The organism is Flavobacterium album, from assembly GCF_003096035.1.
Classification (GTDB): domain Bacteria; phylum Bacteroidota; class Bacteroidia; order Flavobacteriales; family Flavobacteriaceae; genus Flavobacterium; species Flavobacterium album.
The window spans coordinates 1,709,481-2,632,226 of record NZ_CP029186.1; the positions used below are offsets into that span (position 1 = coordinate 1,709,481).

Annotated in this window: 859 protein-coding genes, 10 tRNA genes, 1 other RNA gene, 5 pseudogenes and 3 riboswitches (2 of these 878 running past the window's edge); of the genes and pseudogenes, 452 read left to right on the plus strand and 423 right to left on the minus strand. The window is 44.2% G+C overall.

The window, feature by feature from the left end:
- The 10 genes from HYN59_RS07505 to HYN59_RS07550 all read right to left on the minus strand — a co-directional run.
- Nucleotides 1-387, minus strand: partial view of a GNAT family N-acetyltransferase gene (locus HYN59_RS07505; RefSeq protein WP_108777685.1) — the 5' portion only. The gene continues 57 nt to the left of window position 1, outside the view; the window shows 387 of its 444 coding nt (coding positions 1-387); its start codon is at nucleotides 385-387; its stop codon lies beyond the left edge, outside the window.
- Nucleotides 388-690 (minus strand): helix-turn-helix domain-containing protein, encoded by a 303-nt coding sequence (locus HYN59_RS07510; protein ID WP_108777686.1) that lies wholly within the window; start codon nucleotides 688-690, stop codon nucleotides 388-390.
- 15 nt (nucleotides 691-705) lie between these two features.
- Nucleotides 706-1,011, minus strand: coding sequence for a type II toxin-antitoxin system RelE/ParE family toxin (locus tag HYN59_RS07515; protein WP_342748352.1), 306 nt, complete (start codon nucleotides 1,009-1,011; stop codon nucleotides 706-708).
- A 67-nt stretch (nucleotides 1,012-1,078) separates the two neighbouring features.
- The gene (locus HYN59_RS07520; protein ID WP_108777687.1) at nucleotides 1,079-1,567 is read right to left on the minus strand and encodes a dihydrofolate reductase; all 489 of its coding nucleotides are present in this window, start codon (nucleotides 1,565-1,567) and stop codon (nucleotides 1,079-1,081) included.
- Nucleotides 1,564-1,905: a 2TM domain-containing protein gene (locus HYN59_RS07525; protein WP_108777688.1), complete on the minus strand. Its 342-nt coding sequence runs from the start codon at nucleotides 1,903-1,905 to the stop codon at nucleotides 1,564-1,566. Before HYN59_RS07525 ends, HYN59_RS07520 begins: the two co-directional genes overlap by 4 nt.
- 36 nt (nucleotides 1,906-1,941) lie before the next feature.
- A complete protein-coding gene (locus tag HYN59_RS07530) occupies nucleotides 1,942-2,748 on the minus strand; it encodes a hypothetical protein (protein WP_108777689.1) in 807 nt (268 codons plus the stop codon).
- 6 nt (nucleotides 2,749-2,754) lie between these two features.
- A complete protein-coding gene (locus HYN59_RS07535; RefSeq protein WP_108777690.1) occupies nucleotides 2,755-3,579 on the minus strand; it encodes a thymidylate synthase in 825 nt (274 codons plus the stop codon).
- 184 nt (nucleotides 3,580-3,763) lie between these two features.
- On the minus strand, nucleotides 3,764-4,381 hold the full coding sequence (locus tag HYN59_RS07540; protein WP_108777691.1) for a bifunctional nuclease family protein: 618 nt from the start codon (nucleotides 4,379-4,381) through the stop codon (nucleotides 3,764-3,766).
- Between the two features lie 69 nt (nucleotides 4,382-4,450).
- On the minus strand, nucleotides 4,451-5,443 hold the full coding sequence (locus HYN59_RS07545) for an electron transfer flavoprotein subunit alpha/FixB family protein (protein ID WP_108777692.1): 993 nt from the start codon (nucleotides 5,441-5,443) through the stop codon (nucleotides 4,451-4,453).
- Nucleotides 5,444-5,534: 91 nt separating this feature from the next.
- Nucleotides 5,535-6,281: an electron transfer flavoprotein subunit beta/FixA family protein gene (locus HYN59_RS07550; RefSeq protein ID WP_108777693.1), complete on the minus strand. Its 747-nt coding sequence runs from the start codon at nucleotides 6,279-6,281 to the stop codon at nucleotides 5,535-5,537.
- A 274-nt stretch (nucleotides 6,282-6,555) separates the two neighbouring features.
- Between HYN59_RS07550 and HYN59_RS07555 the strand changes: the two genes are divergently transcribed.
- The 6 genes from HYN59_RS07555 (at nucleotide 6,556) to HYN59_RS07580 (ending at nucleotide 14,886) form a co-directional block, all read left to right on the plus strand.
- Nucleotides 6,556-7,536: a pyruvate dehydrogenase complex E1 component subunit beta gene (locus tag HYN59_RS07555; protein ID WP_108777694.1), complete on the plus strand. Its 981-nt coding sequence runs from the start codon at nucleotides 6,556-6,558 to the stop codon at nucleotides 7,534-7,536.
- A 237-nt stretch (nucleotides 7,537-7,773) separates the two neighbouring features.
- Nucleotides 7,774-10,266, plus strand: a complete 2,493-nt coding sequence (locus HYN59_RS07560; RefSeq protein ID WP_108777695.1) for a DUF5686 and carboxypeptidase-like regulatory domain-containing protein — start codon at nucleotides 7,774-7,776, stop codon at nucleotides 10,264-10,266.
- A 52-nt stretch (nucleotides 10,267-10,318) separates the two neighbouring features.
- Nucleotides 10,319-10,807, plus strand: coding sequence for a hypothetical protein (locus HYN59_RS07565; RefSeq protein WP_146185890.1), 489 nt, complete (start codon nucleotides 10,319-10,321; stop codon nucleotides 10,805-10,807).
- Nucleotides 10,808-10,893: 86 nt separating this feature from the next.
- Nucleotides 10,894-11,433 carry a hypothetical protein gene (locus HYN59_RS07570; RefSeq protein ID WP_108777697.1) on the plus strand — a complete coding sequence of 180 codons (540 nt, stop codon included), beginning with the start codon at nucleotides 10,894-10,896 and terminating at the stop codon, nucleotides 11,431-11,433.
- 360 nt (nucleotides 11,434-11,793) lie between these two features.
- Nucleotides 11,794-12,324, plus strand: coding sequence for an inorganic diphosphatase (locus HYN59_RS07575; protein WP_108777698.1), 531 nt, complete (start codon nucleotides 11,794-11,796; stop codon nucleotides 12,322-12,324).
- A 123-nt stretch (nucleotides 12,325-12,447) separates the two neighbouring features.
- Nucleotides 12,448-14,886, plus strand: a complete 2,439-nt coding sequence (locus tag HYN59_RS07580; protein ID WP_108777699.1) for a sodium-translocating pyrophosphatase — start codon at nucleotides 12,448-12,450, stop codon at nucleotides 14,884-14,886.
- Between the two features lie 110 nt (nucleotides 14,887-14,996).
- Here the strand turns inward: HYN59_RS07580 and HYN59_RS07585 are convergent, their stop codons facing one another.
- Nucleotides 14,997-15,611, minus strand: a complete 615-nt coding sequence (locus tag HYN59_RS07585; protein ID WP_108777700.1) for a deoxynucleoside kinase — start codon at nucleotides 15,609-15,611, stop codon at nucleotides 14,997-14,999.
- Nucleotides 15,611-16,405, minus strand: a complete 795-nt coding sequence (locus tag HYN59_RS07590; RefSeq protein ID WP_108777701.1) for a hypothetical protein — start codon at nucleotides 16,403-16,405, stop codon at nucleotides 15,611-15,613. The genes HYN59_RS07585 and HYN59_RS07590 overlap by 1 nt, the downstream gene beginning before the upstream one ends.
- A gap of 206 nt (nucleotides 16,406-16,611) precedes the next feature.
- Between HYN59_RS07590 and HYN59_RS07595 the strand changes: the two genes are divergently transcribed.
- The 4 genes from HYN59_RS07595 (at nucleotide 16,612) to HYN59_RS07610 (ending at nucleotide 22,188) form a co-directional block, all read left to right on the plus strand.
- The gene (locus HYN59_RS07595; RefSeq protein WP_108777702.1) at nucleotides 16,612-17,499 is read left to right on the plus strand and encodes a GLPGLI family protein; all 888 of its coding nucleotides are present in this window, start codon (nucleotides 16,612-16,614) and stop codon (nucleotides 17,497-17,499) included.
- A gap of 113 nt (nucleotides 17,500-17,612) precedes the next feature.
- A complete protein-coding gene (locus tag HYN59_RS07600; protein ID WP_108777703.1) occupies nucleotides 17,613-18,452 on the plus strand; it encodes a GLPGLI family protein in 840 nt (279 codons plus the stop codon).
- 117 nt (nucleotides 18,453-18,569) lie between these two features.
- A complete protein-coding gene (locus HYN59_RS07605) occupies nucleotides 18,570-19,409 on the plus strand; it encodes a GLPGLI family protein (protein ID WP_108777704.1) in 840 nt (279 codons plus the stop codon).
- A gap of 25 nt (nucleotides 19,410-19,434) precedes the next feature.
- A complete protein-coding gene (locus tag HYN59_RS07610) occupies nucleotides 19,435-22,188 on the plus strand; it encodes a carboxypeptidase regulatory-like domain-containing protein (protein ID WP_108777705.1) in 2,754 nt (917 codons plus the stop codon).
- A gap of 78 nt (nucleotides 22,189-22,266) precedes the next feature.
- Here the strand turns inward: HYN59_RS07610 and metK are convergent, their stop codons facing one another.
- Nucleotides 22,267-23,517, minus strand: a complete 1,251-nt coding sequence (gene metK / locus HYN59_RS07615) for a methionine adenosyltransferase (protein WP_108777706.1) — start codon at nucleotides 23,515-23,517, stop codon at nucleotides 22,267-22,269.
- Nucleotides 23,518-24,213: 696 nt separating this feature from the next.
- On the opposite strand from metK, the gene HYN59_RS07620 reads away from it, so the two are divergent.
- Together HYN59_RS07620 and HYN59_RS07625 are read left to right on the plus strand one after the other, a co-directional pair.
- The gene (locus HYN59_RS07620) at nucleotides 24,214-24,660 is read left to right on the plus strand and encodes an OsmC family protein (RefSeq protein WP_108777707.1); all 447 of its coding nucleotides are present in this window, start codon (nucleotides 24,214-24,216) and stop codon (nucleotides 24,658-24,660) included.
- A 478-nt stretch (nucleotides 24,661-25,138) separates the two neighbouring features.
- The gene (locus tag HYN59_RS07625; protein ID WP_108777708.1) at nucleotides 25,139-25,660 is read left to right on the plus strand and encodes a hypothetical protein; all 522 of its coding nucleotides are present in this window, start codon (nucleotides 25,139-25,141) and stop codon (nucleotides 25,658-25,660) included.
- Between the two features lie 264 nt (nucleotides 25,661-25,924).
- Here HYN59_RS07625 and HYN59_RS07630 read toward each other — a convergent pair whose 3' ends face one another.
- Entirely contained in the window at nucleotides 25,925-26,779 is an 855-nt protein-coding gene (locus HYN59_RS07630) for a hypothetical protein (RefSeq protein ID WP_108777709.1), read from the minus strand.
- 105 nt (nucleotides 26,780-26,884) lie between these two features.
- Nucleotides 26,885-26,991: riboswitch (SAM riboswitch) on the plus strand.
- 152 nt (nucleotides 26,992-27,143) lie between these two features.
- Here HYN59_RS07630 and HYN59_RS07635 point away from each other — a divergent pair.
- The 7 genes from HYN59_RS07635 to HYN59_RS07665 all read left to right on the plus strand — a co-directional run bounded on the left by HYN59_RS07635 (nucleotide 27,144) and on the right by HYN59_RS07665 (nucleotide 36,547).
- Nucleotides 27,144-28,133, plus strand: coding sequence for a homocysteine S-methyltransferase family protein (locus tag HYN59_RS07635; RefSeq protein WP_108777710.1), 990 nt, complete (start codon nucleotides 27,144-27,146; stop codon nucleotides 28,131-28,133).
- The gene (metH, locus tag HYN59_RS07640) at nucleotides 28,133-30,880 is read left to right on the plus strand and encodes a methionine synthase (RefSeq protein WP_108777711.1); all 2,748 of its coding nucleotides are present in this window, start codon (nucleotides 28,133-28,135) and stop codon (nucleotides 30,878-30,880) included. Before HYN59_RS07635 ends, metH begins: the two co-directional genes overlap by 1 nt.
- 71 nt (nucleotides 30,881-30,951) lie before the next feature.
- The gene (metF, locus tag HYN59_RS07645) at nucleotides 30,952-31,908 is read left to right on the plus strand and encodes a methylenetetrahydrofolate reductase [NAD(P)H] (RefSeq protein WP_108777712.1); all 957 of its coding nucleotides are present in this window, start codon (nucleotides 30,952-30,954) and stop codon (nucleotides 31,906-31,908) included.
- Nucleotides 31,909-32,030: 122 nt separating this feature from the next.
- The gene (locus HYN59_RS07650) at nucleotides 32,031-32,864 is read left to right on the plus strand and encodes a peroxiredoxin family protein (protein WP_108777713.1); all 834 of its coding nucleotides are present in this window, start codon (nucleotides 32,031-32,033) and stop codon (nucleotides 32,862-32,864) included.
- Between the two features lie 80 nt (nucleotides 32,865-32,944).
- The gene (locus tag HYN59_RS07655) at nucleotides 32,945-34,693 is read left to right on the plus strand and encodes an RDD family protein (RefSeq protein ID WP_108777714.1); all 1,749 of its coding nucleotides are present in this window, start codon (nucleotides 32,945-32,947) and stop codon (nucleotides 34,691-34,693) included.
- A gap of 4 nt (nucleotides 34,694-34,697) precedes the next feature.
- Complete coding sequence (locus HYN59_RS07660; protein ID WP_108777715.1) at nucleotides 34,698-35,792, plus strand: acyloxyacyl hydrolase; 1,095 nt, start codon at nucleotides 34,698-34,700, stop codon at nucleotides 35,790-35,792.
- A 47-nt stretch (nucleotides 35,793-35,839) separates the two neighbouring features.
- Nucleotides 35,840-36,547, plus strand: coding sequence for a head GIN domain-containing protein (locus tag HYN59_RS07665; RefSeq protein ID WP_181369530.1), 708 nt, complete (start codon nucleotides 35,840-35,842; stop codon nucleotides 36,545-36,547).
- Nucleotides 36,548-36,741: 194 nt separating this feature from the next.
- Here the strand turns inward: HYN59_RS07665 and gldA are convergent, their stop codons facing one another.
- Entirely contained in the window at nucleotides 36,742-37,647 is a 906-nt protein-coding gene (gene gldA, locus HYN59_RS07670; protein ID WP_108779669.1) for a gliding motility-associated ABC transporter ATP-binding subunit GldA, read from the minus strand.
- A gap of 84 nt (nucleotides 37,648-37,731) precedes the next feature.
- Here gldA and HYN59_RS07675 point away from each other — a divergent pair, with 84 nt between their 5' ends.
- The 11 genes from HYN59_RS07675 to queA all read left to right on the plus strand — a co-directional run bounded on the left by HYN59_RS07675 (nucleotide 37,732) and on the right by queA (nucleotide 50,105).
- Nucleotides 37,732-38,178, plus strand: coding sequence for a hypothetical protein (locus tag HYN59_RS07675; RefSeq protein WP_146185891.1), 447 nt, complete (start codon nucleotides 37,732-37,734; stop codon nucleotides 38,176-38,178).
- A 140-nt stretch (nucleotides 38,179-38,318) separates the two neighbouring features.
- Nucleotides 38,319-39,410: a bifunctional 3-deoxy-7-phosphoheptulonate synthase/chorismate mutase type II gene (locus tag HYN59_RS07680; protein ID WP_108779670.1), complete on the plus strand. Its 1,092-nt coding sequence runs from the start codon at nucleotides 38,319-38,321 to the stop codon at nucleotides 39,408-39,410.
- Nucleotides 39,411-39,452: 42 nt separating this feature from the next.
- Nucleotides 39,453-39,671 carry a hypothetical protein gene (locus tag HYN59_RS07685; protein ID WP_108777718.1) on the plus strand — a complete coding sequence of 73 codons (219 nt, stop codon included), beginning with the start codon at nucleotides 39,453-39,455 and terminating at the stop codon, nucleotides 39,669-39,671.
- Nucleotides 39,672-39,770: 99 nt separating this feature from the next.
- Complete coding sequence (gene rsgA, locus HYN59_RS07690) at nucleotides 39,771-40,748, plus strand: ribosome small subunit-dependent GTPase A (RefSeq protein WP_108777719.1); 978 nt, start codon at nucleotides 39,771-39,773, stop codon at nucleotides 40,746-40,748.
- Nucleotides 40,748-41,200, plus strand: a complete 453-nt coding sequence (gene dtd / locus HYN59_RS07695) for a D-aminoacyl-tRNA deacylase (RefSeq protein ID WP_108777720.1) — start codon at nucleotides 40,748-40,750, stop codon at nucleotides 41,198-41,200. The genes rsgA and dtd overlap by 1 nt, the downstream gene beginning before the upstream one ends.
- Nucleotides 41,201-41,333: 133 nt before the next feature.
- Nucleotides 41,334-43,238: a DUF3857 domain-containing protein gene (locus HYN59_RS07700; protein WP_108777721.1), complete on the plus strand. Its 1,905-nt coding sequence runs from the start codon at nucleotides 41,334-41,336 to the stop codon at nucleotides 43,236-43,238.
- A gap of 58 nt (nucleotides 43,239-43,296) precedes the next feature.
- Nucleotides 43,297-45,303, plus strand: a complete 2,007-nt coding sequence (locus HYN59_RS07705; protein ID WP_108777722.1) for a DUF3857 domain-containing protein — start codon at nucleotides 43,297-43,299, stop codon at nucleotides 45,301-45,303.
- A gap of 11 nt (nucleotides 45,304-45,314) precedes the next feature.
- Entirely contained in the window at nucleotides 45,315-47,252 is a 1,938-nt protein-coding gene (locus tag HYN59_RS07710) for a transglutaminase family protein (RefSeq protein WP_108777723.1), read from the plus strand.
- 2 nt (nucleotides 47,253-47,254) lie between these two features.
- On the plus strand, nucleotides 47,255-47,581 hold the full coding sequence (locus HYN59_RS07715) for a nucleotide pyrophosphohydrolase (protein WP_108777724.1): 327 nt from the start codon (nucleotides 47,255-47,257) through the stop codon (nucleotides 47,579-47,581).
- Nucleotides 47,581-48,915 carry a 3-phosphoshikimate 1-carboxyvinyltransferase gene (locus tag HYN59_RS07720; RefSeq protein WP_108777725.1) on the plus strand — a complete coding sequence of 445 codons (1,335 nt, stop codon included), beginning with the start codon at nucleotides 47,581-47,583 and terminating at the stop codon, nucleotides 48,913-48,915. Before HYN59_RS07715 ends, HYN59_RS07720 begins: the two co-directional genes overlap by 1 nt.
- A 140-nt stretch (nucleotides 48,916-49,055) precedes the next feature.
- Nucleotides 49,056-50,105 carry a tRNA preQ1(34) S-adenosylmethionine ribosyltransferase-isomerase QueA gene (queA, locus tag HYN59_RS07725; RefSeq protein WP_108777726.1) on the plus strand — a complete coding sequence of 350 codons (1,050 nt, stop codon included), beginning with the start codon at nucleotides 49,056-49,058 and terminating at the stop codon, nucleotides 50,103-50,105.
- 50 nt (nucleotides 50,106-50,155) lie between these two features.
- Here the strand turns inward: queA and HYN59_RS07730 are convergent, their stop codons facing one another.
- The gene (locus tag HYN59_RS07730; protein ID WP_108777727.1) at nucleotides 50,156-50,620 is read right to left on the minus strand and encodes a hypothetical protein; all 465 of its coding nucleotides are present in this window, start codon (nucleotides 50,618-50,620) and stop codon (nucleotides 50,156-50,158) included.
- Between the two features lie 138 nt (nucleotides 50,621-50,758).
- Here HYN59_RS07730 and kynU point away from each other — a divergent pair, with 138 nt between their 5' ends.
- The gene (gene kynU / locus HYN59_RS07735; protein WP_108777728.1) at nucleotides 50,759-52,042 is read left to right on the plus strand and encodes a kynureninase; all 1,284 of its coding nucleotides are present in this window, start codon (nucleotides 50,759-50,761) and stop codon (nucleotides 52,040-52,042) included.
- Between the two features lie 111 nt (nucleotides 52,043-52,153).
- Nucleotides 52,154-52,972 carry a zinc-dependent peptidase gene (locus HYN59_RS07740; RefSeq protein ID WP_108777729.1) on the plus strand — a complete coding sequence of 273 codons (819 nt, stop codon included), beginning with the start codon at nucleotides 52,154-52,156 and terminating at the stop codon, nucleotides 52,970-52,972.
- 81 nt (nucleotides 52,973-53,053) lie between these two features.
- Here the strand turns inward: HYN59_RS07740 and HYN59_RS07745 are convergent, their stop codons facing one another.
- From HYN59_RS07745 to HYN59_RS07770, 6 genes are all read right to left on the minus strand, one after another.
- On the minus strand, nucleotides 53,054-53,554 hold the full coding sequence (locus HYN59_RS07745) for a DinB family protein (protein WP_108777730.1): 501 nt from the start codon (nucleotides 53,552-53,554) through the stop codon (nucleotides 53,054-53,056).
- 184 nt (nucleotides 53,555-53,738) lie between these two features.
- Nucleotides 53,739-54,170 carry a VOC family protein gene (locus HYN59_RS07750; RefSeq protein ID WP_108777731.1) on the minus strand — a complete coding sequence of 144 codons (432 nt, stop codon included), beginning with the start codon at nucleotides 54,168-54,170 and terminating at the stop codon, nucleotides 53,739-53,741.
- A 137-nt stretch (nucleotides 54,171-54,307) separates the two neighbouring features.
- A complete protein-coding gene (locus tag HYN59_RS07755; protein WP_108777732.1) occupies nucleotides 54,308-54,835 on the minus strand; it encodes an SRPBCC family protein in 528 nt (175 codons plus the stop codon).
- Nucleotides 54,836-54,838: 3 nt separating this feature from the next.
- Nucleotides 54,839-55,372: an SRPBCC family protein gene (locus HYN59_RS07760; RefSeq protein ID WP_108777733.1), complete on the minus strand. Its 534-nt coding sequence runs from the start codon at nucleotides 55,370-55,372 to the stop codon at nucleotides 54,839-54,841.
- Between the two features lie 103 nt (nucleotides 55,373-55,475).
- The gene (locus tag HYN59_RS07765) at nucleotides 55,476-55,895 is read right to left on the minus strand and encodes a DoxX family protein (RefSeq protein WP_108777734.1); all 420 of its coding nucleotides are present in this window, start codon (nucleotides 55,893-55,895) and stop codon (nucleotides 55,476-55,478) included.
- Between the two features lie 173 nt (nucleotides 55,896-56,068).
- Nucleotides 56,069-56,461, minus strand: coding sequence for a hypothetical protein (locus HYN59_RS07770; protein ID WP_219928800.1), 393 nt, complete (start codon nucleotides 56,459-56,461; stop codon nucleotides 56,069-56,071).
- Between the two features lie 151 nt (nucleotides 56,462-56,612).
- On the opposite strand from HYN59_RS07770, the gene HYN59_RS07775 reads away from it, so the two are divergent.
- Nucleotides 56,613-57,578 (plus strand): GlxA family transcriptional regulator, encoded by a 966-nt coding sequence (locus tag HYN59_RS07775; protein WP_108777735.1) that lies wholly within the window; start codon nucleotides 56,613-56,615, stop codon nucleotides 57,576-57,578.
- Nucleotides 57,579-57,689: 111 nt separating this feature from the next.
- Here the strand turns inward: HYN59_RS07775 and HYN59_RS07780 are convergent, their stop codons facing one another.
- Both HYN59_RS07780 and HYN59_RS07785 read right to left on the minus strand, forming a co-directional pair.
- A complete protein-coding gene (locus tag HYN59_RS07780) occupies nucleotides 57,690-58,385 on the minus strand; it encodes a response regulator transcription factor (RefSeq protein ID WP_108777736.1) in 696 nt (231 codons plus the stop codon).
- The gene (locus HYN59_RS07785; RefSeq protein ID WP_108777737.1) at nucleotides 58,382-59,728 is read right to left on the minus strand and encodes a sensor histidine kinase; all 1,347 of its coding nucleotides are present in this window, start codon (nucleotides 59,726-59,728) and stop codon (nucleotides 58,382-58,384) included. The genes HYN59_RS07780 and HYN59_RS07785 overlap by 4 nt, the downstream gene beginning before the upstream one ends.
- Before the next feature lie 407 nt (nucleotides 59,729-60,135).
- On the opposite strand from HYN59_RS07785, the gene HYN59_RS07790 reads away from it, so the two are divergent.
- Together HYN59_RS07790 and HYN59_RS07795 are read left to right on the plus strand one after the other, a co-directional pair.
- Nucleotides 60,136-60,675, plus strand: a complete 540-nt coding sequence (locus tag HYN59_RS07790; protein WP_108777738.1) for a carboxypeptidase-like regulatory domain-containing protein — start codon at nucleotides 60,136-60,138, stop codon at nucleotides 60,673-60,675.
- Between the two features lie 23 nt (nucleotides 60,676-60,698).
- A complete protein-coding gene (locus HYN59_RS07795; RefSeq protein ID WP_108777739.1) occupies nucleotides 60,699-62,537 on the plus strand; it encodes an outer membrane beta-barrel family protein in 1,839 nt (612 codons plus the stop codon).
- A 132-nt stretch (nucleotides 62,538-62,669) separates the two neighbouring features.
- Here the strand turns inward: HYN59_RS07795 and HYN59_RS07800 are convergent, their stop codons facing one another.
- Nucleotides 62,670-63,227, minus strand: a complete 558-nt coding sequence (locus HYN59_RS07800; RefSeq protein ID WP_108777740.1) for a dihydrofolate reductase family protein — start codon at nucleotides 63,225-63,227, stop codon at nucleotides 62,670-62,672.
- 461 nt (nucleotides 63,228-63,688) lie between these two features.
- On the opposite strand from HYN59_RS07800, the gene HYN59_RS07805 reads away from it, so the two are divergent.
- Nucleotides 63,689-66,808: a T9SS type B sorting domain-containing protein gene (locus HYN59_RS07805; protein WP_108777741.1), complete on the plus strand. Its 3,120-nt coding sequence runs from the start codon at nucleotides 63,689-63,691 to the stop codon at nucleotides 66,806-66,808.
- Between the two features lie 113 nt (nucleotides 66,809-66,921).
- Here the strand turns inward: HYN59_RS07805 and HYN59_RS07810 are convergent, their stop codons facing one another.
- Nucleotides 66,922-67,371: a thioredoxin family protein gene (locus HYN59_RS07810; protein ID WP_108777742.1), complete on the minus strand. Its 450-nt coding sequence runs from the start codon at nucleotides 67,369-67,371 to the stop codon at nucleotides 66,922-66,924.
- A 66-nt stretch (nucleotides 67,372-67,437) separates the two neighbouring features.
- A complete protein-coding gene (locus HYN59_RS07815) occupies nucleotides 67,438-69,684 on the minus strand; it encodes a TonB-dependent receptor (protein ID WP_108777743.1) in 2,247 nt (748 codons plus the stop codon).
- A 188-nt stretch (nucleotides 69,685-69,872) separates the two neighbouring features.
- On the opposite strand from HYN59_RS07815, the gene HYN59_RS07820 reads away from it, so the two are divergent.
- The 5 genes from HYN59_RS07820 (at nucleotide 69,873) to HYN59_RS07840 (ending at nucleotide 77,219) form a co-directional block, all read left to right on the plus strand.
- Nucleotides 69,873-70,673: a helix-turn-helix domain-containing protein gene (locus HYN59_RS07820; RefSeq protein WP_181369531.1), complete on the plus strand. Its 801-nt coding sequence runs from the start codon at nucleotides 69,873-69,875 to the stop codon at nucleotides 70,671-70,673.
- Between the two features lie 192 nt (nucleotides 70,674-70,865).
- A complete protein-coding gene (locus HYN59_RS07825; protein ID WP_108777745.1) occupies nucleotides 70,866-71,528 on the plus strand; it encodes a hypothetical protein in 663 nt (220 codons plus the stop codon).
- Between the two features lie 207 nt (nucleotides 71,529-71,735).
- Nucleotides 71,736-72,818, plus strand: coding sequence for an efflux RND transporter periplasmic adaptor subunit (locus HYN59_RS07830; RefSeq protein ID WP_108777746.1), 1,083 nt, complete (start codon nucleotides 71,736-71,738; stop codon nucleotides 72,816-72,818).
- Entirely contained in the window at nucleotides 72,815-75,892 is a 3,078-nt protein-coding gene (locus HYN59_RS07835) for an efflux RND transporter permease subunit (protein WP_108777747.1), read from the plus strand. Before HYN59_RS07830 ends, HYN59_RS07835 begins: the two co-directional genes overlap by 4 nt.
- Before the next feature lies 1 nt (nucleotide 75,893).
- Nucleotides 75,894-77,219 (plus strand): TolC family protein, encoded by a 1,326-nt coding sequence (locus HYN59_RS07840; protein ID WP_108777748.1) that lies wholly within the window; start codon nucleotides 75,894-75,896, stop codon nucleotides 77,217-77,219.
- Nucleotides 77,220-77,386: 167 nt separating this feature from the next.
- On the opposite strand, the gene rpe is transcribed toward HYN59_RS07840, so the two are convergent.
- The 5 genes from rpe to HYN59_RS07865 all read right to left on the minus strand — a co-directional run bounded on the left by rpe (nucleotide 77,387) and on the right by HYN59_RS07865 (nucleotide 81,901).
- Nucleotides 77,387-78,049, minus strand: a complete 663-nt coding sequence (rpe, locus tag HYN59_RS07845; RefSeq protein WP_108777749.1) for a ribulose-phosphate 3-epimerase — start codon at nucleotides 78,047-78,049, stop codon at nucleotides 77,387-77,389.
- A 397-nt stretch (nucleotides 78,050-78,446) separates the two neighbouring features.
- Nucleotides 78,447-79,310 (minus strand): sigma-70 family RNA polymerase sigma factor, encoded by an 864-nt coding sequence (locus HYN59_RS07850; protein WP_020212501.1) that lies wholly within the window; start codon nucleotides 79,308-79,310, stop codon nucleotides 78,447-78,449.
- A gap of 196 nt (nucleotides 79,311-79,506) precedes the next feature.
- Nucleotides 79,507-80,226 (minus strand): hypothetical protein, encoded by a 720-nt coding sequence (locus HYN59_RS07855; RefSeq protein ID WP_108777750.1) that lies wholly within the window; start codon nucleotides 80,224-80,226, stop codon nucleotides 79,507-79,509.
- A 3-nt stretch (nucleotides 80,227-80,229) separates the two neighbouring features.
- Nucleotides 80,230-80,766: an RNA polymerase sigma factor gene (locus tag HYN59_RS07860; protein WP_108777751.1), complete on the minus strand. Its 537-nt coding sequence runs from the start codon at nucleotides 80,764-80,766 to the stop codon at nucleotides 80,230-80,232.
- A 172-nt stretch (nucleotides 80,767-80,938) separates the two neighbouring features.
- Entirely contained in the window at nucleotides 80,939-81,901 is a 963-nt protein-coding gene (locus tag HYN59_RS07865; RefSeq protein WP_108777752.1) for a hypothetical protein, read from the minus strand.
- 97 nt (nucleotides 81,902-81,998) lie between these two features.
- Between HYN59_RS07865 and HYN59_RS07870 the strand changes: the two genes are divergently transcribed.
- Genes HYN59_RS07870 through HYN59_RS07880 form a run of 3 tightly spaced genes read left to right on the plus strand, consistent with a single transcriptional unit; the run spans nucleotide 81,999 to nucleotide 84,006 of the window.
- Nucleotides 81,999-82,616: a hypothetical protein gene (locus HYN59_RS07870; protein ID WP_108777753.1), complete on the plus strand. Its 618-nt coding sequence runs from the start codon at nucleotides 81,999-82,001 to the stop codon at nucleotides 82,614-82,616.
- Nucleotides 82,617-82,628: 12 nt separating this feature from the next.
- Nucleotides 82,629-83,399: an LA_2272 family surface repeat-containing protein gene (locus HYN59_RS07875; RefSeq protein WP_108777754.1), complete on the plus strand. Its 771-nt coding sequence runs from the start codon at nucleotides 82,629-82,631 to the stop codon at nucleotides 83,397-83,399.
- A gap of 4 nt (nucleotides 83,400-83,403) precedes the next feature.
- Nucleotides 83,404-84,006: a CDP-alcohol phosphatidyltransferase family protein gene (locus tag HYN59_RS07880; protein ID WP_108777755.1), complete on the plus strand. Its 603-nt coding sequence runs from the start codon at nucleotides 83,404-83,406 to the stop codon at nucleotides 84,004-84,006.
- Here the strand turns inward: HYN59_RS07880 and HYN59_RS07885 are convergent.
- Nucleotides 83,996-84,439 (minus strand): GNAT family N-acetyltransferase, encoded by a 444-nt coding sequence (locus HYN59_RS07885; protein ID WP_108777756.1) that lies wholly within the window; start codon nucleotides 84,437-84,439, stop codon nucleotides 83,996-83,998. The two genes, HYN59_RS07880 and HYN59_RS07885, sit on opposite strands and share 11 nt — an antisense overlap.
- A gap of 75 nt (nucleotides 84,440-84,514) precedes the next feature.
- Between HYN59_RS07885 and HYN59_RS07890 the strand changes: the two genes are divergently transcribed.
- Entirely contained in the window at nucleotides 84,515-84,931 is a 417-nt protein-coding gene (locus tag HYN59_RS07890; protein ID WP_108777757.1) for a hypothetical protein, read from the plus strand.
- Between the two features lie 49 nt (nucleotides 84,932-84,980).
- Here HYN59_RS07890 and HYN59_RS07895 read toward each other — a convergent pair whose 3' ends face one another.
- From HYN59_RS07895 to HYN59_RS07920, 6 genes are all read right to left on the minus strand, one after another.
- Nucleotides 84,981-85,235, minus strand: a complete 255-nt coding sequence (locus tag HYN59_RS07895) for a hypothetical protein (protein WP_108777758.1) — start codon at nucleotides 85,233-85,235, stop codon at nucleotides 84,981-84,983.
- A gap of 127 nt (nucleotides 85,236-85,362) precedes the next feature.
- Nucleotides 85,363-85,545: a nucleotidyl transferase AbiEii/AbiGii toxin family protein gene (locus HYN59_RS07900; RefSeq protein ID WP_219928801.1), complete on the minus strand. Its 183-nt coding sequence runs from the start codon at nucleotides 85,543-85,545 to the stop codon at nucleotides 85,363-85,365.
- 8 nt (nucleotides 85,546-85,553) lie between these two features.
- A complete protein-coding gene (locus HYN59_RS18155; RefSeq protein ID WP_108777760.1) occupies nucleotides 85,554-85,862 on the minus strand; it encodes a DUF6922 domain-containing protein in 309 nt (102 codons plus the stop codon).
- Between the two features lie 106 nt (nucleotides 85,863-85,968).
- Nucleotides 85,969-88,302 carry a polyribonucleotide nucleotidyltransferase gene (locus HYN59_RS07910; protein ID WP_108777761.1) on the minus strand — a complete coding sequence of 778 codons (2,334 nt, stop codon included), beginning with the start codon at nucleotides 88,300-88,302 and terminating at the stop codon, nucleotides 85,969-85,971.
- A 141-nt stretch (nucleotides 88,303-88,443) separates the two neighbouring features.
- Entirely contained in the window at nucleotides 88,444-88,713 is a 270-nt protein-coding gene (gene rpsO / locus HYN59_RS07915; protein WP_108779671.1) for a 30S ribosomal protein S15, read from the minus strand.
- Between the two features lie 208 nt (nucleotides 88,714-88,921).
- On the minus strand, nucleotides 88,922-89,377 hold the full coding sequence (locus HYN59_RS07920; protein ID WP_108777762.1) for a GAF domain-containing protein: 456 nt from the start codon (nucleotides 89,375-89,377) through the stop codon (nucleotides 88,922-88,924).
- A 207-nt stretch (nucleotides 89,378-89,584) separates the two neighbouring features.
- Here HYN59_RS07920 and xrtF point away from each other — a divergent pair, with 207 nt between their 5' ends.
- Together xrtF and HYN59_RS07930 are read left to right on the plus strand one after the other, a co-directional pair.
- Nucleotides 89,585-90,136 carry an exosortase family protein XrtF gene (xrtF, locus tag HYN59_RS07925; RefSeq protein WP_108777763.1) on the plus strand — a complete coding sequence of 184 codons (552 nt, stop codon included), beginning with the start codon at nucleotides 89,585-89,587 and terminating at the stop codon, nucleotides 90,134-90,136.
- A complete protein-coding gene (locus tag HYN59_RS07930) occupies nucleotides 90,114-90,593 on the plus strand; it encodes an exosortase F system-associated membrane protein (protein WP_425433079.1) in 480 nt (159 codons plus the stop codon). Before xrtF ends, HYN59_RS07930 begins: the two co-directional genes overlap by 23 nt.
- Nucleotides 90,594-90,600: 7 nt before the next feature.
- Here the strand turns inward: HYN59_RS07930 and HYN59_RS07935 are convergent, their stop codons facing one another.
- Together HYN59_RS07935 and HYN59_RS07940 are read right to left on the minus strand one after the other, a co-directional pair.
- Nucleotides 90,601-91,626 carry a cadherin repeat domain-containing protein gene (locus tag HYN59_RS07935; protein WP_146185892.1) on the minus strand — a complete coding sequence of 342 codons (1,026 nt, stop codon included), beginning with the start codon at nucleotides 91,624-91,626 and terminating at the stop codon, nucleotides 90,601-90,603.
- Between the two features lie 3 nt (nucleotides 91,627-91,629).
- Nucleotides 91,630-92,079, minus strand: a complete 450-nt coding sequence (locus HYN59_RS07940) for a T9SS type A sorting domain-containing protein (RefSeq protein ID WP_181369532.1) — start codon at nucleotides 92,077-92,079, stop codon at nucleotides 91,630-91,632.
- A 193-nt stretch (nucleotides 92,080-92,272) separates the two neighbouring features.
- Here HYN59_RS07940 and HYN59_RS07945 point away from each other — a divergent pair, with 193 nt between their 5' ends.
- The 5 genes from HYN59_RS07945 to HYN59_RS07965 all read left to right on the plus strand — a co-directional run bounded on the left by HYN59_RS07945 (nucleotide 92,273) and on the right by HYN59_RS07965 (nucleotide 97,558).
- The gene (locus tag HYN59_RS07945) at nucleotides 92,273-92,704 is read left to right on the plus strand and encodes an HYC_CC_PP family protein (RefSeq protein WP_108777767.1); all 432 of its coding nucleotides are present in this window, start codon (nucleotides 92,273-92,275) and stop codon (nucleotides 92,702-92,704) included.
- Between the two features lie 66 nt (nucleotides 92,705-92,770).
- Nucleotides 92,771-95,008, plus strand: coding sequence for a TonB-dependent receptor plug domain-containing protein (locus HYN59_RS07950; protein ID WP_108777768.1), 2,238 nt, complete (start codon nucleotides 92,771-92,773; stop codon nucleotides 95,006-95,008).
- Nucleotides 95,009-95,091: 83 nt separating this feature from the next.
- Nucleotides 95,092-95,433 carry a heavy-metal-associated domain-containing protein gene (locus HYN59_RS07955; RefSeq protein ID WP_108777769.1) on the plus strand — a complete coding sequence of 114 codons (342 nt, stop codon included), beginning with the start codon at nucleotides 95,092-95,094 and terminating at the stop codon, nucleotides 95,431-95,433.
- A gap of 124 nt (nucleotides 95,434-95,557) precedes the next feature.
- Nucleotides 95,558-95,938: a hypothetical protein gene (locus HYN59_RS07960; RefSeq protein ID WP_108777770.1), complete on the plus strand. Its 381-nt coding sequence runs from the start codon at nucleotides 95,558-95,560 to the stop codon at nucleotides 95,936-95,938.
- Between the two features lie 267 nt (nucleotides 95,939-96,205).
- Nucleotides 96,206-97,558: a hypothetical protein gene (locus HYN59_RS07965; protein ID WP_108777771.1), complete on the plus strand. Its 1,353-nt coding sequence runs from the start codon at nucleotides 96,206-96,208 to the stop codon at nucleotides 97,556-97,558.
- A 34-nt stretch (nucleotides 97,559-97,592) separates the two neighbouring features.
- On the opposite strand, the gene HYN59_RS07970 is transcribed toward HYN59_RS07965, so the two are convergent.
- Entirely contained in the window at nucleotides 97,593-99,956 is a 2,364-nt protein-coding gene (locus HYN59_RS07970; RefSeq protein WP_108777772.1) for a hypothetical protein, read from the minus strand.
- Between the two features lie 97 nt (nucleotides 99,957-100,053).
- On the opposite strand from HYN59_RS07970, the gene HYN59_RS07975 reads away from it, so the two are divergent.
- Entirely contained in the window at nucleotides 100,054-100,773 is a 720-nt protein-coding gene (locus HYN59_RS07975; protein ID WP_245895684.1) for a DUF2306 domain-containing protein, read from the plus strand.
- A complete protein-coding gene (locus HYN59_RS07980) occupies nucleotides 100,770-101,726 on the plus strand; it encodes a YARHG domain-containing protein (RefSeq protein WP_108777773.1) in 957 nt (318 codons plus the stop codon). The genes HYN59_RS07975 and HYN59_RS07980 overlap by 4 nt, the downstream gene beginning before the upstream one ends.
- A gap of 51 nt (nucleotides 101,727-101,777) precedes the next feature.
- Here HYN59_RS07980 and groL read toward each other — a convergent pair whose 3' ends face one another.
- The 8 genes from groL to miaB all read right to left on the minus strand — a co-directional run bounded on the left by groL (nucleotide 101,778) and on the right by miaB (nucleotide 109,021).
- The gene (gene groL, locus HYN59_RS07985; protein ID WP_108777774.1) at nucleotides 101,778-103,409 is read right to left on the minus strand and encodes a chaperonin GroEL; all 1,632 of its coding nucleotides are present in this window, start codon (nucleotides 103,407-103,409) and stop codon (nucleotides 101,778-101,780) included.
- A 37-nt stretch (nucleotides 103,410-103,446) separates the two neighbouring features.
- Nucleotides 103,447-103,722 carry a co-chaperone GroES gene (locus HYN59_RS07990; protein ID WP_035135923.1) on the minus strand — a complete coding sequence of 92 codons (276 nt, stop codon included), beginning with the start codon at nucleotides 103,720-103,722 and terminating at the stop codon, nucleotides 103,447-103,449.
- Nucleotides 103,723-103,865: 143 nt separating this feature from the next.
- Nucleotides 103,866-104,237, minus strand: a complete 372-nt coding sequence (secG, locus tag HYN59_RS07995; RefSeq protein ID WP_108777775.1) for a preprotein translocase subunit SecG — start codon at nucleotides 104,235-104,237, stop codon at nucleotides 103,866-103,868.
- A gap of 4 nt (nucleotides 104,238-104,241) precedes the next feature.
- Nucleotides 104,242-105,162 (minus strand): tetratricopeptide repeat protein, encoded by a 921-nt coding sequence (locus HYN59_RS08000; protein WP_108779673.1) that lies wholly within the window; start codon nucleotides 105,160-105,162, stop codon nucleotides 104,242-104,244.
- A 79-nt stretch (nucleotides 105,163-105,241) separates the two neighbouring features.
- A complete protein-coding gene (locus HYN59_RS08005; RefSeq protein WP_108777776.1) occupies nucleotides 105,242-105,745 on the minus strand; it encodes an LptE family protein in 504 nt (167 codons plus the stop codon).
- 15 nt (nucleotides 105,746-105,760) lie between these two features.
- Entirely contained in the window at nucleotides 105,761-107,032 is a 1,272-nt protein-coding gene (locus tag HYN59_RS08010) for a sigma-54 interaction domain-containing protein (protein WP_108777777.1), read from the minus strand.
- Nucleotides 107,033-107,047: 15 nt separating this feature from the next.
- Entirely contained in the window at nucleotides 107,048-107,566 is a 519-nt protein-coding gene (locus tag HYN59_RS08015; protein WP_108777778.1) for a YcxB family protein, read from the minus strand.
- 3 nt (nucleotides 107,567-107,569) lie between these two features.
- Nucleotides 107,570-109,021 carry a tRNA (N6-isopentenyl adenosine(37)-C2)-methylthiotransferase MiaB gene (miaB, locus tag HYN59_RS08020; protein ID WP_108779674.1) on the minus strand — a complete coding sequence of 484 codons (1,452 nt, stop codon included), beginning with the start codon at nucleotides 109,019-109,021 and terminating at the stop codon, nucleotides 107,570-107,572.
- Nucleotides 109,022-109,268: 247 nt separating this feature from the next.
- Here miaB and topA point away from each other — a divergent pair, with 247 nt between their 5' ends.
- The 8 genes and pseudogenes from topA to HYN59_RS08060 all read left to right on the plus strand — a co-directional run bounded on the left by topA (nucleotide 109,269) and on the right by HYN59_RS08060 (nucleotide 120,818).
- Nucleotides 109,269-111,788: a type I DNA topoisomerase gene (gene topA / locus HYN59_RS08025; RefSeq protein WP_108777779.1), complete on the plus strand. Its 2,520-nt coding sequence runs from the start codon at nucleotides 109,269-109,271 to the stop codon at nucleotides 111,786-111,788.
- Nucleotides 111,789-111,797: 9 nt separating this feature from the next.
- Nucleotides 111,798-112,949, plus strand: coding sequence for a formimidoylglutamase (locus tag HYN59_RS08030; RefSeq protein ID WP_108777780.1), 1,152 nt, complete (start codon nucleotides 111,798-111,800; stop codon nucleotides 112,947-112,949).
- Nucleotides 112,950-113,098: 149 nt separating this feature from the next.
- Entirely contained in the window at nucleotides 113,099-114,487 is a 1,389-nt protein-coding gene (porK, locus tag HYN59_RS08035) for a T9SS ring complex lipoprotein PorK/GldK (protein WP_108777781.1), read from the plus strand.
- 61 nt (nucleotides 114,488-114,548) lie between these two features.
- Complete coding sequence (porL, locus tag HYN59_RS08040) at nucleotides 114,549-115,181, plus strand: type IX secretion system motor protein PorL/GldL (RefSeq protein ID WP_425433074.1); 633 nt, start codon at nucleotides 114,549-114,551, stop codon at nucleotides 115,179-115,181.
- Nucleotides 115,182-115,237: 56 nt separating this feature from the next.
- Nucleotides 115,238-116,776, plus strand: coding sequence for a type IX secretion system motor protein PorM/GldM (porM, locus tag HYN59_RS08045; protein WP_108777783.1), 1,539 nt, complete (start codon nucleotides 115,238-115,240; stop codon nucleotides 116,774-116,776).
- Nucleotides 116,777-116,801: 25 nt separating this feature from the next.
- Complete coding sequence (gene porN / locus HYN59_RS08050; RefSeq protein WP_108777784.1) at nucleotides 116,802-117,719, plus strand: type IX secretion system ring subunit PorN/GldN; 918 nt, start codon at nucleotides 116,802-116,804, stop codon at nucleotides 117,717-117,719.
- A 63-nt stretch (nucleotides 117,720-117,782) separates the two neighbouring features.
- The gene (locus tag HYN59_RS08055; RefSeq protein ID WP_108777785.1) at nucleotides 117,783-118,835 is read left to right on the plus strand and encodes an NAD(P)/FAD-dependent oxidoreductase; all 1,053 of its coding nucleotides are present in this window, start codon (nucleotides 117,783-117,785) and stop codon (nucleotides 118,833-118,835) included.
- Nucleotides 118,836-118,908: 73 nt separating this feature from the next.
- A pseudogene (locus HYN59_RS08060) lies at nucleotides 118,909-120,818 on the plus strand (ABC-F family ATP-binding cassette domain-containing protein).
- 31 nt (nucleotides 120,819-120,849) lie between these two features.
- Here HYN59_RS08060 and HYN59_RS08065 read toward each other — a convergent pair.
- Nucleotides 120,850-121,173 carry a hypothetical protein gene (locus HYN59_RS08065; RefSeq protein WP_108777786.1) on the minus strand — a complete coding sequence of 108 codons (324 nt, stop codon included), beginning with the start codon at nucleotides 121,171-121,173 and terminating at the stop codon, nucleotides 120,850-120,852.
- A 76-nt stretch (nucleotides 121,174-121,249) separates the two neighbouring features.
- Entirely contained in the window at nucleotides 121,250-122,218 is a 969-nt protein-coding gene (locus tag HYN59_RS08070) for an App1 family protein phosphatidate phosphatase (RefSeq protein WP_108777787.1), read from the minus strand.
- A gap of 65 nt (nucleotides 122,219-122,283) precedes the next feature.
- Here HYN59_RS08070 and HYN59_RS08075 point away from each other — a divergent pair, with 65 nt between their 5' ends.
- A complete protein-coding gene (locus HYN59_RS08075; RefSeq protein WP_108777788.1) occupies nucleotides 122,284-123,162 on the plus strand; it encodes a diacylglycerol/lipid kinase family protein in 879 nt (292 codons plus the stop codon).
- Between the two features lie 572 nt (nucleotides 123,163-123,734).
- On the opposite strand, the gene HYN59_RS08080 is transcribed toward HYN59_RS08075, so the two are convergent.
- Together HYN59_RS08080 and HYN59_RS08085 are read right to left on the minus strand one after the other, a co-directional pair.
- The gene (locus HYN59_RS08080; RefSeq protein ID WP_245895686.1) at nucleotides 123,735-124,877 is read right to left on the minus strand and encodes a GNAT family N-acetyltransferase; all 1,143 of its coding nucleotides are present in this window, start codon (nucleotides 124,875-124,877) and stop codon (nucleotides 123,735-123,737) included.
- A 105-nt stretch (nucleotides 124,878-124,982) separates the two neighbouring features.
- Nucleotides 124,983-125,315 (minus strand): hypothetical protein, encoded by a 333-nt coding sequence (locus HYN59_RS08085; protein ID WP_108777790.1) that lies wholly within the window; start codon nucleotides 125,313-125,315, stop codon nucleotides 124,983-124,985.
- Nucleotides 125,316-125,599: 284 nt separating this feature from the next.
- On the opposite strand from HYN59_RS08085, the gene HYN59_RS08090 reads away from it, so the two are divergent.
- From HYN59_RS08090 to HYN59_RS08100, 4 genes are all read left to right on the plus strand, one after another.
- Nucleotides 125,600-125,869, plus strand: a complete 270-nt coding sequence (locus HYN59_RS08090; RefSeq protein WP_108777791.1) for a hypothetical protein — start codon at nucleotides 125,600-125,602, stop codon at nucleotides 125,867-125,869.
- A 130-nt stretch (nucleotides 125,870-125,999) separates the two neighbouring features.
- A complete protein-coding gene (locus HYN59_RS18040) occupies nucleotides 126,000-126,176 on the plus strand; it encodes a C1orf53 family protein (RefSeq protein WP_181369533.1) in 177 nt (58 codons plus the stop codon).
- A 125-nt stretch (nucleotides 126,177-126,301) separates the two neighbouring features.
- Nucleotides 126,302-128,287, plus strand: a complete 1,986-nt coding sequence (locus HYN59_RS08095) for a urocanate hydratase (protein ID WP_108777792.1) — start codon at nucleotides 126,302-126,304, stop codon at nucleotides 128,285-128,287.
- Between the two features lie 68 nt (nucleotides 128,288-128,355).
- Nucleotides 128,356-128,922: a DUF4136 domain-containing protein gene (locus tag HYN59_RS08100; RefSeq protein WP_108777793.1), complete on the plus strand. Its 567-nt coding sequence runs from the start codon at nucleotides 128,356-128,358 to the stop codon at nucleotides 128,920-128,922.
- 64 nt (nucleotides 128,923-128,986) lie between these two features.
- Here the strand turns inward: HYN59_RS08100 and HYN59_RS08105 are convergent, their stop codons facing one another.
- Nucleotides 128,987-130,111: a DUF4932 domain-containing protein gene (locus HYN59_RS08105; RefSeq protein WP_108777794.1), complete on the minus strand. Its 1,125-nt coding sequence runs from the start codon at nucleotides 130,109-130,111 to the stop codon at nucleotides 128,987-128,989.
- A gap of 275 nt (nucleotides 130,112-130,386) precedes the next feature.
- Here HYN59_RS08105 and HYN59_RS08110 point away from each other — a divergent pair, with 275 nt between their 5' ends.
- Complete coding sequence (locus HYN59_RS08110) at nucleotides 130,387-132,492, plus strand: T9SS type A sorting domain-containing protein (protein ID WP_108777795.1); 2,106 nt, start codon at nucleotides 130,387-130,389, stop codon at nucleotides 132,490-132,492.
- A gap of 257 nt (nucleotides 132,493-132,749) precedes the next feature.
- Nucleotides 132,750-134,510, plus strand: a complete 1,761-nt coding sequence (locus HYN59_RS08115; RefSeq protein ID WP_108777796.1) for an aromatic amino acid hydroxylase — start codon at nucleotides 132,750-132,752, stop codon at nucleotides 134,508-134,510.
- A 58-nt stretch (nucleotides 134,511-134,568) separates the two neighbouring features.
- Here the strand turns inward: HYN59_RS08115 and HYN59_RS08120 are convergent, their stop codons facing one another.
- The 5 genes from HYN59_RS08120 to HYN59_RS08140 all read right to left on the minus strand — a co-directional run bounded on the left by HYN59_RS08120 (nucleotide 134,569) and on the right by HYN59_RS08140 (nucleotide 138,313).
- Nucleotides 134,569-135,189, minus strand: coding sequence for a DUF4230 domain-containing protein (locus HYN59_RS08120; protein WP_108777797.1), 621 nt, complete (start codon nucleotides 135,187-135,189; stop codon nucleotides 134,569-134,571).
- Nucleotides 135,190-135,282: 93 nt separating this feature from the next.
- Entirely contained in the window at nucleotides 135,283-136,239 is a 957-nt protein-coding gene (locus HYN59_RS08125) for a GSCFA domain-containing protein (protein WP_108777798.1), read from the minus strand.
- 4 nt (nucleotides 136,240-136,243) lie between these two features.
- Nucleotides 136,244-137,005 (minus strand): hypothetical protein, encoded by a 762-nt coding sequence (locus tag HYN59_RS08130; RefSeq protein ID WP_108777799.1) that lies wholly within the window; start codon nucleotides 137,003-137,005, stop codon nucleotides 136,244-136,246.
- A gap of 118 nt (nucleotides 137,006-137,123) precedes the next feature.
- Nucleotides 137,124-137,888 carry a hypothetical protein gene (locus HYN59_RS08135; RefSeq protein WP_108777800.1) on the minus strand — a complete coding sequence of 255 codons (765 nt, stop codon included), beginning with the start codon at nucleotides 137,886-137,888 and terminating at the stop codon, nucleotides 137,124-137,126.
- A 47-nt stretch (nucleotides 137,889-137,935) separates the two neighbouring features.
- A complete protein-coding gene (locus HYN59_RS08140) occupies nucleotides 137,936-138,313 on the minus strand; it encodes a GxxExxY protein (RefSeq protein WP_108777801.1) in 378 nt (125 codons plus the stop codon).
- 15 nt (nucleotides 138,314-138,328) lie between these two features.
- Between HYN59_RS08140 and HYN59_RS08145 the strand changes: the two genes are divergently transcribed.
- Nucleotides 138,329-138,523, plus strand: coding sequence for a hypothetical protein (locus tag HYN59_RS08145; protein WP_108777802.1), 195 nt, complete (start codon nucleotides 138,329-138,331; stop codon nucleotides 138,521-138,523).
- A gap of 2 nt (nucleotides 138,524-138,525) precedes the next feature.
- Here HYN59_RS08145 and alaS read toward each other — a convergent pair whose 3' ends face one another.
- A complete protein-coding gene (alaS, locus tag HYN59_RS08150; protein ID WP_108777803.1) occupies nucleotides 138,526-141,153 on the minus strand; it encodes an alanine--tRNA ligase in 2,628 nt (875 codons plus the stop codon).
- Nucleotides 141,154-141,379: 226 nt separating this feature from the next.
- Between alaS and HYN59_RS08155 the strand changes: the two genes are divergently transcribed.
- From HYN59_RS08155 to HYN59_RS08190, 9 genes are all read left to right on the plus strand, one after another.
- Entirely contained in the window at nucleotides 141,380-142,357 is a 978-nt protein-coding gene (locus HYN59_RS08155) for a M23 family metallopeptidase (protein ID WP_108777804.1), read from the plus strand.
- Nucleotides 142,357-142,686, plus strand: coding sequence for a MerR family transcriptional regulator (locus HYN59_RS08160; protein ID WP_108777805.1), 330 nt, complete (start codon nucleotides 142,357-142,359; stop codon nucleotides 142,684-142,686). The genes HYN59_RS08155 and HYN59_RS08160 overlap by 1 nt, the downstream gene beginning before the upstream one ends.
- Complete coding sequence (locus HYN59_RS08165) at nucleotides 142,676-143,293, plus strand: LemA family protein (protein WP_108777806.1); 618 nt, start codon at nucleotides 142,676-142,678, stop codon at nucleotides 143,291-143,293. Before HYN59_RS08160 ends, HYN59_RS08165 begins: the two co-directional genes overlap by 11 nt.
- A 2-nt stretch (nucleotides 143,294-143,295) precedes the next feature.
- The gene (locus HYN59_RS08170; protein ID WP_108777807.1) at nucleotides 143,296-143,733 is read left to right on the plus strand and encodes a TPM domain-containing protein; all 438 of its coding nucleotides are present in this window, start codon (nucleotides 143,296-143,298) and stop codon (nucleotides 143,731-143,733) included.
- Nucleotides 143,730-144,533, plus strand: a complete 804-nt coding sequence (locus tag HYN59_RS08175; RefSeq protein WP_108777808.1) for a TPM domain-containing protein — start codon at nucleotides 143,730-143,732, stop codon at nucleotides 144,531-144,533. The genes HYN59_RS08170 and HYN59_RS08175 overlap by 4 nt, the downstream gene beginning before the upstream one ends.
- A 60-nt stretch (nucleotides 144,534-144,593) precedes the next feature.
- The gene (locus tag HYN59_RS08180; protein WP_108779675.1) at nucleotides 144,594-145,334 is read left to right on the plus strand and encodes a TPM domain-containing protein; all 741 of its coding nucleotides are present in this window, start codon (nucleotides 144,594-144,596) and stop codon (nucleotides 145,332-145,334) included.
- Nucleotides 145,335-145,407: 73 nt separating this feature from the next.
- Nucleotides 145,408-146,208, plus strand: coding sequence for a TPM domain-containing protein (locus HYN59_RS08185; RefSeq protein ID WP_108777809.1), 801 nt, complete (start codon nucleotides 145,408-145,410; stop codon nucleotides 146,206-146,208).
- Nucleotides 146,209-146,219: 11 nt separating this feature from the next.
- Nucleotides 146,220-146,441, plus strand: a complete 222-nt coding sequence (locus HYN59_RS18255) for a hypothetical protein (protein ID WP_245895693.1) — start codon at nucleotides 146,220-146,222, stop codon at nucleotides 146,439-146,441.
- A 29-nt stretch (nucleotides 146,442-146,470) separates the two neighbouring features.
- Nucleotides 146,471-147,001: a TPM domain-containing protein gene (locus HYN59_RS08190; protein ID WP_245895713.1), complete on the plus strand. Its 531-nt coding sequence runs from the start codon at nucleotides 146,471-146,473 to the stop codon at nucleotides 146,999-147,001.
- A gap of 58 nt (nucleotides 147,002-147,059) precedes the next feature.
- Here HYN59_RS08190 and HYN59_RS08195 read toward each other — a convergent pair whose 3' ends face one another.
- A complete protein-coding gene (locus tag HYN59_RS08195; RefSeq protein ID WP_245895695.1) occupies nucleotides 147,060-149,987 on the minus strand; it encodes an outer membrane beta-barrel protein in 2,928 nt (975 codons plus the stop codon).
- Between the two features lie 110 nt (nucleotides 149,988-150,097).
- On the opposite strand from HYN59_RS08195, the gene HYN59_RS08200 reads away from it, so the two are divergent.
- Nucleotides 150,098-151,831 (plus strand): leucine-rich repeat domain-containing protein, encoded by a 1,734-nt coding sequence (locus HYN59_RS08200; protein WP_181369534.1) that lies wholly within the window; start codon nucleotides 150,098-150,100, stop codon nucleotides 151,829-151,831.
- A 58-nt stretch (nucleotides 151,832-151,889) separates the two neighbouring features.
- On the opposite strand, the gene HYN59_RS08205 is transcribed toward HYN59_RS08200, so the two are convergent.
- The 3 genes from HYN59_RS08205 to era all read right to left on the minus strand — a co-directional run bounded on the left by HYN59_RS08205 (nucleotide 151,890) and on the right by era (nucleotide 157,149).
- The gene (locus tag HYN59_RS08205) at nucleotides 151,890-154,715 is read right to left on the minus strand and encodes an outer membrane beta-barrel protein (RefSeq protein WP_108777811.1); all 2,826 of its coding nucleotides are present in this window, start codon (nucleotides 154,713-154,715) and stop codon (nucleotides 151,890-151,892) included.
- Between the two features lie 117 nt (nucleotides 154,716-154,832).
- Entirely contained in the window at nucleotides 154,833-156,143 is a 1,311-nt protein-coding gene (gene der, locus HYN59_RS08210) for a ribosome biogenesis GTPase Der (protein ID WP_108777812.1), read from the minus strand.
- Between the two features lie 121 nt (nucleotides 156,144-156,264).
- Nucleotides 156,265-157,149: a GTPase Era gene (gene era / locus HYN59_RS08215; RefSeq protein WP_108777813.1), complete on the minus strand. Its 885-nt coding sequence runs from the start codon at nucleotides 157,147-157,149 to the stop codon at nucleotides 156,265-156,267.
- Between the two features lie 116 nt (nucleotides 157,150-157,265).
- Between era and HYN59_RS08220 the strand changes: the two genes are divergently transcribed.
- Nucleotides 157,266-157,338: transfer RNA gene (locus HYN59_RS08220), tRNA-Met, on the plus strand.
- Nucleotides 157,339-157,409: 71 nt separating this feature from the next.
- On the opposite strand, the gene HYN59_RS08225 is transcribed toward HYN59_RS08220, so the two are convergent.
- The gene (locus HYN59_RS08225) at nucleotides 157,410-158,609 is read right to left on the minus strand and encodes a hypothetical protein (RefSeq protein WP_108777814.1); all 1,200 of its coding nucleotides are present in this window, start codon (nucleotides 158,607-158,609) and stop codon (nucleotides 157,410-157,412) included.
- 266 nt (nucleotides 158,610-158,875) lie between these two features.
- On the opposite strand from HYN59_RS08225, the gene HYN59_RS08230 reads away from it, so the two are divergent.
- Entirely contained in the window at nucleotides 158,876-159,325 is a 450-nt protein-coding gene (locus HYN59_RS08230) for a KTSC domain-containing protein (RefSeq protein ID WP_108779677.1), read from the plus strand.
- Between the two features lie 222 nt (nucleotides 159,326-159,547).
- Nucleotides 159,548-159,913: a CoA-binding protein gene (locus HYN59_RS08235; protein WP_108777815.1), complete on the plus strand. Its 366-nt coding sequence runs from the start codon at nucleotides 159,548-159,550 to the stop codon at nucleotides 159,911-159,913.
- On the opposite strand, the gene HYN59_RS08240 is transcribed toward HYN59_RS08235, so the two are convergent.
- A complete protein-coding gene (locus HYN59_RS08240; protein WP_108779678.1) occupies nucleotides 159,888-161,396 on the minus strand; it encodes a sodium:solute symporter in 1,509 nt (502 codons plus the stop codon). The genes HYN59_RS08235 and HYN59_RS08240 overlap by 26 nt on opposite strands.
- A gap of 112 nt (nucleotides 161,397-161,508) precedes the next feature.
- Here HYN59_RS08240 and recR point away from each other — a divergent pair.
- The 33 genes and pseudogenes from recR to HYN59_RS08405 all read left to right on the plus strand — a co-directional run bounded on the left by recR (nucleotide 161,509) and on the right by HYN59_RS08405 (nucleotide 196,532).
- A pseudogene (gene recR / locus HYN59_RS08245) lies at nucleotides 161,509-162,128 on the plus strand (recombination mediator RecR).
- A 306-nt stretch (nucleotides 162,129-162,434) separates the two neighbouring features.
- On the plus strand, nucleotides 162,435-163,421 hold the full coding sequence (locus HYN59_RS08250) for an SDR family oxidoreductase (RefSeq protein WP_108777816.1): 987 nt from the start codon (nucleotides 162,435-162,437) through the stop codon (nucleotides 163,419-163,421).
- 22 nt (nucleotides 163,422-163,443) lie between these two features.
- Nucleotides 163,444-164,715, plus strand: a complete 1,272-nt coding sequence (locus HYN59_RS08255; RefSeq protein WP_108777817.1) for a nucleotide sugar dehydrogenase — start codon at nucleotides 163,444-163,446, stop codon at nucleotides 164,713-164,715.
- A 58-nt stretch (nucleotides 164,716-164,773) separates the two neighbouring features.
- The gene (locus tag HYN59_RS08260; RefSeq protein ID WP_108777818.1) at nucleotides 164,774-166,171 is read left to right on the plus strand and encodes a UDP-glucose 6-dehydrogenase; all 1,398 of its coding nucleotides are present in this window, start codon (nucleotides 164,774-164,776) and stop codon (nucleotides 166,169-166,171) included.
- 108 nt (nucleotides 166,172-166,279) lie between these two features.
- Entirely contained in the window at nucleotides 166,280-166,756 is a 477-nt protein-coding gene (locus tag HYN59_RS08265; RefSeq protein ID WP_108777819.1) for a UpxY family transcription antiterminator, read from the plus strand.
- Nucleotides 166,757-166,840: 84 nt separating this feature from the next.
- On the plus strand, nucleotides 166,841-167,848 hold the full coding sequence (locus HYN59_RS08270) for an NAD-dependent epimerase (protein WP_108777820.1): 1,008 nt from the start codon (nucleotides 166,841-166,843) through the stop codon (nucleotides 167,846-167,848).
- Between the two features lie 69 nt (nucleotides 167,849-167,917).
- Nucleotides 167,918-168,715 carry a 3'(2'),5'-bisphosphate nucleotidase CysQ gene (gene cysQ, locus HYN59_RS08275; protein WP_108777821.1) on the plus strand — a complete coding sequence of 266 codons (798 nt, stop codon included), beginning with the start codon at nucleotides 167,918-167,920 and terminating at the stop codon, nucleotides 168,713-168,715.
- Complete coding sequence (locus HYN59_RS08280) at nucleotides 168,708-169,154, plus strand: DUF2061 domain-containing protein (protein WP_108777822.1); 447 nt, start codon at nucleotides 168,708-168,710, stop codon at nucleotides 169,152-169,154. Before cysQ ends, HYN59_RS08280 begins: the two co-directional genes overlap by 8 nt.
- Nucleotides 169,147-169,737, plus strand: coding sequence for an adenylyl-sulfate kinase (cysC, locus tag HYN59_RS08285; protein WP_108777823.1), 591 nt, complete (start codon nucleotides 169,147-169,149; stop codon nucleotides 169,735-169,737). Before HYN59_RS08280 ends, cysC begins: the two co-directional genes overlap by 8 nt.
- Before the next feature lie 4 nt (nucleotides 169,738-169,741).
- The gene (cysD, locus tag HYN59_RS08290; protein ID WP_108777824.1) at nucleotides 169,742-170,647 is read left to right on the plus strand and encodes a sulfate adenylyltransferase subunit CysD; all 906 of its coding nucleotides are present in this window, start codon (nucleotides 169,742-169,744) and stop codon (nucleotides 170,645-170,647) included.
- Between the two features lie 93 nt (nucleotides 170,648-170,740).
- On the plus strand, nucleotides 170,741-172,000 hold the full coding sequence (locus tag HYN59_RS08295; RefSeq protein ID WP_108777825.1) for a sulfate adenylyltransferase subunit 1: 1,260 nt from the start codon (nucleotides 170,741-170,743) through the stop codon (nucleotides 171,998-172,000).
- Between the two features lie 46 nt (nucleotides 172,001-172,046).
- On the plus strand, nucleotides 172,047-173,492 hold the full coding sequence (locus HYN59_RS08300; protein WP_181369535.1) for a lipopolysaccharide biosynthesis protein: 1,446 nt from the start codon (nucleotides 172,047-172,049) through the stop codon (nucleotides 173,490-173,492).
- An 11-nt stretch (nucleotides 173,493-173,503) separates the two neighbouring features.
- Entirely contained in the window at nucleotides 173,504-174,754 is a 1,251-nt protein-coding gene (locus HYN59_RS08305) for a UDP-N-acetylglucosamine 1-carboxyvinyltransferase (protein WP_108777827.1), read from the plus strand.
- A gap of 22 nt (nucleotides 174,755-174,776) precedes the next feature.
- Complete coding sequence (locus HYN59_RS08310; RefSeq protein ID WP_108777828.1) at nucleotides 174,777-175,289, plus strand: serine O-acetyltransferase; 513 nt, start codon at nucleotides 174,777-174,779, stop codon at nucleotides 175,287-175,289.
- A gap of 5 nt (nucleotides 175,290-175,294) precedes the next feature.
- Nucleotides 175,295-176,155: a sulfotransferase family protein gene (locus tag HYN59_RS08315; protein ID WP_108777829.1), complete on the plus strand. Its 861-nt coding sequence runs from the start codon at nucleotides 175,295-175,297 to the stop codon at nucleotides 176,153-176,155.
- A 15-nt stretch (nucleotides 176,156-176,170) separates the two neighbouring features.
- On the plus strand, nucleotides 176,171-177,031 hold the full coding sequence (gene murB / locus HYN59_RS08320; protein ID WP_108777830.1) for a UDP-N-acetylmuramate dehydrogenase: 861 nt from the start codon (nucleotides 176,171-176,173) through the stop codon (nucleotides 177,029-177,031).
- 1 nt (nucleotide 177,032) lies between these two features.
- On the plus strand, nucleotides 177,033-178,193 hold the full coding sequence (locus HYN59_RS08325; protein WP_108777831.1) for a glycosyltransferase family protein: 1,161 nt from the start codon (nucleotides 177,033-177,035) through the stop codon (nucleotides 178,191-178,193).
- 15 nt (nucleotides 178,194-178,208) lie between these two features.
- Nucleotides 178,209-179,504 carry an EpsG family protein gene (locus HYN59_RS08330; protein WP_108777832.1) on the plus strand — a complete coding sequence of 432 codons (1,296 nt, stop codon included), beginning with the start codon at nucleotides 178,209-178,211 and terminating at the stop codon, nucleotides 179,502-179,504.
- A gap of 14 nt (nucleotides 179,505-179,518) precedes the next feature.
- Nucleotides 179,519-180,643, plus strand: a complete 1,125-nt coding sequence (locus HYN59_RS08335; protein ID WP_108777833.1) for a polysaccharide deacetylase family protein — start codon at nucleotides 179,519-179,521, stop codon at nucleotides 180,641-180,643.
- On the plus strand, nucleotides 180,633-181,769 hold the full coding sequence (locus tag HYN59_RS08340; RefSeq protein WP_108777834.1) for a hypothetical protein: 1,137 nt from the start codon (nucleotides 180,633-180,635) through the stop codon (nucleotides 181,767-181,769). Before HYN59_RS08335 ends, HYN59_RS08340 begins: the two co-directional genes overlap by 11 nt.
- Nucleotides 181,759-182,865, plus strand: coding sequence for a glycosyltransferase (locus tag HYN59_RS08345; protein ID WP_108777835.1), 1,107 nt, complete (start codon nucleotides 181,759-181,761; stop codon nucleotides 182,863-182,865). The genes HYN59_RS08340 and HYN59_RS08345 overlap by 11 nt, the downstream gene beginning before the upstream one ends.
- Entirely contained in the window at nucleotides 182,865-184,022 is a 1,158-nt protein-coding gene (locus HYN59_RS08350; protein WP_108777836.1) for a glycosyltransferase family 4 protein, read from the plus strand. The genes HYN59_RS08345 and HYN59_RS08350 overlap by 1 nt, the downstream gene beginning before the upstream one ends.
- Entirely contained in the window at nucleotides 184,012-185,352 is a 1,341-nt protein-coding gene (locus HYN59_RS08355; RefSeq protein WP_108777837.1) for a polysaccharide pyruvyl transferase family protein, read from the plus strand. The genes HYN59_RS08350 and HYN59_RS08355 overlap by 11 nt, the downstream gene beginning before the upstream one ends.
- Nucleotides 185,353-186,474: a glycosyltransferase family 4 protein gene (locus tag HYN59_RS08360; RefSeq protein ID WP_108777838.1), complete on the plus strand. Its 1,122-nt coding sequence runs from the start codon at nucleotides 185,353-185,355 to the stop codon at nucleotides 186,472-186,474.
- Nucleotides 186,474-187,088 (plus strand): sugar transferase, encoded by a 615-nt coding sequence (locus HYN59_RS08365; protein ID WP_108777839.1) that lies wholly within the window; start codon nucleotides 186,474-186,476, stop codon nucleotides 187,086-187,088. The genes HYN59_RS08360 and HYN59_RS08365 overlap by 1 nt, the downstream gene beginning before the upstream one ends.
- 12 nt (nucleotides 187,089-187,100) lie before the next feature.
- Nucleotides 187,101-187,325 carry an acyl carrier protein gene (locus tag HYN59_RS08370; protein ID WP_108777840.1) on the plus strand — a complete coding sequence of 75 codons (225 nt, stop codon included), beginning with the start codon at nucleotides 187,101-187,103 and terminating at the stop codon, nucleotides 187,323-187,325.
- Nucleotides 187,326-187,327: 2 nt separating this feature from the next.
- On the plus strand, nucleotides 187,328-188,386 hold the full coding sequence (locus tag HYN59_RS08375; RefSeq protein WP_108777841.1) for a 3-oxoacyl-ACP synthase III family protein: 1,059 nt from the start codon (nucleotides 187,328-187,330) through the stop codon (nucleotides 188,384-188,386).
- Entirely contained in the window at nucleotides 188,383-189,159 is a 777-nt protein-coding gene (locus tag HYN59_RS08380) for an SDR family NAD(P)-dependent oxidoreductase (RefSeq protein WP_108777842.1), read from the plus strand. The genes HYN59_RS08375 and HYN59_RS08380 overlap by 4 nt, the downstream gene beginning before the upstream one ends.
- A 37-nt stretch (nucleotides 189,160-189,196) precedes the next feature.
- The gene (locus HYN59_RS08385) at nucleotides 189,197-189,850 is read left to right on the plus strand and encodes an acetyltransferase (RefSeq protein WP_108777843.1); all 654 of its coding nucleotides are present in this window, start codon (nucleotides 189,197-189,199) and stop codon (nucleotides 189,848-189,850) included.
- Nucleotides 189,851-190,048: 198 nt separating this feature from the next.
- On the plus strand, nucleotides 190,049-191,179 hold the full coding sequence (locus HYN59_RS08390) for a DegT/DnrJ/EryC1/StrS family aminotransferase (protein WP_108777844.1): 1,131 nt from the start codon (nucleotides 190,049-190,051) through the stop codon (nucleotides 191,177-191,179).
- Between the two features lie 87 nt (nucleotides 191,180-191,266).
- Nucleotides 191,267-193,240 (plus strand): polysaccharide biosynthesis protein, encoded by a 1,974-nt coding sequence (locus HYN59_RS08395; protein ID WP_425433075.1) that lies wholly within the window; start codon nucleotides 191,267-191,269, stop codon nucleotides 193,238-193,240.
- Nucleotides 193,241-193,355: 115 nt separating this feature from the next.
- Nucleotides 193,356-194,123 (plus strand): polysaccharide biosynthesis/export family protein, encoded by a 768-nt coding sequence (locus tag HYN59_RS08400; RefSeq protein ID WP_108777846.1) that lies wholly within the window; start codon nucleotides 193,356-193,358, stop codon nucleotides 194,121-194,123.
- Nucleotides 194,124-194,132: 9 nt separating this feature from the next.
- Nucleotides 194,133-196,532, plus strand: coding sequence for a GumC family protein (locus HYN59_RS08405; protein WP_108779679.1), 2,400 nt, complete (start codon nucleotides 194,133-194,135; stop codon nucleotides 196,530-196,532).
- A gap of 34 nt (nucleotides 196,533-196,566) precedes the next feature.
- Here the strand turns inward: HYN59_RS08405 and HYN59_RS08410 are convergent, their stop codons facing one another.
- From HYN59_RS08410 to HYN59_RS08420, 3 genes are all read right to left on the minus strand, one after another.
- Nucleotides 196,567-197,304: a tyrosine-protein phosphatase gene (locus HYN59_RS08410; RefSeq protein ID WP_219928802.1), complete on the minus strand. Its 738-nt coding sequence runs from the start codon at nucleotides 197,302-197,304 to the stop codon at nucleotides 196,567-196,569.
- Nucleotides 197,305-197,371: 67 nt separating this feature from the next.
- The gene (locus HYN59_RS08415) at nucleotides 197,372-198,505 is read right to left on the minus strand and encodes a lipoprotein N-acyltransferase Lnb domain-containing protein (protein WP_108777847.1); all 1,134 of its coding nucleotides are present in this window, start codon (nucleotides 198,503-198,505) and stop codon (nucleotides 197,372-197,374) included.
- A gap of 12 nt (nucleotides 198,506-198,517) precedes the next feature.
- Complete coding sequence (locus tag HYN59_RS08420; RefSeq protein WP_483866656.1) at nucleotides 198,518-199,591, minus strand: putative type IX sorting system protein PorV2; 1,074 nt, start codon at nucleotides 199,589-199,591, stop codon at nucleotides 198,518-198,520.
- 101 nt (nucleotides 199,592-199,692) lie between these two features.
- On the opposite strand from HYN59_RS08420, the gene HYN59_RS08425 reads away from it, so the two are divergent.
- From HYN59_RS08425 to HYN59_RS08445, 5 genes are all read left to right on the plus strand, one after another.
- Nucleotides 199,693-200,442: a CDP-alcohol phosphatidyltransferase family protein gene (locus HYN59_RS08425; protein ID WP_108777849.1), complete on the plus strand. Its 750-nt coding sequence runs from the start codon at nucleotides 199,693-199,695 to the stop codon at nucleotides 200,440-200,442.
- A gap of 3 nt (nucleotides 200,443-200,445) precedes the next feature.
- The gene (locus HYN59_RS08430; RefSeq protein WP_108777850.1) at nucleotides 200,446-201,309 is read left to right on the plus strand and encodes a glycoside hydrolase family 25 protein; all 864 of its coding nucleotides are present in this window, start codon (nucleotides 200,446-200,448) and stop codon (nucleotides 201,307-201,309) included.
- Nucleotides 201,310-201,542: 233 nt separating this feature from the next.
- Nucleotides 201,543-202,076, plus strand: coding sequence for a hypothetical protein (locus HYN59_RS08435; RefSeq protein WP_146185893.1), 534 nt, complete (start codon nucleotides 201,543-201,545; stop codon nucleotides 202,074-202,076).
- Between the two features lie 43 nt (nucleotides 202,077-202,119).
- On the plus strand, nucleotides 202,120-202,518 hold the full coding sequence (locus HYN59_RS08440) for a 2-dehydro-3-deoxyphosphooctonate aldolase (protein ID WP_108777852.1): 399 nt from the start codon (nucleotides 202,120-202,122) through the stop codon (nucleotides 202,516-202,518).
- Nucleotides 202,519-202,583: 65 nt separating this feature from the next.
- Entirely contained in the window at nucleotides 202,584-203,345 is a 762-nt protein-coding gene (locus HYN59_RS08445) for a hypothetical protein (RefSeq protein WP_108777853.1), read from the plus strand.
- A 14-nt stretch (nucleotides 203,346-203,359) separates the two neighbouring features.
- On the opposite strand, the gene HYN59_RS08450 is transcribed toward HYN59_RS08445, so the two are convergent.
- The 3 genes from HYN59_RS08450 to HYN59_RS08460 are packed head-to-tail and all read right to left on the minus strand — an operon-like array spanning nucleotide 203,360 to nucleotide 206,274.
- Nucleotides 203,360-204,928, minus strand: a complete 1,569-nt coding sequence (locus tag HYN59_RS08450; RefSeq protein ID WP_108777854.1) for an NAD(P)/FAD-dependent oxidoreductase — start codon at nucleotides 204,926-204,928, stop codon at nucleotides 203,360-203,362.
- A 56-nt stretch (nucleotides 204,929-204,984) separates the two neighbouring features.
- Nucleotides 204,985-205,215, minus strand: a complete 231-nt coding sequence (locus HYN59_RS08455; protein ID WP_108777855.1) for a hypothetical protein — start codon at nucleotides 205,213-205,215, stop codon at nucleotides 204,985-204,987.
- 6 nt (nucleotides 205,216-205,221) lie between these two features.
- Entirely contained in the window at nucleotides 205,222-206,274 is a 1,053-nt protein-coding gene (locus HYN59_RS08460) for a DUF2891 domain-containing protein (RefSeq protein WP_108777856.1), read from the minus strand.
- 122 nt (nucleotides 206,275-206,396) lie between these two features.
- On the opposite strand from HYN59_RS08460, the gene HYN59_RS08465 reads away from it, so the two are divergent.
- Nucleotides 206,397-206,630, plus strand: coding sequence for a hypothetical protein (locus HYN59_RS08465; protein ID WP_108777857.1), 234 nt, complete (start codon nucleotides 206,397-206,399; stop codon nucleotides 206,628-206,630).
- A gap of 145 nt (nucleotides 206,631-206,775) precedes the next feature.
- Here the strand turns inward: HYN59_RS08465 and recQ are convergent, their stop codons facing one another.
- The gene (gene recQ, locus HYN59_RS08470) at nucleotides 206,776-208,971 is read right to left on the minus strand and encodes a DNA helicase RecQ (RefSeq protein WP_108777858.1); all 2,196 of its coding nucleotides are present in this window, start codon (nucleotides 208,969-208,971) and stop codon (nucleotides 206,776-206,778) included.
- Between the two features lie 88 nt (nucleotides 208,972-209,059).
- Here recQ and HYN59_RS08475 point away from each other — a divergent pair, with 88 nt between their 5' ends.
- The 4 genes from HYN59_RS08475 to lptB are packed head-to-tail and all read left to right on the plus strand — an operon-like array spanning nucleotide 209,060 to nucleotide 212,027.
- Nucleotides 209,060-210,025, plus strand: a complete 966-nt coding sequence (locus HYN59_RS08475) for a KpsF/GutQ family sugar-phosphate isomerase (protein WP_108777859.1) — start codon at nucleotides 209,060-209,062, stop codon at nucleotides 210,023-210,025.
- Entirely contained in the window at nucleotides 210,026-210,856 is an 831-nt protein-coding gene (tatC, locus tag HYN59_RS08480) for a twin-arginine translocase subunit TatC (RefSeq protein ID WP_181369536.1), read from the plus strand. It abuts the gene before it with no gap.
- Nucleotides 210,849-211,208, plus strand: coding sequence for a carboxymuconolactone decarboxylase family protein (locus HYN59_RS08485; RefSeq protein WP_108777860.1), 360 nt, complete (start codon nucleotides 210,849-210,851; stop codon nucleotides 211,206-211,208). Before tatC ends, HYN59_RS08485 begins: the two co-directional genes overlap by 8 nt.
- Nucleotides 211,209-211,226: 18 nt before the next feature.
- A complete protein-coding gene (gene lptB / locus HYN59_RS08490) occupies nucleotides 211,227-212,027 on the plus strand; it encodes an LPS export ABC transporter ATP-binding protein (protein WP_108777861.1) in 801 nt (266 codons plus the stop codon).
- 70 nt (nucleotides 212,028-212,097) lie between these two features.
- Here the strand turns inward: lptB and HYN59_RS17955 are convergent, their stop codons facing one another.
- From HYN59_RS17955 to HYN59_RS08505, 4 genes are read right to left on the minus strand one after another with little or no spacing between them, the layout of a single operon-like run.
- Nucleotides 212,098-212,319 (minus strand): hypothetical protein, encoded by a 222-nt coding sequence (locus tag HYN59_RS17955; RefSeq protein ID WP_146185894.1) that lies wholly within the window; start codon nucleotides 212,317-212,319, stop codon nucleotides 212,098-212,100.
- Between the two features lie 56 nt (nucleotides 212,320-212,375).
- Nucleotides 212,376-214,655: a beta-glucosidase BglX gene (gene bglX, locus HYN59_RS08495; protein WP_108777862.1), complete on the minus strand. Its 2,280-nt coding sequence runs from the start codon at nucleotides 214,653-214,655 to the stop codon at nucleotides 212,376-212,378.
- Nucleotides 214,656-214,661: 6 nt separating this feature from the next.
- Entirely contained in the window at nucleotides 214,662-216,044 is a 1,383-nt protein-coding gene (locus HYN59_RS08500; protein WP_108777863.1) for a sialate O-acetylesterase, read from the minus strand.
- Nucleotides 216,041-217,120: an SGNH/GDSL hydrolase family protein gene (locus HYN59_RS08505; protein ID WP_108777864.1), complete on the minus strand. Its 1,080-nt coding sequence runs from the start codon at nucleotides 217,118-217,120 to the stop codon at nucleotides 216,041-216,043. Before HYN59_RS08505 ends, HYN59_RS08500 begins: the two co-directional genes overlap by 4 nt.
- Before the next feature lie 222 nt (nucleotides 217,121-217,342).
- Between HYN59_RS08505 and HYN59_RS08510 the strand changes: the two genes are divergently transcribed.
- The 4 genes from HYN59_RS08510 to HYN59_RS08525 all read left to right on the plus strand — a co-directional run bounded on the left by HYN59_RS08510 (nucleotide 217,343) and on the right by HYN59_RS08525 (nucleotide 219,347).
- Entirely contained in the window at nucleotides 217,343-217,702 is a 360-nt protein-coding gene (locus HYN59_RS08510) for a hypothetical protein (RefSeq protein ID WP_108777865.1), read from the plus strand.
- Nucleotides 217,703-217,712: 10 nt separating this feature from the next.
- On the plus strand, nucleotides 217,713-218,150 hold the full coding sequence (locus HYN59_RS08515; protein WP_108777866.1) for a hypothetical protein: 438 nt from the start codon (nucleotides 217,713-217,715) through the stop codon (nucleotides 218,148-218,150).
- A gap of 11 nt (nucleotides 218,151-218,161) precedes the next feature.
- Entirely contained in the window at nucleotides 218,162-218,494 is a 333-nt protein-coding gene (locus tag HYN59_RS08520) for a hypothetical protein (protein WP_108777867.1), read from the plus strand.
- A gap of 118 nt (nucleotides 218,495-218,612) precedes the next feature.
- Nucleotides 218,613-219,347 (plus strand): SRPBCC family protein, encoded by a 735-nt coding sequence (locus HYN59_RS08525; protein WP_108777868.1) that lies wholly within the window; start codon nucleotides 218,613-218,615, stop codon nucleotides 219,345-219,347.
- 55 nt (nucleotides 219,348-219,402) lie between these two features.
- Here the strand turns inward: HYN59_RS08525 and HYN59_RS08530 are convergent, their stop codons facing one another.
- The 5 genes from HYN59_RS08530 to HYN59_RS08550 all read right to left on the minus strand — a co-directional run bounded on the left by HYN59_RS08530 (nucleotide 219,403) and on the right by HYN59_RS08550 (nucleotide 221,652).
- Nucleotides 219,403-220,074 (minus strand): MgtC/SapB family protein, encoded by a 672-nt coding sequence (locus HYN59_RS08530; protein ID WP_108777869.1) that lies wholly within the window; start codon nucleotides 220,072-220,074, stop codon nucleotides 219,403-219,405.
- A 97-nt stretch (nucleotides 220,075-220,171) separates the two neighbouring features.
- On the minus strand, nucleotides 220,172-220,378 hold the full coding sequence (locus HYN59_RS08535) for a hypothetical protein (protein WP_108777870.1): 207 nt from the start codon (nucleotides 220,376-220,378) through the stop codon (nucleotides 220,172-220,174).
- 11 nt (nucleotides 220,379-220,389) lie between these two features.
- A complete protein-coding gene (locus HYN59_RS08540) occupies nucleotides 220,390-220,866 on the minus strand; it encodes a hypothetical protein (protein WP_146185895.1) in 477 nt (158 codons plus the stop codon).
- 265 nt (nucleotides 220,867-221,131) lie between these two features.
- A complete protein-coding gene (locus HYN59_RS08545; protein WP_108777872.1) occupies nucleotides 221,132-221,416 on the minus strand; it encodes a SemiSWEET family sugar transporter in 285 nt (94 codons plus the stop codon).
- An 11-nt stretch (nucleotides 221,417-221,427) separates the two neighbouring features.
- Nucleotides 221,428-221,652: a hypothetical protein gene (locus tag HYN59_RS08550; protein WP_108777873.1), complete on the minus strand. Its 225-nt coding sequence runs from the start codon at nucleotides 221,650-221,652 to the stop codon at nucleotides 221,428-221,430.
- Between the two features lie 152 nt (nucleotides 221,653-221,804).
- Here HYN59_RS08550 and HYN59_RS08555 point away from each other — a divergent pair, with 152 nt between their 5' ends.
- Together HYN59_RS08555 and HYN59_RS08560 are read left to right on the plus strand one after the other, a co-directional pair.
- A complete protein-coding gene (locus HYN59_RS08555; protein ID WP_108777874.1) occupies nucleotides 221,805-222,107 on the plus strand; it encodes a hypothetical protein in 303 nt (100 codons plus the stop codon).
- Nucleotides 222,108-222,249: 142 nt separating this feature from the next.
- Entirely contained in the window at nucleotides 222,250-222,522 is a 273-nt protein-coding gene (locus HYN59_RS08560) for a hypothetical protein (protein WP_108777875.1), read from the plus strand.
- A 91-nt stretch (nucleotides 222,523-222,613) separates the two neighbouring features.
- Here HYN59_RS08560 and HYN59_RS08565 read toward each other — a convergent pair whose 3' ends face one another.
- The 4 genes from HYN59_RS08565 to HYN59_RS08580 form a co-directional block, all read right to left on the minus strand.
- Entirely contained in the window at nucleotides 222,614-222,889 is a 276-nt protein-coding gene (locus HYN59_RS08565; protein WP_108777876.1) for a hypothetical protein, read from the minus strand.
- Nucleotides 222,890-223,006: 117 nt separating this feature from the next.
- Complete coding sequence (locus HYN59_RS08570) at nucleotides 223,007-223,279, minus strand: hypothetical protein (protein WP_108777877.1); 273 nt, start codon at nucleotides 223,277-223,279, stop codon at nucleotides 223,007-223,009.
- A gap of 25 nt (nucleotides 223,280-223,304) precedes the next feature.
- Complete coding sequence (locus tag HYN59_RS08575) at nucleotides 223,305-224,159, minus strand: SDR family oxidoreductase (protein ID WP_108777878.1); 855 nt, start codon at nucleotides 224,157-224,159, stop codon at nucleotides 223,305-223,307.
- A gap of 17 nt (nucleotides 224,160-224,176) precedes the next feature.
- Nucleotides 224,177-224,704, minus strand: a complete 528-nt coding sequence (locus tag HYN59_RS08580; protein ID WP_108777879.1) for a YciE/YciF ferroxidase family protein — start codon at nucleotides 224,702-224,704, stop codon at nucleotides 224,177-224,179.
- Nucleotides 224,705-224,945: 241 nt separating this feature from the next.
- Between HYN59_RS08580 and HYN59_RS08585 the strand changes: the two genes are divergently transcribed.
- Nucleotides 224,946-225,452, plus strand: a complete 507-nt coding sequence (locus tag HYN59_RS08585) for a hypothetical protein (protein ID WP_108777880.1) — start codon at nucleotides 224,946-224,948, stop codon at nucleotides 225,450-225,452.
- A gap of 297 nt (nucleotides 225,453-225,749) precedes the next feature.
- Entirely contained in the window at nucleotides 225,750-226,601 is an 852-nt protein-coding gene (locus HYN59_RS08590) for a glycosyltransferase family protein (RefSeq protein ID WP_108777881.1), read from the plus strand.
- A gap of 40 nt (nucleotides 226,602-226,641) precedes the next feature.
- On the opposite strand, the gene HYN59_RS08595 is transcribed toward HYN59_RS08590, so the two are convergent.
- Complete coding sequence (locus tag HYN59_RS08595; RefSeq protein WP_108777882.1) at nucleotides 226,642-230,364, minus strand: metallophosphoesterase; 3,723 nt, start codon at nucleotides 230,362-230,364, stop codon at nucleotides 226,642-226,644.
- Between the two features lie 26 nt (nucleotides 230,365-230,390).
- On the opposite strand from HYN59_RS08595, the gene HYN59_RS08600 reads away from it, so the two are divergent.
- Nucleotides 230,391-231,578: a Pycsar system effector family protein gene (locus HYN59_RS08600; protein ID WP_108777883.1), complete on the plus strand. Its 1,188-nt coding sequence runs from the start codon at nucleotides 230,391-230,393 to the stop codon at nucleotides 231,576-231,578.
- A gap of 124 nt (nucleotides 231,579-231,702) precedes the next feature.
- Here the strand turns inward: HYN59_RS08600 and HYN59_RS08605 are convergent, their stop codons facing one another.
- On the minus strand, nucleotides 231,703-234,081 hold the full coding sequence (locus tag HYN59_RS08605) for a GAF domain-containing protein (protein WP_342748354.1): 2,379 nt from the start codon (nucleotides 234,079-234,081) through the stop codon (nucleotides 231,703-231,705).
- A gap of 446 nt (nucleotides 234,082-234,527) precedes the next feature.
- Between HYN59_RS08605 and HYN59_RS08615 the strand changes: the two genes are divergently transcribed.
- The 3 genes from HYN59_RS08615 to hemL are packed head-to-tail and all read left to right on the plus strand — an operon-like array spanning nucleotide 234,528 to nucleotide 237,644.
- Nucleotides 234,528-235,418: a 1-aminocyclopropane-1-carboxylate deaminase/D-cysteine desulfhydrase gene (locus HYN59_RS08615; protein ID WP_108777885.1), complete on the plus strand. Its 891-nt coding sequence runs from the start codon at nucleotides 234,528-234,530 to the stop codon at nucleotides 235,416-235,418.
- 4 nt (nucleotides 235,419-235,422) lie between these two features.
- On the plus strand, nucleotides 235,423-236,352 hold the full coding sequence (locus tag HYN59_RS08620; RefSeq protein ID WP_108777886.1) for a glucosaminidase domain-containing protein: 930 nt from the start codon (nucleotides 235,423-235,425) through the stop codon (nucleotides 236,350-236,352).
- Nucleotides 236,353-236,357: 5 nt separating this feature from the next.
- Complete coding sequence (gene hemL / locus HYN59_RS08625; RefSeq protein WP_108777887.1) at nucleotides 236,358-237,644, plus strand: glutamate-1-semialdehyde 2,1-aminomutase; 1,287 nt, start codon at nucleotides 236,358-236,360, stop codon at nucleotides 237,642-237,644.
- 50 nt (nucleotides 237,645-237,694) lie between these two features.
- Here the strand turns inward: hemL and HYN59_RS08630 are convergent, their stop codons facing one another.
- Entirely contained in the window at nucleotides 237,695-238,063 is a 369-nt protein-coding gene (locus HYN59_RS08630; protein WP_108777888.1) for a hypothetical protein, read from the minus strand.
- A gap of 80 nt (nucleotides 238,064-238,143) precedes the next feature.
- Nucleotides 238,144-238,602, minus strand: coding sequence for a hypothetical protein (locus tag HYN59_RS08635; protein WP_146185896.1), 459 nt, complete (start codon nucleotides 238,600-238,602; stop codon nucleotides 238,144-238,146).
- A 108-nt stretch (nucleotides 238,603-238,710) separates the two neighbouring features.
- Here HYN59_RS08635 and HYN59_RS08640 point away from each other — a divergent pair, with 108 nt between their 5' ends.
- The 4 genes from HYN59_RS08640 to HYN59_RS08655 all read left to right on the plus strand — a co-directional run bounded on the left by HYN59_RS08640 (nucleotide 238,711) and on the right by HYN59_RS08655 (nucleotide 242,027).
- Entirely contained in the window at nucleotides 238,711-239,079 is a 369-nt protein-coding gene (locus HYN59_RS08640) for a hypothetical protein (protein WP_245895697.1), read from the plus strand.
- 107 nt (nucleotides 239,080-239,186) lie between these two features.
- Complete coding sequence (locus HYN59_RS08645) at nucleotides 239,187-239,990, plus strand: MbnP family protein (protein WP_108777890.1); 804 nt, start codon at nucleotides 239,187-239,189, stop codon at nucleotides 239,988-239,990.
- A 47-nt stretch (nucleotides 239,991-240,037) separates the two neighbouring features.
- Nucleotides 240,038-241,075, plus strand: a complete 1,038-nt coding sequence (locus HYN59_RS08650; RefSeq protein WP_108779684.1) for a cytochrome-c peroxidase — start codon at nucleotides 240,038-240,040, stop codon at nucleotides 241,073-241,075.
- 4 nt (nucleotides 241,076-241,079) lie between these two features.
- The gene (locus tag HYN59_RS08655) at nucleotides 241,080-242,027 is read left to right on the plus strand and encodes a transporter family protein (protein ID WP_108777891.1); all 948 of its coding nucleotides are present in this window, start codon (nucleotides 241,080-241,082) and stop codon (nucleotides 242,025-242,027) included.
- A gap of 225 nt (nucleotides 242,028-242,252) precedes the next feature.
- Here the strand turns inward: HYN59_RS08655 and lysS are convergent, their stop codons facing one another.
- Nucleotides 242,253-243,947 carry a lysine--tRNA ligase gene (gene lysS, locus HYN59_RS08660; RefSeq protein WP_108777892.1) on the minus strand — a complete coding sequence of 565 codons (1,695 nt, stop codon included), beginning with the start codon at nucleotides 243,945-243,947 and terminating at the stop codon, nucleotides 242,253-242,255.
- A gap of 129 nt (nucleotides 243,948-244,076) precedes the next feature.
- Between lysS and HYN59_RS08665 the strand changes: the two genes are divergently transcribed.
- Entirely contained in the window at nucleotides 244,077-244,814 is a 738-nt protein-coding gene (locus HYN59_RS08665; RefSeq protein WP_146185897.1) for a hypothetical protein, read from the plus strand.
- A 111-nt stretch (nucleotides 244,815-244,925) separates the two neighbouring features.
- The gene (gene lipB / locus HYN59_RS08670; RefSeq protein WP_108779685.1) at nucleotides 244,926-245,651 is read left to right on the plus strand and encodes a lipoyl(octanoyl) transferase LipB; all 726 of its coding nucleotides are present in this window, start codon (nucleotides 244,926-244,928) and stop codon (nucleotides 245,649-245,651) included.
- Here the strand turns inward: lipB and HYN59_RS08675 are convergent.
- Nucleotides 245,616-246,254: a ribonuclease HII gene (locus tag HYN59_RS08675; protein WP_108777894.1), complete on the minus strand. Its 639-nt coding sequence runs from the start codon at nucleotides 246,252-246,254 to the stop codon at nucleotides 245,616-245,618. The genes lipB and HYN59_RS08675 overlap by 36 nt on opposite strands.
- 189 nt (nucleotides 246,255-246,443) lie before the next feature.
- On the opposite strand from HYN59_RS08675, the gene HYN59_RS08680 reads away from it, so the two are divergent.
- The 7 genes from HYN59_RS08680 to HYN59_RS08710 all read left to right on the plus strand — a co-directional run bounded on the left by HYN59_RS08680 (nucleotide 246,444) and on the right by HYN59_RS08710 (nucleotide 263,306).
- Nucleotides 246,444-248,345: a S8 family serine peptidase gene (locus tag HYN59_RS08680; protein WP_108777895.1), complete on the plus strand. Its 1,902-nt coding sequence runs from the start codon at nucleotides 246,444-246,446 to the stop codon at nucleotides 248,343-248,345.
- Nucleotides 248,346-248,610: 265 nt separating this feature from the next.
- Nucleotides 248,611-251,673 carry a SusC/RagA family TonB-linked outer membrane protein gene (locus HYN59_RS08685; protein ID WP_108777896.1) on the plus strand — a complete coding sequence of 1,021 codons (3,063 nt, stop codon included), beginning with the start codon at nucleotides 248,611-248,613 and terminating at the stop codon, nucleotides 251,671-251,673.
- A 17-nt stretch (nucleotides 251,674-251,690) separates the two neighbouring features.
- A complete protein-coding gene (locus HYN59_RS08690) occupies nucleotides 251,691-253,226 on the plus strand; it encodes a RagB/SusD family nutrient uptake outer membrane protein (protein WP_181369537.1) in 1,536 nt (511 codons plus the stop codon).
- A 14-nt stretch (nucleotides 253,227-253,240) separates the two neighbouring features.
- Nucleotides 253,241-254,065 (plus strand): hypothetical protein, encoded by an 825-nt coding sequence (locus HYN59_RS08695; RefSeq protein WP_108777898.1) that lies wholly within the window; start codon nucleotides 253,241-253,243, stop codon nucleotides 254,063-254,065.
- A gap of 111 nt (nucleotides 254,066-254,176) precedes the next feature.
- Nucleotides 254,177-256,156 (plus strand): putative porin, encoded by a 1,980-nt coding sequence (locus HYN59_RS08700; RefSeq protein ID WP_108777899.1) that lies wholly within the window; start codon nucleotides 254,177-254,179, stop codon nucleotides 256,154-256,156.
- Nucleotides 256,157-256,440: 284 nt separating this feature from the next.
- Nucleotides 256,441-261,567: a T9SS type A sorting domain-containing protein gene (locus HYN59_RS08705; protein WP_108777900.1), complete on the plus strand. Its 5,127-nt coding sequence runs from the start codon at nucleotides 256,441-256,443 to the stop codon at nucleotides 261,565-261,567.
- Between the two features lie 377 nt (nucleotides 261,568-261,944).
- Nucleotides 261,945-263,306, plus strand: coding sequence for a pyridoxal-phosphate dependent enzyme (locus HYN59_RS08710; protein WP_108777901.1), 1,362 nt, complete (start codon nucleotides 261,945-261,947; stop codon nucleotides 263,304-263,306).
- 32 nt (nucleotides 263,307-263,338) lie between these two features.
- Here HYN59_RS08710 and chrA read toward each other — a convergent pair whose 3' ends face one another.
- Entirely contained in the window at nucleotides 263,339-264,442 is a 1,104-nt protein-coding gene (gene chrA, locus HYN59_RS08715; RefSeq protein WP_108777902.1) for a chromate efflux transporter, read from the minus strand.
- Nucleotides 264,426-264,875, minus strand: coding sequence for a DoxX family protein (locus HYN59_RS08720; protein WP_108777903.1), 450 nt, complete (start codon nucleotides 264,873-264,875; stop codon nucleotides 264,426-264,428). Before HYN59_RS08720 ends, chrA begins: the two co-directional genes overlap by 17 nt.
- A gap of 111 nt (nucleotides 264,876-264,986) precedes the next feature.
- Between HYN59_RS08720 and HYN59_RS08725 the strand changes: the two genes are divergently transcribed.
- The 23 genes from HYN59_RS08725 to HYN59_RS08835 all read left to right on the plus strand — a co-directional run bounded on the left by HYN59_RS08725 (nucleotide 264,987) and on the right by HYN59_RS08835 (nucleotide 286,724).
- Complete coding sequence (locus tag HYN59_RS08725; RefSeq protein WP_108777904.1) at nucleotides 264,987-265,499, plus strand: 3'-5' exonuclease; 513 nt, start codon at nucleotides 264,987-264,989, stop codon at nucleotides 265,497-265,499.
- 82 nt (nucleotides 265,500-265,581) lie between these two features.
- Complete coding sequence (locus tag HYN59_RS08730; protein ID WP_108777905.1) at nucleotides 265,582-267,867, plus strand: DUF7619 domain-containing protein; 2,286 nt, start codon at nucleotides 265,582-265,584, stop codon at nucleotides 267,865-267,867.
- A gap of 117 nt (nucleotides 267,868-267,984) precedes the next feature.
- Entirely contained in the window at nucleotides 267,985-269,256 is a 1,272-nt protein-coding gene (locus HYN59_RS08735; RefSeq protein WP_108777906.1) for a DUF2851 family protein, read from the plus strand.
- Nucleotides 269,257-269,324: 68 nt separating this feature from the next.
- A complete protein-coding gene (locus HYN59_RS08740; protein WP_181369538.1) occupies nucleotides 269,325-269,552 on the plus strand; it encodes a PspC domain-containing protein in 228 nt (75 codons plus the stop codon).
- A gap of 16 nt (nucleotides 269,553-269,568) precedes the next feature.
- Entirely contained in the window at nucleotides 269,569-270,480 is a 912-nt protein-coding gene (locus HYN59_RS08745) for a ComEA family DNA-binding protein (protein WP_108777907.1), read from the plus strand.
- Between the two features lie 10 nt (nucleotides 270,481-270,490).
- Nucleotides 270,491-271,633, plus strand: coding sequence for an acyl-CoA dehydrogenase family protein (locus tag HYN59_RS08750; protein WP_108777908.1), 1,143 nt, complete (start codon nucleotides 270,491-270,493; stop codon nucleotides 271,631-271,633).
- A gap of 175 nt (nucleotides 271,634-271,808) precedes the next feature.
- Complete coding sequence (rpsU, locus tag HYN59_RS08755) at nucleotides 271,809-272,003, plus strand: 30S ribosomal protein S21 (RefSeq protein ID WP_108777909.1); 195 nt, start codon at nucleotides 271,809-271,811, stop codon at nucleotides 272,001-272,003.
- A 67-nt stretch (nucleotides 272,004-272,070) separates the two neighbouring features.
- On the plus strand, nucleotides 272,071-272,973 hold the full coding sequence (locus tag HYN59_RS08760) for a tyrosine-type recombinase/integrase (protein WP_108777910.1): 903 nt from the start codon (nucleotides 272,071-272,073) through the stop codon (nucleotides 272,971-272,973).
- A 27-nt stretch (nucleotides 272,974-273,000) separates the two neighbouring features.
- The gene (hpf, locus tag HYN59_RS08765; protein ID WP_108779687.1) at nucleotides 273,001-273,303 is read left to right on the plus strand and encodes a ribosome hibernation-promoting factor, HPF/YfiA family; all 303 of its coding nucleotides are present in this window, start codon (nucleotides 273,001-273,003) and stop codon (nucleotides 273,301-273,303) included.
- Nucleotides 273,304-273,395: 92 nt separating this feature from the next.
- Nucleotides 273,396-273,469 (plus strand) — tRNA-Thr (locus tag HYN59_RS08770).
- A 45-nt stretch (nucleotides 273,470-273,514) separates the two neighbouring features.
- Nucleotides 273,515-273,595 (plus strand) — tRNA-Tyr (locus HYN59_RS08775).
- A gap of 96 nt (nucleotides 273,596-273,691) precedes the next feature.
- Nucleotides 273,692-273,763, plus strand: a tRNA-Thr gene (locus HYN59_RS08780).
- Between the two features lie 52 nt (nucleotides 273,764-273,815).
- Nucleotides 273,816-275,003, plus strand: coding sequence for an elongation factor Tu (tuf, locus tag HYN59_RS08785; RefSeq protein WP_108777911.1), 1,188 nt, complete (start codon nucleotides 273,816-273,818; stop codon nucleotides 275,001-275,003).
- Nucleotides 275,004-275,061: 58 nt separating this feature from the next.
- Nucleotides 275,062-275,132 (plus strand) — tRNA-Trp (locus HYN59_RS08790).
- A 16-nt stretch (nucleotides 275,133-275,148) separates the two neighbouring features.
- Entirely contained in the window at nucleotides 275,149-275,343 is a 195-nt protein-coding gene (secE, locus tag HYN59_RS08795; RefSeq protein WP_108777912.1) for a preprotein translocase subunit SecE, read from the plus strand.
- Between the two features lie 10 nt (nucleotides 275,344-275,353).
- Complete coding sequence (gene nusG / locus HYN59_RS08800) at nucleotides 275,354-275,905, plus strand: transcription termination/antitermination protein NusG (RefSeq protein WP_108777913.1); 552 nt, start codon at nucleotides 275,354-275,356, stop codon at nucleotides 275,903-275,905.
- Between the two features lie 68 nt (nucleotides 275,906-275,973).
- Nucleotides 275,974-276,411, plus strand: coding sequence for a 50S ribosomal protein L11 (gene rplK, locus HYN59_RS08805; RefSeq protein WP_108777914.1), 438 nt, complete (start codon nucleotides 275,974-275,976; stop codon nucleotides 276,409-276,411).
- Nucleotides 276,412-276,429: 18 nt separating this feature from the next.
- Nucleotides 276,430-277,119 carry a 50S ribosomal protein L1 gene (gene rplA, locus HYN59_RS08810; protein WP_108777915.1) on the plus strand — a complete coding sequence of 230 codons (690 nt, stop codon included), beginning with the start codon at nucleotides 276,430-276,432 and terminating at the stop codon, nucleotides 277,117-277,119.
- Between the two features lie 23 nt (nucleotides 277,120-277,142).
- Nucleotides 277,143-277,658, plus strand: coding sequence for a 50S ribosomal protein L10 (rplJ, locus tag HYN59_RS08815; protein ID WP_108777916.1), 516 nt, complete (start codon nucleotides 277,143-277,145; stop codon nucleotides 277,656-277,658).
- 62 nt (nucleotides 277,659-277,720) lie between these two features.
- The gene (gene rplL / locus HYN59_RS08820) at nucleotides 277,721-278,098 is read left to right on the plus strand and encodes a 50S ribosomal protein L7/L12 (RefSeq protein WP_108777917.1); all 378 of its coding nucleotides are present in this window, start codon (nucleotides 277,721-277,723) and stop codon (nucleotides 278,096-278,098) included.
- A gap of 127 nt (nucleotides 278,099-278,225) precedes the next feature.
- Nucleotides 278,226-282,038, plus strand: coding sequence for a DNA-directed RNA polymerase subunit beta (gene rpoB / locus HYN59_RS08825; protein ID WP_108777918.1), 3,813 nt, complete (start codon nucleotides 278,226-278,228; stop codon nucleotides 282,036-282,038).
- Between the two features lie 71 nt (nucleotides 282,039-282,109).
- Nucleotides 282,110-286,408 carry a DNA-directed RNA polymerase subunit beta' gene (rpoC, locus tag HYN59_RS08830; RefSeq protein WP_108777919.1) on the plus strand — a complete coding sequence of 1,433 codons (4,299 nt, stop codon included), beginning with the start codon at nucleotides 282,110-282,112 and terminating at the stop codon, nucleotides 286,406-286,408.
- 4 nt (nucleotides 286,409-286,412) lie between these two features.
- Nucleotides 286,413-286,724: a DUF3467 domain-containing protein gene (locus HYN59_RS08835; protein ID WP_108777920.1), complete on the plus strand. Its 312-nt coding sequence runs from the start codon at nucleotides 286,413-286,415 to the stop codon at nucleotides 286,722-286,724.
- A 39-nt stretch (nucleotides 286,725-286,763) separates the two neighbouring features.
- On the opposite strand, the gene HYN59_RS08840 is transcribed toward HYN59_RS08835, so the two are convergent.
- The 3 genes from HYN59_RS08840 to HYN59_RS08850 are packed head-to-tail and all read right to left on the minus strand — an operon-like array spanning nucleotide 286,764 to nucleotide 289,140.
- Nucleotides 286,764-287,318 carry a hypothetical protein gene (locus HYN59_RS08840; RefSeq protein WP_108777921.1) on the minus strand — a complete coding sequence of 185 codons (555 nt, stop codon included), beginning with the start codon at nucleotides 287,316-287,318 and terminating at the stop codon, nucleotides 286,764-286,766.
- A gap of 12 nt (nucleotides 287,319-287,330) precedes the next feature.
- A complete protein-coding gene (locus tag HYN59_RS08845) occupies nucleotides 287,331-288,812 on the minus strand; it encodes a metallophosphoesterase family protein (RefSeq protein WP_108777922.1) in 1,482 nt (493 codons plus the stop codon).
- Nucleotides 288,805-289,140 carry a hypothetical protein gene (locus tag HYN59_RS08850; RefSeq protein ID WP_108777923.1) on the minus strand — a complete coding sequence of 112 codons (336 nt, stop codon included), beginning with the start codon at nucleotides 289,138-289,140 and terminating at the stop codon, nucleotides 288,805-288,807. Before HYN59_RS08850 ends, HYN59_RS08845 begins: the two co-directional genes overlap by 8 nt.
- Nucleotides 289,141-289,289: 149 nt before the next feature.
- Between HYN59_RS08850 and mutL the strand changes: the two genes are divergently transcribed.
- The 4 genes from mutL to HYN59_RS08870 are packed head-to-tail and all read left to right on the plus strand — an operon-like array spanning nucleotide 289,290 to nucleotide 293,875.
- Entirely contained in the window at nucleotides 289,290-291,152 is a 1,863-nt protein-coding gene (mutL, locus tag HYN59_RS08855; RefSeq protein WP_108777924.1) for a DNA mismatch repair endonuclease MutL, read from the plus strand.
- Complete coding sequence (locus HYN59_RS08860; RefSeq protein ID WP_108777925.1) at nucleotides 291,149-291,910, plus strand: rhomboid family intramembrane serine protease; 762 nt, start codon at nucleotides 291,149-291,151, stop codon at nucleotides 291,908-291,910. The genes mutL and HYN59_RS08860 overlap by 4 nt, the downstream gene beginning before the upstream one ends.
- 1 nt (nucleotide 291,911) lies before the next feature.
- A complete protein-coding gene (locus HYN59_RS08865; RefSeq protein WP_181369407.1) occupies nucleotides 291,912-292,820 on the plus strand; it encodes a rhomboid family intramembrane serine protease in 909 nt (302 codons plus the stop codon).
- Between the two features lie 23 nt (nucleotides 292,821-292,843).
- Entirely contained in the window at nucleotides 292,844-293,875 is a 1,032-nt protein-coding gene (locus tag HYN59_RS08870) for an endonuclease/exonuclease/phosphatase family protein (protein WP_108777926.1), read from the plus strand.
- Nucleotides 293,876-294,222: 347 nt separating this feature from the next.
- Here HYN59_RS08870 and HYN59_RS08875 read toward each other — a convergent pair whose 3' ends face one another.
- The 8 genes from HYN59_RS08875 to HYN59_RS08910 all read right to left on the minus strand — a co-directional run bounded on the left by HYN59_RS08875 (nucleotide 294,223) and on the right by HYN59_RS08910 (nucleotide 302,044).
- On the minus strand, nucleotides 294,223-294,837 hold the full coding sequence (locus HYN59_RS08875) for a WbqC family protein (protein WP_108777927.1): 615 nt from the start codon (nucleotides 294,835-294,837) through the stop codon (nucleotides 294,223-294,225).
- 76 nt (nucleotides 294,838-294,913) lie between these two features.
- Nucleotides 294,914-296,461: a signal peptidase I gene (gene lepB, locus HYN59_RS08880; protein WP_108777928.1), complete on the minus strand. Its 1,548-nt coding sequence runs from the start codon at nucleotides 296,459-296,461 to the stop codon at nucleotides 294,914-294,916.
- A gap of 43 nt (nucleotides 296,462-296,504) precedes the next feature.
- Nucleotides 296,505-297,206, minus strand: coding sequence for a 4-hydroxy-tetrahydrodipicolinate reductase (gene dapB, locus HYN59_RS08885; RefSeq protein ID WP_108777929.1), 702 nt, complete (start codon nucleotides 297,204-297,206; stop codon nucleotides 296,505-296,507).
- A gap of 6 nt (nucleotides 297,207-297,212) precedes the next feature.
- The gene (locus HYN59_RS08890) at nucleotides 297,213-297,788 is read right to left on the minus strand and encodes a DUF5683 domain-containing protein (protein WP_108777930.1); all 576 of its coding nucleotides are present in this window, start codon (nucleotides 297,786-297,788) and stop codon (nucleotides 297,213-297,215) included.
- Nucleotides 297,788-298,687, minus strand: a complete 900-nt coding sequence (locus HYN59_RS08895) for a ParB/RepB/Spo0J family partition protein (protein ID WP_108777931.1) — start codon at nucleotides 298,685-298,687, stop codon at nucleotides 297,788-297,790. Before HYN59_RS08895 ends, HYN59_RS08890 begins: the two co-directional genes overlap by 1 nt.
- Entirely contained in the window at nucleotides 298,684-299,463 is a 780-nt protein-coding gene (locus HYN59_RS08900) for a ParA family protein (protein WP_108777932.1), read from the minus strand. Before HYN59_RS08900 ends, HYN59_RS08895 begins: the two co-directional genes overlap by 4 nt.
- Nucleotides 299,464-299,592: 129 nt before the next feature.
- On the minus strand, nucleotides 299,593-300,885 hold the full coding sequence (locus tag HYN59_RS08905) for a T9SS type A sorting domain-containing protein (protein WP_108777933.1): 1,293 nt from the start codon (nucleotides 300,883-300,885) through the stop codon (nucleotides 299,593-299,595).
- A 277-nt stretch (nucleotides 300,886-301,162) separates the two neighbouring features.
- Nucleotides 301,163-302,044 (minus strand): SDR family oxidoreductase, encoded by an 882-nt coding sequence (locus tag HYN59_RS08910; protein ID WP_108777934.1) that lies wholly within the window; start codon nucleotides 302,042-302,044, stop codon nucleotides 301,163-301,165.
- A 149-nt stretch (nucleotides 302,045-302,193) separates the two neighbouring features.
- On the opposite strand from HYN59_RS08910, the gene HYN59_RS08915 reads away from it, so the two are divergent.
- Together HYN59_RS08915 and HYN59_RS08920 are read left to right on the plus strand one after the other, a co-directional pair.
- A complete protein-coding gene (locus HYN59_RS08915; RefSeq protein ID WP_146185898.1) occupies nucleotides 302,194-302,703 on the plus strand; it encodes a hypothetical protein in 510 nt (169 codons plus the stop codon).
- A gap of 11 nt (nucleotides 302,704-302,714) precedes the next feature.
- The gene (locus tag HYN59_RS08920) at nucleotides 302,715-303,470 is read left to right on the plus strand and encodes an LVIVD repeat-containing protein (protein WP_245895517.1); all 756 of its coding nucleotides are present in this window, start codon (nucleotides 302,715-302,717) and stop codon (nucleotides 303,468-303,470) included.
- Between the two features lie 131 nt (nucleotides 303,471-303,601).
- On the opposite strand, the gene HYN59_RS08925 is transcribed toward HYN59_RS08920, so the two are convergent.
- From HYN59_RS08925 to HYN59_RS08950, 6 genes are all read right to left on the minus strand, one after another.
- Nucleotides 303,602-305,515: a mucoidy inhibitor MuiA family protein gene (locus HYN59_RS08925; RefSeq protein ID WP_181369408.1), complete on the minus strand. Its 1,914-nt coding sequence runs from the start codon at nucleotides 305,513-305,515 to the stop codon at nucleotides 303,602-303,604.
- Nucleotides 305,516-305,599: 84 nt separating this feature from the next.
- Entirely contained in the window at nucleotides 305,600-306,424 is an 825-nt protein-coding gene (locus tag HYN59_RS08930) for a hypothetical protein (protein ID WP_108777937.1), read from the minus strand.
- 2 nt (nucleotides 306,425-306,426) lie between these two features.
- Nucleotides 306,427-306,996 (minus strand): hypothetical protein, encoded by a 570-nt coding sequence (locus HYN59_RS08935; RefSeq protein WP_108777938.1) that lies wholly within the window; start codon nucleotides 306,994-306,996, stop codon nucleotides 306,427-306,429.
- A 177-nt stretch (nucleotides 306,997-307,173) separates the two neighbouring features.
- The gene (locus tag HYN59_RS08940) at nucleotides 307,174-307,734 is read right to left on the minus strand and encodes a hypothetical protein (protein WP_108777939.1); all 561 of its coding nucleotides are present in this window, start codon (nucleotides 307,732-307,734) and stop codon (nucleotides 307,174-307,176) included.
- Nucleotides 307,735-307,807: 73 nt separating this feature from the next.
- Nucleotides 307,808-308,542, minus strand: a complete 735-nt coding sequence (locus HYN59_RS08945; RefSeq protein ID WP_108777940.1) for a DUF72 domain-containing protein — start codon at nucleotides 308,540-308,542, stop codon at nucleotides 307,808-307,810.
- Nucleotides 308,539-309,270 carry a DNA-formamidopyrimidine glycosylase family protein gene (locus HYN59_RS08950; RefSeq protein WP_108777941.1) on the minus strand — a complete coding sequence of 244 codons (732 nt, stop codon included), beginning with the start codon at nucleotides 309,268-309,270 and terminating at the stop codon, nucleotides 308,539-308,541. Before HYN59_RS08950 ends, HYN59_RS08945 begins: the two co-directional genes overlap by 4 nt.
- A 77-nt stretch (nucleotides 309,271-309,347) precedes the next feature.
- Between HYN59_RS08950 and HYN59_RS08955 the strand changes: the two genes are divergently transcribed.
- The 5 genes from HYN59_RS08955 (at nucleotide 309,348) to HYN59_RS08975 (ending at nucleotide 316,761) form a co-directional block, all read left to right on the plus strand.
- Nucleotides 309,348-309,923 carry an ankyrin repeat domain-containing protein gene (locus tag HYN59_RS08955; protein WP_108777942.1) on the plus strand — a complete coding sequence of 192 codons (576 nt, stop codon included), beginning with the start codon at nucleotides 309,348-309,350 and terminating at the stop codon, nucleotides 309,921-309,923.
- 168 nt (nucleotides 309,924-310,091) lie between these two features.
- On the plus strand, nucleotides 310,092-311,798 hold the full coding sequence (locus HYN59_RS08960) for a T9SS type A sorting domain-containing protein (protein ID WP_108777943.1): 1,707 nt from the start codon (nucleotides 310,092-310,094) through the stop codon (nucleotides 311,796-311,798).
- A 33-nt stretch (nucleotides 311,799-311,831) separates the two neighbouring features.
- On the plus strand, nucleotides 311,832-314,153 hold the full coding sequence (locus HYN59_RS08965; protein ID WP_108777944.1) for a BspA family leucine-rich repeat surface protein: 2,322 nt from the start codon (nucleotides 311,832-311,834) through the stop codon (nucleotides 314,151-314,153).
- 86 nt (nucleotides 314,154-314,239) lie between these two features.
- Entirely contained in the window at nucleotides 314,240-315,787 is a 1,548-nt protein-coding gene (locus tag HYN59_RS08970; protein ID WP_108777945.1) for a glycosyltransferase family 39 protein, read from the plus strand.
- Between the two features lie 89 nt (nucleotides 315,788-315,876).
- Complete coding sequence (locus tag HYN59_RS08975) at nucleotides 315,877-316,761, plus strand: DUF808 domain-containing protein (protein WP_108777946.1); 885 nt, start codon at nucleotides 315,877-315,879, stop codon at nucleotides 316,759-316,761.
- 68 nt (nucleotides 316,762-316,829) lie between these two features.
- On the opposite strand, the gene HYN59_RS08980 is transcribed toward HYN59_RS08975, so the two are convergent.
- Nucleotides 316,830-317,159 carry a hypothetical protein gene (locus HYN59_RS08980; RefSeq protein WP_108777947.1) on the minus strand — a complete coding sequence of 110 codons (330 nt, stop codon included), beginning with the start codon at nucleotides 317,157-317,159 and terminating at the stop codon, nucleotides 316,830-316,832.
- 98 nt (nucleotides 317,160-317,257) lie between these two features.
- Nucleotides 317,258-317,331: transfer RNA gene (locus tag HYN59_RS08985), tRNA-Pro, on the minus strand.
- 203 nt (nucleotides 317,332-317,534) lie between these two features.
- Between HYN59_RS08985 and HYN59_RS08990 the strand changes: the two genes are divergently transcribed.
- Entirely contained in the window at nucleotides 317,535-319,496 is a 1,962-nt protein-coding gene (locus HYN59_RS08990) for a heavy metal translocating P-type ATPase (RefSeq protein WP_108777948.1), read from the plus strand.
- A gap of 72 nt (nucleotides 319,497-319,568) precedes the next feature.
- Nucleotides 319,569-321,281: a CocE/NonD family hydrolase gene (locus HYN59_RS08995; protein ID WP_108777949.1), complete on the plus strand. Its 1,713-nt coding sequence runs from the start codon at nucleotides 319,569-319,571 to the stop codon at nucleotides 321,279-321,281.
- Nucleotides 321,282-321,299: 18 nt separating this feature from the next.
- On the opposite strand, the gene HYN59_RS09000 is transcribed toward HYN59_RS08995, so the two are convergent.
- Nucleotides 321,300-321,935, minus strand: a complete 636-nt coding sequence (locus tag HYN59_RS09000; RefSeq protein WP_108777950.1) for a carbonic anhydrase — start codon at nucleotides 321,933-321,935, stop codon at nucleotides 321,300-321,302.
- A 59-nt stretch (nucleotides 321,936-321,994) separates the two neighbouring features.
- Here HYN59_RS09000 and HYN59_RS09005 point away from each other — a divergent pair, with 59 nt between their 5' ends.
- Nucleotides 321,995-322,813, plus strand: a complete 819-nt coding sequence (locus tag HYN59_RS09005) for a zinc ribbon domain-containing protein (protein WP_108777951.1) — start codon at nucleotides 321,995-321,997, stop codon at nucleotides 322,811-322,813.
- Between the two features lie 54 nt (nucleotides 322,814-322,867).
- Here the strand turns inward: HYN59_RS09005 and HYN59_RS09010 are convergent, their stop codons facing one another.
- The 8 genes from HYN59_RS09010 to HYN59_RS09045 form a co-directional block, all read right to left on the minus strand.
- Nucleotides 322,868-324,121, minus strand: a complete 1,254-nt coding sequence (locus HYN59_RS09010; RefSeq protein ID WP_108777952.1) for a hypothetical protein — start codon at nucleotides 324,119-324,121, stop codon at nucleotides 322,868-322,870.
- A 146-nt stretch (nucleotides 324,122-324,267) separates the two neighbouring features.
- A complete protein-coding gene (locus tag HYN59_RS09015; RefSeq protein ID WP_108777953.1) occupies nucleotides 324,268-324,672 on the minus strand; it encodes a DUF4844 domain-containing protein in 405 nt (134 codons plus the stop codon).
- Nucleotides 324,669-326,810, minus strand: a complete 2,142-nt coding sequence (gene scpA / locus HYN59_RS09020) for a methylmalonyl-CoA mutase (RefSeq protein WP_108777954.1) — start codon at nucleotides 326,808-326,810, stop codon at nucleotides 324,669-324,671. The genes HYN59_RS09015 and scpA overlap by 4 nt, the downstream gene beginning before the upstream one ends.
- Nucleotides 326,811-327,081: 271 nt before the next feature.
- Entirely contained in the window at nucleotides 327,082-328,452 is a 1,371-nt protein-coding gene (locus HYN59_RS09025; RefSeq protein ID WP_108777955.1) for a methylmalonyl-CoA mutase subunit beta, read from the minus strand.
- Nucleotides 328,453-328,461: 9 nt separating this feature from the next.
- Nucleotides 328,462-328,809: an FtsB family cell division protein gene (locus tag HYN59_RS09030; RefSeq protein WP_108777956.1), complete on the minus strand. Its 348-nt coding sequence runs from the start codon at nucleotides 328,807-328,809 to the stop codon at nucleotides 328,462-328,464.
- A 164-nt stretch (nucleotides 328,810-328,973) separates the two neighbouring features.
- On the minus strand, nucleotides 328,974-329,582 hold the full coding sequence (udk, locus tag HYN59_RS09035) for a uridine kinase (protein WP_108777957.1): 609 nt from the start codon (nucleotides 329,580-329,582) through the stop codon (nucleotides 328,974-328,976).
- 267 nt (nucleotides 329,583-329,849) lie between these two features.
- Nucleotides 329,850-331,079, minus strand: coding sequence for a hypothetical protein (locus HYN59_RS09040; RefSeq protein WP_146185899.1), 1,230 nt, complete (start codon nucleotides 331,077-331,079; stop codon nucleotides 329,850-329,852).
- Nucleotides 331,060-333,564 (minus strand): DUF2339 domain-containing protein, encoded by a 2,505-nt coding sequence (locus HYN59_RS09045; RefSeq protein ID WP_108777959.1) that lies wholly within the window; start codon nucleotides 333,562-333,564, stop codon nucleotides 331,060-331,062. The genes HYN59_RS09040 and HYN59_RS09045 overlap by 20 nt, the downstream gene beginning before the upstream one ends.
- Before the next feature lie 374 nt (nucleotides 333,565-333,938).
- Here HYN59_RS09045 and HYN59_RS09050 point away from each other — a divergent pair, with 374 nt between their 5' ends.
- Nucleotides 333,939-335,489, plus strand: coding sequence for an alpha-amylase family glycosyl hydrolase (locus tag HYN59_RS09050; protein ID WP_108777960.1), 1,551 nt, complete (start codon nucleotides 333,939-333,941; stop codon nucleotides 335,487-335,489).
- 153 nt (nucleotides 335,490-335,642) lie between these two features.
- On the plus strand, nucleotides 335,643-339,134 hold the full coding sequence (locus HYN59_RS09055) for an Ig-like domain-containing protein (RefSeq protein ID WP_146185900.1): 3,492 nt from the start codon (nucleotides 335,643-335,645) through the stop codon (nucleotides 339,132-339,134).
- 344 nt (nucleotides 339,135-339,478) lie between these two features.
- Here the strand turns inward: HYN59_RS09055 and HYN59_RS09060 are convergent, their stop codons facing one another.
- Together HYN59_RS09060 and HYN59_RS09065 are read right to left on the minus strand one after the other, a co-directional pair.
- Nucleotides 339,479-339,949, minus strand: a complete 471-nt coding sequence (locus tag HYN59_RS09060) for a hypothetical protein (protein WP_108777962.1) — start codon at nucleotides 339,947-339,949, stop codon at nucleotides 339,479-339,481.
- A gap of 510 nt (nucleotides 339,950-340,459) precedes the next feature.
- A complete protein-coding gene (locus HYN59_RS09065) occupies nucleotides 340,460-342,049 on the minus strand; it encodes a peptide chain release factor 3 (RefSeq protein WP_108777963.1) in 1,590 nt (529 codons plus the stop codon).
- Between the two features lie 627 nt (nucleotides 342,050-342,676).
- Between HYN59_RS09065 and HYN59_RS09070 the strand changes: the two genes are divergently transcribed.
- The 9 genes from HYN59_RS09070 (at nucleotide 342,677) to HYN59_RS09110 (ending at nucleotide 356,649) form a co-directional block, all read left to right on the plus strand.
- Nucleotides 342,677-344,269: a reverse transcriptase domain-containing protein gene (locus HYN59_RS09070; protein WP_108777964.1), complete on the plus strand. Its 1,593-nt coding sequence runs from the start codon at nucleotides 342,677-342,679 to the stop codon at nucleotides 344,267-344,269.
- A 180-nt stretch (nucleotides 344,270-344,449) separates the two neighbouring features.
- Nucleotides 344,450-345,400 carry a PorP/SprF family type IX secretion system membrane protein gene (locus HYN59_RS09075; protein WP_425433045.1) on the plus strand — a complete coding sequence of 317 codons (951 nt, stop codon included), beginning with the start codon at nucleotides 344,450-344,452 and terminating at the stop codon, nucleotides 345,398-345,400.
- A 10-nt stretch (nucleotides 345,401-345,410) separates the two neighbouring features.
- Nucleotides 345,411-347,336, plus strand: coding sequence for an OmpA family protein (locus HYN59_RS09080; RefSeq protein WP_108779691.1), 1,926 nt, complete (start codon nucleotides 345,411-345,413; stop codon nucleotides 347,334-347,336).
- Between the two features lie 608 nt (nucleotides 347,337-347,944).
- Nucleotides 347,945-349,945: a peptidylprolyl isomerase gene (locus HYN59_RS09085; protein WP_108777965.1), complete on the plus strand. Its 2,001-nt coding sequence runs from the start codon at nucleotides 347,945-347,947 to the stop codon at nucleotides 349,943-349,945.
- Nucleotides 349,946-350,797 (plus strand): hypothetical protein, encoded by an 852-nt coding sequence (locus HYN59_RS09090; protein WP_108777966.1) that lies wholly within the window; start codon nucleotides 349,946-349,948, stop codon nucleotides 350,795-350,797.
- Complete coding sequence (locus HYN59_RS09095) at nucleotides 350,781-352,190, plus strand: peptidylprolyl isomerase (protein WP_108777967.1); 1,410 nt, start codon at nucleotides 350,781-350,783, stop codon at nucleotides 352,188-352,190. Before HYN59_RS09090 ends, HYN59_RS09095 begins: the two co-directional genes overlap by 17 nt.
- 196 nt (nucleotides 352,191-352,386) lie before the next feature.
- The gene (locus tag HYN59_RS09100; RefSeq protein ID WP_108777968.1) at nucleotides 352,387-353,340 is read left to right on the plus strand and encodes an AAA family ATPase; all 954 of its coding nucleotides are present in this window, start codon (nucleotides 352,387-352,389) and stop codon (nucleotides 353,338-353,340) included.
- 365 nt (nucleotides 353,341-353,705) lie between these two features.
- Complete coding sequence (locus HYN59_RS09105) at nucleotides 353,706-354,092, plus strand: hypothetical protein (RefSeq protein WP_108777969.1); 387 nt, start codon at nucleotides 353,706-353,708, stop codon at nucleotides 354,090-354,092.
- Nucleotides 354,093-354,372: 280 nt separating this feature from the next.
- Entirely contained in the window at nucleotides 354,373-356,649 is a 2,277-nt protein-coding gene (locus HYN59_RS09110; RefSeq protein WP_108777970.1) for an aconitate hydratase, read from the plus strand.
- Nucleotides 356,650-356,722: 73 nt separating this feature from the next.
- Here the strand turns inward: HYN59_RS09110 and HYN59_RS09115 are convergent, their stop codons facing one another.
- The 4 genes from HYN59_RS09115 to HYN59_RS09130 all read right to left on the minus strand — a co-directional run bounded on the left by HYN59_RS09115 (nucleotide 356,723) and on the right by HYN59_RS09130 (nucleotide 362,441).
- A complete protein-coding gene (locus HYN59_RS09115; RefSeq protein ID WP_146185901.1) occupies nucleotides 356,723-357,148 on the minus strand; it encodes a hypothetical protein in 426 nt (141 codons plus the stop codon).
- A 31-nt stretch (nucleotides 357,149-357,179) separates the two neighbouring features.
- Nucleotides 357,180-358,643 carry a ParB/RepB/Spo0J family partition protein gene (locus tag HYN59_RS09120; RefSeq protein ID WP_108777972.1) on the minus strand — a complete coding sequence of 488 codons (1,464 nt, stop codon included), beginning with the start codon at nucleotides 358,641-358,643 and terminating at the stop codon, nucleotides 357,180-357,182.
- A gap of 2 nt (nucleotides 358,644-358,645) precedes the next feature.
- On the minus strand, nucleotides 358,646-360,592 hold the full coding sequence (locus HYN59_RS09125; RefSeq protein ID WP_108777973.1) for a radical SAM protein: 1,947 nt from the start codon (nucleotides 360,590-360,592) through the stop codon (nucleotides 358,646-358,648).
- Nucleotides 360,593-360,992: 400 nt separating this feature from the next.
- A complete protein-coding gene (locus HYN59_RS09130) occupies nucleotides 360,993-362,441 on the minus strand; it encodes a glyceraldehyde-3-phosphate dehydrogenase (RefSeq protein ID WP_108777974.1) in 1,449 nt (482 codons plus the stop codon).
- 444 nt (nucleotides 362,442-362,885) lie between these two features.
- Between HYN59_RS09130 and HYN59_RS09135 the strand changes: the two genes are divergently transcribed.
- The 6 genes from HYN59_RS09135 to HYN59_RS09160 all read left to right on the plus strand — a co-directional run bounded on the left by HYN59_RS09135 (nucleotide 362,886) and on the right by HYN59_RS09160 (nucleotide 371,096).
- Entirely contained in the window at nucleotides 362,886-365,582 is a 2,697-nt protein-coding gene (locus tag HYN59_RS09135) for a T9SS type A sorting domain-containing protein (RefSeq protein ID WP_108777975.1), read from the plus strand.
- A gap of 219 nt (nucleotides 365,583-365,801) precedes the next feature.
- Complete coding sequence (locus HYN59_RS09140; RefSeq protein WP_108777976.1) at nucleotides 365,802-368,741, plus strand: T9SS type A sorting domain-containing protein; 2,940 nt, start codon at nucleotides 365,802-365,804, stop codon at nucleotides 368,739-368,741.
- A 93-nt stretch (nucleotides 368,742-368,834) separates the two neighbouring features.
- Nucleotides 368,835-369,374 (plus strand): GNAT family N-acetyltransferase, encoded by a 540-nt coding sequence (locus HYN59_RS09145; RefSeq protein ID WP_108777977.1) that lies wholly within the window; start codon nucleotides 368,835-368,837, stop codon nucleotides 369,372-369,374.
- Between the two features lie 47 nt (nucleotides 369,375-369,421).
- Nucleotides 369,422-370,234 carry an alpha/beta hydrolase gene (locus tag HYN59_RS09150; RefSeq protein ID WP_108777978.1) on the plus strand — a complete coding sequence of 271 codons (813 nt, stop codon included), beginning with the start codon at nucleotides 369,422-369,424 and terminating at the stop codon, nucleotides 370,232-370,234.
- Nucleotides 370,231-370,770 (plus strand): hypothetical protein, encoded by a 540-nt coding sequence (locus HYN59_RS09155; RefSeq protein WP_108777979.1) that lies wholly within the window; start codon nucleotides 370,231-370,233, stop codon nucleotides 370,768-370,770. Before HYN59_RS09150 ends, HYN59_RS09155 begins: the two co-directional genes overlap by 4 nt.
- Nucleotides 370,752-371,096 (plus strand): XAC2610-related protein, encoded by a 345-nt coding sequence (locus HYN59_RS09160; protein WP_108777980.1) that lies wholly within the window; start codon nucleotides 370,752-370,754, stop codon nucleotides 371,094-371,096. The genes HYN59_RS09155 and HYN59_RS09160 overlap by 19 nt, the downstream gene beginning before the upstream one ends.
- On the opposite strand, the gene HYN59_RS09165 is transcribed toward HYN59_RS09160, so the two are convergent.
- The 3 genes from HYN59_RS09165 to HYN59_RS09170 are packed head-to-tail and all read right to left on the minus strand — an operon-like array spanning nucleotide 371,097 to nucleotide 371,677.
- Nucleotides 371,097-371,288: a hypothetical protein gene (locus HYN59_RS09165; RefSeq protein ID WP_108777981.1), complete on the minus strand. Its 192-nt coding sequence runs from the start codon at nucleotides 371,286-371,288 to the stop codon at nucleotides 371,097-371,099.
- A complete protein-coding gene (locus HYN59_RS17960) occupies nucleotides 371,272-371,484 on the minus strand; it encodes a hypothetical protein (RefSeq protein ID WP_146185903.1) in 213 nt (70 codons plus the stop codon). The genes HYN59_RS09165 and HYN59_RS17960 overlap by 17 nt, the downstream gene beginning before the upstream one ends.
- 1 nt (nucleotide 371,485) lies before the next feature.
- Nucleotides 371,486-371,677, minus strand: coding sequence for a hypothetical protein (locus tag HYN59_RS09170; RefSeq protein ID WP_108777982.1), 192 nt, complete (start codon nucleotides 371,675-371,677; stop codon nucleotides 371,486-371,488).
- Between the two features lie 109 nt (nucleotides 371,678-371,786).
- Here HYN59_RS09170 and HYN59_RS09175 point away from each other — a divergent pair, with 109 nt between their 5' ends.
- A complete protein-coding gene (locus tag HYN59_RS09175; protein ID WP_108777983.1) occupies nucleotides 371,787-373,424 on the plus strand; it encodes an ABC-F family ATP-binding cassette domain-containing protein in 1,638 nt (545 codons plus the stop codon).
- Nucleotides 373,425-373,493: 69 nt separating this feature from the next.
- Here the strand turns inward: HYN59_RS09175 and HYN59_RS09180 are convergent, their stop codons facing one another.
- From HYN59_RS09180 to HYN59_RS09195, 4 genes are all read right to left on the minus strand, one after another.
- Nucleotides 373,494-373,844 carry an FEKKY domain-containing protein gene (locus HYN59_RS09180; RefSeq protein WP_108777984.1) on the minus strand — a complete coding sequence of 117 codons (351 nt, stop codon included), beginning with the start codon at nucleotides 373,842-373,844 and terminating at the stop codon, nucleotides 373,494-373,496.
- Between the two features lie 289 nt (nucleotides 373,845-374,133).
- Nucleotides 374,134-375,555 (minus strand): TonB-dependent receptor plug domain-containing protein, encoded by a 1,422-nt coding sequence (locus HYN59_RS09185; protein ID WP_181369409.1) that lies wholly within the window; start codon nucleotides 375,553-375,555, stop codon nucleotides 374,134-374,136.
- A complete protein-coding gene (locus HYN59_RS09190) occupies nucleotides 375,539-376,057 on the minus strand; it encodes an RNA polymerase sigma factor (protein ID WP_108779692.1) in 519 nt (172 codons plus the stop codon). The genes HYN59_RS09185 and HYN59_RS09190 overlap by 17 nt, the downstream gene beginning before the upstream one ends.
- A gap of 257 nt (nucleotides 376,058-376,314) precedes the next feature.
- The gene (locus HYN59_RS09195; RefSeq protein ID WP_108779693.1) at nucleotides 376,315-377,160 is read right to left on the minus strand and encodes a DUF6929 family protein; all 846 of its coding nucleotides are present in this window, start codon (nucleotides 377,158-377,160) and stop codon (nucleotides 376,315-376,317) included.
- 73 nt (nucleotides 377,161-377,233) lie between these two features.
- On the opposite strand from HYN59_RS09195, the gene HYN59_RS09200 reads away from it, so the two are divergent.
- On the plus strand, nucleotides 377,234-378,118 hold the full coding sequence (locus tag HYN59_RS09200; protein WP_108777986.1) for a PPK2 family polyphosphate kinase: 885 nt from the start codon (nucleotides 377,234-377,236) through the stop codon (nucleotides 378,116-378,118).
- A 344-nt stretch (nucleotides 378,119-378,462) separates the two neighbouring features.
- On the opposite strand, the gene HYN59_RS09205 is transcribed toward HYN59_RS09200, so the two are convergent.
- Together HYN59_RS09205 and HYN59_RS09210 are read right to left on the minus strand one after the other, a co-directional pair.
- Nucleotides 378,463-378,792, minus strand: coding sequence for a hypothetical protein (locus tag HYN59_RS09205; RefSeq protein WP_108777987.1), 330 nt, complete (start codon nucleotides 378,790-378,792; stop codon nucleotides 378,463-378,465).
- Nucleotides 378,793-378,908: 116 nt separating this feature from the next.
- On the minus strand, nucleotides 378,909-379,424 hold the full coding sequence (locus HYN59_RS09210; protein ID WP_108777988.1) for a hypothetical protein: 516 nt from the start codon (nucleotides 379,422-379,424) through the stop codon (nucleotides 378,909-378,911).
- Between the two features lie 195 nt (nucleotides 379,425-379,619).
- Here HYN59_RS09210 and HYN59_RS09215 point away from each other — a divergent pair, with 195 nt between their 5' ends.
- Together HYN59_RS09215 and HYN59_RS09220 are read left to right on the plus strand one after the other, a co-directional pair.
- Complete coding sequence (locus tag HYN59_RS09215; RefSeq protein ID WP_108777989.1) at nucleotides 379,620-381,032, plus strand: MATE family efflux transporter; 1,413 nt, start codon at nucleotides 379,620-379,622, stop codon at nucleotides 381,030-381,032.
- A gap of 1 nt (nucleotide 381,033) precedes the next feature.
- Nucleotides 381,034-381,264 carry a hypothetical protein gene (locus HYN59_RS09220; protein ID WP_108777990.1) on the plus strand — a complete coding sequence of 77 codons (231 nt, stop codon included), beginning with the start codon at nucleotides 381,034-381,036 and terminating at the stop codon, nucleotides 381,262-381,264.
- Between the two features lie 117 nt (nucleotides 381,265-381,381).
- Here the strand turns inward: HYN59_RS09220 and meaB are convergent, their stop codons facing one another.
- The 4 genes from meaB to HYN59_RS09240 form a co-directional block, all read right to left on the minus strand.
- Nucleotides 381,382-382,470, minus strand: coding sequence for a methylmalonyl Co-A mutase-associated GTPase MeaB (meaB, locus tag HYN59_RS09225; RefSeq protein ID WP_108777991.1), 1,089 nt, complete (start codon nucleotides 382,468-382,470; stop codon nucleotides 381,382-381,384).
- A gap of 252 nt (nucleotides 382,471-382,722) precedes the next feature.
- Nucleotides 382,723-386,460 (minus strand): leucine-rich repeat domain-containing protein, encoded by a 3,738-nt coding sequence (locus HYN59_RS09230; RefSeq protein WP_108777992.1) that lies wholly within the window; start codon nucleotides 386,458-386,460, stop codon nucleotides 382,723-382,725.
- Between the two features lie 294 nt (nucleotides 386,461-386,754).
- The gene (locus HYN59_RS09235) at nucleotides 386,755-387,402 is read right to left on the minus strand and encodes an NAD(P)-dependent oxidoreductase (protein ID WP_108777993.1); all 648 of its coding nucleotides are present in this window, start codon (nucleotides 387,400-387,402) and stop codon (nucleotides 386,755-386,757) included.
- A 56-nt stretch (nucleotides 387,403-387,458) separates the two neighbouring features.
- A complete protein-coding gene (locus HYN59_RS09240; RefSeq protein ID WP_108777994.1) occupies nucleotides 387,459-387,866 on the minus strand; it encodes an Rrf2 family transcriptional regulator in 408 nt (135 codons plus the stop codon).
- Between the two features lie 127 nt (nucleotides 387,867-387,993).
- Between HYN59_RS09240 and HYN59_RS09245 the strand changes: the two genes are divergently transcribed.
- The 3 genes from HYN59_RS09245 (at nucleotide 387,994) to HYN59_RS09255 (ending at nucleotide 390,695) form a co-directional block, all read left to right on the plus strand.
- Nucleotides 387,994-388,908 carry an AEC family transporter gene (locus HYN59_RS09245; protein WP_108777995.1) on the plus strand — a complete coding sequence of 305 codons (915 nt, stop codon included), beginning with the start codon at nucleotides 387,994-387,996 and terminating at the stop codon, nucleotides 388,906-388,908.
- Between the two features lie 6 nt (nucleotides 388,909-388,914).
- Nucleotides 388,915-390,135: an MFS transporter gene (locus HYN59_RS09250; RefSeq protein WP_108777996.1), complete on the plus strand. Its 1,221-nt coding sequence runs from the start codon at nucleotides 388,915-388,917 to the stop codon at nucleotides 390,133-390,135.
- A 125-nt stretch (nucleotides 390,136-390,260) separates the two neighbouring features.
- Nucleotides 390,261-390,695: a DoxX family protein gene (locus HYN59_RS09255; RefSeq protein ID WP_108777997.1), complete on the plus strand. Its 435-nt coding sequence runs from the start codon at nucleotides 390,261-390,263 to the stop codon at nucleotides 390,693-390,695.
- A gap of 32 nt (nucleotides 390,696-390,727) precedes the next feature.
- Here HYN59_RS09255 and HYN59_RS09260 read toward each other — a convergent pair whose 3' ends face one another.
- On the minus strand, nucleotides 390,728-392,287 hold the full coding sequence (locus HYN59_RS09260) for a T9SS type A sorting domain-containing protein (RefSeq protein WP_108777998.1): 1,560 nt from the start codon (nucleotides 392,285-392,287) through the stop codon (nucleotides 390,728-390,730).
- A 166-nt stretch (nucleotides 392,288-392,453) separates the two neighbouring features.
- Between HYN59_RS09260 and HYN59_RS09265 the strand changes: the two genes are divergently transcribed.
- Together HYN59_RS09265 and HYN59_RS09270 are read left to right on the plus strand one after the other, a co-directional pair.
- Nucleotides 392,454-393,860 carry an FAD-binding oxidoreductase gene (locus tag HYN59_RS09265; RefSeq protein WP_108777999.1) on the plus strand — a complete coding sequence of 469 codons (1,407 nt, stop codon included), beginning with the start codon at nucleotides 392,454-392,456 and terminating at the stop codon, nucleotides 393,858-393,860.
- A 129-nt stretch (nucleotides 393,861-393,989) separates the two neighbouring features.
- Nucleotides 393,990-395,057 carry a proline and serine-rich protein 1 family protein gene (locus HYN59_RS09270; protein ID WP_108778000.1) on the plus strand — a complete coding sequence of 356 codons (1,068 nt, stop codon included), beginning with the start codon at nucleotides 393,990-393,992 and terminating at the stop codon, nucleotides 395,055-395,057.
- A 479-nt stretch (nucleotides 395,058-395,536) separates the two neighbouring features.
- On the opposite strand, the gene HYN59_RS09280 is transcribed toward HYN59_RS09270, so the two are convergent.
- Nucleotides 395,537-396,778, minus strand: a complete 1,242-nt coding sequence (locus HYN59_RS09280; protein ID WP_108778002.1) for a cation:proton antiporter — start codon at nucleotides 396,776-396,778, stop codon at nucleotides 395,537-395,539.
- 423 nt (nucleotides 396,779-397,201) lie between these two features.
- Here HYN59_RS09280 and HYN59_RS09285 point away from each other — a divergent pair, with 423 nt between their 5' ends.
- From HYN59_RS09285 to HYN59_RS09310, 6 genes are all read left to right on the plus strand, one after another.
- Nucleotides 397,202-397,903: an ABC transporter ATP-binding protein gene (locus tag HYN59_RS09285; RefSeq protein WP_108778003.1), complete on the plus strand. Its 702-nt coding sequence runs from the start codon at nucleotides 397,202-397,204 to the stop codon at nucleotides 397,901-397,903.
- Nucleotides 397,904-397,987: 84 nt separating this feature from the next.
- Nucleotides 397,988-398,560 (plus strand): cob(I)yrinic acid a,c-diamide adenosyltransferase, encoded by a 573-nt coding sequence (locus tag HYN59_RS09290; RefSeq protein ID WP_108778004.1) that lies wholly within the window; start codon nucleotides 397,988-397,990, stop codon nucleotides 398,558-398,560.
- Between the two features lie 238 nt (nucleotides 398,561-398,798).
- Entirely contained in the window at nucleotides 398,799-399,020 is a 222-nt protein-coding gene (locus HYN59_RS09295; RefSeq protein WP_002986941.1) for a DUF2795 domain-containing protein, read from the plus strand.
- A gap of 94 nt (nucleotides 399,021-399,114) precedes the next feature.
- Nucleotides 399,115-402,477, plus strand: coding sequence for a preprotein translocase subunit SecA (gene secA / locus HYN59_RS09300; protein WP_108778005.1), 3,363 nt, complete (start codon nucleotides 399,115-399,117; stop codon nucleotides 402,475-402,477).
- Between the two features lie 209 nt (nucleotides 402,478-402,686).
- Nucleotides 402,687-404,756, plus strand: coding sequence for a CotH kinase family protein (locus HYN59_RS09305; protein ID WP_108778006.1), 2,070 nt, complete (start codon nucleotides 402,687-402,689; stop codon nucleotides 404,754-404,756).
- 176 nt (nucleotides 404,757-404,932) lie between these two features.
- A complete protein-coding gene (locus HYN59_RS09310; protein ID WP_108778007.1) occupies nucleotides 404,933-405,508 on the plus strand; it encodes a T9SS type A sorting domain-containing protein in 576 nt (191 codons plus the stop codon).
- Nucleotides 405,509-405,629: 121 nt separating this feature from the next.
- Here the strand turns inward: HYN59_RS09310 and HYN59_RS09315 are convergent, their stop codons facing one another.
- The 9 genes from HYN59_RS09315 to HYN59_RS09350 form a co-directional block, all read right to left on the minus strand.
- Nucleotides 405,630-407,666, minus strand: a complete 2,037-nt coding sequence (locus tag HYN59_RS09315; RefSeq protein WP_108778008.1) for a T9SS type A sorting domain-containing protein — start codon at nucleotides 407,664-407,666, stop codon at nucleotides 405,630-405,632.
- A gap of 37 nt (nucleotides 407,667-407,703) precedes the next feature.
- Complete coding sequence (locus tag HYN59_RS18260) at nucleotides 407,704-408,156, minus strand: hypothetical protein (RefSeq protein WP_245895519.1); 453 nt, start codon at nucleotides 408,154-408,156, stop codon at nucleotides 407,704-407,706.
- 104 nt (nucleotides 408,157-408,260) lie between these two features.
- Nucleotides 408,261-408,779 (minus strand): hypothetical protein, encoded by a 519-nt coding sequence (locus HYN59_RS18265; protein ID WP_245895520.1) that lies wholly within the window; start codon nucleotides 408,777-408,779, stop codon nucleotides 408,261-408,263.
- Between the two features lie 136 nt (nucleotides 408,780-408,915).
- Complete coding sequence (locus tag HYN59_RS09325; RefSeq protein ID WP_108778009.1) at nucleotides 408,916-410,004, minus strand: hypothetical protein; 1,089 nt, start codon at nucleotides 410,002-410,004, stop codon at nucleotides 408,916-408,918.
- A 271-nt stretch (nucleotides 410,005-410,275) separates the two neighbouring features.
- The gene (locus HYN59_RS09330) at nucleotides 410,276-410,818 is read right to left on the minus strand and encodes an acyl-CoA thioesterase (RefSeq protein WP_108778010.1); all 543 of its coding nucleotides are present in this window, start codon (nucleotides 410,816-410,818) and stop codon (nucleotides 410,276-410,278) included.
- Nucleotides 410,819-410,820: 2 nt separating this feature from the next.
- Nucleotides 410,821-412,218: a DNA recombination protein RmuC gene (locus HYN59_RS09335; RefSeq protein ID WP_108778011.1), complete on the minus strand. Its 1,398-nt coding sequence runs from the start codon at nucleotides 412,216-412,218 to the stop codon at nucleotides 410,821-410,823.
- Between the two features lie 157 nt (nucleotides 412,219-412,375).
- On the minus strand, nucleotides 412,376-412,843 hold the full coding sequence (locus HYN59_RS09340) for a GyrI-like domain-containing protein (RefSeq protein ID WP_108779694.1): 468 nt from the start codon (nucleotides 412,841-412,843) through the stop codon (nucleotides 412,376-412,378).
- On the minus strand, nucleotides 412,837-413,409 hold the full coding sequence (locus tag HYN59_RS09345) for a hypothetical protein (protein WP_108778012.1): 573 nt from the start codon (nucleotides 413,407-413,409) through the stop codon (nucleotides 412,837-412,839). The genes HYN59_RS09340 and HYN59_RS09345 overlap by 7 nt, the downstream gene beginning before the upstream one ends.
- A gap of 54 nt (nucleotides 413,410-413,463) precedes the next feature.
- Nucleotides 413,464-414,003, minus strand: a complete 540-nt coding sequence (locus HYN59_RS09350; protein WP_108778013.1) for a hypothetical protein — start codon at nucleotides 414,001-414,003, stop codon at nucleotides 413,464-413,466.
- Nucleotides 414,004-414,181: 178 nt separating this feature from the next.
- On the opposite strand from HYN59_RS09350, the gene rpmH reads away from it, so the two are divergent.
- Nucleotides 414,182-414,343, plus strand: coding sequence for a 50S ribosomal protein L34 (gene rpmH / locus HYN59_RS09355; RefSeq protein WP_026979292.1), 162 nt, complete (start codon nucleotides 414,182-414,184; stop codon nucleotides 414,341-414,343).
- Nucleotides 414,344-414,560: 217 nt separating this feature from the next.
- The gene (gene carB, locus HYN59_RS09360; protein WP_108778014.1) at nucleotides 414,561-417,413 is read left to right on the plus strand and encodes a carbamoyl-phosphate synthase large subunit; all 2,853 of its coding nucleotides are present in this window, start codon (nucleotides 414,561-414,563) and stop codon (nucleotides 417,411-417,413) included.
- Between the two features lie 50 nt (nucleotides 417,414-417,463).
- Here carB and HYN59_RS09365 read toward each other — a convergent pair whose 3' ends face one another.
- Nucleotides 417,464-417,928, minus strand: coding sequence for a glycosyl-4,4'-diaponeurosporenoate acyltransferase CrtO family protein (locus tag HYN59_RS09365; RefSeq protein ID WP_146185904.1), 465 nt, complete (start codon nucleotides 417,926-417,928; stop codon nucleotides 417,464-417,466).
- 98 nt (nucleotides 417,929-418,026) lie between these two features.
- Between HYN59_RS09365 and HYN59_RS09370 the strand changes: the two genes are divergently transcribed.
- Nucleotides 418,027-418,599: a hypothetical protein gene (locus HYN59_RS09370; RefSeq protein WP_108778016.1), complete on the plus strand. Its 573-nt coding sequence runs from the start codon at nucleotides 418,027-418,029 to the stop codon at nucleotides 418,597-418,599.
- Between the two features lie 76 nt (nucleotides 418,600-418,675).
- Here HYN59_RS09370 and HYN59_RS09375 read toward each other — a convergent pair whose 3' ends face one another.
- Nucleotides 418,676-418,888, minus strand: coding sequence for a DUF2188 domain-containing protein (locus tag HYN59_RS09375; protein WP_108778017.1), 213 nt, complete (start codon nucleotides 418,886-418,888; stop codon nucleotides 418,676-418,678).
- 223 nt (nucleotides 418,889-419,111) lie between these two features.
- Here HYN59_RS09375 and HYN59_RS09380 point away from each other — a divergent pair, with 223 nt between their 5' ends.
- Entirely contained in the window at nucleotides 419,112-419,801 is a 690-nt protein-coding gene (locus HYN59_RS09380) for a hypothetical protein (RefSeq protein ID WP_108778018.1), read from the plus strand.
- A 252-nt stretch (nucleotides 419,802-420,053) separates the two neighbouring features.
- Entirely contained in the window at nucleotides 420,054-420,308 is a 255-nt protein-coding gene (locus tag HYN59_RS09385) for a DUF7218 family protein (RefSeq protein ID WP_108778019.1), read from the plus strand.
- Here the strand turns inward: HYN59_RS09385 and HYN59_RS09390 are convergent.
- Both HYN59_RS09390 and HYN59_RS09395 read right to left on the minus strand, forming a co-directional pair.
- Entirely contained in the window at nucleotides 420,305-420,937 is a 633-nt protein-coding gene (locus tag HYN59_RS09390; protein ID WP_108778020.1) for a hypothetical protein, read from the minus strand. The genes HYN59_RS09385 and HYN59_RS09390 overlap by 4 nt on opposite strands.
- Nucleotides 420,938-421,113: 176 nt before the next feature.
- Complete coding sequence (locus HYN59_RS09395) at nucleotides 421,114-422,985, minus strand: ABC-F family ATP-binding cassette domain-containing protein (protein WP_108778021.1); 1,872 nt, start codon at nucleotides 422,983-422,985, stop codon at nucleotides 421,114-421,116.
- A 260-nt stretch (nucleotides 422,986-423,245) separates the two neighbouring features.
- Between HYN59_RS09395 and HYN59_RS09400 the strand changes: the two genes are divergently transcribed.
- Nucleotides 423,246-424,202 (plus strand): Fic family protein, encoded by a 957-nt coding sequence (locus HYN59_RS09400; protein ID WP_181369553.1) that lies wholly within the window; start codon nucleotides 423,246-423,248, stop codon nucleotides 424,200-424,202.
- Here HYN59_RS09400 and HYN59_RS09405 read toward each other — a convergent pair.
- Nucleotides 424,193-425,374, minus strand: a complete 1,182-nt coding sequence (locus HYN59_RS09405) for an acetyltransferase domain-containing protein (RefSeq protein WP_108778023.1) — start codon at nucleotides 425,372-425,374, stop codon at nucleotides 424,193-424,195. The two genes, HYN59_RS09400 and HYN59_RS09405, sit on opposite strands and share 10 nt — an antisense overlap.
- Nucleotides 425,375-425,534: 160 nt before the next feature.
- Here HYN59_RS09405 and HYN59_RS09410 point away from each other — a divergent pair, with 160 nt between their 5' ends.
- From HYN59_RS09410 to HYN59_RS09430, 5 genes are all read left to right on the plus strand, one after another.
- On the plus strand, nucleotides 425,535-425,966 hold the full coding sequence (locus HYN59_RS09410; RefSeq protein ID WP_108779695.1) for an Hsp20/alpha crystallin family protein: 432 nt from the start codon (nucleotides 425,535-425,537) through the stop codon (nucleotides 425,964-425,966).
- 101 nt (nucleotides 425,967-426,067) lie between these two features.
- A complete protein-coding gene (locus tag HYN59_RS09415) occupies nucleotides 426,068-426,274 on the plus strand; it encodes a hypothetical protein (RefSeq protein ID WP_108778024.1) in 207 nt (68 codons plus the stop codon).
- Nucleotides 426,271-426,723, plus strand: coding sequence for a PIN domain-containing protein (locus tag HYN59_RS09420; RefSeq protein WP_108778025.1), 453 nt, complete (start codon nucleotides 426,271-426,273; stop codon nucleotides 426,721-426,723). Before HYN59_RS09415 ends, HYN59_RS09420 begins: the two co-directional genes overlap by 4 nt.
- 16 nt (nucleotides 426,724-426,739) lie before the next feature.
- Nucleotides 426,740-427,909 (plus strand): glycosyltransferase family 2 protein, encoded by a 1,170-nt coding sequence (locus tag HYN59_RS09425; RefSeq protein WP_108778026.1) that lies wholly within the window; start codon nucleotides 426,740-426,742, stop codon nucleotides 427,907-427,909.
- Between the two features lie 91 nt (nucleotides 427,910-428,000).
- Nucleotides 428,001-429,338 carry a dihydrolipoamide acetyltransferase family protein gene (locus HYN59_RS09430; protein WP_108778027.1) on the plus strand — a complete coding sequence of 446 codons (1,338 nt, stop codon included), beginning with the start codon at nucleotides 428,001-428,003 and terminating at the stop codon, nucleotides 429,336-429,338.
- A 71-nt stretch (nucleotides 429,339-429,409) separates the two neighbouring features.
- Here HYN59_RS09430 and HYN59_RS09435 read toward each other — a convergent pair whose 3' ends face one another.
- Nucleotides 429,410-429,598: a hypothetical protein gene (locus tag HYN59_RS09435; protein WP_108778028.1), complete on the minus strand. Its 189-nt coding sequence runs from the start codon at nucleotides 429,596-429,598 to the stop codon at nucleotides 429,410-429,412.
- 177 nt (nucleotides 429,599-429,775) lie between these two features.
- Between HYN59_RS09435 and HYN59_RS09440 the strand changes: the two genes are divergently transcribed.
- Together HYN59_RS09440 and HYN59_RS17965 are read left to right on the plus strand one after the other, a co-directional pair.
- Nucleotides 429,776-430,069 (plus strand): Bor family protein, encoded by a 294-nt coding sequence (locus HYN59_RS09440; protein ID WP_108778029.1) that lies wholly within the window; start codon nucleotides 429,776-429,778, stop codon nucleotides 430,067-430,069.
- A gap of 47 nt (nucleotides 430,070-430,116) precedes the next feature.
- Nucleotides 430,117-430,317, plus strand: coding sequence for a hypothetical protein (locus HYN59_RS17965; protein ID WP_146185905.1), 201 nt, complete (start codon nucleotides 430,117-430,119; stop codon nucleotides 430,315-430,317).
- Nucleotides 430,318-430,326: 9 nt separating this feature from the next.
- On the opposite strand, the gene HYN59_RS09445 is transcribed toward HYN59_RS17965, so the two are convergent.
- The 3 genes from HYN59_RS09445 to HYN59_RS09455 all read right to left on the minus strand — a co-directional run bounded on the left by HYN59_RS09445 (nucleotide 430,327) and on the right by HYN59_RS09455 (nucleotide 431,777).
- On the minus strand, nucleotides 430,327-430,785 hold the full coding sequence (locus tag HYN59_RS09445) for an NUDIX hydrolase (RefSeq protein WP_108779696.1): 459 nt from the start codon (nucleotides 430,783-430,785) through the stop codon (nucleotides 430,327-430,329).
- Between the two features lie 5 nt (nucleotides 430,786-430,790).
- Nucleotides 430,791-431,441, minus strand: a complete 651-nt coding sequence (locus HYN59_RS09450) for an EcsC family protein (RefSeq protein ID WP_108778030.1) — start codon at nucleotides 431,439-431,441, stop codon at nucleotides 430,791-430,793.
- A 75-nt stretch (nucleotides 431,442-431,516) separates the two neighbouring features.
- Nucleotides 431,517-431,777: a hypothetical protein gene (locus HYN59_RS09455; RefSeq protein ID WP_108778031.1), complete on the minus strand. Its 261-nt coding sequence runs from the start codon at nucleotides 431,775-431,777 to the stop codon at nucleotides 431,517-431,519.
- A 210-nt stretch (nucleotides 431,778-431,987) separates the two neighbouring features.
- Between HYN59_RS09455 and HYN59_RS09460 the strand changes: the two genes are divergently transcribed.
- Nucleotides 431,988-432,218, plus strand: a complete 231-nt coding sequence (locus HYN59_RS09460) for a hypothetical protein (RefSeq protein ID WP_146185906.1) — start codon at nucleotides 431,988-431,990, stop codon at nucleotides 432,216-432,218.
- Nucleotides 432,219-432,314: 96 nt separating this feature from the next.
- Here the strand turns inward: HYN59_RS09460 and rny are convergent.
- The 4 genes and pseudogenes from rny to HYN59_RS09480 all read right to left on the minus strand — a co-directional run bounded on the left by rny (nucleotide 432,315) and on the right by HYN59_RS09480 (nucleotide 434,691).
- A pseudogene (gene rny / locus HYN59_RS09465) lies at nucleotides 432,315-433,879 on the minus strand (ribonuclease Y).
- A gap of 57 nt (nucleotides 433,880-433,936) precedes the next feature.
- Nucleotides 433,937-434,043: non-coding RNA, 6S RNA (ssrS, locus tag HYN59_RS09470), on the minus strand.
- Between the two features lie 60 nt (nucleotides 434,044-434,103).
- A complete protein-coding gene (locus HYN59_RS09475; RefSeq protein WP_108778033.1) occupies nucleotides 434,104-434,397 on the minus strand; it encodes a cell division protein ZapA in 294 nt (97 codons plus the stop codon).
- Nucleotides 434,398-434,400: 3 nt separating this feature from the next.
- Nucleotides 434,401-434,691, minus strand: a complete 291-nt coding sequence (locus tag HYN59_RS09480; RefSeq protein WP_108778034.1) for a hypothetical protein — start codon at nucleotides 434,689-434,691, stop codon at nucleotides 434,401-434,403.
- A gap of 293 nt (nucleotides 434,692-434,984) precedes the next feature.
- Between HYN59_RS09480 and HYN59_RS09485 the strand changes: the two genes are divergently transcribed.
- From HYN59_RS09485 to HYN59_RS09495, 3 genes and pseudogenes are all read left to right on the plus strand, one after another.
- Nucleotides 434,985-436,703, plus strand: a complete 1,719-nt coding sequence (locus HYN59_RS09485; RefSeq protein WP_108778035.1) for a M23 family metallopeptidase — start codon at nucleotides 434,985-434,987, stop codon at nucleotides 436,701-436,703.
- Nucleotides 436,627-439,196: pseudogene (locus tag HYN59_RS09490) on the plus strand (TonB-dependent receptor). Before HYN59_RS09485 ends, HYN59_RS09490 begins: the two are co-directional and overlap by 77 nt.
- Before the next feature lie 357 nt (nucleotides 439,197-439,553).
- Nucleotides 439,554-440,282: a hypothetical protein gene (locus HYN59_RS09495; RefSeq protein ID WP_108778036.1), complete on the plus strand. Its 729-nt coding sequence runs from the start codon at nucleotides 439,554-439,556 to the stop codon at nucleotides 440,280-440,282.
- Nucleotides 440,283-440,471: 189 nt separating this feature from the next.
- On the opposite strand, the gene HYN59_RS09500 is transcribed toward HYN59_RS09495, so the two are convergent.
- The 6 genes from HYN59_RS09500 to HYN59_RS09525 form a co-directional block, all read right to left on the minus strand.
- Nucleotides 440,472-441,170 carry a hypothetical protein gene (locus HYN59_RS09500; RefSeq protein ID WP_108778037.1) on the minus strand — a complete coding sequence of 233 codons (699 nt, stop codon included), beginning with the start codon at nucleotides 441,168-441,170 and terminating at the stop codon, nucleotides 440,472-440,474.
- A gap of 2 nt (nucleotides 441,171-441,172) precedes the next feature.
- Nucleotides 441,173-441,796 carry an HAD family hydrolase gene (locus HYN59_RS09505; RefSeq protein WP_108778038.1) on the minus strand — a complete coding sequence of 208 codons (624 nt, stop codon included), beginning with the start codon at nucleotides 441,794-441,796 and terminating at the stop codon, nucleotides 441,173-441,175.
- Between the two features lie 248 nt (nucleotides 441,797-442,044).
- The gene (locus HYN59_RS09510; RefSeq protein ID WP_108778039.1) at nucleotides 442,045-443,874 is read right to left on the minus strand and encodes an ABC transporter ATP-binding protein; all 1,830 of its coding nucleotides are present in this window, start codon (nucleotides 443,872-443,874) and stop codon (nucleotides 442,045-442,047) included.
- Nucleotides 443,875-443,877: 3 nt separating this feature from the next.
- Nucleotides 443,878-445,605: a phospho-sugar mutase gene (locus HYN59_RS09515; RefSeq protein ID WP_108778040.1), complete on the minus strand. Its 1,728-nt coding sequence runs from the start codon at nucleotides 445,603-445,605 to the stop codon at nucleotides 443,878-443,880.
- 60 nt (nucleotides 445,606-445,665) lie between these two features.
- Nucleotides 445,666-446,616, minus strand: coding sequence for a glycosyltransferase family 2 protein (locus HYN59_RS09520; RefSeq protein ID WP_108778041.1), 951 nt, complete (start codon nucleotides 446,614-446,616; stop codon nucleotides 445,666-445,668).
- 6 nt (nucleotides 446,617-446,622) lie between these two features.
- A complete protein-coding gene (locus HYN59_RS09525; protein ID WP_108778042.1) occupies nucleotides 446,623-447,153 on the minus strand; it encodes a DUF4199 domain-containing protein in 531 nt (176 codons plus the stop codon).
- Between the two features lie 239 nt (nucleotides 447,154-447,392).
- Between HYN59_RS09525 and HYN59_RS09530 the strand changes: the two genes are divergently transcribed.
- The 3 genes from HYN59_RS09530 to HYN59_RS09540 all read left to right on the plus strand — a co-directional run bounded on the left by HYN59_RS09530 (nucleotide 447,393) and on the right by HYN59_RS09540 (nucleotide 449,835).
- Nucleotides 447,393-447,644, plus strand: coding sequence for a type B 50S ribosomal protein L31 (locus tag HYN59_RS09530; protein ID WP_108778043.1), 252 nt, complete (start codon nucleotides 447,393-447,395; stop codon nucleotides 447,642-447,644).
- Nucleotides 447,645-447,835: 191 nt separating this feature from the next.
- Nucleotides 447,836-449,014, plus strand: coding sequence for a GlmU family protein (locus HYN59_RS09535; RefSeq protein ID WP_108778044.1), 1,179 nt, complete (start codon nucleotides 447,836-447,838; stop codon nucleotides 449,012-449,014).
- A gap of 221 nt (nucleotides 449,015-449,235) precedes the next feature.
- On the plus strand, nucleotides 449,236-449,835 hold the full coding sequence (locus HYN59_RS09540; RefSeq protein ID WP_146185907.1) for a thermonuclease family protein: 600 nt from the start codon (nucleotides 449,236-449,238) through the stop codon (nucleotides 449,833-449,835).
- Nucleotides 449,836-449,964: 129 nt separating this feature from the next.
- Here HYN59_RS09540 and HYN59_RS09545 read toward each other — a convergent pair whose 3' ends face one another.
- From HYN59_RS09545 to HYN59_RS09565, 5 genes are all read right to left on the minus strand, one after another.
- Nucleotides 449,965-450,411, minus strand: coding sequence for a PepSY-like domain-containing protein (locus HYN59_RS09545; RefSeq protein ID WP_108779697.1), 447 nt, complete (start codon nucleotides 450,409-450,411; stop codon nucleotides 449,965-449,967).
- A 69-nt stretch (nucleotides 450,412-450,480) separates the two neighbouring features.
- Nucleotides 450,481-450,705, minus strand: coding sequence for an ATP-binding protein (locus tag HYN59_RS18445; protein ID WP_108779698.1), 225 nt, complete (start codon nucleotides 450,703-450,705; stop codon nucleotides 450,481-450,483).
- Nucleotides 450,669-451,745 carry a sensor histidine kinase gene (locus HYN59_RS09555; protein ID WP_108778046.1) on the minus strand — a complete coding sequence of 359 codons (1,077 nt, stop codon included), beginning with the start codon at nucleotides 451,743-451,745 and terminating at the stop codon, nucleotides 450,669-450,671. The genes HYN59_RS18445 and HYN59_RS09555 overlap by 37 nt, the downstream gene beginning before the upstream one ends.
- A complete protein-coding gene (locus HYN59_RS09560) occupies nucleotides 451,745-452,416 on the minus strand; it encodes a response regulator transcription factor (RefSeq protein ID WP_108778047.1) in 672 nt (223 codons plus the stop codon). The genes HYN59_RS09555 and HYN59_RS09560 overlap by 1 nt, the downstream gene beginning before the upstream one ends.
- A gap of 78 nt (nucleotides 452,417-452,494) precedes the next feature.
- Nucleotides 452,495-454,096 (minus strand): ABC transporter substrate-binding protein, encoded by a 1,602-nt coding sequence (locus HYN59_RS09565; RefSeq protein ID WP_108779699.1) that lies wholly within the window; start codon nucleotides 454,094-454,096, stop codon nucleotides 452,495-452,497.
- An 87-nt stretch (nucleotides 454,097-454,183) separates the two neighbouring features.
- Here HYN59_RS09565 and mtaB point away from each other — a divergent pair, with 87 nt between their 5' ends.
- Nucleotides 454,184-455,548: a tRNA (N(6)-L-threonylcarbamoyladenosine(37)-C(2))-methylthiotransferase MtaB gene (gene mtaB / locus HYN59_RS09570; protein ID WP_108778048.1), complete on the plus strand. Its 1,365-nt coding sequence runs from the start codon at nucleotides 454,184-454,186 to the stop codon at nucleotides 455,546-455,548.
- A gap of 159 nt (nucleotides 455,549-455,707) precedes the next feature.
- Here the strand turns inward: mtaB and HYN59_RS09575 are convergent, their stop codons facing one another.
- The 3 genes from HYN59_RS09575 to HYN59_RS09585 are packed head-to-tail and all read right to left on the minus strand — an operon-like array spanning nucleotide 455,708 to nucleotide 457,355.
- On the minus strand, nucleotides 455,708-456,346 hold the full coding sequence (locus HYN59_RS09575; RefSeq protein ID WP_108778049.1) for a class I SAM-dependent methyltransferase: 639 nt from the start codon (nucleotides 456,344-456,346) through the stop codon (nucleotides 455,708-455,710).
- Nucleotides 456,343-456,627 (minus strand): GNAT family N-acetyltransferase, encoded by a 285-nt coding sequence (locus HYN59_RS09580; RefSeq protein ID WP_108778050.1) that lies wholly within the window; start codon nucleotides 456,625-456,627, stop codon nucleotides 456,343-456,345. The genes HYN59_RS09575 and HYN59_RS09580 overlap by 4 nt, the downstream gene beginning before the upstream one ends.
- Nucleotides 456,628-456,629: 2 nt before the next feature.
- On the minus strand, nucleotides 456,630-457,355 hold the full coding sequence (locus HYN59_RS09585; RefSeq protein ID WP_108778051.1) for a pirin family protein: 726 nt from the start codon (nucleotides 457,353-457,355) through the stop codon (nucleotides 456,630-456,632).
- A gap of 116 nt (nucleotides 457,356-457,471) precedes the next feature.
- Here HYN59_RS09585 and HYN59_RS09590 point away from each other — a divergent pair, with 116 nt between their 5' ends.
- Together HYN59_RS09590 and HYN59_RS09595 are read left to right on the plus strand one after the other, a co-directional pair.
- Nucleotides 457,472-458,134, plus strand: a complete 663-nt coding sequence (locus HYN59_RS09590) for an alpha/beta hydrolase (protein ID WP_108778052.1) — start codon at nucleotides 457,472-457,474, stop codon at nucleotides 458,132-458,134.
- Between the two features lie 57 nt (nucleotides 458,135-458,191).
- Entirely contained in the window at nucleotides 458,192-459,085 is an 894-nt protein-coding gene (locus HYN59_RS09595) for a lytic transglycosylase domain-containing protein (protein ID WP_108778053.1), read from the plus strand.
- 120 nt (nucleotides 459,086-459,205) lie between these two features.
- Here the strand turns inward: HYN59_RS09595 and HYN59_RS09600 are convergent, their stop codons facing one another.
- The 3 genes from HYN59_RS09600 to HYN59_RS09610 all read right to left on the minus strand — a co-directional run bounded on the left by HYN59_RS09600 (nucleotide 459,206) and on the right by HYN59_RS09610 (nucleotide 461,186).
- Nucleotides 459,206-459,904 carry a TlpA family protein disulfide reductase gene (locus HYN59_RS09600; RefSeq protein ID WP_108778054.1) on the minus strand — a complete coding sequence of 233 codons (699 nt, stop codon included), beginning with the start codon at nucleotides 459,902-459,904 and terminating at the stop codon, nucleotides 459,206-459,208.
- 214 nt (nucleotides 459,905-460,118) lie between these two features.
- Nucleotides 460,119-460,541: a hypothetical protein gene (locus HYN59_RS09605; RefSeq protein ID WP_108778055.1), complete on the minus strand. Its 423-nt coding sequence runs from the start codon at nucleotides 460,539-460,541 to the stop codon at nucleotides 460,119-460,121.
- A 60-nt stretch (nucleotides 460,542-460,601) separates the two neighbouring features.
- Nucleotides 460,602-461,186: a hypothetical protein gene (locus tag HYN59_RS09610; protein ID WP_108778056.1), complete on the minus strand. Its 585-nt coding sequence runs from the start codon at nucleotides 461,184-461,186 to the stop codon at nucleotides 460,602-460,604.
- Nucleotides 461,187-461,311: 125 nt separating this feature from the next.
- On the opposite strand from HYN59_RS09610, the gene HYN59_RS09615 reads away from it, so the two are divergent.
- The 3 genes from HYN59_RS09615 (at nucleotide 461,312) to HYN59_RS09625 (ending at nucleotide 463,833) form a co-directional block, all read left to right on the plus strand.
- A complete protein-coding gene (locus HYN59_RS09615) occupies nucleotides 461,312-461,962 on the plus strand; it encodes a hypothetical protein (protein WP_108778057.1) in 651 nt (216 codons plus the stop codon).
- 133 nt (nucleotides 461,963-462,095) lie between these two features.
- Nucleotides 462,096-462,716, plus strand: a complete 621-nt coding sequence (locus HYN59_RS09620) for a hypothetical protein (protein ID WP_146185908.1) — start codon at nucleotides 462,096-462,098, stop codon at nucleotides 462,714-462,716.
- A 94-nt stretch (nucleotides 462,717-462,810) separates the two neighbouring features.
- Nucleotides 462,811-463,833: a M48 family metalloprotease gene (locus tag HYN59_RS09625; RefSeq protein ID WP_146185909.1), complete on the plus strand. Its 1,023-nt coding sequence runs from the start codon at nucleotides 462,811-462,813 to the stop codon at nucleotides 463,831-463,833.
- Nucleotides 463,834-463,890: 57 nt separating this feature from the next.
- Here the strand turns inward: HYN59_RS09625 and HYN59_RS09630 are convergent, their stop codons facing one another.
- Nucleotides 463,891-464,373, minus strand: coding sequence for a hypothetical protein (locus HYN59_RS09630; protein ID WP_108778060.1), 483 nt, complete (start codon nucleotides 464,371-464,373; stop codon nucleotides 463,891-463,893).
- A gap of 246 nt (nucleotides 464,374-464,619) precedes the next feature.
- On the opposite strand from HYN59_RS09630, the gene HYN59_RS09635 reads away from it, so the two are divergent.
- The 4 genes from HYN59_RS09635 (at nucleotide 464,620) to HYN59_RS09650 (ending at nucleotide 467,060) form a co-directional block, all read left to right on the plus strand.
- Nucleotides 464,620-465,180, plus strand: coding sequence for a putative glycolipid-binding domain-containing protein (locus HYN59_RS09635; protein WP_108778061.1), 561 nt, complete (start codon nucleotides 464,620-464,622; stop codon nucleotides 465,178-465,180).
- 91 nt (nucleotides 465,181-465,271) lie between these two features.
- Nucleotides 465,272-465,961 (plus strand): HAD family hydrolase, encoded by a 690-nt coding sequence (locus tag HYN59_RS09640; RefSeq protein ID WP_108778062.1) that lies wholly within the window; start codon nucleotides 465,272-465,274, stop codon nucleotides 465,959-465,961.
- A gap of 56 nt (nucleotides 465,962-466,017) precedes the next feature.
- Nucleotides 466,018-466,578, plus strand: a complete 561-nt coding sequence (locus HYN59_RS09645) for a YdeI/OmpD-associated family protein (protein WP_108778063.1) — start codon at nucleotides 466,018-466,020, stop codon at nucleotides 466,576-466,578.
- Nucleotides 466,579-466,622: 44 nt separating this feature from the next.
- Nucleotides 466,623-467,060 carry a DUF6526 family protein gene (locus HYN59_RS09650; protein WP_108778064.1) on the plus strand — a complete coding sequence of 146 codons (438 nt, stop codon included), beginning with the start codon at nucleotides 466,623-466,625 and terminating at the stop codon, nucleotides 467,058-467,060.
- Between the two features lie 262 nt (nucleotides 467,061-467,322).
- Here the strand turns inward: HYN59_RS09650 and HYN59_RS09655 are convergent, their stop codons facing one another.
- Nucleotides 467,323-467,829: a hypothetical protein gene (locus HYN59_RS09655; protein WP_108778065.1), complete on the minus strand. Its 507-nt coding sequence runs from the start codon at nucleotides 467,827-467,829 to the stop codon at nucleotides 467,323-467,325.
- Between the two features lie 18 nt (nucleotides 467,830-467,847).
- Nucleotides 467,848-468,036 carry a hypothetical protein gene (locus tag HYN59_RS09660; RefSeq protein WP_108778066.1) on the minus strand — a complete coding sequence of 63 codons (189 nt, stop codon included), beginning with the start codon at nucleotides 468,034-468,036 and terminating at the stop codon, nucleotides 467,848-467,850.
- 272 nt (nucleotides 468,037-468,308) lie between these two features.
- Between HYN59_RS09660 and HYN59_RS09665 the strand changes: the two genes are divergently transcribed.
- The gene (locus HYN59_RS09665; protein WP_108778067.1) at nucleotides 468,309-468,848 is read left to right on the plus strand and encodes a YceI family protein; all 540 of its coding nucleotides are present in this window, start codon (nucleotides 468,309-468,311) and stop codon (nucleotides 468,846-468,848) included.
- 74 nt (nucleotides 468,849-468,922) lie between these two features.
- Here HYN59_RS09665 and HYN59_RS09670 read toward each other — a convergent pair whose 3' ends face one another.
- Nucleotides 468,923-469,297: a hypothetical protein gene (locus tag HYN59_RS09670; protein WP_146185910.1), complete on the minus strand. Its 375-nt coding sequence runs from the start codon at nucleotides 469,295-469,297 to the stop codon at nucleotides 468,923-468,925.
- Nucleotides 469,298-469,470: 173 nt separating this feature from the next.
- Here HYN59_RS09670 and secDF point away from each other — a divergent pair, with 173 nt between their 5' ends.
- The 5 genes from secDF (at nucleotide 469,471) to HYN59_RS18050 (ending at nucleotide 474,790) form a co-directional block, all read left to right on the plus strand.
- Entirely contained in the window at nucleotides 469,471-472,449 is a 2,979-nt protein-coding gene (secDF, locus tag HYN59_RS09675; protein ID WP_108778069.1) for a protein translocase subunit SecDF, read from the plus strand.
- Nucleotides 472,450-472,602: 153 nt separating this feature from the next.
- Nucleotides 472,603-473,307 carry a MotA/TolQ/ExbB proton channel family protein gene (locus HYN59_RS09680; protein WP_108778070.1) on the plus strand — a complete coding sequence of 235 codons (705 nt, stop codon included), beginning with the start codon at nucleotides 472,603-472,605 and terminating at the stop codon, nucleotides 473,305-473,307.
- Nucleotides 473,304-473,711: an ExbD/TolR family protein gene (locus HYN59_RS09685; RefSeq protein WP_108778071.1), complete on the plus strand. Its 408-nt coding sequence runs from the start codon at nucleotides 473,304-473,306 to the stop codon at nucleotides 473,709-473,711. Before HYN59_RS09680 ends, HYN59_RS09685 begins: the two co-directional genes overlap by 4 nt.
- Nucleotides 473,712-473,714: 3 nt before the next feature.
- Complete coding sequence (locus tag HYN59_RS18045) at nucleotides 473,715-474,617, plus strand: energy transducer TonB (RefSeq protein WP_181369410.1); 903 nt, start codon at nucleotides 473,715-473,717, stop codon at nucleotides 474,615-474,617.
- An 11-nt stretch (nucleotides 474,618-474,628) separates the two neighbouring features.
- Entirely contained in the window at nucleotides 474,629-474,790 is a 162-nt protein-coding gene (locus tag HYN59_RS18050; protein WP_181369411.1) for a DUF6364 family protein, read from the plus strand.
- 36 nt (nucleotides 474,791-474,826) lie between these two features.
- Here HYN59_RS18050 and HYN59_RS09695 read toward each other — a convergent pair.
- The 5 genes and pseudogenes from HYN59_RS09695 to folE form a co-directional block, all read right to left on the minus strand.
- Nucleotides 474,827-475,106: pseudogene (locus HYN59_RS09695) on the minus strand (prolipoprotein diacylglyceryl transferase family protein); the annotation flags it as partial.
- Nucleotides 475,107-475,162: 56 nt separating this feature from the next.
- Nucleotides 475,163-476,104 carry a prolipoprotein diacylglyceryl transferase gene (gene lgt / locus HYN59_RS09700; protein WP_108779700.1) on the minus strand — a complete coding sequence of 314 codons (942 nt, stop codon included), beginning with the start codon at nucleotides 476,102-476,104 and terminating at the stop codon, nucleotides 475,163-475,165.
- A 67-nt stretch (nucleotides 476,105-476,171) separates the two neighbouring features.
- The gene (yidD, locus tag HYN59_RS09705; RefSeq protein ID WP_108778072.1) at nucleotides 476,172-476,423 is read right to left on the minus strand and encodes a membrane protein insertion efficiency factor YidD; all 252 of its coding nucleotides are present in this window, start codon (nucleotides 476,421-476,423) and stop codon (nucleotides 476,172-476,174) included.
- Nucleotides 476,424-476,425: 2 nt separating this feature from the next.
- Complete coding sequence (gene cysS, locus HYN59_RS09710) at nucleotides 476,426-477,907, minus strand: cysteine--tRNA ligase (RefSeq protein ID WP_108778073.1); 1,482 nt, start codon at nucleotides 477,905-477,907, stop codon at nucleotides 476,426-476,428.
- A gap of 37 nt (nucleotides 477,908-477,944) precedes the next feature.
- On the minus strand, nucleotides 477,945-478,616 hold the full coding sequence (gene folE / locus HYN59_RS09715) for a GTP cyclohydrolase I FolE (protein ID WP_108778074.1): 672 nt from the start codon (nucleotides 478,614-478,616) through the stop codon (nucleotides 477,945-477,947).
- 391 nt (nucleotides 478,617-479,007) lie between these two features.
- Here folE and HYN59_RS09720 point away from each other — a divergent pair, with 391 nt between their 5' ends.
- The 4 genes from HYN59_RS09720 (at nucleotide 479,008) to HYN59_RS09735 (ending at nucleotide 489,501) form a co-directional block, all read left to right on the plus strand.
- Nucleotides 479,008-479,355 (plus strand): hypothetical protein, encoded by a 348-nt coding sequence (locus HYN59_RS09720; RefSeq protein ID WP_146185911.1) that lies wholly within the window; start codon nucleotides 479,008-479,010, stop codon nucleotides 479,353-479,355.
- Between the two features lie 11 nt (nucleotides 479,356-479,366).
- On the plus strand, nucleotides 479,367-486,041 hold the full coding sequence (locus tag HYN59_RS09725) for a T9SS type B sorting domain-containing protein (RefSeq protein ID WP_108778076.1): 6,675 nt from the start codon (nucleotides 479,367-479,369) through the stop codon (nucleotides 486,039-486,041).
- 319 nt (nucleotides 486,042-486,360) lie between these two features.
- A riboswitch (cobalamin riboswitch) is annotated at nucleotides 486,361-486,564 on the plus strand.
- A 30-nt stretch (nucleotides 486,565-486,594) separates the two neighbouring features.
- Nucleotides 486,595-488,424, plus strand: a complete 1,830-nt coding sequence (locus tag HYN59_RS09730; RefSeq protein ID WP_108778077.1) for a TonB-dependent receptor plug domain-containing protein — start codon at nucleotides 486,595-486,597, stop codon at nucleotides 488,422-488,424.
- Nucleotides 488,425-488,427: 3 nt separating this feature from the next.
- Nucleotides 488,428-489,501, plus strand: coding sequence for a YncE family protein (locus HYN59_RS09735; RefSeq protein WP_108778078.1), 1,074 nt, complete (start codon nucleotides 488,428-488,430; stop codon nucleotides 489,499-489,501).
- 255 nt (nucleotides 489,502-489,756) lie between these two features.
- On the opposite strand, the gene HYN59_RS09740 is transcribed toward HYN59_RS09735, so the two are convergent.
- Both HYN59_RS09740 and HYN59_RS18270 read right to left on the minus strand, forming a co-directional pair.
- Complete coding sequence (locus HYN59_RS09740; RefSeq protein WP_245895522.1) at nucleotides 489,757-490,926, minus strand: S41 family peptidase; 1,170 nt, start codon at nucleotides 490,924-490,926, stop codon at nucleotides 489,757-489,759.
- Between the two features lie 11 nt (nucleotides 490,927-490,937).
- Nucleotides 490,938-491,198 carry a hypothetical protein gene (locus HYN59_RS18270; RefSeq protein WP_245895524.1) on the minus strand — a complete coding sequence of 87 codons (261 nt, stop codon included), beginning with the start codon at nucleotides 491,196-491,198 and terminating at the stop codon, nucleotides 490,938-490,940.
- 109 nt (nucleotides 491,199-491,307) lie between these two features.
- Between HYN59_RS18270 and HYN59_RS09745 the strand changes: the two genes are divergently transcribed.
- From HYN59_RS09745 to HYN59_RS09770, 6 genes are read left to right on the plus strand one after another with little or no spacing between them, the layout of a single operon-like run.
- Nucleotides 491,308-491,823, plus strand: coding sequence for an RNA polymerase sigma factor (locus HYN59_RS09745; protein ID WP_108778079.1), 516 nt, complete (start codon nucleotides 491,308-491,310; stop codon nucleotides 491,821-491,823).
- The gene (locus tag HYN59_RS09750) at nucleotides 491,804-492,244 is read left to right on the plus strand and encodes a hypothetical protein (protein WP_108778080.1); all 441 of its coding nucleotides are present in this window, start codon (nucleotides 491,804-491,806) and stop codon (nucleotides 492,242-492,244) included. Before HYN59_RS09745 ends, HYN59_RS09750 begins: the two co-directional genes overlap by 20 nt.
- Before the next feature lie 4 nt (nucleotides 492,245-492,248).
- Entirely contained in the window at nucleotides 492,249-492,722 is a 474-nt protein-coding gene (locus HYN59_RS09755) for a DUF4252 domain-containing protein (RefSeq protein ID WP_108778081.1), read from the plus strand.
- Nucleotides 492,723-492,755: 33 nt separating this feature from the next.
- Complete coding sequence (locus HYN59_RS09760) at nucleotides 492,756-493,229, plus strand: DUF4252 domain-containing protein (protein WP_108778082.1); 474 nt, start codon at nucleotides 492,756-492,758, stop codon at nucleotides 493,227-493,229.
- A gap of 48 nt (nucleotides 493,230-493,277) precedes the next feature.
- Complete coding sequence (locus HYN59_RS09765; protein WP_108778083.1) at nucleotides 493,278-493,808, plus strand: DUF4252 domain-containing protein; 531 nt, start codon at nucleotides 493,278-493,280, stop codon at nucleotides 493,806-493,808.
- Between the two features lie 6 nt (nucleotides 493,809-493,814).
- Nucleotides 493,815-494,357, plus strand: coding sequence for a DUF4252 domain-containing protein (locus HYN59_RS09770; protein ID WP_108778084.1), 543 nt, complete (start codon nucleotides 493,815-493,817; stop codon nucleotides 494,355-494,357).
- Nucleotides 494,358-494,409: 52 nt separating this feature from the next.
- Here HYN59_RS09770 and HYN59_RS09775 read toward each other — a convergent pair whose 3' ends face one another.
- Nucleotides 494,410-495,174, minus strand: a complete 765-nt coding sequence (locus tag HYN59_RS09775) for a hypothetical protein (protein WP_108778085.1) — start codon at nucleotides 495,172-495,174, stop codon at nucleotides 494,410-494,412.
- Between the two features lie 64 nt (nucleotides 495,175-495,238).
- Nucleotides 495,239-496,135 carry a MerR family transcriptional regulator gene (locus tag HYN59_RS09780; RefSeq protein WP_108778086.1) on the minus strand — a complete coding sequence of 299 codons (897 nt, stop codon included), beginning with the start codon at nucleotides 496,133-496,135 and terminating at the stop codon, nucleotides 495,239-495,241.
- Between the two features lie 359 nt (nucleotides 496,136-496,494).
- Here HYN59_RS09780 and typA point away from each other — a divergent pair, with 359 nt between their 5' ends.
- A complete protein-coding gene (gene typA, locus HYN59_RS09785; protein ID WP_108778087.1) occupies nucleotides 496,495-498,294 on the plus strand; it encodes a translational GTPase TypA in 1,800 nt (599 codons plus the stop codon).
- A gap of 447 nt (nucleotides 498,295-498,741) precedes the next feature.
- Here the strand turns inward: typA and HYN59_RS09790 are convergent, their stop codons facing one another.
- Nucleotides 498,742-500,034, minus strand: a complete 1,293-nt coding sequence (locus tag HYN59_RS09790) for a hypothetical protein (protein WP_146185912.1) — start codon at nucleotides 500,032-500,034, stop codon at nucleotides 498,742-498,744.
- 250 nt (nucleotides 500,035-500,284) lie between these two features.
- Here HYN59_RS09790 and HYN59_RS09795 point away from each other — a divergent pair, with 250 nt between their 5' ends.
- On the plus strand, nucleotides 500,285-501,526 hold the full coding sequence (locus HYN59_RS09795; protein WP_108778089.1) for a WD40 repeat domain-containing protein: 1,242 nt from the start codon (nucleotides 500,285-500,287) through the stop codon (nucleotides 501,524-501,526).
- Nucleotides 501,527-501,580: 54 nt separating this feature from the next.
- Here the strand turns inward: HYN59_RS09795 and HYN59_RS09800 are convergent, their stop codons facing one another.
- Nucleotides 501,581-502,303 carry a hypothetical protein gene (locus HYN59_RS09800; protein WP_146185913.1) on the minus strand — a complete coding sequence of 241 codons (723 nt, stop codon included), beginning with the start codon at nucleotides 502,301-502,303 and terminating at the stop codon, nucleotides 501,581-501,583.
- Nucleotides 502,304-502,598: 295 nt separating this feature from the next.
- On the opposite strand from HYN59_RS09800, the gene HYN59_RS09805 reads away from it, so the two are divergent.
- The 5 genes from HYN59_RS09805 (at nucleotide 502,599) to HYN59_RS09825 (ending at nucleotide 506,202) form a co-directional block, all read left to right on the plus strand.
- Nucleotides 502,599-503,222, plus strand: a complete 624-nt coding sequence (locus HYN59_RS09805) for a tetratricopeptide repeat protein (RefSeq protein WP_108778091.1) — start codon at nucleotides 502,599-502,601, stop codon at nucleotides 503,220-503,222.
- Nucleotides 503,223-503,230: 8 nt separating this feature from the next.
- On the plus strand, nucleotides 503,231-504,565 hold the full coding sequence (locus HYN59_RS09810; RefSeq protein WP_108778092.1) for a 2TM domain-containing protein: 1,335 nt from the start codon (nucleotides 503,231-503,233) through the stop codon (nucleotides 504,563-504,565).
- A 130-nt stretch (nucleotides 504,566-504,695) separates the two neighbouring features.
- Nucleotides 504,696-505,043, plus strand: a complete 348-nt coding sequence (locus tag HYN59_RS09815) for a 2TM domain-containing protein (RefSeq protein ID WP_108778093.1) — start codon at nucleotides 504,696-504,698, stop codon at nucleotides 505,041-505,043.
- A 16-nt stretch (nucleotides 505,044-505,059) separates the two neighbouring features.
- A complete protein-coding gene (locus HYN59_RS09820; RefSeq protein WP_108778094.1) occupies nucleotides 505,060-505,383 on the plus strand; it encodes a 2TM domain-containing protein in 324 nt (107 codons plus the stop codon).
- A gap of 63 nt (nucleotides 505,384-505,446) precedes the next feature.
- The gene (locus tag HYN59_RS09825; RefSeq protein ID WP_108778095.1) at nucleotides 505,447-506,202 is read left to right on the plus strand and encodes a LytR/AlgR family response regulator transcription factor; all 756 of its coding nucleotides are present in this window, start codon (nucleotides 505,447-505,449) and stop codon (nucleotides 506,200-506,202) included.
- A 98-nt stretch (nucleotides 506,203-506,300) separates the two neighbouring features.
- Here HYN59_RS09825 and HYN59_RS09830 read toward each other — a convergent pair whose 3' ends face one another.
- The gene (locus HYN59_RS09830; RefSeq protein WP_108778096.1) at nucleotides 506,301-506,645 is read right to left on the minus strand and encodes a nuclear transport factor 2 family protein; all 345 of its coding nucleotides are present in this window, start codon (nucleotides 506,643-506,645) and stop codon (nucleotides 506,301-506,303) included.
- Nucleotides 506,646-506,788: 143 nt separating this feature from the next.
- Nucleotides 506,789-508,105: a serine hydrolase domain-containing protein gene (locus HYN59_RS09835; protein ID WP_108778097.1), complete on the minus strand. Its 1,317-nt coding sequence runs from the start codon at nucleotides 508,103-508,105 to the stop codon at nucleotides 506,789-506,791.
- A 354-nt stretch (nucleotides 508,106-508,459) separates the two neighbouring features.
- Here HYN59_RS09835 and HYN59_RS09840 point away from each other — a divergent pair, with 354 nt between their 5' ends.
- Nucleotides 508,460-510,175 (plus strand): N-6 DNA methylase family protein, encoded by a 1,716-nt coding sequence (locus HYN59_RS09840; RefSeq protein ID WP_108778098.1) that lies wholly within the window; start codon nucleotides 508,460-508,462, stop codon nucleotides 510,173-510,175.
- Here the strand turns inward: HYN59_RS09840 and HYN59_RS09845 are convergent.
- Nucleotides 510,162-511,280, minus strand: a complete 1,119-nt coding sequence (locus HYN59_RS09845) for a nuclease (RefSeq protein ID WP_108778099.1) — start codon at nucleotides 511,278-511,280, stop codon at nucleotides 510,162-510,164. The two genes, HYN59_RS09840 and HYN59_RS09845, sit on opposite strands and share 14 nt — an antisense overlap.
- A complete protein-coding gene (locus HYN59_RS09850) occupies nucleotides 511,277-511,516 on the minus strand; it encodes a helix-turn-helix domain-containing protein (RefSeq protein ID WP_108778100.1) in 240 nt (79 codons plus the stop codon). The genes HYN59_RS09845 and HYN59_RS09850 overlap by 4 nt, the downstream gene beginning before the upstream one ends.
- Nucleotides 511,517-511,629: 113 nt before the next feature.
- Between HYN59_RS09850 and tgt the strand changes: the two genes are divergently transcribed.
- The 7 genes from tgt to HYN59_RS09880 all read left to right on the plus strand — a co-directional run bounded on the left by tgt (nucleotide 511,630) and on the right by HYN59_RS09880 (nucleotide 518,377).
- Nucleotides 511,630-512,760 carry a tRNA guanosine(34) transglycosylase Tgt gene (tgt, locus tag HYN59_RS09855; protein WP_108778101.1) on the plus strand — a complete coding sequence of 377 codons (1,131 nt, stop codon included), beginning with the start codon at nucleotides 511,630-511,632 and terminating at the stop codon, nucleotides 512,758-512,760.
- A gap of 18 nt (nucleotides 512,761-512,778) precedes the next feature.
- Nucleotides 512,779-513,861, plus strand: a complete 1,083-nt coding sequence (locus HYN59_RS09860) for an LptF/LptG family permease (RefSeq protein WP_108778102.1) — start codon at nucleotides 512,779-512,781, stop codon at nucleotides 513,859-513,861.
- Nucleotides 513,848-514,816: a DMT family transporter gene (locus HYN59_RS09865; RefSeq protein ID WP_108778103.1), complete on the plus strand. Its 969-nt coding sequence runs from the start codon at nucleotides 513,848-513,850 to the stop codon at nucleotides 514,814-514,816. The genes HYN59_RS09860 and HYN59_RS09865 overlap by 14 nt, the downstream gene beginning before the upstream one ends.
- Nucleotides 514,817-514,890: 74 nt before the next feature.
- The gene (locus HYN59_RS09870) at nucleotides 514,891-515,844 is read left to right on the plus strand and encodes an acetyl-CoA carboxylase carboxyltransferase subunit alpha (protein ID WP_108778104.1); all 954 of its coding nucleotides are present in this window, start codon (nucleotides 514,891-514,893) and stop codon (nucleotides 515,842-515,844) included.
- Between the two features lie 164 nt (nucleotides 515,845-516,008).
- A complete protein-coding gene (gene dnaB, locus HYN59_RS09875) occupies nucleotides 516,009-517,550 on the plus strand; it encodes a replicative DNA helicase (protein WP_108778105.1) in 1,542 nt (513 codons plus the stop codon).
- Between the two features lie 222 nt (nucleotides 517,551-517,772).
- Nucleotides 517,773-517,934 carry a hypothetical protein gene (locus HYN59_RS18055; protein ID WP_181369412.1) on the plus strand — a complete coding sequence of 54 codons (162 nt, stop codon included), beginning with the start codon at nucleotides 517,773-517,775 and terminating at the stop codon, nucleotides 517,932-517,934.
- 167 nt (nucleotides 517,935-518,101) lie between these two features.
- Nucleotides 518,102-518,377, plus strand: coding sequence for a GIY-YIG nuclease family protein (locus HYN59_RS09880; RefSeq protein ID WP_342748320.1), 276 nt, complete (start codon nucleotides 518,102-518,104; stop codon nucleotides 518,375-518,377).
- A gap of 120 nt (nucleotides 518,378-518,497) precedes the next feature.
- Here HYN59_RS09880 and ppsA read toward each other — a convergent pair whose 3' ends face one another.
- Nucleotides 518,498-520,942: a phosphoenolpyruvate synthase gene (ppsA, locus tag HYN59_RS09885; protein WP_108778107.1), complete on the minus strand. Its 2,445-nt coding sequence runs from the start codon at nucleotides 520,940-520,942 to the stop codon at nucleotides 518,498-518,500.
- A gap of 249 nt (nucleotides 520,943-521,191) precedes the next feature.
- Between ppsA and HYN59_RS09890 the strand changes: the two genes are divergently transcribed.
- A complete protein-coding gene (locus HYN59_RS09890) occupies nucleotides 521,192-522,454 on the plus strand; it encodes an asparagine synthetase B (protein WP_108778108.1) in 1,263 nt (420 codons plus the stop codon).
- Nucleotides 522,455-522,569: 115 nt separating this feature from the next.
- Nucleotides 522,570-522,992 carry a hypothetical protein gene (locus HYN59_RS09895; protein ID WP_146185914.1) on the plus strand — a complete coding sequence of 141 codons (423 nt, stop codon included), beginning with the start codon at nucleotides 522,570-522,572 and terminating at the stop codon, nucleotides 522,990-522,992.
- A 12-nt stretch (nucleotides 522,993-523,004) separates the two neighbouring features.
- Here HYN59_RS09895 and HYN59_RS09900 read toward each other — a convergent pair whose 3' ends face one another.
- The 5 genes from HYN59_RS09900 to HYN59_RS09920 form a co-directional block, all read right to left on the minus strand.
- Nucleotides 523,005-523,472, minus strand: coding sequence for a hypothetical protein (locus HYN59_RS09900; protein ID WP_108778110.1), 468 nt, complete (start codon nucleotides 523,470-523,472; stop codon nucleotides 523,005-523,007).
- Between the two features lie 139 nt (nucleotides 523,473-523,611).
- Complete coding sequence (locus HYN59_RS09905; RefSeq protein WP_108778111.1) at nucleotides 523,612-525,279, minus strand: M14 family metallopeptidase; 1,668 nt, start codon at nucleotides 525,277-525,279, stop codon at nucleotides 523,612-523,614.
- Between the two features lie 60 nt (nucleotides 525,280-525,339).
- A complete protein-coding gene (gene coaD, locus HYN59_RS09910) occupies nucleotides 525,340-525,795 on the minus strand; it encodes a pantetheine-phosphate adenylyltransferase (protein WP_108778112.1) in 456 nt (151 codons plus the stop codon).
- Between the two features lie 58 nt (nucleotides 525,796-525,853).
- The gene (locus tag HYN59_RS09915) at nucleotides 525,854-526,045 is read right to left on the minus strand and encodes a DUF433 domain-containing protein (RefSeq protein WP_108778113.1); all 192 of its coding nucleotides are present in this window, start codon (nucleotides 526,043-526,045) and stop codon (nucleotides 525,854-525,856) included.
- Nucleotides 526,046-526,180: 135 nt separating this feature from the next.
- Nucleotides 526,181-527,167, minus strand: a complete 987-nt coding sequence (locus HYN59_RS09920) for a D-alanine--D-alanine ligase (protein ID WP_108778114.1) — start codon at nucleotides 527,165-527,167, stop codon at nucleotides 526,181-526,183.
- Nucleotides 527,168-527,458: 291 nt separating this feature from the next.
- On the opposite strand from HYN59_RS09920, the gene HYN59_RS09925 reads away from it, so the two are divergent.
- Together HYN59_RS09925 and HYN59_RS09930 are read left to right on the plus strand one after the other, a co-directional pair.
- Entirely contained in the window at nucleotides 527,459-528,067 is a 609-nt protein-coding gene (locus tag HYN59_RS09925; RefSeq protein ID WP_108778115.1) for a PASTA domain-containing protein, read from the plus strand.
- Nucleotides 528,068-528,069: 2 nt separating this feature from the next.
- Entirely contained in the window at nucleotides 528,070-529,110 is a 1,041-nt protein-coding gene (locus HYN59_RS09930; RefSeq protein ID WP_108778116.1) for an RluA family pseudouridine synthase, read from the plus strand.
- Nucleotides 529,111-529,309: 199 nt separating this feature from the next.
- Here the strand turns inward: HYN59_RS09930 and HYN59_RS09935 are convergent, their stop codons facing one another.
- The 5 genes from HYN59_RS09935 to HYN59_RS09955 all read right to left on the minus strand — a co-directional run bounded on the left by HYN59_RS09935 (nucleotide 529,310) and on the right by HYN59_RS09955 (nucleotide 532,595).
- On the minus strand, nucleotides 529,310-529,840 hold the full coding sequence (locus HYN59_RS09935) for a YceI family protein (protein WP_108778117.1): 531 nt from the start codon (nucleotides 529,838-529,840) through the stop codon (nucleotides 529,310-529,312).
- 110 nt (nucleotides 529,841-529,950) lie between these two features.
- Nucleotides 529,951-530,673, minus strand: a complete 723-nt coding sequence (locus HYN59_RS09940) for a pirin family protein (protein WP_245895717.1) — start codon at nucleotides 530,671-530,673, stop codon at nucleotides 529,951-529,953.
- Between the two features lie 339 nt (nucleotides 530,674-531,012).
- Nucleotides 531,013-531,597 carry a Crp/Fnr family transcriptional regulator gene (locus HYN59_RS09945; protein ID WP_108778119.1) on the minus strand — a complete coding sequence of 195 codons (585 nt, stop codon included), beginning with the start codon at nucleotides 531,595-531,597 and terminating at the stop codon, nucleotides 531,013-531,015.
- A 117-nt stretch (nucleotides 531,598-531,714) separates the two neighbouring features.
- Nucleotides 531,715-532,074 (minus strand): VOC family protein, encoded by a 360-nt coding sequence (locus tag HYN59_RS09950; protein WP_108778120.1) that lies wholly within the window; start codon nucleotides 532,072-532,074, stop codon nucleotides 531,715-531,717.
- 2 nt (nucleotides 532,075-532,076) lie between these two features.
- Complete coding sequence (locus tag HYN59_RS09955; protein ID WP_108778121.1) at nucleotides 532,077-532,595, minus strand: DUF4199 domain-containing protein; 519 nt, start codon at nucleotides 532,593-532,595, stop codon at nucleotides 532,077-532,079.
- Nucleotides 532,596-532,777: 182 nt separating this feature from the next.
- Here HYN59_RS09955 and HYN59_RS09960 point away from each other — a divergent pair, with 182 nt between their 5' ends.
- Complete coding sequence (locus HYN59_RS09960; RefSeq protein ID WP_108778122.1) at nucleotides 532,778-533,113, plus strand: type II toxin-antitoxin system RelE/ParE family toxin; 336 nt, start codon at nucleotides 532,778-532,780, stop codon at nucleotides 533,111-533,113.
- A 4-nt stretch (nucleotides 533,114-533,117) separates the two neighbouring features.
- Complete coding sequence (locus tag HYN59_RS09965; protein ID WP_108778123.1) at nucleotides 533,118-533,417, plus strand: helix-turn-helix domain-containing protein; 300 nt, start codon at nucleotides 533,118-533,120, stop codon at nucleotides 533,415-533,417.
- Between the two features lie 36 nt (nucleotides 533,418-533,453).
- Here HYN59_RS09965 and HYN59_RS09970 read toward each other — a convergent pair whose 3' ends face one another.
- Nucleotides 533,454-533,930: a response regulator transcription factor gene (locus HYN59_RS09970; RefSeq protein WP_108778124.1), complete on the minus strand. Its 477-nt coding sequence runs from the start codon at nucleotides 533,928-533,930 to the stop codon at nucleotides 533,454-533,456.
- Between the two features lie 18 nt (nucleotides 533,931-533,948).
- Nucleotides 533,949-534,128 (minus strand): hypothetical protein, encoded by a 180-nt coding sequence (locus HYN59_RS09975; protein WP_108778125.1) that lies wholly within the window; start codon nucleotides 534,126-534,128, stop codon nucleotides 533,949-533,951.
- 176 nt (nucleotides 534,129-534,304) lie between these two features.
- Between HYN59_RS09975 and yaaA the strand changes: the two genes are divergently transcribed.
- Both yaaA and HYN59_RS09985 read left to right on the plus strand, forming a co-directional pair.
- Nucleotides 534,305-535,063, plus strand: coding sequence for a peroxide stress protein YaaA (gene yaaA, locus HYN59_RS09980; RefSeq protein ID WP_108779701.1), 759 nt, complete (start codon nucleotides 534,305-534,307; stop codon nucleotides 535,061-535,063).
- A 3-nt stretch (nucleotides 535,064-535,066) separates the two neighbouring features.
- A complete protein-coding gene (locus tag HYN59_RS09985; protein ID WP_108778126.1) occupies nucleotides 535,067-535,576 on the plus strand; it encodes a hypothetical protein in 510 nt (169 codons plus the stop codon).
- 69 nt (nucleotides 535,577-535,645) lie between these two features.
- Here HYN59_RS09985 and HYN59_RS09990 read toward each other — a convergent pair whose 3' ends face one another.
- From HYN59_RS09990 to HYN59_RS10010, 5 genes are all read right to left on the minus strand, one after another.
- The gene (locus HYN59_RS09990) at nucleotides 535,646-537,235 is read right to left on the minus strand and encodes an MDR family MFS transporter (protein WP_108778127.1); all 1,590 of its coding nucleotides are present in this window, start codon (nucleotides 537,233-537,235) and stop codon (nucleotides 535,646-535,648) included.
- Nucleotides 537,236-537,239: 4 nt separating this feature from the next.
- Entirely contained in the window at nucleotides 537,240-538,319 is a 1,080-nt protein-coding gene (locus tag HYN59_RS09995) for an HlyD family secretion protein (protein WP_108778128.1), read from the minus strand.
- Nucleotides 538,320-538,325: 6 nt separating this feature from the next.
- Nucleotides 538,326-539,687 (minus strand): TolC family protein, encoded by a 1,362-nt coding sequence (locus HYN59_RS10000; RefSeq protein WP_108778129.1) that lies wholly within the window; start codon nucleotides 539,685-539,687, stop codon nucleotides 538,326-538,328.
- Nucleotides 539,677-540,300: a TetR/AcrR family transcriptional regulator gene (locus tag HYN59_RS10005; RefSeq protein ID WP_108778130.1), complete on the minus strand. Its 624-nt coding sequence runs from the start codon at nucleotides 540,298-540,300 to the stop codon at nucleotides 539,677-539,679. The genes HYN59_RS10000 and HYN59_RS10005 overlap by 11 nt, the downstream gene beginning before the upstream one ends.
- Nucleotides 540,301-540,492: 192 nt before the next feature.
- Entirely contained in the window at nucleotides 540,493-541,065 is a 573-nt protein-coding gene (locus HYN59_RS10010) for an anthranilate synthase component II (RefSeq protein ID WP_108778131.1), read from the minus strand.
- Nucleotides 541,066-541,331: 266 nt separating this feature from the next.
- Between HYN59_RS10010 and epsC the strand changes: the two genes are divergently transcribed.
- On the plus strand, nucleotides 541,332-542,147 hold the full coding sequence (gene epsC, locus HYN59_RS10015) for a serine O-acetyltransferase EpsC (protein ID WP_108778132.1): 816 nt from the start codon (nucleotides 541,332-541,334) through the stop codon (nucleotides 542,145-542,147).
- 11 nt (nucleotides 542,148-542,158) lie between these two features.
- Nucleotides 542,159-543,067: a cysteine synthase A gene (cysK, locus tag HYN59_RS10020; RefSeq protein WP_108778133.1), complete on the plus strand. Its 909-nt coding sequence runs from the start codon at nucleotides 542,159-542,161 to the stop codon at nucleotides 543,065-543,067.
- A 258-nt stretch (nucleotides 543,068-543,325) separates the two neighbouring features.
- Here the strand turns inward: cysK and HYN59_RS10025 are convergent, their stop codons facing one another.
- The 3 genes from HYN59_RS10025 to HYN59_RS10035 are packed head-to-tail and all read right to left on the minus strand — an operon-like array spanning nucleotide 543,326 to nucleotide 545,032.
- Nucleotides 543,326-543,895 carry a YceI family protein gene (locus tag HYN59_RS10025; protein WP_108778134.1) on the minus strand — a complete coding sequence of 190 codons (570 nt, stop codon included), beginning with the start codon at nucleotides 543,893-543,895 and terminating at the stop codon, nucleotides 543,326-543,328.
- A 32-nt stretch (nucleotides 543,896-543,927) separates the two neighbouring features.
- A complete protein-coding gene (locus HYN59_RS10030) occupies nucleotides 543,928-544,560 on the minus strand; it encodes an NAD(P)H-dependent oxidoreductase (protein WP_108778135.1) in 633 nt (210 codons plus the stop codon).
- Between the two features lie 10 nt (nucleotides 544,561-544,570).
- Nucleotides 544,571-545,032 (minus strand): MarR family winged helix-turn-helix transcriptional regulator, encoded by a 462-nt coding sequence (locus tag HYN59_RS10035; protein ID WP_108778136.1) that lies wholly within the window; start codon nucleotides 545,030-545,032, stop codon nucleotides 544,571-544,573.
- A 131-nt stretch (nucleotides 545,033-545,163) separates the two neighbouring features.
- Here HYN59_RS10035 and HYN59_RS10040 point away from each other — a divergent pair, with 131 nt between their 5' ends.
- The 3 genes from HYN59_RS10040 to HYN59_RS10050 are packed head-to-tail and all read left to right on the plus strand — an operon-like array spanning nucleotide 545,164 to nucleotide 546,680.
- Nucleotides 545,164-545,721, plus strand: a complete 558-nt coding sequence (locus HYN59_RS10040; RefSeq protein ID WP_108778137.1) for a TlpA disulfide reductase family protein — start codon at nucleotides 545,164-545,166, stop codon at nucleotides 545,719-545,721.
- A 7-nt stretch (nucleotides 545,722-545,728) separates the two neighbouring features.
- Nucleotides 545,729-546,340 (plus strand): thioredoxin family protein, encoded by a 612-nt coding sequence (locus tag HYN59_RS10045; protein WP_108778138.1) that lies wholly within the window; start codon nucleotides 545,729-545,731, stop codon nucleotides 546,338-546,340.
- A gap of 22 nt (nucleotides 546,341-546,362) precedes the next feature.
- Nucleotides 546,363-546,680, plus strand: coding sequence for a rhodanese-like domain-containing protein (locus HYN59_RS10050; RefSeq protein ID WP_108778139.1), 318 nt, complete (start codon nucleotides 546,363-546,365; stop codon nucleotides 546,678-546,680).
- A gap of 62 nt (nucleotides 546,681-546,742) precedes the next feature.
- On the opposite strand, the gene HYN59_RS10055 is transcribed toward HYN59_RS10050, so the two are convergent.
- Nucleotides 546,743-547,174, minus strand: coding sequence for a response regulator (locus HYN59_RS10055; RefSeq protein ID WP_108779702.1), 432 nt, complete (start codon nucleotides 547,172-547,174; stop codon nucleotides 546,743-546,745).
- 194 nt (nucleotides 547,175-547,368) lie between these two features.
- On the opposite strand from HYN59_RS10055, the gene HYN59_RS10060 reads away from it, so the two are divergent.
- The 5 genes from HYN59_RS10060 to HYN59_RS10080 all read left to right on the plus strand — a co-directional run bounded on the left by HYN59_RS10060 (nucleotide 547,369) and on the right by HYN59_RS10080 (nucleotide 552,201).
- The gene (locus HYN59_RS10060; protein ID WP_108778140.1) at nucleotides 547,369-547,887 is read left to right on the plus strand and encodes a thioredoxin family protein; all 519 of its coding nucleotides are present in this window, start codon (nucleotides 547,369-547,371) and stop codon (nucleotides 547,885-547,887) included.
- 3 nt (nucleotides 547,888-547,890) lie between these two features.
- Complete coding sequence (locus HYN59_RS10065) at nucleotides 547,891-548,274, plus strand: rhodanese-like domain-containing protein (RefSeq protein WP_108778141.1); 384 nt, start codon at nucleotides 547,891-547,893, stop codon at nucleotides 548,272-548,274.
- Between the two features lie 105 nt (nucleotides 548,275-548,379).
- Nucleotides 548,380-549,129 (plus strand): histidine kinase, encoded by a 750-nt coding sequence (locus tag HYN59_RS10070; protein WP_108778142.1) that lies wholly within the window; start codon nucleotides 548,380-548,382, stop codon nucleotides 549,127-549,129.
- Entirely contained in the window at nucleotides 549,098-549,817 is a 720-nt protein-coding gene (locus tag HYN59_RS10075) for a LytR/AlgR family response regulator transcription factor (protein ID WP_108778143.1), read from the plus strand. The genes HYN59_RS10070 and HYN59_RS10075 overlap by 32 nt, the downstream gene beginning before the upstream one ends.
- A 113-nt stretch (nucleotides 549,818-549,930) precedes the next feature.
- A complete protein-coding gene (locus tag HYN59_RS10080; protein WP_108778144.1) occupies nucleotides 549,931-552,201 on the plus strand; it encodes a cation:proton antiporter domain-containing protein in 2,271 nt (756 codons plus the stop codon).
- 48 nt (nucleotides 552,202-552,249) lie between these two features.
- Here the strand turns inward: HYN59_RS10080 and HYN59_RS10085 are convergent, their stop codons facing one another.
- The 6 genes from HYN59_RS10085 to HYN59_RS10110 form a co-directional block, all read right to left on the minus strand.
- On the minus strand, nucleotides 552,250-552,672 hold the full coding sequence (locus HYN59_RS10085) for a DUF3995 domain-containing protein (RefSeq protein ID WP_108778145.1): 423 nt from the start codon (nucleotides 552,670-552,672) through the stop codon (nucleotides 552,250-552,252).
- 71 nt (nucleotides 552,673-552,743) lie between these two features.
- On the minus strand, nucleotides 552,744-553,511 hold the full coding sequence (locus tag HYN59_RS10090) for an alpha/beta hydrolase (protein ID WP_181369413.1): 768 nt from the start codon (nucleotides 553,509-553,511) through the stop codon (nucleotides 552,744-552,746).
- 16 nt (nucleotides 553,512-553,527) lie between these two features.
- Nucleotides 553,528-553,803: a GNAT family N-acetyltransferase gene (locus HYN59_RS10095; protein ID WP_108778146.1), complete on the minus strand. Its 276-nt coding sequence runs from the start codon at nucleotides 553,801-553,803 to the stop codon at nucleotides 553,528-553,530.
- A 10-nt stretch (nucleotides 553,804-553,813) separates the two neighbouring features.
- Complete coding sequence (locus tag HYN59_RS10100) at nucleotides 553,814-554,707, minus strand: pirin family protein (protein WP_108778147.1); 894 nt, start codon at nucleotides 554,705-554,707, stop codon at nucleotides 553,814-553,816.
- 66 nt (nucleotides 554,708-554,773) lie between these two features.
- The gene (locus HYN59_RS10105) at nucleotides 554,774-555,409 is read right to left on the minus strand and encodes an alpha/beta hydrolase (protein ID WP_108778148.1); all 636 of its coding nucleotides are present in this window, start codon (nucleotides 555,407-555,409) and stop codon (nucleotides 554,774-554,776) included.
- Nucleotides 555,410-555,514: 105 nt separating this feature from the next.
- The gene (locus tag HYN59_RS10110) at nucleotides 555,515-556,450 is read right to left on the minus strand and encodes a ring-cleaving dioxygenase (RefSeq protein ID WP_108778149.1); all 936 of its coding nucleotides are present in this window, start codon (nucleotides 556,448-556,450) and stop codon (nucleotides 555,515-555,517) included.
- Nucleotides 556,451-556,647: 197 nt separating this feature from the next.
- Here HYN59_RS10110 and HYN59_RS10115 point away from each other — a divergent pair, with 197 nt between their 5' ends.
- Entirely contained in the window at nucleotides 556,648-556,851 is a 204-nt protein-coding gene (locus HYN59_RS10115) for a hypothetical protein (protein ID WP_108778150.1), read from the plus strand.
- Nucleotides 556,852-556,874: 23 nt separating this feature from the next.
- On the plus strand, nucleotides 556,875-557,123 hold the full coding sequence (locus HYN59_RS10120; protein ID WP_108778151.1) for a hypothetical protein: 249 nt from the start codon (nucleotides 556,875-556,877) through the stop codon (nucleotides 557,121-557,123).
- Nucleotides 557,124-557,176: 53 nt separating this feature from the next.
- On the opposite strand, the gene HYN59_RS10125 is transcribed toward HYN59_RS10120, so the two are convergent.
- The 11 genes from HYN59_RS10125 to thrA form a co-directional block, all read right to left on the minus strand.
- Entirely contained in the window at nucleotides 557,177-557,962 is a 786-nt protein-coding gene (locus HYN59_RS10125; RefSeq protein ID WP_108778152.1) for an SGNH/GDSL hydrolase family protein, read from the minus strand.
- A 278-nt stretch (nucleotides 557,963-558,240) separates the two neighbouring features.
- Nucleotides 558,241-558,969, minus strand: a complete 729-nt coding sequence (locus HYN59_RS10130; protein ID WP_108778153.1) for a head GIN domain-containing protein — start codon at nucleotides 558,967-558,969, stop codon at nucleotides 558,241-558,243.
- A 173-nt stretch (nucleotides 558,970-559,142) separates the two neighbouring features.
- Entirely contained in the window at nucleotides 559,143-560,207 is a 1,065-nt protein-coding gene (locus HYN59_RS10135; protein ID WP_108778154.1) for a hypothetical protein, read from the minus strand.
- Nucleotides 560,188-560,745, minus strand: coding sequence for a hypothetical protein (locus HYN59_RS10140; RefSeq protein ID WP_146185915.1), 558 nt, complete (start codon nucleotides 560,743-560,745; stop codon nucleotides 560,188-560,190). The genes HYN59_RS10135 and HYN59_RS10140 overlap by 20 nt, the downstream gene beginning before the upstream one ends.
- A complete protein-coding gene (locus HYN59_RS10145; RefSeq protein WP_108778156.1) occupies nucleotides 560,742-561,293 on the minus strand; it encodes an RNA polymerase sigma factor in 552 nt (183 codons plus the stop codon). The genes HYN59_RS10140 and HYN59_RS10145 overlap by 4 nt, the downstream gene beginning before the upstream one ends.
- Before the next feature lie 495 nt (nucleotides 561,294-561,788).
- Nucleotides 561,789-562,499: a YebC/PmpR family DNA-binding transcriptional regulator gene (locus tag HYN59_RS10150; protein WP_108779704.1), complete on the minus strand. Its 711-nt coding sequence runs from the start codon at nucleotides 562,497-562,499 to the stop codon at nucleotides 561,789-561,791.
- Nucleotides 562,500-562,606: 107 nt separating this feature from the next.
- On the minus strand, nucleotides 562,607-564,640 hold the full coding sequence (locus HYN59_RS10155; RefSeq protein WP_108778157.1) for a carboxy terminal-processing peptidase: 2,034 nt from the start codon (nucleotides 564,638-564,640) through the stop codon (nucleotides 562,607-562,609).
- A 4-nt stretch (nucleotides 564,641-564,644) separates the two neighbouring features.
- Nucleotides 564,645-565,727, minus strand: a complete 1,083-nt coding sequence (gcvT, locus tag HYN59_RS10160; protein ID WP_108778158.1) for a glycine cleavage system aminomethyltransferase GcvT — start codon at nucleotides 565,725-565,727, stop codon at nucleotides 564,645-564,647.
- A 301-nt stretch (nucleotides 565,728-566,028) separates the two neighbouring features.
- Nucleotides 566,029-567,309 (minus strand): threonine synthase, encoded by a 1,281-nt coding sequence (gene thrC, locus HYN59_RS10165; RefSeq protein ID WP_108778159.1) that lies wholly within the window; start codon nucleotides 567,307-567,309, stop codon nucleotides 566,029-566,031.
- Nucleotides 567,306-568,226, minus strand: coding sequence for a homoserine kinase (locus tag HYN59_RS10170; RefSeq protein WP_108778160.1), 921 nt, complete (start codon nucleotides 568,224-568,226; stop codon nucleotides 567,306-567,308). The genes thrC and HYN59_RS10170 overlap by 4 nt, the downstream gene beginning before the upstream one ends.
- 4 nt (nucleotides 568,227-568,230) lie before the next feature.
- Nucleotides 568,231-570,678 carry a bifunctional aspartate kinase/homoserine dehydrogenase I gene (thrA, locus tag HYN59_RS10175; protein ID WP_108778161.1) on the minus strand — a complete coding sequence of 816 codons (2,448 nt, stop codon included), beginning with the start codon at nucleotides 570,676-570,678 and terminating at the stop codon, nucleotides 568,231-568,233.
- A 297-nt stretch (nucleotides 570,679-570,975) separates the two neighbouring features.
- On the opposite strand from thrA, the gene HYN59_RS10180 reads away from it, so the two are divergent.
- Nucleotides 570,976-572,460, plus strand: coding sequence for an NAD(P)H-hydrate dehydratase (locus HYN59_RS10180; protein ID WP_245895527.1), 1,485 nt, complete (start codon nucleotides 570,976-570,978; stop codon nucleotides 572,458-572,460).
- A 69-nt stretch (nucleotides 572,461-572,529) separates the two neighbouring features.
- Here HYN59_RS10180 and HYN59_RS10185 read toward each other — a convergent pair whose 3' ends face one another.
- Nucleotides 572,530-576,432 (minus strand): T9SS type A sorting domain-containing protein, encoded by a 3,903-nt coding sequence (locus HYN59_RS10185; RefSeq protein WP_108778163.1) that lies wholly within the window; start codon nucleotides 576,430-576,432, stop codon nucleotides 572,530-572,532.
- Between the two features lie 492 nt (nucleotides 576,433-576,924).
- On the opposite strand from HYN59_RS10185, the gene hutH reads away from it, so the two are divergent.
- Nucleotides 576,925-578,433, plus strand: coding sequence for a histidine ammonia-lyase (gene hutH / locus HYN59_RS10190; RefSeq protein ID WP_108778164.1), 1,509 nt, complete (start codon nucleotides 576,925-576,927; stop codon nucleotides 578,431-578,433).
- Between the two features lie 128 nt (nucleotides 578,434-578,561).
- On the opposite strand, the gene HYN59_RS10195 is transcribed toward hutH, so the two are convergent.
- The 12 genes from HYN59_RS10195 to HYN59_RS10255 form a co-directional block, all read right to left on the minus strand.
- Entirely contained in the window at nucleotides 578,562-579,455 is an 894-nt protein-coding gene (locus HYN59_RS10195; RefSeq protein ID WP_108778165.1) for a carboxypeptidase-like regulatory domain-containing protein, read from the minus strand.
- Nucleotides 579,456-579,459: 4 nt separating this feature from the next.
- Complete coding sequence (locus HYN59_RS10200) at nucleotides 579,460-580,017, minus strand: DUF1801 domain-containing protein (protein WP_181369414.1); 558 nt, start codon at nucleotides 580,015-580,017, stop codon at nucleotides 579,460-579,462.
- A gap of 13 nt (nucleotides 580,018-580,030) precedes the next feature.
- Complete coding sequence (locus HYN59_RS10205) at nucleotides 580,031-580,576, minus strand: GNAT family N-acetyltransferase (RefSeq protein WP_108778167.1); 546 nt, start codon at nucleotides 580,574-580,576, stop codon at nucleotides 580,031-580,033.
- A complete protein-coding gene (locus tag HYN59_RS10210) occupies nucleotides 580,566-581,135 on the minus strand; it encodes a hypothetical protein (RefSeq protein WP_146185916.1) in 570 nt (189 codons plus the stop codon). The genes HYN59_RS10205 and HYN59_RS10210 overlap by 11 nt, the downstream gene beginning before the upstream one ends.
- 52 nt (nucleotides 581,136-581,187) lie before the next feature.
- Nucleotides 581,188-581,583: a hypothetical protein gene (locus HYN59_RS10215; protein ID WP_108778169.1), complete on the minus strand. Its 396-nt coding sequence runs from the start codon at nucleotides 581,581-581,583 to the stop codon at nucleotides 581,188-581,190.
- Between the two features lie 2 nt (nucleotides 581,584-581,585).
- Nucleotides 581,586-581,951, minus strand: coding sequence for a DUF1304 domain-containing protein (locus tag HYN59_RS10220; RefSeq protein WP_108778170.1), 366 nt, complete (start codon nucleotides 581,949-581,951; stop codon nucleotides 581,586-581,588).
- A 365-nt stretch (nucleotides 581,952-582,316) separates the two neighbouring features.
- Nucleotides 582,317-583,684 carry a 30S ribosomal protein S6--L-glutamate ligase gene (gene rimK, locus HYN59_RS10225; protein ID WP_108778171.1) on the minus strand — a complete coding sequence of 456 codons (1,368 nt, stop codon included), beginning with the start codon at nucleotides 583,682-583,684 and terminating at the stop codon, nucleotides 582,317-582,319.
- 378 nt (nucleotides 583,685-584,062) lie between these two features.
- Nucleotides 584,063-585,244: a DUF3570 domain-containing protein gene (locus HYN59_RS10235; RefSeq protein ID WP_108778173.1), complete on the minus strand. Its 1,182-nt coding sequence runs from the start codon at nucleotides 585,242-585,244 to the stop codon at nucleotides 584,063-584,065.
- 21 nt (nucleotides 585,245-585,265) lie between these two features.
- Nucleotides 585,266-585,475, minus strand: coding sequence for a DUF4266 domain-containing protein (locus HYN59_RS10240; RefSeq protein WP_108778174.1), 210 nt, complete (start codon nucleotides 585,473-585,475; stop codon nucleotides 585,266-585,268).
- Between the two features lie 5 nt (nucleotides 585,476-585,480).
- Nucleotides 585,481-586,404 carry an FAD:protein FMN transferase gene (locus HYN59_RS10245; RefSeq protein WP_108778175.1) on the minus strand — a complete coding sequence of 308 codons (924 nt, stop codon included), beginning with the start codon at nucleotides 586,402-586,404 and terminating at the stop codon, nucleotides 585,481-585,483.
- A 12-nt stretch (nucleotides 586,405-586,416) separates the two neighbouring features.
- A complete protein-coding gene (locus tag HYN59_RS10250; RefSeq protein WP_108778176.1) occupies nucleotides 586,417-586,848 on the minus strand; it encodes a thioredoxin family protein in 432 nt (143 codons plus the stop codon).
- 144 nt (nucleotides 586,849-586,992) lie between these two features.
- Nucleotides 586,993-589,542: an ATP-dependent Clp protease ATP-binding subunit gene (locus HYN59_RS10255; protein ID WP_108778177.1), complete on the minus strand. Its 2,550-nt coding sequence runs from the start codon at nucleotides 589,540-589,542 to the stop codon at nucleotides 586,993-586,995.
- Nucleotides 589,543-589,821: 279 nt separating this feature from the next.
- Between HYN59_RS10255 and gyrA the strand changes: the two genes are divergently transcribed.
- Together gyrA and HYN59_RS10265 are read left to right on the plus strand one after the other, a co-directional pair.
- Nucleotides 589,822-592,392: a DNA gyrase subunit A gene (gene gyrA / locus HYN59_RS10260; protein ID WP_108778178.1), complete on the plus strand. Its 2,571-nt coding sequence runs from the start codon at nucleotides 589,822-589,824 to the stop codon at nucleotides 592,390-592,392.
- Between the two features lie 16 nt (nucleotides 592,393-592,408).
- On the plus strand, nucleotides 592,409-593,713 hold the full coding sequence (locus HYN59_RS10265) for a tetratricopeptide repeat protein (RefSeq protein WP_146185917.1): 1,305 nt from the start codon (nucleotides 592,409-592,411) through the stop codon (nucleotides 593,711-593,713).
- 70 nt (nucleotides 593,714-593,783) lie between these two features.
- Here the strand turns inward: HYN59_RS10265 and pheT are convergent, their stop codons facing one another.
- From pheT to HYN59_RS10275, 3 genes are all read right to left on the minus strand, one after another.
- Nucleotides 593,784-596,210: a phenylalanine--tRNA ligase subunit beta gene (gene pheT, locus HYN59_RS10270; protein WP_108778180.1), complete on the minus strand. Its 2,427-nt coding sequence runs from the start codon at nucleotides 596,208-596,210 to the stop codon at nucleotides 593,784-593,786.
- 107 nt (nucleotides 596,211-596,317) lie between these two features.
- Nucleotides 596,318-596,467 carry a DUF2500 domain-containing protein gene (locus tag HYN59_RS17970; RefSeq protein ID WP_146185918.1) on the minus strand — a complete coding sequence of 50 codons (150 nt, stop codon included), beginning with the start codon at nucleotides 596,465-596,467 and terminating at the stop codon, nucleotides 596,318-596,320.
- Between the two features lie 27 nt (nucleotides 596,468-596,494).
- Nucleotides 596,495-596,977, minus strand: a complete 483-nt coding sequence (locus HYN59_RS10275) for a hypothetical protein (protein WP_108778181.1) — start codon at nucleotides 596,975-596,977, stop codon at nucleotides 596,495-596,497.
- 137 nt (nucleotides 596,978-597,114) lie between these two features.
- Here HYN59_RS10275 and HYN59_RS10280 point away from each other — a divergent pair, with 137 nt between their 5' ends.
- From HYN59_RS10280 to HYN59_RS10290, 3 genes are all read left to right on the plus strand, one after another.
- Entirely contained in the window at nucleotides 597,115-599,613 is a 2,499-nt protein-coding gene (locus HYN59_RS10280) for a M14 family zinc carboxypeptidase (protein WP_108778182.1), read from the plus strand.
- Nucleotides 599,614-599,662: 49 nt separating this feature from the next.
- Complete coding sequence (locus tag HYN59_RS10285; RefSeq protein WP_108778183.1) at nucleotides 599,663-600,637, plus strand: endo alpha-1,4 polygalactosaminidase; 975 nt, start codon at nucleotides 599,663-599,665, stop codon at nucleotides 600,635-600,637.
- A gap of 172 nt (nucleotides 600,638-600,809) precedes the next feature.
- Nucleotides 600,810-601,496, plus strand: a complete 687-nt coding sequence (locus HYN59_RS10290) for a DUF2490 domain-containing protein (RefSeq protein WP_181369415.1) — start codon at nucleotides 600,810-600,812, stop codon at nucleotides 601,494-601,496.
- A 10-nt stretch (nucleotides 601,497-601,506) separates the two neighbouring features.
- On the opposite strand, the gene HYN59_RS10295 is transcribed toward HYN59_RS10290, so the two are convergent.
- The 3 genes from HYN59_RS10295 to HYN59_RS10305 form a co-directional block, all read right to left on the minus strand.
- Nucleotides 601,507-601,914 carry a response regulator gene (locus HYN59_RS10295; RefSeq protein ID WP_108778185.1) on the minus strand — a complete coding sequence of 136 codons (408 nt, stop codon included), beginning with the start codon at nucleotides 601,912-601,914 and terminating at the stop codon, nucleotides 601,507-601,509.
- A complete protein-coding gene (locus tag HYN59_RS10300) occupies nucleotides 601,911-603,320 on the minus strand; it encodes a sensor histidine kinase (RefSeq protein WP_181369416.1) in 1,410 nt (469 codons plus the stop codon). Before HYN59_RS10300 ends, HYN59_RS10295 begins: the two co-directional genes overlap by 4 nt.
- A gap of 585 nt (nucleotides 603,321-603,905) precedes the next feature.
- Nucleotides 603,906-605,315, minus strand: coding sequence for a sensor histidine kinase (locus HYN59_RS10305; protein ID WP_181369417.1), 1,410 nt, complete (start codon nucleotides 605,313-605,315; stop codon nucleotides 603,906-603,908).
- 109 nt (nucleotides 605,316-605,424) lie between these two features.
- Between HYN59_RS10305 and HYN59_RS18060 the strand changes: the two genes are divergently transcribed.
- Both HYN59_RS18060 and dnaK read left to right on the plus strand, forming a co-directional pair.
- Nucleotides 605,425-605,640: a hypothetical protein gene (locus HYN59_RS18060; RefSeq protein ID WP_181369418.1), complete on the plus strand. Its 216-nt coding sequence runs from the start codon at nucleotides 605,425-605,427 to the stop codon at nucleotides 605,638-605,640.
- A 397-nt stretch (nucleotides 605,641-606,037) separates the two neighbouring features.
- Nucleotides 606,038-607,939 carry a molecular chaperone DnaK gene (gene dnaK / locus HYN59_RS10310; RefSeq protein ID WP_108778188.1) on the plus strand — a complete coding sequence of 634 codons (1,902 nt, stop codon included), beginning with the start codon at nucleotides 606,038-606,040 and terminating at the stop codon, nucleotides 607,937-607,939.
- A gap of 317 nt (nucleotides 607,940-608,256) precedes the next feature.
- Here dnaK and HYN59_RS10320 read toward each other — a convergent pair whose 3' ends face one another.
- The 5 genes from HYN59_RS10320 to HYN59_RS10340 all read right to left on the minus strand — a co-directional run bounded on the left by HYN59_RS10320 (nucleotide 608,257) and on the right by HYN59_RS10340 (nucleotide 612,228).
- Nucleotides 608,257-609,519, minus strand: a complete 1,263-nt coding sequence (locus HYN59_RS10320) for a glycoside hydrolase family 5 protein (protein ID WP_108778190.1) — start codon at nucleotides 609,517-609,519, stop codon at nucleotides 608,257-608,259.
- 69 nt (nucleotides 609,520-609,588) lie between these two features.
- Complete coding sequence (locus HYN59_RS10325) at nucleotides 609,589-610,275, minus strand: carboxypeptidase-like regulatory domain-containing protein (RefSeq protein ID WP_181369419.1); 687 nt, start codon at nucleotides 610,273-610,275, stop codon at nucleotides 609,589-609,591.
- 69 nt (nucleotides 610,276-610,344) lie between these two features.
- Nucleotides 610,345-611,031 (minus strand): carboxypeptidase-like regulatory domain-containing protein, encoded by a 687-nt coding sequence (locus HYN59_RS10330; protein WP_219928770.1) that lies wholly within the window; start codon nucleotides 611,029-611,031, stop codon nucleotides 610,345-610,347.
- A gap of 11 nt (nucleotides 611,032-611,042) precedes the next feature.
- Entirely contained in the window at nucleotides 611,043-611,474 is a 432-nt protein-coding gene (locus tag HYN59_RS10335) for a carboxypeptidase-like regulatory domain-containing protein (protein ID WP_108778192.1), read from the minus strand.
- Nucleotides 611,475-611,484: 10 nt separating this feature from the next.
- A complete protein-coding gene (locus HYN59_RS10340) occupies nucleotides 611,485-612,228 on the minus strand; it encodes a carboxypeptidase-like regulatory domain-containing protein (protein ID WP_108778193.1) in 744 nt (247 codons plus the stop codon).
- 148 nt (nucleotides 612,229-612,376) lie between these two features.
- Between HYN59_RS10340 and HYN59_RS10345 the strand changes: the two genes are divergently transcribed.
- Entirely contained in the window at nucleotides 612,377-613,003 is a 627-nt protein-coding gene (locus HYN59_RS10345; protein WP_108778194.1) for a putative polyvalent protein kinase domain-containing protein, read from the plus strand.
- A gap of 38 nt (nucleotides 613,004-613,041) precedes the next feature.
- Here HYN59_RS10345 and HYN59_RS10350 read toward each other — a convergent pair whose 3' ends face one another.
- The 3 genes from HYN59_RS10350 to HYN59_RS10360 all read right to left on the minus strand — a co-directional run bounded on the left by HYN59_RS10350 (nucleotide 613,042) and on the right by HYN59_RS10360 (nucleotide 616,076).
- Nucleotides 613,042-613,884 carry an alpha/beta hydrolase gene (locus tag HYN59_RS10350; protein WP_108778195.1) on the minus strand — a complete coding sequence of 281 codons (843 nt, stop codon included), beginning with the start codon at nucleotides 613,882-613,884 and terminating at the stop codon, nucleotides 613,042-613,044.
- An 81-nt stretch (nucleotides 613,885-613,965) separates the two neighbouring features.
- Nucleotides 613,966-614,727 carry a C40 family peptidase gene (locus tag HYN59_RS10355; RefSeq protein ID WP_108778196.1) on the minus strand — a complete coding sequence of 254 codons (762 nt, stop codon included), beginning with the start codon at nucleotides 614,725-614,727 and terminating at the stop codon, nucleotides 613,966-613,968.
- Nucleotides 614,728-614,897: 170 nt separating this feature from the next.
- Nucleotides 614,898-616,076: an acetyl-CoA C-acyltransferase gene (locus HYN59_RS10360; RefSeq protein WP_108778197.1), complete on the minus strand. Its 1,179-nt coding sequence runs from the start codon at nucleotides 616,074-616,076 to the stop codon at nucleotides 614,898-614,900.
- A gap of 302 nt (nucleotides 616,077-616,378) precedes the next feature.
- Here HYN59_RS10360 and HYN59_RS10365 point away from each other — a divergent pair, with 302 nt between their 5' ends.
- Entirely contained in the window at nucleotides 616,379-616,738 is a 360-nt protein-coding gene (locus tag HYN59_RS10365) for a hypothetical protein (protein ID WP_108778198.1), read from the plus strand.
- A gap of 71 nt (nucleotides 616,739-616,809) precedes the next feature.
- On the opposite strand, the gene HYN59_RS10370 is transcribed toward HYN59_RS10365, so the two are convergent.
- Nucleotides 616,810-617,226: an OsmC family protein gene (locus HYN59_RS10370; protein ID WP_108778199.1), complete on the minus strand. Its 417-nt coding sequence runs from the start codon at nucleotides 617,224-617,226 to the stop codon at nucleotides 616,810-616,812.
- A gap of 119 nt (nucleotides 617,227-617,345) precedes the next feature.
- Here HYN59_RS10370 and HYN59_RS10375 point away from each other — a divergent pair, with 119 nt between their 5' ends.
- Entirely contained in the window at nucleotides 617,346-618,317 is a 972-nt protein-coding gene (locus tag HYN59_RS10375; protein ID WP_108778200.1) for a hydrogen peroxide-inducible genes activator, read from the plus strand.
- Nucleotides 618,318-618,416: 99 nt separating this feature from the next.
- On the opposite strand, the gene lpxD is transcribed toward HYN59_RS10375, so the two are convergent.
- The gene (gene lpxD / locus HYN59_RS10380; RefSeq protein WP_108778201.1) at nucleotides 618,417-619,409 is read right to left on the minus strand and encodes a UDP-3-O-(3-hydroxymyristoyl)glucosamine N-acyltransferase; all 993 of its coding nucleotides are present in this window, start codon (nucleotides 619,407-619,409) and stop codon (nucleotides 618,417-618,419) included.
- 304 nt (nucleotides 619,410-619,713) lie between these two features.
- Here lpxD and HYN59_RS10385 point away from each other — a divergent pair, with 304 nt between their 5' ends.
- Nucleotides 619,714-620,526 (plus strand): class I SAM-dependent methyltransferase, encoded by an 813-nt coding sequence (locus tag HYN59_RS10385; protein WP_108778202.1) that lies wholly within the window; start codon nucleotides 619,714-619,716, stop codon nucleotides 620,524-620,526.
- A gap of 26 nt (nucleotides 620,527-620,552) precedes the next feature.
- Here HYN59_RS10385 and HYN59_RS18275 read toward each other — a convergent pair whose 3' ends face one another.
- Nucleotides 620,553-621,620, minus strand: a complete 1,068-nt coding sequence (locus HYN59_RS18275; protein ID WP_245895529.1) for an SRPBCC family protein — start codon at nucleotides 621,618-621,620, stop codon at nucleotides 620,553-620,555.
- Between the two features lie 121 nt (nucleotides 621,621-621,741).
- On the opposite strand from HYN59_RS18275, the gene HYN59_RS10400 reads away from it, so the two are divergent.
- Together HYN59_RS10400 and HYN59_RS10405 are read left to right on the plus strand one after the other, a co-directional pair.
- Entirely contained in the window at nucleotides 621,742-622,719 is a 978-nt protein-coding gene (locus HYN59_RS10400) for a GlxA family transcriptional regulator (protein WP_108778203.1), read from the plus strand.
- Nucleotides 622,720-622,801: 82 nt separating this feature from the next.
- Nucleotides 622,802-625,345: a BspA family leucine-rich repeat surface protein gene (locus HYN59_RS10405; protein ID WP_108778204.1), complete on the plus strand. Its 2,544-nt coding sequence runs from the start codon at nucleotides 622,802-622,804 to the stop codon at nucleotides 625,343-625,345.
- A gap of 68 nt (nucleotides 625,346-625,413) precedes the next feature.
- Here the strand turns inward: HYN59_RS10405 and HYN59_RS10410 are convergent, their stop codons facing one another.
- The 4 genes from HYN59_RS10410 to HYN59_RS10425 all read right to left on the minus strand — a co-directional run bounded on the left by HYN59_RS10410 (nucleotide 625,414) and on the right by HYN59_RS10425 (nucleotide 628,381).
- Entirely contained in the window at nucleotides 625,414-626,472 is a 1,059-nt protein-coding gene (locus tag HYN59_RS10410; protein ID WP_108778205.1) for an NAD(P)-dependent alcohol dehydrogenase, read from the minus strand.
- Between the two features lie 265 nt (nucleotides 626,473-626,737).
- Nucleotides 626,738-627,142 (minus strand): hypothetical protein, encoded by a 405-nt coding sequence (locus tag HYN59_RS10415; RefSeq protein WP_108778206.1) that lies wholly within the window; start codon nucleotides 627,140-627,142, stop codon nucleotides 626,738-626,740.
- A gap of 252 nt (nucleotides 627,143-627,394) precedes the next feature.
- A tRNA-Arg gene (locus HYN59_RS10420) sits at nucleotides 627,395-627,468 on the minus strand.
- 139 nt (nucleotides 627,469-627,607) lie between these two features.
- Nucleotides 627,608-628,381, minus strand: a complete 774-nt coding sequence (locus tag HYN59_RS10425) for an SDR family oxidoreductase (protein ID WP_108778207.1) — start codon at nucleotides 628,379-628,381, stop codon at nucleotides 627,608-627,610.
- A 116-nt stretch (nucleotides 628,382-628,497) separates the two neighbouring features.
- Between HYN59_RS10425 and HYN59_RS10430 the strand changes: the two genes are divergently transcribed.
- Nucleotides 628,498-628,824 (plus strand): winged helix-turn-helix transcriptional regulator, encoded by a 327-nt coding sequence (locus HYN59_RS10430; RefSeq protein WP_108779707.1) that lies wholly within the window; start codon nucleotides 628,498-628,500, stop codon nucleotides 628,822-628,824.
- Between the two features lie 18 nt (nucleotides 628,825-628,842).
- Here HYN59_RS10430 and HYN59_RS10435 read toward each other — a convergent pair whose 3' ends face one another.
- The 5 genes from HYN59_RS10435 to HYN59_RS10460 form a co-directional block, all read right to left on the minus strand.
- A complete protein-coding gene (locus HYN59_RS10435; protein WP_108778208.1) occupies nucleotides 628,843-630,138 on the minus strand; it encodes a hypothetical protein in 1,296 nt (431 codons plus the stop codon).
- 2 nt (nucleotides 630,139-630,140) lie between these two features.
- Complete coding sequence (locus HYN59_RS10440) at nucleotides 630,141-630,656, minus strand: hypothetical protein (protein WP_108778209.1); 516 nt, start codon at nucleotides 630,654-630,656, stop codon at nucleotides 630,141-630,143.
- Nucleotides 630,657-631,138: 482 nt separating this feature from the next.
- Nucleotides 631,139-631,213, minus strand: a tRNA-Pro gene (locus HYN59_RS10450).
- A 13-nt stretch (nucleotides 631,214-631,226) separates the two neighbouring features.
- A tRNA-Ser gene (locus HYN59_RS10455) sits at nucleotides 631,227-631,310 on the minus strand.
- 152 nt (nucleotides 631,311-631,462) lie between these two features.
- Nucleotides 631,463-632,032 (minus strand): hypothetical protein, encoded by a 570-nt coding sequence (locus tag HYN59_RS10460; protein ID WP_108778210.1) that lies wholly within the window; start codon nucleotides 632,030-632,032, stop codon nucleotides 631,463-631,465.
- A 141-nt stretch (nucleotides 632,033-632,173) separates the two neighbouring features.
- Here HYN59_RS10460 and HYN59_RS10465 point away from each other — a divergent pair, with 141 nt between their 5' ends.
- On the plus strand, nucleotides 632,174-633,607 hold the full coding sequence (locus tag HYN59_RS10465; protein WP_108778211.1) for a PQQ-dependent sugar dehydrogenase: 1,434 nt from the start codon (nucleotides 632,174-632,176) through the stop codon (nucleotides 633,605-633,607).
- A 525-nt stretch (nucleotides 633,608-634,132) separates the two neighbouring features.
- Here HYN59_RS10465 and HYN59_RS10470 read toward each other — a convergent pair.
- The 3 genes from HYN59_RS10470 to HYN59_RS10480 form a co-directional block, all read right to left on the minus strand.
- Nucleotides 634,133-635,305: a class I SAM-dependent methyltransferase gene (locus HYN59_RS10470; RefSeq protein WP_108778212.1), complete on the minus strand. Its 1,173-nt coding sequence runs from the start codon at nucleotides 635,303-635,305 to the stop codon at nucleotides 634,133-634,135.
- 2 nt (nucleotides 635,306-635,307) lie between these two features.
- Nucleotides 635,308-636,390 carry an AI-2E family transporter gene (locus tag HYN59_RS10475; protein WP_108778213.1) on the minus strand — a complete coding sequence of 361 codons (1,083 nt, stop codon included), beginning with the start codon at nucleotides 636,388-636,390 and terminating at the stop codon, nucleotides 635,308-635,310.
- A gap of 355 nt (nucleotides 636,391-636,745) precedes the next feature.
- A complete protein-coding gene (locus tag HYN59_RS10480) occupies nucleotides 636,746-637,384 on the minus strand; it encodes a DUF4159 domain-containing protein (RefSeq protein WP_108778214.1) in 639 nt (212 codons plus the stop codon).
- Between the two features lie 184 nt (nucleotides 637,385-637,568).
- Here HYN59_RS10480 and HYN59_RS10485 point away from each other — a divergent pair, with 184 nt between their 5' ends.
- Nucleotides 637,569-639,554: an ankyrin repeat domain-containing protein gene (locus HYN59_RS10485; protein WP_108778215.1), complete on the plus strand. Its 1,986-nt coding sequence runs from the start codon at nucleotides 637,569-637,571 to the stop codon at nucleotides 639,552-639,554.
- Nucleotides 639,555-639,558: 4 nt separating this feature from the next.
- Here the strand turns inward: HYN59_RS10485 and HYN59_RS10490 are convergent, their stop codons facing one another.
- Nucleotides 639,559-640,266 carry a 16S rRNA (uracil(1498)-N(3))-methyltransferase gene (locus HYN59_RS10490; RefSeq protein ID WP_108778216.1) on the minus strand — a complete coding sequence of 236 codons (708 nt, stop codon included), beginning with the start codon at nucleotides 640,264-640,266 and terminating at the stop codon, nucleotides 639,559-639,561.
- The gene (tsaD, locus tag HYN59_RS10495) at nucleotides 640,266-641,288 is read right to left on the minus strand and encodes a tRNA (adenosine(37)-N6)-threonylcarbamoyltransferase complex transferase subunit TsaD (protein WP_108778217.1); all 1,023 of its coding nucleotides are present in this window, start codon (nucleotides 641,286-641,288) and stop codon (nucleotides 640,266-640,268) included. The genes HYN59_RS10490 and tsaD overlap by 1 nt, the downstream gene beginning before the upstream one ends.
- A gap of 159 nt (nucleotides 641,289-641,447) precedes the next feature.
- Here tsaD and HYN59_RS10500 point away from each other — a divergent pair, with 159 nt between their 5' ends.
- From HYN59_RS10500 to HYN59_RS10515, 4 genes are all read left to right on the plus strand, one after another.
- Nucleotides 641,448-645,905 (plus strand): translocation/assembly module TamB domain-containing protein, encoded by a 4,458-nt coding sequence (locus HYN59_RS10500; RefSeq protein ID WP_108778218.1) that lies wholly within the window; start codon nucleotides 641,448-641,450, stop codon nucleotides 645,903-645,905.
- Between the two features lie 208 nt (nucleotides 645,906-646,113).
- Complete coding sequence (gene pfkA, locus HYN59_RS10505; protein WP_108778219.1) at nucleotides 646,114-647,100, plus strand: 6-phosphofructokinase; 987 nt, start codon at nucleotides 646,114-646,116, stop codon at nucleotides 647,098-647,100.
- 37 nt (nucleotides 647,101-647,137) lie between these two features.
- Nucleotides 647,138-648,139, plus strand: coding sequence for a type I glyceraldehyde-3-phosphate dehydrogenase (gap, locus tag HYN59_RS10510; protein ID WP_108778220.1), 1,002 nt, complete (start codon nucleotides 647,138-647,140; stop codon nucleotides 648,137-648,139).
- A 149-nt stretch (nucleotides 648,140-648,288) separates the two neighbouring features.
- Nucleotides 648,289-649,140, plus strand: a complete 852-nt coding sequence (locus HYN59_RS10515; protein ID WP_108778221.1) for an N-acetylglucosamine kinase — start codon at nucleotides 648,289-648,291, stop codon at nucleotides 649,138-649,140.
- 77 nt (nucleotides 649,141-649,217) lie between these two features.
- Here the strand turns inward: HYN59_RS10515 and HYN59_RS10520 are convergent, their stop codons facing one another.
- A complete protein-coding gene (locus HYN59_RS10520; protein WP_108778222.1) occupies nucleotides 649,218-649,598 on the minus strand; it encodes a RidA family protein in 381 nt (126 codons plus the stop codon).
- Nucleotides 649,599-649,616: 18 nt separating this feature from the next.
- The gene (locus HYN59_RS10525; protein WP_108779708.1) at nucleotides 649,617-652,283 is read right to left on the minus strand and encodes a putative LPS assembly protein LptD; all 2,667 of its coding nucleotides are present in this window, start codon (nucleotides 652,281-652,283) and stop codon (nucleotides 649,617-649,619) included.
- A 121-nt stretch (nucleotides 652,284-652,404) separates the two neighbouring features.
- Here HYN59_RS10525 and HYN59_RS10530 point away from each other — a divergent pair, with 121 nt between their 5' ends.
- Nucleotides 652,405-653,496 carry an N-acetylmuramoyl-L-alanine amidase family protein gene (locus HYN59_RS10530; protein WP_108779709.1) on the plus strand — a complete coding sequence of 364 codons (1,092 nt, stop codon included), beginning with the start codon at nucleotides 652,405-652,407 and terminating at the stop codon, nucleotides 653,494-653,496.
- 210 nt (nucleotides 653,497-653,706) lie between these two features.
- Nucleotides 653,707-654,885 carry an N-acetylmuramoyl-L-alanine amidase gene (locus HYN59_RS10535; protein ID WP_245895531.1) on the plus strand — a complete coding sequence of 393 codons (1,179 nt, stop codon included), beginning with the start codon at nucleotides 653,707-653,709 and terminating at the stop codon, nucleotides 654,883-654,885.
- Nucleotides 654,886-654,954: 69 nt separating this feature from the next.
- On the opposite strand, the gene HYN59_RS10540 is transcribed toward HYN59_RS10535, so the two are convergent.
- Nucleotides 654,955-655,833 (minus strand): hypothetical protein, encoded by an 879-nt coding sequence (locus tag HYN59_RS10540; RefSeq protein WP_108778223.1) that lies wholly within the window; start codon nucleotides 655,831-655,833, stop codon nucleotides 654,955-654,957.
- A gap of 438 nt (nucleotides 655,834-656,271) precedes the next feature.
- Here HYN59_RS10540 and HYN59_RS10545 point away from each other — a divergent pair, with 438 nt between their 5' ends.
- The 9 genes from HYN59_RS10545 to HYN59_RS10585 all read left to right on the plus strand — a co-directional run bounded on the left by HYN59_RS10545 (nucleotide 656,272) and on the right by HYN59_RS10585 (nucleotide 666,099).
- Complete coding sequence (locus HYN59_RS10545) at nucleotides 656,272-657,219, plus strand: MlaD family protein (protein WP_108778224.1); 948 nt, start codon at nucleotides 656,272-656,274, stop codon at nucleotides 657,217-657,219.
- Nucleotides 657,220-657,255: 36 nt separating this feature from the next.
- Entirely contained in the window at nucleotides 657,256-658,587 is a 1,332-nt protein-coding gene (locus HYN59_RS10550) for a (Fe-S)-binding protein (protein ID WP_108778225.1), read from the plus strand.
- Nucleotides 658,587-659,039 carry an LNS2 domain-containing protein gene (locus tag HYN59_RS10555; protein ID WP_108778226.1) on the plus strand — a complete coding sequence of 151 codons (453 nt, stop codon included), beginning with the start codon at nucleotides 658,587-658,589 and terminating at the stop codon, nucleotides 659,037-659,039. The genes HYN59_RS10550 and HYN59_RS10555 overlap by 1 nt, the downstream gene beginning before the upstream one ends.
- Before the next feature lie 3 nt (nucleotides 659,040-659,042).
- Entirely contained in the window at nucleotides 659,043-659,831 is a 789-nt protein-coding gene (locus HYN59_RS10560; RefSeq protein ID WP_108778227.1) for a (Fe-S)-binding protein, read from the plus strand.
- A 12-nt stretch (nucleotides 659,832-659,843) separates the two neighbouring features.
- Complete coding sequence (locus HYN59_RS10565) at nucleotides 659,844-660,326, plus strand: ABC transporter ATPase (protein WP_108778228.1); 483 nt, start codon at nucleotides 659,844-659,846, stop codon at nucleotides 660,324-660,326.
- Nucleotides 660,327-660,412: 86 nt separating this feature from the next.
- Nucleotides 660,413-663,322 carry a serine hydrolase domain-containing protein gene (locus tag HYN59_RS10570; RefSeq protein ID WP_245895533.1) on the plus strand — a complete coding sequence of 970 codons (2,910 nt, stop codon included), beginning with the start codon at nucleotides 660,413-660,415 and terminating at the stop codon, nucleotides 663,320-663,322.
- 207 nt (nucleotides 663,323-663,529) lie between these two features.
- The gene (locus tag HYN59_RS10575; RefSeq protein ID WP_108778229.1) at nucleotides 663,530-663,985 is read left to right on the plus strand and encodes a DUF1801 domain-containing protein; all 456 of its coding nucleotides are present in this window, start codon (nucleotides 663,530-663,532) and stop codon (nucleotides 663,983-663,985) included.
- A 329-nt stretch (nucleotides 663,986-664,314) separates the two neighbouring features.
- Complete coding sequence (gene bshA / locus HYN59_RS10580) at nucleotides 664,315-665,451, plus strand: N-acetyl-alpha-D-glucosaminyl L-malate synthase BshA (RefSeq protein WP_108778230.1); 1,137 nt, start codon at nucleotides 664,315-664,317, stop codon at nucleotides 665,449-665,451.
- 219 nt (nucleotides 665,452-665,670) lie between these two features.
- A complete protein-coding gene (locus HYN59_RS10585) occupies nucleotides 665,671-666,099 on the plus strand; it encodes a protease complex subunit PrcB family protein (RefSeq protein WP_108778231.1) in 429 nt (142 codons plus the stop codon).
- A 62-nt stretch (nucleotides 666,100-666,161) separates the two neighbouring features.
- Here the strand turns inward: HYN59_RS10585 and HYN59_RS10590 are convergent, their stop codons facing one another.
- From HYN59_RS10590 to HYN59_RS10630, 9 genes are all read right to left on the minus strand, one after another.
- A complete protein-coding gene (locus HYN59_RS10590; RefSeq protein ID WP_108778232.1) occupies nucleotides 666,162-666,752 on the minus strand; it encodes a hypothetical protein in 591 nt (196 codons plus the stop codon).
- 3 nt (nucleotides 666,753-666,755) lie between these two features.
- On the minus strand, nucleotides 666,756-667,589 hold the full coding sequence (locus tag HYN59_RS10595) for an endonuclease/exonuclease/phosphatase family protein (protein ID WP_108778233.1): 834 nt from the start codon (nucleotides 667,587-667,589) through the stop codon (nucleotides 666,756-666,758).
- Between the two features lie 3 nt (nucleotides 667,590-667,592).
- The gene (locus tag HYN59_RS10600; RefSeq protein WP_342748356.1) at nucleotides 667,593-668,120 is read right to left on the minus strand and encodes an ATP-binding cassette domain-containing protein; all 528 of its coding nucleotides are present in this window, start codon (nucleotides 668,118-668,120) and stop codon (nucleotides 667,593-667,595) included.
- Nucleotides 668,121-668,138: 18 nt separating this feature from the next.
- The gene (locus tag HYN59_RS18340) at nucleotides 668,139-668,261 is read right to left on the minus strand and encodes a P-loop NTPase family protein (protein WP_281261164.1); all 123 of its coding nucleotides are present in this window, start codon (nucleotides 668,259-668,261) and stop codon (nucleotides 668,139-668,141) included.
- Between the two features lie 287 nt (nucleotides 668,262-668,548).
- Nucleotides 668,549-669,364 carry an EcsC family protein gene (locus tag HYN59_RS10610; protein WP_108778235.1) on the minus strand — a complete coding sequence of 272 codons (816 nt, stop codon included), beginning with the start codon at nucleotides 669,362-669,364 and terminating at the stop codon, nucleotides 668,549-668,551.
- A gap of 122 nt (nucleotides 669,365-669,486) precedes the next feature.
- Complete coding sequence (locus tag HYN59_RS10615) at nucleotides 669,487-670,014, minus strand: hypothetical protein (protein ID WP_146185919.1); 528 nt, start codon at nucleotides 670,012-670,014, stop codon at nucleotides 669,487-669,489.
- 76 nt (nucleotides 670,015-670,090) lie between these two features.
- Nucleotides 670,091-671,833 carry a WG repeat-containing protein gene (locus HYN59_RS10620; protein ID WP_108778237.1) on the minus strand — a complete coding sequence of 581 codons (1,743 nt, stop codon included), beginning with the start codon at nucleotides 671,831-671,833 and terminating at the stop codon, nucleotides 670,091-670,093.
- Between the two features lie 103 nt (nucleotides 671,834-671,936).
- A complete protein-coding gene (locus HYN59_RS10625) occupies nucleotides 671,937-673,196 on the minus strand; it encodes a DEAD/DEAH box helicase (protein ID WP_108778238.1) in 1,260 nt (419 codons plus the stop codon).
- 250 nt (nucleotides 673,197-673,446) lie between these two features.
- The gene (locus HYN59_RS10630) at nucleotides 673,447-674,481 is read right to left on the minus strand and encodes a formimidoylglutamase (protein ID WP_108778239.1); all 1,035 of its coding nucleotides are present in this window, start codon (nucleotides 674,479-674,481) and stop codon (nucleotides 673,447-673,449) included.
- Nucleotides 674,482-674,670: 189 nt separating this feature from the next.
- Between HYN59_RS10630 and HYN59_RS10635 the strand changes: the two genes are divergently transcribed.
- Nucleotides 674,671-675,468 (plus strand): synaptonemal complex protein 1, encoded by a 798-nt coding sequence (locus HYN59_RS10635; RefSeq protein WP_342748321.1) that lies wholly within the window; start codon nucleotides 674,671-674,673, stop codon nucleotides 675,466-675,468.
- A gap of 235 nt (nucleotides 675,469-675,703) precedes the next feature.
- Here HYN59_RS10635 and hutI read toward each other — a convergent pair whose 3' ends face one another.
- On the minus strand, nucleotides 675,704-676,939 hold the full coding sequence (gene hutI / locus HYN59_RS10640) for an imidazolonepropionase (protein WP_108778241.1): 1,236 nt from the start codon (nucleotides 676,937-676,939) through the stop codon (nucleotides 675,704-675,706).
- A gap of 258 nt (nucleotides 676,940-677,197) precedes the next feature.
- On the opposite strand from hutI, the gene corA reads away from it, so the two are divergent.
- Nucleotides 677,198-678,280, plus strand: coding sequence for a magnesium/cobalt transporter CorA (gene corA, locus HYN59_RS10645; protein WP_108778242.1), 1,083 nt, complete (start codon nucleotides 677,198-677,200; stop codon nucleotides 678,278-678,280).
- A gap of 233 nt (nucleotides 678,281-678,513) precedes the next feature.
- Here corA and HYN59_RS10650 read toward each other — a convergent pair whose 3' ends face one another.
- Complete coding sequence (locus HYN59_RS10650; RefSeq protein ID WP_108778243.1) at nucleotides 678,514-679,011, minus strand: GNAT family N-acetyltransferase; 498 nt, start codon at nucleotides 679,009-679,011, stop codon at nucleotides 678,514-678,516.
- Nucleotides 679,012-679,651: 640 nt separating this feature from the next.
- Nucleotides 679,652-681,049 (minus strand): class II fumarate hydratase, encoded by a 1,398-nt coding sequence (gene fumC, locus HYN59_RS10655; RefSeq protein ID WP_108778244.1) that lies wholly within the window; start codon nucleotides 681,047-681,049, stop codon nucleotides 679,652-679,654.
- 219 nt (nucleotides 681,050-681,268) lie between these two features.
- Between fumC and HYN59_RS18065 the strand changes: the two genes are divergently transcribed.
- Nucleotides 681,269-681,439: a hypothetical protein gene (locus HYN59_RS18065; RefSeq protein ID WP_181369422.1), complete on the plus strand. Its 171-nt coding sequence runs from the start codon at nucleotides 681,269-681,271 to the stop codon at nucleotides 681,437-681,439.
- A 386-nt stretch (nucleotides 681,440-681,825) separates the two neighbouring features.
- Here HYN59_RS18065 and HYN59_RS10660 read toward each other — a convergent pair whose 3' ends face one another.
- The 8 genes from HYN59_RS10660 to HYN59_RS10695 form a co-directional block, all read right to left on the minus strand.
- The gene (locus tag HYN59_RS10660) at nucleotides 681,826-683,628 is read right to left on the minus strand and encodes an acyl-CoA dehydrogenase family protein (protein WP_108778245.1); all 1,803 of its coding nucleotides are present in this window, start codon (nucleotides 683,626-683,628) and stop codon (nucleotides 681,826-681,828) included.
- A gap of 39 nt (nucleotides 683,629-683,667) precedes the next feature.
- Nucleotides 683,668-684,033: a four helix bundle protein gene (locus HYN59_RS10665; protein WP_108778246.1), complete on the minus strand. Its 366-nt coding sequence runs from the start codon at nucleotides 684,031-684,033 to the stop codon at nucleotides 683,668-683,670.
- Nucleotides 684,034-684,072: 39 nt separating this feature from the next.
- Entirely contained in the window at nucleotides 684,073-685,254 is a 1,182-nt protein-coding gene (locus HYN59_RS10670) for an acetyl-CoA C-acyltransferase (RefSeq protein ID WP_108778247.1), read from the minus strand.
- Between the two features lie 15 nt (nucleotides 685,255-685,269).
- Complete coding sequence (locus tag HYN59_RS10675; protein WP_108778248.1) at nucleotides 685,270-685,638, minus strand: four helix bundle protein; 369 nt, start codon at nucleotides 685,636-685,638, stop codon at nucleotides 685,270-685,272.
- Nucleotides 685,639-685,671: 33 nt separating this feature from the next.
- A complete protein-coding gene (locus HYN59_RS10680) occupies nucleotides 685,672-688,062 on the minus strand; it encodes a 3-hydroxyacyl-CoA dehydrogenase/enoyl-CoA hydratase family protein (RefSeq protein WP_108778249.1) in 2,391 nt (796 codons plus the stop codon).
- 37 nt (nucleotides 688,063-688,099) lie between these two features.
- Entirely contained in the window at nucleotides 688,100-688,561 is a 462-nt protein-coding gene (locus tag HYN59_RS10685; protein WP_108778250.1) for a MarR family winged helix-turn-helix transcriptional regulator, read from the minus strand.
- Between the two features lie 95 nt (nucleotides 688,562-688,656).
- The gene (locus tag HYN59_RS10690) at nucleotides 688,657-689,229 is read right to left on the minus strand and encodes an RNA 2'-phosphotransferase (RefSeq protein WP_108778251.1); all 573 of its coding nucleotides are present in this window, start codon (nucleotides 689,227-689,229) and stop codon (nucleotides 688,657-688,659) included.
- Nucleotides 689,230-689,310: 81 nt separating this feature from the next.
- Nucleotides 689,311-691,092, minus strand: coding sequence for an AMP-dependent synthetase/ligase (locus HYN59_RS10695; RefSeq protein ID WP_108778252.1), 1,782 nt, complete (start codon nucleotides 691,090-691,092; stop codon nucleotides 689,311-689,313).
- 137 nt (nucleotides 691,093-691,229) lie between these two features.
- On the opposite strand from HYN59_RS10695, the gene HYN59_RS10700 reads away from it, so the two are divergent.
- The gene (locus tag HYN59_RS10700) at nucleotides 691,230-693,158 is read left to right on the plus strand and encodes an LTA synthase family protein (RefSeq protein ID WP_108778253.1); all 1,929 of its coding nucleotides are present in this window, start codon (nucleotides 691,230-691,232) and stop codon (nucleotides 693,156-693,158) included.
- On the plus strand, nucleotides 693,155-693,736 hold the full coding sequence (locus HYN59_RS10705) for a dual specificity protein phosphatase family protein (protein ID WP_108778254.1): 582 nt from the start codon (nucleotides 693,155-693,157) through the stop codon (nucleotides 693,734-693,736). The genes HYN59_RS10700 and HYN59_RS10705 overlap by 4 nt, the downstream gene beginning before the upstream one ends.
- A 26-nt stretch (nucleotides 693,737-693,762) precedes the next feature.
- Here HYN59_RS10705 and HYN59_RS18160 read toward each other — a convergent pair whose 3' ends face one another.
- From HYN59_RS18160 to HYN59_RS10715, 3 genes are all read right to left on the minus strand, one after another.
- Nucleotides 693,763-694,023: a hypothetical protein gene (locus HYN59_RS18160; protein ID WP_219928771.1), complete on the minus strand. Its 261-nt coding sequence runs from the start codon at nucleotides 694,021-694,023 to the stop codon at nucleotides 693,763-693,765.
- Nucleotides 694,024-694,025: 2 nt separating this feature from the next.
- A complete protein-coding gene (locus HYN59_RS18165) occupies nucleotides 694,026-694,166 on the minus strand; it encodes a hypothetical protein (RefSeq protein WP_219928772.1) in 141 nt (46 codons plus the stop codon).
- A gap of 102 nt (nucleotides 694,167-694,268) precedes the next feature.
- Nucleotides 694,269-695,120, minus strand: coding sequence for a hypothetical protein (locus tag HYN59_RS10715; protein WP_245895535.1), 852 nt, complete (start codon nucleotides 695,118-695,120; stop codon nucleotides 694,269-694,271).
- A 214-nt stretch (nucleotides 695,121-695,334) separates the two neighbouring features.
- Between HYN59_RS10715 and HYN59_RS10720 the strand changes: the two genes are divergently transcribed.
- A complete protein-coding gene (locus HYN59_RS10720; protein WP_108778255.1) occupies nucleotides 695,335-696,867 on the plus strand; it encodes a T9SS type A sorting domain-containing protein in 1,533 nt (510 codons plus the stop codon).
- 93 nt (nucleotides 696,868-696,960) lie between these two features.
- On the opposite strand, the gene HYN59_RS10725 is transcribed toward HYN59_RS10720, so the two are convergent.
- Nucleotides 696,961-697,146, minus strand: coding sequence for a hypothetical protein (locus tag HYN59_RS10725; RefSeq protein ID WP_108778256.1), 186 nt, complete (start codon nucleotides 697,144-697,146; stop codon nucleotides 696,961-696,963).
- A gap of 101 nt (nucleotides 697,147-697,247) precedes the next feature.
- Between HYN59_RS10725 and HYN59_RS10730 the strand changes: the two genes are divergently transcribed.
- Both HYN59_RS10730 and HYN59_RS10735 read left to right on the plus strand, forming a co-directional pair.
- Nucleotides 697,248-697,745 (plus strand): zinc ribbon domain-containing protein, encoded by a 498-nt coding sequence (locus tag HYN59_RS10730; RefSeq protein WP_108778257.1) that lies wholly within the window; start codon nucleotides 697,248-697,250, stop codon nucleotides 697,743-697,745.
- A gap of 7 nt (nucleotides 697,746-697,752) precedes the next feature.
- Nucleotides 697,753-698,235 (plus strand): zinc ribbon domain-containing protein, encoded by a 483-nt coding sequence (locus HYN59_RS10735; RefSeq protein ID WP_108778258.1) that lies wholly within the window; start codon nucleotides 697,753-697,755, stop codon nucleotides 698,233-698,235.
- Nucleotides 698,236-698,431: 196 nt separating this feature from the next.
- On the opposite strand, the gene HYN59_RS10740 is transcribed toward HYN59_RS10735, so the two are convergent.
- From HYN59_RS10740 to HYN59_RS10780, 9 genes are all read right to left on the minus strand, one after another.
- Nucleotides 698,432-699,697, minus strand: coding sequence for an HNH endonuclease (locus tag HYN59_RS10740; protein WP_146185920.1), 1,266 nt, complete (start codon nucleotides 699,695-699,697; stop codon nucleotides 698,432-698,434).
- Between the two features lie 111 nt (nucleotides 699,698-699,808).
- Entirely contained in the window at nucleotides 699,809-703,468 is a 3,660-nt protein-coding gene (gene purL, locus HYN59_RS10745; RefSeq protein ID WP_108778260.1) for a phosphoribosylformylglycinamidine synthase, read from the minus strand.
- Nucleotides 703,469-703,822: 354 nt separating this feature from the next.
- The gene (locus tag HYN59_RS10750) at nucleotides 703,823-704,251 is read right to left on the minus strand and encodes a hypothetical protein (protein WP_146185921.1); all 429 of its coding nucleotides are present in this window, start codon (nucleotides 704,249-704,251) and stop codon (nucleotides 703,823-703,825) included.
- Nucleotides 704,208-704,468 (minus strand): hypothetical protein, encoded by a 261-nt coding sequence (locus HYN59_RS18170; RefSeq protein ID WP_108778262.1) that lies wholly within the window; start codon nucleotides 704,466-704,468, stop codon nucleotides 704,208-704,210. Before HYN59_RS18170 ends, HYN59_RS10750 begins: the two co-directional genes overlap by 44 nt.
- 64 nt (nucleotides 704,469-704,532) lie before the next feature.
- Entirely contained in the window at nucleotides 704,533-705,210 is a 678-nt protein-coding gene (locus HYN59_RS10760) for an OmpW/AlkL family protein (protein ID WP_108778263.1), read from the minus strand.
- Between the two features lie 301 nt (nucleotides 705,211-705,511).
- On the minus strand, nucleotides 705,512-706,567 hold the full coding sequence (locus HYN59_RS10765) for a S41 family peptidase (RefSeq protein ID WP_108778264.1): 1,056 nt from the start codon (nucleotides 706,565-706,567) through the stop codon (nucleotides 705,512-705,514).
- A 49-nt stretch (nucleotides 706,568-706,616) separates the two neighbouring features.
- On the minus strand, nucleotides 706,617-707,045 hold the full coding sequence (locus HYN59_RS10770) for a MarR family winged helix-turn-helix transcriptional regulator (protein WP_108778265.1): 429 nt from the start codon (nucleotides 707,043-707,045) through the stop codon (nucleotides 706,617-706,619).
- 144 nt (nucleotides 707,046-707,189) lie between these two features.
- Complete coding sequence (locus tag HYN59_RS10775) at nucleotides 707,190-707,840, minus strand: DUF1579 domain-containing protein (protein WP_108778266.1); 651 nt, start codon at nucleotides 707,838-707,840, stop codon at nucleotides 707,190-707,192.
- A 107-nt stretch (nucleotides 707,841-707,947) separates the two neighbouring features.
- Nucleotides 707,948-709,534 (minus strand): hypothetical protein, encoded by a 1,587-nt coding sequence (locus HYN59_RS10780; protein WP_108778267.1) that lies wholly within the window; start codon nucleotides 709,532-709,534, stop codon nucleotides 707,948-707,950.
- Nucleotides 709,535-709,746: 212 nt separating this feature from the next.
- On the opposite strand from HYN59_RS10780, the gene HYN59_RS10785 reads away from it, so the two are divergent.
- From HYN59_RS10785 to HYN59_RS10805, 4 genes are all read left to right on the plus strand, one after another.
- Nucleotides 709,747-710,181: a hotdog fold thioesterase gene (locus tag HYN59_RS10785; RefSeq protein WP_108778268.1), complete on the plus strand. Its 435-nt coding sequence runs from the start codon at nucleotides 709,747-709,749 to the stop codon at nucleotides 710,179-710,181.
- Between the two features lie 87 nt (nucleotides 710,182-710,268).
- Entirely contained in the window at nucleotides 710,269-711,321 is a 1,053-nt protein-coding gene (locus HYN59_RS10790; RefSeq protein WP_245895537.1) for an isochorismate synthase, read from the plus strand.
- Nucleotides 711,322-711,441: 120 nt separating this feature from the next.
- Nucleotides 711,442-711,963: a C40 family peptidase gene (locus tag HYN59_RS10795; RefSeq protein ID WP_245895540.1), complete on the plus strand. Its 522-nt coding sequence runs from the start codon at nucleotides 711,442-711,444 to the stop codon at nucleotides 711,961-711,963.
- Nucleotides 711,964-712,120: 157 nt separating this feature from the next.
- Nucleotides 712,121-713,020, plus strand: coding sequence for an OmpA family protein (locus tag HYN59_RS10805; protein WP_108778270.1), 900 nt, complete (start codon nucleotides 712,121-712,123; stop codon nucleotides 713,018-713,020).
- Nucleotides 713,021-713,539: 519 nt separating this feature from the next.
- Here HYN59_RS10805 and HYN59_RS10815 read toward each other — a convergent pair.
- A complete protein-coding gene (locus HYN59_RS10815; RefSeq protein ID WP_108778271.1) occupies nucleotides 713,540-713,782 on the minus strand; it encodes a hypothetical protein in 243 nt (80 codons plus the stop codon).
- Nucleotides 713,783-713,912: 130 nt separating this feature from the next.
- On the opposite strand from HYN59_RS10815, the gene HYN59_RS10820 reads away from it, so the two are divergent.
- The 3 genes from HYN59_RS10820 to HYN59_RS10830 all read left to right on the plus strand — a co-directional run bounded on the left by HYN59_RS10820 (nucleotide 713,913) and on the right by HYN59_RS10830 (nucleotide 716,411).
- A complete protein-coding gene (locus tag HYN59_RS10820; protein WP_108778272.1) occupies nucleotides 713,913-715,091 on the plus strand; it encodes an AIR synthase related protein in 1,179 nt (392 codons plus the stop codon).
- A 145-nt stretch (nucleotides 715,092-715,236) separates the two neighbouring features.
- Nucleotides 715,237-715,968, plus strand: coding sequence for a YqjF family protein (locus tag HYN59_RS10825; protein WP_108778273.1), 732 nt, complete (start codon nucleotides 715,237-715,239; stop codon nucleotides 715,966-715,968).
- A 5-nt stretch (nucleotides 715,969-715,973) separates the two neighbouring features.
- Nucleotides 715,974-716,411 carry a hypothetical protein gene (locus tag HYN59_RS10830; protein ID WP_108778274.1) on the plus strand — a complete coding sequence of 146 codons (438 nt, stop codon included), beginning with the start codon at nucleotides 715,974-715,976 and terminating at the stop codon, nucleotides 716,409-716,411.
- A 72-nt stretch (nucleotides 716,412-716,483) separates the two neighbouring features.
- Here HYN59_RS10830 and HYN59_RS10835 read toward each other — a convergent pair whose 3' ends face one another.
- The 5 genes from HYN59_RS10835 to HYN59_RS10855 all read right to left on the minus strand — a co-directional run bounded on the left by HYN59_RS10835 (nucleotide 716,484) and on the right by HYN59_RS10855 (nucleotide 720,421).
- Complete coding sequence (locus tag HYN59_RS10835) at nucleotides 716,484-717,578, minus strand: peptidylprolyl isomerase (RefSeq protein ID WP_108778275.1); 1,095 nt, start codon at nucleotides 717,576-717,578, stop codon at nucleotides 716,484-716,486.
- A gap of 15 nt (nucleotides 717,579-717,593) precedes the next feature.
- Nucleotides 717,594-718,151, minus strand: a complete 558-nt coding sequence (gene gldI / locus HYN59_RS10840; protein ID WP_108778276.1) for a gliding motility-associated peptidyl-prolyl isomerase GldI — start codon at nucleotides 718,149-718,151, stop codon at nucleotides 717,594-717,596.
- A 4-nt stretch (nucleotides 718,152-718,155) separates the two neighbouring features.
- Nucleotides 718,156-719,169, minus strand: a complete 1,014-nt coding sequence (locus HYN59_RS10845) for a DHH family phosphoesterase (protein ID WP_108778277.1) — start codon at nucleotides 719,167-719,169, stop codon at nucleotides 718,156-718,158.
- A gap of 186 nt (nucleotides 719,170-719,355) precedes the next feature.
- A complete protein-coding gene (locus HYN59_RS10850) occupies nucleotides 719,356-720,132 on the minus strand; it encodes a glycine-rich domain-containing protein (RefSeq protein ID WP_108778278.1) in 777 nt (258 codons plus the stop codon).
- Nucleotides 720,133-720,211: 79 nt separating this feature from the next.
- Entirely contained in the window at nucleotides 720,212-720,421 is a 210-nt protein-coding gene (locus tag HYN59_RS10855; RefSeq protein ID WP_108779715.1) for an alkylphosphonate utilization protein, read from the minus strand.
- Nucleotides 720,422-720,628: 207 nt separating this feature from the next.
- Between HYN59_RS10855 and guaA the strand changes: the two genes are divergently transcribed.
- From guaA to HYN59_RS10915, 12 genes are all read left to right on the plus strand, one after another.
- A complete protein-coding gene (gene guaA, locus HYN59_RS10860; RefSeq protein WP_108778279.1) occupies nucleotides 720,629-722,158 on the plus strand; it encodes a glutamine-hydrolyzing GMP synthase in 1,530 nt (509 codons plus the stop codon).
- Between the two features lie 153 nt (nucleotides 722,159-722,311).
- Entirely contained in the window at nucleotides 722,312-722,716 is a 405-nt protein-coding gene (locus HYN59_RS10865; protein ID WP_146185922.1) for a hypothetical protein, read from the plus strand.
- A gap of 98 nt (nucleotides 722,717-722,814) precedes the next feature.
- On the plus strand, nucleotides 722,815-724,746 hold the full coding sequence (locus HYN59_RS10870; protein ID WP_108778281.1) for a LysM peptidoglycan-binding domain-containing protein: 1,932 nt from the start codon (nucleotides 722,815-722,817) through the stop codon (nucleotides 724,744-724,746).
- Nucleotides 724,747-724,748: 2 nt separating this feature from the next.
- Nucleotides 724,749-725,153: an OsmC family protein gene (locus HYN59_RS10875; protein WP_108778282.1), complete on the plus strand. Its 405-nt coding sequence runs from the start codon at nucleotides 724,749-724,751 to the stop codon at nucleotides 725,151-725,153.
- A gap of 55 nt (nucleotides 725,154-725,208) precedes the next feature.
- Nucleotides 725,209-725,391, plus strand: coding sequence for a DUF3820 family protein (locus HYN59_RS10880; protein WP_245895721.1), 183 nt, complete (start codon nucleotides 725,209-725,211; stop codon nucleotides 725,389-725,391).
- A 183-nt stretch (nucleotides 725,392-725,574) separates the two neighbouring features.
- On the plus strand, nucleotides 725,575-727,188 hold the full coding sequence (locus tag HYN59_RS10885; RefSeq protein ID WP_108778284.1) for a CTP synthase: 1,614 nt from the start codon (nucleotides 725,575-725,577) through the stop codon (nucleotides 727,186-727,188).
- 64 nt (nucleotides 727,189-727,252) lie between these two features.
- Nucleotides 727,253-729,148, plus strand: coding sequence for a membrane protein insertase YidC (gene yidC / locus HYN59_RS10890; protein WP_108778285.1), 1,896 nt, complete (start codon nucleotides 727,253-727,255; stop codon nucleotides 729,146-729,148).
- 112 nt (nucleotides 729,149-729,260) lie between these two features.
- Nucleotides 729,261-729,836 (plus strand): toxin-antitoxin system YwqK family antitoxin, encoded by a 576-nt coding sequence (locus HYN59_RS10895; protein ID WP_245895542.1) that lies wholly within the window; start codon nucleotides 729,261-729,263, stop codon nucleotides 729,834-729,836.
- Between the two features lie 617 nt (nucleotides 729,837-730,453).
- On the plus strand, nucleotides 730,454-731,641 hold the full coding sequence (gene mnmA, locus HYN59_RS10900; RefSeq protein WP_108778286.1) for a tRNA 2-thiouridine(34) synthase MnmA: 1,188 nt from the start codon (nucleotides 730,454-730,456) through the stop codon (nucleotides 731,639-731,641).
- A gap of 2 nt (nucleotides 731,642-731,643) precedes the next feature.
- Nucleotides 731,644-731,907 (plus strand): hypothetical protein, encoded by a 264-nt coding sequence (locus tag HYN59_RS10905; RefSeq protein ID WP_108778287.1) that lies wholly within the window; start codon nucleotides 731,644-731,646, stop codon nucleotides 731,905-731,907.
- An 11-nt stretch (nucleotides 731,908-731,918) separates the two neighbouring features.
- The gene (locus HYN59_RS10910) at nucleotides 731,919-732,563 is read left to right on the plus strand and encodes a TatD family hydrolase (protein WP_108778288.1); all 645 of its coding nucleotides are present in this window, start codon (nucleotides 731,919-731,921) and stop codon (nucleotides 732,561-732,563) included.
- Nucleotides 732,556-733,272, plus strand: coding sequence for a tRNA threonylcarbamoyladenosine dehydratase (locus HYN59_RS10915; protein WP_108778289.1), 717 nt, complete (start codon nucleotides 732,556-732,558; stop codon nucleotides 733,270-733,272). The genes HYN59_RS10910 and HYN59_RS10915 overlap by 8 nt, the downstream gene beginning before the upstream one ends.
- Nucleotides 733,273-733,332: 60 nt before the next feature.
- Here the strand turns inward: HYN59_RS10915 and HYN59_RS10920 are convergent, their stop codons facing one another.
- From HYN59_RS10920 to HYN59_RS10965, 10 genes are all read right to left on the minus strand, one after another.
- Nucleotides 733,333-734,616: a GyrI-like domain-containing protein gene (locus HYN59_RS10920; RefSeq protein ID WP_108778290.1), complete on the minus strand. Its 1,284-nt coding sequence runs from the start codon at nucleotides 734,614-734,616 to the stop codon at nucleotides 733,333-733,335.
- Nucleotides 734,617-734,686: 70 nt separating this feature from the next.
- A complete protein-coding gene (locus tag HYN59_RS10925; RefSeq protein ID WP_108778291.1) occupies nucleotides 734,687-735,178 on the minus strand; it encodes a hypothetical protein in 492 nt (163 codons plus the stop codon).
- A gap of 40 nt (nucleotides 735,179-735,218) precedes the next feature.
- Entirely contained in the window at nucleotides 735,219-735,599 is a 381-nt protein-coding gene (locus HYN59_RS10930; protein WP_146185923.1) for a hypothetical protein, read from the minus strand.
- A gap of 9 nt (nucleotides 735,600-735,608) precedes the next feature.
- Nucleotides 735,609-737,912 carry a COG3014 family protein gene (locus HYN59_RS10935; protein WP_108778293.1) on the minus strand — a complete coding sequence of 768 codons (2,304 nt, stop codon included), beginning with the start codon at nucleotides 737,910-737,912 and terminating at the stop codon, nucleotides 735,609-735,611.
- A gap of 16 nt (nucleotides 737,913-737,928) precedes the next feature.
- A complete protein-coding gene (locus tag HYN59_RS10940) occupies nucleotides 737,929-738,534 on the minus strand; it encodes a penicillin-binding protein activator LpoB (protein WP_108778294.1) in 606 nt (201 codons plus the stop codon).
- Nucleotides 738,535-738,686: 152 nt separating this feature from the next.
- The gene (locus tag HYN59_RS10945) at nucleotides 738,687-738,998 is read right to left on the minus strand and encodes a hypothetical protein (RefSeq protein ID WP_108778295.1); all 312 of its coding nucleotides are present in this window, start codon (nucleotides 738,996-738,998) and stop codon (nucleotides 738,687-738,689) included.
- Between the two features lie 105 nt (nucleotides 738,999-739,103).
- Nucleotides 739,104-739,721, minus strand: a complete 618-nt coding sequence (locus tag HYN59_RS10950) for a response regulator (protein ID WP_108778296.1) — start codon at nucleotides 739,719-739,721, stop codon at nucleotides 739,104-739,106.
- The gene (locus HYN59_RS10955; RefSeq protein WP_108778297.1) at nucleotides 739,718-741,526 is read right to left on the minus strand and encodes a tetratricopeptide repeat-containing sensor histidine kinase; all 1,809 of its coding nucleotides are present in this window, start codon (nucleotides 741,524-741,526) and stop codon (nucleotides 739,718-739,720) included. The genes HYN59_RS10950 and HYN59_RS10955 overlap by 4 nt, the downstream gene beginning before the upstream one ends.
- Nucleotides 741,523-742,071, minus strand: a complete 549-nt coding sequence (locus tag HYN59_RS10960; RefSeq protein WP_108778298.1) for a hypothetical protein — start codon at nucleotides 742,069-742,071, stop codon at nucleotides 741,523-741,525. The genes HYN59_RS10955 and HYN59_RS10960 overlap by 4 nt, the downstream gene beginning before the upstream one ends.
- 102 nt (nucleotides 742,072-742,173) lie before the next feature.
- Nucleotides 742,174-742,386 carry a hypothetical protein gene (locus HYN59_RS10965; RefSeq protein WP_425433046.1) on the minus strand — a complete coding sequence of 71 codons (213 nt, stop codon included), beginning with the start codon at nucleotides 742,384-742,386 and terminating at the stop codon, nucleotides 742,174-742,176.
- A gap of 57 nt (nucleotides 742,387-742,443) precedes the next feature.
- Here HYN59_RS10965 and HYN59_RS10970 point away from each other — a divergent pair, with 57 nt between their 5' ends.
- Nucleotides 742,444-742,830: a pyrophosphohydrolase domain-containing protein gene (locus HYN59_RS10970; RefSeq protein ID WP_108778300.1), complete on the plus strand. Its 387-nt coding sequence runs from the start codon at nucleotides 742,444-742,446 to the stop codon at nucleotides 742,828-742,830.
- A gap of 279 nt (nucleotides 742,831-743,109) precedes the next feature.
- Here HYN59_RS10970 and HYN59_RS10975 read toward each other — a convergent pair whose 3' ends face one another.
- Entirely contained in the window at nucleotides 743,110-744,177 is a 1,068-nt protein-coding gene (locus tag HYN59_RS10975; protein WP_108778301.1) for a branched-chain amino acid aminotransferase, read from the minus strand.
- Between the two features lie 198 nt (nucleotides 744,178-744,375).
- On the opposite strand from HYN59_RS10975, the gene HYN59_RS10980 reads away from it, so the two are divergent.
- From HYN59_RS10980 to HYN59_RS10995, 4 genes are all read left to right on the plus strand, one after another.
- Nucleotides 744,376-745,023: a DUF4920 domain-containing protein gene (locus HYN59_RS10980; RefSeq protein ID WP_245895544.1), complete on the plus strand. Its 648-nt coding sequence runs from the start codon at nucleotides 744,376-744,378 to the stop codon at nucleotides 745,021-745,023.
- Nucleotides 745,023-745,475: a hypothetical protein gene (locus tag HYN59_RS10985; protein WP_108778302.1), complete on the plus strand. Its 453-nt coding sequence runs from the start codon at nucleotides 745,023-745,025 to the stop codon at nucleotides 745,473-745,475. The genes HYN59_RS10980 and HYN59_RS10985 overlap by 1 nt, the downstream gene beginning before the upstream one ends.
- A complete protein-coding gene (gene mnmC2, locus HYN59_RS10990) occupies nucleotides 745,476-746,138 on the plus strand; it encodes a tRNA (5-methylaminomethyl-2-thiouridine)(34)-methyltransferase MnmC2 (protein ID WP_108778303.1) in 663 nt (220 codons plus the stop codon).
- Between the two features lie 134 nt (nucleotides 746,139-746,272).
- A complete protein-coding gene (locus HYN59_RS10995; protein ID WP_108778304.1) occupies nucleotides 746,273-746,467 on the plus strand; it encodes a hypothetical protein in 195 nt (64 codons plus the stop codon).
- A 72-nt stretch (nucleotides 746,468-746,539) separates the two neighbouring features.
- Here HYN59_RS10995 and HYN59_RS11000 read toward each other — a convergent pair whose 3' ends face one another.
- On the minus strand, nucleotides 746,540-747,487 hold the full coding sequence (locus tag HYN59_RS11000; RefSeq protein ID WP_108778305.1) for a LysR substrate-binding domain-containing protein: 948 nt from the start codon (nucleotides 747,485-747,487) through the stop codon (nucleotides 746,540-746,542).
- Nucleotides 747,488-747,595: 108 nt separating this feature from the next.
- Between HYN59_RS11000 and HYN59_RS11005 the strand changes: the two genes are divergently transcribed.
- The 4 genes from HYN59_RS11005 to can all read left to right on the plus strand — a co-directional run bounded on the left by HYN59_RS11005 (nucleotide 747,596) and on the right by can (nucleotide 750,811).
- Complete coding sequence (locus tag HYN59_RS11005; protein WP_108778306.1) at nucleotides 747,596-748,096, plus strand: Dps family protein; 501 nt, start codon at nucleotides 747,596-747,598, stop codon at nucleotides 748,094-748,096.
- Between the two features lie 46 nt (nucleotides 748,097-748,142).
- On the plus strand, nucleotides 748,143-748,427 hold the full coding sequence (locus HYN59_RS11010) for a hypothetical protein (RefSeq protein WP_108778307.1): 285 nt from the start codon (nucleotides 748,143-748,145) through the stop codon (nucleotides 748,425-748,427).
- 78 nt (nucleotides 748,428-748,505) lie between these two features.
- Entirely contained in the window at nucleotides 748,506-750,122 is a 1,617-nt protein-coding gene (locus tag HYN59_RS11015) for a SulP family inorganic anion transporter (RefSeq protein ID WP_108778308.1), read from the plus strand.
- Nucleotides 750,123-750,172: 50 nt separating this feature from the next.
- Nucleotides 750,173-750,811 (plus strand): carbonate dehydratase, encoded by a 639-nt coding sequence (gene can / locus HYN59_RS11020; RefSeq protein WP_108779717.1) that lies wholly within the window; start codon nucleotides 750,173-750,175, stop codon nucleotides 750,809-750,811.
- A 129-nt stretch (nucleotides 750,812-750,940) separates the two neighbouring features.
- Here can and HYN59_RS11025 read toward each other — a convergent pair whose 3' ends face one another.
- The gene (locus tag HYN59_RS11025; RefSeq protein ID WP_108778309.1) at nucleotides 750,941-752,140 is read right to left on the minus strand and encodes an LETM1-related biofilm-associated protein; all 1,200 of its coding nucleotides are present in this window, start codon (nucleotides 752,138-752,140) and stop codon (nucleotides 750,941-750,943) included.
- Between the two features lie 133 nt (nucleotides 752,141-752,273).
- On the opposite strand from HYN59_RS11025, the gene HYN59_RS11030 reads away from it, so the two are divergent.
- Together HYN59_RS11030 and HYN59_RS11035 are read left to right on the plus strand one after the other, a co-directional pair.
- Nucleotides 752,274-753,479 (plus strand): NAD(P)/FAD-dependent oxidoreductase, encoded by a 1,206-nt coding sequence (locus tag HYN59_RS11030; RefSeq protein ID WP_108778310.1) that lies wholly within the window; start codon nucleotides 752,274-752,276, stop codon nucleotides 753,477-753,479.
- Between the two features lie 107 nt (nucleotides 753,480-753,586).
- A complete protein-coding gene (locus HYN59_RS11035; RefSeq protein ID WP_245895546.1) occupies nucleotides 753,587-754,186 on the plus strand; it encodes a DUF4142 domain-containing protein in 600 nt (199 codons plus the stop codon).
- Nucleotides 754,187-754,255: 69 nt separating this feature from the next.
- On the opposite strand, the gene HYN59_RS18070 is transcribed toward HYN59_RS11035, so the two are convergent.
- From HYN59_RS18070 to HYN59_RS11045, 3 genes are read right to left on the minus strand one after another with little or no spacing between them, the layout of a single operon-like run.
- A complete protein-coding gene (locus tag HYN59_RS18070) occupies nucleotides 754,256-754,417 on the minus strand; it encodes a DUF5670 family protein (RefSeq protein WP_181369423.1) in 162 nt (53 codons plus the stop codon).
- 2 nt (nucleotides 754,418-754,419) lie between these two features.
- Nucleotides 754,420-754,842, minus strand: coding sequence for a response regulator (locus HYN59_RS11040; protein ID WP_425433047.1), 423 nt, complete (start codon nucleotides 754,840-754,842; stop codon nucleotides 754,420-754,422).
- A 42-nt stretch (nucleotides 754,843-754,884) separates the two neighbouring features.
- On the minus strand, nucleotides 754,885-755,442 hold the full coding sequence (locus HYN59_RS11045) for a helix-turn-helix domain-containing protein (RefSeq protein ID WP_108778312.1): 558 nt from the start codon (nucleotides 755,440-755,442) through the stop codon (nucleotides 754,885-754,887).
- A gap of 212 nt (nucleotides 755,443-755,654) precedes the next feature.
- Here HYN59_RS11045 and HYN59_RS11050 point away from each other — a divergent pair, with 212 nt between their 5' ends.
- Nucleotides 755,655-756,335, plus strand: a complete 681-nt coding sequence (locus tag HYN59_RS11050) for a hypothetical protein (protein ID WP_108778313.1) — start codon at nucleotides 755,655-755,657, stop codon at nucleotides 756,333-756,335.
- A 148-nt stretch (nucleotides 756,336-756,483) separates the two neighbouring features.
- Here HYN59_RS11050 and HYN59_RS11055 read toward each other — a convergent pair whose 3' ends face one another.
- Nucleotides 756,484-756,867 (minus strand): DUF3037 domain-containing protein, encoded by a 384-nt coding sequence (locus HYN59_RS11055; protein ID WP_108778314.1) that lies wholly within the window; start codon nucleotides 756,865-756,867, stop codon nucleotides 756,484-756,486.
- Nucleotides 756,845-757,639: a HipA family kinase gene (locus tag HYN59_RS11060; RefSeq protein WP_108778315.1), complete on the minus strand. Its 795-nt coding sequence runs from the start codon at nucleotides 757,637-757,639 to the stop codon at nucleotides 756,845-756,847. The genes HYN59_RS11055 and HYN59_RS11060 overlap by 23 nt, the downstream gene beginning before the upstream one ends.
- A gap of 452 nt (nucleotides 757,640-758,091) precedes the next feature.
- On the opposite strand from HYN59_RS11060, the gene HYN59_RS11065 reads away from it, so the two are divergent.
- Together HYN59_RS11065 and HYN59_RS11070 are read left to right on the plus strand one after the other, a co-directional pair.
- Nucleotides 758,092-759,576, plus strand: coding sequence for a hypothetical protein (locus HYN59_RS11065; RefSeq protein WP_108778316.1), 1,485 nt, complete (start codon nucleotides 758,092-758,094; stop codon nucleotides 759,574-759,576).
- Nucleotides 759,577-759,586: 10 nt separating this feature from the next.
- Nucleotides 759,587-760,207 (plus strand): DUF6705 family protein, encoded by a 621-nt coding sequence (locus HYN59_RS11070; RefSeq protein WP_108778317.1) that lies wholly within the window; start codon nucleotides 759,587-759,589, stop codon nucleotides 760,205-760,207.
- A gap of 150 nt (nucleotides 760,208-760,357) precedes the next feature.
- On the opposite strand, the gene HYN59_RS11075 is transcribed toward HYN59_RS11070, so the two are convergent.
- The 7 genes from HYN59_RS11075 to HYN59_RS11105 all read right to left on the minus strand — a co-directional run bounded on the left by HYN59_RS11075 (nucleotide 760,358) and on the right by HYN59_RS11105 (nucleotide 765,765).
- Nucleotides 760,358-761,860 carry an FAD-dependent monooxygenase gene (locus HYN59_RS11075; protein ID WP_181369424.1) on the minus strand — a complete coding sequence of 501 codons (1,503 nt, stop codon included), beginning with the start codon at nucleotides 761,858-761,860 and terminating at the stop codon, nucleotides 760,358-760,360.
- Between the two features lies 1 nt (nucleotide 761,861).
- Nucleotides 761,862-762,293 (minus strand): SRPBCC family protein, encoded by a 432-nt coding sequence (locus tag HYN59_RS11080; RefSeq protein WP_108778319.1) that lies wholly within the window; start codon nucleotides 762,291-762,293, stop codon nucleotides 761,862-761,864.
- Nucleotides 762,294-762,444: 151 nt separating this feature from the next.
- Nucleotides 762,445-763,329: a cation diffusion facilitator family transporter gene (locus HYN59_RS11085; protein ID WP_108778320.1), complete on the minus strand. Its 885-nt coding sequence runs from the start codon at nucleotides 763,327-763,329 to the stop codon at nucleotides 762,445-762,447.
- Nucleotides 763,330-763,341: 12 nt separating this feature from the next.
- Nucleotides 763,342-763,701 (minus strand): heavy-metal-associated domain-containing protein, encoded by a 360-nt coding sequence (locus tag HYN59_RS11090; protein WP_108778321.1) that lies wholly within the window; start codon nucleotides 763,699-763,701, stop codon nucleotides 763,342-763,344.
- 99 nt (nucleotides 763,702-763,800) lie between these two features.
- The gene (locus tag HYN59_RS11095) at nucleotides 763,801-764,040 is read right to left on the minus strand and encodes a hypothetical protein (protein WP_108778322.1); all 240 of its coding nucleotides are present in this window, start codon (nucleotides 764,038-764,040) and stop codon (nucleotides 763,801-763,803) included.
- A gap of 132 nt (nucleotides 764,041-764,172) precedes the next feature.
- The gene (locus HYN59_RS11100) at nucleotides 764,173-764,937 is read right to left on the minus strand and encodes a TIGR02757 family protein (RefSeq protein ID WP_108779719.1); all 765 of its coding nucleotides are present in this window, start codon (nucleotides 764,935-764,937) and stop codon (nucleotides 764,173-764,175) included.
- A gap of 168 nt (nucleotides 764,938-765,105) precedes the next feature.
- Entirely contained in the window at nucleotides 765,106-765,765 is a 660-nt protein-coding gene (locus HYN59_RS11105) for an ABC transporter ATP-binding protein (RefSeq protein ID WP_108778323.1), read from the minus strand.
- Between the two features lie 282 nt (nucleotides 765,766-766,047).
- On the opposite strand from HYN59_RS11105, the gene msrA reads away from it, so the two are divergent.
- Entirely contained in the window at nucleotides 766,048-766,593 is a 546-nt protein-coding gene (gene msrA / locus HYN59_RS11110; RefSeq protein ID WP_108779720.1) for a peptide-methionine (S)-S-oxide reductase MsrA, read from the plus strand.
- 441 nt (nucleotides 766,594-767,034) lie between these two features.
- Here msrA and HYN59_RS11120 read toward each other — a convergent pair whose 3' ends face one another.
- The 3 genes from HYN59_RS11120 to HYN59_RS11130 form a co-directional block, all read right to left on the minus strand.
- Complete coding sequence (locus HYN59_RS11120) at nucleotides 767,035-767,643, minus strand: hypothetical protein (protein ID WP_108778324.1); 609 nt, start codon at nucleotides 767,641-767,643, stop codon at nucleotides 767,035-767,037.
- Nucleotides 767,644-767,824: 181 nt separating this feature from the next.
- On the minus strand, nucleotides 767,825-768,733 hold the full coding sequence (locus HYN59_RS11125; protein ID WP_108778325.1) for a bifunctional metallophosphatase/5'-nucleotidase: 909 nt from the start codon (nucleotides 768,731-768,733) through the stop codon (nucleotides 767,825-767,827).
- Nucleotides 768,730-769,524: a 5'-nucleotidase C-terminal domain-containing protein gene (locus HYN59_RS11130; RefSeq protein WP_108778326.1), complete on the minus strand. Its 795-nt coding sequence runs from the start codon at nucleotides 769,522-769,524 to the stop codon at nucleotides 768,730-768,732. The genes HYN59_RS11125 and HYN59_RS11130 overlap by 4 nt, the downstream gene beginning before the upstream one ends.
- A gap of 122 nt (nucleotides 769,525-769,646) precedes the next feature.
- Here HYN59_RS11130 and HYN59_RS11135 point away from each other — a divergent pair, with 122 nt between their 5' ends.
- The 14 genes from HYN59_RS11135 (at nucleotide 769,647) to HYN59_RS11200 (ending at nucleotide 795,384) form a co-directional block, all read left to right on the plus strand.
- The gene (locus HYN59_RS11135; RefSeq protein ID WP_245895548.1) at nucleotides 769,647-770,093 is read left to right on the plus strand and encodes a DUF6913 domain-containing protein; all 447 of its coding nucleotides are present in this window, start codon (nucleotides 769,647-769,649) and stop codon (nucleotides 770,091-770,093) included.
- Between the two features lie 2 nt (nucleotides 770,094-770,095).
- Entirely contained in the window at nucleotides 770,096-770,974 is an 879-nt protein-coding gene (gene dapA, locus HYN59_RS11140) for a 4-hydroxy-tetrahydrodipicolinate synthase (protein WP_108778328.1), read from the plus strand.
- Between the two features lie 259 nt (nucleotides 770,975-771,233).
- Nucleotides 771,234-772,040, plus strand: coding sequence for an outer membrane protein assembly factor BamD (locus tag HYN59_RS11145; protein ID WP_108778329.1), 807 nt, complete (start codon nucleotides 771,234-771,236; stop codon nucleotides 772,038-772,040).
- 7 nt (nucleotides 772,041-772,047) lie between these two features.
- Nucleotides 772,048-772,362 (plus strand): DNA-directed RNA polymerase subunit omega, encoded by a 315-nt coding sequence (locus HYN59_RS11150; RefSeq protein WP_108778330.1) that lies wholly within the window; start codon nucleotides 772,048-772,050, stop codon nucleotides 772,360-772,362.
- A gap of 9 nt (nucleotides 772,363-772,371) precedes the next feature.
- Complete coding sequence (gene coaBC / locus HYN59_RS11155; protein ID WP_108778331.1) at nucleotides 772,372-773,583, plus strand: bifunctional phosphopantothenoylcysteine decarboxylase/phosphopantothenate--cysteine ligase CoaBC; 1,212 nt, start codon at nucleotides 772,372-772,374, stop codon at nucleotides 773,581-773,583.
- On the plus strand, nucleotides 773,576-774,463 hold the full coding sequence (porD, locus tag HYN59_RS11160; protein ID WP_108778332.1) for a type IX secretion system protein PorD: 888 nt from the start codon (nucleotides 773,576-773,578) through the stop codon (nucleotides 774,461-774,463). Before coaBC ends, porD begins: the two co-directional genes overlap by 8 nt.
- Before the next feature lie 145 nt (nucleotides 774,464-774,608).
- Entirely contained in the window at nucleotides 774,609-776,261 is a 1,653-nt protein-coding gene (gene recN, locus HYN59_RS11165) for a DNA repair protein RecN (protein ID WP_108778333.1), read from the plus strand.
- Between the two features lie 50 nt (nucleotides 776,262-776,311).
- Nucleotides 776,312-777,502 (plus strand): enoyl-ACP reductase FabV, encoded by a 1,191-nt coding sequence (gene fabV / locus HYN59_RS11170; protein ID WP_108778334.1) that lies wholly within the window; start codon nucleotides 776,312-776,314, stop codon nucleotides 777,500-777,502.
- 366 nt (nucleotides 777,503-777,868) lie between these two features.
- Entirely contained in the window at nucleotides 777,869-785,875 is an 8,007-nt protein-coding gene (locus HYN59_RS11175; RefSeq protein WP_146185924.1) for an Ig-like domain-containing protein, read from the plus strand.
- A gap of 333 nt (nucleotides 785,876-786,208) precedes the next feature.
- Nucleotides 786,209-791,296, plus strand: coding sequence for an Ig-like domain-containing protein (locus HYN59_RS11180; protein WP_108778336.1), 5,088 nt, complete (start codon nucleotides 786,209-786,211; stop codon nucleotides 791,294-791,296).
- Nucleotides 791,297-791,460: 164 nt separating this feature from the next.
- Nucleotides 791,461-792,459, plus strand: coding sequence for a glycosyltransferase family 2 protein (locus tag HYN59_RS11185; protein WP_108778337.1), 999 nt, complete (start codon nucleotides 791,461-791,463; stop codon nucleotides 792,457-792,459).
- Nucleotides 792,459-793,052, plus strand: coding sequence for a dephospho-CoA kinase (gene coaE / locus HYN59_RS11190; RefSeq protein WP_108778338.1), 594 nt, complete (start codon nucleotides 792,459-792,461; stop codon nucleotides 793,050-793,052). Before HYN59_RS11185 ends, coaE begins: the two co-directional genes overlap by 1 nt.
- Before the next feature lie 66 nt (nucleotides 793,053-793,118).
- A complete protein-coding gene (locus tag HYN59_RS11195; protein WP_108779721.1) occupies nucleotides 793,119-794,651 on the plus strand; it encodes a sensor histidine kinase in 1,533 nt (510 codons plus the stop codon).
- Between the two features lie 10 nt (nucleotides 794,652-794,661).
- On the plus strand, nucleotides 794,662-795,384 hold the full coding sequence (locus tag HYN59_RS11200; RefSeq protein WP_108779722.1) for a response regulator transcription factor: 723 nt from the start codon (nucleotides 794,662-794,664) through the stop codon (nucleotides 795,382-795,384).
- A gap of 169 nt (nucleotides 795,385-795,553) precedes the next feature.
- On the opposite strand, the gene HYN59_RS11205 is transcribed toward HYN59_RS11200, so the two are convergent.
- The 9 genes from HYN59_RS11205 to HYN59_RS11245 form a co-directional block, all read right to left on the minus strand.
- A complete protein-coding gene (locus tag HYN59_RS11205; RefSeq protein WP_108778339.1) occupies nucleotides 795,554-796,297 on the minus strand; it encodes an acyl-[acyl-carrier-protein] thioesterase in 744 nt (247 codons plus the stop codon).
- A complete protein-coding gene (gene miaA, locus HYN59_RS11210) occupies nucleotides 796,297-797,208 on the minus strand; it encodes a tRNA (adenosine(37)-N6)-dimethylallyltransferase MiaA (RefSeq protein WP_108778340.1) in 912 nt (303 codons plus the stop codon). Before miaA ends, HYN59_RS11205 begins: the two co-directional genes overlap by 1 nt.
- On the minus strand, nucleotides 797,208-798,017 hold the full coding sequence (locus HYN59_RS11215) for an ion transporter (protein ID WP_108778341.1): 810 nt from the start codon (nucleotides 798,015-798,017) through the stop codon (nucleotides 797,208-797,210). The genes miaA and HYN59_RS11215 overlap by 1 nt, the downstream gene beginning before the upstream one ends.
- Before the next feature lie 31 nt (nucleotides 798,018-798,048).
- Nucleotides 798,049-799,413: an exonuclease domain-containing protein gene (locus HYN59_RS11220; protein WP_108778342.1), complete on the minus strand. Its 1,365-nt coding sequence runs from the start codon at nucleotides 799,411-799,413 to the stop codon at nucleotides 798,049-798,051.
- Nucleotides 799,414-799,507: 94 nt separating this feature from the next.
- Nucleotides 799,508-800,170, minus strand: coding sequence for a YggS family pyridoxal phosphate-dependent enzyme (locus tag HYN59_RS11225; protein WP_108778343.1), 663 nt, complete (start codon nucleotides 800,168-800,170; stop codon nucleotides 799,508-799,510).
- An 84-nt stretch (nucleotides 800,171-800,254) separates the two neighbouring features.
- Nucleotides 800,255-801,469: a DUF1015 domain-containing protein gene (locus tag HYN59_RS11230; RefSeq protein WP_108778344.1), complete on the minus strand. Its 1,215-nt coding sequence runs from the start codon at nucleotides 801,467-801,469 to the stop codon at nucleotides 800,255-800,257.
- A gap of 121 nt (nucleotides 801,470-801,590) precedes the next feature.
- Nucleotides 801,591-802,475, minus strand: coding sequence for a 3-hydroxyacyl-CoA dehydrogenase family protein (locus HYN59_RS11235; RefSeq protein WP_108778345.1), 885 nt, complete (start codon nucleotides 802,473-802,475; stop codon nucleotides 801,591-801,593).
- Nucleotides 802,476-802,488: 13 nt separating this feature from the next.
- Nucleotides 802,489-802,812: a hypothetical protein gene (locus HYN59_RS11240; protein ID WP_146185925.1), complete on the minus strand. Its 324-nt coding sequence runs from the start codon at nucleotides 802,810-802,812 to the stop codon at nucleotides 802,489-802,491.
- A 158-nt stretch (nucleotides 802,813-802,970) separates the two neighbouring features.
- Nucleotides 802,971-803,939, minus strand: coding sequence for a Gfo/Idh/MocA family protein (locus HYN59_RS11245; RefSeq protein ID WP_108778347.1), 969 nt, complete (start codon nucleotides 803,937-803,939; stop codon nucleotides 802,971-802,973).
- A 169-nt stretch (nucleotides 803,940-804,108) separates the two neighbouring features.
- Here HYN59_RS11245 and HYN59_RS11250 point away from each other — a divergent pair, with 169 nt between their 5' ends.
- The 3 genes from HYN59_RS11250 to HYN59_RS11260 all read left to right on the plus strand — a co-directional run bounded on the left by HYN59_RS11250 (nucleotide 804,109) and on the right by HYN59_RS11260 (nucleotide 806,007).
- Complete coding sequence (locus HYN59_RS11250; RefSeq protein ID WP_108778348.1) at nucleotides 804,109-804,756, plus strand: protein-L-isoaspartate(D-aspartate) O-methyltransferase; 648 nt, start codon at nucleotides 804,109-804,111, stop codon at nucleotides 804,754-804,756.
- 155 nt (nucleotides 804,757-804,911) lie between these two features.
- Nucleotides 804,912-805,562, plus strand: coding sequence for a DUF1349 domain-containing protein (locus HYN59_RS11255; protein ID WP_108778349.1), 651 nt, complete (start codon nucleotides 804,912-804,914; stop codon nucleotides 805,560-805,562).
- A 22-nt stretch (nucleotides 805,563-805,584) separates the two neighbouring features.
- The gene (locus HYN59_RS11260) at nucleotides 805,585-806,007 is read left to right on the plus strand and encodes a hypothetical protein (protein WP_146185926.1); all 423 of its coding nucleotides are present in this window, start codon (nucleotides 805,585-805,587) and stop codon (nucleotides 806,005-806,007) included.
- Nucleotides 806,008-806,045: 38 nt separating this feature from the next.
- Here the strand turns inward: HYN59_RS11260 and smpB are convergent, their stop codons facing one another.
- The 3 genes from smpB to HYN59_RS11275 form a co-directional block, all read right to left on the minus strand.
- Entirely contained in the window at nucleotides 806,046-806,501 is a 456-nt protein-coding gene (gene smpB / locus HYN59_RS11265) for an SsrA-binding protein SmpB (protein WP_108778351.1), read from the minus strand.
- Nucleotides 806,502-806,553: 52 nt separating this feature from the next.
- Nucleotides 806,554-807,003, minus strand: coding sequence for a SixA phosphatase family protein (locus tag HYN59_RS11270; RefSeq protein WP_108778352.1), 450 nt, complete (start codon nucleotides 807,001-807,003; stop codon nucleotides 806,554-806,556).
- Between the two features lie 114 nt (nucleotides 807,004-807,117).
- Entirely contained in the window at nucleotides 807,118-807,753 is a 636-nt protein-coding gene (locus HYN59_RS11275; protein ID WP_108778353.1) for a hypothetical protein, read from the minus strand.
- 285 nt (nucleotides 807,754-808,038) lie between these two features.
- On the opposite strand from HYN59_RS11275, the gene HYN59_RS11280 reads away from it, so the two are divergent.
- Entirely contained in the window at nucleotides 808,039-808,410 is a 372-nt protein-coding gene (locus HYN59_RS11280) for a hypothetical protein (RefSeq protein WP_108778354.1), read from the plus strand.
- Between the two features lie 17 nt (nucleotides 808,411-808,427).
- Here the strand turns inward: HYN59_RS11280 and HYN59_RS11285 are convergent, their stop codons facing one another.
- From HYN59_RS11285 to HYN59_RS11295, 3 genes are all read right to left on the minus strand, one after another.
- A complete protein-coding gene (locus HYN59_RS11285) occupies nucleotides 808,428-811,412 on the minus strand; it encodes an ELWxxDGT repeat protein (protein ID WP_108778355.1) in 2,985 nt (994 codons plus the stop codon).
- 89 nt (nucleotides 811,413-811,501) lie between these two features.
- Nucleotides 811,502-812,398, minus strand: coding sequence for a glycoside hydrolase family 16 protein (locus HYN59_RS11290; RefSeq protein ID WP_245895549.1), 897 nt, complete (start codon nucleotides 812,396-812,398; stop codon nucleotides 811,502-811,504).
- A 36-nt stretch (nucleotides 812,399-812,434) separates the two neighbouring features.
- Nucleotides 812,435-814,231, minus strand: a complete 1,797-nt coding sequence (locus tag HYN59_RS11295) for a mechanosensitive ion channel family protein (protein WP_108778357.1) — start codon at nucleotides 814,229-814,231, stop codon at nucleotides 812,435-812,437.
- 120 nt (nucleotides 814,232-814,351) lie between these two features.
- Between HYN59_RS11295 and HYN59_RS11300 the strand changes: the two genes are divergently transcribed.
- On the plus strand, nucleotides 814,352-816,424 hold the full coding sequence (locus HYN59_RS11300) for a M1 family metallopeptidase (RefSeq protein ID WP_108778358.1): 2,073 nt from the start codon (nucleotides 814,352-814,354) through the stop codon (nucleotides 816,422-816,424).
- A 68-nt stretch (nucleotides 816,425-816,492) separates the two neighbouring features.
- Here HYN59_RS11300 and HYN59_RS11305 read toward each other — a convergent pair whose 3' ends face one another.
- Nucleotides 816,493-817,098 (minus strand): hypothetical protein, encoded by a 606-nt coding sequence (locus HYN59_RS11305; RefSeq protein WP_108778359.1) that lies wholly within the window; start codon nucleotides 817,096-817,098, stop codon nucleotides 816,493-816,495.
- 84 nt (nucleotides 817,099-817,182) lie between these two features.
- Nucleotides 817,183-817,707: a DUF7935 family protein gene (locus HYN59_RS11310; protein ID WP_108778360.1), complete on the minus strand. Its 525-nt coding sequence runs from the start codon at nucleotides 817,705-817,707 to the stop codon at nucleotides 817,183-817,185.
- A gap of 573 nt (nucleotides 817,708-818,280) precedes the next feature.
- Between HYN59_RS11310 and HYN59_RS11315 the strand changes: the two genes are divergently transcribed.
- The 3 genes from HYN59_RS11315 to HYN59_RS11325 all read left to right on the plus strand — a co-directional run bounded on the left by HYN59_RS11315 (nucleotide 818,281) and on the right by HYN59_RS11325 (nucleotide 827,115).
- Nucleotides 818,281-823,827: a fibronectin type III domain-containing protein gene (locus HYN59_RS11315; RefSeq protein WP_146185927.1), complete on the plus strand. Its 5,547-nt coding sequence runs from the start codon at nucleotides 818,281-818,283 to the stop codon at nucleotides 823,825-823,827.
- 124 nt (nucleotides 823,828-823,951) lie between these two features.
- The gene (locus HYN59_RS18450; RefSeq protein ID WP_425433080.1) at nucleotides 823,952-824,014 is read left to right on the plus strand and encodes a T9SS type A sorting domain-containing protein; all 63 of its coding nucleotides are present in this window, start codon (nucleotides 823,952-823,954) and stop codon (nucleotides 824,012-824,014) included.
- A gap of 251 nt (nucleotides 824,015-824,265) precedes the next feature.
- A complete protein-coding gene (locus HYN59_RS11325) occupies nucleotides 824,266-827,115 on the plus strand; it encodes a fibronectin type III domain-containing protein (RefSeq protein WP_181369425.1) in 2,850 nt (949 codons plus the stop codon).
- Nucleotides 827,116-827,509: 394 nt separating this feature from the next.
- On the opposite strand, the gene HYN59_RS11330 is transcribed toward HYN59_RS11325, so the two are convergent.
- The 7 genes from HYN59_RS11330 to HYN59_RS11360 all read right to left on the minus strand — a co-directional run bounded on the left by HYN59_RS11330 (nucleotide 827,510) and on the right by HYN59_RS11360 (nucleotide 833,609).
- Nucleotides 827,510-827,968 carry a sterol desaturase family protein gene (locus HYN59_RS11330; RefSeq protein ID WP_108778364.1) on the minus strand — a complete coding sequence of 153 codons (459 nt, stop codon included), beginning with the start codon at nucleotides 827,966-827,968 and terminating at the stop codon, nucleotides 827,510-827,512.
- An 18-nt stretch (nucleotides 827,969-827,986) separates the two neighbouring features.
- Nucleotides 827,987-828,436, minus strand: coding sequence for a hypothetical protein (locus tag HYN59_RS11335; RefSeq protein ID WP_245895551.1), 450 nt, complete (start codon nucleotides 828,434-828,436; stop codon nucleotides 827,987-827,989).
- Nucleotides 828,433-829,269 (minus strand): phytoene/squalene synthase family protein, encoded by an 837-nt coding sequence (locus tag HYN59_RS11340; RefSeq protein WP_108778366.1) that lies wholly within the window; start codon nucleotides 829,267-829,269, stop codon nucleotides 828,433-828,435. The genes HYN59_RS11335 and HYN59_RS11340 overlap by 4 nt, the downstream gene beginning before the upstream one ends.
- On the minus strand, nucleotides 829,253-830,746 hold the full coding sequence (locus tag HYN59_RS11345; protein ID WP_108778367.1) for a phytoene desaturase family protein: 1,494 nt from the start codon (nucleotides 830,744-830,746) through the stop codon (nucleotides 829,253-829,255). The genes HYN59_RS11340 and HYN59_RS11345 overlap by 17 nt, the downstream gene beginning before the upstream one ends.
- Nucleotides 830,747-830,749: 3 nt before the next feature.
- Complete coding sequence (locus HYN59_RS11350; RefSeq protein WP_108778368.1) at nucleotides 830,750-831,418, minus strand: MarR family winged helix-turn-helix transcriptional regulator; 669 nt, start codon at nucleotides 831,416-831,418, stop codon at nucleotides 830,750-830,752.
- A 150-nt stretch (nucleotides 831,419-831,568) separates the two neighbouring features.
- Nucleotides 831,569-832,174: a DNA-3-methyladenine glycosylase gene (locus tag HYN59_RS11355; protein ID WP_108778369.1), complete on the minus strand. Its 606-nt coding sequence runs from the start codon at nucleotides 832,172-832,174 to the stop codon at nucleotides 831,569-831,571.
- A gap of 28 nt (nucleotides 832,175-832,202) precedes the next feature.
- On the minus strand, nucleotides 832,203-833,609 hold the full coding sequence (locus HYN59_RS11360) for an FAD-dependent oxidoreductase (protein ID WP_108779723.1): 1,407 nt from the start codon (nucleotides 833,607-833,609) through the stop codon (nucleotides 832,203-832,205).
- 269 nt (nucleotides 833,610-833,878) lie between these two features.
- Here HYN59_RS11360 and HYN59_RS11365 point away from each other — a divergent pair, with 269 nt between their 5' ends.
- From HYN59_RS11365 to HYN59_RS11430, 14 genes are all read left to right on the plus strand, one after another.
- Entirely contained in the window at nucleotides 833,879-834,901 is a 1,023-nt protein-coding gene (locus HYN59_RS11365) for an LLM class flavin-dependent oxidoreductase (protein ID WP_108778370.1), read from the plus strand.
- Nucleotides 834,902-835,250: 349 nt separating this feature from the next.
- Entirely contained in the window at nucleotides 835,251-835,724 is a 474-nt protein-coding gene (locus HYN59_RS11370) for a Dps family protein (RefSeq protein WP_108778371.1), read from the plus strand.
- Nucleotides 835,725-835,829: 105 nt separating this feature from the next.
- Nucleotides 835,830-838,046 (plus strand): tetratricopeptide repeat-containing sensor histidine kinase, encoded by a 2,217-nt coding sequence (locus tag HYN59_RS11375; RefSeq protein ID WP_108778372.1) that lies wholly within the window; start codon nucleotides 835,830-835,832, stop codon nucleotides 838,044-838,046.
- Nucleotides 838,047-838,059: 13 nt separating this feature from the next.
- The gene (locus tag HYN59_RS11380) at nucleotides 838,060-839,427 is read left to right on the plus strand and encodes a sigma-54-dependent transcriptional regulator (protein WP_108778373.1); all 1,368 of its coding nucleotides are present in this window, start codon (nucleotides 838,060-838,062) and stop codon (nucleotides 839,425-839,427) included.
- Nucleotides 839,428-839,444: 17 nt separating this feature from the next.
- Nucleotides 839,445-839,741 carry a GNAT family N-acetyltransferase gene (locus tag HYN59_RS11385; protein ID WP_108778374.1) on the plus strand — a complete coding sequence of 99 codons (297 nt, stop codon included), beginning with the start codon at nucleotides 839,445-839,447 and terminating at the stop codon, nucleotides 839,739-839,741.
- Between the two features lie 44 nt (nucleotides 839,742-839,785).
- A complete protein-coding gene (locus tag HYN59_RS11390; protein ID WP_108778375.1) occupies nucleotides 839,786-841,342 on the plus strand; it encodes a sigma-54 interaction domain-containing protein in 1,557 nt (518 codons plus the stop codon).
- Between the two features lie 356 nt (nucleotides 841,343-841,698).
- A complete protein-coding gene (locus tag HYN59_RS11395; RefSeq protein ID WP_108778376.1) occupies nucleotides 841,699-842,679 on the plus strand; it encodes an alpha/beta hydrolase in 981 nt (326 codons plus the stop codon).
- 238 nt (nucleotides 842,680-842,917) lie between these two features.
- Complete coding sequence (locus HYN59_RS11400) at nucleotides 842,918-843,850, plus strand: alpha/beta fold hydrolase (RefSeq protein WP_245895553.1); 933 nt, start codon at nucleotides 842,918-842,920, stop codon at nucleotides 843,848-843,850.
- Between the two features lie 10 nt (nucleotides 843,851-843,860).
- On the plus strand, nucleotides 843,861-844,214 hold the full coding sequence (locus HYN59_RS11405; RefSeq protein ID WP_245895555.1) for a phosphoribosylpyrophosphate synthetase: 354 nt from the start codon (nucleotides 843,861-843,863) through the stop codon (nucleotides 844,212-844,214).
- Nucleotides 844,215-844,223: 9 nt separating this feature from the next.
- On the plus strand, nucleotides 844,224-845,390 hold the full coding sequence (locus HYN59_RS11410; RefSeq protein ID WP_108778378.1) for an MFS transporter: 1,167 nt from the start codon (nucleotides 844,224-844,226) through the stop codon (nucleotides 845,388-845,390).
- 292 nt (nucleotides 845,391-845,682) lie between these two features.
- Complete coding sequence (locus HYN59_RS11415) at nucleotides 845,683-846,372, plus strand: hydrolase (RefSeq protein ID WP_108778379.1); 690 nt, start codon at nucleotides 845,683-845,685, stop codon at nucleotides 846,370-846,372.
- A 99-nt stretch (nucleotides 846,373-846,471) separates the two neighbouring features.
- Nucleotides 846,472-848,280 (plus strand): amidohydrolase, encoded by a 1,809-nt coding sequence (locus HYN59_RS11420; RefSeq protein WP_108778380.1) that lies wholly within the window; start codon nucleotides 846,472-846,474, stop codon nucleotides 848,278-848,280.
- A 3-nt stretch (nucleotides 848,281-848,283) separates the two neighbouring features.
- A complete protein-coding gene (locus HYN59_RS11425; RefSeq protein WP_108778381.1) occupies nucleotides 848,284-848,715 on the plus strand; it encodes a DoxX family protein in 432 nt (143 codons plus the stop codon).
- Nucleotides 848,715-850,073: an alginate export family protein gene (locus HYN59_RS11430; RefSeq protein ID WP_108778382.1), complete on the plus strand. Its 1,359-nt coding sequence runs from the start codon at nucleotides 848,715-848,717 to the stop codon at nucleotides 850,071-850,073. Before HYN59_RS11425 ends, HYN59_RS11430 begins: the two co-directional genes overlap by 1 nt.
- A 155-nt stretch (nucleotides 850,074-850,228) precedes the next feature.
- Here the strand turns inward: HYN59_RS11430 and HYN59_RS11435 are convergent.
- A tRNA-Arg gene (locus HYN59_RS11435) sits at nucleotides 850,229-850,302 on the minus strand.
- Between the two features lie 114 nt (nucleotides 850,303-850,416).
- Here HYN59_RS11435 and HYN59_RS11440 point away from each other — a divergent pair.
- The gene (locus HYN59_RS11440) at nucleotides 850,417-850,929 is read left to right on the plus strand and encodes an adenine phosphoribosyltransferase (protein ID WP_108778383.1); all 513 of its coding nucleotides are present in this window, start codon (nucleotides 850,417-850,419) and stop codon (nucleotides 850,927-850,929) included.
- Nucleotides 850,930-851,243: 314 nt separating this feature from the next.
- On the opposite strand, the gene HYN59_RS11450 is transcribed toward HYN59_RS11440, so the two are convergent.
- The 15 genes from HYN59_RS11450 to HYN59_RS11515 form a co-directional block, all read right to left on the minus strand.
- Nucleotides 851,244-853,268, minus strand: a complete 2,025-nt coding sequence (locus HYN59_RS11450) for a M56 family metallopeptidase (RefSeq protein ID WP_108778385.1) — start codon at nucleotides 853,266-853,268, stop codon at nucleotides 851,244-851,246.
- A gap of 1 nt (nucleotide 853,269) precedes the next feature.
- Nucleotides 853,270-853,629, minus strand: a complete 360-nt coding sequence (locus tag HYN59_RS11455; protein WP_108778386.1) for a BlaI/MecI/CopY family transcriptional regulator — start codon at nucleotides 853,627-853,629, stop codon at nucleotides 853,270-853,272.
- Nucleotides 853,630-853,891: 262 nt separating this feature from the next.
- Entirely contained in the window at nucleotides 853,892-855,109 is a 1,218-nt protein-coding gene (locus HYN59_RS11460) for an MDR family MFS transporter (RefSeq protein WP_108778387.1), read from the minus strand.
- 370 nt (nucleotides 855,110-855,479) lie between these two features.
- On the minus strand, nucleotides 855,480-856,712 hold the full coding sequence (locus HYN59_RS11465; RefSeq protein ID WP_108778388.1) for a homoserine dehydrogenase: 1,233 nt from the start codon (nucleotides 856,710-856,712) through the stop codon (nucleotides 855,480-855,482).
- 197 nt (nucleotides 856,713-856,909) lie between these two features.
- A complete protein-coding gene (locus HYN59_RS11470) occupies nucleotides 856,910-858,088 on the minus strand; it encodes a trans-sulfuration enzyme family protein (RefSeq protein ID WP_108778389.1) in 1,179 nt (392 codons plus the stop codon).
- Nucleotides 858,089-858,237: 149 nt separating this feature from the next.
- Nucleotides 858,238-858,349: riboswitch (SAM riboswitch) on the minus strand.
- Nucleotides 858,350-858,426: 77 nt separating this feature from the next.
- Nucleotides 858,427-858,570, minus strand: a complete 144-nt coding sequence (locus HYN59_RS18075) for a hypothetical protein (protein WP_181369426.1) — start codon at nucleotides 858,568-858,570, stop codon at nucleotides 858,427-858,429.
- Between the two features lie 144 nt (nucleotides 858,571-858,714).
- Nucleotides 858,715-859,020 carry a DUF6787 family protein gene (locus tag HYN59_RS11480; RefSeq protein WP_108778391.1) on the minus strand — a complete coding sequence of 102 codons (306 nt, stop codon included), beginning with the start codon at nucleotides 859,018-859,020 and terminating at the stop codon, nucleotides 858,715-858,717.
- A 30-nt stretch (nucleotides 859,021-859,050) separates the two neighbouring features.
- Nucleotides 859,051-859,497 carry a DUF6146 family protein gene (locus HYN59_RS11485; RefSeq protein WP_108778392.1) on the minus strand — a complete coding sequence of 149 codons (447 nt, stop codon included), beginning with the start codon at nucleotides 859,495-859,497 and terminating at the stop codon, nucleotides 859,051-859,053.
- Nucleotides 859,498-859,583: 86 nt separating this feature from the next.
- Entirely contained in the window at nucleotides 859,584-859,871 is a 288-nt protein-coding gene (locus HYN59_RS11490; RefSeq protein ID WP_108778393.1) for a hypothetical protein, read from the minus strand.
- Between the two features lie 49 nt (nucleotides 859,872-859,920).
- Entirely contained in the window at nucleotides 859,921-860,115 is a 195-nt protein-coding gene (locus HYN59_RS11495; protein WP_108778394.1) for a hypothetical protein, read from the minus strand.
- Between the two features lie 12 nt (nucleotides 860,116-860,127).
- Nucleotides 860,128-860,394, minus strand: coding sequence for a hypothetical protein (locus HYN59_RS11500; protein ID WP_108778395.1), 267 nt, complete (start codon nucleotides 860,392-860,394; stop codon nucleotides 860,128-860,130).
- A gap of 359 nt (nucleotides 860,395-860,753) precedes the next feature.
- Nucleotides 860,754-860,894: a hypothetical protein gene (locus HYN59_RS18080; protein WP_181369427.1), complete on the minus strand. Its 141-nt coding sequence runs from the start codon at nucleotides 860,892-860,894 to the stop codon at nucleotides 860,754-860,756.
- 162 nt (nucleotides 860,895-861,056) lie between these two features.
- Complete coding sequence (gene crcB, locus HYN59_RS11505) at nucleotides 861,057-861,434, minus strand: fluoride efflux transporter CrcB (RefSeq protein WP_108778396.1); 378 nt, start codon at nucleotides 861,432-861,434, stop codon at nucleotides 861,057-861,059.
- A 163-nt stretch (nucleotides 861,435-861,597) separates the two neighbouring features.
- The gene (locus tag HYN59_RS11510; RefSeq protein ID WP_108778397.1) at nucleotides 861,598-862,146 is read right to left on the minus strand and encodes a GNAT family N-acetyltransferase; all 549 of its coding nucleotides are present in this window, start codon (nucleotides 862,144-862,146) and stop codon (nucleotides 861,598-861,600) included.
- Nucleotides 862,143-862,511, minus strand: a complete 369-nt coding sequence (locus tag HYN59_RS11515) for a VOC family protein (RefSeq protein WP_108778398.1) — start codon at nucleotides 862,509-862,511, stop codon at nucleotides 862,143-862,145. The genes HYN59_RS11510 and HYN59_RS11515 overlap by 4 nt, the downstream gene beginning before the upstream one ends.
- Before the next feature lie 298 nt (nucleotides 862,512-862,809).
- Between HYN59_RS11515 and HYN59_RS11520 the strand changes: the two genes are divergently transcribed.
- From HYN59_RS11520 to HYN59_RS11605, 18 genes are all read left to right on the plus strand, one after another.
- Nucleotides 862,810-863,514, plus strand: coding sequence for an HAD family hydrolase (locus HYN59_RS11520; RefSeq protein WP_108778399.1), 705 nt, complete (start codon nucleotides 862,810-862,812; stop codon nucleotides 863,512-863,514).
- Nucleotides 863,489-864,349 carry a phosphoribosyltransferase family protein gene (locus tag HYN59_RS11525; RefSeq protein WP_108778400.1) on the plus strand — a complete coding sequence of 287 codons (861 nt, stop codon included), beginning with the start codon at nucleotides 863,489-863,491 and terminating at the stop codon, nucleotides 864,347-864,349. The genes HYN59_RS11520 and HYN59_RS11525 overlap by 26 nt, the downstream gene beginning before the upstream one ends.
- Nucleotides 864,318-864,869: a TerD family protein gene (locus HYN59_RS11530; RefSeq protein WP_108778401.1), complete on the plus strand. Its 552-nt coding sequence runs from the start codon at nucleotides 864,318-864,320 to the stop codon at nucleotides 864,867-864,869. Before HYN59_RS11525 ends, HYN59_RS11530 begins: the two co-directional genes overlap by 32 nt.
- Nucleotides 864,870-864,964: 95 nt before the next feature.
- Nucleotides 864,965-865,573: a TerD family protein gene (locus tag HYN59_RS11535; RefSeq protein WP_108778402.1), complete on the plus strand. Its 609-nt coding sequence runs from the start codon at nucleotides 864,965-864,967 to the stop codon at nucleotides 865,571-865,573.
- A 10-nt stretch (nucleotides 865,574-865,583) separates the two neighbouring features.
- Nucleotides 865,584-866,672 (plus strand): toxic anion resistance protein, encoded by a 1,089-nt coding sequence (locus HYN59_RS11540; RefSeq protein WP_108778403.1) that lies wholly within the window; start codon nucleotides 865,584-865,586, stop codon nucleotides 866,670-866,672.
- A 199-nt stretch (nucleotides 866,673-866,871) separates the two neighbouring features.
- Nucleotides 866,872-867,855: a hypothetical protein gene (locus HYN59_RS11545; protein WP_245895556.1), complete on the plus strand. Its 984-nt coding sequence runs from the start codon at nucleotides 866,872-866,874 to the stop codon at nucleotides 867,853-867,855.
- A 13-nt stretch (nucleotides 867,856-867,868) separates the two neighbouring features.
- Nucleotides 867,869-868,420 (plus strand): TerD family protein, encoded by a 552-nt coding sequence (locus HYN59_RS11550; protein WP_108778404.1) that lies wholly within the window; start codon nucleotides 867,869-867,871, stop codon nucleotides 868,418-868,420.
- A 111-nt stretch (nucleotides 868,421-868,531) separates the two neighbouring features.
- Nucleotides 868,532-869,194 carry a TerD family protein gene (locus tag HYN59_RS11555; protein WP_108778405.1) on the plus strand — a complete coding sequence of 221 codons (663 nt, stop codon included), beginning with the start codon at nucleotides 868,532-868,534 and terminating at the stop codon, nucleotides 869,192-869,194.
- 4 nt (nucleotides 869,195-869,198) lie between these two features.
- A complete protein-coding gene (locus HYN59_RS11560; protein WP_108778406.1) occupies nucleotides 869,199-869,624 on the plus strand; it encodes a hypothetical protein in 426 nt (141 codons plus the stop codon).
- A 10-nt stretch (nucleotides 869,625-869,634) separates the two neighbouring features.
- A complete protein-coding gene (locus HYN59_RS11565) occupies nucleotides 869,635-870,270 on the plus strand; it encodes a vWA domain-containing protein (protein WP_108778407.1) in 636 nt (211 codons plus the stop codon).
- 121 nt (nucleotides 870,271-870,391) lie between these two features.
- Nucleotides 870,392-871,453, plus strand: a complete 1,062-nt coding sequence (locus HYN59_RS11570) for a TerY-C metal binding domain-containing protein (RefSeq protein ID WP_108778408.1) — start codon at nucleotides 870,392-870,394, stop codon at nucleotides 871,451-871,453.
- Nucleotides 871,453-872,841: a PP2C family serine/threonine-protein phosphatase gene (locus HYN59_RS11575; protein WP_108778409.1), complete on the plus strand. Its 1,389-nt coding sequence runs from the start codon at nucleotides 871,453-871,455 to the stop codon at nucleotides 872,839-872,841. The genes HYN59_RS11570 and HYN59_RS11575 overlap by 1 nt, the downstream gene beginning before the upstream one ends.
- A gap of 217 nt (nucleotides 872,842-873,058) precedes the next feature.
- Nucleotides 873,059-874,573: a helix-hairpin-helix domain-containing protein gene (locus HYN59_RS11580; protein WP_108778410.1), complete on the plus strand. Its 1,515-nt coding sequence runs from the start codon at nucleotides 873,059-873,061 to the stop codon at nucleotides 874,571-874,573.
- A 13-nt stretch (nucleotides 874,574-874,586) separates the two neighbouring features.
- Nucleotides 874,587-875,603, plus strand: a complete 1,017-nt coding sequence (locus HYN59_RS11585) for a TerC/Alx family metal homeostasis membrane protein (RefSeq protein ID WP_108778411.1) — start codon at nucleotides 874,587-874,589, stop codon at nucleotides 875,601-875,603.
- A gap of 149 nt (nucleotides 875,604-875,752) precedes the next feature.
- A complete protein-coding gene (gene fabG / locus HYN59_RS11590) occupies nucleotides 875,753-876,499 on the plus strand; it encodes a 3-oxoacyl-[acyl-carrier-protein] reductase (protein ID WP_108778412.1) in 747 nt (248 codons plus the stop codon).
- Between the two features lie 29 nt (nucleotides 876,500-876,528).
- Nucleotides 876,529-878,556, plus strand: coding sequence for a hypothetical protein (locus HYN59_RS11595; RefSeq protein WP_108778413.1), 2,028 nt, complete (start codon nucleotides 876,529-876,531; stop codon nucleotides 878,554-878,556).
- Nucleotides 878,557-878,811: 255 nt separating this feature from the next.
- Complete coding sequence (locus tag HYN59_RS11600) at nucleotides 878,812-879,231, plus strand: META domain-containing protein (protein WP_108778414.1); 420 nt, start codon at nucleotides 878,812-878,814, stop codon at nucleotides 879,229-879,231.
- Nucleotides 879,232-879,317: 86 nt separating this feature from the next.
- Nucleotides 879,318-879,986, plus strand: a complete 669-nt coding sequence (locus HYN59_RS11605) for a DUF2461 domain-containing protein (RefSeq protein WP_108779726.1) — start codon at nucleotides 879,318-879,320, stop codon at nucleotides 879,984-879,986.
- Nucleotides 879,987-880,062: 76 nt separating this feature from the next.
- Here the strand turns inward: HYN59_RS11605 and HYN59_RS11610 are convergent, their stop codons facing one another.
- The 3 genes from HYN59_RS11610 to HYN59_RS11620 form a co-directional block, all read right to left on the minus strand.
- Nucleotides 880,063-881,091 carry a M28 family metallopeptidase gene (locus HYN59_RS11610; RefSeq protein ID WP_108778415.1) on the minus strand — a complete coding sequence of 343 codons (1,029 nt, stop codon included), beginning with the start codon at nucleotides 881,089-881,091 and terminating at the stop codon, nucleotides 880,063-880,065.
- Nucleotides 881,092-881,240: 149 nt separating this feature from the next.
- Nucleotides 881,241-882,011, minus strand: coding sequence for a dienelactone hydrolase family protein (locus HYN59_RS11615; RefSeq protein ID WP_108778416.1), 771 nt, complete (start codon nucleotides 882,009-882,011; stop codon nucleotides 881,241-881,243).
- A gap of 244 nt (nucleotides 882,012-882,255) precedes the next feature.
- Entirely contained in the window at nucleotides 882,256-882,804 is a 549-nt protein-coding gene (locus HYN59_RS11620) for a type 1 glutamine amidotransferase domain-containing protein (protein WP_108778417.1), read from the minus strand.
- Between the two features lie 152 nt (nucleotides 882,805-882,956).
- On the opposite strand from HYN59_RS11620, the gene HYN59_RS11625 reads away from it, so the two are divergent.
- Nucleotides 882,957-883,649 carry a DUF421 domain-containing protein gene (locus tag HYN59_RS11625; protein ID WP_108778418.1) on the plus strand — a complete coding sequence of 231 codons (693 nt, stop codon included), beginning with the start codon at nucleotides 882,957-882,959 and terminating at the stop codon, nucleotides 883,647-883,649.
- 236 nt (nucleotides 883,650-883,885) lie between these two features.
- On the opposite strand, the gene HYN59_RS11630 is transcribed toward HYN59_RS11625, so the two are convergent.
- Nucleotides 883,886-885,133 carry a hypothetical protein gene (locus tag HYN59_RS11630; protein WP_108778419.1) on the minus strand — a complete coding sequence of 416 codons (1,248 nt, stop codon included), beginning with the start codon at nucleotides 885,131-885,133 and terminating at the stop codon, nucleotides 883,886-883,888.
- 137 nt (nucleotides 885,134-885,270) lie between these two features.
- Here HYN59_RS11630 and HYN59_RS11635 point away from each other — a divergent pair, with 137 nt between their 5' ends.
- The 3 genes from HYN59_RS11635 (at nucleotide 885,271) to HYN59_RS11645 (ending at nucleotide 886,872) form a co-directional block, all read left to right on the plus strand.
- A complete protein-coding gene (locus tag HYN59_RS11635) occupies nucleotides 885,271-885,768 on the plus strand; it encodes a GNAT family N-acetyltransferase (RefSeq protein ID WP_108778420.1) in 498 nt (165 codons plus the stop codon).
- Between the two features lie 159 nt (nucleotides 885,769-885,927).
- Entirely contained in the window at nucleotides 885,928-886,314 is a 387-nt protein-coding gene (locus tag HYN59_RS11640) for a SpoIIAA family protein (RefSeq protein WP_108778421.1), read from the plus strand.
- A 15-nt stretch (nucleotides 886,315-886,329) separates the two neighbouring features.
- Nucleotides 886,330-886,872, plus strand: coding sequence for a pyridoxamine 5'-phosphate oxidase family protein (locus HYN59_RS11645; RefSeq protein WP_108778422.1), 543 nt, complete (start codon nucleotides 886,330-886,332; stop codon nucleotides 886,870-886,872).
- Nucleotides 886,873-886,994: 122 nt separating this feature from the next.
- Here the strand turns inward: HYN59_RS11645 and HYN59_RS11650 are convergent, their stop codons facing one another.
- Nucleotides 886,995-887,366 (minus strand): hypothetical protein, encoded by a 372-nt coding sequence (locus tag HYN59_RS11650; RefSeq protein WP_108778423.1) that lies wholly within the window; start codon nucleotides 887,364-887,366, stop codon nucleotides 886,995-886,997.
- Between the two features lie 124 nt (nucleotides 887,367-887,490).
- Between HYN59_RS11650 and HYN59_RS11655 the strand changes: the two genes are divergently transcribed.
- Nucleotides 887,491-888,003: a DUF6155 family protein gene (locus HYN59_RS11655; RefSeq protein ID WP_108778424.1), complete on the plus strand. Its 513-nt coding sequence runs from the start codon at nucleotides 887,491-887,493 to the stop codon at nucleotides 888,001-888,003.
- Here HYN59_RS11655 and HYN59_RS11660 read toward each other — a convergent pair whose 3' ends face one another.
- The gene (locus tag HYN59_RS11660; protein ID WP_108778425.1) at nucleotides 888,004-888,690 is read right to left on the minus strand and encodes a hypothetical protein; all 687 of its coding nucleotides are present in this window, start codon (nucleotides 888,688-888,690) and stop codon (nucleotides 888,004-888,006) included. It abuts the gene before it with no gap.
- 79 nt (nucleotides 888,691-888,769) lie between these two features.
- Entirely contained in the window at nucleotides 888,770-889,477 is a 708-nt protein-coding gene (nfi, locus tag HYN59_RS11665; RefSeq protein WP_181369428.1) for a deoxyribonuclease V, read from the minus strand.
- A 154-nt stretch (nucleotides 889,478-889,631) separates the two neighbouring features.
- Between nfi and HYN59_RS11670 the strand changes: the two genes are divergently transcribed.
- Complete coding sequence (locus HYN59_RS11670; protein ID WP_108778426.1) at nucleotides 889,632-891,182, plus strand: DEAD/DEAH box helicase; 1,551 nt, start codon at nucleotides 889,632-889,634, stop codon at nucleotides 891,180-891,182.
- On the opposite strand, the gene HYN59_RS11675 is transcribed toward HYN59_RS11670, so the two are convergent.
- Nucleotides 891,168-892,379, minus strand: a complete 1,212-nt coding sequence (locus tag HYN59_RS11675) for a DUF763 domain-containing protein (RefSeq protein WP_108778427.1) — start codon at nucleotides 892,377-892,379, stop codon at nucleotides 891,168-891,170. The two genes, HYN59_RS11670 and HYN59_RS11675, sit on opposite strands and share 15 nt — an antisense overlap.
- Before the next feature lie 241 nt (nucleotides 892,380-892,620).
- Between HYN59_RS11675 and HYN59_RS11680 the strand changes: the two genes are divergently transcribed.
- The 8 genes from HYN59_RS11680 to HYN59_RS18085 all read left to right on the plus strand — a co-directional run bounded on the left by HYN59_RS11680 (nucleotide 892,621) and on the right by HYN59_RS18085 (nucleotide 898,665).
- On the plus strand, nucleotides 892,621-892,812 hold the full coding sequence (locus HYN59_RS11680) for a hypothetical protein (RefSeq protein WP_108778428.1): 192 nt from the start codon (nucleotides 892,621-892,623) through the stop codon (nucleotides 892,810-892,812).
- A gap of 17 nt (nucleotides 892,813-892,829) precedes the next feature.
- Nucleotides 892,830-893,270, plus strand: a complete 441-nt coding sequence (locus HYN59_RS11685) for a hypothetical protein (RefSeq protein ID WP_108778429.1) — start codon at nucleotides 892,830-892,832, stop codon at nucleotides 893,268-893,270.
- A gap of 67 nt (nucleotides 893,271-893,337) precedes the next feature.
- Nucleotides 893,338-894,279, plus strand: a complete 942-nt coding sequence (locus HYN59_RS11690) for a cation diffusion facilitator family transporter (protein WP_108778430.1) — start codon at nucleotides 893,338-893,340, stop codon at nucleotides 894,277-894,279.
- Between the two features lie 157 nt (nucleotides 894,280-894,436).
- A complete protein-coding gene (locus HYN59_RS11695; RefSeq protein WP_108778431.1) occupies nucleotides 894,437-895,627 on the plus strand; it encodes a cytochrome-c peroxidase in 1,191 nt (396 codons plus the stop codon).
- Nucleotides 895,628-895,759: 132 nt separating this feature from the next.
- Nucleotides 895,760-896,038, plus strand: coding sequence for a hypothetical protein (locus HYN59_RS11700; RefSeq protein ID WP_108778432.1), 279 nt, complete (start codon nucleotides 895,760-895,762; stop codon nucleotides 896,036-896,038).
- An 8-nt stretch (nucleotides 896,039-896,046) separates the two neighbouring features.
- Nucleotides 896,047-896,325 carry a hypothetical protein gene (locus HYN59_RS11705; protein WP_108778433.1) on the plus strand — a complete coding sequence of 93 codons (279 nt, stop codon included), beginning with the start codon at nucleotides 896,047-896,049 and terminating at the stop codon, nucleotides 896,323-896,325.
- A 196-nt stretch (nucleotides 896,326-896,521) separates the two neighbouring features.
- Entirely contained in the window at nucleotides 896,522-897,970 is a 1,449-nt protein-coding gene (locus HYN59_RS11710; protein ID WP_108778434.1) for a glycoside hydrolase family 30 protein, read from the plus strand.
- A 209-nt stretch (nucleotides 897,971-898,179) separates the two neighbouring features.
- Nucleotides 898,180-898,665 carry a hypothetical protein gene (locus HYN59_RS18085; protein ID WP_108778435.1) on the plus strand — a complete coding sequence of 162 codons (486 nt, stop codon included), beginning with the start codon at nucleotides 898,180-898,182 and terminating at the stop codon, nucleotides 898,663-898,665.
- Between the two features lie 234 nt (nucleotides 898,666-898,899).
- Here the strand turns inward: HYN59_RS18085 and HYN59_RS11720 are convergent, their stop codons facing one another.
- The 8 genes from HYN59_RS11720 to HYN59_RS11755 all read right to left on the minus strand — a co-directional run bounded on the left by HYN59_RS11720 (nucleotide 898,900) and on the right by HYN59_RS11755 (nucleotide 906,648).
- Nucleotides 898,900-900,273, minus strand: a complete 1,374-nt coding sequence (locus HYN59_RS11720) for a glycoside hydrolase family 16 protein (protein WP_108778436.1) — start codon at nucleotides 900,271-900,273, stop codon at nucleotides 898,900-898,902.
- A 69-nt stretch (nucleotides 900,274-900,342) separates the two neighbouring features.
- Nucleotides 900,343-900,996, minus strand: coding sequence for a GldM family protein (locus HYN59_RS11725; protein WP_108778437.1), 654 nt, complete (start codon nucleotides 900,994-900,996; stop codon nucleotides 900,343-900,345).
- Between the two features lie 62 nt (nucleotides 900,997-901,058).
- Entirely contained in the window at nucleotides 901,059-901,757 is a 699-nt protein-coding gene (locus HYN59_RS11730; RefSeq protein ID WP_146185928.1) for a hypothetical protein, read from the minus strand.
- 99 nt (nucleotides 901,758-901,856) lie between these two features.
- Nucleotides 901,857-902,321, minus strand: coding sequence for an acyl-CoA thioesterase (locus tag HYN59_RS11735; RefSeq protein WP_108778439.1), 465 nt, complete (start codon nucleotides 902,319-902,321; stop codon nucleotides 901,857-901,859).
- A gap of 120 nt (nucleotides 902,322-902,441) precedes the next feature.
- Nucleotides 902,442-903,023 carry a Crp/Fnr family transcriptional regulator gene (locus HYN59_RS11740; protein WP_108778440.1) on the minus strand — a complete coding sequence of 194 codons (582 nt, stop codon included), beginning with the start codon at nucleotides 903,021-903,023 and terminating at the stop codon, nucleotides 902,442-902,444.
- Between the two features lie 51 nt (nucleotides 903,024-903,074).
- Nucleotides 903,075-904,169 carry an endonuclease gene (locus HYN59_RS11745; protein WP_108778441.1) on the minus strand — a complete coding sequence of 365 codons (1,095 nt, stop codon included), beginning with the start codon at nucleotides 904,167-904,169 and terminating at the stop codon, nucleotides 903,075-903,077.
- A 70-nt stretch (nucleotides 904,170-904,239) separates the two neighbouring features.
- A complete protein-coding gene (locus tag HYN59_RS11750; RefSeq protein ID WP_108778442.1) occupies nucleotides 904,240-905,454 on the minus strand; it encodes an RsmB/NOP family class I SAM-dependent RNA methyltransferase in 1,215 nt (404 codons plus the stop codon).
- A gap of 309 nt (nucleotides 905,455-905,763) precedes the next feature.
- Nucleotides 905,764-906,648, minus strand: coding sequence for an AraC family transcriptional regulator (locus HYN59_RS11755; RefSeq protein ID WP_146185929.1), 885 nt, complete (start codon nucleotides 906,646-906,648; stop codon nucleotides 905,764-905,766).
- Between the two features lie 104 nt (nucleotides 906,649-906,752).
- Here HYN59_RS11755 and HYN59_RS11760 point away from each other — a divergent pair, with 104 nt between their 5' ends.
- Both HYN59_RS11760 and HYN59_RS11765 read left to right on the plus strand, forming a co-directional pair.
- Nucleotides 906,753-907,112 (plus strand): DUF983 domain-containing protein, encoded by a 360-nt coding sequence (locus HYN59_RS11760; protein ID WP_108778444.1) that lies wholly within the window; start codon nucleotides 906,753-906,755, stop codon nucleotides 907,110-907,112.
- 104 nt (nucleotides 907,113-907,216) lie between these two features.
- Nucleotides 907,217-908,269 (plus strand): WD40/YVTN/BNR-like repeat-containing protein, encoded by a 1,053-nt coding sequence (locus HYN59_RS11765; RefSeq protein ID WP_108778445.1) that lies wholly within the window; start codon nucleotides 907,217-907,219, stop codon nucleotides 908,267-908,269.
- A 167-nt stretch (nucleotides 908,270-908,436) separates the two neighbouring features.
- On the opposite strand, the gene HYN59_RS11770 is transcribed toward HYN59_RS11765, so the two are convergent.
- The 3 genes from HYN59_RS11770 to HYN59_RS11780 are packed head-to-tail and all read right to left on the minus strand — an operon-like array spanning nucleotide 908,437 to nucleotide 909,866.
- Nucleotides 908,437-908,883, minus strand: a complete 447-nt coding sequence (locus tag HYN59_RS11770) for a sensor of ECF-type sigma factor (protein ID WP_342748322.1) — start codon at nucleotides 908,881-908,883, stop codon at nucleotides 908,437-908,439.
- A gap of 8 nt (nucleotides 908,884-908,891) precedes the next feature.
- Entirely contained in the window at nucleotides 908,892-909,293 is a 402-nt protein-coding gene (locus tag HYN59_RS11775) for a hypothetical protein (protein WP_108778447.1), read from the minus strand.
- 30 nt (nucleotides 909,294-909,323) lie between these two features.
- Nucleotides 909,324-909,866 (minus strand): RNA polymerase sigma factor, encoded by a 543-nt coding sequence (locus tag HYN59_RS11780; protein ID WP_108778448.1) that lies wholly within the window; start codon nucleotides 909,864-909,866, stop codon nucleotides 909,324-909,326.
- 207 nt (nucleotides 909,867-910,073) lie between these two features.
- On the opposite strand from HYN59_RS11780, the gene HYN59_RS11785 reads away from it, so the two are divergent.
- The 3 genes from HYN59_RS11785 to HYN59_RS11795 all read left to right on the plus strand — a co-directional run bounded on the left by HYN59_RS11785 (nucleotide 910,074) and on the right by HYN59_RS11795 (nucleotide 911,908).
- On the plus strand, nucleotides 910,074-910,391 hold the full coding sequence (locus tag HYN59_RS11785; RefSeq protein WP_108778449.1) for a four-helix bundle copper-binding protein: 318 nt from the start codon (nucleotides 910,074-910,076) through the stop codon (nucleotides 910,389-910,391).
- A 72-nt stretch (nucleotides 910,392-910,463) separates the two neighbouring features.
- The gene (locus HYN59_RS11790; RefSeq protein ID WP_108778450.1) at nucleotides 910,464-911,120 is read left to right on the plus strand and encodes an HAD family hydrolase; all 657 of its coding nucleotides are present in this window, start codon (nucleotides 910,464-910,466) and stop codon (nucleotides 911,118-911,120) included.
- A gap of 110 nt (nucleotides 911,121-911,230) precedes the next feature.
- Nucleotides 911,231-911,908 (plus strand): HAD family hydrolase, encoded by a 678-nt coding sequence (locus tag HYN59_RS11795; RefSeq protein ID WP_108778451.1) that lies wholly within the window; start codon nucleotides 911,231-911,233, stop codon nucleotides 911,906-911,908.
- A 32-nt stretch (nucleotides 911,909-911,940) separates the two neighbouring features.
- Here the strand turns inward: HYN59_RS11795 and HYN59_RS11800 are convergent, their stop codons facing one another.
- Both HYN59_RS11800 and HYN59_RS11805 read right to left on the minus strand, forming a co-directional pair.
- Entirely contained in the window at nucleotides 911,941-913,239 is a 1,299-nt protein-coding gene (locus HYN59_RS11800) for a cryptochrome/photolyase family protein (RefSeq protein WP_181369429.1), read from the minus strand.
- Nucleotides 913,221-913,691 carry an SRPBCC family protein gene (locus tag HYN59_RS11805; protein WP_108778452.1) on the minus strand — a complete coding sequence of 157 codons (471 nt, stop codon included), beginning with the start codon at nucleotides 913,689-913,691 and terminating at the stop codon, nucleotides 913,221-913,223. Before HYN59_RS11805 ends, HYN59_RS11800 begins: the two co-directional genes overlap by 19 nt.
- A 145-nt stretch (nucleotides 913,692-913,836) precedes the next feature.
- On the opposite strand from HYN59_RS11805, the gene HYN59_RS11810 reads away from it, so the two are divergent.
- Together HYN59_RS11810 and HYN59_RS11815 are read left to right on the plus strand one after the other, a co-directional pair.
- Entirely contained in the window at nucleotides 913,837-914,694 is an 858-nt protein-coding gene (locus HYN59_RS11810; RefSeq protein ID WP_108778453.1) for a DUF2911 domain-containing protein, read from the plus strand.
- Between the two features lie 103 nt (nucleotides 914,695-914,797).
- On the plus strand, nucleotides 914,798-915,247 hold the full coding sequence (locus HYN59_RS11815; protein ID WP_108778454.1) for a hypothetical protein: 450 nt from the start codon (nucleotides 914,798-914,800) through the stop codon (nucleotides 915,245-915,247).
- A gap of 252 nt (nucleotides 915,248-915,499) precedes the next feature.
- Here HYN59_RS11815 and HYN59_RS11820 read toward each other — a convergent pair whose 3' ends face one another.
- The 7 genes from HYN59_RS11820 to HYN59_RS11850 all read right to left on the minus strand — a co-directional run.
- On the minus strand, nucleotides 915,500-917,221 hold the full coding sequence (locus HYN59_RS11820; RefSeq protein WP_108778455.1) for a sodium:solute symporter family protein: 1,722 nt from the start codon (nucleotides 917,219-917,221) through the stop codon (nucleotides 915,500-915,502).
- Nucleotides 917,222-917,395: 174 nt separating this feature from the next.
- Nucleotides 917,396-919,867: a PIG-L family deacetylase gene (locus tag HYN59_RS11825; RefSeq protein ID WP_108778456.1), complete on the minus strand. Its 2,472-nt coding sequence runs from the start codon at nucleotides 919,865-919,867 to the stop codon at nucleotides 917,396-917,398.
- A 5-nt stretch (nucleotides 919,868-919,872) separates the two neighbouring features.
- Complete coding sequence (locus HYN59_RS11830) at nucleotides 919,873-920,409, minus strand: mechanosensitive ion channel domain-containing protein (RefSeq protein ID WP_108778457.1); 537 nt, start codon at nucleotides 920,407-920,409, stop codon at nucleotides 919,873-919,875.
- Nucleotides 920,410-920,994: a Maf-like protein gene (locus tag HYN59_RS11835; protein WP_108778458.1), complete on the minus strand. Its 585-nt coding sequence runs from the start codon at nucleotides 920,992-920,994 to the stop codon at nucleotides 920,410-920,412.
- Nucleotides 920,981-921,880 carry a UbiA family prenyltransferase gene (locus HYN59_RS11840; protein WP_108778459.1) on the minus strand — a complete coding sequence of 300 codons (900 nt, stop codon included), beginning with the start codon at nucleotides 921,878-921,880 and terminating at the stop codon, nucleotides 920,981-920,983. The genes HYN59_RS11835 and HYN59_RS11840 overlap by 14 nt, the downstream gene beginning before the upstream one ends.
- Before the next feature lie 108 nt (nucleotides 921,881-921,988).
- The gene (locus HYN59_RS11845; protein ID WP_108778460.1) at nucleotides 921,989-922,516 is read right to left on the minus strand and encodes a KdsC family phosphatase; all 528 of its coding nucleotides are present in this window, start codon (nucleotides 922,514-922,516) and stop codon (nucleotides 921,989-921,991) included.
- Nucleotides 922,509-922,746, minus strand: the 3' portion of a protein-coding gene (locus tag HYN59_RS11850; RefSeq protein ID WP_108778461.1) for a Rossmann-like and DUF2520 domain-containing protein. 518 nt of this gene lie beyond the right edge of the window; the window shows 238 of its 756 coding nt (coding positions 519-756); its start codon lies beyond the right edge, outside the window; its stop codon occupies nucleotides 922,509-922,511. Before HYN59_RS11850 ends, HYN59_RS11845 begins: the two co-directional genes overlap by 8 nt.

A 922,746-nucleotide genomic window follows, 5' to 3' on the forward strand; every position in this document is an offset into this window, starting at 1 on the left:
TGTAAAAGGGCTTTTAAGCCTGAAGCCCATTTTCTCATAAAATGGATATACTAACTGCGTAGTGCGTACGCCAATTTCCTCCATACCCAGCTTTTGCATTTCCGCGATCCTGAATTTTACCAGTGCGCTGCCCACACCTTTGCCATGCGCGTCAGGATGGATGATATCCCAGGATAGCACACCACGTTTTTCGTCATCCCGCCTGTTGAAACCGCCACAGCCCATAATGCTTCCGTCAATTTCAACCACATAATAATGGTCAATGTGTTTTGCAAGGTAATCAATAAGGTCGGCTTCTTCGCTTACAGCAAAAAATTCAGGGGTGTTGCAGCGTAACAGTTCCAGTATTGCCGGATCGTCAGAAGGAGAGTAGGGGCGGATGGTCATTTATATTTTGATTGACAGCTCCAAATTACCTCCTAATCCAACCTCTACAATTTTTTGCAAGGTTGATAAGCGAACTTCCTTGACGTTATTTTCAATTTTTGAAATATATGACTTTGTAGTGCCTGCTTTATCGGCAAGTTCCTGTTGGGTTAACCCTTTTTCGAGACGGGCGATATGCAGCATTGCTCCAACTTTAAAATCTTCATATCCGGCTTCTAATTCATCCCTCTTTTTTGTTCCAATTTTGCCATAATGCTTTTCTTTAAACTCTTCAAGGGACATCAAATTATTTTTCGCTTTCATATTCTAGTTTGATTTTTAATGCCTTTTCAATTTCTTTCTTTGGTGTTTTTTGAGTTTCTTTTGAAAGCCATTTGCCAGTACAATAAGTTTTCCTTCATCAAAAAAGCAAAATATTCTAAAGATATCACTTCCCGTCTGGATACGGATTTCATACAGGCCATTTGTGTTTTCAATATGCTTGAGGTAGGTCTCTGGTACGCGCTCAAGTTGTTCTATAAGGTCAAATGTCCAAATAATTTTAAATCTGACTTTATCACGTTGTATAATGAAAAAGTCATTAAAATAATTTTTATAGAAAGTGATTTTTCTTTTAGCTTCCATTAAAAAATACAAAGATATAAAAAGTTGCCCTATAGTGAAACTTTTTAATTGTGATTTTAAAATTTAATTATTTTCTCAACCACGTCTGGAACGCCATATCATAGGCATGCTTCTCATCTTTCGGATGGAAAACTTCTTCTGCCAGTTCCCATTTTTTAGGGTCGATGTCAGGAAAAAAAGCATCGGCTTCGGGAGAGGTGTCATATACTTTAGTCAATTCTATCTTGTCGGCCCTGTCAATAGATTGTTTGTAAATCTCGCCACCGCCTATCACAAAAACTTCTTCATCCTGCGGGCAGGCGGCAATAGCAGCATTGAGGCTGTTCACTACAATGCATCCTTCGGCTTTGTAATCTTCCTGGCGGGTGATGATAACGTGTGTACGGTTGGGCAGCGGCCTCGGGAAGCTCTCAAACGTTTTGCGGCCCATGATAATATAGTGGCCGGTAGTTATCTGCTTAAAGCGCTTAAAATCGTCCGGAAGGTGCCATATCATCTGGTTGTCTTTGCCCAGGGCGTTGTTCTCTGCGGCAGCTGCAATAAGGGTAAGGGTCATTGTAACGAAGGGTTGTTGTCTTTTTCTATTTTCTTTTCAAGCTGGCTTATTTTCCGTTCCTGACGGGCCACAAGCTTGGCGATTTGCTCCTGCTCCCACTTTTTGTTGATAAAGCTTTCGGTAACGAATACCTTTATAAAATGCATTATAAACAGGAAAGCCCATGCGGTTATGGCCCAAAGATACCAGTCGTCCTGCGGGTCTACGTCCAGGCATTTATTGATAATGTAAAAGAAAATGCTGCTGACAAAAAACAGTATGAAGTGAAGGTAAACACGTTTCTTCTGCTTTACCCTTTTCCGGGCATATTCATAAAGTTCCTGTTGATTTTGTTCCATGTTCCCCTGATTTTTGGAAACTAAAGGTAAGGAAAATTACTTGAAAATTAATCTCCCCACACCAAATGATGTTGATGTGGCAATGCCGTGTATCATTGCTGGCTGAATATTGGGAAAACTGTTAATTACACGGTACACTTCTTTCTCATATTCATCCGGGGAGCTACCCATTATCTTATCTACGCTAATATGGCCATCGCTATCTACAATTACCGTGATTTCCATATATAATGGAATTTTGACAGGTTGACTATATTTTTTTTGAATATTTTGTAAGGTCTTTTTTTGGGTACATTCCAGTTGTTCTGCGATGCTCAGACCTTCACTGACACAGCCTGGAAATAATGCAGGATTGTCATAGGTTATATAGTCAGGGTTAATTTTTTTCTCCTTTATTTCCGATGGATATGCAATATAGTAATTGCCTGTTTCAGGATTTCGAAAGAACGTCAGGTTTACCAGATGTGTGCTTCTCTGTTCTTTAAACTTTAGGTCTTTTGGAGTAACATTGGGAAGTTTGCTGTTAATGTAGAGCTTTATCTCTTCTTTAAGTTTTATGCTTTCCGACCTGACTTCTGTATGTCCGGGGATAACCTTGCCGTCTCTCCCGGTTACAAAAAATGCAGATAATGAAAAATAGTCCTTATTGCTTTCCGGCAAATCGCTTATCGCTTCATTAGTAATAGTGGAAGATAACAAATCTACTAATTTTTGTTCCGAGCACAATTTGGGATTAAAATCATTTTTACATTCAGGTAGCACAGCTTGAGTTAAAACTTTCCTCTCAACCTGCGCAAATCCCTTAAGACAAAGGAGTAATAAAAATAAATATATTTTCATCATATCTGATTATACCGCCACGGCTCCTTTAATATGCGGGTGCGGGTCATAGTTCTCCAGGGTGAAATCTTCAAATTTAAAATCGAAGATGTTTTTTACTTCCGGGTTCAGCTTCATTTGCGGCAAAGGCCTTGGGTCGCGGCTTAGCTGCAGTTCCAGCTGCTCGAGATGATTGTTGTAGATGTGCGCATCGCCAAAAGTATGGATAAAATCACCGGGCTGTAATCCGCAAACCTGTGCTATCATCATCGTTAACAAAGCATACGAGGCTATGTTAAAAGGCACTCCTAAAAAGATGTCAGCGCTTCTTTGGTATAGCTGGCAGGAAAGTTTGCCATCTGCGACATAGAATTGGAAAAATGCGTGGCACGGCGGTAGCGCCACTTTACCATTGGCAACATTTTCAGCAAATGATTTTGAGGTGTCCGGCAGTACGCCCGGGTTCCATGCCGAGATCAGCATCCTGCGGCTGTTAGGGTTGGTTTTCAGTGTCTCGATAAGCTCTGTTATCTGGTCGATCTCTTTATCATCCCAGTTGCGCCACTGGTGGCCGTATACGGGGCCAAGGTTACCATCCTCATCTGCCCATTCGTCCCATATCTTTACGCCATTCTCGTTGAGGTAACCGATATTGGTATCGCCTTTAAGGAACCAAAGCAGCTCGTATATGATCGATTTAAGGTGCAGTTTTTTTGTAGTAACCAAGGGAAAGCCCTCGCTCAGGTCAAAGCGCATCTGGTACCCGAAAACACTTTTTGTGCCCGTGCCGGTGCGGTCGCCTTTCTCGTTGCCATTATCTAAAACATGCTTTACTAAATCTAAATACTGCTTCATAATACCAATTCTCTAATTTAAAAATGTACACAATGTGTCAATTCCCTACTCATGCAAATTAAAAAAATATAATGGAGCAAAATTTAAAAAGCAACTGTTTTTATAAATGGAGTTATTCACAAAAAAAAAGCCACCTTTTCAGGCAGCTTAAATAGTTATATTAAAGAATTGAGAAATTGATACATTAACTTTCTCTTTTCGATATTTCATCGCGGATCTTTGCCGCTTTTTCGTAATCTTCATTCTGAACCGCGCCTTCAAGCTGCTCATGCAGTTCCTGAAGGTTATACTGCGAATAGCCTTCGCCTGAAACCGTTTCGGTGCCAAAAGTCTGCGGCGGCGTAAGCACGTCGTCATGCTCCGCTTCGGCGTTTTCCGGCTCGGGGTTTATCTTCAGGTAGATGCCTGCTTTGTCAAGGATGTTCTTGTAAGTAAATATAGGTGCATTAAAGCGGAGTGCCAGGGCTATCGCATCAGAGGTGCGTGCATCGATGATTTCTTCGATCCTGTCGCGTTCGCAGATGATGCTCGAAAAAAAGACACCGTCAACCAGCTTGTGGATGATCACCTGCTTTACCACGATATCAAACCGGTCGGCAAAATTTTTGAATAAGTCATGGGTGAGCGGCCTTGGCGGCTTGATCTCTTTCTCAAGGGCAATGGCAATGGACTGGGCCTCAAATGCCCCGATAACGATCGGTAATTTCCGCTCTCCGTCCACTTCATTCAGGATCAGGGCATACGCTCCGTTTTGTGTCTGGCTGTATGAGATCCCTTTTATAGTAAGTTTTACTAAGCTCATATGGTCTTTGCTGTAATACAAAAAAGGCTATCCGGACAAAGATAAAACTATCGCGTTCCAGATAGCCCTTTAAGGGGCACAATTTATAATAAAATTATGAGTTTTGAGCCTTAAAAGCTTTAATTTTTCAGTCAGTTTAGGGACGATCTCAAACGCGTCGCCTACAACGCCGTAGTCGGCTACCTTAAAGAAAGGTGCGTCTGCATCGGCATTGATAACCACTTTTACTTTAGAGGAGTTGATACCAGCAATGTGCTGTATCGCACCGGAAATACCTACTGCAATATACAGGTTGGCAGCTACCGGCTTACCTGTCTGGCCTACGTGCTCGCTGTGAGGCCTCCAGCCAAGATCGGATACCGGCTTAGAACACGCTGTTGCTGCGCCAAGCGCTGCGGCAAGGTCTTCTATTAGGTTCCAGTTCTCAGGGCCTTTAAGTCCGCGCCCTCCCGATACTACCACTTCAGCATCGGCTATCGTTACTTTGCCTGTTACTTTTTCTGACGATTCTACCTTTACGTAGAAATCATTATCATTAAGCGAAGGCGTAAATTCTTCAGAAGCAGCAGTCCCATTCGATTCTACAAGCCCGAAAGAGTTTTTGCCTATGGCAAGCACTTTTACATCAGTGCTGATCTCGGTGAAGCTAAACGCTTTATTTGAGAACGCATTCCTTTTTACGCGGAAAGGCGAAAGGCTCTCCGGAAGCGCAACCACGTTTGATGCATAACCGGCCTCAAGGGCAACGGCTACAAGCGGCGCGATATAAAGGCTGTCGGTAGTAGAAGAGAACAATATGATCTTAGCGCTCTCTTTCTGTGCAGCCTGTTTGATTGCGTCAGCATAGGCTTTTGCATTGAACGCCGTAAGCTTGTCTGATTTTACATTAAGCACTTTGTCTACGCCGTAAGCGCCAAGGGCAGATGCTTCAGGACCGTTGATGGTAAGCGCAGTAACTGTGGTTCCGGTCTCGCCGGCTATTTTTTTTGCGTAAGAAGCAAGCTCGAACGCTGTTTTTTTGAATTTGCCGTCTGCTGATTCAGCATATATTAAGATTGACATTTTTCTAATTTTTTAATTTGTTAATGTATCAATGTAGCAATTCTTCGCTGTGCGTGTAATTGTTACATTGAATAATTGATTCATTGTTACATTAAATTACCTTAGCCTCGTTATGGAGCAGGCTCACAAGCTCGTCAAGGTTGTCAGGGCTTATCAGCTTCACTGCCGATTTAGGTGCAGGCTTCTCGAACTTAACCGCTTTGGTCGCAGCGTTTGCAGTTACGGGCTCAAGAACAGTAAGGGCTTTCTGCCTTGCCATCATGATGCCGCGCATGTTCGGGATCCTTAGGTCTTTCTCTTCAACAAGGCCTTTCTGCCCGCCGATAACCATTGGCAGTTTAGCGCTAAGCGTTTCTTTACCGCCGTCGATTTCACGTATGGCTTTGGCATCACTGCCTGTCACATCCAGCTTAATGCATGAGTTTACGAAGTCGAAGCCTAAAATGCCGGCAAGCATACCCGGAACCATCCCGCCGTTGTAATCCAACGATTCTTTTCCTGCTATTACAAGGTCATAACCGCCCTGCTTAACCACTTCGGCAAGCTGTTTTGCAACAAAAAAGCCGTCGGTAGGGTTCGCGTTCACACGGATGGCCTCATCCGCCCCGATAGCAAGCGCTTTCCTTAAGGTTGCCTCTGCATCAGCGCCGCCCACGTTTACTACTGTAACGTTTGCGCCCTGCTGTTCTTTAAACCATATCGCCCTTGTAAGACCGAATTCGTCGTTAGGGTTAATTACAAACTGTACACCGTTGGTGTCAAACTCGCTGTCACCATTGGTGAAATTGATCTTTGAAGTAGTATCAGGCACGTGGCTGATGCAAACTAATATTTTCATCTTATAAAAGTTATGAAGTTGATTATTTTCAGGTTACGAAAATAATACTTTTATCGAAATAAAAAACTATGCACGCATAACAAATAATGTTTTTTTAAAAATTTCAACATTAAAATTTGATTATCATAAAAATCATGCGTTTAAATGCTGATTATTGCGAATATAGAGGTGATTGTTATAAACCTTTGCACAAACTATTTATTTGGGAAAAGTCAGTTATTTAATAATTTAAAATTTTTATTTTTGCCATTCATTTAATCCGAAAAACATTTACATGAGAACGATACAATTCAGGGAAGCAGTATGCGAAGCCATGAGCGAGGAAATGCGCCGTGACGAATCGATATATTTAATGGGCGAAGAGGTAGCCGAATATAACGGCGCCTACAAAGCCTCAAAAGGGATGCTTGACGAATTTGGCCCGAAAAGGGTTATCGATACCCCTATAGCAGAGCTTGGATTTGCCGGTATAGCAGTAGGGAGCGCCATGAACGGCAACAGGCCGATCGTGGAATTCATGACGTTCAACTTCTCGCTGGTTGGTATCGACCAGATAATCAATAACGCGGCTAAGATGCGCCAGATGTCGGGCGGGCAGTTCAGCATGCCAATGGTTTTCCGTGGGCCTACGGCTTCAGCGGGCCAGCTGGGCGCAACGCACTCACAGGCTTTCGAAAACTGGTATGCCAATACACCCGGACTTAAAGTGGTGGTGCCATCGAACCCTTACGACTGTAAAGGGCTTTTGAAATCGGCAATCCGCGATAACGATCCTGTAATCTTCATGGAAAGCGAGCAGATGTATGGAGACAAAGGTGAAGTGCCAGATGGGGAATATACTATTCCACTTGGTGTTGCCGATGTGAAGCGTGAAGGGAAGGACGTAACTATCGTGTCTTTCGGTAAAATTTTGAAGGAAGCCTTTATCGCAGCCGATGAGCTGGAGAAAGAAGGCATCAGCGTTGAGATCGTCGACCTGCGCACCATACGACCGATGGATCACGAAACAATACTGAACTCGGTTAAGAAAACGAACAGGCTTGTAGTGCTTGAAGAGGCCTGGCCATTCGGCAGCATCGCCTCAGAGATCACTTATATCGTGCAGGAAAGGGCTTTTGATTACCTTGACGCACCAATACAAAGGATCACTACTGCCGATACCCCGGCGCCATACTCTCCGGCATTGCTGAAAGAATGGCTTCCGAACGCAGGTGATGTTGTAAAGGCAGTGAAGAAAGTTATGTACAAAAAATAAAAGTGTTCGTCTTTGCGGTAGAATAACCACAAGGGACCCGAAGATCTGCACAGAGGTCACAAGGCAATATGATAAAGCCTTGTGGCCTTTTTTACATCAGGCTGCCTTGTGTCCCTTGTGAAAAAAACCTTGTGCGCTTTGTGGTAAAAAAGCAATTCTGACTTGGAAGGATATAAAAAACAACTATATTTGAAACGTCATCATACTATTTGGTGAAGTTTTTTGTTTAATCATAATATGAAAAGAAAAATACTGTTTTTACTGGGGTTCTTTTTTGCGGTTACGGGCTCGCTTTTGGCGCAAACGAAAATAGGCGGTGTGATATTGGACAATTCGAACCAGCCGCTTCCTTTTGCAAATGTATATTTTAAAGGCACCAGCGAAGGTACCATTACAGATGAGAACGGTAAATTTTACCTTGAATCGCAAACGGCTTACACGCAGATCGTGGTCTCATTCGTTGGTTACGCTACAAAAGAAATTACCCTCACTAAGCCCATTACGCTCGACATGAAAATCACGCTGGCCGAAGCACAGGAGCTGAAAGAGGTGGTGCTTTATTCAGGAAAAACATCCAAGAAAAACAACCCCGCGATAGATATTCTCCGCAAGATATGGGAGCGCCGCCGAAAGAATGGCCTGAAGATGTTCAAACAATACAATTATGACAAGTATGAAAAGGTAGAGTTTGACATGAACAGCATCGACAGCGCTTTCATGAAAAGCAAAGTATTCCGGGGCATGGAATTCATCTTCGATCATGTGGATACATCAAGCGTTACGGGAAAAACCTACCTGCCTATCTTCATTAATGAGGCATTGAGCAACGTATATGGCGACAATGTCATCAACGCAAAAAAAGAGATCGTCCGTGCCAACAAAAATTCGGGTTTCAGCAACAACCAGCAGGTTATAGCTTTCATAAAAGACCTTTATGCCGAATATGATATCTACGACAACTACCTTAAATTTTTCGATAAAGACTTTGTAAGCCCACTTTCCAGGACGGGTATCAATGTGTATAATTATGTGCTTGCCGACAGTACTTTTATCGATAAGAAATGGTGTTACAACATTGTATTTTACCCAAGGCGCAAGGGTGAACTGACCTTCAAGGGGAACTTCTGGGTAAACGATACCACCTTTGCCATCAAAAAGATAAGCATGGCGGCGAGTAAGAGCGCCAACATCAACTGGGTAAAGGATATTTATATAGAGCAGGAATTTGATGTGCTTAACGATTCTGTGTTCCTGCTGAAGCGTGACCACATGATGAGCGACTTTGCCATAAGCAAAAAAGAGGAATCCAAAGGGGTGTACGGCAAGCGGACAACGCTTTTCCGGGACTACCAGTTTGATGTTAAAAAGCCTGCCGAATTTTATGCGCCCGATGTCAACCTTTATGATGAGCAGGTACACGATCGGCCCGATGAGTACTGGGAGGAAAACCGGTTTGAGTCGCTCAATGATGATGAGCGCGGCGTTTATAAGATGCTCGATACGCTCAAGACCGTCCCTAAATTCAAGAGATTGTATAGCCTGGTCGCGACACTGGGCAGCGGGTATTACCAAATGGGCAATTTTGACTATGGCCCTATATTTTCTACATTTGGCTATAATGATGTCGAGGGCGTAAGGCTGCGAACGGGCGGGCGCACCTACTTCGGGCAAAACGACCCGTGGCGTATAGAGGGTTATACAGCTTACGGATTTAAAGACAACCAATTCAAATATGGCATCTCCGGCAAATGGATGGTGAATAAGAAAAACCGCCTCATTATCCATGGCGGGAATAGGCGCGACATCGAGCAGATAGGGGTAAGCCTCACCGCGACCAATGATGTACTGGGCAGGAGCTTCGCGTCGTCGTCGCTTTTCTCAAACGGTAGCAACAACAAGCTGACCTCGATCAATTTTAGTACCGTTGGTTTCGAGATAGAGCCGGTAAAGAACCTCACCTTCAGGTCTAATATAAATTACCGTACATTAAAGTCGGCATCATCGGTATTCAGCCTTGATTATTACAACGATCCTAATGACCATTCTAAAGGGGTCGAAGGTTTTGTAAAGCAGTACGAATTCGGCGCACAGATAGACTATACTCCACGCAGGAGAACAATAGGCTACGGCGTGGAGCGCGCAGATGTCGACCTTAACTATGCCAGGCTTTACCTTAATTTTTCGCAGGGTATTAAAGGCGTTTTCAATAGTGATTTTGATTACCAAAAGCTGCAGTTCTACTACAGGCAGCCTGTACTGGTGGGTGGTTTCGGGCGTTTGTTTACAACGCTGGAGGCCGGCAAGATATTTGGCGATGTACCGCTTGGGCTTATGGGTGTAATACCCGGCAACCAGTCGTATTTCATCATAGAAAATACCTACAACCTCCTGAATTACTACGAATTTGTAGCCGATGAATATGTATCGCTTCACCTGGAGCATAATTTTAACGGTAAGCTGTTCTCACGTATACCCGGGCTTCGCGACTTGAACCTGCGTGAGATTATTGGTATAAAAGGCGTTTGGGGAACCGTGTCAGAAGGGAATAAAAGGCTCAATGCTTCTACCCTCGAGTACCGTGCGCCGGAAGATGTATATTGGGAATACCATGCGGGCGTAGGGAATATCTTTAAGGTATTCAGGCTGGACTTTGCCTGGAGGGGCAGCTACCTGAATCTTCCTGATGCTAATAAATTCACAATAAAAGGTTCGTTCGGATTCTATTTTTAATTCCGGTTAACAAAATTTTTGTAATTTCGTTTCAACCAATCTATAAGAATTTATGAAATGCCTATTTGCTGTATTGCTCGCATTGCTAATGTTGTCATGTAAAAAAGAAGGTGGAACGCAAAATGCGGGGAGTATTTATCCTGAGCAGGCTGTTGGCATGGACAACAATGGCAAATATACTATTGCTGATGAAAAAGCGCTTGCTACAGCTTGGGAAGCCAAAGTTGAAGGAAAGGCCAAACTCACGGCTTTCGAGATCGTGAAAGGCACTACCGAAGGTGATGTGGCTGAAGATTTCTATATGCTGGTGGCAAGGACGGAAGATGGTACCGCTAAGGTTGCATCGCTGCTTGAGCTAAGGGGCAATAAATTTTATTTCGGGTCGGAAGACCATAAAGGATCTGAGTCATACCTGCTAGTGATCTGCAGGGGAGAGTGCGACGGAGGCTGCCTTCCTGCGGTGAGAAAGAAAGATGGTGTGAAGCATTTAATTTGTTCATCATGTGCAGATTGTGAAAAAAACGAAATAGAAACCCATTAAGTATATAATAAAACAATTAACATTTCATTGTGGCAGCCATGCTGATTTATATGCTAATTTCGTAAGACATTTAAAAACTAACTGCCATGAAATCAAACTTACTTAAAATTGGGGCATGCCTGCTATTTGTTGCTACAATAGCTGCGTGCAGTAGTGATTCGGATATAAACCTAACTGATGCTGCAACTCCTGAAAGGGCGAACAGGGCCAGTTTTTGGGATGGCGAAATAGGGGTTGAGAAAACAACAGGAGAATTAGAGATAACCGCGGATAAAAGCGCAATCATCGCTAATTTTGAGGATATACTGCAAAAAGAAGGAAATCCAACTACACTGACAAGTCTTGTAATAGTAAAAAAACCGGCACTCAACGACCCTTCTAATGTTGGGCACATGCTTATCGGTGCCGATGGAAGGAATACCTCAATCGGTGTTATGCTTATCCGTGACGGATCGGGATCGCTTAAACTCGATAAACTTTCTTCTGAAGTTATTAAGACTACAAGCTGCCGTGGCTGTGCTTCAGGATGCAACCTTGAATATCTGTATGTAAACGGTAAAAAAGTAGCTATCTGCAATGAGAACGGATGTATATCCGATTGTACCAAAACAGAAACGGAGTTCTAAATGCGAACTAAAAAAACTAATACAGGTCCCGGCATTTGCCGGGATTTTTTATAGCGTTAAGCACAAGTATAAAGTTAATACCTGCCCGTTAGCACCCCTTGTTTTCCTTTAGCATTATTGCCTAAAAAGCGTAGGAGGATGTTTTTGCATTAGTAGACGCATTATGCCTTTCTTGTAATAAATGGAATTATTTTACTAAAATTTTAAAAATACTGTTTTTTTGAATTTTTGAATGAAGTCTTTTATAGCATTAAATTTTTGTAAAGTATTGGTTTTACTGGATTTTTAGATTATAAAACTTTGTTCTTCAATATTTTTTAATGTATTTTCGCACCCGCTAAATAAGAAAGAGTTAGAAATATGACCGCAGCAAGATTAAAATCGTTCGATGTCCTGATCGAGATACCGAAAGGAAGCAGGAACAAATATGAATATGACTTCAAATTAAAGAAAATACGTTACGACAGGATGCTTTTCTCATCGATGATGTACCCTGCCGATTACGGTTTTATCCCCGAAACACTGGCACTTGACGGTGATCCGCTGGATGTGCTGGTTTTGGTTCACGAACCAACATTCCCCGGTTGTGTGATAGAAGTTAAGCCAATTGGTGTTTTCCACATGGCAGACGAAAAGGGGCCGGATGAAAAAATCGTGTGCGTGCCAATATCTGACCCGATATGGAACAAGTATAACGACCTGAGCGACCTTAACCCGCACCGCCTTAAAGAAATCGAGCATTTCTTTAAAGTATACAAAGACCTTGAGAACAAAAAAGTTGATGTTGAAGGCTGGGGAGACGTTAATGAGGCTTACCAGATCATAGAAGAATGCCTTGAGCGTTTTGAGTCACTGGAAAACAAACCTGAAGAATTATTCAGCATTAAATAGGTATTAGCTTTAAAAATACTCCAATAAAAAGCAACATTCTGTAAAAGAGTGTTGCTTTTTTTGTTTTGCTTTTGTTATATTTACAAGATATTAACAAATTAAAAACCAAATAATACCTTATTTATGGAGTCAATAATGATTTACGTGCCGATCATCATGGCCGTTGTAGGGCTGCTCTTTATGGCAGTTAAAAGATCTTGGGTTTTAAAACAGGATGCCGGTGATGGAAAGATGAAAGAAATTTCGGAGTACATTTACGAAGGCGCCCTTGCCTTTTTGAAGGCAGAATATAAATTGCTTACTATTTTTGTTATTGTTGCGAGCATCGCGCTTGCCGGGATAACCTTCCTTCCCGGTGCAACTACCCACCTGCTTATCGTGGTTGCCTTTATTTTGGGGGCATTCTTCTCGGCGCTTGCGGGTAACATGGGTATGAAGATAGCCACCAAAACCAATGTAAGGACCACACAGGCCGCCAGGACCAGCCTTCCGCAGGCATTAAAGGTCTCTTTTGGAGGTGGTACCGTTATGGGGCTTGGCGTTGCGGGGCTTGCAGTATTAGGCCTTAGTGCATTCTTCATTTTCTTCTTCCATTTCTTTATGGATGGAAAATGGACCAATTCAGCCGATATGACACTGGTGCTTGAAACCCTTGCCGGTTTCTCCCTGGGTGCCGAATCGATAGCGTTGTTTGCCCGTGTTGGCGGTGGTATTTATACCAAGGCTGCGGATGTTGGTGCCGACCTTGTAGGTAAAGTGGAAGCCGGTATCCCTGAGGATGACCCGCGCAACCCTGCTACTATTGCCGATAACGTGGGTGATAACGTGGGCGACGTTGCCGGTATGGGCGCCGACCTTTTCGGGTCGTATGTAGCAACAGTGCTTGCGGCGATGGTATTGGGTAACTATGTATTGAGGGATATATTGATCGCTAATCCGGGCTTTACCGATATTTTTGGCGGAATAGGGCCAATCCTCCTTCCGATGGCTATTGCAGGCTTCGGGATATTGTTCTCTATCATCGGTACTTTACTGGTTAAGATAAAAGACAACAATGCTAAAGAGGCGCAGGTACAGGGCGCACTGAATATGGGCAACTGGGTATCTATTATCCTTGTGGCCATATCGTGCTACTTCCTGGTACAATACATGCTTCCTAAAACCATGATCATGGAATTCTACGGCGAAGAGCCTAAAGACATCTCGTCAATGAGGGTATTCTATGCTACTATCGTAGGGCTTATCGTGGGCGGTGTGATATCATCGGTTACAGAATACTATACAGGGCTGGGTAAAAAACCAATCCTTGCCATCGTGCAGAAATCGAGTACCGGTGCAGGTACCAATATTATTGCAGGTCTTGCAACCGGTATGATCTCTACATTCCCGACAGTGCTTCTTTTTGCAGGCGCTATCTGGGCTTCGTATGCTTTTGCAGGTTTCTATGGTGTGGCGCTTGCGGCTTCGGCTATGATGGCTACTACGGCGATGCAGCTTGCTATCGATGCTTTCGGCCCGATCTCTGACAACGCCGGTGGTATCGCCGAAATGAGCGAGCTTCCTAAAGAGGTACGTACACGTACCGATATTTTAGACTCTGTAGGTAATACTACAGCAGCAACCGGAAAAGGCTTTGCTATTGCTTCTGCGGCGCTTACGTCATTGGCGTTATTCGCTGCGTATGTAACGTTCACGGGTATTGACGGTATAAACATCTTTAAAGCCCCTGTATTGGCGATGCTTTTCGTGGGTGGTATGATCCCTGTGGTGTTCTCTGCTTTGGCAATGAACTCGGTAGGTAAGGCTGCGATGGATATGGTGTACGAAGTAAGAAGGCAATTCCGCGAAATACCGGGAATCATGGAAGGTACTGGCAAACCGGAATACGGCAAATGTGTGGAAATATCTACCAAAGCTGCTCTTCGCGAAATGATGCTTCCGGGAGTGCTTACTATTGGTTTCCCAATTGCTATCGTACTTTTGGGCATGCTTATCTATCCTGACAATAATCAATTGGTAGCTGAAATGCTTGGAGGCTATATGGCGGGTGTAACCGTATCGGGTGTGCTTTGGGCAGTGTTCCAGAACAACGCCGGTGGTGCATGGGACAACGCTAAAAAATCTTTTGAGGCCGGTGTAATGATTAACGGCGAAATGACATACAAAGGCTCTGACGCGCACAAAGCGGCTGTTACCGGCGATACTGTGGGCGACCCATTCAAGGATACCTCAGGCCCGTCTATGAACATCCTTATCAAGCTTACATGCCTTATCGGACTTGTGATAGCCCCTATATTAGGCGGACACCAAGCCGGCCATGAGGCAGTAGTAGAAACGGAGCAGACCGTTGTTGTGGAAGAGCCTGCAGTAGTTGGGCAGACGCACAGTGAAGAAATTTCAGTTGACCGCCAGAAAGATTCCGAAGGCCATGTGAAAGCTACAGTGGTGATCTCTACAAAAGCAGATAACAACGAGATCAAAACCGAAGAAAAAACTTTTGAAGGCACTGATGCCGAAGTGAATTCCCAAATCGAGGCATTCAAAAAAGCAAGGAAAGAATAAACCGATTTAAGGTCATAAAGAAAATCCCACGTTTACAGCGTGGGATTTTTGTTTATGTAGATATATTCATTGCATCAAGCAACCCGGAACTCAAAACCCGCAACCCGCAACTAAAATAACCCGTTCACCTCTGCATTGATACGGTTGATGATTTGGCCAAGGTCTTCGGGGTTGTTCACGAAATCCAATTTGTCCACATCGATGATAAGGAGTTTGCCTTTGTCATAGCTTTGTATCCAGGCTTCGTAACGTTCGTTAAGGCGGCTGAGGTACTCTATCGAAATGGAGTTCTCATAATCGCGGCCACGGCTGTGTATTTGCTTCACAAGATTGGGGATGGAGCTGCGCAGGTAGATGAGCAGGTCGGGTGCGCCAACGAATTTCTCCATCAGCTCGAAAAGCGATTTGTAATTGTTGAAGTCGCGATTGGTCATCAGGCCCATGGCATGAAGGTTAGGCGCAAAGATATGCGAATCCTCGTAGATCGTACGGTCCTGAATGATGTTCTTCCCGCTTTCGCGGATCTGCATGATCTGGCTAAAGCGGCTGTTGAGGAAATAGATCTGCAGGTTGAAAGACCAGCGCTCCATCTGGTGGTAAAAATCATCCAGGTAGGGGTTGTCCACCACGTCCTCGTAGTGGGGCTCCCATTTAAAGTGCTTGGCCAGTAACCCGGTAAGCGTAGTCTTTCCGGCGCCTATATTGCCTGCAACAGCTATATGCATTATTTTAAGATTAGTTGATAATAAGTAATTCCGTGGTTGGTAAAAATAGATAAAATTTCCCCTGCATAGTAAAAACTTTCAAAGCTTTTTTCCACAACGGCTATCGGCGCTTTTACTCCCGAAACCGTATTGAAATGGTAAAGTACACCGTCTTTTGCCAATAAAATTAAAGTTGGCGAAACGATCTGTATCTGGTCATAATCGGGCAGTGTTCCCAGCGTGCTTACCTTACCAAAGAGGTTGACCGCATAGCACCTGTTGGCCGTATCGACCCAGTAAAAATAGTTGTAATCGTTGTGGTAATATTTGATGCCATCGGTAAATGGCGGTGTCAGCGTCCTGAAGGTGCCCTGTGCCAGATTGTACAGGCCGATCTGCTGGGTGGTGACATCATATATCCAAAGGCGGTTTTGCGATGCAAGCCCTACGGCTTCGGCAATAAGGGGTTCCTGTATGTTCGAAAAATTGATGCGCGAAGTCTCGTTCATCTGGTTATCCAGCAGCACCACAGTATTGAACTTCCGGTAGAAGAGTATGATCTGTAACGGGTTCTGGAGGTCGGCCCTGTAGATCTCGCCCAGGGAAAGCGCTTTGTATTTCAGCATCCTGCCGTCTTTTTCCTTGCGGAACTCATTGTCAAGCACGGTGTATTGCCAACCGTAGGTATCGGAACCGATATACCTTTCCGGCCCCGATTTGGCGCTGCTCAGGAACTTTGCGGGAATAGCCACTTCCTGCGCTGTTGCAGCGGCAAACAAAAGAATAGCGATAAACGAAAGCAGCTTTTCCATCATGGCAAAGTAAAGAAAAATAACGCAGGGGGAAGCCTAATATTTTAAAGGGATTGTTCGCTCAGCAATCACAGACTTGCGTAACAGGGCCATCCGCCCGATCCGTGTCGTCCGCATTCCATTTTCATATAAGATCTTTCATCATTTTTACCTTCGCTTCTGTAACAAAACAATTTCTCATTCGTCATATCCGCAATTAAAGAAATACCATGAAAAATATAATTTACTTTTTTGCGGCAGCGCTATCGATGCTCACGGTAAAAGCCCAGGATTTCCAGGGAGTTGCAACCTATGAATCCAAGACCAGTATGGAAGACATGAAGAAATTCAGTGGCAACAACAAGGAAATCACTCCCGAGATGCAAAAGATGATCGAGGAGCGACTGAAGCCCATGTTCGAAAAAACATTCACCCTTACATTCGACCGTACTGCTTCTACGTATGAAGAAGAGGAAAAGCTGGGTGCTCCCGGCGACCAAATGGCACAGGGATTCAAAATGATGGGCTCATTGTTCGGCGGCGGCGGGAAGCATTATAAAAATGTAAAGGCCAAAACCATGCTGCAGGAGAAAGATATTTTCGGCAAGGAGTTTTTGGTGAGCGATTCGCTTCCTTCCATCAAATGGGTGATGGGCTCCGAAAGCAAGAAAATAGGCAACTATACCTGCTACAAGGCTACGGCTGTGGTACCGGTGGATAAATCGAACATGATGAACTACCGTCCTAAAAAAGGCGCTGAAGAAGAATTGAAGAAGAAAAGCGAGGACGAGATGAAAAAGACCAACTTTATGGATATGGTAGAAATGCCGACCGAAAGGACAATAACCGCATGGTACACTCCCGAAATCCCGGTAAACCAGGGGCCGGCCAACTATTGGGGACTGCCGGGGCTTATCCTGGAGGTATCTGACGATAAAACGGTGTTGCTGTGTTCTAAAGTAGTGCTTAACCCTAAGGAAAAGTCGGAAATAAAAGCGCCAAAGAAAGGCGAAAAAGTTACCCAGGCCGAGTTTGCCGAAATCATGGCGAAAAAAATGCAGGAAATGCAGGAGATGGGTGGCGGCCCCGGTAGCGGCAGGAGGCGTTTTGGCGGATAAAAAAGCATTTTCGTAGAATTTAGTTTAAGGGAAGGCAATAAGCTGTTAAGTTTATAGTTAAAAACCTACAGGCTTCATAGGATGCCTTTTATACCAACCTAAAACCAATTACTATGAAACATTTTTTTCTTTTTGCAGCCGCACTGGCTTCTTTTACTACAAATGCCCAGGATTTTAAAGGTGTCGCCGTTTATAAATCGATGACCACAATGAAAGACGCCGTCATCACGGTAAGCGGCAGTTCAGACCCGGCAATGGATGCAAAGCTTAAGGAAGCTTTTTCCAAACCTATAGAGAATGAGTATATCCTTTATTTTGACAAAACGGCTTCGGTTTATGAAGAGCAAGCCAAACTAAATGCTCCCAAATCCGGTGGAGCAATGTCTTCTGCCTCGTTTGGTATAGGCAAAAAATACAAAAACCTGAAGGATAAGGCCACGCTTGAAGAAATGGATATGTACGGGAAAGAGTTTTTAATTACCGATTCTTTGAAGGCATACGATTGGAAACTGGAAAGCGAAACGAAAAAAATTGGTAATTATAACTGTTACAAGGCTACCTATACCATTAAGGCAAAGCCGCCTACGGAGGAAGAAAAAAAGGAGATGGAAAATAAGAAGGTAAATATACTTGGGGATTTTCTCAGAAAGGATATCGTAGTAACCGCATGGTATACACCGGAAATACCTGTGAGCCATGGACCGGGCGACTACTGGGGGCTGCCGGGACTGATACTGGAATTAAATGCAGCAAGCACCACGTTGCTGTGCACAAAAGTAACGCTCAACCCGAAAGAAAAAATTGAAATAAAAACGCCCAAAAAAGGCACCAAGGTTACCATGAAAGAGTTTACAGACATAATGAATAAGAAAGCTGAGGAAATGCAGGAGCTGTACCGTCCTGCACCCGGATCGACCAAAGTGACCACTACAACTATCACGATAGGAGGCTGATAAAATGAGATGAATATTAGGTAAGTGTCGATAAACTATATTTTTAGTTTATTAACTATAAAAATAGTTTTGCAACTAATTTTTTTAGTTTATTTGTGTAAACTTAAATAACATAGTATGAAAAAGTATTTACACTGCCTTATTGTATTGGCTGCATTTTCGGCTTCGGCACAAGATTTCAGGGGGACGGCTACCTATGAATCGAAAACCTCTATTGACTTCTCGTTATCAGGCGGGGAACCGGGTTCTGATGAAGAAAACCAGCTGCCTCCCGAACTGGAAGCCCAGTTGCAGGAACAGCTTAAAAAAGCTTTCGAGAAAAAATATACCCTGAGTTTTGATAAAACAGCTTCTCTTTATGTGGAAGAAGAGCAGCTGGTACCGCAAACGAATCAAATGGTAATAAACATAAACAATTACGAAGGGGGCAAGCAGTACAAAAACCTGAAAGATAAGAGCGCTATTACTGAACATGAAGTATTCGGCAAAGAGTTCCTTATTATGGATTCCCTCCACAAATACGACTGGAAGCTGGGAAGCGAAACCAAAAAGATAGGGATATATACCTGCTACAAAGCTACCGTTACGATCAAGGCGCGCCCTGTTCCCGAAACGGTCAAAGCAATTTCCCTGACCGATGTGCCGGAAAAAGATAAGGTTATCACGGCATGGTACACGCCTGAAATCCCGGTAAGCCACGGACCCGGTGGATATTGGGGCCTGCCGGGGCTTATCCTTGAAGTGAACAATGGTAGTACGACATTGCTTTGTTCGAAAGTAGTATTGAACCCGAAAGACAAAATAGAAATAAAAGCCCCGAAAAAAGGGACGAAAGTTTCGCGGGCCGAATTTGATAAAATAGTAGAAGATAAAATAAGAGAAACGCAGGAAATGGACGAGCCTGCGCCGGGATCCAATACCACCACTACCAGACGGGTAATCCGGATAGGGGGGTAACCAAGCAACAACCAATTAACAATACATGAAGAAATTATTATTTGCCTTAGCCTTATTGCTATCTGCCTTTTCGTATTCACAAAACATACGCTACGAGGGTGTCCTGAGGGATTCTATCGGTACACCGCTCGAAATGGGGAACGTTATGGCTGTGAATAAAGCAACCAACGCGATGGACTCCTATTCTATCACTAACGAAGCAGGTAAATTCCAGCTCGTACTCAGCCCCAACACCCAGTATATTTTAAAAGCAAGTTACATAGGCTTTACACCCTATGAGGAAACGATTACCACAGGAAAGGAGAATATGGTAAAGCTTATTGTGCTGAAGCAGGGGATCAACATGGCCGAGCTGGAGATAGTGCATGAAATGCCGGTAACGATAAAGGGTGATACGATAGTTTATAATTCCGATTCGTTTACCAACGGCACTGAGCGTAAGTTGGAAGATGTGCTTAAAAAGCTTCCGGGTGTTGAGGTTGATGCCGACGGCGGCATCAAGGTAGAAGGCAAAAGCGTATCGAAGCTTATGGTGGAAGGCAAGGATTTCTTTGATGGCGATACCAAACTTGGCGTAAAGAACATCCCCGCCGACGCCGTGAGCAAGGTGGAGGTACTGCGAAATTACAACGAGGTAAACCAGTTGAAGGGCGTGACCAATAACGAGGATAACATTGCCATGAACATCAAACTGAAGGACGGCAAGAAGAACTTCTGGTTTGGCGACATGACGGCTGGTGCCAGTATTGGGGAAGGTGAACGATATCTTGTCAATCCCAAGATATTTTATTACAGCCCCAAATACAGCCTCAACCTTATCGGCAATTTCAACAATACAGGAGAGCTGCCGCTTACCATGCAGGATTACTTTAAGTTCAGCGGCGGGTTCCGTAACCTGATGCGGAAAAGCGGTACATCGTTTAATATCGGGTCGAACGACCTGGGCCTTTCGCTGATGCGGAACAACAGGGCAAAGCAGATCGAAACTAAATTCGGGGCAGGAAATTTCAGCTATAATGTTACTCCAAAATGGTCACTCAGCGGATTTGCCATCATCAATTCCAACAAGACACAGATGGAGACCGTGAGCCGCAGTGTATTGCTGGATCCTGTGACGGGCGACCCGCAGACTATACAAAAAAGTGAGCAGACATCAGAACAAAAAAGCCAGTTCGCCCTTTTAAAACTGAGCTCCAGCTACAAGCCGAGCGCCAACCTGCAATTTGATTATGATGCCTTCATGAAAACGTCTGACCAGCAGGAGATGTCGGCGCAGCTTTCGGAGGTTTTTCCGGAAACATCGCAAAGCCAGGATATTTATTCCAACCAAAAGCAAAAGCCATTCTCGTTCAACCAAAACGTAAACCTGTATTATACGCTTAACGATAAGAATGTATTTGCCTTCGAAGCACAGCACCTGTACCAGGATGAGGACCCGCTTTATAATGTCAACCTTGCTAACAACCCTTTCCCTGCCGGGCCTTCGGCTGACCCAGCATTATCATTAGGCCTGCAGCCTGCCACACGCTACGACATTTCGCAGGAGCGTTTTATTCGCACCAATAAGGTTGATGCCAAGATGGATTATTACTACATGGTAACACCAAAAAGCAACATTAACTTTACGCTGGGCAATACCTATTCGTTCCAGAATTTCAACTCTGCTATTTTCCAGACAATGGATGACGGCTCAGAGAACAGCCTGAACGACAACACGAAAAACAATGTGGATTATGTTTTCAACGACCTCTTTCTCGGGGCACATTTTCGTTGGATTACCGGCAGCTTTGAGTTCAATCCGGGGGTAACGCTGCACCAGTATAATGTATATAACCAGCAGCTGGGCAGTAAGGTAGAGAATAACTTTACAAGGCTGCTGCCGGACGTTTTCGCGCAATACAACATCAGGAAATCGGAGCGCCTTACCTACAATTACAATATGACCACCAGCTTTACCGATGTGGCCGATTTTGCCCGCGGGCTGGTGCTAAACAGCTATAAATCGTTATTCCAGGGGAACCGCTACCTGCAAAACGGCCTGTACCAAAACCACTCGCTCAACTACTTTAAGTACAATATGTTCAATTTTACACAGCTTTATGGGACAGTTAATTACAGCTACCAGATGGATGCGATAAAGAACCTCTCGGCATTCAGCGGTATCAACCAGGTGGGTACGATGGAGAATTCGCCCTATGCCGACCAGGCATTTTCGGCCTATGCCGGCTACAACAGGAGCTTTGCCCGTTTTTATAAAGTGTCCACAAGCGCGTCGGTAAACTGGAGCAAGTTCAACAACTTCAGGTTTAACCCCGGTACAGGCGACGGATCGGTAAGCATAGCCAACTCACTAAGGCAGGTAAACGAGCAGTTCACGCAAAGCTATACCGGCAGCTTTGCTACCAATTATAAAACGCTGCCGAATATAGAGGTAGGCTACTCCCTTAGCGTGAACGATTACAGCAGCAACAAGTTTTATAACCACAAGCCGTTTGCCAACATCAGCTATTACTTTTGGGATGCCTTTACCGTAAGGGCCGATTATGAGTATAACCACTATTTCAACAGCGATAAGACCAGCGATAACGAGTATGACTTCCTTAATGCCGACATTATGTACCGCAAAAAAAACAGTAAATGGGAATTTAAAGTGGGCGGTACCAACCTCCTCAATACCAGGTCGCTTAATGATGACAGCTTTAACCAGTTCTCGACCTTTACCTCCCGCTACAGGGTACAGCCAAGATATTTGTTATTGACGGTGAAGTATGATTTGTAAAGGAGTTACTATAAATTTTATTATAAAAAACGGGGTGCCATCTGACACCCCGTTTTTCTTTATAATATGCATGCTTGATTATATCCCGAAAGCAGCTTTCACTTTATCCACATAATCCAGTTTTTCCCATGTGAAAAGTTCTACAGTTACTTCTTTCGTTTCACCATTTGGCGATTTGAAGGTTTTGGTTACGGTTTCCGGGTTGCGGCCCATGTGCCCGTAAGCAGCTGTTTCGCTGTAGATAGGGTTTCTTAGCTTCAGGCGTTGCTCGATAAAGTAAGGGCGCATGTCGAATAGTTCCTCTACTTTGGCAGCGATCTCGCCATCGGTAAGGTTTAGCTTAGAAGTGCCGTAGGTATTGATATAGATACCCATTGGCTTGGCTACCCCGATAGCGTAGGATACCTGTACCAGTATCTCTTCGGCTACACCTGCGGCTACAAGGTTTTTGGCAATGTGGCGTGTGGCATAGGCAGCGCTGCGGTCTACCTTACTTGGGTCTTTGCCCGAGAAAGCGCCACCACCGTGGGCTCCTTTACCACCGTAAGTATCTACAATGATCTTCCTTCCGGTAAGGCCGGTATCCCCGTGAGGACCGCCAATTACGAACTTGCCGGTAGGGTTGATGTGGTACTCTATATTGTCATTGAAAAGGTGGGCGTACTGCGGATATTTGGCAACGATCCTCGGTACAAGTATTTCAATAATGTCTTTTTTGATTTTGGCAAGCATAGCCTGCTCTTCGTCGAAATCATCATGCTGTGTAGAGATTACAATCGCATCAATACGCACCGGCTTATTATTGTCGTCATACTCCAGCGTTACCTGGCTTTTGGCATCCGGGCGAAGGTATTTGATCTCGTTGTTCTCGCGGCGAAGCTCTGCAAGTTCACGAAGAAGATTGTGCGACAGGTTCAGCGCCAGCGGCATATAGTCGGCAGTTTCGTTGGTAGCATAGCCAAACATCATGCCCTGGTCTCCCGCGCCCTGGTCTTCTTTGTTCTGGCGGTCAACACCCTGGTTGATGTCCTGCGACTGCTCATGGATGGCCGAAAGCACACCGCACGAGTTGGCTTCAAACATATATTCGCTCTTAGTGTACCCTATTTTACGGATGACTTCGCGCGCTATCTGCTGTACGTCGAGGTATATTTTAGATTTTACCTCGCCTGCAAGTATTACCTGCCCGGTAGTTACAAGGGTTTCACACGCCACTTTAGACTCCGGGTCAAAAGCCAGGAAGTTATCAATTAATGCATCCGAGATCTGGTCAGCAACTTTGTCAGGATGCCCTTCGCTCACTGACTCTGACGTAAATAAATATGCCATATAGTTATTAAGTGTTTAGCGGAGAAAAGATTGCGGGAAACTAAAGGGGAGCGGGTCCTGCTTTAGCATTTTTTTAATGAGGTCGCAATCAGTACAAATTTTTCCTCCGGGATTAAATCAGTGACAAAAGTATAAAACCCGATTGGAATAAAAAAAGTACAGCGCGTAAATAATTAAAGTTTGGCGCTGCTAATATAATGTCGCTGTAAAAAAGGATAGCCAGGCTGTAGCATCTGCATCACTTAGGGTTGATTTTACGCAATCGTTTTCTGTTAAAATTAAAAATTATGCTTGCATATATAAAAAATAGTGACGAAGTTTGTTTCAGTTAAAAACACAAAAAATGAAATCTTTTATCTGTCAATACCGTCACTCGATGTGGAATTTTTCCGCGGGGGCCGTTATTGCATGATTTTGAGATAATCAATATAAAATCAATACAAAGCCCCTGCAACAACAAGCAGGGGCTTTTTTATTAAGTATAAAGAATTAAAAAATGAAATCCGTTATCCGTACATCGTCACATAACCAGCACATCTGTTTTTCATGGATGTACTGTATGCGCACGCTGTTGCCAGAGGGAACGACTTAATCTTTAGTTTTATTTAAATTCAGATAAGGTCCTTTGGCAACAGCTCCAAAGGGCCTTTTTTGTTTCAGCATAATTCAGTCATTAATCATAAAAAAATCGCAATCATGAAAAATCAAATTAACGTACTTGGCTACACCGGCAACAACAGCCAGTTTGTCGTAAAGACGCTCAATGCCAACCTGAGATTCAACCAGAATGAAAAATATCCCGAGCTCGAAGGGCCGAATCCGTATGAATATATCCTTGCGGGCTTTGCCGGATGCATTAATGCGCTGGGACAGGAAGTAGCGGCAGAGCAGGGGATAGCCCTTCGCTCATTGCAGATCGAGATAACCGGCAGCATGGAAACTCACGAGGCAGGCACACGCAAGCCAAGGCCGGGTTTTAAAAATATAGAGATTACGCTCAAGCCCGCCGCAACCGCTCCGCTCGAAGCGCTGCAGGCCTGGATGAAGGAAGTGCAGTTCCGCAGCCCTGTTTATGATACGCTGGTGAACAACACGCCCGTAAACCTCTCGCTTTACAAGGAGTACACGTATAATTATAATTAAGGTAACTAACCCGGAAACACATGCGGGCTCTTCGGATGAAGCGGGTGTTTTATTATACCACTTTAAGATAGAATTTCCTGTAAAAGAAAATGATTATTTTTTTCTTTATTCGAAAAAGAAAAATTAAGCATAGTTGGGCTACGGTTCATTTTTATTTTGAAGAAGAAGGGAAAAAAGTACATTTTATTGCAGGGAATTCTACTTTAAAATGGTATAAGATATGGTTTGTTTGTTTTGTTTGTTTGTGAAGAGCTGCCTTTGGGTCGGCCAGAGGCAGCTTCTTTTTTTAATTTTTTAACCACATAGGCACAATAGTTTTTCCAGTGCCAAAGAAGACATAATAACGCATAGTTGAAGCAAGGCTTCAATCCTATGTTTTACTTTTCAGGTTTTACCAAGATCGGCTGGACGCACAATAGCTATGTGTCTATGTGGTTAAATCATTTATTTAAATTAATTTGTAAAAGGCTAAAATATCATGGCTAAAAGAATAAATATAGTGTTGTTCGGTATCGGGAATACAGGCAGTGCGCTGATTAATAAAGTAATTAAAGGCAGGAAAAACCTGGTACTGGAACACGGCCTGGACCTAAGGTTCCCAGTGATTACCAATTCAACGGTAGCCTTTTTCGAAAAGGAAGGCGCCAACTACTCGTGGGAAGCCAACTTCATACAGTTCGCCATACCGTTTAAGCTGGAAGATGTGCTGTATTACCTGATGGATAATAATATTGAGAACATCATTGCTGTGGATGCTACTGCGAGCGCTGCCCTTGCTTTAGAATATCATGACCTTATAAAAAGCGGCTTCAGTATTGTCACTGTAAATGAAAGCCTGAACGACCTGCCTGCCGATGTTGGGAAACGATTGGAGCTCCTCGCCGAAAGCAGGGGGCTGGAATTCCGGCAGGTTGCAAATATCAAAGGAAAAGACGCGGCCGCCGATGCCCTGTTTGATGCTATACTGGATGTGGCCGAAAAGCGCAGGAAAGTGGCTTAAAATATAAAGTTTGTTTGGTTTTTGTTGTGCTAAAACCCTGTCACCATCAGGCAGGGTTTTTTATCCACGAATTGGCCTTAACGCTTATATAGTTTACTCTATGCAAAATGCTACATAAATTTGGAATGCTAAAATAGGAGACGTTGCTGTGCAATGTCTATATCAGATAAAATAAATGTGTTTTTTGGTTTGGTTTTATTGTTGCTAAAACCCTGTCAGGATCCTGACAGGGTTTGCTTTTTTATTTCCGGGGTGTGTTAAAAATTATCGGGTCTTTATCTTTTTCTTAGCCGCTACAACATCAAAGATAGTATCATCCCAACCCTCGTAATTTAGATAGTAGCCGTCTTTTTCCTTCACCACGCGCGATGCGTCATTTTCCACTTCGTCGTATACTTTTGCCTCACAAAGCAGGCTCCATTTTTTGCCGTTATAGCTATATACCAAAACATCATACCGGGTGCCTGTCCAGTCATAAACCGCCATAATGATCTCGTCCCTGCCGTCATTATTCAGGTCGGGCAGCGGCTCTATACCCAGATTGTAACAACGCCCTATTGTTATGTTGGGAACCCCTTTGCCAAACTTTACGGTCACGGTGCAATCCGTACGCCCGCAATCATTGGTAACGGAATCATTGGCGGTCACCACCTTTTCGTATTCCGCAATGGCCGCGTTTGGTTTTTTATCACCGTCAATGTCGCTTATTTCGTAGGTATCCCGAAACTTCCGCAGGGTCTCGCCTTTTTCCAGGAACGTAAAAGCCGGGTCGATCCAGACGGTATATTCCCTGTTTTCCGGATTATCTATAATGGCTTCCAGCTTATGGTATTTATAGGCGCCATCGCACCTGTTGGCATTGTTTACCATTATAAAGACCGTATCCCTTTTTATTTCTGCCAATGCCGAGTAAGCACCGCAGTCCGGGATATTGAAGTAGGCCGTGGCAACGGTCTTTTTGTCGTCCCTTTTTACCGAAACGCTTTCGTTCATGGCAGCCCTTTTTATGGCATTGGTTATGGATGCATCGGGAAGCGGGGAGAAGGTTGCGGAGATATTTTGCGCATTCACCAGGCATAGCGGAAGAATTAGCAATAAAAGCCCGTAAAAAATTTTCATTTAGAATTGATTTGGTTGCTAATATAATGATTTGTCAAACTGACACTCATATTTGCATTTTAAAAATCTATTCCCTTACTTTGTCCTGTTCTTTTACACACTGAACCGTTATCACGAAAGGCAGAGGGAATAGACCCGTTGAAGCCTTAGCAACCCTTTATCTTTAAAGAAGGTGCTAAATTCTACCAAACCCACGTGCGGATAGATAACACACGAAATACTTCCACGGTATTTCCCACTCCAATCTTGATGACATAATAGTAATTTACGCGCGACACGCAGGAGCGAGTCCTGTTTGCGCTACAGGTTTTTCAGTCCCGGAGGCAACTTTGAACTTTAAACCTTAAACTTTGAACTAAGAATTATGTCAAAAATAGAAGAAGCAATAAAAAACCGAATTCTCGTACTCGACGGCGCTATGGGTACCATGCTGCAACGCCATAATTTCTCGGAAGAAGATTTTCGCGGGGAGCGCTTTAAGGATTTCCCGCATCCGCTAAAGGGCAACAATGACCTGCTGTCCCTTACCCAGCCTGAAGCAGTGAAAGATGTACACCGCCAGTACTTTGCCGCCGGTGCCGATATTGTGGAGACTAACACTTTTTCAGGAACCACCATTGGCATGGCCGATTACCACATGGAACATTTAGTATATGAACTCAATTATGAGTCAGCCAAAATAGCCCGTGAGGCAGCCAATGAATTTACCGACAGGCCACGCTTTGTGGCCGGCTCTATAGGGCCGACCAACCGTACCGCCAGCATGAGTCCTGATGTGAACGACCCCGGCTTTCGCGCCGTGACATTTGACGACCTGCTCATTGCCTACAAAGAACAGGTAAAAGCCCTGATAGATGGCGGGGTAGATGTGCTTTTGGTGGAAACCATATTTGATACGCTGAATGCCAAAGCCGCCCTTTTCGCCATTGAGGAAGTGAAGGACGAACTGGGCATCAACATGCCCGTGATGGTGAGCGGCACGATTACCGATGCTTCGGGACGCACGCTTTCAGGGCAAACCGTTGAGGCTTTTCTTATTTCGATATCGCACCTGCCGTTATTAAGCGTAGGCTTCAACTGTGCCCTTGGTGCCGACCAGCTTAAGCCGTACCTGAAACGCCTGGCGCATAACACTTCGTTCAGCATATCGGCACACCCAAATGCGGGACTGCCCAACGCCTTTGGCGAATACGACCAGACCCCCGCGGAAATGCAGCAGCTGATAAAAGAATATTTAGATGATAATTTAATAAATATAATAGGAGGCTGTTGCGGGACAACGCCGGAGCACATTCGTTTAATCGCAGATGTGTCAAAAAATTATAAACCAAGAAAAGCGGAGGTTGAATTATAATGACAGATAAGAATAGATATTTGAGACTATCGGGGCTTGAGCCGCTGATTGTAACGGCGGAAAGTAACTTTATTAACGTTGGCGAACGTACCAATGTTACCGGTTCCCGTAAGTTCCTGCGCCTTATAAAAGAAGAAAAATACGAGGAAGCGCTGGATGTTGCCCGTGCGCAGGTAGAAGGCGGCGCACAGATCATCGACATCAACATGGACGAAGGGATGCTCGACGGTGTATATGCTATGACAAAGTTCCTTAACCTTATTGCAGCCGAACCGGATATTGCCCGTGTGCCCGTGATGATCGACAGCTCCAAGTGGGAGATCATTGAGGCGGGGCTTAAGGTAACGCAGGGTAAGAGTGTAGTGAATTCCATCAGCCTGAAAGAAGGCGAGGCTGCGTTCATCGATCATGCCAAAAAAGTAAAACGTTACGGGGCGGCAGTTATCGTAATGGCTTTCGACGAAGAAGGCCAGGCGGACACCTACCAAAGGCGCATCGATATCTGTAAACGTTCCTATGATATATTAGTGGACAAAGTAGGCTTCCCACCTGAAGATATTATTTTCGACCCCAACATATTCCCCGTGGCGACCGGGATGGAAGAGCACCGCACCAATGCGCTCGACTTTTTCCTGGCCACCAAATGGATACGCACCAACCTGCCCTATGCCCACGTGAGCGGTGGTGTGAGCAATGTATCGTTCTCCTTCCGCGGGAATGATAAAGTGCGCGAGGCCATGCATTCGGCTTTCCTGTACCACGCTATACAGCACGGCATGGATATGGGTATCGTAAACCCCGAAATGCTCGAGGTGTACGACGAGATTGACAAAGAACTACTGGAACACGTAGAAGACGTACTCCTCGACCGCCGCGATGATGCTACCGAACGCCTTCTGGCTTTCGCCGAAAATGTAAAAGGCTCCAACTCCCCTCTCCTTGGGAGAGGGGGCGGGGGTGAGGCCGAATGGCGCTCGCTTACGGTACAGGAACGTATCACCCATGCCCTGGTAAAAGGTATTGACGAGTTCATAGAAACAGATGTCGAGGAAGCGCGTCAACTCGCATCCAAACCCATTGAAGTTATCGAGATAAACCTGATGGCAGGCATGAATGTGGTAGGCGACCTTTTCGGTAGTGGCAAGATGTTCCTGCCGCAGGTGGTGAAATCGGCACGGGTAATGAAAAAAGCGGTAGCGTATCTTTTACCGTTCATTGAAAAGGGAAAAGGCGGGAAAAGTTCTTCTGCGGGAAAAGTGCTAATGGCAACCGTAAAAGGCGACGTCCACGACATCGGTAAAAATATCGTTGCAGTTGTTTTGGGCTGCAACAATTTCGAGATCATCGATCTTGGCGTAATGGTGCCACCGGAAAAAATAATTGAAACGGCAGTCCGTGAACAGGTGGATATCATTGGCCTTAGCGGATTGATAACACCATCGCTTGACGAAATGGTGTATCTCGCCAAAGAAATGGACAAGCTCAATATCAGCATCCCAATCATGATAGGGGGGGCGACCACTTCGCGTGCCCATACTGCCGTGAAGATCGCTCCGCAATACCGTGAAACAGTGGTGCATGTAAATGACGCTTCCCGTGCAGTTACCGTAGCGGGCAACCTTTTGAACACAAACACAAAACTGGATTACTCGAGATCGCTTCGCGAAGAATACGACAAGCTGCGCGAAGGTTACCTGAACCGCTCACGCGACAAGGATTTCCTTACGATTGAAGAAGCACGGAAAAACAAGCTGCAACTGGAGTTCGATCCGGTGAAGCCTAACTTTATTGGCATACAAACCATTTATCCAAAGCTAGAAGAGCTCGTGCCTTACATCGACTGGACTCCTTTTTTCCAGACGTGGGACCTGCATGGCAAGTACCCCGCTATATTAACCGATGGTGTTGTAGGCGAACAGGCTCAGATACTTTTTGAGGATGCGCAAAAGATGCTGAAGCAGATCGTGGAGGAGAATTGGTTTGATGCCAAAGGAATCTATGGAATATTCCCGGCAAATAATGTGAATGATGATGATATTGAGGTAGCCCCCCCCGCCCCCGAAGGGGGAGCTTCCCACTCAGCCACAATAGTAGTTAACGAGTTTACGTCAGGAGCTCCCCTTTCGGGGGCGGGGGGGGCTGTTTTCCTGACCTTACGCCAGCAATCCAAAAAAACCGCAGGCGCACCAAACATTGCCTTAGCCGACTTTGTTGCGCCAAAAGGTTCCGGCAAGCAGGATTATATAGGTGCCTTTGCAGTGACTACCGGTTTTGGCGTGGATGAAAAAGCCGCTGAGTTTGAAAAAAGCCACGACGATTATAATTCCATTATGGCAAAAGCGTTGGGCGACCGTTTGGCTGAGGCTTTCGCTGAATATTTGCATGAAAAAATCCGTAAAGAAATATGGGGATATGCCTCGGACGAAAATCTTTCAAATGATCATCTGATAAAAGAAGACTACCAGGGCATCCGTCCGGCGCCGGGCTATCCCGCCTGCCCTGACCATTTGGAGAAAAATACTATTTGGCAGCTGCTGGATGTAGAGAACCAAATCGGCGTAAAGCTTACCGAAAGCCTTGCCATGTGGCCTGCCGCTTCGGTGTCGGGATATTATTTTGCCCATCCGCAAAGCAAATATTTCGGCCTCGGCAAAATAAAAGAAGACCAGGTAGCCGACTATGCCAAACGAAGAAACATAAGCACAGAAGAAGCCACAAAATGGCTCAATCCTAATATAGCAGATTAGTTGCCGGTTGTCGGTTGTCAGATACAGCCCGTACCGACAACTAACAACCGTCAACCAACAATCAAAGAAAAATGAAAGTAACAGAACATATAGAGAACGCCAAAGGCAAACCGCTTTTTTCCTTTGAAATACTGCCGCCGCTAAAGGGGCAGAACATCCAGTCGATATTCGACAGTATAGACCCGCTCATGGAATTTAAGCCGCCCTTTATTGACGTGACGTATCACCGCGAGGAATACGAATATAAGGAGCTGCCCAACGGCTTGTTGGAAAAGCGTGTCGTGAAAAAACGCCCCGGCACGGTGGGTATATGCTCGGCCATCCAGAACAAGTACCAGCTGGATGCTATTCCGCATATCCTGTGCGGTGGGTTTACCAAAGAGGACACCGAGAACTTCCTGATAGACCTCGATTTCCTGGGCATTCAGAACGTTGTAGCGCTAAGGGGGGATGCTGTAAAGAGAGAGATCTACTTTAAGCCCGAAAAGGAAGGGAACCACTACGCCACCGAATTGGTAACGCAAATCGAAAACCTGAATAAAGGGATTTACCTTGACGACCACCTGCAAAACACGTCGGCAACCAACTTCTGCATTGGCGTTGCGGGCTATCCCGAAAAGCATATGGAAGCCCCAAGCCTGGACAGTGATATTTATTTCTTAAAGCAAAAAATAAAGAACGGAGCATCCTATATCGTAACGCAGATGTTCTTCGATAATAAGAAATTCTTTGATTTTGTTGCCAAGTGCAGGAAAGAAGGCATTACGGTTCCGATTATCCCGGGACTGAAGCCTATCTCGACCAAAAAACAGCTCAACCAGATCCCGCACCGCTTTAAGGTAGATCTGCCGGATGATCTTATCATGGCGGTAGTTAAGGCCAGGGACAACGATGCCGTTCGCCAGATAGGTATTGAATGGTGCACGCAGCAAAGCAAAGAACTGGTTGCTGCCGGTATCCCGGTACTGCATTATTATTCTATGGGCAAGCCGGATAATATTAAGGCGATAGCGAAGGAGGTTTTTTAGAAGGAATGAGGTAACTCACGATCTAGGGGCGTTGCACTGCAACGCCTCAGGTATTTTTAGTATGAGCCTACAATAAAACTTATTTTTGAAAGTTTTAATTTCAACCAACCAAACCACTACAAATGCGCCAACTACTACTTTTTGCATTGCTTATTACAGGTAGTGCTTCTTTTGCCCAGGATTATCCATTCCTTACCGCGTCAAACAAAAGATCGAACATGACCGACTATGTTGACTATCTCAATACATTGCCCGTGGCAAAAAGGGACAGCATTATACGCTTCACAAAGTATTATAAAGAAAATGGAATGCTGTCAAACAAAGCGTATTCCGACTCATTATTCCATTCGGCCGGAGGCTTTAAATACCAGACTTTAATTTATAAAGATACCCTGACGAATGAGTACAGCTATATTTTCCACAGGCAAACGGAAGCGGAGATAACAGCAAATAATGAGCATTGGAAAAAGCAGCAAAAGGACGATGAGGAAAATCGTAAGAACCTTTTAGGGTCGGTAATAGATGAACTGAGCCTTACGGACATGGACGGTAAGGAACATACGCTTGAAAGCCTCAAAGGCAAGATTATCGTACTTGACTTTTGGTTTGTGAATTGCGGTGCCTGCATAGAGGACATGCCTGAGCTGAACAAGCTGCGCCAGGAATATGGCACTGACGACATCGCCTGGTTTGGCATTACGTTCGATAAAAAGGATAAAGTGGCCAAATTTTCAGAAAAAGTAAAGTTCGATTTTACGCTCATTCCCGACGGCAGGCACCTGGTAGACCGTTTTGCGATTAAATACTTCCCTACAACATTTATTATAGATTCCGACAGGGAAGTGATTTTTACCGGGAAAACGCTGGTGGGGAACAGGATTGGCGAAACAGCCAAAGCCTTGAAAAAAGCGGTAAAAGCAATGGAAAAAAAGAGGAGAAACAGCCCGCGTAAGTAAATAGCAGAATTGCAATAAGTTTTCGAATTATCAATAGTACAGCATAATAATTTTCCTATTTTTGGCAAAACTTTAACCAAATGCCAAAAAAGATTGCAATCGGATCCATCTTCGCAGCCCTAATGGGGATGTATACCGAACTTTCGCTTACATCTCCTGTATGGAACAGGCCCACATGGTATTATTATGTAAAAGACCTTTTTACATCGCTCAATCTGGGCTATATAGGTATTGAAAACAGGTTCGATGAGATGAACTATATCAACCTGTTTTTTTATTCGTTATTGCTCACCGGCGGTATCCTGTATTTTTTTAGTAAAAAAGAAACACGCCTGGTGCGGTATGTGATTTCGATGATATTGCTTACAAAAGCGATACGGGTTTTCTTTATGATGATTTATCTGCCTTTTACCTTCGGCGAACTTCTTAAGGGCTTTGGCTGGGCCTATTTCCTGGCTTACCTCGCATGGTACCTGCTTTGGATATGGCTGTGCTGGAAGGCGCTTAAGTATTTTAGGGACACGAAGCAGATAGCGACGGTAACGCAGCAATATGAAGATGGTGCGGAACGCGAGATCATCGTGGAATCTTCCCGCTGGCAACGCCTCTTTAACCTTATTGCCGATGTGGTTACATTCATCTTCATCTTCTTCCCGGTAATCGAATCACTGATAAAGATGGACGGGGTGCGTAATTTCCTTAAGCCGCTTGAAGGTTCTGTAGGCCCGCAGCTGGGATTGTATCTCATCTGCATCATCTTCCAGGTAATATACTATACGCTTTTCGAAGGCCTGCTGCAGGCATCTCCCGGCAAAATGCTTACAGAGACAAGGGTTGTGACCGATACGGCAGGTAAACCTGATATGAGCAAATTGTTACTGCGTACTATCGTGCGGTTTGTACCTTTCGAATCGCTTTCAGTACTTTTTAGCCGCGGCTGGCACGACGACTGGTCGGATACGTATGTAGTTCGCGAAAAGCGTGAAGGCGTTAATGGCGGCTGGTACTTTTTTATTTTCCCCGCATTTTTATTCTTAGGAGTGACAGGCTATCTGGGTTACAAATCCTACGAAAAGCACAAGTTTGAGGTAGCTGAAAAGGAACGATTTGAAAGAAATGCTTCGGCTATAAAAGAAGCGCTCGGCCATCTTACGCAAAACCATATTATCAAATTGGAGCCGGAGTCGTATTCGTATTCAGGGGGTTCAGAATTATTTCTTAAAACCGAAGATATAGGGACGGATGGGATTACATTTTCAATATTAGAACTGCCTGCTGCTTACCAGGGCAATAATTCTGACGATGTAGAAAACTTTTATTATGAGAACAAAGACGAACTCACCACGATAAAGTTTACACGAAAGCAGCTGGAAGACGCTGTCCGCAAAGAATATGTTTCCCCCGATGAGGATCATATAGGAGGATATGGAAATGATAAAAAAACAGATGGTGCGATAACGGTTAATGGTAGTCCGTATTATATCAATTCTGCAGAGCTGTATTTTATGCCCAACATAAAGTTAGAGAGTGTAGAAGATCATTATCGCGATGACTACAACCTAAAGATCGTACTATCCAATAAAGGAAGGGCTGCCGACCTGGTAAGCATAAAAAGCAACAAGGATAAAATAGACTGGGAAGGATCGTTCCCGAAACATTATGCGGTTGAGGGCGAATACTCGACGGCGCCGGAACTATTGGGCAAAGCCGAAGATAATGATGATTTTGACCTGACACTGACTTTTAGGGACGAAGCTTCCAAAGAATATGTTTACCGCCTTACCTGCGATGGGGATTATAATAAAGCAGTACTGAAAAAAATAAAGTAACATAATGCGCGCACGGTATTTTTGCATTCTGTTATTTTCAATAACGCTGTTTGCACAGGAATCCCCTGATGGCAAATTCAGTGTGGATGCCAATTATTTTTATGGCAATATTGTGCCGCACCGCAAATCGATACAGCACCTGATAACCGCACATCCGGTAGGCATCATCATTGGCTTTAACCGTAAGACCTTTGGCGATGAGAAATGGCAGGCGCGCTATAACTACCCGGATTACGGCCTTTCCTTCCATTACCAAAATATGCGCAATGAGACCCTGGGCGACATGTATGGGTTTTACGGCCATTATAACTTCTATTTCCTGCAAAGGCTCCTGATGCTGCGCGTGGGACAGGGCATTGCCTATAACACCAACCCTTATGATAAGGAAACGAATTTTCGCAATAATGCCTACGGCCAGCACCTGATGCCGTCTACCTATTTTATGCTGAATTTCAATAAGGCCAATATTTGGGAAGGACTGGGTGTGCAGGCAGGGATGGTTTTCATCCACCATTCCAACGCGAGCATGAAGTCTCCCAACACCAGCACGAATACCTTTGCCGTGAACGTAGGGTTGAACTATAGTTTCGGCCGTGGCGAAGAGCGCAGGTATGTCCCCGAGACGGATACTATTAAATTCAGTGAGCCTATAAAGTTTAATTTTACCTTTAAAGGCGGGCTTAACCAGAGCGATGTTATTGGCAGCAAACAGTATCCGTATTATGCATTTTCGGGTTATATAGATAAGCGATGGAGCTGCAAGAGTGCTTTCCAGTTGGGTGCTGACGTTTTCTGGCCCAAATACCTGAAGGAGTTCATCCATTACAAATCGGTGGCCTACCCGGAAGAACATGTGGACGGCAATACCGATTATAAGAAAGTAGGCGTGTTTGTAGGTCACGAGCTGTTCATCAACAGCCTTTCGGTCGAGGCGCAGGTGGGCTTTTATGTGTACGAACCTTTTAATTCAACGGGCAGGCTGTACCAGCGCATAGGTGCTAAATATTACTTTACAGATGAGATTTTCAGTACGATAGGTTTAAAGACACATGCCGCAAAAGCAGAAGTAATGGAAGTCGGGATCGGGATAAGGCTATAGGAATTATGAATTATAAATTACGAATTACAATTTTTATAATGTTGCTGATGGCATCCGTTTCCTGCAACAGCGACCTTGCGCCCGAATGCTTCACCGCTATGGGTGATGAGATTACCTATGATGTAGCCGTAGGGGAGTTCAGCAGTATCCATATCTCGCCGGGTATCGAGCTCGTGATAACTCAGGGGCCGGAACAGAAGGTAACTGTAGAAACAGGAGAGAATATCCGGCAATATATTTCGGTAGCGATAAAAGGCAGTGAGCTATGGCTCGAAAATGCCAATAACTGCAACTGGGTACATACATACAAAACCACAACGGTATATGTGACCACGCCCAATTTGGAAAAGATCTATTCGGCATCGCAGTTTGCAGTAAAGTCGGATGGCGTCCTGGCATTCCCAAGCCTGAGCCTGCAGTCGGGGCTGTTCAGCGAAACCGCATCGGGGACTTTTGAATTAGAGCTAAACAGTACAAATGTTACTATAGAAGATGACCAGTCAGCCTATTATGTACTTACCGGAGCAGTAGAAAACCTGACGGTAAACTTCTATTCGGGCGATGCACGGTGCGATGGCAGCGGCCTTACATTGCAAAACCTGCAGGTCTTCCACAGGAGCTCCAACGACATCATTGCCGAAGTACAGCAAAAAGTAACAGGCACGATCTATTCTACAGGCAATTTAGTGCTGAAAAACCATCCGCCAATTGTTGAGGTGAATAGGGTGTATAGCGGCCGGGTGGTGTATGAGTGATTAGCAGCTAAGACCAAGATGACGTTGTTCCATTTCGACCAAAGGGAGAAATCTCAAATTCGCGACATTTTATGAGATTTCTCTCTCCGCAAGCTCCGTTCGAAACCTAACGAAGTGGTTCGACGTAGTCAAATGGAAAACCGAGACTGAAAACTGCGACTTGCCTTTGCCGGCAGGCAGGCTGCGACTGAAAACTATTTCTTCCTCGTCATTTCCCTGAACACCGTTTCCAAATTTTTGTTCTTCGGTGTCAGCTGCAAGGTCTTTAATCCGTTTTCCTGTGCGAAATCGAACAATACCGCACGCATATCCTCATCTGATGTAAAGGCAAGTTCCCAGGTATTGCCTTTTGTATTGTTGGAAGCTGCCAGGTTGGGGAGTGATTGCAGCATGGCTTCGGTTACCGCCTTGTCGAACTCTACTTCGATCACCTGTTCCTTCTTATTGTCTTTCACGAGGTTTTTCAGCTTCTTGTCGGTCACGATCTTTCCGTGGTTAATGATGATTACCCGGTCGCATATCGCTTCCACCTCCTGCAAAATGTGCGTGGAAAGAAATACCGTTTTGTCCTTGCCAATATTCTTTATAAGGTCGCGTATCTCCACAAGCTGGTTGGGATCGAGGCCGGTAGTGGGCTCATCGAGTATGAGTACCTCAGGATCGTGAAGCAGTGCAGTGGCAAGCCCCACACGCTGGCGATACCCTTTGGACAGCTGGCCTATCTTTTTGTGGGCTTCGGGAGTAAGGCCGGTAAGCGCTATCACTTCGTCTATGCGTGATTTTTTTACTTTATACACATCGGCATTAAAAGCAAGATATTCCCTGACATACAGGTCGAGGTACAAGGGGTTGTGCTCCGGCAGGTAGCCTACTGACTGCTGTACTGCTCTTTGCTGCTCATTAACATCGCTGCCATTTACGGTAGCAGTACCCTCATCGGCATTGATAAAGGTGGTAAGGATTTTCATTAGGGTCGATTTTCCCGCGCCGTTTGGCCCAAGAAAACCTACGATCTCACCCTTGCTTACAGAAAATGAAACAGCATCCAGCGCTTTTTGTGCGCCGTAGCTTTTAGAAACATCCTTTACCTCGATAGACATAGCCTTTGATTTTGAACAAAAGTAATAAGAAAATGTATTTACCACAGATTTCATTTTTATACTTTTGGAATCAAAATGAAATTTATGAAGACCACCATTGTAAAAACGTTGCTATTATTGACTTTAGTATTGACTTTGGCCGGATGTTCTTCGGATGATAATGCTCCGGCTATTGCACAGCCGGTAGCTGAAACGATATTGGGAAAATGGTATGCGCAAGGCTATAAGATAAAAGATCAGGGTTACCAAACGGTTGTGCATTTATGTGCAGCGAACAGGAATTATACAGAATTCACGGAGACCCATATGATACAGCGCGGCTTTAATGCACAATGTGAGGTCACTAACGACCTCAATGCAGAATATGTGCTGGGTAAGAGTAGTAGTGCCAATGATTTTTATGATATGATAGACAGCGATAAAATGTTCAGGATCATAACACTTAATAATAAAACCCTTATTTTACGGACAGACATTACAGGGCTTGACGGATTTGGTACGGAAATCGATTTTTATTACACGAGAGAATAATTCAGGATTGCAAATACATCTTAGCCCACAAACATACATCTGACTTCCAACTGCTACTTCCAACTTCGGACATCCGACATCCGACTTCCAGCCTGTTTTTATTCCCCCAAATGCATTAAATTTGTAGTATGATCGAGAAAATGGAAAACAACACCGGCATGCGCCAATGGCTGGACGATTTCAAACTATCGCACCCGTTGGTAATAGCAGGGCCGTGCAGTGCCGAGACCGAAGAGCAGGTGCTGGACATCGCAAGGCAATTGAAAGATTCTGACGTAAGCATCTACCGCGCCGGGATATGGAAACCGCGCACACGCCCCGGAGGCTTTGAGGGTGTAGGTGCTATAGGCCTTGGGTGGCTGCAAAAAGCCAAAGCCGAGACAGGGCTCCTGATGGCTGTTGAGGTAGCGAATGCAACCCATGTAAAGCTGGCACTGGAAAATGATATCGATGTGCTGTGGATAGGCGCGCGTACTACTGTAAACCCTTTTGCAGTACAGGAAATTGCCGACGCACTGGTTAATACCGATAAAATTGTGCTTGTAAAGAATCCTGTGAATCCCGATCTGGCGCTTTGGCTGGGAGGCGTGGAACGCCTTTATAATGCCGGCATAAAAAAGCTGGGTGTCATACACAGGGGATTCTCCACCTATGAAAAGACCAAATACCGCAACATACCCGAATGGCAGCTGGCTATAGAGCTGCACGACCGCTTCCCGGACCTGCCCATTATTTGCGACCCTTCGCATATTACCGGCAGGCGCGACATGATCCAGCAGGTATCGCAGCAGGCACTTGACCTAAATTATGACGGGCTGATGATCGAGACGCACAACAATCCGGACAAAGCCTGGAGCGATGCCGCACAGCAGGTAACTCCAGAAAGGCTGAAGGAAATAATGGCAAATCTTAAGGTTCGCAACAAAGGAGCTGAGGACAGCGCCTTTAATGAACAGATTGAAAAACTCAGGCTGCGCATAGATGAATACGACTCCAGGCTGATACAGGTATTAGGCAAAAGGATGCGCATTGCCGATGAGATAGGCGCATTGAAAAAAGAAAATAACGTATCGGTACTACAGGGAAAACGTTGGAAGGAAGTGCTGGAAAGGATGAAAAACGAGGGGCTTCCCGAGAATCTGGGGGAGGAATTTATACTAAAGCTTTTCAGGGCAATTCATCAGGAAAGCATCGTTCACCAGGAGAAAATTATAAATTCCCAACATTCGTAACAAAAAGTTAAATTTTAACATTTCCCTACCCGTTTAATTTCGTTGAAGATCAAATCGATAGGCAACTATAACAAAGCGGTACCGTCATTGTTTATATTCGATAAGAATGGTAATTTTACCCGTAAAGACCCTGAAGAAGTTATTAAAGATGCCCTCGTATTAAGGCCAGGAGTAAGTTACGAAGTGTCAGATAATGAATATATCATCTATTCCTCAAGGAAAAAAGCCGACAAGCTTGGCAGGATGGTAATCGAAGACTAAGTTTTATTGAAGTTTATAAATGCCGTTGCAATTGCAGCGGCATTTTTTTATTCCCTTTTTTTGGAAAGATAAAAGCATTGAGATTAGTATCTTTGCGGCATGACAGGATTGGTTTATAAATCTACAGGAAGCTGGTACACCGTAAAAACGGAGGAGGGCGAAGTGTACGAATGCCGCATTAAGGGGAAATTCCGCATAAAAGGCATTAAGAGCACCAACCCTGTTGCCGTGGGAGATATCGTGGATTTTGACCTTGATGAAACTTCTGATGCTACTACGGGTGTTATCATCAACATCCATGAGCGCAAGAATTATATCGTTCGTAAGTCGGTAAACCTTTCAAAACAGGTGCACATCATAGCATCCAACATCGATAAGGTTTTCCTTTTGGTCACTATCAACAACCCGCCAACTACAACAAGCTTTATTGACCGTTTTTTAGTAACTGCCGAAGCTTACGGGATCGAGGCAGTGCTTGTATTCAACAAAATAGATACGTTTGACGATGCCATGCTGGACGAGCAGCTGTTCCTGCAATTTGTATACGACAGGATTGGCTACAAATGCCTTAGGGTTTCATCCACACAAAACAAAGGGATAGATAAGCTAAAGGAAGAAATGACTGGCAATGTGAGCATGTTCTCAGGACATTCAGGCGTTGGTAAATCAACACTGGTCAATGCGCTCCAGCCTTCTTTGAATTTAAAGACAAAGCAGATAAGCGAGCAGCACAGCCAGGGGCAGCACACTACTACGTTTGCCGAAATGTTCGACCTTGATTTTGGTGCCAAGATAATCGACACTCCGGGCATCAGGGGCTTTGGCATTGTAGATATGGAAAAGGAGGAAATAGGCGATTATTTCCCCGAATTCTTTGCCCTGAAAGACCAATGCAAGTTCAACAACTGTCTGCACAAGGAAGAACCATATTGCGCCGTAAAGGACGCCCTTGAAAACGACGAAATAGCATGGTCGCGTTACCGCAGCTACCTCCAGATGCTGGAAGGTGAGGACGAACACTACCGCACGGATATTTATGCTGATGGTAAAAACAACGATAACGGAGTCGAAGAATAATGAGGGCTGTTATCCAACGCGTCAGTGAGGCATCGGTAACCATATCCGGTAATAAGGTTGCTGATATTGGCATCGGCCTTCTTATACTCGTTGGGATTGAGGAAGCGGACACGCAGGAAGATATTGACTGGCTGGCTGCGAAAATAGTAAAGCTCAGGATATTTGCCGATGAAAATGGCGTAATGAACCTCCCCATACAGGAAATTAATGGCGATGTTATCGTGGTAAGCCAGTTTACGCTGCATGCCGCTACCAAAAAAGGCAACCGCCCCTCCTACATAAAAGCCGCGCGCCCCGAGGTTGCCATACCGCTGTATAAAGCATTTGTCCTGCAAATAGAAAAAGAGCTTGGCAAAAAGGTGCAGACAGGCGAATTTGGCGCCGATATGAAAGTTGCCCTTCTCAACGATGGCCCTGTGACGATAATTATCGACACCAAAAACAGGGAGTAAGTTTTTACTTTCAAACCAAAGTTGTAAGCCGGATAAGTATTTTTCGCATCCGTTGTTAAATAATGAATAGCGCACCCAAATAAAATTTTGATATTTAACAAATTGAACTATTTTTGGCAAAAATAGATTTAACATGATTTTAAGAATTTCCGTGGTGTTGTTGCTTCTGCTTCAACTAAATGCCGGTGCGCAGGAAAATCTCACGGTAGCCGCTATCCCTGCAGCGCTTACGGAAAATGCCAATGCCGTGATAAGGCTGGACCAGACCGATATTACTATCTCCTCCCGCAAGTCGATGAAAGTGAAAAAAACACGGATTGTTACCATCCTGAATGATAACGGGCTTGGCTATATCGATGCGTCGGAATATTATGATAAATCTACCGATATCAATTCCATAGAAGCAGTGATATACAACGCTTTTGGGCAGCAGGTAAAAAAAATTAAGAAAAAAGACTTTAAGGAAAGAGCCGTGTCGGAAGGTTCGATCATAACCGATAGCAAGCTGATTTCGCTGGACTATACGCCTGTACAATATCCTTTTACTATTGTTTACACAAGTGAGACCGAAACATCGAACACAGCATTTATCCCGCGTTGGTCGCCTGTCGAAGGGCCTTATGCATCTGTGGAAAAAGCGGCGTTTACTATAACCTGCAACCCCGAGCTGGGTTTCCGCTACAAGGAATATAATTTCGAAAGCATAAATGCAGAAAAGCAGGAAGCGGCTAACTCCTATTCTGTAACCGTAAAAAACCTGCCGGCGCCCAAGCCGGAAGATTATTCGCCTTCTCAGGATAAGCTGAGGCCACATGTGCTTTTTGGGCTTAAAAAATTCCATCTCGAAGGCGTAGACGGCGAAGCGGACACATGGGGATCGCTGGGGTCCTGGATATACAACAGCCTGCTTAACGGAACCGATGAACTGACCCCGGAAACACAGGCAAAGATAAAGGCGCTTGTAGGCAATGAGACCGACCCGCTAAAAAAAGCTAAGATCGTTTATGAATATATGCAGGGCAGAACACGCTACATCAGCATACAGCTGGGCATTGGCGGATGGAAGCCCATGGCCGCTAAAGATGTGGACAGGCTGGGCTATGGCGACTGCAAAGCGCTGAGCAACTATACCAGGGCATTGCTGAAAGCTGTAGGAGTAGATTCTTACTATACGGTAGTGTATGGCGACAGGAGCAAGCGCGACATGCGGGAAGATTTTGTGAGCATGCAGGGTAACCACGTGATATTGGGCATACCGGATAAAGGGAAAATGGTATGGTTGGAATGTACCAGCCAGTCGATGCCCTTTGGATTTCAGGGCGACTTTACCGATGACAGAATGGTGCTACTGGTAAAGCCCGATAAAAGCGAGCTGGTAAGGACAGCGGTATATTACAGTAAAGGAAATACCCAGGTATCTAAAGGCAGCTATGCCATAACGGAGGCCGGTGCTATCAGCGGTGGTTTGGTCATCACTTCGAAAGGGACGCAATACGATACCAGGTTTGTACTCGAGTCGAAATCGAAAGAGGAGCTGGACGAGATATACAAGTCGGGCTTCAGTACCATCAATAACCTGAAGCTTAAAAAAACGAACCTAAAGAATAATAAGGACAATCAGGAATTTATAGAAGACATTGCCATTGAGGCCGAGAACTATTGCAGCAAAACCGGTAACAGGATGATGTTTGCAGTAAATGCCTTCAACCAGTATTCGCATGTGCCGCAACGGTACCGCGACAGGAAAAACCCATTTGAAATAGCGAGGGGCTTTTATGATACGGACGAGATAACCATAAACCTGCCACAAGGCTTTACCATGGAAGCAAAACCGGAAAATATAACTATAACCGATAAATTCGGTGAGTATACCGCCGAATATGTAGTGGTAAGTCCAACCCAGATGCTCTTCAGGCGCTCGCTGCTTATCAACCAAGGCTCTTATGACAGCAAAGAGTATGAGAACTACAGGCTATTCCGCGAAAAAATAGCCCGCAATGACAATGCGAAAGTAGTGTTGGTAAAAAACACTCAGTAATTTTCATTATAGTTCTTATTTACCAAAGCCTGAGATTAAAACAAACCTCAAATACCTTATGAAACTATTACAATTGATCGCACTATTCCTGGCAACAGGATTTGCCGCCAAAGCACAGCAATATGAGCTTGGAGAAGTGACTAAAGCAGAGCTCGAAGAAAAAAGCCACCCTACAGATCCGTCGGCCGGTGCCGCCATCCTGTTCAGTAAAGGGAAAACGTATATGACCTACTCTGACAACGGCGGTTTTGACCTGGTAACTGAAGTGGAGATGAAAATAAAAATCTATTCCAAGGATGGGTACGAATGGGCCAATAAGGTAATACCCTATTACAGTAACGACAACAATAAAGAAAGTGTAGATATATCCAAAGCGGCAACCTACAACCTTGTAAACGGGGCTGTGAAAAAAACCAAGCTGAAGAGCGAGGGCGAATTTGACGAGCAGGTAAACAAGTTCTGGAGGCAGAAAAAAATAGTGCTCGCCGATGTAAAAGAAGGCAGCATTGTAGAATATAAATATACCGTAAGGTCGCCGTTTATTGAGACTTTCCCGGCCTGGACTTTTCAGGAAACTATTCCGGTAAACCACTCAGAGTACGTTACCATGATACCTGAGTACTTTATGTACAACACTAATTTCAGGGGCTTTTATGTACCGAAAGTGGCAAAGACTACCGCCACAAAATCGATTAGTATTACATCAAAAGAAAGGACAGGCAATTATGTGACCAAGACTACTTTCAGCACAGATAAAATAGAATACCAGGAACAGCGCGTTTCATATGTTCTGGACAGGCTTCCTGCCATGAAAGAGGAAAGCTTCGTTAATAACGTGCTTAACTATACAGCCTCTATAGAACACGAGCTTACTATAGTTAAATATCCAAACACCCAGATAAAATCTTATTCCACCAACTGGGAAGATGTGGTAAAGACCATTTATAAATATGACGATTTTGGCCCCGAGCTTGAGAGAACCGGCTATTTTGATAAAGATATCGATGCTTTGCTGGCGGGGGTATCGTCTCCGGCAGAAAAGGTAATGGCCATATTTTTTTATGTAAAGGGAAGGATGAACTGGAACGAGTATGTAGGGTATTCCTGCAATTCGGGTGTAAAAAAGGCTTATAACGATAAGGTGGGCAATGTGGCTGAGATCAACCTGATGCTAACGGCTATGCTGCGTTATGCAGGCCTTAATGCCAATCCGGTACTGGTGAGCACACGCTCGAATAAAATAGCGCTTTATCCTAACAGGACGGCTTTTAATTATGTTATCACAGCCGTTGAAATAGACGGGAAAATATTGCTGCTGGATGCGACTTCAAAATCGGCGATGCCCAACATCATCCCGCCAAGGGCAATTAACTGGACGGGAAGGCTGATACGAAAAGACGGTACCTCGGAGTCGATAGAACTAACACCAAAAACCAACGCCCGTGAAGTTGTCAATATATCGGTGCAGTTGGATGCCGAGGGGAAGATAAAAGGAAAAGCAAGGGATCAGTATTTTGACCATAATGCCTATGCCTTCAGGGAAAACTTTGGAGGTGTAAGCAAGGAAAGCTGCATGGAAAAGCTTGAAAAGCGGTATAAAGGCATCGAAATACAGTCGTACAACATAACCGACGACAAGAGCCTTAACAAGCCTGTAGTAGAAGAATATGATTTTACCCACAATAATATCTGCGACATTATTGGCGGTAAGATGTACATCAACCCGATGCTTTTCTTCACAGAGACAGAAAACCCCTTCAGGCAGGAAAAAAGGGAATACCCTATAGATTTTGTATATCCGCACCAGGACAAATACATGATAAATATTATGGTGCCTGAAGGGTATGTAGTAGAATCTTCTCCGACGCCGGTAAATATGGCAATGGAAGATGGAATAGGCAGCTTTAAATACAATATAGGGGTTAATAATAACCAGATACAAATAGGCGTGATGATAGATATCAACCAGGCCATTATTTCACAGGATTACTATGCGACTATTAAGGATTTTTTCCAGAAAATGATCGACAAACAAAATGAAAAGATTGTGCTTAAAAAAGCATAATTTTGGCATAAATGAAGAAAATGCAATTTGTACTGCTGTTGCTTGCCTGTTTTTTGGCGAACGGCCAGGAATTTAAATTAGGTAAAGTGAGCCGGGCGGAACTCCAGCAGAAGTTCCATCCGGCCGATACGGCAGCACCCGCCGCCATTTTGTATAAGAAGGGCCGTACCTATTTTATGCTGGATATGGACGGCTACTGGTCTATGGTCACCGAAGTGGAGTGCCGCATCAAGATATACAAGAAAGAAGGATATGATTATGCCACCGATAAGCTTACTTATTACACAGGAGGAAAAGCATTGAAGGTCTATTATTCGGATGCATATACCTACAACCTTGTTGATGGCAAGATCGAAAAGACGAAGCTAAAGGGCGATGGCGAGTTTAAGGACAAAGTAGAGGAGAATTACAGCCAGAAGACCATAACCATGCCCAACGTTAAGGAGGGCAGTGTCATCGAGTATAAATACACGATCATAACACCTTATTTTACGGTTTTTAGGGACTGGTATTTTCAGTATGACATTCCTGCCAATTATGTTTCTTATGAAATAGCGATACCGCAATATTTTACCTACAACCGTTTCCTTTCAGGGTACCTAAAGCCGGAGCAGTCGGAAACTAAGGTGAGGTTAGGCAGCGGCGGCAGGTTCAATGAGGCAGTGGTGACCTTTACCGCAAAGGACGTAAAAGCGATCAGGGATGAAGACTATGTGAACAACATAAGAAATTACACCTCGATCCTGATGCATGAACTTGCATCGACTAGCTTTCCGTCGGGCAAGGAAGACTATGCCACCGATTGGGCCTCTGTTACAAAGCGGATATACGACGATCAGGATTTTGGGCGTGAACTCGGTTATACATCTTATTTTAAAGAAGATCTTCCTCTTTTAATAGCGGGGGCTGCAACACAGGCAGATAAGATAAATGCCATCTTCAACTATGTGAAAAAGCGCATGAACTGGAATGGTGAGGCAAACTATTACTGCGAAAAAGGAGTAAAGAAAGCCTATGAAGATAAAGTAGGCAATGCAGCCGAGATCAACCTGATGCTTACGGCAATGCTCCGCGAGGCAGGCATTACGGCAAACCCGGTTCTCGTAAGCACACGGTCGAACGGCGTTGCGATGTTCCCCAACAGGGCAGCTTATAACTATGTAATCACTGCGGTGGAGAACGGCAAGGATATTATTTTGCTCGATGCCACAAGCAAAAATACCACCTCCAATATTATTCCTTTAAGGGCGCTGAACTGGGTAGGCAGGATGATACGTAAAGACGGTACCAGCCTCGAAATAGAGCTTACGCCAAAAATGAATTCCAGGGATATTGTGAATATATCGGCTGCTGTGACGGCAGACGGCAATATATCGGGCAAGGCGAGGGTGCAGCACAATGACTACAATGCCTATATTTTTAGGGAAAAGTATGCAGGGACAACTACAGAAAGCTATTCGGCGCAAATTGAAAAGCGCCATCCCGGGATAGAGATAAGCGGGTACAATGTGGAGAACGAAAAGGATGCTACAAAACCCGTAGTTGAGGAATATTCCTTTGCGCATGGCGCGATCAGCGATTTGATCGGTGACAAAATATATATCAGCCCATTGCTGTTTTTTACTGAAAATCAGACTCCTTTTAAGAAAGAGACCCGCGAGTACCCGGTAGATTTTGCCTTTCCGTACCAGGACAAATACCTGATCAATATTACGATACCTGAGGGATATACAGTGGAATCGCTCCCGAAATCGATAGCCTTGTCAATGGAAGAGAATATCGGTACATTTAAATACAACATTGCTGCTAAAGGGAATGTGATACAGATAGGGATAGTACTCGATATCAATTTTGCCAGTATTTCGCAGGATTACTACCCGACATTGAGGGACTTTTTCCAAAAAATGACCGACAAGCAAAACGAAAAGATAGTACTTAAAAAGGCATAACAATGAACATACAGAACGCACAACTTGATGTAGACAACTGGATAAAAGAGCACGGTGTCCGTTATTTTAATGAGCTGACTAACATGGCACAGCTGACCGAAGAAGTGGGCGAAGTAGCGCGCATTATTGCACGCCGCTATGGGGAACAGAGCGAGAAGGAAAGCGATAAAAACAAAGACTTGGGCGAAGAGCTTGCCGATGTGGTTTTTGTAGTGCTTTGCCTGGCCAACCAGACCGGTGTGAACCTTCAGGAGGCTTTCGATAAAAAGATGGACCTCAAATCCAAACGTGACCACGACCGTCACCATAATAACGAGAAGCTGAAGTAATGGACCTGAAGCTGCATCTGCCATCAGGTATCCGGAATGCTGAAATTGCCATTACCGGCAGCAAAAGCATCACCAACCGGCTGCTTTTGCTACAGGCGCTTTTTCCCGGATTTGAAATAGGGAACAGCTCCGGTTCTGATGACAGTGAGGTAATGCTAAAGGCCCTTGACGGTACTGATGATGTAATAGACATTCACCATGCAGGTACGGCCATGCGTTTTCTTACGGCCTATTTTTCCATTCAGGAAGGCAGGGAAGTAGTACTTACGGGATCGCAGCGTATGCGCGAGCGCCCTATAGCTGTTTTGGTAAACGCCCTGCGCAACCTCGGCGCACAAATAGAATATCTGGAGAATGAAGGTTTCCCGCCATTAAAGATATCAGGGAGAAAACTCACAAGCAGTAAAGTCACTATCAAAGCTGATGTCAGCAGCCAGTACATTACCGCGCTGCTCCTCATTGCAGGCAAACTCGAAAACGGCCTCGAACTAACGCTTGAAGGTACTATCACCTCCCGTCCGTATATCGAAATGACACTTTCATTACTGAATGAAATTGGGATTGAAACAAATTTTCAGGATAATAAAATTACGGTCTCACAAGCAACCCAAAACCCAAAACCCGAAACCCGGAACTTTTTGACAGTTGAAAGCGACTGGAGTTCCGCTTCTTACTTTTATTCCATCACAGCATTATCAGAAGAAGGCACATCAATAAAACTATCGTTTTTCAAAAGAGACAGCCTCCAGGGTGATAGCGCTTTAGTTGAAATTTATGATGCTCTTGGAGTTTCAACAAAATTTGACGGCGACACTATTACGTTAAGAAAGGAAAACCGTCAACCGACAACTATTAACCGACAACTAAATAACACTCCGGATATCGCCCAAACCATCGCGGTAACCTGTTTTGGCCTGGGCATCGGCTGTCACCTTACAGGCCTGCATACCCTCAAAATAAAAGAGACCGACCGCCTTTCTGCCCTCAAGACCGAACTCGAAAAACTAGGCGCGGAAGTAAAAATAACCGAAGACAGCTTAATCCTTGAACCCAACAACCTTTTTTCGGTAAGCGTATTACGTCCTGGCTCCCTCTCTTTTGGAGAGGGTCGGGGAGAGGACTTATCCGGCATGAGTGAAGCTCACTCCCCTCTCCTTTCGAGAGGAGCCGGGGGTGAGGTCCAAACCTACAACGACCACCGCATGGCCCTCGCTTTCGCACCATTAGCTATAAAAACAGGTATCATTATAAAAGATGCAGGTGTGGTATCAAAATCCTATCCCACTTTTTGGGACGATTTAAAGACGCTTGGCTTTGAAATTACGCAGTTATAAACCTTTGATTTTAAAAGGATATTATAAATAAATCGCAAAACACTTGACAACGCCTATTCCGCGATAGTATATTTGCACGCAATTAAAAGATGCCGGGCACGCCAATGAAGGCACGCCTGATAGTATAGAAAGCTACATACATGAAATTATCAAACTTCAATTTCAACCTGCCAAAAGAACTACTTGCCGAATATCCTGCGGAAAACAGGGACGAAGCACGCCTTATGGTAATTGACAGGAAAACAAAAAAGATCGAACACAAGCTGTTTAAGGACGTACTGGATTATTTTGAAGAAGGAGATGTAATGGTGCTTAACAACACCAAGGTTTTCCCGGCACGCCTTTATGGCAACAAGGAAAAAACCGGGGCGAGGATAGAAGTATTCCTTTTGAGGGAACTGAATTCTGAGCAGCGCCTTTGGGATGTTCTTGTTGACCCTGCAAGGAAAATACGTATCGGCAACAAGCTGTATTTCGGTGACGATGATTCGCTTGTGGCAGAGGTGATAGACAATACCACATCGCGTGGGCGTACCCTTCGTTTTCTTTACGACGGGTCGTATGAGGAATTCCGCAACAAGCTTACCGAGCTGGGCGAAACCCCGATACCGAAATACATAAACCGCGAAGTAGTGCCCGAAGATGCCGAGAGATACCAAACCATATATGCCAAGGAAGAAGGAGCTGTTGCAGCGCCGACTGCCGGGCTTCACTTCTCGAAACACCTGCTGAAAAGGCTGGAGATAAAAGGGATAGATTTTGCAGAGATAACGCTTCACGTAGGGCTTGGCACGTTCAACCCGGTTGAGGTGGAAGACCTTTCGAAACATAAAATGGACTCCGAGGAGCTTATCATAAGGCAGGAAGCCTGCGATATCGTGAACAAGGCAAAGCTGTCCAGGAAAAAAGTATGTGCTGTGGGCACCACTACCATGCGTGCCATGGAAAGCTCGGTATCATCAGCCAAAACGCTTAACCCGTATGTGGGATGGACCAACAAGTTCATTTTCCCGCCGTACGATTTCAGCGTGGCCGACTGTATGATCACTAATTTCCATACGCCAAAATCAACACTGCTCATGATGATCTCTGCCTTTATGGGCCATGACCTCATGCGCGCCGCTTATGACGAAGCGATCAAGGAAGGCTACCGTTTTTACACGTATGGCGATGCTATGCTGATACTGTAATTAGTCAGCCCAATATATACTAAAGCAGCTTTCGGGCTGCTTTATTTTTTTTAAGTTGCTTTCTCATAAGTCATCGTTATTTGATTTCCGTTGTTTTCTTTACCTGCAAGCACAATTGCTTTGCCATCCCTTGTAATTTTAAAGTCTCCTCCATTCATTTTTAGGTATTGTACACCTTCTTTTTCGAATAATAGGTAATGCCATGATAACGGTTCCTCACCTTCTTTTCGAAAAAATACTTTCGTTCCGTCTTCAAAGAACAATTCCTGTGCCTTGGGTTTGTTTTTCTTCAATTCATCGGATCCCTTTTTTTGGAATGCCTCAGCCTTATCGCCGTATTTCTTTTTCATTTCCGGAGAAAGGATAATATCATAGGTTTTATAATTTATGGTCATACCATTAGTTTCAAAGGCTGTAAGGTTCCATGTGCCGATAAGCTCTTTTTCGGTTACTTTCTGTGCAAATGCCGATGCTGAAAAAAGGAACAGGATAAATATGTAAAATGTTTTGTTCATAGGATAGAGTATATTATTGCTTTGCAGAGGAAATTGATCTGCGTTTTAAAATTTGCAATAAAACTACTGAATTATAAAACATTTTAAGTTGTGCTAAAATGATTTTAGTCATATTTTTACCTCACAAACAAACAACACATGGAATTTCAGAATACACGCGAATTCGCACAAGGGCTTGATGTTGCCGACAAGCTCGCCAAATACAGGGAAGAGTTCCTTTTTCCGCATGTAAATGGCAAACAGGTAATCTATTTTACGGGCAACTCGCTGGGGCTGCAGCCAAAACGCACTAAAGCCTATGTGGATGAGGTGATGGACGACTGGGCTAAACTGGCTGTAGAAGGCCACTTTTATGCCGACAAGCCATGGTGGGATTACCATGAGCGTTTTGCGGCACCATTGTCACGCATTGTTGGCGCACTGCCTTCGGAAGTGACCGTAATGAACACGCTTACCGTAAACCTGCACCTGCTGATGGTCACGTTTTACCAGCCCACGGCAAAGCGCTTCAAGATCATCTGCGAGGAGAAAGCATTCCCCAGCGACCAGTACATGATAAAAAGCCAGGTGCGCTTCCACGGCCTTGAGCCTGAAGATGCCATTGTAGAGATCAAAAGGAGGGAAGGCGAGCACAACATCAGGCTGGAAGACATACTCGATAAGATAAAAGAAGTAGGCGATGAGCTTGCCCTCGTACTCATTGGCGGCGTAAACTACTATACCGGCCAGGTGTTCGATATGAAGACCATTACGAAAGCAGGCCAGGATGCCGGCGCTTATGTGGGGTGGGACCTTGCGCACGCCGCGGGTAACATCAGGCTGGAACTACACGAGTGGAATGTTGACTTCGCAGCCTGGTGCAGCTACAAATATATGAACTCAGGCCCGGGCAATGCCTCGGGTGCCTTTGTGCACGAAATGCACCACAACGACCTCGACCTGCCGCGCTTTGCCGGATGGTGGGGCCACAACAAGGAGCGCCGCTTTTTAATGGAACCGAATTTCGACCCGGTTCGTGGCGCCAACGGATGGCAGGTGAGTAACCTTCCGGTATTGTCATTGGCGCCGTACTTAGCTTCGGTAGAAATGTTCGATGAAGTAGGTATGGATGCCCTTATCAAGAAGAGGGACCATATTACTTCTTACCTCGAATTCATCCTTCATGAAATCGACAAGGAGGTTGACAGTACTTTCGAGATCATAACGCCTTCCAATCCTGCCGAAAGGGCGTGCCAGCTATCGGTATTCCTGCATGGGGAGGGAAGGAACCTTTTTGAATACCTGATGAAGAACGGCGTAATAACCGATTGGCGCGAGCCGAACGTAATTCGCCTTGCACCGGTACCATTGTACTGCTCGTTTGAAGATATGTACGAATTCGGCCAGGTACTGAAACAGGGGATCTTGTCGCATAAGAAATAATTGCAGGAGAGGCATTAATGCATTTTCATACAGTAAAAGAGGCGTGTTCAATACGCCTCTTTTTTATGTCAAACCATTTCCTTACTTTGCAGCAAACTATCCGCCCTTCCCATGGAGCTACTCGCCGATGCCTTATTTTACCTTTGGATTATCTGCCTATTCGCGGGATGCATCTATTTCATTTTTACATACATTATCGAATCGGCATGGATGATCGTTTTCAACAGGCCGCTCTATGTCCATTTTTATGTTTTTCCGAAAGAATTATCCGCCGACAGCCGTAAAATATTGGAAGATAATTTCAGCTTTTACAGGAACTTATCCAAAAAGCGGAAACGGTTTTTTCGCCATCGTGTGAACCGCTTTATTAAGCGGTACCGTTTTTTAGGCAGGGAAGGCCTGCAGGTTACTGATGAGATGCAACTAAAGATCGCCGCTACGTGGGTAATGCTCACCTTTGGGATGCGCAAATACCTTACGCGCGTTTTTCGGGCCATTGTGGTATATCCTGATATATTCGAATCGCAAAACGGCAACTGGCATAAAGGCGAATTCAACCCTGCGGCAGGCGTAGTGGTTTTCTCGTGGAAGGATTTTGCGGAAGGTATGGAATTTGCGACCGACAACCTTAACCTGGGGCTGCATGAGTTTGCCCATGTGCTTCATGTTGATTCTGTGGGTATGCGAAGGCCGGGTGCTTCAGGAATTATTTACAGGGATATATTTAATAAAGTCCGTGAATACCTTGATGACCCCGGCAACAGGCAAGACCTGCTTGCGGCCAATTATTTCAGGGCTTATGCCTATACCAACAACTTCGAATTTATGGCAGTTGTACTCGAATACTTTTTTGAGACTCCTCGCGAATTCGAACAAAAACTACCCGAATTATACGGAATGGTGAAAAAGATGATCAATTACGGGGAATAGTTTAGGGTTTCAGAGTTGTGAGTTGCTACCAGGGCAAGAGTGGCAACCCAGAACCCGGAACTCAAAACCCGAAACTTAAAACTAAACCGCCACACTAATTTTTTCGATTTGGTGGTTATGCCTGATGGTATGGTACGTTACAAAATGCACTATTTCGAGTTTGCTGTTACCAACCAAAGGATTTCCTTCCGGTAATGGCGCAAGCTGGGTAAGGTCGGAATTTTTTGCGGCCTTAGTCATTTTAGCATTGGCTTCCTGTAATGATTTTATAAGCTCTTGTTTGTCGTACTGCTTATCTTCGGGGATAATAAAATCTGGCGATTTCATTTTGGTGCTGAAGTCAAGGAACAAATCCCTGATGCCTGCCGCCCTTTCTTCCGGATCCCTGTCTACCCGTTCGGTAGGGGTGTATAGCAGCTGATCCATCCCATTTATTACCTTAAAAATATGGCGGCCCACCTGCCCTGCAGTCCACCTGCCTTCAAACGGAACGGTGTTGAGTTCTATTTCTGTGAAAGATTCAAGCAAAGTAATAGTGTTGCCTAATGCTGCTTCGAGCTGGCTGATGATTTCGTTATGCATAACTGTACTTTTTGATTGATGATTATTTATTAATTGGCAGTCTCAGTTTTCATTCCCCAATCCCCAATGGTCGACATGAGTGTAGCTTTTCCCCTCTTGAGGGGTGCCCGAAGGGCGGGGTGGTTTAAAACACTATATCATTTTAATCTGCACTCAAACTGAAAGCTGCGACTTTCAACTGAAGTTACATTTTACTATAATCCTGCGTACTAAAGCTGATCATCCACTGGATACCGAACTTATCGGTAAGCATGCCGTAGTAATCGCCCCAGAACATATCAGCCATCGGCATAGTAGCTTCACCGCCTTCGGAAAGCCCCTTGTACACGCGGTCAGACTCTTCACGGCTGTCCATGTGGATGCAAAGAGATACACTGCTGCCTGTTGTTACCTGCGGCATCGACTTCGGCACATCGGTACCCATGATCACGCTGCTGCCCACAGGGAGCGCAATATGCATGATGCCGTCTTTCTCCTCTTCAGGCATATCCTCGCAGCCTTGTGTGTCGCGAAAACGCATCACCATGGCGAATTCACCTCCAAAAACAGATTTGTAAAAATTGAATACTTCTTCAGTGTTCCCGTTAAAATTCAGGTACGGATTGATAAATTTCATGATTAAAATATTTTAGTTTGCTTGTTTGTATAAATAATATCGCTTAATGAAAATTTTGAAAATGTCATATTGAGCGCAGCCGAAATACGTCATTTCCGAAAGTTTGCTTCTCGACTGCGCTCGAAGTGACAACGATATTATCGCTTGTTCTCAAGGATATTTTTCAGGTTGACCAGGCTGGTGCCTATGTCTTTAGCCAATGCGCCTTTCATCATGGCGGTCATCAGGTTTAGCGGGTAATTGCTTTTGCCTGTAAGCCCCCAAATGACTTTGGTACTGTGTTCGCTCATGGCTTCGGTAACCACATAGGTGTGCGATATGGCTTTGAACGGCCTCACAAAACGGATCTCTGCAGTTATAAGCTCCCCTTCGGTAACGCCGGTTATTTCCTGCTCACCTTCCCCGGCTTGTTTGTTCCCGTTCCATGCATAAATAAAACCTACAGTCCCATCGGTCCCTGTAAAAGTGCGCTTCATGTCGGGATCCCTCATTACCCACTTGCTGTATTGGTCCTGATTTTTGATCATTTTTATATAATCAAAAACTTCCTGCTTGGGCCTGTTGATAATGATTTCATTTTCCACACTGTAATTCTTCGGAATAAAAAGCGCTATCACCAGAGGGAGCACAAAAATGACAGCAATAATGATCAGGATCGTATTCATCGCTTATTTGGTTTCAAGGTTTTGCTTAAGGTTGCCAAGGCTTTTCTCCATATCGCCGCCCAGCATGCTGTCCATAAAAAGGTTCATAAAGTTTTTCGGGTAGCTGTTTATAAAGGTCGTTCCCCATTTTACTTTTGTACTTCCCTCTCCTGCATCATCAGTAGTCATATAAGCTGTCCCTTCATCTTCCATAGGCCTTCGGAAGCGGAGCGCCATGTCCACGCGGCTGCCTTCGGTAATGCCGGTTATCTCCTGGTCCCCTGCTCCCACCTGGTCATTGCCTTCCCAGGTATATACAAAACCTTTCGTGCCGTCTGTCCCGGTGAATGATTTTTTCTTGTCCGGGTCGGCCATATTCCATACGCTGAAGCTGTCCTGGTTTTTAATATGCCTGACGTATTCAAATACTTCCGCGCGGGGCTTGTTGATAACCACCTCACGCTCCACCGTAACTTCATTTTTTACAAAGAGCGCGATTACGAAAGAAAGCGCAACAAGTATCAGGATAACAATCAGTATCTTTTTTAAAATTTTCATGGTTCTTAGTTTTATGGTTCGTTACGATCTTCAATTTTAGCCACACTTATCCTTTGGCATCCCCGCCAAAAATTCAACTGTCCTGTTTTGAATGTTTTAAATATTAATAGCCTGCATGCTCTTTTTTGCGGAACAGTATTGCGTCCACTGAGTACTTTCCACTACCAAGAAAGAACAGCACTACAGCCAAAATCATGTACACGAAGGAAAGCTCTTTTACCATGAACTCATCAGCGGCATGAACTACAAAGAAAGCGACAACCATAGTAATAAGCATCGGAATAACCGACAAACGGGTAAGAAAGCCCAGCAGTATAAAGATGCCGCATATAAGCTCTCCGAATATTGCAAGCGAAAGCGAAACATCGTTGCCCAGGCCAATAGGGTTAAAGTCGGTAACATACTGATCGTAGTTTTGCATCTTTGGCAATCCGTGCATGATCATTAGTCCGCCTGAAAGGGATCTTAATAGTAAAGCTGCAAGGTTTTTGTTTAACGGTTCGGGGCCTAATAATCGTTTCATAAGTAATTGTTTATGGTTTGTATAGTAAATATATCGAAATTTTTTACAACCTACACACCATTATTCCTACATGTATTTCATGGCATCATATCCCAACAGCCTGCGCCATAATGCTATCTGCCCTATACAGTTGGCTTCGCGGTAAATAATAAAGGAGATAAGCTCAAAACGTGTCATTTCCATTCCGGGTATTGCGATCTTAGTATCAAGTTGTTCTGCTGTCGCATTGATAAAAGCTTCCCTCGCAATAGGAGTAATCCTGTTCCAGTCGGCTTTAAATTGTTCCAAAGAAGGATATTCAACACCGTCCTGTATCCCTTTATTATTTTCGAAAAGATCGTTTGCCTGCTGTTGGTATTGTTCCCCCGTAAGGTGTTGGCCAGTTCGAAGCGCTGCTCTGTAAGGCTGCCCGCAAGCCATGCCACATGGTTGGCTTTAGTGCCAAGCCTGTTTTGTGCATCAGTATCAGAAATGCCGTCAAGGGCGCGCAGGAAGAAATCGGTCTGCCAGTCGAATAGCAGTAAAAAAGAGGATAACCGGCTGTCTTTGGTTGCTGTTGTTTCCATAATTATTTAACATTTTGGCTAAGGATGCTTTTGTCCTGAATGTCTTTTACAAATGTATTGTAAGTATTCTGTACCGATGCTGTGCTAAAAAGTCATCGTTAGGGGGTGTTTAAGACAAAAACAAGTATATTTGTTATCCAACATTTGCGCCATGAAATTAGGAATACTATTGACGAAAGACCACCGCCTGCTGAGTGTAGCAGCATTGCTCGACGTATTTGAAACTGCCAACCGTTTTTATCAGGAAGACGGGCAGCAACCGCTATTTGCCATCGACCTGCTCCATTTGCCGGAGCACGACAGCATTTCCTTTCCCGGGCACAGGGCAGTACAGGCAACGGAAGGCGCTAAATACGACCTGCTGCTTATCCCATCGTTCAACCATGACGGGATAGGGGAGTCGCTCCGTGCCAATATGGGCTGGGTGCCGTGGCTGCAAAACCAGTATAAGGAAGGTGCCGCAATAGCCAGTTTCTGTACCGGGGCTTTTGTGCTTGCCGCAACGGGATTGCTGGATAACAGGCCTGCGACCACCCATATCAATGCCGAAGCCGCCTTCGCGAAATTGTTCCCCCTGGTTCAGCTACAGGCTGAAGCTGTTGTAACCGAAAAAGACCGCATTTACACCAGCGGGGGCGCGACAAATACCTTCCACCTGCTGATGCTGCTGCTCGAAGTGTATTGCAGCCGCAAAATGGCGGTAAGGGCAGCGAAGGTTTTTTCCATCGACCTGGATCGCAACCGGCAGACGTACTTCGGGACGTTCACTCCGGCAGAAGACCATGGCGATGAGCTTGTAAAACAGGCGCAGGAGGAAATAAAAAAGAAATTCAGCACTGCCAATACCATAGAAGAGCTCATCACTGATTTGCCCGCCAGCCGCCGCAACCTCGTGCGCCGCTTCAAGCAGGTCACCGGTATCACCCCAATAGAATACCTTCAGAAAACCCGCATTGAGGCCGCTAAGCAAATGTTGGAACAATCGCGCCACAGCATACTAGAAGTGATGCTTGAATCAGGCTATAACGACCTGAAGACCTTCCGTTCCCTATTCAAAAAGAATGTAGGCATGACACCGAAAATGTATCGGGAGAAGTTTAGCGGGCAGATGGTTTAGGGGAGATTATTAGATTGTTGGATTTTTAGACTGCAAGATTTAGATGGTGATAATTGATACAGTCCAAAAATCTAATAATCTAATAATCTAATAATCCAACAATCTAACAATCTATCGAACCATAAACTCCAATCCCAACCCGCGATACCCCGTAATAGATATAGAAGCATCCTCACTAAAATACTTTCGCAGCCTGCTGATGAACACATCCATGCTGCGGCCGGAAAAGAAATCATCACTGCCCCAAACTTCCAGTAATATGTCCTCGCGCTTCAGCATCCTGTTCCGGTTTTCGAAAAGGTATTGGATCAGGTGTGCCTCGCGCTCGGTAAGCCGGTGCGTTATGGTCGAGTGGGTAAGTGAATAGTTGGAACTGTCAAATATATAGCTGCCGATAGCCATTTTTGTCCCGCTTTTTTCATTGACTGCTACTGGGGATGAACGCCGGCTCCTCTTTAAAATATTCGTAATACGCAGTACTAGCTCATCGGCTTCAAATGGCTTTACCACATAATCGTCGGCACCCAGCTTCAGGCCTTTTATCTTGTCTTCCTTCATGCCTTTTGCGGTCAGGAATATCACAGGCGTTTCAGGGTAGGCGGCAATGATGCTTTCGGCAAGGGTAAAGCCGTCCATCTTTGGCATCATCACATCAAACACACAAATATCGGGTTTCGTTTCAGGATACAATGTCAATGCCTCGGCACCGTCTTTGGCCCACGTCACTTTAAATCCTGAAATTTCAAGGTACTGCCGTAAAATGCTGGCATAATCAAAATCGTCTTCGGCTAAAAGGATATGCTTCATGCCTGCGGAATTGAAATGGTGAATGATGATCCCCTGCCCTTATCGCTTTCGATCCTGATAATACCCTTATAGGCATTGATGATCTGCTTTACGTAATACAACCCAAGGCCAAGTCCTTTTGCCGTATGGATATTTCCTTTCTCTACGCGGTAGAATTTGTCAAAAATCAGTTTGTGCTCTTTTTCGGCGATACCCATGCCATTATCCGACACGGTTATTATAGTTTCCTTATCCGTTTCAGACAACGCGATCTTTATCGTATCGGCGCCATACTTCACTGCATTGTCAAGCAGATTCGCAAATATTGTCCCCAAATGGAACTTATCCATATAAATAGCAGTAGCATTCATTTCGCACTCAATAGTTATTTCGGGATGCGAAAGCGCAAAGTCGCTTATCATATCCTGCACTTCCTCGCAGCTTATCGGTTGTGCCTGGCCGGTTTCTATTCCCGTTGTGAGCGATGCTTCCGTAACCTGTGCAAATAACTTCTGCATGCGCCTGTTCTGCCTTTCGATGATAGCAATGGAATTCCCAAACTGCTCCTCGGTAAGCATGTTGTCTTTTCTTTGGAGCGTTTTCACGGCAATGTCAAGCGCCCCGAGCGGGGTCTGGAATTCGTGCGTAATGTTGTTGATGAAGTCGGTCTTGATGTCGGCTATCTTCTTCTGCGTGATGAGATTCTTTATCGAAAGATAAAAGAGCGCTACTACAAAAACAAGCAGCAGTACCGAGAATATAAGCAGTCCCGACATCCGTGCAAAAACCTGCTTTTCCCAATTGGCAATGCTGTAATAGCGGGTAGTTACCACTTCAAAGGCGCTTTCGGGCGCGCCGATGCCCAACCGCTTTGTAGCATCACGCCACGTAGACTGCGAGGCCTTACTTTCCACTACATTTTGCGTATTGGTGCCGTAAAGAAGCATTTTTCCAGTGAAAATAGTATCCGCAGGCTTGGTGGTGTCTTTGCATACAAGTGCTGAGGTGACATAATTAGTATAAGTAACATTGTAGTTGTCCAGGGCGGAATCTTTCGCGATGCACTGCTGTATCTCTCCCGACAGCGAATCAGACATTCCTTTCATAATCCTCGGGTAATCGGCGCGCGTTACTTTGCCTTCCGTATAGTCGCTCATGAACTGCTTGGTTTTGCGCATCCATTTATGATTAATGGTATCCAGCTCGCCTGTAGTCTCCAGCCTCAGCAATTCCTGTGTGATCTTCGCATTGGCTTCCTTCGCATAAAGCTTGTAGGTATTGTAAATGAAATACCCCTGTATCGGCGCGAGGGCCGCGACGGTAATAACGCATCCTGCAATAAGGAAATAGATCTTTCGCTTCATAAATGCAAAACTATGGTTTTTAATTATTTCACTGCTAAAAACAATAGGCTGTTAACCGAGCATTAACCGAAAGGTTGAAATTCCAAAAGACAAATACTAAATAACAAAACCGTTCAATTAGAAAAGTTAGAATAGGAAGCTATTTAATAATGACACACCCCTGGCCCCTCTCAAGAGGGGAACAGCTACACTCATGCCGACGCAGTACCGCTTTTGGGGTTCGGGTAAGCACATCAGAGTGTTCCCCTCTTGAGAGGGGTTAGGGGTGTGTTGAAGCTCAACCCACAACCCCAAACCCCAAATCCCAAACCCCAAACACACAACCCTCATTAACCCTCCGTTAACCCAGCATTAACCTCCCCATCCAGTGTGTTTTCAGAGATTTGCACCAAATCAATCATTCATCCATGAGTTCATCATCAATCATCAAAATTTTATTTGCGTTAGTTTTCCCGATTTTATGCTCCGCCCAATCAGCGGGGCTTTCGGGTAAAGTATTCGATCCTTCAAACAAACCTTTGGCATTTGCCGATGCCGTTGTGCTTACAGTGCCGGACTCCACAGCTTATAAAGCCACGTTTACGGATGAGGCCGGGCGCTTTGAGTTTAAAGGCTTGGCTCACGGAAATTATGTCCTGAAAATAAGCACCATTGGCTATGCCGATTATTTCACGTCCATATCATTGACAGGAAACACAGTATTGCCCAACATTGTGCTGAAAGAAACCGCAACGCAGCTCGGCGCCGTTGTGATCAATTCCAAAAGGCCTATAGTCAACCGCAAGATAGACCGCTTGGAATTTGACGTGGGAAATTCCATTCTTTCTTCCGACAATGCATGGGAGATATTGCGTAAAACCCCGGGTGTGAATGTTACATCGGGCGGGATCTCGATACGCGGCAGCAACAGTATATTGGTAACCATAAACGATAAAAAGTCTACCTGACGGGAACTGAGCTCAAGAACCTGTTGGAAAACACCGACGGGGGGAATATAAAGTCGGTTGAGGTAATCACCACACCGCCATCAAAATATGAGGCGCAGGGCAGCGCCGTGCTCAACATTAAAATGAAGAAAAGCACCAACGAAGGCTACAAAGGCAATGTGGCCGGGGCTTATGAGCAAAGCATGTACCCGAAAGGCGTGGTATCCAGCAACCATTATTACAAGGGTAACCGCCTTTCGGCCTATGGCGGATACATGTTCGGGTCCGGGCACTACTATGGCAGGAACTATGCAACGGTAAAATACAAGGATGAGAGCGGGAATGTGTCCTCGGTCTGGAAGATCAGGGAGCAGGCCTTTTATAATGCCACTTCGCAAAACAGCTTCAACCTTAATATGGAGTATCAGGTAGACAGCCTCAATACAGTAGCTGTGGGAGGCAATAGTTTTTTTAGTATGAAAAGCACGGCTAACATTGATGTCCCAACCTATATTTATGATGGCAATGGTGTACTCGATTCCCTTTACCACACCAAAACCCGCCGCGATTACCCGCAGAAGAACAATACCCTTAACGGCTCTTTCGAGCATAAGTTCAGGAAAGGAAAGCTTGTATTTATGTCCGATTATACAAGGCATTACTTCAACCAGTCGCAGGACGTGAACACGCTTTTTTCATTGCTCGGTGACGCGCCCTACCGCTCCCAGTTGCTGGCCAGTGAGGATAACCGCCGCATCAGCCTTTTTTCGGCGCAGGCTGATTATAGCGGCACTGCAGGCAAGTATAACTTTGAGACAGGATTGCGCTATGGCAATGTGGATGCGAAGAATAATTTTGACTATGAGCAGCAGGTTAATGGTCAACCGGTCGCTATCAATGGGCTTACCAATGAGTTCCTTTATAACGAATCGGTTTATGCAGGCTATGCCGGGCTTGACAGGGAAATAGGCAAATGGGGGCTCAAAGCAGGGTTGCGGGGCGAATATACGTCGCTGGAAGGCAGGGCGGTAACCACTGCCGAGGTGAACCGACAGGAATATTTCAAGCTGTTCCCAACACTGTATACGCTTTACAAAGCTTCAGATGATCACCAGATAGGGGTATCGTATGGCAAGCGGATCAGCAGGCCGCCGTATTCCTACCTCAATCCGTTCCGCCTTTACAGCACGCCTTATGCGTATGTTACGGGCGACCCGCACCTGCAGCCGGCCATTACGCACAATTTCAGCCTGCTCTATACACTAAAGAACAGGCACAATTTCGACCTGTACTACCGTTATGAAAAAGACCCTTCACTTGAGGTGATGATACAGGATTATACTACCAATACCATCATCAGCAAGGTGACCAATATCGATCACAATTTTGTAGCCGGGCTCGATTATAACAGCAACCTGGAGCTGAAGCCGTGGTGGCAAACCGGGATACAGATAAGCACAATGTATAAGGAAGACACATTCCAGGGAGCAGATGGCAGCCTGCAAATTAACAGCATTGTAAGCTTCTTTGGCTATATGAACCATCGGTTTACGCTCGACAAGAAAAAGACATGGAGTGCCGAAACAGGATTTTATTATGCTTCGCCGGGCGTGTCAGGAGCATTTACATTTGGGGATATGTCCAGCCTGTCAGCCAGTTTCAGGAAGACCTTCCTGAACGAAAAAGCAGAACTCTCACTTATCTTCTCTGATATTTACAGGGGTGAAAAGCAAACCACAACAGTGCGTTATGCCAACCAGGACAGAAAAGCATATTCCTATAATGATACACAGAATTTCCGTATCCAGTTCCGCTACCGTTTTGGCAACCAGAAGCTGGGCGACAAGCAACGGCGCGAGGCAGATGAGAAGGGAAGGTTGTAGATTCGTAAATATTGACACCGGAAATATCTAAAGAAGAACGAAATGTCACATTGAGCGCAGTCGAAATGCGGCATTTTCGTTCTTCTTGCTTCTCGACTGCGCTCGAAGCGACAATAGTGGCGTAATCTTATATTACTCCTTCACATACCGTAGCGCCATATGCCCCGATTGAAAAACCTTTGATCCGGCAAGCTTTAACTGCAACTGTTCAGGCAGGCTGATGTCATCGAAAAGCCGCCTTCCTTCTCCCGCAATAACAGGATGGATCATAATGTGGTATTCATCAATCAGCCCAAGCTCCATAAGTTGTGTTGGGATGTCTACACCGCCGGTTACAATAGCTTTGCCTTCTTCCTGCTTCAGCTTAAGCACTTCCTCCCGCAGCCCTTTTTGGAATATCGTAGTTTTGTCTCCACCTGCCTTCTCCAGTGTCTTAGAGAAAACGACGATCTTACCTACAGCGTCGAATGCTTTTGCAAATTCATCCATTGACATTGATCCCGAAGGGTTTTTTGCGATATCCGGCCAGAAAGGAACCATCAGTTCATAGGTTTTGCGCCCGTAAACAAGCACGTCAGCTTCCCGCATCAACTGTGTAAAATACGCATGCACCTCTTCATTGGCATTTCCTTTGGTGTGGTCGCAGCACCCATCCAGGGTGACATTGATCCCGAAGATCAGCTTTCTCATATTTTGTTTTGTTTTTAATTGTTTCCCTGCTTCTCAAAAATAAAATATTCTATGTAGAGATTGGGCTTGCTAAAAAGACAACTAAAGGTGGGTTTCGGGACAACTCCAAATGTAATGTAGTACTTAAAAAATACCTTAATAACGGTACATCATTTTGATAGTATAATATTTATAGATTATTTTTATTGTGACACCTGTTACTGAAAAATAATGCTTTTATAATTTTTTACTAATAAAACTATGTATTTATAAGAAAATTCTTCAGCGAAAACGTTTACACCACCTTTACATTACTACATCAAACCTGAACTTGACATACACAAATAGCCTGTATGTTCTATGTTCAGGAATCAACATGCAGGTGGTTTAGCTGAAAAACAGGGATGTATAGTTTTTATATCATCAAAGTTAAATAAATGTGAAAAACAAGACTATTTTTGTAGTCTACAATTTTACCAATTATGAAAAGAGGACTACGATACTTATTCGGAAGAACACATTTTTTATTCTTTTTGCTGATGATAGGGAGCGCTAACCTGAGCGCGCAGATATTAACCAACGGCAACTTCGAAAGCGGAGGCAGCGGCGTTGGTTTTTTTGTACACGATTATACCCTTATCAATCCGGTTAACGGGACGAGCAATCCGGGCTTTTATGCCAGGACTAAAAATCCGGCTCTTATGAACTCTACTTATAATGCCGGTGGCGACCATACTACAGGTACAGGCAATATGCTTGTTTTTGACGGTTCTAACCAGGCTAACAGGTACTTTTGGACCACAGGGGATACCGGTGGGGCGATAGGCGGCTTTACGGCAGGTACAACTTATACGTTCAGTTTCTGGATAAAATCGGTATCAAATGCTGTTACTACAGATGACGCTACAAGGGCCAGCATTGGCATTTTCATGGTAAATGCCAACAACATGAACCCGGCCAACCCCAATTTTTTGGCGCCTCTTCCGTCTGAAGGATGGGTAAACATACAGTATTCTTTCGTGGCTACGGCTAATAACGTAATGGTACGCTTAAAGACGAACAACGCAGGCCCGATAGGGAACGATTTTGCGGTAGATGATTTTTCAATTACTGTGGGGGCGCTTCCGTTTGTGGGGTCATATACTTCGCTTAACCCTACCTGTCCTACGAGTACAGACGGCTCTATTACCGTAAACCTGGCAGGAGGTACTTTGCCTTACACAGCATACACGCTTACAGGTTCGGCAACTATGTCAAATAATTCCGGGATATTCAATGGGCTTGGCGAAGGTACCTATAACGTGAGCGTTTCAGATTCTGCCGGGCATACTTTTACCCAGACAGGAATTGTACTGGAAGCGCCAAACAACCTGGTGCTGAGCGCGCCGGTAACCGCTTGCCCCGGAGACACAACGCCATTGACAGTATCGGGAGGAACAGGTGCGTATACCTGGACGGCAAGCCCGGCTGACATCTCTATCACAAACCCGAACAGCGCTACGCAAAACGTAAGCCCGTCAGTAACTACAACCTATACGGTTACGTCGGGAACGGCTTCTGCCCCGGTAAATCTTATCCAGAACAGCGATTTCTCACTCGGCAATGCTGCTTATATAACGGAATACCTTCAGGTAGCCGACCCGAACCCATTCGGTATTCAGACTTCCTACAATATTGTAACCAACCCTAATGCATGGTTTACGGCATTTTCTGCCTGTGGAGATAATACAACAGGCAGTGGCAACATGATGGTTTTTGACGGTGCGACCAATTCGGATGCGAATGTTATCGCCTGGAGCAACCAAACCCCGGTTGCCGTAACCCCTAATACCGATTATACATTTACGTATCATGTCGCTTCGGTATCTGCCGACAGCCCTGCAAGACTCGAAGTGTTCATTAATGGCGTTTCGCAGGGAGTTCCTGTAACGGCACCGGGTACGCCTTGTGTATGGAACGAGGTTTCGTATAACTGGAACTCCGGCTCCAACACTACTGCCACCTTTGTTATTATCGACAAGAATGTTGCCGACTACGGAAACGACTTTGCCCTTGATGATATTACCTTCAGGGAAGCTATTACCTGTGTGTACCAAAAATCGGTAACCGTTACAGTAGCACCGGGTGTAACACCAACATTTAATGCGGTTGCCCCGATATGTGCCGGCGAAACTTTAGCTACCCTTCCAACGACTTCTACCAATGCAATTACCGGAACATGGTCTCCGGCGTTAGACAATACAACGACAACAACTTACACTTTTACCCCAGACGCAGGACAGTGTGCAGCCACCGCTACATTAACGATAACGGTAAACCAGCCAACCACTGTACCAACGTTTGCTGCTGTTGCCCCAATTTGTGCAGGCGATACTTTAGCAGCGCTTCCAACAACTTCTGATAACGGAATTACCGGAACATGGGCCCCTGCGTTGAACAATACGGCAACAACGACCTATACATTTACACCGGCAGCAGGGCAGTGTGCCGCAACAGCTACGCTTACCATAACGGTTAACGACCCTGTAATGCCTACCTTTGCAACCGTTGCGCCAATTTGTGCGGGTGAAACACTAGCTGCTTTGCCAACCACATCAAACGAGGGAATAACAGGAACATGGTCACCCGCTTTGAACAACACTGCAACAACAACGTATACTTTTACCGCAGCAGCAGGGCAGTGTGCATCCAACACCATCATGACAATTACGGTTAATGCTCCTGTGGCATCTACCTTTGCCTCAGTTGCTCCAATTTGTTCAGGTGAGACATTAGCAGCATTGCCAACAACATCTATCGAAGGATTTACAGGCATATGGTCGCCTGCGCTGAATAATACAGCAACGACAACGTATACATTTACACCGGATGCAGGGCAGTGCGCTTCAAATGCGACATTGACAATAACCGTAAACCAGCCTGTAGTGGCTACCTTTGCGGCAGTTGATCCGGTTTGCGCCGGAAGTGCTATAACCGCATTGCCAACAACGTCTATCGAAGGCTTTACCGGAACATGGTCGCCTGCACTGGATAATACTGCAACTACAACCTATACCTTTACACCGGATGCAGGACAGTGTGCCGCAGCCGCTACGCTGACAATAACGGTAAATGAGCTTCCTGACTTCACAATCTCAGAAGGCTGCGAAGGAAACAATTACACCTTAGCGGCTGTTCAGGATGATGCTTCAAATTCACAGTATGCATGGTATAATACGGGCGGTACGCAGATAGGAAGCGGGTCTTCTGTAGTGATTACGGCTCCTGGCGTATACGAACTGGTTATTACCAGGGGAGGATGCAGCAACAGCGAAACTATCAACGTGCTTTCAACAACATGTTTTGGAGAGATCCAGAGAGGTATTTCGCCAAACCATGACGGACTAAATGACTTTTTCGACCTTGAAGCTTTTGATGTAAAACAGCTCCAGATATTCAACCGTTACGGAATGAACGTATATACTAAAGCGAACTACCAGAACGAATGGTACGGACAAAGCGATAATGGCAATGAACTGCCAGATGGTACATATTTCTATGTGATTGACTTTGCCGATTCAACGAGCAAGACAGGCTGGATATACAGCAACAGGCAGCACTAGGATATCGAATTTAAATAATAAAAATGCCGCATTAAGCACGAGCTGATGTGGCATTTTTGTTTTCATACTATGGGTTTAGCGTAACAAAACAAAAGATTATTCTAAATGCCGGACTATTGATTAGACAGCAACGCTTTTAATTGTTCTGCTTCTACTAACCCATTATGCTTGCCGATAAATTTGTAATTGCTGTCAAGTAGCACCCACGTAGGATAACCGTCTTTAGGGTTGGCCAAAGCGGCGGCAAGGCTCTGCATACCGCCACTCCCGTTACCTAAGAACCGGTACTCCCGATTGTTGAAGAGAATGGTTTTCCGCGATTCGGCATCCAGTTCTACGAAGTAGCATTTATCTGCTAACAGCTGCTGCAATTCCTTATGGCTTTCTATTTTCTTGTCCTGGATCCTGCAGACAGAACACCATGTAGTATATACTTTTACCAGTATAGGCCTGGGCTCGGTACCCAGTTTTTGCGGCAGGTCCTCAAAAGTGACAGTGTAGCTTTTTTGGCCGTAGCCAATGGCCATTGTAAGCAATAAAAGTAGGGATATTATAATTTTCATATTGTTTTAAACCCTTTTTTGGTGCCTGGTGAAGTTCAATAATAAATAAAAATAATCAATAATAAATCAAAGTAAATTGTACCTCACTCCCAGAAACACCCTACGTCCCTGCATCGAAGCATAGTTATAGCTTGGGTCGAATGTGTAGCCGTTAGGATTGTTCACCGGGTCGTCCACATGTTTGTCGAACGGGTCGAACGGGCGGAGTATAGGGTCTTTCGGTACGAAGTCGAACAGGTTTTTTATACCTCCGTAAAACTCCAGGCCGTAGTCGAATTTCTTAGTCATCTGGATATTGGCAATACAAAACCAGGGAGAATATTCCGGACGGTAATCGTTCGGCAGTATGGGCAGCCGCATCGGGCCGTACCAATTCGCGGTCAGGTCGATGCTCACGCCTTTACGGAATGTATATGTGCTTATCAAGTTACCCGACCATTTTGGTGCGTGCAGCTGCTGGCTTCGTACTGCACCGTTGCCTTTATCTTCTATCTGGAATACGTCCATGTATGATATTCCCGCCATCACTTTTAGTGGAAAGGTAAATGTCAGGTCGGTATTCAGCGATACGCCCTGGGAAATGGCATGTCCTTTCAGGTTGTCGTAAATGATCTTGTCCGGATCAGTGTCAAAGTCCCCCACGATCTTATTGGTAAAATAAGAATAGAAGCCGGTAACGTCAAACCCCAGGAAGAAACTCTCCGTTGGTATTTTCAATATATAATTTAGATTCCCGTTGTATGACCGTTCCGGCTTCAGGGCTTCGGCGATTACCACATCACGGGCGCCGGTAAGCGCGGCATGGTCTTCGGTAAAAAGGTTCACCACCCGGAAACCCGTCCCGAAACTGGCGCGTATAGTATTATTAGCGTTCGGCGAGAATTTATACGCAGCCCTTGGGGAATGTACACCTCCATGGTTCTTATCATAGTCAAAGCGGTAGCCGCCTAACAATTTGTGATTGTCGTTCAGGTGCCATTCGTCCTGTATAAAAACACCGGGCAGGGGAGTGCGCTGCGGTTGGTTTGAGGTACCGTCAGCCGACGCGGTGGCAGGCGTGTTGTCGTCATATTCCGTATAACGGAATGCTGCGCCCAGCAAAAAAGTATGGCCCTCTCCAAACTGCTTATCCCAGTACGTCTGCACAAAAGCCACCTGTTGCGTAGCCATATAGGGAGTGTACCCATAATAAGAGTTCTGGTCGTGCCAGTTGTAGGAGAATTGCGTGAATATCCGCTCTGTAGCCGGCAATTGATAAAGGCCTATCATCTCGGCACGCTTAGTGTAAATGCTCTCACCGTAAATGCTGTCGCTGCCCCGCCACTTTTTGCTCCAGTTGAGCTCGCCGCCCCAGCGGTCTTCATATACATACCGCCCCGCCAGGCTGAATACCCGGTTTTCTTCCCTTTCAAAATTCCATTTGTTGAAGACAGAGATGCGGTTCTGTTGCGTTACATCGGTAAAATTGTCTCCATTTTTGTCTGCCCTGTGGTTGTAATTGAAATAATTAAGGCCGAGCAGTGAGGTGGCCTTTCCGGTATTGATCTTCACCGCACCATCCATGCTGAGCTCGCCCCAACTCGTAACAAAAGTATCCGCACTTATTATTGGTGCTTTCACAGGCGACTTGGTTATTACATTGATGATGCCGCCCATTGCTTCCGATCCGTAGAGTGATGATGCCGGGCCCTTTACCACTTCAATACGCTCCACAATGCTATTGGGTATACCGCTAAGCCCATATACGGTAGACAGCGCACTTACTATCGGCATGCCATCGATCAGGATCATTGTATAAGGCCCTTCCATCCCATTAATATGAATGTCGCCCGTATTGCACACATTGCAGTTGAGCTGGGGCTGCACGCCGTTTATCATCCCAACAGCTTCGAATAGGCTGGCAGTCGGGTTCTTTTTAAACAGCTTTGGCGTGATGATCTCTACGGGTATGGGGCTTTCGCTGCGGCTTACCTCTTTCATGGTGCCGGTTATCACGACTTCTTCAAGCGCGAGGTTGTCTTCTTCCATAACAATAGTTAATAGTATTGCTTCAGGTTTATCTATTGCTATTTTTTTTCGAATGGTTTTGAAGCCGACAGCGCTGAAAATAATTTCGTAATTGCCGTAAGGAATGTCTTTTATAAAATAATTGCCATCCTCATCTGTTGCAAGGCTGTAGCCAATGGGCGACACAATGATTGAGGCAGCGGGGATACCGTCGTGGCCGTCGGTTACTTTTCCTGAGACAGCTCCGGTTTGGCCATAAAATGACAGTGAACTAATTAGTAATAGCAGTTGTGTCCAAATTTTCATTATCTAAACTTTGAGTTAGTACCGCAAAATTATAAATTTAGTTTAGACTAAATATTATTTATGTATTTTTTAATTTTTATTTAGATGATATAAAAATATCTGTTTTAATTAAAATTTGTTATTTTTATCGAAAAGGGTGAGAATTGAATAAAGGAGATTTTATAACGGTACGGCCTAAACATGAAATAGTGGCGAAGCATATTGACTACTACTATTTTCATTCGTCTGATGATGAGGGTTTTGATAATAAATTCACCTTTTATCCCAATTACAAGCACGCGCTTACCATCTACAAAAATTCAGATCTTCTTTTTACGGAAAATACTTCTGTAATACGGCCTTCAGAAAAAGAAACCATTGGTACATATTATTCAATCAATACAGGCAGCAGTTTTTCGGTAGACCTTGAAGGGAAGTTTTACAAGATAGGTGTCGTTTTCAACCCGCTGGGACTGAATCATTTTCTGGATAAGCCGTTATCAGATGCCTTTGAACCTGCTTTCGGGCCGTTCCGTTATTTCGGGAAACCTTTGGAAGAGGTCGTTACCCAAATTTCAACCCTTCAGGATGCCGCTGCTAAAGCCGCACTGCTCGACTCATTTTTCAGCAAGGCTTACTGCGGGTTTAATGAAACTGCCGTAAAGCGCGCCGTACAGGAGATACTCAATTCCAATGGTACTGTAAAGGTAGAAGAGCTGTCGGATAGCATAGGGGTCAACCGCAAAACGCTGCTGAGGCTGTTCAAAAAACACCTGTGCTGCTCGGTGGAAGAATACAAAAAAATGGTAATGTTCCGCAATGCGCTCAACTATTCGCAGCAGGCGGGCGATGATACCACACTTACCGATGTTGCACTTTACAACTACTACTACGACCAGGCGCATTACATCAAGCACTTCAAATCGGTAACAATGCATTCGCCAAAAACGCTGCTGTCAAAGCTCACACACCTTGGCAATCAAGATGTGTACTGGAATTTTGAAGAATAGTTTGATGAAAATTAAGTTTTCGGAAAAAATTATTGCTGTCCCAATTTTACAATTTTTTTCCTTCTCCCTGCTGCAACTTTGCACTATAAACCAACACATCAAAATTATGTTTAAACTGGTTTTTAGTGCCATAGAAGTAACTATACATTTTATTTTAAATCATTAATCAATCATCTAATCAAAATCATCATCATGAAAACAATCCGATTTTTATTCTTTTTTATTGCAGCAACTGCATTTGCACAGGAACAAACCGAAAAAGAAGGGTTTAAGGCCAGTTGGTATTACGGTATAGGTATTACCGGAAATACAGGGTACACTATCAGCGATAAACTCCTCGAGGCAGGGGTTAAGCGTGTCCCCGATGTAATGCCCGCAATAGTTGTTGGCTGGAACGCCGCATTTTCCAAAAAGTTCTGGATGAATGCTGAGTTTGGGGCATCAGGGCTTTTTCGTAATAAAAAGAAAGATGGATCTCAGCTTATACAGGCGCCATTTAGGTTTAGGGTGAATTATGTAGCAGTTGAAAAGGAAAAGTTTTCCGTTTCTGCGGGCGCCAATTTCAGCATCGTAGGGAACGATCTTTCGGTTTGGTCGCAAGATGCGCAAGTTGATATTGATAACCTAAATCCGGATAACGCTTCGGGTTACATAAGGCTGCGCAATACATCATACTTTGTAGGCCCTGCTGCTACATTCCGCCTTATTGACAAAGGCCGTACATTTTTGTCCCTTACTATGGGCTATGACTTTGCGGTATCTAACAGCAAATGGAAATCGGATTATGTAAAGCTCAACGGCACTGTTAAAGAAAACGGCAGCCAGTTTTTTGCCAATCTCACATTGCCATTTTAAATAGATTATCCTGTATGACTCATTACCTCCCTTCATACGACGGGAGGTATTTTAATTTTAAGCCCTTTACGAATACACTTCAACAATTATTAAAATTATAAAAATCGTAATTAAATGTAAGAAAATATATCTAAATAATGTGTTAAAGTAAAAGTGTAACGAAGTATAAACTGTTAGTTTTGCTATTACACATAGTTAAAAACCATTATGAAGGTTAAATATATTGTCTATACACTTCTCATACTGGGCATTGGAGCCCTCGTTTACTACAGGATATCAGAAAATAATGCAAAAAAAGCCGAAGCTTCGGGCGGAGGCGGAAAAGGAGGTAAAAAACCGCCAATGGTTGTAAATGGCATAGTTACCGCTCCGGAAGATTTTTCAAGCACGATTTCCCTTTCCGGCTCAATTGAAGCCAATGAGCAAATTGAGCTCCGTACAGAGGTGTCCGGAATTGCGGAAAAAATATATTTTGAAGAAGGTACCAAAGTCTCAAAAGGGCAGGTGCTCGTAAAAATAAATGATATTGAGCTTAGGGCACAGGCCGGTGCTGCAATGACAAAACAGAGGCTCGCAGCCGAGAACGAAAGGCGTGCCAAATTGCTTTTGCAAAAGGAAGCTATCAGCCAGGAGGAATATGACATCGCGAGCGCTGATTTTAAGACAGCACAGGCACAGACCCAGCTCATAAATGCACAGATAGCCAAGACATCCATAAGGGCGCCATTTTCCGGCGTAGTGGGGTTAAGGAGTATTTCACCAGGTACCTATGTAACGCCGGAAACGCTTATCGCCCGCCTGGTAAACAGCAGCCAGATAAAGATCACGTTCTCAATCCCCGAGAAATACGCTTCCCAGATAAAAGTTAATTCTAAAGTAACCTTTACGGTTGCAGGCACCAATGAAGTTTTCAATGCCACGATCTACGCGCTGGAGCCCGCCGTGGAGGAAGCCACCCGCACACTGAATGTAAGGGCGCTTGCCCAAAACCCTAACGGGAAGCTTATACCGGGCACATTTGCCAACGTGGCGCTGCCACTCGAAAAAATAGAAGGTGCGTTCATAATCCCTACCGAATCGATAGTACCGGTACAGGGGGGCAAGAAGGTCTTTATAACCGAAAAGGGCAAAGCCAAAGAAGTGATGGTAAAGACCGCGACCCGTACCGATAAGGATATCGTGGTGCTCTCAGGGCTTAAAGCGGGCGACACCGTGCTTACTACAGGCGTAATTGCACTCAAGAAGGATACCCCGGTAAAAGTGAAGGTAACCCCTAAAGCCAAATCATGAGCCTATCCACACTAAGCATAAAACGGCCCGTACTGACCATTGTGATGAATATAGCTATCATCCTGTTCGGGATCATTGGCTATACTTTTCTGGGCGTAAGGGAATTCCCGTCCATCGATCCTGCGCAGATATCGGTGCGTACCAGCTATGCGGGTGCCAATTCCGACATCATCGAGTCGCAGATCACAGAGCCTTTGGAAAAAGCCATTAATGCCATTGACGGTATCCGTAATATAACGTCGTCGAGTAACCAGGGTTCGAGTAACATTACCATAGAATTCGAACTTGAAAAAAATCTTGAGGAAGCCGCCAACGATGTTCGTGACAAGGTATCGCAGGCCGTGCGCAGCCTCCCACAGGATATCGATGCGCCGCCCGTAGTATCTAAAGCCGATGCCGATTCGGAGCCGATCATCACCATGACGGTGCTTAGCGCAACAAGAGATCCGCTGGAACTTAGCGATTATGCAGAGAATGTCATCGCCGAAAGGCTGCAGACAATCCCAGGTGTGAGCAGCGTACAGATATGGGGACAGAAAAAATATGCCATGAGGCTGTGGATCGACCCGGTAAAGCTGAATTCCTATGGCGTTACAGTGTCTGATGTACGCACCGCCCTCAGCAGCCAGAATGTAGAGCTTCCGTCGGGTAAACTGACCGGCGCCAATACAGAACTGACCGTTAAAACGCTGGGTAACCTGGCTACACCGGAAGAGTTCAATAACATCATCGTAAAGTCGGAAGGTGAGAAGATCGTAAAGTTAAGCGATGTAGGAAGGGCGGAACTTGGCCCTGAAAACCTCGAAACAAAAATGACCGACAATGGCCAGCAGGTAGTGGGGCTGGCTATTATTCCGCAGCCGGGTACCAATTACATCGACATTTCAGATGCTTTCTATGAGCAGTATGAGCAGATGAAGAAAGAGCTCCCGGACGACCTGAAGCTCAATGTAGTTATCGATAACACGATATTTATTAAGAAATCCGTTCTCGAAGTTGCCGAAACGCTTGGTATCTCCATTATACTGGTAACGCTTATCATCTACCTTTTCTTCAGGGACTGGGCCATAGCGCTCCGCCCGCTACTTGACATACCAGTATCGCTCATCGCAACGTTCTTTATCATGTATATTGCCGGGTTTTCCATCAATGTACTTACACTGCTTGCCATCGTTCTTGCAACCGGGCTTGTAGTGGACGACGGTATCGTAGTGACCGAGAATATCTTTAAGAAGGTAGAGGAGGGCATGAGTCCCATAGAAGCTGCCATGAAAGGCGCTAACGAGATATTCTTTGCGGTAATTTCTATTTCCATAACGCTGGCTGCGGTGTTCCTTCCGGTGATCTTTCTTGAAGGCTTCGTGGGCAGGCTGTTCCGGGAATTCGGGGTCGTTATTGCGGCCGCCGTACTGGTTTCCGCTTTTGTATCGCTTACGCTTACGCCAATGCTAAACGCGTATTTGATAAAAGGCGGCGTTCACAAAAAGTCGAAGTTCTACGATTATACCGAGAAATATTTCGTAAAGATGAATGCATCGTATGCAGGTGCCCTTAAAGGCTTTATGAAAAGGAAATGGGTCAGCTTCCCCATATTAGTGGTATGTATCGGCCTGATAGCATTATTTTATTCCACTATACAAAAAGAGACCGCGCCGTATGACGACCGTAGTTTCGTGGGGATGAACATAACAGCACCGGAAGGAGCATCTTATGATTACATGGACCGCTTTATGCAGGAGATCGAAAAGCTCATCAACGATTCAGTTCCGGAAAAAAAAGCAAGCCTTGTCATAACGTCACCGGGTTTCGGATCAGCATCGGTAAACAGTGGGCGCGTACGTGTTGCACTTGTTGAGCCCGATGAAAGGGAGCGTTCTCAGAAAGAAATTGCAGCCGACCTTACCAAATGGACCAAGCGCTATTCTGAAGCGCGTACCTCAGTGTCCGAACAGCCAACGATCGCAGTAAACCGCAGGGGAGGCTTTCCGATACAATACATCATCCAGGCGCCAAACTTTGAAAAGCTTCGTGAAAAGATACCGGAATTCATGGATGAGGTGAGCAAGGACCCTACGTTTGCCATGACCGATGTGAACCTTAAATTCAATAAGCCTGAGATCAATGTGAGCATTGACCGCGAGAAAGCACAAAGTCTGGGCGTATCGCTTTTAGATGTGGCGCAGACACTGCAACTTTCGCTCAGCGGGCAGCGCTTCGGGTATTTTATGATGAATGGAAAGCAATACCAGGTAATGGGGCAGTTTGATAAACAGGACCGTGAAGCGCCGCTCGACCTGACGTCGATGTTTGTAAAAAACGATAAAGGCGAACTGATACAGCTCGATAATATTGTTTCGGTAGCAGAACAGAGCAGCCCGCCCCAACTGTACCATAACAACCGCTATATGTCGGCAACCGTTTCGGCGGGACTTACGCCGGGCATGAGTATCAGCGACGGTATCGATGCCATGGAACGCGCTAAAGAAAAAGTGCTTGACGATACCTTCACAACCGATCTTGGCGGTGAATCGCGTGACTTTGTGGAAAGTTCGAGTAATACACTGTTTGCTTTCGGGTTGGCACTATTGCTTATTTACCTGATATTGGCAGGCCAGTTTGAGAGCTTTATCGACCCGTTCATCATCATCCTTACCGTACCGATGGCCGTTGCAGGGGCGTTGCTGTCACTGTGGCTGTTTGGGCAGACGTGGAATATCTTCAGCCAGATAGGAACCATCATGCTTATCGGGTTGGTGACGAAGAACGGTATATTGATCGTAGAATTTGCCAACCAGCTACGCGAAGAGGGCAAAGATAAATATGAAGCCATCATGGAAGCAGCCGAATCCCGCCTTCGCCCGATATTGATGACCAGCCTTGCCATTGCACTGGGCGCGCTGCCTATTGCGCTGTCGCTTGGTGCGGCCTCTACCAGCCGTATCGGTATGGGTGTGGTAATTGTGGGCGGTACTATTTTTTCGTTGGTACTGACGCTGTTTATCATCCCTGCAATTTATTTTATGTGGTCGCGCCCAAGAAAGCACCGTCCCGAATTTGATAACATAGAAGAGTAAGATGAGGTTTTTTATCTATATAGTATTTTGCTTAAGCACCCTAATGTGTGCGGCACAGGAAGCCGCTCCCATACAGCCCTTATACCCTGTAATTACCGCCGAACAAGCCGTAGCTTTAGCCCTTGAAAATAATTATGATATAAAGCTTGCCGCCAACGACCTGAAGATAGACGAGCAGAATGTAAGCCTTGCCAATGCGGGCCTGCTGCCCAACTTGTACGGAAGCTTTGGGCAGAACAACAGCCTGCAGAATTCCCGCCAGGTGCGTACTGATGGTACCGTGCAGGAACAGAACAATGCCCGTAACAACAGCATGAACTATGGCGTAAACCTTGGCTGGACTATTTTCGACGGCTTTAGGATGTTCGCGCGCTACGACCAATTGCAGGAACTTGAAAAGCTTGGCGAAACCGAACTGAAATTTACGGTGCTAACCAAAGTTAGCGATGTACTGACGACCTATTATGACCTTGTGCAGCAACAGCAAACCCTGAAAGCGCTGGATACTGCGGTAGTGATCTCCAAGCAACGGGTAACCCTGGCCGATAACCGCTTTACCATCGGAAAGGCCGCTAAGCTGGAGGTGCTAAATGCTCAGGTGGATCTTAATACTGATAAGACCAATTACCTCAGGCAGAAGGAACTGTACGAAAACACAAAAACCTACCTGAACGAGCTGATGGCGCGCGACCTTACGACACAATTCCGTGTGGTGGATACAGTCGCGATAGATGATAAGCTGAAGCTGGTCGACCTGATGTCATTGGCCGGAAGCCAGAACCCGCAGATACAGATAGCGCTGATTAATAAGCGTGTCGCCGAACTAAATTTGAAACAGGTGAAAGGAGACCGTTATCCGCAAGTCGCAGTGACAACGGGCTATGTCATTACCTCAAGCGAGTCCACTCTTGGGTTTGCAAAGGAGTCCAGCGGCAGGGGATTGAGCTACGGCATCTCTGCCAATATCAATATCTTCAACGGGTTCTTGCAGAAACGCCGCGAGAATATCGCAAAATTGCAGATCGACAGCAGCAAGATCCAGATCGAGCAGCAAACGCAGTCCATTAACTCGCAGCTTATTTCGGCCTACCAAACTTACCTTACCAACCTTGAACTGGTAGCGCTTGAAGCAAAAAATGTTGAGATTGCTGAACAAAACCTCGACATCACCATGGAGAAATACCGCATCGGTACCATCACCCAGCTTGAAGTGCGTACGGCGCAACTGAATTATGTAAATGCGCTTACGCGTAATAATTCAGCACAGTACCAGGCTAAGATATCTGAAGTTACCTTGAAGGAGCTGGCAGGAAATATTAAGTTTTAAGCTTCACAGGTAGGATCGCTTAGGTATTCCATTTCGACCAAAGGGAGAAATCTCAGATTACTTACTGTTATATCTGAGATTTCTCTCTCCGCAAGCTTCGTTCGAAATGGAAGAAATAAACAAAAACCCCGGAATCACTCCCGGGGTTTCATGTTATAAATGTTTTCTTATAAAGAAGTCAGTTTCTTAAGGCCTGAAATGGTCTCCACAGGATTTTCAGCGCGGAATACATAGTTCCCGGCCACGAGTACATCAGCGCCTGCCTGAACCAACTGCACGGCATTCTTATCACTCACGCCGCCGTCAATTTCAATCAGGGTGGAAGCGCCATTTCGTGTAATAATTTCTTTTAGCTGCTTCACTTTGCTGTATGTCCTTTCAATGAACGACTGCCCGCCGAAACCGGGGTTTACGCTCATCATACACACCAGGTCGATATCGTTGATGATGTCTTCCAGTAATGCTACGTTCGTATGGGGGTTCAATGCTACGCCTGCTTTCATGCCTTCTGCCCTTATGGCCTGTAGGGTGCGGTGCAGGTGCGTACAGGCTTCATAATGTACGGTAAGGTTGTTGGCGCCAAGCTGTGCGAAGGTTTTGATATACTGGTCGGGGTTTACGATCATCAGGTGAACATCGACTGTTTTTTTAGCATGGCGCGAAATGGCTTCCAGTACTGGCATCCCGAAAGAGATATTAGGTACGAAAACGCCGTCCATGATATCCACGTGAAACCAGTCTGCTTCGCTGTTATTGATCATTTCGATGTCGCGTTGCAGGTTGCCAAAATCTGCCGAAAGCACCGATGGTGCAATGAGTGTGTTCTTCATTATGTTGTTGTTGTGTTTAGTGGCGCAAAGATAATTTTTTTGTTTCAGGTTTCAAGTTTAAGGTTGCCCTGAGTGCGGTAAAATTGGTGAGAATACTATTCTTACAAAAAAAATTAACTGCGATACAATTTTTGGCACAGTGCTTGCGTTATGAATTGTAAGATTTTCCCGTTTAATTAATTTGAGTTAGTAACAAAATAGTAAAAGGGAAGTGAGACCTTGATGAAATAAAAAACTCCGGTAATCAGCCGGAGTTCAATCATCAATCAAAAAACGAACAGTTATTGAACTGTAGGTACGTTATATATTTTTATCGGTGTAGCGCATATTTGAACCGCCAAAATACAAATTTTATTTAAAATATGAAATTTTGGACGGCTTTTTTTGCGTTCCGTTATTATCCAAGATAGGTTTTCAGGATCTTGCTGCGGGAAGTATGCTTTAACCTCCTGATAGCCTTTTCTTTAATCTGGCGTACACGCTCACGTGTAAGGTCAAAAGTCTCTCCTATTTCTTCAAGTGTCATCGGGTGCTGGTCGCCCAGACCGAAATACAGCCTTACAACATCGGCCTCACGAGGCGTTAATGTTTCCAGTGCACGCTCAATCTCGGTGCGAAGTGATTCGTGGATAAGCTCCCTGTCAGGGTTTGGCGACTCGCCGGAACGGAGTACGTCATAAAGGTTAGAGTCTTCACCTTCTACAAGCGGCGCATCCATGGATAGGTGGCGGCCTGAGTTTTTCATACTCTCCTTAACGTCGTTCACGGTCATATCAAGCTCTTTCGCGATCTCTTCTGCCGATGGCGCACGCTCATTGCTCTGCTCAAGCAGGGCATACATCTTATTGATCTTGTTGATGGAACCAATCTTGTTCAAAGGCAGGCGGACAATACGCGACTGTTCTGCAAGTGCCTGAAGTATCGACTGGCGAATCCACCATACTGCATACGAGATGAATTTGAAACCACGGGTTTCGTCAAAACGCTGTGCAGCTTTTATAAGTCCTAAATTCCCTTCATTGATAAGATCGGGAAGTGTCAATCCCTGGTTTTGGTACTGTTTTGCAACCGATACCACGAAACGAAGGTTCGCTTTTGTTAATTTCTCAAGTGCTCTCTGGTCTCCGGCTTTTATTCGTTGTGCTAACTCTACCTCCTCATCCGCTGTGATCAAATCCACTTTTCCAATCTCCTGAAGGTACTTGTCTAATGATGCAGTTTCCCTGTTGGTTACCTGCTTTGTGATTTTTAATTGTCTCATGTAAAGATTCCTGAGTTTAAGTATGTGTTAGTTATACGTAAGCAAACAGTAAAAAGTTACACAGATTCAAAAAATGTGTAAATTTTAACATTAAAAGCCCATTCCGGTATTGGAATGGGCTTAAGTGGGGGCCAACTAAAAACTAAATTTATTTTTTTAAACGGGATAATACGGCATGAGGCCGTGGCAAACGTAATCAGTTCTTCCTCTTACTTTGTTTTTTCTCCCTGCCATAAAGCTTGTTGAGGCTATCGGCAATTTTAGAAATATCGCGTTTCTCAGGTTTTTTCTTTATAACTAAAGAATCAGCGCCATAATCGGTAGATGGCTTAAGTTTTCCCCTCCGGTTGTCAGGATAAGCGTTGTCTTCATTTTCAGCAGCTTTAACGGCGTTTGCTTCGTGCGCTGCGGGACTGTTTTCTTTAATGGATGTAGTTATATTACTATCCGGAGCGGCAGGTCTTTGAGTTTCGTATTCGGTGATGTGCTTATCAGATGCAACAACATTTTGCCTGCTTTCATCTGTCCTGGCGGTTTTAGGCGAAGTGAGTCCGGAAAGGCTATTGCCCGATGGGCTTTGCACCATCCTGCTGTCTTCTGTGGTGGCATTATCTGTTGCTGCGGCATTGCCTGAAGTGACTACACTTTTCGTCTGCCCGTTTTCCGGAGCGATAACTGTTTCCTTTGTATCTTTTTCAGGTGATTCAGCCTTGTTTCCTAAAAGGGAGTATGCCAGTACAATTGCAATAATTACCGCAAGTGAAACTATTGTAGTTCTCAGCCACGGGAATTTAGACGGTTTCTTTATATTCCCTAATTGTGATGAGATCGAATCCCAGCCGCCATCGGGGGCCGGCTTTTGCAGGCCGTCCAGCTTCTCCCTGAATGCTTTCCCTATATCTTTCTTATTTTCCATTGTTTACATTATAGTTAGGGTGCGGCTGCTTGTTGTTATTTTTTCTTTTAATATTGCTTTGGCCCGGTGCAGGTTGGATTTAGATGTGCTCTCACTGATGTCCAGCATTTCTGCGATCTCTTTATGCGAATAATCGTCCAGCTCATATAGCGAGAACACTAGCCTGTACTTGTCCGGCAATTGCTGCACCAGGGAGAGGATATAATCCAGTGGCAGGTCCATTTCGGCATCGGTAACCTCCGTTTCTCCGGCATAATCATCTTTTACGGGAACCATCTGGCTGCTTTTTTTATAGCTGTCTATCGCCTTGTTGATGGTAATGCGCTTCATCCACCCTTCAAACGACCCCAGCCCTTTGTATTTGCCAATGGTTGTAAATATCTCAATAAAGGCATTGTGCAGGTTGTCCTCGGCCTCGGCCTCATTCCTGCAATATTTCAGGCACAGCACAAAAAGCATATCCTTATACATGCGGTACAGCTCTCCCTGTGCCCCGGCATGGTATTTAATACAGCCTTTTATGATATTGTCTATGTTCAAGCTGGTCGGTTTGTTTATTGGTCATTTAAGGATTATTACAGGCCTTTTATCTATAGTCCTCCGTTTTGCAAAAAGGTTGCGCGGCAATATAAATTTTTTTCGGGCAATTCCCTTTGTCCTTATCTGATAGTATCGAAAATGAAAAAAGGTTGCGTGCAGTTTTCGGATTTATTTAAAAACTTAAATTCACTTCGCCTTCCATGCGCTGGAGGTAGAAGTCGATCTTCTGGTGCGCCTTGTTGAAAAACAGCTTGCGGTCTCGTGTGCCGGACTCATTCAGCGATTTAGAATTCTTTACCTGGTGCTTAAAAAAGGCAAGCGCATTGCTACAGGTATCGGCATCATTGGTAATAAAATAGCCCAGCATGGTGTAGGGAACAAACAAGGATTGCTTTTCGGGGGAGGAGAGCAGCACATTGTTGTTGAGTATCAGCAGTTCGTTATAATACAGGTGAAAGCGCGATGTGTCGTTGCAGCAGCGGTCTTCGGCAGCCTCGAGTATGGCTTTCAGGTCGGCGCAGAGTAACCGGGCGTTCGCCAAAGTGAGCAGCCCCGACTGGTAAAAATAAAATATCTGCTGCAAATTGCTGTTGATGGTAGTGTCGTTCCAAACCTCGTGTACTTCCACGCTGTCATATACCTGCTTCAGCTTAGTGCTGTGTTCCTGCAGCGAACGGTTGATGGTAAAATTCTCAAAACGGTCCTGGTTTTGTGTTCCTGCAAGCAGGTTGAGCCATACATACAGCTTAAATTTAGAAAGCAGTGTGCCGCCAATGGTATAGAACAGCGGGATGTCCTTCGCAGAATAATACATTTTCGCATCAGGATACTCAGCAAAGCTGCTTATGTTTTCTGCCGATTGCCGGAAGTAAGTCTCCATATCCTCAAGTGAACGTATTTCATTGGTTTTCTCTACGATCACTTTTTTGCTATCGGCAAACAGCAGGTCCATTGACAGCGCATAATGCCGGCACAGCGCTACAGCCTCTTCTATGGAGAATCTGCTTTTTTGCGAAACCCTGCGGTGTGCGGCATTATAGCTGATATTTAGCACGGCAGCAATCTCATCGATTACCGAAGCCGATTTGCCGATCCTTTGCCGTATAGCTTTCAAGAGTTTTTTCTGACTGTCCATTTTTGCGATTTTCACAAATGTATAATTTTTATTAATTCAAAAACACAAATGCAATTGCTGTAATCACAATAATTTTGACTTAATAAAATCGCTTTCTATGAAAAATATACTTGTAATACTACTTTCATTTAGTACTGCTGTAACCCTTTCGCAAGATTGTGAGCAGTTTATATTCGAGAGCGGTGTCAGGGTGCCGTTTGGCAGCCTGGCCGGCAAGATAGGGCCCTCGCCTGAGTTCGCTATTTGGAATCGTAGCGGCATAAGTGATTGCTGGGCTATGTCCGATATTGGTATCAGCATTTATATTCCTACTGACAGACAGCAATTTGACTATGCCACGCCCGATAGCATTTACCGGGTAAAAGCTATAGGTGTTTCGGGTATGGCGGGTATTCGTGTAGCGAAGGATTATCCTGTAGGAAACCAGCTGGAAATGCAGTGGCTGTCCACTTTAGGGTATGCCTTTTTTGTATTTGACGATAAGCACGCACGTCATATGCACAAGCTACACCCTGAAGATTTTAAGGACAGTACGAACGACGTGTATGTAAAAGGCCTGAGTACATTCCACATAGGGCAGGGTATCCGCTTCGGATACCCTCACCTGGGCCTGCATATCAATTACAATTACACGCCTTACGGGATGTTCAGCAAACATGTAACAAAGGATTTTGGTTCGCACAGCCTGAGCTTTGCCATTGTTTACCGCACATAAAAAATAATAATCATGAAACTAAATCACCTGCTTATGCTTACTTTTTTCTTGCTTCATTTTCCGGTGAAGGCACAGGTAGTGCAGCACCGCAAAGCGCGTTTTCCTATTGGGTTATATACCACAGGCGACAGCGACATCTACGGACTTTCCTTTGGGGTGGGTTCCGACACCTATATGGATTCAGATTATGTGAGCGTGCGTTCCTACGGCCTTCGGATCGAGCCGGTATCGCAAGCATTGCTGTTTTTTACACTTGTCTTCCCGGTCGACAGGGTGCGCTATCCCCGCGACCTTAATGAGATCCGGGAATTTGAAAAGAAAATTCCCAACGAAATCGTGTATGGCCTCAACATTTCCTGCGGCACCAATGCCTTTGCCGATGTAAATGGGGTTACTGTATCTGCTTTTGTGCAATCATTCAGGCAAACCAATGGGCTGTCCGTTGCGGGTTTTTCAAATTATTCTTTCAGGGCCAATGGTGTACAGGCGGGTATTTGTATGGCGGGTGCGGTGTATGGCAATGGTGTATTGATTTCGCTGTTTGGTAACAAAGTGCATGATGGCAAAGGCCTCCAGGCCGCTGCCCTATGCAATGATTATGATGCTTTCACCGGACTTCAGATAGGCATGCTCAATGGCGCTTACGGCACAGCCGAAAAATTCACCGGCTTACAAATAGGCCTGTTCAATAACGCAAAAAAACTTCGGGGTATCCAGATAGGCCTCATCAATAAAAATGAGAAACGGATACTTCCTTTTATTAATTGGAATTTTAAAGAATAAAACCATGAAAAACATTCCCATTCTACTAATAACTTTCAGATTTATTCTGGGGCCTGTAATGATTGCAATCACCTACAGCCAGGGCACAAAAGCCAGAATATTACTGATGATCCTGCTCCTGCTCGGCATCCTTTCCGATATTTTCGACGGTATCATTGCCCGTAAGACAGGGGTTTCAACCGAAAAGCTGCGCCGCATGGACAGCCAGACCGACCTCGTGTTCTGGGTCTGCGCCGGTTGGTGCAGCTGGCTGCTCAATCCTGAAATCATAATCAATAACAAATATGCCATCATCACAATCTTTGCAATGGAAGGGCTGACCTATGTGTTCAGCTTCCTAAAGTTCGGCAAGGAAACCTGTACACATGCGCTATTGTCAAAGCTATGGGGGATAACGCTTTTTGCAGCATTTATTTCCATCATCGGTTTCGGGCATGGGGGTATACCGCTGGCATTGGCGGTTGTTTTCGGTATCATATCCCATATCGATGTTTACCTGATTATCCTTTTTTTACCAAAATGGACACACGATGTGCCCAGTGCATGGCATGCCTGGCAGCTGCGGAAGGGTAGGGACATCAGGCGTAATAAATTGTTTAATGGATAAGCCGCGACCAGTCCTCAAAGCTCATTTCGAACTTCGTTTCTTTAGTCCCATACAGCCCAACTTCGCGCCAACCCTGCATCCGGTAAAAAGTGTCCGCACGTGTGTTGAAACCCGTGCTCAGCCATACCGTTTCTTTCGTTTGAGAGAAATACCAGTCCATCATGACCTTGTGCAGCTGCTTGCCAATACCTTTCCCTTCAGCATCAGGATGAAGGAACAGCGCCCATATGTTGTTGTCTTCAAGGTCAGCTATCGCAAAGCCAAAGATGATGCCATTTTCTTCGGCTACCCAGCCTTTACCGCGACGGAACATATAATCGTCAACATCCGAGTCAGGCACAAGTGCAGGGTCGGACAGCATATTCTCTTTTACAGCATTGCGTACTATTTGTATTTGTGGGATGTCGGTGGGTAAGGCTTCGCGGATAGTCATAGTATGGAATTTGATAATCAAAAATTTTAGTTCTTGTATCTTTGTAAAGATAGCATAAGATCAGCTACTAATTTTATGATTTACATAGATAAAAAAACAGTGCCGCATTGTTATGTCGAGGAAAAGAAATTTGAATGGGGAGAGCCTTATACGGTTGATACGCCTATATTCAATGTGTGTATTGATCCGCAATTGTCTGATATAGAATTTACCATCGAAATACTTGGCAGAAATAATTTTAGGCAGAATCTTGAAAAGCTATATAATATTTTGATTAACAGGGACGAAAATTACCGTTTAAACAATTTAACCGAACCTGTTTTAAACCGGGAATTCCTTATCGAAAAAATTGCCGGTTTTATTGCTGATAACAAGAATAACATTGCGCCTTGGGATAATGAATATGATGTTGGATCTGATGAAGAATTTTATCTGGAATGGATTAGTAAAGACTTAAATAGAATTTTATTATTTGAGAAGAAGGTATATTAAAGTTATAAAAACGATCTGCCTTTTCATAATGGGAAGTTTTCAGGATTAGTTATAGCAAACGCAAATATTCTTCAGTGACTGCCTTTATCTTTTGTTTTATTTCATCCCAGGAGTTTTTTATAAGCATTACCGGCATAGCTTCTTCATCTGCATCTTCGAAATAGCTAAGGCTCTTTAACACAAGAAATTCGGATCCATCGTGGTATTTCTGTTTATAAAAGCCGATCATCTCTTTTAATGAAAACTTTTCCAAAAGGACAAACAGGTCTATAAAATCTTTTCTGCTTCCTCTTCCTGATATCACATTAGTTTCATAGCAGCAATATCTTTTTCAGAAACCATTCTTACGTTTTGAACAACTGTTATATCTTCCAGTAATGGATACTTATAATTTACAAAATCAACTTTGATTCCATAGATACTGTAAATTATTATATTACGGCTTTTTTTAATATAACTACATTTCCTAATTCCTTCAGGATGTTTGCGAATTCAAATTCGTCAATTTCAGAATTTCCAAACAAATCGATATCAATGGAAACCCTATGGCCTCTTTTTAATGCTAATGCTGTGCCGCCCACCAGGTTGAAATCCTTAAATATTTCAAACGCCATTAACTTATTTAATAAGTCCAGGAGTTCCCTGTTGACTGTCTGAGTCTGTAGCATCTGAAATCTGTTTTTTGTAAATGGAAAATAGTGCATAAAAATGCAAGCGTGACATCATCGAGTGTCCTAAGGCTTACAGCTATTTCTTTTATTTTTGGTAAGCCGTAAAACTTTTTTATAAGCTGCCAATCGCTTAAAACGCCATATTCCAAAACCCTGTGTGTTATTAATTTTGCGTCAGACTCAAAATCCAGGGAATTAATATCCGTATCCCAGAAAATATGAGATGAAAGGTCTGTAATATGAGGTTTTGGAGTATTCATAAATGCGTATAAACAAATATAGTAAAAACCGATGAAAAATTTTAAACCAAAAAACCCTGCCACTTTACAGCGACAGGGTTCTTTCTGAATTAACCTTAAAAAGTAATTAAGATTCTTGTGGCGCTTCGCCATTATTGTCGTTGCGAGGCTCGCGTGGGCCATCGTCCCTTCTTTCTTCTCTTGGGCCACGGTCGCGGGAGTTCCTGTCGTCACGTCCGCCACGGTTGTCGCGTCCGCCACCACGGTTATCCCTGAATCCGCCACGGTCGCCGCCTTCGCGTGGGCCGCGGTTCTCACGCTGTGGAGCGTTCTCATCCCTTGGAGGCCTTGGTAAAAGGGCTTTCCTTGAAACTTTCTCTTTGCGTGTCTTAGGGTCGATACCGATGTATTTCACATCAAAGATGTCGCCCATGTTCACTACGTCAGATACGTTCTCAGTACGTGCCCAGTCAAGTTCGCTTACGTGAAGCAATACTTCGTTACCCGGAGCATCCATATATTCTACTACCGCGCCAAAGTCAAGCATTTTGATAACTTTTACGCTGTACGTTTCGCCAACAACCGGCTTGAATATAATAGAGTCGATTTTGTTCAGTACCATCTGGATTCCTTCAGGGCTTGTTCCAAGGATCTCTACTTCACCCTGCTCGTCTACCTCGTTAATAACGATAGTAGTGCCTGAGGCTTTCTGCAGTTCCTGGATAACTTTTCCGCCAGGGCCGATAAGCGCCCCGATGTAAGCGCCCGGAATGGTAACTTTGATGATCTTCGGAGCGTGGCGTTTCACATCTTCCCTTGGAGCCTCCAGTACTTCTGTCAGTTTTCCAAGGATATGTAGACGGCCTTCGCGCGCCTGGTTGAGCGCCTGTTCCATGATCTCATATTTAAGGCCTTCAATTTTGATGTCCATCTGGCAGGCAGTAATACCTTCTGATGTACCCGTTACTTTGAAGTCCATATCGCCAAGGTGGTCTTCGTCTCCAAGGATGTCAGAGAGTACAGCCCAACGGCCTGTAGCATCGTCTGAAATAAGCCCCATGGCAATACCCGATACCGGCCTTGTCATTTTGATACCGGCATCCATAAGTGCAAGCGTACCGGCACATACGGTAGCCATTGAAGACGAACCGTTCGATTCCAGTACTTCAGAAACCACACGTACAGTATACGGAGTCTCCGCAGGTATCATGTTTTTAAGTGCACGCTGTGCAAGGTTACCGTGCCCAACCTCGCGCCTCGATGTTCCCCTTAGCGGCTTAGCTTCGCCGGTAGAGAAAGGAGGGAAGTTGTAGTGCAGGTAAAAACGCTCTTCGCCTTGTTCTGTAGGGCGGTCGATAATATTCGCCTCGCGGGATGTGCCAAGCGTTACCGTAGCAAGCGCCTGCGTCTCACCCCTTGTGAAAAGTGCCGAACCGTGCGTAGATGGAAGGTAATCCACCTCACACCAGATAGGGCGTATTTCGTTCGTTTTCCTTCCGTCAAGGCGTGTGCCGTTGTCAAGGATCACGTTGCGTACTGCTTCTTTATTAACTTTAGAAAGGTATTTGCTGATAAGGTCGCCGTTTTCAAGAAGCTCCTCTTCAGTAAACAATGCTTTCACCTCTTCCTTCACGGCAGCAAATTTCTCACTGCGTTCGTGCTTTGCAGAACCTTCGCTGGCAATTGCAAAATACTTGTCGTAGGAAAGCTCTTTTACTTTAGCAAGGATAGCGTCATCACTGCGTTCTTCCTCATAGGTCCTTACTTCTTTTTTACCCACAGCGGCCTGAAGCCTTTCCTGTGCGGCGATCTGTACTTTAATGGCTTCGTGGGCAAATTTAATAGCCTCGATCATTTCAAGTTCAGATATCTCTTTCATTTCGCCTTCAACCATCGCGATAGAGTCCATAGAAGCGCCTATCATCATATCGATGTCCGACTCTTCAAGCTGGGCTTTGCTTGGGTTGATAACGAACTCTCCGTTTATCCTTGCCACACGCACCTCAGAGATAAGCGTTGCAAAAGGGATATCAGAAAGGGCAAGCGCTGCAGAGGCTGCCAGTCCGGCAAGCGCATCGGGCATCACTTCGTCGTCATGAGACATTAATTGGATCATTACCTGCGTTTCAGCATGGTAATCTTTAGGGAACAGCGGACGCAGTACACGGTCTACAAGACGCATGGTTAGTACTTCGCCGTCGCTTGGCCTGGCTTCGCGCTTGAAGAAACCACCCGGAAAGCGCCCTGCGGCAGCAAATTTTTCACGGTAGTCAAGCGTAAGCGGTAAAAAGTCAATGCCCGGGCTTGCACTGCGGGCAGATACCACAGTGGCAAGCAGCATGGCGTTGCCCATTTGTACTACGACCGATCCATCGGCCTGTTTGGCAAGTTTGCCTGTTTCGATCGAGATGCTTCGTCCATCTCCCAGATCGATGATCTCTTTAATAACATTTGGGATCATAAATTCTAATTCTTTTGATTAAACAATGGGTTTAGTTGTGTTGTTGTTGTAGTTGTGTGGAACCCAATGAAAAACCAAAAACTTTTTCTGCGCAATATGTAAAAACAAAAAGAGGCGCGCGGGCACCTCTTCTCATCTCGATTATTTCCTGATGTTCAGTTCTTTGATAATCTCACGATACCTGTTGATATCTTTCTTTTTCAGGTAGTCAAGCAGGCTCCTCCTTTTACCTACCAGCTTCACAAGCGAACGCTCTGTGTTGTAGTCGTGGCGGTTTTTCTTAAGGTGGCCTGTAAGGTGGTTAATCCTGAATGTGAATAGTGCGATCTGCCCTTCTGCAGATCCTGTGTTAGCTTCTGCTCCGCCGTGTTTAGCGAAGATCTCTGCTTTTACTTCTTTAGTCAAGTACATGCTAATATTGTATAAATGATTATTATGTATACCAGGGTTTTCCTGATTGGGTGCAAAGGTAATCATTATTTTAAAACACGCAAGTATTGAATTGTTATAAAGTTTCAGGTTTAAAGTTTAAAGTTGCCTCTCCTGCTCAATCAGTTGGCAGTACCTGCTTTCGTAACAGAACTTTCAAAAAAACTTTAAACCTTAAACCTTAAACAAATTAAAACAGCTTGGCCACCTCCGCATTCACAAACTCCAAAAACCGTTCATCCATTTCTGTAAAAGGATCCAGCACGCCCGAGTCAATATCGATCTGGCCGATGTTTACGCCATCAACGAACAGGGGCACAACAATCTCCGACTTCACCGAAATGCTGCACGCGATGTAATTGTCCTGTGCACTAACGTCAGGCACTACAAAATTCTGGTTGGATACCGCTACCTGGCCGCAGATGCCTTTCCCGAAAGGGATAACAGTATGGTCGGTCGGCTCTCCTGCATAAGGACCCAGGATAAGTTCTTCTTTTTCTCCATTGCGGAAGTAAAAGCCCACCCAGTCATAATAATCTATATTTTCTTTTAAAAGGTGGCACAGCTGCAGGAGCTTTTCATCCCTTGATGTATCGCGGTGGTGCAGTATGTCGGTCACTTTTGGCTGCAGTTCTTCAAATGTCATGGTGATAAATTTTTATAAGTACAAAAATACAAAGCAAACCATTAGCAGGCATTTAAATTTTATAAAGATTAATTATAACTATATAGGTGCATAGTTTTTAGAAGGGGCAGTGAATTAAAACATCTTATTGGGGATTATTTGAAGTCCATTTCACTTTTTTATACTTATTATCACTTTTTCCATATTTTTGTTTAAAACTAATTGCCAATGGATGTCCTCCGGAAAAACAGGGCTTTCTTTTTATTTCTCTTAAAATTCGGCGGAAGCTACCTGGTACTCTCACTAGTGTACTGGGCCTACCTGAGCCGTTATGACGCTGCAACATTCGAAGCCGACGGCATGACGCACCTCGTGGCAGAGCAGGCTTCGGGATTCGTGAACCTGCTGGGCGATAAAGCGCATATCGAAAAAAAGCCTTTTGAGGCCTCCTACTTTTTTTTCGTAAACGATAGGCGGGTGGCGCGTGTGGTCGAAGGTTGTAATGCCGTAAGTGTCATAATACTTTTTGTAGCTTTTATAGTTGCTTTCTCCACTACTTTCAAGAGGACATCGCTGTATATCCTCATTGGCATACTGCTGCTGCATGTGCTTAATGTCGCCAGGGTAGGGCTGCTGGGTATGGGCCTCTATCACTACAATGAGTATGGGCACCTACTTCACGACATTGTCTTTCCGTTGTTTATCTATGGGGTAGTTTTTGCGTTGTGGGTAGCATGGGTAATGAAGTTTTCGGGAAATAAGAAAAAAAATGCGGCTTAATATAAAAGACATATCAGGGATAATTGTCCTGCTGGTACTGTTGGTGCTGGTGCGTGTTTTCGAGGAAAAGCTGTTCTACGACCCATTGCTGGCCTTTTTCAGGAAAGAAGATAAAGAACTTCCCGAATATGATAGCATGCAGTTGTTTTTTGGGCTAGCCTTCCGTTACGGGCTTAATATGTTATTCTCGTTGGGCATCATCTGGCTGGCGTTTAAGGATAAGTCAGTAATGAAACTAACAACTGTTTTATATGCTGTTTTTTTCGTGTTGCTCACAGCCGTATTGTTCATTTCCCTGAATACCGAAAAACCGAGCCTGCTGCTTATATTCTATGTGCGAAGGTTTTTGATACAGCCGCTATTCTTAATACTTTTCCTGCCGGCATTCTATTATCAGGCGCATATAAATAAAAAACCCGATGCTGGTGATGCAACGGGTTTCAAAAATGATATGTAGCAAATTGTTATTGCGGTGTGACTGTGTAAGGGCTACCACTTCCCGAAAAATTAATATTAAGGGTAATAAGGTAAGTATCTTCTCCTAAAGGTAGGTGTATTAATTCTCCTCCGAGATCTATACTACCATCGGCAAGATTGTCCCCATATGATGACGAACCTAGCTTAAACCAAATAGTTCGAAAGTCATTGCTTGCGAAGTCGGGTACATAAAATGTACAACTGAAAGTATTAGTATTGGCATTATATGTCATAGCTTGTTCATAATTTGGGCTTGCATAGTTGGGATTTACTTTTATCGATATATTTGATATGGATATATTATATTCCCATTCTCCATCAACATTTTCAGAAGCCACCGCTTTTATTAAATACATGCCGCTCGAATTTACAACAAAAGGGCTTCCGTTCTGGGCAAGCATGTTGCCGCCACCATTACCATAGGCTACTGTAGCGTTTTGAGCTGTTAGAAATTTAAGTTGAGTGCCTGCCGTAAGATATTTATATCCATAAAAGCTTGTTCCGGTATACACCATTGGTAGCGATGTTGTGGCATTGAAGGAATTAAAGGTGCCATAAAGATATAATTGTGTGAGTTCAGATACTGGGCCTGGACCCGGATTCGTCCCGGGGGTTCCAATAACTGCTCCCGCATACATTGCATATGGTACGGCTAATAGCTGTGAAGAGCCTACAGTTATATAGTTTGTGCCGTTATTAACGTCTATCTCTACTTTAAGGAATTTTGAGGTCAGAGCCCAATTGATACCTGAAAATGTGCCAGTTTGCGCTACTCCCTGACCAATAGTTAAAGTAAATAACCCAACATTGTTAGTAGTAGGGTTATGAAGTTCTACATATGAAGCTTCTCCTGTTGCGCTTCCTTCAAGGATACTGAGACGAATTTTTACAGGTGATGAAACTACAGGCTGCCCTGTGGTATTCAGCGCCACTGCCTGATAACTGAATCCCTGTGGTATCTGAGCCATCATGCCAAAGGAAATAAAAAGCAATAAGAAGTATAATTTTTTCATGGTTTAATTTTTTACGATTTTAACGGGTTTGATGTTGGTGTTTGGGAAAGACATAAAGTAAATTCCGGTAGTCAGCGAAGAAAGGTCAATGCGGTTGCCATTGGCCGGGGCAATGGTAATTTTGCTCCCCTTCGCATCGCGGATCTGCATTTCAGAAAGGTTTATTTCGCCCTTTGCCTCAAAAGTGAGGTAGTCCTGTACCGGGTTTGGATAATACGTGATCCCTTCGGCTACGATAAAATCGTTGGTGTCCAGGGCATCAAGAACAATTTGGGTAACAGCGCCCAGTGTGCCGCTCGAAATCCTGTCGGGATTTTCGGGAACTACATAGATCACGCCCACACTGCCTGAGAAGGTATTGGATGCGTTCGATCCCGAATTGATGCTTCCCACACTGGTCTGCGAAAAACCAGAAACTGCAGGGAAGAGTAATAGAATGATTAGTTTATTCATTTTTTTAACTTTTGCCTCAAAAATATAAAAAAAAGTTACAAAATTAGACAAGGAGTAATATTTGTAACACATCTAAATCATATATAAATATTCATGGTATAAGTCTCTAAAAACAATTCATACTATACCGGCTTTCCTAAAAGTTATTTTAGCATATCCTTTTAAGAACTAATTTTCGTAATTTTGCATCTAGATGAAACTACGCAGATACATAAGCACATTATTATCCATACTGATATTGGTGTCCAATATCGGGATGGCGCTCAATGTGCATTATTGCCACGGTGAAGTGGCATCAGTTTCATTGGCTTACAAAATACAGCAGTCCTGTAGCGCAAAACCTGAAAAGGAGACCCGTAAAGCCTGTTGTGGCGCAGCGGTTAAAACCACTAAAAGCTGCTGTAAGCACGATGTCATAAAGCTGCACGATACCAAGTCGGATAATATTATCGTAAAATCTTTCCAGCTCGACCTCGCGGCTTTTTGCCCTGCCGAAGTATGGAACCCTAATACATTGCACTACAGCGAAGCGCCTGTTGCTATAAAAGACACTCCGTCTTTTTACTGCGAATCTCATGCGCCGCCGCTCTTTAAGCTCTATTGCCAATACATTTTCTACGCCTAAAAATTAATGTTCTTACGGCTTTTGCATGCGCAAAAGTGACTTAAGTAATAACATTAAACTTTTATTATGCGTACTATTTTAATTTATATATTCCTGTTGGCAGGCTTAGTTGCTTATGCGCAGGAACCACTTACCGGCATGGTGTCCGACGAAACGGGCCAGCCATTGCCGGGAGCCAGTGTCAGTTGGCTCACTCTTGGCACTTCAACTTCTACAAATGAAAGTGGCCATTTTTCAATTCCATATTCAAACGGCGATAAGCTAATTATCTCTTATATCGGCTACGTTACCGATACGTTGGATGTAGCATCCCCCAACTTCATCAGCCACAAAATGACACCCGATAAAGGGAAGGAGCTTAATGAAGTGGTAGTGGATAAAACCCGTAAAAGCCTTGAGCGATCACAACTGAAAGCGGCAAACGTTACCACCATGGGCAGCAAGGAGCTCCTGAAAGCGGCCTGTTGCAACATTGCCGAAAGCTTTGAGACCAACCCGTCTATCGATGCGAGCTTCTCCGATGCGCTTACCGGCACGCGCCAGATAAAAATGCTGGGACTTACCAGTCCGTATTTGCTGATTGCCGAGGAAAACATCCCGGCTGTCCGCGGCGCTTCGCAGGCCTACGGGCTATCTTTTGTGCCGGGTACGTGGGTGAGCAGCATCCAGATTACCAAAGGCGCCGGCCCGGTCATCAACGGTTACGAAAGCATTTCGGGCCAGATCAATTATGAGTTGATAAAACCTGTGGATGACATACCGTTTTTCCTGAACGCGTATGGATCTACAGACAGCCGTTTTGAGCTGAACACCCATTTCAATAAAAAGCTTTCCGACAAATGGAGTAGTAGCCTGTTCCTGCACGGCAATGCGCGGGTTGCCAAAAACGACATGAACGATGACGGATTTCTTGATAACCCGCTCGGGAAACAGGTAAATATCATGAACCGCTGGCAGTATACCAATGCCGAAAAAGGTTGGGTCAGCTTCATCAACCTGCGCTACATGCGCGACGAGAAGCAGGCCGGCGAAGTGGATTTCGACCCGGATAAGGATAAGTTTACCACAAATCATTGGGGCTCGGAGATCAATACCGACAAAGCTGATGTGTCGGCCAAGCTCGGTTATGTTTTCCCCGATATGCCGTTCCAGAGCATTGGCCTGCAAACCTCGTTCAACTGGCACAAGCAGGATTCGTATTTCGGTTTTTCTACCTACAATATCGAGCAGAAAAGCCTGTACTCCAACCTGATCTTCAATTCGATCATCAATAACACGCTGAACAAATTCGCCGCCGGGCTTAACTTTACCTATGATAATTACGGCGAGTTTGTAAACACGACCGATTTCAGCAGGATCGATAACTCCATGGGCGCATTTTTTGAATATACTTATGACAATGCCGACGACTTCAGTGTGGTACTGGGGGGGCGATTCGATGTGCACAACCGCCTTGGGGCCTTCTTTACCCCGCGGATGCACCTGCGCTACAATCCCTGGGAGAAAGGCACGTTCAGGGCATCTGCCGGAAGGGGCAAGAGGGCCGCGAATATTTTTGCCGAAAACCAGGCCTACTTTGGCAGCTCAAGGCAGATGAATATCCTGGGAACGGGAGGGAAACTTTATGGTCTTGACCCGGAAATTGCATGGAATTATGGTGTGAGTTTTGTACAGGGTTTTCCGTTGTTCAATAAGAATGCAGAGTTCGTTGTGGACTTTTACCGTACCGATTTCCAAAACCAGGTGGTTACCGATGTATTCAATTCTCCTCAGGCTGTCGACTTTTACAACCTTAACGGGAAGTTGTATGCCAACAGCCTCCAGGTGGAGCTGAATTATGAGATAACTATGCATTTCAATATCCGCACGGCCTATAAATACTACGACATCAGTACCGATTATGCCACTGCCGGGGCGCAGCAAAGGCCATTGCAGGCAAAGCACCGCTTCTTTACCAACATAGCCTATGAGACACATATTGGCGACCATGGCAAACAATGGAAATTCGACTTTACCTACAACTGGATGGGCAAACAACGCCTGCCTTATACCGGCAGCAACCCTGTACAGTACCAGATGGGCGATTATTCGCCGGCATTCTCGCTGATGAATGCGCAGGTAACGCGTACGTTCTCCAGTGTATTCGAAGCCTATGTGGGGGCCGAAAACCTGGGCAATTACCAGCAGAAAAAGGCGATCCTGGGTAACGACAACCCTTTTGGCCCGTATTTTGACAGTAGTATTATCTATGCGCCTGTTTTTGGGCAGATGTATTATGCGGGTATACGTTTTAAGATAAAATAATAAATTTGCTCCGAACTTCCCCTCCTTTGGAGGGGTGCCCGAAGGGCGGGGTGGTTTCAACAACATAAATAATAGAAAATACAATGAAAAGACTAATTCTAATACTACTGATAACCCTTACCGGGCTATCTGTACAGGCACAGGAAAAAAAGGACAAGAACGCCAAATACGAAATTGAGGTAAAAGGCAACTGCGACCAGTGTAAGAAACGCATAGAAAAAGCGGCCTACAGCGTGAAAGGCGTAAAGTCGGCAGTATGGCATGAAGACCAACAAGACCTCGATCTTATCATCGACGAGACAAAATGCAGCCTTAATGATGTGCGCGCAGCCATCGCTAAAGCAGGCCATGATACCGATACCATAAAGGCAGAGAAAGCAGACTACGATAATCTGCATAGTTGCTGCAAGTATGACAGGGGATAACCTCTGTCTCATAAACCTAATAGTTCCCCAAAAATCCTTTGGGGAATTTTTTTTGAAAAATTTTCATGGAAATGAATTTTACAGATTAAAAATCATATAACTTTGTGAAACTAAATTCTTAAGAATGCAGGCAATCCGAAAAATGGTAAACAGCAATAAAGGTTTCATGACCTTTTGGCTGGTATTATTTTTCCTCACTGCAGGTCAGGCAAAAACATTTTGCGCCGCAGCCCCTTCATTCCATAAAAAAGAAACTACCCGCACAGAATCGGTAAAGCAGCTGTCTGTTACAGAAGGCAGTTCGTCGGCAAACTTTCTGGAACAAATTAAGGACAGCGATATCGATGATATGCCGTTTGCCTTTTTTGGCGATCTTTCTTTCAATACACTTATTTCCCAACATACAAGTTATTTCCCTGCAACAACTGCAGTATCTTGCAGCAATGGCTACAAAGTGCCGCTGTACGAACTGTACTGCAACTGGAAATTCGATTTTCTGAAGTAATGATCTGCTGCGCGGCTATATCGTGCTGCAAAGATCATTAACCACAATCCCTTTATTTTATACTGAAGCAACAAATGAGTATTCTTACAATTGTTTGATTGTGATGAATATCTGACTATTTGTTGTTGTTTCAATTATCATTAGCCATAATACAACCCTGTTGGCACAGCAATGCTACAGGGAGAAGATAAAGTTGTTAATTGCCCGGAATACCGGTATTTTTGTCCTGTTCGCAAAGCCGGTATTCCTTTTTTAACAAACACATCAATGAAAAATATAAAATATGCGTTGGCTTTTGGGCTGATAGCCGCCATGATGCCCTATAATGCTAATGCACAAACCCAGGCTGTAACCCCCGTGCCGCAAACTACTTCCCAAAACTTTTTTAAAGACAGGAAATTTTACCTGAATGAAGACGGAAGCAATTTCGTGAAATTCACTTTTATGACGCAGGCATGGCTGAGAAGCGCTGATTACAATCCAGGGACTACGATAAATGGCGTTGCAAAAAACAGCGGTACCGATATGGGTATCCGCCGTTACAGGGTGCAGATGTACGGGCAGCTTACCGATAAGGTGTTTGCTTATTCGCAGTTTGGGGAAAACAATTTTAATAACATCGCCGACAGGAAAATGGGCTTTTTTGTGCACGATGCCTACGGAGAATATGCAGTTGACAAAACCAGGCTTTCCTTAGGTATGGGATTATCCGGCTGGAACGGGCTTTCGCGCTATGGGTCGTCTTCGGTGGGCAATATTATGGGGATCGACCTTCCGTTGTACCAGGAGGCTACCAATGACGTGACCGACCAGTTCGGCAGGAAGCTGTCCATCTTTGCAAAAGGCAAGCTGGGGAAGCTGGATTACCGCGTAGCTATGGCCCAGCCAATGGCTATCCAAAAGTCGGCGGGATACAACCCTGCGGCAAACATAAGCCATGTATCATCATTCTCTGCAGATCCGCCAAAAATGCAGTACAATGCCTATCTGCAATACCAGTTCAAAGACCAGGAGTCGAATATGACGCCGTATAATACCGGTACTTACCTCGGCACAAAAACAGTGTTTAATATCGGTGCCGGGGGTGTTTACCAAAAAGATGCCATGTGGCGCCTGGATGACGCCGGGAATACCATATACAGTGATATGCTCCACCTTGCTGCCGATGTATACTATGATGCACCTATGGGTGGCAATGGCCGGGCGATAAGCCTTTATGGCAATATAACCCATTTTGATTATGGGAAAAATTACATACGCAATTCAGGACCTATGAATCCGGCTAATGGGAGCAACGACCCGTCGGTGCTCAATGGCGGCGGTAATGCCTTCCCGATGTTTGGAACGGGTACCGTAGGCTATGTGCAGGCAGGCTATAAATTTAAGGACAACCTTATAGGCACTACCACGCTTATGCCTTATGCATCGGTACAGTATGCCGATTATGAAAGGCTAAACGACCCTATGGTGTATTTTGATGCCGGAGTGAACTGGCTGCTTGCCGGGCAGGTATCAAAACTCACATTGTCGTACCAAAACCACCCCGTGTATAATACGGATGGTGACCATACAGGAAGCAAAGGTGCTGTTGTAGCTCAGTACCAGGTGTTTTTCAATTAGTTAGTAGCGAAAACTCCCCCTCCCCGGGGAGTTTTTAATTTACGGTCATGGTCTTTATTTCAGAGACCAGTTTCCCATCGGCACTAAAGCCTTCTATGACCACTTTGATTGTTTTTTGCGCGGTTTTAGGCATCTCGATCCTGAATGCTCCATTCTCGTCAGTCATGATAACAGGCTCCCAGTCAATTAGTCCAAAATTCTCAAAGCCTTTGTCGTTGGTACTGCTGTAATGTACATTCTCAAAGGGCAGTACCCTTTCAAAACCATTCCTCACCATGATCTCTGGGGTTGCATTTTTACTTTTATAGGCGCCGCCACCCCTCTTCAGGTATATCCTGATGATCCCGGTAAAGTTGCGCACGGATGGCACGATAGCATGGGGGCTCATGTAGATCTCGTCCACCTCCTCCATAAGTATATTGCGCAAAACGGCGAGGTCCAGTTGCTGTACATTGTCAATATATACTATCGGCCCGGTCTGCGCGCCGTTTATGCTGTTTACTGTACGGCTGGTAATTCGCACTTCCCCGTTGTTGTCACTCACATTAAAGCCGCCTCCATAGGTCTTTATATAATTGAGCAGATTCAGGTACATATTGGCCTGTTCCTCAGTTATTTTATACCCCCTTAGGTTGGCATTCCCAAACCTGTTGGCATATTTTAAGCGGTTGGCATCGATCTTTACTTCTTCAAGCTCGATGTTCTCTTTGTAGGTATGCGGGACTTCCGTTACCTCCTGGGCAGTTGTTTCCAAATAAAAATGCGGCTCCGGCCTGAAAGGCTTGTTGTATCTCCTGCCGCCATTCAATATTTGTGGGGCAAGCGTGAGCTCTTTAGGCTTTTCGCCTTTCCGCAGCAGGGTAAAATTTACATAAGTCGAGTCGGCAATCACCATATTGTTATAGGCAAATTCCCTTTTATCGTCTACATCTGCTATTTCGTCAATTGATGATGTAAGCGAATACAGGCGCACCTGTGCCAATTTGGTACTACCGGAATTTGCGGGGACAGTGCCTTTCACAGTAAGGCCCATATCAAATGGGTAATTGTTTTTTGGCGGGCTTGTCATGATGTTCCTCCATTCATATTTACTTTCCTGGCTGAGGAGGTACAGGTCGAGTTCGTATGCTTTTACTTTAGAAAGTGTCGAAAAATAATACCTGCCCGAAGCATTCCTGTGGGTTTTAATGTAGGGGAGAAGCAGGAACGAACTGTAAATATCGTTGGTTTCGTCCAGGCTTATCGTATTTTCAGGAAGCACCGACATACTGAGGTTCATATTCGGGTAATTCACTTTTCCTTTGTACTGAAGCGTATCCGACACTTGTTTCACTTTGGTTAGTTCGCTGGTCAGTACTGTTTGGGGATATTTATAAATAAGGCGCTCCGCAAGCTGGTTGAGGTCGCTGTCGAGTACGCGTATGGTACTCATTCCTTCAAAAAGATCTTTAGCCAGTATCGCCATCATCAGTTCCGTACTCCCTTCTTTAAAAGCCACTTCATACAGCATTGCCTGATCGTCCTGGTGAAGCAAAATAAAAAGGGGCTTCCCGGCAAATGAGTCGGCTGTAAATTTGTTAGTCCGTAGCTTTACAATGGCTTTGTCGGGAGACGAGTAGTTGTTTATTTCAAGGGCTATTCCTTTGCCCTGCGGCTGTGGCAGGGACTGTTCGTGCTTTACGCCGTCTATAGTAACAATAGCTTTACAGCCCGTAGCCCCGGCAGGAAGCTCGAACTTGCCATAGCCTTTTTTGTTGATCTGTACTTTCATGAGCGCATTGCCCGAGCCATCTACGATATCTGCTACAGATACCGGAATAGGGTTGTGGTTGCAGTCGGCAATGCTTATGCCTATGGTGTTGGCGACCCCGCTTACCAATGTACCGCCTTCCGGCCTGAATGCTATGCTTATTTTGGAGGGGTCGGCCTTCGCCAAAGCAGTTCCGGCACCCTGGGCTTCATTGATAACCGATACCTCATACACCGACGATTCATCTTCTGTAAAATTGTTCATCCAGTTGGTATAGAACTGCAGGTAGTATTTGCCCGAACTAAACTTGCTGTTAAGCTTAAAGCTCCCCGAAAAGCTGCCAATGTTGCCGTATAATAACTTTGTTTCCAGTATTTTGCCGTCTGCATCTATAAGTGAGGCGTAAATGTTCACGGTAGAGAAAAACGGGACATTCTTCCTGCGGTGAAAAACATAGCCTTTAAACCATATTTGCTCGTCGGTAGTATAAACACTTTTGTCAAGGTGCACATGAATGTTTTCGCGTTCCAGGAAAAAATAATCGCTGAGCATTTTGGCGACCTTTTCTTTTTTACTTTCCTGGGCAAAATTTTTTTGGCTGAAGCCATACAGGGCAAGCAGTAGTAGGGCAGGCAGGATTTTTTTCATAAGGTGGTTGGACTGGCAGATTAAAATTGCAAGTGCCGATCCGATAAATGTAGGATTTTAACTAAATCCACCAAAAAGAAAAACCAGAATTAACATAATGAAAAAGAAATGTTTTTGGGGTTACACTATCCTGCTTTTATGTATTTTTGAGGCCATGAATATCAGGAATGTAAATATACACTCACAAAAATACAGGTTGTGGAGCCGGCTCTTCATTTTTTTATTTCTGTATTTTTACTGGCTTATGGTAAAAATAACATGTTACTATATCCCCATTAGCCCCAATGCCGCTTTCCTGCAAATAAAACAGACAGAAGTACAAACTCGTCCTGAATATATTTACCTGTTCTATGCCCATGTTTATTCCAGTATTTTCGTGTTACTTGCCGGGTTCGTTCAATTCTTTAGATTTAAAGGATCTCTTGGGAGAAAAATACACCGGATCGCAGGCTATCAATATGTAGTATTACTTCTTATCCTTGCAGCGCCAAGCGGCATTTATATGGGTTGGTATGCCAATGGAGGTATTACGTCCAGGATATCTTTCATGTTGTTGGGGTTGCTTTGGTGGATTACAACATTTATAGCAATGCACAAGATCAGGACAAAACAATATACAGCCCACAGAAGCTGGATGATACGCAGTTTTGCGCTAAGTCTTTCGGCAGTAACCCTACGGCTTTGGAAAGTAACCCTGGTATGCCTTTTTCATCCGGCACCGATGGATGTTTACCAGATCGTGGCCTGGCTGGGCTGGGTGCCCAATATTATTATTGCCGAAATTATAATACGTAACCAACAAAATACAAACCAATGAAAAAACTTATCCTGTTTATCTCACTATTTGGCATGGCATGCTCATGCAAAAATGAAGAGGGTAACAAAAAAAACATAGCCGAAAACGACAGGCATCCAAAATATTCTGAATATTGCGGCATTTGGAGTGGCGACATTGAACCGGTATATGCGGAGGATGATACCATTAGTGTTCCTGTAAAGAAAATTACGATAAAAATAAGTAGCATTATAGGGGATAAGGTTTACGGGCAAAGCCTGGTTGCGGGTGTGCAAAGGCCGCTGACAGGGAAAATATCCGAAAAAGAGAACGATGTAATCATGCTGACATTAGATGAACCGGGTACTCTTGCTTACGATGGCCGCTATGAGCTAGAAATGATAAAGGGTTCATTTTTAGAAGGGACACATACTGCATTTAAAGACAGTCCGGATACTACCACAATTAAAAAGCTCAGGATCACCCACAGGCAATTCGTATACAATCCCAATTTTATGCTTAGTGAAAATGTAGACAGGGTAGATTGGGAAAATTCAAAGCAACAGGAAGTAGAATATGATGAATATTATGATGAAGGTGAAGCAGGAGAAGATGAAAGTGATTCGCTGAAAAACATGAACCCGGAAAATGATACCCTGGAGGATGGCGTAAAGCAAGTATATTTGGAAGATGTATATCGTGTTGCGTCTAAGGAAATCTTTAGTATAAATGCATCTGTAAGAAAACTTTCTGAGGCAGAGCTTAAAAACCTGACTAAACTGGACCTGGAGATTATAAGGAATACCATCTTTGCACGCCATGGCTATTCGTTCAGGAAAAATTCAATACGTCATTTTTTTGAAGTCAACTATTGGTATGTACCAATATCCAATAATGTGGATAAAGAGCTCACTGCCCTTGAAAAAGAAAATATCGCACTTTTATCAAGATTTGAAAAATATGCCGAAGACTACTATGACAGTTTCGGAAGATAAAAAAAGCCGCCTGAATCAACAGGCGGCTTTACTATTTACAAGATGAAATGATTACATCATTCCCGGCATACCGCCGCCCATTGGCATTCCGCCTCCGGCTCCTTCTTCTTTAATATCGATAAGGGCACACTCGGTAGTAAGGATCATACCCGCAACCGATGCAGCATTCTCAAGCGCTACACGTGTTACTTTCTTAGGGTCGATGATACCTGCCGCAAGCATATCCACATACTCGTCGGTTTTAGCGTTGTAACCAAAATCGCCTGAACCTTCGGCAACTTTAGCCACTACTACAGATCCTTCAAGGCCTGCGTTCTCAACGATAGTCCTTAAAGGCGATTCGATAGCGCGTGCAACGATCTGGATGCCTGTAGTCTCATCAGCATTTTCAGCTTTAATGGCTGCAAGGCTTGCTTTAGCCCTTAGCAGTGCAACACCACCGCCGGCTACGATACCTTCTTCAACAGCAGCCCTTGTAGCGTGCAATGCATCATCCACACGGTCCTTCTTCTCTTTCATTTCTACTTCAGATGCTGCGCCTACATAAAGTACGGCAACACCACCGGCCAGTTTTGCAAGGCGCTCCTGTAGTTTCTCCCTGTCATAATCAGATGTGGTCGATTCCATTTGCGCTTTGATCTGGTTTACGCGGTTTTTGATCATTTCTGATTCGCCTGCGCCATTCACGATAGTAGTATTGTCTTTGTCGATAACTACTTTTTCGCACGTGCCCAGCATATCAAGAGTAGCATTCTCAAGGGTATAGCCACGCTCTTCAGCGATTACGGTACCACCTGTAAGGATAGCGATATCTTCAAGAAGCGCTTTTCTCCTGTCGCCAAAGCCAGGAGCTTTAACGGCAGCGATCTTAAGCGCGCCCCTTAGCTTGTTCACTACAAGGGTTGCAAGGGCTTCGCCGTCTACATCCTCAGCAATGATCAATAATGGCTTGCCTGATTGTGCCACCGGCTCCAGTACCGGAAGCAGTTCCTTCATAGAAGATACTTTTTTATCGTAAAGTAAAATGTACGGCCTGTCTAATTCGGCCTCCATTTTTTCTGAATTAGTTACAAAATATGGAGAAAGGTAACCACGGTCGAATTGCATGCCTTCCACAACATCAACATACGTATCGGTTCCTTTGGCTTCTTCCACAGTGATAACACCTTCTTTACCTACTTTTCCGAAAGCAGTAGCGATAAGTTCGCCGATTGTTTCATCGTTGTTTGCAGAGATCGAAGCGATCTGCTTGATCTTTTCGCTGTCAGATCCTACTACTTTAGCCTGTTGCGACAAATCGGCAACAATAGCTTCAACAGCTTTGTCTATACCACGTTTAAGGTCCATCGGGTTAGCGCCCGCTGCTACGTTTTTAAGGCCTTCTTTTACGATAGCCTGTGCCAATACCGTTGCCGTTGTAGTACCGTCACCGGCAAGGTCGTTGGTTTTAGAAGCTACTTCTTTAACCATCTGTGCGCCCATGTTCTCAAGGGTGTCAGCCAGTTCGATTTCTTTGGCTACAGACACACCATCCTTGGTTACTGTCGGTCCGCCAAACGACTTGCTGATAATTACATTACGGCCTTTAGGTCCCAATGTTACTTTTACCGCATTTGCCAATGCATCCACACCGCGCTTTAAGCCGTCGCGTGCTTCAATATCAAATTTTATCTCTTTTGCCATTTTGGTTTATGTTTATATGTGTTTAAATAATAAACTCTTAGATTACTGCGAAGATCTCTTCTTCTTTCATGATTAGGTAGTCCTTACCTTCAAATTTCAATTCGGTGCCTGCATATTTGCCATACAAAACGGTGTCGCCTACCTTCACGGTCATGTCGTGGTCTTTAGTACCGTTACCTACGGCTACGACAATTCCTTTTTGCGGTTTTTCTTTAGCAGTGTCAGGAATAAAAATTCCAGAAGCAGTTTGTGTTTCTGCAGCAACCGGTTCGATCAGAACACGGTCTGAAAGGGGTTTAATGTTTAAAGCCATATTATTCTCTATTTTATGTTTGTTATTTAAAATTTGTTTTTTGATTGACAGAAATTATGCCAGTCAATTGAGGGCTGACAAAATTACATACAAAAAATGCCGGCACAAATGAGCCGGCATTTTTTATGGTTTTATTATGAGAATTAATTTGCAGGTTGTGCTGCCGGAGCCGGAGTGCCGCCTTGTGGCTGTGCAGTGCCCGGTTGTGTTGCCGGTGTTCCCGTTGCCGGTGCTTTAGCAGCCGGAACAGCGCTTTCGTCGATTATTTGCTCTTCACCCGAAAGGTTTGTTGAGAAGCTAAGGCTTGAAAGCAATATAAGCGCAATAAGGATGGCCGCAAGTGTCCATGTACTTTTATCAAGGAAATCGGTGGTTTTCTGTACGCCTCCCATCATTTGTGTTCCGCCAACTGCAGAAGACAAGCCGCCGCCTTTAGGGTTTTGAACCATAATTACGACTACCAATAGGAAGCTCACTATTGTTATAAGTACCAGAAAAATTGAAAAGTTAACCATCGTATTAATTGTTATTTTGTTGTAAAGTCTTTATGTCCGAAATACGGTCTGCAAAGAAAACACTTTTTTCCGGATATTTCAAAATTAAAATTTCATAAGCTTGAATGGCTTTTGCATATTTTTTTTGCTCCAGGTAAAGCTTCGCCAGGGTTTCGGTCATCAGGCTCGAATTGTCTTCGGTGCTGCGCTCAATGGATACCGGCGGAATCGGGCTGTTCTTTACAGGCGCTATCTTCGGGTTGCTTTCTATAAATTTGTCTATCAGCTCCAGTTTTTTAGCTAATGAACCGCTGTTTTCAGGCTCAGGGCTTTCCGGTGCTTTTGGTGCATCTTCCCGGTTGATGGGCGCTAACTTCGAAAGCTGCAGCCATTCTGCGAAAGAGTGTTTTTCCTGGGGGTTGAATTCAAGCGGCTTGCCTATTTCAAGTTTTTCTTCAGCAGCTGTAATTTCAGGCCGGGCTTCCTCAATTTCATTTGCTGTCGGCTCTTTCGGCACTACAATTTCTTCAGGTTGCGGTTGTACTTCAACCTGCTCATCAGTTCCACCGGCAACTTCAATCAGGCGCTTTATGGATTCTTCAACCTTGTCCGTTGGAGAAGGGGGGGAGGTGACAACCTCACTATCAGCCACGGCAATAAGCTCAACGGATTTTTCCTGATCATCAAAGAATTTTTTCTGTACACCCTGGAACTGCTCCGATGTAATGAAGTCAAACAGCACTGACCTGTCCGTGGTATAGGCAGCGGTTTTCTTCAGCTCGGTATTGTACCTGAAACTGTCCTGGTTGTACAGCCCTTTTAAATAAATGGCGCGCGCACTTTGCAGGAACGGGAACTCACTAAGTATCCGTTCCAGCTCGCCTGTTTGCTTATCATTCAGCGAATACGGCTTATTTAAAAGTTGTATGTAGTCTTTAGTGTTCAAATTAGTTGTCGGTTGATGGTTGATGGTTGTTGGGTCGCAGCTGTCTGGCAACTATCAACCGGCAACTGTCAACCAAAAATTACCATTTCGCAAGCGATTCATTAAATATATCCTGGGTTATCCTTTCAAAGATGTCTTCCAGCGCCGCTGTAAGTGTAGGTCCCGTTGGCAGGTTGTCGCCTGCGTAATCATGGTAGAAGCTGAAGCGCTTCTCGAAGTTATCATCTTCTTTATTCTTGTTCGTAAAGCGCACCATTACTGATATCGTGAGCCTGTTCTGCGATGCCCTTTGATTAGCCGTTGCGGTCATCGGACTCACACGGTATTCCACGATTTCCCCTTCATAAACCAGGTCGCCGCCGGATGTGGTGAGGCTAAGGTTGGTCTGGTTCAGTATCAGGTTTTGCAGTCTTTGCGTAAAGGTACGCTCGATACCCGGCTCTACCAGTTCGGCATTATTCTGGAAATAATTTACCTGGAACGTCTTTGCGTCGATCTTGCCCGTACCCGTAAAATTGTATACAGAACAGCCGCTCAGCGTAAATAATACGGCCAGCACCATCAAAATTTTTATATGCTTCATCACTTGTGTCATGGACTATAAGTCAAATTGTTTTATTTTCCGGTACAGTGTCCGTTCAGATATACCGAGTTCGTCGGCAGCGGCCTTGCGCTTTCCTTTGTTGCGTTCCAGCGCTTTTTTTATAAGCTCGATCTCCTTTTCGTCAAGCCTCAGTGTCTCTTCTTCCTCAACGGTCTCGGCGAAAAGGTAGTTGTCATCATCGTCCTCATGATGCTCCACCGGTTCCGGCCTTTGTACCTTTTGCGGCGCAAATACTTCAGGCCTTGGCAGGTCTTCAAAATCGCTGTGGCTATCTACGCCCGAACCGTATATTTTTTGTATCAGCCCTTTGTTGGATTCCTGCACCTTGTTGGTATTGCCGTTCTGCATGAGTTCCATTGTGAGCTTCTTCAGGTCGTTCAGGTCGCTTTTCATGTCGAACAGCACCTTATATAGTATCTCCCGTTCGTTGCTGAAGTCGCTTTCTGCTTTCTGCCCTTTTACGACAGCGGGCAGGTTTGTCCCCGCTTCGGGTAAATAGTGATGCAGCGTAGCCAGCGAAATATTACGGTTCGTCTCTAAAACGGAGATCTGCTCGGCTACATTGCGCAATTGGCGGATATTTCCGCCCCAGCGGTAATTTTGCAGCATCTGCACGGCATTATCATCCAGCTTTATAGGCGGCATTTTGTATTTATGGGCAAAGTCGGAGGAAAACTTGCGGAACAGCAGATGTATGTCGTCCTGCCTTTCACGAAGCGGCGGTAACGCTATCTCCACAGTGCTCAAACGGTAATACAGGTCCTCACGGAACTTGCCTTTCTCGATAGCATCGAACATATTTACGTTGGTTGCAGCCACAATTCGAACATTGGTCTTTTGCACCTGCGACGAACCTACTTTGATGAACTCGCCGTTCTCCAATACACGCAGCAGCCTTACCTGAGTGGTAAGCGGCAGTTCGCCTACTTCATCAAGGAAAATAGTACCGCCGTCGGCTACTTCAAAATAGCCTTCACGGGTACCGGTAGCCCCTGTAAATGCCCCTTTCTCGTGCCCGAAAAGCTCACTGTCGATAGTCCCTTCGGGAATGGCACCGCAGTTTACGGCAATATATTTGCCATGCTTCCTGTGCGACAGGGCATGTATGATTTTCGGGATACTTTCCTTACCTACACCGCTCTCGCCCGTAACCAGTACCGAAATATCGGTAGGTGCCACCTGTATGGCCTTTTCCACAGCGCGGTTCAGCTTAGGATCGTTCCCTATAATTTCAAATCGTTGTTTAATAGCTTGTACGCTTTCCATATATTTTATCGCTAATTATTTGAGCGACACTTTAACTTTTGGATTCAGAGACCTGAAAAATGATTTCAAATCTTCGATACTAAAATCTGTAATTTGCTTTTTGTCAATTATCTGATATTGCACCTTATTCCTGTAGAGTAAAAACCAGTCTTCAGTTTCCGTTATTTTTTCAAAATCGTTCCAGGGCATCCTGTTTTCAAATCCTTCTCCTTTTGCAAACATCCCTTCCGAAGAAAATGTAAACGTTATATTTCTGTAAAACCTTATATTTTTTCTGTAATCGTTTTTTATCTTTTTTTTGAAAAAAAACAAAAGTGCAATTATTAAAACAAAGCAGATAATAAATGGGAAAAAAGTCAGGATACTGTATTCCGTTTCATTAAAACCATCATATATATTTACTGCATTTATCGATGAAAAAATAATCAGGACTAACATTAGAATTGTAAGCTTCCTTGTAAATAACAGTTTTGAAGCTGCTTTTCGAACAGTTTCCTCATTAAGGCTTTGATGAATGGTATATTGCTGAGACATAAATTATAATGTCATTATTTCGCTATATCCCACTGCTTCACCAATCAACGTAGCCGATGTACATTCGCTCACCAGTACATTTACAAAGTCACCCGGCTTGTAATTGCCTTTTGGGAAAACCACAACCGTGTTTTGCGAGTTGCGCCCGCTCCAGTGCTGGTCTGAACGCCTCGATTCTTTCTCAACAAGTACTTCTACAATTTGGCCTACAAAGCGCTGGGTACGGCCCAGGGCTATCTGCTGCTGAAGGTTGATGATCTCCACGAGCCTGCGGTTCTTTACATCGTCCGGTACGTCGTCAACCATTTTACGCGCGGCCAGTGTTCCCGGGCGCTCGGAGTAAGCGAACATAAACCCGAAGTCATATTTGCAATGCTCCATGAGGCTCAGCGTATCCTGGTGGTCTTCCTCGGTTTCGGTAGGGAAGCCCGCTATCATATCCTGCGACAATGATATTTCAGGAATGATGCGGTAAATGTTGTCTACCAGCGCCATATATTCCTCACGCGTGTGCTGGCGGTTCATCTCCTTTAATATACGTGTGCTGCCGCTTTGTACCGGGAGATGGACGTACTTGCATATATTATGGTGTTTTGCCATTACCTCAATCACCTCCAGGTGCATGTCCTGCGGGTTGGATGTCGAGAAACGAAAACGCATTTTAGGGAAGGCAGTGGCCGCCATATCCAGCAGCTGTGCGAAGTCGACCGCAGTGGCTTTCTGCATTTCAGAGGCTTTTACAAAGTCTTTCTTCAGGCCTCCGCCGTACCAAAGGTAGCTGTCTACGTTCTGGCCAAGCAGGGTGATCTCCTTAAAGCCCCTGTCCCAGAGGTCCTGTATCTCTTCCATGATGCTTTGCGGCTCACGGCTGCGCTCACGCCCACGGGTAAATGGCACCACGCAGAAAGTACACATATTATCGCAACCGCGTGTGATGGAAACAAAAGCCGTCACGCCGTTGCTGTTGAGTCGCACGGGGGCAATGTCGCCGTAGGTTTCCTCCTTGGAAAGAATAACATTAATAGCGTCGCGGCCTTCATCCACTTCCTTCAGCAGGTTGGGAATGTCCTTGTAGGCATCCGGCCCTACGACCATATCTACTATTTTTTCTTCTTCCAGGAACTGGCTTTTCAGGCGCTCGGCCATACAGCCCAGCACGCCCACCTTCATTCCCGGGTTTATCTTTTTTACAGCATTATATTTTTCGAGCCTTTTGCGCACGGTCTGTTCTGCCTTATCGCGAATAGAGCAGGTGTTTACCAATACAAGGTCGGCCTCCTCAATGTTCTGGGTGGTGTTGAAGCCTTCATTGGCAAGTATGGAAGCCACGATCTCGCTGTCCGAGAAGTTCATCTGGCAGCCGTAGCTTTCTATAAATAGCTTTTTTGTATTTCCTTCTTTTTGCTCCAAAACAAGGCTCTGTCCCTGTTTGTTTTCTTCAATTATCTTCTCCATATCGCTTTGGCGGTGCATTTTAGACGGCAAAGATACTATTTAATTCAATATTATGACAAGTTGACAGGATGTTGTTGTGTAAAATTATATGACGATTTTTAGGGTGATTTTCTATTTTACACCTCTACTATTATATGTTTTAATGTACTCTGACAGGCCTGTTGTTTCTCAAAATATGTGTAATTAAATCGACGTGCATTACAATATTTAAAAAAATCACATACTTTTGCGACCAAAGAAAAGTATAATGGCAAAGAATTTAGTGATCGTTGAGTCGCCTGCAAAGGCGAAAACCATAGAGAAATTTTTAGGGGCGGGCTTTCAGGTGGAGTCAAGCTTTGGCCACATTGCCGACCTTCCGAGCAAGGAAATAGGAGTGGATGTGGTAAATGGCTTCAAACCAAAATATGAAGTATCCTCCGATAAAAAGGCGTTGGTCAAAAAGCTCAAAGATCTTTCTAAATCAGCCGAAATGGTTTGGCTGGCTTCCGATGAGGACCGCGAGGGTGAGGCTATTGCATGGCACCTGGCGGAAGAACTGAAACTGGACAAGGCAAAAACAAAGCGCATCGTTTTCCACGAGATCACCAAGACAGCCATACAAAAAGCGATAGAGAACCCAAGGGACATCAATTATGATCTTGTTAATGCACAACAGGCGCGCCGTGTGCTCGACAGGCTTGTGGGGTATGAGCTTTCGCCGGTGCTTTGGAAAAAGGTAAAAAGCGGGCTTTCGGCAGGAAGGGTACAATCGGTATCCGTTCGCCTGATCGTAGAGCGCGAGCGCGAGATACAAAATTTCAAAGCCGAGGGGTCTTACAGCATCACCGCCGAATTTGTAAATGAAGCAGGTAAGTCCTTTAAAGCAAAGCTTCCGAAAAATTTTGCGACCAAACAGGAAGCACAGGATTTTTTAAATAAAAATATAGGCTCTATATATAAGGTGTCGGACCTTGAGACCAAGCCGGCAAAAAAGTCGCCCGCAGCGCCGTTCACCACGTCAACCTTACAGCAGGAAGCAGCACGAAAATTGTATTTCCCTGTGGGAGTTACCATGATGATGGCACAGCGCCTGTATGAGGCCGGGCTTATAACCTACATGAGGACCGACAGCGTGAACCTTTCGCAGGAAGCGATGGGTGCGGCTGAAGCAGAGATTATAAGGTCGTACGGCAAGGAGTTCAGCAAGCCGCGTACTTATGCTACAAAAAGTAAGGGCGCACAGGAAGCGCACGAAGCCATCCGCCCTACAGACATGACCCGCCACACGGTGAATATCGACCGTGACCAGGCCAGGCTATATGACCTGATATGGAAGCGTACCGTAGCTTCGCAAATGAGCGATGCGCAACTGGAACGTACTAACGTAAAGATAGAAGCCAACAACCACAAAGAGCTGTTTACCGCATCGGGCGAAGTGCTTTTGTTCGAAGGCTTCCTTAAAGTGTACCTGGAAGGCAACGATGATGAGGATACGGAACAGGAAGGGATGCTGCCTGCACTACAGGTAAATGAGAAATTATTGAATAATTATATTACGGCAACCGAGCGCTTTTCGAGGCCGCCTGCCCGCTATACCGAGGCTGCATTGGTTAAAAAGCTCGAGGAGCTTGGTATCGGCCGCCCGTCTACGTATGCACCTACGATTTCTACCATCATCAACAGGAATTATGTTGAGAAAGGTAACTTCGAGGGTCATGAAAGGAAATACAGCCAGCTTATATTGAAAGGCGCTTCGGTGACGCAGCAGGAGCTTTCTGAAAACGTAGGTTCTGATAAAGGGAAGCTCGTGCCAACCGATATAGGTATTATTGTAAATGACTTCCTCGTTAACCATTTCGAAACGATACTTGATTATAACTTTACCGCCAAGGTAGAGCAGGATTTTGACGAGATAGCTTCGGGCAATGAGGACTGGACGAAAATGATGACCGATTTTTACGGGCATTTCCATCCAACCGTTATAAATGTTGAAAAAACAGCCGAACGCGAATCAGGCGAAAGGATATTGGGCACTGACCCGAAAACAGGCAAGCCGGTGAGCGTGCGTTTGGGTAAATTCGGTGCAATGGCCCAGATTGGCGATGCTGAAGATGAGAACAAGCAGTTCGCAAGCTTGTTGCCGGAGCAGAATATAGGCAGTATCACGCTCGACCAGGCACTTGGATTGTTCCTGCTGCCAAAGAACCTTGGTACTTACAAAGGAGAAGAAGTAGAAGTGAACAATGGTCGTTTCGGTCCGTATGTGCGCTTTGGCAAAATGTTCATTTCACTCCCTAAAGGCGAAGACCCGCTCGATGTTACTTTTGAAAGGGCACAGGCGCTGATCAGCGAAAAAGAGCAGGCCGATGCGCCTATCGGTATGTATGAAGGGCAGCCGGTACAGAAAGGTGTTGGGCGTTTCGGGCCATTCATCAAATGGAACGGCATGTTCATCAATGTGAGCAAAAAATACAATTTCGATAACCTTTCGCAATCCGACCTTGAAAACCTTATTGAAGATAAACTTCAGAAAGATGTTGATAAGGTGATCCACAACTGGGAAGCCGAAGGCATAAAGGTAGAAAAAGCCCGTTGGGGGCGCTCTGTTATCCTGAAAGGGAAAACCAAGATCGAGCTCAACAAAGATATAGACGCCGCAAAGCTTACCCTCGACCAGGTAAAAGCCATGATAGAGGAGAAGGCTCCGGCAAAGAAAACAGCAGCTAAAAAAGCGCCCGCTAAGAAAGCGCCGGCTAAAAAAACAGCAGCAGTAAAAAAGAAATAAACAGCGACAATGCCTTTTGAATTTTTAGAACCTTTAGATGCAGACCTTATCGGTTTTGTAAATGGTCTTTCGCCGCAGGCATTAGGCAAAAAAGCCATACTTCATACTGAAGAGGTTTTTCCCGAAATGGAAAATGCTGCCATCGCTATTGTAGGCGTGTTGGACAACCGGGGCATGAACGATAAAAAGGATCACGTACACCTTAATTATATACGCAAAGAATTTTATGGCCTTTTTCCAGGCAACTGGGATAAAGAGATCATCGATCTGGGTAATATACCTTCCGGTGAAACACCTCAGGATACCTATTATGCCGTAAAAAGTATTGCAGAAGCGCTTATTAAAAGTAAGATTATTCCGGTAGTGATCGGCGGGTCGCAGGATCTGGCTTATGGGCTTTACCGTGCCTATGATCGACTGGAGCAAATGGTGAATCTTGTGGCAATAGACAGCAGGTTTGACTTCGGGAAGGAAAATGAGCCTATTTCGGCAAGATCATATCTTACGAATATCATCGTTGATGAGCCGAATAACCTATTTAATTACAGTAATATAGGTTACCAGACCTATTATAACCCGCAGGAAGAAATAGATCTTATAGAAAAATTATACTTTGATGCCTATCGCCTGGGCGAGGTTTGCAACGACCCTTCTATAGCGGAGCCGGTATTCAGGGATGCCGATATGGTATGTATTGATATGACGGCTGTTAAGTCGGCCGACTCAGGAAATATTGTTAAATTTATACCAAATGGTTTTGATGGCAAAGAAATTTGTACTTTAGCGCGCTACGCAGGGATAAGCGACAAAGTGAGTTCCTTTGGGATATTCAACCACGAGGACACCCGGCAGGAAGCAGCGCTGATAGCGCAGGTGGTGTGGTACTTTATTGAAGGGATGCATTACCGCTCTAACGAATACCCATTTGGGAGCAAAGAGCAATACCTTAAATATATAGTGCCTACGGAAGACGAGGAGATTGTGTTTTACAAGAGTGACAAAACGGAGAGATGGTGGATCGATGTCCCCTTTGTATCGGGAGTTGATAATAAATTGAAAAGAAATACGTTATTACCATGTAGCTATCAGGATTATATTAGTGCATGTAATAATGAGTTTCCTGAAAGATTATGGAAAGCTCAAAGAAAAAACATAATTTAACAGTTTTGTTATAAAAAAGGCCAGTTTGTAAACAAGAATTTAAATGTTTGCTTTTTGACATGGTTTTTTTATTAAAAAAATTGTTTTTTTGAAAATAAATAAATAGGTTTACGCCCTTAAAAATAGAATTACAAAAACAACCCAAATCTATGAAGAAGTTCATTGCATTAACAGCAACTTTATCATTTTTAATCAGCTGTGGTTCCAGTGACCGGGGGGAACTGGTAGGTGTTAGAGGAAAAAAGTGGAGGCCTGAAAAGCCTTATGGTATGACTTTAGTTCCGGGTGGCGCTTACATAATGGGTAAGTCTGATGACGACTTGGCTAATGTACAGGATGCCCCTACTAAAACGGTAACTGTGCGTTCTTTTTATATGGACGAGACGGAGATCACAAACAGTGAGTACCGCCAGTTTGTGGAGTGGGTAAAAGATTCGACTATCAGGACCAGGCTTGCTATACAGGCAGATGAGGTTGGCGCTACACCGGGAAGCGGTGGTATAGGCGAATATGCATTTAAAGACCAGGAGGGTGCGGAGAAGTCACCTTACGATCAATATATGTATGATAACTACTGGAGCCTTGGTGATCCTAACAATCCTGATGATATGTATGCAGGAAGAAGGCTGAACCATAAGCCGAAACTTATCAAGGATCCGCAAAAATATCCGGATGCTGATTATGTTGAGGTTATGGACTCTATGTACCTGCCTGAATCAGAATCGTATAACGGTTTGAGGACTGTGGATGTTTCCAAGCTTATCTTTTCTTATACCTGGATGGATATCGATGCTGCTGCAAAAGATAAATCAACTAAAAGCACAAGGAACAAAAGGAGTAAATACATGAGGCATGAAAAAGTAGAGGTTTATCCGGATACTACTGTTTGGATAAAAGACTTTGCTTATTCTTACAATGAGCCAATGCATAATGACTATTTCTGGCACGAAGCTTACGGGGAATATCCTGTGGTAGGTGTTACATGGCAGAAAGCAAAAGCGTTTTGCGCATGGAGGACTCTTAATAAAAATGCTTATCAAAAAGATAAAGGTAACCAGTTCGTGAACAAGTTCCGTTTGCCTACCGAGGCGGAGTGGGAATATGCTGCAAGGGGTGGTATGGAATCTGCTACATTCCCTTGGGGTGGTCCTTATGCTAAGAATGATACAGGATGCTTCCTTGCAAACTTTAAGCCGAACAGGGGGGATTATGCTGCCGACGGTGCGCTTTATACTGTAGAAGCACAATCATTCGAGCCGAACGATTTCAACCTTTACAATATGGCAGGTAACGTTTCTGAGTGGACCGATTCATCATACGATGCTTCTTCTTACGAATATGTTTCTACAATGAACCCTAACGTACCGGATCTTAATAATAACCGTAAGGTGATCCGTGGTGGGTCGTGGAAGGATGTGGGCTATTTCCTTCAGGTAAGTACCAGGGATTGGGAATATGCCGATTCTGCAAGGAGCTACATTGGTTTCAGGACAGTACAGGATTACATGGGTACACAGAATACCGCAAATCAACAGTAACCAACATTTTTTGAATATTTTTTAAATCTTAACTTAACTAAAAACTAAAATTATTTTTATTATGGCACTACCTAAAAGAGTTATGAATTTTGCCTATGGTATGGGAGCGGCGGTTGTAATCGTTGGAGCACTTTTTAAAATACAACACTGGGCCGGAGCAAGTATAATGCTAATCGTAGGACTTGGTGTAGAAGCTCTTATCTTCGGATTGTCTGCTTTTGACCCGGTTGAAAAAGAACTTGACTGGTCACTGGTTTATCCTGAACTTGCAGGTGGCGAGGCTAAGAAAAAAGAAGTGAAAAAAGAAGACCCGAAAGAAGCTCAGGGACTACTTTCACAAAAACTTGACAACCTATTGAAAGAAGCTAAAATTGACGGCGCGTTGATGGAAAGCCTTGGTAACAGCATCAAAAACTTTGAATCTGCTGCTAAAGGAATCTCTCCAACAGTTGACTCAATTGCTTCACAGAAAAAATACAGCGAGGAAATGTCTATGGCTGCTGCACAAATGGAATCATTGAACAGCCTGTACAAAGTTCAGCTTGAAAGCGCTTCACGCAATGCTGAGGCTAACAAAGAGATTGCTGATAACGCTGCTAAACTAAAAGAGCAGATGAGCGCTATGACTCAAAATATTGCTTCTTTGAACAATGTTTACGGTGGTATGCTTTCTGCAATGGGAAACAGGGGCTAATTCACTAATTAGTATTAGTATTACATAACTATAAAAAAACAAGACACTAATTAGAAATGGCAGGAGGAAAATTAACCCCTAGACAAAAGATGATTAACCTGATGTATCTGGTTTTCATCGCGATGTTGGCACTAAACATGTCAAAAGAAGTATTATCAGCTTTCGGTTTGATGAACGAGCAGTTTGAATCTTCGAATGTTGAAAATGCTAAAACTAACGATCAGCTTTATGAAGTTATCAAGCTGAAAGCTTCAGAAAGCGCTTCTTTTGCGCCGGCAAAAGCATTATCTGAAAAGGTAAAAGGGATATCGGCTCAATTTTACGCATACATCGAAACGCTTAAAAAAGATATCACGAAAGACGTTGAAAGAAAAGAGGACGGAAAACTTCCTTATGAGGCAATGGATAAAAGTGCCATGATCGATGAAGGGTGGTTTGAAGGCGACGGTTATTCTAAAAAAGGTAACGAGATTGTTGCTGCTATCGAGAAGTATAAAAAAGATATGAAGGAGGCCGTAGGATTGGATACTAAATATAAAGCTATTGTAAGAGAGCTTGATAGTAAGTTCAATACTGCTGATGTTGTAGATGGTGAGGGAGTTAAGAAAAAATATCTTGACTATCATTACAAAGGCTTCCCTTCAATTGCCTCTTTGACAAAACTTAGCGCTATGCAGAATAACGTGAAAGTTATGGAAGCAAACGTTTATAACCTTGCTTTGGGTAAGGCGGCTATTGACGCGACTTCAATGAATAAATATCAGGCAATTGTTGTGCTTGACAAAAACGCTTACTTCCAGGGAGAAAAGGTAACCGGTAAAGTAGTACTAGGCAGGTATGACGAGGATACTAAACCTGTATCTTTTGAAGGTCCTGGTAAAATTGACCCTGCAACAGGGCAGGCTAAAATTGAAATGACTGCGGGTGCTGTAGGTGAACAAAACATAAAAGGTAAGTTTAACTTCCTTGAAGATGGTAAAAATGTTCCTTTAGCATTTGAAGGTACTTATGTTGTTGTACCAAAGCCAAACTCAGCAACAATATCTGCTGATAAAATGAACGTAGTTTATCGTGGTGTTGATAACCCGATCTCTGTTTCATTTGCCGGTATTGGTTCTGATAAAGTTACTGCTTCTGCGCCTGGAATGAGGTCTGCTGGTAAGCCTGGTCAATATTTACTTACTCCTGGTTCTGGAAATGAGGTAATTGTTAATGTTACGGGTAAACTTCCAGATAATTCAACTGTAAGCGATAAGAAAGTATTCCGTATTAAAGGTCTTCCTGCTCCTACAGGTAAAATCAGGAATGAAGTTGCAGCTAAAGGTCCTAAGTCAAACCTTGAAGTTTGTACGATTTCAGCTGTTATGGAGGATTTTGACTTCCCGGTAACTGTTAACGTGACACAATTCAACTTGAAAGTACCTGGTCAGCCAACTATCATTGTTCAGGGTAACAAAATGGATTCAAAAGCCAAATCAGCTATTGCAAAAGCTGGAAGGGGTGATGTTGTAGTTATCTCTGATATTAAAGCTAATTTCGTAGGTATCGATCAAAAACCACGTACAATATCTATGTGTACTTACGAAGTACAGTAATTAAATCAAATAAAAAAAGTATAACATGAGCAGGAGGATTTTATCATTATTTGTTTTCTTTGGACTTATATCCGCTAACGGATTTGCGCAATCAAACCTTTTGAATGCCAAGACTCCGCAGGAAATAGGTAAAAAGACTGCCGCACAGGATTCATTGGATAATGACAATCCATTACCCTATGGTTATGTAGGCGACAGGGATGTATTACAATCCAGGAAAGTATGGGAATATATAGATATCGACCAGCGTATAAATTTTCCGATGTATTTCCCTGTGGAAGAGAATCTTGGTCCTGACAGGAAGCCACTTTATGACGTTTTAATTGGAGCGGTTAAGGAAGGTAAGATTACGGAAGTATATGACGATAGTTATTTTACAACCAAAAAAACCATGCAGGATATAGAGGAGCGTTTATTCAGGATTGATACAACTTCGGCGGGTACTGATGAATTTAACTCAGACCCTGCAGCTTACAGATCTGGCAAGAAGAAAATATCCCCTGAGAACATTATTAAGACTGAAATTAAAGCAATTGACGTTTCAGGATATGAGATTGTCGGCTTGTGGTACTTTGATAAGCGCCAGGGTGAGCTTAAATACAGGATGCTTGGTATATCTCCGGTAGTTCCCGATGTTCAAACTATGGGTAAAGAAGGTATCGAACAAGAGTATTTTCCTCTTTTTTGGGTTTACTTTCCTGCAGCAAGGGAAGTGCTCCACAAAGCTAAAGCCTTTAATGAAAAGAACTCTGCTATGCCTATAACGTTTGACCACCTTCTTAACTCAAGGCGTTTTAGCGCTGTTATGACCAAAGAAGACAACGTGTATGGTGACAGGCTTATACAGGATTATATGAAAGAGAATTCACAGATGCAATTGCTCGAAGCGGAGCGTATCAAAGAAAAGATACGTAACTTTGAGCAGGATATGTGGAATTACTAATATCATTTCCAAAATAATTGAAAACTCTTACCCTTGCGGTAAGAGTTTTTTTATTTTTACCATATGAAAGATTATATCATTGTCGGTGGCGGCCTTGCCGGGATTAGTTTTGTTGAAACAGCCTATACGAACGGAAAATCGTTTATAGTTGTTTCCGATTCTTCGCAAAATTCCAGTCTTGTTGCTGCTGGTATCTACAACCCTGTTATATTGAAACGTCTTCGCCTTAACCAAAATGCCGCTGAGCATGTGGAGTGTATGGAGCCTTTTTATAAAAGGATCGAAAAACGTTTGGGCGTAAAGTTTGATTTTGAGATTCCGGTTTATCGAAAATTCGCTTCTGTTGAAGAACAGAACGATTGGTTCAATGCAGCCGACAAGCCGGTGCTCGGGCATTTCTTGTCAACTTCCCTGATCCACACACAATATGAATACCTTCCTGCTCCCTTTGGTTTTGGCAAGGTGCTGCATACCGGGTATATGGATACCAGTATACTGATTAATGCTTATCACGATTTTTTGACAATATCAGGTAGCTTGTTGAATGAAACTTTTGACCATGACGCACTTGACATCCATACCGATCATAATATTTATAAAGGAATGGAAGCAAGGCATATAATTTTTGCAGAAGGCTTTGGCATGCGTTCCAATCCTTACTTCAGCCATTTGCCATTAGAAGGGACAAAAGGGGAGATATTGGTTATAAGGGCACCATTGCTGCAGCTTGATGCCATTGTAAATGCAGGCGTTTTCATCCTCCCGATGGGTAATGACATTTATAAAGTAGGCGCTACCTATGAATGGCATGATAAAACCGATATCCCTACAGAAAAAGCAAGAAACGAGCTTATTGAGAGGCTTAACGACGTTATCACCTGTGATTATGAGATCATTTCTCAGCTTGCCGGAGTGCGCCCTACCACGAAGGACCGGAAGGCTCTTGTAGGTACCCATCCGGAATTTAAGAATGTACACCTCCTCAACGGCCTGGGTACACGTGGCGTTATTCTCGGCCCTGCCATGGCCAAAGAACTCTACAATTCGATTGAAATGGGAATACCTGTGCCACATGAAATTAACCTGGAGCGGTTTAGCAGAAAGATCATGCAATAGTGAAATTGCTTCCTTTGAAAATAGTACCTTTGCAAAAAATGGCAGTCTATATACTGCAATAAGAATTTAATTAATGCTGAACATACATAATTTATCGGTTTCCTTTGGGGGACCTATTTGTTTGAGGAAGTAACTTTCAGGCTCGGTGCCGGCGACAGGGTAGGGCTTGTAGGTAAAAACGGGGCGGGAAAATCAACCATGCTGAAAATACTTTCAGGCGATATTGCCCCTGATTCCGGTGTAATCGCTACCGAAAAAGAAGTGAAGATAGGATTCCTCAGGCAGGATATTGACTTTGTAAAAGGGCGTACAGTATTAGAAGAAGCCTATCAGGCATTTGTAGAAATAAAAGATGTTGAAGGTAAGATCGACGATATCAACCACCAGCTGGCAACACGTACAGATTATGAGAGCGAAGCCTATTCAAAACTGATAGAGGACCTAAGTGACCATACCCACCATTATGAAATACTGGGCGGCTATAATTATGTAGGTGATACCGAAAAGATTCTTTTAGGCCTTGGTTTTAAAAGAGAAGATTTCGACAAGGCAACTGATACCTTTTCCGGAGGGTGGCGTATGCGTATTGAGCTGGCAAAACTATTGCTTCAGTACAACGATGTACTATTGCTGGATGAACCTACCAACCACCTTGATATCGAGAGTATCATATGGCTGGAATCATTCCTGCGTACTTATCCCGGCGTGGTAATCATTGTATCGCACGACAAGATGTTCCTCGATAATGTGACTAACCGTACGATTGAAATATCCCTCGGGAAAATATACGATTTCAATAAGCCTTATACCCAATACCTTGACCTTCGCCATGAAATAAGGGAAAAGCAGCTCGCTACCCAGAAAAACCAGGAGAAGAAGATCGAGCAGACCGAAAAGCTCATCGAAAAATTCAGGGCGAAGGCCTCTAAGGCTTCCATGGCACAGTCGCTCATCAAAAAACTGGATAAGGTAGAGCGTATTGAAGTCGATGAAGACGACAATTCGGTAATGAACATCTCTTTCCCAGTTTCCATGACACCGGGACGTGTGGTGGTAGAGGCAGAGCACGTAGGCAAAAAATATGGCGAAAAGACAATCCTTAAAGATATCGACCTGCTTGTGGAACGCGGAAGCAAGATCGCTTTTGTGGGACAGAACGGGCAGGGGAAATCTACACTGATAAAAGCCATTACCAAAGACATTGACTATACCGGTGTAATAAAACTGGGCCACAATGTACAGCTGGGCTATTTTGCGCAGAACCAGGCAGAGTACCTGGATGGTGAAATTACACTGTTGGAGACGATGGAGCATGCAGCAACCGATACAAACCGCTCCAAAGTGCGGGATATGCTGGGTGCTTTCCTGTTCAGGGGCGATGATGTGGAGAAGAAGGTTAAAGTGCTTTCGGGAGGTGAAAGGAACCGCCTGGCGCTATGTAAGCTGCTCCTCCAGCCGATCAATGTGCTTGTGATGGATGAGCCGACCAACCACCTTGATATCAAGTCGAAAAATGTGTTGAAGGCTGCACTGCAAAAATTTGAAGGGACATTACTTTTGGTATCTCACGACAGGGATTTCCTCCAGGGAATGTCTAACATCGTATATGAATTCAAGGATCAGAAGATAAGGGAATACCTGGGGGACATCAACTTCTATTTGGAGCAGCGAAATATGCAAAATATGCGTGAGGTAGAAAAAAGAGACGTGGTTAAAGAGCAGCCCAAAGTTGTTGCGAAGCAGCCGGTATCTTACGAAGACCAAAAGAAAAATAAAACGCTCCAGAATAAGCTTAGTAAAATTGAAAGCCAGATACAGGAGCTTGAAAAAGAGATACAAAAAGACGATCGCGCCCTTGCCGAACACCCGGAAAAGCTGATGGGCGATGCATCCTTCTTTTCAGCATATGAAAAGAAAAAGAAGGATCTTGACGTCCTAATGGAAGAATGGGAAACCGTACAGGAAGAACTTGAAAATGCATAAAAAAGTCCCACAGATAAGTGGGACTTTTTGCTTAATTGCCGGTCTTTATTTCGACCTCTTTCTTCTTGTTGGTAATAATAACATTATTCTTTTTCTCGCCATCCTTGCTTTGTATGCTTACACCATCTTTACCGATACTTACGGATGTTCCGTCCGGGTCTTCCTTTTCAATTGTAGTAGAAGTCGTAGTTGTTGTAGTAGTATTGGCAGGAGCAACGGCCTGGGGCTTTGGAGCCGGTGACGGTGCAGGATCTTCAACCGGTGGCGGTGTTGCAGGCGGCATAGGTTCTTCTTTCTTTTTGCAGGATGCCAATAACGTTATGGCAAGTCCCGCCATTAAAATTACTTTTTTCATATTCTGTCTTTATGGTTATTAATGCAGTTTAAAATTAACCAATTTGTAAGGCATTATATATAAAACTATCTTAAATTTATGCAATTAGCCCGATTCGTTTAGAATGCGCTATAGCGTCGCTGCTGTCTTTGAAATAGCAGGCTGCTACACCCATAGATTCCATATTCTTTACTGCTTCCACGGCCTTTTCCTTTTTATGCCTCCCCGTCTGGCGAATGTACACAGCTTTAACTGTAACAGGGAATATTTTGCAGATCGCTTCATAAAGGTAGGGATCGTGCTGAGAGTCATCGCCTAATAGCGTGTACTGAAGATGCGGGTAAAATTCCAGTATGTGCTTTATCTTATCGAATTTATGGTTGTGGTTGCCGCGCCCGGTGACGAAAAAATCCATCAGGCTTGTCTTAATGTCTTTCAGCAACAGCACGGCGCGTGGCAGCTCATGCTTTTCCGTAAACTTCACGATAAAGCTGTAGAGGTTCCATTCACTGCTGGACACGTAAAAAAAAGCATTTGTTTCTTGCTTGGCATTCCGGCCTGCAGTGCTTAACGCCTGGTAATGCGGCACAACATCGTCAAATATCTTTCGTTTGTTGATGTTCTTCCATAACAATATGTATATTTTTTTAAAAGCATTACGCGTATGCGATACCAAAAAAGTATCATCAATATCCGATATAAAGCCGAGGTCCCCCTCATATGGCCTGATGTAGCTTCCTTTTTCCCGGATTTCTTCGCCATCATGATAGGTGCTTACATAATAATCCGTCCATCCGTACACCAGCTGTTCCTTTAACGGGATGCAGAATTTAAAATAACCATCCTCAAGCGCTTTGGTATGGATTTTCATTCCGTTGTGTTCAAGGTAAACGTCGGCATTGGGAATCGTCTTTATGCGAAACATCCTGATGATGGATTTTGCATTTTTGAAACGCTTCTTCTCAAACTCATAATCACTTGCCGTATTTGGCCTGAAGACATGTCCGAAAACAATCAGTTCCCCCTCGTTGGCATAACCACGGTAAAGTTTTAAAACTGGTTTCATGAAAATTTATAAATTTGATAAGAGATTCCTTATTCTATTTTTCTAAATTTAATAAAAAAATCAGGATGGATACCCTAAAGAAATGTTTATTGATTGTTAATCCGATTGCAGGCGGGAATGATAAGACGGAATTGGTGGCTGCCGCGCGGGAATATGCGGATAATGAAGGGGTAGAATTGATTGAATTCGAGACCACAGGCAAGGAAGATGAAAAAGAAATAATGTCGCTGTATAAAGAGCACAAGCCCGGCCGCATACTGGTTGTCGGTGGCGATGGTACTGTAAAAATGGTTGCCGAAGCAGTAGAGAACAATGATGTTATAATCGGTGTACTCCCGGCGGGATCGGCTAACGGGCTGTCGGTTGACCTTAATCTTCCTGCCGATGTACAGGAAAATCTAAGGATCGCATTCCATGGCAATGTGATGGAGATGGACATGGTATGTATCAACGGTAAAAAAAGCCTTCACCTTAGCGATATTGGCGTAAATGCCGAACTTATCCGTAATTATGAAGGCAGTTCAATACGTGGTAAGCTGGGTTATGCGCTACAGGCTATCAGTACGCTTACCGACCTGGACCCGCCTTTCCACGTAAAAATAGAAGCAAATAACAAAACTATAGAAACCGAAGCCCGTATGGTGGTCATCGCCAACACACAACGCTACGGTACAGGCGTTACCATAAACCCCGTGGGGAAAATGGACGACGGGAAGTTTGAGGTCGTGATATTAAAAAGCATGGATGTTTTCCTTATCGGAAAAATAATTGCGGGTAAAATACCGCTTGACAGTGAAGAAGATGTCGAGATCATTTCGACAGAAGAAGCATTGATCACGACCAACGTTCCGGTCTGCTTCCAGATCGATGGCGAATATTGCGGCGAAGAAGAACGCCTGGAGGTAAAGATACTCCACCGTCAGATGAAGGTGGCGGTGCCTTAATGATTTCTGGTTCACAACCCTGAAAGGGTTAGACCATATAGCCCGGGGCAACGCCTCGGGAATACGAGGGATGCATGATAATAGCCCTGAAGGGGCGTAACAATATTCTATAATTTTTTGGGCGTGCCGCTTCCGCAGGCTACAGCGTCGGGCCATCCGCTGTATCTGCTTCGTGCCTCAGCAGGATGCCGCTTCTGTCCCTCACGCGGACGTAAAACATCATATTAAACGTTTCCAGATCCCAAAGGTTTCAAAAAGACAAGTGTTCGGAAGAGTTACCAATAATTCATATGTCACTCCTCTGGAGTTCTAAGGTTTCCACGTTCAATATTTCTATAAACATATCGCCCCGTTGGGGCTGCCACTGATGAGTCCCGGAGGGACGGAATATTTATAGCAACAATGTAAGCGAAACCTACTTGAGCTCCGGAGGAGCGGCATATAAGCATACTGATAAACCTTTAATCCTTGTAAAATCAAATAATTTAAAATTTAATTTATTCATTTACAGAATCATATACTCTTCCGAACACCTATGATTCAAAAACCTTTGGGGTCTTTAGAATAAAACCTTACTTAAACGGGCTCCTTTCTTTCCACTCCACTTTTGGGTCGAAATACGGGAACAGCCTCGCCATAAAAAGGTTTACAAATGGATTGGTGTGCTTTATCATGCCATACACCTGTTCGGCTCTTGCCCCAACCGAACTCTTGATCTCCATCGCCGAACGAGCAAACACAACATGCTTAAATCCTTTCTTTATGGCATAACCCGCCATATCGTACAGCATATTCAGGTAAAGCATCTTTTCCTTTTGGATCGTGTCATCATAGCCTAAGAAATAGGTATCCATATCGGTGCCGTTCTTTATGAGCGTATTGAACCCGACAAGCTTCCCGTCAAGGAAATAGCCATAAAAAAGGAAATCGTCTTTCAGTTCCTCCTTGAAGACCTCAAAATGGTTTTTTGGTAAATGAAACGTATTGAACGACGCATTGCCGGCTACAGTAAGGTAAAGCTCATGGATACGCGTTTCCTGTGCCCTGATCTCTGCTGCCGTAAGCTTTCTCTTTTCGATGCCTTCCGCTTTTTTGCGGGCACGGTTGTATTGTGTACGGTATTTGGTGTTCAGGTCGGCGAGATAATCGTCGATAGTATTCCAGTTTTCCCTGATGTCAAATATCATGTTCGGCTGCGTGCAAAATTCATAATAACCTTTAAAGCCTGCCGCTTTAAAATCGGGCAGCTCTTCGCGGTTAAAATCCTTTATAGCCAGCAGGTTGATATAAATGCATTTTTTACGGTAGTCGCGGGCCATTTGCTGTAGCGCCTTCCGGAACAGAGACAAGGCTTCGGTTTCCGGTATACCATCATCGAGCAGGTAAGCATTTTGGCCTGTGAGCGTATTGTTGCCAATCACAAGGATGTGCGATGAAAATTTCCTGAAAATATAATCCTTCAGGCAAAAGCTTTTCTTTTCCTCGACAAAGGTATTGATACGGCTCAGGTTGACATACTGTGCCAGAGCAATACCGCAAAGTTCCCCGTTATTAAAGAGCCCTATGAAATGGCATTGCATATTGTCCGGCGAAGCTTTTTCCAGCAGCGCAAGGTAGGGCCGCGACAGGAAGGTATTCTTTTTGGCAATGGCATCCCAGGCTACAGGAAGCGTATCGGCACAATTGAAGATAGAAAAGGAAAAATTTGGGTTCACAGTTTTTGTTTCACGGAAACCTCCAAATATACTGAAATCCCTGCAGACAGTGTCGTTTTTACAAAGAGATATATGTACTCCCATATGAATTGTGTAGCAGCTTATTTATTTGGAGCTAAAATACTTTCTGAATTCCCAGAGGCTTCTGGCAGTCAGGTAATCCGGTTTTTTTTCATTGGCGTACGCCTCACGCTCGAAACTGATATTGCGGTAGGCTTTTTTAGCATCCTTATACCGCAGACGATTGAAGAGGTATTCTGTTACATACCATATATAAAAAAAAATAACCAGCAATTCCAGCTGCTGCCGGAGGTGGATGCGCTCGTGGTTGATGAGCACCCTGTTTTCCCTCATCTTTTGGTCGTGAACGATGATAAAAGGGAACAGTGCCATAGCAGCATAGCCTTTAGGGATTAAATATTTGGAGGTGATGATCATTTAGATATTTTCAATTTCACGCAAAGCCGCAAAGTCGCAAAGACTCATGCCGGAAAAGGTGTGTAATAAGCCGCAAAGATAGTGTGATGCATAGTTATAGGTGCATGATTTTATATTTCATTAGAAAATCCGTGTTCATCCGCAAAATCCGCGTCATCCGCGTTCCATTTTCCGAATAATTACAAACTATAAATGTAAAGTTCCTAAATTTGCGCGTATGACAGGCCAAAATTTTGTAAATAATTATCAGGAGCTTTTTATGTCAAAATTTATATTTACAGAAAATGAATAAAGAAAAGTTTATATTCACAATTAAATCCGGTCAAACATGCTACTACATTTATGGTGAAAATGAGCAAAGTGAAATGTCAGGAATAATAAAGGTATGGTTGAATAACAATGAGATTGCTTTAACATGGGAAGAGTGCCCTAAAGGACTGCAATACGATGAATCTTCGTACTCAAAAGATGAAGTGTATAATTTTAGTTCTTTCGATGCGCTTGACAATTTTTTTTATGGCAATAATATTCCTTACGATAATTTCAAATCGTAAGATTAGGAAATTAATTTTTCAATTTGTTGAGGCCCCTTTATTAATCACTTTTTGGGAATGTTGTGTAGATAGAATAGAGTTGCTTAAAATTTAAACAGACTATAAATGTAAAGTTCCTAAATTTGCGCGTATGACAGGGCAAAATTTAGGAAATAAATTAATAGAAGGAGAAGATTATTATCTGACCCCCGAAGGATATAAGGTGTTTACCGAAGCATTTCACCTCAAAAGGGGCTACTGCTGCAAAAGCGGCTGCCGCCATTGCCCTTACGGATTTGACAAACGAACAGGAGATTTTAAAAAGTAGTGGACAGTCGCAGTCACAGTTTACAGTGGCTTACGGACTGAATACTGTTAATATGGAAAACAAACTAACTATTTTCAGGTGCAGCTTAGAACTGAAAACTGCGACTGAGACTGAAAACTATTAAAATGACATTCCACGAACAGATACAGGAAGGCATCCCTTCCGTTTTACCCCAGCCAAAGCCTTACCAGACCGACATCAATCATGCGCCAAAGCGTAAGGAGATACTAACCGCTGAAGAAAAGAAACTCGCATTGCGTAACGCGCTCCGTTACTTTGAGCCGCAACACCACGCAGAACTGGTAAAGGAGTTCAGCCATGAACTGGAAACCTACGGGCGCATCTATATGTACCGCCTTCGCCCGGATTACCGGATGTATGCGCGGCCGATTAGTGAGTATCCCGGTAAAAGCGAGCAGGCCAAAGCCATCATGCTCATGATACAGAATAACCTGGACTACGCTGTGGCACAGCATCCGCATGAGCTGATAACCTATGGTGGGAACGGCGCGGTGTTCTCCAACTGGGCACAGTACAGGCTGACCATGAAGTACCTGAGCGAAATGACCGATGAGCAAACGCTGGTAATGTACTCCGGACATCCGATGGGCCTGTTCCCGTCGCACAAGGATGCACCGAGGGTAGTGGTAACCAACGGCATGATGATACCCAACTACTCCAAACCGGACGATTGGGAGAAATTCAACGCGCTGGGCGTAACGCAATACGGGCAGATGACCGCAGGAAGCTATATGTACATAGGCCCTCAGGGTATTGTGCACGGAACAACCATCACAGTACTGAATGGTGGGCGTAAAATATCCAAAAACGGCGAAGGCCTCGAAGGAAAGATATTTGTAACCTCCGGCCTTGGCGGTATGAGCGGCGCACAGCCTAAAGCGGGTAATATTGCAGGCTGTATTACAGTGTGTGCCGAGGTAAACCCGAAAGCCGTACACACGCGCCATTCGCAGGGATGGGTGGACGAAGTAGTAACCGATATCAACGAACTCGTACAACGCGTCCGTTCGGCGCAAGCCAATAAAGAAGTTGTTTCGATAGCCTATCAGGGAAACATTGTAGACGTTTGGGAAGAATTCGATAAGCAAAATATACATATTGACCTGGGTAGTGACCAGACATCGCTTCATAATCCTTGGGCGGGTGGCTACTATCCGGTGGGGCTGTCGTTTGACGAAGCTAATGCCATGATGGCCGACAACCCGGAACTGTTTAAGGAAAAAGTTTATGCATCACTGCGCAGGCAGGCAGATGCTATCAATAAGCATACGGCAAAAGGCACCTATTTCTTTGACTACGGAAATGCGTTCCTGTTGGAAGCTTCGCGTGCCCACGCCGATGTAATGGCAGCTAATGGCATCGATTTTAAATACCCGAGCTATGTGCAGGATATTATGGGGCCAATGTGTTTTGACTATGGCTTTGGGCCGTTCCGTTGGGTGTGTGCTTCGGGCAAGCCGGAAGACCTTGCAAAAACCGATGCCATTGCCGCAACTATTTTGGAAGAAATGGCAAAGACCGCACCGGAAGAAATTAAGCAGCAAATGCAGGACAACATAAAATGGATACGAGGGGCGCAGGAAAATAAGCTGGTGGTAGGTTCGCAGGCACGCATACTCTATGCCGATGCCGAAGGCCGCATCAACATAGCAAGGGCATTTAACGAGGCTATTGCCAAAGGCGAAATAGGTACAGTTATACTGGGCCGCGACCACCACGATGTGTCGGGTACCGACTCGCCTTACCGTGAAACCTCCAACATTTATGACGGTTCCCGCTTTACCGCCGATATGGCGATACACAACGTTATCGGCGACAGCTTCCGCGGGGCTACGTGGGTGAGCATCCACAATGGCGGCGGCGTTGGCTGGGGAGAGGTAATAAACGGCGGATTTGGTATGGTTCTTGATGGTTCTTCAGATGCATCAAGGCGCTTGGAATCAATGCTTTTCTGGGATGTGAACAACGGTATTGCAAGGCGCAGCTGGGCCAGGAACGATGAGGCTATTTTTGCCATCAAACGTGCCATGGAAAGCCAGCCGCTGCTGAAGGTTACGCTGCCGAATAAGGTAGACGACAGCCTGCTGTAAACATTTTCATAAAAGGGTTGGTTGTTTGGCCGTGATGTATTGCTATGAATAATTAACGCTATTGTATTATGAAAACAGTAAAATTGCTCTCGCTGCTATGTATCACTGCGCTTGTTGCCTCGTGCAGTTCCATAAGGGTGTCATCCGATTATGATGATGCGGCTGACTTCAGCCAGTATAAAACTTACGGCTACCTGAAAGACGGTATCGACAAAGCCGAAATATCCGACCTTGATAAAAAAAGGATCATGCATGCCATTGATGATGAGATGGCAAAAAAAGGCTTTACAAAAAGTGAAAAGCCGGCACTGCTGGTAAACATCTTTACCAAAGCAACCAAAGAAGTCAACGTTAACCGTTTTGGCGGTTATTACGGATGGGGTGGTTACTACGGTTGGGGCTGGGGTCCCGGCTGGGGCTGGGGCGGCCCGTGGGGTTGGGGTGGCAACTACACTTCTGTAAGCACCTCTACCGAAGGCACGCTCTACATCGACCTTGTAGATGCCTCCAAAAAAGAACTGGTATGGCAGGGCGTAGGCAAAGGCGTACTGACCTTTGACCGCGACAAAAAGCAGGAGCGCATCAACGAATTTGTTTCCGGGATAATGAAAGAATACCCGCCGAAGCAGAAGTAAGCTACGATTTTAAAATATAGGCTGATGGCCGGAAGGGAAACTTTCCGGCTTATTTTTAAAAGCTTTACTTTTTTTCTCCAAGCTGCTTCAGGAATTCCGGATACCATTTGTCTATTTTTTCATTTGGATGTTCCGAACGTAACTTCAAAAGGCTATCCATAAATAGTTCCATTTTCGTAAAGCCCCTGTCGGTCATTTGCGTAATAACATCTTTTGTAACCTTATTGAAAGTAGCCTGGTCATAGTTGTCTTTGCAGTACAGAACGTAAACCCCATAGGTCATGTATTCGTTAAAAACATTTACAGGTGTTGGGTACGCGTAGGTTCCGTCTGCCTCTTCATTAACCCAATTTATTCGATCGTCAAAAACCTGGCTTACAAGATCCTTGTTAGATTCTGTAGGCGCGCCAACATAATTGTGGTCAATTTCGGTAAACATCACTCTTGTGTTTAATAACTCATTTTCAAGCGCGGTAAGGTTCGGATAGTTATCTATGGGCGGCAGGTTCATGTGGATCAGCGTAAAATTATTGTCCATAAATTGCCCCGTATAATTAAATCCGTTTATTAACGGAGAGCATAAAATGATATAACTGTCCTTTTTGGTTTCAAAGTTATTTTCCAGCCATTTCCATTGCCTGCCGAGGTTAGCGCTTTTGTCGTAGTCTGAAATGATCTTAGCGTAAAATTCTTTATGATCGGCATAGAATTTCCTGAAATTACTTTTCCTCGCAAAATCTTCTATTTCATTTTTGTAGGTGGTAATCGGGTTTATATCTATATGCGCATTCGCAACGCCCATTGCCGGAAATATAAAGACATTGCTTTTTATAAGTTTTTTCCCTTTTAGGTTATATGAAATGGCATTCCCGGTCAGGAAAACATAGTTATAAAGAGAAGCCGCCATAAGCGAATCAAAAGTTTTGATTATCGCTTCATTTTCGTAAGGCTTAAAGTAAGATCGTATGTCTTTATAATATTGCCCTTCCTGCTGGATCATATCACTGTTATCCTTACCGGTATTGGTAATGGCTATCATGATATGAATTAATTCTTTTAACTCATTGACCTCGATCTTATATTTTCCCTGGTTCTCTTTTTTAAACTTCTCCGAAAAATTTACTTTTTCCTGAGCTTGTGAAATAAATGAAATTAAGATTAGTAAGGCTGCAAACACATTTCTTCTCATGATATGATATTGTAATTTATTTATCAGGGGTATATTAATAATTTCCCTAATTGCGGATTGCTTTTGATTATTGGCGGACAAAATTACAAATAATATGATATAGCAATTATGATATATTGTACACGAGGATTATTTAACACAATGGCGTTGATTGGAGATTAGCAGGCTCTATTTTCGTGTAATTTAAAGTAGTAACTAATATCTAACTCGTCGGTTTTTTGTTTTGGACGCAACCATTCAGAAATTTCTGTATCTTTTATTAAAACCAGCTTATTATGAAAAAAGAATTACTATTATTATTCCTCTTTGTTGCAGGAATAATGCAGGCACAGGTCGTAAACATTCCCGATGCGAATTTTAAAAGTTATTTGTTGAACTACCAATTTGGCGATGGAATATTAGATGCCAATGGCGATGGAGAGTTACAGGTGAGCGAAGCATTAGTTCCTGATATTTTGGACATTTCTTTACCTGCTTCTTCTTCAATAAATTCTTTGCAAGGTGTAGAGGCATTTAATAATGTTACTTTTTTAACGATTTCATGCCGTGTAACGGAGATTAATTTATCAGGGCTTTCGCAACTGCAAACCCTTTGGATTAGTGATATTCAGTTAACAGATTTGGATCTTACAGGTCTTACAGGTCTTAAGGGGCTTCAAATTGAATGGGCGCCTATAGTTGCTATTGATGTATCGGGACTGTCAAATCTCGAAACATTAGATATAGATGCGCTAAACTCACTTACCTCAGTAATTATAGGAAATAATCCTAATTTAAAAAACATGTTTCTATATAGCACGAGCCTAACGGAATTAGACTTAAGCGGCTGTCCAAATATTGAATCCGTCAACCTGCAATTTTTTAATAACGCGGACGATATTTATGTAAATCTAAAAAATGGCAACCCAAGCTATAACCCTTATTCGGCGAATATAGATTTAGCATCTAATGCTAATCCTACAAATAAATGTTTTGTTTGTATGGATGAGGGTGAAGCTGAAAATTTCGGGAGTATGGAATCTAATGTCCTGCTTAGCACTTACTGCACCTTCACCCCGGGCGGCAACTACAATGTTATCACAGGTTCACTACTTTTCGACAATGAAAGTGATGGTTGCGATACTAATGATTCTGTCATTAGCAACATAAAACTTAATCTAAATGATGGTACGGAAAATGGTTCAGTTATAGGCTCAACCGGATTATACGAATTTTTCACCCAGGCAGGCACTTTCACAATCACACCTGATTTTGAAAACGACCTCTTCACAATTACCCCGCCATTTGCCGAAATAAATTTTACCGAAGTAGACAGCCTTGTGACCACCCAAAACTTCTGCCTTACGCCAAATGGCACTCACCCGGATCTTGATATTGTGATCGTGCCTTTTGGTGCTCGCCCCGGATTTGATGCCCTTTATAAGGTTGTTTACAGAAATAAGGGTAACCAGATGCTTTCGGGTTCGGTAGTGTTTGCTTATCAGGAAGATAAGCTGGATTTTGTTTCTGCCAATCCTTCTGAAAATTCCGCCACTCCGGGAGTATTGGCATGGAACTATAGCAACCTTGTGCCTTTTCAGCAAAGGGAAATATATGTAATCCTGAATGTAAATGCCCCAATGGAAACGCCTTCTGTAAATATAGACGACCAGCTTGGCTTTACGGCAACCATCAACCCTGTAACAGGCGATGAGTTCCCGGATGATAATGTGTTCGAACTGAACCAGATTGTAATAGGCTCTTTAGACCCTAACGATATCACCTGTCTCGAAGGCAACTCCGTAAACCCGGACAAGATAGGAGAGTACCTTCATTATAACATCAATTTTGAAAATACAGGTACAGCACCTGCGACTTTTATTGTGGTGAAAGATGTAATTGATGCAGCACAGTTTGACATGGCTTCGCTCCAATTGATCAATGCTTCCCACCCCGTGCAGGCAAAAATCACTGATAATAAAGTAGAGTTCCGTTTTGATGATATCAACCTTGGCGCGGGAGAAAAAGGCAACGTAGTGTTCAAAATAAAAACGCTCAATACACTTCAGGCTAATGATGATGTAACCCAAAAGGCCGACATCTTCTTCGATTATAACTGGCCTATAGCAACTAATGATGCTACGACAGTTTTCGAAGTCCTTAACCGCGGGGATTTTGCAAAAGATAATTCAGTGAAAATTTACCCGAATCCGTCAAAAGGCCTTATGAATATTTCAGCCACATCAGAATTAAAATCAGTAGAGCTTTATGATGTTCAGGGCAGGCTGCTTCAGGCAGGCAGCACTACTTCACTTGATATTTCAGGCAGGGCATCAGGTATTTATTTTGTAAAAGTATTTACAGAAAGAGGAATGAAGGTGGAGAAGATCGTTAAAGAATAATTTTTTTAGGGAATGCAATACTAAAACAGTACTATCCGGAGTTTTATATAAACTGTTTTATTACTGTTATTCAATTATTACTTTGTTTCTGTTTGAAAAGCCGCGGCCCCTTACCGTGGCTTTTTTTTGCATTTTAATAAGCTTGATTATTTTATAAAGAGTACTTTGTTATCCGTGAAATTAAAATATAAACTTTACGTTTTAGTATTGTTCAATGAGAATTTCGTAATTTTACGATTGTAATTAATGTTTTACCTATGAGCGCACAGATTGAGAGCAACCTTTTAATAGACAGGCTTCCGAAGCATTTAAGGCAATTTATAAAGCCACAGGATTACAGCGACTATACGCCGATAAACCAGGCGGTATGGCGCTATGTGATGCGCAAAAATGTTGATTACCTGAGTCGTGTAGCCCACAGTTCCTACCTTGACGGCCTTAAAAAAACGGGCATCGAGATAGATAATATCCCGAGTATGTATGGCATGAACAGGATACTGAAGGAAATAGGCTGGGCAGCAGTGGCGGTAGATGGTTTTATTCCGCCGAATGCCTTTATGGAATTCCAGGCGTATAACGTTCTGGTTATCGCTTCAGACATTCGCCAGTTAGAACATATTGAATACACCCCCGCACCGGACATTATTCACGAAGGGGCCGGGCATGCGCCGATAATAGCCAACCCGGAATATGCCGAATATCTAAGGCGTTTCGGCGAAATTGGCTGTAAGGCCATATCCTCGGCACGCGATTATGAGATATACGAGGCCATACGCTTGCTTTCGATACTGAAAGAAGCCGAAGGCACGCCAAAAGAAGAAATCGAGGCGATAGAAAAACGCGTAGATGATCTGCAGAACGAAGTAGTGGAACCGTCTGAAATGGCGCTCATCCGCAACCTGCACTGGTGGACGGTAGAATACGGCCTCATAGGCACTGTAGAAAATCCAAAAATATATGGTGCCGGACTGCTTTCTTCTATCGGCGAAAGCACATGGTGCATGACAGACAACGTTAAGAAAGTGCCTTACAGCATCGATGCGGCCTACCAGGGTTTTGATATTACCAAGCCACAGCCACAGCTGTTCGTTACACCCGATTTTGCCTACCTGAGCCAGGTGCTGGAAGAGTTTGCCAATAAAATGGCGCTCCGTACCGGCGGCCTTTCCGGGATTGAAAAACTGATTAAATCAAAAGCGCTGGGGACTATAGAACTAAGCACCGGCCTTGAAATATCCGGTCTGTTCACCAATGTTATAGAAAACGACGGTAAGCCGGTGTATGTACAGACTACGGGCAAAACCGCATTATCCTATCGTGAAAAGGAATTGGTAGGGCATGGGGCTTCCTATCATGCCGAAGGCTTTGGCAGCCCTGTAGGAAAGCTGAAAGGCATCAACCTCGCCATTGAAGACATGAGTCCGCGCGACCTGAAAGCCTATGCAATTTACGAAGGCGAAAGGGTAACGCTCGAATTCGAAGGAAATATAACCGTTAGCGGCGAGATTATTACAGGGACGAGGAACCTTCAGGGCAAGATCATCATTATCAGCTTTAAGGATTGTACCGTAACCCATAATGATACGATACTCTTCCGCCCGGAATGGGGTATCTATGATATGGCAGTAGGCAAGAAAGTCACTTCGGCTTTCTCCGGCCCTGCCGATGTAAACAGCTTCGACCTGATTACGCACGTGCCGTCAAGCAAAACTATCAAGGCCAAGAAGTCGCCGGAAAGGGAAGAACTGGAAAGCCTGTATAAAAACATTAGGGATATCAGGGAAGGAAAAGACGGCGCCCTTAGCATTGCAGATACTTTTACCAAACTAAAAGAAAAGCACCCGAACGATTGGCTGCTCTCCGTTGAAATTGCCGAACTGCTCCATAAAATCAAGGATGAAGTGTTATTGCAGGAAGTAATGCTGCACCTGGATTCGGTTAAAAAGAAACGTCCTGAAGTGGCCCATCTTATTGATGGCGGCCTCGAACTTATATTTGAAAAAGAAAAAGCTGTTTAAGTTTTTTATTCTAAGCCACGAATTATACATTCCGGGTGCGGGTGTGTAATTCGTGGTTTTAATTTTCAAAAATACCATCATTCAGCCTTTCATTGCTCATCTGCTTCCCATTGTATTTCAGCGTCCATCCCATAGTATTGGTCAGTATCAGGATCTTGCTCAGCTCGCTTACCAGGCGGTTCTGTGCATTACTTTTCAGCGATGACTTTTCTATCTTCTTTGCCAGGCTTTCCTTAACCTGTTTGTTTATCTTATTATAATCCTCTCCGCCAAATTCATTGAAGCCATTCTGCTGCACATCATAATACTTCAGGTCGGGGCTTATCTTTATCTCTTCTTTCGGGATGTTTTTTATGGTAATGGTTTTTGTGGTTTCGTCAATGTCGTATTGTACCTTGCTCAGGTCGTAACCTACGGTAACTTCGGCGTTCACGATCACAATTGCTTTCTTTTCGGCATCAAATAGGTTCAAGAAACCTTTTTTGGTGTCTTTGTAGGTTAGTACCTCACTAAAATGCCCTTCGGTAACCACCAGCTTGCCTACATTGCGTATCTGTTCCTGTATCAAGGCACTTTCCTCGACAACAGTAGTATGGCTGTCACCTTTAAATTCGCAATAACGGAACAACAGGATAATTACACCGATCGCGATAATGACCAAAAGCGCCTTCTTAACCATATTTTCTTTTAAAGTTAAGAAGAACCTGTGAGCGGTTATGTTATAATTGGCTTAAAAAAGCAGTTTATGATGTCGCCCAATAGAAAATAAATTCTAAAATTTTATATGTGGGTGCTGCTGCTGCAATGCTGCAATCTTATCGTTCAGGCCGGATACGAAATTCCGGTGCTGCTGAGAATCAGGGTTAAAAGAGCGGTGCTGCAGGCCTTTTTGTATACTGTCGGCCATCTTCATTGTTATTTGAGCTTCCGATGTTATGAAGGCCTCGGTAAAGCGCTCCCAGATATAATCGATAGCCGTCCGGTTCGGGTGAATCATATCTTCGGCATAAAAACGGTAGTCACGAAGCTCGTCCATCATTATTTCATACGACGGAAAATACGACAGGTTGCGGGTTTCGGGTTCCGTGTTCAACGTTTCCTGGAGAGCGGAAATGAGATTGGCCTTGCTCCATTGGTTTTGTATAAAGCCGTCTTTAATATGGCGTACAGGAGATACCGTAAAGATAATTTGCGCCGCTGGGTTGGCCTGCTTTACCATCGTGATACTGTTTTTAAGGCTTTCACTTATGGTCGCTACAGGAAGAAGCTCTTTGGTGAAATTCTTTTGGGGCACCATGTGGCAATTGGCTACAAGCTCACCATTTTGTACATGGCGGTATAACCACGCCGTGCCAAGAGTCATGATAAGGTGTGTGGCGTTTTTTATTTCGGCATTCGCCAAAGCAACTGCATTGTTGAGGTTTTGTATCAGTACATCCTTGTCGGGATGGCTGAGGTCCGAATGTGCGTCAAAGCAGTGCCAGCGCTCGTTATGAAAAAAAATATCGACTTCGGTAAACGTTTTTTCGTGTACAGCGAAGCCGATGAATTTTTCAAGCGCAAGCGGGTGGAAAAGTATCCCGAAAGGATTTGTCGTATTCCTGAATTTGAAATGGCTGAACTTTTGCCCGATATTGACTGCAAAGCACGAACCTAAAGATAATACCCTCGAATTGTAGTCGATAGGATGATCGCTTTTTTGAATGGGTATTTGGGTCGTGAATTTCATTGGCTTAATACAGGTACCAGATTTGCGTTGTCCCGCTTGCATCGGTCTTAGTGCCTGTTAGCGGGTAACCGTCCTGATCGTAGGTATAAGTAGCCGTATACGAACCAGATCCGTTGCTGTGGCTTGCGGCAGTTATATTGTTTATGCCCCCAAGCTGCCAGGCGATATTCACAGGGCTTATGCCGGTTATGTTCATCTCAGGGTTATTGCTTCCATCAAATGTATAGGCCGAGTTGCCCGATGCTGATGTATAGGCGGTAACGTTTCCGTTGGCCACGGTCAACGTTCCTTCTTTAATAACTTCAGTTTGAGACTCATGGTCTCCGGCATAGGTTACCAGTGTGATCGTGCCATCGTCATTATAAGCATACGTAGTCCTGTTCGCCCATGGCTCCTGAACCGGAACTTCGCCTTCCTCGCCCAGTATGGTGTTAAAGCCATATTCCAGCATTTCAGATACCCTTCCCTCGTCATCATAAGTAAACTCGGTTGTTTTGGCATCTTCGTTATTTCCGGTATGCTCCACTTTAGTGATTTGGTCGCCGGTATAAGTGAACACATTATTTTGCCCGGCGCTGTTGGAAATAGCTACCAGTTTTTCACCATCATACTGATAAAGCGTAGTGACAATGGTGCCGTTCTGCGATTGTTCGATCTTTTTTGTCAGAAGCACGGCATCCGTACCGTTATTTTCAGGGTTTTGGTCAGATGAACAGGATGTGATGATAAGCAGGAGGGCAGCGGCTACTGCATAAATTTTCTTCATTGGTAAATAATTGTTTGGTCTTGATTATAAAATCAATAACATAAAAAGAGAATTAAAATTGTTAGTGCTGAATAATATACCCCGCAATATCAGAAAGTAAAGCGGGGTGAATTTTCATTTAATAAAAATACTGTATGTTATATATACTGCTGTCGGTAGTGGTATGTACAGCTGTCGCAGGATAATCCCTGTCGTTGTAAGTATACGTAGTCAGCGTATTGCCTGATGTCCCGTTTACCGAAACAAGCGTTGAAGTGACGTTATTCACACCTCCTTCAAATTCGGTAAGCGCCAGGATACCATAAGCATATACTTCCTTTAGGGGCGAATTCTTAAAGTCATAAGAATAGCTCACCGTCTTATTCCCAGTAGAGCCCTCGAATTTAATGATGTTACCATTGCTCACAAGCGTCAACGTCCCGGTTTGGGATTGGTTTTCCTGTCGGCTTTCATCACCGGTATACTGCACAAAGTTCACTTTGTTGCCATCATAGGAATAATCGGTGCGGACAGCATTGTTGTTGGCAGGATTGGCCAGGTTGTAATTGTAGTCTATGTGAGCGCCAAAAGTGCCGTTGCTGTCATAAAGAAAGGTCTCTTTCCTTATCAGGCCGCCATCCTTGTAATGCCTTATCTCGGTAAGGAAATTACCCTGGTAGGCATAATTCTCTATAGTGCCGTTGTTATGGTTAATAGCAGTGATCCTGTTCCCCTCGTAGGTGTACGTAGAGACCAGCTGCGTTCCGTCGGGCGCTGTTTCAATGGTTTTTTTAAGCAGGGTAGCAGTGGTGCCCCCATTTCCTCCGGTGCCCGATGGCCCGTCATCATTAGAGCAGGAAGCCAAGATGCCAATTGCCATAATGGTTAATACAATCTTTTTCATGTAGCTGAATTTTAATTTTAATCCAAAGGTAAGGAAAGTTTTAGTGACTATAAATTGTTTACAACCCTTGTTATGCCGTTCTTAATTAGACTCTCATTAAAATTTATAAGAAGGCCTAACTTACAGCCGGCAATTTTCAGGTACGTTAAAAGTTGCTTGGAATATACTGGATTCATCTGTTCTACAGACTTTATTTCCACAACTAAAATATCATTGATTATAATGTCTGCCCTGAAACCGATATTCATCTGAATATCTTTCCAAAATAAAGGTAAGGGCTTTTGGCGCTCCACTTTCAGGCCAGCGTCAGTTAGCTCATAGTGCAATATCGCTTCATAAACAGATTCCAGTAGTCCGGGGCCTAATTTTGTATGGATACGGGAACAAGTGTCTACGACGATTTTAGCAATATCATTTTCTGTCATATAAGCCTTTTAATATTGGCTAAAATAAAAAATATTTTCACGCAAAGTCGCAAAGCCGCCAAGACTCATGCCGGCAATGAAGCGCATAAAAGCCGCGAAGCTGAATTGCCAGCAATTCTTGTACGTACAGCCTTTGCGTCTTTGCGCCTTCGCGTGAAATTCAAAAAAATTGCGAGAAATTTTAAAAATAAATCCTTGCGGGAAAAATAAACCTACTTCACAAACTCCACAGCCGCACTCAGCGCTTCATTGATGCCCGCTGCGTTCTTACCGCCTGCGGTAGCAAAGAAAGGCTGCCCGCCGCCGCCGCCCTGGATGTACTGACCCAGTTCGCGGACTACCTGCCCGGCGTTGAGGCCTTTTTCGGCAACAAGCTCTTTGGAGATGTAGCACGTCAGCATCGGCTTGCCATCGGTTACGGTAGCCAGGACAAGGAACAGGTTCGTGCCAAGGTTGCCCAGTTCATAGGCAAGGTCTTTGGCGCCGGTAGCGTCAAGTTCGACTTGTTTGGCAAGGTACTGCACACCGTTGATGTCCTGTAGCTCTTTTGCTAAATCGCCCTTTAGGTTTTTGGCTTTGTCGCGAAGCAATGCTTCCAGTTGTTTTTTCAGTTTCGTATTTTCATCCTGCAACGATACTACCGCTTTCAGTGTATCCTGTGGATTTTTGAGTGTCGCATTTATTTCCTCAAGGGCTTTTTCCTGCTTGGCGAAATAGTCTTTCACCGCCTCATTCGTAATAGCTTCTATACGGCGTATACCCGCAGCAACAGCGCCTTCGCTAATTATTTTAAAGTACCATATATCGGCAGTATTCTTCACGTGGATGCCCCCGCAAAGTTCCATGCTCTCGCCGAATTTTATCGCACGTACATTATCGCCATATTTCTCACCGAACAATGCCATAGCTCCTTCTTCGACCGCCTGCTTGAAAGGAATGCTCCTGCGCTCGATAAGCGGCAGGTGTTCCTGTATGCGGGCGTTTACGAAGCCTTCCACCTGCTGTAGTTCCTCGTCGGTCACTTTAGCAAAATGTGAAAAGTCGAAGCGCAGGTAGTTCGGGCTAACCAAGGAACCTTTCTGTTCCACGTGTGTGCCGAGGATTGTTCTCAATGCCTGGTGGAGCAGGTGGGTAGCCGAGTGGTTGCTCGCCGAATTATCACGCAGCTTTTCGTTCACGATAGCTGTAAATGTACCTTCGATATTTTCCGGCAATTCCTGGGTGGTATGTATGATAAGGTTATTTTCCTTTTTAGTATCCAGTATCTCAATGCGTTCATTAGCAGAGGTCAGTACGCCACGGTCGCCAACCTGCCCGCCGCCTTCAGGATAAAAAGGTGTTGCATCAAGCACGATCTGGTATTGCACACCGTCTTTTGCAGAGTCTACTTTGCGGTAACGGGTTATCTTAACTTCATTTTCAGTCTGGTCATAACCAACAAAGCTTTCAGTATTGCCCTCTGTTAAAATGATCCAGTCCCCTTTAGCCACTTCATTAGCTTCGCGGGAACGGTCCTTTTGTTTTTTTAGCTCAATATCAAAGGCCGCTTTATCATAGGTATAGCCTTTTTCCTTTAAGATTAAGGCAGTAAGGTCTTCAGGGAATCCAAAGGTGTCATACAATTTAAATACCTTAGCGCCTTCGATTTCTTTACCTTGTGTTTCGGTAACCACATCTTCCAGTAAATCCATTCCGAGTACCAGTTTTTGAAGGAACGAAGCCTCTTCCTCACGGATAACATTCGTTACCAATGATTGCTGGTTCTTTATCTCAGGGAAAAACTCACCCATCTGGTTAGCCAATACAGCCACCAGCTCATTGATGAATGGCTCTTTTTTGTCAAGGAATGTGAATCCGTAACGTATCGCCCTCCTCAAAATCCTGCGTATCACATAACCCGCGCCACCGTTAGATGGCAGCTGCCCGTCGGCAATGGCAAAAGCCACCGCACGCACGTGATCGACAATAACACGGATGGCAATATTGGTTTTCTCTTCGGCGTCATTGGCAGCCTTTGAGTTATATTTTGCACCTGTAAGGGTTTCCACCTTTTCGATAAGCGGGGTAAATACATCGGTGTCGTAATTGCTCTGTACGTTTTGCAGCACCATGCACAGGCGTTCAAAGCCCATACCGGTATCTACGTGCTGTGCAGGGAGTTTTTCCAGCGAGCCGTCAGCCTTACGGTTGAACTCCATGAATACGTTGTTCCATATCTCAACTACCTGGGGGTGGTCGTTATTCACAAGGTCTTTACCCGAAACTTCAGCCTTCTCCGCAGCCGAACGGATGTCTACGTGTATCTCTGAGCACGGCCCGCACGGACCCTGGTCGCCCATTTCCCAGAAATTGTCTTTTTTGTTTCCAAGGAGTATGCGGTCTTCCGATATAAGGCCCTTCCAAATGTCATACGCTTCCTGGTCGAAAGGTACATTCTCTTCCTTGCTGCCCTCAAATACGGTTACATACAGGATATCTTTCGGGATTTTATATACTTCCGTCAGCAATTCCCACGCCCAGTTGATAGCGTCTTTTTTAAAATAATCGCCAAAGCTCCAGTTGCCCAGCATCTCGAACATCGTGTGGTGGTAGGTATCGAACCCTACATCCTCAAGGTCATTGTGCTTGCCGCTCACGCGAAGGCATTTCTGGGTGTCGGCAATACGCCTGCTTTTGGGCGTGCCATTGCCCAGAAAATATTCCTTGAACTGCGCCATTCCGGAGTTGTTGAACATCAGTGTGGGGTCGTCTTTGGTCACTATCGGGGCAGAAGGCACGATGAGGTGGCCTTTGCTTTCAAAAAATTGTAAGAATTGTTTCCTGATATCCTGGGATTTCATATTTGGAATTTTGTTTGTTTTATCTGTCCGCACCCAAAGGCTTTTAAAACCTTGGGGTCTCTGAATTGTTTATTGTTTAACTACCTATTTGCCTGTGTGGTCAAAAACATTTATTGTGCTATAAAAAGGATCGGTAAAAACCGTAACATTTACTACATTTGTTCGTTTATGACTTACGCACCTCACGGCTTTTTTCATAAGGTGCAAAAATAGAATATTTTAAGACATGGCGAAGGTAAAATATTACTTTGACACAGAAAACCTGGCGTACCGGAAGATAAAGCCGAAGATGGGTAAAAAAGTGGGCGTTGTCCTGCTTTTCCTCACTGCGGCGGCGCTTTTTGGGTTCCTTTGTTTCGTGGCGCTACTCAACACCCCGTACTTCGAAACGCCAAAAGACAGGCTGCAGGCGCGCGAGATAGAGAACATGCAGGTGCGCTACGAGATACTTAACCGAAAACTGGACCAGATAGACGAGGTACTTGCCAATATAGAGGAACGCGACAACAACATTTACCGTACTTATTTCAACACGACTCCCATTCCGGAGGAGCAGCGCAAGGCAGGCTTTGGTGGGGTGAACCGCTACAAGGAAATGGAAGGTTATAACAATTCCGAGCTGGTAATAAGTACCACCAAAAAGCTCGATATCATCTCAAAAGCGCTTGTTGTCCAGTCGAAATCGCTCGACGAGATAGCTAAACTGGCCAAAGACAAAGAAAAACTGCTTACGTCTATACCCGCCATACAGCCGGTTAAGAACGAGGACCTCCGCCAGATGGCTTCGGGTTTCGGGTATCGGAGCGACCCGTTTACAAAGATACGCAAGTTCCACGCCGGGATGGACTTCTCCGCCCGCACCGGCACGCCGATTTTTGCTACGGGCGATGGTGTTATTGTTGCTGCCGATAACAAGATGTCGGGCTACGGCAACCGTATCGTTATACGCCATGGCTTTGGCTACGAAACGCTGTATGGGCACATGAGCAAATTCAAGGCAAAGGCAGGGCAGAAGGTAAAGCGCGGCGATGTAATAGGCTATGTAGGCAGTACCGGACGGAGCGAGGCGCCCCACCTGCATTATGAAGTGCACAAAAATGGCGAGGTGGTAAACCCGCTAAATTTCTATTACGGAAATATTTCTGCGAAAGAATACATTTTAATTTCTAAATTAGCTAACCAGGAAAACCAATCTCTCGATTAATGCATTTAGAACTGCCCGAAAAAAGATATTACAGCATAGGAGAACTCGCTGCAGCTTTCAATGTCAACGCGTCGCTTATCCGTTTTTGGGATAAGGAGTTCGATGTGCTCAAGCCGAAAAAGAATGCCAAGGGCAACCGTATGTTTACCCCCGAGGACGTAAAGAACCTCCAGCTTATCTACCACTTGGTGAAGGAACGCGGCTTTACGCTCGACGGTGCCAGGGTACACCTGAAGGAAAGTCAGAAAAAGACCCTTGATAAATTTGAAATAATCAGTAAATTAGAAGCAATAAAAAACAACTTAATAAACATAAAAAATGAGCTCTAGCACAAAAAGTGGAAGGCCGGGATGGATCGTGCCTGCAATTATCATCGGTGTACTTGCCGTAATTATTTTTATTTGGGCAATGAACGTTAAGAATGGCGCTGTAACGAGAACACAGAATGTGGGCGAATCTTGGGGTAATGTTGAAACTTCGTATGAAAGGCGAAATTCCCTGATAGGAAACCTCGTAAAAACTGTTGAAGGTGCCGCCAACTTTGAAAAAGGTACCCTTACAGCCGTAACAGAAGCCCGGGCAAAAGCAAGCTCTATCCAGGTAGATGCATCTAATGCCACGCCCGAACAGCTGAAGGCGTTTGGCGAGGCACAGGCAGGTGTACAGTCTACTTTCGGAAGGCTATTGGCTACTGTAGAAAATTATCCGGTACTGCAAAGTAACCAGAATTTCCTTAAGCTGCAGGATGAGCTTGCCTCTACCGAAAATGAGATTCGTACAGCAAGAACGCGTTATAACGAAACCGTGAAAGACTATAATACTTATGTGCTGAGGTTCCCGAACTCCTTATTTTTAGGAGGATACAGGGAAAAGCCATATTTCGAGGCTTCTGCAGGTGCTGAAAAGGCTCCTGATGTGAATTTTAATATCAAATAGCAATGGCTAAAGCAAAAGATTTCTTTACCCCGGCCGACGAGGAAGCTATCATCACCGCCATCGGGCAGGCAGAGAAAAACACCTCCGGCGAGATACGGGTACATATAGAAAAAAATGCAGGAAAACCTCCGCTCGAAAGGGCACAGGAGGTTTTTCAGCAATTGGGCATGCATGCTACCGAAGCACGCAACGGCGTGTTGTTCTATGTCGGCGTTAAAGACCAGTCGTTTGCTATTGTTGGCGACGAAGGTATCGACAAAGTAGTAGAAAGCGATTTTTGGGACTGCACCAAGGATATAGTGATAGGGCATTTTAAGGAAAAAAGGTTCAGCCAGGGGCTTGTTGAAGGCATACTCCGCGCAGGCGAACGCCTTAAAACTTATTTCCCTTTTGCAGATGGCGATACTAACGAACTTCCCGATACCATTTCGAAAGGATGAGAAAAAATTACCTATACGGCATACTGCTGTTTGCAACTCTGCTGTTCCCCATAGCAGCTTTGGCACAATTCGACATTCCCGAAAAGCCGTCGTTCCAGACCAGCGTATATGACTATGCCAAGATCTTAGGCGATGACGAAAAAAAAGCGCTTGAGGAAAAGCTGGTGCGCTATTCGGATTCTACTTCCACACAGATAGTCATCATTACCATTGAGACGCTCAAAGGCGAAAGTATCGGCGAGCTTACCCCAAAATGGGCACACCAGTGGGGCATAGGCCAGGCCGACAAAGACAATGGTGTGCTTATTCTTTTGGCTGCTGCCGAACATAAAATATGGATATCGCCGGGCTATGGCGTTGATGACAGGCTTACTGCAGGCGAGTTGGGGCAGATGATACGCGACGTGATCATACCGGAGTTCAAGGCTGGAAGCTACTACAATGGCCTTGATAAAGGCACCGATGCGATATTCGATATGCTGAGGGGCAAATACAAAGGCGAAAGAAAAGGCAGTGATGGCAAACAGTCGGATGACGACGGGCCGGGAGGCTTTATCTTCATCGTTATAATTTTTATTATCATAATCGCCATTATCGGAAAAAGAGGCGGTGGCGGTGGCCGCGGAGGGCGGGGCTTTACCGGCAGCACCCTTGGCGATATCCTTGTACTGAGCAGCCTGGGCCGGGGCCTTGGCGGCGGAAGGAGCAGCGGCGGCTGGGGAGGAAGTTCCGGTGGCGGCTTTGGAGGCGGTTTCGGCGGTGGCGGCTTTAGCGGCGGCGGTGCCGGAGGAAGCTGGTAGCTGGTAGCGCTTATGGTAAAGATTGTAAATCCAAGGTTGCGGGAATACATGGTGCTGCTAATGAAGAGGTCCTGTACAATAGCGCTTTTAATTATAACCCTATTACTTCCTCTGGTAACGAAGGCCCAGTTTCATGTACCGGAAAAACCCGATTTGCAAACAAGCGTATACGATTATGCTAAAATCTTAAACAGCAACGAAAGGCGGGCACTTGAAAATAAGCTGCTACAATATTCCGATTCGACATCTACCCAGATTGTAATAATAACCATTGAATCGCTTCAAGGCGAAAACATCGGTGAGCTTACACCCCGATGGGCACACCAATGGGGTATTGGGCAGGCCGATAAAGATAACGGTGTGCTTATCCTTTTGGCAGAAGCCGAACACGAAATATGGATATCCCCGGGCTATGGCGTAGATGACAGGCTTACCGCTGGCCAGTTAGGCCAAATGATACGTGATGTAATTATTCCCGAATTTAAATCGGGTAATTATTACTCCGGCCTCAACAAGGGTACCGATGCCATATTCCTGATGTTGAGGGGGAAATATAAAGCTGAAAAAGAAGATCAGGGTTATACGGTATGGGGATTTATATTAAGGTTTCTTTTATTATCTTTTATAGTAGGGACACTGATAATGTTTTTTGCATGGCTGGTTACAAAATTGCCTCAATCCGATAGTACTTATAGTAGTTCGGGCAAATCGCGGCATTCTTCTTCCAGCAGATCCGGGGGGTTCCGTGGCGGTTTCGGCGGCGGCGGTTTCAGTGGCGGCGGTGCAGGGGGGAAGTGGTAATTTAATGTTAATGATGAAGAAACTATACAAATGTATTCCGTTGCTGTTCTTGTTGGCAATGTTGTTTCCCCAAATGGCAGCAGCTGCTTTTACGCTTTCGGCGCAACAGGAGACCATCCCTTTTTCGCCGACGTTTAAGATTCCCCCAAAACCAGGAGTGCAAACCAGTGTGTATGACTATGCAAACATCTTTAAAGAAGCGGAAAAAAAATCGCTTGAAGAAAAGCTTCTTACTTATTCCGATTCGACATCTACCCAGATTGTAATAATAACCATTGAATCGCTTAAAGGTGAAAACATTGGTGAGCTTACACCCCGATGGGCACACCAATGGGGTATTGGGCAGGCCGATAAAGATAACGGTGTGCTTATCCTTTTGGCAGAAGCCGAACACGAAATATGGATATCCCCGGGCTATGGCGTAGATGACAGGCTTACCGCAGGCCAATTAGGACAGATGATACGTGATATAATTATTCCTGAATTTAAATCGGGTAATTATTACTCGGGCCTCGACAAAGGTACTGATGCTATATTCAGGATGTTAACCGGTAAGTATAAAGCCCAACCCAACCCCAATGAGAATGGGGAAGTTGGAAAGGGATGGAAGACTATACAAGTGATACTTTATTTACTTTTAGCAGCTGGCGGGATTTTTTTGTACTTATGGCTTACGCGTAACAAAAAGGCCTATGCTGCTGCCAACGCAGCTATTAGCTATAGTAGTTTTGGCAGCAGTTCCTATACGCCAAGCCGTAGTACCTATACGCCATCACGCAGCTCGACTTCTTCCGGCAGCAGTTCCCGTTCCGGCTTTCGTGGCGGTTTCGGCGGCGGCGGCTTCAGCGGCGGCGGAGCAGGAGGGAAGTGGTAATTAAAATGTTAATGATGAAGAAACTATACAAATATATTCCATTGCTGTTCTGGCTGGCAATGTTTTTTTCTCAAATGGGAGCAGCTGCTATTTCGCTTTCGGCACAACAGGATACTATCCCTTTTTCACCGTACTTTAAGATTCCGCCAAAACCGGAGATACAAACCAGCGTGTATGATTACGGTAAAGTTTTATCTGAAACCGAAAAAAGCAGCTTGAAGAAAAACTGCTGAATTATGCGGACTCAACTTCTACCCAAATTATCGTAATAACTATTAAATCGCTCAAAGGTGAAAGCATTGGCGAACTGACACCCAAATGGGCGCACCAGTGGGGAATTGGCCAGGTAGATAAAGACAATGGTGTGCTGATACTCATGGCAAAAGACGACCATGAGGTATGGATAGCACCCGGTTATGGTGTAGACGACAGGCTCACCGCTGGACAGTTAGGGCAGATGATACGTACTGTAATGATCCCTGAGTTTAAGGTTGGAAAAGATTACAAGGCCCTTGATAAAGGCACAGATGCGATATTCCGGATGTTGGAAGGAAAATATATGGCTGATAAGACGGAGGAAAATGAGCGTCCGTGGTGGGGCTTTTTTATCCTTGAAGCACTTATATTTTTCTTTTGTTTTATTTACCACGCACTCGGAGGGTTCTGGGCAATCGCTACCGCAGTTGCCATGTACAGCGCTTCAGGCAAAAGTTCAGGTAAGCCCCGTAGCGGCTTCAGGGGTGGATTTGGCGGTGGCGGCTTCAGTGGCGGCGGAGCAGGAGGAAAATGGTAGCCGTGCCATCCGGAATTACGATAAAAAAATAGCGGCTGCATTTGCAGCCGCTATTTTTTTAAAACCACCAAAATGGCGAACCATTATCGTCTTTTTTCTTAGTGCCGAATTTATCAAGCTTCAAGGTAAGTGAGAACATTACATAACGTTTCAACACGATGTTCTGCTCATCACGTATGCTGGTCGCATTGATAGTACGCGATGTCCCAAGGTTCTGGTTAAGAAGGTCATATACTTTTACCTTAAACAATAAATTATCTTTCAGGAAATTATATCCCAGGCTGCTGTTCCATAAAAAGAAATCTTTCTTGAAGCCGTCAGCGATCTGGGAGTTGTAGGTATAACCAAAGTCATTGCCAAATACCACATGTTTCGGCCAGTAACTGGTCGTTTGCAGGTTGAACTTATGTACCACATTCGAAGCCTGGCTTACCGGGTAGTTGGAATAATCCGTTTGGTTGTAGGTAAGGCTGTACGATGGGTTTATGGTTAGCAGCTCCCCATACTCATAAGTAAAGTTAGCTCTTGGCGTAAGGGATAGCTTTCTTGAATCATACATTTCTGCATTCAGGAAACCCTTGCTAACAGAATAGTTACCATTTAGCCCGAAGCTGAACCTGTACGTTTGGCCTTCTTTCTTAATTGACTTGCTCCAGTTACCCCCGAACCAGCTGTAATATGTTCCCGAAATGTTCCGGTATTTCGTAGTGCTTTTGGCACTTTCGTCAATTAGGGTATAACCTATTATCTCGGTTTCATTATAGTTCCCGCCCATCCAAAGGCTGTAGCCGGAGCGTGTTGCATAATCAAAATCCCGATAGCTCAGGTTAAGGTTATGGTACCTCTGCGGATTAAGGTCCGGGTTACCAATAGTGGTATATAGCGGGTTGCTGATATCTTCCACCGGCAGTACCTGGTTGGGCTGCGGGAAATTGACATCATAGCTGTACCCCATCCACAATGACCTTGATTTGGACATCCTGTAGCTCAATTGCAGGTCGGCATAAGGCAGGATGTAATTTTTATTGATGTTGTACGCCTGTCCCATGTAATCAGAATGGTTTTTGAAATCGGCAATACGCGGGCCGCCTTCCACATTAAACCATAATTTATCTTTGCTGATGCTGAAGCCTGCTGTAGGGCGTATTGAGTTTGTTTTTGAGGTAAGGTAATTCGAAAGCGCATCATTACGATCGGTATAGCCATTCGTGAGATCGCTGAAGTTAAAGCCGTCACGATCCTGCAGTGCGTTTTTCCGTTCATAGTTTACGGCCACCTTTACCTGCATCGAGTCGGTTATGGGTTCAAGATATTCAATTCCTGCGGTATAATTGTCGTTAACCTGCCGGTTGTACCGCACCTGGTTCCGGTCGTCAGTGGTTACGCCCTGCACGCCTCCGGTATACGAATATTTATTGGTTTGCGACTGGTTCAGCTCTGTACCGTCATTCGTATCGTTATCGTTCTGGAGCACAACATTCAGCCCGCGTCCTTTTTTACTGTTGAAGGCTTTATTAAATACAAAATAGCTTTCGAAGCCTTTTTTGTCGTATTCGTTGGAAGTAAACGCATTGCTGTCGTTCAGCAGCCTTTCGTCTGTTACCCTTCGTGTTTCCTGGCTGGAATTTGTCTTCACCTTTGCGTTTGAAGATACAAACTTCGGGGCAAAATAAATAGTTGCCGTCGAGTCGATCTTTACATTGAACTCCGTATTGAAATTATGGGCATACTGGCTGCTGTTGGTGCGCGAATTCGATTCTATCCTGTAGCTTGGGTCGGTCATTTCGCCGGTTTCGGTATCTAAGGTTTCAGGCAGGAAGTTGGTCTGCCTTGTCCGGTTCTTGTTTTCAGAATCGGCGCCTGTGTAAAAATAGCTGGCGTTGCCGTCAAATCCTTTTGTCCATTCGTCGGCATAGTTCAGCCCCAGGATATTCGATCGGGTAATGCCTTTTCCGCCGCCGAACTGCATTCCGTTGATCCCGAATCCGCCATCGTCGTTCATCCAGACCGACATATTCCTGCCGCCACCCATATTGTCGAAGATCTCATTCATGGAGAAGCCGGTCGAGTTGATATTGTTTGAAGAACCAAGTATACTTATTTTTCGGGCGCCTTTGAAGTAATTGCCAAGTATGCTGCTTTCATACCGCCCGCTGCTGCCATAGCCGCCCATGATCTTCCCAAAGAGGCCCTTGTTCTTGTCCTCATCTATGGTAAGGTTGATGCTGGCATTATCGCCGCTGGCCTTCTGTCCCGAAAGCTCTTCCTGTTTGGTCTTAGTGTCGGTAACCTGCACTTTGTTAATGATATCCGCAGGCAGGTTTTGCAGGGCGATCTTTCCGTCTTTATCAAAAAAAGGTTTGCCGTTCACCAATATCTGGTTCACTTCCTTGCCGTTCACGGTTATCTTGCCCTGTTCATCAATGTCAACGCCGGGAAGCTGCTTCAATAAGGCTTCTACATTGGCATCGGGTCGTACTTTGAATGATGAGGCGTTGAATTCGAGCGTATCCGATTTTATACGGATAGGAGGGATCTCGCCCTCGATCACTACTTCATTAAGTTCGGTCGACCTGTCAGCGAGCCTGATGGTGCCGAAATCACGGTCTTCTGAAATGTTGTCGAGCTGCTGCTTGTGATCTGCCAGCCCCACATAAGCAATCTTTAGGTAAACGGGCTGTGAAATTTTGCGGGTCTTCAGTTCCCAGGTACCGCTTTTTCCTGAGATAGTGTAATCAATTACGGAAGAATCTTTAACCGAAGTAATGTAAATGGTTGCCGATTCAAGGGGGAAATCTTCATTGTCGGTGATTTTTCCTTTTAAAGTGATGTTTTGGCTGAAACTTAATGTTGTGCAGGCGAAAAACAAAATGAGGGTAAATAATTTGTGCATGTAAAGTTGGTTGGTAAGGTTATCCTGATAGAAACAGCAAAATAATAATTTTATTATGACATTGAAGGATAATACGATTTTTTTAATAGCCATAGAAAAGAGTTTGGATATCTTACGTACAATTATATATTTTTGTTCCGGATGGTATACACCGGATGCGCTTTGGTGTTTCCTCTCTAATCAACCAAAAAACCAAACCATTTATGACTCTTGAAGAAGTAAAAAGCATTTTTCGTTCCGGGGACGAAAAAGCAATGAAAAAAGCCCTTCCGGCGATTGAATCCAATGACTCTTTAAAAACAGAAGTACTGGAATATTACGCCGATATTTTAAAATACACCGGAGGAAAAGCCCTGGCCGATATTTTGAAAATACCGAAAAATCTCGCCACCAAAAAAGTAAGGGCAAAAAAGTGGGAGCCCAATGCCAACAGTATTGAAATACTAAACCATTTGATGGTAGACTATCTCAGCTTGTGGAATGACCCTATTCCGATTTGGGTAAAGCACACGAATTTTCGCTCGCTTTCATTTGTGAAATGCCCTGAAGGGGATATTATTTACCCAATTTCCGCCTACGAATTCGAGATCAGGGAATGTGGGCTGGAGCAAATTCCCGATGCAGTAAGGGACGTTAATGCAAAGCGCCTTGCTTTTTCTGGCAACAGGATCAAAGTAATTCCTGACTGGGTTTTTGAGACTGCCGAACGATTGAATGTAGGCGATAACCGAATTGAAAAGATTGAACTGGTAAAAGACAGTACGATTGATACATTGCGTTTGGGGGGTAACAAAATCACCGATATTTCATTTTTAGTGCATTTTCCAAGGCTTACTTTTTTAGTGCTCAGCAATAACCGCATCAGCGATTTTCCAAATCTACCGGGCAGCCTTTTGCGATATCTCTATATTGACAAGTGTGATTTTACCCAAATACCCGAATCATTCAATGCACTGCAAAAGCTTTATGGCCTCTTTTTCGATCATAACCCGATAACAACTATCCCCGAATTGAAGATGCCAAACCTCGATAGTCTGGACATTTCCGGTACGCCAATAGGAGAAGAGCATAATATCAAGGGCAGTATGTCCGGGAATGATACCCAAGCTTTCCTAAACAGGAATAAAGAGGTTGACAACGGTTTTGTAGAAATATGCAGGCTGCTGGAATCGCATGCCATACAGAAAGTCGAAGAAGCCTATGACATGCTGAGGGCAAACGAAGCCAGCCTGAAAAAGGCAGAACAACGTTACCTGAAATTTATCCGGGCAAGGCTGGGCGTCGGCGCAACAATTTTCGATTTTGGAAAGGCGATGTATTCAGAAACCGACGTGGATGCTCTTCGAAAAACATTAACGAAAAGTAACATTTCACTTTCGTTAGCCTACCTTGATGATGCCACTTCGAAGATGCTGGTTGACTTTTTGGGCAGCATCGCGGCAAGTGTAGTGGATATCAAAGCCCTTAAAGAAGGGCTGGCGGCTTCCAATTCCGAAGAAGAATTGGTACGCCTGGGCAATGCAAAGCTGCAGGAGATCAGGAATGCGATATATGAGGTTACGCAAACCTATAAAGACGGCTGGTTTGGGCAGTTATTGTACGATTTTAGTTCCAAAACACATTATGCACTGGCTTTTGACCACACCCATTTCGACATAGCGAATACTTCTCCATACGCGGAGGCATTCTTTGTATTCCTGCAATGTTTTGCTACCGATGATTATTATATCGATGTGTTCCAGTCTGATGCTCCGCGTTTTGGCGAGATTTTCTGGCTGATGCCCTACATCCCGAAAGTAATTTGGTTTGATGTTACCCCGGTTTACCCGCTTTCGCCGCTTTCTTTCAAGCGGTCGGCATCGCTTAGCGAAAATAATGCCGGGAAACGGATCAAAAGTAAGCTGGCTTCAGAGGCAGCTATTGAATCACCCGAATAACATATACTGCTAAGTTTTATTACAAAGGCGCAGCAGTATTTGTTGCGCCTTTGTGCTTTTACATACGTCCGCCACCGCCTGGCGGCCTGCTGCCGCGGAACCCGCCACGGCGATTGTCGGTAGGTGCTGAACCTCCAAATTTATTGAGCTTGTAAGTCAGTGAAAACATTACATAACGCTTCAATACAATATTTTCCTCGTTGGTTACCGATGTTGCCTGTACCGTCCTTTTCACGCCTGTGTTCTGGTTGAGAAGGTCATATACTTTTACTTTAAACAGGAGCTGGTCCTTAAGGAAATTATACCCAACACTGGTATTGAGCAGGTAAAAATCCTTTTTAAAGCCGTCCGGGATATTGGAATTGAAAGTGTACCCAAGGTCGGCCCCTATAACGGTATGATTCGGCCAGTAGCTTGTGGCTTCGAGTCCCGCATTATGCACAAAGCTCGACGCAGAGCTTACGCTGTAATTGGTATAATTGTATTCATTATAGTTAAAGCTGTACGAAGGGCTTATGGTCAACAACTCGCCGTAGCGGTAAGTAACATTGAAATTTGGCGTGAGCCCAACCGATCTGGAATTGTAGAGCTCACTGTTGAGGAATCCTTTATCGGTACTGTAATTTACCGAGACCCCGGTATTCAGCAGCCATTCGTGTGCCTCTTTCTTAAAGGATCTGTTCCAGTTAAGCGATAGCGTACTGTTCATAACGCCCGAAATATTCCGGTAGGTCGTAGACCTTTTGGCGCTTTCGTCGGTTGTAGTGAATTGCGTTACCTGATTATTGTAAAATACTGCATTGGCCGAAATATTAAACCCCGTGCGGGTGGCATTGTCAAAATTACGGAAGCCTGCCCTGAAGGTATGCGATTCGGTAACATCGAGGTCCGGATTTCCTATATAGGTGTTGAGCGGGTTGCTGAGGTCTTCTACCGGCAGCAATTCATCAGCATCGGGGAAGCTGACGGCATAGCGGTAATTCCCGTACAACGATTTGGATTTGCTGAAACGGTAGTTAGCCCGGATACTTCCCAGAGGGAGGACATAGTTTTTATCCAATGCATATTTCTCGCCCATGTAAGTGGCGTTGTTTTTAAACGAAGAAAACTGCGCACCCACTTCGCCACTTATTCTCAGCTTGCTCTTTTCAAGCGACAGGCCTGCTGTAGGAGATATCGATCCGGTTTGGGAAGCCAGATAGTTGGAAAGCGCGTCGTTAAAAAGAGAATAGGTGTCAGAAACAGGGTCGTAATCATAGCTGTTCCTGCTGCTTGTGTTTTTGGCTAATGAGTAGTTAGCGCCAACATCAAGACGGAGCGAATCAGTAATAGGCTCAAAATAGTCTACACCGGCACCATAGCTGTTTGTCGTGCCTTCATTGTTCAATACCTGGTTACGGTTATCGGTTGTTGTTTCCGTGACCCCTCCCGGATATTTATATTTTATAGTATTGGACCGGTTGAGGTTTTGCCGGTCGGTCTCATTATCGTTTGCCGAAAGGGTAACGCTTAGCCCCCTTCCTTTACGGGCAAAGTTCTTAAAATAAAAAAGGTAATTTGTCACTGCCCTCGTATCGCTGTCTGATTGCGAATCCGATGTACTTTCATTCAACAGCCTCGAGTCGGCCAGCCTTTGCGAAGCGCTGCTGGACGATGTACTGCTATTTGATCCCGAAAGCTTAAAACTTGGCCTGTAGTTGATGGTAGAAGTGGTATCGATCTTGAAATTGAACTCACTATTAAAACTGTGCGAATAGGTGTCGCTGTCCGATCTTGACTCCGATCGGGTAGTATAGCTTTTATCAATGATTGTCCCCGGGTTATCGGCGTCCTCGCCTTCAGGCAGGTAATTTATAGCTTCATAACGCCGCCTGTTGTTGGTGGAGGCCTCGTTATAATTATAGCTGGCGCTGGCATCAAAGCCCTTGAACCATTCGTCATTATAGTTGGCCCCCGCGGTACTGCTCCGTGTGATGCCGGGCGAATTGCTGCTGCCCCTCAATGCCTGTGCGCCCGAGCCCCTGCCAATACTGCCGAAAACTTCGTCGTTTGTAAACCCGGAAGAGTTGATATTATTCGACGATGCCAGCACGCTTATTTTCTGTTTGTCCTTAAAATAGTTGACCAGTCCGCTGGCTTCATACCGCCCACTGCTCCCGTAGCCGCCTGTGACCCGCCCAAAGAGTCCTTTATTCCGGTCCTTCTTTATCGTTAGGTTAATACTCGAATTATCGCCGCTGGCCATCTGCTTTGCCAGTTCCTCTTTTTTTGTTTTAGTATCGGATACCTGCACTTTATCGATCATGTCGGCAGGCAGGTTTTTCAGGGCTATCTGGCCATCAGCATCAAAAAAAGGCTTGCCGTTAACTAATAGCTGATTTACTTCCTTGCCGTTTATTGTTATTTTTCCGTCAGGCGTGATAACGACCCCGGGAAGCTGTTTCAACAGAGTTTCCACATTAGCATCAGGGCGTACTTTAAACGAAGATGCGTTAAACTCCAGGGTGTCTTTCTTGATTCGTATCGGCGGTATCTCGCTTTCTATCACTACTTCGTTAAGTTCGGTAGCCTTATCTTGCAGTTTCAGGGTGCCAAAATCGCGGTCTTTTTCTACGGAAGTTAGTTCTTCTTTATAATTAGCTAAGCCAATATATGAAATCTTTAGGGTAGCCGGAGCGTTGATCCGGGGCACCTTAAGCTCCCAGCTACCGCTTTTACCGGAAATGGTATAATCCACAACTGTAGAGTCTTTCGCACGTATAAGATAGATCGTTGCCGACTCTAATGGGAAATCCGTATTATCGGTAACCACCCCTTTAAGCGTGACACTTTGGCTGTATCCCGCTATACTGCAAAATAATAATAAATATAGTAGTATGCGCATTGCTGGTATGCGATTATAGGGTTATTGTATAAGTGCCGCTTAAAAAAAATATCACACCTGATAGAGTGTGATACTGTTTAGACGTTATTTTAATCGAAAGGTTTAATGCTCTGAAAATTACTTCTGCCTGAAATAAATATCGATCGGCACACCCTCAAAATTATATATCTCGCGCATCTTGTTCTCAAGGAAACGCTTGTACGGATCCTTCACATACTGTGGCAGGTTGCAGAAGAACACGAACTGCGGCGTAGGCGTAGGCAGCTGCATGCAGAACTTTATCTTTACATACTTGCCTTTCAGTGCCGGTGGCGGATTGTTCTCTATAATAGGCAACATGGTCTCGTTCAGCTTTGAGGTCGCGATGCGCTGTTTCCTGTTTTCGAAAACATCAACGGCGGTTTCCAGGGCTTTTAGCAAACGCTGCTTGGTCAGCGCCGATACGAAAAGGATAGGCACATCGGTAAACGGCTGCAGCTCTTCGCGAATTTTGCGCTCGTAATCGCGGGTAGTCATGGTATCCTTTTCTACAAGGTCCCATTTGTTGACTAATATCACAACGCCTTTACGGTTCTTTTCGGCAAGCCAGAAGATGCTCTGGTCCTGGCCTTCAAAACCACGCGTAGCATCAATAACAAGGATACATATATCGCTGTGCTCAATGGCACGTACCGAACGCATTACCGAATAGAATTCCAGGTCTTCTTTCACCTTTGCCTTACGGCGGATACCCGCAGTATCAACAAGGTTAAATTCAAAACCGAAACGGTTGTAGGTAGTATCAATAGCATCGCGGGTAGTTCCTGCAATGTCGGTAACCACAAAACGGTCTTCACCGATAAGTGCGTTAATGAAAGATGATTTACCGGCATTCGGGCGGCCTACTACGGCAAATCGCGGCAAAGCAACAGCATTCTCGTCCGGTGCAACGGCTTCGGGAAGCAATTCCACAAGCGCATCAAGCAGTTCTCCCGTGCCCGAGCCATTCATTCCTGCAATCGTATAATATTCGCCAAGGCCAAGGTTATAGAACTCCACAGCGTCTTTTTCGCGCATGGAATTATCTACCTTGTTTACAGCAAGAAGTACTGGTTTAGTTACTTTACGAAGCAATTTTGCGACTTCGTCATCCATTGGCGTAATGCCTTCCTCGACATCCACTACAAATATAATTACATCGGCTTCGTCGATCGCCAATTCTACCTGGCGGCGTATCTCAGCCTCAAAAACATCGTCAGATCCTTTAATGTAGCCACCGGTATCGATCACCGAAAATTCTTTTCCGTTCCATTCGCTCTTGCCGTAATTACGGTCACGGGTTACCCCGCTCACCGAATCGACGATAGCTTCCCTGCGCTGTATCAGCCTGTTAAAAAAAGTGGACTTGCCCACATTCGGCCTTCCTACTATGGCTACGATATTATTCATTCGTTATTTTAAATTTTTTGCAAAAGTATGGATAAAGTTGCTAAGTTCCTAAGTAACTTAGTTTCTGAGGGCTGATTGCATCCGGTTTGTAGCATCGGACTTCCGACTTCGGACTAAAAAACTACTTCTGGTTATACCCAAATCTCCTCAATTGGTAACTATTGCTCCTCCAGTCTTTATTGACCTTAACGAACATTTCGATATGTATCTGCTTACCGAAGAATTTCTCCAGGTCGGCGCGGGCTTCCATGCCTACACGCTTGATGGCTTCACCTTTATGGCCGATGATAATACCTTTCTGGGTATCGCGTTCTACCATGATCACTGCACGGATGCGGATGATATTGTCGGTTTCTATGAATTCTTCAGTCTCGATCTCAACAGCATACGGAATTTCCTTTTCATAATGCAAAAGGATCTTCTCACGGATAGTTTCATTTACAAAGAAACGTTCCGGCTTGTCGGTAAGCGCGTCTTTCGGGTAATAAGGGGGCGACTCCGGCATCAGTTCAATGATGCGGTTGAACACTTCCTTTACGTTGAAGTTCTGCAAGGCCGAGATAGGGTATATCTCCGCGTTCGGTACTTTCTCCGTCCAAAGCTGTACCTGCTCTTCTAACTGTTCCTGTGATGACTTGTCTATCTTGTTCAATAGCAGCAGCACCGGTATCTTAGCATGGATAATCTTATTGAAAAAAGCTTCGTCTTTCAGTTCTTTCTCGCCGATCTCTACCATATAGATAAGGATGTCGGCATCCTCGAAAGCTGATTTCACAAAGTCCATCATATTGGATTGAAGCTCATACGCAGGCTTGATGATCCCGGGCGTATCAGACAATACCACCTGGAAGTCATCGCCGTTCACGATACCCAATATGCGGTGGCGTGTAGTTTGTGCTTTTGAGGTGATAATGGAGAGGCGCTCGCCTACGAACGCATTCATGAGGGTTGATTTCCCTACGTTGGGGTTGCCTATTATATTTACGAAACCGGCTTTGTGTGACATAACAAATTAATTATGCCGCAAAGGTAGGCATATCAGCGGAATAGTAGAAATAAAAGATTTTTATGCATTTTAACTTGCTATTTCAAATAACCGTTGTATATTTGCACTCGAAACATCGCGGGATAGAGCAGTAGGCAGCTCGTCGGGCTCATAACCCGAAGGTCACAGGTTCGAGTCCTGTTCCCGCTACTAAGTAAACCCTTTCAGAAATGAGAGGGTTTTTTGTTTGCATATATATGCCATATAAAAATATTCGCCAGTTAGTTTTCTTTTGTTTTAGCTACCATTCTAATTTTCATTACAGGTCTATCTTCATGAAAGTCTAAAGTGAATAAATAAGGATCTAAAAACCATGCTCTATAAAAAGAATTTTCTTTTGTTTCATTTTGAATATAACTTTCATTTCCTAAGAGATAATTGATAGAGATGATTAATGCTTCATATTCCTGTTTTAATAAACCAATTTTATTTAACAGAACACGTTTGAATAATAATAATTCTGAATTTTTAAAATTCAGAATTTCATTAAAGTATCCAAAGATATGAAAGTTCAATGAGTAAGATTTATAGTTATCATGCTCTTTAAAAATTCCCTTATTAAAAATTCCAAATAATAATTCCAATAATTCTTCTGCGTTATTACATTCCCCGCCATCTAAATAATCATGTTTTACAATATCTTGCGGTTTTCTAATTTCCGTAGTTATGTCCATAGCCTTATAGAGCAACTCGGTTTTTGCAAATGCAAAATTATCATTCAAAATGAAAAAATCGCATGTTGTCGCAAAGCCAGCGTGCCAAGAGTCGTGTATCGTGTTGGCCATCGTGGTACTATCTTTCTTTGTAAGATTATCTTGAGAGTAGCCAATCACATCCAATAAAAGATAGTGAATTGAAATATAATTGATTGAATCATCTTTGATAGCATTTAGTGTTTCCATAATTTTTACACCAAACTCATCGAATCCATCTAAGCCCGCAGAATGTAAATTGTTATTAATATATTCCCATGTATCAAATCTTTTATCGTTTAGTTTACCCGGGCTGATGTTAATATTTTTCTGGAATTCAATTCTAAGGTCTCCATAATACTTATCGTTAATTACACTTTCATATAAATCGTAGACATTTTTTAGTATTACATTGGTTGGCACCATGTCTTCTTTGCTAAATAAGCGACCGACAAATTGTGAAGTGATGTTTTTAAAGTTATTTGTCATCATTAAATCTATAGACTCTACATCCCTGGATATGATTTCTTGAAAACTAGTAGGATTCAGTAGTTCCTGATGATTAATATACCAGCGTAAAATATCGTGGGGTTTACATATTTCGAAATTTAATTTTCCATTTGTATATTGTTTAATAAACAAATCTTGTGTTATTTCGCTGATAGTATTTAAATGTCCCTCAATCCCATCCCAACCTTTTTTTTTTGTAACTACGATAAATATCTGCAATATGAGCTACAGAATACGGGAAAATGTATTTTGATTTATTTTCCAAAAGGATTTTCTTCAAGTTTGCAAATTCTTGATGATGATTAATCCGACTCATTACATTCCAATCTAAATATATTCTTATCATTTTTTAAAATTACGAATTAATATAAAACGGAAATTCGAATACTTAACCCATTATTTTTCAACCTCCTGTTGCTCCTTCACATAATTTCCCTACTTTTGCACCCGCTTACTAAAACGCAATTACAGAGGAATTTATGAATATGAACAAAATTGTTGAGTACAGGAAATTACTCGACGTGACCAAAACGGCTACCCTTAAAGAACTGAAAACCATTTACAGGAACAGCATGAAAGACTGCCATCCTGATACGTGCACTACCGATGAGGAAAGGCATGCCGCTGAAGAAAAAAGCAAGGCTATCATTGAAGCCTACCACTTTTTGGTAAGCATTGCCCCGGAAACTTCGGAAAAAAATAAAGAAGAATATACCAAAACCACATCGGTATCACCTATAACAGAGTTTTATTTCGAGAAGCAGGCACTGTACATCAACTTCCTTGATGGCAGCAGCTACGAATATTTTGGTGTACCGCGTAACGTTTACGTTAAAATGGTAAACGCCGAATCACCGGCACGTTTTGCCCGCAGGCACATTTACGGAACCTACCTGTACCGCAGTGCCCAAAAGATTGTGGCCAACGCAGAGTAGTTTTTTAATCGCATCATATTGAAAGCTTTCCGGAAGGAAGGCTTTTTTTGTTTCTGCTAAAATGTATAAGAGTAAGAACGAACTGTCGGCACATCTCGCTCCCCTCTCCTTGGGAGAGGGGTCGGGGGGAGAGGACAAAGCACCGGCCTTTTCATGTTATAGTTACTCTAAAATTCGTCAATATCCCGCAGGCTTTCAGTAAATTTGAGTAAAACAAGAATTATGGAACCAAAGAAGACACTAGTAATGGGCGCCTCTACAGACCCAGGCCGGTATTCCTACAAAGCTATAAAAATGCTGCAGCGCTACGGCCATCCGGTGGTGGCAGTGGGTAAAAAAGAAGATGACCTTGACGGACTTAAAATAGAAAAAGCCCAGGTGCCGTTTGAAGATGTGGATACGGTTACGCTATACCTTAACCCAATGAACCAAAAGCAGTATTACGATTATATTGTTGGCCTGGAGCCAAAGCGTGTGATATTCAATCCCGGTACCGAAAACCCGGAACTTTATTCGCTGTTAAAACAGAACGGCATTGATATCGAAGTGGCCTGTACGCTGGTTATGCTCTCGATACATCAATATTAGCTTCCTTCCGGCTGATGCCCAGTAACAGCAGGAAGGTAATAAGGCCGTTCACAATGATAAGTTCATTGTCGAACACATATCCGGCAAACAGTTCTTTCGAATAGGTCTGCAATACAAAAGTGATCAGGGGCGATACCAGGCAGGCGAAAGGCACTAGCCTGTCCCTCACGCTATAATTTTTTAGGAAGAGACCGAAAGAATACAGTCCAAGCAGCGGCCCATAGGTATATCCCGCAATCCTGAAGATCATGCTTACTACCGAATCGTCATTCAGCACATTGAAGACGATAATCACCAAGAACATCAATAATGAAAAGGAGATATGGACAAAGTGGCGTGTCTTCACATTATTGGTTTTTGCTAGGTTCTTCTCTTTATCCATTCCTAAAAAGTCTACACAAAAAGAAGTTGTGAGTGCTGTTAACGCTGAGTCGGTCGTTGCAAAGGTAGCCGCTGTAAGCCCCAGTAAAAAGATTACCGATGGCACTATCGCGAGATGGTTAAAAGCAATTTCCGGGAAGAGCAGGTCGGTGCTTGGGTTGCCGTTTTTCATTGGGATAGCGATGCCGTTATTGTTAGCATAAATATACAGGAGCGCGCCCACCCCTAAAAAAAACAGGTTGATAACCACAAAGATACCTGTAAAGGTAAACATGTTCTTTTGTGCTTCGCCGATGTTTTTGCAGCTCAGGTTTTTCTGCATCAGGTCCTGGTCCAGCCCCACCATGGCAATAGTCACGAAGATCCCGCCAAATATCTGCTTCACAAAATGGAATTTATTCCCTATAAAATCTTCAAAGAAAAATATTTTGGAATAATTGCTGTTCTTTATGGTTTCAAAAGCTTCCGGAAGGCTCAGGTGGAGGCTGTCGCAAATAAAATAGATGGTAAAGAATACCGATGATACGAGAAATAACGTCTGTAAGGTGTCGGTGATGATGATGGTTTTCAACCCTCCCTTGTAGGTGTAGGCAAAAATGAGCAGCAGCGAAATAAGCACTGTAGCCCAGAATGGCACGCCAAAGGCATCGAACACATAGCGCTGAAGCACCAACACTACCAGATACAGCCGGAATGCCGACCCAATAGTCCTGCTGATAAGAAATATCATGGCCGATGTCTTGTAGCTGTAATAGCCCAGCCTGCCTTCTATATAGCTGTATATCGAGGTAAGGTTAAGCCGGTAATACAAAGGCAATAAAACTTTGGCGATTATGATAAAACCAATGGCATTGCCCAGTATAAACTGGAAATACTTGAACTGTGCACCGCTGGGTGCGCCCACTTCTCCCGGCACCGATATAAACGTTACACCTGAGAGCGCCGTGCCTATCATTCCAAAGGCAACCAGGTACCACTTTGAGTTTTTGTTGGCCTTAAAGAATGTATCATTACTGCTGTCTTTTTTGCTGACCATCCGCGATATGAGGATAAGTATGCCAAAATAAACAATGATGATAGAAAGTATGGTTAGCGGCTGCATAGCGTATGTTTTGATATACAAAGCAACTAAAAATTATCGCAAAAAGCTACTGCCTTGTTAATTTGTGCCCTTCTACTGTAAATTGGGCATCGTTTACTACCTTTGCGGCATTATGGAAATGTCTTCGAAATTACTGGAAAGGGCGGTCGCCGAAATTTCACAATTGCCCGGTATAGGCAAGCGTACGGCGCTTCGCCTGGCGCTTCACCTGCTGAAGCAGCCGGAAGAGCAAACGCAGGAACTGGCATCGGCGCTGCGCAAAATGAGGGAGGAAATACAGTTTTGCAGCAAATGCCATAACATATCAGATATTGAAGTTTGCGGGATATGTTCCAATGCTTTGAGGGATAAGTCGATAATTTGCGTGGTAGAAGATGTACGCGATGTAATGGCGATAGAAAATACTGGCCTTTTTAAAGGAAATTACCATGTCTTGGGTGGCAAAATATCCCCGATCGACGGAATCGGCCCAAGCCAGCTGAACATAACAACACTGGTTGAAAAAGTAAGGTCGGGGGGGTGAAAGAACTTATATTTGCCCTAAGCTCAACTATGGAAGGCGATACTACCAACTTTTACATTTACAGGCAGATAAAGGATTATGATGTAGTAACTTCTGCTATTGCAAGGGGCATCGGGGTGGGCGATGAGCTTGAGTTTGCCGATGAGGTTACGCTTGGGCGAAGCATCCTCCACAGGGTGCCATTTGAGAACTCAATAAAAGGATTATAATTTCATAGAGAAAGGTAGTTAAAAATTAACTAACGTAAACTTTACACAAGCACTTTGTAAAGATCACATTAGATGAAAAAAGCGCTTTATTTATAGTTGTAAATATCTTTAAATAAAAGAGTTACTTTTATAGGGAATGTGAGGAAAGCGAGGGTTATTTGTCCTAACTATGTAATTGTGGCGTTATATTATTGAATTATTAAAAAAAGAAAAGAAGTAAATATAAAATAATACTATGTTAAAATATTAGTGATTATATTTGCATTCCAAACCAACGGCGATTATTTAGCCAAAACCAACCAATTAATGCAGCAGGAATTACAAAAAAAAGTTCTTATTACCGGCGGCGCAGGATTTATCGGTTCCAATCTATGCGACCATTTTATCAATAAAGGCTATAAAGTAGTTTGCCTTGATAACTTTGCTACCGGCCACAAAAAAAATATTGCACACCATTTTGATAATCCTGATTTTACTCTTATAGAAGGCGATATAAGAAATTTTGACGACTGTCAGAAGGCGGTAGAATCGGCAGATTATGTACTTCACCAGGCGGCGCTGGGATCGGTGCCCCGCTCTATCAAAGACCCATATACAAGCAACGACGTTAACGTAAGCGGATTCCTGAACATGCTTATCGCAGCAAGGGATGCAGGCGTTAAGCGCTTCATTTATGCTGCCAGCTCTTCTACATACGGCGATTCTGAATCACTGCCTAAAGTAGAGGACAAAATAGGTAAGCCGCTTTCGCCGTATGCCATTACAAAATATGTAAACGAGCTTTATGCCGAAATTTTCAGCAAGACCTATGGCATTCAAACCATCGGCCTGCGTTATTTCAACGTATTTGGCAGGAGGCAGGACCCTAACGGGGCTTATGCAGCCGTAATACCGAAATTCGTAATGCAGTTCATGAAGCATGAAAGCCCGGTTATAAATGGCGATGGCAACTATTCAAGGGATTTTACCTACATAGATAACGTAGTCTTGATGAACGAGCTTGCTATGACTACCGAAAATCCTGATGCTGTAAACACAGTTTACAATACGGCTTATGGCGACAGGAATACGCTTAATGACCTTATCGGTTACCTGAAGCAATACCTTTCGGAATACGATCCGGAAATAGCGAACGTAGAGGTTATCTATGGCCCGAACAGGGCAGGCGATATCCCGCATTCACTTGCAAGCATCGACAAAGCAAAAAATACACTAGGATACGATCCCAAATTTTCACTGCAGCAGGGCCTTAAAGAGGCTGTAGGGTGGTATTGGGAAAACCTGAAAAACTAATTATAAAGTTAATTTTTATCGCATGAAAATTGCAGTTATAGGATTAGGATACGTAGGATTGCCTTTGGCAAGATTATTTGCCACAAAATATTCAGTAATTGGTTTTGATATTAACCAGTCACGCGTAGACGAGCTAAATTCGGGAACAGACAGTACGCTTGAAGTAGAGGACGACATCCTTCGTGCCGTGCTTGTAAGCAGCCCTTCGTCAGAAGCCGGCTTGTACTGCTCTACAAATCTTAATGATATTAAAGACTGCAATTATTTTGTCGTTACAGTTCCTACACCGGTAGATAAAAATAACAGGCCGGACCTTACGCCATTGTACAAATCCAGCGAAACCGTTGGGAAAGTACTTAAGAAAGGCGATATCGTAATTTACGAGTCAACCGTTTATCCGGGCGTTACAGAAGAAGAATGTGTTCCTGTGCTTGAGAAGATAAGCGGCCTTAAATTCAATGAGGATTTCTTTGCAGGCTATTCGCCGGAAAGGATTAACCCGGGAGATAAAGAGCACACTGTAGAGAAAATACTAAAGGTGACTGCAGGTTCTACGCCTGAAATCGGCCAGAAAGTAAATGAACTTTATAAATCGGTAATTACTGCCGGTACGCACCTTGCCCCGACCATTAAGGTGGCCGAAGCGGCAAAAGTAATAGAGAACTCGCAAAGGGATATCAACATCGCTTTCGTAAACGAACTGGCCAAAATATTTAATTGCATGGATATCGATACCAATGCCGTACTGGAAGCTGCGGGCACAAAATGGAATTTCCTTCCGTTCAGGCCGGGACTTGTTGGTGGCCACTGTATTGGTGTAGACCCTTATTACCTTGCCCAGAAAGCACAGGAAATGGGCTACCACCCTGAGATTATCCTGGCAGGAAGAAGGCTTAATGACAGCATGGGAGAGTATGTGGCATCGCAGGTTGTTAAGCTGATGATCAAAAGAAACATCACCATCAACAACTCAAACCTTTTGATGCTCGGTATCACATTCAAGGAAAACTGTCCTGATGTGCGCAATACTAAGATCGTAGATGTTATAAAAGCACTTAAGGATTACGGCATCAATATCACGATATTCGACCCATGGGCCAACCCGGCAGAGGTGAAGCACGAGTACGGCCTTGAAACTGTTAGGGAAATGCCAAACAGCCAGTTTGATGCTGTAGTGCTCGGTGTTGCCCACAATGAGTTTAAAAACCTGGATTTTGCGCAGGTAAAAGCAGCCAACAGCATTGTTTATGATGTAAAAGGCATACTGGGGGCTAAAGCAGACGGAAAGCTTTAAGCGTAGGCTCAACTAATTTTATTATACTTGATTTTTAACAACTCTGTAGATATATACGATGAAAATAACAAATATTTGCTGCATAGGGGCTGGTTATGTTGGAGGCCCTACAATGGCTGTTATCGCACACAAATGCCCGGACATTAAAGTTACTATTGTCGACCTTAATGCTGAGAGGATAGCTGCGTGGAACGATGAGAATACTGACAACCTTCCTGTTTACGAACCCGGACTTGACCAGATCGTATTGTCTGCAAGGGGCAGGAACCTTTTCTTCTCAACAGATGTTGAAAAAGCGATAGATGAAGCGCAAATGATTTTTATTTCGGTTAACACGCCTACCAAAACCTACGGGCTTGGCAAAGGTAAAGCGGCTGACCTTAAATATATCGAGCTTTGTGCAAGGCAGATAGCTGCAGTAGCAAAAGATGATAAGATTGTTGTTGAAAAATCGACACTTCCTGTGCGTACTGCAGAGGCAGTGAAAAATATTTTGGACAGCACCGGTAACGGCGTGAAATTCCAGATACTTTCTAACCCCGAATTCCTTGCAGAAGGAACGGCAGTAGAAGATTTGCTGAACCCGGACAGGGTACTTATTGGCGGTGATACCGATGCTGAAGGGCAGGCGGCTATCAATGCGCTTGTTGATGTGTATGCCAACTGGATCCCGAAAGAACGCATCCTTACTACGAATGTTTGGTCGTCTGAGCTTTCCAAGCTTACGGCTAATGCATTCCTGGCACAGCGTGTTTCTTCAATAAACGCAATGTCAGAGCTTTGTGAAAAAACCGGCGCCGATGTAAATGAGGTAGCACGTGCTATTGGTATGGACAGCCGTATCGGCCCGAAATTCCTTAAATCATCGGTAGGATTTGGTGGCTCATGTTTCCAGAAAGACATCCTTAACCTGGTTTATATCGCAAAATCATACGGACTTGATGAAGTAGCGGATTACTGGGAACAGGTAATTATAATGAACGACCACCAGAAAAGGCGTTTTGCTGCCAATATTGTAAAAACACTATACAACACCGTGTCGGGTAAAAAGATCACCTTCCTGGGGTGGGCTTTCAAAAAAGACACTAACGATACCCGCGAATCGGCTGCAATTTATGTTGCTGACGACCTGCTGCACGAGCAGGCTAATATCGCTGTTTTTGACCCTAAAGTAGAAGAAACTACAATTTTCAGGGACCTTGACTACCTTGCTACAAGGAAGCCGGAGGAGAACAAAGCAGGAGTTACGGTATACCAGGACCCTTACGAGGCGTGCCGCGGTACCCATGCCATTGCTGTTTTGACAGAGTGGGATGAGTTTAAAGGATATGACTGGCAAAAGATTTATGACAACATGAAGAAGCCGGCTTTCGTATTCGACGGAAGGAACGTTCTTAATGGTAAAGAGCTGAAGGAAATAGGATTTATTTTTACAGGTGTAGGTAAAGCCTACTAATTAATAAATCCGGGGATGTAATAATAATGTATACCATGTTAGGCAATTGTTAATTGTGACTGACGGGGCGAAGCCATGAGGAAGCGGATTAATTAAAGAAAAAGAAAGATGCCGTGGCACGTTATATATACAAAACCGAAGGCCGAAAAAAAAGTTTCCCAGGAACTTGCCGCAATGGGCATCGAAGTATATTGCCCGCTTATTTCAACAGTCAGGCAATGGTCTGACAGGAAGAAAAAAGTTGAAACGCCTCTGTTTACCTCTTATGTGTTTGTAAACATAGATGAAAAGAGGAAAAATGATGTCTTTAATGCCAAAGGTGTTGTAAGGTATCTTTTTTGGCTGGGCAGGCCCGCACTGGTAAGGGACGAGGAAATTGAAGAAATAAAAAAATGGCTTCACGCGGATGTTACGGACGTTGAAGTAGAGAATATCCAAAAGGGCGACCTTTTTGAAATAAAAGAGGGCCCTTTTAAAAATCATTTTGGCCTGGTAGAAGAAGTGAATAAAAACACAATCAGGCTGAAAGTGGAGTCGATAGGTGTGATGCTGACTATAAAATACAATACACCGGTATCCGGGTAAAAAAGATTTCCCGGTACCTTTTAAACTGAATTTGATAAGCTATACAGTTGTTGAATTTATACATAATATAAATTATTCATAATCATGAAAATATTAGTTACGGGAGCGGCAGGTTTTATAGGATATCATCTTAGCCAAAGGCTATTGGCAATGGGCCATGACGTAGTGGGCCTTGATAATATCAATGATTACTATGACATCAACCTGAAACTCGGAAGGCTTAGAGAACTGGGTATTTCCGGCACTCCTGCTGACAATGTACTGCTTACGGGCGAAATATTTAATGATAGGTTCCAATTCATAAAAATGGGGCTTGAAGAAAGGGATAATTTATACAATCTCTTCGAAACACAAAACTTCGATATCATCTGCAACCTTGCTGCACAGGCGGGTGTAAGGTTCAGCCTTGAAAAACCTTTTACTTATATTGACAGTAATATCCTGGGCTTCATGAACATTCTTGAAGCTTGCAGGAACTACAATGTGAAAAAGCTTGTTTACGCGAGCAGCTCCAGCGTATATGGGCTGAACGATAAGATACCGTTCTCAACCGACGATAATGTAGACCACCCTATAAGCCTGTATGCCGCCACAAAAAAGAGCAACGAGCTTATGGCGCATACCTACAGCCACCTGTTCGGCATCAAAACTACAGGCCTTCGTTTCTTTACGGTATATGGCCCATGGGGCAGGCCGGACATGGCAATGTTCCTGTTTACCGATGCGATATTGAACGACAAGCCTATTAAGGTATTTAACGACGGAAACCTGTCACGTGACTTTACTTATATCGACGATATCGTTGAAGGTATCGTTGCCACCCTTTTTGACGAGCAGCAGGAACCATTGTACAAAGTGTACAACATTGGCAACAGCAAGCCGGTAAAACTGCTGGATTTCATCTCTGAAATAGAAAAAAGCACAGGCAAAACAGCCCAAAAAGAATATTTGCCGATGCAGCCCGGCGATGTTGAAAAAACATGGGCGGATGTTGAGGCTTTGAAAAACGACTTTGATTACAGCCCGGATACGGATATTGCCGAAGGAGTAAGAGAATTCGTTACTTGGTACAAATCTTATTATAACCAATAGTCGGCCTATCGAATTCATTTACTGGTAAATAAAATGCAGTAATTTTTAGTACTTATATAAACATAATAAATGAACCAAAATTACAAGACAGCAATAGAAGCCAGTATTGTGGCAGGAAAAGCGATCATGGAAATCTATGAAAAAGATTTCGCAGTAGATTATAAAGAAGATGCCTCACCATTAACCGAAGCCGACCAGGCAGCGAACGCGGTGATCATGGAGTATCTGGTTACTACCGGGATACCCGTGATAAGCGAGGAGAACAAGCAGCTTCCGTACGATGAGCGCAAAGGCTGGACTTCCTGCTGGATTGTTGACCCTCTTGACGGTACTAAGGAATTCATAAAGAAAAACGGTGAATTTACTGTAAATATTGCGTTAGTCACCAATGGTGTACCGCAGTTTGGCGTTATTTATGTACCTGCTGTAAAAACGGTATATTATGGCGACATCGCATCGCAAAATTCCTTTAAGGTTCAGCTTGATTCACACGACGTAAATATTGAAGATGTTTTGGCTAACGCCAAAGCTATCAAACCCGCTGCCAGCGAAACGGCAATGCGTGTTGTGGGCAGCCGCTCGCACATGAGTGCGGATACACAGGAATTTGTAGACTCACTTAAAGAAACGACCGACAAGGAAATTGAAATAGTTTCTAAAGGAAGCTCATTGAAGTTTTGCCTTGTGGCAGAAGGGAATGCCGATGTGTACCCGCGTTTCGCACCCACTATGGAGTGGGATACCGCTGCCGGGCAGGCCATCTGTAATGCAGTAGGCGTATTGGTTATAGACAACGGTACCAAGAAAGCTATGGTATATAATAAAGAGAATTTATTGAATCCTTATTTCCTGGTATCCCATGCGTGATAATTCCCATAAGAGGCATATCCTTAAAGCCATATCCTGGCGCCTTGTCGGCTCGATAGATACCATGCTGGTAAGCTGGTTCATATCGGGCGACCCAATGATAGGCCTTAAAGTGGGATTCTCTGAAGTCGCTACAAAAATGCTCCTGTATTACCTTCACGAGAGGGTGTGGTACAAGATCAACCTTTCAAAAGATAAGGTGCTGAGGGAAAGCCGCAAGCGCCATTTGGCCAAAACAGTTACCTGGAGGATGGTGGGCACAATAGATACTATGATATTGGCCTGGATAATTTCGGGCGACCCTATGACGGGGCTTAAGATAGGATTCTCTGAAGTAGCCACTAAAATGATATTGTATTATATCCACGAGCGCGTGTGGTATAAGGTTAAATACGGTTTGCCAAAAAAGACGGAAGAAGAAGCAAGTGCTTATGAATAATATAGTAAAACACGATTACATTGTTTCCCGTGAAAACCGGAACCAAAAAAACGGGCATAAATCATATGTGTTGTGGTTTACCGGGCTTTCCGGCTCCGGAAAATCTACAATAGCCAACAGGGTAGAAGAGACGCTTTTCGAAGAAGGCATAAGCACTTATACGCTTGATGGTGACAACATCCGTTGCGGCATCAACAAAGGGCTGGGCTTTAGCGAAGAAGACAGACATGAGAACCTGAGGCGTATTGCCGAAGTGGCAAAACTGTTTGTAGATGCAGGGATAGTAACCGTTGGCGCTTTTGTTTCACCACTGCACAAAGACAGGCAGCTGGTAAAAGAGATCATTGGCGAAAGCGACTTTATCGAGATATTTGTCGATACCAGCCTGGAGGAATGTGAGCGCAGGGATGTAAAAGGCTTGTACAAAAAAGCCCGTGCCGGCGAGATAAAGAATTTCACAGGTATCGATGCTCCTTATGAAAAACCCGCTAACCCTGATGTTTTGATTGAAACTGAAAAGGAAAGTATTGAAGAAGCAGTAAAAAAAGTAGTTACATTTGTAAAGTATAAATTAGGACTTTAAAGCAATGAGCAAATATTATTTAAATTATTTAGATGAATTAGAATCCGAAGCTATTTATATACTTCGGGAAGTGTGGGCACAATTCCAGAATCCGGTTATCCTGTTTTCGGGCGGAAAGGATTCTATATTAGTAACGCACCTGGCTAAAAAAGCTTTTTATCCTGCAAAAATACCTTTTGCACTTTTGCATATAGACACAGGCCATAACTTCCCTGAGACCATGCAGTTTCGCGATGACCTTGTTAAGGAGCTTGGCGTAAACCTGCTTGTTGGTTCTGTACAGGAAGCGATAGACAAAGGAAGGGTTGCCGAAGAGCGTGGAAAGAACGCAACCCGTAATGCACTACAGATTACTACTTTGCTTGATGCGATTGAATCGAACAAAATAGATTGTGCTATAGGCGGCGGCAGGCGCGATGAGGAAAAAGCACGTGCCAAAGAACGTTTCTTCTCACACAGGGACGAGTTTGGACAATGGGACCCTAAAAACCAGCGCCCGGAACTTTGGAACCTGCTTAACGGCAAACATTTCCAGGGCGAGCATTTCAGGGCATTCCCAATCAGCAACTGGACGGAAATGGACGTATGGAACTACATAAAAAGGGAAAACATAGCGATCCCGTCTTTATATTTAGCGCACCAGCGCGAAGTGGTTTGGCGTAACGATTCATGGATCCCGAACTCGGAGTTCCTTATACTGGAGCCGAAAGAAGAGATCATCACAAAACAGATACGTTTCAGGACACTGGGCGATATCACCATCACGGGCGGTATCGAGTCGGATGCGGATACGCTGGAAAAGATCGTGGAAGAAGTATCTACGATGCGCCATACCGAAAGGGGTAACCGTTCGGACGACAAGCGTTCGGAGTCCTCAATGGAAGACAGGAAAAGGGAAGGATACTTTTAGTATTCCCTTCAGGTACAATAAACAGATACAATCTTTTTATTCTTTTAACTTATATAGCCGCATAAGGCAAAGACAATTAAACGAATTAATAAAATGCAGATAGATAATAACCAGCTATTACGATTTACCACAGCAGGAAGCGTAGACGACGGAAAGAGTACGCTAATAGGCCGCTTGCTATACGATTCCAAATCTATTTTTGAAGACCAGCTTGAAGCGATCGAAGCGACCAGCAAAAGAAAAGGCCATGAAGGGGTAGATCTTGCATTGTTTACAGACGGGCTGAGGGACGAACGTGAGCAGGGCATCACCATCGATGTGGCATACCGCTATTTCACTACGCCAAAAAGGAAATTCATCATAGCAGATACTCCCGGGCATATCCAGTATACAAGGAATATGGTTACGGGTGCATCTACGGCCAACGCTGCGATCATCCTGATCGATGCGCGCCACGGTGTTATCGAGCAGACCAAGAGGCATGCTTACATTGCTTCCCTGCTGCAGATCCCGCATATTATTGTTTGCATCAACAAAATGGACCTTGTTGATTTCTCAGAAAAAGTATACAACGATATCCTTACGCAGTTCGAGGAATTCTCTTCGAAACTATATGTCAAGGACGTTCGCTTTATCCCGATCAGCGCCCTGAACGGCGATAATGTAGTGAACCGCTCTACATCAATGGACTGGTACGAAGGCTCGCCATTGCTTAATGTATTGGAAACGCTTCACATCAGCAGTGATATCAATAAAATAGATGCGCGTTTTGCAGTGCAGACCGTATTGCGCCCGCAGCGCGAAGGCTTTATAGACTACAGAGGCTATGCCGGAAGGATATCAAGCGGTATCTACCGTGTAGGGGATGAGATCGTTGTGCTGCCTTCAGGGTTTACATCGAAAATAAAATCGATTAATGCCGGCGAAACAGAGGTAGAAGAAGCCTATGCGCCAATGTCGGTTGCCATGACGCTTGAAGATGATATCGACATCAGCCGTGGCAATATGATCGTTAAGAAGAACAATCAGCCGGAAATGAAGCAGGAATTCGACGTGATGCTGTGCTGGCTGAACAACCAGCCTGCAAGGCCGGGAGCAAAATATACGCTGGTGCATACCTCTAACGAGCAGCGCGCTATTATAAAGAATGTTGTTTATAAGGTAGACATCAATACCTATGAGCGTAACAATGAGGATAAGAACCTTGCAATGAATGATATTGCCCGCGTTACCGTGCGTGCGGCACAAAATGTAATGCTGGATCCGTACCGCGATAACCGTAATACGGGAAGCATTATACTTATAGATGAAGGCACTAACGAAACAGTTGCCGCGGGGATGATTGTTGCATAAGCATTCCAAAAAGAATACGATTGAATAATATTGAATACGCAGAAAGTTGAGTAAAAAAATAGTAAACCAAACCAAGAAGAGCCTGATATGGGATCTTACAGGGTCTGTGTTAAGGCAGTTTGCAGGTATATTTATATCTATTATCCTGGCCAGGCTCCTTACCCCGGCGGAGTTTGGTATTATCGGGATGGCGATGGTTTTCATTGGCATAACCGAGGTTTTTATCGATGTTGGCTTTACGAGCGGGCTTATACAGCAGCAAAACACAAAGGATATTGCGTACTCATCTATTTTTTATGTCAATTTAGGTATCAGCGCCCTGTTGTCTTTAATTATAGTCCTGGTCGCGCCTTATGTAAGCGACTTTTATAATGAGCCGGAAATAAAGTTTATTCTGTATTACCTTGCACTCATACCTATAATTGCTGCACTGGGCAGGGTACAATCGACGATACTGAGTAAACGGATGGATTTCCGTAGCCTCACGATAAGGAGTATATCTGCTACTGTAGTAGGCGGTATTGCCGGGGTAGTAGCTGCTTACAGCGGCCTTGGGGTATACAGCCTTGTTGTTCAGCAGATCACAACGATAAGTACCTCTACGGTGCTGTTATGGTTTTCTACAGGCTGGAGGCCAAAGCTGGAATTCTCAATGGTAGAAGTAAAGTCGCTGTTAGGGTATTCAAGCTATATTTTCCTTGACGGCGTGTTGCGCCAGATCTTTAACAGGATTGATACCATATTTGTGGGTAAGTTCTTTTCGCCGTCTATCCTTGGTTTTTACTCAAGGGCAGATTCGTTAAGGGCACAGATCGATACCTATACGACAAACAGCCTTCGGAAGGTAATGTTTCCTGCGCTGAGTGCCCTTCAGGATGATTTTCAGGCATTCAAGCAGATATACCATAAGATATTCAATGTAATTACCGGGCTTACCGTAATGCTGGTAGGGCCGATTTACTTTTTGTCGCACCAGATCATCATCGGGATGCTGGGCCAGAAATGGGCGCCGAGTATAGTATTCTTCCAGATATTGCTGTTCTCCACGCTTACAACGCCGCAAACCGGTATGATGGCACAGGCGGTGCTTGCCAAAGGATTTTCCAAACTAAGGTTTAAGCTTGGCCTGATACAAAGGGTGCTAAAGCTGGCGCCCATGATATTCGGCTACTTTTTCGGTATTGTGAATTTTGCGTATGCCGTTATAACAGTGGCAACCCTGGTATTCTTTATCTATGCTTATGTAATGGACTCGAAATTCCAGATAAGCTTTGTGAAGCAGGTAAAGGAATTATTGCTGCCAAATGTGGTTTTCGGTGTATTCCTGTTGTTTTACCACTTGTTCCGCGAAGATATAAATGCATGGCTCTATGCGGCAGGGTTTGTAATATGTAATGGCTTATTTTTGCACCTTATCAAGCATGAAAGCCTTACTGTTGTATTCAATAATTTAAAAACTGTAAAAGAGAAAATTTCCAAATTTAAACGATAATCTATTCTATTATGGCACTTTCTATATCTAAAACGAGATTAAACGGCCTTGTAAAGGTTAGTGGGGCAAAAAACAGTTCCCTGCGTCTGTTGGCGGCATCGCTCCTGACAGAAGATACACTATTTTTGACCAACTTCCCTAATGGGCTGCTTGATGTGCAGGTGCATTTGAAAATGCTTGAAGCGTTGGGCAAAACTATCGTAAGTGTAGATGATACAGTAGCTATAGGTAAAGGCGCCGAAGCGATAAAGACACAGCTTATATGGGATGAAAGATCGATAAGGAATACCCTTTTGATCCTGGGTGCCCTGACATCAAGGTATGGCGAAGGTAAAGTTCCGCTGCCGGGTGGCTGTAAGCTGGGCGAAAGGAAATATGACCTGCACGTAATGCTCCTGGAAAAGCTTGGGGCAGAAGTATGGGAAGAAGGAGATTACCTGTGTGCGAAAGCTAAAACAGGAAGGCTGAGCGGGGCAGAGATCCATTTGCCGATGCGCTCTACCGGTGCTACAGAAAATACAATCATCGCTGCTTCTTTGGCATCAGGAAAAACTACATTATTCAACCCGCATATCAGGCCTGAAATCATGGACCTTATTGATATGCTTAATAAAATGGGCGCTAAGATCAGGGTATTCGGGCAAAGGTCTATCGAGATCGAAGGCGTTGATTACCTATCAGGTGCTAAGCACGCAGTTATCCCTGATAACATGGAAGCGCTTACGTGGGCTATCGGATCAGTAATTACAAATGGCGAAGTAGAAATAGAGAACTTCCCGTACGAACACCTTGAAGTGCCATTGGTATACCTTAGGGAAAGCGGAATGAAGTTTTACAAAGGTGATACAAGCCTTATCGTAAAAGGCGGAACGGCTTACCCAATAGAGATCAGTACAGGACCTTACCCGGGCATCAACTCTGATATGCAGCCGCTTTTTGCTGTATACGGTGCTATGTCAAGGGGCGAATCTAAAATTGTCGACCTTCGTTTCCCGGGCAGGTATGCGTATGCAGAAGAACTTGCTAAACTTGGCGTTGATTCTTATGTATCCGGAGATATGCTTGTAATCAATGGTGGTAACCCAATAAAAGGCGGGACTGTAAGGGCATTAGACCTTAGGGCAGGTATCGCGCTGCTATTGGCAGGTATGACTTCTGACGAGGTAGTGACTATCGAAGAAGACTGGCAGATCTACAGGGGTTACGAGAACCTGTCTGAAAAGATACAGGCGCTGGGCGGAAAAAAACTTGAACTGGTATAACGGATAACGTAACTGATTAGCTGTGAGTATATTCAAACTTATTTCCCAGGATCTAAATAATTATAGCGAAAAAGGGCTTCACAGGAAGCTGCTGAGCTTCTGGTTCAATATGCCCTTCAGGCTGATCCTTAATTACAGGATCGGGCATTACCTGTCGAAGAGGAGGAACATCCTCACCAATATAATTATTATGTATCTGAAGAAAAAGCAGCTGATAAAATATTCCTGCGATATTTCCTATCAGGCCAAAATTGGCAGGAATATAAAATTCCCGCACCCATTGGGCATCGTTATTGGTGTCGGGTCGGTGATAGACGACAATGTGATGATATGGCAGAATGTTACCCTTGGCAGTAAAGGCGCCGACACGAAAGCCTATCCGCACATTAAATCTAATGTAAAGATATTCAGTGCTGCACAGATAATCGGCGGTGTAACTGTTGGTGAAAATTCCAGGATAGGCGCATTTTCGGTAGTGCTGAAAGACGTGCCAGATAACTCGACAGCAATAGGTATTCCTGCAATAATAAAATAGATATTATGGTTCCAGATTTTATACTTGGTGGCGCTATGAAAAGCGGCACGACTTTTTTGAACAACCTGCTTTTAAACCATCCGGATGTAATTATTATTGACCGGAATATGGATCATGCATATTTTGATGATGACAGGATATTCAAGCGTGGTAAGGACTGGTATTTGAGCCTTTTTGAAAAAGCGCTTAAGGATAAAAAAGAAGGCACTGTTATAGGGCAGACTTCGGCCGACGTTAATTTTAACCCCGGCAGCGTAAAGAAGATCCTGGAGCACAACCCGGATATGAAGCTCATCTTCGTGCTCAGGCACCCGATAGAACGTACCTACTCGCTATACTGGCACCAGTACGGGATGGGAAGGGAATACAGGAATTTTGAGAAAGCCTTAAAAAAAGAGCCGGAAAAGATAAATAAATCGTATCACAACTTTAAGCACTACTCGTTTTTAGAGCGCAGCAGGTATGCCAAGCAATTTAAGGATATCGTTGGGGTAGTGCCGGATAAGAACCTGCTTATTTTAGATTTTGACTCACTTACTAAAGACACCAAGGCTTCGATAAATGTTGTACTGGAGTTTTTAGGCGTATCAAAAATAAATGATGTTGAAGAACTGAACTTTTCAAAATTGCCAAGGAACCCTGCCAAGATACCAACAAAGCATTCGATGGTATTGTTATCCGCATTCCTCCAGAAATTAGGAATGGACAGGGCGGGAAGAAGGATACTGAACATGTTCCGGGAAGAAGTGCGCCCCCCGAAAATGAACCCCGATACCCGCATCCTTTTAGAGGCCGAACTGAAAGATGATATTCAGTTCTTTGAAAAGGTTAAGTCTGATTTTGAAGCAAGAATCGGAAAAAAATAATTTAAACAGAATACAGTGAAGATAGAGAACAATTTCGACCTGACTAATTATAACAGCTACAAGATAAAAGCAATATGCAACAGGGCTTTTTTTCCTAAAAATGAAGCTGATTTTATAGAAATATTTAAAGATTCCGGCCTTGAGAACAAAGTGATCATAGGTGGTGGCTACAATATAATATTTTCTAAAGATCGTTATGAGGAAGATTTTATAATTGTTGGCGAAAGCTATGCTTCTATAACACTGGAAGAAGGCAACGTGGTGGTATGCGAGGCAGGGGCTAGCACATTAAAGCTTACCGAATTTGCGCTTAAACATTCGCTGTCGGGTGTAGAGATATTTTATGATATACCAAGTTCTTTGGGCGGCGCAGTGGTTATGAATGCCGGCGCCAGCGGGGAAGAAATAAAAGATATCCTTGTAAAAGTAAGGTACCTTGACCTTACCGATATGCAGGTAAAAGAAATCTATAAGGCGGATATTGGCTATGAATACAGGAACAGCCTTTTTCAGCGCGAGACCAACCAGGTCGTGCTAAAAGTATGGCTCCAGTTGCAGCCCGGAAATGCCGAAGATATTAAGAATAAAATGGAGACGGTTAAGGAGGCACGCTGGGCTAAACAGCCTAAAGAATACCCGAACGCAGGTAGTGTCTTCAAAAGGCCGCCGGGACATTATGTGGGCCCTATGATCGATGAGCTCCAGCTGAAGGGATACCGTATTGGTGGAGCCGAAGTTTCTAAAAAGCACGGCGGCTTCATTATAAATGTAGACCATGCCACAGGAGAGGATATCATTAGTGTTATCAAACATGTGCAGTCAAAAGTAAGGGAGCGTTTTAATGTTGATCTGGAAATAGAACAAAGAATCATATAACATGAATATATTATTTTTAATATCGAACGATGGCGGCAATGGGGTTGGAGGGCATTATAATTCCCTTAACCAGGTAAGCATAGAAATGGCCAGAGAGCATAATGTAAAGATCGTTACATTAGGTTCTTCCTCAAGCCCTGTTATACTAAGCAATCCTAATTTTGCAAAGCACATCAAGGTAGGCAAAGGGCTAAAGAGTTTATTTACGCTGAACGCTGAATTAAAGAGCTTTGTAAAAACTTTCACTCCTGACGTGGTACATTGTTTCGATACACATTCCCTAAACAGGATTCTCCCGATATCGGCCCTTTCAAAATACCCTGTGGTACTAAATAAATGCGGCGGAAGGAACCCGCTACAGGGCAATTACCAGCATGCGGATGCCATTGTTGTATTTAGTAAAGAAAACCAGGAATGGTTTATTAAGAATAAAAATTACGACAATAAAGACATTTTTATTATCCCGAACAGGGTAAGAAAACTGGATTTTCTCGATGAAAGCCAGAGGGTGGAGCAAAAAGATCCAAACAAAATAACTTTTGTAAGGGTAAGCAGGCTTGGAGGTGCCTATGAAAAAACACTTCTTGACTCCTACAACCTAATAGAGGAGCTGGCTAAAAGATACCCGGTGGAATTTATTGTAATCGGGCGTATACAGAATAAGACAAGGTTTGAAGCCCTTACAAAAGAAGCAGTTGACAGGAAACTCCCTGTGAAATTCATTACAGATGAACGGGCTGCAAAAGGCTCCGACTTTTTATACCTGGCAGATTTTGTTGTAGGTACCGGCAGGAGCTTCATGGAGGCCACATCACTTGGTATCCCTTCACTTACACCGGTTGAGAATGCTAATTATCCAATGCTGGTGAACAAGGAGAACTTTGATGAGCTGTTCAGTACTAATTTCTCTGAAAGGAATAAAGCTGAAACAAAGCATGTGGATAAGAACCTGTCTAATATAGAGGAACTGATACAGGATAAAGCAAAATATGAGGCGGCAAAAAAAGATACACTCGACCTGTTTACGGAGTTTTTCGGGACCGGCGGTATCGTCACTAAATACAACGCAGTATACGATTATGCTTTAAAGAAGCCTGTTAAAAGGTTTAGCCTCATCAGGAAGAACTTAATTTACATAGTGAAATTTGCTTTGGGCAAATAGGTATATAAAAAATTAATGAGAGAAAATCAGTCAAAAGGTTTCGCGATATTACTGCTTTTTGTTTCCCCGGCCATTGCGCTGTTCAGTGCAGTGAAGCATTTGGAGTGGAAACATAAGAAGCTGGTCCTTATCCTTTTCATAACTATCTACGGTTCACTGCTAAAATACGGTGAAGGATCTGATGCGGCGGTTTACTACCAGCTGTTGAATAGTTATGATAATATGTCCTTTTCTGAATTCTTTTTGAGGTTAGAGCACATTATAACGTTCAATCCGTTGCCGGGCTCGCCCAACGACGTTTATGTACACGTGCTTGCCTTTTTTTCCAGCAGCATATTAGGGATGCACGACGTGTTTTTCCCTATTGTTGGATTTATATATGGCTACTTCTATGTTACAGCGATGTCCAAGATCCTGGTTTGGGAAAAAGGGCGGAAATTAACATTGTCATTACTGTTAATAGTTATACTGTTCATCATCCACAGGAGCGTTACGAGCTTTCAGACTGTTAGGACATGGACGGGAATGTGGGTGCTGTTCAACGGGGTATTAGGGTACCATCAGACAAGGCAAAAAAAATATGTGCTGCTCATGTGCTGTGCACCTCTGATCCACTTTGCCTATTTTGTTATTGCGTTGCCGGCATTTGCGGCGCTTTATATCAGGAAGATACCTGCCAAGGTGATTATCGCGGTATATATTATTTCATTCTTTACCAGCTTTAATCCGGGAGGTATATTGGATGCGGCTAAGGAAAACTCACTTGCCGAAACGAAAGTAGGGGCCTACTACCGGGAAAATGCCGAAGGTGAAGGTATCGACCCGATCATGGAGCGTATGGAAGAGTCTAATGCGGTGTGGTATGCCAAATACGGAAAAACCGACTCTGTATATTACGGAGGCCATGCTTTTGCATTTTTACTGATACTTTCCGGCTATTTCAAAAAGAAAATGACACAGGTAGAAATAGGGCTCTTTGGAACGGGCCTGATGATGGCGATCCTGGCAAATTTCGGGGCATTTTCGTATGCTTTCTACAGTCGGACTATGGCCAATGCGGTAGTGTACATATTAGGTGCCGTCAGCCTGCTTGCCATCCGGGGGGCTTTTTCGTTCAGGGATACCCATAACCCGAGGCTCATGCGTTTTTTGAACTGGGTATGTATTCTGGTGTTTGTACCTAAAATGGTGTTTTTTGTAGCTGACCTTTTGGTAATGACAAGTGTCTTTATTTTAGGGCTGCCGTTCATAGGCTGGGTAAGCTCCGACTTAAATATTTCCATAAGGGAGATCATGGGTGAATTTTTGTAAATAACTTATATATTATGCTAGCGAAACTAATTAAAAATTTTTCGAATCTTCCGGGCTGGAGGTCAAACCGTAAAATAGTGGTCATTGAATCTGATGACTGGGGAAGCATAAGAATGTCTTCAAATGAGGCATATAAAGCAGTTGCAGCTGCAGGATTATCTGTTGATAAAGGTGCCGGCGGCAGGTATAACAGATACGATACGCTTGCTTCAAAAGAGGATCTTACTGCGCTGTTTGAAACTCTTTCCAGCGTTAAGGACAGCAATAATAAGGGGGCAAAGATCACGGCAGTAAGCCTTGTGTCCAACCCGGATTTTGATAAGATCAAAGCCGATAATTTTCAGAAATACCATTACGAGCCGTTTACAAAAACGCTTGAACGCTATAACAAAGCCGATGCATTCCCTTTGTGGAAAGAAGGCAGGGATGCGAATATTTTTGCACCCGAATTCCACGGCAGGGAACACCTTAATATCCAGGCGTGGCTAAGGGCGCTGCAGTCCGGCGACAAAGAAGCGCTGGTAGCTTTCGATAATAATATATGGGGATATAGCAGGAAAGATGGCAAAATTGGTTTCCAGGCAGCTTTTGACCTGGAGCTTGCTTCTGACCTTGCAATGCAAAAAGAAATAGTGAAAGACGGCCTTGCGCTGTTTGAAAAGCTTCATGGCTTTAAAGCACAGTTCTTCGTTCCCCCGAACGGCCCTCTGAACAATGAACTGGAAAAGGTTGCCGCAGATGGTGGTATAATCTACATGTCATCTCCTAAAGTACAGGTAGAGCCACTCGGCGACGGTAAGACCAGGAAGAACATGAGGCATATTGGGAAGAAAAACAGCCATGGGCAGACTTATATTACCCGTAATGCGTTTTTTGAGCCTTCAGGTTCAGGGAAAGATGATGTAAACAGCTGTCTTGCCGAGATCGCCATGGCTTTCAAATGGAAAAAGCCAGCCGTGATCAGTTCGCACAGGGTGAATTTCATCGGAGGGCTGGATGTAGCAAACCGTGATAACGGCTTAAAGCAATTGCACAAGCTGTTGACCGCCATTGTAAAAAGATGGCCTGATGTTGAATTTATGACTTCATCAGAGCTGGGGGACATTATTACTAAACGTGATCAGCATAATGCTAAATAATTTAAAGAATACTGTATCCAGGAGTCTTACCAATATCAAAGGTTGGAAGTCGGGCCGGAAAATCGTTGTTATTGACAGTGATGACTGGGGAAGCATCAGGATACCGAATAAAGAGGTGCGCGATGCTTTTCAGGACGCCGGGTATAACATCATATCCAACCCGTATTGCAAGTATGATACATTGGCCAATACAGAAGACCTGGATAAGTTATTTAGCATACTGCTTAAATACAAGGATAAGAACGGCAACCACCCTGTTTTTACAGCCAATACCGTGGTTGCAAACCCTGACTTTGCCGCGATCAGGGAGTCGGGCTTTACAAAATATTCTTATAAGCCCTTTACAACGGCGCTTAAAGAGTATTATCCGCAGGAAGATGTTTTTGGGAAGTGGCAGGAAGGCATGGACAATAAAATATTCCGTCCGCAATATCATGGCCGCGAGCATTTAAACGTGCCGCTATGGCTGGAGACATTAAGAAGCAACAATAAAATATTCGTAGATGCTTTCAATATGGGCTTTTGGGGTGTACCAAAAAACCTGCACAGCAAAGACATTTATAACATACAGGCCGCCTATAGTTCTGTAGATACTGAAAATGTTGCATTCTACAAAAGGTCGATACAGGAAGGCCTCGACCTTTTTGAGGCGATATTCCATTTCAGGTCGAAAACCTTTATTGCGAATAATTATACATGGTCGCCGGAATTGAATGAAACGCTGAACAATAGCGGGGTAACGGCTTTCCAGAGCATGAGGTACCAAAAGATACCTGATAATACAAGTAAGGCAGGCGTAAAGCTGTCATCGGTACACACAGGTAAAAGAAATGCGCTTGGGCAGGTATACCTGGTACGGAATTGTGCTTTTGAGCCTTCGCAAATGTCCAAAAGCTTTGATAATGTAGGGAATTGCATAAAGGATATCGAGAATGCTTTTTTCTTCAAAAAACCGGCCATTATAGCTAGCCACAGGCTTAATTATATAGGGGCTATCGATCCTGGCAACAGGGATCGGAACCTTAAGTATTTAAACGACCTTTTAGACCAAATTATGAACAAATGGCCTGATGCAGAATTTATGAGTTCCGACCAGCTGGCCCTCCTAATTCAAGATGGAAAATAATAAACTCAAAGTATGCTTCCTCATACCCTCTGTATATTCCGGGGGGATAGAAACCTATTTGTTGCGATTTTTAAATTATCTCAGCAATAGCATGGATGTGACTGTTATTGTCAGGAAATCTACAAAAGGGGAGCTTTATGATGATTATATAGCAACCGGGGCAAAATTGGTATTCATGCCGCTTGGGTATTTTGAACCCGGGAAAATGGTTTCCTATTACAGGTTTTTTAAAAAGAACAGGTTTGATGTAGTATGCGATTTCAATGCTAACTTTGCGGGCCTGCCAATGTTCTTAAGCAAGCTTGCCGGGGTTAAAAAGAGGATAACGTTCTACAGGCAGGGCAGCCACCATTTTAAAAAGACAGCGTTCAGGGTTGCGTATACCAATTTCCTGAATAGGCTTGTTTATAAATACAGCACGCATATTTTTGCCAATTCGGTATCGGGGCTCAAATTCTTTTTTGGGGACAAATACCCGGCAGATCCGCGTTTTAAAGTAATAAGAAATGGTGTCGGCGTTAGTAATTTCTCTGATTCCCAAACAAGTAAAAGCGAATTAAGGGAAAAACTGGAGCTGCCACGCGATAAATTTATAGTAGGGCATACGGGGCGTTTTGCAGAAGCAAAAAATCATTTTTTCCTGCTGGATGTTGCCCAAAAGCTTTTGGAAGCCGATAAGGACTTTTATTTTGTATTGATAGGCAATAACACGGACAAGCTTATACCGTATAGCGAAAAGCTGGGTATAAGGGACAGTATTTTATTTTTGGGATTCAAAGCCAATATTCCTGAATACCTGAAAGCTTTCGATGCGTTCTTTTTCCCTTCCGTTACCGAGGGGCAGCCGAATGCGCTTATTGAGGCAATGATATCCGGGCTCCCAATTGTCGCTTCAGATATAGGTCCTATAATGGAATGCATGCCTGAAAATGATACCAAAAGCCTTGTAAGCCCAACTGACGTACCGGCCGCAACGCAAAAGATACTTGAGGTGAAGCAAAACCCTGAAAAATTCACATACCAGAAGTTTGCTTCAGAGAACTTTGATGCCAAAGTGCAGTTTAAGATATTTAAAGACAGTTTATTACATCATTAATGAGAAAAGTTTTATTTGTTCACGATGGCCCGCGATGGAAAAACGATTCCGGCGTGCAATTTGGGTCTATGGCAGACAAGGATATGTATCACAGATACCAATACCTGGGCGACAATGTAGAATTCATGATGCGGGTTTTTAAGGTAAATGATACTTCCAAGCTCATGAACGTTAATGAGTTTGGCCTGAATATCCATGAGATCACGCCGTTTAACAGGCCATCGCTCCTCAAAAATTATTTTAAAAGTAAAAAAGAGATCGAGCGCCAGGTTGATCAAGCCGACATTCTTGTTGTAAGGCTCCCGAGCACGATCGGGTCTGTTGCTGTAAAATATGCGAAGAAGATAAACAAGCCTTATATTGCAGAGGTGGTGTCGTGCCCGTGGGATGCGCTTACCAACCATAGCAGGCTGGGTAAAATGTATGCACCGGCATCCCGGGAAAAATTAAAAAAGCTTATTGAGGATACTAAGTACGTGATCTATGTGACCAAAGAGTTCCTTCAGGACAGGTACCCAACCAAATATAACTCGACCAACATATCGAATGTTATCCTGAAAAACCTGCCGGAAACAAATAAGCTGCTTGATTATTACGAAAAGTTCGACCCTAAAGGCAGGATTACATTTACAACATTAGGCGCTGTTGATATTTATAAAGGCCAGCAGTTTGTGCTGCAGGCAATGCCTGCCCTGCTTAAGGACGGCTATGATATAATGTACAACATTGTTGGCGGCGGAAATAATGCAAGGCTTGCTGCACTGGCAAAAGAGCTTGGTGTGGAAGCCCATGTGAACTTTACAGGCAAGCTGCCGCATGAAGAGGTGTTCAACGTACTCGAAAAAACAGACATCTACCTGCAGCCAAGCGATAGCGAAGGCCTCCCAAGGGGGCTTATTGAAGCAATGAGCAGGGGTTGTGCCGCGATTGGATCAAGGACAGGTGGTATACCTGAATTGCTCAATAACGATTTCATCATAGAGCCAAAGAACGTTGCCGATCTTACAGCTAAAATAAGGGCTATGCTTAACAAGGAAACCCTCATAAAGGAGAGTAAGCATAACTTCGAAACGGCAAAAGATTACAGTTTTGAAATATTAGATTCGAGAAGAAAAGCATTTTACGACAAATTCTTAGAAAGCATCAATGAAAAATAAAATATTAGTTGTTCCCGGTAATACAGATTTGAATAGGGGAGATCAGGCATTAGTATGGGAATCGATCAGGGTTTTTGAGGATGTATTCCCTAACCTTGAGGTATATCTTTATGAATCAGGAGCCAACGAAAAAGAAAAAACGCTACAGAAAGCCCAATCGCTTAATATGGGATTTGAATTTATCCCAAGGATATTACAGCATCCAAGGGTAAAAAGCGGCAACACCTCGCAGGAGATCAATTACAGCAAGCTGGTATATATAAAATGGGGCTTTACCGCAGTGTTCGACCTATTTACAACCCTGCTGCTTATTTCGCCTTTTTCATTTTTCAATGCGATAGGAAAAGCATGCCTTTCTAAAGACCAGAAAAAGTCACTGGCCCTTTTCCCGCAGTTATCGGCTTTGGTCGTAAAAGGGGGCGGGTTCCTGCATAGCTATGGCAAGATCTATGATGCCTATGTAATGTACTATTTCTTATTTGACCTTATGCTGGCTCACAGGTACAAGGTGAAGACAATAATACTCCCTAACTCGGTTGGGCCGCTTAAGAACAAGCTGGCAAAGTACCTTGTGAAGAAAGTAATCTCAAAATCGTCCTTCATTTCCGTTAGGGAAGATGTGTCTAAGAAATTCTTAAGCGATAAGCTGCACCTTGATGTAAAAACATATCCGGACCTTGGCTTCTTCCTTAAGTCTTCTTCGGAAAGCATGGAAGAATACCTGGCATCAAAAGGTTTTGATAAAACGAAAAAGAATATTGCCATAACATTAAGGCCTTACCGTTTTGACGGCTATGCCAATGCCGATGAGTTGTATGCTGCCTACCTGAACCAGCTGTCAGGATTTATTTCAGACCAGGTTGACCGTGGTTACAGGATAAGCCTTGTGGCGCACACCCTGGGGCCAAGTGCTCACGAAGATGACAGGATTGCACTGAAGGAAGTGCTTAACGCTATAGACAGCTCTAAAAAGGACTCGGTAATTTACCTGGAAGACTTTGACCTGAACTGCAAGCAGATGCAAAAAATATACTCGTACTATGATATCCTTGTAGGCACAAGGTTCCACTCGGTTATTTTTGCACTGAACGAGCATACGCCTGCTATAGCCATTGCTTACGGAGGCAACAAAAGTTATGGTATCATGAAAGATATCGATGTTCCGGAATATGTGCTTGGCATTGAGTCGGTAACCGCCGCAAACCTTAATAAGCTTGTGGAGAAACTGGAAACAGAGCGTACTCATTACCTGGGCAAAATCGCTGATTACCAGATCAGGCTTGAAAAGGAACGAACTAAGTTAGTAAAAGAATTGCAAAGCATTTTTTAAATGAAAAAGGTTCTCTTTGTTGCCAATATACATAAGCATTTTAATGCTTTTCACCTTCCTTATATCAACTATTTGAAAAGCGAAGGGTATGAGGTGCATGTGGCCGCGAATGACCCGGAAACAAGGATAGCCGAAGCAGACAAGCAATATGACCTGCCGATAAACAGGAACCCTTTTTCTAAAAATAATATTACAGCCGTTCGCCAGCTAAAAAAGATAATTGCCAAAGAGCGTTATTCACTCATCCACTGCCATACGGCAATGGGGTCGGTGGTAGCGAGGCTGGCTGCTAAAAAATTCAGGAAAGAAGGCTGGCTTAAGGTTTTATATACAGTGCACGGTTTCCATTTTTACAAGGGGTCACCCAAAATGTACTGGCAGGTATATTACCCGATGGAGAAATACCTTTCTAAATATACGGATGGTATCATCACGATCAACGAAGAGGATTATGCCCTTATAAAAAACAGTAATTTTAAGAATGGCGAAACATTCAAGGTTCCGGGAGTAGGTATAAATTCGGATAAGTTTAAGGGCCTTAGCTTTTCTGATGCGCCTGCTATCAGGGCTAAGAACGGATACTCAAATGATGTCTTTTTAATAATATACATTGCAGAGTTTATCACCCGAAAAAACCATAAATTTATTTTGGAATCGGTTGCAAAGCTGCAGGAAAAAATAAGCGATTTTAAATTCATCTTTGCAGGAAGGGGCATACTGAAAGAAACGATGGAAGAGCAGGCAGGGGCGCTTGGCGTTAACTCCAAAATAGACTTTCTGGGTTTCCGTAAAGATATTGGCGAATTGATAATAATGTCGGATATTGGTGTGTCGGTGAGCAGGCAGGAAGGCCTGCCAATGAATGTGGCAGAAGAGATGTATGCCGGAAAGCCGGTCGTAGCTTCCTATATCAGGGGCCATTCGGACCTCGTAGATGATGGCGTTAGCGGGTTCCTTTACCAGCCTGGCGACCAGGAAGGCTTTGTAAGCCGTATCATTGAGTTATATAATAATAAGGAACTATACTCCAAAATGTCGGTTGCCGCATCCGAAAAAGCAACTAAATTTGCATTAGACAACTGCCTTGAAGAAATGAAAACGATCTATAAAAGATTCCTGTAATGTACGCTAAAGTAATCAAACCCTTAATGGACTTTATCGTTGCCCTTGTGGCAGTGCTGCTGCTGAGCCCTGTATTTTTAGTGCTTCTTGTTATCCTCGCAATAGTTAACGATGGCAAGCCGCTGTTCTTCCAGCAGCGTCCGGGCAAAAACGGACGTGTTTTCAGCATCGTGAAGTTCAAGACCATGAATGATAAGAAAGACAGCCAGGGTAACCTGCTTCCTGATGAGCAGCGCATGACAAAGGCCGGCAGTTTTATAAGGAAAACATCGCTCGATGAGATACCGCAGCTGCTTAATGTGCTTAAAGGCGACATGAGCATTGTAGGTCCAAGGCCGCTATTGGTTAAATATTTACCTTTGTATACCGAAAGGCAGGCCAGGAGGCATGAAGTGCGACCGGGAATTACGGGCTGGGCACAGGTAAACGGAAGGAATGCGATCTCATGGGAACAGAAATTTGAACTGGACGTTTATTATGTCGACCACATTTCTTTAGGGTTAGACATTAAAACACTATATTTAACAGTACTAAAGGTGATAAAGAGGAGCGATATCAATACTGATGGCGTTGCTACGACTATCCCTTTCACGGGAACAAAGAACGATAACTAAATAGAAACGGATATGGAAGATAAGTTTATTGATGCGCTGAAAGAAGCGCTGGAGATGGAAGACCAGGAAATTAATTTTGATGATAATTTCAGGGATTATGATACATGGGATTCGCTTTCAAGGCTATCGCTTATAGCGGTACTCGACAGTGAGTTCGACGTCCAGATCGAGGATGCTAAATTCGCAAAATTAATTACCGTAAGGGATTTGTATAATGCTGTAGTTCCAACCGAATAAATATGGCTTTACTTGAATTTAAAAATATTGGGATTACGGGAATGGCAGCAGCCGTTCCTAAAAACGTGATTAATAACTACGAATACACCCAATATTTTCCTGCTGAAGATGTTAAGGATATCGTAGACAAAGTAGGCATATTCGAAAGAAGGTTTGCCGAAGAAGGCACCTGCGCTTCCGACCTTTGCTTCCACGCTGCAGAAAAGCTTATCGCCGATATGCAGATCGACAAATCGGAGATCGATGTGCTGGTTTTCGTATCGCAGACCGCCGACTACCGTATGCCTGCAACTGCTATCATTTTGCAGGACAGGCTTGGCCTTAATAAAAGCACCATAGCATTCGACGTAAGCCTTGGTTGTTCCGGGTTCGTATACGGACTTTCTATCGTATACAGCTTTATGCAGCAACAAGGCCTGAGGAAAGCGCTTTTACTTGATGGCGAAACACGCTCGAGGGTGTATAGCCCGAAAGACAGGAAAACGGCTTTCCTTTTTGGTGATGGTGGTATTGCTGCCATAATTGAAAAGAATGAAGCGTTTGGCCCAAGCTGGTTTTCGCTTAATTCAGACGGTTCCAAATCGTCGCTTATCAAGATGGATGCCGGCGGCTACCGCAACCCGAGCACGCCGGAAACCCTTGCAGAAAAAGTAGTTGACGAGTATGGCAACATCCGTTCGGATGAGCATGGCTATATGAATGGCGCCGATGTATTTAATTTTGTTTTGGCCGAAATACCAAAGGATATAAAGAACACGCTGGCTTTCTCCGGAAAAGACACCTCCGCGCTCGACTTTTTTGTATTCCACCAGGCAAATAATTACATGAACGAGTATTTGCAGAAAAAACTGAAGCTGGAAGCAGAAAAAGTGCCGTCTTCTGTAGCAAAATTCGGCAATACATCGTCCGTGTCGATACCGCTTACTATGGTGTCGGAACTTCAGGGCAAGCTGGAAGGCGAAAAGGAATTATACCTTTGCGGCTTCGGGGTAGGCATGTCGTGGGCTTCGGCCATAATAAAAACCAAAGACTGCCATATAAGCGACTTAGTTGAAGTATGATGAATACCGACCTTAATGCGTTTGCATTAGAAAATAAAAATATAATAGTTACCGGCGCCACTTCGGGCATCGGGAAGCAGATAGCCATTTTATGCAGCAGGCTCGGCGCAACCGTTATCCTGTTAGGCAGGAATAAAGAGCGCCTCGACGAGACCGTTGCAGCGCTAACCACTCATGAAAAACATATCGCCTTTAGCATCGATATCAACGATTTTGATGCCGTAGCCGATGTGGTGAAGGAAGTAGTGGCCCAAAAAGGCAAAATACACGGATTGGTAAACTGCGCTGGCGTTTCGCCTACCATCCCCTTCCGTACCTTATCGGTACAGAAGATGCAGGAGGTTTTCAGTACCAATGTGGTAGCTGCCATGAACCTCGCCAAGATTGTATGCAAGCCGGCCAACATTGCCGCTGAGGGCGGAAGCATTGTTTTCATAGCTTCGGTTATGGGCTCTGTGGGCGAAGTAGGCAAGTCATTATACGGCATGAGCAAAGGCGCACTGATAGCCGGTGCCAAATCGCTGGCTGTAGAATATGGCGCTAAAAAAATACGCTTCAATGCTATTTCACCGGGAGTTGTTGTGACACCGATGTCAATGTCTTCCGAATACAGCAAAGATGCCGATAAGCTCAGTTATGTTACCGGGCTTCATCCGCTTGGCCTTGGCCAGCCTGAGGATATTGCGCAGGGAACGGCATTTCTTCTGTCCGATGCCTCAAGGTGGATCACCGGTGCCGACCTGAAGATTGACGGGGGCTACACCGCACAATAGCCATTTCTTACACAAACCAAAACCTTTTTATACTACCATGATCCGGATCATTATAATAGGAGCAGGCGGGCATGCCGCAGAGATTGACGAATATATTGCTTACGCCAATAAATTGAATGGCATCCAGGATTATATTGTAGCCGGTTTTATTGACGACAATAAAAACAGCTACGATGCCTATTCGTTTTCAGGGCCTTTCCTGGGTGATATACAAAGCCATGTTGTAGATAAGGATGCAAAGTATATCATGGGCATTGCCAACCTGGCATTCAGGAAAAAAATTACAGAAGATTTTCTTGAGAGGGGAGCCTCATTCCTTACATTCATACACCCGCTGGCCTATGTTTCGCAATCGGCGAAAATAGGAGACGGCGTAGTTATGGGCCCTTATGTAAATGTAGGCCCTAATGTTGTGATAGGTAATTACACGCTTATAAATTCGAGGGCCAGCATGGGCCACGATACAAAGGTGGGCGATTATAACTTTATAAGCCCCAACGTTTGTTTCTCAGGATTTACGACAATAGGCGACGGGAACCTGTTCGGGATAAATTCAGCTTCCATACCTAAAGTGACTATAGGGAATGGAAATAAGATAGCCGCCGGTATGATTATAGACCGCGACATTGAAGATGATACTACTTATTTCCATCGCTTCAAAGAAAAAGTCCTGGCGATACCAAAAACATAACATGTAGTTGATATTTAATTATTGCAGCTTTTTGTGCTGCCTTTATTTTATTATTCATTTTTGGCCGATAATTTGGCAAGCGCCCTGAGGCGCTAAAAAATCAGGTATTGGCAGGATTATGTTATTATAATATTATAATCAAAAAAGGCTTACAAATTTGCATTACATTTGTTTCACAATTTGAATTAACCTATTCTGATGGCAGAAAATAAAATATGGCTCTCGTCTCCGCACATGGGTGGGACCGAGCAAAAATATGTTCAGGAAGCTTTTGATACCAACTGGGTAGCGCCTCTTGGGCCTAATGTTACCGGTTTTGAACAGGACCTTGAGAAATACCTTAAACAGGATGTTCATGTTGCTGCGTTAAGCTCCGGCACTGCAGCTATACATCTTGCGCTGGTTTTGTTAGGCATAAAACCGGGAGATGAGGTGATATGCCAGAGTATGACTTTCTCAGCATCGGCCAACCCGATCATGTATGTAGGCGCAACGCCTGTATTTGTGGACAGCGAGCCGGAAACATGGAATATGTGCCCTAAATCGCTTGAAGAAGCTGTCGCAGACCGTATCAAACAAGGAAAAAAACCGAAGGCGATAATTGGTGTACATCTTTACGGAATGCCATTTAAAGCCGATGAAATAAAGGTTATTGCGGCAAAGTACGACATCCCGGTGGTAGAAGACAGTGCCGAAGCATTGGGCAGTACCTATAAAGGGCAGAAATGCGGTACTTTTGGAGATATAGCGATCTTGTCTTTCAATGGGAATAAAATTATCACAACCTCCGGCGGGGGTGCGCTTGTAGCTAAAGACAAGGCAATGAAAGACAAAACAGTCTTTTTGTCTACACAGGCAAGGGACAACGCCCCGCACTACCAGCACAGCGAAGTTGGGTATAATTACAGGATGAGCAATATATGTGCCGGCATTGGCCGCGGGCAGATGGAAGTGTTAGAAAAGCATATTGGCCTGAGAAGGGAAATGAACCAGTTCTATGCCGATTTATTTAAAGATAATGAGCATGTCACCGTGTTTAGCGAACCTGGCAGCGATTACAAATCGAATCATTGGTTAAGCGCCATCCTTGTAGACCCTAAGAGCGGCAAAACGCGCGAAGACCTTAGGCTGGAGCTTGAAAAACACAATATAGAGTCGCGCCCGTTGTGGAAGCCAATGCACATGCAGCCAATCTTTGAGGGTTATCCTTATTACGGAGGCAATGTAGCGGAAAACCTTTTTGAAAATGGATTATGCCTTCCGTCGGGATCAAACCTTGTTTCTGAAGATAAAGAAAGGATAGCAAATGTCCTTAATTCATTTTTTTAAGATTTTTTTCTTGTTTAAAATGCCAATTGTAGCAGAATTGCTATATTTATGCTGCATTATACATAAATGACTGAATAAAGATTAATTGTGAGTAAGAAAGTTAAAAAGAACCTAGCCGGAGCGATGAACCACGCGCTCAATAATACCAAGTTGTGGCATACTGTCAACAATTTAGGTTATCTGCCCCGTTGGATCATACTTATGATAGATTTGCTTGTAATCTCTATTACAGGGCTTTTGACTTATTTAGTGATTCACAGGACGGGCGTATTGTATATAAAGCCAGACCTTTATGTTATAAGCATTCCGGTTTACCTGTTCGTCAGCCTGCTTTCTTTCAGGGCATTCAGGACGTATTCGGGTATTATACGGCACTCGTCCTATATTGATGCCGTAAAAATATTCTTCTCACAATTTACTTCGGCCACTTTACTGCTGGCCTTCAACAGTATCTACAAATCTACTACCGGCGATTTGCTGTACCTCAATATCGGGTTGTTTATCAATGCGATATTCTCGTTTACCAGCCTTTTCATTTACAGGGTATTGATAAAGCAGTTCTTTGAGAACTACCTGAATTCGTCAAAATCCCAAAACCTTGTAAAGGCTATCATATACGGTACAGATGCCAACGCCATAGCGGTTGCGAATGCGTTGAAGTCTGAAATACCGACAAGGTTCAAGCTTGTGGGCTTTGTAGACAAATACAGCCAGAACAAATCCAAGATGATCCTTGGCCTTCCGATATTGCAGCATAAGAAAAGGATTTCTGTACTGATGCGTATCTTTAAGGCCGAAGCGCTTATCATTGCCGACAAAAGCCTTTCTAAAGACGAGAAGCTGGCTATTGTAGATGAGTGCCTTGAATTCAACTACAAAGTATATACCGTTCCTTTGATTACCGACTGGGAAGACCAGAAAGAAATATCCAAAAAGGTTAAGAATTTCCAGATTCAGGATCTTTTGGAAAGAAAGCCTATCGTTCTTGACAACAACATGATCTCTGCCCAGCTTAAGGGTAAAACGGTTTTGATCACCGGTGCGGCTGGCTCAATAGGCAGTGAGATCGTGAGGCAGGTGATACAATTTAGCCCTACCAACGTAATCATGCTGGACCAGGCCGAAACGCCGCTCCACCATCTTTCGCTGGAAATGCAGAAGGCGGATACTAACAGCCATATTTGCTCGGTGATTTCCGATGTCAGGAACAAAGCAGCCTTGAATGAAGTGTTTAAAAAATACCGCCCGGATGTAGTTTACCATGCAGCCGCCTATAAGCACGTGCCGCTCATGGAAGAAAACCCGGCCCAGGCGATATTCGTAAATGTGCTTGGTACCAAAAATGTTGCCGACCTTTCGTGCGAATACAAGGTAGACAGCTTTGTAATGGTATCTACCGATAAAGCCGTAAACCCAAGCAATGTAATGGGGGCTAGCAAGCGAATTGCCGAGAAGTACGTTCAGGCCCTTCATAACAAGCTGTCTTCAGAAGGGACTTCCAAAATTAAATTCATTACTACACGTTTCGGTAACGTATTGGGTTCTAACGGTTCTGTTGTGCCTTTGTTTACTAAGCAGATAGAAAACGGCGGCCCTATAACGCTCACACACCCTGATATCATCCGTTATTTCATGACGATACCCGAAGCCTGCCAGCTTGTGCTTGAAGCAGGAGCCATGGGCAGGGGAGGTGAAATTTATATTTTCGACATGGGCAAGCCGGTAAAAATTATAGACCTTGCCAAAAAAATGATCAGGCTGGCCGGATTTATTCCGGATAAGGATATTGAAATTAAGATAGTAGGCCTTCGTCCGGGAGAAAAGCTTTACGAAGAGCTTCTTAATGACACAGCAAAAACCCTTCCAACGCACCATGAAAAGATTATGATTGCGCAGGAGATCTTTGAAGACTTTAGTGAATTGGGGGAGATGACCGAAAATCTGATCAATACTGCAGAGAGTTATTCCAGTGAGGATATTGTTATGAAAATGAAACAGATAGTTCCGGAATTTATAAGCATGAATTCCGATTTTGCTTCCCTTGACCAAAAAGCGGTTTAGGGTAACTATTTATGGAAATTTAATTATTTGCTAATAATAAAAAATTATCTTTGCGCAGATTTTTTGCAAAATTCATCGGTAGAGGCCGAGTTGAATATTCACTAATTTTTTTCAAATGTTAAAAAAAGTAATTGTTTTTCTTACCCTGGCGCTGCTTTTAACGTCTTGTGCATCCAGTAAAAAGATCTTGTATTTGAATAATGCAGGCAAGGAGGCCGAATTTGAAGCATTAAAATATGCTAATATAATCCAGCCGGATGACAACGTCCTTATCACAGTTACCGCCGATGAGCCAACCCTGGCAGCTCAGTTTAACATGATGTATCTGTCTCTCCAGAGTAGTGGACTGAATAATGCCAACAACAGTAGCGCGCTTACAACATACCTTGTTGACCAGAATGGTGAAATCGATTTTCCGGGCCTTGGTAAAATTAAACTGGCAGGATTAACCCGCGTTGATGCTGAAGTTAAGATCAAAGACTTGTTAGTGAAGCATATAGCCAACCCCGGCGTGAATTTAAGGATAATGAATTTCAAGGTATCTGTCCTTGGTGAAGTTTTAAGGCCCGGGCAGATCCAGATCGGAAGCGACAGGGCTACTATTCTTGAAGCTATAAGCATGGCAGGCGACCTCACCATTTATGGCAAGAGGAAAGAGGTAATGATTATTAGGGAAAAACAAGGCGTAAAATCTATTAATTATGTTGACCTTACGGATGTGAACCTTGTTAATAGCCCTTTTTACTACCTTTCCCAAAACGATATAGTGTATGTTAAACCAAATCAGACAAGGGTAAATTCTTCTGTTGTAGGGCCTAACCTTACCTTGGGTATATCTGCTATTTCACTTTTGGTTACTATAATTGCCCTAAGCACAAGATAATATATGGAAATGCGTAACGAACAAGAGATTTTAGAAAGCTCTGATCTGAATTTTAAACTAAAAGACACTTTTTTCAGGTATTTGTCAAAATGGCCATGGTTCGTAATAAGCGTTGCTGTTGCCCTTTCGCTGGCTTTTATTTATTTACGATACAGTGTTCCTAAATATAGCGCCTCTGCAATCATCCTGGTAAAAGATGATAAAAAAGGCGGGATGGTTTCTGAGCTTGCCGCGTTAAGTGAAATGGACATGATGAGCGGTATCAAAAGTACCGTAGATAATGAGATTGAAGTTATCAAGTCAAGGACAATTACCGAATTTGCAATAAAAGATCTTGAGCTGAATATACATTATACAAAGGAAGGTACTGTAAAAACGCTCGATTTGTATAAGTCATCCCCTGTAAAAGTAATTTTAGCAAATAGGGATGCCATAAGGCAGCCGGGCCAATACAAGATCGAATTTAAGGGAGGTGATAAATTTACACTTCACGACGGAGAGGATAATAAGATCGGGGTTTATAAGTTTGGTGAATCTATAAAAAGCAGGACTGGCGACTTTACTGTGATCAACCAGTCTTCCGGTAAAGAAAAATTCACGGTATCTGTTTACATAGAGCCAATTGCCCAGACAACACAGAATTTTCAGAACAGGCTTACAGTCGAGTTGATAAACGAGAAGACGAGTGTTGTTAAATTAACAATTGTTGATGCGGTAAAAGAGCGTGCCGAGGATTTTCTTAATGCTGTAATCAGTAACTACAATCGCGATGCAATTGCCGATAAAAACATGGTTTTTAAAAATACGGCTAATTTCATTGATGACCGCCTGGAGCTTATTACTTCTGAGTTGGGTGATGTAGAAAAAAGTGGCGAAAATTATAAAAAGAATAATGGTGTAACCGATATAATCTCAGAAGCAGGTATTTTCCTTCAGAATGCTACCGAATTTGAAAAAGAATATATTGAGACCGAAACACAGTTAAGGATAGTAGCTTCATTAAAGGATTATGTAAAGACTTCAAAAAAGACAGATCTTATTCCGGATAATGTCCTTGCCAGCACTACCGAAAACGGAAGTACTACGCCGATGCTCATAACGGAGTATAATGACCTGATGCTTAAAAGGAACAGGCTTATTGAAAGTGCGGGTCCCGAAAATAAAGTTATGATGCAGACAGATGCCCAATTGGCGGCATTAAAGGAAAATGTTATATCTAACTTAGACAGGCTAAAGAATAGCCTTGAAATAAAGAAGAAAGACCTTATTGCACAACAGCGAAAGCTGGGAGGTAAGATCTCCAGTGTGCCTACACAGGAGAGGGAGTATAAATCGATCGTGCGCCAGCAGAATCTAAAAGAAGCATTGTATATCTACCTTTTACAGAAGAGGGAAGAAACCGCAATATCCCTGGCATCTACAGCTCCTAACGCCAAGATAATAGATAGCGCCCTGGCACTAAACATCCCGGTGTCGCCTAAAACAAAAGTTATTTACCTGGCAGCATTGTTCTTAGGATTGTTCATACCGTTTGGTGTCATATATATAATTGACCTTCTTGATTCTAAAATACACAGCCAAAGGGATCTTGAAAAGCTTTCAGTGCCGTTTTTGGGTGACGTTCCGAGGTTTGAAACAGAAACCAATGAGCTTGTTAATATCCACAGCAGGTCGAGTACGGCTGAGTCGCTCAGGATCATCAGGACCAACCTTGAGTTTATGCTTAGTGGTGTAGCAAAAGATACTGCCAAAACAATCTTTGTAACATCTACAATACCTAAAGAGGGTAAGACATTTATCTCTGTCAACCTTGCATCGACTATTGCCTTGTCAGGTAAGAAAGTACTGCTTGTCGGCCTTGATATCAGGAACCCTAAGCTGGATGAATATATCGCATTGCCGTCAAAAGGTATTACCAACTTCCTTTCGTCAGGTGATACGGATATCCTTCCTTACATTATAAATGTTGAAGGTTTTGATAATCTCTTCATATTGCCTCCGGGTATCGTTCCGCCGAACCCTGCGGAACTACTGATGAGCCCTAAAGTAGAGAAGATGTTTAACGATCTTAAGGCTGAATACGATTACATTGTGGTGGATACGGCCCCTGTAAGCCTTGTGACAGATACAATCATCATTGCGAATTTTGCAGACTGTTTTGTTTACGTTGTCCGTGCGAACCACCTCGATAAGCGCATGCTTGCACTGCCGGAATCGCTATACAAAGAAGGCAAGCTTCCTAACATGTCGACTATTCTTAATGACACGCACCAAAACAAAGGCTACGGCTATGGTTATGGCTACGGTTACGGCTACGGATATGGTTACGGCTATGGCTACGGTTACGGTTATGGGCAGGATGTCAAAAAGCCTAAAACATGGAGAGAGAAATTATTCGGGAAGAAATAATCTGACCGTACAGTATAGAAAACAAATTCCCTTTTTACTCGCTAAAAAGGGAATTGTTGTTTAGGGCCTTTATCAAATTATCAGTTTGTTTCAGAAGGACAGGGTTTTTGAACGCTTCGGTGTGGCGTTCATGGTGAACGTCTGAGCCTGCAAAATCGATCATATTGTTATCAAGTAGCTTTTTGCAGATATCGAACACAGGTCTCCCATAGTATCCTGTTACCGACAGCAGGTTTATCTGGAAGAGGCAACCTGCTCTTTTTAATTTCTTGTATTCTTCTTCTTTAAAATGATAGAACATATAGCGTTCAGGATGCGCCAGTACAGGTTTGTAGCCGGCAAGCTGTAGCTCGAAAATCACATCATACAACTGCATAGGCGGGTTCAGGTACGACATCTCCACCAATACATAGTTATCTTTAAGCGTCAGTAGTTCTTCGGCCTTAAGCAGTTTCTGGAATGTATCGTCAATAAGGTATTCGGCAGCGGCCTTAAATGGATTCGTAATATCTTTCTTTCCCAAAAAATCTTTTGTAGAAGCCTCTTTTGTTGTGATGCCCTGCTTAGTATTGTTCCATACCCCCGTTAGTACGTGCGGGGTTGTTATGAACTGCGAAAAGCCATATCCTTTAAGGGTATTGATAAGCGTAAGGGAGTTTTCCTCATCTGTTGCGCCGTCATCAATGCCGGGAAGCAGGTGGGAATGTATATCGACATAGCCATCGGGGATAAGGTCGGCGAGCCGGGTTTTGGGCTTATTGAATAAAAACAAGGCGATTCGGTTTTAATTACCCCACAAAAATAGAATAAAACACGGTTCAAATAGCGGCAAGGCAATATTAAATTTTAACATTTGACTGCCTGACATCTTTCAACACCTTTAGTAAAACCACAACGGTAACCGCGATGAGTGGCAGCATCATGATAAGGTGCGGCTTGTTTACCATCAGTCCAAGGTAAATGGCAATACATACCAGGCATATGTAAGATGTCGCAATAGCGGCTTTTTGTTTTTTAGTGAAAATAAAAACAAGCAGCACCAGGAAAAATGGATTGAAAAGTAACGCATTATAATTCTGCAATAATTCCGAATGCAGGGAGATCATCCCCATGAAACAGAAAAGCAGGCCCAACAGTCCTGTGATAGCAAGGTACGACCTCCTTACAAGCGCTTTGCGGGAAGCCGTAATCATTAAAAGCAGGCATAGCGCGGCATAGGTGTAGAAGTTGTTCCATACTGAGATCCTTTTCTCCGCAGTACTTTTATAAATAGTTATGGCAGGCTGTGCCAAATGCCCGTCAGCTGTTTTTGTGTTGGCAAGGCCCTGCATAAGCTGGTCCGGCAGGAAAAGCCTGTCCATTTCCTTATCGGTCTTATAGCCAAAAAGCAGGTTGATGCCCAGGCTTTCGTAAAAACTGTTATTAAGGCGCTCAAAAATAATACGGCGGTTGGTTTTTCCCTTATCCGAATTCTCCATCGAAATTTTATTGGGAGCATATTTATTAATGAGGTCGCCCGCCATTGTAGTGCAGTTACGGTCTATGAATTTATAGGTATAAAAGCGCTTGTCTGACTGAAGTGTTTCCTGCAATTCCGTAGCGATCTGCTGTTTTTGCGCCGTGGTAAGGTTAAGCTCCTGCTCAAAAACGTCGCGGTTGTAATATTTATAGGTGTATACAAAGTCCTCATAAGAGCTTGTGGATAGCATATACTGAAGGTCGCCTTTTACAAACTTCAGGTAGAAATTAGGCGTATTAAAATCGAATGTCCCGTAATTGCATACCACATCTATACCATTAATCGGGTCAAAGATCCGTATGGCGGTATGGCCGAAAACGGAGTAAAGTTCTTCTCCGGGGCCGCAGGTAAGCAAAGTTATTTTTGCCTGGTCCGACAACCGGTTTTGTGCAAATGCATTGAAGGATAGCGGTAAGAGCAGCAGGAGGGAAGCGAGTAAGGCTTTGAGTCGCATTGATGGTAGTTTTTAGCGCCTAAAGATACCTAAATCTACTTTAAGTGAAAAGATATTAGAGTATAATGCAGCGCTTTGGTCGCCGATGTCTGTCAGGGCATAATCTACGGCGATGCCCCTGTATTTGAAGCCGAGCCCGATGTTCGGCTGGAAACTCAGCGACTGCGAATTATCCAGCGCCTGTACGTTCTGGAAATTGCCAACGCCGCCCCTTAGGTACACCAGGTCGATATAGCCGAACTCAAACCCTATCGCAGGGTCGATACTCACGGCTTCGGTAGAAACAATATCATTGGTCTGCGCAAATTGCATGTTCAGGTTAGCTGCTGCCAAAATGCTGTAATCGTTGTGGATCATGAATTTTTTAGACATCCCCAATTGTGCTTTTGGCAGCGTGATCTCAGTAGTTGCAGGCAGCTCCTGGTTTTGTCCGGGAATGGCATTGCTGATGTCTCTATAGGCATCTTCATCAATTGCCCATGTATTGTACGTCGTGGTGATGTCGCGCAGCATCAGCCCGAACATCCAGTCGTCCTTATTTACGTACTGGAAGCCGAGGTCAAACCCAAAGCCCCAGGAGTTGGCAAATTTACCTATCGTCCTGCGGATAACTTTTGCATTTACGCCATAGCTAAAGCCATCCAGCGGCATGTCGCGCGCATAGGAAATGGTAAATGCATAATCGGCAGTCGAGAAAAGGCTGATACGATTATAGTCGATATTCCCCTGGTTGTCTATAAGCTGTGTGGTGTTAAGGATATCATCCACCCCAAAACGGATCACCGAAAGCCCAAGGGCGCTGCGGTTATCCAGCGGCATGGCAAAAGCGGCGTAATCATATTGGGCAATATTGGCAAAATAGCTGGCATGCATCAGGGCAAGTTGCTTATCCTTTACCTTAAGTAGTCCGGCAGGGTTCCAGTAGCCTGAATTCACGTCGCCGGTATGGCCCGTAACAGCATTGCTCATACCCAGGGCGGCCGCATCAACCCCAATGCTCATAAACTCATTGGAATACTTTCTAACGGACTGGCTGTAAGTATAAACGGAAGTAAACAGAAAAAAAAGTAACGTTATCTTTCTCAAAGCTGTTATTTTGTGCAAATATGATATAAAATTCTCAATTACTAAACTCCATTTCTAACAACTTATTGTGTTAACTTTGTGCTATTAAAAATTTAGTGTCTATGGCTTTTAAGAAACATGTTCCTAATCTTATAACACTTTGTAACCTCGCATGCGGGCTCATTGCTCTTATCTGGGCATTCAACATGAATTACGAATATGCATTTGTATGGGTTTGCCTAGGGATATTTTTTGATTTCTGGGATGGTTTCTTTGCACGGATACTTAAAGTACAGAGTGCTGTGGGGCTCCAGCTCGACTCGCTTGCCGATATGGTAACCAGCGGCGTTGTACCGGGCCTTATCATGTTCCAGATGCTTGTAGGTATAGCCGATAACCAACAGGAACTGAACCTGAGCCCTGATAATTACTACCTTGGACTTTTCCCTTATGTAGGGTTTATTATAACACTGGCTTCCTGCTACAGGCTTGCCAAATTCAATGTTGATACGCGCCAGACAGATTCCTTTATAGGTTTGCCAACGCCGGCTAATGCACTGTTCATTACCAGCCTTGCCGTGATGACCGCTAAAGGTTCAACGCCGGAATTCATTGTTGACCTTTTAAGCAATCCCTATGTACTGGTAGGCATCAGTATTTTAAGCGCCTTTATGCTCAACGCAGAGATACCTCTGTTCTCACTTAAAGTAAAATATTTCAATTGGGAGACCAATAAGATCCAGATCATTTTCCTTGTGGTTTCGGTACTTATGTTGTTTTTCTTCCAGTACCTGGCCATCCCGCTCATTATCCTGTTTTATGTGCTGCTTTCGGCTATAACCAACAAGCTCACTACAAAAACCGCCTCATAGATAATGAAGCGCGTGCCGCCCAAAACTACGGTGAGAAAGGCGAAACCAAAGAAATCTGCTAAAAAAATAACTTCAGGGAAAATATTAAAGTATTCGTCCCTGATTTTGCTTGTGGCCTTCCTGGTTGCAGCTGTGTACCAATACCGTCATGGTGTATTATATTACCTTGGGTTTAAGACCAACAAGCGAATTGAATCACTGACAAAGGAAGAACGCAGGATACAAGACCTTCGCATCTACGAGATACTCGCGCGTCATAAGGGCAAGGTATATGGTATCGATGTGTCGCATTACCAGGGGCGGATACTATGGGACAGCCTGAAGCAAAGTAAAGCCGAATTCCCTATGCAGTTCGTATTCATCCGTGCCACGGCAGGCAGCGATGTTGCCGATACCGAATACAGCCGCAACTGGGATGGCGCCAAAGCCAGTGGGCTTATCCGTGGAGCCTACCACTATTACCGGCCTGATGAAAACTCCGTAAAGCAGGCCGAAAATTTCATAAAAACAGTAAAACTTTCCAAAGGCGACCTCCCGCCGGTGCTCGATATCGAAAAGATCCCGGCGGGGCAGAGCATGGACAGCCTGAAAAGCGGCCTGAAGCGCTGGCTAACCAAAGTAGAGAAACATTATGGCGTAAAGCCAGTGCTCTATAGCGGTGAAAGCTTTTACACCGATTTTCTTAAAGAGGAGTTTGAGGGCTACAACCTTTGGATCGCCAATTACAATTTTTTTGAGGATGAGATCCATAAAGAATGGCTCTTCTGGCAGTTTACCGACAAGGCAAGCGTGGGTGGCATCGAAGGCCCCGTGGATGTGAATATTTATAATGGTACTATTGAAGATTTGAAGGGAATGGGAAAATAATTTTCCCTTTTCCCAACCATTTACTGCTTTATGTTATCTTATAATATAAGAACCTATTTTTAATATCCTGTAATATGCTATTACTCTCCAAATTCATTTTTATTTGCTTCGCGGTTTCATTTGCGGCATCTGCCCAAAGTAAGGTTTCACTTTCTATTTTATTCTGTAGGAGTGATGAAATTGTTCCACCATACCCCGCAAATGAGTTTTGGCTGTTCAGGAATGATTCGCTTATGAAACACTATGAAAATGTGGCGGCCGGAATTATCGGAGAATTTCCCGATGGAGATTATGCTATAGAGTACAAAACAATATTCGGTGTCAGGTCAGAACAATTTAAATTGAAATTTGAGAAGGACAGGTCAAACCTTCATGAACTCAAACTATGTGTTGACGATCTAAGCCCCGAACTAAGGGCCAAAACATCAGCACTATTTATCGATTTGCTTAAAGACGATGAGGAGATTGTAATTGACTATTCGTTTAGTGGATGTTTTGCCAGTGGCAAAGAATCAATGATAATTAAAAAGCACCGCGGCATATATTATATCCTCTATAAAGAAACAAAACGTAAACTGTTAGATAAGGAAGTATCGGCGTTAAGAGATATGGAGTTAGAACTTCGCAATTTGAGAAAAGCCGACTATGGATGTACTACCAATTCCAAAACTACGGTCACTTATAAAAGTGCCTCTATCTCATTTTCAGAACCTTGCGGATATTGGGAAGGTTATTATCGTATAAAAGGAATACTAGAGCTCGAATAAATTCCGTTTACTATAGATTAATTAATTTAAACCACACCATACTATGAAATCAAACATCCTTTATGCCTGTTTACTTTTTGTGATAATGGCATGCTCCACATCAAAAAACGGCCAGTCGGCACTTACTGCCGACGGCAAAGTAGCAGATGATTATGGCTATAGCCAAACCAATCCCATAAAAGTCGGTGGAGGTACAAACGGCCCTGCCAATGAGCACAGATACTTGCGCAGGCTTACTGGCCCTAATGGCGAATCTATTGCTTATGAAAGGCTGGGCAGCTGCTGTGCCTTCGAAACAAAGAACAGCCCTTTTGGAAGTGGAATGCTGGACCGTTATGAAATTGAAATTGATGGCGACCCCGAAAAGAAGATACTTTATATCAACATGTACGACGAAGGCAAGCTTTATGCCCCGAAAGGATTTTTATTGGATGGGAAATAACACTTGGCGGAATTCTTACAATCAAGATAGTTTATTATTCCCTGATAAGCAAAACTTGCATATATTTGGAGCTGCCTGTAAATAGCCATGCAGTTATTAAGCAAACAATAATGGAACAATTTAAGATAAGGAAAGACGGTTTCAAGGAAATAAGAAAAGCGCTGATTGTCAGGGGATTGTCTGTTGTGATTGTAGCGGTATTTGGCGCAGTTGCAATGAGCTATTTTGATAATAACTATCGGGACCAGGATGTAAATGTTTTGCCATTCGTGATTCCTTTACTGCTTGTAGCGGTTTGGTTTGCTCTCAACAAAGCCATTAAAAAGCAGAAAGAAATTTTCGAGAGCTATATACTTACTATTAATGATAATAGTATTGTCAGGGAAGCCTATAACACGCCAACGATAACTATTGCAAATGGAGAAGTGCGGGAAATTACCAGGGATAGTAAAGGCAACTACATTATAAAAGGAAATTCATCCCTAAGTCCTATTGCTATTCCGTCGCAAATAGAGAATAGTGAAAAATTTGAAGCACTGCTCAGCGAAATAAAGCCGATGTCTATAAAAACAAGGGAGCCGTTTTTTCAGAAGTTCCGCATACTGTTTCTAATTTTAACATTTGGCTTAATGGCTGGAGTTTATGTTCCTGAAAACAAGATAATTGTTGGTGTCTCAGGAATAATTTTACTTGCACTAATGGGATATTCCTCTTTTACGATACAAAAAAACAAGAATATTGACTATACCACTAAAAGAAAAATGTGGTGGGTATTAATAGTTGTTTTTTCAATAATAGGGATGATGTACATGAAGCTTACAGCGTGAAAGTAATCGGTGAATTATGATCTAACAAGGTCTGCACACTTCAACGCGCATTTCTCACCATCGATTGCAGCTGAAATAATACCGCCTGCATAACCGGCGCCTTCCCCGCACGGATACAGTCCTTTTATCTGCACATGCTCCAGGGTTACCGGGTCCCGAGGTATGCGCACAGGCGATGATGTGCGTGATTCGGGTGCGTGCAGTATGGCCTCATTGGTCAGGTAGCCGCGCATCGACTTCCCGAATTCTTTAAAGCCCTCACGAAGGGTTTGTGTCAAAAATCCCGGAAATACTTTTCCAAGCTCTACTGGAGTAGTTCCCGGAACATACGATGTTTTCGGTATATCCGCCGATACTTTCGATTGTGTAAAATCAACCATACGCTGTGCCGGTACACGCTGTGTTTCTCCTGCCAGGTGCCATGCCTGCTGTTCGATGGCTTTTTGGAATTCCATTCCCGCCAGCGCACCAAATTTGGCAAACGGCTTAAAGTCTTCCAGCTTCAGTTCGACCACAATACCCGAATTGGCCGTCTCCTGGTCACGTTTGGAGGGCGACCAGCCGTTAGTAACTACTTCCCCCGGACTTGTGGCACATGGGGCTATCACACCGCCGGGGCACATGCAGAACGAGTACATTCCCCTTCCGCCAACCTGCTTTACAATGGCATAAGGAGCGGGTGGGAGATATTCTCCCCTGCCACTGTTGAAATCGCAGCTGTATTGTATGCTGTCAATAAGGCTTTGCGGATGCTCGGCACGTACACCAAGTGCAAACGGTTTGGCCTCAATGTATATTTTTTTCCTGTCCAGCAGCTCAAAAATATCACGGGCCGAATGTCCTGTTGCCAGTATTACATTTTTTGCATTAATGGTGTCGCCGTTTTGGGTCACGACACCTTCCACAGCGTTATTCTTCACCAATATGTCGGTCACTCGTGTGTTGAAAAGTACCTGCCCGCCAAACTCGATTATCTTTTCGCGCATAGCCTTGATGATCTTGGGCAGCTTGTTGGTACCGATATGCGGGTGCGCTTCTACCAGTATCTCTTCGGATGCTCCAAAAGCCACGAATAGTTCAAGGATACGGTCTACATCGCCGCGCTTTTTAGAACGGGTATAAAGCTTTCCGTCAGAATAAGTGCCCGCGCCACCTTCACCATAACAATAGTTGGAATCTTCATCAACAATATGGTCGCGGTTAATAGCCTTAAGGTCGCGGCGGCGTTCCTGCACGTCTTTCCCTCTCTCAAGGACAATTGGCTTAAGGCCAATCTCGATAAGCTGTAAAGCCGCAAACAATCCGGCAGGGCCTGCGCCAATGATGATAACTTCAGGCTTGTTGGAAACATCTTTATAATCGGGCAGTTGCAGCTTGCTTTCAGTATATTCCTCGTTATGATACACAGCCACTTTCAAGTTGACCTTCACCGACCTTTGGCGCGCATCTATGGATCGCTTCAATATAGCGACATGCCGAATTTCGGCGGGGCTTACCTGCATTAGCTTTGCAATGTGGGCAGTAAGCAGTTCCTGCTGTGCGGCTACTTCGGGTGCGACCTGTATCTGGAGTTCTCTTGGCATGCCGCAAAAGTAATTATTTATTTTTTATTGATTATTTCTATTGTATCGTGGGAGATTCATTTCTCATAAATCAATTTGCAATTGACCTCAATCTTTTCTGCTTCCTCCAAAAACTTTTTCGCCAAATCCAGATCTGCAATATCAAGAACGATCTCTTTTCCGTTCAAAAGAGCATCAACATTCGATTTTGATTCCTTCAATCCAAGGCCAAGCATTCCATGTTGTATATTAGTTAAGGATACTTTTTCTAATCCGGGTCTCCAGGTTTCCATAATAACTTTTGCCATAAGACATTAGTCTTTTCGTTGATACGAATACAACGCAAAAGTCGCCAGCCAATGTTCTCCCTCATAATTTCCATCAGTAATAGCGGGAAGCGAATAGGCAATGTGCTTATCCGCCAACGTTTTCAGGTGTCCGAGTTCCTTAGGATACTGCTTTGCCAGATGATAAAAATTCCAGGCCCGGCTGAAGTTAAGGCCATCAAGGTGTACCAAATAGCCATCGGTACGGTCGGATACTTTGCCGGGTTCCCATGTAAATTTTTTATCGAAGAGGGCAGGGGCAAAATCTTTCAGCCACTTCAGGAATTCTTTTTCCGGCATGATGCGCTGCATGATACCTATCTCTTCCAGGCAGGGCGAAAGGAAATCGGTACCGCTGGGTTCCCACGCAAACGGACAAACCATATCATCTTTAAAAAGCCGCAATGCATTCTCGCGGATGCTGTTCTGCAACGGGATATTCTTCGCATGCACAGCATAATCCCACGCAAGATTTAATCCAAATGCAGTATTGGTATGCGTGCCATTTCGCAGTGAATAATTCAGCTTCGGCAAAAATTCGATATAGCGCTGTACTAAAAGATCGGTTAATGGCTGAAGGTTAGCGCCAAGCTCTTTAGCAAAAGGCTCATTATACGTATCCAGTTCCTGCTGCAGCTTCAAAAGCCACGCCCAGCCATAGGTGCGCTCGTAGGACTTCTCATGCTTTTTATTGAGGTAGGCTATCTCCTGTTGTATGTTTTCTTTCGAAAGGTTGATCTTCAGCTTATCAATGATCTCCTGTTTTCTGTCAAGATTGGGGAATTTCTTCAGCAGGTACACCAGGCTCCAGTGCCCGTGTACGGAAGAATGCCAGTCAAAGCATCCATAAAATGCAGGGTGTAGCTTTTTAGGCGCTGCTATCTCGGTGGAGTCGGCAAGCATTTGGCTGAGTTTGTTCGGATATTCCTGCTGCATGCATTTTAGTGGGAGGGTTGCGAGCTTATTGGCCTGTGGGAGGGTAAGCTGTTGGGAAAATGCAAGCGATGATATAAAAAGGAGTGCAGTGGTAAAGTATTTCATTTTGTTGTGTTTGTCCAAAAATAAGGAATGATTTTGAATAGACCCCAAAGGTTTTCAAAACCTTTGGGATCTGAGAAGGCAAACTTTGTAACTTTGCTACTCTGTACTTTGCCACTTAACAAATGAGAAAAATAAAACTGATATGGGATTTCCGCGGACCTGAGTCAGCGAAAATAGCTGAGCACCACGAAAAGCACCTTAAGGAATATATTGCCATCGAACAATTGCCCGTTGATATAACCGGCTTTGATGTACTGAACGATATGTATGCCATCGCCTGGATGGTCGTGACCGATGATTATATGATCGCGGTACGGGATGCCCTTAGGCCGCATAGGGGGGAATTATTTGGTTGATGGTTGTTAGTTGTCGGTTGATGGAGATTCATCATCTGCAAAATCAATATAAATAAGCCCGAAAGAATAATTCTTTCGGGCTTATTTATATTACTGTTGGCGGGAAAGTGAAGCTTCCGACAACTGACAACCATCAACTAATTCTCTAATTCGCTACTTCGCTGATAAACTTGATTCGCATCAGCCTCAATTCTTCGGTGTCATATTCGCCGTCAAATTCTTTCAGGGCCTCTTTAATGCTGTCGGTTTCGCTTTCCATGTAGTAGTCCTGGATCTCTTCCTGCTGGTCTTCGTCCAGTATCTCATCGATCCAGTATTTTATGTTCAGCTTGGTGCCGGAGTATACGATCTGCTCCATTTCCTTCATCAGCGCATCCATATCAAGCCCTTTAGCTTTGGCAATATCATTCAGCGAAAGTTTCCGGTCGATATTCTGTATGATATACAATTTGAGCGCCGAATTGGCCCCGGTAGATTTCACTACAAGGTCGTCCGGGCGGGTGATGTCATTATCTTCCACATACCTTGCAATCAACTCTACGAATTCTTTTCCGTACTTTTTGGCCTTTCCTTCGCCTACACCGTGTACATTGCCAAGCTCATCGAGAGAAACAGGATATTTTAGCGCCATATCTTCGAGCGAAGGATCCTGGAATACCACAAATGGAGGTACGCCCAGTTTTTTGGCTACTTTTTTGCGGAGGTCGCGGAGCATCCCCATCAGTACCTCGTCGGCAACGCCCGATGATTTCGAAGCGGTTACGGTAGTTTCTTCATCTGTTTCATTATAATCATGGTCTTCGCTCATCAGGAACGATACAGGGTTTTTGATGAAGTCAATACCCTTTTGCGGAAGCTTCAGTACCCCGTAGGTTTCTATGTCTTTAGAAAGGTAGCCTTCCACCAGTACCTGCCGTATCAATGCCATCCAGTATTTTTCGTCAAAGTCTTTTCCTTTGCCGAAATACTTTTGGGCATCGGTCTTATGCGCTTTTATAACGGCATTGATTTTCCCGATAAGCGTAAATATGATTTCTTTTGATTTGTAAAGCTGGTTGGTGTCACGTACTACTTCAAGCAGCGTAACCACCTGGTCTTTAGCTTCGATTTTCTTTTTAGGGTTGCGTACGTTATCATCCATATCGGCCCCTTCGCCATTCTCCTCATCAAATTCCTCGCCGAAATAATGCAGAAGGAATTTACGCCTCGACATAGAGGTTTCGGCGTATGCCACGACTTCCTGGAGCAGTGCAAAGCCTATTTCCTGCTCGGCGACCGGCTTGCCGGACATGAATTTTTCGAGTTTCTCGATGTCTTTGTAAGAGTAGTAGGCTAGGCAGTGGCCTTCGCCGCCATCACGGCCTGCACGACCCGTTTCCTGGTAATAGCTTTCCAGCGATTTTGGGATGTCATGGTGGATCACGAAGCGCACATCGGGCTTGTCGATCCCCATCCCGAAGGCAATGGTAGCTACCACCACATCTACATCCTCCATCAGGAACATGTCCTGGTGTCTGGCTCTCGTTTTCGCGTCAAGCCCTGCATGGTATGGAACAGCGCTTATGCCGTTTACCTGCAATACCTGCGCGATTTCTTCCACTTTTTTGCGGCTCAGGCAGTAAATAACGCCCGATTTGCCTTTATGCTGGCGGATAAAACGTATGATATCCGATTCTACATTCTTGGTTTTAGGCCGTATCTCATAATACAGGTTCGGCCTGTTGAACGATGCCTTAAAGGTATTGGCATCGGTCATATCGAGGTTTTTCAGTATGTCCTCCTGCACTTTTGGCGTTGCCGTGGCGGTAAGGCCTATTACCGGTACATCGCCCAGCTGCTGGATTATAGCGCGGAGGTTTCGGTATTCCGGCCTGAAATCATGTCCCCATTCCGATATGCAGTGCGCCTCGTCTATGGCAACAAAAGATAGCGGAACCCCTTTAAGGAATGTTACATATTCTTCTTTGGTAAGCGATTCGGGGGCAACGTACAATAATTTTGTGAGGCCGGAGGTAATGTCTTTCTTAACCTGGTTCACCTCTGTTTTTGTAAGCGATGAATTTAGTACGTGCGCTATGCCTGCTTCTGAAGAGAGGCTGCGGATGGCATCTACCTGGTTTTTCATGAGGGCGATAAGCGGCGATACTACTATCGCAACACCGTCAAGCACCAGTGCAGGCAGCTGGTAGCACAGCGATTTGCCGCCCCCGGTAGGCATGATAACAAATGTGTTATTGCCCGAGATAATGCTTGATACCACATCTTCCTGGAGGCCCTTGAATTTGTTAAAACCAAAATATTTTTTTAACTCTTTATGTAAGTCAATTTCGGTCAATTTCATTATTTATTAATAGTAATTTACATAAATTTGCACAACCTAAAGATACAAAAATCTTTAATATTCACAACTTTTTAAACATTTCATCAGATTGATAAACAAAGTCGCTATACTGGCTTCTGCCAAAAAAACCCTGCTGTCTGAAAGCGAGAGCATTGCAAGCCTTGTGAATTACCTTGATGACGATTTTGCCAGCACTGTTGAGATTATATATAATGCCACAGGCCGCGTTGTGGTTACCGGAATAGGAAAGAGCGCTATCATTGCTGCCAAAATCGTGGCCTCCCTTAACTCTACAGGCACCCCGGCAATGTTCCTGCATGCCGCCGAAGCTATTCATGGCGACCTCGGTATGGTGCAGCCCGGAGATGTGGTTATCTGTATATCAAAAAGTGGTAACAGCCCCGAAATAAAAGTGCTTGCCCCATTGCTGAAACGTTACGGCAATGTGCTCATCGGCATGACAGGCAATAAAAATTCATTCCTGGCTAAAGAATCCGATTACGTTCTCAATGCGTATGTAGAAGCGGAGGCCGACCCAAATAACCTGGCACCGACCAACAGTACTACGGCACAGCTTGTCCTGGGCGATGCGCTTACCGTATGCCTTATCGAGTTGCGTGGTTTCCGCAGCGAGGATTTTGCAAAATACCATCCGGGCGGTGCGCTGGGCAAAAAGCTGCTCCTTCGCGTAGGCGACATGCTCGATGGGACGCATAAACCGATGGTTTCGCCCGATTGCAGCATTAAAAAAGCGATAGTCGAAATATCCGAGAAGAGGCTGGGGGTTACCGCGGTAATTGAAAATGACAAAGTCGTGGGCATTATAACCGATGGCGACATCAGGCGTATGCTCAACGACCGTGACAACATTGCGGGAGTGACGGCTGCCGATATAATGACAAAGTCGCCCAAAACGATAAAGTCGACCGACATGGCGGCGGATGCCCTGAATACCATGGAAAACTACGCCATAACACAGCTCGTAGTGGCCGATGACGGCGAATATAAAGGCATACTGCACTTACATGATATTTTAAAAGAAGGAATCGTATAAATGGCAAAAAATAAAAAAGAGGCAGGCGAAATGTCCTTCCTGGATCATCTTGAAGAGCTGCGCTGGCTGCTTGTAAGGAGCACATTAGCTATCGTAATTGGTGCTTGTGTGGCGTTTACCTTCAGTGGGTATATATTCGATAATATCATTTTCGCACCCAAAAGATCGGATTTTATTACCTACCGTATTTTCTGCGACCTGGCCAACAAATACGACCTCGATAAAAGCTTTTGTGTTACCGAAATACCTTTCGACATTATAAGCCGCACCATGGACGGGCAGTTCAGCACCGACATCTGGACATCCATCACCGCTGGGCTTATCCTGGTGTTTCCGTACATCCTTTACCTGGTATGGAAATTCATCAGCCCGGCGCTGTATGAAAAAGAAAAAAGATACGCGGTATCGTTTATTCTTTCAACTTCGGTATTGTTCTTCCTGGGGGTACTGTTCGGCTATTTCCTCATTATGCCGCTTTCGATTAACTTCCTTGGGAACTATACCATCAGTAATGTTGTAAAAAATAATGTCGACTTAGACTCCTACCTTAGCCTTATAAAGACAACCGTGATATCGTGTGGGCTTGTATTCGAGCTGCCGATAATCATTTATTTCCTTGCGAAGTTAGGCCTCGTGACCGCCACATTTTTACGGAAATACAGGAGGTATGCCTATGTTATAATACTAATACTGGCCGCCATTGTAACGCCGCCCGACGTTGTGAGCCAGATGATAGTTACCATTCCGCTGGCGATATTGTTCGAGGCAAGTATATTTATAGCGGCGCGCATTAATAAAAATAAAGAAAAAGAAGCACTTGCAAATGGCTGATTTAGTACAGGAATTCAACGACTACCGCCAAAAGATGAACGATAAGCTCCTGGCGGACAACAATAAGATCATTAAGCGTATCTTTAACCTGGATACCAATGCCTATATGGAAGGTGCGCTGGACGTAAAGACCAAAGAGTTGCTCGGCCTTGTGGCTTCGGCAGTGCTTCGGTGCGACGACTGTATCAAGTACCATTTAGAGACCAGCCATAAGGAAGGCCTCACCAAAGAACAGGTCATGGAAGCGCTGGGTATAGCAACACTTGTAGGCGGTACCATCGTAATACCCCACCTGCGCCGGGCCTATGAGTTTTGGGAAGCATTGGAGGAAAATGCAAAAGGCAACGTTTAACCCTAACGGTAACGAATTATGAAACTGAGAGCAGAGCATTTAGTAAAGACCTACAAGGGCCGCAGCGTTGTAAAAGGCATATCGGTAGAGGTGAACCAGGGCGAGATCGTAGGGCTTTTAGGGCCGAACGGTGCCGGTAAAACCACGTCGTTCTACATGATCGTGGGGCTGGTAAAGCCCAATGATGGCAAGATATTCCTCGACCAGACAGAGATAACCGATTTCCCGATGTATAAGCGCGCGCAACACGGCATTGGCTACCTGGCACAGGAAGCATCGGTATTCCGAAAACTTAGCATTGAGGATAATATCATGAGCGTTCTGCAATTGACAAAACTTTCCAAACAGGAGCAGGAAGCCAAAATGGAAGCGCTGATCGAAGAGTTTTCATTAGGCCATATACGTACCAACAGGGGTGACCTTTTGTCCGGTGGGGAGAGGAGGCGTACCGAAATAGCACGCGCACTGGCAACCGACCCGAAATTCATCCTTCTTGATGAGCCTTTCGCGGGCGTTGACCCCGTTGCGGTGGAAGATATCCAGCGTATCGTGGCACAATTGAAAGATAAAAATATCGGCATCCTGATAACAGACCACAACGTACAGGAAACCCTTGCCATTACAGATAAGACCTACCTGATGTTCGAAGGGGGCATCCTGAAGGCCGGTGTACCCGAAGAGCTTGTTCAGGATGAAATGGTGCGGAAGGTGTACCTTGGACAGAACTTTGAGCTGCGCCGCAAAAAGATCGACTTCCACAAGCCGAAACCGGGCAAAGAGGTGGAATCAGACAAAGAACCGGAACAGGAAAATCTGTAATGCGAATAGAATAACATAAAAGAGCCCAAAGGTTTTAAAAATCTTTGGGCTCTTTTATTGAAATAAATTTTCAGGATTCATATCGATTGGAAAATCCGCGGTCATCCGCCCAATCCGCGTTATCCGCGTTCCAAACTGAAAACTGTGACTGCGACTGACAACTATTTTTTGGCGTGCCGCTTCCGCAAGCTACAGCGTCGGGCCATTGCTGTATCTGCTTCGTGCCGCAGCAGGATGCCGCCCTGCCTGCCGGCAGGCAGGTACTGTCCCTCACGCTCACGTTAATCATCATATTTTCTATTCTGCATCGGACATCCGACCTCCGGCCTCTGACCTCCGACAAAAAAACTACCTCAATTCAAACTCCGCCTCCTGCGTATCAACCGAACTCGTCCCTACAAAAACCTTAAACACTCCCGGCTCTACCAGATAATCACCATTATTGTTATAGAATCCAAGTTCGTTATCGCTCAATGTAAAAGTCACGGTTTTGGTTTCCCCCTTTTTCAAAGGCACCAATTCAAAGCCTTTGAGTTCTTTTACAGGGCGTGACAGGCTTGCCGCAATATCCCTGATGTATAATTGAACCACTTCCTTACCGTCATAATTCCCTGTGTTGGTCACTTCAACAGATACTTTTACCGGTTCACCATTGGCATAGGTTTTCTTATCCAGCTTTATAGTCCCGTACTTAAATGTAGTATAGCTCAACCCATACCCGAAAGCGAACAGCGGCGTTTTCTCCACATCCGAATAATGCGACCAGAACACATTGTTATCGGCATCTGTCGGCCTTCCGGTAGAATGCTGGTTATAGTAAATAGGCACCTGCCCTACATTGCGCGGAAAGCTCATCGGCAACTTCCCGCTTGGGTTATAATCGCCATACAATACCTGCGCAACGGCATTGCCTGTTTCTGTCCCCAGCTGCCATGCTTCTACAATGGCAGGGATATGTTCCGCAGCCCATGGCAGTGCCAGCGGACGGCCGTTGTTAAGCACCAGAACCACATTAGGGTTCACTTTATAAACTTCCTCCAGCAATTCCTGCTGCAGTCCCGGCAGGTCGAGGTTGGTGCGGCTGCGGCCTTCACCGCTCTGGAAGCCGTGCTCACCAAGCACCATCACCACAACATCGGCAGCTGCCGCTGCTTTTTTGGCGGCTTCAAACCCACTGCGGTCGGTGGTGTTCCAGGCTACTTCGGTAAGGAATGTCGGTTTGCCAAGGTAAGCTTCGCCACCCTTTTCATAGGTAAGTGTATTGCCTTTATACTGTTGCATCCCTTCCAGTACCGATATGGCGGTTTCATCCTGCGAGGCGATCCTCCAGCTACCCAGCGGACTCGTCTTATCATTTGCAAGCGCACCGATGAGGGCTATTTTCTGCCCGTTCTTTTTAAGCGGCAGCAGGTTCTTTTCGTTCTTTAAAAGTACAATCGACTTCTTTGCCATATCCAGCACCGCATCGCGGTTGGCTTTGCTGCCAATGGTCGCTGCTTCGCGCTTTTCATCACAATAACGGTAGGGGTCGTCAAACAGGCCGAGCTCGAATTTTACCCTTAGTATCCTTCGCACGGCATCGTCTATCAGCTTTACATCCACTTTGCCATCGTTCACGAGCTTCACCAATTCGCTGACATACAAATGCGATTCCATATCCATATCCGCGCCTGCGGTTATGGCTTTCAGCGAAGCTTCTGCACCATCTTTAGCAAACCCATGCGCGATCATTTCCCGAATGGAAGCCCAGTCGGTGATCACGAAGCCGTCAAAGCCCCATTTGCCTTTCAGGATGTCGCGCTGCAAAAAGCTGTTGCCCGTTGCCGGAACGCCGTTCAGCAGGTTAAAGGCATTCATAAATGTGCGCACCCCTGCCTCTTTCGCTGCTTTAAAAGGCGGCAGTACCGTATTAAAAAGTGTGGCATTGCCCATATCAACAGTGTTATAATCGCGGCCTCCCTCTATAAACCCATATCCCGCAAAGTGCTTGGCACAGGCTGCGATAGTCGTAGGCTGCGAAAGGTCATCCCCCTGGAAGCCCTTTACGCGCGCTGCTGCCACTTTGCTACCCAAGTATGGATCTTCACCGGCACCTTCCATAACGCGGCCCCAGCGGGCATCGCGGCTGATATCGACCATTGGCCCAAACGTCCAGTTGATACCCGATGCAGATGCCTCGCCTGCAGCCACCTCAGCCGACTTCCGTATAGCATCCATATCCCAACTCGCGGCTTCGGCAAAGGGGATAGGGCTTAAGGTTTTGTATCCGTGTATTACATCGAAACCGATGATTAGCGGGATGCCGAGGCGTGTTTCCTCCACAGCGATCTTCTGTACGGCGCGGACTTCCTTAACGCCGCGCACAGTGAGCATAGAACCTACCCAGCCTTTGCGCAGGTGCTCGTATTTAAGGGCGGCGCTTCCCTCTTTCGGCGAAGGCCCTGTTACATCCCAAAATCCGTTGTACTGGTTCATCTGGCCCACCTTTTCCTCAAGGGTCATTTTGGCCATTAATGCGTCGATCTTTTTCTCGATGTCCTGTTTTTTGTCCATTGCTTTCTTGTTCTGCGCCTGTGTAGTGCCGATGGCAAAAAGCGCCAGCAGCAGTAGTGTTTGTGTTTGTTTCATGGTTATTTATTCAGTAGTGAAGGAAGAAGCAGGAAGCCTCGCTCCGTTAAAGAGGTTCGCCTGTGCGGTATTCAGCCAGGCGTATCTTGCCTTCACTGGTTTTTTCACGTCTTTTGATTTAAGTACTATAGTGTTCTTTTCAATTTTAGCATCCGCTTTATGGAATACTCCGTCATCGCCAGCCACTTCAAACAAAGCTGAGGTCTTGCCTTTAAATTTCAACCCTTCGGCATTGTCGAAATATACAATCAGCCTGTTCTTATCTGCTTTCAGGCTTTTGTACAACGGGCCGTTCACCACGCCTTTATTTATCCCGTAATGATCACTGAGTGCGAGGTTGGCCAGCCTGATTCCCACATCTTTTTTGTTCCGTGGATGAATATCATCCGTTGGGCTGATATCACTTACTACTACCATCCCGGTATTTTCGGTAGTATTTAGCACCCTTCGTTGGGAGTCCCGTATCACCACGCCAAGGTCCATACTGCCTTCATAATTATAAGGTGCTATCTGCACGAAGTAAAAAGGGAATTCGCTTCCCCACACCCCGCGCCATGACTTTATCAGCCCGGCCAGAGTTTTATCGTAAGTATGCGAACCCACATTGCTTTCACCCTGGTACCAAAGCACCCCGGCGATCCTGTAGCCTACGAATGGCTGTATCATGGCGTTATAAATGCGCCCCGGCTCCGATGGGCTCCACCCAACAGGCGTAAGGTCGGCTGCGGCTTTGCCAAGCACAGGGTCCTCATTGATAAATGCTTCCGGTATCCAAGGTTCGGCAGGCGAACCGCCCCAACTGGAATTGATAATGCCGATGGGTACGTTCTTCAGGTCTTCCTGCAGGTGCTGTGCGAAAAAGTAGCCCACCGCGCTGAAATTGCCCATGGTCTCAGGTGTGCATACTTCCCATTTGCCGGGAAAATTCATCTGCGGGTAGGGGGAGGCCAGCTTGGGCGCCGTAAAGAAACGGATGTTAGGATAGTTGGCTTTGGCCTTTTCTGCTTCAGCATTGTCAATTTTCATATTGGCCGACCATTCCATATTCGATTGCCCTGAGCAAAACCACACCTCGCCAATCATTACATTGCTAAGCACAACCTCATTGTATCCTTTAAAATTAATAGTATAGGGCCCGCCTGCCCCGGGGGTCTTCACTATCAGTTCCCAGTAGGCCTGCCGTGTAGGCTTCAGCTTGTATTCTTTATTGTCCCAGCCTGTCTTTATGACAATGTCTTCAAACGGGCTGCCCCATCCCCACAGCTTTACATCGGTATTGCGCTGCAGTACCATATTATCTGAAAAAAAGGAGGGAAGCACAATGTTAGCCTTTACCACAGTCGATAACAATAAAAAACAGAAAAGGAGGAGTACGTTATTTTTTTTCATAGTAATTTTTTTAGGAATGGTGCCAGCTGGCCGGCCATTTTTTTATGGTCTTCAATGTCAGGATGGTACCCGCAACCGTGGGGCGTTACCGATGTAAATGTGAAAAGCTGCACCGGCTTATGCGTTTTATCATTAGCAAAAGCATCCTTCACGCGATTAAGGCATTTGATGAACGTTTCATTTTTCGCGCCGCTTACCATAGGGCTGTTGAGCAACACGATCTGAGTTTTTGGCGAATGCTTATATACCGTTTTTATAAAGGCAATATAGTTGGCAACATATTTTTCCTCGTTAAAAGGAAGCCTTGGTTTCGTACCATCGCCATCAGAAAAGTCGTTTGTGCCCAAACCAATGCAGGTGATATCCGGGTTAAAATCGAAAGCATACGGTTTTGAGGTGTTCTTGTTCAAATACAGGTTCTCGTACACATCCGGCATAATGGCTTCTTTTTCATGTTCGTCGTTCCAGTTGCGATACATCCCGATGCCGGAAACGGAATTTAGTATAAAGTCAGTACCCAATTCACGGGAGACGATCGGTCCATAGGCATAATAAGCATTGTGCTGGTCGAACCATACGCCTTTATCGCAGGGAATGGAGGCATAGTCGTTGCCCATACCGCACGTTATGGAATCGCCTATGAACTCTATTTTCTTTTTAGGCTGCACTTGTGGCTTTATCATCATAACATTAGAGCCGAGGAAAAGCACACTCCCGTTAGCCGCTTCGGTAGCTTTATACACTGTAAGGATATGTTCTTTGTCTCCTTTAAAATCAAAGGACAGTGGGGTAGGAGACGCCCCTATCTTGTATCGGTCATGATATTTTCCGTCAATTTCAACCACCACATAGCCATGGTCTTCGTGGGCATCTTCCGTACTGAGGTTCACAGTGCACGTGTCCCCCCGGAAAGCAAAGGTTACCGATGAACCGGGGCTTATCAAAGTTACCTTATCACCTGTTTTTTCAACACGGCCTTTTGTGAGGTAAAAATCGTTCGCCGGTAGTTTTGGTACTGTTGTGCACAACAACAGCGAAACAATAAAGAGCGTTATTATTTTTTGTGGAAAAACCATAAATAGATGTTTAAGTAAAAGTAGTGAAAATAGGTAAAAACAATAGAACCTGTAAATACGATTGTGTCAAAACATAATAAGATTTTAAACCCTGTAGGGATGCTTAACACAAATTTGTAGTGCCTCCCAAAAGCGGGTTAAAGGGAGGTTAATATTAATAAAAACAAGGTGTTAGGTACGATGAACCGTCGTAGCTTTATACTACAATTAAAAGAAAAAAAAATGAAAAAGCTATTTTTATCGCTGGGGGCAATGCTGGTATTTGGCATCGCATCAGCACAGGTAAACAACCAAACAAGTACGCAAAGCACATCTGGTACTTCGCAAATAAGGACTACTACCAGGCAGGATAATACCCTTGCGAAACCAAAACCGGTTATTACATCGGCAGAATCAAGCAATATCTTTACGAACCAGGCACCGTCAGCAGTACCTGTAACGCCTTCGCCGGCAACAACCAACAGCATGACGAATACACCTACATCAAGTGACATGTCCCGTTCGTCAAATAATTCGGGCACAGCAACCACTACTTCGGGCCATGTAACCACCGGCACGACTTCAACAACAAGAACACCATAAATAACAGATCATGAAAAAAGCAATTTTAATGCTGGGCGCAATGCTGGTATTTGGCATCGCATCAGCACAGGTAAATAACAACCAGGGAGACCTCCTGCAGACTCCGGGTGCAACAACGCCGCTAAGGACGACTATACAACAGGATAATTCAACTGCTACGCCAAAACCGGCTACTACACCGGGAGAACCGGTTGATACCTATTCGAAGCAGGCTCCGTCCGCAATGCAGGTAACACCTACAATGCCTTCACCTACAATGACCAATAACATGACCAATATGCCCACCTCAAGCGATATGTCCCGCTCATCGAACAACACAGGTACGGTGAACGGTACTTCAGGTACAGGAACAGGCACCCCGGGCACAGTAACCGGTACCTCTGGTACGACTACCGGTACTTCTGGCGGGGCACCCATAGGAACAAGTCCAACAGTAAGAACACCATAAATTTATATATCATGAAAAAAGCAATTTTTACGCTGGGAGCAATAATGGCATTTGGCCTTGCTTCGGCACAAACGGATACCACAAGTACCAGCAGCACACGAACTAAAACTAACAGCACCCATACGCAGACATCGCGCTCTACAACATCAGAGCAGCGTAAAGATGCAGCTGCAAAGGACAAGACCACCACTAAGAAAAGGAAGAACAGTGCCACGACTACCAGTACTACCACAACCTCCGGTAATGGTAACGGGACAGGAAGTTCAAACAGGAGCGGAACCGCAACGGGTACCCCGACAACCAACCCTACGACAATGCCTACCGGGACATCACCAAGGCCTTAAATCTCACCACCCTGCTCCGGCAGGGTTTTTTATGCCTGATAAGGTATTGTTAAAGTGAATGGTATATAGCCTGTCGTTTCTTATTTTTAATTAAGCAAATAATCTCAATTTACGACCAATGGAAAAGCTGAACGACCTAATGGTAACGCCGTCTAAAAAGACGATTAGTGATCTTGAATGCGCTATATCTGTACTTGGAGGCGCGTACCTGCTATACGATTCCTTCAAAAAAGAAAAGAAAAGCATCCTGGAGATGGCTGCCGCAGGATTTATGCTTTATCGTGGCATTAAGGGCTTACAGCGCAATGGTACTTTAGGCAACATCCCGTTAGGCAAAAAGCTGTTTGGCGAGCCGGCTAAGAAGCCGTCGGGCTCCAACATCAACATACACACCCGTATGATCGTGCAGCGCCCCGTAAACGAAGTATATAATTTCTGGAGGCACCTGGGCAACCTTCCGCTATTCATGGACCATTTGGAAGGTGTTACTGTACTGAGCGACACCCACTCCGAATGGAAAGCAAGCCTGCCTGGCGGCATGGGTACCATTAGCTGGAAAGCCGAGATCGTTTCTGACGAGCCTCACAGGCACATCGGCTGGCGCTCCCTGCCGGGCTCCGCTATATCAAATGCAGGTAAAGTAACCTTTAAGGATGCAGGCGAACTGGGCACGCTTGTGCATGTGGTTTTCTCGTATAGCATGCCTTTTGGCAGTATGGGTACCGAAATTGCACGGTTAATGAATCCCGTTTTCGAAAAATTAGTGCGTAAAGATGTGCTCGGCTTCAAGCGCTATATGGAAACCGGAACGCCGCAAAGGCTGCAGCAGGAAACGGTAGCTATCTATACGTAATTTAGTCGGATGCCCGAAGTCCGGGGTGGGTGACTTCCGAATTCAGACATCCGATTCATTTATTCCAGGATATTTCACGGATATAAGGTTCGCTTTTAAGGCGATCCACGGTTTTAAGAAAATGGCTGCTTGCCGAATCAGATAGCTGTATGGCTATGACCAGCTTCTTTTTTCGGTGAATGATGGAGAGGTCGGCAAAATCAATATCGTTCTCTTTTATCAGGATATTGACTATTTTTCTTGGATTGGCATCGGGATCAGCAGTTATAGTCAGTGACTTCTGATAGAATTTATTGGAAAATTTTTTCTGCAATGGCTGTATTCCCCAAAGTATCAGTAATGATAACACGGTAGCGATTCCTGCTGCAATGTACATTCCCCCACCGGTAGCCATACCGATGCCCGAAACGGTCCAGATACCCGAGGCGGTTGTAAGGCCCAACACAGTACCCGGCTTCTTAAAAAGGATTGCACCTGCACCTATGAAGCCAATACCGCTTACAATCTGCGCTGCCACCCTGGAGGGGTCGAGTTTGGTATAGTCTGCGCCTACAATGTCACTAAACCCGAACGAAGAGACCAGCATAATCAGGGCAGAGCCCATGCTTACCATCATATGGGTACGAAGCCCCGCGGCCCAGTCTTTTCGTTCGCGTTCCATGCCTATGGCGCCGCCAAAAATGGCAGCCAGTACAAGGCGCAGCAATATTTCATACCAGGTTATCATTTATCTTCTTTGTATTTAGCGTAAATCCCGCTTTTCCCCTTCATCATTTCAACACTTTGCAATAACATAGAAGTGGCCTGTAAATGACACAAGGGAATTAATCAGTAGAAAATTCGTCCGCATAATAATCCGGGTCTTCACCCGGACTGAACTTTTCGCCGCTGTCTTTTTCTACTTTTTCTGCATCCGGGTGGGTTTCATGCCTTTGGCTGTCCTGATTGCGCTGGCTTTGGTGAAGGTTATTTTCACCGCTTTCCTGGCCGCCCCGGTTTCCTTGTTGCGGATTGTCATTAATTTGTTCCATGATTGTTCGTTTTAATTACCCTTTTGGTCTTCCGGCCTTGATACCCTTGAGTTGTTGCCCGTGCTTCCGGTACCGGTACCCATACCTGTGCCCGAGGTGCCGCCGCTGTTGATGGGCTTGCCGCTGGCATCCCTTGGCGTTTTGCTGCTGTTTTCTATCTCATCGGTTATTTCCTGCTCCGTAAGCTTTTTGCCTTTTGTAGAAGAGGATGTAGTTGACGACGTACCTGTTGAAGAGGAAGAAGAACCCGGATTTCCTGTAGCAGGTGAAGAGTTCCCGTTGCCGGAACCTGTCGATCCGGACATATCAGAACTTCCGGTATCTGTAGATGAGCTGTCAACATAAACCGTATCCGTATCGGATTCGTACTTTGTAGTTTCTGTTTGGGTTTCTTTACGGCTGCAGCTTTCGCACGATGAAATCATATTCATGCCTGCTATTAGCAAAGATGCCATAACGCCGCTTTTTATTAATGATTGTCTTTTCATGATTTAGGTATTTAAAGGATTTACTTTTAAAATTACCTAATAAGGCAAAGCTGTTTTACTAATAAAAGTCTAATTGGCAAGAAAATAACATATAACGAAATTATTTCATCTCACAAAAAGTCGCCAAGACTTAAGACTTGAATCCTTACATTGCGAAGCAATCACTTTGCGGCTTCAAAACTCTTTTCCTCCATAAGGGTCTTGGCGGCTTTGCGACTTTGCGTGAAATTACTGAATCAAATATGTCAACTTGTATTAGATTATATCACTCTGCATCTTCTTTTTCTCCCGAAACGTATTTACACCACAATTTCATCCCTAAAATAATGCCGCACAATGCCGCCGCTATTACATTGCCGAGCAGGACGGGCAGGTCGTTTCTTATGATGCCATATGCCGTCCATAACGCCAGCCCGATAAAAAGCATGGCATAGGTAGCTGCCGAAAGGCTTTTGGTAGAGCGCGTCCTGATAACTTTTATGGCTTGCGGGACATTGGCTATTGTAGTAAACAATGCCGCCACAAGGCCGAGTATTTCAATATAGTCCATGATAGCGGGGGTTATAGTTTTTTACCGAATTTTTCCCTTACGGTACGGCTGATATAGGTGCTCAGGCCTTTGCCCGAGGCCGCGAGCTTCTTCATCCTTTCAATGATGCGCCTGCCGGCGCTTTCATAGGTATATTCGTAAACAGCGTCATGGTTGAATTCCACCCTGATGCTGTCGTCATGTATTTCGTAGCCGGTCACCCCGGAGTGGCCTTCCAAATTCTTATATCGTTCCATAGCGGCTGTGTCTGTTATAAAATTAGGCAACCTTTAAATTTCCCCAACCAACATTAACGCTTGATTAACTTGCGGTTAACAGCACCACGTGCCGGCAGTGACTACCTTGCATGTGAGTAAGGATAACAGGAACAATAACTAAACAGGAAATTATGAAAAGAATATTTTTATCGCTGGCAGCTGTATTCGCATTTGGGATAGCTTCAGCACAGACAGAGCCTAAGACTGTAAAGCCAATGCAGCCGGAACCGCCAAAGACCACCGATGTTAAGGATAAAGCCAAAGAAGATGCCGAGATCCAGAATGATGTGAATAAAGATCCGGAAGATGCCATAGTGCCCAGGAAGGATGAGCTTAAAACACGCGACCATGTAAAAAGCACCCCCGACCCAAAGACAGTGAAGGATACCGTTGCCACTAAGAAAAAAATGCGAAAAAGCAAGAAAAGAAGTTAAGTAAAAGCTGCCCTGAAAAGGCGGCTTTTTTTTGTGAAAACTTTAATGTTAACGTTAACCAAACCTTTAGAATGTTTCTTTTTTGGCGGGGTAATTTTACAATACAATATAGAAAGAACAGATAATTTAAAAATTTGGAATCATGAAAAAGACTATCTTATCCCTCAGCGCATTATTTGCAGTAGCAGTTGCATCAGCACAATCATACCCTAAACAACCGGACAAAACAGTTGTAGAATACGTATCTTACCAAAAACCTGTCCAGGCAGAAGTTAAAGAGCAGCCTGTGGATGCCAAAACAGACGTTCAGCAGGCGCAGCCCGGAACTGCTAAGAATGAGAAAACTTCGCAGGAAGTAAAAAGCACTACTGTTGCCGTAAACGATGAGAAATCGGCAGCAAAGAAAAGCCAGTAACAAATTTTCCTTTCTGATAGAAAGCTGTATTTATCCCAAATAGATACAGCTTTTTTCATGGCACAAAAAAAGAGGCTGCTGCCTCCTTATATTACATAAAGCCATTTTTATTCGGATGGGTGTCCGTCCGTGTTATATTCCTTCCGTCCCTTACCGGTGTACGTTTTGTTATTTCGTGCAGCTCGTGGTCGTGGTAATTGTGGTAAGCGCCCGTTTTAGACATCTTAGGGAAAGTAGCCAGTTCATCAGGGTTAACGATTGCCGGGTCTTCATACGGCATCATCGCGTTGTAATAACCTCCCTGTCCGTTCTCTGAATGTCCGCCTGTATCACCCTGATCCCGGCGGTCGTGTAATTGATTTGCCATAACCGTTTGATTTGTAGTTGTATAAAGATACGATTTTTTAATATCGCCTTAACATTTTTACTGTTAAAATTATAGGCATACAATCAATAAAAAAAAGGGCGATTGCCCTTTTGTTGTTTACAGGAACCCTTCATTATTCGGGTCATTGTCCGTACGGATGATGTTCCGTCCTTCCCGTACCGGCGACCTTCTGTTCACCAGATGGTCCTCGCTTTCCTTTTCAACTTCTCCTGCACTCGCTATCTTAGACCTCTTCGGGAACGTAGCCAGCTCTTCAGGGTTTAATACCGCCGGGTCTTCATAGGGCAGTGTGGTGTCGGGTTTCATATTCTTTATCTCGTTAAGCCTTTCATTGTCCGGCCTGTTACGGTCGTTTGCATTATTTTCCATGATATATGTGCTTTAAAGTTTATAATTATCCTCCTGTCATTTCGCCGCCGTTTATATGGATTACCTGTCCTGTAATATAAGAGGCATCCTCGCTGGCAAGAAAAACATAGGCCGGGCCTACCTCGCTCGGCTGGCCTGCGCGTTTCATCGGGGTGTCCTGGCCAAATTTCGCTACCTCATCAGCCTCAAAAGTGGCAGGGATAAGGGGGGTCCATATCGGCCCGGGAGCAACGCCGTTGACACGTATCCCTTTTTCGGACAGCATTGCCGATGTAGAGCGGGTAAAAGAAACGATGGCACCCTTGGTACTGCTGTAATCAATGAGGTGCTCGCTGCCCCGATACGCTGTCACCGATGTGGTATTGATTACCGAATCGCCTTTTTTCAGGTGCTTCAATGCTTCGCGTGTCACATAAAAGAACGGCATGATGTTGGTTTCAAATGTCTCCCTTACCTGAGCACCCGTAATATCTTTGAATTCTTTTTTCGGGAATTGTACAGCGGCGTTGTTCACCAAAATATTCAGTCCGCCCAGTTCCTTCACTGTTTTGGCAACAACGTCCTTACAGAATTCCTCATCTTTAAGATCGCCGCTTATCAGCAGGCATTTTCGTCCCTGCTCTTCTATCAATTTCCTGGTGTCTTCGGCATCCTTATGCTCATCATAATACACTATTGCCACATCAGCGCCCTCATGGGCAAAATGCAATGCTGCACTCCTCCCGATACCGCTGTCGCCGCCTGTTATCAGCGCTGTTTTCCCCTTAAGCTTGTCACTGCCTTTGTAATTCTTGCGAATGAATTCTGGCTTTGGCGTCATTTTATGCTCATCGCCCGGCTGGCTTTGGGTTTGTCCCGGAAATGATTCTGGTTTGGCCATGATTTTTTGATTTTGGTTTATATCTCTTTATCGGCTGCTTCGATGTTGATGTGCGATTCCGCAATAGCAGAAAGTAGCAGGTCGGTGCCTTTTTCTTCATTAAGCGTCTCTTCCAGCAGCGCCACGACATCTTCCTCCCTGAGCGCGATTGCAAAAGACCTCATAGTGCCGTAGCATGCAATTTCGTAGTGTTTTATCTTTTGCAGCACGCCTATTATCCCTGCGTCCCGCACCACGCCCTGCGTAGTGAATTCTATAAAATCATGCGCTTCCTTTAAGAGGCACTGCACCGCCTCATACGTTTCTTCTTCAGCAGGAATACCCGTCGCCAGGAAAATCTTTTCGAGCCTTATAATATGGCTGTTGGTCACGATGCGGTGTTGCTCCAGCAACGAAACAAGGTCTTTCGAAAAGCTGTTATTGATGATGTCGCCAAGCATTGCCACCATTACGCCTTCTGCCCAATAAAGCTGCCTGAGCTGTCTTTCGAATAAGCCCCTCAACTCGCGCGCTTCGCTATAATCTTTTGCAACCGCTGCTATCATAATTCAGTGTTTAATTATCTGTTCGGATGAGTTTTTTAGCAATCGTATTATAAAGTTACCAATCCCGTGAAGTACATCGTGGACAATTAACGCAGGATTAACAGGCACCCGGAAACGCCATTATGCAGGTCGTCGTCAAAATTTAACATTTCAACGTTTTTTAGTTAATTTTTTCTTAATTTTTTTGAAGCTGATGTATGTTTGTCCCATCAAAACATCTATAATTTTACCACACCACACAATGAAAAAGCTTTTACTACTGCCTGTTTTAGTATTTTTTGCAGCATGTTCCACTGATGATAATAACCTGAACCTAACACAGGAAAATGAACTTACAAATGCCCAATACAGGGCTGCTGTCGCTGAAACGGATCCTTCGTGCCTGACAAGCGTATCTGCTTCGGTTTCGATCGATGTATCGCGCGGTATCGACCATCCTTATGCTGTTTTTACAGGGAATATGGTTGGTGCTTCGAGCAAGGGAACCTATAGGGCAAGGGTTGAAGTCGAAATGCTGTCAGACTGTGAAGATATAACAAGCGGCAATGGCCAGGTGACTATATTTGCAATGTCAGGGACTGTACAAAATCCCCTGTTTGGTACGGCAAACATAACTGTAGCCGGAAATTTATTGCCAGCTAACCCATGTTACCGATGGAGGTTTGTTGTAGACGGTTCTATAGCCGGTTCGAAATCGAAAAATGGCTGTTCTGTAGCATCGCCGTGGTATGATGCCCCTCTTTTTTAAACTTTGATTTTTTTTAATAGTGGAAAAACCATCGGTCCTGCCGGTGGTTTTTTATTTGTATACTTGGTAACTGTCTTGAAGAACAATATTTTAACCACATAGGCATATAGCTGTTAGAAAGATTTATGAGACTCAATTAAGTGACACACAGTATGAAGCTGCGCTTCACTATGTGAAATAAATCGCTATGAAGCCTATGTTTCTATGTGGTTAATTAAATTTTAGGTAGTTACTAAAAAAACGTCAAAAATATAGTGTATGCGCCAAATGGTTTTTACTTTTACCAAAATGTGAATTATGAAAAATCTTACTTTTTTGACTTTTGCTTCTTTATTGTTCTTATCCTGTGCAGAAGCTCCCGGCCAGCTGCGTGAACTGGGCACACTGGATCACAAAGAAATTTCCGGGTTGGAGTATATCAAAGGCTCCGGGCTTTGGGCACTGGAGGACAGTGGCAATAAAAATAAGATATACAAAATCAATGAAGAGGGCGCAACAAAGGAAAGCATTACGATAAAAAACGCCAGGAACATTGATTGGGAAGAGCTTACGTCTGATACGGAAGGGAATCTCTACATAGGCGATTTTGGGAATAACGACAATGACCGCCGCAACCTTGCCATATACAGGCTCAATGCGGGAAAATATGACTGCGTAGTATCAGTAATTAAATTCCATTACCCGCAGCAGAAGGCATTTCCGCCAAAGAAATCAGAATTGATTTATGATGCTGAAGCTTTTTTTGAGCACAAGGGCAGCTTCTATATCTTTAGCAAAAACCGCAGTAAAGGTTTTGACGGAAGCTTTAATATCTACAGGGTGCCGAATAAGGCAGGCGATCATGCCGCTGAACTTTTAGGTACTTTAAAAGCGTGTAGCAATTATAATAAATGTGCTATCACCGGGGCCGACATCAGTCCCGATGGTACTAAGGCTGTTTTGCTTTCGGGTGGTAAAATATGGCTGCTGACCGGTTTTGGCGAAAATAATTTTGCCAATGCGAAAATGGAGGAGCTTGACCTTGGCCATGTATCGCAGAAAGAAGGGATATGCTTTAAGGATGATGATACCCTGCTTATCGCCGATGAAAAAGACGGCGGAAAAGGAGGGAAGCTCTATGAGGTAAAGCTGTCCCAACTGAAACACTAAATTTCTTTATGGTAAAAATAAAAGTGGTAAAATAAAAGCTTTAGATTCCAAACGATAACCCAAAGGCCACACGCCCACCATCAGTGCCGTAAAAGTAAAATACTTTCGCTGTAATCACATCCAGGCCGTTGAGCCATGCGCCGCCACCCACGCTTTGGTGCCATTTATTGGAAGTATCATCAGATACCCATATACGCCCGTAATCATAACCTCCGAAAATCCCGTATTTCATTGGGATGAAACTGGTTTTCACGCGGCCTAACGTTAGCCGTATATCAGTGCTTTGGTACACCGACCTCTTTCCGGTAAAGCGTTCCCTGCGGTAGCCCCTCAGGTCGTTATCACCGCCAAGGGTAGCCGCCTGGTAAAATTCAAACCCGTTGCTGAAATTCGCCTTGCCTTTTACCGTTGTAGCAAATACAAGGTTCTCGTCGGGAGTTATCTTGTGGATAATGCCGACAGCACCTTCGGCATGCGGGAAATTGCGTTTCGTGTCATCAATGCTGGTCTTCCACCCGGCTGCCAGGTAAAAGAACATGCCAAGCGCAGGGAGGGAGGCATTGTCATAATTCTGGAAGCTGTACTTACCGTCTACTCCGGCATACTGCCTGTGCTCAAAAAGATAAGGTTTCAGTACGCCCGGCTGGTTTACATACCGGTTGAATGTACCGTCTACCTCAATGGTCTCAAAAATGGCCCCGAATTGCGTAAGGCTGCCATTGCGGCTCTCTTTAAAGAATGAGGGAGCCGCACTGAATTTTTGCAGTTTTACCCGGTTATAATCCATGCCCAGCTGGTCATCCGGGTTCGTGGTCTCATTGCCCATCCCGAAGTAGTTGATGCTGAAATTAGGGCTGGTAAATGCCACATCCATCCCGATGTTCCACCGTGCGGCAGCATTCATGAACTTACCGGTATACTTAAGCTCAAAGCCATCGGTAGCAAAATAATAATTGCCCCTTACGGTATGGCTTCTCGAGAAAGGCCTGCGGTTAAAGCTGTTTACCGTATAAGTCACCGATGCGCCAACTTTCACGCCGTCGTCCGGGTTGTAGCCTATTGCCGGATAGCCTGCCACAACATTGTATTTGGGCTTTTCAGGATCGTAGCTGTTGGTCTCATAATCATCCGTTAATATCATAGCTGTTCTGGCATCGGCTTCAAAAGTATTTTTCTTGCTTTTAAAATCGTACACCTTCACTTTTTTCCCGTTTTCAATGCGGTAGGTGTCGTGATTCTGTCCACCCAATAATCGCAGCAAAATAGGATTTTCAGGGTTGCCTTTTACTTCAAAAACATCATCATCGTCCAGTCCATAAATCCATATTTCCTTTGTTTTTTTACGGTTAAATGTTTGACTGAAAAATGGCGATTCACCCTCTTTAATGCCGGATATTTCGACCCTTGTTTCACCTTCGGGCAGGCGGGTTATGGTAAAGCGTTCTTTTTTGTCCGTGCCCACTATCAGCACGGTTTTCAGCAGTACATCCCTGTAGTCCAATGCATATTCGTCAAGGTGTCCCTTGCGGGCTTTCAGCTTGCTTTTTAAATCCTCTATCGTCTCGTCCTGCATTTCCTTTGGCAGGTTTGCAAAAGCATCATCTATATTGGCATCGGTGAGGTGCTCGCGGATGTATGCCGCTTCCTCCAGCCAGTCTTTTTCACTGGCGGTAGTAATAAGCGCCAGGTCCAGCGGGTACGGCTCGCGGTTCAGCCATTTTACATTCCTGATGTCGTCCTTAAACGTCTGCATGTGGCGTAGTGCGGGGATATTCATAAGGATGGATAGTAGCGCCCCGTCATATTTGGAAAAAGCCTGATCGCGGTCCTTGGGTATAGGCCTGTAGGTCACCTTACCGTCTTTTTTATATTCGCCCCATTTCCACTGGTCGGAATGCCTGTCCCAGTCGCCTATCAGCATATCGAACAGCCGCGCATTTATATAAGCTTTTTCATCAACGCTGTATTTACGGTCTTTGTGCAGGTTTTTCAGCATATCATCCGTGCCAATGATGTCATCCGGTTTGCCGAAGCTCTCCAGGTCTTTCTGCTCTTTGCCTGCCTGTTCTTCGATCATATACAGCTCATCTCCAAAGTCATCGTTGTATTTCCCCAACGCGTTTTGCTTCGGGATATAAAACAGTTCCGGGTTGGTATGCGAAACCCCTACGTTATCCGCCAGCCTTCCTGCGATAAAAGGCGTATACGGGTGCGAAGTAGTATAAAAATCCAAAAGGAAGCTTTCGGCAAAAGTATTTTCAAGCTCATCACCCACATAGCGCTGCTTAAAGGCCACGGCCTGCAGGAAGCGTGTCGCGCTTTTTTTAATGGCGCGCATAGCATATTCTTTACCATCCTTAGCTTCCAGCCTCAGGGAATTGGTCTGGTGCCCGCCGCCGGTCTTTTTTGGCACGAGACCCCCGTACAGGGTGTCCAGCCGGACACTCCTGGCTTCTATAGGCATGCTGTAATATTTCCGGTAGTGCTTTCCGAAGAGGAAACGGTGGAACCCACTTTTATCGGTCATTTCCGGTGTATATACCGAAGCTGAAACAGTTGCGGGAAATGTATCAGGATAATCTTTCAGCACAACTTCCGGCTTTTCGAGCAGTTTCTTTTCGAACAGCTGTTCTTCTTTTCCGTCTTTTACTTTGTAATAAAAAACCTTGGCAGTCCCGTCATCATTAATGTCGAGTATAGCGTAACCGGTCCCGCCATACGAAAAATCTTCAGGGTAGGTAACGCGGGCGGCTTCTACTTTTGAGCCTGCCCCGCTGATGATCTGGTTGATATTGTCATGGCGGATGTATTGCAGGTTGTGGTCGTGGCCCGAAACCACGATCACGTTGTCTTTATCCTGTATCAGGGTCTTTATCCTGTTGGAAAACGAAGTGTACACCCGGCTCTGTATGTCCTGCGTGCTGTACCCCGAAGCCTTCCGCGCCAGGTTGACGAGCGAGCCTAAAATAGGCATGGGTATGTTATACGGCAATGGGTACAGCTGCTTTTTAAGGGAAAATTGCCCGCCGTGCGAACCGTTGCTCATCAGCGGGTGGTGTACCGCAACGATAATGGTTTTGCCCTGGTTCTTGTTCAACAGATCTTCAAATTCGGTAAAAAGCTGCTCCCGGGTCTTAATGTCGCAATTATCATTGATGTCCGGGTAGTTGTCCCAGTCCTCAATATACCACTGGCTGTCAATAGTAATGAGGGTAATATTGTCGCTTATCTTAATGTCGTCAATCGCGCAGCCTTTGGCAGGAAGGAACGACTTTTTGCCTGTATATTTATTGATGAATTTCTCCTCCTGCCGCAACCCTTCGTAACCGTTATACCAGTCGTGGTTGCCGGGGATCATCAGCGTTTGCCCCGGGAATAATTTTGACAGTTTCATCTGGGAGGCTAAGCTGGCCTCGCCGTCCTTACGCTCCTGCGATCCGTTATCAGGGGGCATTCCTTCCGGGTAAATGTTGTCGCCAAGGTAAAGCAGCGTGGCATTTTTCCCTTCCTTATCCAGTTTATCACTGACAATAGAAAGCATGGCCTGTGTATGTGGCTGATTGGCATACCCCGCATCGCCGATGAGGTAGAACCTGTGGGCGGGCTTACCGGTTTTAACAGAGTCGTTTACGGGGACGGGGCCGGTTGCTTTGCCATATTCCGGCTTGTAGGTGGCGCAGGAATAAAGGGACATCAGTGCGAGGATAGTGGTTAAAATTTTAATATTTCCTTTAGCCGCGATGGTATCCGAAAAGATTTTCATAAATTGGTTGTGTTAATTACCTGCGTATGGATATTGTTCAAAAAGCCGAAAGCCACGTCTTTCACCTATTCAAAGATAAACTATCTCCCGATTATATTTACCATAATTTCAACCATACTTTACGCGTGGTTAATAACGCCGCTGTCATTGCAGAAGCAGAAGGCGTAGGTAAAGAGGATATGGAGGTCATTATGCTGGCGGCGTGGTTTCATGATGTGGGGTATATCGACGGGCCTGAAAACCACGAAGAGAGGGGCAGCCATGCGGCTGAGAAATTCCTTCGTGAAAACGGCTATCCTGAAGAAAAAGCAGCACGGGTTTCCGAGCTTATAAAAGTGACCAAAATAGGTGCCGAGCCGGCAAATCTATACGGGAAAATCATCAAAGATGCCGACTGCTCGCATTTTGCGGATAAGAATTTCCCGGCATTGTCAGAGCTGCTTCGTGAAGAATGGAAGGTAACGCAGGGAAAAACCTTTAGTGATAAAGAATGGGCATTGGGCAACCGTAATGTACTCATGCAGCAGCACCGCTTTTTTACGGATTATGGTAAACAGACCTTACAGCCGCTTAAAGAAGCCAATATAGCGTTATTGCAAAAAGAAATTTCAGAGGGCGGGGAAGGCAAAAAGAAAAAGAAAGACAAGGATAAGATCAATAAAAAGAAACTCGAAAAGCTCGAGAGGCCCGACAGGGGCATCGATACAGTTTTCAGGGTGACGCTGGGCAACCACACCCGCCTGAGCGATATCGCCGACAGTAAGGCGAACATACTCTTGCAGGTAAATGCCATTATCATATCGATCGCACTTACGACTCTTATTCCAAAACTCGACAGCCCTTCGAATGCGCACCTTATTATCCCAACATTTATTATGATGGGGTTCAGTGTGGTGTCTATCATTTTAGCCATAATGTCTACAAGGCCTAAAGTAACCAGCGGGACCTTTACCCGTGAGGATATCGAAGCCAGGAAAGTAAACCTGCTTTTCTTTGGTAATTTTTATAAAATGCCGCTGGAAGAATACGAGTGGGCTATGAACGAAATGATGAAAAGCAGGGATTACCTCTACGGCTCCATGATAAAAGACCTTTATTTCCTGGGGCTTGTCCTCCACAGGAAATACAAGCTGCTACGCCTGACGTATGCCATTTTCACAATAGGAATACTGGCATCGGTAACGGCATTTATCTACGCATTCAAAACGCTATAGATTAATGGTCAATTGATTCCGGCAGGAGTGCAGCTCTTCCCCTCCCTTGGAGAGCCTGTTGCGCTGTAGCGGGAGGTGCCTGAAAGGAGGGCTGCTTTATGTAAGCGCAAAAAACTTAATTTGATTAACTGCTTGGCGCCAGTTCCTTCAGCAAATCCTCATAACTATACGTAGTTTCGTCTTTTTTATCATTGCTGTATTCAACGGTTACACGCAATGCTTTAAGCCCGGTAACGCCCTGCAGGTCTTCCACCTCAAAAGTCTCTATTACATTGCCAAGCATCTTTTTATGCTGAAGGAACCTAATGTACCTGCGGTATTCAGTCTCTTCCTGTCTTTGCGAATAAACAATTGTGATCTTTCCTTTTTCGGTTATGCGCTCCGTAGTGCCTTTTATGTGCGATTTATCGATGCGCTTCTTCACGACCTCATAGCGGGCATTGTAAGTACCATCCACATCAAATCGTTTTTCATCCATTCGGAAGCGGATAGAAATAGGCGAACTGAACACCAGTATGAGCGAGGTTACATCCAAGTCATACGGCAGTCCCGGCCTTAGCCTGTAGTATTCGTTCTCCATTTCGCACATGGCCTGCAATTGCCAAAGCCTAAGGTTGTTGAGGTAAAGCGGATTGTAAGCGTGCTTAGGCGAAATAGAAGCGCCAATATACAGGTTATGCTCCACACCATCGGTTTTGAAGCGTTCGTAATAGTGCGGGAAAAACGATTGTGCTTCGGCCTGTTTCCTGTCGAGCACTTCGGCCATTTGCTTATTGATGATCGAAAGCGCATCGTCAAAATCCTTGCGGCTGTCGTACACCATTTTCATCTTGGTGTCCAGTGTATCGAAATAATCAACTATTTTCTGGTGTATTTCAGTGTTCGAAGAATCAAAATGCTTCAGTACCGGATGCACTTCGTTAATGATATACGACTGTATAATGGACTCTGTATCTGCTTTTAGCGACTCTTTCAGCTGGACCTCCATTTTTTCCAGTTCATAGATATGTTGTTCAATGAGTGGAAGCTTTTCTTTTTCGAAGATAAACCTGAATACCGAAAGCAGCCTTTCGATCTGGCGGATAAGGTCTTTTTCAATCGACTCATTCCGTGCAGTCGAAGAACCCTTGATGTCGATCTGCCCGTAAAGCGGGTATACCTCGCGGAACACGATCTCTTTATAGGCCTGGTCTTTTTTGTTTTTTGATATAATGTGATGCAATGCTTCTTCCCTGAATTTCCAATACACGCTGTGGTGTATCGCGGTATATTCGTTCTGTATTATAGCATCGACTTCATTTTGCAATTCAGAATAGTAACGGTCTATAGTATCGGTAAGGAAAGGCAATATATAAGCCAGCTTGTTGGCATTGATGCTGTTCAGCTCCTTGGCCCGTGACGATACCAGTTCGATAAAGCCCAGCAGCTTCCCGTCCTTGATTATCGGTGCAAAAATACAGCTCCTGATGTCCTGCTTTAGCAAATGTGCAGCGAAGCCGGCATCGGCACCTTCCTGTAGCTTATAGGCTTCAACATCCGAGAGTACAAAATATTTCTTTTCTTCAAGCATCGTGTCCAGCGTGCCGGTGCACATCATGGTGGAGCAGCTCATTTCATTAGATCCGTTGAGGATGTAGCTGCTTATCTCCTGGAAAGGCGCAAGCCGGAATACATTATCGTCAACATTTACTTCGGTGTAGCCAATCCTCAGGTCGGGTATCTGGTAAATAGAGCGGAAAATACCCTCGAAATCCGATTTGGTTATTTCCTTTTCGTCATTTACCAAAAGGTTGGTCTTTAGGTTCGAGATGGCGCTCTCGGCGGTGGCATCAAACAGCGACACGATACCGAATCCCTTTGATATCCAGCTTCCAGGAGGGAATTTTTCTTTCCAAAGTTCCAGGTTGTCAAAGCTGTCCATTAGCAGGGCCACATCATCTTCAGTGATATTGATAGCCTTTTCTGTCGGAAGTAATTCAAGGAAATCGGCGTTGTAAAGGATGCGATAATAATGCATTACGCCGTCGGCATCGGGTATGTCGTAAAACAGAGGCTTGCTGAAATCGAAATGATAGCCGTAGTAGCTGTTAAGTATAAGGCAGCAGCAAAAAACATAAAACTGGTGATCGTCGAAATTCCTGATGCTTATGCCAAAATCTTCGCCGGCATTCATCAGTATTTTTTTAAACCTGTCTGTATGATTAAATGTAATGTTGAAAAAAGGGATCGCAGCAGCTTTTATCTCATTTTTGGTCAATGCAGTGGGGAAGAGGTCGGCCAGGAGGTTTTTTATCAGCTTTTCGTGCTTTTCGAGCAGTGAAAGGTCGGTAATGCCCTCACGCAATTCTGGATAAGGCGCGGTATGGCGTAGCAGTGCTTTCGCATAATCAGACCTGTAGTCCACATCCGATTCCGCAATTTCCTCAAGGGTTTCCAGTACTTTGTGGAACGATATTTTCGCTATTAAAGGACTGGCTACGTGCTCTTCAACTTCCATTTTCATCACATTACAAATAGGCTGTAAAGTTACGAAAATTTTAGTACAACGTTATGAAAGCAAAGAAAAGGTTTTTGTGATCCTTTGCAAAATCAATAAGCAAATTGCGACAAACATTCCACAATCCAGCCCCAACGGGGTATAGCCCAATAGCCCCGGGCAACGCCCGGGGAATTGAGCGTAGTTGGTAGGAAGCCCTGAAAGGGCGAAACAATACTATGGATTTGTATTATGATCAATATTCATTAATATGATGAAAGCCCGTCCTGGCTCCCTCTCCTTTGGAGAGGGCGGGGGTGAGGCCTTGCGTGAGGGACAGCACCTGCCTGCCGGCAGGCAGGGCGGCATCCCCGACGAAGGAGGGATACAGCGGATGGCCCGACGGCGTAGCTTGCGGAGCCGGCACGCCCAAATAATTAGTTACGTTAATTATACTACTTTTGCATAATCCCATGAACCAGCCTGTAAACATAATCTTCCCCCACAACATCCGCCTAACCGTAAAGCGGGAAGACCTACTGCATCCGCATATTTCGGGCAATAAATTCCGTAAGCTCAAATACAATATCATTCAGGCGAAGGAGGAAGGGAAAACAGCATTACTCACTTTTGGCGGTGCATTTTCCAATCATATTGCGGCAACTGCTGCCGCGGGAAAAGAATATGGTTTTGAGACCATTGGCGTAATACGTGGCGAGGAGTTAGTTAATAAAATTGGTGATAACCCGACTTTGGCCTTCGCCGAATCGTGCGGAATGGGGTTTAAATTTGTAACAAGGGAAGCCTACAGGCAAAAGACTGAAGAGGCGTTTGTTAACGAACTCCGCAACGAATTTGGTGATTTTTACCTTGTGCCCGAAGGCGGAACAAACCATCTCGCTGTAAAAGGCTGCGAAGAGATACTGTCAGCTGATGATGAGTGGTTTACGCATATTTGCTGTGCGGTTGGTACAGGTGGGACTATTGCAGGCATTATCAATTCGGCACTGCCGCATCAGCAAGTTTTAGGCTTTCCGGCGCTAAAAGGTGCGGAATTACAGCATGAGGTTGCTATATTTGCAAAAAAAGATAACTGGAAGCTGGTTGACGATTATCATTTTGGGGGCTACGGGAAGATAAATACCGAATTGGTAGCCTTTATGAACGATTTTTTTGAAAAAACCGGTATTCTGTTAGACCCTGTATATACGGCAAAGCTGTTTTTTGGCGTTATAGACAGGACCAACAAAGGAATGTTTCCTGAAAATTCTAATATACTGCTCATCCACACCGGTGGGTTGCAGGGTATTGGAGGCATGAACAGGGAATTAATGAGAAAGAAACTACCCATAATTAAAACCTGAGATAATGTTTAGAAAAATTTTAGCTTTAGCGGTATTGAGTTTACTGGTAAGCTGCGGCACATCGAGGTCGCGCATCCAGACAACAAAGAGCAGCACGGCAAAAACAAGGACATCTTCAAAGAAAAACAAGCCGTCTGTTAAAACAAAAACGGACACAAAAACCTCTACGGCTTCCAATTCCCGTAACGACAACCAGGTCGAGGTGCTTGAATCTACATCACGCACTGTGGTGTATGCCGACCTTGTAAAAGCGTACGTGCAGCAATATAAAGACGTTGCCAAAGATAACATGAGGCGGCACGGTATCCCGGCGAGCATTACGCTGGCGCAGGGTATATTGGAGTCGGGTGCGGGGAAAGGCACGCTTTGCGTAGAGGCCAATAACCACTTTGGTATCAAATGCCATAACGACTGGACAGGCGAAACCGTACGACATGACGACGACTCCGAACAGGAATGTTTCAGGAAATACCCAAGGGCAGCCGAGTCCTTCAATGACCATTCTATGTTCCTCACAACAAGGGGAAGGTATGCTTCTTTATTTAAGTTGCCGAAAGACGATTATGAAGCATGGGCGCGCGGCCTTCGCGCAGCCGGCTATGCCACCGACCCCAAATATCCTGAAAAGCTGATAGGCCTTATCGAACGCTATGAACTGGCAAGCTATGACTCAGAAGTACTGGACAGGCCGTACGTAAAACCGGAGCCAAAGGCAGCGCCGGTGCAGCCAAAAGCGTCGCCCGCACCTAAAGAAGAAACGCTTGTTATAGTTGCTGCAGAAACTACCGTGGCGGCAGGGTCATACCGTGTAGCCCAAGGCGATACGCTTTATTCCATATCAAAAAAACACAACCTTACGGTAGATGAGCTGATGCGCCTTAACGGGCTTTCGAGCAACGCTATTTCTATCGGGCAGGTATTAAAAGTAAAATAAGAAACATGTTATACGAACGCAGCAGCCGCCTCTTTGCCGAAGCAGAAAAGGTAATACCGGGCGGCGTGAATTCTCCCGTACGCGCCTTCAGGGCAGTAGGGGGAACGCCTATTTTTGTAAAAGAAGCTAAAGGTGCCTACCTTTATGATGAAGACGGCAACCGCCTTATAGACTACATCAATTCATGGGGCCCGATGATACTGGGCCACGCTTACGAGCCCGTAGTAAATGCCGTTATCGAAAGGGCGAAAAAAGGGACTTCCTTCGGAATGCCTACCGCACTCGAAACGGAGATCGCCGAACTTGCCGTATCAATGGTGCCGAATATCGACAAGATACGCTTTGTGAATTCGGGTACCGAAGCCTGTATGAGCGCTATCCGGCTTGCCAGGGGATTTACGGGAAGGGATAAAATAATCAAATTCGCGGGCTGCTACCACGGCCACTCCGATTCGTTCCTTATACAGGCCGGAAGCGGCGCGGTAACGTTCGGTACGCCAAACAGCCCCGGCGTTACAAAAGGGACGGCTCAGGACACTTTGCTTGCCCAATACAACGACCTTCAAAATGTGACTGACCTGTTCAATGCCAATAAGGGAGAAATAGCAGCTATCATCATAGAGCCAGTGGCAGGCAATATGGGCTGTATACCACCTGTTGACGGTTTTCTGGAAGGGTTGAGGCAGCTATGCGATGCGCATGGCACCCTGCTTATATTCGATGAGGTAATGACGGGTTTCCGCCTTGCTAAAGGTGGCGCACAGGAACTTTTCAACATCAAGGCCGATATCGTGGCATTTGGTAAAGTAATAGGCGGCGGGCTTCCTGTAGGGGCTTTTGCAGCGCGTAATGAAATTATGAACTACCTTGCACCTATTGGCCCTGTGTACCAGGCAGGAACACTGTCAGGCAACCCGTTGGCAATGGCAGCAGGACTGGAAATGCTGAAAACGCTTAATAGCGATGCTGACATCTATACGAGGCTCGACGCGAAAACGGCTTATCTTGAGACGGGCATCCGCCAAAAGCTGGATGAGACTGATCTGGTGTATACCATCAACAGGACAGGATCGATGATCTCTGTGCATTTTGATGCCAGCCCTGTAACCGATTTTAAATCGGCTGCAAAGGGCGATAACGAAACATTTAAGAAGTTTTTCCACGGCCTGTTGGCTGAAGGAATATACATAGCGCCATCAGCCTATGAAACATGGTTCATTACAGATGCGCTCACCTATGATGACCTCGACGAAACCATTGCCGCAATAGGCAGGGTATCTAAAACCTTATAAACGAAAAATCCCGCTACTAGCGGGATTTTTTATATAATATCTTTCTCTTCTTAGTGAGTAAGCTTCTTAAGCAATTCAGGGTTTGAATCAAGTTTTGCTATCTGGTCAGCGTCCAATACTGATTTTAGCTTTGTTTCAATATTTTGGTAGATAACACCTTTACGCTCTTCAGTAAGGTTAGGCGTTGCAAGCATTTTGTGCTTTGTCTGGAACAAGCGTTTAAGATTTTTATTTTGATCGTCAGTCAGTTTTACTGTTTCCGACAATAGTCCCATGTCTTTGGCAGCAGCCTGGTTTACAGCCGCATCAGCGTCAGCAGGTTGTTGTGTTGCAGTTTGTGCTGCGGCTTTCTTTTGCTGTGCATTGGCAGTAGCGCCAAAAGCAAGCATAATTACGAAAAGAGCAATTATTTTTTTCATGATAAACGGTTATTTGTTTAGTGTTTATACGCCAAATCTAATTAATTTATAAAACACCTCAAAACTTTAACACTTAAAATTTATCTCCTGCTGTCCTTTTTAAAATTTTTCTCTCTTTTTGTGATTTTTTCACGTTGATGCGTTTTCATCATTTCAAGTTGTGCCAATTGCCTGGCATCCAAAGTTTTTTTCATGAATGCCTTCATGGCGATCTTCTCATCCAGCATCCTGTTTTTCATCGCAAAACGGTCATCCGGAGTTAGTTTTTTACCGGCATCGCGGTTGGCTTTAAATTCCGCCATGGCTTTTTCCCTTTCTTTCCCTTTTTCGGTAAGGAATGCTTTTATTTCGGTTTGCTGCTTATCGCTCAGGTCGAGTGCAAGTGTCAATTTCTTTACCTGAAGCTCTGCCCTCTGTTCCGGTGTAAAGTTTTCCATTTGCCCCTTATCAAACTTTCGGTCATGATGCCTCTTTTCTCCCGGCTGTGCATTCATGGCAAAACCCATCACCATTACAATAGCTAAAATCCACGTTTTCATGTTTTTAATTTTTAAGTTTATACGCAGTAAGACCTTCCGGATTAAAAAAGGTTTAAAATTTCTTTAAAATATTTTTTGTAATGCTTTTTTGAGAGTTACATTTGTTTCGTGAAAAAAGCTGTATTCATTATAGTCCTGCTAATGCTTTTAAAGCCGGTGCTGCCGGTTTTGGATTACATTATCAATTATGATTATATAGCTACAACGCTTTGCGAGAACAAGGCAAAACCCGAAATGCACTGTAACGGTAAATGTCACCTTGCGAAAGAACTCGCCAAAGCAGCCGAAAATGAAAAGCCGCTTTCCGAAAAAAAATCCGGCCACATCGAAACAGAGGTTTTGTTTTTCGAAGCCATTGCAACTTTTCAGCTTTCTCCACAATTCAATGTAAGCAAAACTGCCAATAGTACCGAATACCGCAACGGGTATTCCCATCTTGATGCAGCTTTTGTTTTCCGCCCTCCTGTATTTATTTAAATGTACATAATGATTAGGCCTGACAGGTTTTAAAACCTGTCAGGTCTATAGATTCCTATGCCCAAACGACATTGGGACTCATTTACTATAACTTTTAAATAAATACAATGAAATTCAAATTATATACAACAGCCCTATTGGCTGCAACAGCCCTTTTTGTATCATGCAATAGCGATGATAATTCGGTAAATAACGTTTCCGGAACCGGGAGCCTGGATGTGGAATTCGATAATGCTTTTGGCGGTAACGACCTTATCCTCAATACGCAGTCGAACATCACCTCCAACAGTGAGAACCTGAAGATCAGCAGCATTAAGTACATCATAAGCAATATTGTCCTTACAAAACAGGATGGTACAACATACACTTACCCAAAAAGCCAAAGCTATTTTATAGTGAACGAGGCTGATGAGGATAGTCATGTCCTTGAGTTACAGAATATCCCTACCGGCGATTATACCCGTATCAAATTTGGTGTTGGCGTAGACCAGGCACAGTTTCAGCTGGGGGCAGAAGGGCAGGGCGACTTCCTTGCGGTGGCACAGGCCGAAGACATGCTGTGGAGCTGGTCGGCAGGATATAAATTCCTTGCTTTTGAAGGTACATTCACTTCCCCTACAGTAACGGCAGCCACGCCATTTATGGTTCACACCGGGCAAACAGGTACCGATTATAACTATACCGAAATAACACTGGATATGCCGACAAAAGCTTTGGTACGTACAACAATAACGCCTGATGTGCATATTATTGCCGACCTTTCCAAAATTATTGATGGAACGAATAAGATAAAGCTTTCCGATAACAACGATGGCGGTATGGGTGCAATGATCATGGGGGGTGCCAACCTTCCGCTGATCACAGCCAATCTGTCAGATATGTTCTCTGTAAACCACGTTCATAATGACTAAAGCCAGGAGCTGCGCGCTGCATGCCGGTGCGCAGCTTAATCATTCTTATGAAAATAAGTTATATCTTTTGGATTTTCATTCCGTTGCTGTGGAGCTGCGGGAATGATGACAGTGAATATACCAATCTGCCTTTGGATTTCCGGGTGCCGTCAAATTTTCCTGCTGTAGCGTATGATATAGCAGCAAACCCACCTACCGAAAAAGGTTTTGAACTGGGAAAAAAACTATTTTACGAAGGCAGGCTGGCTTCCGACGGTATCGTTTCCTGCGGGTTTTGCCATATACAGCAGTTTGCGTTCACGCACCACGGGCACACAGTTAGCCACGGGGTTAATAACGCGACGGGTACGCGCAATGCCCCGCCGATACAGAACCTTGCTTTCCAGAATGTTTTCATGTGGGATGGCGCAACCGGGCATCTGGACCTGCAGCCCATCATACCGCTGACAAGCCCTTTGGAGATGCATGGCGACCTGAATGCTATACTCACCATGCTGAAAGCCGACCCGGAATACAGGAAACTGTTTGCGCAGGCCTTTCCTGAAGAAGACATCACTACAGAGAACATGCTGAAATCGTTGTCCCAGTTTATGGTGATGGCGGTATCATCCAATTCCAGGTTTGATAAATACAGGCGGAATGAGCCAGGCGGGACATTAACGGCAGACGAAATGGCGGGATACACCGTCTTTACTGCCAAATGTGCCACCTGCCATGCTACGGACCTGATGACCGATAACTCTTTCCGAAATAATGGGCTGGCGGTGAATCCGTTGGTTAATGATGTGGGGCGTTATAAAGTGACTGAACAGGCAGGGGACTATTATAAGTTTAAGGTGCCAAGCCTGCGGAATGTGGAAAAAACAGCGCCTTACATGCACGATGGGCGTTTCGGTACACTGGAAGCAGTGCTCAACCATTATGCATCAGGCATTACAGATTCCCCCACGCTCGACCCGCTATTGCACCAAAATGGGACATTGGGCATCTCGCTTACCGAAACCGAGAAAGCACAGGTGATCGCATTCCTTAAAACACTAACCGATGATCAATATCTTACCGATACGCGATTTTCAGAATTTTAAAACCATGAAAAAGACATTATTTATACTACTTTTCGCCTTGCTTTCGGCTACTAAGATGCTGGCCGGCGACGGTAACCCGCCCGATTTTAAGAAATATCTTGAAGCCTTTGACGACTGCGATGCCTGTGGGTGTTCGGCTTCCGGGGGCGGGATGGGCTTTAGCTCAATGATCAACCAGAATTTTGTTGGGTTGAGGTACATTTACCAAAGCTATTCTACCAAAGACGGCATCTTCAACAACTCGCCGTGGGTAGGCCAGGATTTTAATACCATACAAGCCTGGGCGCGTATCCCTGTGTTTAAAAGGCTGCAGCTGTCGGTACAGGTGCCTTACCATTTCAACAGCCGCGAACTGGCAACCGGGACACAGAATATATCCGGTATTGGCGATATAACGGTGCTTGGCCTTTACAATGTGTACATGACGAAGAAAGACAGCACGGTTTTTACCCATATCCTGTCGGCAGGCGGTGGTGTGAAGGCGCCTGTAGGGAAATATGACAGCAACAACAATGGCAGCGTGAACCCGAGTTTCCAGTTGGGTACCGGCAGCTGGGATTACGTACTGGCTGCCGAATATGTGATCCGTAAAAAACAATGGGGCCTCAACGCCATGACAAGCTATATCATGAAGACCGAGAATAGCAAGCAATACCAGTTTGGCAACCAATTCAATTACAACGCTACGCTGTTTTATGCTGCTGAGGGCGACAAGATAACCTGGGTGCCCCAGGCTGGTATCGCGGGAGAAATATATGCCACAAACAGGCAGTATAGCCAGGATGTGCCCGGTACCAAAGGCGATATCCTTTTCAGCAAGTTAGGGCTTGAAGCAGGAACAGGGAAATTCTCGGCAGGTGTCAATGCGATGTTGCCCATAAGTCAGAACTTAATTGGCGGCAGGGTAGAAGCCAATTACAGGCTGTCGGTGAATTTGAATTATAGTTTGTAGGTTAGGAGGTCGGATGTCCGATGTCCGAAGTCCGATGCTAAGTTAGGTGTTCTTCCATTTCGACCGACGGGAGAAATCTCTTTGCGGCTTTGTTTTGAGATTTCTCTCTCCACAGGCTACATTCGAAATAGAGTAGCTTTGCTGACTTTTCAGATAATCCAATGCATCAAAAAGCCTCTGAATTTTCACTCAGAGGCTTTCTTATATAGTTAGGATTAAATAATATTACCCTTTAAACTCCACCGTCTTCATGTCGCCATCCACGGTTACTTTTACAAGGCCGTGCTTACTAAGGCCTTTCATGGCGGCATCCCATTTCTTGCCGCTTAGTCCTGCTTGTGTTTTTAAGGCATCAAGCGCAAGCTGGCCGCTCACTTTCAGCAATTCGGCCACAGCTTTTTCGTCTTCGGTAAGCTCTACTGCTTTCTTCTCCGGCCTCATTTGCGGGAAGAATAGCACTTCCTGTATTGACGGGTTATTGGTAAGGTACATAATAAGCCTGTCCATACCAATACCAAGCCCTGATGTTGGCGGCATGCCGTATTCCAAAGCGCGAAGGAAGTCATTATCAATAAATTGTGCCGCTTCCACATCGCCCCTTTCAGACAGTTTCAGCTGTGCCTCAAAACGCTCACGCTGGTCTATAGGGTCGTTTAGTTCAGAATACGCATTGGCAATCTCTTTACCGCACACCATCAGCTCAAAACGCTCGGTAAGTTCCGGGTTATCGCGGTGCGTTTTACAAAGCGGGCTCATTTCTTTCGGATAATCGGTAATGAACGTAGGCTGGATAAAGTTGCCCTCGCATTTCTCCCCGAATATCTCATCAATCAGCTTGCCTTTGCCCATCGTCTCGTCAACGGCAATGCCCATGCCTCTGGCAGCTTCATATATTTCTTCTTCCGTTTTGCCGGAAATATCAAACCCTGTGAATTGTTTGATGGCATCGGTCATCGTCACCCTGGCGTAAGGTGCCTTAAAGCTCACGTTATGTTCACCAAAGGTTACGTCAGATGTACCGTTAACCGCTATGGCACAATGCTCCAGCAAGTTTTCGGTGAACTCCATCATCCAGTTGTAGTCCTTGTAGGCTACATATATTTCCATCGCGGTAAATTCAGGGTTGTGCGTCCTGTCCATACCTTCGTTGCGGAAGTTTTTCGAGAATTCATAAACGCCGTCAAATCCGCCTACAATAAGCCTTTTAAGGTACAGCTCATTAGCAATACGCATGTATAGCGGAATGTCAAGTGAGTTGTGGTGCGTAACGAACGGCCTTGCGGCAGCACCGCCCGGTATTGGCTGAAGGATTGGGGTTTCCACCTCAAAATAGCCTTTGTCGTTAAAGAACGAACGCATGGCATTGAAAAGCTTTGTCCTTTTTACGAATACCTCTTTCACCTGCGGGTTCACCACAAGGTCTACATAGCGCTGGCGGTAGCGGAGCTCGGGGTCGGTAAAGCTGTCGAATACTTTTCCTTCGGCATCCGTTTTCGGCATTGGCAGCGGGCGCAGTGTTTTGCTTAGCAGCCTGAAGTCGGTAACCTTAACGGTCATCTCGCCTACCTGCGTGGTAAAGAGTTCGCCTTCAACGCCGATAAAGTCCCCAAGGTCGATAAGCTTCTTGAAAAGCTCGTTGTATTTCACTTTATCTTCGCGGGGGCATATCTCATCGCGGTTAAAATACAGCTGTATGCGCCCTTCGCTGTCCTGCAATTCGGCAAAAGAGGCTTTCCCCTGTATGCGCACCGACATCAATCTTCCGGCCATAACAACCTTCCTGCCTTCAGCAAAATTGTCCTTCACCTGTTTGGAGGTATGGTCTACCGGAAACAGGTTGGCGGGATAGGGATCGATGCCGAGATTCCTCAGCGCGTCCAGTTTTTCTCTGCGGATAATTTCTTGTTCTGAAAGCTGCATGGTCGTTATATTTTTTACGCGGGCAAAGATACGGATTATTGGCAAAAAACCAATTTGCTGTTTTTTACGCTTCCTCAGCGTTCATGATTACATAAAACAATTATATTTGGCACAATAAACACTATATAAATGAAAACAAGATTATTTTTAGCGTTAAGCCTCGTGATGGCATTTTTAACAACGTCGTGCAATTTCAGTGAGACCATTACGATCAATGAAAAAGGAGGCGGAAGGGTATCGTTCGACATAGACGGCTCAGGCCTTATGGCAATGGCCGGGGAAGAAATGGCAAAAGAGGGTGAAAAGCGCATGGATTCTACATTCACTTTCAAACAGCTTTTGGAAGAGAAAAAAGACAGCATAGCTACATTGCCGAAAGCAGAGCAGGACAGGCTGAAGAGCCTTGAGAAATTCTCGGTAAAAATGCTTATGGACCCTGCAACCAGCGAAATGAAGATCAACCTGTTCGCTGATTTTGACAAAGCCAACGAGCTTCAGGACATGATGAAGGCTTTCGGTAACCTGAACAGCATGAAAAAACAGCTGGGCGCACCCGACATGGGAGGCATGTTCCAGAATGGATCGGAAGTAACCTATGCATATGACGGTAAAAAATTCAGCAGGAAAGTTAAACTCGTTGATAAGCCGAAAAAGAAAGAAGAAGGCGGGGATGAGGATATGTACAAAGCGATGTTCGGCGAATCGAACTATGAGCTTAATTATACTTTTCCTAAAAAAATAAAAAAGGTGTCGAACAAGAATGCAGTTATAAGTGCGGACGGCAAATCGGTAAAAGTTACCTATCCGTTAAGCGATTTCTTTGACAACCCGCAGAACATGGCGTTTGACGTAGAATTCGAAAAGTAATAGTTACAATGCAATAATAAAGATCCGGATGAGAAATTATCCGGATTTTTTATTGATGTCAGGCTTAAGGTTTTGTTTTGTAATTTTGTAAAGCATTTAGCATTTATGAATATGAACAAAACCATAGAATTCCTTGACCTTGGAAGCATGGACTACAAGGAAGCCTGGGATTACCAGGAACAGCTTTTTAAAGAGATACTCGATATAAAAATATCCTACAGGCGCGAAGGGCAGGAAGCTGAAACGCCCAATTATCTCCTGTTTACAGAGCATCCGCATGTTTATACCCTTGGCAAAAGCGGTGATATGGCCAATATGCTCCTTAACGAAAAGCAACTTGAGGCAAAAGGCGCCAGGTTCTACAAAATAAACAGGGGAGGGGATATTACCTATCACGGCCCGGGCCAGATAGTGGGTTACCCGATACTCGACCTTGAGAATTTTTTTACCGATATCCACAAATACCTCCGTTTTCTTGAGGAGGTTATCATACTTACCCTGGCCGAATATGGCATTGCTGCCACAAGGAGCGAAGGCGAGACCGGCGTGTGGCTGGACGTAGGCACACCTTTTGCCCGAAAGATATGCGCCATGGGAGTACGTGCCTCGCGTTGGGTAACCATGCACGGTTTTGCATTCAACGTAAATGCCGACCTTGGCTATTTCGATAATATCATCCCGTGCGGGATAAGGGGTAAAGCGGTTACATCATTAAACGTAGAGCTGGGTGTTCCCAGTGTGGATGAGGAAGAAGTAAAAGAGAAGCTCCTCAGGCATTTTGCGGCGTTGTTCGAAGCAAAATTAAGGATTGTAGATCGTAACGTGGACGTCCTCTAAAATATCAAATTCTATCTCCAGCTGTTCCGGCAGCAGGCGGAAGCTTTTCCTGTGGTATTTTGTAATGCCGTACTTTTTTATAGCCTCACGGTGCTCTGCTGTGGGATAGCCTTTATTCTTTTTCCAATTGTACATAGGAAACTCTTCGTGCAATTGGTTCATATATTCATCCCGGTAGGTTTTTGCGAGTATAGATGCCGCTGCTATGCTCAGGTATTTGGCATCGCCTTCTACAATGCAGCTGTGCGGGATGCCTTCCACCGGCTTAAAGCGGTTGCCGTCTACAATAATATAATGGGGTACAGGCGTAAGCTTTACAATACATTCCTGCATGGCTTTTATAGAGGCGTTCAGGATATTGATCTCGTCTATTATTTCAGGCCCGATATTTGTGACATGGTAACATAGCGCCTGCTCCTGGATTATGGGGCGAAGGTATTCCCGTATCTTCTCGGTGAGCTGCTTGGAATCGTTGAGTAGTTCATGCCGGAAGTCATCCGGAAGAATTACTGCGGCAGCGGTAACCGGGCCCGCAAGGCAGCCGCGGCCTGCTTCGTCAGTGCCGGTTTCATATAGCAGATCTGAAAATTTTGATGAAAGCATAAAAACCCCGTGTATGGATATAACGTATAATTTTATAGCACAAAGGTAACAGTACTACGTTAAAATTGAAATTATTGAAGCTTAATTTGTTATTATTTATATTTTTGCTAATCTTTTTTTCTTCAACATCATATTTAATAGGATATTTGCGGAAAAGAGCTATTAACTTTTTAAATTACCAAAACAGTCATGAAAAAAAATACTGTAAAAGGAATGTTTATTATTGCCATGGCGGCAATGGGAAGCGTTTCGGCTTTTGCACAGACCCCTGAGCAAAGGAAACTTATTGTGAAGGACAACAATCTTGAAGAGCTGGCAAGGATCAGCAGGGAAGAGCTCGAATTCAAGACCAAAAATTATGCGGAAGCATTGAGGCTTGCTGAAATAAATGGATGGCCCTTAAAAAAGACAAATAGTAATGGGGACACTCAAAAGCTTTCTGGTGTCACCGAAGACGGTCATCCCGTATACTTTACGATGTACAATCTTGGCCAGGCAAAAACCACAAGGGCTGATAAGCTCATGCCGGGTGGCGGAATGGGTCTTAACCTGACAGGCGAGGGTATGACAATAGCTATATGGGATGGTGAGCAGGTAAGGGAAACTCATGAAAATTTTGATGGACGCGCAACCATTCTTGATGAATTTGTAGGGTATGGCGACCATGCAACGCACGTAGCGGGTACTATGGTAGGCGGCGGTATAGCAAAGCCTACCGCAAGGGGTATTGCATACAAAGCGAACATAAATTCTTTTGAAGGGTTTCAATCTGATACTCCTGAAATGACCACTGAAGCTGCAAATGGGCTGCTTGTTTCGAACCACTCCTATGGGTTTACCCCGAACCCGATGCCGGAGTGGTTTTGGGGTGCGTACGCAAATTATGCAAGATCAATAGACCAGATTACATTTGATGCGCCAAGGTACCAACCAGTGGTTGCTGCGGGTAATGACAGGAATAGCAGTCCCGAAAATAACCCGGAAAAAGGGGGATATGACCTTATAAACTGTTATGCGACTGCCAAAAACGCAATTGTTGTCGCTGCGGTATATAACGTGCCAAATTATGTAAATAGCAATTCAGTTCAAATGTCAAGTTTTAGCAGCTGGGGGCCTACAGACGATAACAGGATAAAACCGGATATTTCTGCAAAAGGTGTCGCTGTGTATTCAAGTGAGGCAGGAAGCAATAGTGATTACGGTTCACTCCAGGGTACTTCTATGGCAGCCCCGGGTATTGCGGGTTGCATAACGCTTTTGCAACAGCATTATAATAATGTAAAAGGAGTTTACATGTGGTCGTCTACAGTAAGGGGGCTTGTAGCGCATACAGCAGATGAGTGTGGAGATTACGATGGTCCGGACCCTGCTTTTGGATGGGGATTAATGAATTCTCAAAAAGCGGCTCAAGCCATTACTGATAGTGATTCAAATGTTGCATTAGCAATAATCGAAGAAAATACACTTACAAATCCTCAGACTTATACTAAAACTGTTATGTCAAATGGAGTTGATCCTCTTGTTGCCACAATATCATGGACCGATAGGCCGGGAACTCCTAATGGCGGTAATGTTGATCCTACAACTCCGGTGTTGAGGAATAATCTTGATATAAGGGTTACTAAAGCAGGGGGTGATACTTACATGCCATGGAAATTTGGAGATTTTATGTCAGATCCGGCTATACAGGGAGATAACAATGTTGACAATATTGAGAAAATTGAGATTCCGGGAGCTTCAGGAGAGTACGTAATCACTGTTTCGCACAAAGGTACATTGGTAGGTGGTTCGCAAAATTATTCCCTTATTGTAACGGGTATTGTTGATGTGGCAGGTTTAGAAGATAATGCCGAGAAGATATTTACTGTATGGCCTAATCCGGCGCACGGACAGCTCACTGTTTCATTGCCGCAGGGTGCTGAAAGCAATGCTGTTGCGCAATTGTATGATATACAGGGCAGGCTGATGCTTCAAAACGCGCTTAAAGGAGGCGACAACAATATAAATATAGAGAATATGGCCTCGGGTGTTTATATGGTAAATGTGACTAATGGTAGTAAAATTCAGACTAAAAAAGTAATTATCAAATAATATTTTCAAAAATTTAAATAATTTCCGAAATATAACGCAACCTTTTACATTTCGTTGTATCTAATAATAAACGTCAGCTTTTTGTTGACGTTTTGTTTTAATTCAAAAATAGATACAATATGTGGGCAATTATTATTAATCTTCTCTGGATTTTCCATTTATACTAAAAATTGTGAAAACTTGTGAGAGTATTGCAATGTTAAAAGTTTGTTATATTAAAATAAATTAATAGATTTGCAACTTAACTAACTCAAATTAATTAAATATGAAATCAAAGTTTACTTGGATTTTTACGCTTTTACTGGCGTTTTTTATTCAGTTTTCCTTTGCGCAGGAGAGGACTATTACAGGAGTCATTAATGACAGCCAGGGGATGCCGATTCCCGGAGCGAATGTAAAAGTTCAGGGTTCTACTGCAGCAGGTGTTCAGACTGATTTTGACGGAAGGTTCGCCATTCAGGCTTCTACTGGTCAAAAGCTGGTTATAACATTTGTAGGAATGAAAACGCAGACGATTACTGTAGGTCCTTCAGCTTCTGTTCCGGATGTAAGGATGGAAGATGATGTTACAGTTCTTGCGGATGTTGTGGTAGAGGGATACCGTAACAGTACCAGGCCGCTGTCTAATATCGCCGTGACCACAGTTACAGCAAAAACGATCGAGGGCAGGCCGAACGCGTCTTTTATCCAGACACTGCAAGGCCAGATTCCGGGTCTTAATATCTCGACAGGTTCAGGGCAGCCAGGTGCTAACTCTACAGTAATCCTAAGGGGTTACGGATCTATTAACGGTCAGGTTGAGCCTTTGTTTGTAATCGACGGTGTGCCGTTGAACTCTGATAACTTCCGAAGCCTTAACCCGAACGATATTGAGTCGGTATCGGTTCTTAAGGACGCGGGTGCTACTGCTATCTATGGTAACAGGGGTGCGAATGGTGTGATTATCGTTAAGACTAAAAGAGGTTCTTTCAATTCAGCATTGCAGGTTAAGTACAATGGTACTACCAGCTTTACTGAAATGCAGAACAATAAGTACAATACGATGAACTCTAGGCAAATACTGGGTCTTGAGAAAACTAAAGGTAATGGTTATGGCGCAAGCCTTACTGATCAGCAGATTGCTGCATTTGCTACTAATACAAACTGGAAAGATGTTCTTTTCAGGACGGGTGTTTCACAAAACCACGTTTTAAGCCTTACTGGCGGTGGCGAAAATATCTCATCGTTTACCTCTTTCGGTTTCTTTAACCAGGAAGGTATACTTATTGGTACAGACTTAAAGAGGTTTAACTTCAGGAACAACCTTTCGGGGTCAAGCAAAGATAAAAGATTCAACTACGGTACTTCATTAACGATAAACTATTCTGTAAGGAATGAAGCTTCGAATATTGGTACAGGTAACGTGAATATCAACCCTGTATTGGGTGCTAACCAGGGTGTGCCTTATATCAGCCCGGACATGTATACTACAAGCCAGGGTATCCTTGATATGTATCAGGCAGATCCTTCCGATCCAAATAATATTGGTGCAGGTACACTATTACTTTCACCGCTTATGCAGCTTGATATCGTGAAAAAAGGCACGCTTAAAACGGATGAGCTTAAAATGATTGGTAACGTTCAGGGAAGTTATAAGCTTACTGATGAGCTTACACTCGCAGGTACATTTGGTTCTGATTATACACAAGCAGTGAGCACTCAGGTGCAGGATCCTACATCGTTTAACTCGCTATTATTCAAGCAGAATAATGAATTGTATCTTGGATGGCAGGCCCAGAGTTTTGCAAGGAATATAACATTCAACACGAATGTTAACCTTAATTTTAATAAGACTTTTGGTAAACACACTAATGATGCGTCAGTTTTCTCTGAATATCTTAAAGCGCATACCCAAGGCTTTAATTATACTCAGAATGGTTTGGATCCTAAAGTATTCGTGCCTGGCAATGGTGCCGGATTCATACCGTTTAACACTGCTACACCACAGTTCTATCTTCCTGAAGTAGCTGCTGGAAAAGGTACAGCTGGTTTATTTTCTTACTTCGCTACTGCGGATTACGACTACAATCAAAGGTATGGCTTGGCAGTTACTGTTCGTAGGGATGCTTCTTACCGTTTTGCTGAAACGAACCGTTGGGGTACATTTTGGTCTGTTTCAGGAAGATGGAATATTGATCAGGAATCATTTATGCAGGGTTCTCCATTTACGATGCTAAAATTAAGGGCGTCTTACGGTACTACAGGTAACCAGAATATTGTTGGATCAAGTATTTTTGCAGGTCCAAATCTTTCAAGGACGTTGTTCACCCAAGGTACCGGATACTTTCTTCAGCCCTCTTATATAGTATCACAATTAGGTAATCCTGACCTGAAGTGGGAAATATCAAAACAAGCAGACATTGGTATAGATTTTGAGATGTTTGACAGGAGGTTAAGAGGTACATTTGATGTATACCGAAAAACTACTGATGCCCTTTATCAGGGAAAACAAATTTCTGCTATAAATGCTACATATACCATTGATTCAAACGGTGGTTCATTGCAGAACCAGGGTGTTGAAGCCTTACTTTCTTATGACGCTATAAAAACTAATGATTTTACCCTTACACTAAATTTTAATGGCTCTTACAACCAAAATAAATTGCTGGATGTAACAAATGCTGATAACTTCCGTGACCTAGGTAACCAGGCAGATGATGAAGGCGGCCAGTTAGGACAATTCTACATGATTAAATATGCAGGTGTTAACCCGGCTGATGGTAACCTTTTGTTTTATACCAAGGATGGCCAGTTGACTGAGACTCCAGATCAAAGTAAAGACAGGGTACTTACTGGTAAATCGCCAATTCCGGTTTATCAGGGAGGGTTTGGTTTTGAGGCTAATTACAAAGGTTTTGGTCTTACCACACAATTCTCTTATGTAGCGAAGATTTCCAGGATAGATTATGATCTTGAAGGTCTTCAGGATCCAACTGATATTGGTGTGTTTAATAAATCTACTGACCTTCTTAACGCGTGGACTCCGGATAACAGGATAACCAGTATTCCGTCATTGTTCCTTACAAACAAAGGCCAGGATGCTAACTCTGACAGGTATCTTAGGGATGCATCTTATGTAAGGCTAAGATATGTAAGTCTTGGATACAGCTTTAACCAAAAGATGCTTGAAAAAACACCTTTCTCAGGTCTAAGGGCATATTTCCAGGCTGAAAACCTACTTACATTTACAAAATGGAGGGGTTGGGATGCAGAAAGTGACCGTGGTGCAGACCAGTACCAGTACCCTACTCCGAGAATACTCTCTTTAGGTCTTGAAGTACAATTCTAAAAAAAATGACAAAGAATATGAAAAATTTAAAATTAATTTTGTTTTTTATCACAGGGGCTTTATTTGTGTCGTGTGATGATGCAATTGATATAACGCAGCCAAGTGAGCTTCCACCAGATAAAGTTTATCAGACGATAGATGATATGCAGTTGGGTCTAAATGGTGTATATGCATCCATACCTGGTGAGAATCAGATATATTTTACCTCCTTATTTACTGACGAGGTTGCATTAGGTGTATCTAATGGTGGCCAGGGGCAGGATGGTGAACTTGCTTTCCTTTTAAATCCTGCTACCTCCGGAGATGCTGCTAATATGTGGCTTGAAAATTATGCACTTATCAATGCCGCAAACAGGCTTATCAACGGCGTAGAAAATGTTGTAGTTGATCCTGAGAATGAGGAGGATACTGCAAGATATAATGATATCCTTGCACAAGCTCATGCGCTTAGGGCTTATGGGCACTTCAATCTGTTGACTTTCTTTAGTGAGGATATGAAGAATGACAACTCATTAGGAGTTATTCTTGTAGACTTTGTTCCTGAAGACATCTATATTCAACTGCCAAGGAATACAACTGGTGAAGTGTTTGACTTTATTGATACTGATCTTGCATTTGCTGCAGACAATCTTTCCGGAATTGATCCTGCAACAGGTGAGGCATATGTGAATCCTTACTTTTATGTTACTCAGAATTTTATTAAAGCTTTTAAGGCACGTATGGCTGCTTACAGAGGCGATTACGCAACCGCTAAAACATTTGTTGACCAACTTGCTACAGGAGGCGGTCCGACTTTGGCGCTTGCAAACAAAACGCAGTATAAACTTATCTGGACAGATGCCTCTGGACAAGAGGTTATCTTTAAGATAAACAGGTCTAACCCGGGTGGTAACGTAACAGGTAACTTCTCCCAATTCTGGTCATCTGTTAACACTACTGTTACTGGTTCTCCTTTCTTCGAAGTGAACAGGGCATTATTTAACCTTGTTAATTCTTCTAGCGATGTTAGGCAAAAAGTGATCGTAGACGCGTCTGCTTTTGGTTTCCCATCATATGTACTTCCGGATTACAATAGTGTAAGCAATTCAGTATATAAGTCGCGGGATGTATTGCCTGTTGGCAAATATCCGGGTAGCGAAGGTCTTAGTATGCTTAATGATGTTAAAATATTCAGGATGTCTGAGATGTATTTGATCAGGGCTGAAGCCTATGCAAGTATGAATGATATTCCAAATGCTATTGCAGACGTTAACAGAATAAGGACAGCGCGTATTGGATCTTCTGCAAATATTAATCCTGCAGGGCTTACTATACAACAGGTTTGGGCCTACATCCTTAGGGAAAGAAGAATGGAACTTGCTTTTGAAGGCCATAGGTATGTTGACCTTAGACGTTTAGGTGTTCTTGCCGGACAGCAGGTTGACCGTGATCCAAGAGATTGTGCCTTCAATGGGTTCTGTACGCTTCCTACTACAGACTACAGGTTCGTAATGCCTATTCCAAGGCTTGAAACAGCTGCTAATCCAAACATTCAGCAGAATCCTAATTACTAGAAAAAAATATAAAAATGAAAAAGTATCTTTCAAAAATAGTAGTCTTTGCCCTTTTAGTTGGGGTATTGTCAAGCTGCGAAGAAGACAAGATTGTTTACAAAGGAGATGGCCAATCTTTGGTTGGTTTCAATACTGCCGCAGGCAATCTTAAAACTTATGACCCACAGGAATCCACAAATCCTTCTGAGATTATCGTAGAAGTGGGCTCTACCAAGAAGGTAAATTATGACAGGACTGTACAGGTTGTAATAAATGATGAACTTACTGATGCATTACCGTCTCAGTATACTATCGATCAGAGCACGTTTGTTATACCTGCAGGTGAGTTTACAGCAAAAATTAAAATTACGGGGCATTATGATGCACTTACTGATATCAAGCAAACCTTAACACTTGATTTGATATCTGTTCAGGACCAGGATATCTTTGACGCGAAGAGGGCAAGATATACAGTGTCAATATACAGGGTTTGCCCAAGGGACATTCCGTTGACCTATACTGGTTACGTAACTGGTGAAGTAGGCGGGGCTACTGAAGAATTTACTGTTACATTTGTTCCTACCGCAGATGCTGCTACTTATAATGTTGCAAATTTATGGGGTAATTTTGTTTCAGGAGCTACTGGATCTAATTATGACGGACAATATCCATATCCGGCTAAATTGGTAATAAACTGCGATAACACGGTTGATATTACTCCGGATTCAAATTCACAAGTTGCTACTGACGGTAGCGATGGTACATTTGATCCTGATACTAACGAATTCCAGCTGTCTCTTACTCAGGATTTATTTTCTGATCCATTTACCGCCGATATATACCTGATACCGGCACCATAATCGGTTATAATTTAATATCAAAAGGGCTTTCATACGAAAGCCCTTTTTTTTGGCGTTTTTTGAATATTCCCGTTCCTAAAATTTAATTACATTTGCCTAAACTTAATCCCGATGCAGAGAATTTTTCTTTCTATTTTTCTTTTAATGCTGCCTGTACTGCTTTTTTCCCAGGATAAGAAAAAAGGAAAATTAAATTCGTCCCCAAAAGGGAATTCCGCTTCTATACAGCGCGATGATAGTGATAAGGGCACGGGCCAGGCCAAAACGGCTGCTGATACTATCGCTACCATAGATATGTACAAGATCGTGACCCTGGAAAGGGATACAATCATCGTAGATACTTCTCTGACAATCAAAAACGAATATCAGAATAATTACCTGCGGAAAGATAACTTCGGCCTTCTTGCTTTTCCGAATGATGGGCAAACTTACAATACGCTCGATTACGGACTGACAAAATTCAATCCGTTTCCCGGGTTTGGTTTTACTGCGAAGCATTTTAACTACATGGAAGTTGAAGACATAAACTATTATAATGTAGCAACTCCATATACCGATCTTTTCTATAGGTCTACCCAAAAACAGGGGCAAATACTGGATGCCTTTATTACGGTAAATACTTCAGAGAATCTCAATATGTTTGTCGGCTATCGAGGTATAAGATCAATAGGTAAATACATAAATTCTATTTCAAGTAACGGAAATCTCCGCATCGGCGGCAGTTACAATACAAAAGATAAAAGATATTTTTTAAAGCTCCATTTTACCGGACAGGACCTTTCTAACCAGGAGAACGGTGGCATCATCAATACTGATTTTTTTGAAAGCGGGGTCGATCCCTACACACAGCGGGAGCGTCTGGATGTTTATTTTAAAGATGCCACATCTATGCTTAAAGGCAATCGCTTTTTTGCAGACCATACATTCAGGCTTAACAAGAGTAACCCAAACAGCATTGTCTTCCACCACAGGTTTACGTACGAGAATAAGTTTTTTGAATATACCCAGCCTACAAAAAGTACAAGGTTTGGTGCGGCATATACAACTTCTATCAACAATAAGACACGCTATAATATGATGTATAATATGGTGGGCGCTGCTTATTCTAACGAAAAGATCGGTATGGTGGAGTTTTATGTAGAAGACTTTAATTACAACTATTTTTACAGGACCATTATCCTTAATCCCAATGGTTCTTTGGGTGTGCCCAACGCCATAAATGACAGAGTTGATACTTATGGCGCAAGATATACCTATCATAAAAACAAGCTGAAAGGCAGTGTACTTTTCTCAAACTCGATCACTAAACAATCACTCGCTAATATCGATATCTCTGCCCGATATACTTTCGATGAAAATAACAGCGTTTCGGCACGCTATCAAAACATGAACAAGCTGCCTAACCAGAATTACAAGCTTTACCAAAGTGATTATAAGGCCTACAACTGGTATAACCCTAACGTTAAGAACGAAAAGATCAATAGCTTTGAATTTGAGGCCAAAACGAAATGGGTTGATGCCTCTGTACAATATACCATACTCAACGACCATTTATATTTTAAAAATGAGTTTATAAATACGATCTCTACCCCTGCGAATATCGATACGCTATATGTGAAGCCGCAGCAGTATGGGAATACGATCAATTATTTTTCGGTTAAGGTAGGGCGTGAGTTCAGGGTTTGGAAACTGGCCCTTGATAACACGGTTTTGTATCAAAAGGTTGACCAAAGGGACAATGTGATCAATGTTCCCGAACTCGTAACAAGAAATACGCTGTATTATTCCGATTATGTATTTAAAAAGGCCTTGTATTTCCAAACCGGTATCACCTTCCAGTACTTTACTAAATACTATGGGAACGACTACAACCCATTGATCGGTGAATTCTTCGTACAGGATAAAAAGAAGTTTGGCGATTTTCCGCTAATGGATTTTTTTATTAATGCTAAAATAAAGGAATTCAGGATGTTCCTGAGAGCTGAACACTTTAATTCGGGCTTTACCGGATATGATTATTATTCGGCGCCAAACACTCCCTATCGTGATTTTACTGTGCGTTTTGGCGTAATTTGGGATTTCTTCTCATAAGATTTATATTTTTTGAATTATCGTCTGAAAATTAAACACTTATAACAATAGTTTGGAATAGTGTTATTTTTCCACAATAATCAAAACATTAATAAGGTAGGATTACGAAACTTATTTTATTAATTAAAATTTATCTTATTTAGGTTGAAAGCTGTTAATTTATTCAAGTAATTCTTTCGGTTTTGAATTAAATGCGGGTCTTTCGGGGAGTTTGTGATTTTTATTTAAGATTTTGATTACTATTTTTATGAAATTATTAATCAAAATTTAAATTAAAAAAAGCTATGAAGAAAACTACCTTCGGGAGTCAGCTCGTGGCTAAAAAGAAACAGTGGTTTACAATGCTCGCTGTAGCATTGCTGTCCTTTTTAGGTCATTCAGCGTATTCCCAGGTTGGCACGACCTGCGAAAATCCAATTGTGATTACAGGCCTGCCTTACACTACTACGGACAATACTGCAAACTATGCAGATAATTACGATCCACCGACGGCTTCGAGCCCTGTATGCAGTACCACTAGCAGCGGTAACTATTATCATTTAGGTAATGATGTAATTTATGCTTACACACCAGCGACAAATAAAAGCATTAATATACGTATGCCCAACGGTGTTGCATGGTCAGGTATGTTCGTTTATACAAGTTGCGCGAATATAGGTATTGAATATGCTGCCTGCGCTACAAGTACAACTGCAGGAAACAGGGAAATAAACAACTTCCTCGTAACCGGCGGGCAGACCTATTACATTTTATTATCTATTTGGGAAACGCCTTCAACTTTTGCGTATACCCTGAATATAACAGAAAATACCTGCGCTAACCAGGCGGCTACATTTGGAATAGTATCCAACTGTGCGGTAACCCCGGGCTTTTTCGCGACTGCAAACATCACCAGCATGGGATCGGCTACATCATTGACGGTGACCGACAACCAGGGTAGCGCTCCGCAGGTAGTTACGGCTACAGGACTGGTAACTTTTGGGCCATATACTAATGGTACTTCGGTAAACCTTACAGTTGCTAACACTACAGATTCCAATTGTGTTGTAACGGGTACAGCCCTTACGCAGACAGCCTGCCCTCCGGCAAATGACGACTGTGCAGGTGCAATTACACTTATTCCAAGTGCGAATACTACATGTGCCGGTACTACAGCCGGTACTACTTTGGGTGCAACGCAGTCTATGGCTGCCGGTGTATGCAGTGGAACTCCTGACGACGACGTGTGGTATAAATTTGTGGCTACTGCCTCTGTACACACCATAACAATATCGGGTACAGCTGCTGTATCGGGCACTTCAACAGATATGTACTTCCAGGTGCTTAGTGGTACTTGTGGTACGACAACAAGCCTTCTTTGCTCTGATCCCGACACTGGCTCAGTTTCAGGCCTCACGGTAGGTGATACGTATTATGTAAGGGTGTACAGCTATGGAAGCTCTTCAAGGAATACCTTCAATATCTGCGTAACTACGCCTCCTGCTGCCGTTGCTAACGACGATTGTGCAGGTGCGGTGACGCTTACAGTGAATACTGCAGATACCTGTACGACTGTAACCGCGGGTACGACCGCTAATGCTTACCAGTCAATGGGTGCAGGTGTATGCAGCGGCACGCCGGATGACGATGTTTGGTTTAAATTCGTTGCTGCAAGTACTGTGCAAAGGATTACTTTGTCAGATGTTGTTGCCGTTTCCGGTACAAGCACAGACATGTACTTCCAGGTACTGGATGGTACTTGCGGAACGACTACAAGCCTTTTGTGCTCTGATCCAAATACCAACCTGGTTGCAGGACTTACTGTAGGCAATACTTACTTTATCAGGGTATACACCTATGCTTCTACTTCAAGGGCTACTTTTAATATATGTGTTTCTACGCCGCCAGCACCACCGGCCAACGATGAATGTGCAGGAGCGATAACACTTACGGTAAATAATGACCTTAACTGTGGTGTAACAACTGCAGGAACAACGGTTAATGCGTACCAGTCTATGGCTGCCGGCGCATGCAGCGGTACACCTGATGATGATGTATGGTTCAAATTCGTAGCTACAAAAACGATGCATACCATATCTCTTTCTAACGTTGTTGCTGTAACAGGCACCTCTACAGATATGTACTTCCAGGTATTGAGTGGTACTTGTGGCAACACAACAAGCCTGCTTTGCTCTGATGATAACAGCAATTTCGTTACAGGGCTTACAGTTGGCCAGACTTATTATGTAAGGGTATATTCTTACGGAACCACTTCAAGGGATACTTTCAACATCTGCATCGGCAGCCAGCCGGCTCCTCCTGCAAATGACGACTGCGCCAATGCGGTAACGCTTACAGTAAACCCTGACAACACATGTACTGCGGTAACTGCTGCCACTACTGCTGGTGCAACATTATCTATGGCTGCAACGCCTTGCAGCGGAAACCCTGACGATGATGTTTGGTTTAAATTTGTTGCTACAGGTACATCACAAAAAATAACCATTTCAGATGTGGTAGCATTAGTAGGTACTTCTACAGATATGTACTTCCAGGTAATGGGCGGTGCCTGCGGCTCTACAACCAGCCTGCTTTGCTCAGATGATAACACAAACACAGTTTCGGGCCTTACTGTAGGCGCTACTTATTATGTAAGGGTATACAGCTACGGAGCTTCTTATGCGCAAAACTTTAATATATGTGTATCTACGCCACCGGCGCCACCGGCAAATGACGATTGTGCCGGCGCGATAACGCTTACTGTAAACCCTGACCTTGCTTGTGGTACGGTAACTGCCGGTTCTACTGCAAATGCGCTTCAGTCTATGGGTGCAGGTGTTTGTTTCGGTACACCGGATGATGATGTTTGGTTTAAATTCGTTGCGACCGGTACATCACACAAAATTTCCCTGTCTAACGTTGTTGCCGTATCGGGCACATCTACAGATATGTATTTCCAGGTATTGAGCGGCCCTTGCGGAAGCACTACAAGCCTTCTTTGTTCTGATGCAGATACGAATACTGTAACAGGACTTACTGTTGGCAGTACCTATTATGTAAGGGTATACAGCTACGGTACTTCTTCAAGGGATACCTTCAACATTTGTATTGGCTCTTTCCCTCCGCCACCGGCAAACGACCTGTGTGCGAATGCGACCGTGCTTAACGTAGGGGTTGATTTTGCTACTGCTAAAGTTACTACTACTACTGCGGGCTCTACCTATACGGCTTCCGGCCCGACACCTACATGCGATGCAACAGGATTTGCATCAAGCGGTGACGTTTGGTTCTCGGTAACAGTTCCCGCTTCAGGAAAAGTAACTATCGAAACCAGGGGTAATGGTGATACCAATGTAACAGATACAGGTGTTGCTGCTTACAGTGGCGCATGTGCTGCACTGACGGCTTTAGGATGTAATGCTGATGATGGTGATGGTAACTTCTCAAAACTGGCATTGACAGGCCTTACTGCCGGCCAGGTGATCCTTGTGCATACATGGGGATACAACGGCACATCAGGCTCTTTTGATATAGCGGCTTATGATCCGTGTGCAGGTACACTTGCACCTACAGGCAATGCTGCGCAGACTTTGGCTCCGGGCCAAAAACTGTCAAACCTTACTGTAACTGGTACAGGCCTTACATGGTATTCGAATGCGGCGCTTACTACTACAATACCTAATACTACTACAGCGGTTAGCGGTACTACTTATTATGTAACGCAAACAGTGAGCGGATGTGTAAGCCCTGCGCTTGCCATAACGGTTACTATCGTAGATCCATGTGCCGGTACACTTGCACCAACAGGCGATGCCGCACAGACTTTGGCTCCCGGCCAAACACTTGCTGCCCTTTCCGTAACGGGTACAAACCTTACATGGTATTCTAATGCCGCGCTTACTACGGTTGTTCCAAACACAACGGTTGCTGTAAGCGGTACTACATATTACGTTACGCAGACGGTAGGAACATGTGTTAGCCCTGCGCTTGCGGTAACAGTTACTATTGTTGATCCGTGTGCAGGAACGCTTGCCCCTGCGGGTAATGCTTCTCAGGACTTAACTTTAGGCCAGACCCTTGCCGACCTTTCGGTAACAGGTACCAACCTTATATGGTATTCGAATGCTGCACTTACAACAGTTGTTCCAAACACTACGGTAGCAGTTAACGGTACAACCTACTATGTTACGCAAACTGTAGGAAACTGTGTGAGCCCTGCGCTTGCAGTTACCGTTAATGTTATTGACCCATGTGCCGGTACGCTTGCCCCTGCGGGTAATGCTTCTCAGGACCTTACAACAGGCCAGACTCTTGCCGACCTTTCGGTAACAGGTACTAACCTTATATGGTATTCGAATGCTGCACTTACAACAATGGTTCCAAACACAACAGTTGCTGTTGACGGTGCAACGTACTATGTTACGCAAACTGTTGGAAACTGCGTGAGCCCTGCACTGGCAGTTACTGTTAACGTTGTAGATCCATGTGCCGGTACGCTTGCCCCTGCGGGTAGTGCAATTCAGGACCTTACAACAGGCCAGACCCTTGCCGACCTTTCGGTAACTGGTACTAACCTTATATGGTATTCGAATGCTGCACTTACAACAGTTGTTCCAAACACAACGTTAGCAGTTGACGGTACAACCTACTATGTAACGCAAACTGTTGGAAACTGCGTTAGCCCTGCGCTTGCAGTTACCGTTAACGTTGTAGATCCATGTGCCGGTACGCTTGCCCCTGCGGGTAGCGCTGTTCAGGACCTTACTACAGGCCAGACTCTTGCCGACCTTTCGGTAACAGGTACTAACCTTACATGGTACTCGGATGCTGCACTTACAACGGTTGTTCCAAATACGACAGTTGCAGTGAATGGAGCTACGTACTACGTAACACAAACTGTAGGAAACTGTGTGAGCCCTGCGCTTGCCATAATAGTTAACGTTTTCGATCCATGTGCAGGTATCCAGATCCCTTCAGGTGATGAAAACCAGGATTTCAACACAGGTGAAACCCTTGCGGATCTTGATGTAACAGGTACAGGCCTTATTTGGTATGCTGATGCTGCGCTTACAATAGTGCTTCCGGATACTACAGTACTTACAGACGAGGCTACTTATTATGCCACACAAACTGTAGGTGCATGTACAAGCGGCGCTCTTGCCGTAACAGTAAATGAGATATTAGGCAGGAACGATTTTGATGCTGCTTCTTTCTCTTACTATCCGAACCCGGTAGTTGACGCGCTTAACCTTTCTTACTCAAAAGAGATAACAGAGGTTGCCGTGTACAACATTCTTGGCCAGGCCGTGCTTGTAAAATCAGTAAACGCTACCGAAACAAGTGTTGACCTTTCAAGCCTTGCTGCTGCCACTTATATAGTGAAAGTAACTGCAGGTGATGTAGCAACATCGATCAGGATCGTTAAAAAATAACAATCTCCTGTTTTTATAAATGGAAGCTGCCTGTAATGGGCAGCTTCTTTTTTTTGGATTAATTGGAATTTTTTAGAAACTATTTAATTGTTTCGTCACTGGGCCATAGTATTTATAGCGAACCTGCAACACAAGTTTGAGCAACCTGACATTGCATTGCAATGACTTTGCGGCTTGAAATGTGGACGGTATGAGTCTTTGCGGCTTTGCGGCTTTGCGTGAAATAAATTGCCTGACTTTTAAAACCTATCTGGTTAAAAATATTGTTCTCTTTAAAATTTAGACAGTTACTCAAATTGTGAATTAATTGCTGTTTTAAAATTATATACAATATATTTGCATCGTTTTGACCGGATTGCGGTCGTAAAATAGTAAAAATGAAATACGCAGAAAATATACTGGGCACCATAGGTAACACGCCGATGGTAAAGCTGAACAAGATAACCGAAGGCATTGATGCTTTGGTTTTGGCAAAAGTAGAAACGTTCAATCCGGGTAACTCCGTTAAGGACAGGATGGCCGTAAAGATGATCGAGGATGCCGAAGCCGACGGGCGCCTGAAACCGGGTGGCACCATAATTGAAGGTACATCAGGCAATACCGGGATGGGGCTTGCTTTATGTGCTATCGTGAAAGGCTACAAGCTGATATGCGTTATCAGTGACAAGCAGTCCAAAGAAAAGATGGACATCCTTCGTGCCGTAGGTGCTAAGGTGGTGGTCTGCCCGACTGACGTGGAGCCGACCGACCCGCGTTCGTACTATTCAGTTTCGAAAAGGCTGGCAGAAGAAACGCCAAACTCATGGTATGTAAACCAGTATGATAACCTGAGCAATGCAAAAGCACACTACGAGCAGACCGGCCCGGAGATATGGGAACAGACGGAAGGCAAAATAACACACTTCGTAGTAGGTGTGGGTACTGGCGGAACTATTTCCGGTGTGGCTAAATACCTGAAAGAAAAGAACCCCAATGTGAAGTGCTGGGGCATAGACACCTATGGCTCGGTATTCAAAAAATACCATGAAACAGGCATATTCGATGAGAATGAGATCTATTCGTATATCACCGAAGGCATAGGGGAGGACATCCTTCCTAAGAATGTTGACTTCTCCCTTATCGATGGCTTTACAAAAGTGACCGATAAGGATGCAGCTGTTTACACCCGTAAGCTGGCATTGGAAGAAGGTATCTTTGTTGGTAACTCAGCAGGGGCGGCCATCAAAGGGCTATTACAGCTTAAAGATGAATTCAGGCCGGACGATGTAGTGGTGGTATTATTCCACGACAGTGGCAGCCGCTATGTCGGGAAAATGTTCAACGACGACTGGATGCGCGAGCGCGGTTTCCTTGACGAGGAGATTACCAAAGCAGAAGACCTTATTAAAGACCATGCTGACAAACCGCTTGTTATTGTGCGTACCGAAGAGCTGGTAAGTCATGCTATCGAGCGCCTGCGCAAATACAAGATATCACAGATACCGGTTATCGATACCCACGGTTTCGTAGGCTCTGTAGATGAAACCGACCTGTTCCGCAGCTATGTGGAAGACAAGGACATCGCCGAAAAGCCGATACGCGAAGTGATGGGCAAGCCTTACCCTATAGTACAGAAGAATACGTCTATTGAGGAGATATCAAAGCTCATCAACAAAGACAACCAGGCCGTACTGGTAGACCTCGGCAACGGCAAGCACCATATCATTACCAAGCACGATATTATAAGCTCGATAAAATAAACTTTGAAGCCTCGCAATGCGGGGCTTCTTTATTAATGGAGTAACGAAAGGATATAGCCTGCAACGGAACCAAATACTATTATAAAAGCGCTGTTGAGTTTTGGAAATGTAAATAGCAGGGCAAAACTAAGCACCAAAATGGCAGCTGTTTCCCATGACCTGATAGTTTCGTAAGCCATTTGCCAGCAGATGGCGGCAATAACAGCCACCGAAGCAACATTAACCGCACTAAGGAATAACGCAAAGCTCCGGGAGGTTTTCAGCTTGGAAACGATCCTGTTAAGCAGTGCAACAAATACAAATGACGGCAGGAAGATTCCAGCTGTTGCAGCCAGTGCTCCCGTTATCCCGTTTACCTGGTATCCTATGAAAGTTGCGGCAGAAAAGACAGGGCCCGGGGTAAATTGCCCTACTGCGATGGCATCTGTCAGCTGCTGCCGGGATATAATGCCTGGGACAACCAATTCGGCATCTATGAAGGCAAAGAGTACATAGCCGCTGCCGTATAATATTGCACCTATTTTTAAGAATGTAAAGAATAAGCCGGGGCTTCCCATTGCCGTTCCCGACAAAGGCAGCAGCGATAAGCTTCGGATTTTTTGGCGGGAGCTGCGGGATTTGTAAGCCATATACAGGAGTCCCGCTCCAAAAAGAATGATAATCTCATTAAACCCAAGTAAAGCCATTGCCAGGCAGGTAAAGCCCAGAATAACGAGTTCAGTATTTTTTGCCGAAGCTGTTGCCATTGGCCACACAGCACATAAAATGACCGCGATAATGGCCGGCTTTATTCCGTAAAGGTAGGGTTCAACTTCCGGGAGGGTGCCATAGTTTTTATACAGCCATGCTATGCATCCCGTAAGGATTATGGCAGGAAGGATAAAAAATAGCCCTGCGGCTACCAGCCCTTTTACTCCGGCTCTTTCTTTTCCTAAATGAATCGCAAGTTCGGTACTGTTTGGCCCGGGAATAAGGTTTGTGGCTCCTACAAGGTCCATAAATGCCGAATCATCCATCCATTTGCGTTTGGCTACAACTTCATGGCGCATCATAGCAATATGGGCTGCGGGACCGCCAAAAGCAGTAATGCCCAGCCTTGCAAATAATGCAATGGTTTCTTTAAGCCGGTGCTCCATTCGTATTACGCGTTGTAGTGACCGCCTTATCTACAGACCATCTTCCACCTCCTTTTATTAATAAAAAAATGCTTCCCAAAAGCATCGACCAGTCGGTCCTGCTGCCGTGGAGGAGTTCCCAAAATCCTTCATTGGCATACACTTCCGACTTGGTAGTAGCAAATGCCACCAGCATAATAACGGCCAGCGGGATATTGGCGAGGCGGGTAAGCAATCCTGTGATTACCAGAATTCCGCAGGCAATTTCAAACGAACCCACCAATGTCCCCAGCATATCGGGCTCCGGAAAACCGATCTTTTCAAAGCGCCCGGCTCCCCTTAGCTCGGGAAACAGGAATTTTTGTATGCCTTCCGAAAGGAACACCGCACCAACGATCATCCGGATAATTATCGTTGTTTTGGAATTATCAGTTGTAAGGTAAGGGAATTTCATAAAAAGAAATTTAGATTCAGAAAGATACTATTATGTAAAGAATTATACAATACTCAACCTGAAGGATGCTTATAAAAATCTTGATTATCTTTGCCAAAGATTTATTGCTCCATGAACTTCACTGCCATAGACTTCGAGACTGCCACCGGATACCCCCACAGTGCCTGCGCCGTGGGTATCGTGACCGTTGAGGATGGTATCATCACCGAGGAATATTACACCCTCATCCAGCCGCCGGATAACGAATACTGGTACCGCAACATCATGGTGCATGGCATAAAGCCGATTGAAACGCTTAACATCCCCACATTCGACATGCTGTTTCCCGAAATAAGCAAAAGACTTTTTGGCCGGAAAATCGTGGCCCACAATGAATCCTTCGACCGCAATGTGCTGATGAAAACCATGAGTTGGTACGGCCTCTATTACGATGAGCTCGAAATAGCCGACCGCTGGGAATGCACCTGCAAAATATACCGTGCCAAGGGTTATCCCAAAGCCAACCTAAAATACTGCAGTGACCGCAACGGCATACAGCTCAACCACCACGAAGCCCTGAGCGACGCAAGAGCCTGCGCTAAGTTGTACCTCCTTCATGACGGGCAGGTGAAGCTAAAGGTGTGATATACTTTTGTTTTTTTTTATTTTATTCTACGCAACCTTTTCCAATTACCGCGACTATAGAATAAATAAACCCAAAAATACCATGAAAAGCACTTTACTCTTTTTAATGCTGCTGCTGTCCGGGATAGCAGGCGCACAGATCGTGAATATACCGGATGTTGCTTTTAAAAATGCTCTTTTAACAGGAGATGATATTATAGCAAAGAATAGTACAGGAAATAGTATCGTTATTAATGCCAACGGTGATGGCGAAGTACAGATGAGTGAAGCCCTTGCTGTTTGGGAAATGACTATCACCAATAATTATGATGGCGTGAGCATTCAGGGAATTGAAGCTTTCTCAAATTTAAGGACGCTAACACTAGACTATCTTTATAATGTCATTGTGCTTAACCTTACAGGACTCTCAAATCTTGAACATTTGAGTATTGCTTATTTTGGTGGTGATGAAATTAATATTGACGGGCTTTCTAATTTAAAAAGCCTTTTCATTGAAAATGCATTTTATGCTGATATATCTAACGTTGGATTATCCAGCCTCACGGACTTACAGGTCAATTATTCGGCTATGAACATCGATATGACACAGTTACCGGCTATTGAAAGAGTACAAATGGCTGAATCAGACCAAAGAATTTGTAATTTTTCAGGGTGCACGAACCTACAGCTCCTTAAAATGGAACATGCCTATGGACTACAATCAATTACATTAGGCGATAAACCGTTCTTGGCCGAACTGCTACTTGATAATGATGGGAATGATGCCAATCTTACCTCAATAGATATTAGCGGATGTACAGCACTTACCCGGCTAAACATTTATTATGACAATCCTATTATTCAACAGGGTGTTCGTTACCTCAATTTGAAAAATGGAGTTACGGAATATGAATCTTTTTCTGTGGTAATAAATACTCTTGAGATGTTTCCTGTTTATGTCTGTGTTGAAGAAGGAATGGAAGGCTTAATAACAACAACTGCGCAATCAGGCCAGTATACGCAGATCAGCACCTACTGCTCCTTTACCCCTGGCGGCGATTATAATACAATTGCAGGTAATCTCACTTTCGACAACAACAACAATGGCTGCGATGGAAATGATGCCTATACCGGCTTTGTTCGGCTCAATATCGATAATGGCCTTGAGCAGCTAAGTACATTCACGGCTTCCGGTCACTATAACTTTTTTACCCAGGCAGGTACTTATACACTAACCCCGCAACTGGAAAACGACTGGTTTACCGTAACACCTCCTATGGCAGCTATTACACAGGAAGTGGTTGATAACAGCACTACTACCCAAAATTTCTGTGTTACTGCCGACGGTGTGCATCCCGATGTAGAGGTCGTAATAACACCGTTATGGAATGCCCAGCCCGGCTTTGATGCCTATTATAAAATAATTTACCGAAACAAAGGCAACCAAACCCTTTCCGGTGCTATAACCCTCAATTATTATGACAATGTTTTGGATTATGTGGGAGCATACCCCGCAGAAACTTCTTCAGCAACAGGCACACTCTCGTGGAACTATAGTGACCTGCTGCCTTTTGAAAGCCGCACTGTATTTGTCACTTTTAATCTGAACGGCCCAATGGAAACACCTGCGGTAAATATTGATGATGTGCTGGCATTCTCGGCATCGGTAACATCCGCAACAAGCGATGAAAACCCTGCCGATAATACATTTGTATTAAACCAAATAGTTACTGGCTCCTTCGACCCCAACGACATCACCTGCCTAGAAGGCCACAGTGTTTTCCCGGACAGGATAGGCGACTACCTCCACTACAATATCAATTTTGAGAATACCGGTACAGCACCGGCAACTTTTATTGTGGTAAAAGACAATATCGACGAAACAAAATTCGATATTAGCTCTTTGCAATTAATGGACGCTTCCCATGCTATACATACAAGGATCAAAGGCAACAAAGTGGAATTCATTTTCGACAACATCAACCTTGGCCCGGAAGAAAAAGGCAATGTAACCTTCAAGATAAAAACAAAGAGTACGCTACAGGTAAATGACGACGTGACTCAGCAGGCCGATATCTTCTTCGATTACAACTGGCCAATACAGACTAATGAAGCGACAACAACTTTCGAAGTTTTGAGCCGCGGTGATTTTGCAAAGGATAATTCGGTAAAAGTATATCCCAATCCGGTTAAGGACATTGTAACCATATCAGCCAATTCCAATATAAAATCAATACAGTTGTACGATATCCAGGGCAGGTTGCTGCAGTCGGCAACCGCAAATGATGTTCATACAACGATTGACCTTTCATCAAGGGCCTCAGGAATATATTTTGTAAAAGTGCTCACGGATAAAGGCATAAAAGTAGAGAAGGCAGTAAAGGAGTAAGGCTTTGTTGCCCAACCAAACCGGTACAATCGTACCGGTTTTTTTTGTCACACCGATAAATATTTAGATTTGTGTAATTCATGGCAAAATCCTTACTTTAGTAATTATTTACACGCCATGAAAGAAGATTTTTTACACCACGTTTGGCACTATAAAAAATTCAGCATCCACGGATTGAAAACCGTGCAGGGTGAAGACATCGAGATACTAAACGCCGGGCAGTACCTGCAGCAGACCGGCCCGGATTTCTTCAACGCGCAGATCGTTATAGGCGGGCAAAAATGGGCAGGCAATGTGGAGATACACCTCCGGTCGTCCGACTGGTACCTGCACAGCCACGAAAACGATCCTAATTATGACAATGTCGTGCTGCACGTAGTCTGGGATCACGATACCCAGGTACTGCGAAAGGACAACTCTGAAATTCCAGTGCTGGAGCTAAAGCATTATACCGACCCGAAGCTGCTCGAAAGCTATAATGCCCTGGCCGCCGCCAAAACCTGGATATACTGCGAAAAGGAACTGGAAACTATGAATTCCTTTATACTTGAGAATTGGAAAGAGCGCTTGTTCTTCGAGCGCCTCGAACGCAAAGCCGCACCTATAATACAACTGGCACAAGAGACCGGCAACGACTGGGAAGCCGTACTCTTCTGTTTCCTTGCTAAAAATTTCGGGCTTAATACCAATGGCAATGCATTTTATGCAATAGCGGGCTCCCTGCCTTTTGCTTTAGTTCGTAAAGAAAGCTTTGATGCCGGAAACCTTGAAGCGCTTTTCTTTGGAAGGGCCGGACTGCTGGATGGCGATCCCGAGGATGTGTATCCGCTTGACCTGAAAGCCCGATTTGAGTACATGAGCAACAAGCACCAATTGCAGCGGGTACATATTGACAACCTGGAATTTTTCAGGCACCGCCCCGATAATTTCCCTACTATACGATTGTCGCAGTTTGCCGCGCTATACAATGCCCATCAAAACCTCTTTTCCAAAATAATCAATTGTGCCACGGTTGAAGAGATTTATAAAGTATTTGAAGTGCAGGCATCGGCCTACTGGCAATCGCATTATACCTTCGATAAAGAAAGCACTAAAAAACGAAAAGCGCTTACCGCATCATTTATCGACCTTATTATCATCAACACGGTAATCCCTTTTCGTTTTGCATATGCCAAAAGCACGGGGAAAGAGGTTAGCGAAGAGCTTGTGGCGCTTCTGCAGGCCGTAGCGCCCGAGAAGAACGCAATTGTAGATAAGTTCCGGTCGTTTAAAGTCACTGCTGGATCAGCCTACGATACCCAGTCGCTCCTTCAGCTCCGCAACGAATATTGCTCCCGCAAGCGCTGCATGCAATGTGCCCTGGGACTGGAACTTTTAAAAAGCAATTGATTTTATTACTACTTTTGAAGCAATTCAGTTGGAGTGAGCAACCTTAAACTTTAAACCTGAAACAAATAATGAAAATCATAACTGATATCAGGCACTTTTTCGAAAAGCATGGCTTTGAAGTGTCGCAGCGCCTTGCCGACAGGCTGGGCATGCGCGCTACCAACGTACGTCTGTTTTTCATCTACATATCCTTCGTAACGGTAGGGCTGTGGTTTGGCGTTTACCTTACGCTCGCTTTCTGGCTGAAACTAAAGGACATGATCTATACAAAAAGGAGCTCTGTTTTCGATCTTTAGTTAATCGCAGGTGTACATGAAGCCATTTAATTTTCTTTTGCAATTTTCTTCCGGGCAGCGAAAAGGCATCGTGGCATTGTTTTTGTTGGTCATTGTTTTCCAGGCAATTTATTTTATAGTGGCTTCAGTTGATTTTTCAGATGAAAAAACACGATCCGCTGAAGAAAAAGAATGGCTTGCGCTTCAGCCCGAAATCGACGCCCTCAAATCTAAAAAAGCTGTAGGCGGCAAAGACTCAATTTATCCCTTCAATCCTAATTTCATTTCCGATTACAAAGGCTACACCCTGGGTATGTCCGCTGCAGAGATCGACAGGCTGCACGCTTTCAGGAAAACAGGTAAGTTCATCAACTCTCCCGACGACTTCAGGAAAGTCACTAAAGTATCCGACAGCTTGCTCGCAAAGCTGGCGCCATACTTTAAATTCCCGGATTGGGTCAATAAGAAAGAGAACGCTCCTGAACACGAAAATCGTGCTTTCGGAGAAAAGGAAACCAAACCTGCTTATAGTAAAGAAGAAAAGAAGGTTGCCCAATTGGATATCAACGCAGCATTGGAGGAAGACCTTGTAAAAGTCTATGGGATAGGTCCTTACTTCGCTAAGAAAATTTTGCGTTATCGCGCCGATCTTGGCGCCTTCGTAAGCATGGACCAAATGGAAGATATAGGCGATCTTTCCCCCGAAGCTGTTGCCGGCCTGAAGAAAAATTTTAAGGTTGGCGCGGCGCCCGATGTCAATAAAATCAATGTGAATACCGCTTCTTTACAGCAGTTGTCCCGGTTTTCATACTTTAATAGAAATCTTGCCAAAGCGATACTCACCCGTAGAAGCATGAATGGTAAAATCGCCAACATTGAAGAATTGTCAAAAATTAATGATTTTCCTGTTGATAAAATAAAAATAATTGCTCTATATTTGGAATTCTAAAATTACAGACATGAATTTCGAATATAGCGAAACGCAAAACATGATCGCGCAGTCGATCAGGGATTTTGCAGAACAACACATTCGTCCGAATATTATGGAGTGGGACGAAAGCCAGCATTTTCCGGTAGACCTTTTTAAAAAATTAGGCGAGATGGGCTTTATGGGTGTCCTTGTTCCTGAGGAACTTGGGGGTTCCGGCCTTGGTTACCATGAGTACATTACCATTGTCGAGGAGATTTCTAAGGTAGACCCTTCCATCGGGTTGTCGGTTGCAGCACACAATTCACTATGTACCAACCACATTTTGACTTTTGGTAACGAAGAGCAAAAGAAAAAATGGATACCAAAACTAGCTACTGCCGAGCACATCGGTGCATGGGGCCTTACAGAGCATAATACCGGGTCTGACGCAGGCGGAATGAATACTACTGCTGTAAAAGACGGCGACCACTGGATTGTGAACGGTGCCAAGAACTTTATCACGCATGCAAAATCAGGCGACATTGCTGTGGTTATAGTGCGTACCGGCGAAAAAGGCGACTCTAAAGGTATGACGGCTTTCGTCTTCGAAAAAGGCATGCCGGGCTTTACCAGCGGTAAAAAAGAAAACAAGCTGGGCATGCGTGCCAGCGAGACCGCCGAGCTTATATTTGATAACTGCCGCGTCCCTGATGCTAACAGGCTGGGCGAGGTAGGCGAGGGCTTTATCCAGGCGATGAAAGTGCTTGACGGCGGAAGGATATCTATTGGCGCATTGTCATTGGGTATAGCAAAGGGCGCTTATGAAGCTGCATTGAAATATTCAAAAGAGCGCCACCAGTTCGGCCAGCCAATCAGCAATTTCCAGGGCATTGCCTTCAAGCTTGCAGATATGGCTACCGAGATCGAAGCGTCGGAGCTATTGCTTCACAAAGCGGCTTACCTTAAAAATAATAATAAGAAAATGACTGTTGCCGGCGCTATGGGCAAAATGTATTCTTCGGAGGTATGTGTGCGCGTTTCCAATGAGGCGGTACAGATCCATGGAGGCTACGGCTATACCAAGGATTACCCGGTTGAAAAATTTTACCGTGACTCCAAGCTGTGCACGATTGGCGAAGGTACTACAGAGATACAAAAGCTGGTTATATCACGCAACCTGCTTAAAGAATAGTTTTGACTCTATAATATATAAACGGGCTGCTTAAGGGCAGCCCGTTTTATTTGGTTTGACAAACAATGCATTGGTTTACAGTGATAAATGCCCGGAATAAAAATTTCAAATTTATAATTCATAATCTAAAATAATGTTTTAAGTTTGCAGCCTTAACGAGAGGAGGTGTTATGCTATGTTAATTATTCCAATTAAAGACGGAGAGAATATCGATAGGGCGCTAAAGCGTTACAAGCGTAAATTCGACAAAACCGGAGTTGTTCGTCAGTTAAGGCGTCGTCAGGCGTTCATCAAGCCATCTGTATCAAGGAGGGCTGAGATCCAGAAAGCAGCTTATATCCAGGGACTACGCGACTCATTAGAGAACTAGTAGTTTTTTCGGATCAAAATAATAACCGTTACCGCTAAAAGTTTAACTTTGCGTGTAACGGTTTTTTATGGTTAACAGCAAACAGGCATACCGCGATTACCTGCAGAAAGAGAAGAACTATTCCCTTCTCACCCTGCGCGCCTACCTGGACGACATTACCGCTTTTGAGTCGTTTATTAAGGCGTGCGATGAAGGCGCAGCGCTCGAAGAGGTAAACTACAGCCAGGTGCGGAGCTGGATTGTGCAGTTGGTGGATGATGGTATATCGAATTCGTCTGTCAACAGGAAAATGTCCTCCCTCAAATCTTTCTATAAATTTCTTCTCAAAGCCAAACAGATAGAGTCCAGCCCGCTTCAAAAGCATAAGGCACTCAAAACCGAAAAAAAAGTTCAGGTTCCTTTTTCGGAGAAGGAACTTCAGGATGTTGTCGACTTCAATGAATACCCAGAAGATTTTGAGGGTATACGCAACAGGCTTATTATAGAGTTGTTCTACACTACAGGCATGCGCCGTGCAGAGCTTATCGGGCTTACACTGGGAAGCTACGATCCCGAAAATCAGACGCTTAAAGTATTGGGTAAACGGAATAAAGAAAGGATACTGCCGGTGCTTGGCTGTACAGCTGAGCTTATAAGCAAATACATGGCTGAAAGGCAACGGCTTCCGGGTATCCGCGACAGGGATGTGTTAATTTTGAATGCCAAAGGAGATAAAATCAGCGAATCGTTTGTTTATAGGTTAATAAATTGTTACTTTAGTGTTGTCTCCGGCAAGGTGAAAAAGAGCCCGCACATTTTGCGGCATACTTTTGCAACACACCTTCTTAATAACGGGGCGGATTTAAATTCAGTAAAGGAATTATTAGGCCACGCAAGTTTATCATCCACACAAATATATACCCACAGCAGTCTTGCAGAGTTAAAAAAGGTGTATGGTGATGCCCACCCGCGCAGCCGTCGTGATTCCTAAATGTCTAACGATAAAAAAGTTATAATTATGAAAGTAAATGTTCATGCAGTCAACTTTACGGTTGACAGGAAACTGGTTGGCTATGTTCAGGAGAGATTGGATAAGCTTGAAAAGTATTATGATAAAGTAGTGACTTCGGATGTGTTTTTTAAGCTGGACAATACAAGCGATAAGGAAAATAAGATTGCAGAGATAAAGATTGCAGTCCCGGGAGATGAGTTCATAGTCAAAAAACAGTGCAAATCATTTGAGGAAGCGGTAGAACTTGCGGCTGAATCAATGGAACGTTTACTGATGAAAAGAAAACAAAAAATCAGGGCTCATTCATAATGAGAAAAAAAATATCAAAAATGTTTTGATTAAAAAATAAAATCTATACATTTGCAGTCCGTTAGAAATAGCGGACTTTTTTATTATAAGTTGCCGGTGTAGCTCAGCTGGCTAGAGCAGCTGATTTGTAATCAGCAGGTCGTGGGTTCGAGTCCCTCTATCGGCTCAAATATCGTTTTCGATAAGCAACTGAAAAGTAAAAGGTTAAGGAGGGGAGATACTCAAGCGGCCAACGAGGACGGACTGTAAATCCGTTGGGAAACCTTCGCAGGTTCGAATCCTGCTCTCCCCACAAAACTTTTGTTTTGAATGATAAATTGTGAATGTTGAATGATTGCCGCAAGGGAATTTAAAATATAGCATTTAAAATTTAAAATAAATGGAAGCCGCCGGTGTAGCTCAGGGGTAGAGTGCTTCCTTGGTAAGGAAGAGGTCACGGGTTCAAATCCCGTCATTGGCTCAACGTTAGAATTTGAACACTAATTATATAACTAAGATTAAATTATTAAATCATGGCAAAGGAAACTTTTGATAGGTCGAAGCCGCACCTTAACATAGGTACAATCGGGCACGTTGACCACGGTAAAACAACCCTTACAGCTGCTATTACAAAAGTATTGGCAGATGCAGGTCTTTCTGAGGCTAAGTCATTCGACCAAATTGACAACGCTCCTGAAGAAAAAGAAAGGGGTATTACTATTAATACTTCACACGTAGAGTATGCTACAGCTAACCGTCACTATGCGCACGTTGACTGTCCGGGTCACGCGGATTACGTGAAAAACATGGTTACAGGTGCTGCCCAGATGGACGGTGCTATCCTTGTGGTTGCTGCAACAGACGGACCGATGCCACAAACACGTGAGCACATCCTTCTTGGTCGCCAGGTAGGTGTTCCTCGTATGGTTGTTTTCATGAACAAAGTGGATATGGTTGATGATGCTGAGCTTCTTGAGCTTGTAGAAATGGAAATCCGTGACCTTCTTTCTTTCTATCAGTATGATGGAGATAACGGACCGGTTATCCAGGGATCTGCTCTTGGTGCACTTAACGGTGAGCCAAAATGGGTTGATACAGTAATGCAATTGATGGATGCTGTTGATACTTGGATCGAGCTTCCTGCACGTGACGTTGATAAGCCATTCCTAATGCCGGTTGAAGACGTATTCACAATTACTGGTCGTGGTACTGTTGCTACAGGCCGTATCGAAACAGGTGTTGCTAACACAGGTGACCCGGTTGAAATCATCGGTATGGGTGCTGAGAAACTTACTTCTACAATCACTGGTGTTGAGATGTTCCGTAAAATCCTTGACAGGGGTGAAGCTGGTGACAACGTAGGTCTTCTTCTTCGTGGTATCGATAAGTCTGATATCAAAAGGGGTATGGTTATCATTAAGCCGGGATCTGTTAAGCCGCACGCTCACTTCAAAGCTGAGGTTTATATCCTTAAGAAAGAAGAAGGTGGACGTCACACTCCATTCCACAACAACTACCGTCCTCAGTTCTACGTTCGTACAACTGACGTAACAGGAACAATTTCTCTTCCTGCAGGTGTTGAGATGGTTATGCCAGGTGATAACCTTACTATCGATGTACAACTACTTAGTCCAATCGCTCTTAGCGTAGGTCTTCGTTTCGCTATCCGTGAGGGTGGTCGTACAGTAGGTGCAGGTCAGGTTACTGAAATTCTTGACTAATTATTTTTAAATAAATAAAAAGCCAGCAGATGCTTGTGCATCGGCTGGCTTTTAACAAACGGGCGTAGTTCAAGGGTAGAATAGCGGTCTCCAAAACCGTTGATGGGGGTTCGAATCCCTCCGCCCGTGCAAAAAAGGAAATACAATGAAGGTTACCAATTATATATCAGAGGCATTTGGCGAGCTAAAAACGAATGTTACCTGGCCTGAGTGGTCAGAGGTACAGCGCCTTACAATTATTGTTGCGGTTTTTTCGGTAATATTTGCCCTGATCACCTTTGGTGTTGATAAAGGCTTCGAGGTCCTTGTGGCAAAAGTGTATAGTTTCTTAAAAAACTAATTTTATAATGATGACTGATAACAGTGTCAAAAAGTGGTATGTCGTTAGAGCGGTAAGCGGTCAGGAAAATAAAGTTAAGAACTATATCGAAACCGAGATCAACAGGCTTGGCATGGCAGATTATGTTTCCCAGGTTCTTGTGCCTACCGAGAAGGTAGTGCAGGTGCGCGAAGGAAAGAAAATCAGCAAAGACAGGGTGTACTTTCCGGGATATGTAATGATTGAGGCTAACCTGACAGGTGAAATACCACACATAATAAAGTCTATAGCCGGTGTTATCGGTTTTCTTGGAGAAACAAAAGGTGGCGATGCAGTGCCATTGCGCCTTTCTGAGGTAAACAGGATGCTTGGTAAGGTAGACGAACTGTCTGTGAAGACTGATAATGTTTCGATACCATTTACGGTAGGCGAGACGATCAAGGTGATAGACGGGCCTTTCAACGGTTTTAACGGTACGGTTGAAAAGGTAAATGAAGAAAAGCGTAAGCTTGAGGTTATGGTGAAGATCTTCGGAAGGAAGACCCCGCTGGAACTCAGCTTTATGCAGGTTGAAAAAGTATAATTTTTGTTACACTTATTATAAATCACATCCTCGCTTCCAATTGAAGATGTGCTAAATCTTTTAAAGAAATGGCTAAAGAAATTAGTAAAGTAGTTAAACTACAAGTTAAGGGAGGTGCTGCGAATCCGTCGCCACCGGTTGGACCTGCTTTGGGAGCTGCGGGCGTTAATATCATGGAGTTCTGTAAGCAGTTCAATGCCAGGACCCAGGATAAGCCCGGCAAAGTTTTACCGGTACAGATTACTGTGTACAAAGACAAATCTTTCGAGTTTGTTGTTAAAACGCCACCGGCTGCTATACAGCTGATGGATGCTGCCAAGCTAAAAGGCGGATCGGGTGAGCCGAACCGTAAAAAAGTTGCAAGCGTTACCTGGGATCAGATCAGGGCTATCGCAGAAGACAAAATGCCGGACCTGAATGCTTTCACTATCGAGAAAGCAATGAGCATGGTTGCCGGTACTGCAAGGTCTATGGGTATAACCGTATCAGGAGCAGCTCCTTTTTAATCGTAAAAAGAAAACGAAATGGCAAAATTGACAAAAAAACAGAAAGAGGCTGCTTCAAAGATTGAGAAGAACAAGCTGTATTCATTGAAAGATGCATCTGCATTGATCAAGACAGTTGCTTCTGCAAAATTTGATGAGTCTGTTGATATCGCAGTACGTCTGGGTGTAGATCCAAGAAAAGCGAATCAAATGGTAAGGGGCGTTGTGGCGCTTCCTCACGGAACAGGTAAAGATGTAAGGGTTCTTGCCCTTGTAACTCCTGACAAAGAAGCTGAAGCTAAAGCTGCCGGTGCAGACTTCGTAGGTTTAGATGATTACCTTCAGAAAATCAAAGACGGCTGGACTGATGTTGATGTTATCATCACAATGCCTGCAGTAATGGGTAAACTTGGTCCTTTGGGTAGGATACTTGGTCCTCGCGGACTTATGCCGAACCCTAAGACCGGTACTGTTACTATGGAAGTAGGTAAAGCAGTTCAGGAAGTGAAAGCCGGTAAAATTGACTTTAAAGTTGATAAGACAGGTATCGTTCACGCCGGTATTGGAAGGATCTCTTTTGATGCTGACAAGATCACCGAGAATGCTCACGAAATTATCCAGACATTAATCAAACTGAAGCCAACTGCAGCTAAAGGCCAGTACATAAAGAGTATCCATATCTCATCTACTATGAGCCCGGCTATTCCTTTAGATCCTAAAGCAGTTTAATTGGCAGTTAAAAATTTTATATTATGACCAAAGAAGAAAAATCAAGAGTTATTGAAGATTTAACTGCACAGTTGGCCGGTACTAATGTTGTATATGTTACCGATATTTCCGGCCTGAATGCTGAAAATACTTCAAACCTTAGAAGGGCTTGTTTCAAAGCGGGCATTAAGCTTGAAGTTGTTAAGAACACCCTGCTTGAAAAAGCAATGGGCAGCCTTGACAATAACTATGGCGACCTGCCTTCTATACTGAAAGGAAGCACTTCTATAATGATCGCAGAGAACGGAAACGCTCCTGCTAAAATCATCAAGGAATTCCGTAAAAAATCTGATAAGCCTGTACTAAAAGGCGCTTACATCCACGAAGCAGTATTCATCGGCGACAACCAGCTTGATGCCCTTGTATCGCTTAAATCTAAGGATGAAGTTATCGGAGAAATCATCGGTCTTCTTCAGTCTCCTGCTAAAAATGTTGTTTCTGCTCTTAAATCAGGCGGCAGCACTATTGCAGGACTTGTTAAAACGTTATCTGAAAGGTAACACCACCGCGAGAACGCACTTAATAAATTATATATTACAAACTATTTAAAACGATAGAAAAAATGGCAGATTTGAAACAATTCGCAGAACAACTAGTTAACCTTACTGTTAAAGAAGTTAACGAACTAGCTACAATATTGAAAGATGAGTATGGAATCGAGCCTGCAGCTGCTGCTGTAGTTGCTGCTGGTCCTGCTGCTGGCGGAGACGCTCCTGCTGCTGAAGAGCAAACTGAATTTACAGTAGTTCTTAAAGATGCCGGTGCTTCTAAACTTGCTGTAGTTAAAGCTGTAAAAGAACTTACAGGACTTGGACTTAAAGAAGCTAAAGACCTAGTTGACGGAGCTCCTGCTAACGTTAAAGAAGGCATCTCTAAAGATGAGGCTGAAGGCCTTAAGAAATCTCTGGAAGAAGCCGGAGCTGTTGTTGAGCTTAAATAAGCTTACATAGGTTAAAAAACCCAGGTTTAGGCCTTGAGAAGAACTCTCAAAGGCCTAAACCATTTTTCGTATAATAACATTTTATACGCTTTTATTTAAATTATTTTAATCAAAATTTTGTCCATTGATGATAACAAATCAGACTGAAAGATTAAATTTTGCCTCTACTAAAAACATCCCGGATTACCCGGATTTCCTTGACATTCAGGTAAAGTCGTTCAAAGATTTTTTCCAGTTGGAAACCAAATCGGATGAGAGGGGCAACGAAGGTCTTTATAACACCTTCATGGAAAACTTTCCGATCACTGACACAAGAAATCAGTTCGTGTTGGAATTCCTTGATTACTTTGTTGACCCGCCAAGATATACAATTGAAGAGTGTATAGACAGGGGGCTTACTTACAGCGTGCCACTTAAAGCAAGGCTGAAGCTGTACTGTACAGACCCTGAGCATGAGGATTTTGAAACAATTGTGCAGGATGTATATCTGGGAACTATCCCTTATATGACACCAAGCGGTACCTTTGTTATTAACGGTGCTGAGCGTGTGGTTGTTTCGCAGCTTCACAGGTCGCCCGGAGTTTTCTTTGGCCAATCTTTCCATGCAAATGGAACTAAATTATACTCTGCAAGGGTAATTCCTTTCAAAGGCTCATGGATCGAGTTCGCTACCGACATCAACAGTGTAATGTACGCGTATATCGACCGTAAGAAAAAGCTTCCTGTTACAACTTTGTTCAGGGCTATCGGCTTCGAAAGGGATAAAGACATCCTTGAGATATTTGACCTTGCTGAAGAGATCAAGGTTTCTAAAACCGGTCTTAAAAAATATATTGGCAGGAGGCTTGCCGCGCGTGTATTGAATACCTGGCACGAAGATTTCGTGGATGAGGATACAGGCGAGGTGGTTTCTATTGAGCGTAACGAGATCATACTGGATCGTGACACCATCATTGACAAAGACAATGTTGAGGAGATCATCGATTCTAACGTGAAAACGATACTGCTTCATAAAGAGGATAATAACCAGGCAGATTATGCCATTATCCACAATACATTACAAAAAGACCCTACTAACTCTGAGAAAGAAGCTGTAGAGCACATTTACCGTCAGCTGCGTAACGCAGAACCGCCTGATGAGGAAACGGCTCGTGGCATTATAGATAAATTGTTCTTCTCTGACCAGCGCTACAACCTTGGTGAAGTAGGCCGTTACAGGATGAACAAAAAACTTGGGCTTGACATCCCTATGGAAAAGCAGGTGCTTACCAAAGAGGATATCATTACCATAGTAAAATACCTTATTGAGCTTATCAACTCTAAAGCAGAGATTGATGATATCGACCACTTGTCTAATCGTCGCGTGCGTACGGTAGGCGAGCAGCTGTCGGCTCAGTTTGGTGTAGGTCTTGCACGTATGGCAAGGACTATCAGGGAGCGTATGAACGTTAGGGACAACGAGGTATTTACCCCGATTGACCTTATCAATGCCAAGACATTGTCTTCGGTTATCAACTCGTTCTTTGGTACTAACCAGCTATCGCAGTTCATGGACCAGACGAACCCGCTTGCGGAGATCACGCACAAGCGTAGGCTATCGGCTCTTGGGCCGGGCGGTCTTTCCCGTGAAAGGGCAGGTTTCGAGGTACGTGACGTTCACTACACGCACTATGGCCGTCTTTGTCCTATTGAAACACCGGAAGGCCCGAACATCGGTTTGATCTCTTCGCTTGGTGTTTATGCGAAGGTAAACGGAATGGGCTTTATTGAAACGCCATACCGTAAAGTGACCAATGGAGTGGTTGACCTTCAGTCTGAACCGGTTTACCTGAGTGCAGAGGAGGAAGAAGGCAAAATGATCGCACAGGCGAATATCGATATGAACGATGACGGACAGATCACTGCCGATAAGGTAATTGCCCGTGAGGAAGGTGACTTCCCGGTTGTTGATCCTACAGTGGTTCATTATACCGACGTTGCGCCAAACCAGATCGCTTCGATATCGGCTTCGCTTATCCCGTTCCTTGAGCATGATGATGCGAACCGTGCGCTGATGGGATCGAACATGATGCGCCAGGCAGTTCCTCTTTTACGTCCGGAAGCCCCTATCGTGGGTACAGGATTGGAGCGCCAGGTAGCTTCTGACTCAAGGGTACTTATCAATGCCGAAGGCAATGGTACCGTTGAGTATGTTGATGCCAACCAGATTACTATTAAATATGACAGGACCGACCGCGAAAGAAGCGTAAGCTTTGACGCTGACGAGAAAACCTACCAGCTTATCAAGTTCAGGAAAACCAACCAGAGCACCAGCATCAACCTTAAGCCGATCGTAAGGAAAGGCGACAGGGTAAAACTGGGCCAGGTACTTTGCGAAGGCTATGCTACGCAAAATGGTGAGCTTGCCCTTGGGCGTAACCTTAAAGTGGCGTTCATGCCATGGAAGGGCTACAACTTCGAGGATGCGATTGTGATCTCTGAAAAAGTGGTTCGTGACGATATCTTTACTTCAATCCACGTGGATGATTATTCACTGGAAGTAAGGGATACCAAATTGGGTAACGAAGAGTTGACCAACGATATCCCTAACGTAAGTGAGGAAGCGACCAAAGACCTTGACGAAAACGGTATGATCAGGATTGGTGCCGAGGTGAAGCCTGGCGACATCCTTATCGGTAAGATCACTCCAAAAGGGGAATCAGATCCTACACCGGAAGAAAAACTTCTTCGTGCGATCTTTGGTGACAAAGCCGGTGATGTGAAAGATGCTTCATTGAAAGCTTCGCCTTCACTTCATGGTGTTGTTCTTGATAAAAAACTGTTTGCGCGTGCCGTGAAGGATAAGCGCAAGCGTACTAAGGATAAAGATGATTTAGGAAAACTTGAGATGGATTTCGAAGTTAAGTTCAATGAGCTTAAAGAGAAACTTATCGATAAGCTATTCAACATCATCAACGGAAAAACTTCGCAGGGTGTTATGAACGACCTGGGTGAGGAAGTACTGCCAAAAGGCAAGAAATATACCCAGAAAATGCTGTATGCTGTTGAAGATTTTGCGCACCTTACCAAAGGGCAGTGGACTACGGACGACGATACCAACGCAATGGTAAACGACCTTATCCACAACTATAAGATCAAGCTGAATGACCTTCAGGGTGCATTGAGGAGGGAGAAATTCACCATTACGGTGGGTGACGAACTTCCGTCAGGTATCCTTAAGCTTGCTAAAGTTTACATCGCTAAGAAACGTAAGCTTAAAGTGGGTGATAAGATGGCAGGACGCCACGGTAACAAAGGTATCGTTGCGAAGATCGTACGCCATGAGGACATGCCGTTCCTTGAGGATGGTACTCCGGTAGACATCGTTCTTAACCCGCTGGGTGTACCATCGCGTATGAACATCGGGCAGATCTATGAAACGGTGCTTGGATGGGCCGGTATGAACTTAGGCAAGAAATTTGCTACGCCTATTTTCGATGGTGCTACCCTTGACCAGATCAATGCGCTGACAGATGAGGCAGGAATACCGCGCTTTGGCCACACGTATCTTTATGACGGTGGTACAGGAGAGCGTTTCCACCAGCCGGCAACCGTAGGTGTTATCTACATGCTGAAGCTGGGCCATATGGTAGACGACAAGATGCACGCGCGTTCTATCGGTCCGTACTCGCTCATCACGCAGCAGCCTCTTGGAGGTAAAGCGCAGTTTGGTGGACAGCGTTTCGGGGAGATGGAGGTTTGGGCTCTTGAAGCATACGGTGCATCGAGCACGCTTAGGGAGATACTTACCGTTAAATCGGATGACGTTATCGGAAGGGCTAAGACTTACGAGGCTATCGTTAAGGGAGAGACCATGCCGGAACCAGGCTTGCCGGAATCATTCAATGTATTGATGCACGAGCTTAAAGGCCTTGGACTAGACATCAGATTAGAAGAATAAATTTCCACGGGATGGCGCTTTTTGCGCCGTCCCTTCTATACTTTTTTTAATAAATCGATAGATTACATATCATGACGAGATTAAAAGATAAAAATACCGTTAAAAGGTTCGACAAGATTTCCATTGGGCTTGCTTCACCGGAATCTATACTTGCCGAATCAAGAGGTGAGGTCCTTAAACCGGAAACCATTAACTATCGTACGCACAAACCGGAAAGGGACGGCCTTTTTTGTGAGCGCATCTTTGGCCCTGTAAAGGATTTTGAATGTGCCTGCGGTAAATATAAAAGGATCCGCTACAAAGGGATCGTGTGTGACCGATGCGGTGTTGAAGTTACCGAGAAGAAAGTTCGACGTGACAGGGTAGGGCACATCAACCTTGTAGTGCCTATCGCCCACATCTGGTATTTCCGTTCGCTGCCAAATAAAATTGGCTATATCCTTGGCCTTCCGTCTAAGAAATTAGACATGATCATATACTACGAAAGGTATGTGGTTATACAGCCGGGTATCGCTAAAGGGCCGGATGGCGAAACCCTTAACCGATTAGATTTCCTTACTGAAGAAGAGTACCTGAACATACTGGATACCCTTCCGATGGAAAACCAATACCTTGACGATAACGACCCTAACAAGTTTATCGCCAAAATGGGTGCTGAGTGTATAATGGACCTGCTTGCAAGGATCGACCTTGATGAGCTGTCGTATAACCTTCGCCACAGCGCCAACACTGAAACGTCGAAACAACGTAAAACCGAGGCCCTTAAAAGGCTGCAGGTAGTTGAGTCGTTCCGTGAGTCGAACTTCAACAGGGAAAACCGCCCTGAGTGGATGATACTTAAGGTGATACCTGTTATCCCGCCGGAACTTCGCCCGTTGGTGCCGCTTGATGGCGGACGTTTCGCTACTTCCGATTTGAATGACCTTTACCGCAGGGTGATCATCCGTAACAACCGTCTGAAAAGGCTTATGGAGATCAAGGCCCCTGAGGTGATCCTTCGTAACGAAAAGCGTATGCTGCAGGAGTCTGTAGATTCACTATTCGATAACACAAGGAAAGCATCGGCTGTTAAGACAGAATCGAACAGGCCATTGAAATCGCTTTCCGATTCATTGAAAGGTAAGCAGGGACGTTTCCGCCAGAACCTTCTTGGTAAGCGTGTTGACTATTCGGCACGTTCGGTAATCGTCGTTGGCCCTGAAATGAAACTGTTCGAGTGCGGCCTTCCGAAAGATATGGCTGCCGAGCTGTACAAACCGTTCGTTATCCGTAAGCTTATCGAGCGCGGAATCGTGAAAACGGTAAAATCGGCCAAAAAGATAATCGACAAAAAAGAGCCTGTAGTATGGGACATCCTTGAAAATGTTATCAAAGGACACCCGGTGCTGCTCAACAGGGCCCCAACCCTTCACAGGCTTGGTATACAGGCATTCCAGCCGAAACTTATCGAAGGAAAAGCGATCCAGCTTCACCCATTGGTATGTACGGCGTTCAATGCCGACTTTGACGGTGACCAGATGGCGGTACACCTTCCGCTTGGGCCTGAGGCTATTCTTGAAGCACAGCTGTTGATGCTTGCTTCACACAATATCCTTAACCCTGCCAACGGTGCGCCTATCACGGTACCTTCTCAGGACATGGTACTTGGTCTGTACTACATGACCAAGGAACGTTTGTCTACCGAAACGAACAAAATTTTAGGCCAGGACCTTACTTTCTATTCTGCCGAAGAGGTGAACATCGCTTTGAACGAAGGAAGGCTGGAACTGAATGCACGCGTTAAGATACGTGCTAAAGACTTCAACGAAAACGGTGAGCTTGTGTACAAGATCATCCAGACTACAGCCGGAAGGGTACTCTTCAACGAAGTGGTGCCGGAAGCTGCGGGTTACATCAATGAGGTACTTACTAAGAAGTCATTAAGGGATATTATCGGTAAGATCCTAAGTGTTACCGACGTGCCTACAACGGCAGCGTTCCTTGACAATATGAAGGACATGGGTTACAAATTCGCATTTAAAGGCGGTTTGTCATTTAGCCTTGGTGATATCATTATACCTGAAAGGAAGCAGGAGCTTATTGCCGATGCCAACGAGCAGGTGGAAGGTATCTCCATGAACTATAACATGGGTCTTATTACCAACAACGAGCGCTACAACCAGGTGATCGACGTGTGGACCTCTACCAACGCATTGCTTACAGAGCTTGCCATGAAAAACATCCGCGAAGACCAGCAAGGCTTCAACTCGGTGTACATGATGCTTGACTCCGGGGCGAGGGGTTCGAAAGAGCAGATACGCCAGCTTACCGGTATGCGTGGTTTGATGGCCAAGCCTAAAAAATCGACCGCAGGTGGTGGTGAGATTATCGAGAACCCGATCCTTTCCAACTTTAAGGAAGGGCTATCGATCCTTGAGTACTTCATCTCTACGCACGGTGCACGTAAAGGTCTTGCGGATACGGCCCTTAAAACGGCGGATGCGGGATACCTTACAAGGAGGCTTCACGACGTATCGCAGGACGTTATCGTAAACTCTGTAGACTGTGGTACCCTTAGGGGCATCGAGGTTACGGCGCTTAAGAAGAACGAGGAGATCGTTGAGTCGCTTGGCGAAAGGATATTAGGCCGTGTTGCATTACAGGATGTTATCAACCCGCTTACAAGCGAAGTGCTTGTACATGCAGGTGAGCAGATAAAAGAAGCGGAAGTAAGGGCCATCAACGCAGCGCCGATAGAGAGGGTAGAAGTACGCTCGCCATTGACGTGTGAGGCTAAAAAAGGTATCTGTGCGAAATGTTACGGACGTAACCTTGCTACCGGCAAGATGACGCAGAGAGGTGAGGCTGTAGGTGTTATCGCTGCACAGTCCATCGGTGAGCCGGGTACACAGCTTACCCTTCGTACCTTCCACGTGGGTGGTACTGCAGGTAACATTTCTGAGGAATCGAGCATCGTTACCAAATTCCACGGAAGGCTGGAGATCGAAGACCTTAAAACCGTTAAGGGTGAAGACAACGAAGGCAGCGAAGTGGATATCGTGGTTTCCCGTTCGACAGAGCTTAAGCTTGTTGACGAGAAAACAGGAATACTATTAAATACACACAACATCCCTTACGGATCGAGCATCTACGTGAAAGACGGCGATGTGGTAGACAAAGGGACTGTAATATGTAAGTGGGACCCTTATAACGGGGTGATCATCTCCGAGTTTACCGGTAAGGTAGCTTATGAAGATATCGAGCAGGGACAATCGTTCATGGTTGAGATCGATGAGCAGACCGGATTCCAGGAGAAAGTAATCTCTGAGGCAAGGAACAAGAAATTGATCCCTACGCTATTGATCTACGGAAAAGACAACGAGCTTATCCGTTCGTACAACCTTCCGGTGGGTGCCCACCTTATGGTAGATAACGGCGAGAAGATCAAGGCAGGTAAGATCCTTGTTAAGATCCCAAGGCGTTCGTCCAAAGCAGGTGATATCACCGGTGGACTTCCGAGGATTACCGAACTTCTCGAAGCGCGTAACCCTTCGAACCCGGCTGTGGTATCTGAGATCGACGGTGTAGTATCGTTCGGTAAGATCAAAAGGGGTAACCGTGAGATCGTTATCGAGTCGAAATTCGGCGAGATCAAGAAATATTTGGTTAAACTTTCCAACCAGATCCTTGTTCAGGAAAACGACTACGTTAAAGCAGGTATGCCGCTGTCAGACGGTGCCATTACGCCGGAGGATATCCTCAGGATACAGGGCCCATCTGCCGTACAGCAGTACCTTGTGAACGAGATCCAGGAGGTTTACCGCCTTCAGGGTGTGAAGATCAACGACAAGCACTTTGAAGTTGTTATCCGCCAGATGATGCGTAAGGTACAGGTACAGGATCCGGGAGATACGCTGTTCCTTGAAGACCAGCTGATCCATACGTCCGACTTTATCGAAGAGAACGACAAGCTGTATGGTATGAAAGTGGTTGAGGATGCAGGTGATTCAGAGAACCTGAAACCGGGCCAGATCATATCGACACGCGAGCTAAGGGATGAGAACTCCCTGCTGAAGCGCAATGATAAGAACCAGGTAGTGGCAAGGGACGTAGTTCCTGCAACGGCAACGCCGGTACTACAGGGTATCACCAGGGCATCGCTTCAAACCAAGTCGTTCATTTCGGCTGCATCGTTCCAGGAAACTACAAAAGTACTGAACGAAGCCGCAGTAGCAGGTAAAGTTGACGGACTTGAAGGACTTAAGGAGAACGTTATCGTAGGACACAGGATACCTGCAGGTACAGGTATGAGGGATTACGACAACATCGTTGTAGGTTCTACAGAAGAATATAATGAGCTATTAACCCCGAAAGAGGAATATAACTATTAATATAATGAGTGACGAGAAACAGCAGCCAGGGCAGATCAACATCGAACTGGACGAGAAAACAGCTGAAGGCATCTATTCCAACCTTGCGATCATCAACCACTCCGCTTCAGAATTTGTGGTGGACTTCGTGACGATCATGCCCGGTGTGCCAAAAGCCAAAGTAAAGTCGCGCATTGTATTAACGCCCCAGCATGCCAAGCGCCTGCTGAAGGCTTTAGGCGAGAACATCCACCGCTTCGAGAGTGCCCACGGTACCATCAGCGATATGGAGCAGCCGCCCATTCCACTGACTTTCGGGCCTGCAGGACAGGCTTAAGATAAAGAAACCCCTTTCGGAAACGGAAGGGGTTTTTTGTTATTCCTCATTTTTTTCTAATTCTTCACGAATATGATTTCCAAATATTTTTGTTACTATAAATCTAAAAATAGGGATGAGGATGATATTGATAATTAATAAGCAAATAAAATAAATTGTTAAATTTATATTTATATTCCAAATGGAATTAAAGGTAAAATAGTAAATTAAAATTTTAAAAAAACAATATGTTAAAAAAGTGTAAAGTATAGTGAAAAAGAATTGTAATTTAGACTCCTCTTCTTCTAATTCTTCAGATTTTTCTTCAATAAATTCATTGATTCTATTTATTTCATTTCTGTCAACAACTTTTTCTATTGCATATTTGATTATACTACTTAAACTTATTGTATCAAAGATATTGTATGGAATGCTAAATATAAAACTCCATAACATTAGTAATAGGAAGTCATATAAACTGGTTGTACTTTCTGAAAAAAAACCTTTTTTAAAAAATATATCTAAGACAACTAAACCAGGCAAGGTATAATTTAAGAACATAAAAATTTTACTTCTAAAAAGTTTTATGTTGGTTTCATTGAAAATTTCACTCATACATATATGATATTAAGATTCATCTTTTGGCATTCTAGCATACACATAACAAATCGCTTCTGATTTATCATTAAAAAACATTTTAGCTTGAATGAGCATTGGTCCCCAGTAATGATAAGAAAATGAAAAATTAGGATTATCATCTCTTAAACAAATTATTTTTTTAAAATATTCACCAGCAGTCCATTCTACTTTTTCTAAAAGCGATCCTTTATATAATTCAGGTTTATGCTGAACAATCCATCCTCTAGCTTCATAAGCTTGTCCAGGAATTAACGATGGCATAACCTCAATAACGGGCATATGATATTTTTGATTTTTGTATTGCTTGAGCCGTTCCGTATCATCAGTTATTTTTTCGGTATTTACAACGCCTACAATAGGGACTGTTTTATATGGTGTAATTACTCTGTCAGTGACATTAACTGTTTCCCACTTCCATAAATCTGGAGATAGCGGTCTCTTTGCGGTTCTAATTAACCCTCTTGTAATTACATTTATTCTGGCTTGCTGCGCATCTGGATGCCATTTTATTGTAATTAATGAATATGTATTACATGCTTTATTAGAAATTTCGGTAGGCAATTCTCTGCTACCACAGCTCCCGCCAGCAATTACAACTTGAGGTATCTTACTCTCGCTATTTGACCATAATGGTGTTGGCTCATAATTGAAGATTTGTGGATAGTGCTTATGACCATGTAAAATTAAATGAAAGTTGTGCTCGCTGAGCAACTCAAGTAAATATCCTGAATTCATTATAGAATCTACTCCTCTTCCTGGTTCTATAAATGAAGGTAGTAATACAACGTGATGATGTATTACAACTATTTTTATATATTCATTAAAATCTTTTTCAGTAGATGAAATCTTTTCAAGTTCTTCTCTTAACCTTTTAATTGAATCGTAGTCAACTTGTCCTCTGCTACTGTCAATGGTATCTTTTTCCACATAGATACAACAGTTAATTTCAACAATGGTTACTTTATTACCTTCAAGATTTTTAATGTGCACTTGAGTAAGTTCTTCAGGTTTATGAGATACCTGAGGCGGACGAATACCGTCGAAAAATTTATTATAAAAGCTACAGTAAGGTTGAAATCTTTCGTCTTTAGTAGAGTCTGCGAATCTAACATCATGATTTCCGGGCACAAAAAAAATATCTGATTTTTCGACACGCCTATTGAGTAACATCTCTGAAGATAGTCTGTTTAAAAAGATAAGAGCTTCATTAAACTCGTCATGCTTTGCTTTTTGCGTAAAATCTCCGGAGACAGCAACAATTAATGGGGATTCTTTTTGATCTGAATAATCTGTTTTATCAATTACAGTTCCCCCGAAATCAATTTGTAAGTCGTCTATAATTAAATCAGCAAGTGTCGGTATGCCTTTTTTTGAGGCTGTAGGTGGAGGATTACAAATATGATATTCTCCAAAATGTAAATCGGAAAAATGCAAAATTTGTATCTGATTAGTATATGATATATTACTCATAGAAATATATTTCTCTTTCTGTATGATTTATTGTTCTTGATCCAATGGCTGCAAATTTTTCTTCATTGGAGTTTTCTATTTGTTTAAGTCCAACCCTTATAAAAGAGCCAGTAACAATTTTTTGATTTCCAGGGCGAAGTTCAATTTTGAAATTTGGTTCATAAGCATCTTCTTGAAATTTGCCTTTTTCTTTACCTCTCCACCTATGCCAAACTTGAGCTTCTATAACAGACGGGCCCGCATTAAATAATAGTGTTTGAGTTAATAAATTTCCTTCGACAATAATAGGATTGTGATTTTCTGTTACAGGAGTAATAATTTGATACATAGGTTTTAAGTTATAAGTTTAAGTAAACCTACAAAAATTTTGTTAAAGCCCATCACGTATTTCCCGCAATAATATCAATCACGTAATTTCCCCCATCCCGCAAAAATCCTTAACTTTGACATTACCAATAAATCGCTATTTCCTACACAATGTCCAGTATTATCCAGTTACTTCCCGATCATGTTGCCAACCAGATAGCCGCCGGTGAGGTGGTGCAAAGGCCGGCCTCCGTCGTGAAAGAGCTCCTGGAAAATGCCGTGGATGCAGGCGCTACCGAGATCAAGCTCATCGTGAAGGATGCGGGTAAAACGCTGGTGCAGGTCATCGATAACGGCAAGGGTATGAGCGTGACCGATGCGCGCCTGTGCTTCGAGCGCCATGCTACCAGCAAGATACGCCATGCGGAAGACCTTTTCGACCTGCATACCAAGGGCTTCAGGGGTGAGGCACTGGCATCCATCGCGGCTATTGCCCATGTAGAGCTGAAAACCCGCCAGGACCAGGAGGAGCTGGGCACGCACCTCATTATCGAGGGGAGTAAGTTCACTTCGCAGGAGGTGGCTGTAGTGCCCAAAGGGACATCCTTTTCTGTAAAGAACCTTTTCTACAATATACCTGCCCGCCGCAATTTCTTAAAAAGCGACACGGTGGAGTTCCGCCATATAATCGACGAGTTCGAGCGTGTGGCTTTGGCGCATGCCAATATCGGATTTATGCTGTACCACAACGGCAGCGAGATGTTCAACCTGCCGGGTTCCAATACCCGCCAGCGCATTGTGAATATCTTTGGCGGCCGTACCAACGAAAAGCTGGTGCCGATAAAGGAGAGCACCGAGATCGTAGGCATTCACGGATTTGTAACCAAGCCCGAATTTGCCAAGAAGAGCAGGGGTGAGCAGTTCTTTTTCGCAAACGACCGCTTCATCAAGAGCGGCTACCTGCACCATGCGGTAATGGCGGCTTACGAAGGCCTCCTGAAAGAAGGTTGCCAGCCAGCCTATTACATTTACCTCGATGTGCCGCCCAACACCATAGACATCAACATACATCCCACCAAGACCGAGGTAAAGTTTGACGACGAGCATGCGCTGTATGCCATACTGCGGTCGTCCATTAAGCACAGCCTCGGTCAGTTCAATGTGGCCCCGGTACTCGATTTTGACAGGGACAATAACCTTGACACGCCTTACGAATATGAGCAGCGTGAAGCCGTTATGCCTACGGTACAGGTGGACAGGACGTTTAACCCATTTGCCGACGAAAAGCCGGTAAGGGCAGCGTCATCAGCATCGACTTACAGTGCGCCGTCTTTCCGCAAGGAAAAACAGCCCGCATGGGAAAGCCTTTACACGGGTATTCCGGAAGCTGCGGAGGAATTGGAAGGCATTAGTTTTGAGACAGAGGAAGTGACCGGTTCGCTCTTCAACGATAACGAAGTGGAGCAGGCTGTTTACAAAACCTACCAGATCCACAAGAAATACATTGTAAGCCCTATAAAAAGCGGTTTGCTGATCATCGACCAGAAGCGTGCTCACCAACGGATATTATACGAGCAGTTCCTTACCAATATTACCGTACACCATGCCGCCAGCCAGCAATTGCTGTTCCCGCTGGTGCTACATTACAACAAGAGCGAGCTCGACCTAATACGGGAAATGAGGGAAGCGCTCGAAAATACAGGTTTTGTGTTTGCCGAGATCAACCATGACCATATCGTGGTATCCGGGCTGCCGGTAAACGTCGCCGAAAGCGAAGTGTCGATATTGTTGGAGGAACTCATCAACGACCTCCAGCAGGAAGTGCCCGACACAAGTTTCAGCCAAAGCGACAGCATCGCCAAGAGCATGGCGAAAAGCCTGGCCGTAAAGACCGGTACCTATATGAACGAAAAAGAGCAGGAGAACATGGTGAATGCACTATTTGCCTGTAAAGAACCTGATGTATCACCCTTTCAGCGGCCTACCTTTATTACGGTAAGCGTGGAGGACTTAGATAAACGATTTGCGATATGATGAATTTCAGATTAACCGATGGGGTTAAGCATATAATTATAATAAACTTCATATTTTATATATGCAGCCTTCTGATTGGGCCTTCCGCCTACCAGTTGCTGTCAATGCACTTCCCTTCAAGTGCAGAATTCAAATTCTGGCAGCCCCTTACTTATATGTTCATGCATAGCCAATTTACTGCCGGGCATATTATTTCAAACATGTTGGGTGTTTTCTTTTTTGCACCTGCACTCGAAGACCAATGGGGTACAAAAAAGTTTGTATTCTTTTACATATCCTGTGGGCTTGGTGCCTTATTGCTCCACGTAGGGATTGATTATTATTCTTTTTATAAAGGATTGAGAATTCTTGCAGATAATGGTATATCAAATAGTGAGGTTATTTCGTTATTAAAAGAAGGGAAATATAATCCGGCATGGCAGGATGTGATGCTTCCCCGACAGTTTCATGATTTTATGAATGCTTATGCGGGTACATTATTAGGAGCCTCCGGTGCGGTGTATGGTATACTTGTTGCATATGCATTCCTGTATCCGAACAGGGAGATGATGATGTTCTTACTGCCAATTCCCATAAAGGTAAAATATCTTGTAGCTGCAACACTTATTATGGACTTGTATGCAGGTTTTATAGGATATCCGGTGTTTGGTGTTGACGATGGTATTGCGCACTTCGCCCACCTTGGCGGGGCTGCCATAGGATATATCATGATGTGGTATTGGAAGAAAAATTCGTATAACGACAAGCGTTGGAATTAGTATGGGTATAATAGATGATTTAAAGATGGAATACAGGATGGGCGGCATTACACAGCGCCTTATCTTTTGGAACGTAGGGCTTTTTGTAGTACCAATGGTTGTATTTAGTATTTTGGCATTGTTCAATGTAGGTTTCCCTCCTTTGCAGTGGTACCTGCCTAATAACGAAGACTGGATCAGCCTTTCTTCCAACCCTGCTGACCTGCTTTGGAAACCATGGTCGCTCATAACCTACGCCTTCCTCCACGGGGGCTTCCTGCATCTGTTCTTCAACATGGTCATGCTGTTTGCCGCAGGGCGCTTTTTCCTGACGTTCTTTACCCAAAAGCAAATGTTCGGGCTGTATATGCTCGCGGCAATATTTTCCGGGCTGGTGTTCATCCTTAGCTACAACACACTGCCGCTCCTTAGCGCAAGGGGACAGTCTAATATGGTTGGCGCTTCGGCAGCAATTATGGCGGTGCTTATTGCCGTGGCAGTCTATGCACCATACTACAATGTAAGGCTGCTGTTGCTTGGCAATGTAAAGCTATGGCATATAGCGGCATTTTTCATCATCAGCGACCTGATCATGGCTTCGGTAGAAAATGAGGGCGGCCATATCGCGCACCTTGCAGGATCGCTTTTGGGCTACCTGTATATTGTACTCCTTAAAAACGGCACCGACCTTAGCAAAGGCGTGTCCGGCATTATAGATTTCTTTTCCAACCTCTTTAAGCCCAGGAAAGCAAAGCCGTTCACAAAAGTGCACCGCAATACGGCACCACCGGTTAACAGGCCTTCTCCAAAGCCAAAAGATATCACGCAAAAACAAATCGATGATATACTCGATAAGATCAGCAAATCCGGCTACGACAGCCTGACAAAGGAAGAAAAAGAATTTTTGTTCCGGTTAGAAAATAATAAGTAGATTTGGGTATACACTGGCACCGGATGAAAAAGCTCTCGTGGTTCAACAAAGTCATGTTTTTCTTCAATATAGTTTTAACTGTATTGACTTTTATTGCCTATTTGTTGCCGTTCATGGCGCCTAAGCTTTTCCCGTTCCTTTCGGTATTCACGCTTATGATGCCGCTCATGCTGGTGCTCAACTTCCTCTTTTTCCTCTACTGGCTGCTGCAGACCAAAAGGCAGATGCTCCTCTCGGGACTGGTATTGCTGTTGGGGATAACCTTCGTCAGCAAATGCTATAAATTCTCGTCAACAAATATGCCCGAAGAGAAAGACGACTTTACCCTGATGAGCTACAACGTTAGGCTGTTCAACCTGTACGACTGGATACCAAGGAAAGACATTGCAGGTACGATAATGGGATTTATTAAAGAAAAGAAACCGGATATAGTGTGCCTACAGGAATATTCAAAAAGAGGCAAGGCTTCATTTCCCGCATACAGGCACAAATTTGTTTTTGGCAGGGATGGCGAAACAGGGCAGGCAATTTATTCCCGTTTCCCCATAATCGACAGCGGGCATATAGAATTTCCCGGATCTGCCAACAATGTGATCTTTGCCGATATAAAAAAAGGGAAAGATACGCTGCGGGTATATAGTATGCACCTGCAGTCGATCAAAATAAGCCCGGATATCCATGAAAAGATAAACGAGGAGAAATCGAAAGTTATTTTTAAAAGGATGAGTGAGGCCTTTGCCAAACAGCAGCACCAGGCAGAATTGTTCGAAAAGCATAAAGGCAGCTGCAGGTATAAGATGGTTATTTGCGGCGACCTGAACAACAGCGCGTTTTCCTATGTGTACCGCAGCGTAAAGGGTAAAATGAAAGATGCTTTTGAAGAGGCAGGCAGCGGCTTCGGGAAGTCGTACAATTATAAATATTATCCGGCACGCATCGATTATATCTTTACCGATAAAATGATAAACGTCAAGCAATATACCACCTTCGATACGTTTGTCAACTCCGACCATTTTCCCGTAATGACACGATTGTCCTTAAAAGAGGAAGAATAGTTTTCAAATCCGATATGCATTAAATCTTGTAGTCTAAAAATCTAATAATCTTTTTTTGGGCGTGCCGGCTCCGTAAACTACGCCGTCGGGCCATTGCTTCGCCAGTTCGGCTTTGAGCCTCAGGTCGCTCTATCCCTCCGCTGCGCTGCGGGGATGCCGCCCTGCCTGCCGGCAGGCAGGTCCTGTCCCTCACGCGGACGTAAACATCTGTTATACGTTAATAACCTTATTACCGTTCGGTAGAGATGCATTGAATGCATCTCACAGGAGAATTGCCAGTGTCTACCCCCAAAAACTTATAACGATTTTACGTTACACACATCGGACTTCGGACCTCCGACAAAATGCTACAAAGCCTGTTTCCTCAAATACTCCATTGCATAACGCCCTTCATTGAACAAAAGGTCGAGTATGCTCAGGTTATTGATGAAGCCGTGTTTTTCGCCAAAAACCTGTGTGTACGGCTCAAAGGCAGCAGTGTCTTTTTTGCCATTGGCCAGGTAGCGGTAATCCTGCAGGCCGTTGGCTTCCCGGAAATACTCAACCGTTCTTTCGGGGTTATAGTCCATCCCGAGGCAGGAAGTTACGATATCCATGATCTCAAAATTAAGGTCCATCATGAACGTGTGCTTTTTCTCGAATACAGGCCGTATATCGTCCTCAAAATATTCAAAGAAAGGCGAGGAGCGGTAGGCTGCCTCAAGCGATTTAAAATGCTGTTTCTGCCAGTCGAACGCAGGCTCAATCTTTACGTCCTTAAACAATTGCCTGTTGCCATCGTTGCTGTGCTTCACCGGGATGTTGAGCATCTGCATCCCGTTCGGGCTGTAAATGTACATCCGGTTGCGGTTGGTTTGCTTCTGGAAATTGTCTTCCGCCTCAAATACCACTTTACCGGCATGCGCCATCGCTACAAAATGGCTGATGGAGGGGAAATATGTAGAATGAATTAAGATGTCCATTGTCTGTCCTTTATTGTTGTAAACAGTAGAGACGTAGCACTGCTACGTCTCTAATTATAATTTCATCAATTTCTGATTATGCTTTTTCAGCTTTATTCCTCCTGTTCCTAAAGAAGCTGAATCCGATATACAATACCAATGCACCGAGGAAATACTTAAAGTAGGATACAGGTTCATCGTCACCGCCAACAGTAATAAAGAATCTGTCCCATCGTGGCTTCTTATTTTCATCAAGGCTCATCCATACGAATACAGGCTTGCCCACGATATGGTCTTCCGGTACAAACCCCCAGTAACGGCTGTCTTCCGAGTTGTGGCGGTTATCACCCATCATCCAGTAATAATTCTGCTTAAAGGTATAGCTTGTTGCAGGCTGCCCGTTGATAAGGATCTGCCCGCCTATATCTTCTAACGTGTTGTGCTCATAATCGGTAATGATCATTTTATAGAAAGGCAGTGTTTCTTTATTCAGCTCAACAGTTTTTCCCTCTTCCGGAATATAAATTGGCCCCATGTTGTCCTGTGTCCATTCCGGTTTTGAATGCGGGAATATCGAGGTGCCTGGATTGGCCGGGTCATAATTGAATTTATAGCGCTCAACGCTTTTCACCAATGGATTGGTTTTTAGTATTTCTGCATTCTCATCAGTAAGAGCACGGAAAATATATTTATTTTGAGATGAATCATACCCAATGTCCGACCTGTTGATTTGCAATTCTCCAATAAGGTAATTTGGATCAAGCATGCTTCCATCTTTAGTCGTTACAAAATAAATATGCTGTAGCTTTGCCCTGCCGCTTAATTTCAACTCCTTACCGTTAATAAGAACTACGCCGTCTTTAATGGATAGATTATCTCCCGGGGTACCTACGCAGCGTTTTACATAGTTCGATTTTTTGTCGACAGGCTTCCTCACCCGGCGTCCAGAATTATCCCTGAATTTAACCACTGTATCTATCGGCCAGTTGAAAACAACAATGTCATTTTTCTCTACCTTCTCAAAGCCAGGAAGCCTGAAATAAGGCAATTGCGGCCAGTTGCTGTAGGATTTGGTATTGATTACAGGTATGGTATCATGCACCATAGGCGCTGCAATGGTGGTCATAGGCGTACGTGCGCCATAATTGAATTTGCTCACGAAAAGGAAATCGCCCACCAAAAGCGTTTTTTCCAACGATGCCGTTGGGATAGTAAAGGGCTGCATCACATAGGTATGAACTATAGTAGCTACAACTATGGCGAAAAGAAGCGAGCCAACGGTGCTGTCCTTTCTTTCCTCTTCACCTTCGGGAGTATAAGTTACCTTGTCGTTATAATTTATGGCATATATATAAAGGCCCAGGGTAACAATACCTAAAATCGTATCGGTTGACGAACGTTTGCCAAAAGCGCGCAACGTCTGTACCCAAACCACAGGGAACATGATGAGGTTTACCACAGGAATGAAGAGTAGGATCGTCCACCACTTTGGCCTGTTAATGATCTGCATCAGCACCACGGCATTATAAACCGGTACTGCCGCTTCCCATCGCTTCCTGCCTGCTTTTTCGTATAGTTTCCAGGTTCCTAAAAAGTGTATTACCTGTACTGCCAGGAAAAATATAAACCACTGTAATAAAGTCATTGCTGTATAATTTTTTCTATATGTCTAACTAAATCAAAAAATGTTACTGTAATCCCAGCACATCTTTCATACTGTATATTCCTTTTTTACCCAAAAGCCATTCAGCGGCTATTACAGCGCCCAATGCGAAGCCTTCGCGGCTATGGGCGGTATGCTTTATTTCTATCGAATCGACCTCCGAATCATACATTACCGTATGGGTGCCGGGAACGCCTTCTTCTCTTTTTGCATTGATGAATATCTCATCTTCTTGTGGGTTGCCAATCGCCCAGCTCGAATAATCGGAATTGGCAATAATGTCTTTTGCTAATGTTATTGCCGTGCCGCTCGGGGCATCCAGTTTTTGTATATGGTGCACCTCTTCCATCGAAACGCGGTACTGCTTCAGGCTAGCCATCATTTTGGCTAAATAGGTGTTCAGCTCAAAAAAGATATTCACCCCCAGGCTGAAATTCGACCCGTAGATAAACGCGCCGTTCTTATCCTCGCACAGCTTCGCCATGTCATGGTAGTGCTCCAGCCATCCGGTCGTACCCGAAATCACAGGGACATTCCCATTAAGGCAAGCGGAAATATTCCCCACCGCAGCATCAGGTATGCTAAAGTCAATAGCCACATCGGCATCATTCAGGCCTTCAAATGTATCGGCGCTGCTTTTGCGCAGCACGATTTCGTGGCCGCGCTCCAAAGCGATGCGCTCTATAACCTTGCCCATTTTGCCATAGCCTAATAATGCGATCTTCATGCGTAATTAAAATTGATAGTTAAGGGAAAAGCCCATGCTGTACTTATAATCCATTTGGTTTTGCTGCATGCTTGGCTTCAGCGACAAATTCTCATTTACGTTAAATTGCTGCAGGTGCGCGTCCACATTGGCATCTATAATGTTGAGCACATAGATACCCACGGTGAGCAGCAGCGAAAGGTCGCGGTTGCGCTGGTGGAACTTTTGGGCAGCGATAAGGCGGTCATTGCCCAGTTCTGCAAGCTGTCCGGTTACGGGCCTGCCCGCAAGCCTGGCTTTGTAGGCATCGCGGTATTCGTGGTACTTGTTGTTGTTGAAGGTATAGTAGTAAAAACTAAGCCCCATGCCGCCGTAAACCAATGGCACCTTCCAGTACTTCTTATTGTAAACCTGGCCAAGCCCCGGTACTATAGCAGAATAGAACGCTGCCTTGCTGGGTGCAAGTGCGTCTAATTTGTAGGGCTTTAAAAGAAGCGAATCTTTTGGCTTAGGGGTATCGATCACTTTTACTTCGTCCTGGGCAAACGCCGGCACGGAAGACAAAAAGAATAGTACTATGAATATGGAAAGTAGGTTTCTCACTATCCTTTTATAAGTTTGATGATCCTGTTGAAATCTTCCTGGGAGTGGAACGGGATGGTAATCTTGCCTTTTCCTTTGCTGTCGGCCTTTACATCGACTTTAGCCCCGAAAAAGCCTGTAATTGCCTTGGTGTGCTCTTCATCCACTTTAAAGGGCTCGCCCTTGGCGGGTTTTGCCGGTGCGGGCTTCAGGCTGTCCTGGTATGTTTTTACCAATGCCTCCGTTTCCCTTACCGATAGGTTGCGGCTCACAATCTTCTGGTAAATATCCGCCTGCGCGTCGTGGTCCTCGATATTGATGATGGCGCGCCCGTGGCCCATGCTGATGAAACCATCGCGGATACCCGTCTGGATGATCGGGTCCAGTTTTAGCAGGCGAAGGTAGTTGGCAATAGTTGAGCGTTTTTTACCTACGCGGTCGCTCATCTGCTCCTGCGTAAGCTGTATCTCGTCCATCAGCCTTTGGTAGGAGAGGGCGATCTCTATAGGGTCGAGGTCATGGCGCTGGATGTTCTCCACCAGTGCCATGACCAGCGATTCGTTGTCGTTGGCAATGCGAATGTAGGCAGGTACCGTTTCCAGTCCGGCAAGCTTTGAAGCGCGTAGCCTTCGCTCACCCGATATCAGCTGGTATTTATTAAAGTCCAGCTTGCGTACGGTAATTGGCTGTATCACGCCCAGCTCTTTGATGGATATGCTCAGTTCCCTCAGCGCTTCCTCATTAAAGTTGGTACGTGGCTGGAAAGGGTTGATTTCAATGGCATCAAGCTCTATCTCCAGGATGTTGCCCACAACCTTATCTGCATTCTTGTCCTCAACCGATTTGATGTCGTTCTCCGGGTCTTTCAGTAATGCCGATAATCCTCTTCCTAATGCCTGTTTCTTTATAGCTTTTGTCATAAACCTACTTTAGTGCTGTTTTTCTTTATAATTTCTTCGGCAAGGTTGATATAATTTACCGCGCCTTTGCTCGTAGCGTCATAATTGATGATGCTTTCGCCAAAGCTCGGCGCCTCACTAAGCTTCACATTACGCTGTATTACCGTGTCGAATACCATATCGTGAAAATGCTTCTGCACTTCCTCCACCACCTGGTTCGAAAGGCGCAGGCGGGAATCGTACATAGTGAGCAGCAGCCCTTCGATATCTAACGCCGGATTGTGTATTTTTTGTACGCTTTTTATTGTATTTAACAGCTTTCCAAGACCCTCAAGCGCAAAATATTCGCACTGGATAGGGATCACTACCGAGTCGGCAGCCGTAAGCGCATTCAGCGTTAGCAGCCCAAGCGACGGTGCGCAGTCGATAAGGATATAGTCATACTCATCCTTAACGCTTTTCAGGGCCTGCTTTAGCATGTACTCGCGGTTTTCCTTGTCTACCAGCTCGATCTCGATAGCCACAAGGTCAATATGCGCAGGGATAACCCATACATTCGGGGCCGTGCACTCTATGGTCGCCTCTTTGGGCGTGTTGCTGTGTTCCAGTATCTGGTAGGTGCCCATCTCTACCGACTCCACATCAATGCCCAGGCCGGAACTCGCATTGGCCTGCGGGTCGGCATCTATCAGTAGTACCTTTTTTTCGAGCACTCCCAGCGAAGCAGCAAGGTTAACGGTGGTCGTTGTTTTGCCTACGCCGCCTTTTTGGTTGGCAATTGCTATGATCTTACCCATTTATCGTTTCAGAATTTAGAACCGTAAAAATACAATTATTTATGGTTCGTGAAAACGGAAATTGTTAACATGCGGAAAATAAAAAAGCCACACATTGCTGTATGGCTTTTCCTTTCTTTTTCGCCTGGGTTATTGGATAACCAGTTTTTTAGATACCGTATTTTTACCCGACTCAAGCGTCACCATATAGATGCCCGGTGTAAGGCTGGAGAGGCTGATCTCCTTGGCATTAAAGCCATCAGCTGCTATTTCTGTTTCAAATACTTTAGCGCCTGTCATAGAATAGATGCTCACGGTATTTTTTACAGAAGCACTGTTCTGCAGGTCGTAAATTAGCGTGATATTTTTGTTTACCGACGGGTTAGGGTAGAAGCCGAACGAATCCTTGCTGAAATCTTCCATCCCTGCTGTCCCGGAAAGGTTTTTATAATTGAAGCTTAGCGTACCGGCGGCAGATCCGGAGAACGAAGTGAAGTACATCCTGTAAACTGTGCCGTCTGCGTATTTAACATAGTAGGTTATAGCCGGGTCGATGGCATAGCCGCCTCCGTTAAATGCTTTCCAGTCATCGCCAATGGTGTTGATATCGGTTGAATAAGCAGAAGCTTCAGGGAGTACAGGTGTTACGCCAGTATTGCCGGTCTCGGCTACCTGTGCTACGGCCACAAGCGGACTTTGAAGCGCCCCGGTAACATTATACATAGCCGTTTGCCCCATTGCAGTAACGGGAGCATAATATTTCCTGAACACGATGTCCCAGTCGGCGTCTGCAGGGGTTACAGGTACAATATCGTTTGTTGTAAACGAGAAGTGGGTAAACCTGTTAGTTGCAGAAGCATCGGTGTCAACCACTTTTGTTTCATCGGCAGCCCACGCAGTGCCATTCCACCCGGAATATGTAAAAGTCATCTCGCCATTATATGGGTTGAAGTCATTAATGAATATTTTTTTATAGTTGTCAGCGCTAAACTTAAGTACAAATACAACCACGCCTTCAACATGGTGGCTGCTGGTGTTATAATTACCCCAGCCGAAGTTCAGCGGGCCGGGAGTGGGGTTATTGGCATTGTCAAAAGCGCCTTCGCCCCAGGTAAAGTGGCTGTTGTACAATTCTGTCCATGTAGCTTCCTGGGTCACGTCAACACCGGCATAACCTGCTTCCGAAGCTGCCGCCTGAAATATCCTTATCCCTTTGCCGTCGTTTACACGGATGGCACCCATGCCCATTTGGCCTACTGCCTTTTCAAAGGAAAGGTCCCAGCTTGCAGCGGCAACAGGGGTTTGTGTGTTGGTAGAGAATTTATAATATACCTGGTTGGCATAAGCGGGTTGTAAAGCTACGTTTACTTCGGTATAACCTTCCTGCGCCGTTGCAAACAGGCCTGTAAGGAATGCGGCTGCGAATAGTAGATTTTTTTTCATTGTGTTTATTTAGATTTATTAAAAATAATTTGATGCCGCAAATATATTTATTTAAAGTAATTCTAAATAAGAAAAAGAAGTTTTTTTACTGTTAAAATTGAATTGGAAGTGTTGCTGTTAAAGAAGGGAAAGTAAACAGTAAATCGTACAACGAAAAAAGGGCTGCCTGCCGACAGCCCTTTGTGGGATCAATTATTTTAACATCCCTTAATGCTGTTTACCGTTTAAGGGAAGAGTGAAGTTCAATCTAAAATCTAAAATCTAAAATCTGAAATGGTTACTTGTTCTTCTTCGCTTTTATCATTGCTTCCAGCATATCCCACATTTCTTCGGGGATAGCTTCAAGAAGGTTGAACTGACCGGCACCTTTGAGCCATTCGCCGCCGTCTATGGTAATCACTTCGCCATTTACATAGGCAGAGAAATCGGAAACAAGGTAGGCCGCAATGTTAGCCAGTTCCTGGTGGTCGCCCACACGCTGTAACGGCACTTTTTTGGCAAGGTCGAATTTTTCTTTCAGGTCGCCCGGCAGCAGCCTGTCCCACGCCCCCTTGGTAGGGAAGGGTCCCGGTGCAATAGCATTCGAGCGGATGCCATATTTTGCCCATTCTACTGCAAGGCTGCGGGTCATTGCCAGTACGCCTGCTTTTGCAGTAGCGCTTGGTACCACATACGCCGAACCTGTCCATGCATAGGTGGTTACAATATTCAGTATGGTCGATTTTTCCTGTTTTGTATCTATCCAGTGCTTCCCGAAAGCCAGCGTACAGTTCTTGGAACCTTTCAGTACGATGTCAATTATTGTATCGAAGGCATTCGCCGAAAGCCTTTCGGTAGGCGAAATGAAGTTGCCCGCCGCGTTGTTGAGCAGTACATCCACTTTTCCGTAAGCATCCAGTACGGCTTTCAGCATGGCTTCCACTTCCTCATAATGGCGGACATCGCACTGCACGGCAAGGCATTTCCCGCCGGTCTGCTCTTCCAGTTCTTTAGCAGTGTTCTGTAATTTCTCAAGGTCGCGCGAGGTTATGGCAACTTTCGCGCCAAGCTCCATGAAATATTTTGTCATCGATTTGCCAAGGCCGCTCCCGCCACCGGTAACCACAATTACCTTACCTTCAAGCGCATTATCGCGAAGCATTTTATCTGTATAGCTCATAGTATCAAAAAAATTATTACTCCCGTAAAGATATAAAATATTATGCACGCCTTGTTGTTTGGCAGCGGTGTATTATCTTTATGAAAATAGGCAGGCAATTTACGCAACCGTTCCTGCGTTTTATCATCTTACTATAAAACCAGCTAATTATGAAACACTTACGATTACTCTTTTCAGTCCTGCCGCTGTTATTGCTGGCGGGATGCTACGGCTATGGCAGTGGCGACGATGTCGTGCTGACAGATCCTCCACCCGCATCCTATCAGGCCGTCGTTATGGACCGCGGAGAATTTGAAGCCGCGGTACACATGATGCCTGTACAGCCTATTACCAAAGCGGGAAAAATTTACATCAAGGACAATTTCCTTTTTATCAATGATGTCAACAAAGGCTTCCATGTCTTTAATTACACCGATCCCCTTAATCCCATGCCACTGGGTTTCCTGAATATCCCGGGCGCAACAGACCTGGCTATGAGCGACAACGTAATGTATGTCAACCAGGCAACCGATCTTGTAACGATGCAGTTCCAGGATGTTGGCAATACCGTAATCGTGACCAAGCGAAACAAAGATGTTTTCCCTGTATTGCTGTCGCCCAACGGAACCGTAGGGCAGGTAGCAGATAATGAGGTAGTAATAGGTTGGGATGAAATTTAATAAGCAGCACCATGAAAAATAGTATACTATATTTTACAGCATTCCTTTTTATGCTCTTTAGCTGCTCGGGAGACGGTAGCAACGATAGGGTGAACAATAGCGGCCTGGAAAAAGGCGACGGCCTTGGCGGCTCACTGGCGGTATTTGCCCTTGTAGGGGATTATCTCTATACTGTTGACCATTCCAGCCTCAATGTGTTTGCAGTAGTAAACCAGTCAGATCCTGTTAAGGTAAATACTGTCGTTATAGGCAGCGGCGATATCGAAACACTTTTCGCACACGGAAACAACCTTTATATCGGTTCCCAGAATGGCATGTACATTTATTCGCTCGCCGACCCTGAAAATCCGGTACAGGTAACATCGGTGCAGCACTTTACGGCCTGCGACCCCGTGGAGGCCAATGATACGCACTCTTTCGTAACCCTGCATTCCAATACTTTTTGCGGCAATAACGTTAACCAGCTCCAGATCTATAATACTGCGGACCGGGCAAACCCAGTATTGGTAAGCAGCCGCGACCTGATCTATCCCAAAGGCCTGGGGCTTTACGGCAACTATCTTTTTGTGTGCGACGATACCATAAAGATTTTTGATGTAAGCAATCCTGCTAATCCTGTCCAGGCGCAAACCATCAATAAAGCTTGTTTCGATGTTATCATCAGGGGAGATGAGCTCTATGCCATTGGCGAAGGCGGGCTGTACCGCTATCAGCTTAATCCAACGGATATTACGCAGATAACCTATATGAGCGAAATCTCTCTTTAGTAACATAAAATGCAGAAAGCCGGTACAGTAATGCACCGGCTTTTTTTATGCTGTTTTATTGCAAAAAGCTGCCCCAATATGGAGCAGCCAAAACAAACCTATGAAACAACCTATTATTTTGCAAAACGGGCTTACATATTCACCCTCTTTTCTTTAGGATACCTCACTTCATAAGACAGTTGCTTTTTCACCGACTCTTTCGGTTTCATGTTGAGCTTCCAGGTGAGCAGGCCTTTTTTCTCATCATAGTCGGCACCGCCTGTTTTTACCTCTTCTACTTTTATCTCCTTGTTTTGCGATACCGGTATACGGTCCATCAGTACCAGTTCTATGTCAGTAGCTTTGTTATTGCGCACGGTGATTTCGTAGTTTTTAGAAATGATGCGCGTGCCGCCCAGGAACGACTTAGCTTTCAGGTCGTCTATCTGCTTGCGCTCCACGATAACGTTCGGGTCAACGCCAAGGGAGATAACAAGCTCTTCGGTAGTCTGTAGCGGGTCAAGGAATGTTTTCCCTGCAAAGCTGCCTTCAAAATAAATATTCGCTTCACCCGGCAGCAGGTCGAATTTTTCCCAGTCTTTTACCCTTACCGTAAGGAATACATTTTCATTTAGAAGCGGCGCGGTAAAATATTCATACGTGGCAGGCATATCAAACTGGTCGATGGTTATGACAGTAACTTCCTCTGTAGAAGCAATGGTGTAAGGTTTATCAATTTTGAATGTAACGTTGGTAACACCCATTTCTTTTGTAGCTCCGGTTGACACATTTAAGCCGGGAATCTGCCCTTCTAATGTGCTTATAAATGATGCATTCGGCCTTCCTTCTATCGTTTTTGATGTTACTGTAGTAGCGGCAACATCTGACCTTGACGTATTACGATATCCCTCAACCACAACTTCACTTAGTGTCTGCACATCATCTTCCATCGTTACATTCATCTGCTGTGCATATATCGGGAGTATCTGGGTTGTCATACCGACGAATGTAAATGCCAGGTTTTGTCCATTCCTTACAGTGAGAGAATAGTTCCCGTCAAAGTCCGTCTGGACACTATTGTTAGTGCCTTGCTCAACTACACTTACCCCGGGGATAGGCATGCCTGTTTGGTCTAAAACTACGCCCGTCACCTTTTTTACGGTAGGATTATATTTATACCCATAGCTTTTAGTGCTGGTTTGCTGGGCGCGATATTCCTGTATGAAGTTGAGGTACTGCGGCAACACTTCAGGCTTAATATTATTGATGTTCGGGTCGCCGGTAGAGAGAGTCACCTTTACATCGTTCCAGTCCTCGCCGGTATTCTGGTATACATGGGCTTTGTAAAAAATGCTCAGAGGCTGCCTGATGCCCTTCGTCTTGATGTCATAAATAGGGAACCAGCCCGCCTGCGACACATTGTATTTCGTGATAAGGTTGAGCGCTACCGGGGCAGGTGCATCTATCTTTACCAATATCTCGCCGCGCTGCTCGCGGCTTGCGCTGGTCAGCTTGCTGTATTCCTGCTGCAGGTCGCTTATTTCTTTATTTATTGCATTGCTTTTTATCGATGCGTCATAGATCTCCGTCTGTATCGCGGCATGTCTTTCACGGTAATATTGGGCGAAAGCCGTCACCTGCGCTACGGTAAGGCTTTGCTGCTCGCCTTTAAGGGCACGGTTCGATGTCAGCAATGTCTGTTCTTCGCGAAGGCCGGTAATTAGGTTTTGTAATACCGTGTAGCTCCTGCTCTTTTCGGTAAGCTGGGCTTCAATAAGGTTCATTTTGCCGGTATCTGCTTTTTTATCAATATAATTTACAGAATAGCTGATAGACAGGATAGAAGCATCTTTAAGGCCGCTTACCTGTATGCTGTTCTGGTCGATGAGCGGAGAGAGGCCGGTGAGGTAAACTTCCGATACGCCTTTCGGCAAATTGACCACCGCTTCGGATGTTACCTGTGCGCCGCTTCGGTATATTGTTACTTCTTTTATCGTCGATTTTGGCTTTACCTCGCCTGCAAACATCAGGGAAGGGAGCAATAGGAGTAATAGTATCCTTTTCATAGTATAGTTTGTTTTAAAAGGACACTTGTGCATCCTTACAACTATAGAGCAGCTTTTTTATGAAAAGGTTGGAAAGAGGAAAATTTATTTCCCTTTTTCAAGGCGGTGCAGCAGTTCCGGGAGGTCGGCATAAGGAGCGCTTTCCAAACTTTCCCAATATCTTGGGTGCGCTATCATGTATTTTACAGCCCGGACACTTTCCGTACCATTCGCAAGCAGCAATGCGTACGACCTTTCCGTAGCATCAGGATAATCGGTGGGGTCATAATACATCCAGACATTTACAAGTAGGTGCAGGTCGTTTTGTGTAAGCTTTTTACCTTTCAGTTTTTCCAGCGCGCGTGTCATTGCGGCTTTATTTTCTTTAGTGTCGGTCGACTCACCATAGGCTGCGTAATTTGAAAAAATGGCCCTGATGCCGTCAACAGGTTCAGTATATTCTTCCATTCCTTCACATCCTTCATCCCAGCATTCTTTGCAGGGCTGCATAATGTGCAGGTAGCTAACCTCATCCCATAGCGATACAAAAGTAAAATCCCAATCCCAGCCTTTGGCTTCCCATTTGGCGAGCCCTTTGGCCTTATCAGCCCATGTAAAGGTAAATTGCTGCTTGTCCGTTGTATCTTTCCATACGCAGTCGAATACTATAGTTTTACTGCCGGTAGCTTTCTTTATTTCAAACAGGTAATCTTCCTGCTGTCCGTATGCCAATAAATACCATGTGCCGCCCTCTTTGTAAAGTGTCAGCCGAAGGTTGCCGCCATCGCAGGTGTTGTATACCACCTGTCCGTCTTCCATTAAAGAAAGCTTTGTCCAGTCTGCGGGCAAAGAGGCAAGGTCCGCCTGTTTTTGGGATTGCGCCGTTAGTGTAGAAAGAATTGCAATTACAAGGAGTATAATTTTTTTCATTACTATTTGCAAAGGTTTTTTCCGTCTTTCACTACCGCAAGCGAATTCAGGCCATCGGTAAGAAGCTGCTTAATTGCCGATGCATTGTCCCCGGTAAACTGCGTGGAGGCCAAACCAAATATTTTATCACCCTCAACCACATTCAGGAAATGCTGCATTTCTACTTCTTTAGCGGTACCTTCAGGCATCTTGTAGCCCCAGTATATGGCTTTTCTGCCGTCTTTAAGTTTAATCACTTCCATTGTTGTCTGTAGTTCCTTTGTGAACTGGCCGCTAAGATATGCCGTCTCACCCGTTACAAAAGAAATAAGCACTTTCAGGTCGTCCGTACTGCCTGCTTTTTCCTCATGTTGTTTTTTATCAACCACAAGGTATTGAAGCACCTTGCCTCCAACTGTTATTATCTTCGCATGGTTGCTTTCTTTTACCTCGCCGGGAAGCGCTATTGCATAGTTTTTACCGCCTTCTTTTATCAGCCAGAATGTCTTGTCAGGGCTGCATTTAACAAGTTCCTGTGCCTGAAGGGCCATTGTCAGAAAGAGTGCCGACAGGCAGAGCGTTTTTTTTATCATGGGTTGGATTTTGGAATAAATATAGGAAAAAGATTTATCTTTGTTAAGTGCTCCGCAAAGTCTCTGACTTTGTGGAAGTGTTTAAAGGTCTCCGACCTTTCTTTTCCATGTCAGAGACATGATATCACTCCCACAAAGTCAGAGACTTTGCGGAACATACGGTAATTGAGTTTAATCTTATTTCTGCCCGCACAGGTCCTTTACACTCTTTACAGCTTTTACACTGCCTATGGTCTCTGTCAGGAAAGCCTCGATCTGTGCAATATCCTGCCCGGTAAATTTCGGTGCGCTCAGCCAGATGATCGCTTCACCAAGTACAATGGTAGCGTGCACCTGCTGTTCAACCATTTCCTCGGTGCCGTGCCAGTCATGGTGCCAAAGCAGGAAAGGTTTCCCCGAAGGGAGCTTGAGGATTTTATAAACGGGTTTCATTTTGTCTCCCAAAACCTTTTCTTCACCTTTAATAAACCGTGTAAGAACTGCCGCATCATTGCTGCCGCCTCCTTTTTTGAGGTAAGCAGATTTATCCAGCAGGTTGTAGTGCAATGCCATTTCCTCCACATTCATGAGTTCCGGTACATCGCCGGGGGCCACATCGCCGTGCAGGTGTATGGTGAAAATTTTGCCTTTGCTTTTAATTACCCAATACGAACTTTTGTCCTCACACTTCACAAGATTTTTTGTTTGCGCCGTGAGGGCGAAAGGGATCAGGGCCAAAAGTAAATAAAGGCGTTTCATACATTTGGTTATTAGTTGTACCAAATATAGTAAACTTTATTTGCAGGTAATTATTGTAAATTAAGGGCAGTGGCTATAGCTGATCGGAAGCCAGGTTTTTAAAATGCAGCGCATTGATTATAGCCGCTTCACTTGCCGTATTATTAAAGTATACGAATGCCTCTTCAAAATGTTTAGACAGTATTTCTTTATACAGGTCACCCAGGTCCTCATCACTGTATTGCGAATAGAATAAAGTTGGATTACCATGCATCCTGATGTAACCGGTAGGGCTTGTAACGATAACATCCGTTGGGAGCCTTGGGTAATTAGGGCTGCAGAAGGTGATGCCTTTTTCGGCTAATGCATCAAAAACATCCTGCCGCCACCAGCTTTCATTTCGGAACTCGGCTACGTTTTTAAAAGACGGGTCAAGGGAATTGATGATAAGCGAAAGCCTTTCTTCACTATAGCTGAATGATGGCGGCATCTGGAACAGCACACAGGCCAGCTTATCAGCCAGGCCTTCACGGCAGGTGGCATAGAAGTCGGCTATCTCCTGTTCGCAGTTATTGAATTTCTTATAATGGGTAATGCCTTTATAAGCTTTAGCTGAAAAAAGAAAACCTTCCGGAGTTTTGTTATACCAGTTCTGCAGGATCCTCACGGTTGGTAACTTATAGAAAGTTGAGTTCAGCTCATAGGTGTTGAAGTACTTGCAATAGTGCTGGAACCACCTGCTTTTCGGGATGTCTTGTGGGTAGAACAGTTCTTTCCAGCAGGCTGTATTGTAGCTCGAACAGCCTAAAATGATATTTTCCTTTTTCATACATACAGCTTTTGGCAATTGGTACAAAAGAAGCTGCGGCGTTTCTTTACACCGGTATGCTCCTTAACAAACGGCAGGTTGCAGCGCAGGCAGGTTTTTTTAGTATGGGCCAGCCAGTGTTTTTTAAGCTCATATTTTTTCTTCCATTCCAGGAACTGGAAGCTGTAGTGGCGTGCTTCCTCAATAAGTTCGTTCATTTTTTTTGGCGGGATACTGCCAACCAATGATTTCGGATGTACCCGCACCCGGTACAGCACCTCATTCTTGATGATGTTCCCCACGCCCGAAAAAATGTCCTGCTCCAGCAAGGCATCGCACACCAGCTTATCGGGCACCTCCTTTAGCTTGGCTTTTGCTTTTTTAGCATCCCATGCATCGTTCATCACATCGCCGGCCCAGTCGTAATAATCATTCACATCGCCTTCCAGTACTTTTACCGCCGCGGTATAAAAGTTGAGCTCACCGGTTTTAAATACCAGCCCCAGCCGCAGCTTCGCGTCCTTGCGCTCATTAACCCGGTAGGTGCCAAACATCAGGAAGTGGACACGAAGGGTAAACCCGTCGAAGCACAGCAGCAGGTGCTTGCCCCATGTACGTATCGCTTCGAGCTTTTTCCCCTCGATGCGGGACATATCGATTTTAGCATTACCATCGGCGGAAATAACGGTTTGCCCCTCAAACAGGAGGGCTTCTTCACGGGCAATTACAAGGCTTGGTCCTTCGGGCATGGCATTTAATTTACTTAAAGTTACATCAGGGAAATGAGATTACGATTATCTTTACATATCTTTTAACAGCCAATTATATGAAAAGAATAAGCGATAAGAAAAAGCAGGAAATGGGCGAACTGCTTAAAAACCAAAATCTTCTCCCTGTTAATAATAACGATTTGTTCCGGTTTATGAAGGAAAAGGAAGTGTTCGAGGCGTTGCTTGCCAATGGCGCCGACCCTGATTATACCGATTCGTATTTTAAATTCCCTATCCTGTCATTGGCGTACAGCCATGGGTATTATCCGGCTTTCAAGCTGCTTTTGGAATATGGTGCCCACCCTAATGTACCTTCCACTATAACTGCAGAAAAAACCGACCTGCTGTTTGATCTTTTCTTCTCCTACGTGAAGAATAAAAAATATGTGGATGTGCTGGCCAAACACAAGGTCAATTTCAATGTAATCCTACCCGATACAGGCGAGACACTGCTGGAATGGATGCTCCGGTATTCTCCTCTCGCAACAGATGCCATAAAAACAATATTGGAAAACGGAGGCGACCCAAACCTGCCTAATAAGGATGGGAAAACAGTATTTGACCTTGCTAATAATGGCGAAATAAGGATAATAGATTCATTGATGCCATTGTTAGATCAGCTCAGAAAATAAGTTGACTTTAAAAAAGCACCGAAAAATTGCTGTTACCGACTAAATAATTACTGGATTATTTAGACTATAGTATTTGATTATAAGAACTTGCGGAATTTACATAGCCAAGGGTAGGGAAAATAGCCGTAGAAATGTTATTAGTACAATAACATAACCTGACCTTACCGAATGACTACAGCTTTTACGCCACTCAGGATAGCCGTACTGGCCACCCTGATTTTTATTGTTTGCCCTGCTTACAGCCAAAAGGAACTTTGGGGCTACAGGGCAGTGACCGATAATAAAGAAATCGTAAAGGTGCCGCTTGATGGTACCAGCACCGATGTGGAAGTAATGCATGATTTTGACCCAACAGGCATCCTGGGCAGTACCCCATTCGGCACGCTGCTCCAGGCTTCTAACGGGAAGCTATATGGTGTCGCGGCATCACCCGGCGGGCAGAATATTCCCAATGGTGTAATTTTCGAATATGATCCCGTGCTGCTGCAATACCGTATGCTTGACAATGCTATAGTGAGCGGGCCGGTTTCGGGGCTTATAGAGCCATTGCCGGGCTGGCTGTACGGGACTACGAACAATGGGACTTCTATTTTTAAATATAATATCGAGACAGAACAGGCCAGTATCGTTGCTACGATCCCTCCCTTCAATTACCAGATGGGCCTGAGCCAGCCCCATTTTAATGGCGAGCTGATGAAGGCTTCCGACGGCAATCTGTACATAACCACAAGCATGGCGCCATCCATCCAGAACGTCCCGTATCCTGGTGGTATCTATCGCCTTAACCTTGCCAACGGCCAGCTTACCAAGGTATTTGTTTTTGGGTGGGAGGGTTCCGATGTTAGGGATCCGGTATATGGCACTAAACTCGTGGAAGGCGCTCCGGGCAAATTATACGGTACGTCATTAGGTGGTTCCCATGTTGGCCCACAGGGTGTCGCTCCCGGGGGCAGCGGGACTGTTTTTGAATATACCATTGCTACGGGTACTATAGTTAAAAAATTTGATTTCGATTATAATGTCAACGGCAGCAGCCCCAGCCCGATAATCAAAGATGGTGATAAGCTTTACGGCGTGCTGCCGGGGTTCCAGAACGACAGCCAGAACTATCCTAATCCCCGCGGGTCATTATTCGAATATGACCTTTCCTCAGAAACAATGACGCTACTTTACAGCTTTACCCAGGCTGACGATCAAATGAGAAGCCCGAATGGCATGGTGCTGAAAGCATCGAACGGGAAGTTTTATGTTGGCGCCCTCTTTGGCAACTATGAGATTGACCTTGCGGCCGGTATTGTAGTAAAGAAAGTAACTGACGGCGCTGCTTATGGCTATCAGCCATTGATAGAGCTATGCAGCAAGCCATCCTACCGGTCATTTGATGTTTCTTCTTTTACGGTGTGTGAAGGTGAGCCATTTTCATTCGATCTGCAAAATACCAATGCGGCAAATTATGTATGGAAAAGAGGGTCGGCTACAGTGCCGTCGCAAACTACGGGTGTGCTGAGTTTCGACAGTGTTACCGTTGCCAATACAGGTATTTACACCTGCACCATGACCAACGAATGCGGCACTACGGTAACCATGCCCTTGCAGCTTAATGTTGAGGTGTGCATGGGATTGGATGAGATGAATGTGCTTAAAGGCATCAGGCTCTACCCGAACCCGGCAAATAACATCCTGAATGTAAAGCTGCCGGACAACCCAAATTTCGAAGTGCAAAAATTTTCCATCATCAATATGCTGGGGCAAACCGTTTATTCAGGAGCGTATAATAAGGATAGTATTGATATCAGTTCTTTTGGATCAGGGCTTTACCAAATTATAGTATCTACAGATAAAGGCGACTGGAATGGCAAATTCGTAAAAGAATAACAGCTGCATTTTCAAAAAATACCACCACCAACTATGAAATTAAAACTACTTCTGCTTTCGGTATTCTTATACTCATCAGCAGGCTTTGCGCAATTCATTACCGAATGGAATACAGGCGGCTTTACTTCGATAACGGTACCCACCACCGGCGGCGGCTATAACTATACCGCTACGATTGCTCTGCTCAATAACCCATCGGCTATCATTACTACGCTGACAGGGCAAACGGGTAGCGCCGTATTTTCGAACCTGGCTCCCAATACCGCTTACCAGATAAAAATTACGGGCAATTTCCCTCGGATTTATTTTAATAACGGTAGTGAAAGGCTAAAAATAAGGAATGTGGCCCAGTGGGGCAATATTGCATGGACAAGCTTTAATAAGGCCTTTTTCGGTTGTGCCCAGCTAACTATTACGGCAACCGATGTGCCGGTGCTTTCAGGCTTGACGAACATGGCAGGGATGTTCCAGTTTTGTACCGCTTTAAACGGACCGGCCAATATAGGAAGCTGGAATACCGCTACCGTAACCGATATGAGCGATATGTTCAACAATGCTACTTCTTTTAACCAAAATATTAGTGGCTGGAATACAGCTTTAGTCACCACAATGACCAATATGTTTGCCGGTGCGTCCTCTTTTAACCAAAATATCAGTAGTTGGAATACAGGCGCAGTTACTACGATGTACTATATGTTTGGAGGCGCCACTGCTTTTAACGGTGCCATTGGCAGCTGGGATACCTCGTCGGTTACCAATATGAATTCCATGTTCCAGGGAGCGACGGCTTTTAACCAGAATATCGGTGCCTGGAATACCGCACAGGTAACAGATATGGGCAACATGTTTTACGGTGCCGCTGCCTTTAACCAAAATATAAACGGATGGGATACCGGCGCTGTCACTACGATGGATAGTATGTTCCGCAATGCGGCTACTTTTAATCAGCCTCTTGGCAACTGGGATACATCCTCTGTTACCAATATGAGCAGTATGTTCATGAATACTGCTGCCTTTAACCAGGATATTGGCAGCTGGGATACCGGCAATGTAGAGGTTATGGCCCATATCTTTGAGCAGGCGAGTTCCTTTAATGGGGATATAAGCAATTGGGACGTATCTTCCGTATGGAATATGCTGTCGATGTTCCAGGGTGCTACATCCTTTAACCGGGATATAAGCGGCTGGGATGTATCGGCTGGTACATCTATGGAAGCCATATTCAAAGGTGCAACATCCTTTAACCAGAATATGGCGGGCTGGGCCGATAACCTTGGCCCTAATGCCGTACTCAACAGTTTTTTCGGCGGGATATTCGATAACTGCGGCATGAGCGTGGCCAATTATGATGCAACACTTGCAGGCTTTAGCGAAAGCGCACCGAACGGGCTTTCACTTGGTGCATTGGGACTTTATTATTGTAATGATGGCGCTGCTGCACGTGCTATACTCACAATGCCCGTAGCAAGCGGTGGTAAAGGGTGGACGATATCCGGCGATACCAATCTGGCAACATCAACACCCATACTGGCGCCTAACGCAAGCAACATTACGCTAATGGCTACCGAATGCAACCATAACTGGGCCAACCCCACTAACAGGGCACGGAAGATGCTGGTTGTTAATGAAAATGGTAACGCTTTCTCACCCTCATCGGTGGTGATAAACAACAATAGCATCGGGGCTTTACCGGCAGGTGTGGCATCGGCAAATAATTATTACCAAAAAAGCAGCGGTGCCAATACAATAAGGGTTGGCAACCGGATGGCCTCGATAACCGACACTGCTGATTATAATGAAAATGGCGGGATTTTGGTAAGGGTTTATTATTCCGCTGCAGAATATACCAACATGCTCATTACCCCGCCGCCTGCAGGCGATATTATAGATGCAGGATGGTTTTTATCCGGCAACCCTGCCGCATCGGGTGTTGTAGGCACTATGGCAACAGAAACCTATATGCTGCCCGGCGCCGAAAAGATCATCCCTGTCAATTCGGGCTCAGAGAATGGTTATGCCTTTGTTGAATTTAAGCTCATCAAACCCGGGACTATAGGGCTCTATGCCAAAACAACTGAGGGTACGCTATCCGAAGTGTTGTCTAACGCTGATTTCCAAAAAAAGCCGGATGTGCTTTTGTACCCCAACCCTGTAAGCGCTATACTGAATATTGCATTGCCTGAAGGGCAATTGGCGGCCATACAAAAAATTGCTATTACCAACATGCTTGGCCAAATAGTTTATGAGGGCGGCCAAAACATGAGCATAGATGTTTCCCAGTTCAGCAATGGCATATACCAGCTGCATTTGGCGGTCGAAGGGGGCAGCCTTACCGCAAGGTTTATAAAAGAGTAACGCCCTGTTTTCACTTTTTTCGACTTGCATACTACATCCTGTCAGTTAATTGGCTTTATTTGTAGTATGTAATCTAAACCTGTGGTATGGAAACAGTGGGCAACAAGGTGTCCTGCAATAAAAGAAAATTGGTACTTACCTTTTTCGTCCTGGCAAAATTGCTATTACAATTTATTATAGCCAACCCCTATTACGACCTGCATCGTGATGAATATCTTCATCTTGACCAGGGAAAGCATTTAGCCTGGGGCTACCTGTCCGTGCCTCCTGTCACGTCGTGGATATCATACATAATAGGGCTTTTTGGAGAACCGGAATTGCTGGTGAAGTTTTTTCCTGCCTTGTTTGGTGCCCTTACCATTGTAGTGGTATGGAAGACCATCGAAGAATTAAAGGGAAACCTGTTTGCCCTGACGCTTGGCGCAGCCTGCATACTGTTTTCGGCACTCTTACGGCTGAATTTCCTTTATCAGCCCAATTCCCCGGATGTATTGTGCTGGGTGGCTTTTTATTATTTCTCCATTCGGTATATAAATACAGGCAGGCAAAAATGGCTATTGTTTTGTTCGGTAATATTTGCGTTAGGATTCCTGAACAAGTATAATATCGTTTTTTTGGCCATGGGGCTGCTGCCGGCAGTCCTTATTACAAAACAGCGGGAAATATTCACCAGGCGCAGCTTTTATATCGCGGTACTTCTTGCTTTTTTAATGATCCTGCCCAATTTGCTTTGGCAGTACAACAATGGTTTCCCTGTATTTTATCATCTGCGCCAGCTTGCCGATACACAATTGGCGAATGTCAGCCGGGGTCAGTTCCTTAAAGAGCAGGTAATTTATTTTATCGGATCGCTTCCGGTCATTGCAACATCGCTTTATGCTTTATTATTTTACCGGCCATTTAGGAAATACATACTGTTTTTTTGGTCGTTCCTGTCTACTCTCACCATCTTCCTTGTTTTTAAGGCCAAAGGATATTATGCCATCGGGCTTTATCCCGTATATATAGCATTTGGAGCCGTTTTTTTAGAAAAAGCTTTGAATTCAGGGATAAAAAGGTATTTCAGGCTTGTATTGATAGCCATCCCTGTGGTGTTAAGCATTTTAATAGCCAACTTCATTATGATTGAAGACCCGGAAGCAGTATTTAAAAACAGGGACGCTTACCGCGAATTGGGCATGCTGCGGTGGGAGGACGGCAAAGAGCATGAGCTGCCACAGGATTATGCCGATATGCTGGGATGGAAAGAACTCGCGACTAAGGTAGATGCAGCATACGGCAGTTTTCCGGCAACTAGCCATACCCTTGTGCTGTGCGACAATTACGGACAGGCCGGCGCCATCAATTATTACAGCAGGAACAGGAATATAAATGCTGTGTCGTTTAATGCCGACTACATTAACTGGTTTGGGCTTGACAGGCCTGTTGATAATGTGATACGTGTAAAAGAATGCAATAACAGTTCGGGTGAATTGGCCGAAACAAGCCCGTTTTTTGATGCTGCATACAAAGCAGATTCTGTTACCAACCGTTATGCTAGGGAATATCGGACCACGATCTTTGTTTTCACCGGGCCAAAAATTGATATCAATAAACGATTAAAGGCAGAAATTGAAGAGGAAAAATGGCATTGATCCCATATAGGCGAAAATAATGATAAACTTTTGCAAAGGCTTGCCTGTTTAGCCCCTTTCTCATTATTTTTACAGCCTAAACAATCTTTATGGCTTCAGGTTTTTTTGCGATCTTGGATGATATAGCGGCATTGATGGACGACGTTGCGATGAGCAGCAAGATCGCTACACAAAAAACGGCAGGTATCCTGGGTGACGACCTTGCAGTAAATGCGGAAAAAGCAACAGGTTTCCTTGCTTCGAGGGAATTGCCCGTACTGTGGGCCATTACCAAAGGTTCACTGCTTAATAAAGCGATTATCCTGCCTGTTGTTTTCCTGTTGAGTTATTTTGTACCGGTTGCGATTACCTATATCCTGATCCTGGGAGGCTTTTACCTGGCGTATGAAGGTGTGGAGAAGATCGTGGAATTCCTTTTTCACCGCAAGCATCACAAAGAAGCGGCAGCTGATGTTGCCCTGGAATCTGCTGTGGTACAGGAAGAATCGCTTGAAGAAGAAAAAACAAAGGTCAGGTCAGCCATTACGACCGATTTTATACTCTCCGTAGAAATAGTGATTATTGCCCTGAGCACCGTTCGGGATAAGGATCTCACTACACAGATCATAACGGTTTCTATCGTAGCCATATTGGCCACAATAGGTGTTTACGGGATAGTGGCGCTTATTGTACGTATGGACGATGCAGGGTATAACCTGATGAGGCGAAGCAATAATAAGGGGTTCATATCTAAAGTCGGGCAGCTGTTGGTTTACCTGCTGCCCCTTGTAATAAAGTTTTTGGCTGTTGTAGGTACAATTGCCTTACTATTGGTATCGGGAGGGATATTTGTACACAATATCGATTACTTCCATCACCTCTTGCCTGAGCTGCCCGATATGCTAAAAGAATTTACCATAGGCCTTGTTGCGGGTATAGCTGCTGTTATTGTAATTACGGGGGTGAAGAAAGTTGTGGGGGTATTCAGGAAATAGGTGTTAAGTAATGAACCAGGTATTGCGTGCTACATACCAGGCGTAATTATACCTGTTTTTCTAAATCGTTACCACGTAAATCTTGAATATTCTACCCTATTGGCATCCATAAATTTTCCAAATTTGGTAAATGCATCGTAAACCGAAAATTGTTCCCTGATCGCTTCAAGCAGGGCAATGCGGCTATTACCCAAAATCCCGAATGCGGTATACAGCTTTGCAAATTCACCCGGCTGTATGGTGTAGCAGTATTCGTAGTCGTCGTTGCCTTTCAGCTCTTCCACCAGCGCGCCAAAGTCATAGCCATCAAACCGCAGCAACCCTTCTTTATCAAAATACATTTTTATCGATATGGTTATACCGGGCCGTTTTTCGTAGTAGAGGCTTACTTCTTCCAAAGGGTATGATTTATGTAAATATAAGGTTTGTTGTTTTATTGAAGCATTATAGTATTGGAATAAAAAAATCCCTCCTGTTGTGCAGGAAGGATCTGTTGTCGGGATGACTGGATTCGAACCAGCGACCCCTGGCACCCCATGCCAGTACGCTACCAGGCTGCGCTACATCCCGAATGGTTGGAAAGAAAATACCTGCAAATATATCGACTTGGCTAAAAAATAAAATACAGGATCCTATTTTCCGGATGGTACAGTGATATTCTAAATTCCGGCTTTGTCTGAATTAACAATTTTTTGCAATATGATTGTGATTATACTTTTTACTTTATATAATAAGAAGACGTAACTTTAAACAGATTAACTGTAAAGCATACTATGGATACAGAAGAACACAACCACGGAAACGTTCCGGGTAAAGAGCACGGAGCTCATGACCACGATCACGATCACAGCGTTTTGGATACCGCCGGGCACACGGAAAATGAAAGCTGGGTAAGCCACTGGCCGCTGTTTACTGCTTTTGTCATACTTTTTGTGATGCTTACCCTGGAATACGGATTTGATTATAAGCCGCCATTCCCGTTTGATCTTGCTATTTTCTCCGTAGCGTTCTTACTTGCCGGGTATAATGTTTTGTTTATGGCATGGAAAAAAGCAAGGCGTTTTGATTTCTTCAACGAATTTTTCCTGATGAGCACAGCAACAATAGGCGCCTTCAGCATCGGTTCTTATAGCGAAGGCGTAGCAGTGATGGTTTTTTATTCGATAGGCGAGTGGTTCCAGGATGCTGCGGTGGACAGGGCTAAAAGAAGCATTAAGGCCTTACTGGATATCAGGCCCGATAAGGTTACCGTCATAAGGGACGGGCAGGATATCATTACCGATCCTAAGGAAATAAATATCGATGAGGTTATACGGGTTAAGGCAGGTGAAAAAGTAGCGCTGGATGGAGTGCTCGTCTCTGATGCCGGGACTTTTAATACTGCAGCGCTTACCGGCGAGAGTGTGCCCGATACGAAGCGAAAAGGCGAGGCGGTTTTTGCAGGCATGATCAATCTGGATAAGGTTTCCGAAATACAGGTAACATCACTCTTCAGGGACAGTAAGCTCAGCAGGATATTGGAGATGGTGCAGGACGCTACTGCGCGAAAGTCGCAAACGCAGCTTTTCATAAGCCGTTTTGCCAGGATCTACACACCCATAGTATTTGCCCTGGCCTTGCTGGTTTGTTTCGTCCCGTATTTTTTCAGTGATTCCTATGATTTTCATCAATGGTTCTACCGGGCGTTGGTATTCCTGGTCATAAGCTGCCCATGTGCACTGGTAGTCTCTATTCCGTTGGGCTATTTTGGCGGCATTGGCCTTGCTTCAAGGAACGGTATCCTTTTTAAAGGTTCTAATTTTTTAGATGTAATGACCGATGTTACGGTAGTTGTTATGGACAAAACCGGAACACTTACCAAAGGTGTCTTTAAGGTGCAGGACGTTATAGCCGCTGAAGGAACAGATAAAGCGGAACTCGTTAAGCATGCCGCTGCTCTCGAAATGAATTCGACGCATCCTATTGCAAAAGCTGTGGTAAGCTATGCAGGTGCATCGGCATCGAAAGCGGAGAGCGTTGAAGAAATTTCCGGGCACGGCATGACAGGTAAAGTAGAAGGTAAAAATATCCATGCCGGAAATTCAAAGCTTCTGAAAAAATACAATATTCCTTATCCTGAGGAAGTAGACAGCCTTGTTGAAACTATAGTTGTGGTAGCTATTGACGGAAAATATGCAGGTTACATAACGATTGCAGATGAAATAAAAGAAGATGCGGCGGATGCTATCGGGCAAATGCACAGCCTTGGCATAAAAACCGTAATGTTATCCGGAGATAAGCAGGCCGTAGTAGATAAGGTTGCTAAAAAACTGGGTATCGATACCGCTTACGGCAACCTGCTACCGGAAGGAAAAGTGGACAAGGTACAGGCGCTTAAAGATGCAGGCAACCATATTGCTTTTGTGGGCGATGGTGTAAATGATGCGCCCGTGGTGGCATTAGCAGATGCCGGTATAGCAATGGGAGGCCTGGGAAGCGATGCAACCATTGAGACAGCTGATATCGTAATTCAAAACGACCAACCTTCCACGATCATAGCTGCGATCAAAGTAGGCAGGATCACAAAACGCGTGGTATGGCAAAATATAACCATAGCTATGGTGGTAAAGGTAATCGTGTTAGCGCTTGGTGCAGGCGGTGTTGCCAATCTTTGGGAGGCTGTTGTTGCTGACGTGGGAGTAGCGCTCCTGGCCATACTGAATGCGGTGAGGATACAGAAAATGAAATTAAAATAAGCAATTACCGCACGGCCATGCATGTAATAAATTTGGCAGCCATGCGTTTGAATGGCATAAACCAACTGCCCCATGGCCAAATATTACCTGTTCCTAATTTGTACTTTCATTTTCATCTCTGCCTTTGCACAGGCTCCGGACATAGCAAAGGACAATACTATAGAATATGCCCGGATCCCGCTGCCAGATGGTGACTCCCTTTCTGCGGTCATTGTTATCAGTAAAACTGCAAATAATCCACTTCCGGCGATACTTATGTATAGCATATATGCTTCAGAAAAAAACGATTTGGCCAGGGCTGCAATCGCTGCAAATATGGGATATGCAGGTGTTGTTGTGAATACACGCGGGATGAACAAAAGCAAAAGTTCAGTTGAGCCGTTTAAACATGATGCCGAAGATGCATGGCACATGCTGGACTGGATAAGCAAACAGAAATGGTGTGACGGGCAAATAGGAATGTATGGCGGCAGCTACGTGGGCTTCAGCCAGTGGGCGGCGGCTAAAAGCGGGCATCCTGCACTTAAGACAATTGTACCCCAGGCGGCAGTAGGTGTCGGTATCGATTTTCCGGCGCACAACGGTATCTTTTCGGTGTATTCGCTTAAGTGGCTCAACAACATTATGGACGCGAAAATGTATGAGGCTAAAAATTTCGGGGGAAAAAGCCTCCATAAAGCTATAGACCGATGGGCGGGCAAAGGGCTGGCCTTCCGTGTAATAGATTCGCTGGCCGAAGGTCCGAACAATGTGTATCGTGAATGGCTGGGGAATCCGTCTTATAACGGGTACTGGCAAAAGATGGTGCCGTATAAAGAAGAGTTTGCGGCCATCAACATCCCTGTCCTTACTACAACAGGTTATTATGATGCCGACCAGCTGGGAGCATTATATTATTACAAAGAACATTTGAAATATAATCCTTCTGCGGAGCATTATCTCATCATGGGGCCGTATGATCATTTCGGCGCACAGGGCATGCAAGGTGAAAAGGTGCTTAATTACCCATTGCCTGAAAAGGCGCGCCTGAACTTTTACAAGGTCATTTTTCAGTGGTTCGACTATGTGCTGAAGGGAAAAGACAAGCCTGATGTGCTCAAAGATAAAGTCAACTATCAGGTGATGGGCACCGAAGAATGGAGGTCGGCGCCCTCACTGGAACAAATGGGAACTGCAACGCTTAAATTTTATCTCAGCAATGAAAAAGCCGGTATAGCCTACAGGCTTGCTACAAGCCCTCCTGCCGCAACAGGTGGTACAACGCAGAAGATCGACTTTAAAAATAACTCTGAATACGGGAGAAGCATTTACAACAATGAGATCGTGACAAGGAAGCTAAGGCCCGGCGGCATCCAATTTGTATCTGAACCATTGGCAGAAGGACTTATTATTAATGGGAACATGAGAGGTGAGCTTCATGCCATTGTCAACAAAAAAGATATGGATATAGTAATGGAGCTGTTTGAGCTTACTTCCGGCGGCGATTTTATCAGCCTCTCGCATTTTCTGGGAAGGGCGAGCTATACCAAAGACAGGGCCACACGACATCTGCTTATCCCGGGCGCTACTGAAACCATCCCTTTTGAGAACTCTTACCTGATCTCTAAAAAAATCAACGCCGGCAGCCGCCTTGTGGTTGTCCTGGGCATAAACAAAAACCAAAATTCGCAGGTAAATTATGGCACCGGCAAAGATGTAAGCGATGAAACCAGGGAAGATGCGAAAGAGCCGCTCGAGGTGCAATGGCTGAACAGCAGCATTATCAGCATACCCGTATTACCATAGGTTATCAGTTAATTGCCTTTACTCTGCGCTGTCGATTCTGTATATGTCAACAATGTTTCTTGTAATAGCATTGAAGTCAATAGCCAGGTCTACCAGATTTCCCGTATGGATATCGAATATCCAGCCATGTACGGTAAGCCCCCGTTCGGCGATAGCCTTTTGCACTTCGGCTGTCTTGATCACATTGATGCATTGTTCCTGTACGTTGAGCTCGGCAAGGCGTTCGTAGCGGCGGGTTTCGTCGGCAATTCCCATAAGTTCCTTGCGATGCAGGCGGTACACGTCCCTGATGTTGCGAAGCCACGGATTGAGTATGCCAAGGTCGGTATTCTGCATGGCGGCGAGGATACCCCCACAGCCATAATGCCCGCACACCACCACATGGCCTACTTTGAGCACGCTCACGGCATAATTGATAACCGACATGACGTTGAGGTCGGTATTCGGGACAACATTGGCGATGTTCCGGTGTACGAACACTTCGCCCGGCTGAAGGCCCATCACCTCTTCGGCTGTAACGCGGCTGTCGGAACACCCAATATACAGTATGGCAGGGGATTGTCCCTGAGACAGTTTGTTAAAATAGCTTTTGTCGTTTTCAAGCTGCAGGGATACCCACGCTTTATTATTTTCAAAAATTTTTTTGATGTCCATTCCGGTACTATTTACTCCCAAAAATAATAATATATTTGGAGCACCGCAATTAATGAAACGTGAATTATATAATTGGGACTAATTCCACCAAAACAGACGTATTCCCAATGCAGAATGTGCCGTGCCCTGCCTGTGACAGCCAAAGTTCCCTTACGGCTGTAAGGCATGCCAGGTACTTCCATATCCTGAGTATCCCATTTTTTCCGTTAGGCCATTTTGCAACAGTCATCTGCTCCAAATGCCAGAAGACATTTACCGATAACCAATTTACAGGCCCCATGCACATGATCCTCACAGAGCGGGAGATCATATTCAAAAACAGGTGGCCGGCGTGGCACTTTCTTGGTGTTTTTGTGGTGGGTGCATTCTTTTTCTTCGTAACCTGTACTATCAATTTCATTGAAAATGTAAAAAAGGGCGGTAATGCAAAAGTGAAAGAAAATGACCTGTATGCCACCAGATATGAAAGGGATGTAAAGCAGCTGACCAATCGCCCGGATAAAGAAGCCGACTCCATTGCCTGCAGGATAAAGCAGTATGTAGATGCTAATGTGACGGATGAACTGGACAGGTTTAATTTTAAATATTTTACACGGGTAAAAGACGGAAGGATACTTGTGCTGATGAAAGTAGACGATCTGGATAAAGTTTCCGATGAAGGCAGGAAGGAGTTTATATCATTGATCGAGGACGCGCTGTATGAATCAGATTATACTGCTGATAAAGGCGCTTACATAGGGATATTAGATGACTTTGATACCGAATTGGTAAGCACGCCGACCTACGAATTTACCAGGGCAAAGCCCGATCCTGAAACGGAATTGTATGAATTTTACAGGGACGAGATCGATACTATAATTAAGGATACGATTCAATAAAAAAACGAAATTGAACTGCTAATTTTGGTACATGCCCAATGGAGGTTCAAAGCACTATTTCTTTGACTGTGTTATGGTGTAAACCGATATTGACGCAGGGGAATTGCGTATTAAAACAGCATAGTCAATATAATCAAGCGTACAGGCATTTTCATAGTCAATCTTTTGCGGGGGGTCGTAGATAACCTCAATCAAATCGGTGCACTCGGGAGCGCTGTAAGGGCTTGCCTTTCCATTCAGCCTGAATATGCACAGGTCTGTAACAGCTTCCGTTTTCAGCGCTTCAATCCCTTTAAAATATTCATAAGGGGCATCGCCAATGCCAAAGTCGCCTTCTGTTTTCGCATTCACAAAATTCCCATTTTTATCAAATACTTCATCCCAGATTACTTCCGATTTTGTAAGATACCCCATGACCGTTATAATTTCATTCTTTTTTAAAATGCCATTATCAATGAGCATTGAAAAAAAAGGCGTTGAGTTCCCCTCCTTATGCTTCATCAGGTGGGAAAAACCCAAACGGAAAAACTGCTTTTTGTCCTTTAAATTATACATGTCGCGAAGTTTCATGTAGTTTGTATACATTTCCCTTTCCCGGTTAAAATCAGTCAACTGGCGGGTTTTAATAGCTGAAATAATATAGTCGAACATTTTCCGGTCTGTAATATACCTGCTGTATTTTGGGAAATTTATTTCGAAATCATTTACAAACGCTTTTAGCTGGTTTTTAGAAAAGCTTTTGTATTTGGCCGAATAATCGGTGGTATCTGTAGCTACAGTTTTCTGAAGTTCCTGTGCGAGCGGCCATTCTGCAGTGTCGTTAATAAGCGAAAGTAAATGCCTGTAGGTATACTTGTAGGTAACAATAATATCCGAACCCAGAACTGTTATTTTTTTATCCTGCGGTAGCCTGTCGTTGATGGCCTTTATCTTTTTCCATTTTTCAAGAACATTTATCGTGCGCTCCTGTGGTACGCGCGTGCCATAATGAACGATGAGGTCTTTAAGCAAAGCTTCATCGCCGGTTGTAAGGTATTCGTTAAAATAGTGGGCGATGCTCATATCGGTTTCTGCAAAATAATAATCAATATCCTGCCGGCTGAGTACTGATTGCAGTAGAAGCAGCTCGGCATCCTCAGTTTTTGCCGAACCGTGGTAAGCCCCAAAGCCTATTATCAGCGCCTTTTCTTCCGGGAATATATACGAAACGTCCAATGCATTTTTATGCATTACAAGGTAACTTTTTTTATCCTGTGCCATTAATAAAACAGCATGCAGCAGAAAAAACAAGAGTGAGGCTTTTTTCATGATAGGATGATTAAAGCTCAAATATAACCTTCTGTATTAAAGGAGAATTGTAAAATTGGGACTTCAGATTATAAAGCCTGCAATTGCAGGCTTCTTATTCATGTAGTAACTCAACTAAATAGAACTGTCAAAACTGATGTGGTCAATTATTTATACATAAAATCCATTAATAATCCATCGGAGCTTTCCAAACCTACAATATCCATAAGTTCTTCGAAATAACTACATACACGTTCACGATCTTCAGTATCCAAATAGATACCCGAAAATCTGTCGAGCCCTGTCTTTATTTTCTCCTGATATTTTTTATCAGTAGGGTTTGGGGATTTTGCTATCTCTCTAAAGTCATCAGCTGCCTGATTGATCTTTTCAGATAACACCGGCCTCATTTTCACATCTCTTACACCTGGATAATGCATTTGAAGGTCTTCGGTAAACTTTTCCTTTTGTTTGAATTTTTCAAATTTGTCCATAATATCTGGAGGGTTAACGATTTGAGCCTGCCCGCAGGCACAAAGTGTAATTAACAAAATCAAACAGAGTTTTTTCATAATTCTTCAAATCCCTTAATCAATACCTCCAATATCTTAATCGCCGCCTCACTGATCTTCGTGCCCGGCCCGAAAACCGCCACGGCACCGGAGTCAAAGAGGTATTGGTAATCCTGTGCAGGAATCACCCCGCCCACGATCACCATAATATCTTCACGCCCATATTTTTTCAGCTCTTCTATTACCTGCGGCACAAGGGTTTTATGCCCTGCAGCTAAGGAGGAAACGCCAAGTATATGCACGTCATTCTCCACAGCCTGCTTAGCTGCTTCTGTCGGCGTTTGGAAAAGCGGACCAATGTCCACGTCGAAACCAACATCTGCATAGCCTGTAGCTACTACCTTGGCGCCGCGGTCGTGGCCGTCCTGGCCCATTTTGGCAATCATTATCCTTGGGCGGCGGCCTTCCAGCTTCGCGAATTCATCCGCCAGCTGTTTTGCTTTTTCAAAGCTTTCGTCGTTCTTTATTTCTTTGCTGTACACTCCGCTAAATGATCTTATTTGTGCTTTATACCTTCCGTAAACCGTTTCCAGCGCATCGCTTATCTCACCCAGGGTAGCCCTGTGGCGTGCGGCCTCCACGGCCAGTTCCAGTAGGTTGCCTTCGCCGCTTTTTGCAGCAGCAGTAAGGTTCGCCAGGCATTCATTTACTTTTTTAGTATCGCGTGATGCCTTTATTTTTGCCAGCTGCTCCAATTGCTGGCGGCGCACCATCTGGTTATCTACATCAAGGATATGGAGCGGGTCTTCTTTTTCGAGGCGGTATTTGTTTACGCCCACAATGATGTCCTGCCCGCTGTCAATACGTGCCTGCTTGCGTGCGGCTGCTTCCTCGATGCGAAGCTTCGGTATGCCTGCCTCAATGGCTTTGGTCATCCCGCCCAGTTCTTCGACTTCCTCGATAAGCGCCCATGCTTTTTTGGCGATCTCATCGGTAAGGCTTTCGATATAGTAGCTTCCTGCCCATGGGTCGACTGTCTTTGTTATTTTGGTCTCTTCCTGAAGGAATATCTGTGTGTTACGCGCAATACGTGCCGAAAAATCGGTTGGCAGCGCAATGGCTTCATCTAATGCATTGGTATGCAACGACTGTGTCCCGCCGAACGCTGCTGCGGCTGCTTCAATGCAGGTGCGTGCCACATTGTTGAATGGGTCCTGCTCGGTGAGGCTCCATCCGCTGGTCTGGCAGTGGGTGCGCAGTGCCAGCGATTTTTCGTCTTTCGGTTCGAATTGTTTCAGAAGTTTTGCCCACAGCATACGGCCTGCACGCATCTTGGCGATCTCCATAAAATGGTTCATGCCAATAGCCCAAAAGAAGGACAGCCGGGGTGCAAAATCGTCGATCTTCATGCCTGCGGCCAGCCCGGTACGGATGTATTCCAGACCGTCTGCAAGGGTATAGGCCAACTCGATATCGGCGGTTGCCCCGGCTTCCTGCATGTGATAGCCTGAGATGCTGATCGAGTTGAATTTCGGCATTTTGCGGCTCGTGTATTCAAATATATCGGCAATGATCCGCATTGATGGAGTAGGAGGGTAGATGTAGGTGTTGCGCACCATGAACTCCTTCAGGATATCGTTCTGTATCGTCCCCGAAAGCAGTTCCGGCTTCACGCCCTGCTCTTCGGCAGCTACGATATAAAACGCCATGATGGGCAATACTGCGCCATTCATGGTCATGGAAACCGACATCTCATCCAGCGGTATCTGGTCGAACAGCACTTTCATATCTTCCACGCTGTCAATCGCCACACCCGCTTTGCCCACATCGCCTACCACGCGCTCGTGGTCGCTGTCGTAACCGCGGTGCGTAGCAAGGTCGAACGCTACCGACAGGCCTTTTTGCCCTGCGGCAAGGTTTCGCCTGTAAAAAGCGTTGCTCTCTTCGGCAGTCGAGAAACCTGCATACTGGCGTATCGTCCACGGGCGGCGCACATACATAGTAGCATACGGCCCGCGCAGGTTAGGCGCAAAACCCGCCCCAAAGGCGATGTGCTCCAGGTTTTCGATGTCTTCTGCGGTGTAGTTTTGCTTTACGGCAATGCCCTCGGCAATAACAAAGTTATCTTGTTCCGTGTTCCGTGTTTCAGGTTTCGGGCTTCCGTGAAGCTTAATATGTTGGAGGTTTTTTCTGGACATACTTTTTTAGCTGTTCCAATGATTCTTCACCGGAAATATAGTTTTCTATCGATTCATTTAGTCTTTCGTCAAGGATGGCTTTCATTTCATCTGTCAGGGTAAAATCCTCACCTGCACTGCTAAGCCTATTTTAATCTCATTCATAGCTTCGTCAAAATCCTGTGCCCAGAAAGGGTTTCAAATATTCCTGTTTCCGACTTCTAACTTCATCTTTCTGCCATTGAGGTATATAATCTTCCATAATTGCTTTTTTAGTAAATATAATACATTGCTAATCAGCTTTTTCTTCCATTGCCAGCCTTTCCTGTTCCATCTTTTCTGCCAGCCTTTTTTCTATGATAGGTACGATAAGCGTTTTCCTCGGATTGGCTTTTACAAACGGGTACAGCTCAAGGTCGCCGCTCATCCTGTCGTTCTTGTTCGGGTATTTGTTGGTGCCCAGCAGCACTTCTTTCCCGCTGTCGAAAAGCTCCTGCTCTTTAGCGGCGCTTTCGGCTATCTTTCGTTGTATGGTGCCTTCTTTCAATTGTCCAAGAAAACCACCGTTAGCTTCGATATCCTTAAATAATGCAAGCGCTTTTTCCGCAATCTGCTGCGTAAGCTCTTCGATATAATAAGCGCCGTCAGCAGGGTTGTCTACCTTATCCAGATAGCTTTCGTGCTTGAGTACCAACAGCTGGTTGCGCGCAATACGGTCGCCAAACTCATTGTCTTTATGGTACAAAGCGTCATAGGCAAGGTTCGCCACAGTATCGGCCCCGCCCAGTATTGCGCTCATGCATTCGGTAGTAGTGCGCAGCATATTTACGTTGTAATCGTAAAGCGTTTTGTTTCGTTTTGTAGGTGTGGCTATGATGTGGCATTCGAAATTATGGTCGTACTCTTTTGCGATCAGGTTAAAAAGCAACCTTAGCGCACGCAGCTTGGCGATTTCGAAAAAGTAATTGGTACCCACAGCAACCTGTATGATAACTGGCTTGTTTATCGTGGCAATGCTGTTGAAATATTCGTTGGCATGTCCCAGTATATAAGCGACTTGCTGCACTATAGTGGCCCCTGCGTTTTGGTACAGGCTGCCGTCAACGCCCAGAAAATGGACATTAGGGCAGGCGATTGAAATAGTATTAAGGGCTTCGAGGTCGGCTTCCTTATGCGAAAACCAGTTTCCGTCTTTTGCCAGTTGGGCGATGGGGTCAAGCTGAATGTAATAGGTAGCATTTTTCTCTTTGGCAATGACATCAATCTTCTTTACGAAATCGATTGAAAGGAAACCTAAATTGAAGTAAATAGGAACGTCTACCGGAAGGCGCGCCACCAGCTTTTCAACATCGATATTTTCGTCGGGAATGGTAAATCGTATGCTTTCGGCACCTCGTTTCAGCGTACTTAAAGCGCGCCCCGCCGACTTCTCTACATCGTGTACAAAAATATTCTGGCAAATGGTGAAGGAAGTTGCTTTCCCGCCCGAGGCCAGCGGCTCATTGAATTCGTCGGTGTGGTAAAAAGGCTTTACCTTAATACCGTCGGGGCTTTCCCAAACCAGTGTTTCGTTATAATCGGCTCCCTTAAGCTCATATTGTATCTGCTGTTTCCACTGTTTGGAAGAAACCGGGTCGAAATCGTTAAACAGGCTGCTGCTCATACGCTAATTTTAAAGTGATTTTGTGCTTTCCTCCTCAAGGGTGTCCCCTTCGAATTCAATAATGTAAATATCCTCATTCTCACGCTTCATGTAGTATTTTTCACGTGCATATTTTTCAGTCTGGTCAGGGTTGTTCAGCTGCTTTATCGCGGCGCTGTCTTTTCTTTTTTCATTGAGGTAATATTGCTTGTTATCTTCCAGGTCATCAATCTTTTTGTCAAGCACCCTTTTGTCAAAATAGGAGTAATTGTCAAGGAAAAGCATCCATATACTCACAAAAATAATAACCAACACATATCTGTTCCCTAAGAATTTAAGGAACGGATATTTGATAAATATTTTTTTGAAAAAATTCACTGAATATGATTTACAACTACAAAGAAATGACTTTTGTTGTTATATAGGGATATTTTACCTCAAAGGGCATAAAGTTTTTTCCAGCTATTATTATAAATTCAGTTTGCTTCGTCTGCATTTTCGCAATTAAAGGGCAACTGAAAACTGCGACTGCGACTGAAAACTTAAAGAATCCTCTGATTTATCACCGCCCTCACCACATCAATCGCTACCGTGTTATAACGGTCGTTAGGGATGATGATGTCGGCATACGCTTTTGTGGGTTCGATAAACTGCTCGTGCATAGGCTTGAGTGTATTCTGGTAACGGTTAAGCACCTCGTCCATGTCACGGCCCCTTTCGGCAATGTCGCGCTTCAGGCGGCGTATAAGCCTTTCGTCCGGGTCGGCATGTACAAACACTTTTATATCAAACAATTCGCGAAGCTTAGGATCCGATAGTATAAGGATGCCTTCCACGATCATTACCTTTCTCGGATGGGTTAGTATCGTATCGTCCGTCCTGTTATGGGTTACGAATGAATATACAGGCTGCTCGATCACATTTCCTGCCTTGAGCTGTTTAAGATGTTCGGTCAGGAGGTCAAAATCAATGGCGCGTGGATGGTCAAAATTGATCTTTGCGCGGTCTTCATAGCTAAGGTTGGTTGTTTCGCGGTAGTAGTGGTCCTGGCTGATGATGCCCACTTCTGTAAGTGGCAACTCGTTCATGATTTGGTGTACAACGGTGGTTTTCCCACTTCCGGTCCCGCCGGCAATTCCGATGATAAGCATTTAGTGTTGTTTTTGTTTTTGCAAAAGTAGTAATTATCGGCAGGGTTTAGGAAATCTAATGTCAAATTTTAACCACACAGCTTGTCCTTCACGTAGCAGGAGCTACATAACAAATCCTTATGTTAATTATAGTACAATTACACAAAGATCCGCAAAGAAGGCGCGAAGATTCGCAAAGTTTTCATACGCAAAAATGTAAAAACGATTTACATGTTTAATCATTCTTTGTGCTCCTTTGGGCCTCCTTTGTGAATCTTTGCGGTATAACTATTTACTTTCCTTATTCTTCATATCCTTTACCATGCTCACACAAAAATAGATCACTATAGCAGCACCTGCAGCAATGCACACCCACATGATCCACGGGCTGTGGGTTTGGGCTTTTTGGGACGGTTCATTATTCACAGCCGAAGCATCAGATAAAACAGCAACCGGGAGGTTGTTGGGTAGCTTGTCCTTAAAATTGATGAAGTCGTATTCGGCTGAACCAACGTGCGTGTTGCCGCTAACTACGGTATAATGTTCTCCGGCTTTAAGGTCGGCGACAATCCGTAAAGGCGTTTGGTAGAATTTTACCGATGCGATCTTCAGTGGTGGGTTAGCGCCATTGTCAATTTCCAAAGTAAAGTCCTTTTCCGCAAAATCTTCGAGGTCTATCACATTTTTGGTAGAGGAATCCAATTCAAAACCATTAAGTGTAACTGTCGTTACAGTAGACTTTTTTCTTTTCTTTATTTCACGGTCTGCCAAAATCCTTACACTTCTTTTATAAAAGGTCGGGGCACTTATATCAAATACTATACGATTGATGAGTGTCCTGTGTTTTTGCCGTACACTGATGTATGTTGTTTTACCGCCGTCCGTATTTTCCATTTTTACAGAAGGCATAATTTCCTCCATTGCAACAGGAGTAATGCTTTCGGTAAGCTGTCCTGCTTCGAGAATATTTACGGGAAGTGTTTTTTTGTCGTCAAATTCTATTTTGATGTATCTGTAATTGTGCAACGGCAGGAACAATGTTTTGTACACACGCGTATCGGCAGGGTTATAAAGGCCGTCGAGTACCTGGCTGTTTACCAACCCGAAAAATTCCTTGTTGTCATTACTTCCGCTAATGCTATAGGTCTTCACGGCATCAGTATTGGCTATAGCCAAAATAAGCTCTTGCATTTTGCTGCCAACGATATTCTCTATCGTGACCGATGAGCTTTTGCCCTCCGACTTTGTCCTCGAAATAATGGGATATTGCTTAAAAGCCTGTGCGTTCACTTCCGAAGGGCTGTACTCCAAAAAGTAGGGCACCTCCTTGTTTTTACTGTCGAGTATCCTGATGATCTCCGGCTGCTCATCGGTAAGGCTGCGGAACTGGGAGCCAACATAAATGACATGTGGCCCATCTTTCTTAATGCCGGACAGCTTTGCCGAAACGGTATACTGCTGTGCAAAGGCGGAGCAGCTTATCAGCAACAAAAATATTTTAAACAGTTTCATCATCATTCCTTTCATTTTCAGGTTTGTCTTCTATCACAAGCCGCTTCACTTTTTGGTACACAAACGATATCACCAGTATCAGTATGCCCAGCAATATGAATGCGATGATCTTACCAGTTTCGGATACGTTGCGGATGTCATAAATAAATAGCTTCGCGATCGTAAGCCCAAGTAAAATGAGCGCGGCGATACGGATGCTCTTCAGCTGTTTTTTAATGCCGACAACGAGCAGCAGGCACGCGATCACGCCCCATAATATAGGGTAGCCTGTTTTTATTACCTGGCTCCTCATGGCAGCAATATGTTCGTAGGCGGCCATGGAATGTATCGACGTTCCTGAATGTTCTGTTGCCAGCGGTACGGGGTCGAGCGTAATGGCCAGCCAGTGCAGCATCAGCTCCGAACTAGCAAGGTACACCAGCAGGAATACCGACACCCATGGCAGTGCTTTCTTGCTGCCGAACTGTTGCAGTACCACTTCTTTATTCATTTTGTATACCAGCGTGGCGGTGTAAAGTACCAATGCGAGCAATACGAAATGCAGCCAGTACCCCAGCCTGGATTTAATGCCCATGTCGAGGTAATCTTCCACTTCGTAATAGGCCAGCCTTGAAAAAAGCAGTATGAACGCCACAATATTGATAATACCGATGAGCGTACCCATTTGTTTCCGCAGCGCGCTTTTCCCCAGACAATATGTATGGATGAAAATAATGCAGAAAACCAAATGATAGAGCACCAAAAGGCTGTAAGCGGCATAGGTGCTTTCAAGGTAGTAGTCTGTTTGGTAGTTGAGTTCCAGGAATCCGGCGACATATACCAGCAGCAGCGTAAATATTTGTACGAACTTACGGTAATTGGCTACGTTGAATGGAATACCGTAAAGTTTATATATCCCTGAATCGCGCTTCAAAAGCAACAGGATACCAATGCACGAAGCAATAGAGAACACGCTGGTCATGAAAGCAGGGTTGATGATAACATTGAGCGGTTCGGTATCGAAATAAATATTGAGCCAGTCCATTACAAGGCTGATGAGCATGAGCGCATGCACGATAGCCGACCCAAACCGGAAACTCTCGATCTTCGACTTTTGCGCGAGCCACATAAGCAGCACCGCTTCGGCCGACCAGAACAGCGTGATGTAATTGCCTTCAAACTGAATCGGGATGGCGAGTGTTACAAACGTCAGCGTAAGCCCGATAAGGATATAGATAACCTTTTGGTCGATGTCCAGTTTTTTATACAGCAGCCACGAAAAGCAAAAGTTGAAGACACCCAGCAGCAATGTGAACATCCCTTTGTACTGTGGCATGGAACTTTCCAAAATGGCCATTCCCGCGGCATAGAAAAGGAAGGTATTGCTCACCAATATGCTGAGCTGCATGTTCGAGAAAGCCGTTTTATTCCTTACATTATTGATAATGTTCATCAGGATAAAGACGAAGTAAAATACAAACCCAAAAGCCAGCGCTCCCTGGTAAGGCGCGTTTTCTGTCCCGATTATCGTGAACAGCCATCCGCCATAGAACAGGATAGTAAACACATAAGCCTGCAGGTTGATGAAGTTCCATTTTTTGTAGTAGGCTATAGCTAAAATTCCAACGTTAAGTATCGTGATATAACTAAAGAGCACGATGTAATTACCGCTGCCTGTGCTAACCATAAACGGTACTGCGAAACCTCCTATGAGCGTAAGTGCGGCCAACTCCATACGGTCATAAGATACCGAAAGGAAAGCGCTGAAACCCGTAATGGCAACCATGATAATAAATGCGACCGTCTGGCTGAAGAGCTGGTAATCGTGGAAGGCAACTGCAATTGTAAAGTAAAATATTGACATTGCCCCGGCGACGAGAACTGAGCTGAAAGCTTTATAATTAACACGGAGCTTATGCGCCACAAGCATAACAATACCCCCGGCCAGTATGCCTATCCCCACGCGGGCAGGCTCATTGATCCAGTCTTTGTCTATGGCGAATTTCACGAAATAGCTGATACCCAGCACAAGTATCAGGATCCCTATTTTATTGATGAGGTTCTCTCCGATGAATTTCTCCATGTCAGGATTCTGCTCCTTGAATTTTTCCCACCACGATTTTTGTGGGGGCAGTACCACATTAGGCCGCGGCGTATTGGTTTCGGCAGGGCGCGGCTGCTGTATTGCTGCTGGGCGCAGTACAGATTCCGGTATCGGTTGTGGTTTTGGAAGTATTGGGGCCTGTGCTTCAGGGAAAGGTTCAGTTCGGGGTTGCTCAACAGGCTTTTCGGGATGCGGTTTTGGTATTTCAGGTTGTGGTGCAGGCTTTGACGGAGCTGGCTCGAAAGCTTTTTCAGCAGTGGCCTGGAATTTCTCAAGCAGGCGGGTATGGTAGTCCAGCTTCCGGTTGGTTTCGAATAAGCTGTCTTTCAGCCGGTCAATTTTCGATGAAAGAGTATTGAGGAATATTATAAATACTACTACGAGTACGATCATTAAGATGTATTCCATGCTGGTTGGTTAATGGTTAGCGTAAATTTAAATTATTTAAGCTTAAAGTATGAAAATGTTTAGCGATCATTTTCACGAAAGTAGTTTTTGTACTTTTACGGAGCGATGCCGGGTAAAATTTGGCATCACAGCTAGCTCCGCAAAGTCTCTGACTTTGTGAAAGCGATGGCATGTCTATGACATTCAAAAGTAAAGTCGGAGACCTTTAACCACATCCCCAAAGTCAGAGACTTTGGGGAGCAGTGAAGTAACCTGATAAGACCGGTATTAAAGCCTCGAAGGTGGCGTAATATAATAGCCCGGAGCAACGCTCCGGGTCAAAAAGGCACATACGAAAGTAAAGCCCTGAAAGGGCGCGACAAAAACAAATAAACATGATCAAAAAACTCATTTTTTTATTATCGATTTTTTTTACAATAAATACCTCCGCACAGCAGGAAGTGATATACCATATATTCCAGCGCAGTTTTTTCGACAGTAATGGCGATGGCAACGGCGACCTGAAGGGAATACAGCAAAAACTGGATTATTTGCAGCAACTGGGCATTACTACGATCTTGCTCACGCCATTGTACCAAAGCGATCTTTACCATAATTATTTCGCCACCGATTTTGAGGCTATAGATAAGGAATACGGCAGCTTTAAGGAATACCGCGACCTGATACTGGAGGTGCACAAACGCAAAATGAAGCTGTACCAGGATGTAGAGATGCAGTATGTATCGGGGAAGCATCCGTGGTTTACCGATTCGTATAAGAACCCGAAGTCGGAGTACAGCAAATATGTTTATTACAACGATAAGGCGAACGAAAAGCCGTATTACTTTTGGGATGTACCGGAGTTTACTACCTATGATAATTCGAAAGAACAGATCATTTTGGTGAACATGAAGGACCCGAAAGTAAAGGAATATACACTGAAAGTCCTGAAATACTGGATCGATCCGGATGGTAATGGTAACTTTAATGATGGGGTGGATGGCTACAGGCTGGATCATATGATGGATAACCTTGATAATGCCAACAAACTCACCAACCTGTTTAAGGATTTCTGGACACCGCTACTGAATGACCTGCGAAAAGTAAACCCGGCATTGCAGATCGTTGCCGAACAGGCCGACTGGAATTCCTATGGGCAGGAGTATTTTACCAAAGGCAATGCAGACAGGGTGTTTGCCTTTCGGCTAAGGCAGGCCATAACATCTTTTGATAAAAAGAAGATCGAAAAGGCGGCCGACAGCACATTCCTGTATAACCCTGCGGGTAAGCAACAGGTGGTTTTTATAGAGAACCATGACACCGATCGTTTTGCATCGGAGGCTGGAATGAGCATTGGCAAGCTGAAAATAGGGGCCGCGATGAATATACTGATGGGCGGGGTACCTTCCATATATTATGGGCAGGAACTCGGCATGAAGGGTAAAAGGGTACAACACCCGACTGATGGTACCGATATCCCCATCCGGGAAGCTTTTGAATGGTATGCTGCAGAGGCCGGACCCGGCATGGCGCTTTGGTACAAGGACACCGGCCCATGGTGGGACAACCGTAACATAAAGGCGGACGATGGAATCTCCTTAGAAGAGCAGCAGAAAGACCCCAATTCGCTGTGGAGTTATTATAAGCAGCTCATCCGCCTTAAAAAAGTGCAGCCTGCGTTGGCTTTTGGCGATTATAAAACGATACCGAATACCAATGATAACGTATTTTCTTTTACAAGAACATATAAAGATGAAAAGATACTGGTGGTTGTCAATCTTTCAGGTAATACCGAAGATGTGATGATTGATCCCCGTGAAGATTATAATATATCGAACCTGAAACTCCTTTCGGGTACACCCAATGTAATATTACCGCGCGACGGCAAAAACCTTACTATGACCCCTTATACCGTGCAGGTTTGGAGGTTTCCGAAGGGTAATTGATTTCCGAAAGCAGTGTTAAAGTTTTCTTAATGGAATTTATTGTAAAAATTTGATTAACAAAACCTTAATAGTTATTTTATTTACCGGAAACCTCTTTAGGAATCCGTAATCATAATTTTGGTTGCATTTAAACATAAAACCAATAATAAAATTATGATGAAAATTGTACAAAGAACTTTCCATAAAGTTTTACTTGTAATGATGGTCGCCTTTGGCTCTTTTGAAGCCGGAGCGCAGATCCTTGCATGGGATGCAGCCAACAACGGCGGAGGGTTTGGCGCAAGCCCATGGGCACCAGCTACACAGGATACTAATGTAACAACTTCGGGATTAGTACGTGGCAGTGCCATAGCGACCAGCGGTACCCCGGCAGGCGGCGCATGGGGCGGATCCGGTGGCTGGGCGGCAGGCTCTGGAGTCTCTACCGACGCTAATAGTTTTTACTTTACGGTGGTGGCTGCTTCCGGCTACAAGATGAGCCTTTCTGAGATAACAACGGCTACCAGGCGGTCAAATTCAGGCCCTTCGGGATATACGCTTTACTACTCGGTTAATGGCGGCGCTTTCGTTTCTGCCGGGACAGCAACAACTACTTCTACCAGCGGCACGGGCGGTACGGCGAATTCAATACCACTGTCTTCTATTTCGGAACTACAGGATGTAGCGGCAGGAACAATAGTAAAATTCAGGATCAACCCAACCGGGTCGGCAGGAAATTATTACATTACAAACGGCACAAACAGCCTTAGGGTAAACGGTACGGTAACACAGGCACAGCCTGATGCACCTGTAGCCACAGCGGCTACGGCAATAGGGGCTGCAGGGTTTACGGCAAACTGGAATTCAGTAACGGGCGCAACCGGTTACAGGCTCGATGTAGCTACCGACGCAGCATTTACGCAAATGAGCGAGATATACGACAACTTTGCTGTTACCGGCACGTCGCAATTGGTTTCTGTTGGCATTGAGCCGAATGTAACCTATTACTACAGGGTACGGGCTGAAGTAAACGCCGCCACTTCGCCTAATTCGAATGTGATCACCGCCACAACACTGAACCCGGTACCGGCGACCATAACTACCACCCAGATATTGCCTGCAAGCATAACAACTACGACAGCGGTTTCGGGAGGTAATGTTACCAGCGATGGGATGGCTGCGGTTACTGCGCGCGGTGTGGTATGGGCAACTACAACTAACCCAACCACTGCTTCTTTGACTACAACTGATGGCACAGGAACGGGAATATTCACCAGCAACTTTTCAGGGCTTACGCCAAATACACATTACTATTACAGGGCTTATGCAACTAACAGTATCGGAACTTCTTATGGCGCGGAATATTCTTTCTGGACACTTGCCAATACTCCGGGATCACCGACTATAAGCAACGCCGATATTTTCAGCATTGACATTGCAATTGATGCCAACGGGAATCCTGCCAGTACAGTTTATGCCATTATGATAAACGGCGGCGGCCTTACCGGTCAATTTGTTGCTGCTGACGGTTCAGTTTCCGATACAGCGGTTTGGCAAACGGCTGCCCAGTGGGGTGCGGTTATCACTGTAGATGTATTGATGCCGGGCACTACCTATACTTTTAGCGTTGCTGCCCAAAACGGCGCAGGGGTGCAGACACCATGGAGCGCGGCAGCACAGGGCAGTACCAATCCGCTGCCGGGACCTACGACACTTACACTTCTTAACAATACAATTGATTTCGAACCGGCATGCCTTAGCACAGATTCCGACGGGGCCGTTGGGTCCTTTGTTTTTGAAGCTACTAACCTTAGCGGTACAGGAATCGGACTCGGCACTGTTTTAGTAAGCGGCCCGGACGGGATGCCGCTTGAAGGCATCAGCTTTAGCACTACAGCAGACGGACAATTTGACGAAGGCACTTTCCAGGTGGAAGCTATTGAAGAAGGACAGGACAACACAATATATGTAAGGTTCGACCCTACTTCAGGAGTGAGCTACGGTACGCTGGTTATCGAACTTTCCCTGATCGACCCGATGAACAGCACTGCTGAGCCAATTACAGTAGAAGCTGTCATCGTAGACCTTCCTGAGGCAGGTGCTGCCCAGGCAGTGTGCGCGGGAAGTACAGTTGCTAACCTTACCACTACCTCAGGAACGGATATTAAATGGTATACTGTCCAAACAGGCGGTACGGCTTTAGCTGCGACAGATGTTTTGGCGACAGGTACTTATTATGCCTCTCAAAGTATCGGCGAGTGTGAAAGCGCGAGGATCCCGGTGGTCGTAACCGTAAACCCTATACCGGATGCGCCGGTTGCCGAAGCGCAATTATTCTGTGGCACTGCAACAGCAGGTGAGCTACAGGCGACTACAGGTACATCGTTAAAATGGTACGACGTGGCTACCGGCGGAACTCCTCTATCAGCAACAGCAGCTTTGGCTACAGGAACCTACTATGTAACACAAACCATGACAGATTGCGAAAGCGCAAGGACTTCGGTAGCTGTAACGGTTAACGCTATCCCTGATGCCCCAACCGCTCCGGCCCAGCTATTCTGCGGCCCGGCTACAGTAGACGGACTTACCCTTACCACGGGTGCTGCGCCAAAATGGTATACTGCCGAAACCGGTGGAGACGCCCTTGAGATGGAAACAGCGCTTGCTTCAGGTACCTATTATGTATCGCAAACCGTTGGCGGGTGCGAAAGTGCCAGGACAGCGGTTGAAGTAACCGTAAACCCGATACCTGCCGCTCCCGCAGTTGTGCCTGTACAGACTTTCTGTAATACAGCTACCGTTGCCGATCTTGATGCCGATGGCGAGAACATACTTTGGTATACTTCAGCTACAGGCGGAACTGCTTTATCCGAAACTACAGCTATTACTGCGGGTACATCATTATTCTATGCTTCCCAAACTATAAACGGATGCGAAAGCACAACAAGGACTGCAGTGGCGGTACAGCTTAATTTAACGGCTGCCCCCGCGGCGGCGGCACAGTCATTCTGCGGTGCAGGAACTGTGAGTGAGCTAATGGCTGCTACTTCTTCCCCTGTATGGTATGCTGACGAAATAGGAGGCACGGCATTAGAAGGCACTACTGCCCTGGCTACAGGTACTTACTATGTATCCCAGACTATAAACGGCTGTGAAAGCGCCAGGACAGCGGTTGCCGTTACAGTAACACAGGTAATTAACCCTGAAGGGGATGATACCCAGGATTTTGAAGCCGGTGAAACGCTTGCCGACCTTGAAGTAGAAGGCGAAAACATCGTGTGGTATGCTGACGAGGCGCTTGAAACTATTTTGCCGGATACGACTCCGCTTGCAGATGAAACTACCTATTATGCAGTGGCAACGATGGGTGAGTGTAGGAGCGGATCGTCAATTGCAGTTACGGTAAATGAAGTATTAGGCACAACAGGATTCGACAGGAACAGCCTGAGCTATTATCCTAACCCGGTAAATGACATACTGAACCTGTCGTACAGTAATACTATCAAATCTGTGGTTGTGTACAACCTGCTTGGACAGCCTGTAGTGTCGAAGGATGTAAATGCAAATACGGTACAGCTTGATATGTCGGCGCTTGCCGCAGGCTCTTATATCATGAAAGTGGAATCCGGCGACAGCATTGCAACAATAAAAGTAATTAAGAGATAAGGTTATATGTATTTCTTGAACAAAGGGGCCCGTGCAAACGGGGCCCTTTTTGATTTATAGTGCATAAGTGTTCGGAGGGTTGAATATTTTATGTTACATATCACTCCTCCGGAGTTCTGGTCCGCTATTATCCATATATTTTCTATAAACATGCCACCCCGCTGGGGCTATACTTATGAGTCCCGGAAGAATGGCATGTTTATAGAAAAAAATAGCCGGGGCGCATGTGAGTTCCAGAGGAACGGCATATTAGTGTACAGCACCCGGGTTTCAGGAATAGCGATCTATGGATACAGATGCAAATAAAAAAGGGCCCTTAAATAGAGCCCTTTTCGAATATCCCATCAAATATTTTTGAGGGTCAGTGTAGTCAGATGAGATATTCTTTCGTCCCACTCTTCCGTTTTGTGAAATTGGTTGGATGGGATACGCCATATTTTTGTTTCGTGCACGCATTCGCCGAATTTCTCCAGCTCTTTTGCAGTGGCAAAGTCCTTGAGCTTCTCTATTCCCGACATAGCTATAATGGCGAGTTCGGGGAAAATGTTAAGGCTGTGCAGTGCGAATACTATATCCGAAATTTTTTTTCGCTGCTCGGTAGGTGCGCTGGCTACAACGAGAATGCTTCTTTTTTTAACAGTCAGCAGGTAATTGTCTTTATCAAGATCGGCAATACCTATTGGGCGTAATGTTGCTATTGCACTGTCATCAATACATAATTGTTTTATCGAAGAAGGATTAAGGCGTTTGCAAATGTCTTTAACGGTTGCCGATTTGCCCGAACTCTTCGAACCCTTTATTATGATATATTTCATTCAGATTATTTGACGTTTTTGGTTCTGGAAATATAGTAAAACTTGTTAAATAAATCTTAAAATTCCTCCAAAATCACATATAGATAAATTATAGACAATTATTTTGTTATTTATTTAAAAATCAAATAATTATAATTATTTTTTAGCTTTGTATAGGTGGCATGTTGTAGTGAAATTGCGCGACAGCAATCTAACTGCAAGAAATTTTATGTCAATTTCTGCGCGCGGAGATGGATAATCGTAAAGGTAAACCGACTTTCCCGATAGCCCTGATAGAGCCTGCCTACCGTCAGGCAGGCCGGTATCCTGCTGTAGCCTGCGGAGGCAGATAAAGGCGAAAGCAGGACAGAGATGGCAAAAAGGTAGGGAGAGGGCTGCTTTAAATATTAAAAGGTAACTCTAATCGGTTAGTCCTCTCCCCCGGCCCCTCTCCTTGGGAGAGGGGCCGGGGGAGAGGACTTGCGCGGTAATAAAATAAAAAGAGCCATCTTTTCAGACGGCTCATTATAACTAATCAAACTCCGAAGTGAAAAACAACTTCACGCTCGGGTATTTGGATTGTGTCATTTGTATGGAGAAATCGGAGTCGGCAAGGAAAACCAACTGCCCGAATTTATCTTTAGCCAAAAACTTCTGCTTGATCCGCTTGAATTCGGCGAACTCTTCATTCTTCGGATCATCCGGCTTTACCCAACAGGCTTTGTAGGCGGGGAAATTTTCGTACGAACATTTCGCGCCGTATTCGTGCTCCAGACGGTACTGGATAACTTCGTATTGCAGTGCGCCCACAGTACCTATGACCTTACGGCCGTTCATCTCGAGGGTAAAGAGCTGTGCCACGCCTTCGTCCATCAGCTGGTCGATGCCCTTTTCGAGCTGCTTGGCTTTCATCGGGTCGGCATTGTTGATGTAGCGGAAGTGTTCCGGCGAGAAGCTCGGGATGCCCTTAAAGCTCATGTGCTCGCCTTCGGTCAGCGTGTCGCCGATCTTGAAGTTGCCTGTATCGTGCAGACCGACGATATCGCCGGGGTAGGATACGTCTACAATTTCTTTCTTTTCTGCGAAAAAGGCATTGGGGCTGGAGAACTTCAGGTTCTTGTTATGGCGTACGTGCAGGTACGGCTTGTTGCGCTCGAACATGCCCGACACTATCTTCACGAACGCGATACGGTCGCGGTGCTTGGGGTCCATGTTGGCGTGTATCTTGAATACGAAGCCGGCGAACTTATCTTCATCCGGTTTCACCTCTCGGGTGTCGCTGTCCTTTGGCCTTGGCGAAGGCGCGATCTCGATAAAGCAATCCAACAGCTCGCGTACCCCAAAGTTGTTAAGGGCCGAACCGAAGAAAACCGGCTGCAGCTTTCCGTCAAGGTAGGCCTGGCGGTCAAACGCCGGGTACACCTCGTCGATAAGCTCCAACTCTTCACGAAGCTGTTTAGCAGGCTTAGCGCCGATTATATTATCCAGTTCAGGGTTGTTGATGTCAGAAAACGCGATGGTTTCCTCTATGTTCTTACGGCTGTCACCGCTAAAGAGGTTGATGTTCTTTTCCCAAATGTTATAAATCCCTTGGAAGTCGTACCCCATCCCGATAGGGAAGCTGAGCGGCGTAACGGTAAGGCCGAGCTTTTGCTCCACCTCGTCCATCAGGTCGAAAGCATCCTTACCTTCGCGGTCAAGCTTGTTGATGAAAACCAGCATGGGGATGCTGCGCATACGGCAGACTTCCACGAGTTTTTCGGTCTGTTCCTCGACACCTTTTGCCACGTCGATCACCACGATAACGCTGTCCACAGCGGTAAGGGTGCGGAAGGTATCCTCGGCAAAGTCCTTGTGGCCGGGCGTATCGAGGATGTTGATCTTTTTATCCTTATAATTGAAAGCAAGCACCGATGTCGCCACCGAGATTCCCCTCTGGCGCTCGATCTCCATGAAGTCGGACGTTGCGCCCTTCTTGATCTTGTTGCTCTTTACGGCGCCGGCCTCCTGTATCGCGCCCCCGAAAAGCAGCAGTTTTTCGGTTAGCGTTGTCTTACCCGCATCGGGGTGCGAGATGATGCCGAAGGTGCGCCTTCTTTCAATTTCCTCTTTAAAGTTCATGGGTATGCTTTTTATAAAACCGTGCAAAAATAGGGTTTATATTTTGGAAAACATAGTTTTGGGGAAATTGGGGTAACGAGGGTAAATCTATGACAATATGTCGCAAACTTTTTTGGCGCAATTTTTGTAGTCACAACACTGCCTTTAGAAAAGTCTGGAGGGTGATATGTTTAAGTTAATCTTTTCCCTTATAGCAAGAAGGGAGAGCTTGAGGGCTGCAGCCCACGCCATATACTCCTGAGAGTAGGAATACAGCTGCAATATAGTTAATATAGCCATTAAAGTCAAGTTCATTATGGATTTCATAACATTATTTCTGTTTAAAAGATTTCACGGATTTATCCGTATGTCCAAGCAGAGGTGAAACATACTCTGCAAGGTCTCAAGGATTCACAAAAGCAGTTGCAGTCAAACTGCCGGTAATCTTGAGAGGGTTAGGTACACTAATCTGAAGTGCCACATCTAACATTGTGTTACATGATTGGCCAAGGGTGGATTAAGACTTGTATGGGTGAAAATCCCTAGATGATGGAAATCGGTCATCGGTTAAGCAATGTATAACATTGTGCATTAGCGGGTAAATTAAAGACTGATATATATTTACTCGCTAATGTCCCAGTAAAACGTATGATTAAAAATACTTTATACACAGAGGAATTATGGGAAAGTTTTGTTGAAAAAAATGGCAAAACTAAAAACGAATTTAATTTAAAAACTTATCCTCAATTAGATCCATATTTTAATTTTTTAGAGAATAGTTCTGAAATTAAAAATTTAATAAGCGATCCTACTTTAAAAAAAGTTTCGGAACATTCCTTTTTGCCATTCATCAAAATTTTAACCAAGACTCCTAGATATCGTTATCAGGAAGATGAAAAAAATTATGGATTAGAAACAAAAATTCGTCCAATTTCATTTGCTTCGCATTTCGATTCATACATCTATGCTTATTATTCCCATGCGCTTACAGAGCGGTATCAAAAGTATATTAAGAAATGTGAGTTCGATAAATGTGTTTTAGCCTATAGAAGTGATCTTGATGGCAAATGTAATATTCAATTCGCAAAGGAAATCTTCAATGAAGTTGAAAAAAGAATAGGTAAATTTGGTACTTGTTCAGCAATAGCTTTAGATATCACAGGATATTTCGATAATATCGATCACTTCATTTTGAAAAATAAATGGTGTAAAGTAGTAGGCGAAAAGATGCTTCCTGCTGATCAATATAAAATTTTTAGATCACTTACGAAGTATAGCTATATAAACAAAAATAGTATATTAAAACATTTCGATATTAGTTTAAAGAAGTCAGGCAGTTGGTCTTCATTGCTTGATTTAATTCCTAACCATTTAGTAGGATCAAGGTTTAATGATAAACTTAATTTAATAAGGAAAAGGAGGCTTATCGTGCAAAACAAGCCTAAAATTAATAAAAATGGAGAAATTGAATATAGAGGTATACCTCAGGGTTCTCCGATGAGTGCTGTTCTCTCCAATATTTACCTAATTGATTTTGATGAAAAAATTTTTAAGTTAAGTAAAGAATTGGATTTTGTTTACAGAAGATACTGTGATGATATTCTTATAATTTGTCATCCTGAAAACGCGGAAAATATCAATAAAATCATTATAGAGGAGATAAAATCTTATTCACTAATAATCCAGCCAAAAAAAACTGAACTTATAACGTTTAAGAAGTCGCTTAGAGATAAGATTAGAGGTTTTAATCAAAAGAAGATTAATAAAATGTCTCCTATAATAAATGCCCAAAATGAACAACGCTATTTTAAAAATTTGCAATATTTAGGTTTTGAATTTAATGGCGAAAATATTTATATAAGACCAGGAAGCTTGTCCAGATATTTTAGAAAAATGAAAGGTAGGATTATCAAATCGATTATGATGTCCTACAGTGACAAGTCAAAAAGAGATAAAATTTTAAAGAAACAAATATTTGAAAGATACTCACATTTCGGAAAAAGGAATTTTTTATCTTACGCAATTAAATCTTCCAAGAAACAATATTACTCAAGGTCAGCGAAAAAATTTCGTGAGGGTATGAATTCAGTTTCCATAAGGAGACAGCTTTCTTCACATTTTGCCATTCTTGAAAAAGAAATTATAAGCAAGTCAAATCAGAGATTTGATTATAAAGAATACATATATGATGAAAAAATTGCTCAAGGTAAAAGAGCAAAACGTAAAAATTTGAAATTATAGTTTTAAGGGCATTGCTTCGTCTATTTTCCTCAATAATAGTGTTTAAAAGCTCGCGCCAATCCGCCTAAACCCGCATTATCCTCGTTCTCAATTAACTCATTATATATTTTATAACCAATCCTTTCCCACATATCCACTAAAACACTATTTTTACAGCTATACTTAAATTGCTAAGAAAAAGTGTACCAACAAACAAACTCCAATCACCTGATAACGAAGCTGGCACGATGGCTGCCCGCACTCCTTATAGTGTATGCATTGCAGCTGCACGCCCAGCAGGACCCGCAGTACACGCAGTACATGTACAACACGCTCACGGTGAACCCGGCGTATACCGGTTCTACAGGCAACCTTGAAGCTACGCTGCAGCACCGCACGCAGTGGGTCGGCATCGATGGCGCGCCGCAAACGCAGGCTTTCAGCATTCATTCGCCTATGTTTGACGAGCACGTAGGATTGGGCCTTAGCGTGGTGAATGACAGGCTCGGGCCTTCGAACGAGACGTACGTCAACGGGAATTTCTCTTATACCATTCCCCTTGGGCTTGATACCAAGCTGGCGTTCGGGTTGCGTGCCGGTGCCAGGATGCTGAACATCGATTGGTCCAAAGGGCGGGCTTACCAGGACGGCGACCCGCTCCTTAATACAAACATCAATAACCGGATAAACCCTACCATCGGGTCGGGAATTTATGTTTACGACGAAAAATGGTATGCCGGTATTTCGGTGCCGAATTTTTTGCGGTCGGATTATTATAACGATGTGCAGGAGGCTACGGTGCAGGACCGGCTGCATTATTACGTAATGGGCGGCTATGTGTTCGACCTGACCGAAGATGTGAAGTTCAAGCCTGCGGTACTGGCTAAAATTGTTTCTGGTTCACCGCTCATCGTGGATGCGTCGGCCAACTTCCTGTTGCAGGATATTGTTACGCTGGGTGTTTCCTACCGTTGGGACGACTCCGTGAGCGGCTTGGCGGGTTTCCAGATCACGAAAGGCATCTTCGCGGGATATTCCTATGACTACTCGGTGACCCAGCTTAACAAATACAACAACGGTTCGCACGAGATTATCCTCAGGTTCCAATTGGTGCCCAACGGAAGCCGCATCAAATCGCCGCGATTCTTCTAAAATGCAGATTATGAAAAGAACATTATTTTTATTGGCTTTCCTTTTTTGCATGACCACCGCCTTTGCGCAAAAGCTACTGAAGGCCGACAGGCACTATGCTGCCTTCGAATACATGGAAGCCGCAAAGCTGTATGAGGACTATTTGTCGGATACCAAAAAACCAAAACCCGAAGTGGTTGCCAAAGCTGCCGACTCCTATTATTACATCAACAATATGGGGAGTGCGCTCCGTTGGTACGACAAGTTGTATGAGCTGCAGGGCGACAAGATGGATGACAAGCATTTCCATCGTTATATAATGGCATTGCGGTCGGAAGAGAAATATGCAAAAGCCGATGAGCTGATGCTGAAACGGCTGGAGATGAAAGGCGATGCTGCAATGCTGGAAAATTTTAATTACCAAAAAACACACCTTGACAGTCTTAATAAAATGGCGCCTGTTTATGCTGTAAACAACCTTGCGGTAAATTCTGCGAAAGCGGATTTTGGAACGGCATTCTATGGCGATAAAATAGTATATGCGTCGAGCCGAGACACCGTTGGCAAAAAGACGTATTCGTGGAACGACCAACCGTTTCTTGTGATGTATGAGACAAACAGGGACACGGTGACCGGGGCTTTTTCGAAAGACAAGAAATTTTTGCCGAAAGGCCAGACTACTTACCACAATGCGGCAGCTACTTTTACACCCGACCTTAAGACCGTTTATTTTAGTGTGAACAATGTAAAGAAAGGCAACAAGCTCGTTGACGATGAAAAGGGAACAAACAATATCCAGATCATAAAAGGGCAGATATCGGGTGATAAGTTGCTAAAGCAAGAAAAACTGCCGTTTTGCAGTGAAGATTATTCGGTGGGACATCCAGCTTTGACACACGATGGCAAGTATATGTTATTCGTGTCGGATATGCCGGGCGGGCTGGGCGAAACGGATATTTATTACGTAGAAATATACAGCGACGGCACATTTGGAAAGCCCGTAAACGCCGGGCCGGAAATCAATACGATAGGGCGGGAGATGTTTCCATTCATAAAGGGCGATATGCTTTACTTTTCTTCCGATGGGCATTATGGCCTGGGCGGGCTGGACGTGTTTGTAGCGCCTGTCGGGGATAATATGACATTCCCGCTTCCGCAGAATTTGGGCAGGCCCATAAACAGCAATGGTGATGACTTTGCTTTTATCATCAGCGATAAGGATACGTACGGGTATCTGTCTTCCAACAGGAAAGGCGGAGAAGGCGACGATGATATTTATTTCTTTAAGAAACAGAAGCCTGTGCCATGTACTTATACCGTATCTGGCCGTGTTACAAATAAAAAAGATGGGCAGCCTATAGCTGGAGTGATGATATTGACACAGTTAAATCTCTCTGCTGCTTCCGCGATAACTGACACAGATGGGACATATATGTTCAATGTACCGTGCAACTTAAAGATAACAGCTAGAGCTTTTAAAGAAGGTTATTCGGATGATGTAAAGGACATCGAAACGGGCAATATATCAGGTGAACTGAAAAATGTCGATTTTGTTTTGAGCAAGTACGAAGAACTGGTGAAGATCGAGGATAATGTAGAGAAGATCGACATCAATCCTATTTATTTTGATTTCGACCAATACTATGTGACTCCACAGGGCGCTGCCGAACTGGACAAAGTAGTGTATGTGATGCAGCACTTCCCGGATATCGTTATCAAAATAGAATCGCATACCGATTCCCGCGGGAAGGACGATTACAACATGCGCCTTTCGGATGACAGGGCCAAATCGACTTTCAGTTACATTATTGCCAAAGGCATCGACCCGAAACGCATCGAGAGCGTGCACGGATATGGCGAAACCCGCCTGCGCAACAAGTGTAGCAATGACGTGGAATGTACCGAAGAGGAGCACCAGCTGAACAGGAGGAGCGATTTTATTATTGTGAAGAAGTGATTGTAACGCCGATAGGGGATTTACACGAATTTTTCAGTAGCACCTAATAAGTTTTTTTCGGACCTGTCAGGTGTGTTCATTAGAAACAGAGAGATTTCTCCTGTTGGTCGAAATGGAACATAGTGAATCAGAAACAAAACGTTTTTCCATTTCGAACGGAGCTTGCGGAGAGAGAAATCTCAATCCAGTCATTAATAAAGATATTTCTCCCGTTGGTCGAAATGGGAAAGAAGATGCTTTCAATAAATAGCTCTTATAAACACAAACACCTGGCAGTTTACATACCTGTCAGGTGTTTATCTTTTGATCTGCGATTAGTGTTTTTAATCGTCGTCTTCGTGGCCGGGGCCGGCAATGAGCAGGCTTACTGCAGCCAGTAATGTAACTATATTTTTCATAAGCAATTGGTTTAAATGAGGAGGCTGTAGCCACCTTTGGTTTGCCTTCCTTAAATTTAGACAATTTAAATGACATATACCCTCATTATTGAAAATATATCCTTGTATAATGTTTGCGAATTGTTACTTTTGTTGGTCGCAAAAAAGTGCTGTATACTTTTTACGCTGACAATGCGTTAACTAACGGTTACATTACAAATTATAGTTATAATGAAATTAAAACATGTTCTTGCAGGCCTTTTATTCACGGCCATAGCTATTACAGGATGCAAATCTTCAAAAGGAACTTCGCCGGAAACTAAGAAAGAAGTCCTTTTTACAGTGGACAACAAACCGTACTATACTGACGAATTCATCAGGGTTTACAACAAAAACCTCGACCTTGTAAAAGATGATTCGCAAAAAGACCTTGACAATTACCTCGACCTTTTTATAGGCTACAAGCTAAAAGTGAACAAAGCTAACAAGCTTGGGCTGCAAGAAGGCAAAAAATACCAGGGCGAGCTGAAAACCTACCGCACACAGCTTTCTAAAAATTACCTTACCGATACCAAAGTTACAAAAGCCCTTATCGACGAGGCCTACCAACGTTCGCAAAAAGAGATAAGCGCCTCGCACATATTGTTCCTTGTGGATGAGAATGCACTGCCTGCCGATACGCTTAAAGCCTACAACAAGGCGATCGACGTTCGTAAAAAAGCATTGGCAGGAGAAGATTTTGGTAAGCTTGCCGCACAGTATTCGGAAGACCCTTCGGCAAAAGAAAACAATGGCGACCTTGGTTACTTCAGCGTTTTCAGGATGGTGTACCCATTTGAGACCGGCGCTTACAAGACACCGAAAGGCCAGATATCGATGCCGGTAAGGACGCGTTACGGCTACCACATTATAAAAGTGAATGATGTAAGGAACAACAGGGGCGATATTACTGTGGCGCACATTATGATCATGAAGCCGAAAAAAGAAAATGCCGAAGAAGCTGCCAAAGCGAAATCGACCATCAACGAAATTTACCAGAAACTGAAGCAGGGCGAAGATTTTGCAGCACTGGCAAAACAATTCTCACAGGATAAATCCAACGCATCGAATGGAGGACAGCTCAACAGGTTCAGCTCAGGCGAGCTTAGCTCAACAGAGTTTGAAGACCACGCTTTTGCACTGCAAAAACCCGGCGATATATCAGAACCGTTCCAGTCGCAATTTGGCTGGCACATCGTGAAACTGATCGAAAAGCACCAGGTTAAAACACTTGAGGAAGTGCAGCCTGATTTTGAGAACAGGATACGAAGGGACGACCGCTCTAAGCTGATTACCGCTTCACTTACCGAAAAACTTAAGAAAAAATATACCGTTAAGAAAGACAATGCAGGATATGAGTTTGCTGTAAAGGCGCTTACCGATAGTATTTATTCAGGCGGATGGCACCTTCCGGCCAACATCGAGGATTATAAGGCCAAAACGGTTCTTGTTATTAACAATGACAAAAAAGTGGATGCAAAAACCTTCCTTGATTTTGTAAATAACCAGCAGAGGGCAAACCAGACTGCTAAGCCGCTTTCTAGGCTTGCATCGGTGTTGTTCGACCAGTTTAAAGATGAGCAGCTTAATACGTATTATAACGACAACCTGGAGAAAGAGTTCCCTGAATTCTCTGTGGTTATGGAAGAATACCGCGACGGGCTGCTGCTTTTCGACCTGATGGAAAAAGAAATTTGGGAGAAAGCTAAAAATGACACTATAGGATTGCAGAAATTCTATGATATGAACAAAGCCAACTACCAGTGGAAAGCAAGGGTAGATGCCGATGTGTTCTCGTCGACCGATGAAAAGATGGTAAAGCAGGCTAAGGATTATCTGGCAAAAGGGAAAGATGCTGCTTTCATAAAAGAAAAGCTTAACGTGGACAAAAAAGTGAACATTATCGAGAAATCGGGCACTTTCGAGCAGGACAGCGATGCATTGCCAAAACAGGCAGTGTGGAAAACAGGCCTGTCGGATATTATTAAGGAAGGCAACTACTATTATGTGGTAAAAACCAATAAGCTGCTTCCTGCCGGGCCTAAAACGCTTGAAGAAGCGAAAGGCCGTGTAATAAATGATTACCAGCAGCACCTTGAAAGCAACTGGGTAAGCGAGCTGAAAAAGGAATTCACTATTAAGGTGAACCAGGACACATTTGACAAAGTAAAGAAAGAACTTAACCAAAAGTAAATGGTGAAGGAAGGCCTGCTGCTTTTGTTTGCCCTCGCTGCTTTTTCCTGTAATTCATTCCGGGAAGAGCAGAAGCCACAGGCGGTGGCGCGGGTAAATGATGCGTACCTTTATAAAGAGGACCTTAAAGGTATAGTGCCTGCTGGGACTTCCAAAGAAGACAGCATTGCCATCGTGAAAAGCTATATTGACCGTTGGGCCTCACAAAAGCTGCTGTACAGCGCTGCGCAGGTAAACCTTGGAAAAGAAAAGCAGGCGGAATATGATGAGCTCGTAAGGCAGTACAAGATAGATCTTTACACAAAGGCTTATATTGAGGAAGTGGTAAAGACCACGGTTGATACGGTGGTATCTAAAGAGGAGCTTATTAAATATTACAATGCCAATAAGGAAAATTTCAGGACAGCCGGGATGCTGGTGAGGCTGAAGTACATACGCCTCGATAAGGACCATCCTAAGTTCGCCACCATACGAAGCAGGTTTGGCAGTGGCAATAAAAAAGACCTGAAGGCGTTAAATGACATGGCGATACAATTCAAGAGCTATGCCTTTAACGATACCACGTGGGTAGACATGAACGAGGTATATACAAAACTGCCGTTCATTACGCCCGATAACCGTGATAAATACATAAGCAGTGGAATAAGCTACCAGTACCCTGATTCTACGGATGTTTACCTTGTAAAGGTAGCGCGGGTGATAGACAGGAACCAGGTGTCGCCTTTTGAATATATAAGGCCAACCCTGGAGCAGCTGATAATAAATAACAGGAAACTGGAGTTAATAAAGAAGTTTGAAAAAGAAATAACGGATGATGCGATCAAAGATAAGAAGTATGAGATTTATAAATAGCAGGTTTGCTTTACTGGCCATTTTTGCCTTTTTGGGTATGTTTGCCACCTCTGCGCAGGAGATAATAAAGGAAACTGCAAAGGATACCGTAAAGCCTGCACTTCCGCAGGGCAGGGTTAAAGTGGACGGTGTGATAGCTGTTGTGGGTGACTTTGTGGTGCTGGAGTCGGATATCGACCTTATGTACCGAGAGATGCAGGCACAGGGTATGCCGGTAAAAGACATCCCGCGCGGAGAACTGCTGGGTAAGCTGATGGAAGACAAATTGTATGCCCACCATGCCATACAGGACAGTATCATTGTTACCGATGCCGATGTGAATGAAACCATGAACAGGCAGATCGACTATTTTGTAGAGCAGATTGGCTCAGAAGACAAAATGGTAAAGTACTTTAAAAAGAAGAATATCGAGACATTCAGGGCAGAGCTTTTTGAGATGATCAAAAACCAGAAACTGACCGAGCAGATGCAAAAGAAAATCATGGAAGACGTAGAAATAACGCCTGAAGAAGTGAGGCAGTATTTCGCGCAGTTTAAAAAAGAAGACCTGCCGGAATTTGGCGCCGAGATGGAAGTGGCCCAGATCGTTATAAAACCCGAGGTCACGCAGGCCGAGAAACAGGTGGTGATCGACCGGCTCCGGCAGATAAAGAAGGAGGTGATGGACGGCTCCAGTTTTTATAGTAAGGCGGTGCTCTATTCGGAAGACCCCGGTTCGCGATCAAGCGGGGGCTTTATAAAAATGAACCGGAAATCGCCGTTGGTAAAAGAATTTAAGGATGCGGCATTCAGTACCGATGAGGGGCAGATATCGGAGCCTTTTGAGACCGAATACGGCTTCCACATCATTTATGTGGAAAAGATACGCGGCCAGGACCTGGACGTACGCCACATCCTGATCTCTCCGAAAGTAACGCCTGAAGCGATACAGAAAGCGAAAGAAAAAATAGAGAAGATCAGGCAGCGAATTGTAAGCGGCGAAATATTATTTGCCGATGCGGCACGCTCGGAGTCGGAAGATAAGGAAACGCGCAACAGCGGCGGATTGCTGATGAACCCAAGGACACTGGAAACCCGTTTTGAGCTTACCAAGCTTCCGCCTGAAATTTACAGCGACGTGGTAGACCTGAAAGACGGGGAGGTATCAAGGCCTATCCTGTCAGAAAGCCAGAGAGGTGAAAAGAGCTACAAACTGTTTACGGTTACCAACCGCTACGACCAGCACATCGCCGACTATGCCAAGGATTATACAAAGATCAAAGACCTTGCGCTAAAAGAGAAGCAGAAAAAAGCGATAGGCAAATGGAGTGAGCAGAAAATTAAAAGTACCTATATAAAGATAAGCCCGGAATACCAGGATTTCCCTTTTGTGAACCACTGGGTAAAAAAATAACAGGTCAATGCCTTTAAAGTTTAGGTAAACAGTAAAAATATTTATAAGTTTGAAGTGTTGTCGGGAATCGTTCTGTCATTTCGAATGCAGCCTGCGCAGAGAGAAATCTCACATTATATATGAATAGAGATTTCTCCTTCGTCGAAATGACAAATTGCTTGAGACAACTCTTTTAAATTTATCCTAATAAAATATCATGTCAGACGTAGCAGCTATACAGAATTTAGTCACCAGGCAAAAAGAGTTAAAACAGGAGATCGCAAAAATTATTGTTGGGCAGGATGAGGTAGTAAGCCAGATCGTTCTGAGCATCTTTGCAGGCGGCCATGCACTGCTTGTAGGAGTGCCCGGGCTAGCCAAAACACTTATGGTAAATACCATATCCCAGGCTTTGGGGCTTGATTTTAAGCGTATCCAATTTACGCCCGACCTTATGCCGAGTGATATACTGGGTAGCGAGATACTGGATGAGAACAGGCAGTTCAAATTCATACGCGGGCCGATATTCTCGAACATCATCCTGGCAGACGAGATCAATCGTACGCCGCCTAAGACACAGGCTGCGCTGCTTGAGGCGATGCAGGAAAAAGCGGTTACCATTGCCGGGCACCACCACAAATTGTCTTTACCGTATTTTGTACTTGCCACCCAAAACCCGATAGAGCAGGAGGGAACCTACCCGCTTCCGGAAGCGCAGCTCGACCGTTTTATGTTTGCCATAAAGCTGGACTACCCGACTTTTGCGGAAGAAGTACAGGTAGTGAAAAGCACAACTAATGACGGCAATGTAAAAATAAGCCCACTCTTCACAGCGCAGGAGATATTGGATTTCCAGCACCTTATACGCAGGATACCTGTTGCTGATAACGTTATTGAATATGCCGTAACTTTGGTAGGCAGGACCAGGCCGGGCAACCCGCTGGCGAATGATTATGTGAACAATTACCTCGACTGGGGTGCGGGGCCAAGGGCATCGCAGAACCTTATCCTTGCTGCCAAGACCCATGCCGCACTGAACGGCAAATACTCGCCGGACATTGAAGATGTGCAGGCGGTAGCCACAGGTATATTGCGCCACCGTATTATAAAGAACTACAAGGCCGATGCAGAAGGCATTACCGAAGAAATGATAATCAAGAAGCTGTTTTAGGACAGCTTTTTTTGGCCCCCTAACCCCCGAACGGGGAACACCACTCAAATGTGTTTACTTGGATTTGGGTTGTGAGTGAAGCTCGCGCGAGGGATAGAGCCGATATCCTGCGCAGAGCAACGGAGCAGATAAAGGCGAAAGCCCGGCCCGGCTTTGGGTGAAGAAATGGCCCGGGCGCGCCTAAAAAAATAACGAATTACCTGACTTTTGTGAAATATTCATCTCCAATGTCTAATATGTTGATATTCTGCATGTTTATTAACTATTAATTATTGACTTGTTAATAATCTATCGAGAAAATTATGTAGTACATAATAAAATAGTTTGTTTTTAGTTATATATTTATCGCGCAACTAAAAACATTTATGAAGAAATTACTAAAATTTATCCCTGAGATCTATTTTATGGGTTTAGGGATCTTCTGGGTGGCAGAAAATTATTTTGCCAGTGGTACTCTCAATTACATTGCGCTGTTGTTGGTATGGCTTTTATTCCTTCAGTTTTTTTATAAGAACAGGATACTTGGCCTCATATATGGCGTGTTATTGGGTTTTACTTCGGCTTTTATGATATTAGCGGTGAACTCTGAGGTTGGCGGTTTTGAGACTTTTACAGAACAGGCCCTGCAACTGCAGTTAGTAGGCTGGGGCGTATTCGGTACAGGGTTGATAATGGCCGGCACGATGGTGTACAAATTTGCAACTGTTAAAGTTAACTACGACGAAGAAAGCGTGCTTACTGTAACGTATTAATTTACAAAAAACAGAGGTAAAGCCACATTCAATAGAAAATATTGAATGTGGCTTTTTTCATTTTTTAAGGTGATTATTTACAATTTGACAATATAAATTTAAATTTTTACGAATTCCTAAAAATTTAGTACTGTTTCTTAAATTTGTTATTGTTTTCTCAGTAAAGTAGAATGTTTATAAATAATTATCCCCTGAAATTAAAGAAACAATAAAAATTTTTTAATTGCCGGGGGAATGCTTAAATTTACAGACTTTTTACAAACGAACAAATACACTTACTATGGCTTTTGATATTGAAATGATCAAAAAGGCGTATGCCACCATGGCTGAGCGCGTTGACAAAGCACGAGAGCTTGTTGGCCGCCCGCTTACGCTATCCGAAAAGATTTTATACTCCCACCTTTGGGAAGGCACCCCTTCCAAAGCTTTTGAAAGAGGCAAAGACTATGTGGATTTCGCACCGGACAGGGTAGCCTGCCAGGATGCTACCGCGCAGATGGCACTGCTTCAGTTCATGCACGCGGGTAAGGCAAAAGTAGCTGTACCAACCACCGTGCACTGCGACCACCTTATACAGGCTAAAGTAGATGCGAAAACCGACCTTAAGCGTGCCAAAGAGCAAAGCAACGAGGTATTCGACTTCCTGTCTTCTATCTCTAATAAATATGGCATTGGGTTCTGGAAACCGGGTGCGGGTATCATCCACCAGGTAGTGCTTGAGAACTACGCGTTCCCGGGCGGTATGATGATCGGTACCGATTCCCACACCGTAAACGCGGGTGGCCTTGGTATGCTTGCCATTGGTGTTGGCGGCGCCGACGCCGTTGACGTAATGAGCGGCATGGCGTGGGAACTTAAATTCCCGAAACTAATCGGCGTACACCTGACAGGAAAGCTATCAGGATGGACTGCCCCTAAAGACGTAATCCTTAAAGTAGCCGGCATCCTTACCGTAAAAGGCGGTACCGGCGCTGTAATAGAATATTTTGGCGAAGGCGCAAAAGCCATGTCATGTACCGGTAAAGGTACCATCTGTAACATGGGCGCCGAGGTGGGTGCAACGACCTCTACTTTTGGGTATGATGAGTCAATGGACCGTTACCTGCGTGCCACCAACCGTGCCGATGTAGCCGATGCTGCAAACGCTGTAGCGCAGCACCTTACAGCCGACCCTGAAGTATATGCTAACCCGCACGACTACTTCGACCAGGTGATCGAGATCAACCTTTCTGAGCTGGAGCCGCACCTTAACGGGCCATTCACGCCGGATTTGGCTACTCCGATCTCTAAAATGAGGGAAGAAGCCATAAAGAACGACTGGCCTTTGCAGATACAGGTAGGCCTTATCGGGTCGTGTACCAACTCATCGTATGAGGACATTTCCCGTTCGGCATCCGTTGCAAAACAGGTGTCTGACAAAAAACTGAAAACCAAAGCAGAATTCACCATCACACCGGGTTCGGAAGTGGTGCGTTATACTATAGAGCGCGACGGCTTTATCGACACGTTCGATAAGATGGGCGGTACCGTGTTTGCCAATGCCTGCGGCCCGTGCATCGGGATGTGGGACAGGGAAGGCGCCGAGAAGGAAGAGCGCAACACCATTGTGCACTCCTTTAACCGTAACTTCTCCAAGCGTGCCGACGGTAACCCTAACACCCTTGCGTTCGTTGGCTCCCCGGAGCTGGTAACGGCGCTTGCCATTGCAGGCGACCTGGGCTTTAACCCGATCACCGACAAGCTGATCAACGAGGATGGCGAAGAGGTAATGTTCGACGAGCCTACAGGCAACGAACTTCCGCCGAAAGGCTTTGACGCCGAAGACCCAGGCTACCAGGCCCCGGCTGCCGATGGCTCTAAAGTGCAGGTGGTTGTTAGCCCTACATCTGAAAGGCTGCAGCTTCTTGCTCCGTTCACACCATGGGACGGCAACAACATCATGGGTGCCAAGCTGCTTATCAAGGCATTCGGAAAATGTACTACCGACCACATTTCTATGGCAGGTCCGTGGCTGCGTTTCCGTGGGCACCTGGACAATATTTCGAACAACATGCTTATCGGCGCGGTAAACGCCTTTAACCAGAAGACCAATAACGTAAAGAACCAGCTTACGGGCGAGTATGATGCCGTTCCTGCCACTGCGCGTGCTTACAAGGCCGCAGGCGTACCGAGCATTGTAGTGGGCGACCATAACTACGGCGAAGGCTCATCGCGTGAGCATGCCGCTATGGAGCCGCGTTTCCTTGGTGTGAAGGCCGTACTGGTAAAATCGTTTGCCCGTATCCACGAGACGAACCTTAAGAAACAGGGTATGCTTGCGCTTACCTTTGCCAATGAGGCCGACTACGACAAGATACAGGAGAACGACACCTTCAACTTTATCGACCTGAAGGAGTTTGCACCAAACAGGCAGCTTAGCCTTGAGGTGATCCACAGCGATGGTTCCCGCGACGTGATCCTGTGCAACCACAGCTACAACGAAGGCCAGATTGGCTGGTTCGTAGCAGGCTCTGCACTGAACCTTATCGCAGCCGCCGGCGCACAAGCTACAGCGTAAATAATTTTTAGTTTATATAGTTAAGGCTCCTCTACGAAAGTAGGGGAGTTTTTCAGTTAATATTTTATACAAGCTAATTATTGATAACCCGCGTAATTTGATGCATTCTTTCATTGTCACCTCCACTTGTGTAAATTAACGTTTCAACGTTATGTCCATTTATAATTAATGTTGTTGTTCCAGTATTTTTCCATGGACCTACATCGATCGTATAAAAATTGATAGTTAGGATGTTAGAGTGTTGACTTAATAGAGGTTGCAAGTCTATTGTATTGTTGTATGGATTAGCGTTTGCCGGGACTTCATGTATTAAATTGTTATTTAAAACTATACCCGCAATTGTGCCATCCATAGTTTTGTTCTCCCAATAATTATTTATTATTAATAGTGCTGTTTCTACTTCTCCAGTAGATTCAATATCAGAGTTTTTTAAAATCTCTTCGATAGAGATTGTAAGTTTTCCTTCACTGTTGACTTTAAAAAATTTTGAATTCATCATTAGCATTTTGATTTGAAGTTATAATTATACTTTATTTACACTTGTCTATGATAGTTGCTAATTTCTTATTATCTAGTATCAACTCGAAAACATCTTCGAAAATAGCAACTGTTTCATTAACTCCTAATGTGATTGATGTAGGATGCGCACAGTCATTTCTTTTGTCATAGTGACCTTTTAATTTTTTGAAACTAGGCTCTGTAATAAACCCTTTATAGCAGATGTAGCATAGCAATTGCATATCTCTCGAATTCTGACGTATCTCATCTATAATTTTGAATTCTGTCCTAAATTGCGAAGAAAAGTGTTTGTAATAAGATGTTTTTTGCGCAACCATCTCTTTCGATTTATCGTTGAAGTCGTTTATATCTTTTTCTATGTAGGCAAGAATTCTGCTTATACCTGCCGCCCAGATCATTAATGTCGCGCCTTTGAAGCAATGCTCTTCTAGGCAGTGTAATGCTTCTAAAAGATACTCTTCTTCATCGCTTGAAAATGTTTTAGCGATAACTTCATATTTTGTCCTTACGTCTGACAGAAGTGTTTGCTGTTTTTTTGTTAACCCAAGTCTTTTTTGATTATTTGTCTCACTTTTAGCAGACCTATTTTTCGAAATGTTTTTTGAGTCCTTTGTTACCCCACTTTTTTTAGATTCTTTTTTTGGATTTATATTTCTTCCCGCTTTCTCCAGTTTGGTCAAATAATTGAGATATTCTTCGTGGGCCGATCGAATATCTCGAGCCTTATTATTTAAAAATTTTATAATAATTTTTTCCACTTCGGTTTTATTAGAAACATCATTGAATAGTTCCTTAAAGTTGTCCATTAAAAATCGAGTGTTCCCTAGCAAACCTTTAAGTGCTTTCTCGGCCATGATTGATCTTAACTGATCTTCTGTGTAAAGTTTTAAAATATTAGGATGTTCTTTCTTTATCTTATTGATAAAGCTTTTGCCTATTTGTACTAAATAACTATGACTTAGATCATTAGTCATAGCTCTTTCTATATATTTATCTTCGAATTTGATTATTTCTAGCATATCGCCTGCCTTTGTGTTATTCTCGTGTGTAATTTCAATGATCTTTTTTTTCAACACAGTATCAGTTACATCCGGATCTTGCTTTTTCAATTCATCGACGATATGCTTAATAGAGGTAGTTTCAGCCACAGTACTCCATTTTTCATGTAATTTGTGGGTTTTATACGCCAATATTTTTCCGTCAATATGGTCTTTTGCGACTAAAACTGGTATTTTGGAGAGGTTTACTTCGATTGCTGCTCTTAATCTTCTTTCACCATCAATAAGTACAAACCCTTTATCCTTGGCTTTCACGATCAGAGGAACGATAATACCGTCATCTCTTACAGATGAAACAAGATTCCTAAAAGAAGGTTGACTTTTTATTTGTGCCTCACTTTCACGCCTTGGATTATCTTTATCGAATTCTATTTTACTTGTTTCAACTTGCTTTAAATTATCGGAAATAGCTCTCATGTCTAAATAGCTTTATTAATTAGGGGTTCATCAAAATCGTAAGTCATCGTAAGATTTAAGAACGGATCATTTTTGAATAATTTATTAAACTCTTTTCTAAGTTTAGCGGCTTTGAAATCTATAATGCCTTTGTCACCTACATTGGTATTATAAAATCGTAATAGCTTGTAAATATTTGGGTTATCTGTTTTATTTTGAATATTACTAAAATCATTCTTTTCAATAATTTTTTTTGCTTCGGCTAATTCAAGCTCACTTAAATTATAGAATGTTGTTCTCCATTCTTCGGTAACACCTGCATCCTTGAATTTATTTCTATAAATGATTAAATCTTCTGGCATATATAATAATTCATTAAATTCTTTTAAATCTTTTCCAAAAGCCATCTCGAAAAATTCAAATCCGGGAGCAACAATACCTTTAGTAACATTTAGCATGCTTTGAACAGCTCTGATATATTTTCTATTCCAATGTTTAGATATATATTTCCTGTCTTTAGCATCTTCTCCAAATAAGGGAATATATTTCATAGGGAAAGAAAATATCTTCAAATTATATTTTTTGTTCAAATCAACATTAATTTTCATTCGGAGATAGAGATCTTGAGGTTTATCCTTAAAATTGTAAAGGAGATAGTTTGACAAATTAATAATACCATATTTTGCAGCAAGTTCAACTGCTGCAATGTATTGCTTATCCATTCCAATAAAATCAAATGCAATTCTTAAGGGCCTGACATTTATTTCGCTTAATAATCTCATGTTTTCATCAGTCACATACCTTGCGTCGATACCTTGATTGAAATCTACATATCTTTCAACTTTACTTTTCTTCCGATATCTCTCATATAGGGGCTGCAATTCTTTATAAGCATTTAAAATATCTTGTTTCGTGATTTTATTCTTAATTTGAAGGTTATAGGTGGTAAGAAGATTTTCAATTTCATTTTTAAGCTCACCTTTACTGTGGGATAGAAAATCTAATATAATTTCATGACTTCTGTTAATGAAACCTTTATCATTAAATCCTTTTTTTAAGTTTTTTATTGCAATATCAAGTTGATTAGGCTCTGTATATTTTGCTCCTCGATAAAACCCCATGCTTTTTATTTCTGTAATTATCTCAGGGAATTTTGGTGATGCTAAGACATTATTATCCATTAATAACAGATTTCTTTGCTCGCCATATACTGTTGCAATATTTTCAAACTTTTGGATAGATGAGACTTTATCTTTATATATTGGCTCTAAAATCGGTACGGAACAAAATGCACATTTTCTTGTGCAGCCTTTTGTCATAAAAGTAAAATATGCACTACCAGTCGGATATTTATATTCAATTTCATCTAATATGGAATAATCTAGATCGAGATCATCAACAATTAAATTATTATCAGGATCTAGCATTTTAGGTTTATCTAATAAACCAGTAAATGGTTTAATGCCTGTTTCATGTTCAATTTCATCGGTTAATAACGAAGCCATTACTCCACCTACCTTTACATTATCTATACTCTGCGTTAACTTCGAAATTTGTTGAATAGTTTTTATTGTTATTGACCAATAAAAAGTAAAAAGTGTAGTGACATAAATTCTGTCATAATGATATGGTTTATATTTATACGCATAATATTTAAAAGTATCGATAATTTGATTTTTGTTCGAATCATTAATAAATTTTAAAACTTTCTGTAGATCTTCCTTTCTCTTATTTTTCAAATATTTATAAATTAATACTTCATTACTATCCCAATCATAAGTAGTAAACTTTTTTTTCAGTTCATCTAAGCAAGCATTTAGTTTCTCCTGATTTATTAATTCATTTATGTTTCCTTTAAAAAATTTTACATTGTCACCTAGTGTTTTATGATATGTTGAGATTTTCATCAACCCAATTGGAGGGTACTTGTTTTTGTAATTAGGCTCAATAAGTAATATGTTTTTATTCATAATTAAAATTTATATGAAATTATGAAAAATATGTTAAAAAATTATATAATAATTTTATTTTAAGTTAAAATCTATACTTTGTCTATACATTTTGTCGTGAATTGCATAAATAATGACGTGAAATAATTGATTTAAAAACTACCATCCCCCCTTAGCCCTGACCGCAGCGGCATCCTCCCGTAGCTTGCGGAGGGAAATACAGCGGAGGGCGGGAAAGACGCTTCCAAAAAATGCCCAAGCCCTTCCGCTACAAAAAATAAACGAAATACCTATTTCGACTCCCCCTCGTCTCCGCTCGGGACAGGCTGCTCAATATGACATTTCGTTTTACAAAAAAAATCCGCACCCATTATGAGTGCGGATTTTCCAATTATGAAGAAAAGGTTGGTTTAGGTAGCTATTAATAGTAAGTATATCGCCTTACTTTAGCTATGTATTTTGCCAGGCGGATTACCTGGTGGCTGTAGCCGTATTCGTTGTCGTACCAAACGTAAAGCACGATGTTCTTGCCGTCGGCGCTCACGATGGTAGCGTTGCTGTCGTAGATGGCAGGCTGGGCGGTGCCCACGATGTCGGAAGATACCAGCTCGTTGTTCATGCTGTATTTGATCTGCTCTACAAGCTCGCCTTCGAGGGCGTAGTGCTTCATGATCTCGTTGATCTCGGCAACGGTCGTAGGGCGCTCCACCTCAAGGTTAAGCACCACGAGCGAACCGTTTGGCACCGGTACGCGGATGGCGTTGCTGGTAAGCTTTCCGGCCAATGACGGCAGGGCTTTGGCAACGGCGCTTCCGGCACCTGTTTCGGTGATCACCATGTTAAGGCCGGCAGCACGGCCGCGGCGGTATTTCTTGTGCATGTTGTCTACCAGGTTCTGGTCGTTGGTGTAGGCATGGATGGTTTCCAGGTGGCCTTTCACCACGCCAAGGGTGTCTTCAACAGCTTTTAATATAGGAGTGATCGCGTTGGTGGTGCACGATGCCGCCGAGTAGATATCCACCTCCTCCGGGCTGTGCTCGTTGTGGTTTACGCCGTACACGATATTCGGAACGCCTTTGCCGGGAGCGGTAAGGAGCACTTTCTCGATACCGTTGGAAGACAGGTGGCGGCGAAGGGCTTCTTCGGTAGTGAAGGCGCCGGTGTTGTCTATAAGCAGGGCATTGTGGATGCCGTATTTTGTATAGTCGATATCCTCAGGCTGTGCAGCGCTGATGATGTGCACGGTAGTCCCGTTGATGATCAGCGAGCCGGTCTCGAAGTCGGCGCTCACAGAGCCTTCAAAGTCACCGTGGATAGAGTCGTGGCGTAGTAGGGAAGCGCGCTTCTCAAGAAGGACAGCATCGTTCTTATCGCGCACCACGATAGCACGAAGGCGAAGCTGGTTGCCTTTGCCAATTTTCGACATCATCTCACGGGCCAATAGCCTTCCGATGCGTCCGAAACCGTAAAGCACTACGTCTTTTGGCTGGATGTTGCCGAAAGTGCGGGCACCTTTTAGCTTGTCGATTACGAAAGCGGTGGCGTCGTTGTATTTGTCGTCTTCAAGATGGTACTCGTAAGTAAGTTTGCCAATGTCGATACGGGAAGGAGGGAGGTCAAGGGCTTCGATGGCACGGGCTATCTCAACGCTGTCGAACACATTGATAGGCTTTTGTACAAATTCGCCTGCGTACTCGTGCAGGTTCATGATGTCGCTTACGCTGCGGTCGATAAGCTGGTTGCGGAAAAGCACAAGTTCGATGGATTTGTCATACCACAGGTCGCTGACGATCTTTATGAATTCAACGCCTGCCCTGCGCCTGTCGGCCTGGAAGGAAAGTTCCTTTTCATATAAAACATTGTTGTTCATCTGAGAGATAGTTTGTTTGTTGTTTGTGTGGCAAAAGTATAGATTTCAAACGTTTTCGTAAAAGTTTTTTCTAAGATTTTTTTATTTATTTTAAAAAGTAAAATGTTTTAGTTAAAACAATAATGATGTCGTGGTAAAGTGCAGGGAAAGAGTATTTTATTTGCAGGTTTCGATTGTTTTTTTGGGCGTGCCGGCTCCGTGCCTCCGCCGTCGGGCCATCCGCTGTATCCCCGCCGAAAAAAGCGGGGGATGCCGCTACTGTCCCTCACGCGTACAACGTTTTCAAAATAAAAATTCCGCTATACTGCACTGTGTTTCAACAAAATGGTTTTCAATTGTTATAGAAAAGTTAAATTAACGGTTTAAAAGTGTTAATGTAACTGTTTTAACATTTTTGATTAAAATAATTGTTAAATTTATTTCTAATAACCAAAAAAAATTATTATGAAAACAAGATTACGATTACTTTACTTTAGTATTTTGGTCTGTTGCATTTTTGGATTTAGCAATAAAACCTATGCGCAGATAAACTATTCACAGGACTTTGAGATAGACGAGGGCGGATGGTCTGACGACGATTTCTTTGCATTTTATTTCTTCCCGTGTACAGGCGAAAATGCCCTCACTGGCGAAATATACAGTGATCCCGACTTTGGGGATTATACTGCGCCTGTTACCATATCACCATCGTTAGGCAACTCTAACGGCTTGCAGGCTACGCTAACGTACTCTTATTCGCTGATCGATTGGAATACCTTTGAAGGGGTTACCAATACACCAGACTGGGGAGAATTCAGCATAGAGTACGCTTCATCACCTTCGGGGCCATGGACGAACCTGCAGACGATCGACCCGTCCAACCACGTAGAGTCGGATGATTGTGCTGTGAAAACGGTAACATTCACGCCGCCCGTTGGCCCGGTGTATTTAAGGATCTCCGGAACTCCTAACGATTATATCGATGTACTTATCAACATCGATAATATTTCGGTAGTGCAGGTACAGGAAGCATGTACAGGTACGCCTGCCGCTTCTGCTGCTGTAGCCGACCAGCCTGCGCTTTGTAACGGCGGTACGGTAAACCTGTCGTTAGCTCCTGCCTATGCTGCTTCAGGCCTTATTTACCAATGGCAGTCTTCCGCAGACGGTGTTTCTTATTCTAACGTTCCGACAGGAGGTACATCGGCTGCTTATGCTACAACACAGGCTGCTTCTATGTGGTACCGCGCTACCATAACGTGCTCTGGGGGTGGCAGCCCGGTTACCAGTACTCCGGTACATGTCATCAACAGCGGCATGCCATGCCTGTGTGATGTTGCTTTCACAGATGATATCGAGCCTATCACACACGTAGTATTTGCAGGTATAGACAATACTACTTCTGCGGCCATTAATGGCACCCCGGGTGTTGAGGACTTTACAAGCCTTGCTCTGGCAGAGGTTACTCCGGGCGAAACGTACCAAATTACATTAGAAGGTAATACGAACGATCCTGATGGTGATGCTGGTTATGAAACGTATATCACTGCTTTCTTCGACTGGAACCAGGATGGCGATTTTGAGGATGACAGTGAAAGATATGATATTGACTACCTCATTTTTTCTGATGGTGAAGACGGGGTACAAATTACAGGCGATATTGCAGTGCCTGCGGGAGCACTTCCGGGAAATACTTACATGAGGGTTTTCAAACTATATAACCATTTCCCTGATACAGCTTGTGGCGTCGATGGCGAATTTGGCTATGGCCAGGTAGAAGATTACCTGGTTCATGTTGCAGCTCCCTCAACAGAGACACTTGATTATGTTAACCTTCAGTGGCCTGCTACAATGACGTTTGCAGCGGGCGGATCGGATACTGCTTATGCGCAGGCATGGGAAGGCGGCGTAACTGAAGCCCCCGGCGCAGGTGCCGGCATTACAGCATGGATAGGCATCAGCCCGGTGGGCAGCAACACCAATCCAAATACATGGACAACATGGGTGCCTGCTACTTTCAACACGCAGGCAGGAAACAATGACGAATATATGGCTACAATAGGAACAGGCTTAGCGCCGGGTACATACTATTATGCAAGCCGTTTCCAGCTTAACGGTGGCCCGTATACTTATGGGGGTTATACCCCTACAGGTGGTGGCTATTGGGATGGTACAACAAACATAAGCGGTATACTTACGGTAACCTGTGCTACTCCCGCACCTACAGCAGCTGCTGCACAAACGCTTTGCCAGGGAAGCACCATCGCCGATATTGATGTTACAGGTACTTCTATAACATGGTACGGCGCTGCTACAGGCGGAACTGCGCTTCCTGCAACTACGATGATTGCCGATGGCACTACCTATTACGCCTCTGCAACTGCGGGTGGCTGTGAGAGTGTTGCCAGGACTCCGGTGACGGTGGATATCACTGTAACACCTGCGCCAACAGCTGACGAGACAATGCAGACATTCTGTAATGCCGCAGGCCTTGACGACCTCGAGATAGACGGCGATGGGGAAATAATGTGGTATGGTACCCAGACAGGTGGAAGTATGCTTGCGGATGATACCGCGCTTGCTGATAATACTACGTACTATGCTGCTCAGGTTATAGATGGCTGCGAAAGTATGGCGCGTACAGGAATCATGGTTCATATAACGGTTTCTGAAGCTCCGTCAGGTGAAGCTGAACAGGAAATCGAAGTAGCTTCAGCTGATGATGCAACTATCGAAGATATCGAAATAACGGCTACAGGAAGCGTGAACTGGTATGATAACGAAGAAGATGCTGAAGCAGGTGAAGATGCAATAGCGCCGGAAACGGTAATAGTTTCTGGCACTTATTATGCAACGCAGACAATCGATGGCTGCGAAAGCGCTCCTTTTGCAGTCACAGTTGATATCACGTTGGGCAATGATGAATTCAATACTTCCGCATTCCGTTATCATCCGAACCCGGTGAAAGATGTGCTTGCAATCTCTTATGCTAAAAACATTTCAGCCATTGAAGTGTATAATATCGTAGGACAGAAAGTTATTGTGAAATCGGTAAACCAAAACGAAGCGCAGCTGGATATGTCACAGCTTGCTGCCGGTACATACATGGTAAAAGTTATGGGCGATACCGCTTATAAAACAATTAAGGTTGTGAAACAATAAAGACAAATTAAATATAAACCTCGAACGGGCAGCTTTATGCTGCCCGTTTGCATTAAGGGGAGTGTAATCGGCAATTTATGAATTATGTTTAAACAGATCCCGCCAAGTAATCAGGATGTTATAAAAATGTTAAAAATAGCTTTTATACATGTTCAATGTTTAGGATTTAACATTTAGATAAAATATTTTGTTAAATTTAAGACCTTAAAAAAAATAGATATGAAAACAAAATTACGATTGCTTTATTATGGCTTGCTCATTTGCAGCACGGTCATATTTTCAAATGATGCGGTGGGGCAGATTGCCTACAATGCGGCCTTCAATAACGGTATGGCCAACTGGGACAGTGATGAATTTTATCACACAACAGACGAGCCGTGTATGGGAAATGGCGCATTGAGGGTGAATCTTTACGATAGCACGCCAAGTGCCGAATTGCTATCGCCAAGTATAGGTACTTCAAATGGCGGTGTGGTTACTTTCAACTACCGCTACAAGCTTCTTAACTACGATAACTTCCCGGATGATGCCACGCAGAATGCAGGTAACTGGGGCTCATTACGTGTGTATTACGCCCTTTCGGCTGCCGGTCCATGGAACCTTTTACAAACAATGGACCCGACCAACCACGTAGAATCGCTTAACTGCGTGACCAAAACGGTTACCTTTATCCCACCGGCGGGGAGCAATGTATACATACGGGTTTTAGCCCAAATTGGCGACACGGATAATGACTTTTATGTGTATTTCGACCAGGTGCAGGTTACTCAGTCTACGCCTACCGCATGCAATGGTACCCCTGCGGCTGCTTCGGCAGTAGCTTCGGCAACCATGACATGTGCTACACAAAGCGTGGTGCTGTCTTTAGCGCCGGGATATGCTAATACAGGGCTGAACTACCAATGGCAATCTTCTGCCAACGGAACCGATTTCAGCAACGTTCCAACAGGAGGCACTGCTGCGACCTATACTACGACACAGGCTGCAACTACCTGGTACAGGGCTCAGATAACCTGTAGTGCAGGAGGCGATACCACCACAAGCTCAGCGGTACAGGTAGCATCTACAGGAGGGCCTTGTTACTGTCTGATCGGCTTTGGTGACGGAGTAGAACCAATAACACTGGTAAACTTTGCAGGTATTAATAATGCCACGTCTGCCGAGCCTGACGGAACACCTGAATTGGAAGACTTTACTTCACTTACACCGGGGGTTGTGACACAGGGGCAAACCTATCCAATAATATTAAAAGGAAATACCGTTGACGAATTTTTTGACGGGTACCAGGATTACTTTAAAGTACACATCGATTTCAACCATAACGGTACTTTTGAAGCAGCAGAAGGCTTTGAGATGGGATATATCGAATTTTCTGATGGTGAAGATGATGTAGAGCTGACAGGGAATATCACAATCCCTGCCGATGCCATGACCGGCCTTACCCGTATGAGGGTAGTTAAGCAGTGGTATGACGATTTTGGCGGGACACAATATACAGACCCTTGCGGCGATGTGAACAGCGGCTACGGACAGGCTGAGGATTACCTGCTTAACGTTCAGGCGCCTGTAATAGAAACACTTGATTATGTAAACCTTCAGTGGCCGGCTACAATGACATTCGCAGCAGGCGGATCGGATACCGCTTACGCCCAGGCGTGGGAGGGCGGCCTTACCGAAGCTCCGGGTGCCGGTGCCGGTATTTCGGCATGGATAGGAATCAGCCCAGCCGGCAGCAATACCAATCCAAGTACATGGACAACATGGGTGCCTGCTACCTTCAATGTACAGGCTGGCAACAATGACGAATACATGGCTGTAATAGGCGCGGGGCTTGCTCCGGGAACATATTATTACGCAAGCCGCTTCAAGCTTAATGACGGGCCATATACTTACGGTGGGTATACACCGACAGGCGGTGGTACCTGGGATGGGGTAACAAACATAAGTGGTGTACTTACGGTAACATGTAACACGGCAGCTCCGGTTGCCGATGCTGCACAAACATTCTGTCAGGGGGCTACAGTTGCCGACCTACAGGCTACAGGCTCTGTGATATCATGGTACGGCACTGCTACCGGCGGTACAGCACTGTCTTCAACAACAGCGCTGGCGACAGGGACTACCTATTATGCCTCTGTTACGCCTGCGGGTGGCTGCGAAAGCACTACCAGGACAGCTGTTACGGTAACGATCACAACCGCTGAAGTACCGACATTTACTGCTGTACAACCTACATGTGCCGAACCTACAGGCACTATTACAGTAACTTCACCTGTAGGTGCAGGATATACTTACGATGCGAACGGTGCAGGTTTTCAGTCATCGGCTTCATTCACTAACCTGGCACCGGGCACTTATGTGATCACTGCGAAAAATGCGTCCGGCTGTACAGCCTCAACGACTGTTGTGATTAATAATGCACCGGCAATACCTGACGCACCGCAGGCAGATATATTCCAGCCTACATGTTCTGCGCCTTTCGGCAGCATTGTTGTTACCACGCCGCTTGGAGCAGGCCTTACCTATAACTTAGATGGTGGCGCATTCCAGGCTTCGCCTACATTCGATGGTGTAATGCCGGGCACACACAGTATATCTGTTCAGAATGCGCAGGGTTGCGAAAGCTTTGCAGCGGGCTTTGTTGTAAATGATGCCCCTGCCGGTCCGGATGCGCCAACCGGCAATGCTACACAGGAAATTGCTGTTGATGGGGCTGAGGATGCCACTATTGAAGATATTGTAGTAACGGCTACAGGTACAGTAAAATGGTATGCCACTGAGGATAATGCCGTAGCTAGCGAAAATGCATTGGCTGCCGGCACAGTAATAATGGATGGGACTTATTATGCTACCCAAACAAACGACGGTTGCGAAAGCGCACCTTTTGCTGTTACGGTTGATATTACACTGGGCAATGCTGAATTCAATGCGGCTTCGTTCCGTTACCACCCTAACCCTGTAAAGGATGTGCTTACACTTTCGTATGATAAGAACATTTCAGCTATCGAAGTGTATAGTGTCGTAGGACAGAAGGTGATTGCGAAACCGGTGAACCAAAATGAGGTACAGCTTGACCTGTCACAGCTTTCTGCAGGTACCTACCTTGTGAAAGTGATGAGCGATGAAGCCTCTAAAACCATCAAGGTGGTGAAGCAATAAAACAATATATATAAGTTGACCAAAAACGGGTGGCTTATGCCGCCCGTTTTTATTTATAATAATCCTAATTTTAATCATCAAATACTACATCCCATGCCTGAAACCTTTGAATCACAACGTTTACTTTTCCGCGAACTTGAGCCTTCAGATGAGGAAGCATTATTCGAACTTGACTCCGATCCCGAAGTGCACCGCTACCTTGGCAACACGCCGGTGCGGTCTATGGACGAGATCAGGACAGCTATAGCAATGATCAGGGAGCAATACCGTACCAATGGTGTTGGCCGCATGGCCGTAATACTGAAAGAAACCGGTGAGTTCCTGGGCTGGGCAGGCCTCAAGCTTGCTAAGGACCAACTGAATGGCAATGTGAATTATTACGACCTGGGCTACCGCTTCATGCGAAAGCACTGGGGCAAAGGATACGCTACGGAGTCGGCAAAGGCTTTTATAAGCTATGGCTTTAATGTGATGAAGCTGCCTAAGATCAATGCTTATGCCGATGCAGGCAACGCCGGTTCGCGCTCCGTACTTGAAAAAGCAGGCCTGGAATACATTGGCTCGTTTGATGATGACGGTGTGCTATCTGTATGGTATGAGATTGTAAATCCTGGTGATAAAAAAGTTAATTAGAGCATATATCTTTTCTGCGGAATAACTATTTTTTATCTTCGTTCCCAATGAAAAAAATATACCGTTTCGGCATAGGATTGTTACTATGCGGTACAGGATTGTACCTGCTTGCCCTTTTCCTGTTGTATTTTTTCCAGGAGAAATTGCTTTTCCATCCTCAGGTCCTGGAGCAGGAGTATAAATTCACGTTTTCGGATGCCTTCGAAGAAGTCTATATTCCCGTAAGTGACGACGTAAAGCTGCACGGCATTTTGTTCAGGGCTAAAGATAGCAAAGGGCTGGTCTTTTACCTGCATGGCAACGGCGGCTGTGTTGAGGATTGGGGCGATGCTGCTGCAAATTTTACATCGGCGGGTTACGACCTCTTTATGTTGGATTACCGCGGCTACGGAAAAAGCGGCGGCACCATAGAAAGCGAGGCACAGATTAATGAAGATATCGAAAAAGCCTTTGCTTATATGGAAAAGGATTATCAACTGCGCAACATTATTATTGCAGGTTATTCCATAGGCACTGGGCCGGCGACGCATTTGGCTGCTAAAAAGAAAGTAAAAGCGCTTATCCTCCAGGCACCCTATTACAGCTTAACAGGGCTGTCAGGTGAAAAAGTGCCTTTGATTCCTGAATTCGTAAAGCGCTACAAGTTCAATACCGGCAGCGAAATTTTAAAAGTGAACGCTCCAGTGTATATTTTTCATGGAACGGAAGACAAGCTGATACCTTATGAGCATTCGCTGAAATTAAAAAAGAAGGCAGGCGATCGTGCCGTTTTGATACCATTGCCCGGAGAAGGGCATAATGCTATAAATGATAGTGCATTATTTAAGGAAAAGCTTTCAGGGATACTCAAAAAGATATGAAACAGGTTATTGCTTTATTTATAATGGTTTGCGGCTCCGTTTATGGGCAGGCTGCTTATAAAGGCACTATCGATAAATACCCGATAGAGCTGGTTACACACGTATATTCAGACGGGCCTGTGAACGCCCTTTATGCCTATACAAAACACGACACGCCTATTACCATTAATGGGATGCTGAAAAACCGAACGCTTACACTTTTCGAGACCAATAAGGCGGGAGACACCATAGCTAATTTCAGTTTTCAGTATTTTAATACACGTGCTGATATAATTCATGGCGTTTGGAAAGGAAACGGCAAGCAGCTGGAAGTCAGGCTCCAAAAGCAATTCGATCTGTCTGAAGATGAACCTGAGTCACAATGGTACAACAGGTTCCTGCTTATGTCCGCTTCAACTTCAAAATATTACTTTAAGGAAGAGCTGACGCGCCTGAAAGACGACTGGACATCGAGGGTTACCGCCGTGCATGTTTATGAAAAAGGGACTGACAGGCTGGTACAGCGCATTCCCGTAGAATGCCAGTTGTGGGGATAAACGCCATTCAGGCAGGCGACTTTAACTTTGACGGGCTAGAAGATTTTTCAGTTTTTGAGCAAAGCTATGCAGGGGCAAATACGTCAAGCCTGTATTTTCTCTTCGATAAAAAGACGGGCAAATTCTTCAACAGTGGCTTTGAAGGTACGACATTCGAATTTGACTATGAGAAGAAGCTGGTGTATGAGCACAATTCCTGCTGTATGAATACAAGCGTTATGAATGCGACTTACAAAGTGGTGAACAACAAACTGGTGGTTGTTGAGAAAAAGTGCCTGGAGTATGATGAAGCAACGGAAGATTACAAAGAAATAAACTGCGACTGATTACCGTTTTGCTTTCTTTTTCTTATTATCGAAAAGGTAACCTATAGTGAGCCCGACTACTATCCAGAGCGGTATCCCTAAAAGGATTTTAGTAACATTAAACCTTTCATGATCAATAAGCGGGAACAGGATCATAGTGACCACATACAATATGCCTCCCAAAATAAGGCCCGATCTAACCCATTTTTTCATCTTTGGTATTCTTTTTACGTTTCCGTTCCAGGATAAAATATACAATTGCCGCAGCGCCTCCCCATATTATTATGTTTCCTATAATGTAGCCCGGCGTTACCGGCACATCGTTAATGCCTACCAATGGGCCGATAAAAGTATTCAACACAAAGAATACCGCGAACCATAGTAGTGCAAAACGGGCAGTCCTGTTCATGCTATTGTTTCTTTGGTGTTTTCTTCCTTGAAACATACCCGAAGATCAGCCCGAAGATGATCCACACAGGCAGGGTTACACCAACTTTTAACCAGTTAATGCCCGTGCCGTCAAAAAGAGGGAACCCCACATTCATTATCAATGCCATAAAAACGCCCCATATCAGGCCAAACCTTACCCAGCTGTTTTTCATCGTTGGAATTTAAAGTGCAAATATACTAAAACTTTAAGAGTTGCGGGTGTTCGGCGCGATTGCTCAATTGCTTAATTCTGCTATCTTTGCGGCTTCAAAAAAACAGCTAATGATCACAATAGATTCGCTTTCGGTACAATTTGGCGGCACCACACTCTTCAGCGACGTTTCCTTTTCGATAAATGAAACCGATAAAATAGCCCTTATGGGTAAGAATGGGGCGGGAAAATCAACCCTCCTCAAGATCATTGCAGGGGAGAACAAACCGTCTTCGGGAAATATATCGGCCCCAAAAGGTACAGTAATTGCGTACCTGCCGCAGCATTTGCTTACGCACGATGATGCCACGGTCTTTGAGGAGACCTCAAAGGCGTTCGCCGAAATCTTCAAAATGAAGGCGGAAATAGATGCACTGAATGAAGAGCTTACCGTGCGTACCGATTATGAATCGGAAGACTATTACAAGATCATTGAAAAAGTATCCGAGCTTAGCGAAAAATTCTATGCCATAGAGGAAGTGAACTATGAAGCAGAAGTAGAAAAAGTACTTAAGGGTATGGGCTTTGAACGCGAGGATTTTAACCGCCCGACATCCGAATTCAGCGGTGGCTGGAGGATGCGTATCGAGCTGGCAAAGATACTGCTGCAAAAACCCGACCTGATCCTGCTCGATGAGCCGACCAACCACATGGATATCGAGAGTATACAGTGGCTCGAGGACTTCCTTGTCAACAGTGCAAAAGCCGTTATGGTCATATCCCACGATAGGGCTTTTGTAGATAACATCACGACCAGGACCATCGAAGTTACCATGGGCCGTATATACGATTACAAGGCCAAATATTCCCATTACCTTGAACTGCGAAAAGACCGCCGTGCCCACCAGCAAAAGGCTTATGAGGAGCAGCAGAAGATGATCGCTGAGAACATGGAGTTCATAGAGCGTTTCAAAGGGACGTACTCCAAAACATTACAGGTGCAGTCGCGCGTGAAGATGCTTGAAAAGCTGGAACTTGTTGAGGTTGATGAGGTAGATACATCAGCCCTGAAGCTGAAGTTCCCGCCATCGCCGCGATCAGGGCAGTACCCTGTTGTGGTAAATGAGCTTTCGAAGTCCTATGGCGACCATGTGGTTTTCAAAGATGCTTCGATGGTAATTGAGCGCGGGCAGAAAGTAGCGTTCGTAGGGCGTAACGGTGAAGGTAAATCCACCATGGTGAAGGCCATCATGGGCGAGATCGATTTTGAAGGCAAAATGGAAGTAGGCCATAACGTACAGATAGGTTACTTTGCCCAGAACCAGGCAGCAATGCTCGATGAGAACCTTACCGTGTTCGAGACCATCGACCAGATCGCTGTCGGGGATATCCGTACACAGATAAAGAACCTGCTGGGTGCGTTCATGTTCAGTGGGGACGATACGACCAAGAAAGTAAAAGTTCTGTCGGGAGGAGAGCGAACACGACTTGCGATGATAAAACTATTGCTCGAGCCGGTAAACCTGCTAATCCTGGATGAGCCTACCAACCACCTTGATATGAAGACCAAAGATATCATCAAGGATGCACTTAAAGCCTTTGACGGTACCCTGGTACTGGTGTCGCACGACAGGGACTTCCTTGACGGGCTGGTGACTAAAGTTTTCGAATTCGGCCACAAAAGGGTAAAAGAACATTTTGAAGATATTAAAGGTTTCCTCGAAATGAAAAAGATGGAGAATTTAAGAGAGATCGAGAAGAAGAATTAAAAATAGTCATCTAAAAACCAAATCCGGCCCTGAAATTTTCAGGGCCGGATTTTTTAAAAACAACTAAACCTATTCTGTAGTTTCCGGCTTCCATTTGTCCCAGGCCATAACGTCCGTCCTTATTTTTTCTTCCCATGTTTTCCCATATCGTTTTTGAAGGAACTCAAAAACCAGCAGGTTATAATCCGAATAAAAACTGAGGTTAGGCGGGGCAAGGCACCCAAATTTGTAATATGTAATATTATAGTCCTTTTGGAAATCGGCTTCACCGTCACGTATCCTGTCCATTAACCCTCCAAGGATGTAAATTTTCACGGTATGGTTCTCCATGTCTCTCCTGAATTGTTCCTCCGCTGTTCGTTCCTGAGCGAAAACCGGCAGGATCATCAGGGAGAAGGTCAGTATCAATAGTGCTTTCATAATTAGTTTTTTAAAAAGCCCCGTGGGTTATGGCTCCCACAGGACTTTTCGGGATTTGAGTTAGTTGAAAACAGAATCCTTTATTTTTGCTGAAGTGTATTTTACTTCTTTCTTTAGCTTCATAATATTCTAAATTAATTAAAAAAGCCCCGTAGGTTATGGCTCCCACGGGGCCGGGCTTTAGTTAAAAGGCCCCCTGCCCCCCCGAAGGGGGAATGTTGGGGTGTAATTATTATGGAATGAAATTTTGCCTGAATTATTAGGTGATTAGAGGTTCCCCCTTCGGGGGTTAGGGGGTCTTCTTTTTCTCTTCCCGCTTAAGTTTCCGTAACTCGCGTTTGGTAAGCCCCTTTTTCGTTTTTACGATGATAACACCATTAGCCCCCCGGTTTCCGTATAGGGCTGTAGCCGAAGTATCTTTCAATACAGTGATGCTCACGATATCATCTGAATTGATGTTTTTAAAGACATCGCTGCTAACCGGCACTCCATCGATTACATATAGCGGGTCTGCAGGAAGGTTAGAGCTTTGCCCCCTTATGATTAAAGGTGTTGTGCCTGCCGGTTGGGTACTATTCAATCCTGGGACCTGTCCCTGTAATGACTGTATAACGTCCGCATTGGTTTTATCCTCTGCAGTAGTTTGCTGTTGTTTTGATGTCGCTTTTGCTGCGGCAAAACTATTTCCCTGTGCTGCTGTTCCTGTAGATGCTTTTTCACGGGACATAACCTTTCCTTCATCGATCTCGGCTATTGTACCATTTACCGAAGGGAGCAACCCCCTGTTCGCTACTACCGTAGTATCGATTGCAATTGCGGTTATCGCCCCATTGCTCACATGCCTGCCCTGTTTTTTAGGCCCTTCAAGCGTCACGGCTTCGAGCGATGTGTTTTCAGACAGCTTTATTGGCCTGTTAGCATTCGCCTTGTAGGCAAGGATAGAACCGTTTTGCATCCCCACATACGAAGCTATCAGTTTTTCACCTTCTTTGGCATTTATGCTGTACCTGCCATCAAAATCGGTTTGTGTTGCGATAGTAGTCCCCTCAACTTTCACGATCACACCCGGCACCGGTACGCCCTGGCTGTCAGTTACCGTTCCCTTGAAAGTTATCGTTCCGTCAGTGTTTGCTATAGCTGCTTTCTCTAAATATTCTTTTGATGTTTCAGTATCGCTGTCCTTTCTTTCTGCTTTATCGGCTTCAAAATACCCAATTGCAGATGATAGCATTGGTATACCAGCGTTAGTTGGACTGCTCTCGTTTACTGTTTTTGAATGGTTCCAAATTCTTGCTCTTTTACTGACAGATGTAAAATATATCGAATCACCCTCAATAACTTTTTTAGGGAATATAGTTGGAGACTCATTCACAACTACTGCTTCCTTTGCCACCACATTTTCTTTCGCTGGCTCAAAGGTTTCCTTTATTTTCTGGCTGTCAATTACTGTTACATTGTTCTCGTGAATTCCATTAGGATCTACAGACGGGCCTTTCTCATTGCGGTATAAAAATGTTCCCACTGTAATAAACATAAGCAACATGGCGGCCATTCCGGTATATTTCCACCAGGTTGCGGCCTTTCGCTGCTTTTCAGCATCGAGTTTGTCCTCGACACGGCCCCAGAGCGCTTCCATACGGTCGAAGCCCTTCGTCTCCGCTTCGCCCGCAGCTTCCCTGAATTGTTGGTATAATTTATCTTGATTTTCCATGACTCTTCTCATTTAGGTAATAAACATTGTTCACCATTTCTTTTAATTTGGTACGGGAGGCGTTCAGTTGCGACTTGGAGGTCCCCTCACTGATGTTCAGCATCACGGCGATCTCCTTGTGCGAATACCCCTCAATGGCAAAAAGGTTGAATACGGTTCGGCAGCCTTCCGGCAGATAGGTGAGCAGGTGCAGCAGGTCTTCTTCCTCAAGCGCGGCCGACTGCGCAATAGAAGGCTCTGACGAACGTGCCATGTCTTCAATATAAATATTAAAGTTTACATTTTTCTTCAGGCTCAGCAGGCACTGGTTCACGGCAATTTTGCGCGCCCAGGCCTCGAATGCTTTTGTTTCTTTGAGCTGGTCGAGCTTGGTGAAGATGGTAAAGAAAGCATCGGCCATGGCTTCCTCTATCATTTCCTCGCTCTTCAGGTACCTTTTACAGGTATGGTACAGCTTGGGCGCCATAAGCTCGTACACCTGCCGCTGTGCGTCCCGGTGCATTTTCCTGCAAGCCGTTATGAGTTTTTCGTCTATCACAATTGGTCTCTTTGTGTATATAGATTACAAAAGGGTGTAAAAGGTTGGGAGGAGATTAAAAAAAAGTTTTTTTGTCCTCTACCCGGCCCTCTCCCAAGGAGAGGGTGACGGTACGTGCTTACTCAAACTTAATTTTTGAAAAGAGTAAGAGCGCACCCCATCGTCGTTGCTCCCCTCTCCCTGGGAGAGGGGCCGGGGAGAGGACTTTATGCGGCTGGCCATTATTTCTCTATTATTAACTTATAAATATCACTCGCCGCTGCATCGCTGTCGGTATCCTCACACAGCAGAAACTCAAGCGTTTTCCCTGTTTCTTTATATAAAGTAATGCCTTCAAATTTATTTTTTAGCGAAATGGTCTCTGTAAATTCCAGTTCCATAGTTTCAATATCAATACGCCCGATGAGCGTTCCCGCTATTTCACCATCGTGATATGTAGAGTCTGATTTTTCTGCGGCTGCGATAAAGTAAAGCTTTTCGCCAACCTTCACGGCATCGGTAAAGCTGGCCTGCGCGCCGTTGATTTTAGGCAATTTTATTTCGTTGTAAATAATCTGGAAGGATGTATCGGCAATATCGCCTTCAAGGGTAAAAATACCATTCTGTCCCGATGGCCCATTTCCCCTGTTGAATACATACCACGTATCACCGGCATTTACGGCAGCTTCTATATTAAAGTTCTCCGGCGTTATTTCACCAAAGTTTTGCATAACCATGTAGAGGTCGGTGGCATCTATAGGTGGAAAAACTTCCTTGGTTTTCCTGTTGATATGGCCAATGCTGTTGCGCTTTTCGGTCGATCCGGAACCGAAGAGATAGAGGTCGTCTCCCTTTGCGGCAATGGCTTCATAGTCGGCCTTGTCCGCTTTCGGGACGTCTTCCAATGGGCCGGAGTATTCTTTAGAGACAAGCCGTGTTTTTTGAAGTGTTTTATCTTTAAGTTGGTATTCGTACAGCAGGTGGCTGTTGTCAGAGATCATAAAGAGCGAGCTGCCGTCAAAAAAAAGTCCCGATGCCGAACCGATTCCAATAATATGGAACAGCAGCTCCAACTGAAATTTTTGCATAATCTTATGTTTTGCCTGTAAACGTGGTATTCTTTTAAATCTTATATTTATATAAAGATAATCCATTTCCTGTATGAGGAACATAAATACCGATGATTTTAAGATAACGGGCAAATTCGACATCAGCCTTGCACCGACCCGCCTTGAGCACGGTGCTTCGGAAAGGTCGGTTCACAAAACCCTTAAGGAAACAAGGAAAGACCTTGGCAAGCTGCAGGATAAGATGTATGCCAATAACCACTACAGTGTGCTGGTGTGCCTGCAGGGCATGGACACCTCCGGCAAGGACAGCCTGATCCGCGAAGTATTCAAGAACTTCAATGCGCGGGGTGTGAATGTGTACAGCTTTAAGACGCCCACATCGTCAGAGCTGGAACACGACTATTTGTGGCGGCACTATATCGCGCTTCCTGAAAAAGGAAAGTTCGCCGTATTCAACCGTTCCCATTATGAGAACGTGCTGATCACCAGGGTGCACCCCGAATTTATCCTGAAAGAAAACCTTCCCGGTATCAACACTGTGGAAGATATCCCGGAAAACCTTTGGGAGCAGCGCTTTGAGCAGATCAATAATTTTGAGAAGCATATAAGCCAGAATGGGGTTTTTGTATTCAAATTCTTTCTCCATTTAAGCAAAAAAGAGCAGAAAGAACGCTTGCTGCGAAGGCTGGACAAGCCGGAACATAACTGGAAATTTAACCCGGGCGACCTCGAAGAGCGTGAGCATTGGCATGATTACCAGAAATATTATGAGGAAGCCATCAACGCGACATCAAAAAAGCATGCCCCCTGGTACATTATCCCTGCCGATGATAAGGAAACCGCACGCTACCTTGTTGCCAAAACTATCTTCGATTCCCTCAAAAAATACGACGATATCAAAGAACCCGAAGTGAACGAAGAGGTGCTGGAAAATATTTCGCTCTATAAAAAGGAACTCAGGAACGAGAAAGATTGATTATTAATGCTCACTCATTCCTAATGATATAGTCAAATCTATAAAAATGTCATTATCCATGTATCTGTTTTTATTTTCACGCAAAGCCGCAAAGCCGCCAAGACTCATGCGGGATTAATGCGGTTAAAAGCCGCAAAGCATTGCATTGCAATGTTTAGGGGTCTCAACTTTGCGTCTTGGCGCCTTTGCGTGAAATAAAATTTAATTTGCGTGCATACAAGTTATGCCAATAAATTGATTCAATTGTAATTGACTATTTATATCTACAAATTCCCAATTATTGATCAGTAATTAATATGCGATGCCAAACGGCAATAAAAAATAGAAAATAATCAATAAAATGGTCAATCCAAGAGTTCGTGCAGCTCTTCTTCCGAAAGGCAGATACCCATGTGCTCTACCTTCTCGTTATCATCTTCGGCGCCGCCGATAAAATAGATAGGAATCCCGGAGGTAATTTTGCGCTTAAAGATGTGCCCGGCAGTTAAACGCCCATGCGACGGCTTCGTGGCATAATTCACGATTATAGCATCGGGTTTGCAAAGTGCTGTTTTGCGGTAGGCCTCAGCGCCATCAACGAGTTCGTGCCCGGCAATAGTATGCGGGGTGCTTTTGCAGTAATCAAGCAATGGGGTTGTGGCTTCCCTGCTCCAGTCGATGATGAATAACTTCATGGTACATTGGATATACCACAAATTTAAAAAACCTGCACTATAAAATGCAGGTTTTTAACAGAGTCAGTTTTTGTTCTTAGGCGTATTTTTAATTGTTCCTGTCGGGTACCAATTTATTACAGCTTAAAGCCATAGGCAATACGAAGCGCAACCTGGTCGGTCTTGAAATCATTGGCACCTTCATACCTTAGGCTAAGGTCGATCACATCATTAGCATATCCAATGCCGGGAGCCCACAGGAAGGTTGTTTCATTATAGTCATTGGTTACGGCAAAACCTGCACCGGCTTCACCCAACACATAGAAACGGTCACCCCACACAAAGGCCTTAAAGCCGGCTTTTGCAGGGATATAGCCAAGGTCAGGCACATTATCCTCGCCAAATAAGTGTGTGTAACCTGTTGTCAGGGTTAGTGATGTCCTTTGCGAAAGGTCGTACTGCAGCCTTACGTCGCCGCCAAGGGCAAAATTAAAATAATCACCGGTAGTTACACCTCCATTAAGCCCGAAGCCCAAACGGAATCCCTGGTCGTAATTTTCAGTTGTTGAAGCGCCATCCTGCGCAAAGGCTGTCATGCCAAGCATCATCATACCCGATAACAGCAGTCCCTTAAAATTCATTAGCTTTTTCATGATCTTCTCTTTGTTTTCGTTAGTGAGGTAAAATTACCGTAATACTTTTACTAATAATTCCAATATTTCGTTAATTAAATGGTAATGAAATAATAAAATTAACAGGAATAGTTTTTAAATTGATGATTTATAAGTTTTTAGCTTTTATCGGTTTCCTGTTGTAAACATTCGGCCTACCTTTGCAAAAAAATTAAAGTGGGCTTTTCTGCATATACAAAAGAATTCAGGGCAAACATTACACTGGCCTATCCCGTTATTGTGGGTATGCTTGGGCACACGCTCATTACGGTAGTCGATAACATCATGGTCGGCAGGTTGGGGAGCACCGAGCTGGCGGCAGTTTCGCTGGGCAACAGCATTGTGTTTATCGCAATGTCGGTGGGGATTGGCTTTTCAACAGCCATCACGCCCATAGTGGCGCAGGGCGACGGAGCAAAAAACCATGCTACCGTCCGCTCGGCATTCCATCACGGACTGCTGTTGTGTACGGTTTTGGGGTTGTTCCTCTTTGGGGTGGTAACGCTGGCCAAACCGCTGATGTACCTTATGAACCAGCCTGCAGAAGTTATCGCCCTCGCATCGCCGTATATCGACTGGGTGGGCTTTTCGCTGATTCCCGTTGTTATCTTCCAGGGGTACAAGCAATTCGCCGATGGTATGTCGCTTACCAAGTACGATATGTATGCCGCTATATTCTCCAATGTGCTGCACGTGGTAATTAACTACTTCCTTATATATGGTATCTGGTTCTTCCCGAGGCTGGGCATTATGGGAGCGGCGCTGGGTACTGTCGTATCGCGTACTGCCATGGTTATCTATATGCATTACCTGCTGTCGCGAAACGAAAAGCTGAAACAGTATTTCCACAACTTTAGCTTTAGCGAAATAAAGAAATCCATGCTCCGGAAGATCGTGGCACTCGGCCTGCCATCGTCCATGCAGATGCTGTTTGAGGTAGCCTTGTTTACCACCGCAGTATGGCTTTCGGGTTTTCTGGGGAAGAACAACCAGGCCGCCAACCAGATCGCCCTCAGTATGGCATCGATGACTTTCATGTTTGCCATGGGGCTCAGCGTTGCGGCTATGGTGCGTGTGGGCAATAATAAAGGGCAGGGGGATTATGTGAATTTGCGTACGGTGGCGCGGTCGGTATTCCTGCTGGTTATTATTGTAGAAACCATATTTGGATTGCTTTTCGTGGCGCTCCATGATTTCCTGCCGCACCTTTTCCTGAATATGGAGAATACGATCCAGCTGACCGATAATACCGAAGTGATAAGCATCGCCTCAACCCTCATACTGGTGGCTGCCGTATTCCAGATCTCCGACGGCATACAGGTGGTGGTGCTTGGCGCGCTGCGGGGCATACAGGATGTAAAGATACCAACGATCATAACATTTATAGCTTACTGGGTCATTGGGTTCCCAATATCGTTCTACCTCGGACTGCATACGCCGCTAAAGGGAACCGGCATCTGGATAGGATTGCTCGCTGGACTTACAGCTGCTGCATTATTTTTGTATCTTCGCTTTAACTATTTAACGAACAAACATATCAGGAACCAACGCGAACCTGAAACTTTAAACCTGAAACCTGAAACAAAATAATATGGAACTGCCAAAATTCGTACTTGCCGATAACACCGATTTCCCTGAAGATATCTTCATCATCCACCTGGATTATCCACGCTTTATCATCAACCTGAAAGACGATGAGGTAGAGTTCCTCGAAGAGCCCGAAGACCTTGATGAGAACGAGCTTAACCAGGAAATGGAAGGCCTTATCGTTGCCGCCGGTGAGTTCTATGATAGGGAAATGGAGCGTTATGAGAAACAATAGGGATTTCAGATTTCAGATCGTAGATTTCAGATTGAGCTACACTCTGCTCTAAAAATAGTTGCTATTTAAGGGTTTGAGTGGAATCTGAAATCTACGATCTGAAATCTGAAATTATTTCTACAATCTGAAATACTTTTCTAAAAGAACCTTCGCCGCAGCAAAAGGCGACACCGCGTTATCCTGCACCGCTTTTTTGCTTTGTTCCAATAATCCCGCAATAGCCGGGTCGTGATAAAACCTTCCGAGCAGCTGCTCATTAATGGTTTCCGTGAGCCAGTAGCTGTTTTGTTCGCTTCGGCGGAGGCCAAAAAACTCATTCCCTTTTACCAGTTCGAAATATTTATTGATGGTTTGCCAAACCTCGGCAATGCCCTCATGGCTTATCGCGCTGCAGGTGGTCACCGTGGGCTGCCATCCGGAGCTTTTCGCAGGGAATAAATGCAACGCCCGGTTGAACTCCGTCTTTGCCAGCCTTGCACTTTTTATATTATCGCCATCTGCTTTGTTGATCACGATTAGGTCGGCCATCTCCATGATACCGCGCTTGATACCCTGAAGCTCATCGCCCGCACCGGCAATTTGCAGCAGCAAAAAGAAATCCACCATACTGTGTACCGCGGTTTCGCTTTGGCCTACGCCAACAGTCTCTATGACTATTGTGTCAAACCCGCAGGCCTCGCACAGGATGATCGCCTCCCGTGTCTTACGTGCCACACCGCCCAGTGTTTCCCCCGAAGCCGATGGGCGTATATAGGCATTGGCATCTTTTACCAGCTCCTCCATACGGGTCTTGTCGCCCAATATGCTGCCATGCGAAAGCGAACTGCTCGGGTCCACTGCCAGTACCGCCACCTTTCGCCCGAGCGAGGTAAGGTGCTTCCCGAAAGCCTCTATAAAGGTACTCTTCCCCACACCGGGCACCCCGGTGATCCCTATCCGCACCGACTTATCCGCATGGGGCAGGCATTGCGCTATCACATCGTTGGCCTTTTCCAGGTGCGCCGGGTTGGTGCTTTCCACCAGCGTGATGGCGCGGCTCAGGGCCGTCTTGTCGCCTTTCAGGATGCGGGCCACGAGCTCATCTGCCGAGGGCTGCTTTTTCCGCAGTTGCGTAACATGCTCAATGGCCGTGCGGCTGACGCTCTCGGGCTGGTCGATCCCGTCTTTCTCATGGAGTGCGGTCTTAAAGGCTTTGTGCTTATCCACAGTAGTTGATTAGAGAAGTAAAAATAAGGTTTTTTCCCGACTATTGGTACTGCTCATACGACTTCAAATAAGTACTATTATTGTTAGTGTTTTTTTGTAGCGGAAGGGCTTGGGCTTTTTTGCCGTCCTCGTTCCCGTCCTTCGCTGTATCTCCCGCCAAAAAAAAGCGGGAGGATGCCGCTGCGGCCGGGGCTAAGGGGAGAGGTTTATTAATGGTTTCGTATTTAAATAAATAATGTCAACCACTATTCGTTATAATAGTTTGATAATCTCATCCATAATTTTAGTAAATGCCTTACTTTCGAAATCCCATTCTTCTACTGCCTTGAGATAACGTTTAGATTCTGTTCCATTGGATGTAATATCATAAGGTACAAATTGATAACTTGGCAATTTTCCTATTGCAATAGCCATCTGCTCTTTGGAAGTCAATCCAGCTACATTTTCCTTAGATAAACCAGTCAAATCAAAAAGGCGATCATAGTGCCTCCAAGAAAATTCTCTAACTAACACACAAACAATTTTTTTATCTGGATTATTTTTTACTTCAATAAGTGTTTTATACACTTCCTCTTTTAAAATGTAATCAGAAGACATAAAGTTAATAGACAACATAAATATTATAATATCCGAACTTAACAGTTCCTCTTTAATTTGATTGTCCCACAAACCTGCAGTCATATCTTCACAACTCCATGATTTTGCTAACTGAAGTTTGCTTAGGGTACTTAAGTGTTTTTCTAACTGCTTTTTAAAATGATAATCTTCATTTGAATACGAGATAAATATTTTTTTCATTTTATTTAAGTTTTCATCAGTAAATAATTTAAATATATAAATTGGCGTTTGGCGAATACTATTGTAGTCAAGTATTTCACAATTATCGAACCTATATGTATTGACTAAATAGTCATGGTTTTTAACGGAATAGTCGAACTCAATTCCTTTAATATAATTAGTACTATCTATTGAAATATATAAATCATCTGGAAAGACGCTAGCAACATTAAGGAACGGTTTTAATTCAGGATTGCGGTTTTTCATTAATGCATTGCCTTCCAGTTCAAAATGTAAAACTTGATTTACATTGCCATTATCGTCCAAAATAAAATCTGAAAATAAGTCCTCTGATCTATAATTGCTAATAAACTGATGAAAATCTATTAGCTGACCATCCCAATAGATTACAATTATACAATTATAGATATATTTTTTTATCAAAAACTGTCTCTCATAATTTTCCGTCACAAAACTAAAATATACATCTATTTCTAGTTTTTCGAAATTTAATTTTATTAAAATTTTAGCCTCTGCGTTTAATGTAAATATAATCTGATCCCTCCAAAAATATTTACTATCAGGATTTTGTCCAAAGTGACATATCAATTGATTTACTAAGCCAAATGGTAAAAAGTTTAAAAATTTCAATTTAAAATCTGGCTTATTCAGACCAAATGTAATGATTTCATATTTTGCTCCTATATCTGTGCTTAATGGAAGGAAGTTTGGGATAACAAAAGTTCCTTCAGCATTATCATGAAATATGACTTTTTGTAAGCTTAGTAACTCCACAATGTTTTTATCAAATTGGAAACTCTCTTCCATTATAACTCCATTGAATTCTTTTAAAGTTTTTTTGGATAATGCCTTATCATGGATAAATTGAACTATTTTCATTGGGTTCAACCATGCAATATTTGGCATGGTTTCTTTATAATATAATATTAATCCCTTTTTGTGGAGCTGATCTAAATCATCTTTGAGGAATTCAATTATGTCATCTTCGGTCTCATTATCTTTCAGTTCTCTTTTATAATTTCGCCTTATTTCTTCTATGTTAGTTGAATTTTCGTCGTTGGAGGTCAAGATGTATCTAATAAATTCACCAAACCATCTCGGTCTTTGTATTATTTTCTGCTTCTTTTCAATTTCATCTAATATTTGTGACTCCAAAAATTTCAAACTTGCAGCAAAAGTTTTATTTGTTTCTATAGATTCTTGATCTAATGCCAAATAAAATTCATTAATCACCATAAAATCTTCAATATCTTCCCTTAACGTTCCTCTTTTTGATTGTTTATGATCAGCATAAGTTTGTATTAAAATAATTGGCTCTGAATCATCTTCGTTTTTATATTTATCAAAATGATACTTCAATTGATATAGCCAGTAATTTCTCGAAAAATCCCGAGTATCATTTCTTAATATATTTCTATCACTATTATAATTCCACAGTAGCAAATTCAATGCATCATTCGTTAGAAATGCTTTATATATACCATGATAGTAATCCTGACCCCCAAAATCAAAATATATAGCATCAGGCAAATTATCTTCTCCATGTCTAGGATAAGATTCTATTCTAATTATATGTGTACTATCACTTTCAGACTTAATAAGTTTTTTATCTGTAGCTTGAAGTAAATAATTTAGTAATGTGGATTTACCAGATTTATGATTTCCTAATAGCAATACTTTAGCGGGCAACTTATAATTTATAAGGCTTTCTTTTAATGTACTTAGATAATTTTTAACTAAGTATATATTATTTTCATTATTATGTGCAATTTTCCAATTTTGTTCTTCAACAATTGGATTTTCAGAAATTAAAATAAATTCGAGAGTTGAAATAATTTTCTGAATTGACTCAAGAGAGGATATGTTGTTTCTAGAAAGTTCCAAATGCTTTAAATTTGTTAATGCTTCTAATGGCTCAACATTGTGGATAAAATTTCCTGATAATTTTAATGTAGATAATTTTCTTAATTTATTAATATTTTTGATATCACTTATTGTATTATCAGATAAATCTAAGTAATGCAACTTAGGTAAGCCATTTAATGATAATAAATTTTCTAGTCTATTTTCATCTAATTTAAGTTTTGTGAGATTAGCTAAATTGGAAAGTGGTGAAACGTCGGTTAGCAAATTACCGCCTAGATATGCAGTTGATAGTTTTGTAAAGGTACTAATATCAGAGATATCTTCTAATCCACAATATCTTGCACTCAAAAATTCTATATTTTGTAAATTTTTTACGAATTGTAAATTTTGAATTGGTACATGATCTATGCTTAAGTATTTTAAATTTTTTAACTCGGATAAAATAATAGTATTATCAATAGGATTATTTGATAGCCTTAAATTTTCTAATTTTGAAAAATTGCCGATAATTTGGACATTCATTAAAATATTTGAGGATATGTCTAAATCTCTAATTTCATTTAAATTTTGTATATGCGATAGGTCAATAATATGATTGTCTGAAACATTTAAGACTTCTAAGTTACGTAACTCACTTAAATTAATCAGTGTATCGATTCTATTCCCTCCTAAAATAAGCGATTTAAGCTTCAAAAGATTTTCTAAAGGTTGTAAATTTTCTATTTCATTATTTGAAATGTTAAGCCTTTCTAGGTTTGTAAGATATTTTAGGGGAGTTATGTCCCTGATTTTACCTCGTATTAATAAAGAGTCCAATCTATTGGAATTACTAATAAACTCTAAATCATCTAGCTTTTTGGTCTCAATTCTCAAATTTTCTAAAAACCTGAATTTAGATATGATTTGTAAATTTTTGATTTGTGAACTCGAAATTGATAAGTAACGTAAATCCGAAAAATCTTGAATATAATTTAAATCGATCTTATCTACAGAAAGAGCTAGTTGTACGATTTCATTATTCTCATTACAGCTGTAAGAATTTAGTTTAATTGATATTGTATCAAAATTTGTTTTTTGTAATATTATATCGTGTGTTTTTTCAAGCGATTTTATATTACTCGCTCTACTTGCTAGGACGGCCTCTTTATTAGATTTATCATAACTAAATCTTTGCAGCAACATAGTATATTCTAGTTCACTGATTTTGGCATTAGGACTAAACTCAATATTGATACCGTTTTGGTAAAGGTATTGTACTGCTCGATCTAGAGATATATTTAGCTCACGCAAAACTTTGTTTAACCGAATAGTTCGTTCGATATCCATATTATAATAAACTTATCATTTTTAAACATTAATATTAAGTAAATAATTAATATGTTAACACTTTATGGTGTAATATTTAATGTGCTTTATCAAAATAACATTGGATATTCTCCGATAACCGATGGAGACGGATAAATTCAATACTAAAAACAGGAAGGGACAGCAGCTAATTTTAGCAATTGCACTACTCTCACTGCTCCCATATCAAACAAAAAATGCCCTTTACTTTACGTAAAGAGCATCATAAACTAAAGCCTGAGTAGCAACTTTAAACTTTAAAACCTGAAACAAAAATCAATACGCCGCCGTAAACCGCTGCTGGTGGTGTTTCGCGTTTTCTGCCTCGTCGGCGATCGCCACGGCAAGGTCTTCCACCGAAAGTATGCTGCGGCCTTCTTTATTAAATACCGGGTTGTCAAGTCCCGTACGGTATTTTCCGGTGCGTCCTGTGGTGATGCCGGGGTGCATTTCTATCGCCGGGCTGAAGAATACCCAGTCCAGGTCTTTTTCCTCTTTTATGATGTTGAGGTAGTCGCGTGCGGCATTAGCGCCGGCATAATATTCTTTGGGGAACTCGGGCGTGTCGATGAGCTGCAGGCCATCGGCAATGTAAAGGCTGCCTGCACCGCCGATATAAATGTACCGCTTCACACCCGACTGCTTCACCGCCTCCTGGATCGCTTTGGCGCCGGCTATGGCTTCGTCATAAATATTTGGGTTGGTCCATCCGGGATTGTAGGCGCTCACCACGACATCATGGCCTTTAAGCGTTGCTGCCAGGGCATCGGCATCAAAAATGTCGGTACTCACCCAGGCAACGTTTGCCTCGTTCGTGTCTTTTGGGTTACGCGCTATAGCAGTAACCTGATGGCCCCGCGAGGCGAATTCTTTTACAAGTGCGGCCCCTGCAAATCCGGTGGCCCCGATAATGGCTGTTTTCATGATGGTTAAATTTTATCAAATGTAATTAAAAATATTACAGTATAATATAAAAAATTTTAGAACTCCTGCGTGAATTCCTGCAGCGATATGGTTTGCAGCTTGTTGCAGATGCCCGAGTTGATGTCTTTATACAAAGCATCAAGGTTCTGGTTGATCTTCTTACCTACGGGGCAGTTGGGGTTCGGGTCGTTACGGGAAAAACCGAGGGTAACTTCTTCAAAGGTCATTTTAAAAATGTCCTCAAGGGTGATGCTCTCCGACTGCCTGGCCAGGCGGGTGCCGCCATATTTGCCTTCGCGGCATTCTACCATCGCATGTTTCTTGAGGTTTGCGATCTCTTTGCGCACCAGCACGGGGTTGATATTCATGCTGCCCGCTATAAATTCGGACGAGAGGAATTCCTCCGGGAATTTAGACAGGAGCGTAAGGATGTGCAGCGTTATGGCAAATTTGCCTGAGATCATTGTATGACAGAATAATGGGCGAAAGTATAAAAGTTTTTGGAACAGCCAATAAATTATAACAATTTTATTACGCGTATTTACATTGGAGGGCGTAAATTTGCGGCGGTTAAAATCAGCCCTGCACTAAATGGACAGTATTATCCTGATATTTTTATGCCTGATTGCGGGAGTGGCGCTCCGCCGGCTGAAGATCTCCCCAACCAATGCCCATACGGTCCTCAACCAATTCGTTATCTATATTTCGCTTCCGGGCCTTGCCTTATATTACATCCCGAAAATTGCCTTAAGTACACAATTGCTGCTGCCTTTGGGGGTAGCGTGGGTAACGTTCGCATTGTCATGGCTGTTTTTTTCCGGGCTGGGAAAATGGCTTGGCTGGCCTAAAAAATTAGTGGGCTGCCTGATACTTACCGCCGGGCTTGGTAATACGGCTTTCGTTGGCTTTCCGGTCATTGAGGCATTGTTCGGGAAGAAAGGGCTTGAAACCGCCATTATTGTAGACCAACCGGGTACTTTTGTAGTGCTTTCCACCCTTGGTATCCTGGTAGCAACAATGTATTGCAAAGGAACGGCAGGCACGTCGGGCATTTTGCGTAAAATACTCTTGTTCCCGCCTTTCGTAGCGTTTACAGTTGGGCTTTGTATGAACCTGCTGCGCTACGACTTTCACGACATGCTGCAATCGGTTTTCCAGAGACTTGGCAATACGGTTACGCCGGTGGCACTTGTGGCTGTAGGGATGCAGTTGCAGCTGCAAAGAAGGAGCAGGCACTGGGGTTTCCTCACACTTGGGCTCGCCTTTAAGCTGCTGATAACGCCGCTGTTTTTCTTTGTAGTGTATAAACTTGTGCTGGGAGGGAAAGGCATGACAACCGATGTATGTATCATGGAAGCCGCGATGGCCCCTATGATAATGGCGGCAATACTCGCTTCCACGTCCGGGCTGAAGCCAAAACTCGCTAACATGATGATAGGGGTGGGGATACCGCTCTCCTTTGTCACGCTGGGTTTTTGGTACTGGCTATTACTTACTTTTAATTAATTTTTTATGAAAGAGACTGATACAGTTATTGTAAACGATGATCCCAAACAAATTGTACAAAAAACAGTTTACTCCATACTATTCTCCATTGCTTTTGCGCACCTCCTCAACGACCTGCTGCAGGCGGTGATTCCCGCGTCGTATCCTATACTGAAGGAAAAATACGATTTGAGCTTCTCGCAGGTAGGGCTGATCACTTTTTCGTACCAGATGGCCGCTTCTATATTGCAGCCCTTCGTAGGTTTCTATACCGATAAAAAACCAAAGCCGTATTCAAAAATTTACGGAATGCTGTTTACACTGTCAGGTATCATACTGCTGTCGTATGCTGCTTCATTTCCGCTTATACTCTTGGCGGTGGTACTTGTAGGGATAGGTTCTTCCATATTCCATCCTGAGGCATCAAGGGTTTCCTATCTGGCATCGGGTGGCAAGCGCGGGCTGGCACAGTCCATTTTCCAGATCGGGGGCAACTCCGGCACGGCAATCAGCCCGCTGCTCATCGCATGGATCGTGGTACCGCACGGGCAGCGCTACATCATTTATTTTGCCATTGTGGCCCTTATTGCGATAACGGTATTATACCGCATAGGCCTTTGGTACAGCCACCACCTCAGCCTGCAGGGCAAAAAGAAAGTAGCCATGGTCGATTTGCCGAACCTTACGCCAAGGCAGGTAACCATGTCGGTTATTATCCTCTTGGTTCTGATATTCTCTAAGTATTTTTACTTTGCCGGGCTTACCAGCTATTTTACCTTCTTCCTGATAGAAAAATTCCATATTTCGGTACAGGATGCGCAGTTCCATTTGTTCCTGTTCCTGCTTTCGGTGGCTGCGGGTACGCTGCTTGGCGGGCCTTTGGGCGATAAGTTTGGGCGTAAATATGTCATCTGGTTCTCGGTGCTGGGTGCCGCACCATTCACATTAATGATGCCTTATGCCAACCTGTTCTGGACGGGAGTGCTTTCGGTAATTATCGGTACTATAATCTCATCGGCTTTCCCGGCCATCCTTGTCTATGCACAGGAGTTGCTGCCAAAAAGGCTCGGCATGATATCCGGCCTTTTCTACGGATTTGCCTTCGGTATGGGCGGGCTTGGCTCGGCGGTATTGGGCTACGTTGCCGACCGGACAAGCATTACTTATGTATATCATATTTGTGCGTTCCTGCCACTGATAGGTATCATAGCATGGTTCCTGCCTAACTTAAAAAAGCTAAAAAAATAACGTTAACATTAACAATATTTTAACTTTTTTCACCATATTTGAAGATTGAAAATTTTAAATATGTTGAACAGCAGTATTATGCGCAAAAGGGAGGTGCGCATTATAAGGCATAAAAGTAAAATAGCATGGCTTCGTACGGTTCTTCCTCTACAGCAAACAGTACTATCGTTTATGACACCGCCTTATTATTAGTCCGCATCACGGTCTCCTGTCTGATCATGTCACACGGGCTTCAAAAGCTCACTATGCTGCTCGGCCCTGACGAGGTGCAGTTTCCCGACCCGCTGGGCATAGGTCCCGTGCCATCGCTTATCCTTGCTATCTTTGCCGAAGTCGTATGCTCCTTCCTCATCATCCTGGGATTTGCTACAAAATTGTCCTGTATTCCCCTTATAGTAACAATGCTTATCATTGTGTTTAATGTGCATTCCGCAGACCCTTTCGAAGCAAAAGAACTTCCTATAATGTACTTACTCCTTTTTATCGTTTTCTTTGTAACGGGAGCCGGTAAATTCTCGGTGGATTACCTTATAAAGAAAAAAAAGCCGGTCAATTACTAAATTGACCGGCTTCTTATTTTCCGGACGGAAAATTATTGCTTTACTATTTTTTCTACGATTTCCTGACCATCAGCAGTAACTGCCCTGAGCAGGTAAACACCATTTTGGTTTAGGTTCGGATATATTGTATATGATCCTGCTTCGTTTGTAACTTTAGGGATACCCACCTTTCGTCCGCTCATGTCAAAAATGGCAATTTCTTTAATATCTAAGCCGGATTGAATTGTAAGCCGGTCACTAAACGGGTTAGGGTAAATGCTTGCGGCCGGCCCATCCGTATCTTTTGTACTTAATTCCCCTTCAACCAGGCGCAGTAAGGTAAAGCCGCTTTCCCCTGCCATTTGCCCGTTATTGTTTACATATGCCCTGTTCAGGTATCCGGCCATAAGGATCTTGCCATTATCATCTTTGTTAAGCGTATATGATATTGCGCTTGAATATAATGTGCCTGGCCAGCTATAAGAATACAATCCGTTTATATGGAATGTAGTGTCAACGGTTCCGTCAAAGTTGATCCTCCTTAATTCAAAATTACTGTCACACGGAGGATTTGCCTGCATGCACCTGAAAGCGCCGGTTGAATAAATGCCATCTTCCATAACATCAAATTCACCCGAAAAATAAGAATTATTAATTGTTGTGGCCTCGTCGGTTGCAAGATCAAAGCTCACTATTTCACGTTCGGTGTTTTGAAATGACCAGGATGAGATATAGTCCAAAAAGATAGCATTGCTGTGCAGTTGGACTTTATTAATAGTATTGTTGTAATTGGTTTGCAGGGGAAGAAGTTTGTAGCCGTTCGTTCCAAATGATGTTACTGGGACACCATCTGCATTGATTTTTACAAGCAGCAAATCATCATGTAATACCTGACTTGAGCCTTCAACGGTTTCATAATGGCTTTCATTTCCTGCCAGGATATATCCCCCGGCATAGTTTGTGATAAAATTACCGCTGCTTGCCGAATTGATGTGGTATTCTTTATAACCCGAAGGATCAAACGAAGTATCTAAAGTACCGTTCTCAGTTATTTTAAAGGTAATTAGCCTGGCTACGGTTGGCGAACCTTCAACAGACCGGGAACCTGTGCAAAATAAATTATTGCTGGCGTCAAATACAAGGTCGGCGAGTTCTTCATTACCGCCCAGATTAATTTTAGCAATGCCATTTGTGCCAAAAGCCACATCGTAGTTTCCATTTTCGTCGAGTTTTGCTATAACGATGTCCGAACTTTCCGTCGGCGTAACGCTTTTTCCGTAGATATAGAAAGAACCGTTCGAATATTTAAAACCCTTTAGGCTAAAAGTTTCACCCGGAACGCTCAATATTTTATCGCCGCCGGTCCCGAAAGAATCATCCTTCGACCCATTATAATTTAGCTTCGTGATTTTACAGTAATTACCATCAATAAAATTATTGCCGGTACCAATGAAATAATATTTGCTGTTAATAAGCTTCACATCCCTTGGGTAAAAGCTTTCATCCTGAAAGACCTTAATTCCATTGTCTGCAAAAGTAGCATCTAAAACAAAGGTTTGGCTAAACAAAGAGGTGCCTGCTGCCATTGCCAGTAAAGTAATTATTTTTTTCATAGCTGTATGTCTTTAATAAATGTAAATATAGTAAATTATCAAGAGATCGTTGTTCAATATTTAACTTCAAGGAACCGCATTTATTCTGTATCCTTATTATAAGAATTTTTCCAGCGGTTTTTTTCTGCCTTGGTGAAATTTCAGGTAAATAAAATATCTTTGGGCTATGCAAAATATCCTGCCATTACATTTATTCGAAGAACTCGAAGCCATTACAGGTTCACAATACCTTTTTCTCGACGAAGAAACCCGCCGCCACTACGGCCATGATGAGACAGAGGATTACAATTTCCCCCCATCGGTAGTAGTAAAGCCGGGCACTCCCGAAGAGATATCCGCTATCATGAAGCTGGCCAACGAATATAAAATTCCCGTAGTCCCCATAGGAGGGAGGACAGGCCTTAGCGGAGGTGCGCTCAGTATTCATGGCGGCATTGGGCTTTCGATGGAACGTTTTACTAAAATTGAAATCGACGAAAACAACCTCCAGGCCATTGTAGAGCCTGCGGTAATAACGCAGGTTTTCCGAGAGGCAGCATTTGAGAAAGGCCTTTTCTACCCGCCCGACCCGAGCAGCCAGGGCAGCTGCACCATTGGAGGCAATGTAGCCGAGAATGCAGGCGGTGCCCGTGCACTTAAATATGGCGTGACCAAAGACTATGTACTCAACCTGCAAGTGGTATTACCCAATGGCGACATCATCTGGACAGGTGCCAATACATTGAAAAATTCAACGGGTTATAACCTTACCCAACTCATGGTAGGCAGCGAGGGGACACTTGGCATCATTACTAAAATAGTCATGAAGCTGTTGCCCAAGAATAACCATAATATACTAATGCTCGTTCCTTTCTTTAAGTCGGCGCAGGCATGCGAGGCAGTCGCCGAAATATTCCGTGCCGGCATTGTGCCAAGCGCGCTGGAATTCATGGAACGCGACGCTATCGACTGGACATTACGCTTTGTAGACGGTGTCAGCATCGACATAAAAGACGAAGTGGAAGCCCACCTGCTTATAGAAGTAGACGGCAACTACCCTGATGTGCTTTTCGTGGAAGCGGAAAAGATCATGGGCGTGCTGGAACGTTTTGAAATTGACGAAATACTTTTTGCTGATACCGAAGACCAGAAGAATGCGCTTTGGAAAATACGCCGCGCCGTGGGCGAAGCGGTAAAATCCAATTCGGTTTATAAAGAAGAAGATACCGTGGTGCCGCGTTATGAGCTGCCAAGGCTGTTGGAAGGCATTAAGGATGCAGGCTGGAAATACGGCTTTAAGTCGGTGTGCTATGGACACGCGGGCGACGGAAACCTGCATGTAAACATCATAAAAGGCGATATGACTGATGAAAACTGGAAAACCGAAGTACCCAAAGGCATCCGTGAAATATTTGAACTTACGGTCTCACTGAAAGGTACACTATCAGGAGAACACGGCATAGGCTATGTCCAGAAAAGCTACATGGATATCGCTTTCACTAACGGACATCTGCAATTGATGAAAGGCATCAAGCGGCTTTTTGATCCTAATAATATCCTTAACCCGGGCAAAGTACTGCCTGATAATCTGTAGTATAAGAAAATTACTATACGATGTCTGTGACTGACGGCTTTTTTTGGCACGCGTTTTGTTTTTGTGTTAACAAAATCATAATTTATTGTTGAAATAATATAAATTTGCGAACTCTTTAAAACCAAACACATGAAAAAAATTACCTTACTCTGCCTTTTCCTGATGAGTGCACTGCCAATGATGGCGCAGCTTTTGCCTACAGGAAACCTGACTATTTTCTCTGAAGACGGGTCAAGATTTTACCTTGAGTTGAACGGTGAGCGTTATAACGAAGAACCTCTAACCAACGTGCGTGTTGAAGAACTATCGAATCCTTACTATAGCTGTAAGATTGTTTTTGAAAATCCAAAAATACCGTCAATCACCAAAAACACCCTTACAATAGAAAATATGGACGGGATACTGGAAGATGTTACGTATCGTATTAAGAACAAAAAAAATAGGCGCACGCTTAACTTCTATTCATCGATCCCTGCCGAGCAGAACATGAGGCGCCCTGCCAATACACCGGTATATGTATATGGCCACCCGCGCGAAATGTACATGGACCAGTACGGCACTGTAGTGACACAAACCGAAACCACAGTTTATGATGATTCTGATGCTTTTGGTATGAACGTAAATATGGGCGGCATCAACATGAGCATGAATGTTCCGGGAAGCGGCACCAGCACTACAACCACAACTACAACTACCACATCCGGGCAGGGAGGCTACAATAACGGTGGCTACAATAATAACGGAGGTTATAACAATGGAGGCTATAACAATGGAGGCTATAATAATGGCGGCTATAACAACAACGGTGGCGGCTATAACAATGGCGGACACCCTCACAACGGAAATAACGGCAACAATAATAATGGGGGGTATGGCAACAATGGTAACAACAGGCCGTGCAGGAACCCTATGAGCAACGCCGATTTTGAAGAAGCTAAGAAAGCGATCAAGGATGCCAATTTTGATGATACAAGGGCTTCTGTTGCCAAGCAGATCATGATGACCAACTGTGTATCGACTAACCAGATCGCAGAAATACTGAAGCAGATCAACTTTGAAGAAACCAGGCTTGACCTTGCCAAATTCGCTTATGACTATTGTACCGATAAGAACAGCTATTACAAACTGGGCAGCTCTTTCAACTTCGACAGCAGCAAAAACGAACTGAGCGATTTCGTAAAATCACAAAGAAGGTAATAGTTTCAGTCGCAGTCGCAGTTTTCAGTCGCGAACGAAAATATGAATATTAAGAAGTAGAGCCGTTGCATTGCAACGGCTCTACGTATTTTAACAGGTAAATTATGTTTCCATAATTTTTATTTTTAGCAAAAAAACAAATGGCCACAAAACCCGCCCATCGCTATAACGAATATCTTAAATATGCAATAGTGTCATTACTGTTGCTTTATTTCTTTTTCAATGATTTGCCGTGGGGAGTGTATTTATTTTTTACAACGATGTTCCTCATACTTTCAATACTAAAAGCAAAGCATGACAAACGCGAGGGCCGATCAGGCACAACTGCTTTCATTTTTATTATTATCTCGGTAATATATGTGATGATGTCCGGGTATGAAACGGTCATACATTTTATCACAATACATAATCACATCGACTACTGAAAACTGCACCCCAGGCTTTGCGTCAGGCAGGCTGTGACTGAAAACTTCGACTGCCTACTCCTTCGGGGCCAACGCCCTCGATGCCACTTTCCCGATACTAAGTCCCTGTACCACAATAGAAAATACCACCACAAAGTAGGTTATTGCAATAATAACATTTTTATAAGGCCCGTCATTTATCGAAAGTGCCAGTGCGATCGAAACCCCGCCGCGCAGTCCGCCCCATACCAGTATTTTTATAGTCCCACGGGAGAATTTCTCTTTAAAGGGAATAAACTTCGTAGGGAGCCAGATAGAAATAAACCTGGCAAAAAGAACCAGCACAATACAAGCGATGCCCGGCAGCCAGTAATTGTTAATGTTCTTTACCAACAATAAATTGAATCCGATGAACAAGAACAGCACGGCATTGAGTATCTCGTCATTCAGTTCCCAGAATTTATCGAGATAATCTTTTGTTACGGGCGACATGGTAAAACGCTTTTTGAAGTTGCCAATGATAAGCCCTGCAAAAACCATGGTAAGCGGGCCGGATATATGAAACTGACGCGCAATAAGATAACCGCCCATCACAATGGAAAGCGTTATAAGCACCGAAACTTTATAATCGTCAATTTTGTGCATGGCGCGCGCTGCGGTAACACCAAGCAATATCCCCAGCAGGAACCCACCGCCCGCCTCGCGTATCAGGAGCCATATAACGTGCATTACAGTAAGGTCTTCGGAAGTGCCTTGTGCTAATTGTAATATAACCGCAAAGACCACGACCGCCATACCGTCATTAAAGAGGGATTCCCCTGCAATTTTAGTTTCCAGGCTCTTACGGACCTTAGCGCCTTTCAGGATGCTGAGCACCGCCACAGGGTCGGTAGGGGAGATAAGCGCCCCAAAAAGAAGGCAGTAGATATACGGAATTTCAAGGTCTTTAATAGGGATGAAATAAACAAGTGTCCCTACCGCAAAGGTTGATATGATAACACTGACAGTAGAGAACACCATAATAGGCCCACGCTGTTCCCGAAGGTCTTTCAGGTTGATGTGTACAGCTCCGGCAAACAGCAGGAAGTTCAGCATCGCGCCCATGAGCAGTTCGGTAAAATCGAATCCGGCAACAAGTCCCGACATCCTGCTAAGGGTACTTGGGAATACTTTCCCGAAAATAACCAGGAAAATAGAAACGGCCATAGCAATAACCATTACGCCTATAGTAGAGGGCAGCTTCAGGAAGCGCACGTTGAGGTAAGCGAAAAAGGAGGCCAGTACGATGAGTACTGAAAGTGAATAATATAATTCCATAGGCGTGTAAATGTATTTTGGAGTGTGAAAAATACCGGTTTTTACAAAAATAGCGAAAACAGCCGTTATATCCTAAGAAGTTTTCAGTCGCAGTCACAGTTTTCAGGTTCGGCAGTACGTTATTATGTAGTCATCCTGAGCGCAGTCGAAGGGCTTTGAAATTCCACTTATAACCAATAAATGGGAGCGTGTATGATCCCGCCTGCTTTGGGACAAACTGTGGATTTAGGCGAATGACCACAGATTTTTCTCGTAATACTTTTTAAATCCGTGAAAATCCACCCGATCCGCGTCATCCGCGTTCCAAAAAATCTGTTGTTATCCAAAAAAATCTGTGGTCATCAGCCTGATTGGTGTTATCCTCGTTCCATCTTTTCATACTGTAAAATAAAAATCCTTACTTTTATCGTTCAAAACCATACTATGGCACAACCGATAATAGAGATAAAAGGCATTACCCGCGATTATCTTGTGGGAAGCGAGATCCTTAATGTACTTAAAGGTATTGACCTCCATATAGATAAAGGGGAATATGTGGCCCTCATGGGGCCTTCGGGTTCCGGTAAAAGTACGCTGATGAATATTTTGGGCTGCCTGGATACGCCATCATCGGGCTCTTATGTACTTAACGGTAAGCCGGTAAGCCTGATGGGCGACAATGAGCTGGCTGAGATCCGCAATAAGGAAATAGGGTTCGTGTTCCAGACGTTCAACCTGCTGCCACGTACAACAGCCCTGGACAACGTGGCTCTGCCGATGGTATATGCCGGGTTTAAAAAACCGGAGCGCCATGCCCGTGCCACAAAAGTGCTCGAACAGGTAGGCCTTTCCGACAGGATGGACCATAAGCCAAACCAGCTCTCGGGCGGGCAGCGGCAAAGGGTAGCGGTAGCGCGTGCATTGGTAAACAACCCCTCCATTATATTAGCCGATGAGCCAACAGGAAACCTGGACAGCAAGACATCGGTAGAGATCATGAAGCTGTTCGGCGAAATACATACCAACGGCAATACCGTAATCCTTGTAACCCACGAAGAAGACATCGCAGCCTATGCCCACAGGGTGATCCGCCTCAGGGACGGCGTTATAGAGAGTGACAACCCAAACCCAAACCCGAAGAAATAATTAAGTTGCCGGTTGTTGGTTGTCAGTTGATGGATTATCACCGTTGCTGAGTTCCGGCAACCAACAACCAACAACCAACAACCAATGAAGGTATACACAAAAACAGGAGATAAAGGTACCACAGCCCTATTTGGGGGAACCCGTGTGCCAAAACACCACATTCGAATTGAAAGTTACGGCACGGTAGATGAGCTGAATTCGCATATAGGGCTCATTCGTGACCAGGAAATTAATCCCAATTATAAGAAAATACTGGAGCGTGTGCAGGACAGGCTCTTTACGGTAGGTGCCATATTGGCAACGCCACCCGATAAGGAGATTTTGAAGAATGGTAAAGAACGGCTCAATATCCCGAAAATATCCGAAGCAGACATCGAACTCCTTGAAAATGAGATTGACGAAATGGAAACCGAATTGCCGCCGATGACGCATTTTGTCCTTCCGGGCGGGCATACAACAGTGTCATACTGTCATATAGCGCGATGTGTGTGCCGTCGTGCCGAACGCCTTTCAGTACATTTGAACGAGCTGGAACCGATAGATATGATGGTTTTGACCTACCTGAACCGACTTTCTGACTACCTTTTCGTATTGGCACGGAAGTTGTCCCATGACCTGAAGGCTGACGAGGTAAAGTGGATACCGGAGAAGCTATAAGGACGTAAGTCCGATGTCCGAAGTCGGATGTTTCAGGGGGAAGTGTTTTAGTTTTCCTGTACTTTGACTTAAGTTACGATTGTTTCAAATCCGGGCTTACGACTCAAAACATCGGACTTCCGACCTCCGACTTCGGACGCCCGCACACGTTCTTAACTTTTTTCATAAAATAAACCACTTTTTACTTGACAATTTCAGTAGAAAATTTATTTTTGCATAAACTTTAACCGTTTACAAGATGTATTGGACATTAGAATTGGCATCCTATTTAAGCGATGCCCCGTGGCCGGCTACCAAAGATGAGTTAATTGATTACGCCATCAGGACTGGTGCTCCGCTCGAAGTAGTAGAAAACCTGCAATCCATTGAAGACGAAGGCGAGATCTACGAATCGATGGAAGAGATATGGCCGGATTATCCGACGGACGAGGATTACCTTTGGAATGAGGATGAATATTAGCAAAAATAAGATCAATTGAAAAGTCTCTTTCACGAGGCTTTTTTTTTGGTTAAATTTGTGCCCTGTTTAGAATAATATAAGTAATATCAACATAATGAGTTTAATAAACAGCATTCTTAGAGCCTTTGTGGGCGATAAGTCGCAAAAAGACATTAAAGCCATCCAGCCGCTTATCACTAAGGCAGGCTCTTTCGAGAAAGCTTTGTCGCAGCTTAGCCATGATGAGCTCAGGGCTAAGACCATTTATTTTAAAGATAAGATACGCGAGGCGCGTGCCGACAAAGACGCTAAGATAGCCTCTTACCTTCTTGAGGTAGAGAAAACCGAGGATATCGATGCCCGTGAAGACATCTATGCTTCTATCGATGCGCTTGAAAAAGAGGCCTACGATATCTCCGAAAAAGTATTGATGGATATCCTTCCGGAGGCATTTGCCGTAGTGAAGGAAACCGCACGCCGCTTTAAGGAAAATACATCGATCACAGTTACTGCCAATGCCAAGGACAGGGAGCTTTCGGCAACCAAGCCTTATATCGTAATTGATGGGGATAATGCCGTTTGGGCAAACTCATGGAATGCCGCCGGTAAGGAAATTACCTGGGACATGATCCATTATGATGTGCAGCTTATAGGCGGTGTCGTACTGCACCAGGGTAAGATTGCCGAGATGCAGACAGGTGAGGGTAAAACCCTTGTGGCTACGCTGCCATTATACCTTAATGCGCTTACCGGCAATGGGGTGCACCTTGTAACTGTAAACGACTACCTGGCACGAAGGGATAGTACCTGGAAAGCGCCACTGTTTGAATTCCACGGCATTACTGTGGACTGTATAGACAACCACCAGCCGAATTCTGAAGGCAGGAGGAAGGCCTATGCAGCTGATATTACCTATGGTACCAATAACGAATTTGGTTTTGACTACCTTAGGGATAATATGGCGCACTCGCCAAACGACCTTGTGCAGCGCAAGCATAACTTCGCGATTGTCGATGAGGTTGACTCCGTATTGATTGATGATGCGCGTACGCCGCTTATCATATCTGGACCGGTACCGCAGGGCGACCGCCACGAGTTCAATGAGCTGAAACCAAAAGTAGATAACCTTGTAAACCTGCAACGCACGTTGCTTAACGGTGTTTTGGCTGAAGCTAAAAAGCTCATCCGCGAAGGCAAGACCAAAGAAGGCGGGGTACTGTTATTAAGGGCGTACCGCGGGCTTCCGAAAAGCAAGGCGCTTATCAAGTTCCTTAGTGAGGAAGGCGTGAAGCAATTGCTCCAGAAAACAGAGAACCAGTATATGGCGGACAACAACCGCGATATGCACAAGATAGACGAAGTGCTTTACTTTGTTATCGAAGAGAAAAATAACCAGGTAGAGCTCACTGATAACGGTATCAAATTCCTTTCGCAGGATACAGACGACCAGTTCTTCGTACTTCCGGATATCGGGACTGAGATTGCCAATATCGAAAAGAAAAACCTTGACAAAGAGGAAGAAGCTGAGCAAAAGGATATCCTTTTCAAAGATTTCTCTATAAAAAGTGAGCGCATCCATACGCTTACACAGCTCCTGAAAGCATATACCTTGTTTGAAAAAGACGTAGAATATGTGATCATGGACAACAAGATCATGATCGTTGACGAGCAGACAGGCCGTATCATGGATGGAAGGCGCTATTCTGACGGGCTTCACCAAGCTATCGAGGCTAAGGAGAACGTTAAGATCGAGGCAGCCACCCAAACATTTGCCACTATTACCCTGCAAAACTACTTCAGGATGTACAAAAAGCTGGCCGGTATGACCGGTACTGCTGTGACTGAAGCAGGCGAGTTCTGGGAAATATACAAGCTTGACGTGGTAGAGATCCCTACCAACAGGCCAATTGCCCGTAAAGACCAAAACGACCTTATATACCGCACCATGCGCGAAAAGTTCAATGCTGTTATCGAAGATGTCAGCGCACTTTCAGCAGCCGGAAGGCCGGTGCTTATCGGTACAACGTCGGTAGAGATCTCCGAATTATTAAGCCGAATGCTTAAGATGAGGAACGTGCCGCATAACGTACTGAACGCGAAACTCCACAAAAAAGAAGCAGAGATTGTTGCCGAAGCCGGTAAGCCGGGCGTAGTGACGATTGCAACCAACATGGCGGGCCGTGGTACCGACATCAAGCTTACGCCGGAAGTAAAAGCCGCGGGCGGACTTGCTATTGTTGGTACAGAGCGCCACGATTCAAGACGTGTAGACAGGCAGCTTCGAGGCCGTGCAGGCCGTCAGGGTGACCCGGGAAGCTCGCAGTTCTATGTGTCGCTTGAGGATAACCTGATGCGTTTGTTCGGGTCCGAAAGGGTAGCTAAGATAATGGACCGTATGGGCCTTAAGGAAGGCGAGGTTATACAGCACTCGATGATGACAAAATCTATCGAGCGCGCACAGAAAAAAGTGGAAGAGAATAACTTTGGTGTACGTAAGCGCCTGCTTGAATATGACGACGTTATGAACTCGCAGCGTGAGGTGGTATACAAAAGAAGGAGGCACGCCCTTGAAGGTGAGCGCCTGAAGATAGATATCGCCAACATGATGTATGATACAGCAGAGCTTATCGCACAAAACAATAAAGCTGCAAACGACTTTAAGAACTTTGAGTTTGAGCTGATACGCACGTTCTCTATAAGTTCCCCGGTAACGGAATCGGAGTTTGCAAAGCAATCTGAAATGGAGCTTGCAGGCAAAGTATATAAAGCCGTACTGGAAGCATATAATGAAAAAACAGAGCGCAATGCAGCTGAGGCTTTCAAGGTGATCAGCAACGTATATGAAAACAACAACGGCCAGTATGAGCGTATCGTGGTTCCGTTCACCGACGGTATTAAAACGCTTAATGTGGTTACCGACCTTGAAAAAGCGTACCAGAGCGGCGGCAAGACCCTAATCACCGACTTTGAGAAGAACATTACCCTTGCTATCGTTGACGAGGCATGGAAAAAGCACCTTCGCAAAATGGACGAGCTGAAGCAATCGGTACAGCTGGCGGTACACGAGCAGAAAGACCCGTTGCTTATCTATAAGTTCGAGGCATTCAACCTGTTCAAGAAAACCATTGATGATATCAATAAAGAGGTAATATCGTTCCTTTTTAAAGGCGACCTGCCATCGCAAAACCCGAACAACATACAGGAAGCAAAGCAGCCGGTGCGCCAGGAGGAAGAATACATCGAAATAAAGGATGAGGTATTGAACACGGATGAGATGGCGGCCAAAGCACGCGAGGTTTCGCAGCAGTCACAGCAGCGCCCACAAGTTACCGAAACGATTATGAGGGATGCCCCGAAAATCAACCGTAACGACAACGTGACCATTAAGCACGTAATGAGCGGCAAGACCGAAACCATGAAATTCAAAAAAGCCGAAGGCATGCTTGCCACCGGCGAATGGGTGATCACCAACGGTTAATCCATTAGATATTTATAAATGAACCCTGCGGAAACGCGGGGTTTTGTTGTTTTCGGATGTACGGGCATTGAAACGATGCCTGTGACTGAAAATAATAAGTATAGGGTAAACACATAGTTAATTGTCAAATAATCGTATACTTTGTTAAATTATAATATATACATGATTAAATTAATGTTACTTTTGTTTGAAACAACATCTATTAACCTATGAAACAACAACTACGCACAGTCTCATTCGTGCATTTACGGAAATTCTTTATTGCGGCATTCCTGCTCATCCAGGCTGCGGCCTGGTCACAGGTAACTTTTACCGACAGCAACCTGCCGATCGTGATCATCACTACTGATAACGACCCTGATACCGGCCAGCCGATGGAGATCCCGGATGATCCCAAGATCCCGGCAAGCATGAAGATCATCTTCCATCCGGATGGCACCCGCAATTACATGACGGACCAAAACACAGCCGGCTTTCTCAACTACAATGGGCGCATCAAGATTGAATTGCGCGGCTCTTCGTCGCAATTACTTGAAAAGAAGCAATATGGGTGGACAACCTATGAAAATAACGATACTACTAAAAAAGACGTAAGCCTTCTGGGTATGCCAAGCGAGAGGGACTGGATACTCAACGGCCTGGCATTCGATTCTTCACTCATCAGGGATTACCTGTGCTACAACCTTACCCGCCAGATGGGACAATATGCCACGCGAACGCAGTATTGTGAAGTGATCATCAATGGTGATTACCGGGGATTATACATTTTGCAGGAAAAGATCAAAGACGACTCCAAAAGGGTGAATATCGAGGAGATTGATGAAAATGCGTCTGAAGGTATGGCGCTTACCGGTGGCTACATAACAAAGGCAGATAAAACTACCGGTGGCGACCCTATAGCATGGCAAATGGACTCCTACCAAGGATGGCCTACCGACTTTGTGCATGAACTCCCGAAACCGGAAGATATCACACCCGCCCAAAATGATTATATCCATTCGCAATTCCAATTGCTGGAATCGGCTTCAGGCGCCGGAAATGCCAGTCTGGCTAATGGCTATCCCTCGGTGATCGATATCCCTACATTTGTGGATTTTATGATCATCAACGAATTTTCGTCGAATGTTGATGCTTACCAGATAAGTACGTTCTTCCATAAAGACAAAGGCGGCAAGCTAAGGGCAGGCCCGGCATGGGATTTTAACCTGAGCCTCGGCCTCGATGTATTTGGCGACAGGAGCCAGCCGGATATATGGCAGTTCTCCAACGGCGACAATGAGGGGGCAAAGTTCTGGACCGACCTGTTTAACAATTCAACCTACAGATGCTATTTTTCGAGAAGGTGGCATGAACTTACACAGGATGGAAAGCCGTTAAGCTTCAATCATATTGAAACGTTTATAGACGAAACAATTGCAACCATCACCGAGGCTTCTGTAAGGGAGCAGCAGCGTTGGGGCACGGTGCCAAACCTTGGGCAGGAAATACACAACATTAAAGATTTTATCCTTGCAAGGATGGACTGGATGGATGCTAATATCGGCAGCTTTACAGCTTGCAGCAATGTGGACGTACCAGAGCTTGTGATCAGCAGGATAAACTACAACCCATCTGAAACCACTGAGTTTCCTGAGTCGGATGACCAGGAATTCATTCAGATTACCAACGCAGGCACGACAGAAATAAACCTTACAGGCGTTTACCTGAGCGAACTTGGCATATCCTACCAGTTTCCTGTAAATGCGACACTGGCGGCAGGGCAGAGCCTTTATATCGCAAGTAACCCAACAGTATTTGAAGCAAAATATGGCGTTGCACCTTTCGGGCAGTTCCAAAGAAACTTATCCAATAATACACAAAAGCTTGTACTGGCCGATGGATTCGGGAATGTCATCGATGTAGTAGAATATGACGACGACACCCCGTGGCCAAACGCGGATGGCAATGGCAGCTATTTGCAGCTTGTGTCGCTGGACCTTGATAATAGCCTTGCATCAAGCTGGGTAGCTTCGGTAAACGATTCACTTTCCACAGATAAGTTCAACACTGCTGCTTCAACCGTAATATATCCAAACCCTGTAGGCGATATGCTGTATGTAAAGTCAGGGGAAATTATCAATAGCGTTATGGTTTATGATATCTACGGAAAGCTTTTGCAGTCGAAAAACCTTTCTTCAAATACCGCCAGCCTGGATTTCAGCCAGTATGCTCCGGGAATATATCTTGTTAAGGCATCAGGCAGTAATGGCACAGCTACACAAAAGATAATAAAACAATAAACGATCTTTAGTTATAATAAGGAATTCCGCTCCAATTGGATGCGGGATTTTTTGTTTGCGAATACTAAGTAATAACTCACAGATACTAAACCAAAGCACCACAATACTCAAATCTTAAAAATTAGACTCTTTAATGCTGTAGCTTTACTTTAAATTAATCAACAAAAAGAAATGCTATGAAAAGAAATTTACTATTTGCAATGCTTTTAGCCTCTGCGGGCATGAGTGCCCAGACTACTCACGTTATAAGCTGGTTTATGGGGGTATCCTCAACAGCGGCTTCAAAAACCATCAATGCCGGAGACACCGTAAAATGGACATGGGACGACTCAGCACCGCATAGTGTGACCAGTATAGCCGGTGGTGCCGAAACATTCACGAGCGGTACACTTACCGGTAGCAACAAAGAATATTCGCGTGTCTTTACAGTTGTAGGCGCTACCGATTACCATTGTGTCATTCACTCCATGATGACCGGAACTATTACAACCGAACAATCAATGGGTGTAGACGACCTTAAAAACCAGGAATTTGAGTTTTTCCCGAACCCTGTAACAGATGTACTTACCATCAATTCCAAATCGGTAATAGACAGGGTAGAGGTGTACGACCAGAATGGCAGGCTGATTGTTAATACAACAGCCGGAAACCCTTCGGTAAAAATATATATGGATAACTATAGTGCGGGCACTTACTATGTGAAAGCATTTTCGGGCAGTGCCATTAAAAATATGACTGTAGTAAGAAAATAAGTTTTGTGTGTGTATTGAAAAGCCCCGGGCATTTTGTTCCGGGGCTTTTTTTTAAAGGTAAACTAAAAAATACCCGTTCCATAGTAAAATGAAACGGGTATCTTATTTGAAAAGGATTTAATTAACCTTTAATGAATTTAGAAGAATGCTGCCTGCCATTAGAATCCTGCATGATGATGATATAAGTACCTTTGGTAAGCTGCTGTACCTGTATTGTTCCGTTAGCAACATCGGCCGTTTTTACAAGCCTTCCGCCAAGGTCATAGATATTCGCCTTCACTATAGACAGGCCATTGCTGTTAATGTTCAGTACTTCTTTCGCAGGGTTAGGGTACATAACGAATTTAGATGCGGATGCATCGTTCCTGCCCAGTGTTTGTCCTTCTGTAACTAATAAAGAAGACTTAACGTCCGGATTTTCTACGATGTCAACCGTTCCCGACGGCCAACGCACTACAACATGGTCTATCACATCGCTTTCTCCTAATCCAAAGTGGGCATTCAGTGAACCCATATACTCAAAACCGTCGCCACTCCTTATTTCGCGGATATATTTGTGGTTGGCATCGGTATATACTTCAACCCGTGCACCAATACCGTTCCTGTTGCTTTGTATACCTTTCAGGTGTATCTTGATCCAGTTGTTTCCATTGTCATTACCAAAGTGGATGGTATTGCCATTTTGTATATCAAGAAAGCCATCATTATTAAGGTCGCCTACAGGTCCCGGCTCCGGGGAGTTAGCCGCAACTGTAAAAGTCATGTCACCATTGTTATACAATACATAGTTGCCTCCGCCAAGGATATCTATAAAGCCGTCATTATTAAAATCGTGCGCAAAATAATCCCTGCTGGTTCCTGAAAATGTATCCAGTCCGGAGCCTGCGGTAACATTAGTAAAAGTACCATCACCGTTATTTTTCATTAGCTTTTGTGTGAATAGCGATCCATCAAGCCCCGCATTGCTCCCTACAAGTACATCCATGAAGCCGTCATTGTTAAAGTCGCCCCATGCACTCGACCATGACTGGTGATAATCGGCAAAGCCAAGTTCCTCTGCGACATTGGTAAAGGTGCCATCGCCGTTATTGCGGTGCAATTCGTCTTTTGCGGCATCATTGTTAGCACCGCGGCATTTCGCGATGTACAGGTCAATATCTCCGTCATTGTCGTAATCTACCCAAATTGAAGCATAGTTGCCCCCGGTAGGGTATACCCCAAGATCCGGCGCTCCATTAAGGCCGCTACGTTTAAAGTTTCCGCCGCCGTTGCCGGTATTAAGGAAATATACATTCGCAGCATTATCGTCGCACATAAAGGCATCGAGATTGCCATCGTTGTCAATGTCAACAAAATTGGTGCGTTGTGTAAGGAAACTTGCAGGGGTTTCAAGCTTTGAGGTAAAAGCAGTTCCCGTACTGTTTGATATCATTACGGTAGATCCTCCGCCGCTTCCGTACAATAGGTCATTGAACCCGTCTTTATTATAGTCGCCTGCAGCGATGCTCCAGGAAGGCGTATTTTGAGAAGTTAGCGCCGGAATGTCGGCAGCCGTAAACCCGCTACCGTTGGCATTTTGGTATAACACATGCACTACGCCGTTATCTACACCTATAATGTCGTCCAGGTAGTCACCATTCATATCCACCACACAGTTTTTGGTTCCGTTGAGGGTTATCTGTTGGGGTTCAAATAATGGCGGTACATATACTGCTTCAGTAAGCGTAAAAGGGAAATTGTCACTATACTCAGCTGAACCTTCCCAGTTATTATCAAAAACGATATAATAAGTAACACCGGCTTCTGCCGTAAAGGATGCTACAGAAGTATAGCCCGGGCCGCTGTCATCGTCACCAGCCACACAAACAAGGGCGCCGCAGGAGCCTTTATACACATGTACCCTTGTATCTACCGTCAGCGATATTGCAGTGCTTACTGTAGTAGTATGGATTTCGGCAGGTGTGTATGAAAACCATGCACCTTTGGTAAGGTTTCCGCTTTGTCCCGGTGTACAAATGGGATTGGGCACTTCGCTGCCGGCAGTCAGGGATACATTATACGTGCCGGGCCCAACCACCTGTGGATGGGCACAATCGTGCTGTGCCAATAGGGCAAGCGGACTCAGGCAGAGAAACGCAAGAGTAAAAATTTGTTTCATAGTTTTTTGTTTTTTAGTTATTAGTAGTAGTCATAGGTTACTGGCAGGGTGCGTCCATAGAATTGATCCAGTCCTTCACCATAGCCACAGCCTCTTCGTGCACTATGGTCCTGCCCAGGATAGGCATCCTTTCTGAAGGTTCAACTGAATTTATCCGGTAATACAATGCGGAGCGTCCCGGATTTCTCTTGGCAACAATATAAGTGAGAGACGGGCTTGGGTGCTCTTGCGGAGGCACACATATTCCAAGATTTTGGGGGTTCCCTGTTTCGTTGAATGCGAAACGCATGGACATATAATCGCAGTGCGAACCCTCCTTATGGCAATGAGCGCAATTGATATCTACATAGGATCTTACCCTCAGGTCCAGTGGCTTGCTGGTGTCGGTCCAGTCAACAGTAGATACTATATCATTTGGTTTGTGATCCAGGTAACCCTCTTCAACCCATCGCGAAAGCTGGTCTTTTGCACCTTCGGGATACGTAAACATTTTGTTGAGGTTTTGCGGCTTTGGCCCAACCGGTATAGGATTGTCATTAGTCTTATGGCAGGTAAGGCACTCAGAAGCCGAAGGGATCTGGTAATTTGTTGTCTTTACAGTACCGTTCTCGCTCCACGATACATTGGTATAGCCGCCTTCAAGGTTGAGTACCGCTTCGGTTTGGTCTTCATTCCAGATGTAATCGGCAAATATCCACTTGTCTGCCTTTTTATCAGCAGCCTGGTCTCGATGATCCGTGTCGTGTTGGCAGGCTGTACATTATCATAGTAAAATGTTTTTATCAGGACAGTACCCACCGGAAAATTCAATATTTCTGAATCCGCTGTAAAAGTAGCAGTTGCGCCATCAGGCATCCATACAAACCTCTTCTTGTGCGCATAGTCGGTAAACAGCGCACTGTTCAGGTCATAGGGCAGCACTTTGTAGGCCGGCTGCTGGTCTTTCATATCGCCTTCGAAGAATTTATAATCTGAAAGTTTTGCATAAGGAACTGCCGAAAGGTCGAGTTGTACCGGGGAAACTTTAATGTATTCTTCGTCGTCTCCGCATGAGGTAAGTGTAATAAATAAAGACAAAAACAACAAATTCTTTAAAGCGTAAAGTTTTTTCATGGTATTATCGTAGCAATTTTTGTAAAATGATAACAAATATATGATAAAACCTTTTTGTTTGAAGTTTTTGTTAAAGAAAAGTTAGCTTCCTCTGTGTTAAAAGTTTAGGCGATAAAGCGAAATAATCCGATTAAATTCACGGGCAGGGCGCATCCATGGAATTTATCCATTGTTCGATGAGGGCCAGGGCTTCCTCATGCACTATAGTGCGGCCCACCATAGGCATCATTTCAGACATTTCGTTATTGCTCATCCGGAAATAAAGCAGTGACATGTCTATGTTTTGCTTCGCCACAATATGGGTTTGGTCTCCTGTAACAAAATCATGGGGTTCAACACATACACCAAGGTTTGCAGGGTCTGTAGTTTTTTCGAACGCCAGGTTCATCGAGGGCATATTGCACTGTCCGCCATCAGTATGGCAGTGGCCGCAATTGATATCCAGGTACGAGCGCACCCTCAGCTCCAAAGGCTTACTTGTATCTTCCCAATTTACGGTCGAGTTTATTTGCGAAGGGTAGCCTTCTGCCAGATAGCCAACTTTTACCCATCCTGACAGCTGGTTTTCGGTGCCATCGGCATAAGTGTACATCTTATTGATGTTTTGCGGCTTAGGGCCAATAGGTACCGGCACTCCATTGCTTTTATGGCACAGGGCGCATTCCATTGCCGAAGGTATCTTGTAGTTGATGATCCGCGTTGCATCATTCTGGTACCACATCACCCGCCTGGACCTGCCGTTCATATTCAATACGGCTTCGGTGTGGTCTTCATTCCATATATAAGTGGCAAATACCCAGCCTGTGGCTTTCTTTATCATCAGCCTCGTTTCTACTATATCCGTCTCACGGTTTGGTACGGTGTTGTCGTAATAAAAGGTCTTTATCAGCACAGTACCAACAGGGAATTCAAGCACCTTCCCATCGTCGGCATAGGTAGCTTTTACGCCTTCCGGCATCCAGATGAACCTTTTTTTAAGGGCATAGTCGGTAAATAGGGCGCTGTTCAGGTCGTAGGGTATGACTTTGTACGCAGGCTGCAGGTTTTTCATTTCGCCCTCAAAGAACTTGTATTTTGACAAGCTGTCATACGGGGCAGCATCCAGGTCCAGCACTACCGGGGAAACCGGCACATATTCCTGTCCGCTGTCATCCGTACCGCAGGAAATCGCGATAAACAGTAATGTTGTTATAGCAAGAAGGTATAAAAAGTGCTGTTTTTTCATGTCGCAATTAGTTGTGTCGGTGGCAAATATATAATAAAACCAATTGTGTTTGCCGCTAAGTGAAAAAATCTATTGACGACCTCAATTTATTTAACCACATAGGGACATAGTTTTTTTCATAGAGACAGTTAAGCATAAGTGCACAATAGATTGAAGCATAGCTTCAATCCTATGTTTGACTATAATTTAAAAGCGGTTTTTACCTTTTGGTAGCTTAAGTTAAGCTATGTACCTATGTGGTTAAAATTTTTAGAATTGCTGTTTTAAGTTATTACAAATCCAGCTTTACCCTGTATTGTTTAAGCCCTTCCAAAGCTTCGGTCGAACTGTAGTCAAACGTTTCCAGATGCTGGTCATGCTCTTTCTTCTGGGCGATAAGCTTTACTGCGTTACAAAAACGGCGCACTTCATCCATATTGGAAAGTACCAGGGGAGGTACGGTCACATTTTTGCCGCTGCTGTCTTTGGCTACCATTGTAAAGTAGGAGGAGTTGCAGTGTTTTACCTTGCCTGTCTGTATATTTTCAGAGGTTACCCGTATACCAACGATCATGGAGCTGTTGCCCACATAGTTTACCGAGGCCTTCATCGTCACTAATTCGCCAACTTCAATAGGGTTAAGGAAATCCACCGTATCTACTGATGCTGTTACACAATAGGTGCCACTGTATTTCGATGCTGCCGCAAAAGCTATCTGGTCCATCAGCATCAGGATATAGCCGCCATGTATCTTGCCGCTAAAATTGGTGTGCGAAGGCAGCATCAGCTCGGATATAGTTATTTTGGAGGCGCTTACTTTTTTTGCTTTATCCATGATTATTGGTTTAATAGTTGGTCAGGCCCTTCGTCAATCCTATCTTCGTCCTGCTGCAACGCACGGGAAACTATATTGTCAGGTAGAGTTTTATTTGTTTTAGCACCCATTTTTTTTAGTTTTTCAATGGTAATAATAATGTTACCACGTCCATCAACCAATTTGCCCATGGCATTCTGATATTCAGTTTGGGCATCTTTCATTTTATTGCCAACTTTCGTGAGATCGGTCACAAAACCTAAAAACTTTTCATATAATGACCCTGCTAGTCGGGCTATCTCATATGCGTTCTCCTGCTGTTTTTGGTTGGTCCACATAGTGTCAATAGTACGCAGCGTAGCAAGGAGGGTGCTCGGCGTAACAATTACGATATTGCGCTCAAAGGCTTTGCTGTACAAGGTAGCATCTTCGTTAAGCGCACAGGCAAAGGCAGGTTCCATCGGAATGAAAAGCAATACAAAATCAGGGCTTTCAATTTTATAAAGGTCATGGTAGTTCTTTTCGCTCAACTGGTCAATGTGGCGGCGTATGGAGTTGCAATGCTCTTTGAGGTGTACGGCTTTAAGCACATCGTCTTCCTCATTTATAAAGCGCTCGTAGGCTACTAATGATACTTTCGAATCGACGATCATCTTCTTGCCATCCGGCAGGTTGATCACTACGTCGGGTTGGATGCGGCTGCCTTCATCGTTCACATGGCTTTGCTGTACATAATATTCGCGGTCTTTTTCCAACCCCGACTTTTGAAGCACGCGTTCCAGTATCAGTTCGCCCCAGTTGCCCTGCATCTTGGTGTCGCCTTTCAGGGCACGTGTCAGGTTTAGTGTCTCGCGGCTCATTTGCTCGTTCATGTCTTTCAGGCCGATGATCTGCTGGCGAAGCGCCGCATGATAGTCAATGCTTTCCTTGTGGGTATCTTCTACCTTCTTTTCAAAAAGGTGTATCTTTTCCTGAAGCGGGGAAAGAATGTTCTTTAGATTTTCCCTGTTTTGCTCCGTAAACTTATTTGATTTTTCTTCCAGTATTTTATTAGCCAGGTTCTCGAATTCCTTCGTGAATTTCTCCCGCAGCTCTTCAGTCTCTTTGCGCTGTTCCCGCATGCGCTCCATAAGGTTGTCGAAGTCGGTTTCTTTCTTGGTGAGCTGTATGCTGAGCGCGTCTTTAGCCTGACGAAGGTCGTCGCGTTCGGTATGGGCAAGCGCCAATTGCTTTTCAAGGTTAAGGCGTTCGGTTTGTGACTGGCTCCTGGTCTGTTCTACCTGCATTTGCAGGCTGTTGTTGCGTTCCTCCAGCACTTTTTGTTCGGCGGAAGATTTAGATGAAAACACAGCCTTGCCAACAAAGATTCCTATGGCAAGGGCAATGATAAAGGCGAGTAGTAGCGTGAGGGTCTCAGGCATATAAATGATTTTTGATGATGGGTAAAAGTAAGGAAAATTATGCAATATATTTCCCTCTATGCTGTTCTCGACTGCGCTTGAACTGACAACGGAATTAAGAATATTCACGGTATTATTATCGTTGGACGGTTGTCACATCGAGCGCAGTCGAGATGCGTTACTTCACCGATAAATAAATAGCCACCTCCGCATTGTTCCAGTCCATCTTTTCAGGATAAATTTCAAAGTCATAGCCATACGCCCTCTCAATATCCGACTTCCAGATGTCGCGCCAAGCATCGGCAACGCAATCCGGCATTTTACCTTTGGCGGTTATAACCTTATACTTCTGTACTGGAATGGTAATGGAGTCAAGCCCCGCAGGCACTTCCGTTCCCGGAGCAACCGGGCAGCCGATGAAGTAGGAGTAAGGCTCGGTATAGTCGCCGTCATACTCAAAATACACGGCATAGGTAGCACCATTGAGCTTGTTGGGGATTTTGTTTGGTACGAAGCTGCCCATGTACTCCTGCCACAACGCACCGCAGTCCTCCATAGCTTTTTCGTTTTTGTTGGTGGTTTTATAGCTTAGTTTAAGACCGATAAGGGTGATGGGGTTGTTATTGTGATTTTGATTGATTACCATATTTTCCACCAGAATTTTTTTTGCATTGGGCTTTCATCCAAATTATATTGGATGCCTGTTGTTTCTTTAGTATCTATATTTAGAGTGAAGTCAAACCATCCCCAATTGCGGTTATGGTCAGAATACTGTCCCTTAATTATATTGTGTTCAACAGTTGTAATAGTTAGTCCGTCAATAGAGATTCGGCCTGAAATCCAAAAACTTCCGTCTGGTTCAATTACCGTTATTTCTATATCGTTGTGCAAAATAACACGTCCATCAGGAGTTTGAAATCCATTACAATAATTAATATTTAAAAATGATAAAGGGACTTCTTGTTCCGCACTCATTACATAGCCTGCACCACCTGCAATTATCAATACGTTGGATTTGTCAAGTTCAAAAACAGCACTAAATTGCTTCAATCCTAATTTAAAGTTACCAACCCACTCGTCTCCTCCTGATTTAAAAAATTTGACAATAAAACCTTCTGAGAAATCAGAGATATACGTAATCCCATTACTTATGGGGATATACATTGGACCTGTAGCAGGTAAGCTTCTCAAGATTTCATAGGATTTTGCCATTAGCCAAAAGTAAAAATAAAAGCACAAAAAAACCGCCCTTCCGGACGGTCTCTCTTAATATCTTCTCATCTGCACCTGCGGACCTTTCTTCATTTGGTCTTTCATCATTTTTATCTGGTCCTTCAGCATGCCCTGTTTGTCGAGTTTTTTCGCTTCTATCAGTAATTTTTCCGCTTCTATCTTGCGGTTCTTGCTCATCGCGATACCGGCAAGGTTCAGCTTTACCATCGCCATGTCCTGGTCCATCGTAAGGCCAAGCTCAACGGCTTTCTTAAGGTGCTTTTCAGCCAGTGTGAGGTTGGTTTGCGAAAGCATAAGCCCTTTCAGGTAGTTATAGTAGCCCTGCTGCTTGCGTACCAGCGCACCTTCAGGGTTCTTTATTTTGTCAAGCCATTTGTTGGCGCCGTCAAAATCCTGCTTCCTCAGTTGCAGGAAGGCCATGATGATGTACTCGTTCTTAAAGTACAGCAGTACTATGATACCCGCCAGCAGCAGCAGGAAAATGCCGTTGCCAATGTTGCTTTCGGTAAACTGCCATGCAGCGGTTATAACAATAAGGGCTGCGATTGCGAGCTTTATGTTTTTATTGAACATGATTATATATTTTTGCGGTTGCAAAGGTAATAAAAGGAGATAAACAGAATTGAAAAATATTTTTAATAAACCACTTGCGTGGAAAAAAAACCTTTGTATATTTGCACTCGGTTTTGGAAAGACGATTTCCACGATACCCCGGTAAGATATTTCAATAAGATTTTAAAGATACAAAGCAATGAGTAAGAGAACGTTTCAACCATCGAAAAGAAAAAGAAGAAATAAGCACGGTTTTATGGAAAGAATGGCTTCTGCCAATGGTAGAAAAGTGCTTGCTCGCAGAAGGGCCAAAGGAAGGCATAAACTAACTGTTTCCAGCGAACCTAGGCACAAAAAATAATGTTTGTACACAAGCATATATAAAGGCGTTACTGTTATTGGTAACGCCTTTTTTTATAGGCCTCACCCCAGCCCTCTCCAAATGAGAGTGAGCAGCTACACTCTTTCCCGTAACAGTTGCGGCTGAGTTCCCCTCTCTTTTGGAGAGGGGGTAGGGGGTGAGGCCAAAAATTCACTAAATTTGCACACTTTCTATAAACAACAACTACAACACAACAATGCCTAAAGACACATCCATCAAATCTGTTCTTATTATCGGCTCCGGCCCTATCATTATCGGCCAGGCCTGCGAATTCGACTATGCGGGCTCACAGGCGGCGCGCTCCATCAGGGAAGAGGGTATCGAGGTGATCCTGATCAACTCCAACCCGGCTACTATCATGACCGACCCCTCTATGGCCGACCATGTGTACCTGAAGCCGCTCACCACAAAATCCATAATTGAAATATTAAAAGCGCACCCGAACATCGATGCCGTGCTCCCAACCATGGGCGGGCAGACGGCGCTCAACCTTTGCCTCGAGGCGGAGGAAAAAGGCATTTGGGCCGACTTTAATGTTCGCCTTATCGGGGTGGACATCAACGCCATCAACATTACCGAAGACAGGGAGCAGTTCAAACAGCTGCTCGAAAGGATAGAAATACCTGCAGCGCCGGCCAAAACGGCCAACTCCTTTCTGAAGGGGAAAGAGATTGCACAGGAATTCGGCTTCCCGTTGGTAATACGCCCGTCGTTCACGCTGGGTGGTACAGGAGCCGCTTTCGTACACCATAAGGAAGATTTCGATGAGCTGCTTACCCGCGGCCTCGAGGCTTCGCCGATACATGAAGTGCTTATCGATAAAGCCCTTTTAGGCTGGAAAGAATACGAATTGGAGCTCCTTCGCGACCAGAATGACAACGTGGTAATCATCTGTTCTATTGAAAACATGGACCCGATGGGTATCCACACCGGTGACAGTATTACGGTTGCGCCTGCCATGACACTATCGGACAGGACATTCCAAAGGATGCGCGACATGGCCATAAAAATGATGCGCAGCATCGGGAACTTTGCGGGCGGATGTAACGTACAATTTGCCGTTAGCCCTGACGAGAAAGAAGATATCGTTGCCATCGAGATCAACCCGCGCGTGTCGCGTTCCTCAGCGCTGGCTTCAAAAGCGACAGGGTACCCGATTGCGAAAGTGGCATCAAAATTAGCATTAGGCTACAACCTTGATGAACTGAAGAACCAGATCACCAAAACAACGTCGGCATTGTTCGAGCCGACACTTGACTATGTTATCGTAAAGATACCGCGCTGGAACTTCGATAAGTTCGAAGGCGCTGACCGTACCCTTGGCCTGCAGATGAAGTCGGTAGGCGAGGTGATGGGCATCGGGCGCTCGTTCCAGGAAGCGTTGCACAAAGCAACACAGTCATTGGAAATAAAACGCAACGGCCTTGGTGCTGATGGCAAGGGATATAAGAACTACGAGCAGATCATCGACAAACTGACCCATGCGAGCTGGGACCGTGTGTTCGTGATTTATGATGCGATACAAATGGGTATCCCATTGAGCCGTATCCACGAAATAACAAAGATCGATATGTGGTTCCTTAAGCAGTATGAAGAATTATACCTGCTTGAAAAGGAAATATCCACATTCAAAATAGATAACCTTCCGAAAGAATTGCTTTTGGAAGCCAAGCAAAAAGGCTTTGCCGACAGGCAGATTGCCCACATGATGGGATGTCTGGAAAGCCAGGTGTACAACCTGCGTGAGGAAATGGGCATAAAGCGCGTTTACAAGCTGGTAGATACCTGCGCTGCAGAATTCGAGGCGAAGACACCTTACTACTACTCAACATTCGAAGCCGAGATCGAAAAGGCTGATGGTACACGCTACGTGCATAACGAGAGTGTGGTTTCCGACAGGAAAAAAGTGGTGGTGCTCGGCTCAGGGCCGAACAGGATCGGGCAGGGTATCGAGTTCGACTACTCCTGTGTGCATGGCGTATTGGCAGCATCCGAATGCGGCTACGAAACCATCATGATCAACTGTAACCCTGAAACGGTGTCAACCGACTTCGATACCGCCGATAAACTTTACTTTGAGCCGGTTTTCTGGGAACATATATACGATATCATCCGCCACGAAAAGCCGGAAGGCGTTATCGTACAGCTGGGCGGGCAGACTGCCCTTAAGCTTGCCGAAAAGCTGGACCGCTACGGCATAAAAATATTAGGTACCAGCTTTGATGCGCTCGACCTTGCCGAAGATCGCGGGCGTTTCTCAGAACTGCTTTCGGAGCTTGGAATTCCGTTCCCAAAATTCGGGGTGGCCGAGAATGCCGACCAGGCCTCACAGCTTGCCGATACGCTCGATTTCCCGTTATTGGTGCGTCCATCTTACGTACTTGGCGGGCAGGGCATGAAGATCGTGATCAACAAGCAGGAACTGGAAGAGCACGTTATCGACCTGTTGAAAAACATACCGGGCAACAAACTGCTGCTCGACCATTACCTTGATGGCGCTATTGAGGCTGAAGCCGATGCTATTTGCGATGGCGAGAATGTATACATCATCGGGATCATGGAGCATATCGAGCCATGCGGGGTGCACTCGGGCGACTCGAATGCTACATTGCCACCGTTCAACCTGGGCGAGTTCGTGATGCAGCAGATCAAAGACCATACGAAGAAAATAGCCCTTGCGCTCAAAACCGTTGGGCTTATCAATATACAGTTTGCCATTAAAGACGATATCGTATATATCATCGAGGCTAACCCGAGGGCATCACGCACCGTTCCTTTTATCGCAAAAGCCTATGGTGAGCCGTATGTAAATTATGCCACCAAAGTAATGCTGGGCCACAATAAAGTGACCGACTTCACCTTCAATCCGCACCTTAAAGGTTATGCGATAAAGCAGCCGGTGTTCTCGTTCAACAAGTTCCCGGGCGTGAACAAAAAGCTGGGCCCGGAAATGAAATCGACAGGAGAGAGCATCCTGTTTATTGATGACTTGAAGGACGATCAGTTCTACGAATTGTATTCAAGAAGGAAAATGTACCTGAGCAGGTAATATTCTTATTCAAATTATAATAACTAAAATTCCCTCTCGCAGGGAATTTTTTATTTATAGGCTCTTAATATCCTGTCCAGCCTACGCTTATTGTATTGCTGTACCAGTGCCGGGTAAAGATGGAAAGCTACATTGGCTATAAGTAAAGGGAAAAATCCCTGTTCGCGATAATGCAGGACTTTACTGAGAACGGCAAGCACAGCGACTAACAAAAAAGCAATAAGATGGCTGATCTCAGCATACGTCATTTCATTTCTCAGTGATTGCAGCTTTTGCTTGTCGGGCCTTTCGGTAAGTTTTAGCACCGGATTAAAATGCCTCCAGAATGATGTCACCAATATGTGTTTAAAATAAAGTACGCCCAGGTAACGGTTTGCCTTTTCGCCGGTTATAAAATTGAAATTGGATAGCCGTATATAGAAATTCATATTTCTTATAGCTGTATTGATAAGCAATCCTATGACTGCGAAAGAAAAAGCGATGGATATTGAACCCAATATGTAGGCAAGCATCATTGTAAGGATTTGGGCAAATATAGGGATACTTTCGAATTTTTTTATTGGCCTGATTATTGAAACCTGCTTTACAACTATCTTTAGCAAAATTTAAATCCATGAAAAAACTGATCCTACTTTCGCTTCTAATTATAACATCCTTAAACACATTCGCGCAGGACAAAAAGTCCCTCGAACAACGCGCGATCCTCAATTACAGCTATACGGCATCAGAACAATATGAAAAGTTGCTGGACCTAACGTATCCGAAGCTGTTTACCATTATCCCAAGGGAAAAAATGGTGGAGCTGTTGAAGCGCATGACCAAAGGTGATGGCTTTAGTATATCTATCGCGCCTGTTGCGCCTAACTTTGCGTTTAGCGAGATCAAAAAAATTGATGATGCGTATTATAGCGTGCTTACGTACGACCTTACCATGAAAATGAGGTTTACCGAGCCGGTTGGCGACCAGGAACTGGCAGGCCTTCTGCCTTCGTTTAAAACAGCAATGAAGACGGATAATATAACTTTTGATAAAAAGGATAACTCATTTACGATAATAAAAAAGTCACAATCCGTAGCTGTTTACGATAAGCTGGGCAACAACCAGTGGATGTTCGTGAATAATACCGATGGGCCTGTAAAAGAAAAGATATTCAGTGAAAAAGTTATAAAGGGATTGGGTATTTAATGAATACAAGATGCCATTTATAAACAACAAAAAAAGCCACAGATCATGTGGCTTTTTCGTTTATTGTCAGATGGGATTATGCTACTTTCGGGAAATGCTTTTCCTCATGTACCGTTCCATCCACTTTATATATGATCACCGAACTTTTCGCATGGCCTTTTGCCAATGCGATAGTGCGGTCTACAACTTCACTTTTATGGTCACCGGTCACTGATGCCCTGCCTGAATTTTCAAGGATGCTTTTCCAGCCGTGTCCATTTCGGGTAACATGATATATCTTGCGTTCCATGGTATTATAATTTAATTGTACTGCAAATGTACCAGGAAACAGCTTTGAGGTGTCTTAATAAAGTGCCAATTAATACATCCTTAAAGTTAATGATTTCTTAAAAATCATAAAATCCTCCCAACTGTATTAAATTATTCTTAATAAATTACTTAAAATTTTATACTTATTGTGGTGTTGTGTAATTTTGGTTACTCAATAATGTAACATAAAATACAAAACAACCATGAAAAATTTCAATTTAGTTTTAGGTACAGTGCTTATAGCTGCAGGACTTACTTCTTGTAAAGATGAGGCAAAAGAAACTGCAGAGCACAATGTAGACCACTATGTGGTATTTGTAGATTCAGTAAATGGCCTTGACGCTGCAGAAAGGGCTGCTAACTGGGCTGCTATAGATGCAGAATACCAGGCGAGAGTAGCAGAAGCAGATGCTGCAATGGCTACACTTAAAGATGACGAGGCTGCAAAAAAGAGGATCGAGGAAAGCAAAGCGAAGTATGACGGTGTGAAAATGCAGGCTGAAAATGAAGCTAAAGCTAAAATGGAAGCCGAAGCTGCGGCAAAAGCAGGCAATCCAATGGCTGACAAATTGTTCGGACCGGGCAATGTTGTTGGAAACGACATGACATTCTCTTGGGTGAACAAAGACAACATCCTTAGTGTTTACCAAAAATTCTATGAAACTTTTGATTCAGAAAAAGATGAATATTCAAGACAGGATCTTGACAAGGTAAAAGCATGGTATGAAGCTCTTGATGCAAGGAAAAACACCGTTGAAAAAGAAGGACTTTCTACTTCAGATAACAACAAGATTGCCGGTATCAAGCTTAAATTCGCACCTAAATTCCGTTGGGAACGTTTAACTGCTAAAGGTGAAGAAAACAAAGAAGCTAAAGAAAAAGCAGACAAATAATAAATAAGGTTTTTATATAATTTGTGCGGGAAGGTATGCGAAAGCATACCTTCTTTTTTTGTCTTACGGGGATCTGAAGGATGTTGTGTCATTTCGACCGAAGTGCAACGGAGTGGAGAAATCTCTTATAACGTGAATATTAATTGAAATGACTTTATAATTTCATTCAGATGGCTTTAACGGGCGATTAACGCAGTATGGTTTTATTGTTTTGTAATTTTAAAATAGTAATAACCACTAAATTATAAAATTATGCCGGGAGGAAAATCACCGGGCCCGCAGGTCAAGGATAAAGACCAGTATGAGGCCCTTCGCGACAAAGGCTACAGTAAAGAGAAATCGGCAAGGATAGCCAATAGTAAAGGCGCTGAAAAGCGTGGGGGAAAAGCAGGAAAATATGAAGAACGCACGAAAGCAGATCTTTATAAGGAAGCACAGAAAGTAGGCATTGAAGGCCGCTCTAAAATGACGAAAGCCGAACTGGCAAAAGCATTGCGCACCAACTAGCCCAGTAATCCATAACCGTTTTTCAGGCCCAGCAAGGCGTCCCTGAAAAATGACTTTGAAGGACGGACAATAAAATGCTGGTGCACCTGCTCCCTACGGAAAAAGATGATTCCGAGGTGGTAAGCGTCAACAGTAACGGTGGCCTTGGGGTGGCTAAGTATACTGTCCCAGGCAGCTTCCATTGCTGCATTTGCGTGTATGTTGGGCAGGAGGCACACAGTATCATTATTCGAATTAGATACTATTTTTTCAAAAGAAGCCATCACGGCTTCTTTTTCATTATCGGCGATTACGGCAAAGTCGGTACCACCGGGGATGGGCGCTAACGGTGAAAAGAACCACAGTTTGATCTTATTTTCCTCGCCGGCATACCGAAGCATTTCTATTACTTTATCTGCATTTTCACCTATAACGAATGATTTCGCCGGCCTTAGGTAATTCACCACACGGTACAGCAATTCTGCAGCGGGATAGCCTATCTGCATATTCTGGCTACGGTATTCCTTTTTAGACAGCCTTGGGCCTTTCGCATAAAAAGCCTTGCTCACGAACCGGAACATAAACGGCGAATGGATCCCGTGATCGTCCAGGGATTTCCAAAGGAATTGTATGTAAGATAACGTGCTCATTTGTTAATATCAGTTTTCAATCGCAGCCTGCCTGCCGGCCAAGGCAGGTCGCAGTTTTCAGGCCCGGTCGTTACTTTGTCACATCAGGCAGAGCCGAGATGCCAACGTGTTGTTCTCGACTACGCTCGAACTGACATGACGGTACTTAGACTGTGACTGAAAACTGCGACTGTCAACTATTCCTCCATTTTCGCGCTCAGCTCAAACCATCTTTCGGTTTTCTCATCAAGGTCTTTCAATACCTTTTCAAGGTCGGATGCTTTTTGGGCAATGTCTTTATCGGCTATGGTTCCGTCGGCAAACTGTTTTTCAATAGTTTCTTTCTCGCGCTCCAGGTCCTTAATGTCTTTTTCTATTTTTTGGAATTCTTTCTGCTCATTAAAGGTTAGGCCAGCCTTCACATTGTTCTGCTTCCAATTCTTTTTAGCATTGTCGCCCACGGGCTTCAGTTCTTCCTTAGCAGGCTCGGTACTATCTTCATAACTACGGAAATCGCTGTAATTCCCAGGGAAATCCTCCACGGCACCTTCGCCCCTGAAAACGAACAGGTGGTCTACGATCTTATCCATAAAATACCTGTCGTGCGATACCACTACAAGGCATCCCGGATAATCGAGCAGGAAGCTTTCCAGTACGTTCAGCGTAACAATATCAAGGTCGTTGGTAGGTTCATCCAGTATCAGGAAGTTCGGGTTTTGGATTAATACGGTACATAAATACAGGCGTTTCAATTCACCGCCACTCAGCTTTTCAACAAAATCGTATTGCTTTTTACGGTCGAACAGGAAGCGTTCTAATAGCTGCGCTGCCGATATAATCCTGCCTTTTGCAAGCGGAATGTATTCGCCGAATTCTTTTATAATATCAATTACCTTCTGCTCCGGCTTCGGGTTAATACCGCTTTGTGTGTAATACCCCAGTTTTATGGTATCGCCCACTACAACTTTCCCACTATCCGGCGGGAGTGTCTGCGTAAGGATATTTAGGAAGGTTGATTTTCCGGTACCATTCTTACCGATAATACCGATACGTTCGCCTTTTTTAAAATTAAAGCTGAAATTCTCAAGTATCGTCTTGTCTTTAAACTTCTTTGTAATATTATGCAGCTCCACGATCTTGCTGCCCATGCGCTCCATATTGATCTCCAACTCTACCTGGTGCTCCTTGCGGCGGCTGTGGGCTTTTTCCTGGATCACATAAAAGTCGTCCTGGCGTGACTTCGACTTTGTAGTACGCGCCTTTGGCTGGCGGCGCATCCAGTCGAGTTCTTTTACATACAGGTTCTTAGCCTTGTCGATACTGGCATTTTCGGCAGCAATCCGTTCTTCTTTTTTGGTAAGGTAGTAGGAGTAGTTTCCTTTGTATTGGTAAAGTTTCCCGTTCTCAAGCTCAATGATCTCATTACATACACGTTCTAAAAAGAAGCGGTCGTGCGTTACCATGAAAAGCGTCATATTCTCTTTGGCGAAATAATTCTCCAGCCATTCGATCATTTCAAGGTCAAGGTGGTTGGTAGGCTCATCGAGGATTAGCAGGTCGGGCTTACTGGTCAGGATGATAGCCAGGGCAACGCGCTTCTTTTGTCCCCCGCTAAGGTTCTTTATTTTCAGTTTCAGGTCTTCCAGCTTCAGTTTAGAGAGGATCTGTTTGTATTGGGTCTCAAAATCCCAGGCATTGTGAAGTTCCATTTTTTCAAAAGCCTTTTGGTAGGCTTCTTCGTTTTCGGGGTTTTCCAGGGCCTTTTCATATTGCTCAATCACTTTCAGTACCTCGTTATCCGATGCAAAAATGCTTTCCTCTATCGTTAACTCCGGATCGAGCTTTGGCTCCTGCGAAAGGAAGGCCATCTTAATCTCTTTACGGATAACCACCTGCCCGGTGTCCGGCATGTCTTCCCCGGTAATGATCTTCAGGATGCTGGTTTTACCGGTACCGTTCTTAGCTACGAAAGCAATTTTCTGGTCTTTATTGATGCCAAAGGAAAGGTTCTCGAAAAGCGTGCGCTCGCCGAATGACTTGGATATGTTCTCTACTGAAAGGTAATTCACTGTACGATTTTTTGCAAAAGTAACGTATTAATTACGAATTAAAAATTGATGATGCTAATTATCAGGAGCGAATGGCTGGGGGCTTTTCCAGTAATGGCAATTCCTGTCCTGTCCCGCTAAGGCGGGATGTCCGCACTATCCCTCGTGCCTCGGGGATGCCGCTGCGATCAGGGCTAATGAAGCAATTTGATAACCTTTTGACTTTTATTTTTTCTTAATCAAATTTTATATCTTTGATACTATCAAATGATACTATCATTATGAAGCCTCCTTATACTATTACAGAAAAAATAATGAAACTTGTTGCCGGTATTTTCCATCAATTAGGCGAAGTACAGGGCGCGAGCCTTCATAAGCCACGGACAGAGCTACGTAAAAAGAACCGTATTAAAACGATCCAATCCTCACTTGAAATAGAAGGAAATACAATGACCGAAGAGCAAATAACTGCTTTGCTTGACAATAAAAGGATTTTGGCGCCTGCCAAAGACATTCTTGAAGTGCAGAACGCTGTTGCGCTTTATAATGGAATTCGAAAATTTGACCCCTTTAAGATCAGTGCCCTGAATAAAGCGCATGCTGTGCTAATGAAAGATCTTGTAGATAAGCCCGGCAAATTCAGGACTGGTAATGTAGGGATCGTTAAAGGAAACAAGGTTGAACATCTCGCTCCTTCCGGCCAAATGGTAAATGGTTTGATGAAAGACCTTTTTGAATATTTGAAAAAAGATGATGACCTGCTTCTTATTAAAAGTTGTGTATTTCATTACGAATTCGAGTTTATCCATCCCTATCTTGACGGGAATGGCAGGATAGGCAGGTTTTGGCAAACAGTGATCCTGCTTAAAGACTATCCCGTTTTTGAATTTCTTCCCGTTGAAAGCCTTATAAAACAAAGGCAGGACGATTATTATAAAGCGTTATCAATCTCAGACAAATCAGGGCACTCTACCTATTTTATTGAATTTATGCTGCAAGTTATCAATGATGCCCTTGCGGAAGCACTGCGTGTTGGGAACCGGTCTGTAACGGCTGAAGAGCGCCTCGAAATGTTCAGGGATATAATCGGCAACCGCAATTTTTCCCGAAAAGACTATATGGAAAATTTCAGGGACATATCTATGGCTACAGCCAGCCGCGACCTTAAAAAAGGTACCGATGATAGCTGGCTTATAAAAGAAGGTGATAAAAATAAAACAGTTTACCGTTATATGTAACTCAGCCACCACTGCTTATGTGTCCTCTTATATTTTTCGTACCATTTCGTGGGGAACCAGCAGATCACGACAACAAAGATCCAGATCAGGTACACGATGCCCAGGGAAAACCCGAAATTCTCAACAGGCCGGAAACCGAACCCCATAACCTTTGTGAAATTATCTTCCAGCGTATACCCTTCGGCAAAGAAAAGGAGCATGCAGAGGAAGTGTATCAGGTAAATGTGTACTAAATAATACAGGAACGGCACCCTGCCAAAGATGTTCAGTACATGGGTCACGCGGTTTTGTACCCTTTCCAGTAACGCCAGCGCTATCAGTCCCGGGCCAAGCGTCATGCAGGCATACATCATTGAAGGCGGATATTTATTTACGTTGAGGAACGACAGGAAAGTATAGACCCCATTCTTCTGTTCTGCCCATGGCCTCGGGTCGCCATAACCATTAATGAAACGTAAAACTATAAATAGCCCGATCACACCAAATCCTGTGGTAAGCAATAGTTTTCGTCTTTGCAGCGGATCAAATCCGGGTTGGTACCATTTGCCTAATGCATAGCCCAGGAGCATAATGCCCGTCCATGGCAGGGCGGCATAGGCACACAGTAGTTTAACGCCTCCTCCAAGCGGGTACTGGTCGAATTCCGTCAACAAAAAGAGGTTAGCAAAAACATCCATCGCAGGGTCGGTAAAAGTCTGGGTGTCGAGCATGTTGTGTAGGACGGTAATCAATATCCCCAGTGCCAATAGCATCCAATACCGCAGATAGATCAATGCCGATAAAACCACCATACTGGCACCAATAGCCCAGATAACCTGCAGGAAGAAGAAATTGAAAAATATAGCGAAGCTCCACCCAAAATTTACGATGGTGAATTCTGCTATGATAAGCCAAAGGCCGCGGGTAAGCAGGAACAATGAAAGTTCTTTTTTGGTTTTGCGAAGGCTTTGCAGGTAAATGGAGGTGCCGGAAAGGAATACAAACAACGGCGCGCAAAAATGCGTTATCCATCGGGTAAAGAATAATGCAGGTGTCGTAGTCTCCATGTTTGTCGGGTCGCCGGTCATACCGTCAATGTGGAAAAAATCCCTTGTATGGTCGAGCGCCATCAGGAGCATGATAGCGCCACGCAGCACATCTATCGATTGTATCCTCTGTAAAGTCTTATCCATCAGTCGGTTTTATTGGTTGGGATAAATATACAATATTCTTTCAAATGTATAATATAGACAAAAAGTCAGCATAAGCGACATTATGTCTGTAAAAATTACATTGGAATAAAAGTTGCCTGATAACAATCAAACTTAAATGTCAAACATAAAATATATAGTTATGAATTTAGTAAAACGCAACACAGCAAACAGGGTATTCCCTACCGTAATGGATGAATTATTTAAAGACCTGATGGGTGGCACGCAGTACATGCACAAAGTTGTACCACCGGTAAATATCAGGGAAACAGAGCAGTCATTTTCAGTAGAGCTTATGGCCCCCGGATTAAAAAAAGAAGATTTTAATATCGAACTGGACAATGAGTTGCTTACCATTTCTTCGGAGGTTAAGACAGAAAATACTACCGAAGAGAACGGGAAATTCACCCGCAGGGAATTCAGCTTCAGCTCTTTCAAAAGGTCGTTCACATTGCCCGAAACGGTAAAAGAAGATGAGATCAATGCGGCTTATGAAGACGGTATCTTAAAGATAACGCTTCCTAAAAAAGAAGAAGCATTGCCAAAAGCAAAAAGATTGATTGAGATTTCATAATAATTGGTTTGGTTGGTTAGTAGGCGCTTACGGAAACGTGGGCGCCTTTTTTTGTTTTTACATCGGCATAAAAATTATTATATTTGAACAAATGATGAATTATGCAGATTGAAAGAAAAAACAAAGACGAAATTGTGATTACGCTTTCTTCTTCAGTAGATAGTTTTGGACTACAGCGCCTGATCGATTACCTGAAATATTTGGAACTTACTTCAAAAAGCAAAGCAAAACAACCCGAAGTTGATAAGCTTGCCGATGAAGTAAACGCTTCGTGGTGGGAAAAGAATAAAAGCCGGTTTATTAAATGAGGATCATAGTTGATGCTAATATTGTCTTTAGCGCCATCCTTAATACTAATGGGAAAATTGGTGATTTATTGATTAATTCTAAGAAGTACTTCGACTTTATTGCACCTGATTTTTTAAGAACTGAAATCAGGAAGCATTATCCAAAACTTATGAAAATTTCAGGCCTTAACCTGGATCAGCTACAGGAAGCGGAATTTCAGGTTTACAAAGACCTTAAATTTATATCGGAAGAACAGATAAGTATTACGGCATGGGAGTTTGCATATCATCTCACCCATGATGTTGACCCTAATGACACTCCGTATATAGCATATTCAAAGCATTTTCGCTGTAAAATATGGAGCGGGGATAAAGTATTTATAAATGGCTTGGATAAGAAAGGATTTAAAAGCTTTCTTTCTACCGAAGATATATTTACATTACGGGAAAGCAAACTCAATAAAGAATAGGACTTATCTTTGCAGTATGCAGCTATCCGTTATCATCCTTAATTACAACGTCCGCTATTTTTTAGAACTGTGCATTATCAGTGTCCAAAAAGCATTGGAAAGCATTGACGGTGAGATTATTGTTGTCGATAATAATTCCCCGGACGATAGTTGTGCCATGGTGAAGGCACGCTTTCCCGGCATAACATTAATAGAGAACAAAGAGAATTCGGGTTTCCCTAAAGGAAATAACATCGGTGTTGGTATTGCTAAAGGCAAATACATCTGCATCCTTAACCCCGACACGGTAGTAGCTGAAGATACTTTTGCAAAAGCCCTGGCTTTTGCCGAAAGTAAAAACAACACAGGGATTGTAGGAGTAAAATTTATTGATGGTACCGGCAACTTCCTACCTGAAAGCAAACGCGGGCTGCCAACGCCATGGGTAGCGCTCACCAAGATGTCGGGCTTGTATAAGCTTTTCCCTAAATGGAGCCTGTTTAATAAATACTATTCTCAGCACCTCGGTGAAAATGAAACGGGTGAGACCGACATCCTTCCCGGCGCATTTATGCTGATAGAACGCCAGGTTTACCTTGACGCGGGTGGGTTTGACGAGGACTATTTCATGTACGGCGAGGATATCGACCTTTCCTATACACTGCAAAAAATGGGGCTGCACAATTATTATTTTTCGGGTACGGCGATAATACACTATAAAGGTGAAAGCACGGTGCGCGACGCGGCCTATATGGAGCGGTTTACCGGTGCGATGCGCTTTTTTTATAAAAAACATTTCGGGGGGGCAGTGATAATGGATGTTTTTCTCCGCGCGGGCAGCAGCCTGTTCATTCAGTCTAAAAAGAGGAAGGCGGCTGCGGTAATAACTCCTGAAAACTACCTCCTGATATCTAAAGATGAAGAGCTTTGCAGGTTGCTCGAACAGCAGATAGGCAAAAAAGTGGTACGCTTTGGCCAGTACGAACGCAGCGCCATACCTTCGCCCAACAGTCCTACACAGATCATACTGGACAATGCCCTGCTGCCTTTCGGCGAAATTATCGCACTAATCCAGAACCATAAGCATAAGGCCTACACCTTCAGGATTAAGCCTGCGGGCTGCGATTTTATCATTGGCAGCGATAGCAGCGATAGTAGAGGCACCATAGTTTTAGTGGATAGCAGCGCAGGAGAAAAAACGTTGTAGTAGTTGAATATTTATACACAAAAGGCTATCGGGTTGATTTTTTTGTTAATTTCGCAAGCTGAAATACTAATTTTACCTTTAGGTTAACGATATGGCAAAATTTGAACTGAAATTACCCAAAATGGGCGAGAGTGTTGCAGAGGCAACGATTACCAATTGGTTAAAGAACGTGGGGGACCACATTGCGGCCGATGAGGCAGTTTTAGAAATTGCAACGGATAAAGTGGACTCTGAAGTGCCATCCGAAGTATCAGGGGTGCTTTCTGAAATCCTGTTCCAGGTGAACGACGTGGTGCAGGTGGGCCAGACCATCGCCTATATCGAGACCGAAGGTGGTGTGGTGGTAGATGCCCCGAAAGAGGAAACTACCGCAGCGAATATCGATATCATCGAAAAAACGGTTGCGGCTGCTAAAGAAACCGCATCTGCGCCTGCCGATTTCTCCGGGTCTGATAAGTTCTTCTCGCCACTTGTGAAGAATATCGCAAAAGAAGAAGGAATATCTGTGGCCGAACTGGAAGCCATCAACGGTACCGGTAAAGAAGGCAGGGTAACCAAAAATGACATATTAGACTACGTGAAGGAAAAATCACAAAATCCAAATGCCAAATCGCAAACCGTAGCTTCACAGCCTGCAGCTCAAAATGCGCAACCTGCAACTGTTCCACAACCAACAACCGCCAACCAGCAACCAAAAGCAATACCTGTTTCAGTTAACGGAGGTGACGAGATCGTGGAAATGGATCGTATGCGCAAGCTGATCTCCGGTTACATGGTACAGTCGGTGCAGACATCGGCACACGTACAGTCGTTCATCGAGGTAGATGTGACCAACATTGTAAAATGGAGGGATAAAGTGAAGAACGCATTCGAGAAAAGGGAAGGCGAGAAGCTGACCTTTACGCCTATATTCATGGAAGCTGTAGCCAAAGCGCTGAAAGACTTCCCGGGAATGAACATATCGGTAGATGGCGAATACATCATTAAAAAGAAAAATATAAACCTTGGTATGGCGGCGGCGTTGCCAAACGGAAACCTTATCGTTCCCGTGATCAAGAATGCCGACCAGCTGAACCTTGTAGGTATGGCCAAAGCGGTAAACGACCTTGGTAACCGTGCGAAAGCAGGCAAGCTGAAGCCGGACGATACACAGGGCGGAACGTACACCGTGACCAATGTAGGTACTTTTGGCAGCGTGTTCGGTACGCCGATCATCAACCAGCCGCAGGTGGGTATCCTTGCCCTTGGAGCGATACGCAAAGTGCCGGCAGTGATCGAAACTCCTGAAGGTGACTTCATCGGTATCCGCCAAAAGATGTTCCTATCGCACAGCTATGACCACAGGGTTGTAGACGGTGCATTGGGTGGATCATTCGTTAAGCGTGTAGCCGATTACCTTGAAGCATTTGACGTGAACAGGGATTATTAATTTTCTGAAAATATAAAAAGAGTCCTGACAAAATCAGGACTCTTTTGCATTATACATGGTATAGGGATTTGTTAATATAACTCCGCCAGGTAATAGATCTGCCTTATAGTGTAATCATGCTCGTCCCTTCCTTTTGTCCCGGAACAGGTGTAAGTTATGGCGCCGTCTTTGTCATGGTTTATTTTCCATACAAAGAGTGGGACCCGCAATCCAAATTTTCCTGCCTCGTAAACTTCGTCGTTTATGCTGAACTTTTTCATTTTTAAGTATTTAGCTAAATGTACACATTAAATATGGATAGTTGCTTCCGGATGCGGTATATTTTTATCAAAATCTAAAAATAAATTTTATAATTATGTTTGGGTTTTCTATATTCGCCCCAATTAGTGCCGGCTATTTACCGGAACAACAATTAACATAAAACAAATCAATTAAAAATGAAAAAAGCAATCAAAATGAGCGCTATGGCTCTTGTAGCCGGCATGATGCTGACTTCTTGCTACACGTACACTACAGTAGTGGGCGACGGAGCAAAAGGCAACCAGTCAACAACAAAATGGAACCACTATGTACTTTGGGGACTTGCTCCGGTAGGTGTTTCTGATGCTAAACAAATGGCTGGAGGCGCAGAAGATTACACAGTAACTACAAGGCAGAGTTTTGTAAACGGACTTCTTTCCGGTATTACATTTGGCATCTATTCGCCAACAACTACTACAGTTACAAAATAATTTATTCATGAGGGAGGTTCGCCTCCCTCTGCTTTTATTTTCCCGTTTTGAAAAAAGCTATTTTCTATATCTCTATTATTGCCTCTCTCGGATTATTGATCAATATTTTGGATATTATCATTAACGACATGGAGCGCCTTACCCGTTTCGGCTGGGGCTACCTTACCGGACGCATTATCCTGCTGGCCATATTTGTGTTCCTTATATTTTTTATGTTCAGCAAAACCTACGGTAAAAGCGAAGAGTAATATCTGGTTTTAGGTTTTCAGTACAGTTAACAGTTCCTCCAGGAAGGCTGCCTGCCTTTCATTGATCAGGATTTTGGCTTCTTCGATAGCAAACCACCCTGCTTTGTCCACTTCGGGATAAATTTGTTTTCGACCCGATTTTGGCGGCCATTCCATTTCAAAAGTATTTGATGTAATAGTGCCGTCATCAAGGTCGCCTTTAGCTGCCCAGCACAAAACTTTCTTGCCTCCTTTTTGGGTGATAGATTGCAATTCGGTAAAAGGACCTTTCGGACTGTAACCTGTTTCTTCTTCAAATTCCCTCACAGCAGCATCCAGCGGTAGCTCATTTTGTAATAACTCGCCTTTAGGTATAGTCCACCAGCCTTCATTCTTTTTGGCAAAGAACGGCCCACCAGGGTGCACCAGGAAAAATTGTATTTCCCCATCATTCATCCTGTACAGCAATATGCCTGCGCTTTGTTTCATGGGCATTATTCCGATAATATAAAGCTATGATAGTCCTTCCTGAAGTAGTCATCGGCAGCTTTCCCGAAACGCTGTAACGTGAAGTAATTGAATGTACCTCCCACCGCAGCGCCTATCCCGAAAGGAATCAGCCTGCCCAATACAGCGCCGCCACGTTTGGAACCATATTTGGTTACCAGCTTGCGGCCAATCTTCTGGTTCATGCGGTTGCGTATCCTGTCGGTGATATGCTTGTCAAAATGCTCAATGGTTATTTTTTCGCCTTTTGCCATTGCCGCATTTTCCGGAAGTACAACCCCGGCCCATATACCAAGCACTACGGTAAACTCGTCTTCAAAGTCGGCCTGAGTATCCTTTCCGTAAATAAGCCCGGTGCCATAACAGATCGATGCCATCCACCGCAGCATCAAAGCAATATCCGCAGAAACTGCTCCTGCCTCCATGGCAACTTGTGCAACAGTACCCAATCCCGGGATAACACCGGGCAGGGCAGAGGCTACACCTACCGATGTATATTTATTACGCGCCTTGTTGATGTAAAGGCGTGACAGTTCTGCAGGCGTTTTGGCGGGATTATTGAGCCGCAGCATGCCGATGTCCCTGCGTATATCGGCAAAGGAAGGCATGACGCGGAGAATAAGCTTATGTAGGTCCATAGTGAAACGGTTATAACCTAAAGGTATTGATTTATAAGCCACACTATTCCCAAAGCAATATTAAAACATTGCGGATTAAAGGCTTTTCAGGTCGTCATCAATTTCTACAGGATATTTGCTGAGGTACTTTTCCAACAGCTTTCCCTGCTTAAAGCTCAGTTTCCAGAGCACTTTATTACTAATGGCATGGCTCCACAATTCTACATAAAAATTGTCAATGGCATACAGCAGCTTTTTCACTTCACCTTCAATACAGGCATCAATTAGCACACCCTCATCCCATAAGATACGGTACTGTTCCTCTTCGCTTAATCTCTTATATTCATTTAGCTTCATATCCTAAAATTACAATTCCTTCTTCAATTTATCAAGCATTGCTGCGCTTTTAGGAAAAACGTACTGGCACAGAATATAGTATGCAACCTGTCCCCGTATAAAAATACAGATTTATAACCCTTTAAAAATTAAGTAATTATTAGCAATTGCTTGGCAAAAATTAAGAATAGAAAAATGGAACTTGCACCAGTAATCAAAAAAGGAAATGTTATGAGACTGCTACTGTTATTACCCAACTTTGCGCTGCTGGCCATATCAGGCTACAACCTTTCTGCCGGAAACAACAATCTTGCGGTTACGCTGCTGCACCTTATGGTAATGGCGCTATGCATTACGTTTGTCGCACTGATAGTGAAATCGATGTTTGCTATTAAGTACGTCGAAGTTCCGGAAACCGAAAATAACGAGGCGTACGAAGCGCTGGATCTCCAGCATTCATAAGCCCATCTATATATAGCCAATAAAAAAGCTTCCGTTTTTGCGGAAGCTTTTTTTATGGGAATAGTCTTGAAGTCTTATATCTAAAAATCCAACAGCCTACTTAGCTATATTCACCGCCCTTGTTTCACGGATCACGGTAATTTTTACCTGCCCCGGATAGGTCATTTCGGTTTGTATCTTGTGCGATATTTCGAAGGATAGGTTAGAAGCCATATCATCGCTAACTTTTTCGCTTTCTACGATCACACGAAGCTCACGTCCTGCCTGGATGGCATAGGCGCTTTTAACGCCCGGGAATCCGTAAGCGATATCCTCAAGGTCTTTAAGGCGCTGGATGTACGAGTCAAGTACCTGCCTCCTTGCACCCGGCCTTGCGCCCGAAATGGCATCACAAACCTGTACGATAGGGGATAGCATCGATTTCATCTCTATCTCGTCGTGGTGGGCCCCGATAGCGTTGCACACTTCTTCTTTCTCACCATATTTTTCAGCCCACTGCATACCAAGCAATGCGTGCGGAAGGTCGCTCTCCGCATCCGGCACCTTACCGATATCGTGGAGTAATCCCGCCCTTTTGGCAAGCTTAACGTTAAGCCCCAGCTCGGCAGCCATGATGCCGCAAAGCTTGGCTACTTCGCGCGAGTGCTGTAAAAGGTTTTGCCCGTAAGAAGAGCGGTACTTCATCCTTCCCACGATCTTTATAAGTTCAGGGTGCAATCCGTGGATACCAAGGTCTATTACTGTACGCTTTCCTACTTCAATTATTTCATCCTCGATTTGTTTGGCAGTTTTGCCAACCACTTCCTCGATACGTGCCGGGTGTATCCTTCCGTCAGTCACCAGCTTGTGGAGTGAAAGGCGTGCAATCTCCCTCCTTACAGGGTCAAAGCACGACAGGATGATCGCTTCAGGGGTATCGTCAACAATGATCTCAACGCCGGTAGCAGCTTCAAGCGCACGGATGTTACGCCCTTCGCGGCCAATGATACGCCCTTTAACGTCGTCCGACTCAATGTTGAATACCGATACGCAGTTTTCTACCGCTTCTTCGGTACCAACACGCTGTATGGTGTTTATGATTATCTTTTTGGCCTCCTGCTGTGCAGTAAGCTTGGCTTCCTCGATGGTGTCCTGTATATGCGACATGGCGCTGGTCTTGGCTTCTGCCTTAAGGCTTTCCACCAGCTGGTTTTTAGCTTCTTCTGCCGATAGGCCTGATATCACTTCAAGCTGGTCTACCTGGCTTTTATGCAGCCTGTCTATTTCCTGCTGCTTTTTGTCAAGGTATTCAATGCGGGTGTTGTAGTCGTTTATTTTTGCTTCCGCCTCTTCTGCCGATTTTTTAGCCCTTGCAAGCTCGTTAGATACCTGGGATTCTTTGTCACGGGTACGTTTTTCAGACTCGGCTATCTTTTTATCCTTGCCAAGTATTACCTGCTCATGTTCGGCCTTAAGCTCAAGAAATTTTTCCTTTGCCTGCAGCAGCTTGTCTTTTTTATTGCTTCCGCTTCAATATTGGCATCTTTAAGTATTGAGGCTGCTTCTTTTTTAGCATTCTGTAGTAGGGTGGAAACATTTTTCTTTTCCAGGAATTTCGCGATCCCGAACCCGGCAGCTATTCCCACAATAGCCCCGATAATTATCATTAATGTACTGTCCATGGTTAGTTTGGTGTATTTTATATATAAAAAAAAGCCTACATCAGTGGGGTATTGTATAAACTCGAAAAGACAAGTTTTGAGCTAACCCGCTGTTCAAGGATCTGCTCGGAGGCAGCATGCTATAGTAGCGGCGATTCGCCCATTTTAAAGAATTGGCGTTGAGTTTATCAAATAGGTACTAATGTAGGCAGTATTATTGACGTATGTAAAGAACGTATTTTTTATTATTCGGAGAGAAGTCCGCTCAGTTTTTCATCCATTGTCCTCAGCCTTGCAAATGCAGCTTCAAAGTCGGCCGACCTGTCGATCTGCTTCTGTTCTGCCTGTGCCGCAAATTGCAGCGCACACATGGCAAGCACATCCTGCTTATCTCTTACTGCATAGTTTTCTTCGAACTGCCGGATCATCGCATCAATTTTCTTGGAAGCGCTCCTCAGCCCCTCTTCCTGTGCGGGGTCTACCGTTAGCGGGTATACCCTGTCGGCAATTGATATTTTGATCTTCAGCTTGTCTTCCATTGTTTAATCAGAAAGTTGTGCTATGCAATAATCAATTTCGCGTATTAATGAATTTATTTTGAGTTTCGTTTCTCGTTTGTTGTCGTCACTGCCCAGCAATGAATTGGCCATTTTCAGCGATTCGTTCTGCTGTTTCAGCAAAGCGATCTCTTCATCCTGCCTGTTTATGACTGCCGCCGAACGTGAGATCCCGTTTTCCAGCTCTTGGTTCCTCTGTTGCAGCTTTTCCAGTTTTTGAACCAGCTTTTCCAGTTTACTTTCAAGAGAATCAACTATTTCGGTTAATCCGCTCATTGCAGTCACTTTTCATTACATGATTTTACAAAGTTAATATTACTTTAATTAGAAACAACTGTTTGATGAAAAAATATGAGTTAAATTAAAATTCTCATAATATATTGTATTGCAAATAAGTTATAAATATAACACGTGTCGCTGATACACAGCTTTTTTGCTTCGATAGGAATACTTTTTTTCACTGTCGGTAAATTTTTCAGCATCATTTATGAAGCCTGCAAAACACGTTTAATATTTAAGAATAATATAAATGCCGTTGCCTTATTAGCTGTTTTTTATATTTTAGCCCCATGAGATCATTCCTTTTATTTCTTTTATACGCCTCAGCAGCCTTTGCACAGCAGCAATACCCACAGGATTTTTTCCGTTCGCCAATGGACATTCCCATCCACCCGTCGGGTACGTTTGGCGAGCTGCGTACCAATCATTTCCATGCCGGCCTGGACTTCCGTACCAACCAAAAGGAGGGCCTCCCGGTATATGCCGCCGCCGAAGGCTATGTTTCCCGTATTAAGGTTTCAACCTATGGCTACGGCACTGCTTTATACATCGACCACCCGAACGGTTTTACGACTTTATACGGACACCTCCAGCAATATGCGCCAAAGATAGAAGCCTATGTACGGGCGAAGCAATACGAAAAACAATCGTTTGATATCGAATTGTTCCCAAAGCCGGGTGAAATTACCGTTACAAAAGGCGAGTTGATTGCGCTTTCCGGGAATTCCGGGGGCTCAGGCGGGCCGCACCTGCATTTTGAGTACCGAGACACGAAAACGGAGATGATCATCAACCCCCTCCTTTTCGGCCTTGATAAAAAGATGAAAGACCCTTACCCGCCAAAGATACTGGGCCTGATGGCCTACCCGCTGAGCGATGATGCAGTAGTGAACGAATCGAAAAAACCAACACTCGTTAGCCTCAAGCTCCAGAAAGACGGCACCTACCTGGCCGACAAGATCGCTGCCAAAGGGAAGATCGGTTTTTCCATCAGCACATCGGACAAGTCGACGGGGAGCATGGGCAATAATGGTATTTTTAAGGTGCAGACGTTCTTTAACGGCAGCCCTTATTTTAATTATGCCTTTAACACCTTTGCCTTCGAAGAGTCGCGCTACGTGAATAATTTTATAGATTATCCGCGCTATTACGCTACAGGACAGCGTTTCCAGAAACTGTTCATCAAAACGCCGTACCCATTATCAATACTCAAAGGGAGTTCTTCGAACGGGCAGTTCAACATCGTGAAAGATACCGTAAAGAACTACAGGATAGAGGTGGCCGATTTCCATGGCAACAAGGTTCTTGTGAATGGCAGCATAGAGTATTCGGATAAGCCGGCATCGGTAACTGAGACGAAGCACATCACGCCCTACCTGGTTAAAGTGGGCAACGACCATAATTATACCAAGAACAATGTGTCTGTATTTATTCCGGCCAACGCGTTTTACGAGGACTTCTATATGAATTTTGATGTGCGCGATTCAATATTATACCTGCACGATCCAATAGTTCCGGTCCATACCTATGTATCTGTATCATTCGATGTAAGCCACCTTTCTAAGGAAGTGCTGCAAAAAACATTCATAGCAGGTTTTAACGATAAAAGGATATCCTACAACAGCAGCTATATGGAAGACGGGAAACTGACCGCAAAAGTGAAGCAGCTGGGCAATTTCAAGCTGGCGCAGGACAACACAGCCCCGAAAATTTATGATATGAGCTTTGCAGAAGGTAAGTGGCTGAGCGACAAGGATGGCTTTTGGTGCAAGATAAGCGACGACCTTTCGGGTATTGCTACTTTTGATGCGTTTATTAACGGAAAATGGGCACTGATGCACTACGATTACAAAACCCGCGTTATATTCCATAATTTCAGCGACGGCATAGTGGACGAAGGCCGCAACGATTTAAAAATCACCGTTACTGATAATGTGGGAAATTCCACTACCTTTGAAACGCATTTTTTCAGAACACAAAATACGGCACCTGTTGAAAAAGATAAATAAACTACTTCTGCTATTAATCATATTGTTGGGAACCACGGCTTTCGCCCAAAAAAAACCATTCATATACGGGGTACTTATCGATGAGAACCACAAGCCTATCGAAGGTGTAAATGTGTACTATGCTGATATAGATGGCACTGTAAGGACTGTAACCGATAAAACCGGTTTTTATAAACTGGAATTGCCTGTAAACCGGAAGGTTGTGATTTGGTTTGAGCACATCAGCTTTGCATTATCTTCGATACAGGATGTTGAAATGGGCTGGAATGATTCTTTTCAGTTCAATTCCATACTAGTAACAGGAAATAGTGTACTTCCCGAAGTTGTTATTAATTCTGATAATGGTGAGAGAAGGTTACAGGGTTCGTTATATGTTGAACCCGAAGTAATAATAAAAATGGTCGGGCCTAATGCAGGTGTCGAAAATATCATAAAGGCTATAGGGCTTGGTGTAACGTTCAATAACGAGCTGAGCACCCAGTATTCCGTTCGCGGGGGTAATTACGATGAAAACCTTGTTTATGTGAACGATGTGGAGATCTACCGTCCGTTTCTCATTCGCTCGGGTCAGCAAGAAGGTTTGAGCTTTACCAATAGTAATATGGTACAAAGCGTAGATTTCTCGTCGGGCGGGTTCCAGTCCCGTTTTGGCGATAAGCTGTCGTCGGTGCTTGATATCAAATATCGCAAGCCAAAAGATTATGCTGCGGCCCTCGAAGCGAGTTTCCTTGGCGGGAGCCTTACCCTCGAAGGGGTTTCTAAAGATAAAAAATGGGCAGCCATAGTAGGCGGGCGTTACCGCGATAACAGCCTTCTGGTGAACAGTCAGCAGACGAAGACGAACTACAAGCCTACGTTTGCCGATGTGCAGACAATGGTAACCTTTACACCTAATGATAAATGGGACTTCAGCTTTATCGGTAACATTTCCCAAAACCAGTACAACTACCAGCCGCTCACAAGGCAGACCAATTTCGGTACCATCGATAATCCTATAGCGCTTCAGATATTTTATGAAGGGCAGGAAAAAGACCAGTACAGGACCTACTTCGGCGCATTCACTTCAGAATATAAAGTGTCTGATAGCTTTAAGCTAAAATTCATCGGCTCGGCTTACCATACCCAGGAGCAGGAGCACTTTGATATCCTTGCGCAATATGCATTGGGGAATGTGGATACCAGTATTGGCTCCGATACCTTTGGTGCCTGTACCGATTGCGTGCAGGTGGGGTCGCAGCTCAACCACGGGCGCAACGACCTTGATGCACTTATCGTAAATGCCGAAGTGAAAGGCTATCTGACCCTTAGGAAAAAGCACAATTTTGAATGGGGCGTTAAATATACCCGCGAAGATATCCGTGACCGCCTGGTGGAGTGGGAGGTAATCGACTCGGCAGGATTCTCGTTGAGGCCGCCAGTCAATGATATTGTACGCAACGACCAGCCTTATAATCCGTACACAGGACCACTGGTACCTTATCAGAACACAAGGGCAACCAATTTTGCACAGATCAACCGTTTTTCAGGCTATGGCCAATGGAGTTACAGGGATACGATAAACAGCAACGTAATTTTCATGAATGCGGGTGTAAGGGCGCACGAGTGGCAGGTGATGGGCGACAATATCGATGGCAAAAGCCAGGTCGTTATAAGTCCGCGCGCACAGTTTGCAATAAAGCCGAATTGGGGCCGCGATATGGTTTTCCGCCTTTCGGGGGGCTTTACTACCAGCCACCTTTCTACCGCGAACTTAGGGATTCGACAGGTACTGTCCAGCCAAATGTAAAGGCGCAGCGCTCCATACATATCGTATTGGCCAACGATTACAGTTTCAGGCTTGGCGATGGTAACAGGCCGTTTAAGCTGGTTACCGAAGCTTATTATAAGAAGCTCGATGATGTGAATACATACACAATAGAGAATGTGCGCATACGGTACCGTGCGAATAACGATGCTGTTGCCTATGCATACGGGCTTGATATGCGCCTGAACGGTGAATTTGTGCCCGGCACCGAATCATGGATCACCGTTGGCTACATGAGGACGGAAGAGAACATCAACGGGCGTGGCTACATCCCGAGGCCTACCGACCAGCGCCTCAAATTCGGCCTTCTTTTCCAGGACTATGTGCCTAATATACCGAATCTGAAAATGTACCTTAACCTGGTGTATAATACCGGGCTGCCGGGCGGGTCGCCATCGTATGCCGATTCGTATGTGTACCAGTCGCGCCTTAACGATTACCGCCGTGCCGATGCCGGTTTTGCCTATGTGTTTAAAGACATTTACAAAGGCGATAAGATAAAATCCGATAAAGCATGGCTGAAGCCGTTACAGGAACTTACCCTTGGCCTTGAGATATTCAACCTTTTCAACAACCAGAACGCCATTACCAATACCTGGGTACGCGATGTGTACACCAAAGCGCAGTATGGCATTCCGAATTACCTTACCAGCCGCGTTTTCAGCCTGAAGCTAACGGCAAGAATATAATTTTTGAGGTACTGAGGTGCTAAGTTCCTAAGACTCTAAGAACCTCAGAATCTAAGATATATCGCTCCTCAGGAGCTTAAATGAGATGCGCTGGTGTTTTTGCTATAAATATGCCGTCCCTCCGGGACTCATCAGAGCAGCCCCAGCGTGGCGATATGTTTATAGAATATTGATTATGTAGGTTTTAGAGCTCCAGAGAAGCGGAATCTTAATTCTTTAAAACATCACTTATGGACTAAAGTCTGAGGTACTAAGCACTAAGGACCTCAGAAACTAAGAACCTCAGCACCTAAGTAACTAAGTCCCTTTCTCCAATTAAAACATTTTGCTTATTTTTGGGTATATCTAAAACGTGAAATGAAAAAAGCCGCCATTATAGCTATTGCCCTTACATCATTATTGTTTGTAAGCTGCAAGGAAGAAAAGCCTAAGCCGAAAGTAATTTATGAAGATACCAAAGCCGGCCGCACACAGCCTAAAAAAGGTGACTCTACCGAGATAAAGGTGGCCGACCTTCCCGTACACATGGAAGGCACAAAATACCTGATACATCCTGTGGGCGACATAAGGATATACGACGACAGCAACCGCAGCTATGGCACCAGCCGTACCAACAGCTCAGTAAGCTATGCGATATCCAACTACAACCGCTTTGAGATAACCGGCTATTTCGAGAACCTGAAATTCCAGCACATCGACTCCACGGCCATGCATCCGCTTACCAATAAAAAGATACAGATACAAACCGCAACATTCCTTGATGGCATTGCTGCAAAAACCAAAAGGCAGGTGCTCATCTATACGCTGGTAGATGCCGATACCAACCAGGATGCAAAAGTAGATGCCAACGATATCAGGTCGCTTTACATCAGCGATATCAGCGGTGCAGGCTTTAAGAAACTTTCGCAGGATATGCAGGAGCTAATCGACTGGAATCTTATCGAAGCGCAAAACCGCATTTACTTCCGCACCATAGAGGACATCAATAAAAATGGCGCTTTCGATAAAAATGACAAAGTGCATTACCACTACACCGACCTTCTTTCCCCTGAATGGACAGTAACGACGTATGAACCGGTAGAATAGTTTCGGGTTCGGAGTTCGGGTTCCGGGTTGCCAGTCAGAACCTATAATTCACACCCAAAAAAAGTTGATGCGGTGCTATTGGGAAAATCTGCGATAATCCCCCCGATCCGCGTTATCCGCGTTCCATTTCCTTTATGAAAGGCTTACCATTCTGCATGGCAACCCGGAACCCGAACTCCGAACCCGAAACTAGATCAAAATATCACTCTCCAGATCCGACTTTTCGATCTCAAAATCAAAGCCCAACTGCTGCATCAGCTGCATGACCAGCCTTTTATACCAGTTCTCTGATTTCGGGTGAATGTATATTTTCTCAATAAGTTGGTTAATATCCACATCCGTCTTAACTCCTTCGTTTATTGAAAGATTGTGTTCTGTAAGATCGGCCACAATACGCACCTCGCGCTCATATTGGAAACTTTTCCGTTTAAAGAGGAACGGGAAAAAACTATTATCGAAAGGGATGTATTCTTTTTTGTAGTCGATATAATCTACCGCGCCGATATGCTGCTCGTAACGTGTTTCCGGCTTCAGTGCTTCCTGCATCCGCCCAATGGTGCTCTGTATTGCCAACCCTTCGTTATTGCGCGTGAAAATCTGCCACATGGCAAAAGATTCATATTCGTTGATGTGCCAGCTGCTTACTACAACATTTTTCCGGTGGTTCTTGTAGTAGTCCAAAAAGCCGGGCTTGTCTTCAGAGAGCCTTTTCAACTCTTCGAAGGTAGGCTCGCTGAAAGTACCTTCATACTGGTCTTCAAACTTATCCGACCGCGACATGAACAGCTGCCGGCACAGCAGCAGGTCCAGGAACTTAGAAAGATCCAGATATTTCCAGACAATGGTGTCAGGATCGGGGAGCGTTATCTGGCTGTTGGGTACATACATGACTAATAGCTTTCGAAAATAGGTTTTAGGTCTTTAAAATGAGAGATAGTATGATCGGCCTCTTCTTTTGAGCGACTTTCCTGTTTGTTATAGAGCACCGTTGGAATGCCCAATGCTTTTGCCGCAGCGATCTCCGATTCAGGATCGTCACCCACGACAAGCACTTCTGCCGGGCGGTAAGAGTGGCGGCTAAGGATATCGGCAAAAACCTCTTTCTTGCTGGTCTTTGTCGGGTTCACTACATGGATCTCCTCAAAGTCGCCGGCAATATCCATTTGCTTTATTTTGCTGTGCTGCATCTTTGAAAATCCGGTCGTTACAAGGTAGCGCCTTGCGGGAATGCTTTTTATCTCAGGATAATCTTCAAAAGTGTCTATACTATCGTGATAAACAATATCCTCCTGTACCGCTATACCTTTTTCTGTGAGCGTATCACTGAAATTATATTTTTTGGCAACAAGCCGGAAGGGTGTTTTCATAATAGCTTTCCTTATGGCATCAAAATCATCATCGTGCTCCCCGCTTTCCACAATCAAGTCGAATACAGGGGCGAACAGCTTATCACCAATGGCACTTACCGGGTAAATAGTATTGTCAAGGTCGTATATAATGGCTTTTATCGGCATCAAATGAATTTACTTTTGAAATCCTGCAAGGTCTCAAAGACCTTGTAGGTGTTAATTATATATAGGGTAATATAGACCTGCAAGGTTTTGAAAACCTTACAGTTCATTACCGACTTAAAATTACTGCATAAAAAAATAGCCGCAAAACCTGCAGCTATTTATTAATATTTATTTTACAGTGAAAGGTCTTATGTCAGAAGTCCGATGCAGCGTACAGGCATCCGACTTCGGACTTCCGACATAAAACTTTATTCAAAAGACTGCATCATCACCAGCTTTTTATACGTGCCATCGTGGTTGATAAGCTCATCATGCGTTCCCTGTTCCACAATGCGGCCTTTTTGCATCACCACAATTTTATCAGCTTTCTGTATGGTCGAAAGTCGGTGCGCGATAACTACAGAGGTACGGTTCTGCATCATGTTCTCCAACGCCTGCTGTACGAGCCTTTCGCTTTCGGTGTCCAGGGCAGAGGTAGCCTCATCCAGTATCATGATCGGCGGGTTTTTCAGTACTGCGCGCGCAATGCTCAGGCGCTGCTTCTGTCCGCCCGACAGCTTGTTACCGCTGTCGCCGATATTGGTATGGATGCCTTCCGGAAGGTCTTTCACGAATTCGTACGCATTGGCGATCTTCAGGGCATCGAGGATTTCTTCGTCGGTAGCATCAGGCTTGCCGAGCGAAACGTTGTTCCTGATGGTATCGTTAAACAAAATGCTGTCCTGCGTTACCAGCCCCATAAGGCTGCGAAGCGAATGCACGGTAAGGTCGCGTATGTCAATCCCATCGATCTTTATACTGCCTTCCTGCACGTCATAAAAGCGCGTAAGCAGGTTGGCTATGGTACTCTTTCCGCTTCCCGACTGCCCAACAAGTGCGACCGTCTGGCCTTTCGGTACGGTTAACGAGAAATCCTTCAGCACATTTTCTTCTTCATAACGGAAGTTGATATTTTCGAGTCTAATGCCTTTTTCAAACTGATGTTTTTCAATGGCATCGGGTTTGTCATGGATCTCTACATCTGTTTCAAGCAGTGTTATAACCCTTTCAGCTGAAGCATTACCTCGTTTTAAGGCATAACTTGCTTTGGAAATGTCTTTTGCCGGCGTAAGGATGTTATAGGCCAGCAGGATGTAGCCCAAAAAGAAACCGGCTTCCATGGTCTTGTCTTCAAATACCAGATATCCGCCATAAACAAGCAAAACGCCTATTACAATGATGCCCAGCAGTTCACTGAGGGGAGAAGCAAGGTTTTGACGGTTGGATACTTTGTTGGAATACCGGAACAACTGATGGTTTATAGAACGGAATTTTTCCTTGAACAATCCTTCTGCGGTAAATGACTTAATGACTTTCAACCCTCCTACGGTTTCTTCAAGTGTAGACAATATCATTCCATGCTGTTGCTGTACCCGCATTGACTGTTTCTTTAGTGATTTGCCTACTTTCGAGATGATAAAACCTGCCACCGGCATAAAAACCAGGACAAAAAGAGTTAGCTTAGGGCTTAACCACGCCATAAATCCAAGCGTAAATAATATTGTAAGTGGCTCCTTTACTATCATTTCGAGGATGTTAAGGAAAGCATAACTAATCTCATTGACATCATTAGTCACTTTAGCAATTACATCACCCTTCGAAGTATTGTTGTAATACGAGGATGGAAGGCCTACAACTTTGCCATAAAGTTCAGTACGGAGATCTTTAATAACCCCATTCCGCATGTGTGTAATAAAATACATTGCCAAATAATTGCACAGGTTTTTCAGCATAAAGATCGTAATGATAAAACCTATTATGTACATGAGCACTGTGAATTGCCCCTGTTCCTTCATGCTTGTAGTCAGGAAATAATTCAGGTAATCCTGGGAAAAATCTTTGAAGCTCTGTAGATCGTTGTTGTATACAGGTTTTACAAATACCGGTTTGGTATCGTTGAAAATAACCTTTAGAACAGGTATCACAGCGATCAAAGATAAAGTACTGAACAAAGCGTACAGTACATTAAAGAAGATATTAAGCCATATCTGCCTTTTATAGGGTTTGGCAAACCGATATATTTTTTTATAGTAGCTCATCCGTTATACGAGGTTCATCTCCTCAACTATGTTCTTTATTTTTTGGTCCAGCGAAGCCTCAACCGCCTTGAAGTTCTTCACATCATCGAGTGGCGCATTCACGCTAAAATAGAATTTTATCTTTGGCTCGGTGCCACTAGGGCGTGCACATATCTTGGTACCGTCTTCAAGGTAATAAATGAGCACGTCGCTTTTAGGCAATGTCAATGCTTCCTCTTCGCCGGTTAAAAGGTTTTTGGCAACCGAAGCCTTGTAATCCTCTACCATCAGCACGCGCTGCCCGTTGATCTCGGTAAGCGGCTTCTCGCGCATCTGGATCATCATGTTGTTGATCTCCGCCGCGCCTTCCATGCCTTTTTTGGTGATGGAGATAAGGTATTCTTTGTAGAATCCGAACTCTACGAATAGTTTCAACAGTTCCTGGTACAGGGAGCTTGCATTGGCTTTTGCCAAAGCGGCTATCTCACAAAGCAGCAGGGTAGAGGTAACGGCATCTTTGTCGCGCACCGCATCACCTACCATAAAGCCAAAACTCTCCTCGCCGCCGCCAATGAATTCCTGTTCAGGGAAATCCTTTATCATTTTGGCGATCCATTTGAAGCCGGTAAGCCCCACTTTGCACTCTACGCCATAGGCAGAAGCCATTTCCATCATCATTGGAGTAGACACGATGGTAGATCCCACAAATTGTTTTCCGTCAATCTTGCCTTGTTTTTTCCACTGTTCCAACAGGAAATGCGTCATCAGCACCATGGTCTGGTTGCCGTTAAGCAGCGTCATGATGCCGTTGCCGTTACGCACAGCCACACCAAGGCGGTCGCTGTCAGGGTCGGTACCAATAACAATATCGGCATTCACATCGTCAGCAAGCGCTATTGCCATAGACAATGCTTCCGGCTCCTCAGGATTTGGCGATTTTACGGTAGGGAAGTTCCCGTCAGGTTTTGCCTGTTCCGCAACAATATGAACATTGCTGTAGCCTGCATCTTCCAGAAGGTCAGGTATCAGCGTAACCGATGTTCCGTGCAGTGGCGTATAAACTATTTTCAGCGCATCTTTTGCTTCCTGCGGGGTGTTGAAAGAAGCGTTGATAAGCGAAGAACGTATAAATGCCTTATCTATTTCTTCACCCACATATTCTATCAGGCTTTCATCGGCTTTAAAGTTGATCTGGCCGTATTCAAGCGCTTCGATCACTTCGATCACTTCTTTGTCCTGTGGCGGGACCAATTGGCCACCGTCCTGCCAGTATACTTTGTATCCATTATATTCAGGCGGGTTGTGCGATGCTGTAAGCACGATTCCTGCATGGCAGTTCAGGTGTTTTACTGCGAACGAAAGTTCCGGTGTAGGGCGCAGTTCGGAGAACAGGAATACTTTTATCCCGTTGGCCGAAAATACATCGGCAACCACTTTGGCAAGCGTGTCGCTATTGTGGCGGCAATCATAAGCAATGGCTACTTTGATCTCCTCGCCGGGAAATGATTTTTTGAGATAGTCGGAAAGGCCCTGTGTCGCTTTTCCAAGGGTGTATTTATTGATGCGGTTGGTACCCGGGCCCATAATGCCGCGCATTCCGCCGGTACCAAATTCAAGATTCTTATAAAAGATGTCTTCAAGCTCTTTGGGCGAAGATGTCATCATCTCTTTAAGTGACGCATGTGTTTCGCTATCAAAAACCGGCGTGAGCCATACATTTACTTTGTCAAGTATTGATTTGTCAATTTCCATTTTACTATATTTTAAGGAATGTAAATTTTTGGTTTATTTGCTAATGTACAAAACAAGAACTTATAAAGTTTCGCTAATTTTATAGCGCTCCTCATTGTTTTTCGTCCTGAGTATTATTTCTCCTAAAAAGCCCGCCAGGAAAAGCTGCGTTCCGATAATCATCGTCACCAGCGCTATATAAAACCATGGGTTATTGGCTACAAGTATGGCTTTTTCATGGTGGTACAGCTTGTACAACTTCATAGCGCCGATATACACCGCCGATCCCAGCCCTATAAGGAACATCAGCACCCCGAGCGCTCCGAAAAGGTGCATGGGCCTTTTGCCGAAACGCGACAGGAACCAGATGGTGATCAGGTCCAGGAAGCCGTTGATGAAACGCTCCATGCCGAATTTGGTAGTACCGTATTTTCGCGCCTGGTGGATTACCACTTTTTCGCCTATTTTGGCGAAGCCGGCGTTTTTGGCCAGCACCGGTATATAGCGATGCATTTCGCCCGATACCTCAATGTTCTTTACAACGATGTTCTTATACGCTTTCAGGCCGCAGTTAAAGTCGTGCAGCTTTACGCCCGATGTCCTCCTGGCAGCCCAATTGAACAGCTTGGACGGCATGTTCTTGGAAACTATCGAGTCATACCGTTTCTTTTTCCAGCCCGAAACCAGGTCGAAACCACCGGTGGTGACCATGGTATACAGTCCGGGTATTTCATCAGGGCTGTCCTGCAGGTCGGCATCCATAGTAATGATCACATCGCCCTGCGCCTTAGCAAAACCGGCATGCAGGGCCTGCGACTTTCCGTAATTCCTGTGGAAGCGGATGCCTTTTATACTCGGGTTTGCCGCGGCAAGCTGCTGTATGATTTTCCAGGACGCATCGGTGCTGCCGTCATCTATAAAGATGACCTCATAGCTGAAATTGTTTTCTGCCATGACCTTTACGATCCACTGGTGTAATTCTGAGAGTGATCCTTCTTCGTTGAGAAGGGGTATGACTATGGATAGATTCATTGACTATTACTGGAACTCCGGCTTATTTTTTTTCATTGATACTGCGACGATAAGGCCAATAATAGTGTACATTACTAACCCGCCGAAATAAGATTTGATTTGCGATACCAATCCAAAACTATCAGAAGCTTTTATGTCTTCAATTGTTTTTCTTATATCTTCGCTTTTAACCCCCATTCCTTGCATCATGCTTGCCGTCTTTTCTACTACAGCATCGGTTACAATAGCTTTGGCATCTGTATCTATAAAATTAAAAAGGATAAACATATATATAGAGCCTATTGCAGCGCCTATAGCCATTGTGATAAAATATACAGTAAACGCTTCTTTGAACGTTATGAAGCCATTAAGCTTGCTTTTGGCTTTTGCTACCGCAACGATACCAATAGCAAGCGAGATAAAAAAGAGTACAATTCCAACCCACCAGCTTACAAAAAGTTTAACGTCAATTGCATACAAAATAGTTGTAGAAAATATCGATACAAGTCCTACTATAAGCCCGAAATTAACCCCCGTTTTTTTAACTGCGTTTGTCATGGTATTTATTTTTGGTTTGTTTTAATTTACAAATATACTAATTCCGCGATTATGAGTCGCGAAAAAAGTCCTGGTGTTACACTGTAAAAAAAGAAGCGTATCATTTTGATTATTAAAAAATAGTTGTACTTTTGCACACTCAAATAAAATGTTTAAACAAAAAGCTGTAAGCCGTTTATACCTTTCAATTCAGGAAGCATCAGGATGGGCAGCAGCAAAACAATAAAAATTTACTCAAGATGAAAAAAGGTATTCACCCGGAAAATTACAGATTAGTAGCGTTCAAAGACATGTCGAACGACGAAGTTTTTATCACTAAATCTACTGCTGACACAAAAGAAACAATAATCCACGAAGGAGTTGAATATCCGGTAGTGAAAATGGAGATCTCCAGGACTTCACACCCGTTCTACACAGGTAAATCAAAACTTATCGACACTGCAGGACGTATCGACAAGTTCAAAAACAAATACGCGAAATTCCAAAAGTAATCTTTGGATTTACAATAAAGAGAAGCCTTCCCGAAACGGAGGGCTTTTCTTTTTTAGGTGCTGAGGTTCTTAGATTCTGAGGTACTAAGGGCCTGAGTTGCTAGTACCTCAGAGACTCAGCAATTTTGCCGCTCAGCAACTTTGCCACTTCAAAAACTTTACCGTAATTTCGTGTCCTAAACCTGCAAACAATGAACTATATTCTTTTTGACGGACCCGTGCGCAATGCGTTGCTGCCGTTCACCTTCACAAGGCCGGTGGCCGATATCCGCGTGGGCATACTTACCATCCGCGAAAAATGGGAGAAATACCTTGGCTACACCACGACCACACTTACTGAGGAATACCTGATGGAGAAATTCCCGATGGTAGAAATGGAAGAGAATGTCATGATCAATGCCTCGTTCCTCCCGAACGAAGTGCTGGCCGAAATGGTACAGGCGCTTGAAGCAAACCAGGCTATATTTTGCGGTGAAGATGTTATTGCTTTTTATACCAACGACACCCAGGAAGAGGTGGATTTTGATACCTACGAGATCATTGATTATACCGAAAGCTGCCTGCGCATTGAGAACCCATGGGACATCTTTGCAAAGAACGATGCAGCCATACGTGAGGATTTTGAGCTGCTGACCGAAGGCCGTACCTCGCAGCCCATACCCGCAAGCGTGAATACCATAGCCCCTGAGAATATTTTTATTGAAGAAGGCGCTAAGCTTGAATTTGTGACTCTTAACGCGTCCACAGGACCTATCTACATAGGTAAGAACTCAGAGATCATGGAGAATTCTGTTATCCGCGGACCGTTCGCCCTGTGCGAGGAAGCCCAGGTAAAGCTGGGTACAAAAGTATATGGCGCTACCACCGTGGGGCCGCACAGCAGGATAGGCGGGGAGGTAAGTAATTCAGTACTTTTCGGCTATTCTAATAAGGGGCACGATGGTTTCCTTGGAAACTCAGTGTTAGGCGAATGGTGCAACCTCGGCGCCGATACCAACAACTCCAACCTGAAAAACAATTATGAGGAAGTGAAATTGTGGAGCTATGAGAAAGGCATATTCGCAAAAACCGGACTGCAGTTCTGCGGCCTTATGATGGGCGACCACAGCAAGTGCGGTATCAATACAATGTTCAATACCGGTACGGTAGTAGGGGTAAGCGCCAATATCTTCGGCAGCGGCTTCCCGCGCAATTTTGTGCCGAGCTTTTCATGGGGCGGTGCATCAGGCTTTACGGTTTACCTTCCTAAAAAGGCTTTCCAGACGGCAAAGATCGTGATGTCAAGGCGTAACATAGAGTTTACCGAACAGGATGCCGCTATACTGGAACACGTATTCGAAACGACCAAAGAATGGAGGAAGGAAGAGTAATACCAATTGTTTAATTTTTAAATGTAACAATTGAATTTAATCATTTTTAATTTAACCACATAGGCACATAGCCAGATTACCAACTACAAAGATATTGAAAAGCATATTTGTAGAGGTCACAGAGGTGAAGCTACTCTTCGCTATATAACACTATAGTTCCTATTAAGACTATGAAAGCTATGTATATATGTGGTTAAATTTTAAATATCAAAGAATAGCAATTGGCAAATCGTAAAAGAAGGTCCGGTTCAGGAATAGCAGTATCATTGCTGATGCTGGGTTTTGCATTATATTTTGCTTTCTTCCGGAATGCGCCCAATGCTCCTGCACCCGAAAAGGCACCGGTAGAAAAACCGGCAAAAGCCAAAAGGCCAAAAGAGAAAGGGCCGGCACGTTACCTTACTGTTTTTGAAGGCAAGGTCATTGGCATCAAAGACGGCGATACGTTTGAGATATTATACGACAGTATCCCCGAACGTGTTCGCCTTGCAGAGATCGACTGCCCCGAGAAATCACAGGCTTTTGGCAAGAACGCAAAGCAATTTGCCTCCGACCTTTGCTTCGGCAAAACGGTAACAGTAGCTTCCGACGGAAAGCGCGACCGTTATGGCAGGATTGTGGGGACTATTACTACAAAAGACGGCATAAATGTCAATGAAAAACTGGTGAAAGCCGGGCTGGCATGGCATTACAAGCAATATTCCAAAAGCAAAGAACTTGCGGAGCTTGAAAATCGGGCGCGTGAGAAAAAGATTGGCCTTTGGGCGGATACAAACCCCGAAGCACCTTGGGAATGGCGGAAGGGGCGAAGACACCGATAATCTGATCATTACGATAGTAGAGACGTTGCACTGCAACGTCTGAATAAATGTTATATGAATAAGGCGTAGCACTGCTACGCCTCTACAACGATGTTATCATGACCTCGTTAGGTTAATCACTATTATTTATTAATCATCAATCCTTAAAAATTTCCCTGCATTATTAAATTCAAGCTCGATACCGCTGGCAAGTTCTACTTTGTAGCCCCAGTGCTTTTTATCGATCTGGACTACATTCTGGCCCTTATAGTGCTGCGACAGATAAGTTGTAATAGCTGAAGGAAGCATCGATACAGGCACAGCATTATGATTGCCGTCAATCTCTTCCCAGTTGCCGTTCCCGTCAAATTCTACCTCGATGCCGTTTGAAAACTGTACTTTATAATCGGTGTCAAACATTTCTTTATCCTCCCAGGCCGAGGCTACAGTTGCTTTGGCAAAATTCTTTTTTAAAAAGTCCTGTGCGTTGGCAGGAAGCTGTGCTGTTGTGATGCTTTTGGTTTTGGCATTTGCAGTAAAAGCAAATAAAAACAGGATAATAGCTAATGTGTTTTGGAAGTTTACTTTCGTTTTCATGATGTAATTGTTTTTTAATTTCTGATACAAGTTTATGCACCGAATCTGGAAACAATTAGGAAAACAAAACTATTTTGGAAAGGTTATGGTAAAGATATGGCTGCCATCAAAAGTGTAATTTACGTTCAGCCTGTAGTTGGCAATGATCGAATTTACAATAGAGAGTCCCAGCCCGGTCGACTGCTCGCTGGCAGAATTTCGCGTAAAGCGCTTAAATATATAATTAGAGTCTAATGCCTTTTCATCGCCGGTATTTTTTATGGAGATGCTGTTTTCGGATATATAAATTTCAATGGTTCCCCCGGCCTGTTATGTACAATGGCATTTTTAAACAGGTTGCTCAGGAGTGTTACCGCAAGGCCTTTATTCATGGTAAAATAAAGCTGACTGCTGTTATCGGTAGTTATGGTAATGCCTTTATATTCAATAAGGTCTTCGAAATCTTCTGTGAGCTGCTTTACCAATTGGTTGAAGTCAACCAATTCTTCCTCAGCATACTGCCTGTTCTCGATCTTGGACAGCATCAGCAGCGACCGGTTCAGGCGGACCAACCGTTGCAATGTATCGCTTATTTTGCCGAGCTCCATCATCTGCTCATCGGGCAGCTGGTTGTTGTCCGCAAAAAGCTCCAGCTTGTTCAGGCTTATTGCCAATGGGGTCTGCAATTCATGCGATGCATTTTCGATGAATTGTTTCTGGCTGGCATATATCTCTTCATTGCGGCGCAGCATCTCTTCCAGTTCCCGGCCTAAGGTTTTGAACTCCTCTACAGGCGAAGGCGGAGGTGTAAATGCCCCGGTGCCCAGTTTATATTGTTTCAGCTTGTCGAGCATCAGGTAGAATGACTTCCATACTTTCCGTAAAATAATCTGATTAATGGCGGCAATACTGATAACGAGCATGACATACAGCGCGATGAGTGCGATCATCAGGTCTTCCATCAGTTCATCCTCTTCCACCATTGAAGCGCGTATCGTGAGCAGGTGTGGGTTGCCCTGCGGATCATTGAAAACCGTTTTCAGTAAGCGTACCGGCTGGTCTTCGTTGTCATATTCAGAAAATTCGAAAGTGCTTTCAAACTTTTCAGAGTAGTCGTGCTGTCCCTTTGGCAAAGGCACGATCTTAAACTGGTTGATGCCGAATTCGGGTGTATCCAAAACGCTTTTGTCAGCATACGCCTGGCGGATGATAAGGATCTTGGAGTTCTTCAATCCGTCATCAATATTATCGTATACTTCATCCAGTATCACCACATAAAAGAGGCTGGCCCATAGCGCGATGACACCCAGCAGGGCCACGATAAGGTAGCGGAGTGTGTAGTTGCGCAGCTTCATCAGGTCATTTTATAGCCCATGCCGTACACCGCCTGTATATCGGCTTCGCCACCGGCATCTTTGAGTTTTTTGCGTAAGTTCTTTATTTGCGAATATACAAAATCGAGGCTGTCGGCCTGATCGGTATGATCGCCCCAAACCGATTCGGCCAGCGCTGTCTTGTTGATGAGCCTGTTGGGGTTGATCATAAAATAATACAGCAGGTCGAATTCCTTGCGGTTAAGCGTCAAAAGGGTATTATCTACAAATACTGTCCGTTGCTCCGGCGAAAGCTTCATGTTGTTCCACACAATAGCGGTATCGCCATCATGGCTTTTCCTGCGTATTGCCGACTTGATCCTTGCATGCAATTCTGCCAAATGGAAAGGCTTGGCGAGGTAATCATCCGCACCCAAATCGAGTCCGGCCACTTTATCATCCACGGCATCTTTTGCAGAAATGATGATGACCGCTTCTTTCTTGCGAAGCGCTTTCAGTTCGCGAACCAGATCGAGCCCGCTGCCATACGGAAGCATGATATCAATGAGGATGCAGTCGTAATCATAGGTGCCTATTTTTTCAAGGCCCGAGATATAGTCGTGCGCAGTTTCTACAATATATTTTTCCTTTTCCAGCGACTCACGAATCACTTCCCGCAGCCCCTGCTCATCTTCTATGATAAGGATCTTCATGCTGTTTGCTTTGCGTATATCAAATATACAGTTAACGCCGCAAGTACGTTTGGAATTCTGGAAAGAATTGGGAAAATATTAATCCTTTTTCACCCTTTTTAAAACCAAAAGGTTTAACGGATTTATCCCCAGCCCCGAAACATTGCTCCGTGTAAACCGCGAAGCCTTATCATAAAACAACGGGATAACCGGCGCTTCTTCCATTAACAATGCATCCATCTGTTTGTAAAGTTCCTGCCGCTTTTTATCATCGGTCTCAAGGAAAGCAGCTTCATAAAGTTTATCGACTTGCTCATTTTTAAAATGCGTGTAATTCGGTCCGCCCGGCGAGAAATTCTTACTGTAAAAAAGCGACAGGTAATTCTCGGCATCGGGATAATCCGCGATCCAGCTGGCCTTGAAAAAAGATACTTTACCTGTGGATATCGCCTGCGTAAGGGTAGAAGGCGGGTTCACATCCACCTGTACGTTCAGCCCGATCTTCTGCCATTCGCGCTGCAGGTATTCGGTAATATCAAGGTAGGAAGCGCTGGTGCTTATCTGTATTTTCGGGTTGTTGTCGCCGGTTTGTTTTTTGTAATCGGCCACGAGCGCCCTCGCCTTAGCGAGGTCAAAATCATATCCTTTTGCCCCGAAACCTGCCAGTCCGCTCGGGATCATGCCGCTTGTCGCGCCAATGCCCATATTATTTCGCAGGAATAGTATCATTTTATTACGGTCAAAGCCATAGTTCAATGCCTTGCGAATGCGTTTGTCCTTAACTGCCTTGTCAGCGCCATCAAGCCGGAAGCCCATGTACTCGGTATTGAGGTACGGCCCGGTGATCATTTTTACATCCTTTCGGTATTTAGGCTGAAGCTCACCTTTTGGGGTCAGTATTTCGTCTTTATACGAAGAGTCGAGTCCGGAAACAAAATCCAGTTTCCCCTGTACGAATTGCAGGAAGCCGCTTTGCTTATCAGGAAGGAACGTGATCGCAACAGCTTCCATATACGGCAGTTGCACACCTTTTTCATCCTTCTCAAAATAAAGCGGATTTTTCCGCAGCACCAGCTTTACGTTCTCTTCCCATATTTTAAACTGGAATGGCCCGGTACCAATGGGGTTGGCCCTGAAATCATAACCCGCTTTATCAAATGCTTCATGTGGTACCACCGAAGCATATTTCATTGTCAACAATCCTAAAAATGCCGGAAAGGTTTTGGATAGCTTTATTTCAAAAACTGTATCGTTTACAGCATGGAAGTTCTCCACATTCTGCAATATCCAGCGTCCGGGTGCTGCAATGTCCTCATCCAAAAGCCGGTTCAGGCTGTATTCGAAGTCTTTTGCCACAACAGTACGCATACTGTCTTTCCCGAAAAGCGCATTCTTATGGAAATACACATCATTGCGCAGCGTAAATGTATACGTTTTGCCATCCGGCGAAATGTCCCATGACTTAGCAATATCGGGTTGGATGCCTAAAGTATCGTCAAGTTGCACCAAACCATTATACAGCTGGTTGCACACCCAGATGGACGGGCGTATTTTGGCGTATGCCGGGTCAAGCGAATTGACGGCGGCATTCTCGTTATAGCGAAAAACGAGGTTGTCGCGATTTTCGGTTTTGTTATTACTGCACGCAATCAAAAGTGACAACAAGCAACAAATTGATATATAGTATATTAATGATTTCATCAAATCGATTTTTGTGCGTAACTTTGCGAACTCTTTTTTAAAGAGGTAAATATAATTAAAGTTGCTGCTTAAAACGCAGTGTTCACAATGGAACAAAAGAAAAAAGTCGCTTTTTATACGCTTGGATGCAAACTGAATTTTTCAGAAACGTCCACTATTGCCCGAAATTTCCAGGACGAAGGTTTCGACCGCGTCGATTTTGAGGAAATGGCGGATATTTACGTTATCAATACCTGCTCGGTTACCGAAAATGCCGACAAGCAGTTCAAACAGATAGTAAAGAAAGCGCTGAAGAACAACGACAAAGCTTTTGTTGCCGCCGTGGGCTGCTACGCGCAATTAAAGCCCGAAGAGCTTGCTGCTGTTGATGGTGTCGACCTTGTGCTTGGTGCCACCGAAAAATTCAAGATTACCGATTATATCAACGACCTTTCCAAAAACGATATGGGTGAGGTGCATTCCTGTGAAATATCGGAGGCCGACTTCTATGTGGGCAGCTACTCCATTGGTGACCGTACCCGTGCGTTCCTGAAGGTTCAGGATGGCTGCGACTATAAATGTACGTATTGCACCATTCCGCTGGCAAGGGGCATTTCGCGCAGCGATACCTTGGAGAACGTATTGAAGAATGCAAAGGAAATTTCGCAGCAAAATATTAAGGAAATAGTGCTTACCGGCGTAAACATAGGAGACTATGGCAAAGGCGAGTTTGGTAACAAAAAGCACGAGCATACGTTCTATGAACTTGTTCAGGAACTGGATAAAGTGGAGGGCATTGAGCGATTGCGAATCTCATCCATCGAGCCAAACCTGCTGAAAAACGAGACCATCGAGTTCGTATCCCAAAGCCGCACGTTTGTGCCGCATTTCCATATACCATTACAATCGGGCAGCAATGACATCCTTAAACTGATGCGCCGCCGCTACCTGCGTGAGGTGTACACCGAGCGTGTAAACAAGATACGCGAAGTAATGCCGCACGCCTGTATCGGTGTCGATGTTATTGTGGGCTTTCCAGGCGAGACTGACGAGCATTTCCTGGAAACCTACAACTATCTTAATGAGATGGATATATCGTATCTCCACGTATTCACCTATTCCGAAAGGGACAACACGCCTGCAGCTTCCATGCCGGGCGAAGTGCCGAATAACGTTCGTGCCAAGCGCAGCAAAATGCTCAGGGGATTATCGGTAAAGAAAAGGCGTGCTTTTTATGAAAGCCAGCTCGGTACCACCCGCACCGTGCTTTTCGAAAGTGAAAATAAAGAAGGTTACATCCATGGCTTTACAGAAAATTACGTAAAAGTAAAAGCACCTTGGAACCCCGAGTTGGTAAACACGCTTCATGAAGTTACATTGACCAAAATTGATGACGATGGTGCCGTACGGATCGAGTTTGTACAGCCTGTAGTGGAGATATCAAAAAGCGTTTTTGAGGGGTTGTCGGCTTAATATTCTGAATTTAGCACACCTACAAGGTCTCAAAGACCTTGCAGTAGTTACGATATTTTCGGTTTTCCAACCTGCAAGGTTTTCAAAACCTTGCAGGTTTAAATTCTTCAGTACTTTGTGAATCTTTGAGTCTTCTTAGTGTTTCTTTGCGGAATAGCTTCACAAGCCCAACACAACCACCCGTCCCTCGATCCGTAATTCCCCAAACCCAAATTCTTCCCTTATCCACTCGAACGCTTTTTCATGATACAGGAAAACATGTGTCGGGTCGGTTTTATAAAACCAGGTGCCGAAGTCACGCGTTTCTTCAAAACGGTCGGTCATTACATATAGCTTTCCTCCGGGGTTCAGCAGGTTTGTCAACTGCTTAAATTCTTTATACGGCTCCTTGAAATGCTCGGCCGTTTCGCTGCAGGCAATGTAGTCGTATCTTTGAGTTAGCAATTCTGCATCGTTATGAAAATACAGGTCGTACTGCACCACATCGTAGTCATTATCTTTCAAAATCTTCAGGATAGGCGAACCGGTGCCGGAACCAAAGTCCAGTCCTTTATGATGTGTGCTGAAATCCTGCAATATTCGATTGGTTACAGGGCGCACGAAGTTTTGGTACCGCACATCTTCCGGGTCGTTGTTGTGGCAGAGGTAATGCGCCTTTTCTGCTTCGGGCGAAAGATAGTCTTTCGGGTGCAGGAAAACCGACCGGCAATTGCTGCATTGCAAAAAATCACGTGTTATCTGGGTATAGTAATGGCTGGCAGGAGACGAGCACAGCGGGCAATCAGGGAATTTTATCATAGCCTGATGCCGGGAGGGAGCAGCTCCTTATACCGTGGGTTTTTACGGAAAAATGCCGCTACCTTAGGATGTGTTGGCATTACGCGCATCCTTTTTTCTTCGGCGATCTCCATGATCTCTTTTAATAGGTCGGTTACATTAGGCTCTTCATCAATGCCCTCGGGCACATTCACTTTGGTCAGGAACAGTTTGCGCTCCTGGATGGAGTACTCCACCGACAGCATTTTGCCGTCGATCATAGTTTCAAACTGCCTTGAGAATTCGTTGTCTTTTATTTCCATAGCTAATCTTTAAACTGCATTGGTACTTCGATGGCCAGCATTTTCGAAGGGGCTTTTGTGGTGATGGCAACCGTTTCAAATTCTACTGCGCCAAAAGCATCGCGCTCATGCACTGCCTGTCCGTTGATTTCCAGCTCGCCCTCTATAAGGAAAAGGTACAGTCCGTTTCCGGGGATTTTAATATCGTAGTTGAAATTTTGCCCTGCATCAAAAAGTCCCATATGCAGGAAGGCCTGCTGGTGTATCCAGAGCGCATTACCGTCGTTCTTATCTTCAGGTGATACCACATTTACAAGGCTGTTGCGGTTGTTTTCCAGGTCAAACGACTTCTGTCCGTAGCGTGGCGTCACATTTTCTTTCTCGGGAAATATCCAAAGCTGCAGGGTCTTGGCCTGCTCGGTCTGGCTGGCATTCATCTCGCTGTGCCGGATACCTGTCCCGGCGCTCATTACCTGCACTTCGCCAAAGCGAACCGTTTCCTCATTGCCCATACTGTCGCGATGGGTAAGCCCACCCTCAAGAGGAATGGTGATGATCTCCATGTTTTCATGCGGGTGTGTGCCAAAGCCCATACCGGCAGCAATAGTGTCATCATTCAGTACGCGCAGCATACCGAATTGCACCATCTCAGGGTTGTAATAATTGCCGAACGAAAATGAAAAATTAGCCTGTAGCCAGCCATGGTTGGCCGTGCCCCTTTCGCTTTTAGGAAATAGTCTTGACCTCATAATTTAGTGATAAATTCAAATTCCAGGGAATGGTTGTGGAATAAAAACTTTAATTTTATACAAATTTCGTAATAAAAATCGATTACCTGTCGTATTTGTACGTTAAAAGATACCTGATGGAGCGGATCCCTGTTTACTTTATGCCCGGTTTGGCGGCAAGCCCAAAGATATTTGAGAATATAAAACTGCCTGACAACCAGTTTGAATGCTTTTTTTTAGAATGGTTCCTTCCCGAGGGAGACGAGCCGCTTTCGCACTATGCTGCACGTATGGCGCAAAACATAAAGCATGAAAACCCGGTGCTTATAGGGGTATCTTTTGGCGGGGTACTGGTGCAGGAAATGACTAAATTCGTCAATGCCCGAAAAGTGTTAATCATATCGAGCGTGAAATGCAATGGCGAATTTCCCCGCCGGATGCGCTTTGCAAAAATGACCCGCGCCTACCGTTTTTTCCCGACCAGCCTCATGCAGCGCGTAGACTGGATTGCGAAATTTGCAGTGGGCAATAGCATGATCACGAAGAGGCTCAATTTATATGAAAAATTTCTCTCCGTAAGAGATAAGAAATACCTCGACTGGGCGTTTAAAACTATAATAAACTGGGATTGTACAGAGCCGGCCAAAGGGGTAGTGCACATACACGGCGATGCCGATGAGGTATTCCCTCCAAAATATATAAAGGATTTTATACCGGTAAAAGGCGGCACCCACATCATGATACTCAACAAGGCGAAATGGCTTAACGAAAACCTGCCCCGCCTCATATTGGCAGACTGATTTGGCCCTGTTTTTGTAAATTTATGTTTGAATAAGAAATCACTAAGACTATACAATATGAAACTGATCGAAAAAACCGGCGTTATAGCCTCAGTACTATTGGTAAGCGGAATGCTGATCAACGGTATGCCTGAAAAAAAGGCTGCCAAAAAAACCGAAGTAAAAAAGGAATTCCGTTTTCCTGACCGCATTGATTTTGCAGGAGAGCTTACACCTCTCAATATATCGGATGTACGGGAACGTTTTGATAAGGAGCTTCTTATCAATGCCAACCTCGACGCTACTACAAGGCTTATTATAAAGCGGGCTAACCGCGTATTCCCGGTAATGGAGCCGATCCTGAAAAAAAACGGCGTACCAGATGATTTTAAATACCTTGCCGTGATCGAAAGCGGGCTCGTAAATGTGGTATCACCGGCAGGGGCGAGGGGTTACTGGCAGTTTATGCCCGATACGGGAAAGGAACGTGGCCTCGAAATCAATGATGTGGTCGACGAAAGGTACCACCTCGAAAAATCGACCGAAGCAGCATGTAAATATCTGTTGGATGCCAAGGCTAAATTCGGGTCATGGACACTGGCAGCGGCTTCTTACAATGGCGGTTTTGGCGGCGTGAACAAACAGATCACCTTCCAGGGTGTGAACAATTACTACGACCTGCTGCTGACAGAAGAAACATCGCGTTATGTATTCCGCATTTTGGCCCTAAAGGAGATTATGCAGAATCCTGCACTGTATAATTTCGACCTTATGCAGGAAGAGCTATATCCTGTAATACCAGTCCGTAAGGTTGAGGTTACGGCCTCCATACCCGACCTTGCCACATTTGCTAAAGAGCAGGGCATCAATTATAAAGTGCTGAAAATACACAACCCATGGCTGCGCGACCGTAAGCTGGATGTGGCAGCAGGCAAAAAATATGTGATCGAAATTCCGACAAAGGGGTATTAGGCGATCCGTCAAAATGGAAGAAATAGGACAGTATCGATGTAGAGGCGTTGCAATGCAACGTCTCTTTTGTATAGTTGCTATGCCTAATGGATTTGTCGCCAACCCGTTTCGACTCCGGACCTAATTCCCGGCTAAATGCTCCTTCGCAACCTGCCTGTCGATCAGTAATTGGCTAAGCCCCTCGCGTACTGAATCATAATTCATCGCATATCCCTTATTATAATTGCTCTTTTTAGGCGCCAGGCATTTACTGTCCCTGCGTATATCGATCACTTTGAGGTTTTCGTCCAGGTAAAAAGAAGTGGGGAATCCCAATGTATGCTTCATAGACGCTACTATCGGCGCATCGTTCTTATACGATTCATGCGCATAGCATACCGTAATCCGGCCGTTGAACTTACGGGCGGCTTTCCTCATGTCTTGCCTGCGGTTCCAGAACAGGACTATGAACTTAACATCCTTCCCGTATTGCTGGGCCAACTTATTGATGGCGGGTATCTCGCCGGGTGCGGGTACACACCATGAGGCATAAGTAATAAGGACTATCGGCTTTTCTACAGATGAAAGCCTGATCTTGCCGCCGCCGTATTTTTTGAAGGTGTAATCGTCAAATGTCGTACCCGCAAGGCGATGGTCTACAAGCGAATCGAATAGGAATTTCCCCCTTTCCGTATCACCTTTGCGATAGGCGAGCGCGCTGTCTTTCTTATATTTTTTGAAATTGATCTTGATCGCATTGGAAAAAAAGATACTGTCGCCCTGGCTGAAAAGTGAGAGAGGAAGAAGTAACAACGCTATAATTAGTAATATATGTTTCATGATATTAACTAATTGACACGTAAAGCTACGGGTATTTTTGTTAAAATGCTATTTTTTAATGAATTAAAAATCATTCAATGGAGATTTCTCTCTCCCCTATGCTGAAATCGAAATGGAATAACGTTATTGTACAGGTTTACGGTTTTCCATTTCGACCGGAGGGAGAAATCTCAAAAAAGTTATTGCTGAAAGTTATTGTGTTATGAAATAATTCCTAATCAATAACGCCGCCCAGTTCCTTGAATATAAAATGCCCTCCGTTGCTATCGCTTGTAATTCCATATTGCAAGCCTTCCAGTTCGGCACCGCTATAACCTTTGCCTTTTGCCTTAATGAAGCCCTGTAGTTTTGTATCCTCAGGGCTGATGGCCATTTGGGCCGTGGCGCAAAAGCCGTTCCCGGTAATGTCTACAACCATATACTGCTGCCCGTCGACTTCTTTATAACTATTGATCCAGTATTTTACGCTGTTCTTTTCGGCTTCTGCCAATTGTTTTGTCAACTCGGCTTTATAAGGTTTTGAATCGGGTGTGTTGGCATCAAAAACAGGGTTGGTATTTTTGCATTCCTGTTTACCGCAGGAAACAGCAAGGCAGGTAGCAGCTATAAGAAATAATTGGGTGAAATTACGTATCATGATAGATTGTTTGATTTGCAAAAATAACGAAATTAGGGCTTCCTATTCTCGGTCATGAATTCAATAATTTTCAAACCTCGTTACGCCATATCCTTCTTTATGGTTGATCTCAGTGGTTATTTTAACTTCTCCGTCTTCTCCGTCATGGCAATTGTAGCTTTCGGTCACATCCTTATGCAGGAACCACCACTTCTTTTTTGGGTCATATTTAAAGGTAATAGTAAAAAGATCTTTATCACACGCCCCGAACAATAGCTCAAACGAAAAGTAGTTATTTTTTATAACGGTCCGCTGATAGGGGTCGCCCACACCCATGCCGCCGCATACTTCACATTCGATAAGGGTCGTATTTATGGCTGCCAGTTTATAGTTACTGCCGCTTTCGCAAATAAATAAACAGATTTTCCTGTTACCTTCTTTATTTTCCGGCGATGTGATCGCTATGATGTCGGGTTTTTTATCAGCGGTAATGTCGCCAACGGTAAAATCCCTTAACGACATATTCTTACCTATGGCAACTTTTAGTTCGCTACGTAATTTAATGCTGTCTTTAATGGTAAAAGTAAATACTGCATCCTGTGCCTTTAGGTAGTTCGCAGATAGAAGAAAGAATAGCAAAAGCGTTCGCACAGCAGTTTTTTTCAAATATAAAATAAATACGGAATTATTTCACCATGAAAAAATAACCTTAAAAATCCCCTGACAAAATAATAATAATCGTTTAATGGTTTCTGCCTGTTTTCCTATATTTGGAGCTAAACCTACATTTCATGCAAAACTATGTGACCTATAAAAAATTTCCTGATGCGCAGGAAGCCAGAGCCCTACAGCATTTTTTAATCGGGAACGGTATCGAATGCCTGTTTATTGATGATTCCCCTTCAATGGGATCGGCAATGGCAGGGGATTATGGAAAGCAGTATGAAGTACAGCTTAAGCCGGAACAATTTGAAGCTGCCGATAAGTTGCTGGAAGAATATGCAACGTCAATGCTTACCGACCTCCCGGAAGATTACTATCTTCTTTCATTTTCGGATGAAGAGTTGCATGATGTTGTTGTAAAGCATGACGAATGGAGTGAATTTGACTATGTGCTAGCGCGAAAACTCCTTGCCGAACGTGGTAAAGGTATAGATGAAGATGAATTGAAAACATTGAGGCAGCACCGGATTGAAAACCTTGCCAAACCTGAGAAGAGACAAAAAGGATGGGTAATAGCAGGATATATTATGGCATTTTTAGGTGGATTGGGCGGCATCATAACAGGCTATGTACTTTGGACTTCTACAAAAACGTTGCCTAATGGGCAGGTGGTGCCGACTTACAGCGAGGCAGACCGTAAACATGGAAAGAGCATAGTGATTTTTGGGGCCATAATGCTGCCAGTCATGTTCTGTATAAAGATTTTCCTTTTTGCATAATTTTCATTACCATAAATAAAGAATTTACTTAAGTATATAAAATACACCTATGAGCAAAATCGCTAAGAGAATCATAAAAACATCGTTTAACTTTTCAGTATGGCTAATTGCTAAATGCAGTAATATGGAGCCAATGGAAAAAAAGGGTAATGAATTGAGGAAGCTTCCCGAGGGGACCCTGGGGCGCGAAATAGCCAATTGCCTCGACAGCCGAAACCTCCGCCTCGTGCCGGGTTTTGAAAGCCATGATCTTAAGCATGTTGTCCTGAGATACAAAATGACCCCTGAAGACGAGATACGCATGCAGGCTTTTATGTTAGGTAATGGCAATTATTCACTGCCATGTTTTATAATACTGCTGTTCGGGATGGTTTTGCTTCCGGGGCTATGGCCGATATTGTATCGTGATTTTCGGCTTGGACGTAATACAACACCGATAAGCGACTGGACAATTGAAAAATATGCGCAAAGGGATCTTGGCGAGCTTAAGGAGATCATAGGCAATAAAGTTATGGTAAAAAAGCCAGTCAATATGCAGGCAATCATACGGTTTGCCGCATTTGCAGTAATGGCATCGGGTATATCCGGGATGTTGTTTTGCCTGCCGTTCCTTTTTTCTTCTAATATGGCCGATCTTGTTGGTGCCGGGTTCCCTTTCGTAGGGGGCGCGATACTTGTAGTAGGGGGACTCATTGCCCTGTCGAACCTCGCGCGCGTCCAGCAATATGATCCGGCTAAACAGCCAGTGAGTTAAAAAAACAATTCTGTTTTTAGGGGATAATTTTGGCAGACATTTTGCGTTAGGGAAATAATAGGTATTCAATTAGCAATCAGCATTATTTCTTTATATGAAAACAATTAGAACAAAGATCTGTATCGTTATTGCAGCTTTGTGCTGCATGGTGCCTGCAATGGCGCAAAAAACATTCGGTTCGGCAAAATATACTGCCATGTGCAGCTATTATGGCGAGAGTATAACCGGTAATATCACAGCTTATGAAGCAGGGGATACAGCCGGAAAAGTAGTAAAGGATATAATGTCGGTCATCGGGCTCAAGGCCAATTTCGAGCTTCGTGCCGCCAATGTGCCCAATGCTGCCGCAGTAATACTCAAGAATAAAAGATACATATTGTACAATCCTAAGTTTATGGATAATATCAATTCGGCTACGGGAAACAAATGGGCTGCTATTAGTATCCTAGCGCATGAGATAGGGCACCACCTTAACGGGCACACGCTCGACAATGTGGGCAGCCGTCCGCAGACCGAGCTTGAGGCAGATGAGTTTTCCGGATTTGTGCTCAGGAAAATGGGAGCATCGCTGGCCGACGCACAATCTGCCATGTCGCTAATTGCAAAGATGAAAGGTTCGCATACACACCCTGCCAAAAACGACCGGCTTGCCTATATTGCAACAGGATGGAAAAGCGCAGGGGAATATAACCCAGACAATACCGATGTTGCCGATAACAGTTCTCCCTCGCCAGTTATTACGAAACAGCCCGCCGTAGCCCAAAGGCCTGTAGCGGTAAAACAGCCTGTAGTTGTAAAGACTTCGCAGCCTGCCGTAAAGCCTGAGCTTACCAAACGCGAGAAAATCCAGCAGAGCATCATGTCGGGCAGGAATATCGCTTCGGATGCACACCTGAATTCGAACCCCAACGGGCAATATTACCTTACTACAAAGGGTAACCTTGTACAGGTGACAGACGAAAATGTTTACCTGATCGCCAGTCTGGAAAGGTCCGACAGGCCGGGATACAAACTTATGCTGGATGATAAGGGATCAGGCAGCGATATGTATATAGGTGCCGGCGGTGTGCTGGTAAATGGTTCCGGAAAGAGAATAGGATATCTCAGGTCAAGGTAAAGCATTATAACTAATTGAAAAAGGGATGTAGTTTTTGGCTGCATCCCTTTTTTAGTATTAATGTTTTTTGCCTTTCCCGTGCCCATGTCCGTGGCCTTTTGCAGTGCCCCTATATTGGGCATGCGGGTGTCCTGCCGCTAATTTCTTAGCCTGTCCCGGAGGCAGCCCGATAGTTTTTTGCGGACCGGGCCTGTATCCTTTTGGGTATTTTACTTTATGGGTTTTGTAATAGACATAAGGTGTTGCGCCGCGATAATCGGTGAGGACTACTTTATAGCCATTATACAGGTTGTATCTCGTATATGCCGGTGGCAGGGCAGTGGTGCGTACCCATGTGCCATTTTTCGTGTAGATGAACTCGTGCGTACCTACATCATAGTAGGAATAAATATCCGGCAGGTAATAATACCGTACCTCTGTATATCCCGAAGGGCCCCACGCCGGAGGGTTGCCAAGGTTTATATTAACACTAACCTGCGCCTGCGAAAATGTGCAGGTAACGAAAGCTATCACGGACAATATAAGTTTTAGCGGTTTCATAATTTTTATATTTAAAAGTTTCTACTAAAAAAGCATTGCCAATAAGTATGCCTAAGTTAACGCCTGCCCATGATGAAAACCAATATTTAGGATATTTTTAATACCTGTTTTAAACCAGCATCAAAGACCGAAGTTAACCAAATCAATAAATTTTTCAGCATGTTTCAATGATTTTGATTCATATTTTCTGTTTCCTTTTAGCTATTCAGACACAGGAATTTGCTACATTGCATTAAAAACAGATCCATGCAAAAAAGCATCGTTTGGGAAGGGCTTGCTAATGATACCGAAGAGCATTGCTCGGTGAATTACCTGGATAACGGGATCACCATCCGTTCTGAGGTCGAAGGGTGGGCCGAAGGCAAGGCCGTATACTTAGAATATGTACTGCACCTAGATAAGCGCTGGCAGGTGATCCAGGCCGAAATAGATTTCCATGTGAGTGACCGCCAGCATTCCTGGCACCTGAAACGCGATGAGCACAACAACTGGACAGACAATACCGGCAATGAACATCCTGAACTGCATGGCTGCCATTTTATAGATATATCACTTACGCCGTTTACCAACTCGCTTCCCGTAAATTCGTTCCACCTGCACGAAGGCGACAGCGCTGAATTCGACCTGGTTTATTTCGATATATTACAGAATGAAGTACGCAAAGACCGCCAGAAATACACTAAAATGCCAAACAACGCCTACCTGTTCGAAAATGACGGTGGCAGTTTTAGTGCCGAAATAACTTTTGATGATGATGGATTTGTAACGGATTATTCGCAACTTTTCGAAATGCTCAAACCAAAGTAGAAGCAAAGCCACACACATAGTTCAAGCCTTAAATAGTAATGGAGTTATACGCTCTTTGATTACATTTGCCTAAAAATTCGCACACTTCTTTATGAACATTAAAGTTATTGCCTTCGATGCCGATGATACCCTTTGGGTAAACGAACCTTTTTTCCAGGAAACAGAGAAGAAATTTTACCAACTGATGGAAGCTTACCTTCCGGCGCACAGCGTCGCTAAGGAGCTTTTTAAGGTTGAGGTGGCCAATCTTGATATTTACGGTTACGGGATCAAGGCCTATATCCTGAGCATGATTGAGGCCGCCCTGCACATATCCGATAAGACACTTAGTATCGATGCTGTTGAAAAGATATTGGAATACGGTAAGGAAATGCTCGACAAACCTATCGAGCTTATTGATGGGGTAGAGGATACCCTCGGGGCGCTGTATGGCAAATATAAACTGGTGGTGGCTACCAAGGGCGACCTGAAAGACCAGCATAAAAAACTCCATGAATCGGGACTGGGGCATTATTTCCACCATATAGAAGTGATGTCTGACAAGCAGCAGCTGGATTATTCAAAGATGCTGAAACGTCTGGAGATAGAGCCTTCGGAATTCCTGATGGTAGGCAATTCACTAAAGTCGGATGTACTGCCGGTGCTGCAGATAGGCGGGCACGGGTTCCACGTCCCCTTCCATACTACATGGGCGCACGAGCAGATAGACCATACTATTGAGCATGACAACTTCCGGCAGCTGGAAAAGATAACGGAATTGCTTTCGTTATTGAATTTATAAATAACGCATATCTTTAAGGGGAATTGATTAAATTGTATTTGTAATAACGAACAAGGATGGAACCCCACTTCTTCAAAACACAGGCCGACTTCCGCAAATGGCTTGACAAGAATTCCGAAAAGGAAACCGAGCTGCTGGTAGGCTTCTACAAAACCAACAGCGGCAAGCCAAGCATGACGTGGCCCGAATCGGTAGACCAGGCATTGTGCTTTGGCTGGATAGACGGTGTGCGGAAATCGCTGGGCGAAGAAAGCTATACTATCCGGTTTACGCCCCGCAAGCCCACCAGTATCTGGAGTGCCGTGAACATCAAAAAGATGGAGGACCTTCAAAAGAAAGGACTTGTGAAGCCTGCCGGAATGGCTGCTTTCGAAAAGAGGAAGGAACATAAGTCCAAAATTTATTCTTACGAACAGGAGGAACATGCGGGCCTTCCGGAGGCAATGGAAAAGGAATTCAGGGCCAATAAACAGGCATGGGATTTTTTTATGGACCAGGCAGCCTGGTACCGGAAACAAATGCTTTACCGTATCACATCGGCAAAGCAGGAAAAGACACAGCAATCGCGTTTCGAAAAGCTGCTGAACGCAAGCATAGAGGGAAAACGCATTCCGTAAAGATATTTTATACTTAAATTATATTTGACTTAAAGAATACTGCTATGGCACAACAAAGCTACAAGAACCACATCCGGTGGTACCCGCCACACCATTTTATATTTTATCCTTTAATGATGGCGCTTTTTGTCTTCACCGTGTACCAGGCAATTTATGATGAACCTGACAGGCTGCTGTGGGGCTTCCTTTCGGCTATCACAGCTGTTATCATTTGGGTAGCCTTTATGCTGCGCCAGCATTATGCGCTTACGCTGCAAAACAGGATCGTGATAGGGGAGTTGCGCTACCGCTATTTTGTGGTAACCGGCCAGCGGCTTGAGTCGTTGGAAGAGAAGTTGACCGAAGGCCAGCTCTTTGCCCTCCGTTTCGCACCCGATGAAGAACTGGCTGCACTCGCACAGAAAGCGATCAGCGAAAACCTTTCATCCGATGCAATTAAGAAATCGATAAAAAACTGGAAAGCGGATCACAGAAGGGTTTAGAAAAAGGTGTTTGGAAAAATTATTTTGTAAACGAAAGTAGCACATTCTGTCATTCTGAACGTAGCCTGCGGAGTGAAGAATCTCAATTATCGAATACTAGAGATTCTTCCTTCGTCAGAATGACATATATGCTGCTCTTTTGACTTGGTAATAGTCTGCCGGAAACTTATAGTTAAAAAAACAAAAGAGGGATAACACTAAGCTATCCCTCTCTCTTTTGGGTCAGGTTCGGAATTCAAAAATGATTTCTTACCTCTGATCCCTAAAAATCATCACCGCTGTTGTTGCGGCTGCTGTTATCGGTGCGGTCCCTTCTGTCGCTTTCATCATCATAATAATCGCTGGAAGAGGCATCGCGTTTTTCTTCGTCATGGAATCCGCGGCCCGCACCGCGCTGCATCTGGTCGTTCTGGTCCCAGTCATTGTTGCTGGTGCCGCGGCCGCCTGTTCTTTTCTCTTCTTCCCAGGTATCTTCGCTTTCATTATAGGTCCTGGATTGGGCATCGCGGCTTTCATTGTTGTTCATGTTGTCCCTGTCCCATCCGGAATCATTAAAATCATCATTATCGCTTCGCATTTGCTGAAGGTCGTCCTCTTCATAGCTCATATCGTCGTTATTCCTGCTACCTGCATTTTGAGAACGGCCTGTAGTATCCCAGTCATTTTCATTGTCGCGGCTTCCCATACGTTGGGATTCATTTTCGTTCATGTTGCGGTTTTGGTCATCGCGGCTGTTCCAGTCGCGATTGCCGTTGTTGTCTGTTTGCATAGCTTTATATTTTGGATGTTAATATTCCTTTTTATGTTCTGCAGTTTTGCCCTCCTGTATCTTTTGGGGCGTCTTGGTAGCAGCTGTTTTTTTGGCTGCGCCTTTCTCTGCTTCCTTCATCGAATTTTTCAGTTCGGGCGTGTCCTGTTTATGTAAAGGAGTGCCGCTGGAAGATTTGGGTGCCGGGGTTTGTTTTGAACTTGCCATGATATCTTACTTTAGGTTACATTACAAAGTTCGTGATGACTCAGGATGAGGTTATTGCCAATTAACTTCATCTTGGTGCGAAAAGACTTTCACGAATACGCCAACTGTAATAAAGCATCAGTGTTTACGGGCAATGGCATTTTATCGAAAACACCAACTGTTGATAAGTTTAACAAATAATTTTCCCGAAAACATTAGTATAAACCCGCTGTACTGAGTAATTTAGTGAGAGACTTAATAAGTCTTTACTGATAAAATTTTTAATAAAAATCATGGCAACAAAAAACTGGACTCTCGACCCTGCGCATTCCGATATTCATTTCAAGATAAGGCACCTCTTCATTTCATCGGTAACGGGGGAATTCAAGATCTTCTCGGGCACTATGGTAACGCCGCAGCACGACAATTTTAATGGCGCTTCGTTTAAGCTGTTTATAGATGCCTTTAGTGTAGATACCAACAACCGTGACAGGGATGAGCACCTTAAGTCACCTGACTTTTTCAGCGCCGACCTGTTCCCGCAGCTGGAATTTCACTCAACCGCATTCAGCCCTGTTGCAGGGGATAACTACAGGCTCAAAGGTGTGCTCACGATAAAAGGTATCTCAAAAGAAATTATGCTGGATGTCTTTTTTGGAGGAGAAGCGAAAGATGGGTTCGGTATCAATCGTGCGGGTTTTGAAATCATCGGAACGATAAACCGCAACGACTTTGATATTCACCCCGCCGGTATCGCAGAGGTGGGCGGACTGGTATTGGGAGAAGAGATCAAGCTGCATGCCAATATCCAGTTTACTAACGATACGGAATAATACAGTTTAGTACCGCATCTTCAAATAAATAAAAGATTATACAATAAGGTGGGCTATATATTATAGTGTCCGCCTTATTGTTGTTTTACCACCTTGTCATAATTGCCGCTGCTGTTAGGGTTTACATAATAATAGTCAAGGTTCGGCCCCGGCGATGGCATGCTCGCTATAATAGGGTCTGTATTATTATTGTGGTAATTATTGTAATAGCGGTTATTGTCGTCTGTAATGTACAGTTGGTAAAAGTCGTCTTCAGGTTTGGCGGTAGAAACTTCCTGTTTCGGGGTGTTGTTTTTAGCGTAAAAGGCAATATCGTGCTGTTTTTGCTCCTCCAGTTTTTGCAAACTTTCTTTGGTGGCGATAGTCAGGCTGGGAGACAATTGCGTTTGCTGTGCCTGTGCCTGAAACATGGCTAAAACAATTGCGGAAAGGGTCAAAAATCGTTTCATAATTCTGCCGTTTCTTCAAAAATACAAATTATTTTTCATCGTAAACCTTTAAAATAAAGGATTTCCTGCGGATTTCGTTTTTTATGATTATGTTAGCAAATTAATTGGTTTATCAATTGGTAAATTATATATTTGCTCGTTTTTAAAAAATGGAATTTTAATTTTAAGTAATAATGCAGAATAAGGGACTCATTAAATTTTTCGCAATCGTATTTGCGTTAGTATGTATTTACCAGCTTACTTTTACCTATGTAGCTCATGGTATCCAGAATGATGCCAAAGCGTTAGCTAAAGGCGATACAGACAAAGAGGTAGCCTATCTTGAATCAATGAAAGATTCAGTAGTGTACCTTGGTTATACATACGGTGAAGTAAGTGATAAGCAGATAAACAAAGGACTTGACCTTGAAGGAGGTATCAACGTTATGCTTGAGATATCTGTAAAAGACATTCTTCGCGGACTTGCGAATAACTCTACAAACCCTGTTTTCAACCAGGCTTTGGACAAAGCTACCAAAGACAGGCAAGGTAACCAGGATTATCTTGATGCGTTCTTTATTGCTTTCGATGCAGTATCAAAAGGCTCTGTAAAGCTGGCTTCACCGGAACTGTTTACCAACAGGATCATGGATCAGGCAGTAAATACAGAGATGACCGATGCCCAGGTGAAAGCGGTATTAAGGAAAAAAGTTAGTGAGGCTATTGATAGTGCTTTTGGCGTATTGACCGAGCGTATCGATAAATTCGGCGTAGTACAGCCAAACATCCAGAAAATTGGTGAGTCAGGCCGTATCATGTTGGAACTTCCGGGTGCTAAGGATATCGACCGTGTTAAGAAACTTGTTTCGAGCACTGCACAGCTTGAGTTTTGGGAAGCTTACAAAGTGAGCGATATGCAAAACTTCCTTATGGCTGCCAACCAGGCCCTTATCGCAACTGAAAAGAAAGTTGATGCAAAAGAAACTAAGACAGCTGAAAACGATTCTATTGAAAAACTATTAGGAAGCAAAGACTCTGTTAATGCTGCCAAAAAAGGAAACAACCCACTATTCGATAAACTAATGCCAGGCCAGTCAGGCCCGATCATCGGTGTGGCTGCTGCAAAAGATACAGCTAAAATAAACTCTTACCTTAAAAGGGCAGACATCCGCGCTTTGCTTACAGGCGAACAGCGTTATGCACGTTTTGCATGGGGCAAGCCGTCTGCAGCCTCAGGTAAAGATAAGAAAGGTACTTTCGTTGAGCTTTATGCGCTTAAGACGAATAAAGACAATATAGCACCACTTGGAGGGAACGTTATTACAGGTGCGAACTCGGCTTTCGACCAAATGGGCAAGCCGTCGGTAGAAATGCAGATGAGCCCAAGGGGTGCCCAGAAATGGGAAGAAATGACAGGCAAAGCATACAGGGAACAGGGCTTTATCGCTATCGTTCTTGATAATGTCGTGTATTCTGCACCGGGTGTCACCACAGGTCCTATCTCAGGCGGTAACTCGCAGATATCAGGTGCATTTGATGTAACTGAAACAAAAGACTTAGCGAACATACTAAGGGCTGGTAAACTTCCTGCAAAAGCAGAAATCGTACAGTCAGAAATTGTAGGTCCGTCACTGGGCCAGGAAGCTATCGACAACGGTATTATGTCATCGGTTGTAGGTTTGCTGCTTGTATCGCTATGGATGATCGTATATTACGGAAGGGCCGGTTGGTATGCTAACGTGGCGCTTCTTGTGAACTTATTGTTCCTTTTCGGTTTCCTTGCCAGCCTTGGTGCGGTGCTAACGCTTCCGGGTATTGCGGGTATCGTACTTACCATGGGTACTGCAGTGGATGCGAACATCATCATCTACGAGCGCGCAAAAGAAGAATTGCGTTCAGGAAAAACACTTGACGAAGCCGTTAAGGCTTCCTATAGCTGGAGGGGTGCGATGTCATCTATCACAGATGCCAACGTAACGCACGTACTTACAGGTCTTGTACTATTGATATTCGGTACCGGCCCGGTTAAAGGTTTTGCCACTACACTATTGATAGGTATCTTCACCTCACTATTTACTTCTATATTCATTGCAAGGCTTTTCCTTGACCACGATATCAGGAAAGGAAATGTGGTAACATTCGTTACAGGAATGTCTAAGAACTGGTTCACCAATTTCCATTTCAACTTCCTTGGCGCTAAGAAATTTACTTACATATTCTCTTCACTTGTAGTTATAGTAAGCTGTGTGTCTTTCTATGTTAATGGCCTTGACCAGGGTATCGACTTCGTAGGAGGGCGTACATTCCAGGTGAAATTTGAGAAATCTGTTTCGGCTGACGAGGTAAAAGACGAGCTTGAAAAAGCGTTTAACGAAGGTGTTGACGTAAAAGTGTTCGGTAACGATTCTCAGCTTAGGATCACTACAAAATATAAGGTAAAAGAAAATACAGTTGAAGCCGATGCAGAAGTTAACAAAAAACTATACGAAGGCCTTAAGAGCCATTACTCAAGTGATGTAACGTATGAGAAATTCGTAAACACTTACCAGGGTAAGAAAATCGGTATCCTCCAGGCTTCCAAAGTGAGCGCTGTGGTTGCAGATGACATTAAGACCAACTCGTTCTGGGCAGTATTAGGATCTATGGCTATCGTGTTCATTTACCTTATGGTGAGCTTCAGGAGATGGCAGTACAGCCTTGGTGCAATCGCGGCGGTGGCGCACGACGTTATCTTCGTATTGGGTATCTACTCGCTATGCTACAAGTTTATGCCATTCCACATGGAAATGGACCAGCACTTTATCGCGGCTATCCTTACAGTTATCGGGTACTCGATGAATGATACCGTAATCGTATTCGACAGGATCAGGGAATACATTGCAGGTAAGACAAAAGGTAACTTCTATGAAATAGTGAACAAATCAATCAACACTACTATGTCAAGGACGGTGAATACATCACTTACCATGATTCTTGTGTTGGCGATCATGTTTATCTTCGGTGGCGATTCTATCCGCGGGTTCATCTTCGCGATGCTTGTAGGTATCATCGTAGGAACCTATTCATCGCTGTTCATTGCAACGCCGGTACTTGTTGATACAATGTCTGCTAAAGACAAAGACAAGATCGAGCACGAACACAACGACGAGATCGTTCCTGAAAAATTGAAATAATTCATCTTGTTAATTATATAATAAACCTGCCTATCCGATAGGCAGGTTTTTTTTTATTTGTTTTTCTGCATACTCAAAAAATCATATATTCGTTATCAATTATAAATACTGGCATTTTGCCTAAGCACTATATTTAAAAGAAACACGTAAAGCATGACAAATTTCATTTTCTTATTACTACAGGATAGCATACCGGCTGCTGCCAAGGACTCTACAGCTGCGGTTATCGAAACAAAAGAAATATCAGTAAACTATTTATCGCTGGTTATGAAAGGCGGGGTGATGGTTATCCCGATATTACTGCTGTTTTTCTTTACCCTTTATGTAATTATAGAAAGGGCGATGTACTATAAAAAAGTGACAAGGCATAACGAATCGCTGATGAGCGATGTGCGCCACCAGATAACCACAGGCAAGATAGAAGTAGCCCAGATGACGGCTGCAAAAGCGGGCACTGCAGAAGGCAATATCCTTGAAAGCGGCATCTCTATGCTGGGCAGGCCAATGGGCGAGATCGAAGGGATGATGGAAAAAGCGACCAATGTAGAGATTGGCCTTATGGAAAGAAAATTGGGCTGGCTGGGACTTGCAGCCGGTATTGCGCCTATTTTGGGCTTTATCGGTACCATTGCAGGGGTTATCAAGATATTCTACCAGATATCCGAGACTGCTGATATTTCCATCGGAAGCATCTCCGAAGGCCTTTATGAAAAGATGATCAGTTCCGGCTTAGGCCTTATCGTTGGTGTGGTGGCTTATTCAGGATACCACTATTTTAATATGGTCATCGACAGCTTTGCATTACGCATACAAAAACAGGCAATACAATTCGTTAACCTAATCACGACAGGAAAATGAGGGTAAGGAGAAATAAACGTTTCCATGCAGAGATCGCGGCGTCAGCGCTTAGCGATATCATGTTCTTTTTGCTCCTGTTCTTCCTTATCATATCTACGCTTGCCAACCCGAACGTTATAAAGCTGATGCTGCCCAAGGCGCGCACAACGGCTACTACCGATAAGGCGCACACCAGCGTATCGGTGCTTGTGATGGAAGATGAAACGAAGCAATATTTTATAGATAAAGTGCCGGTAACCTACGAAGAGCTGGAAAGCAAGCTTGCCGAGCAGGTACAGAAAACGGGCGACAATACCGTTATCGTGCGTTTTCCTTACAACTGCCTGGCACAGGATATGGTAGACCTGCTGCAGGTAGGCGAGCGCCTGAAGCTGAAATTTGTGATCGCTGTATCTAAACAGTAAACCATGGAGAAGATAACAAAAGAGGAAAAAGAATCGGCGATAATAACGATATGCATTTTTTTTGCAATATTCCTGCCGCTGGTTTTTGTTACCTATACAGTTACGTACCCCGACCCGCTCACGGTTATGCTTGAAGGCGGTGGCGGGGGAGGAGGCGTTACCCTGAATTTTGGCGACAGCAACGATGGTGTGGGTGCCAATTACAGGAGTGAGTTGCTCGAAGCCGCGAGTAAGGTAAAGGCCGAGCCTGCCCCAAGCGCTCCTTCGGAAGAAGTAGTGGGCAGCGATGACGATGAGTCGGAAGCGGTGGCCAATACCAAGCCCGTTGAGAAAAAAGACCCACGCATGCAAAATGCCAAGCCTGAAACCGATAAGCCTGTAACACCTAAAAAAACTACTAACAGCGCACTGGATAACCTGCTTAACAGCAACAATACCGGCGATGGCGAAACCGGCAGGGCAGGCAACCAGGGCAGCAGGAACGGCGATATAAGCTCCGGTGCTTATTCCGGTTCGGGAGGAAGCGGCGGAGGCCGTGGCGGTGGACAGGGTTCTGGTGACGGAACAGGTACGGGGCCCGGCTCAGGAAGCGGTAGTGGCGGCGGAAGCGGTGCCGGCCGTGGTACAGGGGTAGGGGACTACCAGCTGGCAGGCAGGAAAGTACTTACCAAGCCAAAGCCAAATTATAATTGTAATGAGGAAGGTATAGTAGTTGTTTCCGTATCGGTAGACAGGGATGGCAAGGTAATCGCGGCAACTCCGGGAGCAAGGGGTACGACCAACCCTGCAAGCTGTTTATTGACCCAGGCAAAAGCAGCAGCCCTCCAAACGAAATTCGACAGCAGTTCTGATGCGCCTGAAAAGCAGGTGGGTAAGATCATTTACAACTTTAAGTTGACTGATTAACTTATTATATTATGATAAGATTTAAATTTTTAGGAGCTTTTTTAAGCTCCTTTTCTTATAAGCGTAAAAACAAAATAACTCCTTTGGTCGAAAGCCTTACAGGAGCTGTGAATCCAATTCAGGATGATTATAGAAAAGATTATACGGAATATCTTTCGAAAAAATATTTGTAATCGCTCTATTTAATATCCTCAATAGCTCTAGCCGCTTTACAGCGTTTCCCTCCTGTTCCCAGTAGTAAATATCAAATAGAAACCTTCTAATATAAACGGTATACTAAGCCATTGCCCAGTGGATAATATCGGGTTTTCGCCTTCGATACCGCCCTTGCTTTGCTTTACGAATTCCACCGCAAAGCGCACTCCACAGCAGTACAAGGAAAACCCCAAAGATAAGCCCGTACTTTTTGCGTGCATCGGTTTTCCAGTGCATCAGGTAAATGATCAGGAAGACGAATACATAACAGGACGCTTCATACAGCTGTGCAGGTAGGGTATTCCATTCCAAAATAAAAAACCGCTCTTTATGGGAGCGGTTGGTATCTTTTATAAGGTTTCCTGCCTGTTCTTTGCTGTAAATATCAAGTAGAAGCCCACTAATATAAAAGGTATGCTGAGCCACTGCCCTGTAGATAGTAATGGATTTTTGCCTTCAAAACCGCCCTGGCTCTCCTTAACGAACTCTACTACAAAGCGTACGGTCCATAATAATACAAGGAATACCCCGAAAATAAGGCCGTGCTTTTTGCGGGCATCGGTTTTCCAGTACATAAAGAAGATGATAAGGAATACGAATATATAAAGGAATGCCTCATACAATTGTGCCGGATGCCTGTAAGGAATGTCGGCCAGGATATTTGCAAACTTAGGATCGTGCTCAACAGCCTCGTATGCTTTATCATAGTTCTCAATTCCTGTTTTAGCTACAATTTTGGCTTTATTATAGTCATCTTCACCACGAATGAATTTAACTGCGGTAGGTGTGTCGGGAGAAGTTACATCGCCTAATATTTCACTATTAAAGAAGTTACCCAAACGCACGAAGATACCGCCGCTCGTTACGGGTATTACAACCCTGTCCAGTACCCAAAGCAACGGCCTGTGAATCACTTTCCGGCTGTAATATATCATAAATAGTATAATCGCAATGGCGGCACCGTGGCTGGCCAGCCCGGCAAAGCCTGTAAATTCGAATTCCGGCCTGAATTTGAAAGGAAGCAGTATTTCTTCGGGATGCTCACGAAAATAGGGCCAGTCGTAAAAGAAAACCTGTCCGAGCCTTGCGCCAAGCAATGTGGCAATAAGGGTATAAATGAATAATTTATCCAGTTTTTCCATCGATTCCCCTTCGCGCTCAAATATTTTTTTCATGATATACCACCCAAGGGCAAAGGCGATTACAAATCCGAGGCTGTAATAGCGCAGCATTATCGGGCCTAAGTGAAATCCTTCGGGAGAGTTCCATACCATGCTTAAACTGTGTATCATCTGTGTTGTATTGGTTTTTGTAAAATTAAATAAATGCCGGGCATTGCCGCCAAAAAACAATATTAAATTAATGTTTATGCCCGCATCCCTTTTCGGGTACCGGGTCATAACCCCGGCCACCCCACGGATTGCAGCTTACAATGCGTTTTATGGCAAGCCAGCTTCCCATGAGCAGCCCCCTTTTTTGCAATGCCTCAATGGTGTATTGTGAGCAGGTAGGGGTGTACCGGCATGCCGATGGCAGGATAGGGGAGATGGCTACCTGGTAAAACCGTATCAACAGTACAAAAGGCAATGTGATGAGCTGCCGCGCCTTCAAAATCAGTTTATTGAAAAGGTTGTGCCTTCCTTGCCATCTTTCAGTTCTATACCAAGCTCGGTAAGCCTGTTGCGTATCTGGTCGGACAGTGCAAAATCCTTATTGGCACGGGCCTCATTGCGCATAGATATAAGCATGTTCATTACGCCTTCCAGCTTGTCGTTGCTGCCTTCATCTCCTGCTTCACTTTTAAGCCCAAGCACATCATATATAAAGGAGTGCATGGTTTTCGTTAGGCTTTCAAGGTCGGCTGCGGTAAGCGACTCTTTGCCTTCTTTCAGCAGGTTGATGTAACGCACGCCTTCAAAAAGGTGCGCAATTAGTATCGGGCTGTTAAAGTCGTCGTTCATGGCATCGTAGCAAAGCTGTTTCCATGCTGCGATGTCAAGGGTTGAATTGCCCGAAGCGGTAATGCCAGATAGGGTATCCATTGCCTCCATAAGGCGGTTATAGCCTTTTTCTGCGGCTACAATGGCATCATTCGAAAAATCGAGTATGCTCCTGTAATGTGCCTGCATCATGAAAAACCTTGCCACCGATGGCGAAAATGCTTTCCCCAACTTGTCGTTATTGCCCGAGAACAATTCTCTTGGCAGTATATTATTCCCGGTAGACTTTGCCATTTTTTTGCCGTTTAGCGTAAGCATGTTGGCGTGCATCCAGTAATTTACCGGGGCATTGCCGGTGCAGGCTTCGTTTTGGGCGATCTCGCATTCGTGGTGAGGGAACTTTAAATCCATACCGCCGCCGTGGATGTCAAATTTATTGCCCAGGTATTTGGTGCTCATGGACGTACACTCCAGGTGCCACCCGGGAAAACCGTCGCCCCATGGCGAAGGCCAGCGCATGATGTGCTCCGGCTCTGCTTTTTTCCAGAGTGCAAAGTCGGCAGGGTTCTTTTTTTCATCCTGTCCCGCAAGTTCGCGCGAGTTTGACAGCATGTCGTCAAGGTTCCTTCCGCTCAGTATGCCGTAATTATGCGTTTCATTATATTTTACCACATCAAAATATACCGACCCGTTTGCCAGGTAAGCATAGCCGTTATCGAATATCTGCTTTATGGTTTCTATCTGCTCGATGATGTGTCCCGTTGCAGTTGGCTCAATGCTTGGCGGCAGGCTGTTGAATAGTTCCATGATCTGGTGGAAATCGACAGAATATTGCTGCACGATTTCCATCGGCTCCAGCTTTTCAAGCCTTGCTTTTTTCGCGATCTTGTCCTCACCTTCATCGGCATCATCCTCAATGTGGCCCACATCGGTTATATTCCTGACATAGCGAACCTTGTAGCCTAAATGCTTCAGGTAGCGGAAAACCAGGTCGAATGAGATAAAGGTCCGGCAGTTGCCAAGGTGTACATTGCTGTATACGGTAGGCCCGCACACATACATGCCCACAGCACCTTCGTGCAGGGGAACAAATGTTTCCTTTTCGCCGCTAAGCGTATTGTAGATCTTTAAATTCTGTTGCTGGTATAACTGCATGTGCTGATAAATTGGCGTTGTATACTATATATAGGTGTTAAAACTGCGTATCCAGTTTAATGTAGTCTAAAAATTCCCTGCGAACGCTCTCTTCTTTAAACCTGCCTCCAAATTCAGAGGTTACGGTGCTGCTTTCGATATCACGTATGCCGCGTGAGTTCACGCAAAGGTGCTTGGCATCGATCACACAGGCAACATCTTCGGTACCCAGCACTTTTTTAAGCTCCTGCACGATCTGCATGGTAAGCCTTTCCTGAACCTGCGGCCTTTTGGCAAAATAATCTACGATGCGGTTCATCTTAGAAAGCCCTACCACAGTACCGTTGGATATGTACGCCACATGCGCGCGCCCCACAATTGGCAGCAAGTGGTGCTCGCAGGTAGAATATACAGTAATGTTTTTTTCTACGAGCATTTCGCCGTACTTATATTTATTCTCGAATGTAGAGGACCCTGGTTTTTTTGCAGGGTTGAGCCCGCCGAATATTTCTTTAACGAACATTTTTGCTACACGGTTGGGCGTTCCTTTGATGCTGTCATCGGTAAGGTCCATTCCCAGGGTAACTAATATGTTCTCTACGTCTTTTTTTATCGATGCAATCTTTTCGTCATCAGTCATATCAAAGGCATCCGGCCTTACTGGTGTCTTTGCGCCCGATGCTATATGGTTGTCTCCTATTTCGTCTTTGCTGTCGTCGTTATGGATCATTATTTTTGTTTTATTAGTACAGGTAAAAATCAGCAGGCAAAGATAATTATAAAAGTTGATTGTACGCGGGATACTTATATTGGTTTTTTTAACGTTATGATATAGCAGCCAAAATGAAAAGCTATTAAAATCACACTTCCTTTATAAATTGTTAAAAATGAAATTTTTTCAAAAAAACGCGTAGGGTAAATGCGAATACGAATGTTGTATATAAAAAAATAACCTGTTTTGTGTTTTATTTGAATCAAATTTATGTAAATTTCGCACCAAAATATTTTTAGGTGACACGCGGGATAAGGAAGCTCATAGTGAAGCTATAAGACAAAAATGATATCCGCCGGATCCTTTTAAATATTTTGACTACTAAACAAATGAAGAAAATTATTTACCTATGAAAAATTGTTATATGCTTGCCGCAGCCCTTATGCTTACGCTTGTGTGCCATGCACAGGAAAGTAAAAGCGCTCTTAAGGTAGTGAAAACAGAGCCCAATGGTGTTGTTATTTATGAAGCGCAGGGAGTTGAAAGGCCTTTGGACGCCCCGGCCCCCCAGGTCGTGAGAGAAGCTGCACCAACATTTCTGGAACTTTCCCAATCCGAATTGGAGACCAGGCTATATGATGTAGACAGAAAACTGACATTGGCAAAAGAAAGGCAAGATGCTGAAAGTATCTCAGTTTATGAGAACGAGAAGCAGCGTGTTTTAGAAAGAATCGAAGTTGTAAAAGGCGGTAAATAAAAAGAAAAAGCATGAAAAAAATTATCTCACTGGCATTGTTCCTGTTGTGTTCCCTGGCGCTAAATGCGCAGATTACACCTAACGGAAATTCAGGCTCTGCCACAACTGCCTATACCAACGGCACACCGAACGATCCTATATATATTTGGTGTAACGAAGGGCTTAGTGCTACCACAGGAAGCCTTACGGCAACCTACGCTGCGGCAACCGGGCCTTTTACCTTTAAATGGTATTATCACAACCAGGCCAACTCATCATGGGCGCTATATACTACGCAGACAGGTACAAGCTCTACGATCTCTAACCTGCCGAGCGATGGTTACAGGGTTCAGATATACAGCGGTACTACACTCCTTGCATGCTACAACGCATGGGTTTGGAACCTGAATGTGCAAATGACAGCCAGCAACCAGCCTTCGGGATGTGATACTACCAATCTTAGCGGAACTGTACAGACTACAGGTTCGTTCACGTATTATAACCCGCCGCCTCCGGAAGCGATTATCACACCGACTACACAAATTAGCGTAACATTCAACGCTACCCATACTTACGTTTCCGACCTTGGTTTTTACCTTATCGGACCAAACGGCGTTACCATACCGCTAATGCCTAACCCGGGCCAGACAGGCAATCCGGGAGGTGGGATATGTAACAGCTCAGACAACGTTATCAACTTTACACTTAATAATACATCAACTAACTTCATAGATGTTTGTGACCCCGACGTTCCCCTTAGCGGTACATGGGGTGGATATTTAGCTGGAAACCCTCTTGTCCCGACACCGATAAACTGGGCAGCCTTTTATGGAGTGAATGCCGCCGCCGGTGGGTGGGCGGTACAGATATATGACTGTATTGGTGCTGACGTAGGTAAATTAACCAGTGCAAGTATTACATTTACAAACCTTGATGCTACCTGTAATGCGCAGCAGTCTATCAGCTATACCTCGGGTAATATTGCAAACCTCCCGACTTCGGTAATTAATGACAACTCATGTTCGCCATCAACGGCATCTATATTCACTGTGCCGATCTCACCAGCTTTGAGCACGCCAATTACTATAACTGCTTCAGGCACCGGCTCAGGAGGCACTACAGGTACCAATGTAATGTGGGACGCTGCTGTGCCAATTGCAAATGCTGCAGCTTTAAATACATCGGCAAGCGGTATTCCTGTAGGTACTACAATTTTTACGCTTACTGCTTCTGTTGGTTATGGTAATGCGGTATGTACCTATTCTAAAACCACGGGCTTTACACGCGAACCGATAATATTAGGAGAGCCTGAGGATATAATCGTATGCGCAGTAGGCCAGCCTCCTTATTCTTTTGATCTTACTCAAAACAATGATGAGATACTTAATGGATTGGATCCTGTAATTAACGAGGTAACTTTCTATACGAACGCATTTGATGCCGACAATGGTTTTAATGCCATCCCTGCATCGGAGACAACAAATTACGAGACTGACGGTACTGAGCAGGAAATCTGGGCAAGGGTAACGAATTATTTTACCGACTGTCATGAAATTACATCATTCATAATAAAGGCAAGTCCGGCTCCCCTTGCAAACTCTCCTGTAGATCAGCAGCTTTGTGATAATGACAATAACGGCTCTGAAATTTTCGACCTGACTACACTGGACGGAGATGCACTTGCAGGCCAGGACCCGAACGATTTTGTAGTAAGCTATCATACAACCCTTAATGGCGCTACACAAAATACACAGCTTGTAAATACACCGACAGCTGTCCCTGTAACAGATGGCCAGGTGGTATATATACGTGTGACCAGTGCAGGTAATGAAGATTGTTATGCAACTTCATCGGTTAAGTTTATTATTACCCCTAAACCGGTGGTAGTAGTTCCTGCTGATGCCTATGCATGTAGCGATACAGGATATACGCTTCCTGCACTTACTGTTGGAAACTATTTTACTGGTCCGAACGGTACAGGGACACAATTGACTGCCGGCACTGTGATCAACACTACGCAGATCATTTATGTGTATGCGCAGTCCAATACCACACCGAATAACTGTACCGATGAGGGAAGTTTTACGGTTACAATCAATCCACTTCCGGTTGTAGATGAGCCTGCATGGGTTACCGCCTGCGAAAGCTTCTTCCTTGACCCGCTTAGCTCTCCGGACCAGCATTACTACACCGGCCATGATGGTACCGGTACGCAATATGATGCCGGGCAGGAAATTACAGATGATGCTGTTCTGTACATATACCAGCAAACAGGTACTGCGGCTACGGTAATTTGCAGCGATGAGTACGAATTCCGCGTGAAGATAGACAAGAGGCCGGTATTGGTGCCTGCCGCTGAGATCGAAGTTTGTGACGATGATTTTGATGGTCTTGCTACATTCGACCTGACCCCTGCGGGCACAGAAGTAGTAGATGGCGCTAGCGGTGTTGTTGTATCTTACCATACAAGCGAATTTAACGCGCAATACAACCTACAGCCGATACAACAGCCGGATGCCTACCAGGCACCGACATCAATTGTTTATATAAGGGCTATAAAGGCAAGCAGTACTACAGATTGTTACTCTATACAGTCGGTACAGCTTACTGTTCAGCCTAAGCCTGCGGTTAGCCCTATAAGCGCTTATGTAGTATGTGATGATAATAACGCACCGGATGGAGTGGAATATTTTGACCTTACTACAAAAACGCCTGAAGTAACCAGCAACCCTGATGTAACGGTAACCTATTACCCAACACAACAGGATGCTATTGATGACACAGCAGAGATAACCGATGCGGGCAATTACCAAAGTGGCAACGCAACTGTATGGGTAAGGCTCGAAAGCAGTTTTGGATGTTTCAATACAACTTCTTTTGAACTTGTGGTGAACCCCCTTCCTGTTGTAAATACGAACATGGATCCATTCTATTCTTGTGAAGAGCAGCCGGGTGAAGGCCTTTTTGACCTTTCCCAGATTGATCCGGTTGTAACAATGGGTGCTTCCGGATATACCGTAGCTTATTATGCGTCACTTAACGATGCACAAAACCCAACGCCGGATAACTACCTTCATTCGCCATACCTTTCTCCTACCGCTACAATATATGCGAGGGTAGAGAACGTAATTACAGGATGTGTTGTTATCGCGACTGTAGACCTTGAAGTGCTTCCTGCACCGATAGCGCCTGACCAGGCACCGCTGGAAGAGTGTGATTTCAATAATGATAATGTAGCAACCTTCAATATCCAGACAGCTCTTGATAACATCATAGCTCAAATGGGAGGAAATGTTACACTTTCAACACATGAAACAATGAATGATGCCCTGTTTGGGACGAATTCTATTGAAGGCAACCCGCTGCTTAATATTTCAGCATACAACAATGTATATGCGCTAACAACAGGTGGGGTGCAGACACTATATATAGTAGTAAAAAGCGCATTTACCGACTGTTTCGACATCGTGCCTTTACAGCTGATAGTTCACCCGGTACCGGTAGCTACAGAGCCGGAGCCTTATTTGCTTTGCGATAACGGCAATAACGATAACGATGGTATTGCAACATTCGACCTTACAACCAGGGAAGCAGAGATACTGGGCACTATCGACCCAACCGCCTTTAGCATTGCTTTCTATACAAGTGAAAATGGAGCTAAAAATGATATTGCCGGAGACCGTATAAATACACCTGCATCTTATAGCACTGCCAGCAGGTCAGTTTGGGCAAGGGTAACCAATAATACAACAGGCTGTTATGATGTAGTAGAGCTCGAACTTATCGTGAACCCGCTTCCGGTAGCCAACCAGCCTACACCATATACATTATGCGATACCACAAATTTTGGTGATGAGAGGGAAGTATTCGATCTTACTACGAAAATTGACGAGATCATTACTGTATCGGGAGTGCCGCAATCGGGTATCAATACAACTTTCTACCACACTTATGATGATGCGGTAGCAGGTACGAATGCTATTGGAAACCCTGAAGCTTATACCAATAACGCTGCCGTAGAGACCATTTTTGTAAAAGTGGAGCTTGAGGAAACGGGTTGTTACAGGATAGTGCTTCTTGACCTTAGGGTAGAACCGCTTCCGATATTGGTGCTTCCAACAGCTGAAGAACTCAATGTTTGTGATACCACAGGCCTTGGTATTGGTGAATTTGACCTTAATGACCTTTTGGAAGATATGGTTAATGGCGCTCCGAATCTACAGGTGACATTCCACCTTACAAACCAGGACGCTATAGACAATGTAAATGCAATACCAAATACAAGCAACTACCAAAATGTAAATCCATTTGTGCAGATGATTTATGTAAGGGTTGAAAACACGGTAACGGGATGTACAAATGCCACGCCTTATGTGTTGACGCTTACGGTAACGCCTGCACCTATAGCACCGGAAGATCTTGAGGATCTTGTGCAATGTGACGACCAGGACAACAACGGACAGGATGGTAAGGCTTACTTTGACCTGACACAGCAGGATGCAATTATTTATGCTGCCATGAACAGGGATCCTTCAACGCTGACAATACAATACTTTACCAGCGAAGCCAATGCACAGAATGGCGTTCCACGGATTACTAACCCTTCGCACTACAACGGTACGAACGGGCAGACAATCTGGGTAAGGGTACAGACACCGGGTACAGAATGTTTTAGTGTTACAAGTTTCGACCTTGAATTGAACATGCCGCTGCTGCTTACGCAACCTACCATGCTGACCGTTTGTAATGAGAGCCTGTATGCTCCTGACGGTACTTATATAGGAAATGACGGCATAGCACAGTTTGACCTTACTACTAAAGATGAGGAGATACTTGGACAGTACGGAATAGGACAAGGCAATACAGTTGCTTACTACGAATTGGACCCAAGGGTTACATCTGATGTGACGCCTATACCAAATCCTGAAACGTATACCAATCCGGCACCACCGGCAGGTAACCCTAAAACATTGTATGTAATGGTTACTACACCGGAAGGATGTAAGAGCTATACAACACTTACTATTAAAGTACTTCCGCTGCCTCAACCGGATCAGGATGTCGAGCCGCTTGAACTGTGTGACGTGAATGGCTCTGGTGACGGACAGGAAATATTTGACCTTACCGATGCGGAAACCGACATAAGGGATAATGATTTCAACATGGTGTTGACATACTATGAAACTGAAGAAGATGCCAACAACAGGACAAACCCTATATTGAACTATACAGCTTACAATAGCGGCAACGCTACGATCTGGGTAAGGGCAGAGGCTAATACTCAGGATCCGACTAACCCTGTATGCTTCACGATCACGCATTTTGACCTTATCGTGAACCCGCTTCCGGTATTGGGTGAGGCAGGTGTTATAGCGCCTTACGCAATATGTGAGCAGAATACAGACGGTATTGCTACGTTCGATTTCAATACCCATATGGATGAAATCCTTGGTGCAAATACCGATCCTGCCGATTATACTGTTACGTTCTACCGCAACGCGGCAGATCAGGGCCTCGGAATTGCAATGCCATACATCTATACCAATACAAGTTCTCCTAACCAGCAGAACATACTTGTAGAGGTTGTGAATAATGATACAGAATGTACTATCACAGCGCCGCTTACACTATTGGTGGAAGAAGCTGCGACAGCCAACCCTATTACGGAGACGTTCTTTGAATGTGACTACGATGGTACTAACGATGGTATATTTACCTTCGACCTTACACGTGCAGATGACGATGCCCTTGGCACGCAGAACCCTGCTAATTACAGTGTAACTTACTATACCAGCCTTGAAGATGCGGAAGCAGGAGAGAATGCGATAGCAAACCCTACAGCTTACCAAAACACGCCTGATTACCAAATGATCTGGGTAAGGGTAACCAACGAGTCAACCGTAAGCGGATGTCATGAGGTGACTACATTGGAGCTGTTTGTGGAGCGTATACCGGAGCCGAGCCTGGAAGGTGGTACAATATGTGTGAATTTTGATACACAGGAAGTACTGCGTCCTCATCCGATGGACAGCGGACTGGATGCTACCCATACTTTTGTATGGTACCACGATGGCGCTGTAATCCCGGGTGCTACAGGCCCTACGTATACAGCAACTGCTGCAGGTGAATATACTGTAGTAGCTACAAGTGCGACAGGATGTGTATCTGACCCTATTGCTCCGGTAACGGTACTTCGCAGTGGCCCTGCAAGCCCTATCGGTATCGGTTATGTGGTAAGCAACGCATTTAGCGATGAGCAGATCATTACCGTACTTGCACAAGGTTATGGCGAATACCAGTACCAGCTTGATAATGGGCCTTGGCAAAACTCGAATGTGTTTACCAATGTGTACGCCGGGCCGCACGAGATCCACGTACGTGACATTTCTACAGACGATCCTTGTGACGAATTCAATATGCTTCTTGAAGATGTAAGCGTTATTGATTACCCGAACTTCTTTACACCAAATGGTGATGGTTACCATGATTACTGGAACATCATTGGCATGAAGAATTTTGAAGACGTAAAAATTTATATCTTCGACCGTTATGGTAAACTAATGAAACAGATTTCCCCTGCAGGAGACGGATGGGATGGTACCTACAATGGCTACCCTGTTCTTGCAGATGACTACTGGTTCACAGTTACCTACAGGGAAGGAGACGTAACTAAAGAATTCAAGGCCCACTTCGCACTTAAGCGATAATAAGCCAACCTGAATAACAAAAGGGCATCCGCATAGGGTGCCCTTTTTGCATTTATAAGATTTTGTATTTTGGGCGTGTCGCTTTCGCAAGCCTGCCTTTGCCGGCCGGCAGGCTACAGCGTCAGGCTATCGGCTTTATCTGCTCCGTGCCTCCGCAGTATATCGCCTCTATCCTTCACGCGGGCTACACTCGAACCGATAAGCGTGTCGGAGCAGGCACGTTCTGGCTTCCCTCTCCTGTAGACGGGCTTGGGGTGGGGTCTATTTACATTTCAATTTAAAAATTTGTCAAATAGGTGTAATTCGTGGCTAATAATACTATCTTTGCCGCACTTAAGGTTGCGGCGCATTTTTCGGCGTGCCGCATTAAAAGGGAACCGGGTTAAAATCCCGGGCTGTTCCCGCAACTGTAAGCTTACCCTGATTATCGGGGGGCTGTTGTTAACTCCAAACCACTGTTTTCGGACGGGAAGGTAAACAACAGTACGCAAGCCAGGAGACCTGCCTTGAGTGTAACTAATATCGGGCTTTCGGGAAAAAAGGCTCAGGGATTATGACACTTAAAAAGATTATCTTACCGTTTTTGCTGCTCCTGTGCCATGTCCTGTTGGCGCAGAATGATGCTGTTGTGCAATTAAAGGAAGTTATCATTTCGGATGCGCAGCTCCATGATTTCTCCACAACACAGTCCACCCAAAAGCTTACCGACTCAGTTATCCACAAAAATGCAGCCTCGCTTACGTCCCTGTTGCAATACAACACAGTCATTTACTTTAAGGAGAACGGGCTTGGCATGGTATCTTCGCCGTCATTTAGAGGCACCAGTGCACAACAGACTGCCGTGATATGGAACGGCATCAACATCAATTCGCAGCTTAATGGACTGACAGATTTCAATATACTCAATGCCCGCGATTTCAATTCGGTTACCGTGAGGGCAGGCGGGGGCAGCGTTATTTATGGAAGCAGCGCTATTGGCGGGAGCATCCACCTGAACAGCGAACTGGAATTTGGTTCTAAATTCATTAATAACCTGCGCGTAGATTACGGCAGCTTCAATACGTTCGGGGCCAATTATAACCTGAAAGCTTCGGGTGAAAAATTCAGCACCGATGTAAGCATAAGCAGGAACAGCTCTGATAACGATTATCGCTATCCCGGAACGGACATAAAAAACGACAACGGTCAATACTACAATACAAGCGTTAATACGGCTTTTGCCTATAAGATAAACGACAGGAACCTGCTCAGGCTTTACAGTTATGCCTACGATGGCAAAAGGCATTTCTCCCGTACGCTGGCTGCGCCTTCACGCAGCATGTATGACGATACCAATACAAGGAACCTGCTGGAATGGGACGGTTTTTACAACCGTTTTACTTCTAAGATAAAAGTGGCCTACCTTGAGGAAAAGTACAAGTACTTTGAGAATTTCCGAAATGGCAATTTCACATTCGGCAAAGTGAAGACCTTTATCGGGAAATACGACCTTACGTATGATGTATCAAATAAAATCAGGCTGAACACCATTATTGACTATACCCAAAACAATGGAGAGGGCTCAGATATTCTTTCAAAAAAGAGGGATATCGGATCGGGCAGCCTGCTGATGAAGCATCAGGTAACAGAGAAAATACAATACGAGTTGGGCATCCGCAAAGAGATTACCAATGCCTACGAGAGCCCGTTGCTATTTTCGGCGGGAACCAATATCGCCTTAACGAACTTTTACAACATAAAGCTGAACGCCTCGCGCAATTTCAGGATACCTACATTCAACGACCTGTACTGGCAGGGCAGCGGTAACCCCAACCTGAAACCCGAAAGCTCCTGTCAGGCAGAGTTAGGCAATGTGTTTCACTTCAGTAATATTACGTTTACCCTTACCGGTTATTATATAAAACTGACCGATATGCTGCGATGGGTACCGTCAGCCGGCGGAATCTGGAGGCCGGAGAATGTTGGCAAAGTAAACAATTACGGCCTCGAATCTATCCTCAACTGGAAAAAGAAAATAGGAGGAGGCCAGCTGGAGTTCAATGGCACCTATGCTTACACCGTTTCCCGCGAAGACGGCAAAAGCGAGCAACTTATCTATGTGCCTTTCCATAAGGCCACGGCATCATTGGCCTATGACTGTAAAGGATTTTCAGCCTATTACCGCCACATGTTCAACGGGGAAGTATTTACCAGTTCCGACAACGCTTATAAAATCGATGCCTGGAATGTTTCGGGTATTGGCGCCGAATATACCTTCAAAGTGCTCTCCGGCCTGTCCCTCGGCGCGCAGGTAAACAACCTCTGGAACGAAGAATACCAAAATGTGTCCGTGCGCCCTATGCCCGGACGCTATTACAACACATACCTTAATTTTAAATTCTAATATATGAAAATCAACAAACTAGTACTTACGGCGCTTGCAGGCTCACTATTATTCGTATCGTGTAGCGATGACGATTCTGCCAATGCACCTTCGGGCGCTTATGACAACGGCCTTTTGATCATCAACCAGGGGAACTTCGGCCATGGTAATTCGGAAGTTTCTTTTCTTTCTGATGCAATGGAATTGGAAAACACCATTTATTCTGCTGTGAATTCCGGCGCTTTGTTAGGCGATACGGGCCAGGATATTGGCTTTAAAGACGATCTTGCTTATATTGTGATGAACGGCTCTAACACGGTACAGATTGTGAACCGCTATACATTCGCCCATGTGGCCACTATCAGCGAGGGGCTTTATAACCCCAGGTATATTGCCTTTGAGAACAATAAGGCCTATGTAACCAACTGGGGCGATGGCAACGTTACCACCGATGACTTTGTAGCCGTTATTGACCTTTCCACAAATACCGTTACTTCTGAGATCGCGGTAGCAGAAGGCCCGGAGCGCATTATTGAAGAAGAAGGGAAACTCTACGTGACGCACAAAGGCGGCTTTGGTTATGGCAGCTCTGTTACGGTAATCAATAGTGCTACCAATGCGGTTCTAACCTCTATTCCCGTTGGCGATGTGCCTAATACCATGTTTGAAGATAACGGCAAGCTGTATGTAATGTGTGAGGGCAAGCCTTCATGGGCAGGTACCGAGACTGCGGGAAGCCTGAAGGTAATTAATATGTCAAACAATACGGTAGCCACAACTATGGCATTTGCAGGCATGAGCCACCCGACCAATCTGGTGAAGGATGGTAACAAGATCTATTTTACCGAAGGATCTGATATCTACAGCATGGCACAAAATGCTACAACGCTTCCGGCCGAACCGCTCTTTACTACAGAAGACCAGGGCGTATATGGCGTATCTGCCTTTGCTGTAGGGAATGGGCACATTTATGTTGGCGATGCACGGGATTATAACTCAAATGGCAAAGTCTACGTATACTCGCTTACAGGCGCATTAGAGCAGAACGGCACGTTTACTGTTGGTGTGACACCGGGAGGATTTTATTTTAATGACTAAATAAGTTCTGTCATCAATCATTATAATGAGAAGAGCGGCTGTCCGGAAGGGCAGCCGCTCTCTGTTTTTATTGTCTATGGATAACACACCCCTGGCCCCTCTCAAGAGGGGAAGAGCTACACGCATGACGATAAGCGTACGCATTTGGATTTGAGTAAGCACATCCGAGTGTTCCCCTCTTGAGAGGGGTCAGGGGTGTGTCTTTTAGGGCTTATTGACTGGCAAGCTTATTAAGGAAATATCCATAACTCTGTTCTACGGTATCGGCTGCAATCCCACAGACCCCTCCGGCATTTCCTCAATATACATTTCGGTACCGAAGCGCTGCATGTTTTTCGAGTCCTTAAAGTTCTTATACTTTTTGGCGGGAGCCAAACCATGACGGCCATTGCTTGTTATGTCAGCTATGGCGGCGGCAAACAAAGGTTCGTTAGGATCGCCCAGCACACCCATATTGCCAAAGTCTTCCTGCAGTTCTATCTGTGGCGCGATACCCGCGCTATAATCGCCAAACCCATCGGCATTAACTGTTTTAAGCACTATAGGCTGCATGGCATAGCGGTGGCTGCCGTTGCGGTGGCTCTTGGAGAAATCGGGCGAATCGTAAAGCGTTACCGATCCCACGTTTTTACCGGTGGTAACATCCCCAACAACTACTACGTCGATATACGGCTTAAGGCAATTGATCACCAGCTCGCTTGCCGATGCTGTAGAGCGCGAGGTGAGTATATGTATTTTGCTAAGGTGAAGGCTGTTGATGGCCTGTCCGCCGGAAAGCTGGTTGGTAAACATGTTCTTCAAAGCTTCGGGGTTGCTATCTTCATAATGGGCCTGCAGCTTGGCATTCCATTGCTGTTTGGCAAAAAGCTGCCCGTTGAACTGCCCGGTAATCATACTGCCCAGATAGGTTGCCGTCCTGACAGACCCACCAGAATTGTAGCGAAGGTCCAACACCAGGTCGGTAATATTCTGCGAAGCCAGTTGCGCAAAGGCACCATTCAGGTCGGCATCATAATTACTAAAGAACCCATTGTACATAAAGTAGCCTATCCTGTGACTGCCCTGCTCTGTGACCTGTACGGTATAAACTGGATTTTCAGCATACTGCGACTTGGTAAGGCTTACTGATGTACCTGTTGGTGTTATCGTACCATCATTATAGGTAGCAAGGTTAAGGGTATAGCTGTCGGAACTCAGGAGGCTCTGGTAGTTGCCCACCGTCAGTGGCGTATCATTTACCGCATAAAAAATATCGCCCCTGTGGATATCCTTTGATGAAGCATCAGAATTGGGCATAATGTAGCGCACATAGCCGAAAATACCGGTTTGTGTGTCGTCGGTATAAACAAGGCCAAATTCTACGCCATTGCTTTTTACTACGCCCTGCAATGCATTTTCGAGCACATTGAAATCGGGCACGATCACGCTCCAGCGGTCTACGACCCCGCGCTGGTACAGCAGGCTTTCAAAAGGTCTTCAGGCCTGGAAAAAGTCTCGAGGTAGGAATTAAGCTCTCCCTGGTTGGCAAAGCGGTCATCGGAAAGATCGGGCACATCGGCCTGCCATAAATAATACAGGTTGAGGCCTTTCCATATAAAGTCGTTTACAGGTACAGCATTGTCGTCCATGTCTTCGCACGCCTGGAAGGCAAAAGCGCCAACCAGCAGCGAAGCCAGTAATAATCGCATCTTTTTCATTATAGCAGATTTAATAGAACGTAAATTTAAATAATTTTGATATAGCTTGTAACAAAAATTATCCCAATTCGTCTTCCTTTTATAAACCGATAACAAACCACCATCAGTAATGAATCAATCAGAGTTCATAAAAGTGATCTCTCCCTTTAAAGACCGGGTATTCCGGTTGGCAAAGCGCCTTCTTGTGAGCAACGAAGAGGCGGAGGATGCTACGCAGGAGGTACTGGTGAAATTGTGGAACAATAAAGGGAAGCTGGAAAGCTACTCGAGTGTTGAGGCACTGGCAATGACCATGACGAAAAATTACTGCCTTGACCAGCTGAAGTCTAAAAGGGCTACGGAAATGCGGATAGTGCACAGCAACTATACCGACCGGCAGGCAGGGCTGCAGCAACAGGCAGAAGACAGGGACAGCTGGAGCTGGGCGGAGAAGATAATGGAAACCCTGCCCGAACAGCAAAAGCTGATCCTGCAGATGAGGGATATAGAGCAATATGAATTTGAAGAGATAGCCAAAATAATGGACATGAACGAAACCGCTGTAAGGGTGGCACTGTCCCGGGCGAGGAAAACGATGAGGGAGGAACTTACAAAAACACACAGCTATGGAATTAAGAACAATTGAAAAACTACTGGAGAAATATTTTGATGCTGAAACCAGTACTGCCGAAGAAAGAGAGCTTAAGATCTACTTCGCTTCACCGGATGTGGCGCCACATCTGGAACAGTACAGGCCGATGTTCGGGTATTTTGCCCAGGCCGGCACACAACAGTTTGACAAACCGATACCGTTAAAAACCAAAAGGAATTATACCGGATGGATGTCGGTGGCGGCAAGTATCGTAGTGATGCTGGGCATGTTTACGTTTTTGAACAGGGCGCAGCCTTCGCAGGCAGAGCTCGGCACCTATGACGACCCCGAAGTAGCTTTCAGGGAAACGCAGAAAGCGCTGAACATGCTTTCCAAAAATGTAAATGTGGGGGTTGAGAGCGTGAATTATATAGGAGAGTACGAGAAATCAAGAAAAACGATCTTTAAAGAATAGCAAAATGAAAAAAATTATCATCGCTTTATTGGCAATACTGCCTTCGGTGGCTTTTGCACAAAACAATTTTTTTGACAAGTTTGAAGGTAAGGAAGGCATAGAAGGTGTGGAGATTACCGATAATATGCTGGAAGTGTTCGGGTATTTTAAGGTCACAGGAGCCGGCGACGAAGACAGCCTGCCTGCAAAGGTGAAAGAATTCGAGAATGTGAAGGCATTCATCACCAAAGACAAAAAACGCATGAAGGAAATGCGTAACGGTGTGGCCGATTACCTGAAAAAGTTCCCAATGGAAGCTTCGGTAAAGCTCAACAATGAATCAGGAAAAATAAATATTTACGTAAGGAAAGCCGGTAATACATCTATTATAAAAGAAGTACTGGTTTTTATTGAAGACCTTGAAAAGCAGGAGGCTGTACTGCTTTCCTTTATGGGGAATATAGACCTTGGGGAAAATAAAACAGCATTAAACAATTAAAAACCAGCTTAAAAAGCATAAAAATCTAAAAAAATGAAAAAATTCATAATCACAGCAGTATTGGCAGCAATGCCTTTTGTAACCTTTGCACAAACCAAAGCTTTCGATAAATTCCAGGATGTGGAAGGCATAGAATCGGTAATAATCAACAAAGAAATGTTCAGGATGCTTAGCGACGTGAAGGTTTCGGGCAATGACAAAACCCAAAAGTACCTTGATATGGCCGAAAAGCTGGAAGGTGTAAAGGTGTTTTCTACCAAAGAACAGAAATTTAAAGAGGAGATGAAAAAGACGGTAACCGAATATGTAAAGAAAAACCCGCTTACTGAACTGATGAGTGCCAACAAAGACGGCGCCAAAATAAAAATTTATGTTACCCAGGGCAAAGAAGAGTCCATCATAAAAGAAGGCCTTGTGTTTATTGAGAATGCCAAAGATAATGAAATGGTACTGGTATCTTTTACAGGCACCCTTGACCTGAAGGATATTGAGGCGTTTAAGAACTAAACAGCGCCCGCCCCAAAACACCAAAAACAAAAATTAAAAACGACAACAATGAAAAATGTAATAATAGCTATACTGCTTTCCCTGATGCCCGTATTGATGCGCGCTCAGGTGACTGCCTTCGATAAATTTGAAGACAAGACAGGTATTGAAAGCGTGGTAGTGAACAAAAAAATGTTCCAGCTAATGTCTGAGGTCAAGGCGACCGGAAAGGACAAAGCCGATTACCAGCAGTATATCGACCTGATAAAAAAGCTGGAGTACCTGAAGGTATTTAAGACAGTCAATGCAAAGCACAGTGCCGATATGAAGGCCACCGTTGATGCTTACCTTAAGAAAAGCCCAATGGATGAGCTGATGCGGATGAGCGATGGCGGAAGGAATATCAAGATCTATGTGAAGTCGGGTGCTAAAGCCTCACAGGTGCGTGAGCTGCTGATGTTCATGGATGGCGGCAAGCAGGAAACAGTGATTATGTCACTTACCGGTAACTTCGACATTAGCCAGATATCGCTTCTTACCGATAAGCTGAGCCTTCCCGGAGGTATGGAACTGAAAAAAGCATCTAAATCCAAAAAATAACGATCTATGAAACGCAGCCTGTATTTATTCGGCTTAATGCTACTGGTGCTTGCTTCCTGCTCGCAGGAACCGTCACTGCAAAAATATTATATTGAAAAAGGTGAAGCACCGGGCTTTATCACCCTTGACATTGCTCCGACCTTTATTAAAAGAAATGAGATAAAACTGACCCCTGAGGAAAAAGCAGCAGTTGGATCGCTGCATAAGTTCAATGTGCTTATCTATAAAACAGACAGCCTTGATGTAAGCCACAAAAGGTATGAGCAGGAACTGGAAAAGGTGAAAGGCCTTATAAAAGGGGAGTACGAAGAGCTTATAAAGATCAATAACGGCGAAAGCGGCGCTTCTATCAGTACTAAAGGCAATGATGAGCACATCGAGGAGTTCGTGGTTTTCGTCCGCAACCAGGATACAGGGTTTGGCGTGGTGCGCGTGCTGGGGGATGATATGACGCCCAATAATGTATTAACCATTGCCGGTTTGCTTCAAAAAGCCAATATTGATACAGAGCAGTTCAAACCATTGCAGGAATTAATGAACAAGAAATAGGTTTGTTTAGGTTAGTAATGATCCCCCGGAAGTAAGGCTTTCGGGGGATTTTTTAATCAGGAAATTCTTGAATCTTAGTACTGTCCAGCGCTACCCATCCCTGTTCACGCTCCACATATTTGACATCGAATTTTTCAGAAAAGACGGTTTTGTATTTTCCATTGCGGCGTTCTTTCAAATGTTCCATCGTATAGTGCATGGTAACGGTGTCGTTTTTTATTTCCATGTCAGAAGTAAGGTGACAGGATATTTCACCCCCAATACACCAACCCGAATAGATGTAAGTGGAAATGCCATTGCCCTGTGGGGAGAAATCTTTAAAAAGGTAGAGATATGATGAGCAGAATCCGGACCCGGTGCCGCACGATTTTGTGCCAAAATAGCCGCCTGGATATTTCTTTAACCCTTCATAATGCCTTTCCCAGCAACATTGGTGCATGCCTGCGTAATAAGGTTCTGCCTGCAGCACTTCGCCTTTATCATTAATTTCCAAAAGCGTAAACATATTCCTGTCGGGATGTATAATATCACAAAGCAAAGCAATGTATTTTCCATTATCCATACGGTAATATTTTCCGATGGTGTCAGAAAACTTATAGATACGAGCTTCTAAATCCAGTGTATCCCGGCCTTCCCATTCCGTGCCGGGGTCATATTTTGCCTGCGAAAGCAAACGAAGCGCTTCGCCTTTTCTGATATAGCCGGAGTCGCCTATTATTTCGGTATAAATATTTTTTCCTTTATGAAAATTCCTTTTTTGGGAGTTGAAATTAAACAGGACTGCCAGGAAGCATATCCCGGCAAAAATGGTTTTCATGGATGGTAGTTTTGCAGTAAATGTAATAAATTATCAACCGCAAAAACTATAGATGCAGAGATCATCAAAGCGTTTCCGTAAAATCGCTTATAGAATTATAAATGGTGATATTGCTTCCCAGCGTTTCTTTATGAATGAATTGCGTATTTCGCCCAAACAGCAATAATTTTGTAGTAGCATCATTTAACAGCTGGCGGCTCAGCTCTTCCACATAATCGTTTACCGCTTTCATTTCAGGCGCAACCGTAAGGTAGGATATGTAGGTGATATTGTTGAAATAATTTTTCATATTGTTAACGTTTGCCGTAGGTACGCTTTCCCCAAGATAAATAGCTTTATATCCATTCAGCTGCAGTTCGTAGTTTAGGAACATAAGCCCGATTTCGTGAATCTCACCTTCCGGCAGGTAGAGCACATAAGTGCGGTCGTCTTTCGGTTCTTTTAAGGAAATCCTTTCCGTTTCCGAGGCAAGCTTCTGCTTAATAAGGTAGCTTATAAAATGCTCATGGCTCGGTGTTATTGTCTCTGTTTGCCATAGCATACCTATTTCTGCAAGCAGCGGGATAAAGTATTCATGAAAAATTTCCCCGAACGTCCTGTCCTTCAGCACCGACTCATATGTTGTTAAAAAAAGCGACTGGTCAAAGTTCATCATGGCCAGCTTGAAGTTGTTCACCACATGGTTGGCCAGACTTTTTTTCGATAAAACTTCTTTTACAAGCTGCGGAATTTTATCGTCGGGTATTTTGGCAAGGCTGGATATTTTATAGCCGAAAGAGTTTAACGTACTTATATTCAATATTTTTTGAAGGTTCGCCACATCATAATACCGGATATTGGTATCGGTACGCAATGGTTCGAGGATGTTATACCGCTTTTCCCATATCCTGATCGTATGCGCCTTAATACCCGATAAGTTTTCGAGATCCTTTATGGTAAAAACATTTTTAATATTGTTCATTCTTTTTTGCAAAACATTAAACAAACTTAATGATATTCTACGACGTTTCGGGTTAAATAGCAGTTAAAAATCTAAATATAAATATTTAAGGGTTTTTCTACTACTGTTTTATGAGTGTTTTAAAAGAGATGTCGTTTAATAATTGTATGTGAATATCTACAAGATATCAGCAACCATATGTTCTGATACTTACGGCCTGATCTTAATCATGGTTTGTTGGCTGGGTGTTTTTGGTGTTAATTTTTGGTTCAGAAACCGTTACATTTCCGCTCCGGTAAGAACTTTATGCTAACCCTCTCATAACTAAAGTTTTTTTTGTCGAAATAAATCGTACCTTTGCACCTTCAAAAAAAGAAAGAATGACACCCATAAGAAACATTGCGATCATTGCCCACGTTGACCACGGTAAGACGACCTTAGTTGACAAGATTATGTATCATTGCCAACTGTTCCGTGAAAACGAGAACACAGGAGACCTTATCCTGGATAACAACGACCTGGAGCGCGAAAGGGGAATTACCATTACCTCAAAGAACGTTTCGGTAACCTACAAGGGGACAAAGATCAACATCATCGATACCCCGGGCCACGCCGACTTTGGCGGGGAGGTAGAGCGCGTACTGAACATGGCCGACGGCGTATTGCTGCTGGTGGATGCCTTTGAGGGCCCAATGCCGCAAACACGTTTCGTACTGCAAAAAGCGATCGACCTTGGCCTTAAGCCATGCGTTGTAATCAATAAGGTTGACAAAGAAAACTGTACTCCTGAAGAAGTGCACGAAAAAGTTTTCGACCTGATGTTTGAGCTTGGCGCAGAAGAATGGCAGCTTGATTTCCCTACCGTTTACGGTTCGGCGAAACAAAACTGGATGTCTGACGATTTCAGGAACAAGACCGAAAATATAGAGCCCCTTCTGGATATGGTACTGGAGCACATCCCTGCGCCAAAAGTATCCGAAGGTACGCCGCAAATGCTTATCACATCGCTTGACTTCTCGAGCTTTACTGGCCGTATCGCTATAGGCCGCCTTCAAAGGGGCGTGCTTCGCGAAGGCATGAACATATCGCTTGTTAAGCGTGATGGCAAGATCATCAAATCTAAAATAAAAGAGCTTCACACCTTCGAAGGCCTTGGCCGTAAGAAAGTGGAAGAAGTAATAGCAGGCGACATCTGTGCGCTTGTAGGCATTGAAGGCTTCGAGATCGGTGATACGGTTGCCGACTGGGAAAACCCGGAAGCGCTTACATCCATAGCTATTGATGAACCTACCATGAGCATGCTTTTCACCATCAACGATTCACCTTTCTTTGGTAAAGAAGGTAAATTTGTTACCTCGCGCCACATCAAGGACAGGCTTTCTAAAGAGCTTGAGAAAAACCTTGCGCTTCGTGTGAGCGAAACTGACAGCGCCGATAAATTCATGGTGTTTGGCCGTGGCGTACTTCACTTGTCGGTACTTATCGAGACGATGAGGAGGGAAGGCTACGAGCTGCAGATCGGGCAGCCACAGGTAATCATCAAGGAGATTGACGGCGTTAAGTGCGAGCCTATCGAAGAGCTTACTATCGACCTTCCTGAGAACCTTTCAGGCCGTGCGGTAGAGTTCGTAACAATGCGTAAAGGCGAGATGCTGAGCATGGAGCCGAAAGGCGACCGTATGATCGTGAAATTCAACATCCCTTCAAGGGGCATCATAGGATTGAGGAACCAGCTGCTTACGGCTACTGCGGGTGAGGCTATCATGGCGCACCGTTTCCTTGAGTACCAGCCGTTCAAAGGCGAGATACCGGGCCGTTTGAGCGGGTCGCTTATCTCTATGGAGAATGGTAAAGCAATTCCTTACTCAATCGACAAGCTGCAGGATCGCGGTAAGTTCTTCGTTGACCCTAACGAGGATATCTACGAAGGCCAGGTAATCGGTGAGAACTCACGTGGCGACGATATGGTAGTGAACGTGACCAAGACCAAAAAACTGACCAACGTACGTTCATCAGGTGCTGACGATAAAGCGCGTATCATCCCGGCGATCAAGTTCTCTCTTGAAGAAGCCCTGGAATACATCCAGAAAGATGAGTACGTAGAGGTAACGCCTAAGAGCCTACGCCTCCGCAAGATCTACCTGAACGAAAACGACAGGAAGAGGTTTAAGATAGCGTAATTTAGTTGACGGCTGTCGGTTGACGGTTGTCGGCCCAATTGCAACGAATAAATATAGAACCGGACTTGAAAGAGTCCGGTTTTTTTATGGGTAGGAGTGTAGCTCTTCCCCTCCTTTGGAGAGCCTGTCCCGTTATAAGCGGGAGGTGCCTGAAAGGCGGGGTGGTTAGATACAACAGGCCCTGAAAACTGAGACTGCGATCTGCCATTACTGGTAGACGGACTGAAAACTGCGACTGCGACCTGTCTTTGCCTGCAGGCAGGCTGAAAATTATTCAGAGCGAAAGACCAGGGCTTTACCGGTAGGCTGCATTCCCGCCCTCCGCTGTATCCCTCCGTTGCACTACGGGGATGCCGCTACGACCGGGGCTAAAGGGAGAGGTGGGTTTTGCGTTTGGGGTTATTCGATTGGCACAAGATAAGAAATCGTGCTGGTGGAATATTGGAATTATAATGTATTTCTAAAATCTATATATAAACTCAAATGGTTTTTTTGAACAACTAGTCTTATCTCGCCAATATTAGAAACTTTCCATGTACGATATAATATGAAATCATCTTCATCTAAATTTTTTAAAAAGTTCTCATCTTCTGTGACAACTGATTTATTGTGTATATCATTTCCAAAATATTTTATTAAATGGAAAGTTAAATGTTTAAATTCATCATATAGTAATATATTTCCGTTGGTTGGTTTAACTTTTCTTAATATATGGTAATTTTTAATATTTTCAAACCAAGAAATATAATTAAAGTATCCAAAAAAATAAAGTTGAGAAAGATAACCTTGTAAATTATAATTTTCGAAATATTCCTGAATATTCGGCTCAAAGTTATTTGCAATTGAAGTAATTTTAAACAATTGGTTATTGAGACTATCTAACGTTAAAACTTTATTCCAATACTCAACAAACTCGCTTGAGGAAAACACCTTTGTGTTGATATTAAGCTCACTATAAACGTACAATGCTTTCTCCTTACAACGTTTATCATCAACAATAAATATATCGCATACGGAAGCATAACCTACATGGTTTGCATCATCGATTGTATTGTGAAACGTCTTTGACTTCTTTTGTGATACTTTGATTTCATCTTGATTATAGCCAATTAAATCTAGGCCTACATAATATGTAATGATTTCGTCAATAAAATTACTTTCAGATTTTTCTTTAATCGCAGTCAACGATTCGGTAATCAATTGTGAAAAACTTATCCCCTTGTCTTTTAATATTTTGTCAATTTCGTAAAGTGGATTTGGTGAATTAAAGATTTTATCCTTATTAACGCCTATACTTTCTTGGAAATCATTTCTTAAATATTTGTACTCTTCGGTTGAAATTAGAGAAATAATATATTCCATCGTTTTCATTAGGATATTTTCCATCGTCAAGTAGCCATCACTTGTTATATAATCATATAATCGATTATCTATACCATTAATTGGGATTGGAAAAATTAAATCCTTATATATTTCTACATTCTTAAGTTCATAATGCAACTTAGATAATTTACTTTCTTGTTCGCTGATATAATCAAATATAATTTCAGGGTTTGTTTTAGAAAAATATATCTCCTGATTGCTGTATTTTGCTAGTAATAGATTTTCAGACAACTCGGATATATATTTCAAATCACTATTTATGTGTTCATGTCTATCTTTTTTTGAATAACCGTGTGTCAAATCACCAATATGGGCGGGAGAATATGGTATTAAAAATAGGTTATCTCTATTTTCCATGATAATTCTTAGTTCGTCGAATTGGGAGGACTTTCTTTTCAAATTATTCCACACATTCCAATCTAAATAGACTCTTAACATGTTTTTTTACTAAGTTACGTTTTTAATATACAAGTTCTTGAATAAATGTTTATAAATGTACTAATAGAAATTAACTGATCAATAAATCCACATTCGACAATTCCTCTCCTAAAAAAATATATATTTGTTTCCCGACCTATTAACCAACCGGGAAACAAATAACAAATTTATGTCAACAGACCTGTATGGGATCCGCATCCTGAAGAAGGAGCCAGAACAAAAGAAAATAACGATGAAAGTCATCGTGGTATATTATGATGTGGCCTACAAAAGCCATGAGCCCCTGCCGATGGATAAAAGCCTTTTCCTTCGCGTGCTTTGCGATAATGGCGGGGATGCGTTTATTGGTAAGGAGATAGCGCAGTACGAATGGCTCGACGAAGATTGGGTTGCTGCCAATGCTTATAAATACATTGACCATGTAAAGCAGCTTTCTACAAAGAACTACCCGATAAAAAACTGGGACGGCTACCACGACTTCTATTACGGCGAGGGTCCCTGGACGGATGAGGAAAAGCTTGTTCAGGCCGACTATGAGGTGTACGTGAGCGATGCACGGCTGTTCGAACACCTGGAAGAAGGCGAGTCGTGGGGCACTACAAGCTATGAGACCCAATCCTATGTGCATCCGGGTGCCGCAGCGCCTTTTATGCCCGACCTGTCATCGGAAGTTGTGGCGCTGGAGCCATTTCCCGGTATTGAGCAAGAAACGGATAGGCTGGTATTCACCTCAGATTCCTCAAAGCTTATAGCTTCAAATTCCGATAACGAGATCGTGTGCTATGATACCGCCACATGGGAGGAGCTTTGGCGTGTGAAATTCGACGGTATGTTTGGCGAAATGAAGATCGATGAAGCGCAGGGAATTGTGTGGCTAACTGACTACAACAAAGTTGCAGGGGTTGTTGATATTGCTACCGGCGAAGTGTCGGACAAGGAGCCTAAAACCACGCTGAGAGGGTTTTCGAGCACCGGGAAATATTCTGTCGATTATATGGAGGATGAGTTCGTTGACTTAGGCGACGGTCGTAAGATAGAGCAGCCGGGCGCAATAGAGGCCCTTGCTTTTTCGAATGACGACAAGCTGATTGCTATGGGTGGCGGCTCCTATCGTTTTGTAGACATTTGGGATCTTGATACTTTTGAACGCCTTTATACCATCAATACTAACGAACGCAGCAGGAGGCTGGCTTTCAGCCCTGATTCCAAATACATTTCGGTAGTGTCTTTCGACAAGCTTATGATCTATGAAGTGGCTACCGGAAAGCTCCTGATGAAAAGCATTAAGAGAGATAATACCACTTTCGGCACGCCGGTATGGTCGCCGGATGGTAAGTATTTTGCTATTAACGATTATAACTTCTACGGCTATGATGGCCACACCGCTATTTATAAGATAGGAATGGAATAAAATAGCGAAGCCGTTTAAATTACTTAAACGGCTTCTTTATTATTGGGCAGTCAATTATAGTTTCTTGCCGCTCTTGTCTATGATCTTCTGGATACGCTTGTCAAGGTCTTCCATCAGCTCTTTAAGCGCGCTTTCGCACATTGGCATTATCTTTTCAGGCTTCATAACCGGTACGCCGCCTACCATAACGCCTGTTTTGCTGCTGTTAGCGTGCTCGTTGATAACAAATACCTTATCGCCTTTTTTGTTATAAAGCGCGATATGGGTAAAGGCACGCATTTTGGTAGAAGCCGTACCGCCCACGCCAAATCCTTTTACAAGGGCAAAGTCGATGTACACGAACATCACACCATCCACATCAGGGAACAGCTTGAGCATACCGTTTACGTTGGCGCTGCTCCATGTAGGGTCTACAGCCTCGTAGCCGGGATATAGCTGGTAACGCGACATATCCTGCTTCATTCCAAGGAAAGTCGGCTGGAACTTGTGGTATTCCTCATTGCCCGTTACAAGCGTTTCATCAGCAAGCTCGAAAGGGAACTTTTTAGCATAATCGGTAAAAAACTTATCGTGGTACTGCTGCAGCATCGGCGCCAGGTTGAAGTTGGGGTCGTTCTTCAGGTCGGCAATAGCAGCTATCTCCGCCAGGCCTACATCACTAAGGTCTACCATCTTATCGGCATAAAAGGTAACCACCGCTACTTTTTTCTTTGCCTGCGCAAATGTTGCTGTCACCGAAAAAAGAAGCACGGCTGTAAGCATTGTAATTTTTCTCATAAGCTAATTTTAAATTGTTAATTTGTTATAATTTCAGCAAATAAAGGTAAACGGCTGTTATAAAGCAAATTATAGAGGAGTTTTTATTTGATATAAATCTCTTTCTGCATTTGGCTATATAACATTCACTATATGTAGTAAAAGTTTAAAGCTTTTTTCTTAGGTACTGGTCATTATTGAACCGAATTACGACTCATCCCCAAAATTCTACAGTTCGGTAAAACACTTTTTCAGGGGTGATTGTAACTTTGGATATTTGCTTCATCAAAATACAACAACCTAAAAAAATAAAATCATGGTACGAATTATTACAATGTTAACCTTCTTTGTTTGCAGTACGCTTACTGCGCAGTCGAAATTCGAAACAGGAATGCAGAAAGCATTTGCCCTTTGGGGAGAAGACAAGCCATCCGAAGCTTCGGCGCTTTTTGAAAGGATCGCCGGGGCGGAGAAAGACAACTGGCTGCCGTCTTACTACGTAGCCCTGATCAATACCACAGAGGCTTTCAAAACGCAGGATAAAGAGAAGATAGCGGCGTTCCTTGCTAAGGCACAAACCGCACAGGACAATGCGATAGCTATTTCTCCCGACAATCCGGAACTGCTTGTGATGCAGGCGATGATACACACTGCCTGGATAGTAGCCGACCCGATGACCAACGGTATGAAGCTATCCGGTAAAGTGAATGAGCTTTATGCAAAAGCGCTTATCATTGCGCCAAACAACCCGAGGGTAGTGTTTAATAAAGCTGAGTTCGAAATAGGCGGGGCGCGTTACTTCGGGAAAGATACAAAGCCGATGTGCGCCCAGATAGAAAAAGCTGTCGGCCTTTTTGCTACCTTTAAGCCGGAGACGCCGTTCCACCCGAATTGGGGCAAAGAGAGGGCAGAACAGGCATTGGCAGAATGTAAAAAATAAGGAAGAAAATGAATATCTATAGTCAGTTATTAAGGGCAACGCTACTTGGCATCATCATTTACTTTGGGCTGCTGTTTGCGGTATGGGGCGGGCGGTTCGAATGGAATTCTGCCTACCTGGTACAATTCCTCTTTGTAATTGGCTATACTCTTACGCTTTATGCCGGTAATGTCTTTGTTTTCCTTAGTATGGACAGGATATTCGGGAAGGGCAGGATGGTCGTCAACCGCTTGCTTGTTGGCTTTACCCTGTCTTTTGTAGTATCGCTTCTCTTAATTTTTCTGCTGCGTATTATTGAGGATGTAGTTATTAAGGGCTACACGTTTACGCAGTTCCTTGCTGAAGAAACATTTTCGAACTATTACCTGGCCATTAATATAACACTGGGGGTGAGCTTTTTGGTGCATGCCTTCCATTTTTACAAGCGTTACCAGGAAAATAAGGTTAAGGAGCAAAAAATAATAGCGGGCACGGCATCGGCCAAATTTGAAACGCTGAAAAACCAGATCGACCCGCATTTTCTCTTTAACAGCCTCAACGTGCTGAGCTCATTGATAGAGGAAAATCCCGAAAGTGCGCAAAGGTTTACCACATCGCTATCTAAAGTGTACCGCTATGTGCTGGAACAGAAAGATAAAGAGCTCGTAAGCATACAGGAAGAGCTCGACTTTGCAAAAACGTATATGAACCTGCTGAAAATGCGGTTTGAGAACAGCGTATTTTATGAATTGCCGCAATCGGTTTCCAGCTCCGATGCAAGGGTGGTGCCGCTATCGCTCCAGTTGCTTCTGGAAAACACAGTTAAGCACAATATTGTGAGCCAGCAGAAACCGCTCCATATACGGATATTTGAGCAGGACGGTTACCTGGTGGTGCAGAACGACTACCAGAAGAAAGAAGTATTGCAGGACAGGCGCGGTGTAGGCCTGCAGAATATCGTGAGCCGTTATGCCATCATCTCATCGCGCAAAGTGCAGATAGAACAGACAGAAAAGCATTTTACGGTAAAATTGCCGGTATTGACAAAACAGGTTACAATTATGGAAACAAGCAACAGCGAATCGGAAAGCAGCTACCTGAAAGCGCAGAAGAAAGTGGAAGATATAAAAGGGTTTTACGGAAACCTGATGTCCTACATCATTGTGATAGCAGGGCTTGCAATCCTGAATCTTGCCACCTCACCGGAGCACTTGTGGTTTCTCTACCCGATGATCGGGTGGGGGATTGGGGTACTGGTACATTTTTGCAGTGTGTTCAGTTATATACCGTTCCTCGGGCGCGACTGGGAGGAACGCAAGCTAAATGAGCTTATGGAAAAAGAACGCAACAACAGGTGGAAGTAGGTTAGCAGACAGTCGCAGTTGACAGTCTGCACCCGAAGTTTACGATCGCAGAGGCGTTGTACTGCCACGTCTGGAACCGGAAATTCAGTTAAAGTTCAATCATCATCAAATCATTAAAAATTAAATCATCATGGAAACCGGATTTGAAAAAAAGGAAAGGGAACGTATCCGCAAGAGGGTAAAGGAAATAAGGTCGTTCTACATCAACCTTTCAGCATATTGTATTGTTATGCCAATACTGATAATTATCAACGTTACCTTTACCCCCGAATTTTACTGGTTCTTCTTTTCGATGGCCGGATGGGGTATAGGCTTGCTGTTCCATGCCATGGCGGCCTTCAATTTTGTGCCGTTTCTCAACAAGGACTGGGAAGAGCGCAAGTTGCAACAGTTTATGGACGAAGACCGCAGGGCAAGGGAGAAGTTTATTGATAAGGATAAAGCAGCACAGACGCAGTTAAATCAAACTACACATTAAACACCAACCAGATATCATGGAAGACTATTCATTTGAAGAGCAAAAAAGGCTTGACAGGGCCCGCAAAAAAGTAGAGGATATCAAGGGGTTTTACAAGCACCTGTCTGCCTATGTGCTGGTAAATATATTCCTTATCGTTATGCAGGCCATCAACCTCAAACCGGGAGAGAGCTTTTGGTCCTGGGGCACTTTTATAACGCCGCTATCGTGGGGAATAGGCCTGCTGGCGCACTGGCTAACTGTATATAACCGCCATATGTTCTTCAGCAGGGACTGGGAAGAGCGCAAGATACAGGAATACATGGACCGCGAAAAAAGCAAGGCCAGCAAGTGGGAATAGAAATTATTTCAGATTTTTGATTCCAGATTGATCTAACAACCGACAACTAACAACTGACTAACAATGAATGTTATAATCATTGAAGACGAAAAACCTGCGGCGCGACTATTACAGCGCAAGCTGCAAAAACTGGATATTGAGGCCGGCACCATGCTGCATTCGGTGGAAGAAGCGATAGCGTGGTTCCAGAACAACCCTCAGCCCGATCTGATACTGCTGGATATACAGCTGAGCGACGGGCTGTCGTTTGAGATATTCGAAAGCATTCCTATCAGCAGTGCCGTTATATTCACTACAGCTTATGACGAGTATGCCCTGCGCGCCTTTAAGCTCAACAGTATCGACTACCTGCTGAAGCCCATTGATGAGGACGACCTCGAGTCGGCCATCAATAAATTCAGGGAGCGCCAGCCCAAGCCGCAGCAGCTGTCGGTTGACTTCGACCAGATAAAGCGCATGCTGGCCAACCCATTGGAGAAAAGTTATAAAAAGCGCTTTACCATAAAAATGGGGCAGCACCTCAAAATGATCAATATCGAGGATGCCGAATGCTTTTACAGCGAGAACAAAGGCACCTATATCCACACTTCCGATAACCGTGATTACCTCCTGGAATGCACCCTCGAGCAGCTGGAAACCGAACTCGACCCCACGCAGTTCTTTCGCGTAAGCCGCAAGTTCATTGTGTCCGTCAATGCGATAAAGGATATTATCGTGTACACTAATTCCCGCCTGAAAGTCATCCTGCCCACCTACAAAGACGATGAGGTGATCGTGAGCCGTGAGCGTGTGAACGATTTCCGGGAATGGATTAGTTAGTTATTCTGTTGCGGGTTTGGAGTTTCGAGTTGCCACTTAACGTATAGAAAATACTATTAATATGGTTGATTAGCAATAGTGGTATTCTCCGTTCGGGGTTAGGGGGCTACAACATAAGCTTTTAACTCTGCCATTTTACCATCCCTGAAACGCCACACATCGCAATACGACGAGGTAATTGCCTTTCCGTCTTTATCTGTCATGGTAATACTGCCCATTGCGATCACGTGGTCCTCGCCAGAAATAAGGTCCTGCACATCGAATTGCGGCGGCTCGATATAGTTCTCCGCCATCCATTGCCGTACTGCCTCTTTGCCCCGCAGCGTGATATCACCTACAAAGGTCCATACGGTGTCATCGGTGCAGTGCTCCAAAAAGCCTTCGTTGTCGCCTTTTGTAATAGCGGCGTTCGCCTTTTCTAATATCGCTTTATTATCGTCCATAAGATAATTAGTTATACCCTAAGATACAAAAAAGTTTGTAATCGGCATGAGTGTAGCTCTTCCCTTCCCTTGGAGGGGTGCCCAAAGGGTGGGGTGGTTTCCTCCTGATTGGCAACCCGAAACCCGAAACTCCGAACCTAAAACTACTTCTTCGTAAACCTGTAAATTGCCCCGCCCTGTTTCAGTACCATCTGCTTTCCATCGGGATTGAACTCCATTTCCAGGCCCGCCATTTCGAATTTAAACTTGCCTTTAGCGGTCGCATCCAGTGGGAATGCCGATTGCCCTTTAGCCTGTGCCATAAGCGTAGTACCTTCTTTAGTAATGGTAATTGGCAGTGGGATGTCAGCCGATTCGTAATAGCCGGCATACTGGTCAAGTTCTGCGGGCGTATGATTATACCCTGTAAAATCAGGAATATCGAAAGGCTCGTTGTACACCCAGTTTAGTATAGTGATGCCAATCTCGTTCGGGTCCATGTTCGCACCGTTCGAGGTCATGGCAACAGTCACCTTATCATCCGGGAAAAGCGTAACCACCGACCTGAATCTGTCAATTCCGCCTGTGTGGCCGTAAGAGGATTTCTCACCAAACGGAAAGCGGAACATCCCAAGGCCGTAACCCTGCGAAATGGTTTTCATCTGTTCAAGGCTGGCCGCCGAAACTACCTTACCTGCAAACAATCCTTCAATAAATTTAGCCAGGTCGGCCGGGTTAGAGACTACTGCGCCCGCACCGCCCGGGATAGACATGTCGGTTTCCATTTCCTTTACCCATTTGCCGGCATAGCTGTAGGAGTACACCTCGTTATTGGCAGGGCTTATCTTTGCGCCGTAGTAGGTATTTTTAAGGCCAAGCGGCTTCACGATTTTTTCAGTTAGCAATTCCTTATAGGACTTTTTGTAAACTTTCTCCAGGATGAAACCCAATAGCGCATAGTTCGAGTTGCTGTAATCCGCCGAAGTGCCCGGCTCAAATTCGCTTTTGCCTTTGGAGATGATGGCTACCATTTCGGCCTGTGTTTTCGGGGTCGCCATATAGGAGGTGTATTCCTCATCGTTGGTAAAGTTATGGATGCCGCTGCTGTGGCCCAGCAGGTTCTTTATAGTGATCTTCGATGCGTTGGGCACAGTAGGGAAGAACTTGTCGAGCTTATCGTCCAGCGACAGTTTTTTCTCCTCAATGGCTTTCATGACCATCGAAGCCGTGAACATTTTGGATATAGACCCGATCCTGAATTTCGAGTCGGCAGTGATCTTTTTGCCCGCTTCGGCATCGGCAAAGCCTATCGACCGCGAGTAAATGGCCTTCCCGTCTTTGGAAACGACCACGCTCCCCATGTATTTGTTGTTGGCCTCGAGTGCGTCAAAATACTTGTCGAGCTTTGTCTTGTCAGGGGTTTGCGCAAAAGCAGGCAGCGAAATAGCCGCGGTAAGCAGCAGCAGGATAATTTTTTTCATAGTTGGTTATTGATTGATGGTTTGCCCAAATGTAGGGAATATTTTGATTTGTAAGCCACAGCTTTAAATTGTAGACGAAGCGGCTTGTGTTTTGTTACATTCGCGACCATCAACCGACAACTGACAACCATCAACCAGATAAGGAGCGGGAGGGCATGGGCTTTTTCAGTAGGGGACAGTCCTGCCATCGCCTTTATCTGCTTCGTGCCTCAGCAGGATATCAGCTCTGTCAGGGCTAAGGGGAGAGGTGGTTTTGTATTTGTTGTGTGTTGTAGGTTAGTGCGAGCATGAGAGGAAAGTAGCAAAAATTATTTTTAGAGATAGATTTTTGTGATGGTTTAAGTATCTTTGCTTATGTTGATAAATAAAGAGCAAATAAAAAATACAGGGGCAACTTTTACTCCAAAAGAGCTTTCCGCCTTCTTAGCAGAAAGAATTTTTTATTATATTAATCACTCTTATCAAAAGGTGCTTGACCCCGCTTGCGGTGAAGGAGAATTACTTATTTCGATGGGTGATTTACTCTCGAATTCAGCTATTGATTTTTCACTTACTGGCTATGATGCTAATCAGCAATACTTAAGATTCGCACAGGAAAGAATGCTGCGATTTGGTTCTGAAAAGATCAATTTCGTTCATGAAGATTTTTTACAGGCTGTAGATGTTTCTTTTCGTCAAAATAACTTAGATCTATTTGAGGAGTACAATAAATCTTCTATAAATAATTCTTTTGACATTGTCATTGCCAATCCTCCTTATGTACGTACACAAATATTGGGAGCAGAGCAGGCGCAAAAAATTGCAAAAAACTTTAATTTAAAGGGAAGAATCGACTTGTATTATCCATTCTTAATTTCCATGACAGAAAGTTTGAAAGAAGGAGGTATAATTGGTGTAATCACTTCTAATAGATATTTATCAACAAAAGGTGGAGAAAGTATCCGGAAATTTCTATCTGAAAATTATGAGATTTTGGAAGTAATTGATTTAGGAGATACAAAATTGTTTAATGCTGCGGTATTACCTGCAATCTTTATAGGGAAAAAACAAAAACAAAAAAAATCCTCTGTGGCAAATTTCATCAAAATATATGAGGAATTAAATGGTTACAAAGGTGATCTAATACCTTTGGAATCTGTGTATGAAATATTAAGTAATAAACAATCTGGATACTTTACTGCAAATGGCAAAAGATATAAAAAATCCTCTGGTATTCTTAAATATGAAATTGCATCTGGTGAATGTTGGGAATTGTTGTCAGGCAAAGAGTCGGATTGGGTTTCAAAAATTGATAAAGCTGCAAAAAATCGCGTAGAGAATTATTTTAAGGTAAAAGTAGGCATAAAATCCACTGCGGATAAAGTATTTATCAGTGATAAATGGGAGGAATTAAACGATCATAAACCAGAAGATGAGTTACTGAAAGATTTAATTTCACAGGAAAATATAGAACCTTGGAATGCTATTGATAATTTTAAATTAAAAGTCCTTTATCCTCATATTTCTATTAATGGGCAAAAACAAACAATTGATATTGAGAAATATCCTAAAGCAAAAAAATTTTTTTTGCAACACGAAGAAAAATTAAAAGCAAGAAAATATCTTATTGAATCAGGAAGGCAATGGTTTGAATTGTGGGTTTCCCATCGCCCTGATCAATGGAAATATCCAAAACTTGTTTTTCCTGATATAAGTTTAAAGCCTCGTTTTTATTTTGATGAAGAGGGAAAGATAGTGAACGGTAATTGTTATTGGATTGTAGCAGAAAAAGAAGAAGATGTAGAAAAATTGCTGCTAATTCAGGGAATAGCTAATTCCAAATTAATGACAAAATACCACGATTTGGTGTTTAATAACAAGCTATATTCGGGCAGAAGAAGATATTTTACACAATATGTTGAAAAATATCCATTACCTGATATAAGTTCTTATGAAGGTAAGGAAATCATTTCAATCGTTAAATTGTTAAATCAATCAAATGACGAGGTAGAGGTTTCAAGATTAGAAAATGAATTAGAAATTAAAGTTGCAAAATCCTTTGGAGTTGCACCTGTTTTTAATCTGGATTAAAAACAGATTTTCCATAATAATTATCAAAGAAAGCCATAGGTATTGTCCTTTGGCATTTATAACTTTCTGCACTTACATACGAGAATAATTCTCCTAACTTTTCACCAGGAGCAAGAATAATACCTTCAATTATTTCTGTTTCTCTATTTGTTAAAGCAATCAAATACCTTACATCAAAAGTCGTTAATCTTGATTCATCAATGACAATCTCTTCTTTTTCAGGTGAAAATTTACCTAAATCGACTGTTGGACTGTCTTGTACTTTTACTTCCAACAATTGATTTCTGATATCTGGAAATGCACCATATAGTAAATCCGATTCCTTTATTTCGTAACCAAGCAATTCAAGAACTTTTTTTTCTAAAGCCTGTCCCCTGTTTTTTGTTGACGCTGCATCCAGTTTAAAGCCAATTAGTTCCTCTGCTACCATTTTTTTTAGCAATGCAATGGAAAATAAATGCTTAATGTCCGGTTCTTCAACCATTCCCGATTTAGGGGCAATATATTCATGCCTAATGTAGTAAGAAAGTTTTTTAGAATCTGGAAAAGACAGAATTTTGTCCTTACGAGCGTAAATTTCCTTTCTTACTTTTCCAGAAATTAAAAGTTGATGCTTAATTGTTGGTTTTCCAAATTTTCCAAATCTATTTTCTATATATTCAGGTGTGAGGATTATAACCGAAGCAATTATACTTTTTATTGTATCAATTCTTACAAAAACGAATCGCACATTTGTACATTTAAGGCTTTCTCCGGATTCATATTTTATCAAGAGACTTTCAGCAGCGGGAATTCTATTCCAGACTTGCAAATTATAAGATGTCCCGCTCGTTACAATGTAGGTGTCAATAAACTCGATCACAATTTTTGGAACACCTTTTCCTCTTGGAGGGACAATTTCAAACTGCTCTACTTTGGCTAATTCAGGTAACGGATGCTTTTCCAATATGGAAGCAACAAGTTTACGAATGTTTGAACCATCAGTCCTTGTTCTTCCTGTTAATATAAATGGGGTTCCAACCAATTCAGAGAAATAATCTACTAATGATTCGGAAGATGTCAACATTTTAATTGACTTTGGGGGAGTTTTAAAATCTTTGTTCATTCGTCAATGTTTAATAAGTTGGAAACAGTTATTTTTAAAGCTGTTGAAACTTTTTTGAGATTAATAACAGAGATATTTCTTTCACCTCTTTCTACAGAACCAATATAAGTTCTGTCAAGGTCGCATGCAAAAGCTAATTTTTCTTGAGATAAATTTGCTTTTATACGTAGATCACGTATTCTAATTCCTATACTTTCTAAATATGCTTTTTCGTTTTTAGAATATATTCTTCCCATTAGGATCAATTTTTACAAAAATCTAAAAATGATGTAAATAAGTCTACGGACTATAAGTATCATGTGTCATCTCCAATCCTTTTCCCTATCTTTGCACCCTCTAAAAAAGGAAAATGAAATTTGATCTTCTTACCAAAGACCCGCAGTCCAAAGCCAGGGCAGGCAGCATTACGACCGATCACGGCACAATTGAGACCCCGATATTCATGCCTGTAGGCACTGTGGCATCCGTAAAAGGTGTGCACCAACGCGAGCTGAAGGACGACATCAACCCCGATATCATCTTAGGGAATACCTACCACTTATACCTCCGCCCGCAAACCGAAATACTCGAAAAGGCAGGCGGCCTCCACAAGTTCATGAACTGGGACCGCAACATCCTTACCGACAGCGGCGGCTACCAGGTGTACTCGCTTTCGGCCAACCGCAAGATCAAGGAGGAGGGCGTGAAGTTCAAGTCGCACATCGACGGGTCGTACCATTTCTTTTCGCCCGAGAGCGTGATGGAGATACAGCGCACCATTGGCGCCGACATCATCATGGCCTTCGACGAGTGTACACCGTACCCGTGCGATTACCGCTATGCCAAGCGCTCCATGCACATGACGCACCGCTGGCTCGACCGCTGTATTACGCACCTTGAGAAAGTGCCGTTCAAGTACGGCTACAGCCAGGCGTTCTTCCCGATAGTGCAGGGGAGCACCTATACCGATCTTCGCCAGCAATCGGCCGAATATATTGCCAATGCAGGCGCTGTGGGTAACGCCATCGGCGGCCTCTCTGTAGGCGAACCTGCCGAGGAAATGTACGCCATGACCGATGTGGTGTGCAGCATCCTTCCCGAAGACAAGCCGCGCTACCTCATGGGCGTAGGCACCCCGATAAATATACTGGAGAACATCGCGCTGGGCGTGGATATGTTCGACTGCGTGATGCCTACGCGCAACGCCCGTAACGGGATGCTGTTCACGGCCAACGGTACCATCAACATCAAAAACAAAAAGTGGGAAGCCGACTTTTCGCCCCTCGACGAAATGGGCATCACTTTTGTCGACACCGAATATACCAAGGCCTACCTGCGCCACCTTTTTGCCGCCAACGAGTACCTTGGTAAGCAGATAGCCACCATACACAACCTCGGTTTTTATATGTGGTTGGTTCGTGAGGCAAGAAAGCATATCTTAGCGGGAGATTTCCGTGAGTGGAAAGACAAGATGGTAAAACAAATGAGCAACAGGCTCTAAACTAATAAGCGTAATAGCGTGAAATTAATAGACTGGTACATCCTGAAGCGTTACCTTGCAACATTTTTTGTAATGCTCCTCATGTTCATCCCTATAGGGATCGTGATCGACGTTTCCGAAAAGATCAACAGGATACTTGAATACAAAGTGCCTTTCGTGCAGGTAGCCATCTACTACGGCGACTTTACCATCTATTTCGCCAACATGCTTTTCCCCATATTCCTCTTCCTTTCGGTAATATGGTTTACCTCGAAGCTGGCGAACAACACCGAGATCATTGCAATACTTAGTTCGGGTATATCTTACATGCGCTTCCTGAGGCCGTATATAGTGGGTGCAACCCTCATCTCTATACTTGCGCTGCTTATGGGCTTTTTCTTTGTACCTAAAGCGAGCAAGGGCTTTAACGACTTCCGCTATACCTACCTGAAACGGGGCGCCGATGCCGAGACACGTCAGAATGTAGATGTTTACAAGCAGATAAGCGATAACGAATATATTTATGTAAGCAGCTTTAATTATACGTCGAAAGTAGGTGTCAATTTCAGCCTTGAAGAGTTTAAGGACAACCAGATGGTCTCGAAGATAAGTGCTTCGGTGATAAAATGGAATGAAAAGGACAGTACCTATACACTTACCAATTATAACAAGCGCATAGTAGGCAAAATGGAAGACAAGCTGGAGTCGGCACCGGAAAAGAAATTCAGGTTCAACTTTAAGCCGGACGACCTTACCCCTACGGTATATGCAGCTGAAACCATGACCCTGGGGGAACTGAACAAATTCATTGACAAGGAAAAAGAACGCGGGTCGGGCAATATAAATGCCTACCTGGTAGTGAAATACAAAAAATACAGTATCCCAATATCGGCTTTTATCCTCACGGTTATAGCCGTAGCCGTATCGTCGATGAAGAGGCGTGGCGGTATGGGAGTTAACCTTGCGCTTGGCATAGCGCTTGCTTTTACCTTTATCTTTTTCGATAAGGTATTTGGTACGCTGGCCGAGAAATCGAGCATGTCGCCGTTCATTGCGGTATGGATACCTAACTTCACGTTCGGGATATTAGCTATTTATTTGTTGCGAAATGCAAGGCGATAACCTAAAAAGCTACCTGCACCTCCACTTTATCGTATTTGTATGGGGGTTCACCGCGGTGCTTGGCGCGCTCATTTCGCTCGACGCACTGCCGTTGGTGTGGTTCCGCATGTGCATAGCGGTCAGCCTGATATTCCTTTTTGCAGTAGCCACCAAAACACCGATGAAAGTTCCCACGCGCACGTTCCTGGGTTTTATGGCAGCCGGCCTGGTCATCGCCATGCACTGGTTCACGTTTTTCCACGCTATCAAGGTTTCCAATATTTCCATCACGCTTGCCTGCCTCTCTACAGGCGCATTGTTTGCCACATTGTTGGAATCTGTGGTTTACAGGAGGCGCCTCATCGGGTATGAAATACTCATGGGCTTTATAGTCGTTTTGGGCCTGTGCATCATTATATACGGGGAGCAGCTCACAGTGGTGTTTGGAAAAATCATGGAAACCCCGTCTGATTTTTGGAACATCTTAGCTGATGGCACTTATACGAATCCCGGCCATTACTGGGGGATATTGCTGGCCTTGTCTTCGGCATTCCTTTCGGCTACATTCTCTATTATCAATGGTAAATATGCTAAAGAGCACAACCCGGTAGTTATATCACTTTATGAGCTTATGGGCGGCGTCTTTTTCTTTTCGCTATACCTCCTTTTTACCGGCAGCTTTACGGCAGATTTCTTTGCGCTTTCGGGTCTTGACTGGATATGGCTTTTCATCCTGGGGTCGTTTTGTACCGCCTATGCTTTTATCGCATCGGTACAGGTAATGAAGTTTATTTCACCTTATACGGTAATGCTTACCATAAACATGGAGCCCGTTTATGGGATAATTCTTGCACTGATAGTTTTTAAGGAAAAGGAAAAAATGGGATGGACATTTTATATCGGTGCCATTATAATTTTGAGTACTGTGATAATCAATGGGATACTTAAAAATAAGCCCAAAATTGAAAGTAATTAGCCGCGGTTAGTTTGTTTACCAATTGAAAATTTTATCTTTGTAGTTCGAACCAAAAATGAAAATCTGCCCATACTATGGAATACTTAGATTTTGAACTCCCGATCAAGGAGCTTGAGGACCAGCTGGATAAGTGCACGATAATAGGCCAGGAGAGCGATGTCGATGTATCTAACACCTGCAAACAGATCGAGAAGAAACTGGAAGAAACCAAAAAGAAAATATACAAAAACCTTACTGCATGGCAAAGGGTTCAGCTGTCAAGGCACCCAAGCCGTCCGTATACGATGGACCATGTGAGGGCGCTTACAGGAGATACGTTCCTGGAAATGTTCGGCGACCGCAGCTTTAAAGATGACAAGGCCATGATTGGCGGGCTCGGCAAGATCGGCGGGCAGTCGTTCATGATCGTTGGGCAGCAGAAGGGATATAATACCAAGACAAGGCAGTACCGTAATTTCGGTATGGCCAATCCGGAAGGGTACCGCAAAGCATTAAGGCTTATGAAAATGGCCGAGAAATTCGGGATACCTGTGATAACACTGGTGGATACCCCGGGAGCTTATCCTGGCCTGGAAGCCGAAGAGCGCGGACAGGGCGAAGCCATCGCAAGGAACATTTTTGAAATGGTACGCCTTAAAACCCCTATAATAACCGTTATAGTAGGAGAGGGCGCTTCGGGAGGTGCTTTGGGAATAGGTGTTGGCGATAAAGTATACATGATGGAGAACACCTGGTACTCCGTTATCTCGCCGGAATCCTGTTCATCGATCCTCTGGAGGAGCTGGGAATACAAAGAGCAGGCTGCCGAAGCACTGAAGCTGACTTCCTTCGACATGAAAAAACATGGCCTTATCGATGATATCATCCCTGAACCCCTTGGAGGCGCGCACTATGACCGCGAAACAGCCTTCAGGAATGTAGAGGAATACATATTGAAAGGATATAATGAACTCAAAGACTTATCAACAGCCGAATTAGTGGCGCAAAGGATGGATAAGTACAGTAAAATGGGCGAGTACAAGGAATAATATGGCCAGAAATCTATAATTGGTCCGAAGCCTTGCAGCTTCGGATTTTTTTTGGGTTATGAACAAATTTGCAGTGGTTTATCAACATGTTGTAAACAGGTTATGACCAACCGCGCTTAACAATTACTTAACTATTTGGTGCCAATTTTATTTACATTCGCAATATGGAAAATATCAGGAATATAAACCCCGTGAAAGTTGATAAGACTACCATTATCACTTTAGAGAAAGGCAAGCTGCCACCGCAGGCGCTCGACCTTGAGGAGGCCGTTTTGGGCGCCATGATGATCGACAAGAAGGGGGTTGACGAAGTTATTGATATCCTTCAGCCGGATGCTTTTTACAAGGATGCCCACAAGCATATTTATGAGGCTATTGTGGCGCTTTTCAACGATACACAGCCTATTGACTTGTTAACAGTCTCTGCACAGCTTAAAAAGACAGGAAAACTGGAACTCGCAGGAGGCGATTTCTACCTGATCCAGCTTACGCAAAAGATATCCTCTTCGGCGCACATCGAGTTCCATTCGCGCATCATCTTACAGAAATACATACAGCGCAGCCTTATCAAAATTTCCAGTGAGATCATTGAGGAGTCCTACGACGAGACCACAGATGTATTCGACCTCCTTGATAAAGCCGAATCGCGCCTGTATGAAGTGACCCAGGGCAATATAAAACGCAGCTCAGAAACCGCACAAAGCCTTGTGATACAGGCCAAAAAGCGCATCGAAGAAATCGCTAACAAAGAAGGCCTTAGTGGTATCGCTACCGGTTTTCATGACCTTGATAAGCTTACATCAGGCTGGCAGCCAAGCGACCTTATCATTATTGCGGCAAGGCCGGGTATGGGTAAGACCGCATTCGTCCTTTCCATGGCACGAAATATTGCTATAGATTTCAATCACCCTGTGGCTTTATTCTCTTTGGAGATGTCATCCGTACAGCTTATTACCCGTCTGATTTCCAGTGAAACAGGGCTTTCGTCAGAAAAACTGCGTACCGGCAAGCTTGAAAAACACGAGTGGGAGCAATTGAGTATCAAGGTGAAAGACCTTGAGAAAGCGCCACTTTATATTGACGATACGCCATCGCTGTCTATATTCGACCTCAGGGCAAAAGCCAGGAGGCTGTCTTCCCAGTATGGCATCAAGATGATAATTATCGATTACCTCCAGCTGATGACGGCAGGGGGCAATGGTAAAGGCGGCGGAAACCGTGAGCAGGAGATATCAACCATCTCACGAAACTTAAAGGCCCTTGCCAAAGAGCTTGAAGTACCGGTTATTGCACTGTCACAGCTATCGCGTGCAGTGGAGACAAGGGGCTCGAGCAAGCGCCCGTTATTATCGGATTTGAGGGAATCGGGAGCGATCGAGCAGGATGCAGATATTGTATCGTTCATCTACCGCCCCGAATACTACAAGATTGATGAATGGGATGATGAAGAGCAGTCGCCTACACAGGGCCAGGCGGAGTTTATCGTAGCCAAGCACCGTAACGGTGGACTCGACAATATCAGGCTAAAGTTTATCGGAAGCCTTGGTAAGTTCGACAACCTTGATGATTTCGGCTCACCGTTTGGCGACCTGCCATCCAGCATGAACGACAGCACAGCATTTATCACTAAAAACCTGCCTTCGGCCAACGAGGCTTTCGGCAGCAACATGAACAGCAATGATGGCGACGACGATGTGCCATTCTAAAAACACATAAATTAAAACGTACACTATGGGAAAAACTACTAACGAAATGGAGCTTACAGAAACAATACTGGAAATGGTCGTGCATGGCGCAGAACATATTTCCTTTGAGGAATAAAGGGGTAAACATAATAAGAAAGCGCATTGGGAGATGCGCTTTTTTTTGTTGTAGTAAATTTTGTACTTTAGATACTATAAAGCAACTTACAAATACATTCGATTGTAATGAATTCGAAACAAAAACAAAGAGATGTAGGTCAATTTCTTAAGAATAAGGCAGAACTTGATGAATCACTTCGTCTTATTGATAGTGGTGAAATGGAATTTATTACTTTGGAAGAACTTGAAAAAGGTGCGGATGATCTGTTGGCAAAGTATGAAGATTAGATTTTCCATACACAGCCATGCCGTACAGTCATTGCGAGGAGGAACGACGAAGCAATCTTTCTGCTCCAACCGGGAAAATAAAACTAAGGAATTATTGATTGTAGAAAGTGCTTATAAATAATTCACTACTATTGTAAAAAAATGTGAAGCCGGGTTTTGTATATATAATGACGAACAGTAATAACACAGTGCTTCATGTGGAGGTTACTTCTGACCTTCATGAACGTGTAGCAGATCATAAAAGCAAACGGTATCAGGATTCCTTTTCAGCGAGGTACAATCTCAGCAAGCTGGTTTATTTTGAAGCCTTTCAAATGATCGGGGATGCTATTGGTCGCGAAAAACAGATGAAGGGAGGCTCAAGGAAAAAGAAGGTTGATTTGATCAGGTCTATGAATCCTGAATGGAATGACCTTACTTTTTCAATTAATGATTTTTTGTGATATGGAAAGATTGCTTCGTCGTTCCTCCTCGCAATGACCGTGAGTGCGTGGAGTAATGAATAATAATAAAAAAAACGTCCCCAACCGGGGACGTTCCTCAAATATAATATAACCAAAAAACTAATTCATCTGCAGCACTGCTGCTTTGTCTTCTATAAGCGCTTCTGCTTCTGCGATGGCGTTTACGGTCTTGATAACCGAATCCGGCGTTACCGAAATACTGTCGATACCCAGGCCAACAAGGAACTGTGCAAAATCAGGGAAGTCCGATGGTCCCTGCCCGCAGATTCCCACTTTCACGCCTGCTTTTTTGGCTGCAGTGATAAGCATTTCGAGCATACGCTTCACGGCTGGGTTCCTCTCATCATACAGGTGTGCCACTAAAGACGAATCCCTGTCAAGACCCAGTGTCAGCTGGGTAAGGTCATTACTGCCAATAGAGAAGCCGTCAATATGTGCCGCAAACTCCTCAGCCATCATGATATTGGACGGTATTTCCGCCATGAGGTACAATTCAAGTCCGCTGCTGCCTCTTTCCAGCCCGAATTCCTTCATAACTGCTGTAACTTTGTGAAGCTCTTCTACGGTACGGCAGAAAGGTATCATCACAACAACATTCTTTAGGCCCATTTCTTCGCGTACTTTTTTGATAGCCCTGCATTCAAGTCCAAAAGCAGCCTTATAAGCATCAGAGTAGTAGCGGGAAGCGCCCCTCCATCCGATCATCGGGTTCTCTTCGCTTGGCTCATAATACTTGCCTCCTAAAAGGTTGTAATACTCGTTGCTCTTAAAATCAGAGAAACGCACAATGGTCTTGTTAGGGTAGAAGGAGGCTGCAATCTTGGCAACGCCATTCGCCAGTTTGTCTATAAAGAAAGTTTCTTCGTCCGGGTAGCCGGTTATCTTCTTTTCGATGGCTTTAGTCAGCGCGGCATCATTAAGGTCGCGGTGGTTCAGTAGGGCTAATGGGTGAACCTCTATATAATTGTTAATGATAAACTCTTCCCTGGCAAGCCCAACGCCTTTGTTCGGCAGGTGCGAGAACTGGAAGGCAAGCCCCGGCGACGCCACGTTCAGCATGATGTCGGTCTTCACTTCCGGCAGTTGGCTGAGGTCATATTCTGTTTTAGTGTATTTTATTTCACCGTCATATATAAAACCCTGGTCGCCTTCGGCACACGAAGCGGTTACCATCTGTCCTTCCGTTATAAGTTCGGTAGCATTACCGCAGCCTACGATAGCCGGGATACCCATTTCTCGGGCAATGATGGCGGCATGGCAGGTACGTCCGCCTTTATTGGTGATAATAGCCGATGCTTTTTTCATAATAGGTTCCCAATCAGGGTCGGTCATATCGGTAACCAGTACAGAACCCGGTACAAATTCGTGCCCTTCCGAAACCCTCTTATCCATCGAGTAAAGTATCGTCGCTTTGCCGGCGCCGATCTTGTCACCCACGGCTATACCTTTAACAACCACTTTTTCATGTCGGCTCTCGTCCTCGATTTTGTACTCGGTTATCGTTGCCGGGTTTTTTTGCGAATGGATAGTTTCCGGACGCGCCTGGACAATGAACATCTCTTTCGTAAGTCCGTCTATCGCCCATTCTACATCCATCGGGGTCCATTTATCGCGTATCTTTGAATAATATTCTTCTATGATAACTACCCATTTAGACAGTTTCAGAATGTTCTCATCGCTTAGGCAAAAACGTTTCCTGAACTTATCTTCGGTAGGTATGGTTTTTACGCGTTCGTCACCACCTTCGCCATAGATCATCATGATATCCTTGTTGCCCATTCTCTTTTCGATGATAGAGTTAAAGCCTTCTTTTAGCAGGGGCTTGAAAACGATATACTCATCCGGGGACACCGCACCCTGTACGATCATTTCGCCGAGGCCATACGATGCGTTAATCACAACAGCGTCTTTAAAACCGCTTTCGGTATCAATGGAGAATGCCACACCGGATGTGCCAAGGTCGCTTCTCACCATTTTCTGAACACAAACCGAAAGGGCAAGCTCTAAGTGGTTGTAACCAAAACTCTGGCGATAGCTGATAGCCCTGTCTGTAAACAGCGATGCGAAACACTTACGGATAGAATCCATAAGCATCTCCGGCCCGCGAACATTCAGGAAGGTTTCCTGCTGGCCTGCAAACGATGCGTCCGGGAGGTCTTCTGCGGTTGCAGAGCTGCGCACGGCAATATCGGTCATTTCCTGTCCATACTGCGCCGAAAGAGTAAGGTAGCAGTTGGTAATCTCTTCGCTCATTTCAGCCGGGAATTTCCCGTTGAGGAACGACTGCCTTATCTGCATACCTCCGCGTTGCAGCGATTCGATGTTGTCATAATCAATAGCATCTACTGTTGCCTTGATCTTCTCATCCAGGCCATTATGCTTTAAAAATGCATAATATGCGGTTACGGTTACCACAAATCCGTCGGGAATTGTAACACCAAGTGCGGTAAGGTTTTGGAGCATTTCTCCAAGGGAGGCATTCTTTCCTCCGACCATTGGTATATCGTTGATACCAACATTTTTTAAGGGCAGTGTGTAGTTCATGTGTTGTGTTGTTAAGAAAATATGAATAATGTATTAATTATAGTGTTTTTAGGTTTAGTTTTAAAATAATGGCAAAGATATGAGTTTAAATTATTTACGAAAACGTTTTAGGAAAATATTAATTTGAGTTTTTCGTAATTTTTGTTGTAAAATTATCACTGATGACTTTCCGAAATAATTTGAGTTATTTTACGTTATATAAACCGCCATCATTTTGTTTATCTTTGAAATTAATAATGAAAAAGAAAAATGCTTTTTAAAAGAATATATTTAGTACTGCTGTTGGTTATTTCATTTGGAGCCAAAGCCTCTATGATACTGATCCCCATGGATGAGAGTACCCAGCAGAACCACCTGAAAGCTTATGGTATTACCTATTGGGCGCTTGATAAAAGCTACAAAGCCAATTGGCTGCTCAATTACCGTGGGGGATCATTCCTTTTGCCGGACGCCGAAGAGATTCGCCGCGAGTGCCAGATACGTGGGGTGAGCTATGAAGTGATAAGCGACAGCGAGGCCAATAGTATCCTTGACGATATCAGTAGCCCTTCGCAAAATATGGAGAATGTGGTGCTCGAAAAAGCGCCGAAGATCGCGGTGTATACGCCCAAAGGCAAGCAGCCTTGGGACGATGCCGTAACACTTGTGCTAACGTATGCTGAGATACCATTTACGCCTATTTATGACGAAGAGGTGTTGGGGGATGCCCTGCTGCTGTACGACTGGCTGCACCTGCACCATGAAGATTTTACGGGCCAGTACGGCAAGTTCTTCGGGATGTACCGTAATGCACCCTGGTATATTGAGCAGAAAAAAGATGCAGAAGCCCTTGCCACAAAACTGGGCTTTGAAAAAGTGTCCGACGAAAAGCTGGCAGTTGCTATCAAGATCAGGAACTTCGTTGTAGGCGGCGGATTCATGTTCGCCATGTGTTCGGCGACCGACAGCTTTGATATTGCGCTTTCGGCAGAAGGGGTAGACATCTGCGAAGCGATGTTCGATGGTGATGCCAGCGACCCGAACTACCAGTCGAAGATAGATTATAACAACTCTTTTGCGTTTAAAGACTATATTCTGGAACGCAACCCGATGGTTTATGAGTTTTCCGACATCGATACGACTAATAAGCGCGCTGTCCTTCCTGATAATGATTATTTTACCCTCATGGAATATTCTGCCAAGTGGGACCCGATACCTTCGATGCTTTGCCAGAACCATACGATGCTTGTAAAAGGATTCATGGGGCAGACCACCGCTTTTTATAGCGATAAAGTAAAGTCGAGCGTGCTGGTTATGGGTGAGAACAAGCAGACCGGCGAGGCACGTTACATCCACGGTACAAAAGGAAAGGGAATGTTTACCTACTATGGTGGCCACGACCCCGAAGACTACCAGCACAGGGTAGGGGATGCGCCCACTGTACTCGACCTGCATCCAAATTCTCCCGGCTACCGCCTGATATTGAATAATGTACTGTTTCCGGCAGCAAGGAAGAAAAAACTTAAAACGTAAGGTGAAGGTGCTGAGGGGCTGAGTTCGTAAGAGGCTTAGTTTGTAAGTAGTCTGCGACAAATGGTAAGTGCGAAATCCTGAATTCCAATTTTCTAATTGACTTAAGCCAAGCCAAATGAGGATATTATGCTTTCTGCTATTTTTTATGTGTCTTTCGGAAGGTTTCGCACAAACCGTTCGATTTGAACACATAGGTGAATGCGACAAACCAATGCCTGCTTTTTACATCCAAGAGGGAAAAACCCGGGCCTATGAGCTCACCCCTTCTTATCTTTCTCTAATTACAACCGACCCTAAAACGTTTGAAGCACTGTCATCTTATATTATGGAGAACAGGCCCCGGCATTATGTTTTTGACAGTATAAGTAATAATTTTGGCACCTATCGGGTTACATTTAAAGACAACAAAAATTATCCACTTTCTTATGAACTTAATATAAGTGAGGCAAGGATTTTCTTTGAAAAACTGCTTCCATTGCTGAAATCGCATGTGGATTTTTATGATGATGTGGAAAATCTTATAAGAAGATTGGGATAGAAGCAGTTTATCTCAACTGATCCACATAGATAATACTTTTTTGATCTTCCATTTTTTGTTTACTTTTTCTAATACAAACGTTTGACCATAACCAGATAAACGACCATAAGAATATCCTAGCGATACTACTGCAATAGTACCATTTTTTGAGAAAATAGGTTTGCTAATTGTTATAAGTGCTTTTTCTCCGTATTTCCCATGATATTGTTCCCAGAAAAGGCTGCTATTATTAGCCTGTTCCGCATTATGGGACATTTTACTAATTGTATCATCTGAAATGAGATTAACTTCTGCTAATAATTTTTCAGAATGCAATTGAAATGCAATAGTATCATTTAATTGCCTTTGTATAATACGAAAATCTTCTTTAGGGAAGACATTTTTTATTTTTGACACAAGATAATCAGTCTCATGATAAGACTCGTTTGTAAGCTTATCGCGTAAATTTCCATCTTTATCTAATGATTCCCTTTGCGACAAACAAAACTCAATAACCTCGTATGTACTTTTTCGTAAGGTATGACATTGCTTACTTTCAATGCTTTTTTTTCGCAGGAAAGAAAAATACAAGCTATCAATAGAAGGAGTATCGTTGTTTTAAGGCCTGGCCTTCCCATAATTATTTTACCATACGATACACAGGATACTCCATATGCGTCTTCTCATAATATTCTGAATGCATATAAATCCAGTCAAGCTGTGCTTCACCATCATCCGAGAAAGCTTTGTCCTGCTTCTTTTTGGCATCAAATTCGGCTTTTAGCTTAGGGTTGTCTTTTAGCAATTTCGCAGCCGTATCTTCAAAAACATAGGCTGAAAAATATTCTTTCTGTTGCAGTATCGCATCAAAAAAGTTCCAGTTGAAATAAGAGTCAATGGCCTGTGGCTCCAATGTTTCCAAAAGGTATTTCACGCCCGGCTGGCTCGTTTTTATAACAAAGTCGCCTTTACGGAAACGCACTTTATGTGTCGTTGCCTTTATTTTTACATCACTGTGCGGGTAATGGCCTTCATACGGATATTTACCGGTCTTATAATCGACGATACGGTAGCTTTCCACCTCGATCTCTGTGTCCTGCGCCAATGGTTCCATGGTAATGTTATTGATCTTTAGCAATTCAATGACATTCCACCAGGATTGCGGGATGATATAGGCTTCCGGGATCGTGACTTCCAATGCCGGTTTATATTGCTGCAAATATGGCACAGTCTTGCTAAACGGCTTCTTCCTGTCGTAATACAGCCTTGGCTTGCCGGATACATCGCTTGGCTTATGCCCGCCTTCGTAGCCCAAAAACGGAAGCAGTGTTATTTCTGTCGAATCGATCTGCCATTGCAGCGGGTAGTGCATGCCGGGCTTGTAATGGCCGTTGCTTTCGGCGCGCAGTTCCTTTATCTTATTGTGGTTTTCCTCAATATAGGCAAGGGTTTCGGCCATGTATTCGTAAGTAACCTTCACGCGGCTGGCATAGTCTTTCAACATGTGTGTTTCGGGCATCGACCCCGGTACATTGAACATTGAGGCATACCCTGTGGAGTACCTCGGATGGTCCATGAACTGCTCAAAACCGCTGTCCGGCTTTTCGTCGTGGATGTTCACATAAGGTGTTGCTTCTATGCCTTTAGCCTTCATTCCGGCAAGGATCTTCGGCATCATTTCAGCCTTGAAATAATTGCCAAGGTTACCACCCAGCTTTTGGTGGTGTGTCGCGATGTAAGTGAAAATATATTGGTAATCGGCGCCGTTGCTCACATGGTTGTCTATAAACACATCGGGCTGTACCTTTTGGAATATCTGCGCAAAGCTGCGTGTGTTTTTCGTATCACTCTTTACAAAGTCACGGTTCAGGTCGTAATTGCGATCATTTCCGCGAAAGCCGTAGCTTTCCGGCCCGTTCTGGTTAGCGCGGGTGTGGGAGTTACGGTTCAGTGCGCCGCCAATGTTATAAACGGGGATATTGACAATGACCATATTCTTAGGTGCTTTAACTTTAGCTGTTGCCAGGTCGCGGTACAGCATCATGGTAGCGTCTATGCCATCCGGCTCGCCCGGATGTATGCCGTTGTTGAGCAGCAGCACTGCTTTATTTTTGTGTATCTGTTCGAAATCGAAAACGTTGTCCGGATTATATATTATAATGTGTAAGGGTATACCACTGTCTGTTGGGCCCATTTCCAGCATCTGGATGGCTTCAAAGTCTTTATCCAGGAGTTTAAAGAAGGCGATGATTTCCTCATAAGTTGCCGTTTGATTACCGTTGCCTTTTTCGTAGGGAGTAGTATACATATTTTTTGCGCAGAAAGCGTTGCGGTAAACAGCAACAGGATTAGGAATTTTTTCATACTATTATTTTACCCGCACCGGATCGGGGACAAGGATGGTGTAATCGCCGCCATTCCGCAGTACATCCCGCACAATGCTCGAACTGATGTGGGAAGTGCTGATAGCCGTCAGCAAGAATACCGTCTCAATTTTCGAAAGCTGCCTGTTGGTATGGGCTATCGCTTTTTCGAATTCAAAGTCCGCAGGATTGCGAAGCCCTCTCAAAATAAACTGTGCACCCACTTTTTTGCAAAGGTCGATAGTGAGGCCTTCGTAAGTTATGACCTCTATTTTGGGCTCATCAGCGAAAGACTCCTTTATAAAACGCAGGCGCTCTTCCAGCGAAAACATATATTTTTTCTCGGCATTTACCCCAATGGCAACAATGATCTTATCGAAAAGGCCAACACCACGCTTAATAATATCGTAATGCCCAAGGGTTATTGGATCGAAGGATCCGGGGAAAACGGCTATTCTCATTTTTTAGTTTCAGGTTTAAAGTTTCAGGTTTGTCTGATTGTTCTGCATCTGCTTAGGCTCACCTATTACAGTCAATGCATGCATTTACTTGTTCAGCATTTAATTCAGGAAAATCGTTTAAGATATCCCGAATTGTCATTCCACTTTCAAGCCAATTCAATACATCTTCCACAGTTATCCTTGTACCGGTAATTATTGGTTTACCAAAACGTACATTTTGATTTAGTTCTATATAGCGGCTTTCAACCATGATTATTTCTTTTTCTATGTTCGGGTTGACTTCTCCTCCTTTGGAGGGGTGCCCGCAGGGTGGGGTGGTTTTACATTATAGTTTAACCACCACGGCTTTCAGCCACCTCTCCAGAGGTGGGGAAGTCCAATCATATTATCGTTTCCAAAGCACTTTACGCTCCTGTGCCAAAGCTATCTCGCTATCCAGCAAATCGCTCATCGCTATCCCTGCGTGTGCGGCTTGCTGCGGGAAGATGCTTTGCGGCGATAATCCCGGATTGGTATTGATCTCTATAAAATGCGGTTCGCCATCCATTACGATAAAATCAGTACGGCTAAACCCGCTCATTCCCAATGCTTCATAAGCTTTGGCAGCAGTTTCGCGGATCTTTTTCTCCGTGGCAGCGTCAACCCTTGCCGGGGTAATCTCTTCCGACTTGCCCAGGTATTTGGCTTCGTAATCAAAAAAATCGTTGTGCGATACGATCTCGGTCAGTCCCAGTACAGTGGTTTCGCCTTTATAATTAAGCACTCCAACCGAAACTTCAGTTCCTTTCAGGTACGATTCAATAAGGATGTCATTGTCTTCTGCGAAAGCGAACTCCAGCGCCTTTTCAAAATCGGCCAGGTCGTTCACTTTTGAGACACCAAGGCTGCTGCCGCTCTGGTTGGGCTTTACCATAAACGGCAATCCGAGTGTCTCCTTCACATCTTCAGCAGTAATCGGATCGCCTTTTGACAGGTAAATGGACTTTGCTCTCGGGATGTTGAACTTCGCTAATACGCTCAATGTGTCACGTTTGTTAAACGTTAATGCGCTCTGGTAAAAGCCACAGCCGGTATAAGGTATTTCAAGCAGTTCCCAATACGACTGCAGGTGGCCGTCCTCGCCGGGTGTTCCGTGTACCGTATTTACGATGGTGTCGAAAGTTGTTTTTTGGCCATTTTTCTCAAATGAAAAATCCCCTTTATTTATGGGGTACTTTTCGCCGTCGATGATAACATTCCACCCTTCCGGAAGGATATGTAACTCAAAAGGCGTATATTTATTTTTGTCAAGGTTGTTGAGGATCAGCTGCCCGCTTCGGATAGAAATAACGGATTCATCTGAATATCCGCCCATTACCACTGCTATGTTCATTGTTTTAAAGGTTTGTTGATTTGGCCTGCAAAACCGGAATTGCCGCAAGCTTACACAAAAATATCATTATTTGCGTTAACTACAGATGTCAGGTACAAATTATAACGTTCCGGTTGTCACTTCGAGCGCAGTCGAGAAGCAAAAAACTATAAAAATATCTATTTCGACTGCGCTCAATATGACATTTTTATAGTTTCTTACTAAATTTCGTTTCAAAACAATATTGTTGTGCCGGAACTTCATTAACTATAAAGTTTAGTATTATTTATATCTTTGCCAAAATTCATTTACATGAGCCTTAAAAATTTTTTGACTAGTAAAGTTTTCTTCAAGCACCTGGCTATAGCCCTCGGGATTGTGATAGTGGTTATTTTCCTGCTCCTCCAATGGCTGAGCTTTGCGACCAACCACGACCAGAAGATACCGGTGCCTGACCTTCGTAAAATGACAGTTGAAAAAGCAGGGGAGACACTGGAGAATATCGACCTCGAATATATAGTGCTTGATACGGTAGACTTCAGGCCTGAGTTCCCGCCCTACAGCGTTGTAGAACAGGATCCGCTGCCAAATGCAAATGTTAAGGAGAATCGTAAAATATATATTAAGGTGAACGCGGGCAAATTCAGCATGATCTTGCTGCCGGACCTTGTACAGAAAACCTACAGGGCTGCAGTACCTATGCTTAAAGGAAGCGGGCTCGAAGAAGGCAAGAAGACCTACAAGCCATATCTTGCTAAGGATGTTGTACTTGAAATGTGGCAGAACGGCAAAAAGCTGAAGGCAGGCGATAAAGTAATGAAAGCTTCCAAGATCGACCTGGTACTGGGCGATGGCAAAACAGGATATGAAGAGCCGGACAGCACAGGTACACAGGATATTAATATTGATGACGAAGAATAACGATGACAGGACCAATTTTAGAGAACGAATCGGAAGACGAACTATACGAACATCACAGGTTTGAAGCCGGGAAAGGGCAGGCCCCGTTAAGGGTCGATAAATTCCTGATGAACCTTATTGAAAACACTACACGCAACAAGATACAGCAGGCTGCGGAACTGGGTAATATTTATGTAAATGATATTCCTGTAAAGTCGAACTACAAGGTTAAGGCCAACGATATCGTGAGCATGCGCCTGGAGCACCCGCCGTATGAGTACCTGCTTACCCCTGAAAATATCCCACTTGACATTGTATATGAGGATGACCAGCTCTTGGTTGTGAACAAGCCTGCAGGTATGGTAGTACATCCCGGGCATGGCAATTATTCCGGTACGCTGGTGAATGCGCTGGCTTATCATTTTGAGAACCTGCCGATGAACAGCAGCGAGAGGCCGGGATTGGTGCACCGCATTGATAAAGACACTTCCGGCCTTTTGGTTATTGCCAAGACCGAACAGGCGATGGCGTATCTTACCAAGCAATTTGCCGAGAAAACATCCGAGAGGGAATATGTTGCGCTCGTATGGGGCAATATCGAAGAGGAGGAAGGCACTATAGAGGGACACATAGGCCGCCACCCTAAAGACCGTATGCAGAATACCGTTTATGTGGATGGCAGTGAGGGCAAGCACGCAGTAACGCATTACAAGGTGCTGGAACGCTTTGGTTATGTAACTTTAGTATCCTGCCAGCTTGAGACCGGCCGTACCCACCAGATACGCGTACACATGAAGCATATAGGGCACACTTTATTCAACGATGCCCGTTACGGCGGCGACCTTATACTGAAAGGCACAACGTTTACCAAATACAAGCAGTTCATTGAGAATTGCTTCAAAGTACTGCCAAGGCAGGCGCTCCATGCCAAAACATTAGGCTTTGAGCATCCTGTTACGAAAGAATTTTTGCGTTTTGAAGCGCCCATACCACAGGATATGACAGAGTGCATCGAGAAATGGCGGGTATATTCCAAATCGCATACGGTAGAGGAAGAGGATTAAACTATTTTGGGCGTGTCCCTTTGGGCCGGGCTTTCCGCTATATCTGCTTCGTGCCCTGCCTTTGCCGGCAGGCAGGCTCAGCAGGATGCCGCTACAATCCCTCACATATTCGTTACACACAATATTTTCAGTTATCGACATAAACAAAAACCCCGCAACATCACTGCTGCGGGGCTTTCAAATATAAAAACCAAACCAATTATTGTTTTACGAACTGTACGTCGATTACGAGTTTTACTTCTTCGCTTACTAACACACCGCCGGTTTCAAGGGCTGCGTTCCAGGTAAGGCCGAAATCTTTGCGGTTCAGCTTGCCGGTTGCGCTAAATCCTGCTTTGGTGTTGCCCCAGGGATCTTTTGCGATACCGCCGAATTCCACAGCAAGGGTTACTGGTTTTGTAGTGCCTTTGATGGTAAGGTCGCCGATAAGCGTATAATCTTCATCACTGTTCTTTTTGAAGGAAGTCGATTTGAAAGTGATCTTGCCATGCTCTTCAGTACCGAAGAAATCAACAGTTTTCAGGTGGTTGTCACGGTCGGTGTTGCCTGTGTTTACAGAATCAACATCTGCGCTGAAATCAAATTGCGCATTCTCGAAGTTATCATCTTCTGTAGTCGCTTCAGCTGTAAAGGTGCCAAACTTGCCCGATACGTTGCTGAACATCATGTGTTTTACTTTAAATCCGATCTCTGAGTGGGTTGGGTCTATTGCCCATTTGGTTGTTGCCATTGTTTTTAAAATTTTAATGTTATTATATTTAATTAAATGTGTATCTACAATATTTGTATATACAAATGTATGGAGATTATTTTATAATGAAATCATTTTTTTGAAAATATTTATCGCAAAGTCATTGGGACTTCCATCAGCAGTATCTCAGCATCCTGCGAATTAGCGGTAACGGTTATTGCATCGGTGTCCCATATCCCAAGGCCGTCGCGTTCTTTAAGCGCAATGGAGCCGATGGTAAGTTCACCTTTTATTACAAAAGCATAGATGCCGTTACCTTTTTTCTTAAGCGAATAGCCTGCCTCAATATCCTTGTCAAACGTGCCAAGGTGGAACCATGCGTCCTGGTGTATCCACACGCCTTCATCGTCCGGGTTAGGGGAGAGCACCTGCTGTAGTTTGTTATGGCGGTCGGCTTCAGATAAAGTAACCTGCCCGTAACGTGGCGTTACATTTCTTTTATTCGGGTATACCCATATCTGCAGGAATTTGGTCAGCCTGTCTTTGTTGCGGTTGTATTCGCTGTGGTATATTCCCGTGCCGGCGCTCATCACCTGGATATCGCCTTTACGTATCACGGCGGTGTTGTCCATGCTGTCTTTATGCTCCAGGTCGCCTTCCAGCGGAATGGAGATGATCTCCATATTATCATGCGGGTGCGTGCCAAAGCCCATGCCGGGATCTACCCTGTCGTCATTTAGTACCCTGAGCACGCCAAAATGCATACGGTCCGGGTTGTTGTAGTTTGCGAAGCTGAAGGTGTGGTGCGAATCCAGCCAGCCGTGGTTGGTATGACCACGTGTTTCGGCGCGGTGCAAAACCGTGTTTTCCAGTACCAGCGAGCCCGGGTTGGGCAGGTGGTTAAAACCTATAGGCTCTAAGGGCGCAATTTCGTCAATGTCGTTTTTAAGCGCATCACCCAACGCAGCCGATGTAATGAACATCCCTGTTCCCATCAGGCCCTTCTTTATAAAATCTTTTCTGTCCATAATAAGTCGTTGTTTAATTACAGGGCAAAGTTGCGGCTTTATAAAGTCGTGGGCATTGAACTGGGACAAGAAAACAATTTCAGATTTCAGATCGTAGATTTCAGATTGAGCTTCACTCCTGCTGTAAAAAGCACGTTTAGAGAGTATGAGTGGAATCTGAAATCTACGATCTGAAATCTGAAATTAATTCCTTGCGACTTTCGCCCTCGTCTTGCTAAGGAACTCCGCAGAGATACCTAGATAGGATGCGATATAATGCTGGGCCACGCGCTGGGGCAGGGTGGGGTAGAGCTCCAGGAACTCCAGGTATTTTTCGAGTGCGGTCTTTGATATGGCATTGAACAGCCTGTTTTGTGTGGTAGCGAGGTTACGCTGAATCAGGATGCGGAAAGCCCTTTCGAACTTTGGCGCTTTCGCGAAAAGCTCCTCTTTGGTTTCAGGGGTAAAGACAAGGAATTCACAGTCTTCCATCGTTTCGATAAAGATGCGGCTTGGCTTATCCTCATAAATACTGAAAGAGATGTCGCTTACCCACGCATCCTCTATGGCAAATTGCAGTATCACTTCAAACCCGCTGGGGTCTATGTAGTATTTCCGCACACAGCCTTTCAGTACGAATGCTTCAAAATCGCACATCTCGCCTTCGCGCAGCATAATGGTCTTTTTTGGCACCTTTTTATATGTTGCAAGCGCGTTGAAGATATCCAGCTCTTCCTCTGTAAAGCTCACATAGCGGCTGATGCTTTTATTTATCTGAGAAAAGTCCATAGCGTAAGGGATTTTCTACAAATATAAAAGATAGCTACGAATTACACTAATTTACACCAATTCTATAAGTAGTGCTAATTTGTGTAATTCGTCGCGAAAATTATAACGGGAAGATTATTATCCCGCAACCGGTTCCCACAACTCGATCTTGTTGCCTTCCGGGTCGTATATCCATGCGAATTTGCCATATGACTCGTCCATACGGTTCTCATCGATACGGACACCCTTTGCCGCAAGGTCCTCCAACAGTTCATCAAGCCCTTCCACACGGAAGTTGATCATGAACTGCTGCGCCATGCTGCCAAAATAATCGGTGTCTTCTTTAAAGGGGGAGAATACAGTTGGCCCGGCCTCCTGCATCCATATATAGCCCGTTGTTGCCGAATTGATGCCCAGGTGGTCATAATACCATTGTGCCTGTGCCTTGCTGTCTTTGGAGCGGAAGAATAGTCCGCCCAATCCTGTTACTTTTCCCATAATTATTGTTGTAGTTTTGGTTTACGTTTTAATATCAGTGCGCTGATTAGCGATACGATGATGCCCAGCGGAAGGATCTCCTCATAGGTTTTCATGACCACAAACCAGGGTTTTTTATAATCAAGAACAAACTGGTTCATTTCGGCGGTTTTCTCTGCAATAACCTTTTCCGTTTCGCCATCCGCCCTGAGGCTGTCAAGATATTGGGCCGAAAGTTTTTCGGCAAAGTCAGGATAGATGTTGTACAGGTAAAAAAGCCACACTACTACATATATCGTAGCAGTAATGAGCGAGATATACAGGCCTATCTGTAAGGCATTGCCAAAGGTAATAACTCCGCCGTGCGCGTTGCGGTATTTTACGGTAGCAACAAAAATAAGCGAAAAGGCAGCCAGCATGGAGGCAAAGCCGATGACCATGCTCACCATCATATTGGTGTGGCCGGTAAGCATTGTGATGAGGTAGCCGATGACAGAAACAGCGCCCCCGATAAGCCCATAAGTAAGTACAAGTTTTTTCATGATAATTTGTTTATGTTTATGGGGCAAAGTTGCGCATCCGTCTGAAATTAGGCCTCATACTTTCGGGTGATTTTGGGTGTTTACAGTGGTTTTATGTAATTTAACCAAAGATAAAATGTTTTTAATACCAATCAACGTAAATTAGATTTGGATAATGTTCACTTTTGAGATAACTTTGTCTAATGATAAGGAAAATCATATTTTACGAAAACCATTTTATTGAGTTCTACAAAAATCAGGATGAGAAGGTAAAAGTCAAGATCCAGTATGTACTTGAACTTATAAAACAAGTGGAAAGGGTTCCTGAGAAATTCCTTAAACATCTATCGGGTACAGATGGCCTTTATGAAATAAGGGTCGAATACCAATCTAACATCTACAGGATATTCTGTTGTTTTGATGAAGGCAGGCTGGTTGTACTGTTTAACGGCTTTCATAAAAAAACGCAAAAGACCCCGGCCAATGAACTTGAAAGGGCAATAAAGTTGAAATCTGAATATTTTGCACAAAAAAAATAATGCTATGAAAAATTACGATAACATAAATTCATTTGATGAACTTATTGAGCGTGAACATGGGGCAATAGGGATGGAGTCCCGAAATCGCTATGAGGAAAATTCCCAAATGTTCATCATTAGTGAAATGCTTAAGGAAGCGCGAAGGGAAGCTAACCTGACACAAGAACAATTAGCTGAAAAAACGGGTACTAAAAAAAGCTATATCTCAAAGATAGAAAATGGCAAAGGTAATATACAGCTTTCCACACTGATCAGGATCTTCGAAGTGGGCCTCAACAAGAGAATTGGGCTGACATTTTTGTAGTTATTCAAATAGTGTTATGTGACTATTGAGGAATACTTAAGCAATCAATCCAAATCGCTTACCAACCTCTACCGCCTGTGTCCGCCGTTTTACTTCAAGCTTTTCAAATAGCTTAGAAGAATGTGTCTTCACAGTATTCAGCGATACGAATAGCCTTTCTGCGATCTCCGCGTTGCTCAGCCCTTCTGACATCAGCTGCAATACTTCCAGTTCCCGTTTGCTCAGCCCGAGCCTTTCGGCTTCTTCTTCATTAAAGGTAAAGTTTTTTTGCGCAGGGATGTGTATCTCTTTTTCAATGACAATGGTTTCCTTTTTCGGCTTGGCCAATTTTAAGGCGACCCAAATGCCAAGTCCCATAAATACAAGCGCTATCAGCCCGATATAGATATCGAGGGAGTTGCTGAGTATAAGGAAACGGAATTCAAACCACCGCAATACCAATAGCAGCAGCGCCAGGTATACGCCGTATAATATTAACTCCCTGTGTTTTATCAATGCCGAACGGAATCCCATAGTCAGGCAAAGATAAAATTATTTCTTTTCAGGAAGTCCCAGCGTTTCACGAAGCAGCTTTTCAAATCCTTTGTCGTACGGGTACGGCATTTTAGAATCCACAAAATTACCTTCCTTATCTATAAGGATAAGGCGCGGTATGCTTACGAGATCATACTGTTTGCTGAATATTGGGATATTACCGGCATGCAGATGCAATACTTCGACTTCGGCTTTCCCTCACGCGAGCTGCACTCATGCCGGTTACAACGTCCGACCTGCAAGGTTTTGAAAACCTTGTAGGTCTATTTGTCATCTTTTATCGTGGAATTAATACCTGCAAGGTTTTGAAAACCCTGCAGGAACCACTACTTTTGGATAAAATCAGAATTGAAATGAAAATCGTCATATCGCCTGCCAAAACACTTGATTACGAAAGCAAGCTGCCGGTACGCAAACACACACAACCTGCTTTTTTAGCCAATGCCGAAACCGTACACAAAACCTTAAAAGAAAAAACACCTGCCGAACTGCGGGAACTGATGGATATATCCGACAAGCTGGCCGACCTCAACTGGCAGCGCAACCAGGAGTGGAAAACGCCTTTTACCAATAAAAATGCCCGCCCGGCGGTTTATGCCTTCAATGGCGATGTATATACAGGCCTGGATGCCTATACGATACCCACAGCAAAAGTTGGCAAATTGCAGGACACCCTGCGGATATTATCAGGGCTGTATGGCCTTTTAAAGCCACTCGACCTTATCCAGCCGTACCGCCTCGAAATGGGCACGCAGATGGCGGTAGGGGAGAACAATAACCTCTATGAGTTTTGGAAACAGACTATAACCGAATCGCTCAATGACGAATTGAAAGACGGCGAGCTGTTCATCAACCTTGCCAGTAAGGAATATTTTGATGCTATAGATACCAAGGCGCTCAAAGTCCCTGTCATCACACCCGAATTCAAAGATTATAAAGATGGCGAATTGCGCATGGTAAGTTTCTTTGCCAAAAAGGCGAGAGGGATGATGGTGCGCTACATCATCGACAAGAATGTAAAGACACTCAAAGGACTGAAAGGCTTTAACTATGAAGGCTATGCTTTTGATCCGAAATTATCGAAAGGAAATACATTGATGTTTACAAGATAACATATGGAAGCTGGATACTTACTGAAATTTGTTATTGATGATAATTACAGCCGATTTGGTAAGTATATAAAAACGCGCCCCAGCATCGACAATCCCCAGCATATCAAAAAGCGGGACAAGGCAGAAGCGAAGAAGAAACAGAAGGAAAAAGACAAGGAAGAATATTTAGATACTATCTATACCTGGAGTTTAAGGAGGTTTTTAAGGCCCTTTCATGATAGTTGGTTTTATTATAATATGCCATCCAAGAAAACTGGAAATCTCCTGTCTGCCGATGTGATGCACGAAATCAATACCGATTACTGTTATGATTTTGAATATGAGCCCGAGGAAAAGGATATTTTGGTTATAAGATATGACTACCGTAACTCTCAGGTGAAAGGCTGGCCAAGGCCATATATATCTGAATATCTTTTATTTGTTTTCAAAGGCCAGAAATGGGAAGAAGATAATTTTATGATGAATCATTATGAAGATTTATATGATGGCATCCTTTATATAACTCCAAAATAAAAACCTCCGAAGTTATCTGCTTCGGAGGTTTTTGTCTAAAAGTACTATCTAAAAATCTAATAGTCTAAATTAATGCATCGCCTCGCTCATATCCACTTTTCCTTTTCCACGCCTTATCAATAGTATGAATGGTATGCAGATAAGGAACAGGATTCCCAGGTATAAGAATATGTCCATATACGATAACACGGTTGCCTGCCTTAATACGCCGCCCTCCATTGCCTTGTAGGCTTTGTCGAGCGCTTCATTCGCCGGGATCCCCTGTGCCATAAAGCCATGCTGTATCTGCGACACGCGCTGCTGCACGGCAAAGTCGGTAACCTGTTCATGAGCTACCAGGTTTACCCTGTGCGACTGGGTGTACCGCGTAATGAACGTACTGATGATCGCAATACCGAACGAACCGCCCAGCTGGCGCATCATTCCGGTAAAAGCAGCACCTTCGCCAATGCTTTTCCCTTTAAGGGTAGAAAGCGACATGGTGGTGATGGGTACAAACAGCAGCCCAAGGCCTACGCCGCGCATTATAAGCGGCCAGAAGAAATTCTCAGTACCGGTATCGGGTGTCATGATGTTGTACATCCAGTACGTGAACAGGAAGAACACGAGGAAGCCCGTAGCAACCATGTAGGTTTGCGGTATGCCCCTCTGTATCATCTGCCCGATTATAGGCATCATAAACGCGGTGGCTATCGAGCTTGGCATTAGCAATAAACCTGCATCGAGCGCGGGCCATCCGAGGATCTGCTGTGTGTAAATAGGTATGATGAAGGTGGTGCCATAGAGACCGAAGCCCATTATAAAACAAAGTATGGTGCCTATCCGCAGGTTGCTGTCTTTAAGCACCCGCAGGTTTACTATCGGGTGTTCGTATACAAGTTCCCGCCAAATGAAGGCAAACAACCCAAAGAGGCTCAGTACGCTAAGCCCGGTAATAAGCGGGTCTTCAAACCAGTCGTCCTGCTGCCCGTGTTCCAGCACGAACTGTAATGAGCCAATGAATAAAATGAGGAAGAGCATTCCCCACCAGTCTACCTGGTTAGCCTTCATCTTTTCGCCATATTTAGGGCTTTTCACATACATCAGCGTAAGCATGGCGGCAATGATTCCCAGCGGTATGTTGATGTAAAAGATATAAGGCCAGCTCCAGTTGTCTACGATCCATCCTCCCAGCGGGGGTCCGAGTGTAGGGCCCACAATAACACCCATACCGTAAATAGCCTGTGCCATACCGCGTTTTTCGGCAGGATAGCTTTCGGTGATGATGGTCTGCGCGGTTACCAGGAGCGCGCCCCCGCCCATACCCTGGATGAAGCGGAATATAACGAGTTCCCAGATGTTATCGCTGTTACCGCACAAAAAAGATGCTACGGTAAAGATCACAATACTTACCGCAAAATAGTTGCGGCGCCCAAACTGCTGGCTCAGCCAGCTGGTCATTGGGATTACAATTACGTTGGCTATCGCATAGGCGGTAATTACCCAGGCCACATCGGTAAGTGTAGCGCCAAGGCTGCCCTGCATCTGTTTCAGCGCAACGTTTACAATGGTAGTATCTACAATTTCAAGCAGGGCACACAGCACCGCGGTGATGGTGATGATAACGCGCCTGAAGCCGTATTCTACCAAGTCGTTCTGTACGGTTGGTCCTCCTGCCATGATATTAATCTAAATGTACGTCTACTTCTACGTTCATTCCCGGACGCAGCAGTTTGACTTTTTCTTTGTCGTTATTTCCTCTAAGGGTTATCTTCACAGGTATCCTTTGTACGGTTTTCACGAAGTTGCCTGTAGCATTATCCGGAGGCAATAGCGAAAAGCGCGCACCTGTAGCAGGGGAGAATGAGCTCACCTGGCCTTCAAATTCCACGTCCGGGTAAGCATCAGCCTTGATGATCACTTTTTGGCCTTCTTTCATCTTGGTCACCTGGGTTTCTTTAAAGTTGGCTACTACCCATCCGTCTTCATTGCTTATGACATAGAACAATGCCTGTCCCGGCTGCACCAATTGCCCCGGCTGTATGTCTATAGCGCTCACCTGCCCGTCTACAGCGGCAGTAACTACGGTGTAGCTAAGGTTCAGTTCGGCAGCTTTCAGCGTTGCTTTAGCCCTTTCGATGTTGGCGTTGGCCACTTCCGTCTGCTTGCCCGACACTTCACTGCGGCTCACGCTCGCTGCCCTTTGGCTTTTGCTTGCGGCTTCAGCCTGTTGCAACACGCGCAATTCTGCCTCGGCTTCCTGTTTGGCGGCCTGTGCCTGCTCAAACTGCTGTTTGGTAATGCTCTTGTTGTTGTAAAGGTTCTGGTAGCGCACAAAGTCATTATTAGCTCTCCATACACGCACCTTCGCCGCTTCGATGTTGCCTTTGCTGCTTTGGATTTGGGCTTCGCTTACGCTCACACCGGCCTGTGCACCGCCTATATCGGCTTTGGCTACAGCATAGCTTCCCTGTGCTGCGGCAAGGGCTGCTTTAGCCTCCTCTACGCGCACAACGTAATCTTTGTCATCTATTATAAAAAGTGTGTCGCCTTTTTTCACCATCTGGTTGTCTTTTACAAAAACTTTGGTGATGTAGCCCGTCACACGGGGTATGATAGGATTCATGTTCTTTTCTACCTGTGCATCATCCGTTTCCTCATGAACGCGTGAATGCATGTATTTAATGGTGCCGTACACCCCGCCTATAATGACAAGGATTATAAAAATTATGAGGAATTTCTTATTTGTTTTCTTCTTTTCCATGGGTGATTAGTTTTGATTTGATTGAAGATTGAACGATCCGGTGAGTTTGCCTGACGCGTTAAGCAGTTCGTAGTAACGCTGTGTCATATCGGCTTTAGAGAAGGCCTGGTTGAGTTTCGCCTGCAGCTGTTCCACGTCAGCCTCCAGCAGGTCGTTGGTATCTACAAGGCCGTTGTCGTATTTATCCTTAACGATCCTGTAGTTCTCAGTCGCCTGGTCTACAGCCTCTGTATAAACTTTATTCTGCTTCAGCGACAGGTTGTAGTTTTCAAGGGCTTCCTGCACCTGTACCTTTACACGGTCGGTAAGCAATGCTACCTGGTACCTGGTTTCTTCGGCACGGCTTTGGGCAGCCTTCACTTTCTTGTTGTTCTTAAAGATGCCCGAAATGTCATAGGACACGCCTACGCCAAAATTAACCGCATTGTATACCTGAACCACGTTCTGGATGTCTAAGGCCACGTAGCCCGCTGATAATGCCAATGAGGGGTAATAATCGCCCTTTGCAACTTTGATGTTGGCTTCGGCGGCCTTTTGCTGCCACCTTAAAGCTTCAAGGTCGCTGCGCTGCGCTATTGCTTCTGCCTCGGTAGCTGTAGGGGTTATTCCCTGCGCGTTTTTAAAATAAGCATCGCCTGTTACTACCTGTGTACCTTCGGGCAGTTTCAGCAGTGTTACCAATTGGTAGTTGATAACTGCAGCTTTCTTGCGGGCATCATCCAGTGTCAGCTGTATGTTGCTCGATTGCAATTGTGCTTTCAATAAGTCGTTGCGGGCAAGCAGGCCGTTCTGCTCCATAGCAGTAAAGTCGGTCACACGCTGGTCGGCGCTTTTCAGGTTTTCCTGTATCAGGGCAATCGATTGTTCTGCTTTGTACAGGTTCACATACAGCATGATCGCCTGCATGGCCAGCTGTTCTTTTGTGTTCGCTGCATTGAACGTTTGTGCCTTGTAGATGTTCTCAGAGGCATCAATGCTGTTCCTCAGCTTAAAGCCTGAAAAAATAGGCATGCTAAGGCTCGCCTGTGCAAACATGATCTGGTTTACACTCGGCGATGCCGTGCTTCCGCCGCTGCCATCGCCCGGATCTGCGGGTTCGTCGTTCCCAAGGGGGATCTTGAATTTCACCGTAGGGTTCGTAATCCTCATGTACTGCCCCGAAACTTTAAAGTCAGGATAGACATTGTTCTTCACATTGTCAACGTCCAGTTTGGAGGTAGTCACCCGTGTGTCGGCAAGGCCGGCTTCGGTGCTTTTTGTGGTGGCGAGGGAAATGGCCTCGTCGAGGGAGAGCGCCTTCTTTTCCTGCGCCTGCATTGCAAGGCCCAGGAAAAGAAGGAGTCCCGGCAATAGATTTCTAATTTTCATGTAATAAAAGCGCTTTAATTGTTTGTTTAATATGGGCAGTCAGTTCGTTCTTTATGTAGCTCTCAAAGGCTTCTTCGGTCTCAAGGCCAAGTATGGGGTCGAAGAATGCCCTGTTCATCTGGAAATGCACCAGGATGCCCATAATGGTGGGAGGGATGAGCACAATGTTGACATCTTTGCGGAACACGCCAAGTTCCTGTCCTTCCTGTATGATCCTCTTGAAGAGCTCAAGGTTTTGCCTTTTGATGTCGATAAAGGCTTTCATATCCATGATCCTCTTTTTGGAAGAAAGCTCAAAATGCATTATCTGGTACATGCATTTGTTCTTGTTGATACGGGAGATGTAAAGGTCTATAAGGCGGTCTACCTTTTCGAGAGGGGAGAGGGCTTCGTTGAATATATTTTCCAATTGCATCTTCATCCCCGATGTGCGGTGTATAATGAGCGCTTCAAGCAGCTTTTCTTTCGAGCCGAAATAATAGGATATCATCGCGATATTCACATTAGCCTCTTTTGCTATTGTCCTGATGGAAGCGCCGTCAAACCCTACTTCGGCAAACAGCTTTTCGGCTGCCTGCAGGATGTCGGTTTGCTTGTCGTTAAAATCTGTCATAGCGTCCTTACTAATTAATTGCGACGCAAAGTTAAACACTTGTTTAAATTAAACGTTTGTTTAATGGTACTGTTAACAACATTTTAACATAAAACGATTGCGATAATCACAATAGATAATTTCTATATGTAATTATTAATTAATTTATAATCAAGTTATAATATTAAATTACTTTATGTAAAGATTTACATGTTATTTATGATTAAGCCAATTTGCTAAAATGGCTTTCCCATCGGGAGTAAGCACTGATTCGGGATGGAATTGCACTCCTTTTACATCAAAAATTTTATGACGGAGCGACATCACCTGCCCCATTTTATCGACAGAGGTAACCTCCAAAACATTGGGTAACGTAGCCGGATCTACACTCCAGGAATGGTAACGGCCTACTTCAATCTCAGGTGGCAGGCCTGCAAAAAGTTGTTCGTCATCCACTGTAATACGGATGGTGGCAGCAACCCCGTGGTACACTTCTTCAAGGTTAATAAGGCTTCCGCCAAAGACCTCCCCAATGGCCTGCTGCCCCAGGCAGATACCCAGGATGCTTTTGGTGGGTGCGTACTTTTTTATGATGGCTTTCAGCAGGCCGGCCTCATCGGGAATCCCGGGTCCGGGAGAAAGCAGTATCCTGTCATATCCTTCGGGATTGTCAATGGATAGTTCGTCATTGCGAAGGACATCCACTTCGCAATCAAGCGCTTCCAAATAATGTACAAGGTTGTAGGTAAAGCTGTCGTAGTTGTCGATAACGAGTATTTTTTTCATAAAAAAGGGCTAAGTCCTGCAAATGTATAAAACATTAATTGGTAATTGTGACAATTCTATAAATCTACTAATTTAGTAGAGTAGTAACTTTTTTTTCATTAAATTTGTTCTGTATCTAACGTATTTCTATATGGTTCCGGCAAAAAATATCATGCAATGCAGCTGTTGTCCCTCATACCGGGATGGGCTTGCTATGGCATGATATAGGCTGAAACCTTATTAAACCGCAGAGCTCCTCCCGCCAGAGGGGCTTTTATTTTATAATTATGAAACATCCTGTCTATACCGCAAATTACCTGAGATCCGGCGTGCTTCCCGATAAGGCAAAAGCTGAATATTGGGTTGAGGAATTCTTCAGCTGGCTCTTTTGCATCAGCCCGAAGTATGCTGATTACGACTATTTTCTGGAGAAGGAAAAAGAACTTAAAAATGTGCTTTCTGATCTGCTGGAGTTGGCCGGATTAAATAGAATTGAAGCTGACTCATTTATTTTAAAACTAAATAATAAAGTTATTTTACTTCATCAAAAGCTTGAGGATGATCTTAAAGCCATATTTGAGTTCGACCCGGCGGCAAAATCGCGTAGTGAAGTGCTGGTTTCATACCCCGGATTCTTTGCTATTGCGGTCTATCGCATTGCCCATGAACTTTGGGAAAACAACGTGCCTGTCCTGCCCAGGATGCTCAGCGAATATGTACATGGCAAAACGGGCATCGACATCCATCCGGGGGCGAAGATAGGGGAGCGGTTTTTCATCGACCACGGTACCGGGATCGTCATTGGCGAAACATCGGTCATCGGTGACGATGTGAAGATCTACCAGGGCGTTACCCTCGGTGCGTTGAGCGTAAGCAAAGCAGATGCTTCAGTGCAGCGGCACCCCACAATAGGCAACGGCGTGACCATTTATGCGAACGCGACGATACTTGGCGGCGCTACCGTAATAGGCGACGGGTCGGTAATCGGAGGAAACGTCTGGATTACGCATTCCGTACCGCCCAATTCACTGGTGTACCATAAGAGCGAGGTGACTATAAAAAGCAGGGATGTATTCCCTGAACCATTAAATTTTGTAATATAAAAATTCAATATATGAAAGCAGATAGTATTTTAGGAACGATAGGGAACACCCCGCATGTGCAATTGGGCAGATTGTTCAAAGGCCGTAAAGTATGGGTAAAGCTGGAACGCAACAACCCCGGCAACAGTATAAAAGACCGCATTGCGCTGGCCATGATCGAGGATGCCGAGGCCAAGGGGCTGCTGAACAAAGACAGCATCATCATTGAACCGACATCGGGGAACACGGGTATCGGACTGGCATTGGTGGCTGCCGTGAAAGGTTATAAATTACTATTGGTAATGCCCGAGTCGATGAGCGTGGAACGCAGGAAGCTGATGTCGATATACGGCGCCGAATTTGAGCTTACACCGCGCGAAAAAGGGATGAAGGGCGCCATCGAAAAAGCTGCCGAACTGACTGCCTCAACTCCCAATGCATGGTCGCCGCGCCAGTTTGATAATCCTGCCAATGTAGAAGTGCATCAAAGAACCACGGCACAGGAAATACTGGCCGATTTCCCTGATGGGATCGACTACATTATTACCGGAGTGGGTACCGGAGGCCATATAACAGGCGTAGCATCCGTTTTAAAGGAAAAATTCCCAAACCTGAAGGTGTTTGCTGTGGAACCGGAATTATCGCCTGTATTGAGCGGCGGGAGCCCGGGCCTGCACCCGTTACAGGGAATAGGGGCGGGGTTCGTTCCGTCCATTTACCGCAGCGACCTTATTGATGGGGTTATCCAGGTGGGCAAAGACGAGGCTTATGAGTTTGCCCGAAGGGCAGCAAAGGAGGAAGGCCTTCTTGCAGGTGTTTCGACGGGCGCCTCCCTGGCGGCAGTTAATAAAAAACTGGCAGAGCTACCCGAAGATGCCGTGGTGCTAACGTTCAATTATGATACCGGTGAAAGGTATTTGTCTATTGAAGGATTGTTCTGACCACCTGCAAGGTTTTTCAACCTTGTATGTGTAATAAAAAAATAAACCTTCCGCTCCGCAAAGTCTATGACTTTGCGTAAGTGATGAAAGGTCTCCGACCTTTATTTGCATGTCATAGACATGCCAACACACCCACAAAGTCAGAGCCTTTGCAGAGCGGCTTAAATGCTCAGAATCTAGTGCCTCAGTAACTCAGACCCTCAGAAAAAAACAAAACCCCTGCCGAGGCAGGGGTTTCGCATTCAATTTAAATACTAATTAAAACTGTAGGTTTACATTAAGCGTGAACTCATCATAGATGGCTTTATCACCTATAGAGTCGAAGAAGCTTTTTGATCCGTAAACGATATCATACTTCGTCCTGTCTACTTTTAACGTAGTTGTTGCAGAATTCTTGCCCACAGTAAGGTCAAAAGTTACAGGCTTAGTAGTTTTTTTGATAGTAAGGTCAGCCGTTACAGTATATACGCCGGCCGATTTTGCCTTAACTGATTTGAAAACGATCTTTGCAGTTGGATAAGTAGCAGTGCCGAAGAAATCATCAGCTTTAAGGTGGCCTTCAAGCTTTTCTTTACCTTCTCCTGCCTTAAGGTCGCTTACGCTTATAGAGTTCATGTCAACAGTAACATTACCGCCTGTAAGTTTGCCGCTTTTAAAAGTAAGTACACCATCTTTTACGTTGATTGTACCTTCGTGCTTGCCGGTTACTTTTTCGCCGATCCAGCTGATCTTACTTTTTGAAGCGTTGATTTTTTTGTCCTGGGCTGTAGCTGTGATTGTTGAAAGGGCTACTACTAATGCAATTGCAATTGTTTTTAAATTTCTCATTGTTATTAATTATTTATTTTAGGTTTATTGAATTAGATGGTAATGAACAGCTCGTCTTTCGACTTTCTCACTTTTTTAAGGTGCTGGAATCTGTCGTCTTTGTGTCGGTAGCCTATGGTTGCTATCACTGCTGCGCTTAACCCGATTTTATCAAGTCCAAGCACCTCGTTTACAGCTGCCCTGTTGAAGCCTTCCATCGGGGTAGCATCTATATGCAATACCGCCGCAGCATTGATAAGGGATGACATAGCAAGATAGGCCTGTTTCGATGTCCAGAAATTTTTAGAATCTTCTGTCTGGCTTTCGATAAAACTGTGCATCGAATTGCTGAAAGGGGCAAGGCTTTCACGGCTGACTTCCCTGGTACGGATGATGTTGTCAAGGTAGTTTTCAATATGGCTGTGGCCCACATTGGTCTCATTGGCGAAAACAAACACATGCGATGCTTCGGTTATTGCCGCCTGGTTGTTGGATGCTTCCCTTAATAACCGGCGCACTTCAGGATTTTCTACGATGAGTACCTTGTAGGGCTGCAGTCCCATAGAGGAAACGCTCAGCCTTACGGCTTCTTTGAGCGTTTCGAGGTCCTGATCCGACACCTTTTTATCCGGATCGTATTTTTTGGTGGCATAACGCCACTGAAGGCTTTCTATATAATCGGTCATGGTTTTTAAATTAAAGTGATTCCCCCCTGTATTTTTCCAGCAGGAGGTTTATTGTTTCCAGTTCTTTATGGTCCAGGTTGCTGGCATAGCTTTCTTCGTGGCTGTGTACTTTCGGGTCAACGTCCGTAAGAAGGTCCAGGCCTTTTTGGGTGATGCTGATGTCCATTTTCCGCCTGTTATCGCTGCATACTTCCCGCGTTACAAGGCCTTTCAGCAGCAGTTTGTCTACAAGGCGGGTAGTGTTGCTCGTCTTGGCAATCATGCGCTCCTGTATCACACACATATTGGCCGGCTTGCCTTTCTGTCCCCTAAGTATCCTTAGAACGTTGAATTGCTCGGGCGACAGGTCGTAAGGCTTTAATATCTCATTAAAGCTTTCTGCCAGCAGGTTCTGCGTATACATAATGTTCAGCATCGTTTTCTTGCTGATCGATATGGGTGTTGTCGACTTTATAGCTTCTTCTATCTTCATTACAACTACAAAATTTGTATGTACAAATGTAGTATAAATTTTATTTGTATATACAAGTGTGGTGTTAAAATTTCAAAAAAAATATCGCAAGCTTTTTTTTCTCTAATTTTAGCTGGTTAAAAAATCAAATAATGGCTTTAAAAATAAGGAATGGCGCACTGTTGCTGGCCTTTTTGGGCATAATGGCAACTGCCTGTGCAAAAAAGGAAGAGAAGCCGGAAGTAGCCGAAACACCGGCCCCAAAACCACTAAAAGTATATTCGGCTGAGGGCGTTTCTGTCAAAGCGTATGATTTTGACAGGCTCGAATACTTCCTCAACAAGAAAAACGATACGACTTATGTAGTGAATTTCTGGGCGACATGGTGCGTGCCCTGTGTGGAAGAGCTGCCGCATTTTGAACAGCTGAATGAAAAGTATAAAAAAGATAAAATCAAGGTGCTGCTCGTAAGCCTTGATATGCCAAAAATGGCAGAGAGCAAGCTGTTGCCCTTTATTAAGGAGAAGCAGCTCAAGAGCGATGTGGTTTTGCTGCGCGACCCCGACCAGAACACATGGCTGCCAAAAGTAGATTCTACATGGAGCGGTGCTATCCCGGCTACCATAATATATAATAAGGACAGCCGTAAGTTTTATGAAAGGTCCTTTACCTATGAGGAACTCGAAAAAGAAGTAAGCAATTTTAAATAACAACTATATGAAAACAATAAAGATTTTAGGGATATTTTTGGCAGTAGGGCTTTTGACGGCCTTTACTGTGGCAAAACCTTTGGGCGGTTATAAAGTAGGCGACATAGCGACCGATTTCAGCCTGAAAAACGTAGATAACAAAAAAGTGTCCTTAAAGGATTTCAAAGATGCGAAAGGCTTTATCGTAGTCTTTACCTGCAACCATTGCCCGTATGCCCAAGCGTATGAAGACAGGGTGATTTCCCTTAATGCCAAATACAAAAAGCTGGGCTACCCGGTTATTGCTATCAACCCAAACAATCCTGAAAAGCAGAAAGACGACAGTTTTGTAAAAATGCAGGAAAGGGCAAAAGAAAAGAAATTCACGTTCCCATACCTGCTGGACGAAGGGCAGAAGATCTATCCGCAATATGGCGCTACCAAAACCCCGCACGTATATGTATTGCAGAAAACGGCTAAAGGCAATGTGGTAAAATACATTGGCGCTATCGATGATAATTATGAAGATGAGACGGCGGTTAAGCAAAAATACGTTGAGAATGCGGTTGATGCCCTGCTTAAGAATAAAGAAGTAACTGTAAAAGAAACCAAGGCTATTGGCTGTTCTATAAAAGCATAATACCTTTGACAAAAACGAACCAATGAATATTTCACAACAGGAATGGTGGGAAAAATTGCAGGAAGACAGCAATGCTGTAATCCTGGATGTACGCACCTCAGACGAATGGAACCGCGGCATCATACCGGGAGCCATAAATTTAGACATCTACAAAGGGCAGGGTTTTATCTACGGCCTTGAAGAGATGGATAAGTCCAAAAACTATTATGTATATTGTGCGGCAGGCGCCAGGAGCGGGCAGGCCTGCAATATAATGAGCCAGCTTGGTTTTTCCACTACATACAACCTTGTAGGGGGAATGAACAGCTGGGCTGGGCCGGTGGCAATGCCGGAAGAATAATTTTCCGCTTATTGAATCAAGTAAAGAAAAACGGGCTGTCTTGAAGAGGCAGCCCGTTTTTTTTATTGTTTCTTAGACGAAAAGGAGTTGATGTTTACCTTCCAGTAATCAACAAGGTTCTTTATCTTCTCTTTATATTTATTGTAATCATTCCCTTTGTGGATGTAGCCCTGTATGGAGAGCTTGTTGGCCTGCTTAAGGGAATGTTCGTCCTGTGCGTTGGAAATAAAGATATATGGAATGTCTTTGTCCAGTAAGATTTCCTCATTCAGGATAATATTCCGTAGTTCAAATCCGCCCAGTTTAGGCATGTTAATGTCGGAAATAATAATGAAAGGCTCAATCTCCGGCCTGCGGATATAGTCTAACGCTTCAGTACTGTCAGAAAAAAAAACGATTTTGTTTTTGTAGCCAAGGTCCCGGAAGATCTCCCTTAAAATATCCCTGTCATCTTCATCATCCTCAATAACAAGTATATCCCTGTGCATTTTCATAAAACAGTACGTTTTTTTAGGTTTAATATTAGTTTTCGGTGTGGTGATGCAAAATATAAATTTTTTAAATATATTATTTATGTTCTGAGGCAAAATGTTTCCAAGATTATACATTTTATCATTTTTGGCACGGTAAAAATTATCACCATCAAAAAAGTATTTTTGCTACCTTGCCGGTACTAAATAAACGTGCAATGAAAATAAAAACAATCGTTACCTGTCTTTTCCTTTTAGCAAACCTTGCAGTCGCAACAGCACAGGAAAGCGCTTCCTCAATTTTGGAAAAAGCTTCGGCGCAGGCCAAAAAAGAGAATAAAAAAGTATTCGTAATGTTCCATGCCTCATGGTGCAGCTGGTGCAAAAAAATGGATAACAATATGAAAAGCGATGCCTGCAAAAAGCTCTTCGACGATAATTACGTAGTGGCTCAAATTGTAGTGAAGGAATCACCCAAAAACAAGAACCTTGAAAACCCGGGAGGCGATGAGTTGCTTAAAAAGTTTAAGGGCGAAAAGGCCGGACTGCCATATTTCGTAATACTTGATCCTAAAGGCAACCTGCTGGCCGACTCCAATGATGCTAAAGGCCAGAACCTCGGCTGCCCTGCCACACCGGAAGAAGTAGCGGTTTTTACCGAAAAGCTCAAAAAGACATCGAAGCTTACCGATAAGCAGCTGGCAGTGATTACTGAAACATTTATCATTAAAAAATAAGTCATGAAAAAACTGATAGTGCTGTTCGTATTGACGCTCTCCTTATATTCGTGTGAGGCACAGCAAAAGAAAGGTGTAGAGCGTGTTGCTCCTGCAGAATTCGCCAAAGAAATGGCGGCAGATAAAGGCCAGGTGGTCGATGTACGTACGCCAAAGGAATTTAAAAGCGGGCACATTGCCGGTGCGGTGAACATCCATTTATATGATGCCGATTTCGGGCAGCGTATTGATAAGCTCGATAAAAAGAAAACCGTATATGTGTATTGTAAGGCGGGTGGCAGGAGTGCAGAAGCTGTAGAGTCTCTTAAGTCAAAGGGCTTTCAGCACATTGTTGAGCTCGATGGCGGCACCGATGCCTGGACAGATGCAGGAAAGCCTCTTGAGTAATAATTTCAGATTTCAGATTTTTTACCACTCATACTCTCAAATAACTTAGAGAATTTATGCGGCGGGAGTGAAGCTCAATCTGAAATCTAAAATCTAAAATTGTATATGGTTACTCCTCTAAACATAATCCTCCTCTCCATCCTGGTGTTGTTCTTCATCATCATTGTGGTGCTTATTTATCGCCTTAATATCTCGGAAAAAGTCAGGAATAAGTTCGAGACAAAATTCGTAGAGCTTGAAAACAAAGCAAATACGCTGCAGCTACAGACGCTCGAGGCCCGGCTGAACCCGCATCTGTTCAAGAACATTCTCAATTCGATACAATCACATGCTTACCAGACCTATTTTGCGATGGACAAGCTTTCCAATGTGTTGGATTTCATACTTTACGAAAGTCAGAACCGTTTTGTGAGCCCAAAAGAAGAAATAGAGTTTGCCCTGAACCTTATCGAGATCAACAAAATAAAGATCAGCCCGCTGTTCGCTATCACTGTTAAGAAGAAGATTGATGAGCAGGACCCGCTTTACACTCAAAAGATACTGGCACCGCTGATATCCATAGACCTTATCGAGAATGCCTTCAAGCATGCCGACCTGCAAAGCCCTGATGCTTTTATTTCTATTATTATAGAGTTTCGCGACAATTATTTTTCACTGACGGTATCTAATAAGGTGTCTAATAAATCCGCTTTCCTGAAAGAGCATGGCGGCATAGGTTCGGCTACACTGGAACAACGCCTCAAGATAATATACAAGTCGTGCTATAAGCTGGAACGGTATGTAGAGGAAAACGTATATATTGCACAACTAAAAATAAACTTGCTTGAATACAAAAATCAGATGCTTACTGCTTGATGACGAGCTTCCCGGGCTGGCTTACCTAAAAATGATATGCGAGCAGATGGACGAGCTCGAAGTAGTGCGCGCCTTCAACAGTCCTGAAGTGCTTTTGAACGAATGGCAGTCGCTGGATTTCGACCTGCTTATCACCGATATCGAAATGCCGGGCATGAATGGCCTCCAGGTTGCCGATGCCATTAAAGGCAAAGCCATAATATTTACCACGGCCTATAAGAACTTTGCGGTTGATGCCTTCGACAGGGATGCGGTAGACTATGTGGTAAAGCCTGTAAAACAGGAACGCCTGCTGCAGGCAGTGCAGAAAGTAGCGGCACGGCTGGCGAAGACAGAAAAAGCGCCGAAACAGATACAGCTCAATACCGACAGGGGCAAGGCACTGATAAGCACAGCAAAAATATTTTGTGTAATAACATCGGATATCGACAGCCGCGACAAAATAATCATACTTAGCGATAAGACAAAAGTCATTGTGAAGAACTGCTCTTTCGAAAAATTGCTCGAAATGCTCCCTGAAGATGAATTTAGCCGCATCAACAAAAAAGCGGTCATCGCATTAAAACACGTACAGTTTTATGCGCATGATGAAATTACCGCCGATATGCTGCTGCCCGATGGCAGGCACTACACGTTTCCGCTGAGCGAAATATACCGCAGCGACTTCACTGCAAAGGTCAAAAAGTAGTTTCATTACATTTTTTAGCCACTTTATTACAAAAGCGTTTTCAAGTAAAAGCAATGTGCTGTTTCCTCCTGATTTCTGTGTAATATTGTGCCACTTTTTAGCCAGTATTACAAATGAAGAACTTTAAGAGCAGTCTTTTTTATGTCTGCGTTATCGCTGTATTTTCCGCAATCATCTATTGGTTGCTCCACAATGGCAGGCACCTTGAAGAAGGCCGTACAATTATACAGAAACCAACTGATACAGGGCAATGGGAAGATTTCCTGGCCTCAATGACCGACAATCTCACGCATCCCCTGGCTTTGCTTCTTGTACAGATAATCACTATCATTTTTGTAGCCCGCCTTTTCGGGTGGATATGCAAAAGGATAGGACAGCCAACGGTTATTGGCGAAATGATTGCCGGCATCGTGCTTGGCCCGTCGTTGGTTGGCACCATGTTCCCGGAATATTCTGCAATGCTTTTCCCGAAGGAATCATTAGGCAACCTGAAATTCCTAAGCCAGATAGGCCTAATTTTATTCATGTATGTAGTAGGCATGGAACTCGACCTTAGTGTACTGAAGAATAAAGCAAAAGACGCAGTTATCATTAGCCATGCCAGTATCATCATACCTTTTACATTGGGACTTGGGCTTGCTTATTTTATTTATACGCAATTTGCGCCTCCGGGCATCGAGTTCATGGCTTTCGGCCTCTTTATGGGTATTGCGATGAGCATAACGGCATTTCCGGTACTGGCGCGTATCGTTCAGGAGCGGGGGCTGCACCGTACCCGTATCGGGGCGCTCGGGATAACCTGTGCCGCCGCCGATGATGTTACCGCCTGGTGCATCCTTGCTGTGGTGATTGCCATTGTAAAAGCAGGCTCGTTCGTGAGTGCACTTTATGTAATAGGGCTTTCTATTGCCTATGTATTCCTTATGCTGTGGGTGGTAAAGCCGTTCCTCAAAAAGATAGGTGAGCTTTACGGTAATAAGGATAATATCACCAAGCCGGTAGTAGCGATATTCTTCCTTACGCTGCTTATTTCATCGTATACCACCGAGATCATTGGTATCCACGCGCTTTTCGGGGCGTTTATGGCCGGGGCTATAATGCCGGAGAACATGCGTTTCCGAAGCATATTCATTGAGAAAGTAGAAGACGTATCGCAGGTAATGCTGCTGCCGCTGTTCTTTGTATTTACGGGCCTTAATACCAACATCGGCTTGCTGGACGACCCGTATATGTGGAAGGTATGCGGCGTTATCATATTAGTAGCCGTGGTGGGGAAATTTTTCGGAAGTGCCATTACGGCGCGGGTAGTAGGGCAGAACTGGCGTGACAGCCTTACCATTGGCGCATTGATGAATACCCGTGGGCTGATGGAGCTCATAGTACTGAATATAGGTCTGGAGCTCGGCGTACTTTCTAAGCCGATCTTCTCGATGATGGTGATCATGGCGCTGGCAACCACGTTCATGACGGGCCCGGCGCTCGACCTGATAGGTTTTATATTCAACAGGAAGAAAAATTATATCCCCGCAGAAATACGGCAGGTGAGCAAATTCAAGGTACTGGTTTCTTTCGATAGTCCCGAAGGGGGTAAAACCCTTTTGAGGCTTGCAAATGCCTTTGTAAAAAAGATGGATCGTAACGCGATGGTAACCGCAATGCACATATCGCCAAGCAGCGAGATCCATACTTTTAATCTTGAGGAGTACGAAAAGGAGAGTTTCAAGCCGGTACTGGCAGAAGCCGAAAACCTCAACCAAAATGTGACCACCCTTTTTAAGGCCTCTACCGATATGGATACTGATATTGCCACCGTTGCCAACAAAGGCGAGTTCGACCTGGTACTGATCGATATAGGGCGTTCCATATTCGAAGGGACGCTGTTAGGGAAAATATTAGGCTTCACTACAAGGATCATCAATCCTGAAAGCCTGCTCAATACTTTTACGGGAAAAGAAAAGCTGTTCGAGAATTCTCCTTTCGATGATAAAACACAGCATATCCTGAGCAAGACCGAAGCGCCGGTAGGTATTTTGGTTGATAAGGAATTCAGGAGCACTGATAGGGTATTCCTTACGATATTCGATCCTTCCGATGCCTTCCTTATCGATTTTGCACAAAAGCTCATCAGCAATACCGGTTCGCAGGTTACCGTGCTCGATGCTGATGGTATGGTGAAAAACAATGCCGCGATCAAAGAAAGCATCCGCATCATTGAGCACAATGTACCGAACCACATCAAATTACTAAGCGAAAGAAAGATCGAAAAAGAATTCCTTCAGGGGCAGGACCTCATGATAATAAGCGTTGACAGCTGGAAAAAACTGGTAGAATCGCGCAGTACATGGCTCAACCACACACCATCGCTGCTGATCATGAAACAATAAAGAAATCAATTTAATTTAGAAAGAGGATGATCGTAAGGTTATCCTCTTTTATTTTATCCATGCCACGGCAAGTGTAAGCACGGCTATAAAAACGCACAGCGGGGAATAGTAGCGGATATCGTTTTTGGCGAAAAGCGTACCGTTGGCTTTCCTGAAAAAACCGATGTACCTAAAATCGCCTATAGCCCTAAGCAGAAAAACAATTGCTATTGCTGTTGATGCATACCGGAAGATGTCCCTGCCTGCGAACGCCTTAAAAATACCCATGTTGCCAATGCTGATGAAGGCGAAAAGCCCCATAGCCACACCTATGGCAAATGTGCCGTAAATTCCGGGACGGAAGCGGCGCTGGCTTTCCGAAAGGGCAGGAAGTACCGCATTCATTCCCCAATTACCTCCCAAAGCCCAATAGATGTGCAGGAAAGAAAGCAGGATGAAAATGGTCGCATCAATAAGCACTAAAAGCATCATTGCACTGGTTTTAAAGTATAAAGGTACTCAAACCGGCAATGTGGAGTTTTTAATGCTTTGCCAAAAAGCAGTTAAACATTTGCTATCAGCAGCCAGTCGATGATATATTCGGCTTCTTCCTGCCAAGACGGGAGCTTCAGGACAAAGTGATTTTTTCCTGCGAACTCCTGGTATCCGGTAACCGAATGGCTACGGTCATATTTCAGGTAATTGTCATAATTGAGCGATTCAGGCGTCATCTTGTCGGCCGTCCCTGAGATAAACAGCAGCGGCGGATGCGGCTTTTTAAAATCGACTTTAGCGGTGTCCTTCAATACTTGTTTCGATTCGGGGATAACAAATTCATTATACGATGCTTCCTGTTCCTTTTCGCCCATGCCATTGGTGAAAGATTTTTTCCATTCATTAAGGCTCATAAGATGGGTTTTCTTTGCTGAGGTTAAATATCCCAGGGGTTTCTTTACCGAGTCAAATAACCGGACACCCTGCGGCGGCACCGAATGTATAGCAATACCTGCAGCAACAAGGTCTTTGTTTACAAGCACCTGCACAATCAGCCCACCCAACGAATGCCCAATGACTATAGGCTTTTCTGGTAGTTTTGCAATTATAGCTATATAATGGTCTTGTAACTCCTGAAGGCGTAGCCCTGCGAGGTCTGTATCATTAGGCCTGCGGTTACGCAATTGTTCTGCCGTGCCGTCTTTATACGGCCAGGGCGGCGCAATGCAATTATATCCTTTACCCGTAAACCAGGCTATCCAGTCATCCCATATATGATGCGAAACAAAAGCCCCGGTGATAAAGACAATTGTTGTGGTAGTAGTTGCTGCAATCATTTTTTTAAATAATGTGTTATGCTAACACATCGCGAATCTCCTCTTTTCGGTCAAACATCTTTTTCGCAAAAGGGCAGAGGGGTATTATCTTCAGGTTTTTTTCCCTTGCAAAAGCTACCGCCTTATCCAGGAGTTTCATCCCGACACCTTTGAACTCGGGGTTGCCAACGGTGTGCTCAATGATGAATTTATCATCTCCTGCCCATACGTACGTCATCAATCCGGCCTGTGTATCGCCTTCAACGGCTTTAAAATGGCCTTTTTTGCCATCATCAAAATGTATTATTTCCATTTGGGTTGTTTCATTTTTTAATGTTAAATCCGGTTTGGTCCGGTAGCGGCACAAACCCTGTTTCGCCCGGTACCGCAGGGAATTCCCTGTTAGTCCAGCGTTGTTTTGCATCTTCTATCATCTCCGGCGATGAAGCTACAAAGTTCCAGTAAATGTGGCGCGGCTCAGGAAATGGCTCCCCGCCGAATATATATACGACAGAATTCTCATTCAGGATGAATTCACATAGCGAAGAATCTTTAGCCACCAGCAATTGCTTGGGCAAAAAGGTATTTCCATCACTCTCAATACTCCCTTCCAATATATATAGTCCGCTTTCTCCAAAAAGGTTGCGTCCGATAGATAACTTTTTTTTGTCGGTGCTTTTCAGTTCCAAAAAATATAGGGGGCTGTATACGGGAACGGGCGATTTCCTGCCAAAGGCTTCACCCGCGATAAGCTTTACAGAAACCCCGTCGATATCCCATACAGGGAGTTCCTCCTCGGTTATATGCGCAAAAGATGGCTCCATCTGCTCCAGTTCTTTCGGAAGCGCCACCCATATTTGCAGGCCGTGCAGGTGCTTCTCGGAATGGCGGAGGTGCTCGGGTGTGCGCTCTGAATGTACGATGCCTTTCCCGGCGGTCATCCAGTTCACCTGCCCCGGGGTAATTTCTATTTCGGTACCTAAACTGTCGCGATGCATGATGCTGCCTTCGAATAAATAGGTAAGGGTAGAAAGGCCGATATGCGGGTGCGGCCCCACATCCATATTCTCGTTGTCTTTAAGCGCTACCGGGCCCATATGGTCTATAAAGGCAAATGGCCCTACGGTACGCTTTTCCCTAAAAGGTAAGAGTCTTCCAACAAGGAAATTGCCTATATCACTGGGACGCTCTTCTATAATCAGGCTTATATTGGACATAGCTATTTTTTTACAGCGTTAAGTTACGGAATATTATCTATATATTAACTATTGGCTTACAGTTGCTTACTGTTTTGTACTGAAGTTTTCTGACAGCCACAGGGCAGAAAGGTGTATATCTTCTGACGTCAGACCGTGGCCTGTAGCAATCTGGTGAGCGTCGACCCGGAAACTAAGATTTTTGAGGTTTTCAACATAAGCAGCCGTATCCGCAGGATGTACCGTAGGGTCAAAGCTGCCCGAGCTGAGGAATATTTTTGTATTGCCTTTAGCGCCGGAGAGTGCCATCTTTTTAAATGGCTGCATGGGCCTGTACAGTATTGCCCCTGCCAACAGATCGGGGTACTTTACAAGCGTTGCCCCAGCGATATTCGCCCCATTGGAATATCCGAGAGCAATTATCTTGTCAGGGTCAAAACCTTCTTTTGCAGAAAGGCCTTTAATAAAAGCCGCCATTTCATCGGTACGGAAAGCAAGGTCTTCTTCATCAAAGATACCCATGCCCAGCCTTTTGAAGAAACGCGGCATTCCGTTCTCGGATACATTGCCGCGAAGGCTCAGGATATTGTAGCTCTTGCCAAAGTTTTCTGCCAAAGGTAGCATATCATTTTCATCGCCGCCCGTACCGTGCAACAGGAGCAGGGTATAGGCATCAGGGTTTCCGGATGCTTTATAGATGTATTTTAAAGGTTGAAAGTTCATGATTGTTATTTTTTAAAGGTTTTTGTCATTCTGACGAAGGAAGAATCTCTTTGATATATTGAGATTCTTCACTTCGCAGACTTCGTTCAGAATGACATACGGTAATTAATTTATAGTAACCAAATGCGCCTCGATATCCTCGCGGCGTGATTCATACTGGGCAGGCAATTTCAGGTTTTTGCCAAGCTCTTCCAGCGGTTCATCGACAGTAAAGCCGGGATTATCGGTAGCAATCTCGAATAATACGCCGCCCGGTTCCCTGAAATACAGGCTGTGAAAGTAATTACGGTCGATCTGAGGGGTGATGTTCAGTCCGGCAGCGGCCACTTTTTCCCTAAAATGCATCAGGATTTCGTCATTTGCAACCCTGAAGGCTACGTGGTGTATTGTTCCGTTGGCTACATGGCCCAGTTTTTCCTCTTTCAGTTCTACAATGTCAACGATAGCTGCATTTTCAACCGCATTCGTTACAAAACGGTTGCGGGTAACCTCTGTCGCGGCAAGCCTGTACCCGAAAATATCGGTCAGTATCCTTGCGGTGCCCGCCATATTGTTCAGCGTAAGGGTAATATTATGGAATCCCCTCAATGCTGCATCGGCGCCCACTTCTTCTGTGGTCCATGGCTTGCGGCTGTCATTGGCTACTTCTGTCAGTTCCAGCTTCAGTCCGTCCGGGTCAAGGAAAGTAAGGTAGCGTTCGCCGAATTTCTCAGCAGGTTTGTTATAGATGACGTTATATTTCTCAAAACGGTCAATCCAGAACTCGAGGCTGCCTTTTGGTACGGAATAGCCTATCTCTGTCGCCATACCCGCACCCCTGCGGCCCTGCGGTATGCCGTTGCCCCACGGGAAGAAGGTCAGTATCGTACCGGCGCTTCCTGTTTCGTCGCCAAAGTAAAAGTGGTACGTGCCGGGATCGTCAAAATTTACTGTTTTTTTGATGAAGCGAAGCCCTAATATTTTAGAGTAAAAATTGAAGTTGCATTGCGCATCACCGGCAATTGCTGTAATATGGTGAAGGCCTAAAATTGTATTTTCCATGATGTTTATATATTTAAATTTGATAGTGTAAAATTACATCCATCAACGCTTCAAAACATTGAACTGGGACAAGAAAGACAGACAGACATAAAGCTTCAGTAGAAAACTTTATGACATCATCAACATAATTTTAATATATCTATGGGAAAGGGTCGCTGCGCAAAGCGTTAATTTTGAATGTAATAAAACAACCTCTCATGAGATCTACAACCAACACATTATATATGTTTGCCGCCGCCGCCGCGCTGGCGCTTTCATCCTGTAAAGATAAAGATATGAAACAGGAGGGAACCACGACCGATATGGACATTACCTCCGACACTGTAAAACCTGCAAGTTCTGACGCGGTACCGGCAGAAGACTCAACAGCGATAAACCCGGATACTATAATGGGTCCGTAAGGCCCGGCCTAAAATATACAATTATGAAAAAGACAATTTTAAGGAATGCCCTGTACAGCACATTGCTTGTCACGGCGCTTAGCTTTACATCCTGTGGCAAAAAGGAAACTGCCACGGATACGGAAACAAATACCACTACTGAATCTGTTGAAACTGAGCAGGACGGTGATTTGGATAAAGGAGTGCGCGATACTGTTGTAGAAGATAACGATACCGTAGTAAAAATGGGCAGGCAGGAAAACCCGGCCCCAGCACAGGAACAAGTACCATAAAAACATCTGTCTATAAAAAAGGCGGCCATTTTAAAGTGGCCGCCTTTTTGTTTTTAGAACGAGAACTGCATCCGGTAGCGCTCGTATTGCTCCGCCGAAGGCCGCGGCCAGAAAAAGCTCCCCGCGGGTCCGGCAACAAAATGCATTGCCATATCGGCGAGCATCCTTCCGCTGGTCTCATTAAGGTGTATGGTATCTGTGGTCAGGGCTAGCCCGTAACGTTCTGATATATTGTTCCAGTCTTCCCGAAGCAATACCCTTCTTATGGCTGCCTTCGCCAAAAGCCCAAGCCCCTTTTGGAATGGTACAGGCTGCGATGGTGGATTTTGCATGAGGTATCCGGTCATTTTACCGTTGAGGTCCAATAACTCTGTTTCGTATTCGTTGCTGATGCGTTCAATCACGGCATTGTACTTTGCAACCATTGCATTCGACTCATGCGTGAGGTCTTCACCCAGGACCGGTAGTGTACACAGCGCTATTTTGGCATTGGTATATTGCTGCAGCTTTGTTACGATTACTTCGAGATTTTCGGCATACCATTCCAAAGTCGGTTGCTGTGGAAGCGAAAGGTTCCTTTTATACCTTTTGGTATTGGCATGGGTCATTACGGCATTAACATCGTTGGTGCCAATGAGTATAATGATATAGTCAGGTCTTAACGCTATAACTTCGTCTACCCTCAGTAAGGTATTATAGGCCAATTCGCCGTTTTTGCCGAAATTAATGAATTGATAATCCTTAAGGTCATGGGCGGCTGCCAATTGCCCTATCCAGTCGTAGCTGAATGTACCTTTGGTGATGCTGTCACCAAGGCAGGCGACTTTAACTCTTTCCATTTTTTGATTGATGATACTCACTGACGTGCAGCGAGGTGATGATTGATGATTGATTGGTGCAAAGATAAAATGGTTTAAACTTCTGACAAAAGAAAATTAAACAAATGTTTAATCTTTTATTCTACTTTTTTTCTTCAGGCTGATTATGAATAGGACGAATGGGGTGGGGAATTGTTACCGGAAATTTTAAATTTTCCGAAAATACCTTAACGCAAAGGGCCCGTCAGCAAATTGCAGACAGGCCCAACCTAATAACGAGTATGAAACGTTATTTTATATTATTGATGGAAAGTGAATTTCCCTGTGCCGGAATGCTTCAGGTCGGTTTCAGAAGGTTCGCCTGCAAATGCGATGTTGCCTGAGCCGCTTATCCTGCCTTTCAGCTTTTTAGAGCTGTTGGCCTCTACATCGCCCGCTCCCGACACGACGGCATTTACATTGGGCGCTTTCAGGTCATATGCTTTTATGATGCCCGAACCTACAACCTTGCATTCAAAGCTTTGTGCCTGGCCATCAATTTTGATCTCTCCCGAGCCAAGCACGCAGGCCTCTACATTGTCGGTATTTACAGATACGTTTATCGAGCCACAGCCGTCAAGGAGTAGCTTGATGTCATTCTTCACCCGGTTCTTTACATTGATGCTGCCGCTGCCTTTAAGGAAAACTTCGCTCAATGCATTTACAGGCACTTTGATGGTGATCTTGCGGTTGCGGGATGGTGTAAGGAATTTGTCGTTCTCGGAGCCGATGAAGAGTGTGCCGTTTTTTACTTCGGTAGTAACAAGCGGAAGCAGGTTTTCTTCGCCTTCCATGCTAAGGGTGCCGGTGTCGCCCGATATAAGGCTCACCTCAAAATTACCGGTTACTTTGATTTTGCTGTAGTCAGGGCCTATTTTCCTTTTCTCTTTGGTGGTATCACCGTTGCCTTGTACCGCTTCTTTTTTTTCCTGGGCTGCTACCGTTAGGGTAAAGCAAAGCCCTGCTAAAAACATTACTGCTTTTTTCATAATAATTGTTCGTTTTTTTTCCTGCCTTACGGCAAGGATTGATTATTGATTGATTTAAATATTCCCTGTGATGAGCAGGTATTTTTTTGATGATTGAACCCCTGTGGGCATTGATTACTTTATAGACGCACCCACGCTTAAAATGGTTGCATCATTATTTATATTTTTTTCTATTAACCTTTAGTCAGGTTGATATCACCATATTCATTTTTGATGAAGATCCTGTTTACGCCGGCGTTTTTATAATAACCCTTATAATAAAGCTTATTGTCTTTTTCTTTTTTATCACTAATCCTGAATCCTGATAAACCCCGTATGCCGCCATATTCAGTGCTCAATTCAAAGTCAAATGGCGCAGCATCATTATAGGTGATATTAACGGCAGAGTAAGTGGCGTTAATCGCTATGTTCTTCACATCATTGTCCATACCGCCTATTCGTACTTCGCCATAGTTGCAGGTTGTGTTAAAGATTCCCGTTACATACCCGAAGCGCAGGGCAGAATAATCGCCGCCGCCGGTTATCTTGCCGCCTTTTTTAATGTTGAGGTCGCCATATTCTGTTTTATAGGTTATGTCCTGTACTTCGCCTATATTCATGCCGGTATACTGGCCTTTTAGTTTCAGGGAGCCGGCTTTTGTAAGGCTGAAGCCCGAGTACTGCACATTCACATCAGCCGACTTTATATAATTGATTTTCGATGTACCGCTGTATTGCAGGTTAATGGAATTCATGTCGCTGTTCAGCTCATCTATCGATAGGTCACCATACTGGCAGTTAAGTTGTCCCCGGCCATAAATTTTTCCTACAATGGTATTCCCATACTGGTTACTGATATCTATAGCGCCTTTTTTAGGTATCTTGATGGTGTAGTTTATCTCCATATTGGTATTCCTGCCGGAAAAGTTACCTATTTCGGTCCTTGCCGATACCAGCGCTTTTGTTGCCTCAAAATTAATGGTAATACTGTTCAGCCTTTTGTTTACCAGGTCTTCTTTGTCGCCGCTCACTTTTATTACAACATCTATAACAGTCTGGTCCTGGTCCCAGGAGGTGACATACACACTGCCAAATTGATTGTTAACCCTGAGCCCGGCGTTGTTGTTCACCGAATACGATTTGCTTATTTTCTTTTCCTTTATGATCTTACCGTTCATGGGGCCGTCGCCATCCCAGGCAAAAGCCAGTGCGGGGAGTGCCAGAAGCAGCAGGATTACATTATGTTTGATTGTTCTCATGGTAATTTTGTTTCAGTTTTTTGATGTTTTCAATTTTTACAAGCACGTCTTCCAAAAATGATATCCTTGTCTGCAGGTTGGTTATCATTGCATGGATGAGCTGTTTATTTTCGCCCTTGGCCAGCATCTCTTTAGTGATCTTGTCATAGTCTTTTTCAAGGGCATCCATATGAAGGAGCGCATCTTTTACCAGCATTTTGGTTTCGGGGCTGTCCTCTTTTTCAACTTTGGCAAGCTCTTTTTCTATAATGCCTGCAAAATACATTTGTGTTTCCTGTACTTTCGGCGAAACTTTTGCAACTGCTACATTGGTGTCGGTTTCCGGCTTATACATAGTCCAGATGCCGAACAGTATCAGTATAGCCGCCGCCGTTGGCATGGCCAGCCTGAACAGCATGCCTTTCTTCTTTTTCTTTTTGCTTCCTTCAAGCCTGTCCAAAAAGCGGTCCTGGTGGCCTTTTGTTGGCTCTTCTGTGTCCCACTGCCCGTTAAGGTGTGCAAACAGGTTATCGGTGTTCTCTCTTTCGTTATCCATCATGCATTTAGTTTTTTCAGCAGGCTTTCCTTAGCCCTGCTTATTGTTGTGCGGCAATTGCCGTGTGTAATTCCCATTATGTCGCTTATTTCTTCCTGGTCATAGCCTTCTATGAAGAAAAGGGTGAGCGCAACCCTGTAATTGTCTTTCAGCGACTGTATCGCGGCCATGACCTGCTGTACCTGCATGTTCTGGAAGTCGATCGCAGCTTCTTCTTTGTAGTTGTCATCTTCTACTTTATACAGTACATTATCCAGCGGATCCATGGCATTCTTATTGATCTTCTTATAATTGTCAAGGCTGTGGTTGATCACGATCCTTTTTAGCCATGCCCCGAACGTAACTTCGCCTTTGAATGAATCCAGCTTGGTAAACGCTTTCAGGAACGCCTCCTGCATGATATCTTCTGCCCAATGGCTGTCCTTCACGATACGCAGCGCGGTGTTGTACATAGGTTTATAATACCTGTTGTACACCTCGAACTGCGCATTGCGGCTGCCCTCTTTGCAGAGTTCTATCAATGCATCGATATCCGGATTTGCGTTTGTCAACTTTGAATGCCTGGTTTGATATAATGACTGGAGCCTGCCCTGATTTGTTACAGTTGGCAGTAAAAAAAGTTAATTTTTAAATGTACCAATGTAATGATAATTGCGATAAGTGCCTGAAAATACAGGGACTTTGAAATGAAAAAATATTTTAAGGAATTTATTTTTTAGGAATCACACCTGACAGGTTTTTGAAAACACAGGTATTCGGAAGATTTAATTGTTATGACATTAAAGGTATGTTCTTCCATTTCGACGAAGGAGAAATCTCAGGTTATTTACGGTAATTTCTGAGATTTCTCTCTCCGCAAGCTCCGTTCGAAATGGAAAGCCGCTTATTTTCGTTTAATTAAGAGTCTTCCGAATACCTGTGTTTTCAAAAACCTGTCAGTGTAGTGGACGAATAAGCGATGGCAACAAAAAAGCACCCCGAAGGATGCTTTATATCGTCTTGAGTTTCCCCAATAAAAAATAATCAATAAAAATAAAAAATAGAGATTACTCCTGCATCGTGTGGTACACGTTCATCACATCGTCATCTTCCTCGATTTTTTCAAGAAGTTTTTCCACATCGGCTACCTGGTCTTCGGTCAGTTCTTTGGTAACCTGCGGGATACGCTCAAAACCTGAAGAAAGGATCTCGATACCGCGGTGCTCCAGTTCTTTCTGGATGGCACCGAAGCTTTCAAAAGGCGCGTACATCACTATACCATCTTCATCGGCGAAAATCTCTTCCACGCCAAAGTCGATCATCTCCAGTTCCAGCTCTTCCACATCACGCCCTTCAGCAGGGATTCGGAAGTTGCAAGTATGGTCGAACATGAACTCCACCGATCCTTGGGTACCCAGTGTGCCGTTACATTTGTTGAAATAGCTGCGTATGTTGGCTACCGTACGGTTGTTGTTGTCGGTCGCAGTCTCTATAAGTATGGCGATACCGTGAGGCGCATAGCCTTCAAACAATACCTCCTTAAAGTTGGCTGTATCTTTATCAGATGCTTTCTTGATGGCACGCTCCACATTGTCTTTGGGCATGTTGGCTGCCTTAGCATTCTGGATAACGGCCCTCAGGCGCGCGTTGCTCTCGGGGTTACCGCCGCCTTCCTTAACAGCCATTACGATATCCTTGCCAATCCTTGTGAACGTTTTGGCCATTGCCGACCAACGTTTCATCTTTCTTGCTTTCCTAAATTCGAACGCTCTTCCCATAATTATTTTGTTTGCAGCCACAAAAATAAACTTATTCCGTGTTTTTGCAAAAAATTACATGATTGTTATTACCACAAGGGCAGTATTGTTATAAAATGCTTTGACGCCTATTGGTTAAGGTCTTTCAGTATGTTCACGGCTTCATTGATGTACATATCCGTCTTTACCGACTTTATCTTATAATCATTGGCGTTTTTGGCATATTCGTCATAGCCTGTAACATCGGCAAACGAAGTGTTACGGATGGTAAATGCCTGCTCCTTATCGGCTGTTGCAGTGATGTCCTTCCATATTTGGTCCATGGAATGCACATCATCAAAAACATTGTCAAAAGTAACGGGGAGCGGTTTTTTTGCATTAGTGTACAAGGCATTTATCCTGTCGTTCACAGAACTTACCAGCATAAAACCCGGATCAGAATCTACGCGGGCCTTGCTAAGGCTGGCTGCTTTCTTTATAGGAGCATCAGGCAGCTTGGTAAACCTCAGGTTCAGGTTCGGGATGCTGTCGTTTTTAATCGCAGTAGGCATGGCGCTTTCCCTCGGCAGCAATTTGTCGAAAAACGTAGGCAGCTCTACATCAGGCACAATTCCAAGATATTGGCTGCTTTTGCCAGTTATGCGGTAAAATTTGTCAATGGTTACCTTTACAAAATCCTCAGGGTTTTCCTCTTCGAGCGGGAGTATGGTTTGCATGGTCGCTTTGCCAACGGTCGTATTGCCCACGATCACGGCACGATTGTAATCCTGCATCACGCCTGCAAAGAATTCGCTTGCTGATGCCGAAAATCCGTTGACCAAAACCACCATCGGCCCATTGAATATCATACCGCGGTTAAAATCCTTAACAACACTGTAGTCTTTGTCCTTGTCACTCACTACAGCAACAGGCCCGAAGTTAATGAACATTCCCGCCATGCGTATCACCTCGTCCATAGAGCCGCCACCGTTGAACTGCAGGTCGATGATCAGGCCTTTAATATTCTCTTTTTTAAGCTTCACGATCTCCCGCGCCACATCATCGGCACAGCCCTGCTTTTTATCCGAATCGAATGCCGTGTAAAAGCTCGGCACCTTAATATATCCCACGGGCTTATCATCGCCGAGCACAAAGCTGAACACGCTGTGGTCTTCGGCCTTCATCACTTTCTTTTCGAGGTTGACAGAGTAGATGGTACCGTCTTTCTTTCGCAGGGTAAGCTCCACGGTTTTATAGGTATCCGAATTCACAATGTCGCTTATGGTCTCCATGGAGGCACAGGACACAGTATATTCGGTATTGTTTGCCGCCAGCTTTATGATTTGGTCGCCTTTATTTATTTTATCTGTATGGTAGGCAGGACCCCCGGGAACGACTTCTTCCACGATGATCTCTTCCTTGTCATTCTGGCTGACGTAAAGCCCTAACGAATAGTTTTCTGTCGATATTGACGAAACGAATGATGCCTTTTCACTATAATTGAAATAGGTGGAATGCGGATCGAAATACGAGCAGAAAACCGAATAAAATTCATTGTAAATGCTGTTGTCAAAACCTTCGGTAGGGTTCAGCAGCGAGTTCACCTTGCACAGGTAGCTTTCAAGGACCTTCGATTTTGCTATTTTTCCAAGCGCTTCCAGGTTAAGTTTAAGGGAGTCTTTGTTCTTGCTTTGCTGGGCAACATCTTCCAGGATATCGAAAGTTATTTTCTTGCGAAGGAAATTCTTTATTCGTTCCGGTTTCGTATGAAATGGGAAAGAGCTCTTGGAATAATAAATGGTGTCTTTGGTATTGAAGGGCAGGGGCTCGCGGCCTATCTGCTCAACAAAGTCTTTGTTGCGTTCCAGCGCTTTTTTGTAAACCGTAATAAAGTCTGAGAAAAAAGCACAATCTTTATTCTTGATGTAGTCGTCTATTTCGTACTTGTGGCGCGCCAACTGGTCGTATTCTTCCTTCAGGAAAAGCACCCGGTTGTCGTCCAGCCCTTCCATAACAGTTTCAAAAACATAAACCGACAGGCTGTCGTCTATCGGTTTAGGCTTGAAATGCTTCGTTTGGAGCACGGTGCTTACTTTCGAAAAAATTTCGCATGCTTTCCCGTTGTTATTTTGTGCCCCCATTGCCAGTGGCAGCAGGAAAGCGAGTGCGAATATTTTTCTCATAAACTTATTTTTTATAGAACGGCAGCTTCACCACTTTGGCAGGGATGTCGTTCTTCCTGATGCGTATGTATATTTCGCTGTCCGGTGCGGCATAGGCAATAGGGACGTAGCCAAGGCCAATACCTTTGTTCAGCGATGGCGACATGGTGCCCGATGTTACGATGCCTATCACGTTGCCGTCTTTGTCTACAATTTCATAATCATGCCTTGGTATGCCGCGCTCAGTAAGTTCAAAACCTACCAGCTTACGGGTAACACCGGCTTCCTTCTGCATTTTTAATGCTTCCGAATTCGTAAAATCCTTATTGAATTTGGTAATCCACCCCAGGCCTGCTTCAAGCGGCGAGGTAGTATCATTAATGTCGTTCCCGTAAAGGCAGAAGCCCATTTCAAGGCGAAGCGTGTCGCGCGCAGCAAGGCCAATTGGCTTAATGCCATAAGCTTCTCCTGCTTCAAATACCCTGTTCCATATCTGTTCGATCTCAGTGTTTTTAGCATAGATCTCAAAACCGCCGCTTCCGGTATAACCCGTAGCAGAAATGATAACATTCTCAACACCGGCAAAATCAGCTACTTCAAAGTGGTAGTATTTTATGGAAGCAAGGTCTATAGATGTCAGCGCCTGCATGGCTTCCATAGCCATTGGCCCCTGGATGGCAAGCAGCGAATAGTCGTCAGAGATGTTGCGCATGTCCACACCAAGGTCGTTTTTAGAAGAGATCCAGTTCCAGTCTTTCTCAATATTCGAAGCGTTTACAACCAGCAGGTATTCTTCCTCCTTCATTTTGTAAACAATAAGGTCGTCCACGATACCGCCGTTGTCGTTCGGCAGGCAGGAATATTGCGCCCTGCCAACTGTCAGGGTAGAAGCATCGTTACTGGTTACTTTTTGTATCAGGTCCAGTGCTTTAGGCCCGCTCAAAAGGAATTCCCCCATGTGCGAAACGTCAAAAACACCTACACCGTTGCGCACGGTTTCGTGTTCGGCGTTAACCCCTTCATATTGTACAGGCATGTTGTAGCCCGCAAAAGGGACCATTTTGGCACCAAGGCCTTCATGAATATGCGTAAGCGCAGTATTTTTCATTGTAGCGTAAAGAATAAGTTTGAAATGTGTTTGTTTTGTTTGAATGCGCTAATTTATTGAAAAAACTACAGTATCCGCAGGTTAACTTTAACAATTAAGAATAATTTAGTGAAGTTTTGGTTTGACTATGAGGCTAACGTATCCGCTCCGCAAAGTCTCTGACTTTGCGGAAGTGTTATCATGTCTCCTGACATGCATTATAAAAGGTCAGAGACCTTTACACGCGTCCACAAAGTCAGAGACTTTGCGGAGCAGTCATTGAATAAAATCCGTGGTCATCAGCGCAACATATTTTCCAAATTCATTTCTTCAAAATCTCTTTCAATCCATTATAATCCGAAATCCTTATCGTTTTCTTCTCACCCTTCATAACACTCTTTATCTGCTCCGGCACGGGAATAGTAATGCCAAGTGTTTTCTCAATGCTGTCCGGGAATTTCACCGGATGTGCCGTTTCCAGGAACACACCAGTATAGCCGGGATTATCCTGCATGAATTTTTTTAATCCAAGATAGCCAATAGCACCATGCGGATCGGCCAGGTAGTTATTATCGGTATAAAGTTTTTTAAGGGTTTCCAGGGTTTGGGCATCGGTAAAGCTGTATGAAGTCAGCTCATCTTTCAGGCTGTCGCCAAAGAGTTCCAGTATTCGTACAAAATTGCTGGGGTTGCTCACATCCATTGCATTAGAAAGCGTTTCAATGGTTTTTTGAGGGGTGTATTGCTGCGTTTGCATAAAGCGTGGCACAGTGTCGTTGGCATTCGTCGATGCTATGAAGTGGGCTATCGGCAGCCCGATTTTCTTTGCCATCATGCCCGCGCAGATGTTCCCGAAATTACCGCTCGGTACAGAAATTACAATTGGATTGCCTTTCGTTTTCAGTTCCTTATAGGCAAAAAAGTAATAAAACATCTGCGGCAGCCAGCGCGCTATATTGATGGAGTTGGCCGAAGTCAGGCTCATATCTTTCAGCTCTTCATCCAGGAATGCTCTCTTCACCATATCCTGGCAGTCGTCAAACGTTCCGGATACTTCCAGCGCGGTGATATTCTGACCCAACGCCGTAAGCTGCATTTCCTGTACCGGGCTCACTTTCCCCGAAGGGTAGAGGATAACCACATCAATGCCTTCCACACCCAAAAAGCCGCTTGCCACAGCACCACCGGTATCGCCGGAGGTTGCCACAAGTATCGTGATCTTTCTGTTCTCGCCTTTGGTAAAATAATTCAGCACACGCGACATGAACCGGGCACCTACATCTTTAAAAGCCATTGTCGGCCCGTGGAAAAGCTCCAGCGAATACACATCCTTTTCTACCTCAACCAAAGGAAAATCGAACGAAAGGGTTTCTTCTACAATACGCTTTAATTCATGCTGCGGAATTTCGTCGCCTACAAATGGCATTATAGCTTTTAGTGCGATTTCAGTATTGCTGTAGTTTTCAATTTTTGCTATAAATTCTTTTTCAAGCTGCGGGATACTTTCAGGGAAGTAAAGCCCTTTGTCCCTGGCAATGCCTGTAATGGCGGCTTCTTTAAAAGAAACCTTTATATCGTGGTTGTTTAAACTGTAATATCTCATAATATCTTAATTCCGGTGGGGTTAATGGGCGAAACATGCAGTTCGAAAGGGATGCCCGTATCCTGTAAAACGGATGCCATGGCTTCGGCTGCTTTTTGTGCAGTTTGCACCCCTCTTGACAGCGCAAATACCGATGGCCCCGAGCCTGAAATGCCACCGCCAAGTGCCCCTGCACTCATGGCTGCGACTTTTATCTCCTTAAATTTCGGTATAAGTATATAACGGACCGGCTCTACCAGCTCGTCATGCAGGCTGCGGCCTATCAGGTTATAATCATTTGTATACAGCCCGCTGATAAGCCCGGCAATATTCCCACATTGTACCGTGGCTTTTTTCAGGGTGATATTTTCCCGGATTACCGACCGTGCATCCATAGTCTTCAACTCTATCTGCGGATGGATCACGGTGGCATACAGTTCTTCCGGCGCATCTATCTTTATGATGTCCAGTGGTTCATAGCTGCGTATCAGCGTGAAGCCTCCTAAGAGGGCAGGGGCTACATTGTCGGCATGGGCGCTGCCGCTGGCCAGTTTTTCGCCCTGCATAGCAAAAGGAACAAGTTCTTTATTGGACAACGGACTGCCAAGCAAATGGTTGATGGCAAATACCGCACCTGCCGCACTGGCCGCACTGCTGCCTATACCGCTACCCGCCTTTATATTTTTTTTAATGCTTATCTCAAAGCCGTGATCGGGCTGCAGGTGTTCCAGCAATGCCAGCGCTGCCACGCCCCCCACATTTTTTTCTGCGACAAGCGGAAGGTCGGCACCAATGATCTCTTTAATCTTCACTCCTTTTGGGCAGGCAGTGTTAATAGTCATCTCATCGCCTACGCTGTCCAGGCAAAGGCCCAGCACATCGAAACCGCAGGAAACATTAGCTATCGTAGCCGGGCTGAATATACTTATCCTGTTCATAGTCTTATTTGTTGCCAATGCGTATTATATCCGCAAAAATCCCCGAAGCTGTTACCGCCGATCCTGCACCGGCACCTTTTATAAGCAATGGCTGGTCGGCATAGCGGTCGGTGTAGAACAGCACAATATTATCCTTGCCTTCCAGGTTGTAGAAAGGATGGCCCTGCGGGATGAACTGCAATCCCACATTGGCTTTTCCGTCTTCGAATGATGCAACGAACTTCAGCCTTGAACCTTCGGCGGATGCCTTTTTATAAAGGTCGTTAAAGTGCCCGGCATGCGTTTTCAGCGATTCAAAAAAGTCATCAACACTTGTGGTATCAAGGCTTTCCTGTGGCAGGAATGAACGGTTCTCTATATCGTCAATCTCCATTTCGTAGCCACTTTCGCGAATGAGTATTACCAGCTTACGCTTCACATCGATGCCGCTCAGGTCGATCTTCGGGTCGGGCTCGGTGTAGCCTTCCGCCTGTGCCTGCTTCACGACATCATAAAAAGAATTCTCCTCATTAAAGTTATTGAAAATAAAATTAAGGCTTCCCGAAAGCACCGCCTGTATTTTGTGCACACGGTCACCCGAAGCTACCAGATTCTTCAATGTGTCAATTATCGGCAGTCCGGCACCTACATTCGTCTCAAACAAAAATGGCGCATTGTACTGCCTTGACAGGCTTTTCAGGTTTTTATAGTTCGCATATTCAGAGGCGCAGGCCACTTTATTGCAGGTCACCACGGCAATGCTGTTCTTCAGGTAGTCGGCATAGGTGGCGGCTACCTCATCACTGGCGGTATTATCTACAAAAATACTGTTGCGCAGGTTGAGCCTTTTTATCTCACTGATAAAGTCAACGGGATTGGCAGCCGCGCCATCCGCTATGAGGCTTTTCCAGTCTTTCAGGTCGATGTCGTCCTCATCTGTATGCATTTTTTTAGAGTTGGCAAGCCCGATAACGCGCACGCTCATCTTCAGGTTGTCTTTCAGGTATTTCTTCTGCGCGCGTAACTGTTCAAGAAAAATACTGCCTACATTCCCCACGCCCATAACGAACAGGTTGAGCTGTACGATGTTTTCTTCAAAAAAGGTTTCGTGCAGGCTGTTCAGGGCTTTCTTCACATCCTTGCTGTCAATAACCGCGGAGATGTTCCTTTCGGATGCGCCCTGTGCGATGGCGCGAATATTGATATTATTTTTCCCAAGGGTGCTGAACATCCTGCCGCTGAGTCCCTGGTGGTTCTTCATGTTCTCGCCAACAACTGCAATGATGGAAAGGCCGCTTTCCAGTATCGCCGGCTTTATTTTTTGCTGCTGTATTTCAAAGCGGAATTCCTCATCAATAACCAATTTTGCTTTTTTAGATTCCGCTTCCACAATGCCAAGGCAGATGGAATGCTCCGATGATGCCTGCGTGATGAAAATAACGTTGATGCCTTCTTTGGAAATCACTTCAAACAGGCGTTTGGAAAATCCTGCCACGCCTACCATGCCGGGGCCTTCGATGGTTATTAGCGTAATACCGTCGATATTGCTGATGCCTTTTATAGGGTTGCAGCTTTTGGCCTCCGGATTTTTACGAATAATGCTTCCGGGGGCATCGGGCTCAAAAGTATTTTTTATATGGAGGGTAATATTTTTATTCAGTATCGGCTGGATGGTTGGCGGGTAAAGCACCTTGGCACCAAAATGAGACAGTTCCATCGCTTCTTCAAAAGTAATGTCATGTATCGGTTCGGCCTGCTTAACGAGTTTTGGGTTGGCGGTGTAGATGCCGTTCACGTCCGTCCATATTTCCAGTGAAGGCACATCCAGCGCCGCGGCCACTATAGCTGCGGTATAATCGCTGCCGCCACGCCCCAGGGTAGTGGTATGCCCGTCTTCCGACTCAGCAATGAAGCCCGGCATTATAGTTATGGCGGCCTTATTTTTATCGAAATAATGCTGCAGCAAAAGGTTGCTCATTTCAAAATTTACCACGGCTTTACCAAAGCGGCTGTTGGTCTTTATCAACTCACGGCTGTCGGCCAAAGCGCAACTTTCGCCCTGTGCTTTCAATGCTTCGGAAATGATATAGGAAGAAAGCACTTCGCCGAACGACAGTACCAGGTCTTTGGTGCGTTCGGAAAGTTCGCCCAGCAGGAAGCAGCCATCCAGCAATGTTTCCAAGTGGTTGAGTATTCGTTTGGCATGGCTCAAAATGCCGCTCTGTCCTGTCGCGGGTAGCAATTGTCGTATGGCTTCCAGATGGCGCTCCTCGATCTCTGCAAGGAGGCTGCGGTAATTTTCGTTCTTATGGGAAGCTTCCGTTGCCGCCGAAAGGAGCAGGTCGGTTACGCCGCCCAGTGCGGAGACCACAACGATAAGCGACTGGCTTTTTTTGTTTTTAATGATGGCAATGCATTGCGACATGCTGTCGGCATTGGCTACCGAAGTACCGCCGAATTTTATGATATTCATGAACTATTTTTTTAAGGTAAGCAATAACGGCAAGGGCCTTTTGTCATTCCTATGGGAATGACCAACAAAATGGATTATATGTAGAAATTATACCCCGAACGGGGTAGTAGTTGTAGTAGTTGTCGTAACAGAAGCCGCAAACCCTGTAGTAAGGTTTGTAGTAGTTAAATATTTGTTGCTGTTACGTATCATATACAGGCAAATGTAATAAATTTACGTAGCGGCAAACATCGCCATACCACTTTTGCGAAATATTTATAAATCACTGTCTATCACTAAAGGATGAAAATTTTTAGCGTGTCAAAAATCAGGGAAGCTGACGAAATTACAATTTCCCGTCAGGGTATAACTACAGGCGAACTGATGGAGAGGGCCGGTACCGAAGCGTATTTATGGCTTAAAAAACGATTTCCGGATAAAGAGACCGTTTTCCATGTGTTTTGCGGGAAGGGAAATAACGGCGGCGACGGACTGGTAGTGGCGCGATTGCTGCACAAGGATAATTATAAAGTAATAGTAGATATCGTAGAAGGCACAGGAAACCCTTCGGAAGATTTTACTGCCAATCTGGAAAAACTGGACGAAAACAACCTTGCCTGCAATACCAACGAAATTTATGAATATAAAAAACATAAGATCGTATTCCTCGATGCTATTTTCGGCATAGGCCTTAACCGCGAAGTGGGCGCTGAAGCAAAGGCAGTAATAGAAAGAATTAACAACAGCGGGGCAAAGATCATCTCCATTGATGTACCTTCGGGTATGTTCATGGACAGGAAGAGCGAACTGGCTGTCCATTCAGATATCGTGCTTACATTCCAGTTCACCAAACTTGCTTTTTACCTGGCTGGGAATTGCAATTTCATCAAAGAAATAAAAGTACTCGATATTGGCCTTGATAAAGATTTTATAGCAAACGAGCCCACCCAATACTTCCTGACCGACAGGGCCGAAGCTCACCAGCGCTATCGCCCCGTGCCTTCCCATGCGCATAAAGGGATTCAGGGGCATGCACTCATAATCGGCGGCAGTTATGGGAAGATAGGGGCCGTGGCATTATCATCCAAAGCAGCGCTTAAGTCGGGTTGCGGATTGGTAACAGCCTATATCCCAAAGTGCGGCTATTCTATAGTACAGACTACATTTCCCGAGGCCATGGTACTGACAAGCGGTGAGGAGCATATCGACAGCATTACGTTTGATATTGAACCAAAAGCTATCGGTATCGGCATGGGGTTAGGGCAGCACCCCGAAACGCAGCAGGCCGTGCTGGAGTTTTTAAAACACCAGAAAATGCCGATGGTTATTGATGCCGATGCATTGAATATCCTGTCATATAACAAGGAGTGGCTCAATATGCTGCCGGAAAATACGATACTTACCCCACATCCAAAAGAACTCGAACGCCTGATGGGTTCGTGGGAGGATGATTTCGAGAAAATGGAAAAAATCCGGGCATTCGCCAAAGAGCACAAGATCATACTGGTGGCTAAGGATGCTTTTACCATCGTGGCCTGCAACGATACGGTGCACATCAATTCTACCGGCAATGCAGCCTTGGCTACAGGAGGCAGCGGCGATGTGCTCACCGGTATCATTACAGGACTGCTTGCACAATCGTACAGCCCTGCCGATGCCGCGATCTTCGGAGTGTACCTGCACGGGCTTTCTGCCGACATTGGCGTATGCGATACAAGCAAACAGGCTTTCATAGCCTCAGACATCATTAATTACCTCGGTGCCGCTTATCTTAAAATAGAAGCAGAAAAAATGCAGCGGTAAAGTCAATAAATCTTACGCATAAAAAAACCGCAGCGTAACACTGCGGTTTTAACTATAAAAAGTGGTTGGTTATTTTTTTACCATTTTCAGTATTTTAGTATAAGTTCCCTGTGAAACAATTACAGAGTAAATACCCGCGGCATAATTCTCACCGATTTTCATATCTGAAAGCTCTGCAGGAGATACCATACGGTTTTCAAGAATCTTACCTGCGATGTCATATGCCTGTATTGTTACAGGATCATCGCTTTGTGTTTCCAATGCAAGTGTGAAAGATGTTTCATACGGGTTAGGAAAAGCTTTAAGCTCACGTACAAATCCCAAGTCAGCATCTTCATCATTTGCCATATTCTGTCTTGTTCCCGAAGAAGGTGTAGAAACCTCGCATGAAGGCCCGTATGGCCCGTAAACGCCGTCTATCATTACGGCTACTTCAACCGTGTAGGTGGTGTTGTACGAATAAGACGGTAGCATTTTTATCCTGAAATTCCTTGTTGGCCAGTCAACCATATCTACTGTAGCCCCATTAGTTACCCTGAAACGGTAGCCTTCGGCAAGTGCTACCTCATTGGCATAAACGTTGGTACCAAAGCCGGCAACTGTAATACCGCAATCCTGCGCCCTCAGTTGCGTAAGTGGCGGGGCAGGAGTAGTAACAGTGCACGCAGGCCCGTATGATCCGTACACACCGCCAACACTCACAGCTACTTCTACCGTATAAACGGTGCTGTATTGGTAGGATGCCAATTGGTTTAGCCTGAAATAGCTGGCAGTGCCTTCTATGGTTTGCACATTAGCGCCATTGGCCACCCTGAAGCGGTAGCCCGTAACCGAAGGCACCGATGTGGCATAGAGATTCGTATTAAAGCCGGAAACAGTAATTCCGCACGACGCGCTGTTGAGCTGGGTATACTGTGCGGCAGGCGAGGTTACCGTACAATCAGGGCCATAATCACCATAGGATCCGTTATATTTTATTGCTACGTCTACCGTGTAGGTAGTGCCATATTGATAGGTTTCCAGCTGGTTTAGCCTGAAGTAGCTGTTGATGCCTTCAATTGTTTGTACATTGGAACCATTCACTACCCTGAAACGATAGCCTTCAGCCGATGATACGCTTGTGGCATTCAGGCTTGTGCTAAAGCTATCGACAGTACTGCCACAGGATACATTATTTAAGCTGGTGGTAGGAACCGGGGGAGCGGTAACAGTGCATGCCGCCCCATATGGCCCGTAAACACCATTAAAAGAGGTAGCGACTTCTACAGTATAAATAACCCCATATTGATAGGAAGAAAGCATATCTAACCTGAAATGGTTAATATCCCTGTTTATGATTTGCACATTGGCCCCATTGGTTACTTTAAAACGATAGCTTTCGGCCAGATAAACCGTATTGGCAAGCAAAGGCGTATCAAAGCTTGGTAATGTGATACCACAGGATTCGGTTTTCAGTTGGGTCAGGGGATATGGAGGAGCGGTAACCGTACATGAATTTCCGTAAGCCCCATAAACTCCATTGATCCTGGCAGCTACTTCTACAGTGTAGGTCACGGCATACTGATAGTTTGACAGTTGGTTGAGCCTGAAGTAAAACTGCCCGTTAGTTATTATTTGTACGTCGGTCCCATTAGTTACCCTGAAACGATAAGCCTCCGCCTGGTTTACTGCATTGGCGTATATGCCATAATTGAATCCCTGAATGGTCGTATTGCAGAATCCGGAATTTAGCTGGGTCAAAGGAATAGGAGGCGATGTAACAGTACATGTGGGGCCGTAAGGACCATAAACGCCATTTACTTTTACGGAGACAGCTACTTCATAGGCCGTTACGTAGTTATACTCAGCCAGCTGATTCAGCCTGAAAGAGTTATCGGGCCTGTCTACAGTTTGGACATATGTCCCGGCAGTTACCCTGAATCTATAGCCTTCTGCCAGTGGTACAGCGTTAGCAAAGATACCGGTGCTAAAGCTGGCAACTGTAGTTCCGCAATCCTGCGGCCTTAACTGCGTCACAGGCGGGGCAGGAGTCGCCACGGTACATGAGGGCCCGTAACCGCTCCATACATCATTGATCTTTACAGCTACGTCAATACTATATGTTGTATTGTAGGCATAGGAAGGCAGCATGTTTATGCGGAATATATTATTATTCCGGACAACAGTAGTAGTGGCAGTGCCATCATACACCCTGAATCGGTATTCCTGTACAGCAGGTACGGGAATGGCAGCCAGGTCATCTGTAAACTGCGCTATGGTTATACCGCAATAGGCAGGTGCAAGTTTTACAGGAGGTGTTGTAACGGTGCATGGTGTGCCATATTCGCCCCATTCGTCATTAATCTTCATAGCTACATCAATAGTGTACGTTGTATTGTAGGTGTAAGAAGGCAGCATATTCATGCGGAATATAGTATCATTCCGGGTCACAATATTCGTAAGGGTACCATCAGTTACCCTGAAGCGGTATTGCTGTGCTGTCTCAACCGGTGTGGCAGCAAGGTTATCGCTAAACTGCGCTATTGTTATGCCGCAATATTCGGGTGCAAGCTGGGTTGTCTGCGGGCAGTTTTCACAAATGGGGGGTGTTGTAACGGTACATGCTGTGCCATAATCGCTCCACTGGTCTGCAACCTTTACGGCCACATCAATAGTATAGGTCGTGTTATAGCTATACGATGGCAGCATATCTATCCGAAATACAGTATCATTCCTGGTGACGGTATTGGTAGTGGTGCCATCGGATGCCCTGAAACGGTATTGTTGTGCATTCGCTACTGCTAGTGCGGCAAGGTTATCACTAAAGTCTGCTATGGTAATGTTACAATAGGCAGGTGCAAGCTGTGTGAGCGTACAACTTGCACAGGCTGCTTCTATAAACTTCATTACCGTGGCTTTACCACCGTTTGCTCCATCACTATACCCTACATAAGCGGTCCCTGATGCGTTAAATGCCAGGGAGGTTCCTACTGCCGCACCTGCGGAAAATCCGGGTGTTCCTAAATACTCCCATGATGTTCCGTTAAATTTCATTACCGAAGCTTTAAAGCTATTGCTTTGATCCTGAAAAGCTACATTAGGATTGCCTGAAAGGTCAAACATGAGGGAAGGCGAATATGCGGCGGCACCGGTAAATCCGGCAGTTCCTACATTTACCCATGAAGCTCCGTTAAACTTCATCACTGTGGCTTTATTATTGTTAGCTACATCGGTGTAAGCCACATAGGGAACATCATTCGCATTAAAGGTAAGATCTATTTGTCGTACTTCTCCTGCCGAGAATTCGGTTGCACCGACTGCCTGCCATGAAGTTCCGTTAAATTTCATTACTGTAAGTTTATGTACAACCATGTATTCGGATGTTTCATAAGCCAGATAGGGAGTACCGGCGGAATCAACGGCAAGGGAAGTACCGGATAAATCCGTATCACTGTTATCTCCAAGAGAAAATCCGGGAATGCCTACATATTCCCAGGAAGTTCCGTTAAACTTCATTACCGTAGCCCTCATACCATGGTTCCAGTCAGAAAACGCCACATAAGGCACATCATTGGCATCAAGGGTAAAAGAAAGGAAATCTCCTCCGTAAACGAATTGGGCAGGCCCTACACTTTCCCATGCAGTCCCGTTAAACTTCATCACAGTAGTTGTTTCCGATTCACCTTCCCAATAGGCAACATAAGGAACTCCTTCGCTATCAATTTCAAGCGAGCACCAGTATGCAGCGCTTATCGAAAATCCGGGCTCCCCTACAATTTCCCAAGAGGTTCCGTTGAACTTCATAACGGTTGCTTTACCGTCATAGAGCGGATCCCAAAAGGCTACATAAGGGTTGCCTGAAGGATCGAGGGCAAGGGAATTATAGCTTGCCCCACCGGCCGAAAATCCCGGGCTGCCTACACTTTGCCAGGTCTGGGCCATGGCGGTTACTGCCGCAAAGAGCAGCATTACTAAAGTAATTGCTTTTTTCATAGTTATTATAATTTAATTGGTTGCGTAGGTTATAAGTAGTCCGTCTGGCTGAAAACGGATGTAGTGTTTTTGAGGTAGTATAGGGTTGCAGAGTTTCTTTCATCACTTTAAAAATTTAAGTAGTATTATTGATGGCCTGGATATAAAAGGCAATTATTTCGTAGTTCGTTAGGAGGAAGTATTGGGTGTAATTCGAAAGGCTGGTCTAAAAATAAAGATTTTTAAATTGATTTTCAGTGATTTAAGTGTTTTGTCAATGCATTATCTATGTTTTTTTTGTGATTTTTTACAATTAGTTATTTTGTAGCTAATAATTAATTGTACCGTAACTATTTATTCAAAAAATATAAAATCACTTCACGACATTTGGCGCGAAATTCAGGTATTCGAAATATTAGTATTCGAAAAAAATTCGCAGAAATGAAAAATTGCTAAAAATGTTGTTTTTTAACTATTGTTTATTGAATTTTGGAGTCTCAAATCAATCATCTGATGGAAACTATACATTATATCAGCAGCGATGCCTTATCCCTTGAAATTGTGCACACTATCCTTTCAGAGGATAAGAAACTCGCCCTTTCAGAAGAGGCCCGGGCTAATATAGAAAAGTGTAGGATGTACCTTGATGAGAAAATGAAATCGCACGATGGCGCTATTTACGGTATCAACACGGGCTTCGGATCGCTTTATAATGTAAAAATTTCTAATGACAACCTTACCAAACTGCAGGAAAACCTTGTGATGTCGCATGCCTGCGGTACGGGCGATGAGGTTCCGGCAGAGATCGTGAAGATCATGCTGCTGCTAAAGATACAATCGCTCAGCTACGGAAATTCGGGTGTGCAGCTGGAAACGGTAGAAAGGCTTATCGACTTTTATAACAACGATATACTTCCGGTTATTTATGAGCAGGGCTCGCTTGGCGCTTCGGGCGACCTGGCACCTTTGGCACACCTGTCACTGCCGCTATTGGGGATGGGCGAAGTTTACACCGATGGCTTCCGCCAACCGGCAGGCAAAGTGCTGTCCAAAATGGGTTGGGAGCCAATAGCGCTCAAATCCAAAGAAGGCCTGGCGTTGCTCAACGGTACGCAGTTCATGAGCGCTTATGGCGTATATGTTTTACTGAAATCTATAAAATACAGCTACCTGGCCGATGTGATAGGTGCAATATCACTGGAAGGGTTTGACGGGCGAATAGAGCCCTTCAGCGAACTTATCCACATGGTGCGCCCCCACAAAGGGCAGATCGTTACAGCAAGGCGCTACAACGAATTGCTGGACGGCAGCGAGATCATTGCACAGGCCAAGCAGCATGTGCAGGACCCGTACTCGTTCCGATGCATCCCGCAGGTGCATGGCGCGACCAAAGACACTATCGATTATGTGAAGAAGGTATTCCGTACCGAAATCAACTCCGTTACCGATAACCCGAATATATTTATAGAGAGTGATAAAATTATTTCCGGGGGTAATTTCCACGGTCAGCCTTTGGCGCTTACGCTCGACTTTTTAGGCATTGCCCTTGCCGAACTGGGCAGTATTTCCGAAAGGAGGACCTACCAGCTTATCTCAGGCCTGCGCGGGCTTCCGCCATTCCTGGTAAGCAATCCGGGGCTTAACTCCGGCTTTATGATACCGCAGTATACCGCCGCCAGCATCGTTAGCCAGAACAAGCAGCTGGCAACACCGGCAAGCATCGACAGTATTGTGTCGTCAAACGGGCAGGAAGACCATGTGAGCATGGGAGCCAATGCCGCCACCAAAGCACTGAAGATCATTAATAACCTTGAGCGTATATTAGCCATCGAGCTGATGAACGCATCGCAGGCTATCGAGTTCAGGAGGCCGCTGAAATCAAGTGATTTTATTGAGATGTTCCTGAAGTCGTACAGGGAAGAAGTGCCATTGGTAACCGAGGACCGCATCCTGCATTATGATATTGAGAATACTATCGCATTCCTCAATAATATGCAGATAGATGAGAGTGTGTTTGAATAATATAATACTATCCTCTTTTTTGAGATTTCTCCTGCGTTGAAATGGAAAACCGTATCACAGTTATGAACCGTTTTTCCATTTCGAACGGAGCTTGTGGAGAGAGAAATCTCAGGAACTAAAACATAAAATCAATCCGACAAAGTCACCTCTGCCATGATCGTATAATATTTCCTGTCATGGATATTGAAATTATTTGTCCATGCTCCTTTTTCGTACAGCCATTGGGCACTCCGCTTATCAGTATAGCAGGATTTAAAAGGTGGGTCATAATAAATGTTGTAGTTTTTGCCCTTCCTGTCTAGTGCCTTGCCATATTTTAATGATACCAAATCATACCTATTGCTGTCGATGATTAGCCACTCTACTGCTACAAAAAAACCTCTTTCGGGCATTTGTATATTCAGGGATGAAAGGTCTACCGTGGTGACATGCCGTTTCTTTTTAGCCGTGCCAATGATATTCTCATTATACAGCGGTTCGCCGGGGCTGCCATCTTCGGCTACACTGTAAAGCCGTACATTGAAAGTCGAACCCGGAGAGCGGCTAACCGTAACGAACTTTATGTCTTTCAAAAAGGGCGTTGCGGCATATTCTTTTTTGTAAGGTATAAACCGTGCCACCATGCGGGGAGTGACTGTGGTAGATGCAGCAAAGTGGGCTTCTGTTTCGGCATCAAGAGGGTTTACCGTTCTGAAAACCCTGTTTTTCCTTTTTTGAATAATAACATCTTCAAGCTCAATGGCTTTAGCTTCCATCAGCACTGTATCTTTTATATCAGCGGCTTTCAGGCGGGCATCGGTATATCCCACCGCGGCGAAAATAATGGTTTCGGTACTTTTTGTTTCCGGCAGTGTAAAATTCCCGTTTTCGTCAGCAGTAGTGCCTTTATCTTCTCCCAGTATCCATATATTCACGAGAAGGACAGGCTGTTTTGTCTCGTTATCTATTACAGTACCTTTTATTTGTGCAAAAGATGCTGTGAAGGAAAGCGACAAAATAAGAAGAAGTAATTTTTTAGTCATGGTTTTACCAGTTAGTTAAACATAAAACTGGATTTTTGGGTGATTTATTTCGCACTGGCAACGCTTTCCTCGCTTTGGCAGGGAGCTTGTCATACACCAGTTGCTCCCCAGCATCTATTTTTCCAGATATTGTCCTTCTGTATGATTTTAATTTTTCAATAAGGGCCAACCAATGCCTTATAACATTTTGCAGGGCTTCTTTTTTGGCAGTAAAATCTCCCATACTGGTTATGGTTACCATCCTGCGTCCATCGGCAAACTTTCCATCCAGGATGCCGGTAATATCAATTACTTTCGCCCCTGTGGGAAATATCAGCAATATCTCGCCGGGCTTACGGACGTTGTATACTACAATATCCCGCTTATATTCCTTAGGGTCAAAAGGGGCCATTTCGCCATTGTAATAAAACGCGGGCGAATTCCATTTTATATGCTCGCTTATTTCCGGGCTGGTGCCTAAAATAATTTCCCGCAATGCCTGCATCACATTAGCCAGCGGATGTGCCGACGTAGTGATGAATGCTGTTACCTGTTCTTCAGGCGATAGTTTCGTTTTTGTCATTTCGCCGATATACTTATAGTTTCTTATACTCATGTTCCAGCAGCGAATACATCACCGAATCTTCCATAACTCCCTCCACATTATAATGCCCTCTCAATGTTCCTTCAAAAGTAAACCCGAACTTGTTTATGATCCTGATAGAAGGCTCATTATAATCGGCGGCAATCGCTTCTACACGGTGCAGCCCCATCCGTTTAAAGCCATAGTCAAGCACGGCTGCCACGGCTTCTGTCATAAGTCCTTTGCGTTTGTACTCTTCGTGTTTCAGGTCATAGCCTATTTCGGCGCGGCGGTGCAACGGAACCCAGGTATGGTAGCCGCATCCGCCAATGGTTTTGCCGGTCTCACGGTCGATAAGCAGGAAATTGGCAAACGTTATACTGAAGGTCGTCATGCCGTTAATGTACTTATTCTTCTCTTTTTCCAGCTGCTCTTCAATCGATAGCCCGAAAAGCTCCATGATTTCGGCATCATCCATGGTGCTGAATATATAGTCATAAGCTTCAGGGGTGAGTTTCCTGAGGATCAGCCGGTCGGTATGTAGTTCTTCAAATTGCATTTTGTTTTATTGTTTTCTTAGTTACTACAATAATAGCAACCGAATTGATGATATACAAGGGGTAACCGTATCTTATATCGCTGATTATGTCAATGTTGCCATCCAGGATCACGATAAGAAGGAGTGGCGATAAGGCAAGCGATCCCGATATCCATGCCATTAAGTTTATTAACTTTAACTTTCTTGTTATAGCAAAAACCATTAACAGTAGAGAAGAAATTGCACAGCCTGTAAAAAAAAGAAAGAAATTAAAAAGCTTGTCGGGAAAATCTTCAAAAGGAGTGAGCGCAAATTCCCATCCGCTGGCAGTAACTTCCTCTTTTTTATCTTCTACATCATTTTTTTTTCTTGTTTCTTCGTCAGATGGCGTTTCAATTTTAATAGTTGTATTAAAAGTATCAGGATGTTCAAGTACATCTCTGTCATCCGGCGCTACCATGCTTACTGTCTCTACTTCAGTTGCTTCCTGCCTTACAAAGCTGCATGTTTTCAAAAACGGACAAAACAAAAATAACAGACTAAGCCCGCAAAGTACACGAATGATGTTTTGTGTTTTCATGTAAGATGTTTTTTGTTAAACGTAAAAACACATTCCCGTAGTATGTTGCAGACTATTTGCTTTCCATCAAAAACACCTCATCCACCCTCCTGAATTTCGGATTGTTAGCGACTGTAACCTTTTGTACATAGGAACTTTCCTTTACTTTAGTCATCTTCACCGTGATAGTTCCCGCCTTCAGCACGTCCTTATTGCGGGCGGCTGTCGAAGCAGTAGGGCTTACTGTATAAGTGCAGTCATCAATCCATACAATATCGAAATCGTAGGTTTCGTCGCTTTCTTCCATACGCTCCGTTTGTGTGTTGCCATCACGCTTGATGATGCAGACCTTTTTAGAAGCCGGGTCGGTGACTTTGAAGGTTCCATTTTTGAATTTGGCACATTCACTTTGAGCAAGTGCGGTTATGGAAAATAGGAATGCGAAGAGTAAAGTAATTTTTCTGATCATATTTACAATTTAAAATAAACAACAATTAATCCCAGTAATGCCGGTACCGCCTGTACATACAATATAGTTTTTTGCACGGTTACCGCGCCATAAACTCCAGCCACGAATACGCACCCCAAAAAGAACATGGCTACATTAGCGCTCCAGTCTGTATTAGTTATAAGCAGCGACCATATCAGCCCGGCAGCGAGAAAGCCGTTATAGAGTCCCTGATTGCCGGCCATAGACTTTGTCTTCTCGAACATATCGGGCGGCAGTTTGCGGAATACCTTTCGTGCACGGGTCATCCAGCCAAACATTTCCAGCCACATGATGTACATGTGGATCACTGCTACAAAGCCGATTATTATTTTAGATATGATGCCCATGTTTTTATTTTTTTGAATTACACGAATAAGCTACTATAGTATTGCTTGCATTATGTCTTTTTTGAGTCGTTGTAATGCAACGGCTCTACATCGAATACAACAAGATTAGCGGTCACGAGAAAATCCGTGGTTATCCGCCTAAATCCGCGTCATCCTCGTCCCATTTTTATTTATTTCCACTTAAAATTCTTCATCGCTCCGCAAAGCCTCCGACTTTGTGGATGCGTTAGCATGTCTCAGACATGCAAAGGAAAGGTCGGAGACCTTTAAACACACTCACAAAGTCAGAGACTTTGCGAAGCAACAGGTCACAAGAAAATCCGTGGTTATCCGCCTAAATCCGCGTCATCCCCGTTCCATTTTATTTATTTCCACTTAAAATTCTTCTCGATAGCCTTTATCATCTCGCCGGCAATGTCCTTATTGGTTGCGCCTTCAATGCCTTCCAGGCCGGGGGAGGAGTTCACTTCAAGCAGCAGCGGCCCTTTGTCCGAACGGATAATATCTACGCCTGCCACTTTCAGGTTCATCGCTTTGGCGGCTTTTACGGCAATGCGCTTTTCCTCAGGGGTTGCCTTTATTACAGAGGCAGTCCCCCCAAGGTGGATGTTCGCCCGAAACTCTCCAGGTAATGCCTCGCGTTGTATCGTAGCTACTACCTTTCCATCAATCACGAACAGCCTGAGGTCCTTACCATTGGCTTCCTTGATGAATTCCTGTACCAGTATGTTGGCATTCAGGCTTTTAAATGCATTAATAACGCTCTCTGCCGCCTTTTTTGTTTCCGCCAAAACAACGCCTTTGCCCTGTGTACCTTCAAGCAGTTTTACAATAAGCGGCGATCCGCCCACCATTTTTATGAGTTCGTTGGTATCAAGAGGGGAGTTGGCAAAACCGGTAGTCGGTATATCTACACCGCTGTTCAACAGGAGTTGCAGTGAATACAGCTTGTCGCGAGACTGGCTTATAGCCATAGAGGAGTTGAGGCAATATACTTTTAATGCCTCAAAATGCCGTGTCAGCGCACAGCCGTAAAATGTCATGCTCGGCCTGATACGCGGTATTACGGCATCAAAATCATTAAGCACCCTGCCGCCACGGTAGTGTATCTCCGGCGTGTTGGCATCAAGTTTCATATAGCAGTCCTTCAGGCTCAAAAAGTGCATCTCGTGGCCGCGCTGTTCACCGGCCTCCATAATGCGCTTGTTGCTGTACAGTTCGGGGTTGCTCGCCAGCAGACCTATCCGCAGCCCCCGCCTTGGCTCTTCGCCTTTATCATAATACTCCTGCAATTTTTCTTTTGTCGGCTGTCCCAGTACATATTTCTGTTCGGGGTCTACCAGTATGCGGCCACTCATGGCTTCGCGTCCCAGCAGCATCCGGAAACCCATCGAGTCGCGGTTGGTCAGCGTAAGCTCTACTTCCCAGCGCGTGTCGCCTACCTGTGTCTCAGCCCGTATAACATAACGCTGTTCGCGGAAGCCGCTCGAGCTCTTAACTATGCGTTTGTCTACCAGCTGTGCCTGGCAGTGTATTACAGTCTTTGTGTTTTTCTGGATAGGATTGATGTCGAATTTCACCCAGTTTTCCCCTTCTTTTTCGAAAGGTACAATGTTCACGGCATGCAGCGCCGAGGTCTTCGCGCCCGAGTCTACACGTGCCTTAATGGCATGAATTCCAAGCTGCGGGAACGAGCACCATTCTTCACTGCCTACGATAACTTTATCAAGCATTTTTTAATCGATTAAGTAACCTAAATTACTACTTTTTTTATTAGTGGCGCGGGATGCGGAAATATTTATCAAAAAAATAATATGGCCTTTCTTACCTCACCCCCAACCCCTCTCCGAAGGAGAGGGGAGAAGCTTCACTCGAACAGAAAAGCTTACTGCAAATTTTGTTTTGGCAGCGAAAGGCATGCGCATTTTTGCCATCCCTGTTCCTGCTATCCGCTTTATCCCTCCTGCGTCGGGGATGCCGCTGCTATCAGGGCTAAAAGGAATAGTATTGTGTGCCTGATTTGTTTGGGCAGCAATGCGGTGTTGGTGTAGATCAAAATAAAAAAATCCCAAAATGGCCTTTTGGGATTTATATTTTTTAGATTTCCGGTACTACTTGCAGCGGATATTTATAGTGATGATATCGGAGGTCAGGTTGTTCGACCTGGTGTAATGCCCGTAGCGTATTTCAAGCATATTGAAATGCTTTATGCCGAATACGCCATTAACAGGAGCAAACCGGAAGCCCATGCCGTAGAAACTACTGTTGAATTTTGAAAGGTCGTAGTTGCTGGTATAAAACTCATCCTGGCTGTCGTGCTTTTTATAAGCATCAAAATACTTGGCGGCAGTCTGGGTGTAGTAACGGTAGAAAGGGCTTACCGAAAAGAACGGCGATATTTTAACCGGCACTTCCAGGTCGGCATTGTGGGAGGTAAGGTTCCAGTCATCGGTATAATAGCGGTAGTAGGCCCTGATGATGATATTGTCTCCCAGGAAATAATTTGCACGGAGGCCTATCGGAATTTTAAGCCTGTTGTCAGGCAATTTTTCCTGGTGTACCGATCCGTCTGTAAAATATACGCGGTGGAATGGCAGGCTCAGGTAACCCTGTTGCGAGACCACATCGGCCATTATCATGACCTGGAAATTCTGGTTGACCACCTGCGAATAGCCCAACGAACCCGCGAACGTATTGCGCCCTTCGGTTCCGCCATATCCAACAGACGATCGCAGTTCTATAGGCGTGATCAGTTTCACCTGGTCAATATAGGTCTGGAATTTTGCTGTAAACTCACCATTCCTGTCTTTTGTTTTTTTAGCATAGTTAATGTTTCCGCCAAACGACTGGTAGTCAAATTCAGTAGAAGAGGAAACGCCAACGCCAAAAGTGTTCCCTTTTTCATCATTCTCCCTTGTATAGCTTAGAGACGGGTAAAAACGGATGTCTGACGACGAAGCCGATGAGTTGGCCTGCAGGTCAACCATGTCCGAAGAGGCGGATGTGTACTGGTCAATACCGGCTTCTATCGTAAAGTTGTGCTTTATGCCGGTCTCTCCATATTTTACCAGGTTAATAGCCAGGTTGTTCGATATATCGGTTAATTCCTGTGTACCTATACCGCCTGTCACGGCAGCGTTATTACCATCCTGCTTGTAGTAGCTGGAGATAAGGTTGATTTCTTCGATCTTTAATTTTTTGACTTTATACGCTGTAGAGTCGGTAGCCGGTTCCTGTGCATAGGCGCGCATCAATCCCAGCAGTGCAAAACCTGTAATGAATATACGTTTCATCTGTTTGTTTTTATGGGATTGTTAATTGCAGCCGCAGCCACCGCCGCTTTTGCCACTGTTAGCTCCGGAAGACCCTTCACGGTACGACTCGAAGTTAAGCTCCGTCTTTTGGATCTTACGGTTGGTAAGCGCCATTTCGGAATCGTTGATCTTATTTTTCTGGTATTCCTTTACCGATGTGCAGGAAACCAAAAAGGTAGCGATCACCAGTCCGGTTAATATGTATTTCATGTCGTTTATTTTAGGTTAATATTTTTCGAAGTATACATGTTGTTGTTGTCATCTATGATGATGCAGAACAAGCCGGGGATCTGGTTTACCAGGTGCAGCCCCGCTTTTATTCCCATCACTGCAATAGGCGTTGCCATGGCATCGGCAAACTCGGCATTATCGCATATTATGGTTACGCTTTTTATACCCGATATCGGAAGTCCCGTTTTCGGGTCTATTGTATGCGAGTACTTTTTTCCGCCAATCATTACATACTTTTCATAGTTCCCGGAGGTGGCTACGGCTTTTCCTGAAATGTCCATATAAGAAAACACTTTTTCAGGGCTGTCGGGATTTGATATCCCAATGCGCCAGGGCTTGCCCGAAGGCTGCATTCCCCACGCTGTCAGGTCGCCGCTCGCATTGACTATGCCGCTCTTCACGCCATTGGCTGTCAGAAGGTTTCGGGCCATTTCGGCAGCATATCCTTTGCCGATACCGCCAAAACCTATGCGCATCCCTTTCTCTTTCAGGAATACGGTACCATTTTCCGGATTCAGGATTATGTTGTTATAATTTATCAGGTGCACTTTTTTCAGGGCTTCTTCCTTAGATGGCAGTGCGGTCATTTCCCGGTCAAAATTCCAAAGGCTTTTATCCAGGCTTCCATAGCTGATATCAAAAGCGCCCTGGGTTATCCTGGAGATAGCTATACTGCGTTCGATAAGGTTGTACACCTCCCTGTCTACGGCAACGGGCGCTATTCCTGCATTATTGTTGATCAGGCTTGTCTGGCTGTCCTCTTTGAAGGTTGTGAGTAGTTTCTCTATCCTTCGTATTTCGTCAATTGCCGTATCTATATGAAGTTGTGCCGTTGCATTGTCTTCAGCAACAACGGTGATGGTAAAATTATTACCCATCAGCTTCAGCGACTGCGAATGACCCTGCATGTTCAGGAAATATTATTTATTAGCGTCACAAATGGCTTTAACCTCCTTTGTCCATTTGTCCACTGCAACTGCCGGCTTGCCTTCCCACGATTTTATAACTTTACCATCGGCATTAAGCAGCAGTGTGTATGGGAAATGGCCATCTTTATTATACTTTTCAGCCAATGCCTCATTTCTTTTCACCTGTTCCGGTGCCAGTTGGTTTTTCTTTCGCCTCGGAAAATCGGCATTAACCATGATAAGATTTGTCTTTGCCATTTTCAGGAAGTCCTCATTTTCCAGGTATTCCTTACGTGTCTGTATGCAGGGCGCACACCAGTCGGAGCCCGAAAAATTCAGCAGGATCAGCTCATGCTTTTCCTTCGCCATCTTTTTTGCATTCTCAAAGTCCGGCTCCCATTGAAGCTGGATTGTAACCAGAAATAAAATTGCGAGAAATTTCATAATGTAATTTTGTTAAACGCTTATTGTAAAATAACGAAAATTATTCCTAAGTATTTTGTATTTTCCGCTTAAAATCATTTTAAATAAAAGATCCCCGAAAGTTCTTACACTTCGGGGATCTACTATTTAAAAACGGATAAATTCTTAGCTTGCAGGATTCTCGGCTTTCCTTACTGTCACCGACAGTTCGGTCGCATTGTCTTCCAGGTCAAGGTAAATCTCATCACCACCTCCAATTTTAGAAGTAATGATTTCTTCGGCCAACGCGTCTTCCACATATTTCTGGATCGCCCTGTTCAAAGGCCTTGCGCCATACTGCTTGTCAAACCCTTTGTCGGCGATAAAAGCTTTTGCCTTATCTGATAGTGTAACGGTGTAGCCAAGGTCTTTCACCCTTGCATAAAGCCTTGCGAGTTCGATATCGATAATCTGGTCGATGTGCTCTTTTTCCAGCGGGTTGAATACAATAATGTCGTCAATCCTGTTGATGAACTCCGGAGCGAAAGTTTTCTTCAGCGCCGCTTCAATCACGCCCTTGGTATGCTCGTCGGCCTGTAGTTTTTTAGCAGATGTGCCAAATCCTACGCCCTGTCCGAAATCTTTAAGTTGGCGTGCGCCAACATTCGATGTCATGATGATAATCGTGTTCCTGAAATCGATCTTACGGCCTAAGCTGTCAGTAAGGTAACCATCGTCAAGTACCTGAAGCAGCATGTTGAATACATCCGGGTGGGCTTTCTCGATCTCGTCAAGAAGCACCACGCAGTACGGTTTCCTTCTCACTTTTTCGGTAAGCTGGCCGCCTTCTTCGTAGCCAACATATCCCGGAGGCGCTCCCACAAGCCTTGATATGGCGAATTTCTCCATATACTCGCTCATGTCGATACGTACAAGGGCATCTTCGCTATCAAATAATTCTCTTGCAAGCACTTTGGCCAGCTGTGTTTTACCAACACCGGTCTGCCCAAGGAAGATGAAGGAGCCTATCGGTTTGTTAGGGTCTTTCAGTCCGGCACGGTTACGCTGTATCGACTTTGCAATTTTGGCAACAGCCTCGTCCTGGCCGATCACTTTACCTTTTATAAGTTCCGGCAGTTTAGCCAGCTTGTTGCTTTCGGTTTGGGCAATACGGTTTACCGGTATACCCGTCATCATCGATACTACATCGGCAACGTTATCTTCGGTCACAAGGATACGGTTCGATTTAGAGTCTTCTTCCCACTGCTCCTGGGCAATGGCAAGGTCTTTCTCGATACGCTTCTCATCGTCCCGCAGCTTGGCGGCCTCTTCGTATTTCTGTTTTTTAACTACTGAGTTTTTCAGCTCACGCACTTCCTCAAGCTGCCTTTCCAGGTCGAGTATCTGCTTCGGAACATCAATGTTAGTGATGTGCACCCGCGAACCCGCCTCGTCAAGTGCATCAATAGCCTTGTCCGGAAGGAAACGCTCGCTCATGTAGCGGTTCGTCAGCTTCACGCAAGCCTCGATAGCCTCAGGGGTATACGTCACGCTGTGGTGGTCCTCATACTTATTCTTGATGTTGTTCAGGATCGTGATGGTTTCCTCTACTGATGTAGGCTCCACGATCACCTTCTGGAAACGCCTTTCCAGCGCGCCGTCTTTCTCTATATACTGGCGGTACTCATCCAGCGTGGTTGCGCCGATGCATTGTATTTCGCCCCTTGCCAAAGCCGGTTTAAACATGTTGCTGGCATCCAGCGAGCCTGTAGCGCCGCCGGCACCCACAATGGTATGTATCTCGTCTATGAAAAGGATGATATCGTCATTCTTCTCCAGTTCGTTCATTACCGCTTTCATACGCTCTTCAAACTGCCCGCGGTATTTTGTGCCTGCTACCAAACTGGCAAGGTCCAGCGTTACCACGCGTTTGTTGAACAGTATGCGCGATACTTTTTTCTGTATGATGCGCAGGGCCAATCCTTCGGCAATAGCCGATTTACCAACACCGGGCTCGCCTATAAGCAGCGGGTTGTTCTTTTTCCTGCGGCTTAAGATCTGCGATACACGCTCAATTTCCTTTTCACGGCCAACCACAGGGTCCAGTTTGCCTTCTTCGGCAAGTTCGGTCAGGTCGCGGCCGAAATTGTCAAGTACAGGCGTTTTGGATTTCTTGTTGGCTTTGGCACCGGAAGAAGGATTGTTGAAGGTGCTTTCGCGCAGACTGTCATCTTGTCCTGCATCGTCATTATACGACTCATTCTTAGGCAGGTTTTCCATATATTCTTCTTCGTTTGATGTCATACTGATAAATTGTTCTTTAACTGTTTCGTAATCGATTTTTAACTTGTTAAGCAACTTTGTGGTAGGGTCATTTTCATTACGTAAAATGCAAAGCAGCAGGTGTGCCGTGCTTATTGATGTGCTCTGGAATACCTTTGCCTCGAGGAATGTAGTCCTCAGGGCGCGTTCTGCCTGGCGTGTCAAATGAAGGTTCTTTTTTTCATTGTTGCGCTCGGCATTGGGGTTCGCAGGGCTTAATATCTCTACTTTTCTGCGTAAATGATCAAGGTCAACGGAAATGTTGTTCAGTATCGAAATGGCCTTTCCGTTCCCGTCTCTCAAAATTCCTAACATTAAGTGTTCCGTACCAATAAAGTCATGGCCGAGCCTCAGCGCTTCTTCCTTGCTGTAGGTGATCACATCCTTGACCCTTGGTGAAAAATTATCATCCATAATGTTATTGTTGATAGTGTAAATTTAGTAAACTAAGTAGAATTTTACAAAAATCGTACCTAACAGCCGGTACTGCCAATGTGTAAAAAGTACTGTCAGGCTAAGTGACAAAAAAAATCCCGAAAATAAAAGCGATTTAATATTACTTTATTAACTATTACCCAACGCTGTTATGTTGATAAAACACTAAAAAAATTACGCGCAATGCCTTTAAATGCTATTTAAATTGCGTATATTGGCACGTTTTGTATTAACTATAATTTTATAATATAACTACTTATGTCTGAAGGAGAAAAGTTAATTCCCATTAACATAGAGGACGAAATGAAGTCAGCCTACATTGACTATTCAATGTCGGTGATCGTGTCAAGGGCGCTGCCCGATGTGAGGGATGGGTTGAAACCGGTTCACAGAAGAGTACTGTACGGAATGTATGAGTTAGGTGTCCTTTCTAACAGGGCCCACAAAAAATCCGCAAGGATCGTAGGAGAAGTATTAGGAAAGTATCACCCGCATGGTGATACATCAGTATATGATGCCATGGTGCGTATGGCACAGGAATGGAGCCTTCGTTACCTTTTGGTAGACGGGCAGGGTAACTTCGGGTCGGTAGATGGCGACAGCCCTGCGGCAATGCGTTACACCGAGGCAAGGATGCGCAAGATATCTGAAGATATCATGGCCGACCTTGATAAAGAAACAGTTGATTTCCAGCTAAACTTTGACGATACCCTCGAAGAGCCTACGGTGATGCCTACAAGGGTACCGAACCTGCTTATCAATGGTGCCTCGGGTATTGCGGTGGGTATGGCTACCAATATGGCACCGCACAACCTTACCGAGGTCGTTAACGGTACGCTGGCTTATATTGACAATAATGATATAGAAATAGATGAGCTTATAACGCATGTAAAAGCGCCGGATTTCCCAACAGGTGGCGTTATTTACGGCTACGAGGGCGTTCGTGAGGCATTCAAGACCGGCCGCGGGCGTGTAGTTATAAGGGCCAAAACCAATTTTGAAGAAGTGGATGGCCGCGAATGCATCATCGTTACCGAGATTCCATACCAGGTGAATAAGGCCGACATGATCAAGAAAACAGCCGACCTGGTAAATGAAAAGAAAATTGATGGCATTGCCAACATTCGCGATGAGTCCGACCGTAATGGTATGCGTATCGTTTACATCCTGAAAAGGGAAGCTGTACCGAATGTGGTGCTCAATACGCTATATAAATTCACACAGCTGCAGTCTTCCTTCAGCGTAAATAATATTGCGCTTGTAGCCGGAAGGCCGCAATTGCTAAACCTCAAGGACCTTATCCACTACTTTGTGGAACACAGGCATGATGTGGTTGTTAGGAGGACGAAATTCGATCTTCGCAAAGCAGAGGAAAGGGCACACATATTAGAAGGGCTTATCATCGCTTCCGATAATATTGATGAGGTTATCCGACTTATCCGTGGATCCAAGGATGGCGAGGAAGCGCGTGGCAAATTGATGGAGCGCTTCAACCTGAGTGAGATCCAGGCCCGTGCTATTGTTGAGATGCGTTTAAGGCAGCTTACCGGACTGGAGCAGGACAAGCTGAGGGCAGAATATGAAGAAATCATGAAATTGATCGCCGAATTGAAAGCCCTTTTGGAAAGCAAAGACCTCAGGATGGAGCTTATTAAGCAGGAACTTATCGAGATAAGGGACAAATATGGCGATGCACGCCGTTCGCAGATCGAATATTCAGGCGGCGATGTGAGCATTGAAGACCTTATTGCCGATGAGAGTGTGGTAGTTACCATATCTCATGCTGGCTATATCAAGCGTACACCGCTATCCGAATACAAAACACAGAACAGGGGAGGCGTGGGCCAGAAAGGCGTTGCCACCCGCGACCAGGACTTCCTGGAGCACCTTTATGTGGCAACTAACCACCAATACATGCTGTTCTTTACCCAAAAAGGGAAATGCTTCTGGATGCGCGTTTATGAGATACCGGAAGGCAGCAAGACCAGCAAAGGTCGCGCTATCCAGAACCTTATCAACATCGAGAATGACGACAAGGTAAAAGCGTTCATCTGTACGCAGGATTTAAAGAACGAAGAGTATATCAACAACCATTATGTTATCATGGCTACCAAAAAGGGTATCGTAAAGAAAACCCTGCTGGAGCAATATTCCCGCCCAAGGCTTAACGGTATTGCCGCCATTACCATCCGTGAGGACGATGAGCTGCTTGAAGCGAAACTGACCACAGGCGAGAGCCAGGTGCTTATTGCGGTAAAATCAGGCAAGCTGGTGCGCTTTGAAGAAGGCAAGACCCGTCCTATGGGCCGGAGCGCTTCGGGTGTGCGTGGTATTACGCTGGCTGACGATAACGATGAGGTGATTGGCATGGTTTCTGTAAATGACATGAATAGCGAGATACTTGTAGTGTCCGAGAACGGATACGGCAAGCGTTCAAGCCTTGAAGATTACAGGATTACCAACAGGGGGGGTAAAGGTGTGAAAACCCTGAACATTACCGATAAGACCGGAAGCCTGGTATCAATCAATAACGTTACCGATGCGGATGACCTCATGATCATCAATAAGTCGGGGCTTACGATAAGGATGATGGTATCCGACCTTAGGGTAATGGGCCGTGCAACACAGGGTGTGCGCCTTATCAACATCAAAGGAAATGACTCGATAGCCGCTGTAACCAAAGTACTCAGGGAAGAAGAAGCGATAGAAGAAGCTATTGAGGAAAACATCGAGGAGATTGGTGCTGATAACCTGCCGCACGACATGAAGGAAATAGCGGAGGAAGGCCTTGATGAAGCAGGAGCCGAAGACGACCAAAACGAAGAATAACTATAAACGCAACGATATGAAAATTAAATATGCCATTGCGGCGTCGCTCTTGTTATCACTAAGCGCGTTTGCACAAAAGGATGAGATCAAAGGCCTGAAGAAGATCATAGAAAAAGATACTCCTCCTACAAAAGAGGATTTTCAGAAATTTAAGGAGCTTATAGCAGCAGGTGAGCCAAAAATGGCAGCAGCCACTAATGAGCAGAAGGCAGATTTTTATTACTATAAAGGTGCCGGTGCAGCGCTTGAGCTGATGACAAATCCTATGGCTATGGCCGACCCGATGAAAGCTTTTGCCATGCTTGATGCCGCTGTAGACGATATGAATAAAGTAATTGAGATCGAAAAGACAGGCAAAAAAGAGCATACTATTGAGATTAAGGAAGAATTCCTTCCCCGCCTAAAAGGATTGGTTGGCCAGGTAGCGGCACAACTTGCTGGTCAAAAAATGTATAAGGAAGCATCTTCGCTATATGCAATTGCTTACAAAGCCGATACAAATGACAAGTCTCAGCTTTATAATGCAGCTGCCATGGCAGTAAATGGGCAGGATTATGATAATGCTTTAAAATATTACCTTGAGCTTGATAAATCCGGCTTTACCGGAGAAGGCAGTGTGTTTGTTGCAAAAAACAAAAAATCGGGGCAGGTAGAAGGTTTCCCTAACAAGGCCTCCCGCGATATTGCTGTACAGGCAGGAGAGTATGTTGAGCCTAAAGAAGAAAAACTACCTTCGCTAAAAGGGGAGATCACTAAGAATATTGCACTTATCTATGTTCAGAAAGGCGAGAATGATAAGGCGAAGCAGGCAATGGCTGCTGCAAGGAAAAACAACCCTGACGATGTAAGCCTTATCGTTTCTGAAGCTAATATTTATTACCAGGCGAAAGACATGGAAGGTTATAAAAGGCTTATCGCTGAGGCTGCCGCTAAAAACCCTACGAATGCTGAACTGTTCTACAACCTAGGTGTTGTAGCTTCTACTTCGGATGTAGCAGAGGCTGAAAGGCAGTATAAAAAAGCGCTTGAGATCGATCCTAACTTTACACAGGCTTTAGTTGCCATGGGAAGCCTTGCGCTTACCGATGAGAAAAAGATCGTTGATGAGATGAACGGCCTTGGCAATACCGCTAAAGACAACCAGCGTTATGATGTGCTGAAGAAACAGAAAGACGGCCTTTACCTTAAGGCGCTTCCTTATCTTGAAAAAGCACACAAGCTAAATCCGGACGACCAATATACCATATCATTGCTTGCCGGAATGTACCAGGCACTGGAAAGAAATGACGATTACAAAGCCATGAAAGCAAAAATGAAATAACGGCTTTTCTCTTATAAGCAAAAAATCCACCGCATCGCGGTGGATTTTTTTTGGAATAATGTCAATAGGATTATCGTAATTGCGCCCCGGTCTCTTTTTCCAGGCTCTGCCTTATCTTGCCCATGATCTTATCGATCTGCTCGTCGGTAAGCGTTTTAGAGCTGTCCTGCAGCGTAAAGCTCACCGCGTAGGATTTCTTGCCTTCAGGGAGGTTTTTACCTTCGTATACGTCAAACAGGCTGATATCCTTAAGCAGCGATTTTTCCGCCTGCCTGGCTATGGTATAAATGCTGTCGAAAGTTACTTCAGTATCAACAAGCAGCGCAAGATCCCTTCTTACTTCAGGGAATTTAGATATCTCAGTATATTTTATTTTACCCGACACAAGGCTTATGATAGCACCCCAGTTGAAGTCGGCAAAGAATACATCCTGCTTTATGTCAAACTGTTTGAGGATGTTTTTCTTTATCGTACCAAATTCAACCAGCACCTCATTGCCTGATGCAAATGCCGCGCCTTCGCTGTAAATGTCCGAAGTGGCTGGCTGTGCATTTATTTTAGTGATGCCAAGCCTTGTCAGTATAAGGTTTACATAGCCTTTGAACATAAAGAAATCGGAAGGCTTCTGGCCGGTTTGAGTCCAGCTTTCCGGAAGCCTGCTGCCCGTTACGGTAAGGGTAAGGTGCTTGTTCTCATAATAGCCTGACGGCATTTTGTGGTAGCTTTTACCAAATTCGAACAGTTTCAGGTCGGCCCTTTTCCTGTTGATATTGAACGAAACTGCCTCAAGCGCACTGAACAATAACGACTGCCTCATGGCCGAAAGGTCGTTGCTCAACGGGTTAAGCATCATTACATTGAATTCTTCTTTAAGGTTTTCAGATAGCTTTACGTAGTCCGGCGTGGTGAGCGAATTGGCCATCATCTCGTTAAAGCCAAGCGCTGCCAGCTGTTCTGCAATTATATTTTGAAGCTTGTAATCTTCAGTGCGTGATGAATTGGATATCGACGCATTCAGTTTCTGCGTAAAGTTAATATTGTTATAGCCGTAAACCCTTAGTATTTCCTCAATAACATCGATCTCGCGGTTCACATCCACACGGTAAGCAGGTACCACAAGCCCAAGGCCGGCATCGGACATAGTGCTGATCTTGATGTCAAGCGATACAAGTATTTTCTTAATGGTCTCTTTTGGGAGTTCCTGGCCGATGGTGCGCGTTACATTGCTGAAATTTAGCAGCACCGAATGCCCCTCTATCTTTTTAGGGTAAATATCGGTTACGTCCGATGTGATCTCGCCACCTGCGGTTTCCTGTATTAGCAGGGCCGCCCTTTTTAGCGCATATTCCGCAATGCTCGGATCGATACCCCTTTCAAACCTGAAAGAAGCGTCGGTGTTCAGGCCGTGTCTCTTGGCTGTTTTCCGAACCGATACCGGGTTAAAGTAAGCGCTTTCCAGGAATATGGATGAAGTACTTTCTGTTACCCCGGAATTCTTTCCTCCAAAAACCCCGGCCATGCACATAGGGCCGACTTCGTCGCAGATCATCAGGTCTTCCTCATGCAGTGTCCTTTCCACATCGTCGAGCGTTGTGAATTTTGTGCCTGCCGGAAGTGTCTTTACTATCACTTTATTGCCTTTTATTTTCGCGGCATCAAAAGCATGCAGCGGCTGCCCTAATTCGTGAAGCACATAGTTGGTCACATCCACGACATTATTCTTTGGCGTAAGCCCGATAGCCTTCAGCCTGTTTTGCAGCCATGACGGCGATGGTTTTACCGTGATGCCCGAAATGGTCACCCCGCAATATCTTGGAGCCAGCTTGCTGTCTTCCACCTTTACGTCCATTTTCAGGGTACGCTTATCGATCCTGAAGTTACTTACGGATGGTGTGAGTAGCTCGGTATTTACATTTTTTTGCGCGAGACCGGCACGCAGGTCGCGCGCTACGCCCCAATGGCTCATGGCATCGGCGCGGTTTGGTGTAAGCCCGATCTCGAAAACCTCATCGCTTTCGATATTGAAAACTTTAGATGCAGGCGTACCCGGCTTCAGGTCTTCTTTCAGGATCATGATGCCATCGTGGCTTTCGCCAATGCCAAGCTCGTCTTCAGCGCATATCATGCCGTGGCTTTCCTCGCCGCGTATCTTTCCTTTTTTTATCTGGAAGGCATTGCCCTCTTTGTCATATAGTGTTGTCCCGATGGTCGCTACAGGGACTTTCTGGCCCACGGCTACATTGGGTGCGCCGCAGACGATTTGTACGGGTGTGCCTTCCCCAATATCAACGGTAGTGATGCGCAGCCTGTCGGCATTCGGGTGCTGGACGCAGGTAAGCACATGGCCTACCACAACGCCTTCGAGCCCGCCTTTAAGCGACTCAAACTTATCAACGCCTTCCACCTCAAGGCCGAGGTCGGTAAGCAGGGCAGCGGTTTCTTCAGATTTCCAGTCGAGTTTTATAAATTGTTTTAGCCAGTTATAGGATATACGCATTGGTAAAATTGTTTTTTTAAAGCACGCAAAGATAATAATTATGGGGGAAAGATGGGCTATGTAAAAGTTGTGAAAGTTTGCCGAAAAAACAAAGAGGCCGAAGCCTCTTACGGATTATGTTTCTTGTAGAATTCCGCGTTTCTCCGGTAGCGTTTTATAAAGCGTATAATGGCAAATAGTATGGCAATCCAAAATATAATAAAGAATACCTGCCAAAGGAATAATAATATATTGAAGTCCTGGGTAAATTTTTCCATATCAAAGTGTTTTGTTCATTTTGTCTATTATATCATTAACCCAGTCAAATTGTAGCGGTTAATTTGAGATTTATTGTCAGGATGCTGTAGCCATAGCAAATTTATATCCGTCCTTTTCATTAGTTTTTTACTTTCTTTCCACTTAGACGTTTCGTAAATATTAACGGTTTTATATTCAGGATCGATATTAGCAGGGTCATTTGCGGAAATATAGCTTATAACAATGGGCTTTGATGCATCTAATTTTTTACCTGATAAATTTTCCAAATGCTTTTTTATACTATCTAAATGGTTTGGATTGAGTTTGGCGTAATTTTCAAAAAGATATATCTTGGCAATGTAGGCGGTATCTACATCAAAGTACCTGATAATTTTATTACCGTCAACTTCCGTTTTTTTGAAAATTGTTTCTGTCGAAGGCTTCCCGTTTTCATCGAAATAATATATTTTTTTACTTTGCGAAAACCCTTCGAAACTTATAAGCAGCAAAAGCAGCAGCAGGTATTTCATATGATAGAAGTTAGTAAGTAAATTTAAATAATTTCTCCGAAAGAAAGCAGGGGAAATACATTTTCTAAACCAAACATTTGATAACCCCAATAGCTAACTGGTAAATTCCCTACATTTGATTTTTTAATATCCCTTCCATGAAGCAATATTTTTACGCCCTCACTCTTTTGTTTAGCATTACCTTGCAGGCACAGCTCAAAAGCCCGGCCGAGTTCTTTCCCAATTATGGCAAACAGGTAAGCTATTACTACCAACTGGAGAATTATTTTGGTTACCTGATACAAAATTCAGGCATGGTAGTACACAAGCCGTATGGGCTGACCAACCAGGAGCGTGGCCTGAACGCTTACGTTATTTCGACACCCGAAAATTTAAAGGAGCTCGAAAATATCCGCCTCAACCATCTTTACAGCATAGGGATGGGCGGGAAGCAGGTAAATGTAGCAGACAAAGCTATTGTATGGCTGAGCTTCAACGTACATGGCAACGAACCTGCGGCTGCCGAAAGCGCCATGAGCGTTGCTTACGAATTGGTCAACCCAAAAAATGCTGCCACAAAAGAATGGCTTAAGAATACGATCGTGATACTCGACCCGTGCCTTAACCCCGACGGTTATTCCCGTTATGGGAACTGGCTCAGGGATATTTCGGGAAAAGAACCGAACCCCAATGCATCCGACAGGGAGCACATGGAGCCATGGCCGGGCGGGAGGCAGAACCATTATGCCTACGACCTCAACCGTGACTGGGCATGGCAAACACAGGTGGAAACGCAGCAGCGCATCGTCCTTTATAACGAATGGATGCCGATGGTGCATGTAGATGTGCACGAAATGGGCTATAACGAACCGTATTTTTTCCCGCCTGCTGCAGAGCCTATGCACGATTTTATTACACAGGGGCAAAAGGATTTCCATAACGCGATAGGGGAGATGACGGCTAAAAAGTTTGATAACCAGGGATGGAATTACTATACCCGTGAACGCTTTGACCTGTTTTACCCAAGCTATGGCGATACCTACCCAAGTTTTAACGGCGCTGTGGGGATGACCTACGAGCAGGGTGGCATCGGCGCAGGCAGGGCGATTACCATGGCAAACGGTAATACGTTGACATTGCAGGACCGGATAAATCACCATACTACGGCTGTGCTTACTGCTGTTGAAACGGCCTCATGGCAAAAGGACAAGCTGGTGCGCAATTTCCGCGCTTATTTTAAAGATAGCAGGGAAAATCCGAAAGGAAAGTACAGGACATACATCGTAAAAAACAGTGGCAAGAACGAAGAACTGGCACTATTGCTGAAGCGCAATAAAATTCAATTCGCATACGCCGATGAAAGCAAAAAGCTCACGGGCTATCATTACCAAAGCGATAAGGATAAGGAGTTTACTATAGAGCCCAACGACCTGATCGTTTCGGCCAATCAGCCGAAGTCGGTACTGACGCAAGTACTTTTTGAGCCTGCACAACGGCTTACCGACAGCCTGTCGTATGACATTACGGCCTGGGCACTGCCGCATGCCTATGGTGTGGAAAGCTATGCCCTTAAAAAAGACCTTGCCATCAAAACAAAAGCAGAAGTTTCACGTAAAGGGAAATTTGAATACGAGCGCGTATATGCCTATTATGTGCCCTGGAACGGGAGGGCATCGGCAAAAGTGCTGTCGCTGCTTTTTAAAAATAATATAAAAGTGCGTTCGTCGCGAAAGGCATCGGCTTTCAGGGGGATAAAGGTCAGCCCCGGCGACCTTGTTATCCTGAAAGGCGACAATCCCCAGATAAATAATTTCAAGGAAACCATGAATGCTTTGCTGGACGAAAAGCCCGACTATGAAGTGATAGAGAGTGGATTCTCCCTTAGCGGTGCCGACCTGGGCGGGGAATCGTATCCGTTGCTTGAAGCGCCAAAAGTATTGCTTCTGTCGGGAAACAGTGTAAGTCCGACTGATTTTGGACAGGCGTGGTTTTATATGGATGAAATAATCGATTACCCTGTAACCATTGTCGATGTACAAAATCTCGGGAGAATAAAGCTTTCTGATTTTACGACTATCATCCTTCCGGACGGCTGGTATGAGTTTAGCGATAGCCAAAAAACAAGCCTGGATGGTTTCATAAATGACGGCGGTAAGGTGATAGCGATAGCCGGGGCGCTCAACATTTTTGAGGACAGGGCAGGCTACAGCCTTACACGATTTGCCACAGATGCCGATAAAGACCTTGAAGCCAAAGAAGGCGATGAGGAGGCCCTTAATGCCCGCTATTATGATTACCAAAATGCCGAAAGGCGTGCCATATCGGGATCGGTGCCGGGCGCGATTGTAGAGAACGTGCTTGACAAAACGCACCCGTTATCGTATGGTTTGGGCGATAGGTATTTCAGCCTTAAGACGACCGACAGCCGCTACCAGCTTTTAAAAAACGTATGGAATGTGGCGTATGTTCCGTCGGGATATAAGAACTTCGGGTTCATTGGCCGCAGCCTGAAAAAGAAATTGGAGAATACTGTAACCTTTGCCGTAGAGCAAAAGGGCACGGGGGCCATCATCTACATGGTAGACAACCCGCTGTTTAGGGGATTTTGGGAGAATGGCAATTTATTGTTTAGTAATGCGTTGTTTTTGGTGGATTAGATTTTTTGGCAATAAAACAAAATTCAGCCGTTAGTATATAAATGAACTTATGAAAAATATCCTTTATACACTATTGCTGGTGACCCTCATAGGATGCGGCAGCGATGATTCGTCGTCAGAAAACAATAATAACGGAGACCGCGATTACAGGCAGGACATGCGCGATTTTGTCATAGGCATCAGCCAGACGGCAAAAGCGGTCAACCCCAACTTTGCTGTCATTCCGCAAAACGGTATTGAGCTCGTGACACTAAATGGCGAAGCCGATGGAGCACCTGCAACAGCTTACCTGAATGCCATAGATGGCAATGGACAGGAAGACCTTTTTTATGGCTATGACGATGACAACCAGGCCACACCGGGCGATGTAACAAGCTATCTCAGAAGCTTTCTGGATGTCTCGAAAAATGCGGGCAAGAAAATATTGGTAACGGATTATTGCTGGACTGCGGGTAAAGTAGCCGATTCTTATACAAAAAACCAGGCGGCAGGGTACATCTCTTATGCTGCTGAAGATAGGGATCTTACGATCATCCCCGATGCCACACCACACAATGAGAATGCTAATGTGATCACTTCGCTGGCGCAGGCAAAAAACCATATTTTCTTCATTAATCCGGAGAACTATAATACAAAGCAGCAGTTCATCAATGCTGTTACGGCTACGAATTACGATGTGGTTATCATGGACCTGTTCGTGAACGATGATGCTTTTACGGCAGCGGAAGTAAACCAGCTGCGTAACAAGGCCAATGGCGGCAAAAGACTGCTTATCTGCTATATGTCGATAGGTGAGGCGGAAGATTACCGGTACTATTGGCAAAATAGCTGGGACAACAGCAGGCCTGCCTGGATAGCTGCAGAGAACCCTGACTGGCCGGGCAACTACAAGGTAAAATACTGGAATGCCGACTGGCAGGCGCTAATCTACGGGCACAGCGATTCGTACCTGACAAAGATTACCAATGCTGGCTTTGACGGCGTTTACCTCGATATCATTGATGCTTTTGAATATTTTGAATAGCATGGCCACATGATAATGTTTTCCTAAAGCGACGAATTTCCAGATTGTTTCCAGATTCGCATTTGACATTTGCATCATAAACTTAAATATGATGATGAAAATGCGTTTACTTACCCTTTATTTTAGTTTGATATGCAGTACGACCGTCTTTGCACAGTTAAGCCCGCCGGGTATGGGCGAGACAAAAACGGCTTTTTGGTCGGCGGCAGGTGTAAAGCAGGAACTTGACAATATAAATACCTCGATGACCTATGTTGGCTTTGGGCGTATCAGCGGCAGCAATGAAGCTGATCCGTTGGATATGCCGTCCATCTTTGTGCTCAACCAGGAATTCTACCATAAATTCAGCCCCGATTGGAAATACAGCTTTGCGCTTAGCTACAGAAGACAGCATGAATATGATGAAAGTTTCGAAGAAAATAAGCAGGATGCCATCAATCAGGAATTCAGGTTTTACATAAGGTTGCAGTACACGGCCGATCTGGGTACTGTAAGATGGACTACGACGCTGAGGCAGGAAGCACGTAAGTTTTATACCGATGACTTTGCGGAGGTACCTGATGGCCTTCAATTTCGTACCCGGTTGAAAACACAGCTTGTTGTACCGCTCGATAATGCCGGTGTGAACAGCGTTGCAGGAAGCGCTGAAGCCCTTTTTGCGATAGCGAAAGACAACAGTGAGGGCTGGGGTAATTTTGAATATAAGGAAAGCCGCTTCTGCCTGTATTATAGCCTTTCGCTAAAAGATATCCCTGTAACCTTTGATATTGGCTATATGAACGACCTTATTGGGTATGCGAGCGACACATATGATGCAAACTATATTGCGATGGATATCATTGTGAAAGACCCTTTTTGATGGACCCTGATTAGCTGGTTTTTTCGCCGCTGCTGTACTTTTTGATAACTTCCTCCAGTATTTCTTTTGTTAGTGGCTTTGGCCTGAAGTCGGAAAAAATACCCTTCGTGGCCTCAAGCGCCTCGTCATCGGGATCGTTAAAGTCACTTATCATGACCACAACAAGGCATTCATGGGTTAAGTCAAGTTTTTTATACTCGGCAAGAAAATCCCAACCGTTCATCCCGGGCATGTTCACATCGAGAAAAATGATATCCGGGATTGCTTCACATGCAGTTAAGTATTCCAGCGCATCGTGTGCCGACTCTTTGGCGATAATCGTTTCGGCTGCATCACACTTTTTTATAACACGTTCATGAAAGAAATTGTCAATCTTATTGTCATCAACAAGCATAATGCATTTTACCCGATTTGTCATGCCTTAAAGTTTATAATGGTGAATTTAAACGTGCTTCCCCGTCCTGGTTCAGATTCCACCCATATCTGCCCGCCATGCATTTCAACTATTTTTTTACAATTCGCAAGGCCGATACCATGCCCCTCGTACTTATTATTGTTGTCCAGTCGGTGAAAAATATGGAAGATCTTTTCACAATGACCGGGGTGGATCCCCATGCCATTGTCCTCTATAGCAAATTTATAAAAACCCTTTTTATTTTTACATGTAATCTTAATGTTAGGTGCAATGCCGTCTCTGTTAAATTTCAGGGCATTATTGATCAGGTTTTGGAAAAGCTGGCGCAATTCGGTCTCATAAGCATAAAATTCAGGAAGTTCAATTTCGGTTGTAATGCTGGCTCCTGTTCTTTTTACAAGGCTTCCCAGGTCGGCCACCACATTTGCTACTATGGTATTACAGTTGGTGAGCGCGAGTTTTTTATTCTTGCCCAGCTTTCCAAACTCAAGTAATGAGCGCACAACACAGCTCATTCTCCCAATTGATGATCCCATAGCCTGAAGGTGCATTTTCATTTCTTCATTGATGTGGTCGGAATAGTCTTCTTCAAGTAGGTTAATGTAGTTGCCAAGTGTGCGCAGCGGTTCCTGCAGGTCATGCGAAGATATATAGTTGAATTGTTCGAGCTCAAGGTTTTTGCTCTGTAGCTGCGTTACCTGCTTAGCGATAATTTCCTCATGGTGTTTTTGTGCAGTAAGATCAATTATCGTTGCCAGTACAAATGTGCCCGTACTTGTATTTACAGGTGTAAGGATAAGTTCTACAGGAAATTCAGTGTTATCCTTTCTTTTGGCAAAGAGCTCATCATCACCATCGAATTTCACTACTGATGATGATGCAAAAAAGTTCTTCCTTACTTTATAGTAGTCTTCGTGGAGTTTTTCGGGAATAAGCATTTTGACATTTTTGCCAATTAACTGCCCTTTTTTATAGCCATACAATGCTTTGGTCTGTTTGTTTGCCATTATTATGGTTCCCGCTATATCTGAAATTACCAATGCATAAGGAGCTACTGCTACAGCAGTCCTGAAATTTTCCTCGGCCATTTTCTTTTTCAGGTGTATGGTATTTAGCCGTGATGAAGTTTTCCAGATAAGGAGCAGGGATATAACGAGAAACGCAAGTGTAATACACGCTATTCCCAATTCAGGGCTAAGCCAGCCCCTCCTGTGTGACATAAGCCTTAGGTAACCAATGGCCAGTACTGCGACAAGCAGCTTTAGGAACAGCCGCCGCGCCATTATATTTCCCATAAGTTTGCCGGTAAAAAGCCCGGTAATGCCGATGGTACGATTGATGAACGAAGCCGATATGGAAAGCATAAGGAAGCCTATCGCCGAATACATTGCCATCGGAATAAAACTCATCCTGTAAAATTCCGGAATATTGAGCAAATGGCCTATTAAGACTACTGATGTTATTAACGTTACACAATGAAGCAGCCCTTGGGTAACGTATCTGAGTTTCTTGATTTTTACAAAAAAAAATGCAACTGACAATAATATAAAGCAAAACGAAGTTATTGGCGACATACCAAAGCCAAACGGAACCTGCAGTAGTGTAAAGTTCCTTGCCAGGGCTATCAAACTCCAGCTAAAAACTGAAAATGCAAATAACCGGGAAAGCAAATGACTACGCTTCCCGTTATAAAGAACCAGAAGCAGCAGGGAAAGGCTCATAAGGATAAAGCAGTAAGCGCTGTCAGTACCAACTGAATTTCCTAATATACGTACATCTATTATACCTCTATGAAGTCCAATACTGTATAATAATACATACACGCTATAGGTAATAATCAATGACACTGCAAACAGGGTAGCAGTTTTGTACTTCCGCCTAAAATATACCATCATATATGTTAACATTTATTTAACAAATGTTGAGGCGAAAATAGTGTTTTTTTTTAAATATGATAGTTTTTTTGAAAATAAGTTTGTTACCCGAATGAAATGTTATTTGTTGAAATTCAATAGGGTAAATTTAAATGTGCTGCCTTTGCCGGGTTCAGATTCTACCCATATTTTGCCGCCGTGCATTTCAACAATTTTTTTGCAATTCGCAAGGCCTATTCCATAGCCTTCATATTCCTCGTCGCTGTTCAGGCGGTGGAAGATCCTGAAAATAGAATCGGAATGTTTAGGGTGAATGCCGATTCCGTTGTCCTCAACAGAGAATTCATAGAAGCCGTCCAGCTTCCGGCTGCTAATTGTTATATCCGGAGATATACTGCTTTTCCTGAATTTTATGGCATTGGAGATAAGATTTTGGAACAACTGCCGCAATTCCGTTTCATAGGCATAAAATTCGGGAAGCCCGCAGGTCACTGTTATTTCGGTACCGGTGTTTTTTATAAGGCTGTTCAGGTCCGCTGCTACGTCATTCACAAGCTTATTGCAATCGGTAAGGACGAGCTTTTTTTTACGTCCCAATTTACCAAAATTAAGCAGCGACCTTACCACATGGCTCATCCTGTCAATAGCCGAGCCCATGGTTTTAAGATGTTCCTGTATTTCTCCGTCTATCCGGTCAGGGAAATCTTCCTGCAGCATGGAGATGTAATTTGATACTGTTCTCAGGGGTTCCTGCAGGTCGTGGGAGGAGATATAGTTGAATTGCTCCAGCTCCTCGTTCTTAACCTGCAGCTCGATCAGCTGCTTTTTTATGGTGTCTTCCTGGTTCTTTCTTTGGGTAATGTCTATAACAGATGCCAGGCACATTGGCCCTGTTGAGGTTTTAATTGGTACCAGGATAATTTCAATAGGAAATTCTGTGCCGTCCTTTCGCAAAGCCAGCATGTCTTCATTGTGCCCCATTTTTATAATATGGTTATCTGCAAAGAACTGTTCCCTTCGCCGCACGTAATCGGTATGCATTTTTTTAGGTATGATATTCATTACCGGCATGCCTATAAGCTCATGCTCATGATAGCGATATAGTATTTTTGTTTGCTGGTTTACGCTCAGTATTTTACCATCCCTGTCGGATATCACCAGGGCATAGGGCGCCGATTCGATCGCTATACGGAAGTTTTCGACGGCTATTCTCTTTTTATCATCAATCTTATTTAATGTGGTCGATGTTTTCCAGATAAGCGCCAGTGTAATAACTATAAATATTATTATTAAAAGCGCACTGCCAAATTCCGGGCTGAGCCATTCCTTCCTATGGGCTACTATCCGCAATGTTCCTATAACCAGGATGGCTACAAGCATCTGCAGGAAAAGCTTGCGTGCCATAATATTACCTATAAGGTTGCCGGTAAAAAGCCCTGTTATGCCTAAATTATAATTCATCAGCGAAGCAGAAACTGATAATAATACAAAACCAATAGCAGAGTAAACTGCCATGGGAATGAATGTCATCTTATAAAATTCAGGAATATTTAGAAAATGCCCTATTGCCGCTATAGATCCTATCAATGTTACGAAATGCAATAATGCCTGGATAATATACTTTCTTTTTCTGCTTTTTATGAAAATAAAAGAAATAGCAAGCAATGTAAAGCACAGAGCGGTTTGGGGCGACATTCCGAATATCAGGGGAATTTTTACAGGAGTAAAATCGCGGATTAATAAAAGGGTGCTCCATAGCAAAACGCATCCTGACAATATACGCGATACTACCGCAGCTAATGCAGAACGGTGTATCAGGCAGGCTTGTGATATTCCCATAGCCATAAATGCATAAGCAGAATCAATTGCAATAGGCAGATGCCCCGTTACAGCGGGTTTAAAAATTCCGTTTTGCAGGCCCCAGGCATAAATTATCACATAGACCCCATATAGGAATACCGTAACGGAAGTCAGTAGAATAAAATTTTGGTAACTGCGTTTTAAATGCCGCATACTGAGTTTTAACAAATTTAATCAAGCTAAAATAAGCAACACTTTTTTATTTGGATTGAAAATTAGGCTAAATAACCATATTTACTGTAGCATATCCATAAGTTAAATAATTATTTAAATTATGTAAATGCCATCTTGTCATATTTTGTGTGCCATTCCTGTATTGGCACAATGATTGTCTTTATACGGACAGGTTTAACAAACAAGAGATCAAAAACAAAAATAAAAACTAAAACAAGATGAGTAAAATAATCGGAATTGACTTAGGAACAACTAACTCGTGTGTTGCCGTAATGGAAGGTAACGAACCGGTGGTTATCCCTAATGCTGAAGGAAAAAGAACAACCCCGTCAGTAATTGCATTTGTTGAAGGCGGCGAGATCAAGGTTGGCGACCCTGCTAAGAGACAGGCAGTGACCAATCCCACAAAAACCATCGCTTCTATCAAACGCTTTATGGGTAACAAATTTTCCGAAAGCGCTAAAGAAGCAAGCAATGTGCCTTACAGTGTTGTAAAAGGCGACAACGACACCCCGCGTGTTGATATCGATGGCCGCCTGTACACGCCACAGGAACTGTCTGCAATGACACTACAGAAAATGAAAAAAACGGCTGAGGATTACCTTGGCACAACAGTTACCGAAGCGGTTATTACCGTACCGGCCTATTTTAATGACGCGCAACGCCAGGCTACCAAAGAAGCCGGTGAGATTGCAGGCCTTAAAGTAAGGAGGATCATCAACGAGCCTACTGCAGCCGCTCTTGCTTACGGGCTTGACAAAGCAGGAAAAGACCAAAAGATAGCGGTATATGACCTTGGTGGCGGTACTTTCGATATCTCGATCCTCGAATTGGGTGATGGTGTATTCGAAGTGCTTTCTACAAATGGTGATACGCACCTTGGAGGGGATGACTTTGACCAGGTGGTTATCGACTGGCTTGCCAACGAATTCAACAGCGAAGAAGGTGTAGACCTTCGTAAAGACCCAATGGCGCTACAGCGTTTGAAGGAAGCTGCTGAAAAAGCGAAAATCGAGCTTTCGTCATCTACACAAACCGAAATAAACCTGCCTTATGTAACAGCTACAGCTTCAGGGCCTAAGCACTTGGTGAAAACACTCACAAGGGCTAAATTTGAGCAGCTTGCCGACAGCCTGGTACAGCGCTCTATGGAGCCTGTTGCAAAAGCGTTGAAAGATGCAGGCCTTTCTAAATCAGATATTGATGAGGTGATCCTTGTAGGTGGTTCTACACGTATCCCTAAAATACAGGAAGAAGTAGAGAAATTCTTTGGTAAAAAACCATCGAAAGGCGTTAACCCGGATGAGGTTGTTGCTATCGGTGCTGCAATCCAGGGTGGTGTACTTTCTGGCGATGTTAAAGACGTACTCCTTCTTGACGTTACCCCACTTTCCCTTGGTATCGAGACTATGGGCGGCGTGATGACAAAGCTTATCGAATCGAACACTACGATCCCTACCAAAAAATCGCAGGTATTCTCTACAGCTGCTGACAACCAGCCTTCTGTTGAGATCCACGTACTGCAGGGCGAGAGGCCAATGGCTACCGATAACAAGACGATAGGCCGTTTCCACCTTGACGGAATTCCACCTGCACAAAGGGGCGTGCCGCAAATCGAGGTAACCTTTGATATCGATGCCAATGGTATCATCAAAGTATCGGCTACCGATAAAGGGACAGGCAAATCGCACGATATCCGTATCGAGGCTTCTTCAGGGCTTACCCAGGAAGAGATTGAAAGGATGCGTAAGGAAGCAGAGGCAAATGCCGATGCGGATAAAGCAGCACGCGAAAGGGTTGAAAAACTGAACGAGGCAGATGCTATGATTTTCCAGACCGAAAAGCAGCTGACAGAGTTTGGTGATAAATTGTCAGCAGGCAACAAGCAAAACATCGAGTCAGCTCTTAACGAGCTGAAAGCAGCTTACGAAGGCAAAGATGTTGCAACCATTCAGCCGGCACTTGACAAAATCAATGAAGCGTGGAAAAATGCTTCAGAAGAGATGTACAAAGCACAGGGTGATGCCGGACAACAGGGCGGCGCACAACAGGCACAACCGGAAGCAGGCCAGCCTGAAGGTGACAACGTTCAGGATGTAGACTTTGAAGAAGTGAAATAATCTGTTAGACGAAGAGATAATAGATTTTAGATAATAGAGAACGCCCCGCAATTGTGGGGCGTTTTTTTGTTTTATGACTTTCGAGGTTCTTCCATTTCGAACGGAGTTTGCGGAGAGAGAAATTTCTATTTACAAATATGAATTTCTGAGATTTCTCCCGTTGGTCGAAATGGTACACCGTGCATTTGATAACGAAACGTTCTTCCATTTCGAATGGAGCTTGCGGAGAGAGAAATCTCTATTTACAAATATGAAATTCATGAGATTTCTCCCGTTGGTCGAAATGGAATGCTGTTGAACATTATAATAACCAAAAACTACTCCACCGTAAACCCTAATCCCTCGATATATCCTTTATTCTGGAAGTTGTTCTTGTATTTGCAGTTCTCTAAAAACTCATTCAGGGCTTTCTGTACTTTAACCCTGTCAGGCATGTTCTCGCGTACTTTTTCGTAGGAGCTGCGGTCACTGTCGGCGTACTTGGTGATCAAAGGATAATCTTCCGGCTGCTTAAAGTTCATAATGCCGCGAAGGTTATCCATCTTTTTGTAGGGCCAGAATGCCCAGTTCACTTTGTTTTCGTCAAGCAATTTGCGGAATTCCATTACCCACTCGTCAGTGTTCTCACCCGTCTCCCCAATGTATATGGGCACATTGTATTTGTCACGGAAGTCGATATATTTCTGTATCGCTTCCTGGTTGATGTCGAACCAATATTTGTGGAATTCATAGACCACATTCTCATCCAACACGCGTTCGAATACGCCAAAGTCGCCTGCCCACATCGAGCCATTCAGGTAAATGGTGTGTTTTGTATCTACCGACCTGATGTCCTTCACCATGCGCTCATAGACCAGAAACAGCCTGTGGTTGTAATCGGGTATCTCCTTGGCAAAATAATGGGCAAAAGGCTCGTTGATTACGTCATAACCTAATACGATAGGGTCGTCCTTATAATGGCTGGCAATCTTTTTCCATATATCGCTCATCTCATCCTGTGCCGACTTGCTGAAGTACAGCCACGGATAACCGGCACTGTCGTCTATGTTATCGCCCGTCTGCCCGCCTGGTGCGCAGTGCATATCGAGAAGCACATACATGTTTTCCTGGCGGCACCATTCGATAATTCTGTCCATGTATTCAAAACCGACATTGCGCTTGCCCATGTAGGTTTCCTTTGTAAACAGCTTGTAATGGAAGGGGAGCCGTATATGGTTCGATCCCGTGCGTTTCAGGTACTTTATATCCTCCTGGGTAATATAGTTGTCGAGGTATTTGCCCCAGAACACCTTAAGGCTGTCCGGCCCTACCATTTCCAGCAGCAACTCATTGATCTTCGTTGGAGAGCTCACCTTGCCCATCTTGAACATGTAGCCTTCTGGAACGAGCCAGTTGCCAATATTGGTACCTTTCAGGGTAATAGGGTCGCCATTTGAATCCAGTATCTGCGTGCCTTTTGTTTTTGAAATAGTACCTTTATACACTTTGCCGTTATCGCCATAAGTGGAGTAGGATTTACAGGACGATAGCAGTCCCGCGAAGGCAAGGAAAAAGAGAATCAGTTTGGTTTTGTTTGTCATTGTAAAGCAAATTTGTGAATAGAATGTATTGGAAAATTTGCCTTAAAGATATAAAATGTAGCGATATGATCACCGGAATACGTTTCCTACAGCGTGGAAGATGCGCCCGAAGAACGTGCGCCTTTTTTCTATGGTTTTGGTGGTAAGTGATACAACTCCTACGATTGATAGTTGTCGCCTCGAATTCCCATAGCCGGTTACCACTATTTCGTCTAATAGCTGCCCGGCTTCAAAAGAAATATCAATGGCACCTGAATCAGGATCAGCAATAGTGCCTTCCTGGAGGATAAAGCCGCGATGGGAAAATACAATTGTTTGCCCTGAACATGCTTCAATAGAATATTTACCGTTGCTATCTGTCATTTCGCATGCCTGTGTTCCTTTAATGGTTACAGCCACATTTGGCAACGGTCCTGAAAAATCGGTTATTGTGCCGCTTACGAGCAGCGAAGAGGGTTCGGTCATTTTCGGTGATGTCTCATCAGGAATTTGCTGTTCTGTAGCTACAGGCGTTTGTGCCGATACACCTAAAGTCCCTAACGACATCATTGCTAAAATTGCCGCTGCGGCTGACCATACAGGACTTTTTTCCTGAGAAACTGATAATTCCCTGTCAAGCTGTGACGGCAAAAAACGCCCGCAAAGGTTTATGCCTTTGGCGAATGCCGATGCAATCTCCCTGTCCGATGACAATGTAAAATCCCGTACGTTCTTTTGGCAGGAAGCGCAGAAACGGCCTTTATCTGATGGTGTCATGTTTGCCCAATTTTCTTGGCATGGGGTTGGAATGTATATTTGGATTGGCTCTTTCATAATCAGACAGTATTAATAATCAAACATATACTGGGAGGCTACAGAAATGCGAAGTTTCTTGTATTCAACTATAATTTCGCCCATAAATATATATGGGTCATCATACATTATCACATCTGGTACAGTTGCTGAGAAGCCTACTGTTACAACTTGGGTTTTCATACCCACAAAAGTGACCTCCAATTTTTCGCGCGGAGAAGCCTGAATTACAAAATTTCCATCAAAATCGGTTTGTACACCCGGAGCTATACTGCCTTTCACCTTTATATTTGCGCCAGGTAATGGCAGGCCCTGTTGATCGAATACGGTCCCCGTAATTATTTTTACGCCTTCCGGCAGAACGTTTGTATCTATATCTCCGGTTTTAGTTTCATGCTGCTCTGTCTTTATAGGAGTCTGTGCCGAAACTTCATTTACGCCAACGGTCAATAACGTTATTGCCACCGCACTTGCTGCCATCCAGAATTTGCTTTTTTCTTTTGGAACAACTAGGTCTCTTCCCAGTTGGGAAGCCCGAAAACGCCCACAGGCATATCCATCATTTTTAATAGCTTCAACGATCTCCCTGTCGGATGAGCTTGTAAAGTCGCGCACAGTTTTTTGGCAGGAAGAGCAGAAACGGCCTTTATTGGCTGGTGTCATATTTGCCCAGTTCTCATGGCATGGGGTGGGGATGGATATTTGGATTGGTTTTTTCATATTTTCGACATTTAATAATTGAACATAAATTCTGAAGCAACTGAAATATGAAATCCTGTACAAAAACAACAACCATACACAATGCTGTCAACTTCCCGATAATCCTCCCGCATTACTACTTTGATTTTTGTCTTTTTAGATACTTTGATATTTTGAGTCTTCATTCCCTGGTAAGCGAATACTAAGACATCACCATCTTTGGCATTAATAGAATATTTGCCATCAAAATCGGTTTGTACTTTTGTATTTGTACTCCTGATCTTTACCTCAGCACCGGGTATTGGCATGTCCTGTTCATCCATTACAGTACCTGTAATTATTTTAAGGCCTTCCGGTAAAATACCTGTATCGGAAGCCTGTGCCGAAGCGGTATTTGTTCCAACTAAAAAGAAATTTACAGCAAAGAAAAAAACTAGGGTGAGTATTTGTATTGATGTTCTCATATAATATAGTTTAACGGAATAAATTACCTATCGAATGGAAAATGCGCCCAAAGAAGGTGCGTTTTTTTTCTGTTACCTCTACTGTTGAAATAATACTTACCGCACCAGAAATAGCACGTGTTGTACTCCTGTAGCCAGTAACCGTTACCTCGTCCAGCATTTCATCTTCCCTCATCAGAATATCAACAACCCTTGTCTTAGATTCAACAACCCGTTTTTGCGCTACATAACCCGGGAAGGAATATACCAGCGTAAATCCCGGCCTTGCTTCAATGGAGTATTTACCATCAAAGTCGGTTTGTGCTGTTATGGTACTGCCCTCTATTGCGACTACTACTCCCGGCATTGGCCCGGTAGCATCGGTTATAGTGCCTGTTATCACAGTGGCGGGCATTGCCACTTTACCTATCATGGCTTCATTAAATTGTGATGACTGCTCTGTTGGTACCGGAGTCTGTGCAGCCATTTCGGTTGTGCCTAATGCCATCATTGCCAGGACTGCAGCTGCGGCTGACCATACAGGGCTTTTCTCTTGGGTGACCGACAGTTCCCTTTCCAATTGCGAGGGAAGGAAACGCCCGCATAGATCAGGCTCATTGGCGAATGCCGATGCTATCTCCCTGTCGGATGACCGCGTAAAATCATGAACGTTTTTTTGGCACATACCGCAAAAGCGGCCTTTATCGGCGGGTGTCATAGCAGACCAGTTTTCGTGGCAGGGGGTGGGAATGGATATTTGTACAGGCTTCTTCATACCTATAGGATAGCATTCCGTATCAAAAGGTTGGGAGGGAAGGAAAATATTTTCATTATTTGCTTAACCGAATCGGGAAGGATGCTGCCCGGGGCAATTGAGTACAATCTCAAATACTATTCTTATATTTGCAGATGTAAAATAACCCATGAAAAATGAATTACAGAATGTCCTTTCAGGAAAGAGCGAAGTTAGGTATGGAGCAATTATCCAGTCAATCGCCAATTACCTTAAAAATGGCTCTGTTGCAAGTACAGAAACTAAAAGCGCTAAGTACTACAAAGAACAAGAAGCAACGAGATTAGAGGATTACATTCTTCAGGCAAATCTTTGGATCGGCGATATAGATTTTTCACAATACGTTAGTGAGGGTGCGGAACAAAAAGTGTATCTGAAAGATTCAGAGCATGTGCTTAAATTAAATGATTCTATTTATTATGAATCCTGGCTGGATTATTTTTATAATTTATTGCTGCACAATTACTTTTTCCCTGACACAGCCTACGATTTAGTCGGATTTACTAAAGATAACGATGTTCTGTATGCTATCGTTAAACAGGCATACGTATCAATCACCGATAAAACATATCTGGCACGGGTAAAATCTTTCCTTGAGGAAAATGGATTTGAAAATACAAGGAATAATGACTATTTCAATCCCGAACTTCAAATCATACTCGAAGATTTACATGATGAAAATGTACTAACACGGAATGATATACTTTACTTTATTGATACTGTTTTTTATTTAACCGACAGTTTTTGGCAGAAATAATTGTACTTACAGTTTACTTCTTCATTACCCTTAAGTAATTACAGCTTTGCCCTCAAAAAAGTTTCAACCTTACTATAAACTTCTGTAAAAGTTGCTTCATCCCAGTCGGCATGCCCACCGTCAGGATAAAAACTGAATTCATTATACACACCTTCCTGGTCAAGCTTTGCCTTCAGCCTCGGACCCTGGCTTGCGGGAACCAACGGGTCTTGTCCGCCATAGAAGGTTATAGTTGGCGGCGATTGCGGTGTGATGTAATTTGCAGGGCTAATGGTTGCTATCTGCTGTGGTGTTGGTGCTGTTGTGCCTAAAAGGAACTGCGAAGCGATAGGGTACAGCTGGTGCGACAGGTAGGCAGGGTCAGTAAAATCTGCGGGACCTACTATATCCACTACCGCTTTTACATGATGATCGGTATCGTAGCTGTAAGCGTACAGCATGGAAAGATGTGCACCCGCGCTAAACCCGATAAGCGCATAATCATCAGAAACGTGATAGTCGCTGCCGGCAATATAATCCAGCACTTTTTGGATATCCTCGATCTGTTTCGGCATGGCGGGGCTTGTTTGGGTAGCGAGCCTGTAGTTGATATTCACGATAGCATGCTCCGGGAAACGCTGCTGCAGCACCGGGACCAATTCAGTTACATCTTCTTTGCTTCCCGATGCCCATGCGCCGCCGTGTACCAGTACCATAACTTTGGTATCTTCATCCCTATTGGCGGGAAGGTAAACATCCATGGTCTGTTCGCTGTCCGTACCATAGGCAACATTTAAAATGTTCCTGGCGGTAAGGGGTTCGCTTGTAGTCGTGTCGTCTGTACTGCATCCAAGGTTTAGGAATAAAAGCAGTGCAGGAAGGAGTAATAAGTATTTTTTCATAGCAATTAAAGATAACAAATTTTATGCCTTAAAAAGTGCATCCTTATAAAAACAGCAAAGCAGGAAAAATTTCCTGCCTTGTTAAATTATTTTTTTAATCACGCGCAGCTTGTGCGTATGCCTTTTTGTGTCGATGTTATAAATGCCGAGATGATCCAGACGGTCGATGCGTACTTTCCCGTGTCCATGGATGATGTAGTTATCTTCCATGATGATGCCTACGTGGATGATGCGGCCTTCTTCATTATCAAAAAACGCAAGGTCGCCGGGTTCACTTTCTTCTATGAAACTAAGGGCTTCACCCTGGGTAGCCTGTTGTGATGCATCCCTGAGCAAGTTGTAGCCATTCAGTTTATACACCATCTGAACCATTCCGGAACAATCGATGCCAAACGGCGTCTTGCCGCCCCATAAATAAGGCGTGTTGAGGTACATATAAGCTGTCTGTATAAGGCTTTGCTTATTAGTCACGCCCGAAGACCTGAGTCCTTCAAACGTAAATTTTTCGGTGTTCAATGCGGGAATATCGAGAAACGTAAGGGCTGCCCCAAGAGGGATAGGCATTAATCCATTGTCCGGCCCGGTGATGTATTCAATAAGGTCTGCATTAAGTACAGCCGGGGTATTGTTAAGAGTATTGTATTCGCTTTCGCTAATGAGCCTGAACTGCTTGTTATCGATCCATCCGTTATAGCCGTCGAAACCCATTTCGATCCGCGACCATTTGGGAGTTTGCTCCAGGACCTTAAAATGCTCGCCGAATAAGACCTGCGAAGTCATTTCGCTCCTGTCACTTGGTTCTAAACGAAGTGGGACAATGGCAAGATTGCAAATACCAAACATTTAATTTTTTATTTTCTATTTATTATTTTTTATTGGCATATCGCCTAAAAACAGCTAACGCTGCTACGTTAAACCACAAATATAGCAGTTATTCCCGAAGCAGCGTTATATGCTGACAGCTGTTTTCACCGAAGTTAATAACAACTTTATTCAATAAAAATAATCAATTATTATGCACGTTCGATCACGATAGCAGAAGCTCCACCACCACCATTACAGATAGCAGCAGCGCCAACTTTAGCGTTGTTTTGCTCAAGTATGTTGATAAGCGTTACGATGATCCTCGCGCCCGAGCATCCCAGTGGGTGGCCAAGCGATACGGCACCACCATTTACGTTTACTTTACTGGCATCTAAGCCTAATATCTGCATGTTGGCAAGCCCAACTACAGAGAAGGCCTCATTGAATTCGAAGAAATCAACATCTTCTTTAGAGATGCCTGCTTTATCAAGCGCTTTAGGCAGTGCTTTGGCAGGGGAAGTAGTGAACCATTTAGGCTCCTGCTCTGCATCGGCATATCCTTTTATGTAAGCAAGTGGCTTAAGGCCAAGTTCGTTCGCTTTTTCCTCGCTCATGAGTACCAGGGCAGCAGCACCATCATTGATTGTAGAAGCGTTGGCAGCCGTAACAGTACCTTCTTTGGTAAAAGCAGGATTAAGTGCAGGTATTTTGTCAAGCTTTACAGCAGTATACTCCTCGTCTTTCGTAACCATTATCGGGTCGCCTTTACGCTGGGGAACGGCAACAGGAACCACTTCGTTATCAAATTTTCCGGCATCCCATGCATTGGCAGAACGCTTGTAGGATTCAATTGCAAATGCATCCTGGTCTTCACGCGAAATTTTATATTCCGTAGCACAAAGGTCGGCGCATACACCCATAGCGTTATTGTCATATGCGTCGCTAAGGCCGTCTTTCTGCATACCGTCGATCATTGTGGCAGGGCCAAACTTAGCGCCTGTCCTCATCTGTACATAATGCGGTATAAGGCTCATGTTTTCCATACCACCGGCAACCACCACATCGGCATCGCCAAGCTGTATCGCCTGTGCAGCCTGCATAACGGCTTTCATACCCGATGCGCAAACTTTATTTACGGTAGTGGCAATAACGCTGTCAGGAAGGCCTGCATGGCGTGATGCCTGGCGTGCCGGGGCCTGGCCTACACCGGCCTGGACCACGTTGCCCATATATACTTCGTCAACATGCTTAGGGTCAAGGCTTATTTTTTCAAGCGCCCCTTTTATTGCCGCTGCACCAAGGTGCGAAGCTGTTACGGTTGATAACGCGCCCATAAAGCTTCCTATTGGCGTACGTACTGCCGAAACGATAACTACTTTCTTATTCATAATACTATGTGTATTTGTTTGTTATGGTTGCGAAATTAATGAATTTTGGTACAGATAAAAATAAAGTATGTAAAAATATTGTTCGAAAACGATGGTTTATTGAGTATTGGGTAAAAGTTTTGGGATAAACTATTAACGGGGGTTTGATAACCCAAGGAATAAACACTATAAAAGTACAAGCTTAAAGATCCGGACGAATTATAGAAATGTCCTGACGAATTATCAATAGACAAGGTCCAATTTTAATTTCAGGTAGTGTGCAAAACTTTTTCTTCCTATACTTGCATCGATAATCAACTACTATGGAAGCCATTTCGGTCATATTGACGATATTATCCCTTGTGATAGGGATCGCAAAGCTGGTAATCGGCAGCGATAAGCCTGCGCCCCGGGAAAAAGAATATTTTATAACGGCCAACCTTAAAGTGCCCGTTGACACCATAAAGGCATGCGGTATTGAAGAAGGGGAGGCAGTAACATTGCAGCCTTCCGGCGATATGGTAACCATTAACGTTACGGCTACCGGAACTTCCTGGACACCGGTACAATTGGGGAGTGTTAGCGACTATGAACTCTATTCAAAAGTAAGCCTGGGCAGGGCCAAAGCCAAAATCTTTGCCATCAATGGCGATGTGGTTACTATCGAGTTCAAGTACATCTAATAAAAAAACAGCCACGAATTGTCCCAAATGTAAATTAGTGAAATTTGTGTAATTCGTGGCTAAAAGTTTGCTTATACCAGAGTAGCTGATAGCGTGATCTCTGCTTTCAGCAATTTCGATACCGGGCATATTTCTTTTGCTTTCTGTGCTGCATCCTGGAAATCCTGCTCAGTAATTCCCGGAACGGTAGCTTCCAGTTTCAGGTGGATCGTGGTAATGGTTCCGTCCTCAAACGTAAGCTGTGCTTCGGTGTCAAGGTTTTCGGCAGGAAAGCCAAGCTCGGTCAAAAGGAAGCTCAACTGCATCGTGTAACAGCCTGAGTGCGCTGCAGCGATAAGCTCTTCAGGGTTGGTGCCCACGCCTTCGGCAAAACGTGTCTTAAATGATAATTGTGCTTTATCTAATGTTGTGCTTTGGGTACTGATAGTCCCTGTACCTTCCATTCCTGTGCCTTTCCAATTTGCGTTTGCTCTTCTTGTAAATTTCATGATATGAGTTTTTTATGATTACTAATTTAGTTCTTTTAAATGAACAGGACAAATTTACGGCAGCATTGTTATGAAATCAAATTAATAATTTTATATCTTTATTAATAATTTTTATAATCATGACACTCCAGCAATTACGGTATATAATCGCACTCGACGAGCACAGGCATTTTGCGAAAGCCGCTGAGGTATGCATGGTCACCCAGCCGGGGCTTACCATACAATTGAAAAACCTTGAAGAAGAACTTGGCATTAAAATTTTCGACAGGGATAAAGTACCCTTAAAGCCAACTCTCGCAGGCAGGGAAATTATCATCCGTGCGAGAAAGACATTGCACGAAGTTGATGGTATCCGTGATTTTGTGATAGGGCAGAAGGATGATCTTGAAGGTACGGTAACGCTGGGTGTCATCAGTACACTGTCGCCCTACCTTATACCGCAGTTTATGAAGGAGGTACGCACCAGGGCACCTAAGATGCATTTCATTATAAAAGAAATGAACACCAGCCAGCTCATAGAAAGCGTACTTACAGGCGCTATAGATGTTGCCCTTATGGCCACGCCTACAGGCCATCTGCTGCTCAGGGAACACGTGGTTTTTAATGAGCCGTTTGTAGCTTTCCTGAATGAGGGACACGCCATGGGAGACAATGCATTTTACGAAATAAAGCCGGGCGATACCCAAAACCTTTTGCTGCTGCGGCAGGAGTATTGCTTTAATGCGCAGCTGCTCGACATTTGCGGCATCAATAAAGGCAATGAGTTTATGGGTGAGCAGTTTAATTATGACATAAGCTCGGTAGAAACGCTAAAGAATATGGTGCGTGCAGGTTTGGGCTTTGCCATTGTGCCCGAGCTTTCACTGGCCCATGATGCCGATGCCCATTACAAACGTTTTAAGGAGCCTGCCCCGTCAAGGGAGATAAGCCTGGTGGTATCGGATAACTTCATCCGCAAACTGCTACTCGAAAAAATGAAAGAAGCCATTTGGGAAGTGCTTCCGGCTTCGTTGAAAGAAGGCAAGAAATACCGCAGGATACAATGGAACGATTCGCCTTATTTTATCAATGCGGTAAGTAGTTTGAAATAACAATAGCTTATATAAAAAAGAGATTTCTCCTTCGTCGAAATGGAAGAACGCTGTTCCATTTCGACGAAGGAGAAATCTCAATGTAGGTTTTATATAAAATTACTTATTCTCAGCCAGCCTTTTCAGTACCGCCCATTGCTTAAGCGCATTACGCGCTTCAACGGCAGGATAGCCAAGCATGGTCTTACCGGCAGGCACATCGGCCGCAACGCCGGAGCCTGCGCCGATTATAGCCCCCGAACCTATAGTGGTGTGGTCTTTTATAGATGCGCTTCCGCCAATTACTACGCCGTCGCCAAGCGTAACGGAACCCGCAAGCCCGCTGTTTCCAGCCATAATACAGAATTTACCCAAAATGCTGTTATGGCCAATCTGTACCAGGTTGTCGATCTTACAGCCGTCGCCCAGTATTGTGGAACTGAATTTGCCACGGTCCACACACGAGTTGGCGCCGATCTCAACCCCATTGCCGAGGACTACATTGCCTATTTGCGGGATCTTTACCAGCCCGCGCTGTGCACAGGGAGTAAAGCCAAAACCGTCCGCGCCTATAGCAGCATTCGGGTGAAGCGTACAATAAGCGCCTACATGGCACCTTTCGCGTACCACTACGCCCGACCATATCACGGTGTTTTTACCGATAGTACAATCGTCAAGTATAGTAGCATTAGGGTACATAGTTACATTTTCGGCTATCTGTACATTAGGGCCTATATAGCATCCGGCACCGACCTTTGTACCTTCGCCAATGGTCGCTGTAGGATGGATGACCGCTGTGGGGTGTATCGCCTCATCAAACCGTGGCGGGGGAGGGTTGAAAAGCTCCAGAACTTTAGACATAGCAAGGTCAGCGTTCTTTACCTTGATAAACGCCCTGCCTTCGCCCGGTTCAATGCTTATGTCTTCATTTACAACAGCAACCGAAGCTTTGGATGTTTCCCACAGCTTCTCATACTTTTTATTGCCGATAAATGTTATTTGTCCGTTTTGAGCCAGCTCTACCTGCTGCGGCGAAGTGATAGTGTCGTTCGTCATGCCGACGACCTCTCCTTCCAGCAGCTTATTAATTTCCTGTAATGAATACGATTTCATAGGGGGATTTTAGAATAATTGTTCATTTATGTTTTATGTAATGGCTAAAATATATAAAATATAATGGTTTACTACAAAAATTACGCAAATGTTTGAGTTGTATATTTTATCACAAAATATTAACACGGAACAATTATTTCTCAAATCCGGTTTGTTGAAAGGGAATACAGCAAAATGTGTTTATATTTGCCTTATTACAATTGTTTTATAAAAATATATACTAAGGTAATGTCCGCGAACATTACATGATGGCAGGCATTTAAAGCCCGCCTGCACTTTTATGTATAATTTTTAATGAAACAAAATGTATTCCATAGACCCTGAAATAGAAGCTTTCTATACACAAACCTCAGAAGCATCAAGGCTTCAAAGCGGACTCGGTCCGCTCGAATTTGAAAGGAATAAAGACCTTATCAGCCGTTACCTCCCACATCCCGGAAGCAGTATTGCCGATATTGGCGGAGGCCCCGGGCATTATGCCTGTTGGCTTGCCGGCCTGGGGCACCATGTTACCCTTATTGACCCCGTTGCCAGGCACATACAGCAGGCCGAAAAAAGGTCGGGTACAAAACACCCGTTCCGGTGCATATTGGGCGAAGCCAGGCAGCTGCCTTTAGCGGCGGATAGTGTTGATATAGCCATCCTGCACGGGCCTCTCTACCACCTGCAGGAGGAAGAAGAGCGCCTTGCAGCGCTTCGCGAAGCAAAAAGGATATTGAAACCCGGCGGCATAGTGTTGGGTTTTGCCATTACTTACGCTGCCTCTGTTTTGGCAGCATTGCAAAACGGCATGCTGCACGACCCTGATATTTTCAGGATGTGCAGGCAGGAGCTTTCGGATGGCTGCCACTATCCGCCGGAAAGATTCCCCGGTATGCTGGCTATGGCTTATTTCCACAAGCCTTCATCCTTACAGGAAGAATGCAGGGCTGCAGGGTTTAAGCCGATCGGACTATTTGCCGTTGAAGGCATAGTGTGGCTGGACAATGATTTTTTTGCAAGCTGGGTCACGCCGCAAAAAAGGGAACTGCTGCTGGAACTGGTAAAGCTTACCGAGAGTCACCCGGAGTTGCTATGCATCAGCCCGCATATCATGATCGCAGCTAAAAATTCATAACTATGTAATGCCCGGCTTTCCGGGCATTATTTTTTTGGTAATCCCCATTTTTCAATCAGCTCTGTACTAAGGCCTTCCTCGCGGGTATTGGGCTGGCCTTTTCCTGTCGTGATGAGGTTGTGCAGGCTGCCCCGGATGTAGCTTGTCCATGCATCAAAACAAACCTTGTAGCATTCGTAATCAGGAACAAGGCCCTCATGGGTAAACCGGAGTTCGGTCTTTCCGTTCTTTTCCGTTATTTCGAAAATGATCCTGTTGCCCACCCATTCGCTATCATCATTAATAAAGCTGAAGTGGTTATTAAGCACACGCCAAACCACCTTTTTATTTAAAATCACTTCTTCCAGCTTCATTTTAGAGATATGTACATCTTTGTATTGGTAGGTAAATTCGTCGCCCTGCTTTTCCGTGCCGCCTTCTACCTGCTCCGACCACCAGCCGCGCACATTGGTAACGGCTTTAAAGACCTCTGCAGAGCTTTTGTCTACAGTGAATGATGTAGTATAGCTTTTCCCTTCTCCGGCTTTTTGAGCCACTTCTTTTTCTAATATTTTTGGATTGCCCTTGCCTGTTTCGATCAGCGGGATAAGGCTGTGGTCCAGAAATTGCGACCATCCGTTCGTACAATCCTTGTAGCATTCTATCTGCGGCTGAAGCCCCTCATGCGTAAAACGTAATTCTGTTTTGCCATTCTTTTCTGCAATGTCAAAAATGATACGTGTACCTGTCCATTCACTTTTGTCTTTCAGGAAGTTGAGCTTGCTGTCGGTAACCAGCCAAACGACTCTTTTGTTCGGGATAACTTCCGTAAGCTTTTGGGTTGAAACATGCACATCGGTAAAGAAGCGCACGGTAAATTCGTCATTCAATTTAGTAGAGTTTCCCGTAAGATCTTCTGCCCACCAGGCTTGTACGTTGTTTATGGCATCGAATACCTGTTGCGGCGTTTTGTCGGTTAAAAATGTAGTTGTAAAGTCCTGTGATTCCATAGTATTGGGTTTTGTTATAGTATGATTTTTAGTTAAGATAGCGGCTTCACTGCCCAATGAAGGTAGCATAGCTAATAGGAATAGCGCATATAGTTTTGTTTTCATATCGCATTTGTTTAAAGCAAAGGTAGCGTCTGAAAACGACCTGAATGAGGTGTAAAATAGACTTTATGACGGGTTGATTTGGACAATATAGATTTTTATCTTTGCCGCTAAACACTTCGTTATGAAATATATTACCATACTCGTACCCGATGGCCCGAACAATCTCAGCAGCATCGTCGGAGCCTATAAAATACTCACAAGGGCCTATGAATATTGGGCAGCCAATGGCGGCACGGCACAATTTAAGATACAGCTGGCAGGTATTTCAGGTGAGGTTGGTTTTTTTGGAGGGCTGTTCAGTGTAAAGCCGCATTGCCATATAAGTTCGATCAGCAAAACCGACCTTGTTATTATACCCTCGCTTAATCATAATTATGACCAGGCTGTGCAGGATAATGCTGAAATTATCGACTGGATAGCCCGGCAATATAAAAGTGGTGCTGAGATAGCGAGTGTGTGCACAGGAGCCTACCTCTTAGCTTCAGCGGGATTGCTTGATGGCAAAAGCTGCTCCACGCACTGGCTGGCGGCAGATAATTTCAGGAGTCGGTTCCCTAAGGTAAAGCTTCAGGCCGATAAGCTGATTACCGACGAAAATGGCATTTATACTAATGGCGGGGCCTATTCGTTCCTGAACCTTATGGTCTATTTGGTTGAGAAGTATTTCGACAGGCAGACAGCTATTTTTTGTTCCAAAGTGTTCCAGATCGGGATGGACAGGAATAGCCAGTCAGAGTTCATTATCTTCAAAGGGCAGAAGGAGCACGGTGATGCTATGGTAGCCGAAGCGCAGGTGTATATGGAGGAGAATTTCCAAGAGAAAATATCGGTGGAGCAACTGTCTTCACGGTTTTCGGTGGTACGGCGGCATTTCGACAGGCGTTTCATCAAGGCTACGGGCAACACACCCCTGGAATACCTGCAACGCCTAAAAATGGAGTCTGCCAAGCGCGCCTTCGAGACTACCTGCAAAACCATCAATGAGGTAATGTATGATGTTGGCTATTCGGATATGAAGGCATTCCGCGAGGTATTCCGGAAAGTGACGGGAATATCGCCTTTGGAATACAGGAATAAATACAACAGCGAGACGGCGTAATATTATCTTTTTGTGTTCGGAAAATGATGACTAATTATGTGTTAAATAAAACACTATCTTGCGCCGTCAAAACCGACTTATTATGAGAAAATTATACTTGTTTTTTGCTTTTGTGTTTTTTAGCGTGGCTTATGGGCAGGCGCCGTTTATTACTACTTGGCAGATATTATCAGTCGACTCCAATAAAACTATTGAAATTATGGTCTGGCCAGGTGAAAATGTAAATTACACTATAGATTTTGGCGATGGAGTTGTACTCACCAACCAAACTGATTCTGTATCTCATACTTATAATGATTTTGGAACTTACACGGTAACGATGTCCGGTAATTTTAATAAAATTTCTTTTTATTCTTATTATAATACTATTAAATTAAAAAGTGTAGAACAATGGGGAGATACACACTGGACTAGTATGGCAGATATGTTTAATACTTGTACCCATGTAACAATTAATGCAACAGATGTACCAGATCTTTCCCAAGTGACAGATTGCGCCAGAATGTTTATCCACTGTAATGCCCTTAACCAATCAATTGATAATTGGGATGTGTCAAATGTTACAAATATGGCAAATATGTTTTGCAGTTCGGGGTATAACCAACCATTAAACAGTTGGGATGTTTCAAATGTTACTGATATGTCAGGGATGTTTTCTTTATCGACCTTTAATAAGCCGTTAAATAATTGGGATGTATCAAATGTTACATCTATGCTTGGGATGTTTTCCGAAGCTTCCTCGTTCAATCAGCCTTTAAATGACTGGGATGTATCGAATGTTATATCAATGGATAAGATGTTTAATTATGCAGATTCTTTCAATCAACCATTGGATAATTGGGACGTATCTAATGTTACGGATATGGCAGAAATGTTCTATGGAGCAACATCATTTAATCAACCATTAAATAACTGGAATGTATCAAATGTGCAATACATGATTCGTATGTTTGCCCATGCAAGTGTATTTAACCAGCCACTCAATAGTTGGGATGTTTCTGCAGTTGAAGATATGACTAATATGTTTTCTAATGCATTGATTTTCAATCAAGATCTTTCATCTTGGGATTTTAGCAGTGTAGGTGACTTCGAAAAGTTTATTAATTATTCTGGCCTTGACGTAGATAATTATGACGCACTTTTACTTGCATTTGCCCAAAGTGGCATAGAAGATGGATCTTTAAGTGGTTATGGGTTACATTATTGCGACTCCGGAGTTCGAAATTATTTGATCGATTCATTGGATTGGTACATTTATAGTGATGCACTAGGTGATGGGTGCGAGGGCAATACTATTTCCGGCTCCGTGCATTTCGATCAGGACGGTAGTGGCTGCGATACCGGATTACCTGCGCAATTATTTTTAGTCAGCGCTTATGACGGGAATTTTGATTATCTATCTTCAACAGATATTGCAGGACATTATGAGACGTTGGTAATGGATAACACATATACCACAACGCTTCTAAATGTTCCTGATTATTATACAGTATCCCCTCAACAGCAAACCATTGCTTTTACAGGTTTTGGGGGAGAAGAAGAAGAAGTAAACTTTTGCTTAACTGCCAATCAATCTGTACAGGATTTAAATATTACACTCTTGCCAATAGGCGGTGCTCCACGTCCCGGCTTCTCATCCCAATACCAACTGATCGCACAAAACATTGGTACGCAAACTGTTGCTAATGCATCTGTAAGCCTGGCTTATGATAATGCGATACAATCGTTCACAAGCGCTGTTCCGGCGGCAACATCTGCAACCGCAGGGCAACTGGCATTTGATTTAACCAATCTACAGCCTTTTGAAAGCAGGGTTATAAACATTACCATGAACACCCTTGCACCGCCAACCGTGAATGGGGGAGAAGTTGCTCATTTTACTGCAACAGTTACACCGGATAGTGGAGACTTTACTCTTGCTGATAATACCTTTGCACTTGCCCAGACTGTAGTGAATTCTTTCGATCCTAACGATAAGCAGGTGCTGCAGGGCGATGAGATATCCCTGGAGCAGGCGGGGGGCTACCTGGATTATATCATCAGGTTCCAGAATACAGGCACAGCCAGCGCCATAACCGTGCGTATAAAGGACAATCTTCCTGAAAATGTAGACTGGACTACCTTAAGGCCCGTAAGCTCAAGCCATCCTTATATATTAAAGCTAAAGGATGATAACACTGTTGAGTTTATTTTCAATAACATCAACCTTCCTAACGAGTCGGCTGATGAGCCGGGCAGCCATGGTTTTATCGCTTATAAGATCAAACCTGTTTCAACCGTAGCTGTCGGCGATATCATAACAGGAAATGCAGAGATATTTTTTGATTACAACCTGCCTATTGTAACCAATTTCGCTACTACTGAAGTAATGGAAACTATGGGTCTTGGCGAAAGCATTGCTAACCATATTGCAATTTATCCTAACCCGGTGAGCAACGTACTTAACCTCAATGCTGCCAATGGCATTACTATTAAAGAAGTAAAGGTATTCAACCTTCAGGGCCGTGAGCTGTTGTCTTCTAAAGCTACGGAAAGCTTAAATGTTGAAAATTTAAGTACCGGCGTGTATATCCTTATGGTAAAGACCGGTGCGGGAATCGAAAAGCACAAGCTGGTAAAGAAATAATATACATTTGTTTATACAGAAAACCCACTCAATGACGAGTGGGTTATTTGTTTACAGCAATGGCGAAGCTATGCTTTAAGCGAAGCCATATCGATTACGAAACGGTAACGTACATCGCTTTTCAGCATACGCTCATAGGCTTCGTTGATGTCCTGCATCTTTATCACTTCTATTTCTGAAACGATGTTATGCTTACCGCAGAAGTCGAGCATTTCCTGGGTTTCGGCAATACCGCCGATCACGGACCCAGCAACTGATTTCCTTCCTAGGATCATCGGTACAGTGTTCAGCATCGGCTCGAGTGGCCCAAGATAGCCTACTACTACAATTGTCCCGCTTATGCTCAGTGTCGGGATGTAGTGGTTGAGGTCGTGTACATAAGGCACAGTATCGATAATAAGGTCGAATTTGCCGGTTACTTTCGCCATTTCGTCTTTATCGGTAGAGATAACTACTTCATGTGCCCCAAGGTCTAAAGCATCCTGTGTTTTTTCCGGCGACCTTGAAAACAGGGTAACGTGTGCCCCAAGCGCTTTTGCCAGCTTTATGGCCATATGCCCAAGCCCGCCAAGTCCTACAACAGCAACTTTGCTGCCTTCGCCAACGTTCCAGTGGCGTAATGGCGACCAGGTTGTGATACCGGCACATAATAGGGGAGCGGCAGCGGCAGGGTCAAGATTTGCGGGCACGCTGAGTACAAAACTTTCATCAACTACTACTTTTTCAGAATAGCCTCCAAAAGTCTGGATCCCGAGATGTTTGTCGTTGCCATTATACGTGCCGGTAAACCCATTAAGGCAATACTGTTCCAGGCCCTGGTCGCAGCTGGAGCAATGCTTACAGGAGTCTACCATGCAGCCTACCGCCACCAGGTCGCCTGCTTTAAACCTGCTGACATCGCTGCCGACAGCGGTTACCTTTCCTACAATTTCGTGGCCGGGAACAACAGGGTAAACCGATCCGCCCCAATCGTTGCGGGCTGTATGCAGGTCGGAGTGGCACACCCCGCAGTATAGGATATCGATCTCAATGTCTTTGGCAGTAGGTTGCCTTCTGTCAATGGTCATTTGTTTTAAGGGCGCAGTAGTATTTTCGGTACCAAAGGCCTTAGCTTGTGTTGTGTTCATAATGTGTATGAGGTATTAGAATTCAGTTTGCCGCTATTGCGGTTTTGGAACATAAAGATAGGGAAAAGATGGAAAAAAGGATGTGCTTTGCATTATGGACCGGTATTAATTATAAATTTTAATCTACCAAATATTGTCAAAAGGGTTATTACTATCTAATGCTGCTTCTAATATTATCTTTGCATCAGCTCGTTTTTACTTTTATTTTAGAATATAGATTTAGATTTGTTGTCAGTCACTATTTCTGATTATAATCCGGATATGCTTATAAATCTACTCTATTCGTATTAAGATTCCCTAATTTTTTTGCATTCCATATTCTTTCAGCTTGTTTTTGGGTCAATCCGATAAACATATTGGCTAATTTTGATATTTCTTCTTTATCAAAAAAATCTCTTGATAATCCAAACCAATCATCATCATTTAGCAGGTTAATTTTCAGACGAAAATATTTTTCTTTACCTTCTCTTTTTTTTATGTCATCTGTTATTCTCGCGCAGGGAATGATTGTTACCTGTACATAATCTAATGTTTTCATGTATTTTCGAATGACAGCACTATTTCCCGATTTTGAAATTAAATCTTCTGTTTTTTCACGATCATTGCTATCAGCAAATATTTCCCATACTTCACCATTCTCGGAATGATATTCTCTCCATTCTTTTCTCATATTTAATTAATTTAATAGTATAAATGTACGTTATCTGAATAATATGTACCCGAACTTTTGCTCTATAAGCAGGGTAATATGCAGATAAAAGAAAGATTTCCAGTTCGATATATTCTAAAAAATTATATTTGATGAAAAGAAGTTCGAACTGATGAAATGAATACTATCGCGAAGTATATCTTTCTTTCAGACAGTACGTTAGGGAATAAAAAAACCGACATCAAATCATTAATAATTCTGATGTCGGTCAAGTGATCGCGACAGGATTCGAACCTGTGACCGCCTGCTTAGAAGGCAGGTGCTCTATCCAGCTGAGCTACGCGACCGTGTTTGCGGGTGCAAAGATAGTAAAATATTTGACATAATTGCAGGCGCTGTACTAATTCGTAACAAAAGAAAATAAAAACAAAAAGCGACATTGAAGTCAAATGTCGCTTTTTCATAATTCAGACTGAGATCATGTGATTAGACCGTTGGTGAAGCGCCGCCATCTATAAAATAATTGCTGCCTGTAATATATTTCGCGTCTGGTGATGCGAGAAATGCCACCAGTTTAGCAATTTCTTCCGATTCAGCCATCCTGCCTAAAGGGACGTTTACTTTATCCATAATTACTTTAAATGCATCGTCTGTGGTGCTATTCGATGTTTTGGCGATGTTTTCGATAAACTCAAGCATCAGCGGTGTTTTAACCACACCGGGCGATACAATATTTACCCGGATACCCTTAGGGCCTAATTCGTTTGCCAATGCCTTACTGTACACATTTAGCGCCGCCTTGGCAGATGAATACGACATTGTCATATCCCATATAGGCTGCCTAGCTGCTCCTGTAGAAATATTAATGATTACACCGCTTTTCTGTTCGATCATTGCCGGTAACAATGCCTTGTTGATTCGTACGACCGACAGGAAATTCAATTCCCAGTCATTATACCAGTCCTCGTCTGACAGTGTACTAAAGCCGCCGCCAGGGCCCAGGTTTGCACCTGCATTATTTACGATGGTATCTATCCTGCCATATTTATCAAGTATTTCTTTGGCGATACCCTCAGCACTTTCCGGTTTAGTGAGGTCAGAGGCGATGAAATGCTGGTTTTCTATTATTTCTTCAGGAGCGGTGCGTGCAGTGACTAATACCATGGCGCCTTTACTGCTTAATGTATCTGCAATTGCTTTACCAATCCCTTTTGTTCCGCCCGTTACTAAGGCAACCTGGCCTTTAAAAGTTGTATCCATTATTATTTTTTTTGAAATGAGTTGCAAAGTAAAACACAATACTTTACTTTTGAAAGCAGTTACACTTATGTACAGTATTGACACAGAGTAAAGGATTAAACAATATCAAGGTATATATGATTGAAAAAAAAATAAAAAAAAATGAAGACAGGTGCGCACTTCAGGAAATTCTGGGTGTAATCGGGGGGAAATGGTCTATGTCTATCATTTATGCCCTATTCCCCGGAACAAAGCGTTTTAGTGAATTGGAGCGGCTGATACCCGGGATCAATACCCGGATGTTAGTAAAGGAATTAAAAAATATGGAGACTAACGGGATTGTTGTCAGGAATGTTTATGCAACTGTTCCACCCACAGTAGAATACACTTTAACTACTAAAGGTGCGCAATTAGAACCTATAATTAATGAATTATACAAGTGGGGACTTGAGTATATCAGTTAACCAGACTTATGCGTTCAACTATGCTATTGATTTCTTTTTTAATGCCTCCAGAACCGTTTTCTTATCTGAAAAAAACAGGTGGGTGTAATTGGGCAGCAAAAGGCCGGCAGCAATTTCGGAGCCAAATTCTTGTTCTATTTTTTGGGATGCTTCATTTAAAGTAATTGCCCAGCCTCCCAAACAGTGTTTTTCTCCGTTGTGCCAATGATCGACATCTAACAATTCCGGGTTTTTAAGGATTTTTTGAGTGATTACCTGTAGTAACTCCTCTTCATTTACCTGGCTGCGGTCAAACTGCACACGCTTACTTATCAATTCAAGGACAGGCTCTATACTTGTGTATACGATCAGGTCTGCCAATTCATGCAGTTCCAATGGCAGCTGAATGAGTTGTAAGGCGGCTTCTGTTTTTTTATCACTGTTTGCAAGAATCTCAAACAATTGTTCTTTGTTTGGGTTCAACGACAAACACAACGCTGCTATTTCGTTCATCCCTCTTTTTTTGAGACGGATTACAAATTCCAATTCTTCGGGATCAGGCTTTAGTTCCCTCAATTTTGCTAACGCGATATCAGTAAACTGATCCGCAACAATAAGCTCGGCTAATGCATCTGCATCAGGGTCGCGTTCTATCAGCAATGCCGCAGCCTCTTTTTTCTTCCTGCCCCGTCCTGAATAGTCTTTCACAAAGTATAGTAGTTCCTCATTACCCGGGTTTTGTGATAAAAATTGGTTCCATACCAGTTCTTCCAGATCTCCCAGGTCGGTATAGCAAATTATTTCGCTAAGATCTTCATTCGTTGGGTTTTGTTGAAACAGCCTCTCCAGTGCTTCTCTTCTTTTTAGATTGGAATTAGATATAATATCCCGCAGGTCATAATTGTCGAGAGGCCTCTTTAATAATTCTGTTGCCGCTTCCTCTTTCAGGCTGCTATGCGTGATAATAGTTGTAAGCTGTTCGTTATTTGGTTTTTGGAGAAGTAATTGCCGGGCAAATTTATCCTGGCCGGTTTTCTCAACAAGCCACTCCAAGTCATCATTTTCCAATTCAAAACGCTCCATCATGCAGGCTTCGGCTTCCCGGCTTTTCGATGTCCCATCCATTAAATATAACAGGTTGTCTTTGGTCGGATTTTTGGTTTGGTACAATTCCCAGGCTTCATCGGCAAATGAGGTTTCCGTAATGACAATATACAGATCGTCACAATCCAGGTCCAGCATTTTCAGGTGTTTCCATGTTTCTGCCTGTGTTTCTTTTTCTCTTACGAGAATATCTAATAAGAAACTTTTCAATCTGTCATTAATACTTTTCATTACTAACTGTGTTTTCCTTTAAAAGCTGCTTTTTCTACATCACACATCTCATTCAATTTTTTTATTCTTTTCCATTTTCTTTCGTGTGGATTATAAGGTTCTAAATGTTTGTCAAAATCAAGATCTGCAGGTGGTGGGTATATATGGAGGTTGTTAGTGTATCCGCCTAATTCCAGAAAGGTCTTGATCAGGGCGTTAAAGAAATACATGTTTTCAGTCCGTATCCCGCACACAATATAAAACGCCCTTGATTCAGGTTGCATATAATCATCCAGGTATACGGGTTCGAAACCTTCGCAGGTAAAGAGGGGCCGGCCCAGCGGGAAAGAGTTTTTTAATTCTTCCGTTGCTTTGGTAATCGCATATAGAATATCATCATGCTCGGTTGCCAGGTCATTTACCTCGACAATCGAATGATAGCCTAGCTGCAAACCTGTAATCTCGAGAAATTTCTTTTTTATTTCATTGACTTTAGGCAGCTCCTTTTTGTAGTAAAAATAATGTCCGTATATTCCCATGATCGTTTGTTAAGGAGTGTGAATTTCTATGATTGCGATTATGTTTCGGTTTTGCAAGGATACAAAAGTTATGGTAAACAAAAAAGTTGAACATTGCTGTTCAATTTTTAGTGTGGCAGTCCCGATAATTATCGGGAGCACCTGCGACCTTCCCGCTTCAGGCGGGACGCGATGACCGGACCAAGCTACACCTCAAATTTAAATTGTATATCTTCAAGATATCGCCTGATACCTCTTTTCTTAATTTTAGTTTCCAATACTACCGCTTCAGACCGTGATTCAACATTAATAGTATAAATCAGATTCCATGGAGCGCCGGATTTAGTTGATTTGCTTTTGTCCCGAGTTATGTCTGTGCAGCCTATCGTGCAGGTCATTGGTCAGCCCGGCATAAAATTGGGATTTGAAGGGCTATAAAATGTAGACTGTATACATATAAGATAGTAAACAAAAAATCCTTTCTGTTTACAGAAAGGATTTTGTCGGGGTGGCAGGATTCGAACCTGCGACCTCCTGGTCCCAAACCAGGCGCGATGACCGGGCTACGCTACACCCCGAAAAGAAAAAAAGCGGAGAGACAGGGACTCGAACCCTGGCGACGTTTGCACGTCGACAGATTAGCAATCTGCTCCGTTACCACTCCGGCACCTCTCCTGCTGCTCAAAAGCTTTAGCCTTTTTGCGGTTGCAAATGTAACAGTTGATATTATTATCTGCAACTATTTTTTAAGGTTTTTTTGATTTTTTTGAAATACTAATTTAAAGTATTTAACAGTCAATGCAATACATTCGCAATTTGGTGCTGCATTATTTTATACACTTCAACGAATTGATGAAATAACTCTCCGGATAGTACTTTTTCGCCATCGTTTCGCTGTTGAGTTCTTTTTTTACCGGGTAATCTATAGTCTCGGTCGCATATTTTACCCTGATGAACGATATTGGGAATTTCTCAAGGTCTTCAACCGAGCCTACAGTGAAAAGGAAAACCCCTGTGAGTACCCTGATATTGTTCTTTTCTGCAGCATCATATACAAGCCCGGCACACTGCTCATCGAGCGCACTGATAAGCGTAACTATCTTGCCATTGTTTAGCTGAATATACATTCTGGATGCCTTGTCCAGACAATAGGCTTTCGGGAACTCCTTGCTTTTGAACAGCATCTGGAAGTTCAGCATTGGTACGCCATCGCTGTTGGATAGCGAGAAAAATATAAACTGCGAAGTGCCGGCGAACACTTTCTCATACATCATGTAGTCGTTGGTCGACTTTACGATAGTGCCGTCTTCGTTGGTTACTTCATTGGTTTTGCAGTCTTCCTGTGCGGTTACTGCAAATGAAAGGAAAAGCAGAGCGAATAGTAAGGTTTTTTTCATTGTGTGCTATGTATCGGTGCCAAATATAGTTATTTAGCGCGTATTGCGAATTGCAAATGTAATGCCAATGTTAATTTAATCACACAATCCCAACAGTACTAAGAAAATGTGTAGCTTTATCCTTCGCCAAAAAACATCAATATGAAAAGCTACCTCTTTCTGCCGGGCGCGTTCCTTGCAGTGGTTACAACAGTTTGCAGCATTAAGCAAAATAAAGGATATACTGCGACAGATACCGGCAGTACAACAACAGCGATAGCCGGGCCTGCCGAAAATTATGCAACCTACTGCGCCGGATGCCACGGTGAAAAGATGAATGCTTTTGTAGACCGCGACTGGAAACACGGGAGCACCCTGAAAGACCTTATGAAAAGCATAAAGACCGGTTGGCCTGATGATGGCATGCCCGCCTTTGCCAAAACATTCAGTGATAAGGAAACAGAGGAGCTGGCAGAATATATCCTGACGGGTATAAAAGAACGCAAGGAATACGATTTTAATGACAGACCAACGTCCGATATTTTCAAAAGCGAAAGCATGACGGTAAAGCTGGAACCGGTGGCAACGGGTATCGATGTGCCATGGGGGATGGCCTTCCTGCCTGATAGGGGAATTTTGGTTACCGAAAGGGGCGGCAAGCTATACAAGGTTTTTAATAAGCAAAAACAGGAGATAAAAGGTGTTCCGGCTGTTGTTGCCGAAGGCCAGGGCGGCCTGCTGGATATTGCCCTGCATCCTGATTTCGCTAATAACCAGCTGATCTATTTCTCTTACTCAAAACCCCACCCGGATAACAAGCGCCTTGCCACAACGGCTGTTATGCGTGCGAAGCTGGGCAGGGGCGGGCTCTCGGAGCAACAGATAATTTTTGAGGCGCTTCCGTATGCGCCCACACGCCACCATTATGGGAGCCGTCTGGTATTCGATGGTAAAGGCCACCTGTTCGTTTCGGTAGGGGAGCGCGGCAATGAGAAGGAGAACCCGCAGAATACCAACAATAATCAGTTGGGCAAAATACACCGCATCAATGATGATGGCTCAATCCCGGCCGATAATCCTATAAAGGACAAATCGGGCAAGGTGACATCGCTGTATACCTATGGCAACCGCAACCCGCAGGGACTTGCGCTAAATCCGTTTACGGGCGAATTGTGGGAGAATGAGCACGGCCCACGCGGCGGCGATGAGATCAACATCATGCAGCCCGGGAAAAATTACGGTTGGCCGCTGACAAGCTATGGAATTAACTACGACGGCACCACTATTACCGATAAGACCACTGCACAGGGCATAATCGACCCGCAGCTGTACTGGATACCCTCGATCGGACCGTCGGGAATGGCATTTGTAACAGGCCATAAATACAAACCGTGGAAAGGCGCAGTGCTATCGGGTTCGCTCCGCTTCCAGTACCTGAACCTGTCGTACCTTGATGGCAATAAAATAACCAAAGAAGAAAAACTGCTCAAAAATATTGGCCGTGTACGCGATGTGCGCATGGGGCCGGATGGCTATATCTATGTTGCTGTCGAAAAACCTGCTGCGGCAATTTATAAGCTTATTCCTGTAGAATAAAGATTTTTTTGGCGTGCCGGCTCCGTGAACTACGCCGTCGGGCCATTGCTTCGCCAATTCGGCTTTCAGCCTCGGGTCGCTGTATCCCCGCCGAAAAAAGGTGGGGGATGCCGCTACTGTCCCTCACGCGGAGCTACACTCATGCCTTGGTTGTGACGCCCTTTCAGGGCTGAAACAAACCCGCGATATCCATCCACGGGCGATGCCCGTGGCTAATTTGTGTAACCCCGTTGGGGTTGTAGGGATACAATTAAAAATAATTCATCTGATATAATCCTTGGATGGGAGAACCCAAAATATATTATAGAGAACAAGCAACCCCAACGGGGTTTGACTAACTAGCCCCGTGCATCGCCCGGGGTTAACAGGCCCATATGACAAAGCCCTGAAAGGGCGTAACTATAGAGTATGAGTGTAGCTCCGCGTGAGGGATAGAGGCGATATCCCCGTAGCCTGCGGAGGGATAAAGCCGATAGCCCGGCCACTTGCACCGGCCTGAGCATGGATGTGGCACGCCCAAAAAAATCAGGCTTTAGAGCAGACCAAGACTATCTTTTCCTCTTTTTTGTTTGTAGTAAAAAAGGCGTAAACATCCCCACCATCCTTAATTTTCCATTTTTTGCGAAGCTCTTCTACAGAAACCGGAAAGTTACGCACGGTAATATTCATTTTTTTGCCTTCCAGCTGTTTCATGGCAGCTTTTTGGAAAGGGATGATCTCATCAATTTTAAACCTCCTTCCGGCAAAATCGATAAGTTCATCTGAAGTGTACAGCTGCGAATGCCGGTGCAGCTTGGCAATATTGTAATGGCGGCTCAAGGCATCAAACGCGCCCGATTTCATGATGGCGCTGTTCGGTTCGTACAGGTACTTTTGCGGAAGTTCGTAAAAAGCTTCCTCAATGCCGTCATAGGGCGTTTCAAAAACTTCGTGACTATCTTTCCCTATGTTAACGGCATACAGCATAGGTGTTCCTGTAAAGCCTTTTTCCAATATCCAAAGCAGCTCCTTTACTTCGTTATTGACGGCTACGATATGTATTGCCTTAACAGAGTGCAGCTCGCCCAGCCCGGCGGTGATGTCGAGCAACGGTGCGGTTTTTATGAGGATAGTATTGGTGTATTTAAAATAGGTATCCAGCAATTCAGGTACATTGGGAACACAATCTTTCAGCAGGAATACCTTGCCTTTAGCATCGCTGCGGCGGGAGGGGTCAATGTACAGCCAGTCCCATTGGCGGGCCAGCAATTCGAGTACATCAAGGCTGTTGCCGGGAAGGCATTCGATATTCGCCGCTCCTAATATTTCAAAATTATGCTTAGCAATCGCCGAAAGCTCCAGGTTGATCTCGCAGTGCGTTACATGCCCGATCTTTTTCGAAAAATAATAATCGTCGATACCAAAACCACCGGTAAGGTCAATCAGGGTCTCACCGTCCACCAGACCGCTTTTATACTGTGCTGCGGTTTCTGATGAGGTTTGCTCTACAGATATTTTTGATGGATAGACGATGCCTTCGGCGGCAAACCACGTAGGCAGCTTGTCCTTAGCTTTTTCGCGTGCCGCTATCTGGTTCAGGGTTTCTGCCCAGGGTATGTGGGGGAACGGGTTCTTTTGCAGCGCCAGCTTCTCCACCGGGCTCCCTGTATTGTCTTTTATAAATTGCCGGACTTTTTCGTCCAAAAACTGTGCGAACAAACCTATATATCTTTTGTAAGTATCTTGACCACGGGGTTTTTAGGGAAAAATTCTTTTGCCACTACCTTGATGATGGTATACATAGGGACGGCAATGATCATCCCGAGTATGCCAAAAACAAACCCGCTTGCCAAAATTACGATAAAAATCTCCAACGGGTGCGAGTTGACGCTGTTGGAAAAGATGATGGGCGTGCTGAAGTTGTTATCTACAAATTGCGCCGCGCAGTAGCCTATGACCACATACAGCGTAGTAGAGAACATATCGGCCTGCATATCCGGGCCTAGGTGCCCGAGCAGCGTAAGCACGATTACAAGCGCGGTTGCAATGATGGGCCCGATATACGGGATGATATTAAGCAATGCGGTTATAAAGGCGATGATAAATGCATTCTCCACCCCAAAAATGAGCAGCACTATGAGATACATCGTAAAAAGTACCGCCATCTGTATGATAAGGCCGATGAAATAACGGCTCAGCAGGTAATTAACCTTGCGTAACGAATTGAGTATTTTGTCTTCATGGGCATCGGGCAGGATCTTTTTTGCATTAACGGTAAAAAGCTTCCTGTCTTTGAGGAAAAAGAAGCTGATGAAAAGTACCGAGGCAAGCCCCATACCAAAACCGCTGAGTATGCCCAGCAGCGAATTGATGAAATTTGGAATGAAATTAAAGTTGAGCTTTTTAGTAAGGTCAGACTGTTCCATCATTTTCTTCGTATCAATGCCAAAATAATCGTTGACCTGAAGCAGCAGGTTGTTGAAATCCTGTTCCAGCTTGGCAGTGTCCAGTAATGACAGATTTTCACTCTGCGAAACGATAAGCGGTACAAACAGCCATACAAAACCAACTAACATACCAAGGAATAGCAATAATGTGGTAATGACTGCCAATATGTGAGGGAACCGCAGCTTCCTCTTCAGGAAATAGACTATCGGGCTGGCGATCATGCTCACAATCAGCGCCACAAAGAGGTAAATAATTACTAACTGTACCTTATAGAGAAATAGTAAAAGCAAAAATGCAGCTGCAATGATCAGCAGGGCGCGCAGTATCCCGTTGGCAATTATCTTAGAGGTAATCATATAGTTTCGGTGTTTGTGATACCGAATGTATGAAAAAAATCACGAATGTATTTTGCTTTAATACAAGATTAAGAAAGGGGAGTCGGTCGGATGTCGGATGTCCGATGCTGTAAATGTAGTGAAGAATGCTAAAGCTGCTTTTTCATTACGGGCAAAAACCTTGTTCCTTGCTGTAATCCCAATTGGCTTTCGACTGCTTTGTGATGGCTGCCAGGATCTCATGGTGTGAAGGTTGGGCTCTCTCGATTTTCATTGATAAACTATTTCGCAAATATTCACGAAGGAGAGCAAAGTTTCACAAAGGCTTTGCGAATCTTTGGGATCCTTTGTGTGACTTTGCGGTATAACACAAAAACTAATTATTAAAAGCGTAGTTGAGGATATTCGCTCCCATTTTCAGCGCTTTTTCCCTTGCTTCGCGCGGGTCGTTGTGTACTTCCTGGTCTTCCCATCCGTCACCAAGGTCGGTTTCATAAGTATAAAGTAATACCAGCCTTCCTTCAACAAAGATACCCCATGCCTGTGGCGGCTTATTGTCGTGTTCATGTATTTTCGGCATGCCCTGTGGAAAGGCGAATGGGCCTTTATAGATCTCGTGGCTTACAGGTACCTGCACCAGTTCTTTATCAGGGAATATCTTCTTGATCTCTTTGCGGATGAATTTATCCATACCGTAGTTATCGTCGATATGCAGGAACCCTCCTGAGGTGAGGTAGCCTCGCAGGTTGGCTACATCATTATCGCTGAACACCACGTTGCCGTGCCCCGTCATGTGCACAAAAGGGTAGGAGGAAAGGTCAGGGCTCCCTGCTTCCACAACAGCAGTCTTGGTGTTTATCTTTGTATTGATGTTCTGGTTGCAGAATTTAGCCAGGTTGGGTAGTGATGTAGGGTTGCCATACCAGTCGCCACCACCGGAGTATTTTAAAACGGCAATTTCCTGCGCCATGAGCAGGGCAGGAGAAAGCAGGAGTATATAGAGGAGTTTTTTCATGTTTGGTATAACGTGGAAATTGGAATGTAAATATAGGAAAACAATATTATTTGCAGTACCATGTTTTAGTTGCTTGTAAAAAGAGCAGCTTTTATCTTTCAAAGAAAATTTATCTAAAATTTGATTCGCAATAAAGCTATTGTTGTCTATATTTCCTATTTTTCGAACAGAAAAAATAACTATTATGTCATTTATGCCTCATGGTATCCGCGTGCTTTCAAAACAGGGTACACTACTTACTTTCAAAACCTATCTTATTTATTACGGCGCGGAAGAACTTCCCCGCACGCATGGCTTTGCACTTCAGCTCCTTATGGACAGACCGGGCAGCTTTGCGCTGAAGCAGGATATTGCTGACAAAGATTATGATGAGGAAGATAACCATATTAATAATAGTTTTAAAGTTGCTCAACACTACATCAAAAGCCTCGAAGTGGATAGTTTTGAGAATTTCCCGCTTAACGATAAGTTTTTCAACAAGGATTGGCATGGCTTTAATAAAGATACCGGCAAGTTCCATGCAGAGGAGTATTTGCCCAGTGCAATATATACTTTAGAAGTAAAAGATGCCCGCTGGATCGAGCACCTTCAACCGGGGGATGTGTGGGAGACTAAGTCTTATAATATTGACGGCCCTACCTGGTATCTGGAGTTTAAAGATGACACTAGCCATAAATTTTACCGTGTAACCCGGAGGGCGGCAGATGTATGGAGATTTACTTATGGCAGGATAGGCTCTGAAGGTAATGAAAATGTTCAAAGGATAAACGCTGAAGCCGCCCTGAAAAAGGTAAATGAAAAACTTGCTAAAGGATACACATTAGTATATAAGAATTTTGAAACAGACTACAGTTTTGAAGATAAAGTTTTGGCACCCATGCGGCAGGCAAGAAGAGAAAAGTCGGGCCAGGCGGATACAGAGGCTATGTTCAAAGCTGTGGCAGATAAAGATGTAGAAACCGTAAGGCAGCTCCTGGAGAAAGGCGTTGACCCCAATACCTGTCTCGATAAATACAAGACCCCTATACTGGAAATAGCATCGCAAAATTGGAGGGATGTCACCGATAAGAATATTGCCATCACACGTTTACTGCTCGAACACGGTGCCGACCCGAATACGGGCAAATGGGGGCCGATATTCCTGAGCATCTGCTACATGCCCCAAAGGGAGGAGATGATACACCTTTTCCTTGAATTTGGGGTGGATATAACCCTGTCCCGGGATAATGATGGCCATACGGTGCTGCAATCTGCGGCTGCAAGCGGTCTGCCATGGCTGGTTAAGGAATGCATTGCAAAAGGCATGGACGTTAACCATGTTCCAAAAAACGGACTTACAGCCATTCATTATGCCGCAGGGGCAGCAAACAATGCGATAGAGGTCATCGATCTGTTGATAGAAGCCGGTGCAAACCTTGAATTTCCCGAGGGCGAACGCTCACCAATGCACATGGCGGCCGCTGACGGTACCGCGGAAACCATTGACTACCTTGTAAAGCTTGGACTGGACATCAATTTAAAGGACGATTACGGTGATATACCCGCACATTACTGCCTGCGAGGTAGCTCTGTTGAGAAGCTTGAGGCGATGATCAGGCTGGGGGCCGACATCAACAGGCCCGATAATAAAGGGCGCACAACGATGCAGGTGGTTACCGAAAGGGTACTGAATTCTTCTGACGAAACTACAGCGCTTGCCCTGGAAAAGATAAAGTTCCTGATGGATAAAGGCTATGCGCTTTACCCTGAAGAGAATGCTGCACCCATTGCCACTGAATTCCTGGAACGCCTGAAAACACCTGCAAAGCTGAAGCCTTTTGAAACAGGATCGGTATTCAAAATGCTCGAATATGGCCTTGATCCTTATGAGACGGATAAAAATGGTTTTTCAGTAGTGCATCTTGCCGCAAAAATAAATAATACAGAAATGTTGGCAAAATGCCTTGAAAAAACGGGGAACATCAACCTTACAGACGAATTCGGGTGGACACCTTTACACTATGCCGTTTGCCATAAAAATAAGGAACTGGTTAAGCTATTGAGGGAAGAAGGTATTGATGAAACGATTCAGGCAAAGAAAAAAAGGACTTATGCAAAGGCCAAAATACCTGCCGGGGCTACAGCCGCAGAAATTGCCGCAATGATAGGTAATGATGAAGTGCTTTTGTAAAGAGTTACTCCTCATTCACAAACGCCACACTATGCGCCGCAACAACCGCAGCAGTTTCTGTGCGCAGGCGGGTATTGCCTAATGATACCGGGATATAGCCTTTCTCCAAAGCCAATTTTATTTCCTTTGGAGAAAAATCCCCTTCCGGGCCTATGAGGATGGTTACTTTTTGCCTGGGTTGTAAAGCATTTTTAAGCAGCTTTTTATCGGTTTCCTCGCAATGGGCTATGAACAGCTGCCCGTCACGCTGGTTATTTACAAAAGTGTTGTAGGCTACCGGCTCATTCAGCTTTGGCAGGTAGAATTGTACCGACTGCTTCATGGCGCTTTGCAGGATCTTCTCGAAACGGTCGGCTTTAAAATTGATGCGTTCCGAATGCTCACAGATAATCGGCGTTATCTCGTGGATACCTATCTCGGTAGCTTTTTCTAAAAACCACTCGTAGCGGTCGTTCATTTTTGTGGGAGCTACGGTAAGGTGCAGGGAGTAGGGTGTGGGGTCGAATACTTCTTCGTGCTTTATCCTTACTTCGCACTTTTTCTCATTAGCAAAGAGTATTTCCGATGTGAACAGGTATCCGTTACCATTGGTTATCTGTATTGTGTCGCCTTCTTTTTTGCGAAGTACTTTTACGATATGGCGGCTCTCCTCTTTATCAAAAGTAAAAGTGCTGTCGCCGGGCTGTATGTCGGGGTTATAGAAAAGCTGCATTATAGTTCTATCCTTGCTTTTGAGGCCACAGCCGCATCGTTAAACATCTGCTGCAAATATTTCTGGTAACCAACTATGCCTATCATGGCAGCGTTATCGGTCGTGTATTCGAATTTCGGGATGAACGTTTTCCAGCCGTGTTTCTTTTCGGCTTCTTTCAGTGTGTTGCGGATGCCGCTGTTCGCCGAGACACCACCACCTATAGCTACCTGCTTAATACCGGTTTCCTTCACGGCCAGTTTCAGCTTTTCTATCAGGATATTGATGATGGTATATTGTATCGAGGCGCAGATGTCATTCATATTGTCTCTAATAAAATCAGGGTTTTCGGACACATTCTTTTGCACGAAGTAAAGTATCTGTGTCTTCAATCCGCTAAAGCTGAAATTAAGCCCCGGCACTTTCGGCTTGGTAAAAGCAAAAGCTTTTGGGTTGCCTTCTTTGGCATATTTGTCGACCAAAGGACCGCCGGGATAAGGCAGCCCCAGTATCTTGGCGCTTTTATCAAAGGCTTCGCCCACGGCATCATCGGTAGTTTCGCCAATAACTTCCATGTCGAAAAAATTGTTCACCTTCACGATCTGGGTATGCCCGCCGCTGATGGTCATTGCCAGGAACGGAAACTCCGGTTTATCAAAGCCTTCCTCGTCTATAAAATGGGCAAGGATGTGTGCCTGCATATGGTTCACCGCTATCAATGGAACATCAAGCGCGATCGCCAGTGATTTGGCAAAGGAGCTTCCTACCAAAAGCGACCCCATAAGCCCCGGCCCCTGTGTAAATGCAATTGCGGAAAGCTGTGACTTTTCCACACCTGCCTTCTTCAGCGCCACATCGATTACGGGCACTATATTTTGCTGGTGGGCACGCGAGGCAAGTTCGGGAACCACACCGCCATATTGCTCGTGTACATCCTGCCTGGCCACGATATTCGACAGCATTTTGCCGTTTTGCAGCACCGCCGCGGCAGTGTCGTCGCACGAACTTTCAATGGCTAAAATATAAATGGGCTGCTCAGACATAATTCAGGCACGGATTTTGAGTTATAAAAAAGGGTTAAAGCAAATTTAACATTAGTAAAAATTCCTACTTTTGTTGAGAATTGCCGTTATAAAACACACGACAAATTTAAAACAATTAGCAGTATCAAAAAACTTAAAAAAATACTTGTTCGTACACTGATGGGGATCGTCCTGTTTTTGTTACTGCTGGGCATCGCTTTATCCCTTCCTTTTGTCCAGACCGAGATAGCCCATTATGTTGCTGATGAGGTTAATAAAAGCTTCGGTACCAATATACAGATAGACAAGATCGCCATCTCCATTTTCGGCAGTGTGAAGCTCAAAGGGGTGGTGATACTGGACCACCATAAAGACACGCTTATTTCTGCCGACAGGCTGCAAACCAATATCCTCAATTTTCGTGCGGCTACCAACAGCGACCTCCGTTTCGGGACACTGAAGGCAGAGCGGCTGAATTTCCACATGAAGACCTACAAAGGCGAGGCTACTTCCAACCTCGACCATTTTGTAAAAGCCTTTGATGACGGCAAACCGGGAAAAGGGAAATTCCGTCTGAAGGCGGGCGACCTGATGGTATCGAACGGGCGTTTCAGGCTTACCAATGAAAATGCAGTTACCCCGCGTGTACTCGATTTTAAAAAGCTGAACGGCGAACTGGGCGACTTCTACATCAAGGGCCCGAACGTTACCGCTGATATTAAAAAGCTCTCATTGCTGGACCACAGGGGCTTGTTCGTGGATAACCTGAAAGCGGGCTTTACATATACGAAAACCAATATAAAGCTTAAAGACCTTGAGTTGGTAACCAGCCAGTCGGCGCTGAAAGGGGGCGTGACGCTTACCTATGGCAAAGACGATATGAAGGATTTTGTGAACCGCGTTAAGTTTGATTTTAACGTAGAAAGAGCTACGGTATCTTCCAATGAGCTGAATATGTTCTATAACGAGTTCGGCAAAAACCAGAAATTTTATCTTTCGACGCATCTTACGGGGCCTATGAACAATTTTGTGCTCCACAACCTGAAGCTGCTCGATGCACGCCAGTCTGAAATTATTGGCACCATCAATTTCAGGCACCTGTTCGACAAGGCAGGCCCGGGCTTTTATATGAATGGTAATTTCGACAGGGTTACTTCAAATTATGCCAACCTTAAAGGCATCATGCCACGCATACTTGGCAAAAGCCTTCCGGAAGTTCTTGATAAATTCGGTCGCGTAGACCTTGTAGGTGATGTGGTGCTGACCAAAAAAGACCTCACAACCAACCTCTATATAATGTCGGAACTCGGCGAAGCGCAAGCCGACGTTGCCGTAAAAAATTATAATCAAAAGGATATAGCTACTTACAAAGGGACTATCGACCTTGATAATTTTAATATTGGCAGCCTTACAGGCCAGAAACTTGTCGGCACTACTACGCTTCACCTGGATGTGGACGGTAAAGGCTTTAATAAGGAATCGCTTAATACGGCGCTAAAAGGAGAAATATCCCGCCTGGCGCTCAACAATTACAATTACAAGAACATAACGATTGACGGTAGGCTTAAATGGCCGTTCTTCCAGGGGAATATCAACAGTAACGACCCGAACCTGCTAATGAGCTTTGACGGGCTTGTGGATATGAGCAAAAGAAGCAACAGCTACGATTTTCATGCCCAGATAGACTATGCCGACCTGAGGCTGCTCAACTTTGTAAAGAAGGACTCAATCTCTATATTCAAGGGCGACCTCATGTTCAATGCCAATGGCTCCAACCTGAACGATATGGCGGGCAAGCTGCAGATATCACAGCTTTCTTACCAAAACAGCAAGGACAGTTACTATTTTGAGGACTTTTTTATCGAATCAGCTTTTGATGCGGATAACGTAAGAACCATAACCTTCAACTCCACCGATATTATTGAAGGAAGGGTTACGGGCAAATATGATACTAAACAACTTCCGAAGCTTATCGAGAACGCATTAGGCAGCCTGTATACCAACTACTCGCCGCACAAGCTTAAGAAAGGGCAGTTCATTGATTTTGACCTTACCATTTACAACAAGATAATCGATATTGTGCTCCCCGATGTTGCCGTTGGGCCGAATACAAAGCTGCGTGGGCAGATCAACGCCGACAAGGGCGAGTTTGTACTGGCATTTGATTCGCCGAGCATAACAGCTTATGATAACCAGTTCAGCAATATCGCCATCGATATCAATAATAAGAACCCGCTGTACAACGCCTATGTGAGCATGGACAGCATCAGGGTAAAAAATTATAAGATATCCGACTTTAGCCTTATCAATGTAACGCAGAATGATACCCTTTTCCTGCGCTCGGAGTTCAAGGGCGGGAAAGAGGCTAAAGATGCTTTCAACCTGAACCTGTACCACACGATAGATAAGAATAATAATTCGGTTGTAGGTTTCAAGAAATCGGAGATTAACTTCAAGAATTACCAATGGTTCATCAATGAGAATGATACCAAAGACAATAAAATTGTTTTCAATAAAAAGCTTACCGATTTTTCTGTCGACAAGCTTACCATGTCGCACAACGACCAGATGGTAGAGCTTATGGGGATGATAAAGGGGAAAGAATACAAAGACCTCAAGCTGAAGTTCAATGATGTCGACCTGCATAAGATCACACCGAATTTAGACAGCCTCAGCTTTGGCGGCAGGGTGAACGGGGAAGTGAGCCTGAAACAGGATAAGCAGGAATTCCAGCCGGCATCGTCAATAACTATTGACAGCCTGCGGGTCAACACATTCGAACTGGGCGATATGTCCCTGGAAGTGACGGGAGACAGGGCTTTCCGGAAGTTTAACGTCAATTCCACTATCGCGAAAGATGGCAAGGAAACCTTTTATACCCACGGCAACATCGAGGTAGTGGACAAGCAGACCATCCTGTCGCTCGATGCGGTATTTACCGATTTCGATATATCGCCGCTAACGGTATTCCTGAAATCCGTGTTCCCGGAAATACGCGGCAAGGCTTCGGGCCGGGCTGCTATTGTGGGCAACGTCAAAAAACCGGAGATCGACGGGCGCCTTTATGTGAAGAAAGGAGGGGTAAAGGTAGGCTACCTGAACACCGACTATGATTTTGAGGATAATGCTGTGGTAGACCTTACAGAAGAGCTTATTTTCTTCAGGAATATCGAACTGACCGATACCAAATACAAGACAAAAGCAAGGCTCAACGGAAGCCTGCACCATGATATGTTTAAGAACTGGGAGCTTGACCTGAAAATGAACTCTGACAGGATTTTGGTGCTGGATACTGAAGATTCGGACGATGCGCTATACTATGGTACGGCTTTTATTAAAGGTGGAGCCACCATAACAGGACCTGCTACCGGATTATATATTGAAGTGGACGCCACATCAGAAAAAGGCACGGATATAAAGATACCTATGAATACAGCGGGAGCTGTGGGCAATACGGCAGCCTTTATCCATTTCCTTAGCCCGAAGGAAAAAGAGAACAAGCTAAAAGGTATAATCAAGGAGGCCAAGACTGTAAAAGGGCTTGAGATGCGCTTTGACCTGAACATTACACCCGATGCCAAACTGGAGGTGATTATTGACAAGAACACTGGCCATAGCTTAACAGCCTCAGGGAACGGGACACTGCTCCTTGATATTAATACGCTGGGTAAATTCAATATGTATGGGGATTTCAGTGTTGTAAAAGGTTTATATAACTTCAAATATGGAGGGCTTCTTGATAAACAATTCATTGTTAAGCCGGGTGGTTCCATTGTCTGGGAAGGCGACCCAACGCGTGCTACACTGAACCTTGAAGCGGTGTACAAAACACAAGCTAACCCGTCGATACTGCTCGAATCGCCTACCTTCAGCAGGAATATCCCGGTAGAGGTGGTTATTGTACTGACAGGTAACCTTACGGCTCCAAACCCCGATTTTATAATTAATTTCCCGGGTATAAGTTCGGTACTAAAATCGGATATCGATTACAGGCTGAGCGATATGGATACCAGGCAGACACAGGCTCTGGCCCTCCTTTCTACGGGCAGCTTCCTGAGCCCTACCAATGGAAATACTGCGATAGCGGGAAGCCTTTTTGAGAAAGCGAACAGCCTCTTCAACAGCTTATTTGGCGATGGAGGGGGCAATGTGAATGTATCGGTGAATTACTTCCAGGCCAATAAGAACCCTTATGCGGAGACCAATTCGCAGATATCGCTTTCGCTTTCGTCGCAGATCAACGACCGAATCACGGTCAACGGCCAGCTTGGGGTACCGGTAAATGGAGTTACCGATGCAGCGGTAGTAGGTAATTTTGAAGTGCAGTACCGTGTTAATGAAGATGGTACCCTGAAAGGAAGGGCATTTAATCGCGAGAACGATATCAACTTCCTGGGTGAAGGCATCAACTACACGCAGGGTATCGGCTTAACGTATGACGTAGACTTTGATACCTTTAATGAACTGATGCAAAAGATATTCCGGAAAAAGGAGAAGGTTGAAGCTAATAATACCAATGAGAATGATATGCCGGATTCCGACCTTGCTCCGGATTATATAAAATTTGATGACAGCAGGCGCAAAAAGAAACCCGCCGGTCAGGATAGCGAGCCTGTTAAGATCCCTGAGACTGATTAATCAATAAATAAAAGAGTTTAAAATTTTATAATGTGAAAAAAAAGCGAGTGTATTTTAGTGATGCAACCGCTTTTTTATACTTTTTAACATATCGTAAAGAAAAACTTATTAACGAAAACGTTTGAAATGTTGCAGATTTGATAATGGAATGTAAAATCAAATAAATAATTGATATTAAATTATTAATTTTACAATCAAATACTAAAAAATGTCGCTTAACATAAAAAAAATAGGCGTGCTTACATCCGGAGGTGACTCCCCGGGAATGAATGCCGCCATCAGGGCCGTTGTACGTACATGTGCTTTCCATAACATAGAATGTGCCGGTGTTTACAGGGGTTACCAGGGAATGATAGAAGGGGATTTTAAAGAAATGGGTCCCCGTGCAGTGAATAACATAATCAATAAAGGAGGTACTATATTAAAATCGGCAAGGTCTAAAGAGTTCATGACCGAAGAAGGCCGTAAAAAAGCGCATGCCAACCTCGTGAAACAGGGCATTGATGCACTTGTTGTAATAGGGGGGAACGGCAGCTTTACCGGAGCGCTGTTATTTAACAAGGAGTTCGGCTTTCCTGTAATTGGCATACCGGGCACTATTGACAATGACATTTTTGGCACCAGTTTTACGCTGGGCTATGATACGGCACTTAATACTGTGGTAGAGGTAATCGATAAAATCAGGGATACGGCAAGTTCGCACAACAGGCTTTTCTTTATAGAAGTAATGGGGCGCGATGCAGGCCATATCGCTTTGAATGCGGGCATAGGCGCAGGTGCGGAAGAAATATTAATACCGGAGGAAGACATGGGGCTTGACAGGCTGCTGGATTCACTCAGGAAAAGTAAGGCTTCGGGCAAATCATCAAGTATCGTTGTGATAGCCGAAGGTGATAAAATAGGCAAAAATGCCTTTGAGCTTAAGGACTATGTAGAGGAAAACATGCCCGAGTATGACGTTCGAGTATCTATATTAGGGCACATGCAGCGCGGCGGGTCGCCATCATGCTTTGACAGGGTACTGGCCAGCAGGCTCGGTGTAAAGGCTGTGGAAACCCTGCTTGAAGGAAACTCCAACTACATGGTAGGGCTTATTAGGGATGAGATCGTACTTACCCCGCTTGAAAATGCCGTGAAGGGCAAAACGCAGGTAGATAAAGAGCTCATACGTGTTTCAGATATCGTTTCTATCTAAATTCAAATAAACAAAATCCAAAAAACATCTATTTACAATGACAAAAGTTAAATTAGGAATAAACGGTTTTGGCCGTATCGGCCGTATCGTGTTCCGCGAAACCTTTAACAGGGATAATGTAGAAGTGGTAGCCATAAACGACCTGCTTGATGTAGATCACCTGGCATACCTTTTAAAATATGATTCAGTACACGGACGTTTTGCAGGCACAGTTGAAGTAAAAGACAACCAGCTTTATGTAAACGGTAAACATATCAGGGTAACTGCAGCCAAAGACCCTTCTACCCTTAAGTGGGATGAGGTGGGCGTAGACGTGGTTGCCGAGTGTACCGGTATCTTCACTACCCTTGAAACTGCTGAGGCGCACATCAAAGGCGGCGCTAAAAAAGTGGTTATCTCTGCACCATCGGCAGATGCGCCGATGTTTGTTATGGGCGTAAACCATGACAAAGCTACAGCAGCAGACAAGATCGTATCGAACGCTTCATGTACTACCAACTGCCTTGCACCGCTTGCTAAAGTGATCAACGACAACTTTGGTATCGTGGAAGGCCTTATGACAACGATCCACGCGACTACAGCTACCCAGCTTACAGTTGACGGACCGTCAAGAAAAGATTTCCGTGGCGGAAGGGCAGCATTGCTTAACATCATCCCGGCAAGTACAGGCGCTGCAAAAGCAGTAGGCAAAGTAATCCCGGAATTGAACGGCAAGCTTACAGGTATGTCGATGCGCGTTCCTACGGCAGACGTATCAGTGGTAGACCTTACTGTAAAAATAGCAAAAGAGACCAGCTATGACGAGATCATGGCAGTGCTTAAAAATGCGTCTGAAACAAGCCTTAAAGGTATCTTGGGCTTTACAGAAGATGACGTTGTATCTCAGGATTTCATCTCTGACTCAAGGACAAGCATTGTGGATGCCAAAGCAGGTATCGGGCTTAATTCAACGTTCTTCAAGATCGTTTCATGGTACGATAACGAATATGGCTATTCAAGCAAGCTAATCGACCTTTCGGTGCATATCGCATCTTTGTAATATTTTTTATTTGTCCCGGTTTTCTTTTTGAAAGCCGGGACTTATGTTTTTTATAAAGGGAGTTAACCTTATGATGACGGAAACATGACTGTAAGGTAATTTTCATCAAACACAAAACCGACTAACCCAAAAACTAACCCAAAATATTTATGAAATTACTTGTTGACAGTGGTGCCACAAAAGCCGACTGGATTGCACTGGATGAAAACGGCAACAGGCTTTTTACCACACAAACCCTGGGCCTGAGCCCTGAAGTCATCAATAAGGAAGAAGCCCTTGAAAGGCTTGAAGCCCGTTTTGATATTTATAATAACCGCAATGATGTAACGAGCCTTTATTTTTATGGCGCCGGCTGCGGTACCGACAGGATGAAGAATTTTATGACGGAGATTTTCGAGGAATTTTTCCCGCATGCCGAAGTAGTAAGCGTTAAGGAAGATACCTATGCCGCTGCTTATGCTACCAACCCTACCAACGAAAAAGCGATCATCTGCATTCTTGGCACAGGGTCTAACTGCAGCTATTTTGACGGAGAGAAACTACACCAGAAAGTGCAGTCGTTAGGCTATATCGCTATGGACGATTGCAGCGGGAACCGTTTTGGCCGTGACCTGGTGCGTGCCTACTACTTCAATAAGATGCCGGCACACCTTGCTAAAAAATTCGAAGAAGAATACGACCTTGATGCAGATACTATAAAACACAACCTTTACAAAGAGCCTAACCCTAATGCTTACCTGGCTACCTTTGCAAAGTTCCTGATACAAAACCGTGAGGAGCCGTTTATGAAAGCGCTTATCATTGATGCCATGCAGGTATTTGTAGACAACTATATCACACAATATGAGAATGCACACGAGGTGCCTGTACACTTTGTAGGCTCTATAGCATTTTACCTGAAAGCTGAACTGGCCGAGGTATTGGGTAAAAACAACCTCAAGTTAGGCAATGTATTAAGGAGGCCAATTGACGGGCTTATCGAGTACCATGAGCTTAACTAATAATGATTTTACCAATAAGACAAATGAGAAAGGCCCTGCATTAGCGGGGCCTTTTGATATTAAAAGCTTTGATGTTTTTAAAGTATCGCGGTCATTGATATCTCCACGTTCACGTTCTTTGGCAGTCGTGCCACCTGTACCGTTTCGCGTGCGGGTGCATTACTTTCGTCAAAATAGGCTCCGTAAATGTTGTTTATCTTTGAGAAGTCATCCATGTTCATGATGAATATGGTTGTTTTTACCACATTGCTGAAATCCATGCCGGCAGCTTCCAGCACGGCTTTCATATTTTCCATCACCTGTTTTGTCTCGGTTTCGATATCGCCGGTAATAAGTTCGCCTGTTTCCGGATGCAAAGCTATCTGCCCTGAAGTATAAAGGGTATTGCCTGCAAGCACCGCCTGGCTGTAAGGGCCAATAGGAGCAGGAGCTTTTTCTGTAAAGATTATTTTTTTCATTTTTATGATGTTGTAGAATTACCTTATAACCCTGTCCGGAACCTGGCGTTTATCCCACTTGATGTCACTCAGTACAGACGATTTTATGCCGATAAAGAAGCCCCATGAGGTATTCTGGCCAATAGGGATCCAGTTGAAATCCATCCTCCAGCTCAAGAGGTCGCGCTCAAAGCGGAGCTGTGTGAAGGTAACGCCTTTTTGTACAAAGTCATACCCGGATGAGAAGCCCATTTTCCATCGTGGCGTAATATCAAGGTTGCCCGAAAGCATTATCGAGTTGCCTATGATCTTCCGTTCCCGTGCATTGTTGGAGTAGGTGAGGGAATAGGCGAATTTCAGGTCCCACGGGAGTACTGCATTGTAAAAGCCGCCTTCGGATTTATCTTTCTTTGTCTCGTCTTCTTCCTTGAACATGCTCTTGCGGTTATCGCTCATGTCGGTTGCGCGTCCAAAGAGGTCGTCTTCGCGGCCACCGTTACGTGCGGTCTGGCTGTCTTCGTCCTCGCCATCACCCGATTTGCCGTCCTGGCTTGTTATGGAGTAGTTAAGCGTGATATTGGCGCTTGTCATCCTGAAAAGGCTTCCGCCATTGTCAATATTATAGGTATTAATGCGCCTTCCGGCATTGTTTATGGCGTATGGGTCGAGCGTAGTACCAAAGTTGATGTTCATCTTTTCCTTGAACAGGTTGGTTCCTGCAGAAACCCGCAGCGGCTGCCAGGCCAGTGAGTCGGCGGCCATATCATAGCTGGTAGTAAAGTTAAGGTTGTTAAGCAGCATTACCTTTTTAGGCTCACCCTTGTTGTCCTTTTCATCGTCATTACGTACCTTGGCTTCAAAGGTGTTGTTTACCGCTATACCTACGTTGCTGGCATATCGTTGGCCCGGAGCCCCGAAAAGGCCGCCGTCAAAGCGGCTGTACTGCTTCAGTGTACCTGCCGCGTCATATTGGTAATAGTCATAATACTGGTCAAAGCTTGGCGTGTAGCTGTAGGATACCGATGGGCGCATCACGTGGCGGATGGCCTGTATTTTGCTTTTTTCTCCAAAGGGGAATGTACCATATATTGTAGTACCGATGCTCGATGAGAAATTGTAAGTGCGGTACGAGTCGAACCCTTTAATATCCCTTGTCAGCGCTTTTGCGCTATCGGCATTGAACTGCCTTTTTACCGTATTCATAACCCAGGTTTCCTGGTAATTGGTACTTGCCGTAACGCTGAAATATTTGAACACTTTAAAGTTAGTGCTCAAGGGTATAGTATGCTGCAGCCCGGACTTGGCATCGCGGAACATCTCCGGCTTGAAGAAAAGTGAATCGTAGGTGGCTATCCTGTTCTCGCCGCGAAGGTTATACTGCAGGTTGATGTTCTTTATAAGGCCCTTTTTCGGCGCATCTCCCGGAGCAAAAGGGAATATCCTGTCAACGCTGGCCTGTAGTGTAGGCAGCGTCATATTGATGGCCTTGGTGTTCGTGTTCTGGTTATGCGTTGCGCTCAGGGAAAAGTTCACCTGCGGCACCGTCTGGAAAGTCTTGGAATACGATACCGACGACTGCATGGTGTTGTTAAGGCTCGCTCCAATGTTGTTCATATTGACCGATTGCCTGAAATACTGGCTCGAACCGAGGTTCACACTGGCCGAGAAACGCGAGTTCGGGTTTGCCTTGCTGTCCTGGCTGTGCGACCATTGGATGTTGTATTGTTTGGACCGGGCATAATCAGGGAAGCCCCTTTCGCTCTGGATATTATTATCAAAACGCAGGTTCAGGTTACCGTTAAACTTATAGCGCTGGGCATAGCTTGACTGGAAACGCATGCTGTAGCTCCCGTTGGTATAATAATCCCCAACTACGGTGAGGTCGTAATAATCGCTGAGTGCAAAATAATAGCCCCCATTTTGAAGAAAGTACCCGCGCTGGTTGTTATTACCATAAGTTGGCATGATAAATCCCGATTCTGCTTTAGTAGTCATTGGAAAGAAGGCAAAAGGCAGCATTAGCGGCGTAGGCACATCGGCAATCACAAGGTTGGTAGGCCCTACAACCACTTTTTTACCGGGAACAAACTTGATCTTTGGGGAATAAAAGTAGTATTCCGGGTTGTTGATATCTTTGGCTGTGGTAAAGCGCGCCCCCTTTATGAAGTAAACAGAATCATTCTCTTTTTTTGTCAGCTCGCCTTTTACGCGGAACTCGCCCTGGTCGGAGCGGGAGTTCCATACGCGGGCTTTTTTGGTTACGGTATTAAAGTGTATCGAGTCGGCTTCCACCACGTTATTGCCCTGCTTAAAATAAGGGTATTGCGTGTAGTTGCCCAATGAGTCTTTCAGCCTTCCGGCAAAGACTTCATCTTTATCATATTTCATAATAATCTGCCCCGATTTGAGTTGTATATCTGTATAGTTCAACTCGGCTTCATCGTGCAGGATAAGCAGCTTATTTTTCTGGTCGAGTTTCTCGTAACCCTTAGCCGTACGCTTTACAACAGCATCAAGGCCGTTCTTTTTCTTCTTGACGGAGTCGTTTTTAGTAAGGGCAACAGGATTAATTACCAGACTGTCGCCGGGTTTTTCGGCAGCGGTTGTAGAGGCCGGCTTTACCGGAACTTCCTGGGCCGAAGCCCCGAATATCCCGATTGTTAGGAAAATTGCTGATAAAACGATATGGAATAAGTTCGTACGCAACGTTGTTAATGCTATTTTTGTAAAAATGCGGCCTGTTTTTTGAAGTGTCAAACTTACAATAATTTTGTCAATTAACCATTAAATGTAATTATAACGCAAGCAGGGCATTATGAATACCGCTATGACAACAAATAACAGATTAAAACTGGCTTTCCTTGTATTTATTGCATGCATGGGAACGGTTTTCGCGCAGGGCAACTCAAAGTTCACGGTAGTGCTGGATGCAGGGCATGGCTCCCAGGACACCGGTGCGTCCTACCATGGCTTTAAAGAAAAGGATGTTACGCTCAGCGTTGTGCTCAAGACGGGAAAACTGCTGGAAAAAGAAGGAGTAAAGGTGATCTATACCCGTAAAACAGATGTGTTCATAGAGCTTGACGAGCGCTGCAATATAGCCAACAAGGCTGAAGCCGACCTTTTTGTGTCCATCCATTGCAACAGCGAGACAAAAAAAACTGCCTCTGGTGCGGAGACCTATGTTATGGGTACTGCCAAAAATGCCTCACACCTCGAAGTGGCAAAAAAAGAGAACTCAGTTATCAATTTTGAATCCGATAAAACACGATATGAAGGCTTTGACCCTAATAAGCCGGAAACGATCATTGGCCTCACGCTGTTAAACGAGCAGTCGGCATTCCAGAGCATCGACCTTGCCATAAAGATCCAGGACGGATTCAGGAAGAGCCTCAGGAGGAAAGACAGGGGCGTAAAGCAGGCCCCGTTTTGGGTACTGCACAGGACAGCCATGCCAAGCATACTTATAGAGTTGGGCTTTATTTCGTATAAGCCCGAGGGCGAATACCTCACGTCGGATGCGGGGCAGGACGAAATAGCCGAAGCCATCACGAAATCTATTATGGATTATAAAAAGGAATATTTTATTGCAGGTGATGTAAGCTATACCGAAACCCGTAATGACGATACCCCAAAATCGGCTCCCAAAGCAGTTTCGGTCCCAAAATCAGTAGAAGCTCCCAAAATGATTTCAGCCCCAAAAAAGGGAGAGAGCTTTAAAATACAGATCGCCACAGGGGGTAAGGATCTCGCATTGAAGCCTTCTAATTTTAAAGGCCTTAAAAATGTAACCAAAGACAAAAGCGCATCAACGATACGGTATTTTTACGGGGAGACCACAGACCGGGAAAAAGCTGGTAAACTTTTAGCGGAAGCAAAAGCAAAAGGATATAAGGATGCTTTTATTGTGGCTTTTTAAAGCTAAAATATTGGCAGCAATTACAGAGGGGCTTATTCGCTGTCTTTCAGAAGTTGCCTTCAAAATAAGGTGTAATGGCTATTACTCATACGAAATTTACTTATAAAACAGTCTTAAATTAGTTTGCGACAAATTTGATTAATACTATTTTTGTAAAAAAATAGCTTAATTTTAAAGGAGATCAACGTTTTTATCAAAAATCGGCTATTAATGTATAACACGATCAGGAAAATGGATATTGCAATGACAGGGAACAGGAGACTAAAACTGACTTTTTTTACATTTATTTTATGCTGGGGCGCTGCTTTTGCGCAGGGCAACTCAAAATTCAGGGTTGTGCTGGACCCGGGACACGGCGCAAAGGACTACGGCGCTGTTTACCACGGTTTCATCGAAAAGAACATCGCGCTTAATGTTGCCCTTAAAGTAGGTAAAATTTTGGAAAAAGATCCCGGCGTCCAGGTGATCTATACGCGTAAGACCGATGTTTTCATTGAGTTGGGCGAACGCTGCAATATTGCCAACAGGGCAGATGCCAATGTGTTCGTTTCGATACACTGCAATGGCGAAAGCAAGAAAACGGCTTATGGCACCGAGGCTTTTGTCATCGGTACGACTAAGAACGCATCCAACCTTGAAGTGGCTAAAAAGGAGAATGCCGTTATCAGCCTTGAGGACGATTACAAGGTGAAATATGCCGGCTACGACCCGAACAGGCCTGAAAGCATGATCGGGCTTATGCTCCAGCAGGAAGAATACATCAACCAGAGTATCGACCTTGCCAGTAAGGTGGAGGAGAATTTTACTGATGACCTTAAAAGAAAAAAGAGGGGAGTAAAGCAGGCTCCGTTTCTCGTTTTGCATAAAACAGCCATGCCCAGCATACTTATAGAGCTTGGCTTCCTTTCCTACCAGCCGGAAGGTGAATACCTCAATTCTGAGGCGGGGCAGGATGAGCTTGCTGAGTCTATAGCAAAGGCGATACTTTCATACAAAAAAGAATATTTTATTCCGGGTACTGTCGATTATAAAGAGCCTGCCGTAGCTGACGAACCGAAAACCACACCTAAAACAGAGAAGCCTGTATCAAAACCTGCTGCCGAGAAACCTGTAGCTAAGCCTGTGGCAGACAATGCGACTGCATCTTCAACAAAAGGGCAAAGCTTCAGGGTGCAGATCGCTGCCAGCGGCAATGACCTTGAGACCGTGCCTTCAAACTTCAAGGGGCTGGGGAACATTACAAAAGAAAAGAGCGCCTCAGTCATAAAATATTTTTATGGTGAAACTACCGATCGCGAGCAAGCCAAAACGCTGTTGGCAGAAGCTAAAGCGAAAGGGTATACGTCAGCATTCATAGCTACATTTAAAGACGGTAAAAAAGTCAATTAGATGCCACATACAAAGCGATAAAGGGTTGTAGGATAGATTCCTGCAGCCCTTTATTGTTAGTAGTGGTTTTTATTCCGAAGCCTCCATCGCGTTCGCCATTTTGCTTTTCATGTCTTCAAAATCATCGTTAAAGAATGTCGAGGCATCTTCTATCTGTGCCTTTTGGGCCCCGGTAACAAATTTTTCGAAGTCACGTTTTATATCTGGGTTATTCAATGCTTCATAGTCAAAAACATTGCTGGCATACATGTATTCGAAATGCATGTCAACTTCCTCATAGCTGGCGCAGGATGAGCTCCACTTGGTGTTTTCGCGCGTGAAGAGGACTTTATATTGTTTTATTTTTGGGATGTACATTATCTCGCTTCCAATTTTCAGCACTTCCACGCACACGCCAACAGTGATGGTTTTATAGCTGTCCTTGTTGGCTTCAATCCCGGCCCTAAGAGCGCCGCCCTGTTTTTCAAGGAAAGATTTAAAGGATTGCAGCGCCTGGCCTTCGCCTGTAGCTATGTCCAGCACAAGGTTAATGAAGTCCCCGGCAATCTCTACACCCCTTGTCCTGCGTGAGTAGGTTTGTGTATCAATTTTAGACGGCCCCATCAGCGGAAGCTTGGACAAGGCCATTTCCCAAAGGTCGGCATCAGTCTTATACTGTGCTCCTTTTGCCGCAGCATACCTGTTGATGTAAGCCGTTACTACTGATGTTAATGAGATCAGCAATGATTTCAGTTCAGCCAGTTTCGCTGTAACGATAGGGTCCTGCAACAGCTCTACTCCACAGATGAACTGTATGAGGCCGTCTTTATCGGCGTACGGGTCGTCGCCTTCAGCAATTGCCATATTGGCAAATGCCGGCTCATTAAAAAATGCGTTTGCTTCTTCAAGCTGGTTTTGAAAGCTTTGGCTGCTTAAAACGATCACTGGTTTTTGTTTTAAATTTTTCATGGTTAAATATGATTTGGTTTTCCTACTCATAAGGCTTTTCGGATTGCGCCCCGTTTTTATAGTGTGACTGGACTCCACTTTATGCCGGGATATTCATATTTCGGCTTCAGGTCAAAGTTATTGATAGTCAGGTAATTGTAATATTCATATTATGCATTACCGCTTTTTATCTATGCTTTGTCTATAGTTTCCAACGCCAAAAACATAAAATTCGACGTGAAGTAAACGACTTGCGGAACCGTTATCGCCAACCGGGATACCGTATTATTCAATACATTACTATTTGCGCATACCCGGTATGCGTTTTTAGCCAAAAACCTTGAACTATTAGGAAAACAAGACCGTTAAATTTTTGTAATTTCTTTTATAAGGCTTTTACCATAATATTCACATTGTAATATTTATATTTGCCCTACATTTGTTAAAAAATAATCTATTTTGAAAGTAACAAGAGAAGCAAAAACGGCAATTTTAGTAATAGGCGCAATACTATTATTTATATGGGGATACAGCTTTTTAAAGGGCAGGGACCTTTTTAATTCCTACAAAACCTATTATGTAATTTATAAAGATGTTGAAGGCCTTTCGCCTTCGGCACCAATTACGCTCAACGGCCTTGTGGTAGGCAAAGTAACCGGTATTACATTCACCGACAATGAAACCGGCCTGCTGAAAGTAGAAATGCAGGTAAAAACGGATTTCCCTATATCTAAGACCAGCTACGCAACACTATATGAGCCCGGTTTTATAGGAGGCAAGCAGATTGCGATTATACCCGACCTTAAAAACCAGACCCCAGCCGAGGATGGCGACCAGCTGAAAGCAGGCCTTAAGCCGGGAATGCTTTCTGTAGTAGGGGAAAAGCTATCGCCGCTGCAGACAAAAGTAGAAGCGACCGTAGTTTCTGCTGACAGCCTTCTGCACAACCTTAACAACGTTGTGGATAAGCAGACGCAGGAAAACCTTCGTCGTACTATTGCCGAAATGAGCGCTACCATGCAGGAATTCAACAAGGCAGCGAAATCACTTAATGGTGTAATTTCAGGAAATAAAGCAAATATTGATGCCACAATGGCAAATCTTAATAAGACTTCTGCTAACTTTGCTGAAATATCAGACTCGGTTAATCCGGAGCAGCTTTCGTTAGCTATAAGCAGCCTGGAGCATTCTATGGCAGAAGTAGATAAGATGATGGCCGATGTGCAGGCAGGCAAGGGTTCGCTGGGCAAGCTGCTGAAAGACGAGGTTATGTATAACAACCTCGCCGATGCATCGAACGAGTTGAAATTGCTGCTTGCAGATTTGAAAAATAACCCTAAGCGCTACGTTCATTTCTCAGTATTCGGGAAAAAAGGTACTCCCTATGAAGAGACCCCAAAGAAGTAGCGTGAGGGACAGAGACCGACAGATCACCTTGTTATTATGGCTTATATAGACAATATTCTTTTTGTTATAGTCCTTGCATTAGGATTTGGGTACTTTGCCCTGAATGTAAAAAAACTGGTACGCAACATTAAGCTTGGGCGGGACATCGACAGGCGTGACAACCCCGGCGCACGCTGGAGCAATATGGCTATGATCGCCCTGGGCCAGTCGAAAATGGTGAAGCGCCCGGTTGCGGGTATACTTCACATTATCGTCTATGTAGGCTTTGTTATCATCAACATCGAATTGCTGGAGATCATCATCGACGGTATATTCGGTACCCACCGCCTTTTTTCATTCATGGGTGGCTTTTACAGCTTCCTCATCGGCTTTTTCGAAGTGCTCGCTTTTGGCGTGATATTTTCGGTTACCGTTTTTTGGCTGCGCCGGAATGTGGTGAAGCTGAAACGTTTTATCCACAGTGACCTGAAAGGCTGGCCGAAAAGCGATGCTAATATTATTCTCTATTTTGAGACCGTATTGATGCTGCTGTTCCTTACCATGAACGGTGCTGATGGCTACCTTCAATCTATTAATGCAGAACATTACACCCACGCAGGGGCTTTCCCGATTTCCGGCTTTATAGCACAGCTTTTTGAAGGAATGGATGCCGGCACTGTAATGATCATTGAAAGGGCGGCTTGGTGGATGCACATTATAGGTATCCTTGCCTTTATGAATTACCTTTATTTCTCGAAGCACTTACACATACTGCTGGCATTCCCGAATACGTATTTTGCCAACCTGAAACCGAAGGGCCAGTTTGAGAATCTGGAGTCGGTGACGAACGAAGTGAAGCTGATGATGGACCCGAATGCCGACCCGTTTGCCGCAGCGCCTCCTGCAGCAGAAGGTGAAGTGCCTGCAAAATTTGGCGCTAGCGATGTACAGGACCTGAACTGGGTGCAGCTGATGAATGCATACACCTGTACCGAATGCGGAAGGTGTACATCGGTATGCCCGGCCAACCAGACCGGCAAAAAGCTTTCGCCAAGGAAGATAATGATGGATACCCGCGACAGGCTTGAAGAAGTTGGCCGTAACATCGATAAGAACAAAGGCACATTTGTAGACGACGGCAAAATGCTGCTTAACGATTATATCACACCCGAAGAGCTATGGGCCTGCACCACCTGCAACGGTTGTGTGGAAGCCTGCCCTGTGAACATCGACCCGCTTTCTATTATTATGGATATGCGCAGGTACCTTGTTATGGAGCAGAGCGCGGCGCCTAAAGAGTTAAACGGCATGATGACCAATATAGAGAACAATGGTGCGCCATGGCAGTACAGCCAGATGGACAGGTTAAACTGGAAAGACGAAGCATAATGAACACGGAAGATATAGACAAGAATTTACAGCCGATAACAGAGAACGGCGAGCACTTGAGCCCGATACTTCCGCTGGGCATAAAGAACTACCTGATTGATATAGACGGTACTATTTGCGACGATATACCGAATGAGGAACCCGAAAGGATGGTTACCGCAGCCGTGTATCCTGATGCGCTCGAAACGCTAAACAGGTGGTATGACGAAGGGCACGTGATCTATTTCTTTACGTCGCGTACCGAAGCCCACAGGGAAATTACCGAAACATGGCTGAAGAAATTCGGCTTTAAATACCACGGCATGCTTATGGGCAAGCCCCGTGGGGGAAACTACCACTGGATAGACAACCACCTTGTAAAGGCAACGCGATACAGGGGGAAATTTACCGACCTGGTTGAGAAAGAAGTGACCATCCAGGTTTTTGATGATGGCAAACACGATGAAGATTAAGTTATGGAAAATATTATAGTTCCTACAATGGCCGAAATGATGGCTACAGGGCAGCAGCCGGAAGTATTGTTCTGGGTGGGCTGTTCGGGTAGCTTTGACGACAGGGCCAAAAAGATAACCAAGGCGTTTGTGCGGATACTAAACCGTGCCAATGTGCCGTTCGCTGTATTAGGAACGGAAGAAAGCTGTACGGGCGACCCTGCAAAAAGGGCAGGCAACGAGTTCCTGTTCCAGATGCAGGCTATGGCAAACATTGAGGTGCTCAACGCTTATGATGTAAAGAAGATTGTTACGGCATGCCCGCACTGCTTCAACACGATAAAGAACGAATACCCGGGCCTTGGCGGAAAGTATGAAGTGGTACACCACACCCAGTTCCTGAAATCGCTGCTTGAAGAAGGCAGGCTTACCATAGAAGGCGGGCAGTTTAAAGGCAAGAAAATAACCTTTCACGACCCGTGCTACTTAGGAAGGGCAAACAATATCTATGAAGCGCCACGCGACCTTATAGAGAAGCTGGACGCTGAATTGGTAGAGATGAAACGCTCCCGTGCCAACGGCTTTTGCTGTGGTGCAGGCGGCGCACAGATGTTCAAGGAACCCGAGCCGGGCAACAAGGACGTGAACGTGGAAAGGACCGAAGATGCCTTGGAAACACAGCCTGAGATAATCGCGGCCGGATGCCCGTTCTGTAACACTATGCTTACGGATGGCGTTAAGGCTAAGAACAGGGAACACGATGTTAAAGTAATGGATGTGGCGGAACTTATCGCCAATGCAAAGGATTTATAAGAAAAAAGAATTATGTACGTTCCTTTTGATACACTGCCTGAAGAATCCAGGATATGGATTTACCAGTCGAACAGGAAATTTTCTGATGAGGAAGTTACCGAAATAGAATCGTCGCTACAGAATTTCCTTGAGAACTGGGCGGCACACGGCGCGGGGCTTGAGGCTTCGTACCAGATAAAATACAACAGGTTTATTATTATTGCCATAAACCAGGAGGTACAGGCTGCAACGGGATGCTCTATAGATGCATCGGTACAGTTCATACAGTCGCTGGAGCAGAAATACAATGTAGACCTGCTCGACAAGATGAATGTTACCTTTAAGAACGGCGAGCATATTGCCTATAAGCCGCTTATCGATTTTAAGAAAATGGCTAAAGAGAAATCGGTTTCGGCCAATACTATAGTTTTTAACAACCTGGTAAACACCGTGGGAGAATGGGAAGAATACTGGGAAGTACCCGCAGGGGAAAGTTGGCACAGCCGGTTTTTTTGACAGCTTTTTACACCGGGAAAAATAAGGGAATCATCATTGCATAAAAAGGTAATGGTGATTTTATCATTTAAAAAAATACAACAGTTTTGAAGAGATTTTTGATTGTCGTTTTTCTGTTAGCCATTGGTACAGCATCGGCGCAGAAGGCATTGGGTTTTGATGATTACGCCTCGGCAGGCGAAAGGAAATGGGTAGACAGCATATACAACAGCATGTCGTTTGACGAAAGGGTAGGGCAGCTGTTTATGGTTGCAGCCTATTCTAACAAAGATTCCACGCATGTAAAAGGGATAGATAAGCTGGTGAGGGATTATAAGGTTGGCGGGCTCATTTTCTTCCAGGGTGGTCCTGTGAGGCAGGCAAAGCTTACCAATCGTTACCAGGCAGAATCGAAAGTGCCGATGCTCATTGGCATAGATGCTGAATGGGGCCTTAGCATGAGGCTCGATTCTACCTACCGTTATCCGTGGAATATGACGCTGGGAGCCGTTCAGGACATGAAGCTCATCGAAAAGCAGGGCAAACAGATGGCGATACAGGCAAAGCGTATGGGTATACATTTCAATTTTGCGCCGGTGCTCGATATCAATACGAACCCGTCAAACCCTATCATTGGCAACCGATCTTTTGGCGAGGATAAACTTAACGTGACCGACAGGGCCCTTGCCCTTATGAAAGGCATCCAGAGCGAGGGTGTTTTTGCAACAGGCAAGCACTTCCCGGGACATGGCGATACCGGCACCGATTCCCATACTACATTGCCGTACCTTCCTTTTTCTAAAGAGAGGCTGGAAGATGTAGAGTTCTATCCTTATAAGAAACTGTTTAAAGAAGGGTTGTCAAGCATTATGGTAGCGCACCTTAACGTGCCCAGCATAGAGCCTACGCCAAATTATCCTACATCGCTTTCATATAATTTGATAACCAATATAGTGCAAAAGGAAATGGGCTTCAAAGGCCTGATATTTACAGATGCGCTCAATATGAAAGGAGCAAGCAGCTTTATGGCGCCCGGCGATATTGACCTTGAGGCCTTCCTTGCAGGGAATGACGTGCTGTTGTTTGCCGAAAATGTTCCTGTAGCCATAGAGAAATTCCGCCAGGCTTATATGGACAGCGTATTGTCGGAAGAAAGGCTGCAGCATTCGGTAAAGAAGATATTGGCATATAAATACAGGGGCGGGCTCAATAACTACACGCCTATCGACATAAATAACCTGTACAGCGACCTGAACGGGCATGAGTACGATGACCTGAATTACCAGCTGTATGAGAATGCGGTAACGGTATTGAAGAACGACCAGGAGGCTGTTCCGGTTATGGAACTGGAAACCGAAAAGATAGCCTACGTAAAAATGGGCGATGACGATGGCTCTGTTTACCTGAGTACCCTGCACAAATATGCCGATGTGACTGAAGTAAAAGAAGACAGCCTGCAGGTACTCAAGACGCGCCTTAAAGATTACAGCACCGTTATAATAGGCTATCATAAAGCTGACGGCGCCTGGAAAAAGCACGATTTTTCGGCCAAAGAACTGGTGTGGCTGGATACTATAGCTAAAAACAGCAAGGTGATATTGACGGTTTTTGCAAAGCCATACACCTTGAATGCTATTAAGAACTTTGCCAATATTGAAAGTGTTGTGCTGGCCTACCAAAACAATACCATTTCGCAGACGGTGGCTGCCGAGATCGTATTCGGTGCGTTGGGTGCCAAAGGAAAACTGCCCGTATCTATTGGCACAAATTATAAGGTTAATCACGGAGTATATACAAAAGCGACCAACCGGCTTGGCTTTACCACTCCTGAAAATGCAGGTATGAATTCGGTCGTGCTTCGAAAGATCGACCTGTTGGCAAAAAAAGCGATAGACGAGAAAATGACCCCGGGATTGCAGGTGCTCGTAGCGCGTAATGGCAAGGTGGTGTACCAGAAGTCTTTTGGTTACCATACCTACGAGAACGATGTGAAGGTACGAGATACCGATATTTATGATGTTGCTTCGCTTACCAAAGTACTATCGACACTGCCTAATATCATGCAGCTATACGATAAGGGAGAATTGAAATTGGATGATAAGCTTGGCGATATGCTCCCGGTATTCGCCAAAACAGATAAAAAGAAGATCATACTGAAAGACATGTTGCTGCACCAGGCTAAGTTCCAGCCGTGGATACCGTTCTATCAGGCAACGCTGGACAGCGAAAAGCACCCGGATTCGTTATATTACCGCAGGAGTTACAGTGAAGAATTCCCACACCAGGTAGCCGAAAACCTCTACCTGAGGAAAGATTATCCCGATACGATCATAGCGCGTATAGCAGATAGCAAGCTGCTGAAAAAGAAAGAATACAAGTACAGCGACTTCTCGTTCATACTGCTGAAAGAATATATAGAAAGGCACACCGGAAAGAAGATCGACGTGCTGAGCGACCAGCAATTCTATAAGCCGTTGGGCGCCGCATCTACTACTTATAACCCGTTGCGCAAGTTCGACATGGCCATCATACCGCCTACGGAGATAGACAAATACTTCCGCTACCAGGTAATACAGGGATATGTGCACGATATGGCTGCCGCGATGGAAGACGGTGTTGCAGGGCATGCGGGGCTTTTCTCCAATGCGATGGACGTAGCCAAAATCATGCAGATGTATCTGCAGGAAGGAAATTATGGCGGCAGGCAATATTTCTCACCGAAAACGTTCGATACCTTTAATACCTGCTATGCCTGTAAAGAGGGCAACAGGAGGGGGCTTGGCTTCGATAAGCCGCAAATAGGCAATAATCCTGGTCCTACTTGTGGTTGCGTATCAAAGTCAAGCTTTGGGCACACTGGCTTCACGGGTACCATGACCTGGGCCGATCCCGAAACAGGTATCGTTTATGTGTTCTTATCGAACAGGACGTATCCCGAAGCGGGGGAGAACCGCCTTTCGAAAGAGAATATCAGGGAGGATATACAGAAAGTGATAGAGGAGGCGATTATAGAATAATTTCAGATTTTAGATTTCAGAATTCAGATTGAGTTTCACTCGAAGACCGTAAATATCGTCGGGAACTTCCCCTCCTGTGGAGGGGTGGCTGAAAGCCGGGGTGGTTTTTCTCTTTAAAATTTATAACCACCCCACCCTACGGGCACCCCTCCAAAGGAGGGGAGCTTCACTCAGCTCAATAGAAAAATAGCCAATAAAAATAAAAATATGCAATCTCCAGCAGCCACACCCGATGAATATATTGCCTCGCTTCCTGAAGACAGGAAAGCGGCTATGGAAAAGTTAAGGGGTACCATTAACAAAAACCTACCGAAAGGATTTAAGGAAGGCATAGGATATGGCATGCTATGCTGGTCGGTGCCGCATTCTGCTTATCCTGCCGGTTATCATTGCGACCCAAAAGTTCCGTTGCCATTCCTTAGTGTCGCTTCGCAAAAGAACTTTATTGCGGTGTACCACATGGGTGTGTATGCCGATAAAAATCTCCACGATTGGTTTGTGACAGAGTACCCGAACCATGTAAAGACAAAGCTGGATATGGGCAAAAGCTGTATCCGTTTCAAAAAGCCGGAGATAATTCCTTTTGCGCTTATCGGCGAACTGGTTTCTAAAATTACAATGCAGGAGTGGATAGATCTGTATGAAAAGAATTTGAAAGGATAGTTTACCTTTCAGCTCCGCTATGTCATTCTGAACGCAGCTTGCGGAGTGAAGAATCTCAATTATTGGAGTAGAGATTCTTCCTTCGTCAGAATGACAAACAACATAAACACAAAACCACCATTCCCTTTAACCCTGACCGCAGCGGCATCCTCCCGCCGCGCAGCAGAGGGAGATAGAGCGGAGGGCAGGACCGCCCTTTCCAAAAATGCGTTTAGACGGCTGTTTCCCATACTTTTAAAATGTCATAATAATTATTACTTTAATTCGTATTAAAGCGGGGTTTCGCCTACTTTTTTTATTTAAATTCGTTACTTTATTTTTCGAATTATATGAAAATCGCAATAGTATGTTATCCAACCTTTGGCGGGAGCGGCGTTGTAGCGACCGAGCTTGGGCTGGAACTGGCCCGCAGGGGCCACGAGATACACTTTATCACCTATAGCCAGCCGGTGCGCCTGGCGTTACTGAACCCTAACATCCATTACCACGAGGTACATGTACCGGAATACCCGCTGTTCCATTACCAGCCATACGAGCTGGCGCTCTCGAGCAAGCTGGTGGATATGGTGAAGCTCCATAAAATAGAGCTGCTGCATGTACATTATGCCATTCCGCATGCCTATGCCGGGTATATGGCCAAAAAGATGCTCAAGGAGCAGGGCATCAGGATACCGATGGTAACCACGCTGCACGGTACCGATATTACACTGGTGGGCAATCACCCGTTCTATAAGCCGGCGGTGAGTTTCAGCATCAACCATTCTGATATCGTGACATCAGTGTCGCAGGACCTGAAAGAGGAGACCTACAGGCTCTTCGACATAAAGCGGGAAATCTATGTGATCCCGAACTTTATCGAAATCGATAAGAATAAAATGGATGTGAAATCCGACTGCCACCGCTCAATGATGGCTACGGAGACACAAAAGATCGTGACGCACATCAGTAACTTCCGCAAGGTGAAGCGCATCCCGGATATCGTAAAGATATTCTTTGAAATACAAAAAGAGATCCCTGCCAAGCTCATGATGGTGGGCGACGGGCCTGAACGTGCCGGTGCCGAAAAACTGTGTGAAGATCTTGGAATCAGCGATAAGGTGATCTTTTTTGGCAACAGTAACGAGATCAATAAGATATTGTGCTTTAGCGACCTGTTCCTGCTCCCTTCGGAAACGGAAAGTTTTGGACTTGCGGCACTAGAAGCTATGGCAAGCGGGGTACCGGTGATATCGACCAATACAGGAGGCCTCCCGGAAGTGAACCGCAACGGCTACTCGGGTTACCTGAGCAATGTTGGCGACATACAGGATATGGCAGCAAAAGCCATTTCGATATTATCGGATGATGAAAAGCTGTTGGAATTTAAGGAAAACGCGCTTCAGCTGGCACAGGAATTCGACATCCAGAACATTTTGCCGATGTATGAAAAGGTGTACGAAAAAGCGCTGAAAATGAATTCAAAATAAGTTTTTAGGCTTGCCGGCTGCGGAAAGTCCCGGCTTCGCAAAGTCTCTGACTTTGTGGAAGCGTTGGCATATCTCTGATATGCAAATGAAAGGTCGGAGACCTTTAAACACCTCCGCAAAGTCAGAGACTTTGCGGAGCGTGCGATTATCTATTTAGTCAGAATTTTTTTGGTATTGTATTTGTATAACGGTACAGGTAACCATTAAAAAATAACACTTATGAAAAAATTACTTACGCTCGCTTTGTTGGCACTAATATTTACAAGCTGCAAGATAAACGTAGTGAACCACATTGCAGTTGCTGCCCCGATTACTTTTGAGATACTGAAACAAGAAGCCTATGGCGGCCGTGATAAAGAGTCGGCTGCAGTCATCACATCGCAAAGCCAGCTAACGGCACTGTATAAGGAACTCGGATGGAGTGACGTGCCATCAGTCGATTTTGAAAAGCAGAATGTGGTAGCCTTGTTTATGGGTCAGAAAAGTACAGGCGGCTACAGCATTAGCGTAAAAAGTATTACTATTAATGATGACACAGCCACGATAAAAGTTTTGGAAACCGTACCAAGCGGAATGGCAACTATGGCGATCACCAATCCGTACTGCATTGCACTGATCCCGAAAACGGAGAAGGTAATTGTAGAATAGATTATTATATTTTTGGACAGTCTGAATAAAACTATAGACCTCTTATCTTTTGGTAAGAGGTTTCATTTTTTAAGGGTTTTTGGGAGGATGATCTTTGTGGTATCCCACGCAATGGTTTCGGGGTCGTATTTTTTGCCTGACTTTTTATAGCTTAAAACTACTTGTTCTTCCTGGGTCATTTTGCGTATGGTATAAGCCCATCTGCTTTTCTTATCCCTATCAATACTATTTATTAAGGTTGACCATTCAGGTGAATAAAAAGTGTCACTAATAGAAGCCAATACAAAAGACCTTCCGCCGAATTGAGTTTTTACATTTTCCCGAAAAATGGCATTAAAATGATTTTTATTTATGTAATTTATTTGATCAGGTGTTATTCTTTTAAACTCAGGACGAAAATCAACAGTCGATGTTTTTCCGTATCCACAGCTAGCTCCATGAGGTATATTGAGCATGTAATAATACATTGATCCGTTTTCATCGATTAGAAAGTTTATGTGGGAATAGTAAAGTGGCTCCAACATCGGGATAGAGGGATCTGACTCAGAATTGGCTTTAATGCAATATTCCTGTAAATCTCTTGCTACGATGATGTCTTCTTTATTTTGACATGATACAATTGCAAATAGAAAAAGTATAATTAAGTGTCGCATAATCTATTTCCTTAAAACAAGCTCTACATACACAGGCAAATGGTCACTCGGGTACCGGCAGTCTTTGGAATCGCTCAGTATCGCGTACTTTTGAGTTTTCAGCCCTGTCTTCGGAATGAAAATATAGTCGATACGTTTTGTAACGGGCTTGTTGAATTCAAACCCATTAAATGTGCCTGTTGGCCCAAAAACGAATTCTGAAACCTCTCTTGTATCCAACAGCTCTTTTTTAATCACGGCAATTGGCTCGGCATCCGGCTCCAGGTTGAGGTCGCCCATAACGATGAACGGAAGGTTGTCTTTATTCAGTTCTTTTATCTTTTGCAGGATAAGCTTTGCGCTTTCTACCCGTGCTATATTCCCCATATGGTCGAAGTGCGTATTGAAAACCCACACCTTCTTTTTGGTGTCCTTGTTTTCAAAGAGCCCGTAGCTGCACACACGGTTGTAGGCCGCATCCCATCCTTTTGAAGGCACAGCAGGCGTTTCTGACAACCAGAAAGTAGATTGCTGTAGCACCTTAAACTTTTTGCTTTTATAAAAAATGGCTGAGTGTTCGCCTTTGCTTTTCCCGTCATCACGGCCTACGCCAATGAAATCATAAGCAACCATTGCACTGTCAAGGTAGTGCACCTGTTGTGGCAGCGCTTCCTGTACTCCAAGGAAGTCAGGCTCATAGAATTGTACTTGCTTTGCCAGCATTTCTTTGCGGTTATCCCAACGGTTTTCGCCATCGCTTGCTATGTCCAGGCGAATGTTGTAGGTCATTATTTTATAAGAGGTCTGGGCGTAAGATGCGGTTGAAAGCATGGTGAGTAGAAGTAAAAGTCGTTTCATAATCTATAATTTTTCAGAAGGCAGGTAGCCGTGGGCTATTAAGTCGTTGCGGTCGTTGATGTTGATAAGCTGCCCATCTTTTAGCAGCAGCTTCCTGTTGGTCACCGAAAGTACGTCATCATAATAATGATCTGTAATAATTATGCCTTTTTGTGTTTTTAGCTTTTTGAGGAAATCTTTTATAAGGTCTTTGTATAGCGGTTCTATCATGGAGAATGGCTCGTCCAGCATGAGGAACTGATGCGGCAGGTGGCCTATAAGCAGCAATTCAAAATACCGCAGTTCGCCCATTGAAAGCTTGCCCACGCGGGTATTGGCGATCTTGTCTATACGCGGCGAATAGAAAAGTTTATCCTGCTCGTCGCCGGAATAATAAAGCGGTATTATATCGCGTACCTTCATGGTGTTGGGTAAGAATGGCTCCTGCGGCAAATAGCCTATACAACCTTCAGGTATGATCTTATGTACTGGGATTACTTTCCCGTTAATAGATATTGCTGCCGTATTTGCCTTTTGAGTCCCGAAAATTATCTTTAAGAGCGTTGATTTTCAGCTGCCGTTCCGCCCAAAGATGCCAACGATCTCACCAAACCTGCATTTAAACGAAGCATTGTCCAGTATCTTTTTGGCGCCAAATGACAGTGATATTTTGCTTGCCCTTAATGTGTACATTACGAAAACAGTTTTATCAACAACAGGAGGATCAACCCCGGCAGGAGGTTAATACCAAACGTCATAAATGCCAGCCTCTGCCTTGTATAACCCAGATTATGATAGAAATAGTATTGTGCCTTATAAAAAACATTGAATGTAAATATGCCCACGGCGATTCCAATTGTACAAAAAATTATAGGAAACCATACCGCACTTAGCGAAAATAAGGCCACCAATAGGCTAAAGCAGCAATTGACAATGTTTACAGTAATGTAATAATTCCAGAAAGCCTTCATTCTTTAGGCTTAAATCGTCCTCTCCGCCGTATATTTTTCCTTCAGCCATCGTTCCTGGTAGATGCGGCGTGCAGCCCAGCCGGTATCTTTAATAAAATAATCGTTTACCGACGCTCCCACGGCTGCTCCTATAACGGGTACAGCCTGCAATGCTTTGCGTTTGGTAAGATTAACGCCCAATTGTTTAGTGAGGGCTTTGATAAGTATCTTGGCGGCTTCTTTGGTCACTTCGTTTTCAAGGGTCTTTCCGGCCACCTGCCTGTGTGGGTTTTTAGCAACCATATTTTGCAATGCCGTAAGCGCCTGCTCTTTTTCTTCGATCGAATTGGCACCCGCTACAGATAGTATCGAAAGCACGATCTGGTTTTCATCGTCATTATTATTCTGGAAGCCATAGCACAAAGCGATCTTGTTGATGGTACGCAAAGAAAGCGTAATGATGGCAGGAATATCCAGTGCCATGCCAGCGAGTCCCGCAGCACCGGTGGCAGCACCCTCGGTAGTAGCGATGCCTATAGCCCAGTTGTGAGCCTCATTGGCCAGCATATCCAGTTCCGGAAGCGACCTCGACCTTAGCTCGCCAATTTCTGTAATATTTGCTTCCCTCTTGAAAGCTTCCATATCGATAAGTGATTTTGATGCACCGTTGCAGCTTTCAATTGCACTTTGTATCGTATTTACCGGCAGGGCGTTATCAAACAGCCTTGAAAGCGGCTTAAAAAGCGAGCCCATGAATTCGCTTACCACTCCGGGCTTTTCATTTTTCCAGTTCTGTATCTCCTGCAGCTGCCTTTGCTCGTAACTGTCTTTTGTTTCAATTGTCATAGCGTAATTTTGGTTTGGTTGTTTATAGCATTTAAACAAATATAGCTAAAATACATTTTCTTTATAAAAACTGCTGAATTATAGCAAAATAAAAATGCCGCCCACCGGCGGCATTAATTTATCTATGGTATCGATGTCATCCCGTAAAACCGGAACTTCCCGTTGATCTTTATGAACCGGAAGCTGTGGCTCGTTCCGGGATGGCCTTTGGCAAACTCATCTTTTTTATACGTCTCGACCCAAACCTCATATATCTTCAGGTCTTTCGGGTAATCTTTCGGGACTACTTTCGGCTTAAAGTTCTCCACAATCACCGAGCTGAACGAATACCCTTTTTTCGCCATTGCCTTATAAACCGGGGACTCCGTGAACTTTTGAGAAATTACCGTAAAGTAAAATTCTGCGGGTACGAATACCGCTCCTTTTGCGGCCTCAACTGCACCTACACAATCCACACAGTCTACTTCTTTGCAGCTCAGGGCCAGAAATTTGGTTTTGTCGCCTTTTACAAGGGCATCTACAAGTGCTATAAAATTCTTGTCAAGCTCGTCCCATTCTTTCTGGGTTGTGGCTTTTACAGGTGCCGGGTTTTGTTGGGCTGTCGCTATCCCAAAGCTTAAAAGGCATAACAGTAGGGTGAACGTCTTCATTATTTTTTTTGGCATTTACTATATAACGTCAAAAGTAGGATTTATTTTGATAAGAAAAAATGCGCAGGGAATGTTCCTATTCTTTGGCGAGAAGTTTTCCTTTTGAATTAAAAAGAAATTGTTCTTCACCTTTACTGAACAGCATATTGCGTTTTTCAGTGTATGTAACGCTGTCATAATTAAAAGGAACCAGTACTTTGCCTTTGTAATCCAGGCAGCCCCACTTACCGTTAAGCCGGGCAATGATCGTTCTCTCCTCCACGCGTTCGTACGACTCATCGTATTTAATAGGGATAATGGTTTTGCCGGAAGCGTCAGCATAGCCAAACTTATTATTCAATGCCAACCGTATCAGGCCGTTTTGGATAGCGCTAGCTGCCTGGTATTGTATGGGAACGATAACCTTGCCATCCAGCGTTACAACGCCAAGTTTCCCGTCGTTATAAATCCCCACGAGGCCGTCTTCAAACCACCTAATGTCCTGATAAGGAAACTCGTATTCTTTTTTGGACTTCAGGTTAATCAGGGCTTGTTTGTTATCAACAGATACCTGTGCAAAGCCGTTAAACACTCTTATGACCCTTTGATGTTGGAACGAAAGCAGTTCCTTTCCGTTTTCGTCTATAATGCCGTATTTACCGCCGGGAATCTCCGCGATGATGTGATCGTCAAGTTTCTCAATCGTTTCATACGTCATTGGTACGGTAACCTTCCCATTCCGGTCCATCAGCCCATACTTGTTGTCAATTACCACAAGGAAATGTGTACTGCTGAAAGCTTCAATCCTGTCATAAATGAATTCGGATATTTCTTTCCCATCCATACCCACGAGGCCAAACAATCGTTTTCCCTGGGATATTTTTGATGCAAGGACTGCATAACCGTCAATGGAATTGTGAACCTCGTAGTATTTAAAATCGGTGAGCTGTTTACCGTTGTTATCCATCAGTGCCCAAAGCCTTTCGCTGTTCATCACATTATAGCCATCTTCGCGATGTTCTATTGCATCATACAGCAAGGGTGTCACTTCGTTATAAAGCGAATCGAGAAGCCCGAGCTTGTCGCCTTTGCTGTAAATATAGTGATAGTCGTCTGCCACCGGATAATACACGCGTTCAGTATTATCATATTCCATTTTGCGATGAACCGTACTATTTCGGTCAATGAAGGTATAAAGCCCGTCTTTATGAGTTAGGAACATACCATGGCCTTTATATTCCAGATTGTCATATTCAGGAGGCAGTATTATTTTGTAGTCATTGCTGTATACACCATGCTTGCCATTAAGCGTTACCATGTACATCGAGTCTATAAAGTCTAGCTTTTCAAACTTTGGTTCCATGAGTATTTTTCCCAGTGTGTCCATGAGGCCAGTTTTTGCGCCATCGTGTATGCGGTAAACAAAGTTAGGCAATTGTTTCCCACGCCCCATGAGGCCAAGGTATGGTACCGTGTAATCGGGCACAGGATTAAAGGAATGTGCCACTGTTTGTACTTTTCCGGGGGGTAGGAGTGACGTTTCATCAAAAGGATAAGGGCAATAGCGTTTCAGTATTTTTCCTGAAGTGTCGCGGATAAAGTAAATATTTGATACAGGCATCGTCTGCAATATCATTTCGGGCGGAAGGGCGCGCGGTGGCATTTGGGTAACCTGCATACGCGAATACCCCATCATATCCACCTTTACGATCTGGGTGCCATTATAGAAGTTGTAGTAAATTATGTTAGGCTTTATTTCTTTTTCTACAGAAAAAGGAAAACCATCCTGCCCGGCGCAAAGTAAAGGTATTGACAGCAACACAAGCAGAATGTATTTCATATAATAAGCATTAAAGATGTAATGGTATCAACCTTAGGCTAAACACTACTCAAAGTTTGTGCCATAGGCCAGTAACGCTTAAATACATAAAGCAAAACGCCGGTTAGTACCAGCGTTTTTTATTCTTTTTCGAAGCATCCGATTTTCTCGAATTGCTTTGGCTCTTATTCTTATTACGAAGATCGGGTTTCTTTTCTGCTGCCGGTTTTTCTGATTCTTCGCCTGATCCATAAGGATAAGGATGGCCTTCGATTACCTTGATCTTCATCCTTATTAGTTTTTCTATATCTTTCAGGTACGGCTGCTCGTCTTTCGCACAGAACGATATGGCAAGCCCTTCGTTTCCGGCACGCCCGGTACGCCCTATACGGTGTACATACGTTTCAGGAATATTCGGAAGGTCGAAATTTATCACGTAGGGCAGGCTCTCGATATCAATACCACGTGCTGCAATATCGGTGGCTACCAGTACGGAGACTTCTTTGTTCTTAAAGCCTTCCAGTACGCGCACCCTTGCATTCTGCGACTTATCACCGTGTATGGCCTCGGCGTTCACGCCGTTCTTTTTAAGGGCTTTTACCACATTATCGGCACCGTGCTTTGTCCGGGTAAAAACAAGCACGTTGGAAAGGTGCTCATTGCGTATAAGGTGGTACAACAGCTTGCGCTTATCGCCTTTATCAACAAAATATACCTGCTGTTTTACTTTCTCGGCAGTAGAGGATACGGGGGTTACCGAAACATATTTCGGTGTGGTAAGGAAGGTATCGGCAAGTTCGCGTATCGCTATCGGCATGGTAGCCGAGAACAAAAGCGTTTGCCTGTTTGTTGGCGTAAGCTTGATAATTTTTTTCACATCATTGATGAAGCCCATGTCCAGCATCTGGTCGGCTTCATCGAGCACCAGTGTGTGCAGGTGGTCAAGGTTGATGAATCCCTGCTTGTGCAGGTCGAGCAATCTTCCGGGCGTAGCGATAAGGATGTCAACGCCTTTGCGCAGCTGGTCGGTTTGCGCTACCTGGTTTACGCCGCCAAAAATAGTTAGCTGGCGGATGTTGGTATACTTTCCGTACGTATCAAAGCTGGCACCTATCTGCAGGGCAAGCTCGCGTGTTGGCGTTACTACCAGTGTACGGATGTGCTTTACTTTTTTCGCAGAGCCAACAATACGGTGTAAAGAGTTCAGTATCGGTATGGCAAAAGCGGCCGTTTTTCCGGTTCCGGTCTGTGCGCAGCCTACAAGGTCGTTCCCTTCGAGTATGACAGGGATTGCCTGCTGCTGTATAGGTGTAGGGGTTTCATACCCTTCTTCAATAAGGGCCTGATGGATATTTTTTAGTAAATTAAGATCTTCGAATGTCATTTATAAATGTATTAGGCACTTAACAGTAAGTGCTAAGAGCCTGCAAAGATACGCTTTTAAATTTAAGGTGAAACAGGTGCATAAGAACACCCAGGGCAAACACATCAGGAAATTTAGCCACGAATTGCACAAATTTTCACGAATTCTTTCGATAACTCTAAGCGATATAAACCATGCCACCGGCAATTAGTGAAAATTTGTGTAATTCGCGGCTAAAGCTCTTGTAAATGCAGTGGTGTGTATATCCAAATTAAATAAGCGTTTTAGCCTTCATAAAGTCCGTTACCAGATAGGCAATAAGCTTGCCTGTAAGCTGGGGATTCTTTTCGCTGCCCAGGCCGGGTGCGCCTTCGCACAGGTGCAGGTAGGCCGCGTTATCATGCCGTCCCATATAGTGGACGAATTTCCGGGCTGTCTCAATGCTGAACCCGCTTGGTGTCATGGCGCTGCTGGCTACCTCGGGGAGTGAATCAAGGTCGAGCTCCACCCCAAAAGGCTCATTATTAATAAAGTCTATGGCATGGTGCATTTCGGAAGTAAAAAGTTTTTCTTCCCTTATGGCTATCTGCTCATAAGTGTTGTATTTTATCCGGTCATGGTTCTTCTTTATGGATTCCATAACCCCTTTGGATGTGTAGTTCTCATGCAGGCCGAAAATAAAATAGTTTTTCAGGAAACCTTCTTCAAAAGCGTACGAAAAGCCATTGCCGCTATGGCGGCCCTCAAGCATCCTGAAGTCGGTATGCGCATCGAAATTTATAGCATTAACCGGTTTTCCCTTTGCAAGCGCAGTTCCTTTAATGTTTCCGTAGGCGTTATTATGGCCTCCGCCAATAATTATCGGGGTTTTGCCCGCAAGGATTATCTGGCGCACCACATGCGAAACATCCTTGTCTATCTTTTCAACCAGTGCCGACAGCTTTTTGCGGCCCTCTATTGATGTTGCATCCAGGCTCTCCGCTTCTTTCATGGCCACCGTTACATCGATACTGCCCAATATCAGCAGCCTGCTACCCTTGAAGAATTTGTTGTGCTGCAGATTTATTATACTCCGGATGGCAGATTCCCATGCCGAAGCCGTGCCCGGGCGGCCGTAGTTTGCCCGTACGCCTATATCCTCGGGTATGCCAAACAGTACGAATTCTGCCTCGTCTGCCCTTAGGTTGTCCCATGTGGACGCTTCTTTCGCCAGTGTATGAATTCTCTCACCGAATTTTATCTCTCCGCTTCTGTACGAAGTGTATTTTGCCAGGTCGGCGGCTGTGAACAGGATGATGTTTTCCATGTGAATTTTCTTGCTTCAAAAATACTATTTTCACTTAATTTTGAGTTAAAAAGATGATGGTAAATTAAAATATATATAAATTTGAAAAAAATATTTAACATGGAGAATCAAAAAAATAATTCTAGTTTAAAAGCGATTATAATAGTATTGTCTATCTTATTGGTTGGGAGCCTTATCTTTATGTACAAAATGAGTACGGATACCAAAGAGGTTCAAACTAAGCTTGAAAAAACACTTACAGAGAAGCAACAACTTGAAGCCGACCTGAAAGAAAAGATAGCAAGCTATGATGCAGCTATAGCTGATAACACCAGCATTAAGGGCGAACTGGAAGCTGAAAGGGCTAAAGTTGTTGATCTTTTGTCGCAGGTTCAAAAGACCAAAGATGATAATAAGGCAGCCCTGAGCCGTTTTAAAGAAGATTACAGGAAGCTTAAAAGAGAGCACGATGCCCTGTTGGCAGAAAATAATAAGCTGAAAGAGGAGAACGCCACATTAACCACACAGCGTGATAGCACGATGACTGCTTTGGGTGAGTCTAAAAAATATAACGATACGCTGGTTAACCAAAACGAGAACCTTTCCAAAACAGTTGAGAAAGCACAGAAGCTTCAGATACTGAATGTGCATACGCAACCGTACAAAGAAAGAAGCTCAGGAAAACTGATCCAGACCGATAAGGCAAGCAGGGTAGACAAAGTACGCATCTCGTTTACTATTGCGGCTAATGAGGTAGCGCCTGCGGGCAACAGGACGTACTATGTACAGATCATCGACCCGAAAAATAATGTGATCGGGGAGAAAGCTACAGAAGTATTCGGAGACCAAACACTTACGTACAGCTTTATTACCAATGCTATCTTCCAAAATAAAACAATTACGGTTGATGAGCTTGTAGCCGGGAAAGATTTCGCAAAAGGGCTTTACACCGTAAATATCTTTGACAAAGGAGTTAATGTTGCCAATACGACATTTACACTGCGATAAAAATATTGTTTATTAGTGAAAGAGGGAACCATTATGGTTCCCTCTTTTGTTTATAATGTCATTGCGGAAAGAGGACTTAATGAATGTTCTAAAAGAAAAAAGAAAATGTCACATTGAGCGCAGCCTGTCTGCCGACAAAGGCAGGTCGAAATGTTGCATTCTCTTTTTTCTTGCTTCTCGACTGCGCTCGAAGTGACAATCGCAATCGTTACGTAAATCTTATACCGGGCTCACGTTAAACCACTTTCCCCTCAATAATAACGCTCTCAATCAAATTACTTCCAAAAGCATACGGCAGCTGGTAGTAGGAGGCAAGCGGTTGGGTGATAATAAGATTCGCACGTTTCCCTTTAGTGATGCTGCCGTGTGTTTCGCTTAACCCCATGGCATAAGCCCCGTTGATGGTAGCTGCGTTAATAGCTTCTTCGGGTGTCATTTTTATTTTGATGCAGGCAGTGGCAACCACCAGGTTCATATTGCCCGAAGGTGTCGTGCCGGGATTGAAGTCGGTAGCCAAAGCCAACGGCAGCCCTGCTTCAAGCATCTTCCGCGCAGGCGTATAAGGTATGCTGATAAAGAAGGAGCAGGTAGGCAGCGCGACAGGCATGGTATCGCTGTTTTTCAATACCTCAATATCTTCATCGGTAACGATCTCAAGGTGGTCAACGCTTAATGCGTTATGCTTTACGCAGGCCGCTATGCCATTAATGGCAGTAAACTGGTTAACATGTATCTTCGCTGGCAGGCCGTATTTTTTACCGGCTTCCATAATACGTTCTGTTTCTTCCACAGAAAAATAACCGGTCTCTAAAAATGCATCAATATAATCGGCGAGCTTTTCTTCGGCTATCTTCGGAAGCATATCATTAATAATAAGGTCGATATACCCACTGTGATTTTCTTTATATTCCTTCGGGAAGGCATGCGCGCCAAGGAAGGTAGCCTTAATTGCAATGGGATATTCCTCTTTCAGGCGTTTAATAACGCGCAGCATCTTTAGCTCGCCCTCAACAGTCAGCCCGTAACCCGACTTGATTTCCACAGCCCCGGTGCCCTGCTGCATCACTTCTTCAAGGCGCAGGCGTGACTGTTGATATATTTCATCTTCTTCAGTTTCATTCAGTTTTTTGGCAGAATTCAGTATCCCACCGCCGCGATTTGCAATTTCCTCATAGCTAAGCCCGTTGATACGGTCTACGAATTCCTGTACACGGTTACCTGCATATACAATATGCGTGTGGCTGTCGCACCAGGCTGGCAGTACTGTTTTTCCGGCAGCATCGATAACCTGTGCATCACCGGCTTCAGGGCAGTTATCCATAGTGCCGAAATCTTCAATAAGATTATCTTTTATCAGCAGCCATGCATTTTGCAATAGCGGCAGGTCAGCCATTTCGCGTCCTGAAACTTTGGTTACACCGCTTTCACGCACCTGAAGGAGTTCTTTGATATTCGTAATTAAAATTGCCATGAATTAAACTTTTGGTAAAAATAGAATGGATTTTGATAACAGTGAAAAATTAAAGAAAATAATTAACCACATAGAAACATAGGTTTTCAAGTGTCTCTAATAAATATGATTAAGATCCATTTAGAGAAAGCGACGCTTTCACTATGAGTAACTGGGTATTTCTTATTCTAATAAAAACTATAAATTCTATGTGCCTATGTGGTTAATATTTTTTCACTTCTATTAAAAACTCCTATATTTATACTAAAGAATTACCGCGTGAAAAGAATAAAATACCGGCAGGTGCGGAAGGTGCAGCCCAATTACTTTGAATATACAGGCGAATACAAAACCGACCCTGTTGAAATGCAGCTTTTTGTTTTTGACGAAGAAGGTTACGAGGAATACCGCAAAGTATCATTGGAGAGGGTTGTAAAAGAATGTAAGGATGAGCTACAGGTGAATGATGTCAAATGGCTGAACGTGCACGGGCTCCACGATGTGAACCTCATAAAGCAGATAGGCGACCTTTTCCAGGTGGATCCCCTTATTGTTGGTGATATACTGAATACCTCAAGGCGTACGCGTATAGAAGAACTTGGTGATGTGCTTTTTTTCAGTATTAAATCGGTTTTGCCGGAAGAGGAGGAAGACTGCGTAAAAACGGAGCAGGTAAGTTTCCTGCTAAAGGACAACGTGATCGTGTCATTGCAGGAAAAGAAAAGCGATTATTTTGCACATATACGCGAACGTATCCGCACAGGAACCGGTATTGTGCGAAAAAAGAAGAACGATTACCTCCTGTACCTGATGCTCGATGCCATAATGGAAAATTTCTTCATTACGATAGAAAAGTCGGAAGATATGATAGAAAATTTTAGCATTAACGGTAAAGAAAGCCATAAAGCCAATTTTATTTCTGATATAGAAAAAATGCGGGATGAGCTGAATTACATAAAGCGTGCCGTTACGCCGCTCAGGGATGCGCTATACAACCTCAAGAGCGTTAAGGAAGAAGATGAATATGAAACCATCCGAAAGTCTACACATACCTATTTTGCCCGCCTGCACCAGAAGTGCCTTGAACTGCTTGACCAGATAGAGTACGACCTTATCTCGCTCGACAGCGCATCCAATTTCCATTTTTCAATGCAGAGCCAGCGGATGAACCAGATCATGAAAACGCTCACCATATTCTCGGTCATCTTCATGCCGCTTACGTTTATTGTAGGCGTATATGGTATGAACTTTGACAACATGCCGGAGCTGCGTACCGAAAACGGCTATTACTGGGTTTGGGGGATTATGATCTTTACGATTATCGTGATGGTGATCTATTTCAGGCGGAAGAAATGGTTTTAATATAAAGAAAATGGAACGCGGATGATCCCGTCTGCAGCTGATCGGGCGGATTTTATCCAGTGGCTTTTTTTATTTCACGCAAAGGCGCAAAGTCGCCAAGACTTATGCCGGAACGATATGCGTTAAGTCGCAAAGGCATTGCTTCGCAATGTTTAAGTTCTAAGCTTTACGTCTTTGCGCCTTTGCGTGACATAATCTTTACAATGTAAAAAATTGCGCGGCTTATCTTGAAATCAGCTTAATATCAACTGCATAAACTGCAGGTCTAGCCATTTACCAAACTTATATCCGGCTTCCTTAATGATTCCAGTTTCCACGAAACCGAATTTTTTATGGAATTCGATACTGCCTGTATTATTGGCATCAATGCCGCCTATCATACAGTGGTAGCCGCCTTCTTTGGCGAGGCGTATCAGTTCGGTCAACAATAGTTTCCCTATGCCTTTGCCTTCATGTCCGGGTGCGGCATATACCGAGTGCTCTATAGTAAACCGATACCCCTGCTTAAAACGGAAAGGGCCGTAAGTCCCATATCCAGCAACTTTATCACCTTCCAAAGCCACGATAACCGGCAAGTTACTTTCGTGTTTTTCGGCAAACCAGGTTTCAATATAGTCATAAGGCTTTGCATCATAATCATACAATGCTGTGCTGTGCAGGATATTGTGGTTCACTATTTCCAGTATTCCAGTAAGGTCTTGTGGAGTGGCGGGACGAATTTTGATTTCCATATTCAAATATACTAATTACAAATTCCATAAAACATCAACTAATCAGTAAGTATAAACTACTATATATATAATAATATGATGCTGGAATAAATGTGTATGGTATTGCAGAAGGTGATAAATAATATAATTATATTGATGTAAATAATATAATTATTATCTTTGTAAAAGTTTTACAACTAAAAAGAAACCGTCTGTGTCACCAGACGGTTCTAAAAGTGGTTATTTCTCTTTCTTATTCGCTGTACGTATTAGAAAATACGCTGTTAACAGGTTTAGAAAAATTGTAGAAATACCCACGAGGTATTCAACAGTTTCCATTTTGGAAAAATAAAATTAGAACCACAGTTTTCCGCTGTGGTTTTCTGCTACAAATATACGACATTTTATAGGGCACTCTTTTTTTGAGTTATTAACAACAGTCATGGCAGCATCATGATGTCTAACATGTTAAAAGCCCTTATTTTTGGTGTACTTTAGTCTTGTTAATAACTTTTTTGGAAAGTGTGTTTTTAAATTGAAGACTATGATACGAAGTTATAGTAAACTTATAAAACTACCAAAATCCTTAAATTTTCGTAAAATCATAATTTCATAAAAAAAGCCTGTACAAAAAGTACAGGCTCTTATAAAGATTTGATTATTACTTCAAAGATCCCACCATATCCTCAGGCTTCACCCAAGCATCGAAATCCTCAGGGGTTACATAGCCAAGGCGTACGGCTTCATCTTTCAGCGTAGTGCCGTTTTTATGGGCGGTCTGTGCAATCTCAGCTGCTTTGTAGTAGCCAATCTTGGTGTTCAGCGCAGTAACCAGCATCAGTGAGTTGTCAACCAACTCTTTAATGCGGGTATAGTTCGGCTCGATGCCCTGTGCACAATGCTCATCGAACGAAACGCACGCATCACCTAAAAGCCTTGCCGATTGCAGGAAGTTGGCCGCCATAAGCGGCTTGAATACGTTAAGCTCATAATGGCCCTGCGTACCACCGATAGTGATGGCCACATCATTACCCATAACCTGTGCGCATACCATAGTCATGGCTTCACACTGCGTTGGGTTTACCTTGCCTGGCATGATAGATGATCCCGGCTCGTTCTCAGGGATGAAAATCTCCCCAATACCCGAACGCGGCCCCGAAGCCATCATACGGATATCGTTGGCGATTTTATTCAGAGAAACTGCAAGCTGCTTTAATGCACCATGTGTTTCCACAATAGCATCGTGTGCGGCAAGCGCCTCAAATTTATTTTCAGCGGTAACGAATGGATGTCCTGTGAATTTCGCAATATATTCAGCTACTTTCACATCATAGCCGTCAGGTGTGTTAAGGCCTGTACCTACAGCAGTTCCGCCAAGGGCAACTTCGCTAAGGTGGGCAAGGGTGTTCTTTACAGCTTTGATGCCGTAGTTCAGCTGTGCCACGTAACCCGAAAGCTCCTGCCCAAGGGTTAGGGGAGTAGCATCCATAAGGTGCGTGCGGCCTATTTTCACTACGTTCATGTACTCCTGCGATTTTGCCTTAAGCGTGTCGCGAAGCTTTTCAACTCCAGGTATCGTTACTTCTACCACCGCTTTGTAAGCCGCGATGTGCATTCCGGTAGGGTAGGTATCGTTAGAGGATTGCGACTTGTTCACGTCGTCATTGGCTTTCAGTACCGGTTCGCCTTCGCCTATCTTGCCGCCGGCCAAAACCTGCGCACGGTTGGCAATCACTTCGTTCACGTTCATGTTGCTCTGCGTGCCCGAGCCTGTCTGCCATATCACCAATGGGAATTCACTGTCAAGCTTGCCTGCAAGTATCTCGTCGCATACCGCTGCAATAGCATCACGCTTTTCGGCAGAAAGTACACCCAGGTCGTGGTTGGCATAGGCCGCAGCCTTTTTAAGGTAGGCAAATCCGTTTACTACCTCTTTCGGCATGGAGCCCGAAGGGCCTATCTTAAAGTTATTCCTCGAACGTTCGGTTTGTGCGCCCCAGTACTTGTCGGCAGGCACCTGCACTTCACCCATGGTGTCTTTTTCAATCCTGTATTCCATTTTTTCAGAATGTTTTATTGTTGTATTTGTTTATTATAATAGCCTCCTAATTGCCTGACAAAGTGAAGGGCGATTGTGAAAGCCTGCCAAAATTAAGCATTCCGCATTCGTATAAAAAATGATTTCGTAAAATATTTTGGTGTTTTTTTGCCTTTGGGAGTTGGTTGAAAAAATATTTCCTCTTATCTTTGAGCCTGAATTCAATTAATAAGAAGAGATATGGAATTTGGACAATACTTAGGTTTTTTAGCTTTCCTTACCATCGCCACAATTGGTTTCTGGCTGATGATGTTCCTTGTAAGCTTTGTTATGTACTGGGTTGGCGGCGCGACCGTTGAATTGGTAAAAGAGAGAAAAGCAGAAAAAAGGCTGAGAGAACAAAAAGCCTAATTGTTGCATAGATATAAATTAAATCCCGCCTGGTGCGGGATTTTTTGTTTTCATCCATTACCGGCAACTGAGTACTGCGACTGAAAACTGTGACTTATTTGGACGTGTCCCTTTCCCTTCCAAAGGCCAATGCGCGGGCCGGGCTTTGCTTCGCCAGTTCGGCTTTCAGCCTCGGGTCCGCTATATCCCCGCCGAAAAAGGCGGGGGATGCCGCTTCAATCCCTCACGCTGACGTTAAGCGTCATATTTACGTTCCTTCTCACAATAGCAACGCTTGGAAATCCGTGTAAATCTGCCTAAATCCGTGTCATCAGCGTTCCATTTATAATCAAAAAACCGCCCCGGAAAAATCCAAAGCGGCTCTATTAACTTAAAACTAAAAATTCTTAATAAGGGTAACCGTTCTCCGCTACAACCTTCGCGGCAATGGTCTCCCTTAATGCTACTACGTTAGGTAGGTTGTTGTATTTGGTAAAGCGCTTAAGGCCCATCAGCATCATGCGCTGTTCGTCGCCTTCAGCGAAAGAGGCAATACCCTCCTTACCTTTAATATTTACAATGTCCACGGCTTTGTACAGGTACAGCTGTGCCATCGCGATCTGCTCTTTTACGTTCTCAGCGCCTTTATTTTTAGCCAGCTTCTCGGTACGCAATACCACCGATTCCGCAAGGTAGATCTCGATTAGGATATCGGCAGCAGCCATAAGGAGTTGTTGGTGCGAGTCCAGTTCAGGGCCGTATTTTTGTACCGCAGAGCCTGCTACCATAAGGAACGCTTTTTTAAGCTTACCTATCATTTCTTTTTCTTCTGCAAACAGCTCAGAGTAATCCGGAGTATCAAACGATGGTATGCCCATCAATTCCTCAGCGACTTTCATAGCAGGATTCAGCAGGTCAACGTGGCCTTTCATTGCTTTCTTCACAAGCATCCCTACAGAAAGCATACGGTTGATCTCATTAGTACCTTCATAGATACGTGCAATACGTGCATCACGCCATGCACTTTCCATCGGTGTATCTTCAGAGAAGCCCATACCGCCGAATATCTGGATACCCTCATCCGAACAGTTCTGTATATCTTCCGATACCGCCACTTTCAATATCGAGCATTCGATAGCAAACTCCTCAACACCTTTCAGCTCGGCATCCTGGTGCGATTCGCCTTTGGCAACACGTGCCTCAATACGGTCCTGTATGTTTTTTGCAGCCCTGTAGCAGGCACTTTCGCCGGCATAGCAATTGGTCGCCATTTCAGCTAACTTGGCGCGGATAACGCCAAAATTAGCGATAGGCGTATTGAACTGTATACGCTCATTGGCATATTTTGCCGCGCCCGAAGTTACCCTTCTTTGGGCGTCAAGGCAGGCAGCGGCCAGCTTAATACGGCCTACGTTCAGGGCGTTCATAGCGATCTTAAAGCCATTGCCGCGTTCCGACAGCATATTTTCTACAGGCACTTTCGTCTCATTAAAGAAAACCTGGCGGGTAGAAGAAGCCCTGATACCCAGCTTGTGCTCTTCTTCACCAAGAGAAATGCCGTTTGAAGGATCATTTTCTACAATGAAACCCGTAATGTTTTTATCATCTTCTATTCTTGCAAATACAATGAACAGGCTGCAGAAACCGGCATTCGATATCCACATTTTCTGTCCGGTGATCTTATAGTGTGTGCCATCCTCGCTCAAAACCGCTTTGGTCTTGCCGGAATTGGCATCGCTGCCTGCGCCCGGCTCGGTAAGGCAGTAGGCGCCAAACCATTCGCCCGAAGCCAGCTTAGGGACGTATTTCAGTTTCTGCTCTTCGGTGCCGTACAGTGTAATCGGCATAGTGCCGATACCTGTATGCGCCCCGAATGCCGTAGAGAATGAACCGGTTGCGCCCGAAATATAGTCGCATACCAGCATGGTATCTACAAAGCCCATTCCGAGCCCGCCGTACGCTTCAGGAACGGCAACACCAAGAAACCCAAGTTCGCCTGCTTTGCGCATGCTCTCCTCGGTAAAGGCATAATCTTTTTTCTCAAAACGGTCTTTGTTCGGCCATATCTCACGGTCAACGAATTCCTTCACACTGTCGCGCATCATCAATTGTTCTTCCGTAAAATCTTCGGGGGTAAACACGTCTTCTGATTTAGTTTCGGTTACCAGGAATTGTCCGCCCCGGGCGAGTTTTTTCTCTTCTGTTTCCATAATTAGATTTTAAGATAATAGATGAGAGATGATAGACCCTTACTCAGAAAGAGTATTTTGGAAACTCATCGTCATCCTTTGAAATTCTTCTATTTTATTTTCGAGGCCTTGTGTCACCTCGTCTGATACATATTTTCTGTGATTTGCCAATAACAATTGTGTTTGTAATTCAAATGATGAGCCTAATGCGATGTCGATAAAATGCCTGAACGATTTACTGGTTCTGCTCGAGCCCTCAGCAATATTCGAGGGAATAGATATTGAACTCCTGTCCATCTGGCTTTTCAGTCCAAATTTTTCGTGGGTAGGGAAGGTATCAGTCATATTCAATGTTTCCTTCGCAATTTCCATACCCGACTGCCAAATCTTCAATTTCTTGAAATTATGTCTTTTGTAGTCACTCATTGGCAGTCTCTCATCTATTATCTCTTGTCTTTGGTCTTCTTACAGAATTTCATACACACCCGCAGCTCCCTGCCCGGTACCCACACACATGGTCACAATGCCGTATTTGTTGCCACGGCGCTTCATTTCGTCAAACAGCTGTACCGATAATTTGGCACCGGTACAACCCAGTGGGTGGCCCATGGCAATTGCCCCGCCGTTCACGTTTACGATATCTTTATTAAGTCCAAGCTCACGAATTACGGCAAGCGATTGCGATGCAAATGCCTCATTAAGCTCTATCAGTTCGATATCCTCAAGTTCAAGGCCGGCCATTTTTATAGCTTTCGGGATGGCTTTTACCGGCCCGATCCCCATGTATCGCGGTTCTACACCGGCTGCAGCATAACTTACAAGGCGGGCAATAGGTTCCAGTTTCAGCTCTTTTACCATATCTTCGCTCATTACTATGACAAAGGCAGCACCATCACTCATTTGTGATGAGGTTCCCGCCGTAACGCTTCCGTCCGCTGCAAAAACCGGTTTTAGTTTTGCCAAGGCTTCCAAAGAGGTATCGGCGCGCGGGCCTTCGTCTTTGGTAACCGTATAATTCTTTGTGGCTCTTTTACCATTTCCGTCAATATAGACCTGTTCCACAGTAATAGGTACGATCTGCCTGTCAAACTTGCCTTCCGCCTGTGCTTTCAGTGCTTTCTGGTGCGACAGAAAGCCGAATTCATCCTGGTCTTCACGGCTCACTTTATATTTGGTAGCGACAGCCTCGGCAGTCAGCCCCATGCCCCAGTAATAATCTTCATGGCCTTCTTTGGCGATCTTATAATCCGGTACGGGTTTGTAGCCGCCCATCGGGATGTAGCTCATGCTTTCAGCGCCACCCGCAATGATGCAGTTGGCCATACCGCTTTGGATTTTGGCCGTAGCCATAGCGATAGTTTCCAGTCCCGAAGCGCAATAACGGTTCACCGTAACGCCGGGTACATCTACAGTATTTAACCCTATCAGAGAAATGAACCGCCCGAAGTTGAGCCCTTGCTCGGCTTCCGGCATGGCATTACCCACCATTACGTCATCAATCCTAGATTTGTCAAATTCCGGCAGCTCATTCATCATAAACTGTATGGTTTCTGCGGCCAGTTCATCCGGCCTTTTAAATCGGAACACACCTTTCGGGGCTTTGCCCACGGCTGTCCTGTATGCTTTTACTATATATGCTGTTTTCATAATAGATTTTAGATTTTAGTATTGAGAATTGAGACGTCTTGAACTTTTCTGAAATGAATAGTTCATCTTTTGTATTTCTATAATTAGTCTCAATAATTCATCAATTTTGTATTTTTCAATTAGGTTTAATTCAGATGTCAGTATTAATTGAGTATGTAACTCATAACTCGAGCCATTTGCAATACTCAGGAAATGTTTAAATTCCTTATTAGAATTTCTCCCGGCACCTTCTGCAATATTGGATGCTATTGAAACTGCACATCTTTTAATTTGTGAAGTAAGCCCATATTTTTCATCGCCAGGCAAATCAGCAACAACCTTGTAAACTTGTTTAGCAAGTTCTATTGATTTCTGCCAAATTTTTAAATCTTCTACTTTATGCATACAGTCTCAATTCTCAATACTGTTATCTCAATTCTAATTTCTAAGAGGTTTTCCTTTTGTTAGCATGAACTGTATCCTCTCCAATGTTTTCCTTTCTCCTGTAAGTGATAAAAATGCTTCGCGTTCGAGATCCAACAAATACTGCTCACTCACCAATGTCGCTTCACTCAAATCGCCACCAGCCATAACATACGCAAGTTTGTTGGCAATTTTCTTGTCGTGTTCAGAGATGTAGTGGCCAGCTTCCATACTGTCGGTACCCACGAGGAACATACCCAGTGACTGTTTGCCAAGGACTTTCACATCCTTGCGGCGTATCGGTGCAGTATATCCGGCTTCCGCCAATAGCTTCGCATGTTTTTTAGCCTCTGCTATCTGCCTGTCTTTATTGACAACGATAACGTCTTTTCCTTTTTGCAATATGCCAAGGTCATATGCCTCGTATGCTGAGGTAGATACTTTTGCCGTGGCGATGGTCAGGAAGTATTCACGAAGTACGTTCAGCTCCACATCATCTTTATGCCACAGGTCAGATGCACGAAGTGTCAACTCTTTAGACCCACCGCCGCCGGGTATCACGCCCACGCCAAATTCCACCAAACCTATGTAGGTTTCTGCCGCTGCAACAACCTTATCAGCATGCATACTCATTTCACAGCCACCGCCAAGGGTCATGCCATGTGGTGCCACTACAACCGGGATAGAGGAGTAGCGTACGCGCATCATGGTGTCCTGGAACATTTTAATTGCCATGTTCAGCTCGTCATATTCCTGCTCTACAGCCATCATGAATATCATTCCGATATTAGCGCCCACGGAGAAGTTTGCCGCCTGGTTGCCTATCACAAGTCCGTTATATTCTTTTTCAGCAAGGTCGATGGCTTTGTTGATGCCCTGCAGCACCCCGCCGCCAATAGTGTTCATCTTGCTCTGGAATTCCAGGTTGATGATGCCGTCGCCCAGATCCTGGATAATGGCATCGCTGTTGCTCCATATTTTTTTGCTTTCGCGAATGTTGTCGAGGATAATAAATGCATCCTGCCCTGGGATTTTCTTTTGGGATTTGGAAGCAATATCATAGTAGTATTTCACGCCGTCTTTTACAGTGTAAAAACTTTTGTTGCCACTGGCCAGCATCTCGTTTACCCATGCCGCCGGTTCAGCGCCATTGGCTTTGATGAGTTCGATGCCTTTTTCAACACCTACGGCATCCCATATCTCGAAGGGGCCATTTTCCCAACCAAAGCCGGCTTTCATGGCATCATCTATCTTATAAAGGTCGTCGGTAATTTCAGGGATGCGGTTGGAAACGTAGGCAAACATTCCCGCGAAGTTCTTGCGGTAGAATTCGCCTGCCTTATCAGTACCTGTTATCAGTACTTTAAACCTGTTGATAGGCTTATCTATAGTTTTGGTCAGTTCTAATGTAGCAAAAGAAGCTTTCTTCGCTGCACGGTATTCCATCTTATCAAGGTCGAGCGACAGGATGTCCTTGTCTACTTTTTTATAGAATCCCTGTCCGGTTTTGCTTCCCAGCCATTTGTTCTGCATCATGGTATCGATGAAGCCCGGCAATTTGAACAACTCATGTACTTCATCGTCAGGACAATTCTCGTAGATGCCGTTGGCAACGTGTACTAAGGTGTCAAGACCTACCACATCTACGGTACGGAAGGTAGCCGACTTCGGCCTGCCGATAACAGGGCCGGTAAGTTTGTCAACCTCCTCAATGGTCAGCCCCATTTCCTTAACCTGATGGAAAAGGCTCATAATGCCATAAATACCAATGCGGTTGCCGATAAAGGCAGGCGTGTCTTTGGCAACAACCGATGTCTTGCCAAGGAACTGTTCGCCGTAGTTATTAAGGAAGTCCAGTACTTCAGGAGAAGTTTTTGGACCCGGTATGATCTCGAATAATTTTAAGTAACGCGGCGGATTGAAGAAGTGTGTGCCACAAAAATGTTTCTGGAAGTCCTCACTGCGGCCTTCGCTCATGAAGTGGATAGGAATACCCGAGGTGTTGGAAGTAATGAGCGTGCCCGGCTTCCTGTATTTCTCCACCTGCTCAAATACTTTCTGCTTGATGTCGAGCCTTTCCACAACTACTTCTATTATCCAGTCGACATCCGCAAGTTTTGCCATGTCATCCTCGGTGTTGCCGGTGGTAATGCGGCTTGCGAACTTCTGGTGGTAAATAGGGGAGGGCTTCGATTTGAGAGAGTTGGCAAGATGCTCGTTTACGATACGGTTGCGCACCGCTTTGTCCTGCAACGTTAACCCTTTTTTCTGTTCCGCTTCGGTGAGTTCCCTTGGCACAATGTCCAGCAGGAGCACCTCCACACCTATATTGGCAAAGTGGGCCGCAATAGCCGACCCCATGATGCCGGAGCCGATAACGGCTGCCTTCTTAATAGTGCGTTTCATTATTTATAGTAAGTTTTTTGGTATGCTTTCGCATTGTTTATTTGTTTGTTGTTTCTGCATCATCAGAGCCGAATATCAGCTTTTCTGCAATGAGGTCGTTGATCAGTTCGGCGACCTCTATGAAATTATCCAGCTTTTCCTGCGGTACATGCTGGCGTATCACGTCGTTAAACTTGAGTACCCTGTCGCGCGACAGTTCCCTTTTCTCTTTGCCCAGCTTCGTGAGGTGTATCAGCACCCCGCGGCCATCAACCGGGTTTTTCTTACGGACTATCAGGCCTTTTTCTTCCATCGACTTCAGCGTACGTGTAAGGCTGGTTGGCTCCATTCCCATTTGAGGGCCAAGAGCGGTAGAAGGGATCCCGTTATCCTTATCTATCGAAAGCAATGCAAATCCTATCGACATGCTCGCCCCGTATTTTGAGGCCTCTTCATTATACATTCTCGATACTGCCTGCCATGTCGCCCTCAGTATGTAATCTATTGTTTTCTCTTTCATGAGTTATGTTGTTTCAAATATACAAAAAAAATAGTATGCATGCATATTAAATTTGAAAAAATTTATGTTTACGAAATTGTTTTCGCGATTCAGTACTATTTACTATTGGTTTCACTCGCAGATGTTTGTCTGACATACCCCGCTGGGACATTATCTGTCAGCCACACGCCATTCTCCGAAATGAAAAATTCATAGCCGTCATTATGCATCTGCAATGCCATGACTTCGAGTATCACCGGTTTGCCGTGCCTGCCGCCTACATTCGCTGCGGTATCTTTGTCAAGGCTGAGGTGTACATGGTGGCGGCTGCCCTTACGGATGCCTTCCTGCAATATCGCATCAATATTTTTGGCAGCTGTGCCATGGTACAAAATTTCGGGAGGAGTCAATGGTTCATAGCCCAGCTCAATTTCCACCGAATGCCCCTGGCGGGCACGGATCATGTCTTTGGCCTCATTAAAGGCAAAGCGCTTCTTGCTATTTGTCGCTACTACATGGTCAAGTAATGCAGCATCTATTTTAGTTCCGCTCTTGTTCATTTTTTCCAGCAGGAGCGCCACATCGGCCCAACCGTTTGCATCAAGGGTCATACCAATAGCGTCGGGGTTATGGCGTAATATATAGCTAAGATACTTGCTTATCTGTTTGGTTTCTTTTTCGCTGATCATAAGATATTTATGGGTAAAGGTAAATATAACGAAATTTTGATTAATAAAAAAGGGGCTGTCCTTTTGAGACAACCCCATTCATTATTTTTCACCTTCCCTGTATATCTTGTCATACAGTTTTTGGTATTTCTCTTTTATCGCTTTTCGTTTCAGCTTCAGGGTAGGGGTCATTTCGCCTCCGTCTACGCTCCACACATCAGGGGTTATCTCAAATTTCTTCACCTGTTCCCAGTGCCCGAATCTTTTGTTGACGCTTTCTACTTCCTCCTGCATGCGCTCTTTCACCTCTTTGCTTTCGGCTATAGCTTTATTGTCGGCAAGGTTAAGCCCTTTGCGGGATGCCCATTGCTTTACGAACTCAAAATCGGGCTGTATGAAGGCTGCCGGCATTTTCTCGCCGTCGCCTATCACCATGATCTGCTCTATAAAGCGTGACTGCTTCATGGCGTTCTCAATCAGCTGTGGCGCAATGTACTTGCCGCCCGATGTCTTAAACATTTCCTTCTTCCTGTCGGTTATCTTCAGGAAGCCGTCGCTGTCTATGATGCCTATGTCACCGGTGTGGAAGTAACCATCTTTCAGCACTTCATCGGTTTTTTCCTGGTCGTTCAGGTAGCCCATCATCACGTTAGGACCTTTGCAGAGTATCTCGCCATCTTCGGCAATTTTCACTTCAACGCCTTTTAGCGGCCTGCCCACCGTGCCAATCCTGAAGCCGCCGTTGCGCTCATCGTTCACCGATATAACAGGAGAGGTCTCTGTAAGGCCATAACCCTCCATAACCGGAATACCGGCAGCGGCGAAAATCCGTGCCAGCCTTGGCTGTATGGCTGCGCTTCCCGATACCATAAGTCCCAGGTTGCCGCCGAGGCCTTCCTTCCATTTCGAGAAGATAAGTTTGCGGGCTATCGACAGTTTGAAGCCGTACCACACGCCATTAGCGCCGTAAGGTTCATATTCCAGGCCGACTTCAACGGCCCAAAAGAACAGTTTTCTTTTAATGCCGGTCAGCTCAGAGCCTTTGGCAATGATCTTGTCGTATACTTTTTCGAGCAAACGCGGAACCGCCGTAATTACGAAAGGCTTGGTTTCCTTAATGTTGTCGCTAACTTTTTCTATAGATTCGGCAAAGTAAGTCGAAACACCATAGTACTGGTAAAGATATAGTATCATCCTTTCGTAAATGTGGCAGATAGGCAGGAAGCTCAGGGCACGTGTCTGGCCTTCGCCGAAAGGCACCCTTTCGGCGCTCATAAGCACATCGGATACAATATTTTTGTGTGAAAGCATTACGCCTTTCGGCCTTCCGGTGGTGCCCGATGTGTATATTACGGTAGCAAGTTCGTTTTCCGTTATACTGTCCTTAATACTGTCCAGCTCGCCCTGGTTGGAGGTGTCTTTGCCAAGCTCCAGTATCTCATTCCAGCTTTTGCAGCCGGAAATATCATTAAACGAATAAATCTCCTTTAGTTTAGGAAGGTTCCCCCGTATGGACATTATTTTATCATACAGTTCCTGGTCGGAAACAATGCAGTATATTGCTTCAGAGTGGTTGAGGATATATTCATAATCCTCTTCGGATATGGTAGGATATACGGGTACATTCTGCGCACCGGTCTGCAGCACGCCTATGTCTACAATGTGCCATTCGGTACGGTTGCTGGACGAAATGACCGCGATCCTGTCGTTTTTCTTAACTCCCATGCGCAGCAATCCCCGCGAAAGGGCATTGGATTTATCAATATATTCCTGTGTTGAGGTCTTTACCCATTTTTCGCCATACTTGGTTACCAGTGCATCGGACAGCGGGTGTTTTTCGAGCTGGTAGTATGGGAAATCAAATAACCGGGTGATCGTATTCATGTGTTTTGATAATGTTTGTACCATGCAAATTATGAAAAAAATATATATGAAATCCAAAATCGCAAATAATTGAAATTTAAAACTGAAATTCATTAATTTAGCGGTTTGTTAAATTGCTGTTAAACAACACATATTCAATGAATAGTACCTATCGCGTCGGGGAATATAAAGCGCTGCTGTACAGGCTTCTTTTAGCCTATTTTTTCTATTTTATCGTAAGGCTGCTGTTTTTTGCCTATAATTACAAGCTGCTGAAGGTTGATTCAGTCGGAGAATATTTAAGGCTGTACTACCACGGGATCGCGTTTGATACCACGGCCATACTGTATACCAATCTCCTGTTCATACTTTTCTCTATACTCCCGTTCACGGTAAACACAAGGAAAGGCTACCAAAAGTTTCTGATGTGGCTGTATTTTATAACCAATCTTATTTCATACGCGACCAATTTCGGGGATTTCATTTACTACAAATACATCTACGCGCGTACCACTGTTGCGGTAATTGACGTAATAAAGAACGAAGACCAGGGAAGCATGCTGCTGCGGTTTATGGTTAGTTACTGGCATGTGTTCCTGTTGTTCTTCATTACCGCTTTTCTTTGGGTATGGCTGTATAAGAAGGTTAAGGTGCAGCCAACGCCCAGCCCTGACAGCAAGCTGAAGTACTTTGCTTTTTCTACAGTAGCTTTCCTTTTTATCGGGACAATGATCGTAGGGGGCATCCGCGGCGATTTTAAGAAGAGTACAAGGCCTATCAATATTATCGATGCCAACCGCCATGTTACAAAGCCTGAGCATGCCGATATCGTGCTCAATACGCCATTCTCCATTATCAGGACATTTAACGTAACGAGCTTTAAGAAAGTGGATTTTGCTGTGGATGAGAAGGTGATAACCGAGGATTTCCACCCGATAAAACTCTACAACAATAACCCGAAGACAACACCTAATATCGTGCTTATCATTACCGAAAGTATGGGCCGCGAATATTGGGGCTGCATGAACCGCAGCCGCAATATACCCGGGTTTGTGAGCTATACGCCGTTTCTGGACTCGCTCTCGCAGCACAGCCTTATTTTTGATAACAGCTATGCCAATGGCAGTAAGTCGATACACGGGATGTCGTCTATTTTGGCAGGGATTCCTTCATTCAAGGACGCCTTTACCTCATCGCCATACCCTAAGCAAAAAATAGAGTCGCTGGTATCTACCCTTAAGAGCATGGGGTACGACACCTCGTTTTTCCATGGGGCGCCAAATGGTTCCATGGGCTTCCTTGGTTTTGGCAATATCCTTGGCTACGACCATTATTACGGAAAAACGGAATATAACAATGATGCCGACTTCGATGGGTCATGGGGAATCTGGGATGAGCCTTTCATGCAATTCATGAAGAATACCCTCGACCAGAAGAAACAGCCTTTCTTTGGCACGATTTTTACAGTATCCTCGCACGAGCCGTATGTGGTGCCGGAAAAATATGCCGGCAACTTCCCGAAAGGCACTGTGCCGATGCACCAGGCAGTAGGGTATACCGATTATGCATTCAAAAAATTCTTTGAAGCGGCCAAGAAATCACCATGGTATAAAAACACTATTTTTGTTATAACGGCCGACCATGGCAACCAGATCGCATATGACGAATACCGCAAAGTGCTCAACCGGTCTGCAACGCCGATCTTGATATTCAGGCCGGATGAAAGCCTGAAGGGTGTAGACAGCCAGATATGCCAGCAGATCGATATTTATCCTACGATACTGGACCTTGTGGGCTACGATAAGCCTTTCATGAGCTGGGGCAGGAGCCTGGTGGGTGATAAGCAGGTGCAGCCTTTTGCGATAAGCTATAACGGGAACCTATATATGCTGCAGCGGGGCAAATACATTTGTACCTTTGACGGGAAGAATGTGGTTGGCTTTTATGATATTAATGACAAAGGGCTGGAACATAATCTTATCGACAAGAAGAATAAGGAAATGGAAGAAACCGAGATAGCCTGCAAGGCATTCCTGCAGGATTATTTCGAGAGGATCATAGATAAAAAATTATACTATAAAAAATGAAAAAGAAAATTCTGATCGTACTTGGCGTAATTATCCTGATAGGAGTGGGTAAATATGTATATGATGTGAACATCGACCATAATTTTGAGCCCGTGGTAGAAGGAAAGGTGTACCGCTCCGGAACCATACCCCCGGACCAGCTGCCGGATTATATAAAGAAATACAAGATCAAAAGTGTTGTAGACCTGCGCAGGCCGGGCACCAACGACCTGGTGAACAATCCGGAGAAAACGCCCGAGCTTGCTGCTGAGAAAAAAGCCGTAGAAAGCGTTCCGGGCACCAATTACTTTGATGTGGGTTCTGAGCAGATACCGGACCAGGCTGTGCTGGATAAATATTTTGCCGTGATGGACAATCCGGATAACTATCCGGTGCTGGTGCATTGCTACCACGGTGAAGGCAGGGCGCCGCTTTTCGGGGCTATTTACAAAATAGAATATGAAGGGGTGCCGAATGAGCAGGCGCGTGAAGAAGCCCGCTGGTTTGCGGACCTGTGCGTTTTCAATGCAGAAAAATCGAAAGGGAAATACCTCCTTAATTATAAAACAAGGAAGCAGAAAGCAGAAGAGAAAAAATAATGAACGCCCCGTGACAGGGGCGTTTTTTATAAAGTGCTATTTTTCGATTTAAAATATTTCTTCTCGAAATTTCCGATATAATAATAAGCAATGACAATTAGTCCAAGTGAAAAAGGGATTACAGCATAATACCGCAGGCTGTCGTCTTTAGAATAAAACTCCGTCAGCATCCAGTAAGCATTAGCACATATCCAGAACACTACGGCTATATTATGCAACAGCTCGCTTTTTATATGCCGGGTCTGCCACGTGATAAGCAGTGCTGCCCCTGCAGTCGGCACGATCATGATCAGCCCAGTGGCTTCCAGAGCATTACCCAGCAGAGGTCTTTTATCAGCCAGAAAACAATGTGCAGGTTTTCTGTTTTCCGGTAGCAGGCCGGTATCTGGTAGAGTTCTTCTGAAGGGGTAGTATTGCTGGGATTATTCATGTAAAACTATAATGATAAGCCAAATTTAAAACAATTAATTCATTTATAAATAGATGTTTCAATCATGGCCAACCCGCAACCCGTACCCCGCAACCCAAAACTTTACCATCCCGTAATCAACAGCTTCCGCGCCGCCTTTTCGCCGCACTTCTGGTACTTATTGTACGCTTTGGCTGCCCTTGTGCGCACCTGCTCATTGGTTTCTCCTTCTAAGTAACCCGTAATTGCATCGTGTACAATGTAAGCTTCCGGCGCCATCAGGTGCGACGACCATACAACAGGATTCACATTGGCCTCTTCAAGGTGCGGGCCGAAATAGCTTTTACTGAAACAGGCTAAAATAATTACATCCCGTTTTTTACCATCGGTATTCTTAAAAGTATCGTCCAGCTCAAAATCCATCAACCCGTCGTGGCCGATATAGGAGAGGAGCTGCGCATTCCCGCCGATACCGATAACAGTCCCGTTTATATCCAGCGTCTCATTCCTGTTTCCGGCACTGCTGTTGAGGAAATCAGTGATACATTCTTTAATGAACTGCCCGTCATACGCATCGGCAACTAAATATTGGTTGGGCTTTGTTGCATGCTTAAATACCAATCGTTCCAGTATATGCCCGCCAGGCTTAGTGGATTTAAGGAATTTCCAATCTTTGCTTTTTTTGAAATAGGTACGGATGCCGTAGCCGCATCCCCAGTACAGGTTGTTATTCGGGTCCTGTCCATTGCCTATGCCTGCCGGTACCGGCACGATACCCTGGTATTTGTTGTCGCACAATGCCACAAAAATGTGTATGGTCTTTGTTCCTGTGTCATACGGGGCGGCAGTTTTTTCAACTGTTTTTCCCTGCCTGGCCGCCATTATCGGGCTTTCGGAAGAAATATTCTTTTTGCAGCCAAAAGATGCCAGCAAGGCAAGTGCGGCTAAAACTGTCCTAAGGTAATTGAATGCCATGCTATTGGTTTACTATTCAACGCATTTTCCGCCTTCATTATTGCACTGCCGGATTGTTTAGGATAATTAGTTTTCAGTAAATGAGTACGTTGCGTTTTATAAATATTTTAATGTCAAATTATGTAAAAAAACGGTAGTATAGTTACATTGTTTTGTTATAAAATTCGCTATGTTCGCGACCAGATAACCAAAAATTCACAATTTTTAAAAAAAAATGAAAAAAATCTTACTTACGGGCTTTATGCTCTCTTCGTTCTTTGCTTTTTCACAAAGTGCAGGTTCACTGGATGCTTCTTTCGGTACGGGCGGAAAGGTGGTGACCTCTATAAATTCCGGCGCCGACAAAGCGTATGCCACTGCTATACAGGCTGACGGCAAGATACTCGTTGCTGGTGTAACGACCAGTGGTGCTACGGGTAAAGACTTTGCTATTGTGCGTTATAATGCAGACGGTACTCTTGACACTGCATTCGGAACCAACGGTATCGTTACCTCAGACCTTCAGGGCGGCAGCGACGATGTGGCCTACAGCATGGCGCTTCTTGCCGATGGTAAAATAGTGCTTGCAGGTTATAGCGACGATGGTAGCCAAAAGAAAGCAGCGATAGTTCGTTACACGGCCATGGGCGCACTTGATACGGATTTTGGTACAGGCGGAAAAGTGTACACATCATTTGAAGGTACGCTTGCCAGCGAAATTAAAGTAATAAAGGTGCACCTTGCTACAGGCAACCTTGTGGTAGGCGGAAATGCAGCAGTTAGCTCTACAAAAGCCAAGCCCGTTATTGCACGGTATACTGCTGCGGGCGCATTGGATACCAACTTCAATACAACGGGTATCAAGACACTATGGCTTAGCACTAATGACCAGCAGTACCAAATGACTGTAGAAGACCTTGTGGTACAGGCGAACGGCAAAATATCAGCAGTGGGATGGGAAGATTTCCCGAGCCTTCCATGGGATAGCGATTACTGGCTTTGCAGGATCAACAGCAACGGGACAATGGATACCGGCTTCTCAGGTGATGGTGTGAATGTGCTTAACGGTACTTTCAACGGGCACGACAGGGCATACGGGCTATTGCTTAAAGATGATAACAGCATGGTTGTAGCGGGGGGCGGTTATGTTACCGACCTTAATTATTCGGCTACACTTTTTGAAATAACACCTGCCGGTGTTGCAGCGGGTACAAGCAGCCAGTCAAATATCCCTTACGCGAGCCTTAACGATGCTATTGCTTATGATGTTGAACTTGATAACGACGGCAAATTCGTAATGACGGGATCGAATGGGACAGCAGCTGCCAAAACCTTTGCCATTTCGCGCGTTAACTCAAATTACACTATTGATACCACATTTGATACTGACGGAAAAGTTACGACTGCCTTTGGAAGCAATGCGGTAAGCGAGGCTTTCGATGCGGCTATCCAGCCGGACAATAAGATCGTAGCTGTGGGTTATACAGGCAATGATTTTGCCGTGGCACGTTATTTAGGTACAGCGGCTACATCCGGTACAGATGAGTTCGCTAAGAATGCGATAAACCTGTACCCGAACCCTGCAGGTAACGTCCTTAACATTGCAACAGCTGACGCTGGTGCAAATGCTTACACAATATTTGACGTTAACGGGCGCGCTGTAATAAAAAGCAAAGCCACATCCCTTAATATAGAAAACCTGCAAGGCGGTGTTTACATCTTAAGGTTTGATGATAACGGAGCTTCCGCAAAATTCGTGAAGCAATAGTACCAACCGGAACAATACTGGAAACACCTGCAGATCGCAGGTGTTTTTTATTTTATAAGGGTAGTTGATACGCAAGTTACGCCTTTTGTATAATCAGCGCACCAGCGAAAAAAACAGGAATAATATCAGTACTATGATCAGGAGAACGGCCCGCAAAGTATACATGCGGCTGTTGCGCGTTTTGTCCTGTTGCCACAACCGCCTTCGGCTGTGTTTTACCGACAGCAGCAGGGTAAGCAGGAAGATGATGCAGATGATGAGCAGGAATTTATAAACCATAGCTTTAAAAAGCAAAGTTCGGCAATCTTTCCGAAAAAGAAGTGCCGGGGTGCCAATATTCCGCATTATTCCTATATTTACAATAGCCAAAAAAATTGATTATGAAAAAATGTATCAGGTGCGGCATGGCGCTTCCGGATGACTCGCTTTATTGTACCTCCTGCGGCACAGACCAGCATATCGACTTTAAAGCACAGCTGCCACAACAGAAACAGGATGACACCTTCCTGAAAGTGCTGTGTATCCTTACTATCGTAGGCGCATGTTTTAGCCTTATTTCGATACCTATGAGCATGCTCCGTCCATCCTTCTATGAGGAGAAATCAGTACTCATGATGTTAGGGACAAGCCTTGTCATAGCAATTACCAAACTTGCCGGGGCTATATTCATGCTCCAGAAAAAGCTTTCAGGGCTGTACCTTTATACGGTTGGCGCTGCAATGTCAATAGTAGTAGGGATATGGTCGGCATTCACAATTTCGGGCACTTTGGGAGTTACCACTACATTTCAAATGGCAATGAGCCTTGTAGCCCTTATTTTCCCTGTTGCCTTCCTAATAATGTACTGGTTGCCTGTAAACAAAAGAGTACTGTCATAAATTGATTATGGAAAAATGTATACGATGTAATACGCCGTTAGAACCCGGCGCCAATTTCTGCCCTGTCTGCGGCACCGATCAGCGTTTCGGCAGCAGGGAAAAAGAAGGCAGCACACTGTTAATAGTGCTGTGCATCCTGACGGTTGTCGGGTCGGTATTCCAGATGTTCCGCGGCATGTTGTATGAAATAGTAGCCGATGCCGATAATAATAACGAATATATCCGGGGGTGGATTTATGCCATTACCGCCGTTGTTACAACCATTGGCGCCATAATGATGTTCCAAAAACAGCTGAAAGGGCTGTATGTATACACCGCAGGCCAGGCCATCTACCTGCTGACGTGCTTTTGGGCTACATCGGTTTACCTGGATGATGTTACTGACAGCGACCGCATATTGGTATGGATCATTTCTTCTATATTTATCATCCCGGCCATCATTTTCCTGATACTATTTTGGATGAATGATTGCAAAAGGGTGTTGCGGTAAATATAGTAGCGAATGGCCTGGGCTTTTTCAGCGGTCGTCATTCCTGCTTTCCTCTCTATCCGCGCCGAAAAAAGCGCGGGATGCCGCTGCAATCAGGGCTAAAGGGGAAGGGTGGGAGTGTGGTTGGGGGATTTGAGCTGCACGTAGCGTTATCGGTGGCGTATTGCCTTTGGCGCGTGCCTTAAATAGAAATTAATTATAAAAATAACTTTCTCATATTTTCATCCATTGCTACGATGGCTTGGGTTGACGATGGAATTTGAAAAACGTCATCAATTCTAGAGAAGTCGAGCAAATTACTCGCACTATTAAATAATTTTCGTTCAGTGTAATAAAATTTTAGGCTATCATTATCATAATCATATTCTATGTAGTAAATCTTTTCAAGTTGAACGCCTTTAGCTAAAATAATTTGGCATGGCTCTATGTTGAATATTTGAACCGTACTGAGTAGTAATCCATCTAATTCATAAATAAATATTTTGTGACAGTTTTTATTTATCGAATTGAAGTAAGGAAGCAGAATTTTCTTTTCTATTTTTAAAAACATTCCTACCCAACCAGCGGGCGAGAGGCGATTAACTTCATAACCCTTTCCTAAAATATAAGGAACCGTATGCTTATCATCATTTTTATAACTATATGGATTTACCATATGTTTGCGGAAATCTGAAAATGCTGAAGCAGATACAAATAAAGGAGATTCAATTAACGATAGAAATTCGAACGAAATCTTAGAGGCCCACTTTAAATATTTCGAGAATGACCATTGATAATGAACGAGGTAGTCGCTAGTAATAAGTTCTTCAATAGAACTTATTTCAGTTTTTGATTTTTTATTTATTGAACTAGTATATTTATTAATAATCCTATCCAAATCACGTTCATTATTAGCTATGACAATAACTTTGTTTTTATATATAAAAAAGCGAGGACTAAAATTTTTCGGTAATTTCTTGTTAATGTATCTAGTGTAGTCCTTATTTTTAAAAGAAAATTTAAATATTTCACTATATGTAATGCCTTCGGCTATATATTGTTCTTCCGAATGGTACGTCAAAAATAATGCAAGTGTATTTTCCGAACTTAAAAGTAGTTGGGGGTTAATTACATTTTCAATATTACTATGATCGATAACAACCCACTCTGAAATTGAATCTAACCAAATAAAATTAGGAATGTATTTTAAATGATTTAATTTTCTTTTCGAATAGACAATATCTTTAAAAGTGGCGATTGGTGAATATTTCAAAAACCAATCCTCAATATGTTTACCAAACACTGAATTGCAATAAGTGCAGACACTATGTTTCAGGATATTACTTTTTAGATTGGATTTCAAAAGTTGTTTTGAAATAATGTGCGCAGCATTTTTCTTATTTGGTTTATTACACCATATACAATTATCAGTTGGTGTTTCTTCAGGTAAGAACTCTACGAGGTTAAAAACTATCTTAATCATTATATTATAATATGTAAATCTAATTACTAAGATAACAAAAAACGCCCCCATTTCTGAGAGCGTCTATGCTTTGTCTATACTATCTAAAAATCCAGCAGTCTAATAGCTAAATTATCTGTTTTCAATCCATAAGCGTGCGTTAACGAATGCCTCGTGCCACGGACTCACTTCATCATTTCTGCATTCCGGGTAGTAGGCCCAGTTCCATTGGAACATCGAGCGCTCAATGTGCGGCATCATTACAAGGTGGCGGCCGTCGTTGCTGGCCATCATGGCAATATCGAAGTGCGAGCCGTTCGGATTGGCCGGGTAGCCGTTGTAGGCATATTTGGCGACCACGTCGTACCGGCTTTCCTCATAAGGCAGGTCGAATTTCCCTTCACCGTGCGAGATCCATACGCCCAGCGTACTTCCTGCAAGGGTTGACAGCATCACCGAGTTGTTCTCCTGCACTTTTACCGAAGTGAAGCCGCTTTCGTGCTTGCGGCTGTCATTATGCAGCATGCGGGGCTTCTGCTCATGGTCAGGGTTGATGAGGCCAAGTTCTATGAACAGCTGGCACCCGTTACAGATCCCGACAGAAAGCGTATCCTCACGCTTAAAGAAATTCTCCAGTGCTGTCTTTGCTTTTTCATTATAAAGGAACGCACCTGCCCATCCTTTCGCCGAACCCAGTACATCCGAGTTGGAGAAACCGCCCACCGCGCCTATGAACTGGATATCCTCCAGTGTCTCGCGGCCTGAGATGAGGTCGGTCATGTGTACGTCCTTCACGTCAAATCCGGCAAGGTACATGGCATTAGCCATTTCCCGCTCCGAGTTCGAACCCTTCTCACGGATGATCGCGGCTTTAGGCCTTGGTTTCGATGCATCGATAGCAACTTTCTTGCCTGTGAAATGCGCTGGGAAAGTATATTGTAAAGGCTGGTTCTTATAATTGTTGTAACGCTCCATGGCCTTTTGCTTTCCGCTTTGCTTTTGGTCAAGCAGGTAGGAGGTCTTAAACCAGGTGTCGCGTGTTTTTATGATGTCAAATTCAAGTGTTGCACCCCCGTTTTTCACGGTAATGGTGTTACCTTCTTTCGGCTGGCCTATTTTGGTGAATGCCACACCTTTTGCAGCCAGCTCTGCCTCAACAGAAGCATCAGCCTGTATCACGATGGCGATGTTCTCAGCAAAAAGGGCTTTTACGGTATCGGCCTCGTCCAATTTGGTAAGGTCGTATTCCGCGCCGAGGTTCACTTCCGCAAAGCTCATTTCAAGCAGGGTAGTGATCAAGCCGCCGCTGCCAATATCGTGGCCCGCCGCTATCTTTCCTCTTTTTATTAAGTCCTGTATTACGTTGAATGTATTCTTAAATGAAGCTGCATCTGTAATAGTCGGTACTTCATTACCTACCTTGTTCAATATCTGGTTGAACGACGAACCGCCCAGCTTGTACGCATCCCCCGAAAGGTTGATGTGGTAGATGTTCCCGCCATTGCGCTTCAGTATCGGTTCTACTACTTTGGTGATGTCGTTGCAGTTGCCCGCCGCCGATATGATCACCGTTCCCGGCGCGATCACATCGCCATTCGGGTATTTCTGCTTCATCGAAAGGGAATCCTTACCTGTCGGTATGTTGATGCCCAGTTCAATTGCAAACTCCGAACAGCCCTGCACAGCTTCGTACAGCCTTGCATCTTCGCCTTCATTCTTGCACGCCCACATCCAGTTAGCCGAAAGCGATACGCTCTTCAGGCCGTCTTTCATAGGTGCCCAGATGATGTTGCTCAACGCTTCTGCAATGGCAGTGCGGCTTCCTGCAACCGGGTCGACCAACGCTGCAACAGGGGAGTGGCCTATGGTCGTTGCAATGCCTTCTTTACCGGCATAATCCAGCGCCATAACGCCTACGTTGTTCAGCGGAAGCTGAAGCGGCCCGGCACATTGCTGCTTGGCGACTTTCCCGCCCACACAGCGGTCAACCTTGTTGGTCAGCCAGTCCTTGCAGGCTACGGCTTCCAATTGCAGCACCTGGTCGAGGTAGTCGTGTATCTTTTCCTGCGAATAGTCTGGTGCGCTGTAGTTGGCAGTAACCGTTTTATCGCTCATTATCGTTTTTGGCGAACTGCCAAACATGTCTTCCAATGCAAAGTCCATCGGCTTAGCACCGGTGGTAGCCGACTCAAATGTAAACCTGTGGTCGCCGGTCACGTCGCCCACTTCATACATCGGCGAACGCTCGCGGTCGGCAATGCGTTTCAGGGTGTCAATGTCCTTCTGGCCGATCACAAGCCCCATGCGCTCCTGCGATTCGTTGCCTATTATCTCTTTTGCCGAAAGGGTAGGATCGCCCACCGGCAGCTTGTCAAGGTCTATTTTCCCGCCTGTTTCCTCCACCAGTTCGCTCAGGCAGTTCAGGTGTCCGCCAGCGCCGTGGTCATGAATGGAAACGATTGGGTTGTTGTCGCTCTCCACCAGTCCGCGAACGGCATTGGCAGCGCGTTTCTGCATTTCGGGGTTGGAACGCTGAATGGCATTCAGCTCGATACCGCTGCTGAACTCACCCGTATCAGCCGACGAAACCGCAGCGCCACCCATCCCGATACGGTAGTTCTCACCGCCCAGTATCACTATTTTGTCGCCGGTTTCCGGCTTTTGCTTTTTGCTTTGGCTTTCTTTTCCGTAACCGATACCGCCTGCCAGCATGATAACCTTATCGAAGCCCAGTTTACGTGCATCCTCTTCATGCTCAAAAGTAAGGACTGAACCCGTGATTAGCGGCTGCCCGAATTTGTTTCCAAAATCAGATGCACCGTTAGAAGCTTTTATCAGGATGTCCATTGGTTTCTGGTAGAGCCACTTGCGCTCATCCATTCCGTTTTCCCATGGGCGGTTCTCTTCAAGGCGTGAGTAGGAGGTCATGTATACGGCTGTACCCGCCAGTGGCAGCGAACCCTGTCCGCCCGCCAGCCTGTCGCGTATTTCGCCACCGGAACCTGTTGCAGCGCCGTTGAAAGGCTCTACCGTGGTTGGGAAGTTATGCGTTTCGGCTTTAATGGATATCACCGAATCGAATTCTTTTATTTCGTAAAAATCAGGCTTGTCAGCGCTTTTTGGGGCGAACTGCTCCACGCGCGGCCCTTTGATGAACGCCACATTGTCCTTGTAGGCCGAAACGATGTCATTCCGGTTTTCCTGCGACGTTTTCTTAATCATTTTGAAAAGCGACGACGGCTTCTCCTCACCGTCTATCACAAACGTGCCGTTGAATATCTTGTGGCGGCAGTGCTCACTGTTCACCTGGCTAAATCCGAATACTTCCGAGTCCGTCAGGTTACGTCCCAGCTTTACGGCCAGGTTGCGCAGGTAGTCCACCTCTTCAGCGTTTAAGGCCAGTCCTTCTTTTTCGTTGTAGGCGGCAATGTCTGTCACTTCCAGTATCGGCTCCGGCTTTATGTTGATGTTAAAAATATCCTGGGTAAGCCCGTTGTACTTCTGCGAAAGCATCGGGTCGAACTTTGCTTCAGCTTCCTGCACCTTTTCAAATTCCTCAATGCGGATGATACCCTGTATGCCCATATTCTGGGTGATTTCCACCGCGTTGGTGCTCCATGGCGTGATCATTGTGGCACGGGGCCCAACAAAAAAATCCGTCAGAGCGGATTTTTCTATTTTATGTGCGTTGCCAAAAAGCCAGTTTAATTTTGAGGTGTCTTCTGCCGAAAGTTCGCCTTGCGCCTGTACCGCAAAAACCGTGTTCGTCTGGTTTCCGAAGAAATGGATCATTGTGTTGTCGTGTTGTAGTTGTGAGGTGCAAAATTAGGCAATTGTTACCAAAGTGACAAGATATTATTTAGCCACGAATTACACTAATTTCCACAATTTTTATTGGAACGTGAATTACGTGGTTCTGTGTCATTTCGACCGCAGCTTGCGGAGTGGAGAAATCTCTTGTGTCAATGAAATAGGAAAAGGAACGCTGATGACACAGATTGGGGCGGGCGGGTGCGGATTTTTTTCATCGCTACCTGAAAACTTAAAACTGTTTTCTGGGCGTGCCGGCTCCGCAAGCTACGCCGTCGGGCCATGCGCTGTATCCCTCCTGCGTCGGGGATGCCGCTGCTGTCCCTCACGCGAGCTTCACTGGGGTGGTTGCTGACTCGTAAATTTTTTAAAATTTATATTTGGCTTGTAAGGTTCAACAGGAATTATATTGCCATTATCATCGATAAGCTTCGCTTCTATATATGCGCTGCATTTATCCCTGAATTCGTCACAAATGTTATAAAGAATTGCGGCACCTCCTTTTTTTACCTCAGCATTAACAAGGTCATAGATTTGTCTACCCCCGACAGGATCTACCCCAACAAGATCAAAAATAAAAGTATTGGTTTTGGAAAGAGTACAACAAACGGACAAAAGTCTTCTCCGGTTTCCGGCAAGGCTATCTATATTTGTTTTTAAGGTTAACCAGTCATTATTTTCATATATTTTTTTATAAATGGGATTTGATTTATCAGCATATTTATTTATCCATTTTCCTACCGTCATTGGAAATACCAATGCCAAAACGATTGAATTTAATATGCGGTATATAAGTTAAAGGAGAAGCCACTATTACTTTATCATTTCGGATTTTCCCTGAAAATAAGTCATTCATTTTCATTTCGATATTGTAAGAAGCTTCAATATTAGGAAGATGTATAACCACGATCTCACCCACTGATAATGTGAATGCCGGAATTAAGAAATTATCGATTACCTGTTCTTCAAATTTTATAAGCATACAACAAATATATAAAAAGGGCCGTCCCTCCGGACCGCCCTTCCAAAAAACAACCTTCAATCAATTAAAATTTCATTCCCACGCCAACACCGAGTAGCCACGGGTCTATGTTTACGCTTGCGGGAATCTTAAGGCCCGGTGAAAGGTTGGAAGCATCCACCGTTATATCCGTTTTGAGGAAGATCTTTTTCAGGTCGACGTTGATGAAGAATTTGTCAGTTATCTTATAGTCGAGCCCAGCCTGTAGCGCAAGGCCGAACGCATTATCGTATTTTACATCTTTTACTGTATTGCCCTGGTCAATACTGTAAAATATGGTGTAGTTAATACCAACGCCTACATAGGGCTTAAAGCATTTTTCGGGCATAAAGTGGTATTGCAGTGTAAGGGTAGGAGGCAGGAGGTAAACGCTTCCCAGATTAACGTCGGTATGTGTAGGCCCGCCTATAGCTGAAATATCAGATCCGGTAGTGTGCACATCATGTTTGCTGGTGCCGAGGATAAGTTCGGCTGCAATATTTTTAGTAAAGAAATAAGTGAAGTCAAGCTCGGGTATAACGGTATTCGAAATGCTCGCATCCCCACCGATGATCCCGATATCTGCGCATTCAGAGGGTACTACTGCTACTCCACGGACGCGTACCATCCATTTTTTAAAATTATTTGTAGTTTCTTCCTGGGCGTTTGCAAAACCTGCACAAAGCAATGACAGTGACAGTGCTATAAAAACTGATTTTTTCATGGTGTATTTGTTTTAATTAACACCTCAAAAGTAGGGACGGAAAAAAAGTTAAAACATGATGGTCGTCATAGAGAGGATAAGGCTTTTCGAGATAAAAAGATAACGGTCATTGTTTAAATCCTGAATTATGGTTTACCAGTTTACAGTGATTTATATCCGATCGTTAATTTGTTATTTATCTTAGTATTAAGATAAAAAAGTTGGGATCCCCGGCAGATTACATTCGGATCTGTGTGCTGCCAACAACAAAAAAAACGCCGCAGGACTGCACCCACGACGTTCCTCAATATATAAACCTAACCTATTTTTTCGCTACTGTTTCCATATTGCTTTGATAATAACTCTTGCTCTCCTCATCAAGGGCAGTTTCCAATAATTTTTCCAGAGCCATGACGTGCGCTTTTTTCAGGGCATCGGCAGCAGGTACCGCTACCTCCGGTTTTACTCCGGTGCCCTCCCAATTGGTTTTCGTAATAGGGTTGATGGCACGCCCATCGGGGATAAAGGCATAGAACCCGTTACCCAGGTCTACAGTGCCGCCCGGGTTGGCCCCGCCACCTGTTGTTTCGCCTACAAGGGTTGCGCGGTTTTGCGTTTGCAGGTCGTAGGCAAGCTCTTCGCCACCCGAGAATGTTTGGGATGAGGTAAGCACGTATACCGGCTTGTTGATGTATTTTTTGCCTTTCACAGGAATGGTCCAGTATTCGGTTGTTTCGTTGCCTTTGCGGTAATACAGGTCATTAATATGCACCGGCGCATCGCCAAAGAAATAACTTGCCACATACTGTACCAGTTCCGGCTCCCCGCCATGGTTCTCGCGCAGGTCTATGATGAGCGCCTCGGTATTGGCGAGGTACATCATGGCGCCTGTTACGGTTTCGCCGACTTTGTCCACCGGGCCAAAACCGTCAATTTTCAGGTAGCCTACATTGCCTTCCAGTATGTCCAATTTCGGGAAGCCGAGGTTGACACGCCCCATACGCCTCATGAATTGTTCTTCCCGTGCTTTCTCAGCGGCTTCATCCTGCGGTCCCGACGGCATGTCCGGATTGTACCAAACGCCGAGATGCTTGTCTTTTACGATTTCCCTCAGCTGATTTTTAAGTGTTTCTGCAAGTTCTTTCGGATCGCTGATCTTCGAATACGCACCTTTTTTCTGGTATTCACGTATCTTTATTTCGGCTGTTTTGGCTACTTCCGGAAAAATGTAGGTGTCATTAAGCTGCTTTATAAGCGAATTGATAACTGCATTCGTAGTGGCCTTATCAAGGGTTTTCGTTCTTTGGGAATGTACTTTCTGGGTAATAAGTAGTGTCAGCATGACTACCGCCGATGCCAGTAAAAATTGTTTTTTCATGATTGTCCGTTTTTTGATTGATGATTGATATAATTTGATTGATAATTGACTATGTTACATTTTCTGTTATTTTCGAAAGCACTTCCTGGACTATTTTAATATCGCCCTCACTGATGCCCTGCAAGGCCTGCTTTCTGTTGGCGTTCACATATGGCTGCATTTTTTCAATGACATCTTCTCCTTTTTCAGTGAGTGTTATCTTAAAGCGCCTCCTGTCTGCCGAATGTAATTCGCGCGACAGGTAGCCTTTTTGCACCAACAGCTCTATCATCCGGGTTATGGATGCCACGTCTTTAAATACCGCTGCTGCTATCTGCTGTTGTGATGCTAAGCTGTCCTGTTCGATAGCCTTTAGCACCAGCCATTGGTCTATGGTTATAGTAAATCCTGCTTCTTTCAGCCGCTTTTGGGCAAACTGCCTGTAGCTTTTAATCGACTTATCTATGGTGTAGAAGATAATACTGTTTAGATTCTCCATCTTATTTATTTGATGCAAATATAATTGATATATCAATATATTTAAAATAAATACCTAATTTTTTTTGCATTGAATAGTAATAGGTGTAAAGCCCATAAAAAAATCCGGCATATAGCCGGATTTAATGTGTATTTGAGCAGGTATTTATTTCCGCTTCATTACTATTTCCATGCTCTTATATTCTTTTCCATCTTTGGTGTCGAACATTTCCATAGTGCGGGTATTGGCATCTACCATGGTGTAGGCTTCCCTGTAAGGCCTTTTTTTGCCGGTAGTGCAGTCAACCATTTCGCCCCTGAGGTTTATAGCTTTTGTTGCTTCATCGTAGGTCCCCGTGCTTACCATCATCCCGGTACCCATATTATCAATAAAAGTCGATGTAATTTCGTTATTTGCATTGTTGTAGGCCATTGTAGATTTTCCCTCAAAAGGCTGCCCCATCATAGTGCCTTTGTATGTGGCTTCCTGATAACGCCCGCCCAGTACCATCTTTATTTCAGCTACCGATGTAGATTTCTCCGGTTTTCCGTTCGGTTCCATCCAGAAGGTCATTTCGCAATTCCATGTGCCCACTTCGTCGGCCATCATTTTTTGTCCGCTACCAGGTGTGGCATATTTTTTCCAGGCTTCCTGCATTGCCACCGAGTCCATTGGCTTTTCAGGAGCCACTTCCTCAGCAGGGGTTACAGAGTCGGTTTTAGCAGTAACATCGGTTTCAGTTTCAGTCTTTGTTTCTTTTTTACAAGAAGCAAGGCATAGCGCAAGCACAGCCATCGATAGTAATACTTTTTTCATAATTGTTTGGTTTTAAAGTTTGTAAGGCTAAAATTATGAAATTTTATACAGAAAAACAAGACGTAAAAAATCCGGCACATGACCGGATAATATGTTTAATGTACTGTTTAATCTTCTGGGGCAACCTGGCTTTCATACGCCCCGATATCGGCGGGAATGAGCCTCGATTGGTTGGCTATGTCAAACGGTATTTGTGCAGCAATCGCACCGTCGGCGGCATTTTCGGCACCGCTCGGGCTGGCCTCGTCTTTTGTTATGCGCAGGTCATTTTTATTCGGGTCAAAGAATTTAGGGTTGTGCTCCGACGAATTGTTCGCCCGTATGCATTGGGTATAAAACACGGGGTCGGCCTCCGTACTGGCATCAAATTTATAAAATGCATTATTCGTATACTGGTTGCTGAAATCGCTGAACTTGATAAGGCAGTGGTTAAGCACGGTTTTAAAGGTTACGTCATCGCCACTATGTTTCTCGAAATAAATACCATAATTGGAAGAGCCATACAGTATACAGTTGTCGAAACGCGCATCTACAGCCGATAAGTATTCGGTAGTTTCGGTTCTTAAAAAATCGGTTACCACCACCGGCCTTTGGTTATAATTATTAGAGTAATTGGCAAATGTACAGTGCCTGAAACGATAGGTGCCGCCAAAAGTACAGGCCAGTGACGATTCGCCTGCATTATTCATAACAAGGTTATCACCGTTTATGACGGCCCGCCGTCCGAGCAGCCCTATATTGGAGCAATTGTATATCTGTGAGTCGGTGATATCTAATTTTACGATACTAGCTTCTTCAGGATCTACGTGCTGCACCAGTATTCCAACAGCTGCGTTCTTCAGCGTAAGGTGTCTTATCGTATTTGCATTGCCCGACATTACCAGTACAGCGCCCCATTGTCCGGGAGCATCCTCGAATTCAGGTTCCAGCCTGTCTCCCTGAAAAATCACCTCATTTTCATGTAATTCTGAGTCGGTTGAAGGCAAGCCGTTGATTTTCAGCGTACCGTTATTATCTACTATTATTCCCGAATCGGCATGAAAATGTACCCTTGCACCTGCATCAATGTTCAGCGTACTGCCATTGGGCACCTGTGCGTAACCGTAGACGACATAAGGTTTTGCGTTCGTCCAGTGCAATTCCTCCGGAGTCTGCAGTTTGTGGCCTAAAATATCGGATTCCATGCCATTTATAGTGAGTACTTCTTTGGCATCTGTAGGCAGCGGCCTGTCCGGTTTAATAAATATTGCATCCTGCACCAGCGTTACAAGCTCTACCTTTTGCTCGTTGGCGCCGGTATCAAAGAAAATCTTGTCGTTGTATAAAAAAGTAGTAGTATTATTGGCGTATTCATTATAGTCGATGGTCGTTTCTATGAAAACGAACATACTGTCTTTTGCCAGCAGCTCCACATCATTGAATACTTTTCCCGGCATCCCGTCGACCATCAGGCGGTATTTTGAAGCTTCGCCTTCGCCAAGACGTATGCTCGGAATCTTGATATCCTTATTGCTTCGGTTGTATACTTTCAGGGTATAGGTGCTCGATCCTATGTTGGTGAATACCGTGTCAAGGTAAACGGTATCTTTTGAGAATTCGAGGCTTCCGGTGCTGCGCTCGAACTCGAAGTCGTTGCGGCAGGAGGTTAGCGAGATGGCAAAGCCTATAAAGAGTAATAGTAAGATTCGGCGCATAGCGGGAACAATTTTTGGTAAAAGTAGCTAATTCCGTTTAATATTTAAAAACGATGTAGTACTAACGCAGGATTAACGATTTTAGTTTATGGTTGTCGGAAGTCTGAGGTCGGAAGTCGGATGCCTTTACGTCACATCGGACTTCCGACTTCGGACATAATCTTCAATACTTCGGACATCTTTACTATATTTACGGTTCCAAAATCAACACTATGTCCTTCGATAAAGAAAAGGCGCTGAAAATGTGCAACGACTTCGCTAAGAATACCCTCATGGAAACCCTGGAAATTGTGTATACCGATGCCGGCGAAGGTTTCCTCGAAGCCAAAATGCCGGTGAATTCCCGTGTACACCAACCGATGGGCCTGCTGCACGGCGGCGCCACGGTAGCATTGGCAGAAAGCGTAGGCAGTGCGGCATCGCTCCTTTTTGTCAACCCTGAATTGCAGGAGGTACGCGGTATCGAGATATCAGCCAATCACCTGCGCAGCAAGCGCGATGGCATTGTTACGGGTACTGCAAGGATCGTCCATAAAGGGAGAAGCCTGCACCTGTGGGAAATAAGGGTGACCGATGAACAGGACAGGCTGATATCGCTTTGTAAGATCACGAATATGGTATTACCAAAAAGAGCCCCTAAAGAGTAGTTTTCAGTCGCAGTTTTCAGTCCAATAGCGACCTAAATTTGCACCATGGCTGGCAGTCTAAAAATCTAACAATCCAAAAATCTACACTTGACAGCACTTCTTTCCAAAATAAATTCCCACCTCGCAGCAAAGATTCCGTTCGCAGTATATGGCAAGCCGGGCGGGACTATAGTGACCGGTGTTTTCCAAAAGAAGCCGGGTATGCATTACCTGGAGGACTACAGCAACAGCGGATTTGTATTTGCGCCTTTTGCGGATGGTAAACGTATTTTTATTCCCGAAAACCTGGCTGAGATCATAGTTACTGATTCTGTACAGGGGCAAACGGTAGAGGAGCCTGCGCGTCCTTACATTGATAAAGAAGCACAAACTGCCTTTGAAGCGCTTGTTGCCAAAAGTGTAGCGGCTATAAAAACAGAGGATTTTGAAAAGCTGGTATGCTCGCGTACAGAAGCCGTTCCCGTCAATAACGATGTTATAACTATTTATACGAAGCTGTTTTCGGCTTATCCTAACGCTTTCCGGTATTGCTTTTACTCACCCGAAACGGGTTTGTGGATGGGTGCAACACCGGAACAGCTGCTCAAATCGGACGGGAAAGAGATCCGTACAGTTGCCCTTGCCGGCACCCAAACGTATAAGGAGACAGAGAATGTCGTTTGGGAAAGCAAGGAGCAGCAGGAGCAGCAATTTGTTACCGACTTTATACTGGGCGAACTCGAAGGCCTTGTATCTGATATTTCAACCAATGGGCCCTACACCTTCAGGGCGGGAAATATTGTACACATTAAGACAGATATTTTAGGTAAGCTGAATAATTGCGGGGATATTGGTAAAATCATCAACGCCCTTCATCCGACGCCAGCAGTTTGCGGGTTGCCGAAAAAAGATGCCCAACAGTTCCTTTTACAAAATGAAGGCTATGACCGCGAATATTATTCCGGTTTCCTGGGTGAGCTCAACACCGATCTTGCTACAGGATTTCCCGATACCGACCTCTTTGTTAACCTGCGTTGTATGAAGATCGATGGTGATACAGCACGGCTCTTCATCGGATGCGGCATCACCAAAGACAGCGATCCCAAAAAGGAATTTATTGAGACTGTGAATAAGAGTATGACCATGCGGAGGGTGCTTTGATTTATTTATAAACCCCAAAGGTTTTTAAAACCTTTGGGGTTAGAGCCGACCTATTAAACTCACGTTAAAGCATTCCCCGGACTGTAACGTAATTATTAACTTGCCTTTTAAAGCTTTTATATGAAGTTATTAGCCATACCTTTTTTCGCACTGATGTTTTTGGCATGTGCTAAAGAAAAGCCCAAACCTATTGTGGTCCAAACCCCGGTTGTTGAAAATACCGAAAACCAGGACGAAGAGATAAAGCGAGCCGAGATCATTGCTTTCGCTAAAAAATATATGGGCACGTCCTATTGCTATGCGTCTTCCGACCCGAAAAAAGGATTCGACTGTTCCGGTTTTGTGAATTTCGTGTTCGATAATTTTGGCATCGACCTGCCACGCAGTTCATCAGGGTTCGCGAATATCGGCAGGACATTAAAGCCGGAAGAATTCCAAATAGGGGATGTATTGGTATTCTACGGCTACCGCGATACGAAGTCGATTGGCCATGTGGGTATTATTTGCGAAGCCAATGGTATGAAGTCTAAATTCATACATGCCTCCTCAGGTAAAGAAATGGCGGTTACAATCAGCGAGCTGGGTTCCGAAATGTACACGCGCCGGTATTATAAATGTGTTGATGTAATTAGCGGGAAGTAAGTTTTCAGCCTGCCTGTAGTAAAAGGAAGGTCGAAATGCGGCATTTTGTTGTTATGCTTCTCGACTGCGCTCGAAGTGACAACGGTTATATCATACTCATTACTAAATTTCATAATAAATAATTCCCTATTTTCGTTTACATAAACAAAAACCATCTATGAAAAAGCTGTTCTCATTCGCTCTACTTTTCCTTTTGCCGTTAACGCTTGCTGCGCAGGAGCAATTCTCCGTGTATTTCGATACCAATAAGGATGATCTAACCAAAGCCCAGCAGCAGCGTCTGACCGAATGGATCGCGGCCAATAAGGGCTCAAAGATACTTGCGATCAACGGCTACACTGATGAGGATGGAAGCATAGGGCTGAACGACTCGCTTGCGCAGCGCAGGGTACTGACCGTGTTCGCACAGACAAAAGGCAAGGTGAACACCCGTGAGGATTTCAGGACGCGTAGTTTCGGCAAGCTCCATAAGATGTCGCCCGTAAAGGCAGAGAACCGTAAAGTGACGTTGTATTACCTTCAGGAAAAAGACCTTGCCAAAGAAAATGAAATACTCGGCATTACCGAAGCACCCAAAGAACCGGTTAAGCCAAAAGTAAAAGAAGTTGTGGAATATCCTTCGGAGATCACGGTGCATAATCCAGATGGCAAGGAGGAAACCCTGAAGCTGGACGTGGCCTTTATGAAGAAAGTAGGCGACGGTAAGCCGGGCGATGTGATCGTAATCAACAATCTGAATTTTTACGAGAATACGTTTGCCGTGGTAAGGGAGTCGAGGTACCGAATGTTTGAGCTGCTGGAGACTATGCGCGCCAACCCTTACCTTAAAATAAAACTGCAGGGCCATGTGTGCTGCATGAAAGCCGACCGCCAGGACCTGTCTAACAAAAGGGCCAAAGCCATTATGCAATTCCTCAATACCAATGGCATTGAAAAGAACCGCCTGACTTTTGAAGGCTTTGGCGTATCAAAGCCCCTGTTCCCGATACCTGAAAAAAGCGCCGAAGAAGCTGCTGCTAACAGGAGGGTAGAGATATTGATCGTGGAGAATCCTTAGGAAGTTGATTTGTTGATGCGGTAATTTGCTGATTTTATAGTAAACACATTTGTTATTATAGTTACCGTAAAGTTCCATAGTATAAGCAGTACTCAATATACCAGATTTATTGGTTTGGTTACTAAAGATAATGAGAGTGCTGGGGAATATTGTGCGTTTAAAATTATCTATAAGTACATTATAAGTGAAGTCATTAATCAGGAAGTGTATGTGCTAAGGCGTCGATTCAATTTCTGTGGATTTTGACGGGTATCAAAAACGTTTGAAATTAAAACCATTTTATAAATAGAATCTATCCAATATATAATTTTATAATTTTTATATAAAAGGTAACGAAACTCCTGAACCCGATCAGATAAATTTGTTTCAATCTGACCGGATAATGCATTTTTATCAAGGTCTAATGTAACTTCAACTATACCATCCACCAGATTGGCGCAACCCTTATGCTTGCTTTGAATACATAATAATTGAAGATATCTTCAAGTTTATTTTCTGCAAATTGTGTCCAGTAAACCGTTAGCCCCATTTTTTGATTTTATCTCTTAGGTCTGAAGCTTTGGTAATTCTTCCGCTTTGTGCATCTTCAATTGACTGGTCTGTTTCTGTATTTAGCTGCTCCAATGACATTGGGGACATATTTCTCTCTGTCAATTCTGCCTTACTGGTATGCATGAATTTTTCAAGCGCGCTTATAATTTCCTCATTTTGGAGCCTGAGAAATTCCTGTACGAACGTTATTTTTCTTGCTTCTAAGTCCATAATGTAATCTCTTTGCCCAAATGTACAAAATTTGAATTAGTTTTAATATCCCCCTTCTATTCAATAAACAATACCCAATAAAAAATAATAATTCCCCTTATCTTTGCCCCAACAACACAAACTACACTACATGAGTTCTGATACCAGCAAACGCTATAGCCAGCGCGGTGTTTCGGCTTCCAAGGAAGACGTTCATAACGCCATAAAGAATATCGACAAAGGCCTTTTCCCGAAAGCTTTCTGCAAAATCGTGCCCGACTACCTTATCGGCGACAACGACTACTGCCTCATCATGCATGCCGACGGCGCAGGCACCAAATCGTCCCTTGCGTATATGTACTGGAAGGAGACAGGTGATATATCGGTATGGAAAGGCATTGCACAGGATGCGCTTATCATGAACATAGACGACCTGCTTTGTGTAGGCGCTGTCGATAATATTATGCTGTCGTCAACCATTGGCAGGAATAAGAATTTAGTTCCCGGCGAAGTGATTTCGGCTATCATCAACGGTACCGAAGAGCTTATTGAAGAACTGAAAGGCTTTGGTGTGACTATCCATTCCACTGGGGGTGAGACCGCCGATGTAGGCGACCTTGTGCGCACTATAATCGTAGACTCTACCGTTACCGCACGCATGAAACGCAGCGATGTGATCGACAATGCGAATATCCGCCCCGGCGATGTTATTGTGGGACTTGCTTCCTTTGGGCAGGCTTCTTACGAAAAAAGCTATAATGGCGGTATGGGCAGCAACGGGCTTACCTCGGCGCGCCATGATGTGTTCGACAACTATCTTGCCCAGAAATACCCGGAAAGCTTTGATGCGGCAGTACCGGCCGACCTCGTATATTCCGGGAAAACAAAACTGACCGATGCTGTGGAAGGCAGCCCCATAGATGCAGGCCAACTGGTGCTTTCGCCTACGCGGACATACGCCCCGATCATCAAAAAGATCTTAGATAAATATACGCCTGCCGATATCCACGGGATGGTGCATTGCAGTGGCGGCGCACAGACTAAAGTCCTGCACTTTGTAGATAATGTGCATGTGGTAAAAGACAACCTGTTCCCGGTTCCGCCACTATTTAGGCTGATACAGGAACAAAGCGGCACGGACTGGAAAGAGATGTACCAGGTATTCAATTGCGGCCACAGGATGGAGCTTTACGTTCCTGAGAGTATTGCAGAAGATATCATAACCATCTCAAAATCGTTTAATATCGATGCCCGGATTGTGGGAAGAGTAGAGCAGTCTGATATTAAAAAGCTGACTATAAAAAGCGAATACGGTATTTTTGAATATTAATTTTTTTGGAATGCGGATGACGCGGATTTTGACGGATGGGCGCGGATTTTTTATATGCGTATAAATTCAATTAAAATGTATAATTAGGACTGATTCCACTAATTTTATAATTCGTGATAATTAGTATAATTCGTGGCTAAATACTATGCAGGCAAAAAAACGCACCTTCCTCGATGCCCAGTGGCGCAAGCTCATCATGATCAACTATGCTGTTGATCCGGACAGCCTCAAAAAGCACCTGCCTTTTGAAACCGAGATCGACCTGTGGAACGGTACCTGCTATGTGAGCCTTGTGGGGTTCATGTTCGTCGACACCAAAATGCTTGGCCTGCGTATCCCTTTCCATATTAATTTTGAGGAGATCAACCTGCGTTTTTACGTGAAGTATAAAGATACCGAAGGTTACAAAAGGGGAGTGGTGTTCATTAAGGAGATCGTACCCCAGCCGGCACTGACCTTTGTGGCCAACCTGTTGTACAATGAGAACTATGAAACCATGAAAACCCGCCATTCCTGGGTGGAAAGTGATGACAGCCTCACAGTGGAATATGGCTGGCGAAAAGGGGACTGGCATACCATAAAAGTTGTATCCGATAAGACCACGGTTGATATAAAGCCTGAAAGCGAGGAGGAGTTCATCACTGAGCATTTCTGGGGTTATACGAAAATCAATGATAAAGTAACTTCAGAATATGAGGTGGCCCACCCGCGCTGGCAAATCTACCCTGTGAAAAGCCACGAGGTAAATGTTGATTTCGAAAAAGTATATGGCAGTGATTTTGCTTTCCTCCAAGGCGAAAAGCCTGTATCTGTTTACCTTGCCGAGGGCTCTGAAATACTGGTAAAGCAGGGCAGGAAAATAAAAATAAAAAAATAACAATTATGAAAATAGAACTGAAAAACGGGATGGGCGGATTGCTCTTCGGGATGAAGGAAAAAGACGTAAAGGCACTCTATGGCGAACCCGACAGGAAATACAAGGATGAAGACACCAATGTTGTTTATGTATACAATGACAAAAAGCTCCGGCTGACGTTTTATCAGGATGAGGATTTCAGGCTGGGCTACCTGATAACAGCTAACCCAAATGCCGAACTATTTTCGGGTAAAGTGATTGGCGAAAAATGGAAACAGGTTGAAAAGCAACTGGAAGGGAAGGGCATAAAGTCATTCGAAAAGGAAAACTTTGATACGGTTGATAATCATTTCAACGAAGCTAACTGGGTGATATTCCAAACCGAATTTGGCGAGGTGGTAAAGATAGAAATGGGTGCGATCATCAATGCGAAGGATGAGTTCGATTGGAAGTTTAAGGGATAAATTATTCAACCTGAAAATACTGTAACAAAAAGGGACTCCTCGCGGAATCCCTTTTTTTTATTTCTTCAGCTGTTATTTCGTTGGCATTGTGCCATACATCTCAAGCTCAAACACCACATTGGCATTCGGCGTAATGCCGCCCCTTGGAGCTCCTGCTTCGCCCCATGCAAGGTGCGACGGGATGAAAAGGATTACTTTATCGCCCGGTGCCATTAGCTCAAGGCCTTCGATAAAGCCGGGTATCATACCTGTTTTTGTGCCTGTTTTAAAAGGCATTGGCTTGTAAGCGCCGGCTGCATCTTTCTGCTGGATGTAGTTGTTCATGTCTTTGGCTACCTGGGCAATGCTCGAATCGAAAAGGAAACCGTTCTCAAGGTATCCTGAATAATCCAGGTAAACCTCTGTTCCGTCAGCAGCTTTTGCGCCGTTACCTTTTTTCAGGAATTTATAATAAAGGCCCGAAGCGGTTTTAGTGGCAGTTGCTTTTTCTTTGGCAAAATAGGCAGCTTTTTCAGCTTTTACCTTTTCTATTGCCTCCTCTTTTTTCTTCTGCTCGGCTGCCGCTTTTGTGTAATATTCCTTAAATACTTTAGGGGCATCGAATTTCTTGGCTTCTTTTCCTACACGGATTATTTTTATGGTCTCCATGGTGTCGCCCTGTGCAATACTGTTCACTACGTCCATGCCCTGTACCACATGCCCGAAAACGGTGTGGATACCGTCAAGGTGCGGCGTTGGTACGTGTGTGATAAAGAACTGGCTGCCGTTGGTAGCTTTACCGGCATTGGCCATCGAAAGGATACCTGGCTTGTCGTGCTTAAGGTCTGTGATCTCGTCGGCGAACTTGTAGCCCGGCCCGCCAGAGCCATCGCCTTTAGGGTCACCGCCCTGGATCATAAAATTGCTGATCACGCGGTGCCATTTCAGGCCGTTGTAAAAAGGCTTCCCTTTAAGGTCGGCCGATACCATGTCGTTCTTGCCTTCGGCAAGGCTAACGAAGTTGGCTACTGTAAGGGGTGTTTTCTGGTATTCAAGCTGTACTACTATAACACCTTTATTGGTAGTTATTTCAGCATATAGCCCGTCGCCCAGTTCGGCAGGCGGAGGTGTGTTGGTGTTCTTGCACGAGAAAAACAGTGCAACTAAGCTTAAAAAAAGACTTGTCATTGGTTTCATTATTAATTAATTCTGCTTTACTTCCTGTTCTGTTTTGATATCATTCAGCGTCACGGTGCATATAAGTGGCTCGTTGGTGCCGATCTTATTGTTGTCCCCGTGGTAGCCAAACCCCATGTGCGATGGGAAAAGGAACGTTACTTTTTCGCCCTCGTTCATCAGCTTGATGCCGTCACGAAGCCCCATCATAATGTTTTGCTTGTCAACATAATACACCTGTGGGCGCAGTTCGGTCTCGCTGTAAATGATATTGCCTTTTATGTCTTTGATCTCATAGTCAAAATAGGCCACATCGCCGCGTTTCGGGGTAATGGTATCGGTGGTGTTCTCAATATCGTAATGGTACCAGTAACCCTTGGCTGAAGCGATATATTTGATCTTAGGGTCGCTTTTTATGATAGAGTCTATCTGCGATTCTTCATTGGCCACCAGCTTTTTGTTGCGCTCTATGGATTCTTTCATAAAGGTGCCGGAAGTCCTGTTCAAAGGCTGCCTGGCCTGCTGCTGCGAGCAGCCGGTAATCAATGCTCCCATGAGGAGCAGTAATGCTATTATCTTCTTCATTATATCAGTCAATTTTCGTGTGCGCTAAAATAGCAATAAATTTCTTTATGGTAGCTTCCAGTGACTCAGTACTTTTTCCGCCGGCTGCATTAATGTGCCCGCCGCCGCTAAAATGGTCCCTCGCAAATTGGTTCACATCGAAATCCCCTTTCGAGCGGAAGGATATCTTTATGATTCCTTCTTCCTTATTTTCGGTAAAGAACGCTGTGAACACGATGCCTTTCATGCTCAGCCCGTAATTGACAATGCCTTCGGTATCGCCTTTATTATGACCAAAGCTGTTCAGCTCGTCCTGGCTCAGTGAAGTGTAGGACGTTTTATATTCCGGTAATACTTTGAGGTTCTGCAAAGCCCTTGCCAGTATCTGTATGCGGGCGTGGGAATGGTTGTCGAACAGCAGGCTGTGAATCTCGCTATTATTTATGCCCAGGTCGATGAATTCGGCTGCCACCCTGTGTGTAGTGCCTGTAGTGAGCGGGTAACGGAAAGAGCCGGAATCGGTAACAATACCGGTATAGAGGCAGGTCGCCACAGTCTTGTTAAGGTACTCCTTTTCATCCAGCGCATTGATAAAATGGTACACCATCTCGCAGGTAGAGCCGTAATTGGTATCCGAAAATGTATAAGCCGCATAATCATCCGGTGCCTGGTGGTGGTCTATCATGATGAAAGGTACCGTAAGGCTTTTCAGCACGTTTTCCATCTGTTCGCCGATACGGCCCAGTGTGTTGAAATCGAGCGTAAAAACAAGTTCTGCTTCCTGCAATATTTTTGTAGCAGCATCATTTTGCCGTTCGAAAACGGTAACGGTATCTGCTCCGGGAAGCCAGGCGAGGAAATCAGGAAATTCATTTGGTGAAATTACATTGGCCTCATGGCCTTTTTGCTTCAGGAAATGGTAAAGGCCAAGGGTAGATCCCATAGCGTCGCCATCGGGATTTCTGTGGGGTATTATGGCAATCTTTTTGGGTGAGGCCAACAATTGCTTCACCGATGCAATATCTTCGGGTGTCATCATGCTGCGAATTTACATTTTTTTATTGGAAAGCCCAATAACAGTGCCAAAGGGGAAAATTCCAAATTTCAAAATAATAAATTCCAAAAAACAAGCTCCAAATCACAAAACAATCATGAACTCCTTAATTTCGGTCTCCGGTTTGTAATTTGTGTTTTGGGTTTTGGAATTTAACCAGTTATTGGAATTTCAATCCCCACAACCTCCACACCCGCTGCAGCCTGAACATCCGCTGCTGCAGCCACTATCGCCGTGTGAAGAGCACCCGCTGTGGCCGTGGCTGTCACCGGAGGCACAGGATGCAACACAACCGCCACCGCCGTTTCCACTGCTACCGCCACCTTTGTTATTACGGTTTCGTACAGCAGAAATGACAAAGGCGATTACGAAGATGATGATGAAAACATTTCCCGGCGATGCCTGTATGCATAATAAGCCAGAGGCAATCAGCGCCGTACGGATCGCGGTATCCCAAAAGAACCTGCCCGGCTTTGGTATCAGCCAGTTTTTATCGAGGTTTACCCTTTGGAAATTGATCTCGCTGAACCGCTCATCATTATCCTGCCAGATGTCCGAAGGGGGAGGGGCGCCGAATTTTTCAGTGTAAACTTCTTTGAGCGAGGTGTAACAGCCATCAAATTTCTGCTGTTCGCTCTTGCCGCCCTTGGTCGGGTTGTGGTGGATTTTCCGAGCGAGCGTGCTTTCGCAAAGATTATCCCAGTAAGATCTGGTGTACGTCAGGTGCAGGTGCCATGCCTGGTCTACCGGATCCGAAGGTGTGACCGGTGTGGGCGACACGCAGCACAGGAAAATGAATTTTTTGTACTCTTCGATCACACGCCCTGTGTAGTCAGTGTTCCAGCCATTCTCGCGGGCCAGTCTTTTCGCGAATGTCAATTGGGTTCCTTCACTGTCAAACCCGAACCTCTCGAGCTTGTCCCAAAGTTGTTTTTCAACTGTTGTCATTTTTGTTTTAAAGGTACTAAAAACAAGAAACGGCGGCCCATTTCGAGCCGCCGTTTCGTTCCATTGTTTTGTGCCTTTGTTACATTTTTTTCATGAACTCAGTCTTCAGCACGATCACACTGCCGCCAACCTTTCCTTCGATCTCTTTTACATCGTCAGTAAGCCTGATATTCTTAACTACCGTACCTCTTTTTATCACAGATGACAACCCTTTTACCTTCAGGTCTTTTATTACCGTTACGCTGTCGCCTTCCTTTAAAATATTACCGTTGCTGTCTTTTGTTTCCATGGCTATTATTGAATTTTTTTCTGGTACAAAGGTAATATTATAGATGATAAAGAAAATCATTTGGTAAGAATTACAAAAAATTCACCAATTCACTGTAAATTATAGTGATATGAGTAACTGTCATTAGTGTATTCGTAGTAAAAACATACATCACCTAAAAATCCAAAATCTATTTTCAAATTTCCACGGATTGTTTTACTTTTGCCCATGCAACACAACGTACTTATTTTAGACTTCGGGTCGCAATATACACAACTTATTGCGCGAAGGGTTCGCGAGCTGAATATCTTCTGCGAAATTTTCCCCTTCAATAACCCACCAACCGACCTTTCAACTTACAAAGCCGTGATCCTTTCGGGCAGCCCCTTTTCTGTAAGGGCTGAAGATGCACCGCATCCCGACCTGTCGCAAATCCGTGGTAAGCTGCCATTGCTGGCTGTTTGCTATGGTGCGCAGTACCTGGCCCACTTTCATGGCGGCGAAGTAGCACCAAGCAACATCCGCGAATATGGCCGTGCTAACCTGTCCTATATTAAGGAGGGTGAACCGTTCCTCGAAGGCGTTTCCGGCAACAGCCAGGTATGGATGAGCCACAGCGACACCATCAAGAAGCTTCCCTCTAATGCAGTAAGGCTCGCCAGTACAAAAGACGTGGAGAATGCCGCCTACAGGATTGAGGGCGAAACTACCTATGCGATACAATTCCACCCGGAAGTGTACCACTCTACCGACGGGGCAAAAATGCTGGAGAACTTCCTTGTGAAGATCGCTGAGGTACCGCAGAGCTTTACGCCAAATTCCTTTGTTGAGGATATTGTGGCCGAGCTTAAAGCTAAGATACAGGAGGATAAAGTGGTTTTAGGACTTTCCGGCGGGGTAGATTCTACCGTAGCAGCAGTGCTTCTTAATAAAGCCATCGGCAAAAACCTGTATTGTATTTTCGTGAATAACGGCCTTCTCCGCAAAGACGAATTCGAAAGTGTGCTCCATCAATATAAGGACATGGGGCTTAATGTAAAAGGCGTTGACGCTTCCGACAGATTCCTGTCGCAACTCGCAGGCATCGAAGACCCTGAAACGAAACGCAAAACCATTGGCCGTGTGTTCATCGAGGTTTTTGATGATGAGGCCAACCAGCTAACCGATGTAAAATGGCTGGCACAGGGAACGATATATCCAGATGTTATCGAATCGGTTTCCGTAAAAGGTCCATCGGCAACCATCAAGTCGCACCACAACGTTGGCGGCCTTCCTGACTTCATGAAGCTGCAGGTGGTAGAACCGTTGCGCATGCTTTTTAAGGATGAGGTGAGAAGGGTAGGATCCACTTTGGGCATCGACCCGGAACTGCTGGGCAGGCACCCGTTCCCCGGCCCGGGATTGTCTATCCGTATTTTAGGTGATATTACGCCGGAAAAAGTACGCATACTCCAGGAAGTAGACCACATTTTCATACAGGGGCTTAAAGACCATGGCTTATACAATAAAGTATGGCAGGCCGGAGCGATACTGCTTCCGGTGAATAGTGTGGGTGTTATGGGCGATGAGCGTACCTACGAAAAAGTAGTGGCGCTGCGTGCCGTGGAATCAACTGACGGCATGACTGCCGACTGGGTGCATCTTCCGTACGAATTCCTCATGAAGATATCTAATGAAATAATAAATAAGGTAAAAGGCGTAAACCGTGTCGTTTATGACATCAGTTCGAAGCCGCCTGCCACCATTGAGTGGGAATAATATTAGAAGCCTCTGTAATTACAGGGGCTTTTTTTATAGAGTTGATTTTTAACATTTTAACACCCTGTTAAAAGATGATATTCATAATAGTACTATTTTTTTTATGATTAAATTTGGTTTTAGGGAAGAGTTTGAAAGTAAAAATTTACAACTATGAAGAGGATGTTTTTATTTTGTTTAATATTATTGGGCTATGCTGCCACGGCGCAGGATATTGAAAAAGAAGAAGAAAGCACTGCCAATGTACACGACAGGAGCAGCGAGGATTTCTATGTAGAGGAAGATGCTGAGCCGGGCGCATTCTTTATCGACCATAAAGTTATGCAGGGCGAACAGGTAGCCATGATATGCCGCAGGTACATGTTAGAACCGGCAGATATTTACCTTTTCAATAGCGATGCAGTAAATGGTATAGCAAAAGGCACAGTGCTCAAAATACCGCTCCACAGATCGAAAAAGAAAGACCTTGATGGCTTTATAAAAGAACTGGAAAAGAAAAATGGCGGCTCACCCCAGGTCGCAGCGCCTCAAAAGCGTAAGAAAATGGGGGTTATGTAGTTTTTATTTTAACTGAAAATTATAAAGATTACTTACATGATAAGTCGTTACAAAAGCTAACTTTGTAACGACTTAATTGTTTTATAAACGCTCGTAGTATGAAATATCTTGCAGTATTAGTTTTTTCGCTGGCCTTATTGTCAACATCCGCTTACGCACAGGATTATAAAAAGCACACGGTTGCAAAAGGCGAGACGGTAGCGGGCATTGCAAAGCAATATAAGGTTACTCCCTACGATATTTACAAGATAAATCCCGATGCAAAAGACGGCATAAAGGAAAACGCCACGCTCCTGATTCCTGCCACGGGTAAGGAAGCAGTTGCCCCTAAAGAAAAGCCGACCAAGGTAGCCAATACCATCCACGAGGTGGAGGCAAAGGAGACGCTATACAGCCTTGCCAAAAAATATAATGTATCGGTAGAAGATATACAAAAAGCCAATAGCGACGCGCTTAAGGACGGCCTGAAAGTAGGGCAGCAACTAATTATTCCGATAAAAGGGAGCGGCGTGGCGGCACAGGTAAAGGCAGCCGAAAAAGCCGATGCGAAAAAGGGTACTGAAGCCTATATCTACCACGTTGTTGAGGCAGGCGAGACTAAGTACTCCATTGCAAAAAAGCACGGCATTACCGTACAGCTTATCGAAGACCTGAATCCGGCTGTAAAAGATACGCTGCCTTTGGGCTATAACCTGAAGCTGGTGGATAACAACGCTGTAAAACAGGCTGATGCGCCGGAAACTGCCAAGATCGGTAATGATTATGTTGTACAGCCGAAAGAAACTTTGTACAGTATTTCAAAAAGGACAGGGCTTAGCGAGGAGGAACTTATTGCCTTAAATCCGGAGCTTAAGAATGGATTAAAAGAAGGAATGACAATAAAATTACCTTCGGGAAAAGCAATGGCAACAGTTAATGGGCAAGGAACATTGATCTCTTATGGCAAAAGCGCCCCGGGAACTATGACCGACCTTACCAAGACCCTTAAAAAATCTGAAAAGAAAGAAATTGCGATACTGTTGCCATTCAACATGGCAAAAATAGAAAGCGATACGCTGCGCAGGCAGATGCTCCGTTCTGACAGGTTCCTGAACATGACGCTTGATTTTTATGCCGGTGCGCTTATGGCGATCGATTCGGCTAAAGTGCTGGGCCTTCCGTTAAAAGTAAGGATACTGGACTCTAAAGAGAGCAAGAATAGCTCGGATGTGAATGGCCTTGCATCAAGCCTTGGCAGTGCAGATGCTGTAATAGGGCCGTTTTTCCAGGGGAATGTAGAGAATGCGGCGGCATTGCTTGCCTCTAAAAAAATCCCGGTTATTTCGCCATTATCCAAAGATAAAGGCAAGCCGTACAGCAACCTCTTCAATTCTATTCCATCTAATGAAACGATAAGGATGGCTATGATGAATTATATTAAATCGAAGGATGCCAATGTTATCGCGGTGGTCGATCCTAAAAAGGGCAATGCACGCGATTTTATAAAAACCAATTACCCTTCGGCCCGGTTTATCGATGGCACGCCAACCGATGCGATACTGCGCACGCATCTTGTGAAGGATAAAATGAATTATGTTTTGCTCGAAACAGAAAACATTACGATGGTACTTACGACGACGAAACTGCTCGCGGCCCTTCTTAACGATTATAAGATTCAGCTGATAGTGCCTGAACTTACCGATGCGCTCGAGAACGACGAAATGCCAATGGACAGGCTGGCCAAACTGAAAACGCTGTATCCATCGGTTACAAAGGATAACAATTCACCCGAAGCAGCGATTTTTGCAAAAGTATTCAAGGAGAAAAACGGTATTATGCCGAGCCAGTTCGCAACACGCGGTTTTGACGTAACATTTGATACTATCCTGAGGCTGTTCCAGGAGGAAGGCTTTGCAGAAGGCGCAGGGACTATGAGGTCGGAACAGGTAGAAAATCAATTTAGCTATGCTTCCGAAAATGGTGGCAATTATAATAAAGGCGTTTACATCATGCAGTATGATGAAGGCCTGACCATAAAACAAGCAGAATAACCATGACATCAAAGATCACATATTTAGGGGAGTTACGGACATCTTCAATACACTTACAATCAGGTACGGAAATATTATCCGATGCTCCTACAGATAACCGCGGCAGGGGTGAAGCATTTTCGCCTACGGACACGGTTGCCAATGCTTTAGGAAGCTGCATGATCTCGATCATGGGCATCAAAGCCATGGATATGGGCCTGGATATGACAGGCTCTACTGTTGAGGTGACCAAAGTAATGCAGGCCGAGCCCCGAAAAATAGCAAAGATCGGCATCGTTATCAATATGACCCTTGAAGCTGACGAGAAAACCAAAACCATTATGGAACGCGTGGCTATGACCTGCCCGGTTTCGTTAAGCCTTAATCCCGATATTGAGCAGGACGTGGTTTTTAATTGGCCGTCATAACTTGGAACATCCCGACCAGCAAAAAGAATTCCTCATTAAGCTCGCGCATGCCAAAATGCCCTTTGGCAAATATGAAGGCCGCTACCTTATCGACCTTCCGGAATATTATGTCGTGTGGTACCATAATAAAGGCTTCCCAAAAGGACTGTTGGGCGAACAGCTTCATTTAGTTTACGAACTCAAGCTCAATGGGCTGGAAAATATCGTTCGGAATATAAAAGCACAATATCCCCGGTAATTTATCTTTTTTTTTAATGGATCAATGTGCCAATTCGGCGAACCAAAAACGTCCTGTTATTAATTGGTACATCGGATAATTGATACATTGATCAATTAATACACGGATGAATTAATTTTTCGTACTTTTGCCACGTTTTTTTAGGTCATCACAACAACAACTACAACACAACAACAACTTACAATGAAGCAGACAAAGTATATTTTTGTTACAGGAGGCGTGAGCTCTTCCCTCGGGAAGGGTATAATTGCCGCGTCCTTGGCAAAACTATTGCAGGCGAGGGGCTACAGGACAACGATCCAGAAATTCGATCCGTATATCAACGTAGACCCGGGAACACTGAATCCCTACGAACATGGCGAATGCTATGTGACCGATGACGGCGCTGAAACCGACCTTGACCTTGGCCACTATGAGCGTTTCCTGAATGTTCCTACATCGCAGGCAAATAACGTAACAACGGGAAGGGTGTACCTTTCGGTTATAGAGAAAGAGCGCCGCGGCGAATTCCTTGGGAAAACGGTACAGGTAGTTCCGCACATTACCAACGAGATCAAGGAGCGCATGCAGCAGCTGGGCAACACCGGCGAATATGACATCGTGATCACCGAGATAGGTGGTACCGTGGGTGATATCGAATCACTTCCTTATATCGAGTCGGTTAGGCAGCTGGTATGGGATCTTGGCGAAAGCAATGCCATTGTGATCCACCTTACACTGGTGCCTTACCTGGCCGCAGCCGGAGAACTGAAGACAAAGCCTACACAGCACTCGGTAAAAACACTGATGGAGAGCGGTATCAAAGCCGATATACTGGTGTGCCGTACCGAGCACGAATTGTCATCTGACCTTAAACAGAAGCTGGCTTTATTTTGCAACGTGAAAAGGGAAGCAGTAATACAGTCTATCGATGCTTCTACAATATATGATGTGCCTAACCTGATGCTGGAAGAAGGCCTTGACAAGGTAGCGCTGAAAAAACTTGACCTTTCGGAAAAAAATACGCCCGACCTGCAACAATGGAACGAGTTCCTTTTCAGGCTTAAGAACCCAAGGCATACTGTAAACATTGGGCTTGTAGGTAAATATGTAGAGCTTCAGGATTCGTATAAATCGATATTAGAGGCCTTTATACATGCGGGTTCTGCTAATGAGACCAAGGTGAATGTGATAAGCATCCACTCTGAATATATTGACAAGGACAATGCTGAAGAAAAGCTTTCGGGCCTCGACGGTATCCTTGTAGCTCCGGGCTTTGGGGGCAGGGGTATAGAAGGCAAGATTGAAACCGTACGTTATGCCAGGGAAAACAACATTCCGTTCTTCGGGATATGCCTGGGAATGCAGATGGCAGTTATAGAATATTCCAGGAATGTACTGGGATTGAGCGATGCAAATTCAACAGAAATGAACGAGCACACGCCACACCCGGTGATCAACATCATGGAAGAGCAGAAAACTATTACCGACAAAGGCGGAACCATGCGCCTTGGCTCATGGAAATGTGATATTAAAGAGGGTACGCTTGCGCATAAGATATATGGCAAATCGCAAATAGGCGAGCGCCACCGCCACCGTTATGAGTTCAACAGTGCCTATGTTGCCGATCTTGAAAAAGCAGGCCTCAGGGCATCGGGGATCAACCCTGATACCGGCCTTGTTGAAATAATTGAAATTGAAGGCCATCCGTTCTTTATCGGGGTGCAGTATCATCCTGAATATAAGAGTACGGTGGCCAACCCGCACCCGCTGTTCGTAAGTTTTGTAAAGGCGGCAGTGCTAAAGAAAAATGGATAGTACAAGTGCTTTTGCACTATAGTTCCGGGCAGCCCGGATAGTTAAGTGAATTAATTTAAACTCAATGGAAGAAAAGAAGTTAGATTTAAAAACGATTGTTGGTTTTGGCCTAATAGCATTGCTGCTAATATGGATGATCTATAACCAGTCATCGAACCGCGAAGCGGAACTGAAAGAAAAAGCGAAAAAGGAGCAGATAGACAAAGCGAAGGAAAAGCAAATCCCCGAGCAAAAGACAGCTGCCCTGCCGCAGGATTCCATAGCAAATGATTCCTTAAAGATCGCCGGGCTTAAAAGCTCACTTGGTGCCTTTGCCTACAGCGCTACATTGCCATCAGCTAAAGACAACACTACTAAAATCGAGAATGGGCTTCTTACGCTCCACATTTCCAATAAAGGGGGCTACATCAGCGAGGCTAACCTGAACAATTTCGAGCAGTTTGAAAAAGGCTCTAACAAAAGGGTAGAGCTTATCAAAGAGAATAATGCCCATTTGAACCTCCAGTTCAAAACCAAAGATAACCGCATACTCAATACAAGGGATATGTATTTTGAGCCGGTTCTTAGCAAAGAAGGCAAGAACCAGGTGCTTACCATGAGGCTTAAGGCCGGCGAGAACCAGTTCCTGGAATACCGCTATGTGCTGAAGCCTAACGATTTCATGATGGACTTTTCGATCCGTACACAGGGCCTTTCGCAGGTGCTGGATACGTCTAAGCCAATGGACCTGGAATGGCAGCTGAAGGCCTTCAGGAACGAAAAGAGCGTATCATACGAAAGCCGTTATACCGACCTCGTTTATGAATATGAAGATGGCAAGGACGACAAGTTGGGCCAGGGCAAGAACGATACCGAGAAAGTGGAGAATGTTACCTATGTAGCTTTCAAGCAGCACTTTTTCACTTCGATACTTTTAACGGATACCCCGTTCAAAACAGCCGACCTTACATCAGAAAACCTTGTTCATGATGATAAGACAGATACCATCTTTACCAAAAGGTTTACAGCTAAAATGCCATTGGAATTCAAAGGCGGGGAGTTGAGCTATAATATGAACTGGTACTACGGCCCGGCCGATTACAAAATACTGAATGACTACGACAGGAACCTTGATGAGGTGATGCCGCTGGGCTGGGGTATATTCGGCTGGATCAACCGATATATCTTTATTCCGGTATTTACATTCCTGAGCAGCTTCCTCCCGTACGGTATTGGCATCATTATCTTTACGATACTCGTAAGGCTGGTAATGTCGCCGGTAACGTATAAGTCGTATAAGTCGCAGGCCAAGATGAAAGTGCTTCGCCCTGAAATACAGGAACTGAACGAAAAGTACAAGAAAGACCCGATGAAAAAGCAGCAGGAAACCATGAAGCTTTACAACAGCGCAGGGGTAAACCCGATGGCGGGATGCCTTCCGGCATTGATGCAGATTCCGGTGTTTTATGCTTTGTTCCAGTTTTTCCCATCGTTCTTCGACCTGAGGCAGCAGAGTTTCCTTTGGGCAACCGACCTTTCGTCGTATGACTCTATTGCTCACCTGCCTTTCTACATACCGTTCTATGGTAACCACGTGAGCCTTTTCCCGATACTGGCTTCTATAGCGATATTCTTCTACATGAAAATGACCACGGGCGACCAAAGCATGGCCGCGCCGCCGCAGGAAGGCATGCCGGATATGAGCAAGATTATGAAGATCATGATATACATATCGCCGATAATGATGCTTATCTTCTTTAACAACTATGCATCAGGCTTAAGCTTGTATTACTTTGTGTCCAACCTTATTACGATTGGTATTATGCTTGTGATAAAGAATTATATTGTAACCGAAGACAAGATGCATGCGCTGATACAGGCCAACAAAGCCAAGCCGAAAACGCAGGGACGTTTCCAGAAGAAAATGCAGGAAATGATGGAGCAGGCCCAGGAGCAGCAAAAAGCAAGGGGCAAAAAATAAGAATTGAACATCCGCTCCGGCGGATGTTTTTTTATTATATCGTTTTTGGCTTACTTTTGGATATACTAAAAAAAGCCTTTAGGGGTTATATCATAAATCGACTTAACTAATTATGAAAAACAGATTCTTTGTCTTTATCGTATTGTTATTTACAGCGTTCGGGTCTTTTGCCCAGGAAAACCAGATGGATGCCGCCGGCAAGCGCCATGGGGTTTGGAAAGGCATTTATGAAGACACCAAAAAACCGCGCTACGAAGGGACTTTCGATCACGGTAAAGAAACCGGTACCTTTAAGTTTTTTGAAAATAACGAAGCCTCAACGCTTAAGGCAACACGTGTATTCGCTGCCGACGGTTCCTGCTACACCACTTTCTTTGATGAAAAAGGCAACAAGCTAAGTGAAGGCCGGGAAGTGAACAAGCTTAACGAGGGCGAATGGAAATTTTACCATCCTGCTTCCAAAGCGCTGATGTCAACAGAACGCTATGCAAAAGGCAAGCTTACAGGGATACGCAAAGTGTTTTTCCCGAATGGCAAGATCAACGAGGAAACCACTTTTGTAAACGGCATCAAAGACGGCATCTATAAAAATATACCGAAACAGGCATACTCCTGGAAGATTCCAAATATAAAAATGGCGAGTACAACGGCCCGGCAACCTACAGGAACGGACAGGGAGAAATCGTAGCCACAGGCCAGTTTACTAACGGTAAGAAAACAGGTATCTGGAAATTCTACGAAAAGAATAAAGTGGTAAAGGAAGAGAACATGAGTGTTAAGCGCACCGCAAATAAAGGTAAAAAAGCGAATTAATTGTTTTTGGGCGTGCCCCTTTGGGTCGGGCTCTCCGCTTTATCCCTCCGCTGCGCTACGGGGATATCGCTGCGATCCCTCACGCTCGTTTCAAATCGTATTATCGTACAAAAACCCAAAGATTTCAAAAACACAGGTACTCGGAAGATGAAAATGCCATTACAATTAGAACGTAGACAATTTTTATTTTTTACCACAAAGTGCACAAAGTTTTTACACAAGGCGCACAACGATGACCGCCAATGGCGGGAGGTCACAGGGCTTTGTGTCCCTTCAGCATAAACAATTTATAGTTTCTGCCTTGTGTCCTTTGTGTAAAAACTTTGTGCACTTTGTGGTAAAAGTCTTTAAAATAAGCCTTTTAGACAGCTGTGTCTCAAAATCTTTCGGGTTCCTGATTTAAAATCCGCGTAAATCTAAAAAAATCCGCGTCATCCGCGTTCCAATAAAAATTCCGTATTTTTGCATCAAATTTAGAAGAAAGGATTTAAAATGAAACGTGTTGTAGTAGGGCTTTCAGGTGGGGTAGATTCGAGTGTGGCAGCATATCTGTTACAGGAGCAGGGTTATGAAGTGATAGGCCTGTTCATGAAAAACTGGCACGACGATTCGGTAACCATATCCAACGAATGCCCGTGGCTGGAAGACAGCAACGACGCACTGCTTGTCGCCGAAAAACTGGGCATCCCTTTCCAGACAGTCGACCTGAGCGAGCAATACAAAGAGCGTATCGTAGACTATATGTTCAACGAATACGAAAAAGGCAGGACACCCAACCCGGATGTGCTTTGCAACCGCGAGATAAAATTTGATGTCTTTATGAAGATAGCCCTAAGCCTTGGCGCCGATTATGTGGCTACAGGGCATTATTGCCGCAAAGGGACTATAGAAAAAGACGGAAAAGAAATACACCAACTGCTTGCCGGTGCCGACGGAAATAAAGACCAATCCTACTTTTTGTGCCAGCTTTCGCAGGAGCAATTAAGCAAAGCCTTGTTCCCGATAGGGGAGCTTACCAAACCGCAGGTTCGCGAAATAGCAGCCAAAATGGACTTGGTGACCGCCGAAAAGAAAGACTCACAAGGGCTTTGCTTTATCGGTAAAGTGCGCCTGCCAGAATTTTTGCAGCAGCAATTACAGCCGAAAGAAGGCGTTATCTATGAAGTGGGGGCCGATATCGATACCTATAGCCATGATAAGCCGCAATTCGGTTCGGTAAAAGAGCAGCTGGCTTACGAAGCAAAGAACATCGACTACAGCCCCGAAATGGGCAAAATGGTAGGCAGGCACCAGGGCGCGCATTATTACACCATAGGGCAGCGCAAAGGGTTAAACGTAGGCGGTACCAAAGAACCGCTCTTCATCATTGCGACCGATGTAGCCACCAATACAATATACACAGGGCAGGGGCACAACCACCCGGGGCTGTTCCGTAAGGCGCTGTTCATACAGGAAAGTGAGATCCATTGGGTGCGCGAAGACCTTGAACTGAAAGACGGGGAAACCATGGACGTGATGGTACGCATCCGTTACCGCCAGCCGTTACAGAAAGCCACATTGCACAAATTCGATAACGGGATGTACATCTCTTTCGCAGCGCCGCAATCCGCCATTACCGAAGGGCAGTTTGCCGCATGGTATATAGGTGAAGAGCTTGTGGGAAGCGGGGTAATATCCTGATCATGATAACAGCTGAAAAAATACAAGTGTATGATACTTTTAACGGCCTTTGGGATGGGTTGGCACTAACTGGTATTACCCATCAGAAAAGCCTTTTTGAAACCAACGATGATTGGTATCATTTAACTAATTTCTATCAGGATATAACATTAGTGAATAATAAGCTTGCTTCAGCAGGATATGCCACGGATATCCTTGCCAGGATGAAGGAATATTGTGATGAGGAAGGGTACAAAATGTTAGCATCTAAGATAGTTGGACTTTAAGGCAGACAAGTATGCTCTACAACCTCCATACCCACTCATCCTCAAACAATCCGAATGTCTTCGAAATCGTAAATCGCTATCCTTACGAAGCCATTGATGTACCTTATTTTTCCACAGGCATCCATCCCTGGCATATTGACGAAAGTAAAATCGAAGAGCACCTTTCTATAATTGAAGAGCGCCTACAGCAACCTAATTGCCTTGCCCTTGGTGAATGCGGGCTGGACAAGCGTATCGAAATTCCGCTGGATGTGCAGCAAACAGTGTTTGAAAAACAGTTGTTATTAGCAAAAAAATACCAAAAACCCGTAATTTTGCATCTTGTTGCCGCGTTTCAGGAGCTCATCGAAATAAAGAACAGGGTACAGCCCGGCGTACCGATGATGGTACACGGCTTTTCGAAAAATGCGCAGGTTGCAAAGCAATTGCTGGATAGCGGCTTTTACCTTTCCTTTGGAAAATACCTGTTGCGCAACCCTGAACTGTCGACAGTTTTGGCAGAAGTGCCGCACGACAGGTTTTTCCTGGAAACCGATACGATTGAGGAAAGTATTGCCGAAGTATATGAGAAAGCAGCGCTGGCACGGAATACAACTATTGAAGATATTAGAAATACGATAAGCACTAATTTTAAAACCGTTTTTAAAAATGGCTGAATGGACAGAGCGTGCCGAACTCTTATTTAAGAAGGAAGGCCTGGAGAAATTGAAGAATTCGCATGTGATGGTAGTCGGTATGGGGGGCGTTGGGTCGTTTGCCGCAGAATTTATTGCAAGGGCAGGAGTGGGCACCATGACCATTGTGGATGGCGACGTGGTGGATATCACCAACATCAACCGCCAGCTTCCGGCGCTGCATTCTACGGTAGGGCAGCCAAAAGTGGATATCGTAGGGGACAGGCTGATGGATATCAACCCGGAACTAAAGCTTATCCGTATAAAAGAATTTCTTTCACCGGAACGGGCCTACGAACTTGTTACCGATGAATATGATTATGTGCTCGATTGTATTGACAGCATTACGCCAAAGCTGAACCTTATCATTTCCGCCCGCAGGAAAAAGGTAAAAATCATCAGCAACATGGGGGCCGGCGGCAAGTATGAGGCCGGCAAGGTAAAGGTGGCCGACATCAGCAAGACCGACGTGTGCCCGTTGGCCAAGACGGTACGCAAGCGCCTTCGCAAAGAAGGGGTGAGCAAAGGTGTGAAAGTGGTTTTCTCAACCGAAGCGCCAGACGAGACCAGCCTTAAAATGACCGATGGCACCAATTTCAAGAAATCATTTTTCGGTACCAACAGCTGGATACCCGCGGTATTTGGACTGCATTCCGCCGAAACGGTAGTAAAGTACCTGATTAAGAAATAAGAATTTTTCCTCGGAATTATTTCAAGCCCCAAAGGTTCCAAAACCTTTGGGGTTTTTGATTTATGGATTAGCAGGCTTTTGTGCAGGTGCAGTTGTTGTCTGGGGTTTTGCAGTTGCAGGTTTTGCCGTGGTGCCGGATGTTGTCCCTGCGGGTTTATTTGCCGCCGGGCGTGTACCAGTGCCTGACGGTGTTGTTCCTGTCCCTGCCGGTTTTTGAGTACTTGTAGCAGGCTTGTTTACCGCAGGTTTTGGAGTACCAGTACTTGGTTGTGCAGGTATTCCCCCGGGAAGCGTTTCGGTAGTAGTTTCCGCAGGTTTAACTATTGCTGGTGCACCAATAGGGATATAAATATCCGTTACCCATTCCGATGGCCTTTTGGTTTGCTGCAGGCCTTTGCTGTATAGCTCAATATACTGGCCGGTAGTGTTTTCCTGAAGGCCTTTTCCCTGAATATGCTTTTGTGCGGCGGCCCACGCTTTCGGCAGGTGGGAGTAATCGCCTTTAAGCGTCGTTTTCAGGGCTTGGAATGACGCGACCGTGCCACCTTCATATTCGCTTCCGGGCATAGTGTACATTTCTTCTTTTATAGGAATGCAGATCACATACGAAGCGCTATCCTTTTGCATGCTGAATTTTCTGTAAAGGATGAAAGGCGCACCGTTAGTCACTATTTTATTTGTTTTTACAAAAGACATCAACTTAGGGAAAAGCTCCCCCGATTTCTTTTGCAATTCCGATAGTTTTGATTTAACAGGCTGGCCAACATAAAAAACACCTGTTTTTGTAACCAGGCCTTTTACTTCAACATTGAATTTGCCAAGCTCATCAACTAAGAAAGCGTTCAGGTTCTTAAGACCGCTATCGAGCGCTGTCTTCATTTTTTCATTTACATTGCCATGCAGTATCGTGTATGCTTTTTCTTTAAAGCTTAGCTGGCCCTGCATCCTCACGGTGACTTTAGTCCCCCCGATGGTATCTTTAAAGCCCCATGCCAGCTCCGAGTCCAGGCCGTCGATGGTCGCTTTTTGTAAAATAGAGTCGTTCTCTACCAGCTTTACGGTACTGATCTTGCCTTCTGTGCCATCCTTTTTCCATGTCATTGAGGCATCTTTCCCGAAAGTATTGTCTGAGTAGGAATATACGGCAGTACTGTCGGTATCGGTTATTATGCCGGTGTTTTCCCAGTTCCGGTATTCATTTATATAGTTGTAAAGCACCGCTTTAGGTACTTTTATTACACGTTCCTTACGAATATCATATTTCCCTTCCTGGGTAGCAATAAAAACAACTACCGCTATGGCCGACAAAAGCAGCAGGAGAAATACGTATTTTACAATTTTCATAAAATTGAAAATTTTAGTTTGTTGTAAAATTATAAATATTTCCTGTAAGAAACTAAATTACTTTCGCAGGCTAATCCATCCACTCAAATTCATTCTTTAAGTCCGGAAAAAGATCATTAAAATCAGTCCTTAATTTTGAAGACCAATGGTGTGCATCCTGTTCTTTTGGCTTTCCCAAATGGAAAAAATTCCTCTTATCAATCTCAACCCATTTGCCATCCCGAAATTCTGATACAATGACAGAATCCGATTTAAATGATGCAACATAGTAAATGTCCATGACAAAATCATAGATATCCTCAAGCGGTGCCTCATATTTATGGGTTACTTCTGTATCATCAATCTTTCCTTTTATGATTACCGACAGCTTTCCATCTTTGTCCACTTTATAAGGCGACACAATTTTGAAATCCGGCTCATACATCCAGCTAAACTCTTCCGCTGATTTCAGCATTTTATTTAAGTCTTTCAATAAAGTCGTGTAATCTTTTGCTTCCTGTGCATTCGCATTCGTGCTGTAAAACGTAAGCAGGAGTAGTATTGCAGATAGTATATTCTTCATGTTTCGTTTAAATTAAATAAGGCCCGTTAAGGCCTTAGTATTATTTTGTGTCGCAGTCAACGAAGTCTTCGGGATAGGGGGAGAGGCTCACCTTATCCACAAGGAGGTAAATGTCTTCCTCTTTAGTAAAAAGCTCTATCTCCGGGCTCGTCTTTTTTGCTTCCAGCATTTTCCTGTGGGTAGTAATGGTATACTCCTGCAGCTTATCGGTAATATTGTAATTGAAGGAGATAAGCTCGGGATAGTCATTTTTAAACTGCACTTTCCACTGGTGCTGCTCGCCATTCATGCCCTCATATTTCAGCCGGAACGATATCCTGCTATAGCAGCTTGTTTTTTGCCAGGGTTCCCAGTCTCCACGGTTTTGTGCAAACATTGCCATCGAGACAAGAACGAACAATAATGTTAGGATTTTTTTCATAATATCATTTTATTGAAATTCAGCGTCAGTAACACCTTCATTGAATTTAATTTCTGTATACGTCATTTCCGAACTGCCGCTATCCATTTTCATTGCCATCTTAAAAGGGAAAAGCACCCCGTTCACGTTTCGGTAATCAGAAAAACTATTGGTCGAGTGCATTGTCATACCCCCGGCTTTTACAACAGTAGAAACCGCTGTTATCAATCCGCTCTTCACGCTGTAATAATAGGTCATTGATGCGCCCGATACTGGCTCAATAAAGCTCAGGCCGTATACTTCCTCACTGTTGATGGTAGTGATACCCTCAAGTTTCGCGCCGTTTTGCAGCGGTATCGTACAGGCATCGTATATTTTTTTATTATTAGCCTTATAAGCTTCGGCTGTGGCCTTGTCCATTTTTTTGCGTTTGCCGTTCTCGTCGATAGTAAAGGCACCTTCGCTGTTGATAAGGGTTGTCATGATGACCTTTCCATCCATTGTCACGGTGCTGTAGCTATTATCGCCACTGTTTTTTACCAATATCTCGCTTGTCGATGCCTGCCCGTTAAAAGAGTTCACCATTTTGGCGCGCATATACTGAGTCCGGATACCCTGTAGTTTTTCAGCGCCGCCTATGGCAGTAATGTATTTGTCTACAACAGTCTGTGCGCTTACACTTGCCGGGGCGGGCTTGTAGCCTGATGATGTTGTAGTAGCAGCCGGTTGGGCGTTCCCTATACCAATAAGGTTTGAAGTGCCCGTACCTGTTGTCGCCGGTTGTTGGTTATTCCCGTTCAGGATATTTACCATGCCCGAAAGCGCCTGCAGATTTGTTGCCGGTAAAAGCTGTGTACGGCCCAAGTCGAAATAATTCACGATCTGTAAGCCCCTTTTGTATGGAATGGTAAGCGTATCGGTATCAATAACGCCGTCAGGCCCGTATTTGCGCAGCAGGAATTTATTTTCACCTTCTTTCAGCGGCACGCGTGCATAGCTTATTGTTGCCGGTAACGACTGCCAGTTGCGGGTATCGGCTTTTTCTGTGGCTGCCCCGGCTACATCGGCGCCCAATTTAGTCAGGTCGCCTGCATCGCTTCCAAAAGCTTCTTTTGCTATTGCGCCAAGGAGCGCGCTTCCTGCTTTTTTAGATGCAAAACGTATCACAAGGTTTATGGTTTCCCTCAGCATACGGTCTTTAAGGCATTGCTTGGCTATCGGGTAAAAATCCTGCGATAGCTCGAATGGCTGCTCTTTGTTGTCTACAATTATGGCTGCCTTACCGTAATAGTTTTCCCTCTTCCTGTATTTTGGTATGGCAATAGCGTTAACGTTACCTATGTCCGCACCGGGAGGTATCGGTATGAGGATCTGCTCCAGCTGGTCGCCGTCCATGTATGTGCCATAAAATACACCGCTGCCGCCAGATGCCGTAATCACGATCTGGTCTTTGGCAGGGCCAAGGCCGTTCTCCCAAAAAACGATAGCTTCGCCGGTAGGTGCCGGAGTTTTTACAGGTACAGGTTGGGTTGCAGCTTCTTTTTTACCTTTTCCTTTGCCAGTTTCCTTTTTGGCAGGAGCCGGGTCAGGATCGATGTTGAATTTATTACGGTATTCCCGGTTCTCTTCAATAAAACCCAGCTGTGCCGAGGTCCTTATAAGGTCCTTTTTAAGCTGTTCGGGCATGGGCACGCCAAAAAAGCGCCCGCCGTCCTTATTGTAGATTTCTTCAGCATTCCTGTAGGCTATGAACGCATTGTTGATATCTCCTGTGCTTTCGTACAGTATGCCCTGCAGGATCTGCGAAAAAGCATCTTCGGTGTACTTGTTTTTATTCTCGGTGTATTTTTCGTTGAATTCAAGGAGCTTTATATTGATCCTCTTGGCTTCAACAAGTGCCTCGTCGGGCATACCGAGCTGAAAGTAGTTTAGTGCCTTGTAATAATGGATGGTGACTTTTTCAAAATCCTCACCTTTATAAGGCTCGGCCATCGGATTCGTGAATTTACCCGCGATGGCCTGCCCTACATTAGTTTTTATCCTGTCGTCTATCAGGATGTAAGCCTGCTCCAAAAGGTTGTTGCTCGCTTCATAATTGCCCTTCAGGTGCTCCAGTTTCCCTTTTTCCATCAGGTACAAAAGCTTGTTTCGGTCCTTCAGGAGAAATTTGTTCTTATCAATGTTGGCAATGGCGCCGTCAAAATTGCCGTTTACCAGATCATTTTCAATGTCCGAGGTCTTGGAGTTATATGTTCCGCAGGATTGAAAGGCAAGCAACAACAGTACCGGTACTGTCCTGAGAATAGTAGTAATAGTGTTTTTGGATGCTTTCATGAATTTGTATCAGTGATTACATTTTCTTGTTGCCAAGATATTTTTTTATCTTTTTGTCGCCTATCCATACTTTATCATTCGTCTGGATGTTAGTAAGCTCAAGGTCGATCTGGTAGAATATCGTTTTTTCTTTCCCCTGCTGGTCAACTATAGAGTTTATAGTGCCCTGAAGCATGAAATCAGCGCCGTTCTCAAGGCCGAATTTTTTCATGGTCGATTGGGATGAGTAGTTTTGCTGGTCGGCCCTTTCAGCCCTTATTTCCTCACGCTTGTCGGCACCCTGTACCAGTTTTATCCTTCCTGAGTTGATGATCGCTTTTTCTATGTCTTTAGAAAAAGTCTCAGCCGGGATATGCTCATGCGATTTGTTTGTGATGATGCCCACAATGATCACAGGTTTTTTGCTGCCGTTCTCAGCCGCAAAAGTGCTGTACCATGAGTGCTCCATAAGCTCGGCGGTGATCTCTTCGGCAGTAAGCCTTGAGTCGGTTTCGTTCCACCTTCCGCTAAGGTCGGTTACATTGGTTTCACTTACGCGTTGTACATTAGGTGTAGAGCTGCAGTTAACGAGGGAAAAACCTAAAGCAAGTGCGGCAATGAATTTAAATGGATTTGTTTTCATAATGTCTTTTATTGATTAATTAGGGTAAAAATACTAATAATTTTAATGTTAATTTTTCTCTGTAACGCAAAGGTTGTACCAAAAGCAGAAAAAATAGAAATTTTTGTATCTTTTTTCTTCTTACCCTAATTAATCTTTTTAATGATAGTTATTTAGTCGAAATCGCTGCAATCCAGGTTTACCCAATATTGTGCTGTTTCTTCATACAAATAACCATATTCATCGCAATTTTGCGCAGCATCCAGCAGGTTTAGGGCGGCTGTTCTGAGCGCACTGCAATTGGAAGAAGTAGGTGCGTTGGAGAACGTGTTGCTTTTTGAAACAAGGACATCCGACAATGCTACAAGCCCGTCATAGCAATTGTTGTTGTTTACCGATGAAGGCTCTTCTTCTTCGCACGCCACGGCAAATACTGACATCGCGGCAAGAGCGAATGCGAACGAAAGTTTTTTAATTTTTTTCATAAGTGGTGATCTTTAAAGTTGTTACGACAAAATTGCATTATACCCTAAAGCAAAAAAATACCCAATAAAGGGTATTTTTAACACATATTATCTTAACTAAACTATCTAAAAATCATACTTCTTTTCCATCGAATACCGCAGCAGTTCGCTTTTACCCTGCAGGCTCAGTTTTTTCAGGATGTTCTTCCTGTGGGTGTCTACCGTGGTTTTACCGATAAACAGCAGGTCGGCAATTTCCTGGGATGTTTTCCCTTCGCCAATGAGTTTTACGATCTCAAGTTCCCGTTTGCTGAGTGGTACATCGGTATTGTCTTTTTTTTGGTAGTCAACCTTTTTTATCGAACTGTCAAAAAAGGTTTCTCCCTTCATGACAGCATGTATGGCAGCGAGCACCGTTTTAAGCGAGGAGTTCTTAAGGATATAACCCGATGCGCCTGCGGCCTCCATTTGCGAAATAGCTTCATCCTGCTCAAACATGCTGAATGCGATGACTTTGCACGATGGGAATTCTTTTTTAAGGTGGCGTGTTGCGGTTATCCCATCCATCTTTGGCATCCTGATATCGGTTAGTACCACATCAGGTTTTTTGTGGCGCACGATCTCGAGCAGCTTTTCGCCGTCATTGGCTTCGCCTACGACTTTTATATCATCCTCATATTCAAGGAACAGCTTGATGCCGTCTATGAGCGACTGGTGGTCTTCTGCTATTGCAATTGTTATCATAGTGGTAAGTCTATTATAATGGTTGTACCGTTGCCCCGAGTTGTATCTATAGTAAATGTTCCGCCCAGCTGCCCGACTTTCTTTTGGATGGACTGTAGCCCCATGCCGTCTGATGCATCCAGCGCTTCTTTGTCGAAACCTGTGCCGTTGTCCTCAATTATTATGTTAATGTTGTCGTCATGGTGCGTAAGGTGTATGGTGGCTTCCGTAGCCTGCGAATGCTTTATGATGTTGGTGGCAAGTTCCTGTACGATCCTGAACAGGGCTATTTCCAGTGCGTTTTCGAGCCTTTCATCAAATCCGAATGGAGATACGTGAATGATCAGCTTTCCGGGGACAGATATTTTCTCGGCAAGTTTTGTTATCGCCGGTATCAGCCCTTCGTTGGCAAAAACACCTGCATTCTTGGCATGGGCCAGGCGGCGTACCTTTTGGTAAGCTTCTTCTATAAGCTCATCAGTTTTTTCGTAAAGGCGGGTCTCTTCGTCCCTTAATTCATTCTTTCGCAGTTTAAGGTTCTCAAAATTGATCTTCAGTGTTGCCAGCATGCTCCCCAGGTTGTCGTGAAGGTCGTTGGCAATGCGCTGCCTTTCTTTTTCCTGGCCTTCCAGCATGATGTCTATACTGTTCAGCTCATAATCTTTCAGTGCCTTCTCAAATTTTTGCTCCTCGATAAGCTTTTCCTGTCGCGAGATCTTTTCCCTGCGCCGGGCGTTTTTCAGGACCAGCCACCCGATCATAATACCTGTAAGCAGCAGCCCCGTATAGATGTATAGCAAAATTGTCTTGTTTTTATTTTTATGCTTCAGCTTAATGTTCTCCAGCTCCTTTTCTTTAGTGCGGTACCTGGTCTGGATATCGTTTATGGCGATATTCTGGTCTTCGGTCTTAATGCTGTCCGAAAACTTTTTGTTGAGCAGCAGGTAATTGTAAGCATTGCCGTAGTCTCCCGCTGCTTCATAATTTTTGTACATGAACTCATAAATGAACATTTTTGTCTTCAGGACATCATTCTTTATCGGTACACTGTCCGCTTTTTTCAGGTACGCAATGGCACTTTTATGATCGTTCAGGTAGTAGTACGCCGCAGCCTGGTTAACATAATTGTGGCATATCTCCGTTATGTTTTGCCTGGCACGGGTTTTATTTTCAGTAAGGTATCTAAAATTTTTTTTGAGGTAAAACAATGCCGAATCGGGCTTGCCCAGGTCGTTGATATAAAGTGAAGCGAGATTAATATCTATGGTCGACTCCACTTCAGGGTTGTCGGAGATCTTAAGGTAGTGTTTGGCTTTTTTAAAGTAAGCCAGCCCATCTTTATATTCTTCCGTATCTATTTTAAAAACCGCCAGCCTCGCATAGAGTTCGGCCAGCTTTTTGGGATCATTCGTTTTTTGGGTATAAGCGATGTACTCGTCAAGGTACTTGTTATAATCGCTTTTGTTTTTTTCCTGGGCGTGCAGCATATAGGCAAGGTCGAAATTTATATCCATCGCCCTGTCGGTGCTGTCAATGGCCAGGTATAGTTTTTTTGCGGTAAGGTACAGGCCATATGCCTTATCTTCCTGGTTGTTCTTATTGTAGCATTGCGCAAGCAGGTAATTGTATAGTGCCTTGTCCGGTTTGGAAAAGGCTTTTCCTTTCAGTTTTTCCAGCGCTGCCCTGGCTTTTACATGTTCGCCCGAGGCAATGCTGCTTTTTATGGATGCAAGTCCGGAATGTTGTGAATAAACCCTGCCGGACAAGCCAATGGCTACCAGCAGGGCTATGGTAAATTTTAAAAATATAAGTGCCTTTTTTATCACGGTTTCGGTTTGCTAATGATCGTCATTCCTGCTTTACGGGGGTCAAATAAGTCCCATATTTTATTAAGCCCCGTGTTTTCCGGTACGCTTTTATCATTGCCTTTTTCAATGGCATGCGCCAGCCATGTGGTAGAAAAAGCTCCTGAAACCTTTACCGTGTTGTATAATGTGTCTGTCTCATTTTGTATAGCATCTATGTCGGCCTGTGTTTTAGGTTCGTGGAACAATATTATAAGTATGTCATTCACATTCCAGTCAAAAACCGGTGCTAAGGCATGCCGTACCATTGCCGTAGTAGGTGTAATATTAGGTAGGGGTACAAGCGGGTCGGTAGCGCTGTTCCATAACAGTGCCATTCCGTTTTCGTTGCTGCGGGTCATGTAGATAAGAATGGCGTTTATTTGCCCGGTAGCGGTAGTTTTTGAAATGTTATGGAATTCGGGGAACGAATAGCTTTCATGGGCTCCCAGTCTCGGAAGCTTGGCGCTAAGTTTAATTTTGGTAGTGGAAAAAGTTCCTTCGACGGTGTAGGTTAAATCGGGCATGATATTTTTATTTATTGGTTAGTAAAACAAATTTCAGAAACTTAAAGTAAATAAAAAATCCCCATTAGTGGGGATTTAAGGTTATTTATTTTTAAGAAAACTTTAAGAGTTGTCTTTTACGAAATATTTGATAAAAAATAATATTCCTATAAAAGCAAGGAAGCCCACGAGTATCCAGTAGCTGCCTTTATAGTATTTTTTATGGAGGGCAAGGTCTTTACGGTATACGTAGATCATCGTTATTATGAATGCCACCAAGAAAGTACCGGCAAAAATCCACTGGCCTGTTGTAAACATGTTGAAATCTTTTTGCAAAGCTACAATTTTACACCTTTATTTCTACTTATTTTGGAGGGATAAATTACTACTAACATGAAAAAACAACTCGACTCCGTAAAGCAGTTCCATTCCTCATTCGGGCTGGGCATAAGCGAGGTGCCCAAAGCCGACCTTGGGGAAGCTGTGAACCTGCTGCGCTACAACCTTATGAAAGAAGAAAATGAGGAATATCTGGAAGCCGTGCAGAATAACGACCTTGTAGAAATAGCTGATGCCCTGGGCGATATGCTTTATATCCTTTGCGGCACTATAATAGAACACGGCCTGCAATATAAAATAGAAGAGGTTTTCGATGAGATACAGCGCAGCAACATGAGCAAGCTGGGCCCTAACGGACTGCCGATATACCGTGAAGACGGTAAAGTAATGAAAGGCCCTGATTATTTCAAACCCGATTTCACGAAGATACTGGAGTACTAGCATTCAGTCGCAGCCTGCCTGCCGGCATAGGCAGTTCTCAGTTTTCAGTTGAGTGCGTCGGCAAGAGTGGCATTCCCCTCCCTTGGAGGGGTGCCTGAAAGGCGGGGTGGTTTTAAAAGTTATTGAATGACTTCATAACCTGGAATTACATATAGTATTATCAAACAAAAAGCCCAAAGATTTCAATCCTTTGGGCTTTTACATTATGTAATAATTCGCGTCCAATACTGAAAACTGTGGCTGAAAACTGTGGCTGAAAACTGTGGCTGAAAACTGCGACTATATTTTAACCGTCCAGCCGAAAGTATCTTCGGCTACCTTATATTGTATATTGGTCAGTTTTTCCTTAAGTTCCAGTGCCATGGAGTTTTCGAGTTTTGGCAGTTCGTGGTATTTGTCCTGGTAGGAAAAGCCTACTATCGGGTTAATAACCGCAGCGGTACCTGCCCCGAATATCTCTTTCAGCGATCCGTTATCAGCAGCTTCGATCAGTTCCGATACCAGTACCGGTCGCACTTCTACCTTAATATTCTCGCGCGCCGCCAGCTCAATGATGCTCTTGCGCGTTACACCGTCAAGTATCCTTTCGCTCACAGGAGCTGTATATAAAGTGTCATTGATCCTGAAGAATACATTCATCGTGCCGGCTTCCTCGAGCTTGGTATGCGTGGCATCATCGGTCCAGATTATCTGCTGGTAGCCCATTTCGTTGGCCAGTTTGGTAGGATAGAATTGTGCGGAATAATTTCCTGCCGCCTTTGCAGCGCCAATACCGCCGTTAGCCGCACGGCTGTAATGCTCGGCAATGATCACTTTAACCTCTCCAGAATAGTAGGAGCGCGCAGGGGAGAGTATGATCATGAAACGGTACTGTGTAGACGGGGCTGCAATTACACCCGACCCGATAGCGATCATGAACGGCCTTATATATAACGAATTCCCGAGGCCTTTTTTAACCCATTCTTTTTCGATCTCGATAAGTTTTTTCATGCCGCCGATAAACACCTCTTCGGGCACTGATGGCATGGCAAGCCTTTCGGCAGATTTATTAAATCGATCGAAATTTTCCTCAGGGCGAAAAAGCCATACGTCATCATTGGTATCCTTATAGGCTTTCATGCCTTCAAAAATAGCCTGTCCGTAGTGGAATACTTTTGCCGAAGGGTCTATAAGAAACGGCTCATAGGGCTTTATTACGGGCTTTTCCCACGCTCCATTCCTGAAATCGCACACCAGCATATGGTCTGTAAATGTGTTCCCGAATGAGAGGTTTTCGAAATCGACAGCGCCAATATGGCTGGTCGCCGACTTATTAATAATAATATCAGAAGTAGAGTTATCGCCCATTATAAGTAGGAGTGTTAGGTTAGTCGTGTTAAAGCAAATTTACTAAAAAAACATCTCGCAGGCGCTTTTCGGCAAAATAATAGAGAATTAAAAATTAAAACCCTGAAAGGAAGAAGAATAAACAAAATAATTAGCAGATTGCTGTTGCAGGTTTCAACTTTCTGTATATTTGCCGGTGAAAACCAATTTGTGCTCAAAATGAAAAAATCAATTGTATTGGCTATGGCTTTGATCGCTTTTACGGCCTGCCAGAAAAATAAGGAAACAGAAGTAAAAACTGAAGAAACGGTTATCGAGACCGGCAAAGATACTGTGCATGTGGATACAGATACAGTTTCCGCTGCCGAAACCGAAAAACCGGCAGATGCTGTAGCTGCAACACCTGCGCCTGCTGTTGAAGAAAAAGCAATAGAGGTTGTGAAGCCTGCTACAGACATAAAAGTGGAATATGCCTCTTTTGGCGCAAAAATAAAGGCAGACAAGGCGCTGACCAAGGAGCAGATGATCCAGAAGTATAAAAGCCTTAAAGTGGGCGACACCGTTGCCGTGAAATTCAAATCGAAGATCAAGGATGTGTGCCAGAAAAAAGGCTGCTGGATGGCAATGGAGCTTCCGGGCGGTAAAGAGTCATTCGTGAAATTCAAGGATTATGCATTTTTCGTTCCGCTTAATGCTGCTTCATCTGAAGCCATTGTTAGCGGAAAGGCATTCGTGAGTGAAACTTCAGTAGCGCAGTTAAGGCATTACGCTAAAGACGGTGGGAAATCGGAAGCGGAGATTGCAAAGATAACCCAGCCTGAAATGGAATATAAATTCATGGCCGATGGCGTACTTATCAGTAAATAATGAGAAAGCTGTTCCTGTTGCCGGTATGCTGCCTGGCTTTTACCGCCTGCCAAAAAAAGGCGGAAGAAGCAGTTAAGGCTGAGCCGGAAAAAAAAGAGGCTTGTGCCAAAAAAGATTTTAAAATGTATGAGATGTCAGAAATGGCAGGGCTCATGGAGCAGATGTATGCCGATAACATGCATCTTAAGGAACGCATTGTTGCCGGCGATACCATTGGCGAATTTCCGCAGCATTTCCTGAAGATACATGCTTCTGTAATGACTGATGAAAGCGATAACGATGCTTTTTTTAAGGAACAGGCTGCAAAGTTTATTAAGGCGCAGGAGCTTATATATAAGGACTCGCTGAACGCTAAAAAGCACTTTAATGAAGCCGTTTCTACCTGTGTAAAATGCCATGAGCAAAAATGTGAAGGGCCGATACCGAGGATAAAAAAACTTTACATAAAATAATTGAAAAGGGAAATCATCACCACTGATGACGGGTCGGTAACGATATATCTTCCGGAAATGGAGGAGACCTACCATTCTAAATTCGGTGCCATACAGGAAGCAAATCACGTATTCATACAAAATGGGCTGGCTTTAACCGAAGGCCGGCCCATTGCTGTCCTGGAAATGGGCTTCGGAACAGGGCTGAATGCTTTTATAACATTCCTTGAATCCGTTAAAAACAATCAGGCGATAGAATACACCGGAGTAGAAGCCTACCCTGTGGAACCCGCTGAAGCCGCTCAGCTGAACTATGTAAATGAGCTTAATGCCGATGCTTACAGGGAACAATTTAGCCTGATGCATACCGCCGGATGGGATGAAGCGGTAGCCATAAACAATAATTTTTCGTTAATTAAACGGAAACAATTCTTCGCTGACATCAATGATGTTAACAAATTCGATTTGATCTATTTTGATGCTTTCGGCTATCCCAGCCAGCCTGAACTGTGGAGTGAGGAAATATTCAAAAAGATGTTTGCTGCGCTCAAAAAGGACGGGATATTAGTTACTTACGCCTGCCGCGGTGTTATAAAAAGAGCTATGCAGGCGGCAGGATTCACTACCGAAAAGTTACCCGGAGCACCCGGAAAGCGCGAAATGCTGCGCGCCAGGAAATCTTAACTTATTGTTAAATACTTAATAATTTACGATTTCTTACAATAAAAAATAATTACTATTTCGATTGAGTAATGATTTTTTTGCTACATTTACATATTCGTTCTTATCACCTTATCACTTTAATAATTTAACGGATTATGCCCAGACCTATGTTTACCTATACAAAGCAAGTCCTGGAGAATGTGAGTTTTGATCCCAAGCTGTTTTGTAAAGAAGTCGAGAAGGCAATCAAGATTTTATTGCCTTACGAGATCGAGCAATTGATAGACTGGCTTCATAATTTCACGACCGAAAAGCCCGAGCTGAAAGCCTGTCTTATCTATGTCGAATAATAAGTAAAAAGGAGCCAATTGCTCCTTTTTTTATTCCCGTTGAGGCCCATTATGTCTGGTAACCCGATACTATTATTTTTTATGAAGCGGACTTGTAATATCTACATTCTGGAATGTTATAGCGCCCTTTACCACACCTGCTATTGTATTGCGCAGCGCTTCGATAAGATGAAGTTTCAGCTCTTTTTTAGAGTAGATAAGGCTCACCTCGCGCGACGGCCTTGGCTCTTTAAAATGACGGAGCTTTTGGGTTGCCTTTTCTCCCATATCGAGGGTGTTGAGGTAAGGAAGCAATGTCATGCCAAGCCCTTCGTCTACCAGCTTGATCATGGTCTCAAAACTGCCGCTTGCAATCTGGAAATGGTGCTCCTCAGGCATTATCGATGACTTACAGATATTCAGCACGTTGTTCGTAAAGCAGTGGCCGTCCTGTAGCAGCAATACGTTGCTGAGGTTCATTTCAAGGTCTTCAACCTCAAACTCCTTCTTATTGTACGAAGCGTTATTTTCGGGTACATAGGCTACAAATGGCTCGTAGTACAGCACTATTTCTTTAATGCTTTCCTCTTCCAATGGAGTAGCGGCAATAGCGGCATCAAGCTGTCCGTTTTTAAGCATCTTTATGATCTCCTCAGTCGTGTGTTCTTCAATTACGAGGTTGACTTTAGGGTACTTATTGATAAAATTGGACATGAACATCGGCAGTAGCGTCGGCATGATAGTAGGTATTATGCCAACCCTGAATTCACCGCCTACGTAGCCTTTTTGCTGGTCGACAATATCTTTTATGCGGCCGGATTCATTAACGATATTCCGTGCCTGGGTAACTATTTTCTGGCCCACTTCGGTAAGCTGGATAGGCTTTTTGCCCCGGTCGAATATCTGGATATCAAGTTCCTCTTCCAGTTTTTGTATCTGCATGCTCAATGTGGGCTGGGTCACAAAACATTTTTCTGCCGCGAGGGTAAAATTTTTATGTTCGGCAACAGCCAGGACATAGTATAACTGGGTAATTGTCATGATATAGATTTTTATGATAAAATTATAAAAACGATTGATATAAACTATTCATTTTGTGGTTAAATTTACAATACTTTTATTGATGTAAAAACCTACAACTATTTAACTATGAAAACTGACCAAAAACAGCAGGCAACAAACATCTTAGGCCTACCGGTGAAGGAAACCGAACTTATTTCGGCAGAGCTAAACATACTTCTTTCCAACTTTCAGGTGTACTACCAAAACCTGCGCGGGATACATTGGAACATTCGCGGCAAGCGTTTTTTCGACCTGCATGTTAAGTTCGAAGAACTGTATAATGACGCGCAGCTGAAGATTGACATGATTGCAGAAAGGGTGCTCACTCTGGGCGGCAGGCCATTGCACACCTTTGAGGACTATATTAAAAACAACAGGCTGCAGGTGGGTAAAGATATCTCGAAAGATACCGAGGCTGTACATCTTATCATGACATCGATAGCCGACCTTCTTCAAATCGAAAGGGTGATCCTTGATGAAAGTGCTAAAATAAACGATGAGGGTACGAATTCCATGATGAGCGATTTTATAAAAGAGCAGGAAAAAACTATGTGGATGATGAAAGCCTGGAGCGAGGAGGAAATATAACAGCTGTTGAAATCCGGTATAAAATAAATTCCCTATCTTCGCCGGGATGAAAATTCTTGTAAACATAGTACTTTTCTTATTTATCTCATTCCTTGCAGCTCCCACCATCGTGAGCCTTATAGAAGATGAGGCAGATATGTCTGTGGTTTACAGCCTTACCGAAGAAGAAATCCAAAAGGAAATCAAGGAAGTGAAGGCGATCCCGTACATCGAATCCGGGATCACCTTTTTTAAGGAAGCAAAAGTTACACAGCTCATAAGGTCGGCTAATCTTCAAAAGCACGATACTATTGCCGGTGAAATATGTTCGCCGCCGCCGGAACTTATATAATACATTTTGCCCGAATGGGCGGCTATTCATGTACATGGGGTATCTGAAAGCATCAATCGTATTATATATTTTTTCGGTATGACAAAAAAGACAAATCTTTTTGGCAGCCTCAGGGCCGACTTTCCATCGGGCCTTGTGGTTTTTTTAGTGGCTTTGCCACTGTGTTTGGGTATTGCCCTTGCTTCCGGCGCGCCGCCGCTATCGGGTATTATTGCAGGTGTTGTAGGCGGTATCGTTATAGGCCTCCTGAGCAAATCGCACATCAGTGTTTCCGGTCCGGCAGCCGGGCTTATTGCTATAGTGCTGAGTGCTGTAGCGGCACTTGGCTCATTTGAAGCTTTCCTGCTTGCCGTTTTCCTGGCAGGTGTTTTCCAGGTAATCCTTGGCTTTATAAGGGCTGGCAGCATTTCTAATTATTTTCCCTCAAATGTTATCGAGGGTATGCTTGCCGGTATTGGGATAATCATCATTATCAACCAACTGGAGCACGCCGTAGGCTATGATAAAGGCGAAGAAGGCGACGAATCGCTTTTCAGGCTCGATGGCGGCAACCCATTTTCAGACATTCCGGATATCATCGGGCGCTTTGAAGGAGGCGCTGTTATCATTGCGCTTATTTCAATAGCTATCCTTATCTCGTGGGATAAGATACCGGCTTTAAAGAAACTGAAATTGCTTCCGGGCGCATTGGTAGCAGTAATCGCGGGCATAGTTGCCAATCAGTTGTTTATTGCTACAGGCAGCCATCTGGCGCTTGGGCCAACGCACCTTGTAACCCTTCCTGTACCACAGTCGTTTGAAGATATAAAAGGCTTTATAATACTGCCCGACTTTTCGGCAATAACCAACACCCAGGTATGGATAACTGCGGCCACCATAACTATAGTAGCCTCTATCGAAACGCTGCTGTGTATTGAAGCTTCCGACAGGATGGATGTACAACGCCGCTATACCGACACCAATAACGAGCTGAAGGCACAGGGTATAGGTAATATGCTCAGCAGCCTTATCGGCGGGCTTCCTGTTACCTCTGTAGTAGTGCGCTCTTCGGCAAATGCCAATGCAGGCGCAAGGACAAAAATGTCTACCGTCATCCATGGCGTATTACTGTTGATATGCGTTCTTGCCATACCGTCAATCCTTAATAAGATTCCACTGGCAACGCTTGCTTCTGTCCTCATACTCATAGGCTACAGGCTTGCAAAACCCGCCACGGTAAAGCATTTTTGGGAAAAGGGCAAATACCAGTTCGTGCCCTTCATAGCTACGTTGATTGCGGTTGTATTTACAGACTTGCTGAAAGGTGTAGCGCTTGGTATGATTATTAGCATTATCTTCGTGCTCAGGGGGAACCTTAAAAGAGCGTACAATTTCAGGAAGGAAGAATATGCCGATGGCGATGTGATTCATATCGACCTTGCGCAGGAGGTATCGTTCCTGAACAAAGCGGCCATCAAGAATACGCTCAATGACATACCGGAGAACTCCAGTGTTGTTATTGATGCATCGGATACCGTATATATTGCACATGATGTTTTAGACCTGATACAGGAATTCAGGGATATAAAGGCGAAAGAGATCAATGTGGATGTCAGGCTGGTAGGCTTCAAAGAAGCGTATGAGCTGGCTAATACCGGTCACGGCACGCAAAATGTGTTTGTTGAACATAAGGAAAAGAAGGAAAAGAAAAATTAAATTAGAAAAATAATTCCCGGGAAGGGTCGATATAAATAGAAGCAATGAAAATGAATGACGATTTTTATAAAAAGATATTAGATAACAACAAAATCTGGTCTGAAACCAAGCTGGCTGACGATCCGGAATATTTCCAGAAACTATCTAAAGGCCAGTCGCCGCCTTTGTTGTGGATAGGCTGTTCCGACAGCCGTGTGCCTGCCAATGAAGTGATAGGCGCGCAGCCGGGCGAAGTATTCGTACACAGAAATATTGCCAACATGGTAATCCATAGCGATATGAACATGCTTAGCGTGCTCGATTATGCGGTAAACGTATTAAAGGTAAAGCATGTTATCGTATGCGGCCATTATGGCTGCGGCGGCGTGAAGGCAGCAATGGGCAACGACTCCATTGGGCTTATCGATAACTGGATAAGGCATATAAAGGATGTATACAGGCATAACAAGCAATATCTCGATTCGATTATAAACGAGAACGACAGGTTCAACGCTTTTGTAGAATTGAATGTAAAAGAGCAGGTGACGGATCTCGCCAAGACATCGATCGTGCAGAATGCCTGGAGGAACGGGCAGGAGCTTTGCCTTCATGGCTGGGTGTACGGGCTTGATACCGGCATCGTAAAAGACCTTGAGGTGAATTACTGCGACAATGAAGAGCTTGCAAAAGTAGATCGCTTAAAATTTTAGTTGTATATAGTAGCCGCCTTCGGGCGGTTTTTTTATTCCGTCAAGGCATCAAGAAATAGTAATAGGGCTTCAAAAAAGCCGGTTTCTTTCCCTTCTTCGTATTCTTTATTCTTTTTTTCTTCGTTCTCTTTACTCATTATCTTCGAGGTTTTCATTAAAAACAGAAGGCAGCAATTGCGGTATGAATTTAATGAGCAACGGTAGCAGGAGGCTTCCGCCGGGTAGGAGGAATATGGTTAGCGAAGGCACGGTTTTACATATCTCCAGCAATTGCTTCTTCACTTTTTTCTTTTCCTTTTCGTCAAGGTTGCGATGGGTAGAGTGGGTAATAAGGAGCACAAGCTCGCCGTTATTCGATAGCTCTTTAATAAGGCGGTTCTTGTTCCGATTGATGAGCAGCTTTACGCTCTGTGCCGCATGGTCGTAAAAGTGCTTTACCGGGTTGGAATAATTGAAATACGGTATGTTCTTTTTGTTCCTGCGGATAAATACATCAAAGGAGGCAATGCTTTCGGCGGCGATCTCATCATCAATACCCAGCTGTCCGGCAAGGCGGTACAGGAAGTCGATCTCGCTTTTTTCGGCATTGCCATCGGTCCATATTGCCATTCCGGCCATATCCAGCAGGTAATTCTTTTCGGACTTCGACTGGAAATAATCCAGCTCCAGCTTACTGAAATCATCAGCCTTTATTTTAGAGAATTTCGTGTAGCGCACAGAAGATTCGAAAAGCTTCATCAGCAAGTCATCATACTCTGTTGTTTTGCTTTTGCTTTTCAGCGCAAGCGAAACGATGTTTAGTACCGTTTCTTCCAGCTTCTTAAGGTAATCTTTAGGTATCTCGCTATTTAGCAGGTATTGGCGGAAAGCCAGCACGTCCATTACGATAAGCGCATTGGTGAGTATGTGCGAAAAGCTACGGCTGAAAAGGTTATCATTGGTTTTGATGCGCTCCTCCAGTATTTCTTCAAGCTGGTGGCTCCTGGGCGATGCAGGCAGCACTTTTTTAAGCAGGCTTGAGCCTTCAGGCGTCATTTGTTTATAAAAGGCTACAGCCCTGCTGATAAATGCTTTCGTGTCCTGCTCATTGGTTACCAGCGTATGCACATCATAGAGTGTGTTGAGCAGCGCTGCCTTGGTAGTTTCCTCGATAGTCCAGCCCTTTGTCTCTTTTTCATCCAGGTTGTTGAACGAAACCACGTGCCCGTAAATGAAACCCGTATCCCGCACAGCCCTGTAAAATTCATGTGAATTTTGGGCTGCGGGCCGCTTGTTCTTTAGCTGTGCCAAAAACTTATCGATCCAGCCGCTGGCAGAAGGGTTTATCATCCTTGGTTAATTGTCACGCAAATCTATGCAATTTTTTGGGTATTGAACAACAGTTAAATAATTCATATAATTAAATAATGGTAAAATCATGGGTATCTAAAAAGAATAAATTTGTAAGAGAAGAACTAAATTTATGACACTAAAAGCAGGCTATCCTTTCTGGCTAATTAAAGACGGGCTTCCGTTCACATTCCCAAAATTAGACCATGATGCAGAAACTGAAGTCGCCATTATCGGGGCGGGTATATCGGGTGCGCTGGTGCGTTACCACCTTATCAATGCCGGTATAAACTGCATAACCATTGATGCGCGCACCATTGGGCTGGGGAGCACCAGCGCGAGTACCTCTTTGCTCCAATACGAAATCGATGTGCCGCTGTATAAATTAAGCGAAATGATCGGCAGGGAAAAAGCCGAAAGGGCATACAGGCTTTGCAGCGATGCGATAGACAAAATCGGGGCGATAGCCCAAAAGCGCGGTGTCGATTATTTCGAACCGAAGAAAAGCCTGTATTATGCCGCTTATAAGAAAGATGTAGCATGGCTGAAAAAAGAATATGATGCAAGGAAACAGGCGGGCTTTAAAGTACGTTACCTGGAAGCCGACGAACTGGAAGCGGAATATGGCTTTAAGGGTTTTGGTGCTATCCTTTCGGAGCAGGGCGCGCAAACCAACGCCTATATGCTGGCGCATTGCCTTTTGCAGCATAAGCATAAAAAAGGTAAAGCCAATGATATTTTCGACCGCACGACGGTAACAGATATTAAGCATAGTAAGAACGGCGTCGTATTAAAGACAGAAGGAGGCAATACGATAAAAGCTAAAAAGCTTGTGTATGCTACGGGGTACGAAGTTGTGAATTTTATCGATAAGAAGGTCGTCAACCTGCTGTCCACCTACGCGGTAGTAAGCGAGCAATATAACGAAAGGCAGTTCTGGAAAGATGAGGTGCTGATATGGAATACCGCTGACCCGTACCTCTACATGCGCACAACATCCGACAACAGGGTGCTGATAGGCGGTAGGGACGAGGATTTCCACGACCCGGCTCTGCGGGATAAGCTTATCAAAAAAAAGACAAAGCAATTGACGAACGATATTAATAAGATGTTCCCAGAACTTAAATTCAAGCCGGAGTTCAGCTGGACGGGTACCTTTGGGTCGACCAAGGACGGGCTGCCGTATATCGGTCCATACGATAAACTGCCCAACAGCTACTTTGCACTTGGATTTGGAGGTAACGGTATCACCTTCAGCCTTATTGCTGCCGAAATAATTACAGACATGATCCTGGGGAAAGAAAATAAGGATGTGGAACTGTTTTCTTTTGACAGATAACATTTACTTTAGTATTTTCCTAACACTTATTGTGATAACCCTAACAGCTGCCGAGGTTATTATGTTTTAATTTAGCTGAATAGCAATAATTTAAAACTAAACCTATCATGAAAAAAACTTCATTTTTTAGTAAAGCACTCTTAGCTGCGGCTGTTGTAACTATGTCATTGGGAACAACGTCATGCAAAAAAGACGAAAAACAGGAAGACCCTAAAGAAGTGGCTGAAGATGCCAACGAAGCTAAATTTGACGATGTGAATGATAATAAGGAAGATGATTCCGAATATCTTGTTGCCGCTGCCGAAGTGGATATGAAAGAGATCGAGCTCGGCAAGCTGGCGCAGCAGAAAAGCACTAATGCCGATGTACAGGCACTCGGGAAAATGATGGTAGAGCAGCATGAAAAAGCATCTGCTGAAACCAAAGCCCTTGCCGCAAAGAAAAACATTACGCTTCCTGCAGCCCTTACAGACAAAGGACAGGATGCTTATAAAGACCTGAATGATAAAACCGGGCATGATTTTGATAAGGCGTATGCTGACATGATGGTAGACGGACACGAAAAAACCATAGAAAAAATGGAAAAAGCATCAGAAAAAGCAACCGATGCCGATATCAGGATGTGGGCTGCTAAAATGCTCCCTACATTAAGGACACACCTGGAACATGCTAAAATGACTAAAGAAAAAGTAGACGCTGTTAAATAGTAGTTTATACAAATGAAAACTCCGGAGCCGCCTAAGCAGTTCCGGAGTTTTTTATTTTATAGGATAACCTTATTTGTCCGAAGGTTTTTTCTTGATGAGTGAGATCAATGCAAACACTAATGCCGCTACCAGGAGAAGGTTTATAAGTGCATTGGTAATAAACCATACGAATTTGCCCAGCACCCAGAAGATAAGGAATAGCAGCGCGACAATGTACAGTAATTTTTTCATGGCTACAGGCTCAGGATAAAACTGTCTTTGTTCAGTCCGTCGGTAATATATTGCCAGTTGATATGTACAACATCGCTCAGTATCTTTTTAAGCATGTTGAAGTCATTAGGCTTTTTAATGTATACATTGGCACCGGATACAAATGTATCTTCAATGTCCTGTTCTGAAGAGGAAGTGGAATAGATAGCTACTGATATTTTTTTTAGCCTCTCATCGCTGCGTATTTCCCGGAGACATTCAAGCCCCGATTTGCGTGGCATGTTAAGGTCAAGGAAAATGATATCCGGCAGTTGGTTTTCCGGCTCATAGAGGTGATCCATCAGTTGCTCACCGTCGTTAAACGTTGAGAACTCGTAATTTATTTTGACTTCTTCAAAAGCTTCCCTGAAAAATAATCGATCATCTTCATCGTCATCAGCAAGCATTATGTATAGGGATGTTGGCCGCATTATGATTTTTTCCTTCTTCTAAATTGATTCAGCGTAACGTTTTTGTCTCATTATTTTTTGAAACGCGGTGGGGGTAACCCCGGTAATATTTTTGAACTGTTGCGATAGATAGGCCACGCTACTGTAATTCATCATGAAAGATATCTCGGTAAGGGATAAATTTTCAGTCAGCAGCAATTGCTTCACGCGCTCAATCTTGTGCAAAATAATGAAATTTTCTATTGAAATGAAAGTAACTTCCGAAAATACTTGCGATAATGTCCTGTAGCTTTCGCCAAGCTTTTCCGCAAGGTAGGACGATATCTTCATCGATTGCATGCCCTTATCTGCATAAAGCATCTCGATGATGGCATTTTTGATCTTTTGGACCAGGATGCTTTTCTGGTTATCTACGATCTCAATACCGAAGGTTTTTAGCGATTCGATAAAGCTGTCATAGGTTTCCATAGCGATATTTTCCTTAAACTTAACATAGCCGGGCTCTGTTACCCTGCAGTTTATATTAAATTTATCAAGCTGTTGCTGCAGGAGCACTTTACACATCTTGTCAATGTTATATTTTATGTAAAGCTCCATTGTTGATCTTTTATATTCACTTAGTAAAAATAAAAAAATATTTTTAACGTGTGTTGAAGCTCGCTAAAAATATGAAATCGTAAGAAAAAATCGGGTTTGTAAGATAATACTTTAACAGGGTAGCCCCTGTTACGCCAGTTGAAAACATAAATATTCACTAATTCGCGTTCTCTTAACATTTGATGCAATAATTTTATACTTATAATTACGCTATGCCTTTTTTCCAAAATCCACCCGATGGAGGGATGCAGTATGCCGAAACCGACATGCACCATCTTTTTCCCGAACCGCTCAACATGATAACCTCCTGCTTCTTCCTTGCTATCGCCATTTACTGGACGATAAAGATACGCAGCCATTGGAGACAGAATACTTTTTTAACCTGCGCTTTGCTGTTGCTTTATATTGGAGGAATAGGCGGCACTATATACCATGGCTTCCGCCAGTGGAGGATTTTTATCATGATGGACTGGCTGCCTATAATGCTCCTGTGTGTTATGGCAGGTGTTTATTTTCTGGGGAAGATTACGAGGTGGTATTATGCTGTTGCTTTAATAGTATTGTATGCAGCGTTCCAATTATATGCAAGAGGGCAAATGGTACAGTCGGGTAATATGCAACTGTTCATTAATATCAATTATGCGGTGTTGGGAGGAATTGTGCTGCTCCCGGTTTTTGCCTATCTGGCCAGCACATCGTTCCGCCATGGCAAATGGGTGGCCTTTGCGTTGCTTGCATTTATATTTGCACTTACTTTCCGTGTTGCAGATGGCTGGGGCTGGATGGCAACCGGTACTCATTTCCTGTGGCATACTTTTGGCGCGGTCGCAGCTTTTTGCATGTTCCAATATATTTACCTTATAAATGGCGCTGCAACAAATACCAGAAAATAAAAAGATCCGTTTTCCAGGGTGGCATCGGAAAACGGATCAACATTAGTTTTGGTATTTGTTTATTTGTAAATTTAACAAAAAATAGCTGAATATTTAAACTTAACAAAATTTTAGTAGTTGATTCAGTGTTTTGATTAAATGTTAAACATTATAAAACCATTTCTTCAAATATTTTTAATATTTTATAATCAGGGTCGTCGCAAAGCCCCGGGTGCGGCCGCGAAGTTTGTATGACTGAACTGCGTACCGCTGTAAGCCACCGAAACCGCTCAGGCACTTCAAGCTGCGCAATGGGGCCGCCATTTTTTGCGCCACTGGCAATACGCTCGAACGACATAAGGTTGAGGCTTATCTGTGCGATGTCAAGCCCGGGATCAACGGCATGAAGCTTTGTTTCATTTATGGTATACAGCACTTTGATAAACCGCTTCCTTTTACAAAATACAACAACGCCTACGTTGATAAATTCTTCACGTTCAACACGCGGAACCACCCGTATTACCGCATACTCATATAAGTGCTTTTCTTGCATTTTGTGCCTGGTTTACAAAGATGTCTGAATTGTTTAAACGGGTCAGTAAGAACTGCGAATATACTTCGCGAATAGCATCGGGTGTCTTTTCCATTCCTTCCCAATGCAGCCAATCGTCAGGGATAAGCGCCACAATAGCGCGTATCTTAGCCTCGGTCAGTAGCGCTTTGTATTCGATATCAACTTCGGCCAGCAGGGAAGCTTGTGGTAGCAGCACATGGTCTTTTATAAGAGTAAAAGGAACTATTGCGTGACCTTCGGGATCATCAAAAGCGTGGTGGAAGTACAGGCTGGCACCATGGTCTATCAGCCAAAGTTCTTTATGCCATATAAGCATATTGGTATTGCGAAAGGTCCTGTCTACATTGGTAATGAAAGCATCCAGCCACACGATCTGCGAAGCCATTTTAGCATCGACAGTGGTGACCACAGGATCGAAATTTATGGCACCCGAAAGATAATGCAGCGCGAGGTTGAGCCCCTGGCTGGCCTGCAGCAGGTCCTGAATTTCCTCATCGGGTTCGGTACGTCCAAAGGCTTCGTCGAGGCTGGCATACACCAATTCCGGCACCGGAAGCCCCAGCGCCCTTGCTACCTCGCCTCCAATAAGCTCTGCGATCAGGGCCTTTGTGCCATGCCCGGCACCCTTGAATTTAAGTACGTAGTTAAAATTGTCATCAGCTTCGGCAATGGCGGGCAGTGAGCCCCCTTCGCGAAGCGGTGTTATATAGCGCGTCACGTTTACGGTGCGCAGCTGCGGAATGTCAGCCATATTTGGGCGTTTTATAATGTAAAAATAAGTATTTCAGACATAGCAATTGTTAGATTTAAGAGTTTGTAAATATTTCTTTTTAATGGTTCTTTTGCTATATCTTCACAACTCATAATGGCGCACAGGTAAAAATACGTGGTTGTATAAATCACGTAATTCTACTTGTGATCAAAGTAATTTTATTCTGTAATCTTGTCAGGATAAAAAAACTGAATTGTTCCAACCTTTTTATTGATAAGATACTCTTTATTATTAACAGCACCAAACCGGATAAAATATTAATGAAAACTTTATGCAATAAACTGGTAGATCTTATTGTTATAAAACAATCAAATTAAACCAATTAATAAACAAACGCTTATGAAAAAAACATTTAAAAACCGTGGCTGCTGCTGTTCGCTACTTTTTTTCTCCTCACAAATTGTGCAGAGGAATATGATATTCCCATTAGTATGGAAACTGCGATTAAACACAGGATTCTTACCGGTAGTGAAGCCCGCGAAAAGAAGGATGAATTAGTAGCTCATTTACAAAAACCGGGCGGCCAGGGTATGGCAAACCTTTCTAAACATTTTGCGGGCGACAGCAAATTCCGAAAGTTGGCAGATGTCCAGGGTTATATTGACTATAATGAGGTATATGAGGTCAAGTACAAAAATGGTGATGCCAACTATAGCTATATGCTTAATGACCCTAAATCTACAGAGCAGGTTTTTTATAACGTTGTGTTTAAGAAACGAGGGTCCTATTCAAAGTCGGTAGTTATAAAATATGAGATGGACCCATTATTCGCGCAGGAGTACAACGCCGAAAAAAGCGGTTTGGAAAATTTTAAAGGCATCATTTCGTTTGAAATTCTGGATGTTGATGCAGGCTTCGATTGTGGCGATGAGCCTAATATCAATATTCCCGTAAGCGGCGGCAGCGGGCCCGGAAATAGTGGTGGTTCCGGTGGAGGCGGCGGAAGCTCAGGTGGAGGCTCCGGCGGAAGCGGTGGCTCTGGTGGAAGTGGCGGTTCCAGCGGCTCAGGCGGCAGCGGCTACTACTACAACCAGGACCTTGTAAATGCCAAATACTTGGCGCTAATGATACAAGCAGCTCAAAATACTGGCCCGGATGATAGTGGTTGGACCAAAATACATAAATCACCGCGCAATTTAAGGACAGGTGCTGTAGATCCTAAACCTGTAGATCCAAGCAGTCCCTGCGGAGGTGAGGATGAGATTGGGATAATAGAGCCAATCTTAACACCACATGAAAAGAATTGTGAAGCGTTAAAAAGAATGACAAAAAATCTTCCTAATAATGCAAATAAAACTAGGAATTCAATAAATACTTTAAAAGGTACTACAAGTGATACTAAAGAACATGGATATGGATATAGTGACAGTGAGGATCCATTAGAGTTACAACTTGCGGCGGGTTCAGACATTGAATTGGAAGTCCCTACAGGGGGTGATATTTGGGGTGCTTCGCATACTCATCCTGACGTGGCTACTACTGAAGTTACACCGATGTTTTCAATAGCAGATATTTATATGCTTGGTAAAATTGCTAATGATTATGTGCCTTCTGCTAATCAAAGTAAAGATTATAGTAAATTTGTATTTACATTAACTGTAAAAGGAGGTCTAAATGGCACTGAAACTTTCGCTGTAAAAATTGACAATTGGACTGTGTTCAGAAGTTTTTGTATAACATATTCAAATATGACTCTTGAAGAAAAGAATACAGAAAGACTTAATTTGAAGAGAAGATATTTAAAAACTAGTAAGTCTCCAAGCAGTGATGCATACCTCATAGATTTGTTTAAATACATGAATGAGAAAAATTATGGAGGTTTTTCAATTTATAAAGCAAATGATGATTTATCACAATGGGATAGGCAAGTCTTTAATCCCGCTACAAACATTATTACACCTATGCCGTGCAACTAATTAAAAAATTATGAAAAATACAATTCTTATTATTAGTGCAATATTTGCATTGTCTTGCAAAGCACAAACACCTGTGAAATCATTGTATGAAGATAATATGGATATTCCCGGAGCATACTATAAAGATTCATTTAATGATCTGAATAATTTTGTTGGTACCTGGAAATATACCAATGGAACGACTTCACTAACAATTACCCTACAAAAAAAGGAAATGCAGAGTTTTGATAACGGGAATATTCAATATTATGAGGATGTACTTATAGGCGAATATAAATATATAGAAAATGGAGTTGAAAAAATAAGTACTTTATCAAGCCTTACTTTTAATAGTTCTAATTGGAAACATAATATTGTCGGAAATGTAATTATAGGTCCAGGCATGATGTATTGTCAGGATTGTGGGCCAAACGAGAGAAAAATTCTTTTAGCTTTTTCAGACCCCACAAGGGATATATTTGGTTTTGAACCTGAAATGATATTTCAGCGTAATGATAATGGAGGGACACAACGTTTAAAATTACTTTTCAAGAATACTGGAGTGCGAATGAAAAAATTTGAAGAAACTGAAATTTCTCCATACACAAGCTATACTATTCCTTTTGGGGAATATATGTTAGTAAAACAATAGATTAAATCCTGCCCGATGAAAATTCCCCTTCAACGTTAAGGGTGCCCGAACAGGATTATACTCTAACAAAAGTACCTTAAAAAAATAATGGGTTGTCATTGAGACAGCCCATTTTGTTTATTTACGTTCATCCTTTTTATTACCTAAATACTACATGAGCTTCAGGGCCTTTTCTACTTTCGTAAGATCCTTCCCTATATAAGCAATATAATTATCAGGCCGCAGTACAATGTAAAAATCACTGTGGCTTTCGAAAGGGTCAGGTATTTCGCTGAATGACAGCTTTGATAAAGGAACCGAAGAGGTAACTTCAGCTACATTTTCATTGCCAAAATATAGCAGCTTGTATGCGGGTTCCATAAGTTTGTCATAAATGCTTTCGCCATTTATCATGAACCACGGCATCCTGTCACCGGCCTCTGTCTTGCCGAGGCTGCTTTCTATGGTAAGCGGGCTGTCGGGATAACTGATGCCAATTTGCGACAGGGTAGGGAAGATGCGCTTGTTTATGAATGGTGTTTCGGTAGCAAATTTTATAAGCTTCGGGAAGAGGTACAGCCTGAAGATATTGGTAAGCCAGCTCGTACCGGCAAGTATATCGAACATCCTGTCGGTCGTCTTCAGCAGGTTTACGGCATTGGTACGGCGTTCTTCATCATAGGTGTCGAGCAGGCGGGCATTGGCTTTTCCCTGCAATACAAAAGCGAGTTTCCACCCAAGGTTATACGCATCCTGTATGCCGGTGTTCATACCCTGGCCGCCTGCAGGGGTGTGTATGTGTGCGGCATCGCCGGCAATAAAGCACCGTCCTTTACTAAACGACTCTACCATGCGGCTATGCACCCTGTAAGTCGAGAACCAGTATTCCTCCGGAAACTCCAGGGGGATTTCTGCCTGCGATATAAGGTCCGTTGCAATATCGGCAAATGTAGCCTTTCCGCGTTTGGCAAGGTCTTCGGGCACGCTGCCTATGACGCGGTAATGCTTTTCGCCTGCCATTGGAAAAAAAAGTACAAAGCCTTTCTCTATCATTACGAACCAGGCATCTTTATCTTCGGTCAACGGGCTTTCCATCTTTACATCGGCAACAAAAAAAGTGCGTTCCTGGGTATCTCCTTCAAAAGTAAGCCCAATCTGGTGGCGTACCGGGCTGGCCGCACCGTCGCACCCCACAAGGTAATCGCCTTTAATGACTTGCTCATTTCCCTGGCCGTCTTTATAAAAAACGGTCACTCCATCACCGGTGTTATCGAAACGCACGATTTCACTTTTCCATTGGACATTTGTACCCAGTTCCGAAAGGTGTTTTGCCAGCAGCTGTTCGGTTTTGCTTTGTTCCAGTATAAGCGCAAAAGGGAACGGGCTAAGCCCCTTTCCAAATGCACCGATCTTCATCTGTCCTTGCGTCTTGCCGTGTGACAGTATGGTAAACTGTTGCGCTATCTGCCCTTCAGCTACGGCTTTATCGGCAAGGCCCATTTCGTCAAAGATTTCCAGCGTACGGGCGTGCACCACCATTGCTTTGGAAAGATAGGTTGTGCTTTCATTCTTATCGAGTATAATGAGATCAATGCCATAGCGCAGCAGTTGGCATGCCAATGCGAGGCCTGTAGGACCTGCGCCTGCGATGATGACTTTTGTTGTCTTTTCCATCTTACAAGCCCTCGGCCACTTTTTTAAGTTCGGCCAACACACCGTTCCAATTGGCAGTGGCATGCTGTTTTTCGTCGTCGGTAGCAATGTTATCCTGTGTCAGGGTCACTACGGTCCTGTCGCCGCCTTCGGTAAGCGTATAGGTCACGAGGTTATAATTTTCGGGTTTGTCTTCTTTGCCGCCCATCGAGCTCCAGTAAGTCGCAGCGAATACTTCATTAGGTATCAGGGTCTTGATGGTGCCTTTATCCTCATATCCCTTACCGTTGTATTCGCCCTCATAACCTATTGCGCTGCCTTCTTCCCAGTCGGACGTTACTTTAGTTCCGTACAAGTATTTGGCGATTAGCTCGGGTGTCGTGATCGCTTTCCAAACCTTTTCAGCGGGGGCTTCTATGGTTACGGAAGTTTCTGCAGTGTAATTGCCTTTCATAATGGTGGTGGTTTTTATTATAAAGGTAATTAACTTTGATATGCAAGAAGTTAAGGTTAATCTAAAAGAAGTATGAATTTCAGGTTGGTAAATATTTGAAGATTACGGGCAATGAATGTTGTCATCAGTATAATAATGCAAATGGAAATTCCTAAGAATAATCATTGGGCTCGATGTGTACCAGTACATGGCCAAGCTCAGGCAGCCGGAGGCGGAGGGCATCTTCAAGCTCATGGGCCAGGATATGGCCAGCCTTTACCGATATATTAGCGTCTACCACCGCATGTAGCTCTACGTGGTAGCGCATCCCGGCTTTGCGGATAAAGCATTTTTCGGTATCCAGTATGCCATTCACGGTAACGGCTATCTTTCGGATATCGTTCACCATGTCGTCATACAAGTGCTCGTCCATGATCTCGCCTAATGCCGGCCTGAAGATGAGGTAGCTGTTGTAGAGTATGAATCCCGACGCAAAAAGCGCTGCCCAGTCGTCTGCCGATTCATAGCCTTTACCAAAATACAGGGCTATCGAGATTCCTGTAAAAGCCGCTACCGATGTTATGGCATCGCTGCGGTGGTGCCAGGCATCAGCTTTTAGTGCGGAACTGTTGGTTTCCCTGCTCTTCCGCATTACAAGGCGGAATGATATTTCCTTCCAAATGATGATGCCGCCCAGTATAAAAAGCGTCCATGATTCAGGGAGGCTGTGCGGGGTTTGGATGTTAACGATGCTTTCGTAAGCAATGATTGTGGCCGATGTGATGAGGAAGCCTACTACAATAAAGGTAATAAGCGCTTCGGCACGGCCATGGCCGTACGGATGGTTGTAATCGGCAGGTTTATTGGAATATTTGATTCCTATAAGCACCAGGAACGATGAAAAAATGTCGGTTGTCGATTCTATTGCATCGGCAATAAGGGCATACGAGTTGCCAAAAATTCCGGCAGTGCCTTTTATCAGCGCCAGCAATGCGTTGCCAATAAGGCTGAAATACGTTGCCTTTACTGCTTTTTCTACGTTAGCTGTATTTGTCATTCGCGTAAAGGGCTAGCCCTGTTTTTTACAACAGCCGTCCAGGCCTTCGTAGGCAGTTATATCGGCTTTTACATCGTCGGCATCATAGCCTAATTTGCTGATGGCTGCCTTTATTTTATCAAGATCCGTTTTTTTGCTATTGTAAGTCACCTTAATAGTCATGGCCTTTTCGTCAAGCACGATCATTTGGACACCTTTTTCTTTAAGCAGTGTGGTTTGCAGGCGGTCGCCGCAGCTTTCGCATTGCTTGCAGTGGTCGCAGTAAATAGCAGTTTTTATAATGGCAGTCTGTACGGTTTTTTGCTGCGCCGACGCAGTATTGGCGAACAACATCGCCGTAAAAGCGATCAGGATGAATTTTAGATATTTCATAGTTGGAAGTTTCAGCAAAGATACCTAAAACCCTTCAAACACGCTAAGGCCAACACTGTAATCTGTGTCGGCCTTAACATGATTAAAGCGGGAGTGTTCTTAATGAGAGTAATTTTCTCCGATAAATATCAGGATACCGCCTACTACAAGCAGGATAGCATTTGTCCTTAATGTGTTTACCGCTTTTTTAAGGTTCACATTATTGATCTCTACCTGTTCGCCCTGGGCTGTCCATTTATTGGCACCCTTAAGGCCGGCATATACACTCACTGCAAACAAAAGGCGAATGCCACTGTTAAGGCAGATTAAAAAACCTAAAATTTCAAGAATTATCAGCATAGTAATGGTTGGTTAATGAAGGCGCAATATATAAAATTTCCGCACTTTCTTAAAATTTTCCGCTATTTTGGTAATTGCCTATAATTCAGTATCAAATGACAATAATTCACTTTAAAGTTTTTCGGATATCAATCAAAACCCTTCAAAAACCCCCAACCCAAACAGCGCAAAATCATATTTTACGGGGTCAGCTTTATCCATTTCGCGTAAAGCGGTATCCAGTTGCAGCAGCGCTTTGGCATCGTTCTGTTTTCGGGTAAGGATGCCAAGCTTCCGCGCTACATTGCCGCTGTGCACATCGAGCGGGCAGGAGAGGAGCGAAGGCGAAATGCTTTTCCAGATGCCAAGGTCAACACCCGTGTTGTCATCGCGCACCATCCAGCGGAGGTACATGTTGATACGCTTCGCTGCCGAACCTGCCAACGGGTCGCTCACGTGCTTGTGCGTCCGGTTTTGATGTTCAATTTTAAAAAATACTTTCTTAAATTCGTGAATCGCAGGCTGCAGGCTTTCGTCTTTCTGGTGCGTTGCGAAAACCGCTTCAGGGCTGCCGTAGTTTCGGTAAATATGCCGCAGTGCTTTTATGAAAGTCGTAAAGTCCGAGCCGTTGAAGGTTCGGTGCACAAAGCTTTCAAGTGGTTCCAGGTGGTGTTCTTCATGGCCCATTACAAAATCATACGGGCTGTCCCCCATTAATGCGACCATCTTTTTTGCATTATTGATGATCATTTTCCGGTTGCCCCACGCAATGGTCGCGGCAAGAAACCCTGCAATCTCTATGTCTTCCTTTTGGGTAAAGAGGTGCGGTATCTGTATCGGGTCGCTGTCTATAAAATCGGGTTTGTTGTAAAGCAGTACTTTCTCATCGAGGAAAGCCTTGAGGTCTCCGGCATCCATTTTCTTTTCCATAATGCAAAAGTACGGAAGGAGGAGGAGAGTTGCAAAGTCCGGTTACAGAGTTGCAAAGTTGCAGAGTTGCAAAGTTGCAGAGTTGCAAAGTTGCAGAGTTGCAGAGTAAAAAAGTAATCGGCAGGTTCAGCTCAATCTCAATTCTCAATTCTAAAATCAAATCATCCTCCCATCGCTCATTACAAGCTTCCTGTCGGCCATGTTGGCAAGCTCTTCGTTGTGGGTAACGATCACGAACGTCTGGCCCATTTCGTCACGCAGCTTAAAGAACAGCTTGTGCAGGTTGTCGGCAGAAGCGGTATCGAGGTTACCCGAAGGCTCATCGGCAAAGATAACGGCGGGCTTGTTTATCAGTGCCCTTGCTACAGCTACGCGCTGCTGCTCGCCACCCGACATTTCGCCCGGCCTGTGGTCGATCCTGTGCGAAAGCCCAAGGTAGTCCAATAGTTTTTTAGCTTCGGCTTCGGTAGCGCTTTTTGATTTTCCGGCAATGAAAGCCGGTATGCACACATTTTCAAGTGCGGTAAATTCGGGCAACAGCTGGTGAAACTGGAAAATGAACCCCAGGTGCAGGTTTCGGAATTTTGATAACGCCTTATCCTTGAGCTTCAGTACATCCTCATTATTGATGACAAGGGAAGCGCCCGTTTCCTTTTTGGGCCGGTCGAGCGTACCGAGTATTTGCAGCAGCGTGGTCTTGCCTGCGCCGGATGCCCCTACGATAGAAACGATCTCGCCTTTTTTGATGTGGAGATCTACGCCTTTAAGGACGTGCAGCTGGTCATAATATTTATGGATGTTCGTGGCCTGTATCATTTGTGCAGTTTTCACAAAGAAACAAACATTTTAAAACATGGTGAAATCTTTTTTGGCACAATATTTCGTATATAGTATTGTAAAGTTTAGTTAACGGCCCTGCCGGACCGTTTTGTATCATTTAATTTTGAAAAACAATAATCAATGAAAAAAGTAATAGCAATAGCGCTGGCCACAATCTCAATGTCATGCCAGGGCAGTCCTAAGGCTTCGAAAGTTGCGGATAACGGTGCCGAAGGAGAAAAGGATGTTCAGTTAACAGATAAAAAAGGAGACTTAAAAATGGATAATAACAAGACGGAAACTGCCATATTTGCAGGAGGCTGCTTTTGGTGTACCGAAGCTTTCTTCACCGAGCTGAAAGGTGTGGAGAAAGTAGTGTCGGGCTATATAGGCGGGACAAAAGCAAACCCCACGTATAAAGAAGTGTGTACAGGGACAACCGGCCATGCGGAGGCAATAAAGATTACGTATAATCCAAGCGAGGTTGCCTATGAAGACCTTTTGGAGGTCTTTTTCGCGACTCACGACCCAACAACGCTCAACAGGCAGGGTGCTGATGTAGGTACACAATACCGCAGCGAGATATTTTATACTACTGATACACAGAAAGCATCAGCGGAGAATTTTATAAAGCTGCTTACCGACCAACATATCTATGACAAAAATATCGTAACCAAAATTACGAAGGCGCCCACGTTTTATCCTGCGGAAGATTACCACCAGGATTATTATGCGCAAAACAGCAGCCAGCCGTATTGCCAGGCCGTCATTACGCCAAAATTGGACAAGCTGAAAAAGAACTATAAGTCGAAGCTAAAACACTAAGCAGATTAGAATACGATATAAAGGCATTGCGGTTTTCGTGATGCCTTTTTTGATTTTAACTAAAGGGATTTTGTAAATTTACTATAAATCATGACCCGCATGGAAACTTCAAAACACAAACCCGCAAAGTCCTGCTACGATCACTTGGGCGGCAAGCTAGGTACCTTACCTTATTATTAGAGCAGTTTATCGAAAAGGGATGGATCGCAAAAGAGCAGTTCTCCGATAAGCACTATTTTATAACATCGAAAGGCGAAAAGGAATTTGAGGAGCTTGGAATTGACCTTTCTCAGATAAAAGAGGAATAATTTAATATGTCAGACGCATTCAATGCGTCTCTACATTACGGTTTTACAATCACAATACGGTACCTATCCGGGTCGGCATACGTAATGCCATTAACTTTCAGCCACTAAGCGCCTCAGCTTCTCAGCACCTTTTTTATTCCTCCATATCCCAGATATCAGTATTGGTAAACCTGATATCAAGCCTTGGCATCGTATAACCACTGGCCCCAATAGATTTGATGATAGCCGAAACCCTCATGTTCCTGCCCTCGAATTGCTGGTAATTGGTTACCATGTCCTGGTCGGCCATTTCAAAAGTTTCAAACGCATATATTGTCGTTGCTTTGTCATTGGCAGAGCATTTCAACCAGTTTTTACTTTCCTCATCAAGTGAAAAATAATTGAACATGCCTCCCTTTTTGAACATATTGTAAGGCGTAATAACATTCTTACCCTCAAACCCCTTTAGCTTTTTCAGGGCAGCCTCCTTATCAATTTCCTTATTTCCCAAAAGGCCGCTTACTGATGTCAGATACATATACCGAATAATACCGGCATCATCGCTCATTTCGTTTGCGCCTTTAAATCGTTTCAGGAATTCAAGGGAAATCTTCTCGGTTTCCTTCCAGTCCTCTTTTATAAGGAAGGGGATAATGCGGTTGTAGTCGTCTTCCGTTATCAGGGAGGCGGTTTCCTGTGCAGACGAAATGGTGTTGGAAAGCAGGGCTGCGAACAGCAAAAGGCAGTTTAATAAAGGTTTCATAAGTTGGTTTTGATTACAGCAATAGTAAGGAAAAGTTTCTCATCTTTTACAGTAATTTTAAACCTGCAGGATATTTTTTACCACAAATTTCCCGGTGAACTTTGCGGCCTTAGTGGTAAAATTAAACACTTAATTTCGCACGAAAGGAAAACCCGAAACCCGAAACCCACAACCCGAAACCTTAAACCACTATCGTCCTTCCCGAACCCGATTTTTTCCCCTTTTCGAAAGTAAAATCAATGCGCCCAAGATTGATGCCGTAGCAGCCTACCTGGTTCACCATAACCTCTTTACCCTCGACGTTCTTCTCAATTTGCGGCTTGGTAAGGAAGGTGTGCGTATGCCCGCCGATGATCAGGTCGATGTCCTTTGTCCTCCATGCCAGCACGAGGTCGCTCACTTTCTCTTTTTCGTCAGGATAAGCAAACCCAAGGTGCGAAAGGCAGATCACAAGGTCGCATTTCTCTTTATGTTTAAGGATACGTGTCATGTCCTGCGCTATTTCGATAGGGTTGAGGTACACTGTTTCTTTATATAGTTTCTTGTCTACCAGCCCCTGAAGCTCAACGCCAAGCCCGAAGATACCCACCTTAATGCCGTCTTTAACAATGATCTTATAAGGCTTCACAATACCATTAAGTACCGTGTTCTTAAAATCATAATTAGCTGAAACAAAGTCGAAATTAGCATGGGGCAGCATCGCATGGAAGCCGTCAATCCCATTATCGAAATCGTGGTTACCCATGGTGGAAAGGTCGTATTTCATCATGCTCATCAGCTTAAATTCGAGTTCGCCGCCATAATAATTAAAATAAGGTGTACCCTGGAAAATATCACCCGCGTCAAGCAGCAGTACATTGGAATTCTCGCGGCGTATTTGCTCTATCAGCGTTGCCCTCCGCGCCGCCCCGCCCATATTCGGGTATTTCGGGTCGTCAATGGCAAATGGGTCGATATGGCTATGCACATCGTTGGTGTGCAGTATGGTAAGTTTTTTTACTTCAGGGTCGTCAAAGCTGCTAAGCGATAACCCTCCCAGTACAAGCGCGCTACCGGCAGCTGTTTTTTGTATAAAATCTCTTCTTTTCATTGCTTTTCGGTTATAACGCGCAGCGATTTAGATGCATAAATAGTGTCGGTTGCCTTAAAATAATCAATGAAGACATTTCGCAGCTTGTAATCAAGGTCATAGGTGGCGACGCCCCTTTTGAAGAACGCCATGTTATCGCCGCCGTTCGACAGGTAATCGGATGTAGCAACGTTATATACTTTGCTGATGTCAAGCGTCTTGCCCTGTACAGTAATGTCTTTTACCATTGTAGCAGTTTTGTCAAGGTGTATTTCCATTCCGGCAAGCGGGTGCGGTTTTTTTTCACGGACAATATAATCGGCTATTTCGCGAACTTGTTCGCCTTTAAGTGCAATGACCACCATGCTGTTTTCAAAAGGCATGATATCAAAGGCAGTACGCGTCGTCACATTGCCTTTCGGGATGATCGAGCGTATGCCCCCGTGATTGAGAAGGCAGATGTCGACGTGCCTTTTTTCGCGTGCATACAATACTTTATCGGCAGCTTGCAGCGTTACATCAGCCATGAGGTTGCCTATTGCCGTTTGCCAGCCTTCAATTGATTTTGATTTATCAAGGGTTTCCGGCGCATAGGCAAGCACGCTGTCAAGGTCTTTGTTGATGTGGTCGCGATAGGGCTTTATAAAAGCTTCAATCTCTTGTGTATCAGCATACTCTTTGGTGACAGGGATTTTTTTGCCTTCTATTTTAGTGTTGTGCAGCCCTGTTGAACCGCAGGCAAAGAGCCCTGCCATTGCCGCGAGCAGGATAAACCGCCTTACAGGTGTGCTATACTTTTTAAAGATTATCATTGAGGAGACAGATATTTGAATTATTTTTGTATTCGACAAGTAAAAGTACTATGTTTTTAAAGTTTATTAAAGATTTTGGCCTAAAAAAGATTATTAAGAAAAAGTTATCCGGTTATAAACCGGTGTCATCACCAGACGTTGTAAAGACGGTAGGTATAGTGGTAGATGAAAGTTACTTTCTTGATAAAGAATTGCTTATAAGCGAGCTGGTCAACTTTGGTATTGACCGCAACGCTATCAAAACATTAAGTTTTAAGGAACGTGTAAAGCCCAAGGAAATTGTAGAGTGCTGCCATTTTACCCGTAAAGACATATCGGTTACAGGAAATTTCGAGAAAGCCGATGTGGCCGAATTTATAGATACACCTTTTGATATGCTTATCAGCTACTATGATGTGGAAAAACCGCCGCTGGTACTGGCCACACTGAAATCGAAGGCGAAGTTTAAAGTAGGCTTTTCCAGTGTTGATAACCGCTTGAACCACTTTATGATAAGCAGCCAGGCCGAAAAATACACCGAATTTATATCCGAACTATTCAAATATTTAAAGATACTAAACAAAATATAAGCATGCAGCAATTGACAGGCACGGGCGTTGCCCTTATAACACCCTTTAAGAAAGACTTTTCGGTAGATGTGGACGGGCTGAAAAGCGTTGTGAATTTCCAGATCGACGGTGGTATCGACTACCTTGTGGTATTAGGCACTACAGCCGAAGCCGCTACATTGACAAAAGACGAAAAAGAACTCGTTATAAAGACGGTTATCGAGGCCAATGCAGGCAGGCTGCCGCTTGTGCTTGGTGTTGGCGGCAACAATACCGCAGAAGTGGCGGAAGAGCTCAAAACGCGTGACCTTTCTGCTTTCGTGGCAATATTGTCTGTTTCGCCATATTATAACAAACCAACGCAGGAAGGCATTTACCAGCATTTTAAGGCTGTTGCCCAAGCATCGCCAATTCCTGTAATTTTATATAATGTACCGGGGCGTACGGCAAGTAATATGCTTCCTGCGACCGTGATACGCCTGGCAAATGATTTTAAAAATGTTGTGGCGATAAAAGAAGCCGCAGGGGATATCGTACAGGCTATGAAGCTGATACAAGGCGCTCCCCAAGGTTTCCTTGTTATTTCAGGGGACGATATGATCACGCTTCCTATGATTCTTGCAGGCGGTGCGGGCGTAATTTCTGTAATAGGGGAGGGCTTCCCGAAAGAGTTCTCGCAAATGGTGCGCCTCGGACTGGAGCGTAAGGTTGATGAGGCTTATAAACTGCATTACCTGCTTGCCGATTCTATTGATATGATATTTGAGCAGGGCAATCCTGCAGGCATCAAGCACGTCTTTAAAGAACTGGGCGTTTGCGGGGATACCGTAAGGCTTCCGTTGGTTAATGTCAACGAGGATTTAGCAGGCAGGTTGAGTGCTTTTGTAAAAAAGATCGGTTAATTGCAGAAAACTTAAGATCCTGCAATAAAAATATAAAAATACAGTTTAAAGAAGGTGCTTTCAGGGCATCTTTTTTATTGGCCGGATAATTAGCGGGAACTTTAAAAGGATGTGAAAATGAAATTTGTGGAATTCGTGAAATTCGTGGCAAAAGATCTTCCCCTGAAGGCGTTGAAAAAAGATTTTTGTATTACCTAATTATTACCTAATTTTGCAGTTGCTTTTAAAACAGCGGCTGTTTACAGCATAACCAATATTTATGGCAAGATTTTTTTACATACTCCTTTTTGCATTAGTGCTTACATCGTGCAGCCAGTTCCAGAAAGCGCTGAAATCAGACGATATCAAGTTGAAATATGAAGTGGCTGAGAAGCTTTATGAGAAGGGGAAATATTCTAAGGCCATACGCCTTTTCGAACAGATAGCGCCGTCCTACAGGGGCAAGCCACAGGCCGAAAAGATGTTTTACATGTATTCGCAATCGCTGTATAAAACAAGGCAGTATTACTCCGCGGGCTACCAGTTCGAGAGCTTTACGGCGGGTTACCCAAGGAGCGAAAAGCTGGAAGAGGCTTCATTCCTGGGTGCAAAAAGCTATTACCAGCTGTCGCCACGCTATTCGCTGGACCAGACAGATACCTATAAAGCGCTTGATAAATTACAGGCGTTCATCAATAATTTCCCGAACTCGCAGCTTATGCCAGAGGCCAACCTCCTGGTAAAAGAACTGAGGGAAAAGCTTGAGAAAAAGGCTTACGAGATCGCCAAGCAATACCACCAGACCGGTGAGTACTTTGGAGATTACAATGCAGCGATCAAGGCATTTGATAATTTTATCATCGATTTTCCGGGTACGCCTTTAAAGGAAGATGCCCTTTATTATAAGTTTGATGCGTCCTACCTTTTGGCGATAAACAGTGTGCCTTCCAAGATGCTGCAGCGCCTTAATGATGCTAAAGACAATTACAATGCGCTTGTAAAATTCAAGCCGGATACCAAATATAAAGCTGAGGCTGATGCAAGCCTTGCAAGGATAAACACTGAATTACAAAAATTTTCTAAATAAAAGAGTCATGGATCTAAAGAAAACAACTGCTCCCGTAAACACCATTACCTACAATAAGAGTAAGATAGAGGAACCGACAGGTAACATTTACGAGGCAATTACAATTATGGCAAAAAGGGCTAACCAGATCAATACCGAGATAAAAAAGGAACTGATCGAGAAGCTTGAAGAATTTGCTACCTACAACGACAGCCTTGAGGAGATTTTTGAAAACAAGGAACAAATAGAGGTTTCTAAATTTTACGAAAAACTTCCTAAGCCTCACGCATTGGCAGTACAGGAATGGCTTGATGAAAAAATTTCCTACAGGGAACCTAAATAATATACAGGTATGTCTGTTTTAAGCGGTAAAAAAGTGCTACTTGGTATATCCGGTGGGATTGCCGCATACAAAACAGCGTCGCTTGTAAGGCTATTTATAAAGGCAGGTGCTCATGTACAGGTAGTCATGACACCTGCCTCTAAAGATTTTATTACCCCCCTCACTTTATCCACACTTTCCAAAAACCCGGTCTATTCCTCATTTTACAATGAAGAGGACGAGAACGCGGTATGGAACAACCATGTGGACCTTGGCCTTTGGGCCGACCTCTTTATTATTGCCCCGGCTACGGCCAATACCATGTCTAAAATGGTTTCGGGCAATGCTGATAACCTCCTCCTTGCGACTTATCTTTCGGCCAAATGCCCGGTCTATTTTGCCCCGGCCATGGATTTGGATATGTATAAGCATCCTTCTACCTTAGCAAGCTTTGAAGCCCTGAAAAGCTTTGGGAATACCATGATCCCGGCCGAATCAGGAGAACTGGCCAGCGGCCTTTCGGGTGAAGGAAGGATGGCCGAACCGGAAAATATAATTGCCTTTATCGAAAAAGATTTGGAAGGCAAGTTGCCCCTCCGCGGAAAAAAAATACTCGTAACTGCCGGCCCGACATACGAACCGATAGACCCTGTGCGTTTTATAGGAAACCATTCTACCGGCAAAATGGGGTTTGACATTGCGAAAACCGCTGCAGAGGAAGGTGCGGAAGTGTTTCTGGTTACCGGGCCAACGCATTTGAAACCCGATAATTCGATTACGAAAGTGGTGCACGTTACATCATCGGAAGAGATGTACAATGCCTGCCATGAGTATTTTGATACGGTGGATGCCGCTGTTGCCGCTGCCGCAGTAGCTGATTACAGGCCAAAAACAGTAGCCCGGCAGAAGATAAAAAAGAATGAAGGGACGCTGGTGCTGGAATTGGAAAAGACGAAAGACATACTCTCATCACTCGGGGCAAAGAAAACGACGCAGTTCCTTATAGGCTTTGCGCTGGAGACTGAAAATGAAATTGAGAATGCCAAAGCGAAGATTGCGAAAAAAAACTTAGATTTGATTGTTTTAAACTCGCTGAATGATGAAGGGGCGGGATTTGGCAAACCGACTAATAAAGTGACGTTTATTGACAGGGATTTTAATGAGGAGCCGATGGAGCTCAAGACAAAAGAAGACGTTGCGAAAGACATTATTAATAAAATAAAAAAGCATTACAATGTATAAATGGATAGGGCTGTTGCTTGTGTTTTTCTCCTTCACTGCAAAAGCGCAGGAGCTGAACTGCAACCTTAAGGTGAATTACCAGATGATTACCGATGCCAACCCGCAGGTATTCAAGACGCTGGAGAGGGCATTGAGCGACGTGATGAATAACACCAAGTGGTCAACGCGCAATTTTGCGAGAAGCGAACGCATCGACTGTACGATGGTGTTTACGATAACAGCCTATGATTCGGGTTCTTTCAGCGCAACTTTGCAAGTACAGTCGTCAAGGCCGGTGTTTAACTCGACTTATTCTTCTCCGGTGTTTAACTTCAATGATAAGGATATCAGTTTCCGTTATACAGAGGGCGAGAACCTTATTTATAACCCGAACAGCGCAGACTCCAACCTTATGGCGGTCATTTCGTTCTATGCTAATATTATAATAGGGCTTGACGCGGATACTTTCCAGAAGAACGGCGGTACAAAATACTATGAGGCAGCCCAGAATATGGCCAGCCTTGCGCAGGGCGGCAATTACAAAGGATGGAGCCAGCAGGAAAGCGGCAACCAGAACAGGTATTTCCTTATAAACAATATCATGTCCAACACCTTTACCCCATTCAGGGAAGCGCTTTATAACTATCACTTTTTGGCATTGGATAAAATGGCCGATAACCAGAAAGAAGCCAAGGAAAAAGCGATCGTGGCAATCAAGGAATTGAGCCAGCTGCACAGCGTGCGGCCTAATTCATTGCTGATGCGCGTATTCTTCGATGCTAAAGCCGATGAGGTAGTCGGGATATTCTCTTCGGGCCCTGCCGTGACCATGACAGGCCTTGTGGAAACGCTCAACAGGATATCGCCGCTTAACGGCTCAAAATGGAATAATATCAAGTAACAGGAACTCTATATCATATAAAGCCCCAAAGTTTGAAAGCTTTGGGGTTTTTATTTTTTTCTTATTACAAACCTCAAAGGTTTTTAAAACCTTTGAGGTTTGACAAAACCGAAAATGCTATATTTGTACTGCTATCGCTATACACATGCTGCAGACTTTACATATCAAAAACTTTGCTCTGATAGAGCATTTGCATATTGAATTTTCAAATAGCCTTTCTACCATAACAGGGGAAACCGGTGCCGGAAAATCAATACTTCTTGGGGCGCTGGGCCTCGTTTTGGGCAACAGGGCCGACCTGACATCGCTTAAAGACAAAGAACAGAAATGCGTGGTAGAAGCCCATTTCAAGATAGGCGACTACAACCTGCAGGAATTCTTTTCTGAAAATGATATGGATTATGATGATGTTACCATAATCAGGAGGGAAATATTGCCATCGGGCAAATCGCGCGCCTTTGTGAACGACAGCCCTGTAAACCTCCAGGAATTACAGCAATTGGGTAATTTTCTTATCGATATCCATTCGCAGCAGCAAACCCGCGAACTCAGCGATGAAGCCTACCAAATGCAGATACTTGATGCCATAGCAGGGAACCGTGACATTCTTGCGGCGTATAAACAACAGCTGTCGGCATACAAGTCGGTGCAGGCGGAGCTCAGGAAACTGCAGGAGCAAAAAGAAGCTTTGTCTAAAGAACAGGATTATAATGCTTTCCTTTTGCAGGAATTGTTGTCTGCCAATCTGAAATCGGGGGAGCAGGAAGAGATGGAACAGAAGCTGGAAAAGCTCAGCAATGTAGAATTTATAAAGGAGTCGATCGCAAGAGCTTTGGCTATAGCCAATGAAGAGCAGGTGGGTGTAGCGCAGAATTTAAAAGAAATAAAGGCATCACTGCAAAAAATAAGCGGGATATCCGGAGAATACAACGCTTTTTACGAAAGGGTATCGAGCCTGCTCATCGAGTTTGACGACATTGCAGGGGAACTTTCACAGAACTTTGAAAAGTTGTCAGACGATCCCGAAGAGCTGGAGCGTGTCAACCAAAAATTACAGCTTATTTATTCCCTGCAAAAAAAGCATTCTGTAGCTACAGTAGAAGAACTGCTTGCCATACAGGAAGCCCTCGACGGTAAAGCATTACTGGCCGGTGACATTGATTCAGCCATAGAGAAACTCGCAATGGAAAGCGGGAAACATAAAGCACAGGCTGACGATACGGCTGCGTTATTGCACGAGCAGAGGCAGCGCGCCATACCGGTACTTACCGAAAAAGTCACCGCAATATTATCACAGCTCGGGATGCCCAACGCGCGCTTCAATTTTGAAGTTAAGACAGCGGACACCTATTATGCTAATGGAAAAGACATCATGAGCCTGCTTTTCTCGGCTAACAAAGGTACCGATTTCGGCCTGCTGAAGAAAGTAGCATCAGGTGGTGAGATGTCGCGTATCATGCTGGCCGTGAAGGCTGTATTGGCAGAATATTCCAAGCTGCCGACCATTATCTTTGATGAGATCGATACCGGTGTTTCGGGTGAGATTGCCAACAAGATGGGCGACATCATGAAAGGCATGAGCAGGGGTATGCAGGTATTTGCGATAACCCATTTGCCACAGATCGCCTCGAAAGGGGAGCAGCATTATAAAGTGTTCAAGACCACGCAGGGAGAAACTACAGTATCTGAACTGAAGCTGCTTACCAAAGAAGAACGCGTACGGGAGATTGCCGAAATGCTTTCCGGTAAGGATATCTCCGATTCCGCCTTAAACCACGCGAGGGCATTGCTGAACTAAAAAATCAGGCTATATTTGCTATACTTATCAATAAACTATATTTCAGAGATATGATCATCGAACCAAGAATGAGAGGATTTATTTGCCTGACAGCCCACCCGGGCGGCGCAGCGCAAAACGTGAAACAACAGATAGAATATGTAAAATCTAAAGGCCCGATAAACGGCGCTAAAAAGGTTTTGGTTATAGGGGCCTCTACTGGCTTCGGGCTTTCATCGAGGATAACAAGCGCTTTCGGTAGTGATGCCGCTACCATAGGCGTATTTTTTGAAAAACCGCCCGTTGAAGGCAAGACCGCCTCGCCAGGATGGTACAATTCGGCTGCATTTGAGGAAGAAGCGCATAAAGCAGGCCTGTATGCAAAGAGCATCAATGGTGACGCTTTCTCTAAAGAAGTGAAGCAGCAAACGATGGATTTGATAAAGGCCGACCTCGGACAAGTGGACCTGGTAATATACAGCCTGGCTTCGCCGGTGCGCCAGCATCCTGAAACTGGTGTGCTGCACCGCTCGGTACTGAAGCCTATCGGTGGGGTGTTCAGTAACAAGACAGTAGATTTCCATACCGGTAAAGTATCGGAAGTTACGATCCAGCCCGCTGAAGGCGATGATATAGAGAACACAGTTACCGTAATGGGTGGCGAAGACTGGGCAATGTGGATGGATGCATTGAAAGATGCCAACCTTCTTGCCCCGGGCGCTGTTACCGTGGCCTATTCGTATATAGGGCCTGCTTTGACAGAGCCTGTGTACAGGAAAGGGACTATTGGCCGTGCTAAAGACCACCTGGAAGCAACAGCCTTTGAAATAACAGATAACCTGAAAGATATTGGCGGTAAGGCGTATGTTTCGGTAAACAAAGCATTGGTTACACAGGCGAGCTCGGCAATTCCCGTGATTCCGTTGTATATCTCGCTGCTTTATAAGATAATGAAGGAGGAAGGCGTGCATGAAGGGACGATAGAGCAAATGCAGCGCCTGTATAGTGAAAGGCTGTTTACGGGTGGCGAAGTGCCTGTTGATGAAAAAGGCAGGATACGCATAGACGATTGGGAAATGCGCGACGACATCCAGGAGAAAGTGGCTGCCCTATGGGAAAAAGCTACCACCGAAAATCTTTCTGAAATAGGCGACCTCGAAGGTTACAGGAAAGACTTTTACAACCTTTTTGGATTTGATTATAAAGATGTGGATTATAAAGCTGACACAAACGAGATGGTTGGTGTTGATAGCATAAAATAGCATATTCATATTGTAAATATAAAGCTCCCTATGGGGGCTTTTTTTGTTTTATAGGGCTAAAAACATATGATTGTACAGTTAATTTTTAGAAAACGTTAACGCCTTTGGTTATACATTTAAAATTGGCATATATAATACACTTGGCATAATAATTATGATATTATTGTTTTGACATTAAATGAATTATGTGAAAAAAATGTATTATTCGATTATTTTATCTTCTAAAGGCTATATTTTACTTAACTATATTTAGTATTTCAGTTAAATATAACGATATTTTTAAAAAATAGGGGTAAATTGTAACAATGCTGTAAAATTAAATAGTAATTAATGATATATTTGTATGTTAAAGAAAAATTAAATCTTATGAACCAAATCTACAATTTCATTAAGGGAATGCTTTCGCTTCCCCGGAAAGTCAGGGAAGAAGGTGCTTTCACGAGCTTGCCGGAAAGGCAGGGCGGAGGGCTTTTTTCCATGACGGCCTTTGTGGCTGTGGCGGTGCTTTTGTTATTCGGAAGCGCCAGTTCCTACGCCCAAACGACGTATTATTCAAAGTCTGCAGCTACAGATTTTAATAGTACCGCGAGTTGGGGGACCGGAACAGACGGTACAGGAGCTGCTCCTGCCGCAATTTCAAACGCTGATAATTTTGTCATCGCTAACAACTCGGCAATGGCACTATCAGGAAATGCGGCTGTACGTCAGCTGACAATCAACGCAGGTAGCCTTACTGTGAGCGCCAACACGCTTACCGTAAGCACAGCAACTACGTTTGACAGCAGCTTTACGGTTAACACGGGAGGTACATTCACGATAAGTGGTGGTAGCCTTATTGTTAACGGTAACGTACTGTTCAATTCAGGCAGTAATTTTAACCAGTCGGGAGGTATAATATCTGTCGATGGTAATAACGGAGGCTCTGTTACGGGCAGCGTTGCTACGGGTACGCAAATATTTGCCATTGGTAGTATAGCAACAGGTTATTCTGCCGGGACAGTTTCACTAACAGGCGGAAAAATAATAATTGTCGATCCGCATGCGGCGGCAGGGACGAACGACTACGCTTTTAACGTGAATGCTTCTTCTACAGCAATGAATATCACGGCTGGTACGGGACACACGCTTCAGATAGGTGATGGTGTTTCTACCGATGCGGGTGGTAATGCCACAAACGGTTTCTGGGTATATTTCTGGTATGGCACAGGGGCTTTTAAGCCGGGTAATTATGTTATCAATTCCGCAGCCGGAACAAACAGGTTTGTATTCCAGCAATACAGGTCTATTGTGGGTGGCGACCTTACGATTACAAAAGGTGAGTTGGTGCTTTCGAGTACCGGCCCGTATATATTTGCCGGCAACATATCTGTTGATGGCACGCTTACTTCCATATCTCAGGTTATCCTTGGCAACGGTAGCTATACCGGCGGCACATCTTATTCGGAAACGCCTGCTACAGTGCCTCAAACTGTTTCGGGTACAGGTGTTTTCAGGAACGCATTAACATCCCCTACAGCAAACTTTGCTACGTTGAGTATTAACAACTCGACAATCGCAGGTGTAACTATTTCCGGCTATAACAACATTGCAAGCCAGCCGGCAAATTCAATGTCTGTTAGCGGTACATTGGAATTTAAAACGGGCAGGGTTGGTACTACAGGCGGCGCTTCGGTTGTTTTGGGTAATTCATCACCTGCTGCCGGTACGCTCACATACAACGCCGGTACTGGATTTAAGACAGGAACAACTTTCGGAAGGTGGTACACTGCTACGGGTACGGGAACTAATTTCGCAGCAGGTTCTGACGCAACTGGTACTGCATCAAGGTATCCTTTTATAAACTCATTCGGTGTTGACAGGTCGGCCTGGATAGAAAGGACAACCCCATCCGGGGCGGGAGTAGTTGCGATCACTTATAATGAGACAGCAGGCGTATCAACCATCGCTGCAACAGACGGAGCAACTGCCGTTGATGTGAAATCGAATGATACATGGGCCGTATCTATGCCTGCAGGTACACCTACGGCAACGTCATTTAAAATACAGCTCCAGGCGCCGACTTTATTTGGCGGCTTGTTGGCGAGTGCCAGTGCAAGGGTAATACAGGGAACAACTTTTGTAGGTACGCACCAGGCGGGTACTACTACGCCGGGTGCACAAAGGATAGGGCTTACGCAGGCTGAACTTACAGCAGCGCCTTTCAGCATAGCTGCATCTTCGGCTGATACCCCATTCGTTTCGGTGGCCAGCGGTAACTGGAATGACCCTGCTACATGGAACAAGAACATGGTACCTTCATGTACCGATGTGGTTACGATTACAGCCGCTACTTCGGTAACTTCGAATTCAGCCGGTAATGTTGCCAAAAACCTTACCATCAACACCGGTGGTTCGCTTATTGTTGCGTCTGGCGACCTAACGATAGGCTGTACCCTGAACAATAACACTTTTGTAAATAACGGCACGCTGACGGTTTCGGGTGGAACATTGAATGTGAATGGAAACATGACACACAGTTCAGCCTCGATATTTAACCAGAGCGGCGGTAACATCAATGTTGATGGTAATGCCGCAGGCGTTGCTGCAAACTCGGTAGCATCGGGTACTTCAATTGTACAATTAAACAGCAACATGATTTTCTGGACAGGTGGTACGCTAACGATAGTAGACCCTCATGCAAACAGTACTGCTTCGAATGTTTTAGCATATAATAATGCTTCGAACGTGAACGTAACGGCAGGGCATACGCTTCGTTTCGGGAACGGCCTTTCAACCGATGCGGGCGGAAACGCAACTAACGGATTCCGCATTGCTGCAAACGCAGGATCGGGAAGGATCTCGTTTAATAATTTTGTTATCGATGCGCTTGCTGGTACCAACCGCTATGTAACCACAGCTTCTGCTTTTGGTATTAACGGCGACCTGACAATCAATGCTAACAGCGAATTCAGGCAGGGCAGCACAACTTATGTTGCAGGCAATATCTATAACAACGGGTCGTATGTAAATACATCGACATTGTATTTTGGTAAGTTTATTGACGGTACCGCAGGGCCTGCTGTAAATGCGCAAATGCTTACCGGCCTTGGTACATTTACAAATGCTGCTACAGGATCTACAGCGAATGTTACATCTCTTACGGTAAACAATACAAGTGTTGGCGGCGTTACGATCTCGTCACCAATCTCAGTAAGCGGCACGCTTACGCTGACAGCCGGAAAAGTGAACACCTCGCTTACCAGCCAGCTTACTTTAGGTACTGCAACGGCTGCGGGTACTTTAACAGGAGGCAGTGATACGGCTTATATCAACGGGCCTTTTGCAAGGACTATCGCTTCGGGCAATGCCAATACAAACTATATCCTTTTCCCTGTAGGAAAAACAACGTATGCCCCAATATGGCTTGCACCGGCAACAACTTCGGTGTCAGTTATGAAAGCCGAGGCATTTGATGTAAACGCAGGTACACCGGATACAGGCATCGCGAACCTTTCTGCTACAAGAAGGTGGGAGGCGCCTTTGCTTTCCGGAACAATGACAAGCCTTAACGTGAGGATGAGCAATGCTGTCTTCACTACGGATAACATTCCTGTAATGGCTCCGTCAGCGGCGGGTGCATATGCCGGTTCTTTCGGAAGCCCGGCTACTTATGTTGCAGGCCCTCCTGCAACCATACAGTCAAATAACGCAGTTGCTGCAGCTGCCTACACAGGATTCCTTTCGTTTGCAACGCTAAGCCCTTGTACAGGCGTACCGGCTCCGGGCAATACCATCGCTTCACAAAATGCGATCTGCTTAGGTTCATCGGTTGCTTTATCGGTACAGAATGCGGTTGCCGGTTCGGGAGTAACTTACCAGTGGCAAAGCTCGCCGGATAATATTACTTACACAGATATTTCTTCGGCAACAGGAACTACTTATACTGCGACTCCGGCACAGCCAACTTATTACAGGCTTAATGTAACCTGCGCTTCCGGCCCTTCGACAGGATCTTCTACACCGGTGCAGATAACATTTGCAAACAACATTACCTCGGTAACGCCTGCTGCACGATGCGGCGAAGGTACAGTATCGTTAGCAGCTGAGGCAAATTCCGGCGCAACCGTTAAATGGTATGCTGCTGCTACCGGAGGCGCTCCTGTGGGAACAGGTTCTCCTTTCGTAACACCTTCGATTAACGCTACTACTACTTACTATGCTGCAGCGCTTACTGCAACTACAGGTACAACAGTAATCGGTACGGCGAGTACACTGACAGGCGATACAGAGCAGCCGACAGCTTTCAATAACCGTTGGCCGAGCTACAAGCAGCAGATCATATACAGTGCTTCTGAATTATCGGCAGCGGGTCTTGTAGCAGGAAACATTACATCGTTGGCATTTAATGTGGCTACTTTAGGAAGTGCTGCTACAAATCCTAACTTTACCGTTAAGATAGGCACTACTGCCGGTACGTCATTTGCTAATACGACTTACCTTACGCCGACATTTACAACGGTATTCGGTCCTGCAACTTATACGCACACTGCTACAGGCTGGCAGACTATAAACTTTACCACGCCATATTCGTGGGATGGTACTTCGAACATCGTGCTTGAATTTACAATGAGCGGTGCAGACCTTAGTAATAATACCCAGACGTATTATACCGATACTACTGTTAATACCGTAAACTGGATATATAGCAATAATACTTCTACTACAGGTACGCTGTCTTCAAAAAGGCCTAACATTACTTTTGGCGGACAGGTGGGATGCCTCTCAGGAAGGGTTCCGGTTGTAGCGACTGTGGTTACTCCTCCAACATTTACCCTGAGCGCTGCGACTGCTGCAATTTGCAACGGACAATCTGTAACAGTAACCGCTACTGCAGGTGCTGCTGATTTTGATACTTATGTGTGGACACCTTCAACAGGCGTAACAGGCAATGCAACAACGGGATGGACATTCACCCCGACTGCAACAACCACCTATACGCTAAATGCTTCGCAATCTACAGGCGGGATGTGTGCTACAAGCAGAACAGTTACCATTACGGTTAATGCGCTTCCGGGTGTAATATCGGTAACGCCGCCTGCCGGCCCTGTGTGTACTAACACCATAGTTCCGCTAACGGCTGCAGGTGCCTCGGTTTCAGCTACAGCGACCATTGGTACAGCTACAACCCAAACTGGAGATACAGAAGAACTCACTTCATTCAATAACAGAAGGGTAACTTACAAGAGCCAAACCATATATACGGCTGCCGAATTAACTGCGGGCGGCCTTCAGGCAGGGAATTTAGTGTCTATAGCCTATAATATCTCATCAATAGGTACAGCGGCTACAAATCCTAACTATACTGTAAAAATTGGTACTACAGCGCTTACAGCATTCCCGGATACTTCATATTTGAGCGAAGCTTCGTTTACAACTGTATACGGCCCGGTTAACCAAACCCACGCTGTTGGCCTGAATACCATTACATTCTCTACGCCCTACCTTTGGGACGGAGTATCGAATATTGTAATTTCTGTTTCAATGTCAGGGGCCGACGGCTTGTATAATGCCCAAACGTATTATACCGATCTTGGCGCCAATACTACGCTGTATAATTATAACGACCTTACCGCGACTGCAGGTACAATTTCTACAAAGAGGTTTAATGTGCTTATTGCACAATCATTTTCAAATCCTGTAACATGGTCTCCGGTAACCAACCTCTATACAGATGCTGCGGCTTCAGTGCCTTACGTTGCGGGAAGCAATGCATCGGTTGTTTATGTTAAATCTGCAACACCTGTAGCCACTACTTATACAGCAACTGCAACAAATGCATCAAACTGTACAAGGACTGCAACTGCGGAAGTAAATACAGTAAACTGCGATATCGACTGGGCTAATGTTCAGTGGCCTGCGAGTGGTACCATAACTACATGTGAGGACTTTACGATATATGCGCAGGTGTACAAAGCCGGTGTTACCGAAGCTGCCGGACAGGGAGCTAACATCACAGCGTGGATAGGTATTTCCACTACAAATACAGATCCTTCGACATGGGCTGAATCAAGCTGGCACCTTGCAACATTTAATCTTCAGGTGGGTAATAATGACGAATATATGTATACTGTTTCAGGCCTGCCTGCCGGTACGTACTACTATGCAAGCCGATTCAGGTTCCTGACCGGTTCCAATTACTACGGAGGCTATGTAGGCGGACAATGGGATGGCACTACAAACGTAAGCGGTACACTGACTGTTAATGGTACAGCTGCCCCAACAGCAGCAGCTACGCAGACATTCTGTAACGCAGGCACGGTTGCCGGGCTTGCAGCTACAGGAACTGCCATCAAGTGGTACAGCGCCGCAACAGGCGGAACTGCACTGGATGGTACGACCGCACTTACTAACGGAGGTGTTTACTATGCATCACAGACAGTAGGAGGTTGCGAAAGCTCAACAAGGGCAATGGTTACAGTTACGGTTAATACACCGGCTGCGCCTACCGCAGCAGCAACACAAACTTTCTGTAATAGTGGCACTGTTGCAGGACTTGCCGCAACAGGTACGGCCGGAGCAACCATCTCATGGTATGCAGCCGCTACAGGCGGAACAGCTCTGGATGGTACTACGGCGCTTACTGACGGAGGTGTTTATTATGCTTCACAAACGGTTAATGGCTGCGAGAGCGCTACAAGGACTATGGTTACAGCATCTGTAGGTGTTATTGCTGCTCCTGTAGCTGTTGCATCGCAAACAGTTTGTAACTCGGGCACCGTGGCAGATCTTGTTGCGACTGGTGTTGCAGGAGCTACCATAACATGGTATACTGCAGCGACAGGTGGAACGGTTGTACCGTCAACTACGGCGCTTACAAATGGCGGTGTATACTATGCATCTCAAACTGTAGGCACTTGCGAAAGCACTACAAGGACTATGGTTACTGCAACTATTAATACAGTGGCTGCCCCGGTAGCTGCGGCATCCCAAACCGTATGTAACGCAGGCACACTTGCTGACCTTGCTGCAACAGGCGGTGCAGGAGCAACCATCACATGGTATGCTGCTGCAACAGGAGGTACTTCGTTACCTGCAACTACAGCGCTTACAAATGGCGGTGTGTACTATGCATCGGCAACGATATCAGGCTGCGAAAGCACTACGAGGACTATGGTTACTGTAACTGTGAATACAGTGGCTGCCCCGGTAGCTGATGCTTCTCAAACAGTTTGTAATTCAGGTACCCTTGCTGATATAAATGCTACAGGCGGTGCAGGAGCGACGATTACATGGTATGCAGCTGCAACAGGTGGAACCGCATTACCTCTTACAACTGCACTTACAAATGGCGGTGTATACTATGCATCAGCTATGGTTTCAGGATGTGAAAGCGCAACAAGGACAATGGTTACTGCAACGGTTTCTGTTGTTGACGCACCAACTGTTACTACGGTACAGCCAACTTGTACTACAGCTACAGGTACTATTACGGTTACGGCACCGGTTGGCGCCGGATTTATGTATAGTATAGATGGTACTAACTTCCAGGCTTCACCGGTTTTTGCTGGTGTTGATACCGGTTCTTATACCCTGACTGCGAAAAATGCATCAAACTGTACAGCGACCGCATCGGTATCAATAGATGCTGCGCCTTCAGCTCCGGCTCAGGCAACTGTTACTACGGTACAGCCAACATGTTCGGCTGCTACAGGTTCTGTTACAGTTACTGCACCAATTGGCGCCGGATATACATATAGTATTGACGGAACGAACTTCCAGGCTGGAACTGCATTTACAGGCCTGGTAGCAGGCACTTACAATGTAACAGTTCAGGCTGCCGGTGGATGTACATCTGTTTCTGCTCCGATTACCATAAACGCGGCTCCGGCTGGCCCTGATGCTCCGACAGGAGAGGCTACGCAGGTAATTACTGTTGACGCTGCTGCCGATGCAACGATTGAAGATATTGTTGTTACAGCTACAGGTACTATTACATGGTATGCTACCGAAGAAGACGCGCTTTCAGGCTCTAATGCTTTGGCAACAGGCACACAGGTAACAGACGGTACTACCTACTACGGAACACAGACTATTGAAGAGTGCGAAAGCGCGCCTATCGCTGTAACGGTAGATGTTGTGTTAGGTAAGGAAGACTTTAACATTAGCGCTTTCAGGTACCATCCGAACCCTGTGAAAGATGTACTGAACATATCGTACTCGTCTGAGATAAGCGCTGTAATGGTATACGACCTGCTTGGTCAAAAAGTATTGTCAAAACAACCTAATGTAAATGAGGTGAAACTTGACTTGTCCGGCCTGGCAGATGCAACATACATCGTAAACGTGACTGTAGGCGATACTGTGAAGACAATTAAAGTTGTAAAAAAGCAATAATGATATATACAGATATCTGAAATTAAGCCACCCGAAAGGGTGGCTTTTTTTTAGCCATATTTTAATTGTAGTAATTTTTGTTGCGGTAACGCAAGTAACATGGCTTTTATCTTGTTAATAAAATGTTGTTATAAGGTGCGTAATGTTAAATTACAAACAAGCGTTTTGCAGATATCTTATTATTTACAACGAATAGTCTTGTTAAATGTTAAATAATTTGATACATTGATGTTTTATTGCGAATCATTCAAAAATTAAATATTAAATTTTTGGCTTTGGGTTTTCTGTTATTAATTGTTAATTTTATTAGCAATAAATCATAAATTTTATTAAATGAAAAACACTACTATCTTTAAAACCTCAAATTCTGGGAAAAATTTGAGGTTTTGGCATTTTTGCCTGATGCTTTATGCACTCTTTTCGGTCACGGGCGGGTATGCCCAGGGAACGATCAGCGTGGGTTCGGGAACAGCAAACAGTTCCTTCTACATGCCGGTCAGGGCTTATTATGGTTATTCGTATACCCAGCAAATCGTCACCGCTTCGGAATATGCGGCCGGCGGTGGTGTTGCGGGAAACATAACCAAGATCAGGTACTATATCTCTACGGCTGAAGTACCGTTAAACACCTGGAATAACTGGACCATCTACATTGGGCACACCAGTAAGACGGCGTTTGCAAACACTACAGATTGGGAACCTGCGGCAAACCTTACACAGGTATTTTCGGGGACTGTAACACAGGCGTCAAACAGCTGGATGGAAATCACGCTTACAACGCCATTTGCTTATAATGGCACCAGCAACCTGGTAATTGGCGTAGACGAAAATGCACCACTATACACCAGCGGTATTAACGATACCTATTTTGGGTCGTACACCTCGGCTGCCAATACAGGGATTTATTATTATAATGATACTACCAACCCGAACCCGGCATCGCCACCTACTGCAAACGGAAGGACATCGACACTTCCGAGGATACAGTTTGTAGGTGCGGTGGCATCATGCCTTCCGCCAACATCTGTGGTAATCAGCGGCACATCGGCAACTTCGGCTACTGCAACGTTGACTGCTCCGTCGAGCGCGCCTTCAGGAGGATATGATTATTATATCTCTACTACCAACACAGCGCCTACTACGGCTACTACAGGAAACGTTTCGGGTACAACTATATCATTAGGTTCGCTTACTGCCAATACAACGTACTACCTTTGGGTAAGGGGTAATTGCGGCAGCGGCAGCACCAGTTTGTGGAGCGGGGTTACCACATTTACCACGGCCTGCGATCCGCAAAACATCCCGTACACACAGGATTTTGAATCGGTTACAACGCCGCAGCTGCCGGAGTGTACATCGGTACAAAACGCAGGTTCCGGCAATAACTGGGAAACAAACAGCCCGGCTGCCTATGGCTTTAGCAACAAAGCGCTACGATATGCCTACAACACGGCCGCCGCTGCAAATGTATGGTTCTTTACCAAAGGACTTAACCTGACAGCTAACACTTCGTACAGGATAACCTATAAGTATGGAAGCGCAGGATTCAGTGAAAAGATGAAAGTGGCTTATGGCACCTCTCCAACTGCGGCTGCAATGACATTGCCATTGGCAGACCACAATGGTTTTACTACAAGCCCGCTTACCAACACAGTAGATTTTACACCGGCAGCGTCAGGCGTATATTACTTTGGATTCAATGCCTATTCTGTAGCCAACCAGTTTTGGATATTCCTTGATGATATAAGCATTACGCTTACTCCAACATGTCTTGCACCTACAGCGCTTACAAGCGCTACGGTATCTACTACATCTGGAACGGTATCATGGACAGCGCCATCAACGGCTCCTGCCAATGGCTATGAGTACTACACGAGCACTACTAATACAGCCCCTACAGCATCAACTGTTGTTTCGGGAAGTGTAGCTGCAGGTGTTACTACAGCAACAATTGGCGGGCTTGCGCCAAATACTACCAATTACGTTTGGGTAAGGTCTAACTGTACGGCATCAGACCAGAGTACATGGTCAGGCCCTACAAGCTTCTACACAGGTTACTGTACGCCGGCGCCTTCAAGTGTAGATGGTACGGGTATAACCAATGTTACATTAGGCGGCATTAATAATACTACTGCCGGTGAAACAGGAAACTACGGAAACTATTCTGCAATAACCGGTAGCGGTGCATTAGGCTCTACAGTAAACTTTAGCATAACGCTAAATAGCTGTGATACTTTCTCTTGCTATACATACGGCACAAAAATCTGGATCGACTGGAACAATGACCTTGATTTTTCCGATGCAGGTGAATTGGTTTACACCGGGCTTTCAGGAAGTACGGCACCTATTATCCTTACAGGATCATTTGTTGTACCTGCAAATGCATCGCTTGCAGGAAACCACAGAATGAGGATAGGCGCTACCGATAATGATTCGGGCCCTGCTGATGCATGCTATACAGGAACGTATGGTACTTTCGAAGATTATACTTTCAATGCCTTTATGCCTCCTGCACCTGTTGTTACTTCGTTTACACCGGCAACCTACTGTGCTGCTTCGGGCGTAATTACCATTACCGGTACAGACCTTGGCAATGCAACACTAACCGTAGGCACAACCCCGGTTACTATAACAACTAATACAGCTACACAAATAGTTGCTACTGTTGCTGCTGGTGTTTCCGGCCCTGTTACTGTTACTACAGTAGGAGGTACCACTACTACGGCAGATTCATTTGCTGTAACAGCTCCAACGGCTATAGTGCTTAGCGCTACTTCAGACGCAATATGTGTAGGCCAAACCAGCGACCCTGTCACCATTACTTCAGGAGCTGCTGCTTTCGATACCTTCGAATGGTCACCGCTTGCAGGTGTTTCAGGAACTGCTGCTACAGGCTTTACATTTAGCCCTGCTGCTACGACAACCTATACTTTAACAGCTTCAAATGCAGTTTCGGGATGTGTTACAACAACAACATTCACTGTAAACGTAAATGTGCTGCCAACGGCACTTGTATTGCCTGACAGCGCTGCAGTTTGCGAAGGCGGAAGTGCTGTAGCAATACAGGCATCGGGAGCAACAACAATGAATACTATACTTGCAGAGAACTTTAATGGCGCTTCAAACAACTGGACTACCGCAAATAACGGAACTGGCGGTACGGTTGCAAATGCTGCATGGACTTTGCGTGCAGACGGATACCAGATACCATCTTATAACGTTGTGCACAGTAATGATAATTCACAATTCTATTTGTCAAACAGCGACTCGCAAGGCAGTGGCAGTACTACATCTGTTATCTTAGCTTCTCCTGCGTTCAGTACTGTTGGATATAGCTCAGTAAACGTTTCATTCTACCATTTCTACCAGCAATGGCAAACGTCTACAGCAAAAGTAGAAGCTTCGGTAGATGGTACTGCGTGGACAACTTTACAGACATATAGTGCAAATACCGGCACTTATACAGCTTTTGCATCGGCAAATATTGCCCTGACAAATGCGTTCCTTAACCAGCCGGTGGTGTACATCAGGTTCAAGTTTGATGCCTCATGGGGTTATTTCTGGGCTATCGACAATGTTGCCATATCAGGCCAGCAGGGAGCTGATATAACATGGTCGCCACAGGCAGGCCTTTACACCGATGCTGCTGCTACAGTGGCTTATACCGGACAGGCTGCTTCTACAGTATATGCAAAACCTACTGCAACTACTGCTTATACCGCTACTGCTACAAACCCTTCGGGATGTTTCGTTACAGATGCTGTTGAGGTAATGTACCACAATACTCCTGCACCGGCAGCTGATGCCTTACAAACAGTATGTAGTGGTTCAACCATTGCAAGCCTTGAAGCTACAGGCTCTGGTATTAGCTGGTATGCTGCTGCTACAGGCGGAAATGCACTGGCTGCAAATACCGTTCTTGTGGATGGAGCTACTTATTATGCAGCGCAGGTTGCCGATGGCTGCCAAAGCGTAACAAGGACAGCGGTTATGGTAGACCTTACAGTAACTCCTGCTCCAACGGTGGCTGATGACACACAGACATTCTGTGGTTCGGGTACTGTTTCCCAAATCGTTGCTACAGGTACAGGCCTTAAATGGTATACAACGCCAACAGGAGGAAATGCTGTTGCGGAAACTTCTGCATTAACGCCAGGCGTTACGGTATATTACGGATCGCAGACAATAGATGGCTGCGAAAGCTCTGCCAGGACTGCTGTTGCAGTTTTATTGAATGTTACCGATGCTCCTCAGGCTGCTGCTCAACAAACATTTTGTAATATGGGAACTGTAGCCGGATTGATGGCAACAGGATCTGGCGTACAATGGTACAGCGATGCTACAGGCGGAACGGCTCTTGCATCGTCTGCAGCGCTTACTGACGGAGGTGTTTACTACGCATCGCAAACAATGAATGGCTGCGAAAGCATGACAAGGACTATGGTGACTGTATCTATCAGCACACCAGATGCTCCGGACGCAGAAGCAGCGCAGACTTTCTGTAATTCAGCAACTGTGGCAGACCTTATGGCTACAGGTGAGGGTATACAATGGTATAGTGCCGAAACGGGCGGAACTGCCCTTGCAGCTACCACGCCACTTATGAATGGTATGATGTATTATGCATCAAGGACTGTAAACGGTTGTGAAAGCGCAACAAGGACAATGGTTACAGCAACAGTAAATATGACGGCTGCACCGGTTGTTGCCGTGGCGCTGCAATCATTCTGTAATAGTGCTACAGTAGCAGATCTTGATGCTGAAGGTACAGATATTCAATGGTATACTTCTGCAACCGGCGGCAACGCAATGGCTGCCGATGGTGAGCTGATGGACGGAATGCTGTATTATGCTTCGCAAACGGTTAACGGCTGCGAAAGTACGCAAAGGGCTACTGTGGCTGTATCGATAAATACAGTTGCAGATCTTACCGGCGACGCACAACAGACGATAACAGTAGGTAATGCTGATGATGCAACTATAGAAGATCTTGTAGTAGATGGAAATGGTTATGTTACATGGTATCCTACTGAAGAAGATGCGTTGGCAGGTACAAACGCGATAGAGCAGGGTACAACACTTGTATCAGGAGATACTTACTATGCTATGCAAACGGTAGGCAACTGTACAAGTATGAACGTATTTGCAGTTACGGTAGATGTAACATTGGGCGGCGAGCAGTTTAATGCTGCTGCATTCCAGTACTATCCGAACCCTGTGAAAGATGTTCTGAATGTTTCCTACTCATCAGATATTACTTCTGTAAGCGTGTTCAACATGCTTGGCCAACAGGTTATTTCCCTACAACCTGCGGCTACACAGGCCAAAGTTGATATGTCTTCGCTTGCCGATGGCGCTTATATCATGAAAGTTACAGCAGGAAACGCTGTAAAAACAATTAAAGTCATGAAAAAACAATAATCAATAGCGGGAATACTCCCAAAGTTGAAGTTTTAAACCGCTGCACTTGTGCAGCGGTTTTTTTATGCCGTTACTTTCCTTACATAATGTTCACCGTCTCACTTCGGCCAAAAAAACCGGAAGAGTTTTACATAAAACAGTAACTTTGTTAAAAATTCTGACAGATGTTTTTTTCCCTGATAATCCCGGTTTACAACAGGCCGGATGAGATAGATGAGCTTTTGGCAAGCCTGGCCGTCCAGACATACAAGGAGAAGTATGAGGTGGTAATTATTGAAGATGGCTCCTTGGTAACCTGTAATGACGTAGTAGCTGCCTACAACGAAAAACTGGACATATCGTATTATTTTAAGGCGAATTCAGGCCCTGGCGACTCCAGGAACTATGGGATGAGGATAGCTAAGGGTGATTATTTTATCATTCTTGACTCCGATTGCATCATTCCCGCGGACTATCTTGCCAATGTTGCCAACAGTTTAGGGGCAGCATATGTAGATTGTTTCGGTGGGCCGGATGCCGCGCTCGATTCGTTCAGCGATGTGCAGAAAGCGATTAACTTTACGATGACATCTTTCCTGACGACAGGGGGGATAAGGGGCAAATCGGAAAAAATTGAAAAGTTCCAGCCCCGCAGCTTCAATATGGGCATCTCCAAAAAAGCTTTTGAGGCATCAGGAGGGTTTGGAGATATACACCCCGGCGAAGATCCCGACCTTTCCATTCGCCTCTGGAAGCTTGGTTTTACTACGCGCCTGTTCCCCGATTGCTATGTATATCACAAACGAAGGATCGACTGGGGCAAATTTTACAAGCAGGTCAATAAGTTTGGAAAAGCAAGGCCGATACTGGACCTTTGGCATCCTCAGTACAGGAAAATTACTTTTTTATTCCCCTCGCTGTTCATCCTTGGATTAGCAGGTTCTCTTATCATATTGTTAATTAATGTCCAATTCTTCCTATATATTTATACATTGTACTTTGTAATGCTGTTTTTAATGGCAACAATACAAAACAAGAGTATAAAGGTTGGGTTTTTGTCGCTAATTGCAGTTTTTATCCAGTTTTATGGTTATGGCATTGGCTATATGCTGTCCTTTTTAAAAGTCCATATACTGAAACAAAAGCCACAGGCGGCATTTCCCGGGCTATTCTTTAAGAAATAATGAAAACAAAGATTGTTGGATTAACCGGAGGCATCGGGAGTGGCAAGACCACCATTGCACAGTATTTTATTGCAATGGGTGTGCCGGTTTATTTTGCCGATGATGAAGCGAAAAAGATCCTCTATGCGCCCGATACAGTTGCCGAGGTCACCAATGCGTTTGGTGAAGAGGTACTTACTAATGGTGTTCCCGACAGGCAAAAGATTGCGGCTATAGTATTCAATAATCCCCAAAAGCTGGAAGTGCTGAATGGGATCATCCATCCTAAGGTGAGGCAGCATTTTAAAGACTGGGTGGCTGCGCATGATAACGAGCCATTGGTCATCAAGGAAACCGCTATATTATTCGAATCGGGAAGTTATAAAGATTGTGATGCTACGATACTAGTTACGGCACCTAAAGAGGTCAGGATTCAAAGAGTAATGGGGCGCGACAACACTACCGCCGAAAAAGTGCTCGAACGGATGGCTAATCAGTGGGATGATGAAAGGAAAATACCATTAAGTAATTACATTATTCAAAATATAAATAGTATAAAAGCTGAAAAAGAAGCCCAAAAAGTGCTGGAAATTATACAAAAAACCGAATATTGACACTCGCTGTTAATGTTTGGTTAATATTTTCGGGCTGTAAATGTTAAAATGTTAATTTTGTAAATGATGAATAAAACTAGATTTCGCTTACTGGTATTCTTTATGAGCCTATCCCTGATAGGGATAATACTGGTACAGCTATATTGGGTTAATTCGTCATTAAAAAACAGTGATGAACAGTTCAGGTACCACATCCAGAGCATATTGGACAAGGTAGCAAACAAGTTGCAGGAGCAGGAGGGAGATGAGTTTTACAAGATCTATACAAGGGTAAAGGACAGTTTGGGGCGCAATCCCAAAAGGAGCGATCTTTTGCCTTATTATGCGCAAAATGAGGAGCAGCGCGAAAAGCCGATCATTTATTCGGACAATGTTACCCGCGAGGATTATAACGATGTGTTCTTTGATAAAAACAGGGTTGATGATTATGTGAGGAGTAAGTCGAATACCACAGCGATGGTACATAACGCGAATCCTCCGAAAAGTCCTGCGAAAGATGGCGATACCGAAAGGTGGCTTGATTTCCAGCTGGCCGGTTTCCTGAAGGATTACCGCGAGTACAATTCGCCTGAAAAATGGATATCTAAGGCTAAGATAGAGAAAACGATACGAACAGAACTGGAGCAGAACGATGTGCGCACGCCTTTCGAATTCGGGATATACCGGAACGGGATGGCTACCAAGATCAAGTCGGATAACCTGAAATGGGATCCTACTACCCTGTACCATAACGTATTTACAGATAATGAAGGAATGTCGCGGTACATGTTGCTGATAAGCTTCCCGCAAAAAAAGACATACCTGTTCTCATCGTTGGTAGGCATCACATCCCTGTCGATGATATTTACGCTTATTATTATAATTGCTTACCTGAGCGCTATAAACCAGCTCATTAAGCAGAAGCAGATATCGGAGATCAAGACGGATTTCATCAACAACATGACCCATGAGTTCAAAACACCCATTGCCACAATCAACCTGGCGCTGGATTCAATAAAGAACCCAAAAATATTCGACGATAAAGAGAAGGTGCAGCGCTACCTTCAAATGATAAGGGACGAGAACAAGAGGATGCACGCACAGGTAGAGAACGTGCTGCAGATATCAAAACTGGAGAAGAAAGAGCTCGAGATCATTAAAGAGCAGGCCGATATTCATGATGTGATCGAAGGCGCCATAGAGCACGTTCATCTGATCATTGAAACAAGGCAGGGAACGCTCACACGCCATTTTAACGCGCAACGAACGACCGCTTTATTAAATGATGTGCATTTTACCAATGTACTTGTTAATATTTTAGACAATGCCATCAAATATTCTCCCGATGAACCCGTTATAGATGTATCGACGGAGAATGTAAAGGATTTTATCCTTATAAAAATTAAAGACCATGGGCTGGGAATGTCCAAGGTGACGCAAAAACGGATCTTTGAGAAGTTTTACAGGGAGCACACAGGCGATATTCACAATGTGAAGGGCCACGGATTAGGGCTTGCTTATGTAAAACGCATCATTGAAGACCATAATTGCCACATATACGTAGAAAGTGAAAAAGGGAAAGGTAGCACCTTTATAATAAAAATGCCACTAATAAATTAAACATATGGAAATGGAAGAAGTAAACAAAAAGATTCTTTTGGTTGAAGATGATCCAAACTTTGGAGCGGTACTGAAAGACTATCTGTTAATTAATGATTTTGACGTTACATTGGCTAAGAACGGAATGGAAGGTTTCGAAAAGTTCAAGAAAGATAATTTCGACCTCTGCATACTTGACGTGATGATGCCTTACAAAGATGGCTATACCCTGGCCCGTGAAATAAGGGAAAAAAACAAGGAAGTGCCTATCATTTTCCTTACAGCAAAATCGATGAAAGAAGATGTGCTTAAAGGATATAAAGTAGGAGCCGATGATTACCTCAATAAGCCATTCGATTCTGAAGTGCTTTTGATGAAGATCAAGGCAATTATACAGAGAAAAGCGTCTGAGACCAAAACAGACAACTCCAAATATGAATTCCAGATCGGTAAATTCCACCTGAATTCAAAGCTGCGTTTCCTTACTTTCGGTGAAGACGAGCCTATCAAGCTTTCACCAAAAGAGAACGAATTGCTGAAAATGCTTGCGCTTCATGAAAACGACCTTATGCCGAGGGAGCTTGCCCTAACCAAAATATGGAGGGACGACAATTACTTCACTTCAAGGAGTATGGACGTTTATATTGCCAAGCTGAGGAAATATCTTAAGCAGGATGAGGATGTAGAGATACTCAACATTCACGGAGAAGGCTTCAGGCTGGTTGTAAAAAACAAAGTTACTGAAGAGAAATAGTCTAAAAAGCCCCATATTGGGGCTTTTTATTTGTTTTTATACGAATTAGACAAATTCCACCAATTTCTATTGAAATACATACTGCTGTATCATTTCGACGGGAGCTTGCGGAGTGGAGAAATCTCACATCTATATATTACAGGAATAAATCCGCGTCATCCGCGTCCCCTTATTCTCTCCATTCCAACTCCAAAGCAAAGCAGGCTTTTCCGTCCTTATTTATTGTAAAATTATCCCGGCTGTCATCATTTCCTTTATGAATTTCAACTTTATCATTGAGCATCAATTCCTTCATATAGTTCATATCGAAAGCAGCAAGGCGGTTTTTCAGTATCGGCTTAGGGTCGATAGCATCCAGGCACCATTCGAGGTATTTTACGTTGTTGGCATGGAAAACAATATCAAGGTCGCTTAGTGTAACGGTGTGTCCTGTCAGCAGCTGCATTTCTCCCGTTATATCTATTTTTTTAAAAGATTCAATAGTAGCACGCCTTTCCGGAAATTTTTCAAAATGCTCGTGGGGGAGGGCAAGCGCTTCCGGCCTGCGCAGCTTCGTGTTGAATACCGCCCAAAACGTTTCTGAGCCTGCGATCTTTTTATCGCAAAGGTACATCTCCAAAGCGCGGATGGAACGCGACCCCTGCAGGTCATATATCCATGTTTTTACGGTAACTGTGTCGCGCCATTTGGGCAATTCGGCAATTTCCACCCGCATCCGGCTGAGTACCCATGCCTGGTCGTGCAGCTGCATATCGGTAAAGCTGAGCCCTCCCAGTTCGGCATGGTAACCTGCTGTGAGTTGTAAAAGGTTGCAGAGCTCGGTGTGTTTCAGCAGGCCGTTGGGCGTGCATTGCAGGAAATTGATTTCCCAGTCGTGCGAGTAAACCGATGTGAATTCAGGCGATATTGGCATTATAATTTCGTTTCTATATAGTTTATAATTTCTGTGGCGGGTGTGGTGAAGTCAAACCATGCTGCCGCCTCATTGCGCTGGAACCACGTCATCTGCCTCTTGGAGAACCGGCGCGTATTCTTTTTTATTTCTTCCAATGCAAAATCTAACGTAAACTCCCCGTCGAAGTGACTGAACAGTTCGCGGTAACCTACTGTTTGCAGGGCATTCAGCTTTTTATGCGGATAAAGCGCCTTGGCTTCTTCAACAAGCCCGGTAGCCGCCATAATGTCCACACGTTCGTTAATGCGGGCATACATCGTGGCCCTATCGGCTTCCAGCCCTATGACAATCGGAATAAAGTTACGGTTATTCTTTTTTATATTCAGGAAAGAGGAGTAGGGCTTGCCCGAACCAATGCTCACCTCCAGCGCCCTCATGAGGCGTTGCGGATTTTCTTTGGCGACATTTTCATAATGTACAGGATCGAGCCTTTTGAGCTCCTCCTGAAGATAGCGGATGCCCTGTTTTTCATAATTGCCTATGAGCGCTTCACGCACCGACGGGTCAATATCAGGAAAATCATCAAACCCTTTCAGCACAGCATCGATATAAAGGCCCGAACCGCCCACCATTACCGCAAGATCATTGGTTTGATACAATTCATCGAGCTTCGCAATGGCTTCCCGCTCAAAGTCGCCTACGGTATACTCGTCGAAGATGCTGATGTGCTGTATAAAATGATGCCTGGCGGCCTCCAGTTCGTCTTTTGACGGTACAGCGGTGCCTATAGCCATCTCTTTAAAGAACTGCCTGCTGTCGGCCGAAATGATATCGCAATTAAAATGCTGTGCGATCTTTATCGCCATAGAGGTCTTGCCGATCGCTGTCGGCCCAATGACCGTAATAAGGTATTTTGGCGAAGTTTCCATTAGTTGAGTTTATAGCCACAGTTGTAGCAGTATTTGGCATCGTCACGATGGTGGTGGGCATTGCAGTTGTGGCACACCTGCGTGTTCTCAGGCGTTTTTTCGTTGATGAATTGCGCCGTAACCAAACCCGTAGGCACGGCGATGATACCGTAGCCCAATATCATGATCAGCATCGAAACAAACTGCCCGATAGGTGTTGCAGGTGTAATGTCGCCAAAGCCCACTGTGGTAAGCGTTACAATAGTCCAGTAAATGCTGACAGGTATGCTGGTAAAGCCGCTTTCAGGGCCTTCAATCATGTACATCAGCGTACCGAGGATAATGCAAAGTACGATAACGCTGAAGAGGAATACGGCTATCTTTACCCTGCTTTTTTTTAACGCGGCAACCAGTTGATCTGAAGCGCCCACAAAATGAGTAAGCTTTAATATTCTGAAAATGCGCAGCAGGCGGATGGCCCTGATGGCGATGAAAAAGCCCGTCCCCGGAAAAAACAGGCCGATATATTTGGGGAGTGTAGCCAGCAGGTCTATAATTCCATAAAAGCTAAAAACATACTTCCACGACTGCTTCACGGCAACGATACGGGCAATGTATTCGAGTGTAAAAAAAATAGTGATTACCCATTCGGCGATGCCCAGCTCATAGCCATATTTTATTTTGATGGATGCCACGCTTTCCAGCATTACGGCTACCACACTGATGAGTATGATCACAATAAGGCTCAGGTCGAAAAATTTCCCTGCGGGTGTGTCGGCCTCATAGATTATGGTATGGAGCTTCTTCCTGAAATTTTCCGGTAGGATCATGTAAGTTGTTTTTATAAAAATAATAAATCTCTTAGAAACGTACTATTTTTAAAGCTTTCTTTTTGTGGATATAGTTCTGGATGATCTTCTTTACATCCCTGTTATCTTCCATTGGAACTATTATATTTTTCAGTATCTCGAGGTTATGCACCTGGTAGTTCAGGTTAAAGAAAGCATAGCCTTTGTACACGCCATCTTCTATAAGTACAGCGCTGCGCTCATCTACGGCGCGGCCCCTGTCTATGATGGCCATCGTCTGGTTACTGAAACTGTTATTATTGATGAATTCCATCACGCGAAGGTTGTAGTCTTCCGGAGATTCTTCGCCCATGCAGGCGCCATTGCAGCCCTCCAGTTCATAAGGGAAGCAATGTCCCTTAGCCGACGGGTCCATGCCATTTATCTTCTGGCACAGCCTGTATTTTTCGGTTATGGTAAACAGCGCACTTTTCCCCTCTACTGGGCCGGGGAAAGAAATGATCTCTTTTTTCCGGTTGTCAGTTTTCTGGAGACGGAGCGCAATGTAGCCGTTAGGGTCTTTTTCGGCATAAATAGCCCATGGGAATATCGTTTTCTTCTGTGCAGTATTATAAACGGGCTTGTTGGTTTTTATGGCGCTGCATTCTTTCAGCAGGGCTATGAGTTCGCTGCCGGTCTCTTCGTAGTTTACGGTAAAAGCCTGCTTCTGTATCTTTTTCGATTTCGAGGATGACCCTGTAAAATGCTGGTTCACCCTTTTTTTGATGTTACGGCTCTTGCCGAGATAAATCATGTCGCCATTTTCCTTATGGATGTAATACACGCCTGTAACCGATGGTATACCGTCCAGCAGGTCCATCAGCTTTGGCGCCATGCCTTTTTTAACCTCGGTTTTTACGAGGCTTTTCAGTATTTCTTTCTCGACATCTTTTTCCAGCAAAAGCTTAAAGAGGTGCACGGTTGCCAAGGCATCGCCGGTGGCACGGTGCCTGTCGGTCATAGGTATGCCAAGGGCGCGCACGAGCTTACCAAGGCTGTGAGACGGTTGTTCCGGGAGTAATTTCTGCGAAAGCTCTACAGTGCAAAGCGTTTGTTTCTCGAAGTTGTAGCCCAGGTTCCTGAATTCGGTTTGTAGTACGCGGTAGTCAAACTGGGCATTGTGCGCCACAAGGATGCAGCCATCGGTAATCTCTATGATGCGTTTTGCCACTTCATGGAATTTCGGTGCGCTGCGCAGCATGGCATTGTTGATGCCGGTAAGCTTTACCACAAAGGGCTGTATGGGTTTTTCGGGGTTTAAAAGGCTTATGAACTGGTCAACGATGTCATGCCCGTCGTACTTATATATGGCAATCTCGGTTATCCCTTCTTCATTAAACTGGCCCCCTGTCGTTTCTATGTCAAGTATTGCGTACAAAGATCTGGTATATAATTTTAATGCTTAAAGATACAAAGTTCGGGAAATTAAACCATACTGTACATCCAAATAAACAAATTGCCAAATAACAGGATTAACGGCTGCCAAAAATACTGCTGCCTATGCGTACCATAGTGCTTCCACATTCAATGGCAATTTGGTAATCTCCGCTCATACCCATAGAAAGGATTTTCGGTTGATAGTTGTCGGTTGACGGTTTCCTACTCAGACCGTCAAAAATGGTCTTGAGGTGTGTAAATTCCTTACGAACCTGATTTTCATCTTCTGTAAAAGTTGCCATACCCATAAGCCCGGTAATACGGATGTTCTTCATTTGCTTAAATTCTTCCGAATCTAAGAGGTCTGTGAGTTCGTCCTTATCCAACCCGAACTTAGTATCCTCTTCGGCAATATGCATTTGCAACAGGCAGTCGATAATGCGGTTGTGCTTTTTGGCCTGTTTATCAATTTCCGCTAATAGCTTCAGGCTGTCCACACCGTGCACAAGGCTTACGAAAGAAGCCATATACTTTACTTTATTGCTCTGCACGTGGCCTATCATATGCCATTGGATGTCCTTAGGCATTTCCTCATACTTGGAAGCCATTTCCTGTATCTTGTTCTCCCCAAAAATGCGCTGCCCGGCATTATAGGCTTCCATAAGGTCGGATACAGGCTTGGTCTTGCTCACCGCTACCAAAGTAACATGGGGCGGGAGGGATGATTTTATTTGGTTGAGGTTATTCGCTATTGACATTTTCTATTCATTTATTTGATAAAGACAAACTCATTTGCAATCAGCACTTAGCTTCGGACTTCCGACATCAGACAAAAAATAAATCTATATCTCATACACCACCAGCCCGCTCCGGATCTTCGGCTCAATATACGTACTTTTCGGTGGCATGATCAGGTTATTGTCAGCCAAATGCTTTATCTCCTCAATGCTCGCTGGGAACAACGTGAAACCGACTTCATATTCGCCTTCGTCTACCATTTGCTTTATGACAGTTACAGGTTTGCTGCCTGGGATGTATTCTATGCGGCTGTCGTTTCTCAGGTCGGTTATGCCTAACAGTGGGTGCAGCACTTTTTCATACAATATCTGTGCATCTAAAGCTTCAAACACCGAATTGAAACTGGTTTCTTTTAAATAAAGTGCATAAAACTCACCATCAAGGTACATCCCGAATTGGAATTTTGCTTCCGGCTTCCAAAGCTGCTGGCCTTTATTCTCAATAGTAAAATCTGATGAAAGCGCTTTCAGGAACTGTTCTTTCGAAAGACCGTTCAGGTCATGTATAATGCGGTTGTATTCGTATATCTTCAGGTCGTTCTCCGAAATAAGGAAGCTCATGAAATAGTTGAGGTTCTCATTACCCGAAGGTTTGTCTTCCTCATATAGCATCTCTGCCGAAGCCGAACGGTGGTGGCCGTCAGCGATATACAGGCTTTCCATTGCCTCAAATTTTTCCTGCAGCCATCGTATATCTTCCTCATCTTTTATCCGCCACAGCGTATGCTTATCGCGGTTCAGGGAGGAGAACAGGTATAACGGGCGCTTGTGTTTTTTAGCAGTGATCCACGATTCAAGGTCAGTATCTTCTGGATATGTTACAAGCACCGGTTCGGTATTAAAACCCGTCTGGTGCAGGTAGTCCTTAAAATATTCTACGCGATAGGGCAGGGTGTCCTCATGCTTTTTTATGACATTATTTTTATAATCGTCTATCGCTGTCCCGGCAATGATCCCTGTAAAGATGCGGCTCCTGCTCTGTATTTCATACAAATAAAAAACCGGTTGGGTTTCTTTTTGCAATACCTGTTCGTCTTTAAACTCCTCATATCTTGTCCGTACGGCCTTAAAGCGCGTTGCCGTGGATATCTTTAGTTGGTTCACATACGCAGGGTTCAGCACATGCAGGAAAGAGAACGGGTTATAGTCCAGCTGTGAAGCAAGCTCCGCCGGGGTGTACTCATCATACGAGCGCGATGGCACCAGTGCTACTTTATCACGCGCCGGGCGTACTGCTTTGAATGGGATTATTTTTGCCATATCTTTTCGACCTGCAAGGTTTTCAAAACCTTGTAGGTCTTAATTAAGTTAGAAATAAGATCCATGTATTAAACCTACAAGGTTTTGAAACCTTGCAGGTTGTACTGCAAACTGTGACTGCCTACTTCTTATAAGCTACTTTCTCCGCTTTCTTGCTTTCCGAGTAGTCATAGAAGCCCTCACCGCTCTTCACGCCCAGCTTACCTGCGCGTACCATGTTCACCAATAACGGGCATGGCGCATATTTAGGATTCTTAAAGCCGTCGTACATTACATTAAGGATAGAAAGGCATACATCAAGGCCAATAAAATCAGCAAGCTGCAACGGCCCCATCGGGTGTGCCATGCCAAGCTTCATTACGGTATCGATCTCATAAACACCGGCAACACCATTGTATAAGGTCTCTATCGCCTCATTGATCATCGGCATTAATATGCGGTTAGCCACAAATCCCGGGTAATCGTTCACTTCTACAGGAACTTTACCCAATTTTTCAGAAAGATCCATAATGGTTTTGGTCACCTCATCCGATGTGTTGTAGCCGCGGATGATCTCAACCAGCTTCATGATCGGCACCGGGTTCATAAAGTGCATGCCTATCACTTTGTCCTGCCTTGTGGTTACGGCTGCGATCTGCGTGATCGAGATAGAGGAAGTGTTGGTAGCCAGTATGGTTTTTTCGTCGCAAAACTCATTCAGGTCTTTAAATATCTTTAATTTAAGGTCTACGTTTTCCGTAGCGGCTTCCACAACCAGGTCAACGTTTACCACGCCATCTTTAATATCAGTATAAGTAATGATGTTGCCAATGGTCTTCGCTTTGTCCTCTTCCGTGATAGACCCTTTTGCCACCATCCTGTCCAGGTTGGCTGCAATGGTCGCCATCCCTTTATCAAGCGATTTTTCAGATACATCAATAAGTTTTACACTAAATCCGCTTTGCGCGAAAGTATGGGCAATACCATTACCCATTGTTCCTGCGCCTATTACAGCTATGTTTTTCATTTTTTAAGTATGTTTAGTTTGTTTGTTTCTTTTGTAAAGCGTCTTTTACCTCGCTTGTAATTGTTGTATTCACATTGCCAAGATCCGTTAAACAGTTTTTTGAGAATTGTAATATTTCTTCGAAGTTGGAATGATAAAAACTTGAAGATTTGGCTATCCTTACCTTGCCTTTTATCAGGTATAAATTAGTACAGCCTGAAACTTCAGATGTTTGAAATCCGGTTAAAATTTTTATGGGATAGCGTTCTTCTTTACCCAGTCCAAGATACCTGCGGATTTTAATTTCGTTATTACCGAAATCTATTTTTATTAGTTTGTCTCTTAGTTCGATCAACATAAAGATCCAGATGACGAGGAGCAGAATGCATACAAACACTCCTGCTTCTTTTGAAGTGAAGGTTGAATCCAGATCATATAACACTGAAATTAGCAACGCAGGAATACCTAAAACTAAAATTAGTGGTAATGCGACTGTATATTTTAATCGCGTTTTTATCATCTATTCTTCGAAGCCTCAATGATCCTGTAAGCAATCCGCAATGCTTCCGCACCATCTTCCAGAGTTACCACCGGGGTAGTATCGTTATTGATGGCATCGGCAAACGTTTCCAGTTCGTCAAGGATGGCATTGTTCGCCTGCACATCCGGGTTGTCGAAATAGATTTGCTTTTTCACACCCTCGGCATTTTGCAGTATCATGTCGAAATCGCCCGGTACTTCAGGTGCATCCTTCATTTTTACCACCTCGCATATTTTATCAAGAAAGTCAACAGAGATATAGGCATCCTTTTGGAAGAACCTCGATTTGCGCATGTTCTTCATCGAAATGCGGCTCGATGTGAGGTTAGCCACACAGCCGTTCTCGAACTCGATGCGGGCGTTGGCAATATCCGGCGTATCGCTAATAACCGACACCCCACTGGCATTAATATTCTTAACAGGCGATTTCACAACGCTCAATATCACATCGATGTCGTGTATCATCAGGTCAAGGACCACAGGCACATCCGTTCCCCGAGGGTTGAATTCCGCAAGGCGGTGCGTTTCAATGAACATTGGGTTCTCGATCATGTTTTTAGTAGCGATAAAAGCCGGGTTGAACCGTTCCACATGGCCTACCTGCCCTTTAACATTGTGCTCCTTAGCCAGCCGCATGATTTCCTCGGCTTCCTCCACCGTGTTGGATATCGGCTTTTCCACAAACACGTGCCTGCCTGCCATGATAGCCTCTTTGGCACAATCGTGGTGCGACAGGGTAGGGGTTACGATATCCACTACATCTACAGCGGCAATAAGTTCGCTTATGGTATCGAATTTTTTGTAGCCGAATTCATTGGAAACTTTATCAGCATTTTCGCTGTTAGGGTCATAAAAACCAACAAGCTCATATTTTTCAGACTGGTTGAGCAAACGCAGGTGAATCTTTCCGAGATGCCCTGCGCCTAATACGCCAACTTTAAGCATAAGGTATATATTTTTAACAAAAATAGCATTATTTGGTTGGATATTCCAAAAAGACGGTGCCAAAAAACCGCTTTAAATTTATGGGATTATTAATGTGCCAAATCCTGTTTTTTGGCCTGCAAATACCGAAAATGTTTTCTATTTTTACGGCAACTAATACAAGCAGGAATTGAAAGATACAGCCAAACATCAGGGACTTCGCAATCAGTTGGTAAGCGTTTTGGAACAAAAAGGCATTACCGATAAAAATGTTTTGGCCGCCATCAAAAAGATACCGAGGCACCTTTTCCTCAACTCCTCGTTTGAGGATTATGCCTACCAGGACAAAGCTTTCCCGATAGGGGCAGGGCAAACCATTTCACAGCCGTATACTGTGGCTTACCAGTCGCAATTGCTGGAGGTCGAGAAAGACCATAAAGTATTGGAAATAGGCACCGGGTCGGGCTACCAGACCGCAGTGCTGTGTACCATGGGCGCAAAGGTATATAGTGTAGAGAGACAGAATGAGCTATTTAAAACCACCTCATTATTATTGCCTAAACTTGGCATCCGCCCCAAGCACCTTTCCTTTGGGGACGGTTATAAAGGGTTGCCAAATTTTGCTCCTTTCGACAGCATCATCGTTACCGCAGGAGCGCCGATGATCCCCAAGCCGCTTATGGCGCAATTGAAAATAGGGGGCAGGCTCGTGATACCCGTAGGTGGCGAAAATGAAGCCCAGATAATGACGCTTCTCATTAGAAAAAGCGAAACACAATTTGAAAAGCATGAGCTGGGGAATTTCAGGTTTGTGCCGCTGCTGGAGAATAAGAATTGATTTTAAGGAACGCGGATGACGCGGATTGGGAGGATTTCCACAGATTTTTCTAAGAGAAATTACAGCTGTTCCCGCTGTTTCTTTGTAGAGGCGTTGCACTGCAACCTCTGAAGATTCGCACAAACTTCCTATCTTTACATTGTTAACCTACAACAATGAAACAATTCTTCTCCGGTTTAGTGCTAATAGCGGTGGCCCAATTCACATCGGCGCAGAGCCTTGACAAGATGCAATGGTTCAACGAGCCGGCACAATGGCAGATAAAAGACAAAAGCCTCATCATGCAGGTAACCCCAAAGAGCGATTACTGGAGGATATCCCATTACGGGTTTACCGTTGATGATGCACCCTTTTATTATACCACCTATGGCGGCGAGTTTGAAGCTAAAGTAAAGATTACCGGAGCTTACAAAGCCCGCTTCGACCAGATGGGCCTGATGCTGCGTATCGACCAAAAGAATTACATCAAGACAGGCGTGGAGTTTGTCGATGGAAAGTTTAATATCAGTACAGTAGTGACGCATGACAAAAGTGACTGGAGCGTGACCACACTGGATAAAGCGCCACCGTTTGTCTGGATAAAAGTAGTGCGAAGGCTTGATGCGGTTGAGGTATTCTATTCGTATGATGACAAGACCTGGATAATGACCCGCAATGCGCCATTGCAGGACAATACCCCGGTAATGGTTGGACTGATGGCTGCCTGCCCGGATGGCAATGGCTTTGAAGCGAAATTCGAGAACTTCTCTGTAAAGCATTTACCGGATCAAAGGAGATTGGAGTGGTTGGAGGAGCATAAGGATTAGATATACAATAATGTAGAAATATATGAGTGTCAGAATTTTTATCTTCTCATGTTTTTTGTTATTGGGATGTAAGCCTCTGGAATGGGAAAATACACAATATACAAAAAACTGTTTCTACAGAGAAAATGGCTACATATTCCTGAATTTTTATAATTCAGCCGATAAGGATATATTTGTTTCCGAAATTTCTGTCCCGCTTAATAAGGATTTTACATTAATTGACCATTACTATAAAATAAAGAGTGATGCTTTATATATGCGTACGCCTGATGAAAATGATGTTTCAATTTCGGATGTAAGGGAACCGAATATAAAAATTATTAGAGATAGTATTGAAATTAAGAAAGGTAAAAACTATAAGAGAGTTTTTAAGCTTAATAAGGATTTTAAAACTATTGTATTTAAAAACGGTGATGATAGTTTTATTCTTGAAAACTGTAATTAAAAGTAGTCTGCTAATAAAAAAAAGAGGCTTCCGGCCCCTTATTTATATATTTTCTTTATCCTGTCTAAATCCCTTTTGGTATCGCGTTCCTTCATGGTTTCGCGCTTGTCGTAGTTCTTCTTACCTCGGCAAAGGCCTATTTCCAGCTTGGCGATCCCTTTTTCGTTGGTGAACATCCGGAGGGGGATTATGGTAAGTCCCTGGTTCTGCACACTTTTATGAAGGCTTTTCAGTTCCTTTTTGTTCAGAAGCAGTTTGCGCTCGCTTTTAGGCTTGTGGCTAAAGCTGCGGCTAAAAGCATATTCCTCTATATTGGTGTTGATGGCAAACAACTCATGCCCCTGGAATTCGCAAAAACTTTCGGCAATAGAGGCCTTCCCCAAACGGATGGATTTTATCTCAGAGCCGGCCAGCACAATGCCCGCGTCATAGCGTTCCAGTATCTCATAATCGAACCGGGCCCTTTTGTTTAGTATGTTAACCGTTTTTTGCATAGGGATGCAAAATTACACATAATAGTTTAAAGCAGCAACAGGCTGCCTTTGATTATAATTCTTCAATTTGTATATCAATTACCTTTCCGTTCTCTACATTTACCATATATAACCTGCCAAATTCATCCTCAGGGATATCGCTGTATTCATCCTTGCCTGTCAGGCGGTTGATATAACCGGGGATGGTATTGCTGTGGCCAACGATAAGTACAGCGCTATTTTCATGTTTCTTTATTATGGCTGCCAAATCCATGTCGCGCGGGCTGTATTCTATAGGTTTCATGTTTAGCGCGTCTGCCAATGGTTGCGCTGTTTCCCTTGTACGGTTGTACGGCGTTGTATATATTGCTTGAATGCGATTGGCAACAAGGTATTCCATCCAACGCACTGCACGCTCCTTACCGGCCTCCGAAAGGTGTGTATCAGCAGAAGTATCGGCCTTTTCGGCGTGACGTATCAGGTAAATAGTAGTATAGGTGTCCTGTGCGGATGTTATCGTCATAAACAATAGTGTTGCAATTATGTAAAAGCTTTTCGTCTGTTAGTAGCAAAAGCTTCTGTAAGTTACAGGGTTTGGTCTTTAAGTCTAACAATCTAACAATCTAACAATCAAAATCTATTTACACGTCGCTTCATAAATATCCACGATCCTTTCAAACTCGGTATTTTTCAGGTCGGCCTTTTTCAGTTCCTCCACAAATTGCGGGCAGGTATCCTTGAAGTTGAAATCCACTACCTGGTATAAGTTAAAGCCCGTCATAAAGGTCAGGTCCGATTGCCATATGCCTATTGCAAACGCAAAATCCTCATCGCCGCGCTGCATATAATAGGCTTCCGACTGGTATCGGGTATTGTTAATTCCCGCCATGCTGTTCCCGCTCAGGGAGCCTTTTAGGAATCGCACGCCATAAATTGTGATCCTACCTTTTTTAATGATACGCGCCACCGATTTTTTCGAGTCAAGGTTAAACGATTTTGGGTTCAGGATCTTGTTGTTGCCCAGGATGATCGTGACATAATCTTCCATCACACCGTCAGCATTGGCCATCTGGAAGCTTTTCACCTCTTCGGTTTTAAACTTTTCTTCCTTAGCTTTTTCACTGGTTTTGAATATTACTTTACTCAGCTTCCCGCTGGGTTCTTCAATAAGGCCGGTTTTGGTTGTGCCGTTCGTAAAGGTTATCGTGCCGGGATAAAATTCGGCGAATGCCATAAAAGGCAGTAACAGGCAAAGCAGTAGCAGTTTTTTCATAGTGTATATTGGTTTTTTACGAAAATACATATTTTTTTGTCAGGAGCGGAAAGGCTTGCGCATTTTTGCGGGCGTTATTCCCGCCTTGCGCTGTATCTCCCTTCCTGCGGTCGGGAGGATGCCGCTTCAGTCGGGGCTGGGAGGGAAGCATAGTTTTTATCTGGAGCGAACCATCTAACAGTCTGCTATCTAAAAATCTATATATAACAATCCTTTACGTAATGTTAATCTATTTCGCGGTTACCTTTCTGCCATGTAACTTTGCCGCATAAAGGATATAATGCGATGGAGACTTTAAAAACTACGTTATTTCTCATACCCGGCGGACGCGAACTGGCACTTCCCGAAAATACAACACGGTTCAGGGAGGCCATGAAACAATCCATAGCCGGCCGTACTGCCAAAATACTAATGCTTGCCGACAGGTCGCTCATACCCGAGGCCGAAATACAAAAACTTGCCAAATACAAGAATGTGCTTGCAATCGACTCCAATGAGATCTTTACGAAGGAAGAAGCATGGGCTATAGCTTACGAGCTTCAGGCCGATAATTACCTGCCCGCCATAGCCGATGCAGGCTTTGACTTCCAGGTCATACAGATGCAGCCGGTAGCGGTTAAATATGAGGATTTTGAGATGTTGGAGAAGTATATGTAAACCAAGAAGAATCTTATTTAGTTATGGATTACTTTAACAGATTCGGTTGATCTGTCTGTTTTGATTCTGACTATGTATATTCCTTTTGATAGTTCCGAAATGTCCACATTGTATTGAGGAATGTCAACATTTTTACTAAAAACATGCTTTCCTGTAAGATCATAAATTTCCACAGATCTTATAATAGAATTATCTCTTAAGCTTAGTGTAAATTTATCTTTTGCCGGATTAGGATAAATTGTAATATTACCGGAAAGGGAAGTGCTTTTTGGATCTGTCTCGTTTCGGCTCAAAATATTGCTAATGCCCGCGGCATATAATTCACGCCCACCTTCCAAAGTTGTCCCTTCAACATATATAATGTCATTTGCAATACCTAATATACCGGACAAGCCTATATTACCTACACCAAAATCGGGATGGTTATTAACAATAACTTCAATTTGGGTAGGGGCTGTAGGCCCATAGCCATTGCTAACCCATATTGTGGTTGGATGGCCATAATGCAAATAGAATAAATTATTATCCTGGCATGTAAACTCTTTGAGTCCTTGTAAAGATCCGGTATTGTCTACCAAAACTGTACCATCTGTTGTACCATCTGTTCGCCATAATTTATCTCCTGTTTCACTACCGGTAGTTGTACCTATTACAAAATACACATAATCCCCGCATGATTGTAAATATTGAATATTCCCCATCCCCACCGCTTCAGTCACAAGACCACCTTTTACCAAAGTAGTGCCTGTAACAGTTCCATCAGATTTAAATAATGAAAGACCTGTTCCAGTATAAACCGAAAAATAAATATTACCGTCATGAATACAAGTTTCTCTAAACTGGCTCGTAGTTGAATCGTCGTTATAAGTGCCAAGGAGTTGGGTACCTGCTTGTGTACCATCAGTACTCCATAATTTATTATTAATTGCAAAGAAAAATTTATTTTCAATATTTTCCAAAATTACAGGTTCAGAAGAGGTAGTGACAACTTTAACAGTACCTTCTTCTGTACCATCAGTTTTCCAAATAGCCTCTCCGGTTGAATCTTCAGCTACAAAAAAAAGAAAATTGTTGATTACAGCATAATTCTTATTCTGAATATTAAGATAATTTGAAGCTGTTAATCCGGATGAGGAACCGGGATAAATATCTTTAACCATATAAGTTCCCGCTTCAGTGCCGTCACTCCGCCATAATTCATTACCGTGAACCTCATCATTCGCTTTAAAATAATAAACACCATTATATTCCATTGAATAAGTTGCATCGCCAATAGAACCGGCAGTTCCGGGTCTTATATCTTTCACAAGCTGCGAACCGGCTTCTGTACCATCGGTGCAAAAAATTTCATATCCGGTCTCAGATTTTCGTCCTTTATAGAATAATTTATTTCCTGCTTTTGTAAAAGCTTTTTCAGGCCAGCTATACTCATCCCAAAATGCAATTGGGCCATTTTGGGGATTTTGCTGCATTACTATATGGGTTCCGGAAAGAGTCGCGTCGGTTATAAAAGGTTGAAGCCCATACTCACCGTCACTTCCCAAAAATACCATTTTATCATTCATAGGATAAGCTGTTTTAGCTGCACCTCCTGTCAGACCGGAGTACTTATGAAAAATATCTTTTACTAAAACTGTATTAACGATCGTACCATCAGTTTTCCATAATTCCATACCTCCTGATACTCCTTTACTGGCAGGAAAATATATTGTATTTCCCACTGGTATGAAACGAAGTTCACCCGAACTATCTCCTGTAAGGTCTAAGTTGTTTAACTGATTTGTACCTGTTGGAGTACCGTCACTTACCCATGGTGCAGGAAAAGTCGAGGTTGCGCTGGAAGCGAAAATTAAAAAATTTTCTGTTGCTGACAGTTCATAAATATTACTGCTTAAATTTCTCACTAATTGGGTGCCTGCAACTGTTCCATCAGTCTTCCATAATTGCTTGTAGCCATAAAAACTATCGCCTGCGGTGAAATACGCGACGTTGTCAAACATTACAAATTGAGAAAATGTGGTAAATCCATCCTGCGCCTGATTTATTTGTCTTAATAGACTTGTTCCTACTAATGTTCCATCAGACTTCCATAGTTGAGTTGATCCGGATTGATATGTAATCATGAATACAAAATAGTCGTTAATTGCAATTCCATCAAAATTAGATGAAACCCCATTTGTTCCGGGCACGAACTCCTTAAATAATTGAGTTCCTTCTGTAGTTCCGTTGCTTTTCCACATTTCACTTCCAACTATGTTATTAAATGCAATGAAATAGAAATCATTACCCAGAACTATTGATTTTCCAAAAGTAGAACTTCCTGAACCTGTGTAAATATCACGAAGCATAAAAGTACCTTCCGGTGTTCCATCCGATTTCCACATTTCATAACCATGTGTTGTATCTCTTGCTGTAAAATAAATAGCATTGTTGCAGCTAAATATATTTGAAATATCACTGCCCCCGGCACCTTCATAGATATCTTTTATCATTATTGTACCTGATTCGGTTCCATCGCTCTTCCACAATTCCTTTCCATTAATATTATCATATCCTATAAAATAAATTGTTCCATTTAAAGCAACTAATTCTCTTACCTGGTCGTTAACAGATTCAGGAGCAAAGTTTTTAATCATATAAGTACCTTCTGCAGTTCCATCGCTTCTCCATAAAGCCCCTCCATTTGCCATATTCGGAGTAGTCACAAAATATAAAATATCCCCTATTACAGTAAAATATGGGTAGTTATCTATTGATGGTTCATAACCCGGATTAATATCTTTTACCATAGAAGTTTCACCTGTTATAAGATCATGAATCCATAATTCCCTTCCATGGATATCTTCTGTAGCAGAAAAAAATATTTTAGTTGTACCTTTAGTGATATCTTTCGGATTGCTATCACCTGCAAAATTTAATTCAAGAAGCTCAGCGTTGATTGATTGTGCGGTTAATTTTGAAAGCGACAAAATCGTTAGCAAAGAAAATAATAATTGTTTCATTTTAAATCTTATAATTAAAGAAGAGAGCGAAATTACTTTTTATTTAGCCTAATACAAAAGAAATTATTCTTAAGATTATTATTGTGAGCTTACTTCGTCACCTTCACCCAGTCCACATACACCTTCGCGTTCCCTTTTTTAATATCATCCACTGTGCTTTGCGGAATGCCGTTATAGGGCGTTTTCACCCCGTTGATCTTGGCAGGATAAGCACCACCCAGCGCAAAATTCAGTATAAGGAAATGCGGCTTATTGAACACCCACGGGCCGTAATTGTTAACTATAGGCTTAGTAACACGGTAAAACAATTTGCCGTCTACTTTAAATAGTATCTCATCCTCCGTCCAGTCCGCTGAATAAATATGCCAGTCGGCCACATCCGTACCGTCAAAGTAAACTTTATTCACCAGGTGCGTATCGCCAAAATAACCGGGGCCGTGCATGGCGCAGCCTACCCAGTCGGGCTCGCCTACATATTCCATGATATCTATCTCGCCGCAATCGGGCCATTTGCCCTGTGCTCCCAAAGCCCAAAAAGCAGGCCAGTAGCCACTTCCAAGAGGCATCTTGATGCGTGCCGCCATAGAGCCATAGGTAAACTCTTTTTTTCCGCGCGAATCCATTCGCCCCGATATAAAGTCGAACTTTTTGCCATTCTCTGCGAGGTAGCCGGGACTGTACAAGGCTTTTATCACGAGCGCACCGTTCTCAGCGCCTTCAACATTTTTATCCAGATAAAGCGTAGCGGTAGAATCGGCATAGGCCTGCTGCTCATTGTTCACGAACACATCGGTACGTGGTGTCCAGTTGGCAGTATCGATAGCAGTGCCGGAAAAATCATCAAAGAAAACAATGTTCTCCTTTTTATCAGTTGGTTTTTCTTCACGGGAAGATGTTTTGGCGGAGTCTTCTTTTTTATTGCAGGAGACAGCAAATGCGATAAGCATTGCGCTCAACGGCAATGCTTTGTGTAGTGTATTGGGCATAGATGTTTGTTTTGGAATGACCAAGGTAAGGAATTTTTATTTACGGAGGTTTACATTGGAACCCTGGCTGTCAGGCTCTTCCTTCACTACACTTCCTTCTGGCGGGTAAGTAATTGTATCTTTAATTTTTTCCACCTGTGCGGGGTCAAACTTCGGCAGCTGCATCTCGCCATTTTCCCGCCAGTTATGAACAATATCTGTTACATTCGCGGCTTTTTCGGAGTCGAACAGGTCTTTTGGCGTGTAGCCCATTTGTGTAGGTATGGCAAAGAAAGTCCCGCTTTGGGCTACCACATCCATCATGCGCAACAGTAAGTCTTCGTGTATTTCCTGGGCGGTATCCCAATTGGGCGCCTCAACATACGAATACACTTCAACTTTTAATGAGCTTGAATGGATTCCCGTAAAGCGTACTATGGGTGGTGTATTGATCACTTTCGGGTGCGCATAAAGGATAGCCCGCAATTCGACTAAAAGGTACCGCATCTGGTCGGGCGTGGTCTCAATCCTGAAATAAAATACAGGATTGAACTGGAACCGGTCGCGATGTGCAAAATTCTCAATTTTACTGGAGGCAAAATCGCCATTCGGTACGGTAACAACGGTTCGTGCGGCCGTCCGTAGCCGTGTAGAGCGCATCCCGATAGATTCTACCGTTCCTGAAATATCGCCTATTTTGCACCAGTCGCCTACGCGTATGGGCTGGTCGGCAATAAGGGTAACGCTGCCCACAAAGTTTTCCATGGTTTTTTGCGCACCCAGCGCCAATGCGATACCGCCAATACCCAGTGCTGCAATCCAGGTGGTTACATCAAAACCCAATGCGCCAAGCACCGCAATAATACCAAATACTACGATAGCTATTTTTGCAGTACGCCGCAGGAACATAATGATAGAGATGGCCGAAACCCGTTTACGTGCAGTCATCCGGTCTTTGGTGTAGATGCTCACCAGGTCGGCAATGCGCCACAACAACATCAGGAACGAAACGATGCCAATGGTTACAGTGATTACGCTGAACCGCTGCCTGACGATGATCGAGATTCCTACGTCCTGCGATATGGCGACAAATATCCATACGGCCAAGTATAAGCGAAACGGAAGCCCGAACGCTTTTATCACAAGGGCTGTTTTTTCTTCCCGGGCTTTCTTCCAGAGAGCACGGATCAATAAGCTTATCAGCGAGATTATTGCCCACGAAACCAGGTAAGCGATCATGATAAGCACCACCACAGCGAGCCAGTGTCCGACAGGGACACCACCCAGGCGGCGCTCTTTCAGTACGTCGGGCAATACTTTGTCTATTATAAGGTCACTGTCTACATTAATGCTCAATACATCCTCTACTGTTTCAGCAGAAAACTGCCACAGGGCAGGCTGGTCAGGTGCCGCAGTATTCTTTACGATAAGGTTAATGGTTTCCCCAGCGGCGGTTATGCTGCCTATCAGGTCGCTGCCATCGGCAATTTTGTCCTCATCGGTACGCCCGGTTTCCTTGTTGCTGATAAACCCATAAGGCTGTATATCCCCGCTCTGGTCCAGCAACCTCTGGAAAATGGTTACGATTCGGATGCGCTCTGCCTCCTTGCGGTAGGTGCGTTTGGTAAGTTCCAGGTACTGGCTGGCCTTTACATAATCGGCCTCCCCAATCGCGCTGATAAACCCTTCCACAGTGCCTCGCGGGGTGCGTCTTCCTAATGAGTCCTTTGGTGTTTCGGCAACTGCATCCGCAGGTTTAGCAGATGTTCCCGGTAATAGCTGGGCATTGGCAGAAAGAGCCATCATGAACAGCAATACGATGAGATAAAATTTTTTATAACGTAAAGTAATCATAGTGTACGATTTTTCAGCATTTAAAATTAAAAAATCAATAAGGGTAATGAACGCTATTTAACGTTACATTCTGAAAATAAAATCCATGCAATTGTGTAGTTTTGTGCAAACACTGTTTTCATGAGATATTTCTTTTTCCTTTTGATATCCGCATTCGCATTTGCACAGCAAAACAAAAAGGTTGACTTCAAAACCATGGATGCCAGCCTTTCCTTTGACATCCCCCAAAAGAAAGTGATGGGTACGGTAAAATACACGTTTGAAGTATTCGATAAAAAGACGGATACCATTTATATCGATGCCCGCAACATGAAGTTCAGCAACGTAAAAGTGAATGGCAAAAAGAAAACAGGCTGGGTGGCTTCGGCGACTGCCTTAAAACTTTTCAAAGGCTATAAGAAAGGTAAAAATACGGTTGAATTCAATTATGAAGTACAGCCAAAACAAACACTATATTTCGTAAAAGACGGCAACCGCGACCAGATATGGACACAGGGACAGGGCAAATACACGAGCCACTGGCTACCGAGCTTTGATGATGTGAATGAGAAGGTTATTTTCAATATGACGGTGCTTTACCCGGATGGTGCTACTGTACTGGCAAACGGCGAATTAAAAGATAAATCCAAAGACGGCAGCCTGCAAAAGTGGCATTACGAAATGGATAAGCCCATGAGCAGTTACCTCGTCATGCTGGCCATTGGTACTTTTGAAAAAAAGTCGGAATTATCTGCGTCCGGCACGCCGCTGGAATATTACCTGCGCCCTGAAGACCGCGATAAATACGGCCCGACCTATCGTGACAGTAAGCGAATATTTGATTTCCTTGAAAAAGAAATAGGGGTAAATTACCCATGGGGCATTTACCGCCAGGTGCCGGTGCTCGATTTCCTGTATGCCGGGATGGAAAATACCACCTCGACTATTTTTGCACAGGATTTTGTGGTGGATGAAACCGGCTTTAACGACCGCACCTATATTAATGTCAATGCCCACGAGCTGGCTCACCAGTGGTTTGGCGACCTTATCACTGCCGAAAGTGGGAAGCACCACTGGCTGCAGGAAGGCTTTGCGACTTATTATGCGCTCCTTGAAGAACGGGAGCTGTACGGCGAGGACCATTTCAATTACGAGCTGTACCAGATGGCCGAGCGATTGCAGCAGGCCGCAAAAACCGATACCATTCCGGTAATGAACGAAAAGGCAAGTGTGCTGTCGTTCTACCAGAAAGGGGCCTGGGCCCTGCATGTACTTCGCGAAGGGATAGGGCATGAGGCTTTCAGGACGGCTGTAAAAAATTATCTTGAAAAATACGCTTTCAGTAATGTAAATACCGACGAATTCCTTGCAGAAATAAATAAGGTTTCTGCATATGATACCAATGCATTCAAAAAGCGCTGGCTCGAAAAAGGCGGGTTTGAAGTTCAGGAAGCATTGGAGCTACTGAATAAGAGCCAATTCATGCAATTGTACCTCCGACTCGGCGACCTTGGCGATAAGCGGTTTGCCGAAAAGAAGCCCATATACCTGCAGATCCTGCAATCCGACCAGTTTTATCCTGTAAAGGAAGAAGTGCTCTTCCAGACGGCTGAAGTCCCTTTTGATGAAAAAGCCGAACTGGTTCGCTATGCCATGAAAACAGGTGATATAAAGCTGCGCCAGGCGGTAGCGCGCACGGTGACTACAATACCAAAGGATTTTGTGGAAGAATATATCACGCTGCTAAATGACAATTCCTATATCACCAAAGAGATCGCGTTGAATGTACTTTGCAGCAAATTTCCCGAAAGGCAAGCAGAATTCCTGGATAAGTCGGATGGGTGGATAGGCTTCAACGATAAAAACCTGCGTATTCTTTGGCTGGCGCTGGCTTATGGCGCAAAAGACTACCGTGTTGCCGATAAGGAGAATTTCTATGCAGAGCTTTTGGAATATTCCTCGCCAATGTATGAAAGCACAGTACGGCAAAATGCACTGGCCAACCTGCTGTATCTTGCCAAACCCGACCCGGTTATGCTCCAAAACCTTGTAAATGCAGCCAGCCACCACAAATGGCAATTTGTAAAGTTTGCCAAAGATAGCATCAGAGGATTGCTTAAAAAACCTGGCTACAGGGCACAGTTTGAAAGCCTGCTGCCATCATTACAGGAAAGCGACAGAAGAAGGCTGGAAGGATTGCTGGCGGAGAAGTAGATATTGGATTAGATGTTGGATTATTGGACTTTCAAACTGTCCTCAAAGTCAACTAAAAATCCAATAATCTACTTCTCGATCTTAATACTCTTAATTAAAGCCTCAAATTCTTTACTATTGTCTTCCTCACCGAAGCCATCAGTAAAGGTAAGCTGGAAATAAAATTCATTATGCGGTATCACATACGTCCTGCTGCGCACCTTATATTCTACGCCGGCTTGCGTTTTCATAGAAAATTTCCCGCTGAAGTAAAGGCTTTTAACCTTGTTTATCTTTATTTCCTGAGGCTCGTCAATATATTCATAGCCGGAATGCAGGTCTTTAAAGCTATTCGCGCTTTTGATGACGTATGACTTGAATACCTCGAAGTCTTTGTTCTTCTTTTCCCTTACGTTTACCTGTATGGCAGGAATCAGCCCGCCGTGGGTCATGGGATCATATTTGTAAAAGGACATCAGGAGAAGGGAGCCCTTATGGTCACTAATGATCTTTAAGAGCTTTGCATTGTCAAGGTCGAGCTTGTTAAGGTTTTGCTTGAGGTCATCGTTATTGGCCCATATCCATCCTGCAGGCTCATCCATAGAAAAGCCGTATGCCTTGTTCTCATATCGTGTAGTCTGAGCTTTTGCAGCTGTAAAGAAAAGCACTAACCCGATAAGTAAAAATTTTTTCATAGTAAGGGGATTTTTACATGGCAAACATAAATAAAAAAAGCATCTGTTACGATGCTTATAATTTTCAGGATACTAAACTGGGTGTTAGTTCCATAGATCCGATACCTCATTTTTAAGTTGTGCAATACCTACACTGCTTGGGCTTTGCTTATCGAATAGGTTTTTCAGTAATGTTTCGCGCAGGTCCTGTGCAGTGGTTACAGAGGCGTCTGCTGCGGCTTTGCGTATCATCTGTATGGTCGCATTCTTGGCAGTGGTTACAATATCCCAGCTTTCAGAAGAGATGTAGATTTGCTGTGAAAGGTTATGCTCGTACTCAATCTCGATTTGAGAAACGAGGTAATCTTCATAATCACGCTTGTCAGATGATTGTGGCGCTACACGTATAAGTATTTTAGCAGGATTGATGCGCTCCAGGAAAAGTACAAGCCTTTCGAAAGCCTGAAGGCGCAGCGGAAGTGCACTTTTCTGGGCTTCTTTATGGATAAGGTAGCGGCGGCGGCCTTCCTCATTTTTGGTATGCATACTCAAAAAGTAATAGGCAACGCCGCCCGTTATAATGGCAGGCAGTGTATAAGCCAAAAGCTCAATGATCTTGTTGAAATCCATAGTATGTCGATTTGTGGTATTATTATGAAATGCGAATTTAAGAAATAAACAGTACTTTTCCATATAGTAATATACTGACGATTTTCATGTGTTTTTGTAACATAACAGTGATAATAATGCTATCAGCGGGACAAGGGTCAGAAGACGTAATAGTATATTATTAGTAAGTTCTCCATAATACTTAAAGAATATCTATTTTTCAGCTATTTGTTTTGCAGCCCAATCTGAATTTAACAACTATGAATCAACTATATTCTTACAACTACGTAATTAAAATTTATGATAATGAAACATCTTAGCCCAATCCAACCCCTTGTATTTTGATAATAAAAATATGAAATGTCGGTTTTTTATCTATTTATTTATCAATTTGTAATATATAGTAGTAATTTTTTTTTGTAACTATAAAAATTATAAAATTCCTTGACATACTTACGAAAACGGTATAGTTGTATTGTTGATGTATAGGTAAAATTGATTTTTGTAAGGCAGGAATTAATTTGTGTATGGTTTGTATATACTATATGTTATTTATATATTAATTAAGATTATTTTAGCCCAAAATCTAAATTTATGATCTATAATTACCAAAAACAATTCAATGTGCTTTTGCTATTCATTTGCTTTATCTTTTCGCAATATGTTTTAGCTGGTAACGTAGTATGCGATACCCCTATTTGCACGAATGAATCATCGGATACGAATCATCCTGCTTTAACTACTTTTGCAGGATGTTCGGGAACGGACACACAAACACAACAAGGAACAGTTACTCTCGGATATAATTATACATTCGAGACAATTGGTACAAGCGTTAAGATTACTTGTCAGTTGCTTGATACAAAGACTGGTCTTGTGGCTGCTGCGTGGAGACAAAGCCCATTTCTTGAAACGGCAATGTCTGCTGTTTCAGGGCAGACACAAACATTTACTGTAACCATTCCTGGACAAACCGTAGGTGCTACGATTAGTTATGCAGTGAAGTTTGCTTATGCAGCAGGTGGTCAAATTGTTACCAAGTACATTAGCTATGTTGTTGGTAACAATTGTGTTACCGATACTTCTGCTCCTACAAATTTTACTGCTACCTTAGGAACAGTTACCGCAAATTCAGTCCAATTATTGTTTAATGGTACTGATGATTCGGGGTCATTATCCTATTCAATCACTTATGGTTCAACTACGGTAACCACTACCGGTACGTCTGGAACTCAAAAGTCATATGTTATTACCGGCCTTACTCAAAATACACCTTACAGTTTTAGCATAACAGCAAAGGATGCTGCCAACAATGTAGCCGCAAATGCCCCTTTAACGGTTACAGCAACAACATCTGTAGATCCGCCGCCGACTAACTTTACTGCGACACTAGGTACGGTTACAGCCAGTTCAGTTCAGTTATTGCTAAATGGCACCGATGACTCTGGTACACTAACCTATACGGTCACTTATGGTTCAACTACTGTAACTACTACGGGTACATCGGGTGTTCAAAAGGCTTTTGTTATCAGCAATCTTAGCCAAAATACAGCCTACAGTTTTAGCATAACAGCTAAAGACGGCTCCAATAATCTTGCGGCTAATGGACCGCTAACAGTTACTGCAACCACACTTGTGGATACAAGTAATGCGTGTTCAGGAACAAGTTCGATAGCAGCCGAAGGGACTTTCTCTGCGGGTTATAGCTATAATTTTACAAGCAGCGGAGGCAGTGTTACTGCAACTTTCACCTTACAGGATACTGACAAATCAGGGGTAGTAGCTTATTTGTGGATACAAACGCCATTTTCTGAAACTCCAATGACTAATACATCAGGTCTAACATTCACTAAAACGGTAACAGGCCTGACAGTTGGTTCAACTATTAGCCTTGGTTGTAAATTTGCTTATGCCGGTGGCCTTGTCCGTACAAAATATTTTACCTACACTGTGGGAGATACTTGTGGCGTTACTCCAGCAGATACACAAGCGCCGACAGGCTTTACTGCAACACTGGGCACTGTTACTATGAATACAGTACAGCTATTGCTCAATGCTACCGATAATTCAGGAGCTGTTACGTATACAATCACTTATGGTTCGACCACAACAACAGTCACTGGTAATTCCGGCGTACAGCAAGCCAAAGTAATCAGTGGTCTTTCACCAAGTACAGCCTATAGTTTTAGTATTACCGCAAAAGATGCTTCCGGCAATACAGCGGCTAATAGCCCTATTGTAGTAAATGCTACTACGTCTGTAGATACCAGCACTGCATGCGCAGGAACAAGTACGATAGCAGCCGAAGGGACATTTTCTACCGGTTACAACTATAGCTTTACAACAAGCGGTGGTAATGTTACAGCTACATTTACAATGCTTGATACAGATAAATCAGGAGTAATAGCATATTTATGGATACAATCGCCCTTCTCTGAAACACCTATGACCAACACTTCAGGGCTTACATTTACGAAAACCTTAACAGGCCAGACTGTCGGTACCACAATTAGCATTGGGTGTAAATTCGCTTATGCAGGCGGCCTTGTCCGTACTAAATACTTTACCTATACGGTAGGTGACAGCTGTGGTGTTGTTGTTCCGGATACTCAGGCACCAACAGCTTTCACTGCTACGTTGGGCAGTGTTACATCAAGTACTGTGCAGTTACTGCTAAAGGCTACAGACGATTCGGGCGCTGTAACGTATACTATCACTTATGGAGCTACCACCACAACGGTTACAGGTAACTCAAATGTACAAGTGTCGAAAGTTATTCTTAACCTTACACCGGAAACGGCATATAATTTTAGTGTTACCGCAAAAGATGCCACCGGTAACACAGCAGCTAATGGCCCTATCGTAGTGCCGGCAACTACTGCGATTGATACTAATACCATGTGTGCGGGAACCAGTTATCAGGCGGCAGAGGGTACATTCTCAACAGGATACAACTACAGTTTCCAGAGTTCTGGCAGCAGTGTTATTGTTACATTTACTTTGCTTGATACTGATAAATCGAGCGTAAATGCCTATTTGTGGACACAGACGCCATTCTCTGAAGCAACAATGACCAATACATCAGGCCTTACATTTACAAAGACCGTTACAAACCAGACAGCAGGTGCAGTAATTAACTTCTCGGTCAAATTTGCCTACGCAGGTGGTTTGGTACGTACTAAATATTTTAGCTATACAGTAGGAGACAACTGTAACGGCCTTGTTAACGATACTGAAATACCCGGTAACTTTACAGCTACATTGGGCGCTGTAACAGCAACTTCTGCAGAGCTGTTGCTTAATGGTACGGATAATTCAGGAACGGTGACCTATACAATTACCTATGGCAGTACAACTACAACAGTTACTGGCGCCACAGGTGTACAACAGTCCAAAATAATTACCGGACTTATACCACAACATACTTATAACTTTAGTGTGGCAGCAACTGATACTGCAGGCAACGCAGCGGCTAATAACTCCATTGTCGTACCTGCAACCACCGCTGCCTTTGTAAACACAGCATGCATGGGATACAGTTCAAGTGCGGCAGAAGGTACTTTCTCTACCGGATACAGCTATAGCTTTACCAGTAGCGGCAATACAGTTACGGCAACTTTTACATTGCTGGATACTGACAAATCAGGTGTTATAGCCTATTTATGGAGGCAAACACCATATTCCGAAACGCCAATGACTAATATTTCGGGGCTTACTTTTACAAAAACATTGACAGGTATCACGCCGGGAACACCGATTAGTTTAGCTGTTAAATTTGCCTATGCGGGCGGCCTTTCGCGTACCGTATATTTCTCTTATACGGCAGGTGACCAGTGTGATGGAAACCCGGTTATCGATACCGATATACCGACAAACTTTACAGCAACGTTAGGCACTGTTACAACAAACTCTGTGCAGATATTAGTTAACGGATCTGATAACAGTGGCACCGTAATATATGATATTACTTATGGAGGAAATACTGTAACTGTTACAGGCAATTCAGGAGTACAGCAATCAGTAGTGATAACTAATGGTATCGTGCCTGCAACTGCTTATACTTTTACGGTTTCCGCAAGGGATGCGTCTAATAATCATCCCACTAATAATAATATAGTACTTCAGGCTACTACATTGCCAAATATAAGTACACCATGCTTAGGTATAAGCACACAAGCGGCAGAGGGCACATTCTCCACTGGCTATACATATAAATTCATAACAAACGGTACTAATGTTACGGCCACATTTACATTACTTGACAGCGATAAAACAAATGTGGTGGCCTATCTGTGGAGGCAAACGCCATATTCTGAAATGTCAATGACAAATACTACCGGTTTAACCTTTACGAAAACGGTAACAGGCCTTACACCGGGGATGACGGTTAACTTCTGTGTTAAATTTGCTTATGCAGGAGGGCTTTCACGTACCAAATACTTTAGCTATATCGTAGGGGATACCTGTGCGGGTGGTGTGGGCGATATGTTTACAACCACCTGGACGGGCTCATCGTGGAGTAATGGCATACCGGTTTCAAACCAATATAACGCAGTTGTTGAAGGCAACTATAACTCTGATACCAATGGCGAGATTGTTGCGGCATCATTAGCTGTGAACAGTGGCGACATGGTAATTTCAAGTGGCGATAACTTTACTATAAAAGGCGCTGTTACGGTTGATACGGAAGCAACATTTACTGTTGAGAATAATGCTAATCTTATCCAGTCTGACGATGTGGACAATACAGGTGTAATCTCGGTAATAAAAGAAAGCGCGCCTATGTACAGGCTGGATTATGCAATGTGGTCTTCGCCGGTTGCGGCTCAAACCCTAAAAGCATTTTCTCCTGAAACCCTCAACAACCGTTTCTACCATTACAACCCGTTTACCGATGCGTATGCCACGGTAACAGATCCGGTAAATACCGTGTTTGGTGAAGGCGAAGGCTATCTTATCCGTGTAGCGAATACGCACCCTGCATTTGTAAATGCAGAAACTCCCGGAACGCCTTGGGAAGGAACATTTACAGGTGTACCGAACAATGGTAACGTGAGTGTAGCGGTAGTTCCGTTTGATGATGAGGAAGGCACCGAAAATGATGTGAACGGCTACAATAGCGTTGGCAACCCATATCCGTCGCCTATTAATATTGCTGCCTTCTTTGCAGCGAACCAGAACAACCTTGCCAGCAATACGCCTATTTATTTCTGGAGGAAAAAGAACGATGCGGCAACTTCATGCTATGCTTCGCTTACTCTTGCCGGCTATAACCAAAATGCAGGAAATGCATGGGGTGACAGCAGCAACGGAGTCTTCAACAACCCAAATAACAGCGCCAACTGGGTTATCAATCCGGGGCAGGGCTTTATTGTTAAGGCAGTTTCTAACACAGTGGTTTTCAATAACGCTATGCGTGTGCCGGTGAATAATGGGCAGATATTCCGTTCGGCTATGGACGAAGAGGTTACCAAATCACGCCTTTGGCTGAACCTTACCAATGCAGCGGGCGCTTTCGGTCAGACAACGATAGCCTACACGCCTGCAACAACATTAGGGCTTGACTTTGGCTGGGATGGTGAAGCGATTACCGATGGAGAGATATCAATCTATTCTCTTGCAGGAGAATCGAAACTTGGCATACAAGCAAGGCCGTCATTCGATGCTGCCGATGTGGTGCCGTTGGAATACAAGATTACAAATGCAGGAAATTATACTGTTTCAATTGACCATGTGGATGGTGTATTCGCTGCCGAACAGGATATTTATTTAAGGGATAACCTTCTGGGAGGTATTACGCACAACCTGAAGCAAGGCCCTTATGAGTTCACCGCGGAGGCAGGAACTATAGCAGGACGCTTTGATGTTGTATATGCAGAAGCCTTAAGTACTAACTTACCTTCGTTTGATGCCAACAGCATTGTTGCTTACAAGCAGGGTAATGTAATCAATATAAACACTGGTAACACTGATATGAAATCAGTTTCGGTTTATGATGTACAGGGCAGGCTGCTATACAGTGCCAATGATGTAAATGCAGCATCAACGGCAATTACAGGCCTTCAGTCAGCACAACAAATGCTTATCGTGCAGGTACAGACAGTACAGGGTGCGAAAGCAAGCAGGAAAATAGTTTTTTAATTTTCACATTTTTAGTAGTTTAGGTAAAAGGGCTGTCTTACTAAAAAGACAGCCCTTTTTATATCAGGGATTTTGAACGACAACTTATAGGTAGCTTTTAAATTATTTGGGCTTGGCGGACGGATTGTATTTTGTCAGGATACAAGCCGGCAATAAATCAATAACTAAAAAGCTTATAGTAAAATAACATTTAAAATGTAACTATTAAAGCAGGGCATAACGTCCTGCTTTTTTATTGCAAAAAGGATATTGAATCCTTTTAGGGATAAATTTGTAATTGCTTTACCTGCTTACGAAAACGGTGTAGTTGTAGTGTTGATGTATAGGTATATTGAGGATGTTGTAGCAGTAAATTTCTACAATGTATGGTTTGTATATACTCTTGTTTTAGCTATGTGTGAAAAAATTACGATTATATTAGCAGAAAATATAAAATTTATGAACAACAATTACCAAAAATGTATTAAGGTGCTGTCGCTTCTCATCTGTGTGGTTTTCGCGCAGTATTCCGGCTTCAGCAAAACAACAAACCTGAATAATACAATCACGACAGTTGATGATGCATGTTCGGGGACAAGCAATGTAGCCTCTCAGGGAAGTTTTTCTACGGGATACAGCTACCAGTTCCAGACAGTAGGCAACAGCGTTACTATTACCGCTACATTACTGGACACCGATAAAGTAGGTGTGGTAGCCTACATATGGCAGCAAACGCCATTTGTTGAAACGCCAATGCCTACAACGGGAGGGCTTACATTTGCGCAAACCATAACAGGCCAGACGCCGGGCGCTACTATTCATTATGCGGTGAAATTTGCTTATTCCGGTGGAATGTCGGTTACGCAATACCTTAGTTATGTAGTAGGTGAGAATTGTGGCGGCGGCGGTTCTACGGATACAGTAGCGCCAACAGACTTTACTGCTGCTGTGGGAACTATCGGATCTAATTCCGTCCAGTTCTTGCTTAACGGCTCAGATGATTCGGGCAGTGTGATTTATACGATCACTTACGGCAGCAGTACTGCTACAACTACAGGTACTTCAGGCTCACAGCAGGCATTTGTTGTAAACAACCTGAATGCTGATACTGCTTATACTTTCAGCATCACTGCAACCGATGCAGCTGGCAATGCGGCCGCAAATAACCCTATAGTATTGCAGGCGACTACACTTGAGGCTGTAGAGAACACTCCATGTGCGGGAACCAGCAATGCGGCGGCAGAAGGCACGTTCTCAACAGGATATACCTACAGCTTCCAGACTACAGGAAACAGCGTTACCGCTACCTTCCAGTTGCTTGATACGGATAAAGTAGGCGTGGTAGCCTATCTGTGGCAGCAAACGCCATTTGTTGAATGGCCAATGACAGCCTCGCCGGGACTTACATTTACAAAAACGGTAACAGATCTTACACCGGGTACGGTTGTGAGTTTTGGTGTGAAATTTGCATATGCCGGAGGCCTTTCGCGTACATTATACTATTCGTACACCGTGGGCGACAACTGTACAGGTACTGTAGACACTGAAGCTCCTACAGCTTTTACAGCTACTGTAGGTACAATTACACCAACATCGGTGCAATTCCTTCTTAATGGTACGGATGATTCGGGCAGCTTGATCTATACGATATCGTACAATGGCACAAGCGTAAACCTTTCAGGAAATTCAGGATCACAACAGGCTTATGTATTGAACGGGCTTGATGCCGATACAATTTATAACTTCACGGTTACAGCGGCTGACTTGGCTGGCAACATGGCTGCAAACAACCCGATATCACTTACCGCTACAACACTGGCGCCAACAAGCAGCGTACCTTGTACGGGCACAGGGACCGAAGCACAGCAGGGATCATTCTCTACCGGATACAGCTACTCTTTCCAGACTGTAAATGGCTCTGATGTGGTAGTTACCATTACAATGCTTGATACAGATAAAGTAGGCGTAGTCGCTTACCTGTGGACACAGACACCATTCACTGAAGCGCCAATGCAAAATGCAGGTGGATTGACATTTACTAAAACGCTTACCGGCCAGACACCGGGTGCAACTATAGGACTTGCGGTTAAATTTGCCTATTCAGGAGGTTTATCTGCAACGGCATACATCCCTTACGTTGTAGGCCAGGACTGCGAGCTTCCTGAAGATACAGAAGCGCCTGCCAACTTTACTGCTACAGCAGGAACTATTACTTCTGATTCAGTTGAAATACTGCTTAATGGTACAGACAACTCAGGGACTGTAATCTATACGGTAACTTACGGTTCTGAAACAGTAACGGTTACAGGTACTTCCGGTGTAGCAACATCAGTAGTTATCGATGGCCTTGATCCTGAAACTGCTTATAGCTTTAACGTAGAAGCAGCTGACGAAGCAGGCAACGAAGCGGCTAACAATGCTATTGTAGTTGATGCTACAACGCTTATGATAGACAACGATGCCCCTGCTGACTTTACAGCTACTGTAGGAACGGTAACCGCAACTACTGTACAGATACTACTAAATGGTACTGACAATTCAGGTTCTGTAACGTACACTATAACATACAACGGACAGACTACGACAGTTACAGGCGTTTCGGGAGAACAGACAACAGTAACTATCAATGGCCTTTCTCCTGAAGCGGTTTATAGCTTTAGCGTAGTGGCGGCGGATGCAGCCGGTAACGTAGCTGCAAATAACCCGATCGTATTGGAAGCAACTACAATGGAAGATACCAACACAGAGTGTGCAGGTATGAGTTCATCGGCTCAGGATGGTGCTTTCTCTATCGGATACAACTACAGTTTTGAAACTGTTGGTAACGATGTAACGGCAACTTTCACGATGCTTGATACAGATAAAGTGGGCGTTGTAGCTTACCTGTGGCAGCAAACTCCGTTTACTGAGACTCCTATGACAAATACAGACGGCCTTACATTTACTGCTACAGTTACAGGACAGACTGCTGGTACCGACTTGGCTTTCGCAGTTAAATTTGCTTACGCAGGTGGACAGTCGGTTACAAATTACTATACTTATACAGTAGGGGAAGATTGTGGACTTGGCATTGAAACTCCGGAATTGGAAGCCGCTGTGAAGCTATATCCAAACCCTGCGAACAATGTTGTAAACATCGATTCACAGCTTTCGAACATCTCTAAGGTTGAGGTATACTCTGTACTCGGTACAAAGGTAATGGAGTCTGCAAATACCCAGCTTAATGTAGAAAACCTTTCTGACGGAATCTACATGGTAAAAATATATGCAGGAAATAAATCGGTGACTAAAAAACTGGTTGTTCAGTAATAACATGTAATTAAAGGCAGGGCAACTGTCCTGCCTTTACGCTACTATAGTAAATTAGTACCGGCATTTCAATTCAAACAGAGAGTAATTTTTCGTATGATAATTTTTGAAAAAAGACAGTCTTCGGGCTGTCTTTTTGTTTTTGGAATACGCATCTAAGGCACGCTTAATACTACTAAGAAGTAGGGTATGCCCCGCTCTGAAAAGTCTCTGACTTTGTGGAAGCGATGGCATATCTCTGATATGCTTAGAAAGATCGGGGACATTTAAAACAGCTACAAAGTCAGAGACTTTGCAGAGCATGGTAAAGAAGTACAGTAGGATATCCTGATACCCTTACATGAACTTTTTTATTTACAGGGTGCAGCAATTGAAGAAGGTGTCCCGGGAATTATTATTTCTGGTTCTTGTTGAAATACATCCTGAAATATTTCACCGGTACCCACAAAAAGCCATAACATTCGCCGTCATGCTTTTGCGTGTGCTTGTGGTGCTGCTTGTGGGCACGCCTGATGGCAAGCAAGTAAGGGTTTTTGGTGTTTTTGAGGAAGCTTATACGCTGGTGAATGAAAATATCATGCACGAAAAAATACGCCATTCCGTATAATGAAATGCCCATTCCGATGTAAAACAGGTAATTGTAATCCTGCATGGCCCCGAGGTACATCAGCACAATAGCGGGTGTCGCAAAGATCACAAAGAAATAATCATTGCGCTCAAGATTGCCTTTATTGGAGTGGTCATGGTGGTCCCTGTGCAATGACCATAATAAGCCATGCATTATATACTTATGGATTACCCATGTAAGGCCTTCCATTACAAAAAATACTATAAAGACTATAAGAAATCCCATTGCTTGCTACTTTTTACATTATTCTATGATGTCGTCTACCATTGATTTTAGCACTTCAGAGGTAATTGTTCCCCTGTTGGCCATGATAAATTTTTTATCTTCGTCTATATCGTCATTATATCCCAAAAATCCGGGGGCATTCAACTGCACCGAGAGCCTTACAAAACGTATCTCGATATTAAGCGGCTCAGCCGCTACCGCTGCTTCAATATTTTTTTTTCCTTTCCGGAACGTACCCAGTTTGCTCAACGGGTTAGGCGTATGCTTTGCCCAAATCGACCGGAAAGCCCCCAGATAGGCCAGAGATACAGCATCTTTACGGTTTTCAAGCAGGGCAATCATTTCCTTACAAACCGTTTTATCTCCCGGGGCGAGGCGGTAACTGTTCCTTACGGTATCCATTTCAGAAGGCATAATGCTTTTAGCTGAGAAAGAGCACAGCAAAAATAATGCGATCAGTGTCTTCATACAATAGCAACTTTATACTGTACATAGCTGCTCATCATCAGGGAGATCTTCTGGCTGTTAGGTATCCGTATCCTGCTGTTTAATATCTTATGGGCAGGTGTTTTCCGGATCTTCCTGAAAAGCGACAGGTAATACCTGTAAGCCAGGTATACCCCAAAGCGGGATGATGCCGGTAATTTCCTTATCCCTATCAGCGCTTCTGCAAATTCTTCCCTGATCTCCTGCTCAATGCTGCATTTTACTTCGTTATTGAAGGCTTCCATGTTCACGTTCGGAAAATAGGTTCGCCCCAGGACTGAGTAATCGTCTTTCATATCGCGAAGGAAATTCACCTTTTGGAACGCCGAGCCCAGCTTCATTGCAAAGGGCCTCAGCTCATCGTAGGCCGCTTTATCGCCTTCAACAAATACATGAAGGCACATAAGCCCTACTACTTCTGCCGACCCGAGTATGTATTCCTGGTAAAGCTCTTTATTGTAGGAAACCGGGTCAAGGTCCATTTCCATGCTTTTCAGGAACTGGTCGATAAGGTCGCGCCCGATCTTATAGCGATGTACCGCATCCTGGAAGGAATTCATTATTGGGTTAAGTGAAATCTTCTCATCCAGCGCCTCGGTTGTCTGTTGCCTGAAACGCTGCAGCAGTTCGCGTTTGTTGTAGCCGTGAAAGCTGTCCACGATCTCGTCGGCCAGGCGTACAAACCCGTAAATAGCATAGATGGCAGGCCTTAGTTCCGCGCCCAGCGCCATAATCCCCATCGAAAAGCTGGTAGAGTATTTTCGTGTGGTAGCTTTGCTCACATGGTGCGATAGTTCATCATACAACTTTTTCATAACGGGATGGTATATTTTTATTAATCTCTTTTGCTACTATTTTTCCTGAAATTATTGATGGCGGGACACCCGGCCCCGGCACAGTTAGCTGACCTGTATAATACAGGTTGTCCAGCTTTTTGTTCCTTATGGAAGGCTTTAGCACCGCAGTTTGCCGCAGCGTGTTGGCCAGTCCGTAGGCATTGCCTTTATAGGCGTTATAATCCTGGGTGAAATCGCTTACACAATAGCTTCGCTGGTAATCGATTTTTGACCTGAGGTTTTTGATGCCGGAAATTTTCTCCATTTCCTCTATCATTTTGCCCAGGTATTTTTCGCGCAGCGCTTCGCCATCTTCAATGCCTATAGCTAATGGCAACAGCAGGAAGACATTTTCATGGCCTTTGGGCGCCACCATATCATCGGTTTTAGAAGGGCAGCAGGCATAGAAAAGCGGATCTTCCGGCCACTCTTTTGTTTTATAAATGGCATCGATGTGCGTGTCGAGGTCGTGCCCGAAAAATAAATTGTGGTGCTTCAGGTTCGGGATCTTTTCGGTAAAGCCAAGATAGTAAATCAGGCAGGAGGGGGCAAAAGTCCTGTCCTCCCAGTACTCTTCTGTATAATTCCTGTGCTGTTTATCAAGGAGTGTCTCGGTATGATGATAGTCCGCTGACGCTACAACAGCATCAAAATCCATTGTAACACCATTTACCCTGAGTGCGGTAACGCTGCCTCCGTCGGTAATGATCTTTTCTGCCGTATGGCCGAAATGAAAATTTACGCCTTGTTGTTCCGCCACTGTTTTCATAGCTTTTACCAGTTCGTAAAACCCTCCCAGCGGATAATAGGTGCCAAGCCCGTAGCCGCCATAATTCATCAGGCTGTACAATGCGGGAATATCTTTTGGCGAAGCCCCCAGGAAAATCACGGGAAATTCCATCAGTGCTACCAGCATGGGGTTAGAAAAATATTTCTTTACATACGACCGGTAATCCGTCAGCAGGTCGAGCTTCAGGGCGCCTTTTGCGATCTTGAGGGAAAGGAACTCAAACCAGGACAGGCACGGCTTGGTGACAAAATCCTGCATTCCTACCTCATATTTATATTTTGCCGAATCCATGAAGCGTTCAAACTGCTTTCCTGCACCGGGCTCAATCTGCTCAAAAAGGGCCTTCATATCGCCATAGCTGTCAGGGAGCGATAGCTTTCCGTCGGCAAATATGATATCAAACTGAGGGTCGAGTCGCACCAGGCTGTAAAAATCTGAGGCCTGGTAACCAAAATCTTTAAAGAAATTGTCAATGATATCGGGCATCCAGTACCAGCTGGGCCCCATATCGAATGTATATCCGTTATCTGTAGTAAACTGCCGCGCGCGCCCTCCCGGCTGGCTGTTCTTTTCGAATACATGAACTTCAAAGCCTTCCTTTGCTAAATATGAAGCAGCCGACAGCCCCGAAATACCCGAACCAATTATGGCAACCTTTTTTTTCATAAACTAATTTTGATAAAGATATTTACGGCTGATCTCTGCCAATGGTTCGGCAGCCGTAATGGGGGTGTTAAATATCGGTTGGTGAAAATCTTCAAGTTTTTTTAGCAGGCGTATAAGCTCCATCTTTTCAGACTGGTCCAGGTTGCCGGATACAATGGTGGTTGCCTGCCGGATCTTGTGCATGTGCTTATCCAGTTCCTCCAGGCCCAGCGGCGTAATGCTGATCACTTTGCTTCGTTTGTCAGTACCCGAAACGCTTTGTGCTACCCATCCGTTTTTTATGAGCCTGCCAATAATCTGGATTCCCGTCGGCTTATCCTGGATATTCCGCCGTATCAGTTCCATTTTTGTCATTGCTCCAAGGGTTTTCAGGTTGATCAGGTAAATGAAATCTTCCTGTGTGGAAAAAGGCGAGCCGGCTATTGCCAGTTTGGAATACATCTTTGCATACCGGTGCAGGTGTACAATCATCGTGCTGATGATGCTTTCTGCAGAGCGGCCTTCGTGCTTGCCTTCCCAGTCCGGTTCCTGCCGCTGTTGCCCTTGGGCGGAAACCGCTCCTGTCATCCAGTTTTTAAACTCCTTGATATCGCCTTTTCCTTGATTTTTAACGGTATAATGTTCAAAATCTTCTAAAAGGGATATTACTTCGTGGGTTAATTTATAATTCATATTAAAAATAAAGTATGTAAATATACTATTTAATGTCTAATTATAGTATTATTTTATACTTTTTTTAATATGTATTTAGCAAAGTAGCTTGCTGACAAGTGTTTGCAATTCTTAGGAATATAATTACAAAATTTAGATTGGTGATCCCGGTTATATCTTATTCGGCTTACTTACATATTTATTGCCTTTTACAAAAAAGCGCCAGGGCAACAGTGCGTCCTCCTGGGCATAGTCGACACCCACACGCGGGGTTGCGGCAATCTGGTCTGCGGTATAGCGTATGCCGTGGTCTTCAATCCAGATCTCATCGCCGGTCAGGTCTTTTTTATTGAAGGAGCGATCGATGCCCAAAGCCTTAGCCGCAGACCCCGGGCCGGAGGATATTGCAGCCTTCGATGCAGGCATGTTCCTGCGAAGCTCCATGACCTCTATGCCGGCCAGAGGCTCAACCGCCCTTATGAGTACGGCATGGGGCTCGCCTTCGCCCGAGGTAACCACATTAAACAGGTTATGGATGCCATAGCAAAGGTAAACATACGATATCCCGCCATGGCTGTACATAGTTTCGGTACGGTCGGTACGCCGTCCGCCATAAGCATGGGAAGCTTTATCCCGTACCCCGAAATAAGCTTCTGTTTCTGTGATAATGCCCGCTGTTATTTCGCCATCTATTGCGGTGTACAGCACTTTGCCTAAAAGGTCTTTTGCCAGAATGATCACATCCTGGTTTTGGTAATAGGGGAATTGTAGTTTCAAATCAGATTTTTATTAGTTGGCGAATGGATCATTTTTTCAGGCAGCGCCCTCTCGGCGAATCACTTTCGTGAAGCACGATTTCGGAATGAAGGAACTGCGCTGCGGCAGCCGAATCGTTTACCTTAACGGCGCTGCGTTCCAGCATTTCCCGTTCAAATTCCGTCAATACACTTTCCCTTATCCCGGCTTCCCTCCATTGTGATGACGGCCTGCATCCTTTCACGATGGCACGTGCCAGTGCCAGTGCATCAAGGAGTGCCTGGTTAGCCCCCTGTCCCTTGAAAGGGCTCATGGGGTGGGCGGCATCGCCTATCAGGGTTACCGGTCCGGTTTTTTCAAGTAATTCCGGCCTCAGTAGCTCACGGTCATATACCGGGTAGCCGGAAATCCTGTTTTCCGGTGTTGCTGCCATTATTTGCGGAATCGGTTCGTGCCACTGCGTCCTGCGGCGGGCTTCTTCCTTAAGGGCGGCAGGCCCCAATGCGCTTAACGTGCTGGCCTCATTTTCGGTCATGGGGAAACTCAGCTGCCACATTACAGCATCTGATGTATAAGGCATCATATAAATACGTTCATTACCATTAGCGGTCTGGAATACGGTAGCCGAGTCCAGTAAAGGGCTGGCAACTTCTGTAAGGCTGCTCAGAGGGCAAATGCCTAATATGACAATGCAATCCAGGTAGCGCAGGGGAGCGGCATCTTCACCGATGACCATCCTGCGTACCGAACTACGGATACCGTCGGCGCCCACAACAAGGCCTGCCCGGCAATTTTTTAGTTCCCCGTTCACCTGGAAAACCAGTTCAACATCGTCACTATCGTTTTGCTTAAGATCAACCAGTTGGTGTCCCCACTGTACAACATCGTGCCCGCCCAGCTGTTCAAGCAAAGCAGCGCGTAACGACTGCCGGGCAATGTGCATGTTGGAGCGTTTAGGCGATTTTTCCAAACCGGACTGCAGCCACTTCCTGCCGCCCCATTCGCCAACAACGGTTCCTTCTGCCGTATGCACGAGATGGCGGGTAGAGATCACTCCTTCGTGAAGCGAAGATATACCCAGTGCCTTCATGGCTTTACCGGCCTGCTGCAAGGTGAGCCCGTAGCCCTGTGACCGGGCATCGAAATTGCTGTCGCGCTCATACAGCGTAAAGGGAATTCCGCGCTGCAGGCAGGCCACAGCCAGTGCAACCCCACCAATTCCGCCGCCGATAATGGCAACGTGCGGGTAGTTTTCTCCATCTGCTTTAGGCGGGGTGACAGACTCCACCAGCCCGGATCCGGAACAGTGGGTGCATGGGTATAAGTGAGCTTTGGGGCGAACCGGTGCCGGGCCTTCGCCTTTTTCAAAAAGGCCAAGTGCCCAACGGTAGTTTTGTTGTGCCTTTTTGCTGAGCCCGCGGCTTTTTTTGCCTTGTCCCCGGCATTCCGGGCACATAGCAAATCCTGTTTTTATAGTATCCCCGTTATTTATTTTTTCCAAGTCATTATACTATTACGGTAAAAAACCATTGGCAGATATGATTATATATACCAACACAAAGGTACAAATTACAAACTTTGACAATAAGCAAATCCTTTATAGGCAAGTTAAGTATAGTAATCCCGGGTTTCTTTCAATGGTTAAGGCGCTTTGCAGTTGCTGCGAAAATTAGGTTCATCCCGTAATGATGCGTATCTTTGGGATAATAACTAATAAGGTTATCTATGAAGAATATTGGATTTTTATCGTTCGGGCATTGGGCAGATCATCCGTCGTACCAGGCCCGTACGGCAAGCGATACGCTGCTTCAGTCCATCGACCTGGCTGTTGCTGCGGAAGAGATTGGTATGGACGGCGCTTACTTTCGCGTGCATCATTTTGCACGGCAGCTGGCATCGCCTTTTCCGCTGCTTTCCGCCATTGGTGCTAAAACAAGCAAAATAGAGATTGGGACAGGAGTGATTGATATGCGGTATGAGAACCCGCTGTATATGGTAGAAGATGCAAGTGCTGCCGACCTGATCTCAGGCGGGCGGTTGCAGTTAGGTATCAGCAGGGGATCGCCGGAGCAGGTCATCGATGGCTGGCATTATTTTGGTTATGAGCCCGATGAGGGCGAAACGGATGCAGATATGGGGCGCAAAAAAGCCCTGAAATTTCTCGATATGCTTAAAGGAGAAGGATTTGCGCAGCCAAACCCGAACCCCATGTTTCCCAACCCGCCGGGTTTATTGCGCCTTGAGCCGCATTCCGAAGGGTTGCGAGAGCGTATCTGGTGGGGTGCTGCATCCAATGCCACTGCCGTATGGGCTGCCGAGAATGGTATGTACCTGCAAAGCTCTACGCTGAAATTTGACGAAAGCGGAAAGCCCTTTCACATCCAGCAGGCCGAACAGATAAGGTTGTATAAGGAAGCCTGGGAGAAAGCAGGGCACAAGCGCAAACCGAGGGTTTCGGTAAGCCGTTCCATCTTTGCACTGGTCAACGACCAGGACAGGTATTACTTTGGGCAGCAGGGCAAGGCATCAGACAGCTTTGGTTATATTGAAAGCGATAAGCGCGCCATTTTCGGGAAGAGCTACGCGGCTGAACCGGATAGGCTTATTGAAGAACTGGCCCAAGACGAAGCAATACAGGAAGCTGATACAATACTGCTGACCATCCCGAATACGTTAGGTGTAGATTATAATGTACATGTGCTTTCGGCCATACTGGAGCATGTTGCCCCGGGATTGGGCTGGCGTTAAGTTTAAAGACATAGAACTATAAGAAAAGCTCTAAATCATTGATTTAGGGCTTTTTTGTTGCGCCCGGTTTGCAAATTCCAAACTATGTATGCAGGATTTAATAGTTTGTTGGTTTCCAAAAGTTTGGGTTACTTGGGAGTAATCGGTAAAGTAATAAGTCATGTTTATGGGAAATCATTGAACATTCTTTTAAAGAAAACAGCGTATGGCTAAGTTTCGTAGGCATTTATAAAATGACGATATATCGTAAGTGTTTATTTAGATGGATAATTTTATTTATTGAAAAACAGGATTTTAAGTAAAAGGTATGCCATTTGTAAATTATGGAATTAAAAAACTTAATTAAAGAATGGAAACAAAAATTGGGATTACCACAGAAAATAGGGCTACAGTAGTGATGATACTGTGCAGGTTACTTGCCGACGAATATGTATTATCTGTAAAAACCAGAAATGCCCACTGGAATGTTGAGGGAAACGATTTTTATAACAAACATCTTTTTTTTGAACAGCAGTATGCCCGGTTGGATGAAATTGTAGATAGTGTAGCAGAAAGGATAAGAACCCTTGGCCACTACGCTCCGGGAACCCTTAAAAGTTTTTTGGACCTCACGCACTTGTCTGAAACAAAAAGCCATGAAAATAGCAGTATCGGTTTTATAAACGAACTGTTATCAGACCACGAGAGCATTACCATATACCTGCGCGAAAATATCGACCGCCCTGCATCGGAACTAAAAGATTACGGCAGCAGCGACTTTCTGACAAGCCTTTTGGAAACCCATGAGAAAATGGCCTGGATGCTTAGGGCACATGTAAAATAAACAGGAATTTACACTGAACCGGTGGTCTATTTAAGAAACGTGCTTATCTTCGGGATGAAAACAGAAGTAGTTGCCACTTAGCTAACGGTTTACAACCACATTAATATGAAGTCTAAAGTACTGTTTATCATTATAATTACACTTTCCCTGAATGCATTTGCGCAATCGGCAGGCAACGCCCGGTTTAATGATATTCGCGTTAAACTCAATAAAGAAAAAGACGAAGCAAAAAAAGCAGGGCTTTACTATCAGGCAGCCCGGTTTTACCTTGAAAAGGAAGGTGCTATAAAAACCGACCTTGATAGTGCTGCGCTATTTAATAAACGGTCTGTACGCCTTGGCAGTAAGTTGGGAATGAAGAAGGTGATAGCGCAAAATATGCTGCTGGAAGGCGAAATTGCGGCTGAAAACAACAATAGCGTCCTTTCGGCAAAATTAAAAGACAAAGCATTGCAATATTCGCTTTCGAACGGGCTTAAAACCGAGGCGGCCGGCGTTTACATGTCACTCGCTTATGAAGTTCCGGAAAATGACCTGCTTAAAAGAGAGCAGTACTTTCTGAAAGCCGCTGACTTATACAAACAGGCAGGTGCATTTCTTAAAGAGGCAGAAACATGCACAGAACTTTCTGTCCTTTATAACAGCCTTGATGAAATTGATACCTCTGTAAAATTTGCACTTGAGGCGGTTAAGATCAAAAAGAAAATTAAAGAGCCGTCACTGTATAAGGAATATACGATGCTGGCGATGGATTACAGAATACAGGGTAAATATGAAAGCGCCCTTGCTTATGCCCTTGCTGCCGATAAAGTAACTGAAACTACCCCGGATGCCGATGCAGTATGGCGAAGCATTATAAAAAACCTGACAGGCACGATATACTCTGAACTCAAATTTTACGACAAGTCGGTTGAGTATTATAAAAAAGCAATTGTAATAGCAAAAGAAAGCAATGATACGGAAGGTGTAACCTCTATCACTATAAATACCGCGCGTGGGCTTTTTGGCCGCCATAAAGTTACCGAAGCCCTTGAGGTATTAAATAATGGGTACAAATATTATCACAAAGAAAATTGTGATGCAGAGTATGCCTCACTTTACATATTGTTATACTGTGAGTTAAAAAAATATGAAAAGGCAAAGCCTTATTATGACCAATTGGTAAACTGTGGAAGCGGTCAGGTTAAAAATCCTATGGAGCAGGAGAAAATGTACTACGCAATGATAAAGTATTTACTAAAAACCGGGCAGGCAGGAAAAACCTATGGATATATTGAAAAGCTAAAACAGTTAAGCCGGAAAAACAATGACATCTATAATCTAACCCAGCTTGAAAAAACCCATTTTGAAGTAGATTCCGCTACGGGTAATTATCTTAGGGCCATTGAGCATTTAAAAAAATATAAGCAGCTAAATGATTCTGTCTTTAATATCAATAATGCAAAGCAGTTTGCCGATTTGCAGCTGAAATATGATACTGAAAAAAAAGACAGGAATATTAAATTGCTTACGAACAAAAGCCAGCTGCAGCAAGCCAGGATCGAAAATGAGCTTGTTATAAGGTATATCTTTATTGGCAGCCTTCTAGTACTGTGCATAATTATAGGATTGCTTTACAGCAGGTACTGCATGAAACGCAAAACCAATTCTATCCTGGAGGCCAAGCAGGACGAAATCAACAGCAAAAATAATAAGCTCGAGCGCCTTGTCGCCGAAAAAGAATGGCTGTTAAAAGAAATACATCACCGGGTTAAAAACAATTTGCAGATAGTAATTAGCCTGCTTAACACACAGTCGGCCTACCTGGATAACGAAGAAGCGCTGGAGGCCATACAAAACAGCCAGCACAGGATGCATGCTATGTCGCTTATCCACCAGAAACTCTACCAGACAGAGAACCTTTCCAGCATTAACATGCCATGGTATATCAAAGAGCTCGCCGATTATTTAAAAGACAGTTTTGACCATGAAGGCAAGATCAGGTTTGAGCTTTCCCTTGCTTCTATAGATCTTGATGTGGCACAGGCTGTACCTTTGGGGCTAATACTTAATGAGGCCATAACGAATGCAATTAAATATGCATTTCCTGACCAGAAAGGGATCATCAACATTCTTCTGGAAGAAACAGATAATAGCTACCTGCTTCGCATTTCTGACAATGGTATAGGGCTTCCTGAACATTTTGAATCGGCTGAAACGGATTCCCTTGGCATGAGCCTCATGATGGGGCTTGCCGAACAGCTGGACGGGACCTTTACTATCCGGTCCGGTGCCGGCGTAGTAATAACTATTAACTTTATAAAAAGACAGGCTGCTGTATAAGCGGTATAGGATAATGGAAAATAAAGAGAAAATATTAATTGTCGAGGATGAGTTTATCGTAGCTAACGACCTGAAAATGATATTAAAAAAGGGTGGCTATGATGTGGTAGGCATTGCTTCGTCTGCGGCGCAGGCCCGCACCATGGTCACTGCCAAAAAGCCCAACTGGGTACTCCTTGACATTATCCTTAAAGGTGACGAAACCGGTATTGACCTGGCGTGGGAATTAATAAAGTGCAAAACACCATTTCTGTTCATCTCTGCCAATACCAATCAGACTACGCTTGAGGCCGTTAAAAAAACTCAGCCTTATGGCTTTATGGTAAAGCCTTTCAGGGAGAAGGACCTGCTGGTTATGCTCGATATTGCACGTTACCGTTATGCCTTGGAGAATAGGGGAATGGCTAACCCTGCAACCAGTGCAAAAGCAGCCTTTACGGGAATTGTAGGTAACAGCCCGTTGTTAGAGGCGGTATTGTCAAAAATTAATATTGTTGCCCCAACCGAGACTTCGGTACTTATAACAGGCGAGAGCGGTACGGGCAAAGAAAGGATCGCCCATACGATACACGAGCATTCGGGCAGGAAAAATAAGCCCATAGTAGTCGTAAACTGTGCTGCGCTGCCATTATCGTTGATAGAATCAGAGCTTTTTGGTTACGAAAAAGGCGCGTTTACCGGGGCAAACTCCCGGAGGATAGGCAAATTTGAACAGGCCGATGGGGGTACGCTCTTTCTGGATGAGATAGGCGAACTTCCGTTGGACGCACAGGTGAAGCTGCTGCGTGTATTGCAGGAAAAAGAAATTGAACGCATAGGTGGCGACCAAACCATAAAGGTAGATGTGCGCATTGTAGCAGCAACAAACCGCAGCCTTGAGCATGAAGTTGCCGAAGGGCGGTTTAGGCTCGATCTTTACTACAGGCTTAATGTATTTCCAGTTGAGCTGCCACCGCTGCGGGAACGCAAGGAAGACATAGCGCTACTGGCAGAACATTTCCTTAAAAAATTTAATGCTGCTACAGGCAGGAATATTAAAGGCTTTGGGGCAAAAGCACTGCAACAGTTGCAGCAATACAACTGGCCGGGCAATATACGGGAACTGGAGCATTTAATAGAGCGCAGCACCCTGCTTGCCACAACCGATGAAATAAGCCATGTCAACCTTCCGGCTAATGCGGAACTCCCATCCCCGCAAAGCAAAGAAACGGGAGGCTTGCAGTCTTTGGAAGATATGGAAAGGGCGCACATTATGCAGGCATTGCAGGCATGCGGCGGTAAGGTATTCGGGCCCGGAGGCGCTGCCGAAATACTTAAAATACCGGCCACAACATTATACGCTAAAATGAAAAAGCTGGGTATCCGGCAGGAACATTATTAACCTTTAAATCAATTGGAATGACTGAGATAAGACTGGAGCTGGATGAGAAAAAACATGGTGGCTTTAACCTTTATGAAGAGGGCAGTAAAATAGGTGAAATGGTGATAAGCCTTGCAACTGACAGGATTACCGTATACCATACAGGCATTGAGCCTGTTGCCGAAGGTAAAGGTTATGCTAAGCTGCTGCTGGAGGAAATGGTGAAATACAGCCGGGAGAATAACCTTAAAGTTATTGCTCTTTGTCCGTATGTACATGCGCAGTTTAAAAGGCATCCTGATACTTATGCCGATGTATGGCTAAAGCAGGAATAGCATACAACATTTTATGTATTTTTACATATAAAAAGTAACACACCATGGCAGGCGGCCCGGACAAGGATGAGATCATAGCACGCATACAGCAAAGGGAACAGGAACAATCCCTGCTATTCTCATTGTGCGAAAGCCTGGCACCTGTCACCACACGCAGAGAATTTCATGATGTGGTAAGCAACGTGGTTAAAAGCACAATTGGATTCAGCCATTTTTCCATTTGTATTGAAGATGGGTCACAAAATGGCTACAGGCTTCAATACCATAGTACACCTGCTGAATATACTAAACACAAAACCACGCTATTTACAGATAGTTTTGCAATTTTTGAATCAGCGCTCAATTCCCCTGAGCCCGCTGTGCTCTCAAAAAATGATGCTGCAAAAGCGCCGGGCCTTCCTTCTTTTCTTAAAGATGCCTTACAGTCGTATGCTGCCAGTATTGTTTCAGTAGCCCTTTCATCAAAGTATTGCAAAGGAGTCGCTTTTTTTGGCTTTGGCAGGGGAGACGAACCCGGACGAAATACCCTGCGGCTTATTAAAATGTTGTCACTGCAATTAGGCATCACATTTACCAATATACTCCTGCTTGAAAAAGCGATCCCAGGAATAATGATCCCCGAGCCGGAAATTCATGATACGCCACAGGCTGCAGATATGGGCATTATAGGCAGGAGCGCAGCAATGCAACAGGTACGCAGCCTTATAACATTGGTAAGCGAAAGCAACAGCGGTGTGCTTATACTGGGCGAAAGTGGTACGGGTAAAGAGCTGGTGGCAAAAGCAATACACGATAATTCCCCCCGGAGCACACAACGGCTGATAAAAGTAAATTGTGCTGCTATACCGGCAAACCTTTTGGAAAGCGAACTCTTTGGGCATGAAAAAGGAAGCTTTACCGGTGCTATAGCGCAAAAAAAAGGCAAGTTCGAGCAGGCCAATAAAGGAACCCTCTTTCTGGACGAAATAGGTGAAATGCCCATGGAATTGCAGGTAAAATTATTACGTGCCTTGCAGGAAAAGGAAATACAGCGTATAGGCAGCAACGGAAGCATTAAAGTGGATACGCGGATTATAGCCGCTACCAACAGGGACTTGCAGGAAGAAGTGAAGAAGGGTAATTTCAGGGCCGACCTCTATTACAGGCTGAATGTCTTTGCTATAGAAGTACCTGCATTGCGCGAACGGACAGAGGATATTCCTGACCTGGCGAAATTTTTTATACACCGCTATGCCGCAAGAAATAAAAAACCACTTAAAACCATTGCTGTAAAAGCGCTCAATACCCTTAAGGTGTATCCGTGGCCGGGCAATGTACGCGAGCTGGAGCATGCGCTGGAGCGGGCATTTCTTTTAGCGCCGGATAAGGTTATAAAAGAGGTGCAGATAACCAGCAATAAAGACATTGCTGCACCCGGCAATTCCATTAAGCCCTGGTACGAATTTGAAAAAGAATATATACTTACCGTGCTGAAATTTTGTAATGGCAAAATATCGGGCACAAGCGGTGCCGCCACATTATTAGAAATGCCTCCAACTACCCTGAAGTCAAAAATGGAAAGGCTGGGCATTAAGAAACGGCATTATTCTGCCGGGCAATAACCACATTATTATCTGCATTTATTAAACATTTAATAAATGTTTAATTTTTGACTAACCACATAGCTACATAGGATTATAGCGATGTTGCTAAACAAGGAGACATATTCGCACATAGTGAAGCGAAGCTTCATACTCTGTGTACTTTGGAGCCTAAAATCATTTTCTAAGGCTATATATCTATGTGGTTAATATTATTTTTAAAATTTAAACAAATACTTATAATTTCACGAAATATCGTAGAAGATAAATCATACAGATATTGTAAAACATTGAATAATAATTATTTGCGTATTTAGGAATACTTTTGGTTTCTTGTAATGTATAACGATTATTAATTCTAATTAAATCAATACATTATGAAAAATCAAATTACAATTCCATTCGATCAGGACCCTGCAATCTCTACAGCTACAAAGGAGTTCCTTAAAGCATTAAACTCAGGTGGTGTACCATTAGAGACCCTGTCTCCCGAAGAGGCAAGGCTGGTATTGGTAAATGCCCAAAAATCGGTTGAGGTAGATTATTCAGGCATTGAAGAATCTGAAAAAACCATTACCCAGGATGGCTACAATGTAAAACTAAACATTGTAAGGCCCGAAGGAAACAACGAAAAGCTTCCTGTATTCATTTTCATCCACGGCGGGGGATGGGTACTGGGCGATTACCCTACCCATAAACGCATGGTACGCGACCTTGTAGTTTTAAGCGGAGCTGTTGGCGTATTTGTAAATTACACTCCGTCTCCGGAGGCTAAATACCCACAGGCAACAGAAGAAATTTATGCAGCGACAAAATGGGTAGCGGAAAATGGCAGCGAAATTAACGTGGACGGCAGCAGGCTGGCAATTGCAGGCAACAGCGTGGGTGGTAATATGACTGCCGTTACAGCCATCAGGTCGATACAAAACAATGGGCCGAAGATCGCTAATCTCGTTATGCTGTGGCCTATAGTAGCTGCCAATTTTGAAACTGAGACCTACCAACAATTTGGGCAGGACCGTTTTCTTACCACACCACTTATGAAATGGATGTACGACCAGTATACCACCGATCTCAATCAGCGCGAAGAAATTTACGCCTCTCCGCTGAACGCACCCCTTGATGTCCTGAAACATTTCCCACCCACTTTTATCCCGGTTGCCGAGGCCGATGTACTAAGAGAGGAAGGCGAAGCTTTTGGCCGCAAACTGGACGAGGCCGGTGTAGAAGTTACCACTATCCGTTATAACGGAATGATACACGACTGGGGGCTTCTTAACCCGCTTGCACACCTGCCGCAAACCAAAGCGTTGTTCAGGCAGGCCGCAGCCGAATTGAAAAAATATCTTTTTGCTTAATCTTAGTATTGGCTAAATTTTTAAAAAAAATCAATATTTAACCACACTACTTGTCCCGCTCCAGCGGGAGGCACATAGTATTAGCAGGAAATTAAAAAAGTCAATTAAGTGACACAGAGCATGAAGCTTCGCTTCACTATGTGGAAATATGTTTCCTTCAGCTACAATAAATCGCTATGAAACCTATGTTTCTATGTGGTTAATTTAAAATTTAGACAGTTATTTAAATTCAATTAAAATGAAACTAATTAATAATATGGGCGCTATACTACTGCTGCTCACGCTGGCTACATCATGCAGCGATAAAAAAACTGAAAATAAAATGAAAACAACAACAGAAACTGCTGTAAAAGCAAGAGCGGAATATATTGAGGCTGCGCCCAATGTAAAACTGCACGTAACCGATTTGGGCGATGGTAAACCTGTAGTATTTATACATGGTTATCCACTAAGCGATGCCATGTGGGAATACCAGTACCACCCGCTTATTAAGGAAGGTTACAGGGTAATAGGCATTACATTAAGGGGTTTTGGCCTGTCGGACAAGCCTTATGGCAAGTACAATTATGACCAGTTTGCCGATGACATTAAAGCTGTGCTTGATGCGCTGGATGTTACCGATGCCACTATAGTAGGGCATTCTATGGGAGGGGCTATCGCATTGCACTATACTGCCAAATACAATAATGCACACGTTAGCAAACTGGTGTTACTATCGGCAGCAGCGCCGGTGCAAACCAAAAGGGCGGATTTTCCTTATCCTTTTGCAGCAAAAGAGGACCTTACCAACTGGATAGGGCTTAATAATACCGACAGGCCCGGGCTACTGGCAGCTATAGGCGCCCAGTTTGCGCTTACGCCCGAGGCTATTTCTCCCGGAATTGGAAAATGGATGGGGGATATAGAAATGCAGTCGTCTCCCTACGCGATGGAACAGGCATTGATGGCGCTCAGGGATGAAGATCTGAGGGGCGATCTTCCTAAAATAAAAGTACCGACACTTATTGTACATGCCAAAGAAGACAAGATCGTAGCCTACGCCCTTGCCGAGCAAATGAACAAGGGAATAGCAGGATCACAGCTCGTTACCTTTGAAAAAAGCGGACATGCCATTTTTATTGAGGAAAGAGATAAGTTTAATGAGGAATTAATTAAATTTATAAAACAATAATAAACATAATATGCCTGCATCACTACCGGTGCAGGCATTACTTTTTCAGATGAATACACAGCAACCCGCATTTGACACTGTTACCGAAGCGCTTTCGTGGCTTAACAGCAAAGGATTTATACATGATTTTAACCTTGGCGAGAATTGTATAAAGTACGACAATGATCAACATGACTTGTCGCCGGATGAATTTGATATTGCTTACATCTTCCGCTTTGAAGGCGACACTGATCCCGGCGATGAAGACATTGTATATGGCATTACATCAGCATCCCTGGGCATCAAAGGAGTGCTTACCAGCGCTTTCGGTATGTATGCCGATTCGCTTTCTGCCGAAATGATCAAAAAGCTAACTGTTCGATAAAAATAAAATATGGAACCGATTAAAGAATTATCCAGGATACAAATACTAATTATGGCTATTACAGCCGGAATTTGTGTTGCCAATATTTATTACTGCCAACCCATACTGCATGAAATTGGGAACTCGCTGGGCATATCGGGAGATGATGTGGGCATGATAGCCCCGTTGTCGCAGGCAGGTTATGGCCTTGGCCTGTTATTTATAACCCCGCTGGGAGATAAAATAGAGCGCAAACGCCTTATATTGTTCCTTCAGATATTACTGATAGGCGCATTAATTGCCATGTCGTTGTCGCAGGGCACCATTTCGCTATATGCGTCAAGCCTGGCTATTGGCCTCTTTGCAGTTACCGCACAAGTTATCCTGCCTATGGCCGCAAGCATGGTATCGCAAAACCGGGGTAAGGTAGTCGGTATAATTTTTACAGGCATATTGGTGGGCATACTTACCGCAAGGGTCTTTAGTGGGTTTATTACAGAATGGATCGGCTGGCAATATGTATACAGGATATCGGCAGGACTGGTAGCCCTTAGTGCTGTAATGATGCAGGGCAATTTTCCATCCGTTAAGGAACGTTTTGAAGGTTCGTACCTCCGGTTGCTGTCATCGGTACTCTTTCAGCTTAGGCGGTTCTCAACATTGCGGATGGCAGCCCTCTTAGGTGCATTGGTATTTGGTACATTAAGCTCATTCTGGGTAACGCTTACCTTTTATTTAAGCGGGGAACCTTTTCATTACAAAGCGGATACTATTGGCCTTTTCGGCCTGTTGGCAGCCGGTGGCGCTTTACTGGCCCCTATAGTAGGAAAATTGTCAGACAAGAGTGACAGCCCGAAAAAGGTCTTGCTGGTTTCGCTCAGTTTTGTACTGCTAAGCATAGTATTGCTGTATTTCTTTCCTGTATCTGTTACAGTGCTGCTACTCGCTGTACTGCTTATAGATGTGGGTGTACAGGCTATACAAATAACCAATATAACACTCATTTACACGCTGGACAGCTCGGCCAACAGCCGCATCAATACCGTGTATATGACCTCTTATTTCATAGGCGGGGCGTTGGGAGCGCTTACCGGAATAACGGCCTGGAAATACGGCGGCTGGAATATGGTGTTGCTCCAAATGGGCCTGTTTATAGTGCCTGCCATACTAATAGCGCTGTATTTAAAAAAGAAATAGATAGGAGCCATAATAGCTGATTTACAAAAACCGGGGACCTGCATGTCCCCGGTTTTGTTTTTATAGGCAAATCAGGATCTGGTAGTATTTACAACATGATTTCGAATTACCTGCAAAATTGACGGCATATCGTTAAATTATTTTTGTATAAAAATTATAAAATACTCATATACATTGATTTAAAATAAAGGTATCGATTTTGGGATTATGGATAGAGAACAGCAAAGCGTCCGGAAGTATTTGCTGTTGCAAAACAAATTTTCAATAAATCAATATTTAAATTTTAAACGTCATGAAAACATTTATTTTAACCGCATCATTATTTTTAGCTTCCATAACTGCATTTGCCCAAAAACCGGGCCCGGAGCTGCTAAGCCCTTCCAACCACGCTCTGATACTGGTGGACCACGAGAGCCAAATGGCATTTGCTGTATCCAGCCAGCCTATAGACCAGCTTCGTAACAGCACTGCCCTGGTAGCAGGCGCATCAAAAATATTCAACGTGCCCACAGTTGTAACAACCGTAGCCGAGAAATCTTTCAGCGGCCCAGTATTCAGGGAGATCGAAGAATTTTATCCGCAAAAAACATCCAACTACATCGACCGTACTACCATGAATACCTGGGAAGATGTAAACGCCCACAAGGCTATTACCGGCAAAGGCAAAAAGAAACTGGTTTTTGCAGGCCTCTGGACGGGCGTTTGTATCGTTGGCCCTGCGTTATCTGCGATCAACGAGGGATATGAAGTATATGTAATTACTGATGCCAGCGGAGACGTATCTAAAGAAGCCCATGAAATGGCGATTGCACGTATGGTGCAGGTGGGTGTAAGGCCGATGACCTCACTACAGTACCTTTTAGAATTACAGCGCGACTGGGCCCGCCAGGAAACCTACAAAGCTGTTACAGATCTTGTTAAGAAATACGGTGGCGCTTATGGAGTAGGGGTACAGTATGCCCACGAAATGCTTAAGCATTAATAACTAAATCCGGTGCATACCGGTTTGGTTTGGCAAAACCGGGCTGTGTCCAGTGCACAGCCCTCTTTTATCCTTCTATTAATACAAATTCAAAAAGTCATGAAAATCTTTACAAAACTACTTTTCCTTTTTCTGCTGTTCCCGGCATTGCAGGCAGCAGCACAGGCAAAAGCTTCGCTCATTGTGCATAATGCCAAAATACACAGCCTCGATAGCAATAATACCGTGGTGCAGGCTATGGCCGTTGCCGATGGAAAAATTATTAAGACAGGCAGCAATGCAGAAATCCTGAAGTACAAAAACAAAAATACTACTGTTATAGATGCTAAGGGCGGCACTGTTATTCCCGGATTGTTTGATTCTCATATGCACATCATTCGCGGGGGGCGCTTTTATAATACCGAACTGCGCTGGGATGGGGTGCGCTCTCTTAAAAGGGCTTTAGCAATGCTTAAAGAGCAGGCACAGCGTACGCCGCAAGGGCAATGGGTGCGTGTAGTGGGGGGGTGGAATGCTTACCAATTTGAAGAAAAAAGGCTGCCGACACTGCAGGAAATTAATGAGGCTACGGGTAATGTACCCACCTTTATCCTGCACCTTTACGGCCATGCTTATCTTAATAAGGCAGGTATTGCTGCCTTGAAGCTGGATGCCAATACCCCGAACCCCAACGGCGGGCTGATAGACAAAGACATATATGGCAATCCTACAGGGATGCTTGTGGCAGAGCCTAATGCTTTTATCCTGTACGCCACACTTTCAAAACTGCCGGAACTCACAACCGAAGAAAAAATAAATTCTACAAAGCTGTTTATGAGCGAAATGAACAGGCTGGGCGTAACTGCCGTAATGGATGCCGGAGGCGGTTTCCAGAACTATCCTGACGATTATGGCATTACTAAAAAGCTATGCGAAGAAAACGCACTGACGGTTCGTATGCCTTACTATCTTTTTGCCCAAAAGGCAGGAAGTGAACTGGCCGATTACAACAAATGGATAAGTTCGGTAGAGATTGGCGAGGGTTGTGACATGCCTTCTGACGGGACTAAAAAATTTGGTAAAATGCCAAAGGTGGAATATCATGTTCAGGGCGGAGGGGAAAACCTGGTAATGAGTGCAGCCGACTTTGAGAATTTTGATAAGCCAAGGCCGGAGCTGAGCCCTGCTATGGAAGGCCAGATAAAATCGGTTTTATCCTTGCTTATAAAAAACAGATGGCCCTTTAGGATCCATGCCACATATAACGAAAGCATTACCCGTTTTCTTAATGTAATAGAAGAAATTAATAAAGAAACGCCGCTTGATGGCCTGCTGTGGTTCTTTGATCATGCCGAAACCGTATCAGTCGAGAACCTGCAAAGGATAAAAGCGCTGAACGGTGGTATTGCCATTCAGCACAGGATGGCTTATCAGGGGGAAAGCTTTATCAAGCGTTACGGCAAAGCTGCTGCCGCTAATACGGTGCCTATTAAAAAAATAATGGACATGGGCATTAAAGTGGGAATGGGCACCGATGGCACAAGGGTAGCGAGCTACAACCCGTGGGTGGGCTTGTACTGGCTTACTTCGGGAAAGACCCTTGGCGGGTTAAAATACATGAGCGAAGAAAACATACTGGACAGGACTACAGCGCTTAAGTTATTTACGCAGGGGAGCGCACAGTTAATCAACCTGGATGGAGACAGAGGCATGCTTAAGGAAAATTACCTGGCAGATTTTACACTACTGTCAAGCGATTATTTCTCGGTTTCAGAAGAGCAGCTACTCACCATGGAGTCAAAGCTTACGGTTGTAAACGGAAAAGTAGTATATGCTGATGACGAGTACCGTTCTTTTGCCGCTCCACAACCAAAAGCACTACCTGAATGGAGCCCTGTAAATTATTTTGGGGGATATCAAAAAAATTAAACCGTGAAACGATTATTTGCAACCTTATTATCATCTGACCTGAAAAGTCCGGTATATAATTTCGGGATACTTTTCTTCAGGATAGCTGTGGCAGCGCAGCTCATTATAGTACATGGCCTTAAAAAAATAGGTGTAGGCGTAGCGGCACCGGAGGCCGTGCCCAATCCATTGGGCCTCCCACCAGCGCTGAACGACATTATAGCGATAGCCGCGAATACCTACCTGCCGTTTTTGATTGTCATTGGGCTTTGTACACGCCTCGCTGCCCTGCCTGCCGTGTGTGTAACACTAACCGGATACTTTATAGTTCACGCTAATGATCCGCTTGCAGTGAGCGACGTTCCCTATATGTACAGTGTTTCATTACTGCTCATTATTATTTTGGGGGGAGGCCGCTATTCATTAGACCAATACATAAGTAAAAAAATAAAGTAATGAAACGCATTGTTATACTTATCATACTGGTGTTTATTACTGGAAAATCTGCTGCTCAACATTCCGGCTTCAGGCCGTTACGGTATGATGATGACCTTAGCGCCATAAAAAGCGACACGGCCTCCGGCTGGTACGAAAAGATGAAATATATGGGCAATGAAAATTTTTATCTTTCAATGGGCGGCGAACTCCGGCTGCAATACATCTATACTGTAAACAACAAGTGGGGTGACGAACCGGATGCGGCCGATGGCTATCTGCTAAATCGAAACCTGTTCCATGCAGATGTTCATGCCCACAGGTTCAGGGCGTTTGTACAGCTGCAAAGCAGCCTTTCATCCGGGTTGGCCGACCCCAGCCCGGTAGATGACAACAGTGTGGATTTACACCAGGCTTTTGTAGATGCAGTGTTGTTAAGCCTGAAAAAAGAACAGTTTACCTTACGTGCAGGAAGGCAGGAACTGATGTACGGATCACAAAGGCTTGTTGGGGTGCGCGAGGGCCCTAACAGCCGTATCGCTATGGATGGGGCGAAACTGTTCTTTAAGAAGGATAGGTTGCAAACCGACCTTTTTTATACGCACCCCGTTGCGAATAAAATAGGCGCATTTAACGATGTGTTTAATGATAACGCTAAGTTATGGGGAAGCTATACGGTAATAAATACCAATGGTTTATTTAATAATATTGATCTGTATTACCTGGGGCTCTATAAGAGGGTGGCACACTATGACACTGCTTCCGGTAAGGAAATAAGGCATTCTGTTGGAGCCAGGTTCTGGAAAAACAAAGGCAATTGGAAATATGACATTGAAGGGCTTTACCAGTTCGGGTCACTTTCAAATCTTGATATATCGGCATGGACAGTATCATCTAACATAAATTATAAGGCGGAGGGGCTGCTGTTTAAGCCTGTGTTCGGGTTAAAAACAGAAGCGATATCAGGCGACACCTCTGGTACAGATCATAAACTGCAGACATTCAATCCGCTGTATCCCCGTGGGGCGTATTTTGGGCTGGTAGCCCTTATTGGCCCGGCCAACCTGTTTGATATCCATCCCTCTGTCGATTTAGAGCTTAGTGAAAAATGGGAATTCGGTTCAGACCTCGATGTTTTTTGGCGATGGAGCGCAAACGACGGCATTTATGCGCCTAACATGCAATTGCTGTACGCTGGTAATGGTACTGCCGAAAGGTTTATTGGTACACAGCTATCCGCAGATATCGGGTACACACCCAACCCGTTTTTAAAATTTACGCTTGAAAGCTCCTGGTTCAATGCAGGGAGTTTCCTTAAAAAGTCTGGTGAAGGAAAAGATTACTTTTATGCTGCTGTTACCGGGCGGATACGATTTTAAACCCACGCATCAGCTCCTTTGAAATATGTAAATATATAGATGGTTGATCGTATTAGGGCAGGCTACTCATGGCACACCAAATAGAACTTACACCAAAATTGAGTAAAATTATAAAAAAAAAAGCTCTAAATCATTGATTTAGAGCTTTTTGCTTGTGACCTCGACTGGATTCAAACCAGTAACCTTCTGAGCCGTAATCAGATGCGCTATTCAGTTGCGCCACGAGGCCGTTTTGTTCGCAATACTGCCTTTTTGTAAGGCGTTCGGTGAACTTGTTTGCGGGTGCAAATATACATAATATTGTGTAACTTGCAAACCAAATTCAATTTTAAACAATAAAAAAATGACACTAAACCAGTATATACGTGACATTCAGGATTTTCCGAAGCCGGGAATTGTTTTTAAGGATATAACGCCGCTACTGGCCAACCCTAAAGCTGTAAAAGAGTGTATGGCATTGCTTATCAACAACCTGCGGGAACGGAATATCGATAAAGTAGTAGGGGTGGAGAGCCGCGGGTTCTTTTTTGCTACCTTGCTGGCCTATGAATTAGGAGCCGGTTTCGTGCCGGTGCGCAAGCCGAAAAAACTTCCGTTTGAAACCATCGCAGCATCTTATGACCTTGAGTATGGTACCGACACGCTCGAGATCCACACCGATGCCATTAAAAAGGGCGAGAGGATACTGATACATGATGATGTACTGGCTACTGGCGGTACGGCAAAGGCTGTCTGCGAGCTTGTAGAAAAACTGGGAGGCGAGATAGTGCAGTGCAATTTCCTTATGGAATTGTCATTCCTTAATGGCCGTGAAAAACTGGCGGGGCATGAGGTATATGCGCCTTTGGTATACTAACTCAAAGCCCGGGTAGTTACATAGTATTTCCACGCAATAACAGCTTTCTGGAACTTAGTTGCTTTTGCCAGATCTAGCTGCTCTCTGGTATAATTTGGCAGCAGCCAATGGTTGAGTTTTGCTAAAAGTTTAAACATGGCAGATCAATTTGATCACTAAATTACAAAAAGGCGCGTTTATCAAGGCCGCCGGATGTCATAATAAATTGTTATTTTAAGCGGCTTACTAATCTCGTTTATAACAAAAAGGCGGTTTCTCAAACCGCCTTTTGTTATAATAAATTTTTATTTATTATAAATAACTAACTCTAAATATTAAGCTTTCCTGTTCAATTGTTTTCTGGCTGTTTCCATTTCTTTACGCGCTTTATCCATTTCCTTGCGGGACTCTTCCATTTCTTTGCGGGACTCTTCTATTTCTTTTTTAGCTTTTTCTATCTCTTTTTTAGCTTCCCTCATTTCATCATCAGACGCTTCTTTATCTTTTAGCCTTTTCTGGAGTTTTGGCTGAAGTTCCTTTAACTCTATCCTGGCTTTTTTCATTTCTTCCTGTATTTGCTTCCTTTCCTCTTCAGACAGATCGCCCCATACCTGCACATTATCGCCATCTTTCATTATTCCCATAAAATCCTGAATGTTTGGGAAATCCTCAATCCTGATGTCAAAATCCATCGGCATGTCAAATTGCATGTCGGGCATCTTATGGAAGTCAAAAACTTCAGGGCCTATGTTGAAAGCCATGTTGTTTGAGCCTTTAGTTGTGATCTCTACCGCGCCTTCTTTAGCTTCTTTGCCGTATTTCTTTTTAGCCTCTTTGCCTTTAAGAATGTTCATCTCTGCAATTTCCTGCCCAAGCGGAAGCTTAATGGCAGTCTGGCCTTTTTTCTGCTTTACGCCGTTGATCACGATAAGCATATCGGTGTCGCCAATTTTCATGCTGTTAACCGACCAGTTTCCTTCAGGCGCAGCAGGAGGGAACGGCGCATCCGGCACACGGCCCATAGCAAACGACCTGATGATCCTGTTGCTTTGCACATTTGAGGAATCCCCTGTCATGTCTTTTGCAAATTCTTTAAAGTTGTCATCGGCAGCTATGCGGAAAGCGCGTGACTTTATAAAGTTATCATTCTCACCCGTACCGAAAGTGATTGAATTACGTCCGGAAGCGGTTTGCTCCACTTCTATGGTAAAAGGGCTTATAGGGTCATTTCCCATAACTTCATATACCTGCGACTGCCCTTTGTCCTTTACGGTTACTTTAATGGCCGTGATCTCGCTGTTCAGGTTGCGGGTTACGTTTTCATATTTTACATCGGCATCAAATTCGTCCTTAAGCATTTGCTTGCTTTCTTCCAGCTCACTGTCCTTCGTGTCTTTATTTATTTCAACGGCCAGCTTCACATTTGCTGTTGTTACTTTTGTTGGTGCCTGCTGTTTTGTCTGCGCCACGACTTTTACCTGGAACAGGAACATGAATGCTGCCAGGAGCGGAAGTATTGTGGTATACTTCCAGGAATTCCATTTTTTTGATTGTTGCTTGTTTAACATAACGATTCGCTTTTTGATTAATGATTGATAAAAATGATTGGTGATTGCTATACAGTCCGGCTGGACGGTTATTTTTAATAATGTCTTTTGATACGCCTGCTTGTCGGCCAGCAGCCTTGTAGCTTCGGCATCGGCAATGAATTCCAGGTTTTGCGAAATTGATTTTTTATACATCCATACAAAAGGGTTGAACCAGAACATTACACAAAACAGCTGGCTTATAATCATATCCAGCGAATGTTTCTGGCTGCTGTGCACTTTTTCATGTGCAATGATGCTCTCCAGCTCTTCCGGCCTTAAAATTGCCGAATTGTATACGATATAATGAAAGAACGAGAATGGCGACACTACCTTATCCGAATCGATAAGCCTGAATTTTCCATCCTTAATAATAATATTGCGGGTAAGCACTTTTCGTATCGAAAGGAAGTCGAGCACAAAGCGTACGAAAAATAGCAGTACTCCTGCAAAATACATCCCGCCGATTATATCAAACCAGTTGATATTGATGGTCTCCTCCGGCGGCGGCAGTTTTTCCAGATGCTGCTTGTATTGTATCAGCTGGTTAATGTCTATCGTCCGTACAGGCATTTGTGCGAGCGGCACAGGCTCTACCCAAATTGTTTTGGTATAAACGATAAAGGGGAGTGCTACCGCGGTGAACAGGCCCGCAAGCAGGAACCACCTGTTGGAGTTGAAAAAGGTCTCTTTCTTTAACAAGGCATTGTAGGCAAGGAAGAATACAGCGATTATCCCACAGGCCTTAACCATATAGATAATGAAATTTTCCATATCACTTTTTGTTTTCGATCATATCCAGTATTTCACGGAGCTCTTCGGCGCTAATCTTTTCTTCCTTCGCAAAAAAGGAAATCATACTTTTATAAGAGTTATTGAAATAGCTCTCAATAGCATTGCTCATAAACCCTTTGCGGTAATCTTCTTTGGTCACTACAGGGTAGTACTGATGGGTATTGCCATACGCATTGTGGTCTACATAATTCTTTTCTTCCAGGTTACGGATAATGGTAGACAGCGTGTTGTAGTGGGGTTTGTCGTCCTTTATCTCTTCCAGCACATCTTTTACGAAAGCCTTTTCCAGCTTCCATAATATGTGCATGATCTCTTCTTCTTTGTTTGTCAGTTTTTGCATGGTTTCCTAATTGTATAATCCAAAAGTAAAACTATTTTTTTAGTTACGCAACTATATTTATAGTTAAATAACTGGAAGAGTAGTTTTTTATTGTATGTCGGGAAAAAAAATTAAGTAACTGTTTAAATTTACTTATGTTCGATACTTACGTACGAACGGTTGTCACTTCGAGCGCAGTCGAGAAGCAAAAACAACGAAAATCCCGCATTTCGACTGCGCTCAATATGACATTTTCGTTGTTTTTTCAAAATTTAGACAGTTACTAAGTATCCGCTTTTAAGATAAGCCGTTGCAATACGATGCAGCAGGCAAAAGAAAACAGCCCAAACAGTCCCATAAACAGCCAGTTAGCAGCGTATCCATAAGTCGCAATTATACCCATCCCCAGTTTTGCGCTAACAATATGGGCCAGGCTGAACATCATAGTGTACCAGCCCATGTACAAGCCTTCCTGTCCTTTCGGCGCACGGCCAAAAGCAAAGGAGTTGGAGAACGGGAAGTTGAACATTTCGCCAAATGTGATCAGGATAATGCTTATGATCAGTATGCCTATCCAGGCATCAAAAAGAAGTACAAGGTAGCTCAGGGCAACGAGTAGCGCACCCCAGCCTACAACTTTTAATTTCGGTACGTTCTTCCTTTCAAAAAAGCTTACCAATGGCATTTCCAGGGCAAAGACCATAAGGCCGTTAAAGGACATTAATAACCCTGTGTGGAATTCCGTCAGCCCGTAATGCTCTTTGTGGTAGAGTGGGAGGGTAGTAAGCAATTGGAAAAATACCATTGCTGTTGCAAAGCTGCAAAACAGGAACAGCCAGAAGAGTTTATCGTTCTTTAGCGTGCGTGATTTTTTGGTATCATCGGTAAAGGTTTCAGGAGAAGAAACCTTCTTTTTCTCTTTAACCAAAAGCCTGAAAATAAGTATTGACGTAATACAGGTAGCACCGTCTATCCAAAACAAACCCCGGTAACCTATGGTCACAATGATAAGTCCTCCCAGGGCAGGCCCGGCAGCGAACCCGAGATTTACGGCAAGCCGTACAAGGGTCATTGCCTTAGTGTGGTTTTCGGGCTTTGCATAGGTACTGATGGATACGAACATGGCAGGGCGGAACATATCGGCGATAACCATAATGCTGAACATCGCAATGCACAATCCGGGAAATGTGGTAACATACTGTATACCAAAGAACATCAGACCACTGGTAAACAGGCTGAAAATCATTATTTTGTAAAACCCTATCTTATCAGATAATTTGCCGCCAAGCCAGGAGCCTATAAGCGATCCCAGCCCGAAGAAAACCATAACGGTTCCTACCTGATCGTACGTAAAATGAAGATTCTCTTTTAGGTATTTGGAAAGGAAAGGCAGCACCATCGTACCGGCCCTGTTGATAAAGGTAATAATTGCAAGTATCCATACCTCCCTGCGGAAACCGCGGAAGTTGTTGATGTACTGGGAAATGGCCTGCCGGAACATGATTGGGATGGTTTGCTCCCAAAGATACAAATGATTTATAAGCGCTTTATAGAATGGTGATAATTCTTGCGGATATAATAAACCCTAAAGGTTTGGAAGACTTATTTTAAAGATTTTTACCACAAGGAGCACAAGGTTTTTTCACTAAGAACACAAAGCGCAAACGATAAAATGTTTACGCCGAAGGGACACAAAGCCTTGTGTGCTCGCGCCTTTGGCGGTTTCATTGTGTGCCTTGTGTAAATCTTCGTGCCCTTTGTGGTAAAAAATTGAAAACTGTCTCTACGGTTTAATGGTAATCATATATTTCGTCTTTTAAACGCCTGTTTTTCAAGATATTTGGGGTTGATAAGTAAAAACTACGCTGATATTATTCCGCTAATGCAAAAGCTTTCTCAACAGCCGCTTCTTTTTCTACATCAATAAGGATGAACGACCTGTCTCCTGTATTCCCGGCATGGATAGCGATCAGGTTTTTTAACGAAATGACACCCGTAATGTAGCCCGAATCATGATTATTATACGATTCCTCCACTTCGTCAAAATAATGTTTCAGAGCATGGGCATCTTCTTTTTTATGGCGAAGCAGCACTTTAAGTTGTGCATCATTCGTGAGTGATACATTTTCTTCCCGATAGATCTTCTTGTATTCATAACGATAATCATAGCTTAATGCGGAAATATCCGACAGCACCGCCGAAGCCGTTGGCAGCGAACCCGCACCGCGCCCCACAAAGAAATGCGTGTCTGCAAAACTGGTCTTGGTAATGATACCGTTGAACACATCATCCACATTGTACAGGCGGTCGTCAGGAGTTACAAATTTCGGGATCACGAACGCTGAAATATTCCCGGTCTCGCTTTTAAATGCCTGCGCTACGAGCTTTATTTTCAGTTTTTTTTCTCTGGCGTATTTAAGTTCCAGTTCACCTATGTTATCAATACCGATATTAAAGATGTCTTTTGGCTTAGCCACATATCCAAAGGAGTGTGCGAGCAGTATCAGCAGTTTGTATTTGGCATCGAAGCCGCCCGTGTCGAGTATGGGGTTGCTTTCTGCAAAGCCTTTTTCCTGCGCCTGCAGCAAAGCTTCGTCATAGGATAGGTTCTCACTGAAGGTCTTGGTCAGGATGTAATTGGTAGAGCCGTTAACGATCCCTTCGATAGACTCCAGCAGGTCATTGTCATAATATTCCTCCAGGTTGCGTATTATAGGCATACTGGCGCAACAGGCTGCCTCATAGAGTAATGGCACATTGTATTCTTTTTGCAATTCCAGCAGTTCGGTAAAATGCTGGGCGATCATTTTTTTGTTTGCCGAAACTACCGCCTTGCCTTTTTTCAATGCAGCCGAAACGATCTCAAAAGCGGCATCCGCATCATCAATAAGCTCCACGACCACATTGATGCTTTCGTCATTCAGGATATCATTTTTATCGAAAGTAAAATTCTCCTTCCCGATAGCCCTTTTTTTCTCTTTATCTTTCACACAAATGTTGCTGATTGTCGCTTTCAGACCAGGCGTTTTTTGCAGCACTTCATACAGTCCAAGTCCCACACAACCAAATCCGAACAACCCTATATTTAAATTTTTTCTTGACATGGTTTTAATTCTAAAATTTTATTAATGATAGATTGAATTTTTAACCACATAGGCACATAGTTTAGCGCTACGTAGTTATAGGTTTTGATAGTTGCGCATAGATTGAAGCGTAGCTTCAAAAACTATGTGTATTATATCTCGTCTAAAATTGAAACTATGAAAGCTAAGTTTCTATGTGGTTAAATTATTTTTAGAGGTTAAGCAGTTACAGATTCGACTACAGCACTTTCTGCGAATGCGAATGCAAAAGCCTGCTTCAGGTCGGCAATAAGATCGTCCGCATCTTCAAGCCCAACCGACAAACGTATTAGGCTGTCCGTCACACCTGACTGGTATCTTTTCTCTGCCGGAATTGATTTATGCGTCATTTCACAAGGCAGGCAGCATAAACTTTTTACCCCGCCAAGGCTTTCCGCCAGCTTAAACAATTTGGTAGACGAAACGATCTTAGAAGCCAGTTCCTTATCGTCGATCACCAGGTCGAAAGCAATAACGCCGCCAAAGTATTTCTGCTGTTTTTTGGCAATATCATGGTTGTGGTGGGAGGGCAGCCCCGGGAAATAAACATTTTTAATAAGCTTCTCTTTCAGCAGGAACTCCGCTATCTTTTGTGCATTCTCCGAGTGCTGCCGGATACGGAGCGTAAGCGTCTCGATTCCGCGTATCACCAGCCAGCTGTCGAACGGTCCGAGTATCGCGCCGGAAGCATTCTGTATAAATTTTATCCTGTCGCCCAGTTCCTTTGTAGCGGTTACTACCAATCCGGCGATCAGGTCGCTGTGGCCTGCCAGGTATTTTGTCGCACTGTGTATCACGATATCGGCACCGAGGTTAATCGGTTTTTGCGAAGCAGGGGAGGCAAAAGTGTTGTCTACACAAAGCAATACGTTGTTGGCTTTCGCAATCTCTGCAATGCCGGCAATGTCAGATATTTTAAGCGTTGGGTTGGTAGGCGACTCGATCCAGATCAATTTGGTTTTTGCCGTGATGGCATCGGCCACATTGGCGACATTCGTAGTGTCGACATACCGTATGCTGATACCAAATTTCTGGTAAATATGCGTAAACAGCCTGAACGCGCCGCCGTAAATATCATCTACAGCAATTACTTCATCGCCGGCTTCAAGAAGTTTTATCACGGCATCAATGGCAGCAAGGCCGCTGGCAAAGGCATAGCCGTTGGTACCGTTTTCCAGTTTGGCAATGCAGTCTTCCAGCACTTTGCGGGTGGGGTTGTTGCTGCGGGCATAATCATAGCCTTTGTGTACGCCGGGCGCTTCCTGTACAAATGTCGATGTCTGGTAAATAGGGGTAGAGATGCTGCCTGTTAACGGGTCTACCGGGATGCTGTGTAAAATTTGCGTCTGCTCTTTCATTTTTTTGTTGATTTAGATGTTAAATAATTTTTTCCGTCTTGTAAAAAAAATTCTAAACCAGTATATCGAAAGGGCATTAAAACAAAAAATGCCCTCCCGATAAGTCAGAAGAGCATATAATATTTTGTACTATTATTTACTATTTTCTAAGCTTATCTTTCCCCGCAATGCAGGGGGTTGAATGTGGCACCTTATCACGCAGCGCGTGACAGGTTGCCAAGACGTCATAGGGTCAATTCCCTCGGTCTTTCTGGATAAGAAATAATTTTTAAAGAACTTGTAGCAAAGTTAGGGGAGAAAGTTTTTAATTTCCAAATTAATTTTTGAAATTTTTAATTTTAATTTATAAGTTGTTGTTTGTCAGAGATTTGTTTTCTGTATTTGGGCGTGCTACCTCCGTAAACTACGGTGTCGGGCTGTGCGCTATATCTGCCTTCGTGCCTCGGCAGGATGCCGCTTCCATCCCTCATGCTTCCGTTCATATCCTGTTTTTTGAAATTTAATAACATCTCGACTGCGCTCGATGTGACAACGTATATCGACATGTTAAACGTAAATATTCTTGTAATTCGTTGTCAGTTCGAGCGCAGTCGAGAACCTAAAAATAGCTAAAAAGAAGAAGGGAATTATTCTTTAAACAAAAAACCAAAACCCAGCGATTTCAGCATCCTTTTTTCAAATGCCCAGAAGAATTTAAACTGCCCGGAAATGAACCCGAAAAAAACGAGCAACACCTGGTAGATAGGGAAAATAAGTATTAGGTACATCGGCCAGTAAAGCCATGGGGAAAATACGTCTCTTTTAAAACCGAACCATGCCAATATAGGTTTGGATAAATATGCAGAAGACGACCCTGTAACAGCAAAAACGATAAAGATAACCACCAGTTGGTAGTTTTTCGTTATGCCCCAGCGCTGTTTGAATTTTTCCATATTGGTTTTGCTTCCGCAAATATACCGGATTTATGGGTAGGGAACAATACCTCCCAGCTTTTGGTTGTTGGTTATTTGGAAATAAACTAAATAATTAAAAAGCAGGTAATTCACTTCATAGCCATAATCCACATTGTAGTTATAGTCGATGCGCATCTGGTACAGGTCGCCATAGCGTTGTGGTTCCATTACACGTGTATTCCATTCGGTAACCCAAAAGCGGTTCTTGTTCTGGAGGTAGGGCTGCGAATAATAACCGCGCTGCCTTGCCCTTGAAGCCAACCAGGTTGTAAACCCCGGATCGATTATGATTACTTCATACTCAAGCGAATCGTTGGCAATGCGCACGGTATCGTTTACAGCACTTGCGGCTATTTCGTTTGCATTGGCATTGGCAGGATACAGTACATTATCCTTTGTTCCGCATCCTATGGTTACCGCCAGTATGACGGCTATGATGGTAATATATATTCTCATATTCAGTAAATAAGCATAAATTTAAAACAAATAAAGGTGCCATATATCATATAGGGCACCTTTATTATCAACTTCCGGAGAAATTTTTAAGCTGTTGCAGGGTTCGATTTTCCTGCTGCAGTGTTAGTAGCTGCTGTTTCAGACGAATGGCCTGTAACTTTGTCGGCTATTTCGCCGCCTTTATGCACTACTTCATCAAATTTTTTTCTTGCGCTTTCTTTTACGGTCTGGTATTTGTCGGCAAGGTCACTTCCAAGCTCTTCCGCTTTTCCGATGATGCCGTCAAGATGTCCTTTTCTCTTAAGGATAATGCCTACTACTGCTAGGGCTGCAACTCCCGCTGCGATCCCTATGATCAATTTTTTGTTACTCATAGCTGTTCAAATTAAGATTAGTGAATTATGTTTAAATTATTAAAGTCCGTTACTTGTTTCCCGATCTTTTTTCCTGGTCGGCGTTCAGGTTCCTTCTCTCATTCTCATCCATGTTCTCAGCATGGTTCCTGCCGGTGGCGGCTTTTTCTTCATAGCCTTTGCCCATATTTTTCTGAGGGGCCGGCGAGCTCTGCTCTTCCTTATTTTCCCCGGGAATGTATCCCTTGTTGTCTGAGTGTATCATAATCAGTATAATTTAGTTGTCCAGTTCTCCTTTGTCTGGGTGGAGCAGCCTTTCCTCAGGCGTAGGATGGTTGTCCGGTACCAGCATGAAATTTTGCCTGTAGGACGTGTAGTTCACCTGCTCATAATTGTTCCTGTTCGGGTTTGTACCGGCTGAATCATTATGGTCGATACATCCTTTTTCCCTGTTTGCACAAGGCATCGTTTCAAGTGTAGTTCTCATGGCACTAATGATTACAAAATCAGGTTCCTTCCTGAATTCTTTTACTAAGTTAGCCATTGTAAAACGCTGTCTTTACTAAGGTTGTCTTAAAATTCAGGATGATGGGAATAGTTTAACGTATCATTATATTTTAATTAATGAATGGGTGCGGAGATGTTAAAAGAATTAAGGATTCAATGAGATTCATATTGCATCTCGACCTGCTTGTGTCGGCAGACGCTTCTCTCTATGTGATAACATGTTCTTGTTTATTCGTTGTCAGTGAAAGCGCAGTCGGGAGAGGTATGCTTTATAGAAATTATAGTTACACCGCAAAAAAAATCCCCCGCAGGGCGGAGGATACTATTCAGTAAGATATAGAGAAGTGCCGCACTATACCACGTGCCACACTATTCCAGTTTATAATAGCTTATCGGTTAAACAAAAAGCGGGTGGTCTTCATCTTCATAGATGTCATATTCCACACCTTCTTCAAGCTCAGCCTCGGTTACATATCCAACGAATTTTACAATGCCGAATCCGGCCAATGCTGCGAGTAAAAATTTAAGCAATTTCATGGTGTTTAATTTTAAGGGTTAATTTTGGCGATTATTTATAAAATCTCTTATTTCATAGGTTAAAATTACAAATAAGTAAATTTCACCCGCCCTTTTTTAGTAAAATTTTAGTACTTAAACACTTGTTTTGCAGTGAAAAGGGAATTTCGTGTAATGAAATTTTCAGAGTAACCTGCCCAGGTACATTCCCACCCATACAAACAGTATTCCTACAATTACGCTGGCGGCAATATAGGCGAATGCAACAAGGCTTTGGCTGCCGCCGATGAGCGATGTGTTTTCGTAGGCAAATGCAGAATAGGTAGTGTATCCGCCGCAGAATCCGGTCACGAGCAGCAGCCTGAAATTGGTGCTCATGCCGGCATGCTTTTCTATAAAAGCCATCAGGAGGCCTATGAGCAGGCAGCCCACAATATTGATAATGAAAGTCGCAAGGGGGAAAGCCTGGCTCCAGTATTTATTGACCAGGACCGTCGTGAGGTACCGCAGTATGCTGCCGGTTGCACCGCCTAATCCGACAAGTAGTATTGATTTTATCATTAGTTTTATTTTTTAACCACATAGATACATAGGTAAAATAGTATTTGACAGGAGTTGTTACTACCTAATTAGAGGCACACATAGCGAAGCGAAGCTCTGGTCTATGTGTCGATATGTAGACTATAAAATACTATCCTGCCTATGTTCCTATGTGGTTAAATTTTTATGAATTTAAATATTTCACCATTGTTAACTTATCCGCAGGATTTTCTTCCATAAAGAAATCCTTTATATGCCCACAGCTTTCAAACCCAAATTTTTCATACAGCTTTATTCCACCGGTATTGGTAGCATATACTTCCAGCCAGATGATTTTCAGTAGCGGGCTTTCAGCAGCCCAGTCCAGCAGGCTTCCCATCAAAAAGCTGCCGATCTTCCGGTTCTGCCATTCGTACGCTATCCCCATGCCGATCATCCCGGTGTGCAAAAGCTTCGTCCGTTGGTTGCCCGAAAGGTCAATGTTCCCAACCAGGTTATTGCCGTGCTCGGCTACCAGCAGCAGGCTGTTCTCTTCCGTGTGGAACCGCTTTATAAGGTCCTTTTCCATCTGTATATCATTCTTATATTCGAATTCATATAGCGGAATAGAGCGTGTACCTTTAATGTAGCTTTTTTTCAGTTCGATGAGGTTCAGCGCATCATATTCTGTAGCTTCACGGATGGTTATTTCCTTACCGTCTGATGTAAAGCGGGTTACAGGCTTTACTTTCATAAGGGCAGCTTAAATTCAGGATTGTAGATAAGTCCTATGATGTTTCCCCACAGGTCTTTTACAGAGGCCACCATGATCTCGCCGCCAACGTTCTGCGGGGCTTCATGTTTTGTCGCACCAAGGCTGATGAACCAGTCGTACTCTGCCTGAATGTCTTCCACACCCCAATACGTCACGACATTATCGCCATTAACGGCTTCATCGGGCTGGAGGCCAAGCTCATACCCGCCGATATTGAATCCGACATAAAATGGCTGGTCAAAGTACGGCTGGGTTTTAAATGCTTTAGCATACCATTCCCTGGCATTGTCAATGTTGCTTACTTTATAGCCTACCGTCCTTAACCCGAGTATTGTTGTTTTCATAGTTTAAATTTTTATTTAACCACATAGGCACATAGTTTTAAATTTTTATTCAGCATACTGGTGAATAAGGCATACTAAGCCTGAAGTTTTGCTTCAGCTATGCGGGACTATGGTCTGTGCGTTTAACCAGCATTTTTAAATTCTATGTATCTATGTGGTTGAAAATTTTACATTGCTGCTTAAATTACTTCAAAGTTAAATTATTTGGTTTTATTTGTGTTATTGCCAATTTAAATTGTTGTAAAAAGATTAAATTTTTATATTTACCCTTCATTTATATTCGAAATGTTATAAAGGGATGGAGAGGATACCGGACTTATATAAATACAAACAAATATCTTTTGACCTGTGGCTCACGCTGATAAAGTCAAATCCTGAATTTAAAAGCAAGAGGAACCTTCTGTTTAAAGACTACTTCGGTATTGGCAAACCCATTGAAGAGGTAGCGCTGGCAATACGCAAATTCGATATACTGACCAATAGCATCAACGAAAAGGCAGGAAAGAATTTTGATACGTTCGAAATTTATTACCTTATACTGGATCACTTGGGTATTGATATTGAGCTTTACACCAGCCAGCATCTTGCTGAATTCTATGTACTTGCCGAAAAGCTTTTCATGGAATACAAGCCGGTACTGCTCTATGACTATATACCTTCCTTATTCCAAAAGCTGCATTCGGAGGGCATCACTACGAACATCCTGAGCAATACCGCTTTTATAAAAGGAAGCGCCCTGCGAAAAGTGATTGCCCATTACGGCCTTGAAAAATATTTTTCATTCCAGTTGTATTCGGACGAGACAGGTTTTTCAAAGCCCTCTCCCAATATGTATCAGTGCGCCTATGACGAAATAATGAAGATTGGCGACATTGCCAAACATGAAGTGCTACATATTGGCGACAATAAAGTGTCCGACTATGACGGCGCACTTGCTTTCGGGTTCAAAGCCCATTTATTAATCAATACACCCCTTAATGAACCACACCTACAGCCTGCATAAGATCACCGACAAGAATAACTGCCCTTTTTCTGAAGCTGAATACAGTAAATTCAAGTTCGGCGAAAATGTCTATGCCGAAAAATTTGCCGACGAGCTTTTTGAAGGTTTTATAGCACAGCATAAGGAACTGATCCTGGCGCACACTGATATCGTGATACTGCCAAGCCCGTACCATTCGATACCTACGGCGTCCAATTTTTTATGCCACTATTTCAAGCTGCGCATGAACCGGTTCCTGTATGAGCATGGCAGGAAGGCGTTGGCGGAATCGAAAATATACCGCAACCAGACGTATACGACAGATTATGGCAACCTTGACTATGCCGAAAGGGTAAGGCTCATAGCCAATGATACGTATTACATTGACCGGAACTACATTGGCGGCAAGCTGTGCCTGCTCCTGGACGATATAAAAATTACGGGTAGCCACGAGCACATCGTAAAAAAGATACTGGAGCAATACGACGTTCAGGGAACATTTATGTTCCTGTATTATGCTGAGCTGATTAATAAAGACATTCACCCGAACATCGAGAACTATTACAACTATTTCTTTGTAAAAGATGTGCACAGCCTGATGGAGGTGGTGAATTCACGTTCGTTCGCTTTCAATACCCGTATAGTAAAATACATCCTGAAGATGGAGGAAGCTGATTTTTCGCTACTTTTATCTTCCATGAAAAAGAAGGTGAAGAAAAAGCTGTTCGACCTCGCGGTGAGCAACAATTACCACACCATAGGCGAATACCAAAGCAACCTCAATAAAATCAATCATAGTTTAACCAATAAAAATAAAAGTAATTATGGCTATCAATTTACAGAAAGGCCAGCGTGAAACGCTAAACGCACCTAAATTCACAATAGGCCTCGGATGGGATACCAATACATCATCTACCGGAGCATCATTCGACCTTGATGCATCGGTTTTCATCATGGGCGATAACAAAAAGCTGCTTGCCGATGAGTTCTTCGTATTCTATAACAACCTTAAATCCCCGGACGAAGCTGTAGAGCACACAGGCGATAACCTTACCGGCGACGGCGATGGGGATGACGAGTCTATCAACGTGGACCTTTCTAAAATTGACCCAAGGGCGACAGAGATATGCATTGTAGTGACCATTCACGATGCCGAAGCGCGCAAGCAGAACTTTGGCCAGGTAAGGAACTCATTCGTGCGCATTATAGATGCCAATGGCACTGAGCTGGTTAAATATGAGCTGGAAGAAGATTTCTCTATCGAAACTGCGGTAGAGTTCGGCCGTATCTACAAGAGGAACAACGAATGGAAGTTCGAGGCGGTAGGCGTAGGCCAGCGCGGCGGGCTCCAGGAATATCTGAATAAATATAATTAGTAAATAAGACCTGACAGGTTTCAAAAATCTGTAAGGTCTCAATCCGGTTACCATTTAGCGTAATCGGGAAATCAATCAATAAAAACGATAAACCAATGGCAATCAATTTAGAAAAAGGGCAGCGCATAAACCTCGAAAAAAGCAACGGTTCCAAACTGCAGAACATCTGCGTGGGCATCAACTGGGGCGCTATCGAGAAAAAAGGATTTTTCGGCACAAAAAAAGAGCCCGTAGACCTTGATGCAAGCTGCGCGGTATATGACGAGAATAAAAGACACATTGATACAGTGAGCTTCAGGCAGCTGAAGAGCAACGACCAGGCGATACGCCACAGCGGCGACGACCTTACGGGTGACCTGAACGGAGATGACGGCCTTGATAATGAAGTGATAACCGTAGACCTTACAAAGCTGTCGCCAAGTGCATATTACCTCGGGTTCTTTATCAACAGCTTCCGTGGGCAGGACTTTAAGGACATTCCGTTTGCATCCATCAGGATCTACGAAGGTACGCCGACACGCGTGCAGGAAGTGTTCGCAAAATATGATATTGCCAATGACAAAGCATTCGAAGGCAGCGTGGCAATGGTACTGGGCGTATTCTACAAAAGGAACGGCGAATGGAAATTCAACGCCGTAGGTGTGCCGACTGCCGACAAAAAGCTGGAACAGACTGTAGTGACCATACAGCAAAATCACCTGTAAAACCAAAGCAATGGAAAATAATGAAGTTACGGTAACGCCCATTTCCGGGCCAATGGACAAGGAGGGAAATGTAAACCTCGAAGTCATAAACGAACAGCAAATGGCCGAGTACAGGCCTATTGCCAACCAGCTTAATGAGAAAGATGTCAATTCGATACTGAACTATGGTGCCGAGATACAGAATACCATTTCGAAGCAGAGCGACACGTTCCTTACCAATGTAAGGGCACAGCAGGCAGGGGATGTAGGCCCGCTCATCAATGAACTGTTGGCGGAGCTGAACTATATTGATGTGGATGAGCTGAACCAGAGCGGTTTCCAGAAATTCATCTCGAAGATACCGTTCCTTAAGAACATGATCGTCGATGTGAAAAAGCTGTTCCAAAAATACGATAAGATTACTGCGAACGTAGACCGTATCAGCAATAAGGTAAAGGCCGGGATGATCAATTCCGTTAAGGACAATACCTCGTTGCAAACAATGTTCGATGGGAATGTGCAGCTTATCAAAGAAATTGAGAAATTCATCATTGCCGGGCAGATACGCTTTAAGGAACTAAGCGAGGAGCTTGCCGTGATGGAAGGAAATGCATCGCAATATCAGGATTATGAAATATCCGATAAGCGCACATTTATCAACAGGCTTGACAAAAGGCTGGCCGACATGAAAGTGGTGCGTTTCATCCTGATTCAGTCGCTGGCACAGATACGCGTGGTGCAGAACAACAACACCTCGCTTGCGGAAAAAGCACAGTCGATACTTACTACGACCATGCCGGTATGGAAAAACCAGCTTACGCTTGCAGTAGCCTTACAAAGGCAAAAGCAGAATATCGAGGTGCAGCGCAAAGTATCTGAAACCACCAACACTATATTGCAGAAGAATGCAGAGATGCTGAAACAGAACAGTATAGAAGTGGCAAGGGAAAGCGAAAACACTATTGTATCGCTCGAAACGCTAAGGACAACGACCAAATCGCTTATTGATACGCTTTCAGAAGTGAAACAGATCCACGAGCAGGGCGCCCAGACACGCAGGGAGCTTGATGCCGGCCTGCAAAACCTGGAAGCGGAATTGAAAAAAGGGGTTACAAGCTAAGAAGCTGAATAAAAATTTCAACCACATAGGGACATAGGCTTTGAATGTAAAACTATGGTTCCGGGATAGCACACAGAGATGAAGCAAGGCTTCATGCTATGTTTGACTAATATTTTGCTAAGGTTAATGTGGAAGGCCTATGTATCTATGTGGTTAAAAAAATTAATAGATTAGGCACTTTTAAAAGAAGTGAAGATAAATGCAGATGACGCAGGAGCAGGAAGAAATATATGAAGGCATACTAAAGGACAGCAGCAAGAGGCTCAGGGTTTTAAAGACATTATCAAATTTTTTTAGCCACAAAGACCTTTTTGCAGCCTTTATCCGTACGCAGGTTATCCATAACCTGTTCGAGGCGAATAAGGACCTGGACCCGAACAAGCTGGAACTGTTTCATGTGCAGTACACAAGCAGCCTTATCGACCTTTTCCAGAAGCTGAAGAAGTCGAAAGAGCAGCAGTATTTGCTTATTTCCGACGAGATCTACATCAATGAGGATATCGTTCGCAAGCTTGAAAGCGAAACAGCAGCGGTAGATTTTCCCGCAGAAGTACGGGAACATTCGAAACTGATGGCAGCCAAATTGCAGCAGTTGTACAGCATGCTTGCGTCGGGCGAACAGGTGCCTTTCGGGTGGGGCGACATTATGCTGTTCCCAACGAAAAGGGCAGGGGAGTTTTACAGGGAGATCGATGCTGCGCATTTTTTGGCACTTACCGAGATGGATGCCCGGAGCGCTTACCGGAACGAGTTTGCCAGTATTGAGAAAAAACTTCTCGGCAGGCTGAACATAGCGAATTTCAGGGTGAAATTTAGCTGCGGGCTGGTGCACGGGAATGAGATTGTTGAGGTGTATGACTTTATCGATTCGAATGATAAGTTCGTTTTTATAGCCAGTGCCAAGGCATTTTATTTCCTGGATGCGGAAACCGCGCAGGGGCTCGACCTGTCGAAGAACCTGTCGGGCAAAAACAGTATCATCATGGACCTGAAGGCCAAGACTGATGCGCTGAAGGAAAAACAGGCTACCATCAAGACATCGCTTCCGGCTAATGTGGAAGAGGTGTTGGAGGGTTATCTGGAAAAAATATCAGGAGTTGATTTCCTCGATGAGCTGCAGAACGTAGACGAGCAGACCAACATTTTAAGGGCCATGCTCAACATTAATATTAATTCAAAATAAACCAATATAACCAATGGCAATTAATTTAGAAAAAGGACAAAGACAAAGCATAGCGGCCCCAAAATTTACAGTGGGTCTTGGATGGGACAGTAATACCAGCAATACAGGCGATGCTTTCGATGTGGATGCATCCATATTCGTATTGGGCGCGAATGGCAAGCTGGTAAGCGACAACCATTTTGTATTCTACAACAACCTTTCTACACCGGACGGCGCTGTAACGCACACCGGCGATAACCTTACCGGGGATGGAGACGGCGACGATGAGAAAGTGATTGTTGACCTTTCAAAGATATCAGGCGATGTAGCCGAAATAACTTTTGTGGTAACCATCCACAAGGCGGCGGAAAGAAGGCAGAACTTCGGGCAGATACGCAACTCGTTCATCAGGATCGTGGATACCAACAACACTGAGCTTGTAAAATATGAGCTGGATGAGGATTTCTCTATCGAAACAGCTGTAGAGTTTGGCCGTATCTATAAAAGGAACGACGAATGGAAATTCGAGGCTGTGGGCAACGGCATGAAAGGCGGCCTGCAGGACTTTTTGAATAAATATAATTAATAATGTATTGCCGGTTGGCTTTGTAGAGACGTTGCATGCAACGTCTCTACAAAGCCAACCGCAAATTGCGTTATAGACAAGCTATCAAATCAACCAATAAAACATAAAACAATGGCAATTAATTTAACCAAAGGTCAGAAGATCGACCTTAGAAAGACTACGGGCGAAAGCCTGACCAACTTTTGTGTTGGCGTTAACTGGGGCGCTATCGAAACCAAAGGCGGTTTCCTTGGCCTTGGCAAAAAAGTAACCAACATCGACCTTGACCTTAGCTGTATCATGATCGATGAGCAGAATAATATTTGCGACCACCTGTATTCACCGCTTTACAGGGTGGAGGTATTGCAGCAGTTCGGCCTTCCTAAAGGTAAATTGCTTTCATCTGACGGTGCACTGAAACATACCGGCGATGACCTTCAGGGCGATACAGGAGGCGATGACGGCCTTGATAACGAGATCATCACGGTAGACCTTACCCGTATCAATCCTAACGTAAGCCAGATATTCTTTTTCCTTAATAATGCAGGTCGTGAAGACTTTTCACAGATACCTTACTCAAAGATCAGGATGTACGAAGGTACGCCTACAAGAGTGAACTCGGTTTTTGCATCGTATAATGTTTCTGCGGAAGCACAGTATACAGGCAAGCTATCGATAATCATGGGCAAGCTGTACAAAAGGAATGGCGAATGGAAATTCAGTGCGATAGGCGACCCTACAGAGGATGTATTCCTCGGGCAGACCATTGCAAGAATTGTGAAGTCTTATCTGTAAACACATGCAGATCAAAAACATACAGGGATTACGGGTTGCCGAGATCGGGCAGCTTGTAAACCAGGGCGGAAAATTCGTTATTTTTCCCTACACGGTATCTATTGTGGTAATGACCTTCAAAAGGCCTTCCTCCATTTACTTTATAAGGCCGGACGAAGGTACCTTTAAATATTCCTACAAGCATGTGGCCGTTAATGCAGTTATGGGCTGGTGGGGAATCCCATGGGGGCCCATATATACGATCGGTGCCATGTACCACCAGCTTAGCGGCGGCAAGGATGTAACCCAAGCCGTAATGAGCGACCTGATACAGAACGATCCGGAAGCGAATACTTCTACCTACAACATCAACGGTACGGTGTCGCATAATATGCAGCAGCAACAGCAGGAGAACAGCGGAGCATCGGCATACAACGTACCAAGGAACTAATACGCCAGTTATGAGAAGATTACCGGTTTATTTTTTACTGGATACCTCAGGCTCCATGTATGGCGAGCCCATTCATGCCCTGAATAACGCACTCAGCGGGATGGTAAACACGCTTCGTAGCGATGCGCAGGCGCTGGATTCACTGTGGATCAGCATCATTACGTTCGACCGTGAAGTAAAGGAGCTCGTGCCGCTTACCGAGCTCGTGCAGTTTCGCCTGCCGGAGATCACCTGTCCCCAGAGCGGCCCCACCAATACAGGTGCCGCGCTGGATTTCGTGCTTACTAAAGTTGAGCAGGACATCATAAAAAGCTCGCCTACGCAAAAGGGCGACTGGAAACCGCTACTGTTCCTCTTTACGGATGGCAAGCCATCAGATATACAGCTGTACCGAGAAAAAACCGCGCAGGTGCGTGCCTACAATTTTGGCGCTGTGGTGGGCTGTGCGGCCGGCCACCTGGCTAACGATGCCATGCTGAAAGAGCTGACCGACAACGTGGTACACCTTGATTCGGCGGACAGCCAGACCCTGAAGACGTTCTTCAAGTGGGTGTCTGAAACCATAGAGCAGGGTAACAGGAGCCAGGGCACAGGAGAGGAAACACGCCTCCCGCCGCCGCCTGACGAGATTACCGTTGTTATTTAATGGGTTATACTTTATAAACCTACAAGGTTTTGAAAACCTTGTAGGTTGGCAGACCGAAGATTACCTAATCTCCTGCAAGGTCTTTGCGACCTTGTAGGTGTACTTTAAATCACTAAAAATCATGAGAAGGCTTCCCATATATTTTTTAATAGACATTTCTGAGTCAATGGTAGGCGAACCCATCCAGCAGGTAGAGGAGGGGCTTGCCACCATTATCCAGGCATTAAAATCCGACCCGCACGCGCTGGAAACCGTTTGGGTCTCCATCATCGTATTTGCAGGGCAGGCAAAAACACTGGTTCCGTTGCAGGAGATCGTGAGCTTTTACCCGCCTAAGTTCCCCATAGGCAGCGGCACATCCTTAAGCAAGGGCTTGGGCCACCTGATGTATGAATTGCGCAGCAACATCGTAAAAACGACCTACGAGCAAAAGGGCGACTGGAAGCCTATCGTTTTCCTGTTTACCGATGGCGTTCCTACCGATGATACCTCGGCTGCCATTGCCGAATGGAAACAAAACTGGGCGCGTACGGCTAATATGGTCGCAATTTCCTTTGGGGATGAGACAGACATGAGGCTTTTGGGCGAACTCAGCAATGATGTGATGCATTTTAAGAATACCAGCCCACAGTCGTATAAAGCATTCTTTAAATGGGTTACCGATTCCATTAAGACGAGCAGCATAAGCGTGGAAAACAATTCAACAGGATTTGAGCTGGCCAAAACCGATGACGAAACCATTTCTAAAATAGACCTGAGCAAGCCCGGCGACTATGACCGTGGCGGCTACGTAGACGATAACTTTGTGGTATTCGCGGCGCAATGCCAGAATACCAAACGCCCGTACCTGATGAAATATGGCAAGGTATCACAGCCCTCCAACTTCGGGGGGATGAATTTCGAGACACGTGCCTACAGGCTGATGGGCGCTTATCCGGTAGATAACTCCTATTATGAACTTGCCGATAAGTCGTATGAGAACAACGTGAGCAGCGATGAGCTGATAGGCGCGCCTACCTGCCCGTGCTGTGGGAACCAATATGGACTGGCTGTTTGCTCTTGCCGTAAGATCCACTGCATAGGCGATGAGGAAGTGAGCACGTGCCCATGGTGCGGCTCTCAGGGTAAATATACCTCGGGTGGTGGCAATGGCGGCTTCAACATCGGCAGGGCACAGGGGTAATGAACGACATCCAAAAATACATTTTTACGCTCCTGGCCAACCAGGGCATACACAGCCCGCAGCAATTCGAAAAGGAATTCCTTGAGTTTGCCGTGCGGGAAGAAAATATAAAGAACGTAAGCCTTATAAGACAGCTACAGGTACAAATGACACAAGCATGGCAGATCAGGGCACGGCGGCTGGAAATAGCCGGGCAATATATCACTTTCCCCAACGGGATGGCGGGCAGGCCGTATACTGCATTGTTTAACTTCGAAACGTTAAACCTTACCGACCTTACAAGCCATTCGCTCACAGGCTTTGAAGGCACCGGGCTGGAATATGACGCGGTTACCCGCACCATATCCGGGACACCGGACCAGGGGGGAGACATTACACTGGAATTCACCTACAATTTTGAAGGTGAGGAAGAGGGCGCAGCGCCAAACGTAAAGAAGCTTTCGATCATCATCAATGCCGACCCAAAATCACTTTGGAAAGATATCCCCAGCGATGCCAACGGGCTGTATTCTAAACCTGATAATGTTGCCGAGATCTGTCAGCTTGGAGGGAAAACCCTCGTAGCGGCTTCGCGCCGTGGCAGGTCGCATGCTAATATTGGAGGCTATCGTGACGACGACTACGATTATGCTGAACTGGAAAACGGCTGGAGTGTCATTGCGGTATCAGATGGGGCAGGCTCGGCGCCGGCCGGGCGTAAAGGCTCGGAGATCGCCTGCAATGCCGTTGTGGATTACCTGAAGCACCAGTTTACCGCTGAGCGATCTTCAGTAATTGACGAAGCGGTTTCGGCGAATGCCAAAGAAAAAATTAAGGAGCTGGGACTTCCGTATCTTTCGGGGGCAGCAAACCATGCTTTTGAGGAAATAGAGCATTTTTCGCGTGAGGCAGCGATGCCACTAAGCAATTTTCATGCTACATTGGTTTTTGCGCTGGTAAAGCATTATCCGCAGGGATCGGCATTCATGACATTTAGTATTGGCGACTGCCCGATGGCGCTGCTCAACAAAGACATGACGGAAGTGACCCTGATGAACAAGCTGGATGTTGGCGAGTTTGGCGGGGGCACGCGCTTTATAACCATGCCCGAAATTTTCAGGGCGGATGATTTTGAGGCGCGGTTTCGTTTTGAGTTTGTAACAGATTTCTCTTATTTCGTACTAATGACAGACGGGATATATGACCCGAAATTTGAAGTGGAAGCCAACCTGGACAAAATAGAAAGGTGGCAGCACTTTTTTGAAGACCTTGACCTTGAACGTAAGAACAGGGAAGCGCTGCCGGGCATGCGAAGAGGCAACGATGACATACGGGACAGGCTTGCCGAATGGATGGATTTCTGGAGCCCCGGCAATCATGACGACAGGACGCTGGCGATATTATTTTAAACTTTTTGTTTTAACCACATAGGCACATAGTTTTGTTGTGGTTAGAAGAGGCATTATATTTTGGATAGTGAAACATTAGTTGAAGCGAAGCTTTACCGCTGATGTGTTCTATAAGTACTATCTCTATAAAATTTTGATAAAACATTGGCTATGTGCCTATGTGGTTAAATTGTTTTCAACTTGCAGCTAAATAATTGGTTGCATTTTTAAATAGTAAATGGAAATAAAGACGGTACGGTCGGTGAACGACCCGAATAAAACCTACGAGCTTGTAGACAACGGCGAGCCGATGCGCGGCGGGATGAAGGATGTGTACTTCAGCCCCGACAAGTCGTATGTGGTGGCGTTTTTCCGCGATAAGCTGGATGAGAACCAAAAGGAACGCCTGAAGCGCATCACCAGCTACTACCTTCCGCAGATAAAGAATAAAGAAGCCGCCGATTATTACCTTGAGGAAGTATTCCGCTGGCCCACCGATGTGGTGGATTACCAAGGCTTAACAGGTATTATCGTCCCGGCCTACAAAGGTAAATTCTTCTTTTCGAAAGGCCATGAAACGGGCGACCTTATAAAAGGCAAAGAGAAGAACGGAAAATGGTTTGCTGCCGCAAAGTTCAGGAATGAGCAGTTCCCGCTGAGGGTGGCAAAATCGGAGCTGGGCAACTGGCTCAGCTATTTCCAGATATGCGTGAACCTGGTGCGCGGCGTGAAGAAAATGCACGCTATGGGACTGGCACACTCCGATCTTTCTTATAACAACGTACTGATAGACCCTGTTGAAAAAGCGGCCTGTATGATCGACCTTGACGGATTGGTGGTACCGGGACTGTTCCCAGCGGAGGTTATCGGTACAGCAGAATTTATCGCCCCCGAAGTTTTGGCAACAAAGCACCTTGACAAGAACGATCCCAACCGGATACTGCCCAGCAGGCTGACCGACCTGCATGCGCTCCCGGTATTGATATATATGTTCCTGCTGCATCGCCACCCGCTGAAAGGAGGGAAGGTGCACGACCTGGATACTGAAAAAGACGACCTGCTTTCGATGGGGGAAAAAGCGCTGTTCATTGAGCACCCTACCGACCAGACCAACAGGCCAAAGCCCAACCGCTTCTCTAAATGGGATATGCCATGGGCCGATATTAATGCGTTGCCGTATACCATAACGGGGCCATATCTAACGGAAATGTTCAACCGCGCGTTTATCGAAGGGCTGCACGATCCGCAAATGCGGCCGCCGGCTGAGGCCTGGGAACAGGCATTGCTGAAAACGGTAGACCTGATGCAGAAATGCGAAAATGCCAACTGCAGCCAGCAATGGTATGTGTTTGACAACTCGAGCGCACCAAAATGCCCTTTTTGCGGAACAAAACATCAGGGAACATTGCCAATGCTCGATTTTTATTACGAATTTAGCCCCGGGGTTTGGAAGCCCGACAACCAGCGCCTGATGGTGTACAACAACCAGTACCTTTTCAGCTGGCATGTGAACCGGAATATAATACGGAACGAAAGGCTGGACCCGCGCGAAAAGATTCCGGTAGGGTATTTTACTTTTTTTGAAGGCAAATGGGTCTTTGTGAACCAGAAGCTGGATGCAATGAAGGATGTGACTGAAGGAAAAGATATACCGGTGGGCTCTATGATAGAGCTGACGAACGGGAAAAAAATATTGCTGTCGTCTAAAGAAGGCGGCAGGCTTGCACTGATAACAATTACAAATAACAATTAATACTAAAAGAGAAATGGATAAAGACAGTTTATTTTATCACCCGGGGCTTTTAGCCGGTTTTGCAGTACTGGTGGTCATCATGCTTTTGCTTGACCTTGGAGTCTTCAACAAAAAAAGCCATGCGGTTACCAACAAGGAAGCCATTATTTGGTCGTTGGTATGGATATCATTATCTATGGCATTCAGCGGGGTCATCTATTGGGTTTTCAATGCAGAATCACATGAGGTAGCCCTTGAGAAATTTTCTCAGTTCCAGTCGGCTTACTGGATAGAGAAAGCCTTATCAGTAGACAACCTCTTTGTATTTATATTGGTATTTGGATTTTTTAACGTGCCGAAAGAAAACCATCATAAGGTGCTGTTTTGGGGTATCATCGGAGCATTGGTGCTTCGTGCGATATTCATTTTCAGCGGTGTGGAGCTCATCAAGCTTACCTACCTGCCTGAGATGACTATTTTTGGATACAATGTTGAGATCAACGTAATAATGACGCTGTTCGGGCTGTTCCTTATTTATGCCGGTATAAAATCGGCCTTTGCCGAAGACGATGATGATGAGGAAAAAGATTTCAGCAAGAGCCCGGGCGCTAAGTTTATCTATAAATTTTTCAAGGTAAGCAAGAACTACGATAAGGATAAATTCTTTACGATAGAAAATGGCATAAAGGTAGCTACGCCGCTACTGGTTGTGGTAGGTGTTATCGAGTTTACCGACCTTCTTTTTGCGGTCGATTCTATCCCTGCAATCTTCGCTATTGCCCCTGATGATCCGTTCATTCTTTATACATCGAACATTTTTGCGATACTTGGGCTTAGAGCATTATACTTCCTTTTGGCAAACTTTATCCACCTGTTCAGCAAGCTGAAATACGGCTTGGCGATCATATTGTCGTTCATTGGTGTGAAGATGGTTATCGCGCCAATATACCACATCGAGTCGATGCACTCACTTATCGTGGTAGGCGGCGTACTCGTGTTATCGGTACTGGCATCGGTGCTGTTCCCTGAAAAGGAGGAAGCTGCGAACTAGGTGATTCGGTAATTATATGACAGACCCCAAAGGTTTCAAAACCTTTGGGGTCTTGTATGATTTTTTACCACTTTGAGAGTACTATGAGGCAAAATCAATATACTCTTATTATATTTGTCATTCATACAGACAAACTAACGAAACGTACTATGAAATTATTAGAAGGAAAAACGGCAATAATCACCGGCGCGAGCAGGGGTATAGGCCGTGGTATCGCGATTGTTTTTGCACAGCATGGCGCTAATGTGGCATTTACTTACAGCGCTTCGGTTGAAGCTGCCCAGGCACTTGAAGAAGAGCTTAAAGGATATGGCATTTCTGCAAAAGGCTACCAAAGCAACGCGGCCGATTTTAATGAGGCACAGAAGCTGGCCGACGATGTAGTGGCTACTTTTGGCACAATCGACATCCTTATCAACAATGCCGGTATTACAAAAGATAACCTGCTGATGAGGATTTCCGAGGAAGATTTTGATAAAGTGATCGAGGTAAACCTTAAATCGGTTTTCAATATGACTAAGGCGGTGCAGCGCACGATGCTGAAAGCCCGCAGCGGGTCGATCATTAATATGAGCTCTGTAGTGGGTGTGAAAGGCAATGCCGGGCAGACCAACTATGCGGCTTCCAAAGCAGGGGTTATCGGTTTTACCAAATCGGTGGCGCTTGAATTAGGCTCGCGTAATATCCGTTGCAACGCTATCGCACCGGGATTCATCGAAACCGAAATGACAGGCAAGCTTCCTGAAGATGTAGTGAAAGGCTGGGCAGAAGCAATTCCTTTGAAAAGGGGAGGTTCGCCGGAAGATGTGGCGAATGCCTGCGTATTCCTTGCTTCGGACATGGCGGCTTACATCACAGGCCAGACACTAAACGTTGACGGCGGTATGCTTACATAATAAAAATTTGAAAATTACGATAATATAGAATGACTGCATCAACGGTTTTATGGTTACTACTGTCGCTACTGGCAGCATTTGCATTATCGTTTTACCAATATCTTTTTAAAGCCAAAAAGAGAAGCAGGCTGCATATCTTTTTGGCTTTTCTTCGTTTTGTCACGCTGTTCTCGGTCTTCGTGCTGTTGATAAATCCTGTCATCACAAGGAAAGACCTCGAAACCGTAAAAACACCCTTGCCCATAGTACTCGACAATTCCCAATCTATAAAAGAACTGGGACAGGACGGCCTTGCGAAGCAGTTGGCTGAAAAGCTGACTTCTAATAAGGAACTTAAAGACAAGTATGATGTGCAGCTGTATACCTTTGATGAAAGCTTTGGCTCTGGCAAAGAACCCGACTTTAAAGGAAAGCAAACCAACATCGACCAGGCAGCGCAAAACCTCAAGCAGCTGTACCGCAACGCCAATTACCCTGTTGTATTATTGTCTGATGGCAACCAAACCATCGGCAATGATTATGTGTACAGTTTCCGCGAAAATACAGCGGTGTACCCATTAGTACTGGGCGATACGACTACATTCCTGGACCTTAGGGTAAGCCAGGTGAATGTGAACAAGTATGCCTTTTTGAAGAATAAATTCCCGGTTGAAGTATTCCTGCAATACAACGGGAACAAAAATGTCAATGCCGTTTTCTCGATCATGCAGGGCAATTCGGTGCTGAGTAAGCAGAATGTCGTTTTCTCAAAAGACAGGAAAGCACAGTCGCTTTCGGTACTTTTGGATGCATCCAAAGTAGGCGTGCAGACCTTTAAAGCTGTGATCTCTTCTGCGGAAGCGGAAAAGAACAAATACAATAACGTCAAAAATTTTGCCGTAGAGGTTATCGACCAACGCTCGGAAGTGGCATTGGTATCGTCCATAAACCATCCTGATCTTGGCGCGCTGAAACGTTCTATAGAGACCAACCAGCAACGGAAGGTTACTATACTCAAGCCTAATGAAGTGAAGTCGTTACAGGATTATAACGTGCTTATATTGTACCAGCCGGATGCATCATTCAGGCAGCTTTTGGAACTGAATAAGAACGCAGGGCTCAACACATTCATCATCACCGGGTTGTCTACCGATTTCAACCTGCTGAACCAATACCAGCAGCAACTGAACTTCAGGATGACCTCGCAGCGCGAAGAGTACCTCGCGGATTTTGACAGTCAGTTCAACCTTTTTGCGGCTACAGATATCGGCTTTGGGCAATTCCCGCCGTTGCAACATCCGTTTGGGACTATTACGCCAAAAGAAAATACCAATGTGCTATTGCAGGCGCGTATCAGGAATGTAAAGACCGAGAACCCGCTGATGGTATTTTCGGAAAATGGCCCGCAGCGCAGCGCTTTCCTGTTAGGGGAGAATATCTGGAAATGGCGGATGGAGAGCCACCAGAACAACAAATCGTTTGAGCAGTTTGATATTTTTATGGATAAGACCATCCAGTTCCTGGCATCGAATTCCAAACGCAAATCGCTTGTGGTGAACCATGAGAGTTTTTATAATTCAGGCGAAGTAATACAGATAAAAGCGCAGTATTTCAACAAGAATTACGAATTTGAGGAGAATGCAAGGCTGACGATCCAGCTTAAGAACAAAAAAACCGGTTCCACAAAAAACTACGATTTCCTGAAAGGCAGCAATGAATATAAGGTAAACCTGGATGGGCTTGATGCCGGGCAATATAGCTTCACAGTAAAGGAAGCTACATCCAACACATCATATAGCGGTTCATTTGAAGTGCTTGATTTCGAGATCGAGAAACAATTCGTAAACCCTGACCTCGCAAGGCTGAAACAAACGGCTGCCAACACGAATGGCACGGTTTATTATCCGGCACAGGTGGATCAGTTAGCAGATGTTCTGCTTAAGAATGAAAACTACAAAGCCATACAAAAAGAGATCATCAAAAAATCCCCCATGATCGACTGGATATGGTTATTGGTTATCCTTGTCGTATCGCTTGCCGCAGAATGGTTTATACGCAAATATAACGGCTTGCTATAAGACATTTCTTTTAACCACATAGGTACATAGGGGTTATAGCGATTTGTGTATTTTTGAAGGAAACATATCCGCACATAGTGAAGCGACGCTTCATACTCTGTGTTACTCAATAAACTTTATGAAGCCCTAAAGCCTATGTAACTATGTGGTTAAAAATTGATTTCTTCATTTTTTAATCAATACTAAAGTTATTATAAATCCTATTTTTCTGACGGAAATTGTTTTTAAATTTGGTAAAACACTAAATTCTAAAACATGAAAAAGATTATCGCAATTTTCAGCATAACAGCAATTGCCCTTACAGGATGCCGCAGCGCCAAAGCCACACAGCCTATGGACCTGCTCACCGCAAACGTATGGGAGCTTTCTTCAATTAACGGCAAAGCAGTAGATGCTGCCAGTAACCGCAACGGACTGCCCACCGCTTCCTTTAATACGGAATTAAAGATATCAGGTAACGGCGGCTGCAACACCTACAGTGGCTCCTATAACCTGAACGAAGATGGCGGAATTAACATCAGCCAAATCATGTCGACCAAAATGTTCTGCGAAGGCAGCATAGAGAACGAGTACTTTAAAGAGCTGGGCAAAGTGAATATGGCGAAGATCTATAAAAACAAACTTACGTTGATGGAAGGAGTAGAGGAGCGCCTTGTTTTTGTACCTAAAAAATAGATGCTTACTTTTGTCTAATCGGGCATATCTATTTTCGACTACGCTCGAATTGACATGTGCCCGAATTGACAAATAATAACGACTATATGATAACAAAGCCCGTCCTGGATTTTCTTGTTGAGCTTACAAAGAACAACAACAGGGAATGGTTTACAGAGCATAAAAAGACTTTCCAGGCAAATGATGCGCTGGCAAAGTCTTTTTTTAATGAGGTATATGCAGGCATGCAGAAAATGGATTCCATTGATAAAATGCAGGTTCTCCGCATATACCGCGATGTACGCTTCTCTAAAGATAAGACTCCCTATAAGAATTACTTCAGCGCCTGGTTCCCGCGTACCAAGCCTGCATTCAGGGGAAGCTATTACCTGCACCTGCAGCCGGGTGAAAGCTTTATTGAAGGTGGTTTTTGGGAACCTAATGCCGCCGACCTGATGCGCATCCGTAAAGAATTTGAGCTGGATGACAGCGAGATCAGGAACATTATTGCAGCTTCGGAATTTAAAAAATATTTTGGCGAACTGCAGGGTGAAGGATTAAAAACGGCGCCTAAAGGCTTTGATAAAGACCATCCCGCAATTGACCTGATAAGGAAGAAACAGTTCCTTGTCGTAAGGAAATTTACCGACAAAGAAGTCCTTGATAAGAATTTTAAAGATGAAATGTTAGCATCTTTTGCAGCCATGCGGCCCTTCTTTGATTATATGAGCGATGTGCTTACTACTAATCTTAATGGGGAAAGCCTTTTAGAGTAGTAGCGTAAATCACATTCTCTTAAAAACAATAATGGCCGGAATCTCTTCCGGCCATTTTTTTGTATACTATAATTTCTTATTTCCCGTCTTTATCTACTACAGGGCGGTTGTCACGGTTGGCAAGTTCCCAGGCAGTAACAAAAGCAAGCTGTGCCCTTTTAGCCAGCAGGTCGTATTCTATTTTTTGAGGCTCATCGGTAGCCATGTGGTAATCTTCATGGACACCGTTGAAGTAAAAAATAATCGGGATGCCTTTTTTGGCGAAGTTATAATGGTCCGACCTGAAGTAGAACTGGTTCGGGTCTTTCCTGTCATTGAATTTATAATCTAGGTTCAGGTGTGTGTATTTCGCATTAGCAGCTTCATTGATGTTATGCAGGTCGGTACTTAGACGGTCGGAACCGATAACATATACATAATTGCCATTGTCTTTATGTGCATCATCCCTGCGGCCTATCATGTCGATATTAAGGTCGGCAATGGTATTAGCAATAGGGAAAAGCGGGTTTTCTGAATAATAGCGCGAACCGTGCAGGCCGTGCTCTTCGCCGGTAACGTGCAGGAACAGTATGGAGCGTTTCGGGCCGTAGCCGTCTTTTTTGGCCTGCATGAATGCTTGTGCGATTTCGAGAAGTGCAACCGTTCCGGATCCGTCGTCATCGGCACCGTTGTACACCTCACCATTCTTCATGCCCACGTGGTCATAATGGGCAGAGATGACAAGGATCTCATCGGGTTTTTCGCTTCCTTCTATAAATGCCCAGATGTTCTCAGAATCGCCAAGCTTAGGACTGAATGCCTTAGCCATAAAGGCAGCCGGCACCGGCTGGTAGTAATTTTCAGCGCCTTTCGGGAACGGGATTTTTTCCGCTTCGTATTGGCTGATAAGATATTTACCGGCTTTCTTTTGGCCGGGTTCACCGGTATTGCGGCCTTCCATTTCATCACTGGCAACGATATACAGGTGTTTTTTCAGGTCAGAAGCCGTGATTGAATTCATGTACTTGGTCACATCGGCCTTAGCGTAATCTTTTTTGGCATTCTTTCCTGTACTGCACGAAAGCACGAACAGGGAAAGTGATGCTACTATAAGGGTTTTTCTCATTGGATAGTGATTTGCTTTATTAGTGAGGTAAATATAGCGTTTTGTTACAGGTTAAGTAAAAGTTTTGCCACGAATTACAAAAATACCTCAAATTGAATTGATGAAATTAGTGCAACCTGCTTACCGCAGGCAGGTTCGTGGCTAAAAACTTATTTACCTCCAAATATTTCATCCAAAAACAAAAGGAAATGCGCCCATGAACGCTTATCTGCTTTTTCATTATAGGCAGCCCCTTTAGAGTTGTCCGTGCCATTCTCCTTTTCGGTAAAGGCGTGTACGGCATTAGCATAGTATATCATTTGCCAGTCGGCTTTGCCATCCCTCATTTCCTTTTGGAACTGCTCGATATCTTTTTGCGGTACATACGGGTCATCAGCGCCATGCAGGATAAGCACCTTAGGTTTTACAGGACCGTTCGGGCGTGAAGCATCTTTGCCAAGGCCGCCGTGGAAAGAAACAATACCTTTTACGTTCATCCCGCCGCGCACTGCCTCCAGTGCGCCGGTACCGCCAAAGCAATAGCCTATAATAACGATATTATCTTTATCTACCCCAATACTTGCAAAGGCATCCAGAGCAGCTTTGATCCTCTTTTGGTATAATTCGGGATTGTTTTTAAAATAGCCCGACTTTTCACCGGCCTGTTGTGGAGTAGTAGGGTAGTTGCCTTCACCGTAAATATCGGCAACAAACGAATAGTAACCCAGCTCGTTAAGTTTTGTTGCTACCTCCTTTGTGTGGTCATTGATGCCCATCCATGCAGGGAGAATAAGAACACCAGGCTTACCTTTAATAGGTTTTTTAGGCGCATTGCCAAAACCATGAAGTGTTTGTTTTCCTTCCATATAAACAACGTTTTTCAGCTGTGCATTTACTTGTAGTGCCATAAATACTGCGAGTAATAATAGTTTAGTTTTCATTATTGGATATTTTTTATAAATATAAAAAAGAAAGCCTTTATACGCAATGTATAAAAGCTTTCGGTGAATCAGGCATTAACCTTATATAAGAATAACCACATAAGAATATAGCTTTAAGGGAGTGGGCAAACTGACGTATGGTCGTAATGAAGCATTACTCCAATGCCATGGCAGCTGTTGCCCTTTAGTTTACTTTCCCGGCTATAACGCAGGAACCTGCGATGCTTATGTGGTTAAATACGTTCTAACTCGTTTGTAATTCGTGTTTGCCTTCCTTGATTTCTTCTACCATTTTCTTATTGAAGGCAGGCAGGTCGTCCGGCGTGCGACTGGTAACAAGGCCATTGTCTACAACAACTTCTTTATCCACCCAGTTGGCGCCGGCATTTATCAGGTCTTTTTTCACAGAAGGGAACGATGTAAGTTCACGGCCGTCAACCACCTCGGCATTAATAAGTATCTGCGGGCCGTGGCATATCGCGGCTACCGGTTTTTTCTCATCGAAAAAGCTTTTTACGAAAGCAATAGCATCCTCGCTTCTCCTCAACTGGTCAGGGTTAATGACACCTCCGGGTAGCACCAGTGCGTGGTAATCGCCAGAAGATACTTCGTCAAGCGTTTTATCCACTTTGTATTCGCCGCTCCAGTTGCCGTTTGCCCAGGCTTTTATAGTACCGCTTTTAAGGCTTACGATATCTGCAGTCCACCCCTGCTGCTCCAGGTATTCCTTTGGGGATTTCAATTCGCTTTCTTCAAAACCGTTGGTTGCCAGTATGGCTACTTTTTTGCTCATGATTGTAATTTGTTTATGTTCAACAGTATAAAATTACTGCACCATCTACTCTTTCATTTATAAAACCATATTAAAGTTGTGCCAAAGTTTGTTAATGCTATTCATCGTTATAATTAAATCCGCTAATTTTAATATGATTACTCTTATAAATTATGAAAGATATATTTGAATGGAAGCGGCTATTATTTAACGATCTGCCTTACGAGTTTCTTTTTGAGGTAGGATTCCGTACCGTAATAATGTTTACGGTAGTGCTGCTAACTCTAAAGTTTGCAGGTAAAAGAGGTGTAAAGCAGCTGTCGATATTTGAGGTAGTTATCATCATATCGCTTGGCTCAGCGGCGGGCGACCCGATGTTTTATGAAGATGTAGGGCTTGTTCCTGCTATAATTGTATTCCTGATTATTCTTACCATGTACCGCGGCGTTACCTGGCTGCTGGGGAAAAGCAAAAAGTTTGAAAACTTTATCGAGGGAAAAACACAATGCCTTATAGAGGATGGCCAATTTTCCCTTGCAAGCTTTGAAAGGGAAGACTTGGCGCAGGATGAGTTTTTCGCCGAACTACGCCTTAAATCCATCGAACATCTCGGGCAGGTGAGGAACGCCTATATTGAAACTAACGGTGCAATCAGTGTTTACTTTTATGACGATGCCGATGTAAAATTCGGCCTGCCGATACGTCCGCAGCTGTTCAGCCTGAAAAGCACCAACATTCCCAAGAGCGGTATTTATGCCTGTACTTTTTGTGCCAATACCCAGCGGCTCGAACCTACGTCGGGAAAATGCTCGGTATGCAGCAGAAACGAATGGGTGGAAGCTATAAAATCAAAACGTATCGTTTAGCCTGATTGCCGATTTTTTGCCACGAATTTCACAAATTTTCGAGTATGAGTAAGCACGTCTCGCTCCCCTTTCCTTGGTAGAGGAGCCGGGGGAGAGACTTCTAATCCAGGTTTAATTCACGATATAAGAAATCTGTGAAAATCCGCCCGATCCGCGTCATCCGCGTTACATAAAACAAAAAAGACTGCCTTAATATCTAAGGACAGCCTCTTTTTCATTTATTGTAAATATTGTAATTAACCCCTTCTTCCGCCTGCGTGACCTCCGCCACCACCTCCCGATGACCTTGATGGTGCCGGTGCGCTTTGCCTTGCCGGTGCGGGAGCGCTATTCCTTATCGTAGGGCTGCTGCTTCGCGAAGGGATGGGTGTGTTCATTGTTGGTGCACTGCTTCTTGCCGGGGTACTATTCCTTACCGAAGGCATGCTGTTACCCCTGTCCATAGATGAATTGCTTCTCGATGGCATAGAAGGCTGTGCAGTGTTCCTTGATGGAGGCGTGGTTACAGTCCTTGCCGGTGTGTTGCTATTAACTCTTGAGGGCGTGCCTGAAGAGCGTACGATCTGCCCGTTGGAGTTAGATGCATCCTGTCCCGACCTTGAAGGTGTTGTATTCCTAATCGTTCCGCCATTGTTCCTCACGCTGTTGATGTTAGTGTTTCGCACCACATTGGATGTTGGCCTTGCAGAAGAGTTATTAAAGCTGCTCCTTGTTCCGCCTGAGGCGCTTTGAGCCCTCGAATTGCTACGGCTTTGTTCCAGTGCATAGCGGTTTGATACATTATTCCTTGAGCTGAAGCCGGTATTAGGGTGCTGCCTTTCGTAAGCATTGGTCCTCCTTGAGCTGTACATTGCCATGGCCCGTGAACTTCTCCTGGTGTTGCAGTAGGTGTACGTGTTCCTGTTGTTTATATGCACATGGATGTTGTTACGATACCTGTACACGGGATATGGCGCCCAGTAGCTGTAGTAGGTAGGGTAGTAGCCCCAGTACCACGGAGAGTAGTACGGGCGGTAGCTGCTCACCCAGAATACATCAAAAAGAAATGGCCTCCTTACATAAACCGGCTCATAAATATAATTGGGTCCGTACATGTATACATCACCAACCACCTGAACCTGTACGTTGTTGTTTCTGTCTCTTTCTACCTCAATAGTTGCTACATCCTGGAATGTATCCACACCCAGTACAGATTGCAATATGATAAGGTGTGTATTGCCTTCTGTCGATTCTATTACCCTGAGGTAGTCCACCCTGTTATCACCATTAAGGTCAAGGTTGGATATCTGTACGTCCGGGTCATTCAGCCTGCGTTCAAAGTCTTCAAGATCACGTGAGTCACCAAATATCGAAGCCACTGCTTTTAAGTCCAGATTATCGCTGATGTCAGCGCTGTTAGCCCTCACGGTGGTAACATCCTGCGCAAAACTTCCACCGACACTAAGGAGGGCGAAAAGGACCGTATATAATATTTTAGTTTTCATGATTCGTGTAATTTAATGCCTGATAAAATAAAGTTGTTGCTTGCTACGGAATATCCAATTACTGTGCCAATAATTTTATTTACTTTTACCCTTCGAATAAAAGCCAGCAATTTCGGGCTTTTTCAACAATTAAAAAAATGATTGAAGTAAGAAAAGCCTCCCTTGATGATTATCCTGTAATCCAGGGAATTGCACATAATACCTGGCAGCATACCTACCTGCCTATCCTTTCGCAGGGACAGGTAGATTATATGCTGGATATGATGTACAGCGCTGAAGCCTATAGGGAACAGGTTTCCGAAAAAGGCCATCATTTCCTGCTTGCATCAGAAAGTGATGCTTTTTTGGGTTTTGCATCCTATGAGCTTAATTATTCCCCCGAAATTACCAAGATACACAAGCTATATGTCCTCCCTGAAGCACAGGGGAAGGGCATCGGCCAAAAACTGCTCGCCGTCATTGAAAACGAAGCATCAAAAAACACCAATGATAAAATTGTGCTTAATGTAAACCGCTACAACAAAGCCGTGAATTTTTACCAAAAATCAGGCTTCATAAAAATAGGGGAAGAAGACATAAACATTGGCAACGGCTACCTCATGGAGGATTTTATTATGCAGAAGTTTATAAAATAGCTTCACTTTTCGACAATAGATATTCTTTGCCGCGCCGCTGAAGAGTGGAAGGTAAGGTCATATTTTACCATAATATTCTATAATTATTATGATGTCAATAACATACGTTTAAAGGCATAAGGGGTAACTTTGGTTAAACTCAAACGTAAAACCAATCCCATGATAATACAAATCCCCGATCTGCCAAACAATATGGCCGGTTTCCGCGCCGATGGCGAAGTTACCAAAGAAGATTTCGAAATCGTAAAGCTGCAGGTATCCAATCTTGTTGAGAAAACAGGAAAGCTTAATTACATGCTTGTGCTTGACACATCTCCTGCCGAATTTACAATAGGCGCCTGGCTCCAGGATGCATTGCTTGGCATACAGAATATTACCAAGTGGAACCGTGCCGCTATCGTATCCGACTCGGACGCGGTAAAGACCTTTACTGATGTGTTCAGTAAAGTAATGCCCGGCGAGTTCAGGGGTTACAGGCATTCCGAATTTGACAGGGCTGTAGAGTGGGTTTCCGAAAGAAGCGAAGACGAACAATACAACAACTAACTAAAAAATAATATTATGTCACAAAACACTTTATCAGACGAGAACTATAAAGACCTCACCAACGAAGAAGCAAAAGCTAAGATTAAAGAGATGGCTAAGGACATCGGTACATGTATGTTCTGTACCGAACTTTCTGTAAGGCCGATACCTACACGCCCTATGGGCCTTGCTGATATAGATGATGATGGAAACCTGTGGTTTATCAGCTCAAAAAAGAGCAACAAGAACTTCGAGATAAGCCATGACGATGAAGTACAACTGATATTTGCTAAAAATTCAGATTCGCACTTCCTTTCTATATTTGGAAAAGCCGTGATTTACAAAGACAAATCGCATATTGATGACGTTTGGACACCGATGGCAAAAGCCTGGTTTGAGGAAGGCAAAGACGATCCGGATGTTACGGTGATAAAAGTCGAACCGAAAGACGCCTATTACTGGGATACAAAATACGGTAAGATGATATCGATGATCAAAATAGCATACGGTGCGATTACAGGAAATATTAATAACGATACAGGCATAGAAGGCAGGCTCGATGTGGGCAATGACCTTTAAAAAATTATAATGTTATGATAACTCCCCGGGCAGGGGAGTTTTTTATTGTAAAATGTGGAAATAAAAAAGCTGTTTGTTTCCAAACAGCTTCCACTAATTATATAACCCGGTAATTTGAATTCTTAGTAGGCAAGGAATGCTTTGTTGTATTCCTTCAGGTCAAGAAGGTTGTTCTTCTTGGTAAGATCGCTGAATAGTGATAAAAGGTAATCAAGGCTTTCAAGATTATTCTCATTAGCCGGTGTACCGCCGGTTACCAGTTCGGTATCTTCATCAACAGGCTCATCATCAGGTATTGGGATAAGGAAAGCGCCGTTCTCTTCCACGTGCTCATAAGCGAGGCGGATGGCTTTGGTAAGTACAGGATTTGCTTCCTCCATTGAAAATTCGCGAAGTTTCTTAAGGTCGGCGACCAATGTCTCCGCATCAAAACCTTTTTTGAACAGGTCAAGCTGTATCTTGTTGATCAGTTTTTGTGCACTCGGGTTTTCCACAGTTCAGTTGTTTAGTTTTTTGACTTTGTTTCAGGATTGCAAAAATACTATTTTATATATTTTTTCCGCATTCTTTTTTACATTTTATTGCTGTTGGAAAAATTTACCTTTAATTTTGGTGACTATGAGTAAACGCGACCTTAAAAAATACCTTACATCCCTGCCAAAAGAAGAATTGGAAGAGCAGCTACTGGCATTATATGAAAAATTTTCCGATGTAAAGCAGTACTACGATTTTGTCTTCAATCCTAAGGAAGACAAGCTGGAGCAGGAGGCCAAGGTAAAGATCGCCAATGAATATTTTCCCACCAAAAGCAAACGGCCAAAGCTTCGCCGCTCTACCGCGCAGAAATACATCAAGCACTTTCTCACATTGGGTGTCGATCCTTATATTGTAGCCGATATAATGCTCTTCAATATCGAAACGGCCCAGAAATATTCCGCAAAGCGCGAGCTCAAATATTCCTCGTTTTATAAAAGCATGCTGAACTCTTACAAGCAGGTAGTGGATTATGTTATAGCCAACGGCATGACGCCTAACTTTAAGGAACGTATTGCCACCATAAAGAATGAGGCCTTTCGCCAATACTGGGAAAACAGGAAAGAGTTCGAAAGGATATGGGATAATTTTGAATAGTTATTTCAATGCATCCCTGCCTTTAATAACAATTCCGGTTGGGTCAACAGTAATAGTTCCTTTTTGGTTTATTGTAACTTTAAAAAATTCTTTCTGCAATGGGTATTCAGTGTACTTTACTAAATGCACTTCAAACCCTTTATCGGTTAATTTATAGGAACATCCTCTCGTGTCATAATCAATGTTATACCCGTTCATTTTTGCAATGAGCATCGCTTCTTCAAGATTATTTATAGTCCCTATAAAAGATTTAAGATCATGCTCTGAGGTAATAAATATTGTTTTATGATCTTTAATAGCAGCAATGTAATCTACGCACCAATGTGGATGGCAGCCCGGGAAAAATCCCTTATCGTCGTTTGCTAATTTGATATTATGAGTCTTCTTTAGTAACGTATCACCATGTTGATAAATTATATTGTGTCTGTAGCCGGAATGTCCATCTCTTACTCCGATATATGCCCAATAATCATACTGTTTGTAAGGAACTATTTTTTGTGCCAGGCTGTCTTTATAGTAGTCCTTGGTGCTGTATGGAATTTTTTGAAGGGAGATGTCAGCTTGCCCATCCTGAAACGATCTTTGTATAAGGCTATCTTTACTGTTATTAGATATGCTCATATTACCTGCGTTTCCTTTTTTTGTACACGAAGCAAACATAATAAGCACAAGAATGAAATATTTCATTTTATAAGTTTATATTATAAACGGCAGGATATTTATTAAATTATCCAGACTTTCACATAGTGAAAACAAATCCCCGAACTCAGAACAAACTTCCCTGTACATTCTCCACATGATAGCCAGCCTTTAATTTCCCCACACGGAACAGGTTCACTTTCTCATGCGCGAGGCGGGTGGGCTCGGGGATGCGGTGCTTCAATACGCATTTTTCCATAATGGTGAGGCTATCTTTTACCGAGACCTTATGCCCGGGCGAAATATACACCGGCTTCACGCCCGATTTGGTACGCAAGGCATAACCCATCACTTCATCAAGGCTTATTATGGGACTGTTGCTAAGCTTTTCGAGACCTAGAGGGGCATAGTTGCCGAAGAGCATGTTCTTCGCACAGCCAATAGCCGGGTGGTCTGTAAGTACGCCAAAATGCGACGCGATGCCCATACGCCTCGGGTGTGTCACGCCCTGGCCGTCAAGGACTATCAGGTCGGGTTTTTGAGGAAGCTGTTCCCAGGCCAACAGCAGGGGAGGAACTTCACGGAAGCCCAGGTACTGCGGTACATAGGGAAATTTCGTCTCTGCAACCACAAGGGAATACGACACCAGCTGCATATCGGGGTAGCTAAGGACCACTATACCTGCAAAAACGGTATCGGTATCTTTGTTATGCGAAATATCACCGCCTGCAATGGTCGTGATGTTCCTGTTTTCGGTAATCAGGGAAACGCGGTGCCGCATTTCGTTTTGCATTTCTGTGGCCTCGATAAGCGAGGTGTTGTCATAATTCAGCATATATCCTCCTTCATTTTCCCAAATTTAATAATAAATAACTGAATTATAAGTTGCTATGATAATGATGTAATAAATTTAACGCAGCCCTCAATAATTATGATTTTATAAACAATTTAATGTAAGTAATTCGATATTTTTGGGAATTATCATAGCTATGGAAAGAGAAAACGAAGCAGGGGACAGGAAAGAGCTGTACCATTATCAGCAGGAAGACATTGATGCTATTTTTGAAAAGTTTGAAGGCAAGCCGGATAATTATCATTTGCTGTACCAGCTCCCAACCGGAGGAGGCAAGACGGTTATCTTCTCGGAGATCGCACGCCGTTATATAGAGAAATACAACAGAAAGGTACTTGTGCTCACCCACCGCATAGAGTTGAGCAAGCAGACCTCCCAGATGCTGAAAAGCTTTGGGGTTAAGAACACCGTTATAGACAGCGGGGTAAAGGACCTTCCGTACAACAATGATTATTCCTGCTATGTGGCGATGGTGGAAACCCTCAACAACCGCCTTAAGGATAAAAAGTTCCATATGGACTATGTCGGGTTGGTAATTGTCGATGAGGCGCATTACAATTCCTTCCGCAAGCTGTTCACCTACTTTAAAAACTCACTGTTCCTTGGGGTTACAGCAACGCCTTTAAGCTCGAATATCGACCTGCCGATGTATGAGACCTACAATGAGCTTATCGTGGGCGAGCCGATCCAGTCGCTCATCGATAAAAAATTCCTTGCAAAGGCAGTGATGTATGGCTATGATGTAGAGCTCACCTCGCTGAAGCTGGGCATCAACGGCGATTATACTGTGGGTTCTTCCGATGAATTGTATTCGCGTTCGTCCATGCAGGATTTGTTGCTGCAATCCTATGAATCGCGTGCCAAGGGCAAAAAAACCCTAATCTTTAACAACGGTATCAACACCTCTTTGTATGTGTACGAAACCTTTAAGGCTGCCGGGCTGCCGATTAAGCACCTGGATAACCGCACACCCGAAAACGACCGTAAAAAGATTCTCAGCTGGTTCCACAAAACGCCCGATGCAATACTTACCTCCGTTTCGATATTAACTACAGGCTTTGACGAGCCTACCGTTGAGGCAATTATCCTAAACAGGGCCACAAGGTCACTTACGCTCTACTTCCAGATGATAGGCCGTGGGTCGCGCAAGCTGCCGGAGAAGGATGTGTTTACGGTAATAGACCTGGGAAACAACGCGCAGCGCTTTGGATTGTGGAATGATCCTGTAGATTGGCAATACATCTTTAAGCACCCTGAGCAATTCCTCGAAAGCATACGTACCGATGCCGAGATAGAAAGCTACCATGTATATGCCATGACCGATGAGGTACGTGCCAAATTTGCCAAAACGATTGACGTTACTTTTGATATTGAAGAAGAATTTCGTAAAGCAGCGGAAGAAAAGCATAAACCTAAAACGGTTATAGAGCATTCAATACGCCAACATGCCTTCATGTGTATTGAAAATGCCGAAACCATATCCGAAGCCCGTAAGCTGGCAAAGCTCCTTGATCCGGATATCGAATACCGAGTAAAGCAATATGCCAAGCTGCTTGCCAAGACTACAAAGAACTACCGCGAATGGCTTATTGAGGATTATAAGAACCGACTTACTGTGATGATAGGCCGTATTTTCAATAAGTACCAGGCAGGCGATGAAGAGCCTCTGGAACTAAAAAAGCTGTAGCTGGCTGCCATCGCTGCCTTTGGGAGGTTTTGCCTTGCCAAAAACGGTGCGGCCGCCATATTTCCACGATTCGTCGCGCTCCTTTTGAATGAGCGCATCAAAATTGGTATTAGGGGTAAAATCTTTTTCGGCATTCCATGAAATTTCGGAGAGTTTTTTGATAGCCTGCATCTTATCAGAATTGCCGATCTTAGCGCGATGGATAGCCGTTTGCAGCGTGCTTATGGTTTCATCGAATACTTTTACAGGAACAGGGAAAGGGTGGCCGTCCTTGCCGCCATGGGCAAAAGAGAACCTTGCGGGGTCATCAAAGCGGGTAGGGGTGCCGTATATCACTTCGCTCACGAGCGCTACAGACTGTATCGTCCTCGGCCCCATGCCTTTCAGCATCAGCAGGCCTTCAAAGTCCTCAGGCTTATTCTCATGGGCTACCCAGAGCATAGCGCCAAGCCGCTTCATGTTCACATCTTCCATCCTTACATCGTGGTGGCCGGGCATGGCAAGGTGGTTTAGCTCTTTAATTATTTTGTCGGGGTGCTCGTTAACAATCAATAACGATTTTTCGCGTGTTGCCGCAGCTTCCGAAGCTGTAAGGTTGAGTATCTTTCCCCGGTTTTCTCCGTAAATAAAGGTATGCGGCTCATTGATAAACGATTGCAGGTTCTCGCTGTGCCAATGATATCTTCGGGCGGTGCTTGTATGGTTGTTCATCCCCTGCTGGACGACACACCATTCGCCTTTGTTATTCACGATAAAATTATGCTGGTAGAGCTGGAAGCCATCCTGTATTGCTGTGTTGTCAACTTTGGCGGTAAGCCTGCTCAGTCCGGCGAGCTCGGTGCCGTTAAGCCCGGTGCGGTTGCCAACAGCCATGAGCTCATCAGGAGTTTTCATGGAATGAGTGCCTTTGCCACCGCAAATGTAAATGCCAAGTTCTCTAGAATGCGGATTGACCGAACGCTTCAATGCTCCTAAAACAGAAGTTGTAATGCCGGACGAATGCCAGTCCATACCCATTACAGCGCCAAAGCTCTGGAACCAGAAAGGGTTAGCCAGTTTGCTGATTACTGCAGAGGTGGAGAATTCCATAGCAATGGTCTCCACGATAGCGAGCCCCAGCTTTGCCATCCTCTCGGCCAGCCACACAGGTACATGCCCGCCATGCAGCGGAAGGTCGGCAAAACCGGAACGTTTCATTTGAATTATTTTCTTCAAAGATAAGAAAAATTTCATCGGGCATTGTTAAGTCTGTATGTTTTAACACGATCCTTTGGCATCACATATTCGGATACTTGCATTTAACCTTCTGGCATTCAATAAGACATTAGTATTTTCAAAGATTTGGCATTTATTTAATACTAAATTGTACCTTATTTTGAATTTAAGTGAGTAATTTAGGAGAACATAAAACGCCTATTAACTTATAATCTATAATGCCATGGAACGTACGATTACACAGGACAACAGCATGAATGCACTCAATGCTGTATCGTATGAAAGCGCTGCCGCCGAATTTGAAAAGGAGGCCCAGGCAGAGGAGCTTTCGTGCAGCCTATTGCTTAAGAACCTTTTGCTTACCAACTTAAGGCTCCTTAAATTGAATGAGATAAGCAGCATGCTATTATTTTAACTACAAACAGAATTGCTATGGACCAGCCTAAAAAAAACACAGAAAACGAACAGTTAGGGAATCCGCTTGGAAAGGATAACGGCTCGGGACGTGAAAGCCAGCGCACCGATAATTCCGGCAGCGACAACCTGAACGCAGGAAGGCCCGGAACAGGCGACGACCGTTCCCCTGAGAATGATGATATCGACGATACCGACAAATACCTCGCGATGGAACAGCCCGGCGTGCAGTACACGCAGGATAGCGACCCGACAGCAAATTCCGACCATATGGATTTTAGTAGTGAGAACGGGGACGATGAATGGAGCGAGGAAGGCGGCAACAGCAAAAATTCGGATGCCTTTAACCAGGACGATTATATCCTGAATGACAACGTAGACCTGGATGAAGACCAGAATCAGTCGATATCCAGCGATGATGAGGATTACGAGGAAAGCAACGAGCGTTATACTAATTAGGCATAAACTAAATTATATATCCCATCCCCGGTATCTTCAAGGTATTGGGGATTTTTCTTAACCAACTATGACAGGCAATTCAAAATTAGCGATATACGGCGCACTGGCGGCTAATGTTGGCATTGCCACAGTGAAGTTTGTGGCAGCATCGGTCACTGGGAGCTCAGCCATGATCAGCGAAGGCATTCACAGCGCCGTTGACAGCGGTAACTCTTTACTATTATTGTTAGGTATGAAGCGCAGCCAACGGCCACCGGATAGGGGGCATCCTTTTGGGCACGGCAAGGAAATCTATTTCTGGTCCCTCATTGTGGCCATACTGGTTTTCTCGCTGGGCGGCGGGATGTCGGTATACGAAGGCGTGAGCCACTTGCGGCATCCTGTAGAGCTGCGCGATCCGTTCTGGAATTATGTGGTATTGTTTGCTTCGATGCTATTTGAAGGGGCATCGTTGGTCTTTGCGGTGCGCGAATTCAATAAAACGAAAGGAAAATTCAGTTTCTTCGAAGAGCTGCACATGAGCAAAGACCCGTCGCTGTTTGCTGTTATCTATGAGGAAAGCGCAGCCATAACAGGGCTGCTGATAGCTTTGGCTGGTGTGTTTCTGGGGCATTATTTTAATAACCCGATGTTTGACGCAATAGCATCGATGCTGATCGGTGCAGTGCTGATAACCGTGGCCATAATTATGGTGAAGGAAAGCAAAGGCCTGCTGGTAGGGGAAAGTGCCAATGAGGATATCGTAAAAGGCATTTACGACCTTGTGAATAAAGAGCCGCGTGTCGAGACGCTTTATTTCCCACTTACCATGCACCTGGCCCCTAACGAGATATTACTGGCGTTGGATGTTGAATTCCGTAAGGAAATGACAGTCGAGGAATTGTTTGAAACCATAAACCAACTGGAAGAGCAAATAAAAAAGGCATTCCCCAATGTAAAGAAAATCTACATCGAAGCCAGGAATTTTGGCGGCAGGCAAAGGCCTTGGCAGATAGAAACGGTGGATTAATTAATCACACTTACCGGCAAAGGCATGTCCCGGTTTTCAGTTGTAGACTAGACAAGACAGTTTTTTGAAACTGTGAGGTCAGATATATTATGGAAAGTTTAACATTATCACAATAGTGGCTTGGACACCCGTAAGGTATCTTTGTGTTGCATCCACTATGAAAAGAAGTTACCTTATACTGCTTTTGCTGCCTTGCCTTATTTTGTCCTGTTCGGACGAAAAAGACTACGTCCCTATAGCTTCCGAACCGGAGCAGGCTGTGCTTAACCTTCCGGATGTACCTTATAACTACAACGAACCGCTGCCGACTTATTTTTATACTAATGACAGCGGGCCGGTTCCCAGTTCTGTAAATGGAATAGACAATACCCCATCTTCCAATCCTATTACCAATGAAGGCGCAACTTTGGGACGTGTATTATTTTATGACAAAAACCTGAGCCAGAATCGTACCACTGCCTGCGGTTCCTGCCACCGGGCCGAAAAGTCGTTTGCCGATTCAAGCCCTTTTAGCCACGGCTTGTTTGGCGCAGCCACGAAGCGGAATTCTATGACGCTTATCAATACGCGCTTTTACCAGCGCGGGCGTTTTTTTTATGATGAACGCGCCGCAACGCTCGAAAAGCAGGTCGTAATGCCGATACTTGACCATACAGAAATGGCGCTTACTCTCGATGAGATAAAGCGGCGGGTAGAAGAAAAGCCGTATTACAGCAGGCTTTTCATTGCGGCATTCGGCTCGAGCGTGGTGACAAATGAGCGCATAGAACAGGCACTGTCACAGTTTATAAGGAGTATGGTGAGCCATAAGTCGAAATACGATATGGGCAGGGCACAGGTAGTCAACATGCGCGACCCGTTCCCTAATTTTACCCAGGATGAGAACCGTGGCAAAGACCTCTTTTTAAAGTCGTTTGCCGATGGCGGTGTCAATTGCTATGCCTGCCATACCACCGAAGCGTTTGTAAGCCACAATAGCGGGCCTGTAAATAATGGACTCGATGCAGTTTCGGCAACCGACCAGGGCGCTTATGGATTTTATACGTCGGCGCCAGAGCTTGCCGGGGCTTTCAAAATACCTACGCTGCGCAATATAGCGCTTACCGGCCCGTATATGCATGATGCAAGGTTCAATAGCCTGATGCAGGTAATAGAGCATTACAACAGCGGCGTGCAGAACCATACCAATCTTTCGCCATTACTCAAAAGGCCGGATGGCATGCCAAGGCAGCTGAACTTAAGCGATGCTGATAAGCTGGCGCTATTACGTTTCCTGAATACGCTCACCGACCAGACGATAATGAGCGACCCCAAGTGGATCGACCCGTTTATCAACCAGCATTTATAATTCCACTCCGGCAATCGCTTCACGCCTCACTACGTAAAACTACGTATTTATAAAATCAGGTAATTCCTACCTATGCCGAATGGATCGGTTTTTTGAATTTTACACCATACTAAAATTAAAAAAACTTCTATTATGATCCATTTTTCAACCAACGTACTCAGGCACTCTGCTTCGTGGACAACAACCGAAGAGGCCTGCACAAAGATCTCCGGTTTTCCCCAAAACCTGGTGCTTAATGTTAATGAGGGATATGAGGTACTGCATTTTGTTAGCCGCTATATGGCTTACAAAGGATGGTATTCGGAGATTACGTTCCAGAATATTGAATCGGCTATAAAAACGCGCCTGCCATTTGGGGTGCGTACCCATAATGAGGTAAAGGACTGGCTCGATACCAGTTTCAGGAGGTAGTGTATTGTATGGCAAATTTTACAATTGACGACCTGAAGCTGGAGTATTATTGGGAAACGCCGGAAGATTCGGTGAAAGGTATTACAGGTTTCCCCCCAAATGTAATTCTCAACTGTACGCAGGGTTACGAAGTTCTTTATTTTTTAAATCAGTACATGGATGATATAGGGTGGGTTACAAAGGTAGCTTTCAATAATATGGAACTACTTCTTAAACACCGCCTTCCATATGGTACCCGTACCCATATGGATATAAAAAACTGGCTGGATATGCTTCACAAGAGGTAATATGTGTTCTTTTTTAAGTGGCTAAAGCCCCGTCCGCAGCGGGGCTTTTTAATTTTCATTACCAAAATAACAGTAAACCGCCTGTTACAGTGCCATGATGCCAAAAATTGAAGCAGTTGCCTGTTAAAGTCTGATTGCATCCTAATGGCTATGGTCTAAATATATTATTTTTAAGATCTAAAAAATAATTGACCTCATGAAAAAGCTATTTGCCGTTCTTAGTTTATCTGCACTTACACTACTGCAATTGGGGTGCTCGTCATCGTCATCCGATGATGGCAACCCATCCAACAATAATCCCGACCCTGTAAATCCGGGAACCAATGAAGTTGATTTCTGGCTTACCAATAATGCCGGTACCGTAAGGCTTGCAAAGCAAACAACGATACTCGATTTTGGCACGGCAGCCAATGTATTGCCCTCAATAGAAGTGAACGATGCCACTACTTACCAGTCGGTTGACGGTTACGGCTATACCCTTACCGGCGGCAGCGTACAGGTAATCAACGGCCTTGGCGCCGCGCGTAAGCAGGAATTGCTGCAGGATCTGTTCAGTACTACCACAGGCATTGGCGTGAGCTACCTTCGCATCAGCATCGGTGCATCGGATATGAGCGCCGCACCCTTTACTTACGACGATATGCCAACCGGGCAAACCGATCCTTCGCTTGCCAACTTCAGCCTGGACAATGACAGCGCCCTGATAGCCCTCTTGCAGGAAATACTGGTGATCAACCCAAATATCAAGATTGTCGCGACATCCTGGAGCGCACCGGTCTGGATGAAAACCAATACAAGTTTTAAAGGTGGTAGCCTGCAGCCACAATATTATGATGAGTACGCACAGTATTTTGTAAAATATATACAAGGGATGCAGGCACAGGGCATAGCCATCACAGCAATAACGCCGCAAAATGAGCCACTGAACCCGAACAACAACCCAAGTATGCTGATGCAGGCAGTGGAGCAGGCCAATTTTATAAAGAACAATTTAGGCCCGGCATTCCAGGCTGCGGGTATTACGACAAAGATCATTGCTTACGACCATAATTGCGATGTGCCCTCGTATCCGCTAACAATATTGAGTGATGCTGCTGCCAACCCATTTGTGGACGGCTCGGCATTCCACCTGTATGCCGGGGATATTTCTGCGCTCACGGCTGTGCATAATGCGTACCCTGATAAGAATGTTTACTTTACAGAGCAATATACAGGCTCAAATGGGAATTTTGGGGGCGACCTGAAATGGCACCTTAAAAATGTGCTGATAGGCTCAATGCGTAACTGGAGTAAAAACACACTGGAATGGAACCTTGCCACCAATGGCTCATGGGGACCTCATACCGACGGCGGCTGCTCTGACTGTAAAGGGGCTATAACCATTACCAGCAGCGATACTTATGTAAAGAATGTATCGTATTTCGTGATAGCCCATGCATCGAAATTTGTCCCGGCAGGTTCAGTGCGGATCGCAAGCAATGTTTCGGGGAACCTGAACAATGTTGCGTTTAAGACTCCGGCCGGCAAGATCGTGCTTATAGTGGAAAATGACAGCTCGGGTATCGAGTATTTCAATATCAAATATAATGGCGAGTGGGTTAAAACAAGCCTTGAAGGCGGGGCAGTTGCGACTTACATTTGGTAATTGCCAATATTCACTAATGAAAAAAAGCACTGCGAAAGCGGTGCTTTTTTGATTGATTACCAAATAAGTAAGTAGTTTTTTACAGTATAAAAACTTAACATTGGGCAATTGTTTTATTAACTAATTTTGATAACGATTAATTTACAGTGAATTAACAATGTTTGTTCAGTGTAAAATAAAGCATCTGATTAATCAAATAAAAACAAGAAATGAGACAGCCTGTTAAGAAAAGCCCCGAGGCGAACGAACAAATGAATGAGACCGATAATACTCCTGACGTTACAGGAACTGACACAGTAACTGAAATACCGGTTGCAGCGCCTGCTGAAGAAAAACCGAAACCTGTGCGCAAAAAACCTGTGGTTAAAACCCCGGAAGTTACGGAGGTACCTGCCGAATTAAGCACCGAACAAGCGCCTGTAGCAGAACCGGCCACTGAAGATGTCCAGGAAAGAACTGAAGTGACTTTTCAGGCTATAGCAGCCGAAAAGAAAGCTAAGAAAGCGGATAAGGAAAAATCCAAATCGAAAAAGGATAAGGATAAAGACAAGAAAAAGAAGAAGAAAAAAGCTAAGGCCAAAAAGAAAGCTAAAGCTAAAAAACAAAAAGCTAAAGACAAGGCAAAAGCTAAAAAGAAAGAAAAGCAAAAAGCCAAAGCCAAAAAGAAAGCTAAATCTAAAGGAAAGAAAAAATAGCTTTATACAAAAAGAGCGAAGTCAACAGGCTTCGCTCTTTTGTTTTACAGGGTTTAATTTGAGAAATATTTACCACATAGGCACATAGCTCGAAAATTACTTAAAAAACTATCATCATAGTTAAACATAGGTTTGAAGCTATGCTTCAATGCTACTGTGGGCTTTTTTGCAAACTTCATTATTACTATGAAAATCTATGTATCTATGTGGTTAGATTAAAAGTGGAAAGTTTTATTATTGATAAACCCTTATATAATCAATTTCCATAGAGGACTGTGTGAAATTCGGGTCGATGTTCCCGCCAAAATTTCCACCCATTGCTACATTCAGGATAAAGAAAAAGTTATGGTCAAATGGCAATGAAGGATCATTGGCAACGGAATGTATCAATGTATTGTCGGCAAAGATCTTAATGACATCAGTATTCCATATAACAGAATACTCGTGAAATTCTGAAGATACATTTGGTATCACCTGGCTGCCACCATTGGCATTGCCACCCGAATGGCCGGGATAATGCAGCGTACCGAATATCCTGTTCTGCTGGTTGCCCACGTGCTCCATGATATCGATCTCGCCACAGGAAGGCCATGCCGCCGTTGCATAATTTTGCCCCAGCATCCAAATTGCAGGCCATGTACCGCCGCCAACAGGCAGTTTGGCGCGTATCACGGCACGCCCGTATTTAAAGTTGAATTTTCCATCGCTCACAAGCCTAGCCGAGGTATAGGGCGATCCGTTCAATGTTTGTTTTTTAGCGGTAATAACCAATTTTCCGTCAGCAACAACAACGTTCTCAGCGCTGTTAGTATAGTATTGTTGTTCATTATTACCCCATCCGCCGGCGCCCGTGTTGTACGACCATTTGGTTGGGTCGGGTGCGCCGGGCGTATTAAACTCCTCCGACCATACCAGGTTGGTAAAGTTCTCGCTGGCCGGGGGTGTCGGCTGCGTTGTTGTGAACGTATGGTAAACGGCTTTCGAAGGATCATTGCCTATAACCGCCCTTACGGTCATACGGGTATTGGTAAGCGACAAGATCTCATAGGTGCTTTGCCCGGCAAAATAGCCCATGAAGCCGCCATCGGCAATGGTGAGCGCTTTGCCTGTAGTACGTCCGGCAACGCCGCTTTGCGTAACATATGAATCAGAATCGCCCAATGTGACAGCCTTAGGGCCTGTTGCTGTATAAGGTAGGCAGCTGTCGGTTGTGCCGGTGCCTCCGTGTGAAACTACATACCCGCCATTAAAGAGCGTGCTGCCACTATTGTTCACGGTAAGCCTTAACTGCCCGTTTTGAAGGTCAAAGGTCAGCGTGTTGTCATAAAGGCATCCGGTTTGCGGATTATTGGCAAATTCAAAAGGCGCTGCCTGGTCGATGTTGCCATAGTAGTTGATACCGTTATTCGCAGAGTTTTCACCATAGCCAATGTGCCCGGTTTCGCCTGCCGCCCAGTACCATGTGCGTGACGAACCGCCCGAAAGCTTATTGATAAGATCCTGGTTTGGGTCTGAGGGAGTACCATTACTGCTGTCGCTGCTGCTACAGGATGTAACGGCAAGTGCCATAACGCAAAATGCGATGGCTTTGTAAAGATGTTTTTTCATTATAGATTTTTTTGGAATAGCGAATATAGGGAAATTTTAGAGGAGGGTATAACTGAAATAACCGTTTTATTAATCAATTATTTTTCCTTTTATTACTGGAAGTTTACATATCCACATATTTTCCAGTCCTTTGATATGGCCCCAAATTTTGTGGATCATGATTTCTGTACCAGGCTTTGACTTCTTAATGATAGCTATCGCTTCAGCACTCATTTTTGATCCTTCAACTTTAATGTGCTGCGTTTTATGTTTATTAAATATAAATATTTCAAATCTTTCTGCTTCTGCCGGCTCCATATAAAATAACTCAGGAAATAGTACAGTAAGTTTCGCATCGATTAATTGCTGCTTTGTCAATTCAAACGAGCATATCCTGCAAATAACATTGCCATCGATTGCTGCTTCCAGCATTGGCAATCCAAGAATTTTAAACGATTTTTCCTCATGTAATATAGAGCCATCCGGCATAATGGCTTCAATATCAATCTTCATTTCATTGCCGGATCCCGCACGTAACATATAGTTTCCGACACTGTCTGTTTTTACTAAAGCCGAATCTTTTGCAAATGCTTTAAATGATTTTGCTCCCGGCACGGCAATTTTAATAGGGTTTTCGATTCCCCGATAAACGATATTCAGTTTCTCTGCAGAAATTACAGAAATATTTTGATCGGCCTGGCTAAAGGCAAACAAGGGTAATAGGTAAAATAAAATGTATTTCATATATAAGCCTTTATAAGTATAACGGATTTAAGGTTTTAAAGATTATAGAGAAAATACATTTCTTATTCTTTCTTTAATTTCCATTCCCCGTTTTCACCTACAAATTCCTGTATAACCGGCTCTTCATTCGTCAGATCACGTTCTTCTTTATATACAGGTATGGCATTATGTTTTTCCAGTCGGAATGTATAATTGGACTGTATTCCATAAGCCCCGGAAAATAACTCGCATTCTATAAGTTTTGTTTTATTGTCATAATGCGGGTTATCCCAAATATCGGTATTGTCTGCATTATTCAGGAGCTTTACCAGTTTTGTTTGGTTTTGGTCATTTAGATAGATGATCGTCCATTGGTTGCCATTCATATTCGATGCTACTATACATAAAAGGTCCTCATCACCATCTTTGTCAAAGTCGGTTATTTTAAACTCAGAAATTATATTCTTGCCATCTATCCTTCTTATAGGCCAGCCAATATGATGAATCATTTCCTGGAAAATGTCCTTTTTTCCGTTATGCCATACGAGTTTCGCAATAGTATCATTCTCCAATTGTAAAGAATATTTTACAGGTACTTTGCCTTTTAGGGTGAATTCCGATGACGGCTTTTCTCTTTCCCATTGTATACCTGTAATGGACATTGTGTCATTAGCCTCATGCTTTAAATGATAAGTAAGGCATTTTTCTCCATTGTATATAGTTGTTTGTGCTGTAAGCGGACCGCATACACATATCATAAGAAAAAACGCCAGTGTTCTCATTTTATTAGTTTATCCAAATGTACAGATTTACCCTTATCAAATAAAAAAACTTCCGGCGATTAACCGGAAGCCAAGATTAAAAAAAACGGGAGATTAACACTATCTCCTTAGGGAAGCAAGCCGATCATTGATGGTGGCATATTGCTGTAATTCGGTATCCTCAAATTGGCGGGCCATTTCAAGGAACCAATTGGGGTGTTTGTCACGCATACCGGTTTGTAAATTGATATGGATGAACTTTGTCCAAAGCAGCGCGCGTAACTGTTGCTGGTTTTCGTCCCACATGGCCATTTCTACCAATAATGTGTCGTCCGATAGTTTAATGAGTGCCGATTCGATGCAGACCATTTCGTTATACAGGGCAGGGGACAGGTAAACGATCTCGTGCCTGCTTACCATCCACCCAGAGCCTTTTTTGTAGAGCGCTGTCATATCAATGTCGTGGAATTCCTTAAGGTGGTCTTCGCGGGCATTGAGCATGTAGTCGATATAGCCGGAATTGTTGAGATGATTAAAAGGGTCGCAGTCGCTGAACCGGATCTTGTAAAATGTCTTTAGTTCCATTGTTGCTTGTTTGATGAAGAAAGTTGCATTACGGAGAAAGGTTTTCCTTTGACATTTATCAAAAAAGTTCCGGAGTTTCAAAGGCACAAAGTTTCAAAGTCGGATATGCGGGAACGACAGTTACACTTTAGCCCTGATCCTGCTCAACGTTTCCTGTGTAATGCCCAAATAGGAAGAAATGAGCCCCAACGGTACGCGTTGCAATAGCAGTGGATCATTAGATATAAGGTTACTATAGCGTTCCTGTGCGGATATGAATTGCAATTCCGTGAGGCGGCGATGCATTTCAAGCATTTCCTGTGTGATGAGGTAGCGTCCCAGGCGCTCAATCTCGTGGTAGCGGTCATACAGTTTTTCGAGTTCGTTATAGGGCAGTGACCAGATTACTGACGGTTCCAGTAATTCGATCTGCCTGCCATCGGGCATATTGGTTACGTGGCCGCTCATTGAGCAGGTAAACGAATTTTCGGCTTTAAAGCGTTCGGTCACTTCTTTCCCGTCTTTCAGGTAAAAAGTGCGCGCCAGGCCTTTTTCGATGTAATATACATTCCTGCATATATCGCCGCAGGGAACCAGCACGTGCCCTTTTGGATGGCTTTCTTTATTCATGAGCGAAAGCAATGCCTGCGTGCTTTCAGGGCTGAGCTTTAAAAAAGGGGAGATGCTGTCGAAAAAGCTTATTTTTTGGGTTGTATTTGCCATATCCAAATATAATAAAAATAAAAAAGCCTCCCGGGTGTGGGAGGCTCAATATTAGTTCACTACGATCTTCTTCGTGGCCGAACCCTCATCGGCTGTCACCTTCAGGAGGTAGAAGCCTTGCGGAAGGTTGCTCAGCTTGTAGGTATTGTTTTCGCCTTTTGGTTTCTGAATATACTGTACCAGCTGTCCGTTAAGGTTGATAAGCTGTATTTCGTCCAGCTCGGTTTCAGAATAGATATTCACTTCATTGTTCACTGCGGGGTTAGGGTACACCGATACAGTAGCCATAAGGTGGTCTTCAACACCTGCAATGCCCCAGCGGTCCTGGGCTACCGGGCCGCCCCATATAAGGGTAGCAAGGTAAGGGTTGTCGATAAATGGGTTCCTGTTGCCTTGTCCATATGCATTGCCGGCATTGCCAAGGTAGGTATTCCTGTTGTCTTCGTACTGCGATACCGGGTCTTCGGCATTCCACTCAAGGAATAGCATAAGCATATTCGGGTCGGTAGCAACGGTAGCGCCAACACCTACATTTTTAGGAAGGCACTGGTTGCCATAGCGAAGGTACATATACATCATCATCCTGGCGATATCACCTTTCCATTCGTCACCGGGATACCATTGCTCGCCGGTTTCAAATGAATTTCCGGAACCGTCAAAAAATTTATCGTTATTCCTGTCGCCGTTACGTTTTTTATCAGCAGCCCTTATATGGTGTACATCGGCGCCGGGGCCGGAAGTTCCAAGGTCAGGGTTTCCTAATGCTTTTGGGTACGTATGCTCCCTGTTCCAAAGGCATGGCGCTGCAGTACCGTCATCGTCCATGTTCTTGTCCCTTCTCCTGTGGTCTTTATCGTCAGAAGTAGAGGCCGGGCACATATTGCTGCTAAAGCCATAGATCATAAACAGGTTGGTATGTGTAGCATCTGCCGGGTCAAGGTCAACAATCTTTATAGCATTTTCTGCCTCCTGGTAAGAAAGCTGCTTTGTATGGGTGGTTGTAATCTTAGTCGCCAGTGCAGATTTTAAGGCCATGCCGCTCTGGTTGAAATTAAAGCCATTGTAATAAGGAGAAGCCGGGGCTCCGTCCTGTGCAAAAACTACACCGGTAGATGCAGCCAGCAAAAAGGTAATTATTTTTTTCATTCTAAATTTTTAGGGTGTCAAATGTAGGTGATAATTTCCACACTAACTGAAATTTAACACCGAAAATCATTTATTTTTTACGTTCCAGCAACGCCATATAAAAGCCGTCAAAGCCACTTTCGGACGCAAGGACCTTGTTTTCTTTTACGAAAGTAAATTCTTTGCCTATTTCTGTAGTTAAGAAGTTCTTGACTTGTTCCTGGTTTTCAGAGGGTAACACAGAGCATGTGGCATATACCAGCTTTCCGCCGGGCTTTACGATTTTAGAATAGCTTTCCAAAACCTCGGCCTGCGTTTTACGGATGTTGTCTATAAATTCAGGCTGCAGTTTCCACTTGCTGTCCGGATTTCTTTTCAGCACGCCAAGCCCGCTGCAAGGCGCGTCAATAAGTACGCGGTCGGCTTTGCCGTGCAGTTTCTTTATAACTTTGGTACTGTCGATAATGCGGTATTCAATATTAAAGGCGCCATCACGCTTTGCCCTAATTTTCAGCTGTTTTAGCTTGCTTTCATAAAGGTCCATCGCAATAAGTTGGCCTTTGTTCTCCATAAGGGAGGCCATGTGCAGCGTTTTTCCACCTGCACCGGCACAGGTATCTACTACGCGCATTCCCGGCTCTACCTCAAGGAAACGGGCAACCATTTGCGACGAGGCGTCCTGCACCTCAAACAAGCCTTCTTTAAAGGCATCGGTCAGGAAAACGTTCGAACGTTCTTTCAGTATCAGTGCATCCGGATATTCTTTTGGGGCTTCTGTTTCGATGTTTAGGTCCATCAATAGCGCCCTTAGTTTTTCGCGTGTAGTTTTCAGAGTGTTTACGCGAAGTATCACTTTGGCCTGCTCGTTTTGTGCGGCAAGCTCTTTTTCCCAGTTCTTTTCGCCAAGCTCTTTTATACCGAGTTCGTCCATCCAGTCCGGGATCGATTCACGATATTTTCGTATTTTAGAAAGTTCGTCAAAACGGCCTTTAATACGACGCACAGGGGTGTCTTCAAAATACTTCCAGTCGGGCAGGGTTATGCCGCGAAGCACTGCCCATACAGCAAATATGCGCCACAGGTTGTCGCGATCGTACGGTTCCTTCACTTCGGCAATTTCGGTATAAAGGCGCTTCCAGCGTACTATTTCATATATCGTTTCGGCAACAAATTTGCGGTCGGCACTGCCCCAGCGCTTGTCTTTCTTAAGGGCGCGGGCAACCACCTTATCGGCATATTCGCCATCATTAAAAATAAACCCAAGGGAGTCAATAACCGTAAAAACTAAATTCCTGTGTAATCTCATTGTAAAAAATTGAACCGCAAAGGTATTGAAATTTTAGGGAATCTGGAATATAACCGGCGTACGCCACTAATCAAATATGATATTTTAGCCACGAATTACACGAATTTTCACAAATTATTTAATGCAAAATAAGGTGATTAAAGAAGTTTTACTTTATTTGGTAAGTTCTGCCCTATAATTTTAAATGCAAGATAAATGCGGCTATACATAAAAAGTACTTAACATTATATTTACTCTATGAAGACATTCCTCAGATAGCTTTCTGTAATTTGTGAAAATTCGTGTAATTCGTGGCTAAAAAATTACTTGTTATCTCTTCCCATACCTCCCCAAAAATTCCGAAGGCGTTTCCCCTGTCTTATTTTTAAAAAGCCTTGAAAAATAAGCATAATCCTCATAACCTAAGGAGTGCGCGATTTCATTAAAGCTTTCCCGCTGCAGCACAAGTAGCTTTTTTGCTTCGAGCAATACGCGGTCCATAATCACATCGCCTGCCGTTTTGCCGATGACCGACTGCGTTATCCGGTTCAGGTGCCGGGATGTCATGGCCAATAGCGAGGCATACGCCGAAGGGAGCTTCAGTTCACGGAAGTGCCGTTCTACCAAAGCTTCAAACTCCCTGAATTTTGTGTAGTAGCCATTATGGCTGTCGGTAATGGCAGGGTTCTGCTGCTGGTAAATGCGGGAGCTCTCTGTATACACCAGGTCGATAAGGCTGGTAAGGGCTTCCTTCTTTAGTAGTTTATCATTACTATTTTCCTCAAGTATCCACTTAAATAACCTTTCGATTGTGTTTTCTGCTAAAGCATCGCAATAAATGACAGGCGACTGATGCATGCTGTAAAAGAAAGGGAACCGGTTGATCCGGTTATGCGTATAATACAGGTCGTAAAATTCCTGTGTATGAAAAAAAATGTAACCTTCGGTATCCTCTGAAAGTTCCCAATGGTGTGTCTGACCCGGATTGAGGAAGAAAAGGGTACCGGGCTTAACGGCATAGGTAGTAAAATCAATTTCATGGAAGCCATTGCCTTTAGTAAAAAGCATGGCAAGGTAAAAATCGTGGGAATGTGGCAGTGCGATGTCCTTATGGCGCGTTTGCAGATGCTCCTGCATGGTATTGACATAAAAGTCCTCATGGCTGTGGCTGTCGTGGAACTGTTCAATATGGAGCACAGCTGTTTTCTTCGGCATGTAAACTGTATTGATTATAATAATGTCCGAAAAGTACAAATTTTAGCGTAAATATGCTATTGCACTGTTATGGTTAATAGTCGTAAATTTACCAAAAAAACAATATGTCAGCTTTAGTCGGAATTATAACAGAGAAATGTCCAAAATGTGGTAAAGGAAAGGTATTCAGCTCAAAAGGCAATCCGCTGCTATTCCGGATGCCGAGGATGAATGAGCACTGCCCGGTGTGTAACCACAAGTTCGAGAAAGAGCCAGGTTACTTTTTTGGGTCAATGTTCGTGAGCTATGCGGTAACAGTAGGCGAGATGATCGTGTTTTTCCTGTTGGCACATTTTTTTGTAAAAGAGATCGTAACTATGATCGTGCTAATAGGCATATTATCTGTATTGCTCAGTACCTTTAATTTCAGGCTTTCGCGAATGATATGGATATACCTGCTGGATGGGAAAAACAGGCAGCTTTAAGATTATTGGATCTTTTGACAGTTAGATTGTTCGATCTCCTGAATTATATTGATGAAAGGATTGCGGGGTAAAATTAGTACCTTAGCGTAATAAACCCGATATCCATGAAAAAAAGCCTTTTGATAGTATTATTTGCTACAGCATTATTATCGTGCAAAAAAGAAGAGAAAAAAGACTACGAGCCATCTTTCACTTCTGTGGTAGCAGATACGCTGCTTAATGAAGAAATCAGCATCAGGGCCATTACAATTGACGGCGACAAAGCCTGGTATGCGGGCAGCATGGGCAAATATGGGTGGGTATCGCTCAGTGGCGGGAAAAACTTTAGCGGCGTTATCGCAAAAGATACGCTATTCCCTGAATTCAGGGCGATTGCGCAAACCAAAAATGATGTTTTCATATTGAATGTTGGCACTCCCGCGATGCTCTATAAAATTTCTAAAGACGGCAAAACCAGCAAAGAGGTATATTCCGAAAGCGGGGAGAAGGTGTTTTATGACAGCATGCAATTTTATAATGACAAAGACGGCATTGCGATGGGCGACCCTACAGATGGCTGCCTTTCTGTTATCACCACATCAGACGGCGGCAATACCTGGAAAAAGATCAGTTGCGGCACCATGCCAAAAGTTGCTGAAGGCGAGGCGGCTTTTGCGGCAAGCAATACCAACCTCATTGTTAAGGAGAACAACACCTGGATCGTATCGGGAGGGAAAAAATCAAGGGTATTCTTTTCGCCGGATAAAGGCAAAAGCTGGAAAGTGTATGATACTCCTATAATCCAGGGCACTGAAGCCGATGGAATATACTCAGCCGATTTTTATGATGAAAATACCGGCTTTGCAGTGGGCGGCAATTACGAAAAACCTGAAGCCAACACCGGCAATAAAATAATTACAGAAGACGGCGGTAAGACCTGGGAAAAGATCGCTGACGGCAAAGGGTTTGGATATGCATCCTGTGTGCAGTTTATTCCCGGAAGCAATGGCGATGAGCTTATGACAGCAGGGCCGTCAGGTATCTATTACTCCTATGACCGTGGCGCTACATGGAAAAAGATATTCAACGAAAAGAACTACCACACGCTGCGCTTTGCCGATGCCAAAACGGTTATCCTCGCCGGGCAAAAGAAGATCGTACGATTGAGGTTGAAGTAAATTTTTGCCACGAATTACACGAATTTTCACAAATTAAATTGAAAGGTCAAATTATAGATAGCAGTACTCAATTAGTTAAAATTCGTGTAATTGCGTGGCTAAAAAAATATCAAAAACAAAAAAGGGGCCGAAGCCCCCAGAGTAACTAATACTTATCTAAAATTATTTTATCCTTTTTTATCCTTGTATTTACTAAGGAGCTTTTTATTAAAATCTTCCTCTGCTTTTTTCAATTTAAGTACTCTTGCCGGGCCTAATAAAGGCTTCATGTCGGTTACCAGCTTTTTGCGTAAGTTAAACAACTCCTCATCCGCATCTTCCAGTTGGTCAAGGTAAGACAACGCATCTTTTTCAGACATTTTATCAGGGCCGATCTCATCAATTTTTTTGATGAGCGGGCGCATCTTGTCGTGCTTTATTTTAAATTGCTTCTCTTCATAAGCATTATATATCGGCCAGAATTTTTCCGATTCTTCAGAAGTTAGTTTGAGTTCCGTGGTAAGAAAAGATACCTTAAGCGCTTTTATTTGTGCCCACTTTTCTTTTTTATCCTTGCCGTCCTGGGCAAAAGCCCCAAGGGAAAAGACTAACAATAACGGTAATATCAGCTTCATTTTCATAGTTATTCATTTAGGTCTATAGATTCATCAGAAAGGTATTCTTCAATGGCTTCATCGCTCACAGGGATCGACTGCTCGAGCTCTGCAATGTCCTGCGTATCGAGGTGCTGCATCAGGTCGTAGGAGTTAATATTCGTCTGGTAAGCAAGATAACTTTCAATTGCCTCGTCATCAGGCTGTGGGGTGGAAGTATTCGTTGTAAGGAAAACACCCAGCGTAAGCATTATTATGAATGAGGCCGCAACAGAGAGCCATACCGGCTTTCTTTTATACAACGGTATTACCTTAGCTTCCTGTTGGGGCAGCTGCTGCATGAGCCTTTCGGTAAAGCTGTCAAAATATCCATCGGGGGCTTTATATCCCGATGTTATCTTTGGTTCTTTATCTAATCTGAAATTGTTCATAGCAATAAGACTTATATATTGGTAAAAGGTTTAATGTGTATTGACGTAATCTTCTATTTTTTTCACGGCATGATGGTAGGACGCCTTAAGCGCCCCGACCGATGTGCCCAATATCTCGGATATATCCTCGTATTTCAGTTCTTCAAAATATTTCATCTTAAAGACAAGCTGCTGCTTTTCGGGCAGTGTGGCAACCGCCTGCTGGAGCTTTAGTTGCAACGCATCGCCTTCAAAATAATCATCTGCCTGCAGGTTCTGTATCGCTTTTTGCTGAACTTCTTCACTGCTGATGTTGTTCTTCTTCGCTTTTGATGTAATAAAGGTAATTGCTTCGTTCGTGGCAATGCGGTAGATCCACGAGAACAGCTTGCTTTCGCCCTTAAAGTTCTTCAGGTTCTGGAAAACTTTTATAAAAGTGTTTTGCAGTACGTCGTCCGTATCATCATGGTCATGCACAATAGTACGGATATGGCTGTACAACGGCCTGCTGTATTGCGATACAAGCTGCCTGAACGCAGTATTTTGCGTTGCCAGGTTGAGCAATTCCGTTATAAATGCCTTTTCGTCCTGCAAGTTGGAAACGTTTGTTATTTGACTAAAGTTACGGCAAAAGGTTTAATTGCAAATTCCAAATAACAAATTCCAAGCTCCAAATCTCAAATAACAAAATCCAAATAACAAATATCAAACCGTATATAAATTGGCTAACGTTTAACAGCCTTATAACAGTAGGTGCTTTTTAGAAAAGGTAACTTTGTGATAAACCATAAAGTACTGACTATGAAAAATTCAGCCATGATAGAAGCATGCCTTGCCTGCTTTGCCGCGTGCGAGATGTGCGCCACCGAGTGCATTAAAATGATAAGTGCCGACCACCTTCGTTGCATAGCGCTTTGCCGCGATTGTGCCGAAATTTGTGCGCTGTGTATAAAGCTGGAGCAGCGTGATTCCGAATTCAGCCATGATGTGATGCAGCTTTGCGTTGAAAGTTGTACGGCATGTGCCGCGGAATGCGAAAAGTTCGCAGCCCATCACGACCACTGCAGGGAATGTGCCGAAGTCTGCCGTAAATGTGCGTCGGAATGCCAGGCAGCATAAAATAACGATATCTTAAGTGTTCGGGTTTTATTCTTACAGGTGCATAATGTACTTTTGCATTTTAAGAAGACCATGATAAATACCGTTATTTTCGATATGGACGGGGTGATCGTAGATACCGAACCTGTCCACTATTTTGCCTACCAGCAGCATTTCAAACATTTGGGTGTAGATGTTCCCGATGAAATGTATGCCACCTTTACCGGCAATTCTACTAAAAATGTGTACCAGAAACTGAAGGAGGCTTTTCAATTGCTTGATGAAGTCGATGGTTTGGTAGACTATAAGAGGGAACTTTTCAATAATGCCTTCGACCAGAAAGAGGACCTCGACCTGCTGCCCGGCGTAAAAGACCTGATCGTCGACCTTCACAGCAACGGCATGCAGCTGGTGTTAGCTTCTTCCTCTGCTAAAGTCACTATCGGGAGGGTATTCAGGCGTTTCGACCTGTATCCTTATTTCACGCACATTGTGAGTGGTGAGGATTTTCCAAAATCAAAGCCGCATCCTGCCATTTTTGAAAAGGCTGCTGAACTCTCCGGTTCGCCGAAAGAAGAATGCATCGTAATCGAAGACAGCACCAATGGTATTAAAGCCGCAAAAGCCGCCGATATCTTCTGCATTGGCTACAAAAGCGAGAATGCTGTATTGCAGGAATTGGCGGAAGCCAATATGGTGATCAGTCATTTTAATGAGCTTAACTTTGAAAAGATAAAAAACATCATATAGTTTTTAGTCACAGTTTTCAGGCTACAGTACCCTGCTTGTCAGTTCGAGCGCAGTCGAGAACCATACGTAAGCATCCCGACTGCGCTCGATGTGACAATAAACAAATAAAAATGAAAAAAGCCGTAATATTCGATATGGATGGGGTAGTGGTGAATACTGAGCCAATTGGTTACGGTGCTAACCAGAAGCTATATAAGGCATTGGGCATTACCGTGCCGGATGATGTATATGCCACATTCATAGGGAACTCTGATAAGAATATCATCCAGAAGCTAAAAGACCTTTACCCGATAGAAAAGACACACGAAGAGCTACTGAAAGAAAAATACAAATACTACTTCGAGGCATTTGATAACGCCACCGATCTGGCTTTGCTCCCCGGCGTAAAGGATCTTATTATGAACTTACACAGCAACGGAATGAAACTGCTGTTAGCCTCTTCGGCATCCAAGAGAAAAATAGAAAAGGTATTTACCCGTTTCGGGCTGCATCCTTATTTTGATGCAACCATAAGCGGAGAGGATTTTGAGTTCTCTAAGCCAAATCCTGCTATTTTCCTTGAAGCCGTTGAAAGGTCGGGCTTTACAAAAGAAGAATGTATCATTATTGAGGACAGCACCAACGGCATCAAAGCCGCAAAAGCTGCCGGTGTCTATTGCATTGGTTACAAGAGCGAGCACTCGATGGGGCAGGATACCTCACTGGCCAATAAGGTTATAACTGATTTCAGCGAACTTGATTTCTGGAATATACAGAAATTAGCCCCCCAACCCCCTAGGGGGGAGTAGCAACAGTGGTGCCCCCTTTGGGGGATGGGGGCTTAACTCACAGCTTCCTTATATACCTTCAGTGCCCGTTCCCGCGCTTCTTTATGGTCAACGATTGGGAGGTAATTCATTTCCTGGAATTCCGGTACCCATTGCTTTATATATCGTAGGTCTTTATCGAATTTCTTTATCTGTTCCGAAGGGTTGAATATCCTGAAATAAGGCGCCGCATCCACACCGCCACCCGATGCCCATTGCCAATTGCCTACATTGCTCGACTGTTCATAATCCAGTAGTTTTTGGGCAAAATAAGCCTCGCCGCGCCGCCAGTCAATGAGCAGGTGCTTACATAAAAAGCTTGCCGTTATCATGCGCACACGGTTGTGCATGAAGCCGGTGGCATTCATCTGCCGCATCCCTGCATCTACAATAGGGTAGCCGGTCTTTCCTTCACACCAGGCTTTAAAGTCGGCATCATTATAGAGCCATTTTACATTGTCGTATTTTGGGCGGAAGCTTTTGGTCACGGTTTCGGGGAAATGCCATAAAATCTGCATGAAGAATTCACGCCATATCAGTTCGTTCAGGAAAGTACCGTTGCTGCTCTCCAATGCTTTTTTAACCAATTCACGTATGCTTACCGCACCAAACCGCAAGTAGGGACTTAGCTTTGATGTGCCATCAATTGCCGGAAAATTGCGTGTATCTTCATAATTATCAATCAGCGAATGCGAAATATTGTATGGCGCAGGTTTAATATCTGATTCCGTAAAACCGATATCGTTCAGGCTTAAAAAAGGGTAGGAATGAATGGCGATATTCTCAGCTGTCAGTTTTTCATGATGCTGAACGATAGCCTCTTTTTTGAAACGCTCTTTCCAACGTTTCATGTAAGGGGTATATACCACATAAGGCGAGCCGTCATCTTTTACCACTTCATCCCTTTCAAAGATCACCTGGTCTTTAAAGGTTTTAAGAGCAATGTTTTTAGCCGCCAGCAACTCCTGTATCTCTTTATCCCTTTTAATAGCATACGGCTCGTAGTCGTGATTGGTATAAACCGCCCCTACGTTGTGTTTGGAAACCAGTTCTTCAAACACTGCTTCGGGCTTATCATAAAAGACCGCAAGTGAGCGACCGGACTTTTTGAGTTCCGACTGTATGCCTTCCAAAAGCGACATGATGAACGTCACGCGCGCATCATCCTTTGGCAGCTCATCTAATATTTTCTTATCAAAAATAAAAATAGGCAGCACTTTCCTGCCTGATGCCAGTGCGGCATGGAGTCCGGTGTTATCTTCTGTCCGCAGGTCGCGGCGAAACCAGAATATGTTTATTGCTTCTCCTTCCATTCGCCAAATAACTCAATTAATTTCTTTTCCCTGTATGCGAAAATTTCCTTTAGCTTCGGCCTGACCAGGAAAGGATGCACCAGCCTGCCCAGGAATCCCATCGGGATTTTGTAATGCACAATGTCTTCCATCTCCACGCCACCCGGAATTTCTTTTAAAAAATGCTTGTGGTGCCAGAAGGAGTAGGGGCCGTAGCGCTGCTCGTCTACAAAAAAGCTTTTGTCAACCACATGGGTAATTTCGGTAACCCATTGCAATTTTATGCCCAGTACGGGCGTTACAATATAATGGATGATTTGCCCGGGATACATCGCGCGGTCATCGCCGGAAAGGGTTTTGAATCCCATAGAATCAGGCGTTATCACTGCAAGGTTTTTCGGGTCGGAAATAAAATCCCACGCTTCCTGCAATGATACAGGCAGCTTTTGTTTTGTATGTAGGGTGTATAGCATAGCATCGAAATAATTAATTGGTGAAGTTAGCAATCTGAAGCCATAATTCTTAAAATTTCTATAGGAATTTTAACTTTTTTTAACAGTCGTAAAATCATTAATCACTAATTTCGCAGTTGCAAACATTTAAATAAAATACAGAATCATGAAGAAAATATTTGTTACTGCAGCCCTTGTGCTGGCGTTTATGGTGACCGGACAGGCGCAGATCGTAACGCCGCAGGCCAGCCCGAAAGCAGTTATCGAGCAGAAAGTAGGCCTTACAGATGTTAAAATCGAATATTCCCGCCCGAGTGCAAGGGGAAGGTCGGTTTACGGGGAACTTGTACCATTCGGAAGAATGTGGAGGACAGGCGCTAATGCTAACACGATCATCAGCTTTAGCAATGATGTGGTAATAGCCGGAAAAACGCTTAAGGCAGGCCATTATGCGCTATATACGCAACCAAAAGCGGACAGCTGGGATGTGATCTTCTATAACGATACGAACAACTGGGGCCTTCCTGAAAAATATGATGACAGCAAAGAAGTATTGCGCGCATCGGTTAAACCGGAGTTCCTTTCACGCCCTGTAGAAACGCTTACTATAGGCGTTAACGGACTTGACAATGACTATGCTTTCCTTGAGATCGCGTGGGAAAAAACAATGATAGCGCTTAAATTTGAAGTGCCTACCAAAAAAATGGCCATGCAGAGCATCGATGCAGTGATCAGTGGGCCATCAGCTAACGACCTTTTCTCAGCTGCGCAGTATTACTACCAGTCCAACGGCGACCAGAACAAAGCATTGGTATGGATGAACCAGGCTATTGCCAAGTTCCCTAATTCGGCTGATGTGCCATTCTACTTCCTAAGGCAGAAATCATTGATCCAGGCCAAGCTGGGTGACAAGAAAGGCGCTATTGAAACCGCTAAACTATCGCTTGCTGCATCAGAAAAAGCGGGTAATGCTGATTATGTAAAAATGAACAAAGACTCTATAAACGAGTGGAGCAGAAAATAATTGTTTATCACTATTGTGAGGAACGGCTGCCGGAAGGTGGCCGTTTTTTTTGTATATTTTCATAATTTAGTAGGTTATAAAATAATCATCAAATAAAATAATTATGAAAATAATATACTTCTTATTAATTGTTTTTCTTACAGGATCAAATTATGATGCAATAATAGGTGGACTTTCAAAGAACTATATCTTTTTGTATGATACAATGGGTTCAATTGATTATTTTGAAGCTTTTAATACCAATGAAAAAAAATACCAAGAAGATAAAAAAATGTATCAACAATCGGTAAAAGATTTTTTTGATGCAGATAAAACAATAATAGATTTCTTATTGAAATACGAAACGGATACTCTTTATTATTCTCAATGGATACGAACTCGTAATCCGTACTCGTCGAATTTAAAGAAATATGATCTTATGACAAATTCTGATAATGCTCTGGCACTTATAGATAACTATTTGACTCAAAAAGACAGCATTATTATTACTCCCCATTTTGAAAAAATAAGCTACTCGCGGTTTAAATTTTTTTACGCAAAAAAAAAAATTTAAAGAAAGACGATTTAAAAAAAGCCTATAAAGAATTCCTGGGGAAATTATAACATAATATGCTGGTTACGTGAAAATAAACAAGGACTTCATCAACTAGTGGAGTAGAAAATAATTGTTTATCACTACTGTGAGGAACGGCTGCCGGCAGGTGGCCGTTTTTTATATCAATATATGGTTCTTTTTTGTAGATTAGTGAAATGAAAATTTTCCGGGACGAAGTATTGCAATAAGCGCTTAGATGGCTGCTCCAAATCAAACCGCTGCTAACTCCTGTTGTTTATCCTTATCGCCCATAAACCGCTGTAGCAGCAACCCTAATACTATCGTCAGGGTGGCCCCGATGACATTCAGCCACAAATAGCTGAGTATTTCCAGGTCGTACACGAAGACCTTGTAGATGGCGATCACGATGCACTGGGTTATCAGCGCGCTCCAAAACATGGCTTTGGCACCAATATATTTGATGTAGAAAGCTACCAGGAATACACCAAGCACCGTTCCGTAGAAGATTGACCCGATGATATTCACCAGCTGGATGAGGTTTTCGAACAACGTGCCAAAGCAGGCAAAAAGTATCGCGATAACCCCCCACATGAGCGTGAATAGCTTTGTCATATCGACAAAATGCTTTTCGGGCTTTTCAGTTTTTGCATAGCGTTTATAAATATCTATGGTCGTTGTGGAAGCAAGCGCATTAAGCCCCGATGCCGAGGACGACATAGCCGCCGAAAATATCACAGCCAGCAGCAGCCCCACAAGCCCATGCGGAAGGAAATTCAGTATGAAGTACAGGAAAACATAATCCTTATCGTTGGTTTCTGCGTTCTTATCTACCTTTTTTATAAGGTCTTTTGCCTGGTCGCGAAGGTCTTTTTCCCTGCTGTTGAGGGCTACAAGCTTATTATGAAGTTCTTTATTATCATAATCCTGGTTGAGCTGGTGCACATACAGCAGGCTGATCTCTTCTTTTTCTGCGGCAACATCTTTAAGCTGGCCTTCAAGGCGCTGGTAATCTCCTTTGTATTGCGAACTGTTGATGATCGCCGTATTGTTCGGGTTAAAGTGCAGCGGCGCAGAGTGGAACTGGAAAAATACGAATACCATAACACCTATCAACAGAATGAAGAACTGCATAGGCACCTTCAAAAGGCCGTTCATGATAAGCCCCATCTGGCTTTCGCGAATGGACTTCCCTGAAAGGTAGCGCTGTACCTGCGACTGGTCGGTACCGAAGTAGGCCAGCATTAGGAAGAAACCGCCCGCAATACCGCTCCAAACAGTATAGCGCTCTTCGGGATCGAACGAAAAGTTGAGTATGTCCAGTTTATCATTAGCTCCGGCAATATGAAGCGCGTTTGTAAAACTGAGGTCCTCCGGCAGGTATTCAAGTATCATGTAAAAGGCAAATGCCATCCCGGTCATGATCACGAACATCTGCTGCTTATGCGTAACGTTCACAGCTTTTGTCCCGCCCGAAACGGTATAAATAATCACCAGTACACCAATAACCAGGTTCATCAGGTTCAGGTTCCAGCCCAGCAAAGATGACAGGATGATAGCCGGGGCATATATGGTAAGCCCGGTACCAAGCCCCCTTTGTATCAGGAAAATGACCGATGTAAGCGTCCTTGTCTTTACATCGAAGCGCTGCTCAAGGAATTCGTAAGCCGTGAATACTTTTAATTTATGGAAAATAGGGATGAAGGTAATGCAGATGACCACCATAGCCAATGGCAGCCCGAAATAGAACTGCACGAACCCCATTCCGTCATGGAAAGCCTGCCCCGGTGTGGAAAGGAAGGTAATGGCGCTGGCCTGTGTAGCCATAACCGACAGGCCAACCGTCCACCAAGGGGTTTGGTTGCTGCCTAGTATATATTCTTCGACATTCTTGCTGCCTTTTGTTTTTATTACCCCGTAGGCCACAATAAAGATCAGCGTTGCCGATAGGATGATCCAGTCGTATAACTGCATATCAGGAGAAAATTTGCATTAGGAAATAGAAAAGCAGTATGTAGATCACGTTGAGCAGCAGCACCAGCGAGTAGCTCTTTTTCCATGATGACGGATTATCTTTCATTTGCTATGTTCTATTTATTATGTTTTTAGTTGCGGCCGATAAGGCAATAGTCAATCAAAAATAATCAATTATTTCCCTATGCCAATAATATTCGCCATCAGCCTGTAAGCCCCCGAAACGCCTTCCGGCAATTCGCGGAAAAAGCTCAGCCCGGTATAAATATAGTAACCTTTGCCATACTTTGCTACAAGCAGCCCGCCTTTTTTAGCATCTTCGCCTTTATCATTGGACGAAAGCACCGGTACGAATTCAGGCGCCCACTGGTCAGGGTAGTACAATCCCTGTTCCTGCACCCAGCCCTTAAAGTCTTTCTCGGTGATCTTGTTGGGGTAGTTCAGTACCGGGTTCGATGGGGCAAGGAAGGTCATTTTAGCGTTTTCCTCAGTTACCCTGTCACGTGATAACCGTAGGGCATAGGGCGCCAGGTCTTTTATAACCAATTCTCCCGTTGTGTTATACTGTACTATCATGTTTCCGCCGTTCTTTACATAATCGAACAATATCTGCTGTTTGAAAGCCAGCGCGTCAAGCACATTGTAGGCACGTATTCCCATAACTACGGCATCAAAGCCCTTCAGCGTTTCTGCCGAGATCGCTTCCGGGGTAAGCAATGCCACTTCATAACCCATCTGCCTAAGGCTTTCGGGAACGTTATCGCCCGCACCCATGATGTAGGCTATTTTTTCGCCCCGTATCTTCAGGTCGGCTTTTGTGAATTTCGCTGTAGACGGCATCAACACCTGCTGCGACACAATGTGCGGGTAGTTGATCATGATCTGTTCCCTGTCGAAATCCCTGCCGTTTATAGTTGCAACACTTCTGCCTGTAACCTCGCTTGGTTCTGTAGGAGGTGTGACTTCAAAATCAACCACTGTTTCGCTTCCTTTTCGTGCAAGCTCAAAAGGTATCGATGCAGGGGTAACTTTCCATCCTTCTGGAAGCTCAAACCTCAGGCTGCCCTTGCAATTTTCGATACCCGCTTTTATGCGGATGCTGATGGTCTGCTTTTTATTATTGGTAAATAGTTGCACCTTGTTTAGTATCTTGGTGGTAACAGCAGGGATGATATCCAGCGGCTGGTACACTTCGCCCATTACAGGGTCATTCGATTTATAAACAATCTCCCTTTTAAAAGGGATAGTAGTTGTGCCAATACGCACATTAAAATCCACGAACTGCTCCCTGATAATATCCGGGATGCCTATCTTTTGCAGGTCATCCACACGGTACATACCTGATGTGCCTTTTTCGGTAAGCCAGTAGGGGGAAGTGAAATTACTGTTTTCTGCTATCTTAATATCGATGTCGCCTGCCTGGCCTACATTATTGTCAAGGGGTAATGCAACGTTTCCGGCGCTTGTTATAGATTCCAATGTCATCGGGATACTACTGCGGTTGATGGCTTCCCATTTTAACTTTAAGGTGCTTCCCGGTGTGATGGATTGCTGTTCTGCTACAGCCTCAAGGTACAATCCGCTGCAGGCTGCAATGATGTCCTTCACTTCCTCAAGCTTGATGCGCGACCAGTGCTTGTCGTCCAGCTTACTGATCATCACATACACATTCACAAGCGCCGGTACAGACGCCGAAGGGTTCCTGAAATCAAAATCCTTTAGTATGGCAGCCATGGCATCGCCCACAGGCTTACCACCCTGTACACGGCCCCATGTAGTGTCAATGCCTTCAAAAAGGTTCTGCCTGTTTTTCAGGTCGTCGCCTTTAATTAGCTCAAGGTACTCCATGTCATCACCACGCTGGCCGGTAGAGCCAAATCCCTGCGACCGGTGTTTGCTGCGGCTAAGTGCTGCGATTTCCTGGTTCGATTTTCCAAGCAATGGGAAATAAATGCCCGTCTGTAGGTTGACAAATTTAGATTTATCTGCTTTTTCAAAATTTTCCTTGCTGCCAAAAAACCACCATGATGTGTTGAACAGCAGACGCTTTGGCTGCCATGTTTTTACATACTCTAGTTGTTTCGGCTCATAGCTGGGGTCGGCTGCCAGGTTCCAGGCTTCCTGTGTGAGCATGGCCGAAGACGTGTGGTGCCCGTGTGTGGTGCCCGGCGAACGGTGGTCAAAACGGTTGATGATCACATCCGGCCGGAACTTGCGGATAACCCAAACCATATCCTGCAGCACTTTGGCCTTATCCCAAATTTCCAGTGTCTCATTCGGCATTTTAGAATACCCGAAATCATTCGCACGGCTAAAGAACTGTTCACCGCCATCTATTTTTCGCGCTTCGATAAGTTCCTGTGTACGGATCACGCCAAGTAGTTCGCGTAACTCAAGGCCTATGAGGTTCTGCCCGCCATCACCGCGTGTTAGTGAGAGGTAGCCGGTGCGCGCATGCTCTTTTGTCGCGAGGAAAGAAATGAGCCTTGTATTCTCGTCATCCGGGTGGGCTGCTATATATAAAGCGCTACCGAGAAAATTGAGTTTTTCAAGCTTGTTGTAAATCTCTGCCGACGACGGCTTTTGGGGCTGTGCGAAGCAAAGAGCGTAGGAAAACAATAACAGGTATATAAATGTTTTTTGCATTGTGTTTAATCGTAAAATTCTTTATCCTCTTGTTTTATCGGGACGATGCTCACTCCTTTTTGGAGCAGCAGGCTGTTAGGGTAGGTTATAAGTTCACCGGCACGGGTGCGGAGTATGGTGTGGAACGCCTTAATATCCTCGATCTGGGCTTCTATGGGGAAATCCTTGTCATGCACCCTTATCACATCGCCTATGCGAAATGGAAAAGTGAAGAACAGGATCATTCCCGAAGTTATATTGCTGAGTATGGACCATTGGGCAAAAAAGGCAACACCAATAACTGCGAACGTGGAAGAAAATACTACGTATAGGTCTTGCGAATTTACACCCCATATCGCAATTATCACTACTACGAACAATACCATCATAAAAATATCGATGTACTTCGTGATAAGGTTGGTACGGTGTTCCGAAAGGTGGGCTGTACGGGCATAGCGCTTTGTAAGCCGCTTTATTATCTGGCTCAGTGCAATAAATACTATTACAGTTATAACTGTGCGTAGTATTTCCGTATAATATTCATGATGCTGAAAATCTTTCATTTATGCAAAGTTACTCAAATGCCGGTATACTTTATCAACCGGCATTCCCACTACGTTGGCATACGACCCTTCTATTTTTGCAATAGCTACCAGCCCGATCCATTCCTGGATGCCATAAGAACCTGCTTTATCGAAAGGCTTGTAATTGTCGAGATAGTATTTTATTTCTTCGTCAGACAGTTGGTTGAATGTCACTTTGGTCGTCTCGTGGAATATGTCTTTCTTATCAGTATTTTTTATACATACCGATGTTATGACTTCATGCGTTTTGCCCGAAAGCGATTGCAGCATAGCAAAAGCATCGTCATAGTCCGTTGGCTTGCCCAATGCTTTGCCTTCCAGCCAAACAATTGTATCGCTGGTAATAAGTATCTCGTTATCCGAAAGCGATTCTTCAAGCCCTGCTGCTTTTAGCTCGGCAAGGTAATCGGTTATTTCGGCACCTTTAAGGGTATCAGGGTAAATTTCCTCAACGTCTTTAAGGCGCACTTCAAAATCTACATCCAACTCCCTGAGGAACTGCTGCCTGCGTGGCGAACCTGATGCCAGGACCACTTTATAGTTTTTTAATTTATCCCTGAGCATTGTATTTGATATTGAAGGTTATTACAGCCATCGATATAGCCGTGAAAAGCAGCACGAGCTTAAGCACGACTTCAAGATGCTTAAAATCTTTCTGCGTTTTGGCGCTCCACATTTTTATAATGAAATAGATCATCGGGCCGACGATAAACAAAAGGCCGTATCCCAATGCCCATAAAAGGTCGATAATATACGTGTTGCCATAGTAGGCAAGCATTGCCAAAGGTACGATCGTAAAGCCACATACGGCCTTTATGGTCCTGTCTTTACCCATCACTATAGGGAGCGTTGTTATACCGGAATTGTAGTCGCTGTCGGTATTGGCAAGGTCGTTTACAAAAGTAAGCAGCAGGCTCACCGTAAATGTAAATATGGCATAATCCAGCAATAGGGAAAACAGGGTAGCCAATATCGGCTGGTTATCCGGCGTAAGGATTGGGTAGAGGTTAAAGATACCAATGGCAACAACCGGCAATGCAATACTAAGCGCCACAATTATGTTGCTTATAAGCAGCGTTTGCTTAAGGCTGGTGGCATAAATATAGATGGTTGCTGCTGCAACTCCAAATATGCCTACAAACATAGGTTTGCCCACAAAATTCGCAATATAATATCCAAGGCCTACACCGATAAGGGTAAGCGCTATATAAAGGTTATATCCCTGTGCTTCCGTAAGGCCTGTATCCGGGCGGCCGATTCCCGCTACATTATTCATCAGAAATCCACCCGCAGCAATTAATACACAGGATAACGTCAAAATCGCATATTGCCATCCGTTAAGCGCAGGCATTATCGCTTGCTGCCGGTCAAGGAATCCAAAATAAAAAACAAGCATGGCAAAAGCAAGCAATAGCAGGTCAGGAAGGTTTATGAGTTTTAGTATCTTCATTCTAAGTCAATTCGTGGATTTTATTATTTGTCCGATGTCCGATGTCGGAAGTCCGAAGTCCGATGTTTGGAGCTCAAATTTTGTTATTTGGAATTTGTTATTTGGAATTTAATCATAGCGTGCATTAAAATGCTCCATCCATTTTCCCTGTACTTTCATTACCTGTTCAATTACATCGCGCACGCAGCCGGTACCGCCGTTCCTGTGCGAAATATACCTGCTGATCTCTTTGATCTCCGGTGCCGAGTCCTGCGGGCAGGTTGGCAATCCCACGAGCTGCATCACGTGGTAATCGGGTATGTCGTCACCCATATATAACACCTGCTCGGGCTTTATATTATAAATGTCTGTAAATTCATTAAAGGTTTCTACTTTATTTGGCACGCCGAGGTAAATATCGGTAATTCCAAGATTACGAAGGCGTATACGCACACCCTCGTTCAGCCCGCCGGAAATGATGCATACCGTGTAGCCGTTCTCTACAGCCGCTTTCAGGGCATAACCGTCGCGGATATTCATATTACGGAGCATTTCTCCGGTAGGTGTTACATGTATGGTGCCATCGGTAAGCACGCCGTCCACATCAAAAATAAATGTGGTGATGTTGTTCATTATTTCTTTATAGCTTTCAGCCATTGGTATTCTGTATCGATTGGGTTAGTACTTTATAAATTTCTTTCCTGTTGCCATCTTTCAGGAAATCAAGGTGTTTTTCTATTGTTTTCCCGTCATGCCTTATTGCCGGGCCCGTTTGCGCCTGTGCCGGGGAGAGCGTATTTACCTTATCGGCGGTTTCCATTATCAATTGGTTCAGGATGCTGAATGGTATATCGTTTTCCTCACAAATGCTGCTGCCAAGAGCGTAC

Excerpts from the sequence above, each read along its gene's own strand:
- HYN59_RS07970 (WP_108777772.1), bottom strand. The coding sequence starts at position 99,956 with ATGAAAAAAATCCTGCCTGCCCTACTACTGCTTGCCCTGTATGGCTTC.
- HYN59_RS09305 (WP_108778006.1), top strand. The coding sequence starts at position 402,687 with ATGAAACAACAACTACGCACAGTCTCATTCGTGCATTTACGGAAATTC.
- HYN59_RS08305 (WP_108777827.1), top strand. The coding sequence starts at position 173,504 with ATGGCACTTTCTATATCTAAAACGAGATTAAACGGCCTTGTAAAGGTT.
- HYN59_RS09725 (WP_108778076.1), top strand. The coding sequence starts at position 479,367 with ATGAAAAAAATTATCTCACTGGCATTGTTCCTGTTGTGTTCCCTGGCG.
- HYN59_RS11045 (WP_108778312.1), bottom strand. The coding sequence starts at position 755,442 with ATGGAGCTTTACATAAAATATAACATTGACAAGATGTGTAAAGTGCTC.
- HYN59_RS11100 (WP_108779719.1), bottom strand. The coding sequence starts at position 764,937 with ATGGATGCCGGAGACCTCAAGGCTTTCCTCGATGAGAAAGTACTGCTT.
- yaaA (WP_108779701.1), top strand. The coding sequence starts at position 534,305 with ATGAAAATCGTCATATCGCCTGCCAAAACACTTGATTACGAAAGCAAG.
- HYN59_RS08900 (WP_108777932.1), bottom strand. The coding sequence starts at position 299,463 with ATGGGTAAGATCATAGCAATTGCCAACCAAAAAGGCGGCGTAGGCAAA.
- HYN59_RS11000 (WP_108778305.1), bottom strand. The coding sequence starts at position 747,487 with ATGACAATTACCCAGTTATACTATGTCCTGGCTGTTGCCGAACATAAA.
- HYN59_RS10250 (WP_108778176.1), bottom strand. The coding sequence starts at position 586,848 with ATGAAATTTCTCGCAATTTTATTTCTGGTTACAATCCAGCTTCAATGG.
- HYN59_RS09655 (WP_108778065.1), bottom strand. The coding sequence starts at position 467,829 with ATGCAAACAGACAACAACGGCAATCGCGACTGGAACAGCCGCGATGAC.
- HYN59_RS11825 (WP_108778456.1), bottom strand. The coding sequence starts at position 919,867 with ATGCAAAAAACATTTATATACCTGTTATTGTTTTCCTACGCTCTTTGC.
- HYN59_RS10670 (WP_108778247.1), bottom strand. The coding sequence starts at position 685,254 with ATGAAAACAGCATATATAGTAAAAGCATACAGGACAGCCGTGGGCAAA.
- HYN59_RS09185 (WP_181369409.1), bottom strand. The coding sequence starts at position 375,555 with ATGGAAAATCAAGATAAATTATACCAACAATTCAGGGAAGCTGCGGGC.
- HYN59_RS11290 (WP_245895549.1), bottom strand. The coding sequence starts at position 812,398 with ATGCCCAATACACTACACAAAGCATTGCCGTTGAGCGCAATGCTTATC.
- HYN59_RS10620 (WP_108778237.1), bottom strand. The coding sequence starts at position 671,833 with ATGAAATACATTCTGCTTGTGTTGCTGTCAATACCTTTACTTTGCGCC.
- HYN59_RS10480 (WP_108778214.1), bottom strand. The coding sequence starts at position 637,384 with ATGAAAAAACTCCTCTATATACTCCTGCTTTCTCCTGCCCTGCTCATG.
- HYN59_RS10100 (WP_108778147.1), bottom strand. The coding sequence starts at position 554,707 with ATGTCCAATATAAGCCTGATTATAGAAGAGCGTCCCAGTGATATAGGC.
- HYN59_RS11095 (WP_108778322.1), bottom strand. The coding sequence starts at position 764,040 with ATGCTGATAATTCTTGAAATTTTAGGTTTTTTAATCTGCCTTAACAGT.
- metK (WP_108777706.1), bottom strand. The coding sequence starts at position 23,517 with ATGGCATATTTATTTACGTCAGAGTCAGTGAGCGAAGGGCATCCTGAC.
- HYN59_RS10355 (WP_108778196.1), bottom strand. The coding sequence starts at position 614,727 with ATGTTTGGTATTTGCAATCTTGCCATTGTCCCACTTCGTTTAGAACCA.
- topA (WP_108777779.1), top strand. The coding sequence starts at position 109,269 with ATGGCAAAGAATTTAGTGATCGTTGAGTCGCCTGCAAAGGCGAAAACC.
- HYN59_RS10050 (WP_108778139.1), top strand. The coding sequence starts at position 546,363 with ATGAATATTTCACAACAGGAATGGTGGGAAAAATTGCAGGAAGACAGC.
- HYN59_RS07575 (WP_108777698.1), top strand. The coding sequence starts at position 11,794 with ATGACCGCAGCAAGATTAAAATCGTTCGATGTCCTGATCGAGATACCG.
- HYN59_RS10730 (WP_108778257.1), top strand. The coding sequence starts at position 697,248 with ATGAAAAAATGTATCAGGTGCGGCATGGCGCTTCCGGATGACTCGCTT.
- HYN59_RS11765 (WP_108778445.1), top strand. The coding sequence starts at position 907,217 with ATGAAAAAAAGCCTTTTGATAGTATTATTTGCTACAGCATTATTATCG.
- HYN59_RS11680 (WP_108778428.1), top strand. The coding sequence starts at position 892,621 with ATGGAACGTACGATTACACAGGACAACAGCATGAATGCACTCAATGCT.
- HYN59_RS10625 (WP_108778238.1), bottom strand. The coding sequence starts at position 673,196 with ATGACATTCGAAGATCTTAATTTACTAAAAAATATCCATCAGGCCCTT.
- HYN59_RS10985 (WP_108778302.1), top strand. The coding sequence starts at position 745,023 with ATGAGAAAGCTGTTCCTGTTGCCGGTATGCTGCCTGGCTTTTACCGCC.
- HYN59_RS09085 (WP_108777965.1), top strand. The coding sequence starts at position 347,945 with ATGAAATTAAAACATGTTCTTGCAGGCCTTTTATTCACGGCCATAGCT.
- HYN59_RS10285 (WP_108778183.1), top strand. The coding sequence starts at position 599,663 with ATGAAAAATATCCTTTATACACTATTGCTGGTGACCCTCATAGGATGC.
- porN (WP_108777784.1), top strand. The coding sequence starts at position 116,802 with ATGAGCAGGAGGATTTTATCATTATTTGTTTTCTTTGGACTTATATCC.
- HYN59_RS11610 (WP_108778415.1), bottom strand. The coding sequence starts at position 881,091 with ATGAGAAAAACCCTTATAGTAGCATCACTTTCCCTGTTCGTGCTTTCG.
- groL (WP_108777774.1), bottom strand. The coding sequence starts at position 103,409 with ATGGCAAAAGAGATAAAATTTGATATTGAAGCACGCGACGGCTTAAAG.
- HYN59_RS11605 (WP_108779726.1), top strand. The coding sequence starts at position 879,318 with ATGATAACAAAGCCCGTCCTGGATTTTCTTGTTGAGCTTACAAAGAAC.
- hemL (WP_108777887.1), top strand. The coding sequence starts at position 236,358 with ATGTTATACGAACGCAGCAGCCGCCTCTTTGCCGAAGCAGAAAAGGTA.
- HYN59_RS09335 (WP_108778011.1), bottom strand. The coding sequence starts at position 412,218 with ATGCCTGAGACCCTCACGCTACTACTCGCCTTTATCATTGCCCTTGCC.
- HYN59_RS08925 (WP_181369408.1), bottom strand. The coding sequence starts at position 305,515 with ATGAAAAGGATACTATTACTCCTATTGCTCCCTTCCCTGATGTTTGCA.
- HYN59_RS09475 (WP_108778033.1), bottom strand. The coding sequence starts at position 434,397 with ATGGAAGACAAGCTGAAGATCAAAATATCAATTGCCGACAGGGTATAC.
- HYN59_RS11575 (WP_108778409.1), top strand. The coding sequence starts at position 871,453 with ATGAACGACATCCAAAAATACATTTTTACGCTCCTGGCCAACCAGGGC.
- HYN59_RS09530 (WP_108778043.1), top strand. The coding sequence starts at position 447,393 with ATGAAAAAAGGTATTCACCCGGAAAATTACAGATTAGTAGCGTTCAAA.
- HYN59_RS10155 (WP_108778157.1), bottom strand. The coding sequence starts at position 564,640 with ATGAGAAAAATATTCGCACTCGCTTTCCTGCTGCCACTGGCAATGGGG.
- HYN59_RS11415 (WP_108778379.1), top strand. The coding sequence starts at position 845,683 with ATGAAAACATTTATTTTAACCGCATCATTATTTTTAGCTTCCATAACT.
- HYN59_RS08850 (WP_108777923.1), bottom strand. The coding sequence starts at position 289,140 with ATGTATCAAATTATTACTCCTGTAACAGAAAATCACAATCCTATTATT.
- HYN59_RS08620 (WP_108777886.1), top strand. The coding sequence starts at position 235,423 with ATGTTTAGAAAAATTTTAGCTTTAGCGGTATTGAGTTTACTGGTAAGC.
- HYN59_RS11015 (WP_108778308.1), top strand. The coding sequence starts at position 748,506 with ATGACAAAAAAGACAAATCTTTTTGGCAGCCTCAGGGCCGACTTTCCA.
- HYN59_RS18170 (WP_108778262.1), bottom strand. The coding sequence starts at position 704,468 with ATGCTTATAAAATTTGAAGAACAGGTAATCGATAATTTCTTAATTCCG.
- HYN59_RS08615 (WP_108777885.1), top strand. The coding sequence starts at position 234,528 with ATGAACCAGCCTGTAAACATAATCTTCCCCCACAACATCCGCCTAACC.
- HYN59_RS11580 (WP_108778410.1), top strand. The coding sequence starts at position 873,059 with ATGGAAATAAAGACGGTACGGTCGGTGAACGACCCGAATAAAACCTAC.
- HYN59_RS10705 (WP_108778254.1), top strand. The coding sequence starts at position 693,155 with ATGAAAAAGAAAATTCTGATCGTACTTGGCGTAATTATCCTGATAGGA.
- HYN59_RS11175 (WP_146185924.1), top strand. The coding sequence starts at position 777,869 with ATGAACCAAATCTACAATTTCATTAAGGGAATGCTTTCGCTTCCCCGG.
- HYN59_RS08005 (WP_108777776.1), bottom strand. The coding sequence starts at position 105,745 with ATGAAGCATATAAAAATTTTGATGGTGCTGGCCGTATTATTTACGCTG.
- chrA (WP_108777902.1), bottom strand. The coding sequence starts at position 264,442 with ATGGAGCACCGGCTTAAAGAAACCATTGCATTATTTGCAAGGCTGGGC.
- HYN59_RS11750 (WP_108778442.1), bottom strand. The coding sequence starts at position 905,454 with ATGAGATTACACAGGAATTTAGTTTTTACGGTTATTGACTCCCTTGGG.
- HYN59_RS11330 (WP_108778364.1), bottom strand. The coding sequence starts at position 827,968 with ATGGGATTTCTTATAGTCTTTATAGTATTTTTTGTAATGGAAGGCCTT.
- secG (WP_108777775.1), bottom strand. The coding sequence starts at position 104,237 with ATGGTTAACTTTTCAATTTTTCTGGTACTTATAACAATAGTGAGCTTC.
- HYN59_RS10675 (WP_108778248.1), bottom strand. The coding sequence starts at position 685,638 with ATGCATAAAGTAGAAGATTTAAAAATTTGGCAGAAATCAATAGAACTT.
- HYN59_RS08920 (WP_245895517.1), top strand. The coding sequence starts at position 302,715 with ATGAAAAATAGTATACTATATTTTACAGCATTCCTTTTTATGCTCTTT.
- HYN59_RS11770 (WP_342748322.1), bottom strand. The coding sequence starts at position 908,883 with ATGAAGCTGATATTACCGTTATTGTTAGTCTTTTCCCTTGGGGCTTTT.
- HYN59_RS11695 (WP_108778431.1), top strand. The coding sequence starts at position 894,437 with ATGAAAAGAAGTTACCTTATACTGCTTTTGCTGCCTTGCCTTATTTTG.
- HYN59_RS08390 (WP_108777844.1), top strand. The coding sequence starts at position 190,049 with ATGGCAGAAAATAAAATATGGCTCTCGTCTCCGCACATGGGTGGGACC.
- HYN59_RS07680 (WP_108779670.1), top strand. The coding sequence starts at position 38,319 with ATGGAAAACAACACCGGCATGCGCCAATGGCTGGACGATTTCAAACTA.
- HYN59_RS18265 (WP_245895520.1), bottom strand. The coding sequence starts at position 408,779 with ATGAAAAAACTTTACGCTTTAAAGAATTTGTTGTTTTTGTCTTTATTT.
- HYN59_RS08265 (WP_108777819.1), top strand. The coding sequence starts at position 166,280 with ATGCCGTGGCACGTTATATATACAAAACCGAAGGCCGAAAAAAAAGTT.
- HYN59_RS07610 (WP_108777705.1), top strand. The coding sequence starts at position 19,435 with ATGAAGAAATTATTATTTGCCTTAGCCTTATTGCTATCTGCCTTTTCG.
- HYN59_RS10575 (WP_108778229.1), top strand. The coding sequence starts at position 663,530 with ATGCAATCTCCAGCAGCCACACCCGATGAATATATTGCCTCGCTTCCT.
- HYN59_RS09635 (WP_108778061.1), top strand. The coding sequence starts at position 464,620 with ATGCAAAAAAGCATCGTTTGGGAAGGGCTTGCTAATGATACCGAAGAG.
- cysK (WP_108778133.1), top strand. The coding sequence starts at position 542,159 with ATGAAAGCAGATAGTATTTTAGGAACGATAGGGAACACCCCGCATGTG.
- HYN59_RS11200 (WP_108779722.1), top strand. The coding sequence starts at position 794,662 with ATGGAAGAAGTAAACAAAAAGATTCTTTTGGTTGAAGATGATCCAAAC.
- HYN59_RS10330 (WP_219928770.1), bottom strand. The coding sequence starts at position 611,031 with ATGAAAAAACCAATCCAAATATCCATCCCCACCCCATGCCATGAGAAC.
- HYN59_RS10305 (WP_181369417.1), bottom strand. The coding sequence starts at position 605,315 with ATGACATTCATTCCCATGGCAGTTTACTCTGCTATTGGTTTTGTATTA.
- HYN59_RS07525 (WP_108777688.1), bottom strand. The coding sequence starts at position 1,905 with ATGGAACAAAATCAACAGGAACTTTATGAATATGCCCGGAAAAGGGTA.
- HYN59_RS09985 (WP_108778126.1), top strand. The coding sequence starts at position 535,067 with ATGGAAGCTGGATACTTACTGAAATTTGTTATTGATGATAATTACAGC.
- HYN59_RS10010 (WP_108778131.1), bottom strand. The coding sequence starts at position 541,065 with ATGAAAAAAATACTCGTTATCGACAACTACGACAGCTTTACCTACAAC.
- HYN59_RS07590 (WP_108777701.1), bottom strand. The coding sequence starts at position 16,405 with ATGATGGAAAAGCTGCTTTCGTTTATCGCTATTCTTTTGTTTGCCGCT.
- HYN59_RS10150 (WP_108779704.1), bottom strand. The coding sequence starts at position 562,499 with ATGGGAAGAGCGTTCGAATTTAGGAAAGCAAGAAAGATGAAACGTTGG.
- HYN59_RS07730 (WP_108777727.1), bottom strand. The coding sequence starts at position 50,620 with ATGAACAAAACATTTTACATATTTATCCTGTTCCTTTTTTCAGCATCG.
- HYN59_RS18340 (WP_281261164.1), bottom strand. The coding sequence starts at position 668,261 with ATGTACACATTAAGGGCAAGCAAAATATCACTGTCATTTGGCGCCAAA.
- nfi (WP_181369428.1), bottom strand. The coding sequence starts at position 889,477 with ATGCTGAATTATGACAACACCTCGCTTATCGAGGCCACAGAAATGCAA.
- HYN59_RS10105 (WP_108778148.1), bottom strand. The coding sequence starts at position 555,409 with ATGAACTTTCAACCTTTAAAATACATCTATAAAGCATCCGGAAACCCT.
- HYN59_RS08725 (WP_108777904.1), top strand. The coding sequence starts at position 264,987 with ATGAACTTCACTGCCATAGACTTCGAGACTGCCACCGGATACCCCCAC.
- HYN59_RS09730 (WP_108778077.1), top strand. The coding sequence starts at position 486,595 with ATGACACTTAAAAAGATTATCTTACCGTTTTTGCTGCTCCTGTGCCAT.
- metH (WP_108777711.1), top strand. The coding sequence starts at position 28,133 with ATGACAGATAAGAATAGATATTTGAGACTATCGGGGCTTGAGCCGCTG.
- HYN59_RS10610 (WP_108778235.1), bottom strand. The coding sequence starts at position 669,364 with ATGACAATTGAAACAAAAGACAGTTACGAGCAAAGGCAGCTGCAGGAG.
- HYN59_RS10585 (WP_108778231.1), top strand. The coding sequence starts at position 665,671 with ATGAAAAAATTACTTACGCTCGCTTTGTTGGCACTAATATTTACAAGC.
- HYN59_RS09410 (WP_108779695.1), top strand. The coding sequence starts at position 425,535 with ATGAATTTAGTAAAACGCAACACAGCAAACAGGGTATTCCCTACCGTA.
- HYN59_RS10295 (WP_108778185.1), bottom strand. The coding sequence starts at position 601,914 with ATGACAAATCGGGTAAAATGCATTATGCTTGTTGATGACAATAAGATT.
- HYN59_RS09575 (WP_108778049.1), bottom strand. The coding sequence starts at position 456,346 with ATGATAAAATTCCCTGATTGCCCGCTGTGCTCGTCTCCTGCCAGCCAT.
- HYN59_RS10680 (WP_108778249.1), bottom strand. The coding sequence starts at position 688,062 with ATGAAACGCACTATTAAGAAGGCAGCCGTTATCGGCTCCGGCATCATG.
- HYN59_RS08485 (WP_108777860.1), top strand. The coding sequence starts at position 210,849 with ATGGCTGATTTAGTACAGGAATTCAACGACTACCGCCAAAAGATGAAC.
- HYN59_RS10650 (WP_108778243.1), bottom strand. The coding sequence starts at position 679,011 with ATGGAAATCAAAATTCGTCCCGCCACTCCACAAGACCTTACTGGAATA.
- HYN59_RS10630 (WP_108778239.1), bottom strand. The coding sequence starts at position 674,481 with ATGGAAAACATCATCCTGTTCACAGCCGCCGACCTGGCAAAATACACT.
- rpmH (WP_026979292.1), top strand. The coding sequence starts at position 414,182 with ATGAGTAAGAGAACGTTTCAACCATCGAAAAGAAAAAGAAGAAATAAG.
- HYN59_RS10855 (WP_108779715.1), bottom strand. The coding sequence starts at position 720,421 with ATGGAAACAAAAGACAGCAACGGTAATATTTTAAAGGAAGGCGACAGC.
- HYN59_RS09600 (WP_108778054.1), bottom strand. The coding sequence starts at position 459,904 with ATGAAACATATATTACTAATTATAGCGTTGTTACTTCTTCCTCTCTCA.
- HYN59_RS09770 (WP_108778084.1), top strand. The coding sequence starts at position 493,815 with ATGAAACGCAGCCTGTATTTATTCGGCTTAATGCTACTGGTGCTTGCT.
- HYN59_RS11705 (WP_108778433.1), top strand. The coding sequence starts at position 896,047 with ATGGCAAATTTTACAATTGACGACCTGAAGCTGGAGTATTATTGGGAA.
- HYN59_RS08945 (WP_108777940.1), bottom strand. The coding sequence starts at position 308,542 with ATGAAAAAGGAAAATATCATTTTAGGCTGTTCGAGCTACAATACAGCC.
- HYN59_RS11065 (WP_108778316.1), top strand. The coding sequence starts at position 758,092 with ATGGAAACTGCGATTAAACACAGGATTCTTACCGGTAGTGAAGCCCGC.
- HYN59_RS08940 (WP_108777939.1), bottom strand. The coding sequence starts at position 307,734 with ATGAAACGCCTTTATTTACTTTTGGCCCTGATCCCTTTCGCCCTCACG.
- HYN59_RS09790 (WP_146185912.1), bottom strand. The coding sequence starts at position 500,034 with ATGGAAAATAGAGATAACCTATTTTTAATACCATATTCTCCCGCCCAT.
- HYN59_RS09400 (WP_181369553.1), top strand. The coding sequence starts at position 423,246 with ATGAAGCCTCCTTATACTATTACAGAAAAAATAATGAAACTTGTTGCC.
- HYN59_RS09125 (WP_108777973.1), bottom strand. The coding sequence starts at position 360,592 with ATGAATAAAAACATATTACTTATTGAGCCTAATTACAAAAACAAGTAC.
- HYN59_RS11085 (WP_108778320.1), bottom strand. The coding sequence starts at position 763,329 with ATGACAAATACAGCTAACGTAGAAAAAGCAGTAAAGGCAACGTATTTC.
- HYN59_RS09560 (WP_108778047.1), bottom strand. The coding sequence starts at position 452,416 with ATGAAGATCCTTATCATAGAAGATGAGCAGGGGCTGCGGGAAGTGATT.
- recQ (WP_108777858.1), bottom strand. The coding sequence starts at position 208,971 with ATGAAATTGACCGAAATTGACTTACATAAAGAGTTAAAAAAATATTTT.
- lepB (WP_108777928.1), bottom strand. The coding sequence starts at position 296,461 with ATGACTTTATTACAGTGGTTTATATTTTTCCTGGCAGTACAGGTAATA.
- HYN59_RS10820 (WP_108778272.1), top strand. The coding sequence starts at position 713,913 with ATGAGTTCTGATACCAGCAAACGCTATAGCCAGCGCGGTGTTTCGGCT.
- HYN59_RS09555 (WP_108778046.1), bottom strand. The coding sequence starts at position 451,745 with ATGAAGCTGCGCAACTACACACTCCGCTACCTTATCGTGGCCCTGCTG.
- HYN59_RS11500 (WP_108778395.1), bottom strand. The coding sequence starts at position 860,394 with ATGGCTAACTTAGTAAAAGAATTCAGGAAGGAACCTGATTTTGTAATC.
- HYN59_RS09930 (WP_108778116.1), top strand. The coding sequence starts at position 528,070 with ATGACAGGACCAATTTTAGAGAACGAATCGGAAGACGAACTATACGAA.
- HYN59_RS10255 (WP_108778177.1), bottom strand. The coding sequence starts at position 589,542 with ATGGATGATAATTTTTCACCAAGGGTCAAGGATGTGATCACCTACAGC.
- HYN59_RS10200 (WP_181369414.1), bottom strand. The coding sequence starts at position 580,017 with ATGACAAAAACGAAACTATCGCCTGAAGAACAGGTAACAGCATTCATC.
- HYN59_RS11840 (WP_108778459.1), bottom strand. The coding sequence starts at position 921,880 with ATGAAGATACTAAAACTCATAAACCTTCCTGACCTGCTATTGCTTGCT.
- HYN59_RS11470 (WP_108778389.1), bottom strand. The coding sequence starts at position 858,088 with ATGAAAGAGCAGACGCAAATTTTACACAGCATCCCGGTAGACCCGTTA.
- HYN59_RS10915 (WP_108778289.1), top strand. The coding sequence starts at position 732,556 with ATGGCTGAATGGACAGAGCGTGCCGAACTCTTATTTAAGAAGGAAGGC.
- HYN59_RS11450 (WP_108778385.1), bottom strand. The coding sequence starts at position 853,268 with ATGGAAAATTTCATTATCTATATGGTTAAGGCCTGTGGGATAATCGCT.
- HYN59_RS08435 (WP_146185893.1), top strand. The coding sequence starts at position 201,543 with ATGAAACACTATGAAAATGTGGCGGCCGGAATTATCGGAGAATTTCCC.
- HYN59_RS11710 (WP_108778434.1), top strand. The coding sequence starts at position 896,522 with ATGAAAAAGCTATTTGCCGTTCTTAGTTTATCTGCACTTACACTACTG.
- purL (WP_108778260.1), bottom strand. The coding sequence starts at position 703,468 with ATGATCCATTTCTTCGGAAACCAGACGAACACGGTTTTTGCGGTACAG.
- HYN59_RS08700 (WP_108777899.1), top strand. The coding sequence starts at position 254,177 with ATGCAGAGAATTTTTCTTTCTATTTTTCTTTTAATGCTGCCTGTACTG.
- HYN59_RS08975 (WP_108777946.1), top strand. The coding sequence starts at position 315,877 with ATGGCTTCAGGTTTTTTTGCGATCTTGGATGATATAGCGGCATTGATG.
- HYN59_RS09290 (WP_108778004.1), top strand. The coding sequence starts at position 397,988 with ATGAAGGTATACACAAAAACAGGAGATAAAGGTACCACAGCCCTATTT.
- HYN59_RS09025 (WP_108777955.1), bottom strand. The coding sequence starts at position 328,452 with ATGAGCAGCAGCCTGTTTAACGATTTCGACCCGGTTTCTTCCAAACAG.
- HYN59_RS08585 (WP_108777880.1), top strand. The coding sequence starts at position 224,946 with ATGAAAAAGCTTTTACTACTGCCTGTTTTAGTATTTTTTGCAGCATGT.
- HYN59_RS09050 (WP_108777960.1), top strand. The coding sequence starts at position 333,939 with ATGATCAAAAAACTCATTTTTTTATTATCGATTTTTTTTACAATAAAT.
- HYN59_RS09200 (WP_108777986.1), top strand. The coding sequence starts at position 377,234 with ATGAGGAACATAAATACCGATGATTTTAAGATAACGGGCAAATTCGAC.
- HYN59_RS09210 (WP_108777988.1), bottom strand. The coding sequence starts at position 379,424 with ATGAAAAAGCTAATGAATTTTAAGGGACTGCTGTTATCGGGTATGATG.
- hpf (WP_108779687.1), top strand. The coding sequence starts at position 273,001 with ATGAAAGTAAATGTTCATGCAGTCAACTTTACGGTTGACAGGAAACTG.
- HYN59_RS08270 (WP_108777820.1), top strand. The coding sequence starts at position 166,841 with ATGAAAATATTAGTTACGGGAGCGGCAGGTTTTATAGGATATCATCTT.
- HYN59_RS10835 (WP_108778275.1), bottom strand. The coding sequence starts at position 717,578 with ATGACAAGTCTTTTTTTAAGCTTAGTTGCACTGTTTTTCTCGTGCAAG.
- HYN59_RS09365 (WP_146185904.1), bottom strand. The coding sequence starts at position 417,928 with ATGATGCTTGCCTACATATTGGGTTCAATATCCATCGCTTTTTCTTTC.
- HYN59_RS17955 (WP_146185894.1), bottom strand. The coding sequence starts at position 212,319 with ATGATGATTAACGTGAGCGTGAGGGACAGTACCTGCCTGCCGGCAGGC.
- HYN59_RS09000 (WP_108777950.1), bottom strand. The coding sequence starts at position 321,935 with ATGGACATCAAAAAAATTTTTGAAAATAATAAAGCGTGGGTATCCCTG.
- HYN59_RS10685 (WP_108778250.1), bottom strand. The coding sequence starts at position 688,561 with ATGAAAGAGAAAACAATAGATTACATACTGAGGGCGACATGGCAGGCA.
- HYN59_RS10980 (WP_245895544.1), top strand. The coding sequence starts at position 744,376 with ATGAAAAAATCAATTGTATTGGCTATGGCTTTGATCGCTTTTACGGCC.
- ppsA (WP_108778107.1), bottom strand. The coding sequence starts at position 520,942 with ATGAACTACACACTGCCCTTAAAAAATGTTGGTATCAACGATATACCA.
- HYN59_RS08200 (WP_181369534.1), top strand. The coding sequence starts at position 150,098 with ATGACTCTTGAAGAAGTAAAAAGCATTTTTCGTTCCGGGGACGAAAAA.
- HYN59_RS08865 (WP_181369407.1), top strand. The coding sequence starts at position 291,912 with ATGGGTATAATAGATGATTTAAAGATGGAATACAGGATGGGCGGCATT.
- secA (WP_108778005.1), top strand. The coding sequence starts at position 399,115 with ATGAGTTTAATAAACAGCATTCTTAGAGCCTTTGTGGGCGATAAGTCG.
- HYN59_RS10240 (WP_108778174.1), bottom strand. The coding sequence starts at position 585,475 with ATGAAATACATATTAACCGGACTGGTGATCGCTACCTTTTTGGTTTCC.
- HYN59_RS09630 (WP_108778060.1), bottom strand. The coding sequence starts at position 464,373 with ATGAAACCGCTAAAACTTATATTGTCCGTGATAGCTTTCGTTACCTGC.
- HYN59_RS09115 (WP_146185901.1), bottom strand. The coding sequence starts at position 357,148 with ATGATGAATTCAAAATTTTTTAAAGTCAACAGTGAAGGAAAACTTACA.
- HYN59_RS11410 (WP_108778378.1), top strand. The coding sequence starts at position 844,224 with ATGGAACCGATTAAAGAATTATCCAGGATACAAATACTAATTATGGCT.
- HYN59_RS09110 (WP_108777970.1), top strand. The coding sequence starts at position 354,373 with ATGGCTTTTGATATTGAAATGATCAAAAAGGCGTATGCCACCATGGCT.
- HYN59_RS10110 (WP_108778149.1), bottom strand. The coding sequence starts at position 556,450 with ATGGAAAATACAATTTTAGGCCTTCACCATATTACAGCAATTGCCGGT.
- HYN59_RS10775 (WP_108778266.1), bottom strand. The coding sequence starts at position 707,840 with ATGAAAAAAGTATTACTATCGATGGCTGTGCTTGCGCTATGCCTTGCT.
- HYN59_RS18155 (WP_108777760.1), bottom strand. The coding sequence starts at position 85,862 with ATGAATACTCCAAAACCTCATATTACAGACCTTTCATCTCATATTTTC.
- HYN59_RS08730 (WP_108777905.1), top strand. The coding sequence starts at position 265,582 with ATGAAAAGCACTTTACTCTTTTTAATGCTGCTGCTGTCCGGGATAGCA.
- HYN59_RS11565 (WP_108778407.1), top strand. The coding sequence starts at position 869,635 with ATGAGAAGATTACCGGTTTATTTTTTACTGGATACCTCAGGCTCCATG.
- HYN59_RS11485 (WP_108778392.1), bottom strand. The coding sequence starts at position 859,497 with ATGAGAATATATATTACCATCATAGCCGTCATACTGGCGGTAACCATA.
- HYN59_RS10385 (WP_108778202.1), top strand. The coding sequence starts at position 619,714 with ATGTATTCCATAGACCCTGAAATAGAAGCTTTCTATACACAAACCTCA.
- HYN59_RS11835 (WP_108778458.1), bottom strand. The coding sequence starts at position 920,994 with ATGCTCAGGGATAAATTAAAAAACTATAAAGTGGTCCTGGCATCAGGT.
- HYN59_RS10910 (WP_108778288.1), top strand. The coding sequence starts at position 731,919 with ATGCTCTACAACCTCCATACCCACTCATCCTCAAACAATCCGAATGTC.
- HYN59_RS09840 (WP_108778098.1), top strand. The coding sequence starts at position 508,460 with ATGTTGATAAATAAAGAGCAAATAAAAAATACAGGGGCAACTTTTACT.
- HYN59_RS10210 (WP_146185916.1), bottom strand. The coding sequence starts at position 581,135 with ATGAAAACACAAAACATCATTCGTGTACTTTGCGGGCTTAGTCTGTTA.
- HYN59_RS11480 (WP_108778391.1), bottom strand. The coding sequence starts at position 859,020 with ATGGAAAAATTCAAACAGCGCTGGGGCATAACGAAAAACTACCAACTG.
- HYN59_RS10460 (WP_108778210.1), bottom strand. The coding sequence starts at position 632,032 with ATGAAAAAAACCTTACTATTCGCTCTGCTTTTCCTTTCATTTGCAGTA.
- HYN59_RS07580 (WP_108777699.1), top strand. The coding sequence starts at position 12,448 with ATGGAGTCAATAATGATTTACGTGCCGATCATCATGGCCGTTGTAGGG.
- HYN59_RS09060 (WP_108777962.1), bottom strand. The coding sequence starts at position 339,949 with ATGAAATATATCATAATAAAGGGTTCGAAGAGTTCGGGCAAATCGGCA.
- secE (WP_108777912.1), top strand. The coding sequence starts at position 275,149 with ATGAAGGTTACCAATTATATATCAGAGGCATTTGGCGAGCTAAAAACG.
- HYN59_RS09605 (WP_108778055.1), bottom strand. The coding sequence starts at position 460,541 with ATGATACGTAATTTCACCCAATTATTTCTTATAGCTGCTACCTGCCTT.
- HYN59_RS07665 (WP_181369530.1), top strand. The coding sequence starts at position 35,840 with ATGGCATCCGTTTCCTGCAACAGCGACCTTGCGCCCGAATGCTTCACC.
- coaD (WP_108778112.1), bottom strand. The coding sequence starts at position 525,795 with ATGAGAATAGCCGTTTTCCCCGGATCCTTCGATCCAATAACCCTTGGG.
- HYN59_RS11005 (WP_108778306.1), top strand. The coding sequence starts at position 747,596 with ATGAAAACTGACCAAAAACAGCAGGCAACAAACATCTTAGGCCTACCG.
- HYN59_RS09240 (WP_108777994.1), bottom strand. The coding sequence starts at position 387,866 with ATGATCTCAGGCAAATTTGCCATAACGCTGCACATCCTTACGCTCCTG.
- coaBC (WP_108778331.1), top strand. The coding sequence starts at position 772,372 with ATGTCTGTTTTAAGCGGTAAAAAAGTGCTACTTGGTATATCCGGTGGG.
- HYN59_RS07765 (WP_108777734.1), bottom strand. The coding sequence starts at position 55,895 with ATGAAACGATTATTAGGCCCCGAACCGTTAAACAAAAACCTTGCAGCT.
- HYN59_RS10345 (WP_108778194.1), top strand. The coding sequence starts at position 612,377 with ATGAAAAATGAATTACAGAATGTCCTTTCAGGAAAGAGCGAAGTTAGG.
- HYN59_RS09330 (WP_108778010.1), bottom strand. The coding sequence starts at position 410,818 with ATGGATAAAGCAAAAAAAGTAAGCGCCTCCAAAATAACTATATCCGAG.
- HYN59_RS08010 (WP_108777777.1), bottom strand. The coding sequence starts at position 107,032 with ATGGAAAGCGTACAAGCTATTAAACAACGATTTGAAATTATAGGGAAC.
- HYN59_RS08680 (WP_108777895.1), top strand. The coding sequence starts at position 246,444 with ATGAAAAAAAATACTGTAAAAGGAATGTTTATTATTGCCATGGCGGCA.
- HYN59_RS07955 (WP_108777769.1), top strand. The coding sequence starts at position 95,092 with ATGAAAAGACTAATTCTAATACTACTGATAACCCTTACCGGGCTATCT.
- HYN59_RS09380 (WP_108778018.1), top strand. The coding sequence starts at position 419,112 with ATGAAAAATTTCAATTTAGTTTTAGGTACAGTGCTTATAGCTGCAGGA.
- HYN59_RS11595 (WP_108778413.1), top strand. The coding sequence starts at position 876,529 with ATGACTGCATCAACGGTTTTATGGTTACTACTGTCGCTACTGGCAGCA.
- HYN59_RS08605 (WP_342748354.1), bottom strand. The coding sequence starts at position 234,081 with ATGAAAATGGAAGTTGAAGAGCACGTAGCCAGTCCTTTAATAGCGAAA.
- HYN59_RS08070 (WP_108777787.1), bottom strand. The coding sequence starts at position 122,218 with ATGAAACCAGTTTTAAAACTTTACCGTGGTTATGCCAACGAGGGGGAA.
- typA (WP_108778087.1), top strand. The coding sequence starts at position 496,495 with ATGACACCCATAAGAAACATTGCGATCATTGCCCACGTTGACCACGGT.
- HYN59_RS09175 (WP_108777983.1), top strand. The coding sequence starts at position 371,787 with ATGATCACAATAGATTCGCTTTCGGTACAATTTGGCGGCACCACACTC.
- HYN59_RS10785 (WP_108778268.1), top strand. The coding sequence starts at position 709,747 with ATGTCCTTCGATAAAGAAAAGGCGCTGAAAATGTGCAACGACTTCGCT.
- HYN59_RS09345 (WP_108778012.1), bottom strand. The coding sequence starts at position 413,409 with ATGGCAAAATCCTATGAAATCTTGAGAAGCTTACCTGCTACAGGTCCA.
- HYN59_RS07780 (WP_108777736.1), bottom strand. The coding sequence starts at position 58,385 with ATGAAGCATATCCTTTTAGCCGAAGACGATTTTGATTATGCCAGCATT.
- HYN59_RS11820 (WP_108778455.1), bottom strand. The coding sequence starts at position 917,221 with ATGCAGTTATACGACTGGATCATCCTATCGGCAACGCTGATCTTTATT.
- HYN59_RS11300 (WP_108778358.1), top strand. The coding sequence starts at position 814,352 with ATGAGATATTTCTTTTTCCTTTTGATATCCGCATTCGCATTTGCACAG.
- HYN59_RS08685 (WP_108777896.1), top strand. The coding sequence starts at position 248,611 with ATGAAATCAAAGTTTACTTGGATTTTTACGCTTTTACTGGCGTTTTTT.
- HYN59_RS11060 (WP_108778315.1), bottom strand. The coding sequence starts at position 757,639 with ATGGCTGACATTCCGCAGCTGCGCACCGTAAACGTGACGCGCTATATA.
- HYN59_RS10550 (WP_108778225.1), top strand. The coding sequence starts at position 657,256 with ATGGCTTATATAGACAATATTCTTTTTGTTATAGTCCTTGCATTAGGA.
- HYN59_RS09495 (WP_108778036.1), top strand. The coding sequence starts at position 439,554 with ATGAAAAAAGCCGCCATTATAGCTATTGCCCTTACATCATTATTGTTT.
- HYN59_RS07965 (WP_108777771.1), top strand. The coding sequence starts at position 96,206 with ATGAAAAATATAAAATATGCGTTGGCTTTTGGGCTGATAGCCGCCATG.
- HYN59_RS10850 (WP_108778278.1), bottom strand. The coding sequence starts at position 720,132 with ATGACAACAGTTGAAAAACAACTTTGGGACAAGCTCGAGAGGTTCGGG.
- HYN59_RS09510 (WP_108778039.1), bottom strand. The coding sequence starts at position 443,874 with ATGAGCTACTATAAAAAAATATATCGGTTTGCCAAACCCTATAAAAGG.
- HYN59_RS07660 (WP_108777715.1), top strand. The coding sequence starts at position 34,698 with ATGCGCGCACGGTATTTTTGCATTCTGTTATTTTCAATAACGCTGTTT.
- HYN59_RS07910 (WP_108777761.1), bottom strand. The coding sequence starts at position 88,302 with ATGATCCCAAATGTTATTAAAGAGATCATCGATCTGGGAGATGGACGA.
- HYN59_RS11800 (WP_181369429.1), bottom strand. The coding sequence starts at position 913,239 with ATGGAAGGAGAAGCAATAAACATATTCTGGTTTCGCCGCGACCTGCGG.
- HYN59_RS10030 (WP_108778135.1), bottom strand. The coding sequence starts at position 544,560 with ATGACCGATTATATAGAAAGCCTTCAGTGGCGTTATGCCACCAAAAAA.
- HYN59_RS10215 (WP_108778169.1), bottom strand. The coding sequence starts at position 581,583 with ATGATCAGAAAAATTACTTTACTCTTCGCATTCCTATTTTCCATAACC.
- HYN59_RS11345 (WP_108778367.1), bottom strand. The coding sequence starts at position 830,746 with ATGAAAAAAAAGGTTGCCATAATTGGTTCGGGTATTTCGGGGCTGTCG.
- HYN59_RS11275 (WP_108778353.1), bottom strand. The coding sequence starts at position 807,753 with ATGAAAAAACTGCTACTGCTTTGCCTGTTACTGCCTTTTATGGCATTC.
- HYN59_RS09170 (WP_108777982.1), bottom strand. The coding sequence starts at position 371,677 with ATGAAAAACAGCTGGGTAAGGTTTGGCCTGATATGGGGCGTTTTTATG.
- HYN59_RS09890 (WP_108778108.1), top strand. The coding sequence starts at position 521,192 with ATGCTTTTTAAAAGAATATATTTAGTACTGCTGTTGGTTATTTCATTT.
- HYN59_RS08635 (WP_146185896.1), bottom strand. The coding sequence starts at position 238,602 with ATGAAAACGTGGATTTTAGCTATTGTAATGGTGATGGGTTTTGCCATG.
- HYN59_RS09815 (WP_108778093.1), top strand. The coding sequence starts at position 504,696 with ATGGAAACCGGATTTGAAAAAAAGGAAAGGGAACGTATCCGCAAGAGG.
- HYN59_RS11720 (WP_108778436.1), bottom strand. The coding sequence starts at position 900,273 with ATGAAAAAACATCTTTACAAAGCCATCGCATTTTGCGTTATGGCACTT.
- HYN59_RS09230 (WP_108777992.1), bottom strand. The coding sequence starts at position 386,460 with ATGGATATCGAACGAACTATTCGGTTAAACAAAGTTTTGCGTGAGCTA.
- HYN59_RS09090 (WP_108777966.1), top strand. The coding sequence starts at position 349,946 with ATGGTGAAGGAAGGCCTGCTGCTTTTGTTTGCCCTCGCTGCTTTTTCC.
- HYN59_RS10070 (WP_108778142.1), top strand. The coding sequence starts at position 548,380 with ATGGTTACTCCTCTAAACATAATCCTCCTCTCCATCCTGGTGTTGTTC.
- HYN59_RS11185 (WP_108778337.1), top strand. The coding sequence starts at position 791,461 with ATGTTTTTTTCCCTGATAATCCCGGTTTACAACAGGCCGGATGAGATA.
- HYN59_RS10935 (WP_108778293.1), bottom strand. The coding sequence starts at position 737,912 with ATGAAAGCATCCAAAAACACTATTACTACTATTCTCAGGACAGTACCG.
- HYN59_RS10715 (WP_245895535.1), bottom strand. The coding sequence starts at position 695,120 with ATGGCATTCAATTACCTTAGGACAGTTTTAGCCGCACTTGCCTTGCTG.
- HYN59_RS10905 (WP_108778287.1), top strand. The coding sequence starts at position 731,644 with ATGATAACAGCTGAAAAAATACAAGTGTATGATACTTTTAACGGCCTT.
- HYN59_RS07755 (WP_108777732.1), bottom strand. The coding sequence starts at position 54,835 with ATGAATACGATCCTGATCATTATTGCTGTCATTTTTGTGCTCCCTCTG.
- recN (WP_108778333.1), top strand. The coding sequence starts at position 774,609 with ATGCTGCAGACTTTACATATCAAAAACTTTGCTCTGATAGAGCATTTG.
- HYN59_RS08140 (WP_108777801.1), bottom strand. The coding sequence starts at position 138,313 with ATGACAGAAAATGATATTGCTAAAATCGTCGTAGACACTTGTTCCCGT.
- HYN59_RS10945 (WP_108778295.1), bottom strand. The coding sequence starts at position 738,998 with ATGAAAAAAATTAAAAAACTTTCGTTCGCATTCGCTCTTGCCGCGATG.
- HYN59_RS11700 (WP_108778432.1), top strand. The coding sequence starts at position 895,760 with ATGATCCATTTTTCAACCAACGTACTCAGGCACTCTGCTTCGTGGACA.
- HYN59_RS08905 (WP_108777933.1), bottom strand. The coding sequence starts at position 300,885 with ATGAAAAAAAATCTACTATTCGCAGCCGCATTCCTTACAGGCCTGTTT.
- HYN59_RS09285 (WP_108778003.1), top strand. The coding sequence starts at position 397,202 with ATGGCACAACCGATAATAGAGATAAAAGGCATTACCCGCGATTATCTT.
- HYN59_RS18075 (WP_181369426.1), bottom strand. The coding sequence starts at position 858,570 with ATGAACGGAAGCATGAGGGATGGAAGCGGCATCCTGCCGAGGCACGAA.
- HYN59_RS10700 (WP_108778253.1), top strand. The coding sequence starts at position 691,230 with ATGAATAGTACCTATCGCGTCGGGGAATATAAAGCGCTGCTGTACAGG.
- HYN59_RS11270 (WP_108778352.1), bottom strand. The coding sequence starts at position 807,003 with ATGACGATAACATCCGCACAGGACACCTATACTACTATTTACCTGATA.
- HYN59_RS08235 (WP_108777815.1), top strand. The coding sequence starts at position 159,548 with ATGGAACCAAAGAAGACACTAGTAATGGGCGCCTCTACAGACCCAGGC.
- HYN59_RS08120 (WP_108777797.1), bottom strand. The coding sequence starts at position 135,189 with ATGGTTAAGAAGGCGCTTTTGGTCATTATCGCGATCGGTGTAATTATC.
- HYN59_RS11550 (WP_108778404.1), top strand. The coding sequence starts at position 867,869 with ATGGCAATTAATTTAGAAAAAGGACAAAGACAAAGCATAGCGGCCCCA.
- HYN59_RS11120 (WP_108778324.1), bottom strand. The coding sequence starts at position 767,643 with ATGAAACCTTTATTAAACTGCCTTTTGCTGTTCGCAGCCCTGCTTTCC.
- HYN59_RS09750 (WP_108778080.1), top strand. The coding sequence starts at position 491,804 with ATGGAATTAAGAACAATTGAAAAACTACTGGAGAAATATTTTGATGCT.
- HYN59_RS07530 (WP_108777689.1), bottom strand. The coding sequence starts at position 2,748 with ATGATGAAAATATATTTATTTTTATTACTCCTTTGTCTTAAGGGATTT.
- HYN59_RS08360 (WP_108777838.1), top strand. The coding sequence starts at position 185,353 with ATGAAAAAGGTTCTCTTTGTTGCCAATATACATAAGCATTTTAATGCT.
- HYN59_RS11615 (WP_108778416.1), bottom strand. The coding sequence starts at position 882,011 with ATGAAAACTAAACTATTATTACTCGCAGTATTTATGGCACTACAAGTA.
- HYN59_RS08740 (WP_181369538.1), top strand. The coding sequence starts at position 269,325 with ATGAAAATCATAACTGATATCAGGCACTTTTTCGAAAAGCATGGCTTT.
- HYN59_RS10205 (WP_108778167.1), bottom strand. The coding sequence starts at position 580,576 with ATGCAATTTGAAGAACTACATACCGACCGGCTGATCCTCAGGAAACTC.
- HYN59_RS08090 (WP_108777791.1), top strand. The coding sequence starts at position 125,600 with ATGAATAAAGAAAAGTTTATATTCACAATTAAATCCGGTCAAACATGC.
- HYN59_RS09120 (WP_108777972.1), bottom strand. The coding sequence starts at position 358,643 with ATGAGAGCTATTTCCGATAATTTAAAGCAAGTTGAAACAAGTAAAATA.
- HYN59_RS08425 (WP_108777849.1), top strand. The coding sequence starts at position 199,693 with ATGGCTTTTAAGAAACATGTTCCTAATCTTATAACACTTTGTAACCTC.
- HYN59_RS11240 (WP_146185925.1), bottom strand. The coding sequence starts at position 802,812 with ATGTTGATCGAACTAAGAGACAAACTAATAAAAATAGATTTCGGTAAT.
- HYN59_RS08180 (WP_108779675.1), top strand. The coding sequence starts at position 144,594 with ATGAAGAGGTCCTGTACAATAGCGCTTTTAATTATAACCCTATTACTT.
- HYN59_RS11295 (WP_108778357.1), bottom strand. The coding sequence starts at position 814,231 with ATGATTACTTTACGTTATAAAAAATTTTATCTCATCGTATTGCTGTTC.
- HYN59_RS09950 (WP_108778120.1), bottom strand. The coding sequence starts at position 532,074 with ATGGGAAAAGTAACAGGATTGGGCGGACTATTCTTCCGCTCCAAAGAC.
- HYN59_RS09325 (WP_108778009.1), bottom strand. The coding sequence starts at position 410,004 with ATGAAAAAACAGCACTTTTTATACCTTCTTGCTATAACAACATTACTG.
- HYN59_RS08695 (WP_108777898.1), top strand. The coding sequence starts at position 253,241 with ATGAAAAAGTATCTTTCAAAAATAGTAGTCTTTGCCCTTTTAGTTGGG.
- HYN59_RS10735 (WP_108778258.1), top strand. The coding sequence starts at position 697,753 with ATGGAAAAATGTATACGATGTAATACGCCGTTAGAACCCGGCGCCAAT.
- HYN59_RS08075 (WP_108777788.1), top strand. The coding sequence starts at position 122,284 with ATGGATACCCTAAAGAAATGTTTATTGATTGTTAATCCGATTGCAGGC.
- HYN59_RS11405 (WP_245895555.1), top strand. The coding sequence starts at position 843,861 with ATGCCTGCATCACTACCGGTGCAGGCATTACTTTTTCAGATGAATACA.
- HYN59_RS11245 (WP_108778347.1), bottom strand. The coding sequence starts at position 803,939 with ATGCTTAAAGTTGGCGTATTAGGCGCAGGGCATCTCGGAAAGATTCAC.
- HYN59_RS10045 (WP_108778138.1), top strand. The coding sequence starts at position 545,729 with ATGAAAACAATAAAGATTTTAGGGATATTTTTGGCAGTAGGGCTTTTG.
- HYN59_RS08230 (WP_108779677.1), top strand. The coding sequence starts at position 158,876 with ATGAACAAAATTGTTGAGTACAGGAAATTACTCGACGTGACCAAAACG.
- HYN59_RS11305 (WP_108778359.1), bottom strand. The coding sequence starts at position 817,098 with ATGAAAAAATTTTTACTTATCGGGTTAGTGCTTTTCTTTACAGCTGCA.
- HYN59_RS08110 (WP_108777795.1), top strand. The coding sequence starts at position 130,387 with ATGAAAAAAGAATTACTATTATTATTCCTCTTTGTTGCAGGAATAATG.
- rplJ (WP_108777916.1), top strand. The coding sequence starts at position 277,143 with ATGACCAAAGAAGAAAAATCAAGAGTTATTGAAGATTTAACTGCACAG.
- rpe (WP_108777749.1), bottom strand. The coding sequence starts at position 78,049 with ATGAAGAACACACTCATTGCACCATCGGTGCTTTCGGCAGATTTTGGC.
- HYN59_RS10035 (WP_108778136.1), bottom strand. The coding sequence starts at position 545,032 with ATGAAGATAGAAGAAGCTATAAAGTCGACAACACCCATATCGATCAGC.
- HYN59_RS09105 (WP_108777969.1), top strand. The coding sequence starts at position 353,706 with ATGAAGAAATTACTAAAATTTATCCCTGAGATCTATTTTATGGGTTTA.
- HYN59_RS09195 (WP_108779693.1), bottom strand. The coding sequence starts at position 377,160 with ATGCAAAAATTTCAGTTGGAGCTGCTGTTCCATATTATTGGAATCGGT.
- HYN59_RS07570 (WP_108777697.1), top strand. The coding sequence starts at position 10,894 with ATGAAATCAAACTTACTTAAAATTGGGGCATGCCTGCTATTTGTTGCT.
- HYN59_RS10740 (WP_146185920.1), bottom strand. The coding sequence starts at position 699,697 with ATGATTAAGATAGTTTTTAACCTCGTAGAGTTCTTACCTGAAGAAACA.
- HYN59_RS10130 (WP_108778153.1), bottom strand. The coding sequence starts at position 558,969 with ATGAAAAAAGCAGTAATGTTTTTAGCAGGGCTTTGCTTTACCCTAACG.
- HYN59_RS09450 (WP_108778030.1), bottom strand. The coding sequence starts at position 431,441 with ATGGACCTACATAAGCTTATTCTCCGCGTCATGCCTTCCTTTGCCGAT.
- hutI (WP_108778241.1), bottom strand. The coding sequence starts at position 676,939 with ATGGCAATTTTAATTACGAATATCAAAGAACTCCTTCAGGTGCGTGAA.
- HYN59_RS08030 (WP_108777780.1), top strand. The coding sequence starts at position 111,798 with ATGCCTTTTGAATTTTTAGAACCTTTAGATGCAGACCTTATCGGTTTT.
- HYN59_RS11010 (WP_108778307.1), top strand. The coding sequence starts at position 748,143 with ATGAAAATTCTTGTAAACATAGTACTTTTCTTATTTATCTCATTCCTT.
- HYN59_RS07865 (WP_108777752.1), bottom strand. The coding sequence starts at position 81,901 with ATGGACAGTCAGAAAAAACTCTTGAAAGCTATACGGCAAAGGATCGGC.
- HYN59_RS07705 (WP_108777722.1), top strand. The coding sequence starts at position 43,297 with ATGAAACTATTACAATTGATCGCACTATTCCTGGCAACAGGATTTGCC.
- kynU (WP_108777728.1), top strand. The coding sequence starts at position 50,759 with ATGGAATTTCAGAATACACGCGAATTCGCACAAGGGCTTGATGTTGCC.
- metF (WP_108777712.1), top strand. The coding sequence starts at position 30,952 with ATGAAAGTAACAGAACATATAGAGAACGCCAAAGGCAAACCGCTTTTT.
- HYN59_RS10095 (WP_108778146.1), bottom strand. The coding sequence starts at position 553,803 with ATGGAAATAATACATTTTGATGATGGCAAAAAAGGCCATTTTAAAGCC.
- HYN59_RS09250 (WP_108777996.1), top strand. The coding sequence starts at position 388,915 with ATGAAAGAGACTGATACAGTTATTGTAAACGATGATCCCAAACAAATT.
- HYN59_RS08095 (WP_108777792.1), top strand. The coding sequence starts at position 126,302 with ATGACATTCCACGAACAGATACAGGAAGGCATCCCTTCCGTTTTACCC.
- HYN59_RS08935 (WP_108777938.1), bottom strand. The coding sequence starts at position 306,996 with ATGATAAAAAAAACGCTCTGCCTGTCGGCACTCTTTCTGACAATGGCC.
- HYN59_RS10815 (WP_108778271.1), bottom strand. The coding sequence starts at position 713,782 with ATGGACTTAGAAGCAAGAAAAATAACGTTCGTACAGGAATTTCTCAGG.
- HYN59_RS08505 (WP_108777864.1), bottom strand. The coding sequence starts at position 217,120 with ATGGTTTTTCCACAAAAAATAATAACGCTCTTTATTGTTTCGCTGTTG.
- HYN59_RS10885 (WP_108778284.1), top strand. The coding sequence starts at position 725,575 with ATGAAGCAGACAAAGTATATTTTTGTTACAGGAGGCGTGAGCTCTTCC.
- HYN59_RS09350 (WP_108778013.1), bottom strand. The coding sequence starts at position 414,003 with ATGTTCAATAAAAACATAAAGCTCGCAATCGCAGCCCTTATTGTTATA.
- dnaK (WP_108778188.1), top strand. The coding sequence starts at position 606,038 with ATGAGTAAAATAATCGGAATTGACTTAGGAACAACTAACTCGTGTGTT.
- tuf (WP_108777911.1), top strand. The coding sequence starts at position 273,816 with ATGGCAAAGGAAACTTTTGATAGGTCGAAGCCGCACCTTAACATAGGT.
- HYN59_RS11600 (WP_108778414.1), top strand. The coding sequence starts at position 878,812 with ATGAAAAAGATTATCGCAATTTTCAGCATAACAGCAATTGCCCTTACA.
- HYN59_RS10765 (WP_108778264.1), bottom strand. The coding sequence starts at position 706,567 with ATGAAAAAACAATTTTTACTGGCATCGGCGGTAGTCATGCTGACACTA.
- HYN59_RS11225 (WP_108778343.1), bottom strand. The coding sequence starts at position 800,170 with ATGTCAATAGCGAATAACCTCAACCAAATAAAATCATCCCTCCCGCCC.
- HYN59_RS09745 (WP_108778079.1), top strand. The coding sequence starts at position 491,308 with ATGAATCAATCAGAGTTCATAAAAGTGATCTCTCCCTTTAAAGACCGG.
- HYN59_RS09420 (WP_108778025.1), top strand. The coding sequence starts at position 426,271 with ATGAGGATCATAGTTGATGCTAATATTGTCTTTAGCGCCATCCTTAAT.
- HYN59_RS09820 (WP_108778094.1), top strand. The coding sequence starts at position 505,060 with ATGGAAGACTATTCATTTGAAGAGCAAAAAAGGCTTGACAGGGCCCGC.
- HYN59_RS07815 (WP_108777743.1), bottom strand. The coding sequence starts at position 69,684 with ATGAAAATTTGGACACAACTGCTATTACTAATTAGTTCACTGTCATTT.
- HYN59_RS11105 (WP_108778323.1), bottom strand. The coding sequence starts at position 765,765 with ATGATACAGGCCACGAACATCCATAAATATTATGACCAGCTGCACGTC.
- dtd (WP_108777720.1), top strand. The coding sequence starts at position 40,748 with ATGAGGGCTGTTATCCAACGCGTCAGTGAGGCATCGGTAACCATATCC.
- HYN59_RS07510 (WP_108777686.1), bottom strand. The coding sequence starts at position 690 with ATGAAAGCGAAAAATAATTTGATGTCCCTTGAAGAGTTTAAAGAAAAG.
- HYN59_RS11735 (WP_108778439.1), bottom strand. The coding sequence starts at position 902,321 with ATGGAACTAAAGACATTTTACAAGATCCGGTTCAGCGACTGCGACCCT.
- HYN59_RS09040 (WP_146185899.1), bottom strand. The coding sequence starts at position 331,079 with ATGATGATGAAACTGTTTAAAATATTTTTGTTGCTGATAAGCTGCTCC.
- HYN59_RS08590 (WP_108777881.1), top strand. The coding sequence starts at position 225,750 with ATGAAAAATCTTACTTTTTTGACTTTTGCTTCTTTATTGTTCTTATCC.
- HYN59_RS11400 (WP_245895553.1), top strand. The coding sequence starts at position 842,918 with ATGAAACTAATTAATAATATGGGCGCTATACTACTGCTGCTCACGCTG.
- HYN59_RS08600 (WP_108777883.1), top strand. The coding sequence starts at position 230,391 with ATGGATATTGTTCAAAAAGCCGAAAGCCACGTCTTTCACCTATTCAAA.
- HYN59_RS10930 (WP_146185923.1), bottom strand. The coding sequence starts at position 735,599 with ATGAAAAAAATCCTAACATTATTGTTCGTTCTTGTCTCGATGGCAATG.
- HYN59_RS11530 (WP_108778401.1), top strand. The coding sequence starts at position 864,318 with ATGGCTATCAATTTACAGAAAGGCCAGCGTGAAACGCTAAACGCACCT.
- HYN59_RS10265 (WP_146185917.1), top strand. The coding sequence starts at position 592,409 with ATGAAAATTAAATATGCCATTGCGGCGTCGCTCTTGTTATCACTAAGC.
- HYN59_RS09765 (WP_108778083.1), top strand. The coding sequence starts at position 493,278 with ATGAAAAATGTAATAATAGCTATACTGCTTTCCCTGATGCCCGTATTG.
- HYN59_RS08655 (WP_108777891.1), top strand. The coding sequence starts at position 241,080 with ATGAAAAAGACATTATTTATACTACTTTTCGCCTTGCTTTCGGCTACT.
- HYN59_RS07520 (WP_108777687.1), bottom strand. The coding sequence starts at position 1,567 with ATGACCCTTACCCTTATTGCAGCTGCCGCAGAGAACAACGCCCTGGGC.
- HYN59_RS07545 (WP_108777692.1), bottom strand. The coding sequence starts at position 5,443 with ATGTCAATCTTAATATATGCTGAATCAGCAGACGGCAAATTCAAAAAA.
- HYN59_RS09145 (WP_108777977.1), top strand. The coding sequence starts at position 368,835 with ATGCCTGAAACCTTTGAATCACAACGTTTACTTTTCCGCGAACTTGAG.
- mtaB (WP_108778048.1), top strand. The coding sequence starts at position 454,184 with ATGGAACAAAAGAAAAAAGTCGCTTTTTATACGCTTGGATGCAAACTG.
- HYN59_RS11730 (WP_146185928.1), bottom strand. The coding sequence starts at position 901,757 with ATGAGAACACTGGCGTTTTTTCTTATGATATGTGTATGCGGTCCGCTT.
- HYN59_RS09190 (WP_108779692.1), bottom strand. The coding sequence starts at position 376,057 with ATGCACCGGGACGCACAGCGGCAGGTGTACGAGCTTATGGCGCCCAAG.
- HYN59_RS11625 (WP_108778418.1), top strand. The coding sequence starts at position 882,957 with ATGAAAGATATATTTGAATGGAAGCGGCTATTATTTAACGATCTGCCT.
- HYN59_RS10325 (WP_181369419.1), bottom strand. The coding sequence starts at position 610,275 with ATGACACCATCAGATAAAGGCCGTTTCTGCGCTTCCTGCCAAAAGAAC.
- HYN59_RS11555 (WP_108778405.1), top strand. The coding sequence starts at position 868,532 with ATGGCAATTAATTTAACCAAAGGTCAGAAGATCGACCTTAGAAAGACT.
- HYN59_RS08185 (WP_108777809.1), top strand. The coding sequence starts at position 145,408 with ATGGCAGCAGCTGCTTTTACGCTTTCGGCGCAACAGGAGACCATCCCT.
- thrC (WP_108778159.1), bottom strand. The coding sequence starts at position 567,309 with ATGAGATATTACAGTTTAAACAACCACGATATAAAGGTTTCTTTTAAA.
- HYN59_RS11805 (WP_108778452.1), bottom strand. The coding sequence starts at position 913,691 with ATGCTATACACCCTACATACAAAACAAAAGCTGCCTGTATCATTGCAG.
- der (WP_108777812.1), bottom strand. The coding sequence starts at position 156,143 with ATGAATAATATCGTAGCCATAGTAGGAAGGCCGAATGTGGGCAAGTCC.
- HYN59_RS10535 (WP_245895531.1), top strand. The coding sequence starts at position 653,707 with ATGTATAACACGATCAGGAAAATGGATATTGCAATGACAGGGAACAGG.
- HYN59_RS09405 (WP_108778023.1), bottom strand. The coding sequence starts at position 425,374 with ATGGATAAGACTTTACAGAGGATACAATCGATAGATGTGCTGCGTGGC.
- HYN59_RS11525 (WP_108778400.1), top strand. The coding sequence starts at position 863,489 with ATGAACCACACCTACAGCCTGCATAAGATCACCGACAAGAATAACTGC.
- HYN59_RS09995 (WP_108778128.1), bottom strand. The coding sequence starts at position 538,319 with ATGGAAAAGAAGAAAACAAATAAGAAATTCCTCATAATTTTTATAATC.
- HYN59_RS11380 (WP_108778373.1), top strand. The coding sequence starts at position 838,060 with ATGGAAAATAAAGAGAAAATATTAATTGTCGAGGATGAGTTTATCGTA.
- HYN59_RS08720 (WP_108777903.1), bottom strand. The coding sequence starts at position 264,875 with ATGAAATTCCCTTACCTTACAACTGATAATTCCAAAACAACGATAATT.
- HYN59_RS10040 (WP_108778137.1), top strand. The coding sequence starts at position 545,164 with ATGGCTTTAAAAATAAGGAATGGCGCACTGTTGCTGGCCTTTTTGGGC.
- dnaB (WP_108778105.1), top strand. The coding sequence starts at position 516,009 with ATGGAAAATATCAGGAATATAAACCCCGTGAAAGTTGATAAGACTACC.
- HYN59_RS18275 (WP_245895529.1), bottom strand. The coding sequence starts at position 621,620 with ATGAAAACAAAACTATATGCGCTATTCCTATTAGCTATGCTACCTTCA.
- HYN59_RS09425 (WP_108778026.1), top strand. The coding sequence starts at position 426,740 with ATGCAGCTATCCGTTATCATCCTTAATTACAACGTCCGCTATTTTTTA.
- HYN59_RS09100 (WP_108777968.1), top strand. The coding sequence starts at position 352,387 with ATGTCAGACGTAGCAGCTATACAGAATTTAGTCACCAGGCAAAAAGAG.
- HYN59_RS09625 (WP_146185909.1), top strand. The coding sequence starts at position 462,811 with ATGAAAACAATTAGAACAAAGATCTGTATCGTTATTGCAGCTTTGTGC.
- rpoC (WP_108777919.1), top strand. The coding sequence starts at position 282,110 with ATGACGAGATTAAAAGATAAAAATACCGTTAAAAGGTTCGACAAGATT.
- HYN59_RS10825 (WP_108778273.1), top strand. The coding sequence starts at position 715,237 with ATGCAGGCAAAAAAACGCACCTTCCTCGATGCCCAGTGGCGCAAGCTC.
- HYN59_RS08955 (WP_108777942.1), top strand. The coding sequence starts at position 309,348 with ATGAAAAGAATAAGCGATAAGAAAAAGCAGGAAATGGGCGAACTGCTT.
- lpxD (WP_108778201.1), bottom strand. The coding sequence starts at position 619,409 with ATGAAATCGTATTCATTACAGGAAATTAATAAGCTGCTGGAAGGAGAG.
- mnmA (WP_108778286.1), top strand. The coding sequence starts at position 730,454 with ATGAAACGTGTTGTAGTAGGGCTTTCAGGTGGGGTAGATTCGAGTGTG.
- HYN59_RS09460 (WP_146185906.1), top strand. The coding sequence starts at position 431,988 with ATGAGACTGCTACTGTTATTACCCAACTTTGCGCTGCTGGCCATATCA.
- HYN59_RS11075 (WP_181369424.1), bottom strand. The coding sequence starts at position 761,860 with ATGGAAAAGACAACAAAAGTCATCATCGCAGGCGCAGGTCCTACAGGC.
- HYN59_RS11215 (WP_108778341.1), bottom strand. The coding sequence starts at position 798,017 with ATGATCCTACCGGAAAATTTCAGGAAGAAGCTCCATACCATAATCTAT.
- thrA (WP_108778161.1), bottom strand. The coding sequence starts at position 570,678 with ATGAATATCATAAAATTCGGCGGTACTTCGGTAGCCAATGCCGACAGC.
- HYN59_RS09565 (WP_108779699.1), bottom strand. The coding sequence starts at position 454,096 with ATGAAATCATTAATATACTATATATCAATTTGTTGCTTGTTGTCACTT.
- cysC (WP_108777823.1), top strand. The coding sequence starts at position 169,147 with ATGAATAATATAGTAAAACACGATTACATTGTTTCCCGTGAAAACCGG.
- HYN59_RS08915 (WP_146185898.1), top strand. The coding sequence starts at position 302,194 with ATGAAACACTTACGATTACTCTTTTCAGTCCTGCCGCTGTTATTGCTG.
- HYN59_RS07975 (WP_245895684.1), top strand. The coding sequence starts at position 100,054 with ATGAAAAAGAAATGTTTTTGGGGTTACACTATCCTGCTTTTATGTATT.
- HYN59_RS09535 (WP_108778044.1), top strand. The coding sequence starts at position 447,836 with ATGAACTATATTCTTTTTGACGGACCCGTGCGCAATGCGTTGCTGCCG.
- HYN59_RS10365 (WP_108778198.1), top strand. The coding sequence starts at position 616,379 with ATGGAAGCCATTTCGGTCATATTGACGATATTATCCCTTGTGATAGGG.
- HYN59_RS18065 (WP_181369422.1), top strand. The coding sequence starts at position 681,269 with ATGGAATTTGGACAATACTTAGGTTTTTTAGCTTTCCTTACCATCGCC.
- HYN59_RS09870 (WP_108778104.1), top strand. The coding sequence starts at position 514,891 with ATGGAATACTTAGATTTTGAACTCCCGATCAAGGAGCTTGAGGACCAG.
- HYN59_RS10995 (WP_108778304.1), top strand. The coding sequence starts at position 746,273 with ATGCCCAGACCTATGTTTACCTATACAAAGCAAGTCCTGGAGAATGTG.
- HYN59_RS07635 (WP_108777710.1), top strand. The coding sequence starts at position 27,144 with ATGTCAAAAATAGAAGAAGCAATAAAAAACCGAATTCTCGTACTCGAC.
- cysD (WP_108777824.1), top strand. The coding sequence starts at position 169,742 with ATGAGCAAATATTATTTAAATTATTTAGATGAATTAGAATCCGAAGCT.
- HYN59_RS10970 (WP_108778300.1), top strand. The coding sequence starts at position 742,444 with ATGAAAAAACAACTCGACTCCGTAAAGCAGTTCCATTCCTCATTCGGG.
- HYN59_RS07825 (WP_108777745.1), top strand. The coding sequence starts at position 70,866 with ATGAAAACAATCCGATTTTTATTCTTTTTTATTGCAGCAACTGCATTT.
- HYN59_RS08455 (WP_108777855.1), bottom strand. The coding sequence starts at position 205,215 with ATGGCAAAAGTTATTATGGAAACCTGGAGACCCGGATTAGAAAAAGTA.
- HYN59_RS08840 (WP_108777921.1), bottom strand. The coding sequence starts at position 287,318 with ATGAGTGAAATTTTCAATGAAACCAACATAAAACTTTTTAGAAGTAAA.
- lptB (WP_108777861.1), top strand. The coding sequence starts at position 211,227 with ATGAAACTGAGAGCAGAGCATTTAGTAAAGACCTACAAGGGCCGCAGC.
- HYN59_RS07900 (WP_219928801.1), bottom strand. The coding sequence starts at position 85,545 with ATGGCGTTTGAAATATTTAAGGATTTCAACCTGGTGGGCGGCACAGCA.
- HYN59_RS08705 (WP_108777900.1), top strand. The coding sequence starts at position 256,441 with ATGAAGAAAACTACCTTCGGGAGTCAGCTCGTGGCTAAAAAGAAACAG.
- HYN59_RS07980 (WP_108777773.1), top strand. The coding sequence starts at position 100,770 with ATGAAAAAACTTATCCTGTTTATCTCACTATTTGGCATGGCATGCTCA.
- HYN59_RS07600 (WP_108777703.1), top strand. The coding sequence starts at position 17,613 with ATGAAACATTTTTTTCTTTTTGCAGCCGCACTGGCTTCTTTTACTACA.
- HYN59_RS10060 (WP_108778140.1), top strand. The coding sequence starts at position 547,369 with ATGAAAATAAAAACAATCGTTACCTGTCTTTTCCTTTTAGCAAACCTT.
- HYN59_RS09525 (WP_108778042.1), bottom strand. The coding sequence starts at position 447,153 with ATGACAAACGCAGTTAAAAAAACGGGGGTTAATTTCGGGCTTATAGTA.
- HYN59_RS09515 (WP_108778040.1), bottom strand. The coding sequence starts at position 445,605 with ATGGAAATTGACAAATCAATACTTGACAAAGTAAATGTATGGCTCACG.
- HYN59_RS08335 (WP_108777833.1), top strand. The coding sequence starts at position 179,519 with ATGCTAGCGAAACTAATTAAAAATTTTTCGAATCTTCCGGGCTGGAGG.
- HYN59_RS10435 (WP_108778208.1), bottom strand. The coding sequence starts at position 630,138 with ATGAAAAGTATTAATGACAGATTGAAAAGTTTCTTATTAGATATTCTC.
- era (WP_108777813.1), bottom strand. The coding sequence starts at position 157,149 with ATGTCACACAAAGCCGGTTTCGTAAATATAATAGGCAACCCCAACGTA.
- HYN59_RS10555 (WP_108778226.1), top strand. The coding sequence starts at position 658,587 with ATGAACACGGAAGATATAGACAAGAATTTACAGCCGATAACAGAGAAC.
- HYN59_RS10140 (WP_146185915.1), bottom strand. The coding sequence starts at position 560,745 with ATGATGGATAACGAAAGAGAGAACACCGATAACCTGTTTGCACACCTT.
- HYN59_RS09315 (WP_108778008.1), bottom strand. The coding sequence starts at position 407,666 with ATGAAACAAATTTTTACTCTTGCGTTTCTCTGCCTGAGTCCGCTTGCC.
- HYN59_RS10280 (WP_108778182.1), top strand. The coding sequence starts at position 597,115 with ATGAAGCAATATTTTTACGCCCTCACTCTTTTGTTTAGCATTACCTTG.
- HYN59_RS10125 (WP_108778152.1), bottom strand. The coding sequence starts at position 557,962 with ATGGAAAGAGTTAAAGTCGCCTGCCTTGGTGACAGCATCACCAAAGGT.
- HYN59_RS08550 (WP_108777873.1), bottom strand. The coding sequence starts at position 221,652 with ATGGAACGATATAAGAATTTGGAAGGCCACTCCGGGGTGACCGGCTAC.
- HYN59_RS09165 (WP_108777981.1), bottom strand. The coding sequence starts at position 371,288 with ATGAAAAAATGGGTTAGATCGGGCCTTATTTTGGGAGGCATATTGTAT.
- HYN59_RS07515 (WP_342748352.1), bottom strand. The coding sequence starts at position 1,011 with ATGGAAGCTAAAAGAAAAATCACTTTCTATAAAAATTATTTTAATGAC.
- HYN59_RS07555 (WP_108777694.1), top strand. The coding sequence starts at position 6,556 with ATGAGAACGATACAATTCAGGGAAGCAGTATGCGAAGCCATGAGCGAG.
- HYN59_RS09505 (WP_108778038.1), bottom strand. The coding sequence starts at position 441,796 with ATGCCGATAAAAGCCATTATATACGACCTTGACAATACTATTTACCCG.
- porM (WP_108777783.1), top strand. The coding sequence starts at position 115,238 with ATGGCAGGAGGAAAATTAACCCCTAGACAAAAGATGATTAACCTGATG.
- HYN59_RS10725 (WP_108778256.1), bottom strand. The coding sequence starts at position 697,146 with ATGGTTTATAAATTCCTGCTCATCATCTGCATCATCTTCCTGCTTACC.
- HYN59_RS08100 (WP_108777793.1), top strand. The coding sequence starts at position 128,356 with ATGAAAACAGTAAAATTGCTCTCGCTGCTATGTATCACTGCGCTTGTT.
- HYN59_RS09665 (WP_108778067.1), top strand. The coding sequence starts at position 468,309 with ATGGCAACAAAAAACTGGACTCTCGACCCTGCGCATTCCGATATTCAT.
- fabV (WP_108778334.1), top strand. The coding sequence starts at position 776,312 with ATGATCATCGAACCAAGAATGAGAGGATTTATTTGCCTGACAGCCCAC.
- HYN59_RS07920 (WP_108777762.1), bottom strand. The coding sequence starts at position 89,377 with ATGACATTTGAAGAACTGCAGCCAAAAGTGACCGACATACTGCACCAC.
- rpsU (WP_108777909.1), top strand. The coding sequence starts at position 271,809 with ATGTTAATTATTCCAATTAAAGACGGAGAGAATATCGATAGGGCGCTA.
- HYN59_RS18080 (WP_181369427.1), bottom strand. The coding sequence starts at position 860,894 with ATGAAATTGCTTAAATTTTTACTCGCAGCATTGGCCGGATTCGGCATT.
- HYN59_RS11655 (WP_108778424.1), top strand. The coding sequence starts at position 887,491 with ATGAGTAAACGCGACCTTAAAAAATACCTTACATCCCTGCCAAAAGAA.
- HYN59_RS09775 (WP_108778085.1), bottom strand. The coding sequence starts at position 495,174 with ATGAAAACCATTTTTGCCGGGATATGCTTCCTGGCAGTCCTGTTTAAT.
- cysS (WP_108778073.1), bottom strand. The coding sequence starts at position 477,907 with ATGCAGTTATACCAGCAACAGAATTTAAAGATCTACAATACGCTTAGC.
- HYN59_RS08645 (WP_108777890.1), top strand. The coding sequence starts at position 239,187 with ATGAAATTCAAATTATATACAACAGCCCTATTGGCTGCAACAGCCCTT.
- HYN59_RS11310 (WP_108778360.1), bottom strand. The coding sequence starts at position 817,707 with ATGGATTTCAACAAGATCATTGAGCTTTTGGCTTATACACTGCCTGCC.
- HYN59_RS10090 (WP_181369413.1), bottom strand. The coding sequence starts at position 553,511 with ATGATTGCAGCAACTACTACCACAACAATTGTCTTTATCACCGGGGCT.
- HYN59_RS08555 (WP_108777874.1), top strand. The coding sequence starts at position 221,805 with ATGAAAAGAATATTTTTATCGCTGGCAGCTGTATTCGCATTTGGGATA.
- HYN59_RS09220 (WP_108777990.1), top strand. The coding sequence starts at position 381,034 with ATGGAACTGCCAAAATTCGTACTTGCCGATAACACCGATTTCCCTGAA.
- HYN59_RS07700 (WP_108777721.1), top strand. The coding sequence starts at position 41,334 with ATGATTTTAAGAATTTCCGTGGTGTTGTTGCTTCTGCTTCAACTAAAT.
- HYN59_RS11390 (WP_108778375.1), top strand. The coding sequence starts at position 839,786 with ATGGCAGGCGGCCCGGACAAGGATGAGATCATAGCACGCATACAGCAA.
- HYN59_RS08065 (WP_108777786.1), bottom strand. The coding sequence starts at position 121,173 with ATGAAAAAAGTAATTTTAATGGCGGGACTTGCCATAACGTTATTGGCA.
- HYN59_RS08205 (WP_108777811.1), bottom strand. The coding sequence starts at position 154,715 with ATGCGCATACTACTATATTTATTATTATTTTGCAGTATAGCGGGATAC.
- HYN59_RS09680 (WP_108778070.1), top strand. The coding sequence starts at position 472,603 with ATGACAAATTTCATTTTCTTATTACTACAGGATAGCATACCGGCTGCT.
- HYN59_RS10055 (WP_108779702.1), bottom strand. The coding sequence starts at position 547,174 with ATGAAAATGCACAGGGATATACTTGTTATTGAGGATGATGAAGATGAC.
- HYN59_RS09660 (WP_108778066.1), bottom strand. The coding sequence starts at position 468,036 with ATGGCAAGTTCAAAACAAACCCCGGCACCCAAATCTTCCAGCGGCACT.
- dapB (WP_108777929.1), bottom strand. The coding sequence starts at position 297,206 with ATGAAGATCGCATTATTAGGCTATGGCAAAATGGGCAAGGTTATAGAG.
- HYN59_RS11815 (WP_108778454.1), top strand. The coding sequence starts at position 914,798 with ATGAAAATAATATACTTCTTATTAATTGTTTTTCTTACAGGATCAAAT.
- HYN59_RS10880 (WP_245895721.1), top strand. The coding sequence starts at position 725,209 with ATGCCCTTTGGCAAATATGAAGGCCGCTACCTTATCGACCTTCCGGAA.
- HYN59_RS09990 (WP_108778127.1), bottom strand. The coding sequence starts at position 537,235 with ATGGCAGGAGGACCAACCGTACAGAACGACTTGGTAGAATACGGCTTC.
- HYN59_RS08370 (WP_108777840.1), top strand. The coding sequence starts at position 187,101 with ATGGAAGATAAGTTTATTGATGCGCTGAAAGAAGCGCTGGAGATGGAA.
- HYN59_RS11830 (WP_108778457.1), bottom strand. The coding sequence starts at position 920,409 with ATGAAAGATTTTCAGCATCATGAATATTATACGGAAATACTACGCACA.
- HYN59_RS10185 (WP_108778163.1), bottom strand. The coding sequence starts at position 576,432 with ATGAAAAAAGCAATTACTTTAGTAATGCTGCTCTTTGCGGCAGTAACC.
- HYN59_RS11645 (WP_108778422.1), top strand. The coding sequence starts at position 886,330 with ATGTCACAAAACACTTTATCAGACGAGAACTATAAAGACCTCACCAAC.
- folE (WP_108778074.1), bottom strand. The coding sequence starts at position 478,616 with ATGATCCATAACGACGACAGCAAAGACGAAATAGGAGACAACCATATA.
- HYN59_RS10430 (WP_108779707.1), top strand. The coding sequence starts at position 628,498 with ATGATTGAAAAAAAAATAAAAAAAAATGAAGACAGGTGCGCACTTCAG.
- HYN59_RS09825 (WP_108778095.1), top strand. The coding sequence starts at position 505,447 with ATGAATGTTATAATCATTGAAGACGAAAAACCTGCGGCGCGACTATTA.
- HYN59_RS08350 (WP_108777836.1), top strand. The coding sequence starts at position 182,865 with ATGAGAAAAGTTTTATTTGTTCACGATGGCCCGCGATGGAAAAACGAT.
- gldI (WP_108778276.1), bottom strand. The coding sequence starts at position 718,151 with ATGAAGAAGATAATAGCATTACTGCTCCTCATGGGAGCATTGATTACC.
- HYN59_RS11490 (WP_108778393.1), bottom strand. The coding sequence starts at position 859,871 with ATGAGTAACAAAAAATTGATCATAGGGATCGCAGCGGGAGTTGCAGCC.
- HYN59_RS18040 (WP_181369533.1), top strand. The coding sequence starts at position 126,000 with ATGACAGGGCAAAATTTAGGAAATAAATTAATAGAAGGAGAAGATTAT.
- HYN59_RS09935 (WP_108778117.1), bottom strand. The coding sequence starts at position 529,840 with ATGGCAACAACCAAATGGGCAATAGACCCAACCCACTCAGAGATCGGA.
- HYN59_RS08960 (WP_108777943.1), top strand. The coding sequence starts at position 310,092 with ATGACTACAGCTTTTACGCCACTCAGGATAGCCGTACTGGCCACCCTG.
- HYN59_RS09970 (WP_108778124.1), bottom strand. The coding sequence starts at position 533,930 with ATGGGATTCCGTTCGGCATTGATAAAACACAGGGAGTTAATATTATAC.
- HYN59_RS09045 (WP_108777959.1), bottom strand. The coding sequence starts at position 333,564 with ATGGAATACATCTTAATGATCGTACTCGTAGTAGTATTTATAATATTC.
- HYN59_RS09735 (WP_108778078.1), top strand. The coding sequence starts at position 488,428 with ATGAAAATCAACAAACTAGTACTTACGGCGCTTGCAGGCTCACTATTA.
- HYN59_RS08570 (WP_108777877.1), bottom strand. The coding sequence starts at position 223,279 with ATGGAAAATAATGCAAACGACCGTAACAGGCCGGACAATGAAAGGCTT.
- scpA (WP_108777954.1), bottom strand. The coding sequence starts at position 326,810 with ATGTCCAGAAAAAACCTCCAACATATTAAGCTTCACGGAAGCCCGAAA.
- HYN59_RS11740 (WP_108778440.1), bottom strand. The coding sequence starts at position 903,023 with ATGGCAAATACAACCCAAAAAATAAGCTTTTTCGACAGCATCTCCCCT.
- HYN59_RS08750 (WP_108777908.1), top strand. The coding sequence starts at position 270,491 with ATGAATTTCGAATATAGCGAAACGCAAAACATGATCGCGCAGTCGATC.
- queA (WP_108777726.1), top strand. The coding sequence starts at position 49,056 with ATGAAATTATCAAACTTCAATTTCAACCTGCCAAAAGAACTACTTGCC.
- porL (WP_425433074.1), top strand. The coding sequence starts at position 114,549 with ATGGCACTACCTAAAAGAGTTATGAATTTTGCCTATGGTATGGGAGCG.
- HYN59_RS10000 (WP_108778129.1), bottom strand. The coding sequence starts at position 539,687 with ATGAAAATTAGAAATCTATTGCCGGGACTCCTTCTTTTCCTGGGCCTT.
- HYN59_RS08165 (WP_108777806.1), top strand. The coding sequence starts at position 142,676 with ATGAGCTCTAGCACAAAAAGTGGAAGGCCGGGATGGATCGTGCCTGCA.
- HYN59_RS08735 (WP_108777906.1), top strand. The coding sequence starts at position 267,985 with ATGAAAGAAGATTTTTTACACCACGTTTGGCACTATAAAAAATTCAGC.
- HYN59_RS10235 (WP_108778173.1), bottom strand. The coding sequence starts at position 585,244 with ATGAAACGTATATTCATTACAGGTTTTGCACTGCTGGGATTGATGCGC.
- HYN59_RS09845 (WP_108778099.1), bottom strand. The coding sequence starts at position 511,280 with ATGAACAAAGATTTTAAAACTCCCCCAAAGTCAATTAAAATGTTGACA.
- HYN59_RS07620 (WP_108777707.1), top strand. The coding sequence starts at position 24,214 with ATGAAAAATCAAATTAACGTACTTGGCTACACCGGCAACAACAGCCAG.
- HYN59_RS07760 (WP_108777733.1), bottom strand. The coding sequence starts at position 55,372 with ATGAAAATTTTAAAAAAGATACTGATTGTTATCCTGATACTTGTTGCG.
- HYN59_RS10375 (WP_108778200.1), top strand. The coding sequence starts at position 617,346 with ATGACACTCCAGCAATTACGGTATATAATCGCACTCGACGAGCACAGG.
- HYN59_RS11335 (WP_245895551.1), bottom strand. The coding sequence starts at position 828,436 with ATGAAGACACTGATCGCATTATTTTTGCTGTGCTCTTTCTCAGCTAAA.
- HYN59_RS11620 (WP_108778417.1), bottom strand. The coding sequence starts at position 882,804 with ATGAGCAAAAAAGTAGCCATACTGGCAACCAACGGTTTTGAAGAAAGC.
- HYN59_RS09445 (WP_108779696.1), bottom strand. The coding sequence starts at position 430,785 with ATGAAACAAAGCGCAGGCATATTGCTGTACAGGATGAATGATGGGGAA.
- HYN59_RS07630 (WP_108777709.1), bottom strand. The coding sequence starts at position 26,779 with ATGAAAATTTTTTACGGGCTTTTATTGCTAATTCTTCCGCTATGCCTG.
- bshA (WP_108778230.1), top strand. The coding sequence starts at position 664,315 with ATGAAAATCGCAATAGTATGTTATCCAACCTTTGGCGGGAGCGGCGTT.
- HYN59_RS10720 (WP_108778255.1), top strand. The coding sequence starts at position 695,335 with ATGAAAAAAATCTTACTTACGGGCTTTATGCTCTCTTCGTTCTTTGCT.
- HYN59_RS10405 (WP_108778204.1), top strand. The coding sequence starts at position 622,802 with ATGAGAAAATTATACTTGTTTTTTGCTTTTGTGTTTTTTAGCGTGGCT.
- HYN59_RS09670 (WP_146185910.1), bottom strand. The coding sequence starts at position 469,297 with ATGAAACGATTTTTGACCCTTTCCGCAATTGTTTTAGCCATGTTTCAG.
- HYN59_RS08365 (WP_108777839.1), top strand. The coding sequence starts at position 186,474 with ATGTACGCTAAAGTAATCAAACCCTTAATGGACTTTATCGTTGCCCTT.
- HYN59_RS11560 (WP_108778406.1), top strand. The coding sequence starts at position 869,199 with ATGCAGATCAAAAACATACAGGGATTACGGGTTGCCGAGATCGGGCAG.
- gap (WP_108778220.1), top strand. The coding sequence starts at position 647,138 with ATGACAAAAGTTAAATTAGGAATAAACGGTTTTGGCCGTATCGGCCGT.
- HYN59_RS07890 (WP_108777757.1), top strand. The coding sequence starts at position 84,515 with ATGATTTACATAGATAAAAAAACAGTGCCGCATTGTTATGTCGAGGAA.
- HYN59_RS11280 (WP_108778354.1), top strand. The coding sequence starts at position 808,039 with ATGGAGACTTTAAAAACTACGTTATTTCTCATACCCGGCGGACGCGAA.
- crcB (WP_108778396.1), bottom strand. The coding sequence starts at position 861,434 with ATGATAAAATCAATACTACTTGTCGGATTAGGCGGTGCAACCGGCAGC.
- HYN59_RS07585 (WP_108777700.1), bottom strand. The coding sequence starts at position 15,611 with ATGCATATAGCTGTTGCAGGCAATATAGGCGCCGGAAAGACTACGCTT.
- cysQ (WP_108777821.1), top strand. The coding sequence starts at position 167,918 with ATGAACCAAAATTACAAGACAGCAATAGAAGCCAGTATTGTGGCAGGA.
- HYN59_RS10795 (WP_245895540.1), top strand. The coding sequence starts at position 711,442 with ATGAAGTTATTAGCCATACCTTTTTTCGCACTGATGTTTTTGGCATGT.
- HYN59_RS07675 (WP_146185891.1), top strand. The coding sequence starts at position 37,732 with ATGAAGACCACCATTGTAAAAACGTTGCTATTATTGACTTTAGTATTG.
- HYN59_RS09945 (WP_108778119.1), bottom strand. The coding sequence starts at position 531,597 with ATGGACTTTTCTCAGATAAATAAAAGCATCAGCCGCTATGTGAGCTTT.
- HYN59_RS08575 (WP_108777878.1), bottom strand. The coding sequence starts at position 224,159 with ATGGCCAAACCAGAATCATTTCCGGGACAAACCCAAAGCCAGCCGGGC.
- HYN59_RS08540 (WP_146185895.1), bottom strand. The coding sequence starts at position 220,866 with ATGAAAAGACAATCATTAATAAAAAGCGGCGTTATGGCATCTTTGCTA.
- HYN59_RS09585 (WP_108778051.1), bottom strand. The coding sequence starts at position 457,355 with ATGAGGTCAAGACTATTTCCTAAAAGCGAAAGGGGCACGGCCAACCAT.
- HYN59_RS18050 (WP_181369411.1), top strand. The coding sequence starts at position 474,629 with ATGATAAGATTTAAATTTTTAGGAGCTTTTTTAAGCTCCTTTTCTTAT.
- rplA (WP_108777915.1), top strand. The coding sequence starts at position 276,430 with ATGGCAAAATTGACAAAAAAACAGAAAGAGGCTGCTTCAAAGATTGAG.
- HYN59_RS11465 (WP_108778388.1), bottom strand. The coding sequence starts at position 856,712 with ATGTCAAGAAAAAATTTAAATATAGGGTTGTTCGGATTTGGTTGTGTG.
- HYN59_RS09580 (WP_108778050.1), bottom strand. The coding sequence starts at position 456,627 with ATGGAAATAAAAGACAACGAATTCTCAAGGCAGTTTGAAACTATGATC.
- HYN59_RS07710 (WP_108777723.1), top strand. The coding sequence starts at position 45,315 with ATGAAGAAAATGCAATTTGTACTGCTGTTGCTTGCCTGTTTTTTGGCG.
- pheT (WP_108778180.1), bottom strand. The coding sequence starts at position 596,210 with ATGCGTATATCCTATAACTGGCTAAAACAATTTATAAAACTCGACTGG.
- HYN59_RS09895 (WP_146185914.1), top strand. The coding sequence starts at position 522,570 with ATGAGGATATTATGCTTTCTGCTATTTTTTATGTGTCTTTCGGAAGGT.
- porK (WP_108777781.1), top strand. The coding sequence starts at position 113,099 with ATGAAGAAGTTCATTGCATTAACAGCAACTTTATCATTTTTAATCAGC.
- HYN59_RS10360 (WP_108778197.1), bottom strand. The coding sequence starts at position 616,076 with ATGAATAAGAAAGTAGTTATCGTTTCGGCAGTACGTACGCCAATAGGA.
- HYN59_RS11150 (WP_108778330.1), top strand. The coding sequence starts at position 772,048 with ATGGATCTAAAGAAAACAACTGCTCCCGTAAACACCATTACCTACAAT.
- HYN59_RS09905 (WP_108778111.1), bottom strand. The coding sequence starts at position 525,279 with ATGTATACTACTCCCTACGAAAAAGGCAACGGTAATCAAACGGCAACT.
- HYN59_RS17970 (WP_146185918.1), bottom strand. The coding sequence starts at position 596,467 with ATGGAAAAATTTACCCAGGACTTCAATATATTATTATTCCTTTGGCAG.
- HYN59_RS10875 (WP_108778282.1), top strand. The coding sequence starts at position 724,749 with ATGACATCAAAGATCACATATTTAGGGGAGTTACGGACATCTTCAATA.
- HYN59_RS10370 (WP_108778199.1), bottom strand. The coding sequence starts at position 617,226 with ATGAAATTTACAAGAAGAGCAAACGCAAATTGGAAAGGCACAGGAATG.
- HYN59_RS11430 (WP_108778382.1), top strand. The coding sequence starts at position 848,715 with ATGAAACGCATTGTTATACTTATCATACTGGTGTTTATTACTGGAAAA.
- HYN59_RS09375 (WP_108778017.1), bottom strand. The coding sequence starts at position 418,888 with ATGGAACGCAAGATATATCATGTTACCCGAAATGGACACGGCTGGAAA.
- HYN59_RS10335 (WP_108778192.1), bottom strand. The coding sequence starts at position 611,474 with ATGAGAACATCAATACAAATACTCACCCTAGTTTTTTTCTTTGCTGTA.
- HYN59_RS10350 (WP_108778195.1), bottom strand. The coding sequence starts at position 613,884 with ATGAAAAAATACTTATTACTCCTTCCTGCACTGCTTTTATTCCTAAAC.
- HYN59_RS10805 (WP_108778270.1), top strand. The coding sequence starts at position 712,121 with ATGAAAAAGCTGTTCTCATTCGCTCTACTTTTCCTTTTGCCGTTAACG.
- HYN59_RS07790 (WP_108777738.1), top strand. The coding sequence starts at position 60,136 with ATGAGTTCATCATCAATCATCAAAATTTTATTTGCGTTAGTTTTCCCG.
- HYN59_RS10170 (WP_108778160.1), bottom strand. The coding sequence starts at position 568,226 with ATGAACAGGATAAGTATATTCAGCCCGGCTACGATAGCTAATGTTTCC.
- rpsO (WP_108779671.1), bottom strand. The coding sequence starts at position 88,713 with ATGTACTTGACTAAAGAAGTAAAAGCAGAGATCTTCGCTAAACACGGC.
- HYN59_RS08910 (WP_108777934.1), bottom strand. The coding sequence starts at position 302,044 with ATGAGCTATACAGATAAAATGCTTCGCGATAATGCGCTTGAAGGTAAG.
- HYN59_RS09830 (WP_108778096.1), bottom strand. The coding sequence starts at position 506,645 with ATGGACGATAATAAAGCGATATTAGAAAAGGCGAACGCCGCTATTACA.
- HYN59_RS08015 (WP_108777778.1), bottom strand. The coding sequence starts at position 107,566 with ATGTCTCAGCAATATACCATTCATCAAAGCCTTAATGAGGAAACTGTT.
- HYN59_RS07775 (WP_108777735.1), top strand. The coding sequence starts at position 56,613 with ATGAAATTAGGAATACTATTGACGAAAGACCACCGCCTGCTGAGTGTA.
- coaE (WP_108778338.1), top strand. The coding sequence starts at position 792,459 with ATGAAAACAAAGATTGTTGGATTAACCGGAGGCATCGGGAGTGGCAAG.
- HYN59_RS10760 (WP_108778263.1), bottom strand. The coding sequence starts at position 705,210 with ATGAAAAAATCAGTTTTTATAGCACTGTCACTGTCATTGCTTTGTGCA.
- HYN59_RS18255 (WP_245895693.1), top strand. The coding sequence starts at position 146,220 with ATGATGAAGAAACTATACAAATATATTCCATTGCTGTTCTGGCTGGCA.
- HYN59_RS08870 (WP_108777926.1), top strand. The coding sequence starts at position 292,844 with ATGAAAAAGCTCTCGTGGTTCAACAAAGTCATGTTTTTCTTCAATATA.
- HYN59_RS11230 (WP_108778344.1), bottom strand. The coding sequence starts at position 801,469 with ATGGCAAAAATAATCCCATTCAAAGCAGTACGCCCGGCGCGTGATAAA.
- HYN59_RS11670 (WP_108778426.1), top strand. The coding sequence starts at position 889,632 with ATGGAAAGAGAAAACGAAGCAGGGGACAGGAAAGAGCTGTACCATTAT.
- pfkA (WP_108778219.1), top strand. The coding sequence starts at position 646,114 with ATGTCGCTTAACATAAAAAAAATAGGCGTGCTTACATCCGGAGGTGAC.
- HYN59_RS09645 (WP_108778063.1), top strand. The coding sequence starts at position 466,018 with ATGGAACCCCACTTCTTCAAAACACAGGCCGACTTCCGCAAATGGCTT.
- miaB (WP_108779674.1), bottom strand. The coding sequence starts at position 109,021 with ATGGAGAAGATAATTGAAGAAAACAAACAGGGACAGAGCCTTGTTTTG.
- yidC (WP_108778285.1), top strand. The coding sequence starts at position 727,253 with ATGGAAGAAAAGAAGTTAGATTTAAAAACGATTGTTGGTTTTGGCCTA.
- HYN59_RS10415 (WP_108778206.1), bottom strand. The coding sequence starts at position 627,142 with ATGAGAAAAGAATGGAGAGAATATCATTCCGAGAATGGTGAAGTATGG.
- HYN59_RS09485 (WP_108778035.1), top strand. The coding sequence starts at position 434,985 with ATGAGATCATTCCTTTTATTTCTTTTATACGCCTCAGCAGCCTTTGCA.
- HYN59_RS10540 (WP_108778223.1), bottom strand. The coding sequence starts at position 655,833 with ATGAAAAATTTAAAACAAAAACCAGTGATCGTTTTAAGCAGCCAAAGC.
- HYN59_RS07605 (WP_108777704.1), top strand. The coding sequence starts at position 18,570 with ATGAAAAAGTATTTACACTGCCTTATTGTATTGGCTGCATTTTCGGCT.
- HYN59_RS10400 (WP_108778203.1), top strand. The coding sequence starts at position 621,742 with ATGAAATATATTACCATACTCGTACCCGATGGCCCGAACAATCTCAGC.
- HYN59_RS11285 (WP_108778355.1), bottom strand. The coding sequence starts at position 811,412 with ATGAAACAATTATTATTTTCTTTGCTAACGATTTTGTCGCTTTCAAAA.
- HYN59_RS11755 (WP_146185929.1), bottom strand. The coding sequence starts at position 906,648 with ATGCCGAAGAAAACAGCTGTGCTCCATATTGAACAGTTCCACGACAGC.
- HYN59_RS07770 (WP_219928800.1), bottom strand. The coding sequence starts at position 56,461 with ATGGAAACAACAGCAACCAAAGACAGCCGGTTATCCTCTTTTTTACTG.
- HYN59_RS08690 (WP_181369537.1), top strand. The coding sequence starts at position 251,691 with ATGAAAAATTTAAAATTAATTTTGTTTTTTATCACAGGGGCTTTATTT.
- HYN59_RS08255 (WP_108777817.1), top strand. The coding sequence starts at position 163,444 with ATGAAAATTGCAGTTATAGGATTAGGATACGTAGGATTGCCTTTGGCA.
- can (WP_108779717.1), top strand. The coding sequence starts at position 750,173 with ATGAATGACGATTTTTATAAAAAGATATTAGATAACAACAAAATCTGG.
- HYN59_RS09880 (WP_342748320.1), top strand. The coding sequence starts at position 518,102 with ATGACGAACAGTAATAACACAGTGCTTCATGTGGAGGTTACTTCTGAC.
- HYN59_RS10635 (WP_342748321.1), top strand. The coding sequence starts at position 674,671 with ATGAGTACGGATACCAAAGAGGTTCAAACTAAGCTTGAAAAAACACTT.
- HYN59_RS08325 (WP_108777831.1), top strand. The coding sequence starts at position 177,033 with ATGAATATATTATTTTTAATATCGAACGATGGCGGCAATGGGGTTGGA.
- HYN59_RS11055 (WP_108778314.1), bottom strand. The coding sequence starts at position 756,867 with ATGCAAGAAAAGCACTTATATGAGTATGCGGTAATACGGGTGGTTCCG.
- gyrA (WP_108778178.1), top strand. The coding sequence starts at position 589,822 with ATGTCTGAAGGAGAAAAGTTAATTCCCATTAACATAGAGGACGAAATG.
- HYN59_RS08860 (WP_108777925.1), top strand. The coding sequence starts at position 291,149 with ATGATGAATTTCAGATTAACCGATGGGGTTAAGCATATAATTATAATA.
- HYN59_RS08520 (WP_108777867.1), top strand. The coding sequence starts at position 218,162 with ATGAAAAAAGCAATTTTTACGCTGGGAGCAATAATGGCATTTGGCCTT.
- HYN59_RS08565 (WP_108777876.1), bottom strand. The coding sequence starts at position 222,889 with ATGGCAAATCAATTACACGACCGCCGGGATCAGGGTGATACAGGCGGA.
- rpoB (WP_108777918.1), top strand. The coding sequence starts at position 278,226 with ATGATAACAAATCAGACTGAAAGATTAAATTTTGCCTCTACTAAAAAC.
- HYN59_RS09520 (WP_108778041.1), bottom strand. The coding sequence starts at position 446,616 with ATGAATCTATCCATAGTCATACCCCTTCTCAACGAAGAAGGATCACTC.
- HYN59_RS11690 (WP_108778430.1), top strand. The coding sequence starts at position 893,338 with ATGACAGGCAATTCAAAATTAGCGATATACGGCGCACTGGCGGCTAAT.
- HYN59_RS09965 (WP_108778123.1), top strand. The coding sequence starts at position 533,118 with ATGAAAAATTACGATAACATAAATTCATTTGATGAACTTATTGAGCGT.
- HYN59_RS10120 (WP_108778151.1), top strand. The coding sequence starts at position 556,875 with ATGAAAAAGACAATTTTAAGGAATGCCCTGTACAGCACATTGCTTGTC.
- HYN59_RS11725 (WP_108778437.1), bottom strand. The coding sequence starts at position 900,996 with ATGAAATACATTTTATTTTACCTATTACCCTTGTTTGCCTTTAGCCAG.
- HYN59_RS09055 (WP_146185900.1), top strand. The coding sequence starts at position 335,643 with ATGATGAAAATTGTACAAAGAACTTTCCATAAAGTTTTACTTGTAATG.
- HYN59_RS10025 (WP_108778134.1), bottom strand. The coding sequence starts at position 543,895 with ATGAGAAATTTAAAAACAATTGCAATTGCATTAGTAGTAGCCCTTTCA.
- rsgA (WP_108777719.1), top strand. The coding sequence starts at position 39,771 with ATGACAGGATTGGTTTATAAATCTACAGGAAGCTGGTACACCGTAAAA.
- gldA (WP_108779669.1), bottom strand. The coding sequence starts at position 37,647 with ATGTCTATCGAGGTAAAGGATGTTTCTAAAAGCTACGGCGCACAAAAA.
- HYN59_RS09295 (WP_002986941.1), top strand. The coding sequence starts at position 398,799 with ATGTATTGGACATTAGAATTGGCATCCTATTTAAGCGATGCCCCGTGG.
- HYN59_RS07655 (WP_108777714.1), top strand. The coding sequence starts at position 32,945 with ATGCCAAAAAAGATTGCAATCGGATCCATCTTCGCAGCCCTAATGGGG.
- HYN59_RS09865 (WP_108778103.1), top strand. The coding sequence starts at position 513,848 with ATGCAAGGCGATAACCTAAAAAGCTACCTGCACCTCCACTTTATCGTA.
- HYN59_RS09370 (WP_108778016.1), top strand. The coding sequence starts at position 418,027 with ATGAAAAAACTGATCCTACTTTCGCTTCTAATTATAACATCCTTAAAC.
- HYN59_RS18060 (WP_181369418.1), top strand. The coding sequence starts at position 605,425 with ATGAAAATAAAAGAAATAGCAAGCAATGTAAAGCACAGAGCGGTTTGG.
- HYN59_RS07550 (WP_108777693.1), bottom strand. The coding sequence starts at position 6,281 with ATGAAAATATTAGTTTGCATCAGCCACGTGCCTGATACTACTTCAAAG.
- HYN59_RS11760 (WP_108778444.1), top strand. The coding sequence starts at position 906,753 with ATGTCAGCTTTAGTCGGAATTATAACAGAGAAATGTCCAAAATGTGGT.
- HYN59_RS10590 (WP_108778232.1), bottom strand. The coding sequence starts at position 666,752 with ATGCGACACTTAATTATACTTTTTCTATTTGCAATTGTATCATGTCAA.
- HYN59_RS09545 (WP_108779697.1), bottom strand. The coding sequence starts at position 450,411 with ATGAAAACGAAAGTAAACTTCCAAAACACATTAGCTATTATCCTGTTT.
- HYN59_RS08260 (WP_108777818.1), top strand. The coding sequence starts at position 164,774 with ATGAAAATAACAAATATTTGCTGCATAGGGGCTGGTTATGTTGGAGGC.
- HYN59_RS11180 (WP_108778336.1), top strand. The coding sequence starts at position 786,209 with ATGAAAAACACTACTATCTTTAAAACCTCAAATTCTGGGAAAAATTTG.
- HYN59_RS11515 (WP_108778398.1), bottom strand. The coding sequence starts at position 862,511 with ATGAAAACAACAATACTCGGGTTAAGGACGGTAGGCTATAAAGTAAGC.
- HYN59_RS09480 (WP_108778034.1), bottom strand. The coding sequence starts at position 434,691 with ATGAGCGGATTAACCGAAATAGTTGATTCTCTTGAAAGTAAACTGGAA.
- HYN59_RS10595 (WP_108778233.1), bottom strand. The coding sequence starts at position 667,589 with ATGAAACGACTTTTACTTCTACTCACCATGCTTTCAACCGCATCTTAC.
- HYN59_RS08965 (WP_108777944.1), top strand. The coding sequence starts at position 311,832 with ATGAAATTAAAACTACTTCTGCTTTCGGTATTCTTATACTCATCAGCA.
- HYN59_RS10940 (WP_108778294.1), bottom strand. The coding sequence starts at position 738,534 with ATGAAAACAAATCCATTTAAATTCATTGCCGCACTTGCTTTAGGTTTT.
- HYN59_RS10115 (WP_108778150.1), top strand. The coding sequence starts at position 556,648 with ATGAGATCTACAACCAACACATTATATATGTTTGCCGCCGCCGCCGCG.
- HYN59_RS07835 (WP_108777747.1), top strand. The coding sequence starts at position 72,815 with ATGAGCCTATCCACACTAAGCATAAAACGGCCCGTACTGACCATTGTG.
- HYN59_RS10490 (WP_108778216.1), bottom strand. The coding sequence starts at position 640,266 with ATGCAGCTTTTCTATAACCCCGACATACAGCCCGGCGACAGCACTTTT.
- HYN59_RS11145 (WP_108778329.1), top strand. The coding sequence starts at position 771,234 with ATGGCAAGATTTTTTTACATACTCCTTTTTGCATTAGTGCTTACATCG.
- HYN59_RS09595 (WP_108778053.1), top strand. The coding sequence starts at position 458,192 with ATGAAACTGATCGAAAAAACCGGCGTTATAGCCTCAGTACTATTGGTA.
- HYN59_RS09235 (WP_108777993.1), bottom strand. The coding sequence starts at position 387,402 with ATGAAAACAGCCATTATCGGGGCCACCGGATTTGCAGGGGCCGCACTT.
- HYN59_RS09010 (WP_108777952.1), bottom strand. The coding sequence starts at position 324,121 with ATGAAAAAAGCCTCACTCTTGTTTTTTCTGCTGCATGCTGTTTTATTA.
- rplL (WP_108777917.1), top strand. The coding sequence starts at position 277,721 with ATGGCAGATTTGAAACAATTCGCAGAACAACTAGTTAACCTTACTGTT.
- HYN59_RS10975 (WP_108778301.1), bottom strand. The coding sequence starts at position 744,177 with ATGGGCGATAACTCTACTTCTGATATTATTATTAATAAGTCGGCGACC.
- HYN59_RS09265 (WP_108777999.1), top strand. The coding sequence starts at position 392,454 with ATGCAAAATATCCTGCCATTACATTTATTCGAAGAACTCGAAGCCATT.
- HYN59_RS18085 (WP_108778435.1), top strand. The coding sequence starts at position 898,180 with ATGAGACAGCCTGTTAAGAAAAGCCCCGAGGCGAACGAACAAATGAAT.
- HYN59_RS09155 (WP_108777979.1), top strand. The coding sequence starts at position 370,231 with ATGAAACAGGTTATTGCTTTATTTATAATGGTTTGCGGCTCCGTTTAT.
- HYN59_RS09805 (WP_108778091.1), top strand. The coding sequence starts at position 502,599 with ATGGTACGAATTATTACAATGTTAACCTTCTTTGTTTGCAGTACGCTT.
- HYN59_RS09760 (WP_108778082.1), top strand. The coding sequence starts at position 492,756 with ATGAAAAAATTCATAATCACAGCAGTATTGGCAGCAATGCCTTTTGTA.
- HYN59_RS11745 (WP_108778441.1), bottom strand. The coding sequence starts at position 904,169 with ATGAAAAAAATAATTACCTTTTTGCTGGCTGCATCTACCGGTGTAGTT.
- msrA (WP_108779720.1), top strand. The coding sequence starts at position 766,048 with ATGGATAATAACAAGACGGAAACTGCCATATTTGCAGGAGGCTGCTTT.
- alaS (WP_108777803.1), bottom strand. The coding sequence starts at position 141,153 with ATGAAATCCCAGGATATCAGGAAACAATTCTTACAATTTTTTGAAAGC.
- HYN59_RS08450 (WP_108777854.1), bottom strand. The coding sequence starts at position 204,928 with ATGCCAAGAGAACTCCAGATACAGGTCGCACCCGAAGTAGCCGCACAG.
- HYN59_RS08595 (WP_108777882.1), bottom strand. The coding sequence starts at position 230,364 with ATGAAAATCTTTTCGGATACCATCGCGGCTAAAGGAAATATTAAAATT.
- HYN59_RS10560 (WP_108778227.1), top strand. The coding sequence starts at position 659,043 with ATGGAAAATATTATAGTTCCTACAATGGCCGAAATGATGGCTACAGGG.
- guaA (WP_108778279.1), top strand. The coding sequence starts at position 720,629 with ATGCAACACAACGTACTTATTTTAGACTTCGGGTCGCAATATACACAA.
- HYN59_RS08315 (WP_108777829.1), top strand. The coding sequence starts at position 175,295 with ATGGTTCCAGATTTTATACTTGGTGGCGCTATGAAAAGCGGCACGACT.
- HYN59_RS08875 (WP_108777927.1), bottom strand. The coding sequence starts at position 294,837 with ATGGACATCTTAATTCATTCTACATATTTCCCCTCCATCAGCCATTTT.
- tsaD (WP_108778217.1), bottom strand. The coding sequence starts at position 641,288 with ATGTCTGAGCAGCCCATTTATATTTTAGCCATTGAAAGTTCGTGCGAC.
- HYN59_RS08130 (WP_108777799.1), bottom strand. The coding sequence starts at position 137,005 with ATGAAGAAAATTTATGCAGTAGCCGCTGCCCTCCTGCTTATCATCACA.
- HYN59_RS10005 (WP_108778130.1), bottom strand. The coding sequence starts at position 540,300 with ATGACAGATTTTAACGACAAGCAAACCGACATCCTGCAGGCAGCCGAA.
- HYN59_RS11365 (WP_108778370.1), top strand. The coding sequence starts at position 833,879 with ATGAAGAATATTGGATTTTTATCGTTCGGGCATTGGGCAGATCATCCG.
- HYN59_RS11090 (WP_108778321.1), bottom strand. The coding sequence starts at position 763,701 with ATGAAATATCTAAAATTCATCCTGATCGCTTTTACGGCGATGTTGTTC.
- HYN59_RS10245 (WP_108778175.1), bottom strand. The coding sequence starts at position 586,404 with ATGCAGGGTCATTCGCAGTCGCTGAAGCTGATGGGTAATAATTTTACC.
- HYN59_RS10440 (WP_108778209.1), bottom strand. The coding sequence starts at position 630,656 with ATGGGAATATACGGACATTATTTTTACTACAAAAAGGAGCTGCCTAAA.
- HYN59_RS11375 (WP_108778372.1), top strand. The coding sequence starts at position 835,830 with ATGAAGTCTAAAGTACTGTTTATCATTATAATTACACTTTCCCTGAAT.
- HYN59_RS11340 (WP_108778366.1), bottom strand. The coding sequence starts at position 829,269 with ATGAAAAAGTTGTATGATGAACTATCGCACCATGTGAGCAAAGCTACC.
- HYN59_RS08835 (WP_108777920.1), top strand. The coding sequence starts at position 286,413 with ATGAGTGACGAGAAACAGCAGCCAGGGCAGATCAACATCGAACTGGAC.
- HYN59_RS08745 (WP_108777907.1), top strand. The coding sequence starts at position 269,569 with ATGAAGCCATTTAATTTTCTTTTGCAATTTTCTTCCGGGCAGCGAAAA.
- HYN59_RS11080 (WP_108778319.1), bottom strand. The coding sequence starts at position 762,293 with ATGAAAGGCAATTACACTGCAGAAACTTCCGTAACCATAGAAGCCCCC.
- HYN59_RS08530 (WP_108777869.1), bottom strand. The coding sequence starts at position 220,074 with ATGATAACCTGGTATGAAATATTGCTGCGCCTTGTACTGGCTGCCATT.
- carB (WP_108778014.1), top strand. The coding sequence starts at position 414,561 with ATGCCTAAAGACACATCCATCAAATCTGTTCTTATTATCGGCTCCGGC.
- HYN59_RS10950 (WP_108778296.1), bottom strand. The coding sequence starts at position 739,721 with ATGATAACAATTGCAATAGCAGAAGACCACCAGTCGCTCATAGACGGC.
- HYN59_RS08465 (WP_108777857.1), top strand. The coding sequence starts at position 206,397 with ATGAGAAAAATAAAACTGATATGGGATTTCCGCGGACCTGAGTCAGCG.
- HYN59_RS08055 (WP_108777785.1), top strand. The coding sequence starts at position 117,783 with ATGAAAGATTATATCATTGTCGGTGGCGGCCTTGCCGGGATTAGTTTT.
- rplK (WP_108777914.1), top strand. The coding sequence starts at position 275,974 with ATGGCTAAAGAAATTAGTAAAGTAGTTAAACTACAAGTTAAGGGAGGT.
- HYN59_RS11675 (WP_108778427.1), bottom strand. The coding sequence starts at position 892,379 with ATGAAACGTTCCGGTTTTGCCGACCTTCCGCTGCATGGCGGGCATGTA.
- HYN59_RS08525 (WP_108777868.1), top strand. The coding sequence starts at position 218,613 with ATGGAAAAGCTGAACGACCTAATGGTAACGCCGTCTAAAAAGACGATT.
- HYN59_RS08650 (WP_108779684.1), top strand. The coding sequence starts at position 240,038 with ATGAAAATAAGTTATATCTTTTGGATTTTCATTCCGTTGCTGTGGAGC.
- HYN59_RS08545 (WP_108777872.1), bottom strand. The coding sequence starts at position 221,416 with ATGGACTATATTGAAATACTCGGCCTTGTGGCGGCATTGTTTACTACA.
- HYN59_RS08630 (WP_108777888.1), bottom strand. The coding sequence starts at position 238,063 with ATGAAAAAAATAATTGCTCTTTTCGTAATTATGCTTGCTTTTGGCGCT.
- HYN59_RS11035 (WP_245895546.1), top strand. The coding sequence starts at position 753,587 with ATGAAAAAAACTTCATTTTTTAGTAAAGCACTCTTAGCTGCGGCTGTT.
- miaA (WP_108778340.1), bottom strand. The coding sequence starts at position 797,208 with ATGGAAACTTCGCCAAAATACCTTATTACGGTCATTGGGCCGACAGCG.
- HYN59_RS09385 (WP_108778019.1), top strand. The coding sequence starts at position 420,054 with ATGCCGGGAGGAAAATCACCGGGCCCGCAGGTCAAGGATAAAGACCAG.
- HYN59_RS11790 (WP_108778450.1), top strand. The coding sequence starts at position 910,464 with ATGATAAATACCGTTATTTTCGATATGGACGGGGTGATCGTAGATACC.
- HYN59_RS09245 (WP_108777995.1), top strand. The coding sequence starts at position 387,994 with ATGGACAGTATTATCCTGATATTTTTATGCCTGATTGCGGGAGTGGCG.
- HYN59_RS10085 (WP_108778145.1), bottom strand. The coding sequence starts at position 552,672 with ATGATGCTTTTAGTGCTTATTGATGCGACCATTTTCATCCTGCTTTCT.
- HYN59_RS08385 (WP_108777843.1), top strand. The coding sequence starts at position 189,197 with ATGATCCGGATCATTATAATAGGAGCAGGCGGGCATGCCGCAGAGATT.
- HYN59_RS09160 (WP_108777980.1), top strand. The coding sequence starts at position 370,752 with ATGCCAGTTGTGGGGATAAACGCCATTCAGGCAGGCGACTTTAACTTT.
- HYN59_RS07960 (WP_108777770.1), top strand. The coding sequence starts at position 95,558 with ATGCAGGCAATCCGAAAAATGGTAAACAGCAATAAAGGTTTCATGACC.
- HYN59_RS07750 (WP_108777731.1), bottom strand. The coding sequence starts at position 54,170 with ATGAAATTTATCAATCCGTACCTGAATTTTAACGGGAACACTGAAGAA.
- HYN59_RS10475 (WP_108778213.1), bottom strand. The coding sequence starts at position 636,390 with ATGATTACCTCTAAGATAATTGCCAACGGGATACTGCGCGCCCTGCTG.
- HYN59_RS10530 (WP_108779709.1), top strand. The coding sequence starts at position 652,405 with ATGACAACAAATAACAGATTAAAACTGGCTTTCCTTGTATTTATTGCA.
- HYN59_RS09810 (WP_108778092.1), top strand. The coding sequence starts at position 503,231 with ATGAATATCTATAGTCAGTTATTAAGGGCAACGCTACTTGGCATCATC.
- HYN59_RS08430 (WP_108777850.1), top strand. The coding sequence starts at position 200,446 with ATGAAGCGCGTGCCGCCCAAAACTACGGTGAGAAAGGCGAAACCAAAG.
- HYN59_RS08240 (WP_108779678.1), bottom strand. The coding sequence starts at position 161,396 with ATGCAGCCGCTAACCATACTTTCTATCATCATTGTTTATTTTGGCATA.
- HYN59_RS09960 (WP_108778122.1), top strand. The coding sequence starts at position 532,778 with ATGATAAGGAAAATCATATTTTACGAAAACCATTTTATTGAGTTCTAC.
- HYN59_RS18070 (WP_181369423.1), bottom strand. The coding sequence starts at position 754,417 with ATGAAAAAATTACTGTACATTGTCGCGCTGCTATTCCTTATCTTCTGG.
- HYN59_RS11535 (WP_108778402.1), top strand. The coding sequence starts at position 864,965 with ATGGCAATCAATTTAGAAAAAGGGCAGCGCATAAACCTCGAAAAAAGC.
- HYN59_RS10845 (WP_108778277.1), bottom strand. The coding sequence starts at position 719,169 with ATGATGACACCCGAAGATATTGCATCGGTGAAGCAATTGTTGGCCTCA.
- HYN59_RS07625 (WP_108777708.1), top strand. The coding sequence starts at position 25,139 with ATGGCTAAAAGAATAAATATAGTGTTGTTCGGTATCGGGAATACAGGC.
- HYN59_RS10870 (WP_108778281.1), top strand. The coding sequence starts at position 722,815 with ATGAAATATCTTGCAGTATTAGTTTTTTCGCTGGCCTTATTGTCAACA.
- HYN59_RS07950 (WP_108777768.1), top strand. The coding sequence starts at position 92,771 with ATGCGTACTATTTTAATTTATATATTCCTGTTGGCAGGCTTAGTTGCT.
- HYN59_RS09130 (WP_108777974.1), bottom strand. The coding sequence starts at position 362,441 with ATGAACAACAATGTTTTATATGAAAAGGAACTTTCCTTCCAGGCCGAC.
- HYN59_RS07745 (WP_108777730.1), bottom strand. The coding sequence starts at position 53,554 with ATGCATAACGAAATCATCAGCCAGCTCGAAGCAGCATTAGGCAACACT.
- secDF (WP_108778069.1), top strand. The coding sequence starts at position 469,471 with ATGCAGAATAAGGGACTCATTAAATTTTTCGCAATCGTATTTGCGTTA.
- HYN59_RS18260 (WP_245895519.1), bottom strand. The coding sequence starts at position 408,156 with ATGTTTACGTATCCCGAAGGTGCAAAAGACCAGCTTTCGCGATGGGTT.
- HYN59_RS11030 (WP_108778310.1), top strand. The coding sequence starts at position 752,274 with ATGACACTAAAAGCAGGCTATCCTTTCTGGCTAATTAAAGACGGGCTT.
- HYN59_RS08535 (WP_108777870.1), bottom strand. The coding sequence starts at position 220,378 with ATGGAACAAATTAATGACAATCCGCAACAAGGAAACCGGGGCGGCCAG.
- rimK (WP_108778171.1), bottom strand. The coding sequence starts at position 583,684 with ATGCTTGATAAAGTTATCGTAGGCAGTGAAGAATGGTGCTCGTTCCCG.
- HYN59_RS07855 (WP_108777750.1), bottom strand. The coding sequence starts at position 80,226 with ATGGAAAATAAGAAAGATATAGGGAAAGCATTCAGGGAGAAGCTGGAC.
- xrtF (WP_108777763.1), top strand. The coding sequence starts at position 89,585 with ATGGATGTCCTCCGGAAAAACAGGGCTTTCTTTTTATTTCTCTTAAAA.
- HYN59_RS08415 (WP_108777847.1), bottom strand. The coding sequence starts at position 198,505 with ATGCGACTCAAAGCCTTACTCGCTTCCCTCCTGCTGCTCTTACCGCTA.
- HYN59_RS09850 (WP_108778100.1), bottom strand. The coding sequence starts at position 511,516 with ATGGGAAGAATATATTCTAAAAACGAAAAAGCATATTTAGAAAGTATA.
- HYN59_RS08175 (WP_108777808.1), top strand. The coding sequence starts at position 143,730 with ATGAGAAAAAATTACCTATACGGCATACTGCTGTTTGCAACTCTGCTG.
- HYN59_RS09500 (WP_108778037.1), bottom strand. The coding sequence starts at position 441,170 with ATGTATGTACCCAACAGCCAGATAACGCTCCCCGATCCTGACACCATT.
- HYN59_RS10300 (WP_181369416.1), bottom strand. The coding sequence starts at position 603,320 with ATGAGTTTTATTCCGATGGCAATGTATTCGGCGATAGGCTTCCTTATG.
- HYN59_RS08115 (WP_108777796.1), top strand. The coding sequence starts at position 132,750 with ATGAGCGCACAGATTGAGAGCAACCTTTTAATAGACAGGCTTCCGAAG.
- HYN59_RS09135 (WP_108777975.1), top strand. The coding sequence starts at position 362,886 with ATGAAAACAAGATTACGATTACTTTACTTTAGTATTTTGGTCTGTTGC.
- HYN59_RS08560 (WP_108777875.1), top strand. The coding sequence starts at position 222,250 with ATGAAAAAGACTATCTTATCCCTCAGCGCATTATTTGCAGTAGCAGTT.
- HYN59_RS10770 (WP_108778265.1), bottom strand. The coding sequence starts at position 707,045 with ATGGAGAATCTAAACAGTATTATCTTCTACACCATAGATAAGTCGATT.
- HYN59_RS11205 (WP_108778339.1), bottom strand. The coding sequence starts at position 796,297 with ATGCCAATATCGCCTGAATTCACATCGGTTTACTCGCACGACTGGGAA.
- HYN59_RS11540 (WP_108778403.1), top strand. The coding sequence starts at position 865,584 with ATGGAAAATAATGAAGTTACGGTAACGCCCATTTCCGGGCCAATGGAC.
- HYN59_RS11195 (WP_108779721.1), top strand. The coding sequence starts at position 793,119 with ATGAATAAAACTAGATTTCGCTTACTGGTATTCTTTATGAGCCTATCC.
- HYN59_RS08355 (WP_108777837.1), top strand. The coding sequence starts at position 184,012 with ATGAAAAATAAAATATTAGTTGTTCCCGGTAATACAGATTTGAATAGG.
- HYN59_RS08510 (WP_108777865.1), top strand. The coding sequence starts at position 217,343 with ATGAAAAAGCTATTTTTATCGCTGGGGGCAATGCTGGTATTTGGCATC.
- HYN59_RS11510 (WP_108778397.1), bottom strand. The coding sequence starts at position 862,146 with ATGAAAGTAAAGCCTGTAACCCGCTTTACATCAGACGGTAAGGAAATA.
- HYN59_RS10290 (WP_181369415.1), top strand. The coding sequence starts at position 600,810 with ATGGGCGAGACAAAAACGGCTTTTTGGTCGGCGGCAGGTGTAAAGCAG.
- HYN59_RS07535 (WP_108777690.1), bottom strand. The coding sequence starts at position 3,579 with ATGAAGCAGTATTTAGATTTAGTAAAGCATGTTTTAGATAATGGCAAC.
- HYN59_RS11520 (WP_108778399.1), top strand. The coding sequence starts at position 862,810 with ATGGAGAGGATACCGGACTTATATAAATACAAACAAATATCTTTTGAC.
- HYN59_RS08340 (WP_108777834.1), top strand. The coding sequence starts at position 180,633 with ATGCTAAATAATTTAAAGAATACTGTATCCAGGAGTCTTACCAATATC.
- HYN59_RS11325 (WP_181369425.1), top strand. The coding sequence starts at position 824,266 with ATGAACAACAATTACCAAAAATGTATTAAGGTGCTGTCGCTTCTCATC.
- HYN59_RS09095 (WP_108777967.1), top strand. The coding sequence starts at position 350,781 with ATGAGATTTATAAATAGCAGGTTTGCTTTACTGGCCATTTTTGCCTTT.
- HYN59_RS08405 (WP_108779679.1), top strand. The coding sequence starts at position 194,133 with ATGCGTAACGAACAAGAGATTTTAGAAAGCTCTGATCTGAATTTTAAA.
- HYN59_RS10340 (WP_108778193.1), bottom strand. The coding sequence starts at position 612,228 with ATGAAGAAGCCTGTACAAATATCCATTCCCACCCCCTGCCACGAAAAC.
- tatC (WP_181369536.1), top strand. The coding sequence starts at position 210,026 with ATGGCAAAAAATAAAAAAGAGGCAGGCGAAATGTCCTTCCTGGATCAT.
- HYN59_RS10895 (WP_245895542.1), top strand. The coding sequence starts at position 729,261 with ATGAAAAACAGATTCTTTGTCTTTATCGTATTGTTATTTACAGCGTTC.
- HYN59_RS08085 (WP_108777790.1), bottom strand. The coding sequence starts at position 125,315 with ATGATCATCACCTCCAAATATTTAATCCCTAAAGGCTATGCTGCTATG.
- HYN59_RS10275 (WP_108778181.1), bottom strand. The coding sequence starts at position 596,977 with ATGAAATACCTGCTGCTGCTTTTGCTGCTTATAAGTTTCGAAGGGTTT.
- HYN59_RS09455 (WP_108778031.1), bottom strand. The coding sequence starts at position 431,777 with ATGAAGCTAAATGAATATAAGAGATTAAGCGAAGAGGAACAGTACCGT.
- epsC (WP_108778132.1), top strand. The coding sequence starts at position 541,332 with ATGAAACATCCTGTCTATACCGCAAATTACCTGAGATCCGGCGTGCTT.
- HYN59_RS07785 (WP_108777737.1), bottom strand. The coding sequence starts at position 59,728 with ATGAAGCGAAAGATCTATTTCCTTATTGCAGGATGCGTTATTACCGTC.
- HYN59_RS09015 (WP_108777953.1), bottom strand. The coding sequence starts at position 324,672 with ATGAAAAAACTCTGTTTGATTTTGTTAATTACACTTTGTGCCTGCGGG.
- HYN59_RS07840 (WP_108777748.1), top strand. The coding sequence starts at position 75,894 with ATGAGGTTTTTTATCTATATAGTATTTTGCTTAAGCACCCTAATGTGT.
- HYN59_RS07940 (WP_181369532.1), bottom strand. The coding sequence starts at position 92,079 with ATGAATAAACTAATCATTCTATTACTCTTCCCTGCAGTTTCTGGTTTT.
- HYN59_RS08580 (WP_108777879.1), bottom strand. The coding sequence starts at position 224,704 with ATGATAGCAGCGGTTGCAAAAGATTATAGCGAAGCGCGCGAGTTGAGG.
- HYN59_RS08995 (WP_108777949.1), top strand. The coding sequence starts at position 319,569 with ATGGCCAAATATTACCTGTTCCTAATTTGTACTTTCATTTTCATCTCT.
- HYN59_RS08665 (WP_146185897.1), top strand. The coding sequence starts at position 244,077 with ATGAAAACAAGATTATTTTTAGCGTTAAGCCTCGTGATGGCATTTTTA.
- HYN59_RS08135 (WP_108777800.1), bottom strand. The coding sequence starts at position 137,888 with ATGAAAAAGATTGTATTAACCATTATGGCAATTGGCATCTTGGCTTCC.
- HYN59_RS09615 (WP_108778057.1), top strand. The coding sequence starts at position 461,312 with ATGCAAAACTATGTGACCTATAAAAAATTTCCTGATGCGCAGGAAGCC.
- HYN59_RS08845 (WP_108777922.1), bottom strand. The coding sequence starts at position 288,812 with ATGAGTAATATATCATATACTAATCAGATACAAATTTTGCATTTTTCC.
- udk (WP_108777957.1), bottom strand. The coding sequence starts at position 329,582 with ATGCTTATCATCGGAATTGCCGGCGGGACCGGAAGTGGGAAAACCACC.
- HYN59_RS10080 (WP_108778144.1), top strand. The coding sequence starts at position 549,931 with ATGAAGAACTTTAAGAGCAGTCTTTTTTATGTCTGCGTTATCGCTGTA.
- HYN59_RS07875 (WP_108777754.1), top strand. The coding sequence starts at position 82,629 with ATGAAACTAAATCACCTGCTTATGCTTACTTTTTTCTTGCTTCATTTT.
- lysS (WP_108777892.1), bottom strand. The coding sequence starts at position 243,947 with ATGCAGCTTTCAGAACAAGAAATTATCCGCAGAGAAAAACTGGACGCG.
- HYN59_RS08500 (WP_108777863.1), bottom strand. The coding sequence starts at position 216,044 with ATGAAAAAAAATAACGTACTCCTCCTTTTCTGTTTTTTATTGTTATCG.
- HYN59_RS11130 (WP_108778326.1), bottom strand. The coding sequence starts at position 769,524 with ATGATAATCTTTAAAAAGTATAGCACACCTGTAAGGCGGTTTATCCTG.
- HYN59_RS07990 (WP_035135923.1), bottom strand. The coding sequence starts at position 103,722 with ATGGCTTTAAACATTAAACCCCTTTCAGACCGTGTTCTGATCGAACCG.
- HYN59_RS10195 (WP_108778165.1), bottom strand. The coding sequence starts at position 579,455 with ATGACTAAAAAATTACTTCTTCTTATTTTGTCGCTTTCCTTCACAGCA.
- HYN59_RS08460 (WP_108777856.1), bottom strand. The coding sequence starts at position 206,274 with ATGAAATACTTTACCACTGCACTCCTTTTTATATCATCGCTTGCATTT.
- HYN59_RS11660 (WP_108778425.1), bottom strand. The coding sequence starts at position 888,690 with ATGAAATATTTCATTCTTGTGCTTATTATGTTTGCTTCGTGTACAAAA.
- bglX (WP_108777862.1), bottom strand. The coding sequence starts at position 214,655 with ATGAAACAAACACAAACACTACTGCTGCTGGCGCTTTTTGCCATCGGC.
- HYN59_RS11785 (WP_108778449.1), top strand. The coding sequence starts at position 910,074 with ATGAAAAATTCAGCCATGATAGAAGCATGCCTTGCCTGCTTTGCCGCG.
- gcvT (WP_108778158.1), bottom strand. The coding sequence starts at position 565,727 with ATGAAAAATACTGCGCTTACGCATATTCATGAAGGCCTTGGTGCCAAA.
- HYN59_RS11025 (WP_108778309.1), bottom strand. The coding sequence starts at position 752,140 with ATGATAAACCCTTCTGCCAGCGGCTGGATCGATAAGTTTTTGGCACAG.
- HYN59_RS08375 (WP_108777841.1), top strand. The coding sequence starts at position 187,328 with ATGGCTTTACTTGAATTTAAAAATATTGGGATTACGGGAATGGCAGCA.
- HYN59_RS11795 (WP_108778451.1), top strand. The coding sequence starts at position 911,231 with ATGAAAAAAGCCGTAATATTCGATATGGATGGGGTAGTGGTGAATACT.
- HYN59_RS10920 (WP_108778290.1), bottom strand. The coding sequence starts at position 734,616 with ATGAAAATTGTAAAATACGTATTTCTCCTGCTGCTTTTGTCGGCCATA.
- HYN59_RS08760 (WP_108777910.1), top strand. The coding sequence starts at position 272,071 with ATGGTTAACAGCAAACAGGCATACCGCGATTACCTGCAGAAAGAGAAG.
- HYN59_RS07810 (WP_108777742.1), bottom strand. The coding sequence starts at position 67,371 with ATGAAAATTATAATATCCCTACTTTTATTGCTTACAATGGCCATTGGC.
- HYN59_RS08105 (WP_108777794.1), bottom strand. The coding sequence starts at position 130,111 with ATGAGAAGAAATGTGTTTGCAGCCTTACTAATCTTAATTTCATTTATT.
- HYN59_RS11455 (WP_108778386.1), bottom strand. The coding sequence starts at position 853,629 with ATGCAAAAACTGACAAACAAAGAAGAAGAGATCATGCACATATTATGG.
- HYN59_RS07800 (WP_108777740.1), bottom strand. The coding sequence starts at position 63,227 with ATGAGAAAGCTGATCTTCGGGATCAATGTCACCCTGGATGGGTGCTGC.
- tgt (WP_108778101.1), top strand. The coding sequence starts at position 511,630 with ATGAAATTTGATCTTCTTACCAAAGACCCGCAGTCCAAAGCCAGGGCA.
- HYN59_RS10695 (WP_108778252.1), bottom strand. The coding sequence starts at position 691,092 with ATGAATACGATCACCCGGTTATTTGATTTCCCATACTACCAGCTCGAA.
- HYN59_RS11125 (WP_108778325.1), bottom strand. The coding sequence starts at position 768,733 with ATGAAAAGAAGAGATTTTATACAAAAAACAGCTGCCGGTAGCGCGCTT.
- HYN59_RS10515 (WP_108778221.1), top strand. The coding sequence starts at position 648,289 with ATGAAATTACTTGTTGACAGTGGTGCCACAAAAGCCGACTGGATTGCA.
- HYN59_RS17960 (WP_146185903.1), bottom strand. The coding sequence starts at position 371,484 with ATGAACAGGACTGCCCGTTTTGCACTACTATGGTTCGCGGTATTCTTT.
- HYN59_RS09755 (WP_108778081.1), top strand. The coding sequence starts at position 492,249 with ATGAAAAAAATTATCATCGCTTTATTGGCAATACTGCCTTCGGTGGCT.
- HYN59_RS09065 (WP_108777963.1), bottom strand. The coding sequence starts at position 342,049 with ATGAACTTTAAAGAGGAAATTGAAAGAAGGCGCACCTTCGGCATCATC.
- HYN59_RS11235 (WP_108778345.1), bottom strand. The coding sequence starts at position 802,475 with ATGAAAAACATAGCTGTAATAGGCGCAGGAACAATGGGTAATGGTATT.
- HYN59_RS09835 (WP_108778097.1), bottom strand. The coding sequence starts at position 508,105 with ATGAAAAAAATTATCCTGCTGCTGCTTACCGCGGCTATTTCGCTGCCT.
- HYN59_RS08170 (WP_108777807.1), top strand. The coding sequence starts at position 143,296 with ATGGCTAAAGCAAAAGATTTCTTTACCCCGGCCGACGAGGAAGCTATC.
- HYN59_RS11585 (WP_108778411.1), top strand. The coding sequence starts at position 874,587 with ATGGATAAAGACAGTTTATTTTATCACCCGGGGCTTTTAGCCGGTTTT.
- HYN59_RS08160 (WP_108777805.1), top strand. The coding sequence starts at position 142,357 with ATGCATTTAGAACTGCCCGAAAAAAGATATTACAGCATAGGAGAACTC.
- smpB (WP_108778351.1), bottom strand. The coding sequence starts at position 806,501 with ATGCAAAAAACGGTTAACATACTAAACAAAAGGGCCCGGTTCGATTAT.
- HYN59_RS07870 (WP_108777753.1), top strand. The coding sequence starts at position 81,999 with ATGAAAAATATACTTGTAATACTACTTTCATTTAGTACTGCTGTAACC.
- HYN59_RS11370 (WP_108778371.1), top strand. The coding sequence starts at position 835,251 with ATGGAAACAAAAATTGGGATTACCACAGAAAATAGGGCTACAGTAGTG.
- HYN59_RS09920 (WP_108778114.1), bottom strand. The coding sequence starts at position 527,167 with ATGAACATAGCAGTGGTAATGGGCGGATATTCAGATGAATCCGTTATT.
- HYN59_RS07715 (WP_108777724.1), top strand. The coding sequence starts at position 47,255 with ATGAACATACAGAACGCACAACTTGATGTAGACAACTGGATAAAAGAG.
- HYN59_RS08125 (WP_108777798.1), bottom strand. The coding sequence starts at position 136,239 with ATGAAATTCACGACCCAAATACCCATTCAAAAAAGCGATCATCCTATC.
- HYN59_RS09310 (WP_108778007.1), top strand. The coding sequence starts at position 404,933 with ATGAAAAGAAATTTACTATTTGCAATGCTTTTAGCCTCTGCGGGCATG.
- HYN59_RS10690 (WP_108778251.1), bottom strand. The coding sequence starts at position 689,229 with ATGATCAGCGAAAAAGAAACCAAACAGATAAGCAAGTATCTTAGCTAT.
- HYN59_RS09430 (WP_108778027.1), top strand. The coding sequence starts at position 428,001 with ATGGCAAAATTTGAACTGAAATTACCCAAAATGGGCGAGAGTGTTGCA.
- HYN59_RS18045 (WP_181369410.1), top strand. The coding sequence starts at position 473,715 with ATGGAGAAGATAACAAAAGAGGAAAAAGAATCGGCGATAATAACGATA.
- HYN59_RS09255 (WP_108777997.1), top strand. The coding sequence starts at position 390,261 with ATGGCTTCGTACGGTTCTTCCTCTACAGCAAACAGTACTATCGTTTAT.
- hutH (WP_108778164.1), top strand. The coding sequence starts at position 576,925 with ATGGAAACTATACATTATATCAGCAGCGATGCCTTATCCCTTGAAATT.
- HYN59_RS08515 (WP_108777866.1), top strand. The coding sequence starts at position 217,713 with ATGAAAAAAGCAATTTTAATGCTGGGCGCAATGCTGGTATTTGGCATC.
- HYN59_RS11495 (WP_108778394.1), bottom strand. The coding sequence starts at position 860,115 with ATGATACACTCAGACAACAAGGGATACATTCCCGGGGAAAATAAGGAA.
- HYN59_RS18160 (WP_219928771.1), bottom strand. The coding sequence starts at position 694,023 with ATGATCGTGCCGACTGCAGGGGCAGCACTGCTTATCACGTGGCAGACC.
- HYN59_RS07720 (WP_108777725.1), top strand. The coding sequence starts at position 47,581 with ATGGACCTGAAGCTGCATCTGCCATCAGGTATCCGGAATGCTGAAATT.
- HYN59_RS07540 (WP_108777691.1), bottom strand. The coding sequence starts at position 4,381 with ATGAGCTTAGTAAAACTTACTATAAAAGGGATCTCATACAGCCAGACA.
- HYN59_RS08155 (WP_108777804.1), top strand. The coding sequence starts at position 141,380 with ATGGCGAAGGTAAAATATTACTTTGACACAGAAAACCTGGCGTACCGG.
- HYN59_RS10220 (WP_108778170.1), bottom strand. The coding sequence starts at position 581,951 with ATGGGCATCATATCTAAAATAATAATCGGCTTTGTAGCAGTGATCCAC.
- HYN59_RS11315 (WP_146185927.1), top strand. The coding sequence starts at position 818,281 with ATGATCTATAATTACCAAAAACAATTCAATGTGCTTTTGCTATTCATT.
- HYN59_RS08440 (WP_108777852.1), top strand. The coding sequence starts at position 202,120 with ATGAAATCAAACATCCTTTATGCCTGTTTACTTTTTGTGATAATGGCA.
- HYN59_RS11420 (WP_108778380.1), top strand. The coding sequence starts at position 846,472 with ATGAAAATCTTTACAAAACTACTTTTCCTTTTTCTGCTGTTCCCGGCA.
- fabG (WP_108778412.1), top strand. The coding sequence starts at position 875,753 with ATGAAATTATTAGAAGGAAAAACGGCAATAATCACCGGCGCGAGCAGG.
- HYN59_RS08675 (WP_108777894.1), bottom strand. The coding sequence starts at position 246,254 with ATGCTTTCATCAAAATTTTCAGATCTGCTATATGAAACCGGCACTGAC.
- HYN59_RS07650 (WP_108777713.1), top strand. The coding sequence starts at position 32,031 with ATGCGCCAACTACTACTTTTTGCATTGCTTATTACAGGTAGTGCTTCT.
- mutL (WP_108777924.1), top strand. The coding sequence starts at position 289,290 with ATGTCCAGTATTATCCAGTTACTTCCCGATCATGTTGCCAACCAGATA.
- HYN59_RS18055 (WP_181369412.1), top strand. The coding sequence starts at position 517,773 with ATGAATTCGAAACAAAAACAAAGAGATGTAGGTCAATTTCTTAAGAAT.
- HYN59_RS09925 (WP_108778115.1), top strand. The coding sequence starts at position 527,459 with ATGAGCCTTAAAAATTTTTTGACTAGTAAAGTTTTCTTCAAGCACCTG.
- HYN59_RS11640 (WP_108778421.1), top strand. The coding sequence starts at position 885,928 with ATGATAATACAAATCCCCGATCTGCCAAACAATATGGCCGGTTTCCGC.
- HYN59_RS08250 (WP_108777816.1), top strand. The coding sequence starts at position 162,435 with ATGCAGCAGGAATTACAAAAAAAAGTTCTTATTACCGGCGGCGCAGGA.
- HYN59_RS08280 (WP_108777822.1), top strand. The coding sequence starts at position 168,708 with ATGCGTGATAATTCCCATAAGAGGCATATCCTTAAAGCCATATCCTGG.
- HYN59_RS10830 (WP_108778274.1), top strand. The coding sequence starts at position 715,974 with ATGAAAATAGAACTGAAAAACGGGATGGGCGGATTGCTCTTCGGGATG.
- HYN59_RS10410 (WP_108778205.1), bottom strand. The coding sequence starts at position 626,472 with ATGAACACAACACAAGCTAAGGCCTTTGGTACCGAAAATACTACTGCG.
- HYN59_RS09080 (WP_108779691.1), top strand. The coding sequence starts at position 345,411 with ATGAAAAGAACATTATTTTTATTGGCTTTCCTTTTTTGCATGACCACC.
- HYN59_RS10485 (WP_108778215.1), top strand. The coding sequence starts at position 637,569 with ATGTCATTTATGCCTCATGGTATCCGCGTGCTTTCAAAACAGGGTACA.
- HYN59_RS09650 (WP_108778064.1), top strand. The coding sequence starts at position 466,623 with ATGGCACAACAAAGCTACAAGAACCACATCCGGTGGTACCCGCCACAC.
- HYN59_RS10135 (WP_108778154.1), bottom strand. The coding sequence starts at position 560,207 with ATGAGAACAATCAAACATAATGTAATCCTGCTGCTTCTGGCACTCCCC.
- HYN59_RS07935 (WP_146185892.1), bottom strand. The coding sequence starts at position 91,626 with ATGAAAAAATTATACTTCTTATTGCTTTTTATTTCCTTTGGCATGATG.
- HYN59_RS11775 (WP_108778447.1), bottom strand. The coding sequence starts at position 909,293 with ATGAACAATTTCAGATTAGATAAAGAACCAAAGATAACATCGGGATAT.
- HYN59_RS08710 (WP_108777901.1), top strand. The coding sequence starts at position 261,945 with ATGAAATACGCAGAAAATATACTGGGCACCATAGGTAACACGCCGATG.
- HYN59_RS07565 (WP_146185890.1), top strand. The coding sequence starts at position 10,319 with ATGAAATGCCTATTTGCTGTATTGCTCGCATTGCTAATGTTGTCATGT.
- HYN59_RS10065 (WP_108778141.1), top strand. The coding sequence starts at position 547,891 with ATGAAAAAACTGATAGTGCTGTTCGTATTGACGCTCTCCTTATATTCG.
- HYN59_RS09800 (WP_146185913.1), bottom strand. The coding sequence starts at position 502,303 with ATGAGAAAAATTACAATGCTTACAGCCGTGCTTCTTTTTTCGGTGACA.
- lgt (WP_108779700.1), bottom strand. The coding sequence starts at position 476,104 with ATGATACACAGTTTAAGCATGGTATGGAACTCTCCCGAAGGATTTCAC.
- HYN59_RS11630 (WP_108778419.1), bottom strand. The coding sequence starts at position 885,133 with ATGAAAACTAAAATATTATATACGGTCCTTTTCGCCCTCCTTAGTGTC.
- HYN59_RS11685 (WP_108778429.1), top strand. The coding sequence starts at position 892,830 with ATGGACCAGCCTAAAAAAAACACAGAAAACGAACAGTTAGGGAATCCG.
- HYN59_RS08330 (WP_108777832.1), top strand. The coding sequence starts at position 178,209 with ATGAGAGAAAATCAGTCAAAAGGTTTCGCGATATTACTGCTTTTTGTT.
- HYN59_RS10865 (WP_146185922.1), top strand. The coding sequence starts at position 722,312 with ATGAAGAGGATGTTTTTATTTTGTTTAATATTATTGGGCTATGCTGCC.
- HYN59_RS10465 (WP_108778211.1), top strand. The coding sequence starts at position 632,174 with ATGAAAAGCTACCTCTTTCTGCCGGGCGCGTTCCTTGCAGTGGTTACA.
- HYN59_RS09435 (WP_108778028.1), bottom strand. The coding sequence starts at position 429,598 with ATGAAAAAGTTCAGCATAAACGACGAAGTTTACGAGGCAGGAAAATTT.
- HYN59_RS11395 (WP_108778376.1), top strand. The coding sequence starts at position 841,699 with ATGAAAAATCAAATTACAATTCCATTCGATCAGGACCCTGCAATCTCT.
- HYN59_RS07805 (WP_108777741.1), top strand. The coding sequence starts at position 63,689 with ATGAAAAGAGGACTACGATACTTATTCGGAAGAACACATTTTTTATTC.
- porD (WP_108778332.1), top strand. The coding sequence starts at position 773,576 with ATGTATAAATGGATAGGGCTGTTGCTTGTGTTTTTCTCCTTCACTGCA.
- HYN59_RS10500 (WP_108778218.1), top strand. The coding sequence starts at position 641,448 with ATGGGGATCGTCCTGTTTTTGTTACTGCTGGGCATCGCTTTATCCCTT.
- HYN59_RS09180 (WP_108777984.1), bottom strand. The coding sequence starts at position 373,844 with ATGAAAGCACTATTGATACTGACCTTCTCCCTGATGATCCTGCCGGTT.
- lipB (WP_108779685.1), top strand. The coding sequence starts at position 244,926 with ATGAACAAAACCATAGAATTCCTTGACCTTGGAAGCATGGACTACAAG.
- HYN59_RS08345 (WP_108777835.1), top strand. The coding sequence starts at position 181,759 with ATGGAAAATAATAAACTCAAAGTATGCTTCCTCATACCCTCTGTATAT.
- HYN59_RS09415 (WP_108778024.1), top strand. The coding sequence starts at position 426,068 with ATGCAGATTGAAAGAAAAAACAAAGACGAAATTGTGATTACGCTTTCT.
- HYN59_RS11360 (WP_108779723.1), bottom strand. The coding sequence starts at position 833,609 with ATGTGCCCGGAATGCCGGGGACAAGGCAAAAAAAGCCGCGGGCTCAGC.
- HYN59_RS10565 (WP_108778228.1), top strand. The coding sequence starts at position 659,844 with ATGTACGTTCCTTTTGATACACTGCCTGAAGAATCCAGGATATGGATT.
- HYN59_RS11070 (WP_108778317.1), top strand. The coding sequence starts at position 759,587 with ATGAAAAATACAATTCTTATTATTAGTGCAATATTTGCATTGTCTTGC.
- HYN59_RS11255 (WP_108778349.1), top strand. The coding sequence starts at position 804,912 with ATGAAACAATTCTTCTCCGGTTTAGTGCTAATAGCGGTGGCCCAATTC.
- HYN59_RS10660 (WP_108778245.1), bottom strand. The coding sequence starts at position 683,628 with ATGGAAACAGAAGAGAAAAAACTCGCCCGGGGCGGACAATTCCTGGTA.
- HYN59_RS08400 (WP_108777846.1), top strand. The coding sequence starts at position 193,356 with ATGTTAAAAAAAGTAATTGTTTTTCTTACCCTGGCGCTGCTTTTAACG.
- dapA (WP_108778328.1), top strand. The coding sequence starts at position 770,096 with ATGCAGCAATTGACAGGCACGGGCGTTGCCCTTATAACACCCTTTAAG.
- HYN59_RS08950 (WP_108777941.1), bottom strand. The coding sequence starts at position 309,270 with ATGCCCGAAGGACCAAGCCTTGTAATTGCCCGTGAAGAAGCCCTCCTG.
- HYN59_RS09260 (WP_108777998.1), bottom strand. The coding sequence starts at position 392,287 with ATGAAAAAAATAATTACTTTACTGGCAATGGCAGCAGGCACCTCTTTG.
- HYN59_RS09270 (WP_108778000.1), top strand. The coding sequence starts at position 393,990 with ATGAAAAAAATTACCTTACTCTGCCTTTTCCTGATGAGTGCACTGCCA.
- HYN59_RS08895 (WP_108777931.1), bottom strand. The coding sequence starts at position 298,687 with ATGACAAAAGCTATAAAGAAACAGGCATTAGGAAGAGGATTATCGGCA.
- HYN59_RS08195 (WP_245895695.1), bottom strand. The coding sequence starts at position 149,987 with ATGGCTATTAAAAAAATCGTATTATCCTTCAATGTCATAATAAAATTA.
- HYN59_RS07885 (WP_108777756.1), bottom strand. The coding sequence starts at position 84,439 with ATGACTATCCGCGAAGCCTTACCCACCGACATCCCACAAATACAAATA.
- HYN59_RS10615 (WP_146185919.1), bottom strand. The coding sequence starts at position 670,014 with ATGAAGACGTTCACCCTACTGTTATGCCTTTTAAGCTTTGGGATAGCG.
- HYN59_RS10960 (WP_108778298.1), bottom strand. The coding sequence starts at position 742,071 with ATGCCCGATTTAACCTACACCGTCGAAGGAACTTTTTCCACTACCAAA.
- HYN59_RS08295 (WP_108777825.1), top strand. The coding sequence starts at position 170,741 with ATGCAGATAGATAATAACCAGCTATTACGATTTACCACAGCAGGAAGC.
- HYN59_RS11570 (WP_108778408.1), top strand. The coding sequence starts at position 870,392 with ATGAGAAGGCTTCCCATATATTTTTTAATAGACATTTCTGAGTCAATG.
- HYN59_RS10925 (WP_108778291.1), bottom strand. The coding sequence starts at position 735,178 with ATGAAGAATATACTATCTGCAATACTACTCCTGCTTACGTTTTACAGC.
- HYN59_RS07945 (WP_108777767.1), top strand. The coding sequence starts at position 92,273 with ATGAAACTACGCAGATACATAAGCACATTATTATCCATACTGATATTG.
- HYN59_RS09140 (WP_108777976.1), top strand. The coding sequence starts at position 365,802 with ATGAAAACAAAATTACGATTGCTTTATTATGGCTTGCTCATTTGCAGC.
- HYN59_RS11385 (WP_108778374.1), top strand. The coding sequence starts at position 839,445 with ATGACTGAGATAAGACTGGAGCTGGATGAGAAAAAACATGGTGGCTTT.
- HYN59_RS11810 (WP_108778453.1), top strand. The coding sequence starts at position 913,837 with ATGAAGAAAATATTTGTTACTGCAGCCCTTGTGCTGGCGTTTATGGTG.
- fumC (WP_108778244.1), bottom strand. The coding sequence starts at position 681,049 with ATGGAATACAGGATTGAAAAAGACACCATGGGTGAAGTGCAGGTGCCT.
- HYN59_RS09150 (WP_108777978.1), top strand. The coding sequence starts at position 369,422 with ATGAAAAAAATATACCGTTTCGGCATAGGATTGTTACTATGCGGTACA.
- HYN59_RS08990 (WP_108777948.1), top strand. The coding sequence starts at position 317,535 with ATGGATACAGAAGAACACAACCACGGAAACGTTCCGGGTAAAGAGCAC.
- HYN59_RS09340 (WP_108779694.1), bottom strand. The coding sequence starts at position 412,843 with ATGGTAATCAATCAAAATCACAATAACAACCCCATCACCCTTATCGGT.
- HYN59_RS09620 (WP_146185908.1), top strand. The coding sequence starts at position 462,096 with ATGGAAAAAAAGGGTAATGAATTGAGGAAGCTTCCCGAGGGGACCCTG.
- HYN59_RS11845 (WP_108778460.1), bottom strand. The coding sequence starts at position 922,516 with ATGGCTGAAAGCTATAAAGAAATAATGAACAACATCACCACATTTATT.
- HYN59_RS10320 (WP_108778190.1), bottom strand. The coding sequence starts at position 609,519 with ATGACAAACAAAACCAAACTGATTCTCTTTTTCCTTGCCTTCGCGGGA.
- HYN59_RS09780 (WP_108778086.1), bottom strand. The coding sequence starts at position 496,135 with ATGAACAATATTAAAAATGTTTTTACCATAAAGGATCTCGAAAACTTA.
- HYN59_RS08970 (WP_108777945.1), top strand. The coding sequence starts at position 314,240 with ATGGAAACAGTGGGCAACAAGGTGTCCTGCAATAAAAGAAAATTGGTA.
- HYN59_RS11260 (WP_146185926.1), top strand. The coding sequence starts at position 805,585 with ATGAGTGTCAGAATTTTTATCTTCTCATGTTTTTTGTTATTGGGATGT.
- nusG (WP_108777913.1), top strand. The coding sequence starts at position 275,354 with ATGACTGATAACAGTGTCAAAAAGTGGTATGTCGTTAGAGCGGTAAGC.
- HYN59_RS07560 (WP_108777695.1), top strand. The coding sequence starts at position 7,774 with ATGAAAAGAAAAATACTGTTTTTACTGGGGTTCTTTTTTGCGGTTACG.
- HYN59_RS09685 (WP_108778071.1), top strand. The coding sequence starts at position 473,304 with ATGAGGGTAAGGAGAAATAAACGTTTCCATGCAGAGATCGCGGCGTCA.
- HYN59_RS07595 (WP_108777702.1), top strand. The coding sequence starts at position 16,612 with ATGAAAAATATAATTTACTTTTTTGCGGCAGCGCTATCGATGCTCACG.
- HYN59_RS11350 (WP_108778368.1), bottom strand. The coding sequence starts at position 831,418 with ATGAATTATAAATTAACCCACGAAGTAATATCCCTTTTAGAAGATTTT.
- HYN59_RS10780 (WP_108778267.1), bottom strand. The coding sequence starts at position 709,534 with ATGCGCCGAATCTTACTATTACTCTTTATAGGCTTTGCCATCTCGCTA.
- HYN59_RS09795 (WP_108778089.1), top strand. The coding sequence starts at position 500,285 with ATGTCAACAGACCTGTATGGGATCCGCATCCTGAAGAAGGAGCCAGAA.
- HYN59_RS09280 (WP_108778002.1), bottom strand. The coding sequence starts at position 396,778 with ATGGAATTATATTATTCACTTTCAGTACTCATCGTACTGGCCTCCTTT.
- HYN59_RS09640 (WP_108778062.1), top strand. The coding sequence starts at position 465,272 with ATGAACATTAAAGTTATTGCCTTCGATGCCGATGATACCCTTTGGGTA.
- HYN59_RS07740 (WP_108777729.1), top strand. The coding sequence starts at position 52,154 with ATGGAGCTACTCGCCGATGCCTTATTTTACCTTTGGATTATCTGCCTA.
- HYN59_RS09915 (WP_108778113.1), bottom strand. The coding sequence starts at position 526,045 with ATGGTTGAAAGCCGCTATATAGAACTAAATCAAAATGTACGTTTTGGT.
- HYN59_RS11460 (WP_108778387.1), bottom strand. The coding sequence starts at position 855,109 with ATGTTCCGGCAGGCCATTTCCCAGTACATCAACAACTTCCGCGGTTTC.
- HYN59_RS07850 (WP_020212501.1), bottom strand. The coding sequence starts at position 79,310 with ATGAGACAATTAAAAATCACAAAGCAGGTAACCAACAGGGAAACTGCA.
- HYN59_RS07880 (WP_108777755.1), top strand. The coding sequence starts at position 83,404 with ATGAAAAACATTCCCATTCTACTAATAACTTTCAGATTTATTCTGGGG.
- HYN59_RS08380 (WP_108777842.1), top strand. The coding sequence starts at position 188,383 with ATGATGAATACCGACCTTAATGCGTTTGCATTAGAAAATAAAAATATA.
- HYN59_RS10665 (WP_108778246.1), bottom strand. The coding sequence starts at position 684,033 with ATGAGTGACTACAAAAGACATAATTTCAAGAAATTGAAGATTTGGCAG.
- HYN59_RS09205 (WP_108777987.1), bottom strand. The coding sequence starts at position 378,792 with ATGAAGTTATTCATCATCGACTGGAGCAGGGAAGCCACAACCCCATTG.
- HYN59_RS10425 (WP_108778207.1), bottom strand. The coding sequence starts at position 628,381 with ATGGATACAACTTTTAAAGGCCAGGTTGCCTTAGTAACGGGCGGAACA.
- HYN59_RS09720 (WP_146185911.1), top strand. The coding sequence starts at position 479,008 with ATGAAAAATTGTTATATGCTTGCCGCAGCCCTTATGCTTACGCTTGTG.
- HYN59_RS09440 (WP_108778029.1), top strand. The coding sequence starts at position 429,776 with ATGAAAAAAGCAATCAAAATGAGCGCTATGGCTCTTGTAGCCGGCATG.
- HYN59_RS09390 (WP_108778020.1), bottom strand. The coding sequence starts at position 420,937 with ATGAGCACGTTATCTTACATACAATTCCTTTGGAAATCCCTGGACGAT.
- HYN59_RS09070 (WP_108777964.1), top strand. The coding sequence starts at position 342,677 with ATGATTAAAAATACTTTATACACAGAGGAATTATGGGAAAGTTTTGTT.
- HYN59_RS11040 (WP_425433047.1), bottom strand. The coding sequence starts at position 754,842 with ATGCTTGCTGATGACGATGAAGATGATCGATTATTTTTCAGGGAAGCT.
- HYN59_RS18270 (WP_245895524.1), bottom strand. The coding sequence starts at position 491,198 with ATGAAAAAGATGCGATTATTACTGGCTTCGCTGCTGGTTGGCGCTTTT.
- HYN59_RS10520 (WP_108778222.1), bottom strand. The coding sequence starts at position 649,598 with ATGAAAAAAATAATCTTTACAGAAAAAGCTCCTGCTCCTATTGGCCCT.
- HYN59_RS07830 (WP_108777746.1), top strand. The coding sequence starts at position 71,736 with ATGAAGGTTAAATATATTGTCTATACACTTCTCATACTGGGCATTGGA.
- HYN59_RS08930 (WP_108777937.1), bottom strand. The coding sequence starts at position 306,424 with ATGAAAAAAATTATACTCCTTGTAATTGCAATTCTTTCTACACTAACG.
- HYN59_RS11545 (WP_245895556.1), top strand. The coding sequence starts at position 866,872 with ATGCAGATGACGCAGGAGCAGGAAGAAATATATGAAGGCATACTAAAG.
- HYN59_RS11440 (WP_108778383.1), top strand. The coding sequence starts at position 850,417 with ATGACACTAAACCAGTATATACGTGACATTCAGGATTTTCCGAAGCCG.
- HYN59_RS18165 (WP_219928772.1), bottom strand. The coding sequence starts at position 694,166 with ATGAATAATCCCAGCAATACTACCCCTTCAGAAGAACTCTACCAGATA.
- HYN59_RS11635 (WP_108778420.1), top strand. The coding sequence starts at position 885,271 with ATGATTGAAGTAAGAAAAGCCTCCCTTGATGATTATCCTGTAATCCAG.
- HYN59_RS11050 (WP_108778313.1), top strand. The coding sequence starts at position 755,655 with ATGCCTTTTTTCCAAAATCCACCCGATGGAGGGATGCAGTATGCCGAA.
- HYN59_RS09955 (WP_108778121.1), bottom strand. The coding sequence starts at position 532,595 with ATGAAAAAACTTGTACTTACTTATGGGCTTATCGGGGGCGCTGTTTCT.
- HYN59_RS09590 (WP_108778052.1), top strand. The coding sequence starts at position 457,472 with ATGGAGCGGATCCCTGTTTACTTTATGCCCGGTTTGGCGGCAAGCCCA.